Genomic DNA, 916,605 nt, shown 5'->3' with positions numbered 1-916,605 from the left:
GTCCGGCTTGGCCGCCAGAAACGTGGCACGAAGTGTGGCGAACCCTTCGAGGCCAACAGGCGGATCGGGGTTGTGCTTCGACAGCGTCTCATAGACCCCGCCGATGCAAGCATAGTCGATCGGCGAGGCAATCGCCGTCTCAGCGTCCGCTTCGTTCTTGACCGTCAGACCGATAATCGCGGTATCGCCCATGATCGAGCGCGCCGTTGCCGCATCCATATCGTCCCGGCCGAGATGAACACCATCAGCACCGGCTGCGAACGCCACATCGATGCGGTCATTGACGACGAAGGGCACACCGGTGACTGCAAGAGCAGCGGCGATCGCCCGCGCCTGTTCGATCATTTCCCGTGTCGAGCTCGTCTTGTCGCGATACTGGATCAGCGTCGCACCATTGAGCGCGGCGATGCGTGCCAGATCAGCCAAACTCGCCTTGTCGCCAAGGCGGGCATCGACGAGGGCATTGAGGCGATAATCAACTTTCGGCATGGGAAATCCTGGCATTGACAATGATATCTTCGGGGCGCAGCGCTGCGAGCGCATCACGGAAGAGAGCTTCGAAGGTACCGGGCCCACTCGAACGCTCCCCAGCGATTTCGGCGGCGATGCCGCTCGTCAGCAGTGCACCCGTGGCGGCCTTCAGGCGATCCGGCTCGACCGCCATGAAAGCTGCGATCAAGGCGCCGGAGAGGCACCCGGTACCCGTGACCTGCGCCATGAGGGGGTGGCCGTTCTCAACCCGGATCGTATGTAGATCCAGTGTGAGTTCATCGACTGCCCCGGTCTTGATCCTCAGCGCGCCATTGGCGTTACCGACGATATCCATCTCGCTTGCGTTGCCGCGAACAACGGAAGGGCCAGCTGCGATGAGTTCCCGGGCGAAGACAAGCCGCGAAGGCGAATAGTCGCAATGCACGGGATCGACGATCCACGGCTTGTCGGCATCGCGCGCAACCGCCGCTGCCAAACGGATCGCCCTCCGGCGCTCTTCATCAAGCGTACCGAGATTGACGACGAGCGCATCGGCTCGCTGGGCAAAAGCCTCGACCTCTTCCAGGGCCGATGTCATCGAGGGGATCGCACCCAGAGCTGCCAGTCCATCGGCTACGAACTTCTGCACCACCGTGTTCATCAGGCAATGCACGCGGGGGCGGCGCTGCCGCACAAGCGCCAGCGATGCGGCAACACTTTCGACGAAGTCCGATGTACCCGTCATCGGATTTCCACCGCGATATCGTCGACATCAGGTGCCTTGCCGATCAAACCGCTTTCGGCAAGAAAAGCGCCAAACCGCTCGTAGCGGCCACGGTCGAGCGCCGCCGGCCTTTTGGCGAATCGCGGCAGCGTGTCCGTGAATGCACTGCGGTTGAGTTCGTCATCGAGGTTCGGATAAGCCTTGACGAACAGCTTCCAGGCTTCAGTCGGATGATTGGTGAGGAAAATCGCACCCTGCTCCACCGCGACCAGGAAGGGCCGCAAGCGCTTGTCGGCAACCTTTGCCTTGTCGGAAACGAAGACGAGCTCGTCATAAACAGGCACGCCATGCTCTTCTGGGAAGAAGGAACGGCCCGCATGCCCCTCGAGCCGCATCTGCGTCAGTTCAAAATTCCGGAAGCCGCCGATCGTTGCATCGACCTTACCGGCGATCAGGGACGGAGACAGGGCGAAGTTGACGTTGACGAGTTCGACGTCCTCCTTCTTGAGACCGGCCGAGGCAAGCATTCGGCCGAGCATTGCATCCTCGAAACCGGAGACGGAAAAGCCGATCTTCTTGCCCTTCAAGTCGGCAAGGCTTCTGATCGGACCGTCGTCAAGGACAGTGACCGTGTTGAGCGGCGTCTCGACCAGGGTGCCAATGCGAACCAGAGGCAGGCCTGCAGCATGGTCAAGGTACAGGTTTGGCTGATAGTGCACGCCGATATCAGCCTGCCCCGCAGCGACGAGACGCGGCACGCTTGAAGGGTCTGCCGGTGGCACGAGCTCAACATCGAGCCCCGCCTTTTCGAACAGGCCGAGCTCCTTGGCGACGACGATCGGCGCATGGTCGGGATTGACAAACCACTCCAGCATCACTGTCAGTTTTTCAGCGGCAGTTGCTGAGCCAGCTGCAAAGACCACGCCGAGTGCGAGGCTGGCGGAAAGCAGAGATTTACGGATCATGATGTTATGAACTCTCCCAATTGATCTCAGAAATTCAGGTTTCCCGCGCCCAGTGCGCGAGTGGACGGGTTGCCTCATCGACGAGCAGCCTGAGGGCGACGGCAAGCACGGCAAGAATGGCCATCGCAGCGAAGACGACATCGGTCTGCATGCGGGCATTTGCCTGGACGATAACGAAGCCGAGGCCGGCCGAGGCGCCGACCCACTCGCCAACGACGGCGCCGAGCGGTGCCAACGGGGCAGCAACGCGGAGGCCAGTCACTAAGCCGGGCAACGCCAACGGCAATCGCACAAGCCGCAGCGCCTGCCAGTGGCTCGCCTTGGTGAGCGCGACGGCATCAAGGATCTGCGTATCTGTACGGCGCAGACCGTCCGAAAACGCAGAGACAACGGGAAAGAAAATGATGATCGCCGCCATCACGATCTTCGAAACCATGCCGAAGCCGAACCACAGCACCAGCAAAGGTGCGATGACGAAAACGGGAAAGGCCTGAAGGACGAGCACAAAAGGCCAGACGAGCTTTCCAAACCGCGGAAAAGCCGCCAGCCCGATTGCCGTCGCAACGCCGAACGCCGTGCCGAACGCGAGCCCGGCCAGCATTTCGGCGATCGTCACGAGACTCTGCTCGAGCAGAAATTCTGGCTGCCGCGCAAAGACGGCCAGTACATCCATCGGCGTTGGTAAAAGATAGCGCGGTAACGCGAACACACCCACCGCCGTCTGCCAGAGAGCAGCAAGCACAACAAGGCTGCGAACAAATGTGAACGCCAGGCGCATCGCCGGTCAGCCGACGCAGCAACCCGGACGAATTGCAAACCCGCCATTCGGCGGCAACTTGGCAAAAGACAGCATCGATCGATCTCCAGACAAAATATCACGGAGATCCAGGTGAAAGCGAAGACGCGATTAGTTTGCCGAAATCGGCTCTTTTCCCGTTCCTACGCCGGCATGACCCGGATCAGGTTCAAGGGTCCGGCTCACCGCCATCTCAGCACAAGATGTGCACCCCTCGGAATATCGTGAAAAGATGGAAGATCTTGGAATGGCTGTCAACACCCCCTCGAAAACTCTCTGTGCGACCGGTCGAATCGCCGTTTCTGTGAATGTTAGGTGCTCCTGATTCGCAACAGGGCAAAAGTCGAATTAGTTCACATAAAGTAACACTTGAGCATATTGCGATTTATTCTTGCCAAAAAGCGCGTTCACCGGCAATGTAAACTCCATTCACCAAGACAAATTTTAGTACCAACTGCCTAAACTGGGGCGTTATTTCAAATGAAAACTAAAGGAAGGAGCAATCCTCTTAGAGACACGCTTTTCGGGACATTCCACGTGACATCAGGCAGACACCCCGCTGCCGCTTTCGAACCCTCGGCCCCTCCCGCAGGGGCCCATTTTTGAGCTCGAAGACGTCGACATTGTCGGCCATAGGCGATCTCGGTGACGGCTTGCAGAACACGGCATTCTTGCGCTTAAGCGCGGCCGGCGGCACTTTCGCTGGCATTGATGAAGATCGCAGCGCGTCAAGAGACCTCTGCAGCGATCGTCAAAGACCTCTTTACTCTCTGGCAGGCGACCCTGCCGCGGGTAGATGATGCGAGCTTTTCCGAGCGCCGGCCAAATCGGGCTCGATCGAAGGCTTTCAGGATTTGCGTCAGCCGCTCGATCCGTTCATCGGCGTCCGCGCTGCGGGCCTCGAGATCATCGATCTTGTCTCTCCAAGGCCTCGACGCGGGCTGCTTTTTCGGCCATGGCAAGGACCATGGCTTTCAGAGCCTCTACGTCATCCGGGAGTTCGATATCGGGCAGCGTCATGGGCTTGATCAGAGCATATCTTGCCAAGATCCGCCCGTAGCTTCAGGCCGCTGATTCACTTCGCCGCGGCCGTTTTACCCAACAATCTCAGGAGGCCTGATCGGCGTAGACCGAACTCGTTTCCAGTCCATACCGTCCACAGAGCTAGAAGCTGGGCATGATTGAGCTGGACCTGACTGTGGCCGATCCGCCGCTCATTTGCTGTCGCAACAATGCCCCGGCGACCCGCGTGTTAAAGGCATAAGCGTTGGCGCATTGTGGAGGCATCCTAACGCGGAATCCGGACCGTCTGGCTACCTACCACCCCCCAAGCCCCCCGGAATCTCAGAGTTGTATCCCCCAGTGTCGGCGCATGCTCGACTTGGGGTGCTCGCGCCTCGGCCGCCCGGTCGACAACGCAAATTGCGCCGAGACGCTTCAGCCACTGCGCGACGTGCGTTTACGCCTGCGAACTATTGGAGCGCCCGCCTCAAAAATGGCTCAGTACAGACGCCTAAGCCAGAGCGCGCCGCCGGAATTTCGTATGAACGGCGGGAATGTCTTCAACATGTGGTCGCCGTGCAGTTGGGCCATGTAGTCATTGAAGAACATTATATGGAAACAGCTATTGAACGCGAGGAAGCTGCGTATGGAGTAAATTTCATTCCAAGAGCGGTTGTCTTCCATGATCCATTTGTAACCGTACTCAAATGGATAGAAGATATCGTGGAAATGGATGATCACACCAGGGTTTAGACGAGGCAGAATTTCTGCCAACTCGTAGGCAACGTCGCTACCGGTTTTAACAACGTGAGTGGAGTCGATGAACAATATGTCGCCCGCCTCCAGTTCTGTGAAAATCTCCATCGGAGCATCTTGCACGCCAGCTTCAATAATTCGCGCGCGGGCAATATCATTTTCGCGAAGAACATCGCGGAGAAGCTTGGGGAACGGCTCAACGAACGTGATTTGAGTTGTTAGCTCACCCTCTTCGATGGTGTCCATAGTGCACGCCGAGGACCACCCACACCCCACCTCCACCATGCGTTTTGGCTTGATGCTAAGGAGCATCGCCCGAAGCACAGTGCCATCCCCAACGCAGTACGAAGGGTTTTTATAGTGATAACGGTGAACTTTACCGGGTTCGTCTGAAAAGGTCGCCGTATTGGCGATAGGGGCGAGGACATCAGTCCACAACTTGGTCATAGCCGCGTCGTCGATCGCCACATCAGGCAATGATTTTGGCGGCATAGGCCTGGTTTTTGGGACAACGCGCCGAAGTTGTTCCGGGTCAACTATTGGCGAAAAAAAATGGCCAGGCGGATAGCAAATCTTCACCACGGAACTGCCCCTCCTAAGGATACTTTACATCACATAGCCACAAATCGTTGCGATACTCAACACGAATTGAACAATGGGATTCACGTTAAACAAGTGACGTAGAACATATCTCCAATGAAGCTCCTCCCCGAAGGCACGCCCGTACCTTCGTTAGACTTCAAATACAACTGCCACATGGCCGAAAATCCAAGCTCGTTTAAATACCAGCGATAAACATGACACGTAAATCCTGCAAAAGAATCGTTGCAGGTCCTTAAGCGGCCGTGGTCGACCCGCTCGATTGCTCCATGATCTTCACCCTATAGGTGATGCTTTCGAACTTACGCACTTCGGATTCGAGCGAGCGGAAACGCTCCTCGTTACGCGCCTCGATGGCCTTCACTTCGACCAGGCGCTCATTATGCAGGAGCTCGTGGCCCGCGCGCCAATTCTGCAACTCTTCGAGATCCCGGCTCTTCTCGACCCAGATAGCAACGCCACCCACACAAATGCCGAGCAGCGTCACCAGTTGGTTGATCGTGTTGAGGTTCCATTCAAGATTTTGAGGACGCCTTGGGAGTTCCATTAGTCCATTCTCCTGCCTCATCATGCCCCTCGTGTCGGTCTGCCGTGATAATCAACGCGCTTCGCCGTGAAGCACGCACTCCGCATTCGTCCAGACGCCCCCGGTGCAGTGGCCGACAACAGTCCCATCTATCTTTGGTTGATCCGCGGGCATCGCCCCTGGCGCGCCGACTAGGTCAATTCCGACGACCCGCCGCAGGCCGTCACGAAAAGTGCGTCAGAGCGAGCATCGACCCGCTCCTTGAACTTGGTCAGATCGCCGCGGAGAATCTCTTCGGCCTTTGCCTCGGTAATCACCATGTTCGGCTTTACAACGGGCGCGCCCGCGACGCTGGTGTGGCCGTAGCCGAACGTCCAGATCCCGCCAACATCCCGATTGGCTTTCTTCTTCAGGCCTTCCCACTGTTTGACAAGCGCAAGGCTCGCCGCGTTGATGCGTCGTGTCATGGTGGTTTCCTTTCGATGGGTAATTCTAAATACGCCCGTCGAGCGCTGTTCGCTGCGGTTGCTTTTCTGCAGCCAATAGGCTTGATTGTGTCCTCATCATCTAGAGGGGTGCGCTTATGACTGACCTGCTGGATACGATAAAAGCAGTTTGGAACGACAAGGACGATGAAGCCTATCGGCAAGACCAATCCCACTGGCGCGGCGTGGGACGGTGGGCGAATGACGCAGCATGGCAATCAATAGGCGCGCTGACACTTGATCGCTTCAAGTTTCTCTGGAGGATACTAGAACGCGCGCCGTCAGCAATGCGAGACCTTTCAGTGCTTGAATGGGGCCAAGGTGGCGGATCTAACGTCTTCGGGCTTCGCGAGGTTGCCAGCCAATATCAGGGCGTTGATATTTCGCCGAAGAATCTACAAGAAGCCGGCCGCATGATTTCTGCGGAAGGCTATACGGGTCTTTTCAAGCCTGTTCTCCTTGAAGGCCCCCCGGAAGAAATTGCGGACAAGCTGCTGCCGATCGACATGTTCTTGAGCACGGCTGTCTTCCAACACTTCCCGAGCAAAGATTATGGCGTACAGGTGCTGAAGACCATCAGGAAGGCATGCAAGCCTGATGCGGCAGGCGTCATCCAGATACGATTCGACAACGGCAACCCGACCTTTAGCGGCATTAAGTCTGTTGAAGAGTACGCGGAGCGGCATATTGTTGCTAACTCCTACGCGATCGATGCCTTCTGGGATATCCTTGCCAGCTGTGGATTTAAACCGCTGGCAGTTGATGGGATCCGCACTCAGAACAACTACGCTACGTTCTACATGACTGCGAAATAGCGTATTGCATATCTGATTGAGGAAAGAACGCGGTTTCCATGCAAAAAGAAATGTCGGAGACCAGTGTTTTCGTTAAAGGAGTGAAGAGTAACCCGGAAGCGGTTCGTACGCCGAAATGAATGCGTCTCCCTGAGCGTGCATGACGCGCTTCGACTTGTCGAAAAACTCCGAAAAATCGTGCTCCCTACGGCAAGTCTCGTATTTGGGTAAGATATCTGACACTTCGTACTCGACAGAAATGTCGCTGCCTTTCAATGGAAACTTAAAATCAAGATAGGAATACCTGTCATAATGACAAAACTCGTCCCAGAGCGACATGCTGGTCTCATAATACAATCCACCGGCATTGCTTGCCCTGAAGGACACGACCGGCGAGAACGGGCCGATCTTGTGAAGATGGATCAAGGTTCCAAAGGTGTCGTTTTGGTTTTGGCCGCGTTTCAGTTGTAGCTTGAATTTTTGAAAGGAATCACGAGGGGTCTCGGCCGGAATTCGGGAGACGATCTTTGACTGTACCCGCTCCGGAATCGAAATGTTTTGCAGACGCAAATCGCGATCGCCGAGAACAGAAATAAGAAATTGCGAAATAGTTTCTGCATAGTACTTCGCGCCATTAAAATTAGTGTGATTGGGGCCATTAAACATGGACTTTTCAATCGCCTTGGCACTGTCGACTGGCACTATGTTTATGGAAGGGATGTTGCACTCCGCGCTGATCTCCGCGATCATCCGAGCTTGAGGCCATTGTTCCAACGGAAGGACCCCACCTTTCGGAAGGTTAAGAAATATCGGCAAAATGTTTGCATCCATCAGGGATTTACAAGCGCTCAGATAATCTTCACTCGAGGAAGCACGCCCCCGGGAGTGGTCCTCGATCAGCAGTTCGAGAACGCAGATGCCGCCACCGCGGCGACTGACAACATCTGAAATTTTTACAGGACCGGGGCCCGCGAAACGGTTGCCAGGGTATGCGTCCTGATAGACCGCCGAGATGCCGAGTTCGCGAGCCAAAAAACGGCGAAAATATTCGACATACCCTGTCAGTTCCTGCGTTGTGTGATTGCTCCTTTGAGCTGTACACGATGCGCCGACAAAAGATATATCGAGACTAACTGTCATCTAATCGTCCTGATTTCCATTGAACTGCCACGGCAAGGACTGCGGGACACGTATTCGATCGCGTGGGTAAGACGAGATCAAACTCGTCCGCGACTCCTACTGCACACCAAGAACCCGGGCGACAGTTCTCTGGAGCCTGTTTTAACCTCAACTCGCGGCGTTTCGACTTCTAACATGGCTAACAAAGCGCTGGAGGTCGCTCTGAAGTGCCCGGCGGAAATGTACAGGTGTGTTGCCGATGTCGAGCCCTTCCGTCGCGAAGTACGATTGAAACATCGCCGCGTAGTGCATCCGGAGCTTATTCTGCGACACAAAGCTTTCCATGCGCAAGACCGAGCCTTTTGAAGCGTTGTGAAAAGCGTAATTCGACACCACTTCGCTCGAGAGGTAGGGCTTACGCATTGCCGTGAAACGCATGAACATTTCAACGTCCATCGTCACGTGATCATGAACAACAAGTGGTCCCACGGTCTCGAACATCTCGCGTCGCCAGAATGTAGACTGCTGCGGTACCCAGAAGCGCGAGCCGTACTCAAGCGCGACTCCCATATCCAGATGGTTGACCCGCCTGACAGAGAAAATCTCCTTCTGTTCCTCGTTGTAAAGGTTGCAGCACGCTATTACCCAGGTAAACGGATGAGAATTAGCCCTGAAGATAGGCTCAATCCGTTCAAGGCCGTCGTCTTCAAACCAGTCGTCGGAGTTGATCCAGCATTGAATGTCGCCTGTGGAGTTAGCGAAGCCCAGATTGATGGCGTGTGACTGCCCAAGATCGACCGAGGTGTTAACGATGATCTTGTCGATCTGGTTCCGATACCGCTCGACAATCTCCAGCGTGCCATCGGTGCTTCCGGCGTCGACCAGAATAATCTCCTTGTCAACCGCTTGCTTGATGCAGGACACAATCGTGCGTTCGATCGTTGCCACCTGATTGAACGAATTCAGGACGATAGAGAACTTCATGGACCGCTAACCTTCCAGGAATTGCCGAGCGAAAACGGCAAGGTCTGCCGTGTCGTCACAATGAACGGGCGAGTTCGCATACGGATTGTAACCGAATACCTCGTGCAGCAACATCTCGGATGCAACGACTCGCGCAGGATAACTACACGCGAAAAGTGAATCGAACGCTGTCGAAGGGCATCCTATGATCGGTCCGCAGCGCGTCGCGAAATCAAGCAAGTCCATGCCATAATTGACCTTGACCTTGTCCAGGGGAAGGCCGGAGCGCGCGATGAAGTCGTTGTAGGCTGCTTCGTAATTGCTCCTCTTGTCCGATGGATGAGGCAATATCAGCACTTGGAGATTGCTGGCTCCGCTATTGCGGATCTTCGCGGCGACCTGCAGGCATTGCTGTAACGAACTGGCGTAGTCGGTGATCGAATATGTCAGATCGCCGCTCAATGCGGCAACGATGCCGAGGGTCGAGCCGCGTTTCGCCACATCCCGTTCAAGCACGCTCTCAAACAGGAGCGTGGGATGTTTCAATTCAAACTGGTAAATATCCAAGGGTGTCGAAAATGGAACGAAGCGTGCGGATTGAATGGGAAAAACGGTTTCGGCATCCATTCTGTAGCTGTAGTAATAGACGGTATCTGCATACGAATACAATGCGAACTCAGGTATCGTTCCGTGGTAAGACAAGATAGTTCTTACCCCAGAGGTCACTGCGGCAGCAAAAGCGGATGACGTCGGGTGCCACTGATCGTTAGCCGTGTAAACAGCCTGCACATTACTTGCGCCGAAATACTGCACGAAAGCAGAATAGGCACTGCATACCGATTCGACACTTTCCTGAATAACGGTTTCCGGGATATTTTCGGTCCCCTGCAAGCTCGCTATTTTCTCGATCTGTGCGAACAGGGTATCGATATACTGTTCGTCGGGAACCCAACGCTCCATAATCGAATTAACGCTCGTCTGCGAAACCGACACGGTTTTCCCATGTCTCTCACGCACGCGCCACTCGATCGCTTTCAAGAAATCAGCAGAAACAGGCTCGCCATAATACACGATATCGATCGCCAAATTGCTTTTATCATGGAACCGGCGGTCCTGTTCCAAGGCATGAAGCATTGGATATATGTAATTTGGACGCTGCGTGTTTTGGCAAAGGAACGCGACTTTATACGTATCCCGCCGCGCAGCCAGCATGTCGCGATCGAGCGCTCGTAAGCGCGCTATCGGCTGATTGAATTTTTCGACCGAATAGGCTGGCGTCCGGTCATGGTCATTGCCGACCACGAGCGTATGTGCGAGATCGTGCACGATGGCATAGGCAATGGGTGAGCGTTTGGCGCCATTCTGGACGAGAAGATTTTTAACAATTCGCGGTAAGGTAGAATTCATCTATTTCTCTCGAAAACCTTGCGCCATTTACTCGTGCTTTTTTCTTTGTCGTACCCGTCACCTGAAAAATACTTTGAAGGCGACGGTTTCGGCGGTGATTTTCTTGCTACTTCATGCGTCGCACGCGTATTCAATATCCGCATCAAATTTCGGCGAATTCGGTGTGCATATCGATTTGGCTCCATAATTTCTTCGACTTTCGCCGACAGGGTATTTGTCTTGTTGACCCTGGAGCGATCGAGAAATTGGAGGAGCGAAGAGACACTTTCGTCGGTGATCTCTTCAAGGCCGAAGCAAGCGCTGGCGTGCTCCTTCATTGCTTCGATCTGCTCGAGCAACCCGCAGCGATCCGGACGGAAAACAATGGGCAGACCCGCGATGATTGCCTCGGCAACCGAAAATGAAAATGGCTCCACTTCTGACGGCATCAGTAAGGCATCGGCTCTCGCACACACGACTTTGCGCGCTGCACCGGACAAGTCGCCCATGAAGTGAAGGTTTTTCGGAATGTCGCGCCAATACGACGGTTCATACCTGTTTGGCAGGCCAAGCCACAGCACATGCATATCGGGATCGGCTTTTTCGATCGCCCTGGTCAGGCACTTTACAAAATCGATTCCCTTGCGGGGCTGAATTGAGCCTATGACGACCATAAATCGCTGCGCCCCGCTCAGCACGCGCGGCGGAAAGTCATAGTCATCGTGAGACAGAACGTTGCCTTGGAAATGCAGTCTATCGCTGGATATTTCTGGGAAATGCTTCTGGAGAACCAATTCCTGGTCGTTGGTCAGCGACAAGAAGTGAGCGCGCGGCAAACTCGCCCTGAACGCCGAAAGAGACCTGCTCTCCTCGGCCGCAAACCGGCCGATGATGTCATCGCCCTCATGGAAGTAGTAAACGATCGTTATGTTTTTTTCGTTGGCCCTTTTTATGAAGTTTTCAAACTCGGGCCAGAGCGTTACTGGCTGGATGGTATTTATGAGAATGTTGGGTCTTCCCGAGCATCCGTCGAAGGCGGATGCGGCAGAAAGATCCTTCACATCCAAGATCGCGAGGTTCTCGAACATCGTTTCGAGACGTTTGATATTGAGGTGGGCACCCGTGTTTTGCGAGTATTTGTAGACCAGTATCGTGAATTCGGACAGCAAAGGCGATTTCATTCGCCCCGCATCACTGGCGATTGACGTCGTGTGCAAAAACACCCTTTGCCGGCCACCATATTCCGCCAGAAAGCGATAGTTTTCGGCGGTGAAAAACTGCTGTTGAGCGGCGAGAACCAGATCGAAGAAATCCTGTACGGGCTTCTCTTCGTTGACGCGATGAGGGCCTACCCACGCAAAGGGCGCATCACTGACGGTTGGCTCATTGGCGCCGTCGCGATTTTGGACCGCTTCCTTCCAGTTCGTGACCGCAGAAGCTTCGCCGGGGAAATCGTTACTGAGACTGTTTGCAAAATGGCTGAGGAAGTGCAGGTTATTTTTCGACTTCCCAATAGAATCCTTTAAAATTTCGTAGACGTCCATAAGATCTCCGCTGAAACCAACTAAGCGGCCAAGACGCGTGGCGCGCAACTGATATGAGCTAATTATAAACTGTAATATTAATAATTACGCGCTTTTTCATAAGGCACATTATTGGATATATTGCTGGCACCAGCACCTGAGGCGTTGGCAAACTCCTCCAAACGCTCCAAGGCGATCCACGCGCCTTCGCCATTATTTTTGTGACCCTGCCAGATTTCCGGGATGAAGGTCGCGTTCGGCGAACCTTTTTTATAAATGCTGAAGAATTCCATCCAGTCAATCTCGCCTTCACCGATCTGCAGGCCCTCGCCATCGACACCCTTTGCGTCGGCAATATGGTAGTGCGCGGTGTAGGGAGCGACCTTGGTCAGGAAGCTGGCCAGCGAAACCTTTTGGTGATTGCACGAGAGCTTGGAATGCGACACATCGAGGCAGATCCGCATTCCGAACTTTTCGCAGAACTCCACAATCTCGTCACCGTGCGTGAAGATGTTGTGGAATTGTTGTCCGCCAAAGTGCCAGGGATAGGGCGGCATGGTCTGCGGAATGATCTCGACGCCGGACAGATCTATTTCCTGCAGGCTCGCATGGACCTTTTCGTAAAGCGCCATGGCCTCCATGCGGCTCAGGTGCCCGTGGTGCGTGAACCCACCCACGTTCGCGACGATACACGGGCGTTCGGTCTTCTTAAAGTAAGGAGCAAGCTTTCGCGTCAGTTCCGCTACGCGGGCGAGTTCCTTGACCGAATGACGGCGGTAGTCCTCGTCGCTGGTGCACAGGTCCAGCGTATGGTCGCCGGCAAACAGTTCGGGGGCGTGGATGACCAATCCGAGGTCCAGCGGTTCCGGTATGTACTTGTGAAAATCCTCATTCATGTCCTTGTAGGACAGATGGATTTCGACGAGGTCCATGTTCGACATGGAAAGCAGCTTGTCGAAGTCGTGATAGCGCACGGGAATACCCCATCGCGCATCGAAGGAGTAGTTGCGCGCCGTCACGCCCATGCTGGAAATATCGCTTTCGAAGAAGAAATCCCCTTTCACCTTTCCAGCGCTAAGTTTGTGGCCCACGAGATCTCGCAGCCGGTTCGGCTGAAGACCTTTGCCGGGGCTCTTCGTGTCAAGCATTGCCTCGGTGATCTCGACGCCGGCCGGGATGTCCTGGCCGGCTACGAGGCTCTTGGCCAGGACTTCGCGATTCATGAGCTCGCCTTGCGATATCGTGCGCGCCTCCTCCGTACCCATTGCTACTTCAATCTGACGGATCGCCTGAACCATGGCGGTCAGCTCATCTGGCAGGATGCTGACCTTGTGATCGTTGCCTTCCATCCCCCGGTCCGTGGTGAAGTGCTTCTCGATGACCTTAGCGCCGAGAGCAACGGCAGCAATCGGCACATGGATCCCGCGCTCATGGCCGGAGTAGCCGACCAAGCCGCGGCTAAGGCCCCGCAGATGCTGCATGTAACGCAGATTCACGTCCTTGTCCGGAGTGGGATATGTCGAGTTGCAGTGCAGGAGCACATAGGGCGCGCCCACGAATTCGAGATGCCGAACGCTTTCGCTGATCTCCGCTTCGGTGGACATGCCGGTCGAGCACAACATCGGCTTTTGCTTGGAAGCGATCTGCGACAGCAGCGCGTGGTTGGTAAAGTCCGCGGACGCGACCTTATAACCCGGCACGCCGTATGCCTCCAGCTTCTCGAGGCTAGCCTCGTCCCAAGGGGTGCACATCGGCTCCAGTCCACGTTTTGCGCAATGGTCGAAGGCCCGATAGAGATCGTCGTCGCTGAGCTGGAACTTGGCGAGCAGGTCGAGTGTGTATTGCGCGCCCAGATCCTCACCGGCATCGCCGTGCTTCTCGTGCTTGTGATACAGCGTCTTCATGTCGCGCATCTGGAACTTGGCGCAATCCACGCCGGCGTTAGCCGCGAGATCGATCAGGTTGATCGCAGCCTCCAGGCTTCCATTGTGATTGTTCCCGATTTCCGCGATGATGAAGCATGGCGCATCTTCGGCGATCGCACGCGCACCGACGTCGAGCCGCAGCGTTCTGGGCAGCGTGACTCCCACCAGACGGTGATTGTCATCCACCATGGGCAGCGCGAGGATAGAAGGCGTCAACATCGCCATGACCTTCTCCCGCGGCGCGTCATGGGCCACCGAGGCGTAATTCCGGTTCATCACCTTGGAAACGCTGACATCCAGATTGATCTCGTTGGAACTGACGAGCCAACGACGCACATCGCCGTCCGTGAGAACACCTTCAAGGTGACCGCCGCTCGTTACGACGAATATGATACGGCTCTTGTTCTCGCTGATCTTATTCAACGCAAGCGACATACTATCTTCGACGAAAACCACAAACTTGGAGTAGTTTTTGAGGGTAATCATCTCAAACCTCGCTTTTGCAGAACGCGTTCCACTAAAACCCAATCTTCGGGCTCGTCTATTTCCACCGCTGTGTGTTCGCCCATTTCATACACAGCTGTCTTTCCGCCCAGACGACATTTGCTCGTTTCCAGCATTCGGCGTGTCGTGACGTAAAACGCGCCGTTTTCCATCAATATTCCATCAAAGACCTGCCGCCGTGGGCGATGTAGTGGGTCGTAATTCACTGGCGTGAAATCATCATTCCAAAAGAATCGCTTTAGTCTTACAGCAGAAAGCATACTGTCATAACTGCCAGCCTCGAAAAGCTTCAAGGCTTTATCGAGGTCACGGCCTTCAAGAAGGGGAGACGTTGCTTGAATGGTAACCAGCGTTTCGAATGGCACGACGGATGCGAAATGCATCATCACGTCTTCGGTTGACGAATGGTCCTGCGCCAGTTGCTGCGGGCGATCAATCACCGTGACTGGGAGACCCAGCCCTTCGACGACCTGCCGTATTTTGTCGCTGTCGGTCGACACATACACGCTGCCGATGGCGTCGCAATCGCAAGCCGCCTTCAACACCCACGCGCAAAGGGGACGATCGGCAAGCGTCTTGATGTTCTTATCCGGAATGCTCTTGGATCCACCTCGAAGCGGGATAAGAGCGGTGATTTGCGTCTGAGACATTCATGCTACCGAAAAGCTGGCAAACTTACTGTGCGTCTATAGGTTCTCCGGTTTGGGATGTCCAGTACACGGTCGAAATCCCTGACATTTCGATCTCCGGTCGTCGCGTTGCGCGAGAGCTGACGACACTGGTCAGTCAGCCCAAGCCTTCAACCTCGTCCGAATTCGTCGACGATACGGATGATGTCATCCTCCCCGAGATACGATCCCGTCTGTACCTCGATCATCTCCAGCATGATCTTACCGGGATTCGCTAGACGGTGAACTTCGCCCTGCGGAATGTAGACGGATTCATTCTCGCATATCATTTTCACCTGATCGCCGACGGTCACTTCAGCCGTACCCTTCACGCAGATCCAGTGTTCCGAGCGGTGATGGTGCTTCTGCAACGAAAGCTTCTTGCCCGGCGTTACAAACAGCCTCTTCACCTGAAAACGGTCGCCGGTCAGGATCGATGTATAGCCGCCCCACGGTCGGTAGGATGTCGGATGCGTCACGGTCAGTGCCGCAGTCGATTTGGCGGCGGCAAGCTGCTTCACCAGCGTTCCGACGTTCTGGCTATCCTCAAGGCGGCCGACATAGACCGCATCCTCACTGGCAATGACTGCGACGCCTTCCAGGCCCTGCACCGCCAGATGGCTATGGCGCGAGATGACCAGCGAATTTTTTGTGTTGATTAGCGTCGCATTACCGGAAGCAACATTGCCGGCCTTGTCCTGAATTCCCCCCTTCCACACTGCATCCCAGCTGCCCATGTCAGACCAGATGAAGGAGGCTGGCACGACGGCGGCGTTAGCGGTCTTTTCCATAATCGCGTAGTCAATAGAAATGTCCGGGCTTGCGGCAAAAGCATCCGCTTCGAGGCGAATGAAGTCGAGATCACTGGCGGCCTTGGCGACGGCCTGCGTAGCAGCCAGCTCAACATCCGGCGCATGCACAGACAGTTCCTGCAGCACATCCGCTGCCTTGAACATGAAAAAGCCTGAATTCCAGACAAAGCCGCCGGTGGCCAACATCTTCTCTGCTTCTGCAAGAGCCGGCTTCTCGATGAAGCGCTTCACCTTGGCTGCGCCGTTGGAAAGTTTGTCGCCCATCTCGATATAGCCATAGCCCGTAGCGGGCTTGGTCGGGGTGATGCCGAAGGTGACGAGCTTGCCGGATGCGGCCGTCTTCTGCGCGATCCGGATGGCCTCAACATAGTTGGCGTCTGCGGTGATCTCGTGGTCGGAGGCAAGCACCAGAAGCAGGGCGTCGTCGCCGAATTTTTTAGCAATGAAGGCGGCGGCGGCGGCAGCGGCGGCGGCGGTGTTGCGCGCCATCGGCTCGAGCAGCGTAGCCGACAGCCCAACGCCGATCTCACGGGCCTGTTCGGCAGCCAGAAAGCGGAAATCGTCATTGGTGATGACGATCGGCAACTCGTAGAGTGCGGGATCGGAGACTCGCAACAACGTCGCCTGGAACAACGAGCGGTCGCCGACGAACTGGATGAATTGCTTCGGCGCCGTTGCGCGCGACAGTGGCCACAGCCGTGTACCCTTGCCGCCTGCCATGATCACGGGGATAATCTTGCTCGTCATGAAAAAAGCCTCCAGTTCATTGCCCCGATCGTCAAGGGGGCGTCAAAGGTTGTCGCTAGAATTTGTCGGATGTGCTGTCTGCACGCGGCAGCGGATCAGGTCTAGCCCCCGGGATCGAAGATTTGCGGCTGCGTCTTCCCCGCCTCGACATAGCAGCACATCTCCGGCGCATTGCCGCAGGGGCGAAGATGCACGATACACCCGGCGCTGAACGAGACGCACAGCCCTTCAACATCGCTCTTCTTCGCGATCGTGCCGGGCGGAGGAAAGCGGTGAGGTTGTCGTCGGCGAGGATTTGGGGTTCGCTGAAGCTGCTCGTCTTCATCAAAACCGCCCTCGATCATACAACCGAGAAAATTCAACTTTTCATTCCGATTTCGCGAGCCAAACGAGCGACGGCGTTTCAGCTATCCTCGCTGTTTATCTTGCTTCGGCGAGATGGAAAGTCAGGCGGCGCGTCGTCGGCAATTGCTCGCTGGTCTCTGAATTTCGCCAACAATCAGTTCGCTAGTGGCCGACTTCCACGTAAAAAACGTTGTCAATGAAGTGACGCGCGGATTCTTGGCAACGATAGCCTCCCAATCCAATTGGTTAGGGAGTTGGCACCATCAACGAAAGACAAACCGGTCCACGTGCGTGTCTCGCACCACTGGTACGCTTCACGAGGTCGGCGGGAAGATGCTAGAGATAGCCTGCGTTCGGCGCCCGCCCCTCTTTTGCCCCATGCTCGATATAGTGCCTTACCGGGTCCATCTTCACCTCTGCCACATCCTTATAGTATCTCAGATACCACACGGGATCAAAGAGGCCCGTTTCAGTGAGCATGCGCGCATGTTTCTCAGCGAAGCTGGGATTGGACGCGCGCCCTTCTTTTGCGCCGTGTTCCATATAATGTTTGAGCGGGTCGACATTCGCCTCAGCGACATCCTTGTGATGTTCCAGATACCACGCCGGATCGACCAGGCCGGACGCTTTCAGGACGCGCATCTGCCAGCGGCGACGCAGCATTGCCGGCAACTTGTTCCATGCAGAGTTGTTGAGGAGCGCATGAATGGTTTCACCGATATGGGCCGGAACATCAAGGAAACCCAAGGCAGCGCTCTGGTCCATGGAAGGCTTTGTCTTGGCGGACGCGCGCTGCATTTCTTCGTCCACCAGCCTTGCCTGTAGCAACGTTACCAGGCGACCGGCCGCCTTGGCTTCGTCACGTACCTTGGCGATGCTATCCCGCTGTTCGGAGATCGTCCGCTGCTGATCAACGAGGACAGCTTCCATTTCGGATAGCTGATCGAGCAGCAATGCACGTTCCCCTCGCGTATGCCGTTGCCGCGCGGCGGTGTCGGGCAGGATCGATGCTGCCTGGTCGATTCCCTCTACGCCATTTTTCACTAGGATATCACTGTCGGCACCGGCTGCCGGCAGTTGATCGAGAAAAGCATCCTCCATATCGGACAACTGTTGTAGCAGCAGATCACGTTCGGCACCAAGCAAGACGAGACGCTGTTTCACCGCCGCAATTTCAGTGGCCTCTGTCGGCAAGGATGCCTCGAACCGCGCCAGCTGGTTCTGGCGCTCGGACTCGGCGCCCTCTCTGCCTGTGATCATCTCGCTGATTTCGGCAAATGCGGAATCGCTGTCGAAGCTCTTGAGCTCCAACGGCAACGCAGCCGCTTCCAGTTCAAAATCTAGTGCTTGCGCCTCTGCATCGGCAGAAACCGCCTGATGCGCCAGAACCGTGTGCCATGCCTTCCGGGCTTGCGTACAAGACGGCAACGCCGCGACGGGCACTGTGTCGTCGGCAATCTTGAAATGGCTGATCACCTTGGACCAGAATTGCTCCGGCTCTGCCTGAGCTGCGGCCAGCGACACAAAAACGATGCGGCGGCGATGTTTCCGATATAGCAACAGCAGCATTGCAGCGTCGGCCTTCCAGGCAGCAAGACTGGAAGACGGCAGGCGAAAGCTATCCATATCGCGCGCCACTGCATATTGGGCAGAATCGTAAAGCGCCAAGATGGGGCCGCGGGTTGTTTCGGCGATGGTTCGCTCAAGCAAATCGGCCCCTTTCGGCCCCGACGCCACGATCACGGTGACTTCGGCAGACTCCAGCTTATCACGGGTAAGCCTCACAAGATCGGTTGCGAGGTGACCCAGATTTTCTTCTGGAAAGTCAACTGCTTCAGTCTCGAACATATCATGCTTCCGTTGGCGATTTGCCTGACCATAGGCCGCGGGGACCGTCCGGCAAGAGTTGGATCTGACTATACGCGGATGGGGTTATCGTCAAGCCGTAACTGCCCGCCTGCGCGGCTGCACACAGGCCATACACCCGCGTTTTGCCATTCAAGTTCATTCCTAATTTAGAACGGGCAATCCCTCCCGACAGGGCATGTCTTCCTGCCGAGCTTATAGTTTGCGAGGCCGGGCATCGGTTATGATGCTCCGGCAGCCGCATCGAGCTCGACTCCAACAGCGTCGAACGGGGCCATCAGGCCCCAGACCATCACACGCAAGCACTCACGATGGCTCGCAGCGAAATCGACGCGCTCATGTCCTGAATTACGCTGCCTGAGCGGCCTCAGCTTGCCAATTATGAAAAGAAAGCGTTCGTTTGATCAAGTCTCGTCCGACGCGGAAACGCAGGCATGTCGAATGCGATGTCCCGAGCAGGGACGAAAGTTGACTGAGCACGCGTCTGCCGACGTCGCTTAGAGCACGGAACGACGTGCCATCCACCTGTTTAGTTCGCATCTTGTGGCAGCGTGGCCGACCACGAACAGAAGCGGGGCCCTGGTCGTGCATAGTGAATTGATAGAACTTGTCCGATCACACAGCGGCAGATGGTCGTCGAACTTCGAGACCAAGATGTAAGCCAGAAGGCCAGCGTCCACCATGCGGTCCGGCATCGGTCAGCTTGGTGTCGGCAATTGCACCATCTTCTCGCAGCCGGAAAACTCCAATTTCCGGCGGTCCAACCTTGGCCTCAGGGCAGGGGCAATCCGTAAATCTCGAAGTTGCGTATGAACATGGCACGAAGGTCGAGCTTTTCGCAGGATTGCATCTCGGGCTGTCCCGTTCGCTGGAACACATCAGACAGTGCCCGGTAAAATTGGCTTCTCTCATCCTCGGAGAAGCCGTTCTCCACATCCCGAAAAGTCTGCGGGTTCCAATCGTCGAAGAGGAGGTGGTTTGCGAGTTTGAGATGCCCGGCCGCGCTGAGAACCCCCCAGATCATGTGGCGACATGCCAGCTCATCGAGACAACTGCTCAGCGAACGTCGGGCATTCTGCTCATCAAACTGCGCCGAACCGGCGCGTCCGGTCTCCTCGACTACCGTAACCACATTCGCCGTGCAAAACGCCCGCAACAGGAAAACACTTGTGGAGGCGGCGCCAAGTTTCTCCGGATAAAGGATCATTTCGGCAAAATCGCGCTTGCAAAAGCTCCCCCAGACGAGCTGCAAACTATCCACCGATCCAGCGAATTGCTCGACCGTAAGGTTCGAAACGACAGAGCCTGCTCCAGTGAGGAGGCGGTCATCTGTTTCGGCGCGCTCCGCTTTATGCCCATCCCCGTTGGCGAACGCGCCGAAAACGACATCGCTCTGGTTGTTCGTTGCCGCTTGGTAGAAATTTACCAGGCAGTTGTCGGCCAACTCGTACCGACCATCGAACGAAAATATGTACGCCCCTCGCGCCTCCCGGATGCCTGCGTTTAGCGCCACACCCGAACCGACGTCATCAGTAGTTGTTTTTACGATCCGTATTCTTCTGTCGCCTTGGGAAAGATCAGACGCGACAGCTAAACGGTCGCTGGATACTCCATCATCGATGCATATTACTTCAATGTCATATAACGCCTGATTCAACAGAGATCTGATCGTTTTTTCCAGCGATGATAAGGCATCTTTCAGCGGGATTATGACGCTGACTTCGGGATAGATATACGAGACATACTTCGTCGCATGATCAAGCGGTCCGTGCGACCATGGACCGCCCCACACCTTTCGATAATCCTGGAGCATCGCGCGACCCGCGAGTACAAAATCGTATTGATCGAGATTCTTTTCGATTACCCTGATGAAGTCATAGGGTCGGGCAACGACATGATTGCTGAGGCGAGACGCCTCGTCAGCGGCAAGAAAGGGAAAGATACGGCGCAGTAGATCGCTGTGTTCGCTATGCAGGTTTTTGATATCGGTATTGGATACGCCACTGGTTCTGAAGTTCAGGAGAGGGTGCGGAACTTCATAATATCGCATGCCGCTCCTGTAGAGGCGGACGCAGAATTCATAGTCCGCAATGATTTTATAGACATCACAGTAAGGCCCCACCTCGTCATAGATGCGCGACGGGATGAGGAGGGATTCATGGCGGACAGGCATCCGCAACAAGGTCGATTTGTTATAAGACATGGTCGGCAACACGAAGGACTGCCCATCCTCGTTGAAGTATCGCGCCAAAGCGCCGACGAAATCACAATCCGTATAGCGGATTGCGGACACCAGCGAACTGACAGCATTCCGCTCATACCAGTCGTCGGAATTTACAATAATTATGTATTCGCCCCGGGCCAACCTCAGCCCCTTGTTCATCGCATCGTATATTCCTGTATCCGGCTCGGAAATGTAATAATCCAGCGCGCCTTCGAAATCTTTTATTATTTCAATAGTTCCATCAGTAGAAACCCCATCCACGATTATGTATTCAATATTATTATAATCCTGATCTATAACCGAACTAATCGTCTGCGTTATTGTTTTTGAAGAATTTTTACAAACAGTTATCACAGTAACCAACGGAGTATCGGAGCTTGTGCGAAGGCTGGGCTCGTGTAACCGCTTTCCTCCTTCAGCTTGGCGAAATCCCGTTAAATCTGGATATCTATAGTATTGGCCAACAAATTTTTCTGTATGTTCCACTTCGATACCTTCGTTAAAAATTTGCCCTTAGCTTCCACTTTTTGTGCCATCTGATTTCTCCGCCGTTGCGGTAGAGGCAGGTATCAATTTTAGGGCATGCGCATTTCAACCGCTATGATCGAGCATTGAGCAGGCCGGACGGTGGCTTTGGCACGTCGCAGTAGCGCGCCGGCGCCGATCCGCGCTCGGCTGGAAGCGAGAAATCCACTTCGCACCCCGCCCCCCACGGTTGAAGTCGTCCAGTACGTTCAGAAGGTGGAAAGCCTACCATCGTCCAGACGATCCGCCATGGAACCGCTTGAATCCCGCGTCTAGCCTAGAAGAGATTTCGGCATCAACAAGCCAAACGTCTTTCTTGGCTCGGCAGCGAGCGTCTGAAGATAGCGGTCCCAGCCATGTCGGTCCTCCAGCCGCTGTGCCATCTCCTTTTTTCTGGCGAGAACCTGTTCCTGATCACCAGCTATGGTGCTCAGGGCATCGATATAGGGAGCCGTATCGGTCAGGCTCGACACCAGCCAGCTTGTCTGTTGGTCCACCAATTCCCCGATGCCGCCCACATCTGAGCTCACGATCGGGAGCCCTGCGGCTGCGGCTTCGAGAAGAACGTTCGGCAACCCGTCCCACAGCGAGGTGTATAGAAGCGCGTCGTATTCCGGCGACGGAAGCTCATCGAACCTGTCGTAGCGCCCGTGAAATTGAACGTTGTCACAACGCTCCTGGAGATCGGTTACGATCTTCTCGAACTCCTTTTCGCCGCGGCCCCATATGTGGAAGTCGAACTGCGGGGCGTCTCTGGCGATATCGGCCAGCAACTGCACGTTCTTCTGTCGGGCAAGTCGACCTGCCCATAAGACCTGCAGTCGGCGGGATTTCTCAGCTCTCGGATCGGGGGGTGTTTGCCGGGGCGCGGGCTGATACAGCGGGACGAACAATCTCTGAAGTTCACCCGGCACGCCGAGCTGCGAGCTCAAGTTGCTGATGTAGGTGCGGTTGTCGAAATAAACACCGCTCAGGTTCGGCAGGCAGTGGGGGATATACAGATCGGAGTAGGCAGTCCTGCGACCGCGTTCCGAATAATCAGGACAAGACAGCATTGCGTACAAGCGGCTGAAGTTCGACAGGCGCTGACCGAAATATTTATACGCTTCCCAGCAGGCCCGGCTGTTCACGTTCAGCACGACATCGGGCCGGAGCCCTCGCACCATAAGGTCGACGAGATCCTTGCGACTGCCCTCAGAAAGGCGTTCATCGCTTCTTACGAGGGAGATCACCGTGACCCCCTCTGGGACGAGATGCAGCGCTTCGAGACGATCATCGTCCGTGGTGACAACCACGACGGACCTGGGACCGTGCACTTTCGCGAGGGCTTCGACAGCATGTGACGCAACGAGGTTGGCGCCGCCATGAATGAGCCACGGCACGAAGACGATTGCGCGCGGTGGGGCAGGCACGGCCTTTACGATCTCTTCGAACGACCGTGAAAGAGGATGACGTGCAGGGCCGCCAGCGATGGCAATGTTGTCTGCACGCTCGAAAAAGTCAGTCGAGTAGAGCTCCGGCTCGAGGTCTTCAACGCTCCCGACTGTTTCCTTGGCCAGCTGCAGGATCCGTAATGGTCGTACCGGCGCCCTTCCTTCGTCGCGTCCATGGTCGATGTAATGCAGCAACGGATCGATGCCACCGATATCGGGATAGTGGCCCGAATACCATGCGGCGTCGAAATCAGGGCCTGGTGATTTGCCGTCCCGATATCCTTGCACGAGATAGTGCAGTAGAGGCGGCTGACCGCTTTCCAGTGCGTCCGGGTACGTGTTGAGATACCAGCGCTCATCAAACAATCCGGAGGATTTTATCCGGTCCGCGGCGCTTGGTGGCGTCTCCCAGATCGAAAGACCGTCCCGCTTTCCTTGCCTGAGGTAGTGCACCAACGGATTGATATCCGAGGCGACCGCATCAGCGTGCTGGTCCAGGTAACGAGCCGTGTCGAATTTCCGGCTCGGCGACAGCAGATGCCTACGGCCATTCTTGATGAAATGTGTTAGCGGGTCGATTCCGTCACGGGCAAGGTAAGGATGGGACAGGAGGTACCAATCGGCATCGAAAAAGCCTGACCTGGCAATTTCCTTACGGGTTGAAAAACTGCCGATATTGTCGGCCAGCCTCCATGCCTTTTCGTGAATTCGATTGATCTGTGAAAGCAGTCTCATCGTTGCATCCCGAACTGATACTTTATGGCATGCCCATCATTGGGCCTTCTTTAGCAGATCGCCGCCGCGTGTGGGAAAGATTGCAACCAGCCATCAACATTAGAATGGCCCAGGGATTGAAGCCGAACCCGCCAATGATTTGGATATCGTTTCTCAAGACTCGCGGACTTTACGCTGTGATGAGAACCAATTATACGGCTCGACCTTGCAGCGACAAGCTGTTAGCTTTCCTCACGCGGATACTGGCGCATGCCTGTAACTGCTACATCAAAGTATATTTGGAACTGAGTTCATGGTAAAACGCGCGCTTATCACGGGGATCACAGGTCAAGACGGGTCTTATCTTGCTGAATTACTGCTCGAGAAAGGCTATGAGGTCCATGGTATCAAGCGACGGGCATCACTATTTAATACACAGCGCGTTGATCACATATATCAGGACCCGCATATCAACAACGCGCATTTCAAGTTGCACTACGGCGATCTTTCGGACACGTCGAACCTGACGCGCATTCTGCGTGAAGTGGAACCGGACGAGGTCTACAATCTCGGGGCTCAGTCGCATGTTGCCGTGAGCTTCGAGGCGCCGGAGTACACGGCGGACGTGGACGCGATCGGCACGCTGCGCCTTCTTGAGGCGATACGCTTTCTCGGGTTGGAGCGGACCGCTCGATTCTATCAGGCTTCCACCTCCGAACTCTACGGACTGGTCCAAGAAACGCCTCAGCGCGAGACGACGCCCTTCTACCCGCGCAGCCCTTATGCGGTTGCAAAGCTCTACGCCTACTGGATCACGGTGAACTACCGCGAAGCCTACGGTCTTTATGCCTGCAACGGAATTCTGTTCAATCACGAGAGCCCGCGGCGCGGTGAAACTTTCGTGACGCGCAAGATAACCCGGGGACTATCCAATATCGCGCAAGGCCTCGAATCCTGCATCTACATGGGGAACATAGATTCCCTGCGCGACTGGGGCCATGCAAAGGACTATGTCCGCATGCAGTGGATGATGATGCAGCAGGAGGAACCCGAGGACTTCGTCATCGCCACCGGCTTGCAGTACACGGTCCGCGAATTCATCACATGGTCCGCCGCCGAACTCGGTATTAAACTGGTCTTCTCCGGCGAGGGTGTGGATGAGATCGGCACAGTGTGTTCCGTGACGGGCGACAATGCACCAGCGGTGAAGCCAGGCGACACGATTATTCGTATTGATCCCCGCTATTTTCGCCCTGCCGAAGTGGAGACGCTGCTCGGTGATGCAAAAAAGGCCCGGCAAAAGCTCGGTTGGGTACCTGAGATCACTGCGCAGGAGATGTGCGCGGAAATGATCGCCCAGGATCTCAAGGTCGCCCAGCGCCACGCCTTTTTGAAGGCACACGGGCACGACGTACCGGTAAGCCTGGAGGGGTGATGAATGGTCTCTCCGTGCTTCGGATGCAAGTGTCGAGCAGACGACACGGTTCACTTGCTCGGCGCAGCAGCGTGACCTGCCTTAACTAGCCCTCGATTCACCCGTACATATACAGCGATGACGTCCAACCGCGGCGGCCCAATCGAACAACGATCTGATGCGTCCGACGCCTCTCTCAGTTCAGCCACTGAAGAACCTCCCTCCGCTTGAGGATACTTGATGACTAAAATCTACATCGCAGGCCATCGCGGCATGGTGGGGGGCGCAATCGTGCGCCGTTTGCAGGCTCGCAAGGACGCGGGTGAGGTACTCGATCTCGTCACCCGCACCCACGCCGAACTCGATTTGACGAACCAGCAGGCCGTGCATGATTTCATGCAAGCCGAGCGCCCCGACGTGGTGATCCTTGCCGCAGCGAAGGTGGGCGGCATCCATGCAAACAACACCTACCCGGCCGACTTCATCTACGAAAATCTGATGATCGAATCCAATGTGATCCATCAGTCCTTCACCGCAGGGGTCGAGCGACTGCTGCAGCTAGGTTCGTCCTGCATCTATCCTCGCGCGGTCGACCAGCCCATGCGCGAGGATGCGCTTTTGACCGGCGTGCTGGAACCGACCAACGAGCCCTACGCCATTGCCAAGATCGCGGGCATAAAACTCTGTGAAAGCTACAACCGCCAGCACGGAACAGATTATCGCTCGGTGATGCCGACCAACCTCTATGGTCCCGGCGATAACTTCCACCCCGAAAACAGCCACGTCCTGCCTGCGCTCATCCGCCGCTTCCACGAGGCGGCCCAGACCGGCGCCGAGGTCGTAACAATCTGGGGTTCGGGCAAGCCGATGCGTGAATTCCTCCATGTCGATGACATGGCGGCAGCGTCTCTTTTTGTGCTTGAGTTGCCAAAGGATGTCTATGAGGCAAATACACAACCGATGTTGAGCCACATTAACGTCGGTTCAGGCACGGACGTAACAATCCTCGAACTTGCACACCTTATCGCCAAGGCAACAGGCTTTACAGGACGGATTTCGACAGATACCGGCAGGGCCGATGGTACAATGCGAAAACTTATGGACGTGAGGCGCTTGGCGCGGATGGGATGGACCGCAAAAATCAGCCTGGAGGCGGGTATCATGGAGACCTATGAGTGGTTTAAGTCGCAGAAGGACTTCCGCGCCTGAAGTAGACCATTGGCCGAGGCATCCTAGAATGACACTGGGCCGGATGCCTCGCCAGTCCCGCCATCACAAGAAGCAGTGGAGGTAGACCATGCCGGCAGCCGAGATCCGTCACCTAACCCATCTTCAGCGCCTGGAGGCCGAGAGTATCCAGATTTTGCGCGAGGTGGTCGCCGAGACCGGGAACCCCGTGATGCTTTACTCGGCGGGCAAGGATTCGGCATGTATGCTACACTTGGCGAAGAAGGCCTTCTGGCCGGCACCGCCCCCCTTCCCGCTTCTCCACATCGATACGACCTGGAAATTCAGTGCGATGTACGAGGCACGGGACAAGGCGGCGAAGGATGCCGGAGTGGAGCTTCTGGTTCATCGCAATCCCGACGCCGTTGAGAGGGGCATAAATCCTTTCGATCACGGGACGCTGCATACCGATCTTTGGAAGACCGAGGGACTTCGCCAGGCGCTTGACAAGTTTGGTTTCGACGTAGCCTTCGGCGGTGCACGGCGCGACGAGGAGAAGAGCCGCGCCAAGGAACGTATCTTCTCTTTCCGCGCGGCAAACCACCGATGGGATCCGCGCAACCAACGCCCGGAATTATGGAAGCTCTACAATGTTCGGAAGGCGAAAGACCAAAGCATCCGCGTCTTTCCGCTCTCCAATTGGACCGAGCTTGACGTCTGGGAATATATCCAGCTCGAAGGGATCGAAGTCGTACCGCTCTATTTCGCCGCGCTCCGCCCGGTGGTCGAGCGGAACGGCCTCACCATCGTCATTGACGACGATCGTTTCCCACTCGGCCCCGGCGAGTTGCCGGAAATGAAGTCGGTGCGCTTTCGCACGCTCGGTTGCTATCCGCTGACCGGCGCCGTCGATAGCGAGGCGACGACGGTGCCGCAGGTCATCCAGGAAATGCTGACTGCAACGACCTCCGAGCGCCAGGGGCGTGCGATCGACCGCGAAGGCGGCGCGAGCATGGAGACAAAGAAGCAAGTGGGATATTTCTGATGGAAGGAGCGGGCGGTCATCCAAAAGGCGCGGACGCAACGGAGATCAATGCCTCTCTGGAACGGCACCGCAGCGACACTATGCTTCGGTTCCTCACCTGCGGCTCTGTCGATGATGGAAAATCGACCTTGATCGGGCGTCTTCTCTTCGATAGCAAGGCCATCCTGGCAGACCAGCTCGCTTCGCTCGAACACGACAGCCAGTCGATGGGTACACAGGGAGGCGCGCTCGACTTCGCACTGCTGACGGACGGCCTTGCCGCCGAGCGGGAACAAGGCATAACCATCGATGTAGCATACCGTTTTTTTTCCACCGACAGGCGGAAATTCATCGTGGCCGACACCCCTGGCCACGAGCAATATACACGGAACATGGTCACCGGCGCCTCGACGGCAGACCTCGCGGCTATCCTTGTCGATGCGCGAAAAGGCATTCTGACCCAGACCCGCCGGCATTCTTTTCTGGTCAATCTTCTCGGCATTCGAAACGTCGTGCTGGCGGTCAACAAGATGGACCTGGTCGGCTATTCGGCCGAGCGTTTCAGCGAGATCGTGGCGGAATATTCGCGTTTCGCCAAAGAGATCGACATAAAGGCCGTCCAAGCGATCCCGATTTCCGCACTCAAGGGCGACAACCTCGTCTCTTCGTCACCGCATACACCCTGGTATGACGGACCGACACTTCTCTCCTATCTCGAAGGCGTACCATCGAACGAGAGTCGCCTACAGGATTCGCCCTTTCGTATGGCGGTCCAATGGGTCAACCGGCCCCATCCCGATTTCCGCGGCTTCACCGGGCAAATTGCCAGCGGTCACGTCAAGCCCGGCGATCCCGTGCAGATTCTGCCTTCCGGCCGGCATACGACTGTAAAGGAAATCCCGAGCTTCGATGGCCCGCAGAGCACCGCGATCGCAGGACAGTCCGTGACACTCACCTTCGAGGACGAAGTAGACTGTGCGCGCGGCGACTTGATCACTGCAGCTAACGCGCCCATCGAGGTCGCGAATCAATTCTCTGCCACGCTGGTATGGATGTCCGAGGATGCCATGTTGTCCGGGCGCCCTTATCTCATGAAGATCGGGACCCGTACGGTCATGGCGACCGTGACCGATCTGAGATACGAGCTGAACGTGAACACCCTTGAACATCTGGCGTCAAAGACGCTCAGCCTGAACGCTATTGGATTGGTCAACATTTCGACCGACCGGCCCATTCCGTTTGAGGCCTATGCCGACAATCCGGACCTGGGCGGATTCATCCTGATCGATGTGGCCACGGATTCGACCGTGGCTGCCGGCATGATCCGCTTTGCGCTTCGCCGGGCGCGCAACATCCATTGGCAAGCCCTAGATATCGGTCGCGAGGCCCATGCTGCGCTCAAAAACCAGAAGCCTGCGGTCGTTTGGTTTACCGGCCTTTCTGGCGCTGGCAAATCCACTATCGCGAACCTCGTCGAGAAGAAGCTCTACGCCATGGGCAAGCATACGTTCCTTCTCGACGGTGACAACGTGCGGCAAGGCTTGAACCGCGATCTTGGTTTCACCGCCGCTAGCCGGGTCGAGAACATCCGCCGTGTCGGAGAGGTCGCGAAACTGATGACCGACGCCGGCCTTATCGTTCTCACCGCGTTTATTTCGCCCTTCCGCTCAGAGCGCCAGATGGTACGCGAACTGATCGGCGCAGAAGAATTCTTCGAGGTGTTCGTGTGCACCCCTCTCGAAGTTGCCGAAGCGCGCGATGTCAAGGGCCTCTATAAAAAAGCGCGCGCAGGACAGATCGAGAATTTCACGGGGATCGATAGCCCCTACGAGGTGCCCGTATCTCCGGAACTGATCATCGATACCGTGAATCTGACAGCGGAAGAGGCGGCGGACCAGATCGTGGCGATGTTGCTCGGTTAACGCGCCGCTCCCTGACCCAGAGCATTCCTGGCGCGCTACGGCGTATATCCAAGTCTTTGGCAGGTCTCTGAATATAATTCGGAAACTCTCTGGTCCTCGATCGTGGGCGGCACGTCCCGACGAGGACGCGTCTCGATACGATGCCAGCTTCGACCGCTGTCACCGGACAAACGTACGAGACCCAGCAGATCGAGCGCCAGCGGATTGAATGGTAGCTCGAGAGCCTTGCAGATCTGCTCGAGCGTCGTCGGGGGATCGGAGGTGAAATCCTCGTAGCGGATTAGCGGCAGATCCTCGTGTCGGTCGAGAAAGGCCTTGAGACGCCGGCAATATTCTTCCAGAGTAAAGGGATCGAAGTGGCGCCAGCCATTTGCTTCGAGCGCGATGAAGCAATCCAGCGGATGTCGCACGGTGACAAGCGAGCGCACCGGCAGCGTATCGCGCAGCATTTCATACACGCTTGGACGGTCTGGATTGGTGTTGGTGAAGTAATGCGAGTGCGTGTGATCGCGCAAAACGAGCCTGCGGCCGGAAAGGCTGAGTGATTCATGCATCGCCCGTATCGCACCCTGGAATGTTGCCACCAGCGTGCGATCATTGATATGCCGTGTCGCATAACGCAGTCCAAGCAGCAGGTCGGTGGGTGCAAAACCCGGCTTGCTACGGACCTCCATGGTGCTCAGGGGATCGATCTCGCTCAGCAGAACCACGCCCGACAACGCAGCGACAGTCTTGGAAATCAACGTTCCCCCGCTGCAGGCAGGATGATGCAGACTGCGCATCGGCTCGGGCCGTGGCAGGGCGGCGCAGAGGGCGCGGCACTCATCGAGCAGGCTTGGCAAGGGCGCATCACCGGGCGCAGCAGAAGACGTGGACCGGAACTCGTCGAGAAGCGAGAGCGCCTCGTCTATTTCAGCAGCCAGCCTTGCCGAGCTTTGGCGATCAGGCATTGCGGTCGCGCCTTCCCCGCTTCGTCTTCGGCTTGCCGCCAGCGACCTCCACCATCTTCGCTTTCGACAGAGGCGATGCCTGCAACAGATGCAGCTCTTCAGCGGCCTGCTGCAACTTGGGCGTCAGGGTACGGAGCAGTTCCTCAAGACGCAGGCGTTGTCTCTCGCTCTGCTCGAAACGGCCGGCGAGCTCGTCCAGGTCATTTCGAAGCAGTGCGTTCATGCGTATCTGAAAACCGACATCGGCCTGCAGCTCTACCGTGCGCTTGTTTTCCACTTCAAGCACACCAATACGCTTCTTTCGCTCTTCCGCCGTTGCCTCCAGGACCTTGGCGGCTTCGGTGTGGGCGGCCACCTGCTGACGCAGCTTGTTGCGCTCTGCCTCCAGCTCGCCGAAGAGTATCCGGGATTTGTCCGCCGTCTCCTTCAGTTCGGTAAGCTCGTTCTCCAGACTTGAGATGCGGGCGAGCATCGCTTGCCGGGATTGTGGATTGCCGCGAAACCGCAGGACGGGCCAATCCGGATCGCTGTCGTCTCGATCCGTTTGCACGAACGCTTTTTCGGCAAGGAAATCAACTACTGCTTGATAATTGCAGCCACCTTCGAAGAACACATCTGTTCCGCACAGCACGATGCATTCCGTCACCTTTGCTAACAACCCTGTCTCGTCGAGGCAGGACAGAATGTCGAACTCGCTACCCGGCATGTCGATCTGGACGCGCAACGAATACGGCAAGCCGTCTATGGCGATGGGAATATCGAGATCCGCGACGCGAAGGATGCGGACGTCCCGCGTCGCAACAGTCTTCAGTCCGGGAAAAAGGTCCAGTAACGCTGGGGTCGGCTGGCGCAGGCTACTCAGGGCCGCCATGTTCATCATGTTGAGCGTGGCCTGTCCTGCGGCTTTGCCGAGCGATGCAGCGATGACACGAACGCCAGCCTGTCCTTCGATGGCGCGCTCGAGCTTCGCAGCCACCGTCGGATCCGGTTGCAGAAGAAGTACCTCATCCGCTCCGCCGCCGGATGCGAAACTCTCCGGCCGGGCACCCACAAAAAGGTAGAGGTCCGGTCCGGCCGCGTGATTAACAGGTTCCTGCATAACGATCCTGACGAAGTTGCAATGGAGTTCATTTTAAGCGATTATTTCGCGAGCACGCGAGCTTTTTACCGGGGCTTCGCTGGAGGTGCTGGATTCCTCCTAAACAGTTCGTTGTCTTGACAGCTTCTAGGCTCGGTTCCGCGAAGTCATTCCGGAGCTCTATCAGAGCTTTGCGGACAACGCGTCCCGTTTCTCCAGATATGTTTTCAGAAGGTTCGTCGGCGGCGGCACGGCATGCGCGAGCACGGTTTTTGAAGATACCGACCCTGGTCTGCGCCGTATCACGTGACCGGTTCCCGGTACCACTTTGTGCAGGATGCCCCTACTCACGGTTGTCATGTTCCATCCCCAATCCTCGAATCCGAACCCGGCGGCAATATCCGTTAGGGGGTAAGGATTGGAGGTGTAAAGTTCCCGCCTCCCGAAACTCAGCATCGTCCAATAGTTTTCCACCATCAGCGAAGGCAGTGAAAATTCGTCGCTTTCAACGTCGATGTGACGGAACAGGTGTTTGGCCTCGCCGAAATAGACCGATAGTTCAGGATGCCAGATAACTGGGTCTTCACGCAGGGACGCACATCTGGCCGCTTCCGAAAGCCAGTTGGCGCCCCAGAGGTCGTCTGCGTCGAGAAATGCGATGTAGTCACCATGGGCTTCGGAAACCGCGAAATTCCGGGCTTTGCCCGGGTCGCCGTAGTCGGTCGCAAACAGGCGTGAATTCTCATCCATGTTCTGCTCAATCACATCCAGCGTGTGCTGGTCGCCGCGATCGAGCACTGCGATGATCTCGACCGAGAAGCCCGTTTCTCGAGCGAGGTCCGCATTTCTTTCAAGCTTTGCAACGATGCTCGTGCAAGGAGCCCTTCGCGATGTGCATTAAGGATCGCAGTGATTGCCGTCCGCTTCATGGTCATCTTTCAGTCAACGCTCGGTGTCGTAGCACTCGATCTGCTGCCTTAACAGCCCCGAGTTCCGCAAACATCGTCGGTCACGTTTTTTGTTGATCGTCGTACGACCGGCAACACGAACCCGCTTCCGACGCGTTTGCTCCTCGGGTTGTAGGGCATGTCGATGTGATTGAACACTAAGCGCACAGCTTCGTTTCTTAAAGCGCCACCTTTCCGTGCATTCTGTGAATCAGTGTAGCCCCTTCCCACCTCGGTGTTGGCGACGCAGGTAGCGCGCCGGCTCATCGGGTGCAAAAGATTACAGACTTTCGCATTGACAGACGCCTACGTTGTGATTTTGGCCCTCGTCGCTGCGTACTCGCCCCCTCTCCTATCGCCACTGATGGCATACAAGTCGTCAGCAACGTCCCTGCCAGTTCGTTCGCACTCGGTGACCCCTTCTGCACCGACAGATCGGTGCAAGTACCCTTCGCGACCTTGGCGGGCCATGCCGCAAGCCGGAAAGATGAAGCGCCACATAAGCGGCGCCTCTGCTGTCCTCAAACCGATAGGCAACCATCGGCGGACTGGTTCCGCCATGGGGTCGATCATCCCTTGCGTATGCCCATAGCCAGGCCTTGGTCGCTTTCCCAGACCCGGGGCAAGAGTGGGCAAGGTCGTCTCGTCGGCGAAGACCCTTTGCCCTCCTTGACGCGCTCGTGGATGTAATCGGCGCATATCTGCAACCCGAACCTCAGATGCCCCATCGATTGGGCCATCAACGATCGACCGACCTCGACACCATCGCCTACAAAAATTGCCTCCTGCCGGCCGTCGGCGTATTTCGACACCGCGATATACGCGAGCAGCCGATCCGTCGGCAGGCCGCTTTCGATGATTTGTGGCGGCGCCAAGGCGCGCTAGTACCGCGCCACAGAGATTATGACGGTTTGTCTTATCGTAGAATGGGCAGGGCTTCTGGTGGGATGAGAAGCTGGATGCTTCGTGCGGCGCCTGGCACGCGGGATATGAAACCCGCCTTCTCGAGGGTCAGCACCATCTGGTGAACAGACGGAGCCGTAACGCCGAAGTGGCGACGCATGTCGGCTTCGGCCGGAGGCTGTTTGAAGATGCGGCTGTAGGCGTAGATGAAGGCCAGGTACTGGCCTTGGATTTGCGTAAGGCGATGTGTTGCCGTTGCGGCTTGCGGGTCAAGTGAGGGACTCATTTTCGGATTCATCTGCGTCTCCGCGCTGAAGGAGGTGTCGATGAATATAAAGTTTCACATAGAGCTTAGCCAATCGGAACGTGATCAACTGGCCGCTTTGTTGAGCGGGGGACGCCATGCGTCGCGCAAGATCAAGCGCGCCCAGATCCTGGTCGCGGCGGACGAAGGCTTCAGCGACGAGGCGATCGCGGCAACCTTGAACGTCAGCGGATCGACGATTTACCGGACCAAGCGCCGGTTTGTGGAAGCCAATCTGGAGGGCGCGCTCAGTGAAGAACCGCGCCCGGGCGTTGGGCGCAAGCTATCAGCCAAGGAGGAGGCGCTGTTGGTGGCGACCGCCTGCTCAAAGCCGCCGCCCGGGCGAGCCCGCTGGACGCTTGAGCTTCTGGCCGATGAGATGGTCCGGCTCACCGATCATGACGAGTTGTCCTCCGAGACCGTGCGTCGCCGGCTGGCTGAGAACCATCTCAAGCCTTGGCGCAAAAACATGTGGTGCATCCCAAAGATCGATGGGGAATACGTCGCGCGCATGGAGGATGTTCTCGACCTCTACGCAGAAACGCCTGATCCACAAAGGCCCGTGGTCTGCTTCGACGAGAGCCCGACCCAACTCATCGGCGAAGTGCGCGAGCCCATTGCGGCCAAGCCTGGCCAGCTTGAACGCTACGACTGCGAGTATCGTCGAAATGGCACGGTCAATCTGTTTGTCTTCATGGACGCCCACCGGCCCTGGCGCAGGGTGAAGGTCACCGATCGGCGAACCAACCAAGACTTCGCCGAGTGCATGCGCGAACTGGTCGACGTCGATTATCCCGACGCCCCGATCATCCGCGTGGTGATGGACAACCTCTCCACCCATTCCGCCGGGGCGCTTTACGACGCATTTCCCGCCCCGGAGGCTCGAAGGGTGCTGAAGCGACTCGAGTTCCACCACACGCCCAAGCACGCCAGTTGGCTTAACATGGTCGAGATAGAGATCGGTGTCCTGCGTAGCCAGTGCCTCGACCGTCGTATCGACAACAAAGACACCATAATCGCCGAAGTCGCAGCCTGGGAGCAGCAACGCAACACCCATGGCGCAAAGATCCAATGGATGTTCACAACCGAAAATGCCCGCCAAAAGCTCCGCAAAGCCTACCCCGTCAAAGAGTCATAATCTCTGTGGCGCGGTACTAGTTGCGACGAAAAAAGCCTAAGCTTTGCCGATCCGGCGGCAGCTAGAGCGCTTCCCTTTCATGCTGGATCGTATCCGCATGAATTGAAGTAGTTTCTGCATTCTTTTGGCGCGACGAGATCGACAAGCTTGCCAATCATGTCCCACAGGCCAGACACGGTCCGCTCAGCCGCCTTCCTCAGGTGTGCCTTGAGCTTGGAGAAGGCCTTTTCGATGGGGTTGAAGTCGGGACTGTAGGGCGGCAGGAACGCCATTGTTGCGCCCGCCGCTTCGATCAACGCTCTTGCTGCTGGCCGTTTGTGGCTAGAAAGATTGTCGAGGATCACGATGTCGCCGGGTTTCAATGTCGGGACCAGGACCTGAGCGACATAGGCCTCGAACCACTCGCCATTGATCGGACCGTCGATGACCAAAGGCGCGACCATTCCGGTATTTCGTAGACCGGCGACAAGCGTCGTGGTCTTGCGATGGCCATGCGGGAAACCCATCCGTAGCCGCTCACCTCTGGTGCATCTTCCATGAGTGCGGGCCATGTTGGTCGCGGTCCACGTTTCGTCGATGAACACGAGCCGCGACGGATCAAGATCGAGTTGCTCGTCGAACCACCGCTGACGGAGTTCCAAGACGTCTGGGCGTGCTTGCTCTATCGCGTGGCCAGTCTTTTTTTGCGCGTCTGATTGTGCCGGACAAGGAAACGGTGCAGCGCCGACTTGCTGGCGATGCCCTGAGCTGCAAGGGCATCCCGAAGTTCGAACAAGGTGCCGTCCCGGTGTTCCTCAAGCCACGACTTGATCGCGTCGGCGTTGGCTTCGGTTTTGTGCGAATGACGATCTCCACCCAGCGGGCCGGGTCGAACATGGCCCTGACGGACTTGCAGGTTTCGCCACCGGCTCACGCTGGCCGCACTGACGTCAAAGCGCTCGGCAGCTTCCCGGTGCGACGCTCCGGCAGAGACGGCGGCAAGAACACGTGCGCGAAGATCAACGGAAAGGGCTTTCGACATTATCTGCCGACCTCCATCGGCAGATAGTTTGAATCAGAACCCATCTGATTTGCAAAGCCCAAATGATTCAATCAGTCAGGGAAACGCTCTATATGGTGAAAAACGTTGGCATAGATCTGCCGGTTCGGCATAGTTCGCCATTCGGCATAAACCTGCAAACTCAGTGCTGTCGATCCGCAGGCCCATCTGACAAGCAGGTTCACCGCCATCGTCACGGGGCACAAGCGGAGCCAGATCGACGGACTGTTGTCTTGGAATTACTCCGCCAATGTGTGAGCGCGATACCGCTTGCGCTTTGCCTCGAGGTTGCCTTTCAAGATGGGCCTGCTTATATGATGCCCGGTCGATTGACGGCTAAAACGCACTGAAGGAATGGGCCCATGTTCGGGTTGAAGAAACTAATTCGCCGCGATCGTAATATTGGAAAATATACTACTGAGCAGGTATTCGACCAATATAGCCGTGAATTCCCGCGGCACCAAAATGCGGTGGACGCACTAGCCGGCTGGAACTCAGCCTTTCCACCTGAAGTGGGCTTGAAGGCGGGGACACACCCACTTTTCGCCGATGGACGAATAACATGGGCGATTAGCCAAGCCGGCTCGCTGGCGAATAAGAATGTGATCGAGGTCGGACCACTTGAGGGCATGCACACCTACATGCTCAACCAACATAAACCTAGGTCTATCGACGCGATTGAAGCAAACAGGGGATGCTTTTTGCGATGCCTTGTAACCAAGGAAGTCCTCGGCATTGATCGAGCTAATTTCTACCTCGGCGACGCTCTGAGATGGCTCCAAGAGACAGAAGTTCACTACGATTTAGCGATCGCCTCCGGCGTTCTGTACCATATGCCGGATCCGGGGCAATTCTTATGTGATATCACCAGTCGCTGCGACCAGCTGTTTATTTGGACGCACTATTTTGATGACCACGCGATGCCAACGTCTGACAGCCGAAGACAAGCATTTAGTGGGAACGTGGAGACGCGAACGTTCTCTGGAATACCGGTCCGTTATTTTGAGCGTGGCTATTTTAACGCGAACGAGAACGAGAACTTCTGCGGAGGTATGAAGGACAGACACTACTGGATGCATCGAGACGATATCATATCGCTTTTGAATGCGCTTGGTTTTGGCGACATCTCCATCGGCCAGGAGGATCTAGCTCATGGAGGAGGGCCATGCTTTTCGCTTTTCGCGAAGAGAAGCGAGCCAGCGCGGTAAACCAGAATTGCTATTCAATGTTCAACGCGACGCTGGCCACTTTGTTGAAGGCTATCTAATTCCCGATGGTTTTTCGGACGCACCAACGGTCTTTGTCTCTGATGATGACGGCAAGATTGCCGAGATTCAGTGTGATCAGTTGCACAAGTCCGTCCTTTCGGCAGGCCGCCACGAGACGGGCTTGGTTGGCTTTAAGCTCACAGAAGACAATATTCCACAGCTCGCGCTCCGTCCTACGCTTTGCATTCGCGATAGCAAGTCGGAGATTCTCATCTATCGTAGGCCGCTTCAATCCCAACAGATCAATATGAAAATCGTGCGATTTGAAACGCAACTGCTTCCGCACGTCGCTCTTGATCGCCGAATGTATAACCTCTTTCAGTACGCTCTGCCCTCACTAGAGCGCTTCGGAAACGAAACAACACTTCAAGCATTTCATTTAGACAATATGACTTCGATGTACTTGAGTGGACGACTGCAAGTTCGTAATTATCAAGAGTTCCTTGATAAAGGCTTTAAGGCGATCGCCTTGCTTACTGACCCATACTATGAAATGGCCTTACGGATAGCTATGCTCAAACGACTTGCGTCCATCAAACCTGTCTTCCTCGGCGACCGCGACCAAATGACGTTGTCGCCTGCTATTGAATATTTCGGGGACGTGGATATCAAAGACACGAGCGCGATCGGCAAAGCCCTAAAGAAGGCGCCACCGAAAGTTCGCATGGCCCTCCTTTCGCCAACGACGCGACAGTTTGCCTGCTCGGATGCTGATCAACCTTCCACTCGACGAGACATCGCTGCTGCTATGGACATGATTTCTCGATTTGAGGTGATCGGGCATATTAATGACACACTCGCATTTGCTTCTTCACTGAGCGACCTACTAAACGTCGACATGGACGTCATTCCGATCGTACAACGCAATCAGACAATTAATGGCATGGCGTCTGAACTAAGGACGCTCGCCGTGGCGGAAACATACCTCGAGGATGATCTTATTCTAGATTACTACATACGTCAGGCGATGGAGATGAGCTCGTCGCATGAACTCTGACCCCACAAATCGGAAGGAAGTCCCGACTTCCGGCCTAAGAGAGCCGTTGACCGACACTTTGGTGAGAGCAAAGTCGTCACTCGTGAGCAAGCTTCGTAATACCGGAACGCTCCGCGTTCGAGAGTCCGGGTCGAAGCTAATCGAAGTCGAACCGGAACTTCCTGTACCGGCCGGAGGTGGTCAGCCGAGCCCGCGAACTAAGACGAGCGGCAAACTACCATTCTCCGTCTTGAGTTTTATTGGCTTTGTTATTGTACCGTTCATAGCCAGCATCGTATATTTTGCGTTTATAGCGTCGGATCAATATATCGCTGAGGCGCGCTTTGCAGTTCGTTCCCTTGCAGAGGATCAGGCGAAGGACGGCGTCGACACCAATATTTTGTCGATGTCTACCATGTCTCAGGATGGTTACGTTGTCACCAGTTTCATACACTCGACAGAAATGTTAAAGAGGCTTGGCACAAGCATCGACTATCGTCAAATGTTCTCACTCGACAGTGCCGATTTCCTTTCGCGCATCGACAAAAGCGAATCAACTGAAGAATTTTTGAAATACTGGGAAAAGCAGGTCTCAACTTATGTGGACGGCCCCTCCGGGATCATTACACTGAAAACTCGTACATTTTCGCCGGAGGACTCAAGACAACTAGCGTCTATGATCATTCGTGAAAGTGAGACACTAATCAATGAGCTATCTGCAAGAGCGCAGCGCGACCTGACGACCCGCTTCGCCGACGAGGTGCAACGGTCGACCGAAAACTATCGCCAAGCGCTGACTGCGCTCAACTACTTTCAAAATACGACCGGATTTCTCACGCCAGAAGCGCGCGCCACTGAGACCGGCACGCTATTGGTCGGACTACTCGCGCGCAAACTCGAACTAGACACACGGTTATTTGTTCTTAAAGAGTCGAAAGCGGATTCGTCGCCAGCGCACCAACAATTGGTGCTGGCGAGCAAGAATCTTGAGGATCAAATCGTAAAGCTTCGGGAGGAGTTGGCCGGAGGGACGCGCAACGACGAAAATATTGCGGGCGCAATCAAAACGTTCGCACATCTTGAGACCAATCGCCGCGTTGCAGAGAGCCTTTACGAGGCGTCACAAAAGAACCTGGAGACGGCCCAAGCGGAAGCAACACGAAAAGCTCTTTATGTCGTTGTGTTTGTTCCACCAACCGTACCGGAGGAGTCTCTGTATCCTCACCGATGGTCCTCTCCGCTTCTTATATTACTTGCGCTCTTGGTCGCATGGGTGACGCTGGCCCTCATATGGGCATCGGTTGAAGATCATCGTCTGTGATTGAGGGCGCGATGATAAAACTCAGGAACGTCTCAAAGTATTTCAAAACCGAAGGCCACAAGAAAGTAATCTTGGATCGCGTCAGCATGGAATTCCTGTCCGGCTACTCGTACGGATTGCTTGGAGTAAATGGAGCGGGCAAATCAACAACCATGAAGATGATTGCCGGGTCAGCCCTACCAAATTCGGGCAGGATCATCAAAGATCTTCGGGTTTCCTGGCCACTAGGATTCGCAGGCGGCTTCCATCCACAAATGACTGGCAGGGACAACCTCGCCTTCGTTGCCCGTGTATACGGGGAAGACGTCCGGCGTGTTTCGGATTTCGTTGAGGACTTCGCAGAATTGGGCGACTACATATTTGCCCCTGTGCGCACGTATTCCTCGGGCATGATGGCTAGACTAGCATTTGGTCTGTCTATGGCTATCGAATTTGACTGTTACCTAGTGGACGAAATCACGGCAGTCGGAGACGCGCGGTTTCAGGCACGGTGCCGCACTGCCTTCGAGAACCGTCGCAAGGATTCTGACATAATTATGATTTCTCACAGTATGTCGACGATTAGCGCGTATTGCGACAAGGGGATTGTTCTCGTCGATGGGCAGATGCTCTTGTTTGACAAGGTTACTGACGCGATTGAGACTTACTACCGACTAAATCGGTGAGAAGAGCGGCCTCCAAACGACGAGACGAAAATACGCCAAAGATGACAAACCTGAAACCGGATATTCAGCGGTCAACGGCCCTGCAAAAGAGCCGTTCTGCGACCAAGGCGTTGTCCGCAACCGCTCGAAAGCTGCGCTTCTCCACCTCCAATCGAAGCAAGCTCTACGAGGCAGCGGGACTTCGACCCCGATTGGCAGATAGAGTATTTCGATGGGCGACGATATGCGTCACCTTTTGTTTTCTTATACTTCCAATTGTTTGCGCGATTATCTATTACGGCTCGGTTGCCTCCGATCAATACCAGTCTGAGGCACGTTTCGTCGTCCGAACTTCAGCGCCTGCAATAGGCAAGGATCAGTTGGGCAAGATTACGGGTTTGCCTTCAGCGAAGATCGTTCAAGACACTCAGATTGTCACAAACTTCGTACACAGCCGCGCGATCCTTGAGGCACTTGAACTGCAGATTGGCGTTCGGGAGCGTTTCATGGTGAAGGATGCGGATTTCTTCGCGCGGTTAAAATCGGACGCCACATACGAAGAGTTTTTGGATTACTGGGATGGCATGGTCAAGACGTCCGTGAGTCCTTCAAGTGGTATCATTACTGTGACCGCCCGCGCATTTTCGGCGGCTGACGCGCGGGATATTTTGACCGCGATCATCGCCGCATCGGAGCGGACCATCAACCAACTAAGCGACCGAATCTGGAAAGACGTCATCGCAACGTCAAAAGCCAATCTAGATCGAGCGTCCGAGAAACTCCGCGACGTTCGGGAGCGCGTAGCTACTCAGCAAAACAAAACGGGGGTACTTACCATCGAGGGGTCCTCCTCAATGCTATCAAATCTGCTCACGACTTTGCAGAAGGAGAAGATTGAGCTTGAGCAATCGTACAGCGTGAAACTCGAAAGTGTCTCGAAGGAAGCGCCGCAGATGCGCGTGCTTGCAAGGGAGATCCAGAGCAAACAGGCACAGATCGATGGCCTTCAGCGGCAGATTGCAGGTCCCAACCAGTCTTCGGAGCAGAATCTAGCAAACGTCTCAGCTGAGCTCTCTAGCCTCCAGTTCGAACTGCAACTCGCAGAACAGCAGTTTGCCGCAAGCGTCAGATCATTCGAGCAGGTCCAATTCATTAGTAAACAGCAATTGATGTATCTCGATAGCTTCCTCGAGCCGAGCTTACCTGACGAGGCACTTTACCCGACACGAGCGTTTTGGGTGTTAATAGTAGCGTTGACCTCTTTGGTTGCCTGGGTATCATCCATTGGCGCCCTTGTGCTTACACGAAACAAATTAGCCTGATGACTTGGCTCGAAGACCAGTTTCACAACACTGTAGGAGCACTTCTTCCGCAGCCGAGAACACGCAGGAGCACTTTTACCGAGGCTGTCGCTCGCTCAATCGTGGTCTTTCGCCAGGGAGAAAATCCTAGCTTCAGCTATTTTCTGGAAGAGCGTTTGCGCTTCTATGATGCACGCATCCCGGTAAATGTGCGTTGCCTCGACCACGATATAGCAGATATCAATCCCGAGGGTTGCTTTGTAATCATCTGCCGGTATCTGGGTTGGCGGCAAGTGAAGTGGATTGAGAGACACGCGGCCAAGCTAGCTGGCGTTGGCATGTTTATTGATGACGACGTTTCGGCTATTGTGTTGGATTCGGACACACCCTTGCCGTACCGCGTAAAACTAGCTCGCTTGCATCTTTGGCCGCTGCGGCGGCTCAATGCACATCTCGACATTGTATGGGCAGCTACACCCACACTAGTTAGAGTTCTGGAGTCAAATGGTGCTGTCGTTCGGCTGCTACCTCCGTTGCCCACCGGTACCGACGTGCTCCCCGCAATGCGTACAGGGAACGATCATTGTTTGATTATCGGATACCACGCGACAGGCATCCATCGCGCCGAACATGCCTTCTTAAAACCTATTATCGATGAAATTCTATCCCGTCACGAGAACGTAATTTTTGAAGTGACTGCCGATAGACGCAACGCCACCATATGGCAGAATAAAAAGTCTACTGAATCAAGGTTGCGGATATTACCTCCCCTTCCCTGGAAGGAGTTCGCACTGCGAAGCCGCCATTCTCCGGCCGACATTGCGTTGGTGCCGCTTTTGGACGGGCGCATTAACAGTGCCCGTGCCGACACAAAGCGGATTGACGTCAGCCGTATGGGGGCCGCGGCTATTTACTCTAACTCGGAAGTCTACAGTCGAAACCAGAGCGAAGGTGAGATGTTGGTAGAAAATAACCCCGCTGCATGGATCGCCGCAATACAAACGCTCTTGAACTCTAAATCTGCCCGCGAGGCAGCGCGGTCGGCAACATTTAAGGCTGTAGAAAGAATGCGCGCCGCGCAACCAAACATTCCGGGCCTTCTTCAGGTGGAATCAATATGAAGGGCGTCGCTTATGAAGCCGGCAAGGACCCGCGATCGATCCCCTATGCCCTTAGGCAAAAGGCAAACGTTATGCGCGCGGTCATCTTGCGCGACATGCGAACACGCTTCTTCAATCACGGATTAGGATTTCTGCTGGTATCCGTTTGGCCACTTGCGCATATGTTTGTGCTCCTCCTGATCTATTCATTTGCAGGGAGGACAACACCGTTTGGTGACAGCATGAGGCTATTTTTCGCGACGGGGCTACTTCCCTGCCTGACGTTCATGTACGTATCACGGTTCATGGCGCTATCGATTGTCATGAACCGCCCAATGCTTGCGATACCGGCCGTGAAAGTTCTCGACATTCTCTTCGCAAGGGCTTTTCTCGAAACGATCGCAGCCTGCTTCACAGTTTTTTTGACGTTTATGATTCTGCTGTCTTTGGGTGACAAGCCATTTCCATATGATTGGTCTGAAGCGGCCAAAGCGTTCTTGTCCACAATTTTGCTGGCTGTCGGTGTTGGCGTCGTCACGGGTGTAATCACCGCGTTAATCGCATTTTTCGTAACAGTTTACTCACTATGTCTAATCGTTATCTACATATCCTCTGGCACGCTGTTCGTTATATCAGCACTGCCGTCACAAATCGCTTATGCCCTGTCTTGGAATCCGGTAGTCCATGCAGTCGAATGGATGCGTTCCGCGTTCTATCCGACTTACAACAGCCAAGTTCTTGACAAGCCGTATCTTTTGTCGTTCGGCCTTGGTGCTTTATGCATCGGACTTATGCTGGAGCGGATTGTTCGCCGGATTACTCTTGAAGGGAAATAAGTGACATGCTCAATGTCATTGCGCAGAATGAACTCGTCGCAGACGCTGGCGAGCAGGGTCTCTGGCTGGCGGAGGGTGACGACCCCTATTTCTTGATACGCTTTTCTCCACTCCGTGAACGCTACGTCGTAATCAAACTGGCTTCTCGCAGCGGAGAAATTCAACCTAAGCTTTACGTCAATCGGGGTCAGGGATTCCGTGAGGAAGAAGCGTTGACGGCCGGATCAGGGAGAAACTTTCTGATCGTCGCCGATGTGGGCTCCTTCGGCACAATCTGCACTCTGAGGCTGGATCCCGCCAGCGAACCTTGCCAACTGACCCTAGAAGTCCGAGCAATTCGATCGGCTATTGCGTTGCAGCATTTCATCTCGGATCAGCAACGTCAGAACAGTGAATTGGTAGTCGCCCGATTTTCACGGCTCCCAAGGTTCTGGAAGAAGCTGCCAACGATCAGGCTTGGAAAGCGAAATACCGTGGCCGCGCGCTATGTCGAGCAGGCTCGCATACTTGCTGATAAGCTTTTGCCAGGTCAGCTAGGCTGCACGGATCCGTGGCTCAGCATCGTTGTTCCTGTTTATAACGCTCCAGTTCGCTACTTGAATGAATTGGTCTCGTCGTTTGAAAAACAAAACATCGAAGGCGTGGAGCTTGTTCTGTCGGACGATGGTTCTGATTCATCAGACACCTTGGGCTGGTTCACTTCACAACCTGCAAAACCAAACATTGTAGTTGTTGCGAACCCTATCAACAAAGGCATAGCATTGGCGACCAATTCTGGCATCGATGCTGCGCGGGGTGAATGGGTCGCGCTGCTGGACCATGATGACGTTATCGCGCCCAACGGCTTGACTGTTATCCAGACCGCCATTGCCACGCATCCGGATGCGGAGTTTTTCTACACGGATGAATTGGTTGTCAATGACGCACTAGAACCGATCGGTCTTATGCTCAAACCGGCCTATGATCCGGTGCTCTTGACCGGCGTGAACTATATAAATCACTTTTCCGTCTATCGCCGCCAGCGGCTGAATGAAATCGGAAAGCTTCGTAGCGGCTTCGAAGGCTCTCAAGATTATGACCTGCTACTTCGCTACCTCGAAGGACTAGACGACGCAATGATCATCCACGTGCCGTATCCAGCGTATTGGTGGCGGCAGACTGGAACAACCTACTCTAGCAAGTTTATTGATCGAGCGACGGACAACGCGCGCGCAGCCCTTAAGGATAAATTCGCACGCGCGGGAAAAGCAACTGAGGTCACTGAGGCTCTGACAACCACGCTTCACCGTATCCGGTTCGGAACATCAGCGACAAACCGCCCGAAGATATCCATAATCATCCCGAACAAAGACTCCTACGCCCTGATGGCGACGTTGTTGAAGGGAATCTATGAACAGACCGCGTATGACAATCACGAAGTCATAGTAATCGACAATGGTTCCACAGAACCGGCAACGCTCGCGCTCTACAATGAGTACGGACAGCGGTTTCCGTCATTTTCGTGCCATATCAAGCAGGCTACCTTCAACTTCTCAAGGGCAATCAACGAGGGCATGGAACGCGCGAGCGGGGAGCACTTCCTCCTGCTTAACAATGACGTCGAGATCATCGACGGCGGTTGGCTTGATGAGCTTGTTGATTGCCTGTCGTACGATCAGGTCGGTATCGTGGGTGCGAAGCTCCTTTATCCGGATCGGCGACTTCAACACGCTGGCGTCATTACCGGTTTCGGTGGCCTTGCCGGCCATTGGTATTTGAACAAGCCAGAAGATTTCGGTGGGCCGATGAATCGCCTACATGTGCGGAATTCGATGACGTGCGTGACTGGTGCTGTAATGCTGATTTCTGGCGAATGCGCGCGGCAAATAGGACAGTGGGACGAGGAGAACTTTGCTGTCGCTTACAATGATGTTGACTACTGTCTCAGGGCTCACAAGGCGGGCTTCCGCATTGTCTGGACGCCGTTTGCGTACCTCATACACCACGAATCCGTTTCTCGCGGTTCCGACCGCGGTGGCGAAAACAGCAAGCGGTTCGAGCGGGAGCAGGAGAACCTTAAGCGCCTACATCTAACACACACGTTCGATGATCCTGCGAGCAATCCCGGTTACAGCACGGATCGCTCGGACCCAAAGATTACACCGTTTAGTTCTCTCCCCGTTCCGCGACGTTGGTTCACTTAGGAGCTACTCGCCGGGGAAACTTGCTTCCGACGCGCGCAAACGGGCGCGCGTCCGCCATTCCCCCTACAGAAGTTTAACTTTCAAGGACGCTTGTCAGGTAGTGGCCATAGGCGCTCTTGCCATATTGACCTGCAAGTGACTCTAGTTGATTGGCATCAATGAAGCCGAGACGATAGGCAACTTCTTCAGGGCAGGCAATTTTGAAGCCCTGCCTGCGCTCCAGAGTGGCAACGAACTCAGATGCTTCCAAAAGACTGTCAGGAGTCCCGGTATCAAGCCACGCATATCCTCGCCCCATCTTCTCGACATGTAGCTTACCGCGCTCCAGATATGTGCGATTAACATCTGTTATCTCGTACTCACCGCGAGCTGAGGGCTTAAGGCTAGCGGCAATATCCACGACATCCTGGTCGTAGAAATACAACCCCGTGACGGCCCATTGGGACCGAGGTTTCTCGGGTTTCTCTTCAATCGTCAGCGCCCGCATTGCCGGGTCGAATTCGACCACTCCATAGCGTTCTGGATCGTTTACATGGTAGGCGAAGACTGTCGCACCATCCGTACGTTCCATAGCGCTTTTAAAGAGCTCAATAATTCCATGGCCGAAGAAGATATTGTCACCAAGAATCAAGCACGAGGGACTGTCTCCTACGAAGGAGGCACCGATGACGTAGGCTTGCGCAAGACCATTCGGCGAAGCCTGCTCGGCATAGGACAGAGAAAGCCCCCATCTGGAGCCATCCCCAAGCAAGGCTTGAAAATCAGGCAGGTCCCTCGGCGTCGAGATGATCAATATTTCTCGAATCCCCGCTAGCATCAATGTTGACAATGGATAATAGATCATTGGCTTATCGTAAACGGGCATTAATTGTTTCGAACCGACCAACGTCATAGGATGCAGACGGGACCCGCTGCCGCCAGCAAGTATAATTCCCTTCATTCAATCAACTCCGCTTTAAATCTATTATCGTGTTAGATGGCGGACGACTCCACTGGTGGAAATCTTCCAGTTGGGTAGGATTACGCCATGGTATTCGGCAATGCGCTCGCAGTTGAGCCGTGAGTTAGCAGGACGTCGCGCCGGCGTCGGATAATCGCTCGTGGAAATGCGATTTATCTTGGCAAACGGTCCGCCCATCATTTTGGAAACTCTAAATATTTCCTCGGCGAACTCCGCCCAAGTCGCGGCACCTCGTCCAGTTAAATGGAAGATCCCGCGCATGGCAAGATCGTTCGAACCCAGAAGGTTTCGTCCAACAGTCAAGATTGCGTCCGCAATGTCGAGCGCCGAGGTCGGATTGCCGACCTGATCGTCAACAACGCCCAATTCGGTCCGTGTCTCGGCCGCACGAAGAATGGTCCGCACAAAATTTCTGCCGAATGGGCTGTAGACCCAAGCGGTACGGAGAATTGCGTGGTTCTCGTGTGTAGACGCCACCAGTTGCTCGCCCAACAACTTGCTTGTCCCATAAACTCCCAACGGAGCCACAGGGTCGCTCTCGACATATGGCGCAGCTTTGGTGCCGTCGAACACATAATCGGTAGACAGATGAATAATCGGAACGTCAAGCGTTTTTGCGATCCGGGCAAGCGCGGCAGGCCCTGAGCATTGACGGCGAAGGCATCGCCTTCGTTGCTTTCGGCCTGGTCGACAGCCGTATAGGCAGCGGCTGACACAATCAGCTCGGGCCGCGCCGCTTCGATTGACTGCGTTATAGTATCGGCATTCGCCAAATCAAAGTTCGGACGCCCGATTGCGACAATCTCGACATCCTCACACTGAGAACTGCGCGCTACGAGCGACTGAACCACTTGCCCAGTCAGCCCAGTCACGACAAAGCGCCGGGGGCTGGTCATGGTGCGGTACCGGTCTTCAGCAGCCCAAGACGCGTACCTTCGTAGCCTTTACGAAGGGGCGCCCACCACCAATCGTTGTCGAGGTACCAGCGCACTGTCTTTTCGATACCGGTATCGAATGTCTCCTGTGCCCTCCAGCCAAGTTCTTTCTCCAGCTTGGTTGCATCAATCGCGTAGCGCACGTCGTGGCCAGGCCGGTCCGTCACAAACTGAATCAATTCCTCGTGTTGTCCGCCGGCAGGGTTAAACTCGTTCATCAGCTCGCAAATGCGCCTGACGACGTCAATGTTTCGGCGCTCATTGCGCCCTCCCACATTATAGGTTTCGCCAACTCTTCCCTTCTCGGCGATAGTATCGAGCGCGCGGGCATGATCATCAACAAACAGCCAATCGCGAATGTTGGCGCCATTGCCATAGACTGGAAGAGGCTTTCCCTCCAGCGCATTCAGAATAACCAACGGGACCAGTTTTTCGGGGAAATGGTAAGGCCCATAATTGTTCGAACAATTCGATACCACTATCGGCATGCCGTAGGTGTGCGACCAGGCCTTTGCGAGATGGTCAGATGCGGCTTTGGATGCCGAATAAGGCGAGCTTGGGTCATAGGGCGTCGTCTCGGAAAACAAGCCATCCTCGCCTAGTGAGCCATAAACCTCATCAGTCGAAACATGCAGGAAGCGAAACTGGCTTTGCAACTCCTGCGTCAAACCCGCCCAATAGCTACGCGCACATTCGAGCATATTGAAGGTTCCAAATACATTGGTTTCCACAAAAGCCCTTGCACCGGTAATGGAACGGTCCACATGGCTCTCGGCCGCCAAGTGCATTACGCGGTCTGGTTTGAACGTCGTGAATGCCTCCGAAATCGCCCTTCCATCACAAATGTCTGCCTTGAGGAAGCGGTAAGAAGGCGCCGAATCCACTTGCTTCAGCGACGAAAGCGTCGCTGCGTAAGTGAGCTTGTCTACGTTCAGTACCTCGTAGCCTTTATCAAGAACGAGATGACGAACAAGTGCCGATCCTATGAAACCCGCCCCACCTGTGACCAGTACGCGCATGTTTCGGTGTACTCCGATAGTTTGGTTGAATTGGCATCAACCGCCGATCTTTGCCAATTAGGAGGCGAAGACAAAGTTGGTTCGAAGGTCTGCCAGCACTGGTTGCCTCCGATCTTTGTCGGAAAGTATGGCAGCATCCGTCGTCACCGGCCACTCAATCGCAATATCTGGATCGTTCCACAGCAGTCCGCGGTCATACTCGGGAGAGTAGTAGTCCGTTACCTTATAGCTAATCACAGTATTCGGCTCTAATGTACAGAATCCGTGTGCGAAGCCAGGCGGGACCCATAACTGTCGAGCATTGCTTGCAGTCAGTTCGGCGGTCACGAACTGCCCATAGGTTGGCGATCCGTTTCGAATATCCACGGCCACATCAAGCAACGCGCCCACCGTGCAGGATACAAGCTTTCCCTGTGCCCGGGGGTTGAGTTGAAAATGCAGCCCCCGAACAGTTCCAGTTTCAGCAGAGAATGAACGATTATCCTGGACAAAGGAGAAGGCTCCGACCTCCGCCTCGAACTGATCTACCCGAAACGTTTCCATGAAGTAGCCACGAGAATCGCCGTACTTCTTAGGCGTAATTACTACAACATCCTGAATAGCAGTCCGTTCGAAAAGCATTTAGTCCCCATCGACAATGAATTCAGTGGGTGCGTTTCAACCACACCAAAGACCCAAGCGCAACATGGATCTGAATGAGATATCGTGGGGTGACTGCACTTCTGATGTGCACATCAAGCGTGTCTCTACTGCTCGATCCAAAGGGCAAGCCTTTCTCTGAGGTTGATCATGCGGACGTCCTCGGAGATAGGTCGCGCGGGCAGGCCTCGAGAACAAAATCCTCCGCGATCAGGGAGAGGTTCGGGTTGTGATACGGATCATTCCGCAAAATATCGCCCCACCTCTGATACACCGTCTTTTCCTCGCGCGCGAAGCGGCGCAGCTTTTCAGGTGTATTGTCCGTACCTCGAGAGACCGATTCCCTGTGCAGCAGGGCGCTATCAGGTGTCCAGACAATCGCGCATCCCGCTTGGCGCACCTTGACGCAGTAGTCGACATCGTTGAACGCAACGGTCAAATTGCTCTCATCCATGCCACCAATTTGCATCCAAAGGCTCTTGCGTGTCAGCAGGCAAGCTGCGGTGACCGCAGAGATCTCCCGTCGTTCACGCAAGAGACCATTGTCCTCACCGGATTGCGGGTGCAGAAAATGAAAGCTGTGCCTTGCAACAGTCCCCGCCCCGAGCGTAACACCGCCGTGTTGCACGTAGCCATCCGGGAAAAACAGCAGGCTGCCCGCAGCGCCAACATCTGGATCATCCAGCTCCCGAACAAGATTCGAAAGCCATCCCGGCTGCAATGGTTCGACGTCATTGTTGAGCAAAAGGATGAGTTCGTTGCGCGATGCTTCGACACCAAGATTGCAGGCCCGTGAAAAATTGAACCCACCTGGCAGCGGCAGACGACGGATACTCCCAGCCTTCTCATAGCGGTCCATAAGGGCCAAGGCTGCGGAATCGCTGCTGTCATTGTCGATGACAAGAACATCCAGATCAACGCCATCAGTGCTTTCAAAAAGGCCCCTTAGACATGCCTCTAGCAGGTCAGCTCGATCCCGCGTCGGGATGATGACGCTCACCTTGGGCGTCTCAACAGCGTCCGCTTTCAGTCGAACAGGTCGCATCATTCGTTGGTATGGAGCGTCTCTGTGCAAGAGCACCCGCGGCACATGAAGGACCGCACCGCGACGGCCTTTTGCAGCTTTGGCGATCACCTCACCCATCGGCCGATTCCCGAGGTCCAAGCCCTCCGGCAGGTCAGCCAAGCGGACAAGGGCGCCGTCCAATGGGAGCCAACCGGATTGCGCAAGGGGCGGATTCCAAGCCGGCTTGAAGAACGGATCGATCCGGCGACCACGCTTATTGACACGATCTTCGTCGCTATAAACTGCAGTCACCGAAGACGAGAACGCGAAGGGGCGCGAAAGCCTCTCTAAAGCGCGCGGCGCCAGGCGCATGCCCGCGGGAAGCCGCATCCATAGTCGCGGTCGGGCTGCGTTCCCATCTTTCATACCTGCGACTTCACTGGCAGGAATCTCGGCGTAGTCGCGCCAGGTCTGTGTGGCCAGTGAAGCGCGTGTTTCGGCGACGGCCCGCTCAGTGCCGCGCCCAATCGAAACGAAGACGAAAGGTTTTGTTGGCCAATCTCCCGGAGCGTCAGGCACCTCCGCGCGCTCCGCCGCCTGCTGGGCGTCGATCCATTCGTCATAGCTCGGCGCCGACAAAGCGTCGACTTGCCTGGCAAAGCGAAACGTGGCGCCTTTCACGTTGCGCGCCATAAGGAGACGAAGAATACGAAGAATGAACAAAGGTCGTTGCAGAACCAGGGTAATCCCGATTTCGAGCAGTGACAGCCGCCGCACGTTTATTTCCGGGGTAACGTCCGCCAATATTTCCGCTGTTGCGTCATCGGCGATAAGCGTCGCGCCTTCGAATTGCACCGGCAGCCATCCATAAAACCGTCCGCGGCCTTTGCTGTTCACCAGGAAAGAGCGGAAAACCGTAGCTGGTACTCTACCCTTACGATGCAACGCCAAGCGCGGGCGCAGACCCAAACGGTGCCCTGGATCCATAACCGTTAGAACGACAGCACGGTCGGCATAATCTCCCAGCGCAGCCTTGAGCGGCACCCTGAATTCGACCTGTGAAACATCAGCCATCATTCTCTATCTTGCAATTCAGCGAAACCGGAGTCGGTATGCCGCTTATGCCAGAGCTTTGAATGAAATTTAACTCATAATTCCAGTTATCTGCGCAAACCGAATATCCATGCATCCAATGCTGTTTCAGGCAGGTGCCAGCTTAATCGTCAGCCTTCCAACCTCGGCGCGCGGTAGACTTCTGTCGGCTTACCGTTCTGCACAATCCGGCTTTGGTCGAGGATTACTACCCGGTTGGCGAGGTCCGGCGCTTCCTCCTGATCGTGAAGTGCAAACAGGGTGGTCATGCCCAACTCGTCGTGGATCTCGCCGGAGATAGGCTCAAGCGCCCCGAAAGGTTCTTCGAGAAGCAGTCAACAGGACCGTGGAGGACCGCCACGAAGCGCAGGTGGGCGCGGTTCCTGGTTTCAGTTTCGGGCTGGCCTTCTGCGAGGCCGCCGGTAAGCGGCTGGTACGCTGGTCCGGCGATGACGAAGCCGTGCTACGCTCCGGCCTGATAAACGCACGGGAGCGTAGGACTTTTCTGCGTGCTCAGCTCGATCCAATTCGCGAAGTCATTGAGTTTGCGCTTGCATAATCTGCAAGCGTCCCTGCATTTGCTAGCATGAACAGCAAGCAGAAAGGGCCCTTGCGGCCGTGTTCAAGGACCCGGTTTCTGGAACCATCGAATGGGCCGCCATAGAAAAGCTGCTTGTGGCTGCCGGAGCAAACGTGATCTAGGGCAATGGTCCCGCGTTACGTTCGAATAAGACGGCATCATTGCTCATCAGGTGCGCGATGCTTGCGAGTTCCTGATGCAGATTGGAGTAACGCCATGAACACCATGACTTACAATGGGTATCACGCTCGAATCGAATTCGACGCTGAGGACGAAGTGTTTTTCGGCAGGATTGCAGGTATCTCCGATGTAATCGGCTTTCACAGTGACAGCGTCGCTGAACTGAAGAAGGCCTTCCATGGGGCCATCGATGATTACCTCGATACCTGCAGGAAAATAGGCAAAGAGCCGCAGCGACCCTATTCTGGCAAGATGATGTTTCGTGTCGCTCCCGAAGTCCATCGCCGAGCAGCTCTTGCTGCCGAGCTTTCGGGAAAGAGTCTCAACCAGTGGGCAGAAGAGGTGCTGGAAGAAGCTGCCGACCACTTTTCCGAGGCACGCCTATCGGCGTCGTGATTGTTGCGTGCTCGATAAATTGGCCTTCCCCCGCCAATTAAATTAGGCAAATCTTTCCAAGCACACAATGTAGACGCCCGTAAGATCTGCGCGTGCACGAAGGCTCGCGACGAACGGCTGGCCTCGGCCCCATGCGAACTTCATTCGATGACGTGCTTGAAGAAATGAAAGTGGCGCCAAGACGAAGCCTCTGAAATTGTTGGAGCATGAAATTGCGTCTTGTGCTCACCGTTGGCGGCGTCGCCCGGGGGGCATTACTGGCACCTTCGGCACAGGCCCTTCTATGATACTCCTGCCGGTACTCAGGAAGCCTGCGATCTGTTATAGAACAACGCAGCGTTGGCTAAATTGACAACAGCGGCGATTGTTGGCATATTAGCCAACATGGATGCGCAAAAAATCACCGAACACAAAAACGTTGAAGCAGACGGCAGCACCATCCAGTTTGTCATCTGGAAGCTGCCGGAACCCGTTCCCCCGACCACGCACGGTTTCAAGTATCGCATGGTCTATATTCGAAACCGCGAGCGCGTCGTCGGTTTCGATAACGAGCGCGGCAAGGGTGATCATATGCATCTGGACGGCAAGGAGTATCCTTACCAGTTCACGTCGCTTGAGCAACTCATTGAGGACTTCATGTCCGAGATCGAAAAACGGAGGCAGTCATGAGGACATTGACCATCACGACGAACACCGATTGGAAATCGGCCCTGCGCGCCGCCGGAGAGAAGGCCAAGGTGGGTCTTGCCACCGGGACCTATCAGGGCGAGACGCTGAATTTTGCTACTCCCGGAGCGTTCTTCTCCCACCTTACCGAACGTCGATGGGAGATGCTGAACGAGCTTCTTAGGAGTGGAACGATCGGAGTCCGTGAACTTGCGCGCCGGCTAGGACGAGACGTCAAGCGCGTGCATGGAGACGCTGCGGTGCTTGTTAATCTAGGACTAATCGAGCGTGATGAACGTGGCGCACTTACATGCCCCTTCGGAAACATTCACGTTGACATGGTAATGACGTCCGCAAAATCGGCGGCGTAGGTGTCCTCCCTAGAAAGGGATGCTAAGAAGACCTAAGGCCGTTGTCCTAATCTTACCGCGCAGGCGCTTGGGTAAGGACAAACGGCCGGAATTCCGCTCACCGGCGCGCAGGTTATCGTTGCGTTACGCCCGCCGGCTCCGCTGAACGCCAAAACTCCGTGATCTTCTCTTCTCGATCTCACTGCGATGTTCTGTAGGAGACATGTCTCTCCTCATTTTCATGAAGATCGGTTCAGCATGATAACTTGCGCCGGGTCTTCCGACGCCGGTTAATTCGCCCGCCCTTTAAGGTCTGGCACGCGCACTCGATTTAAACACCTCTCGGGAAAACCTGCGGGTTCCTAAGGATAATCCCAGCCCCCCGAGACAGATCGGGTTCAACTTGCTCAGGGATTTCAAACTCCACTCGAACACCATCCTTGGTCGTACCAACGACAGTCAATCCATCGGGCCGATGTAAGATGCGCTCGATATCCACGGGAATACCTCCCGCATCCTTCTGCCAAATAATATCCCTTGGCCTTACAAAGACATCGACAGGACCAGTTTCGGTAGACGCGATACCAGTGGCCCTCTCGCTAACAAAAACGAAACCGTCCCGTGCGACGCCTGGAAACGTGTTCACGTCCCCGAGAAACTGCATGACAAATGCCGAGCCCGGGTGGCGGCAGACTTCTGCAGGCGTGCCCTCCTGCACGATCCTGCCTTCATTGAGGATGACCACCCGATCTGCCAGGTCGAGCGCCTCTTCCTGGTCATGCGTCACGAACAAGGTCGTAATGCCGAGTTCGTCGTGAATCTCGCGAAGCCAGCGTCGGAGATCCCGGCGGACGTTGGCATCGAGAGCGCCGAAAGGCTCGTCGAGAAGCAGCACCTTCGGATCGACGGAAAGTGCGCGGGCAAGGGCCACACGCTGACGCTGACCGCCGGAAATCTGGCCGGGGAAACGGTCGCCAAGCCCTTCGAGCTTTACCAACCGCAGGAGTTCCGAGACACGTGTCACGATCTCGGGCTTGCTGCGCTTGGTCTTGGAAACCTTCATGCCGAAGGCGATGTTCTCAGCAACGGTCATATGCGGGAAGAGCGCGTAGTGCTGGAAGACGAAGCCGACGCCGCGGTCACGCACCGGTATGTCGGTCGCGTCCTGATCGCCGAAATAGATGTGGCCGCCGTCGGCATATTCGAGCCCGGCCACCATGCGCAGGATTGTCGTCTTGCCGGAACCGGAAGGGCCAAGCAGCGCCACCAACTGTCCGCTCTCGATGTCGAGCGAGACACCATGCACGGCGCGGAACGTGTCGAAGGTCTTTATAACCCGGTCGAGACGGATTTTCATGGTCGGGTTCCTGCATTCTGTTCTTTGGCTGCGGCAGCAAGCGCCGGCCGGCGGCCAGCACCACGGCGCTCAAGCGCGACCTTGGCAATGATGGTGACGACGGCGAGCGTCGCAAGGATTGAGGCAGCGGCAAAGGCGCCCGCCGCCTGGTAGTCGTGATAAAGCAGTTCGATATGGAGCGGCAGCGTGTTGGTCTGGCCGCGAATATTGCCGGAGACCACGGAGACCGCACCAAACTCACCCATGACCCGGGCGTTGCAGAGTACCACGCCGTAAAGCAGCGCCCATTTCACATTGGGAAGCGTGACAGAGAAGAACGTGCGCCAGCCTGACGCGCCAAGCGAGGTTGCCGCCTCTTCGAGGTCCCTGCCCTGTGCCTGCATCAATGGAATGAGCTCGCGCGCAACGAAAGGTGCCGTCACGAACATCGATGCAAGCACAATTCCCGGCAGGGCAAACAGGATCTTGATATCCGCAGCCTCCAGCATAGGGCCGAACAAGCCTTGCAGACCATAGACGAAGAGATAGGCGACGCCCGCAACAATCGGCGAGATCGAAAAGGGGATCTCGATCACGACGAGAAGGAAGCGTCGTCCCCAAAAATCGAACTTAGTGATTGCCCAGGCGGCCGCAAGACCGAAGGCGGTATTGATAGGAACGGCGATCAACGCGGTTGCGACCGTCATGAAAATGGCGTGGCGTGTATCGGGATGAGCGATCGTCGCCGCATAGGCCCTGAGCCCTTGACCGAAGGCTTCGACTGCAATCACGATGAGGGGCGCAAGCACCAGAATGGCACCGAAGAACAGTGTCGTGCCAATCAGCACACGGCGTATGATCGGCCCATCGCCGACGCGCGGCGGTTTGCGTCTGGTCGGTATCATGCTCAAGACCTCGCGGTATAGCGCAAGGCATGGGCCTGCAGGAGATTGGTGGCTGCCAGCATCAGGAAAGCGGTGATCAACAGCACCGAGGCGATCGCGGCAGCGGCCTGATAATCGTATTCCTCAAGCCGAATGAAGGCGAGCAATGCGGTGATTTCGGTTTCCATCGGCTGATTGCCGGCGATGAAGATGATCGCGCCGAACTCGCCCAGCGACCGTGCGAAGGACAGTGATAGGCCCGCCAGCAGCGCCGGCATCAACAAGGGCAGGATAACGCGCAGGAAAATGGAGCCATCCGATCCGCCGAGCGATTGCGCCGCCTCCTCCAGTGCGGGATCGAGATCCTCAAGCACCGGCTGTACAGTGCGGACGATGAAGGGCAGGCTGGTGAAGCACATGGCCACCATGATGCCAAGCGGCGTATACGCCACCTTGATACCGAGGGGTGCTAGAAGTGCTCCGAACCACCCATTGGATGAAAACAGCGTCGTCAGCGCAATGCCGGCAACGGCCGTCGGCAGGGCAAAAGGCAGATCGACGATCGCGTCGATGATCCGCCGCCCTGGAAAGCGGTAGCGAACGAGAACCCAGGCAAGCGCCAGGCCGAAGACGAGGTTGAAGGCGGTGGCGACAAGGGCCGAAAGCACGGTGACGCGGTAGCTAGCAACGGCGCGCGGCGACGAGACGATCGCCCAATATTCGGCAGGGCCAAGGCTCGCCGCCTTGAAGACCAGAGCCGCCAAAGGCAACACGACGATCAGCCCCACGTAAAAGAGGGTGATGCCCAAAGATAGGGGCAGGCCGGGCAGGACATTGCGTTTCAAGTGATCGCCTCCACGGCGGCAAAGCTTTCATTCATGGCAGAACCCGGCGAGCAGAACCCGCCGGGTAAATTGGCATCGCATTTTCAGCGATTGCCATAGATCTGGTCGAGCGTAGCGCCCGAAGCGAAATGCTCGTCCTTGATCTTGCCCCAGCCGCCGAACACGTCCTCGACCGTGACCAGGCGGATCTCCGGGAACTGATCCTTAAATTCCGCTGCCACCTTCTCGTTGTGGACGCGGTGGCCATATTCAGCGGCAATCTTCTGGCCCTCGTCGGTATAAAGGAAATCGAGATAGGACTTCGCCAATTCGCGCGAACCGCGCTTGTCTGCCACCTTGTCGACCACCGCAACAGGGAATTCCGCAAGCAGGCTGACGGAAGGCACGACGCTTTCGAACTTGTCGGTGCCATACTGCTTGGCGATCGAGCGGGTCTCCGCCTCGAAGGTGATGATCACGTCGCCGATTTCGCGCTCGACGAAGGTCGTCGTTGCAGCGCGCCCGCCGGTATCAAAGACCGGAACATTGTCGAAGATCTTCTTGACGAATTCGGTGACCTTGGCCGGGTCGTCCTTGAAGGCTTCCTTGGCATAGGCCGTTGCCGCCAGATAGGTGTAGCGCGCATTGCCTGAGGTTTTCGGGTTCGGAAAGATCACCTTGACGTCGTCACGCGCAAGATCACCCCAATCCTTGATCCCCTTCGGATTGCCGGCGCGTACCAGGAAGGACGGGAAGGAATAGAACGGCGACGCGTTGTTCGGAAACTCCTTCTGCCACCCCTCGGCGACGAAGCCGTTCTTTGCCAGGAAGTCGATATCTGTGACTTGGTTGAAGGTGACGACATCGGCTTCCAGACCTTCGACGATCGCGCGCGCCTGCTTCGATGTGCCGGCATGCGACTGGTCGACGGTGATACCCGGATGCGCCTTGACGAAGGCTTCGTTCTCGGCCGCAAAGACTTCCCGCGCAACATCGTAGGAGGCATTGAGAAGGGAGGTCGGCGCTTCGGCAAGGGCCGGTCCGCTCAGGAGCGCAACAAAGGCAGCGCCCGCGATCAGCAGTTTCTTCATGGGTATCTCCGGTAGGATAGAGGCGGCAGGTTGGATGAAACCTAACGGCCGCTATCGGAGACGACGAGGCACCATGATCTTCGCTTGTTTCCCGAACGAGAAAAATCGCCTAACGAATTCGGATATCAGAGAAAATGGCGTTGCGGCGTGGCCCGCGAACTACCGATCGGGGTTGCCGACGACGCCTCTTGCGCCGGGGTCGATTGCGACGATCGCTTGAGACTGATGGCCGGCGCCTCGCCTTCGAACATCTCCACCCGGCGGTCATAGACCGGCGAGATCGTACCGAGAACGCGGTCCCAGAAGGAGAAATAGTTCGCGTAGTTGTAATTGAATTCGGCGTGATGCTGGTCGTGATAGGTCGTGCACAACAGCGGCCACGGATAGCGCGCCGTCGGCGAGGCAAAATACTCGAACCCCGCATGCCCGAAGGTGCCGTTGATCTGGTCGAACAGCCTGTGCGCCAGCAGGATCAGCGGCGGAAACGGCACCAGGAGGACAATGACGGCGTAATAGCCCTGCGACAGGGCCGTATCCACGAGACCGATCGAATCGTTGCTCCACACGGTCGGGGCGACACTTCGATGATGCAGCAGGTGATATTTGTAGAACAGCTTGGTGTGCAGCAGCCGGTGCGCGAAGTAGAACCAGGCGTCGAACAGCACCATGCAGAGCAGGAAGAGTGGTACCGCCGTCCACCAGCTGAAGGCCCAGGGCGTGAACAGTGTCCAGCCCTGATACTGGGCAAAGAGACCGATCGCGACGGATGTGCAGGTCACGAGGATCGACGCCATGCTCTGACGGATCTCAACCGCCTTTCGCTTCTCCCCCCGGCGTCCCTTCTGGATGCGCCGCTCCGGATTGCGATCATTGAGCAAGGTGATGCCGTAGCCGAGCGCAAAATAAACGAGCACCGTCGCGGCGTAGATGACCGCAAGAATGGCGAGAAAAGTCAGGGTACCCTGGACGAACGCGTTCAAGTGGAAATCCGGTGCTGCTGCGTGGGAAATAATCAGACCCGCTGAATACACCAACCAGACCGAGCAAGGCAAGGCAAGCCCCGGCTCAAACCCGCTCAAGATCCGACAGAAACGCGTTCAATTCCGTTTGGTCTATCCCGACGAGATGGGCTTTGTCGGGATAGGCGCCGGACCGCACGTCTTCGGCAAACTCCGCAAAGGCAGCGACGCGCTCGCGTTGCAGTCGCTCATGCTCGGCGGCGAAGTTGCGATAGATTTTTGCGTGACGGGGAACGTGGCCACGATTGGCACCGAGCACGTCATCGCTGAAAAGATACTGGGCGTCGCAGCCCGTGCCGGCGCCCATCGACAACATGAGCATTGATGTCTTCGCGCTGATCGCGGCGGCGACCTCGCCCGGCACCACCTCGATCTCGGCGGCAAAGGCGCCTGCCCCTTCCAGCGCTTTTACCTGGCGCCAGATCTCGATGGCGCTTGCCGCCGTCTTGCCGACGGCGCGAAACCCGCCGGTCCAGGTGGCTTTGGAGGGGATGAGGCCGACGTGGCCGCAGACCGGGATCCCCTCTTCACGCATGCGGCGAACGGTAGAAAGGCTTGCCGCGCAGTAAACCGCGTCGCCTCCCGCTTTGAGCGCCTTGAATGCGGCACGGATATACTCGTCGGCCGTGACCAAATCGCCATATTCTAGACCCGGAAAGGCAAAACAGGTTGGGGCCACTTCGCGAAACTCCGGCCCGAGCAAGGCCGGCGGCACGGAGACCAGGTCGATGCCAGCCGCTTCAGCGGCCTCCGCCTCATCCAGCGTTTCGACCCGCAGCATCGTCAACTGTCTCTTGCCTTTCATCGAAAGAAGATCGGCAACGGTCGGGCGACGGTTTCGCATCAGGATCTCCGGATAACGGTTGTTATTATGACAAGGGGAAAAAGCATCGTGCCTCAAGCGGCGAGCAATGCCTTCAGCTTGATGTCGATTGAGCCGAGCGCCTGCGGATCCAGCCTTTTCCCGGTAGCAATCAGCATCTCGGCAAGGCGGATGTCGCGAGCGATCGCGTTTCCTGTGCCGATACCGCTCGCACTGATCAGTCGACCGCTGGGGTCAAGATGAAAGAGAATGAAGGCGCCATCGCCAAGGTCCCGCTGCACCGTCATCACAGCACCATCGGCAAGGCCGGCGATCTGCAGGGTCAGGTCATATTGATCGGACCAGAACCAGGGCACGCTCGCAATCGTCTCGGCGGCACCCAGCAGATTGGCGGCCGCAAGTGTTCCCTGTTCCTGGGCGTTTCGCCAGGCTTCAAGCCTTATGCGTCGACCACCGTAGTGCCCGAGGGGATAGGAGCAGCAATCGCCGGCCGCGAAAATGTCGGGGTCTGAGGTGCAAAGCGTCTTATCGACGGCGATGCCATTGTCGATAGCAAGGCCGGCAGCCTCGGCCAAGGCGGCGTTCGGCACGGCTCCGATGCCGACCACGACCAGGTCGGCGACAAGGATTTCTCCGTCGGCAAGCTCGATTTGAACCTTTTCCTCGCGTTCCGCGATGCCGGCGATCTTGGTATTGCAGCGGATATCGACGCCTTCCAGTCGATGCCGTGCGGCAACGACGGTGGCGATTTCTTCCGGCACACCGCGGGAAAGCACCCGTGGCAGGCCCTCGAGGAGAACGACATCTGCGCCGAGCTTGCGGGCGGTCGCTGCGAGTTCCAGGCCGATAAATCCGCCACCGATAATGGCCAGCACCTTGCCCGGTGCGAGCTTTGAGCGGATGGCAGCGGCGTCGGTGTGCGTCCGAAGCATCCGGATAAGCGGTGATGTCTCTGACAAGCCCGGCAATGACCTTGGCCTCGCACCAGTGGTCAGCAACAACCTGTCGTAGGAGAGCTGCCGCCCATCGGCGAGCCGTACTGTTTTCGCATCGCGATCGATGGTCTCCACCGGCGTATCGGTGAGCACCTGGATCCCGGCAGCCTGATAGCGTTCGGCGTCGGCAACGAATTTGGGCTCAAGCTGTCCAGCCAGACCTTCCTTCGAGAGTGGCGGCCGCTCGTATGGCAGATGCGGTTCGGCACCAATCAGCGTGATGTCACCCTCATGGCCCTTTTCCCTGAGCGCAAAAGCTGCCCTCGCACCACACTCGCCGGCGCCGACAATGACAATCCTGTTCATGTGCCTCTCCCATGTTCGTTGGACGCCTTGAGCTCGCTTAGGCGACCGCGATGAAGACGCTGCCGGCCTCGACCTTGACCGGGTAGGTCTTCAAGTTGACGCAGACGGGCGCGCCCTTGGCCTGTCCGTTCTTGTAATTGAAGCGACCATTGTGTTTCGGACACTCGATGATGTCGTCCATCACCAGTCCGTCGGCGAGATGGATGTGCTCGTGGGTGCAGAGACCGTCGGTCGCAAAATATTCGTCGTCGGGACTGCGGTAGACGGCAAAGGTGCGTCCGTCATGGTCGAAGCGGATCACATCCTCTTCGTCGATCTCGTCGGCCGCACAGACCTCGATCCAGTTTCCACTCATGCTTCTTCCTCCAAATGCTGTTGTTTGCTGGTGTACCTATTCGGCAGCACGCAGGGCATCGCTGTGAAACTCTTCGCGATAGGGTTTTGCCGTCGGCGGCAGGTCGCGCTTCAGAAAATAGTCCTCGTTCCTCAACTGGCGCAGGAAGGCCGGGAGCATCTCGCGGTAGCCGTGGAGCATGGATGGATTCGGCGCCGGCAGATCGTACTTGATCATAGCGTGAAGCCGCGGCAGCGCATGGTAGGGCACCATCGGGAACATATGGTGTTCGACGTGGTAGTTCATGTTCCAGTAAATGAAACGGCTGACCGGGTTCATATAGACCGTGCGGCTGTTCAGCCTGTGGTCGGTGACGTTGTCGGCAAGCCCACCGTGCTGCAAGAGGCCTGTCAGCACATGGTGCCAGGCGCCATAGAGGCGCGGCAGACCGATGAGCATCATCGGCAGGATCGAGCCGAGATAGAACGACAGGCCGATGGTTGCGAGATAGATCGCAAACCAGATCCGCGCGATCCGTATTGCCTTGGGCTGCTCCATTTCCGGAATGAAGGTTTTCTCGGCGGCACTGATGACGCCGAAGGCATTGCGCACCATGTCGATGACGGCATGCCAGACATCCAAGATGCCGAAGAAGTTTAAGACGAGCCGAAGCAGATCCGGCGGCCGCATGACGGCGATTTCAGGGTCCCGACCAACGATGACAGTGTCGGTGTGGTGACGCGTGTGGCTCCAGCGCCAGGTCACCGGATTGCGCATGATCATGAAACAGGCGACCTGATAGACGACGTCATTCATCCACATCGTCTTGAATGCCGTGCCATGGCCGCATTCATGCCAACGGCTGTCAGAAGCCGAGCCATAAAGAACGCCATAGACGAGAAAGAAGGGAACGGCCCACCATGTCCCCCAGAAATAGACGCCAAAGCCGCCGAAGAGGATGAGGCTGGCGAACCAGATGGCCGTATCGCGGATCGCCGGGCCATCCTCGCGCTTCATCAGTTCCTTCATCTGCTTGCGCGGGATCTCCGTGTGATACCACTCCGCCGCAGAAAGCCCGTTGGCGACCGCGGCCTCGGCGTCGCGGCCAAGCAAGCTGTAATCACGCTTCGTCGGAACCATCGCCATCCGGATTCTCCTCCCACAATCGACCACACGCCGGCGGCCGCTCCTCATCTCTTGGAACTGACGATAGGTTGACTTTTGCAAGTCCTCAATGCAGTGATGATATATTCTCTCAAATACCATCATATCTTGCATGTCATATATGATGGAATAGTTTCAGGGGCAGCCATGAGCAACAGACCGACAATTGCCGATCTTGCCCGCGCCGCGGGCGTCAGCGTTGCGACCGTCGACCGCGTGCTCAACGGCCGACATCCCGTGCGCGAAGAGACGGCGCGACGGGTCTATGATGCGGCCAAGTCCATCGGCTACCACGCGGTCGGCTTGCTTCGTCAGCGGGTCTTCGAGGACCTTCCGCAATACCGCCTCGGTTTTATCCTGCAAAAGCCGCAACAATCCTTCTACCAAACTGTGGCCAAAGAGATCGAGAACGCAGCGCTCGCGCTTTCAAACGTCCGCGCCCTGCCCCAGATCGAATTCGTCGCCAACTCCACACCGACGGGTATCACCGAGAAGCTGAAGGCAATGGCTGCCCGCAATCAGGCGATTGCCCTCGTCGCGCCCGATTATCCGGCGGTGACCGCAGTGGTCGAAGAACTGAAGGAACGCGGGATCCCGGTTTTCTCCCTGCTTTCCGACTTTGCAGCCGGCATCCGCGAAGGTTACATCGGCTTGAACAATCACAAGGTCGGCAGGACAGCGGCCTGGATGATTGCCAAGGCTGCGAAGAGACCGGGCAAGGTCGCAGCGTTCGTCGGCAGCCATCGCTTTCTCGGCCATGAACTGCGTGAAATCGGCTTCCGATCCTATTTTCGCGAGCACGCGCCTGATTTCGAGGTGCTCGACACCATGGTCAATCTCGACACCGCCGAGATTACCCACGAAGCGACGCTCAACCTCTTGCAACGCCACCCGGATCTGACCGGCTTCTATGTCTGCGGCGGCGGCATGGAAGGAGCAATCTCAGCGATCCGCGAGGAAAAACTCGAAGGCAAGCTGATCGCTGTCGTCAATGAATTGACGCCGGAGTCGCGCTTAGCACTCGCCGACGATGTCGTGACCCTGGCGATATCGACGCCGACGGGGGCCCTTGCACGGGAAACAATCAATCTGATGGTGCAGGCGACCGGCAACGGCCCGACGGGCGCGCCAGGCCAGACCTTCCTGCCTTTCGATCTTTTTACTCCGGAGAACATCTGACGACGGAGTAATTGATTTTGAGAACAAATCGCCCGCGCGCGCTAGGAGAGTGGGCTAATTTCATGCAGGCCTTGTAGCGCAGGCGGTTACGGCCTGCACACCTACCCACTTCGAGACTTATTTCGGGACTCTGTAACTCGATTTTGTTCTCGCCCGCCGGATCGCCGACCGCCGTTTGTAGCGAAATCTTACCTGTCACATTTGCATCTAGAACGTTTTTTCGCCTCCGCCTACCGTCTCACCAAGAGGAGATGGCCATGGACGATAGGAAGCAAGTCACCGAGTTCAGCGACGAGGAACTCTTGAACATCTGCATTGTGATGATCGATTCAGCACTCGACAAGGTGCCAATGCCAGACGACGTCGCGGATATCGCAAGCGCGGCACTCCATGAGTTGATCCGGCGCGGGATTATCCCGACGCCATTTCACTAGCAAGGCCTTGCGAACAGTAGTTGCCGCCCCAACATCTTCTGCAGGAGGAACCGCCATGCCGAAAATTCCCGCGCCGAAGCATCCGAAATGCCATCCCGATCGCAGCCTTCACTGCCAGGAAGTGCTTGAGGCTGAATTCCAACATTTGGCCACGAAAGCTGAGGTCGCCGGCTGGTCACGGAATGAAGTCGCCTAGGCTTTGATCGAGCTGGCGGAAAACAATTACCTGGCAGTGAATGCCGAAACGGAAATGTTTGAGCTTGGCGCCGGCGTCGTTCTGATCGCTCCCAAGCCCCACTGACCTCCTCCCCAGATCTGGGTGTTGACTCCGTTCCTCAACGATTTGCAGAACATATGCACGAGGAAGGCTTGAGCATGAGTGCCGAAGTCGGCGCTACCAAGAGAACGGAAAGCGGCCTGGCTGAGCACCTGTGCGCCCATCCCGGCTGCACGAAGTGGCGCGCGGCGGGCGACTTTCACGACATGCGGCTTACTGAAACCTCAATCGAGGAAGAAAGCGCATGTCTGGAACGAAGCGAGCCGTCGTTATCTCGACGCTCGGCCAATTGCTCGACAAGGCGTATAGCTTCAATCTCTGGTGCCTGGAGTGCCGCCGCGGCGGAATCAGCCCGATAGCCCCATTCGTGGATAAACTTGGGCGTGATCATCCGATCTATGTGAGGGGTCACGCCAAGTGCGGCCGCAAGACCGCCGAGGTGCGGATACAGGCGCCGGCTGGTGGCGTGCGCCCGGTGCAGGATGACGCCGCTCGCCGTGGCACTACCCAGCGCCAGGCATCGAGGGTGACCTCCGCCACTGCTTGGACGCGCTTGTCTACCCTCAGATTTGCGAGTTGTGAACACGGGTGGGTTGCTCCATTAAATCCCCCGGAAATCAACGGAGGATACACATGGCCAAGATGACCGACTCTGCGTCTGAGCTTTCCGTGCAGATGGGTGAGCGCCTCAAGATAATCCGCCAGACGCGCGGGCTTTCGCAGGAGAAGCTCGGCGCAGCAATTGGCGTCACGTTCCAGCAGATCCAGAAATATGAGCGCGGCACGAACCGAATATCCCTGCCGGCTTTTGTTCAAATTTGCCAGGTTTTGAATGCGCACCCGATGGAAGTCATCGGTGACTTTTCAATGGACGATAAGGCCGAGAGACCGAACGTGCTTCTCCAGCGACTTGCTGTTGCGGAAAGCAAACTCGCTCGGATGCAGAAAATTTTGGCCGAGCGGGGTTGATGCGGGACCTAAGCAAATGGCTGGTTATTTGTGAGAAAAGCTGCCCTTATCCGGCGGGACAACTGGAAAAAGCGGCCCTCTTTTCGTCGCTCTGTGGGGAGAAGGCCGCCAGCAATATCAGCAATGACTAAATATACAGCTAAATCTGAGGATTGGCGAGCGTAATCCGCGTTTGGGTTTAAATCTAGCAACGAGCCGATAAGGCGTCGTCGGCATTATGGCAGCTCTCAGCCATGGTTGGAACGATTTTCCGGCACGCGCGTTTTGTTCGCACCCCATGGACAGCGGCAGTCCCCCGCAGCCGTTGTCCCACACTCCCGGCCCCCTCAACAGCGGGCCGTTCTTTTATCGACGCAGTTGACCGCCCTCAATCCGCTCCAATATCTCCCTCATTAACTTCAGGGTCGCCGGACTGCTGACTAACAGCGATTGCAGATCCTTGATCGCCGCCGTCGTCGACCCGCTAGACTGCTCGTGATCGTCACGCGATAGGTGATATTCTCGGTCTTTCGCACCCCGGATTCGAGCCAGCGGAAAAGCTCTGAAACTGAGGCTTCCAGCGTTGCGAGCGTTGATTGACGCCCAACAGAGCGGGCATTTCGTGCGTTATGTGAAGAATACGCACTCGTCGCCATGGCTCGAGATGAATTGACCGCTGCGCTCCCTCATCCTCCTATCGATCTCGACGGTTTGGACACCATCTGCGCTGAAATCGAAAGCGATGTCGATCTACTGCTGCGAACACCTAACGTAAGCCGGATCTGGCGGTAGGTCATAGCGATGTTCTTGATGGTTGAAGATTGGCCGTATCACGAAGTGCTGCCTCTGAGAGAAACCTAGCCCACTGTTTTATGGATAAAAATCCTACCCTGAGGCAACACTGAATTAACCCGCAACCGGTCTATTCGTTGGCAGTCGCCGCTGTCCCTGCAGAGATCGAGGCGGCTCTAACCGCAGTCCTCTGGTACCCGGGGGCTGCGGTTCAGCCGTTGGCAGCCTCTGCAAACATAAGCTCGCATCCGCCTAGGTGTTAACCATAGCCGGCGTCGCCTCGGGCGCACCGGGGACAGACCTTCCTGCCTTTCGATCTTTTCACTCCGGAGAACATCTGACGAAGTATGTCGGTGGCGACATCAAACCGGAGTACACGAAGGTGGGCCGCTTCGACCGCCGCCGCAAGGAGAACCAGAGCGGCAAGCGGTGCTTTCCCTGTGCGAATACAATCCTGATGGGCCGAACCGCACGATACCCGTGTCGTCAAGGGCAGCGAAAACGCTCGTAGACCAGGCGTGCACGGCGGAAATGACGGTCGGGAAACAGCACCACTTGCCGTGACCTAAGACCTATTTACACTTTCACCACGACGCTATTGACACTTTCCCCGCAGGTCTATTGCAACTTTCCCCGCATCGCTTTTTGCCGAGAAATGAAGTGACATGGACGACAGTCTCTTACCGCGTCATCTACACTCCCAACTGAAGGCTGCTCATACATCAGCGCGAGTGGTTAACACTATCGGGCAACGGCAGGTCGGGAAGACGACGCTTGTACGCGATCTATTGAGCGTCGGAAAATTCACTACACTAGATGACGAAGGTGCGCTTGTTGCTAACGAGGTTGATCCAAAAGGACAGCTGGACGCTCTGCTGGCTGAGACGAAAGTTGGCCCGCTCATTATCGACGAAGCCCAGCGATCAACGAAATTGGCCTTGGCATTGAAGAGGCTTGTGGACGAAAATCGAGCAATGGGCCAGTTCGTCCTGGCAGGTTCTTCCAACGTCTTCATTTCCGCGCACGTGGCGGACTCGTTGAGAAAAATTGGAATGGTGCGTAATCACGGGCTCGAACCGTGAGCTGATTAAGAAATCGGGGCCATCAAAAAATCAGGCATGCCGTCCAGTTGTGGCGATTTCTTCGACCAGATAATCGATTGCCTGGAGCGGCTCCAACATCGCCCATGTCTTTGGGTGACGATAGACGGGGTAGAGGCCGAATGCTGCGAAAGTAAGCTGATCGAGGGTGGGGCGTGCAATTGCCCGTCTCGCATGGGCCAATTGGGCACGGTCTTCCACGTGGTCTTCTGTCAGTCCCCAACCCGCATAAAATGGGCTCGCATAACAACGAACAGGAAGGCCACGCAAAATTGCGTCGAAGCCCATTTGGCTGGAGACGGTCCAGACTTCATCGACGACGGCGAGAATGGCCGCAGCAGACACCTTGTCGGCCATCAGCGTTACGCCTGGCAACTTCGATGCCCGTTCGGTCATATAACCCTTGCGATGACCGGCAATGACGTCTGGATGCGTGCGAACGACAATCTGCGCACCGCTTGCAAGCGCATCATCCAACATGCGGTCAAAGGAGGAAGGCGCGCCTAACGCCTTTTCTACGGAAACATCGCCAAACACCTGATCAACCAGCAATATCCTGCGCCGTGTCGACGGAGCGAGACGAGGCTCGCTGTGAGGGAGGTTGTTGTATTTCGACAGCTTGTGCGCCACCAGGGCCTCGCGGATCGGGGCACCAACATCATGCGCTAAGCCGCCAGCCGCATCGCGGATCAGCAACTCCAATCGGGAGGCGCGACCGGCATCGACCGGCAGCGCTTTATCATCGACGACAATCGAGATCGGAATACTTCCATCCTTGCCGAGACCGACGGAGCGCAGGAAACCATCCTCGAGATGCCAATGCGGAAGCTTGCGCAATCGCGCAATTCGCATCGCTGTCTGTGCCGGCAGCCGGCCGCCCCAGGAAACGATACCATCGAGTCGGGGGGCAAGTGTCGAACGAAGCGTTGTATCGCCGAAATAATGGCCCAACCAGGGAAACGCCTTGTGCACGAAATATGTCGCCCCGAGCCTTGCCCCCCATTTCGGGTGCCAGGGTCGGACTTGCGTCACGGTTGGTGCGGGATTGTCGAGCACGTCCATATTCTCACTCTGCCAGCCATCACGGCGCGCTCCGCCAGAAATCACCTTGCAAAGGCAAATGCAAACCGAACTTGCCATACGTCGGGCGGTTGAAGACAGCTTTCTCGATCCAGGTCAACCGGGCAAGAGTTCAAGGGCAGTCGCACGCGGACGGTAGATCTGCACTGAGGTCACCTGGAATCTGATTGGATTCCATCATCTGGAAAAGACAATCTTGCAACAATGCAAGTGCTTTGACCGGACACGCGTCAACTACCTCCTAGTCATTGGTGATTTGCACGGGTAGCTATAAATGGAATGAACGTTCCATTTATAGCTACCAACGAACCACACCTGGAGGAGACATTCCCATGACCACCCTACCCTTCGCGCTTAATCACATGACAACCCCCGGCCTGCCGCTCGACGCCTTCTTTGCGCTTGCACGATCGCTCGGCATGACGGCCGTCGAGATCCGCAACGACCTGACCGGCAATGCCATTCTAGATGGCACACCCGCAAAACACGTTACGGCACTGGCAGCAGAACATGGGCTGACAATCATCTCGATCAACGCCCTGCAGCGGTTCAATGAATGGAACAACACGCGCGCCGCCGAAGCCGCGCACCTGATCTCCTATGCCAGGGACTGCGGGGCAAAAGCGCTCGTTCTTGTTCCCGTCAATGATGGCAGCGGCCAGGCCGATGGTGAGCGTCAGGCAAACCTAAAGGAAGCCCTTACGGTGCTGAAGCCGATGCTCGATGCGGCCGGTATCATCGGCCTTGTCGAGCCACTCGGCTTCGAGATCTGCTCGCTTCGCTCCAAGACGGAGGCTGTTGACGGCATAAGGGCAATCGGCGGCGAGGCTACGTTCCGCGTCGTGCACGACACCTTCCACCACCATCTTGCCGGCGAGCAAACAATCCATCCTGAGATGACCGGCCTCGTCCATATATCGGGGGTCACTGACAGCGATGTGGCGATCGCCGATCTGCGCGACTCGCATCGTGTTCTGGTCGACGAAAACGACACGCTCGACAATGTCGGGCAGATTCGCCGCCTGAAGGCTGCAGGTTATTCCGGCCCCTTCTCGTTCGAGCCCTTTGCCGATGAAGTCCATGGTGTTGCCGATCCGGCCGCCGCCCTCAGAACCAGCATGGCTTACCTCGAAGCCAATATCTGATCGGCAAAGCCGACCGAGCACTGGAAAACGAAGCGAGGCGCCGAAAGACACCCTTGACGGCGACCGCATAAAATGGAATACATATTCCGTAATAGCAAATCACTGGTTCTTTTATTCCGTTTTGATTGGAGCGCAGCGGGAGTACCGCTTCCGATCAGAGATGGGCGCGACCCGACACGGTCAGCGTTTCCGGCTGGAGAAGGTGTGGCCGGGCACCAAATGTGGAGGAGAAAGATAATGAAGAAATTCCTGCTGGGTACAGCCATGGCGGTGATGATGTCGACGGCAGCGCATGCCGAAACCATCGGCGTTTCCATGGCGCAGTTCGACGACAACTTCCTGACGGTCCTGCGCAACGGCATGTCCGACTACGCCAAGACGCTCGACGGCGTCGACCTGCAGATCGAAGACGCACAGAACGACGTTTCGAAGCAGCAGAGCCAGATCCAGAACTTCATCGCAGCCGGCGTCACCGCCATCATCGTCAACCCGGTTGATACCGACGCAACGGCCGCGATGTCGAAGATTGCCGCTGACGCGGGCATTCCGCTCGTCTACGTCAACCGCGAACCTGTCAACGTCGACACCCTCCCGGAAAAGCAGGCCTTCGTCGCTTCCAACGAACAGGAATCCGGCACGCTGCAGACCCAGGAAATCTGCAAGATGCTCGGCGGCAAGGGCAAGGCCGTCGTCATGATGGGGGAGCTTTCCAACCAGGCTGCCCGCATGCGCACCAAGGACATCCATGACGTTCTCGCGACCGAAGCGTGCAAGGGTATCGAGATCGTCGAGGAGCAGACCGCCAACTGGTCGCGCACACAAGGCTCGGATCTGCTCACCAACTGGCTTTCTGCCGGCCTCGAGTTTGACGCCGTGATTTCCAACAACGACGAAATGGCGATCGGCGCGATCCAGGCGCTGAAGGCTGCTGGCCGTCCGATGGACAGCGTCGTTATCGGCGGCATCGACGCGACACAGGATGCGCTTGCAGCCCTGGCCGCGGGTGACCTCGACGTGACAGTGTTCCAGAACGCCGCCGGCCAGGGCAAGGGCTCTGTCGACGCAGCCCTCAAACTCGCCAAGGGCGAGCCGGTCGAGAAGAAGGTCTACATCCCCTTCGAACTTGTCACGAAGGAAAACATGGCCAGCTATCAGGCGAAGAACTGATGCTTGCATTGGGGGCGCGGGATATCTCGCGCTCCCAACCAAAACAGTCCCGCGGCAGGTGCGCTGATCCTGTAGATTGGCGCCTGCGAGGAGAATGGCTGGTTGACCCACCAGCTGCGAGGACTTTTCCGCGAAAGCCGGAATTGACGGGGAGGCAATGACAATGACGCTCAGTCCGACAACGATGGCCGCCGTGCGCGCCAGCGGCGCCGTACCCAACGCTGAATACCTTCTCAACGTTGAAGGCATTCGCAAGGAATTTCCGGGCGTCGTCGCGCTCGACGACGTGTCCTTCCGTCTGAGGCGCGGCACCGTCCATGCGCTGATGGGCGAGAATGGCGCCGGCAAGTCGACGTTGATGAAGATCCTGGCCGGGATCTACACGCCCGACAAGGGTGAGGTGCGGCTGAAGGGCGCCGACATCAGGCTGAAGTCGCCGCTCGACGCGCTCGAAAACGGCATCGCCATGATCCATCAGGAACTGAACCTGATGCCGTTCATGACCGTCGCCGAAAACATCTGGATCCGGCGCGAACCGAAAAACCGCTTCGGCTTTGTCGATCATGGCGAGATGCGCCGCATTACCGCCCGGCTGTTCGATCGCCTAAAGATCAAGCTCGACCCCGAAATCGAGGTCCGCCACCTCTCGGTTGCCAACCGTCAGATGGTCGAAATTGCCAAGGCGGTCTCTTACGAATCCGACGTTCTGATCATGGATGAGCCGACATCGGCCTTGACGGAGCGCGAGGTCGCGCACCTGTTCGAGATCATCCGCGATCTGCGTTCGCAGGGCATCGGCATCGTCTACATCACCCACAAGATGAACGAGCTCTTTGAGATTGCCGACGAGTTCTCGGTCTTCCGTGACGGCAAATACATCGGCACGCATGCTTCAAGCGACGTCACCCGCGATGACATTATTCGCATGATGGTCGGTCGCGAAATCACCCAGATGTTCCCGAAGGAAGAGGTTCCGATCGGCGACGTCATGCTTTCGGTCAACAATCTGACGCTTGACGGCGTGTTCCACGACGTCTCTTTCGACGTGCGTGCCGGCGAAATCCTGGGGATCGCCGGGCTGGTCGGCTCCGGCCGCTCAAATCTCGCCGAGACGCTCTTTGGCGTCACCCCGGCAAGTTCCGGCACCATCGCCATCGACGGCAAGACCGTTTCGATCGATAGCCCCAACACCGCCATCCGAAACCGCATGGCGTTTCTGACGGAAGACCGCAAGGACACTGGCTGTCTGCTGATCCTCGACGTGCTCGAAAACATGCAGATCGCCGTATTGCAGGACCGTTTCGTCAGGGCCGGCTTTGTCTCGGAAAAGGACATCACCGCGGCTTGCGAGGAGATGAGCCGCAAGCTTCGGGTCAAGACGCCCAATCTGCAGGAGCGCATCGAGAACTTGTCCGGCGGCAATCAGCAGAAGGTGCTGATCGGCCGTTGGCTGCTCACCAATCCGCGCATCCTGATCCTCGATGAGCCGACGCGCGGCATCGATGTCGGGGCCAAGGCAGAGATCCACCGCCTCGTCACCGAACTCGCCCGCAACGGCGTTGCCGTCATCATGATTTCTTCGGAAATGCCGGAGGTGCTGGGTATGAGCGATCGCATCATGGTCATGCATGAAGGTCGCGTCACAGGCATCCTCGACCGAGCCGAAGCAACCCAGATCAAGGTCATGGAACTCGCGGCCAGCTGAGCGCGAACTGAACGGACCACAGGGAGGAACGAACAATGGAAACCAATGTCGCAGCACAAGGCACCGGCTCGGCCCTTCCGGGTGCGAAGCGTCGGATGCCGCCCGAATTCAGCATCTTCCTGGTGCTGATCGGCATCGCGCTTGTCTACGAAATCCTTGGCTGGATCTTCGTCGGACAGAGCTTCCTCATGAACCCGCAGCGCCTGACGATCATGATCCTGCAGGTTGCAGTTATCGGCATCATCGCCGTCGGCGTGACCCAGGTGATCATCACCGGCGGCATTGATCTGTCCTCAGGCTCCGTTGTCGGCATGACCGCGATGTTCTCGGCAAGCGTGGCGCAGGCCTCCACCTGGCCGCGCGCGCTCTATCCATCCTTGACAGACCTGCCGGCCATCGTGCCGATCGGGCTCGGCATCGGCGTCGGCCTGCTTGCCGGTGTCATCAACGGTCAGTTGATCGCCAGAACGAAGATCCCGCCCTTCATCGCCACGCTCGGCATGATGGTTTCGGCACGCGGCATCTCCAAGTGGTACACGAAGGGTCAGCCGGTTTCGGGCCTTACCGAACAGTTCAATTTCATCGGCACCGGCATCTGGCCCGTCATCGTCTTCCTGGTCGTTGCGATCATCTTCCACATTGCCCTTCGCTACACCCGCTACGGCAAGTTCACCTACGCGATCGGCGCCAATGTTCAGGCAGCCCGCGTCTCGGGTATCAATGTCGAGGCGCATCTGATCAAGGTCTATGCCATTGCCGGCATGCTCGCAGGCCTTGCTGGCGTCGTCACCGCAGCCCGCGCTCAGACGGCGCAGGCCGGCATGGGAGTGATGTACGAACTCGACGCGATCGCCGCGACCGTCATCGGCGGCACATCGCTGACCGGTGGCGTCGGACGCATCACCGGCACCGTGATCGGCACCATCATCCTCGGCGTCATGACCTCCGGCTTCACTTTCCTCAGGGTCGACGCTTACTATCAGGAAATCGTCAAGGGCCTGATCATCGTCGCCGCTGTCGTCATCGACGTCTATCGCCAGAAAAACCGTAAGAAAGCCTGATCCTCCAAAGAAGACCTGTTCTCCCAGTGAGCCAACTGGCCGGGATGATGAAAATCATCCCGGCTTCTTTTGCGCGCTTCCTGCCCGGCAACGCGACTGTAGCTCGCACGACGCACGAGGGCCTAAGCGAGGGTGTCGCGGCGAAGACTGGGGTGTAGCCGACTGAAACGCAACTTGCCGCGAACGTATTGCTCGCAAACGATGCCATTCAACTTGCCCAGCCATCGATGTGGATGCGTCGCTTGAGCAAGCCGCTTTTTTTGGGGGCAAGCGCCGGTACCTGTCAGAGCGAACCTATGCAAAATCGACATGTTGTGGGCAAGTACTGATCCTGATGCGCGCTCCGTGTCCTCGCGCGAAGGCGGCCGCTAGGCCGCCTCCTGCCTTTCGGGTGAGTTAAGGGTCAGCAGATAGTCACTGGCCTCGGACGCCTTGCTGGCGGCGGTGATGAATGCCTTGCGGTCGCCCTTCAGGATCTTGATCCAGTTGTGAAGGTACTTGGCGTGGTCGGCGCGAGGCTCGGCCGAAACGCCCAGGCGGGCGCACAGGAACGCCGCGCCCAGTTCGGCAACCAGTTCTTCGGCGGCATAGGCATCATCGCCGAAGCGCTTGCCAAAATCGCGCTTGAGGCGCGGTGCACTCCAGTGGGTCAGTTCGTGCAGGGCGACACCGTAGTATGCCTCGGTGGCGCTGCTGGTGGACGTACCGGTGAACAGGTGTTGCGGGGGCAGCACGATTTCGTCGGTGCTGGGCCGGTAGAAGGCAAGCGCGCCTTCATGGCGGATCTTCGCGCCACTGGCGGTGATGAGGGCATCGGCCTTGTCGATCGGGGACACATGGTTGTCCTCGGGCGTTTGTGCTTTCTCGGGCTGGTAGCCATTGACCTGAGCGACGTTGAACACCCAGCTCAGGCGGGCGCAGGGAATGCGGCGGTCATTGTCGTCATCGGCGCCGGCGTCGCTGACATCGTTGCCCCCGCGCTCGAGCATTTTGAACCAGATGACCGGCGTGCCCTTCTCGCCCTTGCGGACGCTAGCGCCCCTTTCGGACCACTGCTTGAAAGTCGCCCATTGATTTTGCGCGTAGCCGGCCTCCTGGGCGGCGACCCACAGCATGACGACGTTGGTGCCGCGATATTCGTGACCCGACATGGCGTTGACCGGCATGGTCGGCGACGGGCTGACCCAGGGACGCTCGCAGGGTCCGCAGTTTTCGAGGGCCTGGAGAATGGTGTCGGTGATGACTTGGTAGGTGTCGCGCTTGGTTTGCATGGTGTGGCTCCTTTCTGGACCGCCTTAGCGGCGGGAGCTTCCAGCAGCGGAGGGCCATGAGCGGCGCATGCACCCGCAGGGCCGAAACGCACGTGGAGGAGGGCTTGCCCTTGCTTGCGCCGCGGCCCGTAGCAGCCTGCTCCCCTACGCCCCATCGGTCCGGAAAGAGACGATTGCCCATGCCCGCGCGATCGCCGGGCTTGGTCGATCGACCTTGACAACCGACATTTCATGGTTGCCGACCTCTGGCCGCAAAGTGCTGGATGCTTGTCCTAGCGGTCCGGACCTCAGCGAAGAGGTAGCCGTCAGCCCTCCGTCGCATGCCGCGATCGGGTGAAAATCAGTGAATTTCATGGTATGGTCCCGCCTCACCAAAAAGGGACAGCTTCAATGTACGCACGAGTTGCGTCGCTTCCGGACTTGGACAAAATATTCGCCGCGCCCGCACAACGATGTATCGAGGAGCTCGAGTGCGCTGGATCGAGCCTAGGAGAGGCGGAGAGAAATTTCCGCACACGGCAGAGGGTCGGCGACATTCGGGCACTGATCATAAAGGACGATGATGCTACCGGACTGATCAGCTGGCAAAAAAGAGAAGTGCTCGGCAGCCTGCGAATCCGCGTCTACTTCATTGGCGTAGAAGAGTTTTTCGCACCTCAGGTTCCCTCCACAAGGTTCGGACGGAAATACATGAGGACGCTACAGTCCGAGTTAGGAAACCTGCCGATGCTGTCAATGTGTTGGGGCACCCACCCTGAGGTTGACCGCTGGTACCGTTTGATGGGGTATCGCTTGGCCGAAACATACGGCCAACAACGAAACTTCGTGCTGGAGCCCAGACAGTAAGCGCAAACCGCGACTTTCCTGCGGTTCGACTTACTATCAGGAAATCGTCAAGGGCCTGATCGTTGTTGCCGCCGCGTGATCGACGGTCCCTCACACCCCCCTTTCGACAGAAACCGCATGGTCTTGATCGTTTTTGCCGACCGCCCCCGCCCCTCATCCTCAATGTCATGAACGCGGCTTCACCTTCCTGCGAGGTGACGCTTACTATCAGGAAATCGACAGTGGATCGTCCGGATTTGGTGTCCGCGAGGTCGCCTGCCCGAAGGTCGCAAGTGGTAAGATCGCCCGGGTATCTATGCTCGCACTCTCAGACCCCAACGTGGCTGACAGCAACATTCTGCAAACGATCTCTGCCCTCGCTATTGAGCAGCGAATGAAGGAGTTAGGCGTTGCAAAAGGGCATAAAAGCGCCAAGAGCAAGGCCGCGAGGCAAGGTAAGAAAGCCACCAAGACCACAACCGCCCATACCAGGGTGCACCATCCCATCGTCGTGACCGAGTAAGACTGGAATTAATCGGACCGTTGACCGTCTGGTTGTCAGGGCCGGTAGTTATCGCACCGTAGATCGAGCTTGCCGCAACCGCTGCCGCCAGCTTTTCTTTCTCGTTTCCCAGAATGCAATAATAGTCTTGCGTTGAGCTTTGCTTTGCCGAATTCGAAGCAAGCCTTTAAATCATCTGATGTTTTCCGTCGCGATGAATATGTCCATTCCGTTGAGTTGCTTCACGTTGAGGCTGAAACCCGGGAATGAGAAAGCCAGCTTCCAAAAATCAATGCAGCCTAAGATCTCGCCTTTAAGGCGGCACCATAAATGCGAGAAGCAGCTCTCGTGCGTCAAAGCAAATGGGCGACCGCAGGCGACGGATGGCCAGGCGCATTAAAACGTTCGGCCTGACCGAAGCACTCGCATCTGGCAGTAGGTTACTTCACGCCGACGCAACCGGCTGGTCTGCAACGGCTACACTGACGACCACGCCGCGATCGAATTAGCCGCAACCGTCCAGTAAACGCCGCCGGCGATCGGAAGCTGCGGATTGGTTGCGAAGGACTGCTTCACCGTCGCGGCAAGATAGCTCCCATTGCTCTGTTGATCGACACGAACGGTGCATGTTCCGATCGCCGCCACCGACGACCTTGAAGGTATCCTGCGTGCCCAACATGAATACCGCCGCAAGCCCGGAGGTAGACGTCGCCGTACCTGCTGGGACGACGACGGCGATCTGAATGTCGTTGGCAATCGTGTAGATTGAAGCAGCGAGTCGCACGATCCGTTCGCCGTTTCTGTAGAGGTCAGCGCCTGTTTCCAAGTTTTTGTTGCTCATCAAACAACGCTTGAGCTCCTGGACGACGAAATGACACGGCGCCTTCAATGTTCGGCGGACAACTATAAGTCTGGAATAGATACGTCAAAGTTGATAGAGTGGCACTAATCAGCCGTCACTCAAAAGTTGTTGAGCTCGACAGTGATGTTGTCACTTGCGATCGATCCGCAGCCATAATTGAAGTTCGTCAATGCTCTGGCGGCGAGTGTTCTCTACGTTGGATAAGACCCCTCCGCCTTACGCAAGGCGTAGAGTTCGCATCAAAGAACCCAGATCCCCCAGATCCCAAAGAGCGGATCTGTAGGCGTCAGAATGGTGAACAAAAGGCGACCACTACATGAGCTACAGATCCATACTTGTAAATCTTGATATAGACGGCCCGGTCGCTCCAATCGTCGAACTTGCCACAGAGTTGGCCGCTCGCTCGAGTGCGAAGCTGATTGGGTTTTGCGCCGCAGACGTGCCATTGCCGATGGTGGGTCCAGAAGGCGGCGACCTGTCGGCGCAGGTCTGGCAACAACTCAAGGCGGACGTAGAACGCAGATTCAAGGACCTGGAGTTCGATTTCAAGGGTCTGGTCCCTACCTCCCTGGAAGTGGAATGGCGCTCCTCGCTCAGCTACCCGACGCAAGCCCTGGCGCGAATAACGCGGCTGGCTGACCTTGTAGTGACAGGCGCCAAACGGGGTGCCGCCACCGGCGACAGCTATCGCGCCGTTGATCCTGGAAGTGTCGTGCTTCAGGCTGGCAGGCCCCTGCTTGTCGTTGCCACGGACGCGGAACACGCTCTGGCCAGAACTATAGTTATCGCGTGGAAAGATACCCGTGAAGCGCGGCGGGCGGTGAGCGATGCGGTCCCGCTGTTACAGGCGGCAAGCGATGTCGTCGTCGTAACGGTAGACCCTGAACCCGACGGTTGGATCAGAGACAGCGTTGCCGATGTGGTTGCGTTTCTCGCACGCCATCAGATCAAAGCCCGAAGCGAAATCATCTCTGCTCGGGACGAACGCCGAGCACTGACCGACTTCGCGGTCTCTTGCCACGCCGATCTCGTCGTTTCGGGCGCTTATGGCCACAGCCGGTTGAGAGAATGGGTGTTTGGTGGCGTGACACGTTCATTGTTGGACGCCGGCAATCTCCATCGTTTCATGTCAAGTTGATCGGTGGGACCGTTTCCGTTGCGAAACTCACGGGAAAGTCGGGTGAACCGACCTTTTTCAGTTCCGGCCGCTTGCGTCCCGATCCCGACTTCCACCGATGAGATCGTCGTCAAATCAGCAGGCACGCACGGTTCAATCGATGACGACTGCACCGACACGCCTGGTTGAACCGCCGCGACTTGGCGAGAAGCTCGAAGAATTTGCGCCTTGCGAAGTCCGCCAAATCCTCGTTGGGCATTATGAGATCCGCTACGAGATTCAACAGTCGATTATCTATGTTCTGCGCGTGTGGCATACCCGTGAGGCCGTTGAGCCTAAGGCCAGCCCAACTCCGCACTTGCACGATAGACGGCGCGCCGATACAGAAATTCCGACCCGGCTAGTAACCACCACTCTTGTTACATGTCCGAGTTTCGAAACATCATCAGAGCGTGGTGTTGATCGGTTTTGCCGACCGCATTCCTGGCCCCTTCATCCTCGATGCCATGTACGCCGACCTCACCTTCCTGCGGGTAGACGCCTGCTATTAGCAAATCGCCAACGGCCAGGTCGTCGTTGCCGCCGTCATCGACGTCTATCGACAGAAGAACCGCAAGAAAGCCCGACCTTCCAGAGAAGACCTGTTCTCCCAGTGAGCCAACTGGCCGGGGTGATGAAAATCATCCCGGCTTCTTTTATTCAAGCAGCTGAGCGCAAACTGCGCGCCGGACCGGGGCACCGGCAATCGCTCGTTTGGCGCTTTCCCTCGTCGACGCCCTTGATTGCCGCGGCATCGATCACGATCAGCGGCATGCGGACCAACTCGCCGTCGCGGGCGCCGCCCTCGTCACAGATCTGGCCGACGGCCAGTCCTTCCAGTTGGCGGCGCGGACCGCTTCGTCAAGGTGAACCTTCGTCACCGGCTTACAGCTGCCGGGGCCATCCCGAGCGAACAGCTGATCTGCGGACCGATAGACCTTCACGACCGGCATGTCGGGTTTGCCGACCTCGTGGCCGGCGTAGTCCTCTGTGCCAGTGCGAGCAGCGCGGACCTCGGCGACAAGGTAGCCGTCGGCGGTCCGTCGCGTTCCCGCGATCGGTGCAGAGTCGGTGAATTTCATGACGAGTGCCTCAAAAGAAAATCCACCTTACGGCGATGGCGGTTCGACACACTGTCAACGAAAGCAGCGAGATCAGACCATGGTCCGATACAAAAATTTCAGCGCTGGGCTAGGTTTTGGACCCGTACAACAGTCGTGGAGTTTTGTAGTGACAAAGGTTCTGGTTGCCGCGATGGCGCTGGTAATGGTCGGTTTCTGGGGTTCTGTAGGGCTTCTGCTTTACTCGCTGCTTGCGTCTTAGTGGGTAGCGGGATCGTCGTCCCTCCCCTATAGTTCCTCCCGGCAATGGAGGTTGCCTACGGAGGATTGCATGAGCGACACCACGTTTGGGTTTCTGTTGGCGGCCGAGTTGTCGGCCTTACTCTGGGCCGCACTTTTTATGGTGATATTCTCGGCCTCTTGATGAGCCGCTCGGGTTCATCGCTCCTGACTTGACTGTGCGGCTGCTGCGGCCGCATGCGCGTGTTCGGAGGGCTCCTGCACGCTCAGCTTGCCATATTCCTCGATCGCCGCATCGAGCCCAGGCAACGTTCCATCCTCGACGAGCGCGTTGACCAGAGCGTCGGACACAGCTTCGCGAGGTATAATTTCCTGACCAGGCGAAGTACCCACCAACTGGCGCCAGCGTCGGCCTTCGTTTTGAAGAGTCGGCCTTCTCCTTCTCCAGCCCCAGGGGGGGCGCCCACTCATAATAGATGTCAGCGTCACGTGAGCCGGAACCGCTGCGGATGATGCACTCTTCAAGCCGCCACATTGCTCGACGCATCTTGGCTTTCTGCATGGCCTGCAGGCGATCGTAAAAGTTGCGCAGGTCGCTTTCGCCGGTGGCGTTCATGCCAGCCGGTGACTGGACGAGTAGCCGGGTCGCCGGGACGTCGACTGCGCCGCAACGATCTGCAGGAACACCATAAGGACTTCCGGAGACGTGCTAAAACTGGCCCGAACTCCCCTTCCTTGTCCAGGAACAGGTCGCCCTTGATGCCCTTGGCCGTGGCGGCGAGCATCTAGCGCTGAAGGATCTTCGCGCAGTACTCGGCATTGTCACGTTAGCACCGCTGCGAAAATCGCAGCAGCATCGTTCGTTAAGGTCGGTGCGGATTCGCCCGGCGCAATTTTGTCAGTCATTGATCCGTAGCACGGCACAGCGGTTATTGGGTGATCGCGTCCAATTTCGAGCTATATCTAAAACGCGAGAACGACACATCCACAGGACATACCGCGCATGTCAGTCTAAGCTGGATTAGCTCGTCGGCAGTAGGAACAAATTGAGATCAATTCCCATGAAAAAAGGCCGGGGCGAAACCGCACCGACCTTCCTCATCATCGCTTACCAAACCAGTGCCAGTACATCCGTGGTCAAAAGTCTAAAGCGACGAGGCATTTGCGAGCGGCGAATCATTCAGCGCTCATAGCAATGCCAACGACGAGGTATATAGGAGGCCAATGTGTTCGAATCAAGTCGGTAACCATTTCGAGGCGTCGCGGATCGCGGAACGGTCGAAATACGACACCTGCCGTATGTCGCCGTCTCAGCAATAGTCCTAGGCAAAAGCTTCCCGCATTCCTTGGCGGGAGGTTCGAACCTAGGAGACTACCAATGAAAATCACTATCGCCGCCCTGGCGTCTCTCGCTTTTGCGACTTCCGCCATTGCTGCTGTGCCGTCGATGCCAGCCGAAAAGCAGTCCACCGTCAAAACAGCCGGTCAGATTGAATTGGCCTTCGGGTCTTCGCGCGGCCTTGCCACATCAACCAAGCATGGCAAGAAGAGCTCGACCAAGGACGGCGCGCCGATTGGTGGAAAGACAACGTTCGCCAAATAATGAAACTAGAAAGGGCGGCTTCGGCCGCCTGATTTTTGGATGCATTTCTTCGACGAGCCGTATGTAAGCCTTCTGCGAACGTCGGCAGGCGTGACATCGAAGCCAGGCGCACGCTCACCGCTCCAGTTTATGCCAACGCTGACAGCATCCTTTTCCAACCTTACCAACCGACGATCGCGAAAACCTCCAAGGTCTGCGGGTGTAGCATGAAGTCGCGATAGGATGGAAAGTCTCAGAAGATTTCATAGTGGGCTGCGGCGATGCTCATTGGTCTTTGTATTTATGATGCTACCGGCGCGATCAGGAGGACGGCAAGCACTGTGCTCTCGGCCTTTGATGAAAGGTGAGCGACAATGCAATTGCCAATTATGTGCATCACAATGGATCGTCCGGATTTGGTTGTCCGAGGTCGGTTGGTGCATTCGACACTTACAGCCTCTCCACTTAAGCAAATCTGATCACTATGATTAAGGTCGATTACACAGGAAGCGTTCAATGAAAACCAAAGTACTGACAGCGCATGTTCCGCTGCCGCTTGCGGAGAGGGTAGATCAGTTGGCTAGCAGGCTGGAACGTTCGCGCGGCTGGATCATCAAGCAGGCACTCACTGCCTGGGTAGATCAAGAGGATGAACGGCGCCTGCTCACACTTGAAGCGCTCGCGGACGTGGACGCCGGTCAAGTTATTGATCATCAGGCCGTGCAAGCCTGGGCCGATAGTCTGGACAACGACAAGCCGCTCTCTGTTCCGCTCTGATGCAGGTTAATTGGACAAGCAAAACCCTTGGTGATCTCGCGCGCCCTTTCGAATTTCTAGCTCCCGTTAATCGGCGAGCCGCCGCACGCACGGTTCAACCGTTGACGACTGCACCGACACGCCTAGTTGAACAGCCTCGACTTGGCGAGAAGCTCGAAGAATTTGCGGCTCGCGAAGTCCGCCGAATCCTCGTTGGGCATTATGAGATCCGATACGAGATTCAACAGTCGATCATCTATGTACTGCGCGTATGGCATACCCGCGAGGCCCGTTGAGCCAAGGCCAGCCCCACTTCGCACTTGCACGATAGACGTCGCGATGGAACGACCCGGCTCGCAATCACTCTTGTTACATATCCGCGTTTCGACGCATCATAGCGCATGGGATTGATCGGTTTTGCCGACCGCATCACCGCCCCCCATCTTCGATGTTATGAACGCCGGCTTCACTTTCCTGCGAGTCGACACCTGCTATCAGGAATCGCCCACAGCTTGATCGTCGTTGCCGCCGTCGTCCTCGGTGTCTATCAACAGAAGAAGCGCAAGAAAGCCTGATACTCCGAAGAAGATCTATTCTCACAGTGAGCCAACTGACCGGGTTGATGAAAATCATTCCGGCATTTTATTGTCCACGTCGACGTATTTTGGCGGCGGCGAGCGGATTTCGACATATGCTTGCCGTGCAGGGCTGCCACGGCGCTACCGCTCTGGCAACTGCATCCGCGATCGACTATATCAAATCCATCCAAAACTATCGGAGATTTATCATGTTGTCGCAGCGCAAGCTTGCGAGCCAGTTCCAGCCGCGTTTCGTTCTTCAGCTTTGGAACGCGATGCTTCGGGTCCAGACCCGCGAAACAGCTTCCCTCTTCGGTCGGCGCAGCCGCTAAAGCGCATCTCCAATCCTTGTCCGGCTTGCTCTATTGCAAGCGGAATGCTGGGGCCGTTTAGGCGGCCTAGTTCCAGCGCATCAGCGTGTCGCGTTCATCGAAGACGACGACCAGTTCGCCATAGCAGCTTTTGCCGCCCGATCTTCCGGAAAAAGAGATCCTCGGCGTCGGGCCGTTTTTGCAACAGCCTAAGGCCGAATACCGGCGCGGGGTGTGGGCAAGTTTGCAGCTTTGTCCGCCCCGCAAAATGAAGCTGCAGTCACGGGCTGACGCTCCAGGTCGGACGCAAATCCAAACGGAAGACTGCGTCGCAGTTTTATCGCAATTGCTCAAAGGCTGCCGCGACGGTGACTGCTGCCGTCTCAGGGAGGGCTTGCTGCGCCAACGTCGGTTGGCGTCCGATTGGAGAAGAGGTTCAAGGCGGCGTACTGCAGCAGCATGATCGTTTTTCCATCCCGAATTGCCCCCGAGCCGACCATCGCAAGCGCCTCGTCGATACCAACTTCCAGGACGGCAATATCCTCCCCTTCGGCCTCGTTGCCACCACCTGCCGAAGCCTGGTCGCCTGGCTGGTACTCGCCAACGAAGAAGTGTAGCCGCTCCGTTACGGAGCCAGGGCTCATGAACGCGTCGAACGCCAGGCGCACATCGCGCACACGAAAGCCTGTCTCCTCTTCCGTTTCTGCGCGGATGCGTGCTTCCGGCTCGGCATTGTCGAGCAAGCCGGCCGGCGCTTCGATGAGAAGGTCATCATGACCATTGACGAAGGCTGGATAGCGAAACTGTCGGGTGAGTATCACCGTGCGGCGTTTCGGATCGTAGAGAAGGATCGTCGCACCGTTTCCCCGGTCGTAGGTCTCTCGCGACTGTCGCTGCCAATTGCCGTCGGCGCGCAGGAAGGAAAAAGTCGTTTTCTTTAGGACGTACCAGTCGTCCGAGAGGATGGTGACATCCTCTAGGCGAACGCGGTGTGCAATGCTCATCTTGACCTCTTTCATTGTGGCAAGGTCAGCATAAGTCGCCGTTCCTTGTTTGACGGCAAATTTCGTGCATTTTCGTGCAATGTCAAGCAATTTCGTGCACACCGAGAATTAGGCCGCCGCAGCGCGCCTCCCCAAGCACCGCCCGTTGCGCCGAAAAACTTGAGGTCGCGCGCTCCCAACCGCTTTGAATAGCGCCTCCTTTGTTCGTGGCGGGGATCATGGCGCAACGCCAGCTAGCTTCGCAGCCTCGGAGGGGCTCTCGAATGATGTGCAGATGTAGATCCTGGGATGGATACGTCCGTTTGCCGGATCGAGGACCGAACTATGGATCGGTGGCCTACAACGGTGGAACAACTCTGTTTGCGCGCGCCGGATGGGGACTGAGCGGCCCGCCCTGTTCAGCCGGCCGGAAACAGGATGGCAACCCTAAGCCCGCGCCCACCTGCTCCATCGGTCAGGCTGGTTCGCGCTCCGTAGAGGGCAGCAATTTCCTCGACGATCGGCAGACCGAGCCCCGTTCCAGGCGCTTCGCTGGCGCCGCGCTGAAACCGCCTGAGCACGCCCTCGCGCAATTCCGGCCTGATCCCGGGTCCACTGTCTTCGACCTCCAGCGATACGACGCCTTCCTTTTCGCTCACCCGCGTCGTGACCTCCGCCCCTCGCCCGGCATAGAGCAGCGCATTGCCGATCAGGTTCTTCAGCATCTCGCCGACCAGCAAGGGTTCGGCACGAACGAAGGCTTCGCCCTCGCCGTCGAAACCCAGATCGATGCCGGCGTCACCGGCGGCTGGCACATGTTCGGCGGTGATGCCGCGCGCCAGCTCGACAAGGTCGATCCGCTCCAGCTTGCGCGTCTCGTCCTTTCCGGCAGCGTCGATCTTCGCCATCAGCAGCAACTGCGCCAGAATGCGCTCGGCGTTCGCAACGGCCTCGTCGGCCTTTTTCACCGCCTTCTTGGTGTCCTCGATCGAGCCTGCGCGCAGTGCCAAGGCCAGTTGCGTTCGGATGATTGCGAGCGGCGTGCGCAGCTGATGGCTGGCGTTGCCGGTAAAATTGCGCAGCGCGTCGAGCGCCGACTGAAGACGTCCCATGAACGAATTGACCGTGTCGACAAGCCCCTGGACTTCGTTTGGTACGCGCTCGCCGATCGGATGCAGATCGTCGGGACTGCGCTCGGCGATCGCATCGCCTAAGCGATAGAGCGGCCTGAGTGAGAAGGTGACGGCAATCCAAACGATGACCGCGGCACCGGCGATCATCAGGCCGAGGCGCAAGGCGGAACGAACGAGAATCGTCTGCGCCAGCTGTCGGCGCGCGATGGTCGTTTCGGCAACCGTCACGACGAAGGGAACCGAGTTGATGCCCGTCGAAGCCGACCGGCGCAGTGCCGCGATCCGGATGGGCTCGCCGCGGAACGAGGAGTCGGCAAAGGTCGTGGAGCTACCGGGAACTTCGTCCAGAGACGGCAGGGTCTGGTAGCCGGTGATGAATTGTCCGGGCGGTCCATCGACACGGTAGAAGACACGATCCTGCGCCGCCGAGGTCAACATCTCGAGCGCCACATAGGGGATGTCCACCTCGAGCGAACCATCCTCCGCCACAACCACGCGCTCGGCGATGGCGAGCGCCGAACCGGCAAGAACGCGGTCCGACACGACATTGGCTGTCGTCACCGCCTCGCGGTAGGTGTCGGTCAGCGCCGCGACGCCGATGACGGCGGTTGAGATCAACAGCCAGCCAAGCAGCCTGCGGCGAAGGGAATAGACCGCCGCCCTCATTCCGACCCGGCCGCTTTGTCGAGATAGTAGCCGATACCGCGCGCCGTTCTGACCGTTAGGCCGTGTGGCGCAAGCCGCTTCCTGAGGCGGCTGACATATTGTTCGATCGCATTCGGGCTCAGATCGTCGTCAAAGCCGGTCAGCGATTGCATGATCGCCTCCTTGGCGACGACCTTGCCGGCGCGCATGAACAGGAGTTCGAGCAGCCCCAGCTCTCGGGCCGGGATTTCGATCGGCACGCCACCGGACGAAAAGCTACGTGCATTGAGGTCGAGCGACACATTGCCGTAGCTGACCGTTGACGCGCGCAATCCCGCCTGCCGGCGAAGCAGCACGCGTACGCGCGCTTCAAACTCGCCGATATCGAACGGCTTGATCATGTAATCGTCGGCGCCGAGATCGAGCCCCTTCACCCGCTCCTCCGGCGTGCCCCGCGCCGTCAGGATCAATACCGCCGCACTGTTCTGTCGGGCACGCATCGCCCTGAGAACATCGAGCCCGTCCATCTCCGGCAGGTTCAGGTCGAGGATCACCAGATCGAACGTCTCGGCGGCGGCAACCGCGTGGGCCGACGCGCCGTCGCTGACGACATCGACGGCATAGCCGCTACCACGCAGGATGGCCGACAGACCCTCGGCGAGGACCTGATTGTCTTCAACAAGCAATATGCGCAATTGTCTTCACTCCCCTCTCCACTCTATCCGCCGTTGCCTTGCTTGTGAACGGTGGCGCGCTGAGGCATTGTGAATTTATGCGGTACTTGATTTCTTTTCTCTTTTTGGTTCTTTGCCCCCGGCTCCTTCTGGCCGCACCGGTCATTTTCCCGGCGCTTTCGGGCGCCTCGGACGCCAGGACGCTGGTCGTCTACTCCTCGCTCGACGAGCCGCTCGCCAAACCCATGATCCTCGGCTTTCAAAAAGCCAATCCGGATGTCGCAGTGCGCTATGAGGACATGCTGACGGGGGAGATCTACGACCGGATCGTCAAGGAAACCGACGCGGGGCTGAAGACCGCGGACTTCGCCTTCTCGTCTGCGATGGACCTGCAAGTCAAACTGAGCAATGACGGCTATGCCCAGCGCAGCGACCTGCCGATGAGCGGCCGCTGGCCGACCTGGGCCAATTGGCGCAATACCGCCTATGCGCTAACGTTCGAACCGGCTGTCTTCGTCTATCATAAGCCGAGCTTTACCAAGGAAGCGCCGCCTTCGACCCGCGCCGAATTCGTCGCCTATCTCAAGCGCCAGGGCGCCGATGTCTTCGGCCGGATCGGCACCTATGACATCGAGCGCTCCGGCGTCGGCTTTCTCTTCATGTCGCGCGACCAGGAGCAGTTCGGCGACATCTGGGATGTCATCCAGGCCATGGGCGCCGCCGGCGTCAAACTCTATTCCACCAGCCAGGCCATTCTGGAGCGGGTCGCCGACGGGCGGTTCGTGCTCGGCTACAACATCCTCGGCTCCTACGCCGCCGATTGGGCAGCCCGACACCCGGATGTCGGCATCGTCCTGCCCAAGGACTATACCGTAGTGATGTCGCGGATCGGCCTCGTGCCACAAGCATCCGCCTCGCCTGACCTCGGCCGCCGCTATCTGGAATTCTTCATGTCCAAGGAAGGCCAGACGATCATGGCGCGGCAATTGCAAATCCCCGCTGTCAGCCCGGATGTCGCTGGCGAAAACACCGCCAACACCATGCAGGAAATGCTCGGCGCCCAGTTGCGTCCGGTGCCTGTCAGTCCCGGGCTGATGGTTTATCTCGACCAGGTAAAGCGGTCCCGGCTGATTGCCCGCTGGAACGAGGTGCTGCGGCTCCACTAGTTCCAGCGTTTTGACCGGGTCGACATCTGCTTTCGTTACTCGGTCAGCCCTCGGGGATCGCAGCCCACCGGGAGAAGTTGGGTGTCTAGCAGCCAGCGACAGCACCTTGGACTTTCGGCGCGGCTCACCCGAAATGACCCGTCGTGTTCAGCGTCGAAGAGAGCGCTTCTGCGTCAATTCACGGAAGCCGCAGCGCTATAAGTGATAAGCCCTACCATATAACTCCGGCATTGCCTCGAAGGGATCGAGTGCTCGAACGCCTAACGGTCCAAAAAGACGCAGATTGCTTGTCAAAACAGTCAGGCTATGCACTTGGGCTGTGGCAGCTATTACAATATCCTCGAAACCCGACTGCTGGGGCGTTATCTAGAATCTGCCCGGCTGCAGGCGCGCATTGCAGATCGAACGGAGCAGCTTCTGCGCGTACAGATACTCTATGATTTCCCACCAATCTTTTAACCGCTGCGCCTTGGTAGTCGCACCTTCTCGTTCCGCCTTCGTGATCCCTGAATTAACCTCAGCGGCCGAAATAGCAGATAGGAACAGCTGCGAACTGGCTTTATCGAGCCATTCGACAAGCTGCTCGGAACTTTGACGTTTGGACGGGGCAAGCGCAGATATCACGTTCGTGTCGACCAGAAACATCAGAGATCAATCATCCGGCTCGGCTTGTGACCGCGCGGTGGGATATCGTCGTCATCACCTGGATAGGACGCTAGGAGCCGTCCGAAACTTGGAACGTGTTTCAGCTTTTCATACTCCTCGAACGAAAGCACCACTGCTTCCTTTCTGCCATGTCGGGTGATGATCGCAGGATTGCCGTGAACCGCCTGATCGACAACGGCAGAAAGCGTTGCCTTGGCATCTTTGAGCCGGATCTCTTTCATGTCGGCCTCCAAATAATGACCCCCGTGGTCATACTGCCGCATCGACGCTCCCGAGCAAGAGCCAAGCGACTTAGACGTCCTATGTTTGAACAGCACCATGCCACCATACAATGCCGATGAGTGCTTTCTCTCCAGATTTGAGGCCAAAGCGCGCGGCTCGGTAGCAATTTTCACTTCACAAGTGGGCGGCATGCTCGTCCAATTGCAGGCGCCCCCTTTTCTCTGGATCATAGACCTGATCGGAACGGGCCTCGCGACGGTGGCGCTGCGTCTGCCGGAAGGCCGGACGATCACGGCGCGGCAATTGCAGATCCCCGCCGTCAGCCCGGATGTCGCCGGCGAAGACACCGCCAACACCGTGCAGGAAATACTCGGTGCCCAATTTCGGCCGGTTCCCGTCAGTCCCGGGCTGATGGTCTATCTCGACCAGGTCAAGCGGTCCCGGCTGATTGCCCGCTGGAACGAGGTTCTGCGGCTCCACTAGTCCCAACGATCAACCCAGTGAAATCTATTTCGTTGGCCTCGATCAATATGGGGTCGCTCAAACGTGTCTGCGACCATGGACGGTCGTGTGTCAGCACAACCCGGTTACTCCAGACCTGGAATGTCGCCGATCCGTTCCGCGAGATAGTCCACAAGCAACCGCACCCGGGCAATGCCTGCACGCTCCGGCACGATCAGCATGCTCAAGGGCACGGCTGGCAGAAAATGGTCCGGAAGGATGCGTATCAACCGGCCATCAGCGAGCAGATCGTCGACCAACCAACGGTGCGCGGGGGCGATGCCGCGGCCGGCGACGAGCGCCTCGCGCGCCGCCAATCCATGGTCGACGCGTAGACGCCCGTGAAAGGGCACCATATGCCGTTCCCCGGCGTTCCCGTGAAGTTCCAGCATGTCGCTGCCCGCCACATTCGACATGCGAATGCCCTCGTGGTCCGATAGATCCCGGGGAACGACCGGTGTCCCTCGCTTGGCGAGATAATCCGGCGCGGCGACCAGCAGACGCTGGCTTTGGCCCAGTGCCCGCAATTTCAGCGAACTGTCGTTGAGCGGCCCCAGGCGGAGCGCGATGTCGATGCCCTCCCGCACAAGATCGATGCGCTCGTCCGTCAGGCTGAGATCAACACCGATATCCGGGTATTTTTCCTGAAAGGCAAAGATCAGTCGCGTGGCGTGCAGAACGCCGAAAGCCGCGGTGCAGGAGACCCGGATCGTGCCGGCCGAGGCACCACGGGTGCCTAGTGCCTCGTCGCCGGCCTGCTCCACGAGGCGCAGGATCTGGACGCTGTTGGCATAGTACCGGCTGCCCTCGTCGGTCACCGTCACGCGCCGGGTCGTGCGACTGATGAGAGGCACGCCCAGCGCCTCCTCCAGTTCGTGCAAATGCCGCGTGACCGTCGACTGCCCGAGCCCGAGTTCACGCGCAACGGCTGACAGGCTGCCACGCTCGGCAACGCGCACGAATGTCCGCATGCGTTCGAGCGTGATGTTGGACTTATCCATTTTTCGGCACAATCATATGCATTCCCAAGTTATAGTGAAACACTTGGGTGTCGTCTACATCAAGGGTCGGTTTCTCAACACAGGAATGCTGACCATGAAAGTTTTGCTTGTTTTCGCCCATCCAGAACCGCGTTCGCTCAACGGCGCGCTCCGCGACGTCGCCATCCGCGAACTCGAGGCTCAGGGCCACGAAGTCCGTGTATCTGACCTCTATGCCGAAAAATGGAAATCCGAGGTCGATCGGAGCGACTTCCCTTCGATTTCAGCCGACACGCAGTTCAAGCCGAGCCGCGCCTCAAAAGCCGCCTTCACGACCGATACCCTCACGCAGGATGTGACGGCGGAACACGAGAAGCTCTTATGGGCGGATACACTCATCCTGCAGTTTCCGCTCTGGTGGTACACAATGCCAGCCATCCTGAAAGGCTGGGTGGATCGGGTCTATGCCTACGGATTTGCCTATGGCGTCGGCGAACACAACGACACCTATTGGGGCGACCGGTTTGGCGAGGGCACGCTCAAGGGCAAGCGAGCGATGCTGATCGTCACCACCGGCGGCTGGCAGGAACACTACTCGGCCCGCGGGGTCAACGGACCGATCGAAGACCTCTTGTTTCCCATCAACCACGGGATCCTTTACTACCCGGGATATGATGTGCTTCCTCCCTTCGTTGCCTACAGGGTCGATCGTATCGATCAAGCTGGCTTCGCAGATGTTGCGGAACGTCTGCGCGAGCGGATGCGGACGCTTGCCACAACCCCGCCTATTCCCTACCGGCAACAAAACGGTGGTGACTATCTGATCCCGAGCCTTCAGCTCCGTCCAGACCTCGTCAATCCGGGTGACCGCGGCTTCGCCCTCCACGTCAATCGGCAAGGAGCAGCCGAGTAGCGTTTCAGATGAAATTTGCAGAAGCGGCTCCACCAGCACTTGCGCATCATCGCCATCCGTTTCCGGGTCTGATCGGAAAACGGATGGCGGACGGAACTCCGACCTCAACCTTGTGGTGGCGCCGAACGACCACACGCCGCGTTGCATTCCGGCGATGGTGCCGGGGTCAGGACGTTGGCTGCTACTCAGGACAAGGTATTGGTGAGTTGTCTACGGCCTGGGATCGTCGCGGCTGGCGATCTCAGGCAACATCTGTCCTGGAAAAATTAGCGGCCGACGAAGCGACCATAGTTGCGTGCCGCCTCAATCGCTGCGCGGTGCAGGGATCCGCTGATAGGCATCTTGCCCATCGATTGCTTCAAGGAATTGCGCAACACTCTCCTGCGCCAGTTCGATGATATCCGGTGGCGTTGGAGCCTGGTTGCCGTTGTGCGAGATGGCAATGATCCGTGCCAGGCTGATCACCGCTTCGAACACAGCAAGTGACGAATAGAAGATTGGCGTCTTTGACATCTCGATTTTGGCGAGATGATACCCGACATCAGCCAACACCGCCACGATCACAGAGGCGTCCAGAAACATCAGAGTTCCCACATCTCATCGGTGAAGCGCTTCATGTCAAAGTTGCGCTTGTTCGACCCCATCCGCGCTCTGAACCTGGCTTGAATTTTCGCGACGCGCTCGCGTAACGGCACTTCTTCCCGGAGGCGCTCGAGTTCGTGCTGCAAGGCGCGCCGAACGGCCTCTGTCTTATTAGGAGCCTTGGACAGCTTCTGGAGCTCGGAAGCGAGATCGTCGACTGTATCGTCACGAATATAGAGCGCCATGGCTTTCTCCTGAATATGCAACAAGGAATATTCGAATATTCTATTCCGAATATTCATGTGACCCAATACAGAACACTAAGCTTACAGTGCGCCATAACACGAAGAGAATTGGCCTTCTCGCCCCACATCTTCCTAGTTGGCAAATGGCCCGCGAACGTTCGCGATTCGCGCGACAACCGGAAACGGTAGGGGCGCCTGCCCCATGGCGAGCCCTTTCGCGCCGCAAGCGGCAAGCAACACCTAAGATTCCGTAAACACTACGCTTCTTTTTCGCAATGAGGACTTGATGTCAGCTTAATGTCAGCTTTCTATGATGGCTTAGCAGTCGCTGGCGCCCCGTGGAGGCGGGCCCGCCGGTTGCGCACTGGGAGGAAGTCACCAATCCGGTCAGCGACAAGGGTCCTTTGGGCACCGTCGCGTCTTCCCGTTCGCACGCAGAAACAACGTGCGCGTGGAAAATCGCGCCTCATGGAGGACTGACCTTGAAACACTTTTTCCTGGCATCCATTCTCGCCGGCGCAATGGCGCTGCCGGCCTATGCGGCTGACTACACCATCATCGCTCCGGCAAATCCGGGCGGCGGCTGGGACCAGACGGCTCGCTCGCTCCAGACCGTAATGCAGCAGGAAGGCATTTCCGGCAACGTTCAGGTTCAAAACGTACCGGGCGCCGGCGGCACCATCGGCCTCGCCCAGTTCGCAAGCCAGCAGAAGGGCAACCCGAACGCCCTGATCGTCGGCGGTTACGTCATGGTCGGCGCAATCCTGACCAACAAGTCGCCGGTTACCCTCAAGGATGTCACTCCGATCGCACGCCTCACTGGCGAATATGAAGCGATCGTCGTTCCGGCCGCTTCCGAAATCAAGACGATGGCTGACCTCGTCGAAGCCCTCAAGAAGGATCCGGGCGCCGTTTCCTGGGCTGGCGGCTCTGCCGGCGGTACCGACCACATCGCCGTTGGCCTGATTGCCAAGGCAGCCGGTGTCGACCCGACCAAGATCAACTACATCGCCTATTCCGGCGGCGGCGAAGCCCTTGCAGCCATCCTCGGCAGCCAGGTTACGGCCGGCATCTCCGGCTACGGCGAGTTCGAAGCCCAGGTCAAGGCCGGCACGCTGCGCCTGATCGCAGTATCGAGCGGCGAGCGCCTCCCCGGCATCGACGCGCCGACGCTGAAGGAATCCGGCCTCGACGTCGTCGTTGAAAACTGGCGCATGGTTGCAGCAGCACCTGGTCTCACCGACGAGCAGAAGGCAGCCGTTTCGGCCGACGTCGAAAAGCTCGCCAAGTCGGCCGGCTGGCAGGAAGTCCTGAAGACCAAGGGTTGGCAGGATAGCTACCTCGCAGGCGACGCCTTCGCCGCCCAGCTCGACAAGGACGTTTCGGCCACCGAAGGCGTCCTCAAGGACATTGGACTGGTGAAATGACCAAGGGGCTCAACCCTTCGACCACAACGCGTCGCCCGGATCGGGCGGCGCTCTTCATCGCGGCCGTGCTGGCCGCCATCGCTGGCCTCATTTTCTGGGACGTGTCGCGCCTGGCAGGCGCTGCCGGTTACTCCCAGGTCGGACCGACGACGGTCCCCTATGCGATCGCCTGCTGTCTTGCGGCCCTCGCCGTCTGGACCATCTTTGCCGCATTCCGAAACGATTTCCCCGAGCGCGAGCATCAGGAAATCTCACCGGTCATCTGGATCGTCGCCGGGCTTGCAGCGCAGATGCTGCTCTTGAACGTCGCAGGCTTTTCGATCGCCACCGGCATTCTCTTTGCGCTCACCGCGCGCGGCTTTGGCAAGCGCAAGCTCTGGTTCTCCCTGCCAGTTGGTATTGCGCTCTGTTTTGCCGTCTGGGTGATTTTCGCCAAGCTCCTGCAGTTGTCGCTGCCCGCAGGGCCGCTTGAACATCTGTTCTTCTAAGAGGGCCGTAGACCATGGCTACTTTTGAATTCCTGTTGCAGGGACTGTGGGTTGCTGCCCAGCCAATGAACCTGCTTTACGCGCTGATCGGCGTGACGCTCGGAACCGCCGTCGGCGTTCTTCCCGGCATCGGCCCGGCCCTGACCGTCGCGCTTCTGCTGCCTGTCACCTACCAGCTCGATCCGGCCGGCTCGCTGATCATGTTCGCCGGTATCTATTACGGCGGCATGTATGGCGGCTCGACCACCTCGATCCTCCTCAACACACCGGGCGAAAGCGCCTCGATCGTCACCGCGCTCGAAGGCAACAAGATGGCGCGGGCCGGAAGGGGCGGACCCGCCCTTGCGACTGCCGCCATCGGCTCGTTCGTTGCCGGCCTGATCGCGACGCTCGGCCTTGCCTTCATCGCGCCCTATATCGTCAAGCTCGCCCTGGTCTTCGGTCCGCGCGAATATTTCGCGCTGATGGTTCTTGCCTTCGTGACCGTTTCATCTGCGTTCGGCGATTCCACGCTTCGTGGCTTGACGGCGCTTTTTGTCGGCTTGGCGCTTTCGGTCGTCGGCATCGACCAGTTGACGGGCCAGGCGCGCCTTTCGTTCGGTGTTCCCGAGTTGCTTGACGGTATCGAGGTCACGACGCTTGCAGTGGCGATGTTCGCCATCGGCGAGACACTGTTTATTGCCGCACAAGGCGAGAAGGGGCCGGATAAGGTCGAGGCGGTGCGCGGTTCGATCTGGATGAGCAAGGCCGACTGGGCGCGCTCGTGGAAGCCCTGGCTTCGCGGTACGTTCATTGGCTTCCCGATCGGCGCGATGCCTGCCGGCGGCGCCGAGATCGGCACCTTCCTATCCTATGCGGCGGAAAAGCGTCTGGCGAAACATCCCGAAGAGTTCGGCAACGGCGCCATCGAAGGAGTCGCGGGTCCGGAAGCCGCCAACAATGCATCGGCAGCCGGCACGCTCGTTCCGCTTCTGACCCTCGGCCTGCCGACGACGGCGACCGCCGCGATCATGCTCGCCGGTTTCCAGCAGTACGGCCTGCAGCCCGGTCCGCTGTTGTTTGCCACCAACCCACAGCTCGTCTGGGGTCTGATCGCCAGCCTCTTGATTGCCAACTTCATGCTGCTGGTCCTGAACCTGCCGCTGATCGGCCTTTGGGTTAAGCTGCTGACCATCCCGAAGCCATGGCTTTATGCCGGCATTCTCTTGTTTGCGACGCTCGGTACCATCGGCGCCAACCCGTCGGTCTACGAACTGGGTATGCTGCTCGCCTTCGGCCTGCTCGGCTATGCCATGCGTGTGTTCGGCTATCCGATCGCGCCTGTCGTCGTCGGCCTGATCCTTGGGCCGCTCGCCGAGCAGCAGCTCCGCCGGGCGCTGGCAATCAGCCAGGGAGACGTCAGCGTGCTCTTCACCTCGCCGATCGCCGCCGTTCTGCTGGTCATTGCCGCTGCCGCACTGATCATCCCGCTGATCCTCAGGGCTCGCGGACGCGGCGAAGTGCTGGCGCAGCTTGCAGCCAACGAAGACTAAAAGCACTGCAGCGCCGCGCGCCAGTTCAGGCGCGCGGCGCTGGAACATTTTTATCTGCTGCGTAACTTGTCCCTAACTCGGTTCCGATTTAGGGAATTGTGCGGTGCCTCCCAAGGCTCAATCAGCAGGCTCGGTCGATCGATAATCGACCGGGCCTGCTTTCGTTGCATGGCTGGAGTGTCCAATTGTGCATTGCAAAAAGACCGTGCAAACCCCATCTTTTGCTCATCAGAGAGAAAACGAAAGCGAGCAAAGTGATGGCTACCACAACTTACCGCACCGGTTTCATCGGCCGCGCATTCGCAGTTCTCGGCGCCGCTAGCGCTGCTGCCGCTGCTGTCGAAGGCCACCGCCGCCCGAAGGCGAGCGACCTGCGCACGCTCGGCATCGATCCGGCTAATTTTCCGGACGCACGCCGCAGCTAACAGAGATTTCCAGCGCGCGTTGCGACGGGGCGCCTTATCCTCCCAAGGATGAAACGGCTCGGGATCGAGAGACGACCGGGCCGTTCAATTTAAGTACTAGGCCGCGTTAAAGTACTACGTCGCGCCGTCCCTTACCCGTCATTTTCCCTGCCTGATGAGCGGCCTCGCGATGTGGAGCCTTTCGCCTGCCAGCCAATGCGGTGTGGCGCCCCTGGTTCGCCCGAGATATCGGTAGGCCCGAAGTGGTCGGGCACTACGACGTAGCGGAATGAGCGTACAGAGCTAGGTGGCGCGGCAAGGGGTCTTAATATCCCGGCCAATGGCCGAGGACCGGAACCGTCTAGCCATCGCGAGCTGCTCTGGCAGTAGCAAAACCAGTAAGCTTGAGATGCGCCGTCTCAAATGAGTTCAGTTTTCGTCGAGATCTCAGACTGACAAACTTCGCTCCGGCTGCTTTATTCGGCCCAGCGATCTTCAGTGTTCCAGACCTTCCTCGGTCTGATTTTGTCTGGAGGTCAGAAATGAACATCAAGAGCCTTCTTCTCGGCTCCGCTGCAGCTCTCGCAGCAGTATCCGGCGCACAGGCAGCCGACGCAATCGTCGCAGCCGAGCCGGAGCCCATGGAATACGTTCGCGTTTGCGACGCTTTCGGCACTGGCTACTTCTACATCCCGGGCACCGAAACCTGCCTGAAGCTCAGCGGCTTCATCCGCGTTCAGGGCTCGTTCGGTCGTGACGCTGCTGACAGCCGTTACAATGAGGAAGACTTCGGTGGTCAGTCCACGTCGGACTGGGATGTCTTCTCGCGCGCTTACGTCGCATGGGATGCCAAGAGCGACACCGAGTACGGCACGCTCACTGGCTTCTTCGCTGCTGAATTCAATGCCGACAACGACACCGACTCTGGCGATAGCGACTTCATCGACGTCGATGAAGCCTACATCCAGCTCGGTGGCCTGAAGGCCGGTTTCTTCTACAACTGGTGGGATAAGGGCATCAACGGCGAAACCGACACGCTCGGCAACGTCACCGAGTTCAACTCGATTGCCTACCTCTATGACGGCGGCACCTTCCAGGCCGGTATCTCGATCGACGAGCTCGAAGGCTGGTCCACCAAGGCAAACGGCGTTGGCATCTCCGGTATCGTTTCGGCTTCGCTCGGCGGCGTTTCCTTCGACTTGCTCGGCGGCTACGACACCGAGTTCGAAGAAGGCGCGGTCCGCGGCTTGCTCTCGGCCGACCTCGGTCCGGGCGTCTTCCAGCTCGCTGGTATCTGGGCTTCGAACCCGAACGCTTACTGGGCTCAGTCTGAGTGGAGCGTTGCTGCTTCGTACCGCTTCAACGCAACCGACAAGCTGGCGATCACTCCTGGCGCTCAGTACTTCGGTAGCCTGCAGGATTCGCTCACCAGCTTCGGCGGCGACGATGCATGGCGCGCTGGTGTAACGGTTGACTACAAGATCACCGAAGGCCTCGCTACCCGCGTATCGGTTCAGTACGAAGATGAAGACAACGGCGACGACCAGGTATTCGGCTTCGTCCGCCTGCAGCGCGACTTCTAATCTGACTTAGTCAGGTTTGATATCAGGCCCGCAACTCACATTCGAGTTGCGGGCTGTTGCTGTTTAGCAACGTTTGCATCTCGTCTCGGCACAGGACGATGTCCAGACACCAAGCGCCGGCTTGAAAGCCGTCGGTTTATCGGTCTCACTCCGGCGTCAGTCGGCAAGGGGATCGGCGAGTTGGGGAAGGATGCTGAAAAACAAGCGGGCGACTTCGACTTCCCGAACCTAAGTAGCGGGTACGAAGTCCACTACAGTTTTAGCCCGCGGGGTCCGAGCGGGGTGGTTAAGGACACCACGCTCGCCGAACTGCTTCAGCGTTATGCCGACATTCTGTGGGAGGAAGGCAACCACAAATATAATGTGAAAGCCTTCATCGGAGAACTCGACGAGATATTGCTCGCTGCTCGCTTCTCTACTTTCTCACAAGACATGCTCGACAACCTGATCGGCGCTTTACGCAAACGTCGCAACAGCAACGCAACCATCAACCGGAAGATGGCGGCGCTAAGCAAGTTGCTGCGGAAAGCGTACAAAATGGGCGACATCTATAGTTTGCCGGAGTTCAAGCGCCAGAAAGAAAGAGCGGGCCGCCTCCGCTTTCTCGAACCGGACGAAGAAGAAGCGCTGTTTCGCGAAATCGGAAACCGCTCAGACCTCTATTTAAAACTATCCATATTCCTCGTCGATACCGGCGCACGTCTCGGCGAGACCATCGCTCTGAAATGGAATGACGTTCACCAGGGGCGGGTGACGTTTTGGGTAACCAAATCTGGCCGCAGCCGAACTGTACCCCTAACCGCCAGAGCCAAGCAGGCTCTTAATGCCCTAGTGGATCGATCTCCCGGTCCATTCGCGTCCATTGACCAGCAAAAGTATCGCGCCGTTTGGAATGACGCAAAGACAGCAGCCGGAATGGGGGACGAGGCCGATATCGTACCGCACGTCTTGCGCCATACTTGCGCGTCACGCTTGGTGAGAGGCGGTATCGATCTCAGACGCGTTCAGATGTGGCTGGGCCACCAGACCCTCGAGATGACGATGCGTTATGCTCACCTGGCATCCCACGATCTGGACATGTGTGTACCCGTCCTTGAACGCCATATTACATGAGCGAGTTCGCCCGGCCGTCCTAGTCTGGGGTTGACGATAACAGTCAGAACAGTCCTGATTCTGACCTAAAGTCTAGATTTCTAACCACCGGGTTCGGGCTCGTGGAGACCAAATTGCTGCATTTGCCCCGCCCTCTGCAACCCCGGCCAGCGCCGGGCGGGGCAAATGCTCCCAATGTTCACGACATACCCACCCGATGGCACAACAATCCAAATCCCGCGTAACGGCTCAGCGGCGGTCTCCCTTCAATCGCTGAGCGCTCGGCACGGCGGAGACTTTCGGCGTCGACTGTAAACTAGTCAGTGCGTTTTTTGCCAGACAGTAGGAAGTCCCTGATGCGCTGCCTCAGGATGCGACCCCACGGCACCTCGGCATCGATTGCCCGGTATCCCGCCTGCGTCAGCGAAAAGCGGACGCTACCGTCGATCTCGCGTCTTGTGATGTATTGCATATTCAAGGCGCGAAAGACGGCGGCATGAAGCTCTTGCGGCCAATCGATATAATCGGCCGGCACCCGATGGGCGCCCGCCCGGTAAACCTCTTCCAAGACCCGCTTCAGATCACCTGAAATCATCACCGTTTATCCAGGGAACATGGCCTTTTAGCAATGCCGACCCGGCCCTTCCATGCAAAAAGGCCCCGGTGCGCCTGCACCGGGGCCTTTTTAAGAGCGCCTATGGTCGAGGCGTTTATGCCTCGACGCGAGCATGGCCGTGGCTGGTTTTACCACCCAACTCTGCCTCACGCTCCCGCTTGTTGTAGCGGATCGAGGACCAGAGCGAGATACCGATCAGGGCAGCGCCGCCGAGGCCGGTGATCACCTCAGGGATGTGCACCAGCGTCTGGAAGTACATGACCACCGAGAGGATCAGGATCGCGTAGAATGCGCCATGTTCCAGATAGCGGTACTCGTTGAGCGTGCCCCTCTCCACCAGCATGATCGTCATCGAGCGCACATACATCGCGCCGATGCCAAGGCCGATGGCGATGACGAAGAGGTTCTGCGTCAAGGCGAAGGCGCCGATAACGCCGTCGAACGAGAAGCTCGCATCAAGCACTTCGAGGTAAAGGAAGGCACCGAAGCCACCCTTTGCCGCTGCACTCATCGTCTGCTGCGACGCGTCGAGCAGGCCGCCGACGACCTCGACGACGAGGAAGGTCAAGAGGCCGTAGATACCCGAATAAACGAAGGTATGCGCCTCTGTCGGATCGAGCAGGGTCGAGAAGCCAAGGATCAGCGCCAGCACGAAGGCAATTTCGATGCCCTTGATCGTGGCGAAACGCGCCATCTTGCTTTCGAGCCAGGCGATCCAATGCACATCCTTCTCATGATCGAAGAAGTAGGTGAGGCCCACCATCATCAGGAAAGTGCCGCCGAAAGCTGCGATCGGCAAATGCGCATCATTCATGATGCGGGCATATTCTTCGGGCTTGCTTGCCGCCAGAACGATCGCATCGATCGGACCGATGCCCGCCGCGATGACGACGATGAGCAGCGGAAAGACGATACGCATGCCGAAAACGGCGATGATGATACCCCAGGTCAGGAAGCGGTGCTGCCATTCCGGGGTCATGTCCTTCAGCTTGTTGGCATTGACGATCGCGTTGTCGAAGGACAGCGAAATTTCGAGAACGGCCAACACGGTGCAGATGAAGAAGACCGCGGCCATGCCGCCGATCGTGCCGGTCGACTGCCAGCCGAGCCAGGCGCCCAGCACCAGGCCGATCGCGGTGACGATGAATGCCCACTTGAAATAGCCAATGGTGGTCGTGTGCGTTTGAGGCTGCGTCATTGACGGACCTCCTTCGCGCGCACGACACCCGGCTCTGAGAAGAAATGGGGTTTGGAAACGAAAACACGCACGGCCGAAATGGCACATGCGTTAGGCATGAGATCAGTTTTCATGGTAGCTAATCCGCCGGCTAATTTGCTGGCGGTACCGACATCACGAGAGCGCCGTAAAAACTCTCGCCAGAGGGGCCCGGCACCAGTGTTCATCCCGCGGTCCGATGTCTGGACGGCAGGATCACCCCTTAAGTAGCAGCGCCGCGCGTTACGTCAAGAGGCAACGCCATCTCTCACAGAGTGAACTGGTGTTCCAGGATTGAAATTCTCCCAAGCAGATTGACCGGCGGTCCCGGCCGGATTCATTCGTAAAACTTATCGTCCCATTCGAACAGCACGATGGATCGGCGTGCCGGAATGTGTCAAAGCCACGCGAACACGTTTGAAAGCCGCTCCCATGACCATACTGACTGCCTCCGCAACCGCGCCGAACGCCGCTCGGACCGGTGTCATCATCATGCTTCTCGGCATGTTGATGTTCTCGCTCAACGACGTCATGGGCAAATGGCTGGTGGCGACCTATTCCGTCAGCCAGTTGATGGTCATTCGCAGCATTGCAGCCCTGCTCGTGCTTTCGCCGTTCATCCTGAAACGCGGGCTGCGTTCGATGTTGAAGGTCGAGCGCCCGTGGCTCCAGGCGCTGCGTTCGCTGCTTTTTGCCGTAGACGCGTCTGCCTTCTATTTCGCCGTCGCCTACATGCCGCTCGCCGACACAATGACCTACTGGTTGGCGGCGCCAATCTATGTTGCCGCGGCCTCGCCGTTCCTGCTCGGCGAGAAGGTCGGCTGGAGGCGATGGACAGCGATCCTCGTCGGCTTTGCCGGCGTCGTAATCGCGCTCGAACCGTCTAAAGACACCTTCAGTCTGCCGGCGCTGATCGCCCTTGTCGGCAGCGCCGCCTTCGCCTTCGCGCTGATGCTCGGCCGAACGCTGCGCACGACCCCGGATACGACACTGGTCTTCTGGCAGGTGATCGGCGCTCTGGTCTTTTCGCTGGTCGGCGTTGCCGCCAACCCGGCCGGTTGGGCGCCCGTCGATGGCGAGGCGATCCTTCAGCTCGGCATGCTGGGCATCGTGGCGATGCTCGCGCACATTCTGGTCAACCGTGCGCTGAAACTCGCGGATGCGGCGACGGTGGTGCCACTGCAATACACGCTGCTGCTTTGGGCCGTCGTCTTCGGCTGGTGGTTCTTCGGCGACACGCCACGTCCGACCGTCATCATCGGCGCCGGGCTGATCGTCGCCTCAGGCCTCTTCATCTTCTTCCGCGAACAGCAGTTGAAGAAGCGGGGCCGAACAATCTAGCCGTTAGCATGCGATTGGAGAGGAAGGGTGTTCCATCCTTCTCCGTCCTCTGATACCTCGCACGCGTCTCAAAGCTGAAGGAGGCTCACTTGGCCAAAGCAATCCATTCGATGATCCGGGTGCTCGACGAGCAGAGGTCCCTGGATTTTTACAGAGTGGCATTCGGGCTTTCCGTAGCCGAGCGGCTCGATTTCGAAACCTTCACGCTTGTTTATCTCAGCAATGAAGAGAGCGAGTTCGAGCTCGAGCTGACAATCAACAAGGATCGAACCGAGCCCTATGCGCTCGGCGATGGCTACGGTCACCTCGCTTTATCGGTGAGCGATCTCGACAGCGAGCACAAGCGATTGACCGATGCGGGGCTTGGTCCGAACAAGATCGTCGAGTTCAATCGAGACGGCGCACTTCTGGCGCGGTTCTTCTTCATCATCGATCCGGATGGCTACAAGATCGAGGTCCTGCAGCGCCACGGTCGGTACAAGTGATCGTCCGATGGCGGTCATGATCAATCGAAACAATACCGATTATCGCGCCTATCTATTTCGCTTATAGGCGGACCGGACTTAGTGTTCTCCCGGAAGCATCAAGAATGATGCGCTAACAAGGGGAACACGGATGAAGAAACAGATTGCAGCAATGATGCTGGCTGTCATGGCGACGGCAACGGCGGCGACAGCCGCTGACAAGATCAAGATCGGCACCGAAGGCGCCTATCCGCCCTTCAACTTCGTCGATTCCGCCGGCAAGATCGGTGGCTTCGATGTCGATATCGGGCTGGCGCTTTGCGAGCGCATGAAGGCCGACTGCGAGGTTGTCGCGCAGGATTGGGACGGCATTATCCCCGGTCTACTAGCCAAGAAATACGACCTCATCATCGCGTCGATGTTCATCACCGAGGAACGCAAGAAGCAGGTCGCCTTCACCAATCCCTACTATCTTGCGGCCATGACGCATGTGGCGCCGAAGGGCGCTGGCATCACCACGTTTACCAATGAGGCCCTCAAGGGCAAGGTGATCGGCGCCCAGTCGGGCACCACGCAGGCCGATTTTATCGCCGCCACCTATCCGGACGCCGAGATAAAGCTCTATCCGACCCAGGATGAAGCCAATCTCGACATGGTCAACGGCCGCCTTGATCTGCAGGTCGGTGACATGCTGCCGCTCCTGGATTGGGTGACGAAGAACGACGACGGCAAGGCTTGCTGCGAAATCATCGGCGAACCGATCACCGACAAGAAGTTCGTCGGCGACGGCGTTGGCATAGCCGTGCGCCAGGACGACAACGACCTGCGCGAGAAGCTCAACAAGGCGCTCGACGAAATCCGCGCCGACGGCACCTACAAGAAGATCAACGACAAGTACTTCGCCATCGATGTCTATACGATGAAGTAGGCCAAACGTGATTTCACCGGCCGCCGCCAAGGCGGTCGGTGCTAGCTGCGCAAAAGCGAGCCGTGGTTTTGCGACAACGAATGCGCAAAAGCAAGAGCTTAACGCACTGTAAGCAATTCTGAAATATCGCGACGGGCTTTAGGCTTCGGGACACCAGACCAACAGGCAAAACTCGTCGTCATCCTGCTGCGCGGCCTCGACGAAGCCGCATCGTTGGAAACAGGCTAGGCTTGCCGCATTGTCGATCTCGATGTGGGCATGAAGCTCGGCGAAAGCGCGCGCTGGTCCACTCAAGAACGCAAGCAGGCTGCCTTTACCGTAGCCCTTCCCTCTTAAATCCGGCCGCACGGCCAACTCGATGTGGCCGACGCCATCCTCATCGCGGTCCACCTGGATTTCGGCTAGCATTGCCCCTCCAGGCTCGGCCGCAACCCAGCACTGCGCGTTGTCGCTCTCTTTTACATGCGCGAACCAGTCATCGGTCGGTAGGAGAGGAAACGGCTGATCTCAGCGTCCGCGAACCAGGAGCGATAGGTTCCGAGGTCCGCACGCGCGAACCGCTGAAAGATGATCTCCGGCGCCGGTTCATCTGGCATTCTGCTGCTGCTCCTTTTTCCGGTTTGATACCGGCCGAGCGCCTGCTGGAGCGCGGCCGGCCCTGTCGTCACTCGGCCGTAGCGTGCAGCTGGCGTTCGACGATGGCGAGGAAATCCGGATCCGCGCGAGCGCTTCCAAGGCCCAATAGCCCTCGAGCCACTCGGCTTCGCCATCCCAACCGCCGTCGACCAGTTGGCGTCGATGCGCCGACACCGTCAATACCCGAGAAGTTTTCGTGAGATGTCCCGTCAAATCATTTGGCAGAACGCCCTCATGCGATATCAATGCTGTCTGCCGACTCCAACACGAAATGCCGCGAAAGCCACGATGCCGAACCAAGTTCTCGACGACCTTGCCGCCTTGCTCAGCAGGCCAGTGGACGACCTTCTCCACTTAATCCCACAATTGGGAGACGACGCCTCCCGCGCTCTGCTCGAACAATTGCTGCCACTCATGGCGACGCCGTCAAAACCACCAGGTCCATCCGGTGTGGATGTCTTCAGCAGCGACGACGCGCGACTTCGCGCGCAGATTCTGAATTACCACGCGACGGAACTGATGACGGATCGCGAACGCGCGCAGTTTCTCGGATTGCCCAATGGTTGCAGGATCCGCGAACGTGCGAAAATCTTGGCCCCTGAAAAATTCGAATGCGGGCAAAATGTCTGGATCGGGGAAGGCGCCGTACTCGATGCCCAAGGCGGTCTGGAGATAGGAGACAATACCCAAATCGGGCTTGGCGTCATGGTCTGGAGCCATACCAGTCATCGACAGGCCACCAGCGGTGAAACGGGATCATCCCGCGACAAGATTGCCTATCGGCGTACGAGCATCGGCAGCAACTGCTTCATAGCGGGGCCCTCCGTCATAGCACCGGGCGTAACGATAGGAGACAGGGTGATTATTTCCCCCCTCACCTTCGTTGACCGAGATGTCGCCGATGATGAAGTTCTGAGTGGCCCGCGGTCTCTAAAAAAACTGGAAGAACGCGTCGCTGCGTTGGAGGCACAGCTGGCAAGCCAAAAGAGCTAAGCGCCCGATAGGCTATTGCCCGCTCCAAGTGTAGGCGCTGGTCCTGCCCCTCTGCGCGAATACAGCACGTCCAAAACTGCGCTCGGATGATGCGCATTGGCACGTTGCAGCCTTGCCCGCCAGCATGGCAAGCCATCACATCGGCCCTACCCACGTCAGGCCCAAGCAAGCTTTCCTCGCAATATGAACCTACGCGGTTGCTTGAGAGGAATCAGCATGATCAGGGTCGCACTTTGCGGGATGGGGTATTGGGGGCGGAATCTTTTTCGGGTGCTATCGAGCAACCCTGGCATTGAACTCGCCGCCGTCGTCGATCCGAAACCGGAACTCGCAGACAAGCTTCGCCAATCGCACCCGCAGATCGTCGTTCACGCCGATGCCAGCGCCGTCATGGCCGATCCGACGATCGATGCCGTCGTTATCGCGACGCCGGTGTCGTCGCATTACGACCTGGCGCGTGCGGCTCTTGATGCCCGCAAGCATGTCATGGTCGAAAAGCCGATGTGCGCGTCCAGCGCCGAGGCGAGCGACCTTGTCGCACGCGCCGAGGCCTACGGGCTGACCCTAATGGTCGACCACACCTTCCTCTTCCATCCTGCGGTCCTTAAACTGGCGGACCTCGTGCACTCAGGCGCGCTCGGCCACGTTTCCTATTTCGATTCCCAGCGCATCAATCTCGGGCTCTTCCAGCCCGATGTGAACGTCCTCTGGGACCTTGCCCCGCACGATCTGTCGATCCTCGATTTCCTCTTCGGCATCGAGCCGGTTGACGTGGAGGCAACAGGTTACTGCCACGTCAATCAGGGTTCACCTGACATCAGCTACCTGACGCTGCACTATCCCAATTCGATGGTTGCCCATCTCAATCTGAGCTGGATGTCGCCGGTAAAGCTTCGCCGCGTGGCGATCGGTGGCAGCGAGCAGATGGTCGTCTGGGACGATCTCAACCGCGACGAGCCGCTGAAGATCTACGATTCCGGCATCACGTTCCATTCGAAGCAGGAACGGGATCTCATCCTGCCGAACTACCGGATTGGATCGGTGTCTTCGCCGCGGCTAGCCACATCCGAGCCGCTCGTCGATGTCATCGAACACTTCCGGCAATCCATCACCAAACAGGTCACCTGCAAGACAGACGGGCGCCTTGGCCTGCGCGTCGTGCGCACCCTGGAGCGCGCGCAAGCCGCACTTGACCTTAGCCTTCGGCGCGTCCGTGGGTTCATGCCCGTCTCAATCAACGCTGTAGCCGCGGAATAAACCAATGCAGAAGACATCATCGTCCGAGACCGTCAACGCGCTCAAAGGCAAGCGCATCCTGGTAACGGGAGGAGCCGGCTTTGTCGGCTCGCACATCGTCGATCAGCTGATGCAGCAAGACGTCGCAAAGGTTGTCGTCATCGACAACATGGTGCGCGGCAGGCTCGCCAATTTGGCAGCGGTCGCCCACCCCGATCGCCTCGAAGTCATCAACGCGGATATCCGCGATCGTGACCTGCTCGACGGCTTGATCGGCAACAGCGACGTCGTCTTCCATCAGGCAGCACTTCGCATCACCCATTGTGCAGCCGAGCCACGTCATGCTTTCGAAGTGATGGGGCAATCGACATTCGATCTGATCGAGTCCTGCGTGAAGCACCGTGTCGAAAAGCTCATCGCCGCCTCTTCGGCCTCGATCTACGGGCTTGCCCCGGAGTTCCCGACAACCGAAGCGGCAGCGCCCTATGCTGACCGGACGCTCTATGGTGGACTTAAGCTTCTCAACGAAAGCCTGCTTCGTTCGTTCAACGACATGTTCGGCCTCAACTACTGCGCCCTGCGCTACTTCAACGTCTACGGCACGCGCATGGATATCCACGGCCGCTACACCGAAGTGCTTATTCGCTGGATGGAGCGCATCGCCGCCGGACAGGCACCGATCATCTTCGGCGACGGCCTGCAGACGATGGACTTCATCGATGTCCGAGACGTCGCACGGGCCAATATCGCAGCGGCGCTCTCCCCGGCATCCGACCAGGTCTATAACGTTGCCTCGGGCGAAGAAGTGTCGCTCAAGCAACTCGCCGATGCGCTGCTGAAGACGATGGGACGGCCAGACCTGTCGATCGAATATATGCCGGCTCGAAGCGTCAATCCGGTCGAGCGACGCCTTGCCGACCCGAGCAAGGCAAAGGAGCAGCTCAGCTTCGAAGCGACGATCAGCCTCGAGCAGGGACTTTCCGACCTTGTCGAGTGGTGGCAGCAGGAACGCGCACTCTCGATGGAGGCAGCGCAATGATCCCACTGATGCGTCCTCTTGTCGGCCAGGCTGAGGCTGACGCTGTTGCCGCGGTCATTGCCTCCGGATGGCTGACTCAGGGCCCGCAGGTTCTTGCTTTCGAAAACGAGTTTGCAGCCATGACAGGCGCTGCACATGCTTGTGCGGTGTCGAACTGCACGACTGCCCTGCATCTGGCGCTGCTGGCCGTTGGCGTCGGTCCGGGCGACGAAGTCATCACCGTCAGCCACAGCTTCATCGCCACGGCCAACTCCATTCACATGTGCGGTGCAACGCCGGTGTTTGCCGATATCGGTCCTGATGGTTTCAACATCGATCCGAACGCAATCGCAGCCCTCATCACGCCGCGCACGAAGGCAGTGCTGTGCGTCGACCAGATCGGCATGCCCTGCGACCTTCCCGCGATATGCGAAGTCGCCCGCGCCCACGGCCTGCGGGTGGTTGAGGACGCGGCCTGTGCGAGCGGAGCGGAAATCCAGGCCAACGGCACCTGGACCAAGCTCGGCGGCACGTTCTCCGATGTCGCCTGCTTCTCCTTCCATCCCCGCAAGATCCTCACCACGGGGGAAGGCGGAATGATAACGACGAATGATCCCGAAATCGACGCACGCTGCCGCCTGCTTCGCCAGCACGGCATGAGCGTTTCGGATCTTGCCCGTCATAAGTCCAACCGCGTCGTGACCGAAACTTACGACGAATCCGGCTTCAACTACCGCATGACCGACATGCAGGCGGCCGTCGGCCGCGAACAGTTGAAGCGACTGGACAGCATCGTTGCCGAGCGCCGTACCCTGGCGCGACGCTATGCGGAGCAATTCAGTGAAATCGGCGAAGTCGCTGTGCCGGCCGAACCCGGTTGGGCGCGCTCGAACTGGCAGAGCTACTGTGTTGGCCTGCCTGAGACGGCGAACCGCGACGGCGTCATGCAATCCATGCTGGACAAGGGCATAGCGACCCGCCGCGCGATCATGTCGAGCCATCTCGAAAAGCCTTGGCAAAACGCTCGCCACGGCGGGTTGGAGCGATCGGAGATGGTTAGCCGCACCCATCTGATCCTTCCGTTGTTCAACGGCATGACGGAAACCGAGCAAGACATCGTGGTCGACGGTCTAAAGACGTCGCTCTCCGCGCAAGGATTGAATTGATGCCGGTCGCCGACACTGTTGTCCTGGGTGAAAACGTCGTCATCTACCATCCGGATCTGGCCAATCTCTATGGCTGCAAGATCGGAGATGGCACACGAGTCGGCACTTTCGTCGAGATTCAATCCGACGTCGAGATCGGTGCAAACTGCAAGATCCAGTCGCATTGCTTCATCTGCTCAGGCGTCACCATCGAAGACGGCGTCTTCGTCGGTCATGGCGTGATGTTCACCAACGACCGATATCCGCGTGCAATCAATGACGACGGCAGCCTGCAATCGGCAGCCGACTGGACCTGCCTGCCGACACGCGTTTCCAAAGGGGCCTCGATCGGCAGCAACGCAACGATCCTGCCCGACCTCGTCATAGGTCAATACGCCTTGGTGGCCGCGGGTGCCGTCGTGACGCGCAGCGTCCCGGACCACGCAATCGTCGCCGGCAACCCCGCCCGCATCGTCGGCTCAACTTCCCCTTCGCAACGGACACCCGCATGAACGCGCACGCCACAGTACCTTTCGTCGATCTGTCAATCCAGTGGAACCAGATCCGTGCCGACGTCATGCCCGACGTCGAACGGCTGTTTGAGGCAAACGCCTTTTGCCTGGGGCCATGGGCCACCGAGTTCGAAAAAAGCATCGCCGACTATCTGGGTGCGCGACATGCCGTGGCTGTCAGCAGCGGCAGCGCCGCTCTGCATCTCGCCGTCATTGCCGCGGGAATTCGCCGTGGCGACAAGGTGCTCGTGCCTGCCCATACGTTCATCGGCACAGTCTGGGGCCTTCTTTATGAAGGTGCGATCCCGATCTTCTGCGACGTGGAAGCGGCCACCGGCACCATTGATCTTGCCGATGCCGAACGCCGGCTCGACGACAGCGTCAAAGCCATCATTCCGGTGCATCTCTACGGCCAGCCTGCCGACATGACGGCGACGATGGCGTTTGCTCGCCGGCACAACCTGACGGTCATCGAGGATGTCGCCCAGGCGATCGGTGCGCGCCATGGCGGCCGTAGCCTCGGGACGATCGGCGATCTCGGTTGCTTCAGCTTCTATCCCGGCAAGAACCTCGGCGGCGCCGGCGAAGGTGGTCTCATCGTCACCAATGACGACGAGCATGCCAAGGCGCTGCGGGCGCTCCGAGACCATGGTCAGTCACAGCGGTATCTGCACGAGCGGATTGGCTACAACTACCGTATGGACGGCCTCCAGGCGCTTGTTCTTGGCCACAAGCTCGGCCACCTCGACGCCTGGACGGATCAACGGCGCGCAATCGCGGCACGTTACAAGGACACTCTTGCGGCAACTCCGTTGTTGCTGCCAGAGATCGTGCATGGCGATCACGTCTATCACCTCTATGTGGTGCGCACCGAACGTCGCGACGCGTTGAAGGCTTATCTCGATGGGCACGGCATCCAGACGGGTCTGCACTACCCCATCCCGCTGCATCGGCAGCCGTGCCTGCTCGAAATCGCTGCGGGGCAATCGAACTTCCCTGTCGCTGAAGAATTCGCATCCCAGGGTCTGTCGCTACCGATGTTTGCCGGTATGCGCGTCGACCAGCAGCAACGCGTCATTGACGCCGTCCTTGCATTTTTCGACGGAGAGTAGCCATGGCTGAGACAGCACCGCGCCGCAAGGTTCTCTGCGTACGACCACGACCGAACCCGAACACCGCGCCTATGCTTGCAAATGTCGTCGATGAATGGGTGCATACGCTTGCGTTGCATTGTGATGTCAGCGTCATCGAACAGGATTTCGATTTTGCCGAGGTCTACGAACAGCTGAAACCCGATTTCCTGATCTTCGATTCCGTGCATTGGGGCCGACCGCACCGGTTGAATATCGCCAACGCACAAGCACACCCGCATGTGCCGCGCGCTCTGTATCTCAACTGTGATCCGCACGATCCCATGCGGCCGCTGATTCTGCAGATGCTCGACAATTACGGCATCGACACGGTTTTCTGCACCGGCAACGAACAAATCCAGCATATGCCGGAACTGCTGCGGATCGCCTCTTTCATACTGCCAAAATTCATAGATCCAACCGTCTTCCAGGACTACAAACTCGACAAGATAATCCCCGTCACGGTCTTCAGCGGGCATCTTTTCCCGAGCTTTTACCCTTGGCGGGCGCAGGTGACGGAAGAGATCCAACGCCTCTTCCCGACCTTGGTGTATACGCATCCCGGCTACGACAAGAACCATCAGGCCCCCTTCGAGGTTCGTGACGAGAAATACTCTCAGCTGATTTCGCAGAGCTATTTCTCCATCGCCGACACGACACGGATGGACTACGTCGTTCGCAAGCATCTGGAGATTCCCGCATCCGGCGCCATTCTCGTCGCGCCGGAATCGGAGCCCTTGAAGGAATATGGCTTCGTCGATCTTGAGAATTGCGTGCTCGGCTCGGGCCGCGAACTTTATATCAAGATCAATGCTGTCTCCCGCAGCCCCGACCTCTATTCCTACATCTGCAAGCAAGGGCACGACCTTGTCCATAGCCGCTACACCCGGCAACTTTGGACGCACATGCTCGACTGGTTCGAATGCCGCATCCGGCTGCAGCCGGGCGAAATCGTGCAGCAGCAGGGCAAATTCGGATCGTTCGAAAATGTCCGGGCAAATCCGGGTACGCCGTGGATTGCCGACGCTGTCATCTTCGACAGTCCGATGTCCGCCGTGCTGCGGTCGGCGCGCGACACGATCCTCTCGGGAGAAGACCTTGGATCAACCAAGGCAGCTCTCAACGATCTGACCAACTGGATCGGCCATGTTGCCGAGCCCTGGCTCCTGCTGGGTGTCATCGCGCTTCTTGAGGGGGACCTGAACCAGGCGGCCCTTTGGCTCAGCCGCAGAGGCAATGCTCAGGGCCAATCGGACGCGGAACTCGGCCGCCTCGATCCGGTCGAAATCGCCTGGCTGCTGATGCTGGCCGAACTACTCGAAGACGAGGGCCTTCGCGACCTGATGCTGGAGCGTGCGCTTGACGCTCCCCACCTCAGCATCCGTCGAATGCAATGGCTATGGCGCGACGATGCAGATGAGCAGGATGCCGAAACGACCCGTGTGGACGGGTTCGAGCCCGGCGACTGCCTGTCGATCCATTGGCTCGGCCAGGAAACTCTCGCAACCTGGATTACCCTTGCCGAGCGCGTGCTAGCGTCCAATGGCAGGGCAGATCGCATTCGCTACGGTGCTGTTCTTGACGGCCGGTCCAAGATCATGTTCGGGACAAGTTAAATTGAGGCGAAGGGCGGCCATTGATATAAACGGAATCATCGCGATCACGGCTCCGATTTGGCCTCCGCTTGTCTTTCGATCCTTGACGAACACTTTGCGTTCGACAACCTCGACGTGCTGGGCGAAGGCGCGCAGGTTCGGGCTGACGAGATAGGCTCGACAAGCATACCGCGGTTAATCCACTGCTGGTCGCTGCGTCGGAACCGACACCCAGCATCGTTGAACCGCTGTCTCTCGCCGCCACAAGGCGCGCGATCTCGAAAATGCGTCCGGACGATTAGGGCTTCGCGATCATTCGGTACAAGGGCGTTATCCCTCTCAAAATCGCTCCGACTTCCATTGAACGGGGAATTCGCGTCCGAAGTCAGTTGTTCGCTCTTGGAGAAACTCAAGGCCATTTGTCCAAGGCAACCGAGAACGGGTGCTCGTTGTCGAGAATGAATCAATTGCGTTCGGCCTGGAGGAACAGTCCGAAAAACCTTGCAACAGCCGACAACCGCAGAATTGAAGCGGTGGGATGAAAAACCGTTGCCATAGGTACGTTCGAGAAGCCTCCGGACCCAACTATCCGGCGCGGCGTCGGCGAAGACGCCCGCCAATGCACCGCGCATGTTCCCGGCTGACCAGATGTGTGAAATGGCCCAGCTTCAAGCGGAAAGGTTGGCTGCACGGCAAAGGCGCGGGGACTGTCGATCCAGGCTGGATGGCCTGCGTGAAACGCAGCTGACCAACGGGTGTCAGGCTCTCGCCGAGAACGACATGGGCGTTGGCGTCGGCTTCAGAATGACGCGCCGTCCGGATCGACGGCATCCGGATCATCCAGTGCCGTTTTACCCTTGGCCTTCTGCCTGCGCAGTGTGGTCGCAATAGACCGTCCGCGACGCGGCTGGCGTTCGGCGGTCAACGCTAGACCCAGATCATCCTTGCGGATGTCGATCAGGTCGGCCAGCCGGTCGACAAGACCAAGCACAACCAGGATATCGGCGAGCGTGCCGATTCCGACACCGGGATCCCCCTTCTCGAGGCGCGAGACGGTGCTCGGTGACGTGCCCGCACGCACCGCCAGATCAGCCACGGCGATGCCGCGCCACAAACGAGCGCCGCGCACGTCGTGTCCAAGTCTTTCTAGGGCGGACTTTGATTTCGGCGATCCCATAGCAATGATCCAGATACGATGATAAAATAGCCGTATCACGTCATATATGACTAATTGTGGAATTCAACAAGGGTGCCATAGAGCAGTGGCTCGATTTGGCGGCCGACTAGGCGACGTGCCTGAGCGCTTCCTTCCCGGTCGATGCGTCCCTGCCTGGGACCAGTCAGGGCTAAATAAGACCCGACGCCGGTCCGGCTCCAATAAGCAGCATCGCCACGGATAATCTGCACGGTGCGCAATGTGATCTTTTGCAGGACACGCTTGCCCACGAACGATCCGGTGAACGCCCAAACCGTGCCCACTGCAACCGGCGCAAGCAGTCGCTACGACTGAATAAGCTGCTCGGATAGGACGCCCGTGGCGACGAACGCCTCCTTCGTCAGGCCGGTGTTCAGCAGAAAGGCGGAACCTAGTGCCCCATGATTGCCGGAGAGACCGCTACTCCGACAGCACGCCTCCAAGTGGCAGCCAGTGCAACAGGAAAGCCAGTATCTGGAAACGCGGTCACAGCTGCTGAATGGCGAATACGACGATCAGCACTCCCATGACGGCCTTGACGACAGTGATTTTTCCATCCGCCGAGCGTGTAGCTCGCGAGAGCCGGCATCTTGTCGAACCAGGTGAGCAGGCTTGCTCCGACAAGGACAGTGACGGCCGCCGGAATACCGAACCGCGCCATATAGCGCCACGACCGGCACTCGCGTCAACGGCGCGGCCTTACAGCTGAATCCATCCCGCACGCGGCTTCCAAAGCCAATTTCCATCACGGGCCCAAGTGAGGGGCAGCAGAAAGCGTCCGAGGTCCCCACAACCGTGGCCAAGCCTGGCGGCGCGACCGCCATACGTTCGCGACCGAGAAACGCCCGCCACTGCCGATCCCATACTTCGGCATAGGCATCGCTGAGACCCATCGGCCTCTCCTTCGGAAAGTCCGTCCCCCTTCGAGCGAAAGTCTGGCGCACGGCCTTCGCGAGGGTGGACCACTCAAACTCGAACGTCTCGGCGATCAGCCAAAGATCGTAGAAATCCTTTAGGCGGCTATTCGCCATGCCTAGCGTCACCAGCGCCTCGAACTTCTCTGCGACCACGGTTGCGACCGGATAGGCTCGCAGGTGCGGCGCCGGAGCATCGAGCAATGATGGATTTCTATTTCGACCGGTCCGGGTGTGATGGCATCCCCGAAGCCGATGTCCACCTGAATCGGGATGCGGGCGCCTGCGATGGTGGCTGTGGTGCGGACTCGAATTCCGCCATATTTGACTTCTTCACGGATCGGTGCGGCTTCGAGCGCATCGACATCGAAAACGACGCCATCATCGTCGACTGGCTGCGTGCAAATGGCATGGAAGGTTTCGGCGATAGCCTTCGGGCTGTTCGCACCATAACCCAGCAGGTCGAGGTCACGCGTCGGCCGAAACGGGTCGGCGACCCATGTTACGAACAGCATGCGCCCTTTAGGATGAAGCGGTCGCGATGCGCGGATAGGCTCAGCCGGTACAGGAGCCTTTCGAGCGCGTAGCGCGTCAGCAGGATCAGAAAGTCCGTGCGCTCCGCGCGGGACCGATCCAGAAGCCGGGCGCGCACTGATGCCCCGACGTTTTTCTTCGGTTCAAGCGCCATCAGCCACCGTCGCTTCGACATAGGGTCGCATGGTCGACCAGATTCTGGCCCTCTTCGCATATGTCCAGAGTTCGTCGCTTGTGGTTTTGCGCCGCCGGAGCCCCTCGCGCAGCCCCTCCATCGCAACATCGAGGCCGACTTTCGTCCTGTAACGGAAGCAATCGACGATCGAACGCGCCGGATTTGTGATCGGCACGTCGACCCCCTCGATGCGATGCCGTTCGACACCCTCGGCGAGAGCGGTGCCGGTGAAGCGTACGAAACGGATAGGCGGATAGTCGATCTTGGGGCGCCAAGCCGTTCGATCGATGGCCATCCAGACCGCCGACGGCATTTGCAGCGTCAGCTGATGAAACTGCAGCGCCGAGATCAGGCAGACGATCCCTCTCGGCACAAGCGCCGATGCCTCGGCTAGGGCATGTCGTGCGTCGGCCGTAGCGTCGGGAAGTTGGTAGAGGCCGCGCGCCGGACGAACGACTTCTTCATCTCGTACCAGGCGCGCGAGCGTCTCTGAGCCAATGCCGTGCGCGGCGAAATCCTTCAGCCGCAGCATATGCCGGGCTTTCAGGAGTTCCAGTGCGCGAGCCCGTTGGGTGCCAGCCGTGTCCACTTCCGTGATGTTTCCTCTGCTAAAAATCATACCAGCAGAGGTTTTAACACATTCGCCTCTGAAAAACACCCATGCTCACCTGCTCCTTGACTTCTACCCCAAACTAGAACGAATATAGAACATTACGTGCCCGTCCTGGAGGTCAAGAACGAACGTGCGGTCAGAGCCCGCCACTACGTGAGCCATCAAGCCCTAGCGGCATGTCCCCTTCCCAGAACGTGGGTAAACGGCTCCAGTGGAAAACCTTCCGCTTTCGGCCGTTCGACGACTGCGTAGGTCACCCGGTTCAAGGTGGCGCGCGACATCGGAGCATCCGCGTGATGCCGCGACGGCAGCAGATATCTTGAATTCCCTTACACAGGTCTTCAGGGCGATCATAATGTCGTACCTGGCGCGACAGGCGTTATTCGCCTTGGAGCGCTTGATCCGCTCTGGGGATCGTCCAGACCGCATTCTCGAAGTCGACCTCGTCCCATACGCGTTCTGCAGCTCGCTCTTGCGAACCACCGTGAGGAGATAGAGCCGCATTCCCAAACGGATCGTGGGAAGCGTGGCGATGTGGTCAAGTTGCTTCAGCATCACTCGAATTTCGGAGGATGAGAGCGCGCGGTTTTTCGGCACGAAAGTGGTGATCGACGCTGGTCCCACTTCGGCTGCCTGGTTCGCGACCTTCTCTCCGTTCAGGATGGCAAATCCGTAGATCTACTTCACAGGATGTCTCGCACGTGGATGGCCGTCGCCGGAGCGCCGCGTTCAGCGATTTTCCCGCAATGGGCTCGTAGATCGTCGGGCGTGATCTCCGTCAGGAGACGATTGCGCCATGCCGGCAGAAGTTCTCGCTCGAAGATGGCGCGCGTGCTGTCAGCCAGAGCGCCGGTGAGCCCATATTACTGACACGCTCTTATCCGGAAATAGAAAATAGCAGACTGCCACCAATATACGCTGGGCATTAGCAAACGGGCGCGTCGATCACCTGTTATTCCCCAATGACCGTGCACTCCGTATCCGTGAAAGCCCGCACCGCTCGATCGGGCACTGACCGGCGACGCACCTTGTCGCCGTCAAACCTCCAGGTTGGCTGACACGGCAACCCGCGCTAAACGTTGGATGTCGAGACTTGGCGTTGTTTCGACCGCGATGACAAGTCACGAGGTATATATGTTCGATCTCAACGGCAAATCAGCTCTCGTCACCGGTGGTGGCCGTGGCCTTGGCTTTGAGATGGCAAAGGCACTTGCCAAGGCGGGCGCGTCGGTGGCGATCAATGGCCGCAATCGCTCGGCATTGGAGGCGGCACGCGATCGGGCCGCGAGTGAAGGCATCACGCTTGAGACCGCGCCCGGCGACGTGGCGGCAGATGTAGACGAGATACTGGCCGCGGCGACAGGCAGTACCGGAAGGCTGGATATTCTGATCCACGCCGTCGGTGAGCGCGACCGCCGTGGTACGCACGAGATGGATGCTGCCGGCTTTGCGGCCCTCATCAACACCGATCTCACTGCTGCTTACGGGATGGCGAAGGCAGCGCTGCCTTATCTTCGACAATCGGACGCCGGACGGCTGATCTTCGTTACCTCAATTGCGGCCTTTGCAGCCCGCGCCGGCGACCCCGCCTATACCGCGGCAAAGGGCGGACTTGGCGCATTGACGCGATCGCTTGCCGTCGAACTCGGCTCTGACAGCCTGACCGTTAACGCCATCGCGCCCGGCTGGTTTGCAACGGAAACCAATGCCGCGCTGGCCGCCGATCCCGTTTTGCAGCAATTCGTCGATGTCCGCATCCCATTGAAGCGCTGGGGCCGGCCGGAAGAAATCGCGCCTGCTGCCGTGTTCCTCGCGTCACCAGCCTCAAGCTTCGTCAACGGTATCACCTTGACGGTCGATGGCGGCATGACGGTTCAAATGTAAGCCGCTGCACTCGAAGGAACTGTCAGGGCGCAGAAACCGCTTTTGAAAGTCCGTCGACAAGAAGGCTCGCAAGCGTGGTCGCCGCCTTTTCGGCGCCGGCATTGAGACGCAGGCTGAACTCGGCATCGGGCAAGGCCGGCAGCGCCAACCTTTCGGGCGCAATCGCCACACCCTCGCCGACGAAGCGTTCGGTTCGCGCCGTCAGCGCGATGCCGCCGCGGACCGCGGCACGAAGCCCGGAGAGGCTCGGGCTTGTCGCAGCTATCCGGTAGGGCCGGCCACTTCCCTCAAGCGCATCGACGGCGGCTGAGCGGAAACCGCAGGGCGGATCGAGCACGGCAAGCGGCAATTCCTCGTCGACAGACAAGACGTCCGGCGACGCTGATAGCCAGACCATCGGTTCGCGCAGCACTGCGACTTCGTCAACCGCCCCGCTTTGCCGCATGACGATCATCACGTCCACAGCGCCCTGATCATACTGAGCCACAAGCTCTTTCGAACGACCGACCCGCAGATCCAACCGCACCCGCGGGTGTGCGCGTGCAAACTGTTGCAACAGCGTCGGCAACGTGCTGTCGGCAAAATCCTGGGTGCAGCCGAGCGACACGCGGCCATCAGTGCGTGCGCCCTTGAGGCTGAGCCACGCGTCACGGTGAGCGTCGAGGATCTTGCGGGCGTGGACGACGACATCTTCACCGGCTGGCGTCAGCACCCGGCCGCGCCCGGATGGCGCCAGCAACGCCTCGCCGATCAGAGCCTCCAGCCGCTGCATCTGGGCAGTGACCGCCGAAGGGGTTCGACCGACGACCGTGGCTGCATGAGCCAGCGAGCCGCTTTCGGCAAAGGCCAAGAATGTGCGCAACAGGTCAGGATCAAGCGTCTGCATAACTTCATGATAATCGAACTATCACTCAAAAACAATTCGATTTAATTACACCAATAGAACTGCCAGATTGGCTTCAACACCAACCGACACTTCAAGGAGCCAATCATGCCTATCATCAATGTCACCGTCACCGGCAAGGCCGACCCTGCCCTGTCCCAACGCATCGCCGCCGTCGTCAGCGACCTGACGGCCACGCATTTGCGCAAGGATCCGACGATTACGGCCATCGTCGTCAACTATGCCGATCCGCTTCACTGGTTCGCCGGCGGCCGCTCGCTTGCAGAACAGGGCACCAACAGCTTCTGGCTTGATATCAAGGTTGTGGACGGCACCAACACCAAGCAGGAGATGGCAAGCTACCTTCAAGCGGTCTTCGCCGGTTTTCAGCAGCTGCTCGGCAACGTGCATCCGGAAAGCTATATCCTTGTGCACGAGGTCTCGGCTGCCGCCTATGGCTTCGAAGGCAAGACGCAGGAGTTTCGCTACATCAGCAACCAGCTCAAAGCGGCGGTTTAGGCGCCACGTCTGGGATGGCCGAAAATATACGGCGTCGGCTCGCATCGACGCCGTATGCCTGTTTCGCTCAGTCAGCCGGGCTTTGCTTCCTCATTGCCGCGCAGCAGATGAATGAGCGCGGAAAAGTCTTCGCCACCATGGCCGAGTTTCTCGAACATGGAATAAAGCTGCGCTGCCTGGGCGCCCATCGGCGTCGAGGCGCCGCTTGTGCTTGCCGCCTGCTGCGACAGCTTCAGATCCTTCAGCATCAGGCTTGCTGCAAAACCGGGCTTATAGTCGTTGTTGGCAGGTGATGTCGGCACCGGCCCTGGTACCGGGCAATAGGTCGTCAGCGACCAGCATTGACCGGACGAAGTCGACGCAACATCGAACAATGCCTGATGCGACAGACCGAGGCGCTCGGCGAGCACAAAGGCCTCGCAGACGCCGGCCATGGAAATGCCGAGGATCATGTTGTTGCAGATCTTTGCCGCCTGCCCCGCACCGACGTCACCGCAATGAACGATCTTCTTGCCCATGGCGTCGAGCAGCGGCTTGCCGCGGGTAAAAGCATCATCCGCACCACCGACCATGAAGGTGAGCGTGCCGGCGGCGGCCCCGCCGGTGCCACCCGAAACGGGCGCGTCGAGCGACAGGCATCCGGCCTTGTCGGCAAGCGCATGCGCCTTGCGGGCGCTGTCGACGTCGATGGTCGAACTATCGATCAGTAAAGTGCCGGGGTCGACCAAGCCGAGCAGTTCATCCCAGACATAGAGCACATGCGCGCCAGCCGGCAGCATGGTGATGACGCATTCCGCCTCGCGCACCGCATGCGTGATCGAACCTGCAACCGAAACACCCGTCTTTGCCGCAGCGTTGCGCGATGCCTCCGACAGATCGAAGCCGGTCACCGCGTGGCCGGCCTTCACCAGATTGGCGGCCATTGGGCCGCCCATGTTGCCAAGCCCGATAAAGGCGATCTTCGTCATCTTCACTCCTCCTGAATTGCAATTCGACCGACGCCAACCGGAGCGACTGGCTCCCTCAGGCGACAAACAATGGCAGGTGATCTCGGTTCGTAAATTGCGCGCGCTTCTCTTCCGTCACATTGGAAAGGCCCACCGACCATCTCGGGTTGCGGTCCTTGTCGATGACGGCGGCACGTACGCCCTCATAGAAATCGGGATTGGAGAGCATGCCGAGCGTGGCCGAGTATTCCCGCTCGAGGCATTCATTGAGCGAGGCGCTCTTGCGTCCGGCACGCAGGAGATCGAGCGATAGTGCCATGCTCAGCGCCGAACGCGATCGAAGCAGCGCCAGCGTTTCCCTGCCGAAGTCACTGTTTTCCGCCTCGAGCGCGGCAAGGATCTCCTCGACCGTATCGAAGGCGAAACACCGGTCGATTGCCTTGAGATGCGCCGCGAGCGGCGACGGCGGAACCTCATCGGCCACCCCTCTAATTGCGGCATCGACATCCGCGGCCTTGGCTGAAGGCGGCAGCGCGGCAAGGGTCGAGAATAGCTCGTCGAGCTTGGCGGTCGGCACATAATGGTCGGCAAGGCGCGCATGGATTGCATCAGTGGCGCCGATGTCGCGGCCGGTAAGCCCGAGATAGGTGCCGAATTCGCCGGGCGCGTGCGGCAGCAGCCAGGTGGCGCCGACATCCGGGAAATAGCCGATGCCAGTTTCCGGCATGGCAAGCCGGGTGCGCTCGGTGACGACACGGTGGCTGCCATGTGCCGAGATGCCGACACCGCCGCCCATGACGATGCCGTCCATGATGGCGACGTAGGGTTTCGGGTAAGCGGAAATCCGGCTGTTGACGATGAACTCCTCGCGCCAGAACTGTGCGCCTTCGGCCGGCCGCTCGCGCCCGCTCTCATAGATCATACGGATGTCGCCGCCGGCGCAAAGTCCGCGCTCGCCTTCGCCGGTCACCATCACGGCCGCGACAGAAGGATCGCTCTCGAACTCGGTCAGCGCTTCGGCGATCAACCGGATCATCGGAACGTTGAGGCTGTTCAACGCCTTCATGCGATTGAGCCGGATGCGGCCGATTGCGCCCTGGCGTTCGACGATGACTTCCGGTGCTACCGCCTGCATTTCCATGAAAAGCCCTTCCTATTTCCGGCCGAAGATCGAGCGCGCCACGATAAGCCGCATGATCTCGTTGGTACCCTCGAGTATCTGGTGCACTCTCAGGTCCCTGACAATCTTCTCGACGCCGTAGTCGGCGAGATAACCATAGCCGCCGTGGAGCTGCAGCGCGTCGTTGGCGACGGCAAAGCAGCGATCGGTGACGAAGCGTTTGGCCATGGCGCAAAGTTTCGTCGCCTCGGGGTCACCGGCGTCGAGCGCCGAGGCCGCGCGCCAGAGGAAGGTACGGGCGATTTCGAGATCGGTTGCCATATCGGCGAGGCGAAACTGCAGTGCCTGGAACTCGCCGATCGCCTTGCCGAAGGCGCGACGTTCCTGGACATAGGCCAGTGCCCGGTCGAAGGCGGCCTGCGCACCGCCGAGCGAGGCTGCGGCAATGTTCAGCCGGCCGCCGTCGAGCCCGCCCATGGCAATCTTGAAGCCGTCACCCTCGGCACCGAGGCGGTTTTCAACGGGGATCCGCACGCCGTCGAGCATCACGGCGCGGGTGGGCTGCACATGCCAACCCATCTTCTTCTCGTTCGCGCCGAAGGTGAGGCCGGCCGCATCCTTTTCCACCACGAAGGTGGAGATGCCCTTCGGCCCGTCCTCGCCGGTTCTCGCCATGATCACATAGAGGCCGGACACACCGGCACCGGAGATGAACTGCTTCTGGCCGGTCAGCACGTAGCTGTCACCGTCCTTGACAGCCTTGGTCTTGAGTGCTGCCGCATCCGAACCGGATCCCGGCTCGGTCAGGCAGTAGCTCGCCAGCGTCTCCATGGTCAGCAGCTTCGGCAGCAGCCGATGGCGCTGCTCGTCGGTGCCATAGCGGTCGATCATGCCGGCGCACATGTTGTGAATGGAAACGAAGGAGGCAACCGCCGGGCAGCCGGTTGCCAGAGCTTCGATGATGATTGCAGCATCGAGCCGCGTCAGGCCGGTGCCGCCGACATCGTCGCTGATATAGATGCCCGCCATGCCGAGGGCGGCTGCGGCCTGCAGCTTATCGACCGGGAAATGCTTTTCCTGATCCCACTCAATGGCGTGAGGCGCCAATTCGTCGCGAGCGAAGTCGAGTGCCATCCGGCGGATGGCTTCCTGTTCCTCTGACAGGTGAAAATCCATATGCATGTTCCTCCCTGACCGCATACTGAACGATTGGGGCTAGTTACACCAAATTCCGTACAGGCACAGGTGCAACTTCTCACAGGTTCTGTTCAAAAACGAACAGATCCCTGCAAAAGTCCATTAGCTTTCACTCAGACGATACGGCAGAGCGCCGCGCAAGTCATGGTCGACGATCAGTCTTCGCTTCAATGGTGGTACGGCGCGGCTGGCGCATTTCGTGCGCTCGCAGATGCGGCAGGATATGCCAATAGGATCGAACGCCGCGCGGTTGCCGAGATCGAGGTCGTCGGCGTAGACGAAGGCGTCGGCGTAGGAGATCTCGCAACCGAGCGCCAAGGCGTAACGCGGCTGTGCGGCGCGGAAGCCGCCACCACCCTTGGTGATCTGCGTTGCAAGGCAAAGATAGCGCACACCATCAGGCGTCTCAGCGAGCTGACGAATGATGCGGCCGGGCGTTTCGAACGCCTGATGCACGTTCCAGAGCGGACATGCCGCACCGAAACGGGCAAACTGCAGCTTGGCCGCACTATGGCGCTTGGTGATGTTGCCGGCCCGATCGATACGGGCAAAGAAGATGGGCACGCCCTTCTGGCCCGGGCGCTGCAGCGTCGACAGCCGATGACAGACCTGCTCGAGCGACGCACCGAAACGCGCCGCCAGCAACTCGACGTCGTGCCGGAGTTCGCGCGCCGCCTTGTGAAAGGCCTGGTAAGGCAGGATCAGCGCACCGGCGAAATAGTTTTGCAGCCCAATGCGACAGATCTCGTAGGCTTCCTCCGTGCGGAAACCGGCGCCGCCGGCCACCCGGTCGATCTCTTCTCGGGCGTGCAACTGAGCGATCTGCAGTGCAATCTGGAAATCGCGTGTCGCGGCCGGGGCATAGGGGTTCAGCGTCAACAGACGGGCACGCGGATCGTAGCGCCGGATCGCCTCGTCGCCGGCCGCACCCCGCAAGACACGCACGCCGTGGCGCTGCTCGAGATAGGCGGCCAATGCTGCATGGTTGTCGCCCTCACCGAGCCCGAGTTCGCCTGCGAGTCGCTCGGCGAGAACGTCGATGTCGTGGATATAGTTGTCGACGAAGTGGAAGAAGTCGCGAACTTCCTCATAGGGCGTCGTCTCCACCGAAGACCCGCCGCGGCCGATGGTATCGTCGATGCTGGCCAGTTGCTCGCTGTTGCGGCGATAGGCCTGGTGACAACTGATCAGCGCATGCGCTAGCCCCGGCGCATTCTGGGTGATCAGCTTCAATTCCTGCAGGCTCGGCGAATAGGTCTCGAATAGCGGATCACTCAAGGCTTCCGACAGCGCCGAAAGCAACCTGTCGCCCTCCCCGGTCGAAAGTTCGGCGATATCGATCTGAAACTTTTCGGCAAGGGCCAGAAGAACCGAAGCCGATACGGGCCGCTGGTTGTTCTCGATCTGATTGAGATAACTGGTAGAGATGCCGATGCGCTCGGCAAACTGTCCCTGCGTCGCCCGGTTTGCATCCCGAAGTTCCCTGACCTTGCGGCCGATATAGAGTTTGCCGATCGCCATGTTCGCAACTTTGCAATTTACATTTCGCAATATTCTCTATTTCACATTTGCACATGAACGGGCGTTTTACCATCCGTCCTTCGAGGCTATTGCGAAGCGACAAACGCCTCTGCACAATCACGGAAAAACCGGGAGGGAATTATGCGCGCCATACTCGAACAGGTCGAAGCTCGCCGGGCGGAGGCAAGAGCCGGCGGCGGCCAGCGGCGCATCGACGCCCAGCACGGCAAAGGCAAGCTGACGGCACGCGAGCGCATCGAGGTTCTGCTCGATGAAGATTCCTTCGAAGAGTACGACATGTACGTCACGCATCGCTGCGTCGACTTCGGCATGGACAGCCAGAAGGTGGCCGGCGACGGTGTCGTCACCGGCTGGGGAACGATCAATGGCCGGCAGGTCTATGTGTTCTCCCAGGACTTCACGGTGCTCGGCGGCTCGCTGTCGGAAACTCACGCGCAGAAGATCTGCAAGATCATGGATATGGCAGTCAGGAACGGCGCGCCGGTCATCGGCCTCAACGATTCAGGCGGTGCGCGCATCCAGGAAGGCGTCGCCTCACTTGCAGGTTATGCCGAGGTCTTTCGCCGCAATGCCGAGGCATCGGGCGTTATCCCGCAGATCTCGGTGATCATGGGCCCGTGCGCCGGCGGCGCCGTCTATTCGCCGGCAATGACCGACTTCATCTTCATGGTGCGTGACTCATCCTACATGTTCGTCACCGGCCCCGACGTGGTGAAGACCGTCACCAACGAAATCGTCACCGCCGAAGAGCTTGGCGGCGCCGGCACGCACACGAAAAAATCCTCCGTCGCCGACGCGGCCTACGAAAACGACATCGAGACGCTTGAGCATGTGCGCCTGCTGTTCGATTTCCTGCCGCTCAACAATCGCGAGAAGCCACCGGTCCGGCCATTCCACGATGATCCGTCGCGGCTGGAACGCAGGCTCGACAGCCTCATCCCCGATAGCGCTGCCAAGCCCTACGATATGAAGGAACTCATCCTCGCGCTTGCCGACGAGGGTGATTTCTTCGAGTTGCAGCAGAGTTTCGCCCGCAACATCATTACTGGCTTCATCCGCATGGAAGGCCAGTCCGTCGGCGTCGTCGCAAACCAGCCGATGGTCCTTGCCGGCTGCCTCGATATCGATAGTTCGCGCAAGGCGGCCCGGTTCGTCCGTTTCTGCGACGCCTTCTCGATCCCGATCCTGACCCTCGTCGACGTGCCGGGCTTTCTGCCGGGCACCGCCCAGGAATATGGCGGCGTCATCAAACATGGTGCCAAGCTGCTTTTCGCCTACAGTCAGGCAACCGTACCGATGGTGACACTGATCACGCGCAAGGCCTATGGCGGCGCCTATGACGTCATGGCCTCCAAGCATATCGGCGCCGACGTCAACTATGCCTGGCCGACCGCCGAAATCGCGGTGATGGGCGCCAAGGGCGCGACCGAAATCCTCTACCGCTCCGAACTCGGCGACGCCGAGAAGATCGCGGCGCGTACGAAGGAATACGAAGAGCGCTTCGCCAATCCGTTTGTCGCCGCAGAACGTGGTTTCATCGATGAAGTCATCATGCCGCACTCTTCGCGCCGCCGCATCGCCCGCGCCTTTGCCTCGCTTCGCAACAAGCAGGTCGATGTCCGCTGGCGCAAGCACGACACGATCCCGTTGTGATGGAGGCAATCATGGAGCCGGAACGCGAACGCATCATGACACCGGAAGAGGCCCGCCGCGACCATCGCGAGATGCTGCGCTATCTGGCGGTCAATGCGCTCTATGGCCTTGCGACCGGGGCAACAGTCGCTGGCGTGCTGATCTGGCTCAACATCGGCGCGGTCGGCACCCATATCGCCCGCTCCACCAGCCCCATCCTCGCCACGGCCATGGTTGTCGTGCCGTTTGCGCTGCTCTTTGGCGGCGCCGTTGCGGCATCGTCGATCGCGCTCCTGCCCTATCGGCGCAAATTCAAACGCTGACGCGACACCAAGGATTTGAAAGAGAAACGCATGTTCAAGAAGATCCTCATCGCCAACCGTGGCGAAATCGCCTGCCGCGTCATCAGAACCGCGAAGAAACTCGGCATCGCCACCGTCGCCGTCTATTCCGACGCCGACCGCGATGCCATGCACGTGCGCATGGCGGATGAGGCCGTTCATATCGGCCCCTCGCCTTCGGCGCAGTCCTATATCGTCATCGACAAGATCATCGAGGCGATCCGCAAGACCGGCGCCGATGCGGTTCATCCCGGCTACGGCTTCCTGTCGGAAAATGCCGCCTTCGCCGAAGCGCTCGAAACGGAAGGCGTTGCCTTCATCGGTCCGCCGGTTGGCGCAATCCAGGCGATGGGTGACAAGATCACCTCGAAGAAGCTTGCGGCCGAAGCGGGCGTCTCCACCGTGCCCGGCCACATGGGCCTGATTGCGGATGCCGACGAGGCGGTAAAAATCTCCGGATCGATCGGCTATCCCGTGATGATCAAGGCGTCGGCCGGCGGCGGTGGCAAGGGCATGCGCATCGCCTGGAACGACCAGGAAGCGCGCGAAGGCTTCCAGTCCTCCAAGAACGAGGCGAAGAACTCGTTCGGCGACGACCGGATCTTCATCGAAAAATTCGTCACCGAACCGCGCCATATCGAAATCCAGGTGCTCGGCGACAAGCACGGCAACACGCTCTATCTCGGCGAGCGCGAATGCTCGATCCAGCGCCGCAACCAGAAGGTCATCGAGGAAGCCCCCTCGCCGTTCCTGGATGCCGCCACCCGCAAGGCCATGGGTGAACAGGCCGTGGCACTGTCAAAGGCCGTCGGCTATCATTCGGCCGGCACGGTCGAGTTCATCGTCGATGCCAATCGCAACTTCTATTTCCTCGAGATGAACACCCGCCTGCAGGTGGAACACCCAGTCACCGAACTCGTGACCGGCCTTGATCTTGTCGAGCAGATGATCCGCGTTGCGGCCGGCGAAAAGCTTGCCTTCGGTCAGGCGGACGTGAGGCTCAACGGTTGGGCGGTTGAGAGTCGGCTCTATGCCGAAGACCCCTACCGCAATTTCCTGCCTTCGATCGGCCGGCTGACGCGCTATCGCCCGCCTGTGGAAGGTGCAAACGACGACGGCACAGTGATCCGCAACGACACCGGCGTCTTCGAGGGCGGCGAGATCTCGATGTATTATGACCCGATGATCGCCAAGCTCTGCACCTGGGGACCGGACCGCCTGACGGCTGTCGAGGCCATGGCGGAGGCGCTCGACCAGTTCGAGGTCGAAGGCATCGGTCACAACCTGCCGTTCCTCTCCGCCGTGATGCAGCAACAGCGCTTTCGCGACGGCCGCCTGACGACCGCCTATATCGCCGAGGAGTTCGCCGACGGTTTCCATGGCGTGACGCCGGATGAAGCGTCGGCGCGCAAGCTGGCGGCGATCGCCGTCTCGATCAACCAGGTCCTGCAGGAACGTGCCAGCCAGATTTCCGGCACCATCGGCAATCATCGTCGCATCGTAGGCTACGATTGGGTGGTCAATCTTGCCGACATGGACTTTGCGTTGACTTCAGGCGCTTCGGCCGATGGCGCCTATGTCCGCTTCGAAGACGGCACGTCCGCCTCGATCGCCGGCGACTGGACGCCGGGCCGCACGCTCGCCACCTTCAACATCGACAATCAGCCGATGAGCGTAAAGGTGGAACTGACGGGCACGGCGATCAGGCTGCGCTGGCGCGGCATCGACGTGATTGCCCGGGTCAGGAGCCCGCGCGTCGCCGAGCTTGCCAAACTCATGCCGAAGAAGCTGCCGCCGGACACCTCCAGGATGCTGCTCTGCCCGATGCCCGGCGTCATCACCTCGGTCTCGGTCAAGGCCGGCGATACCGTGGAAGCGGGCCAGTCGCTGGCAATTGTCGAGGCGATGAAGATGGAGAACATCCTGCGCGCCGAGAAGCGCGCCACCGTCAAGCGCGTGGCCGTTATCGCCGGCGCAAGCCTCGCGGTCGACGAATTGATCATGGAATTCGAATGATGAGCGCCAAGCAATCAAGCCCTCATTCCTGTGCTTGTCGCAGGAATCCAGCAGCGCCGCGTGCGCGGTGCACGAGATCATTTCTTCACGCGAGAGACATCGCGTGACTGGATCCCTGCGACAGGAACAGGGATGAGGTCCGAAAGGTGCCCTTTGGGCCAAGGAGTTACCGATGAGCGATAAGACCGTGAAAGATTGGGAAAACCTCGCCGAGCGCGAACTCAAGACGGCGCCGGAAAATCTTACCTGGCAGACGCCGGAAGGCATCGCCGTCAAGCCGCTCTACACGGCTGACGATCTCGACGGCATCGGCCACCTTGGTTCCCTGCCGGGCTTCGCGCCTTTCCTGCGCGGCCCGCGCGCGACGATGTATGCCGGTCGGCCGTGGACGATCCGGCAATATGCGGGATTCTCGACGGCAGAAGCCTCGAACGCCTTTTACCGCAAGAACCTCGCTGCCGGTCAGAAGGGCCTTTCGGTTGCCTTCGACCTTGCCACCCACCGCGGTTACGACAGCGATCATCCGCGCGTCGAGGGCGATGTCGGCAAGGCCGGCGTGGCGATCGACAGCGTCGAGGACATGAAGATCCTGTTCGATGGCATTCCGCTGGAGGAAATGTCGGTGTCGATGACCATGAACGGTGCTGTGATCCCGATCCTCGCCTCCTTCATCGTCGCCGGCGAGGAACAGGGCGTTTCACGCGACAAGCTGTCGGGGACCATCCAGAACGACATCCTCAAGGAGTTCATGGTCCGCAACACCTATATCTACCCTCCGGAACCCTCGATGCGCATCGTTGCCGATATCATCGAGTATACGGCAAAGGAGATGCCGAAGTTCAACTCGATCTCGATCTCGGGCTATCACATGCAGGAGGCGGGCGCGACGCTGGTGCAGGAGCTCGCCTTCACGCTCGCCGATGGCCGCGAATACGTGCGCGCCGCCCTTGCCAAGGGCCTGAACGTCGACGAGTTCGCCGGTCGCCTCTCCTTCTTCTTCGCCATCGGCATGAACTTCTTCATGGAGGCCGCCAAGCTTCGCGCAGCACGGCTGCTGTGGACGCGGATCATGACGGAGTTCGAGCCGAAGAAGCCGTCTTCACTGATGCTGCGCACCCATTGCCAGACATCGGGCGTCTCGCTGCAGGAGCAGGATCCGTACAACAACATCATCCGCACCGCCTTCGAGGCGATGTCGGCAGCCCTTGGCGGCACCCAGTCGCTGCACACCAACTCGTTCGACGAGGCGATTGCGCTGCCGACCGAGTTTTCGGCGCGCATCGCCCGCAATACCCAGCTGATCCTGCAACATGAGACGGGCGTCACCAAGGTCGTCGATCCGCTGGCGGGCTCTTACTATGTCGAGAGCCTCACCAACGAGCTGGCGGAAAAAGCCTGGGCGCTGATCGAAGAAATCGAGGCGATGGGCGGCATGACCGAGGCGGTCAATGCCGGACTGCCGAAACGGCTGATTGAAGAGGCGGCCACCCGCCGGCAGGCGGCGGTCGACAAGGGCGAAGAAGTGATCGTCGGCGTCAACAAATACCGTCTCGACAACGAAGAGCCGATCGACATCCTGGAGATCGACAATACCGCCGTGCGTGCCGCCCAGATCCGCCGGATCGAGGAAACCAAGCGTCGGCGCAATTCGCAGGATGTCGCAAATGCACTGGCCACTATTACCGAATTCGCTCGCACCGGCGACGGCAATCTGTTGGCCGCCGCGGTCGAGGCTGCCCGTGCCCGGGCAACGGTCGGCGAGATCTCCGACGCGATGCGCGCGGCCTTCGGCGACCATGCAGCAACGCCCAAGGTGGTCAGCAAGATCTATGGCAAGGCCTATGAGGGTGAGCCCGAACTGGCGGTGCTTACCGAACGGCTGGGCGAGGTCTCGGACAAGCTTGGCCGCAAGCCGAAGATCATGGTGGCAAAGCTCGGCCAGGATGGCCACGACCGCGGCGCCAAGGTGATCGCCTCGGCCTTTGGCGATATCGGCTTTGACGTTCTGGCAGGCCCGCTGTTCCAGACCCCCGAAGAGGCGGCCGACATGGCGCTTGCCAGCAAGGTCAACGTCATCGGTGTGTCATCGCTTGCCGCCGGCCACAAGACCCTGATGCCACAGCTTGCCGATGCGCTGAAAAAGCGCGGCGGCGAGGATATCATCGTCATCTGCGGCGGCGTCATCCCGCGGCAGGATTACGAGTATCTGATGGATAACGGCGTGTCCGCCGTCTTCGGCCCCGGCACGAACGTCCTTGATGCCGCCCGCGCGGTGCTCGACCTGATCGAAGGCAAGCGGCGAAACATTTGAAGCCTGACCGCACCGGGATTCCACCGGTGCCTTCTTCAAAGGACGGGCGCGACAGCGCACAATAGCGTCCTTCCAGTCCGCTCCGGTGTTCGACAAGCAAGAGCCGAAGTCGAAACGGGTGTAACATTGCTGTCTGGAACTCGAGCGGCGCGCGCAATTGTGCAAGGACCGTTTTTCCGCCGGGGTTCAATCTGCGGGAGGACGGTAATGCGCAAACTTCAATCGCAAGGGGTCCATCACATCACGCTCGTCGGCGCGAACCGCCAGACGTCGATCGACTTCTGGGAGGGCGTGCTCGGCATGCCCTTCATCTTCGAGCAACCGAACCTCGACCGGGCGGCGGAAAGCCATCTTTATTTCGATCCGGGCGATGGCCGCTTGATCACCGTCTTCACCGACGAGGCCCGCAAGCCCGATCCCGATCGGACATCGACGGATATCGGCTGCGTGCATCACATCGCCTTCGCCGTCTCGCGAGCGACGTTCCAGCAGGCGGTCGACCGTCTCAACGAGCGGGAGATCCGCAATAGCGGCGTCAAGGATCGCGGCTTTATGGATTCGATCTATTTCGAGGACCCGCTTGGCCTGTTGATCGAGCTTGCGTCCTATCGGTTCGAACCGCCGGCCGGCCATACTCATGCCGAGGTCCTGATGGAAGCGCACCGGATTCGCGTCGCCCGCAGCGAATACGCCATCGCCGAGGAGCATCTCGCCGATGCCATCGAGGCCCTGGTCGAGCGGACCCGGCCTTCATTGTCAACCGATCGGGTGCCCAGGAATCCGTACTGAGCACCCCCGCGAAAAGGGAGGAACACTCGTGTCGGCAATCAAACTCAATGTCATCAAGCCCAGCGTCAACAACCTGACGGCCCGCGTGTTCGTTCGCGCCGCAGGTCTCGATTTCAGCGAGCATGACGTTTATGGGCTTACGCGCTCGGCCGAGTATCTGGCGAGGGCGCCTTCGCACCTGACGCCGATGATCGAAACGGCGGATTTGCCCAAGGGCGTACTGTGGGAAAGCTACGATCATGCAGTATCTCTGCAACAAGCACGGGCTCAACGACTTTTATCCGAAGGATCCCGAGGCACGCGCAATGATCGACAGCGCCATGTTCTACCTGATCGGCACCTTCTATCCCTATCTCGCGCGCGCCACTTATCCGGTGCTCAAGTTCCCACAATATCCAGGCGAAGTCGGCTATAGTGATGCAGACGACGCCACCAAGGAGCATGCGCGCAAGCAAGCTGCGAAGGCGCTGGCCGAACCGCTCGAAGTCTTCCACACGTTCTATATGGGCGAGAAACCCTTCATCGGTGGCACCAAGCCGTCGATTGCCGACATGAGGCTTGCAGCGACGCTCGAGTTCCTCGCGGTAATCGACTATTCCCTGCCGGCCTGGGCGGCAACCTATATGGCGGCGATCGAGAAATCGCTCGGCAACGCCTACTCCGAACCCGCCGCCGATGTTCGCGGCTATATCGACTACGTGAGAGCTCAGAGGCAAGAGGAACTGACAGGAAATAGACGTGATCGAATAGAATGAGTGGGAGCGGATGCGGGAGAAGAACCGCAATGGCGGCATCGGCCGTTCATTGGACAAGAAGCGCTATGCCGGTCGCGCCGAGCGCCAATGTCCAGAGACGATCGAAGTTGATCCACGCTGAGCGCAGGGCCGCGAGACCAAGCCACTCGAAGACCGCGAGCGCGACCGCCGCGATGACCGCGAGCATGACGCCGCTATGCACCGCAAGGGCGGCAAGCGCGACCGGGAGGGAGCTGGCCATTGGGATTGCGAGGTCGCCGGACCGATCGGCCAGACAGATGCTGAGCATTGCGGGCACCAGCATCAACCCCGCCCCGTGGCTCGTTGCCATCAGGAAGGACCAGAACGCAAGGCCGGCCATGCCGGTTCGCATTCCCACTCTGACGCGGTGGCGGTGTCCGTAAACGGCGCCGTAGGCGGCAAGGCCAAGTATGAGCGAGGCGGCGGCAAGCCTGAAGCTGTCCAGATCCAGGGCTGCGCCGAATGCGATGACCACCACCAACACGGTCGCGATGGAAATCGCATGGCCAATCGCAATGGGAACAAGGGACAACCAGACGGTCCGCCGGCTCTGGCGGTGAAGCCCCAGCGCCACGGCGAAGAGCCAGCCCATCGCCGGATTGAGACCGTGAAAGGCGCCGAGGCCGGCAAGTGAAAGCCATGGCCAGAAGGTCGTCATTCGCCATGGTAGGGCCGCACGCCCGCACCCTCCTCACGGATAACAATAGGAATCGGACGAGCAGTCCCCGCCTTCCAGGCGAACCTGATGCGGGCGATGGCCTTTCGGCCAATCGACGAAGAAATTCTCGTCAAACGCGATTCCGCCGCCCTCATTGACATCCAGCTTGACCATCCACCCGTCGATACCGTCGGGATAGAATTGCGGGTCGATTGCGCCATAGAGCGAATTGGTGAAATAGACCCGCTTGCCGTCCCGGCTAATCTCCACCATCTGCGGGCCACCGTTCAACGCTCCGTTTGCAGCCTTCGGATGGGTCGCACGTGAGACGATGCCACCGATGCGCACTCGGCCCGTCTCGTTCGGGGCGAATGGGTCGGAAACATCATACTGGATCATGTCACCGGTGCCCCAACAGGAAACGTAAAGGAACCGATCATCCATCGACAGGTCGATGTCCGTGACGAGCGGCGCGACCGCGCCGAAGCCCTTGAGGACGGGCGGCAGGAGATCCGGATCGGCGGGCTCCGCCGGGATTTCTATCACCTTCTTGACCGCCCATTGATCTCCGTCACGATACCAGGTCCAGATCGACGCCGAGAGATCCTTGAGGCTGATGACACAGCCGACGAAGCCATAGGCCTTGGTCGGATCGTGGGCCGGGCGCAGTTCAAAGACGAGCTGGTGCTCCTCGCCGAAGTCGATCTCTTGCAGGTGCTTGCGCTTGTGCAGATCCCAGAAGTGCAGCCTGCGGCCGTATTTCGAACCGAGCAACACTTCCGGAACCAGCCCGTTCTCGAAGGTATCCGGCGTGCCCCATTCGCTGGTAATCAGCGTGTCGTGACCGAGATGCCACCAGAAGTCATAGGCGAGCTTCTGCGGTCCACGATCCATTTCCCATTGGCCGAGCACGTCGAAACTCTCGTGATCCAGCAAGAAGATGCCGCCGGGCGCATTACCGTCGCGGTCGGCGAGCGCGTTGACGTAGATGCCCTCGGGGCCGCAATGGATGGTGTGCAACCGCGAATAGTTCGCCTTTTCGGCAATTTCGGAAGGCTCGATCACGCGGATGATCTTCGGATTGCGCGGGTCCGGCTTGGTGTCGATGATGTGGAGCCGCGAGGATCTCAAACCCGGGACTACGAGATAGCGACGCTCGACATGCGGGTGCGGCGCATTGGGGCAAAGACAGGAGGAGCAGGCGTTCCAGCCGAAATGATGGAGCTCGTCGCCAACGTTCGGCATATCGACCTGTGCAACGATTTGCGAATAGCTCGGTGACGTCGGGTCGACATCGACCACGGCGATCGCATCCGGCCTCGCCCGCTCAGGATCGAAGGCTGCGACATAGGCTAAGGTTTCCTTAGGAGCCTTGGCCGCCATGCGTGGTGAAGGATAAAAAGAAGGATCGGGTCGCCACGTCGCCATTTCCATTCTCCCTGGAGAATTCCCAATGCGTGGATCCTGATGCAGCCTTTGGTGATGCGGCAAAAACGCGTCGGAAATGCGGCGCATTGCCCCATTTCCTCAAAAGGAGCGATGCGGCTTCCTGTCGGGCATCGCATCGATCATCGCCTGGGGCTTACCGCCCCGCTTGCCGCCCTTTCTTATGCCTCGATCTTGGCTTGGTGCGCCGCGCGGTTGTGCTCTGGCCAAAGTGCACTTATGTTCTGGTCATGACGTCGATAGCAGATGCGCTCGGTCCCATTGGCCTCATGGGACGTTTGCTTGCCCGCTTTTGGCCGCAACTGCTCCTGATCGGGGCGGCAGGCTATATCGTGCGAGACCTGCTGCTGCGTGCCGCAGTGGAGGTAGGTTTGCGCCACCCGCTCGGCGGCATGGTGGTGCTGTCGCTCGTCGTCCTTGCCAAGCTCATCATCGTCGTCCTGATGTTTCTAGCCCTGCGTCCCGGATTGCCCGCGCTGGAGTCGCTCCGGCAGACGAAGAGCGTGCCGGTCTCGTCAGGCAAATCCGGCAGCAACGATCGGCGCTTGCTGGCCGCAACCGCCGCAGCGATTTTGCCGTTCTTCGCCTATTACGCGGCGTGGGGCTTCCTCGGCAACACGGTGCGTGAATATTCCCGGCTGGCACTCGACAAGGTCGCTTTCGGCGGGAAGGCCGATTTCTTTAACATTCTCAGTTCACGCGGCCTGCTTCTGTCCATCGCTATTTGCTGGGTGGTACGTTGGGCCGCCAAGCAAATGAGCAAAAAGAGCAAAGCGCCAACTTGGCGCTTGCTGATCGTTGCAGCCGACGCGAGCTGGATCTTTATCGGTCTTTACGGGCTTTCGATCTGGAAGGATGAATTCATCACCTGGCTCGGCGCCGGCAAACTGCTGAGCACTCTTGATTGGGGCAACAGCTTGCAACTGATCGGCGTTGCCTATGCCGCGGAGAACTTCATACCCGTCGAATTTCGCGAGCCCGACTGGCTGACACAGGCGCAGAGCCTGTTCTTCTACGCCCTCTTGCCGATGGTCTGGCTGGTGATGGCGGCAATCATCAACGGCTATGAACTTTCCGCGGTCGGTCCCCGCACCATGCCGGCACGGACCAGTGCACGGAGCTGGCGCAAATGGCTCATCGATTTTCTCGAACACTTCGTCAGCGACTATCGCTCGCGTTATGGGCCGGTCTGGACCTGCCTGAAGCTGACACTCGGCGCAGGGCTTGCAACCTTGCTCACCTTCATCGTCGCCTATCGCCTGATCGGTTGGCTTGGGGCCTGGCTCTGGTTTGCAACAACGCGCCTGCTCGGCGTCGAAGAGTTCGCGACCTGGGAGTTTGTATCCAGCATCCTGGTCGTCTTCATCGGCAGTCCCAGCGATCTCGACGGCGGCATCTTGCTCGATGCCATGCGCATCTCGCTGCTGGCAGCCATACTCGAACGAGCCATTTCGCAGGCAACACCTGCGGTGGCCCCTGAAGCGCCGCGCATCTTATCAGACGCGCAAAGGTTGCTGTAACACTTTGAATTGCTGCGGGCGTGCAATCCTATCGTCGCACCTGATGTCCGAACTTCGGCTAGCGACCAAAGGGGAAGTTCGACCCAATGCGGGCCTGACGCGTCGACGCGAACCTGTCGGGCGCGTTGCGTGATTAGGCAGGAACGTAGGTCCCAACCTGATCACGTCATCCCGGATACCAGGCGTCAGATTCTATCCACTAACCACGCTTCCATTTGAATACGAGCGCGCCGTCGCCTGCTCCCAGAACCTCGACCACGAGCGAAAGATCGCTTGCCTTGGCCGGCACCATAAAACTTTCCGCCATTCTGACTGTGCCGCCGTTTCCGGCATTTGCAAAAGCGAGGCTCGAACAGCGCGGGCGATCCGCCACTTCGGGATACATCTCGCGCACGATTGGTTCCGTCAGCATCAAGGGCTCGAAGCGCCGCCCCTCCGCATCCACCAGCCGAACGCGGCACGCACTCTCAGCCAGCATTGCCAGATCTTTCGGTTCGCTCTCGAATTCCGCCAGAACAACGCGCGCGTCATTAGATGGACCGGGCAGTCGTTTCAGATCCGCAAGCTTCCATTGCCCGCCCGCATAGGGCTGGACCACACCGCTTTCGACGATGATGTCGCGCTTACCGGAAAACAAAGGCATCTCACGCAAACTATCCCAGGCGTGGACCACTATCGCCAATGGCAGCACGGCGACGAGTGCCACGAAACAGGTCCAGAACAGGCGTCTTTCGCTCATGACCTGCCTCTCGTCATTTTGCAGCCAGCGTCCACGGCATGCTGCCGCTGCCGCGCGCAAGCGTGATCGATGGTTTGATTTCCAGTGGTGCCTTCTGGTCGAGCGCGATCCAAAGTTCTTCGCCGAGAGGGGTCAGACCAGAGCGCGCGATGAGCAGACGACCGCCGCTGATCGCCGTCTCGGGCAACTCGAATGCTACGAGCACCGGCTTGGGCAAGCCCGGCTCCAGTCGCTCCGTCGGCAGATAGCCATGCATGGTCGAGAAGCGTTGACTAAGGGCATAGCGGATTCCGCTTGGCGACAACCATTCCGCTGATAGCAACGTAAGGCTCTCTTTCTTGGCAACCGCTGCACCTTCAATGACCAACCAGACACCCGAGCTTGAATAGTCGCGCACCCGTCCGAAGCTCTCGGTCTTGACCGCCCGCGCCAGATGCACATTCGCGGCACCATAGGCAAAGGCATGGCTATCCACCCGCTCGCCCGCTTTGCCACGGATCGCAATCGGCGACGTGATATCGCCATAGCCCGGCGTGTTGTGCTGCATGGCGTAGAGCACGAGAGCGCCAAGTCCGAGCAACAGGATTGTACGCAACCCGGCGATCATCGCACTGCCTCGTCCGTTTGCCCGCTTACGGCCAATTCGACGATGGCGGCCTTGCCGTCATCAAACCATCCGGGCGCGCCATAGAGATTGTCGCGCGGTTTGTAGATCTGCTTGGCGACCGAAAAGCGCAGCGCCTTCGGGTTCGGCAAACCCTCCGGCCATTCCCAAACAGCGATGAGTTTCTCCGGCATGCCAGGGTTGATCGCGCTCGCGATCCATTTGTCACGGGCGAGGTAGTAGACCGGCTCTGGAAGTTGGACCGACATCTGCGTCTCGATCGAGACGAGCTGCATGAACGCATTGCTTGTCGCGGCCGAGCGATTGTCGAGTTCAAGGTCGACCGTCAGGAACCGCTTGGGGTCGACTGGCTTGGTTCCCGTAGGGGGAACTTCCGCCATCGAGGCATTGTTTATCGTGATAACCCAACGACCTGTGTCGATTGGCTCGCCCATCCTGGCAAGCTCAACGGGAGCGGGATTGGCCGCCTGATAGACTGCGGTTGCGAAGGAGGCGGCCGCAGCCGCCATGCCTCCGATGCCCGTCACGAGCATCGCCAGAAGACGCCGCTTCAATTTCGCCCGTCGCGCGATCGACATCGCACCTCCGCCCAGGTTTGATCGCTCCTGCAACCGCAAGATAGTATGGCTTGGCCGAGAAATCAAAGTTCTCAGGCTTTTCAGCAGCCCCCATCGCACTACGGCAGGCACCGCTAGATCATTCTTCACTTATCTTGATCTTGCGGACCTTTCCAAAACTCTTGTCTAAGGCGGGCAGCCGCCTCTCGTAGTTGACCTTGACATGGGGGGACGCACCGTGGTCGCTCTCCTTCATCAGGACGACGACCAGCCGACTGTCTGCGAGGGAGAGATGCACCTCAAACGGTTCATCCGCCTGTTTGGCGCCGATGTTAGGCCGCCATCGCCCAGTTCCGCTGGCGTAGGATGTCGGGACGTAACTGTTGGCAGTCACAACTGCCGACCAGCCCGCTTCGCTGACAACGGTAAGGATAGTGCCGTGCCGAACAACGCTGAGGCAGCCTTGGCAGCGTATGAGCGTCGCGCCCACTTCGCGCCAGAGCCCAGAGATTCCGCTATCGTCCGCCCGCACGGATTGCGCCGCCAGCAGCAAAGTACCGATCAAAACCAGTAAGCCTACACGTCCGCTCACCGAAGCTCGTCTCCACCAATCCGTTCAGACATTTCCTATTGGTCGACTGGGCACGAAGATCAACTTTTGCAGGCAAAAACGAATTAACGCAACCCGGCAGATTACGTTTCGATCCGCAGTTTCATTCGATCGGCGGCAAAACAGTTGCGGGAATACTCCACGGGCTTGCCGTCGAGGTCCGCATTGACCGACTGCGCCTCCAGCACGATCGCACCAGCCGAGAGTTTCAGCATCGAGAGTTCGTCGCTGTCGGCATGGCGGGCGACGATCTCGGTCGAAACGCGCACGTAGTCGTCAAGGCCGTGGGCGGCAAACGCTTTGGTTACGGAATGCCGTTGCTCGAACTCTTCCGCCATGCGGGGAAACCGGGCGGCGGGATAGTAACTTGACGAAACGGAGAGCGGACGGCCATCGCCGCTGCTGACGGTGCGCAATTCGATCACCGGTTCACCCGGCGCGATACCCAGTGCCGAGGCAATGTCGCCAAATGCCTTCAGTTCGGCATGGCCGAGCAGGCGGGTGCCGATCTCCTTCACCTGCCGGCCGAGACCCTGCGAGAAGCGGGTGCGACGCGAGATTGGATAGCTCACCCTCTCCTTGCGCTCGATCATCGTACCGCGGCCCTGGACGGCACGAACCAACCCTTCCTCGGCAAGGGCTGCCAGTGCACTCCTGACGGTGTGCCTGTTGACGCCAAACTCGCCCGCAAGCACCGTTTCGGGCGGCACCATGCCGGCAGCGTCGTAGTCGCCATTGCTGATCGCCAGCCGGATCCGGTCTGCGATCTGCCGCCAGAGTGCGACCCCTGTCTGCCGTTCAACCACTTTTCGCATTGCCATGTCACAAGCCTGTCATTTGCGGACGCTAATGAAAAGTATAAGATGTGCACTTGTCTAGATCAATAGACATTTGAGGTGAAAATGATGGATGCGAAGCTGAAACAGGAAAGTCCGCCGGAGATGGCGCGCAAGGAAGGCATGCGGCTGCTGGCCCGCGCGTCTTCGGAAGAACTCATGGCCGCCTGGGAGGCACTTACCGACAAGCCTGATGTGTCGCCCGTGCGCGGACCGGAAACGGGCTTGGTCATGGTTCGCGGCCGCATCGGCGGCGGCGGCGATGCCTTCAATCTGGGCGAGGCAACCGTATCGCGCGCGACGATCCGGCTTTCGACCGGCGAAATCGGCCATGGCCAGTTGCTGGGCACTGACAAGCAGCGCGCCCGCCTTGCTGCAATCTTCGATGCGCTCTTCCAGCGTGAAGCCGACCGCCCGGCCGTCGAGGCGTTTCATCGCGCAATTGCTTCGCGCATCGAGGCGGAGGACCGCCGCACCGCAGAGGAAACCGCCGCGACACGCGTCGACTTTTTCACCATGGTTCGCGGAGACGACTGATGGCCAGCCAATCGCAAATCTATGCCGGCGCCTTCGCCGACCCGGTCTTTTCCGCCCAATCCGTATTCAAGAGCCTGATGGACGGCTTTGCCCGCCCGGGGCAGATCATCCGCCTGGAGGCGTCGAGCATCCCGCCGGCGCCAATGGGCGCGGCTGCCGGAGCCGTGGCCTTGACGCTGTGCGATCACGACACGGCAGTCTGGCTCACGCCCGCCCTTGGCAAATCCGCAGTACCGCAGTGGATCGCGTTCCACACCGGCGCACCGGTGACGGACACCAAAACCGATGCACGCTTTGCCTTTGTCGAGAAGGGCGCGCCGGTTCCGGGCTTCGACCAGTTTTCGCTCGGCACGCAGGAATACCCGGATCGCTCGACGACGCTCGTCATCGAGATTGAGGCGCTGACCGGCGGCGAACCGCTGACCGCCCACGGACCTGGTATCAAGGACGACATCACCATTGCGGTGCGTGGCCTGCCTGAAGTCTTCCTCGACTTTTGGAGTGCCAACCGCGCGATTTTCCCGCGCGGCATCGACCTCGTGCTGACATCAGGCGACAGCGTTCTCTGCCTGCCGCGCACGTCAAGACTTTCGCGACAGGAGGTTTAACCCATGTATGTTGCAGTGAAGGGCGGCGAAGCCGCCATTGCCAACGCCCATCGCCTCCTTGCCGATCGGCGCCGCGGCGACCGCGCCCTACCGTCGATCACCATCCAGCAGGTCGTCGAACAGCTCGGCCTTGCCGTCGATCGCGTCATGGCCGAAGCCTCGCTTTACGACCGTGAGCTCGCAGCCCTTGCCGTGCGCCAGGCGCGCGGTGACATGATCGAGGCGATCTTCATCCTGCGCGCCTACCGCACGACGCTGCCGCGCTTCGGCTATTCCGAGCCGGTCGATACCGCGACCATGAAGGTCGAGCGCCGCGTCTCGGCCACCTACAAGGACCTGCCCGGCGGACAATTGCTGGGCCCAACCTTCGACTACACCCATCGTCTGCTCGACCCCTCGTTGATCGACGACGCAGCGGTCGAGGAGCCTGAAGTCAAGGAGCCTGGCGAACATGTGATGCGCGTCTCCGACATTCTCGACGGCGAAGGGCTGATCGAAGGCGACGGCCGCATGCCCGAAGGCCATGTCATGGGCGACCTCACCCGCGAGCCGATGGAATTTCCAATGGCCCGCGACCTGCGCCTGCAGGCCCTGGCACGCGGCGACGAGGGCTTTCTGCTGGCGCTCGCCTACTCGACCCAGCGCGGCTATGGCCGCACGCATCCCTTCGTCGGCGAAGTCCGCATCGGCGAAGTCGAAGTCGAACTGGACCTGCCCGAGCTCGGCTTTGCCGTCTCCCTCGGCGTCATCCGCGTCACCGAGTGCCAGATGGTCAACCAGTTCATGGGATCGGCGAAACAGCCGCCGCAGTTCACCCGCGGCTACGGGCTCGTCTTCGGCCAAAGCGAACGCAAGGCCATGTCGATGTCACTCGTCGACCGCGCGTTGCGCACCGACGAATTCAGCGAAGACATCGTTGCGCCGGCGCAGGACCAGGAATTCGTGATTTCTCATGCGGACAACGTGCAGGCGACCGGTTTCGTCGAACACCTGAAGCTGCCGCACTATGTCGATTTCCAGGCTGAACTCGACCTCGTTCGGCGCATGCGCCGCGACTATGACGCTGCCCGCGCCGGCGGCCAGGACGGCATGAAGGAGGCCGCCGAATGACCGACCTTGCCACCTACAACTTTGCCTATCTGGACGAGCAAACCAAGCGGATGATCCGCCGCGCCATTCTGAAGGCGATCGCCATCCCAGGTTACCAGGTTCCCTTCGCCTCGCGCGAAATGCCGATGCCCTACGGCTGGGGCACTGGCGGCGTCCAGGTTACCGCGTCGATCCTCGGACCGAAGGACGTGCTGAAGGTCATCGACCAGGGTGCCTACGACACCACCAACGCCGTGTCGATCCGCGCCTTCTTCCAGAAGGTCGCCGATGTCGCAGTGACGACGAAGACTAAGGAAGCAACCATCATTCAGACGCGCCACCGCATTCCCGAGGAAGGCCTCAGGGAGGGCCAGACGCTGGTCTACCAGGTGCCGATCCCGGAGCCCCTGCGCTTCCTCGAGCCGCGTGAGACCGAGACCCGCAAGATGCACGCGCTCGAAGAATACGGGTTGATGCATGTGAAGCTCTATGAGGACATTGCCCGCAACGGCCATATCGCCACCACCTATGCCTATCCGGTGAAGGTCGAGGGTCGCTACGTCATGGATCCCTCGCCGACGCCGAAGTTCGACAATCCGAAGATGCACATGTCGGAAGCGCTCCAGCTTTTCGGCGCCGGCCGTGAAAAGCGCATCTATGCGGTTCCGCCCTATACCGAGGTCGTCAGCCTCGATTTCGACGATCACCCGTTCGAAGTGCAGAAGTTCGACAAGCCCTGCGCCCTCTGCGGCGCCGAGAACGTCTATCTCGACGAAGTGGTGCTCGACGACAAGGGCGGACGCATGTTCGTCTGCTCCGACACCGACCATTGCGAAGACCGCCGCGACTGCGGCCATGCTGGACACATGCTTGCCCGCCAGGAGGCCGCAGAATGAGTGCCGTACCGCTTCTGAAAGTCAACGACGTCTCGAAATTCTACGGAAGCCGCATCGGGTGCCGGAACGTCTCCTTCGACCTCTTCCCCGGCGAAGTGCTGGCGATCGTCGGAGAATCCGGCTCGGGCAAGACGACGCTTCTGTCCTGCCTTTCGACCCGGTTGATGCCGACATCCGGCATCGTCGAATACCATATGCGCGACGGCCAGTATCGGGATCTCGCCCGCATGGGCGAGGCCGAGCGACGCTTCCTGATGCGCACCGACTGGGGCTTCGTCCACCAGAACCCGGCCGATGGCCTCAGAATGACGGTCTCGGCCGGTGCCAATGTCGGCGAGCGCCTGATGGCCGTTGGCGACCGGCACTATGGCAACATCCGTGCCGCCGCCAGCGACTGGCTCGAGCGTGTCGAGATCGGCATCGACCGCATCGACGACCAGCCCCGCGCGTTTTCGGGCGGCATGCGTCAGCGCTTGCAGATAGCCCGCAATCTCGTCACCTCCCCTCGCCTCGTCTTCATGGATGAGCCGACCGGCGGCCTTGACGTTTCGGTGCAGGCTCGCCTGCTCGACCTCGTGCGCGGGCTTGTGCACGATCTTGGCCTTGCCGCCATCATCGTCACCCACGATCTCGCTGTCGCACGGCTTTTGTCGCACCGCATGATGGTGATGAAGGACGGCGCCGTCATCGAGCAGGGGCTAACCGACCGCGTGCTCGACGATCCGCGCGAGCCCTATACCCAGCTCCTCGTCTCCTCCATCCTGCAGGTATGACGCATGATCCCGAGAATTAAAAATCTGTTTTCGATCAAGATCATGCGCAAAGGAAAGTAAGAATCATGGCTACGCCCCTTGTTGTTTCCGAAGTCGCAAAGAGCTTCACCATGCACCTGCGCGACGGCGTGTGCCTGCCTGTCGTCGCCAACGTCTCCTTCTCGGTCAAATCAGGCGAATGTGTCGTCCTTGGCGGCCCCTCCGGCGTCGGCAAGAGCTCGATCCTAAAAATGCTCTACGGCAATTACGGCGTCGATGAAGGCCAGATCCTGATGGAGCATGACGGCAAGCTGGTGAACCTCGCCACTGCCGAACCGCGCACCGTGCTTGAAGTCCGGCGCGCAACGCTCGGATATGTCAGCCAGTTCCTGCGCGTGGTGCCGCGTGTCTCGGCGCTCGATATCGTCGCCGAGCCGCTGCAGGCGCGTGGCGTCGCCATGGAAGATGCCCGCGCACGGGCCGCCGAGCTTCTGTCTAAGCTCAACCTGCCGAAAGAACTATGGTCGTTGCCGCCAGCCACGTTCTCCGGCGGCGAGCAGCAGCGCGTCAACATCGCCCGCGGCTTCATCACCGACCACAAGATCCTGCTTCTCGATGAGCCGACGGCTTCGCTGGACGCGAAAAACCGTGCGGTGGTCGTCGAGATGATCGCCGAGAAGAAGGCGAAGGGAACGGCATTGATCGGCATCTTCCACGATGAGGAAGTCCGCGACGCGGTGGCTGACCGCATTCTCGACGTATCGGCCTTCTCACCGCGAAAGGCAGCCGCATGAGCCATAAACTCGGTCTTGAGCCTTTCATCCACCCGACCGCGAGCGTCAACAACTCGACGCTCGGCCGCTACACCGAAATCCAGGAGCGCTCGCGCCTGGAAGAGGTCGAGTTCGGCGACTACTCCTACATCATGCAGGACGGCTCGATCTGGTGCGCGACGGTCGGCAAATTCGTCAATATCGCTGCCGCGGTGCGCATCAACGCCACCAACCATCCGACCTGGCGCGCAACGCTGCATCACTTCACCTATCGCGCTCCGAACTACTGGGACGATACCGAAGTCGATCACGATCTTTTCGCCTGGCGCCGGTCGAACCGGGTGACGATCGGCCATGACGTCTGGATCGGTCACGGTGCGACGGTGCTGCCAGGCGTCAATGTCGGCAACGGTGCGGTGATCGGAGCCGGCGCTGTCGTCTCCAAGGACGTGGCACCCTATACGATCGTCGGCGGCGTGCCGGCAAAGCTCATCCGCGATCGGTTCAATGCCGGTATCGGCGAACGGATGGACAGCCTTGCCTGGTGGGAATGGGACCATCAGCGCCTGCGCAAGGCGCTCGACGATTTCCGCGAGCTGACGGCCGAAGAGTTTCTCGTTCGCTACGCCTGAGCACGCCGAGATCAGCGCCGCAGTTAGGGCCGAAGCTGCCCCGCGGCAGAAACGCCTCGAAAGTCCGGATTGGTGGGGGGGGTGCGGACGCTAGGGAGCGTCATGTGAAGTTGGATGTGCGCCGTTGAGCACGCTTTCTTCAGTCCTGGATTGCAAACCAACTGATTGCAACTAGTATATATCGCCCAGAATTACAAAGCTTATCGGGGTAAGGACAATCATTTCCACCGACAAAGAAAGCCGACAGGCATCCGCAAGTTAAACCGCAGTGCGCGATAGGGATATACACTATCCAAGCGGGATAAAGCCATGCGAAGTGACGTAAACATAACATCGAATACATATTGCAGATTATGCCGTTCCTGGCGCATAAATGTCATCGGCACCGCCCTGGAAAAAAGGTGGCGGACGTTGGTCGAATAGAGGAACTGCACTGACCTTGTGACTTTGAATTTTCTTCTCTGCCACTCACCGGAAGGAACACGGAGATGGCTGTATGAAGTTGCTCAGAGAACCTCTACTGCATTTCGCCGTCGCCGGCGCGCTCGTGTTTTGCGGCTACTCATGGCTGCATGACAAGCGGGCGGAGGACGGGGCTGAACCTGTCCGCATCGGCGAGGGCGACATCCGATGGCTGAGGCAGACGTGGTCGAGCCAATGGTTACGTGATCCGACCGCCGGCGAGTTGAAGGGAATGGTCGACGGTCTCCTGAGCGAAAGGCTTCTGGCACGCGAGGCCAAGGAGATGGGCCTCGATCAGGATGACACCATCATCCGCCGCCGCCTGGCGCAAAAACTCAAATTCATGATTGAGGACACCGCCCAACTGGCTGAGCCGACTGAGGCGGAACTGCGGAAATTCTACGCGGCCAACTCGTCGCGCTTCGAGACGCCTGGCAAGTTGTCGTTCAAGCAGGCCTACTTCAGTCCCGAGCGCCGCGTTGACGCTGCGGCAGACGCCAAGGCGGCGCTCGCCAAATTGAACGGCGGCGACGTCGAGCCGGCGGCAGGCGACCGGCTGCTCCTCGGGAACAGCTTCGACGATGCAGACGCAGCGGCTATTTCGGCCATGTTCGGTGCCGATTTCGCGCACGACGTCCTGGCACTTCAACCGGGCGGGTGGAGCGGACCGGTGAAATCCGGCTATGGCTTCCATCTGGTGTTTGTCACACAGCGCGCGGCGGCAACTCCGAAACCTTTCGAAACGGCGCGGGGCGCTGTCCTCGCCGAGTGGCGCAGCGCGAAGCAAGCCGAACTTACCCGCAATTATCTCGTCGAGCTTCGCAGGAAGTATGGGGTCGAACTGGATGACGGCGTGAGCGCGACTCTGGGTTCCGAGCCCGCGTCGAAGGCGGCTGCGAAATGAGCGGGCGACCCCGCCCATCCCTGTTCGTGCGAGAGGCTTGCTCCGCAGCGAGGTTGGTTTGGCTGGTTGCACTTACAGTGGCTGCCATGCTGTTCTCGGAGGCCGCCTTCGCACATGAAGTGCGCCCCGCCTACCTCAGCATCCGGGAAGAAGCGCCGAACGAGTTGCGCGTGCTCTTCAAGACGCCCATGCAGGGCGATGCGCGGCTGGCGCTGAAAGCCTTGTTTTCCGGCAGGATCGAGATGATGACCCCGGTCGTCTCGCATCCGACCGGCGATGCGATGGTACAGACCTGGCGCATCCGAACCCTGGAGCCACTCGCCGGCCAGACGGTGCTGATCGACGGGTTGCAGAACACCATGACCGACGCCCTGGTCCACCTGGTGCTTGCCAATGGCAACACCTGGACGGCTCGGCTGACACCCGGCACGCCATCTGCGCTGATACCCGCATCGCAAAGCACCTGGGGCGTCTTTACCACCTATGTTCGTCAGGGCATCGAGCACATCGCGTTTGGCTTCGATCACCTGCTCTTCGTCGCCGCTCTGATACTGATCGTGCGCGACTGGCGCAGGCTGGTGAAGGCGGTTACCGCCTTCACCGTTGCTCACTCGATCACGTTGACCTGCGCGACGCTCGGCTGGGTGACACTACCATCGCGACCAGTCGAGGTGATGATCGCCATCAGCATCGTCATGGTGGCGGCAGAAATCGTGCGCATGGAGCGTGGCCAGACCAGCCTTGCGATCACCAGTCCATGGATGGTGGCCTTCGCCTTCGGGCTGCTGCATGGTTTCGGTTTCGCTGGCGCACTGGTCGAAATCGGTTTGCCGCAAGGCGACATTCCGCTGGCATTGGTGGCGTTTAATTTCGGGGTCGAACTTGGGCAACTGGCGTTCATCGGAGCATTGCTGACGCTGGCGCATGTTGTCCGTCGCTTTGCCGCAATGCCGCGCGGGGCAGCCGTTGCCTCGGCGTACGCGATCGGGATTGTCGCGGCATTTTGGTGCGTCCAGCGGCTTGACGCCATCTTCCTGTAGGGCAGCGCAAGCCGTGAAGTTCTTACAGCTCGTTGAGTAGGAAAGATGAGAGCGAGAAGTTAACCGTCGATCGGGAGGATGTCATGCGCGTTTTGATGCCTTTGGCCGGATTGGCCTTGGTTGCGACCACGGCATTTGGTTACCCCACACTGGCACAGGAAACCATAGATAAGGGGACGCTCGATCCCAATATGGTCGACACACTCTTCCCGAAGCCGGGGTATTCGCCTTACGCCGGCAATAGGTTCCCGTCCCGTCCGCTGTTTGGCGATACGCACCTGCACACGTCTCAGTCGTTCGACGCCATCGCCTTCGGCAACTCCCTCGGACCGGAGGAAGCCTATCGCTTCGCACGCGGCGAGGAAGTCATCTCCTCGACCGGTCAGCATGCACGATTGAGCCGCCCGCTTGATTTTCTGGTCGTGTCCGATCACGCCGAGAACATGGGCACGCTGGGCGAAATCAAGACCGGAAACCCGACCTTGATGAATGATCCTGAACTGAAACGCTGGAACCAGATGATGGCAGCCGGCGGCGACCAGGCGATGAACGTCTACTACGAAATCATGGCGAGCGTCGGTGGTGGAGGCAAGCATTTGCCGGCTGCGCTTCGTTCGGACGAACTGACGCGGTCGGTGTGGCAAAAGAACGTCCAGGCTGCGGAGAAATACAACGATCCCGGCACGTTTACTGTATTGATCGGCTATGAATGGTCATCCAACACCGGCGGCAACAACTTGCATCGGGTGGTCGTCTTCCGCGACGGCGCGGAAAAGACGGAGCCGATCCTGCCATTCTCGTCCTTGCAGAGCGACAATCCGGAAGACCTATGGAAGGCTCTCCAAAACTACGTGACGAAGACCGGCGGCAGCGTGCTCGCCATCCCTCATAACGGCAATCTGTCGAACGGCCTGATGTTCCCGTTGATCAATCCCGTCGGAGGAAAGCCTATCACCGCGGAGTATGCGCGCACCCGCGCAAGCCTCGAGCCGCTGATGGAAGTTACCCAGATGAAAGGCGACGGGGAGACGCATACCACGCTGTCGCCGACTGACGAGTTCGCCAACTTCGAGCGGTGGGATATGGGCAACCTCGACCTGAGTGCGGCGAAAACTCCTGATATGCTGCAGTTCGAGTATGCGCGCTCGGCCCTCAAGAACGGCCTGAAACTCGAGAAAGAGCTTGGCGTGAACCCGTACAAATATGGATTGATCGGATCGACGGATTCCCACACGTCGCTCGCCGCGGTCGAAGAGAACAACTTCTTTGGCAAACTCCCTGCGGCAGAACCGAGCGCCGGCCGCGCGATACACCCAATCGCCAAGTTCGGCGACAAGGAGGTCATGGGCTGGGAAGTCGTTTCGAGCGGCTATGCTGCCGTCTGGGCGATAGAGAACACGCGTGAAGCCATCTTCGACGCAATGAAGCGTAAGGAGGTCTACGCCACCACTGGGCCGCGGATGCTGGTTCGGCTGTTTGGCGGATGGGAGTTCGCCGAGGCGGACGCCAAGACGCGAAGCCCGGCAGCGGTCGGATACGCCAAGGGTGTTCCGATGGGAGGCGACCTGCCGCCCGCGCCCGCAGGGAAAAAGGCTCCTACGTTTCTGGTGGCCGCGCTGAAGGACCCGATCGGCGCGAACCTCGACCGCTATCAGATCGTCAAGGGCTGGATGGATGCGGCGGGGCAATTGCACGAGCAAGTCTATGACGCCGCATGGTCCGGAGAACGTAAGCCTGGCATTGACGGCAAGGTGCCGCCTGTGGGAAACACGGTTGACGTCGCCGACGCCACCTGGACCAATACCATCGGCGCGCCAGAATTGATCTCGGTCTGGACCGACCCCGCCTTCGACCCGGCCCAGCGCGCCTTCTACTACGCTAGAGTGCTGGAAATTCCGACGCCGCGCTGGACGGCCTACGACGCGAAGTACTTCGGCGTCACCATGCCGTCCGAAGTGCCAATGACGTCGCAGGAGCGGGCTTACACCTCACCGATCTGGTACAATCCGGCGGGCTAGGCGAGAAGGTTGAAGAAGACTGGTCTTTGCTACGGACATCAGCGCAAGTCGCGCAAAAGTTTGCAGCGGTTTTGCGATAACGACACGCGCAAGAACAAGACAACAAAAAGGGCGCGGTTGGGAGGATCCACGCCCTTTTTGCGAGGAATGGACCGGACGGCGTTATCAGGCGTCGACGGCTTCCTTCAGAAAGTCGGCGGCGACGCGGGCGGTGAGCGCCAGCGACACGGCGCCTGCATCCGGATGGCCGATGCTCTTTTCCGCAAGCGGCCGAGCACGGCCGAGTTTCGGCGTCAGGCTGGACGTGGCGTCAGCCGCATCGCTGGCAGCCTTGGCCGCCGCCTCCCAAGCCTTGTTCAACGACTTCAGGTTTTCAAATTCCCGCTCCAACGTGTCGACGAACGGCACGAGGGCGTCGACCAAGGTCTTGTCGCCGACGCGGGCGCGCCCGAGACGGGTGACGCCGTCGAGCGCGAGCCGCGCACCTTCGATGATGGCCGCATCCGCAGGCTTGTCGTCGTCGGAAAATGCATTACTCCAGGAGCGAAGAAGCAGGCCCCAGATTGCGCCCGACGTGCCGCCCGCGCGATCGGCCCAGGCATCGCCCGCCGTTGCCAGCACACTGGCAGCGCCTGCCCCAGCAGCTACCGCAGAGTTCGCGGCCTCCTGGGCCGCCGCAGAGCCCCGGCGCATGCCCTGGCCATGGTCGCCGTCGCCGGCAAAGGCGTCGATACGGCCGAGTTCGTCTTCAGCTTGCTTCAGGGCATCGGCAACCTTGCCGATCAACCGGGCAATGCACTTACCGCTTTCCCTGGAGGCCTGCGACGCAGGCGCGAAGGTCGCGGGACCATCCTCATCGGAAATCGTATCGGTCGCCGGCTCTGCGTTGATGATCGCGCCCTTGCGCAGCACCGGTGCATCGCATGGCGCACGCCAGTAGGTTTCAAGCTCTTCGTCGAGCCAGAGCAGCGACAGCGAGCAGCCCTGCATGTCCAGGCTGGTGACGAACTCGCCGCATTCCGGATCGACGATTTCGAGGCCAGCCGCCTTCAATTCCTGTTCGACGGCGACCCAAAGAACGAAAAGCTCTTCGTACTTGGTCGAGCCCAGTCCGTTCAGCACCGGCGCGACCTTTGCCGTCCCGGCCGGACGTTCGGCCAGCAGTTTGCCGACAAGCAATTTCGCAAGCTCGGTTGCCGTTACGACCTTTTCTTCGCTGATGCCCGGCTCGCCGTGAATGCCAAGACCGAGCGCCATTTCGCCCTTCGGAACCGTGAAGAGCGGACGGTTCGCGCCCGGCAGGGTGCAGCCGCCGAAAGCGACCCCGAAGGAGACGGTGCGATCATTGGCAAGGCGGCTGACGCGCTCGACCTCGTCCAGCGACAGACCGGCTTCGGCCGCAGCGCCTGCAATCTTGAAGACCACGAGATCGCCGGCGATGCCGCGGCGCTTAGGCGCCGTTACAGCGGCAGCGCTGGCAACATCGTCAGTCACCGGCACGATGCGCACGTCGATGCCTTCGGCCCGAAGGCGTTCGGCGGCAACGCCGAAATTCAGGACGTCCCCGGCATAGTTTCCGAAACCGAGGAGAACGCCGCCGCCCTGGTCAGCATGACGGCAGACACGTGCGACTGCAGCGGTCGACGGCGAGGCAAAGACGTCGCCGGCGACGGCAGCATCAGCCATGCCCGGGCCGACATAACCTGCAAAGGCCGGATAATGGCCGGAGCCACCACCGATAACGACGGCGACCTTGCCCTTGGGCACCCTGGTCGAGCGCACGACGCCGCCCTTCACCAGGCGGACATTGCGGGCATAGATGGAGCTGAAGCCGGCGAGCGCGGTTACGGCGAAATCTTCCGGTGCGTCAAAGATCGTGGTCATCGCTACTTGTTCCTTAGTCGCGAGGCAGAATGCGCCTCAGATAGTCCCGATTGGTTGCGCTGACGGAAAGGCCATCGCCACCGTAATGCTCGCAGAGGAACGGGCTCTGGAACCCGTGCGAAAGCGCCATGCGAATGGCGGAACGGTAGTTGATCACACCGAACTCCAGCGGGGCTGGATGGGTCACGATCAGCCCCGAAGTTTCGTCCTCGGTGCGGTTGTAATTCTTGACGTGCCAGTATTTGGCAAAGGGTGCAACCTTCGCCATCATTTCCTGCCAGTGCTCGACCGGACGATGCAGGCGGACCAGGTTGCCGAGGTCGGCGTTGATGCCGACATTCGCAAGACCGACGTCGGTAACGAAGCGCACGGCGCTGTCGGCCGAACCGATATAGGTGTCTTCGTACATCTCGAGCGCCAACTCGATGCCGAGCTCTTCGGCGTGGCTGCCGAGCTCGCGGATGCGCGAAACGCCCTTCTGCCAGATGGCTGCATCATCAGGGTTCTTGACGCCATCGACGGTCCAGAACCACAGCGCCTTCTTCTGTGCATCGGTCAACGGACCGAAGAACCCGAAGGAGACTGAACCTGCCCCAATGGCCGCAGCCGTATCGATCACCCGGTGACCATAGGCGAGATAGTCGTCACCATGAACAGGATCGATGACGCTGCGACGCGCAGTCGAGATCCCCGGCATGGTCAGGCCGAGATCGCGCGTCAATGCGACGAAGCTCTCGAGCCGTGCCGGTGACAAATCGGCAAGACGGATCCAGCTGTCGGTCGGGTCGAGTTCGGTGAAACCGGCATCGACGACGTCATCGAGCGTCAGTGCCCACTCCTCGACCGACTGGTCCTGAACCGAGCGGCCGTCTGCCAGCATGTTCGGATACTGAATCATGGCGGCAGCGATCGGCCAGGTGTCACGGTTCCATTTGCGCGGCGCGTTTGCCATGGCGTTTCCCCAATTTTTTGAAGTTTGGTGCGGCGGCTCCGTCAAGCCGCCGCGCTACCGTCGCCCGGCGATGTTGCATCATCGTCCTTGCGCTTGCGAACCAGGCCGATCAGTCCGAAGACGACAGGCGACAGCAGCATTGCCAGGCCAAGCGCCATCAACGACGAAACCAGCGCATTTGACCAGAAGATATTCAGCGATCCGCTCGACAGAAGCATCGACTGGCGGAAGGCATCCTCGGCCTTGTCGCCGAGCACCATGGCGAGAACCAGGGGCGCCAGCGGATAATCGAGCTTCTTGAAGACGTAGCCCAGCACGCCGAAGCCGATGACCATGAAGATATCGGAGACGGAATTGGCCACCTGATAGGCACCGGAGAAGATGACCGCGACGATGATTGGGCCAATGATCGAGAACGGTACGCGCAGGATCGAGGCGTAGAGCGGCACGGTGGCGAGCACCAGGATGACGGCGACGACGTTGCCGAGATACATCGAGGCAATCAGACCCCAAACGAAATCGGGACGGTCGGTAAACAGCATCGGACCGGGCGTCAGGCCCCAGATCATCAGGCCGCCCATCATGACGGCAGCCGTGGCCGAACCTGGAACGCCGAGCGCCAGCATCGGCAACAGTGCCGAAGTGCCGGCCGAATGGTCGGCAGTCTCGGGTGCTACGATGCCGCGCGGGTCGCCCTTGCCGAACTTCGACTTGTCGCGTGCCGAACGACGGGCGACGCCATAGCTCATGAAGGAGGCTGCGGTCGGGCCGGCAGGCGTGATGCCCATCCAGATACCGATGATGGTCGAGCGCGCGATCGTCAGCCAGTAGCGCGGGATCTCGACGAGGGTGCGGCCGATTTCGGCGAGCCTGACGCGCGCCTTGATGCCTTCGAAGCGCAGCCCCTCTTCCGTCGTCAGCAACAGTTCGCCGATGCCGAAGAGGCCCATGACGGCGATCAGGAAGCTGACGCCTTTGATCAGGGTCGGGATGTCGAAGGTCAGGCGCAGATCGCCGGAGATTGTGTCCATGCCGACGGATGCGAGCGCAAAACCAACCATCATCGACACGAGCGTCTTGAACGGCGATTGCGCGCCCATCGAGATGAAACTGGCGAAGGCAAGGAAGTAGACCGCGAAATATTCCGGCGAGGAAAAGCGCAGCGCGAAATTCGCAACCCAGCCCGACAGCAGCGTGATCATCACCACGCCGGCAAGCGCACCGATGCCGGCCGAGACGAAGGCCAGCGTCAAGGCGCGGCTCGCCTGGCCTGCCTTGGCCATCGGATAGCCGTCGAAGGTGGTTGCGACCGACGAGGGCTCGCCTGGAATATTGAACAGGATGGATGTCGTCGAACCGCCAAACAGCGCCCCCCAATACATGCAGGAGAGCAGGATGATGGCGGAGATCGGATCCATGGAGAAGGTCAGCGGCAACAGCAGCGATACGCCGTTGGGCGCGCCGAGGCCGGGCAGAACGCCGACGAGAATGCCGAGCGTGACGCCGACCATCATCAGCAGGATGTGATTCCAGCTGAGGATGTGGCCGAAGCCATCGATCAGAAGACCGATATTTTCCATGTCATTCCTCCCGGGGAAACTTTAAGCGGTCAGGATCAGTAGATCCCGAACCATGCCTCAACCGGCCCCTTCAAAAGCGGAACCTTGAAGCCGATCTCGAATACGATGAAGAAGAAGAGCGAAACGGCCACGCCCGCCGGCAGTGCGATCCACCACTTGTAACGCCCCTGGAAGAGCATCGCGCCGGCGATATAAAGTGCGGTCCCGACATAGAGCCCGAGCCAAGCGGAGACGCCGGCAAAGGCGACAAGAGGCAAGAGGAATGAGGCAACGACGCGGGCGCGGGCACCGTCGATGAAGATATCACCCGTGCCGCGATGCTTCACGAATGCACCGATCACATTCGCAATGCTTCCCAGAATGATCAGAACGCCGATGTAGAATGGAAAGTAACCGGCCTCGGGGCCGAAATCGCTCCATCCGGCGCCGACATCGGAGGCGCCATAGCAGACGGCTGCGCCAAAGATACCCGTCAACGCGGCTACGCCAAGCTCCACCGCGAAGCGGGAGAGCCCATTCGAACTGTTCTCACTCATGATCGTGACCTTTCAAACCGGTTGACGGGCGCTCCCGTTAAGCGCGTCATACTTGACGCGCGGCGCTGTTGAGGCGCCCGTCCCGATATATCGCCAGTTTTAGTTGGCGAGCCAGCCTTCGCGCTTCAGAACTTCGCCGACCGCGGCGCCGTCCATCTCGATGGCGGCCTTAAAGTCGTCGCCAGCGATGTAAGCGGGAGACTGCGAGGTATCGGCAAGATACTTCGCCCACTCCGGCGTTTCGGAAACCTTGCGCATCAGGTCCGCATAGAATTTGACGGCATCGGGTTCCACGCCAGCCGGCAGCCAGACGGTGCGCGGCATGGAGTAGTTGTCGATGGCAATGCCCGTCTCCTTGCAGGTCGGGATGTCGCTCCAGCCCTTGTCGCCAGCAACCTTGGCGTCGTTCGTCAGCTTGACGCTCTTGAAGACGCACAGCGGCTTGACCATACCGGCCTGCCACTGGCCGAGGTTTTCACTCGGGTTGTTGACGTTGGCGTCGAGGTGTTCGCCGGCGAGCTGAACAGCGGCTTCACCGCCGCTCTTGAACGGGATGTAGTTGATGGTCGCGCCGGTCGCGTCGTTGATCATCGAGGTGAGGATCTGGTCGACGTCCTTCGACTGGCTTCCGCCGATCTTCAGTCCACCTTCCTTGGCCTTGGCGGCAAAGTCGGCAGCCGTTGCGTAAGACGCCTTGCCGTTGACCCAGAGGATGAATTCGTCGGAAGCAAGTGCTGCAACCGGCGTCAGGTCCTCGGCCTTGTAAGGCACCTTGGCGCGGACCGGCAGCAGGTAGGCATTGTTGGTGCCAAATGCCAGCTTGTAGGCGTCGCCCTTGTTGGTCGCTGTGTAGACGAAACCTTCGGCGCCGCCGGCGCTGCCCTTGTTGGTGACGACAACAGGCGCCTTCATCAGTTCGTACTTGCTGATGATCGCCTGGATCGTGCGCCCGAAGATGTCCGTGCCGCCGCCCGGGCCAGCCGTGACGACGAATTCAACCGGACGGTCGGGCTCGAAAGCCAACGCCGGAGCGGCAACGCCGAATGCGGCTGCCATAACGCATGCGATAGAAACGGATTTCTTCATATCTAGTCCTCCCGTTGAGTGAGATGCGGCGCAAGACCTCCTCCTGCGCCGGTAGTGGTTGAAAACGTGCGAATTCAGGCAGCAGCCGAAAGGGCAGCCTTTTTCTTCGCCATGCGAACGGCGAGCAGAAGCGCCTCGCGGCTTGCGCCGACATCGGCAATGCCCTTGCCGGCAATGTCATAGGCCGTGCCGTGGGCTGGGGTGCAGAGCGGGAACGGCAGGCCGCCCATCATCGTCACACCCTTGTCGAAGCCCATGAGCTTCATCGCGATCTGACCCTGATCGTGATACATCGTCAGGACGGCATTGAAGCCTTCCTTGAGTGCACGCACGAAAACGGTGTCGGCCGGGAACGGGCCATCGACGTTGTAGCCGAGCGCCCTGGCCTTCTCGACCGCCGGCTCGATGATGTCGATCTCTTCCATGCCGAAGCTGCCGCCGTCGCCGGCATGCGGGTTGAGGCCTGCAATCGCGATCTTCGCCCCTTCGTAACCGGCCTCCTTGAGGCAGACCTGGGTCAGCTCGACCTCGGCGAGAATGCCTTCGACCGAAAGGTTGTCCGCCACGTCCTTGAGCGGAATGTGCGAGGTGACACGCGCATTCCAGACCTTCTCGAGGACGTTGAATTCGCGAACCTTGCCAGTGAAGCCGAGCACGTCGGCAACGAAACGGATCTCGTCGTCATAGCCGGGATAGGCAAAGCGCATGGCCTTCTTGTTGAAGGGCGTGAAGCACACGGCCTCGGCCTTGCCGGCGTGGGCAAGCTCCAGCGCCGTGCGGAAGTTGCGCGTTGCAAACGTGCCGCCGGCGAGCGTCGCCTCGCCGCGATCGACGTCTGCCGGATCAAGATGACCGAGGTCGACGAATACGTGACGGGCGGTACCGGCCTTGTCGAGATCCTCAAGCGTCGAGGGCTCGAGATCGAGCGTCAGACCGGCAGCCTTGGCGCCTTCGTCCAGAATGCGGCGATCGCCGATCGTGATGATGTGTGCGGCCTCGCGAATATCGGGAAGGGCCAGCAGCCGCGCTGTCAGCTCGGGGCTGATGCCGGCGGGATCGCCCATGGCAAGGGCGATGACAGGACGCGCGCCGTTACCGGCAGCACCATTGGTCGTCATGTGAGATGTCCTCCACTTCATGCTTTTCGCAGGCTGTCATACGTTATTCAAAATTCTGCATCAAGTCTTTTGTATTCTGTATGCAGAATTTTCTGTTGACGATGACGAGCCCTGTCTCCATGCTTCAATCAGACAGTGCTGATTCAATCGGCATGCACGGGGAACGGATGGCCAGCACGCGGCCAGCAAGCGCAGAAGCAAAATGATGAACGAAATCATTCCACTGGAGAGACGCGCCGACAGTGGCCACGGCCCGATCAAGCGAACGGCTCTGCATGACACGCTTGTCAGTCATCTGCGCGACATGATCATCGAAGGTGATTTGTCACCCGGCACGCGACTGCATGAGGGCCAGCTCGGCGAGCAGCTCGGTGTCTCGCGCACGCCCTTGCGCGAAGCCATCAAGTATCTGGCGAGCGAGGGGCTGGTCGAGCTCGTACCGAGCCGCGGCGCCGTGGTGAAGCGCTTCAGCGCCAAGGACGTGCACGACATGCTGACCGTGTTGCAGACGCTGGAGGAACTTGCGGGAAAGCTCGCCTGTGAAGCGGCAAGCGACGCCGGCATTGCCGAAGTCCGCGCGCTACATGACGAAATGGTCCGTCGCTACAAGGTCGGCGACCGGCTGCAATACTACAAGCTCAACCAGCAGATTCATTCGGCGATCGTCCAGCTCGCCGAAAATGCGGCGCTCGCCGACATGCACAGCGTCTTGCAGACACGGCTGAAGCGCATCCGCTTCATCGGCCACGAAGGCCCGGAAAAATGGGCGGCCGCGGTTGCCGAGCACGATGAGATGATCGTCGCGCTCGAAGCCCGCGACAAAGCCAAGCTATCCGAAGTGCTCGGCCGCCACCTGATGAACGCCTGGGAGCGCGTACGCGCTTCGGTTTGAAGAAGCGTCGCAGTCGCGTTCTAAGCTAGCGGGCTCTTTCTTGCCCGGGGTCCTATTCTCAGGATCGACCCCAATATATTGAGCGGCCCCACGCTATTCGTCGCCCCATGTAAGCGGCGCCGGGATGACATGTCCGCGATCCAACTTGATGCGTATCCCGGATACGCATATATTGGCGAGAAAGGGGATCGGCGATGGCGTCTCGAGACAGAATGAAAAGGTACCGTGAGCGTGGTGGTGCAGCTGACCTCGTTCGAGTAGAAGTGCTGGTGCCGCGCGATAGACGCAATGATATTGTCAGCGCCGCCGCAGGCATGCGCGAAGATCACAGAAACCGTAAGGATCGTTTAGCGGAATATCTCAGTCTGGCGGCCGAGCGTTATGGCTTGCGAATATTCGACAATATCGACATCGAGAGGCTCGATGATGTCCCAAGTCGGTCACGGGTCGTAGCGAATGCGCTCATCGAAAGAGGCGACGCCCGAGCCTTTGCGATGGGAAGGAAGATGTTGTCCATACTTGACGGTGGTCACTAATGGCTCTGACCGTGCTTCAACGCAACATCATGGCGTCCATCGCCAGAAACCGCTCCGAGAGCAGCTATATGGCGGGCGGTGTGGTTCTCAACATGAACTGGCCGCGTGTGTAGGATGACATTGATATTTTCCATGATAGCGACTCGGAGATCGGTTCCGCGGCGCAGAGAGATATCGAAACGCTCAAGAACGATGGGTTTCTCGTTACTATCGACGTCAACGTATACGGCTGCGTTGAAGCGCAGGTGTTTCGCGATGGCGACAGCACGCTAATCCAATGGATGAGCGAGACCAAGTCTCGCTTCTTTCCTCTCATCCGAGATCAAGAGTGGGGCGCGCGGCTCAACCCAGCGGATCTTGCTGTCAACAAGGTCATCGCAGCCTCCACCCGAACCAAAGCCCGCGACTATATCGACCTTCTGACGATTGATTCAAATCTCTGCCCGCTTGGAGCAATCGTAATGGCGGCGTCAGGCAAGCCGCCCAACTATTCACCGGTGCGCAGCATCGATGAAATCCGCAGAAAGGGACTTTCCATTCGCGGAGAGGATTATTCGTCGATACGTGGTCTGCCCGCTGGCTGGACCGCCGCCAGCATAAGGGAGAACCTCGTCGCGATGCTAGACCGTGCAGAAAGTTACGTGCGTAACGCACCCTTGGATCTGGTCGGTATCCTCGTTGTCGATGAAAACGGCATTCCCGCAGAAACGTATCGTCTCGATGTAAGCGGCCTCGTCTACAGAAGGGCGACCTCCGAGTCTGAAGTGGTGCCGGATCTGCCAGAAGTGTCGCTTGGATGGGACAGATAGGCGCAGTGATCGTCAGCCTGAGTGCCGCAAGGACTCGAAGCTCGCAATCGCGCTGCTGGAAGCAAGCATTGCATGTGCCACCAAAGCAGTCGGCATGATTACCTCCGCCCTCGCCTCTTATGTGCTTCTCAAACCTTATGAGAAGCCAACAGGACCACAGCGTTTTACGCTTTCTCTCCACGGCAGAGACAGCTCGGTCGCGCTCAAACCTTCAGGCTGCAAAAACAGTGCTCAATCGAAGCAGTTCTGAAGTTAGCAACCAGTTTCGAACAAGAACCCTGTCGCTTTGATACTACACCGCCATCGGAAAAAATCGCGTAACAATAGAATCGAATTGACTTTTAACATGGACGAAATTCACTGGTTTCGAGGCGATCGGGACAGGGAATTGGAATGGGGCGGCCAAATTCTCAAATAATGCTTGTGGCAGCAGCTGTGCTTGCTTCAAGCAACGTATTGGCTGAGCCCGTTCCTCGCCCGACCCCCGTCGCAGGCTCCGTCATCGCGCGCAGATCCGGCGAGGAAGTACGCTTCGTCGACGTTTCCAACTGGCGTTTTGTCGATCTCGCTCAAGATCTTCTTTCCGGCGACGTATTGCGCACCAACGCAACCGGTGCGCTTGCCGTTCTTTTTTCCGACCGAACCCAGATACGGCTCGGACGAAACACAGCGCTGCGCGTCAAGAAGATGGCAACCGCAGGCGACACGCAACTGGAGCTTCAGACCGGTACGATTTGGGCTCGCGCCGAACGCGGCGGTCAGGGGCTTGCTGTCGACACCCCGGCAGCGACCGCCGCTGTGCGGGGAACCGACTGGACGCTGACCGTTGGCGCAGACGGCAAGACGTCTCTGATCGTACTTGAGGGCATGGTCGAACTCAGTAATGCGCTTGGCAGCGTGACCGTCAGCCAAGGCGAAGGTGCGGTGGCCGCAATCGGCCAGGCCCCATCCAAGATCGTGATCGTCACGCCGAGGGATCGCGAGCAAATGCTGTTCCATCTCTCTTTGCGTGATTCGTTCGTCTGGATGCCGGCATCTCCCCTACGTGTACCGGACATGCGCAATGAGCGAGAACGGATAGAGGCGGAGCCCCCGCCGTCAAGATCTGCCGAAGACTGGCTCGCGCTGTCAGAGATCTACATGTCTCTGAACGGTCGTCACAAGGCGAAGGTCGCATTGACCGAGGCGCGTGTACGTCGGCTTGGCCGAACGCAGCAAGCACGTGCCGACCTCGTCGAGGCGTTGATCGCGGGTGCTGAGAACCGCTATGACGACGCGGCAAAGCTCTTTTCGCGTGCGGCACGCGGTCTGGACACCAAGCGGCGCGCGATAGCTGCCTATGGCGGCTACTTCGCTCGTGCGCTTGCCAACCCCGACCACGCTGAAGCACCGCCGCGCGATGCAGCGGGTGCCTATGGAGCGCTAGCCCGGGCCTGGACCAACGGGTTTCGCAACGACATCCGTTCTGCGATCGATACCCTCAAGCAAGCAGAGCGCCAGTTTCCTGACGACCCGACATTGCCCGCCGCCCGGGCGCAGTTCGCCCTGCTGCTGGATGACCGCGAGGAAGTCCGTGATGGTATCGAAAGGGCGCTGGCGATCGACCCGGAGGACCCGACCGCGCTGCAAGCCCGCTCCGATTACCGCTTTCACATCGAGAACGATCTCGATGGAGCTTTGGCAGACCTCGAGCAAGGCCTCAAGACAGCGCCCGGCTCATCGTCCATCTGGAACTCCCTCGGGCTAGTCCAGGGCGAGCGCGGCGACAATCGCGCTGCAGAGAATGCCTTCAAGCGTGCAATCGCGCTCGATCCGCAGGACCCGGTCTCACATGCCAATCTCGCTATCCTCTACCTTGTCGAAAACCGCATGGTTGAGGCGAAGAGCGAAATCGATACCGCGCTTGCCGCCGACCCGTCCTTCGATGTGACACTGGTGGCGCGCGGGCGTTATCACATGCAAACCGGCGAATTGGACAGGGCCGTCGAAGACCTGCTCGCAGGGTCTACCGCCAATCCCGCCTACTCCGGCGCCCAATTGCTGTTGGCTGGTGCTTACTACGAGAAGGGTGATCGCATCCCCGCCGCCCAGGCGCTCGATAACGCCGAGCGGCTAGACCCCAACGATCCTGTTGTCATGCAGATGCGCACCGCGATCGCCATCGACGACTATGATTCAGACGCCGCAATTCGTTATGCCCAGGAGCTGATGCGCCTCACCCGGGCGCGCGGTGGCGAGACAGCCGCGCTTGGCGCCAATCAGGATGCCGGCTCCACGCTCAACGACGCGTTTCGCCTGCAGGGACTCAATGCCTGGGGACAATACTACGGCGACGCCGTTTTTGATCCCTTTACCGGTTCGAGCTATGTCGACCAGGCTGTGCGCGGCAGCGTCAATCCGCTCTTCAACACCTATGATTTCGATGGCAGCCCTGTCGTCAACACCGCCAATCCACAAAGTTTCTCGGCCTTCTTTCAGGGCCTGCTGATAGAGCCGCACATGCTGGCGAGCCGTGAACGCACAGCCAACATCCTGCAACGGCCATTCTTCGAGGCCGCGCTCGGCGGTGGCATGATCGCTGACAAGGACGATCAAGGCTGGATCGGCGAGGCGGAACTGCGGGGTCTTACGTTTTCGCCTTTCCCGATCAGCGTCTACGGCAATGTCCAGTGGGAAGAGCCGCGAGATACAATCGATCTCGAACAGGATCTGCAACTCGATCGAGAAATGCGCCTGCTCGGCGGCAACGGTTATCTGACGGCGACGCCGACGCCAGACGACAGAATCATTGCCTATGCCAACTACGGCAAGTTCGATGACAGCCGTAGCATATTTGATATACCGGATCCTCGCGCAGCGCCGTTCAATCTGGACACAATAAACGACGACACGTCATCACGCCTGCTTTCCGGTATAGCGTGGAGCCACACCTTCGGTTACCGCAATGTCGCGAACGTTGCGTTTTTCTTCAGCGATCAGAAAACTGTCGAAAGCGAGAGGTTGGCGCTTTCCAGTACGAACCTGCCACCACCGGTCACGGCCCGCAACGAGCAACAGCAAACAACCTATGTCGCTGCAGTAAATCATCTTATTGGCGATGGCGCGATGACCTGGCGCTATGGTGTCGAGGCGGGAAAGGTCCGATCCAAGAATGCTGCCGACCTTCTGCTAACGGACCCTACAGGTCTGACACCCCCGGTATCGTTTTCGAGTTCGATTTCCGCGACCCAATCGGTGGCAAAGGCCTACATCGATGGCATCTACGAGATCACGCCGGACCTGAAAGTCGAGGGCGCACTCTTTGCGCGCTACATCGAAGACGTCAACGACGACGATATTCGCTTGGAGCCGAAGCTTGGCATCGCCTGGGCGCCGGCGGAGGGCCATTGGCTGAGGGCGGCAGCGATGCGTGACGGCTTGAACTTCGACGTGGCCACGCTCGCCCCTATCGGCGTCGTCGCCCTGCAGCCCAATCAACTGCGTTTCGGTGCCGAGGGGTATACAGACACGCTGGCGTTTCGTTGGGACGCGGAATGGCAGGACTGGCTGTTCACTGCCCTCGATTACCAACACCAGGAGGTGCGCGAGCTATCGCTCGACCTACCGCTCTCCACGTTGAGCCTCGACTACGCCAAGGTCGGGCTTGACCGCGTGGCTGCAACCGCGAACTTTGTGCTCGGTCACGGCTTTGGCCTTTCGACGACGGCCGCTCATACGAATGCCGATGTTAGAGACGACCCAGGCAATCCCACCGACGATTTGCTTTTCGTCCCGGAAAACACCGGTCAAGTGGCGCTGACCTGGGTAAGCACCGCTAATGTGAAGGCAACGATCGCCGCCAACTATGTCGGCACGCGCCCGGCCGACGGTAAGACGCTCGACGATTTCTGGACGCTCGACGCAACACTGGAATGGGAACCTTTCGACAAGCAGGTCGAGGTCAATCTGGCAGCGTTCAATCTGCTTGACGAAGAGTTCGAACTGAGCAACGGCCTACCCGGTTGGGGGCCGACGTTCAAGGGCACGGTCAAAGTGCGGTTCTGATGGCGGATCGCGACTCATCTCACCTATCGGCAGGCGTCACTGGTCAACAAGAGATGCGCCGCCCACTTGAACGCCGCATCAAGCTTCTGGCGCTTGCCGCCTTCGTCACCGCTGCGCTCGGCCTTGCCTCGGGCACCGGCGCCTGGGCGCTCAACGAGCTGCGAAGTTTCGACTATCTCTCGACCATCGGCCGTATGCCACTTCCACCAAACGGGCCGGTGATCGTGGCCATCGACGAACCGTCGATGGCCGAGATCGGTCGGCAATGGCCATGGCCACGCTCGCTGCATGCCACGCTGGTCGAGGCGCTGCGCAAGGCTGGCGCCAAGGCAATTGGTATCGACGTCATCTTTGCCGAACCTTCGTCCGACGAGGCGAACGATCACCGTCTTGCAACTGCTATGGGGCCGGATGTGGTTCTCGCCGGCGATCAGTCGCTGCTCGAAAGTCCACAAGCCGACCAGTTCATCCGTACCGAACCTCTCGCGGTCTTCACGGGAAAAGGCGCCCGAACCGGCATAGCCTCAGTCGACCTCGGCGGCGACGGCACTCTGCGCGAGATCCCGTCCTATCACGACGGTTTCGCTGCCGTCCTGGCTGAAGTTGCTGGAACGCGCTTAACGCCGCCGCCCCAGTCGGCGCTGATCCAGACCTTCGGTCCAGCACGCACCTACCCCACAGTCTCCTACTACCAGGCGCTCGCTCCTGAAAGCTTCCTGCCGGAAGGCACGTTTCGTGACCGCGTTGTCGTTGTCGGCTTGAGCTTGCAGAACGCGCCCTCGATCAACGATGGCGGAGCGGACGCCTTCGCCTCCTCCGACACCGTTCATTCGAACAGACTGGTGTCAGGGGTGGAGATGCAGGCGACGATCTACGACAACCTCGCAAACGATCTCTTCATCGACCGGGCACCTCGGTCCGCCGTCATCGCGGCAATCGCGGCGGCGGCTGTCCTCGCCGCATTATCGGTTCTGCGCATGACCGGGTGGCGCACGCTTGCATACACCGTCGCCGCGCTTACGTCGATCGTGGTATTGAGCTATGCCCTCATGCGTTTCGGCCAAGTTTTCCTGTCACCGATTGGGCCGGGCCTCGCCTTTGCCTTTGTGGCTGCTGGTCAGACGGGGCTGGACTATGCAGAAGAGCGGCGGCGGCGGCGCGAAATCACGCGCGCCTTCTCGCAATATCTGTCACCCGCACTGGTCGAACGTTTGGCGCGCGATCCGTCACATCTGAAGCTCGGTGGCGAGCGGCGTATGCTGTCTATCCTCTTTTGCGATATCCGGGGCTTTACCACTATCGCTGAGCAGATGAAGGACGACCCTGAGGGCCTGACAACGCTCGTCAACCGGCTGCTGACGCCACTGTCGGAGGCCGTGCTGAAACAGGGCGGCACCATTGATAAATATATTGGCGACTGCCTAATGGCGTTCTGGAATGCGCCACTTGACGATCCGGATCACGCTGCGCACGCCGTGCAGGCAGCGCTCGACATGCTTGCCGCGCTAGATGAAGTCAATGAGGAACTCAAGGCGGAGGCCAAGAAAGAGCAAAGTCCGCTTCAAACCCTGAGGATCGGCATCGGCATCAACACCGGCGAATGCATCGTCGGCAATATGGGCTCAGTCCGACGCTTCGACTATTCAGCACTCGGAGACGCGGTCAATCTCGCCTCACGTCTCGAAACCACGTCCAAGGACTATGGTATTTCCCTGCTTCTCGGAGAAAGCACGGCGGCACTCGTCGAAAACATCTTCCCGATCGCCGAGCTTGACCGGATCAGCGTCAAGGGACGGACGGCGGTGTCGCCTGTATTCACGGTCGCAGTCGGCGTCCATAAAGATGCACTCATACGGCATCGCGCATTCCTTGAAGCCAAGTATGACGGCAAGCTGAAGGCGCGCGACGTGATCTTCGATAAACTAAAAAGTGCCTTGCCGCCTCTCGCGCGCTACTACGAGCGCGAAAGAAGCAAACTCAATATGTCACGGTCGAAGAAAACGTGAAGCCAGCATGGGGGCTACCGGTTCAATGAAGACCGCCGACGCCAAGCAATCGCTCGACGGCGTCGTGATCGCTTGAAAGCGCCTGCGGCGTGCCCGTCCAGGCAATGCGTCCGCGCTCCAGCACGATGACCTGATCGGCGAAATCGAGCGCGCTCTGGATGCGCTGCTCGACCAGTACGATGGTCATGTCGCCGGTCTTGGCGAGTTCGGCAAAGGCCTTCATTAGTTCCTCGCAGATCACCGGGGCGAGCCCCTCAAGCGGCTCGTCCAGTAACAGGACCGACGGGCGACCGAGGATCGAACGCGCCGTCGACAACATCTGCTGCTCGCCGCCGGAAAGCTGGCTGCCGAGGTTGCGCCGCCGCTCGTGAAGCCGCGGAAACATGTCGTAGGCTTCTTGCAGTGCAGCTTTCGGCCGATCCTTGAGGCCGACGAACAGGTTTTCCTCAACGGTCAGGGTCGGAAACACGCAACGCGCCTGTGGCACGAATCCTAAGCCCTTGCGAGCGCGTGACGCGCTTGGCAGTGCTGTCACGTCAGCATCACCCATGCGAATGCGGCCGTCATAGCGTTTCGTCTGGCCGGCAAGCGTCGCCAGCAGCGTGGTCTTGCCCATGCCGTTGCGGCCGAGAACGGCCAGGCGCGCGCCCGCTGGAACCGAGAACGAAATACCTTCGAGCACCCGCGTCGGCCCATAACCGGCGGACAGGTTTTCCACCTCAAGCGGCGTGGCTGGCATTGGCATAGCTCCCCAGATAGGCTTCTCGCACCCGCGGATCCTGGGTGACATCAGACGGCGAACCGTCAAAGATAATGGCGCCAGCCGCGAGGACAACGACGCGCTTGGCAAAGCGGAAGACCAGATCCATGTCATGCTCGATCATCAGCACGGCGAGATCCGCCGGTAGATCGGCGAGCGCCTGCTCGATGCGACCGGTGTCGCTCTGCGGCACGCCGGCTGCCGGCTCGTCGAGCAGAAGAACCTTCGGCTTCAAGGCAAGCGCCACGGCGATTTCAAGCAGGCGCTGCTGGCCATAGGCGATCTCACTGACCTTGCGATGCATCAGTTCGCGAAGCCCGAGCTTGCCAAGCAGTTGCCCGACTTCATCCATCACATCAGGCATCGAGAGAAAATTGCCGAACAGACGACCGGAGCGGCCGTCGCGCTGCAGGACGGCGAGCGCCACATGCTCGGCCGGCGTCATGTCGAGAAACAGGCGCGTGACCTGGAAGGAGCGCACCAGCCCTCTCCTCACCCGGCCGATGGCATCGATACGGGTGACCGTCTCGCCGCCGAGGCGAACCTCGCCAGAATCAGGAACAAGGTTGCCCGTGACCAGATTGACGAACGTCGTCTTGCCGGCGCCGTTCGGGCCGATCAGCGCCACGCGGTCGCCCGGCGCCATACTGAGACTTACGTCATTGGTCACTGCCAGGCCGCCAAAGGCACGCTTGAGGTTTCGAACTTCAAAGATTGGCTGCATCATTTTGCCTCCCGGCGGCGGGCAACGAAGGCGGCTGCCGTTCCGTAGAGCCCCTTCGGCGCGAAGAGGACGACGGCGATCAGCAGGGCGCCGACCATCGTCAGCCAGTGGAACGGATTGGCGGCGGAAACGACGTCTTCGAAGAACATGAAGACAATAGTGCCCGTGAGCGCGCCGAAGAGCGAACCAGTTCCACCGAGAACGAGCATCACCAGGCTTTCGGCCGACAGGGTGAAGGACAGGCTGTCGAGACCGACCACCTGCGTCGAGATGGCGTTGAGCGCGCCGCCGACACCGGCGACGGCCCCGGAGATGACATACATCTTCATCAGCGCGCCCTTCGGCGATGCCCCCATGGAGCGGATGCGGATCGGGTCTTCCTTGATGGCGCGACACAGCATGCCGAACGGCGAGCGCACGATCAGCCGCAGGACGGCGAAGACAAGCACTAGCAGCACGACGCCGAAGACGTAAGCCGTGCGTCCCCACAGGTCAAACTCGTAAAGACCGAGCAAAGCGCTCGGCGCGATGCCGGACAGGCCATCACTGCCGCCGGTCCAGGACGACGCCTTGTTGGCGAACTCATGGAAGAGGTGGATGAGGGCGATCGACAGCACCAGTTGCGGAAGACCGTGTGCACGCAGGATCACCGCTCCGCAGATGAGGCCGGCAACGGCGCCGGCGGCAATGCCGAAGGCGAGCATCGCGAAGGGATCATTGATGCCGTAATGCGCTGAGACAATCCCCGCGGCATAGGCACCGGCGCCGAACAGCGCCGCGTGTCCGAGCGTCGCCACCCCGCAATAGCCGGTGACGAGGTCAAGCGAGAGCACCAACAGCGCGATGGCGATGATGCGCGTCAGCAGCGCCAGATTGTTGGGAAACAGGAAGTAGCCGACAATAGCGAGCGCCAGAATGACGCCGAGACCGATCAGGTCGCCGCCGCCGAAGCGGCGCTTGCCCGCTGTCCGTGCAATCAGGTCGTTGGTGGTGGTCATGGTCATCCCTTGGCTCTCCCGGCAAGTCCGCGCGGGAAGACGCAGATGATCGCGATGACGGCCAGATAGAAGAAGAATTCGCCGAACTCGGGCATCAGGTAACGGCCGGTCGTGTCGATGCCGCCGAGCAGCAAACAGGCGACAAGCGCGCCGGGGATCGAGCCCGCACCGCCGACCGACACGACGACCAGGAAGGTCACCATGTAGCGCAGCGCATAATAGGGTTCGACCGGCAGAAGTTCGGCACCGACAACACCGCCGAAGGCGGCAAGACCAACGGCAACCGCGAAACTCACGGCATAGACGATCTCGGTGCGCACGCCGAGTGCAGCGGCCATGGCGGCATTGTCGACCGAGGCCCGCAGCTTGACGCCGAACGCCGTCCTTTCAATCGCGTACCAGAGGGCGATGGCTACGGCGAGGCCGCAAAGGATCGCAAAGAGCCGATGCGTGGCGATCGCGCGGAAACCGAGATCGAAAGAGCCCTGCAGTTGCCCCGGCAGCGGCACGGTCTTCAGCGTCGGCCCGAAGACATAGTTGGCGATACCGATGATGCAGAAGGTGATGCCGATCGTCATCAGCACCTGGGTCAGTTCCGGCGCCCCATAGATGCGACGATAGAGCAGACGCTCGATCGGGATGGCGATCACGATCGTGCCGAAGACGGCAAGCACGATGGCAAATCCATAGGCAAGGCCGAGGTCGCGCGCCGCATAGGAGGCGATGTAACCGCCGATCATGGCAAATGCGCCATGCGCAAGGTTGACGACACGCATCAGCCCCATGGTGACGGAAAGCCCGATGGAGATGACGAAGAGCACCATGCCATAAGCAAGGGCATCGATCGCGATGCTGAAGACTGTTTGCATGGGGCTATCCGATGCCTTTCGTTATCACTGACGGCTGAGGGGCGGGACGAGACGAACCCATCCCCGGCAAACAGCCGCACGCGCGTGGTTCGTTTCCGCCTTCAACGGAGGCACCGAAACGCTCCATCTTTCCATTTCAGGTATTCCCGGATGGAAAAACGCATCGCGCCTTTCCTGGAAATGCGTCCCTATCTTATGCATTCCCTTTACGGAAAGCCGCTTCGCACTTTTCCTGGAAATGCTTTGGGACGCCCGGCTCGCTCAATTCGCCGGACGCCGGTATTTTGCGGCCAATGCGGGCGGGGCTCAATCAGCACGCACATTGCCCAAAAGCCTATTTCAGGGCCGCGAGACCGGGATCGCCCTGCTTCTCGAAGGTCTGAACTTCCTTGTTGTAGTAGGTGCCGTCGTCAGCCTTGGTTACCTCGCGCAAATAGATGTTCTGCGTGATGTGGCGCGATTCGGGATCGATGGAAACCGGCCCCCTCGGGCTCGTCCAGGAAAGACCCTTGACTGCATCGACGGCCTTCTGCGCGTCCTGCTCGCCGCCGGTCGCCTCGATCATCTTGTAGATCACATGCATGCCATCATAGGCGCCGACCGAGGGGAAGGAGAGTTCGGCCGGATTGCCGATGGCCTTTGCGGCCGCCTCGACAAAAGTCTTGTTTTCCGGACTGTCGTGCGAGACGGCGTAGTGGAACGTCGTCTGGATGCCGAGCGCCGCTTCGCCAAGCGCCGGCAGATCGGATTCCTGCGTCAGATCGCCTGGAGCAAAGAACTTGATGCCGCCGCTCTTCAGGCCGTTTTCGTTATAGGCTTTGACGAAACCAAGCGTGGTCGGGCCCGACGGCAGGAAGGCGAAGACGCCTTCGGCACCAGAGTCCTTGATGCGCTGCATGATCGGCGAGAAGTCGTTGGTGGCAAGCGGCATGCGAATGGCTTCGACGACCTGTCCACCGGCCGCCTCAAAACCGGCCTTGAAGGCATTTTCAGCATCGACACCCGGGCCGTAGTCGCTGACCACGGAGATGACCTTGGAAACGCCCGCATCCTTCGCCACCTTGGCGATCGGTGTCGAGGTCTGCCAAGTGGTAAACGAGGTACGCACCACCAGCGGGCTTTTGGTCACGATCGCCGACGTCGCCGCGTTCATGATCACCAGCGGCACGTTCGCCTGTTCCAGAAGCGGCGTGACGGCCATTGCATCGGGGGTGAAGTAGAAGCCGGCCAGATACTGCACGCCTTCCTTGACAACCAGTTCCTGGGCAAGCGCCTTCGATTGCGCCGGATCGGCCTGCGGCACGTCGCGATAGATGATCTCGATATCATCGTCGCCGACCTTGCTGCCGTTCATCGCCATATAGGCGTCGATGCCAGCCTTGAAGTTCTTGCCCTGCAGCGCGAAGGGACCGGAAAAGGGTCCAACGACGCCGATCTTGATCGTGTCCGCATAGGCAGCACCACTCAAGGCCAAGGCCGCAAGCGCGGCCAGAATTGTCCGTTTCATATTTCCTCCCTGTGGCACCGTCCACTCCCGCTGCGGCACCGTCATCACAAAGCAATCCGATTTTGATGTCCGTCAGTTTGCCATGCGAAACGGTGATGCAAAAATGAAATATGGGGTGGAAATCATAATTCAACAGTTATGTTTTGTCTTGGTTTTCGGTGAGCGTTTATTTAACTAGGCACTAGCACCGGAGACCTGGGTCCAAAGCGTGTTGAACAAAGCGCTGCCCGGCGAAGACAGCGATTTAGCGTTTAACCAAGGTGCGTACCGATTCCTCCCGGCACCGGCAGAATCTCGCCGCGTGACCAACCCTTGAATTCGCGATCTTCGGTGCGGAATACTTCTCAGGGAGCGCACTTCCACGCATGAATTCACGCAGGAAATCCGTGCTGCGGCGAAGCGAGCGCAGCTTCTACGCGATCCTGCAATAGCAGCAGTGACTTCCAGCTCCACGAGGAGAGCGATGGTCGATAGCGCACCATCTGGCGCAGCGATCAACTGGTTCGCGTTCGCAGATCGGTTCAATAAAAAAAATTGAACACTTCATTCGTTCGCACAAACTTTGGTTTGGCGGCAGTCGTTCCGACCACCTGGGAAGAAGCCTAACGCCAATGCGCGCTCGGCCCTTCATAATACCGTAATCGAACTTTCATCGTTTCATCATTCGATTTGGCAGGGAATGTCACACTCAACTGTTAGCAAGCGCTCCGGCTCATTCGTGTCGCCGATTTTGGTGACCGCCATTCTGCAAGGAGCGTTTTGCAATGAGAGACTCCGCCACCACGTTCGCACTTATCAGCCTGATGGCAACCGCCGCGTTTGGCCCTTCACCAGCAGCAGCTGAAACGACGAAATTCGAATTCTGGTACGGCCTTTCGGGTGATCTTGGAGAGCGGGTCCAGGAAGCGTGCAAGAAGTTCAACGATAGCCAGTCCGAATTCGAAATCGTCTGCACCTCGCAAAACGGATACGACACGACCCTGCAAAACACCATTGCGGCATACCGCGCCAAAAAACAGCCCGCGATCACGCAGATCTATGATGCCGGCACCCTGGACATGATGCTGTCCGGCGCGTTCGTGCCGGCCAAGAAGCTGATGGCCGACAACGGCTATACAATCGATTGGAGCAATTACTTCGGCGGCATCGCCAACTATTATGCGACCGCTGGGGGCGAACTGAATTCCTTCCCCTTCAATTCCTCGACTGCAATGTTCTATTACAACGTCGATGCGTTCCAGAAGGCCGGCGTGGACTTCAAGCCCGACACCTGGGAACAGGTCGAGGAAGCGGCCCGCAAGCTGAAGGCCGCCGGCTTCGAATGCCCGCTCGCTTTCAACTTCGACACATGGCCGCTCATGGAGCAGTTTTCGGCCATTCATAACCAGCCGATCGCCACCAAGGCGAATGGTTACCAGGGGCTGGATGCCGAACTCGTCGTCAACAAGACCAAGTTCGTCGATCACGTGAATTTCTTCAAGAAAATGGCAGACGAGAGGCTCTTCGTCGTCAAGACCAAGCAGCTTGGCATGGATACCGTCCCTGCCTTCACGTCCCAGACCTGCCAGATGATACAGACCTCGATCGCCGACCATGGCACCATCGGCAAATCCCTTCCCGAGGGCGTGAAGTGGGATGTCGCCATGTTGCCGGTATGGAAAGGCACAGAGCGTCAGAATTCGCTGGTCGGCGGCGCATCCCTTTGGGTGCTGGCTGGCCGTCCGGAAGCGGAATACAAGGGTGCAGCCGCCTTCCTCAACTACATCGCGACACCGGAAATGGCCGAGTGGTGGTCAACGGTGACGGGATACATTCCGGTAACGAAGACCGGTTTCGACGCGATGAAGTCCAACGGCTTCTACGACAAGGCGCCCTACAAGGGGCGTGAATTTGCGATCCAGAGCCTCTCGTTCACGCCGACGTCGGAAAATACCCGTGGCATTCGCCTGGGCGGCTTCACTCAGATCCGCAAGGAATTCGCAACGGCCCTCGAAGCGATCTTCATGCAGAATGCAGACGTGCAGGCCGAGCTCGACAAGACGGTCGAACGTGGCAACGCAGTGCTGCGTCGCTTCGAGAAAACCTACGCCGGTCAGACGCTGAACTAAAATCTGATCCGTCGGGAGCCTGCCTGAGCAATGGCAGGCTCCCATACCTGTTCTTACGCACGGAATTTGCACACATGGACAAGCGCGCGGCCTTTCGTAGCTGGTGGCTGCCCAGCCTATTCGCCCTGCCGCAGATCATCCTGATCCTGCTCTTTTTCTACTGGCCGGCGGTCGCGGTGTTGCGCTGGGCATTCACGCTCGAACCGCCCTTCGGTGGAACTGCGGAGTTCGTCGGACTTGCCAATTTCAAGGAAGTGTTCGCCGACCCGCTCTACTGGAATTCCGTTGGGGTCAGCCTGGCGTTCGCCCTTTGCGGCACCTTGGCTACGATCTTTATCGGCCTTGTTCTTGCCCTGGCGGTTGACCGCCAGCTACCGGGTTCCGCGCCCTTCAGGTTCCTCTACATCCTGCCTTACGCGATTGCGGGACCTGCTGCCGGCATGGCCTTCCGTTTCATCCTGTCGCCAGAGCGCGGGCTGATGGCATCGGTCAACGCCGCCTTTCCGGACTTCTGGAACCCAGCCAAGTATGGCAGCCATGCCCTTATTCTCGTCATCGTCGTGTTTGCCTGGAAATGGGCGGGCTACACTTTCATCTTCCTTCTCGCAGGTCTGCAGTCTGTCCCGCGGTCGCTCATCGAGGCTGCAGCGATGGACGGCTGCGGCCCGATACGCCGCGCGGTCGACATCCAGATACCGATGCTTGCGCCCACGCTTTTCTTCCTGCTCGTGATCATGATGACCGAAGGTTTCGTCGGTGCGGACACTTACGGCATCGTCGCGCGTACGACGGATGGCGGCCCGAACCACGGCACGGATGTGATGGTCTACCGCATCGTCGAGGAGGCGTTCCGTGGACTGAACTACTCCGGCGCGTCGGCCCAGAGCCTCGTGCTCATCGGCCTCATCATGATCTTCACCTTTATCCAGTTCCGCTTCATCGAGCGCCAGGTCCATTACAAGTGAGGCAGTCATGATTCAGCGGACCCCTTTCGCAAACGCCCTCACCTATGGCGTGATGATCTTCGGCTTCCTCCTGCTGATAGGTCCCTTCATCGTCATCGTGTCGGGCGCGAGCCAAACGTTTCAGCAGGTCAACTCCATACCCTTCAGTTTCCTGCCGCAGGATCGCCTGTTTGAGAATATGAGCGCCGCCTGGACGCGGGCGAACCTCGGGACGGCGATGTTGAACAGCTTCGTGATGGCCAGCCTCGTGACTGTCGGGAAGGTCGCACTGTCAGCGTTGACTGCCTTTGCCATCGTATTCTTCCGAACCCCGCTGAAGGGCTTCTTTTTCTGGATGGTGTTCATCACGTTGATGCTGCCGCTTGAGGTGCGTGTCGTGCCCACCTACGCAGTCGCTGCCGATTTGTTTCAGCCCGTACGGCTTCTCATCTCCGCTGCGACTGGTTTCGAGGTGTCCCTCGACTGGAACCTTCTCAACTCCTACGCCGGTCTCACGCTGCCGCTAATCGCAACGGCCACCGGAACATTCCTTTACCGCCAATTCTACCTAACTCTGCCCGATGAACTGGCCGAGGCCGCGCGAATGGACGGGTCGGGCCCGGTCCGTTTTTTTATCGATATGCTCTTGCCGCTCTCGCGCACCAACATGCTCGCTCTGACCACGATCATGTTCGTCTACGGCTGGAACCAGTATCTCTGGCCGCTCCTGATGGTGACGGACCCTGCCTATAAGACCACGATGATGTCGCTGGTCGCACTCCTGCCGGCCGACAACGGCACGCCGGATTGGAACGTGACGCTCGCCGGATCGCTGATCATCATGCTGCCCCCATTGGTCGTCGTTGCCGTCTTGCAGCGCTGGTTCGTACAGGGCCTGGTGGCCACCGAAAAGTGAAACCGCTTCCCCCATCTGCAGAATAAAAGAGGTCCTCGTTCATGGCTGACATCGCAATTCGCGCCGTGCGTAAATCTTACGGCAAGACCCCCACCTTGCATGGCATCGACCTTGTTTTTGCGTCGGGAGAATTCGTGGTGATCCTCGGCCCATCAGGCTGTGGCAAATCCACGCTTCTCAGGATGATCGCGGGACTGGAGGAAATCACCGCGGGTGAGATCGCCATCAACGGACGGGTCGTTAACAGGCTTGAACCGCGCGAACGCGGTTGCGCCATGGTGTTTCAGAATTATGCCCTCTATCCACACATGACGGTCGCGGGAAACATCGGCTATGCCCTGAAAGTCGCTGGCGTACCAAAGGCAGAGCGCCTTCGCCGCATCGAGGAGACAGCCAAGATCGTCGGGCTCGCCGACTATCTCGATCGCAAACCTGCGGCCCTCTCCGGTGGCCAGCGGCAACGGGTTGCCATGGCGCGCGCGATCATCCGGGAACCGAACGTATTCCTTTTCGACGAACCGTTGTCGAATCTCGATGCCAAGCTTCGTGTCACCATGCGCGCCGAGATCCGCAAGCTCCATCAGCGCCTGTCGGCAACGTCCGTTTTCGTCACGCATGATCAGGTAGAAGCGATGACTCTCGCAGACAAGCTGGTCGTCATGAACAAGGGCGTCGTCGAACAGGTGGGCCAGCCGCTTGACATCTACCACCGCCCAGCAAGCATTTTCGTCGCCTCCTTCATCGGTTCGCCGGCGATGAACCTGTTTGACGCTCACATCAACGTCGATGACGCCTGCCTTGCGTTCAGCGGCACGAAGATGCCGATCGACAGGGCTCTTGCCACACGCTTGGGTGAAAGACGTGTGACCGTGGGCATTCGTCCGGAACAGTGTGTTGTTGCCACTGGGGCAAGAGGCATCTCGATGAAAGTGGACTTTGTAGAAGAGCTCGGAGCTGGCCGCGTCATCCACTCGGAATTGGATGGCCAGCCCTTTGCAGCCTGTGTCGATGAAGAGACGTACGTAAGGCCTGGCGACCGGATCGCGCTGGAACTGCCGCTTGCACATTTGCATGTGTTCGACCGAGAGACTGGTCGGCGTATCGAGCTTGAAGTCGAGCCTCGCAGTGGCCGCAATGCGCGGCAGGTGCTCGAAGCAGTCTGATCATCGCAACATCGAAGGAGATGGAAATGAACGAGTTCATATCCGCTATTGGCTTTTGCAACCGGACGGGCAAGGGAGATCTGTCGAGCCTTGACGCTTCTTTGCGCGAAATCGCCGATACGGGCGCGGATGCCTGCGAGATCGGGATCTATGGCGAGGAGATCATCAGCCGAGGTCGCCTCATCGAGGATCGGCTCCAGCGCGTCGCCGACATCACGCGCAAGTACCATTTCAAGAAGCTTTCGCTGCACGGTCAGATCGTATCCAACTTCATGGATCGCCAGCATCACGATTTGCAGAAGAAGGTCGTGAGAGCGATGCTCGAGCTGTGCGATCGGCTCGGCGCGGGAATCCTTGTCCATCACTCCGGCGCGGCGCAGCTTGCCGCCGGAGAGAGCGCCGCTGATCTCGACAAGATGGAACGCGACGCACTCGCAGAGATGTCGGATATCGCAAAAGGATATGGGGTACGCATCGCGCTTGAAAACATTTTCACGACGGAAACCGGACAGTATCGGCAAACACCGAGCCAGGTCGCCGAAACAGTCCGTTCGATCGGCTCCGACAACGTCGTTGCGCTTATCGACTTCTCGCATGCCTACATCGAGGCCACGCATCGCGGGCTGGATTTTCGCGAGCAATTGCGGGCAATGGCACCGGTGGCAGGCCACCTGCATGTTCACGACAGTTTTGGGCTGCCCTACTCCATGAACCGCTTCTATCATCCAGCTGAGGCGACGGCACTAGGCATCGGAGATTTGCATCTGCCAATTGGTTGGGGCGATATTCCTTGGGATGACATCTTCGCCGAACTGATCTTCCTTCCAGACACGGCATTAATCATGGAAATAAACGCCGAGCGTTTTGCTGATCAGCAACCTGCGAGCCTGGAACGGGCAAGGCGTTTGGCTACCGTGGTGGGCCTTCGATCAGCTGCCTGACGAGTTCCGGATAGCGCGTTACCATCCATGTTGATTGGTTGTCCGGCCGCACATGTGCGGCGGGACAACTGCACCATCCCTAGAAGCGCGTTCGTCAGACGGCCCGTTTGATCGCTATTACGAACCGATACAGACCGACGCACGGCGGAACTCATTCCGGCACGCCGGCGCTTTCCGGGGCGCAGTTTCTGACTTGGCAGTGATCAGAAAGCGATACTGCTCCGCTCACTCCGAAAGCAGCACCCGCGTGAGGGCGTGTCCGACGTCGGCGAGGCCGTCGATAACGTTGAAATGATGTTTGTCCGGTTCCGCGGTCGCGGCCGTTGTTGCACCCAGTCCGGTCCAGATATTGGCGAGCAGAGCGCTCTGGCGCAAGAACTCGGCCCGTTCGCCGCCCCCGACCCAGCAGGTGATGCGGGCATTTGCCATGGGGCGCAGCAGAGCCGGGCTTTCCGAAAGCGCCTCGCTCTCGTCGATCGCAAGCCTCTCGTTCATCGTGGTTGCCATGATCGGACGCAGGTCATGAACGCCCGAGATCGAGACGACGTTTCGAATCCGCTGCTGTACATGCGGCGCCAGCGGCGCGGTCGTCGTGATCATCCGGCTGACGAGATGCCCTCCGGCCGAATGCCCGGTCAAATTCAGCGGCCCATCGACCAGCTTCGAGGCCTCGCCGATGGCCGCAGCTACCTCTTCGACGATCCCAGCGATGCGAATTTCGGGGCAAAGCGTGTACGAGGGGATGGCGACGGCGTAGCCGCTGGCAACAGCGCCGGCGGCCAAATGCGACCAAAAGCTCTTATCGAGTTGCAGCCAGTATCCACCATGCACGAAGACGACAAGGCCCTTGGCTGAGCCATCAGGGAAAAACAGGTCCATGCGGTTTCTCGTCCGCTCGCCATAGCTGAGGTCGAGTTTTGCACGCCCCGCTGCCCGAAGGGCACTGCGAAAGGCTTCGGCTGGCTTGACCCACGCTTCCGGCCATAGGTTGCCACGAGCGATATTCGAGCCATTCGCATAGGCGTCGTCCCAATCGGTAATGCGGCGTTCCAGCATCGATTTAATCCTCCTAGTTTTCTCCTCAGGCGTAGCAATCGCCTGCCAGACCGGTAAACACAATGCCATCATCCAAAAAAACTTTAGGCTTGAAATAGTTTTTGAGCGGTGCGATGCTGCCCCATGTTCAGCCGAGAAGTGGAGGTCTCGCTGTGCCTATCACGATCATTGGAGTCGTCTCAGCGACGACGCGCTTCATCGGCAACGATCCGGCGACGCCCGCAACCGGTTTGCACGGCCGGGCTCCGCACGAACGCAAGAATTATAGCCGGCTTTAAAAATGCCTGAGCAACAGGCAGGAACGGAACAGGGGATTAGCCGCCACATGCTTGGACCGACTTCACACGTCGATACGTTTACCCGTGACCATCTGCCTCCGCCGGAAGAATGGCCAGACTTCCTTCTCGAAGGCTTCAACTATCCGGACCACCTCAACGCCGCCGTCGAACTGACCGACGCCATGGTCGCCAAGGGCTTTGGCGACCACACCGCCCTGATCGGCAACGGTCGTCGGCGAACGTACAAGGAACTTTCCGACTGGACGAACAGGCTGGCCCATGCGCTTGTCGAGAATTACGGCGTCAGACCGGGCAATCGCGTGCTCATACGCTCGGCCAACAACCCCGCCATGGTCGCCTGTTGGTTGGCAGCCACCAAGGCCGGCGCCGTCGTCGTCAACACGATGCCGATGCTCAGAGCCGGAGAGCTGACCAAGATCATCGACAAGGCCGAGATCAGCCTGGCGCTCTGTGACACACGTCTGATGGACGAGATGGTCGCCTGCGCAAAGGATAGCCGCTACCTGAAACAGGTCGTCAGCTTCGACGGGACTGCAAACCACGACGCTGAACTTGACCGGATTGCACTCGACAAATCCGTCCTCTTCGAGGCGGTGCACACCGGTCGGGACGACGTGGCGCTTCTCGGTTTCACCTCGGGCACGACCGGGATCCCGAAGGCAACCATGCACTTCCATCGCGATCTGATGATGATCGCAGACGGCTACGCCAGCGAAGTCCTAGGGGTCACACCCGACGATATCTTTGTCGGCTCGCCTCCACTTGCATTCACCTTCGGCCTCGGTGGCCTTGCGATCTTTCCCTTACGCTTCGGGGCGGCAGCAACGCTTCTTGAGCACGCGACGCCCGCGAACATGGTGGAGATTATCGAGAAATACAAAGCAACGATCTCGTTCACCGCCCCTACCGCCTATCGGGCGATGATGAAGGCGATGGACAACGGCGCGGACCTTTCGTCTCTGCGGGTTGCAATTTCGGCCGGCGAGACACTGCCGGGCCCCGTCTTCGAGGAATGGACGAACAAGACTGGCAAGCCGATCCTCGACGGGATCGGCGCGACAGAGATGCTGCACATCTTCATTTCCAACCGGTTCGAGGACCGCAAGGCCGCCTCGACCGGGAAGCCCGTCGGTGGCTACGAAGCACGGATCGTCAACGACGAGATGCAGGAAGTTCCTCGCGGCACGATCGGCAAGCTTGCAGTGCGCGGCCCGACCGGCTGCCGCTACATGGCCGATCCGCGCCAGCGTGACTATGTCCGCGATGGCTGGAATCTCACGGGTGACGCCTTCTATCAGGATGAGGACGACTTCTTCCATTTCGCCGCCCGATCCGACGACATGATCATAACCGCGGGCTACAACATCGCCGGCCCAGAAGTCGAAGCGGCCTTGATCTCGCATCCGGAAGTCGTTGAGTGTGCCGTCGTCGGTGCACCCGACGCCGAGCGCGGCGAGATCGTCGAGGCCTACGTCGTGCTGTCGGCCGGCGTGTCGGCAGACGAGGCGACGATCAAGCGCTTGCAGGATCACGTGAAGGCGACGATCGCGCCCTACAAATATCCACGGTCGGTAAAATTCCTGGACAGCCTGCCGAAGACAGCCACGGGCAAGATCCAGCGGTTCCGATTGCGGTTGGAGAACTGAAATGAGCGAACCATACGATCCTTCCAAGGAAGGCGCCCAGATGTCGTTTAAGGGGCGCATGTCCTACAGCGACTACCTCATGCTGGAGAAAGTGCTGGACGCACAGGAGCCGCTCTCAAAGGCTCATGACGAGATGCTGTTCATCATTCAGCATCAGACGTCTGAACTCTGGATGAAACTCGCGCTGCACGAGATCAACGCGGCTGTCCGGTCGATCCGTGAAGACCGGCTGGAACCCGCCTTCAAGATGCTGACGCGCGTGGCGCGCATCTTCGAACAGTTGAACAGCGCCTGGGACGTGCTTCGCACGATGACGCCCAGCGAATACACGCAGTTCCGCGAGTCTCTGGGGCAGTCATCCGGCTTCCAGTCGTGGCAATACCGGGCGATCGAGTTCCTCGCCGGCAATCGCAACGTCGCCATGCTCGGACCACACACGCATCGTCCCGAGACCCTTAAAAAGCTGGAAGCGATCTTAGCCGCACCGTCGCTCTATGACGAGGCGATCCGGCTCCTGTCTCGCAAAGGGTTCGATGTCGGCGAGGAAGCAGACAGGACGGATTGGCGCGAAACGCGCACGGAAAGCGACAAGGTCTTTGCGGCCTGGCAGACGGTCTACCGCGATCCCGAGCGCTACTGGATGCTCTATGAGCTCGCCGAGAAGCTGGTCGATTTCGAGGATTACTTCCGTCGATGGCGCTTCAACCACGTCACGACGGTGGAGCGCATCATCGGCATGAAACGCGGAACCGGGGGAACATCCGGCGCGTCCTACCTCAAGAAGATGCTCGAGGTGGAACTCTTCCCAGAGCTCTGGCATGTGCGCACAGGTCTCTGATAGAACACAACTCAAAAGGGAACCTACTAGGAGGAGAACAGCATGAACCGCATTCTGGCAGCGAGCGTTTTTGGCCTCGTGCTTGCGACGTCGAGCCTTGCCTACGCCGAGCCGGTGAAAATCGGCGTCATCACCACGCTTTCGGGCGGCGGCGCCGGTCTCGGCATCGACATGCGCGACGCATTCACGCTTGCGATCAAGCAATCGGGCAACAAGGACGTCGAGCTGGTGATCGAAGACGATGCCCAGAAGCCGGAACTTGCGGTGCAGATCGCCGAGAAGATGATCCAGGGCGACAAGGTCGACCTGATGACAGGGATCATCTGGTCGAACCTCGCCATGGCCGTCGTTCCGAACGCGGTAGCACAGGACGTGATCTATCTCTCGCCCAATGCCGGCCCTTCGGCACTTGCCGGTGCGAACTGCAACCCGAACTATTTCAACGTCGCCTATCAGAACGACAACTTCCATGAGGCGATGGGACAATACGCCAACAAAGACTACAAGAACGCCTTTGTCCTGGCGCCCAACTATCCGGCCGGGAAGGACGCGCTGACCGGCTTCAAGCGCTACTACAAGGGCGACCTTGCCGGCGAGATCTATACCCAGGTCGGCCAGACGGACTATGCCGCGGAGATCGCCCAGATCCGCGCCTCCGGTGCCGATAGCGTCTATTTCTTCCTGCCCGGCGGCATGGGCATCGCTTTCATGAAGCAATATGCCCAGTCGGGCGTCGGCATCCCGGTTATGGGGCCCGGGTTCTCCTTTAGCCAGGACGTTCTGCCGGCGATCGGCGACGCGGCCCTTGGCGTCAAGAATTCGGCGACCTGGTCCAAGGATCTCGACAACGAAGCCAACAAGAAATTCGTCGAAGCCTTCAAGGCCGAGTACAAGCGCCTGCCCTCGATCTACGCGGCGCAGAGCTGGGATACGGCGAACCTGATCCTCGCAGCGCTTTCAAAGGCGAGCGTCAAGGACAAGGACGCCTTCCGTGCGGCGCTCAAGGCAGCGGATTTCAAGTCCGTGCGCGGCGAGTTCGCCTTCAACAACAACAACCACCCGATCCAGAACATCTACGTTCGCGAGGTGGTGAAGGAAGATGACGGCGTCCTGACCAACAAGATCATCGCGACTGCCTTCGAGCATCACAAGGATGCCTACGCCGAGAAGTGCGGGATGTAAGACTTGCACCCGTCGTCGCCCGGGTGCTCGGCTTTCGTGCTGACATCCGGTCGATGATCCATGCGCCCCTCACACCAAGCTTGGACCGGTCTCTTGTTCACCGCACTCCTGATCGAACAACTGCTCAACGGGCTCCAGCTCGGCGTGATGCTGTTTCTGATGGCCGCCGGCCTGACGCTGATTTTCGGCGTCATGGGTCTGATCAATCTCGCCCATGGCTCGCTCTACATGATCGGCGCCTTCGCCTGCGCCACCGTCGCAGCCGCGACCGGCTCCTTCTGGCTGGGGCTGATCGCCAGCCTCACGGCCGCCGCCGGCGTCGGTGCGATCATCGAGGTCGCCGTCATCCGCAGGCTCTACGACCGTGATCATCTCGATCAGGTGCTTGCCACCTTCGCGCTGATCCTGATCCTGTCCGAAGGTGCGCGCTGGATTTTCGGCTCGTTCCCGCTCTATCTCGATATACCGCCCCTGCTTCAGGGCGCTGTGCCGCTCCCTGGCGGCGGTCAGTATCAGCTCTATCGCCTGGCGATCATCGGCGTCGGCATCGCGGTTGCCGTCAGCCTTTATCTGCTGATCTCCAGGACCCGGCTCGGCATGCGCATCAGGGCGGGCGAGTCGGACCGCGAGATGATCGCAGCGCTCGGCGTCGATATAGGCACGCTTTACACAGTCGTCTTTGCGCTCGGCGCAGCCCTTGCGGGTCTTGCCGGCGCCTTGGTCGGGGCGCTCCAGTCGGTGCAGGTCGGAATGGGCGAACCGGTGCTTATCCTCGCCTTCGTCGTCATCGTCATCGGCGGCATCGGCTCCATCAAGGGTGCGCTCGTCGGCGCTGTGATCGTCGGGGTCGTCGATACCATGGGCCGCTTCCTGCTGCCCTCGCTGCTGGCATTGACCATGCCCGCATCGCAGGCAACCACGATCGGGGCGGCGCTGGCCTCGATGCTGATCTATGTCGTCATGGCCCTCATCCTCGCCTTCAGGCCGAGCGGCCTGTTTGCCGCGCAGTCGTGAGGTCCCGATGAACCGCGAAACGACAGTCAATCTGCTTCTGGCGCTCCTCCTACTCGGCGCACCGCTTGTCGCCGTCGGCATGGGCGAGCCCTTCTATGTGACGCTTGCAACCCGCGTCGCCGTGCTGGCACTTGCCGCCGTCGGCCTCAACCTGGCGCTCGGGCTCGGCGGGCTGCTTTCCTTCGGCCATGCAGCCTTCTTCGGCCTCGGCGGCTATGTCGCCGGTATCCTTGCGACGCACGCCTTCAATGGCGAACCGCTGTTCGCCGACATTCCGGCAACCACATCGATGCCACTCATCTGGATAACGGCGGTGGTGGTCGCAGGGCTCGTTGCGTTGCCCATCGGTGCGATCAGCCTGCGCACGACAGGCGTCTATTTCATCATGATCACCCTCGCCTTCGCGCAGATGATCTACTATTTCGCGATCTCCTGGCCGGCCTATGGTGGCGAAGACGGCTTGTCGATGTCGGTGCGCAACGCCTTTCCCGGCGTCAATACCGCCAAGCCCCTGCCCTATTTCCTGGTCTGCTACGCCGCTCTGATGGCAACGCTTCTCCTGTTCCGCATCGTCGAGGGCTCGCGGTTCGGCAGCGCACTGCAGGCAGCGCGACAGAACGGAACGCGCCTTGCCGCCGTCGGCATCGCGCCCTTCAACATCCGGCTCGTCGCCTTCGCAGCCTCCGCGATGATCACCGGATTTGCCGGTGCGCTCTATGCCGATCTCAATCGCTTCGTCGGCCCTTCGATGCTGTCGTGGCACATGTCGGGCGAACTGATCGTTCTCATCATTCTCGGCGGCAAGGGCCGGCTGTTCGGGCCCGTCGCCGGCGCCATGATCTTCGTGTTCTTCGAATATGTGCTCGGCGGCATCACCGAGCGCTGGCAGTTCTTCCTCGGCCTCATCCTGCTCGGCATCGTGCTTTTTGCACGCGGAGGGCTGCTGGGCCTGCTCTCGGGAAAGCCGCGCCATGTCTGAGCCAATTCTTGAAATCCGCGACCTCAGAAAATCCTTCGGCGCGCTCAAGGCCACCGACGGGGTGAGCCTCGAGCTTCACCCGGGACAAATCCATGCGCTGATCGGTCCGAACGGCGCCGGAAAAAGCACGCTGATCCACCAGATCGCCGGCTCGCTCAAGGCCGACAGCGGGACGATCCGCTTTCTCGGTCAGGACATCAGCGGGCACGACATGGCCGCCCGTGCGAGGCTTGGACTTGCGCGCAGCTTCCAGATCTCCTCGCTGGCGCAGGAGTTCTCGGCCCTTCGCAACGTCATGCTAGCGGTGCAGGCAAGCCGTGGCAGCAGCTTTCGTTTCTTTCGCCAGGTGGTCGATGACAAGGACCTGACCGAACCGGCAATGGCGATGCTGGAGCGCGTCGACCTCGCCGCGCGCGCCCATGTACCCGCAGCCGAACTCTCGCACGGAGAACGCCGGCAGCTTGAAATCGCCATTGCGCTGGCGCTTTCGCCGAAGGCCTTCCTCTTCGACGAGCCGATGGCCGGCATGGGGCCGGAGGGCTCCAAACGGCTGACGTCTTTCCTCGATGGGTTGCGCCAGCAGGCACCGATGCTGCTTGTGGAGCACGACATGGACGCGGTCTTTGCACTGGCGGATCGGATATCCGTGCTTGTCTATGGCCGCATCATCGCGACGGGCACGGTCGAGGAAATACGCAGCGACCCGGAAGTGCGCCGCGCCTACCTGGGAGAAGCCGCGTGAGCCTGCTGGAACTAAAAGGTCTCGAAACCTTCTATGGCGCTTCCCAGGCGCTCTTCGGCGTCAATCTCGATGTGCGGGAGGGCGAAGTGGTTGCGCTCATGGGCCGCAACGGCATGGGCAAGACGACGACGATCAACTCCATCCTCGGCCTCGTGCGCCCGCGCTCAGGTGTGATCAGCTTCGCGGGCAAGGCGATCTTCGGCATGCGGCCGCACCGGATCGCCAGACTCGGCCTTGGCCTCGTGCCCGAAGGACGGCGCTGCTTCCCGAACCTCACCGTCATGGAAAACCTCGTTGCCACCGCTCGTGGCAGCGAGTGGACCTTGGAGAAGGTGGTCGCGCTCTTTCCCCGCCTCGGCGAACGGCGCGACCAATATGCCAATACGCTTTCCGGTGGCGAGCAGCAGATGCTTGCCATCGGCCGGGCGCTGATGACCAATCCCAGCCTGCTCATTCTGGACGAGGCGACCGAGGGCCTGGCGCCAGTGATCCGGCAGGACATCTGGTCGGCGATCCGTACGCTGAAGACGGCCGGCCAATCGATCCTCGTCGTCGACAAGACGCTTTCGGAATTGCTACCCCTCGCCGACCGCTGCTTCGTGCTGGAGAAGGGCGCGACGGTGTTCACGGGATCGCCGGCAGCGCTGACGCCGGCGCTTCAGGATCGCTATCTCGGCGTCTAAGCTTTCAGTCAGGCGGCGGGAATGCCGCCACCAAGCACGACGGAATAGGCCACAGCGTCGATATTGCCGCCGGAAATCACGCAGACGATGTTTCCCTTAAGGTCCGGTCGGGCGATCGCGGCGGCAAGTGAGGCGGCGCCCGCACCTTCTGCCACGATCTTGGCCTTCCTGAACAAAAGCCGCATCGCGTCTGTCACCTCAGCGGGACTGACGGCAATGGCCCCGTCGATCAGTTCGCGTGCGACCGGCCAAAGCTGCGGGACCAGCGACGGAGCGCCGATGCTCTTGATGAAGGACGGGCGGGTTTCGATCATCACAATCCGCCCCGCCTCAAGTGCGGCGCAAACCGGGGCGGCGCTGTCGTCTTCGACCGCAAAGACGCGTGCCGGCCGGGAACCGGTCTTGATGGCACTGGCGACCCCGGTGGTCATGCTGCCGCCGCCATAGGGGGTCAGCACCACGTCGACATCGGGCAGGTCCTCGACGATTTCCATGCCGATCGAGCCGTTGCCGGAAAGCACCGCCTGATCGGTCACCGGATTGATCAGCAGTTCCGGCGCATCCGGCCTGTCCGCGCAGACAATGTAGTCCCACCAGGTCTCCGCGCTCACGAAGCGCACCTCCCCGCCAAGGTCGCGCACGCCCTCGATCTTGGTCTGTGGCGCTCCGCGGTACATATAGGCGACCATCGGAACACCGATGAGGCGCGCGGCCCAGGCCATGCCGTAGGCCATATTGCCGGAACTCGTGACCGCGACGCCGCCCCGCAGAGCAGCAGGGTCGCGCGACAGCACTGCATTCAGCGCCGGGCGGAGCTTGAAGGCGCCAATCGGAGAAAGCGTCTCCAGTTTCAGGAAGATTTGCCGGTCCGAAAGTCCGAGGTCGAGCCTGACCAGCGGCGTGCGCGCGACGTGGGGAGCGATGCGGCCACGCGCCTCGGCGATTTCGTCCAATGTCGGCCGGTGTGGTGCAGCGGTCATTGCGAAAGTCCCCCTGGGCGGCGCGATCTTTATCGGCGTCTCAGTGTGACGGTGCGGGCGGTATGCCGCCCGCAGCTTGTCGATGCTATCAGATCAGGTGACGGCCGCACGAACGGCAAAGCGCGCATCCTGCCATGTACCGGTGCGCAGGATCTCTTCCAGAATTTCGACCGCCTGCCAAACGTCGGCGTAGCTTACATAGAGCGGGGTGAAACCGAAACGCATCGTCGACGGCGCGCGGAAGTCGCCGATGACGTCGCGGGCGATAAGCGCCTGCATAATCTCGTAGCTATTGGGATGGCTGAACGAAACCTGGCTTCCGCGCCTCGCGCCGTCACGTGGGCTCTCGAGCTCGAGGCCGTAGGCGCCGCATTTCGCCTCAACCAGCGCGATGAAGAGGTCGGTGAGCCGGATGCTCTTCTCACGCAACTTGGTCATGTCGACCTCGTCCCAGACGTCGAGCGCGCCCTTGAGCGCCCGAAGCGACAGGATCGGTTGCGTTCCGCAAAGGAAGCGGCGGATCCCCTCGCCGGCCGCGTAGTGCTTCTCGAAGGCAAAGGGGCGCGCATGCCCCCACCAGCCACTGAGCGGCTGGCGGATATCGCCATGGTGACGCGTCGCGGCATAGATGAATGCTGGTGCTCCGGGACCGCCGTTCAGGTACTTGTAGGTGCAGCCGACGGCAAAATCGACATCAGCACCCTCAAGATCGATCGGCAGCGCGCCTGCCGTATGGCAGAGATCCCAGATGATCAGCGCGCCATGCTCATGCGCCTTGCGCGTCAGCGCCGCCATGTCGCGCAGTTCGCCGGACTTGTAGTTCACGTGGTTGACCAGAACCACGGCAACGTCACTGTTGATCAGGTCTTCGATCTCGGGCGCATCGACCCCTTCGAGACGCAGCGCCGCACCCGGACGCGTCGAGACCACGCCCTCGGCCATGTAGAGGTCGGTCGGGAAACTGCTGCCTTCGCTGACGATCACCGAGCGCTCCGGCCGCAAGGCCATCGCCGCATGCAGGGCCTTGTAGATGTTGATCGATGTGGTGTCGCAAACAACCGTCTGACCGGCCCCAGCGCCAATCAGTCGGCCAACCCGGTCCCCGAGCGCAAGCGGCATCTCGAACCATCCGGCCGTGTTCCAGCTTCGGATGAGATCCTGGCCCCATTCCTCCGTCGCCGCCTTGCGGAGCTCGTCGAAGGCAGCGGTCGAAGCAACGCCGAGCGAGTTGCCGTCGAGATAGATGAGGCCCGGTGGCAGGATGAAACGATCGCGCATCGGGCGTAGCACGTCGGCCGCATCCATGGCCTCTATCGCAGCAAAATCAGGAACTGCACTCATGAAGATGGTCCTTGGTTATTCACGAACGGTTTCGCGGGCGGGTGCCGGCCCGCGGCTTCGCTTGAGGCTCGGAAGAGCCAGCATGGCGAGAACGAAGAGGCCAGTCGCAAGTTTCAGATCCGGTGGTGGCATGCCGGCGGCCAGGCAGAAGGAGACGAGCTGATAGTAGACGACCGCGCCGACAAACGGGGCGGCGAGTTGGCGCAACACGCTTTGCTTTCCGACGATCGCCTCGCCGATCATCAGCGCCGCGAGCCCATTGATAAGGATGCCGAGGCCCATGTTGACGTCGGCAAAGCCCTGCGACTGCACCATCAGCGCTCCGCCTGCCGCCGAAAACGCGCCGGCAAGCCCGACGCCGCCGATCGTCGCCAGCCAGACGTTGATGCCCTGCGCTTCCGCCATGTCGGGATTGGCGCCGACGGCCCGGATCGCCGTTCCCTTCTCGGTCCTGAAGAAATGATAGAGCAGGAAGAAGACGATGAGTGCGATGAGGCCGGCGACAACGATCTTGCTTGCCGGGAAGCCCGGCTGCAGCCCTGGCACCCAGTCGAACATCGTCGGCGCCCCGAAAACCGATAGGTTCGACCGGCCCATGATGCGCAGATTGATCGAATAGAGCATCGTCATCATCAGGATGCCGGCAAGCAACGTGTGAATGCGGAATCTCAGATGGATGAACGCCGTGCAGCAGCCGGCGACAAAACCGGCGAGGAGTGCGATGGCGATCGCGGCGAGCGGCGACATGCCGGCCGCCATCAGTACACCGCAGACGCAACCGCCAAGCGGGAACGCGCCCTCGCTGGTCAGATCCGGGAAGCTCAGCATGCGAAACGGGATCATGATCCCCAGCACGACGAAGGCAAGGATCAGGCTCTGGGCCAGCGTGACGGGAACGAGCGAGACGAAACTCGCGATTGTGTTTTGAATAATATCCATGATCGTCAGCTCGCCAGGAACATGCGGTCGGTTTTGACGGAGAAATGGCCGATCAGGTCCGGCACCGTCGTCTGGGCCTTGTCCTTGCCATCGATTTCGAGGCGGACGCGCCCGGCATCGAGCATGACGACCTTGTGGCCGAAATCCACGGCATGCTGCATGTTGTGCGTCACCATCAGCGTCGTCAGCTTCAAGGCTTCGACGGCGCGGATCGTCGCTTGCATGACGATGTCGGCGGTGCGCGGGTCGAGCGCCGCGGTGTGTTCGTCGAGCAGCAGCAGCTCCGGCGAACCGCCGACCGCCATGATCAACGACAACGATTGCCGTTGGCCACCCGACAGTAGCTCCACGCGCGTGTCGAGACGCTTTTCGAGGCCGAGGCCCAGAAGCGACAGGCGCTCCTTGTAGGCGGTGAGCCTTGCCGCGTTCAGCCCGCGGCGCAGGGTGCGCTTGTTGCTTCGAAGCTCGGCGAGCAGCATGTTTTCGGCCACCGTCATGCTGGCGGCGGTACCGCGCATCGGGTCCTGGAACACGCGCGCAAGCCGCATGGCGCGTTTGTGCACGGGCGTCGCCGTCACGTCGTCGCCATTGATGACGATCTGGCCGCTATCGAGCGCGAGCGCCCCGGAGATGGCGTTGAGCATGCTGCTCTTGCCGGCGCCGTTCGAGCCGATGACGACGCCGAACTCGCCTGTTGCAAGGCTGAGGCTGAGGCCGTCGAGTGCGACCTTTTCGTCTGCCTGCCCCTTGTAGAAGACCTTGCGGGCCGATCTGATTTCCAGCATTGGCTCCCCCTCATAACCCATGAAGTGACGGCGCTCCCGACGCCGTCACCTATTCGCCCAAAATCAGTCGACCAGGCAGCCGCAATCGGCGAGCGATGCCGGTATTGCGATGCCGAAGGCCGCCGCCGCTTTTTTCGAGATCAGCGGTGCATGGTCCTCATAGCTCGGACGCGACGGCGCGATCGTCTTCGGGTCCTTGCCCCCAAGGATCTCCGCGGCAATCTTGCCGGCATTCATGCCGACCTGCTCGTAGTTGACGGCAAAGCTTGCCGGCACGACGCCGTCGCGCACAGCACCATCGTCGGAGTTGACGATCGGGATCTGCGCCTGGCGTGCAGCCGCCGAGACGGCGCCGATTGCCGGCTGGAGCAGGTTGGATGCGGGCGTATAGATCACGTCGGCCTTGCCGGCGAAGGAGGCAATGCGCTGCTGGATGTCGTTGACGTTGTCGACGCCAACGGCCACGACCTCAAAGCCGGCGGCCGGTGCAGCCGCCTTGATCTTGTCGAGCAGAGCCGTGTCGTTCGCCTCGCCAGGGTTGTACGGAACGCCGAAGCGCTTGGCCTCCGGAAGGAGCTTGCGGGTAAAGGCCATCACGGCAGCCACGTCCTGAAGGTCCGTCGCGCCAGTCATGCCGTCGTCACCCGCCCCCCAGGACGGAACGAGCTTCGCGGCCACCGGATCGGTGACGGCGGAAAAGACAACCGGAATACCGGATCCGGCGAGCGCCTTCTTGGCGATCTGCGAGACCGGCGTGGTGATCGTGTAGATCAGTTTCGGCTGCTCGGCCTGCAGCTTGGCAATCATCTGCGGAACAAGCGAGGCGTCGAAGTTGGTGTGGCTTTCAGTGTAAACGACATCGGTGCCCTCGACGAAGCCGTTTTCAGCCAGTGCCTTCTTGAAGCCGGCGATCGACGCACTCAATTGCGGATGTTCGCCGAAATTGGCGATGCCAATACGGATCGGATCGGCAGCAGCCGTTCCCGCTCCCCACGCCAGCGCGCCGGCGACAACCAATCCCGAAAGCCAAGTCCTCTTGCTCATACATCCCTCCCAGAATTTGACGAGCGTTACCGCCCTCCTCGGCGGCGTGGGTGGATGATGGAGACGGTCAGACTTCTTGTCAAACAAATATATATATTTTCATCAGAGGCGCAGAACTATATATATTTGTATCGATGCGATGCGGGCGTTAAGGGAACTTGATGCAAGACCACGAACAGTCGACCAAAACCGAATTGGCCTACCGGCTGCTGCGACGCGATATTCTGGCGACGCGTCTCAAGCCTGGCGCTCCGATGAAGCTGAGTGTGCTGCGCGAAAGCTACGGAATCGGCTGGACACCTCTGCGCGAAGCGCTGTCGCGTCTGGAGGCGGAAGGCCTGGTCACGGCGATCAGCAACCGCGGCTTTGCCGTTGCTCCGGTTTCACGCGAGGAACTGGACGATCTCACCCGCGCGCGCCTGGCCGTCGAAATGCCGCTGCTTCTCGAGTCGATCGAGAACGGCGACAGCGCATGGGAATCGGCCGTCGTCACCGCGCATTACCGGCTGTCCCGCTGCAAAGTCTCGGTCGAGCATTTCTCCGAAAGCGAGATCGACGAGTGGGACGAAAAGCACGCCGCCTTCCACGCAGCACTGATCGGTGCGGCACGATCGAACTGGTTGACCCGCTTCCAGTCAACGATTTCCGATCAGCTTCGTCGCCACCACCGTTTCCTCAGCCTGGCCCCGACATTGAGGGCTGCCGCAGGGATGAGCAAGGGATACGAGGAAGCGGTCGCCGCCTTGCAAGACGCCATGGCGATCGAGCATCACACTGAGCTGATGGAGGCGGCACTTGATCGAGATTTCGAGCGCGCCAAGACGCTGATGGCCGACCACATCGGCTTTACCGTCAATGTCTATGTCCAATCCGAGGACGGTGGCCGTTCTCAATCTTCCGGGCACCCGTCGTTGCCGGGGATTGCGTCCAAATGACGGCCCAACGCAGCCTGTCCAAGAGCCGGAAACATCTCTAATAAGGGCAAGGCGGCAGTATACGCCTGCAGCTTTGTGAAAGTGGACGTTGGTATGATGGGTGAAGACAAGTTCGACATCTCGCCGGAATGGGTGGATGGCGAGACCAAGGCCCTCGAGGCTCCCGGCGATCACCGTGTCGAGCTCAGGCTCTGGCTGCGTCTGCTGACGTGCTCGACACTGGTCGAGAGCGAAGTCCGCCGGCGGCTCCGGGAAGAATTCGACTCCACGCTGCCACGTTTCGACCTGATGGCCCAGCTCGAGCGAGCGCCTGATGGCATGGTGCTGGGGGAAGTCTCTAAGCGCATGATGGTCTCACCCGGCAACATAACGGTTCTTGTGGAACGGCTGACCGAGAGCGGTCACATCAGCCGTACGACACTGCCGACGGATCGACGTGTACAGATCATCGCGCTGACGCCCTTCGGCCGCGCCGAATTCGAGAAGATGGCGGCAAGGCATTCCGACTGGATCTCCGACCTGTTCGCTGGACTTTCAGCGAAGGAGGGCGGTGTGTTGATGGACGAGCTTGCCAAGCTCAAGCGATCCATCGTTGCTGCGTTGGCCCGGAACACTTAAGGCACTGCGCCTTTCTTTCCGCCGTCTCCCGAGATTCTCCGAAACGGTTCGCCACTCGCGCACCGCAATCCGGACGCATGTAGCGTCGTCACATTTGCCGAAACAATTTTAAGCTTGAAATTTCTCTGGAACGAGTCCACCCTGCTCCTCGCAGTCCGGGATGACGGTCGACGACATCTGGACGGTGACACACGCAGCCGGAGCTCGGGAGGAGAACGACATGCGGATCGTCTGTATCGGTGGCGGGCCAGCCGGCCTCTATTTTGCGCTGCTGATGAAGCGCCAGCACCCGGAACACCGCATAACGGTCGTCGAGCGGAACCGCGCCTTCGACACCTTCGGGTGGGGGGTGGTCTTCTCGGATGCGACGATGCAGTCGATGCGCCAATGGGATCCGGAGACTGCCGAGGCGATCGAGGTCGCTTTCAACCACTGGGACGACATCGAACTGGTTTTCAAGGGCCGTAAGATCAGGACGACGGGCCACGGCTTCGTCGGCATCGGCCGCAAGAAGATGCTCAATATCCTCCAGGATCGCTGCCTCGAACTCGGTGTCGAACTCGCGTTCGAGCACGACGTCGAAAGCGACGAGGAATTCGCCGATGCGGACCTCATCATCGCCTCCGACGGCGTCAACTCGAGGATCCGCAATAGATACGCCGACGTATTCCAACCCGACATGGTCGTTCGGCCAAACCGTTATGTCTGGCTCGGCACGGACAAGCGCTTCGACGCCTTCACCTTCGACTTCCAACGCACCGAACACGGCTGGTTCCAGGCGCATATCTACCGCTTCGATGAGAACACTTCGACCTTCATCGTCGAAACCACGGATGACGTCTTTCAGGCCCATGGTCTCGACCATATGGACCAGCAGCAGTCGATTGAGTTCTGCGAAAAACTCTTTGCCGAGACGCTCGACGGCCATAAGCTGATGACCAATGCGCGCCATATGCGCGGCTCTGCCTGGCTGAACTTCGGCCGGCTGATTTGCGAGAAGTGGAGCCACTTCAACGGCAATAGCCACGTCGTCTTGATGGGGGACAGCGCCCACACGGCGCATTTCGCCATCGGCTCGGGCACCAAGCTTGCGATCGATGACGCCATCGAGCTTACCCGACAATTCGATATCCTCGGCCACGACGAAGCCAACATCCCGGCTGTGCTCGCGGCTTACGAGGAGATACGCCGGGTTGATGTCGCCCGCATCCAAAATGCGGCGCGCAATGCGATGGAGTGGTTCGAAGTCGCCGGCACGCGCTATGCCGATACGCTGGAGCCGGAGCAATTCATGTATTCGATGCTGACCCGCTCACAGCGTATCAGCCACGAGAATCTTCGCCTTCGCGACAAGGACTGGCTCGAAGGTTTCGAACGCTGGTTCGCCGAACGTGCCGGCGCCGAGCCGGCGTCGAATGGCACGGTTCCCCCGCCGATGTTCACGCCTTTCAAGCTTCGCGGCCTGACGCTCAGGAATCGCATCGTCGTTTCGCCAATGGCGATGTATTCGGCGACCGACGGCGTGCCCAACGACTTTCACCTGGTGCATCTCGGTGCGCGCGCCATGGGCGGCGCGGCCCTCGTTTTTCCTGAAATGACCTGCGTGTCGCCTGACGCCCGCATCACGCCCGGATGCTTGGGACTCTGGAACGACGAACAGACGTTGGCCTTCAAGCGCATCGTCGATTTCGTGCACCAGCAGACGCCTGCCAAGATCGGCATCCAGCTCGGGCATGCCGGAAGAAAAGGTGCGACCAAATTGGCCTGGGAGGGGATCGACCAGCCCTTGAACGAGGGCGCCTGGCCGCTCATTTCCGCGTCGGCCCTGCCTTACCTCGCGCATTCGGATACGCCGCGCGAAATGACCCGAGCCGACATGGACCGCGTCGTCGCCGACTTCGTGCAGGCGACCGGACGCGCCCGTGACCTCGGTTTCGACATCCTCGAACTGCACGTGGCGCACGGCTACCTGCTGTCGAGCTTCCTGTCGCCGCTCACCAACCTCCGCACGGACGACTATGGCGGCGACCATGCGTCCCGCGCCCGCTTTCCGCTCGAAGTGTTCCACGCGATCCGTAAGGCGTGGCCCGAGGACCGACCGATGTCGGTGCGCCTTTCGACGCACGACTGGCACGAAGGCGGCAACACTCCTGACGATGCGGCGATTTTCGCCCGCCTGTTCAAGGAAGCCGGCGCCGATATGATCGACTGCTCCTCCGGTCAGGTGGTGAAGGAAGAAAAACCGGTTTACGGCCGGCTGTTCCAGACACCATTTTCCGACAAGATCCGCAACGAGATCCAGGTTCCGACCATCGCCGTCGGAGCGATTTCCGAAGCCGACCACGCCAATTCCATCATTGCGGCCGGCCGTGCCGACCTCTGCGCAATTGCGCGTCCGCATCTGGCCGACCCGTCCTTCGTCATGCACGAGGCGGCGAAGATCGGCTATGACGGGCAGCCCTGGCCAAAGCAATACCACTCCGCCCGCGCGCAATATGTGAACAATCTGGCGCGCGCCGCAACGACGGTAGGCAAGCCATGAACCGCAGACACGCCCTCGTCACGGGCGCCGGAAGCGGCATCGGCAAGGCGATCGCGCTTGCACTCGCAGCCGATGGCCATATCGTCAGCCTTGTGGGGCGCCGCGCCGCGCCGCTCGAAGCCGTGAAAGAGGAAATCCACTCATCAGGCGGCGAAGCCCACGTCCACCATGAGTTCGATGTGACTGACCCGGCAGCGGTCGAGCAAGGCATTTCGGCTGCGATTGCGAAGAGCGGAGAGATTGCGGTTCTCGTCAACTGCGCCGGCGAGGCTCCTTCGGCGCCGTTCGAGAAAACCGATCTTTCACTCTGGCAACGAGTGCTCACGGTCAACCTGACCGGGGTGTTTCTTGTGACGCAGGCAGCCCTTGCCTCCGTGCGCCGGGCCGGCAACGGCCGGATCGTCAATGTCGCAAGCACCGCGGGCCTCACCGGTTACGCCTATGTTTCAGCCTATTGCGCCTCGAAACACGGCGTCATCGGCCTGACGCGGGCGCTGGCGCTCGAACTTGCCCGCACCGACGTGACCGTCAATGCCGTCTGCCCGGGGTTCACCGACACGCCACTCATCGACGGTGCGCTCGACACGATCAGCGAGAAGACTGGCCGTTCGCGCGAGGAAGCGCGCGCCAGCCTTGCCCGTTCCAATCCGCAAGGGCGCCTGGTGACGCCCGACGAGGTCGCACACACGGTCTCCTGGCTCGTGTCGGAGAAGGCAACCGCGATCACCGGCCAGGCCATCCCAGTGGCGGGCGGCGAAGTTCTCGGAGGATAGACATGACAAACCCGATGCAGGCCAAGAAGCGCGCCTTCAAAGACCATAAGGCCAAGCACTTCCTGTTCGAAACGGACGCCGACGGCCGGGTCGCCACGATCACGCTCGACCGTCCGGAAAAGAAGAACCCACTGACCTTCGAAAGTTACGAGGAGCTTTGCGATCTCTTCCGGGCGCTTGGTCGCGCCAGCGATGTGCGCGCCGTGGTGCTGACCGGCGCCAGCGACAACTTCTCCTCCGGCGGCGACGTCTTCGAGATCATCGAGCCGCTGACGCGCATGTCGATGCCGGATCTGCTTGATTTCACCCGTATGACCGGCGAACTGGTGCGCCAGATCCGCGCCTGCCCGCAGCCCGTCATATCAGCCGTCGACGGCATCTGCGCCGGTGCCGGCGCCATCCTGGCGATGGCTTCCGACTTCCGCGTGGCAACGCCGGAGGCGAAGACGGCGTTTCTCTTCACCCGCGTCGGGCTGGCCGGCGCCGACATGGGCGCCTGCGGCATCCTTCCCCGCATTATCGGCCAGGGCCGTGCCGCCGAACTGCTCTTCACCGGACGGGTCATGACCGCGACCGAGGGCCACGCCTGGGGCTTCTACAACGCCCTCCACGAGCGTCCGTCGCTGCTTGCCGAGGCGCAGAAATTCGCACGCACGATCGCCGATGGCCCCTGGTTCGCTCACGCAATGACCAAGAAGATGCTCGACCAGGAATGGGCGATGGGCATCGATCAGCTGATCGAAGCGGAAGCGCAGGCCCAAGCGATCTGCATGGCGACCGGCGACTTCCGCCGCGCCTTCGAGGCCTTTGCCGCCAAGGCGAAGCCGGAATTCAAAGGGAATTGAGCATGAGTTCCCATGAGACGGCTTTGCACCCACCAACCCGCGACCATCTCGACTGGCCATTCTACGAGGATAGGCATCGCGCGCTTGCCGCCGAATTGGACGGCTTCGTTGCCGGCGGCGGTCTTGGCGAAGTCGATCACCGGGATGTGGATGCCGCCTGCAAACATCTGGTCGCTGCGCTCGGCGCTGCAGGCGTACTTCGCCATTGCGTGCCGAAGGCGTTCGGCGGTACGAGCGAAGACATCGACAGCCGATCGCTTTGCCTCATCCGCGAAACGCTCGCCTATACCGACGGGCTTGCCGACTTCGCCTTCGCCATGCAGGGGCTGGGGACTGGCGCGATCAGCCTTTCCGGCTCCGAGGCGCTGAAGCAGGCCACCCTGCCCAAGGTCGCCCGCGGCGAGTGCATCTCCGCCTTTGCGCTTTCCGAACCCGATGCGGGCTCGGATGTTGCGGCGATGGCCTGTGCGGCGCGCCGCGACGGCGACCATTTCGTGCTAGACGGCGAGAAGACCTGGATCTCGAACGGAGGCATCGCCGACGTCTACACTGTCTTTGCCCGCACCGGCGAGGCGCCCGGCACGCGTGGCATATCCGCCTTCGTGGTCTTTGCCGACACGCCGGGCTTCACGATCGCCGAGCGCATCGAGACGATTGCGCCGCATCCGCTCGCCCGGCTTCGTTTCGACAATTGCCGTATTCCGTCGTCACAGCTTCTCGGCAGCCCGGGCGAAGGCTTCAAGATCGCCATGCGCACGCTCGACATCTTCCGCCCATCCGTCGCTGCCGCCGCGATCGGCTTTGCCCGTCGCGCGCTCGACGAGGCGGTGGCACATGCGAAGAACCGCAAGATGTTTGGCGCAACGCTTGCCGACCTGCCGACCGCGCAAAGCACACTCGGTGAGATGGCAACGGCGATCGACTCCGCAGCCCTTCTGACCTGCCGCACGGCGTGGCAACGCGACGTGCAAAAGCGGCCGACGACTCGCGAGGCGGCAATGGCCAAGATGACGGCGACGGAGAATGCGCAGTGGGTCATCGACCAGGCGCTGCAGCTCTTCGGCGGTCGGGGGGTACGCGTCGGCGAGATCACGGAGCGGCTCTATCGTGAGATCCGTGCGCTGCGCATCTACGAGGGCGCGACCGAAGTTCAAAAGCTCATCATCGGCCGCGAGCTGATGAAGGGCACGGCACGATAACGGTGGCGTCACCACCTCGCTCGCCAACCACGCTTCCCTTGCATGGCCGGACGATATCCGAGCCGCACTGACGCAACATCTGGAGACAACCAATGCACACCATCCTGCAACCTGAAGGTTGGGCAAAGCCCATCGGCTATGCCAACGGCGTCGCTGCGAAGGGCCGCACTCTCTTCGTCGGCGGTCAGATCGGCTGGAACGAGCGCTCCGAGTTCGAAACCGATGATTTCGTCGAGCAGGTCCGTCAGACTCTGAAAAATGTGGTCGCGGTGCTCGCCGCCGGGGGGGCGGAGCCGCACCACATCACGACGATGACCTGGTACTTCACCGACAAGCAGGAATATATCGGTAACCTCCGCGGTATCGGCCAAGCCTACCGCGACATCATCGGCAGGAACTTCCCTGCAATGGCGGCAATGCAGGTGGTCGCGCTGGTCGAAGACCGGGCCAAGATCGAAATCCAGGTCACGGCCGTCATCCCCGATTGAGGATTGCCGACATGCCAGAGATCAGATTTTCGCAGAGCGTTTCCGCCCGTCGGGAACAAGGTGCTCTCGTCGTCACCATCGACAACCCGCCCGTCAACGCGCTGTCGGCGCATGTCAGGTCCGGCCTGATGGCTGCTTTGGATCATGCTACTGACCTTCCGACGATTACCGGTCTCGTGATCACCGGTGCGGGCAGCACGTTTATCGGCGGTGCTGATATCAAGGAGTTTGGCAAACCGCCCATGGAGCCGATGCTTCCCGAGGTGATCGATCGCATCGAGACTTTCGAAAAGCCGGTCGTCTGCTCGGTGAATGGCTCCGCCCTTGGCGGAGGCTGCGAGGTGGCGCTCGCCTGCCACGGTCGCATAGCTGGAGAAAAGGCCGCGTTCGGACTGCCCGAAGTGAAGCTCGGCATCGTTCCGGGTGCTGGCGGGACACAACGCCTGCCACGGCTGATCGGCACGATCGCGGCCATCGATCTCATCGGAACGGGGCGCACCGTCAACGTGAGCGAAGCTGTCGCACTCGGCCTTGCCGATGGCACCGCCGCGGACCCTGTAGCCGCCGCCCTTACGCTCCTGCGCGAACTGGGTGCAAAGCCGCTCCGTCGCACCGGCTTGATGGCGGTCCCGACGGTGGACGCAGCAGCCGTCAGCGCGGCGGAGGCGAAGGTCCTGGCGCGAGCCCGCGGCCAATCCGCTCCGGTCGAGGCGGTACGTCTCGTCAAGGCGGCCGGTCAAGTCGATCTGAAACAGGGATTGGCGGAAGAACGCTGCACATTCCTGCGTTTACGCGACTCCGTCGAGTCCGCTGCCCTGCTGCACGTATTCTTTGCCGAACGCGCCGCCGGCAAGATCGAAGGGTTAGAGACAGTCTCGCCACGCAGAATCGAGACAGTTGCGGTGGTCGGCGCGGGGCTGATGGGGGCAGGCATTGCGGTCTCCGCCCTGATCAGCGGCTGTCGCGTCATCGCTTTGGAACAGACAAAGGAAGCAGCAGCCGGCGCGCGCGACCGCATTGCCGAGACACTCGACAAAACCGTCCGCTCCGGACGGATGGGCCAGGATGGACGCGACGACTGCCTCGCCAGATTACAGACCACCGCTGAAGCGGCAGACCTCGCCACCGTTGATCTCGTCATCGAAGCGGTGTTCGACGACCTCCAGGTCAAGATGGACCTGTTTCGCCGGCTCGACGGCATCCTTGCGCCAGGCACCATTTTGGCAACCAACACCAGCTACCTCGATCCCGACGTGATCGCCGCGGCGACGACCGATCCGACGCGGGTGGTCGGATTGCACTTCTTCTCACCCGCCAATGTCATGCGGCTTGTCGAAGTCGTCGATTGCGCCAAGACCGCACCCGATGTGCTGGCGAGTGCACTCGCCTTCGTCAAACGCCTGGGCAAGTTACCCGTCGTCTGCGGCGTTACCGAGGGCTTCATCGGCAACCGCATCTTCTCCGCCTATCGTCGCGAGGCAGAGTTGATGCTCGAGGATGGCGCCGTGCCCGACGAGATCGACGCCGCCTTCGAAGCTTACGGTTTTCCGATGGGCATCTTCGCCGTCAATGACATGGCCGGGTTGGAGATCGCCTGGGCGCGCCGGAAGCGGCAGGCCGCGACGCGGGATCCTGCCGCACGTTATGTCGAGATCGCCGATAGGCTTTGCGAGGCGGGCCGTCTTGGCCGCAAGAGTGGCCGCGGCTGGTACGCCTACCCCAACGGCGAGCGCACCGTCGATCCGGAAGTGACGGCGATGATCAAGGCGGCGCGCGCCGCCAAGAACATCACGCCGCGAGCCATCACTGCCGAAGAGATCATGGGCCGGCTTTTGAAGGCGATGGTCGATGAAGGAACGGCGCTGCTGGCCGAAGGCATCGCCGCGCGCCCCGGCGACATCGATCTGGTGATGATCAACGGTTACGGCTTTCCGGCCCACAAGGGCGGGCCGATGTTTACCGCGCAGCAAGGCAAGGACCTGAAATCATGAGCGAGGCCTATATCATTGATGGCGTCCGCACGCCCATCGGCCGATACGGCGGCGCTTTGTCGGTCGCCCGTGCCGACGACCTCGCCGCGCACGTAATCCGCGACGCGCTGGCGCGCGTCGCGTCGGTACCGGCCGAAGCGATCGATGAGGTCGTCTTCGGTTGTGCCAACCAGGCGGGCGAAGACAACCGCAACGTGGCCCGCATGGCCGCCTTGCTTGCCGGATTGCCGGACGCGGTTCCTGGCACGACGATCAACCGGCTTTGCGGCTCGGGGCTGGATGCCGTCGGTTACGCCGCACGCGCGATCCGGCTCGGCGAGGCGGAAGTCGTGATTGCCGGTGGCGTCGAAAGCATGTCGCGCGCGCCTTTCGTCATGCCGAAGGCCCAAAACGCCTTCCAACGCAGCACCGAAGTACACGACACAACGATCGGCTGGCGGTTCGTCAATCCGGTCATGCAAGAACGGTACGGCATCGAGTCCATGCCGGAGACCGCCGAAAACGTTGCAGCCGAGTTTGATATCTCGCGCGCGGACCAGGACGGCTTTGCACTCCGCAGCCAGGCCCGCGCTGCGGCTGCGCAAAAGAATGGCCGCTTCGCGCGCGAAATCGCCCCCTATCCGATCAAAGGGCGCAAGGGCGAGACGACGCACGTCTTAGAGGATGAGCATCCGCGCGAGACAACGTTCGAGAAGCTCGCCAGCCTGCCGACGCCGTTCCGCACCAATGGCACCGTGACAGCCGGCAATGCATCCGGTGTCAACGACGGCGCGGCCGCACTTCTGCTTGCCTCAGGCCGCGCGGTCGAACACTACGGCCTCACGCCACTTGCTCGCGTCGAGGGGATGGCAACGGCGGGGGTTCCTCCACGCGTCATGGGCATGGGCCCCGTCTTTTCCACCAGAAAGCTCATGGACCGTCTCGGCGTTGGCATCGGCGATATCGATATCCTCGAGCTCAATGAAGCTTTCGCAGCCCAGGCTCTCGCCTGCATGCGGCAGCTAGGCTTTGCAGATGATGCCGCCCACGTAAATCCCAACGGCGGCGCCATTGCCTTGGGACATCCTCTCGGCATGTCCGGTGCGCGCCTTGCGCTGACCGCAGCACTGGAACTTGAACTTCGAGGAGCAAGGCGAGCTGTCGCCACCATGTGTATTGGCGTTGGACAAGGCATCTCGATGTTACTGACGCGACCGTGATGCCGACGGATGCTCCTGCATTACGGCCTGGCGTGTCTCACGGTCTGCGCAGATCGTCAGTCCATGTTGTAGAAACAAAATCGAGAACGCCCCATTCAGGCAGTTGATACCCGTGCGGCCTGGCGGCACCCTTTTTGGGTAAGCGACGTAGCCGATCTTTGTGAAAGAACGCGGTTATCGGTCGCCGCCTTTCGCGATCCGCGCGAGCACGAGTTTGAGGGGGACCTAGGGCTCGGAAACTGGTTATCGTGTGGTGTTCGGAGCCATGACGGGAGCTCTTTCATTACCGTTGCGCAAAACGCCGGCATCGGACGCCGTCTAGTGACGGCCACTCCGTTGTGAAGACTAGTTCTGTTCCTTTCCCTTCGACAGATACTGAGCTGTGGTGAGGTAATAGTTACGGGCGGTGGCATTGATCTGGCGCTCGCCCAACTCGGTAAGTGCCCGGGCTTTGATCTCGTTGGCTGCTATGTTCGCAGGGTCAATGGCCAGTACATGATCGATCATCTCGGCCGCCCATTGGAACTCCTTTGCTTCGACTGCTTCCCTGGCACGGGCAATCATCTGCTCTGCCCCTCCTGTCATTTCGAGCATTTTGCGGGCACGCTCCGCAGGTGGCAGAGGATTCAGATTGGTGGCGTTCCCATCGAACCATCCGACGGCGTACGGTCCAAGCGACACTGCCGTAGTACTCTTGCAGGTATGGGCTCGTTGCCAGCTCAGGAGAAAGTTTCACCTCTTGCACAAGCTCGTCCGGCGTCTTTCCCTGCTTGATGCCGGCAAGGGTCTGGTCGAGGACGGTCTTGATGCCGTCCCGATAGTCGGCGAGAGCCTTGCGCACCTCGTCCTTCCCGAGGATCGGACGCATGTGACCCTGGACCAGGTAGGTGGCGTTCAAGGCGAGCATCCTGTCGAGGCTGGCGATCCACTTCTCCGGGGGGCGCAGCTTAAGGCCACGAATCGGCGAAAGGTTTGGGTACGATTTGAGGAAATCGTCTCCGGGGATTAGCACGCCCTTGTCGGCGATCCAGATGGCCGTGTTCTCGGGAGATTCTCCTGGCGTATGGATGAGCTGCATCCGGACTCCCGCCACCTCGATGGTCTCGCTGTCACCACTGAAGGTGCGGGTCGGCGGCAGGTAGCCCTCCCGCGTATGCGGTGTCACACGGCCGTATTCGAGCTGCGTGCCTGCGTTGATGAACAGGTTGTCGGGTAGCTTCGTGCCGAAAGCGTCGCCGCCGTCGCGCGCTCCCCTTCCGAACTCTGGACCGGATTCCACCAGCGTCTGATGGCTGTAGATTTCGGGTTTGTCAGTCCCGGCAAACACCTTCGCGCCGCCAGAATGGTCCGGGTGATTGTGGGTGTAGATGATCGCCCGGACAGGACGGACCAAGCGATCCCCAAAGGCGCCCACGATTGCCTCAGCGTCGACAGGGTTCGCGGATGTGTCGACGATAATCGAGCCCTTGTGTCCCTGGATCAGCGTGACGTTGCTTGCCGAGTAGCCAACGGCGGCGAAGACGCCGTCCGTGATTTTAATGACCTCCTTCCGGAATTCGGAGGAACTCTCTCGTAGTTGCTCACGTCCGGCAAACTCATCTTCAAAAGCGTGCGACGACAGGCCAAGAATTGAAACGACCATCAAAGCTACTCCTACCCCAGGGCTCCATGATCCTGGCATGCCTCCAGGAATGGCGGCGGCTGGCAGTCCGTAGAGCCGCTGCAGTTGCTGCTGCAAAGGGAGGTAATAGATACCACATTGGAATGGTACCTTTCATTTTGAGAATCCTCGTGTTGGTGCGCTCGCCGAAGGCGGCATAGCCGGTTTGTTCGACGAGGTTGCCATTGGCATGGGTGACCAGACGGACCGACAGGCGGTCGCGATGCAGGAAAGCCTTTTCATATTCCAGTTTGAGTGGTGATTGGTCGGTGCCACGCGTCGAGTAGCGGAGCGGGCAGACTGAGCAGGACGAAAGCCCGCAAGGGCCCCGGCCCAAATTATGGACAGCGCTTTCCCTGTCTTAAACGCCCCGTCGATTGCCCCATAGCAAGACGTGCAACTGCGGCAGCACCCGCGCATCGAACCATCTGTCGCCGGTCACTTTGTCGACCAGCCAGAGCATGCGGTTCATGACGCCATCGATGTCCACCGTCGCACTGTCGTCGTCCGGCGGTGGTGGGGTGTGGTTTCCCGGCTGCAGATAGACCGGCAGCGCCGGGTATCTCCCGGCCATATCCTTGGCATAGGCGTAGTCGTGATCATCAAAAACGACGATCTTGAGCACCGTCATCGGCCGACCGGCCGCCATCGCAAGACACTCGTCGAGCTTTGAGAAATCGGTTTCCATGCCGCTCGACGGCGGCTTCGGGCTGACGACGAGGACGTCCAGGTCGGCGAACCAGTCCCTGGCGGCGCTGCCTTGCGTCTCAAGCGCAAAGCGATAGCCCTCGCCATGGCCGCGATCGATCAAGGGTCCGAGCGGCTGGATGGCGGGGTTTCCACCGGAAAGCGAGACTGTCAGCGGCACGCCGCCCGATAGCCGTCTCACCTCCATCCAGATCTCCTCGACCGACATCGGTTGCCACTGTTCGCGATACTCGCTGTCAACGGCGTGCAGCGTATCGCACCAGGAACAGCGGTAATCGCAGCCGCCTGTGCGCACGAACACCGTCGGCTGGCCGATCAACACGCCCTCACCCTGGATTGTCGGCCCGAAGATCTCGCTGACGCGGATCGCAGCGCCCGTCATGGCCGATATTCCGCCCAGGTCTTCGGCGTCTCGCTGACGCGAACTGCCGACGTTTCCGGCAGTCGCTCCTTGCACCAGTCGTAGAAATGCCTCGCCAGGCACTCCGACGTCACCCGGTCGTGACCGAGCACATCATTGAGATGACGGTGGTCGAAGCTGCCGTCGATGTAGCGCTTCAGCGGGGCGAGGTCGTGATAATCCCGCACGAAGCCGTCGTCGTCGAGATCCGCGGCGGCAAGCTCGACCTCGACGATGTAGTTGTGGCCGTGCAGCCGCGCGCACTGGTGATCGGCGGGCAGATGGCTCAACTGATGCGAGGCGGAGAAGTGGAATTCCTTGGTGATGCGGTACATCAGCGAACCTCCTCTGCCGAGAAGCGGCTGGTGGCAGCGCGCCAGAAATCCGGATCGGCATACGCGGTCGGGTCATCGACACCGGCGAGATGGAAGGCTTCACGCCGCTCGACGCAGGTACCGCAGCGACCGCAATGGCGTGCGCCGCCCTTGTAGCAGGACCACGTCTCACCAAAAGGCGTGCCGTGCTTGGCGCCGTCCGTAACGATGGCGGCCTTCGGGACATTGACATAGGGTGCAAGGAGCTGAACGGTGCCATAGCCCTCCAACGCCTCGTCCTGCATTTTCTGGAACGCATCGATGAAGCCCGGCCGGCAATCTGGGTAGATGAAATGGTCGCCGCCATGGACGGCAACGGCGACGGCGTCGGCCTTTTGCGCCGAGGCGAGGCCGAAGGCGATCGCCAGCATGATGGCATTGCGGTTCGGCACCACCGTGGCCTTCATCGTCTCCTCAGCATAATGGCCATCGGGCACTTCGACATCATCGGTCAGCGCCGATCCGGTCAGGTGCTGACCAATGCCGGTGATGTCGATGATCTGGTGTGGAACGCCAAGCCGGTGGGCACAGGCAGCGGCGAAGTCGAGTTCCTTGCGATGGCGCTGGCCGTAATCGAAGGAAAGAAGGCCGACGAGTTCGTGCTCCGCCGCGATCCTGTGCGCGAGCGAAACGGAGTCCAATCCGCCGGAGCAGATGACGATAGTTCTCATAATAATGGGTCCCTTGTTTTGACCGGGTGGGCTGCGACCGGATGCGGGCCACTTCTAAGCCATTGCTGCGGTTTTGGCCAGCCCTTAGCGTCGAGTGTAGAAGTTCGAGCAAAATGTCCGAAAACCAAAAACCGACCTAAGCAATGGCTTATCATCCTATAATTTAATGAAAAAAGCGGTACACGGCTCAAATCGCGATCTGCTAACGGCTGTTCCTGTACGGCCCCAATGGGCCCGGAAGCACCTGTACGAAAGCGAGACCGACCCTTCTCGCATGTTCCATTTATCCCGAAGGCTGAAACTGTTGCCACGATTGAGCTTTGTGGCTTCTAATTCTCCCACGGTCTTGAAGGTGTGCCAGCCTGCGCCAACTAGTACCCAGTCATCTCAAGATACCCCTCGCCCGAAACGCTACCATCAAATGCGATGGGGCCTTCCCAGTACGGGGTCGATGTCGCCATCCACGACTGATCGTTCAGTGCTGTCGTTCTGATATCGAGACCTCGGGAGGGGATCCTGACCCTCCACTCGACTGGCATCGATCGACCGCCGACCTCAGCTGTCCGTAGCGGCTCGAAGACTACATCGTTTGAAGCAAGCGGTGACGTTTTCCCGTCGGCCGCGATCCAGTTCGCGGAGGTGTAGCCTTCGCCTCCGTCGCGCAAGCGAAACGCCATCACCTTTTCCCCCGAGGCAAGATGAAGCGAGAACCAGTCCCAGCCGGTCTGGTCGGAAGCCAGCGGCTGCGACGACCATTCCCTGTCGAGCCAAGCCTTTCCCGAGACATCGAGCGGCTTGCCGTCGAGCTCCACGGTGCCGCGGACCTCGTAGAACGGCTGCGAATAGTAATAACTCGCCTGGCCTGCCAGGGACTTGACCGAATAACCACGGTCTCCCTGCAGCGCCAACGGTCCCTTCGCCCGGAGCACCAGCTGGTAGGCGAAATCTTTGCCGCTCGCCCTGAGATCAAGATGGTCCAACTGGTCGTGGGCGGCACCTCCGGAGGCTTTCATCTGCCAGTCGTCGATCCACGTCTCGAACGGTTCGGGGGTGGCTCCGGCCTGTCCCACTCCGCCCCTTGCAAGCCGCTCCGCTACATAGTGGCGGTTTTCCGTGGTCATCGCGGCATGCCCGATCCAGATTTGCGGGTCGGACCAGCCGGGACGATTTCCAGGAGCAAGGGCGGAACGGAAAAGCGTCCACTGCGCGCCCATGCGTTGCCCGTCGGACGTCTCGAGGTTTGCAGTTACGTACCACCACTCGATTCTGAAGTCCGGATGGGCTCCATGATCTCTGGGGAACACCAGCGTGACTCCTCGTTGTGGTACGGCAAAGCCTTGGGCGTCCGAGCCGAGGCCCGCGAACCCTTGAGTGAGGCCCGCCGCCGGGGCCAGCAAGGTGGCAAACGCAATTAGCAGGAGTATCATCGCTTTAGCGTTCATTGGCGAAGCTCCTCAAAAGGTCTGCCGGATCGGTTGTGGCCAGCCGTCGTACCGGGATCAGCACCGATATCAGAGCGGCGGCCAAGGCGATCGCCCCGAGCCTCAGCCAGTCCAGAGGGAAAAGCACCAGCGGCAGCCGCCATCCGAAAGCCTCTACGTTGACGATCGCCAGCAGAACCCAGGCGAGTGCCAGTCCGACCGGGATGGAGACGACGAAGGTCATCAGCCAGAGGGCGATTGTCTGGACAACTTCGAAGAGCGCGAGATCGCGACGGCGTAGCCCCATTCCCCATACGGGAGCCAATTGCGGCAAGCGAACGGAAGACAGCGTCAGCAAACTGGAGAACATCGCGAATCCTGCTACAGCCAGCGTGAGGACATTCAGCGCTCCGGTGACGGCGAAGGTCTGCTCGAAGATGGCGGCGGATTGTCGTTTAAGCGACGCCTGGTCGATAATACTGCTTTCCGGCAGACCCACTTCGCGGACGAGCCGCTGCCTGAAGTCCGCGACCTGCATGGGATCCATGCGAAGCCCGTAGCGCAGTTTTGGAACCTCCGGATAGTGCCGGACAAGAGCGTTAAGCCCCACGATGACCTGGCCGTTCGGATTGCCGTAGTCCGAAAACACGCCGACCACCTTTGTCCGCCAACCGCCCGGAAGCTCAATCTCCTGTCCGGGCGCGGCTTTCCCGCCCCGCCACAACTGCTCGTTCACAAGCGCGCCCCGCCCGCTTGCGAGCTCGTCCCAGACCCCGGCAGAGCCGACAATCAGGGGCCAGTGATCCCGATAGGTGGGGTCGTCGGCGACGCCGTATATCTGCATATGTTGTCCAACGACGTCGCCCTCGATGCTCCAGATCGGCAAGATGGCCTTCGTGTGTGCGGGAAACCACTCACGCAAGCGCGCGGCCTCGCCTTCATCGCGAGCCGTGACGTAAACCTCGGCGGCTAGACGCTGGTCGAGCCATCCCAAGAACGTTTGCCGGAAGCTCGCCACCATGGTGCCGACGCCGATGTTCGCGGAAAGTGCGAGCAGGAGCGCCATAGTCGCCAAGGATAGGCCGGGCAACTGCTGTCGCGTGTCGGCCCAGAACCAGTTCGCGAGCACATTCTTGGAAAGCCGCTCCCCAGTGCTCATCGCGAACCCCAACAGGGCGGGCAGGATTAACGCCGCACCGAGCAGTAGACCCGCGAGCACAGCGAAACCGGAATACAGGCCGGTGCCGAACGAGGCCAGCCCAAGCGCGAACAGCAGTAACAACAGACCAGTGGCCGCCTGCACTGCTAGCCCGGCTGCCGACGCCCGCGCCCAGGCTCTCCGCTGCGGTGCCGCAAGTATCGGCATGGTCCAAACGCGCCAGAGGCTCTGTGCCGATGACAGAATGGAGCCAAGCAACGCCATTGCCAGTCCGGCCGCCCACCACTCCGGTCTGAGGGTCAACGTTCCGGACACACTTGCTCCGTAGAGGCCTCGCAGCGTTACCGCGACCCCTGGAAGTAGCGCCGACGCCACGAAGTAGCCGATGACCACGCCTAGAACGCCGGAGATCAGCGCGAAAGCAGTGACCTCGATGAGCAACATCGTCGTGAGCCTTCGCAGCGAGATCCCCAACGACCTGAGCGTCCTGAATGTGCCGCGTCGCTGCTCGAAAGACAGTCCCGTGGCCGAATAGACGATGAAGAGGCCGACTACGAAAGCCAGGAAGCCAAACGCGGTAAGGTTCAAGTGGAAGCTGTCGGTAAGCCGTGCAACATCAGGGCGTTCACCGGCATCTCTAACAACGAGCTCGGGCGCGAGATTTCCGACGGGAGCGAGCCCGGGCTTCTGCGACGGCGTGACGACGATCCTGCTCAAAGCCGCATCGCGGTTCAGAAGACGATCGGCGACGCCGATGTCGACGAAGGCCGTGTCGTCTGGAAGATCGGCAGCGATCTTAACTGATAGGCCGTCAGTTTCCTTGAGCCGCGCGGCCGTTGCTGCCGAGACGATGATTTGTCCGGCACCGCCGACAAATTCGACGAGGTCCGACGCGTTTGAAACCTGGAATCCTTGTCCCTCCGAAGGCATCGTCAATGGATCGATACCGATCAGCCTAATGCGGCTCTGGCCGAACCTGTGATCGCCCTCGATCACGGGAGAAACGCTCCAGCCCCCCCCTGCGGAGTTTCGCGTACGTTTGCGGTGAAATCCCCCCGCCGTCCCTCGCAACCAGCTGAACAAGATTACCCTGTTCGAAAACGGTCGCCGCGCGTTGATAACTTGCGCGGGCCTCCGCGTTGATCGCCTGCACGCCAGACCAGAGCGCCGTCGCGAGCGCGATCCCGAGGATCAGTGTCGCGCACTGCAGCGGCCTGTAGCGCCAGTGCGAAAGCAGAGCCCAGAAAGCGATCCGGCTCATTCGACCACCTTCCCCCCGCGAAGCAGAATTCGACGATCGAGTTTTTCGGCCAGGCGGCTGGAATGGGTCACGAGTAAGAGCGCCGTAGCGGCCGATTTGCTGAGCCTCAGCATAATATCAAGCACGACATCGGCTGTCGCCTCGTCGAGATTTCCGGTCGGTTCATCGGCTAGGATCAATGGCGGTCGCGCCGCAAGCGTCCGCCCGATGGCGACCCGCTGCTGTTGGCCGCCCGAGAGCTGTTCGGGGTAACGGCCCAGGAGTTGGCCGAGGCCGAGCTCCTCGACGAGCTCCGCTTCCCAGACGGGATCGGAGCGTCCCGCCAGCTTGGCATGGAAGGAGATGTTCGCCGCAACGTTGATACTTGGGATCAGATTGAACTGTTGAAAGACGACGCCGACCTCAGTTCGGCGGTAGAGCGCGCGACCGCTGTCGTCGAGCTGCCCGATATCACGCCCGTTGACCAAGATCGCGCCGCTGTCCGGTTTGTCCAGGCCGCCTATCAGATGAAGCAATGTGCTTTTACCGCTTCCAGACTCACCTGTAAGAGCCAGGCTCTGTGCCCTGTCGAGGTGAAGATCAACCCCCCGGAGAACGGCAGTCGGACCCTCAGCGGTGTCGTAGGATTTCGTGATGTCGGTCAGGTTCAGAATCATAGAGAGTTAATCTAGCGGCACCGACGCCGGTTACCACGCCTCACCTTGCTATTTGACTACTGGTACGGCAACAGCGACAGGCGCGGTGCATAGTTGGCGTATGAAATCCCGACGTTCTCGCGCATTTCACGGATCGTCACTACCGCACGCTCAAGCAGCCGGCGCTGTTCGAAGGCCGTCAAGCCTGCGACTTGGTTCGCCACCAAGACGAGCTCGGAGATGAAGGCGGTGGCGAGAGACATTTCTCCTCGAGGTAGCAGAGCTTCCGTTCTTCTGCATCAGACGGTTCATACGTCAGGGACCCCGTACTTGCGTGATTGCCAAGGCGCGCCGACGACGCGGCGTGCCTCGGAAGCTCTAATACCGTGTATCAGGCCATGTGAAATCCACGAATCTGCCGATCGACCGAAGATAAGCTATAATCTCGAGCTTTAACGGATCGCGGTCGTCGTATTTCTCTCCTATTCGGCGCACCTTTTCAGTTGCCGAATAGCTCTACGTGCGGGATATCAGCGGAAGTCAAGGCGGAGTTCGCTTCCGCTTAATTTACGCGACCGCCCCAGCGCTAGGAAACCATCAAAAAAGCACCCCGACAGCACTCAAAAAATCATAGCGATTTCTACAGGTTAGAGGTGCGGTCAAATTAGGCTGACATTTGGGATATTTTGCGATGGCGCAGGTCATTCTAAGCGATTGAATTTGTTGCACCAGTTAGGTCAAACGCCGTGTCTTTCTACAAGAGCCTTGCCCACCAACGAGTGCAGCCGTTGACGGCGGCAGGAGGGACGCCATTTTATCGGCAACACAAAATCAAAAATCACTTCGGCCGATTTCCGCCGCGTTTCAAAGAGGCTAACGTCTCGCCATCACCGCCTGATGGCGGTGAACTCCGGCCCCTGTCGTTGGCGACAACTGCCAAACGGTGGCGGAGTTCGGTATTGGAGGAGTTATGGAATGCTGATCGACGGAAAAGTCTTCATTGTGACCGGTGGCGGATCTGGCCTTGGTGCCGGCGTTGCACGCCTGCTCCACGGCAAGGGCGCTCGTGTCGTCCTTGCTGATATCAACGAAGACGCCGGGCGGGAGATGGCCGAGGCGCTTGGGAGCAATGCTCTTTTCGTCAAGACGGATGTCACGAGCGAGACCGATGGCGCAGCCGCAGTTTCCGCCGCCGTTGATACCTTCGGCCATCTTAATGGGCTGGTGAATTGCGCCGGCATCGCGCCGGGCGAAAGGGTACTTGGGCGCGACGGCCCTCATCGGCTCGACAGCTTTGCGCGTGCGGTCGGCATCAATCTGATCGGCACATTCAACATGATCCGCCTGGCGGCGGCGGCGATGGAAAAGGAAGCGCCCGGCGACGACGGCGAGCGTGGCGTCATCATCAACACCGCATCTGTCGCTGCCTTCGACGGGCAGGTCGGCCAGGCTGCCTATTCCGCCTCGAAGGGCGGCGTCGTCGCCATGACGCTGCCAATTGCCCGCGAACTGGCACGGCACGGCATCCGTGTCGTGGCGATCGCGCCGGGCATCTTCGAAACACCGATGATGGCCGGCATGCCACAGGAAGTACAGGACTCGCTCGGCAAGAGCGTTCCCTTCCCGCAGCGCCTCGGCAAGCCGGAGGAATTCGCGGCCCTTGTCCAGCATATCTGCGAAAACCGGATGCTGAACGGCGAAGTCATCCGCCTCGACGGAGCGCTTCGCATGGGCGCACGCTGAGACTGATATCTGAGAGCCCGGATGCGCGTTGCGTCCGGCCAAATGTGCTACTGTCTGAACAGGCAGCGTGTTTCGAACGGTATGGCATCCCTTGGACGCCGTGTTTGTCGCGCGGCGCCACAAGCATTTCCGTACAGCATCTGAAAATCAGGCGCCGGAACGCTCACCGTGCACCGCCCGCGATTGAGCCGGGGCAATGACATAGGCGCAACGGCGTGCGCCGGCGAGAATATGTTCGGTGCGCTCGACCGCGACGTCGCGACCGAGAATGTCGCGGAAGATATTGATCTCCGCACGGCAAAAGCCCTGGCAACTGGCAGCGGCGGCGCAGATCGGACAATGGTTCTCGACGAAGAGAAAAGTGCCGTCGCCCGTCTCCTCGTAGCCGGCCATGTAGCCTTCGGCGGTTCGCAGGCGCACGAGCTTCTCCACCCGATCACGCAGGCTAATGGCGCCGTCGAGCGCTGCGCGATAGCCGGTTCGCGTCTCCTCCTCGCGCGCCGCGATGACCCGATCGACCGCCGCGTCGCCGAGCGTCTGGCGGATTGTGCGCAGCAATTGCACGGTCAACTCCGCATGGGTATCGGGAAATTCCGCATGGCCCGAGGCGGTCAGCCCCCAGAACTGCGAGGGTCGGCCGACGCCCCGCGCCTCCGACCAGGAATTTACCAGCCCCTCCTCGGCCAGGCGCACGAGTTGCTGGCGCGCCGCCTCACCTGATATCGACAGGCGCTTGCCGAGTGCCGCCGCCGTCTGCGGCCCATGCAGCTTCAGCGCCAGCAGGATGCGTTCGGCCGGCGAACGTCCCTGGCTTTGATCCGGATTTAACAAGTGATCGCTTGACATATTATTGCCCGGAGATTTACAAAGAATTGTCTTGTTAAATACACGCCGGATGGATCTCGCACAAGACATTCGCTGCGTTCTATCCAGCTGAAGAGGATTTCAACCATGGCTTTCGAACTCCCCTCCCTACCCTTTTCCACCGGCGCTTTGGCCGAAGCCGGCATGAGCGCCGAGACGTTGGAATTCCACCACGGCAAGCACCACCAGGCCTATGTCACTGCGCTCAACGGCTTCGTTGAAAAGGACCAGACCCTCGCCGGCCTTTCGCTGGAAGACATCGTTCGCCATGCCAACGGCAAGGCGGAATTGGCGCCGGTCTTCAACAATGCCGGGCAGCATTGGAACCACATTCTGTTCTGGAACAATCTCTCCCCCAAGGGCGGGCGCATTCCGGACAGTCTTGAGAAGAAGATCGTGGAGGACTTCGGCAGCGTCGCCGCCTTCAAGGACGCGTTCAAGACTGCGGCCACCAGCCAGTTCGGTTCCGGTTGGGCCTGGCTCGTGCTCGACGCCAGCGGCAAGCTCAAGGTGACGAAGACCGCCAACGGCTCAAACCCGATCGCCACCAATGAGGGCAAGGCCCTGCTCGGTCTCGATGTGTGGGAACACAGCTACTACATCGATTACCGCAATCGCCGCCCCGACTATGTCAGCAATTTCCTCGATCGGTTGGCGAACTACGAGTTCGCCGAGGCTGAGCTTAAGTCCGCCTGATCACGCCAACCGTGGTGCCGCGCCGGCGGCGCCACGCCCATGCCTCAGCCGGATTGCGCCCATGACCCAGACCGTCTCTGTCGATATCGACGCTCACGCCGAACTTGCCGTCACCAGACCTCAGTTCGCCGACACGATGGCGCGGCTGGCATCAACCATCTGCGTCGTCAGCTCCGGCAGCGGCTCCGAGTGCCAGGGCCGGACGGCGACCGCCGTCTTCTCGCTTTCCGCGAGCCCTCCGTCCATCGTCGTCTCGATCAAGGCCGACAGCGGCCTTGCGGACACCATCTCGAAGCAGGATGGGTTTGCGCTGGCGATGCTCGCACAGGGGCAGGAGCTGGTTGCCGATGCCTTCGCCGGCCGGGTCGCGGCAGCCAGTCGCTATCTCGTCGGCATCTGGGCGGATTGGCCCTCCGGCCGTCCGCGTCTTCTCGGTGCCGCCGCCGGGCTCGACTGCGTGCTCAGCGCTTCCATCCTCGTCGGCGACCACCGGCTCTTTGTCGGAACGATCATCGCCACGGAAACCGCCGCCTACGCCGACCCGCTGCTCTGGAGCGAGCGGCAATACCAGGCACTTGAGCGATCGGCGCCCTTTTCCGCCACATCTGGCGGGCGCCCATTGCCATCGGCCACCTCGTGCCCAACACTCTGAGCGGCGCCAACGGACACCCATTTGGGAGCGACCATGCGACAGGTGCTTGAAAAACTTCTGGACGACGGGCGTGATGACGCGCTCTTGCGCTTCACCCTCGGCAGCATCTGTCTGCAGGAGACGGATGCCGAGACCGCCCTTCTCCACCTCAGGCGTGCAATCGAATTCGATCCCAGCTATTCGGCCGCCTGGAAGCTCATCGGCGCGGCGATGCTGAAACTGAACCGCATCGAAGAGGCGCGGCGCATCTGGACTGAGGGGCGATCCGTGGCCGAGAAAAAGGGCGACCTGCAGGTGGCGCGCGAGATCAACGTCTTCCTCAAGCGGCTGGACAAGCAGTGTGCGGCCGCGAACAAAGGCTCGCCCTAACGGCTCAAAGCATGTCGCGCAAAAGTGGCGATACCGACATGCGCAAAACAAGAACCTGAAGCGCAGTCGCGACTTCTAGGGATTGCGATGCGCTAGGCGTCAGGCGGAGCCAAGCCGCCTGATATTGCCGGCAAGCTCGGCTGCTAGACGCAACGCCGCTGCGGTTGCCCCCGCCATCTGCGGCATGATCAGCCATTCGAGCGTCCAGGCAGCACCGGAGCGCTCCTGCTCGTGCACCAGCGCATGATGGATGCCGGAAAGCTGCGTCGCATTGAACCGCGCAAGCGCCACCAGAACCTCGGCGGCAACCGGGTTCTGCTTGTGCGGCATCGCCGAAGATCCACCGCCACCGGCAAGTTCGATTTCATCGCCCTGCTGCGCCATCAGCGCGACGTCCTGCCCGAATTTGCCGAGGCTGCCGGTGACGAGCGACAGCGCGTTGGCAAAGTCGGCAACTTCGGAACGCTGGCTGTGCCACTGCGGAAAGTCGGCAAGCGCCAGTTCCTCGGCCAGCGTGGCGCGAACATCGTCGGCCCTGTCTTTCAGCTTGTCGAGCGTGCCTGCCGCACCGCCGAACTGGACCGCAAAGAGGTCGCGATCCATCGCCTGCAGCCGATCCTTGTGATCGAGCAACGGTTCGATCCAGGTGCGCAAGCGATCGGATACCGTGATTGGTATAGCCGCCTGCATGCGCGTGCGGCCCATCAGCATCCGCTCGCCCCATTGATCGTCACATTCCTCCAGCACCGAAACGACATCGCCAAGACGAGTGCCGAAGAGTTCGGCAACAGCCTTCATGCGCAGCATCAAGCTCGTATCGATGACGTCCTGGCTGGTCGCGCCAAAATGCACATGCGTTGCAGCCTCACCACCGACGGCCGCACGCAACTGTCGAACAAGTTCAGGAACGACGACGCCGTCGACAGCCATGGCCCGCCTGAGCGCTGCGACATCGGGAGAAAACCCGCGACAGGCCTCGGTGATGCGGTCGGCAGCACTTTCCGGGATGACGCCATGGATCGCTTCCGCGCGCGCCAGCGCCGCCTCGAAGGAGAGCATCGCATGAATGTCGGCGGCAGTCGAAAACTCGGCGGCGACCGCCTCGTCGCCCAGAAGGCCGGAGAGATAGGGATGATCGAAAGCGGAATAGGTCATGGTCCCCCCGATTGATGTCGCGATGCCCGCTCGCGCTTGAACGGAATGCCACGGTCTGCCTTGCGCCGTCCATGCAGCAAGATGCAACGGATCGGCCTCTCGCGTGACATTCCGGCTTCAGATGTCGAGGAAGACCGTTTCCTTCTCACCCTGCAGGTGAATGTCGAAGACATAACTAGGGGCGCTGCCGGTCGCGACAAGCGTCGCGACGCGATGGCGATGCTCGACGCGCAAAAGCAAGGGATCGGCGGCGTTCGCCTCGGCTTCATCGGGGAAATACATCCGTGTGTGCAATCCGATATTAATGCCGCGCGCGACGATCCAGAATGTGATGTGCGGCGCCATCGGCCGGCCGTCCTTGAAGGGCACGGGCCCCGGCTTGATCGTGTCGAAACGGAAGACGCCGTCTTCTGCACCGGTCGGACACCGTCCCCAGCCGGAGAAGCTCGGATCCGCCGCGCCGCGCATTTCCGACGGCGAATTGTAGAGCCCTGCCGCATCTGCCTGCCAGATTTCCACCAGCGCATCCCGAAGCGGCGTCCCCGTACCATCGAGCACCCGGCCGCTGACGGTGATGCGTTCGCCGAGCGTGCGTTCGCTCACCATCGTTGTGCCGAGGTCGGCGTCATAGACGCCGCCAATGCCGCAGAAATTCGGCGTGAGGCCGATATGCACATAGGGACCGGCTGTCTGCGACGCCGTTTCCTTGAAATAGCCGAGCGCCTGGACCATCAATTGCCCTCCATGCGGTTTTCAAACAGCGTCGAGCGACGACCGCGCAAGACGATATCGAACTTGTAGGCCCGCGCGTCCATCGGGATGGTGTTTGCCCAATCGAGCGGCGCGATCAGTTGCTCGATCGCACGGCGATCGGCGATCGTGTTGACGATCGGACACTTCCAGATCATCGGATCGCCCTCGAAATACATCTGGGTGATCAACCGCTGGGCAAAGCCGTGGCCGAAAACCGAGAAATGGATATGGGCAGGGCGCCAGTCGTTGACACCATTCGGCCAGGGATAGGGTCCGGGCTTGATCGTACGGAAGGAGTAAAAGCCGTCTTCGTCGGTGATCGTGCGGCCGCAGCCGCCAAAATTCGGATCGAGCGCTGCGAGATAGCTTTCCTTCTTGTGGCGATAGCGCCCGCCGGCATTTGCCTGCCAGAATTCAAGAAGAGCGCCGGGAACAGGCCGGCCGCGTTCGTCGAGTACGCGCCCATGAACGATGATGCGCTCGCCGATCGCGCTTTCGCCCGGCTTGGCGAAGTTGTGGATGAGATCGTTGTCGAGTTCGCCCAGAATCGAATGACCGAAGACCGGGCCGGTGATTTCGGAAATGGTGCCGTCGAGAGACAAAAGCGCCTTCTGCGGCGAGCGCAGCACGGAGGTCTTGTAGCCTGGCGTCAGCGCCGGCGCATGCCAGTTCCTGTCGCGGGGAAAAAAGGCGCCGGTCTCCGGCTTCCGGTTGGCTCTATCGGACATCTCGTTGCTCCCGTCAGGCCGCCTTGCCGGCGTCCATTTCCGCAAAGACCTGTTTGACGATCTTGATTGCGTGGTTCGCCGCCGGAACGCCGGCATAGATCGCCACATGCAACAGCGCCTCGCAGACATCGTCACGGCTGGCGCCGGTATTGGCGGTCGCACGCACATGCATGGCAACCTCTTCGTCCTGGCCAAGTGCTGCCAGAAGCGCGATGGTCACGATCGAGCGCTCGCGTTTCGTCCAGGTCGGTCGCGACCAGACGTGTCCCCAGGCCGCCTCGGTGATCAGTTCCTGGAACGGCCGGTCGAAATCGGTCGAGGCCGATTGCGCACGGTCCACGTGGTTGTCGCCAAGGACGGCCCGCCGCGTCGCCATGCCCTGGCGATAGCGGTCGGAGGGCGCGAAGGCATCACTCATGGCTGTTGTCTCCATGCGTTACAATCTCGAAAAAGGCGCGCAATACCGCAGTCAATGCCTCCGGCTTTTCAACGCAAGGGATATGCCCGGCATCGCGGATAACCTCGTAGCGGGCGCCGGCAATAAGGCGAGCCGTGCTAAGCACCACATCCGGCGGCGTCGATCCGTCCTGGTCGCCGACGACGCAAAGGACGGGCACGGCGATGCGCCCGGCCGCTTCGGTATAATCGGCATCGCGGATCGCACCGCAGGTGGCGGCATAGCCCGTTACCGACTGGCGGATCAGCATGTTGCGGTAGCCTATCAACGCTGCATTTTCAGGGCGTCGGAACTCAGGCGTAAACCAGCGTTCAAGGATGCCGTCGGCGATCGCCTCAATGCCATGGGCTTCGATGGCCGCGATGCGCTGCGCCCACAGTTCCGGCGTGCCGATCTTGTGCGCGGTATCGCAGAGAACGAGGGCCCGCACGAGATCCGGCCGCCGCTGATAGAGCGACTGGGCGATCAATCCGCCGACCGAGAGGCCGCACACGATCGCTTGGCTGACCGAGAGCATGTCGAGCAGGCCGGCAAGGTCATTGGCGTGGTCTTCGATCGCGTAAGGGAGCGGACCGATATCGGAGAGACCGTGGCCGCGCTTGTCGTAGAGAACGATCGCATAGTCGCCGGCAAGGCGGACGATGACATCACGCCAGATGCGAAAGTCGGTGCCCAACGAATTGGCAAAGACCAGCACCGGCCGCTCGGCCGTGGCGCCGATGACCTGATAGTGGATTGTGATGTCGTTAATGCGAGCAAACTGCACGGCGCTTCTCCTCTGCAACCAAATTGTCTGTTTAATCTGGTTAGGTAAAATGATATTTCACGGCATTCCATTAACTCAAGAGTTATGAATTCCATGGTCGACGCCCGGGTCAAGTTTCGTCATCTGCAGACTTTTGTCGAGGTCGCAAGGCAGAAGAGCGTCATGAAGGCGGCCGAACTTCTGCATGTTAGCCAACCGGCCGTCACCAAGACGATCCGCGAGCTGGAAGAGGTTCTGGGGGTTGCGGTATTCGAACGCGAGGGACGCGGCATCAAGATCACCCGCTATGGCGAGGTCTTTCTTCGCCATGCCGGTGCGGCGCTAACGGCACTGCGCCAGGGGCTCGATTCGGTCTCGCAGGAGCGCTCCGGTGATGGCGTGCCGGTGCGCATCGGAGCATTGCCGACGGTCTCGACGCGGATCATGCCGCGGGCAATGTCGCTGTTCCTGAAGGAGGATACCGGCGCACGGATCAAGATCGTCACCGGCGAGAATGCCGTGCTTCTCGAACAGTTGCGGGTTGGCGATCTCGACCTCGTCGTCGGCAGGCTGGCGGCGCCGGAAAAGATGACCGGCTTTTCCTTCGAGCACCTCTATTCCGAGCAGGTGGTCTTTGTTGTTCGCGCCGCTCATCCCTTGCTTTCCGGCGCGCAATCGGCCTTCGCTCATCTCGGCGACTACCCGGTGCTGATGCCGACGCGTGCCTCCATCATCCGCCCCTTCGTCGAACACTTCCTGATTGCCAACGGCATACCGGGCCTGCCGAACCAGATCGAAACGGTCTCCGACGCCTTCGGCCGCGCCTTCGTGCGCGCCAGCGACGCGATCTGGATCATTTCGGCGGGTGTCGTTGCCAGCGACATCGAGGATGGCACACTTGCGGTCCTGCCGATCGACACCAGCGAGACAAAGGGCCCGGTTGGCCTGACGATGCGCGCGGACTCCATTCCGTCGCTGCCACTTTCCATCCTGATGCAGACCATCCGCGAGGCGGCAGCGGCTATCGCGCCGAAAGCCTGACGGTCGTCCGGTAACGGATACCGAGCCACCTTTACAAAACCTCCTCGTCAGCCGAGATTGCGGCCCTCATCCGTTCACCGAAACCACCATGCGATCGATCCAATGCAGCTCGAAATCTTCGCCGGACACCACATTGCCGACATGCTGGACTGGTTCCCGACTGCCGAAGCGCTCATTCAATGGGGCGGGCCCGGGCTCCGCTTTCCGCTTGATGAGACGCAGCTCGAGGAGATGCAGGCTTCGACATCCGGGGATGCACCGACGCGCTGGATGTTTGCCGGCATTGTCGACGACAATCTGGCCGGTCACGCCCAGGTCGCGCTCGACTGGGAAAATGGCGTCGGTCGGCTCAGCCGCGTGGCGATCAATCCGCGGCTTCGTGGCCAAGGCCTCGCCCATCCGTTTCTCCAGCGCATCATCGCGCGCTTCTTCGCAGACGCCCGCTTCGAGCGACTGGAACTCAACGTCTATACCTTCAACACGGCCGCAATCCGCACCTATCTGAAGCTCGGTTTTATCGAGGAAGGCGTTCGGCGGTCGTCGGCCAGGGTTGGCGATATCAGGTGGGACACCGCCATTTACGGCATGCTGCGCAGCGATCTCGCGGCGAACAACCTGGCTTAGAACGGCAGCCCGACATAATTTTCGGCAAGCGCTGTCGAGGCGGCGCGCGAATGGGTGAGATAGTCGAGTTCCGCCTCCTGGATCTTCTGGTCGAAATCGCCGGTATCCGGGAAACGGTGAAGCATCGTGGTCATCCACCAGGAAAAGCGCACGGCCTTCCACACTCTCGCTAGGGCATGCGTCGAATAGGCCTCGACCCCGGCATTCGAGCGGTCCTGGTAATGTTCCAGCAGCCCTTCGAAGAGGTAGTGCACGTCACTTGCCGCAAGGTTCAAACCTTTGGCACCGGTCGGCGGCACAATATGCGCGGCGTCGCCAACCAGGAACAGCCGCCCGAAACGCATCGGCTCGGCGACGAAGGAGCGGAGCGGCGCGATCGATTTTTCAAACGACGCGCCGGTGACCAACGCCTCGGCATGGTGCGCCGGCAATCGCCGCCTGAGTTCGTCCCAGAAGCGCTGATCCGTCCAATCCTCGATCTTCTCGTCGAGCGCGCATTGCACGTAATAGCGGCTGCGGGTCTGCGAGCGCATCGAGCAAAGGGCAAACCCACGCGGATGGTTGGCGTAGATCAGTTCATGGCTGACCGGCGGGACATCGGCAAGAATGCCGAGCCAGCCGAAGGGGTAGACTTTTTCGAAGGTGCGGATCGCCTTTTCAGGAACCGACTTGCGGCTGATCCCGTGAAAGCCGTCGCAACCGGCGATGAAATCGCAATCGAGACGGTGATTTATGCCGTCCAGTTCATAGGTGACGTACGGATTGTGACCATCGAAATCATGCGGCTCGACATTTGCCGCAGTGTAGATCGACGGTGCGCCGGTGAGCGCGCGCTCTTCCATCAGGTCGCGCGTCAGTTCCGTCTGGCCATAGACCATCACGCGCTTGCCGCCGGTCAGGTCGTAGAGGTCGATGCGATGATCCCGGCCATCGAAGGCGAGCGAAAAGCCGTCATGCGGCAGGCCCTCGGCATGCATGCGCTTGCCGGCCTTCGCAAGGTCCATCAGGTTGACCGTTCCCTCTTCCAGAACACCGGCCCGCACCCGGCCAAGAATGTAGTCCTTGCTCACGCGATCGAGGATGACGTTGTCGATGCCGGCACCAGTCAGCAATTGCCCGAGCAGAAGGCCCGATGGACCTGACCCGATGATGACGACCTGTGTGCGCATGCATTCCTCCCAAAACTGACTTTTGACAAGACTCTGCTCGGGAGAGCCACCAGGCTCAATGGACATTTCGGTCAGGAAATTGCACTAATCGAACATCACCAACGGATGCGGTCGATGAAAAGGACGGTTCCAACCTACCAGCTTTACGGCGAACAATCGCTGGAACGGCCGGATTTCTGGCTGCATTGTGAGACGATCCCGTCGCGCAGCAGCCAGCATCATTGGGAGATCGGGCTGCATCGCCATGAGAGTTTCTTTCAGATCCTGTACATTGCCGGCGGATCAGGAGACGCGGTGTTCGGCGACACGGCGCACCCCATTCGCCCACCGGTGATGATCACCGTGCCGCCGGCGATCAGCCATGGCTTCCGCTTTTCCCGTGACATCGACGGGTTCGTGTTCACGGTCCTCGCAACGCATCTCAGGGTATCGCCCGGCGAGCGCAGCCGCCTCGGCGCCTGGATGGCGACGCCGCGTCTCACCCGCCTCGACGGCGGCGACGACAGCCGGTATGTGGCATTGACCCTTGCCCGGCTGGGTGCGGAGTGGGAAGCCAACCGGAGCCACCGCACCGATCTGCTCGACGCCTATCTAACGTCGGCGTTGACACTGGGCGCCCGCCTCGATGAAGCGCAACCCGTCGAGGACGACGCCGCCGACACGGAAAACGAGCAACGCGTCGAACTTTTCATCAGCCTCGTCCAGCAACATCATCGCACGCACAAGCCTGCAGCGTTCTACGCACGCGAGATCGGCCTATCGCCGACGCATCTCAACCGTATCGCCCGCAGCATCACCGGCCAAAGCGCCCACGAGATCATCGCACGCAAGCTGACGGACGAAGCACGGCGCGAGCTCGTCTTCACCCGCGGCAGCGTGCAGGAGATCAGCTTCCGGCTCGGCTTCGCCGATCCCGCTTATTTCTCTCGCTTCTTCCTGCGTCAGACCGGCATGACACCCAGAGCCTGGCGTCTTTCCGAGCGCACGAAGCTCGGCGCGTAAGCGCCCAGCCAGAGTGCCTACCGGACTGCATACGATTGCCGCCGCTACAGAAATCGCCCCGGCAGCGACGGCCGGCGCATGACGAGCGACGCCACCGTCGCCAGCAGCGTGATGATGCCGAGCAGGAAGAAGGCGTCGGCGTAGCTCATTGTATAGGCCTCTCGCTGCACGACCCTGGCGACCATTGCCGTCGCCTGGCCCACCGCATCCTGTTCGCCTGGCGCCCGTGGCCGCAGCGTGCGCGCGAGCGCCTCCATGCGAGAGAGTGCTTCGGGGTTGCCGCTGTGCACGTGAAGGCCGATCAGGTTGGAATGGACCTGCTCCTGCACGCGAACGACCGTCGCAACAAGCGCCATGCCGACGGCCGACCCGACCGTCCTGACGATATGCACGAGCGAAGCGATCCAGGGTATTTCCTGAAACTGGATGTCTTCGGTGATCAGCACCATGGTCGGCACCGCCAGCAGCGGCGCCCCGAGCGCCTGCAGCATCACCGGCAACAGGAAATCGCCGGCCGCCCAGACACTGGAGAGATTGGCCGCCATCAGGATGCCGCCGCCGGTCAGGATCCCGCCTACGGCCAAGAGATTGCGCGGGTCGACCCTGTAGCAGAGCCAGGCGACGACGGGCGTCAGCAGCAATTGCGGGATAACCGCATTGAGAAACAGCCCGCCGCTTTCGAGCGCCCGGTAGCCCTGAACGCGGATCAGATATTGCGGGATCAGGAAGGCGGATGACATGATGGCGAGCCTGACGGCAAACATCATCAGCAATCCGAGCCCGACATTGCGCCGCCAAAGCAGCTTCGGACTGACGACAGGCTTCGGATGCAGCACGGCGTGGATGAAGTAGGCGCCGATCAGGAACATGCCGGCCAGAAGCAACCCGACGATCGGGCCCGAGTGCAGCCAGTCCAGCCTGTTGCCCTGGTCGAGCGCCGTTACCAACGCCGCCAGACCAAGCGAAAGTGCCAGGAGCCCAAAACCGTCCACCTTGCGGAAACGCATATATTTGATCGGCTCGTGCGCCAGGCCATAACCGGCGGCAAAGACTGTCAGCGCGCCGGGGACGGCATTGAGCCAGAAGAGGAACTGCCAGGACAGGCGATCGGTCACCCAGGCCTCGAGCGAGACCGAAAGGCTGGGTGTGACAGTCGAAATCAACGCATAGAGCGACAGACCATACAGGCGCTGCTGCTGCGGCAAGTGGCGCATTATGACGGCATAAGCCATCGGAATGAGGATGCCGGCGCTCAGTCCCCTCAGCGCCTGCAATGTCAAAAGCACCTGCAGGTTCGGGCTGAGCGGAACGGCGAGCGAAAAGATTGAAAACAACCCCGCGCCGATGATGACCCCGCGCGTCGGCGAGAGAATGCCGCGCAGCCAGACTGCGGCCGGGATCGCGGTGACCTCGGCGACGATATAGGCCGTCGTGATCCAAGACGCTTCGTCGAAGCCGAGACCGAGTGCGCCTCTGATATCCGCCAGCCCGATTTCTGTCAGGCGCGAATTGAGGATCGAGGTAAAGGTGCCGAGAAGCACGGCTCCGATCGCCACGATGGTTTTCACGCTTGGCAACGGCACGCCAGGCTTTGCGATCGCAACGGATGTCATCGTCAGCCCTCCCCGTCCTCAGAGCTTCGCGGGCGTATCGGTGTGAATGGTCGACACGACCGACATGCCGGGCCGCAACTGCTGGCGCAGCCCCTCGGGCACATCGGTCAGCGCTATCTTCACCGCGATGCGCTGGGCGACCTTGGTGAAGTTGCCGGTGGCGTTGTCGGCAGGCAACAGGGCGAATTCCGAACCGCTCGCGGGCGAGATCTGCTCTATGCGGCCGGCAAGGCGTTCGCCCGGAAACATATCGACGGCGATCGTGACGGCCTGGCCGACCCGGACTTTGCCGAGTTGCGTTTCCTTGTAGTTCGCCACCACATAGACATTCGGCAGCGGAACGACGGAGATCACGCGCGTCCCAGCCGACACATACTGGCCGGCACGCACACTGCTCACATTGACGACGCCGTCGGTCGGCGCGATGACCTTGGTATAGCCAAGTTCGATTTCGGCAAGCTGAAGCTCGGCGCGCCGACTGGCAAGCTCGGCCGATGCCTGTTCGCGCTGCGTGCCCAACACGTCCAACTGCTGCCGCTCGGCATCGACTTCGGCCTGCTTCTCGATCATCTGGGCTTCGAAGCGGCGGATGGCGGCAAGCGCCTCTTCCAGCCTCTGGCCGGTCGACCAGCCGTCGCGGGCGAGTGTCTTCTGCCGACCATGCTCGGCGGCCGCGCGATCGCGGTCTGCGGCCGTCGCCTGAATGCTCGCTTGCGCCTGCGCGATGATGCGGTGCTGCAACTGTACGCGGCTATCGACATTGCGGATCGCCGCTTCGGCCGCCGATACGGCAGCCCGCACACGGCTGACCTTTGCCAGATATTCGGCAGGATCGATTTCGGCCAGGATATCGCCGGCGTGCACGCGCTCGAAGTCCCTGACGAGAACGGCGCGAACAAGTCCGCCGATCTGCGTGCTAACCGGCGTTATGTCGGCGCGCAGATAGGCGTTGTCAGTCGATTGGTCGGTGAAACCGGCCACCCACTGCCCCCAGCCGAGCGGTATCACCGTGGCAAGACCTATGCCCATGACGATGACGGCGGCGCGCGTAAGGGCGAGATAGCTCCGCTTGCGGCGCTGCTTTTTCGTTTGCCTCGGCTCTTCGCTCTGCGACCGGCCGGTTGCTGGGGTCTGCATCGGAGCCGTTCGCTTGTCCTGAACGGGAAGTTCCGTGACGACTGCGTTCATTGCCGTAAATCCTTTGGGTCCGTTGGACCAGATCAAGATTTCGACAATATGAGCCCTGAGCGGCAATGAATGAAATGATCATTGAGCATTTGAGAAATGAACGCCATTCATGCAGATCAAAGATACCGGCGTCATTCTTCGACGCCATAGCGCCTGGCGCTTTCGATCAGTTCATTGCGCAGCCATTGCACCGACGGATGTGCGCCCATGGTGCGATGTGACAGCATGGAGATCTGAAACGCCGGCGCCTGGTAGGGCGGCTCCCGCCAGGTCAGGTCGAGTGCCTTGGCGGCGCGCTTGGCAAATTGCAGCGGCGTGAAGGCGAGCATATCGGTCGCAGCCACCAGCGAGGGCACGGCCAAAATGTGAGAAACGGTGGCTCCGACCTTGCGTACCAGGCCTTCGGCACCAAGCAGGGCCTCAATATGACGCGGATTGCTGGTGATATAGGCGCGTTCCAGCCCGCCTTGATCGATTGTCGCGCCAGCACCCGCCTGGATCTGGTCGGAGATCAGAATGTCGATCTGCGGATAGAGCGAAAGTTCGCGCAGGCCGAAGGCGCCCCTGGCGGCGGGATGATCCCGGCGCATCAGCCAGACGCTTTGGTCCGAAAACAGCGGTTCGCTGACGAAGCGCGAGGGCGTCTTGCCGAAAACGCCGATGGCGACATGGATTGTTCCGCGATCGAGTTCCTCGGTGATGTTCATTTCACTGAGCGCGCGCACGCGGCAGCGGGCGTTCGGCGCCGCCTTGCGCATGCGCGACATCAAATCCGGGACAATCGTTGCGGTGATGTAGTCCGAGGTCGAGATCGAAAACTCGATCTCGGACGTTGCCGGAGTGAAAACCGGCTCGGACACCGCAGCCTCGATCTGGACGAGAGCCGGCTTGAACGATTGCGCCAATTCGGCCGCCCGGGGCGTCGGGTGCATGCCATCTGGACCGCGGATGAACAGTTCGTCGCCGATGATCTCGCGCAGTCGCGCCAAGGCATGGCTGACAGCCGATTGCGTCAGATGCAGGCGCTCGGCTGCCCGGGTGACGCCACGCTCGTCCAGCACCGCATTGAAGATCCGCACGAGATTGAGATCGAGATTATGAACGTCACGCATATTCGACATGGCCCTGATTCATTTGATTAATGTAGCCGGGCTTCGCATATCCCGCCAGTCAGATGCGCGCCGCCGCGGCCATCGGGCTGGAGCGCGAACCCACGGGAAGGTGTGAAATGATGATCCAGGAAGACGCGCGGCAATGGCCTTGCCGGAATGAAACGCTCGGTACCACTTTGAAGCCCGGTCAGAGAATGCTTGCAGATGCCATCCTGTACCTGGCTTCGGTGAGCCTTTTATGGTGGATGGGAATCCCATTGAATTGAGCGAGATTGCGCCACGCGCGACAGTCCACGCAAGAGAAGGGACCGAGTGGGACAATGGACGATCCACCCCTCTGAGCCTTTGCCTGTGAGGCGCCGGATCGCTGGGGCCATTATTGGCCTTTTGATCTTGCGATCGTACACCCATGGCCGTTTAATGTGAGAAACCTAGCTGGCACCCACCTGGCTGAGGAGAGCCCGCGCTCATGAAGCCAATGAACGAAAAGCACCTCGCGGTTCTGCGCAGGCACATGGTCGAGGTGATTGCAATCTATGCCGACCTTGAAAGCGAAGAACTCGGCAAGGCGGCGTTCGATGAACGGGTGATGGCAGCGATGCTCCAGGTGCCCCGGCATCTCTTTGTGCCCGCACCGGCTGCGCCCTTTGCCTATCAGGACATGCCGCTGCCGATCGGCTTCGATAAAACCGTGTCGCAGCCCTTCATGGTCGCTCTCATGATCGATCTCCTTGATCCCCAACCGCATGAGGCAGTGCTCGAGATCGGCACCGGCTTGGGCTACCAAGCCGCAATCCTCGCGGAGCTCGCCGGGCAGGTTTGGAGCGTTGAAATCATCGAGGAATTTGCAAGCCATGCCGAGGCTCTCCTCCGAAGCCTCGGCATCTCAAATGTCGGCATTCGTATCGGCGATGGGTCTGGCGGTTGGCCCGAACGCGCGCCATTCGACAAGATCCTGGTTACGGCGGCGGCCGAGGAGGCGCCGCCGGCTTTGCTCGAGCAGCTCAAGCCAATGGGCCGTTTGGTTCTTCCTATGGGCTCTGAACAACAGTTTCTGACTGTCATTGACAAGGATTCGGCGGGACGACTCGAGACGCGGCAATTCATCCCGGTTCGGTTCGGCCGGCTCGAGACGGTCTGATGCCCGCGTTGCCATCTGGCAAAATAGACCCTCACATTCTATTCCGAGGATCGTTTACCACGCCCATGCAGACGCTCGGCTGATTGACAAAAATCCTGATGTGAGCGGATTTGACCCGAAAGCCAGCATCATTGCCTGCACGAAGTTTGCCAGGGGTTTCAGGTGGGTGTTGCCGTGCGTGCGGGTGGAGTTGAAACAGCAGAACCATACTGGGTATTGTTCTGCCGGTCGATGAAATCGAGTGCCGCGACCGGAATGGATCCGATCGATACATTGTGCGACCTGATGTTCAGAACGAGCGCTTTCGCAGGTTTGAGGAATAAGGCGATGTAACGCGTCGCCTGCGAGGTTGGGGTGGCCCGCCCTTTTGCGACCGTCAGTGCCTCAGGCCCACTCACCACGTGATCGTCTCAGCAATCGCCGCACAGTCACTAGTCAGCGCCGCCTTATTGCCGCCAGCTGACCGCTATCACCGATCATCGCGCGGTTTGTCAGAAGCTGACGCGCGCGCCGATTTTGGCACCGGCCGACTGCGAGCCGTCACCTTCGATGTTGAACAGCAGCGAGAAGTCGAGGTCCCAGTTGTCGTTGTTGGAAAGTGCAAGCCCGGCCTCGACCCGTCCGAACAGACCTTCGCCATCGAGCGAGGCAAAGCCGACATCCGCGCCGACCGTTGGCGACAGGGTCAACCCGTTTTCCAGCTCAAGCGTCCGCTCGACGTCGAACCCCACGCTAAAGCGCGCCTGTTCCTCGATGAAGCCCTTTAGATCGATCGTCTCGCCGATCGCGTTCTTCACGGTGTAATCGTCAGTCTTCTCGTTGAAATAGACGGCTCTGAGTTTCGGCGTCAGAACTGTGAGCTCGTCGAGCTGCCATTCGCCGGTGAGCTTCACATCCGCCATCCAGCGGCTGGTGTCGAAGCTGCCGCCGAAGATGCCGGTATCTATGTCGTTCGACGAGCCGCCATAGAGCAGGTTGGCGTCGAGGAAGACGCCCTGCCCAATTTCGAACGAGGCATAGGGGCCGGCGAGCCAGCCATTGCCGGTCAGTTCGGCGTCCTCCGCCGTCGGATCCGTCATGTAGTCGTAGTGGAAGGACAGGCCGACCAAAGCACGGTCGTTGATGAGATAGTCGGCACCAACTGAGAACAGCGCGAAATTGCCCCATTTGTCGCTTTTGTCATCTTCATCCTTGTGGAACAGGAAGCTACCGTTCACCCAGATGTCAAAGAGCTGGTCAGTCTTCACGAAGGTTTGGCCGGCTGCAGCCGCATCGGCTGCATCACGTGCTGCCTGGATCTGGGCGAGGCTGGAGGAGAAGCCGAGCCGTGCGCCCTTGTCCGTGGGCGTTACAGCCGTCGTCACCGGATCGGTACTCGCCGCAGCCCGACGTCGATCGAGAAGGCCCGGCACCTGGACCGTCGACGAAAGCAGGTTCTGCCGTGTGCGGACGAAGTCGCGCACGAGGCCGTCGATCTCTTCTCCGACTGCCACGCGATCGAGCGCAATCCGATAGGTTACGTGGCCGACATTGGAGGAGCCGAACGCGCTGTGCAGCGTGTAACCAACAACCGCAGAGCCGGAATAGGATGGGTTGGGCGTGAACTTGAGATAGTAGCCGACCGGTGTGAAGCTGCCTGCGGCCGCAAGTTCCCCCTCGACGATTTCTGCTTTGCCGGCAATCGGAGGCTCGACCGAGGCGATTGCGGCGTTGATGAACGGGCCACCGGTCGCGCCGCTGTTGAGGTAAACGTTGTTCGGCGCCGAACCCGCTGGAACGTCGATGACGAAGTCCGGCGCGGTGACAGAGCGTCCGTTCAGCTTCAGCGTATAGGTGGCCGATCCGCTGGCGCCGCGGCTGTCGGTCACCGCGATGGTGAAGCGGTAGGTGTCGGGCGTCGCGTCGCTGGCGAGTGGCCCGGTCAATTCCCCGGTGGAGACGTTGAGAACCATGCCTTTCGGCAGGTCGCCGCTCTTGACGCTGTAGACCAGAGCGCCAACGCCGCCGGTCGCCGAAATGCGCGAAGAATAGGCTTCGCCGACCATCGCGTCTGGCAGCGCACCGGCAGACGGGCTGAAGACAAAATTGCTGGGTAGGATAGAGAGCGAGTAGTTCGCCTGGCCTGTGGCGCCGCTCGCGTCCGTTGCCGTCACGGTGAAGCGGAAGTCGCCGTCAGCGGACGGCTTTCCGGAAATGCGGCCGCTTGACTCATCCAGCATGAGACCGCCAGGCAAGGCGCCTGATGTCACGGCGTAGGTAAACCCACCAACGCCGCCGCTTGCAGAAATCGACGTGTCCGAATAGTTGACGCCAAGAGTGCCGGATGAAAGCGTCGCGCCGGTAGCCGGCGTCAAAACTACCGGCACCGCTGCGACCGTGATCGAATAACTCGCATTGGCAGAGCCGCTAGTCGCCGCCGTCGCCGTCACCGTGAAGTTCGCGGTGCCGATCGCGCCGACCGTCGGCGTGCCTGATATCGCGCCGTTCGACGCATTCAGGCTCAGGCCCACCGGCAGCGAACCGGTCGTTACAGCATAGCTGATCGTACCAACACCGCCGCTCGCCGAGATCGACGTATCCGAGTAGGCAACGCCGACCGTTCCGGCTGACAGCACCGTGCCGGTTGCCGGGGTCAACACCAGCGTCGGGGCCCAGATTGCGATGGAGTAGCTTGCAGAGACGGAACCGGTTACTGCCGCCGTTGCCGTTACCGTGAAGGTCGCCGTACCGAGCGCGCCCGCCGTCGGCGTGCCTGATATCGCGCCGCTCGACGCATTGAGGCTCAGGCCTGCCGGCAGCGATCCGGCGGTCACCGTATAGCTGATCGTACCAACACCGCCGCTCGCCGAGATCGACATATCCGAATAGGACGAGCCGGCGGTGCCGGCCGAAAGCGCCGTGCCGGTAGCCGGCGTCAGCACCAGAGCCGGCGCTCCAATGGCGATCGAGTAATTGGCCGAAGCCGAACCGCTGGTCGCCGCGGTTGCCGTCACGGTGAAACTCGTCGTGCCGAAACCGGCCGCCGTCGGTGTGCCTGATATCGCGCCGGTGGCCGCATCAAGAGCAAGGCCCGCCGGAAGAGCGCCTGATGTCACCGCATAGCTGAACGTGCCGACACCGCCGCTCGCGGAGATTGAGGTGTCCGAGTAGGACGAGCCCACCGTGCCACCGGAAAGCGCTGTGCCGGTTGCCGGCGTCAGCACCACGGGCGGAGCACCAACTGTGATCGTGTAGCCGGTCGAGGCGGAGCCCGCGGTTGCAGCCGTCGCCGTGACCGTGAAATTCGCCGTGCCGAGTGCCGCTGCCGTCGGCGTGCCGGTGATGGCACCTGTTGTCGCATCGATGGTCAAGCCCGCCGGCAACGTACCCGCCGTCACCGCATAACTGATCGTACCCACGCCGCCGCTCGCGGAGATCGACGTGTCTGAATAGGTCGAACCGACGATCCCGGCCACCAATGCGCCGCTTGCCGGAGTCAACACCACCGGCGGGGCCGCGATGGTGATCGAGTAGTTGGCCGCAGCCGAGCCGCTCGTTGCCGCCGTCGCCGTAACCGAGAAATTCGCCGTGCCGAGTGCTGCAACCGTCGGTGTGCCGGCAATCGCGCCGGTCGCCGTGTCGATGCTCAGGCCCGCCGGAAGCGAGCCGGCGGTCACCGCATAAGTGAATGTGCCTACACCGCCGCTCGCCGAGATCGCGGTTTCCGAGTAGGAGATCCCCACCGTTCCACCCGACAGCGCAGCGCCGCTCGCCGGCATCAGCACCACGGCCGGCGCTCCCACCACAATCGTGTAGCTGGCCGACGCGGTACCGCTGGTTGCCGCCGTCGCTGTCAGCGTGAAACTCGCCTGGCCGAGCGCTGCATCAGTCGGCGTGCCGGTGATCGCGCCGGTCGATGCGTTGAGCGTGAGGCCGGGAGGCAGGGATCCAGCGGTCACCGCAAAGCCGATCGCACCTGCGCCGCCGCTTGCCGAGACCGAGGTGTCCGAATAGGATGAACCGACCGTGCCGGCAGAAAGCGCCGTGCCGCTTGCCGGCGTCAGCACCACCGGCGGCGCCCCCACCACGATCGTGTAGTTCGCCGAGGCAGAACCTGCCGTGGCCGCCGTCGCCGTCACCGTGAAGTTCGCCGTGCCAAAGCCGGTCGCCGTCGGCGTGCCTGATATCGCACCGGTTGCCAGATCAATGGCGAGGCCCGCCGGAAGGGCGCCGGTCGTTACAGTGTAGCTGAACGCACCCACACCGCCGCTCGCGGAGATCGACGTCTCCGAATAGGACGATCCGACCATGCCGCCCGTAAGGGTCGCACCGGCTGCTGGTGTCAGCACCACCGGTGGCGCCACCACCGTGATCGTATAGCTCGCCGAAGCGGTGCCGCTTGTCGCCGCGATAGCCGTCACGGTGAAAGTCGAAGTGCCGAGTGCGGGCGCAGTCGGCGTGCCCGTTATCGCACCGCTTGCCGGGTCTATAGTCAGGCCGTCGGGAAGCGCACCGGATGTCACCGAAAAGCTGAGGCTCCCCAGGCCGCCGGTTGCGGAAATCGACGCACCCGGATAGGACGCACCAACAGTACCGGCCGAAAGCGCCGTACCGTTGGCCGGTGTCATGACCAAGGGCGGAGCTCCGACTTCAATCGAGTAGGTCGCCGAAGCAGAACCCGAGGTGGCCGCTGTGGCCGTCACCGTGAAGTTCGCCGTGCCGAATGCACCCGCTGTCGGCGTGCCGCTGATCGTGCCGGTCGTCGCATTCAGAGAGAGGCCATCGGGTACCGCTCCGCTGCTAACCACATACGTGAACGCACCCACACCGCCGCTCGCCGAAATCGTCTGCGAGTAGGCAGAACCGACCGTGCCGGCCGTCAGAGCCGTACCTGTGGCCGGTGTCAACACCACCGGTTGTGCTCCGATCACGATCGTATAGTTGGCGGTAGCCGAGCCATTGGTCGCGGCCGTGGCCGTCACCTCGAAATTCGCCGTACCGAACCCGCCCGCCGTCGGCGTGCCGTTGATTGCACCGGTCGATGCATTCAGGGTGAGGCCGGCCGGCAGCGCGCCAGCGGTCACCGAATAGGAGATTGGGCCCGCGCCGCCGGTCGCCGAAATCGATGCGTCTGAATAGGCCGAGCCAACGGTTCCCGCCGTTAGCGTCGTACCATCTGACGGCGTCAGCACTACCGGCGTCGCGGCCACCGTGATGGAATAGCTCGCCGAAGCCGAGCCCGCGGTTGCGCCGGTTGCCGTCACCGTGAAGTTGAACGTGCCGAACCCGCCCGCCGTCGGCGTGCCACTGATCGCACCGGTTGACGGGTTCAGGGCGAGGCCTGCAGGAAGAACACCTGATGTCACGGCGTAACTGATCGTCCCCAACCCACCGCTCGCCGAAATTGACGCACCAGGATAGATCGCGCCAACCGTGCCGCCCGCCAAGGCGCCGCTCGCCGGCGTCAGCACCACAGGCGGTGCTACGATCGCGATCGAGTAGCTAGCCGAAGCGGAACCGGTGGTCGCGGCCGTCGCCATCACCGTGAAATTCGCCGTGCCGAACCCGCCCGCCGTCGGCGTCCCGCTGATCGCACCGGTCGATGTACTCATGGAAAGACCCGCCGGCAACGAGCCGGCCGTAATTGCATAGGTGATCGTCCCGACACCGCCGCTCGCCGAGATCGAGGTGTTAGAGTAGGACACCCCCACGGTACCGCCGGTCAAAGCGCCGCTCGCCGGCGTCAGCACCACCGGTGGAGCTGACACCGTTATCGAGTAGCTGGCCGAAGCCGAACCGGAAGTCGCAGCCGTCGCCGTCACAGTGAAATTCGCGGTTCCAATCGCGCCCACTGTGGGCGTGCCAGTGATCGCGCCAGTCGATCCATTGATGCCGAGGCCTGCCGGCAGTGCGCCGGCGGTGACCGCGTAGGTGATTGTACCAGACCCCCCGCTCGCCGAGATCGATGCGTTGGAATAGGAGGTTCCCACCACGCCGGCCGAAAGCGCCGTGCCGCCTGCCGGCGTCAGCGACACCGGCGGGAAGGCATTGACGGTGACGGTAACGTTCTGCGTGATGAAGTGCACCCCGCCGGTCGAGATGGTGGTGCTGTCCTGGACCTTCAGGTTGAAGGTCGAACTGCCAACCGCCGATGGCGTGCCGGACAGGAGCCCGCTGGCCGAGAGCGTAAGCCCGGCGGGCAGGCTGCCGCTGTCGCGGGTATAGGTGTAGCCCGGGGTGCCTCCGCTTGCAGAGAACTGGACGCTATAGGCCGTACCGACACCGCCGTGCGGCGGAGTATCCGGTGTTACGTCGATGGCAGGCGGGGCGATGAGGACGCTGTAGGCTTTATCGAGCGTATTGGCCGTCGGCGTCGTCGAATCGACAACACGGACGGTAAAATTGTAGGGACCCGAGCCGGTCGGCGTACCGGAGATGACACCGGAGGAGGAAAGGGAAAGGCCGGGCGGCAGATTGCTGCCTGCGACGAGCGAATAGGAATAGGGGCCGGTTCCGCCACTCGTGCTGAGCGCCTGATTATAGGACGTGCCGATCACCGGCGTGGCAACGCTCGAGGGCGTGACCGTCAGCGGGGAGGTCGACGGATTGATCGTGATGTTGAATGTAATCGGCGTCGCGAAATCATCCTTGACGATGAACGTGTCGGATGTCGCACCGTCGCCGTTGTTAGTGTAGATGAGCGCCGAAGTGTTCGACGGCATTCCGAAGGTCAGGCTGCCGTGGGACGGGGATATGTTGGCCGGCGAAATAAAGCCGAAATCCGCGCAGGTAAAGGTTGCCGTACCGCCCGAGCTTATAGTTGCCGTCTGCGGTGAAATACAGGCCGCCTGAGCCGCTGATATCGGCCACAGCGCCGCCAGGCAGGCAAACATCACCAAAGCAAGGAGGTGGGCCACGTTCGTGCGATATCCGCACACCAGGTTTGCCCAACCAAACGATTTCTGCGCCATTGTTCCGCCCTTGTGCGCACGGCACGTCACATGGACGCAAGTCCATCGTCACGATCAGTCCGTTCACCGCCTCACCCAGTGACATGTATTTTCGAGTCACACAACCCAGCATCGTGCGACTTTAGCGAGAAACTCGTTCAAAAAGTTTGTCAAACCGCCCTTCCCAAGATGCTCGTTATGAGAGAGAGTGCGCCGCAGGATAAATCCAGAGTCGTCGAATTTTATCGGGATGGGGGCAACCATGAGCGAACCTTTTGTGGGGCAGATCATGATGAGCGGGTTCGGCTTTGCGCCGCGCGGTTTTGCACTGTGCAACGGCCAGATTTTGGGGATCAATCAGAACCAGGCCCTGTTCTCCTTGCTGGGGACGTACTACGGCGGCAACGGCTCAACCACCTTTGCCCTGCCGAATCTGCAGGGGCGAACGCCTGCAGCGGCCGGTCCGTCCGCCGACCCCAGCTGGAACCCGACACCCTATGAAATCGGAGAGGCCGGTGGCATTGAAGCTGTGACCCTCATGCAGCAGCAGATTCCTGCCCACCAACATCAGGGCAACGGGACGACTGCGGAGGCCAATCAGCGCAACCCGACGAACACGCTTTACGGTACCACCTCCCTGCCGATCTATGCGCCATCAGGCGAAGCGCAGGTTGTGCTGGCGCCCCAGAGCGTCGCGTCGGCGGGCGGCGGACAGCCGCACTCCAATATGCAGCCATTCAACGTCATCAGTTTCTGCATTGCGTTACAGGGCGTATACCCGCCCCGCAATTGAACCTAGCCGCCGGAGGATAACAATGGGCACTCCCTATATCGGGGAAATTCGGATGTTTGGCTTTTCCCGCGTGCCGACCGGCTGGCAGGCCTGCGATGGTTCGCTGCTGTCAATCGCGGAATATGACACACTGTACATGCTGCTTGGCACCACCTATGGCGGCGACGGCCAGAATACGTTCGGCGTGCCCGACCTTCGCGGTCGCGTGCCCCTGCATCAGGGCACCGGCCAAGGACTGAGCACGCGCTTGCCCGGCCAACTTGGCGGCACCGAAACCGTGACCCTTCTCGCGACCCAGCTGCCGCCGCACAACCATCCGATGTTTGCGACAACGACAGCAGCCAGCGCGACCGCGATCGGAACGAACGCCGAACTCGGCGCACTCTCGGGCAACACGATGTATGCCACTGATGTCACTGGCCTTAATGGGTTCAATACGTCCCCGAACTCGACCGGGCCCACCGGACAAACCCAACCCCACGACAATATGATGCCGACCTTGACGGTGCAATTCTGCATCTCGCTATACGGTGTCTTTCCGTCGCAAAGCTGATGCAGCCCCCATTGCACGATAAGGGAATAGAAATGTCAGAGCCTTTCATTGGTGAAATCCAGCTTTTCGGCTTCAATTTCGCGCCCCGCAATTGGGCGCTTTGTAATGGCGCGACGCTTGCAATTCAGCAGAACACGGCATTGTTTTCATTACTGGGCGTAGCTTACGGCGGCAATGGCAGTTCCACTTTTCAATTGCCAAACTTTTCCGGCCGCGCCGGCTTCACTCAGGGCATGGCACCGGGGCTCTCGCAACACACGCTCGGCGAGGTTGTCGGCGAAAACAACGTCACACTGAGCACGTCGGAAATGCCGGCGCATACGCACGGGTTCACGATCTACAACCAGACCGACATGGCAAAACGGGCAAGCGCACCTTCTGCCGGCAACGCGTTGACCGTGCCCATCGAGAGCTCGGTCACGGCAAAGGACGCTCAGCCGAATGCCCAATTCGCGTCAAATATGATCGGCTTGGCGGGCAACAACCTGCCGCATGAAAACCGACAGCCTTATCTTGCCGTGAACTTCTGCATTGCCCTTAACGGCACCTTCCCGTCGTTCGGGTGATGTTGCCAGCCGACATTGCCACGATCGGATTTCCGGCACGCCTCGATCCGCCTCGCCTGCCGGTCGCGGGCATGTCCTTGCGCCACGCCACATCCGAGGATTTTCCGTTTCTGCTACAGCTCTACCGGTCGTTTCGAGCGGAGGAACTGGCGGCGGTGCCTTGGTCAATCGAACAGAAACACGCCTTTCTCCAACAGCAGTTCCTGTTCCAGCATCGCCACTACATGGCGACGTTTCCCGACACAGATTTTCTCGTTGTCGAGATCGGAGGCGAGCCAGCCGGCCGCGTCTATCTTGATGCGAAGAAGGAGCGTTGGCTCATCGTCGATATCGGTGTTTTGCCGCAATGGCGCCGTCAAGGCCACGGAACCACGCTGTTGGCGGCCATTCAGCACGAGGCGACGGTGTCCGATTGCGAGGCCGTCGTCCTGCACGTCGAGCAGCATAACTTCCGGGCGCAGGCTCTCTACCATCGTCTTGGTTTTCGAGCCGAGGAGAATGGTGGTTCTCACGTCCAGATGGAATGGTCTTGCTGCAACCTCGCCGAGACTGGGCGTCTCTGACCGCCTTTCACCTCATCAATTGAATACGGCCTGGTAGACGATGCCCTGCTTGTCCCTGGCGACCGGTACGAGGAAGATCTCCAGCGCGCCGAGCGACGCATTCCTCAGGCGGTAGATCTGCTGCGGCAGGACGATCGCCGAACTGCTGCGGAACACCAGGGAAAAAGGCGCGCGCCGCATGCCAGGCAGGATCTGTGTTGTGCCCGGAGAAGCTTCCGCCAAGGTCAGCGGCACGGTGCTCTCGCCAAGAGACAGATCAAACGCCTGGCCGACACAACCCGCAAAATTTTGAAGCGTCAGAAGTTCCATGCGCTGTTCTCCCCGATGATTCCCGCTTAGGTCGATGGCTGTACACTTACAGCATTGCGGTTGAGCGCAAAAGACTTCGGGCATCTCGAGTTCTTTCGCTCTTATGAAAGCGAACGCTAGCGTTCCCCTTGTACATTCAGCGAATTTTCAGCAGGGTGTCGCGCGCCAATATCCTTGTCGACAAATTGCCTACATAGAAAATATATAAAATCGACAGTTGGGTTTTGGCCTCGTACATTGGCAAAAGCCTCAAAGATTCTGACATAGGAGCCGACATGCCTTTGCCATCCCGCCCTGCCTCGATCTCCGCTACGGAAAGACATGCGCGACTGGGAAGATTGCGCGAAAACATGGAAGCTGCCGGTTTCTCAGCCGTTCTGATAGGAGCGACAGAAAGCCTTCGCTATTTCACTGGCCTTGTCTGGCATCAAAGCGAACGTCTCCTCGGTGCGCTGGTGACACCCACGACACTTACTTACATCGTTCCGGGTTTCGAGCGCAGTCGCGTGGAAACACTGCCGCACCTGCCTGGCGAAATCGCCACTTGGGAGGAAGAGGAAAGCCCCGCTCGGCTCATTGCTTCACTGCTTGCAGCCACTGATAAGCTCGCGCTCGACGATGCGCTGCCGCTGTTTGCCTATCATGAGCTCGTCAGGGCTCTCGGCGTTGATCGCATCGGTGATGGTGCTCGTTTGATCCGTGATCTCAGGCTCTGCAAGTCAGCAGCCGAAATCGCGCTGATCCAGTACGCGATGGATCTCACCCTCGAGGTTCACAAACGCGCGCACGTCATGATGGAGCCGGGTATACGGGCATCCGATGTCGTGCGCTATATCGATGAACAACATCGCGCGCTCGGCGCCTCCGGTGGCTCGACCTTTTGTATCGTATCATTCGGAACCGCCACATCCCTGCCTCATGGGGCAGATGGCGACCAGGTGCTTGAGAAGGGACAGGCGATCCTCGTCGATACGGGAACACGCATCGACGGCTATCACTCGGACCTCACCCGCACCTACATGCTGGACGAGGCGGACGCAGAGTTTGAGCGCGTCTGGTCGATCGAGCGCGAGGCACAACAGGCGGTCTTCGAAGCCGCGCAGATCGGCGTGGAGGCTCGCATGCTGGATGAGGCGGCCCGAGCGGTGCTCGTGCGCGAGGGCCTTGGTCCGGATTATAGATTACCGGGCCTACCCCATCGGGCCGGTCATGGTCTGGGCCTCGAGATCCACGAAGAACCTTACATCGTGCGCGGTAACGGCACGCGCCTTCGTGCCGGCATGTGCTTCTCCAACGAACCGATGATCGTCGTACCAGGTCAGTTCGGTATCCGGCTCGAAGACCACATATTCATGTCTGACACTGGACCGCGCTGGTTCACGCAACCCGCCACCGGCCCAACTCAGCCTTTTGCTTGAACGACATGACTACGCTCGGGGGCATGATGCCATCAGTCCAGGCGATGAAGCCTGCGATGAACTGACTGACTGGCCGATGATAATGAAGCAGCACGCTTAGCCGAGGCGCGGACAGCCGGGTCGGTTGGCAAATGCGACTGTCACGAACCGCCCGCGCCGTTCGCCATCGATGACGATTTGTCTGCGTGTCACGGTCTGAATTTCCGGATCACGTAGTCCAAGTCTCGATGCATGACGAAGCGCTTGCCGCTCGCTACAGCCGGGCCGCTCGTACTGGTCCTCGTAGTATCGACGGTCCAGATCTCTATCGCGCAGCTCAGGACGTCCGTCCGGGCCGATGTAGAGGTCGAGGGACTGCGCCGACGACGTGGATGAAACGGCTGAGAGGGCGCCGACCGAGAGCAGGCCTGCCGCCAAAAGATTATGAATGGACTTTTGCATGTCCGCCTCCTCAATAGAGTTCAGTTGAGCCTATTGAGAACTGAACGACAAAGGCCAGGTAAGGTTCCCCAGCATCAACGGCGGTTGCCGCGCTCGTCCTTTGTATGACAATCGTGAAGGCGGCAACCATTGGACGTTTCAATATCGCTCTATCGCGATCGCTGCGGTTGGCATCAACGCCTTTCTTCTGCCTTTCCCGCACTTAATTCTTAGATGAACAAAAACGCCGGCAGGAAATGACCACCCCGCAGACAGCCCCAATCGGACCGAGGTCAGCCGCATTCTCACTTTTAACTGGCCACGACCGGCTGTCGCATTGGAGAGGGCTATAGATGCCGCTCAAACCGGCCGACGATCGCGCCGGTGCGTAGGCGCTCAAACAGAGCGGCGAACCCACGCAGATACAAATCGCGCTGCGCCACTCCCCAAGTTCGCTGGGTGTAGCGGCCGATTTCCTTCACATCCTCACGAGCAAGCGGCGTGATCGCAAATTCAGGCATGCGCCGTTTCCTGGTCGAGTTCATCGAGAATCGCGGTCAGATCAAAGGGGACACAAGCGCCCGCGTCGGCCTGACGCCAGGCAGGATCCAGCGCCTCGCGCAGTTGCTGCAGCTTCGCCGCATCCGATTCTTCCCCCGCAATCTTGAGACGCAGCGCCTCGCGGATCACCTCCGAGGCATTGTTGTAGAGGCCCGACGCCACCTTATCGCGGACATATTCATCGAGCTTTTCGGTCAAAGAGATATGCATGTGTGCATCCTTTCGCCACCCAATCCTACAAGGATTGACAATCTTTATGAACGATCAGGGTGCATCGATCAGTTCACGTGCCCAGCAGGACCAGCACCAGGACGACGAGAGGACGGCATGCTTCGGAGAGTTGCCCCCGCCCCTGCGCCCCCATCGGCAACTCGGAGCGCAGCGAACGAGAGAGTTGATTCTCGACGTGTTCCACAACCGCCGCTTTGATGCCGATAACCTGACTCTCCGCGACCGTCGTGTCGCTGCCAGAGCGTCCCTTCTTCGCATTGATGTTTCGTGCGGATTGATTTCCCTTGCCTGGAAGAGCCATGGGTGACGGGTTTCAGGTTTAGATTTGACACATGTTGGCCAAGGAAGGCTGGTGTCTTCACCAGCAGGAGCATCTGATGATCGCAGAACTCTTCGATAGAAACAGGATTTGGTCAGAAGAGAGAAGAGCCTTGAAAGCCGACGCGAGCGTTTGTCGGAACTGCAGCGGCAGAGTATCTATGGATCGGGTGTTCCGATAGCAGCGTGCGGCCAACGTCATCGCCGGCCTCTAGTCTGGCGAGGTGTTCCTGCACCGCAACGTCGCCAACTTGATCGATCCGACTGACCCATGTTGTCCATCGTGGAATATGCTTTCAATTGCTTGGCGTTAAACCATCATCATATGCGGTTACTACGGTTGCGGCGGCATTCGCGCAGTTGTCAGCGGTGAAGCACTCGTTGCCCATTTGAAGTGCGACCCGACACCCTCTTCGCCTCGATAGGTCGTCACACTGGTAGTCAGTGCGCCTATTCACGTGTCAGAAAATGGAGGTTGCCGCCCAGATCGGAAACGACGAGCCGCCGCTCGTCCCAGACGAGGACGGACACCGGTCGTGTCAAGGCGTCGAGAATGATCTTTCGGCTGCCCGTCATTGTGTCGAGTCTGAGCAAACGACCGCTGCCTTTCCGGAAACCTTCCGGCTGATCGTAGATACCATGTTCGAGAACAAGCATCGCTCCATCATTGTCGAAGGCGATAGCAACGGGCGCATTCAGGCCATCGACGTCAAGTCGCGGATTTGACGCGCCACCGGTTTCGGGGATCGATACGATCTTTCCAGCACCGGCAAGGAAAGGAAAGCCGCCGAACAGCGCGACATAAAGGCGTCGGTCGCGCAGCCCGATCCCGGTCGGCACAGCATCGACTTCATAGCTGTTCCCGGTTGCGAACTCTGTCGGCGAAAGATCCTGCAGTGCCGTCGCCGCCTCGGCCATACGGCGGAACGTCATGATCGTGTTCTTCTGCCCATCCGTTTGCACCCGTTCGACACTGTTTCGCGCGGCATCGATCACGTAGTAGACGCCGTTCGCCAAGATGAAGTCGAACGGATTCCAGAAATCGCTGCTGATGACGCGGACCGCGCCAGCCCCATCGATCGCAACGAGGGCGTGATCATACGGGCCTGCGTCGGAGTTGGCCGGCGTCCACCCTTGGGCGACGACAAGAACGTTACCGGCACGCACGACACGGTAGGGACCGGTCGGGTCGCCGATCACATCGAGGCCATGCGAAAAGACCGGACCGAATGCGACGAGCTTACCCTCCGCGTCGCGGCGATAAAGCCGGCCGCTGGCCAGATCGGTGACGAGCAGAGCCTCGCCGTCGCGGGACATACCGGCGAACGCGGCACCCGGCAGGTTAACGGTCTCTAGCCGGTAGCCGGGTGCGACTGCCGGCTCTGCGCTAGCGCCGACTGCCAGGAACAGAAGACCAGCAATGATTGTCAAGCCGCGGAGCGAATGCATCGGAAGCCACCATTGGCTGAGAAACGAAATTCCGGATTATAGGCGAGGCGATAGGTCGTCGTAAGGTGGCGTGCATCGCTGTTCCAGGAGCCACCGCGAAGCACGCGGTATAGCCCCGTAACGTTTGCCGCAGCCCCACCGTCATAGGGCGCGTAAACATCACTGGTCCACTCCCAGACGTTGCCGACAAGATTGAGGACGCCCTCGCTGCTTGCGCCATCGGCGAAGGACTCTGCTGGCGCGGTCATCGGATAACCGTCGCGCGCGTCGCCGGAGCAGCAGATATCCGCGCCGGAATTTGCCCGCACCAAGTCCCCAGGTGCCGAGCCCCACGGAAATGCGCTGCCCGTCGTTCCGCGTGCCGCTCTCTCGTATTGTTGCTCCGACGGCAGCGCCAACCCGTAGTGACGACAAAAAGCATCGGCGTCTCCCCAACTCACCCCGACGACCGGCCGGTCGTCCAATCCCAGAGCCGGGTGATTTGCGTAGAAGGCCGGGCGGTGACCGGTCTGATCGATGAAGCGTCCGTATTGTCGGTTCGTGATCTCGGTACGGTTGATCGCGAAGGCCCGCTCCCACAGAACGCGGCGCGGGTGTTCATTTTTGGGGCCGTCGTCACGACCGAAGACGAACGCGCCGGCAGGGATCTCTATCAGCGGATTGCCGTCGATGGGACCGGCATCGGCGGCGGCCGCGGCGAATGCCACTGTGATTGCAATTGCCGCCGTCCAGATGTCAGAAGTCGACACGGTATTGTGTCCCTCCATCGAACAGAAAGACGCGATCTGTCGCAACCTTCACGCCGATCCGCTGATCAATCTGGCCAGCGAAGTTCTTGTCGGCGCGCAAAGTCATCAGTTGGCCGCCTAGCTGCAGGCTTACAAGCGTGTTCTCGCCCGTGAGCTCCACCGAATAGATCGGCGCAACCAGATTGACGTCGGCATCCTCGGCTCCGGCCGCATGGACGTCCTCTGGACGCACACCGAGAACGGCGGAAGAGATGTTTGCCCGCCCAAGACCCGCCACCCTTAGGCCGGCCCTAACGAACACGCCGTTTGTCACCTCCCCGGGGATCAGATTCATCGGCGGCGAGCCGATAAATCCGGCAACGAAGAGGGTGCGCGGATCGTTGTAGATTTCCCTCGGCGTTCCGAGCTGCTCGATCACGCCCTTGTTCATCACGGCCACGCGGTGGGCGAGTGTCATCGCCTCTATCTGATCGTGGGTGACATAGATCGTCGTGACCTGCAGTTCATGCTGGAGATGCTTCAGCTCGGCGCGCATTTGCGTGCGAAGCTTGGCGTCGAGATTGGAAAGCGGCTCGTCCATCAGAAAAACACGTGGCGTGCGGACGATGGCGCGGGCGAGTGCCACGCGCTGGCGCTGACCGCCGGAGAGTTCCTTCGGCAGACGCGACAACATCGTGTCGAGTTCAACGCGCCGCGCGACCTCGGCTATTCGTCGCTTGTATTCGGCTGGGGGCACTTTGCGGATCTTCAGTGGATAGCCGATATTGTCCTCGACACTGAGGTGCGGATACAAGGCATATGACTGGAAGACCATCGCGACGTCGCGATATTTTGGCAGGACGCCATTGATGCGTTCCGCATCGATGTAGATATCGCCCGATGTCGCCTCCTCGAGACCGGCAACCATGCGCATCGTCGTCGTCTTGCCGCAACCGGAGGGGCCGAGCAGGACGAGAAACTCCTTGTCCCGGACCTCTAGATTGAAGTCGGCGACCGCGATGAATTCGCCGAACTTCTTGGAGACATTGGTGAACGTGACGGACGCCATGGTCTCACCCCTTGACGGCCCCGAGAGACAGCCCCCGGACAAGATGCTTCTGAACGATGAAAGCGAAGATGACGATCGGCACGCAGGCCATGAACCCGGCGGCGCTGATTTCCCCCCAATAGGTCTTGTACTGCGTCACCCGCCCGGCGATGCCGATCGGAAGCGTCTGCGACTGCTCGGTGAGCGTGATGATCAGGGAAAGCAGGAACTCGTTCCACGAGATGATCAGGCAGAAGATGGCCGTCGCCGCGAGCCCTGGACGCGCGAGCGGCAAAGCGACATGCAGGAATGCGCCCCAGCGCGTGTCCCCGTCGACGATCGCGGCCTCTTCCAGTTCGACCGGCAGGTCCTGGAAATAACTCTTCATCATCCACGTTGCGAACGGCAGGTTGAAGGCGGTATAGGCGACGATGAGCGCCGACTTCGTGTTGAGCATGTCGAAGTAGTTGAAAAACAGGTACAGCGGAATGATGCTGACGATAGGAGGCATCATGCGCGTCGAGAGGATCCAGAACGAAATCTGCTTTCGCCACTGCCACGGATAGCTGAAGCGCGCCAAGGCATAGCCAGCCATCGTGCCAAAGCCTACGGAAATGATCGTGGTTCCGGCCGCAACGAGCAAGCTGTTCAATGCGTAGCGCAGGAACGGCCGCTGGATGAACGCTTCGTTGTAGTGCTTCAATGTCGGGTTGCGCGGCAGCCATTCGGGCGGTACTGCGAAGATGTCGATGTCGAACTTGAACGAATTCGCCGCGATCCAATAAACGGGAAACAGCGTCAAGATCAGCGCGATGAGGATCGCCAGATAGGCGGATAGTCTGAGAAGCATCTCCCGGACCCGGCTGCGTGTTCTTATCGTCGCCATCGTCGCCTCACTCCGCCAGCCGCATGCGCTTCATGAACCAGGTGCTCAGCACGATCGTCACGAACAGCACGAAGAGCGAGATCGCCGCAGCGTAGCCGGGATCGGCGAAGCGGTAGGCGACCTGATAGATGTATAGACTCAAGACCTTCGTTCGGTCTGCCGGACCTCCCCCCGTCAGGATGAAGACCAGGTCAAAAAGGCGCAGCGCATCCATGACGCGCAGGAGCAAGGCAATGGCGATGACCGGCTTCAGGAAGGGCAGCGTCAGATCCCAGAACTGCCGCCATGACGAGGCGCCGTCGAGCGCTGCGGCCTCGTAAGGTTCGACCGGCAGGCTTGCCAGCCCCGCCAACATCAGAAGAAAAATGAAGGGCGTCCACTGCCAAACATCGGCAACGATGATCGAAAACATCGCGAGGTTCACGTCGCCCGCCCAGGCTTGCAGTGGAAGACCGAGACGGAACATGATTTCGTTGAGGACGCCAAACTGTGGCTCGTAGATGATCTTCCAGGTGATCGCGACGGCGACCGGCGGCAGCATCATGGGGATCATCAGGACGGTTTTGAGAAAGGCTAGTCGGCGGATGAATTTATCGAGGAGCAGCGCCAGGCCGAGACCGAGGAGGAATTCGGTCGTCACTGCCACGACTGTAAAGACAGTCGTGTTCCAGAGTGCGACGTGAAATTGCGTGTCGGAAAGCAGTCGAGCAAAATTGTCGGGGCCGACGAACTCCCAGGGCAGATCGGGGTTCGGGCTGATTTTGTGAACCGCGGCATAGAACATATAGAGGCTGGGAAAGATCGTCAGCCCGAGCAATATGAGGACCGTTGGCGCAAGCATGAGGATCCGCAAATGGCGCTCTGCCCAACGCTCCAGACCGCCGCCCATGCGAAGCGGCGTGGTCAATGTGCCTTGATCGGGCGTCAACATCTCCCTCCCGTGAACAGCTTGTCCATACGCACCTCAAACCCCGCGAGCGCTACGGGTAATTGCCGTCACCACCATGGGAGCGAGGCCCAAAAACCCCGCTCCGCGTAGATCGCATCGCCGCCTATTTAAGGCCCGTAATCTCTTCGACTGCTGCCTGTGAGCTCTTCAGCGCCTCCTCTGGCGTAATCGTGCCTGCGACCGCCTTGGAAAGCTCGATCCCGAAGGCATTCTCGATCTCCGGCCACTTCGGATGGCGTGGACGAGGCGTCGAGGCCTGGATCGCCTCCATCAACACCGGATAGTGTCGGAACTGTTCCTGCGAGGTCAGTTCCGGATCGGCAAAGACCGAGGCTCGGACAGGCGGATTGCCGCGCGTGGCGGAAATCTTGATCTGCTCAGCCGAGGTCGCCCAGACCATGAAGTCGAAGGCCTCCTGTTTATTCTTGGAGGCCGACATGATCCCCATGGTCCAATGGCCAATTTCGGAGCTGCCCGGTTTCGTGCCCGCCGGAATTGGGGCGTAGGAAATCTTGCCAACCATCTTCGACTGGCTCGGATCCTCAAAGGTCGCAACCCAGTTCGGCCAGTTGATAGACGAGGCGGCGGCACCAGCAGCAAGCGCCGTACCCACTTCGTTGGCATTGTAGCTCTCGATCCCCTTTGGAGAAACGTCGCGGAGCGCCATGAACATCTTCATCGCGGCCGCGCCCTCCGGCGTATCGATCGTCACCTTCGTGCGATCCTCGTTAAACATATTGGCGCCGTAGGACCAGAAGATCGGCATGAAGTCGGCCACGACCGGGTTTCCCTGGCCGCCCCGGAAGACATAACCGAAATAGCGACCTCCGCCGTTCTTGGTTAGGGTCTGGCTCGCCTTCAATACGTCATCCCAGGTCTTGGGAGCGTCTACGCCAGCTTCCTTGTACTTAGCGGCGTCATAGAAGAACATCTGGGCGTTTCCCACATAGGGCAGGCACACATAAGGTCCCGTATTGTAAGGGTTGCGACAGATCGCCAGCGACTTCGACAGGAAGTCGTTGTCCGGACCTTCCATGCCCGCATTCTTGAAGTATGGCGTCAAATCCTCGAGATGTCCGTTCTCGGCGAAAAACGGAATCCACGGGTCATCCATCAAGATGATGTCGAACACGCCGGATTTGGTTGCCCCCGCATTGGCGCCCTGCTCGAACACATTGGCATAAGGCGCCTGCACGATCTCCACCTTCGTGCCCTTCATCTTCGAGTAGTCGTCGGCAGCAGCCCTAAGGCCGTCACCCTCGCTGCTCGATGGCACGAGGACTGTGAAATCGGCCCACGCGACCCCGTTGATCGCCAGCGCGGACGCCGCGGCAGCTAAGACGAGAAACAGTTTGCGAACCATCGTACACCTCCCATTCCGAGTTGATATCCAAAGGCCGCTTTTTCGTAGGGGGCCCTACCCTATCCGGTACGGCGGAGATGCGAGCTCGACGCCCATGCGAACCGACACGCGACAACTTGAAACGCCGTCCGGCATCTCCTCGAGCCGGCGCTGCTCCCAAAGCCGATTTTACCACATCAGGAGCATTATTTAGAGAGTCTGTATTAGCATTCGCTACTATTGCATATTGCATGATCACAATTCTCAATTCCCGAACACCGTCGTATGTTCGCCCACGTCGGAATGTGATCTCAATTGATAGGAATGTGGGGACTGTGCCGGCCGAAATCCGGATCATAATATGTCCGCAGCATTCCCGGCGGCCTCAAAAACGCGATAGATTGGCTTGTCTCCGGTGAGGCGGTGGTCGGATTCGTTATCTCTGCCCACATCAAAGGTGATTCCGCGCACTTCACGCACGCGTTCAAACGCTGGACGGGAGTTCCACCATCACGGTTTCAGATGGACCGGGAATGAAAATCGATCATTAGATCGCTAGAACAGCACAGATTGTGCGCATCCCCGAGGCCTCGTCTGAGGCCATGGCAGATCCTGCCCGAATTGGAGCCGCCGATGCTGGGGCTCAGGCTGTAGCGGACCCGGGCAGTTCAGCTCCCGATGGGGACGATACATCACTGCTGGTCGACGAAGTGACTGCAGTAGTAGTCGTCGATCCGGGTGCGAGCGCGAACCACGCTACCCAGGCTTGTGGCAAAGTCGATCGAGCACGTCGCGAAGCGCAGTCGCGGCTTCATCTCGCTCGCCAGCAGACATCAACTCGGGTTCCGCTTCTAGTCTGAGATGCGGCAGCTCGGTTCGAACGGCGCTGCGTGCGGCGACCAGATTGGTCTTCAGATCGAGGACACGATATGTGGCGACGGGATAGGCGATACCCCTGATCTGGACATGCCCCAGCTCGACACAAGCGATTGTGTCCTTCACTTGCGCAAAGGTCTCATAGGAAATGAGCACTGCCCCCGCCGGCGCCTCCTGCTCGAGGCGCGAGGCGAGATTCACGGCGCCGCCGATTATCGTGTAGTCCATCCGATCTTCACTGCCGAAGTTGCCGACCGTGCAGTAGTCGGTATGAATGCCGATGCGGCATCGTAGCGGCGTTTCAATGCCGATGTCGCGCCAGATTTCTGCAAGTTCGCTCATCCGTTTCTGCATGGCGAGAGCCATCTCAACACAGGCGAGCGCGTCCTCCTTGACGCCGCGAGTCTCCGGGTCCCCGAAAAACATCAGGATCGCGTCGCCGACATACTTGTCGATGGTGGCGCCGTGTTCCAAAGCAATTTTCGACATTTCCGTCAGGTAGTGATTGAGGAGTTGGGTGAGATCCTCGGACTCCATCTTGTCGGTGGTCTCGGTAAAGCCGGCAATGTCCGAGAAGCATATCGTCAGCTTCTTCCGCTGGCTGGCGATCCTGACGTCCTGACGGCCGGTGAATATCGAGTTGTATACTTGTGGTGCCAGATACTTCGCCAGCTTGCTCGATAGCGCCTCGAGGGCTGCGGATTTCTCCGCGAGGTTCTCCTCCCGCTTTTTCAACTCCGAGATGTCCGAGTAAACGGCCACCGTGCCGCCGCCTGTGATGCGGCGCTCGCCTATCATTATCCATCGCTCGTCACTTCGCCGCTGCACCCACGGTTCACCAGGATTGCGGTGCCGGGAGAGCCGCTCGGCGACCCATTCCTCGAGGCGCCCCTCGGCATCCTTGATGTAGCCGCGCTCGGCGGACCGGCGGATGATGTGCTCGAATGTGGTGCCGGGCGTCAATTCGATCGCAACATCGCTGTAGAGCAGTTCGCGGTAGCGGCTGTTGCTGAGAACGAGCCGGTCCTCCACGTCATAGAGAGCGAACCCCTCCGAGATGCTCTCGATGGCATCTACGAGCCGTTGGCGTGCTTCAGCAACCTCGCGCAGATTCTTTTCCTCGACCTCGACAGCCGTGTCCCGGAACAGCCTGAGCGCCTCAGCCATGCGGCCGATTTCGTCGTGGCCCGCGGCAGGCAATGGCGCACAAAGATTGCCGTCGGCGATCGCGAGCATGCCCTGGCTCACGCTTCCCAGACGGGCGAGAAGACTGCGGTCGACATAGAGCCAGACAATCAGAATCGAACTCAACAGGCTGAGAACGGCCGAGCCAAGGACAACGCCGGTGCCGTAGCGCTGGACGACCGCGGCCTCGAGACCGGACGAGGAGATCTCACGGTTTGCCGCAGCGACAAGGCGATCGACAGCAGCGGTGAGACTGCGGGACAGCCGATTGTTTTCGGCCAGAAGTTTTTCGCCCTCAGCCAGGACGGCAAACTCGTCCTGTCTAGCCTTCGGTATGCTGTTGCCACCATCGATCAGCGCCTTGAACTCGCCCACCCGCTGTTGGAAGCGGGACCGTAGCTTCTCGTCGATCTCGGCTGAAACCGTTTCGAGGACGGCGAGCGACCGGCGCAGCGGAAAGAGCATCAATGCAAGATCGCCTGGCGTCGGCGCGTTCGCCAACTTAACCAGCGCGTCGTTGACGGCGGATATCTCGTGGTGTGCCCTCTGCTGGGGGATGTAGCCCTTAATCGCCTCGACCAGGTCGGAAGTCGCCGCCGCGCGTCGGTCTGAGGCGAGCGACGCGTCGGCCGCGACAGTTCTCCATTGCGCAAGCTTGGAATTCATCACCAAGATGCCGGCCGCCAGAAGGCGTTGGCCTGCAATTGTCGTAGCCGATAGGCGACGTAACAACTCCTCCTTGCGCGCGACTATGGTGAGCTTGGCGGCGACAAGGTCGTCGAGTGCGTCGAGGTTTCGCCGCAGACCAAGCACCGCCGCCTCGATCTCGGCCACCGCCGCCGTGCCAAGCGTGCCCCCCTTGAGCGCGGCAAGCAGTTCCTCTAGGCGCGCCATCTCGACCCCGATCGCAGCCGAGACCTCGTTGTGCCGTACCTTGCTCGTTGAATTCAGTACAGACGGAGCAGTTGCCGCGACCCGCTCGGCTTGACGCGACAGTTGGAGGGACGCCAGCGCCGACGGCACCCGATCCTTGGTTATGCTGTCGACAACCTCGCCTACCTGGAGGAAGGCATAAAGAGCAGCTGCCGTCGCGAGCACCGCGAAGGTGCTGATGCCGAAGAAAGCCAGCAACAGGCGGCCGCGTATGCCTAGGCGTTCAAGCATCGCGGCGACACTTAATCTGAAGTGACGCGGCGGCGTGTGGCGGGCTGCTATTCAACCGGCACATACTCTCCACCCCGCCAGACGTACCACACCCAGCTTTGGTTCGTGAGGTCGCCCTTGTCGTCGAAATCGACCGGGCCGAGCACAGTGTCGAACTCCTGTCCGCGCAGTGTCGCGATGACCGCCGGCAGTTCGAGCGAGGCTGCCTTATCGACCGCTTGCGCCCAGAGTTGGACGGCAGCGTAGCTCAGCAGTGTGTAACCTGCGGGCTCGAAGTTTTCGGCACGGAACCGCTCCACCACCGGGGCAGCTTCGGGGTTTCGCCGCGGGTCCGCGGAGAACGTAAAGAGGGTCCCCTCGGCTCCCGGGCCGGCGATCAGCGCAAACTCTTCGGTTGCCAGGGCGTCGCCGGAGATGACCTGAAGCGCGTAGGCGCGGTCGCGTGCAGCGCGTACAATCAACGCAACCTCGGCATGATACCCGCCGACATACAAAACGGCGATACCAGCGGCCTGTAACGCAGCGATCTCCGCCGAATAGTCGTTCTTAGCAGGCGTGTATGCGTCGTAGACAGCTTCGGTTACGCCCCGCTTGTTCAACTGCTTTCTTGTCTCACCGGCGAGACCCATACCATAGGTCGTGCCGTCGTGAAGGATCGCGATTTTCTTTTCGCCCCATTCATCGGCCAGGTAGTTGCCGGCCACGATCCCCTGCTTATCGTCGCGACCTATGACTCGAAAAACGTTGTCACGGCCCTGTTCGGTCAACAGCGGATTGGTCGATCCTGGTGAAATCTGCAGAACCGCCGCCTCCTCATAGACCTTTGATGCCGGGATCGAGGCGCCGGAGCAGTAATGTCCGACGACGAACACCACTCCGTCAGCCACCAGTTTCTTGGCTGCCGCCACGGCCTGCTCGGGATCGCAGAAATCGTCGACGTTGATGACGCGCACCTGCTGGCCAAGGACGCCGCCCGCCGCATTGATGTCGGCTACGGCCATCTCTGCCCCACGCTGACCCTGCTCGCCGATCCAGGCGAGCCGTCCGGTCATCGCGGCCGAAACCCCGATCACTACCTCCGCCTGCGCGGGGCAGATGTAGATAGCCGCAAGCGCGGCAACAGCTATGGTGACCACGCGGTGCATCACTGTACCCCTAACGTTAGCTTACGCTAATCAAGTCGATGCCGACAGTCCTTTGCGTAAGTGCGGATACCTCGGCCGGTTCCGCAACAGCCTTGCCTCGCGTCAGCGTCGTCTGGCCGCCCGCGCAGAATGCTTTCTTGGCTGAAACAGTCGCAGCACTGCATGCCGAGCTCGGCAAGGAAGGACTGGCGCGGCCTCACCGGGTACTTCGACGCACCATCGCTTAAAAGTGCACTCAGATTGGCCGTGAGAGCCAGCAATCGTCCACGTTAGCGAAAGAGCAAAAAGGCCGTTACGGGTGATACTCTCGTCCTGTTGCTGGCGACCTGCGCCAGTAGCCGCCTGATTGATCTGCGCGATCAGGCAGGTGGACGTAGACAATCGGAAATCGCCGGCCTGCGTGTGGAGGATTTGACCGACGAGGAGCCAGTTTTTGCCGATCCCAAAGGCAAAAATTCCCTTCCCCTGCCGTGTTTGACGATCCATCTTGGTCGCACGCTGAATTGAGCGAGACCCGCCCCAGGCGACCGTCCGCCGAAGAGAACGATTGGAGTGAGACAATGAACGGCACGATCACCGACAATGTCGCGGCATCACGCTTCGAGCTTGCTGTTGGCGATGAGCTTGCCGTTGCCTATTACCGCAACGAAGACGGCCGGGTCGTTCTTACCCACACGGAGGTTCCACAGGCACTTTCCGGGCAAGGCATCGGCACACGGCTGGCGCGTGGGGTCTTCGAGACGCTCCGCCAAAGACAAGCTCGCATTATCGCCAAATGCCCGTTCATGGCCGCCTTCGCGGTAAAGCATCCGGAATATAGCGCGATGCTCGATGGATGAGTTCGGTGCGGCAAGTTGCCGACGGCCTCAGGCAAATGGTGTGATCCCCGCCGTCCGCGTCCGGCGTTCCGTGCTCAAGGGCGGCGGTATGTTCGACTTTGCCATTACGGCTTTCCCCTGAAGGGAAAGCCGTAATGGTACGTGAAACTGCTTCCGTCAGAGGCTTGCGCCGACTTCCCGAAGCTCCTTCAGAACCGGCGCCTTCGGCAGCCAGATCTGGTCATAGGCGGCGATGATCTCGGCGGTGTTCTGCAGGTCTATGTCGACGATCTTGATACCGGTATTCTTGAAGTTCTGCAGGAGGGTGGCTTCCTTTGCGACGGTCGCATCGATCTGTTTGTCGAGTTGCTCGCGGGTAAGGCGGGCGATAAGTTCGCGATCCGCTTCGGGAACGCCCTTCCATATGCGGCCGGAAGCCAGCGCGACACAGGGCATGAAGATGGCGTTCATGCGCAGCATGGTCTTGGCGACCTTGTCATATCGCTGGTTCCAGGAGAGATCCAGGTCGGCTTCAAGTCCATCCACCTGCCCGTTGGACATAGCGTCAAACACCTGCGGCGTCGGGATTGGCGTCGGCGCTGCGCCGAGCAGTTGATAGAAGTCACGGTAGGCCGGCGTTGTGTTGATACGCAGCTTCATACCCTTGATATCTTCAATGCCGGCGGTTTCCTGACCCGTGAAGACGACGCGCAGGGTGGTGATGCCGTAACCAAGTCCAATCGTGCCGGTTTGGGCAGGCAGTACGTCGAGCAGCTTGATTGCGGTCGGGTGACGAACGAGTGCAGCGACCTTCTCCGTGCTTTTGACGAGCCACGGCGCATTGATGGCCGCGATCTGGGGAATGCGCGAGCCGAGTTCCGCGGTCATTATCCAGCCGAGATCCAACGCACCGGACTGCATCTGCTGCAGCATGGCGCCTTCGTTGCCGAGCTGGTTCGACGGGAAGACCTGGATCGCGAGGCGCCCGTTTGTTTCTTCGGCAAGACGCTTGCCGACGGCTTCAGCCGCAAGGTTCCAGGGGTGGCCCGGTGGCGTGGTGATGCCGAGACGATAGATCTTTGCAGTCTGTGCACGCAGAACCGACGGCGCGGACATCGCCATCGCGGCTCCCAGCGAGACGCTCTTCATCAAAGTACGACGCGTAATGTTCATTGCAGGTTCCCTCTGTTGTGAGTTTATCGGTTAGGAGAAGTAGGTCGACAGTGCCGGGAAGATCGAAAGCAGCACAAGGATGACGCAGCAGATCAGGAAAAACGGCAGCGTTACGATGAACATCTTGCCGGGCTTCGCCCCCGTTACTGCGGCGGCAATGAAGAAATTCAAGCCGACCGGCGGGGACAGAAAGCCCAGGACCAGGTTGATCACGGCGACGACGCCGAAATGCACCGGATCGATGCCGTAGACTTCTGTCGCAATCGGCAGCAGGATCGGAACTGTCATGATCAGCCCGGGCGCGCCATCGATGACCGTGCCGATGACGAGCAGGATCACATTGACCAGCAGCATAAACGTCACCGGGTCTTTCGCGATCGTCTGGATCCATTCCGCCACGTGCTGGGGAACCATTCCGTAGACGAGAACCCAGGAAAATACGGCAGCCGCAGCGATCAGGAACAGAATGCCGGCCGACAGGACCCCTGCCTTGACGAACATCTCGGGAAGCTGCTTCAGGCGGAGATCGCCGGTCACGAAACGCCCGACGAGGATTGCGGCAACCACGCCCATGGCCGCGGCTTCGGTCGGATTGGCGAGCCCGGTCACGATCGATCCCACGATGATCAGCGGGATGATCAGTGTCGGCGCGGCCTTCAGCGTGATGGTCACACGCTCGCTCATCGGCAGGCTGGTGCCGCGCGGGTAGTTGTAGACGTATCCCATAAGCGCGATCACCACACAAAAGGCGATGGTAAGAATGACGCCGGGAATGATACCGGCGGCCAGCATGGTTCCGACGGGAACCTGCGCGATGACGCTGTAGACGACGAACATGATGGAAGGGGGAATGATCGGCCCCAGCATGCCGGCATAGGCGGTCAGACCGGCAGCGAAGGTCTTGTCATAGCCCTTCTTCTCCATTTCCGGGACGATCATCTGCGACATCAGCGCAACCTGGGCCGCGGCCGAGCCGAGAATGGACGCCACGAACATGTTGGCGAGCAGGTTCACATAGGCAAGGCCGCCCTTGAGCGCGCCGACGAATGCCATTGCCATGTCGATGATACGGCGCGTGATGCCGCCGCCGTTCATGATCTCGCCGATGAGAATGAACAGCGGAATGGCGATCAAGCCGTAGCTGTCAAGACCCATGAACATTTGGGTGGGAAAGGAGACGAACAGGACCGTATTGTCGCTTTGCCAGATATACGCGGCGGCCGTGAGGCAAAGCACAATGGAGATCGGCAGGCCGACTAGCATGAGGGCAACGAATGCGCCGAAGGTAAACATCAGGCGGCTCCTTCTGCAGTCGTCAGCGAGACCTGTACGCGCTTGCGCGCGATGCCGAGGTCTTCAAGCAGGTTTGCAGCATTGTGGACGATGAGCGTGAGAGCGAAGATCGGCAGAATCAGGTTGACGATCCAGGTCGGCCATTCCAGCGTCTGGGTTCGCTCGGTGTAGAGGAAGTTGAACGTTTCGGCGGCAAAAGCCTGAGCGTCGAAACCGTGGGAAGCGATGCCCAGCGGATCCAGCCAGATCCAGCACACCACCGCAAAGCCGGTCGCAAAAGTCAGCGATATTGCGGTGGAAAAGGCGCGCAGCCGCGCGACCCATTTGGGTGACAGTTGATCCGACAGAAGCGTGACGGCGAAATCGATCCGCAGCCGCGTCATGACCGAAGCCCCGATAAAGCCAAGCCAGATCATGGAGAAGATCGAGGCCTCGTCGATCCAGTAGATTGGCACCTTGGCGAATCGGGTGATGACATTCACCAAAATCAGCGCGAGCAGCACCGTTATGAAAATCCCGGCCAGGAACTTCTCAGCGCGCAGGAGCGCCTGGGACAATCCTGTTATTTTCTCCGCCCAGAGCGGGTGGTTTCGTGGCTCCCCGGTCGATGACATGGCACGCGCCTCCTCTTCCTGCATACTTCTTGTATTTATAAAGTATACATAGCTGGGCTTTGTCAACCGCTTTTCGAGCCGGCTAAGAAAGTCGGCACTGCTCGGTGACCGCCGTTACCTATTCTGCTGCAGGCCACGCCTCAGGTCGGGAAAGCGCCTCAAGGCGGTAACACTTATTGGCTGTGGGAAAGCTGCCAAGGCCAATGTTGGCCTGACGGTAGAGAACGTCGACGATCTCGTAGTGGATCTCAAAGGCGACGATGGATACCAATTTCCCCGGGGTCGTCCGGTCCAGGGAAGCCAATCTGGTAGCGCACCGCGAAGCGGACCTTTATACGGCTGCTCTCCGTCGAGTTGTTTGGTTTGGAGTAGTCGTCGTCACCACATCGATCAGCTTGGCGCGGTGCCTGAGAAAGTCGTCCCCTGATAGAAACCGACACTCTCGTTGAAGCCTCCCCATTGAACTTGCGCCTCGGGAAGTCCCCAAGGAGCATTCAAGTGATGCGGCTCGTCGATTGATGGCGGGCAAGAGCCCGCGTAGAGCAGCCGTGACAATACTTCACGTCAGGTGGCTGCGCCTTTAGCCGGAGCGGACAGCAGCTCCTGTTGTCTCGCTACCCCGATTAGCCATTTGTGAAATTTTTGCCCGAACGGCTTTTCGAGAGCCGTCCGGTCCCAGGCTAAGTAGTAGCTTTCGGACAGTTGCATGCGAATGTCGAAGGGAACCATCAAGGCGCCGGAGGCGACCTCATCCAGTACCATCGAAACCTGTGCGAGAACGAATCCCCTACCGTTCACCGCCGCGTCAATGGCGCTGCTCGACAAAGCAAACGAAAGGCCAGAGAACGTTTGGCGGCCATCGGCATGCACCAAGGCGGCCCAGTCCCTCCATTGCGGCGAAGCCTTGTAATCCGCCTCCCATTCCACGTTTAGCAGCGGGAATTTGAGAATGGCCTGCGGACTGTCGAGGACACGGTTGGCGATCAACGCGGGCGAACAGACCGGTACGACCCAGTCGGTGAACAGATTTGCGACATGCTCGTGCGCATAGGCGCGCCGGCCGTAGGTAATGCGGAAGTCCACCTGCTCGATACCGATGCGGGGCTCTTGCTCCTGGCCGAGAATGCGCACACTGGATTCCGGACAGAGGGACTGCCAGTCGAAAATCTTGCGACCGACCCACCTGTTGGCGACCGAGGTCAAGGCACTGAGGACGATCCCGGTCTCGTTCCTGGCGCGCGTGAGAATATTGGCGGCATGGGAGAGCTGCTGAAAGCCTTTCGCGACTTCCCGGTAATACAGCCGCCCCCATGACGACAATTCAACCCGCCGCCCACGTCGCTCCAAAAGCGTGAGCCCAAGACATTGCTCCAGGTTTCGTACCAGTTGGCTGACGGCGCCGGGCGTTACACCGAGATCCTCCGCAGCGGCGCTGACCGAGCCACATCGTCCGATCGCCTCAAAGGCTTGCAGGCCGCGCAAGGACGGGTTCGGCATCGTTAGGCACTCCTCGGACAGGTCGCTCAATTTAGAAAATCTAAAAAAGAACGCAGGAGCTGGCAACTTGTTGGCACAAAAAAAACGGCGGACATTCGCTTAACAAAACGCAAGGAGAGCGAAATGTTTCTCAAGAATGCCTGGTACGTCGCAGCCTGGGACCAAGAAGTCGGCCGCGAGCTAAAATCGGTCACGATCCTCGGCGAACACATCGTTCTTTACCGCAAGCAGGACGGCCATGCCGCCGCGCTCGAGGATGCCTGTCCCCATCGGAAGCTGCCGCTGTCCATGGGCCGCATCAAAGGTGACGACGTGGAATGCGGCTATCACGGCCTGACCTTCGATTGTTCGGGCTCCTGCACGCGGGTTCCGGGCGCCGAGCGCATTCCGCATGTCGCCAAGGTGCGATCTTACCCAGTCCACGAGCGCTACGGCCTGCTTTGGATCTGGATGGGCGATGCAGAGAAGGCGGATCCGAAGGAAATCTTCGAAGTCGAGTATTTCGGTAATCCCGCCTGGGGAATCAATCGCGGCGAGTCCATGACGCTCAACTGCAATTACCTCTACATGACGGACAACCTGCTCGACCCGTCCCATGTCGCCTGGGTCCATCAGTCATCCTTCGCAAGCTCGGCCTGTGAGGAAACCCCGCTCGAGACGACCGTGAAGGACGACGGCGTCACCGTCTGGCGCTGGATGATCGATTCCGAACCGGCCCCGTTCTACGCGCCCTTCCTGCAATTCGAGGGCAACACCGACCGCAAGCAACACTACGAGGTGCGCTATCCGAGCAACGCGATCATTAAGGCCATCTTCGCGCCGGCCCACAACGGCGGGGAAGGCCGCGTCCTGCCAGAAAACACCTTCCTCATGGACAGCTACAACTTCATGACGCCGGTCGATGAAAACCGGACCAAATACTATTGGTTCCAGATGCGCAACTTCGCGCCGGACGACGCCAAGGTTTCCGAGAGTTTCGCGAAATCCGTACGAGGCGCCTTCGAAGAGGATCGCGTCGTGCTGGAGGCGGTCCATCACGCAATGGCCAACATGCAGACACCGAACCTCGACCTGAAGATCGACGTCGGCCCGATGCGCTTTCGCCGCAAGCTCGCCCAACTGATTGCCGCCGAGGCGAAAGCCGGCACGACCAGCGAAGCCGCTGAATAAGGATCAATCCGGATGCTCGATGCCGCGGCCTCGCGCTTTCGCCCCTTCGAAGTTGTCTCGAAGGTGCGCGAAAGCACCACGATCACGTCTTTCCGCCTTGCCCCTCTCGAACGGCAGCACTGGCGGCCGTTCGAGGCGGGACAGTTCCTGACGATGCGCGTTCCCGACCGCAAGGGTGGCCATGTCCTGCGCAACTATACGGTCTCCTCGTCCCCGCGCGAGGAAGGCACGTACCGGATAACCGTGAAGCGTGAGGCCGCACCGTCGCAGGACGTGCCGGATGGCCTGAGCTCCTGCTGGCTCCATGACGAGATCGAGCCCGGCGCCGTCGTCGAGATTGACCCGCCGCGCGGTGCCTTCAAGCTCGACAGCGCGAGTTCGGGGCCCGTCGTGCTTCTTTCTGGCGGCGTCGGGCTGACACCGACGGTCTCGATGCTGAATGTGCTGGCAAGGGAAAGCGACCGCCCCGTCTGGTTCATCCATGCCTGCGACAGCGCGGCCGTTCATGCGTTGCGAGAGGAAGTCGAGCAACTCGCCGCCCAGCGGTCCGGCATCGCCGTACACTTCTGCTACCGTTTCGCCGAGACCGGCGATCTCGCGGTCGCCCGGTGCCACTCGACGGGTTTCCTGACGCGCACCACGCTTCAGAGCCTTCTGCCGCTCGACGACTACGACATCTACATGTGCGGGCCGCCGCCCTTTATGCGGGCCATCTACGGCATTCTGACCGGCCTCGGAGTGCGGAAGGAACGCATTGCCTACGAATTCTTCGGGCCGGCGAGCCTGTTGTCGGAGGCCGGGCAGTTGACGGCGCGGCCCGCGATGGCGCGCGCCGCCGAGCCAGCCACCGAGGGGGACGGCCCACGCATCGTTCTCCAGAAGTCGGGTCGCAGCCTTGCCTGGGACGGGACGAGCGAATCAATCCTTGCCTTCCTGGAGGCACGGGGCATCGAGCCAGAATTCTCCTGCAGGGCGGGGGTCTGCGGGACTTGCGAACAGGGTCTCGTCTCAGGCGAGGTCGACTATTTCGAGGAGCCGCTCGACGCGATGCCGGACGGCCGGGTGCTGTTGTGCTGCACCAGGCCGAAATCCTCGATCGTGCTCGATCTCTGACGCGCTCAGAACAAGAGGCTGCGGCCTGAACCAGGGTGTCCAATCCCCGAAGGAGGATCCGTGACGAAACCGCTCCATACCGAAATCCCGCTCAATCCGCATGTAGCAGGCCTGCCGCCGTACAATGCCGGCATGAGCATCGCCGCCGCACAAAAGCACAGCGGTCGGCAGGACATCGCTGCCCTTGCCAGCAATGAAAACCCGGATGGCTGTTCGCCGGATGTCGCGGCGGCGCTCGCCAACCTCAATCCGTCGCGCTACAGCGACCCGGCCTGCACGGTGCTGCGGGCGGTGCTCAGCCATAAGCTCGGCGTTCCCGCTGAACGTATCGTGGCCGGTAACGGCTCGGAGGAGATGATCGCCGCGGTCTGTCGCGCCGTGCTGCGTCCCGGTGCCCTCGCGGCGACAGTCTGTCCCGGTTTTGGGCTGCACGAGATCGAGGCGCTGGCCAATGGCGCCAAGGTCGAGAAGGTCGGCATGCGGACAGATCTGAACTTCGACATACCGGCGATCGTCGCCATGCTCGAGCGGGCGCCGGTGATTTTCTTCCTCTCCTCCCCCTCCAATCCGGTCGGCCCGGCGCTCGACCGCGAAAGCCTGGAGCGCATTCTCGCGGCGGTCACGCCGCAGACGCTTCTCGTTCTGGACGAAGCCTACTTCGAGTTCACGGACGAAGACATGCCTGACGGCCTCGCCGCGCTCTCGGCCACGGACCTGTCCTGGGTCGTATTGCGAACCTTTTCCAAGGCCTACGGCCTTGCCGGCCTGCGTGTCGGTTATGCCGTGATGTCCGATGCGCGGCTCGCGCGCGCCGTGACCGCCGCCAAGACGCCGTTCAACGTCAATGCTGCCGCGCAGGTCGCAGCCGTTGCCGCACTGGAGGACGAGGCATGGATGCGCTCTTCGGTTGCCGCATTGAAACGCGAGCGGGCACGTGTGGCCGATGCCGTTGCCGCCATGGGGCTTTCGGTGGCCCGATCGCAGACGAACTTCCTGTTCATCGACGTCGGCTGGGACAGCCGGGCGGCGCTGAATCACTTCCTGTCGAAGGCCATCATCGTCAAGCCGTGGAAAGAAGAGGGTTACGAGACCTTCATCCGTGTGACGATCGGCACGCCCTCGGAAAACGACCGCTTTCTCGACGCGCTTCGCGCTCTCGCCAAGCGTGAAGGATGAGGAGACGCCTGCGACGTCCCCTCCAATCCGACACACAACAAGGGGTCGGGCCGCGACCCCACGGGAACGAACAATGAGCGCAAACGCACGTCAGCACAAAGCAAACCGGGAGCCCCCTCGCATGTCCCCTTCAACGCCATCCGGTCTTTTCGCCGGCGATTTCTCGGCCCTGCGCGCCCGGTTTCTCTCCGCCGCGCGCACCGCTGGGGCTAGTGTCGTCGAATACCTGCATCCGCTGCACGGACCGAACGGCGAGCGTCTGGCGACCGACGTTGCCTATCTTGGACGCGATGATGCCAAGAAGCTCCTGGTGTTGATCTCCGGCACCCATGGCGTCGAGGGTCCTTTCGGCTCGGCCTGCCAGACTGCCTGGCTTTCACAAAATTCGCCCTGGCAGCTCCCCGACGACACCGCGGTCCTAGCCATCCACCTCATCAACCCCTGGGGCACGGCCTGGACGCGCCGGGTGAACGAAGACAACGTCGACGTCAACCGCAATTTCATCGACTGGCAGAAAGCGCCGCCGAAAAACGAACGGTATGCCGCACTGCACTGCGCGCTCGTCTGTCGTGCCTGGGAAGGCCCGGAGCGCGATGCGGCCGCTGAGGCATACGAAGCGGCCAAACGGAGACTCGGCGGCTATGCCGGCATCGCGCCCATTGTGGAAGCCGGCCAGTACCTCTTTCCGGACGGCCTGTTCTACGGCGGCGACGGTCCTGTCTGGTCCAACCGCACCCTCATCGAGATCCTATCGACATTCGCGCAACAGGCGACTGAGGTCGTCGTCTTCGACCTGCACACGGGCGCGGGCCCTTACGGCTATCCTGCCCTCCTCTCCGTTGCTGAGAACGAGCACGACGGTTTGGATTGGGGGCGGCGCATCTTCGGTCCGACGCTCTCGGTCGTCGTCACCGGCGAGAATGCAACCACAGATACCGGCATCTCCGCGACGGCCACCGGCTATGTCTCGGCCGCGGTGCGAGACGCGCTGCCGAAGGCGCGCGTCCTGCCATTGGTCGTCGAATGCGGAACCCTCGACGGCGCCACGGTCGCGGATGCGGTTCAGGCGGACAACTGGCTTCATTTATTCGGCAAGATCGATACCCCGCTCGGCAGCAGGATCAAGGAGACCCTGCGCGCCGCCTTCATTCCGGAGGACGCTGACTGGCAGCGCACTTGTCTTGCCGCTTCGCTGCGCCATTTCGACCGTGCCTTCGCAGACCTCAAGTCGGTCGGCGGCGCAGGTGCCGAAAAGCCGGTTCCTGCGGCGCCGGCCGTCACCGTCGTCGCCCACCCGGAAGCTAGCGGTCCAAGGCTTGACGAAAGGCCGGCGATCGAAGTGCACGACATCCACAAGCGCTTCGGTCCCCTCCCCGTGCTCAACGGCGTCAACATCTCCGCGCAACCGGGCGAGGTCGTGTCGATGATCGGCTCCTCCGGTTCGGGAAAGAGCACGTTCCTGCGCTGCATCAATTTGCTCGAACAGCCAAACGACGGGCGCATCGTTATCGATGGCGAGGAAATCCGCATGAAGAAGACGTCGGACGGCAGCGCCGCGCCGGCCGACATGCGGCAGGTCGAGCGCATCCGCTCACGCGTCGGCATGGTGTTCCAGAACTTCAATCTCTGGCCGCACATGACAGTTCTCGAAAACATCATCGAGGCGCCGCGGCATGTCCTGAAGGAAGAGCGGCAGGCGGCTGTCGACCATGCCCATGCGCTCCTGAAGAAAGTCGGCCTCTCCGACAAGCACGACCAGTATCCAGGCCAGCTGTCGGGCGGTCAGCAGCAGCGCGCCGCCATCGCCCGAACGCTCGCCATGCGCCCCAAGCTCATCCTCCTCGACGAGCCGACCTCCGCGCTCGATCCCGAGCTTGTCGGCGAGGTGCTGCGCGTGATCCGGCAACTGGCCGAAGAAGGAAATACGATGATCCTCGTGACGCACGAAATGCAGTTCGCGCGCGAGGTCTCGCACAAGATCCTCTTCCTCCATCAGGGAAAGGTGGAGGAGGAGGGTGCCCCGGCGGAGGTCTTCACCAACCCGCGCTCCGAACGCATGCGCCAGTTCCTGGCCCGTACGCTCTGACATTCCGCCGCCATCACCCGTCCGGGGATCTCTCCGGACGAGACCCAACAAGAAAGTTCAACATGGGGAACCAAAACATGAAGCTCAAAAGTCTATTGCTCGCCACGTTCTTCGCCGCCGGCCTCACTGCGGCCCAGGCCGCCGAGGGCGAATTGTCGATCGGGACGGAGGGTGAGTATCCGCCATGGAGCATGGCAGACGCCACCGGTAACGTGACGGGTTTCGACGCCGATGTCGGGACCCTGCTCTGCGCCAAGCTGAAGATGAAGTGCCATTTCGTCGTGCAGGCCTTCGACGGTCTCATTCCGGCGCTCAAAGCCAAACGTTTCGACATCATCATTTCCGGCATGTCGATCACGGCTGAACGCAAGAAGCAGATCAACTTCTCGGTCGGCTATGCGGAACTCGCAAACATGTTCGTGGTGAAGAAGGATTCCGATCTCGCCGGCATCAAGGACATCGATGCGCTGCTGAAATCGCTCGACGGCCGCACGGTCGGCGTCCAGGCCGGCACGACCCATGCCCATTTCGTGGAAAAGCGCGCCTCCTCCGCCGTCCTGAAGACCTACGACACGCTCGACCAGATGCAGATCGATCTCGCCAGCGGCCGCGTCGAGGCCGCCTTCGCCGATGCCTCCGCCCTTCAGGATTTCCTGGCGCGCCCGGATGGCAAGGACTTCCAGTTCGTCGATGTGAAGGTGCTCAGCACTTTCGATCCGACGCTTGGCGAAGGCATCGGCGTCGGCATTTCGCAGGAGAATACCGAGCTGAAGGCCCGCATCGACGAGGCGCTCTGCGAGTTGGTCGCTGACGGCTCGATCGGCAATACGAGCCAGACCTGGTTCAAGACGGACATCTCCCGTCCCTGCCAGTAACACCAACACGACGTCTCCCGGGTGAGGAAAGGCCGTCAGGTCGATCCTTCTTCGGGGGGCTTCATCCGACAGGACAATGCGAAGGTTGGGCGGGTTCGATGGAACTTGGATTATGGCAGGTATGGGACGGCGGCTGGATCTCCGCAATCCTGCGCGGCGCGGCGATCACCGTCGCCCTTGGGGTCACGAGCATGGCCTTCGGCATCGTCATCGGCGTTGCCTGCGGCCTGATGAAATGGGCGCGGCTGTTTCCGCTCACGCTTGTCGTGGACGTCTACACGTCGATCGTGCGCGGCGTCCCGGAACTCCTGATCATCTATCTCCTCTTCTTTTCCTCCGTGGAATTCGTAGCCCAGGTCGCCGCGGCGTTTGGCTATGAAGGTCTGGCTGGCCACGGCTACGCCTTCACCATCGCAGTCGTTGCAATCGCAGCCATATCGGGGGCCTATTCGACGGAGGTCGTGCGGGGGGCTCTGGCTGCCATACCGGCCGAACATATCGAAGCGGCGCGGGCGCTTGGGATTCCAGGCAGGCGCATCTTCCGCCGCATTATCGCCCCACAGATGCTGCGGATCGCGGTACCGGGTATGAACAATGTCTGGCAGACCACGATCAAAGACACCGCGCTTGTCTCCGTGGTCGGTTTGCAGGAACTGATGCGCGCGGCCTTCGTCGGGGCGGGTTCGACCCGCCATCCCTTCATCTTTTATCTCATCGCCGCTGTCGTCTACCTCGCAATCACGCTGGTCAGCCAGGGTGGTTTCGATTGGATCGAACGCCTTCTGCGTCCCCGTACGAGGAAATAGGCCATGGATTTCGAACTCGTTCGCCTCGCAGTTCCGACCCTTGCCAAGGGGCTGTGGCTCACCGCTGTCCTGACTGTCACTTCGATCGTCATCGGCTTCAATCTCGGTCTGGCGCTTGCGGTCATGCGTCTGTCGAAAAACACGGCTCTGAGCAGTTTTGCCAAAAGCTACAGCACCGTTTTCCGCGGCACGCCGCTACTGGTCCAGCTCTTTCTCTTCTACTACGGCCTCGGCCAGCTTTCCTTCGTGCGCGACAACCCCATGCTCTGGTGGATCGTCGGCGATGGCGCCCATTGCGCTGTTATGGCGCTGGCACTCAACACGGCGGCCTATACATCGGAAATCCTGCGCGGCGGCCTCATGTCCATTCCGGGAGGGCTCGTCGAAGCCGCTCAGGCCTGCGGCATGTCGCGGTTTCTGCGCTTTCGCCGGATCACGTTCCCCCTCGCCATCAGGCAAGCGCTGCCGGCCTACGGCAACGAGCTTGTGCTCGTCGTCAAGGGAACGAGCCTTGCCTCCACCATCACCGTCCTCGAAATCACCGGCCATGCAAAGCGGCTGATGAGCCAGACCTATGCAATCCTCGAAATATTCGCCATCGCCGGTGTGCTCTATCTCCTGATCAATCTGGTGCTGATCACGCTCGTACGGCTCCTGGAAGCCCATCTTACGCGCTACCTGCCCCGATAGGCCGACTGCCTGAAATGGCCGAAAACGTTAAAAGGAAAGAGAAATGTCCATGGATGTACGCGCCGCCGTCGCCGTTCAGGCCGGCAACCCGCTGGAAGTGATGACCGTTCAGCTCGAAGGCCCGCGGGCCGGCGAGGTGCTGGTCGAAGTCAAGGCGACCGGCATCTGCCACACCGACGATTTCACGCTTGCCGGCGCGGATCCGGAAGGTCTGTTCCCGGCGATCCTCGGCCATGAAGGTGCCGGCGTCGTCGTCGATGTCGGCCCGGGCGTGACCTCGGTCAAGAAGGGCGATCACGTCATCCCGCTCTACACGCCGGAATGCCGCTCCTGCCCGTCGTGCCTGTCGCGCAAGACCAACCTGTGCACGGCGATCCGCTCGACCCAGGGCCAGGGCCTGATGCCGGATGGCACCTCGCGCTTTTCGATCGGCAAGGACAAGATCCATCACTATATGGGCTGCTCGACCTTCGCCAATTACACCGTGCTGCCGGAGATCGCCGTCGCCAAGGTCAATCCCGACGCGCCGTTCGACAAGATCTGCTATATCGGCTGCGGCGTCACCACCGGCATCGGCGCGGTGATCAACACGGCCAAGGTCGAGATCGGTGCGACCGCGATCGTCTTCGGCCTCGGCGGCATCGGCCTCAATGTCATCCAGGGCCTCAGGCTTGCCGGCGCCGACATGATCATCGGCGTCGATCTCAACAACGACAAGAAGGCCTGGGGCGAACGCTTTGGCATGACCCACTTCGTCAATCCGAAGGAGGTCGGCGACGACATCGTGCCTTACCTCGTCAACATGACGAAGCGCGGGGCCGACCAGATCGGCGGTGCCGATTATACGTTCGATTGCACCGGCAACACCAAGGTGATGCGCCAGGCGCTCGAAGCCTCGCATCGCGGCTGGGGCAAGTCGGTGGTGATCGGCGTTGCCGGCGCTGGCCAGGAGATCTCCACCCGTCCGTTCCAGCTCGTCACCGGTCGCAGCTGGATGGGCACCGCCTTTGGCGGCGCGCGCGGCCGCACCGACGTGCCGAAGATTGTCGACTGGTACATGGAGGGCAAGATCGAGATCGATCCGATGATCACCCACACGATGCCGCTCGAAGACATCAACAAGGGCTTCGAACTGATGCATTCCGGCGAAAGCATCCGCAGCGTCGTGGTATACTGAGCGCGGGTTCACGACCGCATCACGAATGCAATCCGTTCATCACATCGCCAAGCGTCCGCCCGGCGATGCCAATGATCTGCCGGGCATACCGCGCCGGCCATGAAGGAGGAGAAGCCCATGCCAAGCGTTGCGATACATCCATCCCTCGATTCCGGTTTCCAGGCGACCGATGCAGCCTTCTCGGGCGGCACACTTGTGTGCAACTGCGCGAGCAACCCTGTGAAGGTCCGGATCAGGGGCGACATTGCCCATAACCATGCCTGCGGCTGTACCAAGTGCTGGAAGCCCGATGGTGCTGTCTTCTCGGTCGTCGCCGTCGCGCCGACGGACAATGTCGAGATACTCGAAAACGGCGACAAGCTCGCTGTCATGGACCCGGCCGCTCTTATTCTGCGCCACGCCTGCAAGGACTGCGGCGTGCACATGTACGGCCCCGTCGAACGCGACCATCCGTTCAAGGGGCTTTCCTTCTTGCATCCTGAGCGGTTCCAGGAAACGGGCTGGGCGAAGCCGGGGTTTGCGGCTTTCGTGTCTTCGATCATCGAAAGCGGATACGATCCGGCAAAGATGGATGGCGTGCGTGGCCGCCTGCGAGAGCTTGGTATTGAGCCCTATGACTGCCTCAACCCTGGCCTCATGGACTTCATCGCCACCTGGACGGCAAAGAAGAGTGGCGCGCTCAAAACTGACACGGCCTGAACAAGTCTGCCGCAGACATCTCACCGTTCTCGACATCCACCAACAGGTAACATCGAATGGATCGCCTACAGCCCGAATTCAAAGACGAAATTCGTAGAATTGTTGGTGACGAAAATCTCAAGGACGAGGAGGCCATTGCCACGATCGACCACGGAGTTGCACCTGAAAATCTCGGGGCAGGCGCCGTAGTCTTCCCGAGAACGACCGATGAGGTTGCCGCCGTCGTCAAATGTTGCCTCGCCAACGGGATCTCGCTCGTCACCCATGGAGGACGAACCGGGCTCGTAGGCGGGGCGATGTCTCGGCCGGGCGAACTGGTGCTTTCAACCGTCCGCCTCAATCGAATCCTGGATATTTCACCAATCGAGCGGGTTGCGGTCGTGGAGGCCGGCGTGACACTGCAAGCGCTGCAAGTGGCGGCCGCGGAGCATCGACTTGAAACAGGGATCGATTTGCCATCGCGCGGTTCGGCAACGATCGGAGGTATGGCCTCGACGAATGCCGGGGGTATTGCAGCCTTTCGGTTTGGGGTCATGCGGCATCGCATTCTCGGCCTGGAGGCCGTGCTCGCGGATGGCTCGATCTATTCCGATCTTACACGGGTCGTGAAAAACGCGGCCGGCTATGATCTGAAACATCTCTTTGTGGGAGCCGAAGGAACACTCGGCATCATAACGCGTATTGCCGTCAAGCTTGAGCCCCAGCCCTTTGCCACGGCCACTGTCCTCTTCGGTTTACCGTCAGTTGATGCAGCGCTCGAGACAGTTCGTCGAGGTCTCGACGCCGAGTACGGTCAACTACGCGCTGCGGAAGCGATCTGGAACACCTATTTCCGTCTGACATCCGGCCATCATCGTTGGTCTGTCTCGGACTACAATGCCGAGCATCCGGTCAACCTGCTGGTTTCACTAAGCGGGGCCGAGGAGGGAGCGTTGCAATCGGAACTGGGACGTATCTATGAAGACGTCATCGAGGATCACCCCGACGCCTCAGCCGTCATTGCATCCTCAGGTGCGCAGGAGATGGATCTTTGGCGACTGCGCGAAGACACGGACCTCATCTACCGAAAGCATCCGAGCGCACCATCCTACGATGTCTCGGTTCCTCTATCGCAAGTCGGGTCTTATCTTAATCGCTGTCTTGCAGATCTCAGGGGACTGGATGCCACGTTCGATCCCTACGTGTTCGGCCATCTTGCTGACGGAAATCTCCATATCGTCCTCAACGCGGCTGGCAGTGACATTGCAGGCGAAAAGGCGAAAGCCATTGAGAAGGTGCTCTACAGGGACATAGTTACGATCGGCGGGTCATTCTCTGCCGAGCATGGGATCGGCACCAAGAGAGTGGGGTCACTGTCAGCCACATCGAACCCGGTCAAGCTGGCGCTGATGCATCGGGTCAAGGACACGCTCGATGCGTCCGCGATCCTCAATCCGGGAAAGGTGTTGCCCCGGCAACCGACCCTTCGGCGACGGGTTCACGCCACCCGATAGATCTGCGCCACCCCCCACCCCCGGAAAAGCCTTCGAGCTCATCAGCTTGAGAAGCGTCGGCGCGGCGATTTCGGAGAATAGCGGCAGGCCTTTGCTCAGCGCCGCGATGGGCTCACGCCCGCAATTCACGATCGAGCGGCCTTCGTGATCCCGCGTTTTGCTTCCATTGCCTGCGGCGAACTTTCCGCGGCACCCAATTGCTGCAACCTCCAACTTCACCTACATTGACCAAGTGGTAAAAAAGACGTGTTCCAAAACGCGCAATCAACCAGAGGGGAATTTAATGCATAGCAATTCCTTCAATTCCGCCATTTCCAGAAGAACCCTGATGAAAGTTGCTGGCGCATCCGCCGTGGTGGCCGCGGCGGGTCTGCCGAGCCGTCTGTTTGCTGCGGACCCGATAAAGGTGGCGGCCATCTATACCGTCCCGGTCGAGCAGCAGTGGGTCAGCCGTATCCACAAGGCAGCTAATGCCGCCAAGGAGCGCGGCGACATCGAATATGTCTATTCTGAAAACACCGCGAACAACGATTACGAGCGCGTCATGCGCGAATATTGCGAGGCCGGCCACAAGCTGATCCTGGGCGAGGTCTTCGGCGTCGAGGATGCCGCCCGCGCCGTCGCCAAAGACTATCCTGACGTCGCCTTCCTGATGGGCTCGAGCTTCAAGCCCGATGCCGCCGTGCCGAACTTTTCGGTTTTCGACAACTATATCCAGGACGCATCCTATCTGTCCGGCCTGGTCGCCGGCGCAATGACCAAGTCCAAGAACATCGGCATGGTGGGAGGCTATCCGATCCCGGAGGTCAACCGGCTGATGAACGCGTTCATGGCTGGCGTGAATGAAGTGGCCCCGGACACCAAGTTCCAGGTCGCCTTCATCGGCTCGTGGTTCGATCCGCCCAAGGCCAAGGAGACCGCATTCGCCCAGATCGATGGCGGTGCGGACCTTCTATATGCCGAGCGTTTCGGCGTGTCCGACGCCGCCAAGGAGAAGAAAGTCCTGGCCATTGGCAATGTCATCGATACCCAGGCGGACTATCCGGACACCGTTGTCGTCTCCGCGCTGTGGCATTTCGAACCGACACTCGACAAGGCTATCGCCGAAGTGAAGGCCGGCACTTTCAAGGCCGACGACTACGGCGTCTATTCCTTCATGAAGAACGGCGGCTGTTCGCTCGCGCCTCTCGGCACCTTCGACAGCAAGGTTCCGGACGACATCAAGGCCAAGGTCGCGGAGAAGGAAAAGATGATCAAGGATGGCTCGTTCGCCGTCGAGATCAACGACGCCGAGCCAAAATCGAGCTAGCCCTCTTCTCCTTCCGTTCATGGGAGAGGTGGTTGGCAATGCCGGACGAGGGATTACCCTTCGCCGGCAGCGACCATTCCCTCCCTGGACGAGAAAGGAAGCCCCCCGCAACGCCACTTCCGGTCACCGATGTGTCAAGCAATCCCGCCCTTCGTCTTTCACGCATCAGCAAGCGTTTCGGCCCGCTCCGAGCCAACGAGGCCATTTCCTTCGACCTGAAGCGGGGCGAAGTCATCGCGCTTCTCGGGGAGAACGGCGCCGGCAAGACGACGCTGATGAACATTCTCTTCGGCCACTACATCGCAGACGAAGGAACCGTAGAGGCCTTTGGCAAGCCGCTTCCGCCGGGAGATCCGCGCGCAGCCCTCGATGCCGGCATCGGCATGGTCCACCAGCACTTCACTCTCGCCGACAACATGACGGTGCAGGAAAACATCGCGCTTGGCACGCAGGGCCTCTGGCGCATGCGGCTCGACCGGGCCGCAGCGCGGCGGCGCATCGCGCAACTGTCTACCGATTTCGGCCTCGCCGTCGATCCCGCGGCCACCGTCTCCACCCTTTCGGTCGGCGAACGCCAGCGCGTCGAGATCCTGAAGGCCCTTTATCGCGAAGCCCGCATTCTCATCCTGGACGAGCCGACGGCTGTTCTGACCCCCGCCGAGACCGACGCATTGTTCCGGACGCTGAAACTGCTCGTCGCCAAAGGCCTGTCGATCATCTTCATCTCCCACAAGTTGCACGAAGTGATGGCTGTCAGCGATCGTGTACTGGTTCTGCGCTCCGGCCAGCTCGTCGGCGAGCGCGAGACAGGCTCGACCGATCGCAAAGAACTGGCCTCCCTCATGGTTGGCCAGGAGGTCAAGCCGGCGGAGGTCAGCCCGGTGAAACTGGGCGCACCGCTGCTGGCGCTCGAGGGCGTCTCAACAGCGCCGTATAACGGAGCCGGCCTCGATAAGGTGTCGCTCACGCTGACAGCTGGTGAAATCACCGGCCTTGCCGGCGTTGCCGGCAATGGTCAGGCTGTCCTTGCCGGCCTCATCGCCGGCATCCGGCGTCCAACCGGCGGCAGCATTTCCATCGCCGGGCAGGAAGTCGCTGACTGGTCGCCGCGCGCTGCGCTCGCCCATGGCGTGGCCCGCATTCCGGAAGACCGCCACGCTATCGGCAGCATCGGCGACATGAGTGTGGCGGAGAACGTCATCGCCGAACGCTACCGGAGCCCGCGATTCAACCGCATGGGCTTCCTGAACTGGAAAGCCGCCGGCCGCTTCGCCGAGAAACTCATTGCCGACTACGACGTCAAATGCCCCTCGCCCGAGGCCCGCATACGCCTGCTCTCGGGCGGCAATATGCAGAAGCTCATCCTCGGCCGGGCCCTTGATCCCGACCCGGCGGTCATCCTTGCAAGCCAGCCGACCCGCGGCCTCGATGTCGGCGCCGTCGCCTATGTTCACCGCATGTTGCTTGAAGCGCGGGAAAGGGGCGCGGCGATATTGCTGATTTCGGAGGACCTTGAGGAAATCCTGGCATTGTCCGACCGCATCATCGTCATGTCCAAGGGGCGCTTATCGACGCCGTCTTCGCGCGGTGAACGCAGCATTCGGGAACTGGGGGAGCTGATGGCAGGCCACAGCGGGGAGCCCAGCGATCATGCGGCTTGAGCCGAAGCCCGCACCGTCATTGACGGTCACCTTGCTGTTTCCGCTGGCAGCCATCGCCACCACGCTGCTGCTGACGTCGATGCTGGTTCTTGCCGCTGGCGCTTCGCCACTGTCCGTCTTCTATCTTGTGGCCAAGGGTGCGGCCGGCTCGCAGTTCGCGCTCATGGAAACCTTGACCCGCGCGACGCCGCTGATCTTCACGGGCTTGGCGATCGCCGTCGCCTTCCGGGCCAAGCTCTGGAACATCGGCGCAGAAGCGCAACTCTACATCGGGGGCGTCGTCACCGTGGTGCTGGGAACCGGCGCGCTGCCGCTACCTTCGGTCATTCTGATCCCGGTGATCATGGCCGCCGTCATGGCCGCAGGCGCAATGCTTCTGCTTGGCCCGGCCGTGCTGAAGACCCGCTTCGGCGTCGATGAGGTGGTCACCACGCTGCTGCTCAACTTCATCGTCCTGTTGTTCGTGTCGATGCTGCTTGAAGGTGTGCTCAAGGATCCGATGGGGCTCGGCTGGCCGCAATCGCAGAAGGTGATCGCCGAAGCGCAATTGCCACGCCTCATCCAGGGCAAGCGCCTGCACTATGGTTTCGTCATTGCCCTTGCTTCGGCCGTTCTCGTCTGGGTCGTCATGAAAAAGACGGTTCTCGGCTACGAAATGCGCGCCGTCGGCCTCAATGCCGAGGGCGCACGCTTTGTCGGCATTCTGGTCAACCGCACGCTCATGAAGACGGCGCTGCTTTCGGGCGGGTTGGCCGCACTTGCCGGCTTTTCAGAAGTCTCGGGGCTCAAGGGCAACCTGACGCTCGACCTGTCGCCGGGCTACGGCTACTCCGGCATCGTCGTCGCGATGCTGGCCATGCTCAACCCGCTCGGCGTCATCGCATCGGCCATCTTCGTCGCCGGCATTTTCGTCGGCGCCGATGCCATGAGCCGTGCGGCCAAGGTGCCGAGTTACATAGCCGACGTCATGGTCGCCACCTCGCTGCTGACGATGGTTGTCGCGATCCTTCTGACGCGATTCCGGATAAGGTGGAGGTGACATGGACGCGCTTGAGATCCTCTTCACCGCCTCCTTCTGGGTCGCCGCCATCCGCATAGCATCGCCGCTGATCTTCGCAACCATGGGCGAGTTGATCTGCGAGCGCGCGGGCGTCCTCAACCTCGGCATCGAGGGGATCATGACGGCAGGCGCCTTCGCCGGCTGGTTCACCGTCTATTCTGGCGGCGATCTTTGGGCCGGCGTGCTGGTCGCTGCCCTGGTCGGTGCCATGTTCGGCTTGCTGCACGCCACGCTCACGGTACCGCTCGGCCTGTCGCAACACGTCGTCGGCATCGGCGTTACGCTGCTTGCTACAAGCCTTACCTATTTCACCTATCGTCTTGCGCTGCCCGAGGTGACGTCGCCGCCCAAGATCGAGCCGTTCCAGCCCTTGCCGATCCCGGGCCTGTCCAGCATTCCTGTCGTTGGTGAGGCGCTGTTTACCCAGACGCCGCTGACCTATCTCGCATTCGTGTCGGTCGCAGCCGTCGCCTGGATCCTCTATCGCACCCCCATTGGCCTTGCCGTTCGCGCTGCGGGTGAAAACCCGTCGGCGGTCGAGGCGCAAGGCATTTCGGTCACCGGCATACGCATGGGCGCCGTCGCCGTCGGTAGCGCGCTGATGGCGGTCGGCGGCGCCTTTCTCACCATCTCGGCCTTCAATTCCTTCTTCTTCCAGATGATCAATGGGCGCGGCTGGATTTGCATCGCGCTGGTCGTCTTCGGTTCCTGGCGGCCAGGAAAGGCGCTGATCGGCGCCATCCTGTTTGCCGCATTCGATGCCTATCAGGTTCGCCTGCAGCAGATATCGGGCGGTATCGTGCCCTATCAGGTTTTCCTGATGATGCCCTATGCGCTGTCGATCCTGGCGCTGATCCTGGTCGCACGCCGCGCCACCTATCCCAAAGCTTTGATGATCCCGTACCAGAAAGGCGAAAGATGAGTTTCGACCTGATCGTAAAGGGCGGCACGCTGCCCGATGGAACCGTCGCCGATATCGGCATCAAGGGCGACAGGATCGCCGCGATCGAGCCCCGTATCGATGCCGGGGCCGGTCGTGTCGTCGATGCCTCGGGCAACCTCGTCAGCCAGCCCTTTGTGGATCCGCATTTCCATATGGACGCAACGCTGTCCTACGGCCTGCCGCGTATCAATGCCTCAGGCACGCTGCTCGAAGGCATCGCGCTGTGGGGCGAACTCAAGCCGCTCCTGACCCACGAGGCCGTCAAGGAACGCGCGCTGGCCTATTGCGACTGGGCGGTCTCGATGGGCCTCCTCGCCATCCGCACCCATGTCGATACCTGCGACGACCGCCTTCTTGCGGTCGAAGCGCTGCTCGAGGTCAAGAAGGAGATCGCGCCCTATATCGATCTCCAGCTCGTCGCCTTCCCGCAGGACGGGCTCTACCGCTTGGCGAATGCGCGCGAGAACACCATCCGCGCCCTCGACATGGGCGTCGACATCGTCGGCGGCATCCCGCATTTCGAGCGGACCATGTCCGACGGCACGCGTTCCGTTACCGAACTTTGCGAGATCGCGGCCGAGCGCGGCCTGATGGTCGACCTGCATTGCGACGAGACCGACGATCCTCTGTCGCGCCATATCGAGCAGCTTGCCTATGAGACCCAGAGGCTCGGCCTGCAAGGCCGGGTGGCCGGCTCGCACCTTACCTCGATGCATTCGATGGACAACTACTACGTCTCGAAACTGCTGCCGCTGATTGCGGAAGCCGGGGTCTCGGCGATCCCCAATCCACTCATCAACATCATGCTGCAGGGACGGCACGACACCTATCCCAAGCGGCGTGGCCTGACGCGAGTGCCCGAAATGCTGAAGGCCGGCATCCGCACCGGCTGGGGTCAGGATTGCGTGCTCGATCCCTGGTACTCCCTCGGCACAGCCGACATGCTCGATGTCGCCTTCATGGGATTGCACGTCGCCCAGATGTCCTCGCCCGCGGACATGCGCACCTGTTTCGACATGGTCACCAAGGTCAATGCCGAGATCATGGGACTCGATCATCTCGGTCTAGCCGTCGGCAAATCGGCAAGCCTCGTTGTGCTCAATGCGGGTAACCCCATCGAGGCGGTGCGCCTGCGCGCCGAGCGGCTCTGTGTCGTGGCGAAGGGCAAGGTCGTGGCTGAACGCGAGAAGCGCGATACGGCCCTGTCCATCAAGGGCCGTCCGGCGACCATCAACCGCCGCCACATCGTGCCACCGCAGCCACGCTGAACGGACTGGACGAGAACAGAACGGGAGGGCCCGAATACCCCAGAGCGTCATCCGGTTCATCGAGAAAATTTCCGCGAGTGACGGGCTGATCATTTCGAGCCCTGAATATGTCCGCAGCATTCCCTGCAGCCTCAAAAACCCGATCGATTGGCTGCTCGGGCCGGCATCAGCGCGCTTATCTATCCCTTTACGTATCCAAAGCCTTCAACGATCTTTTCATCCCGGACGCGCAAATTTGTCTAACGCCGCTTCGCCAGCACAGATCGAGACAGCACAACCGCGAGGCCGATCAGAATTGTCGCGACGATGAAGAGGAAGGCCGCTGCCGCAATCGCCGGGCTGATGTTCTCACGGATACTCGAAAACATCTGCCGGGCCAGCGTACGCTGGTTGGGACCGGCGACAAAGAGCGTCAGCACAACCTCGTCCAGCGAGGTGGCGAAGGCCAGCACCGCGCCGGAGAGCACGCCGGGCATGGCGAGCGGCAGGGTCACGCGGCGGAAGACCGTTGCGGGCGAAGCGCCGAGGCTTTGTGCGGCGAGTTCCACGCGTTCGTCGATGCCGGCAAGCGCGCCGATGACGCTGACCACGACGAAGGGCACGGCGACGACAGTGTGGGCGATGATCACGCCGGCATAGCTGTTCGTCAGGCCGAAACTCGCGAGCAGCACCTGCATGCCGACACCGAGCACGACAGCGGGCACCACCATGGGCAGTAGAAAAAGCGTGCGTATTGACCCGCGGAAGAAGAGGAGGCGGTTGCGCAGGCCGAGCGAGGCGGCGGTGCCAAGCACGGTGGCGAGCAGCGTCGTGCCCGTCCCGATGATCAGGCTGTTAAAGATCGCCCGCCGCCAGGCATCTGCCGTGAACAATTCCTCGAACCAGCGCAGCGACCAGGACGGGATCGGGTAGGTGAGGATGACGCTCGAGGTGAAGGCGAGCGGCAGGATGGCGATGAGCGGCGCGACGAGGAAGAGGATCGTCAGCGAGGCGAAAGCGAACTTGGTGAGCTTCATCGGCATGACCTAGCGCCTCCCCGGCTCGTCAGTGGAGAGCCGCGCATAGACACTATAGAGCAGCAGCGTCGCGACAAGCAGCACGACGCCAAGCGCCCCGGCCATGCCCCAGTTCGCAGAACCTGTGGCGTAGAAGGCGATGATCGAGCTGATCATCTGGTCGCCCGGCCCGCCAATCAGAGCCGGGGTGATGTAGTAGCCGATTGCAGAAATGAAGACGAGCAGACTGCCGGAGGCGACGCCGCGCAGGCTCAGCGGCAGCAGCACGCGCAGGAACGCGCGCCAGGGCGGCGCTCCGAGCGAGGCGGCCGCCGGCATCAGGTTCTTCGGGATTGTAATAAGCACCGAATAGATCGGCAGCACCATGAAAGGCAGCAGCACATGGGTCATGGCGATGATGACGCCGGTGCGATTGAAGATCAACGGCAGCGGCGCATCGATCAGACCGAGCGTTTGCAGGAGGTCGTTGATCAACCCTTTTTCCTGCAACAGGATGAACCAGGCGGCGGTGCGGACCAGAAGCGAAGTCCAGAGCGGCAGCAGCACGGCAGCCAGCATCAGGTCGCGCTTCCAGCCAGTCAGCGAAGCCGCGATCATCGCATAGGGGAAGCCGATACCGGCGCAGGCCAAGGTGACAAGTGCGGCGATCCAGAAGGTGCGCACGAGGATAACGCGGTTGACGGACCGGTCGGCTGGCAGGTGCTCGATATCGCCGGCGGCATTGCGGCCGAGATCGACTGCGGCGAGCAGGTTGCGATCGGTGAGCGGCGAGAGCGCATCGGCGATGGCCAGCCAGAATTCCGGTTTCTCCCAACGCTTGTCGATGGACACGAGGTCGGCGGGCGGGTTCGCCGTGTCGTCGAGCGCGCTGATCGTCTTGGACATGAGCGTGCGGAAGCCGGAACGGGCGCTGTTGAGGCGGCGGACCATATCGCCGAGCGCCTGGTCGTCATCGACGGCCTTCAGGTCCTCCATCAGCGCCGTCTGCATGGGCATGGTCGGCGGCGACTTTCGATCCCAATCCGTCAGTACTTCGGCGCTTCGCGGAAGCAGGCGCAGCACGGCTGGATCCGACACCGCCTGCGACATCATGCTGAACAGCGGCCAGACGAAGAAGCCGATGAGGAAGAGAAGCAGCGGCGCAAGAAGAACGAGCGACCGCCCGGTCCGGGACGAGACTGCACTCATGGCGCGATGACCCGGCAATCGCCGGCTGAGAAGGCCGCATAGACCTTGGTGCCCGGCGGGAATTCGCGTGACCGGCGACCGAGCTTGGCGATCAGCGGTTGTGCTGCGTTCTGCAACTGCACACGCAGATGATCGCCCTGATAGACGGAATCGGTCACTTCCGTTTCCAGGCAATTGCGCGCTTCGCCGCGCGTTTCGCTGAGATCGACCCGCTCCGGCCGGATAGAGAGAAAGACGGGCTGGCCGGAGGCGACGCTGCCGGAAACGGCCGAAACGATATGCGCGCCGGACCGCAGGCGCACAGTCGCCTCCTGCCCCTGCACCGCCTCTACGACACCCTCGACCAGATTGGTCTCGCCGATAAATTCCGCGACGAAGCGCGTCGCCGGTTCGTCATAGACCTGCCGCGGCGTGCCGATCTGCTCAATCTTACCCTTGTTGAAGACGGCGACGCGGTCCGACATGGTCAGCGCCTCCGACTGGTCATGTGTGACGAAGACAATCGTCACGCCAAGGCGGCGGTGCAGGTCGCGAATGTCGAGCTGCATCTGCTCGCGCAACTGCTTGTCGAGCGCGCCTAGCGGCTCGTCCATCAGCACGACGCGCGGCTCGAAGACCAGCGCGCGGGAAAGCGCCACACGCTGTTGCTGCCCACCGGAGAGTTGCGAAGGCCGGCGGTCGGTGAAGGCCGACAGCTGCACCATGTCCAGCGCTCGCGCCACGCGCTCGGCGATCTCCGCCTTGCCCAGCCCACGCATCTGTAACGGGAAGGCCACGTTCTCGCCGACCGACATATGCGGGAACAAGGCATAACTCTGGAAGACGACCCCCATGTCCCGCTTGTGGGTCGGCACGTCGTTGATCGCGGTCCCGTCCAACAGGATATTGCCGGAGGTCGGCTGCTCGAAACCCGCCAACATCATCAGTATCGTCGTCTTGCCGGAGCCGGAGGGGCCGAGCAGGCTTACGAACTCGCCCTTGCCAATGCCGAGAGCCAGGTTTTCAACCACGCAGAGCGGGCCGTAGAATTTGGTGATGCGGTCAAATCGAATGAACTCGGCCACGGAAGGCTCCATCGCTAGAGGCGAAGGATGCGCCATCCGGAAAACCCGTGAGAACGCACCCGGCCAGGCAGGAAGGGCGCCCGTCGGAGCGCCCTTCGCGGCGGATGTTCTTACTGAGCCAGCCAGGCGTTGAAGCGCTGCGTCAGCGTTTCGGCATTGTCGATCCAGAAGTCCACATTCAGCGAGATCGACTCCGTCATGTTCGCCGGATCAGTCGGCAGGTCCTTGGCGAATTCCGCCGGAACCTTGGCTGCAGCTTCCTTGTTCGGGAGGCCGTAGGCGACGAATTCCGGCAGCTTCGCCTGATGTTCGGGCAGGCTTGCGAAGGCAATGAAGTCCTGTGCAGCGTCCTTGTTTTCCGCATCCTTCAGCACCACCCAGCTATCGACGGCGTAGATGCTGCCCGGCCAGACGACCTTGAAGTTCTTGCCTTCCGTGCGGTTGATGCCGGTGATGCGGCCGTTATAGGCCGACGTCATCGCCACTTCGCCAGAGGCGAGGAACTGCAGCGGCTGGGCGCCCGATTCCCACCAAACGATGTGCGGTTTCAACTCGTCGAGCTTCTTAAATGCGCGCTCGACCCCTTCGTCGGTCCCAAGCACGTCGTACAGCTCGTCCTTAGAGACGCCATCGGCGAGCAGCGCGAATTCGAGCGTATATTTCGGGCCTTTTCGCAGCGAGCGCTTGCCGGGGAATTTTTCGACATTCCAGAAGTCCGCCCAGGAGGCCGGGCCTTCCTTCAGCTTATCACCGTCATAGGCGATCGCCGTCGACCAGACGATGGCGCCGACACCACAGTCATCGACCGCAGAATCGAGGAACTTGTCCTTGCCGCCCATCTTGTCCCAGTCGATCTTTTCATAAAGTCCGTCGGCACAGCCGAGCGCCAACTCTTCGGCTTCCACTTGCACGGCATCCCAGTTCGGCGCGCCGGCCTTGACCTTCGACTGGATGACGCCGATGCCGCCGTCCCAGGCTTCGTCGAGCACCGGCTTGCCGGTCTTTTCGGCGAAGGGCTTGAAATAGATGTTGCGCTGCGCGTCCTGATAGTTGCCGCCCCAGGAGACGACGGTCAGGTCCCGTGCGAATGCCGGTGCGTTAAGGCTTGCGGACAGCACGACGACGGCGGACGCCAGAACACCCGCTTGAAAGATAGTCTTCATTGCACTCCCCTTTTCTTCGTTTGTGAAGGAACCGCCGTCAGCCTCCGGCCCCCGTTGACGATTTCATGCGGACTGCTGACCCGTCCCTGTCTTTGGCGTATCGCGATGATTACAGCATCTCCAGTCGTCGCGCCCTTTCTCCCCGGGCGTTTGTCCGACCGTATGATGCACTCCGGTCCTTGTCGGTCAGCGGGGATTTTCCCCAGTCGACCATCGTCAGACGTGTTGACCTCCGTTGATGTGAATTTCCGCGCCGTTGATGTAGGACGATGGCTCGGTGCAGAGGAAATAGATGGTCTCCGCGACCTCGCGCGGTTCGCCCAGTCTTCGCATCGGCACTTCCGCCGCCACCAGTTCATCCGTTCCGGGCGACAGGATCGACGTTTCGATCTCGCCCGGGGCGATGGCATTCGCCCTGACCCCGCGTTGGCCGAATTCGTGCGCCATTTCACGGGTCAGCGAGGCAAGCGCCGCCTTGGACGCCGCATAGGCAACGCCTGCGAAGGGGTGGACGCGCGAGCCGGCGATCGACGTAACATTGACGATCGAGCCCTTCGCTGCTTCCAGTTCCGGCATGAGTGCGCGGGCGATCAAAGCGGTCGAGATCAGATTGACGTTGAGCACCTGCGTCCAGACATCGGCATCCGTATCCAGCACACCGAGGCGGCTCTTGCCCGGCCCCTTCGGCGAAATGCCGGCATTATTGACGAGCGCGTGCAGCCGGCCGTTCGGCAGGCGCTCGCGCACCGTCGCTGCCAGGCGGTCGATCTGCGTGAGATCCGCGAGGTCGGCCTGGATATGGCTTTCGCGGGCGGAGGGCCAGGCGCATTCCTCGGAAAAGGATTGACGGGAAACGGTGAGAATGCGCCAGCCCTTCGACTGGAAGAGCTTGACCGTCGCATGACCGATCCCGCGGCTCGCACCCGTCAGCAACATGTAGCGGCATTCTTCGGTCATGGGAGCGTTCTCTGTTGATGCTTGATACATCGTAATGGGCCGCCCATGAATTGCAAGCCTCCTCTTCCAAGTGATGTCAGGCCCGGCGCGCCTCCCGCTCCGTTCCCGGTTCGATGCGCTCGAGGATCGGCTTGCCGCCGAGCAGGATATCGTCGACGATCGCCATCGAGGCGGCGGCGGAATCGTGCCGTTTCAGGGCTTCGACGACCGGGTAGTGATGGTCGATCATCGCACGTCCACCCTCTATATAGGCATCGGAAATGTGCGGCCCCATCTGCAGCCAGAGCCGCCGCAGGATGCCGTTCAGCACCGGCAGCCCAGCGATCTGCGGCAACAGGAAGTGGAAGGCTTGGTTGAGTTGCGTGCCCTTCAGCCGGTCGCCGGCCTCGATTGCCTGTTCATTTTCGCGCAAGATGCGTTCCAATGCCTCGATATCCGTGCTCGTCGCCACCTGGGCGGCGGTTTCCGCCGCCAATCCCTCCAGCCGGACACGGATTGCGCGGATCTCGTGGTAGCGGTTTTCGCTCAAACCCGGGATGCGGATGTCGCGCGGAGAGCGGAAGGTGATCGCCTCGTCATTGGCAAGCCGAAGGATGGCGTCGCGGATCGGTGTGACGCTCGTGCCGAATTGTTCCGCCAGATCACGGATCTTCAGCCGGTCGCCGGGCTGGAACCGTCCCTGGATCAGGGCATCGCACAACGCACCATAAACGGCGCTGTTGAGGTTCTCATGATCCAGTGATGTAAATTGAGGCATGGAACTGGTCCGCAAAATCGAGTAACAAGATACTTGATGCATCTTTTTCGGCGTGTTTCAAGTATGACATGTCGCGGACATCTTCCGCCAAACGGCTTGCGGCGGCAATTTAGTCGGCACCGTGGTCAGCAGACGGCAGGGACAATCGAAGGAAATGCGGGCAACCCCACCAACGGAGCAAGCATGACGGAGCCATCGCCCACCGCCAAGAAGGCCGATTCCATGTCGGCGACGTGGAGTGCGACATCGCTTGCCGATGCCGAGGCCGCGGTGAAGCAGGTCTATGGCATGGGCGGCACGATCAGGCGGTTCTCCAGCGAAAGGGACGAGACCTTTCTTTTCACCCGCTCTGACGAAACGGACTTCATCCTCAAGATTGCCAATCCCGCCGAGGACCCGGCCGCGCTGGAATTCCAGGACGGTGCGCTCCTGCATCTGGAGGCTGCCGCCCCCGCCGTACCGGTGCCGCGGCTCATACTCACGAAAAGCGGAGAGCCTAGCCACACGCTTTCCACCGCCGATGGCCCGCGCATCATGCGCCTGCTCACTTTCCTGCGGGGAGAATTGCAGTACCGCACACCCGCCTCCGAGGCGCAGAGCCGCAACGTCGGCCGGGCGCTTGCGGAACTCGGGCTCGGCCTTGAGAACTATGACGGACGCCCGCCGGCGGGAAAGCTGATGTGGGACATTTCCCACACGCTCGATCTCACTGCCGTCCTCGACCATGTCGCGCCCGAACGCCGGGCGCAGGCGAAGGCCGTGCTGGCGGAGTTCGAGCGGGCGCTTCCCGCCATCACCAATCTCAAGCGGCGGCAGATCATCCACAACGACTTCAACCCGCACAATGTCTTGCTCGATCCGGCCGCACCCACCGCAGTCGTCGGCATCATCGATTTCGGCGACATGGTCCATGCGCCACTCATCAACGATCTTGCCGTCGCGCTTTCCTATCATCTGGCGACGGAAAACTGGGCGGCGCGCACCAGTTCCTTCCTGGAGGGGTTCCTTTCGGCACGTGCGTTGGATCCTGCCGAAATTGAACTTCTACCAGTGTTGACCCGGTCGCGGCTGGCGATGTCTCTCATCATCGCCGAATGGCGCTCCGCACGCTTCCCGGAAAACCGCGACTACATTTTGCGCAACCACGCCACCGCCTGGCGGGGGCTTCAAAACATATCCGATCTGACGCCGGCCGGGCTGAAAAGGCTCGTGCCCAACCTTTCCGAGGCCTGATCATGTCGATGGTAAATGCCTTCTCGCGCGAAGATTTCGAACGGCTCAACGAAGCCGAACGGGCGCTGATCGCGCGCCGGGAAAAGGTGCTCGGTCCCGCCTACCGCCTCTTCTATGAAAAACCGCTGCATCTCGTGCGCGGCGAAGGCGTCTTTCTCTATGACGCGGCCGGCGAACGATATCTCGATGCCTACAACAACGTCGCCTCGCTCGGCCATTGCCACCCGCGCGTGGTGGAGGCGATCACCAGGCAAACCGCCGTGCTGAACACCCACACGCGCTACCTGCACGAAGGCATCGTCGACTATGCAGAGGCGCTGACGGCCACCTTCCCCGAGGCGCTCAGCCAGGTCATGTTCACCTGTACCGGCAGCGAGGCGAATGACCTTGCGGTGCGCATCGCCCGCTTCGTCACCGGCGGCACAGGCATCATCGCAACGGAGCTTGCCTATCACGGTCTCACGAGCGCCGTCGCGGAATTCTCGCCATCCCTCGGCGAAGCCGTGACGCTGGGGCCGCATGTGCGCACCGTGCCCGCCCCGGACGGCTACCGTCATTCCGCCGAAGAGATGGTGGAAAAGTTCGGCCGCGACGTGCGCGCGGCGATTGCCGACCTGAAGCGCCACGGCATCAAGCCGGCCATGCTGATCACCGACACGATCTTTTCCAGCGACGGTATTTTCGAGGGACCGAAAGGTTTTCTGAAGCCGGCGGTCGACGCCATCCATGAGGCCGGCGGTCTCTTCGTGGCGGATGAAGTACAGCCCGGCTTCGGCCGCACCGGCGAGGCCATGTGGGGCTTCGAACGCCACGGCGTCGCGCCCGATATGGTGACGATCGGCAAGCCGATGGGCAACGGCTACCCGATGGCCGGCATCGTTCTGCGCCCGGAGGTCATTGCCGAGTTCGGTCCTCGGGCGCGCTATTTCAACACGTTCGGCGGCAATCCAGTCGCGGCCGCCGCCGGCAAAGCCGTGCTGGACACGATCCGCATTGAAGGCCTGCAGCAGAATGCGCTGGTGGTTGGTCGCCACCTGATGGATAGGTTGAAGAGCCTCTCAGCTACCCATCCGGCGATCGGCGACGTGCGCGGGTCTGGGCTCTTCATCGGTGTCGAGATCATCGCGGACTCGGCGACAAAGCGTCCTGACGCGGCCCTGTCGACACGCATCGTCAACGGCCTGCGCGAGCGCCGCATCCTGATCAGCGCCTCAGGTCCCAATGCTAACGTTCTGAAGATCCGCCCTCCCCTCGTCTTCTCCCGCGAGAACGCCGACATGCTGGTTGACGCACTCGGCGACGTGCTGAGGACGCTCTGAAAGAAGCAAAGCCGCCGCTGATTGCGGAAGCCGCTGTCTCGGCGATCCCCAATCCGCTCATCAACATCATGCTGCAGGGGCGGCACGCCACAGCCGACATGCTCGACGTCGCTTTCATGGGATTGCACGTCGCCCAGATGTCCTCGCCCACGGACATGCGCACCTGTTTCGACATGGTCACCAAGGTCAATGCCGAGATCATGGGATCTCGATCATCTCGGCCTAGCCGTCGGCAAATCGGCAAACCTCGTTGTGCTCGATGCGGGCAACCCCATCGAGGCGGTGCGGCTGCCCGCCGAGCGGCTCTGTGTCGTGGCGAAGGGCAAGGTCGTGGCTGAACGCGAGAAGCGCGATACGGCCCTGTCCATCAAGGTCCGTCCGGCGACCATCAACCGCCGTCACGTCGTGCCACCGCAAGCGCGTTGAACGGACTGGACGAGAACAAGCTTCAATACCTCAATGCGCGTGCACTCGTGGCTAATTTCGGATGTCGCGACTTCTGCCCTCGTCTGCAGGCACAAATGGACATCGGCAAACCGGAAGCGCGGATCAACGCTTCCAGGCAATTTTCAACATCAGTGCCAGAGGAAGAGCTGCACGCGCGCGTAAGAATATGCAGCGCCAGTCACGGCTAGACGCTGACCACATGCCCTTCCTCGTCATAGCTGGCTGGATAGAGTATTCTGCTCATTCTGCTTGGTCGTACCGAGCTGGTCGACTGCAGGAAGGGTGGTTGGGGGAGTAAAGTGGAGGAATTGAGCTTCACTCTCGAACGCCAGATCGAGCAACTGAAACGGGAGCTTGGAGAGGCGATCGAACAGCAGACGGCAACGAGCGAAATACTACGCGTCATTTCGATCTCGGCGACCGACGTGCAGCCCGTTTTCGACGCCATAGCGAAAAGCGCGGCGAGGCTGTGCGAGGCCGAGTTCTGCTTTGTCTTTCGCTTTGACGGGGAACTCCTGCACCCGGTCGCCTATCACGGCATCACACGTGATGGCATTGACGCGGTACGTGCCATTTTCCCGCGGAAACCCTATAAGGGCAACGTAACCGGTCGAGCCTTTCTCAGCGGGGCCATGCAACAGATCCCCGACGTTTTTGCCGATCCCGAGTACCAACTGCTCCCGCTGGCGAAGCTCGTGTCCTATCGCAGTGCCATCGGTGTGCCGCTGATGCTGAAAGGACGTCCGATCGGAGTGATCGGCGTCAGCCGCCGCGAGATCGGACTTTTTCCGGAGCGCCAGATCCAGCTGCTTAGAACGTTCGCCGATCAGGCGGTAATCGCGATCGAGAATGGGCGGCTGTTAACCGATCTGGAGAAACGGAACCTCGAGCTGAAGGAATCGCTGCAGCAGCAGACGGCGACGGCGGACGTTCTCAAGGTCATCAACCGATCCGCCTTCGATCTTCAGGCCGTCCTCGACACGCTGGTCGCGTCCGCGGCGCAGCTTTGTGAAGCACACGACGCGGCAATATTCCTGAAGGACGGCGATACCCTCTTTCTGCGCGCGCATCACGGACCAATTCCGATCGATTTTCCTGGCTGGCCGGTATCCCGGAACTGGGTTACAGGGCGCGCTGTCGTCGATGGAAAACTCATCCATGTGCCTGATCTGACCGCGGTGCCCGACGATTTCCCCGAGGGGCAAAGCATGGCCGTCAGGATGGGCCATCGCTCAATCATGGCAGCGCCTCTGATGCGGCATCGGGAAGCTATCGGAGGCCTCGTCATTCGCCGGCTTGAATTCCGGCCGTTCACGGAAAAGCAAATCGAGCTCGTGCAGACCTTTGCCGACCAAGCGGTCATTGCGATCGAGAACGTGCGACTGTTCGACGAGGTGAAGGCACGAACGGCCGAATTGACGGAGGCGCTGGAACAACAGACGGCGACGGCAGAGGTGCTGAAGGTCATTAGCCGCTCCGCCTTCGACCTTCAAACGGTTCTTGACACGCTGGTCGCATCCGCTGCCCGGCTCTGCGAGGCAGACATGGCAACGATGACCCGACCGATCGGCGATGCACACTACCCTGTCGCAAGTTACGGCTTTTCGCAGGAGTTCGGCCAATATCTCCAGGGCCTCCCGCTGGAGCCGGGGCGCGGTACAATCGTCGGCAGGACACTGCTCGAAGTCCACCCGATCCAGGTTGTCGACGTCCTCGACGACCTCGAATACGCCTTGCATGAGGGACAACGACTTGGGGGATTTCGGACCGTGCTCGGGGTGCCGCTCTTGCGAGAAGGCAGCCCGATCGGCGTGCTTGCCCTGACCCGCTCGACAGTACGGCCGTTCACCAACAAACAGGTCGAGCTGGCCTCGACATTCGCCGACCAGGCGGTGATCGCGATCGAAAACGTGCGACTCTTCCAGGAGGTTCAGGCACGAACCGAGGAACTGTCACGGTCGCTCGATGAGCTGAGAACCGCGCAGGAAAGATTGATCCAGACCGAGAAACTTGCCTCCCTCGGACAATTGACCGCTGGCATCGCCCACGAAATCAAGAATCCGCTGAACTTCGTCAACAATTTCGCGGCGCTCTGCGTCGAATTGATCGAGGAATTGCATCAGGTCCTCGACAATGTCGTCGTTGACAGCGCAGCACGCGCAGGGGTCAATGAGCTTGCCTCGATGCTCAGGATCAATCTTGAGAAGGTCATTGCGCATGGCGCGCGCGCCGACTCAATCGTCAAGAATATGTTGTTGCATTCGCGCCAGGGGGCGGGCGAGCGCCGGCCCGCCGACATCAACGCGATCGTCGAGGAGAGCATCAATCTCGCCTATCACGGCGCGCGGGCCGAACAGCAGGGGTTCAACGTCAAGCTCGAAAAGTCCCTCGATCCGGCAGCCGGGAACATCGATCTCCACCCGCAGGAGATCACGCGCGCGCTGCTCAATCTCATCTCGAACGGCTTCTACGCCACAAGCAAGCGCGCAGCTTCCGAGAAAGACGAAAGTTATGAGCCGACACTTGTGGCGACCACCCGGGATCTCGGCGATCGTGTCGAAATCAGCGTCCGCGACAACGGTCCCGGCATTCCGCCGGAGGTGAGGGAAAAGATGTTCAATCCTTTCTTCACGACCAAACCTGCTGGCGAGGGGACGGGTCTCGGCCTTTCGCTCAGTCACGATATCGTCGTCAAACAACATGCCGGTTCGATCGAGGTAGAGACGGAGCTAGGCCACTATACCGAGTTTCGCATCCAGTTGCCGCGGACGGCCGCGACGTTCGCAAAGCCGGGGGCGTGATCATGAGCCTTCTGATCCTGGTCGTCGACGACGAGCCCGATGTCGAGCTGCTCTTCAAACAGCAATTCCGCCGCGACCTGCGTGCCGGCCGCTTTGTCATGGAGTTCGCCCGGTCAGCGCAATCCGCGCTCGAACGCATCGCCGATGCGACCGACATCACGCTCATCCTCATCCTCTCCGACGTCAATATGCCGGGCATGAGCGGTCTCGAGTTGCTACCGAAAGCGCGGAGTTTACGGCCTGACGTCCCGGTGATCATGATTACCGCCTACGGCGATCCCGACACGAAGCGGCAGGCTTTCGAGTGCGGTGCTGACGCCTTGCTGACCAAGCCGATCGACTTCGTCGTCCTTAAGGAGGAAATCGACATTCGAGTCGGGGGATCCGCATGAGTACCATCATACTCGTTGTCGATGACGAGCCGGATCTTGAGCTTCTCCTCGTCCAGAAGTTCCGCAAGCAGATCCGCGAAGGTACGCTGCGCTTTTTGTTTGCGCGTGACGGCGTCGAGGCGCTAGCAATGCTCGCCGACAATCGGGATGTTGATATGGTGCTGAGCGACATCAACATGCCACGCATGGATGGCCTGTCGCTGCTGGCGAAGCTTCAGCAGAGGGACCAGGATCTGTCCACAATCATCGTTTCCGCCTACAGCGACATGGCCAATATCCGAACCGCGATGAACCGCGGCGCCTACGATTTCGTGACGAAGCCGATCGATTTTGCCGATCTGGAGGCGACGATTGGCAAAACCATCCACCATGTGGAGACGCTGCGCGAAGCGCAGCGTCGGCAGTCCGTGGCCGAACGGGCGCGTGCGTCGCTTTCGCGCTACTTCTCGCCCAATCTGGCCGAGCGACTGGCAAACAGTGCCGATACGATTGACCTCGGTGGCGCGCGTCGGGAGGTTGCCTCGCTCTTTACCGACCTGACAGGGTTCACAACGCTGGTGGAAACAATCGAGCCGGACGTACTGAAACCACTGCTCAACGACTATATCGTCGGTATGACCGACATCGTGTTCGCCCATGACGGGACGGTGGCCAAGATTGTCGGCGACGCATTGCACGTGCTCTTCGGAGCGCCAGCCGACCAGCCGGACCACGCCAGCCGCGCCGTCGCCTGTTGTCTTGAGCTCGATGTGTTCGCGTCGTCCTTCCGTGAGCAGTGGCGCAGAAAGGGAGTAGCGCTTGGCCATACCCGCATCGGTGCACACGCGGGCACCGCGTTCGTCGGCAACTTCGGCGGAGAGCGGTTTTTCGACTACAGCGCCTATGGCGACACCATCAATGTCGCCGCGCGATTGGAGACGGCCAACAAAACGATCGGCACACAGATCTGCGTCAGCGGCAACCTGGCTGCACGGGTGCAGACGTTCTGCGGTCGTCCGGTTGGCAACCTGTTGCTTCGAGGCAGGACCGAGCCCATCCGCGCTTTCGAGCCACTTAAGTCTGAGCGATATGCCAGTCCAGACACACAGGCGTACTTGCAAGCCTTCGAAGAGTTGGAAGCGGCCGATCCCCATGCAATCGCGTCATTTGCAGCCCTGGTTGGTCGAAACTCCGACGATCGGCTTGCGAGCTTCCACCTGAGGCGACTGCTAAACGGTGAAACAAGTGCGACAATAACCATTTGATTGATTGTTGGCCTGTGAGCCTCACTGAAGAAACCTCCACGAAGGTTTCGATCTGGCGACCGACAATGCCGCCGCCATTGTTGATTGCCATGTAACTGAAGATGGCATCGCGATCGTCGAGCGCATGCTGCGCCCAGACAAACCTCATCGGTCGCCCGCTTCTGCTTTACGCGCAGCCGCAACCCGGCGCTCGCGGAATTGAGCCTCAGCGTCCTCAAGAGCCTGCAACACCTTGGCGCGGAACCAGGCATCGTGAGCGTCAGTGCTACCAACTGCGATCACCGACCGTAGCAACGCGTTTCATTGCCCGCTGGACGGTCACCTAGAATGCTGGCATCGTCGCCCGCGTATCGGTCCGGAAGGGCTGCGATCATCTTAGAGGGAGTTGCCGTGGAAGCCGGGCATGACACCAGCGAGCTTGAAATGGTCGTCTTGATGACGCCCGACATGGCCAACTTCAGCGGCAAGGTCCATGGCGGTGCCCTGCTCAATCTTCTCGACCGCGTCGCGTTTTCCTGCGCCTCGCGCTATTCGCAGGAATATGCGGTGACCTTGTCAGTGGACCAGGTCGTCTTCCGGCAGCCGATCCATGTCGGCGAACTCGTGACCTTTCGTGCCTCGATCAATCAGGCCGGGCGGACCTCGATGGAAGTCGGGATCCGCGTCGAAGCAGAAAACATCCGCACGGGCGAGCGCAGGCACACGAACTCCTGCTATTTCACCATGGTGGCCGTCGATGCCGAGGGGCGTCCGACCGCCGTTCCGACTTACAATCCCGTGACCGGCATCCGAAAGCGACGCCAGCGCGCGGCGGAGGTGCGGAAAAACCTGCGGCGGGAGTTCGAGGCCCGCTTTCAAGCCGCTGGCTCGCCCACCGACGCCTGATCGCCGCAATCCATTTGCCCGCATGGCGGTTTCGCCCTGCGTCGGAGCCAAAGTCACTTTTTGCAACAAGGCCTCGCAAGGACCATTCCTGTGTTTGGCCCGGCGGCTTGATAGTGTATCTTTCACCGGCCGGAGCTGAATGGCCAAGGGGAGCGGTCCGCCACCTGCCCGGCGCATGGAGGGCGGCGTTGTTGGCCCTTAAGCCTGTTGAAGCCCATGCATACATTCGGCGCCTCTGCGGCGTGAATCCCGCGTAAATGTGCTGTGAGCATGCCCCCGCGTTCTGAAAAGCCACAATGACGCGTTCAAAACCATCGCGCCGCGTTCTGCATCTGGCGCCATTTCGTGAACAACCGAAGCCACCAATCAACGCCTGCTGCCACGGGAACCAACACCGTCGTTGCGGGCTCGGGATAACGGAGATTCAAATGTCCACATCCGAGACGGGACTTCAGTTTACAGAAGGCGTCGCCAACGGGGAGGTCCGGTATGATCTGGAGGATTTCATCCGCGCATCCGGCATTCCGCCGCTCGAAGCCCACGAAATGTTTACGAAATACGGGCCTTACAAGTCGGACCTCGACCCTTTGATCAAGGCGCGGGCCGAACAGCATATGGACCTGATGAAATAGCATCAGCTGCGTTGCCCGCCGGCAGATCGCGGCGGGCAACGCAGAATACATTTTCCCGGCAATATCCAAAGCCACGCCCGGCCGTCAGTCAGCGGAATAACGCTGCTCAAGCCAAGGGTCGCCACGCATGTGGTAGCCATTGCGCTCCCAGAAACCGGCCTCGTCGCCGGCTCGAAAATCGATACGCGTCAGCCACTTTGCGCTCTTCCAGAAATAGAGATGCGGCACGACAAGCCGCATCGGCCCGCCATGGGTGCGGCTGATCGGCTTGCCCTCCCAATCGGTCGCAAGGATCGCGTGTTCCGAGGCAAAATCGGCGAGCGGCAGATTGGTCGTATAACCATCGTAGCTCGTCAGCATCACATGAGACGCTTCAGGCTTCGGCATGACCAGGTCGAGCAGGTCGTGCGTCAAGACCCCTTGCCAGCGATTGTCGTAGCGCGACCAGGTGGTGACGCAATGGATGTCGGAGAGGCTGTCGCTCTGGGGCAATGCCTTGAACGCTGTCCAGTCCAGCGACAGGCGCTGTTCGACGAGGCCGGTCACATCCAGCCGCCAGCGCTCCACGCCGATCGCGGGCTGCTGCCCGAGATCCAGCACCGGCCAATCCCGAACGAGGTGCTGGCCCGGTGGCAATCGTTCGTCCTCAGGCCGGACTGCGCGCGCGGTGAGGAACTTGCCGGCCGCCGCCCAACGCCGCTTCGTCGTCGTCAGCTTGGTTTCCGTTGGGGGTTCTTCGTCGGTCATCGGGTGCTCCTCCGGTCCGCGCGGATTAGAAGACCCGTCGCGGTTTCCGTCAAGCATCAGAGACGGGAGCTGTCTCTAGCGCAGCACGATCCGCAAGGCAGCCTGCGTCTCCCTCAGGAGCGGCAGATAACGTTCGACCATTTCAGCAGCCGGCACATGGGCGGCCGGCGCGCCGATGTTGAGTGCCGCGACGATCTGGTTGCGATCGTTTTGAAGCGGAACGGCGATGGAGCAAAGACCGATTTCCAGCTCCTGGTCGATGATCGCATAGCCTTGGTGACGCACGCGGCCGATTTCGGCCATCAGTTCTTCCGTGTCGGTTCTCGTATGAGGTGTGTTTGCCTTGAGATCCGAGCGGGCGAGCACGTCCCTCGCCTGCTGTTCCGGCAAGGCGGCGAGCCACACGCGCCCCATTGATGCGCAGTAGGCAGGAAGCCTGGAGCCCGGCATGAGGCTGATCGACATCACCCGCCTTTGCGAGGCGCGCGCGATATAGACAATCTCAGTGCCGTCGAGAACCGAAGCCGAAGCGCTTTGACCTGCCCGCTCCGAGAGCTGGTCGAGATAGGGCTGGACGATCGTCGGCAGAGGTGTTGCCGAGAGGTAGGCGTGGCCGAGCCGCAGGATTTTCGGCGTCAGAGAAAAGAACTTCCCGTCATAGTCGGCGTAGCCGAGCTCCGAGAGCGTCAGCAGCGAGCGGCGCACGGTCGCCCGGTCCAGACCGGTAATCTTCGCCGCCTCGGTGATCGTCAGCTTCTGCTGTGTCTCACCAAAAGCCTCGATGACGGTCAGCCCGCGGGCAAAACCGCTGACGAAATCGGTTTCTCTCATGGCTCATCCTCGTTCTACCGGCAATTAATCTGTGCGATATACGAACAAATGTCAAATATCGCACAAAATGTTTGACGCTCACTGTTTTTGAGAGCCTATTTCGGGCCAATACAGGCAAGGGGAGCTTGTCGGCCCGCACTCCATGGACCGCGAAAGACGACGCGTCAGCTCTTCCCACCGCCTGCAGACAATCATGCGCCCGCCGATTGGCGGCAACGCTCAAATCAGAAGAGAGGAAACATGGCGAAGATCGTTTCGCTCGCCGAGGCCATCGGCGACAATGTCAGGGATGGCGACACCGTTGCCATGGAGGGTTTCACCCATCTGATCCCCTATGCTGCCGGACATGAAGTGATCCGCCAGGGTCGCAAGGACCTGTTTCTCGTGCGCATGACGCCGGATATCCTCTATGATCAGCTGATCGGCGTGGGTGCCGCCCGCGGCATGAAATTCTCCTGGGGCGGCAATCCCGGCGTCGGCTCGCTTCACCGCTTCCGCGATGCAGTCGAAAACCAGTGGCCGCGGCCGCTCGAAATCGAAGAACATTCCCATGCGGCCATGGCCAACGCTTATGAGGCGGGTGCGGCGAACCTGCCGTTTGCGATGCTGCGTGGCTACATCGGCGCCGACCTTCCGAAGGTGAACGCGAGTATCAAGCAGATCACCTGCCCCTTCACGTCCGAAGTCCTGGCCGCCGTTCCGGCGATCCGGCCGGACGTGACGATCATCCACGCCCAACGCGCCGATAGGAAGGGCAACGTGCTCATCGAAGGCATCGTCGGCGTGCAGAAAGAGGCGGTGCTTGCAGCCAAGCGCTCGATCATCACGGTCGAGGAAATCGTCGACGAGCTTGCGCCACCGTCGCCCAACTCGGTCGTATTGCCCACCTGGGCAGTAACGGCGGTCAGCCAGGTGCCGGGCGGCGCCTTCCCCTCCTACGCCCACGGCTACTATCCGCGCTCGAACGCCTTCTACATCGGCTGGGACGAGATCGCCCGCGACCGCGAGAGTTTTACCGCATGGATCAAGGAGAACGTGCTCGACGCAGGGCCTGAAGATTTTGCACGACACGCCGGCAGGAAGCCGGCGAAGGCCGCTTGAGGAGGCGACGATGACGGATTTCACCCCCAACGAGATGATGACCATCGCAGCCTCACGAGAGCTTTCCAACGACGACGTCTGCTTCGTCGGCATCGGTGCGCCATCGGCCGCCTGCAACGTGGCGCGGTTGACCCACGCCCCCGACATTACGCTCATCTACGAAAGCGGAACCGTCGGCACCAAGCCGGATGTTCTCCCCTTGTCGATCGGCGACGGCGAGCTTTGCGATACCGCCCTCTTCACCGTCTCGGTGCCGGAGATGTTTCGCTACTGGCTGCAGGGCGGCCGCATTACCACCGGGTTTCTCGGCGGCGCGCAGATCGACAAGTTCGCCAACCTTAACACCACGGTCGTCGGTCCCTATGACCATCCGAAGGTCCGGCTGCCGGGCGGCGGCGGCGCTCCGGAGATCGCGTCGAATTGCGGCCGCATCTTCATCACCATGGCGCTCTCCAAGCGTGGATTCGTCGAAAAGCTGCCCTTCATCACCTCGATGGGTCATGGCGAAGGTGGCGATCATCGCGAACGGCTCGGCATGAAGACCAAGGGACCCACTCGCATCATCACCGATCTCTGCATTCTGGAGCCCGATCCGGTGACCAAGGAACTAACTGTTGTTTCGATCCATCACGGCGTCACGCGTGACCAGATCGTCGACAATTGCGGCTGGCCGATCAAATTCGCCGGAGAGGTCATCGAGACGCCGGTGCCGACTGAGATCGAACTGGCGACGCTTCGCGACATCAACGCACGCACGAAGAAGGCCCACCAGGGCAACAAGGAGGCCGCGTAAATGGCCGATGCTTATATCTGCGATTACATCCGCACGCCGATCGGCCGCTTCGGCGGCGCGCTCTCATCAGTCAGGGCAGACGACCTCGGCGCGATACCCCTGAAGGCGCTGATCGAGCGCAACCCTTCGCTCGATTGGGAAGCGGTCGATGACGTCATCTTCGGCTGCGCCAATCAGGCAGGTGAAGACAACCGCAACGTCGCGCGCATGTCGCTGCTTCTGGCCGAGTTGCCGGCGAGCGTGACCGGCACCACGATCAACCGCCTCTGCGGTTCGGGCATGGATGCCGTCATCGCTGCCGCACGTGCCATCAAAGCGGGCGAAGCCGAATTGATGATTGCCGGCGGCGTCGAGAGCATGTCGCGGGCTCCCTTCGTGATGCCGAAAGCGGAGAGCGCATTTTCGCGCAATGCCGAGATCTATGACACCACCATCGGCTGGCGGTTCGTCAACCCGCTGATGAAGAAGCAATATGGCGTCGATTCCATGCCGGAGACCGGCGAAAACGTCGCCGAAGATTTCAAGGTAAGTCGAGAAGATCAGGACGCCTTTGCGCTGCGCAGCCAGGCGAAGGCGGCAGCCGCGCAAGCCAACGGTCGCCTGGCGAAGGAAATCGTCGCCGTCACCATCCCGCAGCGCAAGGGCGACCCGACTGTCGTCGAAAGAGACGAACATCCCCGCGCCACGACGATGGAGGCGCTTGCCAAGCTCGGCACACCCTTCAGACGAGAAGGAGGCACGGTCACCGCCGGCAATGCGTCGGGCGTCAATGATGGCGCGGCGGCGTTGATCATTGCCTCCGAGGCGGCGGTCAGGAGATACGGCCTCAGACCTATCGCCCGTATCCTGGGCGGGGCCACCGCCGGCGTTGAACCGCGCATCATGGGTTTCGGCCCGGCCCCGGCCTCGAAGAAATTGATGGCGCGTCTTCGCCTGGCGCAGGAACAGTTCGATGTCATCGAGCTCAACGAAGCCTTTGCCTCTCAGGGACTAGCGACGCTGCGCGATCTCGGCATTGCCGACGACGACGGCCGCGTCAACCGCAATGGCGGCGCCATTGCCCTTGGCCATCCGCTCGGCATGTCCGGCGCCCGCATTACAGGGACGGCCGCGCTTGAGCTCGCGGAAACCGGCGGACGTTATGCACTGTCGACCATGTGCATCGGCGTCGGCCAGGGCATCGCCGTAGCGCTCGAGCGCGTCTAAAGCACTCCGCGGTTTTGCGGTAACGCATGCTCGGTAAGCGCATCTGAAAGCCAGATAGGGAGCCGTTCATTGACGGCTCCCCTTTTTCATTCACACGGTTTCTTCGTCGCGCTGCGCCACGAAGATCAGCACCAGCAGGATGGTGATGAAGAAGCGGAAGGCGTCGGGAACGCCGTTCCATTGTTTCGACATCCACATGCCGAACCATTCACCGCCGACCGACATGAAGCCGACCTGCCAGACGAGGAAGCCGAGCGTCAGGCCGGCGATCGCCACCGTCTTCGCCCGGTTGAATTCGCGGGCGCCACCGTTGAGGTTAGTGGCGAGCCTGTAGGCACCGAGCCAGCAAAGCAGCGCCGTCAACGTTTCCGCCGCGATGATCACGACATAGAACAGGTTGTGAAGCACCGGACTGGTGATGGCGCGATATTTGATCGCCGCGTCGGGAAAGATCGTATCCATCATCATCACATGCTGAACGAAGGCGAAGTTCGTTGCGTAGTCGGTGATGTTGCCGAAGGCGACGAGCGTTGAAAACAAGGCGATTGCAGCAACGGCTGCGGTTTTGGCAATCCGAATGATCTTCATGGTCTGGTACTCCTGTCCACTGCCGGCACGCCCAAGATCCGGGCCGAATCTTACCGGCATCAGTCCAGCCATAGCCCACCGGCAAAGTTGATCGAGGCCGCGAGGCGTCTCTTCCACAACTTGCAGTGTGACGAATATGCACTTCGCAAAAGGTGCCGGCAAACGCGTCGCGCGCTCCCTGCCCATGGGCAGTCTTGACTCTCGCGCCGGGTTGCAACATAACCGAATAGTTATAAAACTATTTGGTTATACAAATGCCCCCATCCGAACGCCTCGACGCTACCTTTTCCGCCCTTGCTGACCCGACACGGCGGGCGATCCTTGCCCGTCTGGCCCTGGGCGAAGCATCCGTCCTCGAACTTGCAGAGCCCTTCGCCATGAGCCAGCCGGCCGTGTCGAAGCACCTGAAGGTGCTGGAGCGCGCCGGGCTGGTTTCGCGCAGCCGCGATGCACAGCGCCGTCCCTGCCGCATCGAGATCGATCCGCTCACTGAGGCAGCCGACTGGCTGGAGGAATATCGCAAGCTTTGGCAAGCGAATTTTGCCCGCCTCGACACCCTGCTTGAGGAGCTGAAAGCCGAGGCTGCATCACAGGCGTCGGCCGCACTCCCCACCAATTTCACCACGAAGGAGGAATGACATGAATGCTGCATCCAACAAACTTGTTGTCACGGCGCATGGCGACCGGGAAATCCGCATCGTCCGCAGCTTTGACGCGCCGCGCCGGCTGGTCTTCGACGCCTTCACCAAACCGGCGCTCGTCAAGCGCTGGCTGACCGGCCCGGACGGCTGGTCGCTGCCCGTTTGCGAGATTGATTTGAGACCTGGCGGGACCTTCCGTTACGTCTGGAAAAGCGCCGAAGGTGTCGAGATGGGCATGGGCGGAACCTATCGCGAGATCCAAGCGCCGGACCGGATCGTGCACGAGGAACTCTTTGACGAGGACTGGACCGGCGGCCAAACCCAAGTGACGACCCACTTCGTCGAGGAGGGTGGGCGCACCACGGTGACGACGGCTGTTATCTACTCTTCGACGGAGACCCGCGATGCCGTCCTCAAGTCGCCGATGGAGAGCGGCATTGCCATCGGCTATGACCGCCTCGAAGGAATCCTGGCCTCCGAACCGGCCAAATAGTCATGGAATGACCGTGGGCGGAGCGATCCGCCCACGGTCCAATTCTCATTCCGTCCAGATGGCGACGTCGACGGGACCGAGCTTGCGGGCACCGACATGGAAGGTAGCGCCAGCGCCAGCCGGCACGTCCGCCGCTTCCTTGCCGTAGTTGAAGGCGAAGTTGAGCTTGCCGCGACGGGTGATGCGCAAATCGCCGAGATCGGCGAGCGCTTCGACCGAAGCCCAGCCAAGGGCGTCATTGATCACCTTTTTCAGCAGGTCGCCACGGGCGGCCGCCGCCATGTAACGCGCCTTGTCGTTGCCGACGAGTGCCGGCGCGCCATTGCGGTATTCCCCTTCGAAGGTCGCCAGCACCGCCTCGCTGGTGCGCACGGTCTCGCGCCAGATGCCGGCCGGATAGGTCTCGTTGCCGTAAAGCACGGTCTCGCTATGAAATTCCGGCAGGGATTCAACGCGAGCGACACTGACGTCGACAAGTGCTGCGAGCGGTCCCGGCGGCAATCCCTCGGGAATGTGCATGTCCTCAGTCTTGCTGCCGCTGCGCGGTCCGAACAAGACCCTGGCTTGCGACGCGACCAGCTTCTCGACAAAGGCCTGATTGGCGATGACAAGGTCTGGCGCCAGCACCAGCTGGTAGCCGTCGAGATCGGAATGCTGGCCGATGAAATCGACGTCGACGCCCAGGCGAGAGACGGTCGAATACCAGTCGAGCGCCGTCGCCGAGGCCGAATAGGTCCGACCCTGCGGCAGGGCGCGGGTCGCCCAGCGCGAATTGTAGTCGAGCAGGATCGCGACCTTGGCCTTGCCGCGTGCCTCGCCTTTCGGCAGCCGCTTCATCTCTTCTGCGACCTGAGCCACCTCGAGATAGCCTTGGTCGGGCTCGCTGTTGGGAAGCAAGAGGCCGGCATGGAACTGCTCCTGCGCAAACGGCACCTGCCGCCAGCGGAAATAGGAAACCATGTCGACGCCATGCGCATAGGCAAGCCAGGTCCAGAGCCGAACCATGCCATCGGCCGGCGACTGGTTGTGCGCCGCCCAATTGACCGGACCGGGCTGCTGTTCCATCACCCAGACGCGTCCACGGCCGACGGCCCGGTAGAGATCGTGGTTAAAGGCAGGCTGGTCCGGATCGCCGACACGCAGGTAGCGTCCCTTGTCCTCCGGTGAAAGACGACCGTTCAACAGCCCACCCATCGGGTAAACGTCCCAGGACGCGATATCGATGTCTTCGCCGACCTTGTAGTGGTCGAAGTCGGTGTTCTGCGACATGAAATTGTGCGTCACCGGACGACCCGGCGAGTGCTTGCGGATGATGTCGACTTGCGCCTTGTTGAAGCTCTTCACCTGGTCGGACGAGAAGCGGATGAAGTCGACGATATGGGTCGGGCTCGGCTCTTCGACGAGGTTGTTCGGCAGTTCGACTTCGTCGAAGCTGTCATAGTTCATCGCCCAGAACGCCGTGCCCCAGGCGCGGTTCAGTTCGTCGGTCGTGCCGTAGCGCTCGGCGAGCCAAAGCCGAAACGCCCGCTCGGCCTCGCCGGAATAGCTGTAGATCGTGTCATGGTCGCCATATTCGTTGTCCGTCTGCCAGGCATGGACGAAGGCGTTCTTGCCGTAACGTTCGGCCATGGCCTCCGAGATGCGTGCGGCCTCGATGCGGTAGCTGCGACTGGAGAAGCAATAGTGGCGCCGGGCACCGAACTTGCGCACGACACCCTTGACGTCGACTGGCAGGATGTCCGGGTGACGATCGATCAGCCACTTCGGCGGTGCGGCGGTCGGCGTGCCCAAGATGACCTTGAGACCGGCGCGGCCGAGCACGTCGATCGCGTCATCAAGCCACTCCCAATGAAATTCACCCGATCTGGGTTCGATCTTGGCCCAGGCGAATTCGCCGATGCGCACCCAGGCAAGCCCGAGTTCGACCATGCGGCGGGCGTCCTCTTCCCATTTCTCGCGCGGCCATTGCTCCGGATAGTAGCAGACGCCGAGTTCGAGCATGTCGGTCTCCTGCTGGTCGGCGTTGAAACGGTTCGGTCTCGTCAGGGGCATATGCAAGATCGGGTCCTTCGTCATGCTCTCGGCCGGCTTCACCCGGCACTTCGTCTTCGATGCGAGCGCTCTCCGGGATATAAACGTTTATATCATCAGGCGCAGTCGTGTGGTCGTCGGGTCGTTGTTCGTCTTCAGCGGTTTGGGGTCAAACGGTCGTCGCAGCGCTCGATCAGCTTCGGCATCAAAAGCGTCTGCAGCGCCTCCGGCGGCTCGCCCTCCATCCGGCGAAGGATGTAGGCGCCGAGCAGGCTGCTCGGCTCGCTGATCGGCAGGTAATAGGTGGTGATCGGTGGCGCGAAATACTGACTGACGTTCAGGTCGTCAGTGGCATTGATGACGGCGTCGCGGCCATGCACGAGGCCGCGCTCATGGAAACCGGAGAAGGCGCCGAGCGCCGAGGCTTCGTTGGCGCAGATATAGGCGGTCGGCGGATTGGAGAGATCCGCCATCGTCAGCACGTTCTCCCGCCCGAAGGCCGGCGTCAACCGCCCATGTGCGACCAGAGCCGGGTCGAACGGCAAGCCGGCAACCTCGAGCGCGCGCCTGTAGCTTTCAAACCGGGTTATGCCGTAGCTCAGATCCGACAGTGGGTTGAGCAGCGCGATGCGGCGATGGCCGCGGTCGACCAGTCTCGCCATCGAAACCCGGATCATCTGCTCGTTGTCGGCATCGACATAGGCATGCGGCGCGTTGTGCACGCTGGTGCCATAGGTGACGAAGGGAAAGTCGGCCGCCTGCATCGTGCGGATGCGCGGATCGTCGGCGCGCGTGCCCGAGATGATGATGCCGTCGGCCTTCTTCAGCGACACGATCTGCTGGATGACGGCCTGGCTTTCCTCGAAATTCCTGACCGCATAGAGCGAGACCCGGTACGGGCTGTCTTCCAGCGCCCAGGAAATGCCGCTCAAGAGCTGGGCGTATTCCACGCCTTCCCACTCGTTCTGCTTCGGGCCGGGCGCCGTCATGATCGCCGCGACCTGATAGGTCTTGCCAGTGCGCAACTGCACGCCGTGCATGTTCAGTTCGTAGCCGACGCGCTCGGCCGCCTCGATCACGATCGCGCGCGTCTCCGGGCGAACCTGAGGCGAATGCTTCAGGGCCTTCGAAACGGTGGCAATCGACAGCCCCGTTTCCTGCGCAATGGTCTTGATCGTTGGTCTTTGCATGGCGTCTCGGCTCGTCATGGATTGTCGTCGCTGAGCGATGCCGCCAGCAGGAGATAGACTGCGGATGTCCAGGCAAATGCCCGATCGCGAAGTCCCCTCCCCGACCGCGCATCGAAGTTTTCGGCCATACCGCTTTTGCTGGCAAGTGAACAGAACTTTTCCGCGATTTCGCGCGCCAGTTCAATCTCCCCTTGCCGACGCAGGCCATCCCAAAGGAGCAACGTCGTCGGTGCCCAGATCGGGCCGCGCCAGTAGCCGTCATCCTCATAGAACGAACTTTTGGGGCTTTCGGTTGCCGGCCCCCAGGCGGTGATGAAGCCGCCAGCGACGAGACGGGCAACAAGCTTTTCGCGCATTTCCGCGGGCAGACGCGTGCCGAGCAACAGCGGCATGAACTGGATCAGGTTTTCGCCCGGCAAGATGCGGTCCGGTGCGCCCGCAAGCCGGGCGCCAAACGTTGCGCCGGTCCAGAGGCGCACGAACAGCAACGCCTGCAAGGCATCCGCCTTGGCGTTCCATTCCGCAGCACGCGCAGGATCGCTCTCGAGCAAAGTCGCAAGCGTCTCGCAAGCGAGAATGAGGAATACCGGCAGATCAGGCGAGATGACCGGGCCACCTTCGGCAAAGAAGGTCGCATTGTCCCAGCCACTATCGTTGCCATGGAAATAGCTCGGCAGCGACGTTGCGTCCGTGCGCGCATAGGTCAGCCAGTAGTCGACCTGCCGGCCGATTGCGTCGCGCAGATAGCTCTTGCGCTCCGCCGTCAGGAAATCCGGGTGCCTAGCCGCGATAAGCGACACCGCCCAGCCATGGACCGGCGGCTTGGTGAAGGCGAAGAGCACGTCACGATCATTGATGTAATCGGGCAGGAGACCGGAGCCGTCCTGATGGTCGAAGATCGCTGCGAGCTGGTCAAAGGCGAGGTCCGCATCGACGGCCGCCACACCCAGTGCCGAAAAGGCGTTGTCCCAACTCCAGATGTTGATCATGTGGTTCTTGGACATGTAGATCGCCGGCCGTGTCAGCTGCCCGCCAACCGGCACGCCGTTTGCCCACAGCAGATAGCTTGCCAGCCGATGCGCCGCGTCCTGACCGTGCGCGCCCCTCGGCACCTTGCCGTACCACTTTTCGAACTCGACAGTGACGTCGGAAAGGGCGTCCGCGAAGCTCTCAAGCGGCGCTGTCGGCGGCACGGTGCGGAAGAAGTCGACATTGCCCTCGAAAATGCCGGTGCCCGTGAATGCGAAGGAAACGTCGGCCGAGTGGTCGCGCTGCCAGGCGCCCGACACGTCAAGGGTGCCAGACACAGCCCGCGGGATGAATTTCACGTTCTCGACGGCTGCCACGAGGCAATCGACGCCGGTGGGCGTGCGATAGACGTAATCGTAGCGCGATCCTTCCAGGTGAAAGCGCACGCCGGCATTCTCGCCGCGGACATGTAGCCGCTCGCCCTCGCCGATAACAAAAGTCAGCGATCCGGCATTGATGCGGGCAACCAGCCGCTCCGGCGTCAACTCAAAGGTCGCCTGCGCCGGCTTGCCCATTGCATCGAGGAACTCGACGCGGCAAAGGCGACCGAGCGAGGGCCGTTCGTCACCGCCGGCAACAAAGCGCAGATAGAGAGCACGCGCGCCGTCGCCACCCGGCACCTTCATCATCGACAGCGTCAGAAACCGTCCTTTTCGGCTGAAGGGGATATGATCGATATCGAACAGCATCGTTTACCCCTTCACCGACGAGCCGACCGCACCATCCATGATGTAGCGCTGGGCGACGAAGAACAGTGCCAGCGGCGGCAGGCAGAGGATCACCGTGATCGCGGCAATCGAGGTGACGTCGACTTCATGCAGGCCCTTGAACATCGAGAGCCCGAGCGTCAGCGTGTATTTCGACTGGTCGTTCAAGAAAATCAGCGGGCCGAGATAGTCGTTCCACGCGTTCATGAAGTGGAAGGTACCGACCAGCACCAGGGCCGGCATCATCAGTGGCAAATGGATGCGCCAATAGATGTCGAAGGCATTCGCACCATCCATGCGCGCCGCTTCGTCGATCTCCATAGGCACGGTCATGATGTACTGGCGAAGCAGGAAGACGAAGAAGGCGTCGGCGAAATAGGCCGGCACGATCAGCGGCTTCAGCGTGTTGATCCAGCCCAGCATGTTGAATTCCATGTAGAGCGGAATCATCTTCACGTCCCACGGGATCATCATGGTGGCGAGCAGCACGATGAACAGCGGGTCGCGGCCAGGGAAGCGGAAGCGGGCAAAGCCATAGGCAACCAGCGAGCTCGAGATCAGCTGCCCGATGGTCGAAAACACGACGACGATGACCGAGTTGGTCAGGTAGGTGCCGAAGGGCTGCTTGTTCCAGGCGGCGGCAAAATTCTCCCAGTGCCATTCCGACGGCCAGAAGACCGGCGGGAACTGGTAGAGATCGACGGTGCTTTTGATCGCCGTCATGAAGGTCCAGTAGAACGGCGCGATAAACAGGGCCGAGAGCAGGATCAGCGCGGAATAGAGCAGCGTCTTACGCATGGCCTTCTCCATCGTTCTGGCGGACTTCGCCTTCGTAGTAGACCCAGGCGGCCGACCAGCGCATCACGCCGAGGCTGAGCGCCAGAACGATGATGAACATCACCCAGGAGCCGGCGGCGGCATAACCCATGTCGAAATATTTGAAGGCGTTGTCGTAGATATACATAGCAAAGAAATAGGTGGAGCCGAGCGGGCCGCCCTTGGTCAGGAGGAGCGCGATGGTCAACTGTTGGAAGGCCGAGATGATCGAGGTGATGAAGGTAAAAAGCAGCATCGGCCCGAGCATCGGCAGGGTGATGAACAGCATCTGTGCCCAGCCGGGAACGCCCGAGACGGTGGCCGCCTCGTAAAGCTCCTTCGGAATGGCTTTGAGGCCGGTCAGAAGGATCAGCATGGTGCCGCCGAGACCCCAGAGGCTGGCGATGATAATCGCGACGATCGCGAGATTCGGATCGCCGAGCCAGTTCGGCCCGTGGATGCCGACGAGCGACAGCATGAAGTTCAAAAGGCCGTATTCCTTGCTGTAGATCCAGCTCCAGATCGTCACCAGCGCGACGCCGGAAATGACGCTCGGCAGATAGAAGGCGGTGCGGAAGAAGCCGCTGGCAAAGGTGATGTTGTGCAGCATCATCGCCAAGAGGAACGACATGACGATGTTGAACGGCACGTAGATCGCCGCGAACTTCACCGTGATCCAGAGGCTCTCCCAGAACTGCGGATCGTCGAACAGCATCGATTTATAGTTGTCGAGACCGACAAAGGCCCGCTCACCGACCACCGGCCAGTCATAGAAGCTCATCGTCAGGGAGAAGACGAGCGGCCCGAGCGTGAAGAACAGGAACCCGAGGATCCACGGGGAGATGAACAGATAGGGCGCTGCGTAGCGCGCGATGGCTGAGCGCTTGCGCCTTGCCACCTTGGGCTCTGCCCCGGTATAGGTCATATCCATCCCCCGTACTCCCTTTGCTTACTTGATCAACCGCTTGGAACGGCTGACGGCATCGTCCAGATGCTGCTTGGCGTTGCCCTGGTCGATCATGGTTGCTTCGATGGCGCGCGCGAGATTGTCCTGCACCTTGCCCCAGTTGGCGTTCTTCAGGAACGCGTGGGTTTCGGTGTTCGAGGTCGCGAGAATGTCGAAGAACGGCTTGTAGATCGGATCGGTGGTCATGCCCTTTTCTTCGGCAACGCTGGTGCGGACCGGCAGGTCGTTGATCCGCATGGCAACGGCTTCCGGCGAGGAGAAGAACTTGACGAACTCCCAGGCGAGGTCAGCGTGTGCTGCGTCCTTGGCGATCGAGATCGCCGAGACGCCGAGCGCCGAATGGGCGGTCTTGTCGCCGAACTTCGGCAACGGCGCCACGCCATACTTGATGCCCGAGGAGTCGATGCCTGCCTTCGACCACATTGCGCTCTGGAACATGGCGATCTTGCCGCCCTTGAACAGCGTGCTGCCCGAGGTGTCGTCGCCGAGGTTGAGCGTGATCGCTTCCTGCGTCTTGGCCATATCGCCGAACATGTCGAGCACTTGGGCCGCCGCATCGCTGTTCATGTAGCCGTCGATCTGCTTGCCATCGTCGGAGATGTACTTGGTGCCGTTCGACCAGAGGAACTGCTCGAAGTCGTAAGGGTCGGGCTTGGCGTCGACGGCAAAGCCGTAGACCTTGTTCTTCTCGTCACGGAACTTGGCGGCCTTGGCGCGCAGATCGTCCCAGGTCCAGCCATCCTTCGGCTCTTCGACGCCGGCCTTGGCGAACATGTCCTTGTTGTAGAAGACGACCTGGGTCGTGAAGCCCGACGGCATGCCGTAGGTCTTGCCTTCGACGCGCGTGGTGTTCATCAGGCCCTTAGGGAAATCGTCCGGCTTCACTTCGGCTGCGTCGCGCGCGATCAGATCGTCGAGCGGCATCAGCGAGGTGTAGTACTGCGGGAAATTCCACATATACATGACGTCGGGTGGGCTGCCGGCGCCGAAGGCGGCGATCAGCTTCTGGTCGTAACCATCGGCATAGGGCTCGACTTGCACCTTCACGCCCGGGTGCTTTTCCTCGAACTTCTTGGCGATCGCCTGCTGGATCGCCAGGCTCTCATCCGTGTCCCAGGTGGCAAAGCGCAAGGTTTCTTCCGCGCGGGCCGTGGCGGCTCCGGCCATCGCCAAGACCATGAGCGAGCCGATGAGCGATTTCGTCCTGTTCTGCATGCTTCTCCTCCTCATTCGGGTCACGCGACCCTTTTGCTTTTTTCCTGATTGATCAGCATCTGCGTCTCGGGATCGAGCGCCCGCGCGATCGCCTTGCCGTCGGCATCGAACAGATGGCAATGCTCAGCGGGGATGCGCAGATGGATGCGCTCGCGGTTGGCAACCGGATGCGTGCCGCGCACGACGGCGGTCATGTCGGAGCCATTCTCAAGGCCGATGTGAACATGGCTTTCGGTGCCGAGCCGCTCGACCAGGCGGACGTCGCCGATCAGGTGCGCTTCCTCAGGCGAAACCAGCTCAAGCTTGTCCGGGCGGATGCCGATCGTCACCGGCTTGTCCTTGGCGACGACGGTGGACGACAGCGTTCCGAGCGTCAGGTCCCGAACCAGGCCACCGCCGGAAAGCGTCAATTCGGAACGGTCCTGGCGGACCAGGTTCGCGGTGACGAAATTCATCCGCGGCGAGCCGATAAAGCCGGCGACGAAGAGGTTCGCCGGCTGATAGAAGAGTTCGAGCGGCGTGCCGAACTGGCTGACCTTGCCTTTGTCGAGCACGACGACGCGATCGGAAAGCGTCATCGCCTCGACCTGATCATGGGTGACATAGATCATCGTGACGCCAAGGCGCTCGTGGAGTGCTGCAAGCTCGACGCGCATGGTCACACGCAGGCCGGCATCAAGGTTCGACAGCGGCTCATCGAGCAGGAACAGCTTCGGCTCGCGAACAATCGCGCGGCCGATGGCAACACGCTGGCGCTGGCCGCCGGAGAGTTGGCGGGGCTTGCGGTGCAACAGTTCGGAGATGCGCAGGATGTCGGCAGCGTTGTTGACGCGGCGATCGATCTCGTCGCGCTTCATGCCGTTCAGCGCCAGGCCGAAGGACAGGTTCTTGCGCACGTTCATGTGTGGATAGAGCGCGTAATTCTGGAAGACCATGGCGATATCGCGCTTGGCCGAGCGCAGATCGGTGATATCGCGATCGCCGAGGCGGATCGAACCGGAATCGAGCTCCTCAAGACCGGCGATCGAACGCAGGAGCGTGCTCTTACCGCAACCGGACGGCCCGAGAAAGCACACGAACTCGCCATCGGCGATATCGAGATTGATGCCCTTCAAGACTTCGAGCGAACCAAAGCCTTTGCGCAGATTTTCAATACGGATAGCTGCCAACGGGCCCTCCCCTGATGGCGAACATTGTGGCAGCCGGCTTAACGCTTACCTTACCACATGTTCGTGTTAAACGTTTATATGCACGATAAAAACGTTTAACTTTGTTGTAAAGCGAAAAAATCGGTGCTTGAGAAATTGCTGTGGGCGATAAAGGGCACAAAACCGATACGGCCGGTTCATGACCGGCCGTATCGTTTCTTGATCAATGGTTTAGGCGTCCGAGCGTCTCGTCGAGCGCATTGAGGAAATGGTCGCAATCCTCGGCGCTGAACGGCGCCGGCGGCTTCACCTTCAGCACGTTGTGGTGCGGCCCCTCGCTGCTGAGCAATATCCGATGCTTGCGCTTCATTTCAGCGATGACGAAGTCGAGCTCGCTTGCGGCCGGTTCCTGGGTCTCGCGGCTGCGCACCAATTCGATGCCGTTGAAGAGACCGTAGCCGCGCACGTCACCGATGATGGCATGGCGCTTGGCCAGCGCACGGGCGCCGTCCATCAACCGGTCGCCGACAACACGGCAGTGGTGCATCAACCGTTCGTCGCGAATGACGTCCAGCACCGCAAGGCCGATCTCGGCCGAAACCGGATTGCCGCCGAAGGTGTTGAAGTACTCCATGCCGTTGGCAAAGGAGGCGGCGATCGCCTCGGTGGTGACGACGGCGGCCATCGGGTGTCCGTTGCCGATCGGCTTGCCCATCGTGGCGATATCCGGGATCACACCTTGCGTCTGGTGCGCCCACATATGGCTGCCAACGCGGCCGAAGCCGACCTGCACTTCGTCGGCCAGGCACAGGCCGCCGGCGGCACGCACATGGGCATAGGCCTCATGCAGATAGCCTTCCGGCAATGTCAGCTGCCCGCCCGTTCCGAGAATACCCTCGCTGAAGAACAGCGCCGGGCGGCGGCCGTTTGCGGCAAGCGCCAGCACCTGGTTGCGCACATCCTCGGCATATTTGCGGCCTGCATCGACGTCACCATAGCGATAGCGGCCGCGATAGAGATCGGGCATTTCCGCGACCTGGACATGGGCGGGGCGGCCCTCTCCGCCCTTGCCGGCAAACTTGTAGGGGCTGACGTCGATCATGCTCGACAGATGGCCGTGATAGGCATGATCGACGGTGATGACGTCGCGGTTTCCGGTGTAGGCACGCGCCAGCCTGAGCGCCAGGTCGTTGGCCTCGCTGCCTGAATTGACGAAGAAGCAGACGTTGAGTGGGTCGGGGAACTGCGCGGCCAGCCGCCGCGAATATTCGACCAGCGAATCGTGCAGATAGCGCGAATTGGTGTTGAGCTTCTCCATCTGCATCTGCGCCGCCTTGACGACGCGCGGATGGCAATGGCCGACGTGGCAGACATTGTTTACCATATCGAGCCAGCGCGTGCCGTCCTCGTCGATCAGATGAGCGCCCTCGCCGCCGACGATCTTCAGCGGCGCTGTGCTATAGGCGATACTGAGCGAACGCCCGATGCGCCGGTGACGTTCACGCACCAGAAAATCCTTGTCGCGGGCGACGATCACCGAAGCCGGCACAGGCAGCCCAAGCACAACGCTCGGATCGGGGCTGACCTCGCGCCAGACCTGCCATTGATCACGCACGCCGACGCCGAACATGCGGCCCTCCAGCCCCAGATGGTCGGTCACCAGCTGGAAATGCAGATGCGGCGCCCAGTTGCCGTTTTCTTGGGTGGCACCAAGGCTCGCAAAGCTTTCGCCCGTGGCGATCGGTTGGCCGACCGTCAACTTCGCCATCGTCTCGCGCGACAGATGGCCGTAAAGCGTCCAGAAGATATCCCCGGCATCGGTGACATGTTCCAGCAGGACGGTCGGGCCGAAGCCGAAGGCGACGGCATCGTCATGAAGGAAAGCGACCTTGCCAGCGAACGGTGCATGCACCGGTTCCAATGCCGGCGCGAAGATATCGACGCCAAGATGGACTGAACGGCGCTCACCGGCGGTTGCCGTTTCGTAGGCGTCGCCCTGATAGATCGCGCGATCCTCGCCGTAAAGGCCGATGCCATAGTCGGCATTCTGCTCGCGAATACGCGCGGCGATCAGCGCCTCTGCCGCCGTGGCATCCAGTGCCGCCCACTGTGCCGCTTCGGGACTGGAGGCGGAGAAATCGAAGACGGCGACCTTGGGCTTGGCGACGGACGGCTTGACGATGGCGGAAAAGTCATGGGCGTTCTGCTCCAGCCAGCGCACGACGGACGCCGCATGCGCGATCGGCGCAAAGCCGCAGGCGTCGCGGATGCGGGCGATCGCAATCGCGCGGTTCTCGCGTTCGAGCCGTTGAAGCTCACGCCAGACGTCTTCCTGGCTGACAAGCAGGTAGGTGTTTTCAGGGTTGTCGCGGATCTGCTTGGCCGCCATGCACATGCTGACGGCATAGCGTGTGCGAACGAGATCGAAGATCAAAGCCGTCTCGGCCTCGCTGATCGGGTTCGCTCGGTGATAGGCGCCCGCGAGCGCTGCGATGGTGCCGACCGCATCCGCCGTGCCGATCAGCGCATAGGCGGCAGCGACAGCGATCTCGACGACGCGCCACGTTTCGACCATATCGCCGAAATCCAGCAATCCGCTGACGCGTCCCTCGTGGTCCAAAAGCACATTGTAGTCGTTGGCGTCGTTATGGATGACCTGTCGCAGGCAGCTTTCGAGGCTTGGCCGGACGGACGACGCGAACCGTTCGAGGATGGCGCGAACCGCTTCCGGCTTGTCGTCGCCGTCGATCAGACCCACGTGGTTCAGATGCATATCGGCACGGCCGATATCCCAGGCATAGACGCGTTTCGTGCCGGCATGGGCAAAGCCCTTGAGGCTTTGGTCGAGCTGGCCGAGCAGGTGCCCGAGCGTTTCCGCGCTCGTCAGACCGCGGGACGCGGATTTCACCCAGATATCGCCGGGTAGCCAGGTCAGGAGCCGCGCGGTGCGCTCGCCGCGCACCATCGCTTTCACGGTTGACGCGCCGGCGCGACCGGGCACTGGCCGCGAGACCGGCAGATCGACTGCCGTTTTTGCGAGGTGGTCGAGCACCGCGACTTGCATGTCGAGTTCATCGGCATCGCCTGGCGCGTGCAGCTTCAGGAGATATTGCTCGCCGTCTTGCGCGCGAACGCGATAGTTGAGGTCGTGCTCGCCCGGCAGCGGCGAGATATCCCCTTCGATGCCATAGGTCTCGATGAGCAGCGCCCGGATTGCCGCCAGTTCCTGCTCAGCCTTCAAGTCTTCCTGTGCCATGCCTGCTGCTTGTCCCGTCACCATGAAATCCGTCGTCCGTCGTAGCTGCAGAAGCTGCCGCTGTCGGCCATGTCCGCTTCGTCGATAATCGCTTTCAGCCCAGCGGCACTTGTTGCCACCGGAACATTTGCCTCGCCGCCACCCATGTCGGTCCTGACCCAGCCGGGATGCAGCGACAGGACGGTGATGCCGTCCTTGCGAAAATCCTGTGCCAGCTTCACCGTCGCCATGTTCAACGCCGCCTTCGAGCAGCGATAGGCATAGTCGCCGTCATCATCGTCCAGCGTGCCTTCGGCAAGCGAGCCGGCACGACTGCTGATGTTGGCGATAACACAGCGTTCACCGGCCAGAAGGTTCGCATGCAGCGCACGTGCCAGGAGCAAAGGTGCGAGCGCGTTGACGCGCATCACCTCGAGGAAATCATCGCTGTCCAGCGTCGCAAGCCCACCCGTGTCGCCGCGGATGCCGGCATTGTTGATCAGAACGTCGATGGCCACACCTTCGAGCGCTCTGCCAAGGGCCATGATCGAAGCGGGGTCGGAGACATCAAGCGATTGCGCTTCAATGGCACCTTCGAAAGACGCTTCCCCTCGGACGCAGGCAATGACCCGCCAGCCGTCGGCCGCATAGAGTGCCGCGAGCTCGCGCCCGAGACCTCGCGAGGCACCGGTGATCAGCACGGTGCGTCGTACCTCCGTTTTATCGATGCTTGATGTCATATTTTCTCTCGACCATGTTCACGAGGCTGGCTGCAGCAAGCGTCAGGAAGATGTAGAAGATCGCGGCGGAGTTATAGGGCGCGAAAGGCAGGAAGCTTGCCGACTGGAACTCGCGCATGCGCTGGGTGATGTCGCGGATCGACAGGATCGACAGCAGCGAGGTGTCTTTGAGGATCGCGATCAGTTCGTTGCCGAGCGGCGGAATGATGATCCTGAAGGCCTGCGGCAGGATGACGAGGCGCGCTGTCTGCCAGCGATTGAGGCCGATGCTGCGCGCCGCCTCGACCTGGCCGACCGGTATGGCGTTGATGCCGGAACGGAAGATTTCCGCGAGGTAGGCCGAATAGGCAAGCGCCATGGCGACGATGCCGCGCACCAGATTGGGTGGGTCGAGCACGCCTTGCGTCGCGTCCTTCAACGCGCCGCTGAGCGGCAACCCGACATAGAGCACGATGACCAGCATCGGAATGCCGCGAATGGTATCGACGATGAATTCGGAGCCGACCGCCAGCGGGTGGCGCTGGTGCAGGTAGCCGCCGAAGGTCAGAAGCCCGAGGATAATCGCCAGCACCGCAACCGTAATGCCGGTTGCGCGATCGCGGTCGTTGAGCGCTTGGGTCTTCCAGAGCACCGGCAGATCGGCAGGCGCCGAGGCGGCCGGCAGCAGGGCGGCGCTGACCCCTTCGTTCTTGGCCATGGAAGCGAGTGCTTCGGTCGGGCCGACAAAGGTGCGAACCGGCGTTTCCGTCTGCGGCGCGCCGTCATACTGGCCGAACCGCACCGCACCGATCAGACCCGCCGGCGTGTTGGTGACGATGCCGACCTTGCCCTCGAGCGAACCGGCAAGCACGTAGGTGTCACGCGGCTGCAGCAGGAACCAGGCGGCGACGAGCGCCAGAACCAGGGTCGCGACCGCAAAATAGAGGCTGGTGCGCACCGTCGAGCGCAATTGCAGGAGGCCGACCCAGACGAGACCAAGCACTGCCGCCAGGATGTAGGCGGCAATCGCGGCGCGAATGGTGGTCGCCACCCCCGCCGCAAAGGCGATGTGCGCGAAGAAGAGAACGAAAACCAGCCCGGCGCCGTTGACGACGCCGAGGATCCAGCGCCCGACACGTCTGAACGGACTGTCCAGAGGCTCGCCGCCACGTGCGCCTGCAAAAAACAGCCCGAGACCGAGGGTGCTCGACACCAGATATCCCGGGAACAGCCAGGACTCGACACCACGAAGCCAGAGATCGGCGGCCTCTGTCAATTGGCGCGGCGTCACGCCCTTGACGATCAGGTCCGATTTGAACGCATCGACGCCGTTTGCCACGACCGAGGCGATGAAGGGGTGAATGTTATGCCCGAGCGGCAGGACGACGGCGGCGCCGAGGTTCAGTATGGCCGCGGCCACCGCCCACTTCGGACGGCTCGCCTTGGCCCGCGAGAACAGGAGCACGCAAAGGCCCGCCGAAAAAGCGATCGCCAGCGCGAGAAAGCCGGGCACGAAGGCAGACGAGCCGTTCTCGACGCCGAGAATGGCGCGAAGCGACCGCTGGTAGTCTCCGGAGGATACGAAAAGATAGATGATGAAGGGCAGCGCGGTCAGGATGATGAGATTGCTCGGACGCACGCTTCTCAGGAACGACATTCATTCCTCCGGGGTATTGCTGTTGAAAAGGCTAGCCCCCGGAGCGGCCGCCTCGGCGCTCCGGGGAAATTGCGGAAGGCTTATTTCAGGCCCCAGTATTTGTTAACCAGCTGGTCGAGCGTGCCATCGTCCTTGATCATCTTCAGGCCCTCGTTGAAGGCCGCGACATTCTCGTCGCCCTTGCGGAAGACGAGGCCGAGCGGATCGGATTCCAGATCCTTGATCGCCACCACCAGTTCGCCGGCAAATTCGCGCTCGTAAGCCGCCGCATTCGCGCCATTGATGACGACGCCGTCGACGTCCTTGTTCTTGAGCGCGATGATGGCGGCGCTGAAGGTGTCATAGGCGGCAACGTTCTCCTTACCGACCACACCTTCGGCAACCTGAGCGTCGGTGGTATTGGCCTGGGCGGAGAGCTTTCTGCCGGCCTCCTTGAAGCGATCGAGCGTGATGTCCTGGTCTTCAACGCGCATCAGCACCGCCTGGCTGTTGACGATATAGGGGTCGGAGAAGTCCATCGCCTTCTTGCGTTCATCGGTGATCGAGACGCCGGAGGCGACGAGATCGAAATTGCCCTGATCGAGTGCGGCAAAGATGCCGTCCCAACCGGTGGTGATGAACTCGGCCTGGCAGTTGATCTTGGCACAGACCGCATTGACCACATCGACGTCGAAGCCAACGATCTGGCCGCTGGCCGGATCGACGCTTTCCATCGGCGGCGAGGTGGTGTCGGATCCAACCTTGAGCAATTTTCCGCCGAGATCGGCAGCGTGGGACACACTTGCGGAAAGAGCCGCAAATGTCAGGGCAATAATCAGTTTTTTCATGGTTCTCCTCCTTGGATGATGAATGTTCATGCCAGCCTGCCGCCGAGATTGTCCGGCTGCCTTTCGATCAGGGTTGGCCTGAAGACCTGCCGGAGCGCCTTCGGGTCCTCACCCTCCATGCGCTTCAGCAGGAACTGCCCGAGCGTCCGTCCGAGGACCTCGATCGGTTGATAGAAGGTGGTGATCGGCGGCGTGAAATAGGCGCTGACGTTGATGTCGTCATAGGCGATCACGTCGACATCGACGCCAACCTGCCGCCCGAGACTGCCGAGACCGGAAAGGACGCCGAGCGTCGTCGATTCGTTGATGCAGACGAAGGCAGTCGGCGGCTCCGCCACCTGCAAAAGGTCGATCACGCTCTGCCGGCCAAAATGGGTCGAAAGATCGCCTTCGACAACGAGATCGGCAGAGGCGGTAACGCCGGCTTCGCGGAAGGCGCGGGCAAACCCGTCCAGCCTGTCCAACGCATAGGAGAGCCGACGCTCCGGGTTGACGAGCGCGATGCGGCGATGGCCGCCGGCAAGCAAGCGGGCGGTGGCAGCGTGGGCTGCCCACTCGTTGTCGATATCGACATGGGCGTAATCCAGATCCTTGCGGCAACGCCCCATCGAGACAAATGGGAAATGGTGGTCGACCAGCAGATCGATGCGCGGGTCGTCGGCAAGAATGCCGGAAAAGATCAAGCCGTCGGCCAGACCCTGATCGACGATGCGGCGCGCCGTTTCCGCGCCGTCGGCAGCATCGCGGATGACATGCACGGACATGCGGTAGTCCGTACCATCCAGCGCCTGGCTGACGCCGCTCAAAATCTGGGTATATTCGACGCCGTCCCACTCGTAATCGCGTGCCGCGGTAACCGGCATCAGCACTGCCGCCTGAAAGCTCTTTCCGGTGCGAAGCGCCATGCCGCGCGCATTGGCCTGATAGCCGACTTCGCGCGCCGCCTTGAAGATGAGATCGCGGGTAACAGGCGCAACGACGGGCGAATCCCTGAGCGCTTTCGAGATCGTCGCGATGGAATAGCCGGTGATCTCGGCCAGTGTCTTGATCGTCGGCACCGGTGTACGCCGGGTTCTGTGCATAGCCGCCATGCACCCTCCCAGGCCGTTGGCTCACTCTGAACATATGCGTAACAGTCAATAAAAACGTTTTCAAGAAAAATAAAAACGTTTTTATTATCATATGGGGAGAAGTTGACGTCAAAGAAATTACTACCAAGACTGCCTAATGGGTCAGGAAGGTGTGCTTTGCGCCGGAGCGGAACCCAAAGGACTTGCGGATCAACACCCGCCGAAGACTACAGCGCCGCGCGTCTCATTGGACGCGCAAAGGTCGCTGTAGCACTTTGAATGGCTGCATGTTTTGTCCTTAAATCGAATAGGATTTAAGGGAACCGGCAGTAGACCTTTGCAGCCAGGTAAAATCCCACGAATGAAAAATGGCCGCGAAGCATTCCCTTCGCGGCCTTCTTCATCGATATTCAGAGTAGAGACGCACGGCACATCACACTGCGCCGTGCGGGCGCCTTCTCAATCCATGTCGTCGTTATCAGGCGCAATCGCATGGTCACGATTGCCATGGATGATCTCACGCTTGCCGACATGGTTGGCAGCGCCGACAAGGCCCTCCTTCTCCATGCGCTCGACGAGCGAAGCCGCACGATTATAGCCGATACCCAGCCGGCGCTGGATGTAGGAGGTCGAGCACTTCTTGTCGCGCAGCACCACCTTGACGGCCTGGTCGTAGAGTTCGTTGCCGTCCTCCGAGGCCATCGCCGTCTTGTCGAAGACAGCGCCCTGCTCTTCCGCGGGCTCCTCTTCCTCTTCGTCCGCGGTAACGGTCTCGAGGTATTCGGGCCTGCCTTGCGTCTTCAGGTGGGCGACGACGTGCTCCACTTCCTGGTCCGAAACGAACGGTCCGTGGACACGGGCGATCCGCCCGCCGCCCTGCATGTGCAGCATGTCGCCCTGGCCGAGCAGCTGTTCGGCCCCCTGTTCGCCAAGGATGGTGCGGCTGTCGATCTTCGACGTCACCTGGAAGGAGATACGGGTCGGGAAGTTGGCCTTGATCGTGCCGGTGATGACGTCGACCGAGGGGCGCTGCGTCGCCATGATCAGGTGGATACCGGCAGCACGCGCCATCTGCGCCAGCCGCTGGATAGCACCTTCGATCTCCTTGCCGGCGACCATCATCAGGTCGGCCATCTCGTCGACGATGACGACGATATAGGGCATCGGCGCCAGATCCATTTCCTGCTGCTCGAACAGCGCCTCGCCGGTGCCCTTCTCGAAGCCGGCCTGGACCGTGCACATCACCGGCTCGCCCTTTTCGCGGGCAGCGGCAGCACGCTGGTTATAGCCGTCGATATTGCGAACGCCGAGGCGCGACATCTTGCGATAGCGGTCCTCCATCTCGCGCACCGCCCATTTCAGCGCCATGACGGCCTTCTTCGGATCGGTGACGACGGGGGTCAGCAGATGCGGGATGCCGTCATAGACGGAGAGTTCGAGCATCTTCGGATCGACCATGATCAGGCGGCACTCTTCCGGCTTCAACCGATAGAGCAGCGACAGGATCATGGTATTGATCGCCACCGACTTGCCCGAACCGGTGGTGCCGGCAACGAGCAGATGCGGCATCTTGGCCAGTTCGGCGATGACGGGCTCGCCACCGATCGTCTTGCCGAGGCAAAGCGCCAGCTTGCAGTTCGTCTTGCGGAAATCGACGGATTCGATCAGCTCGCGGAAATAGACCGTCTCGCGCGTCGCATTCGGCAGTTCGATGCCGATGACGTTGCGGCCGGGCACAACAGCGACACGGGCTGATAGTGCCGACATCGAGCGGGCGATGTCGTCGGCCAGGTTGATCACCCGCGAGGATTTGACGCCGGGCGCCGGTTCAAATTCGTAAAGCGTAACAACCGGCCCTGGCCGGACATGGATGATCTCGCCACGCACGCCGAAATCTTCGAGCACGCTTTCGAGCAGCCCGGCATTCTGTTCGAGCTGCTCCTGCGACATGAAGAAGCCGCGGCCTTCCGGCGGTTCCTGCAACAGGTCTTCGGCCGGAAATTCATAGCCGTCGGCGTGCGCGAAACGCTCGGTCGCGCCGATCGGCGGCAGAAGCGAAGGTGCGCGCGAGACCTGGGCGGGCATGGTGATAGCCGCCTTTGAGACTGTCGCAACGGTGCGAACAGGCTCTTCCTCGGCCATAAGCGATGTGATCTCGGCCGGTTCAACCGCAACAGGTGGAACGGATGCGATTTCCGACGGCACGATCATCGGCTCCGGCGCATCGCGCGCGGGGTCGATCGATACGGGTTCTGCCAGTGCGGGCACAACGGCGGCAGGCACCGATGGCACCTCAGCTGCCGGGCGGCATTCGACAACGCGGAACAGCGACGTGATCGCCGTCGGCGGCATGCGCCTGATTTCGACCGCCTTGACAGGAATTAGGGCCGCTGCCGGTGCCGGTGCCGGCATCGACACGACAGCGGCGGGCGTGAAGGAAGCGGGCACCGCTGTGTCGACGAAAGGCTTCGGCTGCACGGTGGCTGCCTCAGCCGATCCGTCATCCAGGGTGGAGGGGCCAAACTCGAAGAAGGCGAAGTCCGACAGAAACGACAGACGCGTGTCGGCCGGGGCTTCTACTGCCGCCGCTGGCTCGACTATCTGCGTCGGTTCAACGGGTGCAGCCAGCATTGCGATCGCCACAGGCGCCTCGTTCGCGGACTGGGCCGGCAGGCTCGGGCCGATTGCAGAGCCAGCAACGGTAGCGTTGGGCGCCAGGTTGGCCGCGCCTGCCTTTGGCGCCGACGACCAATGCGGCAGCTGGCTCGTGAGAACGCGCAGCAGCTCGGAGGGGCTGTAGGAAGGCAGGGCCTGCTCAGGCACGGGTGCGGGCATAGGCACGGGAACGACATCGACCATGTCCGGCGATTCGACGGGGGCGACGGCTTCGATGGCCGCAGACGCTGCTTCCACGGGCTCTGCCGCGACGACGACATTTTCGCTTGAGGCAATCTGTTCCTCAGATGCGACATCGCTGTCGCTGTCCGAAGGCGCGCGGCGCTTGGTAAACTCCCGTTCCGGCGTGCGGGTGAACCGCACGTTCGGCGCCAGGAAGAAGTGGCTCTCCCACGTTGAATCGCCGTAGTGGCCGGCGATCTCCGACAGGGTCGGCAGCGGCTCGTCGGTCGACGTCGTCACCTGGGCCGGCGCATAGGCCGTGCCCTGGCCATAGAGCCGGGCAGCGCGGCCGACATGCGCCGTCGCGTCCGATTGCTGGTTGGCTGGTTTGCGAGGCGCGGCAGGCGCCTCATACAACTGGTAGGGATCGACTGGATCCACGTCATGGGTGGGCATATCGCTCAACGCACCGTCCTGCGGATCGTCATAGTAATCCGCCTGGTTTGCATCATGCAAAGCTGCCTGAGAGAAGTTTGTCCTGGGAATACGCATGGGTCCTGGAAGAGCTAGAGACATCGCCGAGGGGCCTGCTAAGCGATAGAAAATGAAGGTTAACAAGTCCCTTCCAAAGGCCGCTTGAAAGACATCAGGCGCGCCGTTCAACCCGGCAAAACGACCGATGAAACGGCCGCAATCCCCATCCCGCTCAAGGGCATCGCGCCATTCTGTCGCTGGCAGAACCTGGCCGAAAATATTTCTTCCGGATTGTCATTTTGGCACGTCGCGGCGCAGCAGGGGCAACCGCTTCGGTCGGAGATACGGACCATAACGAATCGGGCCGGCGTGACCTTGTCACGCCGGCCCGAGAATGACCGCCATAGGCTCGGCACATTCCCGAGCGATCAGCTCCGGCGCGCAGCGACGAAAGCCGCGTGATGCCTGGCCAGAAGCTCGATCGCTTCATCGACAAACGCCGGGCTGACATTGGCCGAAAACTCGATCCGTGCACTCTTTCCGTCTCGTCTCAGCTTGGCAAAGGCCTGGCCGTTCTCGTCGGTGAGAACCTCGGGTTTGGCCGGATCCTGCCTTTCGGTACGCGACAGACGCGCAAAGACGAACTGGAAGCGCTGGTCGCTGTCGGCCTCGAGGAAACGCCTCAGACCAATCTCTTCCTGCGTCTTCTGCAGCGCCTGCTCGCCCTCAAGCAGGCCGCCGATCGCCATCCAGCGTTCGCGACCGACCTTGGGCGCCGGACCGATTGCCCGTGCGATTGCCATCGGAACGCTTTCGGCGACCTGGATCAGCCGCGACAGCTCGCTCTTCTGGACGGCGAGCGCATCGCCGATCACCTTTCGATCAAAGCCGCGCTCGGCCAGGGCCGAGGCAAACAGCGCCCGCTCGATAAAAGACAGGTTGCGGCGTTCGGCGTTTTCCTTGCCCTGCGCCAATACAAGTTCGTCGTCGGTCAAGGACCGGACGATGGCCTTGACCTTGATGCCGAGGCTGCGGACGGCGTTCAGCCGGCGGTGGCCATAGGCAGTTTGATAGCGGCCCTGCTTTTCCGGGTGCGGGCGCACGAGGATCGGCGACTGCTGGCCGTTTTCGCGGATGCTGTCGCCAAGCGCCAGGAAGTCCGGATCGTCGAGCTCACCATCGGTCAGGCGGTCGCCGACGAACGAGGCGTCGACCAGATCCGGATCAAGTTCGACAACGCGCTCGCCCTGATGCAGCGCCTCGCGCAGCGATCGCGCCTCTTCTGCCTCGCGGGTGATGCTGCCAAGCGAAAGGCCCATGGCCTTGATGGCGCCCGAGGCCGCACGCGGCGTATCGGCAGCAGGTGCGGCAGGCGTCAGCGTCGTTATTTCAGCGGAGCTCGTCGCATTGTGTTCGGCGCCAGGCGCAGGCGCTACGTTTCCGGAAAAGAGTGCGCGCAGTTCGTTCTTGCGGTTGCCAGCCATGTATTTTAGCGCCCCCAGGCCGCATGAATGAGAGCTTCGATCTCGCCGTTGACGGAATTCAAGGATTCGATCGCGCGGTCGTAGGTCGCGCGGGTGAAATTCTCGCGACCCACTTCGTAGAGCGTCTGCTTCGTCAGACCGGCATCGGAAACGGCGGTCGACTTGACCATCGCAGAGGTCAGGACACGGTCTCCGAACAGCGAGCGCATGAAACCGACGATCTGCGCCTGCGGCCCGTCGTTCGGCTCGAAGCGGGTGACGAGATAGCGCAGGAAGTCGAAGTTGAGTTCGCCGCCCGCCTCGCGCACGACGCTCAGGAGGTCCGAGGTCATGTAGAGAAACTGGTTCATCGACGCGACGTCGAGCATCTGCGGATGCACGGTGACGAGAACCGACGTCGAGGCGCAAAGCGCCGACAGCGTGAGATAACCGAGCTGCGGCGGGCAGTCGATGACGACGACATCGTAATCGTCGGCAACGCTTGCCAGTGCCGACTGCACCCGTGCGAAGAACAGCGGGCCGGCATCGGAGCCGCTGTGGCGGGCGCTGAGTGCCTGCGGCGTCGTATGCTCGAATTCCTGCAGCTCCAGATTGCCGGGCACCAGGTCGAGCCCGTCAAAATATGTCGGACGGATGATGTCTTTCAGCGGCCGCGCTTCGGCGTCGTAGCGGATGGCGCCGTAGAGCGTGTCGTTGCCGGTGAGGTCCAGCTCTGGCTGGTAGCCGAAGAGCGCCGAAAGCGACGCCTGCGGGTCAAGGTCGACGGCGAGAACCCGGTGGCCGGTCATGGCGAGATATTGCGCGATATGGACCGACGATGTGGTCTTGCCGGAACCGCCCTTGAAGTTGGTGACGGAAATGACCTGCAGGTGCTCGCCGCGCTCGCGGTCGCGCCACTTCAGGTAGCTGCGCGCCTTGGCGGCATTGCCCTTGGCAAGTGCCTGCTCGGCAAGGTGGCGGCGAAGCGCGTTGATGTCGGACAGCGAATAGGAGCGGCGACCGCCGGTGCCGGTATCGGGTTGAGGCCCCTCGCCCGCAAGCGACAGCTGGCGCAGGTAACCGTCGGAAACGCCGATCAGCTTGGCCGCCTCGCCTGAGGTGAAGCTGCGAAGCGTCTTCATCGCCGTTGGCGGAAACAGCCGCTCGCGCATCGCCTTCAGCTGTTCGGAAAGGGCGCGCGCATCGGCCGCGATCGCTTCGTCGGCTGGCTGGCGGGCGTGGGAAGGGTCCGTCCCGGATCGCGTCTGTGTTACCGTCATGTCCATTCCCGCCATGCTCCTTGCGCGCTTTCCCGCACCATTGACACCGGGATGCACTAACAGAGATTTAATTCAGATACGCCTAAACGGCACATATTCACAAAATTCCGTAACAGAGATGCCGCAGACAATGATTCGCGTCAAGGCATCGAGCCGAATTCGAACATCCCGGCCGGCAAGATCCTGCACGCTTGCGAGACGGAAGAGACAAAAAGGCCGCCGGCCCAAGGGCGGCGGCTCGTCGTGACGTCGCGTGAACGCGATTGCCGTCGAAGGATCAGAGCTTGGGACCGATATGATCGGGGATCGGGCACTGGTAGGGCTTGCCTTCGGTCTTTTCCCGCCACTCGGCCTTTGCCTGCGCCAGCAGTTCCGGATCGAGGATGAGATCGAGACCGGTCGTCGCCAACGACTTGGCCGCGTGGGCGAAAGCCTTGTGTGCCGCGGGGCTCTTGCCTTGCGCTACCACCTGCCAGGTGTGCGGCGCGGTGCCTATCGCCCAGGCGGGCGCCCAGCATTGCGCCGTCGGCGTCACCCAGCTGACATCGCCGACATCGGTCGAGCCGGCGCGGAAATGCGATTGGCCCTCGAAATCGCGAAGGCCGAGGTGGAGACCACTCGATCCGTCCATGCGGCTGTTGGAGAAGACGTCGCCCTTGATCTGGTAAAGCCGGATGCTGCTGGCGATCGCCTCCGGCGTCATCGTCTTCTGGATCTCACGGGCAAATTCGAGGTCTGCCTCGTCGAAGGGAACCGGTCCGAGCGCGACCATGTTCTGGTGGATCGCCGTCTCGAGCGTGATGTTCGGCAAAAGATTGGTGGCGGCGCGATCGAAGACGATCTCGACCTCCGTCTCGGTCATCATCGCAGCGCCCCTGGCGACCTTGTCGATGCGGGCAGCCAGCGCAAGCGCCTCAGGCATTTGCGGTGCACGCACAAGGTAGAGCGCTTCGGCGCGGGCCTGGACGACGTTGGCCGCCTTGCCGCCGGCGTCGGTGATCGCATAGTGCACGCGGCAATCCTGCGGCATGTGCTCGCGCAGGAAGTTGACACCGATATTCATCAGCTCCAGCGCATCGAGGGCGCTCCGTCCAAGATGGGCGCCGTTCGAGGCATGGGCGGCGACCCCCTTGAAACGATAGTAGATTTCGAGGACGGCGAGATTGTTGGTCGAGCGCACGCCATTGAAGGGTGCTGGGTGCCAGGTGAGTGCGGTATCGACATCGGCAAAGGCGCAGGCGCGCGCCATGAAAGTCTTGCCCGAGCCGCCCTCTTCGCCGGGGCAACCATAGTAACGAACGGTGCCTGGCAGATCGTTCTCGCGGAGATAACGGGCAAGGGCGACTGCAGCCAGCAGCGAGCCGGTGCCGAGCAGATTATGCCCGCAGCCGTGTCCGGTGCCGCCGTCTTCAAGCGCCTTTGCCTCGACGACGCCGGCGATCTGGCTCAAGCCCGCAAGCGCGTCGAATTCACCGAGAAGGGCAATGACCGGGCCACCCGCGCCGGCTTCACCGGTAAAGGCGGTTTCGATATCGGCCGTTCCCCGCGTGATGCGAAACCCGTGCTTTTCCAGCATCGCTATTTGCGTCGCCGCCGACTGGTGCTCGCGAAAGCTCAGTTCGGCATAGTCCCAGATCGCGTCGCTCATCGCTGCGAATTCAGGCTTCAACTCTTCGACTATATCTGCAAGAGCGGCGACGACGGATGGCTGGGGCATGGGTATTCCTCTTGCGGGCGACATGTGGGCCGGCCGCATTGGCATTTCTGTCTTCAGATGGAAGGTGGCGGCACGGATGCCGCCACCGGATACGATACGCGGTCGGGCCGCGACTTAGTCGTCGAGCGTGACTTCCCAGAGCCGGGTGTTCGACTGCCAGACGGGCTCGCCGTGCAGCTTCTTCGTCGCACCCCAGATGTCGACCATGTCGTACATGAAGATGCCGGGAACTTCCTCAAGCATCAGCTTGTGGAATTCGTCGAAGATCGCCTGACGCTTTGCCTGGTCGGCCTCGACATAGGCGGACTTCATCAACTCGATCGCTTTGGGATTATCCCACATCAGCGAGGCGTTCTTGTCCTTGTTGCCGACGTAGAAGCTGTACATCAGTGCCGGATCGAGGCGCGGTGCCACCGACTGCGAGATCACCTGGTAGTTGCCCGAGCGGCGGCGATCGACCTGGGTCGCATAGTCGAGCACTTCGATCTGCACATTGAGACCGACCTGTTGCATCATCGCCTGGGCGACGACGGCGGCCGGGAAGCTCGGCACATTGCCGCGCTTGTTGGCGATGATGGTGATCGGCTCGCCGTTGTAGCCGGCGTCCGCCAGGTCCTTCTTGGCCTTTTCCAGGTCCATCGGAAACTTCGTCTTCTGCGCGTCCGAATAGAAGATCGAGTCTGCCGACACCATCGAGGCATTGGTTTCGCCCGTACCGTTCGAGACCGCAGCAACCAGTTGGTCGAGATCGAGCGCTTCGGCCATGGCGCGACGCACGGCAACGTTGCTCAGAACCTTGTCGCGGGTCTGGAAGTAAAGCAGGTTCTTGCCGTTGTTGCGCTTGACGATCAGCTGCATCGTCTCGCTGTCCTTGAACTCCGAAATCAGGTCGGCGGAGACTTCGGCCGTATCCAGTGCGCCCGACAGCAGACCGGTTTTCACCGTCGATGCATCGGGGATGACCATGAACTTGATGCCGTCGACCAGCGGCCGTTTGGAGCCGACCATACCATCCGGCTTGCCGTCATTGGCAGGCGAGACGTAGGCTTCGTTCTTTTCGAGACGGACATACTCGCCCTTCTTCCACTCGGCCCACTTGAACGGCCCGGTACCGATGGGAGCAACGAAGGCGCCGTCGGCGCCGACAGACTCCTTGGCGATGATGCCGGTATAGCCGCATTCTGGACGCGCCATCAGGCCGAGAAAGACCGCCGAAGGCTTTTCGATCGTCATCGTTACCGTGGTCGGATCGACAGCCGTGACGGCCGACACCTTGATCGTTTTGCTGCCGTCGAAATCGCCGGCGCAGGTCCACTTGGTGTCCGCGGCCATGTAGCGGTTCCAGTTCCACACGACGTCGTCGGCCGTGACCGCGTTGCCATTGTGGAATTTCACGTCGTCGCGCAGCTTGAACGTATAGGTCAGGCCATCGGGAGACACTTCGAAGCTCTTGGCGACGAGCGGCTTTACCTCGCCGTTCTCGGCGTACCCGACGAGACCTTCGACGATGTGAAAGATTACGGAATCGGTGTTGCCGTCGCGGTTGACGCCCGGGACGTTGCTGCGGATATCGGAGCTCTGCGCGACCACAAGGTCACGCGCTTCGGCAAAGCCGACGGCGCTCATCAGAATGGTGCCGGCAAGGAAGATTTTTTTCATGGTTCCACTCTTCTCCAGTTGTTTCTTGTTGGTTTGTTGCGGTTGATTTCGGCTCAAAACGCGTCCCAGCAGGCCTGCGACAGCTGGCCGATGGTTTCGAGCGCAATTGTGTAGCCAGGCGTGCCATCGGCCATCACTTGCGGCACGGCGTCGGTGAAGACGGCGATGCCGTAGAGCGGCCGACTGTTGCGATAGACGAGACCTGCGTCCATGCGACCGCGCTTACCGCGCCCGGATTTGCTGGCGACGACGGTCTCGAAAGGCAGGCGCGAGCGGATGCCGTAGCGCAGCACCTGGTTCTTCAGCGTCTGCAGCGCAAAGCGGCAGAGCTCGACCGATGTGCCGAGACGCGCAGCCGCGGCCCCATCGTCCTGTGCCGCCAGGATCAGTTCGAGCAGCAATATCTGGTCACCAGCCGTCGTCGTCGTCACCTCGCCGAGCGAATGGTCCGGCTTCAGGCCAAGCGGCGGGATCAGAAAACGGTGGTGAGTGCCGGCCATGCCGATCGCCTTGCAGTAGCTGTCGACCTCTTCCAGCGTCAGCCGCTCCAGCACCATCTTGGTGCAGACATTGTCGCTCAAGACCATCATCCCGACGATGGCGTCGCGCAGCGGGATGACGATGCCAGGCGTCATGTAGCGGAACATGCCGCTCGCAACCTCATGCTTCAGCCGCTCCTCGTAGGTGATGGGCGTGTCGAGATCGAGCCGGCCCTCGTGCGCTGCCTTCAGCGCCGCCATCATGATCGACGTCTTGCGGGTGCTGGCCGAAGGCGTCTCCTCGTTTTCGCCCCGTCCGATCGTCTCGCCGGTCTGAAGGTTGCGAACGAGGAAGCGGGTGATGAATGGCTGGGCGTCGGCGATGGCATTAAGCCGTTCGGCTGTCGTGGCGGTTTTGATCGCTACGGTCATGTCAGGCCTCCAGGCGCCATTTGAGGGTGACGCCACCCGTGTGATTGAGATCGAGCGCGGGGATCGCCGAAAGCAGTTTGCGCGTATAGGCTTCCTGTGGCTGGTCGAAGATCCGGTCGCGATCGCCCTGCTCGACGATGCGGCCGTCCTGCATGACGATCACCCGGTCGGCGACCTGCTCGACGACGCCGAGGTCATGGCTGATGAACAGGCAGGAAAACCCGTAGCGCTTCTGCAGATCGGAGAAGAGTTCGAGCACCTGCGCACGCACCGTCACGTCGAGCGCCGAGACCGGTTCGTCGGCGATGAGGAACTTCGGCCGCCGGGCAATCGCCCGGGCAATGGCGACGCGCTGGCGCTGACCACCGGAAAGCTCATGCGGATAGCGGCTGGCGAAATCGCCGCTAAGACCAACTTCTTCGAGCGTTTCGAGCGCGCGCTTGCGCTTGGCCGCACCGTCGAGATCGGGCACCAGCCGGAGCGCTTCTTCGACCAGCGCCTGGATGGTCATGCGCGGGTCGAGCGAAGAGTAGGGATCCTGGAAGACCATCTGGCAGTTCAGCCGATAATCACGCCAGTCAGCGCTGCGCTCGCGCCCCTGGAAGAGGATCTCGCCTTCGGTCTGCTGGACGAGACCGGCGATCGTGCGGCCAAGCGTCGTCTTGCCCGAGCCGGAGCCGCCGACAAGGGCGACGACTTCGCCGACATGGATGTCGACGCTGACGCCGTGAAGCGCGCGCTTCGGCGCCTGCTTGCGGAAGAGCCCCTTACGACCGGGATATTCGACCACGATATTGCGCGCCGACACCATCGGTGTCCGCGACATGTCGAGTTCTCGCGGTGCCGCCCGAAACGGCAGCGAAGACAGGAGCTTGCGGGTATAGGGATGCTCCGGTGCGCTCAGAATGTCCTTGGTCGTGCCCTGCTCGACGATCACGCCTTTTTCCATGACGACGAAGCGATTGGTGTAGCGCGCCACCATCGGCAGGTCGTGGCTGATCAGGAGAACGGCCGTGCCTTCCGCCTTGGTCAGTTCGACCATCAGCTCCATGACGTCACGTTGCACCACGGCGTCGAGCGCGGTCGTCGGCTCGTCGGCAATCAGCAGGGCCGGCTTCAGCAGCATCACCGAGGCAAGCATGATGCGCTGGCGCATGCCGCCGGAAAACTCGTGCGGATAGGCGGCAAGCGCCCGCTCCGGCTCGCGCAGACCGACGCGCTTCAGCATGTCGAGTATCGCAGCCCGACGCTCGTCGGCACTCTTCTTCGTATGCAGGATCAGGCCTTCTTCAAGCTGCCTGCCGATGGTCATCGACGGGTTGAGCGAGGTCATCGGCTCCTGGAACACGACGCCGATCTCGCCGCCGCGCAACTGCCGGAGGTCGCGATCTTTCATCGACAGGACATCCCGTCCGCGGTAACTGATCGTGCCGCCGGCATGGCGCACGGCAGGCGGGATCAACCCGATGATGGCGCGGGTCGCGAGCGTCTTGCCGGAACCGGATTCGCCGACGATGCCGACGATTTCGCCAGGGCCGACGTCGAAGCTGACATCCTTGACCACCTGGTTGCCATTATGGGTAACGGCCAGCGACAGGTCGCGAACGCTGAGTAGGGAACTGCCGATCATTTCAGGCCTCGCATGCGGGGGTCGAGCTTGTCGCGGAGCGCGTCGCCGAGAAGGTTGATGCCGAGTAGCGTCAGCGCGATGCAAAGGCCGGGGAAGAAACCGAGCCAGACGGCCTGTTCGATGAACGGGCGGCCCGCAGCCAGCATGTTGCCCCAGGTCGGCGCCGGTGGCGGCACGCCAAGGCCGAGAAACGACAACGCGCTTTCCGACAGGATTGCCCAGCCGAACATCGAGGTCGCCAGCACGGTAATCGGTGCCAGGCAGTTCGGCAGGATGTGGCGCAGCATGGTGTAGATTTCGCCATTGCCCATGACACGCGAGGCTTCGATGAATTCGCGTTCGCGCAGCGACAAGACGGCGCCGCGCACCACACGCGCCATCGACGGCGTGTAGGCGATGCCAAGCGCGAAAATGATGCCGTACTGGTTAGCCCCGAAGACCGCGAGCAGCCCGAGCGCCAGCAGGATGCCCGGAAAGGCGAGCAGTGCGTTGTTGACGGCCATGATGACGCCATCGACCCAGCCGCGGGCATAGCCGCTGATGAGGCCGATCAGGGTGCCGCAGACGACCGCGAAGGCGACCGTCAGACATCCGATCCAGACGCTGGCGCGGGCACCGATCATCAACCGGCTGGCAACGTCGCGTCCGAACTCGTCGGTGCCGAGCCAATGGGCGGCACCGGGGGCGGCCAGACGCGAAGTGAAGCCCAGCGCGCTGGGATCGTAGGGCGTCCAGAACACGCCGATCAGCGCGGTGATGACCAGAGCGGCGATCAGTCCGCCGCCGATGACGCCGTTGAAAGTGAGCTTTCTCATTCTGCCACCACCCGCGGATCGAAGAGAGGATAGAGGAGGTCGACCACGAGGTTGACGACGACATAGGAGAAGGCGACGAGCAGCAGGCAGCCCTGGATCACCGGGTAGTCGCGCTGGAAGATGCTATCGACCATCAGACGGCCGAGGCCGGGGATGGTAAAGACCGTCTCGATGACCGCGATACCGCCGAGCAGATTGCCGAGGATCAGGCCGATCATCGTCCAGGTTGGGCCGAACGCATTCTTGAACGCATGCTTCCAGAGGACGGCGCTTTCCGACAGTCCCTTGGCCCGTGCATGGGTGATGTAATCAAGCCGGAGAACCTCGAGCGTCGAGGCGCGCGCCATGCGGATGATCACGCCCATTTCGTGGATGACCAGCGTCATGACGGGCAGGACGAGGTAGAGAAGGCCCGCCGTCCAGTTTTCCGAGATCGGCACGTAACCGAGCACCGGCAGCCAGCCGAGCTTCAGGCCGAAGGCAAGCAGCAATAGCAGGCCGAGCCAGAAGGTCGGGATGGACAGAAGCACGGTGGCCGTGCCGACCAGCGCCAGGTCCGTCAGGCTGTTCTGCCGCCAGGCGGCGATGACGCCGGCGGGAACGGCGATCAGGCTCGCGAGGAACACGGCGATGACGACGATCTCGGCGCTCACCATGAAGCGGCTCAGCACCAGATGAAGCACCGGCTCGTCGGTGACGATCGAGCGGCCGAAGTCGCCGGACAGGATGTTGCCGGCCCAGATGACGAACTGCTCGGGAATGCTTCGGTCAAGGCCGAGCACGCTGCGCATTTCGGCAATCTGCTGCGGCTCGGCCATATCGCCAAGCATCAGCGCGGCCGGATCGCCGGGAATGAGACGGATGAGCGTGAAGACGGCAACCGAGACAATGACGATCGTCGGTATCGCCATCACGAGACGATTGAGTATGAACTTGATCATGGGTTCCCCGTACTGAGAACAGCCTGGCGCGACATCGCGATTCGGCCCTCCTGCCGGCTTTTCTTGACACGACTATGATCGAATGGAAAAATCCGCGCAATATTATGAGGAATCGTCATAGCTCTATGACGAAGGGATGACATGGGAGCTGCCAAAGGGGCCGATAACGTGCGGCATCATGCGCTGGGCGGAAGTCGCGCATGCAGTCGGGGGAGCATTGCCCTGCGATGCCGACGCAAAAAGACAGTCAGCGATGGACTTTAAATCACCAACGGATGTTGAAACCGATCTTGAGATCGGGAAACAGGTGGCCGCCGCGCTTGCCCGTGGCGCTGATGGCTGAGGCGATGCCGACCATGAGCACGCCGAAGACGATGCCGGCAAACACAAACCGAACTGTCATGGCGGCCGGTTGGCGCTTCTTCTGCGTTGCCTGCAACATCATCCGCGACCGTATCCTTGCATCACTTTCGAGCACGACCAGACGAAATCACTGGTGTCGTTGCCCGATGATGTGAAACGCCACGCGCATCGGCCGGCATTTACGGGAGTAATTCCCGCAAGCTGGGGTCGCTTTGGCTCGACGCTTGGCTCTTTCAAAGCGCCTTCGGGAATCACGTTTAAGGTATGACACAACGTCCGGCTCAAGCGGAGTTTTGGGCTGATATCGAGGGTCGCATCCTTTGGACGCATTGCCCGAGGGTCGGTGCCGTGACGGGCCGATGGATGTGCCGGGCACAATCTCTGCGGGACACCGACGTCAACGCCGAAGAGATCGCGTCGGCCGGCGATTAGAGCAGCTGAAGGTGATCGGCGAGCTCGCGGACCGCGGCACCGCCTGCCCGGTTCGCACCGATGGTGGAAGCCGACGGGCCGTAACCGACGAGATGGATCCTCGGGTCTTTTGCCACCTGTGTCGCAAGCCGGCCGGTCATCAGGATGCCGCCATCGGCATTGCGCAGTTGCAGCGGCGCCAGGTGATCGAGCGCGCTTCGAAAGCCGGTACTCCAGAGAATGACGTCGACTTGCTGCTCGCGACCATCCGGCCAGCGCACGCCATGCTCGGTGATTTCGGCAAACATTGGCTGGCGCTCGAGTGCGCCGCGTGCGCGTGCGGCAAGGATCGCCGGCGTCACCGGAATACCGGTCACGGAGACGACCGAGCCCGGCGGCAGACCGCGGCGTACGCGTTCCTCGACCATGGCAACGGCAGCGCGTCCGACCTCGGGGGTAAACGGCTCTTCACGGAAGGCCGGCTCCTCGCGCGTGACCCATGTGGTCGATGTCACCTTGGATATTTCATCGAGCAGCTGGATCGCGGAGATGCCGCCGCCGACGACCAGCACGTGCCGCCCGGCAAACTGCCCGGCGGTCTGGTAGTCCTTGGTGTGCAGCTGACGCCCCCTGAAGAGATCCGATCCCGGATAGGGTGGAATGTAGGGAGACTCCCAGGTGCCGGTGGCGTTGATGATGCCGCGGGCGGCATAGACGCCGGCGTCGGTCTCGACCCTGAAACGCTCGCCCCGCTCGCAAACGACCTTGACGGCAACCGGTCGGTGCACGGGAAGGTCGAATGCCTTCTCATAGGCGCCGTAATACTGCGGGACGGCGACGGAAGCGTGGACTTCGCCCATGCTGGTATCGACGGCGTCGGCGAATTTCATGCCGGGAAGATCGTGAATGCCATTGACGGTGCTCAGCGTCAGCGACGGCCAGCGAAACTGCCAGGCGCCGCCCGGCTGTGGCGATCGGTCGACAACGACATATTGCATCTGAGGCGATAGCCCGAACCGGCTCAGATGATAAGCCGAAGACAGACCCGCCTGTCCGGCACCGATGACGACGATGTCGATCTTGCGGGCGACGCGCGCATGCGTCTCGGCCTCGCTGGCGGGGGCAAAGGCGTTCTGGATGTCCATCATCACGCAGCCAAGACCGAAGGCAGATCATCCACGGCGGCGACTTTCAGCCAATCGCCGCGGCAAAGATCGCGGCCAGTTTTTCGATGCCGGCCTGATCGTCCCGGTCGAAACGTGCCGGTTTAGGACTATCGAGGTCGATGACACCGATCACCCGGCCTTGGCGTCGGACGGGAACCACGAGTTCGGAGCGGGACGCCGCATCGCAGGCGATATGACCGGGAAACGCGTGCACGTCTTCGACCAGGATCGACTGCCCTTCCTTTACGGCCGTGCCGCAGACGCCACGGCCGACAGGAATGCGCACGCAGGCGGGCTTGCCCTGAAATGGCCCGAGCACCAATTCGTCATCAGAATCGAGAAAGTAGAAGCCGGCCCAATTCAGGTCGGGCATCGTCTGGTACATCAGCGCCGAGGTGTTTGCGGCGTTCGCGATCATATTGGGCTCGCCATGCAGCAGCGCTTCGAGTTGCTGCGCCAACTCCCGATAGAATTCGGTCTTGTCGCCTGTGTCGATTACCGCCGCCTGGAACATGATCTCTTTCACTCTCTCATCATACGGACTGGCAATGTAGTGCCGCGCCCGACATTTGCCAATTGCAGCGCGTCCGCGCCGGCAGCGAAACGGAGCGCTGGCGGAAAACGGTTCGACAAACGCGACCCGACGCCGATGTCCGGATTCAGACCCTCACGGCTCTTGTGAAGTGGCGACCTGTCGCTTCAGGCAATCGATCATCGCCTGAGCCGCAATCGACAGCGGCACGCCGGCGGCGGTTGCGACGCCGAAATCCTGCGTCAGGTGCGGCGTAAAGCTCCTGATTTCAATCGGGAGATGCCGATGCAGGTTGGCGAAAAAACTGCTGATGATTGCAACGCCAAGATCATGGGCGGCATAGGCGCAGGCCGAGCTGTTGCTGTGCGTCTCGATCTTGACCTTTTGCGGCACGCCCGCCTTTCGAAAGATCTCGTCGAGCATGACCCGGGTCGGCCGCCGGCGACCGATCAGGATCAGCGGTATGCCCCTGAGTTCCTTCGGGGTGACGTGGTCGAGCGCCGTCAGCGGATGGCTCTTCGCCATGACGCAGACGCTGACGCCGCCCGCCACCGGCTGCATTTCGAGGCTGGCGCTCAGTTGCCCCTCGTAGCGCAGGAAGCCGAAATCGATGATGCGCTGTTCGACAAGGCGGGCAATCGCCACGGTCGTATCGAAGAAGGTTTCGACCCGCACACCGGGGAAATCCTTGGCATAATCCGCCAGCATCGCCGGGGCGAAGCTTTCGGACATGCTGTTCGGCAGGCCGATGCGCACGACTTCCGGGCCGACGGCGCCGCTGCGAAGATCCTGGGCGAGATTGGTGAAGCGATCGATCCCGAGCAGAATATGCTCGGCATCCTCGGACAGCTTCAGCGCCTCGGGCGTCGGGATCAGCCGGCCCTTGTCGCGCGCAAACAGCGTCAGCGACAGGTCCTCTTCCAGTTGCTGCAGCAGACGGCTGACACCGGACTGGCTGAGCCCCATGGTTTTCGCCGCCGCGATCGTCGAGCCGGTGGCAAGCAGGGTGCGCAGCACTTCCAATTGTCGAAAATTCATGCCGGCTCCGCATCCATCCCATTGCCATCTTCTCCGTGTTTACGAAAAGGCGGACAATCTAGGAAGCCGTATTCGACGGCAGCGTCAGGCGTGCGATTACTCCGCCTGGGCAGAACAACTGATGCGCAAGGCCAGGATGGACCGTTAGGATATGGAGATGGTGGGTGCCGAAGAGCACGCGTGCGCTCTCCGGCTTGTTCAGGCTGTCTCGTCGTCGATCAGACGTCGACGCGTAGCGATGGTTTGAAGCGCTCGGCAAAGACCTCGATCGAGCCGCTGCCATAACGACGCAACTGACGTTTGGTCAGAACGGACATGACGCGCGCCGCCGTCGAAAACGTCATTTTATCGAGCGGACCGTCGCCAATCCAGGGTTTGCTTAATCGATCGGTGACGATGCCGATCATGTTTGCAGGCATGATATCCGTGCAAGGTTTCATCCAGTCGAAGACGACCCTGATCGGCAGCAATTTGCCTTCAAACGAAACCACGGGTTCAGGCATCCCCTCGCCCCAATCATCATAGGCCTCAAGGGCATCTCGAAAGAGATTTTGCAGGATGATGGAGGCATGCCCTTCATGAAGAGCGGGCAGCAAATTCGTCATTTGTGTCTCCTTCAGTGGTTAAGGCCGGGAAACGCGAATGGCCAATACTGTCAGCATGTATTTGTCATCGTGCCGTGTGGCCGGTACTTTGACGACCACACAATCGGTAGACTGCAGGCCATGGCGAAATGCAGAAGCGCGACAATGGTTCCAAGCGACCGGCAACTTTTTTTGAAATTTTTTGAGGACGGCGGTTTTGGAACTGCACCCGCCACGCCCGGTCGACAGCCAATTCGTGCTCCATATCGCTGTATCGGCTTGAAAGGGCCGACCATTCGTCAGAACATCAGGAACGAAAAACTAATATCCATATATTCCATAGAATATACGATCTTACCTGAAGACGCCAGATAATTCACAGATATGCGCCACTATCGAAATGGAGCGATCATATGGGAACGATCTCGCAGCTTTCCGAGAAGACGAAGCTCCCGGCACACCGGATCGGAAGCGAGGAGGAGGCGCTGGAAATCGCGCGCGAACTCGCGGGCGATTTTGCCAATCGATCAAACGAGCGGGATACCGACCGGATCCTGCCATTCGATGAGCTCGACACCCTTGCCCAATCCGGTCTCCTCGCAATCACCGTGCCCTCCGACTATGACGGCATCGACGTTTCCAACGCGGTGCTGGCGGAAATCACCGCCATCCTGTCCGAAGCCGACAGTTCGATCGGCCAGATCCCCCAGAACCATTTCTATATTCTCGAAGCGCTGCGCACCGACGGCACGGAGGAACAGAAGAAATTCTTCTTCGCACGCGCGCTCGCTGGCGACCGCTTCGGCAATGCGCTTTCCGAAAAGGACACAAAAACCGTCGGCGACTACGCAACGCGCCTGACGCCTGATGGTCTTGGCTACCGCCTCAACGGCCGCAAGTTTTATTCGACCGGCGTGCTCTTTGCCGAATGGATTGTCGTGTTCGCGCTCGATCCGGACGAAAAACTCACCATGTCTTTCCTGCCGCGCGGTGCCGATGGCCTGCAGGTCATCGACGACTGGGACGGCTTCGGGCAGCGCACCACCGGCAGCGGCACGACGGTGCTGCAGAATGTATACGTCACGGCCGACGCGGTGGTGCGCCATCATCGCGGCTTCGAACGTCCGACGACGATCGGCTCGGTCGGCCAGATCATCCACGCCGGCATCGATCTCGGCATCGCGCGCGCCGCCTTCGCCGAGACGCTCGACTTCGTGCGCAACCGGGCACGGCCCTGGATGGATAGCGGCGTCGAACGGGCAGCGGACGATCCACTGACAATCGCCCGCATCGGACAACTCGCGATCCGCCTTGAGGCGGCGACCGCCATCGTCGAGCGTGCCGGCAAGAAGGTCGACATCGCCCAGATCAACGGCACCGAGGAAAGCGTCATCGAGGCGACGCTGGCGGTCGCCGCCGCCAAGGTACTGACAACAGAAATCGCGCTCGAAGCCACCAACACGCTCTTCGAACTCGCCGGCACGTCGTCCACCCGCATCGGCCTCAACCTCGACCGCCACTGGCGCAACGCCCGCACCCACACGCTGCATGATCCGGTGCGCTGGAAGTATCACGTCGTCGGCAACTACCACCTGAACGGCGTCGCGCCACCGAAGAACGGCGCGCTCTGACCCTGCCCTGACGCCGCCTTACCCTGGAAAATCGGCACCGATCTGCCGGGGACGTATGCAGCTTTCTACGAGGAGACGGATATGAGCCGCGAAATCCGGCTGAATGCCTTCGACATGAACTGTGTCGGCCATCAATCGCCAGGGCTTTGGACGCATCCGCGCGACCAGTCGTCGCGTTACAAGGATCTCGACTACTGGGTGCATCTGGCAACGACGCTTGAACGCGGCAAGTTCGACGGGTTGTTCATTGCCGATGTGCTCGGCGTCTATGACGTGCTGAACGGCAATGTAGAGGCGGCGCTCCGGCATTCCGCCCAGGTTCCCGTCAACGACCCGCTGCAGCTGGTGCCGACCATGGCGCACGCGACGCAACATCTGGGTTTCGGGCTGACGGCCTCGCTTTCGTTCGAACACCCCTACACTTTCGCGCGGCGAATCTCGACGCTCGACCATCTGACGAAGGGCCGCGTCGGCTGGAACATCGTCACCTCCTATCTTAACAGCGGTGCGCTCAATATCGGCCAGGCGCAGCAGACACGGCACGATGATCGCTACGACATCGCGGAAGAATATCTCGAGGTCTGCTACAAGCTCTGGGAAGGCAGTTGGGAAGACGACGCGGTCGTGCGCGACCGGATAGGGGGCATCTTCACCGATCCGGACAAGGTGCATGCGATCAACCACCAAGGGCGGCATTTCACCGTGCCGGGCGTCCATCTCAGCGAACCGTCGCCGCAACGCACACCTGTCCTCTACCAGGCAGGCGCCTCCAGCCGCGGCAAGGATTTTGCCGGCACCCATGCCGAGTGCGTCTTCGTCGCAGCCCCCTCGAAAACCGTTCTGAAGCGATACGTCGCGAATGTGCGCGAGGCGGCCGAGCGTGCGGGGCGCAATCCGCGCGACCTCCTCACATTCAATCTCCAAACCGTGATCCTCGGCGAAACCGATGCGGACGCGAAGAGGAAGTTCGATGAGTATCGCAGCCATGTTTCCTATGAAGGCGCGCTGGCGCTGATCTCCGGTTGGACCGGCATCGATTTCGGCCAGTTCGCGCCGGACGAACCGCTGCGCCACCGCTATACCAATGCGGTCCAATCTGCGGTCGAGACCTTTACGACGATCGATCCCGATAAGGTCTGGACCGTACGCGAAATGGCCGACTGGGTCGGTATCGGCGGCTTCGGCCCCGTCTTCGTCGGCTCACCGCAAACGGTCGCAGATCTGCTGCAGGAGTGGGTCGAAGACACGGATGTCGATGGCTTCAACCTTGCCTATGCCGTCACGCCCGAAACCTTCGAGGATGCGGTCGATCTGCTGGTCCCGGAGTTGCAGAAGCGCGGCGTCTACAAGACCAGCTATCGCGAAGGCACGCTCCGCGAAAAGCTGTTCGGCGCCGGCCCACGGCTCGCAGCACCCCATCCCGGCGCAGGCTATCGGGAACTCGCCGGAAACGCGCAGGCGATCGCGGCTTCCGCATAGGAGCACACTCGGCATTAATTGCTCGATGGCTGGGGGCGCTCGGATCCTCGGGCCGCGCAAGAGTATGACTATGCATACGTGGCAGTCGTATGCCGCGTCGCGATCCACGGGCTTCACCCGAGAATCCAGGCGCGATGCGTCCATCGCGAGAAACGCGGGGATGCTCGGGTCAAGCCCGAGCATGGCGGAAAGAACAGAACAGACGCCGATCAAAGCCAGCGCCTCGCTCGTCAGCCGGCCGGCCCCTGTCAGCAGCCCAAGCGCCCGGAAGGATCCGAGCGCGTTCCATCGGTGCCAGTGCCCGATGGTTTGTCCACCGGGCCCTGACCTCTCGAGGTCAGCTGTATAGGCTCACAGGCGGGATTCGGCCATTCAAAGCAAAGTCGCCGACCTCGCGGGCCTTGTAGAAGACCGGGTCGTGCAGCGTGTGGGTCCGGACGTTGCGCCAGTAGCGATCGAAGCCATGATGCGCTGCCGTGGCACGCGCACCCATCAGTTCAAACACCTTCGTCGTCACATCGAGCGCCACGTGGGTGGCGTTGATCTTGGCAGCATAGGCTTCAAGTGCTGCTTCCCCGCGCTCGCGCTCCGTCACCGACCGCCCTTTCGACAACGCGGCCTCGACAACGCCCGCCGCAGCGTCGGCCAAAGCGACGGATGCTTTCAAGGCAGCCTGCAACTCGCCGACGCGTTCGAGAATGTAGGGGTCGTCGCTGGCACGAGCCACGCCTGATGTGATCCAGGGTCGCGTGGTGGTTCTGACATAGTCGATTGCGGCGGCGAGTGCGCCTTCCGCCGTTCCGAGATAGAAATTGACAAACACCAGCTGGATCAGCGGCGTGTTGAACGTCGCCTGCACCTGAGGCGGATCGAACGGTTCGGCAAGCGGCAGAATGAAATCGCGCTCGTAGACAGGAAAATCGCGAAACTCGACGCTGCCGCTATCGGACAGGCGCTGGCCGATATTGTCCCAATCGTCATGGGCGACATAACCCGGACGATCCGTCGGCACGACGAAATTGGCGATCTTGCCCTCAAGCGTCGCGTTGACGTTGATGCGATCGGAAACATGCGCGCCGGTCGAGAACGTCTTGCGGCCGTTGAGCACATAGTGGCCGCCGCGCCGTTCGAGCACGAGCCCCGGATCCCGCGGGTTGACGGCAGCACCCCAGTAGAGCTGGCGTTCGACGGTCTCGGCACCGAGCACCCAGGCCTGCCTCCCATCGGCAGTCGCCCAGTAGACATACTGGCTGTTGACATAGTGATAGCCGAGCAGCTGGCCGATAGAGCTTTCGCCACGCGAGATGATCCGGACGAGACGCAACCCATCAAGCCAGCTCAAGCCCGCTCCGCCGATTTCCTGGGCGTGCAGCGCCGTCAGCAGACCCGCCTGGCGCAGCGCTTCGATTTCGTCGCGTGGCGGCAAGCCCAAGCGATCAAGCTCGGCGCCGCGTTGCGCAAACTGGCTCGAAAGCTCGGTCGCCTGCGCAAACAGATGCTGGCGCTTTTCTTCCTGTTCGGTATTGGCCGGTTCGGGTTCCCGGAGGAAATGCACGTTGCTCATTCGCCTCACTCCATTGATTAAGGCGGAATAGTGCATTCATTCTATAGACAATAACAGCAAATGATTTTCAACTCAGGCCGGCGAACGGGAAAGTCCTACCCCTGAAAACCTTTACGACGGCAGCTGACCTCGGCAAGGATCAGCCGACTTCGGCGTCTCTGAGCGCGACGATCTCGGTGCCGTTGTCGTTGGCGGCAAACTGTTCGAGTGTCATGTTGTCGAGGATAGACGCCACCGCATCGCGGACGCCACTCATCGATTTGCGCACGTGACAGTTGACCGGATCGGAACAGTCATCGCAGGCTTCGAACGCGGTGCGGCTGGCGCAGCGGATCGGGGCCAGCGGCCCGTCCAGCGTGCGGATGACCTGGCCGATGCGGATATCGGATGCTGGCCTCGAAAGCGAATAGCCGCCGCCAGGGCCCTTTTTCGAGCGCAGGATTCCGGCGTTGCGAAGCTCAAGCAGGATCGCGTCGAGGAACTTCTTCGGAATATTGTTGCGGGTGGCGATTTCGGTGATGAAGGCGGTCTCGCCGGGCTCCAGTTGAGCCAGGTCGACAAGAGCCTTCAGCCCGTATTTACCCTTCTTGGTCAACATTGCACTTCGCTTTCCTGAACACAAAGGCCGCCACGAGTCCGTTCCGCACCGACGTTGGTATCACCGGAGCCAACAGGTTGTGACGGCCGCACTGTTTCACTTAAGATGCCATACACCCAAACCGGGTCACTCTCAAGAAATTACGTAAGTTTCTGCATAGATTTTGTGAATTTTATTGTCGAATTCAAGGCAACGCAGCAAAGATTTGCTCCAGGGCCAGCTGCTTCTTCAAAACCCGCAGATGCAAAGCCGTCAAAAAAGCTTCGCAGGGATCCAATCGGCGGTGACGGCGTCACTGGCGCTGAAAGCCGGGACTTTCACCGCCAGCTCCTCGATCGTCTTCACGCCGGCCTGACGCAACGCCTCCTGGGTTAGCAAGGCCGGCTTGACCAGGATCTGTTTCGGCACATCCTGACCCGCGATCTTGAGCGCGACGGCACGGACAGAGACCGCGCCGACAACCGCCGGGTTGGTGGCAACGGTCGCCACCCAGGGACTACCCTCCTCGACGATCTCCTGGATATCGGCGGTCGAAACATCGGCGGAGTAGATCTTCAACTTTTCGGCGATGCCGAGATCCGCGGCTGCGAGCTTCACACCGCGGGCGAACTCGTCATAGGGCGCGAAGACGACCGATATGTCCGGGTTGGCGGCAAAGGCGGCCTTCGCCTGGTCGGCCGTACTGGTTGCCGTGGTGTCGCTGACATTGCCGAAGCGGGCTCTCTCGACCACATCAGGATTGTCCGTCTTGAACTTGTCCCAGACTTCGTTGCGGCGGTCGAGCGGCGCGAAGCCGGCGACATAGACGTAACCGGCCTTGAAGCTCGTGCCGTTATCCTTGACGGCCTGCTCCAGCGCCAGCCGCGCCAGTTCATGGTCGCTCTGCTCCACCTGCGGCACGGCAGGATTGTTCAGATTGACGTCGAAGGCCACTACCTTCACACCCGCATCGACCGCCTGCTGCACGACATCGCCTAGCGATTCCGGCAGGCCGTGGTCGACGACGATGCCTTGGACGCCGAGATTGATCGCCTGCTGGACCTGCTCGCGCTGTTCCGCAGCATTTTGCTTACCGGGAAAGACGCGCAGATCGATGCCGAGCGCCTTGGCCTGCGCCTCTGCTCCGGCCTGATAGGCCTGGAAGAAATCACCTGATGAAATATAGGAAATGAGCGCCACTTTCACCCCGCCCTTGTCGAACGGCGCCGGCGCGCCCTCCAGCCCTGCGGCCGAAGCACCACCTGCAAACCCAAAAGCCACGAGCGCGGTCGTCGCGCGTTTCAAACCGTACCGCATTGTCGATCTCCTGTTGATCTCAACCCTTGCAGCTGACCATCAGCCGTCGACGCCATGGTATAATCTACAATTTCTATGTACAATAAAGACATTCCAATCCCTAAGCCGCCAGAGGAACGCCTTGCTCACAACGGCCGGTCTGGCGGCAGAAGTTGCGCGGCGGGCCACCGAAGACGAAATGGCTGAGGAACGCCCTCGGATGAATATTCCGATTATTGGGAAATCTAGGGATACTTTTGCGACATATTAGCGGATGTTTGGCACCGGCTTTCGTTTGTTGCGCTGTCTTTCTCTACCGGAAATGCATATTTTTCGACCTTGATTGCCGCGCAGTGACGAATTGGTTTAGCAATGCCCCTCCTCCGCATCGACGGACTTGCCCATGCTTTCGGGCCAACGAAGGCGCTTGCCGGAGCCTCCCTTGCGATTAGCTCCGGCGAAATCGTCGCTCTCATGGGCGCAAACGGCGCCGGAAAATCAACCCTCGTCAATGCGCTTGCGGGAACGCTGGCACCCGACCACGGAACGATGACGCTCGCGGGTCGCGCCTACGCCCCCCGTTCACCGGCCGAGGCAACGGATGCCGGCGTGGTCACCGTCCATCAGTCGACAGAGCGCGTCGGCGCGCCGGGGCTATCCGTCGCCGACGCGCTGCTGCTGCATGCCTATGCCGATGGCTCGGCCCCCTTCTTCCTCAGCCGCTCCGCTGTTCGTCGCAAGGCGGCGGCCATGCTTGAGAACGCCGGGTTCGCGCTGCCGCTCGACCGGGATTTTGCCGAACTGACGGCCGCCGATCGTCAGCTCGTCGCCATTGCCCGCGCCCTGTCGCGCCAGGCGTCTCTGCTGATCCTCGACGAGCCGACCGCGAGCATTTCCGGACGGGAATCCGAGCGGCTCTATGCAATCCTGCGCCGCCTTCGTGATGAGGGCCTGGCGATCCTGTTCATTTCCCACCGGATCGCCGACCTCAATGCGCTTGCTGACCGCGCTGTCGTCATGCGCGGCGGCGCTGTCGTGGGAGAATTCGCACGACCGATCGACTTCGATCGTGCTGTCGAAACGATGATCGGCCGCCCCTTGCGCGCCGCCCGACCGGACGCCCGCGCCTTGCGCGGCGCACCGGTGCTGGAGATGGCCGGTATCCAGCTCGTTTCCGGCGGTACCCCGTTCGACCTCAATCTTCATCCGGGCGAGGTTGTGGCGGTCACAGGCGTGCTGGGTGCGGGCAAGAGCCGCTTGCTTCAGGCGATCTTCGGTACGCGAACACTTGCCGCTGGCACGATGCGGCTCGACGGTGAGGCCTACCGACCGGCAACACCCGCCGATGCGATCAACGCCGGTATCTTCATGGCCGGCGAAGACCGCCACCGCTCTTCGCTGATGCCATCCGATTGGCCGGGCAGCAATCTTGCGGCAACGATCAGCCTGCCACATCTGGCAAAGTGGTATCCGCTCGGTTTCCTCCTCGGCACCCGCGAGAAGCAGGAGGCGCAGCGCGCCATCGTTACGCTTGGCATCAAGGCAAGCGGGCCAGATGCGCCGATGAACTCGCTTTCCGGCGGCAACCAGCAAAAGGTGATCCTCGGTCGATGGAATGCCGAGCCGAGCCGCGTGCTTTTGCTCGACGAACCGTTCCAGGGTGTCGATGTCGGCGCCCGGCACGACATCATCACCGCGATCCGCGCCAACACCGAGCGCGCCACCCTGATCGCCACGTCGGACCCGGAAGAGGCGCTAGAAGTCGCCGACCGGATTCTGATCATCGACCACCACACATTGACGCCGGCCCCGCACGCGGAGCAAACGGCGGAAGCAATCGAGGCTTGACCGGATGACGACTACCAACAGCGAGAACCAAAGCCCGGTCAGCGAACGCGTCAGCGCCGCCATCCGCGCCAGCGCCGTCTTCATCCTGCTCATCGTCATGGTCGCAGGCTTTGCGATCGCCCAGCCCGCCTATATCAACGTCAGCAACCTGATGAGCATTCTGCAGGCCGTTTCCGTCGTCGCCATCCTGGGCGCCGGCGTCACGATCACGCTCGCCGTCGGCGGCTTCGATCTGTCGATCGGGGCGGTCGCCGCCTCGAGCGTCATGGCGGCGAGCTATTCGATGATCGTCTGGGGCCTCGGCGTCTACGAGACCGTGCCGCTCGTCCTCCTGTTCGGTGCGCTCGTCGGCCTCGTCAACGCCTTTCTGATCGTGCGCCTGCGCGTGCCCGATCTCCTCGCCACACTGGCGATGATGTTTCTTCTGACTGGCCTGCAACTGATTCCGACGGCCGGGCGCTCGATCTCGGCCGGCCTGATCCTGCCCGACGGCTCGACGGCGAAGGGCGCTTACGATCCGTCGTTCCTCCTGATCGGGCGGTCGAGCTTCTTCGGCATCGTCCCCGCGCCTGTCGTCATCATGGTGCTTGTCGCCATCGTCCTGTTCGTACTGACGGAGCGTACCCGGCTGGGACGCCTGCTGTTTGCCACCGGCGGCAACGAACTGGCAACCCGGCTTGCCGGCGCTTCGGTTCCCCGCCTGAAGACGCTGGCCTATGTGCTTTCCGGCACGCTCGCCTCGCTCGGCGGCATCATCGTCGCTGCCCGCGTCGGTCGCGGTGACGTCTCGTCCGGCGCCTCGCTGCTGATGGATTCCGTCGCCGCCGCGCTCATCGGCTTTGCCGTTCTCGGCCTGCGCCGTCCCAACGTCTTCGGCACTATCGTCGGCGCAGTCTTCGTCGGCCTGCTTCTCAACGGCCTGACGATGCTGAACGCCCCCTATTACACCCAGGACTTCGTCAAGGGCGCCGTGCTCGTCGGCGCGCTTGCGCTCACCTACGGCCTTGGCCGCAGCCAGACGCGCTAGCCAACCCTTCAAACACAGTGAGGATACTGACCATGAAACATTTGACGCGCAGCCTTCTCGGCGGCCTCATCGCCGCTTCGCTGACGGCGACTCCTGCTTTTTCCGCCGGCATCGATGGCGCTCCTGCCCCGTTCGACAAGGGCGACGTCGACATCGCCGTGGTCAGCTTCCTGGGCGGCGGCGACTGGCTGCAGGCCTTCGAGGCGGGCGTCAAGCGCCAGGCGGATGCGCTTCATGTCAACCTCACCGTCTCGCAGGCGCGCAACGACAACGACACCCAGCGCAGCCTCATCGAGCAGGCGATCAATCTCGGCGTCGATGGCATCATCATCAACAATGGCCGTCCGGAAGTCCTGAAGGATGTGGCGCAGAAGGCGCTCGACGCCGGCATCAAGGTCGTCGCCTATGACGTCAACCTCGACAATCCCAAAATCCCTCAGATCGAGCAGAGCGACAAGGACATGGCCCGCCTGGTGCTGGAGCAGGCGGTCAAGGACAAGGGCGATGGCTTCGTCGGCGGCGCCGTCTATGTCGCCGGCTTCGCACCGCTCGACCGTCGTTACGCCGTCTGGAAGGATTTCGCCGCCAAGCACAACCTGACGGAGAAGGCTACCTGGGGCGTCGTCAACGACACGGTGCCGGCCTCCGTTGCCGACCAGACCAAGGCCGTCCTGACCGCCAATCCGGACATTTCCGTCATCTTCACCCCCTGGGATGAGTTCGCCAAGGGTGTGAAGCTGGCGATCGACGAACTGGGCGTTGCGAACAAGGTGAAGATCTACGGCGTCGATATCTCGACATCGGATATCCAACTGATGAACGAGCCGGATAGTGCCTGGCAGGCGACAGCCGCGACCAACGCCGCGGTCGTCGGCGAAGTCTCGGTGCGCGCGGTCTCGCTCGCAATCGCCGGTCAGTTCCCCGGCCAGTCGGTGCTGCTGCAGCCGACGCTCGTCACGCGTGACGATCTCGCCAAGGGCGAGATCAAGACGATCGAGGACTTGCAGGAGAAATTTCCGGCCTTCCGCAAGAGCGATGCGGCGACTGCCGAGTGGATCCCCACGGCCACCAATTAATTCCATTTGAAGGAAGAGCGCCGCGCTGATCGGCGCGGCGCTTTTTCAATGACAAAGACAGGAAAGACCATGAGCGGCATCGACCTTCCCACGCCCGATTTCACAAACAACATGAAACTGATCGGCCATTCGCCGATCGGCGGGCGCGGCGATGGTCTGCAACTGATGGTGCATCGCGGTTTCGCCTATGTCGCTCATCCCTGGTCCCAAGGGTTTTCCATCGTCGACGTGCGCGATCCGAAGAAGCCGGGCGCGGTCACCTATGCGCCGGCACCGGCCAACACCTGGAACATTCATCTGCAGACCCATGACGACCTGCTTCTGGTCATCAATGCGCTCGACCTGTTCGCCGACGTCGAGACCTTCGCCGACGAGAAAACCTACTACACCAAATCGGTCGGCGACACCGTCGCCGGCAGCGGCCGCAAACGCGCCTGGAGCGCCGGCATGTCGGTCTTCGACATTTCCGTTCCCGACCGTCCGCGCAAGATCGGCGAGTTGAATATAGACGGCGTCGGCTTCCACCGCCTCTGGTATGTCGGCGGCCGCTACGCCTATGCCTCGGCGCTGTTCGACGGCTTTACCGACTATATCTTCGTCACCATCGACATGGCGGATCCGACCCGGCCCGAAATCGTCGGTCGCTGGTGGCTGCCGGGCATGAACAAGGCCGCGGGAGAAGCGCCGACTGCACCTGAAGGCAAGCGCTACGCGCTGCACCATGCGCTGGTCTCTGGCGACACCGCCTATGCGTGCTGGCGTGACGGCGGCCTGACGCTCCTCGACATCAAGGATCATGCCAACCCGAAGCTGATCGCCCACCGCAACTGGTCGCCGCCGTTTGGCGGCGGAACGCACTCGCCCTTGCCGCTGCCCGGTCGCGATCTGCTCGTGGTCGCCGACGAGGCTGTGCTCGACCACGAGGAAGACGGCCGCAAGCATACCTGGATCTTCGATATCCGCGAGCCCACCAACCCGGTCAGCATCTCGACCTTCCCTATCCCCTCGGAAGCCGACTACGTCGCCAAGGGCGGGCATTTTGGGCCGCACAACCTGCACGAAAACCGGCCGGGCTCCTTCGTTTCGGAAACGCTGATCTTCGCCACCTGGCAGAATGCCGGCATCCGCGCCTTCGATATCAGCGACCCTTACCGTCCGCGCGAAACCGGCGCGCTGGTTCCAGCCGCACCGACCGAAATGACCGACCGGCGCGCGGGCCGCCCCCGCGTCATCCAGTCGGCCGACGTCTTCGTCGATGCCGCCGGGATCATCTATGCCACCGACTACAATGCCGGCCTCGCCATCATCGAATATGGCGGCTAGAGCATTTCCAGGAAAAGTGTGAAGCGGTTTTCCGTCAGGAAATGCGTAAAAAGCGTCTCCGCTTCAGACCGTGAGATGACGCCGCGCCTCGACGGTGTCGAGCGTCTCCGGCGGCCCCTCATGCACTACGGCGCCGCGGTCCATGATGTAAACATGGTCGGCGAGTTCGCGGCAGAAATCGAGATATTGCTCGACCAGCAGGATCGCCATGCCGGTGGAATCGCGCAGATAGCGGATCGCCCGGCCGATATCCTTGATGATCGACGGCTGGATCCCCTCGGTCGGCTCGTCGAGCACGAGAATGCGCGGACGGGTGACGAGCGCCCGGCCGATCGCCAGTTGCTGCTGCTGCCCGCCGGAGAGATCCCCGCCGCGCCGCCCCAGCATCGAGCGAAGCACGGGGAAGAGGTTGAAGACATCCTCCGGTACCGAACGATCGGCGCGCTTGACCGGCGCGTAGCCGGTTTCGAGGTTCTCCTTGACGGTCAGCAGCGGAAAGATCTCGCGCCCCTGCGGCACGTAGCCGATGCCCTCCTTGGCGCGGCGATAGGGCGCCATGCCTTCGAGCGTCACCCCATTGAAGGCGATCGAACCGGCGCTGACCGGATGCTGCCCGGTGATCGCCCTGAGCAGGCTCGACTTGCCAACGCCATTGCGGCCAAGCACGCAGGTGATCTTGCCCATTTGTGCTTCGATCGAAACGTTGCGCAGCGCCTGTGCGGCACCATAGTGGAGATTGACGTTTTCGACGCTCAGCATGGAGGCGTCCTTTCCCTTGGGCCGTTGGTGAGTGGCCGCTATCAGCGGCCGAGATAGTTTTCGATCACCTTCGGATCGCTGCTGACGAAATCGATCGAGCCTTCAGCCAGCACCGAGCCTTCGGCAAGGCACGTGACCTTGACCCCAAGCTCGCGGATGAAGCCCATGTCGTGCTCGACGACGACGACCGAGCGCGTCCTTGCGATCTCCTTGAGCAGGATCGCCGTTTCGGCCGTCTCCGCATCGGTCATTCCGGCAACCGGCTCGTCGACCAGCAGCAGCTCCGGCTCCTGCGCCAGCAGCATGCCGATCTCCAGCCACTGTTTCTGGCCATGCGACAGGTTGGCGGCAAGATCATCGCGGCGCGCGTTGAGCCGCACTATCGACAGGATCTCTTCGATCCGCGCCTTGTCGTCCGCCGTCAGCCTGTAGAACAGCGTCGGTAAGACCCCACGGCTTCTGTTGAGCGCCAGTTCCAGATTGTCCCAGATGGTATGGCTTTCGAACACCGTCGGCTTCTGGAACTTGCGGCCAATGCCGAGATTGGCGATCTCAGCTTCATCCCGTTGGGTGAGGTCGATGTCGCCCTTGAAGAACACCTGTCCCTCGTCCGGACGCGTCTTGCCGGTGATGATGTCCATCATCGTCGTCTTGCCAGCGCCGTTCGGGCCGATGATGGCGCGAAGCTCGCCCGGCTCGATCACGAAGGACAGCGAATTGAGCGCCTTGAACCCGTCGAAGGAGACAGAGACGCCGTCGAGGTAGAGAAGGCTTTTCGGCTTGGTCTGGCTGATCGTCTGATTCATGCCCATCACTCCGCAGCCATTGGTTCAGCGACAAGGGTGTCCCGAGCGCGTTGGGCATCTGCCGCCCGGCGGTGGGCTTTGCGGCGGGCAAGATAGGCGCTCGCGGTCCCGACCACGCCCTTCGGCAGGAACAGGGTGACGAGAACGAACAGCCCGCCGAGCGCAAACAGCCAGAACTCCGGAAAGGCCGCCGTGAAGATGCTCTTGCCGCCATTGACGAGGATCGCGCCGACGATCGGCCCGATCAGCGTCCCGCGCCCGCCGACTGCGGTCCAGATGACCACCTCGATGGAGTTGCCGGGCTCGAACTCGCCGGGATTGATGATGCCGACCTGCGGCACGTAAAGCGCGCCGGCAATGCCGGCCATCATCGCCGAGACCGTGAAGGCGAAGAGCTTGATATGCTCCACCCGATAACCGAGAAACCGCGTACGGCTTTCGGCGTCGCGCACGGCGACCAGCACCTTGCCGTATTTCGAGCGGACGATCGCCGCCGTCAGCACCAGGCATAGGGCAAGCATCAGGGCGGATGCGGCAAAAAGTGCGGCGCGTGTACCGTCAGCCTGGATGTTGAAGCCGAGGATATCCTTGAAGTCGGTGAGGCCGTTGTTGCCGCCGAAACCCATGTCGTTGCGGAAGAAGGCAAGCAGCAGCGCATAGGTCATCGCCTGGGTGATGATCGACAGATAGACGCCGTTGACCCGCGAGCGGAAGGCGAACCAGCCGAAGACGAAGGCAAGCAGTCCGGGCACCACCACCACCATCAGTGCCGCGAACCAGAACATGTCGAAGCCCTGCCAGAACCAGGGCAGCTCCTTCCAGTTGAGAAACACCATAAAATCCGGCAGCAAAGGATTGCCATAGGAGCCGCGCGCGCCGATCTGGCGCATCAGGTACATGCCCATGGCATAGCCGCCGAGCGCGAAGAACGCGGCGTGACCGAGCGAGAGGATGCCGCAGAAACCCCATACGAGATCGAGCGCCAGCGCCAGAAGCGCGTAGGTCAAATATTTGCCGAACAGCGAGACCAGATAGGTCGGCACGTGCAGCGGGTGATCCGGCGCCGTCAGCAGGTTGAGGGCGGGAATGGCGATGGCAAGAGCCAGCAGTAGCGCCACAACCGTGACGATGCTGCGATCGAGCGACTTGAGCAGAAACGAGGTGATCATGCCTCCACCGCCCTTCCCTTGAGTGCGAAGAGGCCGCGCGGCTTCTTCTGGATGAAGAGGATGATGAGCACCAGAACGAGGATCTTACCGAGAACGGCGCCCGCATAGGGCTCGAGGAACTTGTTGAGGATGCCGAGCGAGAAGGCGCCGACGAGCGTTCCCCAGAGATTGCCGACACCGCCGAAGACGACGACCATGAAGCTGTCGATGATGTAGCCCTGGCCGAGATTGGGCGAGACATTGTCGATCTGCGACAGCGCCACGCCGGCCATGCCGGCGATGCCGGACCCGAGAGCAAAGGTCAGAGCGTCGACCAGGGGCGTGCGGATGCCCATGGACGACGCCATGCGGCGGTTCTGCGTCACGGCCCGCATCCTCAGCCCCATCGACGTTCGCTTCAGCAGGAACAGAAGGGCTGCAAAGACGGCGAGCGCAAAGACGATGATCCAGAGCCGGTTCCAGGTGATCGTCAAGCCGCCGAGATCAAAGGCGCCGGCCATCCAGGAGGGATTGCCGACTTCGCGGTTGGTCGGCCCGAAGATCGAGCGAACCGCTTGCTGCAGGATCAGCGAGATGCCCCAGGTGGCCAGCAGCGTTTCGAGCGGCCGACCATAGAGAAAGCGGATGACGCTGCGCTCGATGGCAAGGCCGATGATCCCGGTGACGAGAAAGGCGAGCGGCAGGGCGATCGCCAGCGACCAGTCGAAGAGAGCGGGATAGGAGGTGCGAATGACGTCCTGGACCAGGAATGTCGTATAGGCGCCGAGCATGACCATCTCGCCATGCGCCATGTTGATGATGCCCATCACGCCGAAGGTAATGGCAAGACCGATTGCCGCGAGCAGCAGCACCGAACCGAGCGACAACCCGTACCAGACGTTCTGGCCGGCGTTCCAGAATGCTTGCGCCTGTTCGATGCGCTGCAGCGCGGCCTCGATATCCGGTTTCAGGCTGGCATCCGCCGATGAGCGCGCTGAGGTCAGCGCGCCAAGTGCCTCGCGGCCACCGCCTTCTGCCAGCGTCTTGATCGCCGCACGCTTGTCGTCGTCGGAACGGTCGGAAACCAGAAGCGTCACCGCGCGCGCCTCGTCGAGCGCCTTGCGCACCGTTGCGTCCTTTTCCGCGGCGAGTGCCGTCTCGATCGCCTCGAGCGCGTCGGCATTCGGCGTCTGCCGCATGGATTGCGCCGCCTTCAACCTTGCGCCCGTATCGGCGCTGAAAAGCGTCAGTCCACCGAGCGCGCCTCGAACGGCGCGCCGGACGGCGTTGTTGACCTTGATTTTCTGCAGCTCGCCCTTCGGCACTTCGCCGACATCAGAGCCATCAAGCGGATTGACTAGAACAAGACTCGCGCCCTTCTCCGTCGTGAGGAAGACCCCGCCGTCGGTCTTTCGCGCATAGAGATTGCCCTCCCCAAGCGCCTCGAGAACCGGGATGACACGTGGATCGCCGCTCTTGGCAAGCGCGGCAATGCGATCATCGAGCTCGGCCAGCTTGGCCGTTCCGAGCGCACTGACGAGCGCGCCGAGATCGTCCGCGGCGCGCGAGCCCGTGACATGGGCTGAAACCAGCAGGCAAAGGGTGATCAACAGGGTTTGCAGAATGCGATACATCGCCCTCTCGCTTGGGTCTCGCTCGTCTGTGGCAGCGCCAGGCAGGCGCGGCCACCGCGGCATGGAATTTCGAGATCCCTTCGCCCAACGGGAGCATTGGGCGAAGGGTATGCCTGCCTATGATTTCGTCATTCAAAGGGGAGCGAGGCGTTGGCCACGACCCGGAAACTATCGTTTGGTGATGAAATCAGGAGCCCTTGCCGCCGCATTTGCCCGTGGCGACGTTGAAGTTGCCGCAGGACATCGGCGCGCGCCAATCGGCGATCAGGTCCTTGGAGTCAGGCAGGTAATCGGACCATTCGTCACCAACCACGAGACCGGGCGTTTCCCAGACCGTCTCGAACTGGCCGTCGCTCTGGATCTCACCGATCAGCACCGGCTTGGTGATGTGGTGGTTCGGCATCATCGTCGAATAGCCGCCGGAGAGATTGGGCACGGATACGCCGATCATGGCGTCAAGCACTGCGTCGGTGTCGGTCGTTCCGGCCTTTTCGACCGCCTTCAACCACATGTTGAAGCCGATGTAGTGGGCTTCCATCGGGTCGTTGGTGACGCGCTTGTCGTTCTTGGTGTAGCCCTTCCAGGTCTTGATGAACTCGGCATTGGCAGGCGTATCGACCGACTGGAAGTAGTTCCAGGCGGCGAGATGGCCGACGAGCGGGGCCGTATCGAGACCGGCGAGTTCCTCTTCGCCAACGGAGAAGGCGACAACCGGGATATCCTCGGCCTTGACGCCCTGGTTCGCCAGTTCCTTGTAGAACGGCACGTTTGCGTCGCCGTTGATCGTCGAGACGACCGCCGTCTTCTTGCCGGCAGAACCGAATTTCTTGATATCGGACACGATCGTCTGCCAGTCGGAATGACCGAACGGCGTGTAGTTGATCATGATGTCCTCGGGCTTCACGCCCTTGGAGATGAGATAGGCCTCGAGGATCTTGTTGGTCGTGCGCGGATAGACGTAGTCGGTGCCCGCTAGAACCCAGCGCTCGACGCTTTCGTTTTCCATCAGATAGTCGACCGCCGGAACGGCCTGCTGGTTCGGCGCGGCGCCGGTGTAAAAGACGTTGCGCTGGCTTTCCTCACCCTCGTACTGCACCGGGTAGAAGAGGATCGAATTAAGCTCCTCGAAAACCGGCAGGACGGATTTGCGCGAGACTGACGTCCAGCAGCCGAAGACCGCCGAAACCTTGTCGACGGAAACGAGCTCGCGCGCCTTTTCGGCAAAGAGCGGCCAGTCGGACGCGGGATCGACGACAACCGCTTCCAACTTCTTGCCGAGCAGGCCGCCCTTCTTGTTCTGCTCGTCGATGAGCATGAGCATGGCGTCCTTCAGCGTCGTCTCGGAGATCGCCATCGTTCCCGACAGCGAATGCAGAATGCCGACCTTGATCGTGTCGTCGGCCGCAAAGGCGCCGTTGAATGCCGTCGTCGACAAGATCGTTGCCAGGAAAGCGCCGGTGACGCGTGCCTTGATATTCATCTGATTGAACCCCTCTCGTTCTGATCGCCGCAACGAGGCTTCGTACCTTTTGACCGTTGCTTGAGGGATCATCCGCCAGTCGTGCTGCACTGCACATACGTCATTCTACGTAGGTCGAGGGGGCAAAGAGGAAGCTGCCGCGATATGGGCGATCCGGAGTTCACGCCGCCGTGCAGGAATTGTGCAAAGGCCATGACGTTGAAATCAACGTGCCAGTCTGGCCGCAGGATGGCTTTTCCGGCTATTGAAACATCGAAGGCCGACTGGCCATCAACAGCAGCTCAACACAGGTGAGAGATCATGAAAGCACGTATCAAGTGGGTTGAAGAGCGGACATTCGTCGGCGAGTCCGGAAGCGGTCACAAGATCGTCCTCGGGACGGCATCCGGTCCGGAAGGGCGGACGCCTGGACCAAGCCCGATGGAGCTGATGTTGATCGGCGCCGGTGGCTGCTCGGCCTACGACGTCGTTCATATCCTCGAAAAGGGTCGCGAGCCGGTCGAAGATTGCTCCGTGGAGCTCGACGCCGACCGCGCAGAAGAAGACCCGCGCGTCTTTACCCGCATCCATATGCACTTCGTGGTGAAGGGGCGTGGCCTCTCGGAAAAGAAGGTCGAGCGCGCGGTCGCCCTCTCGCTTGAAAAATACTGCTCGGCGTCAGCCATGCTCGCCAAGTCCGCGAGGATTACCCATGATTTTGTCGTCGTCGACACATCAGCAGTGAGCGGATGATCCTTTCACACTTGCTTTCGCCATCTCCGCATTGCATAAATTTCACGCACGGAATGTGCGTGCCGTGAAAATAGGCACATATGTGTCGGCAATGCGAGAGATGACGAGGCAACATGGCGGCACGCCAGCGCATCATTCCCGTTCGACGCGAATACAATCGCTGGGTCGCCGACCAGACGCTTGAAGACTATGCGCTGCGCTTCACCGCCAAGAGTGCGCGGCGCTTTTCCTCCGAGCGCATCTCTCAGACGGCGATCGGGGCGATCTCGTTCCTGGCGCTGGAGGCGATCGGTGGCGCGATCACCATGTCCTACGGCACGACCAACGCCATCGTCGCCATCCTGATCGCCAGCCTGATGATCCTGACGGTCGGCCTGCCGATCAGCCGTTACGCGATCCGCCACGGCGTCGACATCGACCTTCTGACCCGCGGCGCCAGCTTCGGCTACATCGGCTCGACCCTCACCTCGCTGATTTATGCGAGCTTCACCTTCATCCTCTTTGCGATCGAGGCCTCGATCATGTCGGGTGCGCTCGAGCTGGCGCTCGGCATACCGCTTTGGGTCGGCTACATCGTCAGCGCGGTCGTCGTCATTCCGCTCGTCACCCATGGGGTGCGGCTCATCAGCAAGTTCCAGCTGATCACCCAGCCTTTCTGGATCGTGCTCAATATCCTGCCCTTTATCTTCATCGCCTTTGCGGACTGGGAGAAGGTCGCCACCTGGCTTGCCTATGCCGGCATGCATCATGCATCCGGTCCACCGGGCACGCTCGCGCCCTTCGACCTCATCGAGTTTGGCGCCGCCTCGGCGGTGATCTTTGCGCTGATGGCGCAGATCGGCGAGCAAGTCGACTTCCTGCGCTTCCTGCCGCCCGACGGCCAGCGCAAGCTGCATCACCGCGTCGCCATCTTCCTGGCCGGCTCCGGCTGGGTGCTCGTCGGGGCACCGAAGCTTCTGGCCGGTTCGTTCCTTGTCGTGCTGGCGCTTTCCTCCGGCGTTCCGTCGACGCGGGCGGCCGACCCGGCGCAGATGTACTACACCGCCTTCGGCTACATGATCCCGTCTGAGACCGCCGCCCTCCTCTTGATGGTCGCCTTCGTGGTCGTTTCGCAGTTGAAGATCAACGTCATGAACGCCTATGCCGGGTCACTTGCCTGGTCCAACTTCTTCTCGCGCCTCACCCACAGCCATCCCGGCCGCGTCGTCTGGCTGGTGTTCAACGTGGCGATCGCGCTGCTTCTGATGGAACTCGGCATCTACAAGCTCCTTGAGGAAACGCTCGGCGTCTTCTCGATCGTCGCCATGGCCTGGCTTTGCACCATTTCGGCCGATCTCTTCGTCAACAAGCCACTCGGCCTCTCGCCGCCTGGCATCGAGTTCAAGCGCGCGCATCTCTACGACATCAACCCGGTCGGCCTCGGCGCCATGGCGCTTTCGGCGACGATCGCACTGACGGCACATTTCGGCGCCTTTGGCGCCATCGCCGCATCGCTCGCGCCCTATATTGCCCTTGTTATCGCCTTCATCGCCTCGCCTCTGATCGCCTGGGCGACCGGCGGCAGATATTACCTCGCCCGCAAGCCGCGTAAAAGCTGGGCAAGCGAGAGCGAGATCACCTGCTCGATCTGCGAACATCCCTTCGAGCCGGAGGATATGGCTTGGTGCCCGGCCTACGCTGCGCCCATCTGTTCGCTCTGCTGTTCTCTCGACAGCCGCTGCCATGACATGTGCAAGCCGAAGGCACGCTTCAATGCGCAGGTGGCAACGGTCGCGAACGCGCTTCTACCCGAAGAGGTAACGGCGAAGCTCACGACGCGGCTCGGGCGCTACGCCATTTCGGCGGTGCTCTCGATCGCAGGCATCGGCCTGATCCTGGCGATGATTGCGCACCAGACCGGCAACGCTTCGCCCGAGACGGCAACAGTGGTCGAGCGCACCATTGCCGTCGTCTTCTTCGTCTTTGCCGTGCTCGCCGGCATCGTCTGCTGGTTCTATGTGCTCGCCCACGACAGCCGCGTCGTCGCCGAAGAAGAATCGTCACGGCAGAACACGCTGCTGCTGAAGGAAATCGCCGCACACAAGAAGACCGATGCCGCCCTGCAGCAGGCAAAGGAGACCGCCGAGGCGGCCAACCGCGCCAAGAGCCGCTACGTTGTCGGCCTCAGCCATGAGCTGCGCACACCGCTCAACGCCGTACTCGGCTACGCACAGGTGCTTGAGCGCGATGAAACGATCCCACCGGCCCGACAGGGCGCGATCAAGGTGATCAAGCGCAGCGCCGATCATCTCTCCGGCCTCATCGACGGACTTCTCGACATCTCGAAGATCGAGGCCGGCAAGCTGCAGGTCTATTCCAACGAGACCAACATCCATGATTTCCTCGATCAGGTCGTCGAGATGTTCCGCCCGCAAGCACAGGCGAAGGGGATCGCCTTCGAACATCGACGCGCGCCCGCCTTGCCGCGCTACGTCAAGACAGATGAAAAGCGGCTGCGCCAGATCCTCGTCAACCTGCTCTCCAACGCCCTGAAGTTCACCGAGCGCGGCGAGATCCGCTTCGATATCGATTATCGCAGTCAGGTTGCGACGTTTACGATTGCCGACAGCGGCCGTGGTATTGCCGAGAAGGATCTGCCGCGCATTTTCGACCCATTCCAGCGCGGCGAGGCGGAACATCTCGGCAGCATGCCGGGTCTCGGTCTCGGCTTGACCATAACCCGATTGCTGACGCAGACGCTGGGCGGCGAGATAGCCGTCACCAGCGAACCGAACAGTGGCACGACCTTCAGGGTCCGGCTGATGCTCTCCGCCGTCGATCGGCCGGCGCCGCTGATAGCGGTGCGCCGGATCACTTCCTATCTCGGCCCGCGGCGCACGATCATGATTGTCGACGACAACGCCGATCACCGCGAACTGATGCGCGAAATCCTGCAGCCGATGGACTTTACGGTGCTTGCCGCCGAAAGTGGCGGGCAATGCCTCGCGATGGTCGAGGCGCTGGCGCCGGACATCTTCCTCGTCGATATCTCCATGCCAGGTATGAACGGTTGGGAACTCGTCGACAAATTGCGCCGCAACGGCCAGACGGCGCCGATCATCATGCTGTCGGCCAATATCGGCGACGGCTCGACGACAGGCGCCCTTGTCGGCCACAACGACACACTCGCCAAGCCCTTCGGCGTCGGCCAGCTCGCAGACAAGCTCGCCGTTCAACTTGGCCTCACCTGGATCCACGAGGGCGAAGCGTCCGAGGAGCCGAGAGCGGCAAATGCCGATGCGATGACGTTGCCCGACGAGCACCATGTCGAGGAGTTGATCCGGCTTGGCGAGATCGGCTACGTCAGAGGCATCGAGGCCAAGCTGACGGAGATCGCGCTGGAGCCCGAACATCAGCTCTTCGTCGATGCTGCTCGCGCCTATGTCCAGGCCTTCGACCTCACGGGCTATGACGCCTTCCTGAAGAAAAAAGCGGCGAATGGAGCTGTCACCCGTGGTTGAGACTTACGATCGTCGCGACATCGTACTGCTGGTGGACGATTCCCCGGAGGCCCTCGGCTTTCTGACCGAGGCGCTGGAGCAGTCGGGCTTTTCTGTACTGATCGCCACCTCGGGCAGTGCCGCACTTTCGATTGCCGACCGGATTACGCCCGATGTCATTCTGCTGGACGCTGTCATGCCCGGTATGGACGGGTTTGAAACCTGCCTGAGACTGAAGGCCAACGCCTCCGTCGGCCAGACACCGGTGCTATTCATGACCGGGCTGACGGAAACCGAGCATGTGGTGCACGCCCTCGAAGCCGGTGGCGTCGACTACCTGACGAAACCGATCAACATCGATGAGCTCAGGGCCCGCATCCGTGTTCATCTCTCCAATGCCCGCTCGGCGCAAAGCGCCCGCGTTGCGCTAGACGCCGCCGGGCGCCATCTGCTTGCCGTTCGCTCTGACGGCAGTGTTCGCTGGTCGACACCGCAGGCCAACCGCCTCGTCAACGCCGCAACCGGCAGCGACGAGGGCCTTGCGACGATCGCTCGGCGCATCGCCGCCTGGATGGAAAAAACCGAGACAGGCGGCAAGCGGGAGAACAGCTTTACCCTCGAAGAGCCCGGTCAAGCGGGACTGCAGATCTCTTTCCTCGGCGCGATCGGCGCCAACGAATATCTCTTCCGCCTGACGGCCGAGAGCAGGCGCAGCGACGACGAGATGCTGCGGCAGCACTTCTCGCTGACCCAGCGCGAATCCGAAGTGCTGCTCTGGATCGCCAAGGGGAAATCGAACCGCGATATCGGCGAGATTCTCGGACTGAGTTCACGCACCGTCACCAAGCATCTCGAACAGATCTATGTGAAGCTCGGCGTCGAAAACCGTGCCTCGGCGGCGGTCAAGGCGACACAGGTCCTGCACGGGATATAAGCAACAGCGTTCCGGCCGCACCGTACCTCACTCAATCGCTGCTAGCCTTCTTCGCATTTCCCTGGGCCCGAGAAGGGCGTCCGAGAATCCGGAGAGCGAAAGAGTGATGGGGATCGCCTTGCTTCCGGCGTTGCCGCCGAGTGCTCTAGCTAGGCTGAAGAACCTGTTCAGCAAACGCACGCCGCGCGCGAACACGTAGCGCGCCTATGATCGCCAGAGCGATCTGCCGCCAGCGCGCTTTTCGGGCGTATAGATCAATCGAAGTAGGACAAATTCCGCCGCTATAAACACAATATCGGCCTAAAGCCTCCACCCACTCTTGCACAAGCAACGCTCCGGCATAGGTATTGGCACAGTGCAGCCGGCCACGCCTGACCGAGCGTCGCGTGCGGAACATCCGGCCGCCGCACACGTTGGCGCTGGTGACCTTGGCCTTTGCTGGTGTACCATGGTGGTTTCTGAACGGAGGGTTGCGACATGCTGCGATGGCTTGTACTTGCCGCCGCGACCACGTCCCTGGCCGGTGTTGCGCAAGCGGATGAAGGTGCATTCCTGAAGTCGCTGCAGGGCAGTTGGACGGGCGGAGGGACGGTCAGAATCCGCACCTATATGTCGCCCGTCAATGTTTCCTGCAACTTCGATTCCCAATCCCAAGGGTTGGCACTCTCAATGGAAGGCGTCTGTCGCGGATTGATCCTGATTTCAAAATCGATTGATGCCCAACTGAAGTTCAGTGGCACGAAATACAGCGGATCCTACCTGGGTCCGCGCGGCGGACGGGCGGGCCTGAGCGGCAGCCGTCGCGGCGACGCCATCAATCTCACCATTCGCTGGGCAAAGGAAGTCAACGGCGACCGCAGCGCCAACCTGACGCTACAGAAGGTCGGCGCCAACGGCATGCGGCTGACCACCGTCGACGTCGACCCCGCATCCGGCGACAAGGTCGTCACCAGCGAGATCAACCTGCGCCGCAAGTGACGCCTTTTCAGCGCGCGCCTATCGTTTTCCGGCCTGAAAATTGCGCTGGTATGTAGCGCTCAACAGTGATTCCGCCGCGGTGGACGCCGCCATCGGATTGCGCGCTTCAATGGCGTCGACGATCGCTTCGTGCATCTTCAACGAGTGCTGCAATCCGCCAAACGTCCTGAGTGTCCGGGGAATGCTGATCGTCAGTGCGGTGCGGATCACCGACGAGACAGGCAAGAGAAAGCGATTCCGCGCCGCCTGGATGATTTCCAGATGGAATTCGATGTCGGCTTCGATGGCGGCGGAAACCGTCGCGTGGTCTTCGGTCATCCGGGAATAGGCCGCGCGGATGCGCACGAGTTCGTCCGCCGATCCTCGGCGGGCAGCAAGGCCCGCTGCCATCGGCTCTATCGCCAGGCGGATTTCAAACAGTTCTTCAGCCAGTTGCTGCTGATCCTCCGCCCCCTCATGCCAGGAGAGCACCACCGGATCGAGCGTGTTCCAATGCTCCGGTGCGCGGACACGGGTGCCCAGGCGCGGCTTGGCCTCGATGAACCCCTTGGTCGAGAGGATCTTCAGCGCTTCGCGCAAAGTCGTCCGGCTAACGCGCAGATTGCCCAGCATCTCGGATTCCTTGGGCAGGATGTCGCCGGGTTTAAGTTCGCCAAGCGCGATGCGCCGGCCGATCTCCGCCGCGATCTGCGCGGGCAGCCCGCGGTCACCGATCGTAAATTTCGTCATCAGCCGTCCGTTTCCGAAATCTCGGCGCGCATTCTGGCGCGATTCGACCCCTTGCTACCATAGCCGTTGCCACGCCCCAACACGGCCAAGCCAGGTTGAGCCTGGGCGAAGGCGGTTACACTTCGCCGAGACGACCAAGCTCGCCCGCAAAACGCCGAACCATTGCCAATCCTGTCTCGGTCGGGCGCAGCGCAGGCGCGCGATCGAAGACGGGCAGGCCGGCACGTTCGCCGAAGAGACGCTTGCCGTAGCACATCAGGTTCTCGATCCCCTGCATGGTGAACACCACCGCCGGCAAGATATCGCGATAGGCGGCTTCCGCTTCCTCGTCCCAGCCGTCACGATAGAATTCATAGGCCCTCACCGCATGGTCGATGCAATCGGGCGCAAGGATGAAGCCGCGGCATCCGGCACGCAGGTTATCGATGAGTTCAAGACCGGCGCGACCGTTGAAAACGGGCAGGCGGCCCTCTGTGACCTCGATCAGTGTGGCGATATCGACCACCGGCCCCTCGCCCTTGATGAGGGTAATGTTTGGATGCTGGCGGACCAGCTCGGCGATGTCGGTCGCCGTCAGCCCTCTGCCCATGAAGGCTGGCGCATTCTGGATTGCGACGGGCACGTCGATCGCATCGGCGACGCGACCAAAGAAACGGATATATTCCTGGGCCGAGAACTGGCCGACGATCGGCGGCTGCAGGATCAACCAGTCAGCACCGGCGCCAACGGCATGGCGCGCCTGGCGCACCTGCTCTTCGACCGACGGGCCGAAGATGGTCAGCGCCACGGGCACGCGGCCGGCCGTGTCCTCGACCAGCCATTCCATCACGGCCATGCGTTCGGCCTCGCTCAACTTCGAGGCTTCGGTCGCAAGGCCAAGCGCTGCCATGCCGTGCACGCCGGCAACGAGACAGACTTCCGTCTGCCGACGCATCGCCTCGCGATCGAGCTTTTCGTCGTCATCAAACAGCGCGTAGAGGATGGCGTGGATGCCATGCAGGTCGGCAGGATCGAACCGAGACATCGTCGCTCCTCCTCAATGGCTCTCGCGCGGCACGGCGTGCCCGCGACAACCGACAAGGAAATCAAGATCGGCGCCGCGATCGGCCTGCATCACGCGCTCGACATAAAGGCCCTGGTAGCCACCGGGCATGGCGATTTCCGGTGGTGTCCATTCCTCCCGCCGGCGCGCTAGCTCCGCCTCGTCGACATCGAGGTGCAGCCGGCGCCCGGCCACGTCGAGTTCAATCCAGTCGCCGTCCTTGACCAGCGCCAAGGCACCACCGACCGCAGCCTCCGGCGCGACGTGCAGAACGACAGTGCCGAAGGCGGTGCCCGACATGCGAGCGTCGGAGATGCGCACCATGTCGCGCACGCCCTTCTTCAGCAGCTTTTGCGGCAGCGCCATGTTGCCCACCTCGGCCATCCCGGGATAGCCCTTGGGGCCGCAATTCTTCAGAACCATGATCGATGTCTCGTCGATAGCGAGGTCGGGATCGTCGATACGCTGCTTGTAGTGATCGATCGTTTCGAAGACGACCGCGCGGCCGCGATGCTGCATCAGGGCCGGGGTCGCGGCGGAGGGCTTTAGGATCGCCCCCTGCGGCGCCAGATTGCCCTTCAAGACGGCAATCCCGCCCTGCTGCGTCAACGCCACGTCGCGCGGCAGGATGACATCGGGATTGTAATTCTCCGCATCCGCAATGTTTGCGCCGACGCTTTGGCCGGTAACCGTCGGGTTGTCGAGATCGAGCAGATCGGCGATTTCCTTCATGACGGCGGGAAGACCGCCGGCGTAACAGAAATCCTCCATCAGGAACGTGCCTGAAGGCATGAGGTTGAGGATCGTCGGGACATCCCGGCCAAATCGGTCCCAATCTTCGAGCGTCAGTTCGGTTCCCACCCGTCCGGCAATCGCTAGCAGATGAACGACGGCATTGGTCGAGCCGCCGATAGCGCCGTTGACACGGATGGCATTGGCGAAAGCGGCACGCGTCAGGATATGCGACGGGCGCAAGTCCTCGGCCACCATCGCGACGATCCGCCTGCCGGAAAGCCGCGCCAGGCGCGCGCGGTGTGCATCGACGGCAGGATAGGCGGCGTTGCCTGGCAGAGCCAAGCCCAATGCTTCTGCCATCGACGCCATGGTCGAAGCCGTGCCCATTGTCATGCAATGGCCAGGCGAACGCGACATGGCGCTTTCCGCCGCCATGAATTCGGCCGGCGTCATGACACCGGCGCGCACATCCTCGGAGAATTTCCAGACATCGGTGCCCGAGCCGATGGTCCTGCCCTTGAGCCGCCCGTTCAGCATAGGTCCGCCTGAGACGACGATCGCCGGCAGATCGCAGGATGCCGCTCCCATGACGAGGGATGGCGTGGTCTTGTCGCAGCCGGCCATCAGCACGACACCGTCGATCGGGTTGCCGCGGATTGCCTCCTCCACATCCATGGACGCAAGGTTGCGAAAGAGCATGGCGGTCGGACGCAGGTTGGACTCGCCGCAGGAAAAGACCGGAAACTCCAGCGGCAGGCCGCCCGCCTCCAGCACGCCCGCCTTGATATGTTCGATCAGGCCGCGAAAATGAGCGTTGCACGGCGTGAGTTCGGAAAAGGTATTGCAGATGCCGATCACCGGGCGACCGTCAAAGGCGTCATCCGGCAGGCCGTTGTTCTTCATCCAGCTGCGATGAATGAAGGCATCCTTATCGAGCCCCCCGAACCAATGCTGCGATCTCAGTTTTCTCGACACGTTCAGCTCTCCCTACGTACCCTGCCATGTGTTGGCCGACGGGCATTTTTATTTCTCATATAATCGGAGTTATTCGCGGTCAAGCATCTACCACGCACAATTGCCCGTGCCCACCAGCCTATGCGGGAGTGGGCGGGCACATCGCAGAAGATGAAATGACGTCTCGAGATCGCGGGCGAACCGGTCACGGGGGGCAAAGCGTGCCGCCCCCTGGCCGCACGAACGGCAGGCGCCGCACCACCGCGGCGATGCACGGCGGACAGCTATCGGGGCATGGCGGCGTGACTTGGCTTAAGGATGATGCAAAACGCTCAGTCCACCGTCGACGGTCAGGCAGGTGGCGTTGATGAAGGTGCACTCGTCCGACACCAGGAAGAGTGCGGCGCGAGCGATTTCATCCGCCGTGGCGATGCGGCCGCCGGGGTGCAGCTTCATCGTTTCCGCCTCGGCGGCGACCGGGTCCGGGAAGCTGTTCCAGTATTCGACCGCCTTCTGGGTCAGCACGTATCCAGGCGCAAGGGCATTCACCCGGATGCCTCTGGAGGCATATTCGATGCCGAGCGACTTGGTCATGCCGAGAAGCGCATGTTTCGCCACGGGATAGGGAAACGTATGCGGTATGATCGTGAAGGCATGTGTCGAGGCGATGTTGAGAATGACCCCACCGCCCGCCTCGATCATACCGGGCAGAACGGCGCGGCTACAGTTCCAGGCGCCCTTGAGATTGACATCAAAGCAGCGCTGCCAGTCGGCATCGGTCGTTGCTAGCGGCTCAGAAAAGACATTGATGCCGGCATTGTTGACCAGCGCATTCGGCCTGCCGATCGTCTTTTCGGCCTGGCGGATGGCCTCGGCAATCGCATCGGCATCGGTGATATCTGCCGTCGTCGAGGCAAGCGTGCCGCCTTCCGCCGCAAGCCGGGCCGTCTCCTTTTCGAGCAGCGGCCCGTCGCGATCGATCAGAAAGAGGCTGGCGCCTTCCTTCAGGAACGCTTCGGCCATGGCAAGGCCAATGCCCTGGGCTGCCCCTGTAATGACAATGCGTTTTCCAGCGAGCCGCTTGCTCATATTTTCTGCCTCCCTCGACTGATGATCCCGCGCAACCGTCACCACTCGGCGACGCTGCCGTCCTCATGGCGCCAGATCGGATTGCGCCAGCGATGGCCCTCCTTGGCGCGCTCGATGACATAGGCCTCGTCGACCTCGACGCCGAGGCCCGGACCCTGCGGGATCGAGACAAAACCGTCCTCATAGTGGAAGACGTCCTTGTTCGAGACATAGTCGAGAATATCGTTGGCCTCGTTGTAATGAATGCCGAGGCTCTGCTCCTGGATGAAGGCGTTGTAGCTGACGGCATCGATCTGCAGGCAGGCGGCAAGCGCGATCGGCCCGAGCGGGCAATGCGGCGCCAGCGCCACGTCATAGGCCTCGGCCATGGCGGCGATCTTGCGGCATTCGGTGATGCCGCCGGCATGGGAGAGATCGGGCTGGATGATGTCGACATAGCCGTCCGCAAGCACCGACTTGAAGTCCCAGCGCGAATAGAGCCGCTCACCGAGCGCGATCGGCGTAGAGCAATGGTTGGCGATTTCCTTCAGCGCCTCGCGGTTTTCCGAAAGCACCGGCTCCTCGATGAACATCAGCTTGAACTGCTCGAGTTCCTTGGCGAGCACCTTGGCCATCGGCCGGTGCACCCGGCCGTGAAAGTCGACGCCGATGCCGATATTCGGGCCGATCGCATCGCGGATGATGCCGATCGTCTCCACCGCCTTGTCAATCTTCTCGTTGGTGTCGACGATCTGCAGTTCCTCGCAACCGTTAAGCTTGATCGCCTTGAAACCGCGCGCCACCACATCCTTGGCGTTGCGGGCGACATCGCTCGGGCGGTCGCCGCCGATCCAGGAATACACCTTGATCTTGTCGCGGCACTGCCCGCCGAGCAGCGAGTGCACCGGCTGGCCCAGCGCCTTACCCTTGATGTCCCAAAGCGCCTGGTCGATGCCGGCAAGCGCGCTCATGTGAATGGCGCCACCGCGGTAGAAGCCGCCGCGATACATTACGTTCCAATGATCCTCGATCAGGAACGGGTCCTTGCCGACGAGATAGTCGGCAAGCTCGTGCACCGCAGCCTCGACCGTCAGCGCCCGTCCCTCGACGACAGGCTCCCCCCAGCCGACGATACCTTCGTCGGTCTCCACCTTGAGAAACAGCCAGCGCGGGGGAACGATATAGGTGGTGAGCTTGGTGATCTTCATGAGTTGAGGTCCAGTTCGGTGGGGATGGCTTGTCACGGCCGAGCCCTGCCGGGCTCACCGCGACCGGGATTTCAGAGGGTGGGTTTCGCAGGGCTGTGTTGCTTGACTGCGGTTGCCAGATCGCGCGCGGCAAGATCGAGCATGCGGATCGAGCAGTCGCGCGCCGCTGACTTGTCGCGCATGCGCAGCGCTTCGACCAGTTCGCGATGGACGTCGATCGCTTCGTCGCGCCGCTCGGCGGCTTCGTTCGATGCATGCAGCGAAAACTTGAGCGCCGCCTGGATGATGCCCACAAGCTGCAGGAAGACCTGATTATGGCTGGCCCTGAGCAGGCAGGTGTGGAACGCCACGTCAGCGTCGGTGAAGCCGGCAATATCGCTCTCGCCGTCACGCATCGCCTGCCAGGCTCGCTCGAGATCGGCGATTTCCTGGACCGTCGCACGCTCGGCGGCGAATTCGGCGGCAACCGGCTCGATCGCCCGGCGCGCTTCCAGGATGCAATTCAACAGGTCGAATTCGAAGATGCGTTCGCCGATCCATTCGAGCACCTGGGCATCGAGAATGTTCCACTCGTCCTTGCCGCAAACGACGGTGCCGACCCGCGAACGGCCACGCACCATGCCCTTTGATTCGAGGATCTTCAGCGATTCCCGGATAACGGTCCGGCTGACGCCATAACGCTCGCACAGATCGTTTTCGCGCGGCAGATAGGAGCCGACAGGAAAGATATCGGCGCAGATGTCGGAAGCGATGGTGCGCGTCACGTTCTTCTGGACGCGCGGCCGGCGCTGCACCTGCATCTCCGCTGCGCCCTGCGGCTCCTGACCTTCCATCTGCATCTCCACCCATGCCTTCGTATCTGCCGACGCTTTTATCCCAGATCACCTTCCCTCGCGACAGGGATCCAAGGAGCGTTTCGACAATTATTATACATCACTACCTCATTCATCATACAAAGGCAATTGACGGATATGATGATTCATCATACACAAATGGCAACTGCAGGAGGCAGTTCACCAGGGAGAGAAATCATGCGCTTCTTCAAGGCCGCCATTTTGGCCGGCACCGTCGCCGTATTCGCCGCAACCTCGGCCTTCGCCGCCGACGTCAAGATCGGCTTCATCGTCAAGCAGCCCGAGGAACCGTGGTTCCAAGACGAATGGAAGTTCGCCGACGTCGCTGCCAAGGAAAAGGGCTTCACGCTGGTCAAGATCGGCGCGGAAGATGGCGAAAAGGTTCAGTCCGCGATCGACAATCTCGGCGCACAAGGCGCGCAGGGTTTCATCATCTGCACGCCTGACGTCAAACTCGGCCCGGGCATCATCGCCAAGGCGGCCGCCAACGATCTCAAAATGATCACGGTCGACGACCGCCTGGTCAACGCCGACGGCAGCCCGATCGAAGACGTGCCGCATATGGGCATCTCGGCCACCAAGATCGGCGAAGCCGTCGGCCAGTCGATCGTCGACGAGATCAAGAAGCGCGGCTGGGACATGAAGGACGTCGGCGCGATCCGCGTATCCTACGACCAGTTGCCGACGGCCGTCGACCGTGTCGAAGGCGCACTGTCAGTGCTGAAGGCAAACGGCTTCCCGGAAGCAAACATCTTCGACGCTCCGCAGGCCAAGACCGATACCGAAGCCGCACTCAACGCCTCAACCGTCGTTCTCAACAAGAATGCCGGCATCAAGAAGTGGGTCGCCGTCGGCCTCAATGACGAGGCGGTCCTCGGTGCCGTGCGCGCCACCGAAACCGTCGGCATTGCCCCCGACAGCATGATCGGCGTCGGCATCGGCGGTGCGGACTCGGCCATCAACGAGTTCAAGAAGCCCGCAGCAACCGGCTTCTACGGCACCGTGATCATCTCGCCGAAGCGCCACGGCTATGAGACCGCACTCAACATGTACGAGTGGGTCGCCAACGGCAAGGAGCCGGAAAAGCTGACGCTGACGGCCGGCCAGATCGCGCTGCGCGATAACTATGAAGCTGTTCGCAAGGACCTCGGCATCGAATAATCGTCGTCTTCGATGACTTTGAGCCCGGCGGTTCGACACCGCCGGGCGCCCCATTCCCGGAGCGTCGCAGATGCAAGACTTCCTCGAATTCCGATCCATCTCCAAGGGCTACCCTGGCGTTCAAGCGCTGTCGAACGTCTCTTTCTCTGTGAAAAAGGGCGCAGTTCACGGCCTGATGGGCGAAAACGGCGCCGGCAAGTCGACGCTCATCCGCGTTCTCTCCGGCGACCAGTCCGCCGACACCGGCGAAATCCTGATCGACGGCGAGCCTCAGCACTACCGCTCGGTGCGCGACGCCTTTCATGCAGGCGTCATCGTCATCCACCAAGAATTGCAGCTCGTCCCGGAACTGACGGTCGCCGAAAACCTCTGGCTCGGGCGCTTTCCGGGCAAGGCTGGCGTCATCGATCGCCAGCAGCTGACCGGGGTCGTTTCAAAGAAGCTTGCCGAGATCGGCATCGATGTCGATCCGGCCATCAAGGTCGCCTCGCTTTCGATCGGCGAGCGGCAGATGGTCGAAATCGCCAAGGCGGTGATGCTCGACGCGCGAGTCATCGCGCTTGATGAGCCGACCTCGTCGCTGTCCTCGCGAGAAAGCGAGATCCTCTTTACCCTCATCGATCGCCTGCGCGCCAACGGCACGGTCATTCTCTACGTTTCCCACCGCCTCGATGAGATCTTCCGCCTCTGCGACAGCCTGACGGTGCTGCGCGACGGGAAACTCGCCGCCCATCATCCCGAAATCTCGAAGGTGACGCGCGACCAGATCATCTCGGAAATGGTCGGCCGCGAGATCGCCAATATCTGGGGCTGGCGCGAGCGCAGCCTCGGTGAAGAGCGGCTGCGCGTCGAGAGCATTTCGGGAGCGAAACTTCGCCAACCCTTGAGCTTCTCCGTCAGGCGAGGCGAGATCCTCGGCTTCTTCGGCCTGATCGGCGCCGGCCGCAGCGAAATGGCCCGCCTCGTCTATGGCGCCGATGCCCGCAACGGCGGTTCGGTGTCGGTTGATGGCGTCACGATCCAGGCTGACAGCCCACCCCATTCCATCCGGTCGGGCATCGTGCTCTGCCCGGAAGACCGCAAGTTCGATGGCATCGTCCAGGGACGATCGATCGAAGAGAACATGACGATCTCCTCACGTCGCCATTTCTCGCCCTTCGGCCTTATCAACCCTGCGAAAGAAGGCGCGCTTGCCGACAAGTTCATCGCCAAGCTTCGCGTGCGTACACCGTCGCGCCGCCAGGACATCATCAATCTGTCGGGCGGCAATCAGCAAAAGGTCATCCTCGGCCGCTGGCTGTCCGAAGAGGGCGTCAAGGTGCTTGTTATCGACGAGCCGACACGCGGCATCGATGTCGGTGCAAAGTCGGAAATCTACGAAATTCTCTACGAGCTCGCCGCCGAGGGCATGGCGATCGTGGTGATCTCCAGCGAACTGCCTGAGGTCATGGGCATCGCCGACCGCATCATGATCATGTGCGAGGGCCGCGTCGCCGCCGACATTCCCAGAGCCGAGTTCGACGAGCGGCGCATTCTCGCCGCCGCCCTGCCGGACGTTCAAAACTTAAACACTCTTCCTCACGCACAGGTACGGTGACGATGACCTCCTTGAAAAAACTCCTTCTCGGCGAACAGGGCCTCGTCGTCATCTTCGCGCTTGCATTTCTCGTCGTCTCGCTGACGGTCCCGAACTTCCTGACCGAGCGAAACATGCTCGGCCTGCTGCAGTCGGTTGTCACCATCGGCATCGTCGCCTGCACCATGATGTTCTGCCTTGCCTCGCGCGACTTCGACCTTTCGGTGGGCTCGACCGTTGCCTTCTCCGGCATGGTCGCGGTCATGGCCTCAAATGCGACCGGCTCGATCCTGCTCGGCCTGGTCGCGGCCCTGGTGTGCGGCGGTCTCGTCGGAACGGTCAACGGCGTCGTCATCGCCCGTTTCCGCATCAACGCGCTGATCACGACGCTTGCCACCATGCAGATCGTGCGTGGCCTGGCGCTCATCGCATCGGACGGCCGCGCCGTCGGCATCAACGATCCAAGCTTCTACCAGCTGGCCCTTTCGCGCTTCCTCGGCGTTCCGACGCCGATCTGGGTCATGGGCCTGTTCTTCGTTGCCTTCGGCTTTTTGCTGAACCGCACCGTCTTCGGCAAGAACACTCTGGCAATCGGCGGCAATCCCGAAGCGTCGCGCCTTGCCGGCGTCGACGTCGCGCGCATGCGCATCTGGATCTTCGCGCTGCAGGGTCTCGTCTGCGCCGTCGCCGGCGTGTTGCTGGCGTCGCGCATTACCTCGGGCCAGCCGAATGCGGCGACCGGCCTCGAACTTTCGGTTATCTCCGCCTGCGTACTCGGCGGCGTCTCGCTTGCCGGCGGACGGGCGGCGATGACCGGCGTCATCGTCGGCGTGCTGATCATGGGCATTGCGGAAAACGTCATGAACCTGCTCAACATCCAGGCCTTCTACCAGTATGTCGTGCGCGGCTTCATCCTGCTGCTGGCCGTTCTGCTCGACAACCTGCGCTCGTCCGCCGTTGGCCGACGCGTTTAGCAGCCGCATGTCCTCGGACGTCCTGCCGCTTAGCAATGGAGAGCTTTTGATCGAATTGAGCCGCTTCGGCGGCTCGATCCTGTCCGGTTCCTATTGCGGCGTGCCGATCTTCCGATCCACGCCAACCGGCGGGCTTGCCTCGCAGCACCACGGTCAGGAGGCGAGCTTTCCGCTCGTTCCCTTCGGCAACCGGTTGGAGGGGAACAGCTTCACCTTCTCAGGCAATCGCTTCGTCCTAGTTCGCAACGCCAGCGACCCCTGTTATCTGCATGGCGACGGTTGGCTGGCGGCATGGCAGGTCGTCTCGCACAGCGAAACCGAAGCATGCCTGCGCTATGTGCACGAGGCTGTTGCCCCCAATCCCTATGCCTATGAAGCCGTTCAGCGTTTCACTGTTGAAGATGACCGCCTGACCGTCACGCTTTCCGTCACCAACAGGTCGGGCTTCGCTCTGCCCATCGGCCTCGGCCACCATCCCTTCTTCCCAAAAACCGCCGGCACACGGCTGATCGCGAAGGCCGAACGGTTCTGGACGGAAAGAGAAGGTCACTTGCCCGACCGACCCGGGCCGATACCGCACACTCTTGAGTTCGAGCGGGGCAATCTCTTGCCACGCCGATGGCTGAACAACGCCTATGAGGGATGGGACGGCAAGGCCGTGATCGAGTGGCCGGAACACGACCTCTACCTTGAAATCGACCCTCAGCCAGTCTTCGGTCATTTCATGCTCTATTCGCCTGCAGACGCAGACTTCTTTTGCTTCGAACCGATGACGCACCTGCCGAACGGCCATCACCTTGCCGGTCTCGGCGGTCTGACAATCGTCGAACACGGGCAAAGCTTGACCGGTAGGCTGACGCTCTCCCCGCGCCCGATCTCATCCCTAAAGGACCTTGAATAGGAACAGGTTGCGGGCACAGCTGAACCGTAGTTCCAAACGATGAAGCACCGCACGTCATGTCTGGCGCGCGGCACTTCATCGTTTCATCTCTCGAACCGATTTCGAGCCTATGCCGCCGCGAGCGACGACGCGTCGAAATCTGCGGCCCATTGCACGGCCGGCCGCGCCGCACAGCGCTCGATCCAGGCTTTGACGGCGGGCACATCCGGCGTTGCTTCCGGGAACCATGCAAACGGCGAATAGAGCAGCAAGTCGGCAGCCGAGAACTGCTCGCCCATCAGATAGGGGCTTGCAGTGAGCGCCGTCTCGAGCTGACGCGCCATCTCGACGGAACTGCGGAACGTGAACTGCAGATAGGGATGCGAGAGCCCCGCCGCCTCGACGATCAGCACCGGCTCGACCACGCCCGCGTACCAGGCAAGCCAGCTCAGATAACGGCCGCGCTTGGCATCGCCGGGAAGCGGCGCCAGTTTCTTGGCGGGGAAAAGATCGGTCAGGTACTGAATGATGGCGATGCTTTCCCAGATGACGACGCCATCATGCACCAGCAGCGGCACCTTGCCCTCCGGGTGCGGATTTTTCGGGTCCTTGGCCCCGCTGCCGTCGCCGCGGGTGATGTCGACGACGACGATGTTGACCTTGTCGAGCGCATCCAGTTCGCGAAGCAAAGTGATGATGCGCGAAGAGCGGGAGCGCGGGGCGTGATAGAGCGTCAACATGGAAAGGTCCTCGATTGCGGTTTCTGTCTGGGCTCTTTATAAAACGACCCAACTGTCAATTTCCGTCAGCAGGCTCATGGCGCGCAGCGATCGTTTGTTTCGTCTTCTCCAGGCCCTTCGCAGCCTGCCACCGCCGGTGACGGCGGCCAGGCTCGCCGAGGAAACCGGCGTGTCGCCACGCTCGCTCTACCGCGACATCGACAGCCTGCGCGCCGCCGGCGCCGTCATAGACGGCGAGCGCGGTTTTGGTTATCGCCTCACCGAAGATATCGCCCTCCCGCCCCAGACGTTCACGCGCCTTGAAATCGAAGCCCTGGTGCTGGGGCTGGGCGAAGTTCGCCACATGGGTGAACCGGAATTGGCGAAGGCGGCCGAGGCAGTGCTTTCGAAGATTACCGCCACCCTGCCCGATCGCTTACAGCAGCAGACGATCCATGCCGTCTCGCAGGTCCACCGTTTCGAAAGAAGATCCACTTCCGACATCGACGTCGGGCTGCTTCGCGAAGCCTGCTGGCAGGAACGGGCAATCGTCATCGACTATGTCGACGCCGGGGGCCAGCATAGCGAAAGACGCGTCCTGCCGCTCGGCATCGTCTATCTCGAACATGTGCTTGTTCTGCTCGGCTGGTGCTGCCTGCGTGAGGACTTCCGCAAGTTTCGTATCGATCGCATCGCCGAGATAAGGCCGACGGACGAAAGTTTCCGGCCGCGGCGCGTGCCGATGCTGCGCGAGTTCATTGCCCGCATGAATGCCGGCGCAACGGACACGGCGCCGGCCCACCGCAAAGGGTAAGTCGACGCCGCCAACGCCAGTGTAGAGACGCTCTCAGAAGTCCGGCGCTACGCCGAAGACGAACTCCACCTGCTCGCCCGACATGTTGTAATATTGGTGATCGGTACCGGCCGGAATATAGAACCCGTCGCGCGGATTGAGCTCGAACCAGGCCTGGCCTTCCGCGTCGGGCACGTGAATGTTGAGCGTTCCGGAAACGACGTAGAGGCATTCATCGCCCTTGTGGCGCTCGACGCCCGTGCGCTTGCCGGCCAGCAGCGTTGTCTTGCCGACCGTCAACTGGTCGGTGGCGCAATAGAGGCCGGTAAAGGCGCCTTGCGTCGCCTGGTCCAGGCTCCACAGCAGATCGGCATCGCGCATCGGATGGATCGTGCGTGCGTCGCGTTGGGCTTTTGCTTCCATCGGCCAGCGACCGATGAACTCGCTCTGGCTGTAACGCGACTGCGCAAGCTCGAGATAAGGCTTGGTGCGGGCATAGGGACCGGACGTGCCCTTTGCCGGCGGCGGCGCAAAGAACTCCAGCACCCGTACCTGGTCATTGCCGAGGTTGAAGCCATGGTGCCAGGTATCCTTGCGGAAGAACAGCGCCTCGCCCTTTTGCGCGATGCAGAACTCCCCTGTTTCGGGATTGGCAAGGCCGAGCGTGCCGCTCAAGACATAGAGCACTTCATCGGCACCGAAGATCGTCCTGAAAGCGTCGGTATGCTTGAAGCAGCCGCCGGGCTGCATGCCGAAGACGATCTGGTGGATGCTGTCGGTGGAGGCGTAGATCCAGTCGTCGACGAGGCCGGCATTCTCCTCTCCCCAGAGATGCCGGGTGACGCCAGCATAGGGAATGTGGCTGGCGCGGTCGAAGACTGGACGCGGTGAAGGCTTGTAGCCCATCGGTAACTCCTTGGCTGCGGCGCGTCGTTGCGCGCTATTTTCGGTTTGAGGACGCGCGCGTCCGTTCGATCAGGCGGGCGGTGACCTTGCGCTTCATTTCCGGGTCGAGATGCATGACGTTGAAAACCTCCGCCATCCACAGGCCCTCGACGGCAAGGCGGATGATCGTGGCGTCGACCGGATCCAGACCGTCTTCTTCGACCGCCGCCTGGCAACGAATGTTCTGCTGGCGCACGATTTCAAGCAGGTCGGGAAAGTTGGAGAGCGCCGCCGTGATGCTGGCGCCGAGGCGGTCGTATTGCTCGCCGGTACTTGCGGCTTCCCCAAGCGTCGCGCCGACATAGGCTCGTGTGTAGCGGCCGTGCGGATCCTCGTCCTCATGCTCGATGCCGGCAAGACCGGTCTCGAAGCGGTAGACGAACCGTTCGACCATGGCGCGCACAAGGGCGTCCTTGCTGGCGAAATGATAGAGGATGCCCCCCTTGCTCAGGCCCGTCTGCTCCGCGACCTCGTCGAAGGTGAGCGAGGAAACGCCCTTGCCCACGACGATCGCCTCGGCGGCAGTCAAAATACGGTCCCGTGCGCTTTCACGTTTTGCCATGTCGGTACAATCCAGTGTTGAAAAATCTGCGCACGCTATATCCCTGAACTCTCGCGCAGGCGATCGACGATCTCGGCCATCAGCGCCAGATCGTTGCGTGAATCGTCGAGCGTGGTTTTCGGCTGCGTGCCCTTGACCAGATGATCGTGGAAGGCGCGCAATTCGAGCGCGAAGGGGTCGGTATAATCAGGACCGAAGACCCTTGTCTCCGTCTCGGTTTCGGTCGAATCGATCACCTCCAGCGAGGTCGGCAGGTTGCGGATATAGGGCGTGTCGTAGCTGACACGCAGTTGCCGCCGGTCGGACAGCACCTCGATGCGCGCGTCGAAGCGGGCAACGTTGTCGATCATCGCCTCGTAGATCGCGGTGAAATGGCCATAGTCGAAAAGCGCGACGATGGATTCCCCATTGGCCTTGTGATGGGCCGCGATCACCCGCTTCGGCAGCCCGATCAGTTCGCGCATCGCCGAAAGGCTGTGGGACGACAGCCCGGTCAGGACCTGATAGGCGCGCATGAGGTCGGCGGGCGCATCCTCCCCGACGACCTGCTTCAGGAGCGCCGATGTCTGCGCGCGGGATTCGGCGAGGAACGCGGCGTCCAGATCGGTTGGGTAGAAGATGTTACGGGTCTGTTTGATGAAGAACGGGCCCTCGCAGATGATATCGCGCACGCGGACGTAACGGAGCTCTTCCGGCTTCGGCATCATTGCCTTGGCGCGAAGGAAGCTCGGCGAATAGCGGCGCATATAGGCGACGAACAGCAGCTTGTCGGTGGCCTTGGCGAGCGGCGCGACCGCGTCGATCTCACCGAGCGTGAGGCAGGCCGGCTTTTCCAGGAAGACATGCTTGCCGGCTTTGAGCGCCAGTTCGAGATAGAAGCTGTGCGTCTGGTCCGGCGTCAAAATGAAAACGGCATCGATGTCGGGGGAAGAGACGAGCGCCTCTGCCGTCTCGAACGGCTTTGCACCGGGGTAGCGCGCCGAACAATAGGCCGTCAGGCTCGGCGAGACGTCGTAGACGCCAGCAATTTCAAACAAGTTCCGGTGATCCGAAAGGATCGGCAGATGCATGAGCTGGCTGACTTCGCCAAGCCCGATCAAACCAACGCGAACGACACGCATGAAAGCAACCTTTCCGCCTCACGAACGAGGCAACAATTCAACCTTTGACCGCACCGGCCGTCAGGCCGGAGACGATATGTTTCTGGAAGATGAGAGCGAGGATGACCAATGGCACGGTGACGATCGTCGATGCCGCCATGATCGCGCCATAGGGGAATTCGTACCGGCTGGAGCCCGAGATCAGGGCGATCGCCACCGGCACGGTGCGGTTCTCGTCCGTCAGGATGAAGGTCAGCGCGAACATGAACTCGTTCCACGAGGCGATGAAGGCCAGCAGTCCCGTCGAGATCAGTGCCGGCCCCATCATCGGCAGGAAGATGCAGCGCACGATCCGCAAGGGCGAGCAGCCGTCCATGATCGCCGCCTCCTCGATCTGTTTCGGCAAATCGCGCATGAACGTGGTCAGCACCCAGATGTTGAACGGCAGCGTGAAGATCATGTAGGAGAAGATCAGCGAACCGACCGTGTTGTAGAGCCCGAGCCAGCGGATCATCTCGAACAGGCCGGACAGAAGCGCGATCTGCGGGAACATCGAGACCGCGAGCACCAGCAGCATGATCGGCGAACGACCGCGAAAGTCGATCCGGCCGAGCGCATAGGCGGCCGCAATCGCCAGCACCAGCGAGAGTGCGACGACCGAGAAAGCGACGACCAGCGAATTCAAGAGGCTGCGCAGGAAAACGCCGTCCGACAGGATCGCCGTATAATTGTTGAACTTCAGGTCCGGGAAGAACGTCACGTCGAAGATCGCCTGACCTGATTTCAGCGATGAGGCGATCATCCAATAAAACGGAAACAGCGTGTAGAGCGCGACGACGCCGAAGAGGCTGTATATCGCGATCCTGTGCAGGCGTTTGCGGGCGTTGCTTCTGACCATGTCAAACTCCCAGCAGACGGCGGTTGAGACGGAAGACGGTGACGTAGATCGCTGTCACGACGGCGATCATCAGGAAGACGGCGGTACTAGCAGCCGAGCCCACCCCCATGTCCTGGAAATTGACAAGGACCTCGCGGGCATAGATCGACACCGTCTTGGCGTCGTCGCTGTTGGAGGAAAGCACGAAGCTCAGGTCGAACATGCGCAGCGCATCGAGTAGGCGAAAGAGCACGGCAACTGCAATGCTCGGCGCCAGCAGCGGCAGCGTCAGCGAGGTGAACTGCTTCCATGCCGGCACGCCGTCGATCGCGGCGACCTCGTAGATGCCGCGCGGTAGCATCTGCAAACCCGCCAGGATCAAAAGCACCATGAAGGGCGTGGTGATCCAGACATCGACGGCGATGATCACCGGCATGACCAGGGAGGCATTGGCAGTCCAGGCGATGCCGCTGTCGATGAAACCGGCCATCTTCAGCACGTGGTTCACGATGCCGAACTGGTCATGCAGCATCCACTGCCACATGCGGGCGCTGACCACGACCGGGATCGACCAGGGGATCAGGATGATCGCCCGCATGGCGCCGCGCCCGGCGATGTGGGAGTTGAGAAGGAGCGCGATCGTCAGCCCGAGAACGGTCTCGATCGACACCGAAATGACGGTGAAATACAGCGTATTGCGGACGGATTGCCACCACAGCGGATCTTCGAACAGCGCCCGATAGTTGTCGAAGCCGATGTAACTGTAGAAGTCCGGCTCCGTCAGCAGCGCGTCGGTGAAGGAAAAGACAAAGGTGCGCCCGAGCGGCCAGAGGGCGACGGCGGTCAGCACCAATAGGCTCGGCGCCAGAAACCACCAGGCGGTGCGGGCGCGGGCCTGCCGCAATCCGAGAGATCTTATTACTGCCCCTGACGTCATCGTCTCAAGCCTCCGCAGCGCGAAGCGCACTTTCGTCGACCCCGAACAGATGCGCCTTCGACTGCATCCAGCCGATGGTGATGTCGGCATTCGGCCGGAGATCCGGCTTGCCCTGCACCTTCATCACCAGCATCTGGCCATCGCCGACACGCGCGTGCACCAATGCCTCGCCACCGAGCGGCTCGACGAGCAGCACCTGCGCCGGGATCTGCACCTCGCCGCCGCCAAGGATCAGATCCTCGGGCCGCAGGCCGATGCTGATCTCGCCGTCATAGTCGATACGGCCGAGCGTATGGGTGCCCCCCATGACCTCCAGCCGGCTCGCGCTTGTCTCGCGATGCAACGTGCCCGGCAGAAAATTCATCCGCGGTGCGCCGATGAAGCTGGCGACGAATTTGCTCGCCGGCCGCTCATAAAGTTCCATCGGCGTGCCGACCTGGGCAATCCGGCCGTCCTTCAGGACGACGATGCGATCGGCAAGCGTCATTGCCTCGAGCTGGTCGTGGGTGACATAGACGGTGGTGGCCTTGAGCTCGCGGTGAATACGCGCGATTTCGACGCGCATTTCCATGCGCAGATCGGCATCTAGGTTGGAGAGCGGCTCGTCGAAGAGAAAGAGCTTTTGCGAACGCACCAGCGCACGGCCGATGGCGACCCGCTGCTGCTGCCCGCCGGAGAGCTGGGCGGGTCGACGGTGCAGCAGATGTTCGATCTTGAGAAAGCGCGCGACCTTGCTGACCCGCTCCTTGATTTCGCCGGCGCCCAGTCGCGCTGTCTCCAGCGCGAAGCCGAGGTTGCGCTCGACGCTCATGTGCGGATAGAGCGCGTAGGACTGGAACACCATGGCGATGCCGCGCTCGGCCGGCGGCGTTTCGTTCATGCGCCTGCCGCCGATCTGCAGTTCGCCGTCGGAAATCTCCTCGAGCCCGGCAATCATCCGCAGCAAGGTCGACTTGCCGCAGCCCGACGGGCCGACGAACACCACGAACTCTCCTTCGCCAACCTTCAGGTTGACTTTGTCGATCACGGTCAGCGCGCCGAAGCGCTTGACGACATCGGTTAGGTCAATTCCACTCATATGCGCACCGCCTGTTTGCGAGCTTTGTTTGCAAGCGCCGCCACGCCGACCGCGCAGGCCGTGTCGCCAAGGACGCTTCTGATAATGGGAAGATCCCGGGCGCCATCGGCCCAGATGAATGGGCGCGTCAGGCTAGCAAGGCGCTCGTTGACCGAAGGGTCGCCGCCGATACCGCCGCCAAGGATCAGGATTTCAGGGTCGAGTGTGTTGACGAGCTGCCCGAGATAGGAGGCAAGCGACAAAAGCGCGTCACCGACCATCGTGGCCGCCCTCGGATCGTGTGCTTCCGCTTCGAAGAGCTGCAGCGCGGTCGTCCCCGGACGGTCGATGAGTTTGCCGTAGCGCTCGCCGAGCGCCTTGCCGCTGGCGAAAAGCTCAAGATTGTGGCGTACCTGAAGGTCCTGATCTTCGCCGCCAAACGCCACGAGGTCGCTACCGGAAAAATGGATGGCAAAGCCGCGGGCGCCGGCATAGGGGGTGCCGCCGATCACCAGCGAATGCGACAGGCCGGTCGAAATCGTCACATAAACGAAGGGATCCGCATCGACGCCAGCTCCGATCCAGCCTTCGGCGTAGGCCGCGGCCCGTACATCGCTGTCGATATGAACAACACCGAAGCGGCTGAGATGCTGGCGGTAGTCGAGATCGCGCCAATCGAAATTCCAGGCCGATGCCGGTTCGCCGGCGCCGGTCACGAGTTCCGGCAGGCAAAGGCCGAGGCCTGCGGTATCGAGCTTGCGTGCGCTGCTTTCGGCCTCCATGGCCTCGGCGAGCACCCCGACCAGTTCGAGGACTGCACGGCCGCCTTGCTGGCAGGGCGTCGCGGCCGTGCGCTCAGTGATAACGGCACCGTCGGCCAGACGCACGAGGCAAGCCTTGGTCTTCGTCCCGCCGACATCGATGCCGATCGCGTGCTGGCTCACGGGCGCGCTCCCAATCGACCGGCCGCCGCGGCATCGATGTGCAATTCGGCGGCCCGGCATTCGGCGGCAATCGTCGCCGGCCAAGTGGCGTCATAGGCCGTGGCGCCGCTCATGCGTTCGCAGGCGTGGCGTTTGCCCTCGCCCCAGGCGATCATCGCTACGGATTTCGACAGCTCCGCAATCGAGGCGATACCGATGGTCACGCCATGCGACGGTACTTCGTCGATGCCGCGAAAGTCGGGGAAGGTCGCGAGATTGTCGCGCCGCGTCTGCTCGGCTAGAGCGACCACCCGCGTCCGGCTATCGCGCGCCGAGCCTGGCGGGTTGAACGCGATGTGACCGTCGCCGGCGCCGGAAGCGAGCAGAAAAAGATCGATGCCGCCGACAGCGGCGATGCGGGCATCATAGTCGTCGGGATTGCTTGGGTCCGGCATCCAGAAGTTTGCCCGTGGAATGCGAAACTCGGCAGGTAGCGCCGCGTTGATCCGCCCGACGATCTCACGCTCGCCGAACCCGCGGCAGGAGAAATGCACCGATGAAGGCGGTGGCGTCAGACGGTCGCCGCCGCTGGCCTGCAAGTATTCGTCCATCATGACGATGACCAGCCGCGAGCAATTGATCGGCTCAACCTTCAGCCGCCGGCCGATCGCCTCGTAGACCGGCATGGGGCTGCGCCCACCCGGACAGCCGAGCACATAAGCACGGCCTTCGGAACCTCGCGCCCGGATGCCATCGACGATCCGCTCCGCCAGATGCTCTCCGATCGATAGCGGCGTATCGTGGACCTCGACCTTCATGCCTTTGCCCGCTCAGCCAAAAGCTCGGAAACGAAGCGGAAATTCCGTTCGGCGATGGTTTCCGGCGTGTCGGGATGGCCGCGCGCAAGATCCTGCTCGACCACGAGCGGGCCATCGTAGCCCGTCTGCCGCAGCGCATCGACGAAAGCGGCAATGTCGACGACGCCGCGATCGAGGTCGGTCATGATGCCCTCTTCGAAGGCGCGGTCGCTGTGGATGCCTTCGGCCAGAACCCGTTCGCGATAGGCGCCATCGACGTTCTTCAGGTGGATGGCGTTGATCCGATCCCGGTGACGGACAAGGAAATCAGTCGGATCGGCCTTCCAATAGGCGTGGTGACCGGTATCGAGGCAGAGCCCGACAAGGCCTGGCTCCGTCTCGGCAAGCAGGCGCTCGATCTGCGGCTCAAGCTCGACGCAGGTGCCCACATGCGGGTGAAAGCTGAACTCCAGCCCATGCGAGCGGGCGATGCGTGCAGCGCCCGTGGTTTGCTCGACGACGGAGCGCCAGCCTGCTTCATCGACCACGCCCATCCTGTCCTTCGGATAGAACTCCGACTCGTCCATCAGGATGAAATGCGTCGCGCCGACCTCAGACAGCAGCCGACAGATCGCTTGCGTCTTTTCCTTAAGGACCGGCCAGGAGGCGGGATCGGCGAGTGTGTGGACATGGGCCGCCGCGACGACCGAAAGGCCGCGGCTGCCAAGCTCGGATGAAAGCACCTCTGGATCCGTGGCAAAGAAGCCGTAGGGTCCAAGTTCGGTGTGCCGGTAACCGGCCGCCTTGATGCGGTCGAGATAGTCGGTCCAGTTGATTTCGTTGCCTTCGGGCCAGTAAACGCCCCAGCAGCACGGTGCTATCGCAATGTTCACGGGTGATGTCCTCGATCGGTGGGAAATAGGCGGGGGCTTACCAGCCCCGCGCCTTTAGACGTTCCAGGTCGCTCGCAACCTTCGCCAGGGCATCGTCCGCGCTTTCCTTGCCGCTCAGCACATTGTGCACGCCATTGAAGATCCGCTGGGACACCCGGTTGTAGGACGCGCCCGTGACCTGCGACGGACGCGAGGCGCTTTCGGCATATGCCTTCTCGGCAAACTGCAGCGAAGGATTGGCCGCCAGAACGTCCTTGTCTTCGTAGAGCGCCTTCAGCGTCGGGCTATAGGCCTGGAGCGCGCGGCGCTTCTGTTCCTTGGCGCCGGTGAGATAGCGCACCAGGCTGACGGCGGCGTCTACATCGTCGGCGTATTTCGACACACCGAGAAGACCCGCCCCGTAACATCCGCTCGACTTGCCGCCTTCAGCCCCAACCGGAAGCGCCATGACGCCGACCTTACCGCGCAGCGACGATCCGTCGGCCTGCGTCGTGCCCCAGACATAGCTCCAATTGCGATGGAAAACCGAGTTCCCGGCTTCGAACACGCCGCGCGAGCCTTCTTCGTCGTAGTTCAACACGCCTTCCGGGCTGATCCCGCCGATCCAGGATCGGGCAATATCGAGCGCTTCGGCCGCCTTCGGATTGTTGGCTGTGATCTCGCCCTCGGGCGAAATGAAGGTTCCGCCGCCGTAGGATGCCACCCATTCGAGCGCGTCGCAGGTCAGCCCTTCATAGGCTCGCCCCTGCCAGACATAGCCCCACATGTCGGGACTGCCTGATGCCCGCTCCTTGTCCTGGATGAGCTTCGCCGTCTCGGTGAGCTCCCGCCAGGTCTTCGGCTCGGCCTTGCCGTACTTCTCCAGAAGGTCCTTGCGATAGAACATCAGGCCGGCGTCGACGAACCACGGCATTGCCAGCAGCTGGCCATTGATGGTCGCGTCGGCAAGAGACGATTCAAAATGGCTGGAAACTTCGTCGGCAGGCACCTTCTGCCGGAGATCGACGAGGTGCGACGCGAGCGTGCCGACCCAGATATTGTCGAGGGTCAAGACATCAACGTCGCCGGACTTTCCGGCGAGCAGCTGCTGGTAGAGCGGCAGCGCCTCGCCCCAATTGGCCGGCATCTTGTTGATCTTGACAGTATTGCCGGTTTCCTTGGCCCAGGCCTCGGAGGCCGACTGGCAGAGCTCGAGCTCCGCGCCGGCCGAGCTGCAGAAAATCGATACTTCGGCCGCAGCCGCTGGAAATGCGGCAAACGCCGCGGTGGCCAAGGCGGCCGCTTTCACACACTTCGTCCAATGCATTCTCGTCTCCTCCCCAGAAAACGCTTTGCCTCGATCAGTGATGACAAATTACTATACCGTCCAGACGGTACAGTAAAGTGGGGAGAACGAGAATTTCACAGGAACGTTGGCGGCCCGGCAGCAAACCGCCAGCCTATGACCTAGGGCGGCAACGCCACGAGGCTATCCCGCAAAAGAAAAAAGGCGTGGCCCACCAGAAAGTGGACCACGCCTTGCCGCACCGAGATGCGGTCTTGCCCTAGGAGGCAGCTTTATTCGGCTGGCTGAAGACCCGGAACCGGGCTTTCCGGCAGCGCCCGGCCGCCAAGGGTTGCGGCAAGCTGGGTCTCATCCAGTTCGCCTTCCCACTTGGCGACCACGATGGTCGCAACCGCGTTGCCGACAAAGTTGGTCAGTGCCCGGCACTCCGACATGAAGCGGTCGATGCCGAGGATCAGCGCCATGCCGGCAACCGGCACCGCCGGCACGACCGAAAGCGTGGCGGCAAGCGTGATGAAGCCGGCGCCGGTAATGCCGGCTGCACCCTTGGAGCTCAGCATCGCCACGAGCAGCAGCAGCACCTGGTCGCCGAGCGACAGCGGAATGTCGGTCGCCTGGGCAATAAAGAGTGCGGCGAGCGTCATGTAGATGTTGGTGCCGTCGAGGTTGAAGGAATAGCCGGTCGGAATGACCAGCCCGACAACCGAGCGCTTGCAACCGGCCTTTTCCATCTTGCTCATCAGTCCCGGCAGCGCCGCTTCCGAAGAGGATGTACCGAGAACGAGCAGCAGTTCTTCCTTGATGTAGCGGATGAGGGCGACGATCGAGAAGCCGTTGTAGCGGGCAACCGCGCCGAGCACGACGAAGACGAAGAGCAGCGAGGTCAAATAGAATGTGCCGATCAGCATGGCGAGATTGGCGATCGAACCGACGCCATATTTGCCGATGGTGAAGGCCATGGCGCCGAACGCACCGATCGGCGCCGCCTTCATCAGGATCGCGACCAGCTTGAAGATCGGCAGCGTCAGCGCGTGCAGGAAATCGACGACAGGCTCCGCCTTCTTGCCGACCATGGCGAGCGCCAGGCCGAACAGAACGGAGATGAACAGCACCTGCAGGATATCGCCCTCGGCAAATGCGCCGACGAGCGTGGTCGGAATGATGTTCATCAGGAAGCCGGTGATCGACTGCTCATGCGCCTTCTCGGCGTAGGAGGTGACCGCCTTGACGTCGAGCGACGCGGGGTCGATGTGCATGCCGGCGCCGGGCTGCACCACATTGGCCACGATCAGGCCGATGATGAGCGCGAGCGTCGAGAAGGTCAGGAAGTAGATCATCGCCTTGCCGGCGACCCGCCCGACCTTGGCGAGATCGGTCATGCCGGCAATGCCGGTGGCGACGGTCAGGAAGATGACCGGGGCAATAATCATCTTCACCAGGCGGATGAAGGCATCGCCTAGCGGCTTAAGCTGCGTGCCGACCTCCGGGTAGAAATGGCCGAGCAGGATGCCTGCGGCGATGGCCGCCAGAACCTGGACATAGAGATGACGATAGAAAGGTGTCTTGCCGCGCGGTTCCGCGGATTGGTCGATAATCATGATATCCTCCACTTAGGCCCAGTCCGGCGTCATGCCGGGCCTCCCAGGCCCTATTTCCGAAGCGCGACAGCTCGGGCTGTCATGAGGATGTCATCTGCAATGGGCGTGCCAGATCGCAGCACAGCTGATCAGGCCATTGAAATATCGCCAATTTTTCGAGAATCTTGGATCACGCACACGAATATTTGAGCGGATATCCGCACAGATCATCTGGAAACTTGCGCGGAATAATGCACAATTCCGCCATGTCCATGCCCGCGCCCAGCCCTATCAATCCAGAGGATCTCGACCGGCACATGCGCCGCGCCTGGCTGATTTTTGCCGCGCTAGCGTTGGTGTTGCTGGCAGCGGGGCTTTTTTTCGCCGGCGAATATGGGCGAAACAAGGCGCTTGAAACCGTCGACATCCAGAGCCGCATCGATGCCAATCTCAAGGCCTCGCTGCTGAGGGCAGTGCTGGAGCGGCAGCGCGCGCTGCCTCTGGTACTGGCAGACGATGTAGAGGTGAAGACGGCGCTTGAGAAGGGTGGCGACCAGCCGTTGCAGCGGCTCAATCAAAAGCTCGAGGCGCTGGCCGCCAATACGGATGCGGCGGTGATCTACGCGATTGGCCTCGACGGCGTGGCGGTGGCTGCCAGCAACTGGCGCGAGCCAACCAGCTTCGTCGGCAATGACTACGCTTTCCGCGAATATTTCCGGCTGGCGATGCGCGATGGCAAGGCCGAGCATTTCGCCATGGGCACCGTCAGCAAGCGGCCAGGCCTCTACATATCAAGACGTGTCGACGGGCCTGACGGCCCGATTGGCGTCGTGGTCGCCAAGCTCGAATTCGGCGGGGTCGAGGCCGATTGGCTCGCCTCCGGCAAGCCGGTCTATGTCACCGACCGGCGCGGCATCGTGCTGATCACCAGCTTCCCGTCCTGGCGCTTCATGACGACCCGTACCATCCCCGGGGATCGCCTCGCCGCCATCCGCGACAGCCTGCAGTTCGGCGATGCCTCCCTGCTGCCGCTACCGTTCCGCCGGATCGAGCCAACGAGCAATGGATCGAGCGTGCTGACAGCGCTTCTGCCCGGCAGCAGCGAGCGGCAATACCTCAGGGTCGAGACCATGGTGCCCTCGACCAGCTGGCGGCTGGAGCAATTGGCACCGCTAGACGCAGCCCTTGGCGCCGCGAGCCGCGAGGCAAGGCTGCTGGCCCTTGCCGTTATCGTGCCGCTGCTGGCGCTTGCCGCATTCCTTCTTCGCCGGCGCCAGGCTTTGACGCAGGTCGCGGCCAACGAACGCGCCGCGCGCGATGAGTTGGAACGCCGAGTGGCCGAGCGCACACAGGACCTAAGCCTCGCCCGCGATCACCTCGAAACCGAGATCGCCGACCACAGGCGCACGGGCGAGAGGCTGCAGGCGGTGCAGCAGGAACTGGTCCAGGCCAACCGCCTGGCAATCCTCGGACAGGTGGCGGCGGGCGTTGCCCACGAGATCAATCAGCCGGTCGCAACCATCCGCGCCTATGCCGACAATGCGCGCACCTTCCTCGACCGCGGCCAAAAAGAAACCGCCGTCGAAAATCTCGAAAGCATCGCTGCGCTGACCGAGCGGGTCGGCACCATCACCGACGAACTGCGCAGCTTTGCGCGCAAGGGCCGTTTCGTCGCCGAACCGACGGCGATGCGGGAGGTGATCGAAGGCGCTCGAATGCTGCTGCGCAGCCGCTTTGCCGGCCGCATGGACGCGATCGTCATCGACCTGCCTGATAACGGCCTCAGCGTGCTCGGCAATCGCATCCGCTTGGAACAGGTGCTGATCAACCTGTTGCAGAATGCCCTGGAAGCCCTCGGTGATCGGGCAGACGCTGAGATCCGTGTGCGGTGCGAGTTAGGCCCCTCCGAAACAGTTTCGCTTGTTGTCGCCGACAATGGTCCGGGCATTCGGCCCGATATCCTCGAAGACCTTTTCACGCCGTTCAACACCTCCAAGGATGAAGGTCTCGGTCTCGGCCTTGCCATCTCCAAGGAGATTGTCGCCGACTATGGCGGCGACATCGAGGTCAAGACCAGCCCTGAGGGCACCGTCTTCACCGTGCGTTTGAAGAGGGCCTGAGCGATGCAGCAATCCGTATGCCTCGTCGACGACGACAGCGAACTCAGGCGGGCGATCAAGCAGACGCTGGAGCTTGCCGGCCTCGCGGTCTCCGCCTTTCCCGGCGCGGCGGAAGCGCTCGCAATCCTCAACCCGGATTTTAGCGGGATCGTCATCAGCGATATCCGCATGCCCGGGATCGACGGCCTCACGCTGTTTCGCCGGATCGCCGATTTCGACCCCGACCTGCCCGTCATTCTGGTCACCGGCCACGGCGATATCCCGATGGCCGTTCAGGCCATTAAGGACGGCGTCTATGATTTCATCCCGAAACCCTTTGCCGCCGACCGTCTGGTGCAGAGCGCACGCCGCGCCTTGGAAAAACGCCGGCTGGTGATGGAAAACCGCGCGCTGAAACGCGCAGCCGAAGTCGCCGGTGAGAGCCTGCCGCTGATTGGCCAGACACCGGTCATGGAACGGCTGCGCCAGACCTTGCGGCATATCGCCGACACCGACGTGGATGTGCTTGTTGCCGGCGAAACCGGCAGCGGCAAGGAGGTGGTGGCGACGCTGCTGCACAATTGGAGCCGGCGCCGCAACGGCAACTTCGTGGCGCTGAACTGCGGCGCACTGCCGGAAACGGTAATCGAGAGCGAGCTTTTCGGCCACGAGCCCGGCGCCTTCACCGGTGCCCTGAAGAAGCGCGTCGGCCGTATCGAGCATGCGAGCGGCGGCACGCTTTTCCTCGATGAGATCGAGGCGATGCCGCCGGCAACGCAGGTCAAGATGCTGCGAGTGCTTGAAGCCCGTGAGATCACGCCGCTTGGCACCAATATCGTGCGCCCCGTCGATATTCGGGTCATCGCCGCGGCCAAGATCGACCTCGGCGACCCGGCCCAGCGGGGCGATTTTCGCGAGGATCTCTATTTCCGGCTGAACGTCGTCACCCTGTCGATCCCGCCGCTGCGCGAACGCCGGGACGATATCCCCCTTCTCTTCTCGCATTTCCTGACGCGGGCAGCCGAGCGTTTCAAGCGCGACGTGCCGACGCTTTCGCCGGCCGTCAGCCACTATCTGAGGTCTCATTCTTGGCCGGGCAATGTGCGCGAGCTCTCGCACTTCGCCGAGCGCGTCGCCCTTGGCGTCGAAGGTTCGCTCGGCCAACCGATTGCCGCGGCGCCGACCAGTGCCGGCCTGCCCGAGCGGATCGAGCGCTACGAGGCGGAAATTCTGAAAGAAGCGCTGCGGGCGCAGCACGGCGACGTCAAGGCGACGATCGAAGCGCTCGGCATTCCGCGCAAGACCTTCTATGACAAGCTGCAGCGGCACGGCATCAACCGTGCGGATTATGCCGATCGCCGGGGATCAGAGAAGTCCGGCCGCTAGCGCATTTCCAGGAAAAGTGCGGAGCGGTTTTCCGTCAGGAAATGCGTAAAAACGAAAAGAACGAGCGTGCCCGCGGCTTCGTCTCATCCGGAAACGCTCTACCGGGCAATCAACAGGCCTGACACGCAACCTTCGGATTAACGCTTGACGGCGCATCCGGATCGATGGCTATCTCTAGGCATTCACCAGGGGGGTCCCGTCAAGGGGCTGAGATACTGCTGGGCGGATCGGCTTTGCCGACCGAGGCGCAGTGACCCGTTGAACCTGATCCAGTTCATACTGGCGTAGGGACGGTGCAGACATTGACGCCACGATTCCGTCATTCGCGCGGAATTTCAGGCAAACATGTCTTTTCCTTCCGGCTTCAGAACTGGGTCTCCAACCGCAAACTTGGAGCCTCATCATGAATATTGCCACCAAACCCGCAGAACTCTCGGTCACAAAAGGCCCGCTTCCCGCCTCGAAAAAGGTCTACAAGCCAGGCACGATCCATCCCGACATCCGCGTTCCCATGCGCGAAATCACCCTGCACCCGACGTCGGGCGAGCCGCCGGTCACCGTCTACGACGCCTCCGGTCCCTACACCGTAGAAGATGCCAACATCCGCATCGAGGATGGATTGCCAAGACCGCGCCGCGACTGGATCATCGCTCGCGGCGATGTCGAAGCCTATGACGGGCGCGACGTGCGGCCGGAAGACAACGGCTTTGCCTCCGGCGACCGGCTGACGCCGACCTTTCCCCTCCGTCACGCGCCGCTGCGCGCAACCGGCCGGCGCGCGGTGACGCAGCTTGCCTATGCGCGGGCCGGCATCATCACGCCCGAGATGGAGTTCGTCGCCATCCGCGAGAACCTTGGCCGCGACGCTGCACGCGCCGCGCTACGCGACGGCGAAAGCTTTGGCGCCCATATCCCCGATCACGTCACGCCCGAATTCGTCCGCCAGGAGATTGCCAGCGGCCGCGCCGTGCTGCCGGCCAACATCAACCACCCAGAATCCGAACCGATGATCATCGGCCGGAATTTCCTGGTGAAGATCAATGCCAATATCGGCAACTCCGCCGTCACTTCGTCGATGGCCGAGGAAGTGGAGAAGATGGTCTGGGCCACCCGCTGGGGCGCCGATACGGTGATGGACCTTTCGACCGGCCGCAACATCCACAACATCCGCGAATGGATCATCCGCAACTCGCCCGTGCCGATCGGCACCGTGCCGCTCTACCAGGCGCTGGAAAAGGTCAACGGCATCGCCGAGGATCTCACATGGGAAGTCTATCGCGATACGCTGATCGAGCAGGCGGAACAGGGGGTCGATTACTTCACCATCCATGCCGGTGTCCGGCTGCACTATATCCCGCTGACCGTCGACCGCGTCACCGGCATCGTCTCGCGCGGCGGCTCGATCATGGCGAAATGGTGCCTGCACCACCACAAGGAGAGCTTTCTCTACGAGCACTTCGAAGAGATCTGCGACATCTGCCGCGCCTATGACGTCTCGTTTTCGCTCGGCGACGGCCTGCGTCCGGGCTCGATCGCCGATGCCAATGACGCGGCGCAATTTGCCGAACTGGAAACGCTGGGCGAGCTGACGAAGATCGCCTGGGCGAAAGACTGCCAGGTGATGATCGAGGGCCCCGGCCACGTGCCGATGCACAAGATCAAGGAAAACATGGACAAGCAGCTCGCTGTCTGTGGCGAGGCGCCGTTCTATACGCTTGGGCCCCTGACGACCGACATCGCCCCGGGCTACGACCACATCACCTCGGGCATCGGTGCCGCGATGATCGGCTGGTTCGGCACGGCCATGCTCTGCTATGTGACACCGAAGGAACATCTGGGGCTTCCCGACCGCAACGACGTCAAGGTGGGCGTCATCACCTACAAGATCGCGGCCCATGCCGCCGATCTCGCCAAGGGGCACCCGGCGGCCCGCACCCGCGACGACGCCCTGTCGCGCGCCCGCTTCGAGTTCCGCTGGGAGGACCAGTTCAACCTGTCGCTCGATCCGGAAACCGCCCGCTCCTTCCACGACGAAACCTTGCCGAAGGAGGCGCACAAGGTCGCGCATTTTTGCTCCATGTGCGGGCCGAAATTCTGCTCGATGCGGATCTCGCACGACATCCGCGCCGAGGCGCAGAAGGAAGGTTTTCAAGCGATGGCGGCCAAGTATCGTGAGGGTGGCGACCTCTATATGCCGGTCGACAGCGAGGCAGACGTTCGGGGATAACCACGCCAGAAGGGGCGGCGACCCCGCCCCTTCTGGCGCCCGGCGGGCTCCGGCACTCTTTACGCAATGGCCCATCTCTTCTTCATGCTCGGGCTCGACCCGAGCATCCACATTGGAGGCAGCCGGCTTGTCGATACGAGGCTGACACAGAGGTGCCGGCTGGATGCTCGGGTCAAGCCCGAGCATGACGGTGTGAGAGGAATTGCTGCCGCATCAGCATCTTGATCGCTCCAAGGAGGTCGCACCCGGCCCCTTCCGGCGCCCTAAGGGCTACCTGCAAGCCGGACGGCGACGTCGAGCAGGACATTGGCACCGGCGACGAGATCTGCCGGATCCGTGTGTTCGCGCGGATTGTGGCTGATCCCGTCGCGGCTCGGCACGAAGATCATCGCCGCCGGCGCGATGCGCGCGATCATCTGGGCGTCGTGGCCGGCGCCGGAGGTCATCCGCCGGCTCTTCAGCCCACGGGCCTTCGCGGAAACTTCAATCGCCGCGACGATCGCACCGTCGAAACTGACGGGCTCGAACCGGGCGAGACGCTCGACAGAGACGATCACATGCTCTTCCTGCTCAAGCCGGTCGAGAAAGCCGGAAAGCGCGCTTTCAAGTGCCCTCAGGCGATCCTCGTCCGGGTCGCGCAGGTCGATGGTAAAGACCGCGCGCGAGGGGATCACGTTGATCGCGTCCGGCTCGAAGCGCATGGTTCCGATCGTCGCAACGCTCGGCGCGTTTGATCGCGCGATGTGCTCGCGCAGGAACAGGCCGACGCGCGCGGCAGCAAGGCCCGCATCGGAGCGCATTGCCATCGGCGTCGTGCCGGCATGATTGGCAACGCCGTCGATGGTCACGCGCTGCCAGGAAATCCCTTGCAGATTTTCGACGGCGCCGATCGTGGTCGCTTCGCGCTCAAGCACCGGCCCCTGCTCGATGTGCAATTCAACATAGGCATGAGGTTTCAGAAAGCCGGGCTCCGCGGTGCCGGCGTAACCTATGCACGCGAGTTCCGATCCGAGCGTCGTGCCATCGGTTCCGACCGTCGCAAGCGCGGCTTCGACCGCAAGGCCGCCCCCATGAACAAGCGACCCCAGCATATCGGGCGCGTAGCGCACCCCCTCCTCGTTGGTAAAGGCCGCGACGACGATCGGGCGGACAGGCGCGAATCCCTGCTCCTTCAGTGTCTCGATGACTTCGAGGGCGGCCAGCACGCCGTAGCTGCCATCGTAGATGCCGGCATTGATGACCGTGTCGATATGGGAGCCGAGCATTAACGGCGATTGCCCGGCGTTATCCTGGCTTTGCCAGACGCCGAAGATATTGCCGATGCGGTCGACGGCGATCTCCAGCCCCGCGGCCCGCAGCCAAGCGACTAGGCGGTCCCGCCCGAGCTTGTCGGTGGCAGACGCAGCAAGCCGTGTCAGTTGCCCCTGATCGTTGCGCCCGATCGCGCCGAGTTCGCGGATGCGGGTAAGCAGACGTTCGGCATTAATGGACTGATGAGACATGACGGCGCCGCCTTCAATCGTGTTTGTATTGAGCATCGCGACTGTCACTGCCCCACATCCGGTGCGGCCAGCCGTTGCCGGACGATTTCGGCGTGGAACCGGGCACCGAAGATCAAGGCATCGTCATTGAAGTCGTAATGCGGATTGTGCAGCGGCGCGGATTCCTGGCCGTTGCCGATAAAGACGAAGCAACCCGGCACATGCGCGAGGAACCGGGCAAAATCCTCCGATCCGGTCATCGGCTCGGCGGCGACGGCGACATTGTCCGTCCCGAACACCGCACCGGCCGCTGCGAAGGCATGATCGACGAGAGCCGGATCGTTGAGCAGCGGCACGAACTCACGCGTATAGGTCACCTCGACCTCGCAGCCATAGGCATCCGCCGTCCCCTTGGCGATCGTGCGCATCTGCTGTTCGATCCTGGCGCTCACCTCAGGTCGGAAGCTGCGCGCATCACCGAGAATGCGGGCCAGGCCTGGCAAGGCATTGCGCGTGCCGTCGGTGATCAATTCGGTCACGGAGACGACGGCGATATCGGCCGGAGAGAGCCTTCGCGAAACGATGGTCTGGAGATTGACCACTGTCGCGCAGGCAGCGACCAGCGTCTCGTTGCCCGCGTGAGGTCGCGCGGCATGGCCGCCGACGCCCTTGAGCGTGACCTCGAAATTGTCTTCGGCCGACATGATGGCGCCGGCACGGGTCTCGAACTTTCCGACCGGCAGGCCCGGCATGTTGTGCAGCCCATAGATCTCGTCGAAGGGAAAGCGTTCCAGCATGCCATCGGCGAGCATGGCAAGTGCACCCTTCCCCCATTCTTCAGCTGGCTGGAAAACGAAGCGCACGGTCCCGTCAAAGCCGCCCTCCTCGGTCAGCAGCTTCGCTGCGCCGAGCAGCATCGCCGTATGGCCGTCGTGGCCGCAGGCGTGCATCGTGCCGGGCCGGGTAGAGCAATAGGCAATTGTCCCCTGTTCCGCGATACGCAGCGCATCCATATCGGCACGCAGCGCTATGGCGCGATTTCCCGTTCCATGCCGCAGCGTGCCGATCACCCCGGTGCCACCGATACCTTCGGCGACCTCGTCCAGGCCGAACTCCCGCAGCTTGGCGGCAACGAAGGCCGCTGTCCGCTTTTCCTCGAAACCGAATTCCGGATGGGCGTGCAGGTCATGACGCCACGCCGTCATCTCCGCCACAAGCTTGTCGATATCCGTGTTTGCCATCCGCGTCATACCCTTTCCAATTTCTCAGCCCCGGCGACATCAGCCGGCGCGAGGCCAACCAGCTCTTCGTAGCGTTCAGGATCCGTGGCACCTTCGGTATTGATCACCAGGATCCGCGAATTGGCATCAAGGCCGAGGGCGGCGCGCATGTTCGGGTCTCCGGCGACCGTGATGAGGCCAGCCAGCCCGACACCGCCGCTTTCACCAGCAACGATTGCCGGATCGCCCCCTTTCGGGCGAGCGAGGCGGTTCATGATCGAAACGGCATCCTCCTCGTCGATCATCATGAAGGCGTCGGCAACACGCGAAAGAATGCGCCAGGCGACAAGAGAAGGCTCGTAACATTCGAGCATCGCCATGACAGTTGGCTCGCCATGTGGCACTTTCACCGGATGGCCGGCCCTTGCCGTTTCCAGCAGGCAGGCAGCTCGGGCCGGCTCGACTACGACTAAGCGCGGCCGGTCATGACCGTAACGCAGCGCCAGTTGCCCGGCCGTTGCAGCAGCGATTCCGCCGACGCCGGCTTGCACGAAGACATGCGTCGGTGGTGCGTCGATCGTCCGCAAGGCTTCGCACAAAAGCGCCGTATATCCCTGCATGACCAGACCGGGAATATATTCGTATCCCGGCCAGGAGGTGTCCGATACGACGGTCCAGCCACGCTCGTTGCAGACCTTCGCCGCAAACTCCACCGAGTCGTCATAGGTTCCTTCGACCCGGACGATCTCGGCGCCGTAATGCGCAATCGCCTCTATGCGTTTCTGGCTGACACCGGAATGCACGAAGATCACCGATTTCGCACCGACAAGCTCAGCGCCCATCGCCACTGAGCGACCATGGTTGCCATCCGTGGCGCAGCCGAACGTCATTTGGCGCGCGACCGCGCGAACGTCAGGGCGCGTGAGATCGTCTATGTCGACGTCCAGGCCTGTCTGCTTCCGGACCTCGTCAAGCACCAGCCGGATCACCACGTAGGATCCGCCAAGCGCCTTGAAACTGCCGAGCCCGAGCCGATGGCCCTCGTCCTTGACGAAGATTGCTCCGACCCCGAGTTCGGCCGCAAGCGCCGGCAAGGAATGAAGCGGCGTCGGCCGATGATCGTCACGGCGCGATAGCTGCCGCTCAACCTCTGCAGCCGCAGCAATCGAGAGCATTTCGGCATCGTCAGGCAGCAGCGGCGATCCGAAATCGGCATGGTGGTTGCGAATGAGCATGTGGGCAATCTCCTCGTTCGATGAAGTTATATTTCACCGAACGAGAGAAATGCGCTCTAAATGGAGAGCCCTTACGCAAGTTTGTAAATGACAATGAGGAAATGATGGCCGTTTCAAAGAGCACATCGGCGGAGCTCGACCGCTTCGACCTGGCAATCCTCTCAATCCTGCAGAAGGACAACACGACGCCACAGCGACAGATCGGCGAGGCCGTCAACCTGTCTGCGCCGGCCGTGCAACGGCGGATCAAGCGCATGGAAGAAACTGGGGTCATCCGCAGCAATGTCGCGGTGATCGAGCCGGCGCGGGTCAACCAGGCCCTGACGATCCTTGTCGAAGTGGAGGTGGAAAGCGAGCAGATCGACCTGCTCGATGCGGCCAAGGCCGCCTTCTCGGCCGCTCCGGAAGTCCAGCAATGCTATTACGTCACGGGCGACGTGGATTTCATGCTTGTCGTGATCGTGCCGACGATGGGCGATTACGAAGCCTTCACCCGCCGCATGTTCTTCGGCAATCCCAACATCCGGCGCTTCCGAACCTTCGTGACTATGGACCGCGTCAAGGTCGGTCTGTCAGTGCCGGTGGAAAAGCCGCGCTGAAGGCTACTTTCGTCCGGCGAGCGCCTTCTTCTCCGCCTCCGCCTCCAGAGGTGCGCCGGCACCGATCGAGGTCAGATAGGCATCGACGGTTTCGAGCGACAAAGCCGGCGCAAATCCTTCACCGCTTTCGGGTGTGACGATCGCCAGTTGCGTCTGCCAGCGTCCGGCGTTTCGGCAGGCAACCGACACGAAATCCGGCTGATCCGGCCGCTTCATCTCATATTCGCGGCAAATCTGCTCGCCGCCGACCTGGAACGTCGCAAGGCCGCCGTGCCGGTGCTCATCAGTGCCTCGCCGATGACGAGCGTGCCGGCGAGAAACAGGAGCAGGTTCCACTCGACTGTTTTCAGTGCCTTGCGAAAGGACAACCCCGAGACCTTTTCCGAGGCCATGACGAGGGCGCCGATCAAGGCAACGAAGGGCAAGGCAACGCCATGAAGGCCCGATGTCGCAAGCGCCAGAACGATGAGCGCCGTCACCGCCAGCAGCGTCCGCTCCTGCGCATTGAGCGGCTGCCTTTCAGCCGGCGTGCATGGCTCGAAAGCAGCGTTACGATCCTCGGCGCCGAGGAAGAACCGCAGGATGAGGCCACAGGCAATCAGGCTCGTGACCAATCCGAACGGGGCAGCCAGCAAGGCCCAATCGAGGAAATCGGGCGCTTTGCCGCCGCTGCGACGGATGAAATCGACCGCCACCAGATGGGCGCCGGCACCGGTCAGCGAGGCGGCGGCCGAAAGCAGGATCACCGACGGGAAAAGCAAGGCAAGCGCCCGTGTCACGCCGGGCCGGCCAATGGCGGCCGTCAGCCCCAGAAAGACCGGCATGAAGATTACCGCCCGTGCTGACGTGGATGGGATGATGAAGGCGGTCGCAAAGATCGTCAGAGTTACAGCCCAGAAAAGGCTGCTGACGCGCTGGAACGGTGCCAGCAGCCGGAAGGTGAGACGCTCCACCAGCCCGGATGCCTGAAGCACCGAGGCAATGACGAAGGCGGCGATCATCAACCAGACGATATCGTTGCCGAGCGCTGCAAACATCGCCTCTTCGCTGACGGTACCGGTGGCGCCCAAAGCCAGCGCTCCGGCAAGCGCCACCGGCGTTTCAGGCAGGTCGAAGATCGTCCAGCAGACAAGCGTTGTCGCAAACACCATCAGCGCCAGACGCATCGGCATGGTCAGCCCATCAGCGGCAACAAAGATCAGGATCGTCGCGAAGATCAGCAGCGACCCGGTCAACAGCCGCACTTGGCGCAGCGGCATCTGACCGGCTCGCGGTGAAAACTCCCGCGCGACAACCGACCGTCATGATGTCTCGATGAGGGCCTAACGGTGCTGCACGCGGTTTATTCCCGCCCGAAGCACGGCCCGTTTCAATTTGTTGATCGGACGAGGTAGTTGCGCGCACTTCGGCCAGCGCGCCTGTCAATGTTCACGCCGTGCGCCATATCAATGTAGTGGACCGCGAAATGCCGGCAGTCTTGGGCTACGGTTCACCGTTGGAGGAAGCGAATTATGTTCGTCAGGGAATTGTCGCGTGAGGAATGTATCGCCCTCATCTCCTCGCACCATATCGGTCGGCTGGCCTGTGCCAGGGATGACCAGCCCTACATCGTCCCCATCCAGTACGCCTCTGCCGCGAACCGGCTATACGGCTTCTCCATGCCCGGACAGAAAGTCGACTGGATGCGCTCAAATCCTCGTGTCTGTGTCCAGATCGACGAGTTCTCTGACAGGGGAAGTTGGAAAAGCGCGGTCATCTACGGCAGGTATCGGGAGTTGCCGGATACGGAGCAAGGGCATCAAGAGCGCCTGCAGGCATGGTCGCTGCTGGAGAAGCGCACCAACTGGTGGGAACCGGGCGGTTTGAAGCCGGCGGAGCAGGGTGTCGTCGGAACGTCTCCACATCTGTTCTTTGTCATCGAGATCGACGAGATGACCGGGCGCGCCATGGACGAAGATCCGGTGGACATCTCCTCGCATTAACGAGAAGACGCCCAAGCTGGGAGGCCTGGCTCATCGAGACGACGGGGGGTGCTCCCCGCCAGCCAGCCTCAGCCGATCCGTATCAAGCGCCCTTGCGCGCGACCACGGGCACGTAATGTTCGAGTTCCGGCGCGGGGAACTGCAAGGTGGCGTTGATCTCTGCGGAGCGATAAAGCCCCATCAGCATCTCGACCACGGCCAGACCGTCCTCGAAAGTTTCGAGCGGCTTCTGGCCCTTGCGGAAGCATTCGACCATGTGGCGGTTTTCGTCGGTATACCCGTAGACGCCAGCCTCGTCCTCGAGCACCGGCATCAGCCCCTGCTCGGCATTCTGCTTTTCGACCAGATCCTCGCCTTCCGACCCCGTGACTTCGCGAGACATGAAGATCTTCAAGCCCGTGCTCAGCGAATTGTATTCGAGCGCATATTCCGGTCCGAGCAATTCGAGCTGGATGCGCAGGCCGGCGCCGACATAGGCCCAGGAGGTCGTCGCTTCGATCATCAGTTCGTTGCCGTCCTGATCCTCGAGTGTCACCGTCGCGCGCGCAAAATCCTCCGAAGGGCGGTTGCGATAGTCCACATCGTTGCCGAAGCGCTTGCGCAGCTGTTCGGCATAGTTGGGACGTGTCCATTTCAGGTTGGCGACGGTGCCGTTGACCGACTTGATCTTCAGTGAATTGCGCGGCGCACCGGGCGCGGTCAAGAGATAGCGCGCCACCTCGACGCTGTGGCACATCATGTCGGAGAGAACACCGCCGCCCTGCTTGTCGCCCTGCCAGAACCAGGGCTCGTGCGGACCGGAATGTTCCTCTGCCGCCCGCGCAAGATAGGGTCTGCCGGTGGTGGAGGCGGCGCGACGCCAGATGATTTCCTTGCCGCGCAACACCGGCGTGCAGAACACCTGATTTTCGAGATAGCCATGATTGAGGCCGGCATCTTCGGCCAGCGTCAGCATCTCGCGGGCTTCCGCCACCGTGCGCGCCAAGGGCTTCTCACAGGCGACCGCAAAGACCTTGCTGCGGCCTGACTTGATCGCCCCGTGCAGGGCGCGCATCACGTCGAGGCGCGTATAGTTCGGCGACAGGATCCAGATCGCGTCGACGTCGTCGGCTGACAGCAGCGCTTCCAGGCTCTCATGCGTGCGGCAGGAGCCGAGCCCGAGCGTTTCGACTTCCTTCGCAAATTTTTCGCGGTTTTCCGCCTTGCGGCTGAAGACGCCCGTCACTTCGACATTGCGCACGCCGATCATCGATTTCAGGTGGAAATGGGCGATGAAGCCCGTTCCGACGAAACCCACGCGCAGCGTGTGCTTCGGTAGCTGTGTCATTTTCTTCTCCCAGATTTTTCGGCCGGAGCATGATGCCGAAAGTGTAAGCGGTTTCGGTCGACATCATGCTCGCCTTATGAGTGACGTGGCGCGGTGGTGCTGGCCCGAATGCTCAGGGTCGTCGGCAGCACTATGGGCGGCGCATGCGCCACCTCCTCGCCGGAAAGCATACGAAGCAGCAGCGACATCGCCGTTCTGCCGATGTCGGCGCGCGGCTGGTTGACCGTGGTCAGCGGCGGATAGAAAGCCTTGCTCAGATAGAGGTCGTCGAAGCCGACGACGGAAACATCACCAGGCACATCACGGCCGAGGCGACGCAACTCGTGAATGGCGCCATAGGCCATTTCGTCGTTGGCGGCGAATATCGCCGTCGGCGGCTCGGCCAAGGCAAACAATTGGCCGCAGCAGAGCTGGCCGGTTTCAAGCAGGTAATCGCCCCGAGCCTCGTAGCCGTCAGGGATCGCAAGGCCGGCCTCGTGCATCGCGGCGCGATAACCGTCTCGGCGGTGAATGGCCATCACTTCGGGCAGCGGCCCGGCGATGTGGGCGATCTTGCGGTGACCAAGCGAGATCAGATGCTCGACCGCAGCCCTGGCGGCGGCAAGGTTGTCGACCTGCACATGCGGCAGCCCCGAGTCGTCGATCATTTCCAGCGCGACGACGACGGGCAGATGCGCCAGGTCGAGACCAGCATCATGCCCTGCCGGCGGCAGCTTGCCGGTCATCAGGATCATGCCGTCGGCATGGCCATCGCGCAGCATGTTGAAATACTCCGTCTCGCGATCCGGATCGTTCTCGGTGTTGCCCATGAGCACGGAGTAGCCGGCCTCGCGCGCCGTCGCCTCGACGCCTTTCAGAATGTCGAGATAGAACGGGTTGCCGACGTCGCGCACGACCAAGAGCACCGACATCGACTTGCGGGTGCGCAGGTTGCGGGCGCTGACGTTCGGCCGGTAGTTGAGTTCGCGGGCAAGCGCATGGATGCGCTGGCGCGTTTCCGCCGTCACCAGGCCGGAATCGCTGAGCGCCCGCGACACGGTGGCAACGGAAACGCCGGCACGCTCGGCAATATCCTTGATCTTCGGCCTGTGATCGCTCATGTCCGCATCGCCTTTCCGCGGCCGTAAAACAGCATCAAGAGCAGCAATGTCGCGCCGAACACCATCTGACGGCCGGATTCATCGATGTTGACGGTAGTCAGGATGCCCTGGAGGATCACCAGCAACAGCGCGCCTGCCATGGTGCCGGTGTATCCGCCCTTGCCGCCGGCAAGCGACGTACCGCCAAAGACGACCGCGATGATCGAGGACAGCATGTATTGCTCGCCGACATTGGCGAAGGACGAGCCGGAATAGCCAAGCAGGCAGAGGCCTGCGATCGCCGCGAACATGCCGGAGATCATGAACAGGCCGATGCGCATGCGGCGGACCGGCACGCCGGCCATATAGGCCGCATGTTCGTTGGAACCGATCGCATAAATGCGATGCCCGAAGACGGTGCGGTTGAGCATGAAGGCCATAAACAGGCCGACGGCGATCCAGAGCCAGATGATGCCGGGAATGCCGAACACCAGCGGCTGGGTGACGAAGGCGGAAAGACCGGGTGCCGCGCGGCCGGAGGGAATGCCGTTGCGGATGACGACCAGCAGGCCCTGGAGCACGCCGAGCATGCCGAGCGTCATGACCAGCGGCGGGATACGCAGCAGCGTGACACCCAGCCCGTTCAGGAGGCCGAAGAAAGCCCCGGTCGCCACGCAGGCAAGGATCGCCGGCAGGATGCCGCCGTCGGCGCCGTTCATGACATTGCCGGCAATGATCGCCGAAAGCGAAACGACGCCGCCGACCGAGAGATCGATGCCTTCGCGGCCGCCGAGAATGACGACGTTCTGGCCGGCCGCAACAATGCCGAGCAGCGAGGCGACAATCAGCAAGCGCAGGATCTGGTCGGCCGAGGCAAAGCCCGGTGACAGGCTTTCGCCAAGATAGAGAAGTGCCACGATCAAAAGCAGCGCGATGACCAGCGGCTTCTTGAGGAAGGAAATAACGGCGTTCATGCGCGTGCCCTCCGGCCGGCAAGCACGCCTGCCATCAAGACGAGGAGGATGGCGAGACCTTGAACGAAGTTCTGCCACTCCGACGGCGTGCCCATGAAGAAGACGAGCGAGTTGACGAGACCGATCGTCAGCGCGCCGAGCAGAGAACCGACCACGGTCGTCCAGCCGCCGGCAAGCGCGCTGCCCCCGAGCACGACGGCCGCGACGCTATAGAGCGTCATCTTGCCACCGACGAGCGGATCGCCGCTGGCGGTGTCGCCGGTCAGGCAGAACGCTGCGAGCGCCGAAAACAGGCCGCAGAGCGCATAACCCTTGATGCGGACCAGGACCACGGGAAGACCGGTCTGGTAGGCCGCCTGCTGGTCGTCACCGACGGCCAGAAGCTGGGTGACGAGGCGGGTGCGCGACAAAAGGAAGAGCAGAACAGCGAGTGCTGCAAGCACATAGAAGACGAAGGGAAGACCGAGCAACCGCCCGCCATAGGTCCGCCAGAACAGCGCCGGCGCCGGCGTGCCGGCCACTGGCATGACATAGAGCGCAACGCCGGTGAAGAAGATACTGGTCGCAAAGGTAGCGACGATCGCCTGCAGCCTGAGCGCTGCAACGACGATGCCGTTGATAACCCCACAGACGAGCCCGAGCAGAATGCCACAGATCAAGGCACCGATGACGGCGCCGGCGCCACCACCCCATTTTTCCATCAAAACGACAATGGCGACATTGACGAGTGACAGCGTCGCACCGGCCGACAGGTCAATATCCCCTGCGGAAACGACATAGGTCTGGGCGATCGCCAGCATGATCAGCGCCATATAGGTGCTGAGCAGCCCCGTCAGCGAGCGGTAGCTCAAGCTGTTGGGCGAGAACACGCCGTTCAACGCCAGAAGCGCGACGACAATGACCAGCGCCGGCAGGAACGGATAGCGCTCGAGCCAGAGTTTTAGCCCACCGGCGCGGGAAGGTCGAATTTCTGTCGTGGTCGGTGTCATCACGCGGCCTCGTATGCAGCCTGGTAAAGATTGTAGCGGGTGCGATCCTCGCCGGTGAGCTCGCGAGTGACCGACCCGCCGTTGAAGACGAGGATGCGGTTGGCATTCCCGAGCAATTCGGCGTCCTCCGAGGAATAGAGCAGGATGCCGAGCCCCTCGCCTGCCAGTTGGCGAATGAGGGCAAAGAGATCGGCCTTGGCCGAGAGGTCGATGCCCTTGGTGGGGTCGTCCAGCAGCAGCACATCCGGCCGATCGATCAGCCAGCGGGCGATGATCACCTTTTGCTGGTTGCCGCCGGAAAGCGAGTTGATCGGATGCAGGAGACTCGCGAACTTCGTATGCATCGCCTCAAGCGCCGGCATCGCCTTTTCCTTGAGCGTTGACGGACGTGCAATCATCAGCCGATCACGCAGGTAATGGATGGGCGTCACATTCTCGATGATCGGTCTGCCGGCAATGACGCCGTCGCGACCGCGGTCACCCGAGACATAGGCGCAACCGCGCCGGATGGCGTCGCGCGGGCTTCTCGCATCGAGACGATCGCCGCCGATGCGGATTTCGCCCGCAGTTGTGGAGCCGGCGCCGAAAATCGCCCGCAACACCGCCGATTGCCCCTGGCCGTGAAGCCCGCCGAGACCGAGGATCTCACCCTTGGCGACCTCGAAGCTGACATTGCGGAAACCGGCACCCGACAGCTTGTCGACGGTCATGGCGTCGCCGGCCGAAAAGCTTGCCACGGCAGGCACTGAGGACTGCGAGGCCGGCATGTCGCCGGCGCCGCCGACCATCAGCCGGATGACCGCGGCAGGATCGGTCTCGTTCAGATTGAGCGTCTTGATCGTCTCACCGTCGCGAATGATCGTCACCCGATCACCGATCGCGGTGATCTCGTCCATGCGGTGCGAAATGAAAATGATGCCGCGGCCGTCGCGCTTTAGCCCGCGCAGGATATCGAAGAAGCGGTCGACCTGTGCCCTGTCGAGTGCCGAGGTTGGCTCGTCGAAGATCAGGATCGGGGCTTCACTTGCCAGTGCCTTCATGATCTCGACAAGCTGTCGCTGATCGGCGCGCAGATTGCCGACGAGCGTCTCGGCCGCAAAACCATCACCGGAAACGCCGGAGAAAAGATCGATGTAGCGCGCCGCGCGCGCCTTCAGGGCGGCACGGTCGATAAAGATTCCGGCTTTGACCGGCAGCATGGCAAGGCAGATATTCTCCTCGACCGAGCGGTTTCCGGCAAGGCTGAGCTCCTGGTAGAAGATGCCGATGCCCTGCGCCCTGGCCGATTGCGGCCCTGATATCGTGACCGGCCGACCGTCGATGAGGATCTCTCCGCCATCGGGGCGCACGCTGCCGGCAATGATCTTGCACAATGTGCTCTTGCCCGAGCCGTTCGAGCCCATGAGCACATGGACTTCGCCGGCGGCGATCTCAAGGTCGCCGCGGCGCAAAGCCAGGGTGGCGCCGTAAGCCTTGCTTACGCCGTTCATCTTAAGTTTCGACATGAGGATCGTCCGTATGATCGGGTCAGAAGCGCCGGGCGGACCACGAGATCCGCCCGGTCTTGAGCGCTTACTTGAAGAGCGCTTCAGCGTCTTCGATTGAAAGGGCGCTGGTGTAGGAGTAGTAGCCCGGCTTGCCGTCGACCTGCTTGGCGGCATCCGCCAGGTTCTTGGAGTCGATGAACGGGATCGGCAGGTACATGGCGTTCTTGTACTGGCCAGCCGTTGCCGGTTCCTTCAGTTCCTTGCCCTGCAGCATGAGGACGGCGACATTGAGCGCGCTTGCCATGACGCCGGGCGGATTGACGGTCGCGCCGGAGTTCAGCTTATCCTTGCTCCAGAGATCGATGAAGTCCTTGCGGATCTCGCCGGTTGCTGCGATCTGGCTGGCCTTGCCGGCATCCATGATCGACTTCCAGGCGCCGGCAGCCATGCCGTCCTGCACGACGACGCCGTTGACGTCAGGATAGGTCGCCAGGATGTTCTGCATGGCCTGTTGGCCCTGCGCCTGATCCCAGTTGGCGTTGACCTCGTTGACGACTTGGATATCCGGATAGTCCTTGAAGACGCTCTTATAGCCGGCGACCCGCATCTCGTTTGCCGGGTGGCCTGCGACGCCGTTGATCGCCACGACCTTGCCCTTACCACCGAGCGTTTCGGCAAGCCACTTGGCACCGGCCGCACCCCATGCCGTCTGGTCGATGCCGACATAGGTGGCATCCGGCGAAGAGACTTCGGCATCAGTGGCGATCACCAGAATGCCCGCTTCCTTCGCCTGCGCGAAGATCGGGTCGAAGGCCGTCGGGCTGTTGGGGTTGATGATGATGGCGTTGACGCCCTCGGCAATGAAATTGCGCACATGGGCGATCTGCCCGGGCACGTCGACATTGGCGCTCTGGACGCTGACTTCGACGTCGACGCCCTTTTCCTTCCATTTTTCCGCGGCCGCCTTGGCCTCGTCGATCATCTGCGTGCGCCACTCGCTGCCGACCCAACCATTGGACAGACCAATCTTGAAGGTCTCGGCATTGGCGAGCGAGGCGGAGATGGCAATGGATGCGACGGTGCCGAGTGCTACGGCGATAAGCTTCTTCATAAGATCCTCCCAAAATCTTGCGAGAACCATGAAGCCAGAAAATGTAATCGATTTCAATGGGGGTTTTCAGCGATTTTTGATGGGTTTTTCGAATTTCTGTCGTGAACCTGCGCAAGGTGTGATCTGGCCGGGCCAATCGCCCGGATTGCTGGGGAAAGTTGGCGCTTTCCGTGCCGCTCGTCCCCACTTGGCCGTATGTGTCCTTGGCCATCGAGGCGGCACATGCAAAAGCAAGGCAAGGCGAAAGCTCGATTCGCATCCGCACTCGGCCAAAGCAGGACCGCGACCATGAAATGACAGAAGCGATGAGCGGTTTTGCAGAAGCCGCCTTCAACCCAGCGACCTGTTGCTGGAACTGCAACACTTCGTTGCTCGCCGACCGGCTAGCCGGCATTTGCCCTCAGCCAATAGTGTTAAGTTTGGGCAAAGAACAACAACTGGTCCCCAACCAGAGGAGAACATCATGACCGGAAAACCCGGAGCCGCCGCAGGCGGGCTCTATCTGCACATCCTTGTGCTCGCGATCGTCATCGTCTCCGAGCTGATCGGCATTCAACGCCTGTCGATCAGCCTCGGCACCGTGATCTTCCTGCCGATCCTTTATGCCTTCGCACTCGGCATCATGCTCAATCCCGCCATTTTCAAGGCGAGCGCCAAGTTCATTTCCAAGGATGCGGTCAAGCTGTCCGGCGCCATGATCACCGTTGCGATCATGCCTTTCATTGCCAAGTTCGGCACAACAGTCGGACCACAGATCTCCAAGATCATCGAGGCCGGACCGGCACTCGTGCTCCAGGAACTCGGCAATCTCGGCACGATCCTCATCGCCTTCCCGGTCGCCGTGTTCCTATTGAAGATGGGCCGCGAAGCCGTCGGCGCCACCTATTCGATCGATCGCGAGCCCAACATCGCGCTGATCGCCGACAAATACGGCCTCAACTCGCCGGAAGGCGCCGGCGCCATGGGAGTCTATGCCACCGGCACACTCATCGGCACATTCGTCTTCGCGATCATGCCGCCGCTCGTCCACGGCCTCGGCATCTTCGACGTGCGCGCTCTTGCCATGTCCTGCGGCGTCGGCTCCGGCTCGATGCTTGCGGCCTGCACCGGCGGTCTCGTCGCCGTCGTTCCGGACCAGAAGGACATCATCCTGGCGCTGGCAGCGGCCAGCAACATCCTGACCTACGCGACCGGCCTTTATGTCGGCATGTTCGTCGCCCTGCCGCTGACGGAATGGCTTTACAACAAAGCCCGCCCGTCCGACCGCAAAACAGCCTGATCGGGGAGACAGGAACAATGGCCAATCAAACCAACACCACCACCAATCTTGCTGATGACCTGCCGCTGAATGCGGAAGATGAGCGCAAAATCGATGTCGTCAAACACTCCGGGCTGCTGCTGATCGCCTGCGCCATCGGCCTGATCGCCAACTGGGTCGGAACGGGCACGTCGCCGCTCATCGCCCTGCCGGGCATGGCGGTGCTCTATGTCGCCTGCATCATCGGCCTCGGCTTTGCCCGCTTCGTACCCTTTTACCTGCCTGGTGTCGCCTGGGTATCGCTGATCGCGATCCTGATCACCATTCCCGGCGTCCCGGGGGCTGCCTGGGTCAGCGAACAGGTCGAGCACCTGAACTTCCTGGCGCTCGCCACGCCGGCGCTTGCCTATGGCGGCCTGGCGCTGACAGCGAGCGAATTCGCCATCGCCCGTCGTTCGGGCTGGAAGATCGTCATCGTGGCGATCTGCGTGATGATCGGAACCTATATGGGCTCCGTCGTCGTTGCCGACCTGTTCCTGAGATTGGGCCAGTAGGATAGAACAGCAGGCCGGCCGCGTTTGCGGCCGGTTTCCAATGTGCAGAGACAGGATGAACGAGATGAGCCGCCACGACATCAGCCCCGACCGTATCGCGGAAACGATCGCCTGGCGCCATCACCTGCACGCCCACCCGGAACTCGCCTTCGAGGAACGGGAAACCTCCGCCTTCATTGCCGGCAAGCTTGCCGAATGGGGCATCGCGACCAAAACCGGCTATGCCGGCACCGGCCTTGTCGGCACGCTGTCACGCGGCACTTCGACCCGCGCCATCGCCATCCGCGCCGACATGGACGCGCTGCCGATCGTCGAGGCCAGCGGCGTTGCCTACGCGTCGAAAACATCCGGCAAGATGCATGCCTGCGGCCATGACGGTCACGTCTCGATGCTGCTCGCCGCGGCGCGACAAGCCTCCGAGATGGATTTCGACGGTACCGTACACTTCATTTTCCAGCCGGCGGAAGAAGCGGAAGGTGGCGCCCGCGCCATGGTCGCCGACGGCCTCTTCCGTGATTTTCCGGCTGACGCAGTCTATGCCCTGCACAATTGGCCGGCGCTTAACGTCGGCACCTGCGTTGCCCGCGACGACGCGATGATGGCCGCCTTCGGCGTGTTCGAAATCCGCATCACCGGCAGAGGCGCCCACGGGGCGATGCCGCATGAGGGCGCCGACCCGCTGGTTGCCGCAGCCCAGATCGTCTCCGCGCTGCAGACGATTGCCAGCCGCAACGTCTCGCCGCTCGACGCAGCCGTCGTCTCCGTGACCCAGATCCACGGCGGCGATGCCTGGAATGTCATCCCGCAGGAAGCTGTCATCCGCGGCACGACACGCTGGTTTGCGAAAGAAGTCGGAGAAATCCTCGAAAAGCGCATGCGGACGCTGACGGCGGCCATCGCCGAGGGCCTCGGCTGCAGCGCCGATCTCGACTATCAGTACCGCTATCCCGCCACGATCAACGATGCTGCATCGGCCGCCTTCGTGCGCTCGGTCGCAGCAAAGGACAGTGCCCTTTCGGTCGTCGATGCCGCCCCCAGCATGGCTGCGGAAGATTTCGCCTTCATGCTGGAGCAACGCCCCGGCTGTTACCTCTGGCTCGGCGCACGCCGCGAAGGCGCCAACCCCGGCCTGCATTCACCGCACTACGATTTCAACGATGCGATCGTTCCGCAGGGCGTCGACCTCTGGACAAGGCTGATCGCCACATCTCTTGGTCGTTGACCTCAAACCGTTTCCGTCGCACATGACCACCATGGACGTGCTCGACGCGAAAGCGCTCAAGATTTTTATGGCCGTTGCCCGCATCGGATCGATCCGGGGTGCGGCCGAACACATGGGGCTGGCGCCGTCGGTCGTCAGCCGCCAGATCGCCGACACCGAACGCGAGATCGGCCTTGCGCTGTTCGAACGAACAGCACGCGGCACAGTGCTGACGGATGCCGGCGAACTCGTTCTCGAACACGGCAAGCGTGTTCTTGAAGACAACGGCCTGCTCGCCGAACAGCTCGACCAGATCCGCGGCGTCCAGCAGACGCGCATCCGCATTCGCTGCGGCGAAGGTTTTATGGCGGACCTTGTCGAACACGGGCTGTCGTCATTCTCGAGGGCGCATTCATACGTCCGCTATATCGTCGAACTCGGCAGCACCGAGGACGTGGTCGATGCCATCGCCAACAGCGACGCGGATATCGGCATCGCCTACACACCGCTGACGGACCCGCGCATCCGGGCGCTGGCAATCGCCCGCCAGCCGCTTTGCGTCATTGCTCCGATCGGGCATGCCCTCGCCAGCCGCACCGGTCTGAAACTGGCGGACTGTCTGACCTCGCCCTGCGCCATGCTCGGCAAAGGCAACGGCGTCACCCAGATCGTTGCCCGCGTCGCCGCCGACGCCGGCATGGCACTGGCGCCGTTGCTCGAAACCCATTCGATCGAAGTGTTGCGCCGTTTCGTCGCCTCCGGTCTCGGCGTCACCTTCCTGCCGAGGACCGCCGTCTCCGGCGAAATCGACCGCGGCGTCATGCAGGCGGTCGACCTTGAAGATCCGCTGCTGCGCGAGGCGAGCGCTCACCTGATGGTGCGTGCGCATCGCCGCCTGCCGCTCTCGGTAGAAAAACTCGGCCAGCATCTCGCGCAGGAAATGCAGTCCTTCAAAGCCTGAGGCTTACCGAACCGGCATCCGGACGGCCCGTTCTGCACTCAGTTCCACCGACAGGAAACCTTTACGCGAGTTGACCGTTGTAGCTCCAGGACAGAGGAGAAGGTTGAATGGCATCCGTCCGATACATCGTCGCGGACGTCGACGAGGCGGTCGCGTTTTATCGAGACAATCTCGAATTCAAGATCGACAAGCACAACCCGGGCAAGTTCGCCGCGCTGCTGCGCGACGACCTGACGCTGTATCTCAGCGCCCCAGGTGCCGGGAGCGGTGGTCAGGCCGGCGGTGATCCGAAGCCGGGCGGGTGGAACCGATTTATGATCATTACAAACGAGGTCGATGTCCTCATTGAGCGGTTGCGCCGCACTGATGCAAGATTCCGCGGTGAAATCAGCGACGGCGGTGCCGGCCGCGCCATCCTACTCGAAGATCCGTCGGGCAACGTCATCGAGCTATTCGAGTTCAAGAAGGACTGAACCTGACGTAAAGCTGATGGCGGCGGGCGGTTGCCTTCGATACGTCGTCTGCTCCTGGTCATGGCGCGTTCCGCCACCGACGTCAGGTTCCCGTCTTTGACCAAACGGACGGGCGGGATCCACGCCCATCTCAGTCGTCCGGTTTATGGGTTCACGGCTTAGATCATCGCCGTGGGCAAAGCGGCCACCAGCGCATCGACCGCAAGACGGACTTTCAGCGGCAAGTGCGGCGTGCGCAACCAAAGGGCATAGTTGTCGAACACATATCCCGGCTCGCCTTGCAACACTTCGACAAGGACGCCGGACTTGATGCGGTGGCGAACGAGCCACGACGGCAACCAGGCCAGCCCCATTCCGGCAGCCGCAGCATCGGCGATGGCCTCGAGATCGTCCAGCCGCAAGCGATTGGCGGGCGTCACTTCCAAAACCTGCTGCCCGTCGCGCGGGAAAAGCCAGGGATGCACCCATCCAGGTCTATTATATGTCACCGCATGATGGCCGCCCAGATCGTCGATCTGTCTCGGGGTGCCATGGCGCTCGACATAGGACGGCGATGCGCACACAACCATGCTGTGGCTGGCAAGCCGACGGGCGATCAGCCCGGACCTGTCCTCCAGAGTGCCGGTGCGGATGGCAAGGTCGTAACCATCCTCGGCGAGATCGACGATGCGATCGCCGAAGGAGAGCTCAAGCTCGAGCCTTGGGTATTTCCGGGCAAACTCCATCAGAATGGGCGCGACGCACCGCCGGCCGAGCAGCGCCGGCATGGTGACGCGCAACCGACCGCGCGGCTCGGAAAGCTGATCGGCCGCAAGTGCGTCTGCCGCTTCGGCCTCCGCAAGGATGACACGGCAGCGGTCATAATAGGCGCGACCGAATTCGGTCAGGCTCTGTCGACGCGTCGTGCGGTTGATCAGACGCACGCCGAGCCGCTCTTCGAGAAACCGAACATGCTTGCCGACCATCGGCCCGGAAAGGTCGAGCGCTTCCGAGGCGGCCGCAAACGAGCCGAGATCCACGGCTTTGACGAACACCGCCATGCTCGTAAGGCGATCCATATTCGAAACTCCTGGTTTCTACTGCTCTGCCAAATCCGACATTTATCGAATTCCAGCCGACGCGCATAGCTTATTCAGTTCAATCATTACGGAGTTTATGGCTGATGGCACGCGTCGTTCGTTTTCATGAGCATGGTGGTCCGGAGGTTCTGCGCATTGAGGATCACGATGTTGCCGGAGCCGGTACCGGCGAGGTCCAGATTCGCGTCAAGGCCCTTGGCCTCAATCGCGCCGAGGCGCTGCTGCGCTCGGGCCGGTACATCGAGACGCCGACATTGCCGTCCGGTCTTGGCCTCGAGGCTGCGGGGGTGATCGAAACGATTGGCGGCGGGGTCGACGGTTTCGCGCCAGGCGACGCCGTCAGCATCATTCCGCCGATATCGATGGTCCGCTGGCCCGCCTATGGTGAGCTGGTCACCGTCCCTGCCGCGCAGGTGGTCAAGCATCCGCCGTCGCTCAACTGGGAAGCGGCAGCAGCCGTCTGGATGCAATATCTCACGGCCTATGGCGCCCTGATCGACATCGCCAAGCTCGGCAGGCAAGATTTGGTCGTGATCACCGCCGCCTCGAGCAGTGTCGGATTGGCGGCCATCCAGATCGCCAACCTGGTCGGCGCAACCGCAATTGCCGTCACGCGAACCTCTGCCAAGAAGCAGGCCTTGTTCGATTTCGGCGCAGCCCATGTGATCGCCTCAGCGGAGGAAGACCTGGAAGCCCGACTGAAGGAGATTGCCGGTCCGCAGGGCATCCACGTGGTATTCGACCCGATCGGCGGGCCGATATTCGAACCGCTGACGGCGGCGATGTCACATGGCGGCATCCTGATCGAATATGGCGGCCTCAGCCCTGAGCCCACGCCTTTTCCGCTGTTTGCCGTCCTCAGCAAGACGCTGACGTTGCGTGGTTACCTCGTCCACGAGATCATCGGTAATCCCCAGCGGCTGGAGGCGGCCAAGGCCTTCATCCTCGACGGGCTGACCTCAGGTTCGTTGCAACCGGTCATCGCCAGGACCTTTCCGTTCGAGCAGATCGTCGAGGCGCATCGCTATCTCGAGACGAACGAACAGTTCGGCAAGATCGTCGTGACAATCTGACGATTGGAGCATTTCCAGGAAAAGAGCCAAGCGGTTTTCCGTCGGGAATGCCTAAAGCAAAGGGATCGGGCGTTTCTGCCACTCCGCCAAAACCGGAAACGCTCGATGCCTCGGGCCGGCATCCGCTGAACCACCGACGTTGCGGCGCCAGCAACGCAGTGTACCGGCCCCGCCGTCTACCCGCCCCGGATACCCCGTGCCACCTTCTCAGCACCAAAACAAACGCTGAGGGTGACACCGGATATGACGACGAAAGAGAGAGCGATAGGCGTGGTCGGGCTTGGAGCCATGGGGCTCGGCATGGCGACCACGCTCGCCAGCAACGGCTTTGCGGTGAAGGGCTTCGACCTTTCCGACGGCAGACGCAAGCTGGCGGACGAAGGCGGTGTGGCGCCTTGCGAAACGCTTGCCGACGTCTTCGTCGATACCGATTTCATCGTTTTCTCGCTGCCGACCGCCAAGGACGTCGCAGCCGTCGTCGAGGCCAATCTTGACGCCCTGAAGGCTGCCGACGACCGTGTCGTCATCATCGACACGTCGACGTCGGAACCCGACGTTTCGCGCGATCTCGCCGCCGGTCTCAACGCACTTGGCCACGGTTTCCTCGATGCGCCCGTCTCGGGCGGGCCGGCGGGTGCTGCAAGCGGCATGCTGACGATGATGATCGGCGGCCGTGACGCCGATGTTACCCGCGCGAAAATGGTGATCGATGCGATGGCGGCCAAGGCCCTGCATGTGGGCCCAAGCGGTGCCGGCAATGTCGCCAAGCTCGTCAACAACTTGCTTGCAGCCGCCCATATGGTGACGACGGGCGAGGGCCTGAAGCTGGCGCTTTCGGCAGGGCTAGAGCCCGAACAGGCGCTCAAGGTGCTGAACGCCGCCTCGGGCAAATCGATGATCAGCGAAGTGCATTTCCCGACCTGGGTGATGAACGACCGCTTCGACAGCGGCTTCACCATGGGCCTGATGCGCAAGGACGTGCGGCTTGCAAGTGAGCTTGCCGCCCGCACCGGCGCCGCACTGCCGCTTTCGGCGGCAGTCGCTCGGCTCTGGGCCGAAAGCCCGCTCGACAATGCCGACGACTTCACCCGCATGGGCGCCTTTCGCGCCACGGCCAACGACAACTGAGACGACAAGGGGAAGACAATGAACGACATGACCATGCCGGCCGCCAAGGCCGAGCGCATCCGCGCGCTGTTTCATGGCTTCCTGCCCGGCAGCGAGATCGGAAGCTATGTCGACGGCGTGCTGGTGGCAGGCTCCGGGCCTGAGCAGAACCTGACCGACCCGGCGACCGGCGAGGTTTTCGCCACGTTCAAGGACGCCGGCAACGACGTCATCGATGCGGGCATGGAAGCGGCGACGCGGGCGCAGCGCGAGTGGATGGCCATGACGGCATCCGCCCGCGGCCGGGTGATGAACGAGATCGCCCGCAAGATCCGTGAGCGCGCACCGGAACTGGCCGAGCTCGAAAGCCGTTCCGCTGGCCGGCCGATCCGCGATATCCGCGGCGAAGCGCTGCGGGTCGCCGAGATGTTCGAATATTATGCCGGCTGGTGCGACAAGCTGCACGGCGAGGTCATTCCGGTCCCGACCTCACACCTGAACTACATCAGGCACGAACCGGTCGGCGTCGTTGCCCAGATCACGCCCTGGAACGCGCCGCTCTTTACCGGCGGCTGGCAGATCGCACCGGCGATCTGCGCCGGCAACGGCGTCGTGATCAAACCGTCGGAGCTGACGCCGCTCAGCACGCTTGTCCTCGGAGCACTTTGCGAGGCGGGCGGCGCACCGCGCGGACTCGTCAACGTCATCGCCGGCCAGGGCGTGACCGCAGGCGCCGCGATGGTTGCCCATCAGCAGACAGCGCTCGTCGTCTTCGTCGGCTCGGCCCAGGCCGGATCTGCGATTGCGGCAGCAGCTGCGAAGAACGTCGTGCCCTGCATTCTCGAACTCGGCGGCAAGTCCGGCAACATCGTCTTTGCCGATGCGGATGTCGGCCGGGCGATCGTCGGCGCGCAGTCGGCCATCTTCTCGGGCGCCGGCCAGAGCTGCGTTGCCGGTTCCCGTCTGTTGATCCACCGCTCGGTGCATCAGCAATTCGTCGAGCGTTATGCCCGCGCCGCCGAACGCATCCCGGTCGGCGATCCCTATCTCGACGCCACCCAGATTGGCCCGATCAACAATGCCCGCCAATGGGCAAAGATCGACGAGATGGTGCGCCAGGGTGTTGCCGAAGGCGCAACGCTTGCAACCGGCGGCGCCAAGCCCGCAGCGCTTTCGTCCTCCGGCGGCTTCTTCTTTGCCCCGACCATCCTCGACAACGTCAAGCCCGACATGACCATCGCGCGCGAGGAAGTCTTCGGCCCGGTCGTCGGCGTCACGGTCTTTGACGACGAGGAAGAAGCGGTGGCGCTTGCCAACAACAACCCTTACGGTCTCGCGGGCGCTGTGTGGACACGGGACGTCGGGCGAGCCCACCGCATGGCCGCGCGCGTGCGCGCCGGCACGTTCTGGATCAATGGCTACAAGACGATCAGCGTGATGTCGCCCTTCGGCGGCTTCGGCCGCTCCGGATACGGCCGCTCCAGCGGCCGCGACGCGCTGCTCGCCTACACCCAGACAAAGAGCGTCTGGGTCGAAACCGCGGAAAATCCTGCCGTCGTCTTCGGCTATGCCCCGGAGGCGTAGGGCAGTCGAGCGAATGAAATGACAGAAGGGCCGGCGACGCCGACCCTTCTCTCTTGCTCGGGGCCGTTTCGTCAGGCGGCGCGGCTCCAGCTTTCGCGCGTTGCAACACCTTCCAGCTTGAACTTCGCCAGCATCGTGCGGAGCTGGCGGCTTTCTTCGGCGAGCGTTCCGCTCGCAGCCGTCGTTTCTTCAACCATTGCCGCATTCTGCTGGGTCATCTGGTCCATGTGGTTGACCGAGGTATTGATCTCCTGCAGTGCGGTTGCCTGTTCGCGTGCGGCGGTCGCGATCGTATTGACGTGGCCGCTGACATTGTTGACCAGGGTCTCGATCTCCAACAGCGCCTCGCCGGTCGAGCGCACCAGCGACACGCCGTTTTCGACCTCGCTTGCGGAGCTGTGGATCAGCGTCTTGATCTCCTTGGCGGCGTTCGCCGAACGCTGCGCCAACTCGCGGACTTCCTGGGCGACGACGGCAAAGCCGCGTCCGGCCTCGCCGGCACGGGCGGCCTCGACGCCAGCGTTGAGCGCCAGTAGATTGGTCTGGAAGGCGATCTCGTCGATCACCGAGATGATCTGGTTGATCCGGTTCGACGAATCCTCGATGCGGCCCATGGCGTCGATTGCGCTGCGCACGATCGCACCCGATCGTCCGGCACTGTCCTTGGTGGCGCGCACCATCTCGTGCGCCTCATTGGCCCGCGCAGACGCGGTCCGGACCGTCGAGGTGATTTCGTCGAGGGCCGCCGCTGTCTCTTCGAGTGCTGCCGCCTGTTGCTCGGTACGCTTCGACAAATCGTTAGCCGCCGAGCTCAACTCCACCGAATTGTCGTTGATCGTGCCCGCCGCAGTACGGACGTTCTGCATCGTCGAGCGCAGGGTCACCATCGTGGCGTTGACGTTGGTCTGAAGCTCGGCGAACGCGCCGTGGAATTCACCGCGCATGGATTGCGTCAGGTCGGCGTCTGCGAGTGCTGCCACGACGCGGCGGACCTCGTTGACCGTCAAATCGACGCTCGATACCAGCTCGTTGACGCTGGCGGCAAAGCGGTTGAGGTCCTCGTTATCGTAGTCCTTGGTGATGCGACCGGTGAAATCGCCGGCAACGGCCGCGGCAACCACGATGCTGATGTTGGACTGGAGATCGCTGCTGCGTGCATGCAGCGCCGCCTCCTGGGCCTTCATGTCGCGCATGCTGATGGCGTTCTTGCGGAAGACTTCGACGGCGCGGCCCATCTCGCCGATCTCGTCGCGGCGTGAAGGGTCGGCTCCATCGCCATCAAGCTTGCCGTCGGCAAGTTCGCTCATGATCGACGTCAGCGTTTGCACCGGAAGCACGATGCCGCGGCGCGCGACGAGCAGGCTGACGGCCACGCCGAAGACGATACAGGCGCCGGCTGCAGCCAAGAGGATCGTCATCGCGACGGAGGAAGATTCGAGCGCCTCGGCGCGAGCAGCGGCAAGAGCATCGCCGGAATAGGTGCTGTAGGCCTTGACGGCGGACGTCACGGTCTTCTGGGCGTCGAGCGCCTTGTCGAGCGCGGCCTTGACGGCAGCGGCGTCGGCGCCATTCGATCCGGCAACGGCAATCATTGCGCGGATCTCGTCGAAGTAGCTGTTCAGCGTCGTGCGGATGTCGTTGAGAAGCTTGTCCTCGGCATCGTCGGCGACCGCCTCGATCTTGGTGACGCGAGCGAGCATTTCAGCGGCGCGCGTTTCCGTTTCCGCACCGAACTCCGAAGCCTTACCGGGCGTAGCGGCCAATTGATAGGTCATGCGGCTGATGGCGATGATATCGACCCTGAGGTCCATCGCCTCGCGCGCGGCTTCTTCGCGGGCGCCGACTTCGACGATCGTCGTGCCGAGTGAAGAGAGCCCGCGCGCACCGGCAAGGGCGATCAGGGTTGACGAAATGCCCATGACCACGACCACGAGGCCGACCTTGGTCAATATCGATAAATTCTTGAACGCCACTGCCGTGACTCCTGTGATGTCGCGATCGCGCTGGTTTGCAGGACATGGTCGGCCAAACCGGTGGGAGGAGACCCGGAATGTTGCGCGCGCTCCGAGGGAGGAGGCGGAGATCTCAAGCGCACCGACCGAGAGATACTTAGTAATTGCGAATTTAAATTAGCGTTAAAACAGCAACATCAGGATCGGCCCGGCCAAGGCGGCGCCCATCCGAACGGCCTTTCAAACGCAAAGCGGGCGGGCGATTTCTCGCCCGCCCGCAGACCGCCGCAGCAGTCTTGGGAGATCATTTCTTGCCGTAGCCGCCGCCCGTGGGCGTGACGACGGTAAAGGCCTCGCCGGCTTCCAGAACCGTATGGGCGCAGCCCGACAGCTCTTCGGTTCGCCCGTCGTTGCGACGGACGAGGTTCTGGCCGAGATTGCCGGGCTCACCGCCCTTGATGCCGAAGGGTGCAACACGGCGGTGACCGGAAAGGATCGCGAAGTCGAGCTTTTCCCGGGCACGAATGGTGCGTTTCGTGCCGTCGCCGGCCGACCACTTACCCTTGCCGCCGGAGCCGCGGCGGATGTGGAAGTCCTCCAGCACCACCGGGAAGCGGGTCTCAAGAATTTCCGGATCGGTCAGACGCGAATTGGTCATATGGGTGTGGACCGCATCGGCGCCATTGTAACCCGGCCCCGCCGACGCGCCCGAGCAGATCGTCTCGTAATACTGGTAGTGCGCGTTGCCGAAGGTCAGATTGTTCATCGTGCCTTGAGCGCCTGCCTGGCTTTCGACGGCACCGAAGAGGCAGTTGGTGACAGCCTGGCTGACTTCGACATTGCCGGCAACGACCGCTGCGGGATAACGCGGGGTCAGCATCGTGCCTTCCGGGATGACGATGTGGATCGGCCTGAGGCAACCGGCGTTCATCGGGATATCGGCCTCGACGAGAACGCGGAAGACATAAAGCACCGCCGCCCGAGTGACCGGAGCGGGCGCATTGAAATTGTCCGAACGCTGTTCCGACGTGCCGGTGAAGTCGACGGTGGCCTCGCGCTTGTCACGATCGACGGTGATCTTCACCACGATCTTGCAGCCCTGATCCATCTCGTAGGAGAATTCGCCGTTAGGCAGTTGGTCCAGCACGCGGCGCACGCTTTCGGCGGCATTGTCCTGGACGTGGCCCATATAGGCCTCAACGACATCCTCGCCGAACTGCGCGATCATCTTCTTGAGTTCCGCCACGCCCTTTTCGTTGGCGGCAACCTGCGCCTTCAGGTCGTTGACGTTCTGCACGATGTTGCGAACCGGATAGCGCGCGCCATTGAGCAACGCCTCAAGTTCGGCCTCGCAGAAGCGGCCGGCATCGATGAGCTTGAAGTTGTCGATATAGACGCCTTCTTCCTCGATGTTGGTCGCCAGCGGCGACATTGAGCCGGGCGAAATTCCGCCGATATCGGCATGATGGCCGCGGCTTGCGACCCAGAATCGGATCTCCCTGCCCTGGTCGTCGAACACGGGCGTGCAGACGGTCAGGTCGGGCAGATGTGTGCCACCGTTATAGGGCGCATTGATCAGGAAGACGTCGCCGGGGTGAATGACCGGGTTCTCGCGGATCGCAGTTGCGACCGAGGCATCCATCGAGCCCAGATGCACCGGCATGTGCGGCGCATTGGCAACGAGATTGCCCCTGTTGTCGAAGACCGCGCAGGAGAAATCGAGACGCTCCTTGATGTTCACGGAGTAGGCGGTGTTCTGCAGAGTCACGCCCATCTGCTCGGCGATCGACATGAAGAGATTGTTGAAAATCTCGAGCATGACCGGATCGGCCTTGGTGCCGATCGCGCTGCGCGCCGGCAGCGCCTTGACGCGGCGAAGCACGATATGGTCCTTGGCAGTCAGTTCCCCCTGCCAGCCGTCCTCGACGATAACGGTCTGGTTCGGCTCGATGATGATCGCCGGACCGTCAAGGCGTTGGCCCGGCTTGATCTCGGAGCGAAGCGCCACCGGCGCATCGTGGAACTGGCCCTGGGAATAGAAGCGGGTGCTGCGGCTAAGCGCGGGCGCGCCTGCCGTCGTCGCCAGGCCTTCACCTTCCATCTGGGCAGCGCCGCCGCCGACGGTTTCGACCTCGACAGCGTCGATCACCAGCGCCTTGTTGTCGGCGACGAAGCCGAAGCGGCGCTTGTGCAAGGTCTCGAATTCGGCGCGTAGGCGGGCGATATCGTCATGCCCGGGGAAGGTCGCATCGACAGCCAGGACCGTGTCGGTGCCGGCATAGCGGATATGGGCGCGAAGATGGGTGCGGATCTCGTTGCGGCCGATGCCCTGTGCTTCGAGTTCGCCGAGGCATTCGACCTGCAGGTCGGACCCAAGCTCGGCAAGCGCCGAAGGCGCCTTGTCGTCGAGCGCAACGCCGAGCGCCTTCTGACGGGTGGCGCGGATATCGGCGAGCCCCATGCCATAGGCCGACAGCAGGCCGGACATAGGATGCACCAGAATGCTCTTCATCCCCAGCTGATCGGCGACAAGGCAGGCATGCTGGCCACCGGCGCCGCCGAAGCAGCTGAGCGCGTAACGCGTCACGTCATAGCCGCGCTGGACCGAGATCTTCTTGATCGCCTCGACCATGTTGGCGACCGCAATGCGGATGAAACCGTCGGCAACATCCTCAGGCGCCCGGCCATCGCCGATTTCGGCTGCCATCGCCGCGAAACGCTGACGCACCGTCTCGACATCGAGCCGCTCGTTCTGCTCCGGCCCGAACAGCGCCGGGAAGAATTCCGGCATCAGCTTGCCGAGCATCACATTGGCATCGGTGACCGCAAGCGGGCCGCCGTTGCGATAGCAGGCAGGGCCCGGATTGGCGCCGGCGGAATCCGGTCCGACGCGGAAGCGCTCGCCGTCGAAATGCAGGATCGAACCGCCGCCGGCGGCAACCGTGTGGATCAGCATCATCGGCGCGCGCACGCGCACGCCGGCGACTTCGGTTTCGAAGGCGCGCTCGTATTCGCCGTCGAAATGGGCAACGTCGGTAGAGGTGCCGCCCATGTCGAAGCCGATGACGCGGTCGAAACCGGCCGCTTCACCGGTTTTGGCCAAGCCGACGACACCGCCAGCCGGACCAGAGAGGATCGCATCCTTGCCCTGGAACATGTCGGCGGCCGTCAGGCCACCCGACGACATCATGAACATGACCCGCGCGCCGGAGCGCTCGACGTCGAGTTCGCTCGACACCTGCGCCACATAGCGGCGCAGCACCGGCGAGAGATAGGCGTCGATGACGGTGGTATCGCCGCGACCGACATATTTGATCAGCGGCGAGACTTCGTGGCTGACCGACACCTGCTCGAAGCCCATTTCGCGGGCAAGCCGGGCGACCAGCGCCTCGTGCTCCGGATATTTATAGGCGTGCATGAAGACGATCGCGACGGTGTTGTAACCCTGGTCGCGAAGCGCCGTCAGCGCCTGGCGCGCCTCGGCCTCATCCAGTGCCTGCTCGACCGTGCCGTCGGCCAGCACCCGTTCGCCGAGCTCCACAATATCCTTGTAGAGCGCTTCCGGCTTGATGATTTCGGTGGCGAAGATGTTCTTGCGCTCCTGGTAACCGATCCTGAGCGCGTCACGGAAACCGCGCGTCGTCACCAGTGCGAGCGGTTCGCCCTTGCGCTCAAGCAGCGCATTGGTCGCGACCGTCGTGCCCATACGCACTTCGCTGATGAGCCCGGTCGGGATCGGCGTGCCGGTCGGCAGGCCAAGATGCAGGCGGATGCCGTGCACGGCGGCATCACGATAGGCTTCCGGATTCTCCGACAGCACCTTGCGCGCATGCAGAACGCCTTGCGGGTCCCTGCCGATCACGTCGGTGAAGGTGCCGCCACGGTCGATCCAGAAGTCCCAGCTGCCGGTTTCGCGTGCGCTCATCGTCCATCCCTCTCACTCGTCTGCCGCCAGCTCGGGTCGGCTCCGAAATTCATCAAAGCAGTTCGTTGACAAAATGTCGATAAAATGATGACATAAAATCGTCAAGATGAGGAAGTGCTGAATGACGAAGAAGTCTGAGGAGAGCTTTGAAGGGAGGGAATGGGCGCAAGACGCTTTGCCCGACCACATGAAGCCCGTGTCCGCGATCGGACCGATCGTCTCCTCCGCACATCTGGCCGAAGGCGGGTCCCCAGGGCTCTCGGAAGTCGAGTACGGTCTGATTCTCGCTTCTCACGCGTTTCATCGCTGGATGGTGCGCTGCATGGCTGCCGCCGGTGTGCCCGGCCTTTCCTCCACAGAAATTCTCATCCTGCATACGATCCGCCACCGCGACCGCGGCAAGAAGCTCGCCGATATCTGCCTCGTGCTCGACATCGAAGACACGCATGTGGCGACCTATGCCATCCGCAAGCTCGAGGCGGCCGGCCTAGTCACCACAGGCAAGGCGGGCAAGGAAAAGACCATCCAGATCACCGACAAGGGCGCGGAAGCCTGCACCCGTTATGCGCAAATCCGCGAGCGCCTGCTCGTGACCTCGACGGCCAATGCCCGCCCTTCCGAGGAGACACTCTCGGAAATCGCCGCTGTGCTGCGCTTCATGTCGGGGGCCTATGAACAGTCCGCGCGTGCCGCGACCACATTGTGACAAGGAAGATCGCGTGACCGCTGATACGACACCCCCGCTGCTGGCCGTAGAAAACCTGTCCGTCGCCTTCAATGGCAATGCCGTCGTCGAAGACCTGAGCTTTTCGGTCACCGCGGGACGGACGCTGGCAATCGTCGGCGAATCGGGCTCCGGCAAATCGGTGACCTCGCTTTCGATCATGCGGCTTGCCGACATGATGGGAGGTCGGTTCCCCTCCGGTCGCATCCTGTTCCAGGGCAAGAACGGCGCGGTGAACCTGACGGCCGAACCGCAGAAAGCGATGCGCAGCATTCGCGGCAAGGAGATCGCCATGATCTTCCAAGAGCCGATGACGTCGCTCAATCCGGTGTTCACGATCGGTGACCAGATCGCCGAAGTGCTGATGCTGCACGAGAAGATGACGAAAGCCGAAGCTCTCACCGAGACATGCCGGCTGCTCGACATGGTGCGGCTGCCCGATTCCGCCGAGCTCGTCGGCCGTTATCCGCACCAGCTCTCCGGCGGCATGCGCCAACGCGTCATGATCGCCATGGCGCTTGCCTGTCGCCCGAAGCTTTTGATCGCCGACGAGCCGACGACGGCGCTCGACGTGACCATCCAGGCCCAGATCCTCACCATCATCCGCGACCTCCAGAAGGAGCTCGGCATGGCGGTGATCTTCATCACCCATGACATGGGCGTCGTCGCCGAAATGGCCGACGATGTCGTCGTCATGTGGAAGGGCCGCAAGGTCGAGGAAGGTCCGGTCGCCGAGATCTTCGCCAATCCACAACATCCCTATACCCAGACGCTTCTTTCCGCCGTGCCGAAGCTCGGCAGCATGACCGGCGAAGACTTCCCCAAGCGCATGCCGCTGACGATGATGATCGACGGCGCGCCGAAGCTTGTCGGCGAAGAGCATATCCAGCGCACCGCCCGCTACGACGCAGCACCGATCCTCTCCGTGCGCGATCTCGTTACACGCTTTGACGTCAAGAAGAACCTTTTCGGCAGGGCCACGCACCGCGTTCACGCAATTGAAAATGTCAGCTTCGACATTTTCCCGGGCGAGACCCTGGCACTTGTCGGCGAATCCGGTTCCGGCAAGTCGACGATCGGCCGTACAATCCAGCAGCTCCAGAGCGCCACCTCAGGTGAAATCCTCTTCGGCGGACGCCCGGTCTCCGCCATGAGCTTTGCCGAGCGCCAGCGGCTGAAACAGGAAATCCAGTACATCTTCCAGGATCCCTTCGCCTCACTCGACCCGCGCAAGACCGTCGGTTTCTCGATTGCCGAACCGATCCGCACCCATGGGCTGATCCTTGGCAACAAGGAAATCGAAAAGCGCGTTCACGAACTGCTCGAGCGGGTGGGGCTGACCTCCGCCCATGCCGAGCGTTACCCGCATGAGTTCTCCGGCGGTCAACGCCAGCGCGTCTGTATCGCCCGGGCGCTCGCATCCCGGCCCAAGCTCATCATCGCCGACGAGGCGCTATCGGCGCTCGACGTGTCGATCCAGGCCCAGATCATCAATCTGTTCATGGAGCTGCAGGAACAGGAAGGCCTCGCCTATCTCTTCATCAGCCATGACATGGCCGTGGTCGAGCGCATGAGCCACCGCGTCGCCGTGCTCTATCTCGGCCAGGTGATGGAATTCGGTAGCCGCCGCCAGGTGTTCGAAACCCCGACCCATCCCTATACCCGCCGGCTGCTATCGGCCGTTCCGGTCGCCGATCCCGGCAAGGGGCGCGACCGGGGGATGATCGAAGGCGAGATCCCGAGCCCGATCCGGCGTGTCGGAGAAGAACCCGCGGTGCTTCCGCGCAAGGAGATCGCGCCGGGCCATTTCGTGGCCCTGGACGCGTAAAGCCGCTTTCTCTTTTCAGGGGAAGGCAGTCGAAACAGGAGTGAGTAAAAAATGATCAACAAAAAGGGGATCCACGCCGCCTTCATCGCGCTTGCGCTGACTGGCAGCTTTCTGACGGCCGCGCCGGCCTTTGCCGCCGGCACATTGACGGTTTCGTCGCCACAGGATCCGGGCAGCTGGGATCCGGTCGACACCTTCCTCGTCAACTGGGCATCTGTCTCCACCAACATTTTCGACGGCCTGACCTATCGCGGCCCTGACCGCAAGCTGGTTCCAGGCCTTGCAACCGCCTGGGAAGAGCTCGACGGCGGCAAGCGCCTGCGCTTCACGCTGCGCGAAGGCGTCAAGTTCCACAATGGCGAGCCTTTCAACGCCGAAGCCGTGAAATACACCTTCGATCGCCTGCTCGGCGAAGAAGGCTCCAAGGGGCCACAGAAATCCAACTATGCGGTCATCGAGCGTGTCGAGATCGTCGACGAGAAGACCGTCGATCTCCACCTGAAGTCACCGGATCCTGTTCTACTGACCAAGCTCGCCGGCTACGGCGCGATGATCGTGCCGCCGAAATACATCCAGGAAAAGGGTGAGGACTATTTCAACACCCATCCTGTCGGTACCGGCCCATTCAAATTCGTCTCCTATGAGCCGAAGGTGGCGATCAAGCTCGAAGCCTTCGCCGATCATTGGGGCGGCGCACCGAAGCTTTCCAACCTCGACTTCCGCTTCATCGCCGAGCCGGCAACCGCCGTTGCCGAATTGCAGGCCGGCCGCGTCGATCTCGTCATCCCGCCGACCATCCCGATCGGCATGATCCCGACGATCGAGGGTGACGACAAGCTCGAACTCGTCTCGACCCCCGGCCCGACCGTCTATGCGCTGCGTTTCAACACCCGCGACGGCATCACCAAGGATCCGAAGGTCCGCAAGGCGCTGATCCTCGGCGTCGACCGCGACACCATCATCCAGTCGATCCTCGGCGGCCAGGCCGCTCCGATCGCCAGCTTCCAGGGCGAACTGTCGTTCGGCTTCGACCCAAGCATGAAGCCGTTGCCATACGATCCGGAGCAGGCGAAGGCGCTGTTGAAGGAAGCGGGCGTCGCGCCGGGTGCTTCCGTCCAGATCGACGTGCGCGGCAACGACGCAACCTTCAACGAAGTTGTTCAGGCCGTCGCCAGCTACCTGCAGCTCGTCGGCATCAACGCGACGATCAAGCCTTACGAAACCAACGTTCTGTTGAACGACATCATCCCGGCCGGCAAGACGGGCGCGATGTTCCAGCAGGCCTGGGGCGGCTGGACGCTCGATTACGACAACACGGCCTACTCGATGTACCACTCGGGTGAAAAGTGGAACCCGTACGACAGCGACGCCGAACTCGACAAGCTGCTCGAATCCCAGCGCTCGATCACCGATCAGCCCAAGCGCGAGGAAATCCTCAAGCAGATCGCCAACTACGCCGCCGACCGTGCGCTGGAAATGCCGCTCTACAACCTCAACGCCATCTTCGGCGTGAGCAAGCGCGTCAAGAACTTCACGCCTGTTCCCGACAGCCGCCTGCGGCTGACGGACGTCACGGTCGAGTAACAATCAGATCCGCCGCTTCCCAACAGCGAGCGGCGGGTCGTCTTCATGAAGGGCGGGTAAGTTGGCCGGATTTTTGATCAAACGTGTTCTGCAGGCGGTGTTCGTTGTTTTCGTCGTAACGCTCATCGTCTCCTTTGCCATCCGCCTGACGGGCGACCCGGCACTGATGCTCGCCCAAGGTGCGGGTAGCGTCACCGAGGAAGACCTCTCGCGCATCCGCGAGGCGCTCGGCCTCAACCAACCCTTCATGACGCAGTATTTTGCCTTCATCAAAGGCCTGTTCACATTGGATTTCGGCCGCTCGTTCATGGGCGGCACACCGGTCTCGCAGCTGATTGCCGCCGCCCTGCCGGCAACGATGATGCTGGCCTTCGCGTCACTCATCGTTTCGATCATCATTTCGATCCCGCTCGGCATCAAGGCGGCTGTCGCCCGCGGCAAATGGGCTGATCAGGCGATCCGCATCCTCTCGCTCGTTGGCCTGTCCTTCCCGAACTTCTGGCTGGCGATCATGCTGGTGCTGTTGTTTTCGATCACCCTCAAATGGTTGCCGCCGAGCGGCATGGACGGGTTTGCGAGCTTCATCATGCCGGCTGTCACCATGGGCATCATCCTGACGGCAACCAATGTCCGCCTGGTGCGCACGGCGATGCTCGAAACCCTGCAGTCGCAATACATCATGGTGGCCCGCGCCAAGGGCCTCAGCGAAAGCAAGGTGCTCTACAAGCATGCGCTGCGTAACTGTGCCATCCCGCTCATCACCTATTTCGGCCTCCAGTTCGGCGGTCTTCTCGGCGGCATCGTCGTCGTGGAGCGGGTGTTCAACTGGCCGGGCATGGGCACCCTCGCCTTCGACGCCGTCGGCGCCCGCGACTATCCCGTGCTGCAGGCCGTCATCACCGTGCTCTCGCTGATGATCGTCGGCGTCAACCTCATCGTCGACATCGCCTATGGCCTCGTCGACCCGCGCATCCGGACGGAGTGAGCCGATGACCACCAAGGCCGCAAACACCCGCTTTGCCCGTTTCCGCAACCTCGAATTCATCCTCGGCGCGCTGCTTGCCGGCGGCATGTGCCTAGCTGTTCTCTTGTCAGGCGTGCTCTTTCCGGGCGGCGCCGACAAGATCGACCTGATGGCGCGACTGACACCGGCCTTCGTCAACTGGGCGCACCCGCTCGGTACCGACCCGCTCGGCCGTGACGTGCTTGCGCGCGTCGTTGCCGGCGGCAAGATTTCCCTGCTCGTCGGCTTCACCTCGGTAGCCGGTGCCGTCGTAATCGGCGTGGTGATGGGCCTCGTCTCCGGCTACTATCGCGGCTTCTGGGACATGGTCGTCATGCGATTTGCCGACGTGCAGCTGGCGCTGCCCTTCATCCTGCTCGCCATCACCTTCATCGCCATCGTCGGCGGCGGGCTGACCAACACGATCGTGCTACTGATCATCTCGCAATGGGTGCAATATGCCCGTCTCGTGCGCGGCTCGGTGCTGTCGCTGCGCGAACGGGAGTTCATCCAGTCGGCCCGCGCCATCGGCGTTCGCGATGTGAAGATCCTGTTCCAGCATCTGCTGCCGAACCTGATCGGGCCGGTCATCGTGTTGATGACGCTCAACGTTGCCAACAACATCCTGCTCGAAAGCAGCCTGACCTTCCTCGGCCTCGGCGTCGACCCGCTGATCCCGAGCTGGGGCGGCATGCTCGCCGACGGCCGCACCTACCTGCAGAACGCCTGGTGGGTCAGCGTCTTCCCGGGGCTTGCAATCCTTCTTACCGTCCTTGGCCTCAACCTTCTCGGCGACTGGCTGCGCGACAGTCTCGACCCAACAGGCAGAACTTCACGATGACCACAATTTTCGAAGGGACGTTCGAGCGCACGCTCGACATCATGCTCGCTACCTATGGCAAGGAGGCTGCACGCGGCACCCGGCTGGAGGCATGGCTCTTCGATGATCGCGAAAGCCGCAAGGCGGCCGAGCAGAAGCTTGGTGCCTTCGGCATCGAGGCAAAGCTCAGGAGCGCCTACAAGCCGCTCTTGCACTTCTTTCTCGAGGAGGTCGACCGCAAGGCACTGAAGCGCGTCGATATCCGCTATCCGCAGCCCGAAAACTGCCCGGCGAACCGCTTCCTGCTCGAAGCCTATCCGCTGGCAGCGCTCGTCGGCGACGCCGAGATCGTCTTTGTCGGCGGCAGCGATACGGCACTAACCTACGACGTCGCGCTGACCTTTGCCGACGGATGCACGGAAGCCCATACGGTGTTTGCGCCCAACCGCCAGCACACCGACTTCATCGGCGAAACACTCCTGTCTCCGACCGGCTGGGTCCGTCTCGACGACAGCAGCAGCAAGCGGCGGGAATGCCACCTCGAAACTGACTATGAGCGGCTGTTTGCAGGCGCCATGTGTGCAATCGCCGAGCACGGCTGGGGCGACAGCGAACCCTATTTCGACGAACTCAACATCCGTGCGACGTTGCCGATCAACGATCTGCAGCTGCCGGTCGGTGAAGAGGTCGTCAGCCTGCGCGAAGCGATGCATGAGGACTTCTATTTCTCGCTGCTCGAAGTCTTCCAGAAGAAGTCGGGCCGTCCGTTGGGCGACCGTGGCCTGAAACCCGGCCAGATCGTCCCCGAAATCGTCTTTGCCGATGGCAAACCCACGGTTCGCGTCGAAACCCGACCGCTCGCGACGACGGACGCCGACGGCGAAATCCAACCTCTCGACACGGCTCAGGCACCGCTCGCGGTTGCGCAGATCCATGCCGAACTGGAAAAGATCGAAGGCCAACCCTTCCAGGCGCATTCGCGGGCGGGACGCCCGGTCAAGGCGCGCTATCACAAGGGCACCGATGCTGCCGTGATGATCAGCGGCGGCCAGCACCCCAACGAGACCACCGGCATCGTCGGCGCATTGCGCGCGGCTCAGACGCTGGCCACGCTCCCCGGCACGCACTTCACGATATCTCCGCTCGAAAACCCCGACGGTTATGCCGTTCACCAGCGGTTGCGTGTCGATAACCCGCTGCACATGCATCACGCCGCCCGCTACACTGCACTTGGCGACGATCTTGAATATCGCGCCGGCACTGCCCTCAACGAGCGGGCGATCCGCAACGACGCCGAAGCCCTGTCGGGCGCCGAGCTTCATATCAACCTGCACGGCTACCCCTCGCACGAATGGACACGGCCGCTGTCCGGCTATGTGCCGCGCGGCTTTGCCATGTGGACGCTGCCGAAGGGCTTCTTCCTGATCATGCGCCACCACGCCGATTGGGAAGCGCGTGCCGAACAGCTGATCGAAGCGGTGACGGCTCGACTCGCCACTGTGCCCGGTCTTCTCGCCTACAATGATCAGCAGATCGCGCTTTACGAAACCCATGCGGGTGAGACCGGCTTCCGCATCATCAACGGCTTCCCCTGCATGATCTCCGTCGACGATCGCCACAAGGCGCCGCTGACGCTGATCACGGAATTTCCCGACGAAACCATCTATGGCGACGCCTTCGTTTCCGGCCATGACGCGCAACGGGAGACGGTTCTGGCCGCCTACGAGGCGTTCCAGTCGATGATGGCAGTCGCCTAGGCTTCGCCCGGCAAATCTTTCAAGGATGTGATGGGCTTTCGGGGCCGTCACATCTGCCCGTTTCACCGGCATGCGTATCGCCGCCGCCATGCCCGGTGAATGACCTACTGCGCGGTTCATACGTGCGGTAGCGAACTGCGCAGCGCGCGTGCTGTTCGGTGCGGCCATACGGCAGGCTCTCGCGCATTCTCTGCTTCCTCGATGCGCCGATGACGATCGCCTCCGTGATAATCCCTGCACGAACGCCCTTTCGCCAAGACGCGCATATACCTGCCTCTCATATCGCTTGGAGCCGCCGGATACCGTAAAGGCTGCCGCCGCAGCGTTGCGGCCGCATTGCGCGCCAGCCTGTAAATGATGCAGTCAGAGCGCGAACCAACCGCAACTTTGCGGCAATGGTCCTCAAGCAAATGTGCGCCTACCGCACAGACACGTTGGAGAATCGAGACATGCGCCTACTCCTTGTTGAGGACGAGCCTGAGATGGCTGCCGCGCTCGGCGTTGCCCTTGGCCGCTACGACATGATCCTCGACCATGCGCCGTCGCTCGATCACGCCATCGCCGCGATGGCCAATCAGGTCCATGACGCGATCATTCTCGACCGGCAATTGCCTGACGGAGACGGGTTGACGCTCATTCCCCGTGTTCGCGCGCTGAAGTCGGGCATCCCGGTGATCGTGCTGACGGCGCGTGGCGCCGTCGACGAGCGGATCAAGGGGCTGGACATGGGGGCCGACGATTATCTCGCCAAACCCTTCGCGGTCGAGGAACTGCTGGCACGGCTTCGCGCATTGATGCGGCGGGCACCCGATATCGCACCGATGACCGCGCGCATCGGCAATCTTGTCTTCGATTTCGGCGCTCGGGAAGCGCGGATCGACGGCCGCGTGCTCGAACTTCCCCGCCGGGAACTGCTTGTGCTCGAAGCGCTGGCGCGACGGCAGGGGCGCACCGTGCAACGCTCGACGCTGGAGGAATCCGTCTACGGGTACGACGACGAAATCCAGTCCAACTCGCTCGACGCCCATGTTTCGAGACTGCGCAGGAAATTGCTGGAGTCCGGCTCCGGCGTGGAGATCCACGGCATTCGTGGGGTCGGCTACCTGCTGAGACCGATGTCATGAGCGACAACCCCAACCACTCGCTGAAGAAGCGGCTCATCTGGCACATCCTCACATTTCAGGTGCTGCTGCTCGTTGCCGTCATTGCAGGCTTCATGGCGCTTTTGATCCGGGCCGATCTCGGCGGCATGATCCTTGATGCCAGTTCGGCGTCGATTGCCGCAGTGCCGTCGAGGTGACCCCCGACCAGAAACTGAGGCTGAAAAACACGCCGCAGCTTCAGGCCCTGCTCGCCGAAACGCCGGGCTTCTGGTTCGTCGTGCGCAACGAGCGCGGCGACACGATCCAAAGCGGGCCGGTCCCCGATGCCTATCGCGGCATCGGCGAGCATCTCGACCGCGTCGCCTTCGCCGACATCCGCGACGGACTGGAACCCTACCTGCTCTCGGCGATCGTTCGCGCGATCGAGACCGAGAACGGCACTTACACGGTTCTGACCGGCGGCGGACGCCTGTGGAGCGCCTCGTTCGCGGTGTTTTTCCTGACGAACCTGCTGCTGCTGCCGATCGTGCTCATCCTCGTGCTCATTCCCGCCTTCGCCATTCCGATCATTGTGCGCCGTGCCTTTTCCAGCCTCGCCGAGGTCGCCGACCACGCCAAAAGCATCGACGTCGACCGCCGGGGCGCCCGTCTGCCCGATGGCCGCGTGCCGGGCGAGGTGCGCCCGCTGGTCGAAGCCGTCAACGGTGCGCTGCAGCGCTTGGACGAAGGTTACGAGCGCCGCCAGCGCTTCATATTGGATGCAGCCCACGAGTTGAGGACCCCGGTCGCGATCCTGCAGACCCGGCTGGAGGGCATGGACATCGGGCCGTTGCGCGCCCGTCTTCTTGTTGATGCCGCCCGTATTGCCGGCCTTGCCGAACAGCTGCTCGACCTCGAGCGCATCGACCGCGACGGCGCGCATTTCGCACCCCTCGACCTGGTTTCGCTCTGCCGCGACGTCGCCGCCGACCTCGCCCCTCTCGCACTGTCGGCCGATTGCGACATCTCTTTTACCCATGGGCCCGCTCAGGTTAGCGCGCGGGGAGACGCTGGCGCGCTGGAGCGTGCCGTCACCAATCTGGTCCGCAACGCAATCGAGCATGCTGGCGGCCTGATCTCCATTCACGTCGAGCGTGGTGGTATCATCGAGGTCAGCGACGAGGGGCCCGGCATTCCCGAAAGCGAACGGGAGCGGATTTTCGAGCCGTTTCACCGGTTGCAACCGCGTGACCACGGTGCTGGCCTTGGGCTGCATCTCGTCAGCGAGATCGTCAACCGTCACAAGGGCCACATATCGGTGGTCTGTGCGCCGACCGGTGGCGCCTGTTTCCGCATGACCCTGCCGGTCGCGTGAGAGACTTTGGGCGATTGACTGCCGCATCTTCGCCATAGAGTCTAACAGGTTATTAATAACAAAATCAGCGATTTAGTCGATATTTGCAATGTTGATGCAATCCGTGCGGCGCACAAATGCGCACATCTTCCAGCGTCGATAATCGTGCCAGCCGGCGCGAAGCGAAGAGAGAAGATAAATGCGCCGCGACCGGCGCCTAGTCCAATCCACGGAGCAACGCCATGCGGCAACGTCACAAACTTCCCCTCTGGCTCGGCATCACCTTTTTGGCCACAGCCGGTGTGCAACAGGCACTGGCCGCCGACCCCTATTCGCCGGAACCGGCTTCGTCCTACCAGGACCCGCCTGCCTTCAATTGGAGCGGTGCCTATGTCGGCGCCCATGGCGGTCTCGGCTTTACCGGTAGTCCCAATCCGTTTTCCGACCGCAACGGCGTCGTCTTCGGCGCACAGGCCGGCTACAACATGCAGGTCGGTCCCGGCATCGTCGGTGCCGAAATCGAAGGCTCCTATCTCGGCGACACCGAACACAAGGTCAGCGGCGGCAAACTCAAGGAAAAATGGCGCGGCGCGATCAAGGCGAAGGCCGGCCTCTCGTTCGACCAGACACTCGTCTACGGCACGGCCGGTTATGCCATGACCAACTACAAGAAGGGCGGCGGCGTCCAGAACGATGTCGGCTTCAAGGGCGGTTATCTGGTGGGCGCCGGCGTCGAGCAGGCTTTCGCCGGCGGTCTCTCGGCGAAGATCGAATACAACTACATCACCACGCCCGACGTCCGCACCAACACGGCCTTCGGGTCGAGCGAGAAGGACATCAACAGCCACGTCATCAAGGCCGGCGTGAACATGCGGTTCTGATTGTTCCCACGCGATCGCAGCGCCGTCACCCGATCCTCCCTGGGTCAGCGGCGCTCGGTTCGACGTGGAACGATCAAGCCGAAGGCCGGTCCCGGCCCTCGGCTTCACTCTTTCGCTGGCCCGCGTCTAGAGCGTTTCCGGTCTAAGTGGAGTCAGAAACGCTCTATCTCCTTGTTTTTACGCATTTCCTGACGGAAAACCGCGTCGCACTTTTCCTGGAAATGCTCTAAGCCGCCGCCTCCGAAACCTCGGCTTCGGCATTCGAAAGCCGCCGCCAGATCGGCGCCATTGCGTCGGCGATGTCCCGATAAAGCTCGTACCGTCGCGTGTAGTGGCGCGCTATCGCCGCGTTCGGGCGGTAGTGGCGTTCCGTCCTCACCATGGCTGCCGCACCTTCCGAGAAATCGGCAAAGATCCCTGCCCCCGTGCCCGCGGCAATCGCAGCGCCGAGCGCGCCGGTTTCGCGCGAACGGGCGACCGACACCGGAACCCCGAGCACGTCGGCAAAGATCTGCGGCCAGATCAGGCTGCGCGATCCGCCGCCTGAAAGCACCGCCTCGTCGAAGGTCGCGCCCGCCGCCCGCATCGTGGCGATGTGCTGGCGGTGGCCGAAGGCGACACCTTCGAGAACCGCGCGAACCAGGTGACCCTTCGTGTGCCAGCCGGCGACGCCATAGAACCCGGCGCGGGCGTTACCGTCCTGCTGCGCGCCATAGAGGAAGGGATGATAGATCGGGTCATTCGCGGCCGGTTCGATATCGGATGCAAGCGAGCAGCAGACGTCAAACGGCGATCGGCCGTCGTCGATGCCGCTGTCAGCAAAGAACTCGCGCACCAGCCATTCGAGATTGGCCGCCGACGTCGCGCTCGATTCGATTGCCATGTAGCGGCCGCGATCAAAGGTGGAGGACATGAACACCGGGCCCGAAAGGTCAGGGCCATCAATAATCACCTGGTTGATGCTCCAGGTTCCGGCGATGATCGAGGCAGCGCCGGTGCGCGTGACGCCCGAGCCGATTGCCGAGGCGACGACATCGAAGAGACCGCCGACCACCGGCGTGCCCGCAGCAAGACCGGTTTGTGCTGCCGCCTCCGGCGTGACCGTGCCGACCACATCCGCACTTTCGGCGAGGTCAGGCAAGAGGCCGGTTGCCTCGCCGAGATCGAAGGCCGCCATCAGATCGCGGTCGTAGCGGCGGTTGACGACATTAAGGAGGCCGCAGCCGGTCATATCCGAGACGTCGCTGACCCGCTTGCCGGTCAGTCGGTTGACGATGAAATCCTTGCACAGAAACACCGTGCCGATCCTGGCATAGGTCTCGGGCTGGAAACGCTTGAGCCAGGCAAGCAAGGTCGGCGTCTGCGACGGCCAGGGCCGTTGCCGGCCGATGGCATAGGTGCGGTCGCCGACACCCTGCGCCTTCCATTCTTCCACTAGCCCGGCGGCACGCGTGTCGAGCGACTGGATGCCGAGAAGCGGCTCACCGCCCTGGTCGAGAGCATAAAGGCCGTTGCCGTGACCGGCGCAACCGATCGCCACGATCTCTTCGGCACGGATGCCGGCACGTTCGACGCATTGGCGGATGACTGCCCGGGCATGGGTCCACAGCTCTTCGAGCCCCCGCTCGACATGCCCGGGCCGCGGAACCCGGCTGTGCCCCTCCTGCGCAGCCGCCGCGATCTCGTTGCCCTCAAGGTCGAAAATCACCGCCTTGATGACGGTGTTTCCGGCGTCGAGTCCTAAAAGATAGTCTGCCATTGAAGAACCCCTCCCAAGGTTCGGATCGTCTTTCTCAGCCTTGCTGATACAGGGCGAAGGCGGCTGCGCCATCGGCGTCATCGTGCACGATGGCCATCAAACCGCGAACGACGGCGCTCGGGTTTGCATGCTGGTAGATATTGCGCCCATAGACCATGCCCACAGCGCCCTGCCGCATCAAGGCCGCAGACTTGTCGAACACGGCAGGCAGGTCCTCCTTGCCGCCGCCGCGCACCAGAACCGGGCAGCGGGCTGCCTCGACCACGCGGTGGAAATCCTCGGCATTTGTCGTCGGGTCGGCCTTGACGATATCGGCGCCCATCTCACGGGCGAGCCGCGTCAACGTGACGATTTTTTCCGCATCGCCATCGACCATGTAGCCGCCGCGCTCGGTGACCGGCTGCATGACCAGTGGCTCGATCATCAGCGGCATGCCGTATTTTTCGCAATCGGCACGGACGCGGGAAATGTTGGCTACGCACTGGCGAAAGAGGTCCGGTTCGTCGGGCAGCATGAACAGATTGACGACCACGCAGGCGGCATCCATCTCCAAAGCGCCGACCAGCGGTTCGGCCTCGTTCTGCAGCACAGCCCACATGTCGCGGTGGCGGATGCGATTATACGGGTTGCCCATGTCGATACGCATGACCAGAGCCGGCTTGTCCTTGCCCGGAAGATCCTGGAGCAGATCGGCCTGGCCATAGTTCATCTGGATCGCATCGGGCCTAGCGTCGACCAGGGCCCTCACCACGGATTCCATGTTCTCAAGACCGTCGAGGAACGACGGTTCGTTGCAGACGCCATGGTCGATGGCCACGTCCAGGCAGCGTCCTGCGCCAAAAAGACGGTTCATCCGGACCTTGCGGTTGTTTCGCATAATGCACTCCTTTGTTCGTTCCGTGCGGAAAGCATGTCTTCATCGACGCCGTGGCGTTCGAGGAGAAGGGTGAGAAAACGGGCGCGTTCAAGCGCCTGGCGGGCCACTGGCCAGTGCTTTTCGGCCGCGAGCAATGCGAGCACGGCGTCCGTCATTTCGAGCGAAAGCTCGCCGGTGATCGCCAGGGTCGTGCGCCGAAGCAAGAGGTCGTCGAGTTGTTCGACCTTCTCGCTGCGGATCAGGAACTGGATTTCGCGGGTCGAATAATCAGGATGCGGAAGCGGAGCGTCGGGCGCGGCAGCGACGAAGGCGGCGATGCGCTCGGCATCCGTGCCATAGCGCTCAAAGAGCGTGGCGACGCGCGTCGGCGCAAGGGCCGCCGCCGAGGCGACCCGCGCAATCCAGGCTTCCCGGTCGGCGGGAAAATCCCGGCCGCCACCAATCGCCCGATCGGCCGTGGCCACGCGGCGAGGCTGATCCAGTCGTTCGAGCACAAGATCGGCAGCCAGCTCTCCGAAGGAGCGGAAGGTCGTCCATTTGCCACCGATCATGCATAAGACCGGCGGCCCGGCATCGGCGGTCTCGACGAAGGTACAATAGTGATCGCGCGGGATGCGGCCGGTAAAACTGTCCTTGCTCGCCGGCAGCGGCCGGACCCCGGAAAACTGGAAGGCGATCTCATCGGGACGAACCTTGATCGTCGGCAGGACGAAAGCGAGCGACTGCAGGATGTAGTCCCGTTCCGCCGTCTCGCAGCGCACGGTTTCCGGATCGTCGACGCGAATGTCGGTGGAGCCGACCAGAACCTTGCCGAGATAGGGAAACAGGATGCAGATGCGCCCGTCCTCATTCTCGTAGTAGATCATGTGTCCATCGAGCGCGCGGGTCAGATCGTCGTTGTCGATGATCAGATGCGACCCTTTGGTGCCGCCCATCAACGGTGCCGGCCGGGCCGGTTCGGAAAACAGGCTCTGATTGGCGATGTCGATCCAGCCGCCGGTGGCGTTGATGATCACGGTCGGCTCGATCAAGACCTCCGTGCCGGCGATATTGTCTCTGACGGCATAGCACCCCGGAGCTACCAGCTTCAGCTCGGCATAGTTGACGGCGCGCGCATGGATGCCAGCCGACAGCCCATCCTCAAGCAGTTCGATGCCGAGGCGCTCGGGCTGACTGACCCAGGCGTCATAATAGGTCGCGGAATTCTTGATCGCGGGATTGAGCGCCGGCCATCGGCCAAGCGTCGCGCGCCGGCCGCGAAACTCGTGGCGGGGCATCATGGCGCGCTTGCGCGTCAGGAAATCGTAGATCGCAAGCCCCGCCTTGATGACGACGGCGCCACGGCGGCTCGGCCGCCGGCTCAAGCCAAGGAACCGGACCGCGCCGTTGGCGATGCCGGAGAACACGTCGAACACGGGAACCGTCGTCGGTAGTGGACCGACATAGTGCGGCGCGTTGCGAAGGAGCCGGTCGCGCTCGACAAGCGATTCCCGCACCAGGCTGAATTCGCCGTTTTCGAGATAGCGCAATCCGCCATGAACCATGCGCGACAGCGCGGCGCTGGCGCCGGAACAGAAATCGTGTTTCTCGACGAGCACGACATTGACGCCCTGCAGCGCCAGCTCGCGAAACACGCTGAGGCCGTTGATGCCGCCGCCGAGGACGCAGACGTCCACCTTCGGGCTCTGGCGGAGCCCGTCAAAAATCTCTTCTCGGTTCATGATGGCGTCCGTTACCTATCCATGTGAGCGAGCTTCGCCGCTATCGCTTCATCGATCGCCGCGAGGTCCTGGCCGTCGAGCCGGATTGTGCCTGCACGGGCGTTGTCGAGCGCCTGCGCCGGATTGCGCGCGCCGCACAACGCAAAGGTCACGCCGGGCTGGGCAAGCGTCCATGCAATGACCGTCTGGGCTATGCTGGCCGCATGCTTTTCGGCGATGGGCCGTATCGCCTCGGCAAAGGCCGTCGCCTTCTCACGGTTACCGACGGAGAAGCGCGGGTTGTCGCGGCGCTGATCGTCTCCGGCAAACACCCGGTCCGGGCCGACGGTACCGGACAAGAGGCCCAGGGCAAGCGAGGAATAGCTGAGCGTGGCGACACCGTTGGCAGTCGTCAGCGGCAACAGTTCCGCCTCGATCTCGCGATCGATCATGCTGAAACGCTCCTGGATCGCGTCGAGGCGGCCGGTGGCGATATAGGCTTCCAGCTCGGACCGGTCGACGTTGCTGGCGCCTATCGCGCGGATCTTGCCGGCATTCTTCAGGTCTTCCAGCGCCCGCACCGTCTCCTCGATCGGCGTGGTTGGGTCCTGCCAATGGGTGATGTAGAGGTCGATATAGTCCGTCCCGAGCCGTTTCAGGCTCTCTTCGACCTCGTGAACGATGGCGTCGCGACCGAGGTAGCGATGAACAGGCTTTCCGTCCTGGTCGAAGAAATGACGCCCCTTCGTCGTATGCCAGACGAGGCCGCATTTGGTTGCGATCACCGCCTTGTCGCGGCGGCCGGCCAACGCCTTGCCGACGATTTCCTCCGAACGCCCGAGACCATAGGCGGGAGCCGTATCGATTAGGGTCACGCCGGCATCGAGCGAGGCCTGGATCGCGGCGATCGATTCGCCTTCGTCCGTTCCGCCCCACATCCAGCCGCCGATCGCCCAGGTGCCGAGCCCGACGGCGGATGCCTTGACACCGGTGCGGCCGATCTCGCGCGTCAACTGTTCATTGCTCATGCCGAAAGTCCCTTTTCGCTTGCCATGGCAAGGATGCGCTCGCCGGTCGCCTCGTCGGTCACGAGTGTATCGAGATGCCTGCCGCGCAGGACGCTGAGAATGGGGCCGGCCTTGTTCGGTCCGCTCGCCACCCCGATCTTGGTCGGGATCGACGCGAACTCGTCGAGCGTCAGCGAGACGAGCGAGCGGTTGAGGCTGTAGTCGCAGACCCGTCCCTGGTCGTCGAGCAGGTGCGCAAGCAGTTCGCAGCTTGCGCCGGAGCGTTTGATCGCGTCACGATCGGTGCTCGAAGACGGGTGCAGGTCGTAGTAGCTCGAATCGTCGGAAAGGATCGAGCCGATGCCGACGATCGCGACCTTGGCTTCCCTGGCGCGCTTGAACACGTCGGCCACCGAGCGCATGTTGATCAGCATGGCGCGCTCCGCGGCACTGTCGGCAAAGAGCGGCGCATGGATCTGATAGGACCTGCCGCCGAGCCGATCCGCCAGGAGGGTCGAGACGTGGTTGACGTCGGTATAGTGCTTGCCCTGCACGCAGCCGGTCGCCGGGATCACCTCGACATCCAGGCGCCGTGACGGGTGCAGACCGGCAACGACGGCGCTGACGCCCTTGCCGCCGGTGATGCAGATGGTGTCGCCGTCGGCGATCTCTTCCATCAGCAGCCGGGCCGCAGCCTCGCCCACCGCCTGCAGCGCCGTCTGCTGGTTGTCGGAGACGGTGGGAACAACGACGGCGCGGCTGATGCCGCCAAGCGCAAGCAATTGCTCCTCCATGTCGACCAGCGGTTCGACGGGCGACTTGATCTTGATTTCAACCAGGCCGAGCTGGCGTCCGCGCTTGATCAGGCGGTTGACCGTCGGCTGCGAGATGCCGAGGCGATCGGCAATCTGCGACTGCGTCAGGCCTTCGAGGAAGTGCAGCACCAGTGCCTGATGCATCTGCCGGGCAACGACGAGTTCCTCGCGTGCACTGGAAATGAGGTTCTGATTGGGCTTGGCGATCGGCATGTTCAGATGGCCTTCCGCTTGTGCAGGAAATGATCGATGGAGACGGCGGCAAGCAGAATGCAGCCCTTGATCATATCCTGCCAATAGACCGAGACGTCGAGCAGGATCAGCGAACTGGTGACCACCGACAACAGGGCGATGCCGAGGATGGCGCCGAGGATCGTGCCCGAGCCGCCATTCAGCGACGCCCCGCCGATCACCGCAGCCGCGATGATGTTGAGCTCCATGCCGACGCCGAAGGTGGGCGTGGCAGCGCCGAAGCGCGACATGTAGATGACGCCGGCGACACCGGCGAGTGTTGAGCAGAGCACTGTCACCCAGAACTTCACCTGCTTGGTCTTGATGCCGGAATAGAGCGCCGCCTTCTCGTTGCTGCCGGTGTAGAACACCTTGCGAAATGCGGTCGCCCGGCGCAGCAGGAAGTCGAACAGGATCACGACGGCGACGAAGATCAGGATGACATAAGGCACGCCATGGAAGGTGCCTTGGCCGACGGCTTTGAACGATGCCGGCATGGTGAACAGCGACAGCGGTGTGCCCTTGGTGATGACCAGGCAAAGCCCGCGCACGATCACCATTGCCGCAAGCGACGTGATGAAATGGTTGAGCCCGACCACGGTGACGAAGAAGCCCATTATGGCGCCGATGAGGCTGCTAGCGAGGATCCCGAAGAGCGAGGCCGTCCATGGATCGACCCCGGCGAGGAACAGCGACCCCGCGAGCACCATGGCGAAGCAGACGACCGAGCCGACTGCGAGATCGATACCGCCGACGATCAAGAGGATCGTCATGCCGACAACGACGATGCCTTCGACCGAGAAGCTCATCAGCATCGCGCGCATGTTGCCGAAGGTGAGAAAGTGTGGCGAGGCAAAGCTCATGACGATGCCGAGCGCAAGAATGATGGCGATCAGCCCAGCCTCGCGCATTGTGCCGATCCGTCGCCAGGCCGGAACCTGAACCTGCGTTGCAACCACCGTATCGACTGCCATTTCCGCCTCCCCATTCCGTCTGCTTGTTTCAGGCAACATGCTCGGCCGCCTTGATTTTCTGTGGTTCGCCGTGCTGCCCGACCCCGGAGGCAAGGCGGATCACCGCCTCCTCCGTCATCTCGGCCTCGCCGAGTTCGCCGGCAATGCCGCCCTCGCGCACAACCAGCACCCGGTCGCACAGCCCCAGAAGTTCAGGCAGTTCCGACGAGATGACGACGATGCCGATGCCCGAGCACGCGAGATCGCGCAACAGGCGGTGAATTTCCGATTTGGCGCCGACGTCGATGCCGCGCGTCGGTTCGTCCATGAGAATGACCTTCGGCCGCACCGCGAGCTGCTTGGCGATGGCCACCTTCTGCTGGTTGCCGCCCGAGAGCGACGATACCGGCATGGCGATACCGCCCATGCGCACGCCGAGCCGCCGGGTGAAATCGCGGGCGAGGTCCGCTTCCGCCTTCGCGTTCATCAAGCCGAGCGGCCCGGTCAGCGTCTTCAGATCCAGCACCGAAATGTTCTGAGCGATCGACATGTCGACGAACACGCCGGAGCCCTTGCGATCCTCCGAGAGGTAGACGATGCCGGCGTCGACCGCGTTTCTGTAGTTGCCGATCGTCTGCTTCTTGCCGTGCAGCAGCACGTCGCCGCGAACCTTCCGGCGCAACCCGCAGATCGCCTCGGCGATCTCGGTGCGGCCGGAGCCGATCAGCCCGCCTATCCCCAGAATTTCTCCTTTGCGCAGGTCGAAGGCGACATCATGAATGCGTTCGCCGTCGCTGAGACCCCGAACCGACAGGATGACCTCGCCGGACTGTTCGCCTTGTGCCTGCTTCGGCGGATAGAGCTGCGTGATCTCGCGGCCGACCATGCGGCGAACGACATCATCGGGCGTCACATCGGCAATGTGCTCCGTCGAGACGTGGCGGCCGTCGCGAAAAACGGTGACCCGGTCGCACAGGCTGAAGATTTCGGCCATGCGATGGCTGATATAGATGATGGAAATGCCTGCGGCCTTCAGGTCGCGGATGATGCCGAAAAGCGCTTGCGCTTCGGCCTCCGTCAGCGCCGCCGTCGGCTCGTCGAGGATCAGCACCCGGCAATCGAGCGTCAGCGCCTTGGCGATCTCGACCAGCTGCTGGCTGGAAATGGTAAGGTCGGCGACCTTGCGGCGCACGTCGATCGGCGCCAGCCGGTTCATCACGGCTTGCGCATCGCGGGCAAGCGACGCGTAGTTCATCAGCGGCGAGCGCCGCCGGTTTGTCGCGGCCATGAACATGTTTTCCGCCACCGTCGCGTCCGGGCAGAGCGCGATCTCCTGGTGGACAAGACCGATACCGAGCGACTGAGCTGCGGCCGGCGATAAGATCTTCGTCGGCGTGCCGTCGACGAGGATTTCGCCCTCGTTCGGCTGCAGCACGCCGGCGATGATGTTCATGAGCGTGGATTTGCCGGCGCCGTTCTCGCCGCAAAGTGCATGGATCTCGCCCTTTTCGAGGTTGAAATCCACATTGGTCAGCGCCTTCACAGCCCCGAAGTGCTTGGTGACGTTGCGGACCTGAAGGACCGGCTGCGATATCATCGCCTTCTCCACTCTCAATCGTTTGACCGGCTATCCGGACATCCGGATAGCCATGTCAAAAGCCCCTTACTCGTCAATGCCCTTGGTGCCGCGGCGCTTCAGGTACTTGTCCCAGTAAAAGTCATCCGCATTGGCGGCGGTGACGATGGAGAGACCGTTGTCGACGAAGGGAATGCTCATCGGGTTGAAGCCGGAACGCTTGGCGTCGTTCATCGGGTCGATGAGGTCTGGGTGCTTGGCCAGCCACAGCAACATGAAACCCATATAGCCCTGCATGCCCTGGTTCGGGTTGATCGAGCCGAACACTTCGCCGGCCTTGATCATGTCGAGGATGTTGGCGTTGACGTCGGCGCACATGACGAGAACCTTGCCGCCGCTTTCCTTGCTGGCCTGTGCGGCACCGATCGCCGAGTTGGCTTCGGGCATGAAGACCGCGCCAAGGTTCGGGTTGGCCTGGATCAGGCTCATCAGGCCCTGATAGGCCTTGTTCGGATCCTGGTTCGAAGCGGCGCGGCCGACGAGTTTCATGTCGGGCCACTTTTCAGCCATGCGGCCGACGAAAGCGGCGATGCGCTTGTCGTGGTTGTCCTGGCCGGGGTTTTCCAGAACGGCATATTCGCCCTTGCCGCCCATCTTCTCGGCGATCGCATCGGCGGCATAAACGCCTTCGCGGGTATTGTCCGAGGTGATGAACGAAATGCGCTTGGAGAGCGGCGAGTCGGCGGCGAAGGTGACGACCGCGGTGCCCTGGTCGATCGCCCGGTTGATCGGCTCGATGAACGGATCCGAGTTCATCGGATGAACAAGGATACCGGCCGGGTTCTGCGCCAGCGCCTGATCGAAAGTGGCGATCTGCTTGTTGACGTCATATTCCGGGGTGCCGGTATATTCGGTCTCGCAGCCGAACTGCTGGCCGGCCTGCTTGAACATTTCATAGACCGGGAACCAGTATTCGACGCCCGAAACCATGACGTTCATGACGTATTTTTCGCCGGGTTCGCAGCGAAACGGGTTGGCCGTCTCCGCGCTGGCAGGGCCAGCCAGAAACGTCGTTGCAATGACCGCCAGTGCGGTCGAGCTCAAAAAAGTGCGCAAGCGTCCTCCTCGAGGCCAAAGCCCCTCCCAAAAACCAATCGTGCCGTCAGAAATGACCGCTGATGTGTGAGTTTGCCGGAACTCCTCCTCGACTTCCGACTGTGGTGATTAAAACGACGACCAAGGCTTCTGTCAATATAATTCATGGCATGAATAATAATTCATGCCAGTTCTGCAGTGGGTGGCGCAATCGGTTCAATTTCCTGTCACGGATGTTCGCTAGACACCGGCAAATGGCAACCCTTCAGCAAATCGCCTTTCAGGCCGGCTGCTCGTTGGCAACCGTGTCACGCGTCCTCAACGGCGAAGGCCCGGCAAGCGACGAGATGGTCCGCCGGGTCCGTCGCGCCGCAGCCGAGCTTGGCTACCGACCGGCGACATCGACCGCTCGAGGGACGAGCCGCAGCAGTCCCGTGGTCGGCGTGCTCGTCCCAAGCGTGACCAACCCGGTGTTTGCCGCATCGCTCGCTGGCATCCAGCACCGCATGCATGCGGCCGGCCACGGAGTATTGATCGCCCAATCAAACTACGATCCGTCGCTGGAGGCAAAGGCAGTAAGCGCCTTGCTCGAACAAAGGCCGACCGGCCTCATTCTTACACTGTGCAATGCACAGACGAGTGAGGTGCTATCAGCGGCCCTTCCGCCAACAGTGTTGCTCAACAATCTGCCGGTCCCGCGTTTTGCCGCTGCAGTCACAGTCGACAATCATCGTGCGGGCCGAGAGATCACACGGCATGTCCTGCAAAGTGGACACGCCCGAATCCTTTACGTCTCCGGCCATTTCGCCTCCTCTGATCGAGCGCGGCTGCGCTACGAGGGTTACAGGGCGGCAATGAAAGAGACAGGCCTCGCGCCGCTGGAAAGCGTGGAAATCCGGTTCGTTGACGGCTATGAGCACCTCGAACTCACCACCGCGATCGAACGGCATCGGCCAACAGCGATCATCGCCTCCAACGATCTGCTGGCGCTGGGCGTCATCAGCGCCCTCAGGCGCGAGGGCCTTTCGGTGCCGGGCGACGTTTCCGTGGCCGGCTTCGACGGCATCGCCATCGGCCGCCTGATGAGCCCATCGCTGACGACGATGACCATGCCGGACGGCGACATGGGGGTGGCCGCCGCAGCCATGTTGCTTGATATCGCCGAGAACGCCTCGCAGTCCCGCCATCTGCGCCTCGGCCATCGACTTTACGTCGGTGAGACGGTGCAGCAATTGCGCTAGGCGAAACTGAGATCACCACCCCGCAAAATCTCGCGGGATGGTCTCGGTTTCAACGACCAAGTGGGCCGATTGGCGCCGCTTAGCTGCGCGGAAGCAGCCCTTCCACTTCGGCCGCTGCATCCTCGAGCGCCTCCTGCGGCGTCGCAGTCTGCTCGACGACACGCGAGAGGTTCTCGACGATCGACTGCGTCACCTTCACTCCGTTGGTACCAGGAAAGGCATACCATGGCATCATCCGCGGCATCTGCTCGAGGCCTGCACGAAACAGCGAGTTCTCCTTGTAGAAGTTGGCGAGATATTCGGGCGACGCTGCGGCCAGTTCATTGTTCGGCACGTAACCGGTGCCGGGCACCACCACCGATGCGCCATAGGGGCCAGCGGCGAACTTCGCAAACTTCCAGGCCGCCGCCTGCTTCTCGGCGTCGCGGGTGAGGATGACCACCGCGTTGCCGCCCGTCGGCAGCGTGCCGTTTTCCGGATCGATCAGCGGGATGTGCGCGGTGCGCAGGTCGAACTTGCTACCGACATTCTTGATGGTGTTGCGAAGGGCGCCCGTGGTCTGGAAGGCAAAACCGACCTTGCCGGCAACGAACGCCTGTTCGCCGGCCTGTTTGGTCAAAACCGGAAGGCCACCTTCCTTGACCATACGATCAAGCACCGCGATCGCCTTCTCGCCCTCCGTGCCGTTGAATGCAACCTTGCTTTCGTCTTCGTTGAGCATGTGACCGCCGGCGCCGAAAAGAAGTGCGGAGAACATCCAGTCGTCGCCCTGCCAACGGAAGTCGATGCCTTCGTTGCCGTCGCCGAGCGCCTTGATCTTGCCCCCGAGCGCGATCACTTCGTCCCATGTCTTGGGCGGGCCGTCCGGGTTGCCGCCAGCTTTGCGAACGAGGTCGGCGTTGTAGTACATGATCGGATTGGAGGTCGCGAAAGCGAGACCGACCTGTTTGCCGCCGACCTGGGCGAGCTTCAGGATGTTGTCCGAAAAGCCCTGCTCGGCCATGTTGCCGTCCTTGGCGAGGAACGGGCCCAGGTCGACTGGAATGTCGCGCTCATTGACCATGCGCAGGCGATTCAGCCCGATGAACGTCAGGTCAGGCATCTCAGCCGTGCCGGCCTGGCGCATGATCGTCTGAATGCCTTCTTCATAGGTCGCCGACGGATTGGCGAAGGTAATCTTGACGTCGGGGTTTTCCTCCATGAACTTCTTCGAAATCGTGTCCATCACGTCCTTGAAGAAGCCTGGCATCGGATAGTGCACAGTCAGCACCGTTTCGGCATGAGCCGCAACGGTGAAGGTCATTGAGATCGCGGCGGCCGCGAAAAGCTGCTTGAACTGCTGCATGACGTACTCCTGGTTGGACCGGTCAGCCTTTAAGCCCGGTCATGGTGATGCCCTCGACAAAACGCTTCTGTGCAAGCAGGAAGGCGGTGATGAGAGGAAGGGTGATGATCAGAGTGGCCGCCATCAGCGCGCCGTAGTCGTCGCCTGCTTCGGCCGCTCGGAAGTAGAGAAGTCCGAGCGGCGGCGTAGCGTAATCCTGGTTGGTCACGACGATCAGCGGCCAGAACAGATCGTTCCAATGGGCAACGACCGAAAAGATCGCAAAGGCGGTAATCGCCGGCCAGGCATTGGGCACGACCACCCGAGCGACGATGCCGCCTTCCGACATGCCGTCGAGGCGTGCCGCCTGGATGAGATCGTCCGGGATGGCGCGGAAGAACTGCAGGAACAGGAAGATCGCGAACACCGATATAGAGAACGGAGCGACGAGCGCCAGATAGCTGTTGAGCACCGACAGCCGGTCGAAGGCGACATAGAGCGGCAGTGCCGTCGCGTGGATCGGCACCAACAGACCGATCATGACGAGCACCATCATCGTGCGCGCCGCCCGGAACTTCAGCTTGGCCATGGCATAGGCGCACGGAATGGCGACGACCACCTGCACGACGAAAATGAGAGCGCAGACGATGACCCCGTTCATGAGCAGCGTCCACATCGAGACCCGCGAAAGGGCCTTCGAGAAATTCTCGATGTAGGACCATTGCTGCGGAATAAGCGATAGCGACGACGAGAAGATCTCGCTCTGCGCCTTGCCGGCGGTTGAGATCATGAAAATGTAGGGAGCGAAAAAAATGAGCGCCCCGAGCGAAAGGACGGCGAGCCGCATGATGCGCCCCAGGGAAAGCGAGGTCGTGATCATGCGTAGTGCACCTTCCGGTCGAGGACGCGGTATTGCAGGAACATCAAGGCGACGAGGATGGCCAGGAACACGACCGTCATCGCCGAGGCGTAACCGACCCGGAGATAGACGAAGCCCTCCTGGTAGATGGTGAAGAGCAGCACTTCCGACGTCTTGTTCGGGCCGCCTTCGGTCAGGGTCTTCACCGTCTCGAACACCTTGACAGAATTGATGATGCTGATCGTGGTGACGAAGAGCGTCGTCGGTCCGAGCATCGGCCAGGTAACGAGGCGAACGCGATCGAACCATGACTTGGCACCATCGACCTCCGCTGCCGCATAAAGCTCGCGGGGGATCGCCGTAAGGCCGGCCAGAAACAAGACCATGTTGAAGCCGACCGATTGCCAGACGCCGATGATGGCAAGGCCATAGAGAACCGTTCCAGAGGCGCCGAGCCAGTTCGGGCCGGCGATACCGAAATAGGCGAGAAAGGCGTTCACCGGGCCGATCGTCGGATGAAACAGGAACTGCCAGACGGTGGCCATGGCGACGAGCAAGGAGGCCACTGGCAGGAAATAGACGGTGCGGAAGAATGCCCTGCCGCGGGTCTCGGCTTCGATCAGCATGGCGATCGCCAGCGCCAGCACGATCGATACCGGAGCGACAATGACCGTGTAGACGGCGGTATTCCAGAGCGACCGGCGGAAGGTACGATCACCGGCAAGCTCGGCATAGTTCTCAAAGCCGACAAACCGGAAGCCGGCATAGCCGAGCTCGAAATCGGTGAAGCCGAGGACGATAACTGCCAGCGTCGGCAGCAGGATGAACAAGAACAGGAGCACGATTGCCGGCAGTGCCAGCAGCCAGGCGATGCGCGCCTCGCGTGCGGCCGGCTCGACGGCAGTATGATCCACGGTCGCGACGCTAGACATTGGCCGTCTCCAGACTGGCGGCAACTTCGATCGGTCGTGCCGCCATGCGCTCGCCGCCTTGGCCGAAAAGCATCACGCGATCAGGCACGACATCGAGCCCCACCGGTCTTCCAGCCGACAGTGCCGCCGCCTCGGAAGGTGTCGATTTACTGGTAATCGTCTCGCCGATCGCGTCGAGACGGGCATGGACGATGACCTCCGAGCCCAAGAACTCCAGGCGTTCGACGCGAGCACGCAGCATGCCGCCTTCGTCGGTGCGGAGCCGGGCGAATTCCGGCCGGAACGCGACCATGACCGGCGTCTCTCCGGCGCGGCGTTCGCCGGCCAGGACCAGTCCGCCGAAACGGACGACACCAGAGGCATCCATGCGGGTCTCAAGCACGTTGATCTTCGGCTGGCCGAGAAAGCGCGCAACCTCGATATGAGCCGGGTTGTCGTAGATCTCCCTGGGGTCGGCCAGTTGTAAGAGGTGGCCACCGATCATCACCGCTACACGGTCGGCCATCGACAAGGCTTCCGACTGATCATGCGTGACGTAGAGCGTCGGCACGCCGGCGCGGCGATGCAGATCGACGATTTCGCCGCGCGCGTGAACGCGCAGGTTCGCGTCAAGATTGGAGAGCGGTTCGTCCATCAGGAACACACTCGGCCGCCGGACCATGGCCCGCGCCAGCGCCACGCGTTGCCGCTGACCACCCGACATCTGCCCGGGCTTGCGGGTCAGCAGGTGATCTATTTTCAGCGACGACGCCATCTCGTTGACCTGACGCGCTATGTCGGCGCGGATCTGCCGCTGACCCGGCAACAGATTTCCAATGAAAGGCAGACGCTGCATCGCGGTCAGCCACCGCATGGCGAGCGGAACGGCAATGTTCTGACCCGCGGTCAAATGCGGGTAGAGCGCGTAGGATTGAAAGACCATAGCAATGTTGCGATCGGCGGCCCGCACCCGCGACACGTCGCGACCGGCAATGGCGATATTGCCATGATCGGCGTGATCCAATCCCGCCACAATCCGCAGAAGCGTGCTCTTGCCGCATCCGGATGGCCCGACAAGCGCAATAAACTCACCCGCTTCCGCCTCGAAGGCAATGTTCTTCAGGATGGTGTTTCCACCATAGGATTTGGCGATACCTCGAAGCGAAAGCACGCTCATCGAACCGCCTCCACGAGCGCCTTTGCGGCGCGCGGATAGACCTCTTCGATCACGTGATCGAGGATATGCGTCGTCAGCCCAGGCACGGCGACGATCTCGCTCGAAACCTGGCGGCCCTCGAAACGATGCACAACCGCGCCCACCAGCCGTTCACCGGGCATCTCGCGCTCAAGGGTATCGACGATAAAGGATGTCGGCGGAGCCCATACGAGGGATGTCCCGTCATGCTCGCCGGTCCAGGCCCAGTGAAGGTGGCCGCTGGCGTGAAGCGCGACATTGCGGCCGGCCATCAGGTCGAAGAGCCGCTGGCGTTGACGCGGCCGCACGCTCCAGTAGCCGGTGTCGCCCTCGCCCGGATCATCGACGAAAAGCGGTTTATGCGCGAAGATCGCGACCGGGCAATCCCCCGCGGTCTGCAATTGCTCTTCGAGCCAGCCGAACTGCCGTTCGTCCTCCTCGTCATCGAAGCCAAAGAGCTGACTGTTCAGGCCGATGAAACGCCAATCACCACGGTCGGAGGACCAATAGTCCGGGCCCGCGTGGGCTCTCCAGCGGGCAAGACGGACGGGATCGACCGGCTGGCCTGAGCCCGGCAGATGCCCGACGTCATGGTTGCCCGGCACCATCAGCACTGGTGCGGAAAGCTGCGCCATCAGTTCCACAGCAAAAGTGATGTCTTCGAGGTGATCGGCTCCGTCGATCGTCAGGTCGCCGGTATGGATCACCAGATCTGGCGCCGTCGCCTCGATCCATCGGAAGACAGGCTCCCAGTTGTCGGTGAAATGCGATTTCGACGGGCTGAGATGCGTATCGCTGATCTGGATGATCTTCACGGAATTCGGGCCTCCGACCATGGTCATTGCGCATGTCGTCCGGAAGCCGTGTCGCTCCCGTTCGGTGCTTAGGTCGCACTGTTTAGGGAGCTGTCTTGTCAGTTTGGTAACAGACGTTCTCAGCTGTTTTTCAGTTTCTCCATGAAAGCGTCACGTTCCGATGTCCATGCGCGACCGTGATGGCGGGTGGAGGAAAAACGGACTGGCTTCTCGCCAAAAGGCGCGTGGTGCCTGCTCAAAAATTCACATGATCGTATACAATAATTGGCGAATATTGACGACAAAAGCTCATTTCGTGAGCAGAAGGTTGTTGCGCCGGATACTGCGGATTCGGCGGTGACACTAGATTCCTAAACGAAAATATAGAGTTATCATCGCCGCACGAGATTGGCACGTTTGATGCTTCTTCCCTGTCATCAGGAGAAGCCATCATGCCGAAAGCCGCCGAAATCGATATCGTATCTGTTTCCAAGATCTACGGCGCGACAACCGCCGTGCACGCCATCAGCCTCAAGATCCCCGCAGGCAGCTACTGCTGTTTTCTCGGGCCGTCGGGCTGCGGGAAGACATCCACGTTGCGCATGATTGCCGGCCACGAGAGCATTTCGTCCGGCGACCTTCGTCTCGGCCATGTCGTCGTGACCGATTTCCCGCCGGCCCGCCGCAATACGGCGATGATGTTCCAGTCCTACGCCCTGTTTCCTCATCTCGACCTCGTCGACAATGTCGCCTTCAGCTTGAAGATGAAGGGCGTCGACAAGGAAACACGCCGGGCCAAGGCGCTGGCCATGTTGAGGCTGATGCAGATGGAGGCCTATGCCGGCCGTCGGCCGGCGCAGCTTTCGGGCGGACAGCAGCAGCGGGTGGCACTCGCACGCGCCTTGATCACCGAACCGGAAGCTCTGCTGCTCGATGAGCCATTGTCGGCGCTCGATCCATTCCTCAAGATCCGCATGCGGGCAGAGCTGAAGAAGCTGCAGAAAACGCTGGGCATCACCTTCGTCCATGTCACGCACAGCCAGGAAGAGGCCATGGCTTTGGCCGACCTGATCGTGGTGATGAACGATGGCCGCATCGAGCAGGCGGCAGCGCCACGTATCGTCTTCGAGCAGCCGGCAACCGCCTTCGTCGCCCGGTTCATGGGCGACCACAATGTGCTTTCGGGCCGAGTGAGCGCCATCCGTGACGGGATCGTCGAGATGGAGGCGGCCGGTGGCCCGAGGTTTGCCGTTCGCGACATCGCACAGGAAATCGGTGCGCCAATCGACATCGGCATCCGCACCGACCGCGTTCGCCTCGAGCCTGCCTCGGAAAAGACCCTCGGTTTTCAGGCGGTGGTCTCCAACATCGAATATCGCGGCGCTTCGGTGAAGTTGACCGTCAGTGGCGCCGGCAGCGACGACTTCACAGTGATCGTCAGCGATGCCGACTATTTCAACAAAACCGTGTCGGTCGGCGACGCGGTGTCCCTGAGCTGGGCCCTGGAGGATGTCGTCCCCCTCGGTCGCCTTTCAGCATGAGTGACCAACCATCAAAAAAAGGGGAACTGCGCATGACGAATGAAACTACACCGAAGACCTCGAAGGAGGGCCTGTCCCGACGCACGCTGCTCAAGACCGGTGCGGCGGCAATCGGCGCGATTGCCGGGTCCGGGGCGATCACCGGCTTTCCGACGATCTGGGCGCAAAACCCGATCACGCTGCGCCAGTTCGGCACCGGCGTTTCCAACATCAATGCCATTGCCGAGAAGTGCAAACAGGATCTCGGCATCACACTGGAAATGACTGCGACGGATTCGGACGCCGCGGCCCAGCGGGCAGTGACGCAGCCCGATTCCTACGACATCGCCGACATCGAATACTGGATCGCCAAGAAGGTCTTCCCGGCCGGAGTGATGCAGCCGATGGATGTCTCGAAAATCAAGTACTACGACAAGATCGTCCCGCTGTTCATCGACGGCAAGCTGAAGCCCGAAAGCATTATCGCCCAAGGCACCGCCCCGCACACCGTCGGCTTTGTCGAGGCGCAGGCTTCCAGGACCTTCGCGAAGTCGCCGACCCAGTGGATGACGCTCATTCCGACGATCTACAATGCCGATACCCTCGGCATCCGCCCGGATCTCGTCGGCCGCGACATCACGAGCTGGGCCGACATCATGGATCCGGCCTTCAAGGGCAAGGCCGCGATCCTCAACATCCCGTCAATCGGCATCATGGATGCCGCCATGATCATGGAAGCCTTGGGCAACGTCAAATATGCCGACAAGGGCAACATGACGACGGATGAGATCGACCAGACGATCGACTTCCTCATTAAGGCCAAGCAGGACGGTCAGTTCCGCGCTTTCTGGAAATCCTTCGACGAGAGCGTCAACCTGATGGCCTCCGGTGAAGTGGTGATCCAGTCCATGTGGTCACCGGCCGTCGCCGCCGTCCGCTCGAAGGGGATCGCGTGCAAATACCAGCCGCTCAAGGAAGGCTATCGCGCCTGGGGTGGCGGCCTCGGCCTTGCCGCTCATCTCCAGGGCGCCCAGCTCGACGCGGCCTATGAATACATCAACTGGTACCTGTCGGGCTGGGTCGGCGCCTATCTCAACCGTCAGGGCTACTATTCGGCCGCCATGGACACGGCCAAGGGCTTCATGTCCGAGGACGAGTGGGGTTACTGGGTCGAGGGCAAGCCGGCAAAGGGCGATATCCTCTCGCCGGAGGGCAAGGTCATGGAGAAGGCCGGTGCCGTGCGCGATGGCGGCTCCTTCGAAGACCGCATGGGCAAGGTCGCCTGCTGGAACTCGGTCATGGATGAGGATCGCTACATGATCAAGCGCTGGAACGAGTTCATCGCGGCTTGAGGCAGACGAAACGCCCTCGCTGCGGCGCGCCCTCGAATGGGGCCGCCCGCAGCGAGCGGAACCTGACGAGCAACGCGAGAGGATGAACAATGGCGGTAGTGGCAATTTCGCAGCCATCGGAGGCCTTGGCCGGTAGACCCAGCAGTGTCCGTGCTTGGCTGCAAAGGCTGGGCGCCTATCTGCAGGCGCTGCCGCTCATCCTCATTCTCGGGTTCTTCTTCGTGCTGCCGATCCTGACGGTTCTTGTCGTCAGCTTCTGGGACTACGACTTTGCCGGGCTTTATCCGGACTTCCTGACCATGAACTATGTCGACACGCTCGGTTCGTGGGTGACGTGGAAGACCTATCTCAACACGTTGAAATTCACCGCCCTCGTCTGGTGCCTCACACTCTTGATCGGCTTCTGGGCCGCCTATTTCCTCGCATTCCACGTGCGCACGACGACCATGCAGATGGTGCTCTTCCTCATCTGCACCGTGCCGTTTCTAACCTCGAACATCATCCGCATGATCTCCTGGATCCCGGTGCTTGGACGCAATGGCCTCGTCAATTCGACGCTGATCGACCTCGGCATCATTCCGCAACCGATCGAGTGGCTGCTCTATTCCGATTTTGCTGTCGTGCTTGCCATGGTTCACCTCAATACGCTCTTCATGGTGACGCCGATCTTCAACACGCTGATGCGCATTGACCGTTCGCTGATCGAAGCGGCGCGCGACTGCGGCGCCAGCGGCCGGCAAGTGCTCTGGAACGTCATCCTGCCACTCGCCAAGCCCGGCATCGCCATCGGCTCGATCTTCGTCGTCACCCTCGTCATGGCCGACTTCTCGACGGTTCAAGTTATGTCGGGCGGACAGAGCGCTTCGGTCGCGCTGATGATGAAGAACCAGATGTCACTGCTGCAATATCCGGCTGCGGCCGCCAATGCGGTAGTGCTGCTGATCGTCGTGCTCCTGATGGTCGCCGCGATCCTTCGGGTCGTTGATATCCGAAAGGAACTCTGAGATGAACCATGAGCGGCGCACCCTTGAATTCTACCTGCTCGCGGGCTTCTTCGCCCTGTTCGTGCTGTTTCTCTACGGGCCGTTGTCGGCGGTGCTGATCCTGTCCTTTCAGGGGCCGAATGGCGGTCTCACATTTCCGTTGAACGGACTATCGCTGCACTGGTTCTACAATCTCTTCGAGAAACAGGCGGTCGGCGACTTCGGCGCGTCCTTCCGCCGCTCATTCACGCTGGGACTGATGGTGATGGTGGTCAACGTCGTCGTGGCGCTCCTCGCCGGCCTTGCCTTTCGCCACCGCTTCAAGGGGGCGACGGCCCTCTTCTACCTGACCGTTGCCAGCCTGGTCGTGCCCTCGATCATCATCTCGCTCGGGATCGGTGTCGTCTTCCAGCAGTTTGGCCTGAAGCCCGCCTGGTATTCCTCCGGCTTCGGCGCACATCTTACCTGGACCCTACCCTTTGGCGTCTTGATCATGTTTGCCGTCTTCAACCGCTTTTCGCCGGCCTATGAAGAGGCGGCCCGCGATCTCGGCGCCACCCCGTGGCAGACGTTTCGGCATGTGGTGCTGCCGATGATAGCGCCGAGCCTGATCGGGGTCGGCCTCTTCGGCTTCACCCTTTCCTACGACGAGTTCGCCCGTACACTGATGACCTCGGGCAGCTACAACACCCTGCCATTGGAAATCTACGGAATGACCACCAATGTGACGACGCCGGTGCTTTACGCGCTGGGCACGGTCACGACGCTCTTCTCCTTCACCACCATCCTCGTCGCGCTTGCCGTCATTCTGACGCTTCGTCGGCGGCAGGTAAAAATGAGCTAGGTTCGATGCGCATTCTGATCGTCAATCCGAACACCACCCTATCCATGACCGAGAAGGCGGCGGCCGCAGCCCGCGCCGTCGCGGGCCCGAACACGGAGATCATCGCGAGGACGTCCAAGTCCGGACCGGCTTCGATCGAAGGCCACTATGATGGCGCGATCGCGCTTCCGGGCGTGCTCACCGAAATCCGGGACGGCGAAGCGGCAGGCGCCAACGCCGCCGTCATCGCATGCTTCGACGATACTGGTCTGGAAGCAGCCCGCGCGCTTGCCCGCATCCCCGTGGTCGGGCTTTGCGAATCCGCTGTGGCGACGGCCGCCATGCTTGCTCAGCGTTTCACCGTCGTAACCACACTCGAGCGGTCGCGTGTGCTTATCGAGAACCTGGTCATACGCTATGGGATGAGTGCCCGGACGAAGGTTCGCGCTGCGGACATCCCGGTGCTGCAGCTTGAGGACAAGGCTTCGCCCGCGTTGGCGAAGCTGCGATGCGAAATCGAGCTGGCGCTCGTTGAGGACGGCGCCGAGGCGATCGTGCTTGGCTGCGCCGGGATGGCCGATCTTGCGCGCGCACTTCAAGCCGAATACGGCGTTCCGGTCATTGATGGCGTATCGGCAGCCGTCAAGCAGGCCGAGGCGTTGGTGTCGCAAGGACTGACGACCAGCAAGCGCGGCTCCTATGCTCCGCCGCTCAGCAAATCCTATTCAGGTCTTATGAGCGCGCTCGCACCGATCTCGGCTTGAGACCGTACCGAGGGAAGCTCTCCGGCCACGGCGGCCAGCTGCGCGTTCGATGTGGCGGCTTCGGCAATGATCCACTCGCGAAACACCTGGATCTTGTTCTGCCGCCGGTGGCTTTGCGGATAGACCAGCCAATAGGCACGGCCATCCCTGACCACATGGTTGAACGGCCGGACGAGTTTTCCGCTGCGAAGCTCCTCAATCACAAAGGTGGAGACGACCATGGCAATGCCATGATCGAGCAATGTGGTGGCCACATCCATTGCCTGGACGTCGAAGATCAGCTCAGTGCCATTGCTGGCCGGCGGTTCCACGCCCGCTTCGGTCATCCAGCGCCGCCACCAGCTGGCGTTGCCGAAGCGCCTCACCGTGAGAACGTCGGCCGGATCCTTCAGCTGATGTTTTTCCAGGAACGTCGGCGTACAGACGGGCATGTATTCGATCGGGAAAAGAGGAAACACTTCATTGCCCGACCAGTCGCCGTTGCCGCTGCGCACCACGAGATCAATCGCATCGCGCTTGAAGTCGATCAGCTCCGTGGACATGTGCACGCGAATGCTGATGTTTGGATGGGCTGTCTGAAACGAGGCGAGCCTGGAACCAAGCCAACTTGAGACGACGGTTGGCAGTACCGAGATGTGCAGGTGATGCTCGGTCTTGTCGGCAATCTCGGAGAACGCCGTACCCAGTAGATCGAGCGCCTCGGTCACCTTCGGCGCAAGCTGCCGTCCGGCAGCCGTCAAGCGCACTTCCCGCGGCAGACGGACAAACAGCGGCGTGCCGGTGCGGTCCTCCAGCAGTCGGATTTGATAGCTGACAGCGGCTTGCGTCATGCCGAGCTCCTGCGCCGCGCGGGTGAAACTCAAGTGCCTGGCTGCGGCCTCGAACGCGCGCACCGCACTCATGGGGGGAATCTTGCTCATGAAGTGAGATAAGCATTCTTTATGGCAGCATGCGAGAAATCGCTTTGCGCGAAACCACCAAAATCCTCAATTTTCTCGCGAACACATCACCACAGAACTGAAGGGGTTAGCAATGCTTAGCGCACTGCGATCGATCATCCTCCACGTCTGGACTTCGGCCAAGAGAGCTGCCGACGCCACGACGACCATCGATACATTCAGCGAGTTCCAACTGAGGGACATCGGCCTGACGCGAGACAATGACAGCATCCGGGCGCGCGCGGGCGATGTTGCTGATCCGTGGCAGCACGTAGCGGGCTCTGATCCGGGCGGTGCCCTTTCGCCGCAGACGCCAAATGATGAAGTCGCGTCGCCGCCCTCGCGACAAGCTTTCGACCTCGGCCGAATGGAGAAAATAAAGACATAAACATTTCTTTATACGATTGACGCCGTCGACTTTGCGGGGCATTGTCGAACAATCGTGGTTCTGCGGCTCGTCTGACGACAGGCCGGAGCTAAGAGGGAATTCGGTGCGGCGCTGCAAGGCGCTCATGCCGGAGCTGCCCCCGCAACTGTAAGCGGCGAGCGGTCGTCCAATGATGTCACTGAGGGAGACGCCTCGGGAAGACGGGACGGTTCGTGTTGACCCGCAAGCCAGGAGACCTGCCGCGATAGATAACGTCCACGGGCGGGGTGTCCGATGTGTCGCCTTGACGAGCGAGCCAGTCTCGGTCGTGGATGCGTCGCATTCAAAGCCTTGCCCACAACCTTCGGGGTAAGGAAATGACCATCAAGACAGCCAATCTCGGCTTTCCACGTATCGGCAGCCACCGTGAACTGAAGTTCGCGCTGGAGCGTTATTGGGCCGGCAAGATCGAGAGACAGGACCTGCTCGACGTCGCCGCCAGGCTGCGGGCCGAAAACTGGGCCGCGCAAAAGGCGCGTGGGATCCAGATCATTCCATCGAACGACTTCTCGCTTTACGACCAGGTTCTCGACACATCAGTGCTGGTTGGTGCGGTGCCACCGGCCTATGGCTGGAAGGGCGGCCCGGTCGACCTCGACGCCTATTTCGCCATGGCGCGCGGTTCGACGACTGCCGCCTGCGCGTCCGGTTGCACGCATGGCGGGCCCGACGGGGGCAACCAGGCGCTGGAGATGACCAAGTGGTTCGACACGAACTACCACTACATGGTTCCGGAATTCGCGGAGGATCAGCGCTTCGAGCTGACGAGCAATGCGCCGCTTGACGCCTTCCTCGAAGCCAAGGCGCTCGGGCATGTCACCCGCCCTGTCGTCCTCGGCCCCGTCACCTTCCTGAAACTGGGCAAGGCGCTTGCCGGCGGATTCGACACCATCAATCTGATCGAGCGGCTGCTGCCTGTTTATACGAAGCTTTTCACCGAGCTTGGGGAAGCCGGCGTCGAATGGGTGCAGATCGACGAGCCATGCCTGGTGCTCGATCTCACTGAGCGGGAACGCCAGGCGCTGGCGCTGACCTACCAGACGTTCGCCTCGGAACTTCCGCAGTTGAAAATCATGCTCGCGACCTATTTCGGCGCGGTCAGTGACAACATGCCGACAGCCCTTTCGCTGCCGGTTGCCGGGCTGCATGTCGACCTCGTGCGGGCGCCGCAACAGCTCGACTTGCTACTTCAGACGGTACCGGCACAGCTTGTGCTGTCGCTCGGCGTCGTCGATGGCCGCAATGTGTGGCGTACCGATCTTGCCGGCCTCTTCCGCCGGCTGCAGCCGTTGATCGAGGCGCATGGCCGCGATCGTATCGAGCTTGCACCATCGTGCTCGCTGCTGCATGTGCCAATCGACCTCGATCTCGAACGAGCGCTCGATCCGGAGCTCGTCTCCTGGCTTGCCTTCGCCCTGCAGAAGCTGGACGAACTCAGCCTGCTTGCCCGCGCATTCGAGCCGGGCCTGGCCAATCCCGAGCAGGTCTTTGCAAAATCGATTGCTGCGGTCGAGGCACGGCTGACCTCGCTCAAGGTCCACGATCCACTCGTTGCCGGACGCTTGAAGAACCTGACGGCAGCAGACAGCCGCCGTCAATCGAGTTTTGCAACGCGCCGGCGGCGGCAGGAAGACAGGCTGGCACTGCCGCTCTTCCCGACGACGACGATCGGCTCCTTCCCGCAGACGTCAGAGGTGCGCCAGGCACGATCGCTGCATGCCAAGGGCGAGCTCAGCTATGTCGACTACCTCGCCTACCTGCGCCAGGAGACGGAGAAGGCCGTGCGCTGGCAGGAGGAAATCGGCATCGAGGTGCTGGTGCACGGCGAATTCGAGCGCAACGACATGGTGCAGTATTTCGGCGAGCAGCTCTCCGGCTATGGGTTCACTCAGAGCGGTTGGGTGCAGAGCTACGGCTCGCGCTACGTACGCCCGCCGATCATCTTCGGCGATGTCTCGCGCCCGAACCCGATGACGGTCGATTGGGCAACCTATGCGCAGTCGCTGACGGACAAGCCGATGAAGGGCATGCTCACCGGCCCGGTGACGATGCTGCAATGGTCGTTCGTGCGCGACGACCTGCCCCGGTCGATCGTATGCCGGCAGATCGCACTGGCGCTGCGCGACGAAGTCACCGACCTGGAAACGGCCGGTATCGCCGTGATCCAGATCGACGAACCGGCGCTGCGCGAGGGACTGCCACTGAGACAGGCCGATCGAAAGGCCTATCTCGACTGGGCGGTCGAGTGCTTCCGCATCAGCGCCTCCGGCGTCGGTGACGAAACCCAGATCCACACCCACATGTGCTACTCGGAGTTCAACGACATCATGGCGGCGATTGCGGCAATGGATGCCGATGTCATCTCCATCGAAACCTCGCGCTCGAAGATGGAGCTGCTCGGCGCCTTTATCGATCAGGCCTATCCGAACGAGATCGGCCCCGGCGTCTACGACATCCACTCGCCGCGGGTACCCACTGTCAACGAGATGGTGCATCTGATCGAACAGGCGACCGACGGTCTGACGCCGGCGCAGATCTGGGTCAATCCGGATTGTGGGCTGAAAACAAGGCGGTGGGAGGAAGTTCGCCCGGCGCTCGTCAACATGGTCGCGGCGGCGCAAACGCTGCGCCAATCCTTCACTGCCGGCCGGCAAGAGGCCACAAACGCATGACGGACGATAGCAATATCGAGAAGGCGCCGGGGGAAACCCCGGCGCCCGCCACCTTGATCGACATCGTCTTTCCCGGCGACACCAATCACCACGGCACGCTCTTCGGCCGTGCGGGCCTCGCACTCATGGACCGGACCGCCTTCATCGTCGCCACGCGCCACGGCCGCGTTCCCTTCGTCACCGCCTCCTGCGATCGCGTCGACTTCCGCGGCCCCGCCCACATCGGCCATATCGTCAGCTGCAGCGGCCGCCCGATCCGGGTCGGGCGGCGTTCGATGGTCGTCGAAGTCGATATGATCGCGGAAGATCTGACGGCCGGCACCCGCGATCTGTGCGCCCGCGGCCAGTTCACCATGGTCGCGATGCCGGAGGGCAAGGGCGCCGGCTGGTCGTTGCCTTCTCTCGACACCGATGCGATCGGAGCGCCAAAAGACGATGCCGTGCGCATGGTCGATATCGTCTATCCGGATCAGGCCAACAGCTTCGGCGCCATGTTTGGCGGCGACGCGCTGGCGCAGATGACCAAGGCCGCCTTCGGCGCGGCGACACGGGCGAGCCGCAAGACGACAGTGCTCGCCTCCTGCCAGCGCATCGATTTCAAGCACCGGATCACCGTTGGCTCGATCATCGAGCTTGTCGCCAGGATTGTGCGCACCGGACGGAGCTCGACGACGGTCGATGTCGAATTGTGGTCAGAGGATTTGACGGGAGCGAAACAGACCCTGACTGCCCATGGCGCCTTCATCATGGTGGCAGTCGACGGGGACAATCGTCCTGTTCCCGCCTTCGCGGCTTGAGGATTTCAGCAGAGCTGTCAATGACGGCTCTCCATCCACAGGCTTCGCCGACACTTGTCGTTTACTCCCCGCTATCCACACCCGAAAAAATATTGTCCGCCTCCCAGGTGGCTTCGACATGGAACCTATTGACGCAATTTTCCCGACATATACTATATCTAGTGTTCGAGGTTCTCCCGATTCGCAAGGATTGGGAGCGAAGATGGGAATACGGTGCCGTCGTAGCGATTTCGCTTGGCTAAGCCGTGGCTGCCCCCGCAACTGTAAACGGCGAGCAACTGTCCAGCATTCGGCCACTGAAGCATGATGCTTCGGGAAGGTCCGGACAGAAGCACCGACCCGTGAGCCAGGAGACCTGCCTCGATCGATAAACGTCCACGGGCGGGGTGTCCGGAGAGGTCAGAGGTGTGCATGGGGCAGGATGAAACCTGCCTGATCGTCTCGACGTCTCCCCGGAAGCGCCGTCTTCAACTTCGGGGTGAAGTCATGTCCGCGTCATCGAATTCCTATCATTCGCCAATGAAGAGGCGCGGGAAGCCGCGAATCTGACGAACAACCGCGCCCGGGTCTTCTCGACCCGAGCAAGCGGTCATCCTGCCAGTCCTGCATTTCGCCGGATCGCTTGTGCGTATCCGCATGCCTTTTCATGCCCAGATCCAGCCGACCAAACGAGGAAGAAATGAACGTCACCGTCTACAGCAAGCCCGCCTGCGTCCAGTGCACCGCAACCTATCGCGCGCTCGACCGCCAGGGCGTCAATTACGAGGTGATCGACATTTCGGTCGACCAGGACGCGTTCGAGACGGTCAAGGGCCTTGGCTACATGCAGGTTCCCGTCGTCATCGCCGGTCCGGAGCACTGGGCAGGCTTCCGCCCCGACAAGATCAGCGCACTGTCCTGAAGCCGAGGTACGGCGCGATGGGGCTGATCGTCTATTTTTCCACCCGCTCGGAAAACACCCATCGCTTCGTCGGCAAGCTCGGCCTGCGCGCCAGACGCATTCCCGTCAGCGCGGCCGACGCGCCGCTCGACGTGCACGAACCCTATGTGCTCGTCGTCCCGACCTATTGCGGCGACGACGGCCGGGGCGCCGTGCCCAAACAGGTGATCCGCTTTCTCAACGATGCGGACAACCGCTCCCACATCCGCGGCGTGATTGCCGCGGGCAACAGCAATTTCGGCGCGACCTACGGGATCGCCGGCGACGTGATCTCGGCCAAGTGCCAGGTGCCCTATCTCTACCGGTTCGAACTGTTGGGAACCGATGAGGACGTCGCCAATGTCAAAAACGGGATGGAACGATTTTGGACGTCTCAACACTCGAACGCCCCTTGAAGGCGACGGAATCGGCGCTCGATTACCACGCGCTGAACGCCATGCTGAACCTCTATGACGAGGACGGCCGGATCCAGCTCGACAAGGACCGGTTGGCGGCAAAGCAGTACTTCCTGCAGCACGTCAACCAGAACACCGTGTTCTTCCATAACCTGCGCGAAAAACTCGATTACCTCGTCACCGAGGGCTACTACGAGCAGGAGGTTCTCGACCAGTATTCGTTCAACTTCGTGCGCGACCTGTTCGATCACGCCTATGACAAGAAGTTCCGTTTCCCGACCTTTCTCGGCGCCTTCAAATATTACACCAGCTACACGCTGAAGACCTTCGACGGGAAGCGCTACCTCGAGCGCTACGAGGACCGGGTCTGCATGGTGGCGCTGACGCTGGCGCGCGGCGACGAGGCGCTGGCGCGCGACATGGTCGACGAGATCATCTCCGGTCGCTTCCAACCGGCGACCCCGACCTTCCTCAACGCCGGCAAAAAGCAGCGCGGCGAGCTCGTCTCCTGCTTTCTGCTGAGGGTCGAGGACAACATGGAATCGATCGCGCGCGGCATTAATTCGGCGCTACAATTGTCGAAGCGCGGCGGCGGCGTGGCGCTGTCGCTTACCAACATCCGCGAGGCCGGCGCCCCGATCAAGCAGATCGAAAACCAGTCGTCCGGCATCATTCCCGTGATGAAGCTGCTGGAGGATTCGTTCTCCTACGCCAACCAGCTTGGCGCCCGCCAGGGTGCCGGCGCCGTCTATCTCAACGCCCACCACCCCGACATCATGCGTTTCCTCGACACCAAGCGGGAGAACGCCGACGAGAAGATCCGTATCAAGACGCTGTCGCTGGGCGTCGTCGTTCCCGACATCACCTTCGAACTCGCCAAGAACAACGAGGACATGTACCTGTTCTCGCCCTATGACGTGGAGCGCGTCTACGGCGTTGCCTTCACCGACATCTCGGTCACGGAAAAATATCGGGAAATGGTCGCCGACAGCCGGATCCGCAAGAAGAAGATCAAGGCGCGCGAGTTCTTCCAGGTGCTGGCCGAAATCCAGTTCGAGTCGGGCTATCCCTACATCATGTTCGAAGACACGGTGAACCGCGCCAACCCGATCGCCGGCCGCATCACCATGAGCAACCTCTGCTCAGAAATCCTCCAGGTCAGCGAAGCCAGCGAGTACAATGACGACCTGTCCTACAAGCACCTGGGCAAGGACATCTCCTGCAATCTCGGCTCGCTGAATATCGCCGCCGCGATGGATTCGTCCGATTTCGGCAAGACGATCGAGACATCGATCCGGGCGCTGACCGCGGTCTCCGACATGAGCCATATCGCCTCGGTTCCCTCCGTCGAGAAGGGCAATGACGACAGCCATGCGATCGGCCTCGGCCAGATGAACCTGCACGGCTATCTCGCCCGCGAACGGGTCTATTACGGTTCGGACGAAGGCGTCGATTTCACCAACATCTACTTCTACACGGTGACCTACCACGCCATCCGCGCCTCCAACCGCATCGCCGTCGAACGCGGGTCGAGCTTCAAGGGCTTCGAGAACTCGAAATACGCCTCGGGCGACTATTTCGACAAGTACACCGAACAGGAATGGAAGCCGGCGACCGAGCGGGTGCGCGAACTGTTCGAAACCGCAGGCATCGATATCCCGACGCAGGAAGACTGGCTGGAACTCAAGCAGGCGGTGATGACATCCGGCCTCTACAACCAGAACCTGCAGGCGGTGCCGCCGACCGGCTCAATCTCCTATATCAACCATTCGACCTCCTCGATCCACCCGATCGTCTCGAAGATCGAGATCCGCAAGGAAGGCAAGATCGGCCGCGTCTATTATCCCGCGGCCTTCATGACCAACGACAATCTCGACTACTACCAGGATGCCTATGAGATCGGTCCGGAGAAGATCATCGACACCTATGCGGCTGCGACCCAGCATGTCGACCAGGGGCTTTCGCTGACCTTGTTCTTCAAGGACACGGCAACGACCCGCGACATCAACCGCGCGCAGATCCATGCCTGGAAGAAGGGCATCAAGACGATCTACTACATCCGCCTTCGTCAGATGGCGCTGTCCGGCACGGAAGTGCAGGGCTGCGTTTCCTGCGCGCTTTGATACTCCGGGGAACAAGATGAACATCCAACTGAAGACCAAGGCGCCCAAGGGCTCGCAAGCCGTGCGCGCCATCAACTGGAACCGTATCGAGGACGACAAGGACCTTGAGGTCTGGAACCGGCTCACCGGCAATTTCTGGCTGCCGGAAAAGGTGCCGCTTTCCAACGACATTCCCTCCTGGGCGGCGTTGCGGCCGGAAGAGCAGCAGCTGACGATCCGTGTGTTCACGGGCCTGACCCTGCTCGACACGATCCAGACGAGCATCGGCGCACCGACACTGATGGCGGATTCGATCACGCCCCATGAGGAAGCGGTTTATTCCAACATCTCCTTCATGGAAGCGGTGCATGCCCGTTCCTATTCCTCGATCTTTTCGACGCTTTGCTCGACACCTGATGTCGATGACGCCTATCGCTGGTCGGAGGAGAACGAACATCTCCAGAAGAAGTCGGCGCTCATTCTCGAGCAGTATCGCACCACGGATCCGCTGAAGCGCAAGATCGCCAGCGTCTTCCTCGAGAGCTTCCTGTTCTACTCCGGCTTCTATCTGCCGATGTATTGGTCGAGCCGCGCCAAGCTGACCAACACCGCCGACATGATCCGCCTCATCATCCGCGACGAAGCGGTGCACGGCTACTACATCGGCTACAAGTTCCAGAAGGGCCTGGAGCGGCTGAGTAACGAGCGTCGGCAGGAGATGAAGGATTTCGCCTTCGACCTGCTGCTCGAACTCTACGACAACGAGGCGAAATATACCGAATCGCTTTACGACAGCGTCGGCCTGACCGAGGACGTGAAGAAGTTCCTGCACTACAACGCCAACAAGGCGCTGATGAACCTCGGATATGAGGCGCTGTTCCCGGCCGATGCCTGCAAGGTCAATCCGGCAATCCTGTCGGCGCTGTCGCCGAATGCCGACGAGAACCACGACTTCTTTTCGGGGTCAGGCTCCTCCTATGTCATCGGCAAGGCGGTTGCGACCGAAGACGAAGACTGGGATTTCTGACAAGCGCGCCGCACTCCGTTGCTGAGCCAATAGCAAAGCGGCCGGTGAAGACGAGAAGGTCTTCACCGGCCGTCCTGTTTCAACTGCGCGAAGCGAGGTGGTGTTACTCCGCCGGCACGACACGGCTGCGGCCGATGGTTGCCTGTGTCAGCAGGAACGCGCTGACCGCGCAAATCGCAATGCCCGCGGCCATCGGAAGCGCCGTTCCGTTGAAGAAGACGGCAGCAACGATCATGGCGACAGCCGCCGTGACAAAATGCAGCGTCCCCATCAGCGCCGATGCCGTACCGGCAATCTCGCCGTGATCCTCGAGCGCCAGCACCGCGGAGGTCGGGATGACCAGACCGAGCGCGCCGTAGCCGACGAACAGGAATGCCGCCATGACCGGCAACTGGTTGAAGCCGAGGCTCATGAGAATGAACATGCTGGCCATGGTCAAGGCAAAGCCGGCGACGGCAAGCTGCATGACACGCACGAGACCGAAACGAACGCCAAGCCAACCGGTCGCCTGCGAGACCGCGAAGAACGATACCGCGTTGATCGAGAAGGCGAAGCTGTATTGCGTCGGCGTCAGGCCATAATGATCGATCAGCACGAAGGGCGAATTTGCGAGGTAGACGAGGAAGCTCGAAATGCCGAGGCCACCGATGAAGGTGAGCGTCAGGAAGTTCCGGTCGCTCAGAAGCAGCCGGTAGGCGGCAATCGCGCTGCCGAAATTGCTGTCTGCCCTGTCCTTCTTCGGACGGGTCTCAGCCAATTGGGTCGACAGCAGGATCAGGCCGATGAAGGCTGCGATCATGACGGCACAGAAAACGCCGCGCCAGCCGTAGAACTCGATGACGGCGCTGCCAGTCAGAGGCGCCAGGATCGGCGAGATGCTGAACACCAGCATCAGCAGCGACATCAGGCGTGCCGCCTGAACGCCGGTGTGCATGTCACGAACGATGGCGCGCGGAATGACCATGCCGGCGGCACCGCCAATACCTTGCAGGAAGCGGAAGGCGATGAGCGTTTCGATATCGGTCGCGAGCGCGCAGCCGATGCTGGCCAGCGCGAACAGGCCGATGCCGAGATAGAGCGGCGCCTTGCGGCCCCACATATCCGAGAGTGGGCCATAGACGAGCTGGAAAATTGCAAAGGAAATGAAGAAGGCGAGCAGGCTAAGCTGCACGACACCGGTCTCTGCGGCGAGATCCTTGCCGATCGACGGCAGCGCGGGGAGATACATGTCGATTGCGAAAGGCCCGATCGCTGAAATCAGACCGAGGACTATGGCAGTGCGTAGAAAGGACGCCGTCATGGTGATGATCTTTCAGAGGTCGCGAAACGAACGAGGACGCGCGCCTGCATTCGTTGCCGCCGGGATTGAAACTGGAATGAGCCGGTCGTGCCAGGATCGAACGTCCGGGAGACGCATCCTGCGCTGACCTATGTGGTCCATAATTTTGGACACACATGTCAAATTTGACACTATTGTCCAAACCGTCAACATGTCCTATCGTCGGATCATGAAAAAACGACAAGCCGCCTTGCCGACCGCCGGTGGCCCCACCCAGAAGGGTCAATGCGCCAAACGCATCTCGATCCTCGACGCCGCCGCAGAGGTCTTCTGCCGCGAAGGCTTTTCCGGCGCCAGCATAGACGAAATCGCCGCGGAAGCCTGTGTTTCCAGGCAGACCATCTACAATCACTACCGCGAAAAAGAGACGCTGTTCATGGCGGTGGTGCAGGATATCCTCGACCGAACCAACGCCGCGCTGTTCTCGATCCTCGCGACCTTCCCGCAACGGGCAGACAATCTCGAGGACGACCTCACTGCCTTTGCAGTGCGCCTCAACAGGAACTGCATCTGCAATCAGGACGGCAAGTTCATCCAGAAGCTGGTCGAGACCGAGGGAGAGCGATATCCCGAGCTGATCAGGATCTGGCGCGAACAGGGACCGGGCAAGATCGGCGCGGCACTCTCGGCACTGTTTGCTCGACTTGCCCACGCGGCCCCGCTTGAGATCGACGACCTCGACTTGGCCGCTCGGCAATTCCTGGCCTTGATCAAGGCGGACATGCAGATAGCCGGTCCTTTTGGCGAAGCTCCAACGGAGGAGCAATTGCAGACCTCTGCCCGCAACGCCGTCAGGACCTTCCTGCGCGCCTATGGCAGGGTCGAGACCGAACGAGCCCAGAAAAAAGCCGGTCGCCTCGACCAATCGGCTTGACCGCCAGTCGCTCTGACCAATTCAGTCACCCTGACGTCTTCGCGACGCACCTAAGACCAACGCCCCTCCGCATCTCCGATCACCTAACCAGTGATCTGGAACCCCTGCACCGGATCGGGCAAGGCCACCGGTTCGGTTTCGACGCTGACGACCGAGGCAGCCGCCGGCCCCATCCAGAGCCGCTCGACCATGTTTGCGAGCGCAACATCGGAGCCGACGATCATCGCCGCCACCGATCCGTCGCGCTCGTTGCGCACCCAGCCGGTCACTCCGAGGCGTTCGGCCTCGCGGCGGGCCCAAATGCGGAAGCTGACGCCCTGCACCCTTCCGCTGACACGAACGAGCATCGCCTTGCGCTCTCTGATCATGATCGCACCTGTTTTTTTGTTATAGAAGAGAAACTGGAGCGAAGGCGGACAAAGACAAGCCACCTGACGTTGCGGGCGCCTGCGACGCCGGGCCGTTTCCACATCGGGCGAAGTTGCGGAATTCTCCGCCGCCTTGTTTTGACGCATTTCCGGACGCAAAACCGCTTCCCAGTTCTCCTGGAAATAGCCTATGGCGTCGCCGCCAAAATGCGGCCCTTCATGTTGGGATGAAAGCGGCAATAATAATCGATCTGCCCCGCCTCCCGCACGACGAGACTTGCGGTCTTCTTCGCCGGGATCAACACCTCCCAACCACCCTTCACGGTCGCTGTATGGACGAGGATGTCCCTGTTGACCCACTCGATCGTGTCGCCGACGCGTACCTCGACCTCTGCGGGAACAAACGCCATTTTTTCGATCGTCACGCGGATTGTCTCTGCTTGAGCATCCACAGCGCCATTGCCGAGCAGGAGCCCGGCAACGGCAACGAGATAAAACCCGGATGGCATGGCCGCGCTCTACTTCAGCGATGCGGCAACATGTTCTGCATGCTGCTGGTGGCCCTGAAAGATCTTCAAGCCGGTCTCAAGCAGTGCCTTAAGTTCGGCATTGCTGGCCGATGGAATGAGCAGGGTCTCCAGGGCTCCGTTCACCTGCTTGTGGTAGGCGACTTCATTGTCGACATAGGCTTTATCGAAGCTCGCGCCGTCGAGCGTGGCAAGCTTGGCGCGCTCGTCGTCAGCTGCTTTCGAGAGCGCCTTGCTGGTATCGTTGTCCTCCGGCGTCACCTTGAGTTTCTTGACGAGATCGAGCGCCTGCGTATTCACCGCCTCATGGTCGCGCATCATATCTTCGGCAAACGAAACGACGTCCTTGTTGCCGGACTTCGAGATCGCAAGCTTGGCATTTTCCACATCGATCACTCCGGCCGTATAGGCGATGTGAGCGATCTGTGGGTCGGTCGGCTTATCCGCTGCCTGTGCCGGGATCACAAGCCCGAGCAGGCAAAGCGTGACGAGCGCGGTCATTGGCCGAATGTTCATGGAAACCTCCTTGTTCCACGCAGGGCGCGGACCCTGTTTGCAGTTGACATCCATTGGATGCCGCCTGCCCGCAAAGGTTCCCGCCGGTCAGCTGGAAAGGCCAAGCCGCTTCATGACCGCCGCGGTCAGCCGCGCACAGCGCCGCCCGGCAAAGGGGAAAGCATCGAGCAAAACCGGGCCGATCTGCTCATGCAACTGTTTGCGCACCAGCTGCCGCGCCCGATGCAACCGTGTCTTGACCGTCTCGGGGCGTAACCCAAGCAGATCAGCCGTTTCCTCCACGCTCAGCCCCTCTATCACCCGCGCGACGAAAACCGTTCTGTAGATATCGGGCAGATTGTCGGTCGCCCGTTCGACGAGTTGCAGGATCTGCCGCTGCGCCATCGTGCGTTCGGGATCATCGGCACTTGCCGGCAGCGGGAACTGGATGATCGTCGCATCGCGGCCATCGCCGATCGAGCCCAGGGCGTCGGCTTTGCGGCGTCCCCGGCGCAACCGGCCGAGCGCCTCGTTGATGACGATGCGTGACAGCCAGGTTCCAAGCGACGATTCGCCACGAAAGCTTGCGAGATGCGCAAAGGCCAGCACATAGGCTTCCTGTACGATGTCTTCGGCTTCGCTGTCGTTTCGAACGACGCCTCGGGCAATGCGGTAGAGGCGCTGGTTGTGAACCTGCATGATCGCGAGGAAGGCTTGCCCGTCACCGGCGATCGCCCTTTGCGCCAGTGCCACATCCGCGGTCGGGTCCGTGATCGCCAGCGCGCCTGTTCGAATGTCTGCCATGGCCGAGCCTCCCGCAGCATTAGATGCACGGTTCCGCCAAAGGTTCCCGTCATTTTTCCAATTGCAGACACCGTGCCGTTCTTTTTGGAACCTCTTCAGAGAATGCGGTTGCGCCATTGTGGTCCTGCCTTGGCCGCCTGACGTCGAATGGCCTGCCGACCACTCAAGCGAGAGGCGTCTAAATTTCTCGCGTTACCCTGTTAATCTTTTCATCGCGTACTTTTAAAAATTGACGCGCGCAAAGTTTTATGGTTTTTACATCATCGCCAAGACGGTGATAGGAGGCCCCTCCTGCTTGGCCGCCAAGACCAAAGGCCCACATCGTTTCCAAGGGAGGAAACCCATGAACATGCCCCGTATTCTCAAGGCGCTTGTCGCCGGCACGGCACTGACCCTGATTGCTTCCGCCGCATCGGCCGAAGGCATCGGCGCCTCGCTCTTGACCCAGCAGCATCCGTTCTACATCGAGCTTGCCGACGCGATGAAAGCCGAGGCGAAAGAGAAGAACGTCGCGCTCGAAGTTGCGATTGCCAACCAGGATCTCAACAAGCAACTCGCCGACGTCGAGGATTTCATCGTCAAGGGCGTTGACGTGATCGTCATTTCGCCGGTCGACAGCCAGGGCGTGCGCGCCGCGATCGAAAAGGCCGAGAAGGCCGGCATCAAGGTGATCACCGTCGACGTGCCTGCCAACGGCGCGACCGTCACCTCGCATATCGGCACCGATAATTTCACCGGCGGCGTCAAGGCTGGCGAACTGATGGCAAAGGTTCTCGAGAACAAGGGCAAGGTCGCCGTTATCGACTACCCAACCGTCCAGTCGGTCGTGAACCGCGTCAACGGCTTCAAGGAAGCGATCGCCAAGCATCCGGAGATGGAAATCGTCGCCATCCAGACCGGCATCACCCGCGCCGAAGCACTCGCAGCGGCACAGAACATGCTGCAGGCCAACCCTGACATCACCGGCATTTTCGGCTTCGGTGATGACGCAGCGCTTGCTGCAGCGGTTGCCGTCAAGGCGGCGGGCCTCGAATCCCAGGTCAAGGTCATCGGCTTCGATGGCATGAAGGAAGCCCGCGACGCTGTCGACACCAACCCGGTGATGGTCGGCGTGATCCAGCAGTTCCCCGACCAGATGGGCAAGCAGGCCGTCGACACTGCCGTCAAGGTTGCCGCCGGCGAACAGGTTCCGGCCGAACAGCCGATCGTGCCCGGCGTCTACACCGCAAAGTAAGTCCTCCCAGGACAGCCGCCGCCCGAGGGCGGCGGCACCAACACGACGAACGCCTCCGCCTGCTGCCGACAAAAACGGGCAGCAATTCGAAGTGCTACAGCGACCTTTGCGCGTCTGATGAGACACGTTGCGCTGCAGCCCGGAGGCGCTTCTCGGCGCGATCCAAGGAGGCCGCCATGCATGGTTCGACCACGGACACCGTTCTCAAGATCAGCAATGTCACGAAGTCATTCGGGCAGATTGCCGCGTTGAAGAGCATGCGGCTCGATGTCCGCCGCGGCCGCGTGCATACACTGCTCGGCGAAAACGGTGCCGGCAAATCGACATTGATGAAAATTCTTGCCGGCGTTCACAGCGCGACGTCAGGCGACATTACCCTCGACAATCAACCCTATCGCCCCACCAACCCGCAGCAGGCAGCAGCGCTCGGGCTTGCGATCGTGTTCCAGGAATTGAGCCTCTGCAACAACCTGACGGTGGCGGAGAATATTCTGGCGACGCGCGAGCCGCGCAAGTTCGGCTTCATCAACGATAAGGCGCTCGTTGCCAGGGCAAGGTCGATCGTCGCTGAACTCGGGCTGCCGATCGACGTCACCGAGAAGGTCGGCAATCTCTCGATCGCCCAGCGGCAGCTGGTCGAGATCGCCAAGGGCCTCAGCCATGAGGCAAAGGTCGTCATTCTCGACGAGCCGACCTCGTCGCTCAGCGACAGCGAGGCCGAGATCCTGTTCGACATCATCGGCCGGCTGAAAAGCCGCGGCGTCGCGGTCATCTATATTTCCCACCGCATGGAAGAGATCATGCGGCTCAGCGACGACATCACCGTCATCCGCGATGGTGAGTATGTCTCCACTCACGATCGCAACGACGTCACGATCGAGGCGCTGATTGCGCTGATGGTCGGCCGTCGGATGGAGGAGATCTATCCGCCCCCAATCCACGTTCGCTCGACGGAGATTACTTCGGATCAGCCTCCGGTCCTGGCGGTCGAGCGTCTGACGCGCGACGAGGAATTCGCCGATATTTCCTTCACGGTCGGCGCCGGCGAGATCCTCGGCTTCTTCGGCCTCGTCGGCTCAGGTCGCTCCGAAGTGATGAACGCACTGTTCGGCATGAAGAACGCGAGCGGCACGGTTCGCCTCGACGGCAAGGAGGTTCGCTTCCGCTCGCCGGCCGAAGCGATTGCCCGCGGCATCGGCTTCGTCACCGAAAACCGCAAGGAAGAAGGCCTCGTGCTCGGGCACAGCGTCGAGTGGAACATTTCCATGGCGGCATTGCCTGACTTCACCGGCCCGTTTGGCTTTACCCGCGGCAGCGCCGAGCGCAAGGCAGCGGCAGCCGAGGTCGGCAGGCTTGCCATCAAGACGCGCTCGCTCGACACGCCGGCAGGCTCTCTCAGCGGCGGCAACCAGCAGAAGATCGTGCTCGCCAAATGGCTCCTGACCCGGCCGAAGGTGCTGATCCTCGACGAGCCGACCCGCGGCGTCGACGTCGGCGCGAAATTCGAAATCTACAAGATCATCCGCCAGCTGGCGGCCGAAGGAACGGCGATCCTGCTGATCTCCTCCGAGCTGCCGGAGGTGCTTGGAATGAGCGACCGCGTGGTCGTCATGCATGAAGGCGTGCTCGGCGCGACCCTCGCCGGCACCGACCTTACCCCCGAAACGATCATGGCGCACGCGACAGGTTTCCAATCATGACCCAGCAAACTGCAGCCCAGGCCGCCCTCGTCAGGGCATTGAAGCAATATGGCGGCATCTTCCTCTCGCTGGTGATGCTCTGCGTCATCTTCTCGTTCCTCAATCCCCGGTTCATGTCGGTCGTCAACTTCATGAACATCCTGCAGCAGGTGGCCGTGATCGCTATTGCCGCCTTCGGCATGACCTGGGTGATCCTGCTCGGTGAGATCGACCTGTCGGTCGGCTCGATCATCGCAGTCGCCGGCATGGTCGGGGCGCAATGTTTCGCCTTCGGGCTCGGCTTCGGCCCGGCACTCGCGGTAACTATCGTGGCGGGCGCGCTGATGGGGATGCTCAACGGCGTGTTGACGGCAAAACTGCTACTGCCGTCGTTCATCGTCACCGTCGCCACGATGGGCATCTATCGCGGCCTCGTCAGCCTGCCGACCAACGGCGCGCCGGCGATGATCGACAACGCGACATGGACCGCCATCGGCACCGAGAGCTTCCTCCGCCTGCCCACCATCATCTGGGTCGTTGCCGTGCTCTTCGTCATCAACCAGATCGTGCTCAGCAAGACGAGCTTCGGTCGTCGCGCCTATCTTACCGGCGGCAACCGCGAAGCGGCTGTTTATTCCGGCATCAAGGTCGATCGCCTCAAGATCATCATCTTCATGATCTCGGGCGTGATGGCGGCGATCAGCGGCGTGCTGCTCTCCTCGCGCCTCTTTTCCGCCCAGACCAATGCCGGCATGAGCTACGAGCTCGATGCCATCGCCGCGGCCGTTCTCGGCGGCACCTCGCTTGCTGGCGGTGTCGGCACCATGGTCGGCACGCTCATCGGCGCGCTCATCATCGGCGTGATGAACAACGGCATGAACATGCTTTCCATCCCCTATTTCTACCAGCTCATCGTCAAGGGCCTCGTGATCCTTGTCGCCGTTTGGCTCGACGTTCGCGCCAAACAGGCAAAGCGCTGACCCGGCACGAGTGAAACCCATGCACAAGATACTGACGATCGGCGAGATCCTCGTCGAGATCATCGCCACCGAAAAGGGCGACGGCTTCCGGCAGGCGACACCACTGGTCGGGCCTTTCCCTTCCGGCGCGCCCGCCATCTTCATCGACCAGGTCGGCAAGCTCGGCCAGGCGAGCGCGATCATTTCCCGCGTTGGCGGCGACGACTTCGGTCACGTCAACCTCGCCCGCCTTGAGGCGGACGGCGTCGATACCTCCGGCATCGCGGTCGATCCGCTCGCCACAACCGGCAGCGCCTTTGTTCGCTACCGTCATGACGGCAGCCGTGCCTTCGTCTTCAACATCCGCGACAGCGCCTGCGGCACCATTTCCCTCGATGACAACGCAATCGCGCTGGTTCAAAGCTGCAGCCACCTGCATGTGATGGGGTCGTCGCTCTACGCTCCGAGCGTGGTCGAGAGCATTCTCGCCGCAATCGACATCATCAAGGCAGCCGGTGGCACGGTCTCCTTCGATCCGAACCTTCGCGCAGAAATCCTCGAAAGCCCGGGGATGCGGGAAGCGCTGAGGACAGTCCTTGCCAAGACCGACGTGTTCCTGCCGAGCGGCGCCGAACTCTTCCTGTTCACTGAAGCGAAAACCGAGGCGGACGCCATCGCCGAACTTCTCGCCTCCGGCATCAGGGTCATCGTGGTCAAGCGCGGCGCCGAAGGCGCCAGCTACTTCGATGCGGAAACGACGCTCTCCCTGCCCGGCTTTGCCGTCGAAGAGATCGATCCGACCGGCGCGGGCGACTGCTTCGGCGCCACCTTCGTCACCTGTTGGCTGAATGACGCCAGCCCCCGCGAAGCGCTTGAACTCGCCAACGCGTCGGGCGCTCGCGCCGTGATGATCTCCGGCCCGATGGAGGGCGCATCGACGAGAGCAGAACTCGAAGCCTTCATCAGCGCGCGAAAGGATTGAAGACCATGAAACCCAATTATCTGATCGACATTGCCCAGTGGCGCGACCGTCCGGGCCTGCGCGGTATTCCTTCGATCTGCTCGGCGCATCCGCTGGTCATCGAGGCCGCAATGCTGCGTGCCCTTAGGGAAGACACCCATCTCTTGATCGAGGCGACCTGCAACCAGGTCAATCAAGACGGCGGATATACCGGCATGACGCCCGCCGATTTCACCCGTTTCGTCGGGGAGATCGCCGCAAAGACCGGCTTCCCGATCGAAAACATCATCCTCGGCGGAGACCATCTCGGCCCCAACCCGTGGAAACATCTGCCGGCCGATGAGGCGATGGACAAGGCGGAAGCGATGATCCGCGCCTATGCCGCGGCCGGCTTCACCAAGCTGCATCTCGATACCAGCATGGGCTGCGCCGGCGAACCCGTCGCCCTTCCCGATGCGACGACGGCGTTGCGTGCCGCGCGGCTTGCCGCCGCCGCCGAAGATGCCATCCGCGGACGTAACGGCATCGCCCCGGTCTACATCATCGGCACCGAGGTGCCTGTTCCCGGCGGCGCGCTCGAGGAACTGGATACGCTCGAAGTTACCGCACCCGAAGCAGCCGTCGAGACCGTCGATATTCATCGGCAGGCGTTCAGCGATGCAGGTGCCGGCGAGGCCTTCTCCCGGGTTGTCGGCGCCGTCGTCCAGCCGGGCGTCGAATTCGGCAACGAGAACGTGATCGCCTATGACCGGCCGAGGGCCGCTCAGTTGAGCGCAAGCCTGGCCGAGCTAAACGGCCTCGTCTTCGAGGCGCATTCCACCGACTACCAGACGCAAGAAGCACTTCGTGATCTGGTGACGGATGGTTTTGCCATCCTCAAGGTCGGCCCCGGCCTCACGTTTGCATTGCGTGAAGCGCTTTACGGGCTCGACCAGATCGCCGCGTTCCTGTTTCCCGATGCGCGATCCAAAACGCTGGCCGAGGTCACCGAAGAGGTCATGCGCGAGGAGCCGGGCAACTGGGGCAAGTATTATCACGGCTCGCCCGACGCGCTGCGTCTTCAGCGCCATTTCTCCTACAGCGACCGCATCCGCTATTACTGGCCGCACCCGAAGGTCGCGACTGCAGTGGAAGAGCTTCTTCGCCTGCTCGATGGCGTCACCATCCCCGAGACGCTGATCAGCCAGTATCTTTCGGGCAGTTACGAGCGCGTGCGAGACGGTCAGGTGCCGCCGCAAGCAAAGGCCCTGGCGATTGCCGCCGTCGATGCGGTTCTGGAGGATTACTTCACCGCCTGCAAAGGATAGATCCGACCGTTCATTCCGTGAATATTTCGTAGTCGACACTGCCTATCCCTCGGAAATAAATCTATAAACGAAACCCAAAAGAAGAATGGGGGCGCTTCGACCGTGGACAGACAAATCAAGACGATGGAGGATTTTTCGGAGTTCGTCGGTTTGTCGCGCCCCACTGTCTCCAAATACTTCAACGATCCGACTTCGGTTCGCAAGAAGACCCGCGACGCCATCGAGGCCGCGATCAAGCAATCCGGCTTCCGGCCCAACATCTTCGCCGTCAATCTCAACCGGCGGCGAACCAATATTCTTGGCGTCATCGTTCCCAATTCGACCGACCCGTTCTACATGGCGCTGACGCGGCGGATCGAACATATCGCCAACCAGGCGGGCTTTCTCGCCTTCGTTCTCTCCTCCGACGGCAAGCCGGAGATGGAAGAGCGCGCCATCGAAACCTTCAAGTCGATGAATGTCGCCGGCGCGATCATCGCCCCGCTCGGCGTCCAGTCCCATCACCAAAAACTCACCTCGCTCGGCGAGAGCATCCCGCTTGTTTATGTCGACTCGCCGCTCGACGGCAGTTCCTCCTTCGTCGGCACGGACAACCGCCAGAGCTTCAAGCTGATGGTCGATTATCTCTGCCGGTCCGGCGCACCGCCCTGCTACTTCGGCATGCCGCCGGTCAACAACAACGCGCTCGCCCGCCAACACGCCTATGAGGAGGCGATGCAGCAGCTGAAGATGGATCCCGTCATCGTGCCGACGGCGCCGAACGCCTCGTGGGATTTCGAAAAGTTCGGCTACGACGAAACGCTGCGCATTCTGGGAGAAGGCGGTTTTCCGACGAAGACGGTGCTGTGCGCCAACGACCGCGTTGCCTTCGGCGTGATTGCGGCGGCCTTCCAGTCCGGCGTCAAGGTCGGCCGCGAACCGGACAGTGACCTGCGGGTGGCAGGCCACGACGACCATCCGCTGTCGCGCTACACCTGTCCACCGCTGACGACTGTGGCGCAGAACTACAACGAGATCGGCCGGCTGGCGATCGAGCTGCTACTGTTCAAGCTCGGCGAAACTGAGAACGACGACCAGGCCTTCCCCGCGGACGAGCGCATTCTGCTCAGCGCCGAGATCATGCTGCGTGGCTCGGCCTAGCGGTGCCCTTTCAAGACGTGTTCGTCTGGATAGAACAACGCCGGAAGCCATCTTTGAACTCTCCGAGAACAATCGAGACAAACGTCAATACTTGACGCTCGGCTCCGGTCTAACACTCAGTCCCCATGACTAACGAAGTCGATCGCAATCGACATCGCCACGCCGGAAGGCGTCGACCTCGTGCGTCGCCTGGCGCGGATTTCCGATATCGTCGTCGAAAATTACAAGCCGGGCGATCTGGCGCGCCGCGGCCTTGCCTATGAGGATCTGGCAGCCATCAAGCCCGATCTGATCTGGTGCTCGATCTCGGGATTTGGCCAGACCGGCCCCTACAGCCACCGCAGGATGGGCGTTGCCGATGCGGCCCGGCACACGCCCGGATACCAGATGATTGGTTGCCGCATTGATCAGCCAGGCGATCTGGCTGTCGTAGAGGGCGAGATCGATCTGCTGGCCTTGCCCTGTGCGGTCGCGATGGCGCAACGCCGCCAGAATGCCTACGGTCGCGTACATGCCGCACATCACGTCTGCTATCCCGACGCCGGTCTTGACCGGAGAACCACCGGCCGTGTCCGGCTCGCCTGTAATGCTCATGATGCCGCCCATGGCCTGGATCAGGAAAACGTACCCGGTAACAAAAAGCCGCCATACTGCGGCGCATATTTTCCCGGGTTTGCTTCGAAGGCTTTGCGGTTTTCCTCCGAGGCGAACAGGAAGCGGGCATCACGGTAGGTCACGGCAAGGTCCGCTTTGCCCTCAATCGGCTTGCTCTGGACGAAATATGCGACCGGATCATAGCCCGAAATCGCCACACCGCTCTTCTCGTTGATCTCTCCGGCCACGGCGACAGTTGCCAGCTGAGCAACGATAAGGGCTCCAAGGAGGGGTCTGGGAATTGTCATGGTGCTTCTCCACGTTGACAGATTGCTGCGTCTTCCTGGTTGCAGACATACGGCGCTTCCAATGAATCGGCTGCGCGAAACCGGTGTTTCTCCTGCGATCTCTATTTCTCTTGATCGTTAGACTACGATCAGGGGGAAGCGTTACAGCGTCCGACAAAATGACGGCCCGTCCGCGCTCGGCGCGCACGATATCTCCGGTGCCGGCGCCGGTTGAATTGCCGTGCAAGCCTGCGTTTGCCGGCCGGCGGCCCACGAGCCCATCAGGAAAAGGAGACGCCGTTCATCCACAGCAGGTTCGCTCCGCACGAAGCCACGCACGCGACACGGCGGCTGCACCCGGCACCGCAGGTTTCGCCGGTGATGGGGTGGAAAACGCAGCTATTCGCCGAGACGCGGCGACGCCCTGACCGTGTCGATGATATCGCCGAGCAGCAGATGCAGCGCATCGCGGTAACCGGTGCGTGCCGACGGGCCGCTCTCCTCAGACGTCATCACCACGGTCAGATCCAACGCCGGAACGATATAGAGCATCTGGCCGCCATAGCCCCAGGCGAAATGCACGGTCTCGCCAGCGATCTGACGCTGAAACCAGCCGTAGCCGTAGATGTCGCCGGAGAACCGAGAATTGGTGCGCGGTTGCCAGGAAAGTGCGACCCATTGCGCCGGCACCACCTGTCTTCCATCTGCCGTTTTGCCGCCGTTGCGGTAAATCTCGCCGAAAGCAAGCAGAGATCGCGCACTCATGGCCATCTGGTTGCCGCCGAGATAGATGCCCTGGGGATCGCGGTCCCAGGCATCGATGCGAAAACCCTTGATCGGACCAAGCCATTCGCGGGCGAGAGCAAGCGTCGACTTGCCGCTGACCTTGGTCAGGATTGCCGAGAGCAAATGGGTGGACGCGGTCGAATAAAGCATCTGCCCGCCCGGTTCGTCGTCGAACGGCTGCGCGAGTGCGGAGCGGACCCAGTTCCGGCTGGACACCCAGCGGCCGTAATTCGGACCGGACATCCTTCCGAGACCGGCCTGCATCGAAAGCAGATTGCCGATGGTGATGTCCTCAAGCCGCGGATCGGGCGAAGCCGGCAGGTCCGGCTTGAGGATCGGAGCGATCTTCTGGTCCGGGCCCTCAAGCAAGCCCTTGTCGATCGCAATGCCGACCAGAGCCGATACGATCGATTTGGAAGCCGATTTGATGTTGTTGGTGTCCGTAGGGCGGGTGCCCCGGTAGCCGCGCTCGGCAAGGACAGAGCCAGCTTGTGAGACGATCGCGGTTTTCAATGGCTTGAGGTCGTCGCGCGCCGCAAGGCCGTCCAACAGCGCCGCAAGCGGTGGCCGATCCTGTGCGACCGCCAGGGAGCACATCAGCAGTAGAGAAAAAAATGCGGCAGCAAACCTGATCATGCATTCGATCTAGGATGAATGCGCGGCCGCGTCATGGGGCCGCGCGCAATGTCACGCGGATTTGAAGCCGGGTGACCGGCCGGTCCTGTCGTGACTCAGTCGCGCAGCACTTCAAGCAGCGGTGGAGCGGATGCGCCTGTGGCGAGGACCGACACGAAACGGCGCAGGCTCTGCCGGACGAAATCCGCAACCGGGATCTGCGGATCGAAACTCCACCAAAGCAGGGCCCCCTGCCAGTGGGACGCCATCAGGAGGCCAATGCCGGGCACCGGCCCCGATGGACCAGAGAGGCGTTCATCCAGCGCCTGTGAGAGCGCATCGCGCCATCGCGCGCCGCGGGCGCGAAGCGCCGGATCGCGCAAATCCTCGCGCAGGATCCGAAGCCCGTCGGCATAGGTTTCGATGCCGCCATAGCCGCCGGACAGTCCGACGAGCAGGTCGACGGCGCCTTCCGGTGTCTTCGGCAAGTTCGCGGAAAGCTCTGAAGTCAATCGGTCGAGCCCGTCCCAGGCTTGTAAAAGCGTGCGCCGAACGAGGTTCTGCTTGTTCTCAAACCGCTGGACCAGGGTAGAGGCGGAGAGCCCGGTGCCCGTGGCAAGAGCGGCGAAGGTCAGGCCCTCCGGGCCGCTCGCATGCATGATCGCCAACGCGGCTGCCAACACATCTTCATCAGGCATTGTTTTGGGCCGTGGCATCTTGACTCCAATTAATAACCGAATAATCGTTTATATATCCTATTCTCATAGCCACGACCAGATGGCCTCGATCACCGATGGAGGAAAATATGACGCTCAAGGGAAAAATTGCATTGGTCGCAGGCGCCACTCGCGGCGGCGGACGCGGCATTGCCGCCGAACTCGGTGCGGCGGGCGCAACCGTCTATGTCACCGGCCGCACCACCAGAAGCCAGCAGTCGGAATACAAGCGCCCCGAAACGATCGAGGAGACGGCGGAACTCGTCAGCGAACTCGGCGGCGAAGGCGTCGCGGTGCAGGTCGACCACCTGCAATCCACGCAGGTGAAGGCTCTCATCGAACGCATCCGGCGCGAGCACGGTCGGCTCGACATTCTCGTCAACGACGTCTGGGGTGGAGAAAACCTGTTCGAATGGAACAAGGCGGTATGGGAACATGATCTCGACAACGGCTTGAAGCTGTTGCGCCTGGCGATCGACACGCATCTGATCACCGCCCACCATGCCCTGCCGCTGATGATCGAAAATCGCGGCGGGCTGCTTGTCGAGGTGACGGACGGCACGGCCGAATATAATGCCGAGCATTATCGGCTCTCGCCGTTCTACGACCTCGCCAAGGTCGCGGCCAACCGCATGGCCTGGGCGCATGCCAAAGATCTGGAACCGCACGGCGCCACGGCCATCTCGATTACCCCTGGCTGGATGCGCTCTGAAATGATGCTGGAGCATTTCCAAGTGACGGAAGAGACCTGGCGAGAGGCAACGAAGATCCAGCCGCATTTCGTCATTTCCGAAAGTCCACGCTTCGTCGGCCGCGCCATCGCGGCGCTGGCCGCGGATCCGCAGAAGGCCCGGTGGAACGGGCAATCGCTGTCGAGCGGCAGCCTTGCCCAGGAATACGGCTTCACCGACCTCGACGGCTCGCGCCCCGATTGCTGGCGTTACATGCGCGAGGTGATGGAGCAGAACAAGCCCGCCGACGCGACGGGCTATCGCTGAAACATCTCACGCGAAGGCGTCCAGCGATCAGATCGTCAGTGTCTGGATCGCACCGTCACCGAACTCGCAATCGAGTTCCCAACCGGCTGCAGCGGCACGCACACGCAGAAATGTCGCCCCGTCTCCAGCCGCCGGGCGCGTTGCATTGACGACGCAGCGGTAGGTCTTCGCACCATTTCGGATCTCGATCGCCTCGCTGTCGACGATCTCCTCGTCGATGCCGTTGGCGAAGGGATAGGGCGCAAACATCGCCGCCGTGTGGATCGAGTGTAGACGAGTGATGAGAGAGCCATCCTCATCGCATAGATCGACGGTGGCGATGCAGCCTCGATGTTCATCGCCCGAGAGAAACACCACATGCTCGACCCGGTTCTCGGCGATATAGGCAAGCACCTCGCGAAGCGTGTTGGGATAACCGTCCCAGCCGTCGGAATGCAGCGCACTCAGGTTCGTCCACGACAGGCTGCGGTCGCGTTGGATGGCGCGCCGATGCCGCGGCAGGAACATCACCGGCGACACCACGAACTTCGGTGCGGGCGCCAGCAACAGCCATTGCTTCAAACTGTCCATCGTCGCCGGCGCAATCATCGCCGCCGTCCTAAGACCGTCGCCGACCTTGCGGTGTGTGCGCTGCGTCCGTGTGTCGAGCATGAAGAAATGAAAGCCGTCGAAATCGAACATCTCGAGCTTGGCATGCATGCCGCGCTGATACTTCCTGTAGGCTTCGATGCCCCGCGTCACCTTTTCGGCGTTGTCATCGTCGTCGGGATCGGAAATCGGCTCCCAATTGTCGTCGATCTCATGATCATCAAGCAGCATGAAGGACGGGATCTTCCGCAGCACGTTGCGCACGCTTTGCTGGTTGAGCCAGGCTTCATAGGGCAGACGATATCGATCGTCCCGCCGGGTCGGGTCATAAAGGCCCGCTGTCGGGTCGACATAGACCTGGTCGCCGACGAAAAGCGCGAAGCGCGGCTTGATGCCGACATTGGCCTCGAGCCGCTCGCCGATGCGGCGATAGGAATGGTAGGCGACGGCCTCGTCGAGAAATCCGGCCGGATACTGGCACGACGACAGCGTAAAACTGGTGCCGTTCGGCGTCGGTTCCAGGGGCGGCTGCACCGGCGGATCGTAGGGAATGACGCCGTCCCTCAAGTCGAAATCCTGTTCGACAACGGGAAGAGGCGCTGCCTGCATGAAACCCTGCCGCTTTGTATTCGGAGTGGGAAAGGCGAGCGCACGCTCCACAGCGACGGCCATTTCTTCAAATCGACTGAAGGCAAAGGCGATCGCCTGCTTGCTCGCGGCATTGCCCGCACCTGTCGGATCCAGCCGGCGCATCTGCTTCTTCGCGATATCGGCAACGAAATAGCCGTAGGCTGGCCCCTGCCCGGCACGGCCGGGCTGTGCCAGATGCCTGTCGAAATCGAAGGTCGGCAACGACAGCCCGCCGCCAGGACCAGCAATCGGATCACGCGGAGCGGCGGTCTCGCGCAGCACGATTATCGGCGGTGGTGCCGCAATGGGTTCAAGCGGCGGCGGTGGCTCCTCATGATCGAGGTCCGGTGCCGCCAACGCCGCATCCTCGTCGTAGACCAACAGGACCAGAAGCGCATTGCCGCGACCCGCACCAGCGTTGCCCGGCATGCGGGCCGGCAGCGGGGCTTCGAATGCGTCCCAGCCATCGTCTTCAAGCGCCTTGGAGGTATAGGCCACAAGGTGTTCGATGAGATATTGGATATCCCAGGGCTTCGCCGCATCATCCGGTCGACAGATACGTTCGTTGACCAGCCGGATGCGCAGCAACAATGCGGCTTCCGTCGCCCGGTGCGAGGGCGCCGAACCAAGGCGGATCACCAGCGCCGGCGTCTTCGGGCGCTCTTCAGTGAGGATCGGACCGATCCAGGGCGGATAGACCACTTTTTCGCTGTCGGCCTTGATTACACCCGTCGGTATGTCGGCGTCGAGAAACTGCTGGATCTGCTGCAAGGTCGCATGACGCGTCGTTCCCACCAGAGCATCCTGATGGCCCGCACCCGGGTTGACGAAGGGAGGCCTATAGACCCGACCAGCATCGCCAAAAATCTGGCGCATGCGATCAACGGTCGAGACGTGCGACAGGCCGTTTTCCGCCCCATGCACGCTGAAGGTCGGGAACGACCAGTGCTTTTCCAGATTCTGGCGCGAGACCAGGCGATTGCGCCCATGAAAGTCCGTCATCGTCGAATAGCGCACGAAATGCAGTGTCGACGACACCGTCGACAGGCTCAGCGGACCGAAATGCTCGTCGATATAGCGCAGCATCTCGGGCTCCATGTTGCGCACGTTGAAATCGCGACCGTAAAGCGCGTCCATGCGGTGCCGCGTCCGCGTCCAGGGCGTTCGTTTCGTCGGCCATAGCGGATTTTCGACGTCGAATTCCTCGACGGGATAGGGCAGTGTCGACAGCAGCCGATCGAGAAGATCGTCGGCCAGTGTCGGCTCCTTCGGGTTGAAGCTGTAGCAGTCCGGCAGGAAATCGATGAGATAGCGCACGACATAGGCGCGAAAGATGTTGGCCGGTGCGAAGACCACGAGCGGGCCGACCTGCGTGAACGCCGCGCGATTGACGAGCCCGGTCGCATGGCCGTTCAAAACCGCAATGCTGAAAACGACGGTTCCCATGCAATGGGCGATCACGTCGACCGTTCCGTCCGGCGACGTCGCCGCCACCGTCTTCAGGGCTGCCGGCACGTCGACATTGCCGATCTGGTCAAAACTCCAGGCCTGCGTCGCGGTCGGCTGACCAGCGCTGGTTCTCAGATCGGCGATCCAGATGTCACGGCCGGTGCACCAGAAATGGCTGGCGAAGTTGGGGTTGACCGCATGATGCGCAAACGTCGTGCCGCTGGCGCTATAGCCGTGGAACATCACCAGCGGCCGCTTCTTGGTGTTGGGATGACGATAGCGCGTCAGCCGCACTTCGCCGGGGATGTCGTTGCCTCCGCCATCCGGCCGTTCGGGCGCAAGCGCGATGCGGTGCAGTTCGGCGGTGATCGATGCGCCGCCAGGCAGCTTCAGGGTGGTCGGCGGCAGGCGGTTGACGATCGCCTCGCTTGACCGCTTGTCCTGGTCGGGAGAACGAAAGCTCCAGATGTGCAGACCAAGCAGAAGCCGCGTGACGAAGCCGAAGAATGTCAGCAATTCGCCGATGGTGTTGGCGCCATCGCGTTGATTGACGATCCGGAATAACGGCAGGCCGATCCGCGCGAGATAGCCGACATCGAGTTTCAGCACGCGCTCGCCGCTGTCAGCGCTGAGGCCTGGAAACCTGTCGAGCCTCACCTCCATGAGTTGGCGCCAGGGGTTGCAGCGCCTCTCATAGGTGAAGGTCTTGGTGCCGACGATACGGTTGCCAGCAAGCGTGATCTTGCCGCCGACGTCCCGTGGCCCAATGGTCAGATCATAGCTGAGCGCCCTGATCTCGCCGGAGCGGCTGGCGATCGCAAAAGCAGATTTAAGCCGCGACCAGATACCGGGGCCGTCATCCCCATCGACAAGAGCCTGGTAGCCGTCGCGAAGGCCCCGGTTCAGCGTCCACGCCTTGCCGGCACGCCACACCCGCCCAAGCAACGTGCTTTTCTGCCGCTCGAATATCCTGAGGCTGCCGGAAATCGGCGCGCTGAACTCGACGGCGGCGTCGAGTCGCTGCTCCTTCACATGCAAAGGCAACCAGGTTGTCTCGAGCGTTTCCCAGACCTCCCGAGGGAAGATCCGGATCTGGCTTCTGATGGCGCGATCCGGCACTTCGGTCGCGACACGAAGGATCGGATGTCCGCCATTGTTCGGCGTCAATTGTCCAAGTCTCGTCGGTGTAAACCGCATGGTCAGCTCGACGATCCGGGTTTCCTCGACCCCATCAGTGGGCGTCAGGCGAATGCGGCCGACAAGCCGTTCGGTGATTTCCACTTCGCTCGACTGCGCCCGTGCGGCGACGTCGGTGCTGCGAAAGACCGGACGAACCAGTGGTGGACCCATGGGCCGGGCTTCGGCCGCCGCATAGCCCCACTCGTCCGCCAACGTTTCGGCCGCGCGTAGCGCGATCGCGGTAATCGTCAAGGCAGGGTTCGTTGCAAGGGCCGTTGGAATGATCGATCCGTCGAGCACGACGAGATCGTCATACACAGCATCGGAATCCGCCGATGTGAAGACGCGCCCCAGATGGTCGACCACACCGTCCGCGCCGGTATCGGCCATCACGCATCCGCCAAGCGGTTGGACGGTTGCCAACGGTCCGCGCTGGTCTTTGAGCAGCCAGGTCAGATCGGCCGGCAACAGTTTCCAGACCGGATTGGGGATGAGGCGGCCACCTGAGTTCTTGGTCAGCGCCGCGAGCGCCTCGATCTCCTTGTCGAAGATCGGCAGGCCTTGCAGCTTGTCCCAGCGGATCCGCGCGATGCCGTCGCGATCGGTCGCGATGAGATCGCCGTCGAGCTCGATCCGGCCCGCCGCGCCATCATCGGCCATGACGGCGTAGAGGGCCGAGTGGCCGATGCGTGCCGGCGGCACTGCGTAGATATCGTCATCCGGAAACCCCGGCCGGTGACGGCTGCCGTCATGCCTGGCGAGGCCGTGCAGCGTATTGAGCGTGGCAAAAACCTCGGCAAAGGCGATGCGCAGGGCGGCCGGCACCGACATTTCCTCGATCATGACACCGGCGGAGGCACGCAGGTCGATCACGCCGGTAATCATCGGCCCGATCGCCCGGGCCGAGGGTTTGACCGTTTCATCCGCGACAGTGTTGACAGTGGCTGTAGTGGCATAGTCGGCAACCAGCATGTCACCATTGGTCGAGCACCGTGTTCCGAGGTTCTTGTCGGGCAGTTGCAGGCCCAATCCGCGTGACCGCATCAGGATTTCGCTGGAGCCGAGAGTACCGGCGGCCAAGCACGACCTTGCGCGCCCTGATCGGCACCGTCCCGCCGTCGCGCTTTCGCAATTTTGCGTCGGTGTAGACGCTGTTGACGATCCAGCCCGCCTCGCCATCCCTGGCGATGGTCAGCACGGTCGCACCGCTGAAAATTTCCGCACCGTACTCGTGTGCCCGCGCCAACAAATTGACGTCGAGCGAGTTCTTCGCACCCCCATTGCAGCCGGTGGCGCAATCGCCGCAGCGCACGCATTTGTTAAGGCGTACATTGCCCGAACTGACGGTGTCGCTCATCGCGACCGTGATCGAGGCGGGGCGGAAATTGCCGTCCGGGGCGATGGAGCGAACGGAGCGAAACTTTTGCGGCACGCCATCAACATGGTTTGCAATGGTGTTTGGGGTGCCCATGATGGTGCTGCCGAGCAGATCACGGGCGCGATCGAAATAGGATTTCCAGACCGAGAGGTCCTTGAGGGCCGCTGGCCATCCCCTATGGAATATGCTTGGCAGCGGCGTTTCCATGACCCCGGCATTGATCAGCGAGCCGCCGCCCACGCCATTGGCGACGACGGTAACGACCTCCGCACCGATCCTTATGTCGATCAGGCCCTCCTTGTTGTTGTCGCTGCGAATATGGCGCGGCAATTCACCAAGCCCTGTCGGAAACGAGCCTGGCAGATATTCACGCCCGCGCTCGAGCACGCCAACGGAGATCGGCCTGCCCTCATGCATGCGACCGGCGAAGCTCGATGCGGCAACGGCACCGCCATACCCGCTGCCGATGATCAGGACATCGAAGTGCACATTGGCGGGCGCCTTGCGAACACGATCGACCAACCGTTCGAATCCCTGCGATATCCAGGCCGTTTTCGATTCCGTGTCGAGGTCGCTCATGCCGACCTCTCCGGCAAGCTGCCGCAACGCCTCGTCGATGACGGCCTCCGATCCTTTGTCGGTCTGCGATCTGCCTTTGCCAATGTCGCTTCTCTGCACAGAATTCTCCACCAGATGTGCCGCCACCCTCGGTCGCAGCCGCCTTTCTTCCGGTCTTTCCACGCCCGCAAAATATGCTCGCATCCATTTCATGCGTCGAAGCCAGAAGATATCGACTTAACCTTGGGTTGTACATGAGCACAAAGCGCCGCATTGGCCCTTCCGACCCATGTCCTGATTTCGACTGAGGTTGACGCCCCCCTCTTAGCGCCGGGTGAATTATATGCGAAAGTCTGCAGATACGTGAGAGGGGAACCACTAATCCAGAAGTAGTAGGCTCCGCACCCCATCGTGTGAGCGAATTGGGCGCCCCGGCGCTTCCTCCGTCTTTCTGCAGCCGTGAGAAAGAAGTCATGGGAAAAAACGATCCGCTCCTGGAGGGCTTCCTGCCGCTGGAACTGCTCGGCAGGATCACGGCGCCAATGGCGACCGCCCGGCAGCCGTCGCATTTCCGGCCGCGGTGCTGTTCGTGGATGTGTCGCGCTACACGGCCCTCGTCGAACAATTGGCCCGGCGCGGACAGGACGGCCTGGACCAGATCCCGAAACTGCTCACGCTCTCCTACGCCCGCTGCGCCGAACAGATCTGCAGCCGGGGCGGCGAGGTTCTCGGACGCTCGTTCTCAGCGCCGGAGACCAGCTGCGCTGGTGCAATGCGCAGGGCATCCGTTTCTGGTCGCTCTATTATCGCGGAGATTGGAGCGCGTTAGAGCCTGCGGCGCTGACGCTTTTATCGCGGGCCCAGAACGCCGGAACATCCAGCAGGAAATATGGGCCCTGCGCTGCAAGGCGCTCTGCGTGCTGCACATGGATCGACCGCGCGAGGCGGTGGAGGTGCTCAGGCTGATCACCTCGGCCATGCTCGGCTCCGTCGATCTTGCCGCACAGATATCGGCGCGCGGTGCGCTGGCGCTCGCCCGCATCGGCAGGCACGCAGAAAGCGTCGAGGCCGCCGTCGACACGCTTCGTCTGCTGCGCGCCATGCGCCGGCCCTCCTCCCACAGCGCGCTGATCGGCATCTCCGGCGTCGAAGTCCTGTTTCGCGGCCGGGAGGCGGGGCTATCGCGCGAGTACGAGCAATGGGGTCATTGGGAGCGCCAGGTTCTGCATGAGCTTTCGCGCTATTGCCGGGTCTTCCCGGTCGGTACGGCGCAATACGGGCTGTGGTGCGGGCTGGCGCATTGGCTGGACGACAGCAAGGAGCGCGCGCTGTCGACGTGGACTCAGGGTCTTGGCGCAGCCAGGCGCCTGTCGCTCCGGCAGGACGAGGCGACCATCGCAGCGGAGATGCGACGCCGACAGGATACTGTCTGATCGGCAACAGGCCGCCGTCAACCCGGCCTCAGCCTGGCGCGGTTTTCCCTCGACGGCCTTGAACACGCATCTCGCCTCCTATAGTCCGGGTGCCGAGTTGATTTTGGATTGGGACAATCGTGTCGAGAGATCGTTATTCGAGAAAACTGGAATGCTCAAAATGTGGGGCGTCCGGCTTTGCAGAAGCCTCGGAGAACGACGATCCGAAAAGCAGGACCCGTGGTTTTCTCATCGACCAGATGCCAACGGGCTTTTCGACGGAGCGCCCGTCGAGCGATCCTGCTAAACACATGATGCGGTGCCGCTGCGGCCATATCTTCGCCTTCAAGCAGAAGACGGTCTATGCGCCGAGCGGCGAGCCACGGACTTGAGGCATAAAGGGTTCGAACCACGCTTCCTCAAGGTCCGATGCGCCGCCTCCCATGCCTAACCAGGGATCATGAAGCCCGAACCACCAGCCCCATGGCCTCGCAGATCATGACCGCCTGATCGATGGTGATGACGGCGCGCTTCAAGGCCACCGTGTCGGGCTCGATCGTGCTGATGTCGCTGCCGCGCAGATCGCAGCCGATGAAATTGCCGCGATCGAGTGCCGCACCGGACAGATCAACGCCAGTCATCGATCCACCGTCGCAACGCACACCGGTCAGATCCGCCTCGCGCATCACGACGTCGGCGATATCAGCACTGCGAAGATCGGCCCCCTGCAGTCCGACAAAAGACCAGTTTCCGCCCTTGATGCTCGTCGCGTCGAACTTGCAGGCCTCGAACACGCTGCCGACAAACTTGCACGCGTTGAAAGCGACATCATAGAAATTGCACCCGACGAAGGTGCAGTTGATGAAGGCGCTTGCCTCGTGACGCGAGCAATTGAACTTGGCGCGGCGGAACGTGCATTCCTTGAAGACGGCGCCGGCGCTCGTGGCCTCGGTCATATCGAGATCGGCAAAAAGCGTCCGGCTGTGGTTGCGGTCAGAGATCGTCTGTCCATACCAGTCGGCGCTGGTCACCGTTGCATCGAACTTGGAGGCTGCGGTTTCGGCTTTACGGTCGGTCATGTCGGGCGATCCTCCTCTTGCTTCGTCGGGTCAGAACCGCCTGTCTGGCGTGGAAATGCACGGCGCGCAAGCCAACGGGCCGCGTCCGCCGCGTCGCTGGCACAGTCATGCACCGTTCGCTGGCCAAAAACCTGCCGATGCCAGGGTCATTTTTCACTGGTAAAGCCGGCGGCGGCGATAGAGTTGGGAGCGGCTCGCCGAGCCACTTCCAGCCTTCAACTGCAGTCGCAAACGGCACTGGCAAGAGATCAGCTCGGCCAGCGCCAGCCCTGGATTTCCGGCATGCACTCGCCGTATGCGCGGACATAGCGGTGGCGCTCGTCGGGCTTGCCTTGAAGCTCGACAGTGATGAGCAGTCCCGGTGCCGTCACGGTCGATCTCCGTCCAATCACAGATCGCACCATGCGCCACAGGCGGTCGCCGCCGCGGCGCACGGGTTATTTCAGGAACGCCCGAAAGCGTCGCATGGCGAAGGCAAAGAGAATGGCGCCGATCACCAGCAAGGCAAGGAGCTGCGGCCAGACCACGTCCAGCCCCGCATCGCGGAAAAGAACTGCCTGGGCCAGAATGACGAAATGGGTGTTCGGCGCCGCAAGCATGATGGTCTGGATGATTTCGGGCATGCTCTCGCGAGGCGTCATGCCGCCGGAGAGAGCCTGCAGCGGCAGAAGCACCAGCATCAGCAGCAAGCCGAACTGCGGCATGGAGCCGGCGATGGTCGCAAGCAGGATGCCCATCGACGTGGTCGCGAAGAGTTGTAGGGCGGTTGCCAGCAGGAACAGGATGAATGAGCCCTGCACAGGAACGGCGAGCACCCCTTTGACGATGAAGACCAGCGAAACCGCCGAGGCCAACAGCACCACAAGTCCCATCGACCACACCTTGCTGACCATGATTTCGAAAGGGGTCACGGGCATGACCAGCAGGTGCTCCACCGTCCCATGCTCGCGCTCGCGGATGAGGGCAGCACCTGTCAAGACGATCGACAGGATGGTGATGTTGGTGATGACGTTCATCACCGCGCCGAACCAGCCCTTGTTCAGCTCGGCATTGAACCTCGCACGAAGAACAAGATCGACCGGTAGTGACTGTTCGCTGCGATGGCGATCGAGGAAGCCTGAGACCTCGCCGGTGACGATCTGCTGGATGTAACCATTGCCGGAAAAGGCCTGGCTCATGCGCGTCGCATCAACATTGAGCTGGATCGTCGGCGAACGCCCGGCCAAGAGATCCGTCTGGAAATTCGGCGGAATGTCGAGGGCGAAGGTGTCGAGGCCCTGGTCCATACGCCGGTCCATTTCCGCCGGCGTGATCATCTGTGGGGGCACGAAATAGGGCGGATAGAAAGCTGTGGCGATCCGCGTCGAAACCGGCGAGCGATCTTCGTCGACGATGGCGACGGCCGCCCGATTGAGCGTTTCCGGCATCGCTGTCGAGCCGGTATAGACCGACAGCGTGAAGGAATAGACGATCAGGATCAACAGGATCGGATCGCGCCAGAGGCCCCAGAGTTCCTTGATGCCGAGTTGATAGATGTGGGACAGGCGCATCGTCACCTCGCCTGCTTCTTGAGGGACAGGGTGCCGATGGCGAGCAGCACCGGCACCGCGATCAGCATCGGCACGAAGGCGCCGGCAAGATCGCTGAAGCCGAGCGCCTTGGAGAAGGTGCCGCGGGCGATCGTCATGAAATGCGTGGTCGGGTAGATCTGGCCGATGAATGCGCCTGCCCCTTCAAGCGACGAGACCGGATCGATCATGCCGGAATACTGGATCGCCGGAATGAGCGTCAGGATCGCCGTGCCGAAGATCGCCGCGATCTGGCTCGCCATGAAGGTGGAGATGACAAGCCCCATCGCCGTCGCCGCCGAGACATAGATCAGTCCCGCGACCGTCCAGGTCACGAGGCTGCCGGTAAACGGCACCCGGAAGACGAAGATCGCGAACGCCGTCAACAGAACGAAGTTGAGCATTGCGAGCGCGATATAGGGGATCTGTTTGCCGACCAGGAATTCCAGCCGCGTCACCGGCGAGACATAGAGATTGACGATCGACCCCAGTTCCTTCTCGCGCACGACACTGAGCGCCGACAGCATGGCCGGTATCAACATCAGCAAAAGCGGAATGACTGCGGGAACCATGGCGACGATGCTCTTGACGTCAGGATTGTAACGGAAGCGCGTCTCGATCTTGAAGGTGCCGGTGGTTGCCGCATTGCCGTAGCGTTCGCGGATCTTGCCGGTCAGCCAATGGGCATGCAGCCCCTGGACATAGCCCTTGACCGTTTCGGCCCGGCTGGCCATGGCGCCATCGATCCAGGCGGCGATTTCGACCTTATCGCCACGGGCCGCATCGCGGGCAAAACCCGGCGGGATCTCGATCGCCAGGCTGAGTTCGCCGTTGCGCATGCGCCGGTCGAGGTCGGCGTAGTCGGTGATCGGGTCCTTCTCGATGAAGTAACGCGAACCGGCGATCTCGAGAATGTATTCGCGGCTGGTGGTCGTCTGGTCATGATCAAGCACCGCGAAGGTCAGGTCCTCGACATCCATGTTGATGCCGTAGCCGATGACGAACATCAGGATCACGGTGCCGATGGTGGCAAGCGTCGCCCGGATCGGATCGCGAACCAGCTCCAGCGCCTCACGGCGGGTATAGCTGAACATGCGCCCGACATCGAAAAACCCCGATTTCGAGGCGGGCCGCTTTGGGGCCTCAGGCTTGACGACCGGCTCCGAGGGGGCCTTTGCCCGAACTACCGCGGGAGCCGCCTGCTTCGCCCCGGCGATCGCCTCTTCCAGATAGGTGATGAAGGCCTCCTCCAATGTCGCTGCCAAGCGGCTCTTCATGATGTCGGCGGGCGTATCGCTCACCAGCACTTTGCCCGCATGCATCAGCGACATGCGATCGCAGCGCATCGCCTCGTTCATGAAATGGGTGGAGATAAAGATCGTCACCTGCTCGTTGCGGGAGAGGTCGACGAGGATCTGCCAGAAACTGTCACGCGCCACGGGATCGACGCCCGATGTCGGTTCATCGAGGATGAGGATGTCGGGCGAATGGATCAGGGCGACCGCGAGCGAGAGCCGCTGGCGCACGCCGAGCGGCAACGCGTCCGGCAAAGCCTCCATCACGCCTGAGAGGTCGAAGCGTGCCGCAAGTTCCTCGATTCGGTCAGGAATGGTATCGGCCGCCATGCCGAAAAGCTTGGCGTGCAGTTCGAGGTTCTGCAGAACCGTAAGCTCGGTATAGAGCGAGAAGGCCTGCGACATGTAGCCGACACGGTGGCGGACCTCCATGTCGCGCGGGTCAACCTCGCGGCCGAACAGCTTTGCCGTGCCTTCGCTGGCGGCAAGCAAGCCCGTCAGCATCTTCATCGTCGTCGTCTTGCCGCAGCCGTTGGAGCCGAGAAAGCCGAAGATCTCACCGCGGCCGATGCGGAAGCTGACATTGTCGACCGCGACGAAATCGCCAAAGCGCATGGTGAGGTTGTTCGCCTCGATGGCGATATCCTCGCCAACACCTTCCGGGCGCGGCGGAATGACGACGTCATGATGCTCGCGCCGCAACTCCTCGGGAAGCAGGGCGATGAAGGCGGCGTCGAGCGTGTCGACGCCAGTCTTTTCAAGCAGTTCACCGGGCGTGCCCGTTGCCAGCACCCGGCCGGCATCCATTGCCACCAGCCAGTCGAAGCGCGCCGCCTCTTCCATATAGGCGGTTGCGACGATGACGCTCATACCCGGCCGCTCAGTGCGGATGTCGTCGATCAGTTCCCAGAACTGGCGGCGCGACAAGGGGTCGACGCCGGTGGTCGGCTCGTCGAGGATCAGGAGATCGGGATCGTGGATCAGCGCGCAGCAGAGCCCAAGCTTCTGCTTCATGCCGCCGGAAAGCTTGCCCGCAGGACGCTCCGCAAAGGGAGCCAGACCCGTGCTTTCGAGCAGGCTTGCGATCCGCTTTTTACGCTCCTCGCGATCGTGGCCGAACAGACGGCCGAAGAAATCGACGTTCTCGAAAACAGAAAGCGTCGGATAAAGGTTTTTTCCGAGGCCCTGCGGCATATAGGCGATGCGCGGGCAGGTGCGGCGCCGGTGGCCGGCATCGGCGATGTCGCCGCCGAGCACGTCGACGCGTCCGCCCTGCACGGCGCGTGCACCGGCGACGAGAGAGAGCAGGCTCGATTTTCCCACCCCGTCCGGCCCGATCAGGCCGGCCATGCAGCCCGAGGGTATATCGAGCGTCACGTCGTCCAGCGCCTTCGTCTTCCCATAGGAAAGCGTGACGGCGCTCAGGCGAACCACGGGCTCCGCCGGCGGCAGGCCGGCCCGGTCGGGATCCGCCATCACTGCACCAGCGTGCCGGTCTGGCTCGCCGGCCACTCAGCATTGGGGTCGACCTTCACATAGGCAACGCCCGGAAGACCGGTTTTCACCATGCGGATATACTTCTTCAGGAGTTCCTTGGGGATCTGCGCCTTGATGCGGAACGTCAGCTTCTGCCGCTCCTCGGCCGTCTCGACCGTCTTCGGCGTGAACTGCGCGACATCGGCGACATAGGAAACCTTGGCGGGAATGATGTACTGCGGCGCTGCATCCAGCACGAGACGGACCTCGCTGCCGATCGACAGAAGCCCTGCCTGATCCGTCGGCAGGAAGAATGTCATGTAGACATCGCCGAGATCGACGAGATTGAGCACACGGCCGCCCGCCGCCAACACTTCGCCGGGCTGGACGACACGATATTGGATGCGGCCATCACGCGGCGAGACCAGAGTGCTGTCGTTGATGTCTGCGACGATGCTTTCGACCGATGCCTTGGCTGCCTCGACCGAGGCTTCGGCATCGACGACCTGGGATTTCGCCGAATTGATCGCCGCATTCGACGCGGCGAGCGAGGCTTCCGCGGCACTGGCGGCAGCTCTTGCCCCCTCTGCCGTCGCCCGGTCGTCGTCGAGCACCTGCTGTGAAACCGTGCTCGTCTTGACGAGCTGCTCGGAACGGGCGAGCCGCCGCTCGGCAGCGTCCAGTTGTGCCCGGCGTTGTGCCAGAACGGCGTCGGCTGCCGCCTTTTCCGCCTCGCGCTGGGTCACAAGGTTCTTTGCCGCTTCGACGCCGATGACGGCGCGCCTCTCCTGTGCTTCCGCCTGCCGTTTATGGGCCTCCAGTTGGACCGTATCCATCTGGGCAAGCACCTGACCGGCAGTGACGAAGTCCCCCTCGTCCACCATGATCTCTTTGATTCTGCCCGGCGTTTTCGTCGAGATATCGATCTCGACCGCTTCGATGCGTCCGTTGCCGCTGGCGATCCCGGCGGGTAGCGCATTGCGATCCAGATTCTGCCAGGCGTAGTAGCCGCCCGCCAGCGCAAGAACGACCAGACCGATCACGAGCCAATTCTTCCGGGCTTTTTCCATATCAGCGTCCCACCTTCAAATGCATCCCACGACAATAGACCGCGGTCACCCAAACACAACCGGGAATAGGCCTGGCGCGGGGAACCGTCACCGCGGCGTAAACGGATCGCTAAAGCAGACGCGAAGGAGCAGGTCATCGCATTGACTCATGTCAATTGGGCTCAAGACAGGCATTGCCATTTGACAAAAGACGATTGAAAAAATCAAAAGTAAAAAGCTGATATTGACAGATGTCGATCATCGTGTGATTTTTGTCGAAATCGATGGCGGCAAAATCGCCATCGCAGCGTGGGAGGACACCATGCAACCGCTTTTGAAGGTTGAAGGACTGAAGAAATCATTCGGGGGCGTTGCTGCATTGCGCGACGGCCGCCTGGAGCTTCAAGCCGGCTCCGTTCATGCGCTTTGCGGCGGCAATGGCGCCGGAAAGTCGACGTTTCTGTCGATCCTGATGGGCATCCAGCAGCGCGACGGTGGCACAATCTGGCGCCGCGGCAAGGAAGTGCACTACGGCAACCCCGCCGAAGCGCTCGCCTCCGGCATCGCCATCATCGAGCAGGAACTGAGCCCCGTCCCGCATATGACGGTCGCCGAAAACATCTATCTCGGCCGCGAGCCCTCGGGGCGCTTCGGCGGCATCGACTTCAAGAAGATGAACCGGGATGCCCAGCAACTGCTGGATCGGCTCGAATTCGGCATCCGTGCAACCCAGACGATGATGACCCTTTCGGTTGCGCAGATGCAGCTGGTCGAGATCGCCAAGGCTTTCAGCCATGAAGCCGAAGTCATCTTCATGGACGAGCCGACATCGGCGATCGGCGAGAAGGAAGCTCAGCACCTCTTCGCTGCGGTTGCCCGCCTCAAGGCCGAAGGCAAGGGCGTCGTCTACGTCTCGCACCGGCTGTCGGAGATCTTCCAGATTGCCGACAGCTACACTGTCTTTCGCGATGGCGGCTATGTCGGCAGCGGCCTGCTCGCCGATATCGACCGCCCGGGCCTGATCAAGATGATTGTCGGGCGCGAACTTGGCGAAGAATATATCAAGACCAACGACCCGACCGACGAGATCGGCCTGGAGGTTTCGGGCCTGACGCTGCCGGGCAAAATCGAGGACATCTCGTTTTCGGTGCGCAGGGGCGAAATCTTCGGCATCTACGGGCTGATGGGCTCCGGCCGCACGGAAATCTTCAACTGCCTGTTCGGCCTCGATCGCCCGTCGCAAGGCGACGTCAGGCTCGAAGGTGAACCGGTCAACGTCACCAAGCCAGCCGACGCGATGGCCAGCGGCATCGCCTTCGTCACCGAAGACAGGAAAGTGAGCGGCCTCAACCTTGCAGACAGCGTTCGCGGCAACATCTGCCTTGCAAGCCTCCCGGAGATGAGCCCGAGCTTCGTCATGAAGCGCCGGGACGAGGCCGCGGCAAGCGCCCAGATGATCGCCCGGTTCGGCATCAAGGCCGCCCGCGACACGATGCCGGTCTCGGGCCTTTCGGGCGGAAACCAGCAGAAGGTGGTGCTCGGCAAATGGTTCCTGCGCCAGCCGAGATTGCTCTTGCTCGATGAGCCGACCCGCGGCGTCGACGTCGGTGCCAAGCGCGAAATCTACCGCATCATCTGCGACTTCACCGCGGCCGGTGGCACCGTTGTCATGATTTCCTCGGAGATCGACGAGGTGCTCGGCATGTCCGATCGCATCCTGGTCATGCGCCAGGGAAAATCCGCCGGCATCTATGACCGCCGGGCGACCGACGCCCGTTCGCTCGTCCACCTGTCGACCTGAACCACCCGCGAGATCGACGCCAGAAGCGCTTGTCCGACATCAAAGGGGCCTGAGAACCGTGTCCAATATCGAAAACAAATCGTCCAGCAGCTGGTTCAATGCCGAAAACCGCGGCACGATGATCCAGGAATACGGCATCTTTCTCGCCTTCCTGCTGTTGGCGTTCATCCTTTCGCTCTCCAACGAATATTTCCTGACGCCGGGCAACATTTCGAACGTGCTGCTGCAGACGTCGATCAACGGCGTGCTCGCCATCGGCATGACCTTCGTCATCCTGACGCGCGGCATCGATCTTTCCGTCGGCTCGGTCGTGGCCCTTGCCGGCATGGTGAGCGCCAGCTTCGCGACGACCTCGGCGACGGCAGGCATCGCCGGCGCGCCCTACCCTTTCTTCATCGCATTGGCGATCGGCATTCTCGTCGGCGTCGCCTGCGGTATCATCGTCGGCTTCATCGTCTCGCGCTTCTCTGTTCCGGCCTTCGTCGCCACGCTCGGCATGCTGTCTGCGGCGCGCGGCATGACGCTGATCTATGGCGGCGGCAAGCCGGTGCCGGCGCTGACGCCGGAATTCCGTTGGATCGGAACGGGCAACATCCTCGGCATCCCGATGCCGGTCATCCTGCTGGCGATCGTCTTCCTGGCCTCCTGGTGGATCCTGACCCGCACGCGCTTCGGCCGCTACATCTACGCCGTCGGCGGCAACCCGCATGCGGCCAAAACCTCGGGCATCAATGTCACTCGCATTCGCTTCCTCGTCTACGTCATTTCCGGCGGTCTTTCGGGCCTTGCAGGCATGATGCTCTCTGCCAGGACGGGCTCGGCCCTGCCGCAGGCCGGCATCGCCTATGAACTCGACGCAATCGCCGCGGTCGTGATCGGCGGCACCAGCCTTTCGGGCGGCGTCGGCCGGGTGACGGGAACGCTGATCGGCGCGCTGATCATCGGCGTAATGAACAACGGCCTCGATCTGATGGGCATCCAATCCTACTACCAGCAGGTCCTCAAGGGCGCGCTGATCGTCGGCGCCGTGATGCTCGACCAGAAACGCAATCAGGGTCTTTGACCCCTAAGAGATTGGCCGCCGAGCGGCTGCCATGAACCAATCCGTGCGCCATGAAGGTCGCGGAAACCACAATATGGAGGAGTAGCATGAAGAAACTCGTGATCGCCCTGGCTTCCGCCACGGCCCTCTTCGCGTCATCAGCCGTCGCGCAGGAAAAGCTCAAGATCGGTGCAGCGCCCTACGGACTCAATGCCGAATTCATGCAGATCTGGTCGGCGGCGCTTGAAGAGCACCCCGCCGTCAAGAGTGGCGAAGTCGAACTGACCGTGTTTGACGGTCGCTACGACGCGCTGGTCCAGCAGGAACAGTTCAACACGATGATCACGCAGAAGTTCAACGCGATCATCTTCGTGCCGATCGACATCGAGGCCGGCGCAACCGCCGTTCAGGCGGCGCATGATGCCGGGATCCCGGTCGTCGGATCCAACACCCGCGTCAACTCCGACCTCTTGACCGCCTATGTCGGCTCCGACGACACCGTCTCCGGCTACATGGAAGCCAAGACCGTGCTCGACAAGATCGGCTGCAAGGGCAACGTCGTCATTATCGAAGGCCCGATCGGCCAGTCGGCGCAGATCTCCCGCCTCGAGGGCAACAAGAAGGCGCTTGCCGAGTGCCCTGACGTCAAAGTTCTCGAGCAGCAGACGGCCAACTGGTCGCGCGCCGAAGCCCAGACCCTGATGGAAAACTGGCTGACGGCCCATTCAGGCCAGATCAACGGCGTCATCGGCCAGAACGACGAGATGGCGCTCGGCGCGATCGAAGCGATCAAGTCGGCCGGCCTCAAGGTCGACGACTTCGCCATTGCCGGCATCGACGGCGTGACCGATGCCCTGACGGCCGTCAAGGAAGGCACGATGACCTCGATCCTGCAGGATGCCCGCGCGCAGGCACAGGGCGCGCTCGACCTCGCGATCTTCCAGGCGAAAAAGGGTGACTACAAGCCACAGTCGGACATCTGGGCGCAGTATCCGGACATGCCGTTCAACGACGGCAAGGACAAGGAATACAACGTTCCGTGGACGCCGGTCACGACCGAAAACGTCGACAAGCTGCTCGAAGCCCGCAAGTAACGCCAACTCAAGCGGGGCGGCCTGCCCGCCCCGCTTTCCAACCGCCGAGGGAAAACGACATGACCGAGACCACACCGCAGATCGACCTCAATTTCCCGCTGACGGGCAAGGTTGCCCTCGTCACCGGCGGTGCCTCCGGCATCGGCGCGGCGATTGCCAGCGCCTTTGCCGCCAAGGGCGCGAAAGTGGCGGTGCTCGACATCAACGAGGATGTCGCGCGCACAAAAGCCGAGGCTCTCGGGGCTGATGCAAGACCCTTCGTCTGCGACGTCTCGGACCCAGCCTCGGTCAATGCGGCCGTGTCGGGCGTGGTCGCCGCTTTCGGCGGCATCGACATCGCCGTCAACAGCGCCGGCGTAGCGCTTCTGGCGCCTGCCGAAGAGCTGTCGCTCGACTACTGGGACAAGACCATCGCCATCAACCTCAAGGGCAGCTTCCTCGTCACCCAGGCCGTCGGCCGGGCGATGATCGCCGCCGGCAAGGGCGGCAAGATCATCAACCTCGCCTCGCAGGCCGGTACCGTCGCGATCGAAGACCATGTCGCCTATTGCGCCTCGAAGTTCGGCGTCATCGGCATGTCGAAGACCTTTGCGGCCGAATGGGGCAAACACGGCATCTCCGTCAACACCATCTCGCCGACCATCGTCCTGACCGAACTCGGCAAGAAGGCCTGGAGCGGCGAAAAGGGCGAAGCCGCCAAGAAGCGCATTCCGGCCGGCCGTTTCGCCTATCCCGAGGAAATCGCGGCCGCTGCCGTGTTCCTGTCGTCGGCGGGAGCCGACATGATCAACGGCGCCGATCTCTTGATCGACGGCGGCTACACCATTCTCTGACGACGCACGACCCCATCTACAGGAGACACCATGCAAAGGTTCATCAACAATCCCGACGAGGTGGTCGAGGACACCGTCAAGGGCTTCGTCAAGGCGCACTCCGACATCGTGCGCCTGGCTGACAACCCGCGCGTGGTCGTCGCCAAGGGCGCACCGGTTGCCGGCAAGGTCGGCGTCGTCACCGGCGGCGGTTCCGGCCACGAACCTGCCTTCATCGGCTACACCGGCCGCAACATGCTGGACGCGGTCGCCGTCGGCGAACTCTTTTCGTCGCCGACCGCCAAGAGCTTCCATGATGCCATCCGTGAAGCGAATGGCGGCAAGGGCGTCGTCTGCCTCTATGGCAACTACGCCGGCGACAACATGAACGTGAAGATGGCGATGAAGCTCGCCGCCAAGGACGGCATCGACGTCCTGACCGTCGTTGCCAATGACGACGTCTGCTCGGCACCGCCGGAGGAGCGCGAGAAGCGCCGCGGCGTGGCCGGCGAAATCTTCATGTGGAAGATCGGCGGTGCCAAGGCGGCTGAAGGCGCAAGCCTCGAGGAGGTGCGTGCAACCGCGCAGAAGGCCATCGACAATTGCCGTTCGATCGGCGTCGGTCTCGGGCCATGCACGCTTCCGGCGGTCGGCCATCCGAACTTTCAGATCGAGCCCGGCACGATGGAAGTCGGTATCGGTCATCACGGCGAACCGGGCGTACGCGTCGAAGCGCTGAAGACCGCCGACGACGTCGCCAAGGACATGTGCCAGATCGTGCTCGACGATCACAACCTGGCGTCAGGTACCGAGGTCGCGGTGCTGGTCTCTGGTCTCGGCGCAACGCCGCTCAACGAACTCTATATCCTGAATGACACGATCGAGAAGGAAATCACCGGTCGCGGTCTTCGCATCTACCGGACCTATATCGGCAACTACTTCACCTCGCTGGAAATGGTCGGCGCCACGCTGACCGTGCTGGCGCTCGACGACGAACTCAAGGCGCTCCTCGACGTCGAGGTTCGCTGCACCACCATCCTGTGACGAAAGAGGCGCATCATGCAGACGTTTAGCAACGCCAACTCAGGCGCGATCGTGCTGTCGCTCGCAGAGCGCATCATCGAGAACCGCGCCTATCTGAGCGAGATCGACGGCAAGATTGGCGACGGCGACCACGGCGTCAACATGGCCAAGGGCTTCGGCATGGCCGCCGATCGGCTGAAGGGCAAGGAGGCAACCTTGTCCGAGGCGCTGGATACGCTCGGAACCGTGCTGATGACCGAGATCGGCGGATCCATGGGCCCGCTCTACGGGGTGATGTTCACCGAGTTCGCCGAAAAGCTCGACGGTGTGCCTGCCATCGATGCGGCAACCTATAGCCTCATGCTGCATGCCGGCCTCGAGGGCATCCAGTCGATCGGCTCGGCCAAGGTCGGAGACAAGACGCTGATCGACACGCTCGTTCCGGCCGTGGAAGCCTTTGACGGTGCGACCGCGAGCGGCAAACCGTTCGACGAGGCGCTCGATGCGCTTGTTTCCGCAGCCGAAGCTGGCCGCGATTCGACCCGCGACCTCGTCGCCAAGATCGGCCGCGCCAGCCGGCTCGGCGAGCGCTCGCTCGGCGTGCTCGACGCCGGTGCGACCTCCTGCGCGATCATCCTGAAGGAACTTTCGCTGGGCGCACGCGCACGCCTGACGTAACCCCTGCCGAAGGCGACGGCACGGTTCCGTGCCTTCGCCAGACACCTTCGCCTCCCAAGGCCGGTGCGATCCCGCTCAAAAACAGCGGGATCGCACACCGCGACGACAGTCATACCAGCTGCTGGTGCCGGCCGGCACAGATGGCTGAATGCGCGACATTCCAAATCTGCTGTATAAACCTGCACTTCGATCAGACCCGACCTAAGGAACGGTGCAGTAAGGTTGCAAAAGCACGACGTTGCTTCCATGTTCACCAACCAAAACAGGGAACGAACGCAACCAGATGACATCGAAGACATCCTCACCACGCAAGGGCGGTGCGAGCAGGAGCGGCGCGACCGATACGTCGGACGCCATCCCCCTGCGCTATGGTGACGATCCCTATGTCTGGGCCTGCTGGCTCTACTACGAAGACGGAATGACCCAGGGCGAGATCGCCGATGCGATGGGCGTCTCGCGTGCGACCGTCAACAGCTACCTCGCCGAAGCCCGGGAAAAGGGCATCGTCAACATCTCGCTCGAGCCGGCGCGTCTTGCGTCGCTCACGATCGCCCAGGAACTCAAGCGCCATTTCGGCCTCGCCGACTGTCTCGTCGTTCCAAGCGACGACAACGCCCGGCCGCTGATCGACCGGCTCGGCGTGGCCGGCGCAATGGCGTTGCAGAAGCTGGTGAAATCCGGCGACACGCTGGCGGTCTCCTGGGGACGCACGGTGATGTCGGTGGGTGAGCATGCCGATGTGCATGCGCTCCAGGACGCGACCGTGGTGCAGGCGACCGGCGGCACGACGGCGGCGTTCTCCTATACGCCGGAGCTCTGCGCCGCTTCGATCGCCCGTGCGATCTCTGCGCGCTGCGTCGGCATAACCGCGCCGGCGATCGTCAAGTCGCCGGAATTGCGGCAGATGCTGCTCGACGAGCCGCTGCTGCAGGAACAATTCGCCACGCTGGCACAGGCGAACCGCATCCTCTTCGGCATCTCGTCGCTGCGCCCTAACTCGACCATCCATACCAGCGGTTTCTTCGAATCGGTCTCGCTGCAACACTATCTCGCAGCCGGCGCCGTCGGCGTCGTCGCCGGACGGTTCATCGACGAGCGCGGACGGCCCGTCGCGGGACCACTCGACGACAGGACAGTTGGGATTTCGCTCGACATGCTACGCCGGATCGGCACGCGCATTGCCGTTGCCGGCGGCTTCGACAAGGTTCCGGCGCTGCTTGCGGCGCTGCGCGGTGGTTACGCCAACGTGCTGATTACCGACGCGGCGACCGGTCACGGCATCCTCAGGGCAGACGGCGTCACCGGCCTCGACACGAGGATCTCGCAGCGGCCGAAGCTTGCCCAGACGCCCAGCTCCTACCGCACCCACGTCAAGAAGTTCCTCAACAACCCCAATGAGGTTGTCGAGGAGATGCTCGACGGCGTCGTCAGGGCACACCGGGACTATATCGAGCCGATCAACGGTTCGCATCGCGCGCTCGTTGCCAAGACCGGACCGCGGCCGGGCAAGGTCGGCCTCGTCATCGGCGGCGGCACCGGCCATGAACCCTGTTTCCTCGGTTATGTCGGCAAGGGCCTCGCCGACGCCGTGGCGGTCGGCAACATCTTCTCCTCGCCGCCGCCTGATCCGATCGTCCAATGTGCGGTTGCCGCATCGGGCGGCGAGGGCGTGCTTTTCGTCTATGGCAACTACGCCGGTGACGTGATGAACTTCGAGATGGCAGCCGAGATCGCCGAGGAAAAGGGCATCAAGGTCCGTACCGTCCTGACCACGGACGATATCGCCTCCTCGCCGATCGAGGATCGCGAGGGTCGGCGCGGCGTTGCCGGCAATTTCTTCATCTTCAAGATCGCCGGTGCGGCCTGCGATCGGGGACTTTCGCTCGACGCCTGCGAGGCCGTGACCAGGAAGGCGAACCTTCGCACGTATACGGTCGGCGTTGCGCTCGAGCCCTGCTCGATGCCGCAGACCCGACGCCACAATTTCGAGATCGGCCCCGACGACATGGAAATCGGCATGGGCATCCACGGCGAGCCCGGCGTGACCCGCGAGCACATCAAGCCGGCCGACGACATCACCGATGCGATCATGGACAACATCTTCAAGGAGATGAAAGCTTCGGCCGGAGATCGTGTCGCCGTGCTCATCAATTCGTTCGGCGCGACGCCGCTGATGGAACTCTACATCCTTTACCGGCGGGTTGCGCAGCGCCTTGCCGCCAAGAACATAGAGATTGAAGCCAACTGGATCGGCCATTATTGCACGTCTCTCGATATGGTCGGTGCATCGATCTCGATCCTCCATCTCGACCAGGAACTGACCGATCTGCTGCATCACCCTTGCGAAACGGCTTTTCTGCGTATCAATTAGCATTCCGTCAGGGACCCATGGTCAAGCATGGGTACCGGGCGTTCTGGGAGGACAGTGATGTCGGAAAATGCGGCGCGCCGCTTGGTCAGCATGTTTCAGGCGATCTCCGAGGCCGTGGAAGCCGAAAAGGATCATCTGTCGGAGCTTGACGGCGCCATTGGCGATGCCGATCACGGCACGACGATGTCGCTCGGCTTCCTGGCGGTGAAGGCCGGACTGGCCAAGCTCGACCTCGACCATGCCCAGATCTCCGACGTCATGGCGACGGCGGCGGGCGCTTTCCTCAATGCCGTCGGCGCCTCGACCGGACCGCTCTATGCCACGGCCTTTCGCCGCGCCGCACAAGCCGTCGCCGGCAAGACGGATCTCGATCTCGCCACCTGCGCCGCCATCATCGATGCCATGGGTTCGGGGATGCGCGAGCGCGGCAAGGGACAACGCGGCGACAAGACGATGCTCGACGCCTGGCTGCCGGCAGCCGATGCCGCCGCAGCAGCCCTTGCAGACAACAAGGGAGCTGACGGTTTCTGGCGCGACGTTGTCGCTTCGGCCGAGGCCGGCGCCAACGCGACGCGCTCGATGATCGCTACAAAGGGACGCGCCGCAAGGGTGCGCGAGCGCTCGCTTGGTCATGTCGATCCCGGAGCCGCCTCGTCCGTCGTGATCCTGCGCGCCATGGAATCTTCGCTCAACAGGGCGGCCTAGCGCGCGGCGCCGACCAACAGCCGCAACCGAGGTTCGGGAGTAACGCGAACCTGTGTTCGCGAGTAACGCGCACGTGATGCCGCTGTTTGGACAAAATTTACCATCACATGCCAAGGCTGGTGAGCAGTGGGGATGTCCGGCGTTCAAGTTTTATTGAACTGCCGACAGACGAAAGCCAGCGGCAAGCGCTTGCAGCTAAAGCCGCTAGAGGTTTTATGGTCCGGTCGCCATTTCAAGGAGCCCGCATGCGGCGCATAACGAGACACCTTCTTTCCCTTTCGCCCGCAAACGCCGGCGAATTCCTGGGCAAGACGAAGCCCGCCCGGCGCGCCGCGATGGCCGCGACGATCGCCATCGCCCTTTCCGGCTGCATGTCAGCCTTTGACGAAGTTCGTGCGCCGCCGCCGATCCCGGCGAAACTGATCGGCGCCATGGCCAAGAACGGCTCCAAGCCGGAAAGCCCGGTGCTCGTTCGCATCTTCAAGCAGGAAAGCGAACTCGAGATCTGGAAACAGAACAAATCCGGGCAGTATGCGCTCCTCAAAACCTATCCGATGTGCCGTTGGTCTGGAAAGCTTGGGCCGAAGACCAAGGCGGGCGACCGCCAGGCGCCGGAAGGGTTTTACCACGTGTCCGCCCGCATGCTGAATCCGAAGTCGCAATTCTATCTGTCGTTCAATCTCGGCTACCCCAACCGGCTCGAGCAGGCTCTCGGCTACACCGGTGAGGCGCTGATGGTGCATGGTGCCTGTTCGTCATCCGGTTGCTACGCGCTGACGGACCAGGGGGTCGGAGAAATCTATCCCGTCGTCCAGCGCGCGCTCGCGGGCGGTCAGGGGCAATTCCAGGTGCAGGCCTATCCGTTCCGCATGACGGCAACGAATATGGCGCGGAACAGCGGTGACCCGAACTTCAATTTCTGGAAGAACATCAAACAAGGCTACGACATCTTTGAAGCGACGAAGCGCCAGCCGAAGGTTTCGGTCTGTGGCGGTCGTTACGTCTTCAACACCGACTTTGCCAACGGCGAGCCGACCGACCCGCTTGGCGCCTGCCCTGCGACCACGGCAACATCGGACGCCGGGCTGATGGCAAGGCTGCAAACGGAAGACGCCAAGGTCGCGGGCATAGTCGCCAATCAGACGCCCGCTCCGGTGAATTCCTATGTCGATGGCGGCATGCATCCAAGCTTCCGGACGCTGCTTGAGAAAAACGGCGCTGAAAAGCTGGCCGCCAAGATCTCGGGAACTAAATACCCCATTAGCCGACCGGACGCGGCGCTGGCAGATCCCTATGCCGGCCTGTGATCGGTGGCGGCGGGAGATGAGCAGCGCTAGATGCGCCATTCCCCCGGTAGTCACCGAACACAGGTAATTGAGGTTCCCCATGCCGCAACGTGACGTCTGCCGCCGATCCTTCCTCAAGCTTTCCGCCGGCATGGCGGTGCTCGGTTTGGCGGGGTGCGGCTCGACGCGCGAGCGGGTTGCACAGCAATACGCCCCGGCGCCGGAACCGGTGCCCGCCGCCAACACCGTGCTCTCCGAGATGTATGGCGAACGGCCGGGAGAAACCTATCCTCTGCCGGCGATCCCTTACGAAAAGATCGACCCGCGATATTACAGGCAGATGGTGCCCGATCCGACGGGCGAGCGGCCCGGCACTTTGGTTGTCGATGTCGGCAACCATTTCCTCTATCGCGTCTATGAGAACGGCCAGGCGATGCGCTACGGCGTCGGCCTCGGCCGGGCCGGCTTCGCCTGGGCCGGTCGCGGCGTCATCCAGTACAAGCGGCCTTGGCCGCGCTGGAAACCGCCGAACGAAATGGTCGCACGCCAGCCGGAACTGCAGCAGTACAGCATCGAGGCCGGCGGCATGGAGCCGGGGTTGAAGAACCCGCTTGGCGCCCGCGCGATGTATATCTTCCAGAACGGGGAAGATACGCTTTACCGCATCCATGGCTCCCCGGAATGGTGGACCATCGGCCAGTCGGTGTCGTCGGGGTGCGTGCGCATGATCAACCAGGACGTCGTCGATCTCTATGACCGCGTGCCGAACGGCACGCCGGTCGTGGTGACGGACCTTTCGGGCGGCGGAATGGCGGCGCAAACACCGGCCCAGCCGCAGGACAATCTCCTGCCTGGCGAAGGCGGCATCCCCGGCGCACCCCCGCCGATTTATTAGGACCGGCGATGTCGACCGTGGGAGCATTCAACGCTCCCACGGTCGACAGCTGGCCTCAGATGACGAGCAGCGGCGTCTTTCCCCGGACGCGATTATAGAGGTCGATTGCGTCCTGCTGCAGCATCCGCACGCAACCGGCCGAAGCGTTCTTGCCGATCGAGCGCCACTGCGGCGACCCATGGATGCGGTAGAGCGTATCCTGGCCATCCTGGAAGATATACATCGCCCGCGCGCCGAGCGGATTGCTGAGGCCCGGATCCATGCCGCCCGCCTCGATGCCATATTTCTTCAGGTGCGGCTGGCGCGCGACCATGTCGTCCGGCACCGTCCAACGCGGCCACTTGCGCTTCCAGTGCACGACCGCCCTGCCCTTCCAGGCGCGTCCCTGTGCGCCAAGACCGACGCCATAGCGGATCGCCTTGCCGCCGGGCAGCACCCAGTAGAGGAACATCTTCTGCGTATCGACGACGATCGAATAGGCCGGCTCGTTGGTCGCATAGGCGACCTCCTGCCGCAGGAATTCCGGCTTTATCGCATCGAACTGCACCCCCGGAACATCATAGCCCTCGTCCTTGACCGGACCGTAGATCTGGGCGTAATCGAGCTTTGGCGGCGGCTCATCCTTGCGCTCAAGCTCGATCGGGGCCTTCTCTGGCGGGGTGATGACGTCCTTGCTGGTCTTATCGGCGGCATTTGGCTCGAGACCGGGCTTGGGGACCTGTGTGCAGGCGCTCAAAATAGAGCTTGCGACCACTGCAAGCAGTGATCGGCGGGACAATTGAAAAGACACTTTTTTATTCCGGGTTGGATGTATGCGAGGAGAGAGTTGTGGCTGTTGGTCCCATTCGTGACCGAAATGTGGTCAAAGCCGATCTCTTTGGTGGATGATCCTCGCCAGTCGCTCGCCGCCAACTGAGTGTTGCAAAATTCACCCGGTCGGGCGCGAGCGGGGAGTCAACTTGACGGCAGACGGAAGCGGCAAGTCGCGTTCAGCCTAGCAGTTGGTCTAAAGCATATCGCGCAAAAGTGCGCAGCGGTTTTGCGATGACGACATGCACAAAAACAAGAGCTTAAAGCGCGCAAGCGAATCCTGGAAATCGCGACGCGCTTTAGGTGAAAGCGTCCTTCCGCAGCACACTCTCGGCCTGCTCCGAGCTCATCTCGAACACTTTTCTGCCTATCTCGAACCCGAAACCGTTGCGAGCGAATGCGGACAGCTCCTTGGCCTTGCGCTTGTCGTTGAGCTCGCCGCGGCGGAAGGGGCCGAAAGCGCGCTTGCGAGCAAAGACCACGGCAGCAAACAGATCGTCGGTCTCCTCCAGCGCCACGGCGGCGGTTTCCCTGTCGATGCCCTTCGCCGAAAGCCTCTGCGCAATCGCCCGTTTCGACTTCCCGCTGCGCACCGCCGACTGCGTGCTGAGCTGCGCATAATCCGCGTCGTTCAGGGCATTCAGATCATAGGCGAACTTGACCGCGAACTCGGCAACGGCCTTGAGCTGCTGCTGGCTGATATCCTCGAACTTCTGTCGCGCCTTCCGGGTGATGGCGTCGAACAACTGTTTCTCCGTCATCATCTGTCGTTCGAGGCGATAGACCGCCGAATTGCGCGCCCAGGACAGCATGCGCGCGGTCGGCGCGTCGGAGGGCGGCGTGTCAGAAGGCGGATCGTCGGCTTGTAGATCGTTTGATGTCACAGGGTGGGCGGGCTCTTTTGGGATGCGCTTGATGGGCGATATTTCGCCCACAGAGATAGCCGCAAACGTGGCGCTTCGGTAGTCGCCACGGGCGGGATTGATTGCGGTAACGCTAGCCCGGCATTTTGCGACCGGAAACCGATGGGCATTTCAGCCATTGCCAACCGGGCCTTTGCAATGTGATCTGCGGCTGATATGTTCCTAATTCGTTCCCCGTCGTGAATCTCTCATATCGAGCGCGGGGATGCCTCGGCGTCGCCCGCAGGGCCGAGCAATCGGTGCCAGCGTTCAGCGCGAGAGGTAGAATCGGCAGAGACTTACCGGGGACTTCGGCGTGGCGGCGGCCTATCTGGAAAAATTGAATGATCGACAGCGCGATGCCGTCGAATTTGGCGTAACCGCACCCGGCGAAACGATTGCAGGGCCACTCCTGATCATCGCCGGCGCCGGGTCGGGCAAAACGAATACGCTCGCCCATCGTGTTGCCCACCTCATCGTCAATGGCGCCGACCCCCGCCGCATCCTGCTGATGACGTTTTCGCGCCGTGCGGCCTCCGAAATGGCGCGACGGGTCGAGCGCATCTGCGCCCAGGTGCTTGGGGCAAACGCCACTGTTGCCACCGATGCGCTCACCTGGGCCGGAACATTCCACGGCATCGGCGCGCGCCTGCTGCGCATCTATGCCGAGCAAATCGGCTTGAATGTCGATTTCACGATCCATGACCGGGAAGACAGTGCCGACCTGATGAACCTTGTCCGGCATGAGCTCGGCCTCTCGAAGACCGAGAGCCGCTTCCCGACCAAGGGCACCTGCCTGTCGATCTACTCGCGGGCGGTCAACTCCGAGACGCCGCTGAGCGAGGTCTTGCGCGCGCACTATCCCTGGGTTTCCGGTTGGGAGGAGCAGTTGAAGCAGCTGTTTTCCTGTTATGTCGAGGCAAAGCAGACGCAGAACGTGCTCGATTACGACGACCTGCTGCTCTACTGGGCGCAGACCGTCAGCGTGCCGGAACTGGCCGAGGACATCGGCAACCGTTTCGACCATGTGCTGGTCGACGAATATCAGGATACCAACCGGCTTCAATCATCCGTGCTGATGGCGTTGAAGCCAGGCGGCAGGGGCCTGACGGTCGTGGGCGACGATGCCCAGTCGATCTATTCGTTCCGGGCAGCGACAGTGCGCAACATCCTGGATTTTCCGGGCGAGTTCACCCCTCCGGCCGACGTCATCACGCTTGATCGAAACTATCGTTCCACCCAGACGATCCTTGCCGCTGCCAACGGCGTCATCGATCTCGCCCGGGAACGCTTCACCAAGAACCTCTGGACCGAGCGGCAGTCGGCGGAAAGGCCCAAGCTGCTGGCGGTCGCGGATGAAGCCGACCAGGCGCGCTATATCGTCGAGAAGGTTCTGGAGAACCGAGAGATCGGCATGACGCTGAAGCAGCAGGCGGTGCTGTTTCGCTCGTCGAACCACAGCGGGCCGCTCGAGGTGGAGCTGACCCGGCGCAATATCCCCTTCGTGAAATTTGGCGGGCTGAAGTTTCTCGACAGCGCCCATGTCAAGGACATGCTGGCGGTGCTCAGGTTTGCGCAGAACCCGCGGGATCGGGTCGCCGGCTTTCGCCTGCTGCACATGATCCCCGGTGTCGGCCCGCAGACGGCCGGCAAGATCCTTGACGCGATCGCCGCCGACCCGGAACCGCTGGCAGCCCTCGGGGAGATCCCCGCCCCGCCGCGGTCCGGCGACAACTGGCGGGATTTCGTCACCCTGATCGAGGGGCTACGCAAACAGGCAGGCGGCTGGCCGGGTGAAATTGCCCAGGCACGCGAATGGTACGAGCCGCATCTCGACCGCATCCACGAGGACGCGGACACCAGAAAGGCCGACCTCCTGCAACTGGAGCAGATCGCCGGCGGCTATCCGAGCCGGGAACGCTTCCTGACCGAACTGACGCTCGATCCGCCTGATGCGACCAGCGACCAGGCCGGCGTGCCGCTGCTTGACGAGGACTATCTGATCCTTTCGACGATCCATTCGGCCAAGGGGCAGGAATGGCGCTCGGTCTTCATGCTCAATGTCGTCGACGGCTGCATCCCCTCCGATCTTGGCGTCGGCACCACGCATGAGATCGAAGAGGAGCGCCGGCTGCTCTACGTCGGCATGACACGGGCAAAGGACAGCCTGACGCTGATCACCCCACAGCGGTTCTTCACGAGCGGCCAGCATGCGCAGGGCGATCGCCACGTCTACGCCTCGCGCACGCGGTTCATTCCGGCAACGCTCCTGCAGTTCTTCGAGACGGCATCCTGGCCGGTGGTCAGCGCCTCAGCGTCCGAGCGCAGCGCCAGGCAGATCCGCATCGATGTGGGCGCGCGCATGCGGACCATGTGGAAGTAAGGAGCGGCACGTGGCCGAGCCTAGCGACACCGTGATCGGAAGACAGACTACAGCCGATGCGTCGGGAACGGAGCGGCAGCGCAAGATCATCCATATCGATATGGACGCCTTCTATGCTTCGGTCGAACAGCGCGACAATCCGGAGCTGCGCGGCAAGCCGGTGGCTGTCGGCGGCGCGGCTGCGCGAGGTGTCGTTGCCGCCGCAAGTTACGAGGCACGCAAGTTCGGCGTCCATTCCGCCATGCCATCCGTCACTGCGAAGCGAAAATGCCCCGATCTCATCTTCGTCAAGCCGCGCTTCGACGTCTATCGCGCCGTGTCGCAGCAGATCCGCGAGATTTTTGCCGAATATACGCCTGTCATCGAACCCCTGTCGCTCGATGAGGCCTATCTCGACGTGACCGACAATCTGAAGGGCATGGAGATCGCGACCGAGATCGCCGAGGAGATCCGCGCGAAGATCAAGGCAACGACGAACCTGACGGCCTCGGCCGGCGTCAGCTACAACAAGTTCCTCGCCAAGATGGCGAGCGACCAGCGAAAGCCGGACGGGCTGTTCGTCATCACGCCCAAGAACGGGCCGGCTTTCGTCGAAGCGCTTCCAGTGAAAAAGTTCCATGGCGTCGGGCCGGCAACGGCCGAGCGGATGAAGCGGCTGGGCATCGAAACCGGCTTCGACCTGCGACAACAGACCCTGGCGTTCCTGCAGGAGCATTTCGGCAAATCCGGCCCGTACTTCTACGGCATCGCCCGCGGCATTGACGAGCGACGGGTGCAGCCCGACCGGGTGCGCAAATCGGTTGGTGCGGAAGACACATTCGTCGAGGATATTTTCGAGTTCGAACCGGCATGTGCCGAGTTGCTGCCATTGGCCGACAAAGTCTGGCGATACTGCGAGGCGCAGGGGATCAGCGGAAAGACGGTGACCGTCAAGGTGAAGTACTCAGACTTTACCCAGGCGACACGCAGCAGGACGCTCGGCACACCGGTCGCAGGAGCGTCCGAGATCCTTGAGGTTGCGGTTTCGCTGCTGGTATCGGTCCATCCGTTCAAGCGCGGCGTACGCCTGCTGGGGGTCACGCTATCGTCGCTCAATGGCAACGAGGAAGAAGCCCGCTCGCAGCTGGAACTTTCTTTCTGAAGATTATCCCATGCCAAAAGAAAAAGCCTGCCGCGGGAGGAGGTGCGGCAGGCTTTCAAAAGAATTGAATGGCAACCGGGAGGAGGAGTGTCGCCATTCCGGCAAGCGCTCGTTGGGAGGAGGAGAAAGCACTTGCACACTCGAAGTCCTGCGGGAGGAGATGCATCGCTTCGATGAGTTGACTATACAAGAAACCTACCGATTTCGTAGATCTGACTTCGCAGACCAGCCATGCGTGGAGCGCCGGTCAGGCGGCTCAGCGCACCTTGAAGCGGTCGAAGGCTGTCAGCCGCACCATCGGCGGATCGGCCTCGTTCCAGCGATAGATTTCGGTTCTGAGGTAGCGCAGCTCCTCGTCCAGCCCCTCTTCGCCGATCTCGATCCACCAGGATTTTGGGCGCCCATCGCTGCCGTCGGACCAGCGATAGCCGCGGCCCTTCAGGTGGTCCTTCATTTCGAAGGGGCTGTTTTCCGCATAGAGGCGAACGCGTGATCGCTGGCTTGCCGCGTAGAGCTCGGCAAAAGGTGTCTCTTGCGTATCATCGGCTGGGCCCGCAATCACCTCGAGCAGGGCAAAACAATCGTCGACGGCGCGGTGGCCGTCGTGGAAATATCCCGCCTGGCCGATGAGGTAGCCGAGCTTCGTGCCCTCGAAGCCGCGGTCGCTCCAGCCGATCTCGGAGACCGAGCAGGCCCAGGCCTTCTTCTCGAAGATCGGCGAAAAAGCTTCGCAAAACGGCCGGTCGAACCCGGCATTGTGGGCGATGATCAGATCGGCGCGCTCAATGATCGCCTGAAGCCGGGCAACATCGATGGTTTCGCCGGCGACCATTTCGTCGGTAATGCCGGTGATGCGCGTGATCTCGGCTGGAATGGAGCCGCTCGGCTGCCGCAGACCGCCATAGACGTCGATCACGTCGCCGATGGCCCCGTGAGCGTCAAAGGTGAACGCAATGACGCCGATCTCGATGATCTCGTCCTTGCGATGGTTGAGGCCGGTGGTCTCGGTGTCGAGGATGACGCCGACGAGCGGAAACTCGGCGCGCGGCGCGGCCACGACGGGGCGCGGCTCCAGCTTTTGCAGAACGCGGTAGCGACCCGTCGCCTCCAGATGATCGACCATGGCGCCGGCGCTCATGCCGGCAGCCGCGCGTGAGGACGCGCGCTTGGAGCGTGCGCCCTTCTCGTCCGGATCGGACGAAACAAACATGTCGTATTGCAATGCCATCAGCCCTTCTCCCGGAACTTTTGGCGAAAGGGAAGACCGAGCGCCTATCGCGCCATCACTTTCTCCCACTGTCAACAACCTGTGGCGAGCGGGCCGGATTTAACCCGGGAAAACCTGTGAGCGGACCGCCAAGCGGCAAGATCTCGGCCCGGAAGGGTCGAACGGGCGCCACTCACGGCGCCCGCGATGGTTCCGGTTAGCCGAGCGCGGCAACAGCCTCGATCTCGAACAGCATCCCGTCAAGCGCCAACCGCGGCACCGGGATCAGTGTGCATGTGGGTTTTGCGCCCTCACCCAGCGCCGCTTCCATTTCAGCGCCGAAGATATGCAACCGTTCTTCGGAGTGGTCGACGATCAGCACCGTCAGCTTGACGATGTCGCTTGTATCAGCGCCCGCGGCACCAAGCGCGGTGCGCAGATTGGCGAGCGCCTGGCGGACCTGCAGTCGGAAATCCGGATCGAGAGCCCCTTGCACGTCCTCGCCTCCCTGGCCGGCGACAAAGACCAGCCGCACGCCCGCCGGGACCAGGCCGACATGGGAGTAACCATTGACCGATGCATCATAAAGCCCAGGAGGATTGAAAAGGCGAATAGGCGATTTTGTAGTTGTAGACGACATTTTTTGCTTTCCGTTGTTGCACGACGAAGCCGTGGAAACGCCGTATGGAGGATCGCCGACGTTGTGGGTCGGCGTGCCGGACAGCGCGTTCAGGCTCCATATCGTTTTGACGATCCAGCAATGCTTCCCGTGACGCGGGCGAGTGGATTTCTTTTTGGCTGCGAGCGTTCGCATTTAGACACAGGCGGTCACGGGTGCCGGATCCCGCGCGACGCGATGATTGAACTGCTTGCGTTCGAACAGGGCAGATCGGGTAGCTTCTTGCCCAACCCGACGACGGCCTTGATTGCTTTAACAGCAATGGCGTAGCTAGGCAGTCGGTTCGACAAATCGGTCCAACCGTCTCCGCATCACAGCGAAAGGTGCCCCATGAACGAAGAACCGAAAATCGTCCTGTCCCCGCTCTCGCAGGAGTTCTCCCGCGACGGCATCACTGTGACCGTCGAAATCTCCCGGATCGAGGACGGCAACGAGTGGGTGCTGGAAGTCATCGATACCCAGGGCATGTCGACACGCTGGGAGGATCTCTTCGCAACGGATGCCGCAGCGCTCGCCGAATTTCTCAGCGCCGTCGAGCAGGATGGCATGTCCGTGTTCGTGATGCCTTCGGCGCTGCACTGACGAGCTACCATATTTTCCGGCTCCGGGCCGAACGGCGCCACGACCGATAAAGTGACCGGCGCCGCTCCCGGGTCGAACCTCCCGCCATTGAAAGCGCCCGGGGCGACTTTCACGCCAGCCGCTCGCTGAGGGCAGACGTGCGAAGACGGGTGGTGTTCAACAGGCCGGCCGCCTGGATCAGCGGGTAAGCCGCGGCCGCTATGTGCGAATTGATCCGGTGCAGGTCACCAATAAGATCGATGAACAGAGCATTGCTTCTAAGACTGACGCCCTTTTCCATGCCTTCCCGGCCGAGATGCTCATTGATCGCGCGCTCCTCGAGCGCGCGGAAGCGATCTTTCTGGGATGCCAGGCGGGCGGCAGCGCCGACGTCGCGCGACGAAAGAGCCACCGGCACAAGGCGTAATGACACCGCGACCTCGTCGCAGAGCATATCGAGGGCCTCGCGCTGGCTCGGCGCCAACTGGATGTCCTGCTTGATCTTTGCCCGGATGCGGTCGGCGAGGTTGAGCTTGATCACATCACCCGCATGTTCGAGATTGCTGGCAAAAAGCATGATCTCAAAAGCGCGGCGCGTATCGCCACCCGACAGTTCGCCCTGGGCCAGCCGGCCGAGATAGGCATGGACCGACCCCATGTAGGTGCCGAGCTTGAAATCGATGGCGTTGACCTCCTTCAATGTCTCCAACCGACTGGACGACAACGCCGTGAGCGACATCTTGAACATGCGCTCCAGCAGTTCGCTCATCCGGATCGTCTCGATCGTGGCATTGGAAAGCGCGACGGCCGGCGTCGTCAACGAAGCGCTGTCGAGATAGCGCGGTGTGGCCAAGGGATCATCGGCGGCCGAAGCATTGGGGATCAACCGGTCGACGAAGCGCACGACGACAGGGGAGATCGGCAGGAACACGGCGGCGACCGTCAAGTTGAACGCCGCATGGAGTCCGACCGCGACATGCAAGGGGTCCAGCGGCACACCGGCGGCAGCATCGACGATCTGTCGCGCCAACGGCAGCAGCGCGATTGCCAGAAGGCCGCGGCAAAGCAGATTGGCGACTGGGAGCCTTCGGGCGACAGATGGCTGGTCGAGGGTCGCGCTGACGGCCGGCAGGCCGCCGCCGAAATTGACGCCGAGGATCAGGGGCACGGCGCCGGCCACTTCCAGACTGCCATTGGTCAGCAGCGAAGCGATTAACAAGATGACCGCGAGCGTCGAATGGCAGAACCAGGCGAGACCGGCGCCGACGAGGAAACCGAGCACCGGCTCATTGGCGATCGCGGCGAGAACGTCGTGAAACAGCGTCGCCTCGCGCAGCGGAGCGGTCGCCGAAACGATGACCTTCAGTGCCAGCAACATGAGGCCGAGCCCCATCATGATGCGGCCGGCGTTTCGCGGGCGAAACTCGCTCGACGCTCCGAAGGTGAGATAGCCGGCAAACAGAAAAAGCGGCGCCATCGTCGTTGCCAGCGACGAGCCCGATGCGAAAAGGCCGGAGACGAGCGCCGAGCCGATATCGGCACCGAGCAGAACCGCAAGGCCTGTCGTCGCCCCGATCGCACCGGCGCCTGCCAGACCCGCTATTATCAACGCCATGGCCGTGGCGCTGCCGAGAACGGCGGTGGCGGCGATGCCGCCACCGAATGCTGTCAGCCGGTTGGACAGGCGCTGCTCGACGAACCGCTGCAGCCGATCGCCCCATCCCCGCATGACGCCGGTTCGAACCATCCGCACACCCCAGAGCAGGAGCGCGACGCCGCCGAGCAGCTCCACAATGACAAACGTTCCGGAATTCATGTCCAGCGAGGCCCTTCCGCTCGAAGCGATCAATCGGCGACGGAAATGTCGGGAGCGACAGATCCGATGTTGTAGCCTTCGAGCTGGGCTGCAGATCGGTCCGGCACGGGAAAATTCAGGATGGTTGCCGTGCCCGGCGTCACGGGAACGACGCGCGAGGGCGGCAGGTCCAGAAACTCGTGGCAGGCTGCGCGAATGACCCCGCCATGGGCGACCACCAGCAGGTCGCCATCCGTGCGCGACATCCAGTCACGAACCCCGTCAGCAACGCGATTGCGAAAGGCGATCCAGGTTTCGGCATTGGCGGGCGTGAAGGTGCCGGCGCGCCAGGCGGTGTAGTCCTCCGGACGTTCGGCGATCAGCTCCGGCTTGCGACGCCCCGTCCATTCGCCCATGTCGAGCTCGCGAAACCGCTCGTCGGACGGCGCGTCCGGATGTCCGATCAGCGCAACGGTCTGCCGCGTCCGGCCGAGATCCGATGCGATGATACGGGCGGGCTGCAGCGCCTTGGCATAGGGGCGGAAACGCCGGACCTGGGCAACGCCGCGTTCAGACAGCAGCGAGTTGTCCTGGCCCTGCAGCCGTTGTTCGGCGTTCCACTCGGTTTCGCCATGGCGCATGAGGATCAGCCTCATTGATTTATCCTTTCTCCGCTGACGGCAAAGACAGCGTCAGGGGTCCTGATGAATGACAGTGTGACGGCGTCCCCGGGCATTGCGCTGAAGTAACCCTCCGCCATGCCGGTGATGCGCAGATCGCCGAGCATGGCGGTGACCATCGTGCGTCCGGCGATCGGTGCTGCCTCGGCAAACCGCGCGGTGACCGACGGTTTGTCCGGCACCGCGCCGACGCAGACGTCCTCGGCCCGATAGAGAAGCTGCACCTCTGGATGGCCAGCGGCGATCGAGCCGGACACCAATGGCGTATCATTGAACACGAAAGTCTCTCCAACCCGGCGCGCCGGTAGGAGGTTGGCCGGCGGCGTGCCAAGAAAGGTGGCGACGAAGGTCGTTGCCGGGTTGCGCAGCAGCTCGATCGGCTTGCCGAACTGCTCGACACGACCATTGTTGAGCACTGCGACGTGCGTCGCCATGGTCATCGCTTCCACCTGGTCGTGGGTGACATAAACCGACGTGGCGCCCGTTGCCCGGTGTATCCGCATCAATTCGCTGCGCATCTCGATGCGCAGCTTGGCATCGAGGTTCGACAGCGGCTCGTCGAACAGCAGGATGCTGGGTTCGGGCGCGATCGTGCGGGCGATTGCCACGCGCTGCTGCTGGCCGCCGGAGATTTCCGCTGGATAACGTTCGGCAAGGGCACCAATGCCAAGTAGGGCAAGCACCTCCTTGACGCGGCGGTCGCGTCTTTCGCGCGGCCATCGCGCGACCTTCAACGGCCAGGCAATGTTGCCGGCGACGGTCATGTGCGGCCAAAGGGCGTAGCTCTGGAAGACGAGGCCGGCGTTGCGCCGCCCCGCGTCGGCGATGACGCCTCCCGCACCACTGGAGACCGTCTGGCCGACAAAGGCGATCTCGCCTTCGCTCGGGCTTTCCAGGCCTGCCAACATGCGCAGCAATGTCGACTTGCCGCAGCCGGACGGGCCGACGAGTACCAGGAACGAGCCGGCCGGGACCGAAATGTTGACATCCTTGACCGCCGTGAAGGCGCCAAATCGTTTGACGAGGTTGCGGATCTCTATGGCGTCCGCAGCGCCGGTTGCTAGGGCGTTCATGACTCTTTCCATTTCTGGACGCGGTTCTGGAGGCCGTGGGCCAGAAACGAGGCCGCAAGGCAGACGATAAGGATGACGAGGGTTATGGCGTTGGCAAACTGCATGAAGCCCTCGGCGGCATAACGATAGGCGACCATGCTGAGTACGGGCGACGTCGCGGTGAACAGCAGCACGACCAGCGAGAGATCGCGCACCATCTTGACGAAGACGAGGATCGCACCGGCAAAAAGGCCGCGGATCGCCAGCGGGAAGATGATCGCAAACAGCCGCCGGAGCAGGCCGGCCCCGGTCAGCCGCGCGCTTTCCTCGATGTCGGCGGAGATCTGACCGAGAACCGAGCGGCCGGACTGCACGGCAAAGGGGAGATTGTGGGCAGAGGCTGCAATCACCAGCAACGCGAAGGTGCCGTAAAGCGAAGGCAGCGGACCAATCGGCGCACCGAAGAGCGCGATATAGGCGGCTGCAAAGGCAATGCTCGGCACCAGAAGCGGAACGAAGGCAAGCTGGCTGAGGATCGTGGCGAGCAGACTGCCGCGGCGCTGGACGATGGTATAGGCGAGCGCGAGGCCAAGCAGCATCGTCGTCAGCGCGACGACAAGGCCGAGGCGGATGGTATTCCAGATCGCGTCGATCAGCACGGGATTGCGGAAGATGCCCGCCTGCCCCTGGGCAATTTCGCCGCCGCCTTCGCCGATCCAGAAATGCAGCGTCCAGTTCGAAAACAGGGCCCCGCTTTGAGGCGCAAGGCTTGAGGCCGCAAGCACCAGGACCGGCGTCACCGTGGTCAGAAGACCGACGAGCACGGCGACGGCAAAGAGCGGCCAGCGCCAGGCGCCAAGGGGAAACCGTTTCGTGCGTCCGCCCTTGCCGGTGACCGTGATGAAAGCCTTGCGGCCGGAGACGATGCGGTCCGATATCCACAGGAACAGTGCGGAAACGGCGATCAGCAACAGCGCAAGCACGAAGCCGCGCTCGTTCTGGCCGGTTTCGATCATGCCGAAGAGGCGGGTCGAAAGCGTCTGCATGCGCACCGGCAATCCCAGGAGCGCAGGTGCGGCGAAATTGGCAACGGCGCCGGCGAAGGTAAGCGAAGCGGCAGCGATCAGCGCCGGCGTGACGACGGGCAGGATGATGCCGAAGAAGATACGCGGACGCTTCGCACCAGCCATCTGACCGGCTTCAACGAGATCGGCGCCGACCGAACTCAGGGCCGCTGCGATAATCGCATAGGCCAGCGAATAATAGTGGGCGATCAGCACGATCGCGGTCGGCACCAGCCCCCAGGCGAGCCAGTCGGGAATGGCAAGGCCATTGGTTTCGAAGAAGCCGGCGGAGCCGCCGAGCCGTGAGTTTCGAAACAGCGTCCCCCAGGCAAGCGCCGCGGCGAAGCTCGGGATCATGTAGGGCAAGGTCCCCATCAGTCCGAGCAGGCGACGTCCCGGCACGTCGGTCAGGACCACCAGCCAGGCCAGAAACCCGCCGAGGATAAGACAGCCGCTGGCGACCCCGAAGCCGAGGACCATGGTGTTGAACAGGGGGCGCCACCAAAGATTGAAGGACAGCGGGCTGAAGAGCACCGCCTGCCAGGCCCCGATGCCTGCAGGGGTGAGCGTCGACAGAAGGATGCGCACAAGCGGCGCCACCACCAGGATGGCGACGATGGCAACGAGGATTGCCGGCATGACGAAGCCTGATCGGAGCAGCCGGCGACCGCCCGATGGCGCAAAGGTCGATATGAATGTCATTTGCGAACCTCGGCATTTGCCGGCGCAGCCTAAGTTGCGCCGGCAATAAGCCCGTTATTGAAGCGTGATGATGAGATCGGAGACGCGCCCGCGGGCAGCGGCGGTCTTTGCCGGGTCGATGGTCCAGGCCTTCAGCTCGCCGAGTTTGACGGAGTCCGGATGGTGGGCGATGGTCGTGCGCGTGGCATAGTCGCCGGGAACGTTGAACGGCTCGAAGCCGGCACCTCCCGTCGGCGTGTCGTCGCCGAACATGAAGTCGATCAGCAACCGGGCGGCGGCCGGATGCGGCGCCTTTTCAGCAATCGTCAGAACGGCCGGAAACAGGATGCCGTTGGCGGGCTCGACATTGTTGGCGACTTGCAGTGCCCAGCCTTCCTTCTCATTGTCACGCCGGTCCGAATAGGTGCCGAAGCCGACGGGAGGGTTCTTGGCAGTGGCATCGCCGACGGACTTGTTGAGCACGTCGCTATTGGGGACGAGGATCAGGTCGTTGGCAAAGAGGTCCTTGATGAACTGCTCGCCGGCGCCCTGAAGATCGGCATCAACGGCAATGTCCTTGCCGAACTGCGCCTTGTAGGCCGCGGCCATCTCATCCGGATGGAGCGCAATCTCCGTCAGGAGGTCGAGCAGTTCGCCGCGCTGGCTCGGATCGACCATCAGCACCTTGCCCTGCCACTCCGGCTGGGTCAGCTGCCACAGGTTGGTAACCGGTGAACCCCCGGGAAAGGCTTTCTCGTTGTACATCAGCACCTTGGTCGAAAGACGCTGGGTGAGCAGCGGCCCCTTGTAGCGATCGTCGATCTGGGCGGCGACGCGCGGCGGCACATAGTTGACGATGCGCTTGGCTTCGAGAAGCTTGCTGAAGACGACGGGCGTGTCGGCGATATAGAGCACGTCGACGGCATGAACGCCTGCCTGCTGCTCTGCCTCCAGACGCGCGATCTGCTTTGTCGAGCTCATGTCGAGGCCGATCAGGTCGACGCCCGGATAGGCCTCCTCGAAGGCTTTCTCGATCTTGGCGATCCGGCTCGACAACGAAAAGACGGTGACGCTGCCCTCCTTCTGCGCAAGCGGCAGCAGTTGTTCGGGCGTCATGCTATCCAGATCTGCCGCCATTGCTGCCGTGGGCAGCACGACACAGGCCGCAAGTGCGGACTTCATCAGTCGCTTCAACATGGTTTCCTCCTCCATTTTCCCCACTCAATCAAAGTCGTTGAACAGCTCCGACAGTTTCTCCAGCCTGCCGATCACCTCGCGTTCATGCCTGCCGGCAATCGTCAGGACGATGCCGTTGACGATGGCAAAGGGGATGGTCGGTGTCTGAAACTCGCTTCCCGAACGCCCCCGCGGCGCGGCCAGCATCAAGTCCGCAATCGGCTCCATCAGCGGTCCGGCAAGGTCCGAAATCAAAATCGTTCGCGCGCCGACGCGCCGGGCATGCTGCACCAGCGGCGCATAGCTTTGCGGCTGCTTGCGAAAGGCGAGCGCAATGACGACGTCGCTCTTGTCCATGCTGACCATGCGCTCGGCGATGTCCCGGCCGCGGCCGGTGAGCGCGATCGTCGTCATGCCGAACCGGTCGAGGCGACGCTGCAGGAAGCCGGCGACGGACTGTGCGTGCCCCTGGCCAAACACGAACACCCGGCGCCCTTCGAAGATGATGTCGGCAGCGAGATCCACATCACTTTGCGGCACCGAGCGCGCGAGCGTTTCCAGGGCCGAAATCTCCGCGGCAATCAGATCGGTCAGATAATCGCCGTGCTCGACCTTGGCGACCGAGCGGCGCATGCGGGTCGCGGCATCCTGATCATCAAGCACCTCGCGCTGCAGCTGTGCGCGCAGATCCGGAAAGCCGCGGTAACCCAGCTTCTGCGCCAAACGGGTGACCGTCGCCTCATGAACGCTGGCCCGCTGCGACAGCTGCGGGCCGGACAGAAACGCAGCCTCCGCCCGGTTCTCGAGCATTGTCGCGATCAGCTTTTGGTCGGCCTCGGTCAGCCTTTTCGATTGTGCCTTTATGCGATCGATGAGTGTCATGGCGCTCTACAAGTTTCTTTGCATGACACATCGTTCAAGCAAACGACCTTGCAGTCAAGGCGACACCCGCAAGAATCCTTGCAAGGCTCTGCAAGGCTTGGCCCAGCACTCGAAAATCAGTCTAATCTCTAGGGTTTCCCGCGGCTATCGGACGAAATCCACGCCAAAGTGGGCAGAAAACTGGCGCTTGCGACAGTGTGGAACGTCGCCGACAAAAATCTTTGCAAAGACCCGCAAAGGAATGGACGCCGTGCTGCCGCTCATTGCAGAACGGCGGTCGAAGGCGCGGGCGGCTGCAAGGTTGTCGGCAGCGACGCATCGGCCCGGGCAGCATGACATTCACTGGCGGCCTCGACGTTCAACGGCGACCGGTGGGGAAGCTTTCCGGGAAGCGAGGCAACAGAGCTCCCGCGACGACGAGGGAAGGAGCGCAAGCGAAGCGCCCTTCGCACCGTTCAGGCCTCGAAATCGCCGAACACATCCTGCAGCCGCGTCAGCATGCCGACCCGTTCGCTGACCTCGTCACCCAGGACGACGATGATGTTGCTGAGCATCAGGTCCATGACGGCAATAGTCGTGGCAGCACCATCCCACAGGGGGCCATGCGAGCCCGGGACCACAAGGCAGATATCCGACACCTCTGCTGCCCAGGGGCAATATTCGTCCGTGTAGAGGATGACCTTGACGCCGGCCCGGCGCGCCTCCATCGCGAGCGGCTTCGCCTTGGCGGCAAAGCGGCGCACGTCGTGCAGAAAGAGCACGCGGCCCTCCACCGAACCATCGAGCAGTTCCGAATAGGTTCCGTTCAGGCCATCGACGAATTGCACCCGCGAGCGGGTATAGGAGAGCTGGCTGGCAAAATACTGAGCGATACCGCGCACGTTCTGATAGGCGGCGACATAGACTTCGCTGGCACCGATCAGCGCGTCGATCGCCTGCTGCCATTCCGGCGAGGTCGTCAACTCGTAGACCATGCCGAGATTGTTGATCTGCTCCTGAATCAAGCCTGCAAGCAGCTTGCCCTCGCGAATGTCTTCGCGCAGCCTGTCGACCGGACCCTTCACCTGCCAGGCCGGGTTGGAGCTGCCGCGCCGCAGCTCGTGCTTCAGCTGGTCGAGGCCGTCGAAGCCCATGCGCCGGAGGTAGCGCCCGACGGTCATCGGCGACAGCTCGAGACGGCTTGCGATCGACTTTGCCGTTTCGAACGGGATCTCCGCCAGATTGCGCTCGATGTAATGGGCAATCAGCTTGTCGGATTTCGACCGCCTGAGTTCCTCGCTCTGCACGAGCTTCAGGATTCGTTGTGCCACGTCCCCTCCCCGGAGATACTTCCGCCCGCTGACAGCGCCGCGCGTCGGATATGACGCGCAAACGACGCTGCAACGCCTTTTAACTTGCGGCAGGCGGGCGGAATTGCCGATCTTTGTCGCCGCTACTGCGCCGTCTTCACCTTCGTCCAGACACGATCGAGCTGGCGCACGCCGGAGCCCAGGTCCTCGAAGATCTGCAGCCGTTGCATCGTTTCGGGCGTCGGATTGATTTCCTTGCTATTCTTGATCTGGTCGGGGGTCAATTGCCGTGCCGGTACGTTGGCGGTGCCGTTGGTCTGCTGGGAGACGTTGAGCGCGGCGACTTCCGGACGGGTGTAGAACTGCAGGAACTTAATGGCGCTATCCTTGTTCGGCGCGGTCTTCAGGACGCAGATATCCTCCTGGTACATGGTCGCGCCTTCCTCGGGGATCACGTAGCCAAGGTCTTTCTGGTTGGCAAAGACGTCGACCATCGCGCCGACGAAGAAATGACCGGCGGCGACGTCGCCGGACTGCACCATCGGCCGGGTATCGTAGGTGAAGGCAGCGACGTCAGGTTTCATCGCGATGATCGTATCGGCCGCCTGCTGCAGCTCGGCGGGGTCGGTCGAGTTGACCTTGTGGCCGTTGAGGATCAAGCCCACGGCCAGAACCTCGCGCATGTCGTCGAGCAGAGTGAACTTCAGCCCCTTTTCCTTGACGGTCGCAATCAGGTCCTTCCAGCCGACGACGTCCTTGCCCAGGACCTTGCGGTTGTAGACGATGCCGACGGTTCCGAAGGCGTAGGGCAGGCAAAACTCGCCCTTGGGGTCGCTCTTAGCCCTCAGGAACGCCGGGTCGATGTTCTTGAAACCTTCATAGGCATTGATGTCGGTTTTCTCCAGAAGGTCGAGCTTGGACATGATGTCCTGCATGTGCACCGACGGAAAGACGACGTCATAGCCGGTCGCGCCGCCCTGGATCTTCGCCAGCATCTCCTCGTTGGAGGAATAGGTGGAGAGGTTGACCTTGATCTGGGTCTCCTCCTCGAACTTCTTCAGGACCGCCGGATTGATGTATTCGCCCCAGTTGTAGATGTTGAGCTCGGCGGCATGGCCGAGGCCGGTCATGGCGATCAAGGCGGACAGCGAGAATGCGGCGGCCCGTGCGGGGCCGAAGAGTTTGGCCCTGGTCGCCCGGACGACGCGGCTTGCTTTCGTCATAGATAGTCTCCTCTGATGGTTCGTGGGGACTTGCGCCCCCAGGATCGGACCGTTCCCTGGTCCTTGCCGGCTCCGGCTTCTGCGGCCGTTGACACCGATGAGTAAATGGTATCCATATATCCAAAACGCACAAGCGTTATTTAAATAACATTTTGGGGAATGACAGATGCAGGATTCCATTGTCCGGCTGGAGGGGGCGAGCAAAGCCTTCGCCACTCCGGAAGGCGGGAGCGTGACAGCGCTTGATGCCATCGATCTTCAGGTGCGGCGCAACGAGTTCCTCACGCTTCTCGGACCATCCGGCTGCGGCAAGACCACGTTGCTGCAGGCGATCAGCGGCTTCGTCGAGCTCGACGGCGGACGCATCCTGATCGACGCGGAGGACATGACCGACAGGCCACCCTATCGCCGCCCCGTCAACACGGTCTTCCAGAACTACGCGCTCTTCCCGCACATGACGGTCGGTGAAAACACCGCCTATGCGCTTGAGGTCGCCGGCGTCGCCAAGGCCAGGCGGCGCGAGCAGGTGGCAGCCGCCCTGAAGATGGTGGGCCTTGAGGGCATGGAGGGCCGGCGCCCGCGCCAGCTTTCCGGCGGCCAGCAGCAACGGGTCGCGCTTGCGCGTGCCATCATCGCGCGTCCGAAACTGCTTTTGCTCGACGAGCCGCTTTCGGCCCTCGACAAGAACCTGCGCCAGGCCATGCAGATAGAGCTGAAGACACTGCAGCACGAGCTCGGCATCTCCTTCATCTTCGTGACGCACGACCAGCAGGAAGCGCTCACCATGTCGGATCGCGTCGCCGTTCTTTCGGGTGGGCGCATCCAGCAGCTCGATACGCCCCGCGCGATCTATGACCGCCCGGTCAACAGTTTCGTCGCGACGTTCATCGGTGCAAGCAATCTCTTCGAAGGCAGGATCGATGGCGACCGGTTGATGACCAGCGACGGTACGGAAATCCGCCATCGGCGAACGCCGTCAGCGGCATCGGGTGCAGCGACGGCGCTGATCCGGCCTGAGCAGTTCTTCCTCGCCGATGAAGCCGAGCCCTTTCCCTGTCTCCACATCGACCTGGAAGCCATCGTCTTCGTCGGCTCGACGTTCGAGCTGTTCGGCCGCACACAGGCGGGCAGAAAGATCGTCGCCGAGATCCCCGCCGGCCGTCGCAGCCTGATCGGCGACATCGAGCGGACGCGCCGCGCCCGGCTCGCCTATGACCCGGCAGCCGTACACCTCATTCACCCTTGCGCGGAGGCGTGACATGTCGATCGCCATTCGCCGCCGCGTCCAGCTCGCCGTCCTGCTCGGTCCCGTTTCCCTGTTCCTCGCCGTCTTCTTCCTCGGTCCGCTCGCCATCATGATGGTCACGAGCTTTCTGGCGCCAGGCCTCTACGGTGGCGTGGAATGGACCTTCTACCCGCACAATTTCGGCCGCATCCTCGGCTTTGCCGATCCGATGTTCGAGGATTTCGATCCCGTCTATATCGCCATCTTCATCCGCTCGGTGAAGATCGCCGCACTCACCGTTATTGCCGCTTTGCTGGTCTGCTATCCCGCGGCCTTCTGCATCGCCCGCCTGTCGGAGCGATGGAAGAATTTCTGCCTGTTCCTCATCACCCTGCCCTTCTTCACCAGCCTGATCGTGCGGCTGTTCGTCTGGGTGCTGATCCTGCGCCAGACCGGCCTCGTCAACGAGATGCTGCTGTCGACGGGACTGATCGCCCGGCCGCTGGACCTGATCTATACGGACGGCGCGATCATCCTCGGCATGGTCTATGTCTTCATCCCGTTCATGTTCATGCCTGTTTATGCCAGCGTCGAGAAGCTGGACTGGACGCTGGTGCGTGCCTCGCTCGATCTCGGCGCCGGGCCTATCCGCACATTCTGGCGCATTATCCTACCGCTGACGGCTCCCGGCATTGCCGGCGGCGCGATCATCGTCTTCATTCCGGCGCTCGGCAATTTCGTCGTCCCGGCCATTCTCGGCGGCGCCAAGGTGATGATGCTCGGCAATCTCATCGAGCAGCAGTTCCTGGCCGCCCGCAACTGGCCGTTCGGCTCGGCGCTGGCGATGATGGTCATGAGCGTGATGCTGGTGCTGCTGCTCGTCTATGTGCTCGCGTCTAGCCGCCGCGGCACCGACGCAGCACTTGCTCGCTGAGGTCCCCCATGAAGATCGCTCAATCCCTTTTCCGCGGAAGCCTGCTCGCCTACACCGCTCTCTTCTTCGCCTTCATCTACATCCCGCTGGTGGTGATCGCCGTTTATTCGTTCAACGCCAACCCGGTCAACATGATGACCTGGACCGGCTTCACCACCGAATGGTACGCCCAGGTGCTCGGCTTCAAGACGACGATCTCCGAGAATGCGCTCTATATCGAATCGACCGGCCAGCTTATTCAGGCGGTGTGGAACAGCCTCGTCATCGCCACCTCCACGACACTGATCGCCACCGTCTTCGGCACGGCCATCGCGATCGGCCTCTACCGTTTCGACTTTCTCGGTCAGCGTTTCTACCGGGTGATCATGTTCATGCCGATGCTGATGCCCGACATCGTGCTCGGCATCGCGCTTTTGATCTTCTTCGTCAATTCGGGGATCAGCCTCGGCCTGACGACGATCGTCATCGGCCAGTGCACCTTCCTGATTTCCTATGTCTTCATCGTTGTCTCAGCGCGGCTGGCCGGCATGGACAGAACACTCGAAAACGCCTCGGCCGACCTCGGCGCCGACGAATGGACGACCTTTCGACGGGTGGTGCTGCCACAGCTCCTGCCCGGCATCGTCGGCGGCGCGCTGCTCGCCTTCATCATCTCGATGGACGATCTGGTGATCACCTATTTCATCGCCGGCGTCGATGTGACGACGCTGCCGATGTTCATCTTCGCCATGCTTCGCCGCGGCATCAAGCCGGAGATCAATGCGATCGCGGTGATGATGCTGACCTTCTCCTTCGTCGTCGCCTCTCTCGGCCTCTACCTCCGCTCCCGGCAGAAATGATCATGGACAACAAACGCAAAACCGTCTCTCAAACACGCGCTCGGGACCTCGGCTTGCCATTCAAGGGCCGGACCGGCCCCCTGAACGCCATCACCGATGTCGCAGGGATCGCCGTCGGCTTCCACACAATCTCAGAAGACGTGCCGCGCCCGGGGCGCAAGCGCCCGGTCAGAACCGGGGTCACCGCCATCCTGCCACATGCTGGCTCGGCCGTGCCCATCCCGGTTTATGCGGGCGTGCATCGCTTCAACGGCAACGGCGAAATGACCGGCACTCACTGGATCGAGGATGGCGGCTTCTTCCTCGGCCCGGTGATGATCACCAACACCCATGCGGTCGGCATGACCCATCACGCCACGATCAAGTGGATGCTGGAGCGCTATGCCTCCACCTATGACAGCGACAATTTTCTCTGGATCATGCCGGTGGTCGCAGAGACCTATGACGGCGTGTTGAACGACATCAACGGCCAGCCCATCGGCGAAGCCGAGGTCCGGGCAGCACTCGACGCTGCCAGCGGCGGACCTGTTAAGGAGGGGAATTGCGGCGGCGGAACCGGCATGATCGCCTATGGGTTCAAGGGCGGCACCGGCACCGCCTCTCGGGTCGTCGAGTTTGGCGGGCGTGATTACACGATCGGCACGCTGGTGCAGGCAAACCATGGCCAGCGGGACTGGCTGACAATCTGCGGCGTACCGGTCGGCGAGCACATGCGCGATGGCACGCCGCAGAGCCAGATGCAGGAGCGCGGGTCGATCATTGTCGTGATCGCCACCGATCTGCCGATGGCCCCGCACCAGCTGCAACGCCTCGCCCGTCGCGCCTCGATCGGCATCGGCCGCAACGGCACGCCCGGCGGCAACAATTCCGGCGACATCTTCCTGGCGTTTTCGACCGCCAACCCGCAGCCGATGGCGCACCGCGCTCCGCCGCGCCTCGCGCTTGAGATCGTCAATGACGAAATGCTCGATCCCGTCTATCTGGCAACGGTCGACACCGTCGAAGAGGCGGTGGTCAACGCCATGATCGCAGCGGAAGATTCAGGCGGCACCGCGCATGACCGGTTCAAGATCGAAGCCATCAGACATGAACCACTTCTCGAGGTCATGCGGAAGTACGGGCGCTGATGCGGTTTCCCTGTGTTTCCCGCCCAGATTGCCGACCAAGGCAGCTTCGATGCCGTGCCTTTTTCGGCGCGCTTCTACCGGCTTAGGATTTGTCGGCGACGCCGCACTGACAGGCGAGGGTAACGGCTGGCTCTTGGTTCCGTTACAAGCCCTGAGCGAACCGTATGATGGCAGTGCTGACATCATCGGGCCGCTCCTGCGGCACCCAGTGCCCACAGTCGGGTAGGAAGATGGTATCCACCAGCTTTGGCACCAGTCGCGGCATCTCGGCGATGATCGCGCGCATGCCGGGAATGGCCAATCCGGTATCGCGCTCCCCCATCAGATATACTGCCGGAACGTCGACGAGCTTTCCCTTCAGGCAGGATTGCAGTGCCCAATTCCGATCAAGATTGCGGTAGTAGTTCAGCCCTCCGGAAAAGCCGCTTTGCCGGAAAGCGTGCACGAAATTCTCGAACTCTGCATCGCCGATCCAGTCCGGAAGCTTTGCGGGGACAGGAAGGCTGGCCAGCAGACCGTCGCGTTTCGACACCATGCCGAAGGGATTTGGCGTCCTGTCGTCGTCGCGCGGTCCGGCCTCGCCGGACGCGGCAAACATCAGTTTGCGCAGCGTCAACGCCACATCCCGCTCGAACTCGGCTTCGGCGACACCTGGCTCTTGAAAATAGAGCGCATAGAACAGTGCATCCGCGGTTTTCGGGAAAATCTGCGTCGGTGGAGCTGGCGGTTGCGACATCATCGGCACGCCGATGGCCACGACGCCGGTGAAGCGGTCAGGTCGCAGCAGCACCGCCTGCCAGGCGACGCTCGCGCCCCAGTCATTGCCGACAATGATCGCGTTCTCGACGCCGAGCGTATCGAGCAGCCCGACCATGTCGCCGGCGAGATGGAAGAGCGTGTATTGATCGACCTCGTCAGGGCGGCTGCTCTTGCCATAGCCGCGCATATCCGGCGCGATCGCACGAAACCCGGCGGCCGCCAGGGCCGCAACCTGATGTCGCCATGCATAAGCGGTTTCTGGAAAGCCATGGCACAACAAGACCGCCGGCCCTTCGCCCGCCTCCAGGAAGTTCAAACGAATTCCATTCGCGTCTACGAGGCGCTCCTGCATTCTCTTCTCCAAACAGTTCCGCTTTCGGGCTTCGAACGAAACGATATCGCTACAGAAATCAAAAACCGTGCCCTTGTCCGCTTCATTCCTATGCGCAACACAATATGTTACGAACATCGACAGGTCAATAATTCATAACAAATTAAGTTACACATAGGAGTGGTCGATGCCACAGGACAACCGCCTTTCAAGAATGCTGCATGTGCTCGTTCACATGCATCTGCTCGGCGGCACCGAAACGTCGCAGACGATCGGCTTGATGCTCTCCACCAACCCGGTGGTGGTCCGTCGCACGATGGCGGCACTCAAACGGCATGGTATCGTCGGCTCGGAAGGCGGGCCTGGTGGCGGCTGGCTGCTGACCCGCGGCGCGGAAGAAATATCCGTTCTCGATGTCCACAAGGCGCTCAACGACAAATCCGTCTTTTCGCTGGGGCTGGCCGCCGATCATGCAGGATGCCCCGTTGAGCGGGCCGTCAACGCGCATCTGTCAAAGGCGTTCTTGGCGGCGGAAACGGTGCTCAACGACGAGTTTGGCAAGCTGACTTTGGCGCAGATTGCCCGGGAATTTACAGCAGCGCGCTAAGCGCGCCCGAGGAACCTTGGGGCCCAGAGCGTTTCGGATTTAGACGGGACCGCACAAACGCTCTATCGCTTTGTCTTTACGCATTTCCTGACGGAAAACCGCTTCGCACTTTTCCTGGAAATGCTTTAGTCGAGCTCGGCGATGAAGCCCGGTGTCGGCAGCGCCCGATCGCGAGCGCCCCATGTTTCGATCGTGGCCGTCAGCGGCAGTTGGTTGGCGCGATAAGCCACATAGAGGATACCGGCCCCGCCAACCTTCGGAACCTGGCGAAACCATCTGGTGTAGTCGAGCGGAGCACCGCTTGCCCATCGCCATGGGCGAGAAGCATCGTCTTTGACAAGGCTCAGCCAGGGGCCGACGCGCCGGTGCTCGCCACCCTCGAAAGCACCGTCGAAGAAATGTCCGTCTCCATTGACGAGAGACGCGACGAAAGCGTTCTCCTCGGCAGAGCCGATTGTCGCGAGATAGCCGCCGCAGCGGACGGCCGTGTTGCTTGCATCCTCCCAGGCGACATGTTCGGCCGCTGTAGGCGGCAGCATAGAGATGGCCGTCGAAACGGCCATAGGTCAGGGCGAGCGGGGAGAGACAGCGCACCATTTCCACCACCCGCGCATCCTCCAGGCCATCGAGGTCGGCCGCGTCATATCGGCGGGCTGTCGCAAGCGAGAGGATCTCCTGCTTTGGCGCCGTCGTCGCCAAACCAAGTGCTGCGGCCGTTTCCTGATTGACGAAACCGGTCTGCACGAGGCCGCGGGCGCGCTGGAACGATGTGATGGCGAGGCGGGTCTGGCTGCCGAAATTGCCAGCGACCGTTCCCGTGTCGAAACCGGCGCCGATCAACGACGTCTAGACCGCCGCCCTGGCCGGCCGGTCGGCGAATTCACGCTGCTCCTGCGCCATGGCTGCCAAGGGCGACCGCAGTTCTTCGCTTGCGGCATCATCGACGCCGACCTTGCGCGAGAAGCGCGCAAGCGCTTCGGCGAGGCCGCGGCCGTGGCAAAAAGGGGCATGTCGCACGTCCACTTAGCGCGTCACGAGCCTATCCCGCCTGCCTGAACTTGCGGCGATTGCGACCGAGAGCGATCGACTCCGCCGCCTCGATGATCGAGTCCGTATCGATGCCGAAATGCGCATAGAGGTCGGCGATCGTGCCCGTCTGCCCGAAATGCTCGACGCCGAGTGAGACGGTTCGGTGGCCATGCACCGATCCAAACCAGCCGAGCGTGGCGGGATGACCATCCGTCACGGTAATGATCTCGCAGCTATCGGATAGCGGCGCCAGCAGCGCCTCGATGTGACTTTCGGCGCTGTGGTGGCCATGACGACGGGCACGCTGTGCCGCAGTCCAGCCGGCGTTGAGCCGGTCGGCGGACGTCACCGCCAGCACAGCGACATCGCGGTGACGTTCCGCAAGTCGCCCCGCCGCCATCAGCACCTCGGGGGCGACGCAACCTTGATAGGCCAGCACCAGCTGGGTGTTCGGTCGCGGCTCGCGCAGCCAGTAGGCACCGTCGATCACGCCCTGGCGGAAGGCCGCATCCTCGCGGCGCTGCATCTGTTCGAGCGGACGGGTCGTCAGCCGGAGATAGACGGAACCGCCAGTCGTATCGCGAAGCCACGTCCGTTCGTCGTGCACGGCATCGCCATCGCGCTGCATATAGTCGAAGGACCAATCCATGATCACCGAGAGTTCGTCGAGATAGGCAGGCTCAAAACTGGCAAGCCCATCCTGGCTCATGCCGATCAGCTGCGAGCCGATCGATTGGTGAGCGCCGCCTTCCGGCGCCAGTGTGACGCCTGACGGCGTGCCGACGATCATGAACCGTGCATCCTGGTAGCAGGCGTAGTTCAACGCATCGAGCCCGCGCGCCACGAACGGATCGTAGACGGTGCCGATCGGAAGCAGGCGTTCACCGAACACCGAATGGGAAAGGCCGGCAGCCCCCAGAAGCAGGAAGAGGTTCATCTCGGCAATCCCGAGCTCGATATGCTGACCGCCAGGGCCGAAGGCCCATTTCTGCGCCGAGGGAACCTTCTCGTCGCGGAACGTGTCGGCCTGCATGTCGCGGGCGAAAAGGCCACGCCGGTTGACCCAGGGGCCGAGATTTGTCGAGACTGTCACGTCAGGCGCCATCGTCACGATGCGGGCGGCAAGCGCATCGTCGCGCTGCGCCAGGGCATCGAGGATCTTGCCGAACCCCGCCTGGGTGGAAAGTTCGCGGTCATCGAGCAAAACCGGCCCGGCCGATTGCACCGGTTCAGACTTGAACCGCCGGGTACCCTGGGCAAAGAACGACACGCTCTTCAAAAAGGTCTTCGCAGCTCCGGCATCGGCGACTGCCGCAAACTCCTCCCATTCCGCGCCGACCCTGACGCCGATCTTCTGCTGGAAGTCCTGCATCTGTGCCTTGGTCATCAGGCCGGCATGGTTGTCCTTGTGCCCCGCCAGCGGCGTTCCCCAGCCCTTGATCGTATAGGCAAGGAAGACCGTCGGACGGTCATGGTCGATACTGGCAAAGGTCTCAGCAAGCGTCTGGATGCAATGGCCGCCGAGATTGCTCATCAGCTCGGAAAGCTCGTCATCGCTGCGCGAAGCCAAAAGCTTGCTGACATTCCCCTGATCGCCGATCTCGTCCTGCAGCCGCTTGCGCCAGGCGCCGCCGCCCTGGAAGGTCAAGGCCGAATAGAGCTGGTTGGGGCAACGGTCGATCCAGGCGCGCAGCGTCTCGCCACCGGGTTCCTTGAACGCCGATTGCTGCAAGGCGCCATATTTGACGACCTTCACGTCCCAGCCGAAAGCGGTGAAGATGGCCTCGATCCGCTGCCACAGACCTTCGCGAACGACACCATCGAGGCTCTGACGGTTGTAATCGATCACCCACCAGGTGTTGCGCAGATCGTGCTTCCAGCCCTCCTGCAGGCACTCATAGATATTGCCTTCGTCAAGCTCGGCATCGCCGACGAGCGCGATCATGCGACCGTCGCTGCGCTTTTGCGCCCAGGGCTTCGAGGCGATGTAATCCTGGATGATCGAGGCGAAGGCGGTGATACCGACACCCAGACCGACAGAGCCGGTCGAAAAATCGACGTCGTCGATATCCTTGGTGCGGCTGGGGTAGGATTGCGCGCCGCCGAAGCCGCGGAAATTCTGCAGCTTCTCGCGCGTCTGGTTGCCCATCAGGTACTGAATGGCGTGGAAGACAGGCGCGGCATGCGGCTTGACGGCAACGCGATCCTCCGGCCGAAGGATGTGGAAGTACAGCGCCGTCATGATCGAGGTGATCGAGGCGGACGACGCCTGGTGCCCGCCGACTTTCACCTCGCCTTTTTCCCGGATGTGATTGGCGTTGTGGATCATCCAGCATGCGTGCCAGAGGACCTGTCGCTCAAGATCCTTCAGGCATTTCAGCGTGGCGGTCGAAAGAATCTGCTCTTCCATGTCGGCTCCTCCCAGAACCCGGAAACGCTACACCCAGCGACGCGAAATATCCGATCTATCTTTGTTGGAATTTTTGCCGATACCGGCAATACTGACCGCCGAAACGCCATTTTAGGAAATTTCATGCCGAAGAAGACGCCAAGCTTTGACGCCGCGACCATCCGTATTCTCGATCTCTTGCAGCAGAACGCCGAGATCAGCACGGCCGAGCTCGCCGATGCAACCGGACTGTCCGCCTCTCCCTGTTGGCGGCGGGTCAACGAACTCAAGGAGAGTGGGGTCATCAAGGGCTCGGTCGCGCTCGTCGACGCCTTCGCCCTTGGCCTTGCGGTCAACGTGTTCGTGCACGTCTCGCTCAAGCAGCAGGACCGCGCCTCACTCGATGTCTTCAGCACTGCCATCAAGACCAAGCCGGAGATCGTCGAATGTTACCTGATGACGGGCGAGTCGGATTACATGCTGCGCGTCGTCGTCGAGGATCTGATGAAATATCAGGCGCTCGTCGTCGACTTTCTGACGACAATCCCTGGCGTCTCTAGCATCCGATCGAGCTTCGCGCTCAGCCAGATCAAATATACGACCGCGTTGCCGACAGAGCACCTGCGCAACGCCTGAACATGTTTTGTCGGGCTATTCCTGAGTTTTGAGGTAGCTTAACACGGCATCGGCGATCAGCCCCTTGTGCCGTTGCATCGTCTCCGGCTCGCAAAGGTCACGGCGGAAGATCGTGCCGAACGTGTAGCGGTTCGAGACACGGAAGAAGCAGAACGCGCTGATCAACATATGCACGTCGATCGGATCTGCCTTGCGCTGGAACACACCTTCGGCAACACCGCGTTCCAGAATGCCGGCAATGGTTTCAATAACCGAGACGTTGAGATCGCGGATCGCTTCCGAGCGCATCATATGGGCGGCGTGATGGATGTTTTCGATGCTGACCAGCCGCACGAATTCCGGGTTGGCCTGATCGTGGTCGAAGGTGGTTGAAATCAGGGTGCGCAACGCAGCCTCGGGCGCGAGGCTCGACAGTTGCAGATCGGCCTCCAGCGTCCGGATCTTGCGGTAGGACCGCTCGAGTACGGAGAGATAGAGCCCCTCCTTGCTTTCGAAATAGTAGTAGATCATCCGCTTGGAGGTTCGGGTCTTTTCGGCGATCGCGTCGACTCGGGCGCCTGCGAGACCATGGGTCGCGAACTCGTCCGTCGCGACGATGAGGATGTCCTCCTTCGTGCGCTGTGGATCGTTCTTGCGTCCGTTCTCTGCTCGCGCCGCCATGCCCAATTACTTCCTCACCCTTGATTTTCAACGAGAAACGGCCGTGGCCGTCACGCATTGACCGCGGCTCCACTCCGCGTCCTGCCCAAAGTCTTATTGGGCTTGCCGGTTTCTTTCAAGACATGCCGCTTGACATTCGAACTAGTTAGTACATTTTGAAACGGCATCCTGGTCGCTTGGAGGAGAGATCGGCATGCCAGCCTTGCGCGCCTGGATGTCCTGATCGATGACGGATGTCACAGACCGCAAGTCGCGGTTGATCGCCTGGGAGGAGCGAAATGGTGAGGATAATCGAATTCTGCTTCCTGATGCTGAAGGTCGCCATCGCGCTTCTACTTGCGGGCATGGTGGTGCTGGTCTTCGGAAATGTCGTGCTGCGTTACGCCTTCAACACGGGCATCACCTATTCCGAAGAACTGTCGCGCATCTTCTTCATCTGGCTGACCTTTCTCGGCGCCGTCATTGCCATGCGGGAACATGCCCATCTCGGCGTCGACTCGCTGCTGCGCCGCTTGCCGCCGCTCGGCGCGAAGGTCGCCATTCTCTGCGGTCACGCACTGATGCTGGGCGCAACATGGCTGATGATCAGCGGCAGCTGGACGCAGACACTGATCAATCTGCATGTCGCAGCACCGGCCACCGGCATTTCCATGGGCTTCTTCTACGGCGCCGGCCTCGCCTTCGGCATTCCCGCCTTTCTGATCATCCTCTGGGACGCGTTCTGCGTGCTCACGGGTCGCATCGATGTGGCCACGGCCGAGTTCGTGCGTGACAGCGAGGATCAGGCCGTCCTCGACGACCACCCGACGCCTTCGCTCGCCCAACCCATCGCAAAGCCCTGAGGAGACGACGATGACCGTTACCATTTTCCTCGGCGCTCTGCTTGGTCCGATGGCCCTTGGTGTGCCGATTGCCTTCGCCCTGATCATCAGCGGTGTCGCGCTGATGATGTATCTCGGCCTCTACGACGCCCAGATCGTCGCCCAGAACGTGCTGAACGGCGCCGACAGTTTCCCGCTCATGGCCGTGCCCTTCTTCATGCTCGCCGGCGAGGTGATGAACACCGGCGGCCTGTCGCGGCGCATCGTCGATCTTGCCATGGCCTTGGTCGGCCATATCCGCGGCGGGCTCGGCTTCGTCGCCATCTTTGCCGCCTGCATCATGGCGAGCCTTTCCGGCTCGGCCGTTGCCGATGCGGCAGCGCTCGGCGCACTTCTGTTGCCGATGATGCTGAAATCCGGCCACGATCCGGCCCGCGCCGGAGGCCTGCTCGCCTCCGCGTCGATCATCGGCCCGATCATTCCGCCGTCGATCGGCTTCATCCTCTACGGCGTCGTCGGCGGTGTCTCGATCACCAAGCTTTTCCTGGCCGGCATTTTCCCCGGCCTGATGATTGCAGCCGCCCTCTGCGTGACCTGGTTGATCGTGTCGCGCAAGGAGCAGCATCAACTGCCGCCGCGCCAGAGCGGCGCCGTCAGGATGAAGACCTTCATCGACAGCCTCTGGGCGCTGTTCCTGCCTGTTATCATCATCGTCGGCTTGAAGTTCGGCGTGTTCACCCCGACGGAGGCCGGCGTCGTCGCCGCCGTCTATTCGCTGTTCGTGTCGATGGTGATCTATCGCGAGCTGCCGCCGGCCAAGCTGTTCCAGGTCTTCGTGGCTGCGGCGAAGATCACCTCCATCGTCATGTTCCTCGTTGCCTGCTCGGCCGTTTCGGCTTGGCTGATCACGGTTGCCGACGTGCCCGGCGACCTCGCCGCCCTGGTCGAGCCGCTGATGGACAACCAGACGCTCCTGCTCCTAGCGATCATGGTGCTCGTCGTCGTGGTCGGCACCGCCATGGACATGACCCCGACCATCCTGATCATGACGCCGGTGCTGATGCCGATCATCAAGCAGGCGGGCATCGATCCGGTCTATTTCGGCGTGCTGTTCATCATCAACAACTCGATCGGCCTGATCACACCGCCGGTGGGCACGGTGCTCAACGTCATCTGCGGCGTTTCCAAGCTGAAGATGGAAGACCTCATGAGGGGGGTCATGCCGTTCCTGATCGCCGAGCTGATCGTCCTGTTCCTGCTCGTCTTGTTCCCGCAACTGGTGACCGCGCCGGTTTCCTGGTTTGCGCGATAGGCACAAAAAACACATGCAAAGTTCAACCGGCCGGAGGGAGAACCCGGCCAAGTATGGGAGGAAAACATGTTCAACAGACTGATGAAAATCGCGCTCGGGCTCGCCGTGCCGGTAGCGCTGATCGCAGCGAGCCCGGCGCTGGCCGAGATCCGTGAGCACCAGCTCAAGTTCGCCGCCGCCAACAACAAGGGCCATCCTCAGGTGATGGGCATGGAGAAGTTCGCCGAACTGGTGAAGGACAAGAGCGGCGGCAAGATCGAGGTCAAGCTGTTTCCGGGCGGCGTGCTCGGCGGCGACGTGCAGACCGTATCGGCGCTGCAGGGCGGCGTGATCGAAATGACGGTTCTGAACGCCGGCATCCTGGCAAGCAACGTCAAGCAGTTCGGCGCCGTCGATCTGCCCTTCCTGTTCAACAATGGCGAAGAGGCCGACAAGGTGATGGACGGCCCCTTCGGCACCGGCCTTGCCGATCTTTTGCCGGACACCGGGCTCGTTGGGCTGGGCTATTGGGAGCTCGGTTTCCGCAATCTCACCAACAATCGTCACCCGGTCACCAAGATCGAGGACATCAAGGGCCTGAAGATCCGCACGATCCAGTCGCCGATCCCGATCGAGCTGTTCAACAATCTCGGCGCCAATGCCGTGCCGCTGCCCTATACCGAGCTCTATACCGCGCTCGAGACCGGGACGGTCGACGGCCAGGAAAATCCGGCCGCAAACATTCTCAACGCCAAGTTCTATGAGGTGCAGAAGTACATGACGGTGACCCGTCACCAGTACAATCCGCAGATCGTGCTGATCAGCAAGAAATTCTGGGACGGTCTCAACGACGAGGAGAAGGTAGTGTTGCAGACCTCGGCCACCGAGGCCCGCGACTATCAGCGCCAGGTCTCGCGCGAGTTCGACGCCAAAGCGATCGCCGACATCAAGGCGACCGGCATGGAAGTCAGTGAGCTTTCGCCGGAGGAAACCCAGAAGCTGCGCGACGCAGTCAAGCCGATGATCGAGAAGTTCAGCGCCGAAATCGGTCCCGACACTGTCGCAGCCCTGTTCAAGGAGCTTCAGACGCTTCGCGGCCAGTAAGCCTGCCGCCGGCCCGCTTTTATGCGGGTCGGCAACCAACCGATTGATGAAAGCCGTCGAGATGACTGAGACCCTTCTGAAACCGTTGAAAGCCGGATTGATCGGCGCCGGCATTCAAGCCTCGCTCACACCGGCCATGCATATGCGCGAAGGTGCGGCACAGGGCCTTACCTATGAGTACGAGCTGATCGACCTGACGCAGCGCGGCGCGAGCCCGGACGACCTGCCGCAGTTGCTGCGGGAGGCCGAACAGCGGGGCCTTTGCGGATTGAACATCACGCACCCGTGCAAGCAACTGGTCATTCCCTTTCTCGACGAGCTGTCCGACGAGGCCCGAGATCTCGGTGCTGTGAACACCGTCGTGCTCAAGGCGGGTCGCCGCATCGGCCACAACACCGACTGGTGGGGATTTGCCGAAGGCTTTCGCCGCGGTCTGCCCGGAGTAGCGCTGTCGCACGCGGTGCAACTCGGCGCCGGCGGCGCCGGCGTTGCGACAGCCTACGCGATCCTATCGATGGGGCTAACTTCACTGACGGTGTTCGACCGGGAGATCGAGCGCGCAGAAGCACTGGTATCCAGCATGTCGCCGCTGTTTCCACAAGCACACATTGTTGCCGGCACCGACCTTCCATCCGCTATGAGAGCAGCGGACGGTTTGCTCCATGCTACGCCAACCGGGATGGCGAAATATCCCGGCCTGCCACTTCCAGCCGAACTGCTCGAACCACATCATTGGGTGGCGGAAGTCGTCTATTTCCCGCTGGAAACCGAACTGCTGACTGAGGCCAGGCGGCGCGGCTGCAAGACGCTCGACGGCGGCGGCATGGCGGTGTTTCAGGCGGTCGGCGCCTTTCGTCTGTTTACCGGGCGCGAGCCGGATGCGGCCCGCATGCTTGCCCATTTCTGGGCCCTGACCGCCTGACGACAGGGCATCGAAGGAGACACGCATGAAAACCTCGATCGCGACCGTCTCTCTGAGCGGCGACCTGCGCAGCAAGCTGGAGGCGATAGCAAAGGCCGGCTTCGATGGCGTCGAGATCTTCGAGAACGATTTTCTGGTTTTCGATGAAAGTCCGCGCCAGGTCGGCCAGATGGTGCGCGACCATGGCCTGGAGATTTCTCTGTTCCAGCCGTTCCGCGATTTCGAGGGCATGCCGGAGCCGCTCAGAAGCAGGACGTTCGACCGTGCGGAACGCAAATTCGACCTGATGCAGGAGATGGGAACCGACCTGGTGCTCGTCTGCTCCAATGTCTCTCCCGCCGCACTCGGCGGTCTTGACCGGGCTGCCGCCGATTTTCGCGAACTGGGGGAAAGGGCGGCCAGGCGGGACTTGCGGGTCGGATACGAAGCGCTCGCCTGGGGACGCCACATCAACGACCACCGCGATGCCTGGGAGGTGGTGCGCCGGGCCGACCATGCCAATGTCGGCCTCATTCTCGATAGTTTTCACACGCTGGCGCGCAAGATCGACGTCAACTCCATCCGCTCCATACCCAAGGAGAAGATCTTCATCATCCAGCTGGCGGACGCGCCGCTGATCGATATGGACCTGCTCTATTGGAGCCGGCATTTCCGCAACATGCCGGGTGAAGGCGACCTGCCCGTTCTCGAGTTCATGCGGGCGGTGGCCGCCACCGGCTATGACGGCTATCTGTCGCTCGAGATCTTCAACGATCAGTTTCGCGGCGGCTCGGCGACGGCGATCTCGGTCGACGGCCAGCGTTCGCTGCTCTATCTCGGCGACCAAGTGCGGCGGACTGAGCCCGACATTGCCCTCCCCGTTCCCGAAATGCCGCCTCGATCAGGCGTCGAGGGCATTGCCTTCATCGAATTCACCATCGACGAAAGCGAAGCACCGCAATTCGAGGCGCTGATCCGCACACTCGGCTTCCGCAGGGCCGCTCGTCACAAGACGAAAAGCGTCACCGTCTTTCAGCAGGGCGATATCAGGCTGGTGATCAACACGGAAAGCCGCGGCTTTGCCAACTCTTCTTACCTGGTTCACGGCACTTCGGCCTATGCGATGGGCCTGCTCGTCGACGATGCCCGGGCCACGCACCGGCGGGCGCTGGCGCTCGGCGCCGAGACCTTCGCCCAGCCGGTGGACGAGGGCGAGATCGAGATGCCAGCCGTTCACGGGGTCGGCGGCGGCATCGTCTACTTCCTCGATCGCCACAGTGACCTCGGCAGCATATGGGACGTCGAGTTCGATCCGGTCGACGACCTCAGCGCGACCTCGGCCGGGTTGTCATCGATCGACCACATCGCCCAGACGATGCACTACGACGAACTGCTGACGTGGCTGCTCTTCTATACCTCGCTGCTGGAAGCCCATAAGACCCCGCTTGTCGACATCATCGACCCCTCGGGCATCGTGCGCAGCCAGGTGGTAGAGAACGCCGCCGGATCCCTGCGCATCACAATGAATGGCGCCGAGAACCGCAACACGCTTGCCGGTCGTTTCATCGCCGATACGTTCGGCTCCGGCATCCAGCATCTGGCCTTCAAGACAGACGATATCTTCAGGACTGCAGACGTGCTTGCGGCGGGCGGCTTTGTCTCGCTGGCGATCTCGCCCAATTATTACGACGACCTCGAAGCCCGCTTCGGGCTCGATCCGCATTTCACCGAGCGGCTGAAGGCGCACAACATCCTCTACGACAAGGACGAGCGCGGCGAGTATTTCCAACTCTACAGCCCGACCTTCTCTGGCGGGTTCTTCTTCGAGATCGTCGAGCGGCGCGGATACCGCGGCTATGGCGCGGCAAACGCGATCTTCCGGATCGCAGCACTTCGCAAGTTTCTGGAGCCGGCCGACATGCCGCGCGCATAAGCGTCAGGCATGCGCCGGGCGTGCGCGCCGCGGGATGCGTCGCACCCTAGGGATGCGTTCGCAGCGTTCGCACCCTGGGGATTGACAATCCCGGCAGATCGCGGCGCCGCCTCGTCGATCTTCGGCATCAAACGCCACATGCTGCCAGGCGGCGCTCACGGTTTGCGCATCGCGCTACCTTGCGTCGAAAGCCGACGTAACAGTTACAGAAAGGCGATTTACTCTTCAAAGGCAGAGCTTTCCTGACTAGTGTGCGGTTGAGCAGACCACGTGGGACTGAACCTGGCCTTGTTGCTGAAAGGACGTGACATGACCGTGCCGAAAGTCGCCTTCTCTGTCTTTTCCTTCCTTCTGGCAATCACATTCAGTTTGTCGCCCGCTCACGCGCAGCAGGCGCCGGCCGTGGTCGTGGCGCCCGCCAGGATCGTCGACCTGCGTGAAAGCGTCGATCTGACGGGCCGCGTCGTCGCGACCCAGAAGGTCGACATCCGCGCACGCGTCGCCGGTTTCCTGGAGGCGGTCGATTTCAAGGAAGGGCAGACGGTAACGGCCGGGACCATGCTCTATCAGGTCGAGGACGGCGCCTATCGGGCGGCGGTACAGGAAATAGAGGGTTCGATCCAGGCGGCCGAGGCCCAGCGCGATCTTGCCGTGCTCGAACGAGACCGTGCCAAGCAGCTGATCACAAGCAATACGATCTCCCAGGCCAAGGTCGATACCGCTAACGCCGAAGTCAAGAAGGCGGAGGCGGAACTCGTACGGCTCAAGGGCAGCAAGCAGAGCGCCGACCTCAACCTCTCCTATACCAGGATTACCGCCCCCTTCGACGGCGTGCTGGGCCTGACGACCGCCGATGTCGGCGCACTGGTCGGCCCGGATACCGGGCCGCTTGTCACGTTGACGCGGCTCGATCCGATCTATGTCGTCTTTCCGGTGTCCACCTCGCTGCTCCTGACCTACCGGGAGCGGGTGCAGAAGGGCGAGATGCCCGGCGGCGCCAATGTCGCGCTGACCTTGCCCAACGGTACCGAATATCCGCTGAAAGGCACCATCGACTTCATCGCCAGCAACGTCGCGCAAGGAACCGACACCGTGACAGTGCGCGCGCAGTTCGACAACCCGAACTCCCTGCTGCTCGACGGCACCCTCGTGCGCGTTATCCTTGAGCAGTCCGACAAGCAGGACGTTCTGGCGGTACCTGAGCAGGCGGTCCAGCGCGACCAGCAGGGCGCCTTCGTCATGGTGGTCGATGCTGCCTCCAAGGTCGAGCTGCGCCGCATCGACGTTTCGCGCTCCGCTCGCGGCCTTTCCGTGGTGAGCAAGGGGCTCAAGGAAGGCGAAAACGTCATCACCGAAGGTGTCGGCAAGGTCAGACCGGGCATCGTCGTTGACGCAGCGGCGGCGACGGGTGGCTGAGCATGATCTCCGAAATCTTCATCGATCGCCCGCGTTTTGCTGCCGTCATCTCGATCGTCCTCACGCTGGCGGGCCTGATCGCGCTCACCCGGCTGCCGATCGCGCAGTTTCCCGACATCGTGCCGCCACAGGTGAGCGTCACCGCAAGCTACCCCGGCGCCGGCGCCGAGGTGGTCGAAACAACAGTCGCCCAGCCGATCGAGAGCAAGATCGTCGGCGTCGACGACATGCTCTACATGAAGTCGACGAGCGGCGCTGACGGTTCCTACACGCTCACCGTCACATTTGCCGTCGGCACGGACCCCGATATCGCCACCGTCAACGTGCAGAACCGCGTGTCGCTTGCCGAGGCCGGGCTACCGGCGGAGGTCAAGCAGACCGGCGTCAGCGTGCGCAAGAAATCATCTGCCCTGATGCAGGTGATCACCATCTACGGCAAGGACGACAGTTTCGATTCGCTGTTTCTGTCCAACTACGCCACGATCAACCTGATGGACACGGTCAAGCGGGTTCCGGGCGTCGGGGATGCCTCGCTGTTCGGCGCCAAAGACTATGCCATGCGCATCGTGCTGGACATCGACCGCCTGACCAATCTCAGTCTGACGCCGACCGATGTGATCAACGCGCTGAAGGCGCAGAACGTCCAGGCGGCAATCGGCCGGATCGGCGCGCAGCCGATGACCGACGATCCGCTGTTTCAGCTCAACCTGCAGACCCAGGGACGTCTGACCGACCCCGCCCAGTTCGAGAACGTGGTCCTGAGGGCCGAGCCGGACGGGTCCTTCGTGCGCATCCGCGATATTGCCAAAGTCGAACTGGGTGCCGCGAGCTCCGATTCGAGCGCCCGCTTCAACGGCAAGCCGGTTGCGATGATCGGCACCTACCAGGCACCGGGAGCCAATGCGCTTGCGGCCGCCGAAGGCGTCAAGCAGGCGATGGAGCGCCTTTCCCAGTCGTTTCCTGACGGACTGACCTATTCCGTCTCCTACGATACGACCCAGTTCGTCGAGGCGAGCGTCGAGAATGTTGTACATACGCTGCTGGAAGCGTTCGTACTCGTCATCATTGTCGTCTTCCTGTTCCTCGGCAATGTCAGGGCGACATTGATCCCGCTCGTCGCCGTGCCCGTCGCGCTGATCGGCACCTTCGCGATCATCCTTGCCATGGGCTTTTCGCTCAACACGGTCTCGCTGTTGGCGATGGTTCTGGCGATCGGCATCGTCGTCGACGACGCGATCGTGGTGGTCGAGAACATCGAGCGCGTGATGGAGGAGAACCCAGGCATGCAGGCGCCCGAGGCGGCGCGTCTCGCCATGGGCGAGATCACCGGGGCGATCGTCGCCATCACGCTCGTCTTGCTGTCGGTATTCGTTCCCGTCGCATTCATTCCGGGATTGAGCGGGCAACTGTTCCAGCAGTTTGCCGTGGCCGTATCCGTGTCGATGGTGATCTCCGCCATCAATGCGCTGACCTTGAGCCCTGCACTTTGCTCCATCCTGCTGAAGCCGCATCACGGGCCGAAGCGCGGCGTCCTCGGCTGGCTCTCGCGGCGGATCGATAACGGTCGCGATGGCTATGTCCATGTCGCCGGGCATATCGCCCGTCGGGCGATCCTCGGCATCCTGCTCCTGGCCGTCGCAATCGGCGCCAGCGGCTGGCTTTTCCGTGTCGTGCCGACCGGCTTCCTGCCAAGCGAAGACCAGGGCGCCTACTTCACCGAAATAAGGCTGCCGGAGGGCGCGTCCTACAACCGCACGGATGCGGTTGTGCGCGACGTCGAAAAGATGCTCGGCGGCATCGATGGTGTCGCCGATGTCATTACGGTTACCGGCTACAGCTTCCTCGATGGCCTGGCCAAATCGAACAGCGCCTTTGCCATCGTCACGATGAAGCCGTTCGCCGAGCGGACCAGCGCGGCCAGCTCAGTCGATGCGGCGATCGCAACAACCATGGCCAAAGGCACGGCCGTCCGCGGCGCGCAGATCTTCGCGTTCAACCTGCCGCCGATCATGGGCCTCGGCACGGGGTCGGGCTTCGAATACCAGCTGCTCGACCTGCAGGGCCGCCCGCCCGCAGAGCTCGCTGCAACCGCCGGCGGCCTGATCGTCGCCGCCAATCAAAATCCGCTGCTTGGCCCCACCTTCACCACCTATTCCGCAAGCTCGCCGCAGCTCTATCTCGATCTCGATCGGGATCGCCTGCAGGCGCTCGGCGTATCCGTGAGCGACCTTTTCAACACCCTGCAGGGAACGCTCGGGTCCTATTACGTCAACGACTTCAACCTCTTCGGACGAAGCTGGAAGGTCAATCTGCAGGCGGCCGAAGCCGACCGCAGTTCGGTCGACGACATCTCGCGTCTGCACGTCCGCAACGCGTCCGGTGGCATGGTCCCGGTCGCCTCGGTCGCGCGCGTCGAATACGTCATCGGCCCGCAGTCGATCGTGCGGTACAACAACTATCGCTCGATCACGCTCAATGGGCAGCCCGCCCCTGGCGTATCGTCTGGCGAGGCGCTCGCCGCGATGGAAGCCCTGTCGGCAACGACCCTGCCAGCGGGCTACAGCTACGAGTGGACCGGCACAGCCTTGCAGGAGCTTGAAGCGGCGGGACAGACGACGGCTATCCTCGCGCTTGCGGTGCTGTTTGCCTATCTGTTCCTCGTCGCGCTCTACGAAAGCTGGACGATCCCGGTCCCTGTGTTGCTGTCGGTGGCCGTTGGCGTCGCGGGCGCCCTGGTCTCGGTTCTCGTGGCGGGCCTGTCGTTCGACATCTACGCCCAGATCGGCCTCGTCGTGCTGATCGCACTCGCCTCCAAGAACGCGATCCTGATCGTCGAATTCGCCAAATTCCATCGCGAGAAGGGTGCTGGCATCGTCGAGGCCGCGGTCGAAGGCGCACGCGCCCGCTTCCGCGCGGTGATGATGACGAGCTTCGCCTTCATCGTCGGCCTCGTCCCTCTGGTCACGGCGCAAGGGGCAGGCATGCTGAGCCGGCGGGCCGTCGGCACGGGGGTCGCGGGTGGCATGCTTGCGGCCTCGCTGATCGGGATCTTCATCATCCCTGCCCTCTATGTCGTGTTTCAATCGTTGCGCGAGCGCGGCCATCGGCTTGCCGGTCTTTCGACCACAGGCGGGGTGCACGCACCGGCAACGACGAGCGATACCGAGGCCAAGCATGTTTCCGCGGAGGACGGCGAACAAGCGCGCCCGGCCACAATCGAGCAAGGCAGTCCCTAGAGCGTTTCCGGTTTAAGCGGAGTCGTAGAAACGCTATATCTCTTTGTTTTTACGCATTTCCTGACGGAAAACCGCTTCGCACTTTTCCTGGAAATGCTCTAGAGGGAGGGCCGGTTCAGCAACAGGCTGAGATAAAGGCGCCTGCACGCGGCCGCGGATGACACGGCGGTCGTCAATCCCCCCCCCGGTGCACCGTACAACTGCTTGACAGCCTGCGCGAAACAGCGGAAAAATATCACCATGGGGTCGCGATCACCCCACGAGGCGACAGCCGAAGTATCGCGTCCATTCAACCGCTCAGACGGAGGACGCGTTATGCCGTCACCTCTTGAAATTTCCCCGGACAAACTTGCCCGCCTCATTGGTACTCCCAAATGTCCCGCGCTGATCGATGTCAGGATCGGCGAGGATTTCGATGCCGATCCGCGCTTGATCCCTGGATCGCTCCGGCGCGACTACCGGCTCGTTGAGAACTGGGGCAACGACTTCGCGGGACGATCCGCCGTCATCATCTGCCAGCGCGGCAAGAAGCTGAGCCACGGGGTCGCCGCCTGGCTGCGGCACGCGGGAATTCCGGCCGATGTCCTGGAAGGCGGCTTTGAGGCCTGGGTCGAAGCCGGCTATCCGGCCGTGCCCGTCTCGGCCCTGCCGAAACGTCAGACGGACCGACACACGCTCTGGGTCACGCGCGCGCGCCCGAAGATCGACCGCATCGCCTGCCCCTGGCTTATTCGGCGCTTCGTCGATCCAAACGCCGTCTTCCTGTTCGTGGCACCCGCCGAAGTCGAAGCTGTCGCGGACCGCTTCGACGCCACGCCCTTTGACATCGACGCCCCGATCCGTTGGAGTCATCGGGGCGACCTCTGCACCTTCGACGTGATGGTCGAGGAATTCGGATTGGCAACGGAGCCGATGCTGCAGCTGGCAACCATCGTGCGGGGCGCAGACACCTCGCGCCTCGATCTCGCTCCAGAGGCCGCCGGCCTGCTTGCGGTTTCGCTCGGGCTCTCCCGCATGTATGCAGACGATCATGAGCAGTTGCAGGCAGGCATGCTGCTCTACGATGCCTTCTACCGCTGGTGCCGCGATGCGACCGGTGAAACGCACAACTGGCCCACGCCGAAAAAGGGTGCATGAAATGACCGATGTCGTTCACACCGCCGACGCCAGCAAGGCGTCGGCGCCCCATGGCCACGGCATCTCGCTTGCGGAAGCGTTCTGGGTCTGGGTTCGGATCGCGGGCTTAAGCTTCGGCGGCCCGGCGGGCCAGATCGCGGTGATGCATCGCATCCTCGTCGACGAGAAACGCTGGATCGGCGAGCACCGTTTCCTGCATGCGCTCAATTACTGCATGCTGTTGCCCGGTCCGGAGGCGCAGCAGCTGGCAATCTACATCGGCTGGCTGATGCATCGCACCGTCGGGGGCCTCATCGCCGGCATATTGTTCGTGCTTCCGGGCTTCCTTGCCATCCTGGCCTTGAGCTACGTCTATGCCGCCTTTGGCAATGTCAGCGTGATCGAAGGACTGTTCTTCGGGTTGAAGGCGGCCGTGCTTGCCGTCGTCGTCCAGGCGGTTTTCCGCATCGGCAGCCGGGCGCTGAGAAACAGGCTGATGATCGGTATCGCGGCGATAGCCTTTGTCGCGATCTTCTTCTTCCGCGTCCCATTCCCGCTGATCATCCTGACGGCCGGCATTGCCGGCTACATCGGCGGACGCCTGGGCTCGCCGCTCTTTCGCATCGGCGGCGGCCACGGCAAAACAACCGGGCCGATCCTCAAGGACGAGGATTCGGCCCTGGGTGAACAAACACCGATCCACGCCCGCCCCAACCTCGCCTGGTCGATGAAGGTGTCCGCGGTGTTTCTCGCCCTATGGCTCGCGCCACTGGCGCTGCTGTTTGCGCTCGTCGGGCCGGACAGTGTCTTCACCGAAATCGGATGGTTCTTCAGCAAGATGGCGGTCGTCACCTTCGGGGGTGCCTATGCTGTGCTCGCCTATGTCGCGCAGGAGGCCGTGCAATATTACGGCTGGCTCAAACCAGGCGAGATGCTCGATGGTCTCGGCATGGCGGAAACAACGCCTGGCCCCCTGATCATGGTCGTCCAGTTCGTCGGCTTCATGGGCGCCTATCGCGACCCCGGCACGCTTTCTCCGATGACGGCAGCGACGCTGGGCGCAATGCTGACGACGTGGGTGACCTTCGTGCCCTGCTTCCTCTGGATTTTCCTCGGGGCGCCCTTCATCGAGAAGCTGAGGGGCAATGTCGCGCTGACCGGCGCCATGTCGGCCATCACTGCTGCGGTCGTCGGCGTCATCCTCAACCTTGCGGTCTGGTTCGGCCTTCACACGTTGTTTTCGCAGGTCGTCCCGTGGAGCGTCGGCAGCCTTGCGCTCGATGTGCCTGTCCTGAGCTCGCTGGTGTTGCCGTCACTCTTGCTGACGCTTGCGGCGGCGCTGGCGATCTTCCGCTTCAACACCTCGGTGATCGCGACATTGTTGGCTTCGGCACTCGCCGGCATGATGTGGGTGCTTGTCACTGCATAGGGTCGTGGCGTGGGACACCGTGGAAACCTGTGAGTATGGCCCTCCCGTTGCGGCAATCAGGCCGCAACACTCCCGGTCGACGGCATGTTGGCGTCCCCCCAGGTCTTGAGCGCAAGGATGACCGGCTCCAGCGTGCGGCCACGTTCCGAGAGATCATAGTCGACCCTGGGCGGAACCTGGGCGAACACCTTGCGCGTGATCAGGCCGTCGGCCTCCAACTCGCGCAACTGTTTCGTCAGCATGCGCTGGGTAACGTTCGGCAGCTTCCGGCGGATTTCGTTGAAGCGCATGGTGCCCGACATCAGGTGGTAGAGAACGACACCCTTCCACTTGCCGTCGATCAGGCTGAGCGTCGCTTCGACGGCACATCCCGGACTGCAGTCGAAACGATCGTGGCGTGTGCGTCCCATCCAATGGTATCCTTTTCGACACTATGGGCTTTTTATGTGCGTTCTTGCGATCGTGCAGCATAGTGCGCATCTTGGCCACGTTCAACCGATGGAGCATTCAATGCGAGCCGTAGCCTACCAAATCCCCCAACCGATCGAAGCCGAAACGTCGCTGGTCGATATCGACCTGCAGCGCCCGGAACCCGAGGGCCGGGACATCCTCGTCGAAGTCAAGGCGATCTCGGTCAATCCGGTCGACACGAAGATCCGCCGCGGAGTGAAGCCCGAACCCGGACAGTGGAAGGTGCTCGGCTGGGATGCCGCGGGTGTGGTCAGCGCCGTCGGGCCGAATGCGTCCTTCTTCAAGCCGGGCGACGAAGTCTTCTATGCAGGCGCCATCAACCGCTCCGGCACCAACGCCGAATTTCATCTGGTCGACGAGCGTATCGTCGGCAGAAAGCCGAGGTCGGTGGATTTTTCTGCCGCCGCCGCCCTGCCGCTGACTTCGATCACCGCATGGGAAATGCTGTTCGATCGTCTTGACGTCACCCGCCCGGTCGCAGGCGCTGCAAATGCGATCGTCATCATCGGCGGCGCCGGTGGCGTCGGCTCGATCGCGATACAGATCGCACGAGCGATGACGGACCTCACTGTCATCGCCACTGCGTCTCGCCCCGAAACGGTAGAATGGGTAAAATCGCTCGGCGCCCATCACGTTGTCGATCACCGGCAGCCGCTTGCTGCACAAATCGAAGCCCTCGGGCTTGGCCAGCCGGGCTTCGTGTTCTCGACGACCAATACCGGCGATCACCTTGATCAGATCGTCGAACTGATCGCGCCCCAGGGACGTTTCGGCCTGATCGACGACCCCAAGCAACTCGACGCGCTTCCACTCAAGCGCAAAAGCATCTCGCTGCATTGGGAGCTGATGTTCACACGCTCGCTGTTTGCGACCGCCGATATCGAGAAACAGAATGTCCTCTTGAACAGAGTGTCGGATCTGGTCGACGCAGGCAAGATCAAGTCCACGCTCAACGAGCATTTCGGGACGATCAATGCCGCCAACCTGAAGCGCGCGCACGCGGTAATCGAGTCCGGTAGGGCCAAGGGCAAGATCGTGCTCTCCGGTTTTTAGACGAGCGGGCGAAGCGCCGCCTTCCTCTTTCGCAAAAGCATGATGCCTGCTGCGAAGCCGCCCCATCGGGGCGGCCACGGCCGGCGTGTGTGCGCAAAAGATCAAAAGAGGTCATGGGGAGGAGGCTCCCTCGACGACCGTACTTGCCGCCTGCTCCAGACCCGACGCCATCCCGCCAACCGAGCCTCTCGCGCCGCCAGGCGTCCCTATCCACAAGGATTGCAATGATGACACATTCCGCCGAGAAGGTGATTTCCTTGGCAATACTGCCGCAGAACCCGGCAAACGCGACGCATTGCGTGAGGGGCTGCTCGCCCTGATCGAGCCGACCCGCAACGAGCCCGGCTGCCTCGACTACGTCCTGTTCGAAATGCAGGAAGAGCCGGGCACGTTCTACAGAAGCGTTCACCGACAGGGCCGCCCTCGACGCCCATTTTCAGACGCCACACTTCCAGGCTTTCGCAGCGACGGCGGACGACCTGCTCACCCGCCCTCTGCAACTGGTGTTTCTCAACCAGATTTCCGGCTGACGAAATCGAAGTCTCGCCCTGACGGATGCGCTTTTCCACGCCGGTGCAAGCGTTTCCGCATTCGGCAACAGCCCGCTTTTCCCCCAAGCGCAGTCGGCTATCACCGCTGGCGATTACCCACCGGCCGGAGATCGAATTGCACGCAAAGGCGTGTCACGCGTCGGTCACGCGCAAACAGATAAGAGGCGTGTTACTACAACCATACCCGAAGCGGCGCGAGTGTTTGTCGTCAATCGCCGTATGGTTTGAGCAAGATCATGCAACGCTATCTTTTTCACATCCACCTGGCAGGCGTTACCAGCCGCGACAAAGTCGGCACCCTGCTTGCCAACGATAGCCAGGCCGTCGAACACGGCCGCCTGGTGGCGGACGAAATCGCTGAGGAGGATGACTATCATGGCGTCATCGTCGCGGTAGAGAATGCCGAGGGTCGGCTTTTGGCGCGGCTGACGGCTTCCAGAGCGATGCCTCCCTGGCTGATCGCGAGATCGAAGTTCGAGCATGCCTGGGCGGAAATGAGCATCGATTTCAGTAAATTGTAATGTAACAGCAAGATTTCAGCACGAAAACTATAGGCATCTGGCTACAGCGCCGCGCGTCTTATTAGACGCGCAAAGGTCGCTGTAGCACTTTGAATTGCTGCATGTTTTTATCCCTAAATCAAAGACGATTTAAGGAAACATGCGGTGGGCAACTCGCCGGCAAGGTGGAAGAGGCATCGATGATGCCTCTTCCTTCGATGTCATCTCAGAATGTCGCCTTGGCACTCAGGATGAAGGAGCGGCCGGGTTCATAGAGTGGCGTGACGGTGCCGAATTCCTGACCGTAGGTGGCGCGCTCTGAGTAGGTCTCGTCGAAGATGTTGTTGATCTCGGCGCGCAGGGTCAGATTGCTGTGGCTCGGCGGCTGATACTCGACGAAGGTGTTGAAAACCTTGTAGCCCTCAAGAGGCGGGGTGCCGGCGGCAACATCGTCATTGTCGAGTGCGATCTCGACATCGCCGCCGATGGTGACACCCCAATCGATGAAGCTGTGCGCGGCCAGGAGCGTGATGAACTGACCGGCCGGGGCCGCCAGATAGATACCGGTGTCGGAGTCGGCCGGCTTGCCGTCGATCGAGACATCGATATTGGCGTATTTGACCTTGAAGTAACCGTCGCCCCAGTCGTATCCGGCACCGAGCTCGAAGCCCTTCGAGCGCACATCATGGTTCTCGATGGCCCTGGCGACCGCGTATTTGGCTGTGCGAGCGTCGTCGATATCTGTGTGGAAGAGGCTGCCTTCCACGGTGAAACCGTCATGCTTGGCGACAAGGCCGAAGGCATAATTGTCGGCCGTTATTGGCTCCGGGCCGGTTCCATAGTTCCAGTTCGGGTTCATGATGAAGTTTTCGGCAAGCGGGACGCCGGCCCAGACGTGGGAGTAGCCGGCTTTGGCCGTCAGCAGGTCCTCGATCAGATCATATTCGCCGGAGACGTTGCCGCTGAAACCGGCATTGTCCCACTTCTCATTTGTGGTGCCGGTGAACCATTGCTGGTCGCCACGCATGCCGAAGGAAAGCCGGGTGCGTTCCCAGGGTTCGAGCCGCGCCTGCGCATAGATGCCGACATTGCGCGCGCGCTCGGTCGAGGCATCGAAGCGATCTTCGAGTTCGGCCTTGTCGTTGTAGAAATCGACGCCTGCGGTGATGCTGCCGATATCGAAGCTGAACTTGTTTTCGAACTTGCCGTTGAAGCTGCCGGTTTCGCCGGCGCCGGGATAGGGGACCGATATCGTGCTTGGCGGCACCGGGCGAGGAAAGATCGGGATCTCTAGCCGCGTCGAGCTGTAGGCCAACACCACGGTTGGATCCCACCAATCCTCAGGCGTGCTGTCGGTATAGGAGAAGACCGTGTTCTGCCGGTCGAGCGTATAGTCGCGCACGCGCGGTTCCCACGGCGGGCGGCCCGAGATGAAGCCGGTATTGGCGCGGAACGGGCGCGGGGCGTCGTCGTAGACGCGTTCATGGCTGATCTCGAAACGATCACCACTCTCGAACTCGTATGCCACCTTGCCGAGCCCGCTCAGGAGATCGGTGCGCGTTCCCTCGACGATGCTGCCGTTGCCGGATTTGAACTCGTCCCCCTTGGCAAAATTGAAGTAGCCGAGAAATTCGAGCCCCTCCTGCATGCCGTAGGCGGAGATTCCGGTCTGGAAGGTTTTGCTGTTGAAGTTGTAGTTGGAGCTGACGAAGCCGCCATAGCCGTCGCCGTCGAGCAGGTCGCGGGCATCCTTCGTTTCATAGGCAATGGCGCCGCCGAGCGCGCCTGGTCCTACATCCGCAGGCGCGATGCCGGCATCGACGCGCACGGCCTTCAGCAGGCTCGGATCGATGAGGTTGGTTGCGTTGTGATGGAAGACCTTGTTGTTCTGGCGGCCGCCATCCATGGTAACGGCGAGATTGTTTTCCTCGATGCCGTGAACATAGACCTTCTGCGACATCGGCAGCGAGCTACCAACCTCGATCCCTGGCTCGCCGCGGAAGACGTCGGCGATATTCGCAGGGTTGAGAAGTTCGAGCTCCTTCTGGCTGATGACGATTTCACCGACGCCAGTGGCGTCCCCGAATACCGAAATCGGATCAAGCGCCGTAGAGCCGTCGGCCGGCGCCACTGCCGCGCCGCCACCGACCGCCCCTGTCCCGATCACGGCCGTTCGCCCGCCGGAGATGCGATACTCGATGCCCGTGCCGGAAAGCAGCCGTGCAAGCGCCTCCTCCGGCGCGTAGGAACCGACGACCGCCTTGGACATGACGCCACGGGACACCGAAGCGGCAAGCGTCACCTGCAGGCCCGATTGCCGGCCAAAGACGTTGAGCGCGTCGGCAAGCGGTTGTGCCGGCACGTTGAAGCTGCGAGCGGCACTCTCTTGTGCCGGTGCATCCTGCGCAAATGCCGAGCTCGGCCAGTTCAGCGACGAGGCCAGGCAAATCGCCATTGCCGTCGTTGCCATCAGCCGTCCCATCGGACGCCCGCCGTCGCCGCCCCAATTCAAACGACGGGATCCCTTGCGGCCTTGCGATATGCACATCGTAGTCTCATCTCCTTGAATTGCGCTCCGTTGCCGAGCGCTTTCCAACAATGACGAGGACCCCAGTTTTTTTTCTCAGAAAAATTGAATTTTATTGTCAGGATTTTCAGTATTGCGTCAGGACGCGACCATAGGTCGAAAAGGTGCGGACGCGGCCGCCATAGGGTTCGACCAGCGCCTTCAGCGCACCGTCCGGATCATGAAGATCATACAGACCGGTGACCTTGAGACCCGCGAGCTTTCGGTCCGGCACCGCTATCCACGCCGAGTGGTAACGTTGAAGCTGCTCGGCGACCGCACTGATGGACGCATCCTTGACGAAGATCCGGCCGCTGCGCCAGGCGGCGACCTGATCGGGCTGGATGATGTTGCGGGTAACCGCGCCGTCGCTCGCAGTCACGACAGCCATCTCGCCCGGAAGCAGCCTGAAGTCCGACGTTTCCCTGGCGTCCTCGACCGAGACCTGAACGACGCCTCTTTCCAGCTCGACGGTCGTTTCCCCTCCCGCAAGCCGAACGTCGAAGGCGGTACCGACGACCAGAACCGTGACGCCTCCGGCCTCCACCGTAAAGGGCCGCGCCGGATTATGCGCGACATCGAAAAACGCCTCACCGGAAAGCAACGTGACGTGGCGCCCGGCGGCGGTCATCTCCGTCTTGATGGCACTGTCGCCGCCAAGCTCGATGAGCGTTCCATCCTCCAGCGTCACTCTGGCATTCTGGCCGGTGGCGGTGATGTGATCCGCCTGAAGTCGGATCAGCAGCGACGGGCCGGCAAGGACGAGGAATAGGGTCGCGGCAATGGCAGCGACTGCGCTCATGACCGGGCGGCGCCAACGACGCCTGGTGCTCGAAATGACGTTGGCGCGCGCCGCGCCTGCCCACAGATGTTCATGGGCCGGAGCCGCTTCCCCCATCAACTGCCAGGTCCTCAACGCATATTGCCAGCCCCGCTGATGATCATCAGAGCGATGCAACCACCGCTGGAAGTCGGCGGTGAGCTCGGGACAATTCGGCTCACCCTTCAGCCGCAGAAACCAGTCCATGGCTTCTTCCAGTGTAGCGGCTGCGATTTCCTGATCCTGGGTCAATATATCCTACGCCGGTCTGGGCCTCTTCCGAGGCACTTCTACCCGAACATTCCCTCTTTTGACAAAGACGAATGACGCGCTTTTTTTTCTCAGGGAGCGACCACTTTAAGTCGCGTTGACCAGAAGTGCCGTGGCAATCTTCATCATCGCTGCCGTGACGTAACGATGGGCGCTGGCTGTCGATATGCCCAGATGCGATGCCACTTCTTCAAGCGTGTAGCCGCCGAAGCGGTGCATCTCGACGGCGACCCGCGCCTCGACAGGCAATTCCGAGAGGATCTGCGAAATCCGGCGAACGTCGTCGCACAGCAAGGTCGATTGTTCCGGCGTCGGCACGTCGGCAGGAACCGACCAGAACGGCACATCGTCCTGGTGGCCGATTGCGGCCACCTTCCGGCGCCTCAGCACATCGAGCGAGAGGTTCCTGACCGTGCGGTAGAGATAGGCGAGGAGCTGGCCTTTTGAAACCGTCCGGGTGCTGGAAGGCAGAAACCGGACAAACGCATCCTGGACGATATCTTCGGCAGCATCGCGCGAGCCGAGCAGGCGGACCGCATAGGCGATGAGCGCCGGACGATGGGCAATAAAGATATCGACGCGCGTTTCGGATTGGGTCTCGGTCGTCATAGGATCCTGGCCGGGAGCGGGTTCGTCCGCGGCGACTGCTTTGCGCGAACGGGCGTAAAATTGAAAACATGTCTATAATAGTCAAGTTTAAAATTCGGCCAGCGGCGAACTTTTCCCACGGAAGAAGGAGGGTGTGTCTCAATCGCCGCGATCGCGGAAGCCACCACGGTGGGGCACGGCAAGTGCCACGGACGGCATGCAGACGGCCGGTTTTCGAGACGCGAGATGGCTATCGCAAGAGCCAAGGAACATCGTCAAAACCTTGCGTCTTTGGCGTTTGCGGCAATCCCGAAGCGTGAAAATCTGGCCGCCCCAGCAGCTTGGTCATGGATGGCCGCAGCGCCGCCACGTGAAGCGAAACACGCTTCCAGCCAGACGCGCGCCCGTCACGATCAGAGCACGACATGTGACGATTGATCTCGGCGGGCAATACACTGCGTTGGTCGGTATTGGCGGCAGCGTGTGAAATCCGATGGTTGTTCGCTGGCGCGGCGCCAGATCGAACAGGACCCCGCGGTTTCGCACGACGTATCAGGCAACGATCAGTGCCGAAGACCTCAACGATCATCGCCGCCAAGCGTGGGCTCATGCCGGGGTCTTTGGCAACGGACTTGTAGCCCCCATAACGTTCCGCATCGTATCGTCGCGGACTGTGGCATCGGAAGCGGCGCTGACGACGAGCCCCTTCTTCGCCGCGTCTTCCGCGAGCGTCTCCCAGCTGTTTCTGATCGTTGTCGCCATCTCGACCCAGGAACGGTCGACGCCGTTCGCCGCAAGCGTCTCGATCAGTACATCCATCCGCTCGACGCACTCGTCAATATTCAGGTGCAACCGGGATAGCTGGTCGAGCGTAATGCCGGGATGATCCAACAGCCTTGGTATGGTTGTCGCCGCCTTTTTGACGAGCTCGTCTTCTTCGATCAACGAACGCTGCCACGCCTCACACATCGCTGCCCCCAACTCTTACTCAGAACAACAGGATCGACGCAGGCACGACACGGGTCAACGCACCAAGACGGGCATCAAGGCGGCCATACATCCGTCATACGGTGGAACCTTAGTCCCTCTAGACAGGTTGCGCGCGTAAAAAGAGCGGGAACGGACACGCGCGATACCGATCGCAACGGCGTTAAACGACCGTGATCTGATTTCGACCGTTGCGCTTGGACTGATAAAGGCCCTCGTCGGCCCGTCGCAAAATATCGCCGATTGTCGCATCCGTTCGGGAAATTTCGGTGAGACCGCCGCTGATCGTGGAGAAAAGCTCCAGCCTGTTCTCTAGTTCCAGCGAGATTTGCTGACGCAGCTTATCTGCGATCGGCTTGCCCTCGTCGAGCGTCGTCGCCGGGATCAGCACAACGAACTCGTCGCCGCCAAGACGTGCCAGCACGTCGTCAGACCGCAGCGCCCGCCGGCAGCCGGTGGCAATCGTCGCCAGCAGCTCGTCGCCGACGGAATGCCCCAGTTCGTCATTGACTGCCTTGAAATTGTCGACGTCGAACATCAGCAGGCATGTCGGACGGCGGGTGCGCGTGGCCAGATCGAACTCGATCGCAAGCACGTCAAGCAGTTTTCGGCGATTGTAGAGGCCGGTCAGCGGATCGGTTTCGCTTTGTTGGCGCAACTGATGCTCAATGGCATTCTTCTCGGTGATATTGCTGGCAACCCAGACCACGGCGTCCTCGCCGTCGACAGGAAAATCGAGCGCCTGGACCCGGCCTTCAAACCAGATCGGATGATCGGGCCCAGCATCTTCGAGGCCCTTAACGTCGCTTCCCGCGAGGCTGTATTCGACGATGTGCAATGCCCGGGAGCCGAGCGCCTTTTCGATTTCCAGCGCGAACCACAGCGCCTTGTCATGGGCAAGGACATCAAAAACACTCTGACCGACAAGACTGCTGCCATCGTGATAGTAGCGGTGATCCGCCCCACCGTACAGGGCAGCATAACGGCCGCTGCGCGTCAGAATGAACGCCGGGTCGGGCAAGGCGGCAAGAATGAGAGTGAGCTGATCGCGGGAAAACCGCACCTCGTTCTTCACAGGTTCATCCGCGGCGGCACGACTACGGCGCCGCGCGTCTTATAAACGCGCAAAGGTCGCTGTAGCACTTTGAATTGCTGCATGTTTTTATCCTCAAATCGAATAGGATTTAAGGAAACATGCAGTCGGCGATACGCTCATGACGATGACATCCAGGCATTGTCTTCTTCCCTTGTCTCCTCGTCCCATAGACGAAAGAGCAGGCGGTACAGACTTGGCTCAAAGGGATGCTGTCGCAAAAAACCTTCGAAATATTCAATTTTTCTAAGCTACATCCACCAGCGCCCCTAAGCGAGCATGGAGCGCATCCCTATGCGAGCTGGAACGCAAGCCATGCCCGGAAAATAGGCATATCAGTGTGACAACAACATAGGACAAGCACGCACGCCTTCTCGCTGCCGAGCGGATAGGCGCTCTTGTCCGCGCACCCGCTGAGCAGGACGGCTCGTTCATCCCAAACGCAATGTTCGACAGCCGGTCTCCGGATAGGCTATGCACGAGGTCGAGAAGGGCCGTTGGCCGAGGCGCATGATGCAGACAGACGACCTGAACCTGAAATCCCAGCGTCCGTTGCCGCCGCTGAACGCCCTGCGCGCCTTCGATGCGCTGGCCCGGTGCGGCAGCCTGCGCGCAGCCGCAATCGAGCTCGGCGTCGTGCCCGGCGCCGTGCGCCAGCAGCTTGCAAGCCTCGAGGAGCATTTCGGCTTTGCCCTGCTCGATCGCGAAGCTGGCCGCGTGACCCTCAATCCGGCAGGACGGCGGCTCGCCGATGCCGTCGGTGTCGCCTTTGCCATCGTCTCGCGTGCGGCGGAAGAGATCTCGTCGAGCGGCAGCACCGTCCGGCTGCGGCTCGGCGTGCCGATGCCGATGGCCTCGGCATGGCTTATGCCGCACCTGGCAACGCTGCAAAGCGCCGTCTCGGGCCTTGAGGTCGATATCATCCCGGTTGCCGTCAACCAGTCGCTGACTGACATGCCTGAAATCGATGCCCTGATCGTTGGCGGTGAATACCGACCGCTGCCCGATATAGCCGCGACCGCCTTCATGGACGACCGGTTTGGCCCGGTGCTCACCGTCGGGCAACCGTCCCCCGGCCTTACGCCGCCCGATCTCGCGGACATGACCGCGCTGGTCGCCCGCACGGTGCCCTATCTCTGGGACGACTGGTTTCGCGAAAGCGGCAATGCTCCGGTCCGCTTCCGCAAGCGGATCGAGGTGGACGATCTGACGCTGGCCCTCAGTGCCGCCCGCAGCGGGCTTGGCGTCACCATCGCGCCGGCGGCCTCGATCGAAACGGACCTTGCCTCCGGCGCGCTCGAAGCGCCGTTTGGTTTTGTCAGCCGGCCGACCGGCTATCGGTTCTGCTGCCGCATTGCCGACAGGGACCGCAAGCCGATTGCTGACCTGCGGAATTGGCTGCTCGCAGAGGGGCGGCGCCAGGAAGGAAAACTGCCCTCCGCCGCAGCTTAATGTCTCTGACATAGGACAGGCTGCCCGGACTATCTTTGCCGGCACCATCGACAGACAGCCAGGACCCTCACCATGACCACCTCCAGCCATCCGTCCCGTATCGAGTGGGTCGGGCAAAGCTGCGCGCTTCTGCGCGCCATTGCTGCCGAGTTTGAAACAACCCTCCCGTTCAAGGGCCTGACGATCGGAACGGCAATCCATCTGGAGCCAAAGACCATAGCGCTGCTGATGACGCTCAGGGCCGGCGGCGCGCAGCTCGTGGCAACCGGCAACCTGAACAGCACCCAGCCGGCGACGGTCGATTATCTGAAACGTCAGGGCATCACCGTCATCGGTGGGCAGACGACCGATGCGACGACCCATTCCGGCTTCATCGATGCCCTGCTCGATCACCAGCCCGACCTACTGCTCGACAATGGCGGCGACCTTTTCGCTCGTGTTGCCGAACGGCCCTACGGGACATTGCTCGGTGGTACCGAGGAGACCACTTCCGGCCGGACCCGTCTGGAGCCGATGCGCGACGCCATCGGCCTGCCGGTGCTTGTCATCAACGACAGCCCCATCAAGCAGTTTGCCGAGAACCGCCATGCGGTCGGCCAGAGCCTGTTCGAAAGCTACATGCGCTTCACCAATCGCTCGACCAATGGCAAGCGTGTGAACGTTTTCGGCTATGGCGCCTGCGGCAAGGGCACCGCCGCCTGCTTTCGCAATGCCTACAGCGCTGTCAGCGTCGTCGACGTCGACCCGGTTGCAACGCTCGAGGCCCATCTCGACGGTTTCTCGACGCCGAGACCCGATGACGCCATACGCTCGGCCGACGTCATCGTCACGGTCACAGGCTCTGCGAGTATCCTGACGGCTTCGGATCTCGCGGCCCTCAAGGACGGCGTGATCCTCCTCAACGGCGGGCACTTCCCGCACGAGATCGACGTTGCCGGCATGCGCGCCGATAACGCGGTGGTGGCGGCGGAAACCTACGCCGACGAGGGCATCGAGACGCTCGTCCTTGCCGATGGGCGGCGCATCCATATTCTCGGCGCAGGTCACATGGCCAATCTTGCCGGGTCAAGGGCGCTTGGCAATTCGGTCGAATCCATGGATCTCGGCTTTGCTCTCCAGGCCCGCTGCCTGGAGCGGGTGGCGAGCCGCACGCTCGACGCTTCGATGTGTGTCGTGCCGGTGCCCGGAGACATCGACGCCATGGTGGCATCCGCCTATCTCGAACTGCACCGCTGAGGGAACTGACAGATGCTGCGCTGGGGAATTCTTGGAACGAGCTTCATCTCCGACACGATGGCCGGGGCCATCTCTGCCAGCGACGGGTCCCGCATCGAAGCGGTGGCCGGGCGCGATCCGCAGCGGCTTTCGGATTTTGCCGGGCGACACGGTATCGCGAAGCACTATTCCGGCTACGACGCGCTGCTCGACGACCCTGATATCGATGTCGTCTATATCGGCCTGCCCAACAACATGCATCATGAGGCGGTGATCCGCGCCGCGGAAAAGGGCAAGGCCGTCCTGTCGGAGAAATCGCTCACCACGACGATGGCCGAAGCCGACGCCCTGGCGCAGGCCGTGCGTGACCGCGGTATCTTCTTTCTCGAAGGCTTGATGTATCTCTGCCATCCGTTGATGGCCAAGGCCGGCGAAATCCTGCAGTCCGGCCGGCTCGGTGTGATCCGCTCGGTTTCCGGTCTCTACGCCGCCGATATCTGGAAGTTCGTGAACCCGATGGGCAAGGGGACGATTTTCAATCTCGGCTGCTACCCGGCCTCGCTGCTGCACTACGTGATCCAGACGGCCTGCGGGCAGCATGCCTTTTCCAGCCGGTCGACCAGCGCCTTCGGAAACGCCTCGTCGCACGACGGCAATATCTGCGACGCAAGCCTGTCGGTTCGTTTCGACAATGGCGTTCTCGCCACGCTTCAGTCCACCGACAGCTTCGGCATGTCCTTCGCCTTTTCCATCCATGGAGAGCGCGGCGCCCTGCGGTTCCTCACCAATCCCTGGCTGCCTGTGGCTGGCGAAAATCGCCTCGAGCTTTGCGAATATGGCCGCGCTCCGGAAGAAATCGTCGTGCTTTCCGACCATGACGCCTTCGGCCATCAGGTGCGACTGGTGGAGAACTGCCTGAAGGCAGGACTGAAGGATGCCCCGCGTCCGGCACCACAACTCACCGATTCGCTCGAGATCATGTCTTTGCTCTCCGCCTGGGACGACCAAGCAAGGCTGTCATCGACAAGCGGCGCGTAGCATCCCCGCCCGCCACAGCCTGTTTTCAGGCACACGCCATAAGGACGCACGACCCCACCAAAAATGAATGCGAGCGGACCTGGCGCGCCGTTTCAAACGTCATGGTTTGTGCGTAACAATTGCGAACCGCGCGAGGGGCGCGCGGCTTCCTTGGGGGACTTATGAAAAGATTGTTGCTCACCGCAGCGCTGTTTCTCGCCGCGGCCGCGGCCGGAAACGCCCAGACCGTCAACGCCGGAAAATACATCGTCGAAGGCACGAACCTGGATGGTTCCAGCTATTCCGGCACGGCCGAAATCACGCTTGCAAGCGAAACCACCTGCGTCATCGAATGGGACACGGCCGGCGTAAAATCGACCGGCGTCTGCATGCTCAACGGCAATGCCTTCGCCGCAGCCTATGTGCTCGGCGATGCCCTTGGCCTTGTCGTCTACAAGGTCAACGGAGACGGTTCGCTTGATGGCACCTGGACGATCACCGGCAAGGATGGCAGCGGCACCGAAACGCTGACCGAAGCCAAGTAACCTTCTCGGCGGAATGCGCTCGGCTATCATGAAAACACCTGCAGTGGGCATCTGCCCGTTGCAGGTGTTTTGTTTTGGACAGGCAGTCTAGGAGAGCTCCACTTTCGCGGTTTTCTCCCTGTACTCTTCCTTCGGATCGCTGCCCAGGAGCAGCTTGATACCGGCAAACAGGCTGGTCTCGTTGAGCCAGATTTCCGCTTCGCTCGGCTCGAAACGCAGCAGGGCCAGTTCGGGGTCGTCCTTTCCACCCTCGTACCAGGCGGCGATATACTGGTTCCACAGCCGATCGATAACAGTGCGGTCATTGTCGAGGCGAAGGCGCCCGTGAACGGTCGCGAACAGTTCATGATCCTTGGATGCAAAAGCAAACATGGCCGGTGTGTTCGCGGCGACATTCTGGGCCACGACGGCACTCCTGACGGTGAAGAACCAGATCGGACCCTGCTCGCCCTCGATCTGCGCCGTCATCGGGCGCGTGTGCCCATGCTCTTTTTCGGACAAGCCAAGCATGACCGTCATGTCCGATTTCAAGGTCTTCCAGAGTTTCTTCTTGAGTTCTTCGGGAGTTGCCACTGCCGTATCTCCTTGACGGTTCGACGCGCCGACGTTGCCCACCTTTTTGGGATGGCCTTCGTGAGACGGCGCGAAACCAGACGCCGGCCGATCGGCCGGCGTCTGCTATGCTATCCGCGGGTTTAGCGGTTGGCGTATCGGGCGCGCTGCTCTTCGATCTGCGTCGGGCTATAGGGATCGAGGTTCTCATCGAACCTGCTCCAGCCCTCCGCGCGGTAGGCTGAGCGGCGTGCGTTGACATCGACCCAATTCGAGCGCGTGAGGATCGCCTCGGCCTCGGCGACATCGCTGTCGGCGACGCGTGCAGTAACCAGTGTGCCGCCGCGGCGAACGCCCTCGGCGTAGACATGGGCATCTTCTTCCGGCACGCCGGAATCCGTCAGCGCGCCGATAATGCCGCCCACGGCACCACCGGCAACGGCACCGGCGGCCGCGCCCGCGGCTGTTGCCGCCAGCCAACCGGCCGCCACCACCGGGCCGACGCCCGGGATCGCCATCAGCCCGAGGCCGGTCAGAAGGCCGCTTGCGCCGCCGACCGCAGCACCGAGGCCGGCGCCAGTGCCAGCCCCTTCGGCCGCACCTTCTGTGTCGCTAACCTTGTAACGGCCTTCGGCATTGCTCGCGACCATGCTGACGTCGTCATCGGGAATGCCGGCCGCTTTCAGCGCACGCACGGCCTCGGAAGCCTGCTCATAGGTATCGAAGAGTCCGGAAACAGTTTTCATGTCGATTTTCCTTGAATGGGTCTGCTGAAGTTTCTCGACCAACGTCAGTTGGCGACGATGTTGCCCTGGTAATCGAGCGCGACGGTCACGGGCTTTCCGTCCTTGGTGGCAGAGGCCTGCCAGATGCCCTTGTCGTCCAGCTTCAATCCGGTCACGGATGTGTAGCCGTTCTCCTGAAGTCGTGCGCGCGCCTGCTCTTCGGTGAAGCTGTTGGCGCCCTCGACAGGTGCGGTCGGGTTGGTGGTGTCAGGCGTGGCCACTGCTGGCGTTTCAGCCTCCGGCGAAGGGGTCGGCGTCTGGGCGTAAGCACTAAGCGCGCTTGCGGCCAGAAAAGCTGTCGCGACAATTACTCGTTTCATTGTTGTCTCCTCGATCCAGTCATTGAACGATGCTGGGACAACGCGAGTGCTTGGCGATGGTTCCTGCCTCACATCAGAACAAATTGAAAATTATTCAATCCACTTAACAGGTTACCGGCGCTGCGCACGCTCTCGATCGGGCACGACAAGGCCCGCCGGGATTGATGACAGCGCCAAGCCAAACGCCTCTCGCACAGGAAGGTTCAGTCCGTTGTTTGCAATTGGTGCCGGCAATGCGCAATGGTAGCAAGCGCCTATCAGCAGGAGGCACTCGCTGACGCGAGCCGCGTGACGCCTCCTGCCCGTCCCAACAGGAAGCGGCCGTTGTTGAAATTCGCCAGCGCCCTAGTTCCCGTTCGAGTTTCGATCGGAACAGCATCGGCGACCTGAATGGCAAGCAATCATAAAGGGGATTGGATCAGGAAGGCGGATGCCGACCAGACACGGGCGAGTTTTCCCGAACTGTTCTTCGACCTCGTTTTCGTCTTCGCGCTCATTCAGCTCGCCCACAAGCTCGCATCCGATTTCAGTGCCACTGCCGTGATCGAGGCCGTCCTGCTGATCCTGGCGATCTGGTGGGTCTGGATCCACACGACATGGGTGACTAACCTGCTCGATACCGAAAAGGAGCCGGTCCGCCTGCTGCTGTTCGGCCTAATGTTTGCCGGCGTACTTCTGGCGATCGCCCTGCCCGAAGCCTTTGGCAACCAAGGACTGGTTTTTGCGGCGATCTACAGCGGTATGCAGATCTGTCGGTCGGCTTTCACGCTTTATGCCTTTCGCCACGCCAACGGGCGATCGTTCCTGACCTTCCTGCGGATCACGATCTGGATGCTGTTCTCCAGCGCCTTCTGGCTGGCCGGCGGGCTAATGGAGCTCGAAGGGCGCCTTCTCCTGTGGACACTCGCCCTCCTTGTCGAATACGCCTCGCCGGCGCTCAGGTACTACGTGCCCTTTCTCGGCAAATCGCCCGACGAGACCTTGGATGTATCCGGCGCGCACATGGCGGAACGTTGCGCGCTCTTCGTCATAATCTGCCTCGGTGAGACCATCTTGACCACCGGCCGCAATGCGACGGAGCACATGACGGATGATATGACCTTTGCCGTGTTCTGCAGCGCATTCCTCAGCACCGGCTTCATGTGGTGGATCTATTTCCACCACGGCCAGGAAAAGGCGGCATCGAAAGCCGAGGCGACATCACGGCCGGAGACCCTGGCGCTCAATCTATTCACCTACGGCCACCTGCCTGTCGTCGCCGGCATCATCCTGACGGCAGTCGGGGAGGACTTCAGCTTGTCTCACGCCGAAGAATCGAGCTCGCTGAAGCATGCGCTCGCCATGCTCGGCGGCCCGGCGCTTTTCCTCGGCGGCAACATCTGGATCAAGGCCGTCGCGACCCGCCAGTTCCCGGTCTCGCACATCGCCGGGCTCGTGCTTCTCGCGGTCGCTATTCTCATCGTGCCAATTGCCCCCAACTATATCGTTCAGGCCGCAGCGACCGCAGTGCTGTTGATCGTGGCGCTTTGGGAATACCTTGCCCTGCGTCGCCTCACGGCATCGACCGCCTGAGCAGGCGGCTGCGGGTGCCACCCGCCAACCGCAAAGGTCGCAATCACCCAGAGGAACTTAATTGGCTCCTGCGCATTCACGAATGCGCAGACCTGGAGGGGCACTTGCATTCACTGACCCGAAAACGGGCACTTCGGAAGTTCGAGCCGCTCTGGGCCGATACCCCGCGCCACGCGGTGAGGACACAAAGGCGGCTCACCACCTTTGATGTCGATGTGCTGATCGTCGGCGCCGGAATCAGCGGTGCGCTGATTGCGAATGCTCTGATCGGCCACAATCTGTCAGTGCTGATGGTCGATCGCCGAAAGCCGATAGGCGGCAGCAGCATGGCTAGCACCGCCATGATCCAGCACGAAATCGACGTGCCGCTGCACCAGTTAAACCGCTTGCGCGGAACCGCTGACGCCGCCCGCATCTGGCAGCGCTCGGCGAAGGCGGTCGAGCATCTCGCATCGCTCGTCGACGCCCTGCAGATCGATTGCCATTTCGAGCGGAAGAACACGCTTTATCTCTCGGGCGCAAGCTATGGTTCGCGCGCACTTCAAGCGGAAGTGAGTGCCCGCGAGGCTGCAAGCCTCGCCGCGACGCTTCTGCCGCAAGCCATACTGCGCGCCAGGTTCGGTATCGACCGTACCGCGGCGATCGAGACGCATGTCTCCGCAGCGGCCAATCCGGCCCAGTTGACCGCCGGCTTCCTCCGCCACGCACAGGCAAACGGCATCCCCATCGTCGAGACCGTCGAGATCACCGATATCAGGGAAGTCGAGGGCCGGAATGCCGTTGCGACGTCCGACGGCCGGATCATCCTAGCGACCCATGTGGTCTTCTGCACGGGCTATGAGTTTCTGAAAGCCGTCGCGAACAAGAAACATGCCATCGTCTCGACCTGGGCGATGGCGACCAGGCCTCGTCATCCAAGGCCGGAATGGCTCGACGACTATCTCGTCTGGGAGGGCGCCGATCCGTATCTCTATTTTCGCTCGACGCCCGACGGCCGCATCATCGTCGGCGGCGAGGACGAGAAAAGCGACGATGCCTTCGAGGATCCGGCAAAGCTGCAGGCCAAGTCCGACATCCTTCGCGAAAAACTCTCCGATCTGATCGGGATCAGGATCGGCGTGCCCGACTACCGCTGGGCAGCGGCATTCGGCGTCACCGCTCAGGGCCTGCCGATGATCGGCCGCGTCCCCTGCATGCGCAACGCCTTCGCCACCATGGGCTATGGCGGCAACGGCATCACCTTCAGCCAGATCGCCGCCGAGATCATTTCGTCCAGCATCCTGGGACATGCCGACCCGGACGCTTCGCTGTTTCCGTTCGTCTAGCGGTCGGCGTGGAAACTGCGCCGCATTTGCCGGCCGATCATTCGTGATAGCTTCTGATAAATCGTTGGGGAAATAGGCATGGGCAAGGCAATCGATCAAATCCGGGAACTCGGTGCGCCGCCCTCGATGCAGGGCGTGCGCCCGGCCATGCCCACGTCGCTGACGCTTGTGGGCGCCGCGGCCGTGCTTTACCTCGCGCGCGACGTCTTCCTCCCGATCGCCGTCGCGCTGCTCCTGACCTTCGCACTTGCGCCTGTCGTCGCGGCCCTCCGCCGGATCGGCCTGCCACGGGCGTTTGCGGTGATCTCTACCGCGTTGATCACCTTTACCTTGATCGGCATTTTCAGTCTCATCGTCACACTGCAGGTTGCGGAACTTGCGAAGAACCTGCCTGCCTATCAATCCAACATCGTCATGAAGGTGAAGGACCTGAAGGAAGCCGGCTCCGAAAACGGCATCATCGATCGCATTGGCAACGTAGTCGAACGCATCAACCGCGAAATAGACCGCCCGACCACGGAGACGCCGACTAGCGTCGAAAGCCCGAAAAAAGATCCGCTGCTGGTCGAGATCTATTCTCGCGACAATCCGATCCAGGTCCTCACCAATATCATCGCGCCGCTGGTCGGCCCGGTAGCGATGGCCGGCCTTGTGGTGGTGGTCGTTATCTTCATGCTCTTGGAGCGGGAGGATCTGAGGGACCGGTTCATCCGGCTCGCCGGTTTCGGCGATCTGCATCGAACCACCGAGGGCCTGCAGGATGCCGGTAAGCGCGTCGGCCATTACCTGCTGATGCAGTTGATCGTCAACACCACCTATGGCCTGCCTGTCGCCATTGGCCTTTGGTTTATCGGCATACCCAACGCGATGCTGTGGGGCTTGCTGGCGATCGTCCTGCGCTTCGTGCCCTATGTCGGGCCGGTCATCGCCATGGTGCTGCCGCTGTTCCTGTCGGTGGCGGTCGACAGCGGCTGGTCCATGCTGCTGTGGACGGCCGGCCTGTTCGTTGCGATGGAATTGGTGATCAACAATGTGGTCGAGCCGATGCTCTACGGTTCCAAGACCGGTCTGTCGCCGCTGGCGATCATCGTTTCCGCGATTTTCTGGGCGTGGATCTGGGGGCCTGTCGGACTGATCCTGTCGACGCCGCTGACGGCCTGTCTCGTCGTTCTCGGCAAACATGTACCGCAATTCGAATTTCTGCAGGTGCTTTTCGGCAGCGATCCGGTGCTCGCGCCGCACGCGCGTCTCTATCAGCGGCTTCTGGCCGGCGATCCGGACGAAGCGACCGATCAGGCCGAGGAGATCCTCGAAGAAGAATACCTCGTTGACTACTACGGCGCGGTCGCCATGCCCGCCCTGGCTTTGGCGGAACAGGATCGCGCCCGCGGTGTCATGAGCGATGAGCAGCGGCTGCGCGTGGCTGCAAGCGGCATGTCGCTGGTCTCTAACCTCGAAGACATTGCGATCGAGGAAAGTAAGGATGATGAGAATGAGACCGCAGACACGGAAGGCGAACCGGCAAGCCAGCCCATTCCGGATGGCGAAGGCATGACCATCCTGTGCGTCGGCGGCCGGGGCGAGATCGACGATGTCTCCGCCGCGATGCTCGCTCAGGTGCTGCGCGCCGAAGGGGCCGCCGCAACGGCGTTGAGTTTTCACCAGATCGAACCGGCCAATATCCGCAAGCTCCAGACCGAAGCCGTCGACGCGATCGTCGTCTGCTTTCTCAACCGGGATTCGATCAAGCACGCCCGATTTGTCGTCCGCCGCCTCAAGCGGGTCAACACCAGGGCGAGGGTCGGCATCGTCATTTGGGACACTTCTGCCGATCGTGCAGCGGGCCAGCGCAAGGCAGATACAAGTGCGGAGCAAGTGGTGGGCGCCGACTTCGTTGCATCAGACATGACGACGGCGGCGATTGAGGCGCTGACGAAGCGGCCCTCGGTTCCGCTTGCAGCCCCCAGCAAGACCAAGGTTCGGCGACGACTGGTGCCGCAACAGACACAATGACGTCTTCAGCGCTGCTGGAGCGGGCCGGGCCTATCTGCTCGGAGAGGGGGGCAACCCGGTTCAGAAGACACAGAAGTCCTACATCAGGACGTGGACATTCCCTGCCAAATGGTCTTCGGTCTGGTGACGCCTGCTTTTTCTCAGGCCGACGTCGTCTGCGACGAGGCGTCGTTGATGAAACACGATCTCGGATGGCGCCAAGAAGATCGAATCGGCGAAGGAACTCAGCATGGCCAAGGATGCCATGGCAGCCAATGACATGGAGAAATGCAAGTCGCATATGGACAATGCGGTCAAGGGCAAGGACGCGATGGAACGCGATCAACTCCGTCCAACGATCGGTCAAAACACAAAAAACGCCCGCTCGGATCCGAGCGGGCGCTTCATGAAATCTTTGATGGTCTCAGGCGCGATTAGCGGCCGAAGGTATTGCGGGCAATGCTCGGGATGTCGGCGCGGTCGATGCCGAGGTCACGCAGTTCGCGCGTGGACATGCGGCCCAGTTCGGAGACCGTCTGCCGGTACTTGAGCCAGTTGTTGAAAGAGCGTGCTACGTTCATGATGATCCCCTTTCCGTGGGCTTTCGAAGCCTAGCTGCCAGTCCTTGGCGCTTCGTTCACTTCGATGAGGGATATATAGTCGATCACCCCCGCAGATAGCAGCGCTAAGACTTCACTCCACCCCTGCAAGCCGCGCATGGATCGTTGTGCCCCAGGGAACTGCAGAAGCCGAGCAGTTGAGCCCCCACGAATGGTCAAAGCGAGCGGCTGGCAGCGCTGAGCCAAAAGGGAACTCGGCCGGATCGCAAACCAGGGCGCCATGCCCGCCCCTCAATGATCCGTCCGCCATATCCTGTCGATGACCTCGAAAGCGAGCGCGACGTTGGGATCGGTGCGTCGGGGCCGAAGACAGACGAAGCCGAGTGTGGTTTCGAGTTTGACCCTGTCGGCGATGACGAGGCCGCTTGCCTGCTGTTCGCTGAGCGCGATCGACTCCCGGCAGAGGCTGAGACCAAGCCCCGTGCGAACCATGGCCAGCATCGACGCTTCCTGGTCGACGAGGGCGACGACGTTCTGCTTGAGGTTAAGTTCGCCGAGTTTTCTCGCAAGCAGCCGATGATGAACGGAGGCCGGCGGCGTTCCGATCCAGGGCAGCGCCGCAAGCTCGCTCCACTCCCTTCCTGCGACGATACCGGCAAAGGCCGGCGGTGCGACGACACGATAGGTCAGCCTCGACAGCGGCTTGACGAAGAACTGCGCCTCGGCCTCCGCACTACGGACATCCGTGCTCGTGCCGAAATCATCGAGGTCGCCGAGAAAGAACCCGACATCGAGTTCGTTGCGCTTCAAACCGATCGCGACTTCACCGCTCATACCCTGGCGAAGGGTGGTTTCAATACCCGGCCCGCTTTCGACCAGGGCTTGGAGAAAGGCACCCAGCCTCGTGAATTCGGGGTCGATGATCGTTCCGATCCGCAGCTTGCCGCGAAGCTGCGCCGTCAGGTGCATCGCCGTCTGCCGGAACTCGGTCACCGACGCCAGCACCTGCTCGCCCTTGGCCGCCAGCAGCGCGCCGTCGCGCGTCAATTCGAGCCCGTTGGCGGTGCGATGGAACAGGGTGAGGCCCAATTCCTGCGACAGGCGCTTCACCTGCAGGCTGACGGCAGGCTGGGTCAGATGCAGCAGTTCGGACGCCCGCGTGACGTTGCCTTCCCGCGCCACCGTGACAAAAGCCCGCAACAATCGCAGATCCAGATGATCAGCCATATAAATATTCCTTATAATACTCAGGCGTATTTATCATTGGATTTCGTCATGCGGTAGCTTTTTACTGTCTTCTGGCGGATCGCAATGCCGCGATCGCTGACAAAAATTATAAAGGGTGGGATGATCTTCGGCCGATACGCGACCCTGCTCGCCGCGACCAGCCCATCGCCCTTTCGGCTGTGTTTGGAAAGTGCCTGCAATGAAGACCGACACCTCAACTGCTGATACCACCGTTTTCGACTATGTGGTCGTCGGCGCCGGCTCGGCCGGCTGCCTGCTTGCCAACCGCCTCAGCCGCGATCCCGGCAAACGGGTCCTGCTGATAGAGGCGGGCCGGCGCGACAACTATCCCTGGATCCATATCCCCGTCGGCTATCTCTATTGCATCGGCAACCCGCGCACCGACTGGCTCTACAAGACCGAGCCGGAAGCAGGATTGAACGGACGGTCGCTGCGCTATCCGCGCGGCAAGACGCTTGGCGGCTGCTCGTCGATCAACGGCATGATCTACATGCGCGGACAATCGCGTGACTATGAGAGCTGGGCGGCCCAGACCAATGATCGCGAGTGGTCCTGGGAGAATTCGCTCCAGGATTTCAAGGCCCATGAGGATCACTACCGGCTCGACGACGGTGCCGATCCCGTCACCGGCGACAACAGCCGGTTTTCCGACATGCATGGCCGCGGCGGCGAATGGCGGATCGAAAAACAGCGGCTGAAATGGGATATCCTGGAATCCTTTGCCGAGGCCGCGGTCCAGGCGGGCATTCCGCGCTCGGCCGATTTCAACAGCGGCGACAACGAGGGCGTCGGCTATTTCGAGGTCAATCAGAAGTCGGGCTGGCGATTGAACACCTCCAAGGCCTTCCTGCGGCCGGTGCGCCATCGCCGCAACCTGGTCGTCTGGACGGAGGCCGAAGTCGAAAAGCTGCTGATCGAAACGACAGCGGATGGCACCAAGCGCTGTACCGGTGTCTCGCTTTATCGCGGCCGCGACAAGGTGACCGTGCGGGCGACGAGCGAAGTCATTCTGTCGGCGGGGGCGATAGGCTCGCCGCAAATCCTGCAACTCTCAGGCATCGGACCGGCCGCGCTGTCGCATGCCATGGGTCTCTCCGTCGAACATGACCTGCCCGGCGTCGGCGAGAACCTGCAGGACCATCTGCAGATCCGCGCCGTCTTCAAGGTCAGGAATGCCAAGACGCTGAACACGCTGGCGAGCAATCTCGCCGGCAAGGCCCGGATCGGGCTCGAATATGTGTTGAAGCGCAGTGGACCGATGAGCATGTCGCCATCGCAACTTGGCGCCTTTTCCCGCTCCGACCCCGACCGCGCCCATGCCAATCTGGAATATCACGTGCAGCCGCTCAGCCTCGACGCCTTCGGCGAGCCGCTGCACAGCTTCCCGGCCTTCACCGCCAGCGTCTGCAATCTCAACCCGACGAGCCGCGGCCATGTGCGGATCCAGTCGCGCGACCGGGGCCAAGCGCCGGCCATTGCTCCGAACTATCTGAGCACGGACGAAGACCGCAAGATCGCCGCCGACAGTATCCGGCAGATCCGATCGATCGTCAGCCAGCCGGCGCTGGCACGATACGAACCGATCGAGTGGAAGCCTGGTATCGAGTTCCAAAGCGATGGCGAACTGGCGAAACTCGCCGGCGATATCGCCAACACCATCTTTCACCCCGTCGGCACCGCCAGGATGGGCGCCAAGGACGACGGTCTAGCCGTCGTCGACAGCCGGCTTCGGGTTCGGGGGATTGGGGGACTGCGGGTGGTCGATGCCAGCGTGATGCCGACCATTACCAGCGGCAACACCAGCGCGCCGACAATGATGATCGCGGAGAAAGCCGCGCGCTGGATCATCGGCGACGCACAAAGGCGAGCCTAACCGGGAGCGTTCGGACGGCCCCCCCATGACGACAGCTGCACGCAACACATTACCAACCGGCCTCGCCTGAGAAGACGAGGCGGGTTGGTGATTTCTACTGGAACATGCCCTTCGGCGTCTCGCCCTTGAAGAACGGCACGATCAAGGCCTCCAGCAGCTCCGGCTGGCCGATGACGGCGGTGTGCGAGGTCGCCGGCAGGATGGCAAGGCGCGAAGCCGGCAGCGGTTTGCCCATGTCGCCCATGCCGCCACCACCGAGCAGCCGGAACATCGCCACCGTATGTTCCAGTGTCGCGACGTCGGCATCGCCGGCGATGATCAGCACCGGGGTCTTCAATGCCTTCACGTCCTTTTCCCACGCCATCGGCTCTTTCTCGAGCGCGATCAGCTTGGCGACGAGCGCCGGGAAGCCGTCCGGATTGGCGGCGAGCTTGCGGTAGTCGTCCGCAAACGGCATGCCGACGAACATCTCCACCGTCATCTGCGGGATGAATGCCTTGAATTCCGGTTGCCAGCCCTCGGCATCATAGCCGACGGAAGCCGCCGCCAGCTTGTTGACCTTGTCCGGATGGCGGATGGCGAGCTGCAGCCCGGCGGCCGCGCCCATGGAGTAGCCGAACACATCCGCCTTCTTGACGCCGACGGCATCCATGAACGCCGCCACGTCGTCGGCCAGGTTCGGATAGGTGATCGGCCGGTCGAAGTCGGTGGTGCGCCCATGCCCCTGGAACTCGATCGCGTAGACCTTGTTGGTCTCGGCGAGCTTGGGAATGATCGCCCCCATGGACGGAATATTCATATAGGCGCCGTGCAGGACGATGAGCGGCTCGCCCTCGCCGGACACTTCGTAATACATCTTCATGCCGTTGACTTCGACCCGCTCGCCAACCGGCTGGCCATCGGCAAGTGCCGGCCCGGCAATGAGCAAGGCTGCTGCGATAAGGGCAGTACGAAACATCATCTCTTTCCTCGCGGTTTCACGCGTTTTCGCAACGCTGACAATAAGACGAGCGAAATCTTCGCGAGCCGACATCGCCTTGCATTTTTTTGTCGCAATCGCACGCGAGCGTCAAACGGTCCTTAATGGGGAGCGGCTTGGGTTGAGGACGCATGGTTCGACGGCACCGAAAAACCTCGCCGTCCCAGGGGATGGCGAGGTCGACTTTCCGTTCATGACGATGCCGGCGTTATTTCAGCCGTTCGACAAGCATTTCACCAACCTGCAAGGCAGAGCCCGGATTTTGCCCGGTGATCAGTTCGCGGTCGACCACCACATTTGCCTGCCAGGGCGCCGCGTTGCTCTCATATTTTCCACCCGCCGCTTCGAGCGCCGCCTGCGGATAGAACTTCATCGCACCGCCATCGAGCAGGCCCTTCGCAAGTTCCTCCTCCTGGTTGCTGATGACGGTCATGCGGTAGCCCGAATAGATCCATGTGGGTCGATCGGGCTGTTGCGAGGCTTCGAGCTGGTCCGTAAATGCCTTTGCCTCCGCCAGTGTCGAAAGCAGCGCGATCGGGCCGTGGCAAACCAAAGCCGTGATCTTGCCGTTCTCGTGGAAATAGGCGAGCAGCTGCCCAAGCTGCCTGTCGTGCAGTAGATCCTGCATCGGCGCGTGGCCGCCGGGGATGTAGACGGCATCGAAGGTCGCATAGCCGATCTGAGCGACGCGAGCGAGACCGATCACCGGCGATTTTTCCGGCGAGGTGATGGCCAGTTCGTCGAGCAGGCCCTGATAGACTTTCATCTGATCGGCACTGCCGCCGAAATAGGCCGGGTCCACGGATGTCCTGTCGACCGTCGGCACTTGCCCCCCAGGCGTGGCGAAGGTGATCTCGTGGCCGGCCTCCAGCAGTAGCTTCACCGGCTGCATCAATTCATTGAGATAAAAGCCAGTCGGGAATAACTTGCCGTCCTTGAGATCGAGATGGTCGGAGCCGGAAAGCACCACAAGAACCTTTGCGGCATTTGCGTCGGCAGTTGCAAAGGTGAGCGCGAGCGCGGCAGCAAGGCCACGCAGCCATTTCATCGGGTTGGTCATGATTGTCACTTTCTAAGTCGGAAGCTGCGTCAGTTTGTCTGGCCGGCAAGCAGCAGATCGCGCATGGCTTCGCCGACGCCATGGGCCGATTGCGGGTTTTGGCCGGTCACCAGCCGTCCATCCACCACGACATTGGACGTCCAGTCGGGAGCGGGTTGGTGGCGGGCGCCGCGCGCCGAAAGCGTGCTTGCCAACAGGAACGGCACGACGTCTTCGAGACCGACGGCGCGCTCCTCATCATCGGTAAAGGCACTGACATTCCGGCCCGCGACCAAATAACGGCCGTCACTGAGCTTTGCGTTCACGAGCGCCGAGGGACCGTGGCAGACGGCTCCGACCACGCCTCCCGCCTCATAGATCTCGCGGATCGCGGCTTGCGCCTCGAGGCTTTCGGGAAAGTCCCACATGGTTCCGTGGCCGCCGGCAAAGAAGATCGCCTGATAGCGGGACGGGACGATATCGGCGATGCGCGTTGTCGCCGCGACAGCAGCGCGAAAGCGCGGATCGGCCCAATAGCGTGCATTGATCTCGTCCTTGAGGTCGAGACCGTCGACCGGCGGCTCACCGCCTGCCACCGAGGCGAACTCTACCGAGATGCCCGCCGCCTCGAGCACGGCAAGCGGGTGCGTGACCTCGCCGAGAAAATACCCGGTCGGCTCACCCGTCTTTCCCTTGGTGGCGTGGCTCGTCAATACGAACAGTACGGGCTTTGTCAGCCCTTGGTCAGAAGCCGGCATCAGATCACCTTTTGGTTTCGCTGGTCTGGCAGGACTTTATTATCCCCACCGGAGGCGATAAATGATCTCAACTTCAATTCATTTGTTCTCCGGAGACAAAGATGCCCCGTCGTTTCGATTACCTCGCCGATGTCGAAGTGTTCGTGGCGGTGGCCGAGCACGGCTCGTTGACGGCCGGCGCCATCGCCCTTGGTACGACACCCTCCGTCGTCAGCCGCGCCATCTCGAGGCTTGAAGCGCGGCTCGGCAGCCAGCTCCTGCGCCGCACCACGAGGCGCATCGGTCTCACCCACGACGGACAGCATTTTCTCGACCAGGCGCGCTCCGCCTTCTCGACCATCGACGACGCCGAGCGCGCGATTCAGGGCGGCAGCGGCCAGATCGCCGGCCGCATCCGCCTCAGCGTGCCGACCACATACGGGCACTTCCGCCTGCCGCCGCAACTCTGCCGGTTCCGCGCGCTCCATCCCAAGGTCGAGGTCGAGCTCAACATTACCAACCGCAACGTCGACCTGGTTGCCGAAGGCTTCGATCTCGCCATCCGCATGGGTCAGTTGCCGGACAGTGGCCTTGTTGCCCGCAAGATCGAGGACGGGGCGATGTGCCTTGTCGCCGCGCCCGACTATGTCGCCCGTCGCGGTACCCCTCAGAGCATCGCCGATCTCGATCGTCACGACTGCGTGCCCTTCGTCATGCCGAGCACCGGTAGGTTCGCGCCCTGGATGTTCCATGACAACGGCCAGGATCTCGACTGGGCGCCCTCATCCGGCGGGCTTCAGGTGAGCGATGACGTGCTCGGCGTGGTGTCGATGGCCGAGCAAGGCGCCGGCATTTGCCAGACCTATGATTTTGTCGTCGAGCGCTCCATCCGGCAGGGGAGACTAATCGAGCTGCTGCCGCAGCTGAACGGGCGAACGCGATCGATCTCGATCGTCTACGCTCCCAATCGCCGGCTTTCCGCCGCGTCCCGCGCACTGATCGACGTCTTGGGCGAACGGCAAAGCTGACGGCGAAAGTGTTCGGGGCGTTGCGCGGTCCAATACAATTTATCCGACCACATCTTCCCAGACACACCCAAAGTCACAAAACTGTCACAAACAAAGGGCCGGATCGCCCGCGTTCAGTTCCGATTTGCCACAACAATGCGAGGACGAGACGCCATGAATGCCAAGGCACAGACGCATTCGCCGCCGGCCGAGGCCGGCAGATGGCATCGATCGGAAGCCGGCACGATCATCGCCGTCATCCTCGTTTCGGTCGCCATTCTCGCGTCCCTTGTGGTCGCCGACCGGGTCTTCGGCATCGACTATTACGACCTCGTGCGCGACCCGAACGCCATCGCCCGCAACCCCGGCTATTTCGGCATCGTCTCGAATATCGGGGTTATCTTCTGGATCGTCGGCGCGGCCGCAGCTCTTCAGGCTTTTGCGGCGACAAGGGCGGCCGAAGGGACCACGCCTCTCAGGCGAACGCTGCTTGCCGGTGGGCTCTTTGCAGCCCTGATGGGTATCGACGATTTCCTCATGCTGCATGAGGCGGTCGCGACCACGGGCATCCCGGAAGAAGTCGTCCTCGTGCCGCACATGCTCGTGCTTTGCGCCCTGTGCTACTGCGCCTACACGGTTCGGGCAGCAACGCCGCGACTGCTGCTCGTCGGCTCGGTCCTGTCGATGGGCCTGTCCTTCGCCGCCGATATGGCCCCGATCCATGTCGGCGGGGCCACCTTCTTCGAGGAGGCTTTCAAGCTGGTCGGCATCCTGTTCCTGAGCGCCTATCTCGTCACCATCAGCCACCAGGCGCTGCAGCATGGCGGGGCGTCGCGGCACCCAGCCATCGGATAGCAGCCTGTATGGGCTGAGCCACGGTCACGTCGTTCCACCGCTCAATGCCTGCTCAAGGAAGATGTACTTCATTGCCGTCTGGGCCGCCTGGATCCGGCGGTCGCCGCGCCCGCCGTGGCCGCCTTCCGTTTCCTCGAAGAACAGCGCGTTGGCATGGCCGGCGGCCTGCAGCCGTGCTGCCATCTTGCGTGCGTGGCCGGGATGCACCCGGTCGTCGGCGGTCGACGTCGTAAGCAGCACCGGTGGATAATCGGCGTCATCAGCGACGTGTTGGTAGGGAGAATAGGTCGCCAGCCAGGCCGCTTCCTCGGGCTTGGACGGATCGCCATATTCGGCCATCCAGGATGCTCCGGGCGGCAATTCCGTATAGCGCAGCATGTCGAGCAACGGCACTTCAATGAGCACCGCACCGAAAAGCTCGGGCCGCTGGGTCAGGGAAACGCCCGTCAGCAAGCCGCCGTTCGACCCACCTTGAATGCCGAGCATGGCAGGGGTCGAAATCCCGCGCCGCACCAGATCTTCGGCAACGGCGGCAAAATCGTCGAACGCGTTCTGCCGCTTGTCCTTAAGTGCTGCCTGATGCCATCGCGGACCGAACTCGCCGCCACCACGGATGTTGGCCTGGACATAGGCGTAGCCCTTTTCAAGCCAGAGCTTGCCGCGTACGCCGGCGTAGCCGGGCAGAAGCGGGACTTCGAAGCCGCCATAGCCGTAGAGCAATGCCGGCACCGGCTTTTGCTGGTCGCGACGCCGAACGACAAAATAGGGAACGAGGGTGCCATCCCTCGAGCGTGCCTCGAACTGCTCCGATATCAGCTCTGACGCATCGAAACGCGCCGGCTGCGCCTTGACTGTCGCCAGCGTCTCGCCGTCATCGTCAGACCAGATGATCGAGCTCGGCGTCAGAAAATCGGTGAAGGAGAACGAGACGCTTGAGCCGAACTGATTGATATGGCTGATGCCGACATTGCCGTTTTCGGGCAGAGCGAGCGGTGTGAGCGACCACCCCCCTTCGCCGCGTTCGGCAAACACCACGCGGCCGCGCACATTGTCCATCAGGCTGATGAACAGGCGGTCGCGCGTGCTGGCGACATGCGCAATCGAAACACGCTCTGCGGGCGGCAGCACCGTTTCGATGGCGCCGAGTTCACCCGTTTCCAGCCAGCGCTTGAAATCGAAGGCGTAGAGCCCGTCCGGCAGACATGCCACGCCACCGGGCGCGGACCAGACGCTGCGCACCGCGAAGACGATCTGGCCTTTCAGAATTGCGATGTCGGCGACGTCGTCCGGCAGCGGTAGCCGCCGTTTTTCTCCCGAAGCCAGCCTGACGAAATGATGGCCGGAATAGAAATCGATCGTCCTTGTCAGCAGCAGGTACTGCGCGTCGCCATCGAATTCGAGCGAGCCGCCGACAGCAAGATCCTCGACCTGCCCTTCGAAGATCGGCACCGCCTCGCTGAGATCCGTGCCCCGCTTCCACAGCTTCACGACGCGCGGATAGCCGGATTGCGTGCGTTCTTCCTCCTCGAAGGCGGCCGCAACGATGACCGTGTTGATGTCGAGCCAGCTGAAATTTGATTTCGAAACGGGTGCACGGAACCCGCCCTCGACAAAGCTGTCGGTTTCGATGTCGAACTCGCGCATCTCGCTGGCGTCGCCGCCATCGGGCGACAGGCTCAGGAGGCAACGGTCGAAATCCGGATAGAGGCGGCGCGCGCCGCTGAACACCCATTTGACGCCTTCCTTTTGCGAAAGCGCGTCGAAGTCGATGATCGTTTGCCAATCCGGCTTTTCGGTCTTGTAGGAAGCCACAGTGGTGCGGCGCCAGAGGCCAAGCACGTTGGCCTTGTCCTGCCAGAAATTGTAGACATGGCCGCGCAGTTCATAGCCGACGGCGATGTTGTCCTCTGCGGTCATCAGCTCCAGCGCCGTTTCGAACCGCGCCTGATAGGAAGGATCGCCTTGCAGCCTCTCTTTCGTCAGCCCGTTCTGGCGATGCACCCAGTCGAGCGCGGGCTTGGATGTCCTATCCTCCAGCCAAAGCAGCGGGTCTTCGGCAGGTGTCGAAAGCTGAGGGGCAACGGACTTGGTCATGAAATCTCCAGCGACAATATCAGCGAGGCAATCGGGACGTGTAGCAGCGGTATATGTTGTCTCATCACCTGGCTTTGCAATGCCAAAGGTCGATTAGCGGCGTGGCCATGTTGGGGAGGCGCGGCTTGCCGATAGGCCACTTTGAAAGTCCTGTGATCCCAACGCAGTTGTTTACCGATCGGCAAGCTGGGCCAGGCAGACCTCGCGAACGCAGGCACGGAGCCAACGGTGCGCCGGATCGGCATCAAGCCGCGGGTGCCAGAGCATTGAGACGGTAACCTCAGGCACCGGAACTGGCAGAGGGAAACTGTGCATGCCGGCGCGCAGGTTTCCCGTATGCCGTTCAGGGACGCTGGCGATAAGGTCCGATCCGCGCGCAAGTGCGAGCGCCGCCGAGAAGCCCCCGACCGTGGTGACGATCTGTCGCTTGAGCCCAAGCTTTTCCAGGGCGTCGTCGATCGGCCCCCTGTCGAGACCACGCCGGGAGACGAGCACATGCCGGCCGCCGGCATAGCCGGCTGCGGTCAGCGGGCCGAGGCTCAAGGGGTGCTCCCGGCGCACGACACCGATGAAGCGATCCCGGAACAGCGCCTGCGTTTGCACTTCGGGGCCGGTCGCAGGCCCGATCACACCGGTTTCCAGATCGACGCTGCCGTCGCGCAACGCGCCGCTTTCCTTGTTCGGCTTTGGCAGAAAGCGCAGGCGGACGCCGGGCGCTTCATCGCCGATGCGCCTGAGAAGGTCCGGACCGAAATTCTCCACGAACCCCTCACTCGTCCTAATCGTGAAGGTGCGCGTGAGCTGGCCGACCTCGAGCATTTCGGCCGGGCGCAGGACCGCTTCGGCTTCATCGACGAGTTGACCGACACGCTCGCGCAGTTCCAGTGCCCGCGGTGTCGGAACGAGGCCGCGCCCGGCGCGCACCAGAATCGGATCGCCCGTCACCGCCCTGAGCCGAGCAAGCGCCCGGCTCATCGCCGAAGGGCTGAGCCGCAGACGCTCGGCGGCGCGCGCGACGCTGCCTTCCGCAAGCAGAACATCGAGGGTGACCAGCAGATTGAGATCGGGTTTCGACATTCGCTTGGTATAGCGCAGTTTGATCGGGATGTGGCGCCTGATGCATGAATAAAGTGCAAATCATGCGCCTTCCGCCATGTCACGCAGACGCCTAGGCTTCTGGCAGCTCCATTTCGGAGATTGCCAACAGATGGAGCTTGTCTTGAAGCGCGATATTGCAGTACCCGCCGAGCCAAATGTCGGAGCCATTGGACGGACGCGTTCGGTCCGATGGGCGCTGGCCAGCCTGTCGCTCTCCATGTTGTTGTCGGCGCTTGGCACCAGCATCGCCAATGTCGGCCTGCCGACGCTGGCCAGCACCTTTGATGCGCCGTTCCAGGACGTGCAATGGGTGGTGCTTGCCTATCTGCTCGCCATCACCGCGTTGATCGTCGGCGTCGGCCGGCTCGGCGACATCGTCGGCCGACGCCGACTGCTGCTCGGTGGCGTCGCATTCTTTACGCTTGCCTCGGGCCTAAGCGGCTTCGCCCCGACGCTCTGGCTGCTGATAACCGCCCGCGCGGCGCAGGGGCTCGGCGCGGCAATCATGATGGCACTGACCATGGCTTTCGTCGCCGAGACGGTGCCGAAGGCACGCACCGGCAGCGCCATGGGGCTGCTCGGAATGATGTCCGCGATCGGCACTGCGCTCGGGCCATCGCTCGGCGGCGCGCTGATCACCGGCTTCGGCTGGCGCGCACTTTTCCTCGTCAATGTGCCGCTCGGTTTCCTCACATATGTGCTTGCGCATAGCCATCTGCCTGCCGACCGCCAAGGGACGACGCCCACCCCTGCCCGCTTCGATGTGCCAGGCACCGTCGTGCTGGCATTGACGCTGGCGGCCTACGCGCTTGCCATGACCATCGGCCGCGGCCAATTCGGCCCGCTCAATATCGTTCTGCTGCTGGCCGTGGCCCTGGGCGTCGCGGCTTTTGCAATGGTCGAAACGAAGGTCGCATCCCCGTTGATACACTTGGCGATGTTTGGCGATCCGGCCTTGAGCACGAGCCTGATCAGCAATGCGCTGGTCTCGACGGTGATGATGACGACTTTGGTTGTCGGTCCCTTCTATCTCACGCGCGCCCTTGGCCTCGATCCGGCAGCGATTGGGCTGGTGATGTCGGTCGGTCCGGTGGTGGCGGCATTGAGCGGCATACCGGCGGGCCGCTTCGTCGACCGGTTCGGCGCGCGACCGGTGATGATGGCCGGACTTGCGGCAATCGCGGCCGGCGCCGCAGCACTCTCCATCCTGCCGGCAACATTCGCCATCCCGGGCTACCTCGCGCCCATCGTCGTCGTCACCGCCGGCTATGCTCTCTTCCAGGCGGCCAACAACACCGCCGTCATGGCGGACGTGCCGCCGGATCGCCGCGGCGTCATCTCGGGCATGCTCAACCTGTCGCGCAACCTGGGGCTCGTCACCGGCGCATCCGTCATGGGCGCCGTCTTCGCCTTGGCATCGGCGGCATCCGACATCGCCACGGCACCAACCGAGGCCGTCGCGTCAGGCATGCGGGTCACCTTCGCTGTCGCGGCGGGCCTCATTCTCCTGGCGGTCGTCATCGCTCTTGCGGGTCGCGTGCTCGTGGCTCGCTTGGCGTTGCCGAACGACGCACGGGAGCGCTGACGGTGGTGAAAGTCCAGCGCCTTGCCGGCTTCTATTCCAGATCCATCGTGGTGAATACCCGGCAATTGTTGGGCGCAGGCGTGCCCCGGCAAATCTGCGCATCGACCAGTTGATCGACCGCGAGCGTGCTCGTCACCAGAAGCGCCTTGAACAGTTGCCAGCGACCGAGATTACCGTCCTCGTTGCGCGGGCCATCGACCAGGACCTGGTATCGCACGCCCATTTCGCCGTAATACGCCGCCAGCTTTTTGGTGCCGGCCTCGCTTGCAGCGACGATCGGAATAGCCTCGATCGCCGTTCCATCTCCGGCGAGCCGTCGCACGCCGGCCGCCAGAACCAGAGTGCATGCCTGCGCGCAGCGTCCACGCGAAACCGCCGCGCCGACATAGTCTGCCCCTCTGTTATCGTTTTCCGTACACCCCTCCTGATCCGGCTGGCATCCGGCAAAAACGGTCCTGCCGACAGCCACACTCAGCCCATTCCTGCGGACGAGGCGGCCGATCGCCATGGCAGCGGCCATGTCACCACCAGCAAAGTCGGTGTTTTCGGGCCGATCATGCCCTCGGCGGATATCCATTCCGTGCATGTCGGCTCGCAATCGGCCTGGTTCGAGCGCACGACGACGAACCGCATCTGCTGCTCTGCCGTTTTTGCCGACTGTGGGATCAACATGCTTGAGGTGGCCGCGAGACAAATCAGCAGCGCCGCCCGCCTCAGGCGGGACAACCTCTTGTCGGCACGCGGACTCCATACAGACATCCTGATCTCCAGCCACGATCCGCGGGTCTAACGCTCAAGGTCCGACATCACGAATACCCGGCAATTGGCGGCCGCCGGCACCGTCCTGCAAGCCTCGACCGACGTCAGCAGTTCGACCCCGCCCAACTTCGTCGTCAGCTTCATCTCCAGCATCGCAACGGGCTCGATCTTGCGAATGTCGGCGGCGGGCGTGATCTTCATCAGATCGATGACGGCACGACCGACACCCATTTCCGCGAGATAGGCCGCCAGCTTGCGCTCGGTCGCCTTGTTCATTTCATAGGTCTTGTAGCCGCCGACATTCCTGCGACTGACGACCGTCTTGCTGGTTATCTTCTTCTTGCCGTTCACGACGCGATACTTCGCCCGATACTGCGTCTCGATCTGGACGTAGGTTGTGGTGATCTGGTGCACGCCCAGGAACGCCCACTCGCCGACAACGCGTCCGGTGCCGCCAGCAAGCATCAGCGGGCAGGCCGAGTTGCAATAGGCTTCGCCAGAATAGGCGATGCCGATATGGCGCGCGCCCTTGCCGTCATTGTCACGGCAACCCTGTTGCTCCGGCTGACAACCGATGAAGCGGGTCTTACCGACCGCCGCTTCAAGTTTTCGCGTTCTGATCATCCGCCCGATCGCAAGCGCAGCATCGACATCTCCGCCGGGCGACGTTACGACGATCGGCAGGCGACGGGTGCCGATGGACTTGAGCAGTTTCTTGAAGAGCGCCGGGGTTTCGTCAACGATCGTGCCCTCGGCCGATATCCACTCCGGGCAGGTCGGCTCGCACCCGGTCTGGCCGCTGCGAACCACGAAAAATTGCATCTCCGCGCCTTCCGGCTGTGATGCGCGAGCCGCTACGGCCGGGGCCATCAGCCCAATCAACAGCCAGACGAAGACCATTGAACGCCAAAACACTTCGCGTGGAAATGCCGTGCCGAGCAAAGAAAAGCACCTCCTTCCGACCGTTTGTGCGCCGGAGGTTAAGAGCGGAGGGATCTCACCCGATCCTGCCTTGCATCTCCGTGCTGCGCCGGACTGAACAAATTTCTATGCTGCAAATAGGAGTATCGAAACGAATGGCTCTGCGGGCACGATCGTTGAGATCGTGCGTCATAGAGCGAAATGAGAATGTTGGTTGCGCCAGTCAAGAATGAAATCGAGAATAGCACGCCCCATTAATATAAGGCAATACTCATATAAATGAAATCGCTCGACGTGCGCGATGCGATCAGCCGACACCGTTGCGGCTTGGTGATCACCCAACTCCCGGAATTCTCGACTTCTTCAAAGGATAGGCTGTCAGGAGGCGCGGCATCAATCGTGCTCAAGTCACTGCGGCGAAATGATAATCGTTGGCGCAGCACCGATCAGACGCGCGGGGGGACTAGATACGCCGCCGACGCTTTGACAACATAGGCGCTCAAGGCAGGGTTGGCGATTCGATGACGATATACTTCAAGGCAGCGGTTTCCGATGACGTGGCATTCGGGATGATCGAGCAATGTTTTTCCGATCCGGACGACTATGACGGCTATCTCGACATCTTTGGCGATCACACCGAGCAGACCGTTTCATGGAGCAAGGGCAGGTCGGCAGATGAGTTCAGGGATCAGATAACCGAAGCACTGCGTTCGGCCTGGGAGGCGGCACGTTTCTGGCAGGTTTACGAACGGCGTGAAGGCCGGGACGACGTCGGCACCAATGAAATTCGAAGAGCCGCCATCGACCTGACGCGGGCCTATGGTGGCGTGATTGTGATCACGCTCAGCCTGCTTGGACGACGCAGCAGCGCGAACGATCTCGAACTCGTGTTCCTTTGCTTCCAGGAAGATGCCCAACGCCGCAATTTCCGCGTGCGCTACGACGGAAAATTCGTGTCTGCCTGAAGCCATGGATGCTTAAAGACGACGGGTGTTAGTGACGTTTTCTCGAGAGCAGCTGCGAGGATGCCATCTCTTCGAGAATGTGGAGGTCCTCGTTAAGCGTCGTGCGATGCTTGTGCGACAGGTTGACGAGACAGTCCGCAATTTCGTCGGAAGTCCAACCCGCGGCCTCCGCACGGTCGACCAGTTCCAGGAAGGCACCTTCAACCGCGCTCTCGCAATCCGGCTCCCGATCCGGGTGTCCATGACTGACGAGCGGCACAGCGATTTTGGTCATGACCGATCCTCCGGGGCGAAGAATAGCGCCGCGGCAAGGGCCTGCAAAGCGACCAAGGTCCTATCCTTGCAGCGACCTTGGTATTTCGAGACGCCGGTCGCCAAATGCCAAGGCGAGCCCCCATCGATTGCTAAATAATCTGACAGCGGCGGCGGCCACGACGCGTCATCCTGCCATCATCGGAAACGAATGAAAGGAGATGATCCGATGGCGGACACAGCTTCATCCCATGACAACCTGATCTATGTCTCCACTCGCCTGATCGGCCCACGAGACCGATTTTCGACGGCACTCGAAACACATGGCTTTTCCCGGCGGCTGCTTGCGCGGGTATCCCGCTGGATGGAGACGCGGCGCGGGCGCCTGGATCTGCTTGCGCTTTCCGATCATCAGCTGAAGGATATTGGCCTGTCGCGCGGGGCCGCCTATAACGATTTCTACAAACGCGACGAATAGGACCGCAATGTCCCAGTTTTCGTGCCAGACGCTTCTCGACACCTCGACCGCCTCGCTGCGGGACGTGGTCTGCGATGGCGCGTGTCGCGGGAAAAGCGGCGAGGAATGCTCCCACCGCACAAGCCTCGTCTATCCCTATCGCGGCGTGTTCATGCGGCATGTGGGCAAGGCCGATACGGTGGCTGAATCCAATCAGGTGATCTTCTTCAACCGCAGCGAAGACTATCGCGTCAGTCATCCGATCGAAGGCGGCGATGCATGCCTCGACGTGCAAGTGGACGAAGCCATCCTCTGCGAACTCGCGCCGAAGGAGCAATTGCGGTCGGGGGCGCTTGCCGCGTTCAAAAGACCGCGCCGGCGGATCGATCCACGAGCGCAGGCGCTTGTCGCGCTGTTGCGTTACAGCCTTCGCCGCGGGATTGCCGAAACGCTCGAAGCCGAGACCCTGACGCTGACATTGATCCGGCGTTCGCTCGGCGAGAGGACGTCGCATAGCGCTGCTACGACCTATGGGCGCGAAAAGCTGGTCGATCGGGCGAAGCTGGTTCTTTCGACCGATCTCGCCCGCCGCTGGACATTGGCCGAGGTGGCAACGGAGGTCGGCGTGTCACCTGTTTATCTCACCCAGGTTTTCCAGCAGGTCGAAGCCATGCCGCTCTATCGCTATCAGTTGCGGCTGCGGCTTGCGCGAGCGCTGGACCTGCTCGGCTCCTGCCATGACCTGACGGCACTCGGCCTCGACCTCGGCTTTTCCAGCCACAGCCATTTCAGTGCGTCCTTCAAACAGGCCTATGGGCGCACGCCCGCCGAATTCCAGCGCGCCCTGCATCTGCGCTAATACCCAAAATTGCCTGCCTGAGGGCCGCGTCGCCACGCCCTGCCGGGCGATTGCGACGTGCGACCCGGCACCGATCCGCCTTGGGGACCGGGCTCGGATTTAACTGGACAAAAATAATCATAAAAAATTCCGGATCGGTGAAAAAAAATCGGGAGCCGGTCGTCTTTGTATGAAAGCGCATGCTGAAGCACCGCGCCGAAGCCGAGACGGGTGGAAGATGAGCTCACCGGAATGCCGCAACGGACGTCCGCCGTTCGAGGAAAAACGTGACCGCACAGGTTCGTTTCTTCCTGGAGCGATGGCGACCGATGCATTGACGTTCACGACCTGGCACGCGGCGTCGCCGACACATATCGCTTCCGTCCGCACCAACCGTTCAAACGGACGTCGTCAATCGCGCCCGCCTGGGCCAACCTCATGTGGCGCCCGGCTGTCAGCCCGCCATATCCTGCGCCAATCCCATCCGCCTCCTCGGGCGGCTGGCAGACCGTGCGTGATGCATATCACGCCGACCTGAGCCCGTTCACTACGAAAATTCAATGCGTTGCGCCTCCCACGCGACGCGATTGCGCGACTTTGCATGTCGCGTGCCGAGGATCGACAGACATGAAATCGTCTAGGCAAATCGCAGAAACTGCGACATTTCAAAGCTTCGCCAACTGCTACCTCAGGGAGGTCAATCCCGGCGTGCCGGTCAGGCACCGGACCGCCAGCGGATCCTGCGACAGCATCGAATGGTCGCTTCCCCGCCAGCAAATGATCCTGCGCGTCGAGGTCACCTCATCGTCGCTGTGCGGCCCGCTTCACTTCGGCAGGGCCTGGGGGCGCAACGTCTCCGATCGGTCGTGGCGTCCGATCGAGCTGATGTCTGCGCTCCATATGCTGGTCCAGGCCGCCTACCGTCAGGACGACGCCGGTCAGACAGATGCGTTGCGCGGCTTCGAGCTCGAGCTTCTGATCCGGGTGCTCGAAAGCTATCAGCAGACCGCCCTCTACGTCGACAGGGCGCAACCGCGTCAGGAAGACGCCAACGATTTTCTCGAGGCCGAGCAGTCACTTGTCTTCGGGCACTGGCTGCACCCCACGCCGAAGAGCCGGCAGGGCATGACCTATTGGCAGCAGGAAAGCTATGCGCCGGAACTGCGCGGCCAGTTCAAGCTGCATTATTTCGCTGCGAAGGCGGACCACGTCAGTCACGCATCCTCCCGCTCGATACAGGCACCCGATATCATCCGCTCGCTGTCAGGACTTGACGCGGAAGGGCTGGGCCTTACCGGTGACGAATGCCTGCTGCCGATGCACCCGTTGCAGGCGGAAGCCCTGCTTCTCGATCCCGGTATTCAGGCGATGCAGCGGGCCGGCATCCTGCGTCACCTCGGCCCAACCGGTTCTCTCTTCAGCGCAACGTCGTCCGTCCGCACGGTCTATGGTGCTGCTGAAGACTGGATGCTCAAGTTTTCCCTGCCGGTGCGCATCACCAATTCCGTACGCCTGAACCGAAGGCAGGAGCTGGAGGCCGGTGTCGCCATGGCCAAGCTCGTCGACCGGATCGGCCTGGCTAAACGCGCGGCGAACTTCAGGATCATCCAGGACCCGGCCTACATCACGCTCGATTTGCCGGGTCACAGCGAGAGCGGCTTCGAGGTCATCCTGCGCGAAAACCCCTTCGCGCACGGCAACGGACAGGGCGTCATAACCGTGGCCGCGCTGACGGCCGACCCGCTTGCGCAAACACCGTCGAGGCTCGAAAAACTCCTGCGCACGCTCGCCAGCAGCGATGGAGAGCGTCTCGCCGACGTCTGCATCGCCTGGTTCCAACGCTATCTCGATTGCGCCGTCGAGCCGCTGATCCGACTCTACGACGACTACGGCGTCGCCCTTGAAGCGCACCAGCAAAACAGCCTGCTCGACATCGGCGCCAGTTACCCCACGGTCAGCTACTACCGCGATAACCAGGGCTTCTATCTCTCCGAACGCTATCGCAGCCTGCTCGCAAGCCACGTCCCTGAAACCGAGACGATCCCGTCGCTCTATTTTCCCGAAAGCGAAATCCGCGACCGCTTCGCCTATTACCTCATCGTCAATCAGGTCTTCTCGGTGATCAGCCGCATGGGCCACGACGGATTGTGCGACGAAGGCACGCTTCTCAGGATGCTCCGGAACCACCTGGAGCAATGCGCGTTCGGCATGACCGGCGCCGGACGGGATTTCGCCCGGCATGTGCTGGACCTGCCGACGATCGCGTCGAAGGCCAACCTGACCACCCGGCTGTTCAATGTCGACGAACTGCAATCCGACCACGCGCCGGTCCTTTATCGCCCCGTTCCAAACCCTTTGCGGGCACCCGCGGCGCTGACGACCCTGAGGACCAGCCATGCCATTGCCTCTTGATCTCCAGGGACGCCCCGACGACCGGGTGCTTCGCCAGCTTGCCGCCGCCCTTCTGTTCGAAGGCGTCATCGAAGCGCGCCAAAGCGAGGGCGGCGGCGATGGTGCAACGCATTTTCGTTGGACGCTCGGCGGCCGCGACTTTCGGTGCGATGCCATCCTCGGCGCATTCGGGCGAATCCGGCCATTGCCGGGATCGGTGCAGATGCGGGAAAGCGACGGCAGCTGGGGCGAGGCGTCGCTCTCGGTTGTGGTTTCCGCCCTGCCCGGCAGCGGCATCACCCGCGGCAAGCTGCTGAACGAGATGATGCAGACGATTGCCTTTTCCGAGTGGAATGACCGTCATCTTATCGCCCGTCCGCGGCGGGAGATGTCCTTCGCCGAGCTCGAAGGTGCAATCGACGAGGGGCATCCCTACCACCCCTGCTACAAGGCCCGCACCGGCTTCTCCCAGGCGGACCATGCCCTCTTCGGCCCGGAGGCCGGCCAGTCGTTTCAGCTCGTCTGGCTGCTCGTCGCGCGCAAGCATCTGCGCCAGACGCTGCCCGACACAGAAGAGGCATTCTGGCGGACCGAACTTGGCGGGGAAACCTGGGCGCATCTTCAGGGCATGCAACAGCAGCTCGGTGTCTGCACTGAGGATTTCGGGCTCGTGCCGCTGCATCCGTGGCAATGGCGCAACCTGAGCGAAACACTGCTTGCCGGCTGGCTCGAAGACGGCGATGCCCATTGCCTCGGCCCGGCGGGCGACCCCTACACGGCGACCCAGTCGGTACGCTCCTTGCTCAACGAGAACCGACCGCAAGCGGCAAGCGTCAAGCTACCGCTCAACATCGTCAACACGTCCTCGCGCCGCATCCTGGAACCGCATTCGGTCTGCACCGCGCCGGTTATCTCAAGCTGGATCGGCGAGATCGTCGCTTCAGATCCGCTGTTCAGCGAACAATACCCGCTCACCATCCTGCAGGAATATGCCGGGATCATCGCCGATGCGGACGAGCCGTTGGCCGGACAAGTGGGCGCGATCTGGCGCCAGAGCGCGCAAGCAACGCTGGAAACCGGAGAAGCCGTCGTTCCCTTCACCGCGTTGATGATGATGGAGACAGACGGGCGGCCCTTTGCCGACGACTGGATCCGGCGCTTCGGCCTGATGCCATGGATCAACCGGTTGCTCGAAGTCGCCGTCTTGCCGGTCTGGCATCTGCTCGTCCATCACGGCATTGCCGTCGAGGCGCATGGCCAGAACATGCTGCTCGTGCATCGCGACGGATGGCCGGTCCGGTTGATCCTGCGGGACTTCCACGAGAGCATCGAATTCTCGCCGGGCTTTCTGCGCGAACCGGAAAAGGCGCCCGATTTTCCATCCCTGCATCCGCTCTACCGGGACGCCGAGCCGGACCAGTTCTACTGGACGGACAATCTGGATTCGCTGCGCGAACTGGTGATGGACACTCTCTTCGTCTACAATCTGAGCGAGATCAGCCATCTTCTCGACCATTGCTACGATCTTCGCGAACCGCTGTTCTGGCAGCGGGTCGAAAGCCTGCTGTCAGCCTATCCGCATAGGCATGGCACGGCGGGCCGGCAGGCGCAGCTCGGCCACGACGGCCCCGAAATTCTCACCGAATCCCTGATGACGAGGAAGCTCTTCGCGCGCAAGCCCGAGTACCACCACGTGGTGCCCAATGCCTTGGCCGCGGACAGGCTTCAACGAAGGAGGTGGCATGAAAGCAGCCGCCTCCCAGGAGAGAACGGACCATTGAGATGCAGGTGATGATCGAGGGACAGTCACGCTTCCGGCCTTTCGGCTTACCTTATTGGGGTTTCGAAGATCTCAACAAGGGAGTTGGAAGCATGACTGCCTCTTATGATTACCATATCGGCGTCGACTACCACAAATCCTATAGTCATCTGGTGGTGCAGGACAGCAGCGGCAAGACGCTCAGATCGGGTCGGGTGAAGAACGATCGCCAGTCGCTCGGTGGGTTTCTGGAACGCTACCGCGAGAACTCGCATGCCGTGGTCGAGGCGACGCGCAACTGGATGGTGATGTACGACTGGCTCGACGACATTTGCGATGATGTCGTTCTCGCCCATCCTTTGAAGGTCAAGGCGATTGCCGACGCCAAGATCAAGACCGACAAGATCGATGCGACGGTGCTCGCGCATCTGCTCAGGGCCGACCTGGTGCCGGAGGCCTGGGCGCCCAGCGAACGAGCAAGAGACCTGCGCGTCGCCCTGCGCGAGCGGATGTTTTACGTGCGGCTGCGCACGATGACGAAGAACCGCATTGTCACGGTGTTTGATCGCTATCCGGAGCAGACGGCACAGCTGAAGAAGCTCGGGGATCTGTTTGGCAAGGCCGGCCGCGTCCAGCTGGCGCAAGTCAACGTCTCGGAGATCGACCGCATCCAGATCGACCGTGGCCTCGCCTTCATCGGCGACATTGACGTGCGGATCAAGCAGTCGGAAGCAACGATCCGGGCGATGACCAAGGCCAATGCCAACGTCAAGCTGTTGAAGACGATCCCCGGCATCGGCGAGTTCTTCGCCCGGCTGATCGACGCGGAGATTGACGATGTATCCCGCTTTCGCAATCCGAAGAAGCTCGCCGCCTATGCCGGACTGGTGCCCTCGACCTATTCCTCCGGCGGCAAGACCTTTCACGGCAAGATCATCAAGCAGGGCAACAAGTGGCTGCGCTGGGCTTTCGTCGAAGCCGTCACCCCCGCCATCGCCAGCGATGCGCAACTTCATGACCAGTACGAGCATCTGAAGATCAGAGGAACCAACAAGGCGCGTGTGGCGATCGCGCGCAAGCTTTTGACGATCGCCTTCCAGATCCTGCGTGACCAGCGCGCTTACGAGCCGCGCGGCACCAGCACCACGGAAGGCGCGTCGACGATATCCCGGCTGTCCTGATTGTCGTCTAGCGAGCCCGGCAGGACTGGGCTGCGCTCCTCAAGGAGAATGGGAAGCCGGGAGCCGAACGCCACTCTGTGACCGAAGCCAGCACGGCATCAGGGTCACGCATTGGAGACTGGTTCAAGAACCGAACGGCAGATGCCTGTCGCGCGGAAGGAAGAGATTTAGCCGATCGGCGAAAATGCCGATCAATAACCAACCGAACCCAAGGAAAAGCCGCCAATCGAAGGCGTTTCGCCCCTTGTGTTCTTTCATTGGAGAAAGCTATGATCCGTATCGACGACAGGCTCTATGATCGCGCCTATCTCGACGAAACATCCGCACGCCTGGCCGGGCAGATCGGCCTGAAGGACCGCGACGACGGACGCTACGCGGTCTGCTTTGCCGAAACCATCGACTGGCTGGCGCTATTCTTCGCCATCCGCAAGGCCGGCGCCAGCGTGTTGCCGATCCATCCGGGCACGCCCTATGCCGCCGCGCGCAAGCTTGCGATCGGGGCCGGCTGCGACCGGTTGTTCTACAACAGCCTCACGGCCGAAGTGCTGGAACGACCCGCAAACGCCTTGCCGGTTGGCACGCTGCTGCAGATGAGTTCGGGCACGACAGAGGCGCCGAAATGCGTGGCGCGCAGCTGGGAGGATATCGACGCCGAGATCGAAAGCTATATTGGCATCTTCCGCGCGCCGGAGGACATGACCCCGGTCATCGCCTGCCCGACGACCCATTCCTATGGCCTGATCTGCGGCATCCTGGTGGCGCTCAAGCGCGGCCAGACGCCGGTTATCGTCAACACCGCCAATCCGAAATATCTCATGAAGGTTCTTCGCGAGATCGAGCGGCCGCTGCTCTATTCGTCGCCGGCCATCCTGCACACGCTTGCCCGGCTGCTGCCCGAGGGCGAGCAGATCCATGCGACGATGACTTCGGGCACGCTGCTGCCGGATCCCTGGTTTGCCCAGATCAGGGCCAGGAGCCGGCATATGTTCCAGCAATATGGCTGCTCCGAAGCCGGATGCATCGCGATCAATCCGGATGTCACCGCCGCCGGCGACATGGGGTTCGTGCTGCCGCATCTTCTGCCGCAGACCGGCAGCAATGCGGAAAATGCAGGTGAAATCGTCGTGACGAAGGGCGACGGTATCGCCATCCACACCCGCGATCTCGGCTATCGCCGCGATGACGGCATGCTGGTCTTTGTGTCGCGCATGGACGACATGATCAATGTCTCCGGTCTCAACGTTTATCCGAGGGATGTCGAGGATGCGGTGATGGCGATGGCCGAAGTCGGCGACGCCGTTGCCTTCCGCATGGGCGACCGCTTTGCCGGGGAGCGCGTGGCGCTCCTGTTCAGTGCCAGTCAAACCATCGCGCCGCAGGCGATCCGCGAATGGTGCAGTCTGCATCTCGCCAGCCATCAATTGCCGATGGACATCCGCCAGGTCGACACCATCCCGCGCCAGGCCAATGGCAAGATCAGCCGCCGCGAGGTTGCCGCCCGGCACGCCGCCGGTGAGTTCACCAAACCGATCGCCGGAGCCGCGTCATGACCAGCAACGAAATCCTCGAGGCGATCCACGAGGTCCTCAGCGACCATATGATGCATCCGCATCTCGACGGCTTCGGCCCCGACGCTCGCCTCAACGAGGACCTCTATCTCGATTCCGTCCTGATCCTGCAGATCTTTCTCAATTTGGAGCTGGAATACGGGCTGAGTGTTCCGGAAGAGGCGATCGCCCGCCAGGATGTCCAGACGGTCGCCGATCTCGCCGCGCTCTATGAGCCGAAGTCGATCGAGACGCTCGTCCCATCGTTTCCATTAACCGGCGGTACGACAGACGAAGGCGTGCATGGCGAGGCCTATTACGACATCAAGGTGCACTGCTTCGTCAGTTGCGTCTGCGACGGGCTGAAGCGAAAGGGCCTGGACCACCGACCGTTCTATTTCGGTGTCTGGGACGCGAAATTTGGGCTCAGCGACCGCTTCCAGCTTCTCTATCATGCACCCGAGATCAGCCATGAATTCTTCCGCAGCTGGTTTCAGCGGCTCTACGGCGTCACCGTTTACGAATGGTACGACCCTGACATCAGCAAGAGCGAAAATCTCACCGTGATGCTCGACCTCGTCAAACGGCGCGCAGATACCGGCTCCGTCATGGTCATGCTCGACATGTTCCACCTGCCGGAGCGCGAGAACAAGTTCAACCAGAACCCCTTCCCGCACTACCTCATGCTGCAGGAAACCGCCGACCCCGATACGTGGTTCGTGCATGATCCCGACTACCGTTGGGAAGGCGAGATCGCGCGGGACAAGGTGATCCATGCGGTGATGCAGCCGACCGTCGGCGGCGGCTATGTCTTCGACAATGCAGAGGCTCGGCCACCGGCAGCCGAAGACCTCAAGGCCTATTTCGAGGGCTGCTTTATCAGAGCCAGCAATCCGCTGGCCGACACCGTTCGCATGATCGTCACGGCTCATATCGACGGACGCGGCGGCATCGACCTTTCCGACCTCACGGAGGCCGTGCGCGAACTGCCCGTCATCACCATCCGCAAATACGCCTACGAGCATGGCTTTGCGTTCTTCTGGCGAGCCCTAAAGCTGCCGGCCGCCGAGTTCGAAGGCTGGTGCGAAGAGATCGAGGCGCTCGTCCAGGCGTTGAAATCGCTGCACTACGATTGCATGAAGCTGAGCCAGACCGGCGACCGCGCCTTGGCCACCCCGGTGTTCGAGCGGCTGGCAGAAGCCGACCGGATCGAGACGAAACTGAAAGGAAAGCTCGCCGAGATCTTCGATCTCTGGTGTGAACAGAACATTGCCGCCGACATTCCCATGCTGGAGAGGCCCACGCTGAAAAGGGTTGCGCGATGAACATATCGCTGTGCACGATCACGTTTCGCCATCATCTGATTTCCCTCGGCGAAATCGCCGCCTGGGCGCAATCCAACGATTTTCAGGGGATCGAGCTCTGGGGTGCGCATGCACGCAACCTGGCGCAGCAGCCCGACCGCAATGCCGATTGGCTCGATACTTTCGGGCTGAATGTGCCGATGATCAGCGACTATCTGCCGCTCGACGGCGATAAGGAGACGCTGCGGCACAAGACTGTCGAGCTCTGCAGGCTCGCCCGCCGCTGGAGATCCCGCAAAATCCGTACCTTCGCCGGCAATTGCGGCAGTCTCTCCGTCTCCCACGAAGAGCGGCAGCGCATCGTGGAGCGGCTGAGAGAGATATGCGCGATCACTGCCAGCTACGGCATTCAACTGCTGGCGGAGACACATCCGAAGACGCTGGCCGATACTGCGGCCTCGACATTGCGTCTCATCGAGGAGGTCGACCAACCCGCCTTCGCGATCAATTTCGATACGCTCCATGTCTGGGAGGGCGGCGACGATCCAATCGCCGTGCATCGCCAGATGATGCCGCACATCCGCCATTACCATCTGAAGAACATCCGCGACCGGTCTGACCTCTCGGTCTTCGAACCGGCAAACGTCTATGCCGCGGCCGGCCGTCGCGACGGCATGACGCCGTTGCTCGAAGGCACGGTCGATTATACCGGCTTTCTCCTGGAGATCGCGGGCGACGGACAGCACGACGCATCGCTGGAATGGTTCGGCAATGATTGCCTCGATGTGCTGCGTCGCGATCGCAGGCAGGTTCGCCGCGTGATCGAGGGGCGTGAACCCATACGGCGGACAGTCAACTTTTCGTGATTGCGTTTTAGCGGTGTCATCGGTCTTTGTCGGTGCAACGCATAAAAAATTGGCCCTGGCTGTACATGCCGGGGCCCATTTTTTGTTTTTGTTTTCGTCTTGCAAATGTCAATCAATATAGTTTCGGAACACCGAAATACTGCCTCGTTCGCGGCTTTGCTCATTTTTGACTTGAAGCGGACGAGCTGTGCTCTACCTCGCTACTCTGGCGATCTTGCAGCCGAAAATCAATCAACTTTTATGGGGCTATTTTTCGCCGCGCGACACGGGCGCTTGGGAAACTGCCGCACTGTTTCAGCACCCCCAGGGCGGGCAGAAAACATGCCCTTCCCCAAACATAGCTGCGCCGGCAAGGATACGGAAGACGCGCGCGGCCGCAGCTTGTGTGCCCAATCGAAGCTGACGTGCCGCCTTGCCACCTGCCAACGGTCGCATCGATCGCTAAAGAATCTGACAGCGGCGCTGCCATGCAGATGGTCTTCTCCAATGGTCGAAATCACGACCAAGAGGAGACGAAGACGATGAGCCAGAAAACCTGCGCGGCCTGCGACTGCGAACTCGATCAGAACAGCATCAAGGTCAAGCTCGGCGGCAAGACGGTAGAAGTCTGCTGCGAGGAATGCGCTGCCGCCATTGGCGAAGCGGAGACCGCAAGGACGGCTGCGGCGTCGGCGGGAAAGTAAACATGAGGCCGGTCGCCACAGCGGCCGGCCTCCAATTCGCAAGCGTCAAGGTTGTCTTTTCCCCGCGGCCGTTCAATGACCCTTGAGCGCGGCAATTTCAGCCTGGAGCACCGCCACAGTCTCTTCCAGCGTCTGTACGCGCTGTTCCAGCTCGGACAGGCCCGACGTGGCGAAGGACGGCATGCTCGGCGCCGCGGTGATCGTCTGATCGACCTCGCCACACAAAAGATGCGCAAACCGGTCTTCGCGCTGGCCGGCGCCGCGGTTGAGCTGCACGATCAGCGGAGGCCGACGTCCGATCATCAGATCGAGGTTATCCTTGAGATCCTCCACTGACTGGAACCGCGCCATGCGCTCGCTGCGGGACCAGAGCTCGTAGGCTGTCTGCGGGCCGCGCAGCAAAAGCAGCCCGAGCACGACGATTTGCGGCGAGGTCAGCGAAAAGCGGTTGGCGGCCTGATGTTCATAACGCTCGACGCGCGATGCAAAGGCCTGCCGGACCAATCCCTTCTGGGCGAGCGAATTGAGCGCACGATGCACATCGGCCTGTTCCAACGCCATCACCGGATCGCGCGCCGTCTTCTGGTTGGCGGCGGAGTGGAGGGAGTTGAGCGTCAACGGATAGACGTCAGGCGTCGTTTCCTTCTTCTCGATCAGACAGCCAAGAACACGGGCTTCGATCGCATTGAGTTCGGGAAAATCGGTGTCTGGATTAGTGTTCATAGGTTCACTCTTCTCGGCAACGCGTTCAACGGCAACCCGGGGTTCTCCGACCACGGATGATCTTATCCAGGTTCGTCGCCGTTTAGGGGCCAACGCTCCTGAAACTCATTGATCGAACCGCGCTCCTCGATAGCCCGTTGAGCGGCCAAGGCCAAGTTGCTTTGCGGTTTCGATGGCAGATATGTCGCCCCTAGAGACGAGTGGCGTGGCATTCCATCCGATCGCACTTGCCGGTACCATTTTATTTCACCGAGCCCGACGCAGGCCGCTCGACCGATCACGATTGCGCCGCAGTTCGCATCGATACGGAGCCGGTCAATTTCAAGCTGATTCCGCCTCCTGCCCTTCCTCGCCTTACGTCGCCAGATGCCCAGCGGTCACCCAATCGGGATCGCCGCCGCGTCGCTTGGCGGCAACTCTCGAAACCATCATCACAGAAGCCTCCCATGTCCCGTGTGAAAAAGAGGGTCGTACTGCATTTTCCGGGCTTTGAGCCCTTCGACGCGGAGGCGCACCGCCGGCGTTACGCCCGTTCAGCGCGGCAGAGCGCCGAGGTATGGGACTTCAAGTCCGATGTCGGGCCCTTGGTGAGCACGGGCGCGGCGACGCATTTCGACGTCGACTGTGCCGGACCGGACTGGCGGACTTCAAGCCGTATCCATGTTTTCGATCACGATGTGCTCGTCGATACCTTGAGCCGCCAGTCATTCACACGCCGGCTGGGCGGCGGATTTGCCAGTGCGCTGAACGTAACGTTCAACGGTGGGCTTTGGGGTTATTTTCGCCATGCCTGGCGCTTTGGCCTATTTTTCCTGTTCCCCTTCCTGCTGGCCGGATTGATGACGGCAGCGGCCCTAGTCGTTGCATTCATTCCCCACTGGCTGAGCCTTTCGAGCTGGAACCTGCTGTGGAGCGTACCGCTGGCCGGTCTCCTGCTGCGACAGGTCATGATGCCGTTGGCCAGTTCCATACGCTGCACCTGTTTGCCGACTGGGAAATGGCCGTGGCCATGGCACGACTGGATCGGCCCGATTTCAACCGTTGGCTCGAAAGCTGTGTGGATGCCGCTTGCGAGGCGTTCAGCGAGGACGCCGACGAGTATCTTATCAGCTCGCACAGCATGGGTTCGAGTGTCGCCGCGCATGTCATCGGCATGCTGATCGAGCGGCGGCCGGATGTTATCGAAGGCAAACGGGTGGTGTTCGTAACACTTGGCGGCGCGATCCTGCAATGCGCGCTGATGGCGCCGGCCCATGCCCTGCGGGCCCGCGTCGGGGCAATTGCCCGCGCCAAGGAAATCTTCTGGTTCGAGGTCCATTGCCTGACGGATGCGATCCATTTCTACAAGACGCGTGTCGTCGCCCTGTCGGGGCATCCTGAGGCAAGGCAGCCGTCCATCGCCTATATCAAGGTCAAGCACATGCTGTCGCCTGACCGCTATAGGCGGATCAGGCGCAACTTCCTGCGCGTTCATCGCCAGTATGTGCTCGGTCCGGACGTGCGCGCACCGTTCGATTTTACCTTGATGACCGCAGGTCCGCTGCCGGCAGCGGCGTTCGCGGGTTTTTCGCAGGCTAACATACCGGCACTTTGACCCGCGACATCCTCGATGTCCTCTAGCGCGGCCCAGGCAGCCGCGCTTCTTTCCGGTCTTATGGAGCAACGCCCCCAACCGCGACTTCCGGTGCAAAGCGGTCGTTTCCAGCGGATGTCCGCTGGAATATCACACCGCTGATTTCGGCCGACCGGGAGAATGAGGGCAGTCAATCGAACAACCCTCGTCTCGACATGTTCGACTAGTTCCCCGGCTTGTTCTTGATCGCCGCATCGATCTGTTTCTTCACTGCATCCAGGTTGAAGGAGGCCGGATCCTGCATTGGCGGATAGTCAATCGCGGTGAGCGCAAGTTTGCCGACTTCCTGCTGAACACTGACGAAACGCCAGAACTCGCGAGCATAGAAGTCGTTCATGTAGCCCCCACCGAGGTCATTGAGGCTTTGACTGCCAATCGACGGCGTCCGCTCGAATGGGTCCTGACGGATATTGACCATGGTGGGCATGTCCGTTGTTACCTTCGCACCGGGCCAACCCTGAGGCTGCTGGAAGAACTGATACTTGAAGTCATCGATGCGAACTGCCCCCAGAGAAGGGCCGCCGAAGTAGAAGAATTCATGCCGTGCGGATGGTCCTTTGCCCGTCAACAGGTCGAGTTGGTTGTAGCCATCAAGGTGGTTCTTGTAGGTCTTGTCGCCCAGCTTCGCGCCCTTGAGCAACTGGTCAGTAATCTCGCTGTTGCCCGCCGCCGCGACCAGCGTTGGGAACCAATCCAAGGCAGAAAATATGCCGTTCTCGACCGTTCCCGCCTTAACCTTGCCCGGCCAACGGATAATGGCCGGCGCGCGGAACCCGCCCTCCATTACCGTACCCTTGGTGCCCTTGAACGGGGTCATGCCACCGTCGGGCCAGGTAAACACCTCCGCGCCGTTGTCGGTCGTGAAAATGACGATGGTGTTGTCGGTCTCACCCGCATCTTGCACGCATTTCAGGAGAGCGCCGACGCTGTCATCGAGCTGCGCCATGCCAGCTTCTTCGAGGCCATAGTTGGTGTCGCTGTTCATCAGCGCTTGGTATTTTGGCGACAGGAAAGTCCAGACGTGCATTCGCGTCGTATTGTGCCAGACAAAGAACGGTTTGCCGTCTGTCTTTGCCTTGTCCATGAAATCGCACGACGACTTGACCAGGACTTCATCGAAGGAGCCCATGTCGTATTTGGCCTTGGGCATGATGTCATGCATGTTCGGAACGTTGGACATGTCAGGGTACGGCGCTAGGGGACCCTCGTCCACGATCCTCTGCTTGCCGATCTTGCCCCAACGCGGCTGTTCGGATGTGTCGTCCGTATCGGTAGCAAAGGTGTGGACCAGATTGCGCGGCCCGACCTTGTCTCGGTACGACTGTTCGTTCGGAAACGAATACCAATAGGGGTCTGACATCGCGTCGAGGTGATAGAGGTAACCGAAGAACTCGTCGAACCCATGCAGTGTCGGCAGAAACTTGTTCAGATCGCCGAGATGGTTCTTGCCGAACTGGCCGGTGGCGTATCCCTCCGTCTTCAGCGCGGCGGCTATGGTTGCCGCCTTGTCAGGCATTCCTACGTCTGCGCCCGCCTGGCCAACCGTCGTCAGGCCCGTTCGGAGCGGGATTTCACCGGTAATGAAACTCGCCCGTCCAGCAGTGCAACTTGCCTCGGCATAATAGTCCGTAAACATCATGCCCTCTGCCGCCAGCTTGTCGAGGCTGGGCGTCTTCCCGGACATTATTCCCCGGTGATAGGCACCGATATTGAACCAGCCGACATCATCTCCCATGATGACAAGAATGTTGGGTTTTGGCTGCGGCTGCTGCGCAACTGATGGCGCAGCCAGCGCGGTCGCGAATACGGAAGCCAGCAAACCAAAATAAAGGTTTCTCATGCCACTCATAATTCATTCCCTCCGTTTAACTTGGCCTACTGCGTGTTTTCTTAAATCCTATTCGATCTATGGATAAAAACATGCAGCAATTCAAAGCGTTACAGCGACCTTTGCGCGTCTAATACGACGCGCGGCGCTGTAGTGGGGGATGCCCTTCTCACAGCATAGGGGTGCTCCTCCTCATTTATTCGGGACGATGAGCTTGTGAAATTGCGCGGCATAGCGCCGTCTCAGCGGAAAATGTTGGGTAGGGTGAATGCTGCTCTGAAAATTCGCCATAGGGCGGCGACAGACATACCGGCCATCGAAGCGTCAACAGCTAGTCACGCTTTACTAACTGCCGCAGGGTGGCAGTCGTCTTGGGCACGAATATCGCACATCTTCATTTCCTCCGCCAGTTTTGAAACCGCAACGCGAAGCGAGCGTTTACTGCCGGCGCAAAGTTGCCAATCTCACCCATCCGTCGCGCGAAAATAGAGGACCGGTACCGAACGACGCCAACGCTCGGGAAACCTCGCGATCTCGAACCAATGCCTATGCAGAGTTGATCCCACGGACATGGGGAAGTATTTATCGTGTCGACAAAAGGATTCTAAAGATGACCGATACCGATTCCAACCCCACACTCGAACGCAAGCGCGGCTCCGGCGTAAAGATGGTCTACGACCTTCTGCGTGACGAAATCCTCGATCTGGTCCTGCCGCCGGGCAGCCCGATCGACGAGGTCCAACTCGCCGAACGCTTCAAGATGTCGCGCACGCCGATCCGCGAAGCGCTGGTGCGGCTGGCCGGCGAGGGCCTGATCGATACGCTGCCGAACCGGTCGACGATGGTTTCAAGCATCGATTTCCTCAACATGCACACGTTCTTCGATGCGCTCGTGCTGATGTACCGCGTCACCACCCGGCTCGCGGCGCAGCATCATCGCCCGGAGGATCTGCAGATCATCCGCGCTCGGCAGGCTGAATTCGCAGCCGCGGTGCAGGCGCAGGATGCGCTGGCGATGATCGCCACCAACGCCGCCTTTCATTCGGCCATCGCCGAGGCCGGCCGCAACGCCTATTTCAGCGGCCTCTTCAACCGGCTCCTCGACGAAGGCCGGCGGATGCTGCGGCTCTATTACCAGTCCTATGGTGACCAGCTGCCGCAACGCTTCGTCGACGAGCACGAGGACATGATCACCGTGATCGCCGCCCGCAACGTCGAAGCGGCCGACCAGCTGGCCAAGGTGCATGCCGAGCAGATCGTCACTCAGATCAAGCGGCTTTTCACCCGCGACGAGCGGTTGGATATCGCGCTGTAATCTTCTGTCGATTTCTTGTCGACAAATAAAATACAACAGGATATTGTCACCGTCGAAGGCTGAGATCGGCGTCGGTGATGACGTTGGCCTCAGCCCATTCGACAGACCAATTGAGGAGTTTGAGATGAAGGCCAAGATTTTCTCCGGCGTCATTCCTGCGCTGATGACCCCGTGCAACGACGACCGCAGCCCCAACTTCGATGCGCTGGTGCGCAAAGGCAAGGAACTGATCGCCCAGGGCATGTCCGCAGTCGTCTACTGCGGTTCGATGGGTGACTGGCCGCTTTTGACCGACGCGCAGCGCATGGAAGGCGTGGAGCGCCTGGTCAAGGCCGGCATTCCGGTTATCGTCGGCACCGGCGCCGTCAATACCGCTTCTGCCGTCGCCCATGCGGCCCACGCCCAGAAGGTCGGCGCCCAGGGCCTGATGGTTATCCCCCGCGTGCTTTCGCGCGGCTCGGTCGTTGCCGCCCAGAAGAACCACTTCAAGGCCATCCTCTCGGCTGCCCCGGACCTGCCGGCGGTGATTTACAACAGCCCCTACTACGGCTTTGCCACCCGCGCCGACCTGTTCTTCGCGCTGCGCGCCGAACATCCGAACCTCGTCGGCTTCAAGGAATTCGGCGGCGCCGCCGACATGCGCTATGCGGCCGAGAACATCACCAGCCGTGACGATGGCGTCTCGCTGATGATCGGCGTCGACACGGCTGTGTTCCACGGCTTCGTCAACTGCGGCGCAACCGGCGCCATCACTGGCATCGGCTGCGTGCTGCCGAAGGAAGTCATCCACATGTGCAACCTGTCGCGGGCAGCCGCCGAAGGCGACGTCGATGCACGCCTGCGCGCGCTGGAACTGGAACAGGCGCTCGCCGTGCTTTCCTCCTTCGACGAAGGCCCGGATCTGGTTCTCTACTTCAAGCACATGATGGTGCTGAAGGGTGACAAGGAATACACGCTGCACTTCAACGAGACCGACGCCCTGTCGGAAAGCCAGCGCGGCTATGTCGAAGCGCAGTTCAAGCTGTTCAACAGCTGGTATGCCGCGTGGAGCAAGCTCCCGGGCGCAGTGCAGACATACAAGGGCTGATCATCGGTTGACCGCGCGTTAGCAAGAAGGCCCTCCCGTCGGGAGGGTCCTTAGCTGACGTGTGGAATTTTAGGTGACGTTTCTGCTGAACCCCCTACACCGCAAGGACTTAGGGGGTTCTTTTTGTTTAAAAATCTGAAGGAAGCGAGAACCATCGTCTGTTCGTCCTTAAGGTTCGCGCCCCAGCAACGTCTGATTTCGAATGATCGACGTTAGCTGCGCGGCGCAGATCTTCAGGGGAGCCACGGACTGGGATGCTTTCGCCATCGCCATCGCACCGGAATAGGTTGCTACGACCAGGGTTGCCATGGCCTCAGAATCGAAATCGTGAACGGGGGCCGCCCGGAGGTCGCCCCTTAGCTTGTCGGCGATGGCTGACCTCCAACGCATGAAGATCGCCTCGATCGCGGCCTGGAAATCTTCGTCCTCGCGCGACAGTTCAAGAGCGAGATTGTTCAACGGACAGCCCGACACTGCCCCTTTCCGCTCCAGTTCGGAAATGATGGCTGCGAACACCGCTTGGATACCGTCGGCCGTCGTCGTCGCAAGATTGACTGGCGTGATCCAGGTCAACTCGACGGCTTCCGCCACCCGATCCTGAATAACGGCGAGGCCAAGGGCCTTCTTGGTGGGGAAATGATGGGCGAGCGCTCCACTCGTGACGCCCGCCTCGCGCTTCAAGTCGTGGAGGGCACTGGAATGGTAGCCGCGGGTCGAGAATGCAGCGTAGGCAGCATCCACAAGCCGCTGCCTTAGTCCTTCGGGATCGTTCATGCGTCTATGCGACGAGGTAGGTCGTTCCGACATGGGTCCTTCCTTTCCTCCTGGTTATAACAGGTTGACAAAACAGGACAACTGTCCTGTATTACAAAACAGGACGATTGTCCTGTTCCGAGGAAAGGTGGCCATGACTGTATTCACAATGAGCGAACCACTGACGGCTACGGACGATCCGACCAACGCGATCGTTGAACTGCGGCGGTATCGGCTTCGGCCGAACACCAGGGAGACGCTGATCGACCTGTTCGATCGCGAGTTCATCGAACCCCAGGAAGCGCAGGGAATGAGCGTGATGGGACAATTCCGCGACCTTGATGATCCCGACAGCTTTGTATGGCTGCGAGGCTTTCGCGACATGCCGTCCCGCGCAGCGGCATTGAACTCGTTCTATACGGGCCCGGTGTGGGCAGCTCACCGCGAGCAGGCGAACGGAACGATGATCAATTCGGACAACGTTCTGCTCCTGCGGCCCGCATCGCCCGATACCGGCTTTGCGCGGTCGGGCGTCACGCGCGCCGCCTCTGGCGCGGCGGATGTACGGCGCGGTCTTGTGGTTGCGACGATCTGTTATCTCGCACCACGCACGGACGACGCGTTTGCCGTGTTCTTTGAAGCCGTTGTCAGGCCATATCTGGAGCAAACCTCGGCTACGGTGTTGGCAGCATTGGTCACCGAGCAGAGCCCGAACACTTTCCCCAGGCTGCCTGTGCGCGAAGGGGAGACCGTCTTCGTCTGGTTCTCCGCTTTCCCCAGTCTGGCTGCCTACGAGACGCATCTTGCCGAACTTGCGCACTCCGAGACCTGGATCACGGAGGTCGTTTCGGAGATGGAGCGGCGAACGTGGCGGCAGAACGAGGTGTTGCGGCTGACGCCGACGGCACGATCCCTGCTGCCGTGACGCATTGCGTTGGGGGCGCATCTTCTCGGTGATCTCGCGGCCTTTGTTACCGGATGCCCGTTCAATGAACCCGTTACCGGCAGATTCTGAAAATGTGGAACCAGGGCAACCTGGTTCCACATTTTGGGAAAGGCTAGGCTCTCCGGGATGACCTTTCGTTTTACTGAGTGCCAGAAGCGGGCTGAGTGCCCCCGGCTGGATTTTACGCCACGGCATCGAGCCCAAGTGTGTGCAGGCGCTCGAGTTGCTCCATCTCGGCGGCCGTCAGGGTGATGCCATCGACCTCAGACTTTGCGCGGGCGGCGAAGCGGCGCTGAGACGGCAGGCGCGCGCCCTGGCCGAGAATGGCGTCAAACAGGACCTCGGCGCGGTCGAACGGATTGCCGGGACGCCCGGCGGCAAATGCCTCCGGCGAGAAGGCGATGATCAGTTCGCCATGGAACGGCGCCAATGTGGTGGTGCCGAGATAGTCGAGCACTTCCGGGCTAGTCAGGTCGCCGATCATGATGCCGGCCAGGAGTTCGATCATCGTGCCGATGGCCGAACCCTTATGGCCACCGAACGGCAGCATGGCGCCAGCAAGTGCGGCATCCGGATCGGTCGTCGGATTGCCCGACGCGTCGATCGCCCAGCCCTCCGGCAGCGGCTTGCCGGCACGGCGGTGCAGCTCGATCTCGCCGCGTGCGGCAACGGAGGTCGCAAAGTCGAAGACATAGGGCGGACGGCCTTCGCGCGGCCAGGCGAAGGCAAACGGGTTGGTGCCGAGCAACGGCTTGTTGCCGCCGGTCGGCGCGACCGTCGCATAGCTCGGGCACATGACGAGCCCGGCAAGGCCCATATCCGTCAGTCCTTCCGCCTCGGGCCAGAGCGCCGAGAAATGGGTGCAGTCATTGATGACGAGGGCCGCAAGCCCCAGGGTTCGGGCACGCTCGGCGAGAACAGGCAGGCCAAGCTCGAAGGCCGGATTGGCAAAACCACCCATGGCATTGACCTTGACGATCGCCGAGCCTTCTTGCGGCAGAAGCTCGGGAGTGGCGTCCGGCTTTACCTTACCGGCCTTGACGGTGCGCAGCGCGCCTTCGATACGGTAGATGCCATGCGACTTGCAGGCGTCGCGTTCGCCTGCCACGATCACCCGCGCAAGGGCGCCGGCCTGGACGGCATTGAGCCCGGCCCTGCGGAAGATCGCCTCGACCCGCTCCTGAACTGCGGCGATTGTCAGGGTGGTGGTCTCACTCATCTTGTACCTTTCTGGCTGCGTATGACCCTGTTGCGGGCGGTTGAAGTTATGCATACATAGAGTATACAAAGATCCGACAAGTGCAATTCGGCTGTCAGCTATTCATGCCGAAAGACACCGGTGTTCTCAAGAAAGGATCCGCAGATGGTCTTCACCCCCAAAGGAAAACATCTCGTCGCCGGCGAGTGGCTCGACGGTGCAGGCACCTTCGCCTCGACACCGGCACACGGCCCGGCGCATGACTTCGCCGTCGGCACGGTCGAACTGGTGAACCGCGCCTGCGAGGCGGCCGAAGAAGCGTTCTGGACCTACGGCTATTCGTCGCGGGCCGAACGCGCAGCGTTCCTGCGCGCCATCGCCGACGAGATCGAGGCACGGGCCGAAGCCATTACCGCGATTGGCAGCCAGGAAACCGGCCTGCCGGAAGCGCGGCTGCAGGGCGAACGCGGCCGCACCACCGGTCAGCTGAGACTGTTTGCCGACCATATCGAGGCGGGCGACTACCTCGACCGACGTGTCGATGCGCCCCTCCCCGAGCGCCAGCCGGCGCCCCGTCCGGAAATCCGGCTGATCCAGCGGCCGATCGGCCCGGTCGCCGTTTTTGGCGCCTCCAACTTCCCGCTCGCCTTTTCCACCGCAGGCGGCGATACCGCAGCGGCGCTGGCTGCCGGTTGCCCGGTGGTGGTCAAGGGTCATTCGGCCCATCCCGGCACCGGCGAGATCGTCGCTGAGGCCGTCGAAGCCGCCATCCGCAAGTGCGGCGTTCACCCGGGAGTCTTTTCGCTGATCCAAGGCGGCAGCCGCGACGTCGGCCACGCGCTCGTCAAGCATCCGCTGATCAAGGCCGTCGGCTTCACCGGCTCGCTCGCCGGCGGACGCGCGCTCTTCGATCTGTGCGCCGCCCGCCCCGAACCGATCCCGTTCTTCGGCGAGCTCGGCTCGGTCAACCCGATGTTCCTGCTGCCGGAAGCCTTGAAGGCACGTGCCGAGGCGCTTGGACAGGGCTGGGCCGGTTCGCTGACCATGGGTGCCGGCCAGTTCTGCACCAATCCCGGCATCGCGGTGGTGATCGAAGGATCCGATGCTGACCGCTTCACGGCCGCTGCCGTCGATGCGCTCGCAAAGGTGGCGCCGCAGACCATGCTGACCGATGGCATCGCCAAGGCCTACCGCGACGGCCAGGAGCGTTTCACCACCCGCAACAGCGTCAAGCCGCTGCTCGAGACCAGCTCGTCGGACCGCGCCGCGTTGCCCAACCTGTTCGAGACGACCGGCAGCCAGTTTCTGGCCGACCATGCGCTCGGCGAGGAAGTCTTCGGCCCGCTCGGCCTCGTCGTCCGGGTAAATTCGGAAGCCGAGATGGAACAGCTCGCGCGCGGTCTCCAGGGACAGCTGACGGTCACCGTGCACATGGATGCCGGCGACATCGAGCCGGCCCGTCGCCTGCGCCCCATCCTTGAGCGCAAGGCGGGCCGCCTGCTCGTCAACGGTTTCCCGACCGGTGTCGAGGTCGTCGATTCCATGGTGCATGGCGGGCCGTATCCGGCCTCGACGAACTTTGGCGCGACCAGCGTCGGCACCATGTCGATCCGCCGCTTCCTGCGTCCGGTCTCCTACCAGAACCTGCCGGAAGCCCTGCTGCCGGAAGATTTCCTGAACTGATCCGCGACCGATCGCTGCGCAGGGACCCCATTTTGCGAAACAAATGGGATCCCTGCGGGCCAATGACGTCACGATCATATACTTTTTGTATACTGTTTGTATTTTTAAGTTGATTTACGCTCTCCAACGCGGAATATTGCGCTCGCCGTCAAACGGCGCACCAATTCAGGGAGAGAGAAAAATGAAGACCTCGGTCCTAGCCTTCGGCCTCGTTGCCGCCACTGCTCTGACCAGCCCGGCCCACGCCGACAAGCTGGATGACATCATCGGCTCGGGTACGCTGCGTTGCGCAGTGGTTCTCGACTTCCCGCCGATGGGTTCTCGCGACGAGAACAACAATCCGGTCGGCTTCGACGTCGACTACTGCAACGACCTTGCCAAGGCGCTGGGCGTCACGGCCGAGATCGTCGAAACTCCCTTCCCCGAGCGCATTCCCGCGCTGATGTCCGGCCGCGTTGACGTCGGCGTCGCCTCGACCTCCGATACGCTCGAGCGTGCCAAGACCGTCGGCATGACCGTTCCCTACTTCGCCTTCGAAATGGCCGTTACCGCCAACGACAAGACCGGCATCAAGTCCTTCGAGGACATGAAGGGCAAGGTCGTCGGCGCCACCGCCGGCACCTTCGAAGCGATCGCGCTGGAAAAGCAGGTCAAGGAATGGGGTGCGGGCGAATTCCGTCCTTACCAGACGCAGGCCGACGTCTTCCTCGCGCTTAGCCAGGGCCAGATCGACGCAACGGTGTCGACCTCGACCGTGGCGCAGGCCAACGTGAAGACCGGCAAGTTCGCCGGTATCTCGGTTGTCGGCAAGGCGCCGTTCGACATCGACTACGTGGCTCTCTTCACCAACCGCGAAGAATACGGCCTCATCAACTACCTCAACCTCTTCATCAATCAGCAGGTCCGCACCGGCCGCTATGCCGAACTCTACGAGAAGTGGGTCGGCGGCGAACTGCCTTCGCTGGCGGTGAACGGCGTCTACCGCTAATCTGTCCGTTTCTCTGGCGGCGCGAGGCAAACGTCTCGCGCCGTTGTACCAACCTGCGCTGATATTGACCGATTGCGTGGGACCGTGTGCGGTCATCCGGCAAGGAGCGGACCTTAGAGCGATGCCTTGGCATCGGTCGAGGATTGCGACACTGCCGGTGGCCAACAGACGGCCCACCCGAAGGGCCGGGCGCTTTTGGCCCCCGGACGGCGTCGACAGTCCTCACCGGACCGTCTGGTCCGGTTGCGGTTGTCTCCTTGCCGGAAGCTAAAATCGCTCCGGCGAAATCGGCCAATATCAGCGCAGGTTGGTACCACTCATTTTCGAAAAGGTGAGACGGCGATGTTCAATTACTCCTTCCACTGGAACCAGGCGCTGAAAGCATTGCCGCAAATGCTTGACGGCGCGCTGGTCACGCTGCAGATCGCGCTGCTGTCGATGCTCATCGGCGTCATTTGCGCGCTCGCCCTGACCGGGTTCCGCCTGTCCGGCAATCGCATCCTCAGTGGCTTTGCCACCGCCTGGATCGAGATCGCGCGCAACACGCCCGCGCTGTTCCAGATCTACATGGCCCATTTCGGCCTCGGCAATTTCGGCATCCATCTGAGCCCCTACACGGCGCTGCTCGTCGGCATTGCCTTCAACAATGCGGGCTATCTGGCTGAAAACTTCCGCGGCGCCCTGAAAGCGATCCCGGATACGCAGACCCGTGCCGGCCGTTCGCTCGGCATGACGGCGCTGCAGGCCTTCCGCTACATCATCCTGCCGCAGATGCTGCGCGTCGCCTTCCTGCCGACCACCAACCAGATGGTCTGGGCAATCCTGATGACCTCACTCGGCGTCACCGTCGGCATGAACACCGACCTGGCCGGCATCACCCAGGAACTGAACGCCCGGTCCTTCCGCACCTTCGAATTCTTCGCCCTGGCAGCCGTGATCTACTACGTCATCGCCAAGGCCGTGACCCTCGCTGCCCGAGCAATCGCCTCGCGCATGTTCCGTTACTGAGAGAGGTGAGAGATGTTCAATACCGCCCTCACCTGGAGTGATCTCGCCTTCCTTGCACAGGGTGCGGCGATGACGCTCGCCGTCACCGCTGTTTCGGTTACCGCCGGTACGCTGCTCGGCATCCTCTTCGGGGTGATCCGCGTTCAAGCCGGCCCCTACTGGTCGGCGCCGCTGACCTTCGTGCTCGACGTGTTTCGCTCCGTTCCGCTCCTGATCCAGCTCGTGTTGGCCAATGCCTTCCAGTCCATCGCCAAAATGGGCTGGGGGCCGTTCACGACCTCTTGCGTGGTGCTGTCGCTCTACACGGCCGCCTATTGCACCGAGATCGTGCGCGGCGGCATCTCGTCGGTGCCGCCGACCACACGCCGCGCGGCACGCTCGCTGGGCATGACCTGGTGGCAGGACATGCGCTACATCGTGGCGCCGCTTGCCACCCGCGTTTCGCTTCCGTCCTGGATCGGCCTCACGCTCGGCGTCATGAAGGACTCGGCACTCGTGCTCTGGCTCGGTCTGATCGAGCTTCTGCGCGCCTCGCAGATTCTCGTCACCCGCCTGCAGGAACCGCTGTTCATTCTCCTGATCTGTGGTGCAATCTATTTCCTCATCAGCTTCCCCATCGCCCGGCTTGGTGGGTATCTCGAAAAACGGTGGTCCCCCAATGATTGAGATTGAAAACGTTCGCAAATCCTTCGGTCCGCTGGAAGTTCTGAAGGGTATCGACCTCACCGTGAAGAAGGGCGAAGTCCTGACCATCATCGGCGGCTCCGGTTCAGGTAAGTCAACGCTGCTAACCTGCATCAACGGGCTTGAGACCATAGACGGCGGACGAATCGTGGTCGACGGCACAGATGTGCACGCAAAAGCGACGAACCTCAACAAGCTGCGCCGTAAGCTCGGCATCGTCTTCCAGCAGTTCAACGCCTTCCCGCATCTGACCGTGCTCGAAAACGTCATGCTCGCCCCGCGCAAGGTGCTGGGCCAGTCGAAAGCCCAGGCTGAGGCCATGGCCGTAAAACAGCTCACTCATGTCGGCCTTGGCGACAAGCTTTCGGTCTATCCCAACCGCATGTCGGGCGGCCAGCAGCAGCGCATGGCGATTGCCCGCGCCCTTGCCATGTCGCCGGCCTACATGCTGTTCGACGAAGTGACCTCGGCGCTCGACCCGCAGCTCGTCGGCGAAGTGCTCGACACGCTGCGCATGCTCGCCTCCGAAGGCATGACGATGATCTGCGTCACCCACGAGATGAAGTTCGCCCGCGAAGTGTCCGATCGGGTGGCCTTCTTCCACAAGGGCGTGATGGCCGAGATCGCCCCGCCGGAAGCGCTGTTCGGCGCGCCGAAAGATCCGGAACTGCAGAAGTTCCTGGCAGCGACGCATTGAGCCGATCATGAAGGATGCAGCTCAACCTGACGTCATCGTCATCGGCGCCGGCGTTGTCGGCCTTTCCGCCGCGATAGCGGCCCAGGCAGGGGGGCTTTCGGTCACCGTGCTCGACCGGGAAGGCCCGGCAGCTGGAGCCTCGGCTGGAAACGCCGGGGCCTTCGCCTTCACCGACATCCTGCCGCTCGCCTCGCCCGGCATCCTCAAGAAGGCGCCGAAATGGCTGCTCGACCCGCTCGGGCCGCTGAGCATCCCGCCGGCCTACGCCGCGCAGATCGCGCCGTGGATGTTCCGTTTCTGGCGCGCCTGCTCGCCAAAGCGGGTGGCGCATTCGACGGCCGCCCAGACGGCGATGATGGACCTCTCCAAGGTCGAGCTGGAGCCGTTCCTTGCCGCAACCGGCACCCTGCCGATGCTGCGCAAGGATGGCAATCTTCAGGTCTATGAAAGCGAAGCCGAACTCAAGGCTTCGCTGCCCGGATGGCGGGCGCGTGCGGACCATGGCATCGAATTCCGCCATATGGGCGCAGCCGAGATGGCTGAGATCCAGCCGGGTCTGGCGCCCCGCTTCACCCATGGCACCTTTACGCCGGGCTGGTTTTCCATTGCCGACCCGAAGCTCTACACTCTGGCGCTGGCAGAACACTTCCGCGCCAAGGGCGGAGCGATCGAGCGCGCCGACGTTACGGCCCTGGCGCCAATCGATGGCGGCGTCGAAATTCGGACCACAAGTGGCGCGACGCGGCGGGCGGCACAGGTCGTGCTTGCGGCCGGTGCCTTCTCCCACCGGATTGCCAAATCTCTCGGCGAGAGCATCCCGCTCGAAACCGAGCGCGGCTACAACACCACGCTGCCGGCAGACGCCTTCGACTTGCGCACGCAGGTCACCTTCGGCGGTCATGGCTTCGTCGTCACCCGGCTGTCGACCGGTGTCCGTGTCGGCGGCGCAGTCGAGCTCGGCGGGTTGCAACTGCCGCCGAACTACCGCCGGTCCGAAGCCATGCTGCAGAAGGCACGAACCTTCCTGCCGGGACTCAAGCCCGAAGGTGGCGTGCAGTGGATGGGCTTCCGCCCGTCGCTGCCCGACAGCCTTCCGGCCATCGGCCGCGCCCGCGCGACATCGCGGGTCGTCTACGCTTTCGGTCACGGCCATCTCGGCCTGACCCAATCGGCGGGCACCGCCCGGCTTGTCGCGGATCTTTTGACCGGCCAGGCTCCGACGATTGACATCGCCCCCTTCTCGCCTCAACGGTTCTGACAGAGGTTTCGACCATGGCCACCTACACCTTCTCCTGTATCGACGGGCACACCTGCGGCAATCCCGTCCGCCTCGTTTCCGGCGGCGGTCCTCGTCTTGAGGGCGCCAACATGCTGGAAAAACGCGCCCATTTCCTCAGAGAATTCGACTGGATCCGCACCGGCCTGATGTTCGAGCCGCGCGGACATGACATGATGTCCGGCTCGATCCTCTATCCGCCGACACGGCCCGATTGCGATGTCGCCGTGCTGTTCATCGAGACCTCCGGCTGCCTGCCGATGTGCGGCCACGGTACCATCGGCACGATCACCATGGCGATCGAGAACGGGCTGATCACGCCGCGCGAACCCGGCAAGCTGTCGATCGACGCGCCTGCCGGTAAGGTCGACATCCGCTATCGCCAGGAGGGCCGCTTCGTCGAGGAAGTGCGCCTGACCAACGTCCCCGGCTTCCTCTATGCCGAGGGGCTGACGGCCGAAGTCGAGGGCCTCGGAGAGATCGTCGTCGACGTCGCCTATGGCGGCAACTTCTACGCCATCGTCGAGCCGCAGAAGAATTTTCGCGATATGGCCGACCACACGGCCGGCGAACTGATCGGCTGGAGCCCGAAACTGCGCGCCGCCTTGAACGCGAAGTACGAGTTCGTGCATCCCGAGCATCCGGAGATCAAGGGGCTCAGCCACATCCAGTGGACGGGCAAACCGACGCAAGCCGAGGCGCATGCCCGCAACGCCGTGTTCTACGGCGAGAAGGCCATCGACCGCTCGCCATGCGGCACCGGTACGTCGGCGCGCATGGCGCAGCTTGCCGCCAAGGGCAAGCTGAAGGTCGGCGACGAATTTGTGCATGAATCGATCATCGGCTCGCTGTTCAAGGGTCGGGTCGAGGCCGCGACCAAAGTCGCCGACCGCGACGCCATCATCCCCTCCATCGCCGGATGGGCGCGCATGACCGGGATCAACACGATCTTCATCGATGATCGCGATCCCTTCGCCCACGGCTTCGTCGTAAAATGAACAATCCTTTCTCCGCTCGCAGTATCCTTGGCGGCACGGCCGAGGGGCCGATCGTTGCCGCACCGGAAGCGCTGAGCTTCTGGGGTGGTGTCGATCCGGCGACCGGAGCGGTGATCGATGTTCACCACCCGCTGCACGGGACCTGTCTCACGGGCAGTATCCTGATGATGCCGTCGAGCCGGGGCTCCTGCACCGGCTCGGGCGTGCTGCTCGATCTCGCGCTGACCGGCCGTGCACCGGCAGCCCTGATCTTTTCCGAAGCCGAGGACGTCCTGACCCTCGGCGCGCTGATTGCAGCCGAGATGTTCGGCAAGCCGCTGCCCGTCCTGCGCCTTTCGTCCGATGCCTTCGCAGCGCTCGTTGAGGCGAAGACTGCACGCATTACCGATACGGCGATCGTGGCCGACGGCCTGACGATCGAAATCGCACCGCTTGCGACCGCAGCGCTCGATCTTGATGAAGCGGACCTGGCCATGCTGGATGGCCGCAACGGCGTAGCGGTTGAGGTCGCCATGCGCATCATCTGCGCCATGGCGGCGCAGCAGGGCGCAACACGCCTCGTCAGCGTGACGCAAGGGCATATCGACGGCTGCATCTATGCCAGCCCCGCCAATCTCACCTTCGCCGAAAAAATGGCGGATATGGGCGCGCGGGTCCGGCTGCCGACGACAATGAACGCCATCTCTGTCGACCGCGCCAACTGGCAGGCGCAGGGTGTGCCGGCCTCGTTCGGCGATCCGGCCGCGCGGCTGGCCGACGCCTATGTCCGCATGGGCTGCCGTCCAACCTTCACCTGCTCCCCCTATCTGCTCGACAGCGCGCCTGAGGCCGGAGAGGCAATTGCCTGGGCGGAATCCAACGCCGTCATCTACGCCAATACGGTGCTCGGCGCCCGCACCGCGAAGCATCCGGATTTCCTCGACCTCTGCATCGCGCTGACCGGCCGCGCACCGCTCTCCGGCGTCTATCTCGACGAACACCGCAAGGCCCAACGGGTGATCGACGTGGAGCTGCCTGAAGGGGTGGACGACGCTTTCTGGCCGCTCATCGGCTATCTCGCTGGGCGGGCTGCACCCGATTGCATCCCGCTTCTGCGTGGCCTCCCGGCTGCAAAGCCTTCGTCCGACGACCTGAAGGCGCTGTGCGCTGCCTTCGGCACCACATCGGCAGCGCCGATGTTGCACATTGAAGGTGTCACGCCGGAGGCGGAAGGTGCTGCGTCAAGCGAAGCTGGCACTGTTGCAATCACCCGCGCCGAGATGGCGGCCGCCTGGACCCTGTTGAACGACGGACCGGAGGATGTGGACCTGGTCGCCATCGGCAGCCCCCACGCCTCGCTGAGCGAATGTCGGGCTCTGGCGGCAGCGCTTGCCGGTCGCAAACGTCACGGGGATGTAGCGGTGATCGTTACGGCCGGCCATCAGGTGATTGCCGCTGCGCGGGCGGAAGGGACACTTGCCGCCCTGGAGGCAAGCGGTGTGCAGGTCCTGCCCGACCTCTGTTGGTGCTCGATCTCTGAACCGGTGTTCCCGACGCGAACCCGCGCGCTGATGACCAATTCCGGCAAATATGCCCATTACGGCCCCGGCCTCTCCGGCCGTGCGGTGCGCCTCGGAAACCTTGCCGATTGCGTGACGGCTGCGCTGACCGGGCGCGTTCAAGCGCGGCTGCCGATTTGGCTCTCCCCGGCAGGCCGGTAACGGAACCGCCGACAAGAAGCCGGCAGGTATCGTGATCGGAGTGACTTTCCTTGAGGCAACCGCGATGCCTGCGGAGGGCTCTCCTACGCCTACAGATCAGGTGCGCGGTCGACCAGGGTTTGGAACAACACGTTTGCAGCCTCCTGAGGCGTCGAAGCCGCAAACCAGACCGGATCGGTCGTCAGAACGGCATGATCCGTCCAAGAGGCAGTGTCGGATGCCTCGCATTCGTAGACGCCGCAGGCGCGGCGCTGCTTTCGATTGAGCGCGATTTCGAGAATGCCCGAAGGTCGCGCGCCCGGCGCATCGAAGATCTGCAGGACGTAACCGCGGAACCCGGTTCTGCCGCCGTTGGAATCGATCTCATCGAGAACGGACGGGCAGAGTTCCGCCTGCCCCACCGGAATGGGCCGTGTCCAGAACGGCCCCTGATCGCCTTGATCTGCGCGCAGCATCGCACTCGCCTCCGTTCCCTCGGGGCAGCGAGCTTAACACTTGATCACCTCGAGTTCAGCCGACCCAGAATAGAATGCGGCCGAACGCTGTGACATGCTGGGTTGCAAAGCGTACCACTTCCGAGTGAGTATTCGGATTGGCGGGTCGTGCTGATCCTGCACCGGCTACTGCGGGCGGTAGAGTACGCGGCAAGCGTCACACGACAAACGCGGGACCATGCGATCGTTTACCGTGGCGGAGAGCATTTCCAGCAAAAGTGCGAAGCGGTTTTCCGTCATGAAATGCTTGGAAATAAGGAGATAGAGCGCTTCTGCGGCTCCGTTTGAACCGGAGAGGCTCTGGCAGCATGAGGTTGGAAAAATGCACAGATTGCTCAGCGGACTGTCAGTCATTGCATTCGTGGGATTTACGATCGGCATTGGCGCCACAGACCCCGCCGCAGCCGCAAATACACCCAAAGAACGCTCAACGCGCAATGCCGATGTACCGGCGAAAACCGCGACTACTCCAGCAAGAGGCAAGCGTCCCACCGTTGTCGTGAACCACCCTCCTCCCAGGAACGGAGCCTACTACAAGGGCATATTCCGCGAATGATGATGGGGGTACCAAGCACTGCCTGGCGGCAACGATCACGGCGAATATTTGCAGCTTTACAACCCAGGTTACGGCGAAAGCTTCTCTTAGAGATCGTCCAGCGCGACGACTATCGCGGTTAATGTAACTGCGACCAAGGGGGCTCCTCTCCCTTGGGATTCGATCCAATATCGAACGGCCAACACGATGTTTACACCATACGAGCAAATGCTCGCCGGCACCCCTTCAAACTGAGGGTACTGCTCTCGGTGGCCATGGCTATATTCTACCACTGCGTGCAGCCGACATGGTGGCAGGCGGCCGTGCCGAACCGGAGCAAGGGCAATTTATCCGGAGCCGGCCTCAGCTTTCGTTTTTCAAAGTCCGATTTGATGATCTACCGAAAGTTTCGGCCGAGAGGTCCTTGCTCTCAAGCCGGGTCACCACGCCGCAATGCCGAGCATCGCAGTCAAGACATCATCGTGCAAAGCATGGCCAGACGGCCGACAGAAATCCCTTCGTCAACACACGCGCCTGGCCCGGCAGAAGGGTCCGGCCAAAAGGAGGTCTCATGTCTCTCCACCAGGCATTCCTGGATTTCGGTTATGATCCGACGATCGTCGAGGTCGGGCGCACCATTCGGCCCAAGACGACAGGCGCGCCACCGGCTTCAGCAACCGTTAACGCCCAATATCTGCCACCACCGCAGGCGCAGGGCACGGCTCAGCATGTCGGCAGTCCCGGCAGTTGCGCAGCCTGGGCGTCTACCTATGGTCTTGCGACCTACACGGCGGCCGCCGCATCCGGCCAGTCGCCGTCGGGCGCCTCGCAACAGGCAAGCCCCGCCAACATCTATATCGAGGTCATGATCAACGATGGACAGAAGACGTGCAGCGGCTCGAATCTGGCATCCTACCTCAACATCCTGCAGCAGGGCGGCACGCCCAACTGGGCGACGGCCCCCTACTACCCCAACTGCCCCGAACTTTGGTCCAGCTATGACCCCGACGCCACCGTCGATACCAGCTTCCAGATCCCCGGTTGGGCCATCGTCGAAACATCGGACCTCGACGCGATCAAGGCCATCATCGCTGGTGGTGGTGCGCTGTGCTACGGCACGGCCCTCAATTCCGGCTTCATGAGCTATAGCGGCCCTGGGCCATTGACGGGGCCACTCGACAAGGTGCGGGGCGCCAACGGCAAGCTTGTCGGCCACTGCATGCTGATCATCGGCTACGACGATGCGCAGCAGGCGATCCTCATCCAGAACAGCTTCGGACCGGATTGGGGTTGCCAATGGAACGGCAGCGGCGGTTACATCTGGATGAGCTACGAGCTGTTTCAGTACCTGGCACAGGGCCAGGCCATGTATGTGACGGGCTAAGCCAGAGGAGCGAAGCTCCCCTCATGCACGCTGTCCGGACGCCGCCGCGATCATGCGCGGCGGCGTCCGCTGAAAGGCGAAATCGTCGTGTGTTTTATCGCGGCATGACGTCGAAGCCGAACCACTTTTCCGAAAGCGTCTTGATCGTGCCGTCCGCCTTGGCGGCAGCGATTGCCTCGTTGAACAGTGTCTTCAGCTCCGGATCGGTCTTGCGCAGGCCGACGGAACTGCCGCGACCGAGAAAGCCGCCCTGGAACCGGGGACCGGTGGTGGTCATGTCCTCATTGCCCGGCTTTTCGGAAGCCGTCGTCAGGTAAGCCATCGAGGCCATCACCAGGTCGACGCGGCCAGCCGCGAGATCGAGATCGTGCTCTTCGGTCGTCTTGTATTCGCGCACCTCGACGACGCCCTTCAGATATTTGTCGACGAAGGCGGCACCGGTCGAGGCGATCTGGACGCCGATCGTCTTGCCTTCGAGCAGCGGCTTCAACTTCTCGATCTCGGCGGTAGCACCTGCCTCGTTCGAAGCGAGCGAAAACACCACGCCCTTTTCAGGCAGTGATGCGAGCGGACCGGATTTCAGCGTCGCGAACGCCTGGCCCGTCGAACCATAGGAGTCGCTGAAATCGATAACCTGCTCGCGCTTGGCTGTTGCCGACATCCCGGAAATGATCGCATCGAACTTGCTGGCGTTCAGCGCCGGGATCATACCGTCAAAGTTCTGGACGCTGATCTCGCACTCGACCTTCATATGGGTGCAGAGGTATTTGCTGAGCTCGATCTCGTAGCCGTCAAGCGTGCCGTCGGGCTTGGTGAAATTGTAAGGCTTGAAGCCGCCTTCGGTGGCGATCGTCACATGTGTCCAGGTCTTGTTTTCCGCATGCGCGCCATTGGCGGCGAACATCATCGTCGCGATGCACAGGGCCTTCATTGTCGATTTGGTGTGGTTCATTGGTAGTTCCCCTTTTTTGAGTGGTTAGAGCCGCCGGTTCACGCCTTGATGAACCGACGGAAGCGTTCGGATTTGGCGTTGCCAAATACCTCGTCCGGTCGACCGTCTTCCTCGATCTGACCCTGGTGAAGAAAAATGACCCGGCTGGAGACATCGCGGGCGAACCCCATTTCATGGGTCACGACCAGCATCGTTCGTCCCTCTTCGGCGAGCGCACGCATGACGCGCAGCACCTCGCCGACGAGTTCCGGGTCGAGCGCCGATGTCGGCTCGTCGAACAGCATCACGGCCGGACGCATCGCCAGCGCGCGGGCGATTGCCGCGCGCTGCTGCTGGCCGCCGGACAGGTGCGCCGGATAATGATTGCGCTTGGCCGCGATCCCGACCTTGGCGAGAAGGGCTTCAGCCTCTTCGAGGCACTCGGCGCGAGGGCGCTTCTGCACATGGATCGGCGCCTCGATGACGTTCTCCAGCACCGTCTTGTGCGACCAGAGATCGAAGCTCTGGAACACCATGCCGAGCCGTGAGCGGATGCGATCCACCTGGGCACGATCCCTCGGACGGCTCTTGCCGTTGCCGGCAGCAAGCATCTCGATCGTTTCGCCCGCGACCGTGACCTCGCCACGATCCGGCGTTTCGAGCATATTGATGCAGCGAAGCAGTGTCGACTTTCCCGAACCGGACGAGCCGAGGATGGAGACGACCTCGCCTTCGCGCGCGTCGAGCGAGATGCCTTTCAAGACCTCGATCGGACCGAAGCTCTTGTGGATGTCCCGAACGCTGATGGCGACGGGCGCAATGGACGACGCGGGCGAACTCAATGCGCTTCTCCTTCGATGATGGCGGGCAGCACCGCAACCGGCTGCCTGAGATGCGGGCTCAGCCGGAACTCGACGAGCTGCACCAGGCGGGTGAGCAGGAAGTTGATGGTGAGATAGATGGCGCCGGCGACGACGAACACTTCGATCGCGCGGTAGCTCTCCGAGATGATGCGCGCCGCAACGCCGGTCACTTCCATCAGGGTGATGATCGATGCGAGTGAGGTCGCCTTGACCATCGAAATCATCTCGTTGCCGTAGCCGGGCAGCGCCTGCCTGACGCCGAGCGGCAACGTGATGCGCCGGAAGATCATGAAGCGCGACATGCCGCATGCCCTTGCCGCTTCCACCTGTCCAAAGGGCACGGAAAGCAGGCCGCCGCGGACAATCTCGCTGGCATAGGCAGCGGTGTTGAGCGCCAGCGCCAGGACCGCACACCAGTATGGCTCCCTGAGCACGGGCCAAAGCAGGCTGTGTCGGATGGCCGGAAACTGGCTGAGACCGTAGTAGATGATGAAGATCTGCACGAGCAGCGGCGTGCCGCGAAAGACGAAGACATAGGCCTGCGCCAGCCAGCGCAAGGGGGCGGTAGCCGAAAATCGGGCGACAGCGATGCCGACTGCCAGGATCGCGCCGAGGGCAATCGAGTTTGCCGCCAGCAACAGCGTCATGGGAACAGCCGAAACGAGGCTGACAAAGGTTTCTTGAAGGAAGGTCCAGTCCATCAGCTTCTCCTCACGCCGCGGCTGAAATGACGCTCGGCCCGATGCAGGACGGTGCTCGATACCGTCGAGATCATGAGATAGATGCCGCCGGCAATCAGGTAGAAATCAAAGGGCAGCCCGGTGGAGCCGGCAGCAATCTGCGCCTGGCGCAAGAGTTCGGCGACGCCGGTGATCGAGACCAGCGCACTCTCCTTGAGCACCACCTGCCAGACGTTGCCGAGGCCCGGCAGCGCATGCCTGAGGGTCAGCGGAGCGACGATGCGGCGGAACCGGAGCCACCGTGGCATGCCGCAGGCAATCGCCGCCTCTATCTCTCCGGGGTGAACCGCCCTGAAGGCACCCCGAAAGACCTCCGTATGCTGCGCGCCCGAGGTGATCCCGACCGCAAGCATGCCGGCAAGGAAGCCGGGAAAGCCGATGAAGCCTTCAGCGCCGAAGAGATGTCCGACGGCGGAGATTGCAGCGGAGCCGCCGAAATAAAGCAGATAGATCACCAAGAGATCGGGAATACCGCGCAGCACCGTCGTGTAGACGTCGGCAGCGAGGCGCGTCCCTGGTCCGCCCCTCACCTTGGCCCAGGCTCCGAGTACGCCGATGACGGCACCGGTCGCATAGCCCGACAGCGCGATCAGGATCGTCATCATGGCACCGGCAAGGAGGATGTTCCCCCAGCCACCGGGGCCGAAACTGATGAGTTCGAGGATACCGGGCTGAGTCACAAGGTTTGAACTCCCAGTTCCGCGGACCCGGCCGCGCGCGAGGGAAGAGGCGGGTTGACGTCATCGGGGATCGGATTGACGAAAGGCGTGTCGTCGAGACGGCTGCGATGGTCCGCCTTGGCGGCCGCCACCAGTTCTGGGTCCGCCATCAGATCGATGGCAAGGCTCGCCATGGCTTTCGCCGCATGCGCCATGCCCTTGTGCGCGGCCGGCAATTTTCCTTGCGCGACCAACTGCCAGGAATGGCCGGGCGTGCCGATCGCATAGGTCGCACCGCGCATCTGAACCGTCGGGACGACCCAGCTTACGGTTCCGACATCGGTCGAGCCGACGATGCTGCCGTCGCCGCCATAGAGCGGGTAGATCATGTCGCAGAGCGGCTGCCCCTTGCGCGGCGCCAGGCCGAAGCGTGCATAGGACGCGGCGATATCGTCGGGGGAATAGGTCGCCTGAAACTTTCGCGCCGTTTCGAGGTCGGCAGCATCGAAGGCGGCGGGACCCAAATGTTCGAGGCAGGTGTGGAGCCGTGCTTCCAGCGGGGCATTGCCGACGAGATTGGCATCGCCGCTGATCACCTCGTGGCGCACGGTCGTCTCGGTCATCAGTGCTGCCCCTTGCGCGATCTTCTTGACGCGCTCGATCAGGCCGAGCAGATCCGGCAAGGTGCGGGCGCGGATGAGATAGCGCACCGTTGCACGGGCCTGCACGACATTGGGCGCGTCGCCACCGGCATCGGTGATGGCGTAGTGGACGCGGGCGCTCGACGGCATGTGCTCGCGCATGTAGTTGACGCCGACATTCATCAGCTCGACGGCATCGAGCGCGCTGCGGCCGAGATGCGGCGTCGCCGAGGCGTGGGAAGCGCGACCGGAGAAGTGGAAGTTGATCTCGTTGCAGGCAAGCGAGATCGGGTTGTTGACGCCGGAAAAGGCGGCCGGATGCCAGGAGATGGCGATATCGACATCGTCGAAAGCGCCGGCCCGCACCATGAAGCCCTTCGATGAACCGCCCTCTTCGGCGGGGCAGCCGTAATAGCGCACGCGCCCTTTGAGGCCGTTGGCCTTGAGGTAATCCTTGACCGCGGCAGCGGCGAGCATGGAGCCGGAGCCGAGCAGATTGTGGCCGCAGCCGTGGCCGTTGCCGCCCGGCACGACTGGTCGCTCTTCGGCAAGGCCGGCAACCTGGCTCAAGCCAGGGAGCGCATCGAACTCGCCGAGAATGGCGATCACCGGACCACCTTCGCCCGCTTCGCCGATCAGCGCCGTCGGCAGGCCGGCGACATTGCGCTCGATGCGAAACCCCTCCGCCTCAAGCAGGCGGGCATGCTCGCTCGCGGACTGAAGCTCCTCGTAGTTGGTTTCGGGACTGTCCCATACGCGGTCACTAAGCTCGAAGAATTCCGGGCTCTTTTCCTCGACGATCGACCATACGAGTTCGGTATTCTGCATTGGCATTCAGCGTCCCATATGCGATAGTTACCAATATTGGCGCCAATTTAGGATACAAAAATAAATTGCGCAATGGGCGGCGATGGATATTTTCGGTATCGATCGCAGACTCAAGAAGACGATCCCCGAACGAGGCGGGCCCGCAAGGCTCGCCGGCAATCGAGCAAACAGGAATGTCCATGACCGAAATGCAAAGTTTGATCGAGACTGCGGCCAAGGAGCGGGACGTCACCGATCTCGTTCTCGAGGACATTCTGACCGGGGTGCTGCCGGCCGGCACCTGGCTCAAGCAAATCGATCTCGAAAAGCGATACGATTGCACCCGGCCGGAGGTTCGCCGGGCTCTCGACCGCCTGTCGCAGAAGCGGCTGGTCGAGCACGTGCCCAATCGCGGCTATCACGTTTATCAGCCGGACGGCCGGCGTGCGCAGGAAGTCAGCGATATCCGCGTCATCCTCGAAACAGCGGTGGCCGATCTGATGGTGGAACGGGCCACGCCCGAAAGCATCGCCAGGCTGCGCCAACTCGCCAGCCATTTCGACCAGATGACAATGGTCGGCACGGTGCTGGAGCATTACGAGTCCAACCTCGCTTTCCACCGCGAACTGCTGCTTCTGTCAGGCAATCACGAGCTTGTGGACCTCGTTTCCGAAATCCGCCAACGCACCTCTTCGGCACCGGTCTCGCAGTGGCGCACAAGAGCCCGCGTCGAGCGGTCCGCACGCGAGCATCATATGATGGTCGATGCGCTCGAAGCCCGCGATGTCGCCGGCCTCAAACGCCTGATCGAGGCGCATATCCGCCAGACGGGGGATGTTGCCCCAGCTGAAAGCGTTGCGCGCCAAGCATGACGCCCAGCGCTTTCTGGGGGCAAAACCGCCGAATCCCCCTGATTTCTCAGAGTTGTGGCGCTACCGCACAGAACCTAAGCTTGGGCCGAAATTGAGGTTCAGCCATGACAGACACACGCAATCCGCCTGTAACCGATGTCGTAGAGATGCGTGAGGCGCTGGCGGAGTGGTGCACGCAGAACAACTGCACGCAATCGGACCCGCCCGCCAACAAGATCGCGCTCCGGATTTTCGACGTCGCCACCGGGAAAAAACTCAATCGCACAGAAATCCTGGCCCTGCTGTCGAACGGATAGCAACCGTTCGCCGGGTCGCCGCAACGGCGAGAAGTGAGGACCGGTTTCAAGACTGCGCCATTCTGTTTGCCGTCAGCTTCACGCCTTCGGCTATGCGGTCTCTGCCGATCGACGAGTATCCCATGCGGAAAAAGCGGCAGCTTTCCTCGTCGTTCGGAAAGAACGGCGATCCGGATTCGATCAGAACCCCGTCTTCCCGCAGATCGGCCATCAGCCTGTCCGCATCGAGACCGTCAGGGCCTTCGATCCAGAAGGAGGTTCCGCCGAACGCTGCCGAACCGGCGATCTTAAGCCCGTTGGCGTTGAGCGCGTCTGCCATTACCCGATGGCGCAGGTGGTACTCTTCCCGCATCCTGTGAAGCACGGCGTCATAGTGACCGAGCGCCAGAAAATAGGCAGCGGTGCGCTGGAGGTGGCCGGGCGGATGGCGCAGCATCAGGGCACGGAGCGCCCGCGCCTCCCGGATGACGGGCGCCGGTGCGACGAGATAGCCAAGCCGCAGGCCGGGGAAAAGCGACTTCGAAAAGCTGCCGATGTAAAAGACCCGCCCGTTTCTGTCGAAGGCCTTCAGCGCCGGCGACGGTGGCGCGAGAAAGCTCATCTCGAACTCGTAATCGTCCTCGATGATGACGAAGTCCCTGCTTGAGGCGGCTTCGAGCAGTGCTACACGGCGATCCATCGGCATGGTCGCACCCGTCGGCGAATGATGGCTCGGCGTCACAAACACGGCATCGATCTCATGCGGCAGGGCCGCCGGCGGTAGCCCGCCTTCATCGACGTCAAGCACCGTCACCTTTGCGCCGCTCAGTTGCAGCGAGGCGCTCATATCCGGGTGGCAGGGGTTTTCGCACACAGCATGGGACCCGCGCCGCAGCAACAGCTGAATGACGATCCAGAGCGCATTCTGCGCTCCCACCGTCACCAGGATCTCGTCGGGATTGGCCCGGATGCCGCGCCCCGGCAGCGTGCGCGAACAGATGTAGTTGACCAGTTGCACATCGTCAGACGCGGCGAAATCGCCTGCCATGAGTTCGAAATCTTCGCGCGCCAGCGCGCGCCGGGCGCAGTCGCGCCAGGCGGTGAGATCGAACAGCGACGGGTCCATCTGGCCATAGAGGAAAGGATAGGGATACCGCCGCCAGTCGAGCGGCTTGCGCATCTGCTTGGCAACGCGAAAGGTCGAGCGCAGCTTGGACGACCAATCCACCGCATCCGCCCCCGGCTTCGCCACGTCCGCATCAAGCACGTTGAACGGCGGCTTGTCGGCAACGCGGTAGCTGCTGCGGTCGGCCGCATCGAGATAGCCCTGGGTCGCCAACTCCTGATAGGCAAGCGTGACGGTGAGGCGCGAAATGTTGAGATAGCTCGCAAGCTTGCGCGTCGACGGCAGCAGGGCACCGGGTGGCAGCCGCCCTGACAGCACGGCGGAGACGACCGTCTCGCGGATCTGCGCCTGCAGGCTCGTACGGCTCGCCCGGTCGATGAAGAAAATGGTTTCCGAAACCGAGATGCGTGCCACGTCCGATCCCCTATCGGCCAATCTGGACTTATCTAACTTTCAATCTGGCTATAAAGCAAACCGGAAAGCTGCTTTATCCCTTATGGTCGAAAATGAGATCGGCATAACAGTCGACAGATCCCGAAAAACGGGGTCGGAACCAGAGGGAAACAAATGTTCTATTCCAACGCCTTGAAAACCATGGCGGGGGCGGCCACGATTGCGGCCGGCCTCCTGACCTCAAGTCTTGCCCGCGCCGAGACCAATGTGATCATCGGCTACCAGCAGATCGTCGGCCCGTTCATTGCCGCCATCGCCGACGGCCGTTTCGACGCCGCCGCGAAAGAGGCTGGCTATCTCGTCGACTGGCGGCAGTTCAGCTCTGGCGGCGATATCTCGACGGCGCTTGCATCGGGCAACGTGCCGATCGGCGTCATCGGCTCCACCGGCACCACGGCCGCGGCAACGCGCGGCGTCGATCTCGAGCTGTTCTGGATCCTCGACAATATCGGCAAGTCGGAAGCGCTTGTCGCCCGCGAAGGTTCGGGCATCGAGAAGCCGGAAGATCTGGTCGGCCGCTCCGTCGGCGTCCCCTTCGTCTCGACGTCCCACTTCCATCTCCTTGTCGGCCTTGAGCAGGTGTGGAAGGTCGATCCCCGCGAAGTCAACATCCTCAACATGAAGCCACCGCAGATCGTGGCCGCCTGGCAGCGCGGCGATATCGATGCCGCCTATGTCTGGCCTCCGGCCCTGTCGGAACTGCTGAAATCCGGCAAGGTGATTTCAGATTCCGAGGCGATCGGCGCAGCCAGCGTCCCGACCTTCGACGGTCTGGTGGTCGACAAGAAATGGGCAGCTGAAAATCCGAAGTTCATGGCCGCCTTCACCAAGGTGCTGGCCGAAGCCTATGCCGACTACAAGGCAAACGGCGCAAGCTGGACGGCAGACTCCGCACCGGTCCAGAACATCGTCAAGCTCATCGGCGGCGATGGCGCCGGCACCGTCGAAGCGCTGAACTTGCTCTCGTTCCCGACAGCGCAGGAGCAGGCGTCCGAAACCTGGCTCGGCGGCGGTGCTGTGCGCGCGCTCACGGAAAGCGCGAAATTCCTTGCCGACCAGAAGCAAATCGACAAGGCGCTCGACGACTACGCCCCCTACGTCAACAGCGCCTACGCGAAAGAGGCTTCGAAGTAGCCGACGCCCGCTCCTGACCGCCTGTTGGTCAGGAGCGCCGCCAACGCCACTCAACAGCCATTTCTCGAAAGGCCTGCACAATGGAAACTCTGAATGTTAGCAATGTGAGCCTGACCTATCCTGGTCTCTATTCGGACGAGGCGGTCATTGCGCTCAAGGGCGTCAACCTCGAAATCAAGAGCGGCGATTTCGTCGTCGCGCTCGGTGCCTCGGGCTGCGGCAAGACCACGCTGCTCAATCTGATGGCGGGCTTCATGGCCCCGAGCGGTGGTGAAATCACACTTGGAAGCCGCCGCGTCTCCGGTCCCGGTGCCGACCGTGGGGTCGTGTTCCAGAAGCATGCGTTGCTGCCCTGGCTCAATGTCATCGACAACACCGAATTCGGGCTGAAACTGCGCGGTGTCGACAAGGCGAAACGCCACGAGGTCGCCTCCAAGAACCTCGCTCTTGTCGGCCTGCAGGATTTTCACCGGCACATGATCTACCACCTGTCCGGCGGCATGCAGCAGCGTGTGGGCATCGCCAGGGCGCTGAGCTGCGACCCGTCGATGCTCTTGATGGACGAGCCGATGGCGGCGCTCGATGCGCTGACCCGCGAGACCATCCAGGAACTGCTGCTCAAAGTCTGGCAGCTGACCAACAAGATGTTCTTTTTCATCACGCACAGCGTCGAGGAGGCGTTGTTCCTGGGGTCGCGCCTGATCGTCATGTCGCCGCGACCAGGACGGATCACCCACACCTACGAGCTCGATTTCAACAAACGGTTTCTGGAAGAAGGCAATGCCCGTGCAATCAAATCCAGTCGCGACTTCATCGACATGCGTGAACAGATCCTCAGCATCATCTACGGCGACGAACGCCAGTCCGGAAACCCGGAGCTCCTCCATGCTTGAGCGCGTGACGAAAGCCAAGCCGGTCAAGCCGGGCCGGATCTACGGCGCCCCCGGCGAGGGCATGAGCGGACATATCAGCCTGCTGACGGCGCTGACCCTGGTGGCGCTCTGGCTGCTGGTCACCGAGATGCAATGGGTACGGCCGCTGTTTTTGCCATCGCCGCTTGCGGTCTGGGACAAGTTCGTGATCGCGCTGACGGAGGGCGTCTCCAATTCGACCCTCGCCCAGCATACGCTGGCAAGTCTCGGTCGCGTGCTCGGGGCCTTCGCGCTAGCCCTTGTCACCGCGGTTCCGATCGGCATCCTCATGGGCGTGAACCGGGTGATGCGCGGGCTGTTTGATCCGATCATCGAGTTCTACCGCCCCTTGCCGCCACTCGCCTATCTGCCGCTGATCATCATCTGGCTCGGCATCGGCGAGTTCCCGAAGGTGTTCCTGATCTTCCTCGCGATCTTCGCGCCGATGGCAATTGCCGCCCGCGCCGGTGTCCGCTCCGTCTCGATCGAGCAGATCCATGCGGCCTATGCGATGGGCGCTAGCCGCCGTCAGGTCATCAGCCACGTCATTCTCAAGGCAGCGCTGCCGGAGATCTTCACCGGGATGCGCATCGGCATCGGCGTCGGCTGGACGACGCTGGTCGCGGCCGAAATGGTCGCTGCCCATCGGGGCCTCGGTTTCATGGTGCTCAACGCCGCCGAGTTCCTGGCTAGCGACACTGTGATCATGGGCATCATCGTCATCGGCGTCTTCGCCTTTGCCTTCGATCTCCTGATCCGGCGTCTCGAGAAGGCGCTCATTCCCTGGAAGGGCAAGGTGTGACGATGCACCCCGCGACAGAGCGACAACCGCCGAGCGGATAACCGCTCGGCCCTAAAAGGCCCCTCACTCGACACGCAAAGCCGATCCGGCCGGTTCACCCGGCCGCGGCGAAGCCATGCCCGAAAACATCGCCTGCAACGCTTAGGAAACACAAGCCATGATCGCGACCGACCTCTCCGACCTCTTCGACGCCTTCAACCGGCACGACATCGACGGCGTCATGTCCTTCTTCGCCGAAGACTGCGTCTTCAACACGGTGGCCGGCAGCGAAGCGCACGGCACCCGGGTCGAGGGCACTGAGCAGATCGCGACCGCCTTCAGCAGCGTGTGGCAGACGATGCCGGACGCTCACTGGGCCCACCACAGCCATTTCGTCCATGGAGACCGGGCCGTATCGGAATGGACGTTCTCCGGCACGAACGCCGACGGCAGCCGCATCGAGGCCGAAGGCTGCGACCTCTTCACGCTCCGTGACGGCAAGATCGTCCGCAAGCAGGCCTTTCGCAAGAACCGGCCGCTGATTGCGGCCCCCTTCCGCTACTGAGCTCCAGCCAGGCCAGGAAACCGACATGGAACAGCTTGTCAAAACATTGCGGCCGAGCAAGCCCTTCGATCCGGCATACGATCCCAATCGCGCCGCCAATCCCGGCGACGGCAAGGATTATGCGCCGACCTACTGGATCGCAACCGCCGGACCGCCGCCCGCCGATGATGGTCCCGTGCTTGGGGATATCGACGTCGACGTCGCAATCGTCGGCTCGGGATACACCGGCCTCTCCTGCGCCATCCATCTTGCCAAGGAGCATGGCATCAAGGCGACGGTGCTCGAGGCAAACGGCGTCGCCTGGGGCTGCAGCACCCGCAACGGCGGTCAGGCGCAGATTTCGGCGGGCCGACTCAAGCGCTCGCAATGGATCGAGCGCTGGGGCGTGGATGTCGCCAGGAAGCTTCACGTCGAGATCAGCGAAGCCTTCGATCTTTTCCGCGACCTCATCCGCTCGCCGGAAATCGCCTGCGACCCGCAGGATGGCGGGCATCTCTATATCGCCCACCGCAACAAGGTGATGCCGTCGCTGGAAGCCGAATCCCGCGTCCTCAACGACGTCTTCGGCTACCGCACCCGCATCCTCGGCCGCGACGAAATCCATCGCGACTTCGTCCGCGACAACGAGGCGGTGGGCGCGCTTTACGAGCCCGACGGCATGGGCATCCATGCGGCCAAGCTCGCCTTCGGCTATCTCACCCTGGCGCGCAAGCTCGGTGCCCGCGTTCATACCTCGAGCCCGGTTCTCAGCTGCGACCGGAAAGGCGGAGTCTTCCACCTTCGCACCCCCGGCGGGATCGTGCGGGCGAGGGCTGTGTGTTTCGCGACGGCCGGCTATACCTCGCCCGGCCTGCATTCGCTGACGAAGCACCGGCTGATGCCGATCCTCTCCAACTCGATCGTCACGCGCGTACTCACCGACGAAGAGCGGTCGGCGTTGAATTTCCAGACGCATATTCCGCTTACCGACACGCGCACGCTTCGCCACTACTACCGGCTGTTGCCCGACGGGCGCGTGCAGATCGGCAGCCGCAGCGCGATCACCGGCAAAGACGCGGTCAACCCAAAACATCTCGACCGTCTGCTCGAGGGCCTCTACCGCAAGTTCCCGGTGCTGACAGGCATCAAGGTCGACTACTCCTGGTGGGGCTGGGTCGATGTCAGTCACGACATGATGCCGCGCATCTTCCGCCCGGATCCGCAACAGGCGCTGTTCTACGCCATGGGCTACGGCGGCAACGGCGTCATGTACTCGGCCCAGGCCGGACGGCGCATGGCGCAGATGGTCGCCGGCAAGGGCGGTGCCCTCGACCTGCCGATCTTCACCTCCCCTCTCCCCAGCCATGGGCTGCTGACGCCGTTCCGGCGCATCGGCCAGTGGGGGATGTACCGCTGGTACTACCTCAAGGACGAAATCCTCTAGCCGCTCGGTCGGCCCCCAACCCAACATGAAAGGAAACAGACAATGAAAATGACGACCGAAGAGGCTTTCGTAAAAGTCCTCCAGATGCACGGCATCGAACACGCCTTCGGGATCATCGGCTCGGCGATGATGCCGGTGTCCGACCTCTTCCCGAAAGCTGGCATCACCTTCTGGGACTGCGCCCATGAAACCAACGCGGCATTGATCGCCGACGGATACACCCGGGTCACCGGCAACATGTCGATGGCAATCGCCCAGAACGGCCCCGGCGTCACCGGCTTCGTGACCGCAGTCAAGACGGCCTACTGGAACCATACGCCGATGCTTCTCGTCACGCCGCAGGCGGCAAACAAGACGATCGGCCAGGGCGGCTTCCAGGAAGTCGACCAGATGGCGCTGTTTGAGGAAATGGTCTGCTACCAGGAAGAGGTGCGCGACGCGAGCCGCGTTCCCGAAGTCCTCAACCGGGTCATCGAGAAAGCCTGGCGCGGCTGCGCCCCGGCGCAGATCAACATCCCGCGCGATTACTGGACACAGGTGATCGACGTCGAGCTGCCGAGCATCGTTCGGCTGGAGCGCCCCTCCGGCGGCAAGCAGGCAATTTCAGAGGCAGCAAGATTGCTGTCCGAAGCGAAATTCCCGGTGATCCTCAACGGCGCCGGCGTGGTCATCGGCGGCGCGATCGGCGAATCCATCGCGCTGGCTGAGCGTCTCGACGCCCCGGTCTGCTGCGGATACCAGCATAACGACGCCTTTCCCGGCGGCCATCGGCTAGCGGCGGGCCCGCTCGGCTACAACGGCTCCAAGGCGGCCATGGAACTGATCGCCAAGGCCGACGTCGTACTGGCGCTCGGCACCCGCCTCAATCCGTTCTCGACGCTTCCGGGCTACGGCATCGACTATTGGCCGAAGAATGCCGCGATCATCCAGGTCGACATCAACTCCGATCGCATCGGCCTGACGAAGAAGGTGACGGTCGGCATCTGCGGCGATGCCAAGCAGGTGGCAAGCCAAATCCTCGATCAACTGTCGCCGTCGGCCGGCGATATCGGCCGCGAGGAACGCAAGGCACTGATCCACACCACCCGCTCGGCCTGGCTGCAGCAGCTGTCGTCGATGGACCACGAGGACGACGATCCGGGCACCGAATGGAATGCCTCGGCCCGTCGGCGGGAATCCGACCGCATGTCGCCACGCCAGGCATGGCGTGCGATCCAGGCGGCCTTGCCCAAGGACGCCATCATCTCCACCGACATCGGCAACAACTGCGCCATCGGCAACGCCTATCCGAGCTTCGAACAAGGCCGGAAATACCTGGCGCCCGGCATGTTCGGACCCTGTGGCTACGGCTTCCCGTCGATCGTCGGCGCCAAGATCGGTTGCCCTGATGTGCCGGTGATCGGCTTTGCCGGCGATGGCGCATTCGGCATCTCGATGAACGAGATGACCTCCATCGGTCGCGCCGGCTGGCCGCCGATCACCATGGTGATCTTCCGTAACTTCCAGTGGGGAGCCGAGAAGCGCAACACGACGCTCTGGTACGACAACAACTTTGTCGGAACCGAACTCAATCCCAACCTCAGCTACGCGAAAGTGGCCGACGGCTGCGGTCTCAAGGGTGTGACGGTCGACACGCAGGCGGGCCTGACGGCCGCCCTGCAGCAGGCGCTCGACGACCAGTCACAGGGCGTGACCACCTTCGTCGAAGTCATCCTCAACCAGGAGCTGGGTGAGCCCTTCCGCCGCGACGCGATGAAGAAGCCGGTGCAGGTGGCTGGCATCCAGCGCTCGGACATGCGGCCGCAGCAGCACGTCTGACATCCACCCCATGCCCGGCTGATGTCGCCGGGCATGGGCTTCCGACTTGGCGCTTTCAGACGGGAAATTTAACATGAATGCGGTATCCGAAACGACGCGGCGGCTCCAATGGCTGCCCTCGGCCCTGTCGACATACGGCCCTGGTCTGCTGGTGACGGCCGCCGTCGCCATGGCCGCTCAGTTCCTGTCGGATCATTATGGCGCGCCCGCCATGCTGATGGCGCTTCTGCTCGGCATCGCATTCCACTTTCTCTCCGAGGAAGGCAGGTGCGTCGCCGGCATCGAGCTTTCAGCAAAAAAGATCCTCCGGATCGGCGTTGCCCTGCTCGGCATGCGCATCAGCGTCGACCTCTTGATCGGCCTCGGGAGCGGCACCATTCTCCTGCTGGTGGCAGCGATTGCAGCAACGATCCTCTTCGGCCTTGCAGCCGCCAAGATCCTTGGAAGGGGCTGGAGGCTCGCGCTTCTGACCAGCGGTGCGGTCGCGATCTGCGGTGCTTCCGCCGCTATGGCGATCGCCGCCGTGCTGCCGAAGAACGAATTTTCCGAGCGCAATCTGATCTTCACCGTGCTGTCGGTGACCGTCCTCAGCACCCTGGCGATGATCGGCTACCCCATCCTCGCCCAGTCGCTGGGGCTCGATGCGCGCGGCACCGGCATCTTCTTCGGCGGCACGATCCATGATGTCGCCCAAGTGGTCGGCGCCGGCTTCTCGGTCTCGCCGGAGGCCGGCGAGACCGCAACACTCGTCAAGCTCATCCGCGTGACGATGCTGGCACCCGTTGTCCTCATCTTCTCCATCGCCCTTCGAAACGTGCCGCAGGAAGGGGTGGAGGCCGGCAAACGTCCACCATTGCTCCCCGGCTTCGTCGTCGCTTTCCTGATCCTTGCCGCCATGAACTCCGGCGGGATGGTGCCGGCCGCCGTCGCCGAACTCGGCATGGAGGCATCGCGCTGGGCGCTTTTGGCGGGCATCGTCGCCGTCGGCATGAAGACGTCGCTCCGGCGCGTGCTCGACGTCGGCGGCGACGCGGTCGCGCTCATCGTCGCCGAAACGATCTTCCTCGGCGTCTTCATCCTCGGCGGCATGCATTATCTGGGGCATCTCTAATGAAACCACTCGATCGCATCATCGAAACCGCTAAGCAGGCACCGCGCCACATCGTGCTTGCCGAGGGCGAAGACACGCGGGTGGTCGCTGCGGCCATGCGCGCCCGCGCAGAAGGTCTCGCCGAAGTCACGCTCATTGGTCGGCACGAGATCATCGCCGAGCGCCTGCGCGATCACGGCGGCGATGCGCATGCCTTCCGGATCGAAGACCCGGCGACGTCGCCACTGACACAGCAGTTCGCGTTGCGATATCACGACCTGCGCCGGAGCAAGGGCGTCGACCGAGAGATGGCCGAGAAGGCAGTGCGAGAGGACCTGGTCTTCGCAGCCATGATGGTTCGCGAAGACGAGGCGGACGGCACCATCGGAGGAGCGGTGGCAACAACGGCCGATACGGTGCGCACCGCCCTGCAAATCATCGGCCGTGCGCCTGACGCCGGCCTGGTCTCCAGTTTTTTCCTGATGATGTTGTGCCAGCCGCATCACGCCAAGAAGGGCGCCTTCGTCTTTTCCGACTGCGGCCTCGTGGTCGACCCGGATGCTGCCGGTCTCGCCGATATCGCCCGCATGTCGGCTCGGTCCTATCAGGCGCTGCTTGGCGAACGTCCCAAGGTCGCGATGCTCTCCTTCTCCACCAATGGTAGCGCCGCGCACGACCGCGTCTCCAAGGTGGTCGAGGCGACGCACATTGCCCGCGCCGCCAATCCCGACCTGCTGATCGACGGCGAACTGCAGTTCGACAGCGCCTTCGTCGAGGCCGTATCGTCGTCCAAGGCACCCAATTCGGCGCTGCACGGTCAGGCAAATGTCTTCGTCTTCCCCAATCTCGATGCCGCCAATATCGGCTACAAGATCGCCCAGCGCATCGGCGGCGCGACCGCCATCGGCCCGGTGCTTCAGGGGCTGGCCAAGCCCGCCAACGACCTTTCGCGTGGCTGCACGGCCGATGACGTCTTCCACATGATCGCCGTCACGGTGGTCCAGGCAGCGTCGCGATAGCGGCGGCGCTTGACCTATCGCGATGTCCGTTTCCGGACGCACGGATTACCGCTGCCAAACCGAAAACAACTTCAAATCACCCGCATGCAATGGTGCCCAAGATCTCGGCCTACAGTTCGGGCTGCGCGTTTGAGGAGATGCGCAGATTGAACAGAACACGCATCTGGGAGGAGACGCATGGATGTTTCGCATCGAAACGATCACATCGAACAAACGATTGAGCGGCCGGAAGACAAGCGCCTGGGCGCAGGCGCAAACCTCGTCTATGGCCTTCAGCACGTGCTCACCATGTATGGCGGCATCGTCGCCGTCCCGCTGATCATCGGCCAGGCGGCCGGCTTGTCTCCAGCCGACATCGGCCTGCTGATCACCGCGTCGCTGTTTGCCGGCGGCCTGGCGACTATCCTGCAGACGATCGGCATTCCGTTCTTCGGCTGTCAGCTGCCGCTGGTTCAGGGCGTTTCGTTTGCCGGCGTCGCTACCATGGTGGCGATCGTCACCAGCCGCGAAGGTGGCGGATTGCCGGCGGTGATGGGCGCCGTGATGGTGGCGTCACTCGTCGGCCTGGCGATCACGCCGATCTTCTCGCGCATCACGCGGTTCTTCCCGCCGCTGGTTACCGGCATCGTCATTACCACGATCGGCCTGACACTGATGCCGGTCGCGGCCCGCTGGGCCATGGGTGGTAATCCCAACGCGCCCGACTTCGGCAGCGTCAGCAACATCGGCCTGGCGGCGGTGACTTTGCTCACCGTCCTGCTCCTCAGCAAGGTTGGCAGCTCCAGTATATCGCGCCTGTCGATCCTGCTTGCCATGGTCATCGGCACGCTGATCGCCTTGGCTTTCGGGATGACCGATTTTTCCAAGGTCGCCGAAGGTCCGATCCTGGCCTTCCCCTCGCCCTTCCATTTCGGGGCGCCGGTCTTCACGGCCGCGGCGATCGTCTCGATGTTCATCGTTCTCCTGGTCATCCTGGTCGAGACGTCGGCAGACATCCTGGCCGTCGGCGAAATCATCGGCACCAAGGTCGATTCCAAGCGACTGGGCGATGGCCTGCGCGCCGACATGATCTCGAGCCTGTTCGCCCCGATCTTCGGCTCGTTCACGCAGAGCGCCTTTGCCCAGAACGTCGGTCTTGTGGCCGTGACCGGCATCAAGAGCCGCTATGCCGTCGCAACCGGCGGCCTCATTCTGGTGACGCTCGGCATTCTTCCTGTCATGGGGCGGGTGATCGCAGCTGTTCCGCCGGCCGTGCTCGGTGGCGCCGGTATCGTGCTGTTCGGCACGGTGGCGGCGAGCGGCATCCGCTCGCTCTCCAAGGTCGATTATCACAACAACATGAACCTGGTCATCGTCGCCACCTCGATCGGCTTCGGCATGATCCCGATCGCCGCGCCGCATTTCTACGACCACTTCCCGGCCTGGTTCGAAACCATCTTCCACTCGGGCATCAGTTCTTCCGCGATCATGGCGATCTCGCTGAACCTGCTGTTCAATCATTTCAAAACCGGCAACTCCGATCAGCAGTCCGTCTTCGTGGCCGGCACGGAACGCATCATCCGGTATCAGGATATTTCCGCTCTGCGCGACGGTGATCACTATCGCGATGGGAAGCTCTATGACCGCGATGGCAACGAGGTCCCGATGGCGGTGCCCCACCACTAACGCATGTCGCGCAAAAGTGGCCGCGGTTTTGCGCCCCCGACATGCGAAAGAACAAGGGCTTAGAGCAGCAACGCGCTTTGAGCCATCGCGCAAAATATGCAGTAGGCGTGGCCGAAGGATTTCGGCTACGAAGCATCCATGGATGCGGCTGTGTTGCGGAATACGCCGTGGGGACATCACCACTGATCATGCGGGAGACGGCGATGGAAGGACTGTTTGTCATACTGCTCTGTCAACTGGTCGGCGAGATCGTTGTCAGGACGCTCGACCTGAGCATGCCAGCACCCGCACTCGGTATCGTGCTCCTGCTTGTCTATCTCTGGTTTGCCGACAGGAGAGCCGGGTTGGAAGATGGCACCGCCCACACCCGGGTCAGCGGCGTGGCCGACGCTCTGCTCAAGAACCTCGGTGTGCTGTTCGTGCCCCTTGGCGTTGGGGTGATGCAGAACTACCGGCTGATCTACGAATATGCCGGCACGATCGTCGTCGCCGTCGTGGTGTCGACCCTTGTGACTTTGATGGTGACGGTGGGAGCTTTCCTGTTCGCGAGCAGGATGTCGGGCGCAGGAGGGGCTGGCGATGGACACTAGCGGTCGCGTGTTCGAGCTTTGGGTCTATCTCTCGACCAGCCCGCTCACGTGGCTGACCGTGACGATCGGCGCCTATATCGCCGCTCAGCGGCTTGCGGCGCTCAGCGGTTTCAACCCCATCGTCAATCCTGTGCTGATCGCCGTCGTCCTGGTGATCTCGATACTGGCTGCCACCGGGACATCCTATTCAACCTATTTCGACGGGGCGCAGTTCGTGCATTTTGCACTGGGACCTGCGACGGTGGCGCTTGCTGTTCCCCTTTACCGGAACCGGACACTGATCCGGCAGAACCTCGTGCCCGTCGTCGTTGCGCTTGTCGCGGGCAGCCTGACGGCGATCGTTTGCGCCACGGGTGTCGCCATCCTGCTCGGCGCACCTGACAGTGTGGCGATATCTCTGGCGCCGAAGTCGGCAACGGCCGGCATCGCCGTCGGCATCTCGCAGCAACTCGGCGGCGACCCGGCCCTGACAGCGCTTCTCGTCATCTTCACCGGAGTGTTCGGGGCAATCATCGTCACGCCGCTGATGAACCTTCTGCGGATCCGGAATTATGCCGCGCGCGGGTTTGCGGCCGGCCTGACGTCGCACGGCATCGGCACGGCACGGGCTTTCCAGGTCAACGAAATTGCCGGGACGTTCTCGGGCCTTGCGATGGCGCTCAACGGCATATTGACCTCAGCCATCGCCGCCATTGTCCTCGGGCTGCTGCTCTGAGCGCCGCCCTCGGGGACAGTCCGTTACCAGAAGGCACCGTAGAAGGTGACACAGCCGACGACACCGAGCACGATCGCCAGGGATGATCGGATCGTGAAATCGAGCAGCCTGAACTGATATCCAAAGCTTCCAACAGATGGCTTCATGGTTTTCTCCCGTGGTTGTCTTCTGAGCGACTGCGTCCCGGGTACCCGGGTTAGCGGATGGAACGTCGAGACGACGCCTATAGGCTTGCGGCCTCAGGCCGACTTTGCGAATCCACCGTCGTGGTGACGGTAGAAAGTCTTGGCTGCGACAAGCAGCGCTTCTTCGTCCAGCGGACGGCGAAACTCGCGCATGAGAAATCGGGCGAGATGCTGGATCTGCTCGCCATCTCTCGGAATGTCGTACTCGATACAGACAGTCTCAAAAACGCGCCAAAGCATGCCGATTTCCTCCTTGCTCAATGCAGCAAGCATCTCGTCGGGAATTCCGCGCATAAGAACCTCGCTCCGTATTCGCGCCGTCCTGCCCGCGAGCAGGGACCGAATTGCTATTGAGGGATCGATAAACGGGCGCGTCGGCGAATCTGCGGTCACCGCCGCAGTGAGAAGCCAGATGAGCCTGAGAATGACGATTGATGGGTAGCCGGTGATTGGGGCTTTACTGAGGTGATCAGCAGGATCGCCGGAATGCGACCATAGATCCACCTGACGAGCGCGACGAACGGCCCCGATGCCCTGGTCAGGCCCTGCCAAAAGATCGAAAGCCCGTCGTCGATACCGGACAAGGTTCGCCCGAAAGTCAGCGCGCGCTATTGCATTGTAACTGCTCCGTGCACTAGCATCCCCGGCATAAGACAGGAAGCCGGCTGGGGACTGCTTGCACTGCGCTTTGACAGGGGGATGGATGAGCAGGAATACTGGCGGCGTGAGGTTCAATTCGCCTCTCGAGCGAATTCGCAGCGGCGCAATGGTTGCCATGCTTGTGTTTGTGCTGGCCGCATGCGGCGGGCATCCGAAGGGCGTGCTGACGCCGGTCGCAGATACAGCCCCGGATTCAAGCCGGGTCAACATGCTGATCACGACGACGCGCAGCCGGTCGGAAAATCCCGGAGAAATGTATAGCGGCGAGCGCGCCCTGGCGCCCACCTTCGTCGACATGACCGTTTCCATTCCGTCAGACACCGTGCGCAAGGCTGGCGAGGTCGCCTGGCCGAAAAAGCTGCCGCCCAATCCGGCAACGGATTTTGCGACGCTGAAGGCGGACGATCTGGACATGGCCGGCGCCAAATCATGGCTGAGCGCGAGTGTGCGCAAAAGTCCTGACAAGAGCGTTTTCGTCTTCGTTCACGGCTTCAACAACCGCTTCGAAGACTCTGTCTATCGTTTTGCCCAGATCGTCCATGATTCCGGCGTCCACAGCGCCCCCATTCTGATCACGTGGCCGTCTCGCGGCAGCCTGCTTGCCTACGGCTACGATCGCGAAAGCACCAACTACACGCGCAATGCGCTCGAAAACCTGTTCCAGTACCTCTACCGCGACCCGGAAGTGAAGGAGGTCTCGATCCTCGCGCACTCGATGGGCAACTGGCTGGCGCTTGAGGCGTTGCGCCAGATGGCAATCCGCAATGGCGAACTGCCCGCAAAGTTCAAGAACGTCATGCTGGCGGCACCCGATGTCGACGTCGATGTCTTCCGCCAGCAGATCGCCGACATGGGCGAGAAGCACCCGAACTTCACGCTGTTCGTATCCCGCGACGATCGAGCTCTGGCAGTCTCGCGCCGGGTCTGGGGCGACGTTTCCCGGCTCGGGGCGATCGATCCGGAGCAGGCGCCGTTCAAGAAGGAGCTCGCGGACAACAAGATCACGGTGATCGACCTGACGAAGATCAAGGCCGGCGACAGCCTCAATCACGGCAAGTTCGCGGAATCGCCCGAAATCGTTCGCCTCATCGGTTCGCGCATCTCCGACGGCCAGACGCTGACAGACAGCCGGGTCGGTCTCGGCGACCAGATCCTGGTGGCAACGACCGGAACGGCCGCGGCCGTCGGCAACGCGGCCGGTCTGGTTCTTGCAGCACCCGTCGCCGTCGTCGATCAGAACACCCGCGACAACTACGCCGATCACCTCGGCAGTTCGGCTGCGAGAACCAACCGTGCTGCGACGGCGAGCGGATGCGACCCGACGCGACCGACCACGCCGGGATGCAACAGATAAAAGTAGGCTTGGAACCGGCCCCGCAGCTTGAGGCAAACCTGCTGCGGGGTGCTTCGGCATCAACCCGGAAAGGGTATGCGCGCAAAGGTCGAGCGCGGCCGATTGCCTTCCGCCATCCGGAAGTACTTAGAGCATTTCCAGGAAAAGTGCGAAGCAGTTTTCCGTCAGGAAATGCGTAAAAACAAGGAGATAGAGCGTTTCTGTGACTCCGCCCAAACCGGAAACGCTCTAGCCCCCCGGCATGCTTTCCGGCTACACCTTTACCCAGGCGCCGTTTCGTTTTGACGACTGCACGCAGGCATCGACGAAGGCCATGCCCTTCATACCGTCGTCGATTGTCGGATAGGTGACGGCGGCATCGATCGCCTCGCCCTTTCGTTTGGCGAAGATCGCCCGGGCCGCTTCGGTGTAGATATTGGCAAACCCTTCGAGATAGCCTTCGGGGTGGCCAGAAGGAATGCGGCTGACGCGAGCGGCGGCCGGGCCGGAGCCGGCACCAGCCCGGGTGAGCAGCCGCTTCGGCTCGCCGAACGGCGTGTACCAGAGATAGTTCGGGTCCTTCTGCGTCCATTCGAGCCCACCCTTGGTGCCGTAGACCCGCACCATCAGGCCGTTCTCGTGGCCGGGCGCCACCTGGCTGCACCATAAGAGCCCCTTGGCGCGCTCACCGTCCTTGGCCTTGAAGCGCATCATCACATGGGCATTGTCGTCGAGCTGACGGCCTTCGACGAAGCTGTCGAGATCGGCGGCAAGTTCTTCCAGTTCCAGCCCGGAGACGAAGGCGCCGAGATTATAGGCATGGGTGCCGATGTCGCCGGTCGAGCCGCCGGCGCCGGAGCGGGCCGGATCGGTGCGCCAGGCCGCCTGTTTCTGGCCCGACTGCTCGATGTTCTCCGTCAGCCAGTCCTGCGGATATTCCATCTGCACCAGCCTGATAGCGCCGATGTCGCCATTTTGAACCATCGCGCGCGCCTGGCGCACCATCGGATAGCCGGTGTAGTTGTGGGTGAGCACGAACAGCGCATCGCTGTCGTCGGCCGCCTTCTTCAGTTTCTTCGCATCCGAAAGCGTCGAGGTCAGCGGCTTGTCGCAGATCACATGGATACCGCGCTTCAGGAATTCCTTGGCGGCGGCATAGTGCACATGGTTGGGGGTGACGATCGCCACCGCCTCGATGCCGTCCTTCAGCTTGGCCTCGCGGATCGCCATTTGCTTGAAGTCGGAATAGACCCGCGACGGATCAAGCCCGAGCTCGCGGCCGGAGCTTTCGGCCTTGTCCGGCGTCGACGACAGGGCGCCGGCCACCAGTTCGTAGTGATCGTCGAGCCGGGCGGCGATGCGGTGCACCGCGCCGATGAAGGCGCCCGAACCGCCGCCGACCATGCCGAGCCTGATCCGCCGCTCGCGCTTCTCGCTCGTTCCCTCGATTGCCATCGTTTTGTCTCCCTGTTCTGAACCTGCTCTATCGTCTCGTTGTCATCGTCGTGCGGCTGCCCCTCATCCGCCTGCCGGCACCTTCTCCCCGCCAGGCGGGGAGAAGGAATATGCGGCACCCGCTCGCACCGCCAGCCAAGGCAGCAGCGCCAGCGTCAGCTCACATCCCCTCCTCCAGCAGCTGGCAGAAGGGCGATCGCGACGGCGTTTCCTCTCGCTCTGCAGCACCGGGTGGCACGTCCCCTCTCCCCGCTTGCGGGGAGAGGGTTAGGGTGAGGGGCTGCGGCCGGGGCGCGCACTGCGGCTGCGGCGGGCTGCCGCCGAAGCTGTGCTTCGCCTCAGATCCCCAGCAGGCGCCGGTTGGCGGCCTCGTCGGTGCCGCCGTCGGCAAAGTCATCGAAGGCCTTTTCGGTAACCCGGATGATGTGGTGCCTGACGAACTCGGCGCCTTCGCGCGCGCCGTCTTCGGGATGCTTCAGACAGCACTCCCATTCCACCACCGCCCAGCCGGAAAAATCATTGGCCGCCATCTTGGAAAACACCGCGCCGAAATCGACCTGGCCGTCGCCGAGCGAGCGGAAACGCCCGGCCCGGTTGACCCAGCCCTGGTAGCCGCCATAGACGCCCTGCCGCCCGGTCGGGTTGAACTCGGCATCCTTGACGTGGAACATCCGGATGCGATCCTTGTAGATGTCGATGTTGTCGAGATAGTCGAGGCACTGCAGCACATAGTGCGAGGGGTCGTAGAGCATGTTGGCGCGGCCATGGTTGCCGGTGCGCTCTAAAAACATCTCGAAGGTGATGCCGTCGTGCAGGTCCTCGCCCGGATGGATCTCGTAGCAGATGTCGACGCCGCAATCCTCGGCATGGTCGAGGATCGGTTTCCAGCGCCGCGCCAGTTCGTCGAAGGCGGTCTCGACCAGGCCGGCCGGCCGCTGCGGCCAGGGATAGACGAACGGCCAGGCAAGCGCGCCGGAGAAGCTCGCCATCGCATTAAGCCCGAGGTTCTTCGACGCCGTCAGCGCCATCTTCACCTGCTCGACCGCCCATTGCTGCCGTGCCCCAGGATTGCCGCGCACTTCCGGCACGGCAAAACCGTCGAACACCTCGTCATAGGCCGGATGGGTGGCGACCAGCTGGCCCTGCAGATGGGTCGACAGCTCGGTGATCTCGACGCCGTTGTCGCGGGCAATGCCGGACAGCTCGTCGCAATAGGCCTTCGACGTCGCCGCCTTCCGCAAGTCGATCAGCCTGGTATCCCAGGTCGGCACCTGCACGCCCTTGTAGCCGCAATCGGCAGCCCACTTGGTGATCGCCGCAAACGAGTTGAACGGCGCCGCATCCCCGGCAAACTGCGCAAGAAACAGCCCAGGGCCCTTGATCGTTTTCATGATTTTTCCTCGTCTAAGCTGCCGTGACCGGATCGATGTCACGCTGAAGAGGCGCCGGACACAGGGTTGGCCAAGCGCGATTGTGACCTGAAAAATGGGTGCGAAAGGAAAAGGCGCGCCCGACCGACGGGCGCGCCTGGCTTATCAGAACGGAGAATCCGGGAAGTAGAACTGCTCGGCATTGTCCTTGGTCACCAGCGTGGCGTCGAGGATGTATTCGCCGCTGACCGGGACCTGGTCGTAGAACTTGGCAGCCGTGAGCTGCATTGCGGTTGCGACCATCGCCGGCGGATAGAGCACGTCGACCGGGACCATCTTGTCGCCGTCCATGACCTTCTTGATCATGTCCTTCGAGCCGGCACCGGCAACGATGTACTGGATATCCGTGCGCTTTGCCTGGCCGATGGCTTCGAGAACGCCGACCGCCATGTCGTCGTCCTGGCACCAGACCACGTCGATCTTCGGGTATTTGGTCAGGTAGTCCTGCATGACGCGGAAGGCGTCGTCGCGGTTCCAGTTGCCGTACTGGCGGTCGAGAACCTTGACGTTGGAACCGGCAATGCCCTTGTCGAAACCATCCTGGCGCTGCTGGTCGATCGGGATCGGCAGACCGCGGATAACGACGACTTCGGCATCCGGCGTCGTCTTCTTGATATATTCGCCCGCGACCTGGCCGAGCGCCGGGTTGTTGCCGGCGACATAGAGATCGCGGATCGAGCTGTCGTTGACCGACGGCGCGCGGTCGACGAGCGCAACGAAGGCCCCGGAATCCTTGACCTGCTGGATGGCGTTGACCAGCGGATCCGGGTCCGACGGCAGGATGACCAGCGCGTCGAGCCCCTGCACCGCAAGGTCCTGCACCGCATTTGCCTGAGTGGCCGCGTCCGGCGACGTCTTGACGATGACGTTGAGGCCCGGATGCTCCTGCATCAGAAGTTTGGCGACGCGTTCCGCATGGAACACGACGCCGGCCGTCCAGCCATGGTCGGCTGCCGGGATCGATACGCCGATAGTGACTTTCTTGTCCTGCGCCCACGCGCCCGGTGCAGCACCCGCAAAAGCCGCCACGGCGGCAACGGCCAGGCCGATAATTTGTTTACGCATAGTCTCCCTCCCAAGAGTTCCACGGGGCCTCGATTGCAATGAAGCCGGGCTCGCCCCAACGGCCCGGCCAATCTCAGGTGCGGCGCATGAGCGACCGCTGCACCAGCATGGCGATGATGATGATCGCGCCCTGGATGGCGCCGATCAGATATTCGCTGACGAAGTTCGAAAGCAGCATGATGTTGCCGACGATCTCCAGGATGAAGGCGCCGCAGACCGTGCCCCAGACACGTCCGACGCCGCCCCTCAGAGCCGTTCCGCCGACGACGACGGCCGTGATTGCCTGCAACTCCCAGAGGATGCCGGTGGTCGCCGATGTGGAGCCGAGACGCGGCACGTAGAGCAGGACGGCGACGGCGACGCAGAGGCCCTGGATCACATAGGCGATCGTCCTCACGCGGTTGACCGAGATGCCGGAATAGCGCGCGACGTCCTCGTTGGAGCCGACCGCAATGACGTGACGGCCGTAACGCGTGCGATAGAGCACGAAGGCGGCGATCGCTGCGGTCACAAAGATCACGATGATCGGCACGGGCACGCCGGCGACCGAGCCGAAATAGACCGGCCGATAGATCTGCTGGAGTTCGCGGTCCTGCAACGTGATCGCGCCGCCTTGCGACAGCCAGGTCGTCAACCCGCGGTAGATGCCCATGGTGCCGAGCGTGGCGATGAAGGGCTCGATCCGGCCGACGGTGGTGATCAGCCCGTTGACGAGCCCGCACGCCGCACCCAGCACCAGCGCCAGGATCGCGGCGCAGATCAGCATCAACACGGGATCAGCAATAACGCCGCTGTTGATAAACAGGATCATCAGGCTGGCGACGAAGGCGACCATCGAGCCAACGGAAAGATCGAGCCCACCGGACGAAATCACATAGGTTGCACCCAGCGCGATGATGGCGATGAAGGCGCTGCGCGTGATGACGTTCAAAAGATTGGCGACAGAAATGAAGTTCGGATTGGCGAAATAGCCAAGGATGAGCAGCAGTGCCAGCGCGACAAAGGGCGCGATGGCCGCCATATCCCAATCTCGCGACGTTCGCGGAGCGCTCTGCGTTTCGGTTGCAACATTCGTCATCATCGTGTCCCGCGCTTACGCGGCCTCCCCGGTATTGGCGCCTGTCGCAAGAACGACGATCTCGTTTTCGTTCATCTTGTCTCCCGTAACTTCGCCGACGATATGGCCCGCCCGCATGACCAGGATGCGGTCGGAAATACCGATCAACTCCGGCATTTCAGAAGAAACGACGATGATCGACCGCCCCTCCTCTGCGAGCTTGGCGATGAATTTGTAGATCTGCTCCTTGTTGCCGATGTCGATGCCGCGCGTCGGCTCGTCGATGATGACGATCTCCGGATCGAGCATCATCATTTTGGCAAGCAGCAGCTTCTGCTGGTTGCCGCCGGACAGCTGCCCGGCAAGAATATCCTTGCGGCCGGTTCGGATGTCGAACTCGCGGATCGCCCCGTCGAGCGCGTCGGCTTCCTTCTTGCGGTCGATCTGCAGGGTTTTGACGAAGCGGGACAGCGACGCAAGCGTCAGGTTGACCCTCAGATCCTTGGTCAGCAACAGGCCCTTGCCCTTTCGGTCCTCGCTTAGATAGACCAATCCGGCCTTGAGGCTCGCCTCAACGCTCGAGAAATTCACCGTCTGGCCGTGATGCCTGATCCGGCCATGACCCGGACGAAGCCCGGCAATGCCCTCCATCAACTCGGTTCGGCCGGCGCCGACAAGCCCGGCAAAGCCGAGGATCTCGCCCTTGCGCAATTGAAAGGTGGCGTTGCGCGCGAAGCCCGGCACCGAAAAGTCTTCGATCTCGAGCACGACGTCGCGTGCAGGCCCACCGTGGCGTTCGGGGTAAAGTTTTGCGACATCGCGCCCGACCATCAGCCGCGCCATGTCGGCCGGCTGCAGCTCGGCGGCAGCGTGCCCAGCAACGACCCGGCCGTCGCGCAGCACCGTCACCCGGTCGGCGATCTCCTTCACCTCCGGCAGTCGGTGCGAAATATAGAGAACGCCGACGCCCTTGGCGCGGATATCCTTGATCACTTTGAGCAGCGCTTCAGTTTCATGCGGCGTCAGGGACGCCGTCGGCTCGTCGAAGATCACCACCCGGTGCGGCACCAGCAGCACCCGCGCGATCTGGACCAGCTGGCGCTGGGCGATCGACAGACGGCGCACAATGGTCCTTGGGTCGAGATCGGCACCGAGATCACGGATCGCTCTGGCCGCGCCATCGTTCATGGCCCGGTCGTCGACGGAAAGACCTTTGCGCAGTTCGCGGCCGAGATAGATGTTCTGCGCCACCGTCAGATCCGGCGCGAGCAGGATTTCCTGGTGGACAAGGACGATGCCGGCTTGCTCGGCATCGACGGGGCCGGAAAAGCTCACCGGCCTTCCACCGATCGCCAGCTCGCCGCGTGTCGGCAAATGATTGCCGGCCAGGATCTTCATCAGCGTGGATTTGCCGGCACCGTTTTCGCCGATGATGGCGTGGACTTCGCCGGGCCGCACGGACACATCGATGTCGCGCAGCACCTCGACGATGCCAAACGTCTTGGAAATGCCCCTCGCCTCGAGGACGGGTGGCGCACTCTGGGATGCCGCAGCCGTCATGTGGCGACCGCAATCGTCAAGCCACGCCCCACAGGGTCGGCCGCCACGCCCCGTGCTCGGGCACGAACGCAACGAAACAATGTCATAAGAACTCCTCCGGAAGTACTGCTAACCCATTTTCTGAGGTACGTAAATCAGAATTTGTTTTTTAGCCTGTTGATTTCGAACGGCGAGGCCAAAAGCCAAAGAGAGAGCCCCGAGGCAGCGCAGCGTCAGCACGGACGATCGGTTTTAGGAAGAGAGAAGCTCAGCCGCAGCCGACCCGATACGGGGCTCCAGACAGACGGACAGGCGACATTCGCGAGTGGAGTCAAAGGGCGGCATCTGGCGCAATTTCTCAGACCGAGCGGATCGGCAGCTACAGGACGCATCAGCCAGTCCGATGATGGCATGGCCGAGTGCGCGCGCGCTGTCAGAGGGGGCGATTGGCACACACGCCGCATGGCCGGATACGCGTGCGCCTAGAAGCGCGAGAAGCCTTTCAGCGGTGGCATGATCATGCCACGTCCGTCACCCATGAACTGGGACACGCCTCTCGCCACCTCCTCGCTCGGATCGCCGTAGACTTCGAATTTTTCGACGGTGCAATGCGCAGACACGCTCTGAATATGCGCATCCGACATCTGCCAGTGGCGCAGGACATCGGCGGAATTTCGGTAGAGCTGGTAGCTGACCGCCCGCATTTCTGTCTCGTCGATGAGCGTGCGGACCATCAATTGTGGAGCGTTCTCTTCCACGAAGTCGACCGCTGCCCGCACCGCTTCACGGAAGGGCTGCAGATGCCCGGCTTTGATCTTCATGACATTTCGAAAGAGCAATTGGTCGGTCATCATGTTTCTCCATAGCGCTGTACGGAGTGCCTTATAGAAACTCAAGCATAGTTGAGGTCAATGGGCGCGATCTGTCGACGGCAAGATCTTGCATCAGACTTTGGTCTTGCAGGGCGGGCCGGCGGCACGCCGCATGATTGCGCTGAGCACCAGCGAAACAGCTTCACGTATTTCTTGTGAATGAGAACCGTCGAATTCAGCTAGCTTTCGCCGCGCACCCAACGTTGGAGGACGGCGGGCGCCCCACCGAATGTTTCGAGACATTCGGCGATCGACAAGGGAGGAACAATGTCGAAACTTTCAGCCGACCGACGGACTTCGAAATCGCGCACGCCGAACCTGCTCGGGACCCTGACCATGGGTCGACGCGCATGAACATACACAATCCCACCGCCGCGCCAACGCGGCCGACCGAACTCGTGCTCGGCCTCGACGATCGCCCCTCGCCGCCGATCGCCTTTCTTGCAGCGCTGCAGCATTTGCTGGCAATCATCGTGCCGATCGTCACGCCAGGCCTGCTGATCTGCCAGGCACTCGGTGTCTCTCTTCGCGACACGAACATGATCGTGTCGATGTCCTTGGTCATCTCGGGGATCGCAACCTTCGTTCAATGTCGCCGTTTCGGCCCGCTCGGCGCGGGCCTGCTGATCGTTCAGGGAACAAGCTTCAACTTCGTCGGCCCGTTGATTGCCGGCGGCGTGTTGATGGTGAAGCAGGGGACGCCGGTCGAAACCGTGATGGCGTGCATATTCGGCGTCGTCATCGCCGGATCCTTCATCGAAATGGGCCTTTCGCGCGTGCTGCCCTTCGTCAAGCGCCTGATCACCCCTCTCGTCACCGGCATCGTCGTCCTGATGATCGGCCTTACCTTGATCAAGGTCGGCCTGATCAGCATGGGCGGAGGCTTTGCCGCGATGTCGCAGGGCACCTTTGCCAACGGCGAAAACTTGCTGCTGTCAGGCGTCGTGCTTGGGCTTATCATTGCGCTCAACCGCATTCCGGTCGTCTGGGTCCGCAGTAGCGCCATCATGCTGGCGCTCGCCGCCGGTTGTCTGCTGGCGGCATGGATGGGTCGCCTCGACTTTGCCGGCGTGCATCAGGCAGCCTGGTTCCAGGCGCCGGTGCCGTTTCATTTCGGCGTCGACTTCTCGTGGTCGCTGTTTGCGCCGATGGTGGTCATCTATCTCGTCACGTCGCTTGAGGCGATCGGCGACATCACCGCCACCAGCAAGATCTCGCGCCAGCCGATCGAAGGTCCGCTTTGGATGGAGAGGATCAAGGGCGGCGTTCTCGTCAACGGCGTGAACTCGCTGCTGGCGGGCATCTTCAACACCTTCCCAAGCTCTGTGTTTGCGCAGAACAACGGCATCATCCAATTGACCGGAGTCGCCAGCCGTCACGTCGGCATCTACATCGCTGCCGTGCTGGTCCTGCTAGGGCTGTTCCCGACGGTTGCCGGCGTCATCCAGGCCGTGCCGGAACCGGTCCTCGGCGGTGCCGTCATCGTCATGTTCGGCGCGGTTGCCGCCTCCGGCATCAACATCCTCGCCGGCGTTCATCTGGACCGCCGCGCGCTTCTGATCATCGCCATCTCGCTTGCCCTCGGGCTCGGCGTCTCTCAGGTTCCCGAGTTCGTCACGCATATGCCCCGGGCGCTCGCGGACGTACTGGAATCGGGCGTGGCAACCGGCGGCATCTGCGCGGTCTTCCTCAACTGGCTTCTGCCCGAGCGCCAGGAAGAAATCATCGACTGACAACAAGGGGATCGCCACCCCAACCGGCCCCGCTCGCACGAGCGGGGCCGGTTGGGGTCACCTTCGAGAGGTCAGTGCCTGCTCGGCGCGAAATTGACGGTGGCACCCTCAATCGTGGAAGCCGCAGCAAACAGGCCTATCAAGGGCGAAGGTTCTTGCGAGCTCACATCATAGATACACGGTGCTGCAAAAACCGCCGCTCCAAGTGCGATGATGATCATCAGCTTCATTGGATCCTCCGATGGCGATGCGCAAGCATCGCCCATTCCTTTCCATTCATCGTTTTAGGCGACCGTCAGCTCGACGTTGATGTTGCCGCGCGTCGCCTTCGAATAGGGGCAGGTCTGATGCGCCTCTTCGACAAGAGCTGTCGCCAGCTCCCGCTCGATACCCGGAATGTTCACCTTCAGCCGGGCCTGCAGCAGATAGGCGCCGTCGGTCGATCCGAGATCAATCTCGGCAGCCACGGAGAGATCTCCAGGAAGCTTGACGTCGCGCTTTCCCGCCGCTTTACCGATGGCGCCGATGAAACAGGCCGACCATGCGGCCGCAAAGAGTTGCTCGGGATTGGTCCCGGCATGGGCGCTTCCCGGTGGCGAGAGCTTGACATCCAGCCGCCCATCATCACTGCGTGCGGCGCCGTCGCGACCGCCGCTGGTATGCGTCCTGCCGGTGTAGAGAACCTTGTCGACCTGTGTCATGGAACACTCCGTTGTTGTGTCGCTTGTGGCGACTGCGTTGACGGAGGGAGATTTGACCGGCTGGGGTATCCGGCATGTTTCCGAAAACGCCGGAAATGTACCAAAGCGTAGCGGTGGTCGCTCCGGACACCTGCTGCATGGCTCCTTAAATCCTATTCGATTTGAGGATAAAAACATGCAGCAATTCACAGTGCTACAGCGACCTCTGCGCGTCTGATAAGACGCGCGGCGCTGTAGAGCTAAAAACCGCTTCGACGAACTTTGACCGTAATATCAGCGGATGACGACCTCCGCCGCCAAACCGCCGCCGGCGCGATTGTAGAGCCGCACCGAGCCGCCGATGGCCCCTGCCAGTTGCTGGGCGATCGCAAGTCCGAGCCCGGTGCCGCCCGTCTCCCGATTGCGGGATTGCTCGAGCCTGAAGAACGGCTGCATGGCAGCCTCAAGCATGTCGTCCGGAATGCCCGGCCCCCGATCCAACACCGTGATGGCGACCTCGCCATTTTCCCGTCGCTCGACACTGATCTCGGCAGCGCCGGCAAATTTCAGCGCGTTGTCGATGAAGTTGGAGAGGATCCGGCGCAACGCATGCGGCTTGACGGGTATGGTCCCGTCAACGGCACTGACGACGGCCACGGACTTTCCGGTGTCCTGATAATCATAGGCCAGGCTGTCGATAAAGGATGCGAGGTCGATGCGGGAAGTCTTCTCGACATTGCCGTGCGCACTTCGGGCGTAAGCAATACCGTCCTGAACCAGTCGTTCGATCTCGCGGAGATCCTGCACCAACTTGTCCCTTTCAGGCGTTTCATCCGCCATGTCGGCGCGAAGCCGCATGCGCGTGATCGGCGTCTGGAGATCGTGGGAAATGGCGGCAAGGATCTGCACGCGCTCTTCGAGATAGTGGGCGATCCTGTCGCGCATGGCATTGAAGGCCCGGGCGGCATGCGCGACTTCGCGTGGGCCGGTCTCGCTCAACGGCGCGGCCTTCCTGTTCGGGTCCAGCGCATCGGCGGCAGCGGCAAGATCGCTCAAAGGGCGGATGACTTGATGCACGGCAAACCAGACGCAAAGGAGCAGAAGCGCCATCTGGGTCGCCAGCACGTAAGGCAGCCATTCGGCGATCGGCATCACGCCCCGTGGCGTCACGTCTATCGTCAGGGGCGCGCCGTCGCTGAGCGTCAGGTGGGCCTGCAATCTTTTGTCGTCACCCGGAATCGCCTCCACGTGCAGGGGAAAGCGATGCCCGGCCGCCTCCTCGATCTTGGTAGCGATCTCCGCACCACGGGTGGTGAGATCCGGCACGCCGGGAAGGCCGGGCCCCAGCACGAAACGATAGCTGCCGCGGCTGAGACGATCGAGCCAACCCGCTCTCTCGCTCGCCGGCAGTCGATCGAGAATGGCGATCGATGTGGCAACATCGGTTTCCAGCGTGCCGAGCATGACCGCCTTCGCCGACATATAGCGTTCGAGAAACAGGACGCTGAAAGAAAGGCCATAGGCGATTGCGAGACCGAGGAGAAGAACGAGAAAAAGCCGAGCGCGTAAGGTGCTCGGCCAATACCAGCTGACAGTCGATGTGACGCCCAAGCTCATTGCCTGGGCTCCGAGATCTCGACCGGAACGGAAAAGACGTAACCTTCGCTGCGCAGCGTCTTGATGTAGGTCGGCTCACGCGCATCGTCACCGAGCCGCTGGCGCAGACGGCTGACGAGAAGATCGATCGAGCGATCGAACAGCTCGGCGTCGCGCCCCTGGGTCAGATTGAGAAGCTGATCACGGTTGAGCACGCGCTGCGGATGATCGATGAAGACACGCAGCAGCCGGTATTCGGCACCACTCAAGGCGATCTCCGTGCCCTGCCTGTCGAGAAGGCGGCGGCCGACCGTGTCGAGCTGCCAGTCGCCGAAGGTCAGCAATTGACCCGCCTCAGTGATCTGCAGGTTCGGAGGCAGCATTCGGGTTCGGCGCAGCACCGCCTTGATGCGTGCCAAGAGCTCGCGCGCAGCAAATGGCTTGGGCAGATAGTCGTCCGCTCCCATTTCCAGGCCGATGATCCTGTCCATCTCATCGCTGCGAGCCGTCAGCATCAGGATCGGCGTCGCCTTGTGCTTGCCGGCGCGCAGCTCCCGGCAGAGGACGAGTCCGTCGTCGCCGGGCATCATCACATCGAGCACGATCAGATCGACGGTGTTGGCTTCCAGAAAGGCGCGCATCTGGCGGCCATCCGCGGCAACGGCCGTGCGCAGCCCGTTCTTCCTTAGATAGCTCGACACCAGCTCGCGAATTTCGCGATCGTCGTCGACGATCAGAATGTGATCGACGTGCTCCATATCCGACTTCCCACTCCCCTATGCACTCGGCCACAGCGCCTGATGCCTTTAGACCCAAGGCGGCTTGCGCGAGGCAGGCATCCACAAGGTCGCGCGCCCTGTTGCCGACTATCGTCGGTCTAAAAACGATCCACGTCCATAACCGCCTGTGCGAACGCCTGCGGCGCTTCCTGCGGCAGGTTATGCCCGATGCCGCCGCTGACGGTGCGATGTTCGTACTTTCCCGAAAATTTGCCGGCATAGGCGGCAGGCTGCGGATGCGGCGCGCCGTTGGCATCACCTTCCAGCGTGATGGTGGGAACCGAGATCTTCGGTCCCGCGGCAAGCCGCTTTTCGTAAGCGTCGTATTTGCGTTCGCCTTCCGCCAGGCTCAATCGCCAGCGATAATTGTCGACGACGACGGCGACATGGTCGGGATTGTCGAAGGCTTCAGCCGAACGCTCGAAGGTCGCATCATCGAATTTCCAGGTGGGCGAGGCGGTCTGCCAGATCAGCTTGGCAAAGGCGCGCCGATTCTCCTCATAGCCCAGCCGCCCGCGCTCGGTGGCGAAATAGAACTGGTACCACCAGGCAAGCTCGGCGCTGGGCGACAATGGCTTCCTGTTGATTTCCTGGCTTCCGATGAGATAGCCGCTCACAGAGACCATCGCCTTGCAGCGCTCCGGCCAAAGTGCTGCCATGATATTGACCGTGCGTGCGCCCCAGTCGCAACCGCCAAGCACCGCCTTTTCGATGCCCAGCGCATCCATCAAGGCGATCATATCCGCAGCGATCGCCGATTGCTGGCCGTTGCGCGGCGTATCCGGCGAAAGGAAGTGCGTCGTTCCGTAACCGCGCAGGTAAGGCACGATCACGCGGTAGCCGGCTTGAGCAAGCAAGGGCGCGACGTCGACATAGGTATGAATGTCATAGGGCCAGCCGTGCAGCAGCAGAACAGCCGGCCCATCGGCGGGACCTGCCTCCGCGTAGCCGACTTCGAGCACGCCGGCCCGGATCTGCTTGAGTGCGGCAAAGGAGGTGTGTGTGCCGGGCTTGATGTCAGGCAGCCGTGCGGCGGACGCTTGCCCCGACTGCGCCATCGCGGCACCCGCCATGCCAAGCTCGACCGCAGCAATGGTCATGGCAGCCACCCCGAAAAACTTGCGGCGTTCATGGTTGATTTCGTCAGACATCGGCCTCTCCTTTTTGAACCCAAGCACAATGGGAGAAAGACGGGCCGCTTGTATCCTGCGTGTGTCGCGCCCGCCCGATCTTGAATACCAATGTAGCGCCGACCCGCCCGGATACAGTCTGATACAAAGACGCCTTGCGACCAGCCAACTCGATCCGCCGGCGCGTGTCTGATGGCTGATCATCGGCAGCCGATTTGTATCGCTCTGTAGCAGGCCGGGCTACGCCTACATCCCGGTACATTTTCATACCTGAGCGGACACATGCGGGATACGTCGCAAAGACCAGATGCGTATCCGTTGCTGGTCAAGGCACATCGCCGTCCAGAGCCCGATCAATCGGTTCAAAGGAAACGATGATGACGCTTCTCATCATAGCCTATCTCGGAGGCGCGCTGACGATCTTCAGTCCGTGCATCCTGCCTATCCTGCCTTTCGTTTTCGCACGCGCCGAACAGTCCTTCCTCCGAAGCACGCTGCCGATGCTTGCCGGCATGGCCATCACCTTTGCGCTTGTCGCCACCCTGGCAGCCATCGGCGGCAGCTGGGCCATCCATGCCAACGAATATGGCCGCATTGCCGCGATTGCCTTGCTTGCGGCGTTTGGCGCAAGCCTGCTGTCACCGCGGATCGCCAGCGCGCTTTCACAGCCCGTCGTCGATTTCGGCAACCGCCTGATGAGGGCCACCGGCAATGGGCGCGCGACGCCCGATGTGGCCGGGTCGTTTGTTCTCGGCATCGCGACCGGCCTGCTCTGGGCCCCTTGCGCCGGGCCCATCCTTGGTCTGGTCCTGACCGGCGCGGCACTGCAGGGTGCCAATCTTGCGACGACATTCCTGCTGCTTGCCTATGCTGCCGGTGCGGCCACCTCGCTTGCCACAGCCATGTTTGTCGGCGGAAAGGTTTTCGCCGCCATGAAGCGGTCGCTGGGGATCAGCGAGCGCGTTCGCCAGGTCCTGGGTGCCGCGGTGCTCGCCGGCGTTGCGGCAATCGCGCTCGGCCTCGATACCGGCCTGCTGGCCCAACTTTCCTACGCCAGCACGGCATCCCTGGAACAGACCGTGCTCGAAAAGCTCGATACCAAAGCCGCTGGCGGACCGTTCTCCGCGGCTGCCGACAAGGGCGTGGACGTCGCATCGGCCGATACGACCCGCCCCTTTCAAAGCGACCTGCCCGTCGAAGGCGCTGCACCATCGCTTGATGGAGCGGTGGAGTGGCTGAACTCGCCGCCGCTCACCGCGGAAGCCTTGCGGGGGAAGGTGGTGCTCGTCGATTTCTGGACCTATTCCTGTATCAACTGCATTCGCACCGTCCCCTATGTCCGCGAGTGGGCGGAAAAATACCGGGATCAAGGCCTCGTCGTCATCGGCGTGCATGCGCCTGAATTCGCCTTCGAGAAGAAGATCGACAATGTCCGCAAGGCGGTCAGCGATTTCAACATCGGCTATCCCGTCGCCATCGACAACGACTACCGCATCTGGCGCGCATTCGAGAACAGTTATTGGCCAGCCCATTACCTGATCGATGCCAAGGGGCAGATCCGCCATCATCATTTCGGCGAGGGCAATTACCCGCAGACGGAGAAGGCCATCCAGGACCTGCTCAGGGAAGCCGGCAGCGACATGGCGGCGAGCGGGCCGGTAGCGCCCGAAACCAAGGGTGCTGAACTCGGTGCCGACCTCAACAACATCGGCTCCAGCGAAACCTATCTCGGTTACCAGCGCGCTTCGAACTTCGCCTCCAACGAGAGCCTGAGCGCCGATGCGGCACGCAAATACACGGTCGCCGAACCGGGTCTCAACGAATGGGGCCTCACCGGCACCTGGACCGTCGGCCCGGAACAGGCAACGCTCGACGAGCCGGGAGGCGGCATCGCCTCGCGCTTCAGTGCGCGCGACCTGCATCTGGTTCTTGGGCCGGGAGCGGCCGGAAAGCCGGTCCGCTTTCAGGTGAGCATCGACGGCAAGACGCCGGGCAAGGACCACGGCGCCGATATCGACGCCAATGGAAACGGCACGGTCACGGCAACCAGACTCTACCAACTGGTGCGCCAGTCCGGTGACGTCTCGGCGCGCAGCTTCAGCATCCGGTTCCTTGACCCAGGCGTTCAGGCCTACGCCTTCACCTTCGGCTGAGACCTCGAGACATGTTCAAACCTGCCAATCGCCATCAACCCGACAAGGAGTGAAATCCATGAACCGTCATCTTTCCACCCTCGCGCTCGCCCTCTTCACCAGCGCGATTGCCTTGGCGGCCCAGGCAGCCGAGGTCAAGAATATCGTCATCGTTCACGGCGCATTGGCCGATGGCTCCGGCTGGCGCCAGGCAACCGAAATTCTCGAGAGGCGGGGCTATGCCGTGACGATCGTTCAACAACCCATCACGTCGCTGGCGGATGACGTTGCCGCCACCAACCGCGTGCTCGATCTGCAGCATGGTCCGACCTTACTCGTCGGGCACAGTTATGGCGGCATCGTCATCACCGAAGCCGGCAACCGTGCCGACGTCGCAGGCCTCGTCTATGTCGCCGCCTTCCAGCCCGACAAGGGCGAAAGTCTGCTCGCCCTCGCCAGCTCCAAACCGGCCGGCGGCATGAACATCAGGGAGACCAAGGACGGAAAATACCTCTATCTCGACCCAAGCGCCTTCGCCGCCGATTTCGCTGCGGACCTTCCGAAGGACGAAGCGGCATTCCTTGCAAAATCTCAGGTCTTTGCCGCCAAGGCGGCGTTTTCGGCCAAGGTCGACGATCCGGCCTGGCGAACCAAGAAGAGCTGGTCGATCGTGGCGACGCAGGATCGCGCGATCAATCCCGATCTCGAACGCGACATGGCCAAGCGGGCGAACAGCGAGGTGACGGAGATCACGGCGAGCCATGCCGTCTTTGCCTCTCAGCCGGAGATGGTTGCTGATGTCATCGAAAAGGCAGCCAAACAGCTCGGCCAGTAAGTCGATGCACGGCAACTGACGTGCAAACATCTGGCTGCAGCGTTTATCGCAATTGGTCCGGGCGTTGCAGCGCCCGGCCGAGCATTCCTTCACTCGTTCGGGAACCTGGACGGCTCGAAGCCGTTAGTTGGGATCGATAAAACGAGGGCAAGGACATGAGCTTCGATCAACTCGTTCCGGCGCCGGATCTCGCAGCCAAGGGCAAATCGCCCTTTCCCGGCGAAACGGCTGAGTACAGAAAGGCGCGGCAGGCTTTGCTGCGCGAAGAAATCGAGTTCCGGCGGCAGATGACGCGGCTGGTCGAGCTGCGGCGGTTGCTGCCGGATGGGCCGGTGATTGAAAAGAATTATCGCTTCAAGGATGCCAACGGCAACGACATCGGCCTGCTCGACCTCTTCGGCGACAAGCAGACGCTTGTCACCTATTTCTGGATGTACGGGCCGCAGCGCGCGCGCCCCTGCCCGATGTGCACGAACTGGCTCGGCGCAGTGAACGGCAACGCCGCCGATATCAAACAGCGGGTGGCGTTGAAGATCCTCGGCCGCAGCCCCGTCGAGCGCCAACTGGCGTTCGCCCAGGAGCGCGGCTGGCGAGACCTCGATTTCGTCCAGACCGTCGGCGACGACTATGCTCGGGATCTCGGCCTCATCAATGCGGACGGAAGCGAAAACCCGGCGCTTGGCGTCTTCAAGCGTGAAGGCAATGCCGTCAGGCTCTTCTGGGCAAGCGAGATGACGATGGAGATGGCCGACCCCGGTCAGGACCCAAGGGATGCACCCGACATCGCCTCGCTCTGGTCGATCCTGGACCTGACGCCGGAGGGTCGCGGCACAGACTGGTATCCGAAGCTCAGCTACTGACGATCGACACCAGACCGAGTTAGAACGACTGGAACCGGTCGCTGTTCGCTGTGGCAGACCCCGTGACGATCAGGAGAGCTGATTGCATCGAAATGTTTTCAACTCCGCAAGATTTGTCTGCCCGTTCGTGCAAATCTTTTCGCTGTGAGAGCGGAAAGGACACGAACATGCGTAAAGATCTGCCGCAGCGGGAATTACGGACCTATCCCGGCGCCGACGGACGCACCGTAACGAGCCCGCCCGTTCCGCGCGACGTTGCCGAGGTTCTCGCGCGCCACGCCGAGCCAATACAGGCGCGCCTCCTGCAGGTTCGCGATCTCATCTATGCCCTGGCAGGCGAGACCGATGGGGTCGGTCCGTTGACCGAGACACTCAAATGGGGAGAGCCGGCCTATTTGACGGAGGCAAGCGGAAGCGGAACGACCATCCGGCTCGGCGTCGCCAAATCAGCGCCCGAACGTTGCGCTGTGTTCTTCAATTGCAGGACGACGCTCGTCGAAACCTTCGGCATTCACTTTGCCGATGATTTCACCTTCGAGGGCAATCGCGCCCTCCTCATCCCCGCCATCGGCGATTTGCCGCGAGAACCGCTGGCGCTCTGCCTGCGGGCGGCACTAACCTATCATCACGATCAGCGGGTCTGCACGTGGACTGGTTCAACAAGCAGCTGAGCTGACGCGGTCCGCGGCTGTCTCAGTTCGACACCACCAGTCGATGATCGTTCTAGCGGGGGCCCGCGGCCCGTCGATGAAGGGTTGGGCAGGCCAGGAGGCGATTTCGGACCTGCCGCAAATCGCCTCGCTCACACGATGAAGCGGATGGCGCGCTGGATTTCGAAGAAGTCCTTGGCCTCGAAGCGCAGCGTGCGGGCGGCGACATGTTCAACGCCGGGATACCAGCTGCCGCGATAGGCCTCGATCGGGGTCGTGTATTCGACAACAAGCTCGAAGCGGTCGGCGAGCTTCGGTAGGCAGGCCCTCAGATCGCCCGACAGCGCCCTCTCCACGCCCTCGCTAATGGCTGCAACCGAAGCCTTCGGCGTCAGCGATCGGGTCGCGGGGCCGAAACCTTCGCTGGTGGCAACGGTGCCGATGCCGGAAACAATCGCCCTGGCCTCAGCGCACATGCCGGCGTCGCCGGAGAGAAACGCCGACGGAACGCCGTAGCGTGCGGCGCAAAATGCGTTCAGCGTGAATTCCGACGCCACGTCGCCATTGATCAAAAGCCGCGACACCGTGCCGGTCAGCGTATGGGCGAGCGGATTGGTGTCGGTGCCGGCCTTGTTGTGATAGCCAGTGTAGAGGGCTGCCGAAAAACTCTTGTCGATGCCGAACATCATCAGATCGGGATGACCGCTCCAGCCCCTGACGATGCTGACATAGGCCGGCAGCTTCGACAGGATCAGATTGCGCGCGGTCGAATGCGCATCCTTGACTACCACCTCCTTGGCACCGGCCGCCTTCGCCCCTTCGCAGGCCGCCACCAGCTCGTCGGTCATGTATTCGCGGAATTCCTCGTATTCCGGATGCCCCTTCTTGGCCTCGTCCCAGGCGGTGATCCCCGCCGTGCCCTCGATATCTGCGCTGATGAAAACCTTCATGATCGTTGCCTCGTATTTCAAAGAAGCTCGGCCATCGACTGCAGCAGCCGATCGATCTGAGCTGGGGAATGTTCGGAAAACACCGCGAGCCGCAGGGTCGGCACGTCGGGTGCGTCGGAATAGCCGCCCGCCGGCTGCACACGGACGATGATGTCGCGTTCGGCGAGACGGTCGCGAAGCTGCTCGAGATCGGTCACGCCCTTGACGGTGACGATCGGCACTGGCGTGTCGGCGACCTCGAAGCCCAGCGTTCGCAGGCCGCTGCGCACATGCTTGATGTTGCGGGTGAGGTTCGCGCGCTTTTCCGGCGTCGTTTGCAGGACCCGGAGCGATGCGGCCGCCGCCGCCGCAAGACCGGGCGGCGCCGGCGAGGCGCCGCGCATGATCATTGCGTTGCGGGCAATCTTTTCGGCAAGCGCTGCGTCGCCCGGAACGACGCCGCCGAGTGCGCCGAATGCCTTGCTCATGGTGCCGGCCAGAAAATTGCCCTCGCCCTCGAGCCCGGCATGCTGCAGCGAGCCACGCCCGGTTTCGCCGAGAACGCCGACGCCGTGGGAATCGTCGATGCAGAGCAGCGCGCCCTCGTAGGCCGCCATCGCCTGGCGGTAGTCGGCAAGCGGTGCAAGCTTGCCTGACGACGGGAAAACGCCGTCCGTCAGAACAGCCGGCCGCTCGCCTGCCTTCACATGCAGCGACAGTTGCGCTGCGAGATCTTCCGGGTCGGCATGGCGAAACTCGTGGATCGGCTTGCCGAGCGTCGGGATCGCGTCACGGGTGCTGTAATGGGTGGCCGAGTCGATGAGGATGACGTCGAAATCGTCGCGTAGCCCCTGCAGCAGCACCATCGGGCTGGTGTAGCCGGAGATCATGTAGACGACCTCCTCGGTGCCGAACCAGTCGCGCAGCCGCTCCTGCAGGTCGGCATAGACCTGCATGTGGGCGAGCGTTCCCGGCCCCATGCCGTACTGCCGGGTGGCGTCGCAGGCCGCCTCGATCACTTCGGGGTGGCCGTGCAGGCAGAAGTAGGACGTGCCGCAGTAATAGTCGACCTCGCGCCCGCCGATGAACATACGGGCGCCGAGCGGCGATTCCATCTTGATCGGAGCAACCATGGTCCGGATCACGCCGCTTCCGCCTGGGACGGGCTGCGCCGTTCCAGGAACATCGGGCCGACGCGGATGCCGCGCTTGCCGTTGTCATCGACGGCGTCGAGTTCGAGGATCTCGTCCTCGTAGAGCCGGCCGTGCATGCGGAAGCGCCCTTCCTCGACCGGCTCGCACGTGTGCGTGCAGAAATACTCGATCAGGCACTTCAGCCCACCATGGCTGTAGGTCAGGTATGTGATGTTGAAATCCGGCCCGTATTCGCCGAGATGCGGCTTGATCGCGTCGGGCACGGTCTCGTCGAGAGGTGCCTCGATGCGCGTCCAGTTCGCATCCTTCCAGAGGAGCTTGCCGGCTTCCGGGAAGGAGAGGTTCATATGGGCATAATCAGCGCCGCGCCCGTAGATGCGGCCGTCTATGACGAAGTCGTTGCCGGCGACCGGACGAATCTGGTGTGGCACGCCCTCGCCCATCAGGTAGATCTTGCCGTCCTTGGACTTGACCTCGACGATCTCCTGCGTGGCGTCGTCGCGGTAATAGCCCGGCAGCGTCTTGAACTGCGCCTCGGAGATTGCAGGCGGGCGCTGCACGCGCTCCGGCATCTTGCCCATCCTGCGTTCGGCAAGGACGATGCGCACGCCGTCGACGCCCAGCCGCGAGGCGATCTGGTTGGAGAAGTCAAGCGTCGCGAAGATCAGCACACCGACGCCGGCGGCCGGCAGCAGCATCATTTGCGAAGCATAGCCATAGACGGCGCCGCCATGGCCGACAGAGGTCCAGCCGTCGACATCACCGGACCCGAAGCACAGGCCGTAGCCGGCAAGCGTCTTGTCGTGACCGGCCGGGCGCTTGCCGAACGGCGTCCACATTTCGCGCAGCGCCGCCGGCGAGATGATGGAATTGCCTTGCACGTCGAACCCGCCGCGCAGCAGGCACTGGGCGTAACGCGCCATGTCGCCGGTGGTGGAGAAGATATTGCCGGCCGGCGATCCGCCGAGGCTGAACACCGGCGCCGGCGTGTCGCCGTCGAGCGTCCACATGTCAGCTGGTGCAAGCCTTTCACGAATGCCGGGTGCCATGCCGCACGAGGAGCTGTCCATGCCGAGCGGCTTTAGGATGTTGGCGGCGACATAATCGGAGTAGCTCTGGCCGCTGACCGTCTCGATCACCCGGCCGACGACGGCGATGCCGGCGTTGGAGTAATGCATCACCCCGAGGCTCGGGTCCTGCTTCAAGGTCGAGCTTGCCAGCTCGTTGACCGTGTCTTCGAGCGGCGGACGGGTGGCATCGAGATAGTGCCCGCTCTTCGGCTCGCGTACAAGGCCGGCCGTATGGGTCATCAGCTTGCGCAGGCTGATGACCGAGCCGTAGGGCCCGCCTTCGGCGCCGGCGAACGGGTTTATCGGCTTGAAGCCGGGGAGATAGGTCGACACGTCGACATCGATATCGACAAGCCCCTTCTCGACCAATTGCATGATCGCCAGTGAGGTGAAGGTCTTGGTGATGGAGCCGATGCGGAAGCAGGTGTCCCTGCCCATGTCGAAATGCCGGTCATGACGCTGGACATGGCCTTCGGCGAGCACGCCGTCACGGTCGACAAGGGCATAGGAGATCGACGGGATCGCCTTGTCCTCGACCTCGTAACGGATCAGATCCTCGAAAAGCTCGATCGAGGCGGCAGACAGAGAGGGCATCGGTACGCTCCTTGGGTCTCGATAGGAATGGGTCTCAATGGGAATGGCGAGGGTCCAGCATGTCGCGCAACGCATCGCCGACAAGGTTCCACGACAGCACGAAAAGGAAGACGGCAGCGCCCGGAAAGGCCAGCGTGTACCAGAACTGGAAAGGGTTGCCGGGCTGGCCGACGATCCAGTTGCGCGAGTAGGCGATGAACTGGCCCCAGTCGGCATAGCCTTCTTCGGTGCCGACCCCGAGGAAGCTGAGCGCCGAGGCGGACAGCACCATCGAACCAGTCGCCATCGTCGCCAGCACCAGCACCGGGAACATGGCGTTGGGCAGGATATGCAGCACGATCAGCCTGAGATCGCTGGCGCCGTAGCTGCGTGCCGCATGGATATAGTCCATCTCGCGGATCCTCAGGATCTCGCTGCGCACGATACGGGCATAGCTCATCCACCCGAACGTCGTCAGGGCAATGGTGATCGGCACGATGCCCTTGCCAAGCAGCGCCGTCAGCACCATGGCCGCGATCAGGAACGGCACCGCCATGAAGACGTCGACGATGCGCATCAGGATTTCTTCGGCAAGCCCGCCATAATAGGCGGCGACCGCGCCGACCACCGTGCCGATCAGCACGGAGATCGCCACGACCCCGAGACCGATCTTGAACGCCGTGCGCGTCCCCCAGACGACACCGTAGAAGATGTCGTACTGGCCTTGCGTGGTGCCGAAAACGGCTTCCGGCGAAGGCGGTTGCGGCGTCGCCAGGAAGCCGGCACGCGGCGTGTCGTAGGGTGAAAGCTGGAAGCTCTGCGGCGGCGCCAGAACCGGCGCGAAGACGGCGATCAGCACGAAGGCCAGAAGCACCACGACGCCAAAGAGGGACACCGGATTTCTTGCGAGGTAACGAAGAACCTTCATTGCGTCTTCACCCTCGGATCGAGCAGCGGATAGATAAGGTCGACGATCAGGTTCATCAGCACCAGAACGACCGCGAAATAGAGGCCGAAACCGAGAACCGCCGGGAAATCCAGATTGGCGGCGGTCTTGGCTGCGAACTGGCCGAGGCCGGCATAGTCGAAGATCGTCTCGGTGATGACGACACCGCCCATCATCACGGCGAGCTCCATGCCGGCGATGGTCGCAACCGGCAGAAGCGCGTTGCGCCGGGCATGACGCAGTTCGACGACACGGCGCGGCAGACCCTTGGCGCGGGCGGTGCGCACATAGTCCTGGCGCAGCGTCTCCAGCATCGAGGTGCGCATCACCCGGGTCATGCTGGCAACGTTAACATAGGTCAGCGTGATCACCGGCGCTGCCAGATGGCGAAGCGCATCGCCGAAGATCGCCAGATTGCCGTTCAGCAGCGCATCGACGGTGTTTGCGCCGGTGTAGCGCACGAAGTCGCTGGAGCTGACCACGGTCTGGGCCCACTGGCTGAGTCGGCCCGGTGGAAACCAGTCGAGCGCCGAATAGAAGATCAACAGCATCAAGAGGCCGAAGACGTAGACCGGGAAAGACCAGCCGAGAATGGTGAAGATGCGGATGAGGTGATCCGGCCAACGATTGAGATAGATGCCCGCGCGCGAGCCAAGGAAGACCGCGAGCAGCAGGCATGGAACGAAGGCCAGCACCACCAGTTCCAGGGTCGCCGGAAACAGCGACATCAGCGCGGTCGAAACCGGCTGGCGGGCCGTCTCCGACCAGCCGAGATTGCCGGTCAGGATGCCGCCGATCCAGCGGCCGTACTGAATGTAGAAGGGATCGTTAAGCCCGTACTGTTCGATCATCCTGCGGATGCTTTCCTGACCACCCTTGAGATAATCAGGCGACGGCGCATAGGCCGCCAGTCTCTGCGTCGGCGAAAGCGACATCTGCAGCGCAAAGATCATCAACGACAGAGCGAAGAGGACGATCGGCAACATCATCAGTCGTCTGAGTGCATAGTTCAGCACGGTTCACACGTTCCGATTTCAGGGAAAATGAAACAAAGGCATGTCGGGCGGGGATGCCGCCCGACATGCAGCAATTCAAAGTGCTACAGCGACCTTTGCGCGTCTAATAAGACGCGCGGCGCAGTAGCCAATCAGTCGTTGGCCTTGGTGACCGGATAGAAGTCCCAGGCACCGTAGAGGATCATGTTGTCGACATAACCATCGATGTTGCTGCGGGTGACGACGTAGCCGAAGTCCTCCCACAGGAACTGGGTGGTGGCGTATTCGTACGACATTTCCTGCAGCTTGGCGTAGATCGGCTCGCGCACGGCGGGATCGACCGAGGCCCAGGCCTCATCGAGCAACGGCTTGAACTTCTCCGCCATCAGGTCGCGATAACCCTGGCCAACCATGCCGCCGACGAGACCCGTGGGCGAGAGATAGTAGCTGGCGGCACCGAGCGGACCGCCCGGGTCGGAATAGTCGGGCCCCCAGCCCATCACCGTCAAGGGTGCGGCCGGCTTTTCGCGGTTGTTGAGCTTGTCCGAAACGGATGCCCATGGCAGCGCCTGGATCTGCATCTTGAACTTCGGGTTGATGCGCGACAGGCCCTGCTGCAGCGCCGAAAGTGCGGCGGTCAGCTGCGGGTTGCCTTCGGTGACATAGGCCGTAAACGCAAAGCCGGTCTCCCAGAGCTTGCCGCCGAACGCCTTCTTGAAGTGTTCCTCGGCCTTGGCGGGATCGTAGCTGTAAACAGGCGAATCCGGGCGATAGCCCATGATGCCGCGCACGGTCGGCCCGCGCGACTGCACGGTCTTTCCGAGCAGCACCTGGTTCAGGAGCGCATCGTAGTTCTGGGCGTAGTTGAAGCCCTTGCGCACATCGATGTCGGCGAAGAAGTCCGGCGGAATGCCGGCACCGTCGAGCTTGCCGCTGCCGATGGCCGGGTTGTCGTTGTCGTCGAGCGGCCAGGCGAAGAAGACGCCGCGCGAAAACACCTTCTGCAGGCCGTCGATGACCTTGACGCCCTCGGTCTTGCTGAGTTCGTCGATGAACTCGACCGGCGCGGTGACAAAATCGGCGTCGCCGGACAGAAGCTGCAGGCGTCGCGTCGTCCATTCCGGAACGGTGCGCATGACCACCCGCTCGAGCTTGGCCGGCCCCATGAAATAATTGTCGAAGCGCTTCAGAGTGATGCGCCGGTCGGTGCGGTCCCATTCCTCGAGCATGAATGGCCCTGTGCCGTTCTCCTCGGCAAACAGCGGATTGGCGCCGAGTTCCGGACGATAGTGGGCCTTCCAGGTATCGCCCGAGCCATCCCAGCCGCCGACCGAGGCAACCCATTCCTTGTCGAGAACCGAGGTACCGAACGGCAGCGCGATCACGCCAAGGGTGGCCGGAAACGACTTCGGCAGCTTCAGCGTGAGATTGTCGCCATCGACGATAATCTGCGAGGCGAGCTGGTCATAGACCTTGCGCAGGATCTCGGGGCTGGCGTCGTTGATGGACTTGACCTCGCCTTCGGTCTCTACCCACTTGGCGATGTCGGTATATTTGCCGGCGGTGATCACCTCGGTGATCGCGTTCGACATCCACGACTGACCCTGAAGAATGGCGCGCAGCAGCGAATAGCGCACGTCCTCGGGCGTGATCTGGCCGTAGCCCGGCTCGATCGTCGCCTTCTGGGCGTCGGTCAGCTTGTCGTAATATTCCCAGGTGACCTTGCCGTCGGCGCCCTTGACGCCGACCTTGTGGGCGAAAACGCCCTTGCGGATCGGGAAGGTATAGCTCACCGAGCCGTCGTCGCCCTGCTTGATGAGGCCGTTTTCAAGCGACGGCACCTCGGTCGAAAGCGACGGCACGAACTCGGAGATCTTCGAGCCGTTGAAGTTCAACAGCCGGCTGTAGATGTTGAGCGCGCCGTAGGAGCTTGGCGTGTTGGCGATATAGGCCGGATCGAACGACTGGATGTCGTCGGTCCACATGAAGACGAAAGTGCCGGGGTTCTTGGTCTCGGCCATAGCGGGCGCAGCCGCGATGCCGAGCCCCAGGCTGAGGGCTAGGGCTAAGGTGCGTTTCATCGTTGTTCCCATTTGGTGGAGGCGGAAGTTTTCTTCTCGTTATAAGGGAGGCTAGAAGAGCGCTTGCAGGTCTGTCCAATGTGTAGTTAGGATAGACTATGCAAAACACGCATGAGGGCCGGCATGGAACTGCAATGGCTTGAAGATTTTCTGGAAATCGCCGCGACGCGGAATTTCTCGACGGCGGCGACCGCGCGCAATATTTCCCAACCGGCCTTCAGCCGACGCATCAAATCGCTGGAGAACTGGATTGGCGCCGACCTGATCGACCGCAGCACTTACCCCGTGCAGCTGACCCGGGCCGGCACGATGTTCCTGCCCGGCTGCCAACGGCTCGTCCGCGAAGCGTACCGCCTGCGCACCGACTGCCGCAATGTCGCCGGCGAAAGCTCGGCCATGCTCACCTTCACCTCGCTGCATACGCTGGCGATGTATTTCTTTCCAAAGTGGATCGGCTCGCCGCTGATCTCGCGCATGCCGCTTCGCACCAGCATGCATGCGGCCGACTTCCTCGAAAGCATCGATCACCTGTGCTCCGGCCAGTGCGATTTCGCCATCACCTATGTCCATCCCGACGGCCCTCCGGTGCTGGAGGGCGGCCCGTTCGAATCCCTGCAGATCGGCAAGGACCGGCTCATTCTCGTATCGGGAACCGACGACAACGGCCGGCCGCTGTTCGACATCGACGTGCCCGAAACCACCGAGATCCCCTATCTCGCCTATTCCTGGAGCGACGGTTATATCGGCAAGCTGGCAACGCTGATCCAATCGCGCTGGCGCCGCCCGCTCAACCTCAGCACCGTCTACCAGTCCGGCCTTGCCGATGGCTTGAAGCACATGGCCGTTGCCGGGCGGGGCGTCGCCTGGCTGCCGCAGATTTGCGTCGCCGAGGCCATGCGGCAGGGACGCCTGGCCCAGATCGGCGGCCAGCAGATGTCGCTGGAAATGGAGATCCGGATCTTCAGGCGCGCCGGCCCCGGTAGCCATGACAGCGATGCGCTATGGCAGCATCTCAAGCAATGTGCCGCACTGCCCCAGTACAAGAGCGGCTTCGAGGCAACGACCGACGCGGCCTGAGGCGTCAATCCGCCCGAAATCGCACGACCGGCGCGATATGCGAAGACAGGCGATACAATGCGCAAAGCACATAGTTTTGCCTGCCACAATCGTGACACATTGATTTCACTGGATTTTGCGGCGGCAGCGGATTGGGAGCGAGGCCGATGTCTGCTCCAGCGCCCCGGCGGACAGGGCTGATCGCACCTCCCTTCCGTATTGACAGGATGCGACCTCGTTGCGAGACCTGAAAGCGCAACGTCCCTTCGAAATCGGGTGCATGTGCTGATGATCCTGTCCAAATCCGCAAAGCCTGAGCTGCCCGAGGATGTCATCCTTTCCGTGGAAGACCTCGAAGTTTCCTTCGCTGCCGGCACCCGGGCGCAGCTGCGCGCGGTGCGTGGCGTCTCCTTCAGCATCGCGCGCGGCGAGACCGTCGCGCTGGTCGGAGAATCCGGATCGGGCAAATCGGTCACGGCGATGACAATCATGCGGCTGACCGAATATGACGGCGCAGCCATCACCGGCGGACGGGTGTTGATGCGTTTGAAGGACGGCAAGGTCGCCGACCTCGCCAAGCTCTCGGAAAAGCGGGTCGAGGCGCTGCGCGGCGCGGAAATCTCGATCGTCTTCCAGGATCCGATGTCGAGCCTGAACCCGGTCTTCACTGTTGGCGATCAGATCGCCGAGGCGGTGATCCATCATCAGGATAAGACGCCGGAACAGGCGCGCCAGATCGCGCTCAATACCCTGAAGCTGGTCCGTGTGCCCGATGCCGAGCGCCGGCTCGACCAGTATCCCCACCAGCTTTCCGGCGGTATGCGCCAGCGCGTCATGATCGCCATAGCCCTTGCCTGCCGCCCCTCGCTGATGATCCTCGACGAGCCGACAACCGCGCTCGACGTGACCATCCAGGCGCAGATCCTCGATCTGGTTCGCGCCTTGCAGCGCGAGATCGGCATGTCGGTGCTGTTCATCACCCACGACATGGGCGTGGTTGCCGAAGTCGCCGACCGGGTCTGCGTCATGCTCAAGGGCGAGATCGTCGAGGAAGGCTCGGTCTACGACATCTTCGCCAAGCCGAAACATGCCTACACGCGCGCGCTGATTTCCGCCGTGCCCCGCCTCGGCAGCATGGCGGACAAGGACGCGCCGGAGAAATTTCCATTGCTTGTGTTCGAACCCGAGCGTCTGCTTGCCGAGGTGACAGAATGAACGCGTCCGCGCCGATGAAGGAAACCCGAAAGCCGCTCGTCGAGGTGCGCAACCTGGTGACGCGCTTCGATTTGAAGGCCGGATTGTTCGGCCATGTCTCGGGTCGGGTGCACGCGGTGGAGAACGTCTCCTTCGACATCTTTCCGGGAGAGACCCTGGCGCTGGTCGGTGAATCCGGCTGTGGCAAGTCGACGGTTGCCCGTTCGATCATGCAGCTCGACCGACCGCGTTCGGGCTCGATCCGGTTCGACGGAACCGAGTTGATCGGCGCGCCGCGCACTATGCTCGCGCGGTTTCGACGCGACGCCCAGATGGTCTTCCAGGATCCGTTCTCGTCGCTCAACCCGCGCATGACGATCGAGCAGTCGCTGATGGACCCTATGCGCGTTCACAAGCTGGGCTCGACCGCGGTCATGCGCGCCCGCGCCGCCGAGCTTCTCTCCAAAGTAGAGCTGTCGCCTGAGCATCTCGAGCGCTATCCGCACGCGTTTTCCGGCGGCCAGCGCCAGCGCATCTGCATCGCCCGCGCGCTTGCGCTCAACCCGCGCCTGATCGTCGCCGACGAAGCCGTCGCCTCGCTCGACGTGACGATCCAGGCGCAGGTCATCAACCTCCTGATGGACTTGCAGCGCGAGATGCAGATCGCCCTCCTGTTCATCAGCCACGACATGGCCGTGGTCGAGCGCATCGCCCACCGTGTCGCGGTGATGTATCTCGGCGAAATCGTCGAGATCGGCGACCGCCGTTCGGTCTTCGGCAATCCGCAGCATCCCTATACCCGCAAGCTCCTGTCGACCGTTCCGATCGCCGACCCGACACGCCGCCCGGAAGGCCGCCAGCCGATGTCCGACGAGATCCCAAGCGCCGTGCGCCCGCCGGACTTCGTGCCGCGCGAACTGCCGATGCAACAGGTCTCATCCAGCCATTTCGTGCGACAGGTCGCAACGGGCTGACGACGACAACCAATCCCCTCTTCAGATCAGAGCATTCCGAGATGAACACTTCCGAAGTGATGCTGGCGGCTGCGAACGCTACCGGCAACGTGACCGCAGACATCGACAGCGCCCCGGCGCAACCGAAAGCCAACGGCTTCCTGCGCCCTGCGGCCGCAGAGCGACCGACGCCCTATATCGAAGTCGACGAATTGCGCCTTGCCCGCAACATTGAGGCCATGCAGCAGCGTGCCGATCAAGCCGGCGTCTCGATGTTTCCGCACGTGAAAACGCACAAGAGCCTTTATGTCGCGCGACGGCAGCTGGCACTTGGCGCCCGCGGCATCACCGCGTCCAAGCCAAGCGAGGCGCTGGTCTTTGCGGAAGCCGGGATACCGTCGATCATCCTTGCCTATCCCATCGTCAAGCCGCAGTCGCTCGACCGTTTGCTGCCCGTGGTCAAGGCGCGCGGCACGCAGCTGCGCACGATTGCGGCAAGCGCGACGGGCGTCGAAGCGTTGTCGGCGGCCGCCACAAGTCACGGTGTCGAAATCGGCGTCTTCCTCAAGGTCGATGTCGGCCTCGGCCGCGTCGGCCTCAAGCCGAACGATCCGGCTGCGCTCAAATTGTGCGCCCAGATCGCCGCTTCCGACGGCCTGCACTTTGCCGGCCTGCTTTCGCACGCCGGCCATTCCTACGCGGCCACTGGCCCGCAGGGCCTGGCCAAGGTCGCCCGCGATGAGGCCGCAGACCTTGCCGGTCTCGCCGGCCGGCTTCGGGACCGCGGCATCGCCGTCGACTGCATTTCCGTCGGCGCAACGCCGACCTGTGCCGGCGCGCCTCTGTCCCAGGAGGTCGACTGCGTCCGGCCCGGCAATTACGTGTTCCTCGACGGAACCGCGCTCAGGCTCGGCATCTGCACGGCCGACGACCTGGCGCTCTCGGTGGTTGCGCGCGTCGTTGCCTCCAATGACACGCACTTCATCATCGACGCCGGCTCCAAGTCGATGAGCTCCGATCGCGGCGCACACGGCATGGGCGGCGCCGGCTTCGGCACCGTCGTCAGCGCCGAAGGCGATGGCGAAACAGGTGTTTGGACGCTCGAGCGGCTGTCTGAAGAACATGGCTTCGTTCCCTTCTCGGGACGCCCCTTGACCCTCGGAAGCCGTGTGCGGGTCTTTCCCAACCACTCCTGCGCATCGATCGCCAACTTCGATCATTTCACGCTGCATCACGCCGATGGCGGGGCGACGACACTGCCGGTCGATGCCCGCTGCTGCCAGACCTGATCGGGCGTGTGACGCACGGATGCGTCACAACGACATCGCCGCCCGTGCTACGCGATGGCCGTGTGGCCCAACCGGAGCCCACTGCATGTTTCCTTAAGTCCTATCCGATCTAAGGATAAAAACATGCAGCAATTCAAAGTGCTACGGCGACCTTTGCGCGTCCATTAAGACGCGTGGCGCTGTAGAACTGAAGGCGGGCCTTCGCCTTCAGCCGGCAAAACCTGCCCGCCGGCACGCCACCTTTACCCCTAAGGATCAGCCCCGCTCTCAAGCGACCCCGGCCGGTGAAACGTTCGTTACCAACGGCAGACGGTCTTCCGTTCCGTCTGGACCGAACTGCTGTCATTGGTCAGGGCGTTGCACTTGTCCGCGGTATCTATGCGCGGGAAGAAATCGCCGACGGCCGCCTAGCCGTCGCTCTCGATCGACCATGGCCGAGCGAATTCGCCTATTATATCGTGACGTTGCCTGCGGCGACCGAACGGCCGGCAATTGCGCATTTCGTCGACTGGCTGATGGAAGAGGCGCAAGCGCGACACTTTCGCGGCTCCAACGCCTGAGGCAACGCCCGCCCTCCAACTTTGCCTGAATGGCAATTTGACTTATGTCACGACCGATGAATAATGTCAGCAATCGACAACTGAAGGATCCCCATGCCTATCCGCAACACCGATCAGATCATGCACAAAGCCGCGTGGCTCTACTATAGCCATGGGTTACGGCAGGACGAAGTTGCGCAGAAACTGGGGATCTCCCGCGCCTCTGTCGCGACCTATCTCAGGCGAGCACGCGAGACCGGGATCGTCAACATCACCACTTCGACCGAGCTTTTCACCGACGACGTGCTGGCGCGCGAGCTCGAGGATGCAACCGGGGTCACGGCGGCCTGGATCGTGCCGGAGGACCGGCAGGCCATGGACCCGACGGCTGAGATGCCGGTGCTGGCTGCATCCGTCTTTCTCGAACTGATCAACAAGGGCGATCGCGTCGGCGTCGCCTGGGGGCGAACGGTCTATCATATCGCCGACGTGATGCCCTTCGCCGACCTGCGTGGCGTCACTGTGGTCCAGCTCTGCGGCAATCTCGGCGCGCCCTATTCCTATCGGCCGGACCAGTGCACGACGGAGATCGCCCGCCGGCTCAATGCCGAAGGCATCAATTTCTACGCGCCGCTCGTGCTGTCGTCCGAGCGGCTGGCCGAGGAGCTTCGCGGCGAGCCGGTGATCCGCGAGCAGCTGTCGACGATCGCCGACTGTCATCTGGCGCTCTATTCCGTCGGCGGCATCGAGGACGACAGCCACCTCGTCAAGTGCGGCGCGCTCAGCGCCAGCGAGATGCACCGCATGGGCGAGGAAGGCGCTGTCGGTGTCATCGCCGGACAGCTGATCGATGGTGACGGCCAATGGGTGAACTGCGCCCACAATCGGCGCTGCATCTCCGCCGATCTCTCGTCGATCCGCGCCATCGAGAAGCGCATGCTGGTCGTCCAGGAAGAGAGCAAATTCGAACCGCTGATGGCGGCGCTGAAGGGCGGCTTCGCCTCGCATCTGGTGGTCACGACATCAATGGCGCGCCGCGTCATGGAGCGCTGGAGCCGGGACGGTCTCGGCAAGGCAGGCGCAACGACGACTTAAAGCGCGTTGTGATGCGTAGGGCTGGCAGTACGCAAACGGGGCGGTCTTTCGACCGCCCCACTTTCATCAACAAACCGCGTGATCAGGGCTTCGGCATCCACGCCGGCATGGCGACATCCGCGTGGGCGAACTGCGGCAGCTTGGTGCCGAGTTCTTCCATGTTCTTGATGTCCTGATCGTTCAGGTCCTTCTGGGTGATCAACGTCGGGGGCACGATGACGCTGCGGCCCGGATCCTCGCCGGCAAGCAGCATGGCGAGTGTGCGAACCGAGACTTGTCCGACCACGGCCGGGTTGGTGGCGGCAGTCGCAGCCCAGGCGGAATCCGGCTCGCGCATTGCCGCGATATCGGAGGTCGAGATATCGGCGGAATAGATCTTCACGTTGGACGAAAGACCGGCTTCGTCGACCGCAATCTTGACGCCCTTGGCGAACTCGTCATAGGGCGCGAACATCACGGTGATATCGGGATTGGCGGAGATGACCGAGCGCGCCTGGTTGGCAACCGAGTTGGCAATCGGGTTGTCCATGGTGCCGAATTGCGAGACCTCGTTGATCCCGGAATACTTGCCCTTGAATTCCTTCCAGGTCTCGTCGCGACGGTCGAGCGGAGCGATGCCGGCGACATAGACGTAGCCCGCCTTGAAGCTCTCGCCATTGTCCTTGATCGCCTGTTCCAGAGCAAGGCGGGCAAGATCCCGGTCGGACTGTTCGACCTGCGGGATTTTCTCGTTTTCGACGTTCACGTCGAAGGCCACGACCTTGATACCGGCCTCGACGGCGCGCTGTGCCGCTTCCTTCATCGATTCGGTCAGGCCGTGCTGGATGATGATCCCCTGCACGCCGAGCGCGATCGCCTGGTCGACCATGTCGGCCTGCAGCGCTGCATCCTGGCGGCTGTCGAGAACCTGCAACTGAACGCCGAGGGCCTTTGCCTGCGCCTCCACGCCGGCAAGGTAGGACTGGAAGAAATCGCCGGTCGAGAGATAGCGCACCAGCGCGATCTTGACGTCAGCCGGCTTGTCGAAGGGCTTCGGCATATCGGCGGCAAAGGAAGCGGTGGCGAAAGCCACGGTTCCGGCAAGGCCAAGCGCCAGCTTGCCCAATGCTCTGCGTGTCATGTTCATTTCAGTCTCCTCCACTGGTGAACGTTTGTTGTCCGCGGGCGGGGCTTTCCCGTCAGCGTTTGCCTCTTTTCGAGAGCGCAAAGGTGAAGATCAGGGCGATGACGAGAACCGCGCCCTTGATGAAATCCTGCGTGTAATAGGGTGCATTCATCATCGTCAGGCCCTGGAGCAGGATGCCGACGAAGAGCGCGCCGATCGCTGTGCCGAACGCATTCGGCTTGGCCGCCCCCAAGACGGCAAAGCCGATCAGCGCGGCAGCGACGGCATCGAGCAAGAGATTGTTGCCCGAGGCGATGTCGCCGCGGCCGAGGCGCGCGGCGAGCAGGATGCCGCCGATCGACGCGAAGACGCCTGAAATGACATAGGCCGAGATCTTATAGGCGTTGACCGGAGCGCCAGCCAGGCCGGCGGCGCGCTCGTTGGAGCCGACCGCATACATCATGCGTCCGAAGCGGGTGTATTCGAGGAAGAACCAGATCAGCACCGCCAGCACGATCAGCACCACGACGGCGACGGGTACGAGGTTCGGCAGGATGAGGTCGAAGCGATGGCGGCCAAGCGCCAGGAAAGCGGGGCTGAAAGTGCCTGTTGCGACCGAGCCGTCAGGAAGCGTCATGCCGGCGGCGATAGAGCGTCCCTCGGTCGGTATGCGCTGCAGGCCGAGCAGCAGGAACATCATGCCGAGCGTCGCGAGCAGGTCCGGCACACGCATGTAGACGATGATGATACCGTTGATCAGCCCGACGAGAACGCCGATCGCCAGACAGACGAGCGTCGCCGTCAGCGCATCTCCGCCCATCACCACCATCACATAGGACGACGCCATCATCGCCGTGGTCGCGACCGAGCCGATCGACAGGTCGAAGCCGCCGACAACCAGCGTCGCCGTGACGCCGAGCGCCAGGATGCCGGTGATCGACACGGATTGCAGGATGAAGACGGCGCTCTGCGGCGAGGAAAACCCGTTCGTCACCAGCGAGAAGTAGACGACCAGTCCGCCCAGAAGGACAAGGAAACCGTATTTGATGGCGATATCGCGCAGGCCAACCGTGGCCGTGGGCGGCAGCACCGGCAACGCGGAAGCGGCGGGCACCGCGGGTTTCATCTGTTCACTGCTCATGGGGCTGTCCCTGCTGATGATGTTGACCGGCGATCTCCTGCAGGAGGCGCTCGACGTCGACCGAAGCGTTGCGATGCTCGCCGACCACAGTGTGTTCCGACATCACCAGAATGCGGTCGGCGACCTCGAAAGCTTCGTCGAGTTCGGTCAGGAAGACGATAGTGGCGCGACCCGCCGCCGAGGCGCGCAGTTTGGCGCCGATATCGCGGCGTGCGGCGATGTCGACGCCCTGGAAAGGCTCGTCGAGGATCAGGAGACGCGACGGCTCGGAAAGCCACCGCCCGACCATCACCTTCTGCTGATTGCCGCCGGAAAGCGTCTGCATTTCGTCGCGCTCGCTGCGGCAGACGACGCCGAGGGCGGCGATCTGCGCCCGCGATTTCGCCCGTTCGGACCGGCGGTTCGCTATGCCGAAGCGCGACAGCCGCTTGAGGAACGGCAGGCTGATATTCTCGTAGATGTTGAAATCGGGAACGATGCCGCTGTCGGATCGATCCTTCGCCACCAGAAACACGCCCTTGGCAATCGCCTGGCCGGTCGATTGCGGGCGATAGGAAGCGCCGTCGAGCGTCATCTGGCCGGCGGCGGGCGGGCGGGCTCCGAAGAGCGTCTCGGCCAGCGCCGTCTTGCCGACGCCTACGAGGCCCGTGACCGCGACGATTTCTCCATCGCCCAGTTTGAGATCGAACGGACGCGACGTGTCGGTAAGTTTCAGTCCCTGGGCAGAAAAGACGCAACCGAGCCCTTCGCGCACGGTCACGTCGCCTGCCGAGACTTTCTGTCCGAGCATCGCATTGACGGCACCCTCATAGTCCAGATCCGCGCCTTCGAAGCGGCCGGTTATGCGCCCGTCGCGCAGGGTGACGATGCTGTCGGCGAGCCTGCGGATGTCGGACATCCGGTGCGAGATATAAAGGATCGCGACCCCACGGGCTTTCAGCCGGTCGAGAAGCTCGAACAGCCGATCGGCCTCGGCACTCGAGAGCGACGACGTCGGCTCGTCGAGGATCAGCACCTGCGGCTCGTGCGCCATGGCGCGGGCGATCGCCACCATCTGCCGGTCGGCGAGCGTCAGATCGTTGATATCAGCGGAAAGATCTATGGCGAGGCCCATGCGGGCGGCAACGACGGCTGCCTCGCGCCTTACCCGGCGCGGGTTGAAGAACAGGCGCGCACCGCGGCCGTTCAGCCGGTCGAGCGTGAGGTTGGTCGCGACGTCGAGGTCGGCAACGACGCCATCATTGATGTTCTGGTGAACCGTCACCACACCAGCACGGATCGCCTCCGCCGGTGTTGTCGGCGAAAAAGGGAGATCATCCAGCTGCATGGCTCCGGCGTCTCCGACGTAGACGCCGCAGAGGATGCGCACCAGTGTCGACTTTCCAGCGCCGTTGGCGCCCATCAGCACCGTCACGGCACCCTTGCGCAATTCGAGATCGACGCCCTTCAGAACCGGTATCGGCCCGAAGGATTTGCGCACGCCCTCGACGCGAAACACTGCTTGTTCGCTCATGCTCTCCTCCCAATGAAGTCAGGTTAGGATGGCTATCCATCAAATGTCAAGGCGATTGACATTTGACAGAATGCCGACTTACCTATGGCACGACAGCATGACGAGGAGCGGCGAAGGCCGGTCATGCGGACAAGGAGGAGCCTATGGACAAGTACGTTTTCGAGGCACTGAGCGCCGAAACGCTGCCATTGAGACTGAGCGGCAACGCAGCACTTTGCGACAGGATCGGCGGCGAGCATGGCCGCTGGCAGGTCAAGGAGGTCGGCGACGGCAACCTCAATCTCGTCTTCATCGTCACGGGCGAGAAGGGCGCGGCGATCGTCAAGCAGGCGCTGCCCTATGTCCGGCTCGTCGGTGAGCGCTGGCCCCTGCCGCTGAAGCGCTCGTACTTCGAATACCACGCCCTCACCCGCCAGGCGGCGCGCGACCCGGGCATGGTGCCGGAAATCCTGTTCTTCGACGCCGAACAGGCGATGATCATCATGGAATATCTGACGCCGCACGTGATCCTTCGGCGCGCTCTGATTGCAGGGCGCAAGCTGCCGAAGATCGGCCGCGATCTCGGGCTCTTCGCGGCACGCACGCTTTTCCGCGGCTCGGATCTTTCGATGCCGACGCGCGACAAGAAGGCCGATCTCGCGCTTTTCGCCGACAATGTCGAACTCTGCGATATCACCGAGAACCTGGTTTTCTCAGATCCTTACTTCGAGGCGGAGATGAACCGGCACACGACCCCGCATCTCGACAGCCTGGTCGAAGAGCTGCGCCGCGACCGTGACTTGAAGGTCGAAGCGCAGCGCCTAAAACATATCTTTTCCGCCAAGGCCGAGACCCTTTGCCACGGCGACCTGCATACCGGCTCGGTCATGGTCACCGACGACGAGACGCGCGTCATTGATCCGGAATTCGCCTTCTACGGACCGATCGGCTTCGATGTCGGTATGCTGCTCGCCAATTTCTGGATGAGCTACTTTTCGCAGGAAGGCCACGAGAGCGCTGCCGGCGAACGCGATCAGATGCGCGCCTACCTGCTGGATACGGCAGAGACGATCTGGCAAACCTTCTGCGACGAGTTTTCGGCACTGTGGCGCAGCGAGCGCAAGGGTATCCTCTATCAGGCGAGCCTTTTCGAAGACCGCGACGACCCGTTCGGCGCCGAACAGGCGCTGACCATCGTTCTTGATGAGATCTACCGCGAGATGCTCGGCTTTGCCGGGGTGGAGATCCTGCGCCGCATCCTCGGCCTTGCCCACAATGCCGATTTCGAAACCATCGCCGACCTCAGCCGCCGCGCCAAATGCGAAAGCAAGGCGCTGAAGCTCGGGCGCCATCTTGCCGTCAACCGGGATCGCATTGCGAGCCTCAGGGATATTCGCGCCACTGCGGAACGGCTTCAGCAGGAGACACTTTCGTGAAAGTCGGAGAAAAGCACTACCATACGATTTGGCTCAACGCCGACGGCCGGTCGGTCGACATCATCGACCAACGCTGGCTGCCGCATGAGTTCCGGATCGTCACGCTGAAAACCGTCGCCGACGTCGCCGTTGCCATCCGCGACATGTGGGTGCGCGGCGCACCGCTGATCGGCGTCACCGCCGCCTACGGCATCGCCATCGCAATGGCCGACGACCCGTCTGACCGCCATCTCGACGCGGTCTGGGAGGAACTCAACGAAACCCGGCCGACGGCGATCAACCTGCGCTGGGCGCTCGACGCCATGCGCCAGTTCCTCCGTCCGCTGCCGGTGGAAGAGCGTGCCGTGGCCGCCTACCAGCGCGCCGCCGAAATCGCCGAGGAGGATGTTGAACTCAATCGTGCGATCGGCGCCAACGGCCTCAAGATCATCCGCGAGATCGCCGCAACCAAGAAGTCGGGCGAGCCGGTCAACATCCTCACCCACTGCAATGCCGGCTGGCTCGCAACGGTCGACTACGGAACGGCGACCGCGCCGATCTATATGGCGACGGAGGCGGGCATCCCCGTCCACGTCTATGTCGACGAGACCCGGCCGCGAAACCAGGGTGCGCAGCTGACAGCCTGGGAATTGAACGGCCATGGTGTCCCGCACACGCTGATCGTCGACAATGCCGGCGGCCACCTGATGCAGCACGGCGAAGTCGACATGGTGATCGTCGGCACCGACCGCACCACCGCCAATGGCGATGTCTGCAACAAGATCGGCACCTATCTGAAGGCGCTTGCCGCCAGCGACAACGACGTCCCCTTCTATGTCGCGCTGCCTTCGCCGACCATCGACTGGACGGTCAAGGACGGCGTGAAGGAGATTCCGATCGAGGAGCGCACCGGCGACGAGGTGAGCTTCGTCCAGGGCCGCGGCCCCGACGGTTCGATCATCTCGGTTCGCGTTTCGCCAGAAGGCAGCCCTTCGGCAAACCCGGCCTTCGACGTGACGCCGGCCCGGCTCATCACTGGCCTCATCACCGAGCGCGGCGTCGCCGTGCCCTCGCCCGAAGGCCTCAAAGCGCTGTTTCCGGAAAGGAGCTGACCGATGAGCCTTACAAACCAGAAGACCACCGAAGAAATCGCGCTCGGCATTCGCCGCCGCGTCTTCTTCCACACGATGAAGAACAACGGCGGCTATCTGAGCCAGGCCTGCTCGGCCGCCGAAAGCCTTGCCTTGCTCTACAACGAGATCCTGACGCTCGGCGAGCCGACCTTGCCCAAAGTACCGCTGCCGTTTCGCGGCGTGCCCTCTGCCGATAACCCGGAGGCCTTCACCGGCGCGGGCTATCACGGCCCGGCAGCACCCGAGTACGACCGCTTCTTCATCTCGCCGGCGCACTATGCGCTGGTGATTTATAGCGCGCTCATCGAAGTCGGCCGTATGGACGATAGCGCGCTCGACCATTTCAACAAGGACGGAAGCTCGGTCGAAATGATCGGCGCCGAACACAGCCCGGGCATGGAGGTTACAACCGGCTCGCTGGCACAGGGGCTTTCCATGGCCTCCGGCGTCGCCTTTGCCCGCAAGAAACGGAACGAGCCAGGCAAGGTCTGGGTCTATATGTCCGACGGGGAATTCCAGGAGGGGCAAACCTGGGAGTGCCTTGCCGCCATGGCCCACCACCGGATCGACAACATCCGCGTCGTCGTCGACGTCAACCGCCAGCAATGCGACGGCGCCATGTCTTCGGTTCTCGATCTCGGCGATCTCGCCGGCCGGGTCGAGCCCTTCGGGGCCACCTGCCGCTCGATCGACGGCCACGATCTCCAAGCCCTGCGCGACGCGGCCAACAGCGCCGAGCCCGGCAAGCCGCTGATCATCCTCGCCAATACGTCGCCGTTCCAGGGAATGAACTTCCTGCAGAAGCGCTTTCCCCGCCTTCATTACGTGCGCTTCAAGAGCGCCGAGGAGCGGCTTGAGATGCAGGCGGCATTGGCTGTCGAACTGGGCGTGAGCCCGAATGAAATGGAAGGGGCCTGACCATGGTCGAAATCGTCAACCGCCCTTATGCGAGAGCATTCGAGGCTTTCGCGACAGCGCGCCCGGAAGTGCTTTGCCTTTCGGCTGACCTCACCTCTTCCTGCGAGGTCGACGGTTTCCGTGATCGGCATCCGGAGCAGTTCCTGTCGCTGGGGATGGCTGAGCAGAACATGCTCTCCTTCGCCGGCGGGCTTGCCATGCAGGGTTATCGGCCGTTCATCCACACCTTCTCGGTCTTTCTCTACCGCCGCCCGTACGATCAGTTGATCAATTCGATCGCCTATTCCAATCGCAAGGTCCGGCTGATGGGCTTCCTGCCGGGCATCACCACGCCGGGCGGTATCACCCACCAGGCCATCGAAGACATCGCCGTCCTGCGCGCCGTGCCGAACATGACGATCTTCGAGACCGGCGACGCGACCGAGGTCGAGACCGTGCTCGAGGTTGCCGATGCGATCGACGGTCCTGTTTATGTCCGCGTCCTTCGCGGCGAAGTTCCACGGCTTTTTTCTACGCCGTTCGCCTTCAACAAACTGCGCACGCTCTCGGAAGGCGACGACATCCTCGTCGTCAGCTCGGGCGTCTGCACCGAAGAGGCCCTGCGGGCGACACGGCCGATCGAAGCCCGCGGGATCGGGCTGCATCACCTGCACGCCTCGACGCTCAAGCCGTTCGACCGCGACGGGTTGATCAAGGCTGCGCGCGGCAAGAAGGGCATCGTCACGCTCGAGAACCACACCATCGTCGGCGGGCTCGGATCGTTGGTGGCCGAGATCCTCGCCGAAGAGGGGCTTGGCGTCCGTCTGAAGCGCCTCGGTCTGAAGGACACTTTTGCCCATGGCGCCTCGAAGCCTTACCTGATGAAGAAGTACGGCCTTGATGCCGGCGCGCTGGTGTCGGCAATCGAGGAGCTTACCGGCAGATCGCTCGAAATCGGCGAGGACGAACTGACCGAGGTTCGTCTCGACCACGTGCATTCGGCACAGAAGGCGGAGGCGCTCTGATGGCGCCCCGGTTTACCGTCAGCTATTACGTCAGGGCCGCAGATGAAGCCGAGGCGCGCGCACGGGCGCTGGATATCGCCCTGGAACAGACGGTCGAAATCCCGCGCGATGTCGTGCCCAAAGGTTATGTCGAGGATGAAATCCTCGGCAAGCTCGAAGCCCTCGCGCAGGACCCGGTCGGGCGCCCCGGCTACCTCGCCACCATTTCCTATAGCGAGGACGATGTCGGCGGCGACTTCCTACAATTCCTCAACATCGTCTTCGGCAACAGTTCGATCAAACCGGGATTGAAGGTCGAGGGCATCGGCCTGTCCAAGGGCATCCTTGCTCTCTGCCATGGTCCGCGACATGGCATTGCCGGGCTGCGGCAAAAAGCCGGCATCGGCGCGCAACCGCTGTTGATGTCGGCCATCAAGCCGGTCGGATTGTCTACGTCCGAACTGGCGCGCCGCGCGCACGACTTCGCGCTCGGCGGCATGCATTTCGTCAAGGACGACCACGGATTGGTCGATCAAAGGACGTCACCATTCGCCGAGCGACTGGCGGCCTGCGTCGACGCTGTCGGCGAAGCCAATGCCAAGAGTGGCGGGCAGGCGAGTTTCGTGCCGAACATCACCGCGCCGTCAAAAGAGCTGTTCGAACGGGCGAAGATGGCGGAAGAAGCCGGCGCCGGCGCCGTCATGATATCTCCGGCACTGGCCGGCTACGACGTCATCCACACGCTGGCGTCCGATCCTAACTTCACCCTGCCGATCGTTTCGCACCCGGCATTTTCGGGCGCCAACGTCGTCTCGCCGGATCTCGGCTTTTCCCATCGTTGCTTCTACGGCGCCTTGCAGCGCCTGATGGGCGCCGACGCGGCAATCTACCCCAATTTCGGCGGCCGTTTCGGTTTCACTCGCGAGGAATGCCAGTCGATCGCCAAGGCTTGCGCCGACGACATGGGTGGCCCGAAGGCGATCGTGCCGGCGCCAGGTGGCGGCATGAATCTTAGCCGTGTGCCGGAGATGCGCGAAGCCTACGGCCAAGACGTGATGTATCTGATCGGCGGCGCGTTGCTTCAGGACACGGACATCGTTTCGGCCAGCCGCCGGATCGTCGAAGCGGTTGCACGCTGAGCGTACGACGGTTCGGCTACGAGATAGCCTCCCAAGGCTCTGCCGGGCGCGATGGTGCGCCCGGCAGGTTTGATCGCCGTCGCAGCAAAGACGCGGCAAGACGGCCCGCCCTACGCGGCGCAAAGCGCTTTCCGGGTGTCCATTCCCCCGCAGATGCCAGCTCGACAATGAGCCTCCGTGGCTCTTGCCAAGGCCGCTGGCTTGACGCTGTTTGGAAACTGGCAGGTGGTCTCGCCCGTATCCGCGAACTGAGCGACTGCCGTCGCTCGACGGCCGTCGGCCCCACGCTCAGATATCGCCGGATAAGTTACCACTCCTGCGACGATGCGCATCCAGCCTTCGGGAAACGTCCGTGCGAAGCGGGCGCCTGTTCGTCAGTCGGTGTCACGATCGAACTGATTGACGATGCGCATGGCGGTCTTGCGCTGTGCGTGGCGCACGTCGGCATCGCGCTTGCTCTTCAGCATCAGGTGAGCGGCACGCACCGCCGGCAGCGCCACCGGCTTGTAGCCGGGCTCGATTACGGGATGGGCCGTGGAATTAAGCTTTGGCTTACGCATAGTTCACTCCTCAGTCGAACACTGCCCAGGTCGTTCATGCACCTTGACGAGGCGCGATCTGAGACCGGACACGACGGGAGCGTGCCCGCCAATGGAGGCGAGCGTTTGATCAGACGATTCAAGATTTGTTGCGGTCTGAAATGACGTTTCGAGAGCCGGAACTTATCCTTTGCCTGCTGGCACTCGTTGGCGAACGACAAGGCGCACAGGAAACGACAGCACTGGTCGCACCTTGACAAGGGCGGCCACGCTCGGTAAGTTCATTATATAGCACGCGTTCAATATATTGAACAAGGAAAAAATCACGATGAGCGGCCGGGGCGCGGAAAGAATTTTGGACCTGATCGAGTGGCTGGCGTCGCGCAGCGAAGCCGTCTCGCTCGCCGAGGTCGTCCAGGCCCTTGCCCTGCCGAAGAGCAGCACGCTGCTTCTGCTGCGCACCCTTGTTGAAGCCCGGTACGTCACCCGCCAGACCGACGGACGCTACCTGTTGATCCGGCTGCCGGGTGAGCCATCGGAGGCAAACAGCGGCTGGGGCACGATCCTGCGGGTGGCTGAGCCGATCCTTCGCGAAACGGTGGCGGCGATCGAGGAGACCGGTTTCATCGCCGTGTTGACGGACGACCGGCAGGTCCGCTATCTCAACAAGATCCTGCCCATGCGCGAGATCCGCTATGACCGCGATATCGCCACACAGCGTGTCGCCCACTACGTCGCAAGCGGACTGATGCTACTGTCCGGCCTGACGGACCAGGAGCTCGAAACCTATCTCGGCCGATCCATCCCGACCGAAGACGATCCGGATGCCATCGCCGAGCGCGTGAGCGCCGGCCGCCTCGAAGGCTATGTCGCCAACCTCTACGGCCGGGTCGAGGGTGCCGCCGGCGTCGCGGCGCCCATTCGCGATCCTGATGGCCGCATCGTCGCTGTCGTCAATATTTCCGGTCCACGCGAGCGGATCGCCAACAATCTCGATCGCGTCACCGAGGCGACGGTCGAAGCCGCGCGTCGCGCAAGTGAGGAGCTCTCGCGACGCATTTTCAAAAATGGGAAAACCCACGGGAGGAATTGATGTCCTATTTGAAGAGAGAGCTCGCCGGTTGGCTGCTGGCCGCATCGGCGATGGTCTCGACCAGCGCCTTTGCCCAGGAGCCGAAGCTGCCTGAGTACTATCCGGCCGATTACGGCCAGATCGTCGAAGCATCGCGCAAGGAAGCTGGCCTCGTCGTCTATTCCAACATGGCCGACAACAACTGGCAGCCTGTCATCAAGGGCTTCAACGAACTCTATCCCTGGATCAAGATCGAGACGCTCGACCTCGGCTCCGGCACCGTGCACACCCGCTGGGAAGCCGAAGCTGGCAGCGGTGCGCGCACCGCCGACATCCTGGTCTCGGGCGCAAACGACCGCTGGGCACGCTATGGCAGCGAGGGCCGCATGCTCGATTATGCCAGCCCGGAAACCGAACGCCTGCCGGGCTTCGCCAATCCTTACCCGGGCATCTACGTGATGTCAGCGGACCCGCTCGTCATCACCTACAATGCCGCCCTGCTGCCGGAGGGCCAGCGCCCGACCGGTTTCGCCTCGCTCGTCAAGGCGGCAGCCGCCGACAAGGCGACGTTCGACGGCAAGATCACCACCTATGACGCCGCCCGCAACTCCTTTGGGCTTGCTGCCTGGTGGAAGACGCTGCAGGTCAAGGGCGACGACGGCTGGAAGGGCTTGCGCGAAATCGGCCCGATGATCCGCGGTGAAGTCTCAGGCGGCCCGATGAACGAGAAGATCGCCACCGGCGAATATCTCGTCGGCATCGCCGTCTCCGGCATCACCATCTTCCCCCGCCTGGAGCAGCCCGGCGGCGAGATCCTCGGCTTTGCCTTCCCCGATGACGGAACGCCGGTCATGCTTCGCGGCCTCGGCATCCCGAGCGAGGCGGCCAACCCGAACTCGGCAAAACTGTTCGTCGACTATCTGCTCAGCCAGAAGGGCCAGACGCAGGTCGGCAAGGGCGGACTGACGCCTTATCGCGAGGACGTCGAAGAAGCCGAGGTTCGCTACACCTATCAGGCGATCGCTGCCAAGGTAGGCATGGAAAACCTGATCGCCGTCGGCTTCGACAAGGCGATCATCGATGACGCTGCGGGCTTTGCCACCAAGTGGACCGCCGCGATGGCCGGCAACTAACGGGCCTCGACTCAGCAACCGTCGGCCGCGATACGGTCGGCCGGCGGTTCCTCTGCCCTCATTTTCAACTCTACGAAGCCTGACGACCGTCTTTCGCGTTCGCGGACGGCTTTCGAGGACTATTGCCATGACCGAGCTCACAGCAGGGTCGGCACCGAGCGCCACGCGTGACCGGTCGACCATCACCTTCTGGGCCGTAAGCATCTTGACCACGATCCTGGTGATCGGGCCGATTGCGCCCATTATTCTCCAGGCCTTTCTCGACCGGCCGCTCTACAAGCCCGACGCCGTCGTCACCGCCGGCAACTTCGTTCGCCTGTTCACCGAGGCGGGCATGGGCAAGATCGTGCTCAACACGCTGTTCTTCGCCGTCGTCACGATGGTCGTTGCCCAGCTGTTCGGCTCGGTTATGGCCGTCATCGTCGGCCGCACCAATCTGCCCGGACGCAAATGGATCGGCGAGATCCTGATCTGGCCGCTTTTCGTGAGCAACCTCGTCATGGCCTTCGGCTGGTTCACCATGTACGGACCGTCGGGCTATATCACCCTCGCCTTCAAGGCGAGCACCGGACTCAGCCCGTGGAACCTCTACAGCCTGACCGGCATGAGCATCGTTGCGGGCTTGAGCCAGGCGCCGCTCGCCTATCTCATGTGCATCGGCGCCGTCACCAAGGCCGATGCCCAGCTGGAAGATGCTGCCCGCTCGGCCGGCGCCAGCCCGATGCGAGCGCTAATCAGCATCACCGTACCGATGATGCGGCCGGCCATGGTCTATTCCGCTGTTCTGAACTTCGTCATCGGCATCGAGATGCTGGCAATCCCGTTGGTTTTCGGCGGCCCGAGCGGCATTCATACCGTCACGACCTTCCTCTATGACCAGGGCATCAACGCCGCGGTGCAATCCGACTACGGCATCGTCGGCGCCGGCGCGGTCATGCTGCTTGTGATCGTCGGTCTGCTCGTCTGGCTGCAGGGCCGGTTGATGAAGGACAGCGGTCGCTTCGTCACCGTGCGCGGCAAGGCCTCCCGCCCCTCGCTCGTCGACCTCGGACACTGGCGCTGGGTCGCATTCGCCGCCGTCGCGGCCTATGTGCTCTTCACCATCGTCGCCGTCTTTGCGGGCATCTTCATGCGCGCCAGCGTCAGCTTCCTGACGCCGCTGGTCCCGTTCTGGAAGCTACTGACCCTTGCCAACTTCGAGCTGATCTTCAATCAGCCGGGATATGTCAGGGCGATCCTCAATTCCGTCGTCATCTCCTTCCTCGGCGGCATCATCGGCACCGCCTGCGTCGTGCTCATCGCGCTTGTCGCCAAGCGTTCCGAATTCCGCTTCCGCCGCGCGCTGGAATATGTCGCGCTGTTCCCGCGCTCGCTGCCCGGCATCATCGCCGGCCTCGGCTTCTTCTATGCCGTGGTCTGGGTCCCGGGCCTCGACATGATCCGCGGCACGATCTGGATCCTGATCGCCGCCTTTGTCGTGCGCTACATTCCGATCGGCTTCGGTGCGATCGCACCGGCGCTGTCGCAGATCGGTGAGGAGCTTGACCGCGCCTCGCGCATTTCCGGCGCCGACTGGTGGACGACGGTGACGCGCATCGTCCTGCCGCTGTTGAAGCCGGCGCTGTTTTCCAGCTTCGCGCTGCTCTTCATCCACTTCTTCAAGGAGTATGTGACGGCGGTCTTCCTCTATCAGCCGGGCTCCGAAATCATCGGCTCGACCATGCTGCAGCTCTATGCCCAGGGCGACAACGGACCCGTCTCCGCCCTTGCCACCATCCAAGTCATCATCACGGCCTTGTTCGTCTTCATGGCGCGCCGTCTGCTGGGAGCCAAGATCTATGGCTGATCTCATCCTCGACAACCTCTCCATCAACTACGGCTCCTACAATGCCGTCAGCGAAGTCTCGCTGACCATTCCGAAGGGCGAGTTCCTGACGCTGCTCGGCCCCTCCGGCTGCGGCAAGTCGACGACGCTTTTTGCAATTTCCGGACTGAACCACGCGACATCGGGCGCAATCCGCATGGGCAATCGCGTGCTCTTCGACGGCAAGACCAAAACGGTGGTGCCGCCGGAACAGCGCAACATCGGGCTCGTCTTTCAAAGCTACGCGCTTTGGCCGCATATGTCGGTGGCGGAAAACCTCGCCTTCCCGCTGAAACTGCGCAAGATCGGCCGCGCCGAGCAGGACAAGCGCATAAAGGAAGCGCTTGAACTGGTCGAGATGGCCAAATTCGCCGAGCGTTACCCCTTCGAGCTTTCCGGCGGCCAGCAGCAGCGCGTGGCGCTCGCGCGCGCACTCGTCTATCGACCGGGCCTGCTTTTGCTTGACGAACCGTTGTCCAACCTCGATGCGAAGCTGCGCGAGCGCGCCCGTGTCTGGTTGCGCGAGCTTCAGGAACGTCTCGGCGTCACGACCGTCTACGTGACCCACGATCAGGCGGAAGCGCTTGCGGTTTCCGACCGCATCGCGGTGATGGACACGGGGCGTATCCGCCAACTCGGCACCCCGAAGGAAATCTACGAGACGCCGGCCGATGCCTTCGTCGCCGACTTCATCGGCTCCTCGAACTTCCTGACAGGTACCGTGGTCGATCGCGCCGCCGGCATCGCCAATGTTCGCCTCGAAGACGGAACGATGATCAAGGCGAACACCGGCCGGAACGGTGCTGACGAAAAAGTCGTGATTGCCGTGCGTCCGGAGCGGCTGCAGATCGTCGGCAGCGCCGGTGAAAACGTCGTACAGGCAACCGTTCAGGGCGGCTCCTATCTCGGCTCCGTCTATCAGTACGAGCTGACAGGCGCCGGCAGCACCTTCCGCGTCCAGACCGCGCGCGAGGTCGCCGACAAGCATGTCTTCGTCTATGTGCCGCCGGAAGCCTCGACGCTGTTTGCCGCGCAATCCCGGCCGCAGGCCTGAGCCCTTAAACGCGGAGCACCTCATGACCAAGGAACCCAAAAGCTTCGACGCCGCCGCCAAAGGCCCGCTTGACGGCATTCGCGTCGTCGATCTGTCGCGGCTGGTCGCGGGCAACATGCTGTCGCTGCAGCTCGGCGATTTCGGTGCCGACGTCATCAAGGTGGAGCCGCCGGTCGGCGACCCCTTGCGCGACTGGCGCGACGGCGGAAGCTCGCTCTATTGGAAGACCTATGGCCGCAACAAGCGCTCGGTCATGCTCAACCTTCGCGAACCGGCTGCGATGGGTGCCATGCTCAAGCTGCTCGACACGGCGGATGTGTTCATCGAGAACTTCCGCCCGGGCACGCTCGAGGAGATGGGCATGGCGCCGGAGACGCTGCTTGCCAGCAATCCCGACCTGATCGTCGTGCGCATTTCCGGCTTCGGTCAGACCGGTCCTTACGCCACCCTGCCGGGGTTCGGCACGCTGGTGGAAGCGATGAGCGGATTTGCCGCCCGCACCGGCTTTCCCGATCGGGAACCGGTACTGCCGCCGTTGGCACTCGCCGACATGATCGCCGGCATCTACGGATCTTCGGCTGTCAGCATGGCGCTGCTGGCGCGCCAGCGCGGCACGGCGCGCGGGCAGGTCATCGACCTGTCGCTGCTGGAGCCGATGTTCTCGGTGCTCGGACCGGAGGCCGCGATCTACAAGACGACCGGCAAGATCAAGGAACGGGTCGGCAGTGGCTCCAACACGACATCGCCACGCAACGTCTATCGATGCGCCGACGGCAAATACGTCGCGCTGTCCGGCTCCACCCAGGCGGTTGCCAAACGTATCTTCGAGATCATCGGCCGTCCCGAAATGATCACCGATCCGCGCTTTGCCACCAATACCGACCGGGTCCGCAACCGGCCGCTGGTCGACGAGGCCGTCAGTGCCTGGTTTGCGACGAGGGAGCGCGACGATGCACTCGACGTCATGCGCCGGGCCGGTGCAACGGTCGGGCCGGTCTACAACATCGCCGATGCCTTCAGCGACGCGCATTTCATCGAGCGCGAGGTTTTTACCGAAGTGGAGGATCGTGAGCACGGGTCCCTGCCCATGCACAACATCCTGCCGCGGATGTCGGCGACCCCCGGCGTCTGGCGCAACCCGGCACCGGCGCTTGGCGAAAACACCCGCGACGTCCTCAACGAAGTCGGCCTGTCGACCGACGAAATCGACCTGATCATGGGGGGAAGAACCGAATGATGCTGCGCTCGCTACTTTATGTTCCCGGCAGTTCGCCCCGCTTTCTGGAAAAGGCCCACGAACGCGGCGCCGATGCCATTATCATCGACCTCGAGGACGCGGTCGCCGCCAACGAGAAGGACGCGGCAAGGGCGGCCCTTGCCCGAACCGTGCCGATGGTTGGCCAGAGGGGCGCTGCGGTGATCGTGCGGATCAACACCCATGACGAAACGACGATGCTGGCCGACGCCAGTGCGGCCTGCGAGGCCGGCGCACTGGCGCTCTACATTCCCAAGGTGTCTTCGCCTGAAGTCCTGCATCAACTCGATCGGCACCTGGAGCCGCTGGAATCGGCCGCGAACCGGCCGCCGATGCGGTTTGCGCCGCTGATCGAAGATCCCGCGGGATTGCTCAACGCCACGTCGATCGCCACAGGCCCGCGGGTCTTCGCCTTGTCGGCTGGTGGCGAGGACCTTGCGACATCCATGGGCGCCCAGCCGACGCCTGAGGTTTTGCGCATACCGAAGCTGATGATCCACTACGCCGCGAAGGCCGCCGGCGTCCTCTCCTTCGGCCTGCTGCGCAGCACGGCCGACTATGCCGACAAGACGGCATTGGCCGCAGCCATCAGTGAAGCCAAGGACTTCGGTTTCGACGGCGCCACCTGCATTCACCCGAGCGTGGTCTCGCTGCTGAACGACGGCTTCGCGCCTTCCGCGGAAGAACTCGACCGCGCCCGCCGCCTGATCGCCGCTGCTGATGCCGCCGCGCAGGCCGGGATCGGCGCCTTCACCTTCGAAGGCAAATTCGTCGACCTGCCGATCGTCACGCGCGCTCGCGCATTGATCGCCCGCTCCTCCGGCTGATCCGATTGTCCGGCACCCCCATCTATCCTGGAGAACAGAGTGTCCGATTTCCCGACTGCCGAGAGCCATACAAACCGCAAATGGCGCGTCCTTGTAACCCACAACAGGATTGCCGAGAGCGCCGTCGCGCTGCTCAACGCCCATGACTGCGACGTCTTCTTTTCTCCACCCTACGACGCCCCCGATGTCGTTGCCGCACGCGCCGCCGATCTCGGCGTCGACGCAATCATGGTCCGCCAGGGCCAGATCAACGAGGCCGTCATAGCCGCGTCCCCGAAGCTGAAAGTCATCGTCAAACATGGCGTCGGCGTCGACAATGTCGATATCCAGGCCGCCGCCGATCGCGGCATACCCGTGTTGCGCTCGATGGGCTCGAACGCGCGCGCAGTCGCCGAACACACGATCGCGCTTTCGCTGGCGCTGATCAAGGAGATCGCACCGCTGACCGCGGCGGTCAAAGGCGGCCAATGGCCGAAACCGACCTTCATGGGGCGCGACATCGCCGGCACCCTCATGGGCCTCATCGGCTATGGCTCGATCGGCCGCGAGACAGCGGCCATGGCGCACGCACTCGGCATGGACGTCATCGTCTACGATCCGCATGCCGCAGCGACACTCGCTCAGGGGAACATAACCGCCATCGACGACGTCGACGAGCTTGTCGCCCGCGCCGACATCGTCAGCCTGCATTGCCCTTTGACGGCGGAGACTCGCCACCTGATCGATGCCCGTCGCCTGGCGCTGATGAAGCCGACGTCCTTCATCGTCAACACCGCCCGCGGCGGCATCATCGACGAGGCGGCGCTCGCCGTCGCCCTGCGCGACAGGCGTATAGCGGGTGCCGCGCTCGACAGCTTCGCAGCCGAACCGCCGGCTGCCGACAACCCGCTCTGGGCCTCGCCGCTGGTGCTGGCGACGCCCCACATCGGTGGCGTCACCCACGGCTCATCGAAAGCGATGGCCGAAATTGCCGCGCGCCACATCATCAGCGTCCTCAACGGCCAAGCGCCTGATGCCTTCAGCCTTGCGACTCCGCAGAGCCTCGGCCTGCGCAAGGCGACCGCCTGAAGCTTTCCCGGGAAACGCGAGGCGGATTTCCGCCGGGAAATGCATGAAAACAACGAGATAGAGCGTTTCTACGACCCGCCTAAACCGGAAACGCTCGAGAGTTCCAGAAGGAAGACCACATGCCCATCGGTTTCAGAGTAAAGAACAGCATGAAGCGTATCGACGCTTCCTATGTCGAGGCCTTCCGCGTCCTGCCCGTCGCCAACGTGTCCGACAGCATGTCGCGGCTTGTCGCCGGCGGTGATCGGCTACGCCCGATGCATAGCGGCGGCGTGCTCGCCGGCCCGGCGCTGACGGTCAAGACCTGCCCGGGCGACAACCTGATGCTGCACAAGGCGATCGACATGGCGGCACCGGGCGACGTGATCGTCGTCGATGCCGGCGGCGACACGACCAATGCGCTGATGGGTGAACTGATGCTGGCGCATGCGGTCAAGCGGGGCGTCGCCGGCTTCGTCCTCAACGGCGCGATCCGCGACGCCGAAGCCATCCGCGCCCAGCCCTTGCCGCTCTATGCGCTTGGCGTCACCCATCGCGGCCCTTATCGTACGGGACCGGGCGAGATCGGCTTCCAGATTTCCATCGCCGGAATGGTCATCAATCCGGGCGACCTGATGCTCGGCGACATCGATGGTATCGTCTGCGTGCCGAAGGCGGATGCCGAAGCGGTCCTCAAGGCAACCCGGGCCAAACAGGATGCCGAGGCCAAGCAGATGGCGGCGACGCTTTCTGGAACGATGGACAGGTCCTGGGTGGACCGGGAACTCGAGCGGCTGGGCTGCGCCCTGGTCGACTAGCCTGCTCGATCAAAAGGCGCGGACCAAACACGACCGGGTTCCCCACCCGGTCGTTTTACGGCGATAACTGCCCGACCGTTTCAACAACGCAGTGATCGACGTGGCCGCCAGCCGGTTGTCGGCCAAGCGCCCCGTTACGCGGCGTCTGCGACGCCCGTGCCTTCCGCCATCAGAGCCTCGTGGACCCGCCGGTCTAGACGCGACCTAACAAAAGCTGCGCGACTTACAGCGCTCTGGCACGAATGCCCCTATTTTGGCCAGTTCCTCTCTCGAGCGAGAAGGTCGGGAGCCGTAGTGTCTGCCCATGCCGACGTTAGATGTCGCGAGGGAGCCGACGATGAAAAGCACGCTGTTTCCTTAAATCCCATTCGATTTAAGGATGAAAGCATGCAGCCATTCAAAGTGCTACAGCGACCTTTGCGCGTCTAATATGCCGCGCGGCGCTGTAGATACCTACATCGCCGACGCCAGTTCCTGCTCGCGGCAGCAGCCCTGGCCGCCACTGGTGGAACAGCGAGGAGCAGGGCCATGGCCGATGAAACGTCCAAGAATGTCGTAGGCGGCAACGGCGTCACCATCGCCACGGGGACCTTTGGCGATCCCTTAGCGCCGCCGGTGCTTTTGATCATGGGTGCGATGGCCTCGATGATGTGGTGGCCCGACGAATTCTGCCGCAAGCTGGCGGCAAGCGGGCGCTATGTCATCCGCTACGACAACCGCGATACGGGGCTTTCCACCAAATATGCCCCCGGCAATCCTCCCTATTCGATGGAGGACATGGCCGGTGATGCAGTTGCCGTGCTCGACGCCTATGGCATTGCATCGGCTCACCTCGTCGGCATGTCGCTCGGCGGCATGATCGCTCAGATCCTGGCGTTGTCCGCTCCGGACTCGAGCTTGAGCTTCCACCGATAAGCGCTGACTATATGGAACACGTCGCTGCCGACGAAAGCGTTGACTGGTCGGATCGGACACAAGTGATCGATTTCATGACGAAGGACGCCCGCATGGTCGCGAGCACAGCCCACCCCCATGACGCGAACCGGATCCGTGCCTTCATCGAGCGGGATCATGATCGCTCGGGCGGGCTACTCTCCGCCACGAACCACTTCATGCTTCAGGGCGGCGAAACTGTCAAAGGCAAGCTCAAATCGCTCGAAGCGCCGCTGCTGGTAATCCATGGCACCACCGACCCAATCTTCTCGGTCGAGCATGGGATGGCCATTGCCGAAGTTGTGGCCGGCTCCGAATATCTTCCGATCGCCGGCGGCGGGCATGAACTTCACAGGGCCGATTGGGGTATCATCATCCCGGCCATTGTCAAACACACGGACTAAAGCCAGGAAAAGTGCGAGGCGGTTTTCCTGGAAATGTGCAAAAACAAAGAGATAGAGCGTTTCTGCTACCTCGTCGAAACCAGATGCGCTCTCGGTGAAGGCAGTATCCCGCCTGCACAATATGGGTCGAAAGTACGCAGCGCCGACAACGTGCTGCGTGCTCTCGCCGTTTGGCGATGACACAGCGAGGCGCCTGCGCCAGCATCAAGGTCCGCGCTGATGAACGTCAGCGACAACGGGTTCTGTTGCGGGCAATATCTCGCCTGATTTCCTTGAGCGTGTGTCGCAACTCGGCAAGAGTGCCATCATCGCTAAGAGCGGTGCTGGTGCACGCGAGAAAATCGAGCTTGAGCTCCAGCTCGTCGTGTCGTTCGATCAATCCGGCCAGTATGCGAGACGTGCGCATGTCATACCCATCAAACGTCGGCGCCGTCATGGGCGGGCGCGGACGTCAAGATTGCTTCGCGGTCTCCGATACCCCTCCTGTGCGACAGTTTGTTGAAGTGTGAGCGCTTTCGCCTCGAACCGTTCCTTCAATTGAAACGTGCATGCCCATAGTCTGCGCGCCGATCCGGCCATATATTCGCGGCGGCACTCACCCAAATACGTCCCGATGGTTGCTTGGCTGAGCGAAAACCGAAAACGCGCAAGGGAGATGATTTGATGTATTACGCCATCCTCGCCTATCACGAAAAGGGAGTGGTCGAATCCTGGACCGAGGAGGAAGACACGGCGCTGATGACCGACCTGCTCCAGGTCAATGATCGCCTCGTGCGGGAAAAATCCTTGGGCCCCGCCGCCCGGCTCGGCCCCACCCAACATGCAGTGACGCTGCGAGGCAAAGGCGAGGGCATTGTCATCGACGGCCCCTTTGCCGAAACCAAGGAACAATTGCTCGGTCTCTACGTCGTGGATTTTCCAACGCTTGAGGCAGCCGTTGCGGCAGCCCGTGATCTGCGTCGCGCCAACCCGACGGCCACCTATGAGATCCGGCCGATTTCGCTTTATCTCCCCGGCACGTCATTGGGTTTCAAGGAAGTGTAATTGTAAGCCTTAGCTTACAGTGAAAACAGGACTCTCCGATCTGGAGAGTCCTGCTCTTTTTTGCGTCCGTCAGTACGCCCTATTTGGCGGCCGGTTCCAGCCTTTTCGCTGACGGCACGGCTTTCCTGGCCTCCAACTTCTTGAACAGGAAGAAGTACAGCTTGATGTATTGACCCACCAGAATCGCGTTCAGGATCGTACCCTCGCGAATGAACTTGATCTCGCTGAGGAAGAGCAGACCGATACAGGCAGACAGGACCAAGAGAGTGCAATCAAAGCCGGTCTTGATGTTCCCCCACTTCCAGCCCGTGCGCTTGAAGATCGTGTTGACGAACATGTCGATCGGCATCAGCACAAGATTGGCACGGATCATCAGGAACAGACCGAACGCCAGCGCCGCATCGGCAAAGACCAGAAGCGCCACGCGCGCCGGGTAGAGATCGAGCTTGATGAATTCGGTCATGCCAAGGTTGAGATCCAGGAACACGGCGAGCACGAAGGCCGGGATCAGGGATGCGAAGTTCTTCAACGTGAAGTCCTTAGGCAGGACCAGATAGGTCAGGAACAGCATGATCAGTTCAAGGGCGAAGTTGTAGGTCCCTTGGCTCAACGGCGGGTAGACCAGGGTCATCGTCCGCGTCAGGCTGCTTTGCGGCGAGATGCCGATCCCTGCCCGGATCGCCAGGCTGACGCCGAAGGTCAGCACGTAGATGCCGACCACATACATGATCCAGCGCCTGGTCAGGCTGCCGGTATCGACGATTTCGGCTTCCGCCGCATTATGGTCCATTGGTCGTCCCTCCCATGGTTTCTACGTGGGCCTCTCACCACCCACGGCCGCGCCGGTCTCCGGCGTCCGGGCTTCGGTTCAGTGCATTTGGACGTGCCGCGATCACGATCTTCGGTTCATCCATCGTCTCCCCCTGCCGGCGGGCGTCCTGCCCACCGACATTTTCCATCGCGTACGCCTCGCAAGTGCATCCCTAGTTCATGAACCGGAACCGGTGCAACGAGATGAACAGGCTCAGGAGCTTGTTGACCACCGGCTCGCCTTCGTTGCGGTTGCCCAAGGCCTCAAGCGCGGTGTCGATGGCGCTGGCGCTGGTTGTCAGTTCATCCACAGTCAGGTTCGCCATCACGCCATAAATCTCCAGCGGCATCACGGCCTTCTCCACCTGGTCCTCGGTGACGATGCAGGCACCGGCATGGGTGTCGACCTGCTTGAGGCAATGGCACATTTCTGCGCTGTCCTGCCCGACGACGACGAAGTAGGGTTTTGGCGCCGGCCAGAAGGTGGCGACAGCACCGCGATCCACATGAACCCCCTTGAACAGGCCGCTGACGACGTGGCGCTGGCCATCGGCATAGCGCTGGACCACCGACAGCCGGCTCAGTTTCACCCCCTCATGCTCGGCGACAACCTTGCCGTCCTTCATCGGCACCCAGACTTCCTGGTAGAATTTCGCATGTCCGCGGCCGTAGACATCAAACAGGTAGACCTTGGCCCGGCTGCCATCCTCGGAGAGTTCAAGCGGCACGATGTCGAGCTGATCGGGCGTCAGGTCATCGAGACCCGGAACGCCTTTTTTGCACATGCCGGAATAGTCGATGTCGGCGTTCGTGAGCAGCTTGCGATCCTTTGCCACCAGTTCGCCGTCCTTGAAGACGTAGAGCGGGTTGATCTTCGACAGGCTGTCGGTCAGGACGATGTCGGCAAACCGGCCGGGGGTGAGCGAGCCGATCCGGTCTTCCATGTGGAACGACCTCGCCGTGTTGTAGGTTGCCATCTTGATCGCATGGATCGGGTTGAACCCCATCTCGGCGCAGAGAGAGATGATCCAGTCCATGTGCCCCATCGTCAGCAGGCGCTCGACGGAAATGTTGTCGGTGCACAGCATGAAATTGTCGGTCGGCCACTTGCGGTCGACGATAGCGCGCAGCAGCACCTTGATCACCTCGCTGCTGCCGACTCCGAACTTGATGTGCGTCGGAAAACCGTAGCGAATGCTCTTTTCGATGTCCTTCTCGTTCCAGACGTCGTGATTGTTCGACACGCCGATCGCCGGCAGATAGTTCAGGACCATGTCGGACAGCGCGGTCACGCCCCAGTGGCCGTTCATGAAGCCGCCCTTGGCGCGCACCCAGGCGGCCTTGCGGAAATCGTCGTCATCGCCCGAGCTATAGGTGAAGTGTTCGAATTCACCGAGACCGATGACCGGTTCCATCTTCAAGACCGCCTCGGTGATGGAGGCGGCCGTCTTCTTACCCGGCGCAAACGCATAGAGCCGGTAAGGCAGCTTGTCGTAGTCCTTAAACAGGTTTTCGGCCGCCTCAACCCCTTCGTCGCCCGCTGCACTCAGCAGATCCAGGCATTCGGCATAGATCGTCGTGGTGCCGCAGGGAACCAAGGCCTCGGCCAGTGCCGTCGGATGCGCCAGCTGGGATTCGAAATGCAGATGCGCATCAATCAGGCCGGGGATAGCATAGAGCCCCTTGCCATCGAAAACGTCCTTCACCTTCAGGATTGTCTCATCGGGATTGAGCGCGACGATGCGTTTGTCATAGACGAGGATGGATCCCTGATAGACGGTCTCGCCGTGCACATCGAGAATGCTCAGGTTCTTCAGAAGGAGATCCGCCACCTTCTTTCCGTTCAGGATATCAAAGATGGCGCGCACTTTGGCATAGTGAACGGCTTCGGTTTTGTTCACGCGTATTTCCTCCACTTTCAAGTCTCGTCGGCATCGGCAGGGCCGAGCTTCCGGTCCGTCGCGGGCGGCATCCCGCACCAACGCTTCACGTGTCGGAGGCCATAAGAAATCATTGCACCGCTTCCGAAAAGCAGTATTTTCTGCACATATCGTTCTCTTTTCGAGAGCACTCGGAGCAAAGGAAACGGAAGATGTTGCACTCGCGCGTGCTGCGCTACATCGACGAAGTGGCAAGATCCGGCTCGATCCGCGCCGCCGGCGAACGGCTGAACGTGGCCGCGTCGGCGATCAACAAGCACGTGCTGCAACTGGAAGAGATGATCGACGAGCCGCTGTTCGAACGCTTGCCGAGAGGGCTGCGGCTGACGCCCGCCGGCGAGATTCTCGTCGCGCATGTGCGCCGGACGATCAAGGAATACAGCCAGGTCGAGGCCCAGATCCGCGACCTCAAGGCGCTTCAGAGCGGCGAGGTGATCATCGCCACCATGAACGGCCTCGCCGGCGGCATCGTGCCCAAGGCGGCAGCCAACTTCTGCGCCCGCCATCCGCGCCTCAAGATCTCGATCCGGGTGATGTTCATCCACGACATCGTCCAGGCGGTCGTCGACGGCGAGGCCGATCTCGGCCTCGCCTTCAACCTGCCGCCGTCGCCGCAACTCGAAACGCTCTGGAAGATGGATACGCGGCTGGGCGCGGTCGTCTCACCTGAACATCCGCTCGTCGGCCTGGAGTCCCTGCCGCTCGCCCATTGCGAGCCCTATCCGCTCATCTTCGCTGACCGGTCGATGCTCATCCACGGCATCGTCGCCGACGCCTTCGCCAATGCCGGGCTCACGGTCGAGCCGGCGTTCCTGACCAACTCGATCGAGGCGATGAAGTGCCTGGCCGCCGCCGGCGACGGCATCGCCTTCCTCAGCAAGTTCGATATTGCCGAGGAGCAACGCAACGGCGTGCTCACCTATCTGCAGATCCGCGACCGTACATTCGGAAAGAACGTGCTTTCCCTCGTCCAGCGCGAAAAACGCAGCCACGGCCTCGCCACCTCGATGTTCGCGGAGGAAATCATCCGCGCCTTGCGGGCAACGATGGATTAACGAGCCGGCGAAACCAGGTCAGTCGAAACAACCTTCTTCGCGCGACCATCCTCGGGGTTTGCGCTTGTTTGCACTGACTTTCGACGCCGGGAAAAGCCTGACCGCGGCAACGAAGCGGATCAAGCGACCTCGGCCCTGCCGGCGACGACACGGTTCCAATCGTCCTGCCGCAGCCGGAAGCACATCCACGGCGACGGCGTGCCCGAAAGGTCCAATATCGCGTCATAGACATGCGCCGCACCGAGCTTGGCAGTCGCCTTTTGCGAACGAATGTTTGTCGGCGCGATATGGAACCAGACTTCCGGATAAGTACCGAAGGCATGGCCGAGCATCAGCCGCTTCAGGTCGAAGTTGGTGCCGCCGCCCCAATAGGCGTTGTTGAGGAAAGTAAAACCGATCGAAATGCTGTCCGGCATGTCAGGAGCGACGTAATAGCGGGAGCATCCGATGATCCTGTCGTTTTGCCGATCGATCGCCACGAGCGTCGTTTCGCTTGCAAGCAACAACGCGAAGTAGGGCTCGAACTTCTCCCGCTTGTAGCGATCCGTTGCTGGATGCCCTGCCCAGACGTCGGGATGGCTTGCTGCGAAGTAAAGGCCCTCGAGGTCTTCCGGCCGCAGCGGCCTGAGGAGGATGGCGTCGCCGCTCAATGCGGGTTGTGGATCGAAATCAGACTTGAACATGCTCTTGTCTCATGATGATGATGATGGAACGGGGATCATGTCCGCAATTACGCGGTCGAAATCGCGATGACTTTCCGAAAGGCCGTTCCTGACGCCCATCCTGTCCGGCTCTGGACGGTTCTGGCTCAGCTTGCGTTTGCCTGTCAGATGCGTGATCGACATTCGAATACCGACGATGCCGCGCAATTGCGCTGTGATATAAGCCGCAGGCGCATCGCTGACGGCCCACGGTTTTGCGGCCGCCGCCTCGTGGAGATCAGTGAGCCGCTTGACGACATCGAGCAGCCGGGCCGGATCATCGAAGAACTCGACCGGGCCCTTTGCTTGAACAGCAGTGTAGTTCCATGTCGGAACCACCTTTCCATGCTCGGCCTTCGCTGCATACCAGGCCGGGGTGATGTAGGCGTCGGGACCCATGAAGACAGCGAGGCCATCGCCAATCATGGGCGTTTGCCACTGCGGATTGGGGCGGGCGAGGTGGGCATAAAGCATACCCATCTCTCCCTCCTCAGCGTCGAGCAACATCGGCAGCGGTGTCGCCAAGGGACCTTGCGCCGTCGCGGTGATAAAATTGGCGATGCGGCATGCCCGCATCATCGCGTGTATTTCGCTGGTGTCGTCGACCACAAAAGCTGGCGGCGTGTACATGGAACTCTCCTTGAACTTCGCGCAGCATCGGCGTTAACTGGCACAAAATAAACGTCCAGTTTCGGAGATTTTCATTGGGCCAGTTGAGCGGTGGGAGATCACAACGCACGGGCGCAGCCCGCCGCATTTACCTTGAGCTGCAAGAGCAGATCGGTGCTGGCGTCTATGCGCCCGGTGACAGGCTGCCATCGAGCCGTGCGCTCGCCGAGGAACTGGGCGTGTCGCGCACGACGGTCACGGCCGCTTTCGACCAGCTCGTCTCCGAGGGCTACGTGATCAGCCACCAGGGCTCGGCGTCGATCGTCTCGGATATGGCCGGGCCAGGAACGCGACACAGCCGACAGGCTGAGCCTCGCCTGGAATGGCCGATGTCGGACTATGCTGCCCGGCTGATGGAGCTTCCGATCCACTATGCTGAGAGGCGGCCGGCACTGGAGTTCGATTTTCGCTATGGCGATATTGCCGCCGCCGACTTTCCGACGCTGCTGTGGCGGCGGGCGATGAATGCGGCGCTGCTGCGCCGCCGTGATAGCCTTTCCTACGAGCATCCGGCCGGCTCCGCCGCCCTGAAACAACAACTTCAGGGCTATCTCTGGCGTGTGCGTGGCATCCGCTGCGACGCCGATCAGATCGTCGTCGTTTCCGGCTCGCAACAGGCGCTGGATCTCTGCGCCCGCGTTCTCGTCGATCGCGGCGACCGCGTCATTGTTGAGGAACCGTGTTATGCCATGGCGCGCAACATCATGGTCGCCGCCGGCGCTGAAATCGTTGCCGCTCCCTGCGACCATGCCGGCCTTGTCGTGGGGCACCTGCCGTCCCGTGGAAAATCAGCGCTCGCCTACGTGACGCCGAGCCACCAGTTTCCGCTCGGTGGCGTCCTGCCGCAGAGCCGGCGGGACGCGTTGCTCCAATGGGCCTATGCGGTCGGAGCCTATATCATCGAGGACGACTACGACGGCGAGTACCGCTATGACGTGAAGCCGATACCGCCGCTGTTTCAAGCGGATCGTGACCGGGTCATTTATGTCGGCACAGTCTCGAAGACGCTCTCGCCGGCCCTCAGGCTGGGCTATCTCGTGGTTCCCCGGCCGTTGATCGAGGTCTTCACGCGATGCAAGCAGATCGCCGACCGGCATAGCCCGAGCCTTGAGCAGGAGGCGCTCGCAATCCTACTGGAAGCAGGCTCATACGAACGGCATGTCCGTAGGATGCGCCGGTCCAATGCCGAGCGTCGCGCCGCCCTGGTCTCGGCACTGACATCATCCTTTGGCGAACAGATAGAGATCGTCGGCACATCGGCCGGGCTGCATGTCGTCGTCTGGTTCCATGAGATCAGCGCACAGCATGAGACGCGGCTGATCGAAACCGCGGGGGCTGCCGGGATTGGCATCTACCCCGTGTCGCCGCTCTATCTCGAGCGCAAACCGGACCGGGCTGGTATGGTGCTCGGCTATGCCTCGCTGACACCGGACGAATTGCGCCGGGGAACGGAAAAGCTGGCATCCGTCGTTTACGGATTAGGCGAGCTGTCCTGCGGCCCAAACGACGGTTGAGTTGCCCACAGGCCTAGATTTCTGCCACAAGCTTCGCCAGCGCTAGGGATGCGGTGAGGCCGGGCGACTCGATGCCGAACAGATTGATCAGTCCGGGCACGCGGTGCACGCTTGGTCCTTGCACGACGAAGTCCTGGCTTGCCACCTCCGGCGGCACGATCTTTGGCCGGATACCGGAATAGGCCGGCACGAGCGCGCCGTCCTTCAGGTCAGGAAAATAGCGGCGGACACCGGCGTAGAACGATGCGGCCTTCGCCGGATCTACGTCATAGTGCAATGTGTCGACCCACTCGATATCGGGGCCGAAACGGGCCTGGCCGGCCATATCGATGGTTAGATGGATGCCGAGACCACCCTTGACCGGTACGGGATAGATTAGCCGCGAGAACGGCGCCCTGCCGACATGGGAGAAATAGTCGCCCTTGGCATAGTACTCTTTCGGCACGAGCCCGAGAGGCATGCCCTCAAGCTGGCGCGCCAGCATCGGTGCGCCGAGGCCCGCGGCGTTGACGAACAGCCGGCAGGCAAGGCTCATCGGCTCGGCGCCGCCGATGTCGACGACGATACCGCTATCGGTCACCTTGCCTCGCTCGACGGGGCTGTTGAGCGCCAAGACCGCGCCGGCATTCTCGGCATCGCCAAGCAGCGACATCATGTACGCGTGGCTGTCGATGATGCCGGTTACCGGCGACAGCAGCGCGCCGGTGGTGGCAAGCGCCGGTTCGAGGTCGCGCGCATCCGCGGCCGAGATTTGCCGGAGATCGGGCACACCATTTCGCGCCGCGCGCACCGCGATATCGGGCAGCTGCTCGAGCTCCAAGGCCGAGGTCGCCACGATCAGCTTTCCGCATTGCCGATGGGGGATGCCGCGCTCGCGGCAATAGGCATAGAGCAGGGCCCGGCCTTCGACGCACAAGCGCGCCATCAGGCTGCCCGCCGGATAGTAGATTCCGGCGTGGATCACTTCACTGTTGCGCGACGACGTTACGCTGCCGATGCGATCGGCCGCTTCGACGAGGATCACCTCACGGCCGGCTTGAGCAAGCACGCGAGCGACGGCCAGCCCGATGACGCCGGCTCCCGCGACAATGCATTCCACTTGCTCATGGGACATAGCGGACCTCAACAGAGTCGCTCGTCAAAAGGGACGCCAAGGGCGCTGCAAGACGATGCAGTAGCACAGCATGACGGGATACGTCAGGCAGCACGGGAACGGATGATCTGAACCATCGACATCCCCTGCTGCCTGACGTCATGTGCTGCGGACCCGCTTTCAGGCCGCCCGTGCACCGGCGGCGAGCGGGATCTCGATGTCGACTTCCAGCGTCGTCACGTGTTCGCCGCGGTCCATCTTGACGGTGACCTTGTCGTCGTCGATCTGAACGTGCTTGGAGATGACCGCAAGAATCTCTTCCCGCAGCAGCGCAACGAGATCCGATTGGCCGACGGAGGCGCGCTCATGCGCCAGCAAGACCTGCAGGCGCTCGCGCGCTGTCGGGGCCGAGCTCTGCTTTTTGAAGAAACTGAAAATGCTCATGCTGCCCTCCGTCCGAAGATCTTGCCAAACAGACCGCGTTTTTCACCCGGGATGGTCATCGGCACGGTTTCGCCTGCAAGCCGGCGAGCGGCGTCGAGATAGGCAAGCGCCGGCGCAGACTTGCTGTCGGCGAGCGTCACCGGGGCACCGATGTTGGATGCCCTGAGCACATCCATGCTCTCGGGAACGATGCCGAGCAGCGGAATCGACAGGATCTCCAGGACATCGTCGACCTTCAGCATGTCGCCACGTTCGGCGCGCAGCGCATCGTAGCGGGTCAGGAGCAGGTGCTTCTCGACCCGTTCTCCCCGCTCGGCCTTCTCTGTCTTGGCGTCGAGCAGGCCGATGATCCGGTCGGAGTCGCGAACCGAGGAAACTTCCGGATTGGTCACGATCACGGCCATGTCGGCATGGCGCATGGCAAGCGTTGCACCGCGCTCGATCCCGGCAGGGCTGTCGCAGATAATCCAGTCAAAATGCTTCTTCAGGTCGTTAATGACACGCTCCACGCCTTCCGGCGTCAGGCTGTCCTTGTCACGGGTCTGCGATGCCGGCAGCAGGAAGAGCGTCTCCAGGCGCTTGTCGCGGATCAGCGCCTGCGGCAGCTTGGCGTCACCCTGAATGACGTTGACCATGTCATAGACGACACGGCGCTCGGCACCCATGACGAGGTCGAGATTGCGCAGGCCGACATCGAAATCCACGACGACGGTCTTCTCGTTGCGCTGCGCGAGCGCTGCGCCGAGAGCAGCGGTCGACGTCGTCTTGCCGACGCCGCCTTTGCCCGATGTAACAACAACTACTTTCGCCATCTTCCGCTCCTGTTTCCTGGCCGGCACCGGCTCAGTTAAGTCTCTCTGCCATGATCGAGTCGTCTTCGAGCCAAAGCTGCACCGATTGTCCACGAAGCTCGGACGCCATGTCGTCGGCGGTCTTGTAGACACCGTCGATGGCCAGCAGTTCTGCCTCCAGCCGGCGGCAGAAGATCCGCGCCGAGGTGTTGCCTACGGAACCCGCCAGCGCCCGCCCCCGGAGCGCTCCGTAAATATGGATCGAACCGCCGGCGATGATTTCGGCGCCGGATGCGACCGACCCGATCACGGTGACATCGCCTTCCGGAAAGATGACCGATTGTCCGGAACGAACCGGCTCCCTGACGATGATCGACGCGCTCGCTCTGGCCGCCGGCGTTTCCTGGCCGATGACGGAGACAGCCTCAGGTGCCTTCGGCTCACCGGCGATCAACTCGCCCGCTGCCGCCTCGAATTCCGGCGCCGGCCGGCCGCCTCTCATTGAGGGTGGCATGCCCGGCTCGAACAGCGAGGGACGTCCGCCCTCGATGCCCAGGACGCGGACGTTCCTGCTGGCGAGTTCTTCGAGCAGGCCCTTCAGCTGCGGCCGGTCGATTTCGAGGTCGACGATATCGAGCACCACCGGTCGGCCGAGAAAAAAACCCGCCGAGCGAGCGGCCAGATCGTCGAGCCGTGTCAGCCACGAATCGAGCGGAAGCTCGGGCGACAGCGCGAGGCTCAGGAACGAGCGGCCCTTGATACGGATCGAACGAGCGTCTGTTAGCACTTTGATCATCTTCGTTAATTTTTCGTTGCCGTGATCTAGGCGACGGATGGTTAACAATTGGTTAACAGGTGGCTGCCGCTTCTCGCAGGCGGGCTTTACTAACAGCTTCTCTCGACACAACTTCGGCAAGCAACATCCCTTGTACGCTCCATCGCGAATGATCTGCCATCGGATGCACCACGGCCGATTGAAGCGGGCACGCCGGTGCCCTATTGGTGCCGACGACGGTTTCTCGAAAGCAGCATGAATGAAGCACTTAGTCATCGATTGTCAGGGGATTGCGACCGATGCGGATCTTTGGCGCCGCTACCTTGCCGTGACGAATCCTGTGGCTGGTCGAGACTTTGGCTGCAACCTCGACGCGTTCTGGGACGCGGTCGAGGGCGGCGGTCCGGGCTATCCCGGGCGATGCAAACTGACGTTCAAAAATGCAGCAGCGCTCAACCACATCAAGACCGGCAGTGGCGTATCCCTGTTGGATGCCTTGCAGAATATCGCGCGGGCCGCGACCGTCGTCGTGATTGAGTTCAAGTAGTCGAAATCATCAAAGGCGAGCACTGGAACAGGCTGCATCTCACCTCTCACGCGAGACCCTTGTTGCGGGGTTCGGCATCGATCAGCGACACGCTCAGCGCCGCAAGCAGTAGCAGGCCCGAAATGACGCCGAGCGCGGTCGTGAAACTTGTCGTCATGATCGGGGCAACCATTGACGGCGCGAGCAACCCGCCGACACGGGCGATTGCGCCGGCCGTGCCCATGCCGCTTGCGCGCAGGCTCGTCGGATAGATTTCCGGCGTCAACGCATAGATCGCACCCCACGTGCCCAAGAGGGCAAAATTCATCAACAGCGTGGCCGCAACGACAAGCTCCATGCTCTGTCCAAGAGCATAGGCCAAGGAGCCGGCCGCGCTGAGGAGGAGAAAGCCGATCAATGTTGCCTTCCGCCCCCAGCGTTCCACGCCATAGGCAGCCAACGCGTAACCGGGCAACTGGGCCAGTGCCAGAAGGACGAGAAAGACTTCGCCGCGTATGAAACCGAAGCCCTCGCCGGCAAGCTTGACCGGCAAGTAAACGAAGATGCCGTAGTAGGAGATGGAAATGAGCAGCCAGGCCGACATCAGAAAGATCGTCCGGCGGCGAAGCGCAGGCGATAGAAGTGCTGTAATCGATTTGCGCTCGGCAGCCTGAGGGACGATCGGCGGGATGGCGACATCCCGTCCGTTCACATCAGCGATGCGCTGCAAGACGCTGCGGGCCTCGGTCGAATGTCCCTGCCGGTTCAGGTAAAATGGCGATTCCGGGACGTAGAAGCGCAGGACGACACCGATCAACGCCGGAATGCCGGTGATGAAAAAGATGATCCGCCAAGCCTCGCTGCCATGACTGCCAGCCACAAGCGCCAGGATCGCCAGTGCAACGGTCCCAATGGCCCAGAACCCCTCCAACAGCACCAGCCAGCGCCCCCGTCGGTTGGCCGGCAGAAATTCAGCCATCATGGCGTAATCGACCGGCAGCGTGCCGCCAACCCCAAGCCCGGTGAGGAAACGGGCCGCGAATAGCCAGGTAAGGTCGGTTGCGAAGGCCGACGCGATGCCGAAAATTGCGTCGATGATGATCGCGATGAACAGCACGGGTCGCCTGCCGATGCGATCGGCGAGCCGCCCGAAAACAAAGGCGCCGACGAGCATGCCGAGAAAGAAGAACGTGCCCGACTGCAGAGCCTGCGGGATGGTGACGCCGAACGTCGCAGCAATAGACGGCGCGCTGAAACCGATTGCCAGCACCTGCATAGCATCTGCCGCCCAGACAAGGCCGAAGATGACGAAGAGGCGACGCTGGAACAGCCCGACGCCGGCGGCCTCGATGCCCTGTTCGATGCTGACTGACTGCATGGGAGGCCTTTGTGCTTATCGTTAATCGGTGGCGCGGCTGTTCGGGCGAGGATGCATCTGCGGCTATCGCACCCGAGAGATGTCCGTCTTTCGTGAAACCTATCCGCGCCGACGCACAATCGCCAAGCCTTCAGCCCGCCCGCGAGCGATAAACGACAACGATGCCCGCCGCACTCAGCAGTGCCAGCACATACCAGGTTACCGCATAAACGAGATGACTGTTGCGGAAGCTGACCACCGTCAGCCCGCCGACAGGGAGACCACCCGCATTGGGCGTGGCGTCGGCATCGATGAAATAAGGTGCGATATTCGCCAGGTCCTGGGCCCTGGCGATCGCAACGACGTCACGCGAATACCAGCGATCGGCTGTCGGGTCGTTGGAACGCAGGAAGCCGCCACCCGGTTCCGGCATTCGCAAGAGGCCGATAACCTCGACAACACCGGAAGTCCGGCTCTGGGAGCGGGCAGCAGCATCGCGCCGATCGAGCGGAACAAAGCCACGGTTGATCAGGATGGTCGACCGGTCGTCCTGGACGATCGGCGTCATCACCCAGAAGCCGGCGCCACGCTCGGTGACCGCCTGGACCAGCACTTCCTTCTCGTGCTCGAAGACGCCGGTCGTGGTCACGCGACGGTATTCGTCCTTTTCCGCGCTGATACCGGGCCATTCGGCCGGGGGCGGAACCGGAACAGGTTCGGCGTGAACCCGGGCATCGACGCGGGCAATCAGCTCGAGCTTCCAGAAGAGCCTCTGCACCTGCCAGGAGCCGAGGGCGAAGAAAGCCACCATCAGCACCGACAGGGCGACGGTGAAAATGGTGCGAGCGCGGACAGGCTCTGCCCCCACTTCGATCTTCGCCGCTCCCCCATTCATCGCCATGCCGTCAACGGGCCGTCATGGCATGTTCTTCATCATTTCGTGCGTCATCGGCATCATGTTGACGTTCAGATGGTGCATGACCCACAGCGAGCCGGCGAGCGCGATGCCGACGATAATGAGCGTGAAGATCAGCGCCATCATCGTCCAGCCGCCTTCCGAACGCGGGTTCATGTGCAGGAAAAAGATCATGTGCACGACGATCTGGATGGCCCCGAGGCCCATGACGAAGACGGCCGTCGTCAGCTTGCTATCGAACACGCCGCCTATGACCAACCAGAAGGGAATGGCGGTCAGGACGACGGAAAGCGCGAAGCCGATCATGTAGCTTCTGAACGAGCCGTGGCCGGCTTGGTGGCCGTGGCTGTGGCCGTGATGGGCCTGGCCGGCATCTTCATGGGTGAGGCTGTTTGGCTGTGAGCTCATCCGATGGCTCCGATCAGATAGACGAAGGAGAAGACGCCAATCCAGATGACGTCGAGGAAGTGCCAGAACATCGACAGGCACATCAGGCGGCGACGGTTCTCGGGGATCAGGCCATGCATCTTGACCTGCACCATCATCGTCACGATCCAGATGATGCCGAAGGTGACGTGCAGGCCGTGGGTGCCGACGAGCGTGAAGAACGACGACAGGAACGCGCTGCGTGTCGGGCCTGCCCCCTCAAGGATCAGGTGATAGAACTCGTAGAGTTCCAGCCCGAGGAACGCCAGGCCGAACACGGCGGTCACGCCAAGCCAGAAGATCGTCTCCATCTTGGCGTTGCGCTCCATCTGGAGCATGGCAAAACCATAGGTGATCGAGGAGAACAGCAGCATTGCCGTGTTGATGGCAACAAGCGGCAGATCGAACAGATCGGCCGGCGACGGACCGGCCGCATAGTTGCGCCCGAGCACGCCATGGGTGGCGAAGAGGACGGCGAAGATGAGGCAGTCGCTCATCAGGTAGATCCAGAAGCCCAGCATGGTGCTGCCTTCGGGATGGTGCTCTTCCTCCAGGTAGAACTGCGGCGCTTCGGTTGCTTCGACTTGGGTCTTGTTCGCCATCTCAGGTGCGCTCCGCCAGAAGTTCGGACCGGGCGTCCTCGGTTGCGGTGACGGTCTCGGCAGGGATGTAGAAATCCCGCTTGTAGTTGAACGTGTGGCCGATCGACACGACGAGCATGGTAACGAACGCAACGATCGCCAGCCACCAGATGTACCAGATCAGCGCGAAGGCGAGCACGACGCTGAGACCCGCGAGGATGACGCCGGTTCCGGTATTCCGTGGCATATGGATCGGCTTGAAGCCGCCGAGCGGACGCTCGTAGCCACGGTTCTTCATATCGTACCAGCTGTCGTGATCGTGCACGACGGGCGTGAAGGCGAAGTTGTAATCCGGCGGCGGCGAGGAGGTCGACCACTCGATCGTCCGGGCGTTCCACGGATCGCCCGTCGTGTCGCGCAGCTGATCGCGCCTGAGGTAGCTGACGACGAGCTGGACGACGAAGGAGGCGATGCCGAGCGCGATCAGCACGGCGCCGAAGGCGGCGATGACGAACCAGATCTGCAGCGACGGGTCCTCGAACTGCGACACGCGGCGGGTAACGCCCATCAGGCCGAGCACGTAGAGCGGCATGAAGGCGAAGAAGAAGCCGATCTGCCAGAACCAGAAGCTCATCTTGCCCCAGAACGGATCGAGCTTGTAGCCGAAGGCCTTCGGCCACCAGTAGACGAGACCCGCCATCAGGCCGAACACGACGCCGCCGATGATGACGTTGTGGAAGTGGGCGATCAGGAACAGCGAGTTGTGCAGCACGAAGTCTGCAGGCGGGATGGCCAGCATGACGCCGGTCATGCCGCCGATGACGAAGGTGACCATGAAGCCGACCGTCCACAGCATCGGGACTTCGTAGCGGATGCGGCCGCGATACATGGTGAAGAGCCAGTTGAACATCTTCGCCCCCGTCGGGATCGAGATGATCATCGTGGTGATGCCGAAGAAGGCGTTGACCGATGCCCCGGACCCCATGGTGAAGAAGTGGTGCAGCCAGACGAGATAGGACAGGATCATGATCACGCAGGTCGCATAGACCATGGAGGCGTAACCGAAGAGCCGCTTGCCACAGAAGGTGGCAACGACTTCCGAGAAGATGCCGAAGGCCGGCAGAATGAGAATGTAGACCTCCGGATGGCCCCAGATCCAGATGAGGTTCACATACATCATCGGGTTGCCACCAAGGTCATTGGTGAAGAAGTTGGTGCCGGCGTAGCGGTCGAGCGACAACAGCGCCAGCGTCGCCGTCAGGATCGGGAAGGTGGCGACGATCAGGATATTGGTGCAGAGCGACGTCCAGGTGAAGACCGGCATCTTCATCAGCGTCATGCCCGGTGCACGCAATTTGACGATGGTCGCAATCAGGTTGATGCCGGACAAGGTCGTTCCGACACCCGCGACCTGCAGGCCCCAGATGTAATAGTCGACGCCGACGCCGGGACTATAATCGGCGCCCGACAGCGGCGGATAGGCAAGCCATCCGGTGCGCGCGAATTCGCCGACGAACAGCGACATCATGATGATCACGGCACCGGCCGTCGTCATCCAGAACGAGAAATTGTTGAGGAACGGAAAGGAGACGTCGCGCGCGCCGATCTGCAGCGGCACGACATAGTTCATCAGGCCGGTGACGAAGGGCATGGCCATGAAGAAGATCATGATCACGCCATGTGCGGTGAAGATCTGGTCGTAGTGGTGCGGATTGAGATAGCCCTCGTTGCCGTTGAAGGCGATCGCCTGCTGCAGGCGCATCATGATCGCGTCGGCAAAGCCGCGCAGCAGCATGACGAGCGCCAGGATCACGTACATGACGCCGATCTTCTTGTGATCGACACTGGTAAACCACTCGGTCCAGAGGTAGCCCCAGAGCCTGTATTTCGTGATCAGCGCCAGGACGGCGATGCCGCCGATCGCCACGGCGATGAACGTCGCGACCAGGATCGGCTCGTGATAGGGGATCGCTTCCCAGGTGAGCCGCCCGAAGATGAATTGTGTGAGGTTGGTGTTACCGAACATAGGGCTATCCAAATTCTCTTGAAATGCGGCCGTCAGGGCTTCGTGGTGCCGGCGTTGTTCAACTGGGCAGGCGCCGGACCGGCTTGGTTCCCGACAGGCGCTGCGTTGTCGCCGTGCATGTTGTGCATGTCGTGGTTCATCGACTGCGGCTCTTTGTCGACACCTTCGGCCGGCTCTTCGCTCTTCGAAGGATTGCCCGTCGCCGGGAAGGTGGCGCCGGGTGCGGCTTCGCCCGCATGGCCCGTTTCCCCGGCATGACGGTTGTCGTGCTCGAGCTTGGCGCGGTTCTCATGACTTTCGACGCCGGCACCGCCCATCATGTCGATGTGCATCATGTCGTTCATGCACATCTGGCCGCTGCGCACGCACATGTTCAGCACCGCCTCGTAAAGCCCGTCCTCGACGCCGGCAAAGTAGCGGACCGGTTCCTTCGTGCTCGGCTTTTCGAGTTTCAGGTAGGCGTCGCGATTGAGCATGGTGCCGTTCTGCTTGACCCTTGCGACCCACTGATCGAAGCCCGCCTGGTCCAACCCATGGAACTTGAAGCGCATGTGCGAGAAGCCGTCGCCGCTATAGTTGGACGACAGGCCTTCATACTCGCCCGGCTTGTTGATAACGGCGTGCAGCTTGGTCTGCATGCCCGGCATTGCATAGATCATGCCGGCAAGGGCGGGGACGTAGAAGGAGTTCATCACCGAGGATGCGGTGATCTTGAAATTGATTGGCACGTCCACCGGTGCTGCCATCTCGTTGACGGTGGCGATGCCGTAGTCAGGATAGAAGAACAGCCATTTCCAATCGAGCGCCACGACCTCGACGGTCAGAGGCTTCGTCTCGGCGGGGACAGGCCGATTGGCGTCAAGCCGGTCGAGCGGCCTGTAGGGGTCGAGCTTGTGGGTGCTGATCCAGGTGACGGCCCCGAGCGCAATGATGATCGCCAGCGGCGCAGACCAGATGACGACTTCCAGCCCGGTGGAGTGATGCCATTCCGGATCGTATTTGGCAGCCGTGTTGGACTGGCGGTAGCGCCAGGCGAAGAACAGCGTCAGGAAAAGCACCGGCACGATGATGATCAGCATGAGGATCGTCGAAACGACGATCAGATCTCTCTGCTGTGCCGCGATATCGCCGGAGGGCGACATCACGACCAGGTCGCACCCGGCAAGGGCCAGGGTCGATAGAAGAACGGCCGATCGTCCGGCGAGCTTCAATGGAGTGGGCATTTCGGGCTCCATTTGCGTTTTGTCTAGTCGGCACTAATCGCGTATCGGGCTCGGCGGAATGAGGTCGTTCGTCGCACTGCAACATTCTGTCGCATCGCAGCAGAATGGACAGCGACGTCCGCAAATGCCCAATCTAGTGCATCCTCGCCGGCTGACCATTGGGAAGATGCCGACGAGTTCACGTTTTTTTTCGCCGCTTCCTTGATCTCGGGCGTTGATTGATCAACATTTCGACGAGGCGGCACAAATCGCCGGGAGGAATTCATGAGCTCGGTCGTCAATCCTACGTCTTCAGGCCTTGAGCGGGACGCCCGTCGCATCCATGACGACAAGCCACTGTCACCAGGCAGCATCGCCATTGGCGTGGTCATCGGCCGGATGTCGGAGTTCTTCGACTTCTTCGTCTACGGCCTCGGCTCGATCCTGGTCTTCCCGAAGCTCATCTTCCCGTTCGCTCCCAGTCCGGTCGCTGCCACGCTGATGTCGTTTGCGATCTTTCCGCTGGCCTTTATCGCGCGTCCGGTCGGCTCACTCGTCTTCATGTGGATCGACCGCAACTACGGACGCGGCACCAAGCTGACCATCGCCCTTGTCATCCTCGGGGGCTCAACGGCCTCGATTGCCTTTCTGCCCGGCTACGAGACCATCGGCTACTGGGCGGTGGCGCTGCTGGCGCTTTTCCGACTTGGACAGGGTTTTGCGCTCGGCGGCGCATGGGACGGGCTTGCATCCCTGCTCAACCTCAACGCACCGCCGGACCACCGCGGCTGGTATGCGATGATCCCCCAGCTCGGCGCGCCCATCGGCTTTGCCCTCGCCAGCATCATCTTCTGCTATTTCGTCGCCAATCTTTCCGAGGAGGATTTCCTTTCCTGGGGCTGGCGCTACCCGTTCTTCGTCGCTTTTGCGATCAACGTCGTGGCGCTGTTTGCCCGGCTGCGCATCGTCGCCAGCAAGGAATTCGGCGCGGCGATGGAGGCACAGGAGCTGCAAGCCCGGCCAGTGTTCGAAATGCTGAGCAAACACGCGCTGGACGTGGTGCTCGGCGCCTTCGTGCCTTTGGCAAGCTTTGCGATGTTCCATCTGGTGACGATCTTCCCGCTGAGCTGGGTCATCCTGAACGGCGGACAGTCGGCTGCCCGGTTCCTGCTGGTCCAGGTCGCAGGCGCAGCCGTCGGCGTGATCGGCATTATCGTGTCGGGCCTGATCGCCGACCGCGTCGGCCGCCGCAACGAGCTGATGATCGGCGCGACACTGATCGCTATCTTCAGTTTCTCCGCACCCTTCCTTCTTGACGCCGGCGGGGCCGGGCAGGACGCCTATATCCTAATCGGCTTTGGCGTCCTCGGCCTCACCTTTGGCCAGGCCTCCGGCGCTGTTTCCTCGCGCTTCACCCAGTACTACCGCTACACCGGAGCGGCACTCACCTCCGACCTGGCTTGGCTCGTCGGCGCGGCGTTCGCACCGCTGGTGGCGCTTGGACTTGCGACCAGCTTCGGCATCGTCTTCATCGGCGGCTATCTGATCTCCGGTGCAATCTGCACGCTGGTAGCGCTCAGCCTCACCCGGGCGCTCGACCAGAACTGATCCGCCCTTGCGGCGGTTCGGCTCCGCATCTGACGCTACCGTCCAGCCTGCCTTTGCGTTCTTTTGAATGAACGGGGAATAATCCCTGACGCCGACCGTTCTTCCGCCCATCCGAACGGAGAACGGGCATGTTGCACTTTTGGAAGAAAGAACCGCCACGCATCCAATTCCTCTGCCAGCCGGAAGACCTGGGGGTCATCGCCCCGCCCGTGGCCGCCAAAACCAGTCTGCCGGAATGGTATCGCAGGCTGCCCGCAGCTGACCCGCAGCACCTTTCCGCCAGAGACAACGGCCTGACCATCAAGCGCTGCATGCCATTCCTGGACGCGATGACATCAGGCTGGATCCTGCCATTGGCCGCCACGGTGCGTCTCGAAATCCGCGACGACGGGCGAAACGTCGAGGCTGGCTGGTATCGAAAGATGGCACGGGCCACGCGCTGACCTGCTGCCAACGTCAAAAAGCGGGGACCGGTCCACCGGCCCCGCTCAATTTTTTTGATCATCTGTCAGCGCGTATGCCACAGCTTGCCGGAGCGATACGTGCGGTCTGAGCCGTTCGAACTGGAATTGGACGAGCTGTTCGATGATGAATTCGAGCTGGAGTTGCTCGACGAGTTGGAGGAGCTGTTGCCAATGATCGTGCCGTCGTTGTGGCCGCCCGCCTGCCTGCCGACGGATTGCACCGGCGCGGTGCTCTGCTTTGCCTGCGCCTCAGTGCCGACAAGGGCGGTTACGCCGGCGATGAGGGCGGCGCCCAATTTCCAGTGGTTCTTCATGCCCGTAACTCCTTCTTGAAAAGCGAACCGGTATCTCCGGTCCGAAGGAATAACGGGCGTCACGAAGCTCTATTCCATCGTGAAACACTTTCCTCGCTCGAACTAAGATTCCATGGGGAGTGAATAGCGGCCGGCGCTCTGGCAGAGTGAGGCTGCAATAACGCACTCACCTCATAGGAGACGCCGTCATGGAAGCTGGAACTTCCCAACCGCATTCGCCGACCGCTATCCGCACTGATCTTGCCGCAATTTTCGTGTCGTTGGAACTCTCTCGCTCAACCTGGCTGATCACATCGTTGTCGCCGGGAAACGGCGAGAAGATGTCGAAGCACTCTGTGGTTGGCGGCGATGTGACGGCATTGCTGGGTCGTTTTACTCAGCTCCAGGAGAAGGTGCGATCTCGTACGGGCAATCAGGTTCCGATCGTGAGCATTCAGGAAGCCGGGCTTGACGGCTTCTGGATCGATCGTGTGCTGAAGGCGAACGGGATAGAAAGTTACGTCGTCGATCCAGCCTCGATAGCAACCTCGCGCAGGCGCCGGCGAGCGAAGACGGACAAATTGGATGGTGAGGCGCTGGTCCGAGCGCTGTTGGCTTTCAAACGCGGAGAGCCGCGGGTGTGCGCCATGGTCAATGCGCCAAGCCCCGAGGAAGAAGATCGCCGTCGCCTTTGCCGGGAGCGCAAGGTTCTGATCGCCGAGCGCGTCAAACATGTCAATCGCATTAAAGGCCTGCTCTTCGGTCAGGGCATAAGTGGTTACGAGCCGCTGCGCAAGAACCGGCGCAAGCAACTGGACGAGCTTCACACGGGTGATGGCCGTCCTTTGCCGACCCACCTCAAAACTCAAATAGGCCGTGAACTTGATCGCCTTGAATTGTTGCTAGAGCAAATTACAGCGGTGGAGAACGAGCGCGATACGCTCCTGGCGGCGCAAAAGAACAGCGTGGCGGCAACGCTGATCCCAACTGGGGCGATGTTGTGCGAAGTCAAAGGCATTGGTCTGGAATTCGCGGCTGTTCTCTGGACCGAAGGGCTGTTTCGCCATTTTGACAACCGGCGACAGGTTGCTGCGTACGCGGGGCTGGCACCGACACCCTGGCAGAGTGGAACCATCGATCACGAGCAAGGCGTCTCGAAGGCGGGCAACCCGCGCCTGCGTACCACGATGATCCAACTGTCGTGGTTGTGGTTGCGCCATCAGCCGCAATCAGCGTTGAGCCAGTGGTTTACGGCCCGCGTGCAATCCAGCGGTGGGCGCGCGAAGAAGCGCGCGATCGTGGCGCTGGCACGCAAATTGTTGGTTGCTCTATGGAAATATGTGATCGCCGGCGTTGTCATCGAGGGCGCGGTGTTAAAGACGGCCTGACAATGCACACAAGCCACATTCTCTAATCTTCCAGGAGCGATCAATCCTGGCGGATCCAGGGGGACGAACCGATCCGCGACATGGCTTCAAACGCCGCTACTAAGAATGGTCTCGTCCTCCTGAGCCTTTGCCGCAACGCAAGCGGAATGATGGTGCAGCCGCTCGGCGCGGCGACCGAATGTGAGTTTGAACCGGCAATGGAAACAGGCCCGTTCACGCGAACAGGCTCAGCCTTGGATGCCGAAAGAGCGACCGAAGGAAACATGCGATGGACCTTTAAAAGTTCTTGACCCGAAGTTCCCCATGTGAGGCGTCGACGATCAATCACGAAACCGCCGACACCCCTGCCCGGCGCTCGCGGCTTGCCATCAGCCCTCCAACCGCGGTGACGATGATGACGGCGGCGTAGATGTCGGTGGTCGTTTGATAGCCCAGTGTCTTTGCAAGAAACCCTGCAGCCATCGCCGGCAGACTGAAGGCGAGATAGCTCTGGATGTAGAAGGCAGAAAGCAGCCCGGCGCGCTCATCCGCCTTGGCGAGCGGCATGATCGAGCCCATGATGCCGAGGAAGCTGGTGCCGAAACCGACTCCGGTTAGCAAGGTGCCAAGGGTCATGACCGGCACATTTGCGAGGTGCGTGCCGGCAACCACGATCAGCATACCGGCGGTCGTGGCCGAGACGCCGAAGGCCACGTTTGCCCGGGGACTGCGCGAGCGGCGCAGGAAGACGCTGACGGCACCGGCTGCCATCAACGTGGCGACAACGGCTCCACCGGTCAGCGGTGCCCGGCTGCCGGTGACGGACGCGACGAGCGAGGGCATCAGCGAGAGATAGAAGCCCCCAAGCGCCCAGTTGGCGATGTTGATCGGCGTCACCAGTGCCAGCGGTCGCTTGATCTGAGGCGGAATGGCGATCGTCGGCTTCAGCGAAGACAGCGCGCCGCTGCGTCTGCCGCCGGTCTCCGGCGTCAGCCATATCGCGAGCGCCAGCACTGCAAAGCCGATCAGGAGCAGGCCATAAACGAGGTGAAGCGGAAACGGCCCGTATTGAATGAGCGCGCTGGTGCCCAATGCGCCAACGGCCATGCCGATCAGCGGCGCGAGCGAATTGACGAGCTGGCCCCTGCCGCGATCGACGTCGACCAGCGACGCACCGATAGAGGCGCCCGCAATGCCGGTCGCAAACCCCTGGACGATACGCGCCGCGATCAGCCAGGGCGGTCCGTCGGCAACGACGAAGAGCGCCATCCCCACGATTTCGAGAAGCAGCGCAACGAAAATCACCGGCTTCCTGCCGAGATGGTCGGATATCGAACCGGCGATCAGCAGGGCGGACAGAAGCGCGAAGGCGTAGACCGCGAAGATGCCGGTCATCATCACGGGCGAGGCGGCAAAGCTCTCCTGGTAGATGCGGTAAAGCGGCGTTGGTGCCGCCGACGCGCCGAAGAACGTGGCAAGCGTGACCGCGTGGAAGGCGATGGGGTTGGCGGCCGGACCGCCACTCTCACTGGATTTGGCAGAGGAGAACATCTATATAGCCCTTAACGCTAAATCGTTGCGTTTAGGCGATGTAGGGACGAACGCCGATAAAAGCAAATAATTTGCGTTTATGGTGCAGTGAAAGTTTCTGATCCATGCGCAGCACGCGGAAGGAAGGGTTGGAATGGCAGGCAGGGAAGGTCCCCGTCCAGGCGGGCGAAGCGCCAGGGTACAGGCGTCGGTGCACGGGGCCGTTCAGGCTCTGATGACACGAATGGAGCGCGCAGAGATCACCATTCCGATGATCGCCGTCGAAGCGGGCGTCACGCCCTCGACCATCTATCGCCGTTGGGGCGACATCCAGGAACTCCTGGCAGATGTCGCTGTCGAACGGCTGAAACCCGACATGCAGCCGGTCGATACCGGAAATGGTGGCAAGGATCTTCTGGCCTGGGCCGAACAATACGCCGAGGAAATGTCCTCGAAACCCGGGCGTGAGATGATACGTGACGTGCTGGCAGCGCAGGACGGCAGCGGCGCCTATCAGTGCTGCAACTTCACCAAGCAGCAGATTGAGGTGATCGCAGCACGCGCTGCGGACCGTGGCGAAGCATTTCCTGAGGTCGACGCCGTCATGGACCGCGTCGTCTCACCGATCATGTACCGCATCCTTTTCGGCGAGGCGCCGGATACGGCACATGTCGCGCGTCTGGTCTCGGGCGCAATGGGACTGGTTTCGAAAGCGCCCGCTTCCGTCTGATCAAAGCGCGTATGCACCGACGTGACGGCGGTGCCGGAAGCGGCCGAGCATTGCGATGGCCAACACGAGGACCGCACCCAGCGCATAGGCGAGCACATCCCACCAGTCCGGCGTGGCTCCAAGCACGATCCTCAAGACGGGATTGGAAATGCGGATATCGAAACTGGCCGCCAGATACTGCGCAAGCTCGATCGCCACGCCTAGCAGGAAGGCGATACCGGCGAGCAGCTGGGGTCGAGCTTTCACCGCCGATGCCAGCGTGCAGTACACCCACATCACGGCAAGGACATCGCCGGAAAAACTGCGGACCCAACCCCATCCGGCCCCACACGTTGCCAGCACGACGAGGACGACGAACAGAAGGATGGAAAATAAGAAGGCGGTACGGTTGAAGCGGAGTTCCATGGCAAGCGATGTAACCACACGCGACCCGTCTGTCGAGCGATGCGGATCGGCAAATGGCGCGTAGTCGTCGGCCGCCGTCAGAAGAGCAGAGGCCGGCAGCACAACGCTACTGAGTTCGGAAATCTCGCAGCCGTTTACGCCAGCTGCGTTGTCCTTCACAAAATCCATCAGCCATCCCGCAGGCCTCATCTGACGCTTCCGTTCGATTTGGGGCTATAGGCCGCATTCGACCCTGCTGCACGCGTCGAGAGCAGGCGGACGAACGATCAGCAATCCGCAATTGAGCGACGCAAGGAAACGTCGAGGAGGCTGCCCGCCGAAGACGGCTCGTCATCGAAATAAGGCGGTGCTCATTTTCGATCGAACAGCCGCTATCTCGGCGACAGCGGCTGCGGAAAGTCGTGCAATCTGATCTTTTTGCCAGGGATTCGCATCGTGCGTTTCCGCTTCAGGCGGAGCCGCGGAAACGCACGATGCGACACTCTAGAATCGTCCGCCGACCCCCAAGCGCGCACCAGCATAGGTCTCACCATCGCCTTCCACGGTTACGCGCAGGTTTGCGTCGACAACCCAGCTCTCGTTCGCCTGCAGAGACAAACCAGCCAACACCGAACCGAACATGCCATTGCCATCGAGACCGGAGTACCCGGCCGCGGCACCGAGCCGTGGTTTGAGCGTCATGTCGTTCTCCAGTGTAAACTGCCGCTCGATCTCGGCCCCGAGGCTCACCCGGAACTGCTCGAGGGTGAATCCTTCCAGAGCGACATCGCCGCCAGCCACATTCTGAACGCCGTAGTCTTCGACATTCTCATTGAGGTAAACGGCGCGCAGCTTCGGCATCACGACCGTCTCCTCATTGAGGTCCCATTGGCCGGTGATGGAGCTGTCCCACATCCATCGGCTGCTATCGAAGGAGCCGTCGAAGAAGGCGGTATCGATATCGTTGCTGGAACCGCCATAGAGAAGACTGGTATTGAAGAAGATGCCCGTCACCAGTTCGAGCGACGTATACGGTCCGGCAAGCCAGCCTGTGCCACGGATCTCGGCGTCGTCATCCGTCGGATCGGTCATATGATCGAGATGGAACGAGAACCCGACCAGCGCCTTTTCGTTGAGCAGATAATCAACGCCGACCGAAAGAAGGCCAAAGCCGCCCCACCGATCATCGTTCTGCTCCCGATTGTGGAGCATCATCGTGGCGTCAAGCCATGCGTTGAACGGCGAAACTTCGCCGCCTTCGATACCGTCTGCAGCGTTTCTCGCCGCTTCGAGCTGAGCCAAGCTGGTGGCAAAGCTCATGCCGACCCCATCCGTCGAGGGCGACAGACGCATCGTCACCGGGTCGGTTCCGGCCTGCAGTCGGCGCCGCTCCAGCAGGCCCGGCACCTGGATGCTTGACGCCAGGAGATTTTGCCGGGTCTGGACAAAGCCTCGCACCAGTGAATCGATCTCGCCGATGACGGCATCTGCGTCGAAGCTCAAGTTGTAGGTGATCACACCGACATTCGACGCTCCGGCGGCGGCCGTCAGCTGGTATCCGATCTTTGCCTGGCCGGAGAAAGCAGGATCCGGTGTAAACTTCAGGTAATAGCCAACCGGAGCGAATGCACCGACCTGGGCCAGCTCCCCCTCGATAATCTCCGCTTTGCCGGCGTTGGCGGGGCTCACGGTAAGGACCTGCGCGTCGCTGAACGGTCCACCGGTCGCCCCGCCATTCAAATACACATTTGGCGGCGATGAGCCCGCGGGAACGTTGACGATCTGGTCGGCGACGCTGACCTCGCGAGCCGTGACCTTCAGCGTATAGGCGGCGCTCGCCGTGCTGCCGGCGGCATCGGTGACGGAAACCGTAAAGCTGTAATCCGTGACCTCGGCATCGTTGCTCAGCGGTCCGGTCAACTCGCCCGTGGAAACGTTGAGGACCATGCCCTTGGGAAGGGTGCCGCCGCTCACCGCGTAGAGCAGAGCGCCGGTACCTCCCGCGGCCGATATCGGCTGCGCGTATTTCTCGCCGGCCATCGCCGGTGGAAGAGCGCCCGCCGCCGGCGTGAACGTGAAGTTGGCCGCTGGCGCGGCGCGGGTGACGGTCACCGTATAGGTCTTCACGGTGCCATCCTCCGCCGTCACGACCGTGGCCAGCGTATTCGAGCCGACTGAGAGCGGGATCGAGGCAGAAGCTGCGCCGGATGCGACCGGCGCTCCGTTGACGGTGACTGTCGCCGCCGCATCGCTTGCCACCGGCGTCAGCGTCAACGACGCCGTCGCATTTGGAACCGACGCCGTATAGGACGTCGCGCCGGACGAAAAGGCCGGAGACAGCGTGCCGATGCTCAACGACAGGCCCGACAGATTGGCGTCGGTCGAAGCGGCAAGCGCACGGGTCACGATAACAGTGTAGCTCGTCTGCGTCGCACCATCCCCGGCCGTGACCACGGTCGTCACCGTGTTGGAGCCGACCGCAAGCGCTATCGCTCCGGACGCGGTGCCCGACGCGACGGCCACGCCGTTGACCGTCACCGTCGCCGTTGCGTCACTGACCAGCGGTGTCACCGTCAGCGACGCCGTCGCGTTGGAAACCGAAGCCGTGTACGACATCGTGCCCGATGCGAATGTCGGTGACAGCGTGCCGCTGCTTAGGCCGAGCCCGGACAACTCGGCGTTCGTCGAGGCCGCACGAGTGACCGTCAGCGTGTAAGACGTCTGCGTCGTGCCATCCTGGGCCGTCACCACCGTCGTGACGACGTTGGTGCCGACCGCAAGCGTGACGGAGCCCGAGGCAGCACCCGACACGACTGTTACCCCGTTGACAGTGATGGACGCCGTCGCATCGCTTGCGGTCGGCGTCAGCGTCAATGAGGCCGTGGCATTGGGGACCGAGGCCGTGTAGGCCGTCGTGCCCGTCGCAAACGCCGGAGACAGCGTGCCGCTGCTGAGCGACAGGCCGGACAGGTCTGCATTCGTCGACGGCGCGCGCGTCACTGTGACCGTGTAGGTGTTCGTCGTACCGTCCTCGGCTGTCACGACCGTGGTCAGCACATTCGGACCGACCGCAAGCGCGATCGAGCCGGAGGCAGCGCCCGAAGCCACCGCCACGCCATTGACGGTGACCGTTGCGGTCGTATCGCTGACATCAGGCGTCACAGTCAGCGACGTCGTCGTATTCGGAATGAAAGCCGTGTAGCTGGTTGTGCCGGATGCGAACGCCGGAGACAGTGCGCCTGCACTCAAGCCCAGGCCGGACAGGTCGGAATTCGACGACGCAGCACGCGTTACCGTCACCGTGTAGGTGTTCACCGTCGTGCCATCCTGAGCGGTGACGACCGTCGTCACGACATTGGCTCCGACCGCAAGCGCGATCGTGCCCGAGGCTGCACCCGAAGAGACGGCCACCCCATTGACCGTAATCGTCGCTGTCGTATCGCTTACCCCTGGCGTCACCGTCAGCGACGTCGTCGCATTGGGGACCGAGGCCGTGTAGGTGGTCGTACCGAACGCAAAGGCGGGAGATAGCGTGCCGGCGCTCAGGCTCAGGCTCGACAGGTCGGCATTTGCAGAGGCGGCCCGCGTCGCCGTTACCGTATATGTTTTCGTCGTACCGTCCTGGGCCGTCACCACCGTCGTCAGGACGTTGGTGCCGACCGCAAGCGCGATCGTGCCCGAAGCTGTACCCGTCGCGACGGCGACCCCATTGACTGTGACCGACGCCGTCGTGTCACTGACCGTGGGCGTCACGGTCAGTGATGCCGCCGCATTGGGAACTGTAGCCGTGTAGGAAACCGTGCCGGAGGCAAAGGCCGGCGACAGCGTGCCGGCGCTCAAGTCCAGGCCGGACAAGTCGGCATTTGCCGAAGGCGCGCGTGTCACCGTAACGGTATAGGTTTTCACGGTCGTGCCATCTTCGGCCGTGACCACCGCCGTCACCGTGTTCGAGCCGACATTGAGCGCAATCGCACCGGAAGCCGCATTCGAGGCGACCGGATCGCCATTGATCGTCAATGTCGCCGCCGAATGGCCGATCATTGACGTCACCGTCAGCGACGTCGTCGCGTTCGGCACCGACGCCGTATAGGATGTCGTTGCTGCGGCAAACGATGGCGATAGCGTGCCATCACTCAAGATCATGCTGTCGAGGTCGGCATTCGACGAAGCCGCACGGGTCACGTTCACCGTGTAGGTCTTCGATGCCGTGCCGTCTTCGGCCGTCACCACCGTGGTCAGCGTGTTCGAACCGACGGAAAGGGGGATCAGGCCAGAGGCCGTCCCCGAAACAACGGCCACTCCGTTGACCGTGATGGTCGCCCCCGCGTCATTGACCGTGGGTGTCACCGTCAGCGACGCCGTCGTATTGGGAACAGAGGCCGTATAGGATGTCGTGCCCGGCGCAAACGTCGGAGACAGGGAGGTTCCGGTCAGCGACAAGCTGGCCAAGGTGGCATCCGTCGACGGCGGTGCTACGCAGCTCACCGTCGCCTGTATCGTCGCGCCGCTGACGTTGCTCCAGGCATAGACGACATACTCGCCGCTGGCGGGCACTGTGTGCGTGCCGGTCAGGTTGAGTTCACTAACCGATGTTGCGTACTCTTCAACGATGATACCGTAGTTTGTCGGGGGACCTTCCGTGTAGAGCGCAAAACCCGCTCCGCTATAACGATCATTGCCCGCATTCAAACTGCCGGAAGTCGTCGCGTGATACGTAATCGTTTCGCCAGCATTCAGAAGGAGGGACTGATCCCATAGCTCAGCTCCGGCCGCGAGCATTTTACCCGTACCCCAGGTCGAATTGATCGCCGTACAACCATCTGACGGAGCGGCCATCGCCACTTGCGGCACACACAACGCAACGACAAACAGGGCGAACAACGCCCACAGAACAGAAACGAAACGCGACAAGATCTTACCCCTCCCGCATGAATCACCAGCGGGCTTCCCCAGCACACAACTAGCAATTGGGCAAGAGCGGGCCAAGCCCCATTTCAAATATACGTAAAGTCGCATTCTCCTATCGTTAGCCGCCCTTTAACGAATAGGGCCGGCAGCGCCTGCGGGGCTTTGGCTGGGCAGGCGCTAGAAAGTCGCAGTAAGGCAGCATGGGTCTTTTCATGAGAGCATCGGCCCGAAAGACCGACGCCGTTTCAGACTTTGGAAACAACAGCATGGCGTTTTCGCAGACCCGGCACATCTGAGCGACGGACCGAAGCCAGGATGACATTCAGCCGGTGACCGCCCCTTCGTTGGCCGGGCGCGCCAGCGCTGCAAACTTTGCCAGCACACCGCGTTTGTAGCGCGGTTCCGGCTGCCGCCACTGGGTGCGCCTTCTTGCCAGCTCTTCCGGATCCACTTCGAGTTGCAGCAGCTGCTGATGGGCGTCGATGACGATGCGGTCGCCCTCTTCTACCAGCGCGATCGTGCCGCCTTCAAAAGCTTCCGGCGTGACGTGGCCGACGACCATGCCCCAGGTGCCGCCCGAGAAGCGGCCGTCGGTGATAAGGCCGACGCTGTCGCCGAGGCCCCTGCCGATGATCGCCGAAGTTGGCGCGAGCATCTCGGGCATTCCCGGGCCGCCCTTTGGGCCGAGGTAACGTAAAACGAGGATATCGCCTGGCCTGATCCGGTCCGACAGGATGGCATCCATCGCCGATTGTTCGTCCTCGAACACGCGCGCGGGCCCGCTCATGACTCGGCTTTTCAAACCACTGATCTTGGCGACGGCACCGCCTTCGGCCAGATTCCCCTTCAACACCGCGAGGTGGCCCTCGCGGTAGATCGGTCTTTCATAGGGCCGGATGACATCCTGATCCGACCGCGGCTCGTCCGGAACGGCTGCAAGCTCTTCCCCGATCGTCCTGCCTGTGATCGTCAAACAGTCGCCATGCAGAAGACCTGCATTCAGAAGGATCTTCAGCACCTGCGGCACGCCGCCCGCCTTGTGCAGATCGACGGCCATGTATCTGCCCGACGGCTTGAGGTCACAGAGGACGGGGACCTTGCGGCGAACGCGCTCGAAGTCGTCCAGTGTCCACTCGACTTCCGCCGCATGCCCGATGGCGAGGTAATGCAGCACCGCATTGGTCGATCCGCCCGTCGCCATGATCAGGGCCACGGCATTTTCGATCGACTTGCGCGTGACGATGTCCCGCGGCTTGATGCCCTTCTTGACCGCCTCGACCAGGACCTTGGCGGATTGAGCTGAGCTCTCCATCTTCTCCTGGTCTGGATTGGCCATGTTGGACGAGTAAAGAAGCGACATACCAAGCGCCTCGAAGGACGAGCTCATGGTGTTGGCGGTGTACATGCCACCGCAGGAGCCGGTCGACGGGCAGGCATTGCGCTCGATGCCGTCGAAATCCTCCTCGCTCATCTTGCCCGCCATGAAGGCGCCGACGGCTTCGAAGGCGGAGACGATCGAAAGGCTTTGCCCCTTCCAGTGGCCAGGCTTGATCGTGCCGCCATAGACATAGATCGCCGGCACATTGGCGCGGAGGATACCGATCATGCCGCCCGGCATGTTCTTGTCGCAGCCGCCGAGCACGAGCACGCCGTCCATCCACTGTCCCTGTACCGAGGTTTCGACGCAGTCGGCGATGACCTCGCGGGACACAAGCGAATATTTCATGCCTTCGGTGCCCATCGACATGCCGTCGGAAATCGTCGGCGTGCCGAAGATCTGCGGATTTGCACCGGCAGCCTTGATGGCAGCGACAGCGGCGTCGGCCAACGGCTGCAGCCCGGCATTGCAGGGCGTGATCGTCGAATGACCGTTGGCAATACCGATCATCGGTTTGTCGAAATCGGCTTTCTCGTAGCCGAGCGCATAATACATCGCCCGGTTGGGGGATCGCGCGACACCTTGCGTTATGTGTTTCGAGCGCTCGTTGCAGGCCATGATTTGCTCCCTCGGTTCATTCAAGGTCGAGTTTACTGGCGTTCAGCAGGCCTGTGAAATATACTTTTTTCGCACAAATAAGTCGTTGAACATATCAATCGGAATGCATCATGGATTTGAGGCAACTTCGCCAATTCGTCGCCGTCGCCGAAGAGCTGCATTTCGGCCATGCGGCCGCTCGCCTCAACATGACCCAGCCGCCGCTCAGCCAATCGATACAGGCACTGGAGGGGGAGCTGAAGGTACAGCTGTTCAAGCGCACCAAGCGGAACGTGGAACTGACATCTGTCGGCAGGCAATGGCTCGCCCATGTCCGCCAGGTGCTTGACGGGGCGAACGGCCTTGCCGACACCGCAAGAAGGCTGTCACGCGGCGAGATCGGCCACCTGCGTTTGTCCTTCGTCAGCACAGCCGACTATAGCGTTCTGCCCGACATGGTCAGCCGCTATCGCGCGGCCTATCCGCATGTGGAACTGACGATGCGCGAAGCCACCAGCGATATCCAAATCGAGGCGTTGCTCGACGAAGAAATCGATGTCGGGCTGATCATTGCCCCCAGCCAAGCGTCGCTTCATCCTGCCCTTTCCTACCAGGCTTTGCTGCGGGAACCGCTGGTTGCCGCGGTGCCGACGGCCTGGATCAACGAAGGACGAAAGGGGTTTGCTGGAAAAATCCTGGAACCAGCCGACTTCTTCAAGGCGCCATTCATCGTTTTTCCACGGCGGGCGGCACCGGCTTTTCACGATATCGTCTCGGGATATTTCGCCGAACATGGGCTGGCGTTCACCGCCTATCAGGAAGCCATCCAGATGCAGACGATCGTCGGTCTGGTCGCATCCGGGCTGGGGGTGGCGCTGGTGCCGCAATCGATGACCAATCTTCAGCGGCGCGGGGCAACCTATCTGCCGCTGGCCGGCAGCGTACCGGAGGTGGAAACCGGCCTTGCGTGGCGCAGTTCGGACCAGAATCCGGCACTCGACACCTTCCTTGCCGCGGCGGTACCGGCCGATAACAGGTGACCGCGCGTTGTCGGCTGGTAGGGCGCGCAGCGCAACGGCATCCCTGGAACATCAACTGCACGCTACCGCATCAGGCCGCGCAGGTCGGGCATGCGGTTGCTGATGATGGTTTCCATCGAAAAGAAGCCGGTGACCGTCATCAGGTCGAAATCGGTGATGAGCTTCTGGTAGAAGGCGTCATAGCCAGCCATGCCACGCGTCACCACCTTGATCAGATAGTCCCAGTCGCCGCCGATCCGGTAGAGGTCCGTCACCTCCGGCAGACGCTCGACATGCTTGCGGAAGTTGTCGGCCCATTCCTTGGAATGATGGCGGGTGCGGATCATCACGAACACGGTAAGGTCGAAGCCGAGCGCTGCGACGTCGATTGCGGCATGGGTACCAAGCACAAGCCCGCTGGCGTTCAACCGTTGCAGGCGCCGCCAGCAGGCGTTCTGCGACAGTCCGACTCGGTCGGCCAGATCACGCTGCGAAATCGTGCCGTCCTTTTGGAGGCAGGACAGGATCCGCATATCAATTTCGTCAATCTTTTCCATTTCAGCGATCACATGACCCGATTTTGACTGGCAGAAGCATAAGAATGATGAGGTTTGCATGCAACCGATCGATTAGACTTATCGTCTGTCCGACTCCGGGAGGAAACGATGACGACGCCGTGCCCACGCCAGCCCTATCTTACCGGCCCGCTCGAAGCATTTCGAGAAAGCCTTGCCGGCGACAACGCAATCGCTGACCTGCGGGCTGGGCTTGTCGGCAAGACTGCAAAGATCGACGGTCCCTTCGGCGTCAAGAACCTCGTCTATGCCGACTATGTCGCATCGGGCCGGGCATTGATGCAGATCGAGCATTTCATCCTCGAACAGGTCCTGCCCTATTATGCCAACAGCCACACCGAGGCGTCCTACTGCGGCGGCTCGATGACCAGGTTGCGCCGCGACGCGCGTGCTGTGATCGCCGCCTGCTGCGGCGCCGGACCTGAACACGCCGTCATTTTCGCCGGCTCCGGCGCCACCGCCGGCATCAATCGGCTGGTGAGCCTGCTGGGTGTTACCGAGGCGGTCGCCACCGGTCGGCGCGTGCGCATCCTAATCGGGCCCTATGAACACCACTCCAATATCCTGCCCTGGCGCGAAAGCGGTGCCGAGGTGGTCGAGATCGCCGAGTGTCCGGCTGGTGGGCCGGATCTCGCTGCACTCGACGAAGCGCTGAAGCAACCGGCCGATCTCGTCGTTTGCGCCTTTTCCGCCGCTTCCAATGTCACGGGCATCGTCACCGATGTTGCGGCCGTCACCCGGATCGCGAAGGCGGCAGGCGCAAAGATGGTGTGGGACTATGCCGGTGCTGGACCCTACCTGCCGATCGACATGTCGCCCGAGGGCGCTGCTGCGATTGACGCGGTGGTCATCTCGCCGCACAAGTTCATCGGTGGCCCCGGTACGTCAGGCATTCTGGTCCTGCGGCGTGACGCGGCTGTCACCGCCAAGCCATCCTGGCCCGGCGGCGGCACCGTCAAATTCGTTTCGCCCACCGGTCACGACTACAGCAATAGCCTCGAGGCGCGCGAGGAGGCCGGCACGCCGAACGTCGTCGGCGATATCCGCGCCGCGCTCGCTTTCCTCGTCAAGGAAGCGATCGGTGCCGAGGCAATGCAGACCAGAAACGCCGAGCTGACCCGTCGCGCTATCGCCGCATGGCAAGGCATCGAGCGGCTGGAATTGCTCGGTCCTCTCGGGCCACAGCGGCTGCCGATCTTTTCCTTCCGCGTCAAGGACGGCAAGGGCGGCCATGTCCACCAGCAGCTCGTCACCCGCATGCTCAGCGATCGCTTCGGCATTCAGGCGCGCGGTGGCTGCGCATGTGCCGGTCCCTATGTGCACCGGCTGCTCGGCATCGATGACGAGGAATCGCAACGCCTGCGCGACGCCATCCTTGCCGGACAGGAAATGCTGAAGCCGGGTTTTGTCCGGTTGAACTTCAGCGTCCTGCTCGCCGACGAAGAGGTGGCGTTCATCCTCGACGCCGTCGCCAAGCTTGCCGCCGACGCAGCCAGCTACGAGCAACACTACGATTTCGACCCGGCGCGCGCCATCTTCTTCCCGCGTGCAGCGCTTGCAGCGGAGGCCTGAGGCATGGCGAGGCCTGACATTGCGGCTTTCTTCGACCCGCGAACCTGGTCCGTGCAGTATGTGGTCAGCGACCCGAAAACGCGGGCCTGTGCGATCATCGATCCGGTGCTCGACTTCGACGAGAAATCGGGCGCGATAGCGACAGGCAATGCCGACCGGCTGCTCGACTTCGTGCGAGCCCAGGACCTGGACCTCCAGTGGATCCTCGATACCCATCCGCATGCCGACCATTTTTCCGCCGCCGCCTATCTGAAGGCAAAAACCGGCGCGCCCACGGCCATCGGTACGCACATCGTCAAGGTCCAGAAATTGTGGGCCGACATCTACAATTGGCCAGGCCTGAAAACGGACGGATCGCAATGGGACCGGCTGTTTGATCGTGGCGATACGTTTCGGATCGGCAGTCTCGAGGCCGGGGTGATGTTTTCGCCGGGACACACGCTGGCATCGATCACTTACCTCATCGGGGACGCTGCCTTCGTGCACGACACGGTGTTCATGCCGGACAGCGGAACCGCGCGCACCGATTTCCCCGGCGGCAGCGCCAACGCGCTGTGGGCGAGCATCCGCGACATCATGGCCCTGCCGGACGATACCCGTATCTTCGTCGGCCATGACTATCAGCCTGGTGGACGCGAACCGCGCTGGGAAAGCACTGTTGCACTGCAGAAGGCGGACAACATCCATCTGACACGCTATGCCTGCGAAACCGAGTTCGTCGCGTTCCGCGAGGGACGGGACCGAACGCTGCCGATGCCCAAGCTCATCCTCCATGCCCTACAGGTCAACATCAACGGCGGCCGGCTTCCCGACCCGGAGGAAAATGGCCGGCGCTATTTGAGATTCCCCATCGACGCCCTGCAAGGTGCCGCATGGTCCTGATGCCGCTCCGTTCGCGGGCACGTTCCGTGTCCCGGCCATCTTCCGGTTTCGGTGCATCTCGGGCGACGCGGTTCGCCCCGCAGCCCGGCGCCGAATGATGACACTGGACCTCGTCCAATACATTCTGGCAGCCTTGAGTGGCGGTCTCGTCGGCTTCAGCCTCGGACTGTTCGGCGGCGGCGGCTCCATTCTCGCCGTGCCCCTGCTCGTCCAAGTCGTCGGGGTGAGCAACGTGCATGTGGCGATCGGGACGAGCGCCGTCGCCGTCGCAGCCAATGCGCTTTCGGGACTGGCGATGCATGCGCGGCACGGGACGGTGAAATGGCGCTGCGCGGCAATGTACTGCGTCACCGGCATCGTCGGCGCCTGGATCGGCGCAGCACTCGGCAAGGCGCTGGATGGCCGACGGCTCTTGCTGTTGTTCGCTGCACTGATGGCCGTCGTCAGCGTGACCATGTTGCGGCGGCGCCACATGGTTGGCGATCCGGCGTCGAGCTGCACACCAAGAAACGCACCGAAGGTGCTCTCCTTTGGCGCCGGAACCGGCATCATCTCAGGCTTCTTCGGGATCGGCGGCGGGTTCCTGATCGTTCCGGGCCTGATGGTTTCAACCGGCATGCCGACGATCAACGCAATCGCCACGTCGCTGGTTGCCATTACCGCTTTCGGCCTTACAACCGGGGCAAGCTACACCTTCTCCGGTCTGGTCGACTGGCCACTGGCTCTCTCCTTCATCGGCGGCGGAGCCCTCGGCGCGCTTACGGGCTGCCGCGCCGCCCACAGTTTCAGCAAGTACCAATCCACGTTGAACATGCTGTTTGCGGTCCTCACCTTCGCCGTCGCCATTGGTCTGGCGTTCTACGCCTCGCGATAGGGTCGTCTCGTTTGCGTCCTCGCGCCTGCAACGCGCACGGTTGCTGCGTTTGCCGACGAGTAGGAGCGTGCTTGGCGCCGGGCAAGGTCCAGAATGCCGCCACACTTGTTACTCCCGTTATTTTCACTCCGGTGCGAAACTATCTTCAGAGCAATCTCGGGCGAAGTCGCCCGTGCCAACGAGGAGGTTACAAACGCCATGACGACATCAGCAGAAAAAGGCGGACACCCGGCCATGCAGACACCACCGGTCGTATCTCCGCAAGCCTGGGAAGAAGCGCGCCAGCAACTGCTGGTGAAGGAGAAAGCCCAGACCCGCGCTCGCGACGCACTGGCCGCCGAGCGTCGGCGAATGCCATGGATGGCCGTTGAAAAGGCTTATACCTTCGACGGTCCTGAGGGCAGAGCCAGCCTGACCGACCTGTTTGCCGGTCGGCGCCAGTTAATCGTCTACCGCGCCTTCTTCGAACCAGGTGTGTTCGGCTGGCCCGATCATGGCTGCAGAGGCTGCTCCATGGTCGCCGACCAGGTGGCCCACGTCGCCCACCTCAACGCCCGCGACACCACGCTCGTCTTCGTTTCGCGCGCGCCGCAGGCTGACATAGCGCGGCTCAAGGCCCGCATGGGCTGGGACATACCGTGGTTCACCATCACCGACGATTTTGATGCCGACTTCGGCGTGGCCGAATGGCACGGTACGAACGTGTTCTACCGCGACGGCGAGCGTGTCTTCCGCACCTACTTCATCAACAATCGCGGTGACGAACAGATGGGAAGCACCTGGAACTACCTCGACATCACACCGTTGGGCCGGCAGGAGGTCTGGGAGGATTCACCTCCAGGCTACCCGCAGACGCCAACCTACAAGTGGTGGAACTGGAACGACAGTTACGTCGCAGATGCCGCGCCCGACAAGAAATGGGTCGAAGTGTCGGAGGCGGGCGAAGCGGCATTCCGCGACCGGCAAGCGGGCAACTAGCCTTGAGCTTTAGCATTGTAAACAAGGCGAAACTGGCGGCAAGGGGCGTCGCCTTCGTTTCGCTAATTGCTGGGAACGATTGTCGGGCTCGGGGGCGGAGCGACGTCGGCGTCCGGCCTGATGGCGAGAATGCTCAGCGCGATTGCGACGAGCACGCAGATAAGGATGAGGAAGGCGATACCGGTTTTGTCCATCGCCTTACATCAAGCCTTCAATGTGGGGAAATCGAGACGAGCAAAATGTTCCTCTCCCAATTGGCTTAGGCAGCGACCGTCGGACATGCTCCTCACCCGAGCCGTTCTGCACCTGTTCGGGGATGTTTAGAATTTGCTATTTCCCGGCGCGGAACGGCCGGCCCCAACGGCATGCCCTGCAGCGGAGCGCTCTCTTCAGGCCTGGACAAGCATTGCGGCATCGATACTCGCCCGCCCCCTCCACGAGAAACGGGCGAAGGGAAGCGGACAAGGTAGGGTGTTACAGCACTTCCAGGAAAAAGTGCGAAGCGGTTCTTAGACAGGAACGTCTAAGAACAAGGAGGTAGAGCGTTTCTGCCACTCAGTCTAAACTGGAGACATTCTGCAGCGCCGCGCGTCTTGTTAGACGCGCAAAGGTCGCTGTAGCGCTTTGAATTGCTGACTGTTTTTATCCTTAAAGCGAATACGATCTAACGAAACATGCGGTAGTAGCCGGCTAGTCGGCGTCCATGGTTTCATCGCCGGTGCCGGTAGGATCGATATCGGGGTCGACCCCTTGTGATTGCGCGTAGGTCGTGTTGCCGGAGCCACTTGTCGCGCATCCTGAGATCGCCAGAAGCGCCGTCACTGCAATTGCCGTAAGAAATCTGGTGGGCATGGTTTTCTCCACTTGGGGGGCTGCCGTTGCAGCCTGGGGTATCCGGCAGCGACCTAAGCCTGTTTTGTCCTGATCCGGAGATTCTCCTACGCTGACGGGAAACGCAAGTGGTATTCGCGCAGGATCACAGCTGTCGCGAGCGCCAGATCGACTGGCCGGAACCCTTTGCACTCTTTGCCGAATCGCCCGCACACCGCTACAGCATTCTTCCTGCGTGCAAAGGGCGCGCGAAGGATGCTGTAGGGCTTTAACCTTGCCGCGCAAGACCAGTCGGGACACCACGTTGAAGACCATCGCCATTGATTTCGAAACCGCCAACGAGCAGCGCGGCAGTGCCTGTTCGGTCGGTCTGGCCTGGATCGAGGATGGCCGGGTCGTGCGGATCGAGGAACGGCTCATCCGTCCGAAGACCATGCGCTTCTCCTCCTTCAACATCGCAATCCACGGCATCCGCCCGGAGCATGTGGAGGACGCAGGCGAGTTTCCCGAAGTCATGGACGAATTCGCCGACGACTTTCGCGGCGCCACCATGATCGCCCACAACGCGGCCTTCGACTTCAGCGTCTGGCGCTCCTGTCTCGATCTCTACCGGCAGGATTATCCGGAACTGTCCTATCTCTGCTCGGTGAAGATGGCGAAAAAGGTCTGGCCGCATCTCGGATCGCACAAGTTAAACATCCTGGCCGGTCATCTCGGCTTGACCTTCGCACATCACAACGCTGCCGAGGACGCGGCGATCTGTGCCGAGGCAGCGATTGCGATTGCCGGGTCTCTGGGCGTTTCGCAGGTCCGCGACATTCCGACCATGATCGGCATGCGGGCCGGCCGGTTGTTTGCCAGGGGCTACGACCCTTGCACCTGTCGGAAGAAATGAGCCGCGCGCGGCCGGAGCGGTTCAGCCCGATACACCAGATCGCCCGCGAGATATGGCTTCACCCTATGATGGCTTCACCCCATGGGTGCGGCCTCGACCGAGATCCGGTAGCGCGTGACGAACGGCTGATCGGGATAGAAGGGTAGTGAAGTGGGCGCGGCTGGCGATGCCAAGGGGTTGTCGGCTGACGAGACCGCCGGGCCGAAATCGAAGGCCGAGCAAACCGGCTCAACGCCAAGGGCGAGATGTTTCCCATCCCATGGATAGGCCTTGCGGCCGCGATTGCTGTACCAGAGCAACAGGCTTGGGAAATGCTCTTTCTGCCATTCAAGGCGGGCACGAAACCCCTCGTCACGGTAGTGCAAGGCGATCGCGCCATCGATGCCGACCAGCTGCAGCAGTTCCTCGGCATTCTGGTCAAGCGGAACGGACGCCGCATCGATGGTGGCGCCATCGCGGGCGTCGACGCTCTCAAGCTTCGACCATCGTCCGCCCGGCGCAAACAGCGTCGCCACCGGCTCCACGTCGCCGGGAAAACTGCGAACCTCGCCATAGGCTCCGGGCTCGAGCCAGACCGATCCGGGCCGGGGTGACAGGCGGAAGGTGGGGTGCAGGCCGATCGGCAGCCTGCAGGGTCGCCGCACCTCGATCTCGAGCGTGATGTCGACGGCGGCGGCCCGCGGGTCCGGCACGATGCGCCGGCGCAATTGGCGCACGGGATGGCCGTCCGGATAGCTGCACGTCAGGACGATCTGCCGCTCGTCGCAGTCGCCCCAACTCCAATGTGCGTTCGAGCCGTGGCCGTGCGGCACATCCGCTCCAGCGAAGGTCTCGCCAGCGTCCGACCAGCCTTTCGGCAGCGGGCGCGAGCCGTCGCTGCCGAAGGGCACGCAGGGCCATTCGCCGCGCAATTCCTGCAGGATCGGCGGCAGCGTCGTTCTGTCGGGATCCGAACCCCAGGGTGCGACATGCAGCGGGCTTACCTGTCGTCCATCAGGCAAAAGGAAAGTGACCGGCCCCAGCATGCCGCCCAGGGATTGCACCGCCAGGCATCCATGCGCCCAGGCCAGGCCGCGCCTTGTCGTCTCAGTCATCTCGATGCCGCCCCGCCAAAACGGTTCTCCGCCAGTCCGGGGGTGTCGACCGTCAGGGCATAAAGGCTGCCGGCGAGCCGTTCCCCGGGCTTTGAGAGGATACTGGCCGTCGTGACATAGAGCGTCTTCAGGTCGGCACCGCCGAAGGTGCAGGTCGTGATATTGGTGACCGGCATTTCGATGATCTCCGCCACGGAACCCTCAGGCGATATGCGCGCGATGCAGCCGCCGCCGAAACGGCAGTTCCAGAGATAGCCATCGCTATCGATCGCCGAGCCGTCAGGTGAACCGCGGGAGAAGTCAGCAAGGAATGTCCGTTCGTTCGAGATCGAACAGTCCGCTATTGCGTAATCGAAGGCGTAGATCTCGTTGGCGAGCGTATCACCGAAATAGAAGGTGCTGCCATCGGGACTCCAGCAAAGCGTGTTGGAGATGCCGAGCCCATGCCGCCACTCGCTCACCGTTCCATCAGGCGCGATGCGGTAGAGGATGCCCTCGCCTTCTGCCGTCTCGCCAAGCTCGCCGTCGGGCAGAACATTGTTCTTCATCGACCCGACCCAGAAGTTTCCCGCCGGGTCGGGACGACCGTCGTTCAGGCGCACGCGCGGATATCCGGGCAAGCGGAAGCCGTGATCCTCGCGCCGGTCGGTTTCCGGCCACCACCAGACGAGTTTTGAGGCTAGCGCCAGAAGCAACCGCCCTGGCTCGTCGGTGAGGGAGACCGCCACCACCGGCTCGTCGAATATCCAAAAGCGGACCGAACCGCTCGCCTCATCATACCGATGGACGAGAAATCGATTGACGTCGCTCCAGTAGAGCGCCTGCTCGGATGCCGACCAGACGGCGCCCTCGCCGCATTTGTCGCCGACCGGGGCAACACAGGTAACCGACCTCACCATCCGCGCCTCCTATTCAGCCGCGAGATCGTGGACAAGCGACCGCGAAGGTCCGAGGGCATGGGCATTCTGCACCAACGCGCGCATGTACCCAAGCGCAAAGGCCTTGCCTGCATGCCAAGAGGCAGCACAGGTCATTGCCGGCGTATGGTCGGGGATCATCACGCCCTGATAGTTTTCATCGCGCAGGATGCGCACGATTTCGGCCATGTCGATATCGCCTTCGTCGACGAAGGTTTCGACGTAGCGCGGCATCTTGCCCTTCACATTGCGGAAGTGGATGTAGCCGATGCGGCCCGAGCGCGCGAACCGGCGGACATGTTCGTAGATATCGCCGCCGGGCATTTCCTGAAGCGAGCCCAGGCACAACTCCAGCCCGTTCGACGGGGAATCGACGATCGACATCAACCGATCGTACTTTTCCGGCCGGTTGACGAGGCGCGCCGTGCCACGCAGCGCCTCGGCCGGCGGATCGTCGGGATGAGCACCGAGCATGACACCGGCTTCCTCGGCGACCGGAACCACATCCTTCAGAAAACGCGAGAGGCGATCCCAGATCTCGGCGTTGCTGACCGATACCGGTTTGGCGCCAGGCACACCGCGGCGATACCGCATGTTCCAGACCATGCCGTCGGGGATGGGCGCGTCCGGGTCGGGCACGGCGCCCGGCAGATCTTCAACGCCGAAGCCGACGGATTCAGCACCGCCGCGGGCATAGGGGCCACGGGTCCAGCCGTAAACGCCGGCGAGCGAGAAATTGTAGCCGATGCAGGGAACGCCCGCGCGCCCGGCATCGCGGATCAGTTGCTTCAGCGCGTCGATCTGCGCATCGCGCTCCGGTCCGTCGAGCAGGACGTCGTGCCAGAAGCGTGGCGAAAAATTCTCGATGGCGGCAAGTTCGAGCCCGCCTGCCCGCACGTCCTGAACCAGAGCCGACAGCTCCTCATAGGTCCAAAGGCGGTCGGTGGAGCAATCGCCCCATCCGCCGTTGTCGCCGCTGTCGATCTTCGGATCCTTGCCGGCGAAATAGTTGGTCAGATGCGCGACGATGTGGGTCGCGCCGGACTGGAGCGCGAAGCGGTAGTTGTCGGGCGTGAGCTGTTCACGATAGAGGCCAAGGCCGATTTTCATCTTGTTCTTTCCCTGTGCGATTATTTCACGCCGATGCCGGCGGTGAGCCCGCCGTCGATGCGGAAGTCCGATCCGGTGATAAAACCGGCACGATCGGATGCGAGATAGGCGACGAGGTCCGCGACTTCCTCTGGCTCGCCGATGCGGCCGATCGGATGAGCGGCGCCGAAGCGGGCGAAGGCTTCCTCCTCGCTGACGCCCTCGCCGCCATAGGTGCGCGCGGCCAGCGACAGGAGCGGAGTGCGGACGGAACCGGGGCTGACTGAATTCACCCGCACCTTGAGGTCGGCATGATCGAGCGCCATCGCGCGGGTCAGCGCATGGATGGCGCCCTTGGTGGCGACATAGGCGGCGACATTCTGCTGACAGCTATGGCCCTGGACCGAGGAAATGTTGACGATCGCCCCACCGCCGCGCTTGGTCATCTCGGGGATGGCGAAGCGCCCCGTCAGGTAGATCGAACCGACATTGACGGACAAGCACCGGTTCCAAGTCTCGAAGCTGGTGTCGAGCACGGTGCCGAAGGGATGAACGGCGGCGGCGTTGACGACGATATCAAGACCACCATGGCGCGACACAACCGCCGCGACGGCAGCCGCCACATCTGCCTCGACCGACACATCGACCAATCGTGAGGCCATTGCCAGGCCACGCTCCTGTGCGATCCGGTCGAACGTCTGGTTGGCCGCGGCATCGTTGCCGCAAGCCAAGACCTTGGCGCCGGCCGTGGCAAGCCTTATGGCCGATGCCAGCCCGATACCGGAGGTTCCGGTAACCAGCGCTACTTTTCCTGCAAATTCAGTCATGATCGGCTCCGAATTCCCTAACGCACACGTTCCAGGACTTGATTGAGAAGCACGGCGCCAAGGATGATCCCGCCACGCACGACGTACTGCCAGTACTCGCTGACGTTCATCAGGGTCATGCCGTTGGAGATGCAGCCAAGGAACAACACACCGATCAACGTTCCCCAGATGCGGCCCTTGCCGCCGAACAGCGAGGTGCCGCCGATGATGACGGCCGCAATTACGTCAAGCTCCATGCCGGTGGCGGTCGTGCCGGTACCGGCTCCGATCTGCGAGGCGATCAGCGTGCCCGAAATCGCCGTCAGTGCGCCGGTGAGGCCGAGCGTTAGCGCCTTGACCTTCCAGATGTCGATACCCGAGAGCCGGGCCGCCTCCATGTTGCCACCGACGGCATAAACCTCGCGGCCGAAGCTGGTGTATTTCATCAGGAAGTGCATGGCCGCGAAGGTGAGCACGAAAATATAGACCGGGAAGGGAATGCCGAAGAGGTAGCCGCCACCGAGGAAATCGAAGCCGGTCGGAAACGTCGACAGCGGAAATCCACCGGTGATGAGGTTCGCAACACCGCGAAGGGCGGCAAACAAAGCGAGCGTGGTAATGAAAGTCGGGACGTTGAACCACTGCCGGAAGCGGCCGGTGAGGTAACCAAGCGAAAAGCCGACGGTAAGCGCTACGGCAAAGCCGAGGATAACGGCGTTCCAGCCGCCGATTGCGTCCGTGTAGGCGTCGGCGAACCAGGCAACGATGCATCCCGCCAGTGCGACCCCGGCGCCAACAGAAAGATCGATCTCGCCCGAAATGATCACGGCCGTCATGCCGAAGGCGATGATCCCCAGCATCGCCACGGTTCGCAGCACGTTGAGGATATTGGCGGTCGAGGCAAAGCCCGGCGCCATCAGGATGAGGAACAGGACCAGACCCGCCAGGATGATCTCCATCGGATAGGTCTTGAGGAGACGCAGCGAGACGTTCTGTCCGCCGCCTTCAGCTGTTTGTTGGCTGACAAGTGTCATTGGGAGGCCCCTTCCATGCATAGGCCGTAGAGTTGGGTAAGATCGGTCCTAGTGGGATCCACCTCCGCCACCACATTACCGTGGTGCATCACGAGAATGCGGTCTGCCACTTCGAGGACCTCCTCGAGTTCGGTCGAAACGAAGATGCTTGCCAGGCCGTCCGAGGCTTTTTGCCAGATGATGTCGAAGATCTGTCGCTTGGCCTGGACGTCGACGCCGCGGCTCGGCTCATCGAAGAACATCACCGAGGGAGCCCTGTTCAGCCACTTGCCGATCACCACCTTCTGCTGGTTGCCGCCCGACAGGGAAGACACCGGCAATTCCGGATCGCCGCACTTGATATGCAAATCGGCGATCTGCCGATCGACATGTGGCTGTTCGCGGCGACGGGAGATCAGTCCGTTTCGCGCAATGGGGCCGAGACTTGCCATGCAGAGATTGTCGGCCGTCGGCAGCGATTGCACGAGACCGACCTCCTTGCGGTTCTCCGGCGTATAGCCAAGACCGGCGGCGCGCATCTGGCGCGGCGTGGCGCCCGTCATCGATTGCCCGGCAAGGTGCACCGTGCCGGCGTCTGTCCGGTCGGCGCCGAAGATCGCGCGCATCAACTCGGTCCTGCCCGAGCCTAGCAGGCCAGCGATCCCGAGAATCTCGCCGCGATAAAGGTCGAAGGAGACGTCATTGAAGTGTCCTGCACGGGTCAGGCCGCGCACTTCGAGCAGCGGCTTGAGCCTGTCGATCACCTGGCGCGGCGGCCGTTTCGTGCGGGCGGCGTCGCCAAACATCATGCCGACGATCTCGGCGGGCGAGGTCGCGCGCATCTCGACCGCGCCGATATAGTGGCCGTCGCGAATGACGGTGCAGGTGTCGGCGATCTCGAAAAGCTCGCTCATACGGTGGGTGATGTAGATCATCGTCACGCCGCGTGCCCGCAATCGCTCGATCAGCGCGAAAAGCTGCTTGACCTCTTTCGAGGCGAGCGCCGATGTCGGTTCGTCAAGCAGCAGGATCGATGGGTTGAAAGACATCGCTTTGACGATCTCGACGACCTGCTGTTGTCCGACGCTGAGGGCTGAGACCGGCTGGCGGGAATCGATCGATAGCCCCATGTCGGACAGGAGCTCGGTCGCGCGCTTGTGCAAACCCTTCCAATCGACGACACGCAAGCCGGCGCGCCTGGTGTGTGGCAGGCGACCAAGAAAGATATTCTCGCCGACGGACAGTTCGGGAACGAGCGACAGTTCCTGATGCACCGTGACGATGCCGGCATCAAACGCGTCGTGCGGCGAAGTAAAGCTCTGGTCTCTTCCGTTGACGCTGATCGTGCCCGACGTGGGTTCGGTCACGCCGGCAAGAAGCTTGATCAGCGTCGATTTACCCGAGCCATTCTTCCCCATCAGGGCATGAACCCGCCCTGGGGTAAAATCATGGGTAAACTCCGACAGGGCAACCGTCGGGCCGTAACGCTTTGTGACGGATCGGAACTCGAGCCGCCCTTGGGCGGTATCTGTCCGGGGCTGAGAGTAGGTCATCGGTGGTTCCCGGTTGGCGCAGAAAATGGTGGCAGGGCCGAGTGGCCCTGCCACGCAACCTTACTTCAGAGCCTTCAGGCCTTCCTTGTAGGCGGCGACCCCGTCGGCATTTGCGCGCGTCAAGGGAAGGACGGGAACATTGACCTTGGTCTCGAACGTCTTGCCTTCGAGCAGTTTTTGCGCTGCCTCGATCGCCTGCTTGCCGACCTCTAGAGGCTGCTGCGCCGTCGTTGCCTGGAGCACGTTGTCCTTGTCGAGAAGCATGTTGGCGAGCTGCTCGGAACCATCGGTGCCGAAAACGAACACTTTGCCCTCAAGCCCGGCCTTCTTCACCGCCTGGACCGCGCCGATCGTGCCGCCTTCGTTGGCGGCATAGATCACCTTGATATCCGGGTTGGCGGTCAGCATGTCGCTGGCAACGGCCAGCGCCTTCTCGGCCAGCCAGGCATCCTGTTGCGCGACGATCTCGACCTGGGAGGACACCACGTGAAGGAAGCCGTCGACGCGAGCGTTCGACTGCTCAGGCAACAGCGCCTTGAAAGCGAGTGTCCCGATCTTGACCTTCTCGCCATTCCCGAGCGTTTTCAGAAACGGAGCAGCCGCCTCGCCTGTGCCGATGCCGATATCGCGGTCTGAACTGGTCACCGTCGCCTGGGCAACGTCACCATTGGCAGACGTGCCGTAGGTGACCACGGTGATGCCGGCATCGCGTGCCTTCTTGAGCGCGGGAACCGAAGCGTCGGCCGACAGCGGCGCGACCACGATCGAGTTGACGCCGCGGGCGATATAGGTGTCGATCAGCTGCGCTTCCTTTTCGAGCTTGCTGTCGCTGTTTCCGGCGAGCAGTTCGTCGCCGGCGGCTTCCGCCGCCTTCTCCATCCCGATCTGGATGCCGCGGAAGTACTGGTCCTGCTGGAAGACGATGCCGGCGATGGCCTTGCCGTCGGCAAGAACCGCGCTCGGCGCGAAGCTGACACTCACCAGAAGTGTTGCGAGCGTCAGGACGTGGCGTTTTGTTTTGATCATACTGGGTCTCCTCCCCTAGGCCCTTGATCGTGTTGCCGGCCCCGCGGGCAAAGGGGCCGGTTCTGACTGAATGCGGAAGACGATGCCGCCGCAGCCTCAAGTCTTGGTCGCGGCGGACTGTCCACTGGTCGGCGCGCCGACGAATTTGAGGCCGAATTCGAGATGGCGGCTCATGAGATAGGCATAGGCAATTCGGTCGCGCGCCCTCAGCGCGCCGATGATTTCGGCATGGGCCTCGTAGGTCGCCGACTGGACCGGCCGCTCCGCCTTGCCGAGGCGCATGACTTCCTCGATGACGGTGCGCATCATCCGGTAGGCAGCAAGGGTCGTCCTGTTGCCTGAGAGTTCGACGATAGCCTCGTGGAATTCGTAATCGTAGCGGGCCGCCTCCTCGACGCTCTCAGCCGTCCGGATGCGAGCATTGGCCGCCTCCAGCCTGTCGAGGTCGGCTTCGCTTGCATGAAGAATGATGTGGTCGCCGACGCCGGTCTCGATGATGCGGCGGAAACCCTGCAGATCGCGGAAGGAATCGGGCGATATGCCGTTGTGAAAGGCAAAAAGCCTGCGGATCGCCTCGCCATGACCACCGCTGATGACGGCACCGACCTTCGGCCGCGTCTCGACCAGACCATAGGCTCGCAGGACCTGAAGCGCCTCGCGAACCGTATTCCGTCCGGCCTGAAACTGCTCACCAAGATCGCGCTCGGTCGGCAGCGCATCGCCAATCCCGAGGCCGCGTTCGGCGATCAGATCCCTGATCTGCTCGACGAGCCTATCGACCGCAGACGTCTTGCCGACCTCAGCTGGCTCGACACCTGTCGATTGCGCCGGTTTTGCCGAATTGTGCGCCACGTTCTCCTCCTGTGTGCGGTTCTATTTGTTGGTCCAGATTGAGTGACAAGTCAAGAGCTGCATCGGAATTTTTGCCGCCTTGCCGGAAAAACAACAATCTAAGCGTATTTTCGCTTGAATTTGCGCCCACGCCGATCCTTAATGCGTCATCTGGTCCAACAATAGAGATCATCCCGAGATCGCAGGAGTTTAAGAGATGAGGCCGATGGAAGAGTGCTTTCGCTGGTATGGCCCGGATGACCCGGTGCCGCTCAGCCACATCCGGCAGGCAGGGGCGACGGGCATCGTCTCAGCGCTTCATGACGTCTATGACGGCTCGCCCTGGTCCGACGATCAGATCCTGAAGCACAAGGCGTTGATCGAGGCGGCAGGCCTGCGCTGGAGCGTGGTCGAGAGCATTCCGGTGCACAATTCGATCAAGCTGGCATCGTCAGACAGCGCACGCTACATCGGCTGGTACAAGGACACGATGCGCGCGCTGGCGCGCTGCGGCATTGGCACGGTCTGCTACAATTTCATGCCGGTGGTCGACTGGACCCGCACCGAACTCATGCATCCGCTGCCGACCGGCGGATATGCGCTGCGCTTCGATGCTATCGATTTCGCCGCCTACGATCTCTTTGTGCTGAAACGGCCACGTGTCGAGCAGAGCTATTCGCCCGCCCAGATCGAAACGGCGGAGGCGCGGCTTACCGCGATGGATCCAGCAAAGATCGACCGTATCGAACGCAATCTGATTGCCGGCCTGCCGGCATCGGAGCGTAAGTTTGATCGCGCCGGCTTTCTTGGAGCGCTCGCGGAGTACGATGGCATCAGCGCCGAGGACCTGCATGAAAACCTCGCACGCTTCCTGCGTGAGATCGTGCCGGTCGCCGAGGAGGTCGGGGTGAAGCTCTGCATTCATCCTGATGATCCGGCCTTCCCGCTCTACGGCTTGCCGAGGATCGTATCCACTGCGGATGACGTGCGCCGCATCCTGGCAGCCGCCGACAGTCCCGCCAATGGCCTGACCTTCTGCACCGGATCCTACGGCACCCGCGCCGAAAACGACCTGCCGGCCATGGTGCGTGAGTTCGGCTCCCGCATCCATTTCGCCCATCTGCGCAACGTTCAGCGCGAAGCTGACGGGTCGTTTCATGAAGCCGACCATCTTGGTGGCTCGAGCGATATTCCGGCCGTCATTCTCGCCCTTCTCGAGGAGCAAGAGCGCCGGCGTGCCGAGGGGCGCGACGACTGGCAGATCCCCGTTCGTCCAGACCATGGGCATCTCCTTGCCGACGACATTGGCAAGGAACGGATCAATCCCGGCTACTCGCTCATCGGCCGACTGAAGGGGCTCGCCGAGATCCGCGGCGTGATGCACGGCATTTCAGCGGTCAAGGCCGCAAGGAACAAACAGGTGACACTATGAAGATTTTTGAAGACGATGCCGACTTGTTCACGGCGATGCGAAGCCGGCTCTTCACCGCCGTTGTCGGCGATATTCTGGACACGATGGGGCTACAGCATCAGTTCCTGCCGCCGAAGATCCGGGCCCTGCGCGACGACATGGTGACAGTCGGGCGCGCCATGCCGGTGCTTGAGGCGGATTTCTTTGCGACCGCGGGAACCGGCGGCCACGCCGAGATCAGCTCCAAGCCCTTCGGCCTGATGTTCCATGCGCTCGACAGCCTGAAACCCAACGAAATCTACGTATGTTCAGGCGCCTCGCCGCGCTACGCCGTCTGGGGCGAGTTGATGTCGACACGCGCGATCCAGCTGAAAGCCGCAGGTGCGATCTGCGACGGATACTGCCGAGACAGCAGCGGCATCCTGGCCCTCGATTTCCCGACCTTCTGCTACGGATCCTATGCTCAGGATCAGGGACCGCGCGGCAAGGTCGTCGACTATGCGGTTCCGATCGAGATCGGCGGCATCCGCATTCGGCCCGGCGACATGCTGTTCGGCGACCGCGACGGCGTTCTGGTCATTCCGCGCGAGGCGGAACGGGAAGCGATCGCGCTGGCGTTCGAAAAGGCAGAAACTGAAAACAAGGTTCGCCTTGCCATCGAGGCCGGCATGTCCACGGTCGAGGCATTCGAACGCTTCGGCGTCATGTAGTCGCTCAGTGGCGGGACGGCGTCTTCATCGTCCTTGCGAGCGATAAATCTATGGCACGAACGCGTCTATCTCTCTGCGAGGTGACGCCCGTTGGGTTGGGCGCGCCTTGGATTGCGGCGCGGCTGGATGTCGGTTGCAAACACCCGATCCCAGGGGCCGGAGGTCGCGCCGAAGTTGCCTTCCGGCGTCACGTGGTGGTGGAGCGCATGGCGTCGCTTGAGCGCGAACACAGCGATCCTTGGCGTCCCGGTCGATAATGCACGAGATGATGAACCGTGGCATAGCAGAGATAACCGAACAGGAATCCCGCGCTGAGGCTGCAAGCAATGCCGGGTCGCCGATCCACCACAACGGAGACATCAACAGAACGAGATATGCGGGCACACTGACAAATGTCGCCGACATCGTCACCACCGGTGCACGAGCGGCATGTCGAACGCGCCGAACGGTGGGGCACGGCCGGCAATGGTTTCACGCTTTCTTAACCACGAATTGTGAAAATGCGGCCCATCCGGTGGGCATGATGCCGACCGTTCGTTTGGGGTAATGAGTGCATGCGTAAGCCGCAAGATCAGGCGCTGTCCTCCGGCGCCACCAAACCGGAGTCCGGCTACTTCGTCTCCCGCCGCGCCGTGCTTTCGGGCCTCGGTGTCCTGACACTGCTTGGCGCCTCCGGCTGCTCGCAGACGCTCGAATTCCCGGAGCTGGGATCAATCGAGCCGTCGGGTGGTATGCCGCCTGGGGGCGTTGACCGCATGCCGACCGGTTCGATCCCACCGCTCAGCGTCGACAGCAACATCACCGATAACGGCACGATGTATGCCTCGCTGATCGACAATGGCCTCGTGATCCCGGCAGTTCCATTCCAGAAGATCAGGCCGGAATTCCGCCGTCAGATCGTTATCGATCCGACCGGCGAGGCGCCGGGCACGATTGTGGTGCGGCTCAACGAGCGGCATCTCTATTGGGTGCAGGAAGGCGGCGAAGCGATCCGTTACGGCGTCGGCATCGGCAAGGCCGGCTTCGAATGGAGCGGCCGCGCCGAGATCCAGTACACCAAGGAATGGCCGACCTGGACGCCGCCCAAAGAGATGATCGCGCGCAAGCCGGAGCTGGTGAAATGGACGGGCGGTCAGCCGGGTGGCCTCGACAACCCGCTCGGCGCCCGCGCACACTATATCTACAAGGACGGCCACGACACTGGCTATCGCGTGCACGGCTCACCCGAATGGTGGACCATCGGCACTCAGGCATCTTCCGGTTGCGTGCGCATGATCAACCAGGACGTCATCGACCTCTACAACCGGGTCAAGGCGTCGCCGACCAAAGTTCCGATTGTGGTGGCGTGAAAGGCGCTTCGCGCCGAGCGAGTAGGGAATCGAGAAGAGCCACGACAGTCCCTACCAAAAAAAAATTCAGTCGTTCAATCCTGCCGCACCCGTCTGCCCTTCGCGACAAGCTCTCTAACCGCGATCTTTAGAGGGAGGCGTGCCGGATCTCTCCTAGTGTCTGAGGACGCAACGCCTCTTGAGCCGCAAGAGCGAGGGGTCAAGCGTCGGTCCGTTGCAGGCGCGATGTCAGCCAACAACATGTTAGCCCAACGCGGTAATCCGATGCGCCCCGCCGAAAGCAGTGCTGCCGGGAAAACGAGATACATAGGCATGGGTTTAGATCCATACGCAACAAGATGCAACGCCGACGTCAAACGACTGCCGGCGCTGCGTTGACGAGGATCTATTCGGCCTTTGCCTCGATATCGAGCCGCTCCAGGAAACCTGCCGGATCGTCGGAGGCTGTCATCAGTTCAATCGCACCAATGCCTGCGGCGTCCTTCGATTTGACAGACAGGGTGAATGTCCCCGCTCTTCCCAGGAAAGTTGAGGCTGCCCCGGCGACACTTTGAAGCTTCGGCTGATCGGCCACGAACTGCTGCAGCATGGTGGATCCGACCAGCACCAGCATGCCGCGCGCCTGCTCCGCCGTCATGTCGTTTTGCCGGGCATACAAAGTCAGCGCCTTGTCGAAGAGCCCTTTGTCCTCGATCCGGAGCTTCAATTCCCGTGCAGTAACGCCGAGTGCTGCGGTTTGCATGCGTATCGTGTCAGCAGAAAACAAATCGTTTGAGACGCCGGCCAAGACACCAGACAGCGAAACACTGCCCATCCCCTCTCCCCCAAGGGAGATATCCTTGATGACGAAGCTTTTGCCCGCTTCGTCCCAATGTCCCTCAACCCCAGCCGACAAGGTGAGTTTGTCGTAGCCGAGCTTTCGCAAATGCTCAAACGCCTCGTCCTTGGCGTCTGCTGGCATCGGGACACTCAAGTCCTCGTATACAATACGAATATCGGTAGGGATGCCATTGTACGGTTTACTGAGCGCCGCTTCATAGGATTTCAGCGAAAATTTCACGCGCTGCGGCACGAGCGATGCGATGTCGGTCGACATTGTTTCAGAGGCTTGGACTTCGCCTGCATCATCGTTGAGCGCAGTCTGAGGAAGGGCATCGTCACCGGCACCATCCACAGCGTCAGGATCACTCGCTTGATCGGAAGCAGCATCTGCAATTTCAGCGGCAGCCACATCTGCCGCAGCGTCCGCGCCATCGTCGATGGCCGAACTGTCCTTGTCCGCGTCAACCGGCGCCGCTGAGACTTCGGGCCCGGCGTCCGCGCCCTCAACGGCGACATCGCTGTTTCGGCTGCTATCGCTGGGATCGGGCGCGTCGATTGCCGGTGCAGCGGTTGCTTCATCCTCAGACGTCGTCTCGCTCGGCGCCGCAGCCTCGTCATCGACCGCTGCGATCTCGTCAACGTCGGCCGATCCGCTCGGCAGATCGACATCCAGACCGGCAAGCCGGAATGTCCCGAACTCGGGCAGCAATGCGGAATAGGCAAATTCTTGAGCCTGATCTTCGTTCAAAACAAGGAGTTGTTTCAATCCCTCCATTGTCGGGTGCCAGGAAAAACCGCTGACGCTGGCTTCAGCGAGCCGGAAATGATCATCGCCTTCTTCCATCGAGATCCCGTTGAGGCTCGCGTTCACTTCGCGACCGTTCAGGTGAAGTGACGTGCGTTCGACATCGAGGTCGATCTGTTTGCCACTGTCTTTGCCCGGGACTTTGACCTTGAGCCCCAGCAATTGGATATCGCCCGGGCCAATCATATCGGGCAGGGAGAGAACTTTCATGTAAAAGGCGTTTCGTTCGGCAGCAGGCAATTCGTCGGGGTTTTTGACCGAACGCAGCATGTCCAGCGTGTCCAAAAGCGGCTCAGCCGGCATACGAATGCTAAGACCATTGCTGCGCAACTCATCATATTGGAAGCTGCCCTCGCCTATTGTCTGAGTGACATCCTTGATCGACAAGGGGCCGTAAAGCGCCTTGGCCTGCTTGTCCTGTGGCCCGGCCGCTTGCGTGTACAAACGTGCGGCATAGCCCACGTCAAGGTCCTTACCGGTCATCGCCCCAAATGAGCCGTTGATGCGCGCGTTTTTCGTCTTCCCGTCTTCCGTCGCCTCAGCCACATGCATGTCCAGGCTGGCATTGGACGAGCTGTAGCGTGCTACGCGGCCATCCCTGATATCCTCGAGCGCGATGTTTCTGTAGACGATCCTGTCTTCATTCCCCTCGACGATTTTGGTCATCGCGACCTCCGGCACGAAGATGCGATTGGCCTGGAAGCGCTGGATACGCTCCGGCAATGACAGGCTGCTCTTGTTTGCGAAGATCTCGGCGACCGTCTGGCGGTCGAAATTTGGCTGCTCGACACTCGCGCGCGGCACAGCGATTTTGTAGCCCGCAAGCTCGGCGCTCAGGTTGGCGATCTCGAGCTCCGCATTCAGGAAGAGAAATTTTGGGCGACCGTCGATGCCGGCGATCTTTGCGCTAAGGCCGTCCTTTAGCGGCAGCATCACGTCACGCAGATGAAATCGGCCGAGATAATCCACATGGACGGAGCCGACTGTTCCCCCGCGCGCTGTGATATGCTTCTCGACGCCGCGCTCCAGTGTGATCTTGTAACCCGTCGCCCCGGCAGCCAGCACCGCCACAAACGCGGCGCTCAACCACAGCGCCTTGCGCCGACCTTTTCCTGTGACCGATTTTACCTGTTCCAAATCATCCATCCTTTCACCGTCTCCCTGTGTGACGGCGACTTTGCGACCGAAATCACGACGGTCCATTGCAATCACTGCGAAACGATTGCCTTTCGAGACCGTCCCGAAATGTTTCGTTGAAACCGCTGCAACCGCGACGTCGCCTAGATGCGCGCTAGGCCACTAACCGGAATGAAGGCAGAAGAACTGGCAATCATGCTACGGCGCCCGTCGACCAGTCCAACAGGCGTAGCGACCAGCGAGAGTGAAGTTCCTCTAAGTCGGTCTTGGCGCTCTGCCTATCTTCAAGGGGCACATCGACGATTGATGTTTTGAGTGCCCGGCTGAAGACAGTTTCGACTAGCGCAATAATGCAGCCGGAGATTGCCATCAAGACCATTAACTTCCCCAGATCGCCGTGAGGGGCAGGTTTCTTTGAGCATTGACCCGGATGTGCCGTTCATGAGCCCACGCACAAGCTGCCGCATCGTCGGGCCTGGAGTAACATCTGCCATGCGGGTCAGGCCGAGATTGATGCCATCGGCAAGATGGCGGTGAGCAGCGCAAGCCTGTTGTCGGGCGGATCGGCCCGTGCGCAGGTGGGTGAACGCGTTCGCGATCGTGCTAACCTATGTTGGCCCCGCAGCTGATCCAGAGATCGCAGTGCGTGTCAGGCGACACTCTTTGAAGGCGAGTGGAAGATCTTTGGCTTGATATGCTGCGATCCCTGCACTGAAATCGGCAACTGCTTTTGGATCGTCCTCGGCTTGGGACAGACTCTCTGAATGATTTCATGGTGACCCGACCTGATGGGTGAGGGCGTGGCGCTGCTCGCTCTTGTTAAGGCTGGCCTAAAAGCGTCGCCGGCGTGATGAGTTCACTATTCAGTACCTGGACTGTTCAAAACGTTGTGACCTGCGCTTGCTAGTGATTTCCGTCTCGCGAAGCGCAGGACCACACCCAGCGAAGCTGCAATAGGTATCGCCAGCAAGACACCGATGAAGCCGAATAACCACCCGAAGGCGAATAGCGCAAACATCATCCAGACTGGATTGAGGTTGACGCGCCGGCCGATGAGGCGCGGGGACAGAACATAGTCGGCAAGCATTTCACCGACAATGAAGATGCCCCCCACAACAGCGACAGGTGCCCAATTGGGCCAGAACTGGTCCACCGCAACGCATACCGATATCAAGATACCGGTGGCTGCCCCAAGGTAGGGAACGAAACTGATGAGGCCTGCAGCTATACCAATCAAAATGGCATGGTTGAGTCCGGTCAGCTTCAACGCTGCCGTATAAAGAACGGCAAGAATGAGACAGATGGCAACCTGACCGCGCACGAACCCGGCAACAGTATCGTGGATTTCGCGCCCGAGCGCCCGACCATCATCGCGGTACTCCGGAGCAAGCCAGCCATCAATTGTCGCAATCATTCGGTGCCAGTCAATGGCGAGATAGATGGCGATGATTGGAGTGACAACGAGGAGCGAAAGAAGGGAAATCAATGCTCGTCCGCTCGACCACAGCGAACTGAGGAAACCGTCGAGCCATTTGCTGCCCATCGCCCTCACGACGTCGACGGAAGATTGCTCGATGTGAAGATTCTCACCCATGATGTCATGCATCCAGCGGCCGCTTGCTTCGGTCATAAGGGATTGCAGACGCGTGATGTAGCGGGGAAATTCATCAATAAAAAATCTCAGCTCACCAATGATAACCGGGAACATAACCAGCATGACCGCGATAATACCCACGATCAGCGGCAAGATGACGGCTAGTGCTGCAAAACTTCGATTGATCCCGAACCGCTCTAACCTGTCGACTGCGGGAACGAGAAGATAGGCGAGCAATGCGCCAACAACAAATGGCAGCAGGATTTCGCGCAAAAGCACTAGCGCAACCAAGGCGACTGCGGAAACCGCAATCCAGAATGTAGCTGGTTGCACAATTCTCATGGGACCCCTGCGCAGTCTTGTTTCGAGTTCTGCCGGACTTTGCTGATCTCAGCGCATCGATCCTCGGATCCAAGGAGGGTAGAGCAGGTAAGGATCCTCCTTGTCAATTATTCATCAAGCTGGCGAAGGCGATCTCACCATCGGTAATGTAATGGTTGACCTTTCCGGTCTGTAGACGTGAGCCGGATTGATGCAAGACGACATCCCCGATCACCCGCTTTGACTTCAACTGGGTGACTATGTGATCTCGTTCAACATTCGTATCTGAATCGGTAGCGTGTGTCACTTGGAGCGTCAGTTTGGTCAGCGATAATCCAGTATCTCTGGTGCCCGCCCCAACCCACAAGACGCGCTGATCAGTCGATGGCCTATCCGTATTCAGCCAGAAGCTTGCTGCTGTGATATCGTCGCCCGTATGGGCGGTGCTCAGCGCCCAGAAGCGGATATGGTGGCGCTTGCGCGGACTGTTGTCGATGGGCTGCTGGAAACCTATGTCCTGCTTTCGTCCGAAGAGATAGAGCGTGCTGAAAGGAGCCGTCGGATACGGAGTGTTGAGCAGAAACGCTCGTACCATTCGCCACGAGCTTGCAACCCCCAAACTGTCGGCTGTTGACCAGCCCGCTGTTGCAAACGCATCGCAAAGTTGTTGAAGAGTGCCTATCAGCACGAGATTCACTGGATCGCCGGGCAAGCCGTCGCCAGTGATGGTGTATCTAGGGATGAGTCTCCGGTGGAGAATCTTTAAGCCCATTCGGACCACGTTTGGCAAAATGACGTAGGCAGCAAGCCCATAGGTAAGACCTACCGCCAGGATCCAGGGAAGTCTGTGGTCCGCAGTGTCAAAAACGACAAAGACGATCAGCCAAACGCTAACTGCCCCCAGACAGAAGATGAGAAACCTTTGGAAAAGGCGCGTAAGCATTCTCAAAATTTCTTATCCCGTGCAGGACCTTGGTTCGCTATCGACTTCGCTGCTCGTACCTTGTCCCGCCGGCCGAACAGAGACGCTGTAGGCTAAGTTCTACGCCACATGTCGTCGAAACGATATTGTTCTTTGGGGAAGCGCGAATCTCGTTGAGCGAGGATGCACCGCCCGGCAGCGTCGAGCCGCCGCCGGTCTGGGCCTGAGCAACCTCGAACCGTTGCGGGGCCGGATCGCTGATCCGGCCCGTCGTCGATCCGGCCTGCGTTGGATTGGAGACCGCAACGCCCGGCTCGGCATAGAGCGCCACGCCCGCGCCGAGCAGGAGTGTTGCGACCGTGGAGAGGCCGAAGATTCGTTTCTGGCTCATCATGCGAGCACCTATCGTTCGTTAGCGCGCTGCGCGTTGAGGTCGAGCAGAGCCTGGAAGCTCTGCAAGGAAGCGAGATGTTTAGTCCCGGCATTTGATGGAGCAAAGCGCTCGCTGACGTCTGCTCGAGGTTCATGGAATGAGCCGTCACAGCAGATCTTGTCGCAGCGCGAGAGCTGATGTCGAGACTGGAGCAGCGATAACCGGAGCGCAGTTCGTATGTGTGCCCCTTACTGAGACATCCGCCATACAACTTCGGACGGCTCGCCGATGCAAGCGCTGCAACGCCGCCAGCGTGCGGGTGGATGCCCCGTTTGACGTCGGAACACTGTGATAAAATGGGTCTGTGAACGAAAGCCGACATCAATCGCAATTTCGTCGATGCTCAGGTCGTCGCTCAACAATTTCGTTTTCGCGCGCTCTATTCGACGGTCGCGCAGATAGGCATGCGGGCTCCGGCCTGTCGCGAACCGGAAGCCGGCAGCGAAATGCATGGGGCTGAGGCCCGCGGCGCGCGCGATGTCTACGAGTTGAAGCGGGGTCGCTAGGTTCATTTCGATGAACTCTACGGCGCGCTTGAGCCGCCATGGTGCGAGCACGACGGAGTTTGTTTTGCGATCCCTCATCTTTGCTCGTCTCCACCGGTCGCCGCAATAAGCCGGGACTGGATTCGCTCTAGGGTTCGTTCGAAGACTTCCGGTTCGTCGAGCGCCCTGGCGAGCACCAAGGCCCCCTGGACGGCAACTACTGTCTCCTCGGCAAGCGCAAGGGCGTCACGTTCAGGGCATCCGGCCCTCTCAAGAGCAGAGGCGAGCGCACCACGCCACTCGGCAAAGTAATCCCTGACCCGATCGCTGAAGCGGTTCCGGACGTTGTCCAGTGCAAACGCGCCAATGAGGCATACACGGCGGCCGGAGCGAAAGTAGCCGGCAACCGAGCTACACATGCTGGTGATTGCGGAACGCGGATCGTCCGCGCTCCTTAGCGGCTCGAAGACCTGCGTCGCGAACCATTCGTCGATCTCGCCGAGCACGGCTGCGGCCATCTCTTCCTTCCCGCCGGGAAAGAAGTGATAAAGGCTTCCCTTTCCGAGGCCGGTCTTTTCGGTGATGGTCGATAGGCTTGCACCGTCGAAGCCATACTCCCGAAAGATCTCGGCGAGGGATGGGATTACGTCCGAGCGCTCGGCGACGATCTTTGGCATGTGCTACAGTCCCAATTCGGAAAGTCCCGGGTGGTCCGCTGGCCTGGGCCCAGACCGATCCCAGAAGAATTTGCGTTCAGATTCTTCGATCGGCAGATCATTGATGCAGGCATAACGGTGGTGCATCAGCCCGTTTTCGTCGAACTCCCAGTTTTCGTTGCCGTATGCCCGGTACCAGTTCCCGGAGTCGTCGCGGTACTCGTAGGCGAAGCGCACCCCGATGCGGTCGCCGTCATGAGCCCACAGCTCCTTGATCAGCCGGTATTCGAGTTCTTTTGTCCACTTCCTCGCCAGGAACTCGACGATACGTTCGCGTCCTTGGACAAATTCCGCGCGGTTACGCCAATAGCTGTCGACGCTGTAGGCGAGGGACACGCGGTGCGGATCGCAACTGTTCCATCCGTCCTCTGCAGCTCGGACTTTGGCCGCTGCCGATTCGCGGGTGAAAGGGGGCAGTGGTGGGCGTTGTTCAGTCATGGTCATGATCTCCAGATCCTTTTCACTGTACCGATCGGTAAACAGTGTGTCAATCGGTACATGTGGCTGAGTGCAGCGTCAACGGTCAACGCTGGGCGCTGGCCGTTTTTGCCGTGCGAATTGAAAGGTTGCGCCGTAGACTGCCGGGTCCGCGTCACGCCGAGAGCTGCGATCTTAGCTGTTGTGGCCAGGCCGGTTGCTAGATGTTTGTCCGCTCAGTGCATGAGTTCACGAAAGACTGTCTCAAGCTCGACGTCTGAGGCCGCCACCACCGCGTAATAAAGCATCTTCGTCTCGCTCTCGGTGGTCTCGGCTGGCCAAAGAACTCGCTCGGCGATCGACCGCTTTCGCTTCATGAGACGCTGCAGCAGACAATCGAAGGATCCAGCGCCAAGCCGTGTGTGCGACAGATCGGGGATAGCGACGTCAGTTCAAAAACAGGTAGGCACAGATTTCGGACGAGCCCGGAGACATACCTCCTGTCCCGCGCGTCGTCGCCTCTCATCACCGCCCTGCGCTATATCACTGCTGGTCAGTGGGCGGTCGCTTACGCGCAGCTCAGAAGGATCGTGCGTATCAGCTCTCCGCATCCGAAGATGACATCCAGGGGGCGACTGATGGCGATAAGGGTGCATGGCTTCGATAATCCGCTCCCTGTCCGGGCGGAACATGCGACTATGGCTAGGGCGTGCCAGTCACCATCGCGAGCGAGCACGTGAACGTTGTCGCCAAGTACAAAACACCAAAGCGCGGCAATGTACTGTGGCGGGGAGGAACGTGCGTCTACATTGGGGAAAATGCACCTCGTTTCTGGCAGCGGAGGTTCCGCTGCCAAAAACGTTTCAACCAGCGGCCTGCTTATTTTGCTGGGGGCCCATAGGAAGATGCGATTTTGCCCGCCTTCTCTTGCGCAGCCTGGAATTCCGCGCCCGTGTAGGCTCGCACGGTTTTTACATTCGATACAGCTCCCGATGCGCTGACAACGAGAAGTGCGGGGACCACGTCAGCGCCATCGTCGAATTCCGTGATTGCCATCCAGTCGGTTTCGCCCGTCGTAACGTAGAAAGAATGCAGTTTCCCGCCCGCTGCTTCCATGATGCCACGGGCCGCCTTTTCTCGGTCCGATGGACTGTCAATCATTCCCTTCGCTGACGTGGTTGTATAGCACCCTGTGGTTATGAACAGTGGCATGACATCCTCCCTCAACTGGGCAGATCGGGTGACCTGCCATACTCAATATCTCAAAAAACTTGGCGTTAGACGAGCGTTGAGCTGCAGAGCGCTAGATTGGTCACGCACAATTCGGCGACGCACAGTGAGCATGATCGCCACCGCGGCGGGCCTTGAAATGACGGCACTACCAGCCGTCGCATCCGAAGCGGTTGCACGTTAAGGCGTTGGACCGTTTAGCAGGGATTCCCCTGGCATATAGCGGTCCTGCCACCGAAGTTCCAGATCGAGCGAAGCGTGTTGTTCGAGGGCGCATCGACAGCGATTTCGAGGGCCTCATCGATCATCTCATCCGACAGCTCTGCCAGGCAGTGAAACTTCTTTCCTTGCTGAGGGCGTAGCCTCGGGTCTGCTCCCAGGAACGAGCATGGGATAACGGCGCGCTTTCCCGCATTCAGTCGTTGAGACTTGGGGATGCTGCTGGCCTGCGGGCACACAAACGAACAACGCCTTTCTCCTTAGAGTTGATCGAATCCATGTTACCGTCATCCAGGACCAGGCAGATGGCGGCACCGCCAGCAGGTCCGCCTGAACGTTGATCCGGGGCCGTCGCGCTTCGATTCCTACGATGCCGTCTTGTTGGGAGGATGTGCCATGGCGGGGATACTTGACGTGGTTGTCGTCGGAGCGGGCTCGGCCGGGCTTGGGATCAGTTATTTACTCAAGCAGCAAGGTCGCGATCATCAGGTGCTTGAGCGAGGCTGCATCGGAGAAACCTGGCGGACCCAGCGCTGGGATTCCTTCCGTCTGAACTCGCCTAACATTCGCTCGCTGCTGCCCGGTGATTCCCATGACGTGCCTGATCCCTGGGGTGCCAGCACACAGCATCAATTTGTCGCTTATCTCGAGAAGTATGTTGAGCGGCACCAATTGCCGGTGATAACCGGGACTCCAGCAGAGGAACTGTCCCGAGATGACGAACTCTTTCTTGTGACGACACCGCGTGGTGTCTTTCAGGCCCGCAACGTCGTCGTCGCGAGCGGTAGCCTGAACTGTCCGAAACGGTCGCCTGAGTCGGCGGAACTGCCGGCAACGGTCCGCCAACTCGATTCCTCGGCCTATCGCAATGCAGCCGAGTTGGAACAAGGTGCTGTTCTTGTAGTCGGCAGCGGTCAATCGGGCGACCAGATTGCCGAGGACTTGGCACTCGCGGGACGCTCGGTCTTTCTGGCGACGAGCCGAGTCGGCCGTCTGGTCCGCTATTATCGCGGCGGCGACATCTTCAATTGGATGACCCTGTCCGGCTATTTCGACGTACCGCGCAGGGAAATCATCCTGCCATCGGGGAAGCTGCCGCCGCGAGGCTTGCTTGGTGCCACCCACACCATCAGCCTGCAATCGCTGAGCGCCCAGGGGGTCGTGTTGCTCGGTCGCTTCTTGGGTATGACGAATGGCAGCCTGGTATTCGGCGACAACCTGGATGAGCACATGCGTTTTGCCGACGAGAGCTCAGCCAACGTCAAGCGCCTTATTGACGCTTACATCGGGCGCGCCGGGCTGAACGCGCCGCCTGCCGAGGATGATCCTGCCGAGGTGATCGCCCCACGCCTCGCCGATCCACCGATCCGCTCAATCGAATTGGCGACGAGCGGCATAGCGTCGGTAATCTGGTGCACGGGCTTCAGAGGCGATTTCCGGTGGATCAAAGTCCCGGACACCATCGACGACGACGGCCAGCCTATTCACGAGGAGGGGATCGGATTCGTTCCCGGACTGTATTTTTCCGGCCTCGATTTTGCCTCGACTCGGAAGTCGGGAGTTATACCTGGGGTTGCTGAGGAAGCAGCACGGTTGGTGAACCATCTCGCCAAGAGATCGGCGAGTTAATTCGATTGGTTAGCATCTGCATGGCAAGCGTCGTTACAGGGGCCCTTGTGAAGGGGTGGGCCCCTCCTCGGAACGCCGTGTTGGAGTTTCAGAACTCCGGCGAGACCGACCGAACCTCTCTCAAGTAGCGCTCGATGGGCGCGAGCCACCTGGCGATCGATGTATTGTTTGCCGGGACGTACATCATTGCGCTGCTGTCTATCAGCCCGTTTCTCACCGCAATTGTCCTGGTCATGTTGACCGCTCCAAAATGATCGCGGTCGGGGCAATGGGTCCCTTTGGCTGAGGGTCAGGATGTGCGCCTGACGGACGCCTGACCTCGGGATCAACATCGCAGTCATGGTTCAACACGCTGAATGAGGCGTATGTGAAAGCCCGCTACTCGGGACACTACGAGATCAGCGAGGAGGCAATGGCATGGCTGACCGCTCGAACTTCCGTTCTCTACGATCCGGTCAAAACAATCTGCGCGGAACACCTCGCTAAGCTCGAACGGGCGGACAATTCAACCTTGCTGCGCGAAAAGGGTAGTTCCTGAAACTCCGTCTCCGTCACCGCGATTTGCCCTCTCCTCCGTCACCGCGCGATAAAAGGTGATCCCTCGCGGCGGCTTCTAATTGAACTGGTGGAAAGCTTTTCATGGAGAGGCCAAAGTCGGAATGCCTGTGGTTGCGAACGACATACCCGCAATTCAATTCACCTGAGATCAGCGACCCGAGGGGCCGTAGCCGTCCAGATGCCAGCGACGTCGCGATAGGCCCTCGTCTTCAGGTTCCCCTCTGCCTGACAGGCTCGCTGCGTTGCGGAGCCGGCAGCAAACTACAGTGGGGCCGCGCTCGACATCGAGGACGGCAAAGTCGTAGCGACCTATCTCGGCCATCGCGCCGTTTGGTGAGCGGTCCCTGGATATTGGGCAATGGCTAGGTGTCGCCGCGAACCGCAATGCTACTCTCCTCTTGGCGGTCAGCTATCAGACTTGACCTGAACCTGACGAGCCGCAGCGAGATCATTTTGGTTCCCACCCTTCGGCATATGACCGAACATGTGCGGCTTGATCTGGTTGATCCAGGAAACGGCGGCGGGCTCCTTGCTCCACAGCGTTCTGGCAAAAGGCACAAGCTGCTCGCCAACGAGGATGCCAAGAAGGCCAACCAGGGCGACAACCGGCGGGGCCGGCGAACGCACATTGAGGAGGCTATAGACAATGCCGACCAGCAAGCCGGCACCGATGGACATGAGATAGAATTTCATGGAATTCGTCCTCGCTGAGATGAGATTGCCGCTCCGACGGGCTTGTCCTGGCGGAGCGGCTGTTCTTGCTGGGTTACTTTGCCGGGTTCGGGCCAATCCGCTTGCCGTGCGTGACGCGTTCAGCGGCCTTGTGGACCATGGTGTAGGCATAATCGATGCCCATGCCGTAGGCGCCGGAATGCTCCTTCAACAGCGTGGTGACGGCGTCATAGGTTTCCTTCCGCGCCCAGTCGCGCTGCCACTCAAGGAGGACCTGCTGCCAGGTCACCGGAATGACGCCGGCTTGAACCATGCGGTCCATTGCGTATTTGTGTGCGTCGGCCGAAGTGCCGCCGGAAGCATCGGCAACCATGTAGATCTCGTAGTCCGGAACATCGCGGAGAGCCGAGAGTGCGAAGGTCGTGTTGCAGACTTCGGTCCACAGACCTGACACGACAATCTTCTTGCGGCCGTTCGCAGCATTCTTCGCCAGCGCATCGCGGACGTTCTGATCGTCCCAGGAGTTCATCGAAGTGCGCTCGAGGATGTCGTTTTCCGGGAAGACGGCGAGCAGTTCGGGATAGGTGTGGCCGGAGAAGGATTCGGTCTCGACGGTGGTGATCGTCGTCGGAATATCGAAGACCTTGGCGGCCTTGGCGAGGCCCACGACGTTGTTCTTCAGCACTTGCCGATCGATCGACTGGACGCCGAATGCCATCTGCGGCTGCTGGTCGATGAAGATGAGCTGGCTGTTGACGGGGGTCAGGACTTCGAGCTTGGACATTTTAGTTCTCCCTTTGATGTCTGGTGCGGTGTGGCGTTTGAAATTGATAAGCCTTCGGCGGTCGACTGCCTGGCTCAGGCAGCCGTCTCGAAAGTGAAGATGTGTGTTGATCAGGGGACCGGTTCAGATCGGATCCTATGCGGCAAGCGGAACCAGGTTTTCTTCGATCTGGTCACGGAAGGCTTCATATCGGTTCGGAAGCTTGAGCGCTTCGCCGAGATGTGCGGTGTCTTCATCACGATCGAAGCCGGGCTCGTTGGTCGCAATTTCGAACAGGATCCCACCCGGGGTCCGGAAATAGATCGCCCAGAAGTAATCTCGGTCGATGACCGGAGTCACCTGGTAGCCGGTATCCATCAGCGCCTTGCGCACTTCGAGCTGCTTCTCGCGGTTGTCGACGGCAAAGGCAATATGGTGGACCGAGCCGGCACCTTGGCGGGCAAACGGCGTTTTCGGAAGCGCTGCTAGATCGATCGTATCGGCACCGTTGCCGCCGGGGATGATAAAGCGGGTCACGTCGCCTTCGGTCTCGGCACGCTGGTAGCCCATGAAACCAAGCAGTTCCTCCGTGGCCGCCGTATCATGCAGGTTGAAGCGGGCGCCGGCAAAGCCGCGAATGGCCGTCTGGTCTGAGATGCCCTCCGCGATCCAGGGGGCACGGGTGTCATCGGCCGTTTCGACCAGGGCGAGCCCGTCGCCATCAGGTCCGATTAAACGGAGGCGGTTGGCGCCGAACGCTGCGTCTGTTTCCAATCCACCGACGCCCTTGGCAACTAGGCGATCCTTCCAGAAGCCGAGCGAGCCCTTGGGGATGGAGAACTGGGTCTCGCCCACCTCGCCCACACCTGGGCGGCCAATCATCATATTCTGGAACGGAAAGTAGGTCATGACCGTGCCGGGCGTCCCGTTCTCGTCACCATAATAGAGGTGATAGACACTGGGATCGTCGAAGTTGACGGTCTTCTTCACGCGGCGCAGTCCGAGGGCGTCGGTGAAAAACTTGTTGTTTTCGCGCGCATCCGACGCCATCGAGGTAACGTGATGCAGTCCCTTGATATCCTTGATCATGGCCGGTGCCTTTCTTCGTTGGCTTTGTCCGTTTCGATGGAGAAAGATGTAACCGGGTTGATGGATTCGCGGAATTGCAATATTTCTTCCGATTGAATTGCTATTTTTGAAATAATCGAGATGAACGACTACAAAGCCCTCCGAACCTTCCTACTCGCCGCCGAAAAACGTAACTTCGCTCAGGTCGCCCGCGAACTCGACATGACGCCGGCAGCCGTGACCCGTGCCATCGCTGCGCTGGAGGCCGAACTTGGCGTGCAGCTCTTCGTGCGCACGACAAGGCAGGTTTCGCTGACAACTGACGGAGCGATTTTCGCCGCGCAGATCCAGCCGGCCGTGAAGACACTTGAAGATGCACGGCGGGATGTCATGAATGCGCACAAGGCTGATCAGGGACGGTTGCGCATCAGCGCACCGACCTGGTTCGGCAAGGCCGTGCTCCCGCCGATCCTATCGGGCTTCAGGGAGCTCTATCCAAAAATGAGCTTTGAAATCTCGCTATCTGACGGTCTGGTGAACATCGTCGACGACGACTACGACCTTGCGATCCGCATTTCCTCGCAGCCATCGGATAAGTTCACCATCTGGCGCAAGATCCGCGTTGTGCCGCGCATTCTCGTTGCCGCACCCGGAAGCCGGTTTGTCGATATACAGCATCCCAGCGAACTGACGCCCGACGATTGCCTCGCCTATAGCGGCGAAAGCCGGCGGGAAAACTGGGTTTTGTCGGACGGCGGATCGAGCATAACGATCTCGGCGGGCCGGGCGTTCAGTGCCAACAACGGTGAGGTTCTGGCTGACATGGCAGCTGATGGTGCCGGAGTGGCGATGCTGCCTGGATTTCATGTCTCGGAACATTTGAAAACAGGCCGCTTGGTTCACGTCCTGCGTGGATGGGCGCCGCCCGATCTGTGGCTGACGCTTTATTACCCGCCCTATCAGGCATTGCCGCCCCGCATTGCGTCTTTCTCGAAATTCTTCGAGGAGCAGGCGGCAGCTCAGATGGTGATGCTAGACTGAGGTAACGGTTTCATGACCCCGCGTGCGAGGCCCCTCGCAGTATGGAATCTGACGCGTTTTATAGGATTAAGTGGGTGCGGCCGTGGCAAGTTTTGCCGCGGCCGCAACTTCTACATCAAGACCGAACGAAGGCGAGAAGGTCAGCGTTCAAGGCGTCGGCATTCACGGTCAGCATGCCGTGCGAGAAGCCCGGATAGGTCTTGAGCGTGCCGTTCTTCAGAAGCTTGACCGACTTCAGCGCCGAGTCAGCGATCGGTACGATCTGGTCGTCCTCGCCATGCAGGACGAGAGTCGGAACAGTGATCGCCTTCAAGTCCTCGGTCTGATCGGTCTCGGAGAAGGCCTTGATGCCGTCGTAATGAGCCTTCGCGCCACCCATCATCCCCTGACGCCACCAATTCTGGATCACTCCTTCCTGGACTTTCGCACCGTCACGGTTGAAGCCATAGAACGGACCGGCCGGGACGTCGCGAAAGAACTGCGCGCGGTTAGCGGCGAGCGCCGAACGGAAGCCGTCGAACACTTCCATCGGCAGGCCTTCAGGATTGCTTTCAGTCTTCAGCATCAGCGGCGGAACGGCGGAGACGAGGATGGCCTTGGCGACGCGGCCGGATGGTTCGCCATGCTTTGCGACATAGCGGGCGACTTCGCCGCCACCGGTGGAGTGGCCGATATGAACGGCGTTCTTCAGGTCGAGGGCTTCGACGACCGCAAAGGCGTCTGCGGCGTAATGATCCATATCGTGACCGTCGGAAACCTGCGCCGAACGGCCGTGGCCCCGGCGGTCATGGGCAACGACGCGGTAGCCGTTGGCGAGGAAGAACAGCATCTGGGCATCCCAATCGTCCGACGACAGCGGCCAGCCGTGGTGGAATACGATCGGCTGCGCATCCTTCGGGCCCCAGTCCTTGTAGAAGATTTCGACGCCGTCCTTGGTGGTGATGGTGCTCATTGCATTGTCCCCTTCGATTGAGTTGGCGGTGGAAGCAGCAGCGTTGCCTGCAAAGCTGAATGATGTGGAGAGTGCCATGGTGGCCTCCGGAAAGCAGCGCGCCGCGGCGCGTCATGTGAAGAAATTTGTCAGTCATACTCGCGCCCTGCGATCTTTGTCTTTTGCCCTCAGCCGACGCTGTGTTCGTCTGACGAAGGGAAATTGCCACCAATCCGGAGTGACAACAATTGCAGCAATCGTTTCGATTCCATTGCATCCTTTGAAATAATATGGAGGGCGATGAGCACCATCCTCCCGCGTTGATGCTCGCACAACGTTGATTTTGATCTTACAATTGAGGTGAGCGACCAAGCGCTTTTACGGCCAAAGCGAGTAGCGGCAAGACACCGCCCACGAGGCTCACACCGAGCCAAGAGCCATTTTGCCAGGCAACTGAAGCAAGTGCCGATCCCGTCGCGCCGCCAAGAAACATTCCAGTCATGAAGATCGTGTTCAGGCGGCTTCGTGCATCCGGATTGAGTGCATATATAATGTGTTGATTGGAGACCAATGCGCCCTGAATGCCGAAGTCGAGGACGATGACGCCGATGATGAGAGCCACGATCGAAGCCCATGCTCCAAAGATAATCCAGGACACGACAGTCAAGGCCGCGCCAAGCCAAACAACGAAATGCGGTCCACGCTTGTCGGCAATGTGACCCGCTACCGGAGCAGCGAAAACGCCGACCGCTCCCACGATACCGAAAAGCCCGGCAATATCGGCACCAAGGCCGAAGCTCGGGCCCTGAAGATATAGCGCAAGTATGGTCCAGAACGCGGTGAACGAAGCGAAGAGGGCGGCTTGTACGAGGGTCGCTGTCCGAAGAGATGGCTCATGTGTCCAGAGGTGCCCCAGCGATTTGATCGCGTTGCGGTAATGCAAACGAGACGTGGGAGCATGATCTGGAAGCGTCGCGAACATCATCGCGGCGGCCACCAAGGCCATCGGCACGCCAATCCAGAACATCTCGCGCCAGCCGGCATGTTCGCCGACAAAACCAGATAGGGTTCGGCTGAACAAAATGCCCGACAGGACGCCCGCCATCACGGTTCCGATGGTCGCCCCGCGCTTGTCAGCAGGTGCCAATGAAGCCGCGAAGGGAACGATCTGTTGCGCTACCGTCGAGCTTGCTCCAACCAGAAGGGAACTAGCGACCAATATCCACGCGGACGAGGAAACAGCGGCTAGGGACAGGGCGATGGCAAGGATCAGAAACTGTCCAATGATGAGCTTGCGTCGGTGGACCAGATCGCCAAGAGGCAGAAGAAGGAAGAGACCGAGAGCGTATCCCAACTGGGTGGCGGTCGGTACTAGAGCGGTTGCGGACTGGCCGGGAAAATCGGCCTCGATGATGCCTAGCATCGGCTGATTGTAATAGATGTTGGCGACAGCGATGCCGCTGGCGGTGGCCATGGCGAGCAAGCCAACTCTACTCAATCCCGTAGGCGTTTTTGCATTCACGGTCGTGATTGTCATTTCCGGAGCCTTTCAAGCTATGAGATCGCGACAGATGTAGCTTTGCATCGCCTTCCGTTGTAGTATTGGCTAATGTTGAGCCTGTTTATCGAAACCCGTTATAATGAACACTGACGACATCGAGGTCTTCGTGGGCGCTGTTTCTTCCGGAAGCATATCCGAGGCAGGGCGCCGTCTTGGTTTAATGCCGATGGCGGCGACACGGCGCCTCTCCGCGCTGGAAGCAACGCTTGGCGTGCGTTTGCTTCACCGGACGACTCGGTCACTGTCGCTGACGCCCGAAGGTGAAACTTTCCTTCCGTACGCTCAGGCCATCATTGAAAATGAACATCAAGGCCGCGCACAGGTTCGCGCGGACACGCTTGGCGCAGCGGGGCTTCTTCGCGTCTCGGTGCCAATCGTATTTGGCGTGAAGATTGTGACTCCGCTGGTCCCAGCTATCCTTGCGGCTAATCCAGAACTGCAGATTGCCCTGGATATGAATGACCGCCTGCCTGACCTGACTGCTACCGGAACCGATTTGGCAATCCGCATCGCGCGTCTAAAGGACAGCAGCCTGATCGCACAAAAACTTGCGGATAACCCACGAACGCTTGTTGCCTCGCCAGGCTATCTTGAGCGGCGTGGGATGCCGCGTTCCATCGATGACCTCGCTCACCATGATTGCCTTCCTATGACAGGAGTCACGCATTGGACTTTCGTCGCCAGTGGCTCCGAAACCCATGTTCGCATAGGCTCTCGGTTTTCTTCGAGCAGCATCGCTGGATGCCAATCTGCTTGTGTCGCCGGGGCTGGGATCACCCTGCTTTCCGAATGGGCGATCGCCGATGACGTACTCGAAGGGCGGCTGCAGCGCGTGGTCCTCGATGACGCCACTCCTGAAGAAATTGGGATCTGGGCAGTCTACCCGACCACCAGGAACGTCCTGCCCAAAGTGCGCGTGTTCGTCTCCGCTCTGCGCCTTGCATTGCAGTCGGAGACCAATGCTCGTTAGAGCGTGTGACGGAACGAAGCGGCCTTTTCTTTGTGCGCCACAGAGCTCTCTGCCAACGGCGGTCGACGCACGCAAATCTCAACTGGTTCTGCAGGCGAGTTGCCCCAACACGTCGAATTCAGGACAGCAAGCCTTCGGGATTCAACACTAACCGCTGTCGTTTTCGTCGATGCCTTCCGCAGCGCCGGGACTAATCCAGATGCTATGCGTTTTGAGAAAATACCGCTGGAACACGCCACAATCTCCAAGGTCTCAGTGACAACAAAAGCCGCTGAGACCTTCTTTCGAGGCAGTTAGCTCTCGTGAAGAGCCTTCGATGTCATGGCGCGTCAGATTTCCGTTACCGCTGGGCGACCGGGCGCACCAGCGGCGTCACGCGGCGGATGGTCACGCGGCGGTTCTCCTCCTCGGGCTCCTGCGTGCCGATCTTCAGGAAGCGCTCACCATAGCCTTGGGTGACCAGGTTTTCCGCCGGGATGCCATAGACCTCGGTCAGGAGGACTGCGACGGACTCGGCACGCTCATCGGAGAGTACCAGGTTCGAGCGGTCGGAACCGACGGCGTCCGTGTGCCCCTCGATGAAGAAGGTCTCACCGGGATCCTTGTCGAGAACTTTCTGCATGGCGTCCGCAACCTTGCGCAGTGTCTTGGCCTGCGACATCGACACTTCGGCACTCCCCGTCACGAAGTGGATCGTATCGAGATCGATGCGTCGGACCTTGTCACGGAGACGGGCCGAATTGCGGACCTCATCGATCGTATAGACCCGCTCGACCCGTTCGACCGGTGGCTCGGACAGGAATTCATAGTAGTCCCGATCCGGTTCCTCCGCGTAGTCGACGATGTAGTCGTCGACCGGAATCGCCAGGCGCATCGGCGGCAATTCGTAGCCGACGTCGAAGATCGCCGGACGTCGTTCCTCCTGATATTCCGGCGCGTACATCAGCACATACTCGTTGCCGTCGCGGTCGACGCGCGACCGCTGCAGGATGTTGCCGTACCGGTCGTAGACCGTGACGATGCGATAGCCGCCCGGGCGGACGATCGTTTCACGAACGCGGCCGCGCGCCAACTGATCGTAGTAGGTCTCCTCCGAATCGCGGCGGAGCCTTGGCCGATCGTCGCCACGCACGAAGAACTGGTCGCCGACGCCGAGGACGACGCGATCGTCGATCCTCTCGACCACCTGCACCTCGGTGACATCATTATTCGTGGTGTTGTTGATTACCGTGTTGTTGATGACCGTGTTATTGACGATGTTCGTCGTCTCCGGAACCGTGAACTCTGGCGCCGCTTCGACGCGTTGGCCTTCTTCCTTGATCGCGGCCTCGATCCTCTGCGGGGCCGCCTGCCGCACTTCGGCTGGAATCTCCGCCTGGGCCGCGGCGTCGTCGGTCGGCGGCGCTATGTTCTGCTCCTGGACGCGCAGCTCTTCGCGCTGCTTGCGCCGAGCCTCGCGCCCCCGGTTGCCACCGGCATTGTCGGCGTCCTTGTCGCTGTCGAGCACAGCCGCGCCGTTATCGACCGGAAGCACTACGGTCTCATCGGTCGCCGCCGGATCCTGTGCTATCTTGCGCTTCTCTTCCTTCGTGCGCCTGTCGACGACGATCGGAGCGGACCTGGCCCGAGGCGCTTCACCCTGGAGCTGCTCCGCCGTTGCGGGTTGTTCGGACCCCGGAACGGGCTGCTGTCCTTCCGCCTGTTGTTTGCGCTTCTTGGGCGCAGGTATCTGCTGCTCCCCGGCCTGCTGTGGGGTGCCTTCCTCTACGGCAGGCTGCTGTTCTTCGACCTGCTCCTTGCGCTTCTTGCGCACAGGAATTTGTTGCTCCTCAGCCTGCTGCGGAGCCCCTTCTTCTACGGCGGGCTGTTGTTCTTCGACCTGCTGCTTGCGCTTCTTGCGCGCAGGAGTTTGTTGCTCCTCAGCCTGCTGCGGAGCGCCTTCCTTTACGGCGGGCTGCTGTTCTTCGGCTTGCTGCTTGCGCTTCTTGCGCACAGGAGTTTGTGGCTCCTCTGCCTGCTGCGGAGCGCCTTCCTCTACGGCGGGTTGCTGTTGTTGGGCCTGCTGCTTGCGCTTCTTGCGCACGGGCGCTTGCTCTTCAACCTGCTGCGGCGCGTTTTCCTCGGTGCTGGGCTGCTGTCCGTCCGCCTGCTGCTTGCGCTTTTTGCGCACAGGCTCTTCTACCTGGCGCTGCGGCTCTTCGACACGCGGTTGTTGCTGTTCTGTCTGCCCTTCCTCGGCGGCATGCTGCTTCTTGCGCTTCTTGAGCAACAGCTGGTCCTCGGGCGACTGCTGGTCGGCGCCTTGCTGCGCCACCTGGAAGGGCGCCATCAGGCTCTCGGCCAGCGCCGGCTGAATTGCGAATGACACGGAGAGAACGGGCAAGGCCACTGTTGCGAAAAGTTTGGATCGAATCGACATGATCTTCCTTCGTCTTGTTGCGAGGTCCCCGCGACAGTTGCGCGTATCGCCCCGCATCAAAGTCGGTCGAGCGGCGCGCCCGCTCGCGAACTCCCAACGGGCCATCGCCCGCGGTTCCGACTTTTTTGTGTCAGCCAAACACTAGTCCCAACGCCGCAGCTGCCGATCGGTTCCGCTTGCTGGCCCATTCCTGACCGACTTACGCCGAAAAGAGACTCGGAAGCATGGGGGTCAAGAAGGTGAGCTGGCAGTCTTGCTAGTGCTGTGGATCGGCGTCCGCGGTGGGTCTGTCAGCGACCCGCAGAGGGTGTGGCATATATTCACGTACAATAATGGAACCTTTGGCTTCGGGTCCGATTCTACAATTATCTCACGGAAGGAGCGATAATGGCCCTCACCTCAGACTGCTGCAAGGTAACGACAAGTGCCTCAGCTCAATTCCGTCTGTCCCTCGACTCGATGCACAGCGGACTGCGAGCGCGTGGCCGATATGAGCGTTCGTGTCGAGACTTGCGGCAGATGCACGGGTGGCTGTCGCCGGCGCTGGACGGATGGTTATTGATGTAAGGGCGGCTGTCAAAGGCTTGCGATGGCTGGCGATTACGATGGTCTGCGCCAGCTGTGCTACCTGTACATCCACACAAGCGCCGCACAAGAACCGCAGCAATGGATATACTTCCGAAATTGTACACGGCGTGAAGGCGAGCACGCGGGGCGCCTACGGCAAGAATATTCGCAAGGGTGGTGGCCGCTATATGGTCGGTAAGCCCTATGTGGTCAAAGGCAAGCGTTATTATCCGAAGGAAGACCCGAACTACGACAAGAAGGGTGTCGCTTCTTGGTACAGCCCGGCCTTTCGCGGGCGGCGGACCGCAAACGGCGAAATTTACGATCCGGATCACCTTTCCGCCGCGCATCCGACCCTTCCCTTGCCCAGCTATGTGCGGGTGACCAATCTTGAAAACGGTTCTTCGCTCATCGTGCGCGTCAACGATCGCGGTCCGTTTCATCGGGGTCGCATCATCGACGTTTCCAGCAAGGCAGCCGAACTGCTGGACCTGAAGCCCCGTGGCACGGGCGCCGTTCAGGTGCAGTATGTAGGCCGCGCCCGCCTGGGCGGACAGGATATGCCCTATCTCATGGCCTCCTTTGTGAAGAAAGGTGATCGCTTCCCGGCCGTCAATCCGGACCCTCAGATCGCAACCGGCCTACTGGTGGCGTCGAAGCAGGCGAAGGGCGACCATTCACGGAGCGACGGTCAGCCCCTCTGGCCGATGTTGCCTGAGATCGGCCACGTTACATTTGAACGGCCGTCCGAATACGCCTGGGCCGGCGGCCTGGGCGGCGATGCAGATGTCAAATATTGCTTGGACAAGGACATTGATTTCGGTGCGCGCGACATGTGCGAGATTCAAGTTATCCCTCTGCCGAGTTGGGATCGCGATCGGCGTCTGATCGGTGTGATCTCTATAAGGCGACGCCGCTCTCGTTGTCTTGCGCACCAACAGCGCGTCAACGTGGTAGGATCGGGTCAAGCGGACAACATCAGGGCCAGCAGGTCATAACGTGCCGCACAAACAGGCCGGAGACATGACTGCACCCGACCCGCAAAGCTCAAACATGCCCAAAACCACATTGCCAAACGGGCTTCATCCAGACATGGCGTGACCGCCCGCAGGCGACATCCGGGCGGAAGCGGGCGACCGTCGAGTTAACCGAACGCATGATTGTTGGAGCGCTGGGCATGCACGGCGCCGAGTTCGCGCCTTTCCGCCTCGGTCTCCATCGCCAGATCGAGCACCTTCTGCAGGTTTGCCGCATGGCGGAAGCCGGGCTCGACCGTCTTGGCATCCCGAACCGCGGCGACGAAGCGCTGGTAGTTGGTCGGCACCGTGCCGGCATCGACATCACGCCAGGTTGCCGTTTCAACATCCGTGCCTAGGCAGGCGCGAAGCGTCGAGCCATCGGGCGTATGAACCACTTCGAGCGCCCCCTTGTCGCCATGCAGCCGCAGCCGCAACTCGTTGAGATGGCCGGTCGCCCAGCGGCTCGCATGGATCACGCCCATGGCGCCGTTGCCGAACTCGGCCGTCATGACGAAGCTGTCATTGGCGTCGAGATCATATTCGCCGATGCGGTTGCCTGGCGCCTTGTCGAAGGTCTTCAGCCGCGCGAAGATCCGCTCAGCGTCGGTGCCGGCGCCATAACCGGCGAAGTCGAGGATATGGATGCCGACATCGCCGAGCACGCCGTTCGAGCCGTGGTTGGTCGACAGCCGCCAGAGCCATTGCGATTCCGTCGCCCAGTCGCCCCACGCCTTGGAGACGAGCCAGCTCTGCAGATAGGACGCCTCCAGATGACGCAGGCTGCCGACGTCGCCGGCCAGCACCATCGCCCGCGCCTTCTGCAGCGGCGCGACGTTGCGATAGGTCAGATTGACCATGGTCACCAGCCCCGATCGCTCCGCGGCATCGGCCATTTCCGCCGCCTTGGCGTAGTTTTCCGCCAGCGGCTTTTCGCACAGCACATGCTTGCCGGCAGCAAGCAATGCCAGTGTCGTCGGGTGATGCGCCTTATCCGGCGTCACGTTCGTCGCCGCATCGAACTTGCCCCAGGCAATCGCCTCGTCGAGCGAGGTGAACGTCTTGGCTATGCCGTGTTTCTCGGCAAAGCCTTCGGCGCGCTTGGGGTCGACATCGACCGCTCCCACCATTTCCACGCCTTCGATCTGAGCGAAGGCTTGGGCATGGCTGTTGGCCATGCCGCCGGTTCCAACAACGAGAAGACGCATGATGCTCACCTGTAACCCGCTTCGCCGGCCTGATGTAGCCTGGGCCCACGCTCGACGATCGGCTCCAGCGCCTTTTCGACCGGCACGTTCGGCGCGTCATGGATCGCCGTGTAGCGATTGTCGACGTTGTAGGCCCACTTGACCGAATTGCGCAGCACCTTCTGCACGTTGGCGTCGTGATAGGTCGGATAGGTCTCGTGACCCGGGCGGAAATAGAAGATGTTGCCGGCGCCCCGACGCCAGGTCAGACCCGAACGGAACACCTCGCCGCCGGCAAACCAGGAGATGAACACGGTTTCGAGCGGTTCCGGCACGGAGAACTGCTCGCCGTACATCTCCTCGTTCTCGAGCACGAAGTTCTCGCCGATGCCCTCGGCGATCGGATGACGCGGGTTGATCGCCCAGAGCCGTTCACGCTCGCCGGCCTCGCGCCACTTCAATGCGCAGGGCGTGCCCATCAGCCGCTTGAAGATCTTGGAGAAATGGCCGGAATGCAGGACGATCAGGCCCATGCCTTCCCAGACGCGCTTGGCAACGCGCTCGACGACCTCGTCGCTGACGGCGCCGTGGTCCTTGTGCCCCCACCACAGAAGCACATCGGTCTTCGCCAGTCGCTCCTCGCTCAGGCCATGCTCCGGTTCCTGCAGCGTCGCCGTCGTTGCCTCGATCGAAACGTCCGTGTTCAGCGCCGCCGCGATGGTGTTGTGCATCCCGTTCGGATAGATGCTCCTGACCACCTCATTGGTCTGCTCATGGATATTCTCGCCCCATACGATTGTTCTGATAGGCACGTTCATTCTCCTTGCATGTTTGCCCGTCGCGGGCACGTCGTCTTACGATCGATGGGGTCGCCATCGATCGGCGACCCCGAAACTTAAGGCCGTCTCGGTGCACCAGGGCTTGTCAGGCGGCCCCTCTCATGGGCGCACGGCCCAGGGCCTGCCCCGACGCATCAAAGCGGTGAATGTTGTCGCCGACCGGCGAGATCTGTACGATCTCTCCCGGTTGGTGAAGCGAGGTGCCGCCTTCCCGGATGATGACCGGTTCGGCGGAGCCGATATCGAGATAGATGTAGCTGTCGGACCCCAGCATCTCGGAATGCACCACCGTCCCTGACCATTTGCCGTCGCCCGCCCTGATTTCCAGATGCTCGGCACGGATGCCGATCGTGTGGGCGTCGTAGGGAGCAGCAAGAGCGCCCGAGAGGAAGTTCATCTTCGGCGAGCCGATAAAGCCGGCGACGAACACCGAATTCGGGCTCTCATAGAGTTCGAGCGGCGTGCCGATCTGTTCGACCACGCCATCCCGTAGCACGCAAATGCGATCTGCCAATGTCATCGCCTCGACCTGATCATGCGTGACATAGACCATCGTCGTCTTGTGCATACTGCGATGCAGCTTGGCGATCTCGATCCGGGTCGCGACCCGAAGTGCCGCATCGAGATTGGAGAGCGGCTCGTCGAACAGGAAGACCTTGGGGTCGCGTACGATCGCGCGGCCGATCGCGACGCGCTGCCGCTGGCCACCGGAGAGCTGCCGGGGCAGTCGCTTGAGATAGGGTGTGAGCTGCAGCATCTCTGCCGCCGCTTCCACCCTCTTTTTGCAACTCTCCTTGTCCTTGCCCGCAAGCTGCATGCCGAAAGACATGTTCTCGAAGACCGTCATATGCGGGTAAAGCGCGTAGGACTGGAACACCATCGCAATGCCGCGCTTCGACGGCGTCAACTGGTTGACCACCTGCCCGTCGAAGGAAAGCGTGCCGCCCGTGATTTCCTCGAGCCCGGCAATCAAGCGCAGCAGCGTGGACTTGCCGCAGCCGGACGGTCCGACGAAGACCATGAACTCGCCGGCCCGGATATCCATGCTGACGCCCTTGATCACCTCGAAGGCGCCGAAGGACTTGCGCACGTTGCGCAATTGAAGCTCTGCCATGTTTTTCTCCCCTATCCTTTGACGCCGCCGGCCGTGAGCCCGGAAATGATCCGCCGCTGAAAGATCAAAACGAGGATCACCAGCGGCACGGTGACGATGATCGATGCGGCCATGATGTTGCCCCACGGAATTTCGTACTGGCTGTTGCCCGAAAGAAGCGCGATCGCGACCGGCACGGTGCGCTGGCTGTCTGAGGACGTGAAGGTCAGCGCAAACAGGAACTCGTTCCAGGCGGCGATGAAGGCGAGCAGGCCCGTCGTCACCAGCGCCGGCCACATCAGCGGCATGAACACCCGGGTGATGATCACCCAGGGTGTGGCGCCATCGACGATCGCCGCTTCCTCGATCTCGACCGGCAGATCCCGCATGAAGGTGGTGAGCACCCAGACCGTGAAGGGCAGCGTGAAGATCATGTAGGAAAAGATCAGCGCCAGCGGCGTGTTGAAAAGCCCGACCGAGCGGATGAGTTCGAACAGACCGGCAAGCACGGCGATCTGCGGAAACATCGACACCGACAGGATCGTCAGAAGCAAAAGCCCGCGTCCGCGAAACCGCACCCGTGCCAGCGCATAGGCAGCGGTGACCGCGAGCAGCAGCGACACCGCGACGACGACGGTTGCGACCAGCAGGGAGTTGGCGAGGTTGCGCAGGAAGCCACTGCTCGAGACGATCCCTGCGTAGTTCTCGAAGGAGATCTCAGTCGGCCAGTAATCGACCCGAAAGAGCGCGGTTCCGGATTTAAAGCTCGTCAGGACCGCGTAATAGAACGGGAAGACGGCCATGATGATAATGGCGGCGACGAGGGCATAGAACGCCGTGCGTCTGGTAAGAGTGGCGATCATCAGCGCTCTCCTTCGAGATTGACCCGGCCGAACCACATGTAGGCGACGGTGATCGCCGCAATGATCAGGAACAGCATCGTCGAGGCGGTGGCGCCATAGGCGAACTTGTCGAAGTCGAACAGGTTTTCGCGCGCCAGTACCGACATGGTCTTGGTCTGCGCATTGTTGGGCGTCAGCACATAGATGAGATCGAAGATGCGCAGCGCATCGAGCATGCGGAAGATCACAGCGACCATCAGAGCGGGCCGGATCAGGGGCAGCGTCAGCCGCCAGAAGACCTTGACGGGATGAACCCCGTCGATTTTGGCCGCCTCGTAGATATCCGACGGCACCATCTGCAGCCCGGCGAGGATCAGCAGCGCCATGAACGGTGTCGTCTTCCAGACGTCGACGATCAAAACCGCGACCATTGCGGTCTCCGGATTGGCCGTCCAGGCGATCTTCTGGCTGATCAGACCAAGGCCGAGCAGCAGGTCGTTGAGAATACCGAACTGGTCGTTGAGCATCCACGCCCACATCTTGGCGGAAACGATCGTCGGTATGGCCCAGGGGATCAGGATCGCCGCCCGGACCAGCCCGCGCCCCGGGAAATGGGCGTTCAGCACCAGCGCCACAACCAGTCCCAACACCGTCTCGATGGTGACGGACATCGCCGAGAATTTCAGCGTGTTCCAGACGGCGTTCCACCAGGCGGGATCGGCAAGCAGGCCGTTATAGACCGTGCGCCCGCTCTTCAGCGTGATCCAGCTCAGATAGTTCTTGAAACCGACGAACTCGGCACCCTCAAGGTTGGTCAGCGACGCATTGGTGAAGCTGAAATAGATGGTGCGCAGCAGCGGCCAGCCCGCCACCAACGCCAGCACCAGCAAGGTCGGCGCGAGAAAGACCCAGGCGGAACGAATGCGCTGGGCGTTGAGGTCGGAGCCGATTCTGGCACCACTCTCGAGTGTTCCAGGAGGCTCTGCTAGGGAAAGGTCGGTCATGTCTATACTCACCCTTGCCATTCGGCGCACGGCCGAGCGGTTGGCCTGAGAGGAACGGCGCCGCCAAGGCAATTCCAGGAAAAGTGTGAAACTGTTCTCTGTCCGGAATTTCCTGTAATCCAGCGCGCCGGAGTGGCTCGGTGTAGCGAGGGAAGGCCCTGAAGCACTTCCCTCGCCCCCGGGAGGATTACCAGCTGTCGCCCTTCATCTCCGTGAGTTCGACTTCGAGCAGTTCCAGGTTTTCTGCCGCCGTGCCGTTGCCGGACAGCGTGTTGTGAACGGCATTCCAGAACTTGGCGGAAACCTCGTTGTATTTGACCTTGGTGACCGCCGACGGCCGCGGCACGGCACTTTCGAAGATCGGCTTCCAGGCCGGCATGAACGGCTGTGCCTTGGCAATCTCCGCATCGTCGTAAAGAGCAGCAACGGTCGGAAGGTTGGAGAGCTGGATGGCCCGCTGCTTCTGCACCTCAGGCGATGCGAGGAACTTGACGAGCGTAATCGCCGCTTCCTGATAATCAGAATATTTAGAGACGGCAAGGTTCCAGCCACCGAGCGTGGAGGACGGTTGATCGCCATCAGTCGCCGTCGGCAGCGGCGTGACGGCGAACTTGCCCTTCACCGCGCTGTCGTCACCATTGCCGAGCGCGTAGGCATAGGGCCAGTTGCGCATGAAAACGGCGTTGCCGGTCTGCCAGACACCGCGCGATTCCTCTTCCTGATAGGCAAGCGCGCCTTGCGGCGAAATCGTGCCGATCCATCCCTTGATGCGGTCGATGGCTGCCGCCGCCTTCTCGTTGTTGATCGAGATTGTGCCGTCCGGCTCGACGATCTGGCCGCCACCTGAAGATTTGACCCATTCGAGCGCATTGCAGGTCAATCCTTCATAGGCGTTGCCCTGGAAGACGTAGCCCCAGAGGTCTGGCTGGCCGGCGGTGCGTTCCTTCTCCTGGATTTCTTTGGCGGTCGCCGCCAGTTCGTCCCAGGTCTTCGGCGGCGCCTTGCCGTATTTTTCCAAGAGGTCCTTGCGATAGTAGAGCGCCGGCGCATCGGTAAAGGCCGGCAGGGCCACCAGGCGGCCGTTGACGGTCTGCGAGGCAATGATCGACGGGAAGTGCTGACCGACGACATCCTTGGTCGCTTCCGTCAAGTCGACGAACTGGTCGGCGAGCTGCGGCGCCCAGACGACGTCGGTCTGGTAGACGTCGACGTCCTTGTTTCCGGCGGCAAGCCACAGACGGTACTGGCTGAACTGCTCGCTGCTCGACGGCGGCATGGTGACCAGGCTCACCTTGTGGCCGGTTTGCTTCTCGAAGACGTCGAGTTGCTCGCGGATGAAATTGACGTTCTTCCCGGTCGTGTTGGCCGCCAGCGAAAGCTCGGCGGCTAAGGCGGCATCGGCTGCGGCGATGGCCGTGCAAAAACTCAAGGCGCTGAGAATGGCTCTCATGTCGGTTGACTCCTCCTGGTTCCCCTATGCCGCTCGAAAACTCCTCAGTAATTCGAAAGCGGTTTGGTTGGAAAAAGCTGCCAGAAGCAGAAAAATCTGTCAACCCTTTCGAGAAACCCCCTGCAAATACATGGGTACTCAGAATTTTATTATTATGATTCAATATATTGCCGAGTGCATGATCGTTTATGATGGAGACAAGCGGCAAATATGGATTTACGCATGTTCGGTCAAAATTTAAAACGCTTTGGTTATTTGCTCGCGAGGAGATGCATGTGGGAACGCGCCGACAATTGGATTGTTACCGGCGGTGAAGGCGTATATTCCTGCAGGATAATGAGGGCTGAGGATACGAGTATCGCATGAAGCTAAGGGAGTTCGCGCAACAACTGGGCCTCTCGCCGACGACAGTCAGCCGTGCTCTGAGCGGCTATCCCGAGGTCAGCGAGAAAACGCGAACAAGGGTGGCCGAGGAAGCCGCCCGCCTCGGCTATCGTCCGAACATCAATGCTGTGCGGCTCGTCACCGGGCGCGCCGGCGCCATCGGCGTCGTCATGGGGCGGTCCGGCGAATTCCACTTCTCCGAGTTCATGAGTGGCATGGCGGAGAGATTGGGAACCCAGGACATCGACATCCTCGTCAGCCCAATGGACGAGAAAGCCACCAAGGGCGAGATCCAACTCTACAGCCGGCTGGCCGTAAGCGGCCGGGTGGACGCCGTGATTGTGCATTCGCCGGAACCGAATGATGAACGCATCACCTTGCTGCACAGGCTCGGCATGCCCTTCCTGGTCCATGGCCGTTCCGAAACCGACGTGCCCCATGCCTGGCTCGATATCGACAATGAGGGCGCCATTCACCGTGCAACATCACATCTGCTCGATCTCGGGCACAGACGCATCGCGATGATCAATGGGCGCGAGGGCCGAACGTTCTCGCTTCATCGCGACAAGGGATACAGAGATGCATTGCAACAGCGAGGCATCCCGTTTGACCCGCGTCTCGTCGCCCACGGCAACTTTACCGACGAGCTTGGCTTCCGCTTCGCACGTTCCTTCCTCGAGCAGACCCCCCGCCCGACGGCGTTCGTCGCCGGCTCAATGATGACGGCACTTGGAGTATACCGGGCAGCGCGCTCCATCGGGCTCGAAATCGGACGCGATATCTCCGTGATCGCCCATGACGACGTCTTTCCCTATCTGACACCCGAGACCATGGTCCCCTCGCTCTCCGCCACTCGTTCGTCCATGCGCGCCGCCGGCGCGCGCACCGCCGATCTCGTGCTGCAACTGCTCGCCGGCAGATCCGCATCCGAGATCCACGAACTCTGGCCGGTCGAGCTTATTCTTCGTGAATCGACCACGCCCCTCCGCCAAAGCTAACACGGAACGCTGGCCATCGGCTGCTACAGGCCGGGCTTCGGCAGCGTCTTCGAAGGCTACATCTTGCAATCTTCGGCTATCCCTCCGCGGTTCGACCAGGCAAGAAGGCCGCCGCCGAAACAACCATTCGCAAACCTGGGACCAGGACGTCCAAGGCTCAGTCTCGTCCCTGCGCCAGACGGCAGTTATGCCTCCTTTCTTGCCGAGCTCCGAGCGCTCCGCAACAAACGATCACCGTAATACAGACTGTCCCACCGCCCCTTAAGCCACCTCAACATAACAATGCCGGCGCTGCCCTCATAGCCAAAAGCGGGTGGTCTTAGGGGTCGCTCGCATGCCGCCGTGCGCATAGAGACGACCGGGGGCTTCCGGGTGACGAAGGAGGTGGAGTTCCTTGCCGGCCGCGGCGTAGGAATGGGGCGAGAATTGTTCGAGGCACTCGGGGACCCGGTTGGCGGCGTTTGCGGCCTTGACGCCGAACCAGTTCAGAGCGTCCTACGGGGAATAAGCCTCCGCGACGAGGAGGGCACCGCTCGGCTGAAGGGCCACGGTCAGCGTGATACCCCTCACCTTCCTGAGCTCGAAATTGCGGTTGGGAAGATCCAGCGTCCATTCCGACGCAAAGCCGATGCCAAGACCGGCCGCCCTGATTGTCAACAAATACGTTATAAATAGTACTCAGCATTGTCGACAATTACGTTGACAAACGCTGTCTGTGTGCGATGGTCCCGGTTAGCAGGCACGAGCTAGGGAGGAGCAGTGTTGATGCAAGGTCCTTGAAAGACCGTCGCGACAGCGTACGCTGGGCTTTTTGCGAGTGGCGCACACCCAACACGCTCCGCTGAGCCGATCGGCGTGCATCTTCTCACTCTATCCCCATTCCGCATCGAACGTTCCTCAACCACGTCGATGAAGGGTTGGCACGGGACAGCCTTAGATGGTGTTTGCGCTGACTATCGACTGGCGGCTTATCGACAACAAGATTTGGCGTTTCAAACTACGCAAGGTGGCGAGTTTGGCAACGATACGGATTTCAACGCTGACAACTTGATTACCTCGCTGGCTAAGGAGCTCGACCGCCAAAGCGTCTGGCGATCGAAACGGTGGCGCTCAGTTCAAGCACGCGCTGATCATGTTCCCGCTGTAGCGACAGCCGGTGGCCTCGGGCGATGACCGTCAGGATTGAGCAGATCGTGTCTGCGCCGATAACAAGCCGCGCCACTGGCTGACCCAGCGATCCGACATATCGGCTGCGAGCCGCCCGTGCCTTTTACGAAAAAGATTCCCGTCAAGGGGATAGGTGACCTCAACCAGGGAGAACTGCAGAATGCTCAAGAAACTGACCCTCGCGGCCGTCATGTCGGCTGCGCTTTCCGCGGCTGGTCACGCGGAAACGCTCAAATGGGGCGCCTCGCGCGACATCTATTCGCTCGACCCCTATTCTTATGGCGACAGCTACACGCTGTCTTTTCTCAATCACGTCTATGAGGGGCTTGTCCGCTTTGACGCCGAACTGAAGATCGAGCCGGCGCTGGCGATATCCTGGGAGACCGTATCGGATACGGTCTGGCGGTTCCATCTGCGCGAGGGCGTGAAGTTCCATGATGGCGCCGACTTCACCGCGGACGACGTGATCGCCTCTCTTACTCGGGTCAGCGATCCGGTGTCCCCGCTCCGCGGCAACCTTCCGGCCTACAAGTCGGCGAAGAAGGTCGACGACCACACTGTCGATATCGAACTGGTCGGACCCTCCCCGCTGCTGCTGAACGACCTGACGAATATCCATATTTTCGACGCTACCTGGCTCACCGACAACAACTCGCTGAAGCCGACGGATGTCGGCAAAAGGATCGAAGGCTACGCCACCTACCACACCAACGGCACTGGTCCGTTTGAGCTCGAGAGCCGCGCGCCCGACAGCAAAACCGTTCTCGTCAAGAACGCCGAGTGGTGGGACGAGTCGCAGTCCAACATCGATCGCATCGAGTTCACACCGATAATCTCCGCAGCGACGCGAGTAGCCGCGCTGTTGTCGGGCGAGATCAACTTCACCGAGAATGCGCCTGCACAGGATATTCCGCGCCTTGTCGCGCAGCCGGACCTGAAGGTCATGGAGCGCACCGACCTGCGCACCATCATGGTCGGTTTCAACCGCAAACCGAATCTGGCCAACGGCGTCGACAACAAGTTCAACGACCTGCGTGTCCGCCAGGCTGTCGCCCATGCGCTGGACAAGGACCTCATTCAGAAGCGGGTCATGCGCGGCAAGTCGAGGATCGCGGGGACGATCATTGCGCCTGAGATTCCCGGGTATGCCGAAGCACTGGACATGGTGGTGCCGTTCGATCCCGAATTGTCAAAAAAGCTGCTCGCCGAAGCCGGCGCCAGCGATCTCCCCTTCACCCTCGTCTGCACGAACGAGGCCTATGTCAACGAGGAGGAGCTTTGCCAGAGTATCGTCAACATGCTGAGCCGCGCCGGTTTCAAGCCACAGCTCGACATAGGCCCGACGGCTGCACAGGCGCCCAAGCGCACGGGGGGTCTATCTGATGTCTACCTCATCGGCTGGGCGAACGAGCCGATGCTCGACAGCTACTCGATCCTGCTCCAGATGATCGAGACGAGGAGCGATAAAGCGGGCGTCTTCAACTGGGGTGGCTGGAGCTATCCAGAGATTGATAGGCTGATCATCCAGGCATCGACCGAAATGGATCGAACGAAGCGGCTCGAATTGCAGACCAAGGCACTCCAGATGGTCAAGGACGAAATGATCATGTTGCCGTTGCACCAGCAGCCAATGGCCTGGGCGATGAGCAATGAGATCGACCGGGTCGCTCAGCTGGCGGACAACAAGCCGCGCCACTGGCTGACTCATTTCGCCGAGTAACCGCCGTGAGGAGCTGGAACGACAGGCGTTCCAGCTCCTGCCCAACTTGCGTTTTCAGCGCGTCCCAATCGCGGTCGTGGCGTCGCCAGCCTATTTCGAGCGGCATCCGCTTCCACAAACCCCGTATGGATCGTACGGCGGCTTCTGCCTTGAGCCCACTTCAGAATGTTAAACGTTAGGCAGATGTACGCGACAGGATTAAATGGCAAGATGAACGGCATTTTCACCAAGCTCTGTGCTCCCGATCACACCGCCGAGATACTGCCCATTTCCGAGGGCCTTCACGTCTTTACGGACGGCTCGTATGAACCGACCTCTGCCAAAGGCGGATGGGCATTCGTCGTCTATCGCAATGGCGCGGAAATAGCATCCGAGTTTGGCGGCGCCCGACCTTCCGCCGACAACACAATGGAGTTGACCGCGCTCTTCAAGGCAGCGCTGTGGGTCAACGGCAATGCCTCAGGCGAACGCGCAATCGTCTGGTCCGATTCCGTTTACGCGGTAAATGGCTGCAACAGCTGGCGCCAGATCTGGAAGAACAACGGCTGGAAAAAGATTGTCCCGAATGCGAAGGCCAGAAGCCGGACAATAGCCAATGCCGAGCTTTGGATGGCGATCGATCTTCAGCTGTCTCGCAATCCCCAACTGGCTGTCGCGTGGTGCAAGGGCCATTCCGGGCTCGTTGGCAACGAGCGTGCGGATACCCTTGCGGGACTTGCGCGCCAATCTGCCCGGTGCAGCGACCGTTGAAACCGTCAGTGTCTTTCGCCAATTCGGCGATGCCAATGACGGCATTGCCAGGACGGCCAGAGCGTTTCCGCGAAACGCTCTAACGCCATGTTTTACCCATTTCCGGACGGAAAACCGCTTCGCGCTTTTCCTGGAAATCCTCTAATGGCAGGCTTCCGGTGTGTGGGTCATCACAGCAGCCACGGCAGCAGTTGATCTCGTCGAGGACAGATGCACGAGCGTAATCCCCAGCTCGAGAAGAAGCTCGGCAGATTTGAGATCCTGCGTTCCGAGGTTGTCGGCATATCCGCGGATCGTACCTGCAACACACTTCGAGTTGGCGGCAAAACGGGCGTCGCCCAGGTCTTCGGCCTCTTCGGCGACAGCATCGAGCGCACCGGCGACCGTTTCGAGCATGCAGCACCGTTCGCGCATGCTCATGTCTTCAAGCGTTTTTGGGATCCCGACCATGTTATCTCCTTCGCGCCCGGCAGGATGAGCCGCGGCGCTGGTATCACGTTCGAATTCTGGTGTTGCACCTCATATGGAAATCGCAGCGGCTATAAGCAAATCATGCCGGCCATGCGGCTGCTGCATGGCACGCGCAGCAATTCAAAGTGCTACAGCGACCTTTGCGCGTCTAATAAGACGCGCGGCGCTGTGGGGCTGCAGCGGTGTGTGCCACCGCGCGTCAGGTTCCGCCAGGTTTCATCATCACGTGCGTGTGGTATGACGTCTCACGGCCCCAACGTTTTGGGGTCAATCATCAGATTGGGATGCGGTATCCGGCGAAGCAGAGACATGTTTGAATTGAGTGCTCATTTTACGCTGCGCGTGTTGGATCAGGCCGAAGACATCGGCAGCAGACCAGCCACGTCATCTTTGACGCTGGTTGAGTTTGAGTGAGCAACACCCTCTTGAAGTCCTGGTTGTTCGGCGTGGCGTTGTGGCTCGCTGCGGTCTCGGCATTTGCGCTCTATTCCGTCGAAGCGTCGCGGCAGCGGCTGACCGATGAACTGGCGGTGACGGGCCGGACCCTGCACCGCTTGATATCCCAGCGTGCCGCGCAGCACGACGCCCACATGACCAGCTTGATCGCATTAACCGGCGACACGGACCCCACACGATTGGACGCCACCCGGCAGGTGATGGAAAGTGTTGCGCGCTTCTATCCGCGCATCGCCTGGCTCGCGCTTGTTTCGCTCGATGACAAGGTCGGACAGCAAGGCGCCGCAACGGCACAAAGTGGCGGCGCACCTAAACTGTTGCTCGAAGTCCCCTCCGGCGGGGGCGAAGATCTTTCCCCGTTGCGCGACGCAATCACGCGACAACAGCGCGGCAAGGTCGGGGCCTATGTCGGCAGTAGTGGCCGGTATCTGCTGGCCAAGCGGGCACAGGCGCCTTCGAACACCGCGCTGGTGATTTCCATCGACGCGCGCCATCTGCTGGAGCAGGAGGAACAACCGCGATGGGCGCACGTCAGGCTTACGCTCAACGAGCAGCTGTTGCTCGACCTGCCGGCCGAGGATGCCGTCAGTGGCAACACATCTTTCGTCGTGCCCGCCCATTTCGAATCGACGATCGACAGTGAGAGCCAACGGATCTCGCTGTCACTCGACCGGCCAATGCCGACTGAGGCGCTCCTGCCTTTGAGACCGTTGATCGGCTTTGCGGCAATGGCCGGACTGGCGTCTTTCGCGCTGATGTTCGCATTGCGCCAGCGCGCCGCCGTCCAGAAATCCCAGAAGTCGACGCGAGAGGCCGAAGCCCGAGCGCTCTTGCAGGAGCGGCAGGCGCTGCTTGCTCATGCTTCGCGTGTCAACGCCATGGGCGAACTGGCGTCAGGCATAGCGCATGAACTGACGCAGCCCCTGACGGCGATGCTCAGCCGCAGCCAGGCAGCGCTCAGATTGGCCGGCACGGACAAGCCCGATATCGGGCTGATCTCGGAGGCACTTGAAGTCAATGTCCGCGAGGCGAAGCGTGCGGGCGAGATGTTGCGGCGGATGCGCGACTATGCCTCCAACCGTACACCGGAGCCTATCACCAGCGCGATCAACGGTATCGTTGCCGAAATCGCGGCCCTCACCGGCTCCGATCTTCAGCGACGCGGCATCCAGCTTAGCCTCGACCTGACGAAGGAGCCGCTTGCGGCCGACGTCGACCCGATTGAGCTGGAGCAGGTGCTGCACAATCTGATCCGCAACGCGGCCGACGCGCTGGAGGGCGCAGGGACCAAAGACGCGCAGGTCGAAATCGAGACACGAGCCATTTGCGACGAGGTAAAGATCATCGTGCGTGATAATGGACCGGGGATCGCCGCAAATGCTTTTCCCAAGCTGTTTCAACCGTTTTTTACGACCAAGCCCGATGGCATGGGCCTGGGGCTCTCGCTGTGTTCGACCCTGATCGAGCGCGTCGACGGCCGAATAGAAGCGGAAAATGCTGCAGATGGCGGGGCGTGGTTTACGATTACGCTGCCACGTGCGCAGGAACAGGAGCCGCAGTGAGCAAATACCGGGTCTATCTGATCGACGACGATGAGGCGGTACGGACAGCGATCGCCTTTCTGCTCAGCACCTATGGCATCAATGTCGAAACATTTGGCGATCCCCAGACTTTCCTGACGCATATCGATGAGGAGAAGCCGGGATGCCTTATCGTCGATCTGCGCATGCCCTTGGTTTCGGGGCTGCAACTGCACGCGAAACTGGCCGCGCGCGGCATTGATTGGCCGACGATCATGATCACCGGCCATGGCGACGTCGCAGCCTGTCGACGGGCGTTCAAGGCGGGTATCCAGGATTTCCTGACCAAACCGGTGGACGGCGAGGTGTTGGTGGAGGCGCTGCAGCAGGCATTCGCCAGCTTCGATGCACGGCTCGAAAAGCGCGAGGCACGACTGCAGCTCGCACGGCTGACCGAACGCGAGCGCGAGGTTCTCGATATGGTCGCCTTGGGTTGGGCAAGCAAGGAGATTGCGGCAGCGCTCAACATATCGGCACGAACCATCGATGCGCACCGGGCGAAGATAGCCGAGAAGCTTGGCACCAGTTCGGTGGCCGAGTTCGTGCGGCTAACGCTCGCGGATAAGGGACCGGCATAGGTTGTCCTACCTATGCCAGGTGGTGCCATCGCGGATTCTGCAGGCGGGGCCGATTGGATAGTTCTGGTTTCGGAAAAGCGAAACGCTTCCTCCGGAAAAAGGACAGGAACCACGCCATGATCAAGACCCTTCTCGCAACGGCTTCCGCGCTCGTCATCGTCAGCGGCACCGCCCAGGCCGAACTGCTGACCGAAAAGAATATCCCGTCGAACCTCGCCGTCGAGATCGCCACGAATGCGGTCCAGGCCTGCGCCGCCGACAAGCACAACGTGACGGCAGCAGTGGTCGATCGCGCGGGCGTGCTGCGCGCGCTCGTGCGCGCCGACAACGCCGGACCGCATACGGTTGAGGCGGCTCGCGCCAAGGCGTTCACGTCCGCATCCTCGCGCACACCGACCTCGAAAATGGCAGAGAACGTCGCCAAGAACCCGGCCGCAGCCGAGCTGGTCAACATCGAAGGCTTTCTCGTGCTCGCCGGTGGTGTACCGATCAAGGCCGGTGACGTCACGATCGGCGCAATCGGCGTGGGTGGCGCTCCTGGTGGCAATCTCGATGAGGCCTGCGCAGCGGCCGCGATCGAAAAGGCTGCCGGCCAGCTGAAGTAATTCAGAAGCATGTCGCGCAAAAAAGCCCAGCAGTTTTGCGCGACATGGAAAGACAAGGCGCAGAGCGCAGCGACTGAATTTTTGACATCGCGACGCGCTTAGGCGACCGCCGGTAGGACCCGCCCTTCCGGTGCGATCGGCGGCCTTTGCTCACACTCCTATGCATGGTCTCGGACAGGCTGGCATCGCTCGAACAGCGAAGCCGGCCTGGCCTGCCACTGTCTAGGCGCGGGTAACGGTCGCCATCCAATGCAGGGATCATCCCCCTGGGGTCCCGGCCGATAAATGCGGTCGCCATCAATCGGCCAACAGGTGCCACGCTCCGGAAAAGCACACCCGCCCAGACAAGCCTCGTCCTTCCGGTTTCACTAAGAAATTCGGCAAGCAAAGGCAGCGAGAAGAACGGCGGAACGCTTCCGCGATCACCGCTCCAGGCGACGGGCGCCAGCGGCCGTTAGCACAGAGACAGTCTTTGCGGCAGCAGCCTTGTCTCATAGAAACGGCAGAGCAAGCGTGCGCTGGTTTATCGATGCCCGGGCAACAGAACGGTGTTGCAACTCAGCAACATATCTCACATCAATATTTGCAATTCGAAATTGCGACTTGCGGAGAGAATACTCTCATGCGACGTTGCATTGTCGGCAACCCACACTATAGGAGGCGTGAGATGACATATACTCTCTTTAATATGCGCACTTCTGGTGGATTCGTTGCTGTGCTCGGGATGCATCTCGCATCCTGCGTCGACCCATCGGGTTCACGAAGCGCCTAAACGCTGACCTTCGACGGCTCGGCATTTCCCAACTGACCTAACGCTACCGGCCCACCGCGAGACCATTCGCGTCCAAGCCCAAATCAACTTTTAGAGGACCCGATCGCGTCGCAGCATCGGGATGAACACATGCGTGAAACATCATTTCCGGTTGTCGGCACCCTGCCGGCAGCCCTCGACGAACTATGCCGTACATTTGGCATCTGGAGAACAACAGCCGGCCTCGTCAGGGCAGCCTGGCGGCATCACCGACTGGTCAACCAGACAACCGGCCTCTCCAACCGGATGCGCCGCGATATCGGGCTTCCCGAAGTCGACGAACCGCCCGACGACCCCTGGATCGCTGCGTGGGGATCACCTCGGTGGGCCCCCACGGTTCTGATCAACTGAGGTGGAAGGCAACCGCCAAGCCCGACGGGCAAGACGGTTGTCGCCATAGCGCAACACGGGCACGATGCAAGTCGTGCCCGTGACCTTCCGCGTGGACGGCGACGAAGACATCATAGCCGCAAACAAGCCATCAGGCTCACGCTGGAACCGGCCCATCAACGGGTGGCGCCATCAGCCCCACGTCAGTGGATCGAGACGCAGGTAGAAATCGAGACGCGCACGATCGGGTGCTACAATTCCCAATGTATCAAACAGGATGGCAAAAGCCCGCTGCTCCTGATCCGGACTCGTCCAGCTTTCACGGGCGTTGGCTGTCATCAGCGCCAGATCGGCGTAGCGGTCCGCCGTTCCGAGACGACCGAGATCGATCATGCCGCTGCAGCGAAGGGTTCGAGGGTCGATCATGAAGTTCGGCATGCACGGATCACCGTGACAGACGACCCTGTCACCCGTTTCCTGCTCGAGGCGAACCGCAAGTTCGCGCTCCACGCGCGCCAAAAGGTCGTGGGCGGGTGTCTCCTGATCATCGACCGCAAGAAAATCGGCGTTCACGGCATCCCGGGCCACCACGTCCGCGGCGCGCGCGAACATGGGCGCCAGACCGCGGTCGAATGGGCATTGGCCGGCATCGAGCGCGTGGAGAGAGCCGAGTTGCCAGGCCATGGACGGCCAGGCCTCGAGTAGGTCGGCAGCCGAAAGATCCACTGCCGGGATGCCTTCGATTGCAGAAATGATCAGGCAGGCACCTTCGTCGGCAATGTGCCAATCAGTCACTTCAGGCGTCAGGATGCCTTTGCCCTGCAGCCACAGGAGCCGATCGCGCTCTCCGGAAAGCTCGGCCGACCGGGCCGCCGTCGCGACCTTGGCATAGGCTCGTCCGTCGCTGCGCTGATAGACGAAATCTCCGGACTCTCCCGTGACGACCGGCACCCATTCGAAGGGCGAACGCCCGAAAAATTCATGTGACAAACTCAATGCGAAGACTCCCGCGACCTCAAAAGTCGCTTGTGTTAGCTGGGTACCGCCAGCAAAGATTGCAACATCGTAGATCCGACAGATTAGACGCCGTCTGCTGCCTCATGCCCGGCCGCGCCGATCACCGATGGTGGCGTTCCACAGAACGCTGGCCGATGCTCGATCAAACTGACGCCGGCAACGCCGCGCACTTCCAGCACAGGACAGAGGGTAAAATGAACCAGGCGCTCGCACTCATCGCTATTGTTGTTCGAGACTATGACGAAGCGATCGATTTCTATGTGAACAAGCTGAAGTTCGCCTTGGTCGAGGACAGCTATCAACCGGAACAGGACAAGCGCTGGGTCGTCGTCAAACCGGTCGGCGACGGCAGCACCTCCTTGCTACTCGCCCGCGCTTCCAGTCCCCACCAGGAAAACTATATCGGCGACCAGGCGGGTGGCCGCGTCTTTCTCTTCCTGCGGACCGATGACTTTGTGCGCGACTACGCCGATCTGGTGGCACGCGGCGTCGAATTCGTCAGGGAACCCAAGGATGCACCCTACGGGACCGTCGCGGTCTTCAAGGATCTCTACGGCAACCTTTGGGATCTTGTGCAGTTTACGGATGGCAGGCCCTGAGGCCCTCGAGCACGAAGGGTTCCAACGCCACGGACTTCCGCAAGGTTTGCCGCTGTACCTAACGTCGACGACGTCAGAACCGGGCTTGACTACCCATAGCTCGGCGGTTATTGATCCAATCCATAGCCAACGAGTTATTGAATTGTGACGCCACAGCCGCACGAGATCCTGTTCAAAACCCTTGCCGATCCGACGCGACGGGCGCTCTTTGAGCGGCTGTGCCGCGACGGCGACCAGACGGTCGGGGCACTTACGGCGCACGCCGGGATATCGCAGCCTGCCGTTTCCAAACATCTCGGGATCCTGAAGCGCGCCGGCCTGGTGCAAGATCGGCACGAAGGCCGCCTGACCCACTATAGCGCGCAGCACGGCGCGCTTGACCCGTTGATCGGCTGGGCAAACCAGATGGCCGGGTTCTGGCACAACCGCTTCGACGACCTCGAAGACTTGCTCAAAAGGATGGACCAATGACCGAAACATCAACCGAAACGCTCACCGTCATCGTCGAACGGGAGGTACCCTATCCGGCGGAGAAGATCTGGCGCGCGCTCACCCAGCCTCACCTGATCGAGGAGTGGCTGATGAAGAACAATTTCAAGCCAGACCGTGGGCACCGCTTCAATCTGACTGCCGACTGGGGCGCCGTCGACTGTCAGGTGCAGGCGGTCGAACCCAACAAATCGCTATCCTATAGCTGGGACACCAAGGATCTGAAGAGCCTCGTGACCTGGACGCTCACCCCGACGGGCGCCGGTACCCGGCTGCGCATGGAGCAGTCCGGTTTCCGGCCAGATCAGCAGCCGTACTATCAGGGTGCAACGGCCGGATGGCCGAGATTCCTTTCGGCGCTCGAGGCGGTCCTGGGCCGGATGGACTGAAGACCAACCCTTTCTTTGAGTTCGCGCCACGCGGATCGCCCGATCCGTTGCGGCTGGTATTGTGAGGAGGTGCCAATGAACTGGAACAACTGGATTCGTCAAATTCACCGCTGGACGTCGCTTGTCTTCGCAGTGGTGGTCGCCGCCATCTTCATCGCCTTGGGCGTAGGCAAGCAGCCCGCCGAATGGGTCTATTTCCTACCCCTGTTCCCACTCGCCATTCTCGTGCCCACCGGTCTCCACATGTTCGTGCTGCCTTACCTTAGCGGGCGACGCACCGCCGGATAGGAGAAAGCGCGATGGCCAGCAAGACATCCAAGAAGCCGGCGGCGGCAAAGGCAGACAAACCACGCGCCGCGGCACCGGCTCAGGCCGGCGACGTGCCCCTGCTGTCCGGTGGCAACCCGCAGATCGCCAAGGGCTATGGCGACGCCCCCGTCCAGGCCTATATCACCGCGATGCCGGGCTGGAAGAGCGATGTCGGCCGGCGCCTCGACGCGCTGATCGAACGCACAGTCCCCGGCGTCTACAAGGCCGTCAAATGGAACTCTCCGCTCTATGGCATTGAGGGTGAGGGCTGGTTCCTCGGCATCCATGTCTTCACGAAGTACGTCAAGGTGGCGTTCTTCCGCGGCTCGTCTCTCAATCCGATGCCGCCCGGCCAGTCGAAGCACAAGGAGGTTCGCTACCTCGACATTCGCGAAGACGACCAACTCGATGAAGAGCAGTTCACCGACTGGGTAGGGCAAGCCAGCCAACTGCCCGGCGAACGCATGTGACGGCCATGAGGCTGCGTGGCCCGACTCCGCCGATCTTCGGCAGTTCACCGCGCGCGTTAAAGGTTCATTAAGCATAGCTTGAATCGGGCCGCCCGATGCACTTGGGGACGCGCACAGCTTCACCTAAGTACACGCTCCTCACCCGATGCTGGGTGATTGAATGGAGTGACATGATGTCAATGGAAAATGAGGCAGCCGCCCAGGCGCTGGCGCTCGACCGTTCGGTCAGCGATGCCGAAATCAGTATCGCCATCTCCCACGCACAGAACGCGATCGAGGCCGCGGGCGAGACCCAGTCTCCGGGGCTTCGCCGCGCGATGCAGGTCAAGGATGCACTCGAAGGCGCTCTGCGTATCCGCGGTCGGACCACCGGCCGGCCGGTGAACGGATGAATTCCGTAGGTCCCATCCACGGCGGTCCGTTCAAGATCACCGCGCGCGCCCGATAGGTTCCGCACCGCCAAACAGGATTCACGATGCAGCTGATGTCCATGCCGGTTGTCGCCGGCATATCCCTGGGCGTTGCGATCATCACGATCTTCTCCCAAAAGCACCGTGGCAAAGCCGCCGGCGAAAGGGCGCTCGTCTCCCTCGGAAGCTTTCTCGCGAGCCTTCTTGTGCTGTTCATTCTCAACTTCGCGATCTTCTGCGTCCAGCAATCCTAATGCACGTCCGATCGAATCTGTTGAGCGATGCCGGCCGTATCATGTCGCGCAAAGACATGTGCGGCGACACCAGCGCCGCAAACAGCCCTGATGGCGTCCCGTCAACGTCGCGCGCCAAGGCCACGAGGCCACTTGGCCCGTTGACACGGATGTTATGCAGCACCGCGCTTTACGGTTTCCTTATTCCCAAACTCCCTCTTCCCAAGCGATTTTCTATGCACGCTTGGGCTAAGTGTTGCCGCGCCCCGACGCGTGATCAGTCGGTGCGCCAATGAAATATCGGCCGAGGCAGCGCTCGAACGCCACTGCCATGCTTGCGCCGCTTTCGGGTGGCTTGAGACGCCGGCCCCCTTTCCTTTGCGGCGTCACGGCCAGCAGCGATGCCTCAAGGAGCAAACGACAGATCCTATGACGAGTATCAGACGATGAAGATGAGAAACGCATTCAGGCTTGCGCCAAAACAGAGCCGGAGATTGCCCACCGAGTATTTCATTCTGGCGAATGTGCGTTTCGAAGGGCAGGTCGTCGGATACCTCGCCGGACGGCCAATCCGCGAAATAGCGACCGACGGCGGCGGGCTTCGATACCAGTTCGTCGGCGTCGCCGCGCGCAACGTTGCCGGAGGTCCGGACGTACAGTCGCTGCGCAAGGGCGAATGGATCGTTCAACCGGGGCTGGTCTATGCCAGTATCGGCGACGACGTCGTCGCTTCTGCAGACCGCGCCGCCTGACACCGGTCGAAGTGTCGGGGAAGCTATCGAATAGGACCGCAATGTCTATGTAATCTTGGCAGATTAGCTCCGGGGTAGACAATTCGAACCCGGGATCGAACATGCCCTTTTGCAAAGCGCGCGGCACCTTCGCCGCCATCGCTATCACCGCAGCCCTCATTCTGACCGGCTGCGCCTCCACCGTGATGAAGAACTATATCGGCCAGCCGGTGGAATCGGTCGTCATCGACTACGGACCGCCGACCGCCGTTCTTGACCTCGGATGGGATCAGCGCGCCTACCAATGGCGCAAGATCTCCACCAACGTCGTTTCCGGCTCGACGAGCGGTGAGATTCGCGACACGCGGCGCGGCCAGCGCTATGAAGAGACCGTAACGCCGGGCTATGTCGAGGAGCAGGAGTGCTTCTATACATTCTACGCCCGACAGCAGGGCGGCCGCTGGTATGTGACGAACTTCCGTCAACCGAAGCTCGAATGCGAGTGAGCGCTTCAACTCGCCCCGATTTGAGAAATGATGCATTCGATACCGCGGCTCCGGCGCTTTCGGAACCGCATTCAGGAGAGATCGGCATGCGCATCCTGCTGCTAGAGGACGAGCCCGAAATGGCGTCGGCCCTGAAGGCCGCGCTCGAGCGTCGGCAGGTGATCGTCGATCATGTTTCGACGCTCGCCGACGCAGAGGCCGTGGTCGAGCTCTGGTCGTATGACGTGATCGTGCTCGACCGTCGCCTTCCCGACGGCGAAGGCCTCAGCCTTATTCCGAAGCTGCGCGCGCTGCGCGTCGAAGCACCCATCATGATGTTGACGGCGCTCGGCGCCATCAACGACCGCGTCGCAGGTCTCGATGGCGGTGCCGACGACTATCTCGCCAAACCGTTTGCGGTCGAGGAACTGATGGCGCGCCTTCGTGCACTTGGTCGCCGTCCCGTCACGCTCAAGTCCGACCAGATCATGGTTGGCCGCTTGACCTACGATTTCCGCCATCGCGAAGCGGTCGTCGACGACAAGCCGCTCGACCTTCTGCGGCGGGAAAGGCTGGCGTTGGAGGCGCTTATGCGCCGCCCGGGCCGCACGGTCCTGCGCGCAACGCTGGAAGATTCCGTCTATGCCATGGAAGACGAGATCGATTCCAACGCGCTCGATTCCCACCTTTCGCGGCTGAGACGAAAGCTCGAAGAGGTCGCTGCCGGCGTCGAGATCAGGGCAATCCGCAACCTCGGCTATCTCCTGCGCGCAACGGCATGAGAAAACCTCGCTCGCTTCAATGGGTCCTGGTGCGCCGCCTGATCCTGCTGCAGGCGGCAACGTTCGTCGCCTTCATCGCCCTGCTGGCTGCGATCCTGACGATCGCCCAGCCTCGGCTGATCATCGACAACGAGGCGGCCATCAAGCACCTGTCCGAGGCGGTGGCGCACGACAAGAGCGGCGGCCTCATTGTGCGCGACACCGAGGAGCTTCGTGCGTTCCGGGAAGACTTCCCCAATCTCTGGTTCATCATCCGCGATGCCGACGGGCATGTGGTCGAGCAAGGCAGCATTCCGGCCGCCTATGAAGCGGCTGGTGGAGAGTTGTTGAAGAATATCGGCCGCGCGACGCTGCGGTTCGATCAGGGCGACCTTCGACCGGAAGCCGCCCTTGCCAATGTCGACACCGATGTCGGCCGAGTGCAGATCCTTGCCTCCTCGATCTCGTCGCGCGACGAGAACGATGGGCTCGAAGTCGAGATCAACGTGAACGCCGAGATGGCAAAGGATGCCAATGGCAATCCGGACTGGCTTCGCGTGCTGCCGGTCCTGGCGCTGCTTATCCTTTGCCTGCTGCTGCCGATCATCCTGGTGATGGGCGTCGCCACGTTGGTCACCACGCCGGCCGTTGTGCGCCGCTCGCTTGCCGGTCTCGTTGCGACAGCGGATCAGGCCGGGCGGATCGATATCGACAATCGCGCGGTGCAGCTCGAAACCGCCCAGGTGCCGACGGAAATCGCGCCGATGGTGCATGCCTTCAACAACGCGCTTTCTCGTCTGGACGAGGGTTACGACCAACGCAATCGGTTCCTGACAGACGCGGCCCATGAATTGCGCACGCCGATCGCCATCCTTCGCACCCGCGCCGAATTGCTGCAGGAAGATCCGCAGAGTGCGCGGCTGAGGAAAGATATCGAGCGGCTGTCGCATCTGGCCCAACAGCTTCTGGAACGCCAGGTACTTGAGCACGGCAGCGGCACCCGCGAGGTCGTCGACCTTGTGGCGCTCGCCAAAACGTTGGCCGCCGACTTCGCGCCGCTCGCCTTCGAGGCCGGCTACGAACTGGCCTTCGAGACGAATGCGACGCGGCCGGTGCCGGTCAGCATTCATGTTCAGCAAATCGAGCAGGCGGTCGCCAATCTCCTGCGCAACGCCGTCGAGCATGGCGCCAATTGCGGAACGATCACTGTACTGGTCGACGCCCGCGGCGGGATCGAGATCCATGACGAGGGTCCCGGTATTCCCGAGGACGAGCGAGACCGCGTCTTCGAACCCTTCTACCGCCTGCGCCCGCGTTCGAGCGGCGCTGGCCTCGGGCTCAATCTGGCCCGCGAAATCGCCCGGCTGCATGGCGGTCGTATCGATATCCTCTACGGTTCGTGGTCCGGCGCGCGGATCAGGCTGCAATTGCCGGTGGTCGACGGGCATCACCTCGCGGCGCTTTCGACCACCTCCGCCTGAACAGCACCGGGCGGAAGTCGGTCGGTCGAACAAGGCGTCAACGGCTTTGCAACTTTTCAGATCACTTTTCGCCTTAGCCCTTATCAACGGTCGGCCGATGGTCCACATATGTCTCGGCGTTTCGAGGTCAGCGTTCTCCGGAGCTTCCGCTTCGAGAGCAGCAAGGCCGTCAGAACAGAGTGGAGAATTGCGATGCAGACTTCATCCGAGGCAATGGCCGGACCGCTGCACGACAGCGGCGCCCGTCCCATCGACAGCAAGGGAATTCTCGACTGGCTGATCATGGAGACCCGTGACCAACGCTTCATCGACAATATTTTCGTGGATCTGTGCGAACGACTGGTCCAGGCCGGCGTTCCGCTCGCGCGGGCCACCCTGCATTTCCGGATCCATCACCCGCAGTGGCTCGGCGCCCGCATCCTTTGGCGCAAGGGCCTGACGGAGGCGGATATCCGCATGTTCGATTATGGTGTCGAAGACACGACGCAGTATCTCAACAGCCCGCTCTATGCCGTCAACAACGGCGCCAGCCAGGTTCGCAAGAATCTCGAGGCGGCAACCGACGATGAGGTGCCGAACTCGCTCTATGAAGAACTCCGTGCCGACGGCTTCACCGACTACGTCGCCTTGCCGCTGGAACACACGCTCGGCAAGCGCCACGTGGTGACCTTCGCCAGTGATCGCGAGGGCGGCTTCGAGACTGTTCATCTCGAGGTTCTCACCAGTCTGTTGCCGGTTCTGGCCCTTGTCAGCGAAATCCGGCTGAAGAACCGGATGGCGCGAACGTTGCTGGAAACCTATGTCGGGCCGCATGCAAGCGAGCAGATCCTTGCCGGTGCGACGACACGGGGGAGCGGCGTGACCGTCAACGCCGCGATCCTGATCTGCGACCTTCGCGACTTCACCAAACTATCCGACCTCTGGCCGCGCGATGATGTGATCGAGTTACTCAACGGTTATTTCGATGCCATGTCCGAGCCGATCGAGCGGCATGGTGGCGAGATCCTGAAATTCATGGGCGATGGCCTGCTGGCGATCTTCCCGCTTAGCAATCCGCGGGCCTGCGAAAACCTGCTGCAGGCAATCGGCGAGGCGGAGGTCGCGATCGCTACCCTGAACCAGGAAAATCTGGCAAGGGGGCGCGAGGCCCTCGGCTACGGCATCGGGGTTAACGTCGGCGATGTGATGTACGGCAACATCGGCTCACGCCGTCGGCTCGATTTCACGGTGATCGGACCGGCCGTCAATATCGCTTCACGCCTCGAGAACCTGACAAAGCAGGCGAAGCGCCCGGTGCTACTGTCACGCGCCTTCGTCGAATTGGCGGGACGCACGCGCGACATGGAGCATTTGGGCGCCTTTCCCGTGAAGGGCCTCGACGATCCAATCGACGTCTTCGCATTTTCGTCCAGCACCGCTCAAGCGGCGGAATGATCGGTGCAGCGTCTCGATTTTTGGTAATCGGACGGGCGCGGCCGTTTACGGCAACCGCTCGCCGACCCAACGCGCGACGGTCTGCGCCATCGTTTTCAGATGATCTGCAGCAGAATAGCCGGAGATCGTCTTGCGCGGCTTGAGATCGTGGTCGCCATCTTCGAGCCACAGGATTTCTATGGCACCGGACAGGGGATATCCGGGGACCTCGTCGCGCGTGCCGAATTCATCGCGCGTGCCCTGGCAGATCAGCGTCGGCGTCTTCAACTCTTCGAGGTGTTTGGTGCGCAACTGATCGGGCTTTGCTGGCGGGTGGAAGGGATAGCCGAGGCAAAGCAGGCCGATGATTTTGCCTTCGGCATAGAGCTCGTCGGCAATCATGCTGGCGACGCGCCCACCCATCGATTTGCCGCCGATCAGCAACGGGCCGGCTGCACCAAGGGCCACTACCGCGGCCCTGAACTCCGGATTGAGCGTCTCGGCACGCGGCGGCGGTTTGCGGCCGCCTGACCGACGCACCGCCATGTAGTCGAATTCGAACCGCGCCACACGAAAGCCTTCGGCAGCCAGCGCTTTGGCGGAAGCAGTCATAGAAGCCGAATCCATCGGCGCACCGGCGCCATGCGCCAGCAAGATGGTCACGGGTGCATTCTCTGGCCCATCAAACAACATGGTCTTTTCCATCTCGACACCATCCGGCGTACCCGCCAATGAAATACTGACTTTTATGCTGCGCCAGCGTCTTTTGGTCGACGCGGCTCGTGGGTCAACGTGTTTCTACTGCATGTTTCCATAAATCCTATCCGCTTTAAGGATAAAAACATGCACCAATTGAAAGCGCTACAGCGCCGTGAGCCAGGGGTGCAGCGTACCATAACGATTGCCGCAACCAGTCGCGCTGCAACGCGCTCAATAGCGGTAGGCAGGCCTCGAAATCGAACTCGTCTTTTTGTCGGGGCGTTTTTGCCTTGTAGAACAACTGGACCTCAACAGCGAGGAACGGTGGATTCCCGCCCGCCGCCATCGCGCTGATCGGCCGGGTCACCAGAGGATTTCGGCGCGAACGCCAGCTTTCCCCATTAACCAGACATCGTTTACCGTTTTCGGCAGGCTTTCCGTTTCGCTCCACCGGCGCAAATGCCCCGGCGGATCCGCAGCCCAGCAATCCCATTGCCGAAGAAAGGAACGAACGTGCGCGCTGTCTCTCTGCAGCACGAGGATATCGATGTCGCCGTGACTGCGAAAAGGGCGACCGACGAAATGCTCGATCGCATACCCACCAGCGATCCACCAGGGAAAGGGTGCGGGCGCGAAGAGTACCGCGATGTCTTCGGGCAACAGCGGCTCCCACGGTTTTTCATGTTCCTTCATCCGCAGATCATTCCCGTCTTGCTATTCTGGCCGCTGTGACACTGAACGAAACTTTCTTCGTGACTTGCCTGTTAAAGAACAGTTGAAAGCCGTTCAGGTGCTCAGATGTCCGGCAAGATCGATGCCTTTTCCCGATTTGCCAATGCCGTTTCGAAACAGTCCGGCAAGCCAGGCACATTCGCATTCGCAGTCGGTGCCGTTCTCCTGTGGGCGGCCACAGGTCCGATCTTCGATTTTTCCGAGACCTGGCAATTGGTGGTGAACACGGCGACGACGATCCTTACATTCCTGATGGTCTTCGTCCTTCAGAACTCTCAGAACCGCGACAGCGCCGCCCTTCAGGCCAAACTCGACGAACTGATCCTGACCAGCTCGGCCGAAAACGAATTGAGGAACATGAGCTGGAACGACTGACGGAACTCCTGAAGCAGCATGCGCGAGATGCGCGCGATCACGCGCTTCACCAGAAAATTTCAAATGCCGTCGGCAAGAAACGCAAACGGCGAGCCGACCCAGCGGCGTGAGACAGCGCGTCGTGTCGCGGCAACCGTGCGGCGCTCGATCTAACCGAGCGGGCTCGGCGCAAATTGCGCCACCAATTCATGTCGATCACCCGGATAAGTCAATCGCACATGGGTGACCGGGGCGCGACCGCTCCAGGTGCGCCGCTCGATGACGAGACAAGCGGCGCCTGTCGAAATGTCGAGCGCCTGCGCCGCGTTGCGTCCTGCCGCCACGGCCCGGATGCGATGTTCGGCCGTACTCCACGGCACCTTTCCGAGCAGCCAGGAACCGGGCGCTGACGTCTCGAAAAGCTCTGTCTCGGCTTCGGGAACAGCCGCCAGGCTGATAAGCCGCTCCTCGAAACAGAAGGGGCGACCGCCGGCGAAATGCCGGCAACTCACTTCGAGCAGTCTTGCAGACGGCGGCAGGTCGAGCCGACCGGCATCGCTGCCCTCGGCCTTGCGGATGCTGCGTTCATCCAGCTGAAAACTGTAATCCAGTCCAAGGGACTGAACCTCCAGTTTCACATCGTGGATTTCCATCACCGCCGACTGCACATGCGGGAAAGTGACGTAGCTCCCCGACTTGCGCCGCCGCTCGATCAGTCCGCGTTTGACCAGTTCGGTCAGCGCCTTGTTCACGGTCATGCGCGAACAGCCATATTGCTCGGTCAATTCATGCTCGAACGGGATGCGATGTCCAGGTGGCCACGCGCCGGAAAGAATGTAACCTTCCACATCCCCGAGGATTCTCTGGTGCAACGAAAGCGACTGGGGCTGGTTGCCCACTTCGTCGGCTGGCTGATCGCTCGGAATGTCGGCACCCTCAATGGTTTGCTATTGCCGGCAAGCTTAAACATTTCCCGGCGCCGCGACAGCCCTCCCCTCGCCCTTTCCCGCTTTTTCGCCAAAGCTTCCTCGGCCCTCGGGTTACGCGACGGGTGGCTGCAGCTTATGTAAGCGGCGCACGCACTTCCAACCGCGGACGCAAATCCTCGCGACACAGCTAACGGCAGCACCAATGACGCTTGCCGAGATCAGCCTCACTTCGGCGGCGTCCACCCCAAGCTGGGCGATAACTGCCCCGCGGCTCGCCCATTCCGGCGCCGGCCCCCACCATACTAACTTATTGTAATTTATGGATTTATTTCCGAGCTCAACATTATTCTGAAGTCGAGCGTTCATCCGTTGCCGCCGAGTTGGCTCAATATCGCTCTTCGACAAGAAGAGCGCGGGCGGTTGACAGCTGTCAACGTTGACGGCCAATCATTTTGGGCGCGTCATAAGCTCCCTGTTTCGCAACGAGGAGACGCAATCAAAAGAAGGTCCAGCGGCAAAGCGGCGTTCGGGCCGGACCCTGTGCGACGGCTGCATTGGCCACCGCACATTTTGGGCAACCAGGGTCGTATCAATAAAACAGATGCCAGGGCGTCAGGAAGGCGCGGGCCCATTCCTGATCGCGCTCGCGCTCACGATCGTCAGCCGGTTCGTGTGGCGTCAATTCAATGCGCGGCTTTACCGACTGCACGACGGCCTTCGGCGCTGGCGGCTCGAGGTAACCAAGTGTCATCCCGCCGAGATAGAACATGCTGCATCCCTTCCAGTCCACCTGACATCATCGTCATCGCACCACGATCTTGCCACAATTCAACTCGCTGTCAATAGTCGACTAAATCCATATTTAATAGCCACAGTTTGCGATGGAGCATCAAGGCAGCGTTCTTCTCCCCCTCGGCTGCAAAACAGGTGCGCGCGCCGTTCGCGGGGAGCTGTAGTTGCTGGTTGGAATCGGGCCGACATGTTAACAACCTGGTCGGCCGTCGCACGAGTTGTCCGCGGACAACTGGCCCATTGCGCGCCCTCCGTTGCTTGAACCGGCAACACGGCCATTCGGCTATCCATTTGTACATTCAGGCCGAATCGGATCATAGTGCATCTGCGCATATTGCCTCGATATGACAATATTTGCGCAGTTTTTGGAGAACTCGATGTTGCAGCAGAAAATCCACGGCCTCGATGTACAGGAGCATTTGCCAACGCTCCTGGCTGCCGATGCCATGGAACTTGCGCACCAACTCCAGCAGCATCAGAAGAAAATCTTCCCGCCGCAAGCGCAAAAGACGTTGCGACTTTTCAGTCCGGCCGAGGCGGCCGCCTTTATCGGGATCGCCGAAGGCTACCTGCGCCAGATCGCCTCGGAGGGCCATGGGCCCGAGCCGTTGCCGAATGGACGCCGCATGTATGCGATCTCGGATATCGAGCGCATTCGACGTGTTCTCGACGAAGGTGGCAAGTCGGGAAAATACATTCCGCATCGCCGCGGCGACGAGCGGCTGCAGGTCATCTCGGTCATGAACTTCAAGGGCGGATCGGCGAAGACGACGACCTCGGCGCATCTTGCGCAATACCTCGCACTTCGCGGTTATCGCACGCTGGCGATCGATCTTGATCCGCAGGCTTCACTTTCGGCCCTGTTCGGTCACCAGCCGGAACTGGACGTTGGCGAGGCGGAAACGATCTATGGCGCCATTCGCTATGAGAACCCTCGCCCGATCGCAGAGATTGTCCGTTCCACCCATTTGCCCAATCTGCATTTGATCCCCGGCAACCTCGAACTGATGGAATTCGAGCACGAAACGCCGAAGGCCATGACCAGCGGTTCGGCGGAAACCATGTTCTTTGCGCGTATCGGCGACGTGCTGGCCGATATCGAGAGCTTTTACGACATCGTCATCATCGATTGCCCGCCGCAGCTTGGCTTTCTCACCATGTCGGCGCTGTGCGCGGCGACATCGGTGCTGATCACCGTGCACCCGCAGATGCTCGATGTCATGTCCATGTCCCAGTTTCTCTCGATGACCAGCGAATTGATGCGCGTCGTCGAGAACGCCGGCGGCCGGACCAGCTATGACTGGATGCGCTACCTCGTCACCCGGTTTGAGCCCAATGACGGTCCGCAAAGCCAGATGACCGGTTTCATGCGCTCCATTTTCGGCAACCGCATGCTGCACAACGCCATGGTCAAATCGACGGCCGTATCCGACGCCGGCGTGACCAAGCAAACACTCTACGAGGTGGAACGCTCGCAGTTTGTCCGCGGCACCTATGACCGCGCGATGGATTCCCTGACGCTCGTCAATGGCGAGATCGAGGACCTCCTGCGCAAGGTGTGGGGAAGGAAGTAACCCATGGCCCGCAAGAACCTGATCGGTGTTTCAGACAGTCATGCTGCAGATGGCGAGGATAATCGTCCGCTGGCCGGACGGCCGATCATCGGCCTCGATCCCGGCCAGCGACCACGCGGCCCGATCGGCGGCATCACCCGGTCTCTGTCGAACATCACGCAGAAGGTGGAGCGAGCTCAAGAACTTGAACGCCAGCTTGCAGAAGGCCTGGCGGTGATAGAGCTCGACCCGGATCTGGTTGACGTTTCCTTCGTCGTCGATCGCCTCGGCGTCGCGGCCGATGTCGAACGCTCGCTGCTCGAACAGATCCGGGATCACGGACAACAGGTGCCGATCCTCGTGCGCCCGCATCCCAACGAGGACGGGCGTTATCAGGTCGCTTACGGCCATCGTCGTCTTGCCGCCACGCGTGAGCTTGGCAGCAAGGTCAGAGCTGTCGTCCGCGACCTCAGCGACGAACAGCTGGTGATTTCGCAAGGGCAGGAAAACAACGCTCGGACGGACTTGTCCTTCATCGAGCGGTCGCTGTTCGCCACCCGTCTCGAAGACCGCGAATTCTCGCGTGACGTCATCATGTCATCGCTTGGCGTCGACAAGGCGGCCCTGTCGAAGATGATTGCGATCGTGCGCCGGCTACCCATCGATGTGATCGAGGCAATCGGTGCCGCGCCGGCCATCGGACGGCGGCGCTGGGCGGAGCTTGCAGAGCTTGTTGAGAACGACGATGCGCTCATCAAGACCAACGCGTTCTTAGGGCGCACTGAATTCCTGGCAAGGGAGAGCGATCAACGGTTTGAGACGCTGTTTTCCTTCCTGAGCACTGTGAAGGCCCGGAGCCAGGCAGTTCCTTGGGTGGCGCCAGATGATACGCGCCCGGTGCGCATTCGAGAAACAAACAGCGAAACGACGCTTTCCTTCAACAAGAAGGTCGCGCCCGGTTTTGCAGATTTCGTGAGGCAGAGGCTCAAATCTCTGTACCTCGAATATCAAGAGGAAACAGGAGACTAACAGAGCAAAAGAAAAAGGCTTCCGAACGACTAGCGCAGCGGAAACCCTTCTCTCGTGTAGCAACTAGAGAATCCCATTTCCGCGAATCACTGTCAAGCGTTTTTAACGTCGTTTCGGCGAACGGACTTCTTTTGCCTTTGAAAAGGTGAAGAGAGATGGAGCGTGGAAATGTGACGACGCCCTTTGGGCGGCGCGCGATGACGCTTGGCATGTTCGCAAGCCAAGTCATCGCGAGCGAAATCGATTCGCAGCAGCCGATCGATAAATGGAAACTGTTTCGGACCGTCTGTGAAGCCAAGGCTGTCGTCGGCGTGTCCGACCGTGCTTTGGCCGTACTCAATGCGCTGCTCAGCTTCTACCCTAAGGTCGAGCTGACGTCAGGCAAGGGGTTGGTGGTGTTTCCATCAAACAACCAATTGGCCCTGCGCACCCATGGCATGCCAGGCACCACACTGCGTCGCCACCTGGCAACATTGGTGGAGGCCGGCCTTATCCTTCGCAAGGATAGCCCAAATGGCAAGCGTTACGCCCGTAGAGATACAAAGGGCGCCATCGGCGACGCCTTCGGGTTCGATCTGTCACCGCTGCTTGCACGCGCCCATGAATTGCAAACGGCCGCAGCCGCAGTCGCTCTGGCCCGACAGGAGGCGCAGCTTGCCCGTGAGCGTCTCAGCCTTTGCCGTCGCGATCTGACCAAGCTCATAGACGTGTTGCGCGAAACCGACCAAACTTCCAACTGGGACGACCTTCAAAGCCGTTATCTTCTCGCCGTCGACACCCTTCCGCGGAAACCTGGCCTCGCTGAAATCGAGCCTGTTCTCAAGCAACTGGACGCGTTGCGCGCGGAAGTGCTCAACCAATTGGAAAAACTGGTAAATCTTGAAAATTCGGACACCAATGATAGCCAAAATGGCTGCCACATACAGAGTTCACATCCAGACTCTTCTACTGAATCTGAACCGGGCTTTGGAAGTGAAGCTGTGACGTTTTCGAACTCACGCCAAACGTCCGACAGCATGGCCGTTGTGCAGGCAAGCAATCGGACGGCAATTGCAACAGACGCGGCCTCCCAGACCGAAACACCGGAGGTAACCCGGGGTAAAACGCATCGACCTCCGCAAACCTTCCCGCTATCAACCGTGCTGAAAGCCTGCCCTGATATCGTCGACTATGGTCCTGGCGGGAAGGTGCAGTCCTGGCGTGATCTGATGGTGGCTGCCGCTGTGGTCCGTTCCATGCTCAATGTCAGTCAGGGAGCGCATGATGAAGCGTGCCGGGTGCTCGGCCCAGAAGCGGCCGCGACGGTGCTCGCATGTATCCTCCAGCGCTCGCCGCACATCGCGTCTGCCGGTGGTTACCTGCGGGACCTGACGCGGCGATCTATGCGACAGGAGTTCGTGGTTGGGCCGATGGTCATGGCGTTGTTGCGTGCCAATCCCGGCAGTATGGCGCTAGCCAGCTGAGCTAGAACAACGCGGCTGTTTCGACGGACGTTGACAGCTGTCAACTGCGGCTAGTTGTGCGCCTCATTCGGCAATCAATGTCCAATGAGGCGGACTGGTGGCCGACCTGTGCAGGATGTTGAGATCGAGTTTGCCGGGTCCAACACCTCGCAGCAGCTGATCCCGATCCCTGCCAAATTGCAGCGTGCGCGGCGCTGAGTACCGGCTTGCGACGGGCAACGTTAGATCGGCCCCTTGGTGAGTTGACAGCTGTCAACGGTTTCACGTCAGGCCATTCGAATGGAAAATACCACAACCACCAGCCCGCTGCAGATCCGTACACTTAACCTCTATCGACGAGAGGGTCGTCCAGTTCGCGGACTTCTGATCAAGGTCTGCCCCACCGGCTCCTGTCCTCCCCGGCAGAAAGATGGCACAAACGCTGAGGCTGCAAGGTGTCTACACCCGCAAGCGGTCACAACCTCAACCGCGTCCTGAGGCCGTGCAGGCATGAAGCTGCCCAACCGCACCTTCAGACGAGCATTATTCTGTCAGGCATTGCATTGGGTGATTTTCCCCACGCGCTCGGGGTGTGACGGGGCGAAACGCGATCCGGCAAAGTTCTAATGCATTGAGGCTCCGGACATGCCGGAGGGTTGCCTTATAAACCGTCGATAGATGTGATTGGTCGTTGGCCTGAGTTTGTTGTTACCCTCTGGCGGGGCCGATGTTGACAGCTGTCAACGCGTGACGGGCCGTTTTGTCGGAAAGTATCGCTCCTACACATTCGGCAGCATGAACGAACGCAAGCTGCTGCGTGGGCGCCATGCCCATCGCGATGCTAAGGCGAGTTAGTTTCGCCAGAGCGAGAAAGCGCCTGCGTGATAGGTTGCGCAATGCCTTTTCGGCCCAGAGAAGGGCAGGGGCCACCTGTCGCATAGACGCGTGTTGACAGCTGTCAACACGCAGGCGTTCGTCTGGCATCCCCAGCTCGAACCGCTATCCGTCCGCAATCCTGTCCGGCCTGACCTGTCGACTTCGATGACCAAAATCCCTTCACGACCGTCTTTCGAGACGTTAGCCGAATGGAAAGGAAATGCTGCTATGTTGGCAATGCTGGCTTCCTGCGTTGCGAATGGCCCTCAAGAGCGTACAATGTGATGGTCGAATTCGTCGATTCGAATCCGGTTTGCGCTCATTTGAAGCGCTAAGAAGGCCATTCTAGCCTTCCGTACTGGTCAACGCAGAAACCCGACGACAAACATCCCGGTATCCGCTAAAACGGCATGTCATGTGTGTCGGAAGAAAACTGTCCGTTTTCCTTCCGTTTGCCAGAAATAGCGTGTGATTGTAATGCGATACCAAATCCCGGAATTAGTGCTGCAGACGCTGTTTTCCGCAACGATCGAAGCTGAAGATCGGTTGGCGCGGCTGGATGAGCGTGCCGGCCGCCATCCCGTCGCCGAAGGCTTTCGCGAGCGTGGTCAGTTCTTCGATGCGGCCGGTGCCCTCTGGGTTGCCGGCGAATTGGTCCATGTCGAGGATCTGGTGCTGCATGATGCGCATATGGATGCCCGTGCGCCGACACACGAGTTGACGATCGCGCATGCAGTCTTGCGTGCGCGCCGGAGGATCTGGTTGTCCGACCCTGATTGGGCGCTATCGTCCGCCGGTCTGGCGGTCCTTCGCGGCGAACAAGTCGGCGGCGAGACACCGTCGATCGAGATGGACCGAGGCGTTCCGCCGGGGACGGCGGATGACGATAATGTCATCGCTGACGGCGATGACGACGACAATCCGCTTTCCCTCGAGTTCGCGGAGATCGATGCTGCGATCGCGCGATCGCAACGTCTGCTCGATGAACAGGCGGATGAAGTCGGTGACAGCGGATTTGGGGGGACAGAGCGCCCGTCCGCCTCAGAGCCCAAGGGACAGTTGGGGCTGCTTTTCGATGACGAATGGGACGAGGGCGCGCGGCTCGAGGCGTGGCGATCCCTGATTGCGGCTGCGGACCGAATGCCGGCCTGCCTTGGCGCGGCGATGCTCTTCGATGCCTGGGAGCAGATCGAGCCGCTTCGCAGGCAGCATTGGCTGGGAGGGTTGCTCGTTGGCGCCTACCTGCGCGCGCGTGGTAAAGTGACGTCGCATCTCATCAGCTTCCATACGGGCCTGAAGACAATTCGCCACGAACGGCGTCGTGCAAGAGATCAGGAGGTTCGGCTGAGGGCGTTTCTGGAGGCTCTAGTCCTCACCGGCGAACTTGGCCTCAAGGAGTTGGATCGACTGTTTCTCGCCAAGACCCAGATGGAAATGCGCGTGCGCGACCGTCGCTCAAATAGCAGCCTGCCAGGCCTGATCGAGCTTCTGCTGTCTCGGCCGATCGTTTCCGCCGGGCTGGTGGCGCGTCATGTCGGCGTCACCCAGCGGGGCGCGCTCAATCTTGTCCGCGAACTTGGGGCCAAGGAAATGACCGGCAGGGGGCGTTACCGCGGTTGGGGGATATTGTAACCGGTTGCGCAGTTGCACAGGCGGCAAACGGTCTTGACCGGATGTTCGGCTCACCGCGGCTTACATGGGGAACTTCGGGTCAAGAACTTTTAAAGGTCCATCGCATGTTTCCTTCGGTCGCTCTTTCGGCATCCAAGGCTGAGCCTGTTCGCGTGAACGGGCCTGTTTCCATTGCCGGTTCAAACTCACATTCGGTCGCCGCGCCGAGCGGCTGCACCATCATTCCGCTTGCGTTGCGGCAAAGGCTCAGGAGGACGAGACCATTCTTAGTAGCGGCGTTTGAAGCCATGTCGCGGATCGGTTCGTCCCCCTGGATCCGCCAGGATTGATCGCTCCTGGAAGATTAGAGAATGTGGCTTGTGTGCATTGTCAGGCCGTCTTTAACACCGCGCCCTCGATGACAACGCCGGCGATCACATATTTCCATAGAGCAACCAACAATTTGCGTGCCAGCGCCACGATCGCGCGCTTCTTCGCGCGCCCACCGCTGGATTGCACGCGGGCCGTAAACCACTGGCTCAACGCTGATTGCGGCTGATGGCGCAACCACAACCACGACAGTTGGATCATCGTGGTACGCAGGCGCGGGTTGCCCGCCTTCGAGACGCCTTGCTCGTGATCGATGGTTCCACTCTGCCAGGGTGTCGGTGCCAGCCCCGCGTACGCAGCAACCTGTCGCCGGTTGTCAAAATGGCGAAACAGCCCTTCGGTCCAGAGAACAGCCGCGAATTCCAGACCAATGCCTTTGACTTCGCACAACATCGCCCCAGTTGGGATCAGCGTTGCCGCCACGCTGTTCTTTTGCGCCGCCAGGAGCGTATCGCGCTCGTTCTCCACCGCTGTAATTTGCTCTAGCAACAATTCAAGGCGATCAAGTTCACGGCTTATTTGAGTTTTGAGGTGGGTCGGCAAAGGACGGCCATCACCCGTGTGAAGCTCGTCCAGTTGCTTGCGCCGGTTCTTGCGCAGCGGCTCGTAACCACTTATGCCCTGACCGAAGAGCAGGCCTTTAATGCGATTGACATGTTTGACGCGCTCGGCGATCAGAACCTTGCGCTCCCGGCAAAGGCGACGGCGATCTTCTTCCTCGGGGCTTGGCGCATTGACCATGGCGCACACCCGCGGCTCTCCGCGTTTGAAGGCCAACAGCGCTCGGACCAGCGCCTCACCATCCAATTTGTCCGTCTTCGCTCGCCGGCGCCTGCGCGAGGTTGCTATCGAGGCTGGATCGACGACGTAACTTTCTATCTCGTTCGCCTTCAGCACACGATCGATCCAGAAGCCGTCAAGCCCGGCTTCCTGAATGCTCACGATCGGAACCTGATTGCCCGTACGAGATCGCACCTTCTCCTGGAGCTGAGTAAAACGACCCAGCAATGCCGTCACATCGCCGCCAACCACAGAGTGCTTCGACATCTTCTCGCCGTTTCCCGGCGACAACGATGTGATCAGCCAGGTTGAGCGAGAGAGTTCCAACGACACGAAAATTGCGGCAAGATCAGTGCGGATAGCGGTCGGCGAATGCGGTTGGGAAGTTCCAGCTTCCATGACGGCGTCTCCTATGAGGTGAGTGCGTTATTGCAGCCTCACTCTGCCAGAGCGCCGGCCGCTATTCACTCCCCATGGAATCTTTGTAGGTCAACTCAGGCGTCAGCTCTTGATCCTTGAACGACGGTGCCACGGTCGACGGCGGGCAGCAAAGATCGCAGCGCAGCCCGATTATTCGGCATAGTCCTACAGGTGATCCAGACCACAGTCTTGATCCGGGGGGCAACGAATGCCTGCCGCTCGCTGCTCCCTGTCGGCAATCAGCCTAGCAGGTTGCGGATCGTCCGCATGAAGGCGCGAGCGCCCACCTCGATCAGTGCATCGGGAAAGTCGTAGTCCGGATTGTGCAGGCGAGGGTGGTCCTCACCTGCACCGAGGAAGAACATTGCTGAGGGGGCGACGCGGCCGAAAAGGCCGAAATCTTCCGATGCCTTCATCGGCAGGGCGGTCGGGCCCGCGTCGTGGCTGATCCGCTCCTCGCCAAGAGCGCGGCGCAAATGGTCGACGGCCGCCGGCGCGTTGCTGCACTGATGGAAGATATCTTCGTAGCTGATCGACGATGTGAGCCCGCCGGCCGTCGAATGTTTATGGACGAGAGCTTCGGCACGCCTCACCAGCTCACCCATCCGCTCGTCCGTCAGCGTGCGCAATGTTGCCCAGATCTCGGCATGGCCGGGGCTGATGCCGAAGGCGGGTTCGCCGAGGCGCGCGTGGGTCACGGTTACCAGCGTGAAATCGGCATCGAGCGAACCGCCGGCGCCAAGTGCAGTCAACTCACTCAGGAGATGAGCCATGGCGGAGGTCGGGGCGACGCCATCTTCCGGGCAGGACGCGTGCGCGGTCTTGCCCGAAAGCACGAACCTCATGCCGCGCGAGGCGCAATTGACCGGCCCTTCGGCCAACGCAACGTGCCCCAGCGGCAGGCCGGGAAAGTTATGCAGCGAAAACACAAAGTCCGGTTTCAGCGGCTCGAATTTAGGATCCGCCAACACGGCGGCGGCACCGGCACCATTCTCTTCGGCCGGTTGGAAAAGCAGGATCGCCCGCCCGCGTGCCGGTCTTTTCCGGGAGAGCCCTTTGGCGAGCGCCATTAGGATTGCCGTGTGGCCGTCGTGTCCGCAGAGATGCCCCTTGCCGGTGATCTCGGATCGGTGCGGCGAAGTTGAAAGTTCTTCGATCGGCAAGGCATCGAGTTCGGAGCGGATCATCACGGTCGGACCATGGGTCGCTCCGTGATAAACGGCCGCCACCCCATGCCCACCGAGGTCAGTGACGATCTCGTCCGGTTGGCTCGACCCCAGCGCCCGTGCGACCATTCTGGCCGTCTCGACCTCTTCGCCTGATAGCTCCGGCTTGCGATGGAGTTCACGCCGAAACGCGGTGATCTCGTCCAGTTCGCCACCATTCAAAAACATGCGCAATATCCCAACCAGTGTCCGCCTCGGTGGGGCGTGTCGATCGAGCCCCGGTATCGGTGGGGAATGTGAAGCGGCGCTCCAGCTCTGTCTAGTCGGGAAAGTGCAAGTCGGCGAAGTGTCCGCATCGAGACCGCGAGTGCCGGGTAGTGTTGGAAGACGATATCGGTCGGGACCGCTGTAACCCAATCGACTTTCTCCACCGCCCGGAAAGCAGGCGGTGGAGAGATCGAGGAGGGCCGCTAAGGTCCCCATTCTCCCGAGGCGGCGTCCGCCACCAGACGCACCAGCATCTTGCCGTGGTTGGCACCCCTGAAGAGGTCGATGAAGGCGGAGGGAGCATTTTCGAGACCGTCGACCACGGTTTCGCGGATTTTGACCTGCCCCGCCTTCAGCCAACCGACCATATCGAGGAGCGCCTGGGCGTCTCGGTTTTTGAGATCGAGGGCCGCAAGGCCCTGCTGACGCGCCAGGGCCATGTGCTCTATCGGCGCGGCAAATCGCTCGTCGACGAAGCCACAAGACTGGAGCGTGCGGCGAGAAACCTCGCCAAGGGCCAGGAGCAGGAACTTCGCCTTGCGGTGGAGGGGCTGTTTCCCACATGGCTCTTGCTGCGCTGTTTGGACCAGTTCGCAGCCGAATACCCGGAGACGCGGATCGAGCTTTTCGAAACCGTCATGGGCGGCACGGACGAAATGCTGCTCTCGGGCGCCGTCGATCTTGCGATCTGCGCCGATACCCTGCCGGCCGGCCACAGGGGCGAGGTGCTGATGCGCTATCGGGCGATCGCGGCTGCCGCCCCGTTCCATCCGCTGCATCAGATCGGCCGCGAACTGGCAATGGAGGATCTGAAAGGGCACCGCCACCTCGTCATCCGTGACAGCGGGCTGCAACGCGTGCGCCATAGCGTCTGGAATGTGACTGAACAGCGGCTCACCGTCAGCCACAAATCAACATCCATACGGGCGGCCTGCATTGGCATGGGTTTTGCCTGGTATCCGGAAGACTGGATCCGCGAAGAACTGGCCGCAGGCCAGCTCAAGCCCTTGCCGCTCAGGGAAGGGGCGGAGCGCTGGGGCGCGATGTATCTGGTTTATCCCGATCCTGATGGTGCCGGACCGGGCGCCCGCCGGTTGGGCGATATCATCATCCACGCGGCACAGGGCGTCGCATGAGCGATTGACCTGGGTCGAACAGCTATCTTCGGGCGCCACCAACGAGCGAGATCGAGCGCGCCGCGGCGGTCACCAGCGGAGCAAAGCGTTCTTCCGTTTCCTCCGGCGTGTAGCGGCTGCGCGATACCGCGATGTTGATCGCGCCGTAAGGCGTGCCATTGGCATCCAGCACCGGTGCGGCGATCGACAGGTCGCCGTGGAAATATTCCTCGAATGCGGTGGCATAGCCCTTGGTCGCCGATTGTTTCAGCTTTGTCTTCAGCGCATCGATGTCCCATGTCGTGTGCGGCGTAAACGGGTAGAGATCCGATTTTTCGAGGATTGCATGGGCGGTCTCCTCCGGCAGGCCCGAGAGGATGGCGATCCCCGGAGCCGTGCAATAGGCCGGCAGCCGCGTGCCAGTGATGACGTCGTTGTTCAGCACGTGACGGCTCATGAAGCGCGACACGAAAACAATGTCGGTATCGTCGAGCACGGTCAGGTTGACGGTTTCTTCGGTGGCTTTGCTCAAGTGCAGAAGATAGGGCATGCCCCTTTCGACGAAGCCGCTGGCGCGGGTGTAGTGATAGCCGAAATCAAGCGCCTTCACCGTCAGCTCAAAGCGCTTCGTATCGGCGTTTTTGCCGAGATAGCCGAGCTTGGCGAGCGTGTGCGTGAAGCGCTGGGCGGCGCTCATGTCGAGCCCGGTTTCCTCGGCGATCTGTGACAGGCTGAGGTTCGGGCGGCGACCGTCAAAGGCTCTGAGAACCCTGAAGGCTTTCTCGACCGACTGCACCAGCAAGGGATCGCGGTCTTCTCCCGGCGTTTCGTTTTCGTCTGTCGCAGCCTTGTTCGCCTTGCGCGCCATGTATCCCCGTTCCCTGCGGTTTCCCACATATCGATAACAGAATCGCCAAGCATCGGAAAAGGTGCTTGACAGCTAAAATAAACCTAATCACACTATGACATAACAATTATCGCATTGCAATAGTTGTTTAATTGCAACGGAGAAAATCATGGACCGCTTCATCCTGACAGAACGGCGTGGCGAGGTCGGCGTCATCACGCTGAACCGCCCCGAAATCCTCAATGCCTGGCACAGCCCGATGCGCCAGCAGCTGGTTGCTGCCTTCACGTCGTTCGAAGAAGACGAGACGGTCCGCGCCATTATCCTGACCGGTGCCGGTGATCGTGCGTTCAGCGCAGGCCAGGATCTGAACGAGACGCGCACATTCGACGGTGCCCGTGGCCAGGAATGGGTGGGCGAATGGGAACGGCTCTATGATGCGATGCGCTCGCTGTCGAAGCCGCTGATCGCGGCACTCAACGGCGTTGCTGCCGGTTCTGCGTTTCAGGTGGCACTTCTCTGCGACTTCCGCGTCGCTCATCCGGGCGTGCGTATGGGGCAGCCGGAAATCAATTCCGGCATCGCCAGCACCACAGGCCCGTGGATGATGCGCGAGATGATCGGTCTTTCCCGCACCATCGACCTGACGCTCAGCGGTCGCCTGATGCAGTCGGATGAATGCCAGGCCATCGGCATCATCAACCGCATCGTTCCGCAGGAACACGTCATGGATGAAGCCCTCTCGCTTGCCCGCGAACTCGCCGCCAAGCCGCCGGTCGCCATGCGGCTTGACAAACAGCGCTTCAGGGAGATGACAGAGGCTGGTTTCCGCGACTGCCTCGAAGCCGGCGCTCGCATCCAGCGCGAAGCCTACGCCTCCGGCGAACCGGCGCGGATGATGGAACAGTTTCTCGCACGGCGTGCGGCAAGCAAGGCCTGACAAGGGCCAGGTCGCTTATGGGAGGCGGCGCGCAATCCAAAACAAGAGGGTAGAACAATGACCAGCAACAAACGCATACTGATTGACCGCCGCAGCCTGTTGAAAATCGGCGGAGGCCTGGGCGTCGCCCTGGCCGCGCCTGCCGTCTTCACGCGGTCCGCATTTGCCGCCGAAACCCTGACCGTCGCCGATCCCGGCGGCCCCTACAGCCCCGGTTACCGCAAGGCATTCTACGATCCCTTCGAACAGGCGACCGGTATCAAAGTTATCAATGTTGCCCGCGACGCCGAACCGACCGCCCAGTTCCGGGCGATGGTCGAGACCCAGTCCTATAGCTGGGACGTCTGCACGCTGACGCTTTCCGCCCGCGACATTCTCGAAAAGCGCGACCTGCTCGAGCCGATCAACCTGCCGGCAGCCGACGTTCCCGGGCTGATGCCCGACGCCCTGACCGAGCTATGGCTTGGCGTCGACGTCTATTCCACCATCATGGCCTATCGCACCGACCACTTCGACGCGGCCAACGGTCCGAGTTCCTGGGCCGATTTCTGGAATGTCGAGAAATTCCCGGGGCGGCGTGCCCTGCGCAAGAACCCGATCGATACGCTGGAGCAGGCGTTGCTGGCCGATGGCGTGCCGATCGCCGAACTCTACCCGCTCGACATCGAGCGCGCCTATGCCAGCCTCGAAAAGATCAAGCCGCATGTCGATGTCTGGTGGACAGGCGGCGCCCAGTCGAGCCAGTTGATCCAGAGCGGCGAAGTTGACCTGATCGCCCTGTGGAACGCCCGGGCCCAGGCGGTGATCGACGGTGGTGCGCCGGTCAAGATCGGCTGGAACCAGGGGCTCTACTCGATCGAGGGCTGGGGCATTCCGAAGGGCTCGCCGCGTGCCGATATCGCCCGGCAGTTCGTCAAGTTCTGCGCCGATCCGAAGCAGCAGGCGCTCTTTACCGAGTTCCTCGCCTACGGCCCGACGAACCTGAAGGCCTATGAGCATATTCCGGCAGAACGCGCTGCCGCCCTGCCCACCTCCGAGGCAAATCTGAAGGTCATGACCATTGCGCGGGAAGACTGGTGGAGCGCCAACCGTTCCGAAATGACCGAGCGCTTCAACGCCTGGATCCTGGGTTAAGGGGAAATCTGATGCTCGCGAAGCCCGAACAAGCCACTCGCCCAAAACTTCTCGTCGACGGATTGGCCAAGAGCTACGGCGCCACCGTTGCTCTCAAGCCCACGCACGTCGCGGTCCAGACCGGCGAGTTCCTGACGCTTCTCGGGCCTTCGGGCTCCGGCAAGACCACCTTGCTGCAGATGATCAGCGGGCTGGTCCTGCCAACGGAGGGCCGCCTGTTCATCGACGGCAGCAATGAGACGGAAACGCCGGTACACAAGCGCGACATCGGCCTCGTTTTCCAGCACTACGCCCTGTTTCCGCATCTGACGGTCGCCGAGAATATAGGCTTTCCCTTGAAGATGCGCGGCAAGATCACTGCCGAGATCGACAGGCAGGTCAAAGGCGCACTCGACATGGTTCAGCTCGGCCATCTGGCCGGGCGGTTCCCGCGCGAACTTTCCGGCGGGCAGCAGCAGCGCGTGGCGCTTGCCCGCTGCTTCGTCTACCAGCCGTCGATCATCCTGATGGACGAGCCGCTGGGCGCGCTCGACAAGAAGCTTCGCGAGCATATGCAGTTCGAGATCAAGCGGCTGCACCGGCAGACCGGCGCCACGATCATCTATGTGACGCATGACCAGGAGGAGGCACTGGCGCTCTCCGACCGCATCTGCCTGATGAATCATGCCATGGTCGAGCAGATCGGTCCGCCGCAGGAAATCTACGCCCGGCCACGCACCGCCTTTGCCGCCGATTTCATTGGCATCTCCAACATCTTCCGCGGCCGCGTCGAGCTTAGCTCGGGCGGTGTCGCGCACCTTTCGACCCCGAGTGGACGCTTCCGGATCGATGGCACCGGCCTTTCCAACAATGCCGAGATGGCGCTGGTGGTGCGGCCGGAGCATCTCGAACTCGGCTCGACTGGCGCAAACGAGATCAGCGGTCGCGTCGCAGAGGTCGTCTATGCCGGCTCTGAAACCCGACTGCTCGTCGACATCTCTGTCGGTGAGCTGGTCACGGTTCGTGTCCTTCCCGGTAAGCCGTTGCCTGGTATAGGCGACAACATCACGCTGAACTGGGCGCCGGAAGCCGCCGTGTTGGTGACGCCATGACCGCGGCGGCTGTCTCCACTCCGCGCTCTGTGCGCTCCAACCGCTTCCGCTTTGGGCCGCTTTGGCTGGCAGCGCCCGGCCTTGCCTTCCTTCTGATTTTCTTCCTCGTTCCCGTCGCAAGGCTGATGGGCCTCAGCCTCGAGGACGCCGACACCGGCGCGATGACCGCCAGCCACTATGCGAGGATCTTCGAGACCGACGTCTATTTCCGCGTTCTGTTGATCACCTTCCGCATCGCCGGACTGACGACGCTCTTCTCTCTGCTTCTCGGCTATCCCCTGGCCTACTGGTTGTCGCGCTTGCCGGATCGGACGCGCGGCACGATGATCCTGCTCGTGATGGTGCCCTTCTGGACGAGCTACCTCGTCAAGAGCTTTGCCTGGGTCATCGTGCTGGGACGCACCGGGATCATCAACCAGATCGGCCTGGGATCAGGTGTGCTCAGCCAGCCGCTGGAGCTGTTGCACAATGAACTCGGCGTTATGATCGGCATGGTTCATGCCATGGTGCCGCTCGCCATCCTCACCATGCTGCCTGTCATGACCGGCATCGACCGCCGGCTGACGCAAGCATCGGCAACGTTGGGCGCGACGCCTGCGAAGGGCTTCTGGCTCGTCTATTTCCCGCTTTCGCTTCCGGGTGCGGCGGCTGCCGGCCTGCTGACCTTCATCTCCTCGCTCGGGTTCTTCATTGTTCCGGCCCTGCTTGGTGGGCGTCAGCAGACGATGCTCGCTCAATTGATCATCGTCCAGGTTCAGGAAATCCTGAACTGGGCCTTCGCCGGGGCTCTTGCCGCGATGATGCTGCTGGCGGCACTGGTGACGTGCTGGGTTTACGATCGGGTGTTCGGGCTCTCCAGCCTTTCGGGCGAGCCGTCCGACGGCAAGGCCGGCAAAACCGGTTTCCTGCGCGCCCTTGGCCTGGCGATCCTCGATCGGGTGGCGAGCATCAGCAGCGCCATTGCGTCCGGCAGCCACCGGCTGTTGGGAGCGGCGGTTTCAAGCCGCATGCTCGGCATCTACAGCGTCTTGCTGTTCGCCTTCCTGATGCTGCCGACGCTCGTCGTCCTGCCGATCGCCTTTACCAGTTCGCAGTTCCTCGAGTTCCCGCCGCCGGGATATGGCCTGGAATGGTTCCGGACCTATTTCACCTCCGACCTCTGGGTCGCGGCCACCATCCGCTCGTTCGGCGTCGCCTTCGCGACCGCCATCGTTGCAACGGTGATCGGTGGCTTTGCGGCGCTGGCGCTTGCCCGTTCGCGTTCGCGCTGGCGCGGCATCATCTTCGCCTTCTTCCTGGCGCCGATGATCGTGCCGCGTATCGTCATTGCCGTCGGCCTGTTCTACCTCTTTGCCCAGATGGGACTTGTTGCCACCGACCTTGGCCTGGTGATCGGTCACACGGTGCTGGCGCTGCCCTTTGCCTTCGTCGCCATTGCCGCTGTGCTGAAGAGCTACGACTGGCGGCTCGACCAGGCTGCGGCAACCCTTGGGGCAAATCGGGTTCAGGCCCTGCGGTTCGTGACCGTGCCGCTGATCAAGAGCGGCCTGACGGCAGCGTTCCTCTTTGCCTTCATCACCTCGTTCGACGAGCTGACCGTGGCGATCTTCGTCAGCGGCGGCGTCAAGACGACCCTGCCGAAGCAGATGTGGGATGACATGATCCTGCAGCTCAACCCGACGCTCGCGGCGGTTTCGGTCGTCGTCTTCATCGTCGTGACAACACTTCTCCTGGCGGCGGAAAAACTCCGCCGCTCCACCTGACACCATATCCGAGATCCTCCCATGACCGTATCTCTCGAAGGCTTCCTCGGAAGCTTCACGACCAAGGCTGCCCGCAAACCGGAACAGGTGTTCGCCCGTTTCAATGGCGAGCCGATCACCTTTGCCGCCCTCGATACGATGTCGGCAGCACTTGCCGCCGACCTCCGCCAACGCGGCCTGAAATCCGGTGACCGCGCCGCCGTGATGATGCGCAATTCGCGCCTGTCGCTGGCCGTGCTCTTCGGACTTGCCAGGGCCGGTGTCGTCTGGGTCCCGGTCAACGCCCAGCTTCGCGGCGAAGGCCTGCGCTATATCCTGGAGCATTGCGAGCCGGGCGTCGTCATCTGCGACGCTGAGCTTGCCGAAACCATCAATGAAAGCGGTGCTGCTGTGCCCGCTGCCGGGATAATCCTTGCAGGCGAACAGGCTGGCCCGGCGTCGCTGGAAGCAATTCTGTCGTCGGGTGGTGTCGCTTTCAATGAGGAGCCGCCTGCGGCCGACGATCTGTTTGCGATCATGTATACTTCCGGCACCACCGGCCGACCGAAGGGCGTGCTGGTGACCCACGGCATGATCCGGCTTGCGGGCGAGGCGGTGCGCACGCTTTCGGTGGGAGGGCCGGGCGACGTCTTCTTCGTCTGGGAGCCGCTCTATCATATCGGTGGCGCCCAATTGATCGTACTGCCGATCATCGAGGACCTGTCGCTCGCCATGGTCGACAAGTTCAGCGCCAGCCGCTTCTGGGATCAGGTGCGCACCTATGGTGCCACCCATATCCACTATCTCGGCGGCATTCTGCAGATCCTGCTGAAGCAGCCGGAAAGCGAAGATGACCGCAAGCATCCGGTGCGCATCGCCTGGGGCGGCGGCTGCCCGAAGGAGGTCTGGCCGCAGTTCAAGGAACGCTTCGGTGTCGAAATGCGCGAATGCTACGGCATGACGGAGGCCTCCAGCATCACCACCTGCAACGCCACCGGCGTCGTCGGCGCCGTCGGGCAGCCGATGCCCTGGTTCTCGGTCGATATTCTCAACGAAAAGGGCGAGCCGGTGCCGGCAGGCGACAAGGGCGAGATCGTCGTGCGCACCTCGCTTGAGGGCGCACTGTTCAAGGGATATCTGCGCAATCCGGAAGCGACGGAAAAGACCCTTCGCAACGGTGCGCTTCATACTGGCGATTCCGGCTCCTTCGATGTCGACGGCAATCTCTGGTTCCACGGTCGGCTCACCGACAGTGTGCGATGCAAGGGCGAAAACGTCTCCGCCTGGGAGGTCGAGCATGTTGCCGCCGCCTACCCAGCGGTCGAGGATTGCGCCATGATCGGCGTTGCCGCCGATGTCGGCGAGCAGGACATCAAGCTCTTCGTCAAGCCGAAACCCGGCAGCGCCATCGATCCGATCGATCTGTCAGGATGGCTGGCCCATCGGCTCGCGCCCTACCAGAACCCGCGCTACATTGCCGTCGTCGACGAATTCGAGCGCACGCCGAGCCAGCGCATCATGAAACACCGGCTGCCCGCCGGTCTCGACAATTGCTGGGATCGGCTGGCCCGACAGTAGGACCGAGGTGTCTAGGGCGAACACGGCGAATGAAGAGAGGCGACGAGATGGAACAGTCAGAGGAAATCGTGTTGGTCGGCTGCGGCAACATGGGTTTTGCCTTGCTCGAAGGCTGGCTTGATCGGGCCGGTATTCCTGCAGCCCAAATTCATGTGGTCGAGCCTGCGGAATCTCTTCGCCACCGCGCCGCCGCGCGTGGCGCAACGGTTTATGATGATGCGGCCGGCTTGCCGGCTGCCTTGCGGCCGCGCGCCGTCATAATCGCCGTCAAGCCGCAGGTCGTCGGCTCGATGCTTGGCGCCTACCGCCGGTTCAGGGACACGTCGGTGTTTGTAAGCATCGCCGCCGGCGTGCCGATCTCGACCTTCGAGAATACCCTGGGCAACGCCGCGATCGTGCGCGCCATGCCCAATATGCCGGCCTCGATCGGCATGGGGGTGATTGCAGCCTTTGGCAGCACTCACATCGACGACAATCAGACGGGTTTTGTCACCGATCTTCTGGCGGCCGTCGGCAGTGTTCACTGGCTGGCGGAGGAACGGCTTGTCGATGCGGCAACGGCGATATCCGGTTCAGGGCCGGCCTATCTCTTCCATTTCATCGAGTGTCTGACCGACGCGGGAATTGCCGTCGGCCTGCCGCCGGAAACCGCTCTTGCCTTGGCAAAGCAGACGGTCAATGGCGCCGCTGCTCTTGCCAGCACCAGCGCATTTTCGCCGGCAGAGCTGCGCCAGCAGGTGACCAGCCCGAACGGCACGACCGCCGCCGCGCTCGAGGTCCTGACGGCTGAGCCAAGTCTGGCCGATCTGGTGAAGCGGGCGGCCGCGGCTGCGCATCGCCGGGCGTTGGAACTGGCCCTCGGCAACTGATCGCCAGCCGAGGATGTTTCCGCATCAGGGCGTGGTAAACGACGCGTCGCGCACGCCCGGAATGTGAAACGTCTGCTGGAAATAGGACCGCAGCGCCTGCATCGGCGGCGTGAATTCCGCTCCCCGCCGCCAGGCAAGGCCGACATCCATCGCTGGGACGGGATCGCGCACGTTGATCGTCTCGATGCGCCGGCCCTCGAGCGACCAGGGGCGATGGACCATGTCGGAGAGTATGGCAACGCCCTGGCCATTGGCGACCAGCGAGCGCACCGCCTCCACCGACGAGGTCCTGAGGATGACGCGCGGCTGGTAGGTCGACGTGCTCCAGTATTTCAGCGACGAATGCGCGGCCTCGTCGACCGTCAGCATGATGTAGGGCTCCTCGGCGATCTCGCGAAAACCGACGCTGTCGCGTTGAAGTAGCGGATGCTGGGCCGGCACCCAGAGCCGTCGCGTCGAGCTCATCAGCTTTTCGGTCGTCAGTGCCGGGTTGAGAATGTTCGAGCTCAAAAGCACCGCCATGTCGTAGCGGTTGGTGAGCAGGCCCTCCTCGATCGATTCCCGCTTGAGTTCGAACAACTGCAGCTCGAGTTTCGGAAACAGGCGTCGCAGCCGCTCGATATGCTGCGGCAGGAAGTAGCCGATGACGGTATAGGTGGCGGCGATCGCAAGTGTACCCTCGACGGCGCTGCTGACGATGTTCAGATGGGTCGCTTCGTCCACCTTCTTCAGGATCTCGTAGGCATGGGAGAGAAACTGCCGCCCCGCCATCGTCAAGTCCATGCCGCTTGGCGTGCGCAGGAACAGGTTGGTGCCGACGATGCGCTCCAGCTCCTTGATCGCCGTGGTCACCGCGGACTGGGAGATCGAGAGATCGACCGCCGCCTGGGATATCTGACCAAGTTCTGCCGTCGCGACGAAATAGCGAAGCTGGCGAAGACTGATCGACAAAGCCCATCTCCCATCTGATTATTTTATACAGCGGCTCGGAAAATCAGAAAGTCTGCCACGTCTTTGGGCAGTCGTCTGGTCATCCCTCAGGCATTTCACCGTAAGCCGCTCTAAACACGCTAATTTTCGCAGGCGTTTTTTGCAACTGCGAATTCTGAAATTCAGATACTCGGCATGTGAAAATAGAATTTTTCAAATGCTCTGTTTCACCCTAGCGTTCCCTGGAGGTCAGGGTTGCCGGGAGAGCAATCTCCAGGAGAGCGACCTGCAACAGAGGGATGAGGCATTGCTCGACGTCGTCGATATCAATTGCGATATGGGAGAAGCATTCGGCCGCTGGCGCATCGGCGATACCGACGATGCGGCACTGATGCCGCTGATCAGCTCCGCCAATATCGCTGCCGGCTTCCATGGAGGCGATCCCAATCTGATGGATGAAACGGTCCGGCTCGCCGCCGAACATGGCGTCGGCATCGGCGCCCATCCCGGCTATCGCGACCTGCAGGGTTTCGGCCGCCGCAAGATAGCAGGCACTGCCCGCGAGCTCGTCAACGACATGGTCTACCAGGTCGGCGCGATCCGCGAATTCGCCCGCCGGCACGGTGCCCCTCTGCAGCATGTAAAGCCGCACGGAGCGCTCTACATGGAGATGGCCGTCGACCGCGAACTCTCCCAGATCTTCATGCAATACATGCGCACGGTCGCGCCCAATGCTTTTGTCTTCTGCATGGCCGGATCGGCGACGGAGCTTGCAGCTCAGGAAGTCGGCCAGCCAGTCATTCGCGAGTTCTATGCCGACCGCGACTATGACGACAGCGGCTCGATCGTCTTTACCCGCGATGCCGGCCGGCCCGATGCCGCGGCGATCGCCCGCAAGGTCGTTCGCGCCTGTCGGGAAGGGCGGGTGCGCACGGTCACGGGCGCCGATATCGCGGTTCCGTTCGAATCCATTTGTTTTCATTCCGATACGCTCGGCGCGCTCGATATCGTGCGCCTCATGCGGGAGGGGCTGAGTGCCGAGGGCATTCGCATCGCTCCCGTCTCTCAGGTCAAAACCAGATAACATAGCGGAGGCAACCATGAGCAAGCACGAAATCCGATCGCCCCTTCCAGGAACCTTCTATCGCTCGTCTGCTCCGGATGTCCCGCCCTTCAAATCTGATGGCGACGATGTTTGTTCCAGCGATGCCATTGGCCTGATCGAAGTCATGAAGACCTTTCAGGAGATCCAGGCCGGTGTCGCGGGCGGCAGCATCCGCTTTCTCGTCGACAACGAAGAACCTGTGATGGCAGGCCAGGTGATCGCCGAGGTCGAACAATGAAACTTCGCTCGGTCCTTATCGCCAATCGCGGAGAAATCGCCGTCCGCATCATCCGCGCCGCCAAGGCGCTCGGTATCCGCACGGTTCAGATTTATAGCGCCGCCGATGCCGACATGCTGGCCGTCAAGCTTGCCGACGAGGCGATCGAGATCGGACCGCCGGCGCCGAAGAAATCCTATCTCGACATCGCGGCCGTGATTGCGGCGGCCAAACGCGCCAATGTCGATGCGGTTCATCCCGGCTATGGCTTCCTGTCGGAGAACGGCGACTTCGCCGACGCCGTGGTTGCCGCCGGCCTGATCTTCATCGGGCCATCAGGCGATGCGATCCGCCTTCTGGGTGACAAGGTCGCCGCCCGTGCCGTTGCCGAGAAGGCCGGCGTGCCGACCGTTCCCGGCAGCGACGGCCGTATCTCCAGCCTTGCCGATGCACATCAAGTGACCGAGCGCACCGGCTTTCCCGTGATGATCAAGGCGGCAGCCGGCGGCGGTGGTCGTGGCATCCGCATCGTCAACAATGCGGTCGAGCTGGAGACACAGTTTCCCCAGGCATCGGCCGAGGCGCTGGCCTCCTTCGGCGACGGCGGGCTCTATCTGGAAAAGGTGATCACCCGCGCCCGCCATGTCGAGGTCCAGATCCTTGGCGACGGCAACAACGTCGTGCATTGCTTCGAGCGCGAATGCTCGCTGCAGCGCCGCCGGCAAAAGGTCTGGGAGGAGGCTCCGTCCTTCCTGCTTCCGCCCGAGGTCAGGCAGAAACTCTGCGACAGCGCCGTCGCGTTGGCGCGCTCCGTCGGCTACCGCGGGGCCGGAACGGTGGAATATCTCTACGACGACGAGACCCGCGAGTTCTACTTCATCGAGGTCAACACCCGCATCCAGGTGGAGCACCCGGTGACCGAGATGATCACCGGCATCGATCTGGTCGAGGAGATGTTCCGCATCGCCGCCGGCGCGCCGCTCTCTGTCCGCCAGGCCGACATCGCCGTCAACGGCCACGCCATCGAATGCCGGATCAATGCCGAGGATCCGAGGCGCGGTTTCATGCCGGCGCCAGGCAGGATCGAAAGGCTCGACGTACCTGAGGGGGAAGGCATCCGTTTCGACACCATGCTCTACGAAGGCTACGTCATCCCGCCGTTCTACGATTCATTGCTCGGCAAGCTGATAGTCTGGGGCGAGAACCGAGCGGCGTGCCTCGCCCGCCTTTCGCAGGCGCTGGCGCAGCTCACGATCGAGGGCGTGCCGACCACGATCCCGTTGCATCGGGCATTGGCTGCCGACGCGCAGATCGCCAAGGGCGCCTTCCATACGCGCTTTCTCGAGACATGGCTTGAAACTGAATTTGCCGCCGATGGCGGCTGTGCCGCGGAGGTCGCGTGATGCCGACACGATACACGTTCGGAGGCGACGAGCACCTGTTCGTCGAATGCAGCGACGAGATGTCGTTGGAAGCCTTCTTCAAGAGCCTCTCCATGGCCAACGGTGTCAAGTAGAGCTGCGTCAAGGGGATCACCGAGATCTGCCCGGCCAATGCGTCCTTCCAGATTAAATTCGACCCGGATCAGATCAAGCCCGATGACGTGCTGAGGGAAGTGCGGGCGATCGAGGGCGCGGCCGAGCGGGCCGAACCCGTCATCCGCACCCGTATCGTCGAAATCCCGGTCTTCTACAACGACCCCTGGACGCACGAGACGCTGATGCGCTTTCGCGAGCGCCACCAGGAACCGTCAGGAACTGACCTCGACTATGCCACGCGGATCAACGGCTACGGTGACGTCGACGATTTCGTCGCCGCCCATTCCGGCTCGCCCTGGTTCGTGTCGATGGTCGGCTTCGTTGCCGGCCTGCCGTTCATGTACCAGATGGTCGAGCGGCAGCGGCAGATCCAGGTGCCGAAATATCTGCGCCCGCGCACCGACACGCCGCGGCTGACCGTCGGCCATGGTGGCTGCTTCGGCTGCATCTATTCGGTGCGCGGTGCGGGCGGCTACCAGATGTTCGGCATCACGCCGATGCCGATCTTCGACCCGACGCAGACCACCAGCTATCTCCGCGATTTCATGGTGTTCTTCCGTCCGGGCGACATCGTCAAGTTCAAGCCGATCGACCGGGACGCCTATGATCAGGCAGTCGAGGATGTCGACAAGGGGCGCTTCAGCCCGCCGGTCCGCGAGGTCAGCTTCGACCTGCGCGAGTTCCAGAAAGATATCACTGGCTACAACACCCGGCTGGAGGGCATGCTCAATGGCCATTAAGGTTCTGCATCACGGTCTGGCAACCACCGTCCAGGACCTTGGCCGTCCCGGTTACTTCCATCTCGGCATTCCACTCGGTGGAGCGATGGATCGCTATGCGATGCGGGCCGCCAACCTGCTGGTCGGAAACGACGAGGGTGCTGCCGGGCTGGAAGCGGTGTTCCTCGGCCCGAAGCTCGAATTTACCGAAGACACGCTGGTTGCGGTCACCGGAGCGGACATGCCGGCAAAGGTCGACGGGGTCGAGCAACCCGGGTGGACGGCTTTCCCCGTTCGCGCCGGCCAGACGCTGACGTTCGATTTTCTCAAGTCCGGCGCCCGTATCTATATCGCGGTTGCGGGCGGCATCGACGTGCCGCTGGCGCTTGGCAGTCGCTCGACCTACCCGATCGGCGCGCTCGGCGGCTACAACGGCCGGCCGCTGGCACCGGGTGACGAACTGCCGGTTGGTGCCGGCAATACCTCCGGTAAGGGTCGCTCGGTCGGCGCGCAGTTGCGGCGCCTGCCGGCCGCACCCGTGGCGCTGCGTGTCCTGCCCGGTCTCTACTGGGATCGTCTTTCCGACGAGGCGAAACAGAGCTTCTTTGCCGACGAATGGAAGGTGGCGCCGGAAGCCGACCGCATGGGGTACCGCTTCCGCGGCGGCCGCAAACTCTCCTTCGTCGAGCGCGAGCAGCCGTTTGGTGCCGGTTCCGACCCGTCCAACATCGTCGACAGTTGTTATCCCTATGGCTCGATCCAGGTTCCCGGCGGAACCGAGCCGATCATCCTGCATCGCGACGCGGTTTCCGGCGGCGGTTACTTCATGCTCGGAACCGTGATCTCCGCCGACATGGACCTGATCGGCCAGATGCAGCCGCATACACCGACCCGGTTCGTGGAGGTGACGATGGATGAGGCCCTCGCCGCACGGGCTGAGGAGAACGACCGGCTGGAAGCGCTGCGCGCGTCGCTGAGCTGACGGTTCAGGGAAAACGGAGGGAAAGATGGAGCGCGGGCATCGAAGCAAGAGATCGGCAGCCGCGCTCAATGTCTCGGGTCGCAATTGCGGGCGGCTATTCGACCACGCGTGTCAGATAGGCGGCGGTGACGCTCGGGCCCGGAATGATTGCGACGATCTTCATCTGCGCGATCGTGCGGTTCATCGAGGCGTCGATATGGTTCTCCAGCATCGCCGCCGCTGCGGCGGTCGCGCCACGCGTCATCAGTTCCACGATCAGCCGGATTTCCGCAATCACCGCGGGATCGCCGGGAAGGCCCAATTGCCGCAGCAGCCGTTCGGTCGCGGTGACCGGCAGCAGGTTGTTGCGGATCAGTTCGCGCAGCCGCTCGTTCGGCATCGCCAGCACGCAGCATTCGGTAAACTGGGTGCGGATTTCCTCAAGGCTCTGCCAGGCGTCCGCCGCCTGCGGGCCGTCGAGTTCCGTCAACCGGACGAAGAGGGCCGCAAGTCGCTCACGGTCGATATGGCCGGCGCCGAGCGCAAGCGCCTGCGGCTCGAGCAGGCGGCGCAGCATGAAATGGTCCTTGACGGTCTGGGCCGTCAGCGGGCCGGCAATCCAGTGCGAACTTTGGTTCTTGCGCACCAGCCCGCGCTCGCGCAGCCGTGTCAGCACATCGCGCACCACGGTGCGGCTGACGCTGAAGTGGTTGGCGAGTTCGTTTTCGATGATGCGATACTGGCCGAAGATGACGCAGCCGGCGACGTCGTTCTCGATCTCGGTGTAGATGCGCTCCCAGGACGAGCGGCTTTGCAGCGCCTCGTCGGCGTGTTGCGGAATGGTGAGCCCGAGCGATTTGATGTCGGTGCGGTTGGGTTCGATCGCGCGGCCTGGTGGGCCGACGAGATAGCCGCGCCCCTTGAAGCGGTGGACGAGCCCGTCGCTTTCCAGTTGCAAGAGCGCACGCTGAACCGGCGCACGCGAAATCTGCAGGATCTCGGCAATCGGCCCTTCGAGAAGAACGAGGCCGGGCGGCAGGATGCCTTCGGCGATGTTGCTGCGCAGAACGTCCTCGGCAATTTCGTAGCGGCGCTGGGTATTCTGGCCGAGGCGTGGCTCGCTCATGCGGTCGGGCGTCTTCCGTTTGGCTGGCAATTTCGTCCTCTTTCTTTACGCCACTTGCCGGGGAATGTGACAGCTGAAAATAAATGCATTTTGCATACACGTTGGCAAATTAAATGTGCATCTGTTTGCGGCATTTGGTGTTGATGGGGTGGATGCCTGCTGCCGGTGAATGGATTTTCGGTGAGTCAGGCGCAATCCGGTAGCGCCCACACGGAAGGGTGGAATCGTTCTACCTTCGGGATTGCAGGGTGTTTAGGGCGGCTTGATGCGTATTCTAGCCTGGATGGCTGCCAGCGGAGCGAAGCCGTATTTCATTCCGGTCTAAATGACGAATAAAAGTCTATTGCATACAAAAATCATTCATGTCATTGTTCGTGACATGCAAGCGCTCAGAAGAAGCGTGCAGGTGGAACTTATTTTTTGAACCGCAAAGGACCTTCATCCCCGACGCGCATGTGACCATGCGCGAACGCGATCGCATGTCCGTTCGGATGCCTCGTCGGCTCCGGCGACGGCGAAGCTTTGGGTGGAGAACGTCCGGACGGCAAACTGGCAGGAAACCAATGTCGACGGTCCTTCAGCTCAAGAACATCACCAAAACCTACGGCGACATGCGCGCGCTCAACGGCATCGATCTTGCCTTGCCCGGCGACGCCTATATCTCGCTTCTGGGGCCGAGCGGCTCCGGCAAGACGACGCTCCTGAGGGTCATTGCTGGTTTTGAACATCCGGATGGCGGCGCCATCCTGTTTGACGGCAAGCGCATCGACACCGTGGCGCCGCACAAGCGCGGCATCGGCTTCGTCTTCCAGAACTTCGCGCTCTTCCCGCATCTCTCCGTCGCGCAGAACATCGCCTTCGGCCTGGAAAACAGGGAGGACGAGCCGGTCACCGACCGGCGCGTCGTCGAAGCCAGGGTGCGCGACATTATCAGCCTCGTCGGCCTTTCCGGTCTGGAAGGCAGGGCCGTCACCCAGATCTCCGGCGGCCAGCGCCAGCGCGTCGCCTTGGCGCGCACGCTGGTCACCGAGCCGCGCATGGTGCTTCTCGACGAGCCGCTCGGCGCGCTCGACGCCAATCTGCGCGCCAGGATGCGGGCGGAGTTGAGGGCTATCCGCGAGCGCTGCGGCGTCACCTTCCTGCATGTGACCGGCAGCGAGGCCGAGGCCTTGGCCATGGGCGACACGGTGCTGGTGCTGGAAAGCGGCCGCATCGCCCAGTCGGCGGATTCAGACACCGTCTACAACAGGCCCGCCTCTCCGGCGGTTGCCCGCTTTCTCAACTGCTACAATCTCTTTCCCGGGCGGATCGAAGGCGGCGCCTTCGTCGGCGGCGTCGGCCGGTTTGCGCTTGGGGCAGCGGCGCCGACGCGGGCGACGTCGCCGGCCTATGCGATCCGCTACGATCGTGTTTCGGTCCGGCCGCCCGAGGCAGCCATCACTGAGGACGAGATCCGCATTGAGGCCAATTTCGTCGCCAGCGAATATTCCGGCGCGGCGGTCAATTCCTTCTTCGCGCTCGATGACGGCCGGGTTTTCGAGGTCGAAAGCCATCTCAGCCATGCAGCGCCCGAGACCTATGCCGAAAAGGGCCGCTACGCGCTCGTGTGGAAGCGGGAGGACGCCCTTGTCTACGTCTGAAATCCTTTTGGAAAAACCCGGCGCCTGCGCGCCGCACCGTTCCTGCCCGGAGAATGAGAGATGAGCATGATGGCCGTTGCGGAGCAGACGGAAACAGAGACCGTCGCCGAGAAGAAACCACCGGGAAAAGCGCTTTGGCTGCTGGCACCCGGTGTCATCTGGATGACCCTGTTCCTCGTCCTGCCCATGCTGATGATGGTCTACGTCTCCTTCTGGACGCAGACGACCTTCACGATCGAACCGACGCTGACGCTGAAAAGCTGGATTACCTTCTTCACCAGCGACACCTATCTTGGGGCGCTGTGGACGACGGTGCGCATCTGGCTGATCGTGCTCGTTGCCACCGTGCTGGTCGGTTATCCCGCAGCCCTTTTCGTCGGGCTGTTCGTCAAGAACAAGGCGCTGCAGACGGTGCTTCTGGTGCTGTGCGTCATCCCCTTCTGGACCTCGTTCCTGATCCGCGTTCTCGCCTGGCGGCCGATGCTCGGCAAGGAGGGCGCGATCAACATGATCCTGATGAACCTCGGCATCACCGACGCGCCGATCGAGGTGCTGCTGTTTTCCGAACTGTCGGTGATCATCGGCATGACCCAGATCTACTGCGTCTTCATGGTCGGTCCGATCGCCTTCATGCTCGGCCGTATCGACACCTCGATCATCGAGGCCGCGCAGGATCTCGGTGCCGGCTTCTGGCGGATCTTCCGCACGATCATCCTGCCGCTGTCGATGCCGGGCGTGGTCGTCGGGGCGATCTTCGTCTCCGTCATGGTTCTCGGTGAATTCGCAACCTCGGCCGCCCTCTCCGGCCGCAAGGTCAACCTGCTCGGAAACATCATCGTCACCCAGGTCGGTTCGCTGAAATGGGCCTTCGCGGCGGTCGCCGGGGTCGTGCTTACCATCCTGATGGGCGCGGTCCTGGCCGCGCTGCTCAGGGTCGTCGATCTCAGGAAGGAGCTCTGATCATGAATGCCAGCGGCATGAAACTCAGCCTTGGCGCCTACACAGCGCTCTTCCTCGTCTTCCTCTATGGCCCACTCGTCGTGCTTGCCATCCTGTCCTTCCAGACGGGGCCGGAAGGCGGGCCGCAGTTTCCGATCATCGAATGGTCGACCTATTGGTACAAGCACCTCTTCGGCCTGACGCCGCCGTCGCGCATCGCACCGTTGCCGATCGAGCAGGCGCTGGTCCGCTCATTGGGGCTTGCGGTGATGACCATGATCGTCTCGACGGTGCTGGGTGTCTCGGCGGCCCAGGCCTTCCGCCGCAAGTTCCGCGGCTCGGGCGTGGTCTTCTACCTCATCGTTCTCGGCATGATGGTGCCGGGCGTGCTTGTCGGCCTCGGCATGGCGCTCGTCGCCAATACGCTCGGCGTCGACCGTCACTGGTGGAGCACGGCCTTCGTGCTGCACGTGGTCTACACCTTCCCCTTCGCATTCCTGGTGATGTTGGCAATCTTCAACCGGTTCGATCCGAGCATGGAGGAGGCGTCCTGGTCGCTCGGCGTCACGCCGGCGCGCACCTTCCGCAAGGTGACGTTCCCGCTGATCTTCCCCGGCGTGCTCTCCGCTATGCTCTTTGCCTTCACGCTCTCCTATGACGAGTTCTCGCGCACGCTCTTCGCTTCCGGCCGCGACTTGACGCTGCCGCTGGCAATTTACGGCACCTTCTCCGTCGAAGTGCATCCGAACGTCTTTGCCTTCGGCGTGTTGACGACGCTGTTCTCCTTCGCGCTGCTCGGCACCTATGCGGCGCTGATGATGCTTTCGGTGCGCCGCGCCAAGCGTATGGCGATCCAGGAGGAGGCGTGATGGCCAGCTCTGCTCTTGGTTCGGCAATCGTCACCGGTGCCGGTTCCGGCATCGGTCGCGCCATCGCGCTGCGGTTGGCGGCCGACGGCTATGCCGTCGTCGTCAATGATCTCTCGCCGGAGCGCTGCGAAGCGGTTGCGGACGAGATCGCTGCTGCCGGCGGAGTGGCGCTCGCGATATCAGGCGACGTATCAAGCGAAGCCGACGCCGCCGCGACGGCCGAGAAGGCAGCGCAATTCCACGGCCCCGTGGCGCTGCTCGTCAACAATGCCGGCATCGCCCATCAGGCGCTGTTCGAGAATCTCGAGGTCGCCGATTTCGACCGGATGTTTGCGGTGCATGTGCGCGGCACCTTCCTGATGACCAAGGCGGTGCTGCCGGCCATGCTTGCCCGCGGCGAGGGTGTGATCGTCAACATGGCCTCGCAGCTCGGCCAGATCGGTGGCGTCGAACTCGTGCATTACTCGTCGGCCAAGGCCGCGATCATCGGCATGACCAAGGCGCTGGCGCGCGAGGTTTCGAGCCGCGGCGTGCGGGTGAATGCGGTCGCGCCCGGCCCCATCAATACGCCGCTGGTCATGGGGCTGTCCGAGGATTGGCGCGCGGCCAAGAAGGCGCAGCTGCCGCTCGGGCGTTTCGGCGAGCCGGACGAAATCGCCGCGACGGTCGCGTTTCTGGCCTCGCCGTCGGCGAGCCTGTTCGTCGGCCAGACGCTCGGACCGAACTCCGGCGACGTGATGCTCTGACAGGAAAGATGAAAATGCCAAATCCTCCCAAGACGTCCCGCATTGTCATCGTCACCGGTGCCGGCATCGGCATTGGCCAGGCGACCGCCAGAGCTTTTGCCGCCAAAGGCGACCATGTCGTCGTGACCGATATTCTCGAGCGTGAGGCATCGGCCACGGTCGACGCCATCCGGCATGCCGGCGGCTCCGCCGAGTTCGCCTACTACGACGTCCGCTCGACGTCGGCGACCGACGCGCTGGTCACTGATCTGGAAAAACGCCACGGTCGCATCGATGTCGTCGTCGCCAATGCCGGCATTGCCCATCGCACCCCGCTTGCCAGGCTGACCGACGACAAGTGGGATCTGACCTTCGACATCGACCTCAAGGGCATCTTCCGACTGGCGCGTGCCGTCGCACCCGGCATGCGCCAGCGCGGCGAGGGCAGCATCGTCGCGCTCTCCTCGATCATGGGCGTTGCCTATGGCTGGGACGAGCACGTGCATTACTCCGCCGCCAAGTCCGGCGTCGTCGGTCTAGTGCGTGGGCTTGCCGTTGAGCTTGCCGGCGACGGGGTTCGCGTCAACGGCGTTGCGCCTGGCTACATCCGCACAGCCCAGCTGCTTTCGGAGGAAAACTCGCTCGGTCCTGACGGCGCGGAAGCCGCTGCCGCCTTCATCCCGATGAAAAGGCTCGGAACGCCTGAGGATATCGCCGACGTGATCGCGTTCCTGGCATCCAACAGCGCGAGATACATGACCGGTCAGGTGCTGGTTGTGGATGGGGGCCTCCTGGTGGGGCGTTACTGAAACGCTGCGCGATGCGGCGAATGAACATGGGGCGCGTGGCAAACGGGCTCCGGGGAACAACAACAACTGGAGAAGAGACAATGCCAAATATGGAAATCAATCGCCGCTCCCTCCTCAAACGATCCGCCGGGATGATGGCGCTGGCGATGGGCGGCGGCACGCCGTTCCTGTCGTCGCGCGCTGCCTTTGCGCAGGCCGCCGACCTCGCAGGCCAGCAGCTGCGCACCATCGGCCTTTCGGTCACCGTTCAGGAGCGCATCCTCGAGCAGTTCAAGGCTGCTGCCGGCGTCGGCGGCACGTCCGGAACGGCAGCAACTTTCCCGGACGCTCAGACGAAGATCCTCTCCGGCTCCAAGGACTATGATTGCTGGGAGATCATCGCCGAGCGCCTGCCGTCGATCGTCATGACCAACAATGTCGAGCCCATCCCGGCCTCGGCGCTGAAGAATTGGGCCAACATCCGGGATACCTTCACGACCGCCAGTGACAAGTGGGACCGTAGCGCGCAGATCATCGGCCAGATCTGGACAGACGAAAGCCAGACGGCGCTGAACATGGTGCCCGCCGTCTATAACTACGATTCCATCGGCTACAATCCCGATGTGCTCTCGGCCGAGGAAGCCAACAGCTGGACCGCGATCTTCGATCCGAAGTGGAAGGGCAAGTCCGGCATCAACACCGACCCGCTGATCGCGATCGGCCAGGCGATGATGGCGATGAACTCGCTCGGCCTTTCCGACGTCAAGAACCCGGGCAATGCGACCGCAGCCGAAATCGACGAGGCTGCCGCCTTCCTGATTTCCAAGAAGAAGGAAGGCCAGTTCCGCGCGCTCTGGGGCGATTTCGGTGAACTCGTCAACCTCATGGCGTCGGGCGAAATGGTCGTCTGCGACGCCTGGCAGCCGGCGGTCATGGCGGTCAAGGCGCAGGGCAAGCCCTGCCGCTACGCCGTGCCGAAGGAAGGCTATCGCGGTTGGGCGATTGGTCCGGCGATGATTGCTGGCACTGCCAACAAGGAGGCGGTCATTGCCTATGCCGACTATTGGCTTTCGGGCGAGCCGGGCATCACCGTCTCCGAGCAGGGCTACTACTCGCCGTCGACCAACATCAAGAACGTCATGGCGCCGGAGAAATATGCCTTCTGGTACGAGGGCAAACCCTGGGTCGGCGCCGAGGAGCGCGGCATCAAGGAAGGCGACCTGCGCGACGGCGGCTCGCTCGAAGAACGCGCCAAGAACGTCGCCTACTGGCACCAGTGGCCGGACGAATACGACCACCTGATCCAGAAGTGGGACGAATTCCTCAACGCCTGATGAAGGACGGCCGGGGCGCAAACCCGCCCCGGCCCTTCCCCCAACGCATCCGCTATTAGAACCGGAGAACGACCGTGATCTTCGACCTCGAACTCAACAATGTCGGCAAGGTCTACGACAACGGCACCCCCGCCGTGATCGATTTCAACCTGTCGGTTTCCAAGGGCGAGTTCATCGCGTTCCTCGGCCCGTCCGGCTGCGGCAAGACGACGACGCTGCGCATGATCGCCGGCTTCGAGCAGATCTCTTCCGGCGAGATGCTGATCAAGGGCAAGCGTATGAACGACATCCGGCCGGAACACCGGCCGACGTCGATGATCTTTCAGAGCTACGCGCTCTTTCCGCACATGACCGTGCGCCGCAATGTCGGCTACGGGCTCGACGTCAAGGGCATGGCCAAAGCCGAACGCGACGCCAAGGTCGATCGTATCCTGGCAACGCTTGGGCTCGAGGACATCGCCGAGAAGAAGCCGGACCGGCTCTCCGGCGGCCAGCGCCAGCGCATCGCGCTTGCCCGCGGTCTTGTCGTTGAACCGGATATTCTGCTTCTCGACGAGCCGCTGGGCGCGCTCGACGCCAATCTGCGCAAGGCGATCCAGAACGAACTGAAGCTGCTGCAGAAAACGCTCGGCGTCACCTTCGTCTTCGTCACCCATGCGCAGTCCGAGGCGCTCGCGCTTTCCGACCGTATCGTGGTGATGAACCAGGGCAGGGTCGAGCAGATCAGCCCGCCACACCAGCTCTACACCCGGCCAAACACCGCCTTCGTTGCCCAGTTCATCGGCAATAACACGATCTTCCAGGGCGAAGTCGAAGGCGCATCGGACGACCGGACGCTGGTTTCGACGCCGCTCGGGCAGCTTTCCGGCCGGCCGAACGGGGCCCTTTCCAAGCGGTCACGGGTCAACGTCGTCATCCCGGCCGAAGCGATCGAGGTGCATACGGCGGCCCTGGTTTCGCGTGACCAGATTGCCCATGCGGTCGGCGGCAACGTCGTCAGCGCCAGTGTGCGCCGCTTCGACGTGGTCGGCCATGTATCCCACCTGACGGCGGGACTTGCGGACGGACGCACCGTTTCGCTCGAAGCCCATGTCGACAAGTACCAGCCCGATGCCTTTCCCGTCGGTGCGGACATTCTTTTGAGCTGGCAGCCGGGCGAAGCCACCGTCATCCCAGCCTGATCACGCGAGCGGGATGAGGAAAAGTGTGTGCGGTTTTCCGCCCGCATCCCGCTCTGACTTATGAGAAGAGAAAACACGAAGGAGACATACCATGGCCAAGGAAATCCTCTGCAGCTTCGGCATCGACGTTGACGCGGTCGCCGGCTGGCTCGGATCCTACGGGGGCGAGGATTCGCCCGACGATATCTCGCGCGGCCTTTTTGCCGGCGAGGTCGGCAGCCCGCGACTGTTGAAACTGTTCGAACGCTTCGGCATCAAGACCACCTGGTTCATTCCCGGCCACTCGATCGAGACGTTCCCGGAACAGATGCAGGCTGTGGCGGACGCCGGCCACGAAATCGGCATTCACGGCTACACCCATGAAAACCCGATCGCCATGACGCGCGAGCAGGAGACCGAAGTCCTCGACAAGAGCATCGATCTCGTCACCAAGCTCTCGGGCAAGCGCCCGACCGGCTATGTTGCGCCATGGTGGGAGTTCTCCAACGTCACCAACGAGCTGCTGCTGGAACGCGGGATCAAGTACGATCACTCGCTGATGCATGACGACTTCACGCCCTATTATGTCCGCGTCGGCGACAAGTGGACGAAGATCGACTACTCCAAGAAGCCGTCCGAATGGATGGTGCCGCTGCAGCGCGGCAAGGAGACCGACCTCATCGAGATCCCGGCGTCCTGGTATCTCGATGACCTGCCACCGATGATGTTCATGAAGAAGGCCCCGAACAGCCACGGCTTCGTCAATCCGCGCGATATCGAGCAGATGTGGCGTGATCAGTTCGACTGGGTCTATCGCGAGATGGACTATGCGGTGTTTCCGATTACCATCCATCCTGACGTTGCCGGGCGGCCGCAGGTGCTGATAATGCTGGAGCGGCTCTATGCCCACATGGTCAAGCATCCGGGCGTGAAGTTCGTGACGATGAACGAGATCGCCGACGATTTCGCCAAGCGTTTCCCGCGCAAGAAGTGAGCGACTGACGGGGGGCGGTCAAAGTGCCGTCTCCGCCCTTTATTACCGATTGGATCAAACGATGTGCTCTCTCTGCGGCGTCCTTGGAGGCAACGAACACTGGGCCGATGCGGTGGCGCGGCCAGGCGTCTATACCCGCAATGTCGAGCGCATCGATCGAAGGCGCGAGCGCGCCAACCGGGTGCGCATCGCCAATGCAATGCTGGCGCGCTTCGGTCTGACCATCTCCGATTGGCAGGGCGCGTCCTTCGTGTTGTCCACACGGACGGGCAAGACTGAGATCATCGAGGATCTCGGTCATCTCTGGCCGGCCGCCGAACGGCTTTGCGGCCGTCCCTGCGATCCGCTCGATGTGGCCCTGGTTACTGCTGCTGAGGCCGCGATCGATGACTGAGCCGCAGATCCCGCTGCTGACCCCGATCAACCTGCTCACGGGCTTCCTCGGCTCCGGCAAGACGACTCTGCTTGCGCGACTGCTCGCCGATCCGGCTCTTTCGGATGCAGCGGTCCTCATCAACGAATTCGGAGAGGTCGGGCTCGACCATCATCTTGTCGAGCGCATCGACGATACCATGGTGCTCTTACAATCGGGCTGTCTCTGCTGCACGGTGCGCGGCGAGCTTGCCGATGCCATCAAGGATCTGCATTCGAAGCGGGAGCGCGGGCTGGTTCCGCCTTTCCGCCGCATCGTCGTCGAAAGCACCGGGCTTGCCGATCCGTTCCCGGTGCTGTCGACGATCAAATCCGACCCGGTGCTGCGCCACCATTTCCGCCCGGGCAACGTCATCACCACCGTCGATGCCGTCAACGGGCTCGGCCAACTCGGCACCTATGTCGAATCCAACCGGCAGGCTGCTGTTGCAGACCGGCTGGTCGTCACCAAGGCCGATCTGGCGCTGCCGGCCGATGTCGCCCGTCTTGTCGAGAAATTGCGCAACATCAATCCGGACGCGCCGCTGCTGATGGCGACCGATCTGTCCTTCGCCGTTGCCGAGCTTGTCGACGAGAACCTCGGCCTGCGCGCCGCCGCGCTGCAATCGACCAGCGGTTTCTATTGCGAGGCGCCGGTTCAATTGGCAACGGCGGAAGGCTCCGTGCACCAGTCCGCGGTGACCTCCTTCGTCATGACCGTGGAGCGCGCCATCGACTGGACGGCTTTCGGCCTCTGGCTGACAATGCTGCTCAACCGTCACGGCGAGAAGGTGCTGCGGGTGAAGGGCATTCTTAACATCGCAGGCGAGGAGCGCCCTGTCGCCATTCATGGCGTTCAGCATTTGGTCCACACGCCTGTTCATATGGAGCGCTGGCCGGACGAAGATCGCCGCTCGCGCATCGTGTTTATTGTTGACGGTCTGGATGTCGAACTGCTGAAACGGTCGTTCGAGGCTTTTGCCCTCGACCGGTCCTCCGTCGAGGATGCGGCCGTCCCGAAACGCAGTCTTCAGGAACGTCAGTCGTCTTCATGAACAAGCACCTGCCTGACCAAGCGACGATGGCGACGCCATCCCTCCATCTCTCCGGTCGCCCACGCCTGCGCGTGCTTGGCACGGCGATTTCTCTGCTCGAGGAGTTGCGGGTTCGCGCCGAGGCCGATCTCGGCATCGAGGTCGTATTCGACAACAACGACTTCCTGACCACTCAGCACAAGGCGGCGCAGGAGCCGGATAGTTACGACATCTACGACCAGTGTTTCCATAATCTGGATATCGTCTGGTACTGGCGGGCGATCCAGCCGATCGAGATTGGCCGCATCGCGCTCTGGGACGAGATCAACGATCTGACGAAGACCGGCCATATCGGCCCGAATGCCAGGCTGGGGCAGGGGGATGCGCCGGTAAAGAAGCTGTTCGTGCAGCCCAATCTCGAACTGGGCGACACGCCGTCGAGCACGATCTCGATGCTGCCGACGACGCATAATTTCGACAGCTTCGCCTACAGGACCGACGTTGCCCCCAATACGGTTTCGATGAACAGCTGGGCGGCGCTGCTCGACGAGCGCTGGGCCGGACGCGCAGCCCTCGTCGACGAGCCGGCGATCGGTATCTTCGATGCAGCCCTTGCCGCGCAGGCATCCGGCCTGATGTCGTTCGACAATATCGGCGCCATGACTGTTGACGAGATCGACCGGCTGATCGGTCTGCTTGAGGAGCGCAAGAAGAACGGCTATTTCCGCGCCTTCTGGCGGACGGCCGAGGATGCAGCGCGGCTGATGGTGCGCGGCGAGACCGATATCCAGAGCATGTGGTCGACGGGCATCAGCATCCTCAACGGCCAGGGCGTTCCGGTGGAACAGGCGGTGCCGGCTGAGGGATATCGTGCCTGGCATGGCGGCCTGTGTCTCGCACGCCATCTGTCGGGCCGCATGCGCGACGTCGCCTATGAGTATCTCAACTGGTGGATATCCGGCTGGCCGGGCTCGGTCGTGGCGCGGCAAGGCTACTACATCTCGACGCCGGAGCGTTCGAGGCAATTCATGTCGGTGGCCGAATGGGACTACTGGTACGGCGGCCTGCCGGCGGCATGCGACCTGCCGGGCCCGGACGGCACCATACGCATTCGGGCAGGATCGGTCAGGAGCGGCGGCTCCTACTGGCAGCGCGCCAACTGCATCGCGGTCTGGAATACCACCATGGACGAGCACAATTATCTGGTTCGCCGCTGGATGCAGCTGGTCGAACGATAGAGGGAAACGGGATGACGCAGGACTTCAGTGGACGGTCGATCGCGCAGCTGTCAGTGCTGCTGCAGTCCGGTGCGCTCGATCCGCGTGAGCTGACACGCTGGACGCTTGAGCGGATCCGCAGTCACGACGACCAAGCGATCTTCACCACGATTCTGCCGGAGCGGGCGATGCGGGAGGCGGAGGCCTCCGCCCGGCGCATCGCCGCCGGCCGTTCATTTGGGTTGCTCGACGGAATTCCCGTTGCGTGGAAAGACCTGTTTGCCATCAAAGGCGTGGCGACGACGGCGGGATCGGTGGTGCTGAAGGACGCGCCGGCGGCACAAGAGGACGCGGCGATGGTGACCGCGCTCGGCCATGCCGGCATGGTCAGCGTTGGTCGCGTCAACATGAGCGAATTTGCCTTCTCCGGGCTCGGCATCAACCCGCATTACGGCACGCCGCGCAATCCGCGGGCGCGCGATGTCGACCGCCTGCCGGGCGGTTCGTCCTCCGGCTCCGGTGCCGCCGTAGCCGCCGACCTGGTGCCGGTTTCGATCGGCACGGATACGGGCGGATCCATCCGCATTCCGGCCGCCTTCAACGGTATCGTCGGCTACAAGGCGACGCGCGGCCGCTATTCCATGCGTGGCGTCTTTCCGCTCGCCAAGAGCCTCGATTCGCTCGGTCCCCTCTGCCGGACGGTGCAGGACGCCGTCTGGGTCGATGCGGCGATGCGAGGTCTGCCCGCGCCGGAAATCCGGCGGGGCAGTCTCGATGGCCTGTCGCTCGTGGTGCCGACAACGGTGGTTTTCGACGGTGCCGAAGACGGTGTCGTTTCCGCTTTCGAAGCCGGACTCGGGCGGCTGGAGCGCGCCGGCGCCCGTGTGCGCCGCCAGCCGTTTCCGGCATTCGAGCGCATTTTCGAGACCATGGCGCGGCACGGACCGCTGGTCACGGCCGAGGCCTTCGCGCTCCATCGCGACCGGCTCGAAGGGTCGCAGGCGGCATCGATGGACCAGCGCGTCGTGGCACGGGCCCGGCTCGGGCAAAACATAAGCCTCTCCGATTATGTCGAGACGCTAAACACGCGGGAGGCGCTGATCGCCGAGATCGCCGCCCATATTGGGTCGAACGAGCTTGTCGCTTATCCCACCGTTGCCCATGTGGCGCCACCCACGGCGCCGCTTCTCAATGACGACGCCCTGTTCGTCGAAACCAACGCCCGGACCCTGCGCAACACCTCGATCGGCAATTTCCTTGACTGGTGCGGCGTCTCTCTACCGTGCGGCATTGGCGCCGCCGGTATGCCGGTCGGCCTGCTGCTTTCCGCCCAGCCGCATCACGATGCGCATCTGTTGTCGATGGCGCTTGCGGCCGAGGCAATCGTTCGTGCCGATTGAGGGGCAGGTCGCTCGGAAACTACGCCTACCGACAAGAGCGAGCGCACTTTGCGACTAGCCGGGGCGGGAAAGAGATAGTCTACTGCTTGACGACCTTCCGGAAACGCCGGTCGCAAAGGCCCTGAAGAGGCCGCGACATTCAAGGCAGCCGGTCAGGAAGAATAGGCCGCGATCGGCCGTCGCCTTGGCAACACGGGAACAGCTGAAGCAGACGGACGGCGGACTGGATGGGAGCTTCGCATGGACGTGAGTTATTCCACGGCAGGCACGGTTGCGTTCGAGCGCAAGCGCTATTGGGACGAGGCGGTATCGAGCACCTACTTCCCGCTCGATCTGCGCTTCCAGAACTCGGCGGAGTTTTCCGGCGAGTTGAACGTCTGGGATCTCGGCGCGGTATCGCTGTCGCGGCTTGAATCCGACGGGCTGCTCTATCGCCGACAGAAACGGCACCTGCTGCATGAGCGCGAAGAAAGCTATCTGATCACCGTGCCGGAGACGGCGGAGATCAGCTTCGAGCAGGCCGGTAAGGCAGTGCGCTGCAAGCCGGGGGCCTTCCTCGTCGAGCGCAGCCATCTGCCGTACGAATTCAGCTATACGGCCAAGAACACGCTCTGGGTGCTGAAGGTGCCGATTGCCACGCTGCGTCCGCGTGTCGGCCTTCCCGAACGTATCGCGTCGCTCAGCTTCGATTCCACCCGTGGCACCGGCGCATTGTTCGTCGACATGATCCGGCTTGTTGCGCCGCGGCTTGTCGAGATGGATGCGCCCGCCCGCGACATGACCGGCAAGCACCTGGTCGATATCCTCGCGATGTCGCTGATCTCCGACGAACGCATGCTGACGTCGGACGCAGGCTCGGTTCAGGTCGGCCACCTGCATCGCGTCGAGAGCTACATTCGCGCCAATCTCGCCCGGGCCGATCTCGGTCCGCAGGTGATCGCCGATGCCTGCGGCATCTCGGTGCGCTACCTGCACCAACTGATGAAGAGGCAGGGCACGTCCGTGTGCCATTGGATCCGGGTCCAGCGGCTTCTGCGCTGCGACGAGATGCTGCGCGATCCCACCTGCCGCAAGCTGGTTTCGGAAATCGCCTATGCACTCGGCTTCAGCGACCACGCGCAGTTGAGCCGCCACTTCAAGGCGCATTTCGGCTACAGCCCGAGCGAAGCGCGCGAGCGCTCCCATCTGACGAGCCCGAGCAGCCCCGGCTGAGCCGGACGGCGACAAATCCCAGACAGACGTGAGGCGGTCGCACGCCCGACCGGGCGAAGGGCGAAGCCTTGCCCGATTTTCAACGGATGCCCGCTTTTAAACGGATGAAAGACAGGAGACGGATTTTGCAGAACCTTCGAGTTGCGGTCGATGTCGGTGGCACCTTTACCGACATCTGCATCATGGACGAGACCACGGGCCGGATCCGGGTCGAAAAGACGTCGTCCTCCGCCGATCCGATCGACGGGATCATGTCTGGCGTCGAAAAAGCCGGCATCGACCTGTCGAAGGTGGCGCTGTTTTCGCATGGCACCACCGTTGCCACCAACGCCCTGATCACGCGGCGCCTGCCGCGCACGGCGATGGTTTGCACGAGAGGTTTCCGCGACGTCATCGAGATCCGCCGCGCCAACAAGGAAGACCTCTGGGATACCTACAAGGACGTAGTGCCGCCCTATGTGCCGCGGCGCGACCGGTTGGTGGTGACGGAGCGTGTCGACGCGCAGGGCGGGATCGTCGCCACGCTCGACGAAGACGAGGCCCGGGAGGTCGCACGCATTCTCAAGCGCCGCAATGTCGCGGCCGTCGCCGTCTGCTTCATGAACGCCTTCATGAACGGCGCCAACGAGCGCCGCATGAAGGAAATCTTGATGGAGGTGATGCCCGGCGTGCCGGTGTCGACCTCGTCGGAAGTCCTGCCCGAGATCTTCGAGCATGAGCGGTTCTCCACGACCGTCGCCAATGCGGCCTTAAGCCCCGTTGTCGTCGACTATACATCGCGGCTCGGCAAGCGGCTGCAGCAGGAAGGCTATGAACGCGATCTTCTGCTTTTGCACACAGGCGGTGGGGTAATGACCCCGAAGAGCGTCGAGGACTTTGCCGCACGGCTTGCCGGTTCCGGCATTGCTGCCGGTGCTATCGCCAGCAAATACATCGCCGAGCTCTGCGGCTTCCGCAATTCGATCGGGCTCGACATGGGCGGCACATCGACCGACGTGTCGCTCGCCTATGACGGCCAGTCGCGCATCACCAAGGACTGGTTCATCGAATTCGGCTATCCGATCCGCTTCTCCTCGATCGAGGTTCTGACGATCGGTGCCGGCGGCGGGTCGCTCGCCTGGACCGACGAGGCGGGATCGCTGCGCAACGGTCCGCAATCGGCCGGCGCCAGTCCGGGCCCTGCCTGCTACGCCAAGGGCAACCGCCAGCCGACCAACACCGACGCCAATGTCGTGCTCGGTCGCCTCGGTACCAGCCTTGCCGGCGGCAAGATCACGCTTGACGCGAACCTTGCCCTCGAGGCCGTCCGCGAAGGGGTCGCCGAGCCGTTCGGGCTAGAGCCGCATGCGGCCGCCGATGCGATCATCCGTGTTGCCAATGCCAATATGTCGGACGCGGTGCGGCTGATCTCGATCAGCCGTGGGTACGATCCACGCGATTTTGCGCTCGTCGCCTTCGGCGGTGCCGGAGCCCTGCATGGCGCGGCGATCGCTCGCGAACTGTCGATCCCCGCGGTCATCGTTCCGCCGAACCCCGGCGTCACTTCGGCGCTCGGCTGCCTGCTCGTCGACATGCAGCACGATTTTTCCGAAAGCTACCTGAAGGCGGCCGCCGACGCCGACGCAACGGCGATCGAAGAGGCCTTCCTCCGCCTCGAACAGGAAGCATCGGAGCGGCTTGCCCATGAAGGTGTCGCGGCTAAGGACGTGGTGCTCCAGCGCAGCATCGACATGATGTATCTCGGGCAGTGGCGTTCGCTCTCCGTCACCGCACCAGCGCCGGTCACCGACATCGCGCCGCTGGTCGAAGCCTTCCACCGTGAGCATCAGCGCGAATACAATTTCCGTCGCGACGAAACGCCGGTCAGCCTGTTCCGCATCAACTTGAAGGCCGTCGGCATGGTGCCGAAGGCGTCGCTGGCACGCCACGAGCCGACGGGAGTGATCCCCGAGCCGAAGACGCGGCGGAGCGTATGGTTTGAAGCCGAGGCCGCGCTCAATACGCCCGTCTACGATCGCGAAACCTTGCCCGCAGGGTTCGTCTTCAAGGGCCCTGCCATCGTCGAGCAACTCGATTCGACCGTCGTCGTCCCGCCGGGAACGACCGCGGAAGTGGACACCTATCTCAACATCATCATCCGCATCGAAGGTGAAGCGAATGTCTGAACAGCAAAACCTTGACCCGGTGACCTTCGAGGTCCTGAAGAACTCCTTCATCACCAGCGTCGATCAGATGGCCGAGCAGATCCTGAGAACCTGCTATTCCTTTGTCATCTACAACCGCGACTTCTCCAGTGCCCTTCACGATGCCGAAGGCAATTCGGCCGCTCAGGGCAACCAAGACATCGCGGTGCATGTCGGCACCCTGCATTTCACCTGCAAGGACGTCATCCGCGCCTTCGATGGCGACATGCATCCCGGCGACGTCTACGCCATCAACGATCCCTATGCCGGCGGCACGCATTTCAACGACGTCCGGCTGATCCGGCCGATCTTCGTCGACGGCAGGATCATCGCCTTCAGCCAGTCGAACGGACACTGGTCGGATCTCGGCGGCAGCGTCCCAGGCTCCTTTGATGTCGCCGCCAAGGAGATGTTCAGGGAGGGGATGCGCATCACCCCGATCCGCCTGTTCGACAAGGGGCGGTTCTGCAAGGATGTCGCCCACCTCATCGCTTCCAACACCCGCGACCCCGCCTCGATCATCGGCGACATCCATGCCCAGGCGCAGGCGACCCAGGTCTGCGAGCGCGAGATCCTGCGGCTGGTCGGCAAATACGGCGAGGGCACGGTGAAACAGGGGCTCGGCGCCGTGCAGGACTATGTCGAGCGCGCCATGCGCCAGCGGATCGCCGCACTGCCGGACGGCGAATGGGAAACGCAGGACTTCATCGACCGTGATCCGGCGGGCAACGAGGGCATGATCCCGATCAAGGTCAAGCTGACGATTAGGGGTGACCGGGCGATCTACGACTTCACCGGCAGCCACCCGACCATCGGCTCGATCTACAATTCCGCCTTCGGCGCGACCTTCTCGGCGGTCGCCGCGGGGATGAAGACCTTCTTCCCCGACCTGCCGCTCAACAGCGGCTTCTACCGGGTGTTCGAAATCATCGCGCCCGAAGGCTCGATCGTCGATGCGAAGTGGCCGGTGGCCGTCACCGGCTTCCTCATGCCCTTCGAGAAGATCATGAACGCGATCTACGAGATCTGGTCGAAGATCATCCCGGAGCGCGCCATCGCCTGTGCCTTCAACCTCGAATACCTGCTGACCGGCGGGCGTGATGCACGCGCCGCGGAAAAGCCGATCTTCATGTTCTACGACTGGCTTCCCGGCGGTTGGGGCGGGCGCAACGGCATGGACGGCTGCAATGTGACGACGGCCTGCTTCGGAACCGGCCTGATGGCCCAGCCGGTCGAGGGACAGGAACGGGCAAATCCGATCCTGACCACCGAGTTCGAGGTGCTGACGGATTCTGCCGGCCCCGGAAAGTGGCGCGGCGGTGCCGGTGTGCTCAAGACTTCCCGCATGCTCGAAGCCGAAAATACCGTCATTTCCTATATCTGCGACCGCGAGCGCGCCATCGTTTGGGGCATCGAGGGCGGGCTGCCGTCGATGCCGCACGGGCTAACGCTGACCCGTGAAAAGACCGGCAAGACGGAATGGCTCGGCGCTACTTTCTCCGATGTGGCAATCGAGGCGGGGGACGTCTTCTCGCGCCCGACCGCGGGCGGCGGCGGCTTCGGCGATCCGCTCGAGCGCGATCCGCAACGGGTGCTGGCCGATGTCATCGACGACTACGTCTCGGTCGAGCGGGCGGCGAAGGATTATGGCGTCGTCATCGATCCCGTCGATCCGGAAATCTGCGCCTACGAGATCGATGCCACCGCGACGGCCGAACTGCGGCGACAGATCCGGGCAGACCGGTTGGGTTGGCTGGGCGCAGATCCGGCCGAGGTCTCGGCAAAGTTCAAGGCGGGGGAAATCAATGCGCTCGACGCGGTGCGCCGCTATGCCGTGATCCTCGACTGGGATACGGGCGATCTGCTACCCGTCTCCACCGAACAGTTTCGCAACATGTATCGCAAACGCTCAGTGGCTGCCTGGCAGTAGCAACGCAAATGCTTGGTGGGTGGGCGGTTCGCCTACCCGAATACGGGGGGATGTCATGGCGGGTGTTACGATCGTTGCGGCCGCTGAGGCCGATAGGTCCGCATGGAACGAGCTTCATGCGGGATTTGCCGCCTTCTACGGGGTTGATCAGACCGACGAGATGCGGGATCGGGTGTGGAGCTGGATCCGCGACGGCCAGCTCGAATGCCGGCTGGCGCTCGATGGCTCGGGTCGCCCGATCGGGTTGACCCATTTTCGCGAATATATCCGGCCGCTGATGGCGGCGCGCGGGGGTTTTCTCGACGATCTCTTCGTTGCGCCCGAGGCGCGCGGCAGCGGCGCAGCACCGGCGCTGATCCGCGCCGTTGCCGATATCGGGCGAGAGCGCGGCTGGTCCGTCATCCGCTGGATCACGCGCGACAACAACTACCGGGCTCGCGGCCTTTATGATCAGCTGGCCACCAGAACGGATTGGCTGACCTATGATATCGCCTTGTAACCACGCACCAGAGTGATCATGCATCAAAACGGGAGACGCCGATGACCGCACAGCCTAATTCCACCGAAGCGCGGGACATGGCCTACCATCTCCATTCCTACACCAATCCGCGCAAGCTGGAGCGGGAAGGGCCGCTGATCATCGACCGCGGCGAGGGCATCCACGTCTTCGACAACAGCGGCAAGCGCTATATCGAGGGCATGGCCGGGCTTTGGAGCGTGGCCGTCGGCTTCGGCGAGAAACGGCTGGTCGAAGCCGCGCGCAGCCAGATGGCGAGGCTACCCTACTATCATACCTTCTCGCAGAAATCGCACGGGCCGGTGGCGGATCTGGCGGAGAAGCTGGTCGGCATGGCGCCGGTGCCGATGTCCAAGGTTTACTTCGCCAACTCCGGATCCGAGGCGAACGATACAGCGATCAAGCTGGTCTGGTATCGCTCCAACGCGCTAGGCAAACCGGAAAAGAAAAAGATCATCTCGCGCATCAAGGGTTACCACGGCGTGACGGCGCTGAGCGCCAGCCTGACGGGCCTCCCCAACAACCATCGATCGTTCGATCTGCCGTTTCCCAACATCCTGCACACGACCTGCCCGCATTATCGCACCGGTGCGGAGCCGGGGCAGGATGAGCTTGCCTTTTCGCGCTGCTGTGCAGAAGAGCTGGAGGCGCTCATCCTCGAGGAGGGGCCGGAGACGATCGCCGCCTTCATCGGCGAGCCGGTTATGGGGGCCGGCGGCGTCATCGTTCCGCCGGAGGGCTATTGGGCGGCCATCCAGGACGTGCTGCGGAAATACGATATCCTGCTGATTGCCGACGAGGTGATCTGCGGTTTCGGGCGCACCGGCAACATGTTCGGATCCGAGACCTTCGGCATGCGGCCGGATATCATGACGCTCTCCAAGCAGCTGTCATCGTCCTATCAGCCGATCGCGGCTCTCATGATCAACGACAACGTCTACGAGCCGATCGCCAATGAGGCAGATCGGATCGGTGCGCTCGGGCATGGATTTACCGCCAGCGGCCATCCGGTCGCCGCTGCAGTCTCGCTCGAAAACCTGGCGATCATCGAGGAGAAGGACCTGGTCGGCAATGTCCGCCGTCTTGCGCCGCATTTCCTCGGTCGGCTCAATGCGCTCGAACGGCATCCGCTGGCTGTCGAAGCGCGCGGCGTCGGCCTCATCGGTGCGCTCGAACTCGAGGCGGCGGATGGGGCGGCCGCAGGCGCAACGGGCGCGCGGGTTGGTGCGATCCTGCAGAGGAACGGCCTGATCTGCCGCAACATCGGCGATTCCATCGCCTTCTGCCCGCCGATGATCATCACCGCCGCCGAGATCGACGAGATGTTCGATATCGTCGAGGCGAGCCTTGAGCAACTCGGTAGGCAGGCGGCGGCATAAGCATCCCGGCATCGGGCCCGCATCATAGTGCGGGCTCACGGTACGCCGGGCTGCGGGCGTCTTCACGACGACGAAATCAGGAACGCCAGAGGCCGCCATGACGTGGCGACCATACCTGTGAGCCATCGCCCTTCGATCAGAACCGATATCCGACGAACAGCGACCCGGTCGGCTGCAGCTCGCGCTCGACAGTCCCGTTTGCCGTACCCCCAAGTCGCTGCAATCGCAGAGATCTTGATGGCTGCGATGCCTTCATTGAGCCGGCTTCCAGCCATTGGCATCCGCGCCGCCGGCGATCGAAGCCTCAGCAATGATGCCTGTCCTCGACCGCTTCTTCATCCTTAGTCGTAGCGAAAAGACGCAGATTGACACGCGTTCAATCCTGGACATATCATTAAGTCAAATTACTTGACTTATTAAATGCGTCATCGAAACCTGGAGGGGAGTTCGTCATGCCGGCAGTCGAGGAAATGCGGTCCAGACCAATTGTAACGGGGACCGGAAACATCATCAGCAGAGTTTCGGCAAGGGTGTTCGGCGGGGTCATGGCCGCGTCATTCGCCATGCTTGCAGCGGGCCAGGCGCAGGCCGAGTCCGTTCTGACCATGCATATCGAAGAGCAGACGAGCTGGGTGCAGAACTTCAACCCGTTCGACCTGGGCGGGCGGCGCCAAAGCACCATGGACTTCGTCTATGAGCCGCTCGTGATCTTCAACGACTATGACAGCGGCAAGCCGGTCTGGCGGCTGGCAACCGGCTACAAGTTTGCCGACGATCTGAAGTCGATCACCTATACGCTGCGCGATGGCGTCAAGTGGTCGGATGGCAAGCCGCTGACATCGGCCGACATGAAATTCACCCTCGAACTGATGCTCAAGAACCCGGCGGTCGACATCGTTGGCGTCGGCGAGAGTGTCGCTTCGGTCGAGGCGGTGTCGCCCACGGAGGTCAAGATCAACCTCAAGGGCGTCGATACACATTTCCCGGAATCGCTCGCCGAATTTCCTGTCGTGCCCGAGCATATCTGGAAGGATGTTGCCGATCCGCTCGCCTTCAAGAACGAGAAGCCTGTTGGTTCCGGCCCGATGACCGAGATCCGCCGCTTCACGCCGCAGGTCTACGAGCAATGCCGCAATCCCAACTACTGGGACGCAGCGACCCTGAAGGTCGATTGCCTGAAACTGCCGCAGATTGCCGGCAATGACCAGATGCTGGCGCTTCTGCCCGAGGGGGGCCTTGACTGGTTCGGCTCGTTCCTGCCGCAGATCGACAAGACCTATGTCGGCCTCGACCCGGAGCACAATGCCTATTGGCAGCCACCGGCCGAAACGGTTTCCTTCCAGATGAACCTCAAGTCGGCCAATGCCGGCAACGCCGAAGCCTTCAACGACATGACCTTCCGCCGCGCCTTCAGCCTGGCGATGGATCGCGTTTCCATGGTCGACATTGCCGGCTTCGGCTATCCCGTCGTCAATGCGCATGCGAGCGGCCTGCCGCCTCGCTTTGATAGCTGGCGCAACAAGGCGGCCGAGGGCGCCCAGGACGAATGGCTCGCCTACGACATCGACAGGGCCAACAAGCTGCTCGACGATGCCGGCTACAAGAAGGACGGCGAAGGGTTCCGCACGACGCCGAGCGGCAAACCCATCACCTTCCCGATCATCGTCCCCAACGGCTGGACCGACTGGATCGATGCGGTCCAGATCGCCACCGAAGGCCTGCGCAAGATCGGGATCAATGCTTCGGTGGCCACGCCCGAATACGAGCAATGGCAGAAGCAGATCCTCGACGGCTCATTCGAGGCCGTGATGAATTCGCGCGCCGACGGGCCGACCCCCTTCCGCGGCTATTTCCAATCGCTGTCGACCGCCTTCGGCGGACGGATCACCAGCGCGCCTTCGCGCTACTCCAATCCGGAACTCGACGAGGTGTTTGACGCATATCGCCGGGCGACGACGGACGAGGACCGCAAGAAGCTGTTCGACCAGGTGCAGCTGATCGTTGCCGACAATCTGCCCGTCGTTCCCGTCTTCAACGGTCCGACCTGGTACCAGTTCTCGACCAAGCGCTTCACCGGATGGGTCTCGAAGGAAGAGCCCGCGATGAACCCCGAGGATCACGACAACAACCGCATGCGGTTGATGCATCTGTTGCGGCTGAAGCCGGCCGAATAGGCTCAGGGAAGGGCTGACTGATGCGACTTCCTCGCCGACGGCTTGCCGTCTACTGCGTCGCGTTCCTGTTTGCGATCGTGATGAACTTTGCGGTTCCCCGGTTGATGCCGGGTAGCCCCGTCGACAGCATGATCGCCCAGCTCGGACCGCGGGCAACGCCCGCGGCGATCGAGGCGATCAAGGCGCGGTTCGGCGCCATCGAACAGCCGATGTGGCAACAGTTCGTCGACTACATAGTCGGGCTGGCGCATTTCGATCTCGGCGTATCGGTGAAGTACTACCCGCAAACGGTGCTCGAGGTTCTCGGGCGGTCGGCCGGCTGGACGGCGTTCCTGGTGGTAACCGCAATCGTCTTTTCGCTGTCGATCGGGGTCTCGCTTGGAGCCTTGGCAGCCTGGCGTCGCGGCGGCCGGTTCGACAGCTTCGTCTCGCCGTTCTCGGTGGTGATGATCGCTGTGCCGCCCGTGATCATCGCGCTGGCGACGCTGTTCATCTTCGGCGTCACCCTTCGCCTGCTGCCGGTCGGCTATGCCTACGATCCGAGCCTCGATCCGGGGTTCAATTTCACTTACTTCGGCAGTGTCTTTCTGCATGCGATCATGCCGGTGCTGACGCTCTCTCCCTACCTGATCGGCGAGTTCCAGACGACCATGCGCTCCAGCATGATCTCCGTGCTCGGCGAGGATTATGTCACCATGGGTCGCGCCAAGGGGCTGTCCGAATCCGCTGTCATGTTCGGCTATGCCGCCCGCAATGCCATGCTGCCGGTGCTGACCAACCTCGCGCTGATGCTCGGCGCCGTGTTCGGCGGATCGATCGTGACCGAAATCGTCTTCAATTATCCCGGCCTCGGCCTCACGCTCTATACCGCCAGCGTCGCGCGCGACTATCCCGTCATCCAGGGGCAGCTGCTGTTAATGACGATGGCCACGCTCGGGGCAAACCTGCTTGTCGACATTCTCTACGGCGTCGTCGACCCGCGTATCCGGGAGGGGCGCGCATGACCTCGGGTCTTACATTGTTATGGCGGCAGAAGAAGGCCGTTGCCGGTCTCGCCATCATCGTCGCGCTTTGCCTGATGGCGCTTCTGGCGCCGCTGATCGCCCCCGGCGATCCCGGCGAACGGGTCGGGCGCTCGCATCAGCCGCCAACGGTCGAGCATGTCTTCGGCACCACCAAGATGGGGCGCGACGTCTATTCCCAATTCGTCTGGGGTGCACGTCCGTCGCTCGCCGTCGGTTTTGCGACCGGCCTTGCGATCACAGCACTCGGCACGATCGTCGGGCTGGTGGCCGGCTATTTCGGCGGGCGCACCGATGCCACGCTCGATCTCGCGACCAACGCCGTGCTGGTCATTCCCAACATACCGCTGCTGATCCTGCTCGCGTCCTTCGCCGGCACGGTCGGGCCGCTGGCGATCATGGCGATCATCGCGCTCACCTCCTGGCCTTGGGGCGCCCGCATGACCCGCTCGCAGACTTTGGCGCTGCGCAACCGCGAATTCGTCGTTGCCGCCCGCATGGTCGGCGAGCCGCACTGGCGGGTGATCTTTGTCGAGATCCTGCCCAACCTCGTGCCGTTGATCGGCATCAACGTCGTCGGCAGCATCATCTACGCCATCGTCGCCCAGACGACGCTCGAATATCTCGGCTTCGGCGATCCGCTGCGCGTCACCTGGGGCACGATGCTCTACAACGCCCAGAACTCGTCGGCGATCATCATCGGCGCCTGGTGGGATATCGGTGCGCCGGCGGCCGGCATCGCGCTGGTCGGGCTCGGCCTCGCGCTTCTCAATTTCACTTTCGACGAGATTGCCAATCCGCAGCTTCGTTCCGGCCCTGCGCTCAGCCGTTGGCTGCGGCTCAACAGGCGGCGTAACCGCGCGCTGGAGGTGGGACGATGAGCGAGCCGCTGCTGCAGGTCCGCAATCTCGATGTCGATTACCTGCTCGACGACGGCGCCTTTCGTGCGGTCAGGAACGTTTCCTTCGACATCAACCGCGGTGAGCTGTTCGGACTTGCCGGCGAGTCCGGTTGCGGCAAGAGCACGATTGCCTACGCGATCACCCGCCTGTCGAAACCGCCGGCCTGGGTGGCCGGCGGCGAAATCCTGCTCGAGGGCCGCAACCTGCTGCAGATGCCGGAGACGGCCTTGCAGGACGTACGCTGGCGGCGCATCGGCATGGTGTTCCAAAGCGCGATGAACTCGCTCAACCCGCTGATGCGGGTCGAGGCGCAGTTCCATGACGTGCTGCACCGGCACACCGGCGCGACCCGGGCACAATCACGGGCGCGGGCCGAGGAGATGTTTCGCCTGGTCGGCATCCCGGCCAGCCGGCTCGATGACTATCCGCACCAGTTCAGCGGCGGCATGCGACAGCGCATCGTCATTGCCATCTGCCTTGCGCTCCGGCCCCAGTTGATCATCATGGACGAGCCGACGACGGCGCTCGATGTGGTGGTGCAGCGCGAAATCCTGGAGCAGGTCGTTGATCTTCAGAGCACCCATGGCTTCTCTGTCCTGTTCATCACCCACGACCTGCATCTGATGGCGCAGCTCTGCCATCGCATCGGTGTGATGCTGAAAGGCGAACTGGTCGAGGTCGGCGACGTCCGTCAGATCAGCCGTGCGCCGGCTCACGACTATACCCGCAAGCTCTGGGGCGCCATTCCGCAGCTGCCTGCTTCCGTCAAGAGAGTGGGGGCCGTAGAATGAACGTCATGCCCGTTGCTTCCCCTCTTGCGCCCGTGCCGACGGACGCCATCGTCCAGCTCGATGCGATCACCCGCAGCTTTGGTCACGTCGAGGCGCTGCGCGGTATCTCGCTGGCGTTGAGACCGGGGCGGGCGCTGGCGCTGGTTGGCGAATCCGGCTGCGGCAAGACGACATGCGCCCGCATCATTGCGCGCATGGACGCCCCGACGGCGGGGTCGATGCAATTTCGTGGCCGCGATATCACCGCCACCGGTAGTGCGGCTGCAGAGAAGGCCTATCGCCGCGCGGTGCAGATGGTGTTTCAGGACCCATTCGCCTCACTCAACCCGGTGTTCACGGTCTATCATCATCTGGCAAGACCGCTCGCCCTTCACGGGCATGCCAGGGGCAGGGCGCAATTGCGCGAAGCGGTCGACACGCTCTTGAGCGATGTCGGCCTCGATCCCGGCTTGACCGCACACAAGTTTCCGCACGCGCTTTCCGGCGGACAGCGCCAGCGCGTCAACATCGCCCGGGCGCTTGCGGTTCGGCCCGACGTTCTGGTTGCCGACGAGCCGACATCGATGCTCGACGTCTCGATCCGCCTCGACATCCTCGAACTCTTGGCCGGCATCAAGCGCGATCGCGATCTCGCCATGCTCTACATCACCCACGATATCGCCACCGCCGCGCATATTGCCGAAGACGTCGTCGTCATGTTTGCGGGCCAGATGGTCGAGTGGGGCGCGACGGAAGCCGTGATCGGTGATGCGCGCCACCCCTATACGCAGCTGCTGCTCTCCGCCGTGCCCGACCCGGATCGCCCGTTCGTGCCCGGCGCCAGCGCCCGCTTTCTCGGTCACGCCGAAGAGGTTCGCCGCATCAGCCGGCCGGTCTCGAGCGTGGTCGAACAGGTCGGTCCCAACCACTTCGTGCGCGCACTCGGCGTCGCCTAATTCCAACATCACAGGTTTGCTCATGGATTATCTCGTCAATCTGTCTCTGCTTCGCCCAAAGCCCGACCTCGACCAGCGGATGGATGCGGCAGGGGTGACGATCAGGCGTGCCCTGGCACCCGAGTTCGAGCTGGTGATCGCGTGGGTCCGGGAAAAATTCGGATCGGGCTGGGCCGGCGAGACCGCCGTCGCGCTCACCCGCCAGCCGCCAACCTGCCTTCTCGCCACGCGTGATGGAAAGCTCATCGGCTTTGCCTGTCACGAGGCGATCGCGCGCGGGTTCTTCGGCCCGACCGGCGTCGATGAAGCAGCACGCGGCGAAGGAATAGGCCACGCGTTGCTGCTTGCTTCTTTGCTCGATTTGAAGACGATGGGCTACGCCTATGCCATCATCGGCGATGTTGGTCCGTCGGCGTTTTACGAGCGGACCGTCGGCGCCATGCCAATCCCGAATTCCGCGCCCGGCATTTATGCCGGCATGCTCAAGATCGACGACTAACCCTTCTGGAGATGATGATGACGATCGCTACGAAACCGGTATTCCGTCTGGAAACGCTCTGGACGCCGGCAAAGACGGACACCCCAGCGGTTTATTCGCTGACACTGACGAACGCCTCCGATCGCCCGCTTCGGGATTTTCGACTTTGCGTTTCGGGACCTGCACGCATCGACCCTGCCGCCGCCGTCGAAGGCGGAGAGTTGTTGAGCCGGCTTTCCAACTATTCCGAGTTCGCGCCGCCGGCTGACCTGGTGCTTCAGCCGGGAAGCGTGTGGATCGTGAAGGCGCACGGTATGAGCTTCGAGCCGCAGCACTGGACCGACGGAGCCAACTCCGCCTATCTCGTCCTTGCCGACGGCAGCACCGCGCCGATCTCGGTCGTGCCGTCGCGCGCCCACGGCGACAACGCCGAGCTGAAACGTGGCGCGGTCATCTATCCCGTGCCAAAGGTAGCACCGGTTGCCGTTTCGGTCGTGCCCTGGCCGCAGGACGTATCCGTCTCCGGCCGCCTGACGCCGCCATCAGGGCTCGACCTTGCGCCGGAAGGGGCAGAAGCCGAAGCCGCAGCACGCGCATTTGCCGAGCTGACGGGGAGCCTGTTTCCGGTCGAAGGACTTGTTCGGCCGGTAGCGGAAGGCGGCCTTCCGGCCGCGCTATCGCTTTCGGGCGACCTTGCGGAGGAAGCCTATGTCATCCGCTTCTCGCTAGCTGGCGTCGCTGTGACCGGCGGCACGCGCACCGGTCTCCTCTATGGCCTGATCACGCTCGGGCAGATCCTGCGGGGTGCTAAGCTTCATCCCGGCACATTCCTGTTTCCGGCAGGCGGCGAGATTCGGGACGAGCCGGCGCTCGGCTGGCGCGGCACGCATCTCGACGTTGCCCGCCAGTTCTACAGCACCGCCGAGGTCTCGCGGTTCCTGCGGCTGATGGCCTGGAACAAGCTCAACCGCTTCCACTGGCACCTCTCGGACGACGAGGCCTGGCGGATCGAGATCGACGCCTATCCGGCGCTGACCGAGGTCGGTGCCTGGCGCGGCCATGGCCGCAAGATCCCGCCGTTGCTCGGCTCCGGCCCGCAGGTGACGGGCGGTTACTACACCAAGGCAGCCGTTCGCGAGATCGTTGCATTGGCGGAAACCTTGGGGATCGAGGTGATGCCGGAGATCGACGTGCCCGGACACTCCTTCGCGATGCTGCAGGCCATTCCGGAGCTGCGCGATCCCAACGAAGCCGGCAGCTATTATTCCGTGCAGGACTTCCCGGACAATTGCCTCAACCCGGCGCGCGAAGAAACCTATCGTGTGCTCGAAGTCGTCTTCGACGAACTGATCGAACTCTTCCCGTCGAAGATCATCCATGTCGGTGCCGATGAGGTGCCGCTCGGCGCCTGGTCGGGCTCGCCAGAGGCACTTGAGCGGTTGCGGGCGGTGGCTGGCGAAGAGGTGGCGACGACCCACGCCAAGCGGCTCAATGTCGTCACCAACACCCACGGGGCCGACGAGATCGACGGATCGGGTGCCGCCGTGCTGCAGGCGGAGTTCCTGGCGCGCGTCCAGGGGTTCCTTGCAAGCCGTGGCTGCGTTACCGGCGGCTGGCAGGAGGCGGCCCATGGCAACGTCATCGACAAGCAGAAGTCGCTGCTCTTCGGCTGGCGAACGGTCGAAGCCAATGCCGAGCTTGCCGGCGAAGGCTACGACATCGTCGTTTGCCCGGGACAGGTCTACTATCTCGACATGGCCAACAGCCCGGCCTGGTCAGAGCCCGGCGGCAGCTGGGCCGGCTGGTCGGACCCGGAAAAACTCTACCTGTTCGACCCGATCGAAGGCTGGACCGACGCCCAGAAGAAACATCTGCGCGGGCTGCAATGCTGCATCTGGTCAGAGCCGATGACCGACCGCGGTGTGTTCGACCGCCTGGTGTTCCCGCGGCTGTCGGCGCTGGCCGAAACCGGCTGGACCCGCCCGGAGCGCAAGAATTTCAAACGCTTCGAGGCGCTGGTCGGGCTGATGCCGGTTCTCTACGGCTTTTACTCCGACCAGTAATCCTGTGGCTGAACGGGGTGTCAAAGCCGTTTGATGCCCCGTTTCCCGTGCGTTTTTGGGTGGGCAGACGTCACGAATCAACGTTTGCGGCGCGACTGTCACCCGTGACATAAGGGCGCCGCAACGTTTCGGGCCCCTAAAATATGATTCGTATCGAGAATATCAGCAAGCAGCTCAGCCACCGGATCCTCTTCATCGAGGCATCCGCAGCCCTCAACAAGGGCGAGAAGGTCGGCCTCGTCGGCCCCAATGGTGCGGGCAAGACGTCGCTCTTCCGGATGATCACCGGAGAAGAGATGCCGGACGAAGGCCAGGTCGCCGTCGATAAGGGCGTGACGATCGGCTACTTCAACCAGGATGTCGGTGAGATGTCGGGGGGCAGCGCTGTTGCCGAGGTGATGAACGGTGCCGGGCCGGTGAGCACGGTTGCCGCCGAGCTGCACGCGCTTGAAGCCGCCATGGTCGACCCCGACCGTCTCGACGAGATGGATGCGATCATCGAGCGCTACGGCGAGGTGCAGGCACGCTATGAAGAACTCGACGGCTACGCGCTGGAAGGCCGTGCACGCGAAGTGCTGGCGGGCCTCAGCTTCTCCCAGGAGATGATGGACGGCGACGTCGGCGCGCTTTCTGGCGGTTGGAAGATGCGCGTCGCGCTCGCCCGCATTCTGCTCATGCGCCCTGACGTGATGCTGCTCGACGAACCGAGCAACCACCTGGATCTGGAAAGCCTGATCTGGCTTGAGGCCTTCCTCAAGGGCTACGAAGGGGCGCTGCTGATGACCTCGCACGATCGCGAGTTCATGAACCGGATCATCACCAAGGTGATCGAGATCGATGGCGGCTCGCTCAACAGCTATTCCGGCGACTATGCCTTCTACGAGCAGCAGCGGGCGCAGAACGAAAAGCACCAGCTGGCGCAGTTCGAGCGTCAGCAGGCGATGCTCGCCAAGGAGATCAAGTTTATCGAGCGCTTCAAGGCGCGCGCCTCGCATGCAGCCCAGGTGCAGAGCCGGGTCAAGAAGCTCGAAAAGATCGACCGGGTCGAACCGCCCAAGCGCCGTCAGACCGTGACGTTCGAGTTCCGGCCGGCGCCGCGCTCAGGCGAAGACGTGGTCAACCTCAAGAACGTGCACAAGAAATATGGCGAGCGCTGCATCTATGAGGGTCTGGACTTCATGGTGCGTCGTCGCGAGCGCTGGTGCATCATGGGCATCAACGGGGCCGGCAAGTCCACGCTTTTGAAGCTGGTGACAGGCTCGACCGATCCGGACGAGGGCAGTGTGGCGCTCGGCGCCAGCGTCAAGTTGGGCTATTTCGCCCAGCACGCGATGGATCTGCTCGATGGCGAGCGCACGGTCTTCCAGTCGCTGGAAGATGCATTCCCGCAGGCAGGGCAAGGTCCGCTCAGGGCGCTGGCCGGTTGCTTCGGCTTTTCAGGCGACGACGTCGAGAAGAGATGCCGGGTGCTTTCGGGCGGCGAGAAGGCGCGGCTGGTGATGGCGATGATGCTGTTCGATCCGCCGAACCTGCTGGTGCTCGACGAGCCCACCAACCACCTCGATCTCGACACCAAGGAAATGCTGATCAAGGCGTTGGCGCAGTACGAGGGCACGATGCTGTTCGTCTCGCACGACCGCCATTTCCTGGCGGCGCTGTCAAACCGCGTTTTGGAGCTGACGCCGGACGGCGTGCATCAATATGGCGGCGGTTACACCGAATATGTCGCCCGCACCGGCCAGGAAGCGCCGGGTCTGCGCAGCTGACTTCGCTGTGTCGCGGCGTCGCCGTGACGACTCTCCGAAACGACAAGAGCCGAAGCACGTTGCGCGTGCTTCGGCTCTTTTTGCTTCCGACGATCCTATCTCGAAAAAAGCTGCGCTCGTTCGGATGACCAGCCTCAGGCGCGCTCTTCCCAGACCTTTGCCAGCTCGACCAATGTCTTGACCGCCCGTTCCATGTCCTGGCGGCTCACCCATTCCAGCGGCGAGTGGAAGGCATGGCCGCCGGCGAAGATGTTGGGGCAGGGCAGGCCCATGAACGACAGGCGCGAGCCGTCGGTACCGCCGCGAATGCTGCCGCGCACCGGCGTCATGCCCGCACGTCGCACCGCTTCGAGCGCATTGTCGGCGATCTCGGGGTTGCGGGCGAGAATGGCCTTCATGTTGCGGTACTGCTGCTTGACCTCGAAGGTGTAGGATGACCCCGGATAGGCGGCGATCACGTCCTTGACGATGCCTTCGAGCATGGCTTCCTTGGTCGCCAGGCCCTCGTCCTCGAAATCGCGGACGATCAGGCTGAGGCTGGCCTTTTCCATCGTGCCGGTGACGCCGGTCGGGTGAATGAAGCCTTCGCGGCCTTCCGCGCTTTCAGGGGCGATGTCCTTTGGCAGGCGATCGATGATGGCGCCGGCGATCTTGATGGCATTCTCCATCTTGCCCTTGGCAAAGCCCGGATGGATGGCAACGCCTGAAATGGCGATCTCGACACCGTCGGCGGAGAAGGTCTCGTCTTCGATATGGCCGGCGGTTTCGCCGTCGATGGTATAGCCGAACTGGGCGCCGAGCTTCTTCAGGTCGACCTTGTCGGCACCGCGGCCGACTTCTTCGTCGGGGGTGAACAGGATGCGGATGGTGCCGTGCCTGACGTCGGGATTGTCCATCAGGAACTGTGCTGCCGACATGATTTCGGCAACGCCGGCCTTGTCGTCGGCACCCAGGAGCGTCGTGCCATCGGTGGTGATGATGTCATTGCCGATCTGGTCGAGCAGCACAGGATGCTCGCTGACGCGAATGACCTGCTGCGGGTCGCCCGTTAGCCGGATGTCGCCGCCCTGGTAATTCCTAACGATCTGCGGCTTGACGTTGGTACCGGTGAAATCCGGTGCCGTGTCCATATGAGAACAGAAGCAGATGACCGGAACCGGCTTGTCGACGTTTGAGGGAATTGTTGCGTAGACATAGCCGTGTTCGTCGAGATGCGCGTCCGATACGCCCATTGCCAGCAGCTCTTCGACCAGCAGTCGGCCGAGCGTCTTCTGTTTCTCGGTGGTGGGCGTGGTCTTCGACTTGGCATCCGATTGAGTGTCGATAACGACGTAACGAAGGAAGCGATCGATAACAGTGTCGGTCATAAGCAACGTGTCCAATATATCTGCGTCAACGATGGTCACGATATAACCGTCGCCGGCGTGCCCGTGAATGGACTTTTCGCCGCGCCGACGCGTTTTGTCGGCGAGGCAGAGGTCGGATTACGGCGCGGACCGCCATCCATGGTCCATCAGGCCAGTCTATCTGGCCCGATGCGCTGCCTTGCCCTCGGTGACTAGTCGGCTACGTGTGTTACGACGATTTCGCCGTCGAACACGCAAGCACCGCTTCCGTCTTGGCGCGGAGACCGAAGACGAGCAGGCTTGCGGCGGCCGACAGCCAGACACCGATGGCGCCATAGAGCATGACCCAGCCGAAACCCTCGCCGAGCGCCGTATGGATGACCGTCTCCGACAGGCCATAGTCCGAAGTCAGCATGCCGCCGGCCGAGATCTTCTCGGCGAGCGTACGCAGCTCGGTGTCGGTCACTCGCCCGAAAAGCGAGCTTTGCAGCGAAGACAGCACGCCTTCGACCAGGATCAGCCCCATCAGCGCGATGTTGATCGCCAGCGAGATCATCCGCGCGCTGGTGTCGATGCCCGAGGCCATGCCGGCGCGCTCCGCGGCGACCGCGCCGGTCGCGGCGTTGGTCACCGTGGTATTGGTGAAGCCGAGGCCAATGCCGGCCAGCACGCACCCCGGCAGCATCGTTAGCCAGCTGGCATTCTCAACGCTGCTGCCGATCTTCATCATGAGGAAGCCGAGACCGATCGTGAACAGGCCGGCCGGGATGACGATCCCTGGACGAAAGCGAAGCATCAGCCGTTCGGCAAACGGCGGGACGATAAGCGGGGGCAGCGTGTAGGCGAGCAAGGCGATGCTGGCGGTCACACCGTCATAGCCGAGGCCCGCCTGGAACCAGATCGGCAGATAGATCATGAACGGCCAGAAGCTGATGTTCATGCCCACCGAACCGAACAGCGCACCTGAGAAGCTGCGGATGCGGAACACCGAAAAGTCGAACATCGGCCGGGCGCTGACTTTTTCGGCAATCACGAAGCCGATCAGGCTGACGATGGCAATGCCGAGGATTGACAGTGCGGTCGGGCTGGCAAAACCGAGTTCGGGGCCTTGGGTAATGAAATAGGCGATGCAGAAGACCGCGGCCGACAACGTCACGATGCCGGCGACGTCGAGGCTCTCGGCGCCAGGATCGCGCGATTCCTTGACGCCTGCGAGCGCAAGCGCCACCGTCACGCCTGAAAGCAGGACGTGGACGAGAAACACCCATTCCCAGCTCAAGAGCGCGACCGTCGCGCCGCCGACGATCGGACCAAAACCGAGGCCGATCCCGAAGATGATGCCCCACCAGCTAAACGCGATCCCGCGCTGGCGGCCGGACTGGAACTGCTGCGATAGGACGGCGATCTGGCAGATGAGCATCACGCCGCCGGCCATACCCTGGAGGAAGCGGGCGACGATCAATACTGATATGTTGTCGGTCAGCCCGCAGATCAGCGAGGCGATGCCGAAGGCGATGATGCCGGCGACGAAGATGCGCTTGCGGCCGTAGCGATCGGCCAATGTGCCTGCTCCCATCAGAACCGCCGTGACGGCGATGGTGTAGGCGTTCATGATCCATTGCAGCTGCTTGAAATCTGCGCCGAGCACCTGCTCCAGCGTCGGCAGGATTGCTGGAATACTGGAAATCTCCAGGCCGAACATCAGCGAGGAGAGGCAGACGGCTGCCAGTGCCAGCGCACTGCGGCGGGTTATGGGTTGGTTCATGCTCACGGTCTTTCGATGCTTTGGCGGGCATCGCGGAAAACCGGTTCCGGCCTTTCCACACGCTCCGCCCGAATTGAAATCGCTTGGGGACCGGGGCACCATAGTCTGGCCTTGATCACAACTGAATTGGATGGTTAGGTATTTCAGAGATAACAAAATCGGATGGTTGCAATGACGACGCTGGATGTGGATGCGGTGCAGGCCTTCGTCGCGATCGCCGATTTTCAAAGCTTTACCCGCGCTGCGGAGTTCCTCGGCAGCACGCAAGGGGCAATCAGCGTCAAGCTGAAACGGCTCGAAGATCGGCTCGGCGTCAGGCTGCTGGAGCGTACACCAAGGCAGGTTCGCCTTTCGGCGCAGGGCGCTGTCTTCATCGAGGGCGCGCGCGAATTCCTCGCCGCCCATGAGCGCGCGCTGGCAGGGCTGTCGTCGACACGTCGCCGCTTCGGCCTCGGCATTGCTGCCCACGTCGCCGGCCCGGAAGTGCCGACATTGCTGGCGCGGCTCTATGCCCATGACCCCGGCCTGTGCATCGAGGTCAGGCTCGAGACATCGCGAAACCTGCTTGGCGCGTTCGACCGCGGAGAGCTCGATGCCGTCATCATCCGGCGTGACGAAGACCGGCGCGATGGCGAGACGCTTGGGCCGGAACATTTCGGCTGGTTCGCCTCACCCGGCTTCAAGCGCGGGCCGGGTGAGCCGCTGCGACTGGCAGCGCTGGCGCCGCTCTGCGGCGTGCGCGACATCGCCACGCGCGCGCTCGACGCGGCCGGCGTTCCCTGGGTGGAGGTGTTCGTCGGCGTGTCGACCGCTGTCAACGCTGCAGTCTCGGCGGGGCTCGCCGTCGGCCCATTCTCCTGTCGCCTTGCGCCCTCCGACACGATCGAAGTCAGCAAACAGTTTGGCCTGCCGCCGCTTCCGTCCTCGGAGATCGTTCTGCATTCGACCCTGACCGACGCGCGATCCCGCAAGGCCCTGCAAACCCTTGCTGCCGCCTTCCGCGAGCGGCATTCGGTAGCGATCGAGACCGACCCATCGGTCCAAAAGACCTGGCGGAAGATCGAGCTTTCGGCATGCTGAGTGCGGCGGGCGAGACTGATCGTGGAGGCCCTGCCCGCTGCCGTTATGTAACGGTTCAAAAAGCCACAGCGCTGAAGTCTGCAGCGTCCCGGCCTGAATCAAAAGCGATTTCGGGGACGCCATGGGCGGAAATTACCGCGTGGTGGCGAAACGCCGTTGCTCCAAGCCGATCCTGCGCGCCGGTGCCGCAGGCGCCTTGACCCAGCCCTGGGCGGCCGGCGCCTTTCTGTCGGGCTTGCTGGCGCTCGGCCCCTTCAGCCAGCGAATGATGGCCTCGAAGCCGTGCTTGGCCAGGCGCTTGGTGATCCGCAGGCTGTCGTCGTCGAGATCGCAGGCGAGGCCGATTTCCTTCCAGTCGAGCTTGTTGCCGGTCTGAGGCGGCATTGCCCGCCGGTTAACGAAATCAAGCATGTAGTGACGGAGGTTGTCGTAGTCGTGCTTGGGAAGGGCGCGGGCAAGCCGGAGCTCGCAAAACGATGCAATCTTTTGATGAAAACTGTGAACCGGGGCAGTCAATGGGGGCATGTCAGTTGGAACTCATACGTGGTTGGCCGGCGAGACGCCGGGGTACGGGCAGCTAAGTGAATCGCGTTAACGAAGCGTTTCGCTCGCCGGGTCGATTCATCGACGTGCCGCGCCGAGAAATCTGTAGAAACGTTGGAAGCCCAATCACCTGGCGATGACTGGGCTTCGTCCATATGCCAGCCTGCCGCCCTAAATGACGACCGACCGGAGATGGTTCGACTTATTGTTTCAGGAGAACGTCAATGCGCGGTCGCCGTCCGCATCCTTGATGCGGGTCGGAAGTCCAATCCGGTTGAGGATGTCGAGGAACGGGCGCGGCGGCAGTTCTTCAACGTTGACCATCTGCTTCACGTCCCACTCGCCCGAGGCGATCAGCATGGCGGCGGCGACCGGCGGTACGCCGGCGGTGTAGGAGATGCCCTGCGATCCGACTTCTTCGAAAGCGTCCTTGTGGTCGGCGACGTTGTAGATGAAGACTTCGCGTTCCTGCCCGTCCTTGAGGCCCTTGACGAAATCGCCAATGCAGGTCTTGCCCTGATAGTTCGGAGCCAGCGACGACGGATCCGGCAGCACCGCCTTGACCACCTTCAACGGCACGACCTCGAGGCCTTCGGCCGTCTTTACCGGCTGTTCCGACAGCAGGCCGAGGTTCTTCAGGACGGTAAAGACGTTGATGTAGTGATCGCCAAAGCCCATCCAGAAGCGGACGTCGGCGCCGTCCATATGCTTTGCCAGCGAATGAACCTCGTCATGGCCGGTCATGTAGGCCTTGCATTTGCCGACCACCGGCAGATCGTATTCCTTGCCGACCTCGAACATCGAATTGGTCTGCCACTGGCCGTTCTGCCAGGAATAGACGACGCCGGTGAATTCGCGGAAGTTGATTTCCGGATCGAAGTTGGTGGCGAAATATTTGCCGTGGCTGCCGGCATTGATGTCGACGATATCGACGGCGGTAACCTTGTCGAAATACTCATCCTTGGCGAGGCGCGCATAGGCGTTGACCACGCCCGGGTCGAAGCCGACGCCGAGGATGGCGGTGACGCCCCTTTCCTTGCATTCCTGCGCGCGCTTCCATTCGTAGTTTCCGTACCACGGCGGCGTCTCGCAGATCTTCTTCGGGTCTTCATGGATCGCGGTGTCCATGTAGGCAGCACCGGTATCCATGCAGGCACGCAGCACCGACATGTTGACGAAGGCGGAGCCGACATTGATGACGATGCCGGCCCTGGTCTTTTCGATCAGCGCCTTTGTCGCCTCGACATCCATGGCGTCGAGCGCATGCGCCTCGAGCGTCACTTCGGTTTTCAGGCTCTTTTTCTCGCGCACGGAATCGACGATCGCGCGGCACTTTTCGACCGTTCTGGATGCGATATGGATGTCTCCCAGTACATCGCAGTTCTGTGCGCATTTGTGCGCCACGACCTGAGCCACGCCACCGGCGCCGATGATGAGAACGTTCTTTTTCATTTCGGGGGATGTCTCCTTTTCCCTTGGGGATATGACGAGCCTAGAGCGCCGTGCGTTCAGACAAACGCGCTAAGGGCGCTATAGCCCTTTGATTCTAAAGCATCTTATCCGCCTTAAGTGATTCCACTTAAAGGCGGGATGCTTTAGGAAAGGCTCTGTTCGTAGTCGGCGAAGGTGAATTCGCGGACAAGCCTGACGCTGCCGTCAAGGTCTCGGATGGCGATCGATGGCATGCCGACGCCGTTGAACCAGTTCTTCTTGACCATGGTGTAGCCGGCCGCATCCTGGAACGAGACGCGGTCGCCGACCTTCAATGGCTCGGGAAAGCGGAACTCGCCGAAGATATCGCCGGCAAGGCAGGATTTGCCGCAGATCATGACGCTGTGTGGGCCAGCACTGGGCTCGACCTTTGCGCTTTCGCGGTAGATCAAGAGGTCCAGCATATGCGCCTCGATCGAGCTGTCGACGATGGCCAGATCCTTGCCGTTGTTGAGCGTGTCGAGAACGGTGGTCTCGAGCGTCGTGCTCCGGGTGATCGACGCTTCGCCCGGCTCGAGATAGACCTGGACGCCATGGCAGCCGGAAAAGGCCTTCAGGCGCTCGCAGAAGGCATCGACCGGATAGTCGTCGCCGGTGAAGTGAATACCGCCGCCTAGGCTGATCCACTCGGCGCGGGAAAGTAGCGCGCCGAACTTTTCCTCGATCTCCGACAGCATCCGGTCGAACAGGCCGAAGTCCTTGTTCTCGCAGTTGTTGTGGATCATGAAGCCGCTGATGCGGTCCATGACGGCCTCGACCTTGGCCGCATCCCATTCGCCGAGCCGGCTGAAGGGGCGGGCGGGATCGGCAAGGTCGAAACTGGATGAGCTCATTCCCGGATTGAGGCGCAGGCCGCGGGCGATGCCGGATGCCTTGTCCGCGAAACGGTCCAGCTGGCCGATCGAGTTGAAGATGATCTTGTCGGCATGGCCGATCACCTCTTCGATTTCGTTGTCGCCATAGGCGACGCTGTAGGCATGGGTTTCGCCGCCGAATTTCTCGCGCCCGAGCCGCACCTCATAGAGCGACGAAGAGGTCGTGCCATCCATGTATTCGCGCATCAGATCGAAGACCGACCAGGTGGCGAAACACTTGAGCGCGAGGAGCGCCTTGGCCCCCGATTTGTCGCGCACGTAAGCGATCTTCTCCATGTTTCGAAGCAGCTTCGCCTTGTCGATCAAGTAATAGGGGGTCTGGATCATGATGTGCCTTGTGTCTTCAAAAGCTCGCGGTGTCGGTGAAAGGACTAGGGCTATCTGATGTGCAACCCGAGTGCCCGTCGTTTCATGGCGCGGGCGGCAAGCGAGATATTGACCGAGCGCTTCGAGCGGTAATTCGTGGCCAATGTCGCCGCCCTGCCTGCGTCGCCCAACAGGATGGAGGTGGGCAAGCGCTCGGGAGCGTGAGAACCGCTTGGCGCCGACGTCGGTTGGAACACTTCGTCTCCCGTCGAGCCCAACCAGATCAGCTCGTGCTCGGCGGGTCGCCGGAGAAAGGCCGCGGCCTCAAGAAAGTCGGCTTGAGCGGCCGCATCCTGCGGGTCGAGAAGAAGGCGTTCCTGGCTGGCGTGGATCGCCGTCCCGATCCTGTGCGGATCGTCCTTCGGTTTGCGCCACAGCAGATATCGTCCGTCGATCACGTCGATATATTCGTCGATCCTGCCGACGGGCAGAGGCTCTTCGGCAAACGGCCCGAAGAACTGGAAGGGATCTGCGGCGGATGCCGGTTCGCGGCTTGCGCATCTGTCCTCCCAAGCTTCGCGCTCGAAGTCGACAATACGTGCGACCGAGACCGCGATTTGCGGCCAGTTCGAAAGCGCTTGCTCGGCTACGCAAAGCGGCAGACCAGCGGCGCGCCAGAGGGCGTGGAGGATGGCAAGGCTGACACGCGCCGTTGCCGACAGGTCGAAGCACTCCGGATCGCCTGCGTCGGCCGGGCGTCGCGCGCCCCTCAGCATGTCGCAATCGAAAAGTTCGCCGAGCGCTGCCCGACTTTCGCCGAATGCGGTGACGATTTCGAGCTCGGTGAACAGGCCCGAGTGCCAGCTGTCAATTTGCGGGATGTTTTTCATATACGCTGTCGAGAACTAAGGGCCTGCTCGCTATCAGGAAGTCCGCACAAGGCGGCACGAGCCGGCGATCGATTTCATCGTCTCAGCCAAAAGAGAGATAGCTGGGATGGAGTGACATACCCCGGTCGCGTACGACAAAAGCCGCGGCCGGGTTACGATCCCGTTTTCAGGCGCGCGGGTTCTCGAAGGGCATATGAAGTCACGATCAGCATGCCACTATCGTAATTGCGACGGCGCGTATGTCAAGGCGATGCGCCGGATGTGCGGAACCGCCGCACTTTCCCCATGCCCTTCCGCCCAATGGTGCCAGCCGCCCCCGTCCGGTCTCAGCCCAGCAAGGTTGCTGACTGCGGCGCAGCGGCCGAATTGAACGGAAATACGGTGGACGCTGGTTTGGCCGTGCTCGGATCTGAAGGTGAGACGGGAGCCTCACGAGATGGAACAAAATCGCGGCCGCCGTGCGATTATTGGAAGAGCGATCCCGCTCTGGCTTCCGTTCTGGTTTTGCATTGATTGAGAACCGGCGCCCGAGCTGTCACATTATCAGGGTCGCTTGACGTGCAGCCATCCTCCCGGCTGCGATAGCGATGTTCCCTCTGGAGGTTATACACCTCTCATTTTGAGGCCGCCGTCCTGAACGGTGGCCTTTTTCTTTTTCTGTGTTCGACCGCTGGCAAAGCCGCATCCGAAGGGGTGGACTTGCGGACCCGAAATCTCCGTGGTAACGTTCCCACGAGTTCATGCCATGGGAGGGCGTGTTTGATGCAGCGGAGGCGGCCGACGATCATTGACGTCGCGCGCAAGGCAGGGGTGTCCAAGAGCACCGCCGGCCGGGCACTCTCCGGCGCGTCCAATGTCACGGACGAGGCGCGCGAGCGGGTTCTCGATGCGGCCCGTGCCGTCGGCTATGAGCGCAACGATCTCGCCGTCGGCATGCGGTCCGGCCGCACCGGTTTGCTTGGTCTCGTCATCCCTGACATTACCAACCCGTTCTGGGCCGAGGTGGCGCGCGGTGCGCAGGATCGCGCGGTCGAAAACGGGGCCTCGCTGCTGGTGTTTTCTTCCGATTGGGATCACAGCCGCGAAGCCAGCCACCTCCGGGCCCTGCGGCAGGCACGGGTCGATGGCGCGATTATCAATCCGGTGGCCGACAATTTCGACGATCTCGACAGGTTCGGACTGCCCTTCGTGCTGATCGGCTCGAGTGCCGAGCGTTTTCCGGCGACCTCCAGTGTCGGTTCCGATATCGCCCAGGCGGTACGGCTCGGCATGGACCATCTGGTTTCCAAGGGGCATCATGCGCCGGCGCTGATCCTGGGGCCGAAGTCGCGTATCGCGCGGGCCCGGTTTCTGCGGACTTTCCACGAACATTGCGTCGACCGCGACATCGACCCGACAGCACTTCCAATGGAAGACGGTGAATATACCGTCGAAGGCGGGCGCACGGCGATGATGCGGCTGCTGCAACGCGACCGGGTCGGCCACCTCGCGGTCTTCGCCGCCAACGATCTGATGGCGCTTGGCGCCATGGTCGCAGTCCGCGAAGCCGGGCTTCGCTGCCCGGAGGATGTCTCGATCCTCGGTTTCGACGGCATTCCCGCAGGCGCATTTTCCTGGCCGGGACTGACGACGGTTGCCAAGCCCGGGCGTGAGATCGGCGTGCGCGCCGTCGACTGCCTGTTCGATGAAATCGCCGGCCGTCCCGAGCATGGCCGGGTGTTCATGCCATGCCGGCTGATCGAGCGCGGCTCGTTGGCCGATCTGTCGCTTGACCAGCCCAGACGCGCAGCAAGCTCCGGGAGGGGGTAGGAATGACCAATCGTGAAGAGGCGGTGAGCTCGCCCAAGTTTGGGAACGTTCCCAAATCAAGCGCACGCCGCAGGACGGGACGCGTTGCGCTCGCCGCCGACGGCTGGCGGCGCTGGTGGCCCTATTACGTCATGATGGCGCCGGGCATCCTGTTCTTCCTCGTCTTCCATTACCTGCCGATCTGGGAGGCGCGCATCGCCTTCGAACAGGTCCGGATCGTGCCGCCCAACATCTGGGTGGGCATCAAGCATTTCCAAGTGCTGTTCTCCTCGCCGGTGTTCTGGCAGGTGCTGGCCAACACGCTGATCATCTCGGCGATGAAGATGGTGTTCTTCCTGCCGGTGCCGATCATCGTCGCGCTGCTACTGAACGAGGTTCGCGGCGGGTCGCTGCGCAAGTTCATCCAGTCGGCGATCTACCTGCCGCATTTCCTGTCCTGGGTGGTGATCGCCGGCATCTTCATTGCGGCGCTGTCGCCGACCGACGGTGCCGTCAACAATCTCATGGGCATGGCCGGCATGGCGCCCCGATCGTTCATGACCGATACCGGCGCTATCCGCTGGGTACTCGTCTTCACGGAAATCTGGCGTTCGGCCGGTTGGGACAGCCTGCTCTATCTCGCCGCCATCATCGCCATCGACCAGCAGCTCTATGACGCAGCCGAGATCGACGGCGCCAACCGCTGGCAGAAGATCAGGCATGTCACCCTGCCGGGCATCGTGCCGACGATCGCGACGCTGTTCATCCTCAACGCCGGCATGTTCCTCAACGCCGACCTCAACCAGGTGATCAACCTCTCCAACGACGTAGTGCGCAGCAAGATCGATATCGTCGACACCTATGTCTACCGCATCGGTTTGCAGACCGGCGAATACTCGCTGGCAACGGCCGCCGGCCTGTTCAAGGCCGTGCTCGGCACGATGATGATCGTGATTGCCCACTTCGTTTCCAAACGCCTGACCGGGAAGGGAGTCTGGTAATGGCCCTGTCACGCAAGACCCCGATCGAACGCATCGAATATGCGATCATCGTTTCGACGCTGCTGTTGCTCGTCGTCGTCACGGTCCAGCCGATCCTCAACCTGCTCGCCGTCTCGCTGTCCGAGCCGGCAAAGGTGCCGGGCATGAGCGGGCTGACCATCATACCCAGGGGCTTCTCCTTCGAGGTCTGGAGCGTTCTCCTGCAGCACCCCAATGTGCAGCGCGGCATCTTCAACTCGATCTTCATCACCGCCGTCAGTACCGTGATCGGCGTCGTCGGTACCGCGCTGATGGCCTGGGGCCTTTCGCGGCCCGGCCTGCCTGGCCGCAAGGCGCTGTTCATCCTCGTTCTCGTCACCATCGTGTTCGAGCCCGGCATCATTCCGGACTACTTCGTCAACAAGCGCCTCGGCCTTCTCGACAGCTACTGGTCGGTGATCCTCTTCAAGGCGGTCAACGCCTGGTACCTGATCATCCTCATCCGCTTCTTCGAGGAAATCCCAAAGGAGCTGCTGGAAGCCGCCGAACTCGATGGCGCCAACCCTTTCCAGGTGTTCTGGCATCTGGTCCTTCCGCTCGCCAAGCCGGCGCTCGCGACCATCTCGCTGTTTTATCTCGTCTTTCACTGGAACGAGTTCTTCCGCGCGATGATCTATCTGAACGATCAGGGCAAGTGGCCGTTGCAGGTGGTGCTGCGCCAGTTTGTCATCGACGGTGACAAGGTCGCGATCGTCGGCGCCAACAACGCCAGCAACAATACCGGCGCGAGCCAGATCGATCTGAGGTCGCTCAAGGCCGGCATGATCCTTCTGACCATCGTGCCGATCCTGGCGATCTACCCGCTGATCCTGAAATTCTTCACCAAGGGAACCATGAGCGGCGCGCTCAAGGGGTGACGACGACACGAGACACGACAAAGAAGCCTATCTAAACGGAGGAGACGAAATGCTTAGAAAAATGGTCCTGCTGGCATCGACAGCCCTGGCGCTCAGCCTTGGTGCTGCCGCCCCGACAATGGCCGAACCGGTCAAGATCCGGGTTGTGTCCAAGGACTTCACCCCATCCAACCCAGACGACGTCAAGCACCTGCAGCGTATTGAGGAAGCGCTCCGGGCGCAGGGCACCGATCTCGACATCGAACTCGTCGACCTGCCGTCTTCCGGCTATGCCGACAAGCTGTCGGTCATGCTGCTTTCGGGCGATATCCCCGACCTGATCTATTTTCAGGGTGGCGACGCCAAGATGGTCGAGCAGGGCGTGCTTGAAGACCTCGGCCCGATGTTGGCCGACACCAAGTACCTGAAGGACGCGCTGTGGCCGCACAATGTCGAGCGCCTCAAGAACTATCCCTACCTGCTCTACGTCTATCCGGTACGCGGACCCCAGCCGGTGATCCGCAAGGACTGGCTGGAAAAGACCGGCCTCAAGGCGCCCGAAACCGTCGAAGACTATGTGACTTTGTTCAAGGCCATCAAGGACGGTGATCTCGACGGCAATGGCGTCGCCGACAGCTACGGCGTGACCACGGCCGACAACACCAACGAGCTCGATTCGATCTTCAACCAGGCCTTCGGCATCACCGGAACCTGGATGAAGAACGCAGGCGGTGAGTGGGTGCAGTCGCGCATCACCTCCCAAGAGAAGGATAAGATCGCCTTCTACGCCTCGCTGCGCGAGCAGGGCCTCTACGATCCCGAATACATCACCACCAAGTTCGACGTGAAGGAAGACAAGTTCTACACCGGCCGGGCGGGCGTGATCTTCGGCTCCTCCGGCGAAGTCATCGACATCTATGGCGGCAAGATGCGCCAGGTCCATCCGGGTACCGAACTGGTGCTTCTGGCGCCACCGAAGGGACCGGGCGGGCAGGGCCTTGCAGCGGTCGACGTCTCCAAGGAATCGCGCGGGCTGGCGATTTCCGCCATCTCCGAGCACAAGGCCGAAGTGATGAAGCTGCTCGACTTCATGGCGAGCCCCGAAGGCCAGATGTTCGATCGCCTCGGCTTCGAGGGTCAGGAATACACCAAGGACGGCGACAGCTACAAAGTCACCGACAAGATCGCGACATGGTACGCCCGTTTCATGGTTGCGGCCAACTGGACCCCACCCGTCGTTTGGCAGTCCGAAGCGGCGCAGCAGTCGCTGGCGACGATCCAGAAGGACTTCAAGCCGGACAACACCTTCGTGTGGCCGGCGGACTACGCGGCCGATCTCGACGCGACCGAAAACGTCTATCGGTCCTGGGTCTACAAGTTCATCTCCGGCGCCGCCAAGATGGATCAGTGGGACCAGTATGTCGCGGAGTGGGAAGCGGCAGGGGGAAAACGTCTCAACGAGTATGCAAGGACAGTTCTAGATGCAGAAAAGTAGCGTTCAAGGGCTCTCCCTGAAGGGGAGGGTCCGCGCGCTCATCCATGGCGTCGCGCTCGGCGACGCCATGGGGGCGCCGGTCGAAAAGCTGCCGGCCGCGGAGATCGCGGCCAGGTATGGGCGGGTGACGTCGCTTAACACCGAGTGGCACAAGATGTCGCTGGATGCCACGGCCCGCAACGGCCGGGTGCGCGGCAACGGCATCGTCACCGACGACACGCTGATGACGCTCTGCCTGATGGATATCTATGGCGAGGTCCGCAGGCATCTCGATGCCTGGGACATGGCCGACGGCATGGTCAAGCAGATCGCCTGGGTGCCGCGCTACGTGCCGGAACTGCAGCGCGAAGCGATGCTGATCGAGCGGCTGTTCTATCCCGAGAAGTGGATATTCCAGCGCCACCAGCTTACCTCGTGCGATCCGCGCCAAGGTGGCATCGGCAACATGGTCAATTGCGGCGCGGCGATGTATGTGGCGCCGATCGGCGTCGTCAATGCCTGCGATCCGAAGGCCGCCTATGACGAGGCGATCGCATTCGCCTCCGGCCACCAGGAAAGCTTCGGGCTTGAAGCTGCCGGCGCGTTTGCCGCCGCAGTCGCCGCGGCCTTCATCCCGGGAACGGATATCGAAGGCGTGATCGAAGCGGTTCTGGCACTGGCCAAGGACGGCACGCGCAACGCCATTGCTGACATCGCCGAAGTTGCCCGCAAGCTCAAGGCGCAGGGTGCGGACTATCAGACCGTCGTTGCCGCGTTTCATGCGGCCATCGCGCCCTATTCTCCCATGGGCGACGACGTCAACCACACGCCCGCCAAGGCAGGGCGGCTGACTGCCGCCTATCAGCCAAGCCGCCTCGGCTCGATCGAGGAACTGCCTTTGGCACTTGGATTCTGCCTGTTCAACGACGGCGATTTCCGCCGGTCGATCGAGGATGGCATCAATTCCGGCCGCGATACCGACTCGATCGGCGTCATGGCCGGCGCGATTCTTGGCGCGATGCATGGCGAAGGCGTCATCGATGCCGCCGACCACGCCCTGCTCGACGATGTCAACAAGCTGGACCTCACCGCCTCCGCCGATCGGTTCTCCGAAACGGCGACCATCATCCAGGCCGCCGACCAGGCGGTAGCCGACCGGCGGACCAGCTTCCGCGCTGCCCTCACATTCTGATTGATAACGAAAGACGCATGATGCCCAAGCTCAGCAAAGAGACGATTTACGAGAAGATCTATGCCGGTTTCATCGGCAAGGCCATTGGCGTTCGCCTTGGTGCGCCGGTCGAACCGACGATCTGGAGCTATGAGCGCGTCCAGAAGACCTATGGCGAAGTTACCCAGTACCTGCGCGATTTCAAGAATTTTGCCGCCGATGACGACACCAACGGCCCGGTCTACTTCATCCGTGCTCTGCGCGACTATGGCCTCAAGGCCAGTGCGGCCGATGTCGGCAAGACCTGGGTGAACTATGCCGCCGAAGAGCATGGCATGTACTGGTGGGGCGGTTTCGGCGTCTCGACCGAACACACCGCCTACCGCAACCTGCGCGCCGGCATCCCCGCGCCGCAGTCCGGATCGATCGCCCAGAACGGCGCAACCGTTGCCGAACAGATCGGCGGCCAGATCTTCATCGACAGCTGGGGCTGGGTGCATCCGGGCGAGCCGCAGAAGGCGGCTGACGCTTCGGCCCGTGCGGCAAGCGTCGCCCATGACGGCGACGGCCTGAATGGCGCCCGCTTCTGCGCTGCCGCAATCGCCAAGGCATTCGAGGCGACGTCGATCGCCGAGGTGATCGACGCTGCCATGGCGACCATTGACGCAAAATCGACCTATGCCCGCGTTGCGCAGGCCGTGATCGACTTCCACAAGGCCAGCCCCGGCAACTGGCGCGCCTGCCGTGACATGCTGACGGCCGAATGGGGCTATGACCGCTATCCCGGCGTCTGCCACATCATCCCGAACGCCGGTGTCACCGTCATGGCGATCCTTTATGGCGAAGGCGATCTGCCGCGCACCGCCGAGATCGCGACCATGGCCGGCTGGGATACCGACTGCAACGCCGGCAATGCTGGTGCCATCGTAGGCACGTTCCAGGGGCTTCAGCCGAACTGGCACAAGTACCGCAAGCCAATCAACGACTTCATCGTCGCCTCGGGCGTCGTCGGCTCGATCAACATCGTCGATATTCCGTCTTTTGCCCGGGAACTGACCGTGCTGGCGCTGCAACTGCGCGAAGACGATGTGCCGGCCCTTTGGTTCGAGGACTTTACCCGCCGTGGCGTCCGCTTCGACTTCGATCTGCCGGGCTCGACCCATGGTTTCCGCACCGAGGGCTCCAACCAGATCAGCCTCAAGGGCTCGGCCGAAAGGCAGGCCGAAGGCTCGCGCGGCTCGCTCGAGATCCAGCTTGACCGGCTCGAGCGCGGCCAGGGTGGACGTATCTTCTGGAAGCCGTTCTATCGCCGGTCCGATTTCGACGACGAGCGTTATCGTCCGATGTTCTCGCCGCTGGTCGATGCCGGCCAGAAGGTGTCGTTCAAGCTATGGCTCGATCCGTGGAACGGTGACGGCAACCTGCGCGTCGCGCCCTATATCCGCCGCGCGATGTCAGGCGCGATCGAAGAGACCGGTGCGTGGCACGTTCCCAACCACGAAGGCTGGCAGGACTACGCATTCACCGTGCCGGAAGGCGCCGAAGCGATCGACGAGATCGGCATTCAGGTCGAGTACTTCGGTCGTCTGAAATTCCTCGGCCGCCTGTTCCTCGCCGATTTCAAGATCGAGGGTGCTGGCAAGACTGTCATCGACCCCAAGACCGAAGTGCAGGAGTGGGGTGCGATCTCGCGCTTTACCTGGAACCGTGGTCACTGGACGCTGCAGGACGGCCGCATTCACGCCCATACGGCCAGCGATGCCGATATGTGGACGGGCCATTACTACGCCCGCGACGTCGAGGTCCTGGCGGATATCAAGCCGCTTACCGGGCCGTCGCAACTGGTGACGGCCCGCGTGCAGGGCACCAGCCGGTTCTATGCCGCAGGCTTCGACGGCGACGACGTCGTCATCCTCAAGGAGGATTTCGGCACCACCGTTCTCGCGCGCGCCCCGTTCAAGCGTGAGCTCGGCAAGAGCTACGGTTTCGCGTTTTCGGTAAAGGGCGATGCGCTGTCCTTTGCCATCGACGGCAAGCCGTTGATCGAGGCGAGCGATGACCAGTTTGCCTATGGCATGGCCGGCCTTCGCCTCGGCGCGCTCGGTCGCATGAGCGTCGGAACGTTCGAGATTATCGAGTCCGCCTGAGCGGGTTTGATCCTGCCTGCCGGTCCAACGGGCCGGCGGGCCAGAACCGCATCGGCCTATCAATTGGGAGGAGAAACCATGTCCGAGATCGAACTGCGGAATGTGGGAAAGAGCTACGGCAGCCTGCCGGTGCTCGATAATATTTCGCTGGACATGGGCAGCGGCGAATTCGTGGTGCTGGTCGGCCCGTCCGGTTGCGGAAAGTCGACGCTGCTGCGGATGATCGCGGGGCTGGAAGACATCAGCGCCGGCGAAATCACCATCGGCGGCCGGATCGTCAACGACATGCCGGCCAAGGAGCGCGACCTTGCCATGGTGTTCCAGAGCTATGCGCTCTATCCGCACATGAAGGTAGCAGACAACATGAGCTTCGCGCTGAAGCTTGCCGGTGTTTCGAAGAGCGAGATCAGTCGCCGCGTCAACGAAGCCGCCGACATCCTCGGGCTCGAACACCTGCTCGAACGGCTTCCGCGCGAACTGTCGGGCGGTCAGCGTCAGCGCGTGGCCATGGGGCGCGCCATCGTGCGCGATCCGCGTGCATTTCTCTTCGACGAGCCGCTTTCCAACCTCGACGCCAAGCTCCGGGTTAAGATGCGCGGCGAGATCAAGAAACTGCATCAGCGCCTGGGCAAGACCACGATCTACGTCACCCACGACCAGACGGAAGCCATGACCATGGCCGACAAGATCGTCGTTCTGAACGGCGGCAAGATCGAGCAGATGGGGCCGCCGCTGGAGCTTTACAAAAACCCGCAGAACCTGTTCGTTGCCAGCTTCATCGGCTCGCCTGAGATCAACCTCTTGCGTGGCGAGGTCGACGGCCAGATGCTACGGCTTGCCGACGACGCCCGCCTGCCGCTGCCTTCGGGCCATGGGCTCGCACAGGGGCGCAAGGTCGTCTACGGCATCCGCCCGCAACACATCCAGCTTGCCGACAACGGCATCGCCGCCGAGGTTGTGCTGGTCGAGCCGACCGGGGAGGCACAGGAGGTCATGCTGCGACTCGAGACCACGGATATCACCGTGGTTCTCGGCGAAAGCGCATTACTGCAATCGGGCGCGAACGTGACGATCGGCTTCGACACCGCCAATATCCTATTGTTCGACGACAAGACCGGCGGGCGCATCCAATGAGCGAATTTGCCAGGAAACACTGGGATCCGAACGCCGAGGGGCCTCTCGAAGGGGTCAAGGTTCTCGACCTTTCGCGTCTCGTCGCCGGCAACATGTTGTCGCTGCAGCTTGCCGATTTCGGCGCCGACGTGATCAAGATCGAACCGCCGGCCGGTGATCCGCTGCGCGAATGGAAAGACGAAGGCCTGTCGCTGTTCTGGAAGACCTATGGGCGCAACAAGCGCTCTGTCGTCCTGAATTTGCGCGAAACGGCCGACCGCGAGGCACTCTGGGCGCTGGTTGCGAGCGCCGACGTCTTCATCGAGAATTTTCGCCCGGGAACGCTCGAACAGATGGGCTTTGGCCCGGAGGCGCTGCTCGCGCGCAATCCCGATCTCGTCGTCGTGCGCATATCCGGTTTCGGGCAGACAGGCCCCTATGCGGAATTTCCCGGCTTCGGCACCATCGTCGAAGGCATGAGCGGCTATGCCTACCGCACCGGTTTTCCCGACCGCGAACCTGTGCTGCCGCCGCTCGCGCTCGCCGACATGATCGCCGGTGTCTACGGCATGTCGGCGACGATGACGGCGCTCTTTGCGCGCGAAAAGGGCAGAGCGCGCGGGCAGGTCATCGACCTGTCGCTGCTGGAGCCGATCTTTTCCGTGCTTGGCCCCGAGGCCGGCATCTACGCGCTCAACGGCACGGTCAAGGAACGCATCGGCAGCGCCTCGAACACCGCATGCCCGCGCAACGTCTACCGCTGCGCCGATGGCAAATACGTCGCGCTCTCCGGTTCGACGCCGGCGGTCGCCCGGCGGATATTCGAGATCATCGGCCGGGCCGACATGAACGATGATCCGCGCTTCCGCTCCAACAGCGAACGCCTCAAGCATCGCGATCTGGTCGATGACGCCATCGGAGCCTGGTTTGCCGTGCGCTCGCATGACGAAGCCCTTGCCACCATGCGCGACAGTGGCGCAACGGTCGGGCCGATCTACAACATTGCCGACGCCACCGAGGACGCACATTTTGCCGAGCGCGAGGTGATCGTATCGCTGGATGATGCGGAGCACGGTGCGCTGCCCATGCACAACATCGTGCCGCGCATGTCCGAAACACCGGGACGCTTCCGGCGTCCGGCACCGGCGCTTGGTGAACATACGGCCGAGGTGCTGGCAGAAGTGGGGTTTAATGCCACGATAGCGGCGGCGATCGTTGCCGGAGCAGGCCGATAAGGCTGCGTCCCGCTTTACGCGCCGGCCATTCGGACCGTTACGGTAAAAGGGGCAGAAGGTCATCTCTACAGACGACATGCACCTTGTTGCCGTCGGGGTCGCGCAGATATGCACCGTAGTAGCCATCTCCATAGTGCGGCCTCGGACCGGGAACGCCCTCGTCCGTACCGCCGGCCGCAAGGCCGGCAGCATGGGCCTGGTCGACCGCCGCAGGTGTCGGCGCGAGAAATGCGACCATGCTACCGTTTCCCACACTGGCAGGCTTCCTGTCGAACGGCTCATAGACGTAGAAGCGCGGCAATGCCTGGCCTGATGCGATCCAGCACGCTGCAGCCGGTCCGCCATCCGGAGCAACTGTTCGCCTGACAAGACCAAGAGGCGCGAGAACGGCGTCGTAGAAGACGGAGGCACGATCAAGGTCGCTGCAACCAACCGTGACGTGGCTGAACATGTTCATGCCCTGCCGACCGTTGGCTCTCCACTCGCCAGGATGGCGCCGGCAAGATCCAAATCGACGTTCCGGCCGGATAGCGTGACGGCAAACGTACGTCCCTCGAGCGGTATCTTGCGGGCGAGCACAGCCGCCAACGCGACAGCGCTTCCAGGCTCGAGAGCCAAGCCGAATTCGCTGAAGGCCACGCGCATGGCCTCCTTTGCTTCGTCATCCGTGACAGCAAGCGTACCGGCCAGATCAGGTCTGATGATCTCGAAGGGAATCTCTGCCATGTAGAGCCCGCTGATGGCGTCGCAGATCGAATGGCCGCCTGGTGCCAGGTTGATGCGTTTGCCGGCTGCGAGCGATTTCGCCATCTTCTCGAACCCAACGGCCTCGACGCCATAAACCTTGGTGGACGGAGACGCCTTGCTCAACCCCAGCAGGCAACCGGCGGTCAGTCCGCCGCCGGAGCAGCAGGTCAGCAATACATCGATCTGGGCATTCAGCCTCGCGGCCTGTTCCGCCATTTCAAGCGCGACGGTGCCGGCACCGGCAACCACCCAGAAATCGTCGGCCGGCGGTATAAGCACCCGATCCTCGCGACGCGTGATTTCAGCTGCCACGTCGGCGAGGTCTTTCATCGGAACCTTCACGACGCGTGCTCCATAGGCCGCGATCCGTTCGGCCTTTGCCGCCGGTGCGGTCTCCGGCACGACGACCACGGCTGATGTGCCCATCAGGCCGGCGCAATAGGCAATCGCAAGGCCGTGATTGCCGGAAGACCGGGCGACGACGCCACGCCGCCGTTCGTCGTCGGTCAGCGACCCTACCCTGTTGACCGCGCCACGCAGCTTGAACGAACCCGTGACCTGCAGGCTTTCAGCCTTGAGCAGCAACCGGCCACCATATTTCTGATTGAGATATGGCGATTCCAGCAGGGGCGTCTCGATGCAGTATTTGCCGATACGGCGGGCGGCCGCTTCGACATCGTGTAGAGTTGGCAGGGAAGTTGTCGGGACGGTGGAGAAGGGCATGACATTGATCCGGCGCTGCAATTTGTTTTACAAATGCACCGATGCCATAAGAGTTCAATTGGTTTATTGCCCTCGGAGCATTTGAGATGCTGGATTACCACGCCGTCGCCGACGTTGTCGCCGGCGAGATCGCCTCTGGAAAGCTGCCGCCCGGTTCGCGACTGCAGCCGCAAAGAACCTTTGCCTATGAGAGAGGAATAGCGGTCTCGACCGCCAGCCGTGTTTATGCCGAACTCGTTCGCCGCGGTCTGGTTATCGGCGAAGTCGGGCGTGGGACCTTCGTCAGGACGCCGGACCGGCTGCAATCTGCGCGGATCAGCGAGATCGCCGACGCGCCGATCGATTTGCAACTGGCGACATCGGGTTCCCTGGAGCAGGCGGCCCTGATGGCGCCGGCGTTCAAGAACATGGCCAACCCGGCAACACTCTTTGACGCGATGGACGCTCTCGGTCCCTTCGGGCCAAAGGGCGTCGGCGAGATCGTCGCGCGCTATCTCGCGCACGATCATTGGTCCCCGAGGCCTGACGGCATCCTTCTTGCCGGTGGAGGACGCCAAGCGATTGCATGCGCCATGGCAGCTGTCTGCAAACCTGGCGATCGCATCGGTGTCGAGCCGTTGACCTATCCGTCGGTCATCCGCATGGCGGCTCGGCTCGGCTTGCAGCTCGTGCCGCTTGAGATCGACGGTGACGGCGTCGACGTTGCGGCGCTTATCAGGGTGCATCGCGCGAAGCCGCTCGATGCGATCTACATCCAGCCGACCATCCATAACCCGCTCGGCTTTTCGATGTCGCACGCACGACGAACTGCCCTCGCCGAGGCGCTCGAGGAGACCGGGCTGCTCTGCATCGAGGACGCTGCCTTTGCATTCCTTTCCGACGCGGCACCGCTTGCGGCCTATGCGCCGGAGCGTGTCGTCTACGTCAACAGCATGCAGAAGCGGCTTGGTCCGGGCGTTGGCGTTGGCATTGTCGTCGCGCCGCCGCAGGTCAAGGATCGCATTGCCGCGGTCATGCGTGCCGGAGGCTGGATGGCGTCGTCCCTATCAATGCGCTTGGTGCTATCCTGGATCTCTGACGGCACAGCCGCCCATGTTTCGGAGCTGAAGCGGAAGGATGGGCGCGATCGGCAGTTGCTGACGGCGCGCATTCTCGGCCACGTGTCGCCGTCGGCGGAAAGCAACGCCTTTCATATCTGGCTCGAACTGCCGGAGATCTGGAGTGCCGGGGCGTTCGTTTCGGCGGCAGCTGTACAAGGCGTCGCCATCACGCCTGCGGGCGTGTTTAGTGCCATCCCAGGGCGTGCACCAAACGCGGTGCGCGTCGCGATCTCCGCTCCGCCGCTCAAGGACCTGGAGCGCGGGCTTCACGTGATCCGATCCCTGCTGGCCTCGGTGCCTGGCGACGCCGAGATCGAGTGACGAAGACTTGAAGCAAGCGGGGGCATGGCCCGGCGCTTTTAATCTCGCCAACATCTCTACATCAGCGAACTACCATCCTGCCGCGCAGCATCTCACAACAGTGAAATGCGGCTCGCGTCAGCCGACGAACAGCGCGCGCAGCCGGGCGAATAGGCCGCTGCGTTCGCCAGTCGAGATCGACCTGACGAGTTCTGCGGCCGTCTGCGCGTTCACCGTTGCACCGAAGTGGCAGTAGCAGATCACGCCGTGCAGCTGCCAGTCGCGCAACTCGAAGAACCTGAGGGCCTCGCCGTAGGTGTCGTTTTCCATGCCTGCGGCACGCAGTACGGTATCTTCGAACGCGACGGAGATCGGCGAGCCGTCGCTGCGCAATGTATCGCGCACGGCAGCGGACTGGTGTTCGGTTTCATACAATGTCGCCAGGTGTCGGGACGGGCTCTGCTCGAGAACCTCCGCCCAACGTTCGAGGCGTTCCCTGCGAGACATGCTCAGCGGCCGGTATTCCGGTTCGATTTGTGCAAAGACTTGCAATTGCTCGCGTGTATGGTGCTTCATTGTGGCCTCCATTTAGACGATAGATGCTCTGCGCCAGCCCATTTCACCCTACCGAAAGCGTGACTCTTGTTGGGCGCGAAGTCCAATCACGATGATGCTTCGTGACCCGCTGCCAATCCGGCGCCGCGACAATCCGTCCACAGGCAACACGCCCGCATGGGCGAAGTACCCAGATTTTGACATCTTGTGGGATCACTCAGGCTGCGTTTTGAGGGAGGCTTCCATGAAGACAAAGGCACGCGACCGCGAACTCATCGACGTGATGAGACGATATTTCGCGGCAAAAGCCGAGCTATCCGAGCTACGAGCGCAGCTGGAGCAGGCCAGACGCGCCGCCGGTGCGGACATCGGTAGCTTTTACGATCCGCGCACCAATACCAGCCATGCAGACGACGTCATGCGTTCGCATGCTCTCAACAGCGAGATGCGCTCGCTGATGGATCGAGCCGAAGCCTGGGGCAGACAAGAGATTGCGACATTGAGACGAGATTTGCCGGCGGAGGAGTTGCAATCCGAACCGGATCCAACGGATGAGCCGGCTGCATCCGGTATCGAATAAGCGCCGTCCAACCCTGAGGTCGTGCCGAGAGCCTTGACGCGTGCCCGGATACAGGGACATGCCGCCGGCATGACAACCGTAACTGCGCAAGCGCGATAGGCTCGGAGCGCCAAGTCACCCTGAGCGTGCATTGGCGGTCTTCGGTCAAGCCGTGGCGCCAAGCAGCCAAGCCCCGCTGCAGCATTGGTGCTTTCGATGAACGCAGAGAGCGATCAGGGCCTTCGCCGCGGGACATCGGCCGCGATTCCCTGTCGTTGCGTCAAAAAGTGGAATAAAACCTGGAGTGGAACGTAGAATAGACCGCCTGTCGATTACCCATTGGTGCTGGTAAGCTATGGAAACTCCCTTCTCCCACAGTAAATTCCCGGTTGAATTGCGTGAGGTATTAAGACAAACTCTGTCGCGCAATCGTTTGTCCAATCGCTTCCTAGATTAGTGGCCGAAGGGCTTAGATACTGCTGTTGAATTTTTTTCGGCACGCGGATGCCAATCAATATTGGCGGAACGGCTTAAAGGTACAAATGGCTTTCTTGCTGCAAACCTTTGGGGGCTTGAGGCTCGTCGATTCAGAGGGAAGGCAAATTGCCTATCCCGAGAAAGGTTTGTTACTTCTCGCTTATTTGCTCACGACCAAAGATGGAGCCGAACACCGAACGGTGATGGCCGCATTCTTGTGGGGCAACGAAGACAGTGCCGTTCCGCTCGTGAACATGCGCAAGTTGATTTCCAGGATAAAGGTCCGCCAGGACGAAATTGGAGCGCAATTCCTCTCCTTTACCAGTAGCATGATCCATATGGATCGCGCGTCGTTGTCATCGGACATGGATCCGGCGACCGATAGCGAAATAGCCGATCCCTTGCCCCAGCTCCGCAGCCTTGCAACGCTGATGCACAGGTCATTCCTGGGGGCGGTCGGCTGTCAGAGCCGCGCTTTTTATGGCTGGCTCGCGGAACAGAAAGACCGCCAAAATACCCTTCTCAAAGCTTTGTTGCGAAAAGCGGCGCGCGCGCCGCGTTCGGAGGAAGAGGCTGACGTTCTCAAGGATGCGGGGATATTGCTCATCGAGGCGGAATACGCGGATCCGAATCCCGATACGTTGCAGTTGCTTGTCGAAATCTTTCAAGCCGAAGAGCAAGTCGACCACCTCAGGAAAATTCTCGAGAGGCGACGCGATGCGCTTGCACGAGGTGCCGATCTCGTGAACACCTTGGCGAGCCGGGATGCCGGACCTGGACCGGTCGCACGGCCGTACGCTCGTGCCGCCAGCATGTCCGAACCTGATTTTCAGACTGGATCTGGACAAACGCACCGTCATGCAATCCCTCGTCTGGTGCTGTTGCCTCCAAGCGACTATGTCGGGCGCCCGGACTTTGGCTTCATCGCGAGCGCCCTGATCGAGGACATCACCATCGGGTTTTGCGCCTTCAACAGCCTTCAGGTGATCGCCCACCATTCTGCCGTCCGGATCGGGCGCCAGCTTGAGGACCAGGCTGATTTCTTTGAGCGATTTTCTCTGAACTACATCCTCGACAGCCGGATCAGCAGTCAGACAAGCGAAGGGACGTTGTTCGTCCAGCTCATCTTCTTTCCCGATAATGAAGTCGTGTGGGCGGAAAGGTTCAGCCTGAGCCATCCGGAACTCGTCGCCACCCGGCGTGTGATCGCACGAAACATCGCGCTTTCGGTTTCAAGCGAGATCGAGCGGCATGAGGCGGCGCGTCTTTATCGCGAGCTGAATCCGGCAGCGTACCACAGCTATCTCGTGGGACGACGGCACCTGAACCGGCTGACGCTGCCGGACCTGCGGCGCGCCCGCAAGGAGATGAAGACCGCACTCCATGCGAGCGCCGATTTTGCGCCGGCGCTGAGTTCGATCGCCAGGACCTACTCAAAGGAATGGCTGCTGACGGCACGTGGCGACCTCGAACTGCTGAAGGCGGCCGAGGTGTTTGCTACGCGTGCCATCGGGGCCCGCCGGAATCTGGCAGACGGCTATCGCGAGTTCGGCGTGGCCAAGCTGTTGCAGGGGGCTTTCGATGAAAGCGCGGAAGCAATGGAACTCGCGGAGACGCTTGGTCCCCATTATGCCGATATCATTGCCGACCATGCCGATACACTCGTCCATTGCTCGCTTCCCGGCAAGGCGTTGGAAAAGATCGAACATGCGATTGAGCTCAATCCGTTGAGCCCGGACTCCTATCTCTGGACCGCCGCAGGTGCGAACTACGCGTTGAGTGAATTCGAGACATCGCTGGATTACATCGGACGTATGGCCGATCCGAGCCTGGCCGACAGGCTCTCGGCCGCGAACTGGGCGATGTTGGGCCATAGGGACAGAGCGCGTGTCTTTGTTCGCCGGGTGCGCGAAGCCAACCCCAATTTCGACCTGGACACGTGGCTTGCCGCCGTTCCCAGCAAGGAACAATGGCACAAGGACCTCTACAGAGAAGGCTTGAAGAGGGCAGGATTTTAGACCGAGCAGATCCATAGTGAGAGGGGAATACGGATGGCCAAAGTTGTTGTGATAGGTATCGAAGGTGAGGACGGCCTTTGGATTGTCGATCTGAAGGCTCGCAGCGTCGAGCCGCTGGATTCACCGAAGGCCGGGGGACTGAAGACGGTTGCCGATCTACGTGCCGCCGGGGTGAGCGTGATCAAGGGGGCCGACGTGGCGTTGGTCGTCAAGTCGGCTGCCGCCGCGTCGTCGGGGCACTACGAAGGGTAGGGCGCCGGCTTAAAAAACGGCAGCACAAGCCTGGCTGAAGGCGTGGATTGTCTCGGCCATGGGGTCAAGGTGCAGCGCAATGCTGGTGTGAAGCCTCGGCGTGACTTGGTACGCCCCGAGTTTGGACTGCTGGCGCCAGAGCGTATGCAGCGCGGGGGATGCCTAGCAATCATCCAAGCGAACTCAGGCACGGGCCGGTTACATCACAAATCATCAGCGCGCTGACTCAGGACTCCACTTTAGCGGCTTTGAATAAATCCTGAGCTTCGTAGCCTGATTGTAGCCGCTCGCCTTATAGTATTCGGCAGTGGCGCCCTCACTTTGCGACAAAAGCCACGCGCTCGAAAAGCCGGAACTCAAGGCTTCAGCCTCAAGAAATCTTAGCAGTTGCTTGCCGATGCCACGTCCCTGGTGAGAAGGCAGAACCGCGATTTCAGGAATGTACAGGCCCCTGCCGGCCGCCGACGTATGGGGGAGGCCGATCGCAAAGCCAAGCAACGCGCCATTTTCCAATGCCCCGACGCCGAGCCAACCAGGAGTGGTCGACAACTCGCCCATCCGTGCCGTCGCTCTCTCCAAGGTCCACGCCTCGTTCCAAGGCGGCCCGATATATGCCTTCACGATGATGGCCGCCGCCCGCAACGCGTGGTCTTCATTTATCCGTTGGAAGATGACCGGCATTCAAGCTCCGCTTGTCACGTGCTGTTAAGGCAGAAATCACGGCCATTCAGTATTCCAATCGCTGGCAGATAACAACTCTACGGTATTGCTGATAGTAATTCAAACGCGCTGATTGAAGCGCGAGTATTACCGGCAATCCGCCAGTCTTGAGTTCGGAATGATCTGCCACGATTTGGGGTAGCCGACCTTCGGTCCTGCTTCACTGACGCTATCGATGCGAGGCGTTGCAGCCACCTTAGAAGCCGGTGCGTGCGCAGGTTCCTCGAACTGCAACATCGCGGTCGTGCGACAAGCGCTGCTCAACCTCAGGATAATGCAGGCGGTTTGGCTGGCGCGCGCCAAACCGTGCCGGTGGAAGCTTGAACCAGCACTCATGTGAGAACGAGACTGCCGCAAATGATCCGAGGCACCGAGCGGTTTAGCCAGGCAATAGAATCAAGAAGCCGGCGAGATGCCGGCTTCCTCTGGGTGTGAATCCAATCAGGCCGTCTGGAGGCCTACAGCCGGTTCCGGATCCTCTATGGACTTGCCGGCATTGTAGACGGTCTCGTCGAGAATGCCTTCGCGCTTGGAGACGATCGTTGGCACCAACGCCTGTCCGGCGACGTTGACGGCAGTGCGGCCCATGTCGAGGATCGGGTCGATGGCAAGCAACAGGCCGACACCTTCGAGCGGGAGGCCAAGCGTCGACAGGGTGAGCGTCAGCATGACGGTCGCCCCCGTCAGGCCGGCAGTCGCGGCCGAGCCGAGCACGGAAACGAAGATGATCAGCACATATTCCTGCAGCCCGAGCGGTACGCCAAAGAATTGCGCGATGAAAATCGCCGAGATTGCCGGGTAGATCGCCGCGCAACCATCCATCTTGGTCGTAGCGCCAAGCGGGACGGCAAAGGCGGCAAACTCGCGCGGCACGCCGAGGCTCTTCTCCGTCACGGTTTCGGTGACAGGCAGGGTGCCGACAGAGGAGCGCGAGACGAACGCGAGCTGGATTGCCGGCCATGCACCGGCAAAGAAGCGCGATGGCTTCAGGCCATGCGCGATCAGCAGCGCGGGATAGACGACGAAGAGCACGATGGCGAGGCCGATATAGACAGCAGCTGCATACCAGCCGAGTTGCGCCAGCGTTCCCCAGCCATATTGCGCCACGGCGCGGCCGAGCAGGCCGATGGTGCCGATCGGCGTCAGGCGAATGACCCACCAGAGGATCTTGCGGACGATCGCGAGAAGCGACTGGTTGAAGGCAAGGAAGGGCTTGGCCGCTTCGCCTGCTTTCAGCGCGGCGGCACCAAAGGCGATGGAAACAACGAGGATCTGCAGCACGTTGAAATTCAACGACGTACTGGCACTTCCTTCCGTCAGCTTGGTGCTTGCCTCCAGGCCCAGCATGTTGCCGGGAACCAGGCCCTTGAGGAAATCAAGCCATGAGCCGGCATAGGACGGCGCCTTGGCAGCCTCCTGCGACACCGCCGAGCCGACGCCTGGCTGGATGATGAGGCCGAGCGCGATGCCGATGATGACAGCGATGAACGAGGTGATCGCGAACCAGAGGAGGGTTTGCCAGACGAGCTTCGCTGCATTCTGAAGCGTCGCCAGATTGGCAATGGAGGCAACGATCGCCGTGAACACGAGCGGCGGGACCAACGCGCGCAGAAGCTGCACGAAGATGGAGCCGATCGTCTGGAGCGTCACGGTCAACCAGTTGGGGTTGCCGGCCGCATCGACGCCCATGTTTCGGGCGATGAGGCCGAGCAGCAGTCCAATGACCATGGCTGCCAGAACTTGGAAACCGAAGGACATGAAAAACGGCTTCGGCAGGGATTTGATAGTGGCTTGGGACACGATTCACACTCGATTGATTGATGGAGCAGAGCGTTCGGGAGGAAACTTCCGCAACGGCGACAAATTAGTCAAGGTTGTGACAGAGGATAAGCAACCGTTTGGCTCGGGACCAATCATAGGTGGAATAATTTTCCCGGTTGAACGCTTGGCCACGGTGCATGGCGGAGGGGCGAAACCGGCAATCCGTTACGTTGCGCCCGTTTGCTGGGCCGCAAGCCGTGTATTCGGGCGCTGGCGGGTAGCAGCGTAAGCTATCCACACATACCAATCCGACGCCACTGCTCTATCTGGTGCCTGTGGATTTCACCCTGAGGAGAAGAGCATGCAGATCAATCGCACAGGATCGGCGAAATGGGCCGGCGGTCTCAAGGACGGTAAGGGTCAGATTTCGACGCAGAGCGGCGCGCTCAAGGAGTATCCGTATGGTTTTGCAGCGCGCTTCGAAGGCGTCGCGGGTACCAACCCGGAGGAACTCATCGGTGCGGCTCACGCCGGTTGCTTTACCATGGCGTTGTCACTGATCCTTGGGGAGGCTGGCCTGACGGCCGACAGCATGGAGACGACCGCCAAGGTCACGCTTGAGTCCGTCGCCGATGGCTTTGCCATCACGGCTATCCACCTGGCGTTGAAGGGCCGTGTGCCGGGCGCGGATCTGGCAAAATTCACTGAGCTGGCAAACAAGGCGAAAGCGGGATGCCCGGTGTCAAAGGCACTTGGTGCGGTTCCGATAACACTCGACGTCAGTTTGGCATGAGAAGCCCGTGTGCGCCGACGACAGCGCCGCGCGTCTTATTGGACGCGCAAAGGTCACTGCAGCACTTTAAATGGCCGCAACTTTATCCTGAAATCGAATTGGATTTAAGGAAACATGCGGTAGGTCGGCGCACGCGGATATCTTCATGCCAGTCGAATTCGATCGCCGGTGCGAACGAACGCGTCTTGTCGCTCAACGCCAGCCGAGTGCGGGCGCCACGTGCTTCAGGATCGCCTCGATGACGTGCGCATTGTAGTCGACGCCGAGCTGGTTCGGCACCGTCAGCAGCAGCGTATCGGCTTCGGCGACGGCCTCATCCCCGGCGAGCTGCTTGATGAGCACATCAGGCTCGGCCGCATAAGACCGGCCGAAGATCGCCCTTGTGTTCTCGTCGATGAAGCCGATCGTATCCTGTTCCTTGCCGCTTCGGCCGAAATATGCGCGGTCGCGATCATCGACGATGGCGAAGATGCTGCGGCTGACGGAAACTCTCGGCGTGCGGGTGTGGCCCGCTTCCTTCCACGCCTCCCGGTAGGCGCGGATCTGTGCTGCCTGCTGGACGTGGAACGGCTCGCCGGTCTCATCGTCCTTCAGGGTCGAACTCTGCAGGTTCATGCCGAGCTTTGCCGCCCAGACGGCGGTGGCGTTCGAACTGGAACCCCACCAGATGCGGTCGCGCAACCCTTCGGAATGGGGTTCGAGGCGCAACAGTCCTGGCGGGTTCGGGAACATCGGCCGTGGGTTGGGTTGGGCGAAACCGTTGCCTTTCAGTGCTTCGAGAAACACTTCGGCGTGGCTGCGGCCCATATCCGCATCCGACGCGCCGTCCTGCGGCTGATAACCGAAATATCGCCAGCCATCGATCACCTGTTCCGGCGATCCTCGGCTGAGACCGAGCTGCAGGCGTGAGCCGGAGATCAGGTCGGCGGCACCGGCGTCTTCGGCCATATAAAGCGGGTTCTCGTAGCGCATATCGATGACGGCCGTGCCGATCTCGATGCGCTTCGTCCTTGCGCCGACGGCAGCCAGAAGCGGGAAGGGGGAGGCAAGCTGCCGGGCAAAGTGATGAACACGGAAATAGGCGCCGTCAGCGCCGAGCTCCTCGGCGGCAACTGCAAGGTCGATAGACTGCAGAAGCGCATCGCCTGCCGAGCGGGTTTGCGACTGGGAGGAGGGGGTCCAATGGCCGAAGGAAAGGAATCCGATTTTCTTCACGATAGTGCCGCCTGCGAATATGTCGTTGATACTCTTCTAGATGGCATAGGACAGGCTCGAGGGACAGCAGTGGAGGGTCGAACGCTGTGTTTCCGATCTGCTCATGAACCACCATGTTGCACCAAGCTCCAAACACTCAACGCTCGTCATCCATATCCAACGCCGCAAGGCCATGGCAGAGTGGAAAGCCGTGACCGTAATGCCCACCTAAATCACGACCCGATGCTCCATTCCGTCCCTTTTCGAACAACGTGACAGAACCTCGGCAGGCTATGAAAAAGGCTCAAGCTGCGGAGGCGGCTCGGGGGAGAAGCCGTGACCTGAAGTTGTGATTTTCGCGGCCCGACGAGACAGCATAGTATATATTAGGCCCCAGGTCGCTTGCGCCGATCGTCTCGTATCGGGAGTTGGTCGCGTACGGTGCCCTTGTGGCAGATTTGACCGTTTCCGGCTCGAAGGGCCACACGAGAGGGATGGGGCTAAATGCGCTGGAACAAGTTGTATGCGCTCAAGAGCTACATGCGGTCCTCGCTGTGGGTCGTGCCTTTCTTCGCGCTCGTTCTGCAGCAAGCCTTCTTACGCGCAGTGCTTGTATTAGAACAGTGGACAGAATGGGTGCCGTTGTGGCCCTTGGAGACAGAGGGTACGGTTGCAGCGATGCAGGCGATTATCAGCCTGGCGCTTTCGTTCATCGTCTTCACGTTCGGTTCCCTGCTCGTCGCCATACAGATCGCGAGCGGGCAGCTTACGCCCCGGATCATCGCGACCACGCTGCTGCGCGATAACGTGATCCGTTTCACTGTGGGCCTGTTCATCTTCACCCTGCTCTTCGCCATTGGGGCGATCAGTCGCATCAGTACGTCGGCTCCGTCTCCCATCATGTGGATCTCGGGGATCTTTGGCGTCCTGTCGCTGGCTGCCTTCCTCTATTTCATCGATTATTCCGCCCGGCTATTACGTCCCGTCAGCATCATTCATCGCGTCGCCGAGCAGGGCTTTGCCGTTATCGAGGCGGTATATCCTGGCCCGCTGTCGGATACCGACGAGCGACCACAACCGGACGAGCCGTGCGAGAAGCCGGGAAACATCGTTTTGCATGTCGGGTCGTCGGACATCATTCTTGCAGTCGACGTGAAGGCCTTGACCATTCAAGCACATCGAGCGGACGGCGTGATTGAACTTGCTGCGCGCGTCGGCGATTTTGTCTCATCCGGGCAGCCACTGTTCCGCCTCTATGGCGGCGCCAAGGCAATACCAGCCAAAGACCTTCGCAACAGTGTCGTCTTCGGGCGTGAGCGGACCATCGAGCAGGATCCGACCTTCGCCTTCAGGGTTATTGTCGACATCGCCAGCAAGGCGCTTTCGAAGGCTATAAACGACCCGACGACAGCGGTGCTTGCCATTGATCAGTTGCAGCGACTGCTACGCAGCGTTGGTGGGCGCGAACTGAGCAACGAGTACGTCCGCGATGCCCAGGGACGCCTTCGTGTGGTGTTCCCGACGCCGAACTGGGAAGATTTCGTGCAACTTACGTTTCGAGAGATCCGGATCTATGGAGCGGAAAATCTGCAGATCGCAAGGCGGCTGCACGCGATGATCGACGATCTCGAAGCGGTGCTGCCGGAAAGCCGGAAGGATGCGTTGGCCATTGAGCGCAACCTGCTCGACCAGACGATCGACAAGGTCTACCTGCTCCCCGAAGACGCAGCACTCGCGCATATTGCCGATACGCAAGGGCTGGGCGGCTCTCCTAAAGCATGACTGAAATTCGCGCATCCGCATAGCCAGTGTCCGAGACGTCCTGATTGGCAGGCGCACGGATTCACCACGCTCCAATCACTCAGCGCTGGTCATCCATATTCACCGCCTCAAGGCCATGGCGGAGTGGAAAGCCGTGACCGTAATGCTTCCCTAAATCCGGTCTCTTCCTGAACTGCCGGCGGTAGCTTGCCGGCGAGATCGAGAAGGCGCGGGTAAAGTGCTGGCGCAGCGATACCGTTGAGCCGAAGCCGGCCATCTCTGCGACCCGGTCGATCGAGCAGGATCCGGTTTCGAGCAACCGTTGCGCGGTCGCCAGCCGCTGGTTCAAGAGCCATTGCGTAAAGGTGGTTCCGGTCGTCTTTCTGAAATGTCGGGTGAAGCTGCGCAGGCTCATTCCGGCCCGCGCCGCCAGCTTTTCGAGCGACAATGGCTCGTCCAGATGCTCGATTGCCCAATTGATCGTCGCGCCGAGCTGCGCCTCGCCGGCGGCGGCAGGCATTGGCTTCTCGATATATTGGGTCTGGCCGCCATGCCGGTGCGGCGCCACCACCAGCCGCCGGGCGACGCGGTTGGCGATATCTGCCCCATGATCGCGACGTACGATATGCAGACAGCAGTCGATGGCCGCGGCCGTGCCGGCCGATGTCAGGATGTCACCATCATCGATATAGAGCGCATCCTGATCCAGGGCGACCCGCGGATAGCTTCGTTGGAACTCCTCCGCCCAGGCCCAATGGGTGGATGCCGGTCGCCCGTCCAGCACGCCCGCTTCCGCCAGTACGAATGTACCAAGGCAAAGCCCGACCAGCCGCGCGCCGCGTGCATGGGCGGCCCTGACGCTCCGCAGCAAGGCTTCGGGAGGACGCTCGTCCGGATCCCGCCAGGCCGGCACGATGACGGTGTCGGCCTCCCCCAGGTGGCTCAGATCATGCGTCACTTCAATGCGAAAGCCGGAGCCAGTGGCAACCGACCCGGTATTCTCGCCGCAGATCAACAGGCGATAGCGGGGCGCTCCGAGTTTCAAAAGCTCATCGCCGAACACGATGCAGGGCACCGACAGGTGGAAGGCGCTGATGCGTTCGAAGGCGATGACGGCAACGGTGTGCATCGGCGTGGCGATCCCAATCTAATGAATTGGCCAGAACCTAGCACATATTGTCATTCTGGCCACTTTCGCGAAGCCGCCGCATGCAGGATTTTTCCGCCATCAACAACGATGCGAAAGGACGCTTTCATGATGCAGCACCCCACCATCCGGACCATGGCTGGAGCCACAGCGCCGCAAAGTCTCGATCCTGCCAAGACCGCCCTGCTGGTGATCGACTTTCAGAACGAATATTTCAGCGGCAGGATGCCGATCCCGGATGGCGCAAAGGCGCTCTCCAACGCCAAGCGCCTCATCGAGCGTGCTGATCAGGACGGCATGAGAGTCTATCATGTCCAGCACGTGACACCGGCGGGAAGCCCGGTCTTTGCCGAGGACAGTGCGACCTCCCGGTTCCACGACCAGATCCAGCCATCAGCCAACCATTCGGTGGTGCGCAAATCGTCGGTGAGCGTGTTTCCAACCACCGACATCGACCAGAGGCTGAAACAGGCTGGCGTCGATACGCTCATCATTGCCGGCCTGATGACCCATGCCTGCGTGGCCGGCGCTGCCCGCGATGCCGTCCCCCTCGGCTACAATGTGATCGTGGCCGACGACGCCTGCGCCACGCGGGACGTCGATACGGCAGATGGGGAGACCGTGTCGCATGTTGCGCTGCACCGCGCAGCTCTGGCTTCGATCGACGACACCTTCGGCGATATCGTCACGACCGATCAGCTCCTGGCCCTGCCACTGACGCGCAAGTGAGACTTGAGCGCGGCTGAGTACGGGGCCTAATGATGGCTCTCCCGATCCCGCAGGAATTCAGGATCGGGAGGGCCATAGAGTCCTTCATCTCTCAGCCCGGCTGGAGCGCCACCTTGCGGGAGACGGCGACGAGCGAGGCGCCCAGCAGTGCGGCCAATGCCGCAAACATGAAGACGCCGGCAGGCCCCTGGCGTTCGACGATCAGGCCGCCGAGGATTGCTCCGGTGGAGATGGCGATCTGGAATGTCGTCAGCGTCGCCGCACCAGCGCCTTCCGCCTCGTCGCCGGCGGCCCGACTGATGAAGGACTGGACGCTGACAGGGAGCGCACCGAAGGCGAAGCCCCAGGCGGCCGTCGCTGCGGCTGCAATGCCCGGCAGCACGCCGGCGACCGCAAGCAGGAGCGCGGTGGCAGCGATGCCCGCGGCTGCCAGCGTCATCGACAGGCGGGTGTTGCGCTCCGCCAGGAAGCCGCCTGCGATATTGCCGAAGAAACCGCCGATACCGAATGCGAGCAGGATCGCGGTGATCATTTCGACGTCGAAACGCGGCACCTGCTCAAGATAGGGGCGGATATAGGTGAAGCCGGCAAAGTGACCGGTCACGACCAGTAGGATCGTGGCAAGGCCGAGCCGGATCGCCGGGCGCCTGAGAACCCTCACGATCGTGCCAAGGCCGGTGGTCCCGATCGGCGGCAGCGACGGGACGGTCAGCGCCTGGACGATAAAGGTAACCACCCCGACTACGGCTGCCAGCAGGAAAGCATAGCGCCATCCGAGCGTGGCGCCGATCCAGGCGCCGACGGGGGCGGCACAAACCGTTGCGATCGAGACGCCCGACATCACGATCGCCATGGCGCGGGGCATCAGCCTGGCGGGAACGAGCCGCATGGCCAGCGCCAGCGACATCGCCCAGAAGCCGCCGAGCGCGATACCGAGCAACACGCGGGCCGCAAGCAGGAAAGGAAGGTTGGGTGCAAAGCCCGCCATAAGGCTCGAGACGACCAGCAGGCCCGTCAAAGCCAGAAGCACCGTGCGCCGGTCGAACCGGCCTGTGTAGACGACGATCGCCGGGCCGGCGACCGCCGCAACGACAGCAGTGGTGGTCACCGACTGCCCGGCAGCTCCAACGCTGACCCCGAGATCCGCCGACATCGGCGTCAGCAGGCTTGCCGGTAGAAACTCTGCCGTTACCAGGCCGAAGACCCCAAGCGAAAGGGAAACGACAGCGCCCCATCGGGCTTTGTTCCGCTCGTCCGTCGGGGCACCTGATTTCGTCACGACGCCATCCATGATTTTCATCTCCGCGATTGTTAATGGCGAAGGTAGGCATGACCATCAGGAGTTTCTATGCTAGAAAATCCAAAAGACTGTGCCGTTTGTCCAAAATTGCGGAGCACCTTATGAGCGATGCGTTGACCGAGATTTTGCGCGGGCTGAGGCTCGACGGCGTCGAATACGGGCGTTGCCAACCCTGTGCGCCCTGGGCGACGGCCTATCCGGCACAGGAGCCCGCGCGATTCCATTTTCTGGCTGCAGGCTCAGCCCATCTTCAGACACCGGATGGTGAATGGATGGAGCTTGCCCAGGGCGACGCGGTGCTGTTGCCGAGGGGTGACGCGCATGTGCTTGCCAGCAAGCCGGGCATTCCTGCCGTTTCGATAGCCGACCTGCCGAGGCGACAGCTTTGTGACGGCATCATCGATGTGCAATGCCCGTCGACGGACAGCGAGAACCTCATCTTCTTTGCGGTGATGCAGTTCAATGTCGATCGTCTGCATCCTCTCCTGCAGTTGATGCCCGCCGTCATGCGCACGAGCGACCTTGCTGCGAGCGAACCTTCGATACCGGCACTGCTTGAGGCCATGATGCGCGAAGCAGAAATGCAGCGCGTCGGCTCGGGCGGCATTCTCTCGCGGCTTGCCGATGTGCTGACTGCAACGCTCATTCGAACCTGGGTGGAGCATGGCTGCGGCACGGCGACCGGCTGGCTGGCGGCCGTCCGCAATCCGGAGCTCGGGCGCGTCCTTGCCGCGATCCACCTTGAACCTGCGCGGGACTGGAGCGTGCCCGAACTGGCAAAGCTCATGGGTGCGTCACGGTCGGGCTTTGCCCAGCGGTTTGTCGACACCATGGGCGAGACGCCGGCCCGTTATGTTGCGCGCATGCGGATGCACCAGGCGCATCAATGGCTACAGGAAGGACAGCGGGTGGCCCTTGTCGCAGGCCGTCTCGGCTACGATTCGGAGGCCTCGTTCAGCCGCGCCTTCCGCAAGATCATCGGGGCACCACCGAGCCATTACCGAAACAAGAGCGTGGCCAGGGGACAACTGGTTTCCTGAGCCGGCTGCTGTTCAGATGATCGCGCAGGGAGGCTGGTTGAGAGCGGCTTGGAGCGTGACGACGCTTGCTGTCACCCGTTCGCTAAAAGCCGTGAAAAACCATATCGAGAGCGGCGACGATCTCGTCGTGCCGCTCCGATAGATTGGAAACAGGTTCTGCAAGTGCCGATACGGGTATCGCAGCCAGAAACTGAGTGACCAAGGTGTAGCGAACGCCGGATATTTCAAACACGGGATTGAGGCGCTTGGCCGGTTTAGGAGCCGCTTCCATTGGCAAAAGCGGGACGACGACACGCGTCTTCAACTCGTCCAGCACGTCGGCCTGCACATCAAGCACGAGGCCGCCGCCAGGATTGGCATAGACGTCATAACGCGCCATTAGAATTGACGGAACTGCGCCAGCGGCAGGCCATTTGCATCGACGAAGGCATTCGAACTCTGCAAAGCCTCGCTATTTTCTTTCTTCCAACGGGCAGCCTTGGCATCGGACACCGCCCTGGCGATCCCTGCCTCGGCAGCGCGAGAAATATTGATGTCGAAATGCCGTGCTTCTGCAAGAAGATCGGCGTCAATCGTCAAATTGGCTGCGCGCTTTGCAGAGGCAGATCGAGCATGCTCGGCCATGATTGTTCTCCTTTTGAGCAATCAATATATGCGCATCTTTCTGCGCATGCAAATACCCGGCCAGACAAGAGGCGATGGCATTGCCGATCGTCAGGAGAGTGGGTGGCGGGCAACCAACGCACCTTGACTTGCAAGCACTTAGCAATAGACTTCAAGGTACGAAGTATCGGGAAAGGGAGGCCATCTATGAACATAGACCTCTCGCGGCGCAGCTTCCTGAAGCTGGCCGGAGCGGGTGTCGTGGCAACTTCCGTCGGAGCACTTGGCTTCGGCGAATCCGAGGCGGCGGAAATCGCGCATGTGCGTGCTTTCAAGCTGAAGACCACGACCGAAACCCGCAACACCTGTCCGTACTGTTCCGTTGCCTGCGGCGTCATCATCTATTCGAAGGGTGACCCTCGAAAAGGCGAGACGGCGGACATTGTGCATATCGAGGGCGATGCCGATCACCCCACCAACCGCGGGACGCTCTGTCCCAAGGGGGCGGCACTCAAGGACTTCGTCAAGTCGCCGACCCGCCTTCAATATCCGATGCTGCGCAAGCCCGGTTCCGATACTTTCGAACGGATCTCCTGGGACGATGCTCTCGATCGCATTGCCCGCCTGATGAAGGACGATCGCGATGCGAACCTGATTGCGGCCAACGCCAAGGGCCTTCCGGTCAATCGCTGGACGACCGTCGGCATGCTGGCGGCGTCTGCAACAACCAATGAAACGGCCTGGGCGACCTTCAAATTCGCCAAGAGCCTGGGAATAGTCGGTTTCGATAATCAGGCACGCGTCTGACACGGCCCTACGGTGGCGAGTCTCGCCCCAACATTTGGCCGTGGAGCAATGACCAACTCCTGGACCGACATCAAGAACACCGACCTCGTCGTCGTCATGGGCGGCAATGCGGCGGAAGCCCACCCCTGCGGCTTCAAATGGGTGACGGAAGCCAAGGCCCATCGCGGTGCAAAGCTGATCGTCGTCGATCCGCGCTATACCCGCACCGCCTCGGTCTCGGACTATTACGCGCCGATCCGCCAGGGAACCGACATCGCGTTCCTAAACGGCGTCATGAAGTATTGCATCGACAACGACAAGGTGCAGTGGGAATACACCAAGGCCTTCACCAACGCAGCCTATCTGGTCAAGGACGGCTTCGCCTATAAGGACGGTCTCTTCACCGGCTATGATGCCGAGAAGCGCGACTACGACCGTTCGACCTGGGACTATGTGCTCGGCGAGGATGGTTTCGTCGTCACCGATCCGACGCTGCAGAACCCCCGCTGTGTCTGGAACCTGCTTAAGGAGCATCTGGCGCCCTATACGCCCGAGATGGTTGCGCGCATCTGCGGAACGCCGAAGGAGAAATTCCTCAAAGTCGCCGAGATGATCTCGGAATGTTCGACGCCGACAAAGACGATGACGTCGATGTACGCCCTGGGCTGGACCCAGCACTCGCACGGCTCGCAGAACATCCGCGCCATGGCGATGCTGCAGCTGATCCTCGGCAATATCGGCGTGCGCGGCGGTGGCATGAACGCCCTTCGCGGCCACTCCAACATCCAGGGCCTGACCGATCTCGGCCTGATGTCGCACCTGCTCACCGGCTACCTGACGGCGCCGACCGAGAAGGACGAGGATTTCGAGACCTACATGTCGACCCGGCAGTTCAAGCCGCTTCGGCCGGGCCAGACAAGCTACTGGCAGAACTACCGCAAGTTCATGGTCTCGTTCCAGAAGGCCATGTGGGGCGATGCCGCGCGGGCCGACAACGACTGGGCCTTCAACTACCTCGCCAAGCTCGACGTGCCATCCTACGACGTGCTGCGCGTGTTTGAGCTGATGCATGCCGGCAAGGTCAACGGCTATCTCTGTCAGGGCTTCAACCCGCTGCTGGCCTTCCCCAATCGTGCCAAGAACACCAAGGCTCTTTCGAACCTGAAGTGGCTTGTCACCATGGATCCGCTGGAAACCGAGACGGCGCGGTTCTGGGAAAACCACGGCGATTTCAACCCGGTCGACACGGCCTCCATCCAGACCGAAGTCATCCAGCTGCCGACGACCTGCTTTGCCGAGGAGGAGGGTTCGCTGACGAACTCCGGCCGCTGGCTGCAGTGGCATTGGGCCGGCGGTACGCCGCCGGGCGAAGCCAAGCACGATACCTACATCATCGCGCAGATCTTCCTCAGAATGCGCGAACTCTACCGGACGGAGGGCGGCGCCTTCCCCGATCCGATCCTCAACCTGTCGTGGGAGTATGCCGACGAGAACGAACCGACGGCAGAAGAACTCGCCCGGGAAATCAACGGTCGAGCATTGAGCGATGTCATGGACACGACCGACCCGACCAAGGTTCTCGTGCCGGCCGGAAAGCAGGTGGTGAACTTTTCGCAGTTGCGCGACGACGGCTCGACCATGTCCGGCTGCTGGATCTATTCCGGCTGCTTCAACGAGCAGGGCAACAACATGGCTCGGCGGGACAATCAGGATCCCGACGACACCGGCACCTATCTCGGCTGGACCTTCGCCTGGCCGCTCAACCGCCGCACCCTCTACAACCGCGCCTCGGCGGACCTAGAGGGCAAGCCCTGGGATCCGAGCCGCAAGCTGTTGGAATGGGACGGCGCCAAGTGGACCGGCTATGACATTCCCGACATTGCGCCGACGGCCAAGCCTGGAGATGTCGGTCCCTTCATCATGAACCAGGAAGGCACCGCGCGTCTGTTCACCCGCGGACTGATGCGCGACGGCCCGTTCCCCGCGCATATGGAGCCGTTCGAATCGCCCGTTGCCAACGTCTTCAATCCGCAGATGCGCGGCAATCCGGTCAGCCGCATCTTCAAGGACGATGCCGAGCAGCTGGGGCTTTCAGACGAGTTCCCCTACGCGGCCACCTCCTACCGGCTCACCGAGCATTTCCACTTCTGGACCAAGCACAACCGCGTCAACTCGGCGCTGCAGCCGGAGTTCTTCGTGGAAATTTCCGAGGAGCTGGCGCAGGAAAAGGGCATAACCAATGGTGGCTGGGTCAGGGTCTGGTCGAAGCGCGGCGAGGTCAAGGCCAAGGCGGTGGTGACCAAGCGCATCCGGCCGCTCATCTGCGACGGCAAGCCGGTCCATGTGGTCGGCATCCCCTTGCATTGGGGCTTCACCGGCTCTGCGAAAAAGGGTTTCGGCCCCAATTCGCTGGTGCCCTTCGTCGGCGACGCCAACATCGAGACGCCTGAGTCCAAGGCTTTCCTCGTCAATATCGAGCCTTCGACGCCGCCAAAGGACAAGGAGGCCACAGTGTGATGGATAGCCCGCGCACAGCCGTCAGCAATCCGCCGGTCCAGCCGATGGAGAGCAACCTCACGCAGCGCGATCTCGTTCGCCGCTCCGCCACGAGCGAGCTGCCGCCGCCGGAGCGGCAGCTGACGCCGGTCGCCAAGCTGATCGACGTTTCCAAATGCATCGGCTGCAAGGCCTGCCAGTCGGCCTGTATCGAGTGGAACGACACGTATCCGGATATTGAGGAGAATGTCGGGGTCTATACGAACCCGCACGATCTGACCGAGAACATGTTCACCCTGATGCGGTTTACCGAATGGGTGAACCCCGAAACGGACAATCTGGAGTGGCTGATCCGCAAGGACGGCTGCATGCACTGCGCCGATCCGGGCTGTCTCAAGGCATGTCCTTCACCCGGCGCGATCGTGCAATATTCCAACGGCATCGTCGACTTCATCCATGAAAACTGCATCGGCTGCGGCTACTGCGTGAAGGGCTGCCCGTTCAACATTCCGCGCATTTCGAAGGCCGATCATCGCGCCTACAAATGCACGCTCTGTTCCGATCGCGTCGCAATGGGGCAGGGCCCCGCCTGCGCCAAGGCTTGCCCGACACAGGCGATCGTGTTCGGTACCAAGGACGACATGATGAAGCATGCCGACGAACGTATCGCCGATCTCAAATCGCGCGGATACGCCAATGCCGGCCTCTACGATCCTCCCGGCGTCGGTGGGACCCATGTCATGTATGTCCTGCATCACAACGACAAGCCGCATATTTACGCCGACCTGCCTGATGACCCGAAGATTTCCGCCGTCATCGAGGCCTGGAAGGGCGTGACCAAATATACCGGCCTTGCGGCGATGGGGCTGGCGGCTGCGGGCGCGATCCTGCACGGCCTTTTCGGCAAGGCGAACCGGGTCGCACCTGAAGACGAGGTCAGTGCCGAAAAGCTCGTCGAGGAAGCCGAGGATCTCAGGGAGGGTGCCTGATGGCCAAGCCGAACGACATCCAGTCCGAAGACGCGATCCATCGCGGCCCGCCGGTGACTGTCGGTCGTTATGGACCCGGCAAGCGCCTCAACCATTGGATCACCGCTTCCTGCCTGATCCTGCTTCTGCTGTCCGGCCTCTCGATGTTCCATCCGTCGCTGTTCTTCCTGACGGATCTGTTCGGTGGCGGTCAGAACACGCGCATGCTGCATCCCTGGATCGGGGTCGTTCTGTTCCTGAGCTTCTTCATTTTCTTCGCCCAACTCTGGCGGGCCAACCTGCCGAACCGCACCGACGCGCAGTGGGTGTCGCAGATCGGCGACGTGGTCAAAGGCCATGAGGAGCGGCTGCCCGAGATCGGCAAGTACAATGCCGGACAGAAGTTCATCTTCTGGGGCATGGCGTTCTTCATCATCGTGCTGATCGTCAGCGGTATCATCATCTGGGACCAGTATTTTGGCGAGGCCACACCCATCGACGTGAGGCGCATTGCCATGCTGACCCATTCCGTTTCCGCGGTGCTGATCATTCTCATCTTCATCCTGCATGTCTATGCCGCGATCTGGACCCGCGGTACGCTGCGGGCGATGACGCGGGGTTCGGTCACCGGCGGCTGGGCCTGGCGGCACCATCGCAAATGGCTGAAGGAACTTGCTGGACGGGGCCGGATTGATCCTGCAGAATAACGACATAACAGCGGTGGCCGGTCGGCCCGCGAGGTGCAATGTCGATATCGTCCGTGCAGCCCGATCCCGCGATGATCGGTGGAATTCCCAAGGCTCCCTTCGTCTTGATGTCCAATCTGACGCGCCTTTTCGGGGATCGCGCCCAGCGTTTCCAAGTGCTGTCGGAAAGCAGCCGGCTTGCTCCCTACTTACGCTTCCTTGCAGGCACAGCAGTAATCCAGAGTGACCTCCTGTCCAGCCTGCCGCCGCTGGAGCCGATTTCCGCAGAACAGCGCGAGCGGGCGCGCGACAATGCGATGCCGCCGATCGATCGCTCGGCCATGGGCGCTTCTGCCGAGTGCCGGGACACGGTCCGACAGTTCCTTGCGCGGGTGGAGCAACTGGAAATGCCAAAGGCCGCGGCCGAAGCGCTTGCCCAGATCATTGCCGCTGACGACGAGGCGCTGGCGTGGATGATCGACAATATCGCCGCCGACAATCTGCCGCTCGATAGCCTTGCGCACCATCTTTTCGTTGCCGCGGCCGTGCAGGTCCATGCGACACGCCTGGCCGCGGGGCTCGATCCTGGTCGCCTCGTGCCGGTCAGCATCGGCGTCTGTCCCGCCTGCGGCGGCAGGCCCGTCGCTTCGCTCGTCGTCGGTTTCCACGGCGCGGAAGGAACCCGCTACGCGGTATGCGCCTGCTGCTCGACCAAATGGAACGAGGTCCGGGTAAAATGCCTCTCCTGCGGCTCGACCAAGGGCATAGGATACCGCGCGGTCGAAACCGGTGATGAAGAGGCCACGGTTAAGGCAGAGGTTTGCGACAGCTGCCACGGCTGGACGAAGATCATGTATCAGAACAGGAACCCGGCACTCGATGCCGTGGCCGACGATGTCGGCAGTCTCGGCCTCGACGCGCTGATGAAGGATACCGGATACAAACGCGCGGGCTTCAATCCATTCCTGGTGGGGTATTGACGGGATGGCCGGGCTTGCCGAACTCCGCACCCTGCCGTCCGTCGACCAGATGTTGAAGGCGCCGGCCGTCGCGCCGCTTGTCGAGCGGCATGGTCGTGTCGTCGTGACCGAAGAGCTGCGCCTCGTGCTCGGCGAAATCCGCGAGATGGTTCGCAGTGGCGGCTTGCCCCCCGATGCGGACGGCGTCATGGCCTCACTTATGAGCCGGCTCGACTATCGGGATCGCTCCAATCTGCGCCCGCTCTTCAATCTCACCGGCACCGTGCTGCACACCAATCTTGGCCGTGCCCTCCTGGCCGAGGAGGCGATTGCCGCTGCCGTCGATGCGATGCGAGAGGCGGCGGCACTGGAGTTCGATCTCGACACCGGCCGGCGCGGCGAGCGCGACAGCCACCTGCGTGACCTGCTTTGCGAGCTGACGGGCGCCGAGGACGCGACAGTCGTCAACAACAATGCCGCCGCCGTGCTGATCGCACTGGGCACGGTTGGCGGCGGACGGCAGGCGATCGTCTCGCGCGGCGAACTGATCGAGATCGGCGGTGCGTTCCGCATGCCCGATATCATGGAACGTGCAGGTGTGGCGCTCATCGAGGTCGGCACCACGAACCGCACCCATGCCAGGGACTATCGTCGGGCGATCGGCCCCGAAACGGCGCTCATCCTCAAGGTGCACACGTCGAATTACCGGATCGAGGGGTTCACGGCCGAGGTCTCCGGCGCCGAACTTGCTGCGATCGCGCACGAAGCCGGTCTGGTTCTTCTGAACGATCTCGGCTCCGGGACGCTCGTCGATCTCCGGCGCTATGGCCTTAGCAAGGAGCCGACCGTTCGCGAAGCCGTGGCCGAAGGTGCAGATCTCGTTACATTTTCGGGCGACAAACTGCTGGGTGGCCCGCAGGCCGGCTTTATCGTCGGTCGCCGCGATCTGATCGCCGCGATCAACCGCAATCCGTTGAAGCGGGCCTTGCGGGTCGACAAGATCCGCATCGCGGCGACGGCCGCGACGTTGAAGCTATACCGCGACCCGGATCGGCTCGCAGCGCGGCTGCCCACCCTTCGCATGCTGGCGCGTCCGCAACACGAGATCCGCGCGCAGGCGGAACGGCTCGCGCCCGAGGTGGCGAGACTTCTTGCCTCGAGCGGACATCGGGTGGAAATCTGCCACTGTTCGAGCCAGATCGGTTCGGGCGCGCTGCCGGTCGACACGATCCAAAGCGCCGGCCTCCGGATCGAGGCTGCAAGCGGCAGCGCGCTCGAAGCGCTCGCGGCGCTTTTCCGTTCGCTTTCGCGCCCGATATTGGGGCGTCTGCAGGACGGGGCGCTCATCCTGGATCTTCGCTGTCTTTCCGACGAGAGCGAGTTCCTGAAAAGCCTCTCCGAGGGCGTCGGACATGCACTGGCTTGACCGTTTGACAGGGCGTATGCCCGAGGCGGCGTCGGACGCCGATGAGATGACACAAGCCCTGACTGCCGCCCGGAACGGCGACTATGAGACCGCCCTGCGCCTATGGGAGCCCCTGGCGCAATCCGGCGTCGCGCGGGCACAGAACAATATCGGCGCCTGTTTTGCCGAGGGGCTCGGCGTGCCGCAGGATCGGGCCCTGGCGGGCAAATGGCTGCGGCTGGCGGCCGAAGCGGGCGATCCCGTCGGCGAGCGCAACTATGCAGCCTTCCACATGCAGGACGCGGATGGCGATTATAGTATTGCCGCCGACTACTATCGCCGCGCCGCCGAGAAGGGCGACGCGCCGGCACAGGACATGCTGAGCTGGATGCTGCTCGAAGGCGAAATCATGCCGTCCGATCCGGTCGAGGCGCGCCACTGGGCGGAACGTGCCGCTGAAGCGGGCATTGCTTCGTCGATGACCCGGCTCGGCATGCTCTATCACAACGCTTCGGGTGTCGATCGCGATCCGGAGAGGGCCGTCGATTGGTGGCGCCGCGGCGCCATGGCGGGCGATGCCGACGCGCAGGCGATGCTTGGCGCCGCCTGTCACATGGGCGCCGGCACGGCCCGCGACGGCGTCGCGGCACTCGTCTGGCTGATCCGCGCGACCAATGGGGGCAGTGCCCTGGCGCAACCCTTCATCGGGCCGGTGCGCCAGAGCTTGTCGCCCGGCGAGATCGGCATCGCCGAGAGGCGCGCGCTTGAGCCCCCGGCGGAGGCGCGACCATGATCGTCGGAACCGCCGGTCATATCGACCACGGCAAGACCAGTCTGGTGAAAGCCTTGACCGGCGTCGATACCGATCGCCTCAAGGAGGAGAAGGCACGCGGCATCACCATCGATCTCGGCTTTGCCTATGCGAAATTTGCCGAAGCGGTCACCGGCTTTGTCGATGTGCCGGGCCATGAGCGTTTCATCCATACGATGCTCGCCGGTGCCGGCGGCATCGACTTCGCCCTCCTCGTCGTTGCGGCGGATGACGGCATCAAGCCGCAGACGCTCGAACACCTGGCCATTCTCGATCTGCTCGGCATCGAAAGGGGATTGGTCGCGATCACCAAGGCCGATCTTGCCGATGCGGAGCGATTGCTGGGGCTCAGTGTCGAGATCGGCAATATGCTTTCGGCAACGGGCCTTCGCACCGCCGAAATCCTTCCCGTGTCCGCCGCCACGGGCCTCGGTATCGCCGATCTCAGAGACCGCCTGGCCGAGGCCGAAAGGGCAACCGTGAAAGCAAATGCGGCGGGCCGGTTTCGGTTTTCGGTCGATCGCAGCTTCATTCTCTCGGGCGCCGGAACGGTGGTGACGGGAACGGTCCTTTCCGGTTCGGTTGCGGTCGGCGACAACGTAATGATTTCGCCATCCGGACAAGGGGCGCGCGTGCGCTCGATCCATGCCCAGGACCAGCGGTCGGAACGCGGGGTCGCGGGTCAACGCTGCGCGCTCAATCTGGTGGGAGACGGCATCTCCAAGGACAAGGTCGGCCGCGGCGACATGGTGCTCGATCCCTATCTGCATGCGCCGACCACACGCATCGATGCGGGCCTGTTTGTGCTCAAGGGTGAGCCGAAGCCGATCAGCGAGTGGTTTTCCGCGCGCCTGCATCATGGCAGTGCTGAAGTCGGGGTCCGTATTGTGCCGCTTGAAAACCCTGTAGGTCCCGGCGAGCGGGCGAAGGTCCAGCTTGTTCTCGATCGGCCGATCGCCGCCGCGGTCGGTGATCGCTACATCCTGCGCGACGTTTCCGCCCGGCGCACCATCGGAGGCGGGCGGCTTCTCGATCTGCGTGCGCCATTGCGCAAGCGCCGGACACCCGAGCGGATAGCCTATCTCGATGCGGCAGGCGTTGCGGAAACGGGCCCGGCCCTTGCAGCGCATCTGGAAGCGCCGCCCTATATCGTCGATCTCGATGCCTTCGCGCGCAATAGGGCCGTATCGGAGGAGGAGCTACGCGAGGCCGTCGAGTTATCCCACGCCATCGTGATCGAGGCCGGGCATGTGCGCCATGCCTTGTCTGTGTCGCTGTTGGACGACCTGTCGAAGGACGTCGGACGAATTCTCGCCGATTTCCATGTCGAAAATCCGGATCTGCAAGGCATCGGCCGAGAGCGCCTGCGCCTGCAGGTGACGCCGCGATTGCCGATGCCTGCCTTTCTCTTCCTGCTCAGGCAGGAACAGGCCGCCGGACGCCTCGCACTCGAGGGCGCCTTCGTTCGCCTGCCGGGCCATGAGGTTCGTTTAAGCGAGAGCGAGGAGGCGTTACTTGGCAAAATCTTGCCGCATCTCGAAGGAGAGGAGCGCTTTCGCCCGCCGCGCGTGCGCGACCTTGCAGACGTGCTCGGCGTCGACGAGCGGGAGATCCGGCGCGTGCTCAAACTATGGGCGAGGCTCGGACGTGTCGATGAGATCCGGCACGATCATTTCTTCATCCGTTCCACCACCGCAGAAATGGTTGAAATCATAAGGGATATCGCGGGCAAGGCCGAACGGGGCGAATTTGCCGCCGGTCTCTTTCGGGATCGCGTGAACAGCGGTAGAAAGGTGGCGATCGAGATCCTGGAGTTCTTCGATCGCCAGGGAGTGACGCTTCGGCGCGGCGACATCCGGCGCGTCAATCCCCACAGGCTCGACCTTTATGACGGAGCCACGCCCGAGGCGAAGCAAGGAAGAGATTCGTCCCCGGTGGGGCGTCCGGACTTCAAATCCGGGTGGGGCAGCGAGGCTGTCTTGGGTGGGTTCGACTCCCATTCTCTTCCGCCATCGGGAGATCGCTGATGGTTTATGCGCCCTGCAGCACCGACTTCGATGACTGGATCGTTTCCACCTATGGCGAGGCTGGCGCTTTCACCATGCTCTTCGTCCTGCTGGCGATCGGCGAGACCCGTTTAGACCTCCTGCGCTCGGCCTATCTTCACGTCGTCGGCGACGACACCCGATGGCAGGATATGGCCGCTCTTTTCGCCGGCGCCGGCGTCAAGTGGTCCGGCGTCGTGTTTTACCGCGCCGGCCCGGAGGGTCTTGTCGAAGACCATGTCGCCAGGGGACGGCTTGCCTCTCTGGTTCGCAATCTCAACGAGGACCGCTCACTGATCCGCGAGGGCGAGTTCTTCAATGTCGACGGATTGCGGCTGTCGATTGAGGAGATCAAGCCCCATTGATCTCCAGTCTCGGTCTTGTCCCGTTCGGCAATAGCGGTTCACGGCCTTTGTGCTGAAGGCTGAGTGCAATCATGCGCAGGCTAGCAACCGTTTTTCTTGATATCCTCGGGCGTCATTGCGAGATCGAGGCCACGCGCGGTCGGTGGTTGCCATGTCGGGGAGTCCTCGGACGCGCCTTGCGGATTTGTACCGATAAGGGCGCCGCCTGTTCCGCCGGTCCAGCCGGTCGAGCCGGCGTTGCCGGGTGCTGTACCATCCGCGCTCAAACGGTCGGGCTCCGTCGCCGGGTCCGCCTTCCCGGCGGTCGCATCGCATCCGGTGTTGGCATCGTTCTCCTGCGAATGTGCAGGGACAGTCATGCCCAGACAGGCGAGGAAGAGAGCGGTGGCAAGGGCAAATCGGGGATCGCGCATGGCATTCTCCTTCAGCGTTGCTCTACCAACGGGATGCTGCGGCCGGTTGTTCCATCTCCCCTTTTCACTCAGGCGCGAACCTCCACCTGCACGGGGCCAGGTTGCGTGTAGCCGACGATGCTGGCGAGCGGGTAGCCAGCGTCCCGGATCGTCTTGACCAGACTGTCAGCGCTGGCGGCATCGCAGGCCACCAGAAGTCCGCCTGATGTTTGCGGGTCGGCGAGCAAAAGACGCTGCCAGTCCGCCATACCATCGGGCAATTTGATCTCGCTGCTATAACTCGCCCAGTTGCGCTCCGACGCGCCGGTGATGAAGCCTTCTCGGGAAAGCGTTTCGGCCTGCGACAGGAACGGAATGTTCGCGAGGGAGAGCGACACGGTCAAGCCGGACGCGCGGGCCATTTCGAGCCCATGACCGAGAATACCGAAGCCGGTGACATCCGTCAGCGCATGCACATGCGGATCGGCGGCAAGCTCGGACCCGATCCGGTTGAGAAGGGTCGTCGAGGCGATCATCTCCTCATAACAAGCCCGCGGCAGCGCCTTCTTCTTGAAGGCGGAGGAATAGATGCCGACGCCAAGGCCCTTGGTGAGGATCAAGGCATCCCCCGGCTTCGCGCCGCTATTGCGCCGCACCTGTTCCGGGCGACAGATGCCGATGACGGCAAGGCCGTAGATGGGTTCGACCGAATCGATCGAATGCCCGCCTGCCACAGGGATGCCGGCCTGCGCGCAGATCGAGGCGCCGCCTTCGAGGATCTTGCCGATCGTCTCGGGGGAAAGCTTGTTGATCGGCATCCCAAGGATCGCAAGCGCCAGGATCGGCTTGCCGCCCATGGCGTAGATGTCGGAGATCGCGTTCGTTGCGGCGATGCGCCCGAAATCATGCGGGTCATCGACCACAGGCATGAAAAAATCGGTGGTGGCGATGATGCAGGTGTGGTCGTCGACCTGCCAGACCGCCGCGTCGTCCGCCATCTCGTTGCCGACGAGAAGCTGGGAGAAGGGCTGCATGGCCGGCTGATTGGCGAGAAGCCGCTGCAGAACCGAGGGCGCAAGCTTGCAGCCGCATCCTCCGCCATGGGCAAGCTCAGTCAGACGGGGTTCAAGAGATGTCATGTGTGCTCCCGCGTAAAAGATTTTGCCCGTTCGACCGCGTGGTCTCGCCGGCAACCGATAGTTGGCAAGTTAGGACGATGTCGTGCGGGAGCAAGGCCGCTTCGATGCTTCTGCGAGATATGGCCGTCCGGAGCGGCAGGGTGACCGCGTCCCCGGTCGCTGCGACGGTTTGACCCGCCGAATCGACGCCTGCTGCGTGCGGGATTGTCGTGATCTGCCATGACAAGTTGTTGTATCCCTTTCGGTGTTGCGCCATGTGTACAACTGTCGATCAGCCGTCAGCCGAGCGGGGAAGTAACCTCGCGGGCAATTGGAGTCATGATTTTGTTTTCAAGAGTTTTTCTGCCTGCCCTTGCCGTCCTCGCCGTTTCAGGCGTGCCCGCAGCCTTTGCATCCGAAGATGTCGCGGCCTTTTATGACGGCGCCCTCTGCAACCCGCCCTACACGATGCAATCGGCAACCGAGTTCTATGACGCCGCCGAGAAGCTGGTGAAACCCGATACGTCGCTGCTGACGGCCTATGTCTACAAGCTGCCGTCCGACATCGGGCGTGATGGCTTTAAGACGAATGAGGTTATCTTCGCCGGCAGCTCCGTCGGCGTGCTGATCGAAGGCGCGCGGGCGGACGAATTGGCGGCCCGCTACCAGCTGGAGCGCGAAAAAAGCAGCATTCTCGGCACGTCCACCAAGGGCTATGCACGGGTTCTGCCCGATGCCGAACAGCCGACAGCGGAGATGGGCATCGTGTCGATCGTTGCCCGCGAAAGCGAAGCCATTCCCGGCAAGACCTTGCTCGCCTGCGAGTTCGTTTCGCATGCGGATCTGGAGGCGCTCAAGAATCTTGAAGGCGGCAACTAGGACGAAGCGATACGCCCGGCCGACAGGGCCGTCCGGGCGCATTCCGGGATGCGGGCGAAGTCACAAAGATCGCCTGCGTCCCGTCTGACGTGTACGGCAAGAGCATGTTAGGCTGATCGCATTTTCAACAATGCGAGGCGCGACGCGCCCGAAGGGAGACCATGTCCGGCTCGGATGGCAGTATGTTCGACTATCTCGGGATACTGGCCGTATTTCTGCTCGTTGCCGCCAACGGCTTTTTTGTTGCGGCCGAATTCTCGCTGGTTTCCGTCCGCCGCAGCCGCGTGACCGAATTGGTGGCACAGGGGCGAATGAACGCCAGTGCGCTCCAGCATGCCGTCGACAATCTCGACGCCAACCTGGCCGCCACTCAGCTCGGCATTACCATATCGTCGCTGGCGCTCGGCTGGGTGGGCGAGCCCGCTCTGGCGCATCTGATCCAGCCGCTGTTGAGCGGCCTGCCGATGGCATGGGCCTCGTTCGGTTCGCATGCGATCGCGGTCGCGATTTCGTTCATCATCATCACCGCGCTTCATATCGTGCTCGGAGAACTGGCGCCGAAGAGCCTGGCGCTGCAGCGCAGCGAGGGAACGGCCCTTGCGGTCGTGCGTCCGCTCGGATTTTTCCTGTTTCTGTTGCGTCCGGCGATTCTGGCTCTCAACGGCCTCGGCAATCTCGTGCTTCGACTGGTCGGTCTGCGGCCCGGCACCGGCGAGGCGTCGATGCATTCGCCCACCGAACTGAAGCTGCTTGTCGCCCAAAGCCAGGAGGCCGGTCTCCTCGATGTTGCCCAGCAGGAACTGGTCGAACGGATCTTCAACATCGGCGACCGCCGGATTTCCGATTTCATGACCCCGCGCATGGAAATCGACTGGATCGATGCAGACGACACGCGGGAGGAAATCCTGCGCACCGTCAGGGATTGTCACCATGAGCAGTTGCTCATCGGCCGAGGCGGCATCGACTATCCCTTGGGCATGGTGCTGAAGAAGGATCTGCTCGATCAATTGCTCGACGGCCAGACGCTCGATCCGATGAAGGCGATGCGAGAGCCGCTGGTGCTGCACGAATCGGCGCGCGTCTTCCGTGTCCTCGAAACCTTCAAGACCGCGCCCGTCCGTCTGGCGATCATCGTCGACGAATATGGCAGCCTCGAAGGCATCATCACCCAGACCGACCTGTTGGAGGCGATTGCAGGCGACCTGCCGGATACGGAGGCGAGCGATCCTGACATCGTCACCCGCGCGGATGGTTCGCTGCTGATTGAAGGACTGATGTCGGCGCACGACGCTTTCGAGCGGCTCGGCATTCACGACCGGCCGGAGGGCGATTTTCACACCATTGCCGGCTTCGCGCTGCAGATCCTCGGCCATCTTCCGCATGTCGGCGAAACCTTTGACTTCCAGGACTGGCGCTTCGAAATCATCGACATGGACGGCATGCGCATCGACAAGCTCTTGGCGTCGCGCCAGGAGTGATACCACTGCATGTTCCCCTTAATCCTTCGATTTAGGGATAAAAACATGCAGCAATTCAAAGTGCTACAGCGACCTTTGCGCGTCTAATAAGACGCGCGGCGCTGTAGGTCCCGCTGCTGCGGAACTCGTCTCCTGGTCGGCCAGGCGATGTGAAGGCCATGTCAGAGCGTCGCCAACGCGCGGTTGGACAGGGCGCCGCCATAGGCCTCGCGAATGGCTACCTTGTTTTCCAGGGCAATCACGATCTCTTCGGCGAAATCGATCGCATGCAGGGCCCGAATGGATTGCAGACCACCGGGTGTGAAGACATTGATCTCCAGGATCTTGTCGCCGACGATATCCAGGCCCACCAGGAACATGCCGTCGTCGATCAGTTTGGGCCTCAGCTTTTCAGCAATCGCCAGTATGGCCGGGGTGATGGTTGCCGCCTGGGCGGTGCCGCTCGCGTGGATGTTGGACCGCACCTCGCCCTTGGCCGGAACCCGTCGAAAAGCGGCATAGACGTCGTCGCGAACGAGCGGGCGGCCGTTCATCAGGAAAAGCCGGATATCGCCTGCCGTGGCTTCTGGCAGGTAGCTCTGGGCAATGAGATAGCCGATCTCGCTGACAGCCTCGAAGATCTGGTTGAGGTTGGCTTCCTCGCTCGACTTTATCTTGAAGACATTCCTGCCGCCTGAGCCCTGCAAGGGCTTGAGGATGACGCCGTCGCGATGATCGTCGATGAACGCGCGGATCTCTTCGATGTTCTTCGAAATCAGCGTCGTCGGGCGCACGGCCCGGGGGAAATCCTGAAAGTAAAGCTTGTTCTGCGCAAGCGACAGACCGGAGGGATCGTTGACGACGATCGCGCCGCGCTCCGAGGCGAGGCGCCCGAAGTTGGCGCCGACATTGGCGGCCCACGGCCGGCCTTCCGCATCTTCGGACGGGTCGTTGCGCAGAAACAGCACATCGATCTCGCTGATGTCGACGACGCTCATCTTCGCATCGTCGGCTTTCAAAGCCGAAATGAACGTTTCCGGCTTTTTCGGCTTCGTACCGTTGAGGCTGCGCGCCCGGATCATCAGCTTGTCGTCGGGCCGCAGGATGAAATCCGCCGGGGTGACGTAGCAGATTTCATGCCCGCGGGAGAGGGCGGCAAGCGCCAGCGCCGTCGTCGTGTAGGACGCTGTCTCGGAGTCTATCGAGTTGACGAAGAAGGCTATGCGCATCGGATCTCCTACTCTGCGACCATGTCGAGCGGGGTTATTCCCCCACGCGCCCGGTCCAGCCGGGCACGTGCATGGGCGTCATCCAGAAATATAGGGCGCACCGCCGGCGCACCCAGCAAGCCGCGCAAGCTCAACTCTTGCATGGCTGCGAAATGTGAGGCGGCGATCTTGCCCATCCAGAAGGGTTCAAGACTGCCGCCTGCGGCCAGATGGGCAAGCAGCTGAAGAAGCCCGCGCAGATAGATCGCGTCCTTCGCCAACCCGCCTCCGCGATAGATCCGCAGGACGATGTTGAAGGCGTCATCAGGCTGAAACCAATGCTGATCGACGAGCAGCCGATAGGTCTCCGGGAAAAGCGCACCGTTCAACATCGCCGCGCAGGCAATCACGCGCGCCGCAATCAGCCGCAGGCGCCCCAGCGTCATGCCGCCGCTCAAATATTCGGCAAACACGGCAAGCCCTTCCTGCATGCCCTCGTAGCCTGCGAGGCCCGAGCGGAAGAGCCGCAGCCCCTGCGCCGAGCCGTTGAAATAGGTCAGCAGGTGCACGCCGATTTCGTGATTGAGCAGGGCCTCGACGCGGTGCCGGCTCATGGCCGTGCTGCGCGAAATCAACAGCTGGCTCCTCGACACCAGCAATCCGGCGGGAATGTCGTCGCGCAGCTCCACCGAGGCGGTGAAATCGGCATATTGCCGCTTATAGGCCGAAACCATCGTTTGCGCCCGGTTGCGAACGTAGTCGCAATCCACATTGTCAGCCGCCGGTTTTTGTCCGGGCTTGCCGGTCCGCTTTTGTGTCTGCACCAGGATATCGGTGGCGACGTCGAGGAGTTTAGCCTCCACCGGACCATAGAGCGCCCGGCCGAATTCGACGAATGTGCGGCTCTCGCGGGCCGAGATCATCGAAAGCTGCAGGTCGAGCTCCTGTTGTTTCTGGCGATAGAGCGCGTAGAGCAACGGGTCCTCGAGATGCTCGAAGCTGATCGAAAAAAGCTTCTTTTTTGCGGCCTCGACTTCAAGTGTCAGCGGCCGATAGAGCAGCCGCGGGCCGACTTCGTATCGGCTCGAAACAAACTCCGCCCAGGCCGCATCGGCGTTGATTGGCGTTACCGCCAGGAGGAAATCGAAACTTGAGGCAATCTCGTCTATGGCGCGGTCGGTGCGGGCCACCGTCTCGACGAAGGTTTTACGGCCGAAGGCCCGGTGCGTCGAAACGCGCGTGTCCGTCGCGCATTGGGTCGCTGCCGCCAGCGCCTTGAGACCGGCATCGAAGATGTTGGCAATCAGGCGTTCTCTTAGTTCCGGGTAGATCCGTCGCGTGCCCGGCTCGCGATAGATCGGCGCAAATCGCACACTGATGTGGGGGAACGCCGTCAGCGCTTTGCCGTTGGCGTCTTGCGGCGGTGGCGACAGCAGGTCCATGTGGGCGGTGCGAAATTTGCCTTCGATCGTGCTGACGGAGCCGAGGAAGGCATTCGCGGCTGCCTCAGCAGCCGGGTCCTCGCCAGCGGTGACTTCGATCGTGAAAAGCGGCAGATAGGGCGCGTCCTTGGCGGGCGCCTCGTCCCGTTCGAGTTCGCCATATTCGAGCACGAAGAAAGCGCCGAGACGCTGTCGAAGCGCGCTTCCGACTGCCTCGATGACAGCGGCAGCCGCCGCGGCGTCGGGTGCCATCAGGTAGGAGGCGTTGGACTGGGTGATCTCGCGTGCCACGACGGCTTGCTTTGCCTCGGCGATAAAGACGCAGAGAAAGGGCAGCGGTCGGTCGATGTGCAGGCGCCCGCCCTCGGCAAATTCGCGCCGCACCGCCTTGCCGGCCTCAAGGCAGGCGATCACCTCGCCGAGCCACACATCATCTGGTGCCCGGTGCCCGGCTTCCTGATGATCCCGGGCGCTGTGATCCCTTGGCGTCGCTGCGCTCTTCATCGGCGCGCATCCAGCGTCTTGACGAGATCAGGCACGGTTGATGCCACTAGCGCGCGCAATGCCTCCAGCACCTCGAAATCCGGCTCGCCGGTCCATTCGTCCATGAAGAATTTCTTGAACTCGATGGCGATCGCGCAGCCCGTCTGCGGAAAGTACTCATGGATGAAACGCGTTTGTTCGCCGCGCCCCTGAAACGCGACATTCTCGCGAACGTCGAAACGCCTGCCCTGAAATTCGAAGCGGCGAAAGGTTTCGAGCAGTGTCGCGAGCACATCGGCCCAACGGTCGCGGTTCATCGAATGGGTGCCGATGTTGATCTCGGGCGCACCTTCGGGATCAGAGGGTGTGGCGGTCGACCCACCGCGCCGATGATTGTAGCTGTGCACATCCAGAACGACGAAGCTGCCATGCCGCCGCTCGATCGACAGCAGCATCGATCGCAGCATGCGATAATATTCGTCATGCAAGACGAGTGAGCCCTCGTGAAGTTCATGAGGAAGCGCGTCTCGCCAGACCGTAAGCCCCCAGGCCTGTAAGGGGTCGACATATACCGCGCCGTCGCGGGCACGGTTGAGATCGACCTCGAAGCGCGAGCGATGCACGATCACCCGGTTCACCAAGTCCTGAATGATAAAGGCGGTGTAGGGATCCTCTTCCCGCAGGCGCTCTTCATCGGCAAGGGCTATCAGCGACCGCAGATCGGCGCGCAGGCCGTGCCCGTCGTGTATCGCCGTAGCGACGACGGGACTGTCACCGCGATGCACGGTCCACCAGCTGTCTTCATCGAAGTCCTGTCGTTTATCACCTGTTCGATCAAGCATATTCGGGTCCCGTTCCTGCCTCGTCGATGGACCTGTGGTCTGGCTACAATTCGCGAGAGAACGGTTCGGTTCCAAACGCTGCGCAATTCGCATCGGGACGAGAGGTGCAGGGAGCATGCCGATGGCGGTCACACTGGGACGGTCGCGGCTCGTTGCGTCTTGGCTGCTGCACGGGCGACGGAACCAATGCGCCTCCGCCGCATTTTCCCAACACGTTACAACGCATTAGGGAAGGTGGAGCCATGCTTGGAACCATTCTGCTTATCGTATTGATTCTGCTGCTGATCGGTGCGTTTCCGAGCTGGCCGCATTCGACCAACTGGGGCTATGGCCCATCGGGCATACTCGGCGTTCTGGTCGTCGTTCTCTTGATCCTCCTGCTCCTGGGACGGATCTGACGGTGGCGTAAATCTTGTCACCCGCGTCGATGGAACCCGACCTCATCTACGTGACCGACGCCGATCCGGGCATAAGGCGCTACCGGAAGGGAAAGCGCTTCAGCTATCGCCTTCCGGACGGCTCGACCCTCAAGGATCCGGACACCCGAGCGCGTATTGCAGCGCTCGGCCTGCCACCCGCCTATGAGCGTGTCTGGATCTGTTCCAAGCAGAACGGCCACCTGCAGGCGACCGGCTTCGATGCGCGCGGGCGAAAGCAGTACCGCTACCATGATGCCTGGCAGGAAATGCGCAATCACGCCAAGTTCGATCAGTTGATCGACTTCGCCACTGCCCTGCCGAAAATTCGCCGGACCCTTCGCCGCCATATGGATGGGCCGCTTGACGATGCTCGCACCGTGCTCGCCGCCCTTTCGACACTGCTCGATCAGGCGAGCCTGCGCGTCGGCAACGCCACCTATGTCGAGGAAAACGGCACCTATGGCGCAACGACGCTTTTGAAACGGCATCTCAAGCTGCGCGATGAGGGCATCGAGCTTCGCTTCATGGGCAAGGGCGGCAAGCGTGTCGTTCGCCGGCTGCGTAGTCCGCGGCTGCAACGGTTGCTCGAAGATATTGCCGACCTGCCCGGACGCCAGCTTTTCGTCAGCAGGGACGCGAACGGTGATCTGCATCCGATCGATTCCGGTCGGCTCAATCGCTATCTCGCCGACATCTCCGGTGCACCGATCTCGGCCAAGACATTTCGCACCTGGGCGGGAAGCGTCGCCGCTTTTGCCGAGGCGCGGCTGACGCTGGCGGAGGGGCGGCGCCCCTCGGTCAAGCGGATGTGCGAGGCAGCAGCCGACGTGTTGCACAACACCCCGGCTGTCTGCCGCAAGAGCTATGTTCACCCAGATATCATCGCCCTTGCCGACAGCGAGAGCAAAATTAACCTGCGGCGGCTTGAGGCGCTGCCAAGGCAAAGCAGCCTGTTGCGTGCCGAGGAGGATCGCCTGCTGCGGTTCCTCCAATACGCCGCGCGCGCGAAGAGGCGTGCGACCTGAGTTGGGTCGGCATCATTTGCCGGCCAGCAGGCCCTCAACTGTGCGGATGAGGTCCCGGCTGTTGAACGGCTTGGAAAGGCGGGGAAGGTTGCGATACTGCTCGGGAAGGTCGGAGGCGGCGTAGCCGGTCAGCAACAGCACCGGAACGCCGCGGGCCAGCAACTCGTCTGCCACGGGATAGACGAACTCACCGTTGAGATTGACATCGAGCGTCGCTGCCTGCGGTGTCTCCCGCTTTGCCGCGGCGATCGAACTGCGCAGGCTGGTGAAGGGGCCGATAACATCGAAACCCGCGGCCTGCAGGTCGTCCTGGATCTGTATCGCCAGCAGATACTCGTCCTCGACAACAAAGACGCTCCGTTGTCCGCCATTCATCGTTCAGCACCTGCGGCGTAGGGCATGTGGATCGTGTACCTCAAACCGCTCTTTGCAAAATCCAGTTCGACGTCGGCGCCGAGGTCGGAGCCGACGACGCGTTCCAGCAGCAGCCGGCCAAAACCGTTTCTGGAAGGCGGGGCGACTACGGGACCACCGGTTTCACACCAGTCGATGTGAAGCGCCTTGTTGGCCCGATCCAGGCTCCAGCTGACGTCGACATGCCCGCTTTCCACCGAAAGCGCGCCATGCTTGGCGGCGTTGGTTGCAAGCTCGTGGGCCGCCATGCCAAGGGCCAGAGCGTGCCGTGGCGAGAGCATGATTGACGGTCCGCCGAAGGAGACGTTGCCGGCGTTTTCGTTCTTGTAGGGCGCAAGCTCATCGCAAAGGATCGTTTCCAGCGAAACGCCGGCCCAGGTTGCTTCCGCGAGCCGGGTATGCGTCTGGGCGAGAGCCCGGATGCGCGCATGAAACGACTGCTCGGCCTCCTTGCGGTCGGGGGTCATGGCGAAGGACTGGCGGGCGATCGAGGTGACGGTCGCGAGCGTGTTCTTGACACGGTGGCTGAGTTCGGCAACCAGCAGATTGCGCTGCGCCTCGGCGTCCTTGCGTTCGGTAATGTCCATGCAGACGCCGGCGAGGCGCAGCGAGGAGGGTCCTGCGCCTTGCAGAAAACGGCCGAACGCCTCCAGCCAGCGAATGGATCCATCGGGGCGGCGGATGCGATAGGATGTGTGGTAGTCCTCGCGCCTTTCGATGGCGGATTGGATCTCAAGCTCGACCATGGCGAGATCATCAGGGTGGATGTCCGCCTTGAAGTCGTCGAGCGTGCCGCCGAAACTGCCCGGCTCTAGCCCGTGAAGTGCTTCGAGGCCCGGCGACCAGATCACCTTACCGGTGTCGAAGTTCCATTCCCAAGCCCCCATCCGGCCGGCTTCGAGCGCCATCTGCAGCCGCCGCTCGCCATCGCGCATCGCCTGTTCGGTCTCCTTGCGCTCGGTGATATCGACGAAAGCGGCAACTGCGCCTTGCGGTATGCCCCAGGCGTCGATCAGCGGCGTGGCATTGCCTAGCAGATGCCGGGACGTGCCGTCGTCAAAGCGGATCTCCTGTTCGAAGCTGCGCACCTCCTCGCCGCGCGCCGCCCGCTGGACCGGCAATTCGTCCGGCGAAAGCAACCTGTCTTGCGAATAGACCTTGAAGTGCGCGGGCCGTTCGCCGGGCGGTGCCGAGAGGGAGGGATTGCTCTCAGGCGGCAGCCGCAGCAGCTCGAACGAGCTTCTGTTGCCGCTGATGACCCGACAATCCGGGGTCCTGGCAATCCAGATCGGCGCCGGGACCGCTTCCATGAGCGCGAGCACCTCCGTCGCCCTGGCGCGTTCCTTTGCCTCGTTGTGCCGCAGCAGATCTTCGGCCCGCCGTCTCGCCTCTTCGGTCCGGATGCGCTGCACGCTGAAGCTCAGCTGGCGCGCGATGGTCTGAGCGAGGTCGACCTCGGAAGCGGCGAAGTGATGCGTCGTGTCGTAGTAGGTCATGAACTTGCCGATCAGTCGGCCCGCCGAGACCAGCGGAATGAAGCCGAGAGCGCCGATGCCTTCGGTTCGAACGGCTGCGCGCAACTCATCCGAGATGTCGGCCAGGCCAATATCTTCGATGAAGATCGGGTTGGGATCCTGCGCCTCCGCGCTCCATGGCGTGTGGCCGTCGACGGCGAGGCGATAGCGTTCCGAAAGTCCGCGGGAGGCGACAAAACGCATGGTGCCGGTCTCGTCGATGAGCAGGATCGATGCCCGGCTGCAGCGCAGCGCCGATTGAATGGCGTCGAGCGCAGCCTCATAGACGGCAGCGATCGACCGCGCACGGTGCACTCGCTCGGTAAACTGATAGAGCGAGGCCTGCTCGCGCAGGCGCTCGGAAAGCACCAGCTCGGCTGCCTTGCGTTCGCTGATATCGCGGGCAATCTTCGAAGCGCCGACGACACGCCCCTCGTTATCGAGGATCGGCGATATCGTCAGCGATATGTCGATGAGGGTGCCATCCTTGCGTTGCCGTCTCGTTTCATAGTGATCGACGCGTTCGCCTTTGCGGATCCGGTCTAGGATTTGCATTTCCTCGTCTTCATGGCCCTTCGGAATGAGGCGCATGATCGGGGTTCCCACCATCTCCTGCACGCTGTATCCGAACAGTGCCTCGGCGCCCCTGTTCCAGCTGGTGACGACGCCGTTCAGGTCCTTGCTGACAATGGCATCATCAGAGGATTCGACGATCGATGCGAGATGGCGGGCGGAAAGCTCGGCAATCCGGCGGCTTTCGCTTTGTTTTTTGCTGTCGGCAAGCAGTCGGGCGTTGTCGATGGCGATGGCCGCTTGGGCGGCGATGGCAACGACGATGTCCTCGGAGCCGCGGGTGAAGACACCCGGTGCGTCATGGCCGAAGAACAATCCCCCGAGCACGGCCCCGGAGCGGGCGATCACCGGAACGGCGAGGTAGCTGACAACGGGCAGATGCCCCGACGGCATGCCGAGATGCGGCTCGCTCAACCCGTAGCGCGGGTCTTTGCGGATATCGTCGCTGCGCACGACCCTTTCGCCGTTGAAGGTCGGCGCGAACACTGCCGTCTTGCGCGGCGGGCCGAATTTTTCGAACGCTTCCCGCGGTGCGCCGGACAGGGTGAAAAGTTGAAAATGCTCACCGGTCTCGTCGACGACATTGTAGAAGAACGCACCGAATTTCGCGCCGCTGAGTTCCGTGGCGCTGTCGGTCACGGTCTGGACAATATGCTCGATATCGAGGTCGCTGGCTAAAAGCCTGGAGATGCGATCGAGCGCCTGAATGCGGTCGGTCTTGGCGCGCAGTTCCTCTTCCGCCGCCTTGTGCTTGCCGATGTCGATGAGGACATTGACGGCGCCGATCATCTCGCCTTCGGCATCGAAGATCGGTGTCGGGTAAGGAAGCACCGCCACCATTGTCCCATCGGGACGCGCGACGGTCAATTCCTTGCCACGAACGGCGCGTTTGCTGAGGAGCGCCTCGGCCATCGGGCATTGATCGGTCGGCAGCACCGTGCCGTCAGGTCGATGCAGGCGCCAACAGACGCACCAGCGGTCCGCATTGAGGCGTGGTTCGCGTCCCGCCAACTCCGCCGCAGCGCGATTGAAATAGGTGACGACCCCGGCCGCATCCGTGGTGTAGATCGCGATCGGAAGGCTGTCGAGGACAGCTCTCGATTCGATCGTCTGCGATCCCGCTGCTCCCGCCAGCGCTGCCGCCAATGCTTCTGCGCCGCTCATAATTCCCTCCGCAAGCGCTTGCTAACGCAGGGCAACGCGGCGCGATGGGATTTTGTTCCGTTTGCATTCTGTCCAACCCGGCTCGGTGATCACGCCCCAGCCTCAAATCCGGAGGCCTTTACCGGCTCGAAGTGGCGGCGCCGAGGATCAGCCGATTGATGAAATCCAGCTTCTGGATAACCGGCTGCGACAGGACGAAGGGATAGCTGTCGGGCTGGCCCATCGACCGCTGGATGGCGTTGAGCGCAACGCTGAGCGGCACCCACGCCTCGACAAGCACGCCTGCGCTCGGCTCCCGATAGGGATCGAAGGGGATTTCGGCCTCGAGCGTATCATGCCCGATCGGATCGAGGACCATGCCGAAGGCGCGCCCGGTCTCCAAGGCGTCGACGATGTGGAAGAGATGGGCCCAGCACTCGGCGAAATCCTCTGACGGATGGGCGCTCGCATAGGGGCTGATGAACCGTTCCTGCCAGTCGTCGGGAGGGCCTTGATAGTAGTGGCGTTGCAGTGCTGCCGCATAGTCCTGTGTCTCATCGCCGAACAGTGCGCGCGCCTCGATCCTTGTCGCCTCGTCAGCGACGAGTTTCTGCCAGTAGAAGTGACCGATCTCGTGGCGAAAGTGCCCGAGCAGCGAGCGGTAAGGCTCGTTCATCGATACTCGCACGCTTTCGCGAACGACGTCCTCCGCCTCGGAGGCGCGCAGACTGATCATTCCATTCTTGTGGCCCGTTCGGGCAGGTACGGTGTTGCCGTAGGTATCGACGGTGTCGGCGAGGAATTCGAACGCCAGCCCGTTCTGCGGATCCTGCTCGCGGGTGGGATGCGGCAGCCGCCAGCGCAACAACGAATAGAACAGATGACGCTGTGCCAGGCCTATTCTGCGCCAGCGCTCAAGGCCGACGCCGTCGATTGTCGGCACGATGGTGTTGTGACGACAGGCGACGCAGTAGCGATCGGGCTGATCGGCCGGCACCAGCCAATGGCAGACATCGATGACGGCATTGTCGCAGAAGCGAGAGGTCCGCGATCCGCCGCCGTGGACCTGCCACAGTCCGTCGTCGAGTGGCACCAGCGCGTGCATCGCCACATCGCCTGGATCGAACCCGAGGGTCGATCCACAGCGCATGCAGCTGCGGTTTTCAAAATGGATCGTCTGACCGCAGGCGCTACACTGGAAGAGCCGCATTCTTTCTCCTTGCAGGGGTTCTCCGGTCTTCGAAAGATGCTCTCATGTACAACGTTTGCGTGCTTTCATGGCGGCATCCAGGGCCTGCCGCGACGGGCCATATTTCTCAAACAAGGGCCGGGCTTCGAGCGGCGGCAGATCATAGGCGCGGATGAATTCGGTCAGATCATAGATCTTGCTCCAGCCGTATACCACGTCTCTCTGAGCCACGGGCCGGTTCTCTTGCACGGGTCTTCCCATCGTTGTCGGATTTCTCCCTGGGGTCATGATGCGGCCACTGTTGCGGCCACGCCAACAACCCGGCTGGCCTGACAAAGTTCCATTTCCGTCGTGCTCTCAGAAAAAAACCCCGCCGGAGCGGGGTTTCTGAAATCGTTGAACGGTCAGAGCTGACGTCCATACCATTCGTCGATATCGCGGCGAGCGCGGTCCTTTTCGATGCCGTAGCGTTCCTGGATCTTGCCTTCGAGCTGATCCCGCTTGCCGGCGATCTGATCGAGGTCGTCGTCGGTGAGCTCGCCCCACTGTTCCTTGACCTTCCCCTTGAACTGCTTCCAGTTGCCTTCAACACGATTCCAATCCATCTGCGGGTCTCCTGACGTTGTGGTTGCACTGATAGGCAAACGCCTCGTGTCGGCTTTGGTTCAATCGTTGGGGCAAAAAGTTCGGAACGGCGATGACGCCGCACGCGCCCGGACCGCACTTTGCTCTCGCCTTTCTCATCCATCGCTACAGATAGAAACGAGCAACAGTTAGCGCCTCCCGGCGCCTTGTGGAGGAGTGTTTCCATGAATGAGCCGTTCGTGGCTTTCGATCTCGGCAGGATGATGATCGGCGACGAGCCGCCGCTTTTCCTGCTTGAGATCGCGCTGAGGACGCTGATCATCTACGCCTACACGCTATTCCTGATCCGATGGATCGGCAGCCGGTCGATCGGCCAGCTCTCGCTGGTGGAGTTCCTGCTGGTGATCGCGCTTGGCTCTGCGGTTGGCGATGCGATGTTCTATCCCGACGTCCCGCTCGTCCATTGCATGGTCGTCATCACCGTGGTCGTGCTGCTGGACAAGTCGTTGAGCTACATCGTTGCTCGCAACCGAAAGCTCGAGGACGTGATCGAGGGCGTCAGTGTCGAGGTGGTGCGCGATGGCGCCATCCTCTGGGAGGCGCTGAAGCGGTTGAACGTCGGCCACGACGAGCTGTTCGAGCAGCTCCGCCTGAAGCAGGTGCGGCATCTCGGGCAGGTGCGGGCCGCTTATTTTGAAACCAACGGGCTGCTGTCGGTCTTCACCTTCGATGAGCCGTCGACCAGGCAGGGGCTGTTGATCGAGCCGCCCTGGGACGTCAGCAAGCCGACGCAGTTCCGGTCCGGATCCGCCGTTCGGGAGAAACGCCGTCTTGCCTGCGTGCAGTGCGCAGAAGTCCTCAAGCTTTCTCCGGGCGAAATGGTGCCGCCTTGTCCACGCTGCGGGGCGGAGCTCTGGCACGAGATCCATTAGCGTGTGTTGCTTGTGCGGCGGCGGATGTGGCAGAAATTAGGATCGCCGAGCTTGAGGTTTGCTCGCAATCGGGAAGGACAAGTGCATTGAAGGTCATGGGACTTATCGGCGGCATGAGTTGGGAAAGCTCTGCCCAATACTATCGTATCGTCAATCAGGAAGTCCGGGCGCGCCTGGGCGGCGTGCACTCGGCCAAGAGCCTGATGTGGTCGATGGATTTCGGGGAGATCGAGCGGTTGCAGCATATTGGCGACTGGTCGGCCCTGACGGGCGAAATGACCGATGCGGCCCGCCGCCTTGAAGCCGGCGGCGCGGATTTCCTGGTGATCTGCACCAACACCATGCACCGGATGGCCGATGCCATATCCGCAGCCGTCTCCATTCCGCTCTTGCATATTGCCGACCCGACGGCGGAGAAGATCAAGGCGCTCGGCCTCAGCCGCGTCGGATTGCTCGGCACGGCCTTCACCATGGAGCAGGATTTCTACAAGGGGCGGCTGATCGAACGGCATGGGCAGGACGTTCTGGTGCCCGGCGAAGAGGACCGGAAAACCGTCCACGACATTATCTACAAGGAGCTCGTTGTCGGCCGTGTCGAGGACGCGTCGCGCGACGCCTACCGTCAGGTCATTCAGCGACTGGTGGAACGCGGCGCCCAGGCGATCATCATGGGCTGCACCGAGATCATGCTGTTGATCTCCCAAGCCGACAGCCCCGTTCCGGTTTTCGACACCACCGAACTCCATGCGCTTGCGGCGGTCGATCGCGCTCTCGCCTGAATTGATGTCCTCTTGTCCACGGCCGGACAGTCCTGCCCGGCCGTAGCGCTCGAAGCGGTGGGTCGAGATACCCGGCGGCCGGCGGAGATATCAGCCGTTGCGGAAGGTGTAGCCGTAGCCGTTGAGCGCTGGGGCGCCGCCGAGGTGGGCATAAAGAACCTTTGATCCCTCGGGAAAATAGCCCTTGCGAACGAGATCGATCATGCCCTGCATCGATTTGCCTTCATAGACGGGGTCGGTGATCATGCCCTCGAGGCGGGCGCAAAGCCGGATCGCCGCCTTAGTCTCGTCGGAGGGCACGCCGTAGACCGGATAGGCATAATCCTCGAGCAGCACCACGTCCTCTTCGGTGAGATCGGTGCCGAGCTCGACCAACTCGGCGGTCCTGCGGGCAATGTCGAGAACCTGTGCTTTTGTCTGCGCCGGGGTGAACGAGGCGTCGATGCCGATGACCTGCCGCTGGCGGCCGTCCTTGGCAAAGCCCACCAGCATGCCGGCATGGGTCGAGCCGGTGACGGTGCAGACGACGATGTAGTCGAACTTGAAGCCAAGCTCTTCCTCCTGCGCACGCACCTCCTCGGCAAAGCCGACATAGCCCAGCCCACCGAACTTGTGCACGGAGGCGCCGGCGGGGATGGCGTAGGGTTTGCCGCCACGCGCTTTCACGTCCTCGATCGCAGCCTCCCAGCTTTGGCGGATGCCGATGTCGAAACCTTCATCGACCATCTGGACCTCGGCGCCCATGATACGGCTGAGCATGATGTTGCCGACGCGGTCGTAGACGGCGTCCTCGTGCGGCACCCAGCTCTCCTGCACCAACCGGCATTTGAACCCGATCTTGGCGGCAACGGCGGCGATCATGCGCGTGTGGTTCGATTGAACGCCTCCGATCGACACCAGCGTATCGGCTCCGGAGCTGAGCGCATCCGGAATGATATATTCCAGCTTGCGCAGCTTGTTGCCGCCGAAGGCGAGGCCGGAATTGCAGTCGTCTCTCTTGGCGTAGATCTCGACCTGACCGCCCAGATGGCCCGAGAGCCGGTCGAGTTTCTCGATTTGCGTCGGCCCGAAGGTGAGCGGGTAACGTTCGAATTTTTCCAGCATGTTGTTCCCTTCCTTCTGTTTTGAAAGTCAGGAAACGCTACCACCCATCACGTGGAAGGTGCTCTCTAATATCATGCAAAGATTTTGCATTTGCCCCGGCAAATTGCATAAGATCACAGATTGCATCCGCATATCACGACAAACAAGGAAGATTCTTCCATGCAAGGTGAACTCGATCGTATCGACCTCAAGATGCTGCGCCTGCTGCAGAAGAACGGCCGGCTGACCAATGCGGAGCTGGCGCAAATGGTCGATGTCAGTGCTGCGACATGCCACCGCCGGACGCAGAGGCTGTTCGAGGAAGGTTACATCAGCAATGTGCGTGCGCTTGTGGCGCCGCAGAAGGTCGATCGCGGCGCGCTGGTCATGGTCGGCGTGGTGCTCGATCGCTCGACGCCGGAGAGTTTTCGCGAATTTGAAAAGGCGGTCGAGAAGCTGAAGTTCATCCTCGACTGTCATCTCGTTGCCGGCGACTTCGACTACTTCTTGAAAATTCGCGTGGGTGACATGGCCGATTTCAATCGGATCCACGGGACGCAGCTGATCGCGCTGCCGGGCGTCCGCCAGACAAGGACGTTCTTCGTGATGAAGGAAGTGGTCGACAACGCCGCCCTCGATTTTTGAACGGTCGGCGCGATCGACCCCGGGCTAGGGGCTCCGCTCACCGTTTGTGTGCGACGACCCCGCTCGTCGTTTGTCATGCTGCCTCTATGTCTGTGCGCGAGAAATCGTCACCATTGAAGAGCAATGGCTCGTTGCGCGACTTGGCCAGCGCATAGGAAAAACAGTCCCCAAAATTCAGGCTCGCCGGGTGCCGGCCCTTGCCAAAGTTGCGCCAGGCACGTCTTGCAATAGCAATCTGTTCCGCGTCGACAGCGACGACTTCGACACTCGCTTTGTAGGGCCATAGATCGAGCTCGGCAGCGCCCGCCTCGCCGAGGCGAGCCTCGATCACGATGGACAGTTCAAGAATTGTCGCAGCTGAAATGAAACGCCGCGGAGCGTCGACTACTTTTTGCTCGTAGGTTTCTGCGTCCGGTTCGTTGAACGCGATCGCAACAATTGCTGATGTGTCGACCATCAGTTGGGAAGGCCGTTTTCGTCATACCCCAAAATCTCATCGGCAGAGCGCTTATCCAGCACCGGGAGCTTCGCCCAGCGTTTACGGCTCGCCGCCAGTTCCTCGAGAAGCACTTCGCGATTTCCGGCATTTGCGAGGCGCCGCAGCCGCTCTTGCGGCCGCGACGATGGCCTGCATTCTCGAGAGGGCAGGGCACATCAACTCGGCCGGCGGTTATCTTCGCAATCTGACGGACAAGGCGCGGCGAGGGGAGTTTTCGCTCGGACCGGTGCTGATGGCTCTATTGCGGGCGAACCCGGTGATTGCTCGAAGCGCCTAGCGAACGGCTCTTTGGAGGGCAGCAACCTGAAGCTTCTCGCTACCCCGGCGAATCTGTCGTAGTCGCTTGCGTTGTCGCCAATAGAGTCATATATTTTGCACAATAAATGAGTTACTCGATATGGCGGAATGATCATGCCTCAGGTTCTGAAATCTCTAGAGCAAAGCGGTCCCCTGGTCCTGTCCTATATGGATCGCTCGGGAAAGATCGCTGTGGAACGGGTCGCAACCGGCTTCGGCATGTCTAAGAGCCAGTTGGCCGAGACGGCGGGCCTAGCCCGCGAAACGCTGTATAGAAGCGAGCGTAGCCTGGGCGCGAAAACGCAGAGTCGCCTTCGGGAAATGCTGGAGATTATCAGTCGCGTCTCAGATTGGGCCGGTGGTAAGGAGCAAGCAATGGCTTGGTACCGGGCTCAACCTCTACCAGCTTTTGGCGGGCGTACGCCCGAGGCTCTCGTAAAAGACGGCAAGGCCGCGGCGGTGCGAGATTACCTCGATCATATGGCCCTAGGGGGCTTCGCTTGAGGTTTGTGGGCAATTGTTACCGTGCGCACGATCCACGCTGGGCTTTCAAACCGGTTTCAGGAGATGGCGCGGCTATAAGGGGCGCGCGGTTCAACCCAAAAGGCGTGCGGGCTCTCTATCTCGGCCTCAGTGTCATGACGGCGATTAAGGAAGCCAATCAAGGATTTGCTCATCGTATCGACCCCTGCGTACTTTGTTCCTACGATGTCGACTGTGATGACATCGCGGACCTTACTTCTGACGTTGGTCGGGCCGCGAATAGTGTTTCGGTGGAGGAAATGGCCTGCAGTTGGGCCACCGCGCTTTCCGAAGGAAGGAGGCCCCCATCCTGGTCGATATACGATCGACTGAAGGCGAGGGGTACGGCAGGCATCATAGTACCCAGTTTTGCGCCTGGCTCCGAAGAGGGAGATCGAAACCTGGTGCTTTGGAACTGGGGCCCCAGCCTGCCTCATAAAGTGCAAGTACATGACCCAAGTGGTCGGCTTCCGAAGGATCAGCTGTCCTGGGATTAGGCGCATCGGCGCAATAAGCACGAGCCCTTTACGACTGCGGCTTGTTCTTGCAGCCATGATACGTCGGCTCTACTGTGCTTACAGCAAAGGTAAGCAACCAAGACCCGGAATTAGCCGGACGTTGCGCGGCGGCAATCAAGGTGAGATTCGTCTCATCCTGATCGTCGCGCTATACCGGACGTCCAGGACCACACGCCTCCGCCGGTATGACCGGCGCTTTCAGGTGATCAGCCGGGCGGCGCGCCCCTGTTTGCGTTCCACGTCATTGTAATAGCGAGCGGCCTGCGTCACCGACTTGTGCAGCGACTGCTGCATGGCTTCAGGGAGCGGGATGCCCCGATTTGCTGCCTCGGTCAGATAGCCTGACCGCAACCCATGCGCCGAAAACAATGTCGGGTCGAGCCCGGCATGTTTGCAGCGGCCCTTCAGGATCAGGTTGACCGACTGCGGCGTCAGCGCCCGCTGGTCGATATTCCCCCATTGGTCAATGCGTCGGAACACCGGCCCCTCTTCGATATTGGCTTCCTCCAGCCAACGTTTCAGCGCAACCACTGGCCGGCCGATCAGCAGCACATGTTCGTCGTCGTCACTCGTCGTCGTCTTCGTGCGGCCGAGCCGGATCGACAGGCAGGGGAGGGGAGGGGATTTCTCGTCGTTTGGATCTGTCCGGACCGGGTCCTCATCGTTGAGATCCTCAACGCGCATCGCCGCCACTTCTGATCGGCGCCGTCCGCCGGAGGCGAACGCGGCCAGAAGCAGTGCACGATCGCGTAGATCGACCAGACGCTCGCCGGCACACGCGAGCAGAAGCTTCGCCAGGATATCGCCCGTGACCGCCTTTTTGCTCTTGCGTTGCCGCGGCCGTGCACTGGCGCGAACGGCCAGTCGCAGGGCGGATTTTAGCGAAGGGCGGTCAAAGGAACCGACGAGGCCTCGCCAACGGGTGAGAAATGCGGTTTCGTGGTCGAAGGACGAGAGCGGGAAACTGCTTTCGTGAATGGGATGTGGCATGACGACCTCATGATGGGTCAGCGGAACAACGATGCCCGGCAGTTTCGCGCCAATAGCCGTCATGACCGTTGCAGCCAAGTACGGAATCTAAAACGGTCTTGACCCAACGGGCACGGGACGTAGGAAGGGACAGCCATGAAGCCAATCGTTCTTGTCGCAGCAATGGATGCCGCCCGTGCAATTGGGCGCGGCAACGAGATTCCGTGGCATATTCCCGGAGAACAAAAGCGCTTCAAGGAACTGACAATGGGCAAGGCTTTGATCATGGGGCGTATGACCTATGCGTCGCTTCCCCGGCCGCTTCCAGGAAGGCATTGCATCGTGCTCTCCCGCACGGCTGCAGATGATACACCCAACGTACATTCTGCTGTGTCCGTCGAGGAGGCTCTTTCGCTTGCCTCAGCCTTGCCGGGTTCGGAGATCACCATCGGGGGAGGCCAACAGGTTTACGAGCTTTTTCTTCCGCTTGCGGATCGTATTCATCTGACTGTGCTCAAAGCGCCATTCGGCGGCGACCGCCATTTTCCCCTCATACCTGACGATAAATTTGCGATTTCCGAATCAGAGCAAGTTGATGGCCCTGTTCCCTATAAATGCCTTACGTTCGTACGCCGCGCAGCTTGAGAGTTTGCGGAAGACAGTTCAACCGAAGACGACGGCGGTCGCTTGAGTGAACGTCGACTACCCGCTAGCGAGTTCGATGCCGCTCTGGGCCGAACAGCGACGACCGCCTCGGCCGAATCGCGTCAGGAGCGGACTTTAGAGGAGACTTGCCGCGACCAGATAAGGTCACGGCAAGCAATCAGGCGACGTCTTGTAGCTGCGCTTCGCCGTTGTGAAGGAAGCATGCCTTGTTGAAAAGGCCGAGATCGACAAAGTTTGGAAGACGAATATCGCGAATGTCGGGAAGGCGTTTGCTTTCGGTGTCAAACGACCTGTCGATCTGCGAAATGAACGCCAGAACAACACCGGATCGTCGCGCGAAATCTCCGAGGGTCTGTACCTGTTCGGAAAGAACAGGCTTGCTCCGCTGCTGATCGAGTAACTGAAGATAGTCGATTACAGCAACTGTTCCCGGCTCCGATCCCGACATGTACTGGATGATGTAGTCCGCACTGATTTCATCAGCGGTAACAACCTGCACTCCATCGGCAACACTGCCACCATCCCCTTCTAGTGTTCTGAGGTGCTTCCTGGCCTGTTGCTCTGTGAATTCTAATGTGAACAACGACGCCCTGCGATCATCTCGGGCTGCGTCAATCAGAAGCTGAAGACCGAGCGTGGTCTTGCCATGCCCAGGACGACCCGCGAGTAGCAGCAGGTCGCCGTTATCCAGGCGCGACAGTATCGTTCCGGAAAGCGTCCCGGAAGACATCCGAGACGACAGCAGGCTCCACCTTGCAAACCCCTCTTCTCGCGCAATCTGGTCTAATGCTTCGTTCAGGGGAACGTTGTTACTGCGTGCCATCAACTTGGCCCGACGTTTAAGTTGAAATATCGGTGCAGAAAGCTTCATCAAAGACCTCCATTGCGAGCCGAAACGCAACCCCTCCTAATGCGATGCTCGAACAGATGGCCCGATGATTTAGCCTCAACCCTACATGTGCGATGCTTTCCCGAAAGGAGGGGGGAGGCTTGGGTCGAGCCTGCAGTTATTACCTAACGAGCTGCGTGATTCGCGGCAAGCGATCACGACCGCTAAGGGCCGAAAGCAGAAATATGAGTTAGCTCTTACAGACGCCGTCATTCGGGGTGTTGGATATTTGCGGCGTGAAGAGTCTTGACTGAGGCGCATACGTCGGCACGGTGGCGGCGATACCCTTTCTCAGCGTCCCGCATCAGCTGGTAAGGGGCGGCCGGTTTGTGCCTATATGGTCTCTTTTCCCAGTGCCTGGAGTAAACGCGAGAACAATGCGAGCCCTAGCTAATCACCTCCATACAACCGGGTGGCGTTGATATCGTCGTCGCAGCGAACTCCAAGATCAAAGGATCGCGTTGAAATGCGAGGGTTTTCGAGGTGGGGTCGCCGGAGAAGGAAATGATCGACAATAGTCGCGTGCACGGCGGCAACACCCTCCATCTATTCAAGGTTCTTTTGGACCAATGTCTGATGCGCTTCCGCACATATCCGGGATAAATGCGACAACAACGCATCTGAACTGGCAATGACAGGGCGATTGATCGGACGCAACACGGACAGGACAAAATCCTGCGCAGGCAAAAAGCGCTTCAAAACCAGGCCGTGTTTCTCATAACTTAAAGCGGTGAGTGGATTTATAATTGAAACACCCAGTCCCTTTAGCACCAGTTCACACACGCTATTGGCGGATTGAGATGACAAAAACATTCGCCTTTTTGTCTCGGCCATATCGAAAACGCGTTCCACACTCAGGCGATAAGGGTCTTGCGAACCCAAGCTGATAAAGTTGATATCCTCGAAATCGTGAGGCTCAAGATGGTCACGTTGTGCCAGAGGATGATCCGACGGCATGATGGCAACAAGCTTGAATACCCATAGGACGCGCGATTCGGCATCTCTTTGTGTATAGATGTCCTCGATCAGACCAATATCAAAATTATAGCCGGAAACGCTTGACTGGTTACGGGGATCAACAGTGCTGATCTGCAATGTCAGTCCTGGTTGGGCGGCATTCAGGCGCGCAATCGCCTCGGGTAGGATGGTTTGTGCAAAAGCGGGCAGAGAAGCGACTGTCAGCACTTCTTCCGATGCATCACGCAAGCGAACGATAAATCCGTTGATACGGTCCAGGCCGATGAATGACGCCTGCACTTCCTCGAAAAGCTTGAGTGCTTTGGCTGTGGGCACCAATCTCTGCAGACGTCGCTCGAACAGGGGGAAGCCTATGTGCTTCTCCAGTCTCGACAACTCGCGCGTAATGGTTGGTTGCGAAGAACCAAGGGCGGCGGCCGCCGCTGTGACGGTGCCGAATTTCATAGTGGCGCGAAAAATCTCCACCTGACGCAAATTGATATGATTGTTGCTCAATCCCGCCTTCAACTTCCAAGGTTGAGGAGTTTCTACGGCACTTCATATCGCATTTGCATGAAGTTCAAACGACATTTCTATATCAAAGAGCAAATTTCCTTGGCTAACTTGCGCAAAACAAGGGAACAAAAATGAACGTCAAGATCCTAGTGTCACAGGCACATCCGGCAGCGCACGCGCTTGCACAAGCCTTATCCATGACAAATGGCGCGCTTGACGAGAGCCGCGTTGGGATTGCTGCCTGTCTTTATGATGCGCCCCTGCGTATGGCCGATCCCGGCGAATTCCTGAATCTACCATGGTTCGGACATCAGGCAACGAAGCCGGTTTATCCGGCAAGTGTCGTGAAGCTGTTCTTTCTGGATGCCTTGGCTTCTTTCCGAGAACAGGGGCACTTGGCCGAACATGAGGAAGACGACCGCGCCGCCGAGCAAATGATGGCCATTTCCTCCAATGAGGCGACGGTCTATCTCGTGGGGAGATTGACTGGCGCCGATGATGGCGCGCCCTTGCAAGGCGAAGCGCTGGAGGAATGGTGTGCGGCCCGCCACCGTGTTCAGCAATGGTTTCAGTCACAGAACCGTTCGGAATTTGCGGGCATAAATGTGTTGCATGGCACTTATGAGGACAGCCCCTACGGCCGCGCCAAGCAAATTCGCAATGGCAAAAACGGAAATCTTCTCACGCCCTTATCCGCAGCCGCTTTGATGCACGATATCGCCCGTGGTGCGCGTGCACGTTCCGACTGGATGATGGGTCTGATGAACCGTGAGTTCCAACGTCATTCGAATGATGCTGATCCAGCCGGCGACCAGGTCCTGGGTTTTCTGGTCGAAGGCTTGCCACGGGACGTAATGACCTGGTCGAAAGCCGGGCACACATCGTGGACCAGGCATGATCTGGTTTATGGGGAAACGCCGGACGGCAAAAGCTTTGTTCTCTGTGTGATGTGCGACGGGGAATGGTCAGCGACCGATAAGAGCTTCCTGCCCAATTTCGCTCAGCTCTTCTATCGACATGCCTTCCAAGCATAAGCCGGCGATCAGAAGCCGATCAACGAAAAGGGGAAAACATGAACTATCGCTCGATTGTGAAAGCTGCATTCCTTGCCGCCGCCCTGTCAGGGGCTGTTCCTACAAGCATGGCCTGGGCAGCTGAACCCACGCCTGGCGGTACGCTGCACCTGGCAGCACCCTATGGCGCGGCCCTCAAAAGTCTCGACCCGCATGCGACGTACACCTCGCAGGACATGGTCGTCTCCAAGGCGTTTCATCGTTCCCTTTATACGTGGGATTCTGCCAAGAATGCGCCAGCTCTTGACCTGGCCGAACTGGTTCAAACCAGTGAAGACGGCAAAACGTTCACGTACAAGCTTTTTGACAACATCTATTTCCACAATGGACGCAAGCTGACGACAGATGATGTGGTCTGGTCCTACACGCGCGTCATGGACCCGGATAAGGGTTATCCAGGTGCGGTACAGGTCGGCACGCTCGTCGGGGCGCAGGAGTATTCCAAGGGCGAAGCTAAAGAAATCAGCGGTGTGAAAAAGCTTGATGACCGCACTTTCTCGCTGACATTCAAGGACCTTGTTGATCCCGGTACGCAATTCTTCGAAGCGATCACAGCTATTCTGCCGAAAGAAGAAGTCGAGAGCGGAAATTTCCTGACCCATCCGGTTGGGCTCGGACCATTTGCCTTTGAAGATCATGTCGAAGGTTCAAAAATTTCCGGCAAGAAATTCGACAAGTATTATAAGCAGGGCAAGCCCTATGCTGATGCTGTGGATTTTACCATATCCGGCGACAATAGCGCCCTGGATATGGCATTTCGCGCTGGCGAACTGGATGCTACGGTTCTGTCTGAGAACGCCTATGTGCTCTACAAGGCTGATCCGGATCTTTCCAAGGGTCTGCTTGAAATTTCCGAAGTATTTACGCGCCATATGGGCTTCAACACGGAAAAGAAGCCATTTGACGATGCGCGCGTACGTCAGGCGATCAACTACGCTGTAGACCGCGACATCATCATCCGCAAACTTCTCAAAGACAAAGCCTATAAAGCAACGGGCTGGCTACCGGCAACATCCCCGGCCTTTGACAAGGATCGCGCGCCATATCCGTATGATCCTGCGAAAGCAAAGGAACTGCTGGCAGCAGCCGGTTATCCTGATGGCTTTGAAGTTACAATATCAGTAACGGAGGGGACGGCGAGCCTTGGTGTTTTGGAAGCCATGATGCCGTTTCTCAAGGAGGTCGGCATCACTGCCAAGGCCAAGGTAGTGGATTCCAACACGCTGGTTGATGAAATGAATCAGGGATCGGCCATGGCGTGGTTTCGTTCCGCGGGCACTGGACCTGATCCACTCACCGCCTTGCGCTGCTTTGACAGCCGCGTAAGCCGTTCAGGTTGCAACCGCAGTGCCTTCAAGGATCCCGCTTATGACGCAGTTCTGGATGCAGCCTCGGCTGAATCCGATCCGGCCAAGCGAATCGAACTTTTGAAGAAGGCGGATGCCTATATTTTTGAGAAGGCGCCTGTCTGGTTCAACAACTACAATAAAGCAGTCGTCGCGACCCAGCCGTGGATTCACGGAGTTGATGCCAATGTGACCGAAGCTGCGATTATTGAAGTGGATTCGCTTTGGCTCGACGATAACGCGCCTGGCCGTTAACTGGGTCGGTCCGGCAGTTAGGCCCTGTGTCGAACTGCCGGAATATCGTTCAAACAAGCTGGAAAATCCCGCGCTCAACATTCCCGACGGGGCAGATTTCCCGAGCAGCCGCAACACGGGCCGCTTTTGTCAGCTTTCGAGCCAACGCGATTTATGGATACTCTTATGTTGATGGTGATTGGCAGGCGACTGCTGCAATCTCTGGTCACGGTTTTTGCTGCAATAACGCTGATCTTCTTCCTATTCAGCGTTATGCCCGGCACATTTGTGTCTTCGCTTTCCAGTGACAAACGCGACATTGACCCTAGCGTTGCCGAACGGATCGAAAAAGAACTAGGCCTGAAAGATCCGTTGTTGGAGCGGTTCGGAAAATACATTGGCGGGCTCGCAACGGGTGATCTCGGCACCTCCTTTTCCACACAGCGTTCTGTCACCGCTATGCTTTCCAGTCGTATCGTCGCTTCGTTCAAACTTGCTGTTGCAGCAATTGCCTTTGCCATGATCGTCGGTCTGCCGCTGGGCTTCCTGGCAGCTGTGCGGCAGGGCACTTGGCTCGATACAACCGCGATGATCACAGCTGTGTCCGGCCTCTCGCTGCCCAGTTTCTGGTTCGGTTTGCTGGCCATGTATTTCATATCGCTGAAGCTTGGCTGGCTGCCTACTTTTGGCTATGGCAGCGGCAATTTCAGAAACCTGGTGCTGCCTGCTTTGACCCTGGGAATCGCCCCTATGGCCCTTTTGGCGCGCACGACCCGGGCGGCTGTGCTGGAGACCATGAATGCTGATTTCGTCCGTACCGCCAGGTCAAAAGGAAATTCGGAATTCCGCATCGTTACCAAGCATATGGCACGCAATGCCTTTGTACTGGTGCTGACAACAATCGGCCTGCAATTCGGCTCGATGCTGGGTGGGTCGGTCGTCATTGAGAACCTGTTTGCCTGGCCGGGTATCGGTTCGCTTTTGACGCAATCTGTTTCGATGCGCGACATACCGACGGTTCAAGGCTGCATTCTCATGATCGTGCTCTTCTTCCTGATCATCAACACGCTTGTCGATATCGCCTATCTCGTGATCGACCCGCGCATTCGATATCGCTGAACGCCTATGGAAAAGCGTTTCTTGCAAGCAAACGAACATTTTGAACAGGACAGGCAGCACTGATGTTTCGCTCCAATCTTGTCATCGGGCTCACAATCTTCGTGACCATTATTCTGGTTGCACTGTTTGCGCCATGGATTGCCCACTACGATCCGGTTTCCGACTCCAAACTTCTCTATGCCGACGAGGCACCAAGCGCACAGTTCTGGTTTGGCACCGATGAGCAGGGCAGGGATATTTTCTCGCGCATTGCCTATGGTGCGCGTATTTCGATCATGATCGGTCTTGCGGTCCAGACGATGAATACCTGCATAGGCGTTCTGCTGGGTCTTTCCGCGGGCTATGTCGGCGGCTGGTGGGACGAGTTTGTCCAGGGCCTGACAAATTTGATGCTATCCATTCCAACCATTGTGTTTGCCTTGGCTCTCATGGCGGTTCTTGGCCCCGGTCTGCCCAGCCTGCTGATTGCCCTTGGTTTGACGGATTGGGCCTATAGCTGTCGCATTTCGCGGGCGCAGGTTCTGACCCAAAAATCACAGAACTACGTACAGGCAGCCCGCACCCTCGGCTTCGGCAAATTCTACATCATGCTGCGCGAAATCCTGCCGAACATCGGCGGCCCACTCATTGTGGTGGCGACCATGGGCATCGGATCGGCCATCATGGCCGAAGCATCCCTGTCGTTTCTGGGTTTGGGTGTTGTTCCGCCCGCACCGAGTTGGGGAGGCATGCTCGCGCGTGCCCGTGAGCAGCTCATGGTCGCGCCGTGGGTCGCGATCTTCCCGGGTCTCGCCCTCTTCATCACCGTTCTCGGCTTCAACATGCTGGGTGACGGCTTGCGCGACCTGCTCGATCCGCACGGGAGGGCCAAACGGTGATGACTGACAGTTCCATTCTACAAGTCGAAAATCTTTCGATAGCACTGCGTGCCAAGGGACAGGACTTTCCCGCTGTGAACCAAATCGATTTTTCTATTCGAGCCGGTGAAGTGTTCGGGCTTGTCGGAGAATCGGGTTGCGGCAAGAGCCTGTGTGCCTTGACGATTGCGGGTTTGCTGCGCGAGCCATTGCACGTCACGCAGGGACGGGTACTCCTGGAGGGGCAGGATATCAATCGCTTGTCCAACAGGGACCTGCGACGTCTGCGCGGCGACCGCGTGGCCATGATTTTTCAAGAGCCGATGACGTCGCTTAATCCTCTGATGACTATCGGCGACCAGATCGGCGAAATGTTCGTGCTGCATAAAGGCATGAGCGTTCGCCAGGCCCGGCTAAAAGCCATTGAGGCGCTGGAACAGGTGCAGGTTCCAAGCCCGGAACGGCGTATCAAGGACTATCCGCACCAGCTTTCCGGTGGCATGCGCCAGCGTGTGATGATTGCGATTGCGCTGGCCTGCGATCCGGCCTTGCTGATTGCTGATGAGCCGACAACTGCACTGGACGTGACTATTCAGGCCGAGATTGTCGAACTCATACTCGATCTGTGCACAGCCCGGGGAACGGCGGTCCTGATGATTTCGCATGATCTGGGGCTGGTCGCACGCATGTGCCATCGGGTGGCGGTCATGTATGCCGGCCACATCGTGGAACAGCGTCGCGCCAGTGAGATTTTCACCGATCCGCGCCACCCTTATACGCATGGGCTCGTCGGTTCGTTGCCGCGCCTTGGCCGTCGGCTGCAGGAGGGGCGGTCCCGATTGGTCGAGATCAAGGGGGTCGTTCCTGGCCTGACGGAACGGGATATCGGGTGCGGCTTTGCTTCGCGCTGTCCGCGTGTCACCGATGAATGTCGGGCGATGATGCCGCCTGCGGCCCCCCTTGAAGAGCTGGGTTCGATTAGGTGTTTCCATCATGACTGAACAGATCATCGTCTTGACACCGACAGCTCGCGACAACAACGGCAACACTGCCGAAGTGCTCACCATTCGCGATCTGCGAATCCATTATTCTGTTCGCGAAGGCTTCCGGAAAAAGACACTGAAGGCTGTGAATGGAATTGATCTCTCTATCAAGGCAGGCGAATGCCTCGGCCTGGTTGGTGAGAGCGGCTGTGGCAAATCCACGCTTGCCGGCGCCATCATGGGGCTTGTCCCCATCACGTCCGGTTCCGTGCATGTGGCGGGGCAGGATGTGCCGACAGCAGTTAAAAGCGACCCGCTCGCCCAGGCGCGTAATGTGCAGATGGTATTCCAGGATCCCTTTGCCTCACTCAATCCGCGGCGTTCTGTGCGAGAGGCCCTTGCCGCACCTTTGCGCCTCCATGGCGTGAAAGACAGCGCCGAGGTGGAAGCGCGTGTGATCGACATGTTGGCCAAGGTCGGCATGAAACCTGAAGCGGCAGATCGCAGACCGCACGAATTTTCCGGTGGCCAGAGACAGCGTATTTGTATCGCGCGGGCGTTGATTGTTAAACCGAAGCTGCTTGTCTGCGACGAGCCTGTTTCGGCCCTGGATGTGTCGATCCGCGCGCAGATCATCAACTTGCTGCTGGAATTGAAGGACGAACTCGGTATCGCGCTTTTGATGATTTCGCACGATCTTGGTGTCGTCGAACATATGAGCGATCGTATTGCCGTAATGTACCTGGGACGCATCGTCGAAGAGGGGGCATGGAGTGATATTTTCACCCATCCGCTGCATCCCTATACGCAGGCTTTGATCGCTTCCATTCCTGATCCGTTGGCGCCCACAGCGCGCCAGTGCCGGATGCAGGGTGAAGCACCGTCGCCGCTCAATCCCCCGCCGGGCTGTGCTTTCAATCCGCGTTGTCCCTCCGCATTTGATAAGTGCCGCGTGGGCGATATCCCCCCATTTACCATTTCGCCCGGTGATCGGTTCCACCGCGCCCGTTGTCATTTGTTAGAGCAGGCTAAATAAATCCATGCATCAAAACCCGTTTATGGTCGGAACCCTCGAGCAGCCCACAATTGTCGTGCGCACAGGACAGGATCCGCAAAACCCGCATATCGGTTTTCTAGCCATTGATGACTGGACCGTAAAATGCGCCATCGGCCGCAACGGACTGGTGGATCCGCAAATGAAACGCGAAGGCGATGGTAAAACCCCGCGGGGGCGCCACCCCCTGCGTTATGGTTTTTATGATCCAACCGTTTTCGGTGACGAACCACGCAGTTTCGATTTCCCGTTCTTGCCCAAGCCTGAAAATTATCGCTGGGTAGAAGATGCCGACAGTCCCTTCTATAATCAGCTGGTGTTTGAAACGGACGAAACACAGGCTTCACGACGCGGCGAGAGATTGTTTGATCTGATCATTCCTGTCGGCTGGAATGACGCGTTGCGCGAAGCCCGCGGGGGGTCTGCAATTTTTATCCACACGGCACGGCCGGATTATAGCGGCACGGCCGGTTGTGTGGTGGTCGCACATGATCATCTGATGGAACTCGCACGGCGCGTTCGTCCCGGCATGGTCGTTGATATTACTTCGATTGATGATCCGGCCACATCGCTTGCTCCTCTTGTTATTGCCCCCCCCAAATCCATTGAGAGTGTCACTTTCCACGGCATGGAGCCCGGTCCTCGTCTGATCGTCACGGGTTCTGTTCATGGCAATGAGCCTGCCGGTCCCTATGCGATCAACCGTTTGATCAATGAATTCCGCATCGGCCAAAGAGAGCTCGAGCGCGGTCAGGTTACATTCGTGCCGGTGGTAAACGGGCTCGCTTTTCGTAAAAATGAACGCATGGGAGACCGCAATTTCAATCGCGATCTTTCGGAGAGCGCCATCCCGCAGGACAACGAAGATCGGGTGGCCAATATCCTGTGCCCGTTGCTGCGTGCCCATGATGTGCTGATCGATCTGCATTCATTCAGCTCGCAAGGGGAAGCTTTCGCCTTGATCGGGCCGAAGGATAATCAAGGCTCGCTTGAACCCTTCGCCCATGAAGTAGCAGAAGCAAAACTGGCCCGGGCACTTGCCCTTCCACTGGTCGTGCATGGCTGGCTGCCTGCACACGAAAAAGCACTGAAACAGAAACGCGATGCAGGTGTAGCCGAAGGCCTTTCATCGCTGCATGGTATCGGCACCACGGAATACATGCGCTTTGCCGGTGGCTACGGCGTTACCGTTGAATGCGGCCAGCATCTGGATCCGAAGGGGCCGCAGGTCGGTTATGATTGCATCGTCAATGGCATGGCATCTCTCGGGCTGATTGCTGATCAGGGGCCGGAAACCGCAACACCGTATGTGCTGGAAATTTGCGATGCCGTTCTCGCCGATCATGAAGAGGATCATCTGGTAAAGCAGTTTACGGCTGGCGAACCGGTCACTGAAGGCGCGATCATCGGAAAGCGTGCCGACGGCAGCGCCATTGTGATGCCCTACGACGGGGCAATCATTTTCGCGGGGCTGACCGCGCCCGTGCATAGCGAGCTCTGCTTCCTTTGCAAACAGAGTAATCGTTTGGAAGTCAAAGTATCCGTCTGATCAAGCGATTTTTCCTTAAGTTTAAGTTATCGAAGGACGTAGCAAGGGATTGACGGTCGAAACGGCGGTCGGGGCGGTCGGTTCTTCAGCGGCACGATCTCGTCGTGCAAAAGCTGGTTGTCGACCTTAGCAGGGTGTTTTCCAGCCGCAGCGTCGCATTGTCTTCCCGAAGGGCGACGTTCGGCGCGAAGGGTCGTGACCTTCGCTGAAAGCTTGCTGACCTCATCGACTGCTTCCGTCGAAGGGTGGGAGGGGGAGGGCGCATCCGAGCGAAATTTCAGTCCTTCCGACGCCGACTTGGTCGCCGCCGATTTACGTTACGGTTCCGATGATGACGTAATAACATTACCTATGCAGTCGCTGTCAATCCCCGGAGGCGCGATGAACAACACCTGGCTGGCACGTGCCCGGCTGCCCTGCGGTCGTTAGGACCTTTCGGCGATCTAGACCAAAACAGCAAGATCGGTCGAGCACGTTATGGCCATGAGCGACTAGCTAGTGCCCGTCCATAAACGCCCGTTTTCTGCGGTTTTGAAAGGTTGTTTGCCGGCTGCCATCGTTTCTTAGGACGCGTGATGGCAGAACGCCGCGCAGGTTATGGCCCGAAGAGCGATCTGGCGGCAATGGGGTCATGGGGCATCGGCCGACGCTCGCCGGGCTTGCTCTGAACGCTGCCGGATCAGGAGCGTAAAGTCGGCCTGAGGCGGGCAAGGAGGGCGAGATTGTAAGCGACCACCGAGGACCAGACATAAGCCTTAAAGTGGTCGAGCCCGCGCCAGGTGCAGCGCCCCAAGCCATAAGCGCGCTTCAGACATGAGATGCCGGCCTCGATGCCGGCGCGGAAGTTTCTGAGCTTGCGATAGACCCAACGGCTCTTGACCATGTCTTCGATCTTGAGGCCGCACTTCTTGTGAAAGGCCATGTCGCGGATGCCACGGGCTTTGGCTCCGCTCAAATTATCGCGGCTGGCATAGCCGCCGTCGGCCGCCGCCTGACGCGGCGCCTGGCCATAAAAGGCGATGTGGCGTTCCAGCATCGGCAGCAAGCGCTCGCTGTCGGCCGGGTTGCCGGTTTCGACGATGAGGTCGAGGACCAGTCCGCTTCTGCCGGTGGTCAGATTGAGTTTGTGGCCGTAGTCGACGTCGCGGCTGCCTTTGACGATGATGTCGGCATGCGGCTCGAACAGGCTCACCAGCTTCTCGCCAGCCGGTACCGGCTCGCCGGCCAGGACCCGCCGTTCGGTCTGGGCGATGATCCGCTCGATCAGTGGCTTATCGTGGCGGATTTGGGTCTGCCACAGTTCGCCGGCCGGGCCCGCCGTCAGGGGCAACTGTTCACTCGCCTGCTGCAGATAACTCAAGGTCGTGCGCGTGATCTTGAGCAGTTCGCGGTAGTGGTTCACCCGTTTCGGGCGGCCGCGGGTATATTCGATCGCTCGAGCCCGCTTCTTCGCCGCGCGGCAATGATCGTGCCATGGGATGGTGCTACCCAGTCCATCGGCCTGCTGCAACAGCCGTACCATCACCCGGACAGCGTCCCATACGCCGCAAGGCGGAGGCCGGCAACGCTACGCAGCTCGGCGCGCCGATGCCGGGCGTGATCTCGACGGTCGCGGTGCACGCGGGCCAGGCGGTCAAGGCGGGCGACGTGCTGCTGTCGATCGAAGCGATGAAGATGGAAACGGCCTTGCATGCGGAGAAGGACGGCACGATTGCCGAAGTTCTGGTGCGCGCCGGCGACCAGATCGATGCCAAGGACTTGCTGATCGTCTTTGGAGGCTGAGGGAGCAGTTCGAACAAACAGAAGTGGCGAGCCTTTGCCCGACCGTTTTTTTTGAGGGCGCGAGGAAGATTCCTTCGGCCTCGGACTTGGTTCGCGACGTTCTTTTCTAGCCGACCCATCTCGCTAAGGGCATGGATCGATCTTCATACGATCAAATCCGACCCATGAAGTGTCGCTTGTTCATGCGGGCATTGACAAGGCTGTTGGCAGCACTTTCGGCTGGACAACTCGATATCGGCTGACCTGACCAATATCGTCGATAACGATCGACAATCTGGACTGCGCCCCTGAGGGTGGAGATATCGGCTTGGTGAATTGACCTGTGGCCCTCGGCATCGTAGATGGACGCCGACGGTTGTGGCATTTGTGACGAGTGCCTGGCGCCATGACGCAGTCGGCGTCCGAGCTGTCGTCTGCGTTTCTGGTTAAGTTCGAGAAGGCGCTTGCGGAGCTTCCCGAGGGCTACGTGCACGGAATTTTCCAGGGCCGCCGATGGAGTGCAACCGTCAGGCGCTCGGCCGATTGGAGGCGAGTGTGGCGGTATGGCGAAGAGCTGGGCGGAGCGGATGTCGTCAGTTTCAACCTCTATGTGCTCTCTGACGCGCGCACCATCCTGAGGCCCTGCGAAATGTCATCGTCGAAGGTTGTCGATTTCGTGCTTGGCTTTGAACGCACCTGAACTGGTGACCTGCTCATCGGCTCCGCGACCTCTCATGACCCGGATGTAGTGATTTCCGACAGGCGTGTCGTTGTAATCGCACCAGTCCTAGAATTGTACCATGCTGCCTCTCCTCAATTCGCGACATGCCGGTTTCAGCGGCTCGGCGCAAGGGTCTCATCGTTCGCCTCTCTGGCGGCGGTGCTTCTCCAACGACAGCTCGGCCGATTGTCCATCGCTGGAAACTCGCGGCTATCAGGACCTAGCTGCTGAGCTATTGCGCATATATTTGTGATCGCTCTAATTCAAGCTGAATACTTTTAAATGCTCAATACGGATATCTTTGCTCATTTTTATATGCTATTTTGTTCGAAAATGGACATAAATAGATGAACAAAAAACAAGCGGCCCTCGCTCGAAAACAGTTGGAACGACGTCTGGCGCCGGTGCGAGACCTAGAGCTCATTTCGCCGCCACGTGGTTGGATGAAGGCCATCCGCGAGGCCCTCGGCATGACTACGCGCCAGCTCGCCATGCGCATGGGTGCCGCTCCGTCCCGCATACCGGCGATCGAGAAGGCTGAAGTTTCGGGAGCGACAACGATCAGGACGCTACGGGAAGCGGCCGCGGCAATGAATTGCACCTTTGTCTACGCTTTCGTGCCGATCAAGCCGCTTGACGATATCCTTCGCGAGCGCGCGGCCGAAAAGGTCGGTGAGGAGATGACGCGACTCGATCATACGATGCGTCTGGAAAACCAGGCGTTGATCAAGTCGGACCTGGAGGACGAACGTCGCCGGCTTATCGACGCTTTGCTTGCAGACGCTGGGCGACGCCTGTGGGAAGAGGATTGACTCTGTGGAGGAGGACCCTCTTTTCCAGGACGACGATGAAGCAAATACGCCGCTAACCGTTGAGGAACGGGAGCAGCTCATTCCCTCCTACATCACCTTGCGGCACGAATTGAACGAGGCCGAGCAAGTTAACATCGGCGAAGGCTTGCGATGGGCGACGTCGCGAAAAAGGGACCTGCTCGACCAGGAATTCCTCAGTGAGTTGCACCGCCGCATGTTTGGGGACGTTTGGCATTGGGCTGGCCAGTACCGGACAACACCTAGAAACATCGGCGTCGATGCCTATCGCATTGCAATGGATGTCAGGCAGGTGGCTGACGACGTGCGCTATTGGGTCGAACACGAGACCTTTCCACCCGACGAGATCGCTGTCCGGTTCAGCCACAGGCTGGTGGCAATCCATCCCTTCCCAAACGGAAACGGCCGATTTTCTCGCCTGGCGGGCGATCTGCTCGGGCGCCAGCTTGGACGACCGCCATTTAGCTGGGGCCGGGCAAATCTGGTCGATGCGGGCAAGACCCGAGCCCGTTATGTTGCTGCACTTCGGGCGGCCGATAACCACGATATCGGACCCTTGCTGGAGTTCGCGCGCTCATGAGTGTTTCGAAAATGGTAGGTGAGCTTCTCAAACTGGAAGCGAGAAAGGACTGACATGAAGACATTCACGCAGTCGCAGTTGCAGTTGCAGGCCATTGCGGATGCGGAGCGCTCCATCCCCCGAGTGAGGGATGGCGACGAAATCATGCATATCAAAAGCGGCCCGCAGCTGGGCTGCGGACCGATCTTCGGACAAGTCCTCAGAGCACGCGAACGTTGCGCGCGCTCCATTGCAATGAGGGCCGGACAAGCCCTTGTTCAAATCGTTGGCCACGCCCCAACGATCAAGCGGAGTGACTTGCCGGGCCTAGGCTTGCCGGATCCCGGCCGTTGGCCGCCGCGATGCTGATCCTCCGAAACGAGGCTCTTAACCGGTCAAGCCACGCGCGAACTGGCTCTGGCCGCGAGGCTGCCGGCGCCTGGTGCGTTCTTTTTTGCTGGCCTCTCGAGGACAGCATTCCGGCGATGTCACGGCCGATGATATCTCGGACCTACAAGGAACAAAAGTTGGCGACGCCGGTCTGTCCCGTCATTCATGACGGATCATACGGGCCTGTGATTTCCGGGTCGTCGTAATATCGAAGCTTCTTGGCCCAGGCCGGCCGCTGCCCCTGTCTCAGCAGGATCATCCTGCCTTCCGGTACGCGCATGATCTCATCCGCGTTGATGAGGTCACTAGGCGAGATGTGTTCGGACGACGAGTTCTTGCCTTCGCTCCATGGCCGGGTGATGTAATTGACATCCGTCTTGCCGACCCTGCGCGCGATCAGCTCGGCCGTCTCGATATCGTTGACGCCGAAAACCTGTAGCACGCCAGGTGGCTGACCGTATTCATCTGGTCCAAAATCTCAGGGCGGCGATCAAGGAGAACTTCGGAAGCTCGCGTCAGGAGCTTTGCGACTGCGCATTTTTTCGATCACTTCGCTTCTCGAGAAAATCGAATTTCTAGGCTTCGAAGTAACTGCTAAAAAGCAGCCTCATAGATCGCTAGCGCGTTAGCTTCGGTAACATCTCGAGGGTTGTTCACGAGCAAACGGGTCTGCTTCATCGCCTCGCGCGCAAGCATAGGTAAGGCATGTCTTGGAATGCCCACCTCCCGCAGTGTCCGTGGAATGTTCAGCTCTCTGCCAAGCTGATCGAGCGCATCGATGAAGGCAGTCGCCCGCGTTTCGAAGGGCAGTTGCGCCAAATCAGGGAAAGCGTAAGCCGCAATTTCAGCGTACGCATTTGCCGCCCGCGGAAGATTGAAACGAAGCACATGCGTTAGTACCAATGCGTTGGAGAGCCCGTGAGGTACGTGAAAATGCCCGCCGATTGGATAGGCTAGCGCATGCACGGCAGCGACCGGCGAGTTAGCAAAGGCTTGTCCTGCAAGCAGCGAACCGAGAAGCATCGCGCCGCGTGCCACAGTATTATGACCATTGAATACAGCTTCGCGAATGTGGGCACCAAGCAATTGCAGTGCCTGTTTGGACAGGCCGCTGGAGATCGGATTGTTCGTGGGGGAAGCAGACGCATAGGATTCGATGGCATGTACCATAGCGTCGATGCCAGTCGCCGCGGTCACCGTCGGCGGCAGGCCAAGTGTCAGTTCGGCGTCGAGAATCGCAATGTCCGGAAGCAGGAGTGGGGAGACAACTCCCTTCTTTTCAGCTCCGTTGGTCGTTATGATCGCGATCGGCGTAACTTCGGAACCGGTGCCGGCTGTGGTCGGCACAAGAACCAGCGGCATGCGCGGTCCCTTCGCAACGTTTACCCCGAATACCTCGTTGAGCGACTGGCCGGTCTTGGCGACCAGTGACGCCACCTTGGCCACGTCCATCGGCGAGCCCCCTCCGATAGCAATCACGCCGGTTGCGCCCCACGCCGTGATGAAGGCCGCGAGATCCTGGACGTTGCATTCTGGTGGGTCGACAGCGATGTCATCGAAAATAGCGACCTCAATTCCGGCTTTCGCGAACGATGCCAGCGCGGGATCGATGAGGCCAAGGCGGCGCAGCCCCCTGTCAGTCACGAGCAGACGACTTCGCCGCCGGTATAGGGCAAGCCATTCACAACCGGCTTGGCCAGTTCCGGGCGCGCCGCGATCAGATCGCTCACAAAGCGCGCTTCCGTGCCGTAACGCTCGCCCAGATGCGCCTCCATACCGCCAGACGCCACGATTGCTTGCGCGTCATAGCCGGCAGCGCCCAACAGAAATGCCTTCTTCGTGGTACAGCGGCGGCGGTCGCCGAGAACTCTCGCGGCGGCGTCCACCGTCTGTTCGGCCATATGGCGAGAGGTCGTCAGCTTGCCGCCCACGATCGTGACGAGGCCGTCAGGCGCAACATGCACGGAATGGTCGCGTTTGACGTCCATGGTGCTGCCACCTGATGAAGCGGCCACCAGCGGGCGGCACCCGGCAATGCTGCCGACGACATCTTCCGGCGTCAGGTCAATATTGAGCGCGCTGCAGGCGCCTTCGATCAGGAAATCGAGTTCGCGACGCGTGCAATGCACGTCGTCAAGATCTCCCTGGTAATCCTCGTCGGTCGTTCCGAGATAGGAGACATTGCCCCAGCGCGTGATTGTCGCACGGCGGCTGCGACCCGGCACCGGCACCGTTACAGTGCAGTCATTGCGAATCTTCAACCAAGGGATCGCCACGTGAACGCCTTTGGCTGGGCGCACATGCAACGGCTTTTCGCCGTCCTTGCCAAGCCCCATCCAGTCTCGTAGCCACACCCCCGTCGCCATGATGACGGTCTTGGCGTGCACCCTAATTTCCTTGCCCTCAACGGTGTGAACGATTGCACCGTCGACCCGCCCCGAACTGCGGGTAATCTCGGCGACCTTCGAGTGGTTGAGAACCGTAGCTCCATGGAAGCCGGCAGAGCGGGCAAGCGCCAGCGTCAAGCGTGCATCATCAACGCGGGCATCGAAGTACATGAGCCCACCGCGCAGATATTCGTCCTTGAAAGTCGGGCAATGCGCCAGCACTTCGGCGGCGGTCAGCTTCTGGTGCAGAATGCCTTCGCGCCAGCCTCCAGCCAGGTCATATGTCCAGAGTAACCCTTCAAACGCCTTGGCGAAGCGCGCATCGAACACGCCATCCCGTTCAAGAATAGGGAACAGAAAAGGCAAGCGCTGAACCAGATGGCCTGCATTACGCCTGAGGCGCTGGCGTTCAAGCAGAGAATGGCGCACGAGCCCAAGATTACCCTGTTCGATATAGCGCAAGCCGCCATGCACCATCTTGGATGATTTTGACGATGTACCTGATGCAAAATCATCTTTCTCGATCAGCGCGACACGAAAGCCGCGCAGACTTGCATCGAAGGCACAGTAGGCACCGGTCACGCCGCCGCCTACGATCAGAATATCGTAGGTTTCAGCGGCAAGACGGTCTTCCTGTTCCGACCGGTTCAACCTTAGTGGTTCGGTGCGGATCATCCGGGCGCGTTCCTTGTCCGCGCGCCGGGAGCGCAGATTCAGCATTTCAACTCCTGTTGGAGCGCATTCCGAAAAGTGTGATCGTTCCTCGGAAAAATGCGCGTTAAAAAAACTAGCGGTAGTGACCGGATTGAACGCGTGCGACTTCCTCATCCGTAAGGGAATGCCATCGGGCTCGACGGTCCTGTCTTTCCGCTTCGCTGGCCTTGGGGATGAAAAGATTGCCTTCGGGTAGCGTGGCGCGAGCCTCCGCAAGGTCGCTCCAGAGCAATCCCTCGCTGCCAGCCAGAAACGCGGTGCCACGTAGGCTGGCACGATCCTGATCCGCCATGCGCCGCACCGGAACCCCGCTCAGATCAGCCTGTAGCTGCAGCAGCGCATCACTCGAGGAAAGCCCTCCGCCAGCCACTACTTCCCGAACCGGAACGCCTGCTACCTCCGAGCTCGCCTCAGCACAGGAAACAACCGAATGTGCAATGCCCTCCAGAATGGCATGCGCGAGATGCGCCCGGCTGTGGGCCAAAGAAAGCCCGGTCAGCGATGCTCTGCCATCCGGCACGATGTTCGGCTGGCGCAATCCCGTCAGCGTCGGCATAAAGAAGAGACCATCGGAAGACGAAACCGTCGAAGCCAGTTCGCTAACCTCTTTGGCATTCTCGAACCAGCGCATTTCATTGCAAAGCCAGTTGAGCGCCGATCCGGTCGTGGCGGCATAGGTCTCGACCGCGAAATGCGAGAGATTGTCGCTCCGCCAGGCCGTCATGGTGAACGTCGCCTCATAGAGACCGGGATTTTTGGGCGTCTGCTTTCCGATCACAAGATCGACGAAACTGCCCGTACCGTGCACGCACATGGCCAGACCGGCATCGTGGCAGCCAAGACCGACAAGTCCGCCCAACTGGTCGCCGCACGACGCCTTGATCGGCACGCGAATACCCAGGACTTCCTTTCTCGTGTAGCCGAAATCATCGGCGTCCTGCTTCAGTTCAGGCAACAGTTCCACCGGAAAGCCCTGCGCCTCTATCCAGTCGGTGAAATAGCGATGCTCACCGAGGACATAGGCGCCGGCGGATGTGGCGTTGGTCGGTGTTGTGACGGCTTTCCGTTCTTCAGACAGGTTCCAAAGCAGCCAGCTGTCGACAGTGCCGAAGGCAAGCCTTCTTGCCTTCCATGCCTCACGCACGGCGGGCGTCTTTTGCATATGGCGCGCAGCCCATAGATAGATCGCTCGTCCACCAACCGGGCGCCCTGCGAGCGCCACGAGTTTCGCATCCCAGACAGCTCCAAGCGGCTTCAGCTCGTCGGCATAGCGGGAATCCTGCCAGACCATGGCTGGAACCAGCGCCCGGCCGGACTCGGTATCCCACAAAACACCGGTTGCGCGTTGCGTGGCGATTGCTATTGCTGCAATTTCTAGGCCCGTATCTCGAGCCGCGGCAATCGTTTTGCCGCAGACGTCGATGGTCTTTTGCAAAAGAACATCAGCGTCCTGCTCCACTACGTTGTGACGCGGCGAAGATACGGCAAGCGTAGTGTAGTTGACGGCGGAGACCGAACCGTCGGCCGCGACAAGCGCGGCCCGGGTTCCGGACGTTCCTTCGTCAATGGCCAGAATGACCTGTCTGCGTCCGTTCAC

The 916,605-nt window shown here is 61.3% G+C and carries 811 protein-coding genes, 1 tRNA gene, 40 pseudogenes and 4 riboswitches (1 of these 856 only partly in view); of the genes and pseudogenes, 446 read left to right on the top strand and 406 right to left on the bottom strand.

What is annotated here, in order from left to right:
• From thiE to J3R84_RS23830, 8 genes and pseudogenes are all read right to left on the bottom strand, one after another.
• On the bottom strand, window positions 1–489 hold the 5' portion of the coding sequence (gene thiE, locus J3R84_RS23865) for a thiamine phosphate synthase (protein WP_203529820.1). The gene continues 174 nt to the left of window position 1, outside the view; the window shows 489 of its 663 coding nt (coding positions 1–489); it begins with the start codon at window positions 487–489; its stop codon lies off the left edge, out of view.
• A complete protein-coding gene (locus J3R84_RS23860) occupies window positions 476–1,216 on the bottom strand; it encodes a hydroxyethylthiazole kinase (protein ID WP_203529819.1) in 741 nt (246 codons plus the stop codon). The genes thiE and J3R84_RS23860 overlap by 14 nt, the downstream gene beginning before the upstream one ends.
• Window positions 1,213–2,157, bottom strand: a complete 945-nt coding sequence (locus J3R84_RS23855) for an ABC transporter substrate-binding protein (RefSeq protein ID WP_203529830.1) — start codon at window positions 2,155–2,157, stop codon at window positions 1,213–1,215. The genes J3R84_RS23860 and J3R84_RS23855 overlap by 4 nt, the downstream gene beginning before the upstream one ends.
• Window positions 2,158–2,194: 37 nt before the next feature.
• On the bottom strand, window positions 2,195–2,938 hold the full coding sequence (locus J3R84_RS23850; RefSeq protein ID WP_203529818.1) for an ABC transporter permease: 744 nt from the start codon (window positions 2,936–2,938) through the stop codon (window positions 2,195–2,197).
• A 141-nt stretch (window positions 2,939–3,079) separates the two neighbouring features.
• Window positions 3,080–3,181: riboswitch (TPP riboswitch) on the bottom strand.
• 566 nt (window positions 3,182–3,747) lie between these two features.
• Window positions 3,748–3,976, bottom strand: a pseudogene (locus J3R84_RS23845) (IS66 family transposase); the annotation flags it as partial.
• A 480-nt stretch (window positions 3,977–4,456) separates the two neighbouring features.
• Window positions 4,457–5,296, bottom strand: a complete 840-nt coding sequence (locus tag J3R84_RS23840; protein ID WP_203529817.1) for a class I SAM-dependent methyltransferase — start codon at window positions 5,294–5,296, stop codon at window positions 4,457–4,459.
• 253 nt (window positions 5,297–5,549) lie between these two features.
• Window positions 5,550–5,861, bottom strand: a complete 312-nt coding sequence (locus J3R84_RS23835) for a hypothetical protein (protein WP_203529816.1) — start codon at window positions 5,859–5,861, stop codon at window positions 5,550–5,552.
• 170 nt (window positions 5,862–6,031) lie between these two features.
• Complete coding sequence (locus tag J3R84_RS23830; protein ID WP_203529815.1) at window positions 6,032–6,307, bottom strand: glycoside hydrolase family protein; 276 nt, start codon at window positions 6,305–6,307, stop codon at window positions 6,032–6,034.
• Between the two features lie 116 nt (window positions 6,308–6,423).
• Here J3R84_RS23830 and J3R84_RS23825 point away from each other — a divergent pair, with 116 nt between their 5' ends.
• On the top strand, window positions 6,424–7,140 hold the full coding sequence (locus J3R84_RS23825) for a class I SAM-dependent methyltransferase (protein ID WP_203529814.1): 717 nt from the start codon (window positions 6,424–6,426) through the stop codon (window positions 7,138–7,140).
• A 72-nt stretch (window positions 7,141–7,212) separates the two neighbouring features.
• Here J3R84_RS23825 and J3R84_RS23820 read toward each other — a convergent pair whose 3' ends face one another.
• The 7 genes from J3R84_RS23820 to J3R84_RS23790 form a co-directional block, all read right to left on the bottom strand.
• Window positions 7,213–8,259 (bottom strand): hypothetical protein, encoded by a 1,047-nt coding sequence (locus J3R84_RS23820; RefSeq protein ID WP_203529813.1) that lies wholly within the window; start codon window positions 8,257–8,259, stop codon window positions 7,213–7,215.
• Window positions 8,260–8,406: 147 nt separating this feature from the next.
• A complete protein-coding gene (locus tag J3R84_RS23815; RefSeq protein WP_203529812.1) occupies window positions 8,407–9,222 on the bottom strand; it encodes a glycosyltransferase in 816 nt (271 codons plus the stop codon).
• A gap of 6 nt (window positions 9,223–9,228) precedes the next feature.
• Window positions 9,229–10,608: a protein-tyrosine phosphatase family protein gene (locus tag J3R84_RS23810; protein WP_203529811.1), complete on the bottom strand. Its 1,380-nt coding sequence runs from the start codon at window positions 10,606–10,608 to the stop codon at window positions 9,229–9,231.
• Window positions 10,605–12,131, bottom strand: a complete 1,527-nt coding sequence (locus tag J3R84_RS23805; RefSeq protein ID WP_203529810.1) for a glycosyltransferase — start codon at window positions 12,129–12,131, stop codon at window positions 10,605–10,607. Before J3R84_RS23805 ends, J3R84_RS23810 begins: the two co-directional genes overlap by 4 nt.
• Before the next feature lie 77 nt (window positions 12,132–12,208).
• A complete protein-coding gene (locus J3R84_RS23800) occupies window positions 12,209–14,521 on the bottom strand; it encodes an N-acetylneuraminate synthase family protein (RefSeq protein WP_225968540.1) in 2,313 nt (770 codons plus the stop codon).
• Entirely contained in the window at window positions 14,518–15,189 is a 672-nt protein-coding gene (locus J3R84_RS23795; protein WP_203529808.1) for an acylneuraminate cytidylyltransferase family protein, read from the bottom strand. The genes J3R84_RS23800 and J3R84_RS23795 overlap by 4 nt, the downstream gene beginning before the upstream one ends.
• 149 nt (window positions 15,190–15,338) lie before the next feature.
• Window positions 15,339–16,766 carry a mannose-1-phosphate guanylyltransferase/mannose-6-phosphate isomerase gene (locus tag J3R84_RS23790; RefSeq protein ID WP_203529807.1) on the bottom strand — a complete coding sequence of 476 codons (1,428 nt, stop codon included), beginning with the start codon at window positions 16,764–16,766 and terminating at the stop codon, window positions 15,339–15,341.
• Between the two features lie 188 nt (window positions 16,767–16,954).
• On the opposite strand from J3R84_RS23790, the gene J3R84_RS23785 reads away from it, so the two are divergent.
• Window positions 16,955–17,311, top strand: coding sequence for a hypothetical protein (locus tag J3R84_RS23785; protein WP_203529806.1), 357 nt, complete (start codon window positions 16,955–16,957; stop codon window positions 17,309–17,311).
• A 136-nt stretch (window positions 17,312–17,447) separates the two neighbouring features.
• Here the strand turns inward: J3R84_RS23785 and J3R84_RS23780 are convergent, their stop codons facing one another.
• The 4 genes and pseudogenes from J3R84_RS23780 to J3R84_RS23770 form a co-directional block, all read right to left on the bottom strand.
• Window positions 17,448–18,959, bottom strand: coding sequence for a hypothetical protein (locus J3R84_RS23780; RefSeq protein ID WP_203529805.1), 1,512 nt, complete (start codon window positions 18,957–18,959; stop codon window positions 17,448–17,450).
• 790 nt (window positions 18,960–19,749) lie between these two features.
• A complete protein-coding gene (locus tag J3R84_RS23775) occupies window positions 19,750–21,687 on the bottom strand; it encodes a glycosyltransferase (protein WP_203529804.1) in 1,938 nt (645 codons plus the stop codon).
• Window positions 21,688–21,868: 181 nt separating this feature from the next.
• Window positions 21,869–21,977, bottom strand: a pseudogene (locus J3R84_RS39050) (IS3 family transposase); the annotation flags it as partial.
• 21 nt (window positions 21,978–21,998) lie between these two features.
• Window positions 21,999–23,894, bottom strand: coding sequence for a glycosyltransferase family 4 protein (locus J3R84_RS23770; protein WP_203529803.1), 1,896 nt, complete (start codon window positions 23,892–23,894; stop codon window positions 21,999–22,001).
• 292 nt (window positions 23,895–24,186) lie between these two features.
• On the opposite strand from J3R84_RS23770, the gene gmd reads away from it, so the two are divergent.
• The 4 genes from gmd (at window position 24,187) to cysN (ending at window position 29,400) form a co-directional block, all read left to right on the top strand.
• Window positions 24,187–25,308, top strand: a complete 1,122-nt coding sequence (gmd, locus tag J3R84_RS23765) for a GDP-mannose 4,6-dehydratase (RefSeq protein WP_203529802.1) — start codon at window positions 24,187–24,189, stop codon at window positions 25,306–25,308.
• Between the two features lie 219 nt (window positions 25,309–25,527).
• Window positions 25,528–26,496, top strand: coding sequence for a GDP-L-fucose synthase (fcl, locus tag J3R84_RS23760; protein WP_203529829.1), 969 nt, complete (start codon window positions 25,528–25,530; stop codon window positions 26,494–26,496).
• Between the two features lie 88 nt (window positions 26,497–26,584).
• Window positions 26,585–27,499: a sulfate adenylyltransferase subunit CysD gene (cysD, locus tag J3R84_RS23755; RefSeq protein WP_203529801.1), complete on the top strand. Its 915-nt coding sequence runs from the start codon at window positions 26,585–26,587 to the stop codon at window positions 27,497–27,499.
• Window positions 27,499–29,400 carry a sulfate adenylyltransferase subunit CysN gene (gene cysN, locus J3R84_RS23750; protein WP_203529800.1) on the top strand — a complete coding sequence of 634 codons (1,902 nt, stop codon included), beginning with the start codon at window positions 27,499–27,501 and terminating at the stop codon, window positions 29,398–29,400. The genes cysD and cysN overlap by 1 nt, the downstream gene beginning before the upstream one ends.
• Window positions 29,401–29,435: 35 nt before the next feature.
• Here cysN and J3R84_RS23745 read toward each other — a convergent pair whose 3' ends face one another.
• The 5 genes and pseudogenes from J3R84_RS23745 to J3R84_RS23725 form a co-directional block, all read right to left on the bottom strand.
• Window positions 29,436–30,350 carry a sulfotransferase gene (locus tag J3R84_RS23745; RefSeq protein ID WP_203529799.1) on the bottom strand — a complete coding sequence of 305 codons (915 nt, stop codon included), beginning with the start codon at window positions 30,348–30,350 and terminating at the stop codon, window positions 29,436–29,438.
• Complete coding sequence (locus tag J3R84_RS23740) at window positions 30,343–31,449, bottom strand: class I SAM-dependent methyltransferase (protein WP_203529798.1); 1,107 nt, start codon at window positions 31,447–31,449, stop codon at window positions 30,343–30,345. The genes J3R84_RS23745 and J3R84_RS23740 overlap by 8 nt, the downstream gene beginning before the upstream one ends.
• Window positions 31,450–31,611: 162 nt before the next feature.
• Window positions 31,612–32,295: a glycosyltransferase family 2 protein gene (locus J3R84_RS23735; RefSeq protein ID WP_225968545.1), complete on the bottom strand. Its 684-nt coding sequence runs from the start codon at window positions 32,293–32,295 to the stop codon at window positions 31,612–31,614.
• Between the two features lie 552 nt (window positions 32,296–32,847).
• A pseudogene (locus J3R84_RS23730) lies at window positions 32,848–33,256 on the bottom strand (IS66 family transposase); the annotation flags it as partial.
• A gap of 35 nt (window positions 33,257–33,291) precedes the next feature.
• Window positions 33,292–33,576: a LexA family protein gene (locus tag J3R84_RS23725; RefSeq protein WP_225968538.1), complete on the bottom strand. Its 285-nt coding sequence runs from the start codon at window positions 33,574–33,576 to the stop codon at window positions 33,292–33,294.
• A gap of 28 nt (window positions 33,577–33,604) precedes the next feature.
• Between J3R84_RS23725 and J3R84_RS23720 the strand changes: the two genes are divergently transcribed.
• On the top strand, window positions 33,605–34,720 hold the full coding sequence (locus J3R84_RS23720) for an IS630 family transposase (RefSeq protein WP_057221884.1): 1,116 nt from the start codon (window positions 33,605–33,607) through the stop codon (window positions 34,718–34,720).
• A 77-nt stretch (window positions 34,721–34,797) separates the two neighbouring features.
• On the opposite strand, the gene J3R84_RS23715 is transcribed toward J3R84_RS23720, so the two are convergent.
• Window positions 34,798–35,741 (bottom strand): IS630 family transposase gene (locus tag J3R84_RS23715; protein WP_203529309.1). Its coding sequence is split into 2 segments (ribosomal slippage): window positions 34,798–35,396 and window positions 35,396–35,741, totalling 945 coding nucleotides; the frame shifts between segments, so codons are not numbered across the junction.
• Window positions 35,742–35,903: 162 nt separating this feature from the next.
• Here J3R84_RS23715 and J3R84_RS23710 point away from each other — a divergent pair.
• From J3R84_RS23710 to J3R84_RS23670, 9 genes and pseudogenes are all read left to right on the top strand, one after another.
• A pseudogene (locus J3R84_RS23710) lies at window positions 35,904–36,017 on the top strand (transposase domain-containing protein); the annotation flags it as partial.
• A 104-nt stretch (window positions 36,018–36,121) separates the two neighbouring features.
• Entirely contained in the window at window positions 36,122–36,967 is an 846-nt protein-coding gene (locus tag J3R84_RS23705; RefSeq protein ID WP_203529311.1) for a class I SAM-dependent methyltransferase, read from the top strand.
• Window positions 36,912–38,024: a hypothetical protein gene (locus J3R84_RS23700; protein WP_225906477.1), complete on the top strand. Its 1,113-nt coding sequence runs from the start codon at window positions 36,912–36,914 to the stop codon at window positions 38,022–38,024. The genes J3R84_RS23705 and J3R84_RS23700 overlap by 56 nt, the downstream gene beginning before the upstream one ends.
• A gap of 46 nt (window positions 38,025–38,070) precedes the next feature.
• Entirely contained in the window at window positions 38,071–39,324 is a 1,254-nt protein-coding gene (locus J3R84_RS23695; protein ID WP_203529313.1) for a KpsE/RkpR family capsule polysaccharide export protein, read from the top strand.
• Window positions 39,325–39,335: 11 nt separating this feature from the next.
• Window positions 39,336–39,989, top strand: a complete 654-nt coding sequence (locus J3R84_RS23690; RefSeq protein WP_203529316.1) for an ABC transporter ATP-binding protein — start codon at window positions 39,336–39,338, stop codon at window positions 39,987–39,989.
• A 41-nt stretch (window positions 39,990–40,030) separates the two neighbouring features.
• Complete coding sequence (locus J3R84_RS23685) at window positions 40,031–41,290, top strand: KpsE/RkpR family capsule polysaccharide export protein (protein ID WP_203529318.1); 1,260 nt, start codon at window positions 40,031–40,033, stop codon at window positions 41,288–41,290.
• Window positions 41,290–42,390 (top strand): glycosyltransferase family protein, encoded by a 1,101-nt coding sequence (locus tag J3R84_RS23680; protein WP_203529320.1) that lies wholly within the window; start codon window positions 41,290–41,292, stop codon window positions 42,388–42,390. Before J3R84_RS23685 ends, J3R84_RS23680 begins: the two co-directional genes overlap by 1 nt.
• Entirely contained in the window at window positions 42,387–43,205 is an 819-nt protein-coding gene (locus J3R84_RS23675; protein ID WP_225906478.1) for an ABC transporter permease, read from the top strand. The genes J3R84_RS23680 and J3R84_RS23675 overlap by 4 nt, the downstream gene beginning before the upstream one ends.
• Window positions 43,206–43,210: 5 nt before the next feature.
• A complete protein-coding gene (locus J3R84_RS23670; protein WP_203529321.1) occupies window positions 43,211–45,388 on the top strand; it encodes a glycosyltransferase family 2 protein in 2,178 nt (725 codons plus the stop codon).
• A 73-nt stretch (window positions 45,389–45,461) separates the two neighbouring features.
• Here the strand turns inward: J3R84_RS23670 and rfbA are convergent, their stop codons facing one another.
• The 6 genes and pseudogenes from rfbA to J3R84_RS23640 all read right to left on the bottom strand — a co-directional run.
• Window positions 45,462–46,328, bottom strand: a complete 867-nt coding sequence (rfbA, locus tag J3R84_RS23665; protein ID WP_203529323.1) for a glucose-1-phosphate thymidylyltransferase RfbA — start codon at window positions 46,326–46,328, stop codon at window positions 45,462–45,464.
• Between the two features lie 24 nt (window positions 46,329–46,352).
• Window positions 46,353–47,245 (bottom strand): annotated as a pseudogene (gene rfbD, locus J3R84_RS23660) (dTDP-4-dehydrorhamnose reductase).
• Window positions 47,242–48,303: a dTDP-glucose 4,6-dehydratase gene (gene rfbB / locus J3R84_RS23655; protein WP_203529326.1), complete on the bottom strand. Its 1,062-nt coding sequence runs from the start codon at window positions 48,301–48,303 to the stop codon at window positions 47,242–47,244. Before rfbB ends, rfbD begins: the two are co-directional and overlap by 4 nt.
• Window positions 48,304–48,360: 57 nt before the next feature.
• Complete coding sequence (rfbC, locus tag J3R84_RS23650) at window positions 48,361–48,924, bottom strand: dTDP-4-dehydrorhamnose 3,5-epimerase (protein WP_203529328.1); 564 nt, start codon at window positions 48,922–48,924, stop codon at window positions 48,361–48,363.
• A 166-nt stretch (window positions 48,925–49,090) separates the two neighbouring features.
• Window positions 49,091–51,025, bottom strand: coding sequence for a glycosyltransferase family 2 protein (locus J3R84_RS23645; RefSeq protein WP_225968537.1), 1,935 nt, complete (start codon window positions 51,023–51,025; stop codon window positions 49,091–49,093).
• Window positions 51,026–51,186: 161 nt separating this feature from the next.
• Window positions 51,187–51,375 (bottom strand): annotated as a pseudogene (locus J3R84_RS23640) (sulfate ABC transporter ATP-binding protein); the annotation flags it as partial.
• A gap of 5 nt (window positions 51,376–51,380) precedes the next feature.
• Here J3R84_RS23640 and J3R84_RS38520 point away from each other — a divergent pair.
• From J3R84_RS38520 to J3R84_RS23615, 5 genes and pseudogenes are all read left to right on the top strand, one after another.
• Window positions 51,381–51,527, top strand: a pseudogene (locus J3R84_RS38520) (adenosine-specific kinase); the annotation flags it as partial.
• A gap of 99 nt (window positions 51,528–51,626) precedes the next feature.
• Window positions 51,627–51,840, top strand: a pseudogene (locus J3R84_RS23630) (type II toxin-antitoxin system HicA family toxin).
• Window positions 51,837–52,196 carry a type II toxin-antitoxin system HicB family antitoxin gene (locus J3R84_RS23625; RefSeq protein ID WP_203529338.1) on the top strand — a complete coding sequence of 120 codons (360 nt, stop codon included), beginning with the start codon at window positions 51,837–51,839 and terminating at the stop codon, window positions 52,194–52,196. The pseudogene J3R84_RS23630 and the gene J3R84_RS23625 overlap by 4 nt, the downstream one beginning before the upstream one ends.
• 339 nt (window positions 52,197–52,535) lie before the next feature.
• Complete coding sequence (locus tag J3R84_RS23620; RefSeq protein ID WP_225906479.1) at window positions 52,536–52,865, top strand: toxin-antitoxin system TumE family protein; 330 nt, start codon at window positions 52,536–52,538, stop codon at window positions 52,863–52,865.
• Window positions 52,862–53,233: an HVO_A0114 family putative DNA-binding protein gene (locus tag J3R84_RS23615; protein WP_057223210.1), complete on the top strand. Its 372-nt coding sequence runs from the start codon at window positions 52,862–52,864 to the stop codon at window positions 53,231–53,233. Before J3R84_RS23620 ends, J3R84_RS23615 begins: the two co-directional genes overlap by 4 nt.
• 310 nt (window positions 53,234–53,543) lie before the next feature.
• Here J3R84_RS23615 and J3R84_RS23610 read toward each other — a convergent pair whose 3' ends face one another.
• The 9 genes from J3R84_RS23610 to J3R84_RS23570 form a co-directional block, all read right to left on the bottom strand.
• The gene (locus J3R84_RS23610) at window positions 53,544–54,569 is read right to left on the bottom strand and encodes a sulfate/molybdate ABC transporter ATP-binding protein (RefSeq protein WP_203529353.1); all 1,026 of its coding nucleotides are present in this window, start codon (window positions 54,567–54,569) and stop codon (window positions 53,544–53,546) included.
• On the bottom strand, window positions 54,566–55,453 hold the full coding sequence (gene cysW / locus J3R84_RS23605; RefSeq protein WP_373688551.1) for a sulfate ABC transporter permease subunit CysW: 888 nt from the start codon (window positions 55,451–55,453) through the stop codon (window positions 54,566–54,568). Before cysW ends, J3R84_RS23610 begins: the two co-directional genes overlap by 4 nt.
• A 2-nt stretch (window positions 55,454–55,455) precedes the next feature.
• Window positions 55,456–56,277, bottom strand: a complete 822-nt coding sequence (gene cysT, locus J3R84_RS23600; protein WP_203529359.1) for a sulfate ABC transporter permease subunit CysT — start codon at window positions 56,275–56,277, stop codon at window positions 55,456–55,458.
• A gap of 83 nt (window positions 56,278–56,360) precedes the next feature.
• Window positions 56,361–57,347, bottom strand: coding sequence for a sulfate ABC transporter substrate-binding protein (locus J3R84_RS23595; RefSeq protein ID WP_113569848.1), 987 nt, complete (start codon window positions 57,345–57,347; stop codon window positions 56,361–56,363).
• A gap of 125 nt (window positions 57,348–57,472) precedes the next feature.
• Window positions 57,473–58,327, bottom strand: a complete 855-nt coding sequence (locus tag J3R84_RS23590) for a sterol desaturase family protein (protein ID WP_225968536.1) — start codon at window positions 58,325–58,327, stop codon at window positions 57,473–57,475.
• An 85-nt stretch (window positions 58,328–58,412) separates the two neighbouring features.
• A complete protein-coding gene (locus tag J3R84_RS23585) occupies window positions 58,413–59,210 on the bottom strand; it encodes a 3-methyl-2-oxobutanoate hydroxymethyltransferase (protein ID WP_203529365.1) in 798 nt (265 codons plus the stop codon).
• Window positions 59,211–59,263: 53 nt separating this feature from the next.
• A complete protein-coding gene (locus tag J3R84_RS23580; protein WP_203529368.1) occupies window positions 59,264–60,490 on the bottom strand; it encodes an NAD(P)/FAD-dependent oxidoreductase in 1,227 nt (408 codons plus the stop codon).
• Window positions 60,491–60,527: 37 nt separating this feature from the next.
• Complete coding sequence (locus tag J3R84_RS23575) at window positions 60,528–60,845, bottom strand: MocE family 2Fe-2S type ferredoxin (RefSeq protein ID WP_203529377.1); 318 nt, start codon at window positions 60,843–60,845, stop codon at window positions 60,528–60,530.
• 36 nt (window positions 60,846–60,881) lie between these two features.
• The gene (locus J3R84_RS23570) at window positions 60,882–61,970 is read right to left on the bottom strand and encodes a fatty acid desaturase family protein (RefSeq protein ID WP_203529379.1); all 1,089 of its coding nucleotides are present in this window, start codon (window positions 61,968–61,970) and stop codon (window positions 60,882–60,884) included.
• 165 nt (window positions 61,971–62,135) lie between these two features.
• Between J3R84_RS23570 and J3R84_RS23565 the strand changes: the two genes are divergently transcribed.
• From J3R84_RS23565 to J3R84_RS23545, 5 genes and pseudogenes are all read left to right on the top strand, one after another.
• Window positions 62,136–63,167 carry a LacI family DNA-binding transcriptional regulator gene (locus J3R84_RS23565; protein WP_203529380.1) on the top strand — a complete coding sequence of 344 codons (1,032 nt, stop codon included), beginning with the start codon at window positions 62,136–62,138 and terminating at the stop codon, window positions 63,165–63,167.
• Window positions 63,168–63,424: 257 nt separating this feature from the next.
• Window positions 63,425–63,601 (top strand): hypothetical protein, encoded by a 177-nt coding sequence (locus J3R84_RS23560; RefSeq protein WP_203529382.1) that lies wholly within the window; start codon window positions 63,425–63,427, stop codon window positions 63,599–63,601.
• Window positions 63,602–63,656: 55 nt separating this feature from the next.
• Entirely contained in the window at window positions 63,657–63,797 is a 141-nt protein-coding gene (locus J3R84_RS23555) for a hypothetical protein (protein WP_203529384.1), read from the top strand.
• Window positions 63,798–64,511: 714 nt separating this feature from the next.
• The gene (locus tag J3R84_RS23550) at window positions 64,512–64,847 is read left to right on the top strand and encodes a helix-turn-helix domain-containing protein (protein ID WP_057220242.1); all 336 of its coding nucleotides are present in this window, start codon (window positions 64,512–64,514) and stop codon (window positions 64,845–64,847) included.
• Between the two features lie 1,436 nt (window positions 64,848–66,283).
• Window positions 66,284–66,658 (top strand): annotated as a pseudogene (locus J3R84_RS23545) (AAA family ATPase); the annotation flags it as partial.
• Between the two features lie 72 nt (window positions 66,659–66,730).
• Here the strand turns inward: J3R84_RS23545 and J3R84_RS23540 are convergent.
• A complete protein-coding gene (locus J3R84_RS23540; protein ID WP_203529386.1) occupies window positions 66,731–67,780 on the bottom strand; it encodes a capsular polysaccharide export protein, LipB/KpsS family in 1,050 nt (349 codons plus the stop codon).
• 350 nt (window positions 67,781–68,130) lie between these two features.
• Between J3R84_RS23540 and J3R84_RS23535 the strand changes: the two genes are divergently transcribed.
• From J3R84_RS23535 to J3R84_RS23520, 4 genes are all read left to right on the top strand, one after another.
• Window positions 68,131–68,943: a TIM barrel protein gene (locus J3R84_RS23535; protein WP_203529388.1), complete on the top strand. Its 813-nt coding sequence runs from the start codon at window positions 68,131–68,133 to the stop codon at window positions 68,941–68,943.
• A gap of 237 nt (window positions 68,944–69,180) precedes the next feature.
• Window positions 69,181–70,110, top strand: coding sequence for a sugar ABC transporter substrate-binding protein (locus J3R84_RS23530; protein WP_053250057.1), 930 nt, complete (start codon window positions 69,181–69,183; stop codon window positions 70,108–70,110).
• A gap of 163 nt (window positions 70,111–70,273) precedes the next feature.
• On the top strand, window positions 70,274–71,815 hold the full coding sequence (locus J3R84_RS23525; RefSeq protein ID WP_203529390.1) for a sugar ABC transporter ATP-binding protein: 1,542 nt from the start codon (window positions 70,274–70,276) through the stop codon (window positions 71,813–71,815).
• 35 nt (window positions 71,816–71,850) lie between these two features.
• The gene (locus J3R84_RS23520; RefSeq protein ID WP_057204556.1) at window positions 71,851–72,876 is read left to right on the top strand and encodes an ABC transporter permease; all 1,026 of its coding nucleotides are present in this window, start codon (window positions 71,851–71,853) and stop codon (window positions 72,874–72,876) included.
• A 368-nt stretch (window positions 72,877–73,244) separates the two neighbouring features.
• On the opposite strand, the gene J3R84_RS23515 is transcribed toward J3R84_RS23520, so the two are convergent.
• Entirely contained in the window at window positions 73,245–74,147 is a 903-nt protein-coding gene (locus tag J3R84_RS23515) for an ArdC family protein (RefSeq protein ID WP_203529392.1), read from the bottom strand.
• 979 nt (window positions 74,148–75,126) lie between these two features.
• Between J3R84_RS23515 and J3R84_RS23510 the strand changes: the two genes are divergently transcribed.
• Window positions 75,127–75,495 carry a hypothetical protein gene (locus tag J3R84_RS23510; protein WP_203529394.1) on the top strand — a complete coding sequence of 123 codons (369 nt, stop codon included), beginning with the start codon at window positions 75,127–75,129 and terminating at the stop codon, window positions 75,493–75,495.
• Window positions 75,496–75,979: 484 nt separating this feature from the next.
• Here J3R84_RS23510 and J3R84_RS23505 read toward each other — a convergent pair whose 3' ends face one another.
• Window positions 75,980–76,315 carry a hypothetical protein gene (locus J3R84_RS23505; RefSeq protein WP_203529396.1) on the bottom strand — a complete coding sequence of 112 codons (336 nt, stop codon included), beginning with the start codon at window positions 76,313–76,315 and terminating at the stop codon, window positions 75,980–75,982.
• Window positions 76,316–76,652: 337 nt separating this feature from the next.
• Between J3R84_RS23505 and J3R84_RS23500 the strand changes: the two genes are divergently transcribed.
• Window positions 76,653–77,474, top strand: coding sequence for a universal stress protein (locus J3R84_RS23500; RefSeq protein WP_203529398.1), 822 nt, complete (start codon window positions 76,653–76,655; stop codon window positions 77,472–77,474).
• Between the two features lie 118 nt (window positions 77,475–77,592).
• Window positions 77,593–77,778: pseudogene (locus J3R84_RS23495) on the top strand (type II toxin-antitoxin system RelE/ParE family toxin); the annotation flags it as partial.
• Between the two features lie 422 nt (window positions 77,779–78,200).
• Here J3R84_RS23495 and J3R84_RS23490 read toward each other — a convergent pair.
• Together J3R84_RS23490 and J3R84_RS23485 are read right to left on the bottom strand one after the other, a co-directional pair.
• Window positions 78,201–78,574, bottom strand: a pseudogene (locus J3R84_RS23490) (DUF2213 domain-containing protein); the annotation flags it as partial.
• A 417-nt stretch (window positions 78,575–78,991) separates the two neighbouring features.
• Window positions 78,992–79,614 (bottom strand): annotated as a pseudogene (locus tag J3R84_RS23485) (anti-CBASS protein Acb1 family protein); the annotation flags it as partial.
• A 557-nt stretch (window positions 79,615–80,171) separates the two neighbouring features.
• Between J3R84_RS23485 and J3R84_RS23480 the strand changes: the two are divergent.
• The 4 genes from J3R84_RS23480 (at window position 80,172) to J3R84_RS23465 (ending at window position 82,041) form a co-directional block, all read left to right on the top strand.
• Window positions 80,172–80,396 (top strand): hypothetical protein, encoded by a 225-nt coding sequence (locus J3R84_RS23480; protein ID WP_057204567.1) that lies wholly within the window; start codon window positions 80,172–80,174, stop codon window positions 80,394–80,396.
• 495 nt (window positions 80,397–80,891) lie between these two features.
• Window positions 80,892–81,152 carry a CopG family ribbon-helix-helix protein gene (locus tag J3R84_RS23475; protein WP_203529406.1) on the top strand — a complete coding sequence of 87 codons (261 nt, stop codon included), beginning with the start codon at window positions 80,892–80,894 and terminating at the stop codon, window positions 81,150–81,152.
• On the top strand, window positions 81,152–81,427 hold the full coding sequence (locus J3R84_RS23470) for a type II toxin-antitoxin system RelE/ParE family toxin (protein ID WP_203529408.1): 276 nt from the start codon (window positions 81,152–81,154) through the stop codon (window positions 81,425–81,427). Before J3R84_RS23475 ends, J3R84_RS23470 begins: the two co-directional genes overlap by 1 nt.
• 305 nt (window positions 81,428–81,732) lie before the next feature.
• Window positions 81,733–82,041, top strand: coding sequence for a hypothetical protein (locus J3R84_RS23465; protein ID WP_203529430.1), 309 nt, complete (start codon window positions 81,733–81,735; stop codon window positions 82,039–82,041).
• A gap of 362 nt (window positions 82,042–82,403) precedes the next feature.
• On the opposite strand, the gene J3R84_RS23460 is transcribed toward J3R84_RS23465, so the two are convergent.
• From J3R84_RS23460 to J3R84_RS23450, 3 genes are all read right to left on the bottom strand, one after another.
• A complete protein-coding gene (locus J3R84_RS23460) occupies window positions 82,404–83,024 on the bottom strand; it encodes an NUDIX domain-containing protein (RefSeq protein WP_203529409.1) in 621 nt (206 codons plus the stop codon).
• Window positions 83,025–83,422: 398 nt separating this feature from the next.
• Window positions 83,423–84,802 carry a sensor histidine kinase gene (locus tag J3R84_RS23455; protein WP_203529411.1) on the bottom strand — a complete coding sequence of 460 codons (1,380 nt, stop codon included), beginning with the start codon at window positions 84,800–84,802 and terminating at the stop codon, window positions 83,423–83,425.
• Window positions 84,799–85,476 (bottom strand): response regulator, encoded by a 678-nt coding sequence (locus J3R84_RS23450; protein ID WP_057204573.1) that lies wholly within the window; start codon window positions 85,474–85,476, stop codon window positions 84,799–84,801. Before J3R84_RS23450 ends, J3R84_RS23455 begins: the two co-directional genes overlap by 4 nt.
• A 77-nt stretch (window positions 85,477–85,553) precedes the next feature.
• Here J3R84_RS23450 and J3R84_RS23445 point away from each other — a divergent pair, with 77 nt between their 5' ends.
• Window positions 85,554–86,621 (top strand): ABC transporter substrate-binding protein, encoded by a 1,068-nt coding sequence (locus tag J3R84_RS23445; protein WP_057218798.1) that lies wholly within the window; start codon window positions 85,554–85,556, stop codon window positions 86,619–86,621.
• Between the two features lie 366 nt (window positions 86,622–86,987).
• On the opposite strand, the gene J3R84_RS38810 is transcribed toward J3R84_RS23445, so the two are convergent.
• Both J3R84_RS38810 and J3R84_RS23435 read right to left on the bottom strand, forming a co-directional pair.
• Window positions 86,988–87,266 carry a PIN domain-containing protein gene (locus J3R84_RS38810; RefSeq protein ID WP_309239239.1) on the bottom strand — a complete coding sequence of 93 codons (279 nt, stop codon included), beginning with the start codon at window positions 87,264–87,266 and terminating at the stop codon, window positions 86,988–86,990.
• The gene (locus J3R84_RS23435) at window positions 87,266–87,508 is read right to left on the bottom strand and encodes a type II toxin-antitoxin system Phd/YefM family antitoxin (protein WP_057204578.1); all 243 of its coding nucleotides are present in this window, start codon (window positions 87,506–87,508) and stop codon (window positions 87,266–87,268) included. The genes J3R84_RS38810 and J3R84_RS23435 overlap by 1 nt, the downstream gene beginning before the upstream one ends.
• A 277-nt stretch (window positions 87,509–87,785) precedes the next feature.
• Here J3R84_RS23435 and J3R84_RS23430 point away from each other — a divergent pair.
• A pseudogene (locus tag J3R84_RS23430) lies at window positions 87,786–87,992 on the top strand (ABC transporter substrate-binding protein); the annotation flags it as partial.
• Between the two features lie 104 nt (window positions 87,993–88,096).
• On the opposite strand, the gene J3R84_RS23425 reads toward J3R84_RS23430, so the two are convergent.
• Window positions 88,097–89,011, bottom strand: a complete 915-nt coding sequence (locus J3R84_RS23425) for a LysR family transcriptional regulator (protein WP_057204582.1) — start codon at window positions 89,009–89,011, stop codon at window positions 88,097–88,099.
• 94 nt (window positions 89,012–89,105) lie between these two features.
• Between J3R84_RS23425 and J3R84_RS23420 the strand changes: the two genes are divergently transcribed.
• Window positions 89,106–89,903 carry an NAD(P)H-dependent oxidoreductase gene (locus tag J3R84_RS23420; protein WP_203529413.1) on the top strand — a complete coding sequence of 266 codons (798 nt, stop codon included), beginning with the start codon at window positions 89,106–89,108 and terminating at the stop codon, window positions 89,901–89,903.
• Window positions 89,904–90,206: 303 nt separating this feature from the next.
• On the opposite strand, the gene J3R84_RS23415 is transcribed toward J3R84_RS23420, so the two are convergent.
• Both J3R84_RS23415 and J3R84_RS23410 read right to left on the bottom strand, forming a co-directional pair.
• Window positions 90,207–90,485: a PIN domain-containing protein gene (locus tag J3R84_RS23415; RefSeq protein WP_203529415.1), complete on the bottom strand. Its 279-nt coding sequence runs from the start codon at window positions 90,483–90,485 to the stop codon at window positions 90,207–90,209.
• A complete protein-coding gene (locus J3R84_RS23410) occupies window positions 90,485–90,730 on the bottom strand; it encodes a type II toxin-antitoxin system VapB family antitoxin (protein ID WP_203529416.1) in 246 nt (81 codons plus the stop codon). Before J3R84_RS23410 ends, J3R84_RS23415 begins: the two co-directional genes overlap by 1 nt.
• 482 nt (window positions 90,731–91,212) lie before the next feature.
• Between J3R84_RS23410 and J3R84_RS23405 the strand changes: the two genes are divergently transcribed.
• The 6 genes from J3R84_RS23405 (at window position 91,213) to J3R84_RS23380 (ending at window position 97,277) form a co-directional block, all read left to right on the top strand.
• On the top strand, window positions 91,213–92,157 hold the full coding sequence (locus J3R84_RS23405) for a Bug family tripartite tricarboxylate transporter substrate binding protein (RefSeq protein WP_203529418.1): 945 nt from the start codon (window positions 91,213–91,215) through the stop codon (window positions 92,155–92,157).
• Window positions 92,154–92,645, top strand: coding sequence for a tripartite tricarboxylate transporter TctB family protein (locus J3R84_RS23400; protein WP_203529420.1), 492 nt, complete (start codon window positions 92,154–92,156; stop codon window positions 92,643–92,645). The genes J3R84_RS23405 and J3R84_RS23400 overlap by 4 nt, the downstream gene beginning before the upstream one ends.
• Before the next feature lie 14 nt (window positions 92,646–92,659).
• Window positions 92,660–94,177, top strand: coding sequence for a tripartite tricarboxylate transporter permease (locus J3R84_RS23395; protein WP_057223159.1), 1,518 nt, complete (start codon window positions 92,660–92,662; stop codon window positions 94,175–94,177).
• Window positions 94,178–94,434: 257 nt separating this feature from the next.
• Window positions 94,435–94,602, top strand: a complete 168-nt coding sequence (locus tag J3R84_RS23390; protein ID WP_203529422.1) for a hypothetical protein — start codon at window positions 94,435–94,437, stop codon at window positions 94,600–94,602.
• A gap of 521 nt (window positions 94,603–95,123) precedes the next feature.
• A complete protein-coding gene (locus J3R84_RS23385) occupies window positions 95,124–96,164 on the top strand; it encodes a porin (protein ID WP_207932851.1) in 1,041 nt (346 codons plus the stop codon).
• A gap of 180 nt (window positions 96,165–96,344) precedes the next feature.
• Entirely contained in the window at window positions 96,345–97,277 is a 933-nt protein-coding gene (locus tag J3R84_RS23380; protein ID WP_207932850.1) for a tyrosine-type recombinase/integrase, read from the top strand.
• A 295-nt stretch (window positions 97,278–97,572) separates the two neighbouring features.
• Here the strand turns inward: J3R84_RS23380 and J3R84_RS23375 are convergent, their stop codons facing one another.
• Window positions 97,573–97,851, bottom strand: coding sequence for a hypothetical protein (locus J3R84_RS23375; protein ID WP_203528831.1), 279 nt, complete (start codon window positions 97,849–97,851; stop codon window positions 97,573–97,575).
• 115 nt (window positions 97,852–97,966) lie between these two features.
• A complete protein-coding gene (locus tag J3R84_RS23370; RefSeq protein WP_203528832.1) occupies window positions 97,967–99,070 on the bottom strand; it encodes a DUF475 domain-containing protein in 1,104 nt (367 codons plus the stop codon).
• 450 nt (window positions 99,071–99,520) lie between these two features.
• Here J3R84_RS23370 and J3R84_RS23365 point away from each other — a divergent pair, with 450 nt between their 5' ends.
• The 3 genes from J3R84_RS23365 to J3R84_RS23355 all read left to right on the top strand — a co-directional run bounded on the left by J3R84_RS23365 (window position 99,521) and on the right by J3R84_RS23355 (window position 101,821).
• Window positions 99,521–100,429 (top strand): DMT family transporter, encoded by a 909-nt coding sequence (locus J3R84_RS23365; RefSeq protein WP_203528833.1) that lies wholly within the window; start codon window positions 99,521–99,523, stop codon window positions 100,427–100,429.
• 89 nt (window positions 100,430–100,518) lie between these two features.
• A complete protein-coding gene (locus J3R84_RS23360; RefSeq protein WP_203528834.1) occupies window positions 100,519–100,914 on the top strand; it encodes a VOC family protein in 396 nt (131 codons plus the stop codon).
• A gap of 130 nt (window positions 100,915–101,044) precedes the next feature.
• Window positions 101,045–101,821 (top strand): ABC transporter substrate-binding protein, encoded by a 777-nt coding sequence (locus J3R84_RS23355; RefSeq protein WP_203528835.1) that lies wholly within the window; start codon window positions 101,045–101,047, stop codon window positions 101,819–101,821.
• Window positions 101,822–101,959: 138 nt separating this feature from the next.
• On the opposite strand, the pseudogene J3R84_RS23350 reads toward J3R84_RS23355, so the two are convergent.
• Window positions 101,960–102,256: pseudogene (locus J3R84_RS23350) on the bottom strand (GNAT family N-acetyltransferase); the annotation flags it as partial.
• Window positions 102,257–102,279: 23 nt separating this feature from the next.
• On the bottom strand, window positions 102,280–102,417 hold the full coding sequence (locus J3R84_RS23345; RefSeq protein WP_203528836.1) for a hypothetical protein: 138 nt from the start codon (window positions 102,415–102,417) through the stop codon (window positions 102,280–102,282).
• Window positions 102,418–102,745: 328 nt separating this feature from the next.
• Between J3R84_RS23345 and J3R84_RS23340 the strand changes: the two genes are divergently transcribed.
• The 7 genes from J3R84_RS23340 to J3R84_RS23310 all read left to right on the top strand — a co-directional run bounded on the left by J3R84_RS23340 (window position 102,746) and on the right by J3R84_RS23310 (window position 110,107).
• Window positions 102,746–103,450 carry an acyltransferase gene (locus J3R84_RS23340; protein WP_203528838.1) on the top strand — a complete coding sequence of 235 codons (705 nt, stop codon included), beginning with the start codon at window positions 102,746–102,748 and terminating at the stop codon, window positions 103,448–103,450.
• A 216-nt stretch (window positions 103,451–103,666) separates the two neighbouring features.
• The gene (locus J3R84_RS23335; protein ID WP_203528840.1) at window positions 103,667–104,707 is read left to right on the top strand and encodes a Gfo/Idh/MocA family protein; all 1,041 of its coding nucleotides are present in this window, start codon (window positions 103,667–103,669) and stop codon (window positions 104,705–104,707) included.
• Window positions 104,708–104,711: 4 nt separating this feature from the next.
• Window positions 104,712–105,725 (top strand): NAD-dependent epimerase/dehydratase family protein, encoded by a 1,014-nt coding sequence (locus J3R84_RS23330; protein ID WP_203528841.1) that lies wholly within the window; start codon window positions 104,712–104,714, stop codon window positions 105,723–105,725.
• A complete protein-coding gene (locus J3R84_RS23325; protein ID WP_203528842.1) occupies window positions 105,722–106,870 on the top strand; it encodes a DegT/DnrJ/EryC1/StrS family aminotransferase in 1,149 nt (382 codons plus the stop codon). The genes J3R84_RS23330 and J3R84_RS23325 overlap by 4 nt, the downstream gene beginning before the upstream one ends.
• Window positions 106,870–107,361, top strand: a complete 492-nt coding sequence (locus tag J3R84_RS23320; RefSeq protein ID WP_203528843.1) for an acyltransferase — start codon at window positions 106,870–106,872, stop codon at window positions 107,359–107,361. The genes J3R84_RS23325 and J3R84_RS23320 overlap by 1 nt, the downstream gene beginning before the upstream one ends.
• A complete protein-coding gene (locus J3R84_RS23315) occupies window positions 107,358–108,473 on the top strand; it encodes a DegT/DnrJ/EryC1/StrS family aminotransferase (protein WP_203528844.1) in 1,116 nt (371 codons plus the stop codon). The genes J3R84_RS23320 and J3R84_RS23315 overlap by 4 nt, the downstream gene beginning before the upstream one ends.
• A 2-nt stretch (window positions 108,474–108,475) precedes the next feature.
• Window positions 108,476–110,107: a glycosyltransferase gene (locus J3R84_RS23310; protein ID WP_203528846.1), complete on the top strand. Its 1,632-nt coding sequence runs from the start codon at window positions 108,476–108,478 to the stop codon at window positions 110,105–110,107.
• Between the two features lie 479 nt (window positions 110,108–110,586).
• On the opposite strand, the pseudogene J3R84_RS23305 reads toward J3R84_RS23310, so the two are convergent.
• The 5 genes and pseudogenes from J3R84_RS23305 to J3R84_RS23285 form a co-directional block, all read right to left on the bottom strand.
• Window positions 110,587–110,917: pseudogene (locus tag J3R84_RS23305) on the bottom strand (type II toxin-antitoxin system HipA family toxin); the annotation flags it as partial.
• Window positions 110,886–111,263, bottom strand: a complete 378-nt coding sequence (locus J3R84_RS23300) for a helix-turn-helix domain-containing protein (RefSeq protein ID WP_057204609.1) — start codon at window positions 111,261–111,263, stop codon at window positions 110,886–110,888. The gene J3R84_RS23300 and the pseudogene J3R84_RS23305, both read right to left, overlap by 32 nt.
• A 717-nt stretch (window positions 111,264–111,980) precedes the next feature.
• A pseudogene (locus tag J3R84_RS23295) lies at window positions 111,981–112,883 on the bottom strand (nucleotidyl transferase AbiEii/AbiGii toxin family protein).
• On the bottom strand, window positions 112,873–113,493 hold the full coding sequence (locus J3R84_RS23290; RefSeq protein WP_156585442.1) for a type IV toxin-antitoxin system AbiEi family antitoxin domain-containing protein: 621 nt from the start codon (window positions 113,491–113,493) through the stop codon (window positions 112,873–112,875). The pseudogene J3R84_RS23295 and the gene J3R84_RS23290 overlap by 11 nt, the downstream one beginning before the upstream one ends.
• Before the next feature lie 221 nt (window positions 113,494–113,714).
• Window positions 113,715–114,362, bottom strand: a pseudogene (locus J3R84_RS23285) (tyrosine-type recombinase/integrase); the annotation flags it as partial.
• Window positions 114,363–114,651: 289 nt separating this feature from the next.
• Here J3R84_RS23285 and J3R84_RS23280 point away from each other — a divergent pair.
• A complete protein-coding gene (locus J3R84_RS23280; protein ID WP_084814905.1) occupies window positions 114,652–115,401 on the top strand; it encodes an SDR family oxidoreductase in 750 nt (249 codons plus the stop codon).
• A 22-nt stretch (window positions 115,402–115,423) separates the two neighbouring features.
• Here J3R84_RS23280 and J3R84_RS23275 read toward each other — a convergent pair whose 3' ends face one another.
• Window positions 115,424–116,287 carry a LysR substrate-binding domain-containing protein gene (locus tag J3R84_RS23275; protein ID WP_203528848.1) on the bottom strand — a complete coding sequence of 288 codons (864 nt, stop codon included), beginning with the start codon at window positions 116,285–116,287 and terminating at the stop codon, window positions 115,424–115,426.
• Between the two features lie 105 nt (window positions 116,288–116,392).
• Here J3R84_RS23275 and J3R84_RS23270 point away from each other — a divergent pair, with 105 nt between their 5' ends.
• Window positions 116,393–116,803, top strand: coding sequence for a tautomerase family protein (locus J3R84_RS23270; RefSeq protein WP_203528850.1), 411 nt, complete (start codon window positions 116,393–116,395; stop codon window positions 116,801–116,803).
• Between the two features lie 71 nt (window positions 116,804–116,874).
• Here the strand turns inward: J3R84_RS23270 and mmsB are convergent, their stop codons facing one another.
• The 4 genes from mmsB to J3R84_RS23250 form a co-directional block, all read right to left on the bottom strand.
• Window positions 116,875–117,771: a 3-hydroxyisobutyrate dehydrogenase gene (gene mmsB / locus J3R84_RS23265; RefSeq protein ID WP_203528852.1), complete on the bottom strand. Its 897-nt coding sequence runs from the start codon at window positions 117,769–117,771 to the stop codon at window positions 116,875–116,877.
• Window positions 117,772–117,826: 55 nt separating this feature from the next.
• Window positions 117,827–118,891, bottom strand: coding sequence for an enoyl-CoA hydratase/isomerase family protein (locus J3R84_RS23260; RefSeq protein WP_203528854.1), 1,065 nt, complete (start codon window positions 118,889–118,891; stop codon window positions 117,827–117,829).
• A gap of 12 nt (window positions 118,892–118,903) precedes the next feature.
• Window positions 118,904–120,046 (bottom strand): isobutyryl-CoA dehydrogenase, encoded by a 1,143-nt coding sequence (locus J3R84_RS23255; protein WP_203528856.1) that lies wholly within the window; start codon window positions 120,044–120,046, stop codon window positions 118,904–118,906.
• Window positions 120,047–120,169: 123 nt separating this feature from the next.
• A complete protein-coding gene (locus J3R84_RS23250) occupies window positions 120,170–121,588 on the bottom strand; it encodes a helix-turn-helix domain-containing protein (protein ID WP_057218849.1) in 1,419 nt (472 codons plus the stop codon).
• A 141-nt stretch (window positions 121,589–121,729) separates the two neighbouring features.
• Here J3R84_RS23250 and J3R84_RS23245 point away from each other — a divergent pair, with 141 nt between their 5' ends.
• From J3R84_RS23245 to J3R84_RS23220, 6 genes and pseudogenes are all read left to right on the top strand, one after another.
• Window positions 121,730–123,262, top strand: coding sequence for an acyl-CoA carboxylase subunit beta (locus J3R84_RS23245; protein ID WP_203528858.1), 1,533 nt, complete (start codon window positions 121,730–121,732; stop codon window positions 123,260–123,262).
• Window positions 123,263–123,273: 11 nt separating this feature from the next.
• On the top strand, window positions 123,274–123,564 hold the full coding sequence (locus J3R84_RS23240) for a hypothetical protein (RefSeq protein ID WP_025429057.1): 291 nt from the start codon (window positions 123,274–123,276) through the stop codon (window positions 123,562–123,564).
• A 30-nt stretch (window positions 123,565–123,594) separates the two neighbouring features.
• Window positions 123,595–125,598 carry an acetyl-CoA carboxylase biotin carboxylase subunit gene (locus tag J3R84_RS23235; RefSeq protein ID WP_203528860.1) on the top strand — a complete coding sequence of 668 codons (2,004 nt, stop codon included), beginning with the start codon at window positions 123,595–123,597 and terminating at the stop codon, window positions 125,596–125,598.
• Window positions 125,599–125,770: 172 nt separating this feature from the next.
• A complete protein-coding gene (gene scpA / locus J3R84_RS23230; protein WP_203528862.1) occupies window positions 125,771–127,909 on the top strand; it encodes a methylmalonyl-CoA mutase in 2,139 nt (712 codons plus the stop codon).
• A 207-nt stretch (window positions 127,910–128,116) separates the two neighbouring features.
• Window positions 128,117–128,698: a VOC family protein gene (locus tag J3R84_RS23225; protein WP_113569817.1), complete on the top strand. Its 582-nt coding sequence runs from the start codon at window positions 128,117–128,119 to the stop codon at window positions 128,696–128,698.
• A gap of 28 nt (window positions 128,699–128,726) precedes the next feature.
• A pseudogene (locus J3R84_RS23220) lies at window positions 128,727–129,453 on the top strand (glutathione S-transferase family protein).
• Between the two features lie 46 nt (window positions 129,454–129,499).
• Here the strand turns inward: J3R84_RS23220 and J3R84_RS23215 are convergent.
• Both J3R84_RS23215 and J3R84_RS23210 read right to left on the bottom strand, forming a co-directional pair.
• The gene (locus J3R84_RS23215) at window positions 129,500–130,132 is read right to left on the bottom strand and encodes a hypothetical protein (RefSeq protein WP_203528864.1); all 633 of its coding nucleotides are present in this window, start codon (window positions 130,130–130,132) and stop codon (window positions 129,500–129,502) included.
• Window positions 130,133–130,165: 33 nt separating this feature from the next.
• Entirely contained in the window at window positions 130,166–131,560 is a 1,395-nt protein-coding gene (locus J3R84_RS23210; protein WP_203528866.1) for a selenium-binding family protein, read from the bottom strand.
• A gap of 248 nt (window positions 131,561–131,808) precedes the next feature.
• Between J3R84_RS23210 and J3R84_RS23205 the strand changes: the two genes are divergently transcribed.
• Window positions 131,809–133,098 (top strand): hypothetical protein, encoded by a 1,290-nt coding sequence (locus J3R84_RS23205; protein WP_203528868.1) that lies wholly within the window; start codon window positions 131,809–131,811, stop codon window positions 133,096–133,098.
• A gap of 199 nt (window positions 133,099–133,297) precedes the next feature.
• Here the strand turns inward: J3R84_RS23205 and J3R84_RS23200 are convergent, their stop codons facing one another.
• The 5 genes from J3R84_RS23200 to phnF form a co-directional block, all read right to left on the bottom strand.
• Window positions 133,298–133,837 (bottom strand): hypothetical protein, encoded by a 540-nt coding sequence (locus tag J3R84_RS23200; RefSeq protein WP_203528869.1) that lies wholly within the window; start codon window positions 133,835–133,837, stop codon window positions 133,298–133,300.
• A 13-nt stretch (window positions 133,838–133,850) separates the two neighbouring features.
• The gene (locus tag J3R84_RS23195; RefSeq protein ID WP_203528870.1) at window positions 133,851–134,444 is read right to left on the bottom strand and encodes a hypothetical protein; all 594 of its coding nucleotides are present in this window, start codon (window positions 134,442–134,444) and stop codon (window positions 133,851–133,853) included.
• Window positions 134,441–135,040 carry a hypothetical protein gene (locus tag J3R84_RS23190; RefSeq protein ID WP_203528871.1) on the bottom strand — a complete coding sequence of 200 codons (600 nt, stop codon included), beginning with the start codon at window positions 135,038–135,040 and terminating at the stop codon, window positions 134,441–134,443. Before J3R84_RS23190 ends, J3R84_RS23195 begins: the two co-directional genes overlap by 4 nt.
• A gap of 118 nt (window positions 135,041–135,158) precedes the next feature.
• Window positions 135,159–135,611 carry a hypothetical protein gene (locus tag J3R84_RS23185; protein WP_203528873.1) on the bottom strand — a complete coding sequence of 151 codons (453 nt, stop codon included), beginning with the start codon at window positions 135,609–135,611 and terminating at the stop codon, window positions 135,159–135,161.
• Between the two features lie 101 nt (window positions 135,612–135,712).
• Entirely contained in the window at window positions 135,713–136,450 is a 738-nt protein-coding gene (gene phnF / locus J3R84_RS23180; protein WP_373688550.1) for a phosphonate metabolism transcriptional regulator PhnF, read from the bottom strand.
• Between the two features lie 84 nt (window positions 136,451–136,534).
• Between phnF and phnG the strand changes: the two genes are divergently transcribed.
• From phnG to J3R84_RS23130, 10 genes are all read left to right on the top strand, one after another.
• Complete coding sequence (gene phnG, locus J3R84_RS23175) at window positions 136,535–137,002, top strand: phosphonate C-P lyase system protein PhnG (RefSeq protein WP_203528931.1); 468 nt, start codon at window positions 136,535–136,537, stop codon at window positions 137,000–137,002.
• The gene (phnH, locus tag J3R84_RS23170) at window positions 137,002–137,610 is read left to right on the top strand and encodes a phosphonate C-P lyase system protein PhnH (RefSeq protein ID WP_203528875.1); all 609 of its coding nucleotides are present in this window, start codon (window positions 137,002–137,004) and stop codon (window positions 137,608–137,610) included. The genes phnG and phnH overlap by 1 nt, the downstream gene beginning before the upstream one ends.
• A 3-nt stretch (window positions 137,611–137,613) precedes the next feature.
• Window positions 137,614–138,720, top strand: a complete 1,107-nt coding sequence (locus tag J3R84_RS23165; RefSeq protein ID WP_057204656.1) for a carbon-phosphorus lyase complex subunit — start codon at window positions 137,614–137,616, stop codon at window positions 138,718–138,720.
• The gene (locus tag J3R84_RS23160; RefSeq protein WP_203528876.1) at window positions 138,717–139,595 is read left to right on the top strand and encodes an alpha-D-ribose 1-methylphosphonate 5-phosphate C-P-lyase PhnJ; all 879 of its coding nucleotides are present in this window, start codon (window positions 138,717–138,719) and stop codon (window positions 139,593–139,595) included. Before J3R84_RS23165 ends, J3R84_RS23160 begins: the two co-directional genes overlap by 4 nt.
• A complete protein-coding gene (phnK, locus tag J3R84_RS23155) occupies window positions 139,592–140,368 on the top strand; it encodes a phosphonate C-P lyase system protein PhnK (RefSeq protein WP_025429075.1) in 777 nt (258 codons plus the stop codon). Before J3R84_RS23160 ends, phnK begins: the two co-directional genes overlap by 4 nt.
• Before the next feature lie 65 nt (window positions 140,369–140,433).
• Window positions 140,434–141,141, top strand: a complete 708-nt coding sequence (phnL, locus tag J3R84_RS23150; protein WP_203528877.1) for a phosphonate C-P lyase system protein PhnL — start codon at window positions 140,434–140,436, stop codon at window positions 141,139–141,141.
• Window positions 141,138–141,752 (top strand): DapH/DapD/GlmU-related protein, encoded by a 615-nt coding sequence (locus J3R84_RS23145; RefSeq protein WP_203528878.1) that lies wholly within the window; start codon window positions 141,138–141,140, stop codon window positions 141,750–141,752. Before phnL ends, J3R84_RS23145 begins: the two co-directional genes overlap by 4 nt.
• Before the next feature lie 496 nt (window positions 141,753–142,248).
• A complete protein-coding gene (locus J3R84_RS23140; protein ID WP_203528879.1) occupies window positions 142,249–143,118 on the top strand; it encodes a peptidyl-prolyl cis-trans isomerase in 870 nt (289 codons plus the stop codon).
• 86 nt (window positions 143,119–143,204) lie between these two features.
• Window positions 143,205–144,158, top strand: coding sequence for a HupE/UreJ family protein (locus J3R84_RS23135; RefSeq protein ID WP_225906416.1), 954 nt, complete (start codon window positions 143,205–143,207; stop codon window positions 144,156–144,158).
• 83 nt (window positions 144,159–144,241) lie between these two features.
• A complete protein-coding gene (locus J3R84_RS23130) occupies window positions 144,242–146,176 on the top strand; it encodes a DUF3604 domain-containing protein (RefSeq protein WP_203528881.1) in 1,935 nt (644 codons plus the stop codon).
• Between the two features lie 165 nt (window positions 146,177–146,341).
• On the opposite strand, the gene J3R84_RS23125 is transcribed toward J3R84_RS23130, so the two are convergent.
• The 6 genes from J3R84_RS23125 to J3R84_RS23100 form a co-directional block, all read right to left on the bottom strand.
• Window positions 146,342–148,060 (bottom strand): dihydroxyacetone kinase family protein, encoded by a 1,719-nt coding sequence (locus tag J3R84_RS23125; protein ID WP_203528882.1) that lies wholly within the window; start codon window positions 148,058–148,060, stop codon window positions 146,342–146,344.
• A 13-nt stretch (window positions 148,061–148,073) separates the two neighbouring features.
• Window positions 148,074–149,012 (bottom strand): sugar phosphate isomerase/epimerase family protein, encoded by a 939-nt coding sequence (locus J3R84_RS23120; RefSeq protein ID WP_025429082.1) that lies wholly within the window; start codon window positions 149,010–149,012, stop codon window positions 148,074–148,076.
• Between the two features lie 41 nt (window positions 149,013–149,053).
• Window positions 149,054–150,592 carry a tripartite tricarboxylate transporter permease gene (locus J3R84_RS23115; protein WP_084815283.1) on the bottom strand — a complete coding sequence of 513 codons (1,539 nt, stop codon included), beginning with the start codon at window positions 150,590–150,592 and terminating at the stop codon, window positions 149,054–149,056.
• Window positions 150,593–150,627: 35 nt separating this feature from the next.
• A complete protein-coding gene (locus J3R84_RS23110) occupies window positions 150,628–151,128 on the bottom strand; it encodes a tripartite tricarboxylate transporter TctB family protein (protein WP_203528883.1) in 501 nt (166 codons plus the stop codon).
• A gap of 99 nt (window positions 151,129–151,227) precedes the next feature.
• Window positions 151,228–152,214 carry a tripartite tricarboxylate transporter substrate binding protein gene (locus J3R84_RS23105; RefSeq protein ID WP_203528885.1) on the bottom strand — a complete coding sequence of 329 codons (987 nt, stop codon included), beginning with the start codon at window positions 152,212–152,214 and terminating at the stop codon, window positions 151,228–151,230.
• Window positions 152,215–152,288: 74 nt separating this feature from the next.
• Window positions 152,289–153,332 (bottom strand): 4-hydroxythreonine-4-phosphate dehydrogenase PdxA, encoded by a 1,044-nt coding sequence (locus J3R84_RS23100; RefSeq protein WP_203528887.1) that lies wholly within the window; start codon window positions 153,330–153,332, stop codon window positions 152,289–152,291.
• Window positions 153,333–153,537: 205 nt separating this feature from the next.
• Between J3R84_RS23100 and J3R84_RS23095 the strand changes: the two genes are divergently transcribed.
• From J3R84_RS23095 to J3R84_RS23070, 6 genes are all read left to right on the top strand, one after another.
• The gene (locus J3R84_RS23095) at window positions 153,538–154,224 is read left to right on the top strand and encodes a GntR family transcriptional regulator (RefSeq protein ID WP_203528888.1); all 687 of its coding nucleotides are present in this window, start codon (window positions 153,538–153,540) and stop codon (window positions 154,222–154,224) included.
• A gap of 212 nt (window positions 154,225–154,436) precedes the next feature.
• Window positions 154,437–154,760, top strand: a complete 324-nt coding sequence (locus J3R84_RS23090) for a hypothetical protein (protein ID WP_225906417.1) — start codon at window positions 154,437–154,439, stop codon at window positions 154,758–154,760.
• Window positions 154,761–155,041: 281 nt separating this feature from the next.
• Window positions 155,042–155,569, top strand: coding sequence for a hypothetical protein (locus tag J3R84_RS23085; protein ID WP_225906418.1), 528 nt, complete (start codon window positions 155,042–155,044; stop codon window positions 155,567–155,569).
• Entirely contained in the window at window positions 155,553–155,819 is a 267-nt protein-coding gene (locus J3R84_RS23080) for a hypothetical protein (RefSeq protein ID WP_203528889.1), read from the top strand. Before J3R84_RS23085 ends, J3R84_RS23080 begins: the two co-directional genes overlap by 17 nt.
• A gap of 167 nt (window positions 155,820–155,986) precedes the next feature.
• Window positions 155,987–159,613 (top strand): FecR domain-containing protein, encoded by a 3,627-nt coding sequence (locus tag J3R84_RS23075; RefSeq protein WP_225906419.1) that lies wholly within the window; start codon window positions 155,987–155,989, stop codon window positions 159,611–159,613.
• A gap of 53 nt (window positions 159,614–159,666) precedes the next feature.
• Window positions 159,667–161,619, top strand: a complete 1,953-nt coding sequence (locus tag J3R84_RS23070; RefSeq protein ID WP_057218916.1) for a CHASE2 domain-containing protein — start codon at window positions 159,667–159,669, stop codon at window positions 161,617–161,619.
• Window positions 161,620–161,641: 22 nt separating this feature from the next.
• Here the strand turns inward: J3R84_RS23070 and J3R84_RS23065 are convergent, their stop codons facing one another.
• The 5 genes from J3R84_RS23065 to J3R84_RS23045 all read right to left on the bottom strand — a co-directional run bounded on the left by J3R84_RS23065 (window position 161,642) and on the right by J3R84_RS23045 (window position 166,477).
• Entirely contained in the window at window positions 161,642–162,358 is a 717-nt protein-coding gene (locus tag J3R84_RS23065) for an ABC transporter ATP-binding protein (RefSeq protein ID WP_057218918.1), read from the bottom strand.
• Complete coding sequence (locus tag J3R84_RS23060; RefSeq protein WP_057219263.1) at window positions 162,339–163,103, bottom strand: ABC transporter ATP-binding protein; 765 nt, start codon at window positions 163,101–163,103, stop codon at window positions 162,339–162,341. The genes J3R84_RS23065 and J3R84_RS23060 overlap by 20 nt, the downstream gene beginning before the upstream one ends.
• Window positions 163,103–164,107, bottom strand: a complete 1,005-nt coding sequence (locus J3R84_RS23055) for a branched-chain amino acid ABC transporter permease (RefSeq protein WP_203528891.1) — start codon at window positions 164,105–164,107, stop codon at window positions 163,103–163,105. The genes J3R84_RS23060 and J3R84_RS23055 overlap by 1 nt, the downstream gene beginning before the upstream one ends.
• Window positions 164,104–164,970 (bottom strand): branched-chain amino acid ABC transporter permease, encoded by an 867-nt coding sequence (locus J3R84_RS23050; RefSeq protein ID WP_057218920.1) that lies wholly within the window; start codon window positions 164,968–164,970, stop codon window positions 164,104–164,106. Before J3R84_RS23050 ends, J3R84_RS23055 begins: the two co-directional genes overlap by 4 nt.
• Before the next feature lie 334 nt (window positions 164,971–165,304).
• Entirely contained in the window at window positions 165,305–166,477 is a 1,173-nt protein-coding gene (locus J3R84_RS23045; RefSeq protein ID WP_057220322.1) for an ABC transporter substrate-binding protein, read from the bottom strand.
• A gap of 764 nt (window positions 166,478–167,241) precedes the next feature.
• Here J3R84_RS23045 and J3R84_RS23040 point away from each other — a divergent pair.
• The 5 genes from J3R84_RS23040 to J3R84_RS23020 all read left to right on the top strand — a co-directional run bounded on the left by J3R84_RS23040 (window position 167,242) and on the right by J3R84_RS23020 (window position 172,549).
• Window positions 167,242–168,585 carry an extracellular solute-binding protein gene (locus J3R84_RS23040; RefSeq protein ID WP_203528892.1) on the top strand — a complete coding sequence of 448 codons (1,344 nt, stop codon included), beginning with the start codon at window positions 167,242–167,244 and terminating at the stop codon, window positions 168,583–168,585.
• A gap of 74 nt (window positions 168,586–168,659) precedes the next feature.
• Complete coding sequence (locus J3R84_RS23035; protein WP_057218926.1) at window positions 168,660–169,550, top strand: carbohydrate ABC transporter permease; 891 nt, start codon at window positions 168,660–168,662, stop codon at window positions 169,548–169,550.
• A gap of 7 nt (window positions 169,551–169,557) precedes the next feature.
• The gene (locus J3R84_RS23030) at window positions 169,558–170,445 is read left to right on the top strand and encodes an ABC transporter permease subunit (RefSeq protein ID WP_203528894.1); all 888 of its coding nucleotides are present in this window, start codon (window positions 169,558–169,560) and stop codon (window positions 170,443–170,445) included.
• 41 nt (window positions 170,446–170,486) lie between these two features.
• Complete coding sequence (locus J3R84_RS23025; RefSeq protein WP_057218930.1) at window positions 170,487–171,608, top strand: sn-glycerol-3-phosphate import ATP-binding protein UgpC; 1,122 nt, start codon at window positions 170,487–170,489, stop codon at window positions 171,606–171,608.
• Between the two features lie 26 nt (window positions 171,609–171,634).
• Window positions 171,635–172,549 carry a sugar phosphate isomerase/epimerase family protein gene (locus J3R84_RS23020; RefSeq protein ID WP_203528896.1) on the top strand — a complete coding sequence of 305 codons (915 nt, stop codon included), beginning with the start codon at window positions 171,635–171,637 and terminating at the stop codon, window positions 172,547–172,549.
• A gap of 225 nt (window positions 172,550–172,774) precedes the next feature.
• On the opposite strand, the gene J3R84_RS23015 is transcribed toward J3R84_RS23020, so the two are convergent.
• Window positions 172,775–173,605, bottom strand: coding sequence for a hormone-sensitive lipase (locus J3R84_RS23015; RefSeq protein ID WP_057218932.1), 831 nt, complete (start codon window positions 173,603–173,605; stop codon window positions 172,775–172,777).
• A 325-nt stretch (window positions 173,606–173,930) separates the two neighbouring features.
• Here J3R84_RS23015 and J3R84_RS23010 point away from each other — a divergent pair, with 325 nt between their 5' ends.
• The 7 genes from J3R84_RS23010 to J3R84_RS22980 all read left to right on the top strand — a co-directional run bounded on the left by J3R84_RS23010 (window position 173,931) and on the right by J3R84_RS22980 (window position 180,988).
• Window positions 173,931–175,550 (top strand): benzoate-CoA ligase family protein, encoded by a 1,620-nt coding sequence (locus tag J3R84_RS23010; protein WP_057218934.1) that lies wholly within the window; start codon window positions 173,931–173,933, stop codon window positions 175,548–175,550.
• A 1-nt stretch (window position 175,551) separates the two neighbouring features.
• A complete protein-coding gene (gene kynA / locus J3R84_RS23005; RefSeq protein ID WP_203528898.1) occupies window positions 175,552–176,388 on the top strand; it encodes a tryptophan 2,3-dioxygenase in 837 nt (278 codons plus the stop codon).
• A gap of 42 nt (window positions 176,389–176,430) precedes the next feature.
• Window positions 176,431–177,570 (top strand): ABC transporter substrate-binding protein, encoded by a 1,140-nt coding sequence (locus J3R84_RS23000; protein ID WP_025429103.1) that lies wholly within the window; start codon window positions 176,431–176,433, stop codon window positions 177,568–177,570.
• Window positions 177,571–177,663: 93 nt separating this feature from the next.
• Complete coding sequence (locus tag J3R84_RS22995) at window positions 177,664–178,584, top strand: branched-chain amino acid ABC transporter permease (protein WP_156408144.1); 921 nt, start codon at window positions 177,664–177,666, stop codon at window positions 178,582–178,584.
• A 7-nt stretch (window positions 178,585–178,591) separates the two neighbouring features.
• On the top strand, window positions 178,592–179,563 hold the full coding sequence (locus J3R84_RS22990; RefSeq protein ID WP_057218938.1) for a branched-chain amino acid ABC transporter permease: 972 nt from the start codon (window positions 178,592–178,594) through the stop codon (window positions 179,561–179,563).
• On the top strand, window positions 179,556–180,305 hold the full coding sequence (locus J3R84_RS22985; protein ID WP_057204696.1) for an ABC transporter ATP-binding protein: 750 nt from the start codon (window positions 179,556–179,558) through the stop codon (window positions 180,303–180,305). Before J3R84_RS22990 ends, J3R84_RS22985 begins: the two co-directional genes overlap by 8 nt.
• On the top strand, window positions 180,302–180,988 hold the full coding sequence (locus tag J3R84_RS22980) for an ABC transporter ATP-binding protein (RefSeq protein WP_057204698.1): 687 nt from the start codon (window positions 180,302–180,304) through the stop codon (window positions 180,986–180,988). The genes J3R84_RS22985 and J3R84_RS22980 overlap by 4 nt, the downstream gene beginning before the upstream one ends.
• 8 nt (window positions 180,989–180,996) lie before the next feature.
• On the opposite strand, the gene J3R84_RS22975 is transcribed toward J3R84_RS22980, so the two are convergent.
• From J3R84_RS22975 to J3R84_RS22955, 5 genes are all read right to left on the bottom strand, one after another.
• Window positions 180,997–181,968 carry a threonine ammonia-lyase gene (locus J3R84_RS22975; protein WP_203528900.1) on the bottom strand — a complete coding sequence of 324 codons (972 nt, stop codon included), beginning with the start codon at window positions 181,966–181,968 and terminating at the stop codon, window positions 180,997–180,999.
• Window positions 181,969–182,061: 93 nt separating this feature from the next.
• Window positions 182,062–183,309: a kynureninase gene (gene kynU / locus J3R84_RS22970; RefSeq protein WP_203528902.1), complete on the bottom strand. Its 1,248-nt coding sequence runs from the start codon at window positions 183,307–183,309 to the stop codon at window positions 182,062–182,064.
• Between the two features lie 15 nt (window positions 183,310–183,324).
• A complete protein-coding gene (locus J3R84_RS22965) occupies window positions 183,325–184,248 on the bottom strand; it encodes an ABC transporter permease (protein WP_025429110.1) in 924 nt (307 codons plus the stop codon).
• 5 nt (window positions 184,249–184,253) lie between these two features.
• On the bottom strand, window positions 184,254–185,033 hold the full coding sequence (locus J3R84_RS22960) for an ABC transporter ATP-binding protein (protein ID WP_025429111.1): 780 nt from the start codon (window positions 185,031–185,033) through the stop codon (window positions 184,254–184,256).
• Between the two features lie 63 nt (window positions 185,034–185,096).
• A complete protein-coding gene (locus J3R84_RS22955) occupies window positions 185,097–186,077 on the bottom strand; it encodes an ABC transporter substrate-binding protein (RefSeq protein ID WP_025429112.1) in 981 nt (326 codons plus the stop codon).
• A 161-nt stretch (window positions 186,078–186,238) separates the two neighbouring features.
• On the opposite strand from J3R84_RS22955, the gene J3R84_RS22950 reads away from it, so the two are divergent.
• The 9 genes from J3R84_RS22950 (at window position 186,239) to pcaF (J3R84_RS22910) (ending at window position 196,667) form a co-directional block, all read left to right on the top strand.
• On the top strand, window positions 186,239–187,012 hold the full coding sequence (locus tag J3R84_RS22950; RefSeq protein ID WP_203528904.1) for a GntR family transcriptional regulator: 774 nt from the start codon (window positions 186,239–186,241) through the stop codon (window positions 187,010–187,012).
• Between the two features lie 93 nt (window positions 187,013–187,105).
• Window positions 187,106–187,630, top strand: a complete 525-nt coding sequence (locus J3R84_RS22945; protein ID WP_225906420.1) for a MarR family winged helix-turn-helix transcriptional regulator — start codon at window positions 187,106–187,108, stop codon at window positions 187,628–187,630.
• Between the two features lie 220 nt (window positions 187,631–187,850).
• Window positions 187,851–190,172 (top strand): bifunctional salicylyl-CoA 5-hydroxylase/oxidoreductase, encoded by a 2,322-nt coding sequence (locus J3R84_RS22940; RefSeq protein ID WP_203528905.1) that lies wholly within the window; start codon window positions 187,851–187,853, stop codon window positions 190,170–190,172.
• Window positions 190,169–190,945 carry an SDR family NAD(P)-dependent oxidoreductase gene (locus J3R84_RS22935; protein WP_025429116.1) on the top strand — a complete coding sequence of 259 codons (777 nt, stop codon included), beginning with the start codon at window positions 190,169–190,171 and terminating at the stop codon, window positions 190,943–190,945. Before J3R84_RS22940 ends, J3R84_RS22935 begins: the two co-directional genes overlap by 4 nt.
• A gap of 2 nt (window positions 190,946–190,947) precedes the next feature.
• Window positions 190,948–191,790, top strand: a complete 843-nt coding sequence (locus tag J3R84_RS22930; RefSeq protein ID WP_113568315.1) for an enoyl-CoA hydratase family protein — start codon at window positions 190,948–190,950, stop codon at window positions 191,788–191,790.
• A gap of 2 nt (window positions 191,791–191,792) precedes the next feature.
• Entirely contained in the window at window positions 191,793–192,989 is a 1,197-nt protein-coding gene (locus J3R84_RS22925) for an acyl-CoA dehydrogenase family protein (RefSeq protein WP_203528907.1), read from the top strand.
• A 92-nt stretch (window positions 192,990–193,081) separates the two neighbouring features.
• The gene (locus J3R84_RS22920) at window positions 193,082–193,477 is read left to right on the top strand and encodes a RidA family protein (protein ID WP_203528909.1); all 396 of its coding nucleotides are present in this window, start codon (window positions 193,082–193,084) and stop codon (window positions 193,475–193,477) included.
• An 11-nt stretch (window positions 193,478–193,488) separates the two neighbouring features.
• Window positions 193,489–195,468, top strand: a complete 1,980-nt coding sequence (locus tag J3R84_RS22915; RefSeq protein WP_203528911.1) for a 3-hydroxyacyl-CoA dehydrogenase NAD-binding domain-containing protein — start codon at window positions 193,489–193,491, stop codon at window positions 195,466–195,468.
• The gene (gene pcaF, locus J3R84_RS22910; RefSeq protein ID WP_203528913.1) at window positions 195,465–196,667 is read left to right on the top strand and encodes a 3-oxoadipyl-CoA thiolase; all 1,203 of its coding nucleotides are present in this window, start codon (window positions 195,465–195,467) and stop codon (window positions 196,665–196,667) included. The genes J3R84_RS22915 and pcaF (J3R84_RS22910) overlap by 4 nt, the downstream gene beginning before the upstream one ends.
• A gap of 345 nt (window positions 196,668–197,012) precedes the next feature.
• On the opposite strand, the gene J3R84_RS22905 is transcribed toward pcaF (J3R84_RS22910), so the two are convergent.
• The 10 genes and pseudogenes from J3R84_RS22905 to J3R84_RS39245 form a co-directional block, all read right to left on the bottom strand.
• The gene (locus J3R84_RS22905; protein ID WP_225968534.1) at window positions 197,013–197,348 is read right to left on the bottom strand and encodes an alkyl sulfatase dimerization domain-containing protein; all 336 of its coding nucleotides are present in this window, start codon (window positions 197,346–197,348) and stop codon (window positions 197,013–197,015) included.
• Between the two features lie 247 nt (window positions 197,349–197,595).
• Window positions 197,596–198,309 (bottom strand): annotated as a pseudogene (locus tag J3R84_RS22900) (MBL fold metallo-hydrolase); the annotation flags it as partial.
• 379 nt (window positions 198,310–198,688) lie between these two features.
• On the bottom strand, window positions 198,689–199,417 hold the full coding sequence (queE, locus tag J3R84_RS22895) for a 7-carboxy-7-deazaguanine synthase QueE (RefSeq protein ID WP_203528915.1): 729 nt from the start codon (window positions 199,415–199,417) through the stop codon (window positions 198,689–198,691).
• Window positions 199,414–199,770: a 6-carboxytetrahydropterin synthase QueD gene (queD, locus tag J3R84_RS22890; protein ID WP_057218952.1), complete on the bottom strand. Its 357-nt coding sequence runs from the start codon at window positions 199,768–199,770 to the stop codon at window positions 199,414–199,416. Before queD ends, queE begins: the two co-directional genes overlap by 4 nt.
• Entirely contained in the window at window positions 199,770–200,480 is a 711-nt protein-coding gene (gene queC, locus J3R84_RS22885) for a 7-cyano-7-deazaguanine synthase QueC (protein ID WP_057218953.1), read from the bottom strand. Before queC ends, queD begins: the two co-directional genes overlap by 1 nt.
• 371 nt (window positions 200,481–200,851) lie before the next feature.
• The gene (locus J3R84_RS22880; protein WP_203528917.1) at window positions 200,852–201,922 is read right to left on the bottom strand and encodes a lipocalin-like domain-containing protein; all 1,071 of its coding nucleotides are present in this window, start codon (window positions 201,920–201,922) and stop codon (window positions 200,852–200,854) included.
• A pseudogene (locus tag J3R84_RS22875) lies at window positions 201,912–204,321 on the bottom strand (ABC transporter permease). Before J3R84_RS22875 ends, J3R84_RS22880 begins: the two are co-directional and overlap by 11 nt.
• Window positions 204,318–204,977 carry an ABC transporter ATP-binding protein gene (locus J3R84_RS22870; protein WP_203528919.1) on the bottom strand — a complete coding sequence of 220 codons (660 nt, stop codon included), beginning with the start codon at window positions 204,975–204,977 and terminating at the stop codon, window positions 204,318–204,320. Before J3R84_RS22870 ends, J3R84_RS22875 begins: the two are co-directional and overlap by 4 nt.
• Before the next feature lie 48 nt (window positions 204,978–205,025).
• Window positions 205,026–205,079, bottom strand: a complete 54-nt coding sequence (locus J3R84_RS38805; protein WP_156408149.1) for a hypothetical protein — start codon at window positions 205,077–205,079, stop codon at window positions 205,026–205,028.
• A gap of 255 nt (window positions 205,080–205,334) precedes the next feature.
• Window positions 205,335–205,451 (bottom strand): Y4lK-related protein, encoded by a 117-nt coding sequence (locus J3R84_RS39245; RefSeq protein WP_488902883.1) that lies wholly within the window; start codon window positions 205,449–205,451, stop codon window positions 205,335–205,337.
• Window positions 205,452–205,931: 480 nt separating this feature from the next.
• On the opposite strand from J3R84_RS39245, the gene J3R84_RS22860 reads away from it, so the two are divergent.
• Window positions 205,932–206,699, top strand: a complete 768-nt coding sequence (locus tag J3R84_RS22860; RefSeq protein WP_057218967.1) for a 3-hydroxyacyl-CoA dehydrogenase — start codon at window positions 205,932–205,934, stop codon at window positions 206,697–206,699.
• Between the two features lie 147 nt (window positions 206,700–206,846).
• Here J3R84_RS22860 and J3R84_RS22855 read toward each other — a convergent pair whose 3' ends face one another.
• On the bottom strand, window positions 206,847–207,545 hold the full coding sequence (locus tag J3R84_RS22855; RefSeq protein WP_025429126.1) for a helix-turn-helix transcriptional regulator: 699 nt from the start codon (window positions 207,543–207,545) through the stop codon (window positions 206,847–206,849).
• A gap of 105 nt (window positions 207,546–207,650) precedes the next feature.
• Here J3R84_RS22855 and J3R84_RS22850 point away from each other — a divergent pair, with 105 nt between their 5' ends.
• The 3 genes from J3R84_RS22850 (at window position 207,651) to J3R84_RS22840 (ending at window position 209,280) form a co-directional block, all read left to right on the top strand.
• Window positions 207,651–208,259 carry a superoxide dismutase gene (locus J3R84_RS22850; RefSeq protein ID WP_203528922.1) on the top strand — a complete coding sequence of 203 codons (609 nt, stop codon included), beginning with the start codon at window positions 207,651–207,653 and terminating at the stop codon, window positions 208,257–208,259.
• A 61-nt stretch (window positions 208,260–208,320) separates the two neighbouring features.
• Window positions 208,321–208,911, top strand: coding sequence for a flavin reductase family protein (locus J3R84_RS22845; RefSeq protein WP_063997136.1), 591 nt, complete (start codon window positions 208,321–208,323; stop codon window positions 208,909–208,911).
• Window positions 208,912–208,944: 33 nt separating this feature from the next.
• Window positions 208,945–209,280, top strand: a complete 336-nt coding sequence (locus J3R84_RS22840) for a tetratricopeptide repeat protein (protein WP_084815273.1) — start codon at window positions 208,945–208,947, stop codon at window positions 209,278–209,280.
• A 99-nt stretch (window positions 209,281–209,379) separates the two neighbouring features.
• On the opposite strand, the gene J3R84_RS22835 is transcribed toward J3R84_RS22840, so the two are convergent.
• From J3R84_RS22835 to pcaD, 5 genes are all read right to left on the bottom strand, one after another.
• Window positions 209,380–210,435, bottom strand: a complete 1,056-nt coding sequence (locus J3R84_RS22835) for a 3-carboxy-cis,cis-muconate cycloisomerase (protein WP_057204734.1) — start codon at window positions 210,433–210,435, stop codon at window positions 209,380–209,382.
• A 117-nt stretch (window positions 210,436–210,552) separates the two neighbouring features.
• Window positions 210,553–211,167: a protocatechuate 3,4-dioxygenase subunit alpha gene (gene pcaG, locus J3R84_RS22830; RefSeq protein WP_057218973.1), complete on the bottom strand. Its 615-nt coding sequence runs from the start codon at window positions 211,165–211,167 to the stop codon at window positions 210,553–210,555.
• Window positions 211,167–211,916, bottom strand: coding sequence for a protocatechuate 3,4-dioxygenase subunit beta (gene pcaH, locus J3R84_RS22825; protein ID WP_025429132.1), 750 nt, complete (start codon window positions 211,914–211,916; stop codon window positions 211,167–211,169). The genes pcaG and pcaH overlap by 1 nt, the downstream gene beginning before the upstream one ends.
• Before the next feature lie 13 nt (window positions 211,917–211,929).
• Window positions 211,930–212,334, bottom strand: a complete 405-nt coding sequence (gene pcaC / locus J3R84_RS22820; protein ID WP_025429133.1) for a 4-carboxymuconolactone decarboxylase — start codon at window positions 212,332–212,334, stop codon at window positions 211,930–211,932.
• Window positions 212,327–213,139 carry a 3-oxoadipate enol-lactonase gene (pcaD, locus tag J3R84_RS22815; protein WP_203528924.1) on the bottom strand — a complete coding sequence of 271 codons (813 nt, stop codon included), beginning with the start codon at window positions 213,137–213,139 and terminating at the stop codon, window positions 212,327–212,329. Before pcaD ends, pcaC begins: the two co-directional genes overlap by 8 nt.
• Before the next feature lie 93 nt (window positions 213,140–213,232).
• On the opposite strand from pcaD, the gene pcaQ reads away from it, so the two are divergent.
• On the top strand, window positions 213,233–214,159 hold the full coding sequence (gene pcaQ / locus J3R84_RS22810) for a pca operon transcription factor PcaQ (RefSeq protein ID WP_203528925.1): 927 nt from the start codon (window positions 213,233–213,235) through the stop codon (window positions 214,157–214,159).
• Window positions 214,160–214,261: 102 nt separating this feature from the next.
• Window positions 214,262–214,783, top strand: coding sequence for a GNAT family N-acetyltransferase (locus tag J3R84_RS22805; RefSeq protein WP_057218979.1), 522 nt, complete (start codon window positions 214,262–214,264; stop codon window positions 214,781–214,783).
• On the opposite strand, the gene pobA is transcribed toward J3R84_RS22805, so the two are convergent.
• The gene (gene pobA / locus J3R84_RS22800) at window positions 214,780–215,952 is read right to left on the bottom strand and encodes a 4-hydroxybenzoate 3-monooxygenase (RefSeq protein ID WP_207932849.1); all 1,173 of its coding nucleotides are present in this window, start codon (window positions 215,950–215,952) and stop codon (window positions 214,780–214,782) included. The two genes, J3R84_RS22805 and pobA, sit on opposite strands and share 4 nt — an antisense overlap.
• A 114-nt stretch (window positions 215,953–216,066) precedes the next feature.
• On the opposite strand from pobA, the gene J3R84_RS22795 reads away from it, so the two are divergent.
• Window positions 216,067–216,954 carry a helix-turn-helix domain-containing protein gene (locus tag J3R84_RS22795; protein WP_057204817.1) on the top strand — a complete coding sequence of 296 codons (888 nt, stop codon included), beginning with the start codon at window positions 216,067–216,069 and terminating at the stop codon, window positions 216,952–216,954.
• Window positions 216,955–216,998: 44 nt separating this feature from the next.
• Here the strand turns inward: J3R84_RS22795 and J3R84_RS22790 are convergent, their stop codons facing one another.
• The 3 genes from J3R84_RS22790 to J3R84_RS22780 form a co-directional block, all read right to left on the bottom strand.
• Window positions 216,999–218,567, bottom strand: a complete 1,569-nt coding sequence (locus J3R84_RS22790) for a DHA2 family efflux MFS transporter permease subunit (RefSeq protein WP_203527901.1) — start codon at window positions 218,565–218,567, stop codon at window positions 216,999–217,001.
• Window positions 218,568–218,585: 18 nt separating this feature from the next.
• Window positions 218,586–219,755, bottom strand: coding sequence for an HlyD family secretion protein (locus J3R84_RS22785; protein ID WP_225906263.1), 1,170 nt, complete (start codon window positions 219,753–219,755; stop codon window positions 218,586–218,588).
• A 131-nt stretch (window positions 219,756–219,886) separates the two neighbouring features.
• A complete protein-coding gene (locus J3R84_RS22780; RefSeq protein ID WP_203527899.1) occupies window positions 219,887–220,876 on the bottom strand; it encodes a LysR family transcriptional regulator in 990 nt (329 codons plus the stop codon).
• A 460-nt stretch (window positions 220,877–221,336) separates the two neighbouring features.
• Here J3R84_RS22780 and J3R84_RS22775 point away from each other — a divergent pair, with 460 nt between their 5' ends.
• Window positions 221,337–222,008 (top strand): protein-L-isoaspartate(D-aspartate) O-methyltransferase, encoded by a 672-nt coding sequence (locus J3R84_RS22775; protein WP_057204750.1) that lies wholly within the window; start codon window positions 221,337–221,339, stop codon window positions 222,006–222,008.
• Window positions 222,009–222,499: 491 nt separating this feature from the next.
• On the opposite strand, the gene J3R84_RS22770 is transcribed toward J3R84_RS22775, so the two are convergent.
• Window positions 222,500–228,904: a putative Ig domain-containing protein gene (locus J3R84_RS22770; protein WP_203527896.1), complete on the bottom strand. Its 6,405-nt coding sequence runs from the start codon at window positions 228,902–228,904 to the stop codon at window positions 222,500–222,502.
• Between the two features lie 295 nt (window positions 228,905–229,199).
• Between J3R84_RS22770 and J3R84_RS22765 the strand changes: the two genes are divergently transcribed.
• The 4 genes from J3R84_RS22765 to J3R84_RS38800 are packed head-to-tail and all read left to right on the top strand — an operon-like array spanning window position 229,200 to window position 231,412.
• On the top strand, window positions 229,200–229,730 hold the full coding sequence (locus J3R84_RS22765) for a phage tail protein (protein ID WP_057204819.1): 531 nt from the start codon (window positions 229,200–229,202) through the stop codon (window positions 229,728–229,730).
• A 22-nt stretch (window positions 229,731–229,752) separates the two neighbouring features.
• Window positions 229,753–230,283 carry a phage tail protein gene (locus tag J3R84_RS22760; protein WP_057204759.1) on the top strand — a complete coding sequence of 177 codons (531 nt, stop codon included), beginning with the start codon at window positions 229,753–229,755 and terminating at the stop codon, window positions 230,281–230,283.
• 32 nt (window positions 230,284–230,315) lie between these two features.
• Window positions 230,316–230,849, top strand: a complete 534-nt coding sequence (locus J3R84_RS22755; protein ID WP_057218993.1) for a phage tail protein — start codon at window positions 230,316–230,318, stop codon at window positions 230,847–230,849.
• Window positions 230,849–231,412 carry a GNAT family N-acetyltransferase gene (locus J3R84_RS38800; protein WP_057204763.1) on the top strand — a complete coding sequence of 188 codons (564 nt, stop codon included), beginning with the start codon at window positions 230,849–230,851 and terminating at the stop codon, window positions 231,410–231,412. The genes J3R84_RS22755 and J3R84_RS38800 overlap by 1 nt, the downstream gene beginning before the upstream one ends.
• 15 nt (window positions 231,413–231,427) lie before the next feature.
• Here J3R84_RS38800 and J3R84_RS22745 read toward each other — a convergent pair whose 3' ends face one another.
• Entirely contained in the window at window positions 231,428–231,721 is a 294-nt protein-coding gene (locus J3R84_RS22745) for a DUF6916 family protein (protein WP_057218995.1), read from the bottom strand.
• A gap of 275 nt (window positions 231,722–231,996) precedes the next feature.
• On the opposite strand from J3R84_RS22745, the gene J3R84_RS22740 reads away from it, so the two are divergent.
• Window positions 231,997–233,139 (top strand): M24 family metallopeptidase, encoded by a 1,143-nt coding sequence (locus tag J3R84_RS22740; RefSeq protein WP_203527893.1) that lies wholly within the window; start codon window positions 231,997–231,999, stop codon window positions 233,137–233,139.
• Window positions 233,140–233,235: 96 nt separating this feature from the next.
• On the opposite strand, the gene J3R84_RS22735 is transcribed toward J3R84_RS22740, so the two are convergent.
• From J3R84_RS22735 to J3R84_RS22690, 10 genes are all read right to left on the bottom strand, one after another.
• The gene (locus J3R84_RS22735; RefSeq protein ID WP_203527890.1) at window positions 233,236–233,580 is read right to left on the bottom strand and encodes a hypothetical protein; all 345 of its coding nucleotides are present in this window, start codon (window positions 233,578–233,580) and stop codon (window positions 233,236–233,238) included.
• A gap of 326 nt (window positions 233,581–233,906) precedes the next feature.
• Window positions 233,907–234,080 carry a type II toxin-antitoxin system RelE/ParE family toxin gene (locus J3R84_RS22730; RefSeq protein WP_156408145.1) on the bottom strand — a complete coding sequence of 58 codons (174 nt, stop codon included), beginning with the start codon at window positions 234,078–234,080 and terminating at the stop codon, window positions 233,907–233,909.
• Window positions 234,073–234,318, bottom strand: a complete 246-nt coding sequence (locus J3R84_RS22725; protein ID WP_234907813.1) for a type II toxin-antitoxin system ParD family antitoxin — start codon at window positions 234,316–234,318, stop codon at window positions 234,073–234,075. Before J3R84_RS22725 ends, J3R84_RS22730 begins: the two co-directional genes overlap by 8 nt.
• Before the next feature lie 85 nt (window positions 234,319–234,403).
• Window positions 234,404–234,652 (bottom strand): hypothetical protein, encoded by a 249-nt coding sequence (locus tag J3R84_RS22720; protein ID WP_057204771.1) that lies wholly within the window; start codon window positions 234,650–234,652, stop codon window positions 234,404–234,406.
• 467 nt (window positions 234,653–235,119) lie between these two features.
• Entirely contained in the window at window positions 235,120–236,118 is a 999-nt protein-coding gene (locus J3R84_RS22715) for a ScyD/ScyE family protein (RefSeq protein ID WP_057220357.1), read from the bottom strand.
• Window positions 236,097–236,867, bottom strand: coding sequence for a formylglycine-generating enzyme family protein (locus tag J3R84_RS22710; protein WP_373688515.1), 771 nt, complete (start codon window positions 236,865–236,867; stop codon window positions 236,097–236,099). The genes J3R84_RS22715 and J3R84_RS22710 overlap by 22 nt, the downstream gene beginning before the upstream one ends.
• Window positions 236,854–237,915: an ABC transporter ATP-binding protein gene (locus J3R84_RS22705; RefSeq protein ID WP_057219003.1), complete on the bottom strand. Its 1,062-nt coding sequence runs from the start codon at window positions 237,913–237,915 to the stop codon at window positions 236,854–236,856. Before J3R84_RS22705 ends, J3R84_RS22710 begins: the two co-directional genes overlap by 14 nt.
• A 4-nt stretch (window positions 237,916–237,919) precedes the next feature.
• Window positions 237,920–238,780: a carbohydrate ABC transporter permease gene (locus J3R84_RS22700; protein WP_203527884.1), complete on the bottom strand. Its 861-nt coding sequence runs from the start codon at window positions 238,778–238,780 to the stop codon at window positions 237,920–237,922.
• 7 nt (window positions 238,781–238,787) lie between these two features.
• On the bottom strand, window positions 238,788–239,711 hold the full coding sequence (locus J3R84_RS22695; protein ID WP_107027499.1) for a carbohydrate ABC transporter permease: 924 nt from the start codon (window positions 239,709–239,711) through the stop codon (window positions 238,788–238,790).
• A gap of 121 nt (window positions 239,712–239,832) precedes the next feature.
• A complete protein-coding gene (locus J3R84_RS22690) occupies window positions 239,833–241,092 on the bottom strand; it encodes an ABC transporter substrate-binding protein (RefSeq protein WP_203527881.1) in 1,260 nt (419 codons plus the stop codon).
• Window positions 241,093–241,431: 339 nt separating this feature from the next.
• On the opposite strand from J3R84_RS22690, the pseudogene J3R84_RS22685 reads away from it, so the two are divergent.
• Window positions 241,432–241,500, top strand: a pseudogene (locus J3R84_RS22685) (NAD(P)H-dependent oxidoreductase); the annotation flags it as partial.
• Between the two features lie 327 nt (window positions 241,501–241,827).
• Here the strand turns inward: J3R84_RS22685 and J3R84_RS22680 are convergent.
• Together J3R84_RS22680 and J3R84_RS22675 are read right to left on the bottom strand one after the other, a co-directional pair.
• Window positions 241,828–244,296 carry an adenylate/guanylate cyclase domain-containing protein gene (locus J3R84_RS22680; RefSeq protein WP_203527878.1) on the bottom strand — a complete coding sequence of 823 codons (2,469 nt, stop codon included), beginning with the start codon at window positions 244,294–244,296 and terminating at the stop codon, window positions 241,828–241,830.
• 47 nt (window positions 244,297–244,343) lie between these two features.
• Window positions 244,344–245,441, bottom strand: coding sequence for a branched-chain amino acid ABC transporter substrate-binding protein (locus J3R84_RS22675; protein ID WP_025429159.1), 1,098 nt, complete (start codon window positions 245,439–245,441; stop codon window positions 244,344–244,346).
• A gap of 123 nt (window positions 245,442–245,564) precedes the next feature.
• Between J3R84_RS22675 and J3R84_RS22670 the strand changes: the two are divergent.
• Window positions 245,565–245,939, top strand: a pseudogene (locus tag J3R84_RS22670) (integrase); the annotation flags it as partial.
• A 62-nt stretch (window positions 245,940–246,001) separates the two neighbouring features.
• Window positions 246,002–246,280, top strand: coding sequence for a GNAT family N-acetyltransferase (locus J3R84_RS22665; protein ID WP_057204785.1), 279 nt, complete (start codon window positions 246,002–246,004; stop codon window positions 246,278–246,280).
• Between the two features lie 156 nt (window positions 246,281–246,436).
• On the opposite strand, the gene J3R84_RS22660 is transcribed toward J3R84_RS22665, so the two are convergent.
• From J3R84_RS22660 to J3R84_RS22645, 4 genes are all read right to left on the bottom strand, one after another.
• Window positions 246,437–247,432 carry a TRAP transporter substrate-binding protein gene (locus tag J3R84_RS22660; RefSeq protein ID WP_203527876.1) on the bottom strand — a complete coding sequence of 332 codons (996 nt, stop codon included), beginning with the start codon at window positions 247,430–247,432 and terminating at the stop codon, window positions 246,437–246,439.
• A 30-nt stretch (window positions 247,433–247,462) separates the two neighbouring features.
• A complete protein-coding gene (locus J3R84_RS22655) occupies window positions 247,463–248,725 on the bottom strand; it encodes a TRAP transporter large permease (RefSeq protein WP_025429163.1) in 1,263 nt (420 codons plus the stop codon).
• A complete protein-coding gene (locus J3R84_RS22650; protein ID WP_203527873.1) occupies window positions 248,725–249,339 on the bottom strand; it encodes a TRAP transporter small permease in 615 nt (204 codons plus the stop codon). Before J3R84_RS22650 ends, J3R84_RS22655 begins: the two co-directional genes overlap by 1 nt.
• A gap of 564 nt (window positions 249,340–249,903) precedes the next feature.
• The gene (locus J3R84_RS22645; protein ID WP_192434546.1) at window positions 249,904–250,836 is read right to left on the bottom strand and encodes a LysR family transcriptional regulator; all 933 of its coding nucleotides are present in this window, start codon (window positions 250,834–250,836) and stop codon (window positions 249,904–249,906) included.
• 123 nt (window positions 250,837–250,959) lie between these two features.
• Between J3R84_RS22645 and J3R84_RS22640 the strand changes: the two genes are divergently transcribed.
• The 16 genes from J3R84_RS22640 (at window position 250,960) to J3R84_RS39045 (ending at window position 268,672) form a co-directional block, all read left to right on the top strand.
• On the top strand, window positions 250,960–252,006 hold the full coding sequence (locus J3R84_RS22640) for an aromatic ring-hydroxylating dioxygenase subunit alpha (RefSeq protein ID WP_203527870.1): 1,047 nt from the start codon (window positions 250,960–250,962) through the stop codon (window positions 252,004–252,006).
• Window positions 252,007–252,018: 12 nt separating this feature from the next.
• Window positions 252,019–253,119: an FAD-binding oxidoreductase gene (locus J3R84_RS22635; RefSeq protein WP_192434549.1), complete on the top strand. Its 1,101-nt coding sequence runs from the start codon at window positions 252,019–252,021 to the stop codon at window positions 253,117–253,119.
• A gap of 60 nt (window positions 253,120–253,179) precedes the next feature.
• Window positions 253,180–254,295: a histidinol-phosphate transaminase gene (hisC, locus tag J3R84_RS22630; RefSeq protein ID WP_225968533.1), complete on the top strand. Its 1,116-nt coding sequence runs from the start codon at window positions 253,180–253,182 to the stop codon at window positions 254,293–254,295.
• Window positions 254,296–254,416: 121 nt separating this feature from the next.
• On the top strand, window positions 254,417–256,381 hold the full coding sequence (locus J3R84_RS38615) for a DUF2817 domain-containing protein (RefSeq protein ID WP_203527867.1): 1,965 nt from the start codon (window positions 254,417–254,419) through the stop codon (window positions 256,379–256,381).
• Between the two features lie 77 nt (window positions 256,382–256,458).
• On the top strand, window positions 256,459–257,256 hold the full coding sequence (locus J3R84_RS22615) for a transporter substrate-binding domain-containing protein (protein WP_057204796.1): 798 nt from the start codon (window positions 256,459–256,461) through the stop codon (window positions 257,254–257,256).
• Between the two features lie 98 nt (window positions 257,257–257,354).
• Window positions 257,355–258,062 carry an ABC transporter permease gene (locus J3R84_RS22610; RefSeq protein WP_203527864.1) on the top strand — a complete coding sequence of 236 codons (708 nt, stop codon included), beginning with the start codon at window positions 257,355–257,357 and terminating at the stop codon, window positions 258,060–258,062.
• 3 nt (window positions 258,063–258,065) lie between these two features.
• Window positions 258,066–258,752 (top strand): ABC transporter permease, encoded by a 687-nt coding sequence (locus J3R84_RS22605; protein ID WP_113569760.1) that lies wholly within the window; start codon window positions 258,066–258,068, stop codon window positions 258,750–258,752.
• Window positions 258,753–258,801: 49 nt separating this feature from the next.
• Window positions 258,802–259,929, top strand: a complete 1,128-nt coding sequence (locus tag J3R84_RS22600; RefSeq protein ID WP_203527911.1) for an S-(hydroxymethyl)glutathione dehydrogenase/class III alcohol dehydrogenase — start codon at window positions 258,802–258,804, stop codon at window positions 259,927–259,929.
• A 117-nt stretch (window positions 259,930–260,046) separates the two neighbouring features.
• Window positions 260,047–260,628 (top strand): S-(hydroxymethyl)glutathione synthase, encoded by a 582-nt coding sequence (gfa, locus tag J3R84_RS22595; protein WP_113568412.1) that lies wholly within the window; start codon window positions 260,047–260,049, stop codon window positions 260,626–260,628.
• A 56-nt stretch (window positions 260,629–260,684) separates the two neighbouring features.
• Window positions 260,685–262,121, top strand: coding sequence for an FAD-binding oxidoreductase (locus J3R84_RS22590; RefSeq protein WP_203527861.1), 1,437 nt, complete (start codon window positions 260,685–260,687; stop codon window positions 262,119–262,121).
• 283 nt (window positions 262,122–262,404) lie between these two features.
• Window positions 262,405–263,430, top strand: coding sequence for a BMP family protein (locus tag J3R84_RS22585; protein WP_084815383.1), 1,026 nt, complete (start codon window positions 262,405–262,407; stop codon window positions 263,428–263,430).
• Between the two features lie 131 nt (window positions 263,431–263,561).
• Entirely contained in the window at window positions 263,562–265,091 is a 1,530-nt protein-coding gene (locus tag J3R84_RS22580) for an ABC transporter ATP-binding protein (RefSeq protein WP_025429170.1), read from the top strand.
• Window positions 265,081–266,130 carry an ABC transporter permease gene (locus J3R84_RS22575; RefSeq protein ID WP_025429171.1) on the top strand — a complete coding sequence of 350 codons (1,050 nt, stop codon included), beginning with the start codon at window positions 265,081–265,083 and terminating at the stop codon, window positions 266,128–266,130. The genes J3R84_RS22580 and J3R84_RS22575 overlap by 11 nt, the downstream gene beginning before the upstream one ends.
• A gap of 1 nt (window position 266,131) precedes the next feature.
• Entirely contained in the window at window positions 266,132–267,073 is a 942-nt protein-coding gene (locus J3R84_RS22570) for an ABC transporter permease (protein WP_057219028.1), read from the top strand.
• Window positions 267,070–268,362, top strand: coding sequence for an amidohydrolase family protein (locus J3R84_RS22565; RefSeq protein WP_203527859.1), 1,293 nt, complete (start codon window positions 267,070–267,072; stop codon window positions 268,360–268,362). Before J3R84_RS22570 ends, J3R84_RS22565 begins: the two co-directional genes overlap by 4 nt.
• On the top strand, window positions 268,244–268,672 hold the full coding sequence (locus J3R84_RS39045) for an NADPH-dependent FMN reductase (protein ID WP_082523721.1): 429 nt from the start codon (window positions 268,244–268,246) through the stop codon (window positions 268,670–268,672). The genes J3R84_RS22565 and J3R84_RS39045 overlap by 119 nt, the downstream gene beginning before the upstream one ends.
• Here J3R84_RS39045 and J3R84_RS22555 read toward each other — a convergent pair.
• From J3R84_RS22555 to J3R84_RS22530, 6 genes are all read right to left on the bottom strand, one after another.
• Window positions 268,602–269,384: an ABC transporter permease gene (locus J3R84_RS22555; RefSeq protein ID WP_203527856.1), complete on the bottom strand. Its 783-nt coding sequence runs from the start codon at window positions 269,382–269,384 to the stop codon at window positions 268,602–268,604. The genes J3R84_RS39045 and J3R84_RS22555 overlap by 71 nt on opposite strands.
• Window positions 269,385–269,387: 3 nt before the next feature.
• Entirely contained in the window at window positions 269,388–270,566 is a 1,179-nt protein-coding gene (locus J3R84_RS22550; RefSeq protein ID WP_113568417.1) for an ABC transporter permease, read from the bottom strand.
• Complete coding sequence (locus tag J3R84_RS22545; protein WP_051509248.1) at window positions 270,563–271,642, bottom strand: ABC transporter ATP-binding protein; 1,080 nt, start codon at window positions 271,640–271,642, stop codon at window positions 270,563–270,565. Before J3R84_RS22545 ends, J3R84_RS22550 begins: the two co-directional genes overlap by 4 nt.
• A gap of 98 nt (window positions 271,643–271,740) precedes the next feature.
• Window positions 271,741–272,766: an ABC transporter substrate-binding protein gene (locus tag J3R84_RS22540; protein ID WP_373688517.1), complete on the bottom strand. Its 1,026-nt coding sequence runs from the start codon at window positions 272,764–272,766 to the stop codon at window positions 271,741–271,743.
• Between the two features lie 243 nt (window positions 272,767–273,009).
• The gene (locus J3R84_RS22535; RefSeq protein ID WP_025429178.1) at window positions 273,010–273,750 is read right to left on the bottom strand and encodes an SDR family NAD(P)-dependent oxidoreductase; all 741 of its coding nucleotides are present in this window, start codon (window positions 273,748–273,750) and stop codon (window positions 273,010–273,012) included.
• A gap of 76 nt (window positions 273,751–273,826) precedes the next feature.
• Entirely contained in the window at window positions 273,827–274,507 is a 681-nt protein-coding gene (locus J3R84_RS22530) for a GntR family transcriptional regulator (RefSeq protein WP_203527852.1), read from the bottom strand.
• A gap of 183 nt (window positions 274,508–274,690) precedes the next feature.
• On the opposite strand from J3R84_RS22530, the gene J3R84_RS22525 reads away from it, so the two are divergent.
• The 6 genes and pseudogenes from J3R84_RS22525 (at window position 274,691) to J3R84_RS22500 (ending at window position 281,943) form a co-directional block, all read left to right on the top strand.
• Window positions 274,691–275,740, top strand: coding sequence for a phosphotransferase (locus tag J3R84_RS22525; protein WP_113568419.1), 1,050 nt, complete (start codon window positions 274,691–274,693; stop codon window positions 275,738–275,740).
• Between the two features lie 2 nt (window positions 275,741–275,742).
• Window positions 275,743–277,059: an aspartate aminotransferase family protein gene (locus tag J3R84_RS22520; RefSeq protein WP_057209748.1), complete on the top strand. Its 1,317-nt coding sequence runs from the start codon at window positions 275,743–275,745 to the stop codon at window positions 277,057–277,059.
• A 14-nt stretch (window positions 277,060–277,073) separates the two neighbouring features.
• A pseudogene (locus J3R84_RS22515) lies at window positions 277,074–277,485 on the top strand (amidohydrolase family protein); the annotation flags it as partial.
• Between the two features lie 320 nt (window positions 277,486–277,805).
• A complete protein-coding gene (locus J3R84_RS22510; RefSeq protein ID WP_203527850.1) occupies window positions 277,806–280,307 on the top strand; it encodes a GAF domain-containing protein in 2,502 nt (833 codons plus the stop codon).
• A gap of 2 nt (window positions 280,308–280,309) precedes the next feature.
• On the top strand, window positions 280,310–280,699 hold the full coding sequence (locus J3R84_RS22505; RefSeq protein ID WP_113568421.1) for a response regulator: 390 nt from the start codon (window positions 280,310–280,312) through the stop codon (window positions 280,697–280,699).
• Entirely contained in the window at window positions 280,696–281,943 is a 1,248-nt protein-coding gene (locus tag J3R84_RS22500; RefSeq protein ID WP_113568423.1) for an adenylate/guanylate cyclase domain-containing protein, read from the top strand. The genes J3R84_RS22505 and J3R84_RS22500 overlap by 4 nt, the downstream gene beginning before the upstream one ends.
• A 144-nt stretch (window positions 281,944–282,087) precedes the next feature.
• Here J3R84_RS22500 and J3R84_RS38795 read toward each other — a convergent pair.
• Window positions 282,088–282,207 (bottom strand): annotated as a pseudogene (locus J3R84_RS38795) (type II toxin-antitoxin system RelB/DinJ family antitoxin); the annotation flags it as partial.
• A gap of 159 nt (window positions 282,208–282,366) precedes the next feature.
• Between J3R84_RS38795 and J3R84_RS22495 the strand changes: the two are divergent.
• Together J3R84_RS22495 and J3R84_RS22490 are read left to right on the top strand one after the other, a co-directional pair.
• Window positions 282,367–282,828 (top strand): acyl-CoA thioesterase, encoded by a 462-nt coding sequence (locus J3R84_RS22495; RefSeq protein WP_162771169.1) that lies wholly within the window; start codon window positions 282,367–282,369, stop codon window positions 282,826–282,828.
• Between the two features lie 428 nt (window positions 282,829–283,256).
• Window positions 283,257–283,460 carry a hypothetical protein gene (locus J3R84_RS22490; RefSeq protein ID WP_025429185.1) on the top strand — a complete coding sequence of 68 codons (204 nt, stop codon included), beginning with the start codon at window positions 283,257–283,259 and terminating at the stop codon, window positions 283,458–283,460.
• A gap of 84 nt (window positions 283,461–283,544) precedes the next feature.
• Here J3R84_RS22490 and J3R84_RS22485 read toward each other — a convergent pair whose 3' ends face one another.
• Together J3R84_RS22485 and J3R84_RS22480 are read right to left on the bottom strand one after the other, a co-directional pair.
• Window positions 283,545–284,207: a sulfite oxidase-like oxidoreductase gene (locus tag J3R84_RS22485; RefSeq protein ID WP_203527847.1), complete on the bottom strand. Its 663-nt coding sequence runs from the start codon at window positions 284,205–284,207 to the stop codon at window positions 283,545–283,547.
• 75 nt (window positions 284,208–284,282) lie between these two features.
• Window positions 284,283–285,038, bottom strand: coding sequence for an IclR family transcriptional regulator (locus tag J3R84_RS22480; RefSeq protein WP_025429187.1), 756 nt, complete (start codon window positions 285,036–285,038; stop codon window positions 284,283–284,285).
• 240 nt (window positions 285,039–285,278) lie between these two features.
• Between J3R84_RS22480 and J3R84_RS22475 the strand changes: the two genes are divergently transcribed.
• From J3R84_RS22475 to pcaF (J3R84_RS22465), 3 genes are read left to right on the top strand one after another with little or no spacing between them, the layout of a single operon-like run.
• The gene (locus tag J3R84_RS22475) at window positions 285,279–286,139 is read left to right on the top strand and encodes a CoA transferase subunit A (RefSeq protein WP_113568427.1); all 861 of its coding nucleotides are present in this window, start codon (window positions 285,279–285,281) and stop codon (window positions 286,137–286,139) included.
• A 10-nt stretch (window positions 286,140–286,149) separates the two neighbouring features.
• Window positions 286,150–286,932: a CoA-transferase subunit beta gene (locus tag J3R84_RS22470; RefSeq protein ID WP_057222876.1), complete on the top strand. Its 783-nt coding sequence runs from the start codon at window positions 286,150–286,152 to the stop codon at window positions 286,930–286,932.
• Window positions 286,933–288,138 carry a 3-oxoadipyl-CoA thiolase gene (pcaF, locus tag J3R84_RS22465; RefSeq protein ID WP_113568429.1) on the top strand — a complete coding sequence of 402 codons (1,206 nt, stop codon included), beginning with the start codon at window positions 286,933–286,935 and terminating at the stop codon, window positions 288,136–288,138.
• Window positions 288,139–288,228: 90 nt separating this feature from the next.
• Here the strand turns inward: pcaF (J3R84_RS22465) and J3R84_RS22460 are convergent, their stop codons facing one another.
• Window positions 288,229–288,726, bottom strand: a complete 498-nt coding sequence (locus tag J3R84_RS22460; RefSeq protein ID WP_025429191.1) for a DUF2165 family protein — start codon at window positions 288,724–288,726, stop codon at window positions 288,229–288,231.
• Window positions 288,727–288,980: 254 nt separating this feature from the next.
• On the opposite strand from J3R84_RS22460, the gene J3R84_RS22455 reads away from it, so the two are divergent.
• Both J3R84_RS22455 and J3R84_RS22450 read left to right on the top strand, forming a co-directional pair.
• A complete protein-coding gene (locus tag J3R84_RS22455; protein WP_113568431.1) occupies window positions 288,981–289,364 on the top strand; it encodes an ArsR/SmtB family transcription factor in 384 nt (127 codons plus the stop codon).
• 1 nt (window position 289,365) lies between these two features.
• Entirely contained in the window at window positions 289,366–289,860 is a 495-nt protein-coding gene (locus J3R84_RS22450; RefSeq protein WP_025429193.1) for an SRPBCC family protein, read from the top strand.
• 45 nt (window positions 289,861–289,905) lie between these two features.
• Here the strand turns inward: J3R84_RS22450 and J3R84_RS22445 are convergent, their stop codons facing one another.
• The 26 genes from J3R84_RS22445 to J3R84_RS22320 form a co-directional block, all read right to left on the bottom strand.
• On the bottom strand, window positions 289,906–291,918 hold the full coding sequence (locus tag J3R84_RS22445) for a beta-galactosidase (protein ID WP_203527844.1): 2,013 nt from the start codon (window positions 291,916–291,918) through the stop codon (window positions 289,906–289,908).
• 128 nt (window positions 291,919–292,046) lie between these two features.
• Window positions 292,047–293,081, bottom strand: coding sequence for a LacI family DNA-binding transcriptional regulator (locus tag J3R84_RS22440; protein ID WP_057222873.1), 1,035 nt, complete (start codon window positions 293,079–293,081; stop codon window positions 292,047–292,049).
• Between the two features lie 14 nt (window positions 293,082–293,095).
• Window positions 293,096–294,799 carry an amylo-alpha-1,6-glucosidase gene (locus tag J3R84_RS22435; RefSeq protein ID WP_113568433.1) on the bottom strand — a complete coding sequence of 568 codons (1,704 nt, stop codon included), beginning with the start codon at window positions 294,797–294,799 and terminating at the stop codon, window positions 293,096–293,098.
• A gap of 3 nt (window positions 294,800–294,802) precedes the next feature.
• Window positions 294,803–295,615: a carbohydrate ABC transporter permease gene (locus J3R84_RS22430; RefSeq protein ID WP_113568435.1), complete on the bottom strand. Its 813-nt coding sequence runs from the start codon at window positions 295,613–295,615 to the stop codon at window positions 294,803–294,805.
• Window positions 295,608–296,564 (bottom strand): carbohydrate ABC transporter permease, encoded by a 957-nt coding sequence (locus J3R84_RS22425; RefSeq protein ID WP_113568437.1) that lies wholly within the window; start codon window positions 296,562–296,564, stop codon window positions 295,608–295,610. The genes J3R84_RS22430 and J3R84_RS22425 overlap by 8 nt, the downstream gene beginning before the upstream one ends.
• A gap of 18 nt (window positions 296,565–296,582) precedes the next feature.
• Complete coding sequence (locus tag J3R84_RS22420) at window positions 296,583–297,815, bottom strand: ABC transporter substrate-binding protein (RefSeq protein ID WP_113568439.1); 1,233 nt, start codon at window positions 297,813–297,815, stop codon at window positions 296,583–296,585.
• Window positions 297,816–297,835: 20 nt separating this feature from the next.
• A complete protein-coding gene (locus tag J3R84_RS22415) occupies window positions 297,836–298,984 on the bottom strand; it encodes an ABC transporter ATP-binding protein (protein ID WP_025429200.1) in 1,149 nt (382 codons plus the stop codon).
• Window positions 298,985–299,186: 202 nt separating this feature from the next.
• Window positions 299,187–302,219 (bottom strand): aminotransferase class III-fold pyridoxal phosphate-dependent enzyme, encoded by a 3,033-nt coding sequence (locus J3R84_RS22410; protein ID WP_113568441.1) that lies wholly within the window; start codon window positions 302,217–302,219, stop codon window positions 299,187–299,189.
• A 17-nt stretch (window positions 302,220–302,236) separates the two neighbouring features.
• Window positions 302,237–302,899: an SDR family oxidoreductase gene (locus J3R84_RS22405; RefSeq protein WP_025429202.1), complete on the bottom strand. Its 663-nt coding sequence runs from the start codon at window positions 302,897–302,899 to the stop codon at window positions 302,237–302,239.
• A 19-nt stretch (window positions 302,900–302,918) separates the two neighbouring features.
• Window positions 302,919–304,574 carry an amino acid ABC transporter permease gene (locus J3R84_RS22400; RefSeq protein WP_113568443.1) on the bottom strand — a complete coding sequence of 552 codons (1,656 nt, stop codon included), beginning with the start codon at window positions 304,572–304,574 and terminating at the stop codon, window positions 302,919–302,921.
• A gap of 80 nt (window positions 304,575–304,654) precedes the next feature.
• Complete coding sequence (locus J3R84_RS22395; protein WP_025429204.1) at window positions 304,655–305,401, bottom strand: transporter substrate-binding domain-containing protein; 747 nt, start codon at window positions 305,399–305,401, stop codon at window positions 304,655–304,657.
• 26 nt (window positions 305,402–305,427) lie between these two features.
• Window positions 305,428–306,492, bottom strand: a complete 1,065-nt coding sequence (locus J3R84_RS22390) for a LacI family transcriptional regulator (RefSeq protein WP_225906261.1) — start codon at window positions 306,490–306,492, stop codon at window positions 305,428–305,430.
• 438 nt (window positions 306,493–306,930) lie between these two features.
• Window positions 306,931–309,861, bottom strand: a complete 2,931-nt coding sequence (locus tag J3R84_RS22385) for a DNA translocase FtsK (protein ID WP_113568445.1) — start codon at window positions 309,859–309,861, stop codon at window positions 306,931–306,933.
• 350 nt (window positions 309,862–310,211) lie between these two features.
• Complete coding sequence (gene repB / locus J3R84_RS22380) at window positions 310,212–311,267, bottom strand: plasmid partitioning protein RepB (RefSeq protein ID WP_203527840.1); 1,056 nt, start codon at window positions 311,265–311,267, stop codon at window positions 310,212–310,214.
• Window positions 311,268–311,272: 5 nt separating this feature from the next.
• Window positions 311,273–312,532 carry a plasmid partitioning protein RepA gene (gene repA / locus J3R84_RS22375; protein ID WP_025429208.1) on the bottom strand — a complete coding sequence of 420 codons (1,260 nt, stop codon included), beginning with the start codon at window positions 312,530–312,532 and terminating at the stop codon, window positions 311,273–311,275.
• 271 nt (window positions 312,533–312,803) lie between these two features.
• Complete coding sequence (locus tag J3R84_RS22370; protein WP_025429209.1) at window positions 312,804–314,243, bottom strand: M20 family metallopeptidase; 1,440 nt, start codon at window positions 314,241–314,243, stop codon at window positions 312,804–312,806.
• Window positions 314,244–314,357: 114 nt separating this feature from the next.
• Window positions 314,358–315,902: an ABC transporter substrate-binding protein gene (locus tag J3R84_RS22365; RefSeq protein ID WP_057209773.1), complete on the bottom strand. Its 1,545-nt coding sequence runs from the start codon at window positions 315,900–315,902 to the stop codon at window positions 314,358–314,360.
• Between the two features lie 53 nt (window positions 315,903–315,955).
• Complete coding sequence (locus tag J3R84_RS22360) at window positions 315,956–316,813, bottom strand: serine hydrolase (RefSeq protein WP_025429211.1); 858 nt, start codon at window positions 316,811–316,813, stop codon at window positions 315,956–315,958.
• Window position 316,814: 1 nt separating this feature from the next.
• A complete protein-coding gene (locus tag J3R84_RS22355; protein ID WP_057222861.1) occupies window positions 316,815–318,443 on the bottom strand; it encodes an ABC transporter ATP-binding protein in 1,629 nt (542 codons plus the stop codon).
• The gene (locus J3R84_RS22350) at window positions 318,440–319,258 is read right to left on the bottom strand and encodes an ABC transporter permease (protein WP_025429213.1); all 819 of its coding nucleotides are present in this window, start codon (window positions 319,256–319,258) and stop codon (window positions 318,440–318,442) included. Before J3R84_RS22350 ends, J3R84_RS22355 begins: the two co-directional genes overlap by 4 nt.
• Window positions 319,255–320,199 (bottom strand): ABC transporter permease, encoded by a 945-nt coding sequence (locus J3R84_RS22345; RefSeq protein ID WP_057209777.1) that lies wholly within the window; start codon window positions 320,197–320,199, stop codon window positions 319,255–319,257. The genes J3R84_RS22350 and J3R84_RS22345 overlap by 4 nt, the downstream gene beginning before the upstream one ends.
• Before the next feature lie 265 nt (window positions 320,200–320,464).
• Window positions 320,465–320,644, bottom strand: a complete 180-nt coding sequence (locus J3R84_RS22340; protein WP_057221051.1) for a hypothetical protein — start codon at window positions 320,642–320,644, stop codon at window positions 320,465–320,467.
• 346 nt (window positions 320,645–320,990) lie between these two features.
• Window positions 320,991–322,121, bottom strand: a complete 1,131-nt coding sequence (locus tag J3R84_RS22335) for an NAD(P)-binding domain-containing protein (RefSeq protein WP_435526092.1) — start codon at window positions 322,119–322,121, stop codon at window positions 320,991–320,993.
• Between the two features lie 43 nt (window positions 322,122–322,164).
• Window positions 322,165–322,653: a GAF domain-containing protein gene (locus tag J3R84_RS22330; RefSeq protein WP_025429217.1), complete on the bottom strand. Its 489-nt coding sequence runs from the start codon at window positions 322,651–322,653 to the stop codon at window positions 322,165–322,167.
• Window positions 322,654–322,806: 153 nt separating this feature from the next.
• Complete coding sequence (locus tag J3R84_RS22325) at window positions 322,807–323,709, bottom strand: LysR family transcriptional regulator (protein ID WP_025429218.1); 903 nt, start codon at window positions 323,707–323,709, stop codon at window positions 322,807–322,809.
• A gap of 218 nt (window positions 323,710–323,927) precedes the next feature.
• Window positions 323,928–324,314, bottom strand: coding sequence for a BRA0787 family protein (locus tag J3R84_RS22320; RefSeq protein ID WP_025429219.1), 387 nt, complete (start codon window positions 324,312–324,314; stop codon window positions 323,928–323,930).
• 392 nt (window positions 324,315–324,706) lie between these two features.
• Between J3R84_RS22320 and J3R84_RS22315 the strand changes: the two genes are divergently transcribed.
• Window positions 324,707–325,924, top strand: coding sequence for an SfnB family sulfur acquisition oxidoreductase (locus J3R84_RS22315; RefSeq protein ID WP_057222858.1), 1,218 nt, complete (start codon window positions 324,707–324,709; stop codon window positions 325,922–325,924).
• A gap of 81 nt (window positions 325,925–326,005) precedes the next feature.
• A complete protein-coding gene (locus J3R84_RS22310; protein ID WP_113568449.1) occupies window positions 326,006–327,403 on the top strand; it encodes an LLM class flavin-dependent oxidoreductase in 1,398 nt (465 codons plus the stop codon).
• A gap of 337 nt (window positions 327,404–327,740) precedes the next feature.
• Here the strand turns inward: J3R84_RS22310 and J3R84_RS22305 are convergent, their stop codons facing one another.
• The 3 genes from J3R84_RS22305 to J3R84_RS22295 all read right to left on the bottom strand — a co-directional run bounded on the left by J3R84_RS22305 (window position 327,741) and on the right by J3R84_RS22295 (window position 330,861).
• The gene (locus J3R84_RS22305) at window positions 327,741–328,967 is read right to left on the bottom strand and encodes an acyl-CoA dehydrogenase family protein (RefSeq protein WP_113568451.1); all 1,227 of its coding nucleotides are present in this window, start codon (window positions 328,965–328,967) and stop codon (window positions 327,741–327,743) included.
• A gap of 139 nt (window positions 328,968–329,106) precedes the next feature.
• Window positions 329,107–329,565: an RrF2 family transcriptional regulator gene (locus J3R84_RS22300; protein ID WP_203527834.1), complete on the bottom strand. Its 459-nt coding sequence runs from the start codon at window positions 329,563–329,565 to the stop codon at window positions 329,107–329,109.
• A 252-nt stretch (window positions 329,566–329,817) separates the two neighbouring features.
• On the bottom strand, window positions 329,818–330,861 hold the full coding sequence (locus J3R84_RS22295; RefSeq protein WP_203527831.1) for a substrate-binding domain-containing protein: 1,044 nt from the start codon (window positions 330,859–330,861) through the stop codon (window positions 329,818–329,820).
• A gap of 351 nt (window positions 330,862–331,212) precedes the next feature.
• Here J3R84_RS22295 and J3R84_RS22290 point away from each other — a divergent pair, with 351 nt between their 5' ends.
• The 4 genes from J3R84_RS22290 to J3R84_RS22275 all read left to right on the top strand — a co-directional run bounded on the left by J3R84_RS22290 (window position 331,213) and on the right by J3R84_RS22275 (window position 336,114).
• Window positions 331,213–332,688, top strand: coding sequence for a sugar ABC transporter ATP-binding protein (locus tag J3R84_RS22290; protein ID WP_113568455.1), 1,476 nt, complete (start codon window positions 331,213–331,215; stop codon window positions 332,686–332,688).
• 4 nt (window positions 332,689–332,692) lie between these two features.
• Window positions 332,693–333,715 carry an ABC transporter permease gene (locus J3R84_RS22285; RefSeq protein WP_107027471.1) on the top strand — a complete coding sequence of 341 codons (1,023 nt, stop codon included), beginning with the start codon at window positions 332,693–332,695 and terminating at the stop codon, window positions 333,713–333,715.
• 32 nt (window positions 333,716–333,747) lie between these two features.
• Entirely contained in the window at window positions 333,748–334,791 is a 1,044-nt protein-coding gene (locus J3R84_RS22280) for a substrate-binding domain-containing protein (RefSeq protein ID WP_113568457.1), read from the top strand.
• Window positions 334,792–334,860: 69 nt separating this feature from the next.
• A complete protein-coding gene (locus J3R84_RS22275; protein ID WP_113568459.1) occupies window positions 334,861–336,114 on the top strand; it encodes an LVIVD repeat-containing protein in 1,254 nt (417 codons plus the stop codon).
• A gap of 63 nt (window positions 336,115–336,177) precedes the next feature.
• Here J3R84_RS22275 and urtE read toward each other — a convergent pair whose 3' ends face one another.
• The 5 genes from urtE to urtA form a co-directional block, all read right to left on the bottom strand.
• Window positions 336,178–336,873 carry an urea ABC transporter ATP-binding subunit UrtE gene (gene urtE / locus J3R84_RS22270; RefSeq protein WP_113568461.1) on the bottom strand — a complete coding sequence of 232 codons (696 nt, stop codon included), beginning with the start codon at window positions 336,871–336,873 and terminating at the stop codon, window positions 336,178–336,180.
• Between the two features lie 41 nt (window positions 336,874–336,914).
• Window positions 336,915–337,679, bottom strand: a complete 765-nt coding sequence (gene urtD / locus J3R84_RS22265; RefSeq protein ID WP_162771166.1) for an urea ABC transporter ATP-binding protein UrtD — start codon at window positions 337,677–337,679, stop codon at window positions 336,915–336,917.
• 5 nt (window positions 337,680–337,684) lie between these two features.
• Window positions 337,685–338,848, bottom strand: a complete 1,164-nt coding sequence (urtC, locus tag J3R84_RS22260) for an urea ABC transporter permease subunit UrtC (RefSeq protein WP_107027467.1) — start codon at window positions 338,846–338,848, stop codon at window positions 337,685–337,687.
• Window positions 338,845–340,461 (bottom strand): urea ABC transporter permease subunit UrtB, encoded by a 1,617-nt coding sequence (gene urtB, locus J3R84_RS22255; RefSeq protein WP_025429227.1) that lies wholly within the window; start codon window positions 340,459–340,461, stop codon window positions 338,845–338,847. Before urtB ends, urtC begins: the two co-directional genes overlap by 4 nt.
• A gap of 187 nt (window positions 340,462–340,648) precedes the next feature.
• A complete protein-coding gene (gene urtA / locus J3R84_RS22250; protein ID WP_025429228.1) occupies window positions 340,649–341,941 on the bottom strand; it encodes an urea ABC transporter substrate-binding protein in 1,293 nt (430 codons plus the stop codon).
• A 300-nt stretch (window positions 341,942–342,241) separates the two neighbouring features.
• Here urtA and J3R84_RS22245 point away from each other — a divergent pair, with 300 nt between their 5' ends.
• The 4 genes from J3R84_RS22245 to J3R84_RS22230 all read left to right on the top strand — a co-directional run bounded on the left by J3R84_RS22245 (window position 342,242) and on the right by J3R84_RS22230 (window position 348,064).
• A complete protein-coding gene (locus tag J3R84_RS22245; protein WP_025429229.1) occupies window positions 342,242–342,673 on the top strand; it encodes an OsmC family protein in 432 nt (143 codons plus the stop codon).
• 113 nt (window positions 342,674–342,786) lie between these two features.
• Entirely contained in the window at window positions 342,787–346,173 is a 3,387-nt protein-coding gene (locus J3R84_RS22240) for a hybrid sensor histidine kinase/response regulator (RefSeq protein ID WP_107027466.1), read from the top strand.
• Complete coding sequence (locus tag J3R84_RS22235) at window positions 346,166–347,086, top strand: response regulator (RefSeq protein ID WP_025429231.1); 921 nt, start codon at window positions 346,166–346,168, stop codon at window positions 347,084–347,086. The genes J3R84_RS22240 and J3R84_RS22235 overlap by 8 nt, the downstream gene beginning before the upstream one ends.
• Window positions 347,087–347,563: 477 nt before the next feature.
• Window positions 347,564–348,064 (top strand): hypothetical protein, encoded by a 501-nt coding sequence (locus J3R84_RS22230; RefSeq protein WP_025429232.1) that lies wholly within the window; start codon window positions 347,564–347,566, stop codon window positions 348,062–348,064.
• Between the two features lie 18 nt (window positions 348,065–348,082).
• Here the strand turns inward: J3R84_RS22230 and J3R84_RS22225 are convergent, their stop codons facing one another.
• The 6 genes from J3R84_RS22225 to J3R84_RS22200 form a co-directional block, all read right to left on the bottom strand.
• A complete protein-coding gene (locus J3R84_RS22225; protein WP_113568463.1) occupies window positions 348,083–348,793 on the bottom strand; it encodes a FadR/GntR family transcriptional regulator in 711 nt (236 codons plus the stop codon).
• A gap of 115 nt (window positions 348,794–348,908) precedes the next feature.
• Window positions 348,909–349,817 (bottom strand): dihydrodipicolinate synthase family protein, encoded by a 909-nt coding sequence (locus J3R84_RS22220; protein WP_025429234.1) that lies wholly within the window; start codon window positions 349,815–349,817, stop codon window positions 348,909–348,911.
• A 12-nt stretch (window positions 349,818–349,829) separates the two neighbouring features.
• Entirely contained in the window at window positions 349,830–351,545 is a 1,716-nt protein-coding gene (locus J3R84_RS22215) for an IlvD/Edd family dehydratase (RefSeq protein WP_025429235.1), read from the bottom strand.
• A 291-nt stretch (window positions 351,546–351,836) separates the two neighbouring features.
• The gene (locus J3R84_RS22210; protein ID WP_025429236.1) at window positions 351,837–352,613 is read right to left on the bottom strand and encodes an SDR family oxidoreductase; all 777 of its coding nucleotides are present in this window, start codon (window positions 352,611–352,613) and stop codon (window positions 351,837–351,839) included.
• 38 nt (window positions 352,614–352,651) lie between these two features.
• A complete protein-coding gene (gene dgoD, locus J3R84_RS22205) occupies window positions 352,652–353,800 on the bottom strand; it encodes a galactonate dehydratase (RefSeq protein WP_025429237.1) in 1,149 nt (382 codons plus the stop codon).
• Window positions 353,801–353,871: 71 nt separating this feature from the next.
• Window positions 353,872–354,633: a FadR/GntR family transcriptional regulator gene (locus tag J3R84_RS22200; RefSeq protein ID WP_025429238.1), complete on the bottom strand. Its 762-nt coding sequence runs from the start codon at window positions 354,631–354,633 to the stop codon at window positions 353,872–353,874.
• Between the two features lie 198 nt (window positions 354,634–354,831).
• Between J3R84_RS22200 and J3R84_RS22195 the strand changes: the two genes are divergently transcribed.
• The 4 genes from J3R84_RS22195 to J3R84_RS22180 all read left to right on the top strand — a co-directional run bounded on the left by J3R84_RS22195 (window position 354,832) and on the right by J3R84_RS22180 (window position 359,266).
• Window positions 354,832–355,815, top strand: coding sequence for an arabinose ABC transporter substrate-binding protein (locus J3R84_RS22195; protein ID WP_025429239.1), 984 nt, complete (start codon window positions 354,832–354,834; stop codon window positions 355,813–355,815).
• Window positions 355,816–355,885: 70 nt separating this feature from the next.
• The gene (gene araG / locus J3R84_RS22190) at window positions 355,886–357,412 is read left to right on the top strand and encodes an L-arabinose ABC transporter ATP-binding protein AraG (protein ID WP_203527828.1); all 1,527 of its coding nucleotides are present in this window, start codon (window positions 355,886–355,888) and stop codon (window positions 357,410–357,412) included.
• Window positions 357,413–357,414: 2 nt separating this feature from the next.
• Window positions 357,415–358,365: an L-arabinose ABC transporter permease AraH gene (gene araH / locus J3R84_RS22185; RefSeq protein WP_057223389.1), complete on the top strand. Its 951-nt coding sequence runs from the start codon at window positions 357,415–357,417 to the stop codon at window positions 358,363–358,365.
• A 7-nt stretch (window positions 358,366–358,372) separates the two neighbouring features.
• A complete protein-coding gene (locus J3R84_RS22180; protein WP_203527826.1) occupies window positions 358,373–359,266 on the top strand; it encodes an aldose 1-epimerase in 894 nt (297 codons plus the stop codon).
• A gap of 107 nt (window positions 359,267–359,373) precedes the next feature.
• Here the strand turns inward: J3R84_RS22180 and J3R84_RS22175 are convergent, their stop codons facing one another.
• Window positions 359,374–359,985 carry a glutathione S-transferase family protein gene (locus J3R84_RS22175; protein ID WP_113568468.1) on the bottom strand — a complete coding sequence of 204 codons (612 nt, stop codon included), beginning with the start codon at window positions 359,983–359,985 and terminating at the stop codon, window positions 359,374–359,376.
• 76 nt (window positions 359,986–360,061) lie between these two features.
• Between J3R84_RS22175 and J3R84_RS22170 the strand changes: the two genes are divergently transcribed.
• Window positions 360,062–360,778, top strand: a complete 717-nt coding sequence (locus J3R84_RS22170) for a helix-turn-helix transcriptional regulator (protein ID WP_113568532.1) — start codon at window positions 360,062–360,064, stop codon at window positions 360,776–360,778.
• Between the two features lie 33 nt (window positions 360,779–360,811).
• Here J3R84_RS22170 and J3R84_RS22165 read toward each other — a convergent pair whose 3' ends face one another.
• From J3R84_RS22165 to J3R84_RS22115, 11 genes are all read right to left on the bottom strand, one after another.
• Complete coding sequence (locus tag J3R84_RS22165; protein WP_025429245.1) at window positions 360,812–361,663, bottom strand: cupin domain-containing protein; 852 nt, start codon at window positions 361,661–361,663, stop codon at window positions 360,812–360,814.
• 34 nt (window positions 361,664–361,697) lie between these two features.
• Entirely contained in the window at window positions 361,698–362,264 is a 567-nt protein-coding gene (locus J3R84_RS22160) for a TetR/AcrR family transcriptional regulator (protein ID WP_038577941.1), read from the bottom strand.
• Window positions 362,265–362,299: 35 nt separating this feature from the next.
• Complete coding sequence (locus J3R84_RS22155; RefSeq protein WP_057222847.1) at window positions 362,300–363,385, bottom strand: Gfo/Idh/MocA family protein; 1,086 nt, start codon at window positions 363,383–363,385, stop codon at window positions 362,300–362,302.
• A gap of 37 nt (window positions 363,386–363,422) precedes the next feature.
• Window positions 363,423–364,262 (bottom strand): carbohydrate ABC transporter permease, encoded by an 840-nt coding sequence (locus J3R84_RS22150; RefSeq protein WP_057209818.1) that lies wholly within the window; start codon window positions 364,260–364,262, stop codon window positions 363,423–363,425.
• A 1-nt stretch (window position 364,263) separates the two neighbouring features.
• A complete protein-coding gene (locus J3R84_RS22145) occupies window positions 364,264–365,178 on the bottom strand; it encodes a carbohydrate ABC transporter permease (protein WP_203527823.1) in 915 nt (304 codons plus the stop codon).
• A 4-nt stretch (window positions 365,179–365,182) separates the two neighbouring features.
• On the bottom strand, window positions 365,183–366,256 hold the full coding sequence (locus J3R84_RS22140; RefSeq protein WP_025429250.1) for an ABC transporter ATP-binding protein: 1,074 nt from the start codon (window positions 366,254–366,256) through the stop codon (window positions 365,183–365,185).
• Entirely contained in the window at window positions 366,253–367,179 is a 927-nt protein-coding gene (locus tag J3R84_RS22135; protein WP_025429251.1) for an ROK family protein, read from the bottom strand. The genes J3R84_RS22140 and J3R84_RS22135 overlap by 4 nt, the downstream gene beginning before the upstream one ends.
• Window positions 367,176–367,976: a sugar phosphate isomerase family gene (locus tag J3R84_RS22130; protein WP_107027458.1), complete on the bottom strand. Its 801-nt coding sequence runs from the start codon at window positions 367,974–367,976 to the stop codon at window positions 367,176–367,178. Before J3R84_RS22130 ends, J3R84_RS22135 begins: the two co-directional genes overlap by 4 nt.
• Window positions 367,973–368,848 (bottom strand): sugar phosphate isomerase/epimerase family protein, encoded by an 876-nt coding sequence (locus tag J3R84_RS22125; RefSeq protein ID WP_057222846.1) that lies wholly within the window; start codon window positions 368,846–368,848, stop codon window positions 367,973–367,975. Before J3R84_RS22125 ends, J3R84_RS22130 begins: the two co-directional genes overlap by 4 nt.
• A 37-nt stretch (window positions 368,849–368,885) precedes the next feature.
• Window positions 368,886–370,154, bottom strand: a complete 1,269-nt coding sequence (locus J3R84_RS22120; protein ID WP_057209825.1) for an ABC transporter substrate-binding protein — start codon at window positions 370,152–370,154, stop codon at window positions 368,886–368,888.
• Window positions 370,155–370,405: 251 nt separating this feature from the next.
• Window positions 370,406–371,731 (bottom strand): dicarboxylate/amino acid:cation symporter, encoded by a 1,326-nt coding sequence (locus tag J3R84_RS22115; protein WP_057209827.1) that lies wholly within the window; start codon window positions 371,729–371,731, stop codon window positions 370,406–370,408.
• Window positions 371,732–371,961: 230 nt separating this feature from the next.
• On the opposite strand from J3R84_RS22115, the gene J3R84_RS22110 reads away from it, so the two are divergent.
• The 3 genes from J3R84_RS22110 (at window position 371,962) to thiC (ending at window position 377,422) form a co-directional block, all read left to right on the top strand.
• On the top strand, window positions 371,962–373,830 hold the full coding sequence (locus J3R84_RS22110; protein WP_057209829.1) for a sensor histidine kinase: 1,869 nt from the start codon (window positions 371,962–371,964) through the stop codon (window positions 373,828–373,830).
• A 3-nt stretch (window positions 373,831–373,833) separates the two neighbouring features.
• On the top strand, window positions 373,834–375,195 hold the full coding sequence (locus tag J3R84_RS22105) for a sigma-54-dependent transcriptional regulator (RefSeq protein WP_203527820.1): 1,362 nt from the start codon (window positions 373,834–373,836) through the stop codon (window positions 375,193–375,195).
• Between the two features lie 177 nt (window positions 375,196–375,372).
• A riboswitch (TPP riboswitch) is annotated at window positions 375,373–375,504 on the top strand.
• Window positions 375,505–375,598: 94 nt separating this feature from the next.
• The gene (thiC, locus tag J3R84_RS22100) at window positions 375,599–377,422 is read left to right on the top strand and encodes a phosphomethylpyrimidine synthase ThiC (RefSeq protein ID WP_025429258.1); all 1,824 of its coding nucleotides are present in this window, start codon (window positions 375,599–375,601) and stop codon (window positions 377,420–377,422) included.
• A gap of 263 nt (window positions 377,423–377,685) precedes the next feature.
• On the opposite strand, the gene J3R84_RS22095 is transcribed toward thiC, so the two are convergent.
• Genes J3R84_RS22095 through J3R84_RS22085 form a run of 3 tightly spaced genes read right to left on the bottom strand, consistent with a single transcriptional unit; the run spans window position 377,686 to window position 381,358 of the window.
• Window positions 377,686–378,924 (bottom strand): Zn-dependent hydrolase, encoded by a 1,239-nt coding sequence (locus J3R84_RS22095; RefSeq protein ID WP_203527818.1) that lies wholly within the window; start codon window positions 378,922–378,924, stop codon window positions 377,686–377,688.
• A 44-nt stretch (window positions 378,925–378,968) separates the two neighbouring features.
• Window positions 378,969–380,144, bottom strand: coding sequence for a M20 aminoacylase family protein (locus J3R84_RS22090; protein ID WP_107027548.1), 1,176 nt, complete (start codon window positions 380,142–380,144; stop codon window positions 378,969–378,971).
• Window positions 380,145–380,149: 5 nt separating this feature from the next.
• Complete coding sequence (locus J3R84_RS22085) at window positions 380,150–381,358, bottom strand: diaminopropionate ammonia-lyase (protein WP_203527815.1); 1,209 nt, start codon at window positions 381,356–381,358, stop codon at window positions 380,150–380,152.
• Window positions 381,359–381,462: 104 nt separating this feature from the next.
• Here J3R84_RS22085 and J3R84_RS22080 point away from each other — a divergent pair, with 104 nt between their 5' ends.
• Window positions 381,463–381,957, top strand: coding sequence for an Lrp/AsnC family transcriptional regulator (locus J3R84_RS22080; protein WP_057210102.1), 495 nt, complete (start codon window positions 381,463–381,465; stop codon window positions 381,955–381,957).
• 3 nt (window positions 381,958–381,960) lie between these two features.
• Here J3R84_RS22080 and J3R84_RS22075 read toward each other — a convergent pair whose 3' ends face one another.
• Together J3R84_RS22075 and J3R84_RS22070 are read right to left on the bottom strand one after the other, a co-directional pair.
• Window positions 381,961–382,173: a hypothetical protein gene (locus J3R84_RS22075; protein ID WP_203527812.1), complete on the bottom strand. Its 213-nt coding sequence runs from the start codon at window positions 382,171–382,173 to the stop codon at window positions 381,961–381,963.
• A complete protein-coding gene (locus J3R84_RS22070; protein ID WP_057222841.1) occupies window positions 382,170–383,216 on the bottom strand; it encodes an SLC13 family permease in 1,047 nt (348 codons plus the stop codon). Before J3R84_RS22070 ends, J3R84_RS22075 begins: the two co-directional genes overlap by 4 nt.
• A gap of 252 nt (window positions 383,217–383,468) precedes the next feature.
• On the opposite strand from J3R84_RS22070, the gene J3R84_RS22065 reads away from it, so the two are divergent.
• Window positions 383,469–383,939: a pyridoxamine 5'-phosphate oxidase family protein gene (locus tag J3R84_RS22065; protein WP_057209844.1), complete on the top strand. Its 471-nt coding sequence runs from the start codon at window positions 383,469–383,471 to the stop codon at window positions 383,937–383,939.
• Window positions 383,940–384,021: 82 nt separating this feature from the next.
• Here J3R84_RS22065 and J3R84_RS22060 read toward each other — a convergent pair whose 3' ends face one another.
• From J3R84_RS22060 to J3R84_RS22035, 6 genes are all read right to left on the bottom strand, one after another.
• On the bottom strand, window positions 384,022–385,266 hold the full coding sequence (locus tag J3R84_RS22060; protein WP_057209846.1) for a Gfo/Idh/MocA family protein: 1,245 nt from the start codon (window positions 385,264–385,266) through the stop codon (window positions 384,022–384,024).
• A 74-nt stretch (window positions 385,267–385,340) separates the two neighbouring features.
• Entirely contained in the window at window positions 385,341–386,366 is a 1,026-nt protein-coding gene (locus J3R84_RS22055; RefSeq protein ID WP_025429270.1) for a LacI family DNA-binding transcriptional regulator, read from the bottom strand.
• Window positions 386,363–387,319 (bottom strand): ABC transporter permease, encoded by a 957-nt coding sequence (locus J3R84_RS22050; protein WP_025429271.1) that lies wholly within the window; start codon window positions 387,317–387,319, stop codon window positions 386,363–386,365. The genes J3R84_RS22055 and J3R84_RS22050 overlap by 4 nt, the downstream gene beginning before the upstream one ends.
• On the bottom strand, window positions 387,316–388,308 hold the full coding sequence (locus J3R84_RS22045) for an ABC transporter permease (RefSeq protein WP_025429272.1): 993 nt from the start codon (window positions 388,306–388,308) through the stop codon (window positions 387,316–387,318). The genes J3R84_RS22050 and J3R84_RS22045 overlap by 4 nt, the downstream gene beginning before the upstream one ends.
• A complete protein-coding gene (locus J3R84_RS22040) occupies window positions 388,308–389,813 on the bottom strand; it encodes a sugar ABC transporter ATP-binding protein (RefSeq protein WP_025429273.1) in 1,506 nt (501 codons plus the stop codon). The genes J3R84_RS22045 and J3R84_RS22040 overlap by 1 nt, the downstream gene beginning before the upstream one ends.
• 67 nt (window positions 389,814–389,880) lie before the next feature.
• Window positions 389,881–390,906, bottom strand: coding sequence for an ABC transporter substrate-binding protein (locus tag J3R84_RS22035; protein WP_025429274.1), 1,026 nt, complete (start codon window positions 390,904–390,906; stop codon window positions 389,881–389,883).
• 463 nt (window positions 390,907–391,369) lie between these two features.
• Here J3R84_RS22035 and J3R84_RS22030 point away from each other — a divergent pair, with 463 nt between their 5' ends.
• From J3R84_RS22030 to J3R84_RS22010, 5 genes are all read left to right on the top strand, one after another.
• Complete coding sequence (locus tag J3R84_RS22030; RefSeq protein WP_107027454.1) at window positions 391,370–392,185, top strand: DUF3100 domain-containing protein; 816 nt, start codon at window positions 391,370–391,372, stop codon at window positions 392,183–392,185.
• A gap of 17 nt (window positions 392,186–392,202) precedes the next feature.
• Window positions 392,203–392,718, top strand: coding sequence for a hypothetical protein (locus tag J3R84_RS22025; protein WP_057222838.1), 516 nt, complete (start codon window positions 392,203–392,205; stop codon window positions 392,716–392,718).
• A 64-nt stretch (window positions 392,719–392,782) separates the two neighbouring features.
• Window positions 392,783–393,940 carry a M20 aminoacylase family protein gene (locus J3R84_RS22020; RefSeq protein WP_057210104.1) on the top strand — a complete coding sequence of 386 codons (1,158 nt, stop codon included), beginning with the start codon at window positions 392,783–392,785 and terminating at the stop codon, window positions 393,938–393,940.
• 22 nt (window positions 393,941–393,962) lie between these two features.
• Window positions 393,963–394,880: a LysR family transcriptional regulator gene (locus J3R84_RS22015; protein WP_225906260.1), complete on the top strand. Its 918-nt coding sequence runs from the start codon at window positions 393,963–393,965 to the stop codon at window positions 394,878–394,880.
• Window positions 394,881–394,987: 107 nt separating this feature from the next.
• Window positions 394,988–395,353, top strand: a complete 366-nt coding sequence (locus J3R84_RS22010) for a VOC family protein (protein WP_057209850.1) — start codon at window positions 394,988–394,990, stop codon at window positions 395,351–395,353.
• Between the two features lie 158 nt (window positions 395,354–395,511).
• Here J3R84_RS22010 and J3R84_RS22005 read toward each other — a convergent pair whose 3' ends face one another.
• The gene (locus J3R84_RS22005) at window positions 395,512–396,411 is read right to left on the bottom strand and encodes a LysR family transcriptional regulator (protein ID WP_025429280.1); all 900 of its coding nucleotides are present in this window, start codon (window positions 396,409–396,411) and stop codon (window positions 395,512–395,514) included.
• Between the two features lie 104 nt (window positions 396,412–396,515).
• Between J3R84_RS22005 and J3R84_RS22000 the strand changes: the two genes are divergently transcribed.
• The 3 genes from J3R84_RS22000 (at window position 396,516) to J3R84_RS21990 (ending at window position 400,196) form a co-directional block, all read left to right on the top strand.
• On the top strand, window positions 396,516–397,505 hold the full coding sequence (locus tag J3R84_RS22000) for a zinc-dependent alcohol dehydrogenase family protein (protein ID WP_203527809.1): 990 nt from the start codon (window positions 396,516–396,518) through the stop codon (window positions 397,503–397,505).
• 243 nt (window positions 397,506–397,748) lie between these two features.
• Window positions 397,749–398,633 carry an NAD(P)-dependent oxidoreductase gene (locus J3R84_RS21995; protein WP_113568486.1) on the top strand — a complete coding sequence of 295 codons (885 nt, stop codon included), beginning with the start codon at window positions 397,749–397,751 and terminating at the stop codon, window positions 398,631–398,633.
• Window positions 398,634–398,651: 18 nt separating this feature from the next.
• Window positions 398,652–400,196, top strand: a complete 1,545-nt coding sequence (locus tag J3R84_RS21990; protein WP_057209853.1) for an aldehyde dehydrogenase family protein — start codon at window positions 398,652–398,654, stop codon at window positions 400,194–400,196.
• A 71-nt stretch (window positions 400,197–400,267) separates the two neighbouring features.
• Here J3R84_RS21990 and J3R84_RS21985 read toward each other — a convergent pair whose 3' ends face one another.
• Together J3R84_RS21985 and J3R84_RS21980 are read right to left on the bottom strand one after the other, a co-directional pair.
• Window positions 400,268–402,169, bottom strand: coding sequence for a methyl-accepting chemotaxis protein (locus tag J3R84_RS21985; RefSeq protein WP_057222835.1), 1,902 nt, complete (start codon window positions 402,167–402,169; stop codon window positions 400,268–400,270).
• A gap of 283 nt (window positions 402,170–402,452) precedes the next feature.
• Window positions 402,453–406,073 carry a hydantoinase B/oxoprolinase family protein gene (locus J3R84_RS21980; RefSeq protein ID WP_113568490.1) on the bottom strand — a complete coding sequence of 1,207 codons (3,621 nt, stop codon included), beginning with the start codon at window positions 406,071–406,073 and terminating at the stop codon, window positions 402,453–402,455.
• Window positions 406,074–406,194: 121 nt separating this feature from the next.
• Here J3R84_RS21980 and J3R84_RS21975 point away from each other — a divergent pair, with 121 nt between their 5' ends.
• The 10 genes from J3R84_RS21975 (at window position 406,195) to J3R84_RS21930 (ending at window position 417,106) form a co-directional block, all read left to right on the top strand.
• Complete coding sequence (locus tag J3R84_RS21975; RefSeq protein ID WP_025429285.1) at window positions 406,195–406,779, top strand: winged helix DNA-binding protein; 585 nt, start codon at window positions 406,195–406,197, stop codon at window positions 406,777–406,779.
• Window positions 406,745–408,625 carry an ABC transporter ATP-binding protein gene (locus J3R84_RS21970; protein WP_081788960.1) on the top strand — a complete coding sequence of 627 codons (1,881 nt, stop codon included), beginning with the start codon at window positions 406,745–406,747 and terminating at the stop codon, window positions 408,623–408,625. Before J3R84_RS21975 ends, J3R84_RS21970 begins: the two co-directional genes overlap by 35 nt.
• 51 nt (window positions 408,626–408,676) lie before the next feature.
• Window positions 408,677–410,209 carry an ABC transporter substrate-binding protein gene (locus tag J3R84_RS21965; protein WP_057209860.1) on the top strand — a complete coding sequence of 511 codons (1,533 nt, stop codon included), beginning with the start codon at window positions 408,677–408,679 and terminating at the stop codon, window positions 410,207–410,209.
• Between the two features lie 61 nt (window positions 410,210–410,270).
• Window positions 410,271–411,194, top strand: a complete 924-nt coding sequence (locus tag J3R84_RS21960; RefSeq protein WP_025429288.1) for an ABC transporter permease — start codon at window positions 410,271–410,273, stop codon at window positions 411,192–411,194.
• A 4-nt stretch (window positions 411,195–411,198) separates the two neighbouring features.
• The gene (locus J3R84_RS21955; RefSeq protein WP_025429289.1) at window positions 411,199–412,053 is read left to right on the top strand and encodes an ABC transporter permease; all 855 of its coding nucleotides are present in this window, start codon (window positions 411,199–411,201) and stop codon (window positions 412,051–412,053) included.
• A complete protein-coding gene (locus J3R84_RS21950) occupies window positions 412,050–413,789 on the top strand; it encodes a M14 family metallopeptidase (protein WP_203527806.1) in 1,740 nt (579 codons plus the stop codon). Before J3R84_RS21955 ends, J3R84_RS21950 begins: the two co-directional genes overlap by 4 nt.
• 449 nt (window positions 413,790–414,238) lie before the next feature.
• Entirely contained in the window at window positions 414,239–414,913 is a 675-nt protein-coding gene (locus tag J3R84_RS21945; protein ID WP_057222833.1) for a response regulator transcription factor, read from the top strand.
• Complete coding sequence (locus J3R84_RS21940) at window positions 414,910–415,089, top strand: hypothetical protein (protein WP_225906259.1); 180 nt, start codon at window positions 414,910–414,912, stop codon at window positions 415,087–415,089. The genes J3R84_RS21945 and J3R84_RS21940 overlap by 4 nt, the downstream gene beginning before the upstream one ends.
• The gene (locus J3R84_RS21935) at window positions 415,086–416,246 is read left to right on the top strand and encodes a sensor histidine kinase (protein ID WP_225968532.1); all 1,161 of its coding nucleotides are present in this window, start codon (window positions 415,086–415,088) and stop codon (window positions 416,244–416,246) included. The genes J3R84_RS21940 and J3R84_RS21935 overlap by 4 nt, the downstream gene beginning before the upstream one ends.
• 221 nt (window positions 416,247–416,467) lie before the next feature.
• Window positions 416,468–417,106: an outer membrane protein gene (locus J3R84_RS21930; RefSeq protein ID WP_025429293.1), complete on the top strand. Its 639-nt coding sequence runs from the start codon at window positions 416,468–416,470 to the stop codon at window positions 417,104–417,106.
• Between the two features lie 226 nt (window positions 417,107–417,332).
• Here the strand turns inward: J3R84_RS21930 and J3R84_RS21925 are convergent, their stop codons facing one another.
• The 8 genes from J3R84_RS21925 to J3R84_RS21890 all read right to left on the bottom strand — a co-directional run bounded on the left by J3R84_RS21925 (window position 417,333) and on the right by J3R84_RS21890 (window position 427,140).
• Complete coding sequence (locus J3R84_RS21925; protein WP_203527803.1) at window positions 417,333–418,865, bottom strand: FGGY-family carbohydrate kinase; 1,533 nt, start codon at window positions 418,863–418,865, stop codon at window positions 417,333–417,335.
• A gap of 34 nt (window positions 418,866–418,899) precedes the next feature.
• The gene (locus tag J3R84_RS21920; protein WP_203527800.1) at window positions 418,900–419,742 is read right to left on the bottom strand and encodes a class I fructose-bisphosphate aldolase; all 843 of its coding nucleotides are present in this window, start codon (window positions 419,740–419,742) and stop codon (window positions 418,900–418,902) included.
• Complete coding sequence (locus J3R84_RS21915) at window positions 419,715–421,463, bottom strand: glycerol-3-phosphate dehydrogenase/oxidase (protein WP_203527797.1); 1,749 nt, start codon at window positions 421,461–421,463, stop codon at window positions 419,715–419,717. Before J3R84_RS21915 ends, J3R84_RS21920 begins: the two co-directional genes overlap by 28 nt.
• An 11-nt stretch (window positions 421,464–421,474) precedes the next feature.
• Entirely contained in the window at window positions 421,475–422,470 is a 996-nt protein-coding gene (locus tag J3R84_RS21910) for an aldo/keto reductase (protein ID WP_057209871.1), read from the bottom strand.
• Window positions 422,467–423,477 (bottom strand): sugar-binding transcriptional regulator, encoded by a 1,011-nt coding sequence (locus J3R84_RS21905; RefSeq protein WP_057209872.1) that lies wholly within the window; start codon window positions 423,475–423,477, stop codon window positions 422,467–422,469. The genes J3R84_RS21910 and J3R84_RS21905 overlap by 4 nt, the downstream gene beginning before the upstream one ends.
• A 2-nt stretch (window positions 423,478–423,479) precedes the next feature.
• Window positions 423,480–424,469 (bottom strand): ABC transporter permease, encoded by a 990-nt coding sequence (locus J3R84_RS21900; protein WP_025429299.1) that lies wholly within the window; start codon window positions 424,467–424,469, stop codon window positions 423,480–423,482.
• A gap of 28 nt (window positions 424,470–424,497) precedes the next feature.
• Window positions 424,498–426,045, bottom strand: a complete 1,548-nt coding sequence (locus J3R84_RS21895; RefSeq protein ID WP_107027446.1) for a sugar ABC transporter ATP-binding protein — start codon at window positions 426,043–426,045, stop codon at window positions 424,498–424,500.
• Between the two features lie 66 nt (window positions 426,046–426,111).
• The gene (locus tag J3R84_RS21890; protein ID WP_025429301.1) at window positions 426,112–427,140 is read right to left on the bottom strand and encodes a substrate-binding domain-containing protein; all 1,029 of its coding nucleotides are present in this window, start codon (window positions 427,138–427,140) and stop codon (window positions 426,112–426,114) included.
• A 233-nt stretch (window positions 427,141–427,373) separates the two neighbouring features.
• On the opposite strand from J3R84_RS21890, the gene J3R84_RS21885 reads away from it, so the two are divergent.
• Window positions 427,374–428,360: a LacI family DNA-binding transcriptional regulator gene (locus J3R84_RS21885; RefSeq protein WP_107027445.1), complete on the top strand. Its 987-nt coding sequence runs from the start codon at window positions 427,374–427,376 to the stop codon at window positions 428,358–428,360.
• A gap of 79 nt (window positions 428,361–428,439) precedes the next feature.
• On the opposite strand, the gene J3R84_RS21880 is transcribed toward J3R84_RS21885, so the two are convergent.
• From J3R84_RS21880 to J3R84_RS21860, 5 genes are read right to left on the bottom strand one after another with little or no spacing between them, the layout of a single operon-like run.
• Window positions 428,440–429,705, bottom strand: coding sequence for an ABC transporter substrate-binding protein (locus J3R84_RS21880; RefSeq protein WP_203527794.1), 1,266 nt, complete (start codon window positions 429,703–429,705; stop codon window positions 428,440–428,442).
• Between the two features lie 22 nt (window positions 429,706–429,727).
• The gene (locus J3R84_RS21875; protein ID WP_057219202.1) at window positions 429,728–430,564 is read right to left on the bottom strand and encodes a carbohydrate ABC transporter permease; all 837 of its coding nucleotides are present in this window, start codon (window positions 430,562–430,564) and stop codon (window positions 429,728–429,730) included.
• Window positions 430,561–431,475: a carbohydrate ABC transporter permease gene (locus J3R84_RS21870; RefSeq protein WP_203527791.1), complete on the bottom strand. Its 915-nt coding sequence runs from the start codon at window positions 431,473–431,475 to the stop codon at window positions 430,561–430,563. Before J3R84_RS21870 ends, J3R84_RS21875 begins: the two co-directional genes overlap by 4 nt.
• Window positions 431,468–432,631 (bottom strand): ABC transporter ATP-binding protein, encoded by a 1,164-nt coding sequence (locus J3R84_RS21865; protein WP_057219205.1) that lies wholly within the window; start codon window positions 432,629–432,631, stop codon window positions 431,468–431,470. Before J3R84_RS21865 ends, J3R84_RS21870 begins: the two co-directional genes overlap by 8 nt.
• Complete coding sequence (locus tag J3R84_RS21860) at window positions 432,628–433,464, bottom strand: metallophosphoesterase family protein (RefSeq protein ID WP_057219289.1); 837 nt, start codon at window positions 433,462–433,464, stop codon at window positions 432,628–432,630. Before J3R84_RS21860 ends, J3R84_RS21865 begins: the two co-directional genes overlap by 4 nt.
• Window positions 433,465–433,895: 431 nt before the next feature.
• Between J3R84_RS21860 and J3R84_RS21855 the strand changes: the two genes are divergently transcribed.
• The 5 genes from J3R84_RS21855 (at window position 433,896) to J3R84_RS21835 (ending at window position 438,885) form a co-directional block, all read left to right on the top strand.
• Window positions 433,896–434,984: an ABC transporter ATP-binding protein gene (locus J3R84_RS21855; protein WP_057221900.1), complete on the top strand. Its 1,089-nt coding sequence runs from the start codon at window positions 433,896–433,898 to the stop codon at window positions 434,982–434,984.
• A 32-nt stretch (window positions 434,985–435,016) separates the two neighbouring features.
• Window positions 435,017–436,315 (top strand): ABC transporter substrate-binding protein, encoded by a 1,299-nt coding sequence (locus J3R84_RS21850; RefSeq protein WP_057209879.1) that lies wholly within the window; start codon window positions 435,017–435,019, stop codon window positions 436,313–436,315.
• An 89-nt stretch (window positions 436,316–436,404) separates the two neighbouring features.
• Window positions 436,405–437,319, top strand: coding sequence for an ABC transporter permease (locus tag J3R84_RS21845; RefSeq protein ID WP_107027442.1), 915 nt, complete (start codon window positions 436,405–436,407; stop codon window positions 437,317–437,319).
• Window position 437,320: 1 nt separating this feature from the next.
• The gene (locus tag J3R84_RS21840) at window positions 437,321–438,142 is read left to right on the top strand and encodes an ABC transporter permease (RefSeq protein WP_025429311.1); all 822 of its coding nucleotides are present in this window, start codon (window positions 437,321–437,323) and stop codon (window positions 438,140–438,142) included.
• A gap of 5 nt (window positions 438,143–438,147) precedes the next feature.
• Window positions 438,148–438,885, top strand: coding sequence for an aspartate/glutamate racemase family protein (locus J3R84_RS21835; protein ID WP_057221902.1), 738 nt, complete (start codon window positions 438,148–438,150; stop codon window positions 438,883–438,885).
• On the opposite strand, the gene J3R84_RS21830 is transcribed toward J3R84_RS21835, so the two are convergent.
• The gene (locus J3R84_RS21830; RefSeq protein ID WP_057209885.1) at window positions 438,843–439,787 is read right to left on the bottom strand and encodes a LysR substrate-binding domain-containing protein; all 945 of its coding nucleotides are present in this window, start codon (window positions 439,785–439,787) and stop codon (window positions 438,843–438,845) included. The genes J3R84_RS21835 and J3R84_RS21830 overlap by 43 nt on opposite strands.
• A 130-nt stretch (window positions 439,788–439,917) precedes the next feature.
• Here J3R84_RS21830 and J3R84_RS21825 point away from each other — a divergent pair, with 130 nt between their 5' ends.
• The 7 genes from J3R84_RS21825 (at window position 439,918) to nrdF (ending at window position 448,183) form a co-directional block, all read left to right on the top strand.
• Window positions 439,918–440,211 carry a hypothetical protein gene (locus J3R84_RS21825; RefSeq protein WP_057209887.1) on the top strand — a complete coding sequence of 98 codons (294 nt, stop codon included), beginning with the start codon at window positions 439,918–439,920 and terminating at the stop codon, window positions 440,209–440,211.
• Window positions 440,212–440,249: 38 nt separating this feature from the next.
• Window positions 440,250–440,469: riboswitch (cobalamin riboswitch) on the top strand.
• A 98-nt stretch (window positions 440,470–440,567) separates the two neighbouring features.
• Window positions 440,568–442,922, top strand: coding sequence for a 5-methyltetrahydropteroyltriglutamate--homocysteine S-methyltransferase (gene metE, locus J3R84_RS21820; protein WP_203527788.1), 2,355 nt, complete (start codon window positions 440,568–440,570; stop codon window positions 442,920–442,922).
• Complete coding sequence (locus J3R84_RS21815) at window positions 442,919–443,719, top strand: acyl-CoA thioesterase (RefSeq protein ID WP_203527785.1); 801 nt, start codon at window positions 442,919–442,921, stop codon at window positions 443,717–443,719. Before metE ends, J3R84_RS21815 begins: the two co-directional genes overlap by 4 nt.
• Before the next feature lie 151 nt (window positions 443,720–443,870).
• A riboswitch (cobalamin riboswitch) is annotated at window positions 443,871–444,096 on the top strand.
• Between the two features lie 302 nt (window positions 444,097–444,398).
• The gene (nrdH, locus tag J3R84_RS21810; RefSeq protein ID WP_025429316.1) at window positions 444,399–444,620 is read left to right on the top strand and encodes a glutaredoxin-like protein NrdH; all 222 of its coding nucleotides are present in this window, start codon (window positions 444,399–444,401) and stop codon (window positions 444,618–444,620) included.
• A 17-nt stretch (window positions 444,621–444,637) separates the two neighbouring features.
• Window positions 444,638–445,054, top strand: a complete 417-nt coding sequence (nrdI, locus tag J3R84_RS21805) for a class Ib ribonucleoside-diphosphate reductase assembly flavoprotein NrdI (protein WP_057209889.1) — start codon at window positions 444,638–444,640, stop codon at window positions 445,052–445,054.
• Complete coding sequence (gene nrdE, locus J3R84_RS21800; protein ID WP_113568508.1) at window positions 445,024–447,177, top strand: class 1b ribonucleoside-diphosphate reductase subunit alpha; 2,154 nt, start codon at window positions 445,024–445,026, stop codon at window positions 447,175–447,177. The genes nrdI and nrdE overlap by 31 nt, the downstream gene beginning before the upstream one ends.
• Before the next feature lie 16 nt (window positions 447,178–447,193).
• Entirely contained in the window at window positions 447,194–448,183 is a 990-nt protein-coding gene (gene nrdF, locus J3R84_RS21795) for a class 1b ribonucleoside-diphosphate reductase subunit beta (protein ID WP_057221906.1), read from the top strand.
• A 103-nt stretch (window positions 448,184–448,286) separates the two neighbouring features.
• Here the strand turns inward: nrdF and J3R84_RS21790 are convergent, their stop codons facing one another.
• Entirely contained in the window at window positions 448,287–449,483 is a 1,197-nt protein-coding gene (locus tag J3R84_RS21790; RefSeq protein WP_107027439.1) for a multidrug effflux MFS transporter, read from the bottom strand.
• 208 nt (window positions 449,484–449,691) lie between these two features.
• On the opposite strand from J3R84_RS21790, the gene J3R84_RS21785 reads away from it, so the two are divergent.
• A complete protein-coding gene (locus J3R84_RS21785; RefSeq protein WP_057210106.1) occupies window positions 449,692–450,396 on the top strand; it encodes a TetR/AcrR family transcriptional regulator in 705 nt (234 codons plus the stop codon).
• An 83-nt stretch (window positions 450,397–450,479) separates the two neighbouring features.
• Here J3R84_RS21785 and J3R84_RS21780 read toward each other — a convergent pair whose 3' ends face one another.
• The 4 genes from J3R84_RS21780 to J3R84_RS21765 all read right to left on the bottom strand — a co-directional run bounded on the left by J3R84_RS21780 (window position 450,480) and on the right by J3R84_RS21765 (window position 452,590).
• Complete coding sequence (locus tag J3R84_RS21780; RefSeq protein WP_057221945.1) at window positions 450,480–450,764, bottom strand: acylphosphatase; 285 nt, start codon at window positions 450,762–450,764, stop codon at window positions 450,480–450,482.
• Window positions 450,765–450,952: 188 nt separating this feature from the next.
• Complete coding sequence (locus J3R84_RS21775) at window positions 450,953–451,273, bottom strand: cupredoxin domain-containing protein (RefSeq protein WP_057221908.1); 321 nt, start codon at window positions 451,271–451,273, stop codon at window positions 450,953–450,955.
• 9 nt (window positions 451,274–451,282) lie between these two features.
• Window positions 451,283–451,807 carry a DUF4142 domain-containing protein gene (locus tag J3R84_RS21770; protein ID WP_025429324.1) on the bottom strand — a complete coding sequence of 175 codons (525 nt, stop codon included), beginning with the start codon at window positions 451,805–451,807 and terminating at the stop codon, window positions 451,283–451,285.
• An 87-nt stretch (window positions 451,808–451,894) separates the two neighbouring features.
• Window positions 451,895–452,590, bottom strand: a complete 696-nt coding sequence (locus J3R84_RS21765; protein ID WP_025429325.1) for an RNA polymerase sigma factor — start codon at window positions 452,588–452,590, stop codon at window positions 451,895–451,897.
• Between the two features lie 343 nt (window positions 452,591–452,933).
• Between J3R84_RS21765 and J3R84_RS21760 the strand changes: the two genes are divergently transcribed.
• From J3R84_RS21760 to J3R84_RS39040, 7 genes and pseudogenes are all read left to right on the top strand, one after another.
• Window positions 452,934–453,824 carry a substrate-binding domain-containing protein gene (locus J3R84_RS21760; RefSeq protein WP_025429326.1) on the top strand — a complete coding sequence of 297 codons (891 nt, stop codon included), beginning with the start codon at window positions 452,934–452,936 and terminating at the stop codon, window positions 453,822–453,824.
• A gap of 176 nt (window positions 453,825–454,000) precedes the next feature.
• Window positions 454,001–455,524 (top strand): sugar ABC transporter ATP-binding protein, encoded by a 1,524-nt coding sequence (locus J3R84_RS21755; RefSeq protein ID WP_203527783.1) that lies wholly within the window; start codon window positions 454,001–454,003, stop codon window positions 455,522–455,524.
• Window positions 455,521–456,483, top strand: a complete 963-nt coding sequence (locus J3R84_RS21750; RefSeq protein WP_057209896.1) for an ABC transporter permease — start codon at window positions 455,521–455,523, stop codon at window positions 456,481–456,483. Before J3R84_RS21755 ends, J3R84_RS21750 begins: the two co-directional genes overlap by 4 nt.
• A 19-nt stretch (window positions 456,484–456,502) precedes the next feature.
• Window positions 456,503–457,444 (top strand): tagatose kinase, encoded by a 942-nt coding sequence (locus J3R84_RS21745; RefSeq protein ID WP_057209899.1) that lies wholly within the window; start codon window positions 456,503–456,505, stop codon window positions 457,442–457,444.
• Window positions 457,445–457,449: 5 nt separating this feature from the next.
• Window positions 457,450–458,730, top strand: coding sequence for a D-tagatose-bisphosphate aldolase, class II, non-catalytic subunit (locus tag J3R84_RS21740; RefSeq protein WP_057209901.1), 1,281 nt, complete (start codon window positions 457,450–457,452; stop codon window positions 458,728–458,730).
• 123 nt (window positions 458,731–458,853) lie between these two features.
• Entirely contained in the window at window positions 458,854–459,870 is a 1,017-nt protein-coding gene (locus J3R84_RS21735; protein ID WP_057221912.1) for a LacI family DNA-binding transcriptional regulator, read from the top strand.
• A 180-nt stretch (window positions 459,871–460,050) separates the two neighbouring features.
• Window positions 460,051–460,164: pseudogene (locus J3R84_RS39040) on the top strand (CoA transferase); the annotation flags it as partial.
• A 42-nt stretch (window positions 460,165–460,206) separates the two neighbouring features.
• Here J3R84_RS39040 and J3R84_RS21725 read toward each other — a convergent pair.
• From J3R84_RS21725 to J3R84_RS21710, 4 genes and pseudogenes are all read right to left on the bottom strand, one after another.
• Window positions 460,207–460,500: pseudogene (locus J3R84_RS21725) on the bottom strand (CoA transferase); the annotation flags it as partial.
• A complete protein-coding gene (locus tag J3R84_RS21720; protein ID WP_203527780.1) occupies window positions 460,485–460,772 on the bottom strand; it encodes a YHS domain-containing (seleno)protein in 288 nt (95 codons plus the stop codon). The gene J3R84_RS21720 and the pseudogene J3R84_RS21725, both read right to left, overlap by 16 nt.
• Window positions 460,773–461,150: 378 nt before the next feature.
• The gene (locus tag J3R84_RS21715) at window positions 461,151–462,173 is read right to left on the bottom strand and encodes a serine hydrolase domain-containing protein (RefSeq protein ID WP_203527777.1); all 1,023 of its coding nucleotides are present in this window, start codon (window positions 462,171–462,173) and stop codon (window positions 461,151–461,153) included.
• A 95-nt stretch (window positions 462,174–462,268) separates the two neighbouring features.
• Complete coding sequence (locus tag J3R84_RS21710; RefSeq protein ID WP_203527774.1) at window positions 462,269–462,868, bottom strand: TetR family transcriptional regulator; 600 nt, start codon at window positions 462,866–462,868, stop codon at window positions 462,269–462,271.
• An 89-nt stretch (window positions 462,869–462,957) separates the two neighbouring features.
• Here J3R84_RS21710 and J3R84_RS21705 point away from each other — a divergent pair, with 89 nt between their 5' ends.
• Entirely contained in the window at window positions 462,958–463,866 is a 909-nt protein-coding gene (locus J3R84_RS21705; RefSeq protein WP_203527771.1) for an SDR family oxidoreductase, read from the top strand.
• Between the two features lie 27 nt (window positions 463,867–463,893).
• On the opposite strand, the gene J3R84_RS21700 is transcribed toward J3R84_RS21705, so the two are convergent.
• The gene (locus J3R84_RS21700; protein ID WP_203527768.1) at window positions 463,894–468,756 is read right to left on the bottom strand and encodes an alkaline phosphatase D family protein; all 4,863 of its coding nucleotides are present in this window, start codon (window positions 468,754–468,756) and stop codon (window positions 463,894–463,896) included.
• Entirely contained in the window at window positions 468,686–469,768 is a 1,083-nt protein-coding gene (locus J3R84_RS21695; protein ID WP_203527765.1) for a GMC family oxidoreductase N-terminal domain-containing protein, read from the bottom strand. The genes J3R84_RS21700 and J3R84_RS21695 overlap by 71 nt, the downstream gene beginning before the upstream one ends.
• Window positions 469,769–470,574: 806 nt before the next feature.
• Between J3R84_RS21695 and J3R84_RS21690 the strand changes: the two genes are divergently transcribed.
• Together J3R84_RS21690 and J3R84_RS21685 are read left to right on the top strand one after the other, a co-directional pair.
• The gene (locus J3R84_RS21690; RefSeq protein WP_203527762.1) at window positions 470,575–471,081 is read left to right on the top strand and encodes a hypothetical protein; all 507 of its coding nucleotides are present in this window, start codon (window positions 470,575–470,577) and stop codon (window positions 471,079–471,081) included.
• 116 nt (window positions 471,082–471,197) lie between these two features.
• Window positions 471,198–471,452, top strand: a complete 255-nt coding sequence (locus J3R84_RS21685) for a hypothetical protein (RefSeq protein ID WP_025429345.1) — start codon at window positions 471,198–471,200, stop codon at window positions 471,450–471,452.
• Between the two features lie 66 nt (window positions 471,453–471,518).
• Here J3R84_RS21685 and J3R84_RS21680 read toward each other — a convergent pair whose 3' ends face one another.
• The 5 genes from J3R84_RS21680 to J3R84_RS21665 form a co-directional block, all read right to left on the bottom strand.
• Entirely contained in the window at window positions 471,519–472,139 is a 621-nt protein-coding gene (locus J3R84_RS21680; RefSeq protein WP_057209919.1) for a pentapeptide repeat-containing protein, read from the bottom strand.
• A 248-nt stretch (window positions 472,140–472,387) separates the two neighbouring features.
• The gene (locus tag J3R84_RS38515) at window positions 472,388–472,510 is read right to left on the bottom strand and encodes a hypothetical protein (protein ID WP_255569825.1); all 123 of its coding nucleotides are present in this window, start codon (window positions 472,508–472,510) and stop codon (window positions 472,388–472,390) included.
• Between the two features lie 66 nt (window positions 472,511–472,576).
• Window positions 472,577–473,689 carry an ABC transporter permease gene (locus J3R84_RS21675; protein ID WP_057209922.1) on the bottom strand — a complete coding sequence of 371 codons (1,113 nt, stop codon included), beginning with the start codon at window positions 473,687–473,689 and terminating at the stop codon, window positions 472,577–472,579.
• 2 nt (window positions 473,690–473,691) lie between these two features.
• Window positions 473,692–476,478, bottom strand: a complete 2,787-nt coding sequence (gene rbbA, locus J3R84_RS21670; RefSeq protein WP_203527759.1) for a ribosome-associated ATPase/putative transporter RbbA — start codon at window positions 476,476–476,478, stop codon at window positions 473,692–473,694.
• The gene (locus J3R84_RS21665) at window positions 476,478–477,548 is read right to left on the bottom strand and encodes an HlyD family secretion protein (protein WP_025429349.1); all 1,071 of its coding nucleotides are present in this window, start codon (window positions 477,546–477,548) and stop codon (window positions 476,478–476,480) included. The genes rbbA and J3R84_RS21665 overlap by 1 nt, the downstream gene beginning before the upstream one ends.
• A 301-nt stretch (window positions 477,549–477,849) precedes the next feature.
• Here J3R84_RS21665 and J3R84_RS21660 point away from each other — a divergent pair, with 301 nt between their 5' ends.
• The 10 genes from J3R84_RS21660 to J3R84_RS21615 all read left to right on the top strand — a co-directional run bounded on the left by J3R84_RS21660 (window position 477,850) and on the right by J3R84_RS21615 (window position 489,234).
• Window positions 477,850–479,328 (top strand): sugar ABC transporter ATP-binding protein, encoded by a 1,479-nt coding sequence (locus tag J3R84_RS21660; RefSeq protein ID WP_057210108.1) that lies wholly within the window; start codon window positions 477,850–477,852, stop codon window positions 479,326–479,328.
• A 58-nt stretch (window positions 479,329–479,386) separates the two neighbouring features.
• The gene (locus J3R84_RS21655; RefSeq protein ID WP_025429351.1) at window positions 479,387–480,391 is read left to right on the top strand and encodes an ABC transporter permease; all 1,005 of its coding nucleotides are present in this window, start codon (window positions 479,387–479,389) and stop codon (window positions 480,389–480,391) included.
• Window positions 480,392–480,477: 86 nt separating this feature from the next.
• Window positions 480,478–481,464 carry a substrate-binding domain-containing protein gene (locus tag J3R84_RS21650; protein ID WP_025429352.1) on the top strand — a complete coding sequence of 329 codons (987 nt, stop codon included), beginning with the start codon at window positions 480,478–480,480 and terminating at the stop codon, window positions 481,462–481,464.
• Window positions 481,465–481,523: 59 nt separating this feature from the next.
• A complete protein-coding gene (locus J3R84_RS21645; protein ID WP_025429353.1) occupies window positions 481,524–482,297 on the top strand; it encodes an SDR family oxidoreductase in 774 nt (257 codons plus the stop codon).
• A 30-nt stretch (window positions 482,298–482,327) separates the two neighbouring features.
• Window positions 482,328–483,320: a dihydroxyacetone kinase subunit DhaK gene (locus J3R84_RS21640; RefSeq protein ID WP_025429354.1), complete on the top strand. Its 993-nt coding sequence runs from the start codon at window positions 482,328–482,330 to the stop codon at window positions 483,318–483,320.
• A gap of 15 nt (window positions 483,321–483,335) precedes the next feature.
• A complete protein-coding gene (gene dhaL / locus J3R84_RS21635) occupies window positions 483,336–483,977 on the top strand; it encodes a dihydroxyacetone kinase subunit DhaL (RefSeq protein WP_025429355.1) in 642 nt (213 codons plus the stop codon).
• Between the two features lie 283 nt (window positions 483,978–484,260).
• Window positions 484,261–486,348: a bifunctional sugar-binding transcriptional regulator/dihydroxyacetone kinase subunit DhaK gene (locus J3R84_RS21630; RefSeq protein WP_081788964.1), complete on the top strand. Its 2,088-nt coding sequence runs from the start codon at window positions 484,261–484,263 to the stop codon at window positions 486,346–486,348.
• Between the two features lie 57 nt (window positions 486,349–486,405).
• Window positions 486,406–487,053, top strand: a complete 648-nt coding sequence (gene dhaL / locus J3R84_RS21625; RefSeq protein WP_203527756.1) for a dihydroxyacetone kinase subunit DhaL — start codon at window positions 486,406–486,408, stop codon at window positions 487,051–487,053.
• A 335-nt stretch (window positions 487,054–487,388) separates the two neighbouring features.
• Window positions 487,389–488,360: a L,D-transpeptidase family protein gene (locus J3R84_RS21620; RefSeq protein ID WP_057210110.1), complete on the top strand. Its 972-nt coding sequence runs from the start codon at window positions 487,389–487,391 to the stop codon at window positions 488,358–488,360.
• 79 nt (window positions 488,361–488,439) lie between these two features.
• Window positions 488,440–489,234, top strand: a complete 795-nt coding sequence (locus tag J3R84_RS21615; RefSeq protein ID WP_025429358.1) for a L,D-transpeptidase — start codon at window positions 488,440–488,442, stop codon at window positions 489,232–489,234.
• Between the two features lie 55 nt (window positions 489,235–489,289).
• Here the strand turns inward: J3R84_RS21615 and J3R84_RS21610 are convergent, their stop codons facing one another.
• On the bottom strand, window positions 489,290–490,024 hold the full coding sequence (locus J3R84_RS21610) for a L,D-transpeptidase (RefSeq protein WP_057209928.1): 735 nt from the start codon (window positions 490,022–490,024) through the stop codon (window positions 489,290–489,292).
• A gap of 319 nt (window positions 490,025–490,343) precedes the next feature.
• Window positions 490,344–490,856, bottom strand: coding sequence for a recombination regulator RecX (gene recX, locus J3R84_RS21605; protein ID WP_203527909.1), 513 nt, complete (start codon window positions 490,854–490,856; stop codon window positions 490,344–490,346).
• Window positions 490,857–491,262: 406 nt separating this feature from the next.
• On the opposite strand from recX, the gene J3R84_RS21600 reads away from it, so the two are divergent.
• Together J3R84_RS21600 and dinB are read left to right on the top strand one after the other, a co-directional pair.
• The gene (locus J3R84_RS21600; protein ID WP_025429361.1) at window positions 491,263–493,329 is read left to right on the top strand and encodes an ATP-dependent helicase; all 2,067 of its coding nucleotides are present in this window, start codon (window positions 491,263–491,265) and stop codon (window positions 493,327–493,329) included.
• Window positions 493,330–493,363: 34 nt separating this feature from the next.
• Complete coding sequence (gene dinB / locus J3R84_RS21595; RefSeq protein ID WP_057210114.1) at window positions 493,364–494,470, top strand: DNA polymerase IV; 1,107 nt, start codon at window positions 493,364–493,366, stop codon at window positions 494,468–494,470.
• 256 nt (window positions 494,471–494,726) lie between these two features.
• Here dinB and J3R84_RS21590 read toward each other — a convergent pair whose 3' ends face one another.
• Both J3R84_RS21590 and J3R84_RS21585 read right to left on the bottom strand, forming a co-directional pair.
• Entirely contained in the window at window positions 494,727–495,608 is an 882-nt protein-coding gene (locus J3R84_RS21590) for a 3'-5' exonuclease (RefSeq protein WP_239637595.1), read from the bottom strand.
• A gap of 286 nt (window positions 495,609–495,894) precedes the next feature.
• A complete protein-coding gene (locus tag J3R84_RS21585; RefSeq protein ID WP_025429364.1) occupies window positions 495,895–496,317 on the bottom strand; it encodes a RidA family protein in 423 nt (140 codons plus the stop codon).
• 369 nt (window positions 496,318–496,686) lie between these two features.
• Between J3R84_RS21585 and J3R84_RS21580 the strand changes: the two genes are divergently transcribed.
• Window positions 496,687–496,938, top strand: a complete 252-nt coding sequence (locus J3R84_RS21580) for a hypothetical protein (protein WP_203527753.1) — start codon at window positions 496,687–496,689, stop codon at window positions 496,936–496,938.
• A 109-nt stretch (window positions 496,939–497,047) separates the two neighbouring features.
• On the opposite strand, the gene J3R84_RS21575 is transcribed toward J3R84_RS21580, so the two are convergent.
• The 8 genes from J3R84_RS21575 to J3R84_RS21540 form a co-directional block, all read right to left on the bottom strand.
• The gene (locus tag J3R84_RS21575) at window positions 497,048–498,733 is read right to left on the bottom strand and encodes a Na/Pi cotransporter family protein (RefSeq protein WP_057209933.1); all 1,686 of its coding nucleotides are present in this window, start codon (window positions 498,731–498,733) and stop codon (window positions 497,048–497,050) included.
• 29 nt (window positions 498,734–498,762) lie between these two features.
• Window positions 498,763–499,368 (bottom strand): histidine phosphatase family protein, encoded by a 606-nt coding sequence (locus J3R84_RS21570; protein WP_025429367.1) that lies wholly within the window; start codon window positions 499,366–499,368, stop codon window positions 498,763–498,765.
• Window positions 499,365–500,465, bottom strand: a complete 1,101-nt coding sequence (locus J3R84_RS21565) for an ABC transporter ATP-binding protein (protein WP_057209935.1) — start codon at window positions 500,463–500,465, stop codon at window positions 499,365–499,367. The genes J3R84_RS21570 and J3R84_RS21565 overlap by 4 nt, the downstream gene beginning before the upstream one ends.
• Window positions 500,462–502,210 (bottom strand): ABC transporter permease, encoded by a 1,749-nt coding sequence (locus J3R84_RS21560; RefSeq protein ID WP_057209937.1) that lies wholly within the window; start codon window positions 502,208–502,210, stop codon window positions 500,462–500,464. Before J3R84_RS21560 ends, J3R84_RS21565 begins: the two co-directional genes overlap by 4 nt.
• A 54-nt stretch (window positions 502,211–502,264) precedes the next feature.
• A complete protein-coding gene (locus J3R84_RS21555) occupies window positions 502,265–503,383 on the bottom strand; it encodes an ABC transporter substrate-binding protein (protein WP_057210115.1) in 1,119 nt (372 codons plus the stop codon).
• A gap of 27 nt (window positions 503,384–503,410) precedes the next feature.
• Window positions 503,411–504,247, bottom strand: a complete 837-nt coding sequence (locus J3R84_RS21550) for a MurR/RpiR family transcriptional regulator (protein ID WP_082523731.1) — start codon at window positions 504,245–504,247, stop codon at window positions 503,411–503,413.
• Window positions 504,248–504,702: 455 nt separating this feature from the next.
• Window positions 504,703–505,557 (bottom strand): MurR/RpiR family transcriptional regulator, encoded by an 855-nt coding sequence (locus tag J3R84_RS21545; RefSeq protein WP_057209938.1) that lies wholly within the window; start codon window positions 505,555–505,557, stop codon window positions 504,703–504,705.
• Between the two features lie 122 nt (window positions 505,558–505,679).
• Window positions 505,680–506,666, bottom strand: coding sequence for a polyamine ABC transporter substrate-binding protein (locus J3R84_RS21540; RefSeq protein WP_057210119.1), 987 nt, complete (start codon window positions 506,664–506,666; stop codon window positions 505,680–505,682).
• Between the two features lie 259 nt (window positions 506,667–506,925).
• On the opposite strand from J3R84_RS21540, the gene J3R84_RS21535 reads away from it, so the two are divergent.
• Genes J3R84_RS21535 through J3R84_RS21520 form a run of 4 tightly spaced genes read left to right on the top strand, consistent with a single transcriptional unit; the run spans window position 506,926 to window position 510,884 of the window.
• Window positions 506,926–508,017 carry an ABC transporter ATP-binding protein gene (locus J3R84_RS21535; protein WP_057209940.1) on the top strand — a complete coding sequence of 364 codons (1,092 nt, stop codon included), beginning with the start codon at window positions 506,926–506,928 and terminating at the stop codon, window positions 508,015–508,017.
• Between the two features lies 1 nt (window position 508,018).
• On the top strand, window positions 508,019–508,918 hold the full coding sequence (locus tag J3R84_RS21530) for an ABC transporter permease (RefSeq protein WP_057209942.1): 900 nt from the start codon (window positions 508,019–508,021) through the stop codon (window positions 508,916–508,918).
• Window positions 508,919–508,926: 8 nt separating this feature from the next.
• On the top strand, window positions 508,927–509,757 hold the full coding sequence (locus J3R84_RS21525) for an ABC transporter permease (RefSeq protein ID WP_057209943.1): 831 nt from the start codon (window positions 508,927–508,929) through the stop codon (window positions 509,755–509,757).
• A gap of 2 nt (window positions 509,758–509,759) precedes the next feature.
• Window positions 509,760–510,884 carry a DmpA family aminopeptidase gene (locus J3R84_RS21520; protein ID WP_057212824.1) on the top strand — a complete coding sequence of 375 codons (1,125 nt, stop codon included), beginning with the start codon at window positions 509,760–509,762 and terminating at the stop codon, window positions 510,882–510,884.
• 142 nt (window positions 510,885–511,026) lie between these two features.
• On the opposite strand, the gene J3R84_RS21515 is transcribed toward J3R84_RS21520, so the two are convergent.
• A complete protein-coding gene (locus J3R84_RS21515; RefSeq protein WP_057212826.1) occupies window positions 511,027–511,995 on the bottom strand; it encodes an alpha/beta fold hydrolase in 969 nt (322 codons plus the stop codon).
• Between the two features lie 166 nt (window positions 511,996–512,161).
• On the opposite strand from J3R84_RS21515, the gene J3R84_RS21510 reads away from it, so the two are divergent.
• Complete coding sequence (locus J3R84_RS21510; RefSeq protein WP_057209948.1) at window positions 512,162–512,581, top strand: Rrf2 family transcriptional regulator; 420 nt, start codon at window positions 512,162–512,164, stop codon at window positions 512,579–512,581.
• Between the two features lie 125 nt (window positions 512,582–512,706).
• Here the strand turns inward: J3R84_RS21510 and J3R84_RS21505 are convergent, their stop codons facing one another.
• The 3 genes and pseudogenes from J3R84_RS21505 to J3R84_RS21495 all read right to left on the bottom strand — a co-directional run bounded on the left by J3R84_RS21505 (window position 512,707) and on the right by J3R84_RS21495 (window position 516,020).
• Window positions 512,707–513,120, bottom strand: a complete 414-nt coding sequence (locus J3R84_RS21505; protein WP_203527751.1) for a lectin-like protein — start codon at window positions 513,118–513,120, stop codon at window positions 512,707–512,709.
• A 223-nt stretch (window positions 513,121–513,343) separates the two neighbouring features.
• Window positions 513,344–513,421 (bottom strand): annotated as a pseudogene (locus J3R84_RS21500) (hypothetical protein); the annotation flags it as partial.
• A 199-nt stretch (window positions 513,422–513,620) separates the two neighbouring features.
• Entirely contained in the window at window positions 513,621–516,020 is a 2,400-nt protein-coding gene (locus J3R84_RS21495) for a thiamine pyrophosphate-binding protein (RefSeq protein ID WP_225906257.1), read from the bottom strand.
• A 123-nt stretch (window positions 516,021–516,143) separates the two neighbouring features.
• Here J3R84_RS21495 and J3R84_RS21490 point away from each other — a divergent pair, with 123 nt between their 5' ends.
• Window positions 516,144–516,635, top strand: coding sequence for an Lrp/AsnC family transcriptional regulator (locus tag J3R84_RS21490; protein ID WP_025429380.1), 492 nt, complete (start codon window positions 516,144–516,146; stop codon window positions 516,633–516,635).
• A 15-nt stretch (window positions 516,636–516,650) separates the two neighbouring features.
• Here J3R84_RS21490 and J3R84_RS21485 read toward each other — a convergent pair whose 3' ends face one another.
• A complete protein-coding gene (locus J3R84_RS21485) occupies window positions 516,651–517,295 on the bottom strand; it encodes a TetR/AcrR family transcriptional regulator (protein WP_025429381.1) in 645 nt (214 codons plus the stop codon).
• 278 nt (window positions 517,296–517,573) lie between these two features.
• Between J3R84_RS21485 and J3R84_RS21480 the strand changes: the two genes are divergently transcribed.
• From J3R84_RS21480 to chrA, 9 genes are all read left to right on the top strand, one after another.
• Window positions 517,574–518,137, top strand: coding sequence for a TRAP transporter small permease (locus tag J3R84_RS21480; RefSeq protein WP_057209953.1), 564 nt, complete (start codon window positions 517,574–517,576; stop codon window positions 518,135–518,137).
• A gap of 10 nt (window positions 518,138–518,147) precedes the next feature.
• Window positions 518,148–519,428, top strand: coding sequence for a TRAP transporter large permease subunit (locus J3R84_RS21475; protein WP_057209955.1), 1,281 nt, complete (start codon window positions 518,148–518,150; stop codon window positions 519,426–519,428).
• A 66-nt stretch (window positions 519,429–519,494) separates the two neighbouring features.
• The gene (locus tag J3R84_RS21470) at window positions 519,495–520,511 is read left to right on the top strand and encodes a TRAP transporter substrate-binding protein (RefSeq protein ID WP_084814487.1); all 1,017 of its coding nucleotides are present in this window, start codon (window positions 519,495–519,497) and stop codon (window positions 520,509–520,511) included.
• Window positions 520,512–520,572: 61 nt separating this feature from the next.
• Complete coding sequence (locus J3R84_RS21465; RefSeq protein ID WP_203527748.1) at window positions 520,573–521,433, top strand: shikimate dehydrogenase; 861 nt, start codon at window positions 520,573–520,575, stop codon at window positions 521,431–521,433.
• Between the two features lie 25 nt (window positions 521,434–521,458).
• Window positions 521,459–523,345 (top strand): bifunctional sugar phosphate isomerase/epimerase/4-hydroxyphenylpyruvate dioxygenase family protein, encoded by a 1,887-nt coding sequence (locus J3R84_RS21460; RefSeq protein ID WP_203527746.1) that lies wholly within the window; start codon window positions 521,459–521,461, stop codon window positions 523,343–523,345.
• Window positions 523,346–523,654: 309 nt separating this feature from the next.
• Entirely contained in the window at window positions 523,655–524,761 is a 1,107-nt protein-coding gene (locus J3R84_RS21455; RefSeq protein ID WP_025429388.1) for an efflux RND transporter periplasmic adaptor subunit, read from the top strand.
• A gap of 2 nt (window positions 524,762–524,763) precedes the next feature.
• Window positions 524,764–527,997 (top strand): efflux RND transporter permease subunit, encoded by a 3,234-nt coding sequence (locus tag J3R84_RS21450; protein WP_203527744.1) that lies wholly within the window; start codon window positions 524,764–524,766, stop codon window positions 527,995–527,997.
• Between the two features lie 315 nt (window positions 527,998–528,312).
• The gene (locus tag J3R84_RS21445; protein WP_057209961.1) at window positions 528,313–529,134 is read left to right on the top strand and encodes a chromate resistance protein ChrB domain-containing protein; all 822 of its coding nucleotides are present in this window, start codon (window positions 528,313–528,315) and stop codon (window positions 529,132–529,134) included.
• A gap of 1 nt (window position 529,135) precedes the next feature.
• Window positions 529,136–530,542, top strand: a complete 1,407-nt coding sequence (gene chrA, locus J3R84_RS21440; RefSeq protein ID WP_203527741.1) for a chromate efflux transporter — start codon at window positions 529,136–529,138, stop codon at window positions 530,540–530,542.
• A 56-nt stretch (window positions 530,543–530,598) separates the two neighbouring features.
• Here the strand turns inward: chrA and J3R84_RS21435 are convergent, their stop codons facing one another.
• On the bottom strand, window positions 530,599–530,952 hold the full coding sequence (locus J3R84_RS21435) for a winged helix-turn-helix transcriptional regulator (protein WP_113569254.1): 354 nt from the start codon (window positions 530,950–530,952) through the stop codon (window positions 530,599–530,601).
• Between the two features lie 100 nt (window positions 530,953–531,052).
• On the opposite strand from J3R84_RS21435, the gene J3R84_RS21430 reads away from it, so the two are divergent.
• The 3 genes and pseudogenes from J3R84_RS21430 (at window position 531,053) to J3R84_RS21420 (ending at window position 533,138) form a co-directional block, all read left to right on the top strand.
• Window positions 531,053–532,066, top strand: a complete 1,014-nt coding sequence (locus J3R84_RS21430; protein WP_057212848.1) for a zinc-binding alcohol dehydrogenase family protein — start codon at window positions 531,053–531,055, stop codon at window positions 532,064–532,066.
• Between the two features lie 227 nt (window positions 532,067–532,293).
• Window positions 532,294–532,596 (top strand): annotated as a pseudogene (locus J3R84_RS21425) (putative quinol monooxygenase).
• A gap of 257 nt (window positions 532,597–532,853) precedes the next feature.
• Complete coding sequence (locus J3R84_RS21420; RefSeq protein WP_025429395.1) at window positions 532,854–533,138, top strand: DUF6894 family protein; 285 nt, start codon at window positions 532,854–532,856, stop codon at window positions 533,136–533,138.
• 205 nt (window positions 533,139–533,343) lie between these two features.
• Here the strand turns inward: J3R84_RS21420 and J3R84_RS21415 are convergent, their stop codons facing one another.
• From J3R84_RS21415 to J3R84_RS21395, 5 genes are all read right to left on the bottom strand, one after another.
• Window positions 533,344–535,665 (bottom strand): TonB-dependent receptor, encoded by a 2,322-nt coding sequence (locus J3R84_RS21415; RefSeq protein ID WP_057212852.1) that lies wholly within the window; start codon window positions 535,663–535,665, stop codon window positions 533,344–533,346.
• A gap of 106 nt (window positions 535,666–535,771) precedes the next feature.
• Window positions 535,772–536,710, bottom strand: a complete 939-nt coding sequence (locus tag J3R84_RS21410) for a FecR family protein (RefSeq protein ID WP_057212854.1) — start codon at window positions 536,708–536,710, stop codon at window positions 535,772–535,774.
• A 150-nt stretch (window positions 536,711–536,860) separates the two neighbouring features.
• The gene (locus J3R84_RS21405) at window positions 536,861–537,382 is read right to left on the bottom strand and encodes an RNA polymerase sigma factor (protein WP_057209973.1); all 522 of its coding nucleotides are present in this window, start codon (window positions 537,380–537,382) and stop codon (window positions 536,861–536,863) included.
• A 585-nt stretch (window positions 537,383–537,967) separates the two neighbouring features.
• On the bottom strand, window positions 537,968–538,330 hold the full coding sequence (locus J3R84_RS21400; RefSeq protein ID WP_057212856.1) for a hypothetical protein: 363 nt from the start codon (window positions 538,328–538,330) through the stop codon (window positions 537,968–537,970).
• A gap of 181 nt (window positions 538,331–538,511) precedes the next feature.
• Window positions 538,512–539,423 (bottom strand): GGDEF domain-containing protein, encoded by a 912-nt coding sequence (locus J3R84_RS21395; protein WP_203527738.1) that lies wholly within the window; start codon window positions 539,421–539,423, stop codon window positions 538,512–538,514.
• Window positions 539,424–539,915: 492 nt separating this feature from the next.
• On the opposite strand from J3R84_RS21395, the gene J3R84_RS21390 reads away from it, so the two are divergent.
• The 4 genes from J3R84_RS21390 (at window position 539,916) to J3R84_RS21375 (ending at window position 543,670) form a co-directional block, all read left to right on the top strand.
• Window positions 539,916–540,893, top strand: a complete 978-nt coding sequence (locus J3R84_RS21390; protein WP_203527735.1) for a LysR substrate-binding domain-containing protein — start codon at window positions 539,916–539,918, stop codon at window positions 540,891–540,893.
• A 72-nt stretch (window positions 540,894–540,965) separates the two neighbouring features.
• On the top strand, window positions 540,966–542,129 hold the full coding sequence (locus tag J3R84_RS21385) for an adenosylhomocysteinase (protein ID WP_203527733.1): 1,164 nt from the start codon (window positions 540,966–540,968) through the stop codon (window positions 542,127–542,129).
• 12 nt (window positions 542,130–542,141) lie between these two features.
• Window positions 542,142–543,146 (top strand): Gfo/Idh/MocA family protein, encoded by a 1,005-nt coding sequence (locus J3R84_RS21380; RefSeq protein ID WP_203527730.1) that lies wholly within the window; start codon window positions 542,142–542,144, stop codon window positions 543,144–543,146.
• Window positions 543,147–543,307: 161 nt separating this feature from the next.
• Window positions 543,308–543,670 carry a hypothetical protein gene (locus tag J3R84_RS21375; RefSeq protein WP_057209982.1) on the top strand — a complete coding sequence of 121 codons (363 nt, stop codon included), beginning with the start codon at window positions 543,308–543,310 and terminating at the stop codon, window positions 543,668–543,670.
• 87 nt (window positions 543,671–543,757) lie between these two features.
• On the opposite strand, the gene J3R84_RS21370 is transcribed toward J3R84_RS21375, so the two are convergent.
• The 3 genes from J3R84_RS21370 to J3R84_RS21360 form a co-directional block, all read right to left on the bottom strand.
• On the bottom strand, window positions 543,758–544,243 hold the full coding sequence (locus J3R84_RS21370; RefSeq protein ID WP_025429405.1) for a pyridoxamine 5'-phosphate oxidase family protein: 486 nt from the start codon (window positions 544,241–544,243) through the stop codon (window positions 543,758–543,760).
• A 122-nt stretch (window positions 544,244–544,365) separates the two neighbouring features.
• A complete protein-coding gene (locus J3R84_RS21365) occupies window positions 544,366–544,968 on the bottom strand; it encodes a general stress protein (RefSeq protein WP_203527728.1) in 603 nt (200 codons plus the stop codon).
• Window positions 544,969–545,012: 44 nt separating this feature from the next.
• A complete protein-coding gene (locus tag J3R84_RS21360) occupies window positions 545,013–545,327 on the bottom strand; it encodes a PepSY domain-containing protein (RefSeq protein WP_025429407.1) in 315 nt (104 codons plus the stop codon).
• A 390-nt stretch (window positions 545,328–545,717) separates the two neighbouring features.
• Between J3R84_RS21360 and J3R84_RS21355 the strand changes: the two genes are divergently transcribed.
• The 3 genes from J3R84_RS21355 (at window position 545,718) to J3R84_RS21345 (ending at window position 550,237) form a co-directional block, all read left to right on the top strand.
• Window positions 545,718–546,899: a low temperature requirement protein A gene (locus J3R84_RS21355; protein WP_203527725.1), complete on the top strand. Its 1,182-nt coding sequence runs from the start codon at window positions 545,718–545,720 to the stop codon at window positions 546,897–546,899.
• Window positions 546,900–547,003: 104 nt separating this feature from the next.
• Window positions 547,004–548,224: an NAD(P)/FAD-dependent oxidoreductase gene (locus J3R84_RS21350; RefSeq protein ID WP_203527723.1), complete on the top strand. Its 1,221-nt coding sequence runs from the start codon at window positions 547,004–547,006 to the stop codon at window positions 548,222–548,224.
• Window positions 548,225–548,302: 78 nt separating this feature from the next.
• Entirely contained in the window at window positions 548,303–550,237 is a 1,935-nt protein-coding gene (locus J3R84_RS21345; protein ID WP_113568562.1) for an AI-2E family transporter, read from the top strand.
• Between the two features lie 413 nt (window positions 550,238–550,650).
• On the opposite strand, the gene J3R84_RS21335 is transcribed toward J3R84_RS21345, so the two are convergent.
• Both J3R84_RS21335 and J3R84_RS21330 read right to left on the bottom strand, forming a co-directional pair.
• On the bottom strand, window positions 550,651–550,797 hold the full coding sequence (locus tag J3R84_RS21335) for a DUF1127 domain-containing protein (protein ID WP_082571694.1): 147 nt from the start codon (window positions 550,795–550,797) through the stop codon (window positions 550,651–550,653).
• A gap of 270 nt (window positions 550,798–551,067) precedes the next feature.
• A complete protein-coding gene (locus tag J3R84_RS21330) occupies window positions 551,068–552,003 on the bottom strand; it encodes a LysR family transcriptional regulator (protein ID WP_203527720.1) in 936 nt (311 codons plus the stop codon).
• Window positions 552,004–552,202: 199 nt separating this feature from the next.
• Here J3R84_RS21330 and J3R84_RS21325 point away from each other — a divergent pair, with 199 nt between their 5' ends.
• On the top strand, window positions 552,203–553,897 hold the full coding sequence (locus J3R84_RS21325; RefSeq protein ID WP_025429413.1) for a GMC family oxidoreductase: 1,695 nt from the start codon (window positions 552,203–552,205) through the stop codon (window positions 553,895–553,897).
• Between the two features lie 94 nt (window positions 553,898–553,991).
• Here the strand turns inward: J3R84_RS21325 and J3R84_RS21320 are convergent, their stop codons facing one another.
• The 3 genes from J3R84_RS21320 to J3R84_RS21310 form a co-directional block, all read right to left on the bottom strand.
• Window positions 553,992–554,855, bottom strand: a complete 864-nt coding sequence (locus tag J3R84_RS21320) for an alpha/beta fold hydrolase (protein ID WP_057223353.1) — start codon at window positions 554,853–554,855, stop codon at window positions 553,992–553,994.
• Between the two features lie 229 nt (window positions 554,856–555,084).
• On the bottom strand, window positions 555,085–555,924 hold the full coding sequence (locus tag J3R84_RS21315; RefSeq protein ID WP_057223350.1) for a type 1 glutamine amidotransferase domain-containing protein: 840 nt from the start codon (window positions 555,922–555,924) through the stop codon (window positions 555,085–555,087).
• Window positions 555,925–555,965: 41 nt separating this feature from the next.
• Entirely contained in the window at window positions 555,966–556,673 is a 708-nt protein-coding gene (locus J3R84_RS21310) for a type 1 glutamine amidotransferase domain-containing protein (RefSeq protein WP_025429416.1), read from the bottom strand.
• Window positions 556,674–556,774: 101 nt separating this feature from the next.
• Between J3R84_RS21310 and J3R84_RS21305 the strand changes: the two genes are divergently transcribed.
• Both J3R84_RS21305 and J3R84_RS21300 read left to right on the top strand, forming a co-directional pair.
• Window positions 556,775–557,680 (top strand): LysR family transcriptional regulator, encoded by a 906-nt coding sequence (locus tag J3R84_RS21305; RefSeq protein ID WP_025429417.1) that lies wholly within the window; start codon window positions 556,775–556,777, stop codon window positions 557,678–557,680.
• A gap of 153 nt (window positions 557,681–557,833) precedes the next feature.
• Window positions 557,834–558,514, top strand: a complete 681-nt coding sequence (locus J3R84_RS21300; protein ID WP_025429418.1) for a DUF8692 domain-containing protein — start codon at window positions 557,834–557,836, stop codon at window positions 558,512–558,514.
• Between the two features lie 24 nt (window positions 558,515–558,538).
• On the opposite strand, the gene J3R84_RS21295 is transcribed toward J3R84_RS21300, so the two are convergent.
• Complete coding sequence (locus tag J3R84_RS21295) at window positions 558,539–560,608, bottom strand: prolyl oligopeptidase family serine peptidase (RefSeq protein ID WP_057222786.1); 2,070 nt, start codon at window positions 560,606–560,608, stop codon at window positions 558,539–558,541.
• Window positions 560,609–560,779: 171 nt separating this feature from the next.
• Complete coding sequence (locus tag J3R84_RS21290; protein WP_025429420.1) at window positions 560,780–561,685, bottom strand: LysR family transcriptional regulator; 906 nt, start codon at window positions 561,683–561,685, stop codon at window positions 560,780–560,782.
• 130 nt (window positions 561,686–561,815) lie between these two features.
• Between J3R84_RS21290 and J3R84_RS21285 the strand changes: the two genes are divergently transcribed.
• On the top strand, window positions 561,816–563,291 hold the full coding sequence (locus J3R84_RS21285; RefSeq protein WP_203527718.1) for an MFS transporter: 1,476 nt from the start codon (window positions 561,816–561,818) through the stop codon (window positions 563,289–563,291).
• 31 nt (window positions 563,292–563,322) lie between these two features.
• Here J3R84_RS21285 and J3R84_RS21280 read toward each other — a convergent pair whose 3' ends face one another.
• Together J3R84_RS21280 and J3R84_RS21275 are read right to left on the bottom strand one after the other, a co-directional pair.
• Window positions 563,323–564,066 (bottom strand): hypothetical protein, encoded by a 744-nt coding sequence (locus J3R84_RS21280; RefSeq protein ID WP_203527715.1) that lies wholly within the window; start codon window positions 564,064–564,066, stop codon window positions 563,323–563,325.
• A gap of 11 nt (window positions 564,067–564,077) precedes the next feature.
• Window positions 564,078–564,872, bottom strand: coding sequence for a COG3904 family protein (locus J3R84_RS21275; RefSeq protein WP_156585789.1), 795 nt, complete (start codon window positions 564,870–564,872; stop codon window positions 564,078–564,080).
• A gap of 620 nt (window positions 564,873–565,492) precedes the next feature.
• Between J3R84_RS21275 and J3R84_RS21270 the strand changes: the two genes are divergently transcribed.
• A complete protein-coding gene (locus J3R84_RS21270; RefSeq protein ID WP_203527712.1) occupies window positions 565,493–565,936 on the top strand; it encodes a hypothetical protein in 444 nt (147 codons plus the stop codon).
• Window positions 565,937–565,964: 28 nt separating this feature from the next.
• On the opposite strand, the gene J3R84_RS21265 is transcribed toward J3R84_RS21270, so the two are convergent.
• Complete coding sequence (locus J3R84_RS21265) at window positions 565,965–566,210, bottom strand: hypothetical protein (protein WP_025429423.1); 246 nt, start codon at window positions 566,208–566,210, stop codon at window positions 565,965–565,967.
• A 207-nt stretch (window positions 566,211–566,417) separates the two neighbouring features.
• On the opposite strand from J3R84_RS21265, the gene J3R84_RS21260 reads away from it, so the two are divergent.
• The 9 genes from J3R84_RS21260 to J3R84_RS21220 all read left to right on the top strand — a co-directional run bounded on the left by J3R84_RS21260 (window position 566,418) and on the right by J3R84_RS21220 (window position 577,214).
• On the top strand, window positions 566,418–566,666 hold the full coding sequence (locus J3R84_RS21260; protein ID WP_057210012.1) for a DUF1127 domain-containing protein: 249 nt from the start codon (window positions 566,418–566,420) through the stop codon (window positions 566,664–566,666).
• 7 nt (window positions 566,667–566,673) lie between these two features.
• Complete coding sequence (locus tag J3R84_RS21255) at window positions 566,674–567,504, top strand: helix-turn-helix transcriptional regulator (protein WP_025429425.1); 831 nt, start codon at window positions 566,674–566,676, stop codon at window positions 567,502–567,504.
• 606 nt (window positions 567,505–568,110) lie between these two features.
• On the top strand, window positions 568,111–569,895 hold the full coding sequence (locus J3R84_RS21250; RefSeq protein WP_203527710.1) for an IucA/IucC family protein: 1,785 nt from the start codon (window positions 568,111–568,113) through the stop codon (window positions 569,893–569,895).
• Complete coding sequence (locus J3R84_RS21245; RefSeq protein WP_203527707.1) at window positions 569,879–571,666, top strand: IucA/IucC family protein; 1,788 nt, start codon at window positions 569,879–569,881, stop codon at window positions 571,664–571,666. Before J3R84_RS21250 ends, J3R84_RS21245 begins: the two co-directional genes overlap by 17 nt.
• Before the next feature lie 80 nt (window positions 571,667–571,746).
• Window positions 571,747–572,814 carry an IS110 family RNA-guided transposase gene (locus J3R84_RS21240; protein ID WP_025428410.1) on the top strand — a complete coding sequence of 356 codons (1,068 nt, stop codon included), beginning with the start codon at window positions 571,747–571,749 and terminating at the stop codon, window positions 572,812–572,814.
• A 269-nt stretch (window positions 572,815–573,083) separates the two neighbouring features.
• Window positions 573,084–574,364, top strand: coding sequence for an AMP-binding protein (locus J3R84_RS21235; RefSeq protein ID WP_057210018.1), 1,281 nt, complete (start codon window positions 573,084–573,086; stop codon window positions 574,362–574,364).
• Window positions 574,361–575,686: a DUF6005 family protein gene (locus J3R84_RS21230; protein WP_203529714.1), complete on the top strand. Its 1,326-nt coding sequence runs from the start codon at window positions 574,361–574,363 to the stop codon at window positions 575,684–575,686. The genes J3R84_RS21235 and J3R84_RS21230 overlap by 4 nt, the downstream gene beginning before the upstream one ends.
• Window positions 575,683–576,531, top strand: a complete 849-nt coding sequence (locus tag J3R84_RS21225; RefSeq protein WP_203529716.1) for a sugar phosphate isomerase/epimerase family protein — start codon at window positions 575,683–575,685, stop codon at window positions 576,529–576,531. Before J3R84_RS21230 ends, J3R84_RS21225 begins: the two co-directional genes overlap by 4 nt.
• A gap of 521 nt (window positions 576,532–577,052) precedes the next feature.
• A complete protein-coding gene (locus tag J3R84_RS21220) occupies window positions 577,053–577,214 on the top strand; it encodes a hypothetical protein (RefSeq protein ID WP_164474997.1) in 162 nt (53 codons plus the stop codon).
• A 72-nt stretch (window positions 577,215–577,286) separates the two neighbouring features.
• On the opposite strand, the gene J3R84_RS21215 is transcribed toward J3R84_RS21220, so the two are convergent.
• Window positions 577,287–577,937: a YceH family protein gene (locus tag J3R84_RS21215; RefSeq protein ID WP_057212906.1), complete on the bottom strand. Its 651-nt coding sequence runs from the start codon at window positions 577,935–577,937 to the stop codon at window positions 577,287–577,289.
• 907 nt (window positions 577,938–578,844) lie between these two features.
• Between J3R84_RS21215 and J3R84_RS38790 the strand changes: the two genes are divergently transcribed.
• A complete protein-coding gene (locus tag J3R84_RS38790; RefSeq protein ID WP_309239253.1) occupies window positions 578,845–579,531 on the top strand; it encodes a hypothetical protein in 687 nt (228 codons plus the stop codon).
• 202 nt (window positions 579,532–579,733) lie between these two features.
• Here the strand turns inward: J3R84_RS38790 and J3R84_RS21205 are convergent, their stop codons facing one another.
• The gene (locus J3R84_RS21205) at window positions 579,734–581,419 is read right to left on the bottom strand and encodes an arylsulfatase (RefSeq protein ID WP_057210027.1); all 1,686 of its coding nucleotides are present in this window, start codon (window positions 581,417–581,419) and stop codon (window positions 579,734–579,736) included.
• 589 nt (window positions 581,420–582,008) lie between these two features.
• Here J3R84_RS21205 and J3R84_RS21200 point away from each other — a divergent pair.
• Entirely contained in the window at window positions 582,009–582,713 is a 705-nt protein-coding gene (locus tag J3R84_RS21200; protein WP_057210029.1) for a GntR family transcriptional regulator, read from the top strand.
• Window positions 582,714–582,837: 124 nt separating this feature from the next.
• On the top strand, window positions 582,838–583,800 hold the full coding sequence (locus J3R84_RS21195) for a dihydrodipicolinate synthase family protein (RefSeq protein ID WP_057210031.1): 963 nt from the start codon (window positions 582,838–582,840) through the stop codon (window positions 583,798–583,800).
• A gap of 168 nt (window positions 583,801–583,968) precedes the next feature.
• Here the strand turns inward: J3R84_RS21195 and J3R84_RS21190 are convergent, their stop codons facing one another.
• Window positions 583,969–584,607 (bottom strand): TetR/AcrR family transcriptional regulator, encoded by a 639-nt coding sequence (locus J3R84_RS21190; protein WP_203529718.1) that lies wholly within the window; start codon window positions 584,605–584,607, stop codon window positions 583,969–583,971.
• A gap of 100 nt (window positions 584,608–584,707) precedes the next feature.
• Between J3R84_RS21190 and J3R84_RS21185 the strand changes: the two genes are divergently transcribed.
• Window positions 584,708–585,478, top strand: a complete 771-nt coding sequence (locus J3R84_RS21185; RefSeq protein ID WP_225906519.1) for an NIPSNAP family protein — start codon at window positions 584,708–584,710, stop codon at window positions 585,476–585,478.
• A gap of 202 nt (window positions 585,479–585,680) precedes the next feature.
• Here J3R84_RS21185 and J3R84_RS21180 read toward each other — a convergent pair whose 3' ends face one another.
• Complete coding sequence (locus J3R84_RS21180) at window positions 585,681–586,718, bottom strand: Ldh family oxidoreductase (RefSeq protein ID WP_113568572.1); 1,038 nt, start codon at window positions 586,716–586,718, stop codon at window positions 585,681–585,683.
• A 144-nt stretch (window positions 586,719–586,862) separates the two neighbouring features.
• Here J3R84_RS21180 and J3R84_RS21175 point away from each other — a divergent pair, with 144 nt between their 5' ends.
• The 8 genes from J3R84_RS21175 to lhpI all read left to right on the top strand — a co-directional run bounded on the left by J3R84_RS21175 (window position 586,863) and on the right by lhpI (window position 595,731).
• A complete protein-coding gene (locus J3R84_RS21175; protein WP_113568574.1) occupies window positions 586,863–588,380 on the top strand; it encodes an aldehyde dehydrogenase (NADP(+)) in 1,518 nt (505 codons plus the stop codon).
• A 181-nt stretch (window positions 588,381–588,561) separates the two neighbouring features.
• Complete coding sequence (locus J3R84_RS21170) at window positions 588,562–589,368, top strand: ABC transporter substrate-binding protein (protein WP_025429440.1); 807 nt, start codon at window positions 588,562–588,564, stop codon at window positions 589,366–589,368.
• 342 nt (window positions 589,369–589,710) lie between these two features.
• Complete coding sequence (locus tag J3R84_RS21165) at window positions 589,711–590,376, top strand: amino acid ABC transporter permease (RefSeq protein ID WP_025429441.1); 666 nt, start codon at window positions 589,711–589,713, stop codon at window positions 590,374–590,376.
• A 12-nt stretch (window positions 590,377–590,388) separates the two neighbouring features.
• On the top strand, window positions 590,389–591,042 hold the full coding sequence (locus J3R84_RS21160; protein ID WP_025429442.1) for an amino acid ABC transporter permease: 654 nt from the start codon (window positions 590,389–590,391) through the stop codon (window positions 591,040–591,042).
• Entirely contained in the window at window positions 591,035–591,757 is a 723-nt protein-coding gene (locus tag J3R84_RS21155; protein ID WP_113568576.1) for an amino acid ABC transporter ATP-binding protein, read from the top strand. The genes J3R84_RS21160 and J3R84_RS21155 overlap by 8 nt, the downstream gene beginning before the upstream one ends.
• A gap of 7 nt (window positions 591,758–591,764) precedes the next feature.
• Window positions 591,765–593,015, top strand: coding sequence for an NAD(P)/FAD-dependent oxidoreductase (locus J3R84_RS21150; protein ID WP_203529720.1), 1,251 nt, complete (start codon window positions 591,765–591,767; stop codon window positions 593,013–593,015).
• Between the two features lie 14 nt (window positions 593,016–593,029).
• Window positions 593,030–594,031 (top strand): 4-hydroxyproline epimerase, encoded by a 1,002-nt coding sequence (locus J3R84_RS21145; RefSeq protein ID WP_113568580.1) that lies wholly within the window; start codon window positions 593,030–593,032, stop codon window positions 594,029–594,031.
• Window positions 594,028–595,731 (top strand): cis-3-hydroxy-L-proline dehydratase, encoded by a 1,704-nt coding sequence (gene lhpI, locus J3R84_RS21140; RefSeq protein WP_203529721.1) that lies wholly within the window; start codon window positions 594,028–594,030, stop codon window positions 595,729–595,731. Before J3R84_RS21145 ends, lhpI begins: the two co-directional genes overlap by 4 nt.
• A gap of 89 nt (window positions 595,732–595,820) precedes the next feature.
• Here lhpI and J3R84_RS21135 read toward each other — a convergent pair whose 3' ends face one another.
• A complete protein-coding gene (locus J3R84_RS21135; RefSeq protein WP_025429447.1) occupies window positions 595,821–596,186 on the bottom strand; it encodes a hypothetical protein in 366 nt (121 codons plus the stop codon).
• A 1,145-nt stretch (window positions 596,187–597,331) separates the two neighbouring features.
• Between J3R84_RS21135 and J3R84_RS21130 the strand changes: the two genes are divergently transcribed.
• Complete coding sequence (locus tag J3R84_RS21130; RefSeq protein ID WP_162771173.1) at window positions 597,332–598,144, top strand: C1 family peptidase; 813 nt, start codon at window positions 597,332–597,334, stop codon at window positions 598,142–598,144.
• A gap of 94 nt (window positions 598,145–598,238) precedes the next feature.
• Here J3R84_RS21130 and J3R84_RS21125 read toward each other — a convergent pair whose 3' ends face one another.
• The 5 genes from J3R84_RS21125 to J3R84_RS21105 are packed head-to-tail and all read right to left on the bottom strand — an operon-like array spanning window position 598,239 to window position 602,806.
• Window positions 598,239–599,096 (bottom strand): transporter substrate-binding domain-containing protein, encoded by an 858-nt coding sequence (locus J3R84_RS21125; protein WP_203529723.1) that lies wholly within the window; start codon window positions 599,094–599,096, stop codon window positions 598,239–598,241.
• 38 nt (window positions 599,097–599,134) lie between these two features.
• Window positions 599,135–599,917: an ABC transporter ATP-binding protein gene (locus J3R84_RS21120; RefSeq protein WP_203529731.1), complete on the bottom strand. Its 783-nt coding sequence runs from the start codon at window positions 599,915–599,917 to the stop codon at window positions 599,135–599,137.
• Complete coding sequence (locus J3R84_RS21115; protein ID WP_057210052.1) at window positions 599,914–600,639, bottom strand: ABC transporter permease; 726 nt, start codon at window positions 600,637–600,639, stop codon at window positions 599,914–599,916. The genes J3R84_RS21120 and J3R84_RS21115 overlap by 4 nt, the downstream gene beginning before the upstream one ends.
• Window positions 600,639–601,358, bottom strand: coding sequence for an ABC transporter permease (locus tag J3R84_RS21110; protein ID WP_057210054.1), 720 nt, complete (start codon window positions 601,356–601,358; stop codon window positions 600,639–600,641). Before J3R84_RS21110 ends, J3R84_RS21115 begins: the two co-directional genes overlap by 1 nt.
• Window positions 601,355–602,806 (bottom strand): M20 family metallopeptidase, encoded by a 1,452-nt coding sequence (locus J3R84_RS21105; protein ID WP_113568590.1) that lies wholly within the window; start codon window positions 602,804–602,806, stop codon window positions 601,355–601,357. Before J3R84_RS21105 ends, J3R84_RS21110 begins: the two co-directional genes overlap by 4 nt.
• Window positions 602,807–602,979: 173 nt before the next feature.
• On the opposite strand from J3R84_RS21105, the gene J3R84_RS21100 reads away from it, so the two are divergent.
• Window positions 602,980–603,657, top strand: coding sequence for a GntR family transcriptional regulator (locus tag J3R84_RS21100; protein WP_051509255.1), 678 nt, complete (start codon window positions 602,980–602,982; stop codon window positions 603,655–603,657).
• A 104-nt stretch (window positions 603,658–603,761) separates the two neighbouring features.
• Window positions 603,762–603,953, top strand: coding sequence for a hypothetical protein (locus J3R84_RS21095; protein ID WP_025429455.1), 192 nt, complete (start codon window positions 603,762–603,764; stop codon window positions 603,951–603,953).
• A gap of 46 nt (window positions 603,954–603,999) precedes the next feature.
• On the opposite strand, the gene pdxR (J3R84_RS21090) is transcribed toward J3R84_RS21095, so the two are convergent.
• Window positions 604,000–605,472, bottom strand: a complete 1,473-nt coding sequence (gene pdxR / locus J3R84_RS21090) for a MocR-like pyridoxine biosynthesis transcription factor PdxR (RefSeq protein ID WP_113568600.1) — start codon at window positions 605,470–605,472, stop codon at window positions 604,000–604,002.
• Window positions 605,473–605,625: 153 nt separating this feature from the next.
• Between pdxR (J3R84_RS21090) and tauA the strand changes: the two genes are divergently transcribed.
• From tauA to J3R84_RS21035, 11 genes are all read left to right on the top strand, one after another.
• A complete protein-coding gene (gene tauA / locus J3R84_RS21085) occupies window positions 605,626–606,645 on the top strand; it encodes a taurine ABC transporter substrate-binding protein (protein WP_113568592.1) in 1,020 nt (339 codons plus the stop codon).
• Between the two features lie 80 nt (window positions 606,646–606,725).
• Entirely contained in the window at window positions 606,726–607,538 is an 813-nt protein-coding gene (locus tag J3R84_RS21080) for a taurine ABC transporter ATP-binding protein (RefSeq protein WP_057212938.1), read from the top strand.
• Entirely contained in the window at window positions 607,531–608,358 is an 828-nt protein-coding gene (locus J3R84_RS21075) for an ABC transporter permease subunit (RefSeq protein WP_025429459.1), read from the top strand. The genes J3R84_RS21080 and J3R84_RS21075 overlap by 8 nt, the downstream gene beginning before the upstream one ends.
• A gap of 157 nt (window positions 608,359–608,515) precedes the next feature.
• The gene (locus J3R84_RS21070; protein ID WP_113568594.1) at window positions 608,516–608,902 is read left to right on the top strand and encodes a nuclear transport factor 2 family protein; all 387 of its coding nucleotides are present in this window, start codon (window positions 608,516–608,518) and stop codon (window positions 608,900–608,902) included.
• A 25-nt stretch (window positions 608,903–608,927) separates the two neighbouring features.
• Entirely contained in the window at window positions 608,928–610,325 is a 1,398-nt protein-coding gene (locus tag J3R84_RS21065) for an NAD(P)/FAD-dependent oxidoreductase (RefSeq protein WP_025429461.1), read from the top strand.
• Window positions 610,326–610,367: 42 nt separating this feature from the next.
• Window positions 610,368–612,143, top strand: a complete 1,776-nt coding sequence (xsc, locus tag J3R84_RS21060; RefSeq protein WP_057212942.1) for a sulfoacetaldehyde acetyltransferase — start codon at window positions 610,368–610,370, stop codon at window positions 612,141–612,143.
• A 73-nt stretch (window positions 612,144–612,216) separates the two neighbouring features.
• Window positions 612,217–613,254, top strand: coding sequence for a YeiH family protein (locus J3R84_RS21055; RefSeq protein WP_057212944.1), 1,038 nt, complete (start codon window positions 612,217–612,219; stop codon window positions 613,252–613,254).
• Window positions 613,254–614,252 (top strand): phosphate acetyltransferase, encoded by a 999-nt coding sequence (gene pta / locus J3R84_RS21050; protein ID WP_057212946.1) that lies wholly within the window; start codon window positions 613,254–613,256, stop codon window positions 614,250–614,252. Before J3R84_RS21055 ends, pta begins: the two co-directional genes overlap by 1 nt.
• A gap of 177 nt (window positions 614,253–614,429) precedes the next feature.
• On the top strand, window positions 614,430–615,917 hold the full coding sequence (locus tag J3R84_RS21045; protein WP_113568596.1) for a nucleobase:cation symporter-2 family protein: 1,488 nt from the start codon (window positions 614,430–614,432) through the stop codon (window positions 615,915–615,917).
• Window positions 615,918–616,120: 203 nt separating this feature from the next.
• Window positions 616,121–616,507, top strand: a complete 387-nt coding sequence (locus J3R84_RS21040) for a CidA/LrgA family protein (RefSeq protein WP_057212950.1) — start codon at window positions 616,121–616,123, stop codon at window positions 616,505–616,507.
• Window positions 616,497–617,222, top strand: a complete 726-nt coding sequence (locus J3R84_RS21035; protein ID WP_057212953.1) for an LrgB family protein — start codon at window positions 616,497–616,499, stop codon at window positions 617,220–617,222. Before J3R84_RS21040 ends, J3R84_RS21035 begins: the two co-directional genes overlap by 11 nt.
• Before the next feature lie 23 nt (window positions 617,223–617,245).
• On the opposite strand, the gene J3R84_RS38510 is transcribed toward J3R84_RS21035, so the two are convergent.
• Together J3R84_RS38510 and J3R84_RS21030 are read right to left on the bottom strand one after the other, a co-directional pair.
• A complete protein-coding gene (locus J3R84_RS38510) occupies window positions 617,246–617,368 on the bottom strand; it encodes a hypothetical protein (protein WP_025429467.1) in 123 nt (40 codons plus the stop codon).
• A 93-nt stretch (window positions 617,369–617,461) separates the two neighbouring features.
• Window positions 617,462–618,184 (bottom strand): hypothetical protein, encoded by a 723-nt coding sequence (locus J3R84_RS21030; RefSeq protein ID WP_225906520.1) that lies wholly within the window; start codon window positions 618,182–618,184, stop codon window positions 617,462–617,464.
• Here J3R84_RS21030 and J3R84_RS21025 point away from each other — a divergent pair.
• Complete coding sequence (locus J3R84_RS21025) at window positions 618,174–619,421, top strand: alpha/beta hydrolase (protein WP_113568602.1); 1,248 nt, start codon at window positions 618,174–618,176, stop codon at window positions 619,419–619,421. The two genes, J3R84_RS21030 and J3R84_RS21025, sit on opposite strands and share 11 nt — an antisense overlap.
• A 252-nt stretch (window positions 619,422–619,673) precedes the next feature.
• Here the strand turns inward: J3R84_RS21025 and J3R84_RS21020 are convergent, their stop codons facing one another.
• The 6 genes from J3R84_RS21020 to J3R84_RS20995 form a co-directional block, all read right to left on the bottom strand.
• Window positions 619,674–620,855 (bottom strand): Gfo/Idh/MocA family protein, encoded by a 1,182-nt coding sequence (locus tag J3R84_RS21020; protein WP_207932867.1) that lies wholly within the window; start codon window positions 620,853–620,855, stop codon window positions 619,674–619,676.
• 338 nt (window positions 620,856–621,193) lie between these two features.
• Window positions 621,194–622,246 carry a sugar phosphate isomerase/epimerase family protein gene (locus tag J3R84_RS21015; RefSeq protein WP_207932866.1) on the bottom strand — a complete coding sequence of 351 codons (1,053 nt, stop codon included), beginning with the start codon at window positions 622,244–622,246 and terminating at the stop codon, window positions 621,194–621,196.
• A 144-nt stretch (window positions 622,247–622,390) separates the two neighbouring features.
• Complete coding sequence (locus tag J3R84_RS21010) at window positions 622,391–623,350, bottom strand: substrate-binding domain-containing protein (protein WP_057207583.1); 960 nt, start codon at window positions 623,348–623,350, stop codon at window positions 622,391–622,393.
• A gap of 73 nt (window positions 623,351–623,423) precedes the next feature.
• Window positions 623,424–624,428, bottom strand: a complete 1,005-nt coding sequence (locus tag J3R84_RS21005; protein WP_113569670.1) for an ABC transporter permease — start codon at window positions 624,426–624,428, stop codon at window positions 623,424–623,426.
• Between the two features lie 15 nt (window positions 624,429–624,443).
• Window positions 624,444–625,967 (bottom strand): sugar ABC transporter ATP-binding protein, encoded by a 1,524-nt coding sequence (locus J3R84_RS21000; RefSeq protein ID WP_203529184.1) that lies wholly within the window; start codon window positions 625,965–625,967, stop codon window positions 624,444–624,446.
• A gap of 461 nt (window positions 625,968–626,428) precedes the next feature.
• Window positions 626,429–626,797, bottom strand: coding sequence for a hypothetical protein (locus tag J3R84_RS20995; RefSeq protein ID WP_203529183.1), 369 nt, complete (start codon window positions 626,795–626,797; stop codon window positions 626,429–626,431).
• A 371-nt stretch (window positions 626,798–627,168) separates the two neighbouring features.
• Here J3R84_RS20995 and J3R84_RS20990 point away from each other — a divergent pair, with 371 nt between their 5' ends.
• Entirely contained in the window at window positions 627,169–628,551 is a 1,383-nt protein-coding gene (locus J3R84_RS20990) for a nucleobase:cation symporter-2 family protein (protein WP_203529182.1), read from the top strand.
• A gap of 71 nt (window positions 628,552–628,622) precedes the next feature.
• On the opposite strand, the gene J3R84_RS20985 is transcribed toward J3R84_RS20990, so the two are convergent.
• From J3R84_RS20985 to J3R84_RS20965, 5 genes are all read right to left on the bottom strand, one after another.
• Window positions 628,623–628,781, bottom strand: a complete 159-nt coding sequence (locus J3R84_RS20985; protein ID WP_164474920.1) for a hypothetical protein — start codon at window positions 628,779–628,781, stop codon at window positions 628,623–628,625.
• 54 nt (window positions 628,782–628,835) lie between these two features.
• Window positions 628,836–629,252 carry an organic hydroperoxide resistance protein gene (locus tag J3R84_RS20980; protein WP_203529180.1) on the bottom strand — a complete coding sequence of 139 codons (417 nt, stop codon included), beginning with the start codon at window positions 629,250–629,252 and terminating at the stop codon, window positions 628,836–628,838.
• Window positions 629,253–629,525: 273 nt separating this feature from the next.
• Entirely contained in the window at window positions 629,526–630,848 is a 1,323-nt protein-coding gene (locus tag J3R84_RS20975; protein ID WP_203529178.1) for a sensor histidine kinase, read from the bottom strand.
• Entirely contained in the window at window positions 630,845–631,585 is a 741-nt protein-coding gene (locus J3R84_RS20970; protein WP_057207589.1) for a response regulator, read from the bottom strand. The genes J3R84_RS20975 and J3R84_RS20970 overlap by 4 nt, the downstream gene beginning before the upstream one ends.
• A gap of 119 nt (window positions 631,586–631,704) precedes the next feature.
• Entirely contained in the window at window positions 631,705–632,757 is a 1,053-nt protein-coding gene (locus J3R84_RS20965; protein ID WP_057207590.1) for an alpha/beta fold hydrolase, read from the bottom strand.
• A 356-nt stretch (window positions 632,758–633,113) separates the two neighbouring features.
• Here J3R84_RS20965 and J3R84_RS20960 point away from each other — a divergent pair, with 356 nt between their 5' ends.
• From J3R84_RS20960 to J3R84_RS20945, 4 genes are all read left to right on the top strand, one after another.
• On the top strand, window positions 633,114–634,889 hold the full coding sequence (locus J3R84_RS20960; protein WP_203529177.1) for a cytochrome c biogenesis protein DipZ: 1,776 nt from the start codon (window positions 633,114–633,116) through the stop codon (window positions 634,887–634,889).
• 58 nt (window positions 634,890–634,947) lie between these two features.
• Window positions 634,948–635,703 carry an alpha/beta hydrolase gene (locus tag J3R84_RS20955; protein WP_203529175.1) on the top strand — a complete coding sequence of 252 codons (756 nt, stop codon included), beginning with the start codon at window positions 634,948–634,950 and terminating at the stop codon, window positions 635,701–635,703.
• Window positions 635,704–635,858: 155 nt separating this feature from the next.
• Complete coding sequence (locus J3R84_RS20950) at window positions 635,859–636,563, top strand: DUF899 family protein (RefSeq protein ID WP_203529173.1); 705 nt, start codon at window positions 635,859–635,861, stop codon at window positions 636,561–636,563.
• A 167-nt stretch (window positions 636,564–636,730) separates the two neighbouring features.
• Window positions 636,731–637,234, top strand: a complete 504-nt coding sequence (locus tag J3R84_RS20945; protein ID WP_113569615.1) for a DUF1801 domain-containing protein — start codon at window positions 636,731–636,733, stop codon at window positions 637,232–637,234.
• A gap of 131 nt (window positions 637,235–637,365) precedes the next feature.
• Here the strand turns inward: J3R84_RS20945 and J3R84_RS20940 are convergent, their stop codons facing one another.
• From J3R84_RS20940 to J3R84_RS20915, 6 genes are all read right to left on the bottom strand, one after another.
• A complete protein-coding gene (locus J3R84_RS20940; protein ID WP_113569617.1) occupies window positions 637,366–638,163 on the bottom strand; it encodes a M55 family metallopeptidase in 798 nt (265 codons plus the stop codon).
• 17 nt (window positions 638,164–638,180) lie between these two features.
• Window positions 638,181–639,287 carry an aminotransferase class I/II-fold pyridoxal phosphate-dependent enzyme gene (locus J3R84_RS20935; RefSeq protein WP_225968526.1) on the bottom strand — a complete coding sequence of 369 codons (1,107 nt, stop codon included), beginning with the start codon at window positions 639,285–639,287 and terminating at the stop codon, window positions 638,181–638,183.
• Window positions 639,284–640,960, bottom strand: coding sequence for a serine hydrolase domain-containing protein (locus J3R84_RS20930; RefSeq protein WP_113569621.1), 1,677 nt, complete (start codon window positions 640,958–640,960; stop codon window positions 639,284–639,286). Before J3R84_RS20930 ends, J3R84_RS20935 begins: the two co-directional genes overlap by 4 nt.
• A 34-nt stretch (window positions 640,961–640,994) precedes the next feature.
• Window positions 640,995–641,867, bottom strand: a complete 873-nt coding sequence (locus J3R84_RS20925; protein WP_025429487.1) for an ABC transporter permease — start codon at window positions 641,865–641,867, stop codon at window positions 640,995–640,997.
• Window positions 641,864–642,736 carry an ABC transporter permease gene (locus tag J3R84_RS20920; RefSeq protein ID WP_057213215.1) on the bottom strand — a complete coding sequence of 291 codons (873 nt, stop codon included), beginning with the start codon at window positions 642,734–642,736 and terminating at the stop codon, window positions 641,864–641,866. The genes J3R84_RS20925 and J3R84_RS20920 overlap by 4 nt, the downstream gene beginning before the upstream one ends.
• A gap of 296 nt (window positions 642,737–643,032) precedes the next feature.
• Window positions 643,033–644,961, bottom strand: coding sequence for an ABC transporter substrate-binding protein (locus tag J3R84_RS20915; RefSeq protein ID WP_057207598.1), 1,929 nt, complete (start codon window positions 644,959–644,961; stop codon window positions 643,033–643,035).
• A gap of 123 nt (window positions 644,962–645,084) precedes the next feature.
• On the opposite strand from J3R84_RS20915, the gene J3R84_RS20910 reads away from it, so the two are divergent.
• From J3R84_RS20910 to J3R84_RS20890, 5 genes and pseudogenes are all read left to right on the top strand, one after another.
• Window positions 645,085–646,038 carry a LysR family transcriptional regulator gene (locus J3R84_RS20910; RefSeq protein WP_025429490.1) on the top strand — a complete coding sequence of 318 codons (954 nt, stop codon included), beginning with the start codon at window positions 645,085–645,087 and terminating at the stop codon, window positions 646,036–646,038.
• A gap of 267 nt (window positions 646,039–646,305) precedes the next feature.
• Window positions 646,306–648,185 (top strand): annotated as a pseudogene (locus J3R84_RS39035) (ABC transporter ATP-binding protein).
• A gap of 41 nt (window positions 648,186–648,226) precedes the next feature.
• Window positions 648,227–649,453 (top strand): alanine racemase, encoded by a 1,227-nt coding sequence (locus J3R84_RS20900; protein ID WP_225906462.1) that lies wholly within the window; start codon window positions 648,227–648,229, stop codon window positions 649,451–649,453.
• Window positions 649,454–649,737: 284 nt separating this feature from the next.
• Complete coding sequence (locus J3R84_RS20895) at window positions 649,738–650,013, top strand: LysR substrate-binding domain-containing protein (RefSeq protein WP_057207600.1); 276 nt, start codon at window positions 649,738–649,740, stop codon at window positions 650,011–650,013.
• Window positions 650,014–650,106: 93 nt separating this feature from the next.
• Window positions 650,107–651,087 (top strand): sugar-binding transcriptional regulator, encoded by a 981-nt coding sequence (locus J3R84_RS20890; RefSeq protein WP_057207601.1) that lies wholly within the window; start codon window positions 650,107–650,109, stop codon window positions 651,085–651,087.
• 82 nt (window positions 651,088–651,169) lie between these two features.
• On the opposite strand, the gene J3R84_RS20885 is transcribed toward J3R84_RS20890, so the two are convergent.
• The 3 genes from J3R84_RS20885 to J3R84_RS20875 are packed head-to-tail and all read right to left on the bottom strand — an operon-like array spanning window position 651,170 to window position 654,846.
• A complete protein-coding gene (locus tag J3R84_RS20885) occupies window positions 651,170–652,213 on the bottom strand; it encodes a substrate-binding domain-containing protein (protein WP_057207602.1) in 1,044 nt (347 codons plus the stop codon).
• Window positions 652,214–652,265: 52 nt separating this feature from the next.
• Window positions 652,266–653,333, bottom strand: coding sequence for an ABC transporter permease (locus J3R84_RS20880; protein ID WP_113569627.1), 1,068 nt, complete (start codon window positions 653,331–653,333; stop codon window positions 652,266–652,268).
• Window positions 653,323–654,846, bottom strand: coding sequence for a sugar ABC transporter ATP-binding protein (locus J3R84_RS20875; protein WP_107028123.1), 1,524 nt, complete (start codon window positions 654,844–654,846; stop codon window positions 653,323–653,325). Before J3R84_RS20875 ends, J3R84_RS20880 begins: the two co-directional genes overlap by 11 nt.
• A 143-nt stretch (window positions 654,847–654,989) precedes the next feature.
• Here J3R84_RS20875 and mtnK point away from each other — a divergent pair, with 143 nt between their 5' ends.
• From mtnK to J3R84_RS20850, 5 genes are read left to right on the top strand one after another with little or no spacing between them, the layout of a single operon-like run.
• Window positions 654,990–656,261: an S-methyl-5-thioribose kinase gene (gene mtnK, locus J3R84_RS20870; RefSeq protein ID WP_203529171.1), complete on the top strand. Its 1,272-nt coding sequence runs from the start codon at window positions 654,990–654,992 to the stop codon at window positions 656,259–656,261.
• Window positions 656,258–657,352 carry an S-methyl-5-thioribose-1-phosphate isomerase gene (mtnA, locus tag J3R84_RS20865; protein ID WP_203529169.1) on the top strand — a complete coding sequence of 365 codons (1,095 nt, stop codon included), beginning with the start codon at window positions 656,258–656,260 and terminating at the stop codon, window positions 657,350–657,352. The genes mtnK and mtnA overlap by 4 nt, the downstream gene beginning before the upstream one ends.
• Window positions 657,353–657,355: 3 nt before the next feature.
• The gene (locus tag J3R84_RS20860) at window positions 657,356–658,291 is read left to right on the top strand and encodes a transketolase (protein WP_113569631.1); all 936 of its coding nucleotides are present in this window, start codon (window positions 657,356–657,358) and stop codon (window positions 658,289–658,291) included.
• A 2-nt stretch (window positions 658,292–658,293) separates the two neighbouring features.
• On the top strand, window positions 658,294–659,295 hold the full coding sequence (locus J3R84_RS20855; RefSeq protein ID WP_113569633.1) for a transketolase family protein: 1,002 nt from the start codon (window positions 658,294–658,296) through the stop codon (window positions 659,293–659,295).
• Window positions 659,295–660,413, top strand: coding sequence for a RuBisCO large subunit C-terminal-like domain-containing protein (locus tag J3R84_RS20850; protein WP_113569635.1), 1,119 nt, complete (start codon window positions 659,295–659,297; stop codon window positions 660,411–660,413). The genes J3R84_RS20855 and J3R84_RS20850 overlap by 1 nt, the downstream gene beginning before the upstream one ends.
• Before the next feature lie 374 nt (window positions 660,414–660,787).
• On the opposite strand, the gene J3R84_RS20845 is transcribed toward J3R84_RS20850, so the two are convergent.
• Window positions 660,788–660,973, bottom strand: coding sequence for a hypothetical protein (locus J3R84_RS20845; RefSeq protein ID WP_057207609.1), 186 nt, complete (start codon window positions 660,971–660,973; stop codon window positions 660,788–660,790).
• A gap of 307 nt (window positions 660,974–661,280) precedes the next feature.
• On the opposite strand from J3R84_RS20845, the gene J3R84_RS20840 reads away from it, so the two are divergent.
• The 9 genes and pseudogenes from J3R84_RS20840 to J3R84_RS20800 all read left to right on the top strand — a co-directional run bounded on the left by J3R84_RS20840 (window position 661,281) and on the right by J3R84_RS20800 (window position 671,359).
• Complete coding sequence (locus tag J3R84_RS20840) at window positions 661,281–662,045, top strand: IclR family transcriptional regulator (protein WP_113569637.1); 765 nt, start codon at window positions 661,281–661,283, stop codon at window positions 662,043–662,045.
• Window positions 662,045–663,157 carry an ABC transporter substrate-binding protein gene (locus J3R84_RS20835; protein ID WP_203529167.1) on the top strand — a complete coding sequence of 371 codons (1,113 nt, stop codon included), beginning with the start codon at window positions 662,045–662,047 and terminating at the stop codon, window positions 663,155–663,157. Before J3R84_RS20840 ends, J3R84_RS20835 begins: the two co-directional genes overlap by 1 nt.
• 127 nt (window positions 663,158–663,284) lie before the next feature.
• Window positions 663,285–665,003 (top strand): ABC transporter permease, encoded by a 1,719-nt coding sequence (locus tag J3R84_RS20830; protein ID WP_057207612.1) that lies wholly within the window; start codon window positions 663,285–663,287, stop codon window positions 665,001–665,003.
• Window positions 664,996–666,075 carry an ABC transporter ATP-binding protein gene (locus J3R84_RS20825; protein ID WP_203529165.1) on the top strand — a complete coding sequence of 360 codons (1,080 nt, stop codon included), beginning with the start codon at window positions 664,996–664,998 and terminating at the stop codon, window positions 666,073–666,075. Before J3R84_RS20830 ends, J3R84_RS20825 begins: the two co-directional genes overlap by 8 nt.
• A gap of 22 nt (window positions 666,076–666,097) precedes the next feature.
• Window positions 666,098–667,312 carry a CaiB/BaiF CoA transferase family protein gene (locus J3R84_RS20820; RefSeq protein ID WP_113569644.1) on the top strand — a complete coding sequence of 405 codons (1,215 nt, stop codon included), beginning with the start codon at window positions 666,098–666,100 and terminating at the stop codon, window positions 667,310–667,312.
• Window positions 667,309–668,157 (top strand): HpcH/HpaI aldolase/citrate lyase family protein, encoded by an 849-nt coding sequence (locus J3R84_RS20815; protein ID WP_203529163.1) that lies wholly within the window; start codon window positions 667,309–667,311, stop codon window positions 668,155–668,157. The genes J3R84_RS20820 and J3R84_RS20815 overlap by 4 nt, the downstream gene beginning before the upstream one ends.
• A gap of 39 nt (window positions 668,158–668,196) precedes the next feature.
• A complete protein-coding gene (locus J3R84_RS20810; RefSeq protein ID WP_203529162.1) occupies window positions 668,197–669,225 on the top strand; it encodes a hydroxyacid dehydrogenase in 1,029 nt (342 codons plus the stop codon).
• Window positions 669,226–669,344: 119 nt separating this feature from the next.
• On the top strand, window positions 669,345–670,022 hold the full coding sequence (locus J3R84_RS20805; protein WP_113569648.1) for an RraA family protein: 678 nt from the start codon (window positions 669,345–669,347) through the stop codon (window positions 670,020–670,022).
• 528 nt (window positions 670,023–670,550) lie between these two features.
• A pseudogene (locus tag J3R84_RS20800) lies at window positions 670,551–671,359 on the top strand (alpha/beta fold hydrolase).
• A 226-nt stretch (window positions 671,360–671,585) separates the two neighbouring features.
• Here J3R84_RS20800 and J3R84_RS20795 read toward each other — a convergent pair.
• The gene (locus J3R84_RS20795) at window positions 671,586–671,795 is read right to left on the bottom strand and encodes a hypothetical protein (RefSeq protein ID WP_113569650.1); all 210 of its coding nucleotides are present in this window, start codon (window positions 671,793–671,795) and stop codon (window positions 671,586–671,588) included.
• Window positions 671,796–672,022: 227 nt separating this feature from the next.
• On the opposite strand from J3R84_RS20795, the gene J3R84_RS20790 reads away from it, so the two are divergent.
• Entirely contained in the window at window positions 672,023–672,403 is a 381-nt protein-coding gene (locus J3R84_RS20790; protein WP_113569652.1) for a YciI family protein, read from the top strand.
• Between the two features lie 79 nt (window positions 672,404–672,482).
• Here the strand turns inward: J3R84_RS20790 and J3R84_RS20785 are convergent, their stop codons facing one another.
• A complete protein-coding gene (locus J3R84_RS20785) occupies window positions 672,483–673,193 on the bottom strand; it encodes a YczE/YyaS/YitT family protein (protein WP_057207619.1) in 711 nt (236 codons plus the stop codon).
• A gap of 193 nt (window positions 673,194–673,386) precedes the next feature.
• Entirely contained in the window at window positions 673,387–675,114 is a 1,728-nt protein-coding gene (locus tag J3R84_RS20780) for an amidohydrolase family protein (RefSeq protein WP_113569654.1), read from the bottom strand.
• A 191-nt stretch (window positions 675,115–675,305) separates the two neighbouring features.
• Here J3R84_RS20780 and J3R84_RS20775 point away from each other — a divergent pair, with 191 nt between their 5' ends.
• Window positions 675,306–676,208 carry a LysR family transcriptional regulator gene (locus J3R84_RS20775; RefSeq protein WP_057207621.1) on the top strand — a complete coding sequence of 301 codons (903 nt, stop codon included), beginning with the start codon at window positions 675,306–675,308 and terminating at the stop codon, window positions 676,206–676,208.
• Window positions 676,209–676,327: 119 nt separating this feature from the next.
• Here the strand turns inward: J3R84_RS20775 and J3R84_RS20770 are convergent, their stop codons facing one another.
• Complete coding sequence (locus tag J3R84_RS20770; RefSeq protein WP_063963281.1) at window positions 676,328–676,891, bottom strand: GNAT family N-acetyltransferase; 564 nt, start codon at window positions 676,889–676,891, stop codon at window positions 676,328–676,330.
• Between the two features lie 9 nt (window positions 676,892–676,900).
• Window positions 676,901–677,539 carry an FMN-binding negative transcriptional regulator gene (locus J3R84_RS20765; protein WP_057207622.1) on the bottom strand — a complete coding sequence of 213 codons (639 nt, stop codon included), beginning with the start codon at window positions 677,537–677,539 and terminating at the stop codon, window positions 676,901–676,903.
• A 74-nt stretch (window positions 677,540–677,613) separates the two neighbouring features.
• Between J3R84_RS20765 and pdxR (J3R84_RS20760) the strand changes: the two genes are divergently transcribed.
• Window positions 677,614–679,092 (top strand): MocR-like pyridoxine biosynthesis transcription factor PdxR, encoded by a 1,479-nt coding sequence (pdxR, locus tag J3R84_RS20760; protein ID WP_113569656.1) that lies wholly within the window; start codon window positions 677,614–677,616, stop codon window positions 679,090–679,092.
• Window positions 679,093–679,105: 13 nt separating this feature from the next.
• Here the strand turns inward: pdxR (J3R84_RS20760) and J3R84_RS20755 are convergent, their stop codons facing one another.
• The 4 genes from J3R84_RS20755 to minC all read right to left on the bottom strand — a co-directional run bounded on the left by J3R84_RS20755 (window position 679,106) and on the right by minC (window position 682,216).
• On the bottom strand, window positions 679,106–680,206 hold the full coding sequence (locus J3R84_RS20755; protein WP_203529161.1) for an NAD(P)/FAD-dependent oxidoreductase: 1,101 nt from the start codon (window positions 680,204–680,206) through the stop codon (window positions 679,106–679,108).
• A 159-nt stretch (window positions 680,207–680,365) separates the two neighbouring features.
• Complete coding sequence (minE, locus tag J3R84_RS20750; RefSeq protein WP_025429518.1) at window positions 680,366–680,629, bottom strand: cell division topological specificity factor MinE; 264 nt, start codon at window positions 680,627–680,629, stop codon at window positions 680,366–680,368.
• Complete coding sequence (gene minD / locus J3R84_RS20745) at window positions 680,626–681,441, bottom strand: septum site-determining protein MinD (protein WP_025429519.1); 816 nt, start codon at window positions 681,439–681,441, stop codon at window positions 680,626–680,628. Before minD ends, minE begins: the two co-directional genes overlap by 4 nt.
• Before the next feature lie 31 nt (window positions 681,442–681,472).
• Window positions 681,473–682,216, bottom strand: coding sequence for a septum site-determining protein MinC (minC, locus tag J3R84_RS20740; RefSeq protein WP_057207625.1), 744 nt, complete (start codon window positions 682,214–682,216; stop codon window positions 681,473–681,475).
• Window positions 682,217–682,454: 238 nt separating this feature from the next.
• Between minC and J3R84_RS20735 the strand changes: the two genes are divergently transcribed.
• Entirely contained in the window at window positions 682,455–682,742 is a 288-nt protein-coding gene (locus tag J3R84_RS20735) for a barstar family protein (protein WP_113569658.1), read from the top strand.
• 46 nt (window positions 682,743–682,788) lie between these two features.
• On the opposite strand, the gene J3R84_RS20730 is transcribed toward J3R84_RS20735, so the two are convergent.
• The 6 genes from J3R84_RS20730 to cyoA all read right to left on the bottom strand — a co-directional run bounded on the left by J3R84_RS20730 (window position 682,789) and on the right by cyoA (window position 689,250).
• Complete coding sequence (locus tag J3R84_RS20730; protein WP_113569660.1) at window positions 682,789–684,099, bottom strand: MFS transporter; 1,311 nt, start codon at window positions 684,097–684,099, stop codon at window positions 682,789–682,791.
• A 130-nt stretch (window positions 684,100–684,229) separates the two neighbouring features.
• Window positions 684,230–684,979 carry an SURF1 family protein gene (locus J3R84_RS20725; RefSeq protein ID WP_113569662.1) on the bottom strand — a complete coding sequence of 250 codons (750 nt, stop codon included), beginning with the start codon at window positions 684,977–684,979 and terminating at the stop codon, window positions 684,230–684,232.
• Between the two features lie 15 nt (window positions 684,980–684,994).
• Entirely contained in the window at window positions 684,995–685,402 is a 408-nt protein-coding gene (gene cyoD / locus J3R84_RS20720) for a cytochrome o ubiquinol oxidase subunit IV (protein WP_025429524.1), read from the bottom strand.
• A complete protein-coding gene (cyoC, locus tag J3R84_RS20715) occupies window positions 685,399–686,022 on the bottom strand; it encodes a cytochrome o ubiquinol oxidase subunit III (protein ID WP_025429525.1) in 624 nt (207 codons plus the stop codon). The genes cyoD and cyoC overlap by 4 nt, the downstream gene beginning before the upstream one ends.
• Before the next feature lies 1 nt (window position 686,023).
• The gene (cyoB, locus tag J3R84_RS20710; protein ID WP_113569664.1) at window positions 686,024–688,027 is read right to left on the bottom strand and encodes a cytochrome o ubiquinol oxidase subunit I; all 2,004 of its coding nucleotides are present in this window, start codon (window positions 688,025–688,027) and stop codon (window positions 686,024–686,026) included.
• Between the two features lie 32 nt (window positions 688,028–688,059).
• Window positions 688,060–689,250: a ubiquinol oxidase subunit II gene (gene cyoA / locus J3R84_RS20705; protein WP_113569666.1), complete on the bottom strand. Its 1,191-nt coding sequence runs from the start codon at window positions 689,248–689,250 to the stop codon at window positions 688,060–688,062.
• 264 nt (window positions 689,251–689,514) lie between these two features.
• Between cyoA and J3R84_RS20700 the strand changes: the two genes are divergently transcribed.
• Together J3R84_RS20700 and J3R84_RS20695 are read left to right on the top strand one after the other, a co-directional pair.
• Entirely contained in the window at window positions 689,515–690,837 is a 1,323-nt protein-coding gene (locus J3R84_RS20700; protein ID WP_057207630.1) for an MFS transporter, read from the top strand.
• A 128-nt stretch (window positions 690,838–690,965) separates the two neighbouring features.
• Window positions 690,966–691,250, top strand: a pseudogene (locus J3R84_RS20695) (DUF6065 family protein); the annotation flags it as partial.
• A gap of 95 nt (window positions 691,251–691,345) precedes the next feature.
• Here the strand turns inward: J3R84_RS20695 and J3R84_RS20690 are convergent.
• Complete coding sequence (locus J3R84_RS20690) at window positions 691,346–691,615, bottom strand: hypothetical protein (protein ID WP_113569668.1); 270 nt, start codon at window positions 691,613–691,615, stop codon at window positions 691,346–691,348.
• A 188-nt stretch (window positions 691,616–691,803) separates the two neighbouring features.
• On the opposite strand from J3R84_RS20690, the gene J3R84_RS20685 reads away from it, so the two are divergent.
• Window positions 691,804–692,982: an IS110 family RNA-guided transposase gene (locus J3R84_RS20685; RefSeq protein WP_207932865.1), complete on the top strand. Its 1,179-nt coding sequence runs from the start codon at window positions 691,804–691,806 to the stop codon at window positions 692,980–692,982.
• 324 nt (window positions 692,983–693,306) lie between these two features.
• Here J3R84_RS20685 and J3R84_RS20680 read toward each other — a convergent pair whose 3' ends face one another.
• Complete coding sequence (locus J3R84_RS20680) at window positions 693,307–694,512, bottom strand: MFS transporter (protein ID WP_025429530.1); 1,206 nt, start codon at window positions 694,510–694,512, stop codon at window positions 693,307–693,309.
• 133 nt (window positions 694,513–694,645) lie between these two features.
• Here J3R84_RS20680 and J3R84_RS20675 point away from each other — a divergent pair, with 133 nt between their 5' ends.
• Window positions 694,646–695,221: a TetR/AcrR family transcriptional regulator gene (locus tag J3R84_RS20675; RefSeq protein ID WP_025429531.1), complete on the top strand. Its 576-nt coding sequence runs from the start codon at window positions 694,646–694,648 to the stop codon at window positions 695,219–695,221.
• Here J3R84_RS20675 and J3R84_RS20670 read toward each other — a convergent pair whose 3' ends face one another.
• The 3 genes from J3R84_RS20670 to ilvD all read right to left on the bottom strand — a co-directional run bounded on the left by J3R84_RS20670 (window position 695,222) and on the right by ilvD (window position 702,509).
• The gene (locus J3R84_RS20670; protein ID WP_225906541.1) at window positions 695,222–695,794 is read right to left on the bottom strand and encodes a ribosomal maturation YjgA family protein; all 573 of its coding nucleotides are present in this window, start codon (window positions 695,792–695,794) and stop codon (window positions 695,222–695,224) included.
• Between the two features lie 315 nt (window positions 695,795–696,109).
• Entirely contained in the window at window positions 696,110–700,516 is a 4,407-nt protein-coding gene (locus J3R84_RS20665) for a cadherin-like beta sandwich domain-containing protein (protein ID WP_203529881.1), read from the bottom strand.
• Between the two features lie 319 nt (window positions 700,517–700,835).
• Window positions 700,836–702,509, bottom strand: a complete 1,674-nt coding sequence (ilvD, locus tag J3R84_RS20660; RefSeq protein WP_057224363.1) for a dihydroxy-acid dehydratase — start codon at window positions 702,507–702,509, stop codon at window positions 700,836–700,838.
• Window positions 702,510–702,619: 110 nt separating this feature from the next.
• Between ilvD and J3R84_RS20655 the strand changes: the two genes are divergently transcribed.
• Entirely contained in the window at window positions 702,620–703,528 is a 909-nt protein-coding gene (locus tag J3R84_RS20655; RefSeq protein WP_057224361.1) for a LysR family transcriptional regulator, read from the top strand.
• Between the two features lie 62 nt (window positions 703,529–703,590).
• On the opposite strand, the gene J3R84_RS20650 is transcribed toward J3R84_RS20655, so the two are convergent.
• The gene (locus J3R84_RS20650) at window positions 703,591–704,064 is read right to left on the bottom strand and encodes an Lrp/AsnC family transcriptional regulator (RefSeq protein WP_038577978.1); all 474 of its coding nucleotides are present in this window, start codon (window positions 704,062–704,064) and stop codon (window positions 703,591–703,593) included.
• 108 nt (window positions 704,065–704,172) lie between these two features.
• On the opposite strand from J3R84_RS20650, the gene J3R84_RS20645 reads away from it, so the two are divergent.
• From J3R84_RS20645 to J3R84_RS20630, 4 genes are all read left to right on the top strand, one after another.
• Complete coding sequence (locus J3R84_RS20645; protein ID WP_084814975.1) at window positions 704,173–705,654, top strand: aminotransferase class V-fold PLP-dependent enzyme; 1,482 nt, start codon at window positions 704,173–704,175, stop codon at window positions 705,652–705,654.
• Between the two features lie 105 nt (window positions 705,655–705,759).
• Window positions 705,760–706,536, top strand: a complete 777-nt coding sequence (locus J3R84_RS20640) for an MBL fold metallo-hydrolase (protein ID WP_239637588.1) — start codon at window positions 705,760–705,762, stop codon at window positions 706,534–706,536.
• Window positions 706,537–706,633: 97 nt separating this feature from the next.
• Window positions 706,634–707,410 (top strand): sulfite exporter TauE/SafE family protein, encoded by a 777-nt coding sequence (locus J3R84_RS20635; RefSeq protein ID WP_057224437.1) that lies wholly within the window; start codon window positions 706,634–706,636, stop codon window positions 707,408–707,410.
• A 198-nt stretch (window positions 707,411–707,608) separates the two neighbouring features.
• Window positions 707,609–708,388 carry a DUF899 domain-containing protein gene (locus J3R84_RS20630; RefSeq protein WP_203529882.1) on the top strand — a complete coding sequence of 260 codons (780 nt, stop codon included), beginning with the start codon at window positions 707,609–707,611 and terminating at the stop codon, window positions 708,386–708,388.
• 62 nt (window positions 708,389–708,450) lie between these two features.
• Here J3R84_RS20630 and J3R84_RS38505 read toward each other — a convergent pair whose 3' ends face one another.
• Complete coding sequence (locus tag J3R84_RS38505; protein WP_255569924.1) at window positions 708,451–708,582, bottom strand: hypothetical protein; 132 nt, start codon at window positions 708,580–708,582, stop codon at window positions 708,451–708,453.
• Window positions 708,583–709,078: 496 nt separating this feature from the next.
• On the bottom strand, window positions 709,079–709,240 hold the full coding sequence (locus tag J3R84_RS20625) for a hypothetical protein (RefSeq protein ID WP_164474919.1): 162 nt from the start codon (window positions 709,238–709,240) through the stop codon (window positions 709,079–709,081).
• Between the two features lie 283 nt (window positions 709,241–709,523).
• On the opposite strand from J3R84_RS20625, the gene J3R84_RS20620 reads away from it, so the two are divergent.
• Window positions 709,524–710,114, top strand: coding sequence for a 3'-5' exonuclease (locus tag J3R84_RS20620; protein WP_203529883.1), 591 nt, complete (start codon window positions 709,524–709,526; stop codon window positions 710,112–710,114).
• A gap of 74 nt (window positions 710,115–710,188) precedes the next feature.
• Here the strand turns inward: J3R84_RS20620 and J3R84_RS20615 are convergent, their stop codons facing one another.
• From J3R84_RS20615 to J3R84_RS20580, 8 genes are all read right to left on the bottom strand, one after another.
• Window positions 710,189–711,208, bottom strand: a complete 1,020-nt coding sequence (locus J3R84_RS20615) for a hypothetical protein (RefSeq protein ID WP_203529884.1) — start codon at window positions 711,206–711,208, stop codon at window positions 710,189–710,191.
• Window positions 711,205–712,107, bottom strand: a complete 903-nt coding sequence (locus J3R84_RS20610) for an SMP-30/gluconolactonase/LRE family protein (RefSeq protein ID WP_057207643.1) — start codon at window positions 712,105–712,107, stop codon at window positions 711,205–711,207. The genes J3R84_RS20615 and J3R84_RS20610 overlap by 4 nt, the downstream gene beginning before the upstream one ends.
• Window positions 712,108–712,116: 9 nt before the next feature.
• The gene (locus J3R84_RS20605) at window positions 712,117–713,235 is read right to left on the bottom strand and encodes a mannonate dehydratase (protein WP_203529885.1); all 1,119 of its coding nucleotides are present in this window, start codon (window positions 713,233–713,235) and stop codon (window positions 712,117–712,119) included.
• Window positions 713,236–713,255: 20 nt separating this feature from the next.
• Window positions 713,256–714,041 (bottom strand): SDR family NAD(P)-dependent oxidoreductase, encoded by a 786-nt coding sequence (locus J3R84_RS20600; protein WP_025429550.1) that lies wholly within the window; start codon window positions 714,039–714,041, stop codon window positions 713,256–713,258.
• Window positions 714,042–714,058: 17 nt separating this feature from the next.
• Entirely contained in the window at window positions 714,059–715,054 is a 996-nt protein-coding gene (locus J3R84_RS20595) for an ABC transporter permease (protein WP_057213094.1), read from the bottom strand.
• The gene (locus J3R84_RS20590; protein ID WP_203529886.1) at window positions 715,051–716,586 is read right to left on the bottom strand and encodes a sugar ABC transporter ATP-binding protein; all 1,536 of its coding nucleotides are present in this window, start codon (window positions 716,584–716,586) and stop codon (window positions 715,051–715,053) included. Before J3R84_RS20590 ends, J3R84_RS20595 begins: the two co-directional genes overlap by 4 nt.
• Before the next feature lie 60 nt (window positions 716,587–716,646).
• A complete protein-coding gene (locus tag J3R84_RS20585) occupies window positions 716,647–717,612 on the bottom strand; it encodes a substrate-binding domain-containing protein (RefSeq protein WP_025429553.1) in 966 nt (321 codons plus the stop codon).
• 96 nt (window positions 717,613–717,708) lie between these two features.
• Window positions 717,709–718,464 carry a FadR/GntR family transcriptional regulator gene (locus tag J3R84_RS20580; RefSeq protein WP_057207648.1) on the bottom strand — a complete coding sequence of 252 codons (756 nt, stop codon included), beginning with the start codon at window positions 718,462–718,464 and terminating at the stop codon, window positions 717,709–717,711.
• A 205-nt stretch (window positions 718,465–718,669) separates the two neighbouring features.
• Between J3R84_RS20580 and uxuA the strand changes: the two genes are divergently transcribed.
• From uxuA to J3R84_RS20565, 3 genes are all read left to right on the top strand, one after another.
• Window positions 718,670–719,875, top strand: coding sequence for a mannonate dehydratase (gene uxuA / locus J3R84_RS20575; RefSeq protein ID WP_203529893.1), 1,206 nt, complete (start codon window positions 718,670–718,672; stop codon window positions 719,873–719,875).
• Window positions 719,872–720,564 (top strand): RraA family protein, encoded by a 693-nt coding sequence (locus J3R84_RS20570; RefSeq protein WP_203529887.1) that lies wholly within the window; start codon window positions 719,872–719,874, stop codon window positions 720,562–720,564. The genes uxuA and J3R84_RS20570 overlap by 4 nt, the downstream gene beginning before the upstream one ends.
• A gap of 554 nt (window positions 720,565–721,118) precedes the next feature.
• Window positions 721,119–721,913, top strand: coding sequence for a L,D-transpeptidase (locus J3R84_RS20565; RefSeq protein WP_203529888.1), 795 nt, complete (start codon window positions 721,119–721,121; stop codon window positions 721,911–721,913).
• Between the two features lie 385 nt (window positions 721,914–722,298).
• Here J3R84_RS20565 and J3R84_RS20560 read toward each other — a convergent pair whose 3' ends face one another.
• The 9 genes from J3R84_RS20560 to J3R84_RS20520 all read right to left on the bottom strand — a co-directional run bounded on the left by J3R84_RS20560 (window position 722,299) and on the right by J3R84_RS20520 (window position 730,777).
• Window positions 722,299–724,686, bottom strand: a complete 2,388-nt coding sequence (locus tag J3R84_RS20560) for an aq_1923 C-terminal domain (protein WP_203529889.1) — start codon at window positions 724,684–724,686, stop codon at window positions 722,299–722,301.
• Between the two features lie 850 nt (window positions 724,687–725,536).
• The gene (locus tag J3R84_RS20555) at window positions 725,537–726,613 is read right to left on the bottom strand and encodes an AI-2E family transporter (RefSeq protein ID WP_057224345.1); all 1,077 of its coding nucleotides are present in this window, start codon (window positions 726,611–726,613) and stop codon (window positions 725,537–725,539) included.
• A 103-nt stretch (window positions 726,614–726,716) separates the two neighbouring features.
• Window positions 726,717–727,535, bottom strand: coding sequence for an LssY C-terminal domain-containing protein (locus J3R84_RS20550; protein WP_203529890.1), 819 nt, complete (start codon window positions 727,533–727,535; stop codon window positions 726,717–726,719).
• 37 nt (window positions 727,536–727,572) lie between these two features.
• Entirely contained in the window at window positions 727,573–727,905 is a 333-nt protein-coding gene (locus J3R84_RS20545) for a hypothetical protein (protein WP_156585642.1), read from the bottom strand.
• A 230-nt stretch (window positions 727,906–728,135) separates the two neighbouring features.
• Window positions 728,136–728,531, bottom strand: coding sequence for a helix-turn-helix domain-containing protein (locus tag J3R84_RS20540; RefSeq protein WP_107028135.1), 396 nt, complete (start codon window positions 728,529–728,531; stop codon window positions 728,136–728,138).
• Entirely contained in the window at window positions 728,528–729,109 is a 582-nt protein-coding gene (locus tag J3R84_RS20535; protein WP_025429587.1) for a TetR/AcrR family transcriptional regulator, read from the bottom strand. Before J3R84_RS20535 ends, J3R84_RS20540 begins: the two co-directional genes overlap by 4 nt.
• Before the next feature lie 3 nt (window positions 729,110–729,112).
• Window positions 729,113–729,586 (bottom strand): nuclear transport factor 2 family protein, encoded by a 474-nt coding sequence (locus J3R84_RS20530; protein WP_082523610.1) that lies wholly within the window; start codon window positions 729,584–729,586, stop codon window positions 729,113–729,115.
• A gap of 215 nt (window positions 729,587–729,801) precedes the next feature.
• Entirely contained in the window at window positions 729,802–729,942 is a 141-nt protein-coding gene (locus tag J3R84_RS20525; protein WP_203529769.1) for a hypothetical protein, read from the bottom strand.
• A gap of 502 nt (window positions 729,943–730,444) precedes the next feature.
• Window positions 730,445–730,777 (bottom strand): GYD domain-containing protein, encoded by a 333-nt coding sequence (locus tag J3R84_RS20520; protein ID WP_057211180.1) that lies wholly within the window; start codon window positions 730,775–730,777, stop codon window positions 730,445–730,447.
• A gap of 633 nt (window positions 730,778–731,410) precedes the next feature.
• On the opposite strand from J3R84_RS20520, the gene J3R84_RS20515 reads away from it, so the two are divergent.
• Window positions 731,411–732,643 (top strand): flavin-containing monooxygenase, encoded by a 1,233-nt coding sequence (locus tag J3R84_RS20515; RefSeq protein WP_203529770.1) that lies wholly within the window; start codon window positions 731,411–731,413, stop codon window positions 732,641–732,643.
• Window positions 732,644–732,731: 88 nt separating this feature from the next.
• On the opposite strand, the gene J3R84_RS20510 is transcribed toward J3R84_RS20515, so the two are convergent.
• On the bottom strand, window positions 732,732–732,878 hold the full coding sequence (locus J3R84_RS20510) for a hypothetical protein (protein WP_156407922.1): 147 nt from the start codon (window positions 732,876–732,878) through the stop codon (window positions 732,732–732,734).
• A 43-nt stretch (window positions 732,879–732,921) separates the two neighbouring features.
• Between J3R84_RS20510 and J3R84_RS20505 the strand changes: the two are divergent.
• A pseudogene (locus J3R84_RS20505) lies at window positions 732,922–733,181 on the top strand (nucleotidyltransferase); the annotation flags it as partial.
• Between the two features lie 425 nt (window positions 733,182–733,606).
• Here the strand turns inward: J3R84_RS20505 and J3R84_RS20500 are convergent.
• From J3R84_RS20500 to J3R84_RS20490, 3 genes are all read right to left on the bottom strand, one after another.
• A complete protein-coding gene (locus tag J3R84_RS20500) occupies window positions 733,607–733,894 on the bottom strand; it encodes a XapX domain-containing protein (protein ID WP_203529771.1) in 288 nt (95 codons plus the stop codon).
• A 73-nt stretch (window positions 733,895–733,967) separates the two neighbouring features.
• A complete protein-coding gene (locus J3R84_RS20495; protein WP_192433235.1) occupies window positions 733,968–734,657 on the bottom strand; it encodes a hydrolase in 690 nt (229 codons plus the stop codon).
• Between the two features lie 135 nt (window positions 734,658–734,792).
• A complete protein-coding gene (locus J3R84_RS20490) occupies window positions 734,793–735,725 on the bottom strand; it encodes a VOC family protein (RefSeq protein ID WP_203529772.1) in 933 nt (310 codons plus the stop codon).
• Between the two features lie 120 nt (window positions 735,726–735,845).
• Here J3R84_RS20490 and J3R84_RS20485 point away from each other — a divergent pair, with 120 nt between their 5' ends.
• The gene (locus J3R84_RS20485; protein WP_203529773.1) at window positions 735,846–736,745 is read left to right on the top strand and encodes a LysR family transcriptional regulator; all 900 of its coding nucleotides are present in this window, start codon (window positions 735,846–735,848) and stop codon (window positions 736,743–736,745) included.
• Between the two features lie 115 nt (window positions 736,746–736,860).
• Here J3R84_RS20485 and J3R84_RS20480 read toward each other — a convergent pair whose 3' ends face one another.
• Window positions 736,861–737,697, bottom strand: a complete 837-nt coding sequence (locus tag J3R84_RS20480) for an alpha/beta fold hydrolase (protein WP_309239258.1) — start codon at window positions 737,695–737,697, stop codon at window positions 736,861–736,863.
• Between J3R84_RS20480 and J3R84_RS38770 the strand changes: the two genes are divergently transcribed.
• A complete protein-coding gene (locus tag J3R84_RS38770) occupies window positions 737,690–737,965 on the top strand; it encodes a hypothetical protein (protein ID WP_203529790.1) in 276 nt (91 codons plus the stop codon). The two genes, J3R84_RS20480 and J3R84_RS38770, sit on opposite strands and share 8 nt — an antisense overlap.
• Before the next feature lie 60 nt (window positions 737,966–738,025).
• Here J3R84_RS38770 and J3R84_RS20475 read toward each other — a convergent pair whose 3' ends face one another.
• A complete protein-coding gene (locus J3R84_RS20475) occupies window positions 738,026–739,213 on the bottom strand; it encodes an MFS transporter (protein WP_203529775.1) in 1,188 nt (395 codons plus the stop codon).
• 103 nt (window positions 739,214–739,316) lie between these two features.
• Between J3R84_RS20475 and J3R84_RS20470 the strand changes: the two genes are divergently transcribed.
• A complete protein-coding gene (locus J3R84_RS20470; RefSeq protein WP_113569404.1) occupies window positions 739,317–740,207 on the top strand; it encodes a LysR family transcriptional regulator in 891 nt (296 codons plus the stop codon).
• Window positions 740,208–740,547: 340 nt separating this feature from the next.
• Here J3R84_RS20470 and J3R84_RS20465 read toward each other — a convergent pair whose 3' ends face one another.
• Entirely contained in the window at window positions 740,548–742,626 is a 2,079-nt protein-coding gene (locus J3R84_RS20465) for an OmpA family protein (RefSeq protein ID WP_107028139.1), read from the bottom strand.
• 551 nt (window positions 742,627–743,177) lie between these two features.
• Between J3R84_RS20465 and J3R84_RS20460 the strand changes: the two genes are divergently transcribed.
• Entirely contained in the window at window positions 743,178–744,191 is a 1,014-nt protein-coding gene (locus tag J3R84_RS20460) for a septal ring lytic transglycosylase RlpA family protein (RefSeq protein ID WP_203529776.1), read from the top strand.
• Window positions 744,192–744,337: 146 nt separating this feature from the next.
• On the opposite strand, the gene J3R84_RS20455 is transcribed toward J3R84_RS20460, so the two are convergent.
• The 6 genes from J3R84_RS20455 to J3R84_RS20430 all read right to left on the bottom strand — a co-directional run bounded on the left by J3R84_RS20455 (window position 744,338) and on the right by J3R84_RS20430 (window position 750,624).
• Complete coding sequence (locus J3R84_RS20455) at window positions 744,338–745,417, bottom strand: Gfo/Idh/MocA family protein (protein WP_203529777.1); 1,080 nt, start codon at window positions 745,415–745,417, stop codon at window positions 744,338–744,340.
• A 5-nt stretch (window positions 745,418–745,422) separates the two neighbouring features.
• Window positions 745,423–746,208 (bottom strand): ThuA domain-containing protein, encoded by a 786-nt coding sequence (locus tag J3R84_RS20450; RefSeq protein WP_203529778.1) that lies wholly within the window; start codon window positions 746,206–746,208, stop codon window positions 745,423–745,425.
• 112 nt (window positions 746,209–746,320) lie between these two features.
• Complete coding sequence (locus tag J3R84_RS20445; protein WP_203529779.1) at window positions 746,321–747,349, bottom strand: ABC transporter ATP-binding protein; 1,029 nt, start codon at window positions 747,347–747,349, stop codon at window positions 746,321–746,323.
• Window positions 747,350–747,360: 11 nt separating this feature from the next.
• Complete coding sequence (locus J3R84_RS20440; protein ID WP_025429604.1) at window positions 747,361–748,191, bottom strand: carbohydrate ABC transporter permease; 831 nt, start codon at window positions 748,189–748,191, stop codon at window positions 747,361–747,363.
• Window positions 748,191–749,174, bottom strand: a complete 984-nt coding sequence (locus J3R84_RS20435) for a carbohydrate ABC transporter permease (protein WP_203529780.1) — start codon at window positions 749,172–749,174, stop codon at window positions 748,191–748,193. Before J3R84_RS20435 ends, J3R84_RS20440 begins: the two co-directional genes overlap by 1 nt.
• Window positions 749,175–749,361: 187 nt before the next feature.
• Window positions 749,362–750,624 (bottom strand): ABC transporter substrate-binding protein, encoded by a 1,263-nt coding sequence (locus J3R84_RS20430; protein WP_203529781.1) that lies wholly within the window; start codon window positions 750,622–750,624, stop codon window positions 749,362–749,364.
• A gap of 362 nt (window positions 750,625–750,986) precedes the next feature.
• Between J3R84_RS20430 and J3R84_RS20425 the strand changes: the two genes are divergently transcribed.
• The 3 genes from J3R84_RS20425 to J3R84_RS20410 all read left to right on the top strand — a co-directional run bounded on the left by J3R84_RS20425 (window position 750,987) and on the right by J3R84_RS20410 (window position 755,643).
• Window positions 750,987–752,006 carry a substrate-binding domain-containing protein gene (locus J3R84_RS20425; protein ID WP_203529782.1) on the top strand — a complete coding sequence of 340 codons (1,020 nt, stop codon included), beginning with the start codon at window positions 750,987–750,989 and terminating at the stop codon, window positions 752,004–752,006.
• Window positions 752,007–753,333: 1,327 nt separating this feature from the next.
• Window positions 753,334–754,893: an ABC transporter substrate-binding protein gene (locus tag J3R84_RS20415; RefSeq protein WP_203529783.1), complete on the top strand. Its 1,560-nt coding sequence runs from the start codon at window positions 753,334–753,336 to the stop codon at window positions 754,891–754,893.
• Window positions 754,894–755,103: 210 nt separating this feature from the next.
• The gene (locus J3R84_RS20410; RefSeq protein WP_203529784.1) at window positions 755,104–755,643 is read left to right on the top strand and encodes a ribonuclease H family protein; all 540 of its coding nucleotides are present in this window, start codon (window positions 755,104–755,106) and stop codon (window positions 755,641–755,643) included.
• Between the two features lie 141 nt (window positions 755,644–755,784).
• Here J3R84_RS20410 and J3R84_RS20405 read toward each other — a convergent pair whose 3' ends face one another.
• Window positions 755,785–756,093, bottom strand: a complete 309-nt coding sequence (locus J3R84_RS20405) for a hypothetical protein (RefSeq protein WP_025429610.1) — start codon at window positions 756,091–756,093, stop codon at window positions 755,785–755,787.
• Between the two features lie 431 nt (window positions 756,094–756,524).
• On the opposite strand from J3R84_RS20405, the gene J3R84_RS20400 reads away from it, so the two are divergent.
• The 4 genes from J3R84_RS20400 to J3R84_RS20385 all read left to right on the top strand — a co-directional run bounded on the left by J3R84_RS20400 (window position 756,525) and on the right by J3R84_RS20385 (window position 760,495).
• Complete coding sequence (locus J3R84_RS20400; RefSeq protein ID WP_203529785.1) at window positions 756,525–758,132, top strand: sensor histidine kinase; 1,608 nt, start codon at window positions 756,525–756,527, stop codon at window positions 758,130–758,132.
• Entirely contained in the window at window positions 758,129–758,728 is a 600-nt protein-coding gene (locus J3R84_RS20395; RefSeq protein WP_025429612.1) for a response regulator transcription factor, read from the top strand. The genes J3R84_RS20400 and J3R84_RS20395 overlap by 4 nt, the downstream gene beginning before the upstream one ends.
• A gap of 116 nt (window positions 758,729–758,844) precedes the next feature.
• Window positions 758,845–759,333: a GlcG/HbpS family heme-binding protein gene (locus tag J3R84_RS20390; RefSeq protein WP_025429613.1), complete on the top strand. Its 489-nt coding sequence runs from the start codon at window positions 758,845–758,847 to the stop codon at window positions 759,331–759,333.
• A 901-nt stretch (window positions 759,334–760,234) separates the two neighbouring features.
• Window positions 760,235–760,495 carry a DUF1127 domain-containing protein gene (locus J3R84_RS20385; RefSeq protein ID WP_225906525.1) on the top strand — a complete coding sequence of 87 codons (261 nt, stop codon included), beginning with the start codon at window positions 760,235–760,237 and terminating at the stop codon, window positions 760,493–760,495.
• A 171-nt stretch (window positions 760,496–760,666) separates the two neighbouring features.
• On the opposite strand, the gene J3R84_RS20380 is transcribed toward J3R84_RS20385, so the two are convergent.
• Window positions 760,667–761,470, bottom strand: a complete 804-nt coding sequence (locus J3R84_RS20380) for an APH(3'') family aminoglycoside O-phosphotransferase (RefSeq protein ID WP_113569710.1) — start codon at window positions 761,468–761,470, stop codon at window positions 760,667–760,669.
• Between the two features lie 215 nt (window positions 761,471–761,685).
• Here J3R84_RS20380 and J3R84_RS20375 point away from each other — a divergent pair, with 215 nt between their 5' ends.
• The 12 genes from J3R84_RS20375 (at window position 761,686) to J3R84_RS20320 (ending at window position 769,282) form a co-directional block, all read left to right on the top strand.
• Window positions 761,686–762,090, top strand: coding sequence for a VOC family protein (locus tag J3R84_RS20375; protein ID WP_203529786.1), 405 nt, complete (start codon window positions 761,686–761,688; stop codon window positions 762,088–762,090).
• A gap of 144 nt (window positions 762,091–762,234) precedes the next feature.
• Window positions 762,235–762,561, top strand: coding sequence for an ArsR/SmtB family transcription factor (locus tag J3R84_RS20370; RefSeq protein WP_025429617.1), 327 nt, complete (start codon window positions 762,235–762,237; stop codon window positions 762,559–762,561).
• Window positions 762,558–762,968 carry an SRPBCC family protein gene (locus tag J3R84_RS20365; RefSeq protein ID WP_025429618.1) on the top strand — a complete coding sequence of 137 codons (411 nt, stop codon included), beginning with the start codon at window positions 762,558–762,560 and terminating at the stop codon, window positions 762,966–762,968. The genes J3R84_RS20370 and J3R84_RS20365 overlap by 4 nt, the downstream gene beginning before the upstream one ends.
• Window positions 762,969–763,043: 75 nt before the next feature.
• Window positions 763,044–763,256 (top strand): hypothetical protein, encoded by a 213-nt coding sequence (locus J3R84_RS20360; RefSeq protein WP_203529787.1) that lies wholly within the window; start codon window positions 763,044–763,046, stop codon window positions 763,254–763,256.
• Between the two features lie 11 nt (window positions 763,257–763,267).
• Entirely contained in the window at window positions 763,268–763,747 is a 480-nt protein-coding gene (locus J3R84_RS20355) for a DUF1801 domain-containing protein (RefSeq protein ID WP_025429620.1), read from the top strand.
• Between the two features lie 173 nt (window positions 763,748–763,920).
• Window positions 763,921–764,139: a hypothetical protein gene (locus tag J3R84_RS20350; protein WP_128090555.1), complete on the top strand. Its 219-nt coding sequence runs from the start codon at window positions 763,921–763,923 to the stop codon at window positions 764,137–764,139.
• 83 nt (window positions 764,140–764,222) lie between these two features.
• Complete coding sequence (locus J3R84_RS20345; protein WP_057212641.1) at window positions 764,223–764,411, top strand: hypothetical protein; 189 nt, start codon at window positions 764,223–764,225, stop codon at window positions 764,409–764,411.
• A 425-nt stretch (window positions 764,412–764,836) separates the two neighbouring features.
• Entirely contained in the window at window positions 764,837–765,142 is a 306-nt protein-coding gene (locus J3R84_RS20340) for a hypothetical protein (RefSeq protein WP_225906526.1), read from the top strand.
• A 101-nt stretch (window positions 765,143–765,243) separates the two neighbouring features.
• On the top strand, window positions 765,244–765,627 hold the full coding sequence (locus tag J3R84_RS20335) for a hypothetical protein (RefSeq protein WP_025429624.1): 384 nt from the start codon (window positions 765,244–765,246) through the stop codon (window positions 765,625–765,627).
• An 86-nt stretch (window positions 765,628–765,713) separates the two neighbouring features.
• Complete coding sequence (locus J3R84_RS20330) at window positions 765,714–766,388, top strand: response regulator (protein WP_057212644.1); 675 nt, start codon at window positions 765,714–765,716, stop codon at window positions 766,386–766,388.
• Window positions 766,385–767,848 (top strand): sensor histidine kinase, encoded by a 1,464-nt coding sequence (locus J3R84_RS20325; RefSeq protein WP_113569718.1) that lies wholly within the window; start codon window positions 766,385–766,387, stop codon window positions 767,846–767,848. Before J3R84_RS20330 ends, J3R84_RS20325 begins: the two co-directional genes overlap by 4 nt.
• A 192-nt stretch (window positions 767,849–768,040) precedes the next feature.
• A complete protein-coding gene (locus tag J3R84_RS20320) occupies window positions 768,041–769,282 on the top strand; it encodes an adenylate/guanylate cyclase domain-containing protein (RefSeq protein ID WP_113569720.1) in 1,242 nt (413 codons plus the stop codon).
• Between the two features lie 45 nt (window positions 769,283–769,327).
• On the opposite strand, the gene J3R84_RS20315 is transcribed toward J3R84_RS20320, so the two are convergent.
• Window positions 769,328–769,966, bottom strand: coding sequence for an alpha/beta hydrolase family protein (locus J3R84_RS20315; RefSeq protein WP_113569722.1), 639 nt, complete (start codon window positions 769,964–769,966; stop codon window positions 769,328–769,330).
• A gap of 357 nt (window positions 769,967–770,323) precedes the next feature.
• A complete protein-coding gene (locus J3R84_RS20310) occupies window positions 770,324–770,653 on the bottom strand; it encodes a nucleotidyltransferase domain-containing protein (RefSeq protein WP_203529788.1) in 330 nt (109 codons plus the stop codon).
• 105 nt (window positions 770,654–770,758) lie between these two features.
• On the opposite strand from J3R84_RS20310, the pseudogene J3R84_RS20305 reads away from it, so the two are divergent.
• Window positions 770,759–771,177, top strand: a pseudogene (locus J3R84_RS20305) (low affinity iron permease family protein).
• A gap of 39 nt (window positions 771,178–771,216) precedes the next feature.
• On the opposite strand, the gene hutC reads toward J3R84_RS20305, so the two are convergent.
• Window positions 771,217–771,945: a histidine utilization transcriptional repressor HutC gene (hutC, locus tag J3R84_RS20300; protein ID WP_113569726.1), complete on the bottom strand. Its 729-nt coding sequence runs from the start codon at window positions 771,943–771,945 to the stop codon at window positions 771,217–771,219.
• Here hutC and J3R84_RS20295 point away from each other — a divergent pair.
• Window positions 771,835–772,116: a hypothetical protein gene (locus J3R84_RS20295; protein WP_025429632.1), complete on the top strand. Its 282-nt coding sequence runs from the start codon at window positions 771,835–771,837 to the stop codon at window positions 772,114–772,116. The two genes, hutC and J3R84_RS20295, sit on opposite strands and share 111 nt — an antisense overlap.
• A 448-nt stretch (window positions 772,117–772,564) precedes the next feature.
• On the opposite strand, the gene J3R84_RS20290 is transcribed toward J3R84_RS20295, so the two are convergent.
• Window positions 772,565–772,744, bottom strand: coding sequence for a hypothetical protein (locus J3R84_RS20290; protein ID WP_025429633.1), 180 nt, complete (start codon window positions 772,742–772,744; stop codon window positions 772,565–772,567).
• Between the two features lie 400 nt (window positions 772,745–773,144).
• Here J3R84_RS20290 and repA (J3R84_RS20285) point away from each other — a divergent pair, with 400 nt between their 5' ends.
• The 4 genes from repA (J3R84_RS20285) to J3R84_RS20270 all read left to right on the top strand — a co-directional run bounded on the left by repA (J3R84_RS20285) (window position 773,145) and on the right by J3R84_RS20270 (window position 779,299).
• Window positions 773,145–774,341 (top strand): plasmid partitioning protein RepA, encoded by a 1,197-nt coding sequence (repA, locus tag J3R84_RS20285; protein WP_025429634.1) that lies wholly within the window; start codon window positions 773,145–773,147, stop codon window positions 774,339–774,341.
• Window positions 774,342–774,344: 3 nt separating this feature from the next.
• Entirely contained in the window at window positions 774,345–775,349 is a 1,005-nt protein-coding gene (gene repB / locus J3R84_RS20280; RefSeq protein ID WP_203529789.1) for a plasmid partitioning protein RepB, read from the top strand.
• A 155-nt stretch (window positions 775,350–775,504) separates the two neighbouring features.
• Window positions 775,505–776,812 (top strand): plasmid replication protein RepC, encoded by a 1,308-nt coding sequence (gene repC, locus J3R84_RS20275; RefSeq protein ID WP_113569730.1) that lies wholly within the window; start codon window positions 775,505–775,507, stop codon window positions 776,810–776,812.
• 1,332 nt (window positions 776,813–778,144) lie between these two features.
• Entirely contained in the window at window positions 778,145–779,299 is a 1,155-nt protein-coding gene (locus J3R84_RS20270) for an RHE_PE00001 family protein (RefSeq protein WP_025429638.1), read from the top strand.
• Window positions 779,300–779,668: 369 nt separating this feature from the next.
• On the opposite strand, the gene J3R84_RS20265 is transcribed toward J3R84_RS20270, so the two are convergent.
• Both J3R84_RS20265 and J3R84_RS20260 read right to left on the bottom strand, forming a co-directional pair.
• The gene (locus tag J3R84_RS20265; protein WP_207932864.1) at window positions 779,669–780,847 is read right to left on the bottom strand and encodes an IS110 family RNA-guided transposase; all 1,179 of its coding nucleotides are present in this window, start codon (window positions 780,845–780,847) and stop codon (window positions 779,669–779,671) included.
• Window positions 780,848–781,107: 260 nt separating this feature from the next.
• The gene (locus J3R84_RS20260) at window positions 781,108–782,262 is read right to left on the bottom strand and encodes an amidohydrolase (RefSeq protein WP_025429640.1); all 1,155 of its coding nucleotides are present in this window, start codon (window positions 782,260–782,262) and stop codon (window positions 781,108–781,110) included.
• Between the two features lie 299 nt (window positions 782,263–782,561).
• Here J3R84_RS20260 and J3R84_RS20255 point away from each other — a divergent pair, with 299 nt between their 5' ends.
• Window positions 782,562–783,437: a LysR family transcriptional regulator gene (locus J3R84_RS20255; RefSeq protein ID WP_084815180.1), complete on the top strand. Its 876-nt coding sequence runs from the start codon at window positions 782,562–782,564 to the stop codon at window positions 783,435–783,437.
• A 22-nt stretch (window positions 783,438–783,459) separates the two neighbouring features.
• Here the strand turns inward: J3R84_RS20255 and J3R84_RS20250 are convergent, their stop codons facing one another.
• Window positions 783,460–784,284, bottom strand: coding sequence for an IclR family transcriptional regulator (locus J3R84_RS20250; RefSeq protein WP_025429642.1), 825 nt, complete (start codon window positions 784,282–784,284; stop codon window positions 783,460–783,462).
• Window positions 784,285–784,432: 148 nt separating this feature from the next.
• Here J3R84_RS20250 and J3R84_RS20245 point away from each other — a divergent pair, with 148 nt between their 5' ends.
• Genes J3R84_RS20245 through proC form a run of 6 tightly spaced genes read left to right on the top strand, consistent with a single transcriptional unit; the run spans window position 784,433 to window position 791,617 of the window.
• On the top strand, window positions 784,433–785,203 hold the full coding sequence (locus tag J3R84_RS20245; protein ID WP_025429643.1) for an enoyl-CoA hydratase/isomerase family protein: 771 nt from the start codon (window positions 784,433–784,435) through the stop codon (window positions 785,201–785,203).
• 57 nt (window positions 785,204–785,260) lie between these two features.
• On the top strand, window positions 785,261–786,337 hold the full coding sequence (locus J3R84_RS20240; RefSeq protein WP_025429644.1) for a polyamine ABC transporter substrate-binding protein: 1,077 nt from the start codon (window positions 785,261–785,263) through the stop codon (window positions 786,335–786,337).
• 11 nt (window positions 786,338–786,348) lie between these two features.
• Window positions 786,349–787,428 carry an ABC transporter ATP-binding protein gene (locus J3R84_RS20235; protein ID WP_203528662.1) on the top strand — a complete coding sequence of 360 codons (1,080 nt, stop codon included), beginning with the start codon at window positions 786,349–786,351 and terminating at the stop codon, window positions 787,426–787,428.
• Entirely contained in the window at window positions 787,425–789,191 is a 1,767-nt protein-coding gene (locus J3R84_RS20230) for an ABC transporter permease subunit (RefSeq protein WP_057205839.1), read from the top strand. The genes J3R84_RS20235 and J3R84_RS20230 overlap by 4 nt, the downstream gene beginning before the upstream one ends.
• Window positions 789,192–789,212: 21 nt before the next feature.
• Window positions 789,213–790,748 carry an AMP-binding protein gene (locus J3R84_RS20225; RefSeq protein ID WP_025429647.1) on the top strand — a complete coding sequence of 512 codons (1,536 nt, stop codon included), beginning with the start codon at window positions 789,213–789,215 and terminating at the stop codon, window positions 790,746–790,748.
• Between the two features lie 47 nt (window positions 790,749–790,795).
• Complete coding sequence (gene proC, locus J3R84_RS20220) at window positions 790,796–791,617, top strand: pyrroline-5-carboxylate reductase (protein WP_203528664.1); 822 nt, start codon at window positions 790,796–790,798, stop codon at window positions 791,615–791,617.
• A gap of 24 nt (window positions 791,618–791,641) precedes the next feature.
• Here the strand turns inward: proC and J3R84_RS20215 are convergent, their stop codons facing one another.
• Window positions 791,642–792,568, bottom strand: a complete 927-nt coding sequence (locus J3R84_RS20215) for a LysR family transcriptional regulator (protein WP_025429649.1) — start codon at window positions 792,566–792,568, stop codon at window positions 791,642–791,644.
• Between the two features lie 286 nt (window positions 792,569–792,854).
• On the opposite strand from J3R84_RS20215, the gene J3R84_RS20210 reads away from it, so the two are divergent.
• The 5 genes and pseudogenes from J3R84_RS20210 to J3R84_RS20190 all read left to right on the top strand — a co-directional run bounded on the left by J3R84_RS20210 (window position 792,855) and on the right by J3R84_RS20190 (window position 797,108).
• The gene (locus J3R84_RS20210) at window positions 792,855–793,631 is read left to right on the top strand and encodes a 5-oxoprolinase subunit PxpA (RefSeq protein ID WP_057205841.1); all 777 of its coding nucleotides are present in this window, start codon (window positions 792,855–792,857) and stop codon (window positions 793,629–793,631) included.
• A 16-nt stretch (window positions 793,632–793,647) separates the two neighbouring features.
• Window positions 793,648–793,890: an acetyl-CoA carboxylase gene (locus tag J3R84_RS20205; RefSeq protein WP_025429651.1), complete on the top strand. Its 243-nt coding sequence runs from the start codon at window positions 793,648–793,650 to the stop codon at window positions 793,888–793,890.
• Window positions 793,887–795,272 carry an acetyl-CoA carboxylase biotin carboxylase subunit gene (locus J3R84_RS20200; protein ID WP_057205845.1) on the top strand — a complete coding sequence of 462 codons (1,386 nt, stop codon included), beginning with the start codon at window positions 793,887–793,889 and terminating at the stop codon, window positions 795,270–795,272. The genes J3R84_RS20205 and J3R84_RS20200 overlap by 4 nt, the downstream gene beginning before the upstream one ends.
• A pseudogene (locus J3R84_RS20195) lies at window positions 795,272–796,147 on the top strand (5-oxoprolinase subunit B family protein). The gene J3R84_RS20200 and the pseudogene J3R84_RS20195 overlap by 1 nt, the downstream one beginning before the upstream one ends.
• On the top strand, window positions 796,137–797,108 hold the full coding sequence (locus J3R84_RS20190) for a 5-oxoprolinase subunit C family protein (RefSeq protein ID WP_025429654.1): 972 nt from the start codon (window positions 796,137–796,139) through the stop codon (window positions 797,106–797,108). Before J3R84_RS20195 ends, J3R84_RS20190 begins: the two are co-directional and overlap by 11 nt.
• Window positions 797,109–797,202: 94 nt before the next feature.
• On the opposite strand, the gene J3R84_RS20185 is transcribed toward J3R84_RS20190, so the two are convergent.
• Entirely contained in the window at window positions 797,203–798,213 is a 1,011-nt protein-coding gene (locus J3R84_RS20185) for a GntR family transcriptional regulator (protein ID WP_025429655.1), read from the bottom strand.
• 563 nt (window positions 798,214–798,776) lie between these two features.
• Between J3R84_RS20185 and J3R84_RS20180 the strand changes: the two genes are divergently transcribed.
• From J3R84_RS20180 to J3R84_RS20060, 25 genes are all read left to right on the top strand, one after another.
• Window positions 798,777–799,853 (top strand): ABC transporter ATP-binding protein, encoded by a 1,077-nt coding sequence (locus J3R84_RS20180; RefSeq protein ID WP_025429656.1) that lies wholly within the window; start codon window positions 798,777–798,779, stop codon window positions 799,851–799,853.
• A gap of 69 nt (window positions 799,854–799,922) precedes the next feature.
• Window positions 799,923–800,813 (top strand): ABC transporter permease, encoded by an 891-nt coding sequence (locus tag J3R84_RS20175; RefSeq protein WP_373688544.1) that lies wholly within the window; start codon window positions 799,923–799,925, stop codon window positions 800,811–800,813.
• 2 nt (window positions 800,814–800,815) lie between these two features.
• Window positions 800,816–801,661 (top strand): ABC transporter permease, encoded by an 846-nt coding sequence (locus J3R84_RS20170; RefSeq protein ID WP_025429658.1) that lies wholly within the window; start codon window positions 800,816–800,818, stop codon window positions 801,659–801,661.
• On the top strand, window positions 801,661–802,407 hold the full coding sequence (locus J3R84_RS20165) for an SDR family NAD(P)-dependent oxidoreductase (RefSeq protein WP_057220391.1): 747 nt from the start codon (window positions 801,661–801,663) through the stop codon (window positions 802,405–802,407). Before J3R84_RS20170 ends, J3R84_RS20165 begins: the two co-directional genes overlap by 1 nt.
• 14 nt (window positions 802,408–802,421) lie before the next feature.
• Complete coding sequence (locus J3R84_RS20160) at window positions 802,422–803,195, top strand: SDR family NAD(P)-dependent oxidoreductase (RefSeq protein WP_057205855.1); 774 nt, start codon at window positions 802,422–802,424, stop codon at window positions 803,193–803,195.
• Between the two features lie 80 nt (window positions 803,196–803,275).
• Entirely contained in the window at window positions 803,276–804,508 is a 1,233-nt protein-coding gene (locus J3R84_RS20155) for an ABC transporter substrate-binding protein (protein ID WP_057205857.1), read from the top strand.
• Between the two features lie 74 nt (window positions 804,509–804,582).
• Window positions 804,583–805,689 carry an ABC transporter ATP-binding protein gene (locus tag J3R84_RS20150; protein WP_025429662.1) on the top strand — a complete coding sequence of 369 codons (1,107 nt, stop codon included), beginning with the start codon at window positions 804,583–804,585 and terminating at the stop codon, window positions 805,687–805,689.
• A 91-nt stretch (window positions 805,690–805,780) separates the two neighbouring features.
• Window positions 805,781–806,662 (top strand): polysaccharide deacetylase family protein, encoded by an 882-nt coding sequence (locus tag J3R84_RS20145; RefSeq protein WP_025429663.1) that lies wholly within the window; start codon window positions 805,781–805,783, stop codon window positions 806,660–806,662.
• A gap of 61 nt (window positions 806,663–806,723) precedes the next feature.
• Entirely contained in the window at window positions 806,724–807,056 is a 333-nt protein-coding gene (locus J3R84_RS20140; protein ID WP_025429664.1) for a hypothetical protein, read from the top strand.
• Window positions 807,049–808,128, top strand: coding sequence for a CobW family GTP-binding protein (locus tag J3R84_RS20135; RefSeq protein ID WP_057205863.1), 1,080 nt, complete (start codon window positions 807,049–807,051; stop codon window positions 808,126–808,128). The genes J3R84_RS20140 and J3R84_RS20135 overlap by 8 nt, the downstream gene beginning before the upstream one ends.
• On the top strand, window positions 808,125–809,345 hold the full coding sequence (locus J3R84_RS20130) for an ABC transporter substrate-binding protein (RefSeq protein ID WP_025429666.1): 1,221 nt from the start codon (window positions 808,125–808,127) through the stop codon (window positions 809,343–809,345). Before J3R84_RS20135 ends, J3R84_RS20130 begins: the two co-directional genes overlap by 4 nt.
• Before the next feature lie 11 nt (window positions 809,346–809,356).
• Window positions 809,357–810,724: an amidase gene (locus J3R84_RS20125; protein ID WP_057212684.1), complete on the top strand. Its 1,368-nt coding sequence runs from the start codon at window positions 809,357–809,359 to the stop codon at window positions 810,722–810,724.
• A gap of 240 nt (window positions 810,725–810,964) precedes the next feature.
• The gene (locus J3R84_RS20120) at window positions 810,965–811,936 is read left to right on the top strand and encodes an AraC-like ligand-binding domain-containing protein (RefSeq protein WP_057205869.1); all 972 of its coding nucleotides are present in this window, start codon (window positions 810,965–810,967) and stop codon (window positions 811,934–811,936) included.
• Window positions 811,937–812,061: 125 nt separating this feature from the next.
• A complete protein-coding gene (locus J3R84_RS20115) occupies window positions 812,062–814,101 on the top strand; it encodes a hydantoinase/oxoprolinase family protein (RefSeq protein WP_057205871.1) in 2,040 nt (679 codons plus the stop codon).
• Entirely contained in the window at window positions 814,094–816,049 is a 1,956-nt protein-coding gene (locus J3R84_RS20110; RefSeq protein WP_057205873.1) for a hydantoinase B/oxoprolinase family protein, read from the top strand. Before J3R84_RS20115 ends, J3R84_RS20110 begins: the two co-directional genes overlap by 8 nt.
• A 55-nt stretch (window positions 816,050–816,104) precedes the next feature.
• Entirely contained in the window at window positions 816,105–816,548 is a 444-nt protein-coding gene (locus J3R84_RS20105) for a GNAT family N-acetyltransferase (RefSeq protein ID WP_057223775.1), read from the top strand.
• Window positions 816,549–816,589: 41 nt separating this feature from the next.
• Window positions 816,590–817,945, top strand: coding sequence for an aspartate aminotransferase family protein (locus J3R84_RS20100; protein ID WP_025429672.1), 1,356 nt, complete (start codon window positions 816,590–816,592; stop codon window positions 817,943–817,945).
• Window positions 817,946–818,490: 545 nt separating this feature from the next.
• Complete coding sequence (locus tag J3R84_RS20095) at window positions 818,491–820,119, top strand: ABC transporter substrate-binding protein (protein WP_225906386.1); 1,629 nt, start codon at window positions 818,491–818,493, stop codon at window positions 820,117–820,119.
• A 20-nt stretch (window positions 820,120–820,139) separates the two neighbouring features.
• On the top strand, window positions 820,140–821,123 hold the full coding sequence (locus J3R84_RS20090) for an ABC transporter permease (protein ID WP_025429674.1): 984 nt from the start codon (window positions 820,140–820,142) through the stop codon (window positions 821,121–821,123).
• Window positions 821,120–822,022, top strand: coding sequence for an ABC transporter permease (locus J3R84_RS20085; protein ID WP_025429675.1), 903 nt, complete (start codon window positions 821,120–821,122; stop codon window positions 822,020–822,022). Before J3R84_RS20090 ends, J3R84_RS20085 begins: the two co-directional genes overlap by 4 nt.
• The gene (locus tag J3R84_RS20080; protein ID WP_025429676.1) at window positions 822,019–822,834 is read left to right on the top strand and encodes an ABC transporter ATP-binding protein; all 816 of its coding nucleotides are present in this window, start codon (window positions 822,019–822,021) and stop codon (window positions 822,832–822,834) included. The genes J3R84_RS20085 and J3R84_RS20080 overlap by 4 nt, the downstream gene beginning before the upstream one ends.
• A 5-nt stretch (window positions 822,835–822,839) precedes the next feature.
• Window positions 822,840–823,769, top strand: coding sequence for an ABC transporter ATP-binding protein (locus tag J3R84_RS20075; RefSeq protein ID WP_025429677.1), 930 nt, complete (start codon window positions 822,840–822,842; stop codon window positions 823,767–823,769).
• Window positions 823,770–823,791: 22 nt separating this feature from the next.
• Window positions 823,792–824,268, top strand: a complete 477-nt coding sequence (locus J3R84_RS20070) for a GNAT family N-acetyltransferase (RefSeq protein WP_025429678.1) — start codon at window positions 823,792–823,794, stop codon at window positions 824,266–824,268.
• A gap of 11 nt (window positions 824,269–824,279) precedes the next feature.
• Window positions 824,280–826,310: a beta-N-acetylhexosaminidase gene (locus tag J3R84_RS20065; RefSeq protein ID WP_373688543.1), complete on the top strand. Its 2,031-nt coding sequence runs from the start codon at window positions 824,280–824,282 to the stop codon at window positions 826,308–826,310.
• Window positions 826,311–826,453: 143 nt separating this feature from the next.
• Entirely contained in the window at window positions 826,454–828,076 is a 1,623-nt protein-coding gene (locus tag J3R84_RS20060) for an ABC-F family ATP-binding cassette domain-containing protein (RefSeq protein ID WP_025429680.1), read from the top strand.
• Window positions 828,077–828,210: 134 nt separating this feature from the next.
• On the opposite strand, the gene pepT is transcribed toward J3R84_RS20060, so the two are convergent.
• Both pepT and J3R84_RS20050 read right to left on the bottom strand, forming a co-directional pair.
• Window positions 828,211–829,443 carry a peptidase T gene (pepT, locus tag J3R84_RS20055; RefSeq protein WP_203528670.1) on the bottom strand — a complete coding sequence of 411 codons (1,233 nt, stop codon included), beginning with the start codon at window positions 829,441–829,443 and terminating at the stop codon, window positions 828,211–828,213.
• 208 nt (window positions 829,444–829,651) lie between these two features.
• A complete protein-coding gene (locus J3R84_RS20050) occupies window positions 829,652–831,187 on the bottom strand; it encodes an MFS transporter (protein WP_051509261.1) in 1,536 nt (511 codons plus the stop codon).
• Between the two features lie 171 nt (window positions 831,188–831,358).
• Here J3R84_RS20050 and J3R84_RS20045 point away from each other — a divergent pair, with 171 nt between their 5' ends.
• A complete protein-coding gene (locus tag J3R84_RS20045) occupies window positions 831,359–832,267 on the top strand; it encodes a LysR family transcriptional regulator (protein ID WP_203528672.1) in 909 nt (302 codons plus the stop codon).
• Window positions 832,268–832,399: 132 nt separating this feature from the next.
• Here J3R84_RS20045 and J3R84_RS20040 read toward each other — a convergent pair whose 3' ends face one another.
• The 4 genes from J3R84_RS20040 to J3R84_RS20025 form a co-directional block, all read right to left on the bottom strand.
• Window positions 832,400–832,792, bottom strand: coding sequence for a hypothetical protein (locus tag J3R84_RS20040; protein WP_203528674.1), 393 nt, complete (start codon window positions 832,790–832,792; stop codon window positions 832,400–832,402).
• 228 nt (window positions 832,793–833,020) lie between these two features.
• Window positions 833,021–834,262, bottom strand: a complete 1,242-nt coding sequence (locus J3R84_RS20035) for a saccharopine dehydrogenase family protein (protein ID WP_025429685.1) — start codon at window positions 834,260–834,262, stop codon at window positions 833,021–833,023.
• Window positions 834,263–834,405: 143 nt separating this feature from the next.
• Window positions 834,406–835,503: a carboxynorspermidine decarboxylase gene (locus tag J3R84_RS20030; protein WP_203528676.1), complete on the bottom strand. Its 1,098-nt coding sequence runs from the start codon at window positions 835,501–835,503 to the stop codon at window positions 834,406–834,408.
• A gap of 50 nt (window positions 835,504–835,553) precedes the next feature.
• A complete protein-coding gene (locus J3R84_RS20025; protein WP_057212703.1) occupies window positions 835,554–836,372 on the bottom strand; it encodes a hypothetical protein in 819 nt (272 codons plus the stop codon).
• A gap of 762 nt (window positions 836,373–837,134) precedes the next feature.
• Here J3R84_RS20025 and J3R84_RS20020 point away from each other — a divergent pair.
• The 8 genes from J3R84_RS20020 (at window position 837,135) to J3R84_RS19985 (ending at window position 847,176) form a co-directional block, all read left to right on the top strand.
• The gene (locus J3R84_RS20020) at window positions 837,135–838,181 is read left to right on the top strand and encodes a LacI family DNA-binding transcriptional regulator (protein WP_025429688.1); all 1,047 of its coding nucleotides are present in this window, start codon (window positions 837,135–837,137) and stop codon (window positions 838,179–838,181) included.
• 131 nt (window positions 838,182–838,312) lie between these two features.
• A complete protein-coding gene (locus J3R84_RS20015; protein ID WP_167590848.1) occupies window positions 838,313–839,161 on the top strand; it encodes an ABC transporter permease in 849 nt (282 codons plus the stop codon).
• Entirely contained in the window at window positions 839,161–840,057 is an 897-nt protein-coding gene (locus J3R84_RS20010) for a carbohydrate ABC transporter permease (protein WP_053247821.1), read from the top strand. Before J3R84_RS20015 ends, J3R84_RS20010 begins: the two co-directional genes overlap by 1 nt.
• A 49-nt stretch (window positions 840,058–840,106) precedes the next feature.
• A complete protein-coding gene (locus tag J3R84_RS20005) occupies window positions 840,107–841,531 on the top strand; it encodes an extracellular solute-binding protein (RefSeq protein ID WP_225906381.1) in 1,425 nt (474 codons plus the stop codon).
• Complete coding sequence (locus J3R84_RS20000) at window positions 841,518–842,702, top strand: ADP-ribosylglycohydrolase family protein (protein WP_057205892.1); 1,185 nt, start codon at window positions 841,518–841,520, stop codon at window positions 842,700–842,702. The genes J3R84_RS20005 and J3R84_RS20000 overlap by 14 nt, the downstream gene beginning before the upstream one ends.
• A gap of 17 nt (window positions 842,703–842,719) precedes the next feature.
• Window positions 842,720–844,828, top strand: coding sequence for an ADP-ribosylglycohydrolase family protein (locus J3R84_RS19995; RefSeq protein ID WP_225906382.1), 2,109 nt, complete (start codon window positions 842,720–842,722; stop codon window positions 844,826–844,828).
• Window positions 844,829–844,906: 78 nt separating this feature from the next.
• The gene (locus J3R84_RS19990) at window positions 844,907–845,962 is read left to right on the top strand and encodes an ABC transporter ATP-binding protein (RefSeq protein ID WP_203528678.1); all 1,056 of its coding nucleotides are present in this window, start codon (window positions 844,907–844,909) and stop codon (window positions 845,960–845,962) included.
• Entirely contained in the window at window positions 845,959–847,176 is a 1,218-nt protein-coding gene (locus tag J3R84_RS19985; RefSeq protein ID WP_057212711.1) for a CaiB/BaiF CoA transferase family protein, read from the top strand. The genes J3R84_RS19990 and J3R84_RS19985 overlap by 4 nt, the downstream gene beginning before the upstream one ends.
• A gap of 37 nt (window positions 847,177–847,213) precedes the next feature.
• On the opposite strand, the gene J3R84_RS19980 is transcribed toward J3R84_RS19985, so the two are convergent.
• Window positions 847,214–847,627 carry a VOC family protein gene (locus tag J3R84_RS19980; RefSeq protein WP_057206150.1) on the bottom strand — a complete coding sequence of 138 codons (414 nt, stop codon included), beginning with the start codon at window positions 847,625–847,627 and terminating at the stop codon, window positions 847,214–847,216.
• 2 nt (window positions 847,628–847,629) lie between these two features.
• Entirely contained in the window at window positions 847,630–848,646 is a 1,017-nt protein-coding gene (locus tag J3R84_RS19975; RefSeq protein WP_057205899.1) for a threonine ammonia-lyase, read from the bottom strand.
• Between the two features lie 86 nt (window positions 848,647–848,732).
• Between J3R84_RS19975 and J3R84_RS19970 the strand changes: the two genes are divergently transcribed.
• Entirely contained in the window at window positions 848,733–850,067 is a 1,335-nt protein-coding gene (locus J3R84_RS19970) for an aminotransferase-like domain-containing protein (RefSeq protein WP_203528680.1), read from the top strand.
• 117 nt (window positions 850,068–850,184) lie between these two features.
• On the opposite strand, the gene J3R84_RS19965 is transcribed toward J3R84_RS19970, so the two are convergent.
• On the bottom strand, window positions 850,185–850,622 hold the full coding sequence (locus tag J3R84_RS19965; RefSeq protein ID WP_057212715.1) for a hypothetical protein: 438 nt from the start codon (window positions 850,620–850,622) through the stop codon (window positions 850,185–850,187).
• Between the two features lie 91 nt (window positions 850,623–850,713).
• Here J3R84_RS19965 and J3R84_RS19960 point away from each other — a divergent pair, with 91 nt between their 5' ends.
• From J3R84_RS19960 to J3R84_RS19950, 3 genes are all read left to right on the top strand, one after another.
• Window positions 850,714–851,181, top strand: a complete 468-nt coding sequence (locus tag J3R84_RS19960) for a hypothetical protein (protein WP_371412293.1) — start codon at window positions 850,714–850,716, stop codon at window positions 851,179–851,181.
• 521 nt (window positions 851,182–851,702) lie between these two features.
• On the top strand, window positions 851,703–853,655 hold the full coding sequence (locus J3R84_RS19955; RefSeq protein WP_057205902.1) for a hypothetical protein: 1,953 nt from the start codon (window positions 851,703–851,705) through the stop codon (window positions 853,653–853,655).
• Window positions 853,656–853,688: 33 nt separating this feature from the next.
• Window positions 853,689–853,907 carry a hypothetical protein gene (locus J3R84_RS19950; RefSeq protein ID WP_057205904.1) on the top strand — a complete coding sequence of 73 codons (219 nt, stop codon included), beginning with the start codon at window positions 853,689–853,691 and terminating at the stop codon, window positions 853,905–853,907.
• A 213-nt stretch (window positions 853,908–854,120) separates the two neighbouring features.
• On the opposite strand, the gene J3R84_RS19945 is transcribed toward J3R84_RS19950, so the two are convergent.
• Window positions 854,121–854,588 (bottom strand): GNAT family N-acetyltransferase, encoded by a 468-nt coding sequence (locus J3R84_RS19945; protein WP_025429703.1) that lies wholly within the window; start codon window positions 854,586–854,588, stop codon window positions 854,121–854,123.
• A gap of 480 nt (window positions 854,589–855,068) precedes the next feature.
• Window positions 855,069–856,385 (bottom strand): dicarboxylate/amino acid:cation symporter, encoded by a 1,317-nt coding sequence (locus J3R84_RS19940; protein WP_107027871.1) that lies wholly within the window; start codon window positions 856,383–856,385, stop codon window positions 855,069–855,071.
• Between J3R84_RS19940 and J3R84_RS19935 the strand changes: the two genes are divergently transcribed.
• Both J3R84_RS19935 and J3R84_RS19930 read left to right on the top strand, forming a co-directional pair.
• Window positions 856,384–856,677 (top strand): hypothetical protein, encoded by a 294-nt coding sequence (locus J3R84_RS19935; RefSeq protein ID WP_203528711.1) that lies wholly within the window; start codon window positions 856,384–856,386, stop codon window positions 856,675–856,677. The two genes, J3R84_RS19940 and J3R84_RS19935, sit on opposite strands and share 2 nt — an antisense overlap.
• 72 nt (window positions 856,678–856,749) lie before the next feature.
• The gene (locus J3R84_RS19930; RefSeq protein ID WP_025429705.1) at window positions 856,750–857,181 is read left to right on the top strand and encodes an OsmC family protein; all 432 of its coding nucleotides are present in this window, start codon (window positions 856,750–856,752) and stop codon (window positions 857,179–857,181) included.
• A 192-nt stretch (window positions 857,182–857,373) separates the two neighbouring features.
• Here the strand turns inward: J3R84_RS19930 and J3R84_RS19925 are convergent, their stop codons facing one another.
• Window positions 857,374–858,396 (bottom strand): LLM class flavin-dependent oxidoreductase, encoded by a 1,023-nt coding sequence (locus J3R84_RS19925; RefSeq protein ID WP_057205908.1) that lies wholly within the window; start codon window positions 858,394–858,396, stop codon window positions 857,374–857,376.
• A gap of 483 nt (window positions 858,397–858,879) precedes the next feature.
• On the opposite strand from J3R84_RS19925, the gene J3R84_RS19920 reads away from it, so the two are divergent.
• Window positions 858,880–860,157 carry a DUF2254 domain-containing protein gene (locus tag J3R84_RS19920; RefSeq protein ID WP_057205910.1) on the top strand — a complete coding sequence of 426 codons (1,278 nt, stop codon included), beginning with the start codon at window positions 858,880–858,882 and terminating at the stop codon, window positions 860,155–860,157.
• Window positions 860,158–860,236: 79 nt separating this feature from the next.
• Here the strand turns inward: J3R84_RS19920 and J3R84_RS19915 are convergent, their stop codons facing one another.
• Window positions 860,237–861,265, bottom strand: coding sequence for a GlxA family transcriptional regulator (locus tag J3R84_RS19915; RefSeq protein WP_082571753.1), 1,029 nt, complete (start codon window positions 861,263–861,265; stop codon window positions 860,237–860,239).
• Window positions 861,266–861,394: 129 nt separating this feature from the next.
• Between J3R84_RS19915 and J3R84_RS19910 the strand changes: the two genes are divergently transcribed.
• Window positions 861,395–862,012, top strand: coding sequence for a cysteine hydrolase family protein (locus J3R84_RS19910; protein WP_025429708.1), 618 nt, complete (start codon window positions 861,395–861,397; stop codon window positions 862,010–862,012).
• A 91-nt stretch (window positions 862,013–862,103) separates the two neighbouring features.
• Here the strand turns inward: J3R84_RS19910 and J3R84_RS19905 are convergent, their stop codons facing one another.
• Window positions 862,104–863,303 (bottom strand): MFS transporter, encoded by a 1,200-nt coding sequence (locus tag J3R84_RS19905; RefSeq protein WP_203528683.1) that lies wholly within the window; start codon window positions 863,301–863,303, stop codon window positions 862,104–862,106.
• Between the two features lie 110 nt (window positions 863,304–863,413).
• On the opposite strand from J3R84_RS19905, the gene J3R84_RS19900 reads away from it, so the two are divergent.
• The gene (locus J3R84_RS19900) at window positions 863,414–864,352 is read left to right on the top strand and encodes an AraC family transcriptional regulator (protein ID WP_203528685.1); all 939 of its coding nucleotides are present in this window, start codon (window positions 863,414–863,416) and stop codon (window positions 864,350–864,352) included.
• A gap of 82 nt (window positions 864,353–864,434) precedes the next feature.
• Here J3R84_RS19900 and J3R84_RS19895 read toward each other — a convergent pair whose 3' ends face one another.
• Window positions 864,435–864,731, bottom strand: a complete 297-nt coding sequence (locus J3R84_RS19895) for a CcdB family protein (RefSeq protein ID WP_025429711.1) — start codon at window positions 864,729–864,731, stop codon at window positions 864,435–864,437.
• Window positions 864,731–864,976 (bottom strand): type II toxin-antitoxin system CcdA family antitoxin, encoded by a 246-nt coding sequence (locus J3R84_RS19890; RefSeq protein ID WP_025429712.1) that lies wholly within the window; start codon window positions 864,974–864,976, stop codon window positions 864,731–864,733. Before J3R84_RS19890 ends, J3R84_RS19895 begins: the two co-directional genes overlap by 1 nt.
• Window positions 864,977–865,162: 186 nt before the next feature.
• Between J3R84_RS19890 and fdnG the strand changes: the two genes are divergently transcribed.
• The 9 genes and pseudogenes from fdnG (at window position 865,163) to J3R84_RS19845 (ending at window position 875,476) form a co-directional block, all read left to right on the top strand.
• Complete coding sequence (gene fdnG, locus J3R84_RS19885) at window positions 865,163–868,258, top strand: formate dehydrogenase-N subunit alpha (protein ID WP_203528687.1); 3,096 nt, start codon at window positions 865,163–865,165, stop codon at window positions 868,256–868,258.
• Window positions 868,258–869,226: a formate dehydrogenase subunit beta gene (gene fdxH / locus J3R84_RS19880; protein WP_038577995.1), complete on the top strand. Its 969-nt coding sequence runs from the start codon at window positions 868,258–868,260 to the stop codon at window positions 869,224–869,226. The genes fdnG and fdxH overlap by 1 nt, the downstream gene beginning before the upstream one ends.
• The gene (locus tag J3R84_RS19875; protein WP_025429716.1) at window positions 869,226–869,912 is read left to right on the top strand and encodes a formate dehydrogenase subunit gamma; all 687 of its coding nucleotides are present in this window, start codon (window positions 869,226–869,228) and stop codon (window positions 869,910–869,912) included. The genes fdxH and J3R84_RS19875 overlap by 1 nt, the downstream gene beginning before the upstream one ends.
• A 38-nt stretch (window positions 869,913–869,950) precedes the next feature.
• On the top strand, window positions 869,951–870,871 hold the full coding sequence (fdhE, locus tag J3R84_RS19870) for a formate dehydrogenase accessory protein FdhE (protein ID WP_057205916.1): 921 nt from the start codon (window positions 869,951–869,953) through the stop codon (window positions 870,869–870,871).
• Between the two features lie 4 nt (window positions 870,872–870,875).
• Complete coding sequence (selA, locus tag J3R84_RS19865) at window positions 870,876–872,276, top strand: L-seryl-tRNA(Sec) selenium transferase (protein WP_057205918.1); 1,401 nt, start codon at window positions 870,876–870,878, stop codon at window positions 872,274–872,276.
• A complete protein-coding gene (locus J3R84_RS19860) occupies window positions 872,263–873,048 on the top strand; it encodes a tetratricopeptide repeat protein (RefSeq protein ID WP_057205920.1) in 786 nt (261 codons plus the stop codon). The genes selA and J3R84_RS19860 overlap by 14 nt, the downstream gene beginning before the upstream one ends.
• Window positions 873,045–875,021: pseudogene (gene selB / locus J3R84_RS19855) on the top strand (selenocysteine-specific translation elongation factor); the annotation flags it as partial. The gene J3R84_RS19860 and the pseudogene selB, both read left to right, overlap by 4 nt.
• Window positions 874,983–875,078: transfer RNA gene (locus tag J3R84_RS19850), tRNA-Sec, on the top strand. The pseudogene selB and the gene J3R84_RS19850, both read left to right, overlap by 39 nt.
• A gap of 14 nt (window positions 875,079–875,092) precedes the next feature.
• On the top strand, window positions 875,093–875,476 hold the full coding sequence (locus J3R84_RS19845) for a hypothetical protein (protein ID WP_057205924.1): 384 nt from the start codon (window positions 875,093–875,095) through the stop codon (window positions 875,474–875,476).
• A gap of 80 nt (window positions 875,477–875,556) precedes the next feature.
• Here J3R84_RS19845 and J3R84_RS19840 read toward each other — a convergent pair whose 3' ends face one another.
• Both J3R84_RS19840 and selD read right to left on the bottom strand, forming a co-directional pair.
• Window positions 875,557–875,835 (bottom strand): hypothetical protein, encoded by a 279-nt coding sequence (locus tag J3R84_RS19840; RefSeq protein WP_354006117.1) that lies wholly within the window; start codon window positions 875,833–875,835, stop codon window positions 875,557–875,559.
• A 122-nt stretch (window positions 875,836–875,957) separates the two neighbouring features.
• Entirely contained in the window at window positions 875,958–877,007 is a 1,050-nt protein-coding gene (gene selD, locus J3R84_RS19835) for a selenide, water dikinase SelD (RefSeq protein ID WP_057205926.1), read from the bottom strand.
• Between the two features lie 324 nt (window positions 877,008–877,331).
• On the opposite strand from selD, the gene J3R84_RS19830 reads away from it, so the two are divergent.
• Complete coding sequence (locus tag J3R84_RS19830; protein WP_225906383.1) at window positions 877,332–877,865, top strand: hypothetical protein; 534 nt, start codon at window positions 877,332–877,334, stop codon at window positions 877,863–877,865.
• Between the two features lie 161 nt (window positions 877,866–878,026).
• Window positions 878,027–879,343: a hemolysin family protein gene (locus tag J3R84_RS19825; RefSeq protein WP_057223827.1), complete on the top strand. Its 1,317-nt coding sequence runs from the start codon at window positions 878,027–878,029 to the stop codon at window positions 879,341–879,343.
• 161 nt (window positions 879,344–879,504) lie between these two features.
• Here J3R84_RS19825 and J3R84_RS19820 read toward each other — a convergent pair whose 3' ends face one another.
• Genes J3R84_RS19820 through J3R84_RS19810 form a run of 3 tightly spaced genes read right to left on the bottom strand, consistent with a single transcriptional unit; the run spans window position 879,505 to window position 883,297 of the window.
• Entirely contained in the window at window positions 879,505–880,551 is a 1,047-nt protein-coding gene (locus J3R84_RS19820; RefSeq protein ID WP_025429726.1) for a glutathione synthase, read from the bottom strand.
• 8 nt (window positions 880,552–880,559) lie between these two features.
• Window positions 880,560–882,476 carry a flavohemoglobin expression-modulating QEGLA motif protein gene (locus J3R84_RS19815; protein WP_203528689.1) on the bottom strand — a complete coding sequence of 639 codons (1,917 nt, stop codon included), beginning with the start codon at window positions 882,474–882,476 and terminating at the stop codon, window positions 880,560–880,562.
• Window positions 882,473–883,297 (bottom strand): N-formylglutamate amidohydrolase, encoded by an 825-nt coding sequence (locus J3R84_RS19810; protein WP_203528691.1) that lies wholly within the window; start codon window positions 883,295–883,297, stop codon window positions 882,473–882,475. Before J3R84_RS19810 ends, J3R84_RS19815 begins: the two co-directional genes overlap by 4 nt.
• Before the next feature lie 242 nt (window positions 883,298–883,539).
• Between J3R84_RS19810 and J3R84_RS19805 the strand changes: the two genes are divergently transcribed.
• The gene (locus J3R84_RS19805) at window positions 883,540–883,695 is read left to right on the top strand and encodes a DUF3309 family protein (RefSeq protein ID WP_082523479.1); all 156 of its coding nucleotides are present in this window, start codon (window positions 883,540–883,542) and stop codon (window positions 883,693–883,695) included.
• Window positions 883,696–883,724: 29 nt separating this feature from the next.
• Window positions 883,725–884,741: a DNA topoisomerase IB gene (locus tag J3R84_RS19800; protein WP_203528705.1), complete on the top strand. Its 1,017-nt coding sequence runs from the start codon at window positions 883,725–883,727 to the stop codon at window positions 884,739–884,741.
• A gap of 12 nt (window positions 884,742–884,753) precedes the next feature.
• On the opposite strand, the gene J3R84_RS19795 is transcribed toward J3R84_RS19800, so the two are convergent.
• The 5 genes from J3R84_RS19795 to J3R84_RS19775 form a co-directional block, all read right to left on the bottom strand.
• Entirely contained in the window at window positions 884,754–885,116 is a 363-nt protein-coding gene (locus tag J3R84_RS19795; protein ID WP_057205942.1) for a response regulator, read from the bottom strand.
• Window positions 885,113–888,406: a PAS domain S-box protein gene (locus J3R84_RS19790; protein WP_225906384.1), complete on the bottom strand. Its 3,294-nt coding sequence runs from the start codon at window positions 888,404–888,406 to the stop codon at window positions 885,113–885,115. Before J3R84_RS19790 ends, J3R84_RS19795 begins: the two co-directional genes overlap by 4 nt.
• A gap of 118 nt (window positions 888,407–888,524) precedes the next feature.
• Window positions 888,525–889,595, bottom strand: coding sequence for a zinc-binding metallopeptidase family protein (locus tag J3R84_RS19785; RefSeq protein ID WP_203528693.1), 1,071 nt, complete (start codon window positions 889,593–889,595; stop codon window positions 888,525–888,527).
• A 42-nt stretch (window positions 889,596–889,637) separates the two neighbouring features.
• Entirely contained in the window at window positions 889,638–889,805 is a 168-nt protein-coding gene (locus J3R84_RS19780; RefSeq protein ID WP_225906387.1) for a hypothetical protein, read from the bottom strand.
• A gap of 173 nt (window positions 889,806–889,978) precedes the next feature.
• Window positions 889,979–890,179 carry a CsbD family protein gene (locus tag J3R84_RS19775; protein WP_107027860.1) on the bottom strand — a complete coding sequence of 67 codons (201 nt, stop codon included), beginning with the start codon at window positions 890,177–890,179 and terminating at the stop codon, window positions 889,979–889,981.
• 204 nt (window positions 890,180–890,383) lie between these two features.
• Between J3R84_RS19775 and J3R84_RS19770 the strand changes: the two genes are divergently transcribed.
• Both J3R84_RS19770 and J3R84_RS19765 read left to right on the top strand, forming a co-directional pair.
• Window positions 890,384–891,091 carry a DUF421 domain-containing protein gene (locus J3R84_RS19770; protein ID WP_203528696.1) on the top strand — a complete coding sequence of 236 codons (708 nt, stop codon included), beginning with the start codon at window positions 890,384–890,386 and terminating at the stop codon, window positions 891,089–891,091.
• Window positions 891,092–891,186: 95 nt separating this feature from the next.
• Entirely contained in the window at window positions 891,187–891,870 is a 684-nt protein-coding gene (locus J3R84_RS19765) for an aspartate/glutamate racemase family protein (protein WP_225968552.1), read from the top strand.
• Window positions 891,871–891,960: 90 nt separating this feature from the next.
• Here the strand turns inward: J3R84_RS19765 and J3R84_RS19760 are convergent, their stop codons facing one another.
• Window positions 891,961–892,974: a 1-aminocyclopropane-1-carboxylate deaminase gene (locus tag J3R84_RS19760; RefSeq protein WP_113567066.1), complete on the bottom strand. Its 1,014-nt coding sequence runs from the start codon at window positions 892,972–892,974 to the stop codon at window positions 891,961–891,963.
• A gap of 159 nt (window positions 892,975–893,133) precedes the next feature.
• On the opposite strand from J3R84_RS19760, the gene J3R84_RS19755 reads away from it, so the two are divergent.
• Window positions 893,134–893,598, top strand: a complete 465-nt coding sequence (locus tag J3R84_RS19755) for an Lrp/AsnC family transcriptional regulator (protein WP_025429738.1) — start codon at window positions 893,134–893,136, stop codon at window positions 893,596–893,598.
• Between the two features lie 73 nt (window positions 893,599–893,671).
• On the opposite strand, the gene J3R84_RS19750 is transcribed toward J3R84_RS19755, so the two are convergent.
• Window positions 893,672–894,058: a type II toxin-antitoxin system VapC family toxin gene (locus J3R84_RS19750; protein ID WP_203528708.1), complete on the bottom strand. Its 387-nt coding sequence runs from the start codon at window positions 894,056–894,058 to the stop codon at window positions 893,672–893,674.
• A complete protein-coding gene (locus J3R84_RS19745) occupies window positions 894,055–894,168 on the bottom strand; it encodes a type II toxin-antitoxin system VapB family antitoxin (RefSeq protein ID WP_272502211.1) in 114 nt (37 codons plus the stop codon). Before J3R84_RS19745 ends, J3R84_RS19750 begins: the two co-directional genes overlap by 4 nt.
• A 41-nt stretch (window positions 894,169–894,209) precedes the next feature.
• On the opposite strand from J3R84_RS19745, the pseudogene repC (J3R84_RS19740) reads away from it, so the two are divergent.
• The 3 genes and pseudogenes from repC (J3R84_RS19740) to J3R84_RS19730 form a co-directional block, all read left to right on the top strand.
• Window positions 894,210–894,374: pseudogene (repC, locus tag J3R84_RS19740) on the top strand (replication initiation protein RepC); the annotation flags it as partial.
• 134 nt (window positions 894,375–894,508) lie between these two features.
• A complete protein-coding gene (locus tag J3R84_RS19735; protein ID WP_025429740.1) occupies window positions 894,509–894,898 on the top strand; it encodes an antitoxin Xre/MbcA/ParS toxin-binding domain-containing protein in 390 nt (129 codons plus the stop codon).
• Entirely contained in the window at window positions 894,895–895,413 is a 519-nt protein-coding gene (locus J3R84_RS19730; RefSeq protein WP_082555684.1) for an RES family NAD+ phosphorylase, read from the top strand. The genes J3R84_RS19735 and J3R84_RS19730 overlap by 4 nt, the downstream gene beginning before the upstream one ends.
• Before the next feature lie 219 nt (window positions 895,414–895,632).
• Here the strand turns inward: J3R84_RS19730 and J3R84_RS19725 are convergent.
• Window positions 895,633–896,367 (bottom strand): annotated as a pseudogene (locus J3R84_RS19725) (site-specific integrase); the annotation flags it as partial.
• A 192-nt stretch (window positions 896,368–896,559) separates the two neighbouring features.
• Between J3R84_RS19725 and J3R84_RS19715 the strand changes: the two are divergent.
• Window positions 896,560–897,048, top strand: a complete 489-nt coding sequence (locus J3R84_RS19715) for a dihydrofolate reductase (protein WP_057217847.1) — start codon at window positions 896,560–896,562, stop codon at window positions 897,046–897,048.
• Window positions 897,049–897,226: 178 nt separating this feature from the next.
• Here the strand turns inward: J3R84_RS19715 and J3R84_RS19710 are convergent, their stop codons facing one another.
• The gene (locus tag J3R84_RS19710) at window positions 897,227–897,940 is read right to left on the bottom strand and encodes a DNA helicase (RefSeq protein ID WP_203528698.1); all 714 of its coding nucleotides are present in this window, start codon (window positions 897,938–897,940) and stop codon (window positions 897,227–897,229) included.
• Window positions 897,941–898,504: 564 nt separating this feature from the next.
• Window positions 898,505–899,431, bottom strand: a complete 927-nt coding sequence (locus tag J3R84_RS19705) for a LysR family transcriptional regulator (RefSeq protein WP_025429744.1) — start codon at window positions 899,429–899,431, stop codon at window positions 898,505–898,507.
• A 131-nt stretch (window positions 899,432–899,562) separates the two neighbouring features.
• Between J3R84_RS19705 and J3R84_RS19700 the strand changes: the two genes are divergently transcribed.
• From J3R84_RS19700 to J3R84_RS19670, 7 genes are all read left to right on the top strand, one after another.
• Window positions 899,563–900,465 carry a serine hydrolase gene (locus J3R84_RS19700; protein ID WP_113568268.1) on the top strand — a complete coding sequence of 301 codons (903 nt, stop codon included), beginning with the start codon at window positions 899,563–899,565 and terminating at the stop codon, window positions 900,463–900,465.
• A 38-nt stretch (window positions 900,466–900,503) separates the two neighbouring features.
• Window positions 900,504–902,105: an ABC transporter substrate-binding protein gene (locus J3R84_RS19695; RefSeq protein WP_203528700.1), complete on the top strand. Its 1,602-nt coding sequence runs from the start codon at window positions 900,504–900,506 to the stop codon at window positions 902,103–902,105.
• A gap of 165 nt (window positions 902,106–902,270) precedes the next feature.
• Window positions 902,271–903,203, top strand: a complete 933-nt coding sequence (locus J3R84_RS19690; protein ID WP_113568264.1) for an ABC transporter permease — start codon at window positions 902,271–902,273, stop codon at window positions 903,201–903,203.
• Between the two features lie 59 nt (window positions 903,204–903,262).
• Window positions 903,263–904,081, top strand: coding sequence for an ABC transporter permease (locus J3R84_RS19685; RefSeq protein ID WP_203528710.1), 819 nt, complete (start codon window positions 903,263–903,265; stop codon window positions 904,079–904,081).
• Window positions 904,081–905,061 (top strand): ABC transporter ATP-binding protein, encoded by a 981-nt coding sequence (locus J3R84_RS19680; RefSeq protein ID WP_025429749.1) that lies wholly within the window; start codon window positions 904,081–904,083, stop codon window positions 905,059–905,061. The genes J3R84_RS19685 and J3R84_RS19680 overlap by 1 nt, the downstream gene beginning before the upstream one ends.
• Entirely contained in the window at window positions 905,054–906,079 is a 1,026-nt protein-coding gene (locus J3R84_RS19675; protein ID WP_113568262.1) for an ABC transporter ATP-binding protein, read from the top strand. The genes J3R84_RS19680 and J3R84_RS19675 overlap by 8 nt, the downstream gene beginning before the upstream one ends.
• A 4-nt stretch (window positions 906,080–906,083) precedes the next feature.
• Window positions 906,084–907,646 (top strand): L,D-transpeptidase family protein, encoded by a 1,563-nt coding sequence (locus tag J3R84_RS19670; protein WP_057217839.1) that lies wholly within the window; start codon window positions 906,084–906,086, stop codon window positions 907,644–907,646.
• Window positions 907,647–908,325: 679 nt separating this feature from the next.
• Here the strand turns inward: J3R84_RS19670 and J3R84_RS19665 are convergent.
• Window positions 908,326–909,189 (bottom strand): annotated as a pseudogene (locus J3R84_RS19665) (ISNCY family transposase); the annotation flags it as partial.
• On the opposite strand from J3R84_RS19665, the pseudogene J3R84_RS19660 reads away from it, so the two are divergent.
• From J3R84_RS19660 to J3R84_RS19645, 4 genes and pseudogenes are all read left to right on the top strand, one after another.
• Window positions 909,186–909,428, top strand: a pseudogene (locus tag J3R84_RS19660) (biotin/lipoyl-containing protein); the annotation flags it as partial. The pseudogenes J3R84_RS19665 and J3R84_RS19660 sit on opposite strands and share 4 nt — an antisense overlap.
• Before the next feature lie 385 nt (window positions 909,429–909,813).
• Window positions 909,814–910,107, top strand: coding sequence for a hypothetical protein (locus J3R84_RS19655; protein ID WP_200951689.1), 294 nt, complete (start codon window positions 909,814–909,816; stop codon window positions 910,105–910,107).
• A gap of 368 nt (window positions 910,108–910,475) precedes the next feature.
• Window positions 910,476–910,940, top strand: coding sequence for a mobile mystery protein A (locus tag J3R84_RS19650; protein ID WP_025429754.1), 465 nt, complete (start codon window positions 910,476–910,478; stop codon window positions 910,938–910,940).
• Entirely contained in the window at window positions 910,903–911,538 is a 636-nt protein-coding gene (locus J3R84_RS19645; RefSeq protein WP_239637587.1) for a mobile mystery protein B, read from the top strand. Before J3R84_RS19650 ends, J3R84_RS19645 begins: the two co-directional genes overlap by 38 nt.
• Before the next feature lie 532 nt (window positions 911,539–912,070).
• Here the strand turns inward: J3R84_RS19645 and J3R84_RS19640 are convergent.
• The 4 genes and pseudogenes from J3R84_RS19640 to J3R84_RS19625 form a co-directional block, all read right to left on the bottom strand.
• Window positions 912,071–912,349 (bottom strand): type IV secretory system conjugative DNA transfer family protein, encoded by a 279-nt coding sequence (locus J3R84_RS19640; RefSeq protein WP_025429757.1) that lies wholly within the window; start codon window positions 912,347–912,349, stop codon window positions 912,071–912,073.
• A 152-nt stretch (window positions 912,350–912,501) separates the two neighbouring features.
• Window positions 912,502–913,557 (bottom strand): annotated as a pseudogene (locus tag J3R84_RS19635) (iron-containing alcohol dehydrogenase); the annotation flags it as partial.
• On the bottom strand, window positions 913,548–915,014 hold the full coding sequence (locus J3R84_RS19630) for a glycerol-3-phosphate dehydrogenase/oxidase (RefSeq protein WP_225906439.1): 1,467 nt from the start codon (window positions 915,012–915,014) through the stop codon (window positions 913,548–913,550). The gene J3R84_RS19630 and the pseudogene J3R84_RS19635, both read right to left, overlap by 10 nt.
• Before the next feature lie 67 nt (window positions 915,015–915,081).
• Window positions 915,082–916,605: an FGGY family carbohydrate kinase gene (locus tag J3R84_RS19625; protein WP_025429763.1), complete on the bottom strand. Its 1,524-nt coding sequence runs from the start codon at window positions 916,603–916,605 to the stop codon at window positions 915,082–915,084.

This window comes from Ensifer canadensis, assembly GCF_017488845.2.
Lineage (GTDB): Bacteria > Pseudomonadota > Alphaproteobacteria > Rhizobiales > Rhizobiaceae > Ensifer > Ensifer canadensis.
Note: the sequence above shows the minus strand (reverse complement) of the source record. Positions and strands in the feature narration are given on the sequence as shown.

Excerpts from the sequence above, each read along its gene's own strand:
- J3R84_RS21760 (WP_025429326.1), top strand. The coding sequence starts at position 452,934 with ATGAACATGCCCCGTATTCTCAAGGCGCTTGTCGCCGGCACGGCACTG.
- thiC (WP_025429258.1), top strand. The coding sequence starts at position 375,599 with ATGAATATTGCCACCAAACCCGCAGAACTCTCGGTCACAAAAGGCCCG.
- J3R84_RS22120 (WP_057209825.1), bottom strand. The coding sequence starts at position 370,154 with ATGCATTGGACGAAGTGTGTGAAAGCGGCCGCCTTGGCCACCGCGGCG.
- J3R84_RS21055 (WP_057212944.1), top strand. The coding sequence starts at position 612,217 with ATGAATGCGGTATCCGAAACGACGCGGCGGCTCCAATGGCTGCCCTCG.
- J3R84_RS21715 (WP_203527777.1), bottom strand. The coding sequence starts at position 462,173 with ATGATCAGGTTTGCTGCCGCATTTTTTTCTCTACTGCTGATGTGCTCC.
- J3R84_RS20120 (WP_057205869.1), top strand. The coding sequence starts at position 810,965 with ATGGACGTGAGTTATTCCACGGCAGGCACGGTTGCGTTCGAGCGCAAG.
- J3R84_RS21070 (WP_113568594.1), top strand. The coding sequence starts at position 608,516 with ATGATCGCGACCGACCTCTCCGACCTCTTCGACGCCTTCAACCGGCAC.
- J3R84_RS20950 (WP_203529173.1), top strand. The coding sequence starts at position 635,859 with ATGAGCTTCGATCAACTCGTTCCGGCGCCGGATCTCGCAGCCAAGGGC.
- J3R84_RS22055 (WP_025429270.1), bottom strand. The coding sequence starts at position 386,366 with ATGAGCGATCACAGGCCGAAGATCAAGGATATTGCCGAGCGTGCCGGC.
- J3R84_RS20310 (WP_203529788.1), bottom strand. The coding sequence starts at position 770,653 with ATGAAGGAACATGAAAAACCGTGGGAGCCGCTGTTGCCCGAAGACATC.
- J3R84_RS21000 (WP_203529184.1), bottom strand. The coding sequence starts at position 625,967 with ATGACGGCTGCGGCATCCCAGAGTGCGCCACCCGTCCTCGAGGCGAGG.
- J3R84_RS23830 (WP_203529815.1), bottom strand. The coding sequence starts at position 6,307 with ATGACACGACGCATCAACGCGGCGAGCCTTGCGCTTGTCAAACAGTGG.
- cysN (WP_203529800.1), top strand. The coding sequence starts at position 27,499 with ATGGAAGGAGCGGGCGGTCATCCAAAAGGCGCGGACGCAACGGAGATC.
- J3R84_RS22165 (WP_025429245.1), bottom strand. The coding sequence starts at position 361,663 with ATGGGCTACAAGCCTTCACCGCGTCCAGTCTTCGACCGCGCCAGCCAC.
- J3R84_RS23790 (WP_203529807.1), bottom strand. The coding sequence starts at position 16,766 with ATGACGAGCAAGATTATCCCCGTGATCATGGCAGGCGGCAAGGGTACA.
- J3R84_RS20445 (WP_203529779.1), bottom strand. The coding sequence starts at position 747,349 with ATGGCAGAGCTTCAATTGCGCAACGTGCGCAAGTCCTTCGGCGCCTTC.
- J3R84_RS20940 (WP_113569617.1), bottom strand. The coding sequence starts at position 638,163 with ATGAAGGTTTTCATCAGCGCAGATATCGAGGGCACGGCGGGGATCACC.
- J3R84_RS23565 (WP_203529380.1), top strand. The coding sequence starts at position 62,136 with ATGAGCAACAGACCGACAATTGCCGATCTTGCCCGCGCCGCGGGCGTC.
- dhaL (WP_025429355.1), top strand. The coding sequence starts at position 483,336 with ATGCAGACGTTTAGCAACGCCAACTCAGGCGCGATCGTGCTGTCGCTC.
- J3R84_RS20515 (WP_203529770.1), top strand. The coding sequence starts at position 731,411 with ATGGCGGGGATACTTGACGTGGTTGTCGTCGGAGCGGGCTCGGCCGGG.
- J3R84_RS22565 (WP_203527859.1), top strand. The coding sequence starts at position 267,070 with ATGAGTTTCGACCTGATCGTAAAGGGCGGCACGCTGCCCGATGGAACC.
- J3R84_RS21640 (WP_025429354.1), top strand. The coding sequence starts at position 482,328 with ATGCAAAGGTTCATCAACAATCCCGACGAGGTGGTCGAGGACACCGTC.
- J3R84_RS21170 (WP_025429440.1), top strand. The coding sequence starts at position 588,562 with ATGAAGACCTCGGTCCTAGCCTTCGGCCTCGTTGCCGCCACTGCTCTG.
- J3R84_RS23860 (WP_203529819.1), bottom strand. The coding sequence starts at position 1,216 with ATGACGGGTACATCGGACTTCGTCGAAAGTGTTGCCGCATCGCTGGCG.
- J3R84_RS20930 (WP_113569621.1), bottom strand. The coding sequence starts at position 640,960 with ATGCCCTCTCTGTCTGCCGCCTCGATCGAGCTTTTCGAGGATCTGATC.
- J3R84_RS19940 (WP_107027871.1), bottom strand. The coding sequence starts at position 856,385 with ATGTCCTTCGGTTTCCAAGTTCTGGCAGCCATGGTCATTGGACTGCTG.
- J3R84_RS21865 (WP_057219205.1), bottom strand. The coding sequence starts at position 432,631 with ATGAGCGTGCTTTCGCTTCGAGGTATCGCCAAATCCTATGGTGGAAAC.
- J3R84_RS22400 (WP_113568443.1), bottom strand. The coding sequence starts at position 304,574 with ATGTCGTTCCTGAGAAGCGTGCGTCCGAGCAATCTCATCATCCTGACC.
- J3R84_RS22940 (WP_203528905.1), top strand. The coding sequence starts at position 187,851 with ATGCGGATCGTCTGTATCGGTGGCGGGCCAGCCGGCCTCTATTTTGCG.
- J3R84_RS22545 (WP_051509248.1), bottom strand. The coding sequence starts at position 271,642 with ATGGAGCCTTCCGTGGCCGAGTTCATTCGATTTGACCGCATCACCAAA.
- J3R84_RS20015 (WP_167590848.1), top strand. The coding sequence starts at position 838,313 with ATGATGGCGCCGGGCATCCTGTTCTTCCTCGTCTTCCATTACCTGCCG.
- J3R84_RS21835 (WP_057221902.1), top strand. The coding sequence starts at position 438,148 with ATGCGCATTCTGATCGTCAATCCGAACACCACCCTATCCATGACCGAG.
- J3R84_RS21470 (WP_084814487.1), top strand. The coding sequence starts at position 519,495 with ATGTTCAACAGACTGATGAAAATCGCGCTCGGGCTCGCCGTGCCGGTA.
- J3R84_RS20825 (WP_203529165.1), top strand. The coding sequence starts at position 664,996 with ATGGCTGATCTCATCCTCGACAACCTCTCCATCAACTACGGCTCCTAC.
- J3R84_RS21270 (WP_203527712.1), top strand. The coding sequence starts at position 565,493 with ATGACGATATACTTCAAGGCAGCGGTTTCCGATGACGTGGCATTCGGG.
- J3R84_RS22290 (WP_113568455.1), top strand. The coding sequence starts at position 331,213 with ATGCCCCTCCTCCGCATCGACGGACTTGCCCATGCTTTCGGGCCAACG.
- phnK (WP_025429075.1), top strand. The coding sequence starts at position 139,592 with ATGAGTGCCGTACCGCTTCTGAAAGTCAACGACGTCTCGAAATTCTAC.
- J3R84_RS23530 (WP_053250057.1), top strand. The coding sequence starts at position 69,181 with ATGAAGAAATTCCTGCTGGGTACAGCCATGGCGGTGATGATGTCGACG.
- J3R84_RS21240 (WP_025428410.1), top strand. The coding sequence starts at position 571,747 with ATGACTGCCTCTTATGATTACCATATCGGCGTCGACTACCACAAATCC.
- J3R84_RS20675 (WP_025429531.1), top strand. The coding sequence starts at position 694,646 with ATGGCAGGCAGGGAAGGTCCCCGTCCAGGCGGGCGAAGCGCCAGGGTA.
- J3R84_RS22730 (WP_156408145.1), bottom strand. The coding sequence starts at position 234,080 with ATGCCTGAATTTGCGATCACGCCGCTTGCTCGTGAGGATGTGAAGGAA.
- J3R84_RS19950 (WP_057205904.1), top strand. The coding sequence starts at position 853,689 with ATGGCCAAAGTTGTTGTGATAGGTATCGAAGGTGAGGACGGCCTTTGG.
- mtnK (WP_203529171.1), top strand. The coding sequence starts at position 654,990 with ATGGACAAGTACGTTTTCGAGGCACTGAGCGCCGAAACGCTGCCATTG.
- J3R84_RS22675 (WP_025429159.1), bottom strand. The coding sequence starts at position 245,441 with ATGCACCGCGTGGTCACCATAGCTGTTGCCGCGCTTGCGGCTATCTAC.
- J3R84_RS19820 (WP_025429726.1), bottom strand. The coding sequence starts at position 880,551 with ATGCGCATAGCCTTCTTCGTCAACTCGATAGACTCCGAGACAGCGTCC.
- J3R84_RS23000 (WP_025429103.1), top strand. The coding sequence starts at position 176,431 with ATGAACCGCATTCTGGCAGCGAGCGTTTTTGGCCTCGTGCTTGCGACG.
- J3R84_RS23690 (WP_203529316.1), top strand. The coding sequence starts at position 39,336 with ATGATAAAACTCAGGAACGTCTCAAAGTATTTCAAAACCGAAGGCCAC.
- J3R84_RS19915 (WP_082571753.1), bottom strand. The coding sequence starts at position 861,265 with ATGCACACCGTTGCCGTCATCGCCTTCGAACGCATCAGCGCCTTCCAC.
- J3R84_RS23020 (WP_203528896.1), top strand. The coding sequence starts at position 171,635 with ATGAACGAGTTCATATCCGCTATTGGCTTTTGCAACCGGACGGGCAAG.
- J3R84_RS20375 (WP_203529786.1), top strand. The coding sequence starts at position 761,686 with ATGAACCAGGCGCTCGCACTCATCGCTATTGTTGTTCGAGACTATGAC.
- J3R84_RS21330 (WP_203527720.1), bottom strand. The coding sequence starts at position 552,003 with ATGGCTGATCATCTGGATCTGCGATTGTTGCGGGCTTTTGTCACGGTG.
- J3R84_RS22850 (WP_203528922.1), top strand. The coding sequence starts at position 207,651 with ATGGCTTTCGAACTCCCCTCCCTACCCTTTTCCACCGGCGCTTTGGCC.
- scpA (WP_203528862.1), top strand. The coding sequence starts at position 125,771 with ATGAGCGATAAGACCGTGAAAGATTGGGAAAACCTCGCCGAGCGCGAA.
- J3R84_RS23535 (WP_203529388.1), top strand. The coding sequence starts at position 68,131 with ATGACCACCCTACCCTTCGCGCTTAATCACATGACAACCCCCGGCCTG.
- J3R84_RS23555 (WP_203529384.1), top strand. The coding sequence starts at position 63,657 with ATGCCGAAAATTCCCGCGCCGAAGCATCCGAAATGCCATCCCGATCGC.
- J3R84_RS19760 (WP_113567066.1), bottom strand. The coding sequence starts at position 892,974 with ATGCTGGAAAAATTCGAACGTTACCCGCTCACCTTCGGGCCGACGCAA.
- J3R84_RS22015 (WP_225906260.1), top strand. The coding sequence starts at position 393,963 with ATGACCACCATGGACGTGCTCGACGCGAAAGCGCTCAAGATTTTTATG.
- J3R84_RS22370 (WP_025429209.1), bottom strand. The coding sequence starts at position 314,243 with ATGCCCCAGCCATCCGTCGTCGCCGCTCTTGCAGATATAGTCGAAGAG.
- J3R84_RS19715 (WP_057217847.1), top strand. The coding sequence starts at position 896,560 with ATGAAGCCAATCGTTCTTGTCGCAGCAATGGATGCCGCCCGTGCAATT.
- J3R84_RS23410 (WP_203529416.1), bottom strand. The coding sequence starts at position 90,730 with ATGGCGCTCTATATTCGTGACGATACAGTCGACGATCTCGCTTCCGAG.
- J3R84_RS21850 (WP_057209879.1), top strand. The coding sequence starts at position 435,017 with ATGACGAATGAAACTACACCGAAGACCTCGAAGGAGGGCCTGTCCCGA.
- J3R84_RS20700 (WP_057207630.1), top strand. The coding sequence starts at position 689,515 with ATGAGCTCGGTCGTCAATCCTACGTCTTCAGGCCTTGAGCGGGACGCC.
- J3R84_RS19900 (WP_203528685.1), top strand. The coding sequence starts at position 863,414 with ATGAGCGATGCGTTGACCGAGATTTTGCGCGGGCTGAGGCTCGACGGC.
- J3R84_RS23030 (WP_203528894.1), top strand. The coding sequence starts at position 169,558 with ATGATTCAGCGGACCCCTTTCGCAAACGCCCTCACCTATGGCGTGATG.
- J3R84_RS21255 (WP_025429425.1), top strand. The coding sequence starts at position 566,674 with ATGTCCCAGTTTTCGTGCCAGACGCTTCTCGACACCTCGACCGCCTCG.
- J3R84_RS22085 (WP_203527815.1), bottom strand. The coding sequence starts at position 381,358 with ATGCTCATTCGCAACCACCATGCCGATTTCGGATCGCCGCTGCTGCCT.
- J3R84_RS20065 (WP_373688543.1), top strand. The coding sequence starts at position 824,280 with ATGATGATGACGATCGCTACGAAACCGGTATTCCGTCTGGAAACGCTC.
- J3R84_RS23645 (WP_225968537.1), bottom strand. The coding sequence starts at position 51,025 with ATGATGGCTGATGTTTCACAGGTCGAATTCAGGGTGCCGCTCAAGGCT.
- J3R84_RS22365 (WP_057209773.1), bottom strand. The coding sequence starts at position 315,902 with ATGAAAAAAATCTTCCTTGCCGGCACCATTCTGATGAGCGCCGTCGGC.
- J3R84_RS20385 (WP_225906525.1), top strand. The coding sequence starts at position 760,235 with ATGCGTGAAACATCATTTCCGGTTGTCGGCACCCTGCCGGCAGCCCTC.
- J3R84_RS21390 (WP_203527735.1), top strand. The coding sequence starts at position 539,916 with ATGCACGAGGTCGAGAAGGGCCGTTGGCCGAGGCGCATGATGCAGACA.
- J3R84_RS22780 (WP_203527899.1), bottom strand. The coding sequence starts at position 220,876 with ATGTCGAATATGCGTGACGTTCATAATCTCGATCTCAATCTCGTGCGG.
- J3R84_RS22700 (WP_203527884.1), bottom strand. The coding sequence starts at position 238,780 with ATGGCGACGATAAGAACACGCAGCCGGGTCCGGGAGATGCTTCTCAGA.
- J3R84_RS23520 (WP_057204556.1), top strand. The coding sequence starts at position 71,851 with ATGGAAACCAATGTCGCAGCACAAGGCACCGGCTCGGCCCTTCCGGGT.
- J3R84_RS22335 (WP_435526092.1), bottom strand. The coding sequence starts at position 322,121 with ATGATGGACATCCAGAACGCCTTTGCCCCCGCCAGCGAGGCCGAGACG.
- J3R84_RS21205 (WP_057210027.1), bottom strand. The coding sequence starts at position 581,419 with ATGAGTGGCATGAGAAACCTTTATTTTGGTTTGCTGGCTTCCGTATTC.
- J3R84_RS22645 (WP_192434546.1), bottom strand. The coding sequence starts at position 250,836 with ATGCCGAACCCGTCCTTGCGCGGCCTGCAAGCCTTTGAGGCGATCGGA.
- J3R84_RS22605 (WP_113569760.1), top strand. The coding sequence starts at position 258,066 with ATGGATTTCGAACTCGTTCGCCTCGCAGTTCCGACCCTTGCCAAGGGG.
- J3R84_RS22550 (WP_113568417.1), bottom strand. The coding sequence starts at position 270,566 with ATGAGTGCAGTCTCGTCCCGGACCGGGCGGTCGCTCGTTCTTCTTGCG.
- J3R84_RS23745 (WP_203529799.1), bottom strand. The coding sequence starts at position 30,350 with ATGCCTGATCGCCAAAGCTCGGCAAGGCTGGCTGCTGAAATAGACGAG.
- J3R84_RS20960 (WP_203529177.1), top strand. The coding sequence starts at position 633,114 with ATGACGCTTCTCATCATAGCCTATCTCGGAGGCGCGCTGACGATCTTC.
- J3R84_RS22990 (WP_057218938.1), top strand. The coding sequence starts at position 178,592 with ATGAACCGCGAAACGACAGTCAATCTGCTTCTGGCGCTCCTCCTACTC.
- J3R84_RS21410 (WP_057212854.1), bottom strand. The coding sequence starts at position 536,710 with ATGGACTGGTTTCTGCGGCTGAAGGGTGAGCCGAATTGTCCCGAGCTC.
- J3R84_RS22395 (WP_025429204.1), bottom strand. The coding sequence starts at position 305,401 with ATGAAAAAACTGATTATTGCCCTGACATTTGCGGCTCTTTCCGCAAGT.
- J3R84_RS22110 (WP_057209829.1), top strand. The coding sequence starts at position 371,962 with ATGCACAATTCCGCCATGTCCATGCCCGCGCCCAGCCCTATCAATCCA.
- J3R84_RS23135 (WP_225906416.1), top strand. The coding sequence starts at position 143,205 with ATGCTGTTCTCGGAGGCCGCCTTCGCACATGAAGTGCGCCCCGCCTAC.
- J3R84_RS23805 (WP_203529810.1), bottom strand. The coding sequence starts at position 12,131 with ATGGACGTCTACGAAATTTTAAAGGATTCTATTGGGAAGTCGAAAAAT.
- J3R84_RS22140 (WP_025429250.1), bottom strand. The coding sequence starts at position 366,256 with ATGAGTGGAATTGACCTAACCGATGTCGTCAAGCGCTTCGGCGCGCTG.
- J3R84_RS22030 (WP_107027454.1), top strand. The coding sequence starts at position 391,370 with ATGACCGGAAAACCCGGAGCCGCCGCAGGCGGGCTCTATCTGCACATC.
- J3R84_RS21815 (WP_203527785.1), top strand. The coding sequence starts at position 442,919 with ATGACGGACGATAGCAATATCGAGAAGGCGCCGGGGGAAACCCCGGCG.
- J3R84_RS21845 (WP_107027442.1), top strand. The coding sequence starts at position 436,405 with ATGGCGGTAGTGGCAATTTCGCAGCCATCGGAGGCCTTGGCCGGTAGA.
- phnG (WP_203528931.1), top strand. The coding sequence starts at position 136,535 with ATGGATGCGAAGCTGAAACAGGAAAGTCCGCCGGAGATGGCGCGCAAG.
- gfa (WP_113568412.1), top strand. The coding sequence starts at position 260,047 with ATGCCAAGCGTTGCGATACATCCATCCCTCGATTCCGGTTTCCAGGCG.
- J3R84_RS19700 (WP_113568268.1), top strand. The coding sequence starts at position 899,563 with ATGAACGTCAAGATCCTAGTGTCACAGGCACATCCGGCAGCGCACGCG.
- J3R84_RS20920 (WP_057213215.1), bottom strand. The coding sequence starts at position 642,736 with ATGATCGAACAGTACGGGCTTAACGATCCCTTCTACATTCAGTACGGC.
- J3R84_RS19990 (WP_203528678.1), top strand. The coding sequence starts at position 844,907 with ATGTCCGAGATCGAACTGCGGAATGTGGGAAAGAGCTACGGCAGCCTG.
- J3R84_RS20130 (WP_025429666.1), top strand. The coding sequence starts at position 808,125 with ATGAACAAGCACCTGCCTGACCAAGCGACGATGGCGACGCCATCCCTC.
- J3R84_RS22880 (WP_203528917.1), bottom strand. The coding sequence starts at position 201,922 with ATGAACGCTAAAGCGATGATACTCCTGCTAATTGCGTTTGCCACCTTG.
- J3R84_RS21790 (WP_107027439.1), bottom strand. The coding sequence starts at position 449,483 with ATGACGGCGTCCTTTCTACGCACTGCCATAGTCCTCGGTCTGATTTCA.
- J3R84_RS21940 (WP_225906259.1), top strand. The coding sequence starts at position 414,910 with ATGAGCGACAACCCCAACCACTCGCTGAAGAAGCGGCTCATCTGGCAC.
- J3R84_RS22460 (WP_025429191.1), bottom strand. The coding sequence starts at position 288,726 with ATGAAGATCATTCGGATTGCCAAAACCGCAGCCGTTGCTGCAATCGCC.
- J3R84_RS21775 (WP_057221908.1), bottom strand. The coding sequence starts at position 451,273 with ATGCCATCCGGGTTTTATCTCGTTGCCGTTGCCGGGCTCCTGCTCGGC.
- J3R84_RS20545 (WP_156585642.1), bottom strand. The coding sequence starts at position 727,905 with ATGAGCCAGAAACGAATCTTCGGCCTCTCCACGGTCGCAACACTCCTG.
- J3R84_RS22740 (WP_203527893.1), top strand. The coding sequence starts at position 231,997 with ATGCCTTTGCCATCCCGCCCTGCCTCGATCTCCGCTACGGAAAGACAT.
- J3R84_RS20565 (WP_203529888.1), top strand. The coding sequence starts at position 721,119 with ATGCGTAAGCCGCAAGATCAGGCGCTGTCCTCCGGCGCCACCAAACCG.
- J3R84_RS23280 (WP_084814905.1), top strand. The coding sequence starts at position 114,652 with ATGTTCGATCTCAACGGCAAATCAGCTCTCGTCACCGGTGGTGGCCGT.
- J3R84_RS20225 (WP_025429647.1), top strand. The coding sequence starts at position 789,213 with ATGACCGTATCTCTCGAAGGCTTCCTCGGAAGCTTCACGACCAAGGCT.
- J3R84_RS21900 (WP_025429299.1), bottom strand. The coding sequence starts at position 424,469 with ATGGCAGTCGATACGGTGGTTGCAACGCAGGTTCAGGTTCCGGCCTGG.
- pcaF (WP_203528913.1), top strand. The coding sequence starts at position 195,465 with ATGAGCGAGGCCTATATCATTGATGGCGTCCGCACGCCCATCGGCCGA.
- J3R84_RS20925 (WP_025429487.1), bottom strand. The coding sequence starts at position 641,867 with ATGAAGGTTCTTCGTTACCTCGCAAGAAATCCGGTGTCCCTCTTTGGC.
- J3R84_RS22450 (WP_025429193.1), top strand. The coding sequence starts at position 289,366 with ATGAATGCTGCATCCAACAAACTTGTTGTCACGGCGCATGGCGACCGG.
- J3R84_RS22180 (WP_203527826.1), top strand. The coding sequence starts at position 358,373 with ATGTCCTCGGACGTCCTGCCGCTTAGCAATGGAGAGCTTTTGATCGAA.
- nrdF (WP_057221906.1), top strand. The coding sequence starts at position 447,194 with ATGAACATCCAACTGAAGACCAAGGCGCCCAAGGGCTCGCAAGCCGTG.
- queD (WP_057218952.1), bottom strand. The coding sequence starts at position 199,770 with ATGTACCGCATCACCAAGGAATTCCACTTCTCCGCCTCGCATCAGTTG.
- J3R84_RS21225 (WP_203529716.1), top strand. The coding sequence starts at position 575,683 with ATGAACATATCGCTGTGCACGATCACGTTTCGCCATCATCTGATTTCC.
- J3R84_RS21495 (WP_225906257.1), bottom strand. The coding sequence starts at position 516,020 with ATGGAAGAGCAGATTCTTTCGACCGCCACGCTGAAATGCCTGAAGGAT.
- J3R84_RS20025 (WP_057212703.1), bottom strand. The coding sequence starts at position 836,372 with ATGAAAAACATCCCGCAAATTGACAGCTGGCACTCGGGCCTGTTCACC.
- J3R84_RS21710 (WP_203527774.1), bottom strand. The coding sequence starts at position 462,868 with ATGCCACGGCCCAAAACAATGCCTGATGAAGATGTGTTGGCAGCCGCG.
- J3R84_RS23455 (WP_203529411.1), bottom strand. The coding sequence starts at position 84,802 with ATGAGGGCGGCGGTCTATTCCCTTCGCCGCAGGCTGCTTGGCTGGCTG.
- urtD (WP_162771166.1), bottom strand. The coding sequence starts at position 337,679 with ATGAATCAGACGATCAGCCAGACCAAGCCGAAAAGCCTTCTCTACCTC.
- J3R84_RS23575 (WP_203529377.1), bottom strand. The coding sequence starts at position 60,845 with ATGAGTGGAAACTGGATCGAGGTCTGTGCGGCCGACGAGATCGACGAA.
- J3R84_RS20805 (WP_113569648.1), top strand. The coding sequence starts at position 669,345 with ATGCCCATCGGTTTCAGAGTAAAGAACAGCATGAAGCGTATCGACGCT.
- J3R84_RS20530 (WP_082523610.1), bottom strand. The coding sequence starts at position 729,586 with ATGACTGAACAACGCCCACCACTGCCCCCTTTCACCCGCGAATCGGCA.
- J3R84_RS22355 (WP_057222861.1), bottom strand. The coding sequence starts at position 318,443 with ATGATCGGCAGTTCCCTACTCAGCGTTCGCGACCTGTCGCTGGCCGTT.
- J3R84_RS20185 (WP_025429655.1), bottom strand. The coding sequence starts at position 798,213 with ATGAGCGAGCCACGCCTCGGCCAGAATACCCAGCGCCGCTACGAAATT.
- J3R84_RS23685 (WP_203529318.1), top strand. The coding sequence starts at position 40,031 with ATGACAAACCTGAAACCGGATATTCAGCGGTCAACGGCCCTGCAAAAG.
- J3R84_RS19735 (WP_025429740.1), top strand. The coding sequence starts at position 894,509 with ATGCCTCAGGTTCTGAAATCTCTAGAGCAAAGCGGTCCCCTGGTCCTG.
- J3R84_RS22775 (WP_057204750.1), top strand. The coding sequence starts at position 221,337 with ATGAAGCCAATGAACGAAAAGCACCTCGCGGTTCTGCGCAGGCACATG.
- J3R84_RS21980 (WP_113568490.1), bottom strand. The coding sequence starts at position 406,073 with ATGAGCGCACGCGAAACCGGCAGCTGGGACTTCTGGATCGACCGTGGC.
- J3R84_RS22060 (WP_057209846.1), bottom strand. The coding sequence starts at position 385,266 with ATGACACAGCTACCGAAGCACACGCTGCGCGTGGGTTTCGTCGGAACG.
- J3R84_RS21165 (WP_025429441.1), top strand. The coding sequence starts at position 589,711 with ATGTTCAATTACTCCTTCCACTGGAACCAGGCGCTGAAAGCATTGCCG.
- J3R84_RS22280 (WP_113568457.1), top strand. The coding sequence starts at position 333,748 with ATGAAACATTTGACGCGCAGCCTTCTCGGCGGCCTCATCGCCGCTTCG.
- J3R84_RS20755 (WP_203529161.1), bottom strand. The coding sequence starts at position 680,206 with ATGTCCCATGAGCAAGTGGAATGCATTGTCGCGGGAGCCGGCGTCATC.
- proC (WP_203528664.1), top strand. The coding sequence starts at position 790,796 with ATGGAACAGTCAGAGGAAATCGTGTTGGTCGGCTGCGGCAACATGGGT.
- J3R84_RS21745 (WP_057209899.1), top strand. The coding sequence starts at position 456,503 with ATGCACAAGATACTGACGATCGGCGAGATCCTCGTCGAGATCATCGCC.
- J3R84_RS22695 (WP_107027499.1), bottom strand. The coding sequence starts at position 239,711 with ATGTTGACGCCCGATCAAGGCACATTGACCACGCCGCTTCGCATGGGC.
- J3R84_RS22310 (WP_113568449.1), top strand. The coding sequence starts at position 326,006 with ATGAGCCGCGAAATCCGGCTGAATGCCTTCGACATGAACTGTGTCGGC.
- J3R84_RS21430 (WP_057212848.1), top strand. The coding sequence starts at position 531,053 with ATGCGAGCCGTAGCCTACCAAATCCCCCAACCGATCGAAGCCGAAACG.
- J3R84_RS20615 (WP_203529884.1), bottom strand. The coding sequence starts at position 711,208 with ATGACTGAGACGACAAGGCGCGGCCTGGCCTGGGCGCATGGATGCCTG.
- J3R84_RS23320 (WP_203528843.1), top strand. The coding sequence starts at position 106,870 with ATGCCGGTCGCCGACACTGTTGTCCTGGGTGAAAACGTCGTCATCTAC.
- araG (WP_203527828.1), top strand. The coding sequence starts at position 355,886 with ATGCAAGACTTCCTCGAATTCCGATCCATCTCCAAGGGCTACCCTGGC.
- chrA (WP_203527741.1), top strand. The coding sequence starts at position 529,136 with ATGACCGATGTCGTTCACACCGCCGACGCCAGCAAGGCGTCGGCGCCC.
- J3R84_RS21100 (WP_051509255.1), top strand. The coding sequence starts at position 602,980 with ATGTCCATGACCGAAATGCAAAGTTTGATCGAGACTGCGGCCAAGGAG.
- J3R84_RS19945 (WP_025429703.1), bottom strand. The coding sequence starts at position 854,588 with ATGCCGGTCATCTTCCAACGGATAAATGAAGACCACGCGTTGCGGGCG.
- J3R84_RS20085 (WP_025429675.1), top strand. The coding sequence starts at position 821,120 with ATGACCTCGGGTCTTACATTGTTATGGCGGCAGAAGAAGGCCGTTGCC.
- J3R84_RS23095 (WP_203528888.1), top strand. The coding sequence starts at position 153,538 with ATGAACGAAATCATTCCACTGGAGAGACGCGCCGACAGTGGCCACGGC.
- J3R84_RS21045 (WP_113568596.1), top strand. The coding sequence starts at position 614,430 with ATGGATGTTTCGCATCGAAACGATCACATCGAACAAACGATTGAGCGG.
- J3R84_RS20005 (WP_225906381.1), top strand. The coding sequence starts at position 840,107 with ATGCTTAGAAAAATGGTCCTGCTGGCATCGACAGCCCTGGCGCTCAGC.
- J3R84_RS23055 (WP_203528891.1), bottom strand. The coding sequence starts at position 164,107 with ATGACCATGACCACCACCAACGACCTGATTGCACGGACAGCGGGCAAG.
- J3R84_RS21740 (WP_057209901.1), top strand. The coding sequence starts at position 457,450 with ATGAAACCCAATTATCTGATCGACATTGCCCAGTGGCGCGACCGTCCG.
- J3R84_RS20410 (WP_203529784.1), top strand. The coding sequence starts at position 755,104 with ATGAACGGCATTTTCACCAAGCTCTGTGCTCCCGATCACACCGCCGAG.
- J3R84_RS23370 (WP_203528832.1), bottom strand. The coding sequence starts at position 99,070 with ATGACGCAGCCTCAAACGCACACGACCACCATTGGCTATTTCAAGTGG.
- J3R84_RS20295 (WP_025429632.1), top strand. The coding sequence starts at position 771,835 with ATGCTCGAACGGGATGCGATGTCCAGGTGGCCACGCGCCGGAAAGAAT.
- J3R84_RS21305 (WP_025429417.1), top strand. The coding sequence starts at position 556,775 with ATGCCCCGTCGTTTCGATTACCTCGCCGATGTCGAAGTGTTCGTGGCG.
- J3R84_RS20330 (WP_057212644.1), top strand. The coding sequence starts at position 765,714 with ATGCGCATCCTGCTGCTAGAGGACGAGCCCGAAATGGCGTCGGCCCTG.
- J3R84_RS20090 (WP_025429674.1), top strand. The coding sequence starts at position 820,140 with ATGCGACTTCCTCGCCGACGGCTTGCCGTCTACTGCGTCGCGTTCCTG.
- J3R84_RS20725 (WP_113569662.1), bottom strand. The coding sequence starts at position 684,979 with ATGGCGATGAATGGGGGAGCGGCGAAGATCGAAGTGGGGGCAGAGCCT.
- J3R84_RS19980 (WP_057206150.1), bottom strand. The coding sequence starts at position 847,627 with ATGTTCAGCCACGTCACGGTTGGTTGCAGCGACCTTGATCGTGCCTCC.
- J3R84_RS19845 (WP_057205924.1), top strand. The coding sequence starts at position 875,093 with ATGGTTTATGCGCCCTGCAGCACCGACTTCGATGACTGGATCGTTTCC.
- J3R84_RS20100 (WP_025429672.1), top strand. The coding sequence starts at position 816,590 with ATGACCGCACAGCCTAATTCCACCGAAGCGCGGGACATGGCCTACCAT.
- cyoC (WP_025429525.1), bottom strand. The coding sequence starts at position 686,022 with ATGGCGAACAAGACCCAAGTCGAAGCAACCGAAGCGCCGCAGTTCTAC.
- J3R84_RS21870 (WP_203527791.1), bottom strand. The coding sequence starts at position 431,475 with ATGTCTAGCGTCGCGACCGTGGATCATACTGCCGTCGAGCCGGCCGCA.
- J3R84_RS21415 (WP_057212852.1), bottom strand. The coding sequence starts at position 535,665 with ATGTGCATATCGCAAGGCCGCAAGGGATCCCGTCGTTTGAATTGGGGC.
- J3R84_RS20645 (WP_084814975.1), top strand. The coding sequence starts at position 704,173 with ATGACGACGCCGTGCCCACGCCAGCCCTATCTTACCGGCCCGCTCGAA.
- J3R84_RS20170 (WP_025429658.1), top strand. The coding sequence starts at position 800,816 with ATGAATGCCAGCGGCATGAAACTCAGCCTTGGCGCCTACACAGCGCTC.
- J3R84_RS20730 (WP_113569660.1), bottom strand. The coding sequence starts at position 684,099 with ATGCAGTCAGTCAGCATCGAACAGGGCATCGAGGCCGCCGGCGTCGGG.
- J3R84_RS23500 (WP_203529398.1), top strand. The coding sequence starts at position 76,653 with ATGAGCTACAGATCCATACTTGTAAATCTTGATATAGACGGCCCGGTC.
- J3R84_RS22570 (WP_057219028.1), top strand. The coding sequence starts at position 266,132 with ATGGACGCGCTTGAGATCCTCTTCACCGCCTCCTTCTGGGTCGCCGCC.
- J3R84_RS22495 (WP_162771169.1), top strand. The coding sequence starts at position 282,367 with ATGGTCGTCTTGATGACGCCCGACATGGCCAACTTCAGCGGCAAGGTC.
- J3R84_RS21620 (WP_057210110.1), top strand. The coding sequence starts at position 487,389 with ATGGCCGCGACGATCGCCATCGCCCTTTCCGGCTGCATGTCAGCCTTT.
- J3R84_RS19995 (WP_225906382.1), top strand. The coding sequence starts at position 842,720 with ATGATGCCCAAGCTCAGCAAAGAGACGATTTACGAGAAGATCTATGCC.
- J3R84_RS19975 (WP_057205899.1), bottom strand. The coding sequence starts at position 848,646 with ATGCCCTTCTCCACCGTCCCGACAACTTCCCTGCCAACTCTACACGAT.
- selD (WP_057205926.1), bottom strand. The coding sequence starts at position 877,007 with ATGACATCTCTTGAACCCCGTCTGACTGAGCTTGCCCATGGCGGAGGA.
- J3R84_RS20060 (WP_025429680.1), top strand. The coding sequence starts at position 826,454 with ATGATTCGTATCGAGAATATCAGCAAGCAGCTCAGCCACCGGATCCTC.
- J3R84_RS23335 (WP_203528840.1), top strand. The coding sequence starts at position 103,667 with ATGATCAGGGTCGCACTTTGCGGGATGGGGTATTGGGGGCGGAATCTT.
- fdhE (WP_057205916.1), top strand. The coding sequence starts at position 869,951 with ATGTCGATATCGTCCGTGCAGCCCGATCCCGCGATGATCGGTGGAATT.
- J3R84_RS20815 (WP_203529163.1), top strand. The coding sequence starts at position 667,309 with ATGATGCTGCGCTCGCTACTTTATGTTCCCGGCAGTTCGCCCCGCTTT.
- J3R84_RS22975 (WP_203528900.1), bottom strand. The coding sequence starts at position 181,968 with ATGACCGCTGCACCACACCGGCCGACATTGGACGAAATCGCCGAGGCG.
- J3R84_RS21230 (WP_203529714.1), top strand. The coding sequence starts at position 574,361 with ATGACCAGCAACGAAATCCTCGAGGCGATCCACGAGGTCCTCAGCGAC.
- J3R84_RS23400 (WP_203529420.1), top strand. The coding sequence starts at position 92,154 with ATGACCAAGGGGCTCAACCCTTCGACCACAACGCGTCGCCCGGATCGG.
- J3R84_RS23325 (WP_203528842.1), top strand. The coding sequence starts at position 105,722 with ATGATCCCACTGATGCGTCCTCTTGTCGGCCAGGCTGAGGCTGACGCT.
- J3R84_RS21520 (WP_057212824.1), top strand. The coding sequence starts at position 509,760 with ATGGACAACAAACGCAAAACCGTCTCTCAAACACGCGCTCGGGACCTC.
- J3R84_RS23070 (WP_057218916.1), top strand. The coding sequence starts at position 159,667 with ATGCGCCGCCCACTTGAACGCCGCATCAAGCTTCTGGCGCTTGCCGCC.
- J3R84_RS22360 (WP_025429211.1), bottom strand. The coding sequence starts at position 316,813 with ATGACCGTAGCGATCAAAACCGCCACGACAGCCGAACGGCTTAATGCC.
- J3R84_RS22690 (WP_203527881.1), bottom strand. The coding sequence starts at position 241,092 with ATGGTTCGCAAACTGTTTCTCGTCTTAGCTGCCGCGGCGTCCGCGCTG.
- J3R84_RS20360 (WP_203529787.1), top strand. The coding sequence starts at position 763,044 with ATGAACTGGAACAACTGGATTCGTCAAATTCACCGCTGGACGTCGCTT.
- J3R84_RS21135 (WP_025429447.1), bottom strand. The coding sequence starts at position 596,186 with ATGCTGCGCGCAGATCAAGGCGATCAGGGGCCGTTCTGGACACGGCCC.
- J3R84_RS21130 (WP_162771173.1), top strand. The coding sequence starts at position 597,332 with ATGTCTCTCCACCAGGCATTCCTGGATTTCGGTTATGATCCGACGATC.
- J3R84_RS21030 (WP_225906520.1), bottom strand. The coding sequence starts at position 618,184 with ATGGCAACCATTGCGCCGCTGCGAATTCGCTCGAGAGGCGAATTGAAC.
- J3R84_RS22785 (WP_225906263.1), bottom strand. The coding sequence starts at position 219,755 with ATGAACGCAGTCGTCACGGAACTTCCCGTTCAGGACAAGCGAACGGCT.
- J3R84_RS21115 (WP_057210052.1), bottom strand. The coding sequence starts at position 600,639 with ATGGACTGGACCTTCCTTCAAGAAACCTTTGTCAGCCTCGTTTCGGCT.
- J3R84_RS21660 (WP_057210108.1), top strand. The coding sequence starts at position 477,850 with ATGCAACCGCTTTTGAAGGTTGAAGGACTGAAGAAATCATTCGGGGGC.
- J3R84_RS22075 (WP_203527812.1), bottom strand. The coding sequence starts at position 382,173 with ATGAAGCGGCCGGATCAGCCGGATTTCGTGTCGGTTGCCTGCCGAAAC.
- J3R84_RS23505 (WP_203529396.1), bottom strand. The coding sequence starts at position 76,315 with ATGAGCAACAAAAACTTGGAAACAGGCGCTGACCTCTACAGAAACGGC.
- J3R84_RS19755 (WP_025429738.1), top strand. The coding sequence starts at position 893,134 with ATGCAAGGTGAACTCGATCGTATCGACCTCAAGATGCTGCGCCTGCTG.
- J3R84_RS21375 (WP_057209982.1), top strand. The coding sequence starts at position 543,308 with ATGAAAAGATTGTTGCTCACCGCAGCGCTGTTTCTCGCCGCGGCCGCG.
- rfbA (WP_203529323.1), bottom strand. The coding sequence starts at position 46,328 with ATGAAGGGAATTATACTTGCTGGCGGCAGCGGGTCCCGTCTGCATCCT.
- J3R84_RS23140 (WP_203528879.1), top strand. The coding sequence starts at position 142,249 with ATGAAGTTGCTCAGAGAACCTCTACTGCATTTCGCCGTCGCCGGCGCG.
- J3R84_RS21780 (WP_057221945.1), bottom strand. The coding sequence starts at position 450,764 with ATGATCAGAGAGCGCAAGGCGATGCTCGTTCGTGTCAGCGGAAGGGTG.
- J3R84_RS20630 (WP_203529882.1), top strand. The coding sequence starts at position 707,609 with ATGACGACATCAGCAGAAAAAGGCGGACACCCGGCCATGCAGACACCA.
- J3R84_RS23270 (WP_203528850.1), top strand. The coding sequence starts at position 116,393 with ATGCCTATCATCAATGTCACCGTCACCGGCAAGGCCGACCCTGCCCTG.
- J3R84_RS22385 (WP_113568445.1), bottom strand. The coding sequence starts at position 309,861 with ATGCGTATTCCCAGGACAAACTTCTCTCAGGCAGCTTTGCATGATGCA.
- J3R84_RS21320 (WP_057223353.1), bottom strand. The coding sequence starts at position 554,855 with ATGTTTCGTACTGCCCTTATCGCAGCAGCCTTGCTCATTGCCGGGCCG.
- J3R84_RS20455 (WP_203529777.1), bottom strand. The coding sequence starts at position 745,417 with ATGCGTCTTCTCGTTGTTGGAACCGGCGGCATGGCCAACAGCCATGCC.
- pobA (WP_207932849.1), bottom strand. The coding sequence starts at position 215,952 with ATGCGCACACAGGTCGTCATCATCGGGTCAGGTCCATCGGGCCTTCTG.
- recX (WP_203527909.1), bottom strand. The coding sequence starts at position 490,856 with ATGCTGTCCTGGGCGCGCAATTCGGCGGTCTATCGCCTCGAACGACAG.
- J3R84_RS21290 (WP_025429420.1), bottom strand. The coding sequence starts at position 561,685 with ATGTCGAAACCCGATCTCAATCTGCTGGTCACCCTCGATGTTCTGCTT.
- J3R84_RS22790 (WP_203527901.1), bottom strand. The coding sequence starts at position 218,567 with ATGACATCCGTTGCGATCGCAAAGCCTGGCGTGCCGTTGCCAAGCGTG.
- J3R84_RS23355 (WP_203528835.1), top strand. The coding sequence starts at position 101,045 with ATGAAGAAACAGATTGCAGCAATGATGCTGGCTGTCATGGCGACGGCA.
- J3R84_RS20560 (WP_203529889.1), bottom strand. The coding sequence starts at position 724,686 with ATGGATGATTTGGAACAGGTAAAATCGGTCACAGGAAAAGGTCGGCGC.
- J3R84_RS23850 (WP_203529818.1), bottom strand. The coding sequence starts at position 2,938 with ATGCGCCTGGCGTTCACATTTGTTCGCAGCCTTGTTGTGCTTGCTGCT.
- J3R84_RS20690 (WP_113569668.1), bottom strand. The coding sequence starts at position 691,615 with ATGAAGAACCACTGGAAATTGGGCGCCGCCCTCATCGCCGGCGTAACC.
- J3R84_RS20765 (WP_057207622.1), bottom strand. The coding sequence starts at position 677,539 with ATGTACACGCCGCCAGCTTTTGTGGTCGACGACACCAGCGAAATACAC.
- J3R84_RS23720 (WP_057221884.1), top strand. The coding sequence starts at position 33,605 with ATGAATATAAAGTTTCACATAGAGCTTAGCCAATCGGAACGTGATCAA.
- J3R84_RS21700 (WP_203527768.1), bottom strand. The coding sequence starts at position 468,756 with ATGCGGTCACGCGGATTGGGCCTGCAACTGCCCGACAAGAACCTCGGA.
- J3R84_RS38505 (WP_255569924.1), bottom strand. The coding sequence starts at position 708,582 with ATGGACAAAACCGGTATCGCCTTCCTCATCCTTATCTGCGTGCTCGTC.
- mmsB (WP_203528852.1), bottom strand. The coding sequence starts at position 117,771 with ATGACGAAGATCGCCTTTATCGGGCTTGGCAACATGGGCGGCCCAATG.
- J3R84_RS23585 (WP_203529365.1), bottom strand. The coding sequence starts at position 59,210 with ATGCGAAACCGTCGCCCGACCGTTGCCGATCTTCTTTCGATGAAAGGC.
- J3R84_RS20325 (WP_113569718.1), top strand. The coding sequence starts at position 766,385 with ATGAGAAAACCTCGCTCGCTTCAATGGGTCCTGGTGCGCCGCCTGATC.
- J3R84_RS22350 (WP_025429213.1), bottom strand. The coding sequence starts at position 319,258 with ATGAGAAAGCTCACTTTCAACGGCGTCATCGGCGGCGGACTGATCGCC.
- J3R84_RS23365 (WP_203528833.1), top strand. The coding sequence starts at position 99,521 with ATGACCATACTGACTGCCTCCGCAACCGCGCCGAACGCCGCTCGGACC.
- J3R84_RS21300 (WP_025429418.1), top strand. The coding sequence starts at position 557,834 with ATGAATGCCAAGGCACAGACGCATTCGCCGCCGGCCGAGGCCGGCAGA.
- J3R84_RS23015 (WP_057218932.1), bottom strand. The coding sequence starts at position 173,605 with ATGCTGGAACGCCGCATTACCGATTGGGACGACGCCTATGCGAATGGC.
- J3R84_RS23050 (WP_057218920.1), bottom strand. The coding sequence starts at position 164,970 with ATGCAAACAGTCTTCAGCATCGCGATCGATGCCCTTGCTTATGGCATG.
- J3R84_RS22155 (WP_057222847.1), bottom strand. The coding sequence starts at position 363,385 with ATGCGTGTCGTTCGCGTTGGTTTGATCGGGCTTGGCGAAGTCAGCCAG.
- J3R84_RS21405 (WP_057209973.1), bottom strand. The coding sequence starts at position 537,382 with ATGACGACCGAGACCCAATCCGAAACGCGCGTCGATATCTTTATTGCC.
- J3R84_RS21095 (WP_025429455.1), top strand. The coding sequence starts at position 603,762 with ATGACAGACACACGCAATCCGCCTGTAACCGATGTCGTAGAGATGCGT.
- J3R84_RS19920 (WP_057205910.1), top strand. The coding sequence starts at position 858,880 with ATGCGCTGGAACAAGTTGTATGCGCTCAAGAGCTACATGCGGTCCTCG.
- J3R84_RS22410 (WP_113568441.1), bottom strand. The coding sequence starts at position 302,219 with ATGGCACAGGAAGACTTGAAGGCTGAGCAGGAACTGGCGGCAATCCGG.
- J3R84_RS20465 (WP_107028139.1), bottom strand. The coding sequence starts at position 742,626 with ATGTCGATTCGATCCAAACTTTTCGCAACAGTGGCCTTGCCCGTTCTC.
- J3R84_RS21915 (WP_203527797.1), bottom strand. The coding sequence starts at position 421,463 with ATGAACCGAGAAGAGATTTTTGACGGGCTCCGCCAGAGCCCGAAGGTG.
- J3R84_RS20790 (WP_113569652.1), top strand. The coding sequence starts at position 672,023 with ATGTATTACGCCATCCTCGCCTATCACGAAAAGGGAGTGGTCGAATCC.
- J3R84_RS20875 (WP_107028123.1), bottom strand. The coding sequence starts at position 654,846 with ATGAGCGAACAAGCAGTGTTTCGCGTCGAGGGCGTGCGCAAATCCTTC.
- J3R84_RS23560 (WP_203529382.1), top strand. The coding sequence starts at position 63,425 with ATGGACGATAGGAAGCAAGTCACCGAGTTCAGCGACGAGGAACTCTTG.
- J3R84_RS19785 (WP_203528693.1), bottom strand. The coding sequence starts at position 889,595 with ATGCGGCTCTTCCAGTGTAGCGCCTGCGGTCAGACGATCCATTTTGAA.
- J3R84_RS20000 (WP_057205892.1), top strand. The coding sequence starts at position 841,518 with ATGCAGAAAAGTAGCGTTCAAGGGCTCTCCCTGAAGGGGAGGGTCCGC.
- J3R84_RS20345 (WP_057212641.1), top strand. The coding sequence starts at position 764,223 with ATGCAGCTGATGTCCATGCCGGTTGTCGCCGGCATATCCCTGGGCGTT.
- J3R84_RS23200 (WP_203528869.1), bottom strand. The coding sequence starts at position 133,837 with ATGAGCGAAAGACGCCTGTTCTGGACCTGTTTCGTGGCACTCGTCGCC.
- J3R84_RS20885 (WP_057207602.1), bottom strand. The coding sequence starts at position 652,213 with ATGAACATGACACGCAGAGCATTGGGCAAGCTGGCGCTTGGCCTTGCC.
- J3R84_RS23795 (WP_203529808.1), bottom strand. The coding sequence starts at position 15,189 with ATGTCTCAGACGCAAATCACCGCTCTTATCCCGCTTCGAGGTGGATCC.
- J3R84_RS19630 (WP_225906439.1), bottom strand. The coding sequence starts at position 915,014 with ATGCTGAATCTGCGCTCCCGGCGCGCGGACAAGGAACGCGCCCGGATG.
- J3R84_RS20160 (WP_057205855.1), top strand. The coding sequence starts at position 802,422 with ATGCCAAATCCTCCCAAGACGTCCCGCATTGTCATCGTCACCGGTGCC.
- J3R84_RS20110 (WP_057205873.1), top strand. The coding sequence starts at position 814,094 with ATGTCTGAACAGCAAAACCTTGACCCGGTGACCTTCGAGGTCCTGAAG.
- J3R84_RS20840 (WP_113569637.1), top strand. The coding sequence starts at position 661,281 with ATGAGCGGCCGGGGCGCGGAAAGAATTTTGGACCTGATCGAGTGGCTG.
- J3R84_RS21145 (WP_113568580.1), top strand. The coding sequence starts at position 593,030 with ATGGCCACCTACACCTTCTCCTGTATCGACGGGCACACCTGCGGCAAT.
- urtA (WP_025429228.1), bottom strand. The coding sequence starts at position 341,941 with ATGAATATCAAGGCACGCGTCACCGGCGCTTTCCTGGCAACGATCTTG.
- J3R84_RS22325 (WP_025429218.1), bottom strand. The coding sequence starts at position 323,709 with ATGAATTTTCGACAATTGGAAGTGCTGCGCACCCTGCTTGCCACCGGC.
- J3R84_RS23025 (WP_057218930.1), top strand. The coding sequence starts at position 170,487 with ATGGCTGACATCGCAATTCGCGCCGTGCGTAAATCTTACGGCAAGACC.
- J3R84_RS23160 (WP_203528876.1), top strand. The coding sequence starts at position 138,717 with ATGACCGACCTTGCCACCTACAACTTTGCCTATCTGGACGAGCAAACC.
- J3R84_RS20990 (WP_203529182.1), top strand. The coding sequence starts at position 627,169 with ATGAACATACACAATCCCACCGCCGCGCCAACGCGGCCGACCGAACTC.
- J3R84_RS19765 (WP_225968552.1), top strand. The coding sequence starts at position 891,187 with ATGGGACTTATCGGCGGCATGAGTTGGGAAAGCTCTGCCCAATACTAT.
- J3R84_RS19655 (WP_200951689.1), top strand. The coding sequence starts at position 909,814 with ATGACGCAGTCGGCGTCCGAGCTGTCGTCTGCGTTTCTGGTTAAGTTC.
- J3R84_RS21355 (WP_203527725.1), top strand. The coding sequence starts at position 545,718 with ATGGCAAGCAATCATAAAGGGGATTGGATCAGGAAGGCGGATGCCGAC.
- J3R84_RS23375 (WP_203528831.1), bottom strand. The coding sequence starts at position 97,851 with ATGATTTCAGGTGATCTGAAGCGGGTCTTGGAAGAGGTTTACCGGGCG.
- J3R84_RS21540 (WP_057210119.1), bottom strand. The coding sequence starts at position 506,666 with ATGACCGGCCTCGGCCATGCCGCCGAGCTCAACATCTACAACTGGGGC.
- repB (WP_203527840.1), bottom strand. The coding sequence starts at position 311,267 with ATGGCTGGCAACCGCAAGAACGAACTGCGCGCACTCTTTTCCGGAAAC.
- J3R84_RS20855 (WP_113569633.1), top strand. The coding sequence starts at position 658,294 with ATGGTCGAAATCGTCAACCGCCCTTATGCGAGAGCATTCGAGGCTTTC.
- J3R84_RS20470 (WP_113569404.1), top strand. The coding sequence starts at position 739,317 with ATGAACACTGACGACATCGAGGTCTTCGTGGGCGCTGTTTCTTCCGGA.
- J3R84_RS23675 (WP_225906478.1), top strand. The coding sequence starts at position 42,387 with ATGAAGGGCGTCGCTTATGAAGCCGGCAAGGACCCGCGATCGATCCCC.
- J3R84_RS23435 (WP_057204578.1), bottom strand. The coding sequence starts at position 87,508 with ATGAAAGAGATCCGGCTCAAAGATGCCAAGGCAACGCTTTCTGCCGTT.
- J3R84_RS20500 (WP_203529771.1), bottom strand. The coding sequence starts at position 733,894 with ATGAAATTCTATCTCATGTCCATCGGTGCCGGCTTGCTGGTCGGCATT.
- J3R84_RS21905 (WP_057209872.1), bottom strand. The coding sequence starts at position 423,477 with ATGCCGATCGCCAAGCCCAATCAGAACCTCATTTCCAGTGCACGCGAG.
- J3R84_RS23785 (WP_203529806.1), top strand. The coding sequence starts at position 16,955 with ATGCACGATACACCCGGCGCTGAACGAGACGCACAGCCCTTCAACATC.
- J3R84_RS21785 (WP_057210106.1), top strand. The coding sequence starts at position 449,692 with ATGAAAAAACGACAAGCCGCCTTGCCGACCGCCGGTGGCCCCACCCAG.
- dhaL (WP_203527756.1), top strand. The coding sequence starts at position 486,406 with ATGTCGGAAAATGCGGCGCGCCGCTTGGTCAGCATGTTTCAGGCGATC.
- metE (WP_203527788.1), top strand. The coding sequence starts at position 440,568 with ATGACCATCAAGACAGCCAATCTCGGCTTTCCACGTATCGGCAGCCAC.
- J3R84_RS22330 (WP_025429217.1), bottom strand. The coding sequence starts at position 322,653 with ATGTTCCAGGCGGCGGTAATCGACACAGGCGACAAGACCGAATTCTAT.
- J3R84_RS22575 (WP_025429171.1), top strand. The coding sequence starts at position 265,081 with ATGCGGCTTGAGCCGAAGCCCGCACCGTCATTGACGGTCACCTTGCTG.
- J3R84_RS22300 (WP_203527834.1), bottom strand. The coding sequence starts at position 329,565 with ATGTTGACCAAGAAGGGTAAATACGGGCTGAAGGCTCTTGTCGACCTG.
- J3R84_RS23115 (WP_084815283.1), bottom strand. The coding sequence starts at position 150,592 with ATGGAAAATATCGGTCTTCTGATCGATGGCTTCGGCCACATCCTCAGC.
- J3R84_RS21930 (WP_025429293.1), top strand. The coding sequence starts at position 416,468 with ATGCGGCAACGTCACAAACTTCCCCTCTGGCTCGGCATCACCTTTTTG.
- J3R84_RS22610 (WP_203527864.1), top strand. The coding sequence starts at position 257,355 with ATGGAACTTGGATTATGGCAGGTATGGGACGGCGGCTGGATCTCCGCA.
- J3R84_RS21245 (WP_203527707.1), top strand. The coding sequence starts at position 569,879 with ATGCCATTGCCTCTTGATCTCCAGGGACGCCCCGACGACCGGGTGCTT.
- J3R84_RS19675 (WP_113568262.1), top strand. The coding sequence starts at position 905,054 with ATGACTGAACAGATCATCGTCTTGACACCGACAGCTCGCGACAACAAC.
- J3R84_RS21105 (WP_113568590.1), bottom strand. The coding sequence starts at position 602,806 with ATGCAGAATACCGAACTCGTATGGTCGATCGTCGAGGAAAAGAGCCCG.
- pcaG (WP_057218973.1), bottom strand. The coding sequence starts at position 211,167 with ATGGTCCAGGCGCTCGGCTATTTCAAGGAAACGGCGTCGCAGACAGCC.
- J3R84_RS21400 (WP_057212856.1), bottom strand. The coding sequence starts at position 538,330 with ATGTGTGAGGCGTGGCAGCGTTCGTTGATCGAAGAAGACGAGCTCGTC.
- J3R84_RS21765 (WP_025429325.1), bottom strand. The coding sequence starts at position 452,590 with ATGGCAGACATTCGAACAGGCGCGCTGGCGATCACGGACCCGACCGCG.
- J3R84_RS22955 (WP_025429112.1), bottom strand. The coding sequence starts at position 186,077 with ATGAGCAAGAGGACTTGGCTTTCGGGATTGGTTGTCGCCGGCGCGCTG.
- J3R84_RS22845 (WP_063997136.1), top strand. The coding sequence starts at position 208,321 with ATGACCCAGACCGTCTCTGTCGATATCGACGCTCACGCCGAACTTGCC.
- J3R84_RS22635 (WP_192434549.1), top strand. The coding sequence starts at position 252,019 with ATGCTCGATGCCGCGGCCTCGCGCTTTCGCCCCTTCGAAGTTGTCTCG.
- J3R84_RS21770 (WP_025429324.1), bottom strand. The coding sequence starts at position 451,807 with ATGAACATTCGGCCAATGACCGCGCTCGTCACGCTTTGCCTGCTCGGG.
- J3R84_RS20235 (WP_203528662.1), top strand. The coding sequence starts at position 786,349 with ATGCTCGCGAAGCCCGAACAAGCCACTCGCCCAAAACTTCTCGTCGAC.
- J3R84_RS23110 (WP_203528883.1), bottom strand. The coding sequence starts at position 151,128 with ATGAGTGAGAACAGTTCGAATGGGCTCTCCCGCTTCGCGGTGGAGCTT.
- pcaQ (WP_203528925.1), top strand. The coding sequence starts at position 213,233 with ATGGTCGACGCCCGGGTCAAGTTTCGTCATCTGCAGACTTTTGTCGAG.
- J3R84_RS19840 (WP_354006117.1), bottom strand. The coding sequence starts at position 875,835 with ATGACTGTCCCTGCACATTCGCAGGAGAACGATGCCAACACCGGATGC.
- J3R84_RS22530 (WP_203527852.1), bottom strand. The coding sequence starts at position 274,507 with ATGCCTCAATTTACATCACTGGATCATGAGAACCTCAACAGCGCCGTT.
- J3R84_RS22275 (WP_113568459.1), top strand. The coding sequence starts at position 334,861 with ATGAGCGGCATCGACCTTCCCACGCCCGATTTCACAAACAACATGAAA.
- J3R84_RS22945 (WP_225906420.1), top strand. The coding sequence starts at position 187,106 with ATGATGGGTGAAGACAAGTTCGACATCTCGCCGGAATGGGTGGATGGC.
- J3R84_RS19935 (WP_203528711.1), top strand. The coding sequence starts at position 856,384 with ATGAAAAACGGCTTCGGCAGGGATTTGATAGTGGCTTGGGACACGATT.
- J3R84_RS22665 (WP_057204785.1), top strand. The coding sequence starts at position 246,002 with ATGAACGGCACGATCACCGACAATGTCGCGGCATCACGCTTCGAGCTT.
- gmd (WP_203529802.1), top strand. The coding sequence starts at position 24,187 with ATGGTAAAACGCGCGCTTATCACGGGGATCACAGGTCAAGACGGGTCT.
- J3R84_RS20650 (WP_038577978.1), bottom strand. The coding sequence starts at position 704,064 with ATGGAAAAGATTGACGAAATTGATATGCGGATCCTGTCCTGCCTCCAA.
- J3R84_RS23395 (WP_057223159.1), top strand. The coding sequence starts at position 92,660 with ATGGCTACTTTTGAATTCCTGTTGCAGGGACTGTGGGTTGCTGCCCAG.
- J3R84_RS22225 (WP_113568463.1), bottom strand. The coding sequence starts at position 348,793 with ATGACGAAATTTACGATCGGTGACCGCGGGCTGCCCGCGCAGATCGCG.
- J3R84_RS22680 (WP_203527878.1), bottom strand. The coding sequence starts at position 244,296 with ATGCTTGAACGCCTAGGCATACGCGGCCGCCTGTTGCTGGCTTTCTTC.
- nrdH (WP_025429316.1), top strand. The coding sequence starts at position 444,399 with ATGAACGTCACCGTCTACAGCAAGCCCGCCTGCGTCCAGTGCACCGCA.
- J3R84_RS22105 (WP_203527820.1), top strand. The coding sequence starts at position 373,834 with ATGCAGCAATCCGTATGCCTCGTCGACGACGACAGCGAACTCAGGCGG.
- J3R84_RS22455 (WP_113568431.1), top strand. The coding sequence starts at position 288,981 with ATGCCCCCATCCGAACGCCTCGACGCTACCTTTTCCGCCCTTGCTGAC.
- J3R84_RS21080 (WP_057212938.1), top strand. The coding sequence starts at position 606,726 with ATGGAAACTCTGAATGTTAGCAATGTGAGCCTGACCTATCCTGGTCTC.
- J3R84_RS20485 (WP_203529773.1), top strand. The coding sequence starts at position 735,846 with ATGAACGACTACAAAGCCCTCCGAACCTTCCTACTCGCCGCCGAAAAA.
- J3R84_RS20835 (WP_203529167.1), top strand. The coding sequence starts at position 662,045 with ATGTCCTATTTGAAGAGAGAGCTCGCCGGTTGGCTGCTGGCCGCATCG.
- J3R84_RS21160 (WP_025429442.1), top strand. The coding sequence starts at position 590,389 with ATGTTCAATACCGCCCTCACCTGGAGTGATCTCGCCTTCCTTGCACAG.
- J3R84_RS19890 (WP_025429712.1), bottom strand. The coding sequence starts at position 864,976 with ATGGCCGAGCATGCTCGATCTGCCTCTGCAAAGCGCGCAGCCAATTTG.
- J3R84_RS22130 (WP_107027458.1), bottom strand. The coding sequence starts at position 367,976 with ATGAAGGTCGAGGTCCACGATACGCCGCTATCGATCGGAGAGCATCTG.
- J3R84_RS23235 (WP_203528860.1), top strand. The coding sequence starts at position 123,595 with ATGTTCAAGAAGATCCTCATCGCCAACCGTGGCGAAATCGCCTGCCGC.
- J3R84_RS22930 (WP_113568315.1), top strand. The coding sequence starts at position 190,948 with ATGACAAACCCGATGCAGGCCAAGAAGCGCGCCTTCAAAGACCATAAG.
- J3R84_RS22230 (WP_025429232.1), top strand. The coding sequence starts at position 347,564 with ATGCTGCGATGGCTTGTACTTGCCGCCGCGACCACGTCCCTGGCCGGT.
- J3R84_RS23700 (WP_225906477.1), top strand. The coding sequence starts at position 36,912 with ATGGAGGAGGGCCATGCTTTTCGCTTTTCGCGAAGAGAAGCGAGCCAG.
- J3R84_RS23550 (WP_057220242.1), top strand. The coding sequence starts at position 64,512 with ATGGCCAAGATGACCGACTCTGCGTCTGAGCTTTCCGTGCAGATGGGT.
- J3R84_RS22345 (WP_057209777.1), bottom strand. The coding sequence starts at position 320,199 with ATGATCAAGTTCATACTCAATCGTCTCGTGATGGCGATACCGACGATC.
- J3R84_RS21285 (WP_203527718.1), top strand. The coding sequence starts at position 561,816 with ATGGAGCTTGTCTTGAAGCGCGATATTGCAGTACCCGCCGAGCCAAAT.
- J3R84_RS22660 (WP_203527876.1), bottom strand. The coding sequence starts at position 247,432 with ATGAACATTACGCGTCGTACTTTGATGAAGAGCGTCTCGCTGGGAGCC.
- J3R84_RS21235 (WP_057210018.1), top strand. The coding sequence starts at position 573,084 with ATGATCCGTATCGACGACAGGCTCTATGATCGCGCCTATCTCGACGAA.
- J3R84_RS21650 (WP_025429352.1), top strand. The coding sequence starts at position 480,478 with ATGAAGAAACTCGTGATCGCCCTGGCTTCCGCCACGGCCCTCTTCGCG.
- J3R84_RS23125 (WP_203528882.1), bottom strand. The coding sequence starts at position 148,060 with ATGACCACGATCTTTGACGCACCGGAAGATTTCGCCGTAACCGCGCTC.
- J3R84_RS22935 (WP_025429116.1), top strand. The coding sequence starts at position 190,169 with ATGAACCGCAGACACGCCCTCGTCACGGGCGCCGGAAGCGGCATCGGC.
- selA (WP_057205918.1), top strand. The coding sequence starts at position 870,876 with ATGGCCGGGCTTGCCGAACTCCGCACCCTGCCGTCCGTCGACCAGATG.
- J3R84_RS20965 (WP_057207590.1), bottom strand. The coding sequence starts at position 632,757 with ATGTCTGACGAAATCAACCATGAACGCCGCAAGTTTTTCGGGGTGGCT.
- J3R84_RS20430 (WP_203529781.1), bottom strand. The coding sequence starts at position 750,624 with ATGAGAGCCATTCTCAGCGCCTTGAGTTTTTGCACGGCCATCGCCGCA.
- J3R84_RS22005 (WP_025429280.1), bottom strand. The coding sequence starts at position 396,411 with ATGGATCGCCTTACGAGCATGGCGGTGTTCGTCAAAGCCGTGGATCTC.
- J3R84_RS22600 (WP_203527911.1), top strand. The coding sequence starts at position 258,802 with ATGGATGTACGCGCCGCCGTCGCCGTTCAGGCCGGCAACCCGCTGGAA.
- J3R84_RS21385 (WP_203527733.1), top strand. The coding sequence starts at position 540,966 with ATGACCACCTCCAGCCATCCGTCCCGTATCGAGTGGGTCGGGCAAAGC.
- J3R84_RS22535 (WP_025429178.1), bottom strand. The coding sequence starts at position 273,750 with ATGACCGAAGAATGCCGCTACATGTTGCTGACGGGTGCGAGCCGCGGG.
- J3R84_RS21250 (WP_203527710.1), top strand. The coding sequence starts at position 568,111 with ATGAAATCGTCTAGGCAAATCGCAGAAACTGCGACATTTCAAAGCTTC.
- J3R84_RS20795 (WP_113569650.1), bottom strand. The coding sequence starts at position 671,795 with ATGACGGCGCCGACGTTTGATGGGTATGACATGCGCACGTCTCGCATA.
- J3R84_RS21880 (WP_203527794.1), bottom strand. The coding sequence starts at position 429,705 with ATGCAGCAGTTCAAGCAGCTTTTCGCGGCCGCCGCGATCTCAATGACC.
- J3R84_RS22655 (WP_025429163.1), bottom strand. The coding sequence starts at position 248,725 with ATGTTTACCTTCGGCGCATTCGTTGCCCTCATGCTAGTCGGCCTGCCG.
- cyoA (WP_113569666.1), bottom strand. The coding sequence starts at position 689,250 with ATGCCCACTCCATTGAAGCTCGCCGGACGATCGGCCGTTCTTCTATCG.
- nrdI (WP_057209889.1), top strand. The coding sequence starts at position 444,638 with ATGGGGCTGATCGTCTATTTTTCCACCCGCTCGGAAAACACCCATCGC.
- J3R84_RS22150 (WP_057209818.1), bottom strand. The coding sequence starts at position 364,262 with ATGGTCAGAAGCAACGCCCGCAAACGCCTGCACAGGATCGCGATATAC.
- J3R84_RS23810 (WP_203529811.1), bottom strand. The coding sequence starts at position 10,608 with ATGAATTCTACCTTACCGCGAATTGTTAAAAATCTTCTCGTCCAGAAT.
- J3R84_RS20915 (WP_057207598.1), bottom strand. The coding sequence starts at position 644,961 with ATGAAACGCACCTTAGCCCTAGCCCTCAGCCTGGGGCTCGGCATCGCG.
- J3R84_RS19860 (WP_057205920.1), top strand. The coding sequence starts at position 872,263 with ATGCACTGGCTTGACCGTTTGACAGGGCGTATGCCCGAGGCGGCGTCG.
- J3R84_RS23195 (WP_203528870.1), bottom strand. The coding sequence starts at position 134,444 with ATGATCGCCGGGTTGCGTACAATCCTGTTGCTCGGACTTGGCGCTCTC.
- J3R84_RS21475 (WP_057209955.1), top strand. The coding sequence starts at position 518,148 with ATGACCGTTACCATTTTCCTCGGCGCTCTGCTTGGTCCGATGGCCCTT.
- J3R84_RS22705 (WP_057219003.1), bottom strand. The coding sequence starts at position 237,915 with ATGGCGTCCGTCACGTTCACCAATGTCTCCAAGAAGTTCGGCGAATTC.
- J3R84_RS22315 (WP_057222858.1), top strand. The coding sequence starts at position 324,707 with ATGGGAACGATCTCGCAGCTTTCCGAGAAGACGAAGCTCCCGGCACAC.
- J3R84_RS20335 (WP_025429624.1), top strand. The coding sequence starts at position 765,244 with ATGCCCTTTTGCAAAGCGCGCGGCACCTTCGCCGCCATCGCTATCACC.
- J3R84_RS22615 (WP_057204796.1), top strand. The coding sequence starts at position 256,459 with ATGAAGCTCAAAAGTCTATTGCTCGCCACGTTCTTCGCCGCCGGCCTC.
- J3R84_RS20320 (WP_113569720.1), top strand. The coding sequence starts at position 768,041 with ATGCAGACTTCATCCGAGGCAATGGCCGGACCGCTGCACGACAGCGGC.
- J3R84_RS22090 (WP_107027548.1), bottom strand. The coding sequence starts at position 380,144 with ATGGCAAACACGGATATCGACAAGCTTGTGGCGGAGATGACGGCGTGG.
- J3R84_RS20680 (WP_025429530.1), bottom strand. The coding sequence starts at position 694,512 with ATGTTCTCCTCTGCCAAATCCAGTGAGAGTGGCGGTCCGGCCGCCAAC.
- J3R84_RS19825 (WP_057223827.1), top strand. The coding sequence starts at position 878,027 with ATGTCCGGCTCGGATGGCAGTATGTTCGACTATCTCGGGATACTGGCC.
- J3R84_RS21195 (WP_057210031.1), top strand. The coding sequence starts at position 582,838 with ATGAAGGCCAAGATTTTCTCCGGCGTCATTCCTGCGCTGATGACCCCG.
- J3R84_RS21295 (WP_057222786.1), bottom strand. The coding sequence starts at position 560,608 with ATGACCAAGTCCGTTGCCCCTCAGCTTTCGACACCTGCCGAAGACCCG.
- J3R84_RS23165 (WP_057204656.1), top strand. The coding sequence starts at position 137,614 with ATGTATGTTGCAGTGAAGGGCGGCGAAGCCGCCATTGCCAACGCCCAT.
- J3R84_RS19985 (WP_057212711.1), top strand. The coding sequence starts at position 845,959 with ATGAGCGAATTTGCCAGGAAACACTGGGATCCGAACGCCGAGGGGCCT.
- J3R84_RS38615 (WP_203527867.1), top strand. The coding sequence starts at position 254,417 with ATGTCCCCTTCAACGCCATCCGGTCTTTTCGCCGGCGATTTCTCGGCC.
- J3R84_RS21445 (WP_057209961.1), top strand. The coding sequence starts at position 528,313 with ATGCCGTCACCTCTTGAAATTTCCCCGGACAAACTTGCCCGCCTCATT.
- J3R84_RS21875 (WP_057219202.1), bottom strand. The coding sequence starts at position 430,564 with ATGATCACGACCTCGCTTTCCCTGGGGCGCATCATGCGGCTCGCCGTC.
- J3R84_RS20900 (WP_225906462.1), top strand. The coding sequence starts at position 648,227 with ATGAACACTTCCGAAGTGATGCTGGCGGCTGCGAACGCTACCGGCAAC.
- J3R84_RS22985 (WP_057204696.1), top strand. The coding sequence starts at position 179,556 with ATGTCTGAGCCAATTCTTGAAATCCGCGACCTCAGAAAATCCTTCGGC.
- J3R84_RS20845 (WP_057207609.1), bottom strand. The coding sequence starts at position 660,973 with ATGCGTAAGCCAAAGCTTAATTCCACGGCCCATCCCGTAATCGAGCCC.
- J3R84_RS23260 (WP_203528854.1), bottom strand. The coding sequence starts at position 118,891 with ATGGAAATGCAGGCGGTAGCACCGGAAGTCATCGTCGAACGCCAGGGC.
- rbbA (WP_203527759.1), bottom strand. The coding sequence starts at position 476,478 with ATGGCGGATCCCGACCGGGCCGGCCTGCCGCCGGCGGAGCCCGTGGTT.
- J3R84_RS22095 (WP_203527818.1), bottom strand. The coding sequence starts at position 378,924 with ATGTCTCATCAGTCCATTAATGCCGAACGTCTGCTTACCCGCATCCGC.
- J3R84_RS21510 (WP_057209948.1), top strand. The coding sequence starts at position 512,162 with ATGCCACAGGACAACCGCCTTTCAAGAATGCTGCATGTGCTCGTTCAC.
- J3R84_RS21490 (WP_025429380.1), top strand. The coding sequence starts at position 516,144 with ATGCCGAAGAAGACGCCAAGCTTTGACGCCGCGACCATCCGTATTCTC.
- J3R84_RS21575 (WP_057209933.1), bottom strand. The coding sequence starts at position 498,733 with ATGAATTCCGGAACGTTTGTCATTGTGGAGCTGCTCGGCGGCGTCGCG.
- J3R84_RS20080 (WP_025429676.1), top strand. The coding sequence starts at position 822,019 with ATGAGCGAGCCGCTGCTGCAGGTCCGCAATCTCGATGTCGATTACCTG.
- J3R84_RS21010 (WP_057207583.1), bottom strand. The coding sequence starts at position 623,350 with ATGCGTAAACAAATTATCGGCCTGGCCGTTGCCGCCGTGGCGGCTTTT.
- J3R84_RS21185 (WP_225906519.1), top strand. The coding sequence starts at position 584,708 with ATGACTGTATTCACAATGAGCGAACCACTGACGGCTACGGACGATCCG.
- J3R84_RS20475 (WP_203529775.1), bottom strand. The coding sequence starts at position 739,213 with ATGACAATCACGACCGTGAATGCAAAAACGCCTACGGGATTGAGTAGA.
- J3R84_RS21965 (WP_057209860.1), top strand. The coding sequence starts at position 408,677 with ATGATCAACAAAAAGGGGATCCACGCCGCCTTCATCGCGCTTGCGCTG.
- J3R84_RS22860 (WP_057218967.1), top strand. The coding sequence starts at position 205,932 with ATGCTGATCGACGGAAAAGTCTTCATTGTGACCGGTGGCGGATCTGGC.
- J3R84_RS22430 (WP_113568435.1), bottom strand. The coding sequence starts at position 295,615 with ATGCGTAAGACGCTGCTCTATTCCGCGCTGATCCTGCTCTCGGCCCTG.
- J3R84_RS21260 (WP_057210012.1), top strand. The coding sequence starts at position 566,418 with ATGGCGGACACAGCTTCATCCCATGACAACCTGATCTATGTCTCCACT.
- J3R84_RS23425 (WP_057204582.1), bottom strand. The coding sequence starts at position 89,011 with ATGGATAAGTCCAACATCACGCTCGAACGCATGCGGACATTCGTGCGC.
- J3R84_RS21335 (WP_082571694.1), bottom strand. The coding sequence starts at position 550,797 with ATGAACGTAGCACGCTCTTTCAACAACTGGCTCAAGTACCGGCAGACG.
- J3R84_RS22160 (WP_038577941.1), bottom strand. The coding sequence starts at position 362,264 with ATGGCAAAACGTGAAAGCGCACGGGACCGTATTTTGACTGCCGCCGAG.
- J3R84_RS23595 (WP_113569848.1), bottom strand. The coding sequence starts at position 57,347 with ATGAAGAAACTGCTGATCGCGGGCGCTGCCTTTGTTGCGCTCCTGAGC.
- pcaH (WP_025429132.1), bottom strand. The coding sequence starts at position 211,916 with ATGTCCGATAGAGCCAACCGGAAGCCGGAGACCGGCGCCTTTTTTCCC.
- J3R84_RS23130 (WP_203528881.1), top strand. The coding sequence starts at position 144,242 with ATGCGCGTTTTGATGCCTTTGGCCGGATTGGCCTTGGTTGCGACCACG.
- J3R84_RS21360 (WP_025429407.1), bottom strand. The coding sequence starts at position 545,327 with ATGAAACGAGTAATTGTCGCGACAGCTTTTCTGGCCGCAAGCGCGCTT.
- J3R84_RS19970 (WP_203528680.1), top strand. The coding sequence starts at position 848,733 with ATGCTGGATTACCACGCCGTCGCCGACGTTGTCGCCGGCGAGATCGCC.
- J3R84_RS23345 (WP_203528836.1), bottom strand. The coding sequence starts at position 102,417 with ATGCCAGATGAACCGGCGCCGGAGATCATCTTTCAGCGGTTCGCGCGT.
- repA (WP_025429208.1), bottom strand. The coding sequence starts at position 312,532 with ATGGACATGACGGTAACACAGACGCGATCCGGGACGGACCCTTCCCAC.
- J3R84_RS20490 (WP_203529772.1), bottom strand. The coding sequence starts at position 735,725 with ATGATCAAGGATATCAAGGGACTGCATCACGTTACCTCGATGGCGTCG.
- J3R84_RS23340 (WP_203528838.1), top strand. The coding sequence starts at position 102,746 with ATGCCGAACCAAGTTCTCGACGACCTTGCCGCCTTGCTCAGCAGGCCA.
- J3R84_RS21975 (WP_025429285.1), top strand. The coding sequence starts at position 406,195 with ATGACGAAGAAGTCTGAGGAGAGCTTTGAAGGGAGGGAATGGGCGCAA.
- J3R84_RS23540 (WP_203529386.1), bottom strand. The coding sequence starts at position 67,780 with ATGGACGTGCTCGACAATCCCGCACCAACCGTGACGCAAGTCCGACCC.
- minC (WP_057207625.1), bottom strand. The coding sequence starts at position 682,216 with ATGATCAAAGTGCTAACAGACGCTCGTTCGATCCGTATCAAGGGCCGC.
- J3R84_RS22080 (WP_057210102.1), top strand. The coding sequence starts at position 381,463 with ATGGCCGTTTCAAAGAGCACATCGGCGGAGCTCGACCGCTTCGACCTG.
- J3R84_RS20975 (WP_203529178.1), bottom strand. The coding sequence starts at position 630,848 with ATGAGCTTGGGCGTCACATCGACTGTCAGCTGGTATTGGCCGAGCACC.
- J3R84_RS20145 (WP_025429663.1), top strand. The coding sequence starts at position 805,781 with ATGGCCAAGGAAATCCTCTGCAGCTTCGGCATCGACGTTGACGCGGTC.
- queC (WP_057218953.1), bottom strand. The coding sequence starts at position 200,480 with ATGAGAACTATCGTCATCTGCTCCGGCGGATTGGACTCCGTTTCGCTC.
- J3R84_RS20550 (WP_203529890.1), bottom strand. The coding sequence starts at position 727,535 with ATGCTTACGCGCCTTTTCCAAAGGTTTCTCATCTTCTGTCTGGGGGCA.
- phnH (WP_203528875.1), top strand. The coding sequence starts at position 137,002 with ATGGCCAGCCAATCGCAAATCTATGCCGGCGCCTTCGCCGACCCGGTC.
- J3R84_RS21925 (WP_203527803.1), bottom strand. The coding sequence starts at position 418,865 with ATGGCAGACTATCTTTTAGGACTCGACGCCGGAAACACCGTCATCAAG.
- J3R84_RS21690 (WP_203527762.1), top strand. The coding sequence starts at position 470,575 with ATGGATCGACCGCGCGAGGCGGTGGAGGTGCTCAGGCTGATCACCTCG.
- J3R84_RS23725 (WP_225968538.1), bottom strand. The coding sequence starts at position 33,576 with ATGAATCCGAAAATGAGTCCCTCACTTGACCCGCAAGCCGCAACGGCA.
- J3R84_RS20610 (WP_057207643.1), bottom strand. The coding sequence starts at position 712,107 with ATGGTGAGGTCGGTTACCTGTGTTGCCCCGGTCGGCGACAAATGCGGC.
- J3R84_RS23205 (WP_203528868.1), top strand. The coding sequence starts at position 131,809 with ATGACGTCGATAGCAGATGCGCTCGGTCCCATTGGCCTCATGGGACGT.
- J3R84_RS22640 (WP_203527870.1), top strand. The coding sequence starts at position 250,960 with ATGTTTCTCAAGAATGCCTGGTACGTCGCAGCCTGGGACCAAGAAGTC.
- J3R84_RS23415 (WP_203529415.1), bottom strand. The coding sequence starts at position 90,485 with ATGTTTCTGGACGCCTCTGTGATCGTGGCGGTGTTGGCTGATGTCGGG.
- J3R84_RS20495 (WP_192433235.1), bottom strand. The coding sequence starts at position 734,657 with ATGTCCAAGCTCGAAGTCCTGACCCCCGTCAACAGCCAGCTCATCTTC.
- J3R84_RS21215 (WP_057212906.1), bottom strand. The coding sequence starts at position 577,937 with ATGAACACTAATCCAGACACCGATTTTCCCGAACTCAATGCGATCGAA.
- J3R84_RS22435 (WP_113568433.1), bottom strand. The coding sequence starts at position 294,799 with ATGCTGTTCGATATCGATCATATCCCCTTCAGCCGAAAAGGACGGTTT.
- J3R84_RS21580 (WP_203527753.1), top strand. The coding sequence starts at position 496,687 with ATGAACGAAGAACCGAAAATCGTCCTGTCCCCGCTCTCGCAGGAGTTC.
- J3R84_RS20625 (WP_164474919.1), bottom strand. The coding sequence starts at position 709,240 with ATGCCCACCAGATTTCTTACGGCAATTGCAGTGACGGCGCTTCTGGCG.
- J3R84_RS20075 (WP_025429677.1), top strand. The coding sequence starts at position 822,840 with ATGCCCGTTGCTTCCCCTCTTGCGCCCGTGCCGACGGACGCCATCGTC.
- J3R84_RS21885 (WP_107027445.1), top strand. The coding sequence starts at position 427,374 with ATGGCAACCCTTCAGCAAATCGCCTTTCAGGCCGGCTGCTCGTTGGCA.
- J3R84_RS21220 (WP_164474997.1), top strand. The coding sequence starts at position 577,053 with ATGAGCCAGAAAACCTGCGCGGCCTGCGACTGCGAACTCGATCAGAAC.
- J3R84_RS22340 (WP_057221051.1), bottom strand. The coding sequence starts at position 320,644 with ATGATGTTGCAGGCAACGCAGAAGAAGCGCCAACCGGCCGCCATGACA.
- J3R84_RS21750 (WP_057209896.1), top strand. The coding sequence starts at position 455,521 with ATGACCCAGCAAACTGCAGCCCAGGCCGCCCTCGTCAGGGCATTGAAG.
- urtB (WP_025429227.1), bottom strand. The coding sequence starts at position 340,461 with ATGTATCGCATTCTGCAAACCCTGTTGATCACCCTTTGCCTGCTGGTT.
- J3R84_RS22320 (WP_025429219.1), bottom strand. The coding sequence starts at position 324,314 with ATGACGAATTTGCTGCCCGCTCTTCATGAAGGGCATGCCTCCATCATC.
- J3R84_RS20985 (WP_164474920.1), bottom strand. The coding sequence starts at position 628,781 with ATGAAGCTGATGATCATCATCGCACTTGGAGCGGCGGTTTTTGCAGCA.
- minD (WP_025429519.1), bottom strand. The coding sequence starts at position 681,441 with ATGGCGAAAGTAGTTGTTGTTACATCGGGCAAAGGCGGCGTCGGCAAG.
- J3R84_RS20995 (WP_203529183.1), bottom strand. The coding sequence starts at position 626,797 with ATGACCGACCAATTGCTCTTTCGAAATGTCATGAAGATCAAAGCCGGG.
- cyoB (WP_113569664.1), bottom strand. The coding sequence starts at position 688,027 with ATGTTCGGTAACACCAACCTCACACAATTCATCTTCGGGCGGCTCACC.
- J3R84_RS21025 (WP_113568602.1), top strand. The coding sequence starts at position 618,174 with ATGGTTGCCATGCTTGTGTTTGTGCTGGCCGCATGCGGCGGGCATCCG.
- J3R84_RS22210 (WP_025429236.1), bottom strand. The coding sequence starts at position 352,613 with ATGAGCAAGCGGCTCGCTGGAAAACGCATTGTCATTACAGGGGCAGCC.
- J3R84_RS22855 (WP_025429126.1), bottom strand. The coding sequence starts at position 207,545 with ATGTCAAGCGATCACTTGTTAAATCCGGATCAAAGCCAGGGACGTTCG.
- J3R84_RS20140 (WP_025429664.1), top strand. The coding sequence starts at position 806,724 with ATGTGCTCTCTCTGCGGCGTCCTTGGAGGCAACGAACACTGGGCCGAT.
- J3R84_RS21200 (WP_057210029.1), top strand. The coding sequence starts at position 582,009 with ATGACCGATACCGATTCCAACCCCACACTCGAACGCAAGCGCGGCTCC.
- J3R84_RS20880 (WP_113569627.1), bottom strand. The coding sequence starts at position 653,333 with ATGAGCAGTGAACAGATGAAACCCGCGGTGCCCGCCGCTTCCGCGTTG.
- J3R84_RS20240 (WP_025429644.1), top strand. The coding sequence starts at position 785,261 with ATGACCAGCAACAAACGCATACTGATTGACCGCCGCAGCCTGTTGAAA.
- J3R84_RS22425 (WP_113568437.1), bottom strand. The coding sequence starts at position 296,564 with ATGGATATGACCTATACCGGGGCAGAGCCCAAGGTGGCAAGGCGCAAG.
- J3R84_RS23120 (WP_025429082.1), bottom strand. The coding sequence starts at position 149,012 with ATGGCAAACGCGCCGCGCAAATGGAACCGTGACACCTGGCCGATCGCT.
- J3R84_RS21665 (WP_025429349.1), bottom strand. The coding sequence starts at position 477,548 with ATGGAAAAAGCCCGGAAGAATTGGCTCGTGATCGGTCTGGTCGTTCTT.
- J3R84_RS20510 (WP_156407922.1), bottom strand. The coding sequence starts at position 732,878 with ATGACCAGGACAATTGCGGTGAGAAACGGGCTGATAGACAGCAGCGCA.
- J3R84_RS20890 (WP_057207601.1), top strand. The coding sequence starts at position 650,107 with ATGCCTATCCGCAACACCGATCAGATCATGCACAAAGCCGCGTGGCTC.
- J3R84_RS19910 (WP_025429708.1), top strand. The coding sequence starts at position 861,395 with ATGCAGCACCCCACCATCCGGACCATGGCTGGAGCCACAGCGCCGCAA.
- phnL (WP_203528877.1), top strand. The coding sequence starts at position 140,434 with ATGGCTACGCCCCTTGTTGTTTCCGAAGTCGCAAAGAGCTTCACCATG.
- J3R84_RS21525 (WP_057209943.1), top strand. The coding sequence starts at position 508,927 with ATGAAGATCGCTCAATCCCTTTTCCGCGGAAGCCTGCTCGCCTACACC.
- repB (WP_203529789.1), top strand. The coding sequence starts at position 774,345 with ATGGCCCGCAAGAACCTGATCGGTGTTTCAGACAGTCATGCTGCAGAT.
- J3R84_RS23460 (WP_203529409.1), bottom strand. The coding sequence starts at position 83,024 with ATGAGCATTGCACACCGCGTTCGCCTAGAGGATGTCACCATCCTCTCG.
- J3R84_RS22720 (WP_057204771.1), bottom strand. The coding sequence starts at position 234,652 with ATGGCTCTTCCAGGCAAGGGAAATCAATCCGCACGAAACATCAATGCG.
- J3R84_RS23145 (WP_203528878.1), top strand. The coding sequence starts at position 141,138 with ATGAGCCATAAACTCGGTCTTGAGCCTTTCATCCACCCGACCGCGAGC.
- J3R84_RS22035 (WP_025429274.1), bottom strand. The coding sequence starts at position 390,906 with ATGAAGAAGCTTATCGCCGTAGCACTCGGCACCGTCGCATCCATTGCC.
- J3R84_RS22760 (WP_057204759.1), top strand. The coding sequence starts at position 229,753 with ATGGGCACTCCCTATATCGGGGAAATTCGGATGTTTGGCTTTTCCCGC.
- J3R84_RS23770 (WP_203529803.1), bottom strand. The coding sequence starts at position 23,894 with ATGAGACTGCTTTCACAGATCAATCGAATTCACGAAAAGGCATGGAGG.
- J3R84_RS22585 (WP_084815383.1), top strand. The coding sequence starts at position 262,405 with ATGCATAGCAATTCCTTCAATTCCGCCATTTCCAGAAGAACCCTGATG.
- J3R84_RS20585 (WP_025429553.1), bottom strand. The coding sequence starts at position 717,612 with ATGATCAAAACAAAACGCCACGTCCTGACGCTCGCAACACTTCTGGTG.
- J3R84_RS20180 (WP_025429656.1), top strand. The coding sequence starts at position 798,777 with ATGTCGACGGTCCTTCAGCTCAAGAACATCACCAAAACCTACGGCGAC.
- J3R84_RS22525 (WP_113568419.1), top strand. The coding sequence starts at position 274,691 with ATGACGGAGCCATCGCCCACCGCCAAGAAGGCCGATTCCATGTCGGCG.
- J3R84_RS20365 (WP_025429618.1), top strand. The coding sequence starts at position 762,558 with ATGACCGAAACATCAACCGAAACGCTCACCGTCATCGTCGAACGGGAG.
- J3R84_RS22590 (WP_203527861.1), top strand. The coding sequence starts at position 260,685 with ATGGATCGCCTACAGCCCGAATTCAAAGACGAAATTCGTAGAATTGTT.
- J3R84_RS23060 (WP_057219263.1), bottom strand. The coding sequence starts at position 163,103 with ATGCAGCCAATCTTTGAAGTTCGAAACCTCAAGCGTGCCTTTGGCGGC.
- J3R84_RS23835 (WP_203529816.1), bottom strand. The coding sequence starts at position 5,861 with ATGGAACTCCCAAGGCGTCCTCAAAATCTTGAATGGAACCTCAACACG.
- J3R84_RS20670 (WP_225906541.1), bottom strand. The coding sequence starts at position 695,794 with ATGGATTTTGTGAAGGACAACGCAGCTGGCGTAAACGGCTGCGAGATT.
- J3R84_RS22480 (WP_025429187.1), bottom strand. The coding sequence starts at position 285,038 with ATGAGAGAAACCGATTTCGTCAGCGGTTTTGCCCGCGGGCTGACCGTC.
- J3R84_RS21015 (WP_207932866.1), bottom strand. The coding sequence starts at position 622,246 with ATGAAAACGATCAAGGGCCCTGGGCTGTTTCTTGCGCAGTTTGCCGGG.
- lhpI (WP_203529721.1), top strand. The coding sequence starts at position 594,028 with ATGAACAATCCTTTCTCCGCTCGCAGTATCCTTGGCGGCACGGCCGAG.
- J3R84_RS22065 (WP_057209844.1), top strand. The coding sequence starts at position 383,469 with ATGTTCGTCAGGGAATTGTCGCGTGAGGAATGTATCGCCCTCATCTCC.
- J3R84_RS23475 (WP_203529406.1), top strand. The coding sequence starts at position 80,892 with ATGAAAACCAAAGTACTGACAGCGCATGTTCCGCTGCCGCTTGCGGAG.
- J3R84_RS21460 (WP_203527746.1), top strand. The coding sequence starts at position 521,459 with ATGAAAACCTCGATCGCGACCGTCTCTCTGAGCGGCGACCTGCGCAGC.
- J3R84_RS22870 (WP_203528919.1), bottom strand. The coding sequence starts at position 204,977 with ATGATTCTGAACCTGACCGACATCACGAAATCCTACGACACCGCTGAG.
- fdxH (WP_038577995.1), top strand. The coding sequence starts at position 868,258 with ATGGATAGCCCGCGCACAGCCGTCAGCAATCCGCCGGTCCAGCCGATG.
- J3R84_RS22390 (WP_225906261.1), bottom strand. The coding sequence starts at position 306,492 with ATGGCGGCTATGCACAGAACCCGGCGTACACCGGTGCCGACGATCAAG.
- J3R84_RS21955 (WP_025429289.1), top strand. The coding sequence starts at position 411,199 with ATGACCACCAAGGCCGCAAACACCCGCTTTGCCCGTTTCCGCAACCTC.
- J3R84_RS21535 (WP_057209940.1), top strand. The coding sequence starts at position 506,926 with ATGCAGGATTCCATTGTCCGGCTGGAGGGGGCGAGCAAAGCCTTCGCC.
- J3R84_RS20350 (WP_128090555.1), top strand. The coding sequence starts at position 763,921 with ATGTCAATGGAAAATGAGGCAGCCGCCCAGGCGCTGGCGCTCGACCGT.
- J3R84_RS21450 (WP_203527744.1), top strand. The coding sequence starts at position 524,764 with ATGATCTCCGAAATCTTCATCGATCGCCCGCGTTTTGCTGCCGTCATC.
- J3R84_RS22420 (WP_113568439.1), bottom strand. The coding sequence starts at position 297,815 with ATGCAGAACAGGACGAAATCGCTCATCGGCTCGCTCATGGTCTTGGCG.
- J3R84_RS22715 (WP_057220357.1), bottom strand. The coding sequence starts at position 236,118 with ATGCATTCGCTCCGCGGCTTGACAATCATTGCTGGTCTTCTGTTCCTG.
- J3R84_RS38510 (WP_025429467.1), bottom strand. The coding sequence starts at position 617,368 with ATGAAGCCATCTGTTGGAAGCTTTGGATATCAGTTCAGGCTGCTCGAT.
- J3R84_RS23740 (WP_203529798.1), bottom strand. The coding sequence starts at position 31,449 with ATGCAGGAACCTGTTAATCACGCGGCCGGACCGGACCTCTACCTTTTT.
- J3R84_RS23680 (WP_203529320.1), top strand. The coding sequence starts at position 41,290 with ATGACTTGGCTCGAAGACCAGTTTCACAACACTGTAGGAGCACTTCTT.
- J3R84_RS20250 (WP_025429642.1), bottom strand. The coding sequence starts at position 784,284 with ATGGCGCGCAAGGCGAACAAGGCTGCGACAGACGAAAACGAAACGCCG.
- J3R84_RS23385 (WP_207932851.1), top strand. The coding sequence starts at position 95,124 with ATGAACATCAAGAGCCTTCTTCTCGGCTCCGCTGCAGCTCTCGCAGCA.
- J3R84_RS19815 (WP_203528689.1), bottom strand. The coding sequence starts at position 882,476 with ATGAAGAGCGCAGCGACGCCAAGGGATCACAGCGCCCGGGATCATCAG.
- J3R84_RS20260 (WP_025429640.1), bottom strand. The coding sequence starts at position 782,262 with ATGTTTTTGAATGGTGGCGAACTGGACGAGATCACCGCGTTTCGGCGT.
- J3R84_RS23570 (WP_203529379.1), bottom strand. The coding sequence starts at position 61,970 with ATGGCGATGGTTCCGACGAAGCGTGATTACAGCTTGCTTGGCCGCGAC.
- J3R84_RS23515 (WP_203529392.1), bottom strand. The coding sequence starts at position 74,147 with ATGCAAACCAAGCGCGACACCTACCAAGTCATCACCGACACCATTCTC.
- J3R84_RS21435 (WP_113569254.1), bottom strand. The coding sequence starts at position 530,952 with ATGGGACGCACACGCCACGATCGTTTCGACTGCAGTCCGGGATGTGCC.
- J3R84_RS20315 (WP_113569722.1), bottom strand. The coding sequence starts at position 769,966 with ATGGAAAAGACCATGTTGTTTGATGGGCCAGAGAATGCACCCGTGACC.
- J3R84_RS21825 (WP_057209887.1), top strand. The coding sequence starts at position 439,918 with ATGCTTAGCGCACTGCGATCGATCATCCTCCACGTCTGGACTTCGGCC.
- J3R84_RS22245 (WP_025429229.1), top strand. The coding sequence starts at position 342,242 with ATGAAAGCACGTATCAAGTGGGTTGAAGAGCGGACATTCGTCGGCGAG.
- ilvD (WP_057224363.1), bottom strand. The coding sequence starts at position 702,509 with ATGGCCTGCAACGAGCGCTCGAAACACATAACGCAAGGTGTCGCGCGA.
- J3R84_RS20340 (WP_225906526.1), top strand. The coding sequence starts at position 764,837 with ATGAAGATGAGAAACGCATTCAGGCTTGCGCCAAAACAGAGCCGGAGA.
- J3R84_RS23615 (WP_057223210.1), top strand. The coding sequence starts at position 52,862 with ATGAGGACATTGACCATCACGACGAACACCGATTGGAAATCGGCCCTG.
- J3R84_RS23445 (WP_057218798.1), top strand. The coding sequence starts at position 85,554 with ATGCGGTACTTGATTTCTTTTCTCTTTTTGGTTCTTTGCCCCCGGCTC.
- repC (WP_113569730.1), top strand. The coding sequence starts at position 775,505 with ATGGAGCGTGGAAATGTGACGACGCCCTTTGGGCGGCGCGCGATGACG.
- J3R84_RS20955 (WP_203529175.1), top strand. The coding sequence starts at position 634,948 with ATGAACCGTCATCTTTCCACCCTCGCGCTCGCCCTCTTCACCAGCGCG.
- J3R84_RS20290 (WP_025429633.1), bottom strand. The coding sequence starts at position 772,744 with ATGTTCTATCTCGGCGGGATGACACTTGGTTACCTCGAGCCGCCAGCG.
- J3R84_RS22520 (WP_057209748.1), top strand. The coding sequence starts at position 275,743 with ATGTCGATGGTAAATGCCTTCTCGCGCGAAGATTTCGAACGGCTCAAC.
- J3R84_RS23105 (WP_203528885.1), bottom strand. The coding sequence starts at position 152,214 with ATGAAGAAATCCGTTTCTATCGCATGCGTTATGGCAGCCGCATTCGGC.
- cysD (WP_203529801.1), top strand. The coding sequence starts at position 26,585 with ATGCCGGCAGCCGAGATCCGTCACCTAACCCATCTTCAGCGCCTGGAG.
- J3R84_RS19965 (WP_057212715.1), bottom strand. The coding sequence starts at position 850,622 with ATGAAGCACCATACACGCGAGCAATTGCAAGTCTTTGCACAAATCGAA.
- J3R84_RS21645 (WP_025429353.1), top strand. The coding sequence starts at position 481,524 with ATGACCGAGACCACACCGCAGATCGACCTCAATTTCCCGCTGACGGGC.
- J3R84_RS23010 (WP_057218934.1), top strand. The coding sequence starts at position 173,931 with ATGCTTGGACCGACTTCACACGTCGATACGTTTACCCGTGACCATCTG.
- J3R84_RS21590 (WP_239637595.1), bottom strand. The coding sequence starts at position 495,608 with ATGAGCGCCGGCGCCATGGTCGATCATCTGGAGGCGACGGGTCGCTAC.
- kynA (WP_203528898.1), top strand. The coding sequence starts at position 175,552 with ATGAGCGAACCATACGATCCTTCCAAGGAAGGCGCCCAGATGTCGTTT.
- J3R84_RS20945 (WP_113569615.1), top strand. The coding sequence starts at position 636,731 with ATGCGTAAAGATCTGCCGCAGCGGGAATTACGGACCTATCCCGGCGCC.
- J3R84_RS21910 (WP_057209871.1), bottom strand. The coding sequence starts at position 422,470 with ATGAGCAATGAACAGTTGACGCGCGAGATCGGCCGCACCGGTGTCAAG.
- J3R84_RS21560 (WP_057209937.1), bottom strand. The coding sequence starts at position 502,210 with ATGACATTCATATCGACCTTTGCGCCATCGGGCGGTCGCCGGCTGCTC.
- J3R84_RS23255 (WP_203528856.1), bottom strand. The coding sequence starts at position 120,046 with ATGGATTTTCACCTGTCAGAGGAACAGGAAGCCATCCGCCGGATGGCA.
- J3R84_RS21150 (WP_203529720.1), top strand. The coding sequence starts at position 591,765 with ATGAAGGATGCAGCTCAACCTGACGTCATCGTCATCGGCGCCGGCGTT.
- J3R84_RS21705 (WP_203527771.1), top strand. The coding sequence starts at position 462,958 with ATGACGCTCAAGGGAAAAATTGCATTGGTCGCAGGCGCCACTCGCGGC.
- J3R84_RS22050 (WP_025429271.1), bottom strand. The coding sequence starts at position 387,319 with ATGAACGCCGTTATTTCCTTCCTCAAGAAGCCGCTGGTCATCGCGCTG.
- J3R84_RS20860 (WP_113569631.1), top strand. The coding sequence starts at position 657,356 with ATGAGCCTTACAAACCAGAAGACCACCGAAGAAATCGCGCTCGGCATT.
- J3R84_RS20980 (WP_203529180.1), bottom strand. The coding sequence starts at position 629,252 with ATGACACAGGTCGACAAGGTTCTCTACACCGGCAGGACGCATACCAGC.
- J3R84_RS21125 (WP_203529723.1), bottom strand. The coding sequence starts at position 599,096 with ATGAACCACACCAAATCGACAATGAAGGCCCTGTGCATCGCGACGATG.
- J3R84_RS20415 (WP_203529783.1), top strand. The coding sequence starts at position 753,334 with ATGCTCAAGAAACTGACCCTCGCGGCCGTCATGTCGGCTGCGCTTTCC.
- J3R84_RS23085 (WP_225906418.1), top strand. The coding sequence starts at position 155,042 with ATGAGCGAGACCAAGTCTCGCTTCTTTCCTCTCATCCGAGATCAAGAG.
- J3R84_RS22960 (WP_025429111.1), bottom strand. The coding sequence starts at position 185,033 with ATGCTGGAAATCAGATCGGCCCGCAAGGTCTTCTACAAGGGGCAGGCA.
- J3R84_RS23470 (WP_203529408.1), top strand. The coding sequence starts at position 81,152 with ATGCAGGTTAATTGGACAAGCAAAACCCTTGGTGATCTCGCGCGCCCT.
- J3R84_RS20190 (WP_025429654.1), top strand. The coding sequence starts at position 796,137 with ATGGCCATTAAGGTTCTGCATCACGGTCTGGCAACCACCGTCCAGGAC.
- J3R84_RS21040 (WP_057212950.1), top strand. The coding sequence starts at position 616,121 with ATGGAAGGACTGTTTGTCATACTGCTCTGTCAACTGGTCGGCGAGATC.
- J3R84_RS21465 (WP_203527748.1), top strand. The coding sequence starts at position 520,573 with ATGACTGAGACCCTTCTGAAACCGTTGAAAGCCGGATTGATCGGCGCC.
- J3R84_RS21530 (WP_057209942.1), top strand. The coding sequence starts at position 508,019 with ATGTCGATCGCCATTCGCCGCCGCGTCCAGCTCGCCGTCCTGCTCGGT.
- tauA (WP_113568592.1), top strand. The coding sequence starts at position 605,626 with ATGTTCTATTCCAACGCCTTGAAAACCATGGCGGGGGCGGCCACGATT.
- J3R84_RS22490 (WP_025429185.1), top strand. The coding sequence starts at position 283,257 with ATGTCCACATCCGAGACGGGACTTCAGTTTACAGAAGGCGTCGCCAAC.
- J3R84_RS21515 (WP_057212826.1), bottom strand. The coding sequence starts at position 511,995 with ATGCAGGAGCGCCTCGTAGACGCGAATGGAATTCGTTTGAACTTCCTG.
- J3R84_RS22200 (WP_025429238.1), bottom strand. The coding sequence starts at position 354,633 with ATGGAAGGTCAGGAGCCGCAGGGCGCAGCGGAGATGCAGGTGCAGCGC.
- J3R84_RS21175 (WP_113568574.1), top strand. The coding sequence starts at position 586,863 with ATGGTCTTCACCCCCAAAGGAAAACATCTCGTCGCCGGCGAGTGGCTC.
- J3R84_RS23250 (WP_057218849.1), bottom strand. The coding sequence starts at position 121,588 with ATGGCGATCGGCAAACTCTATATCGGCCGCAAGGTCAGGGAACTTCGG.
- J3R84_RS20435 (WP_203529780.1), bottom strand. The coding sequence starts at position 749,174 with ATGACCGACCTTTCCCTAGCAGAGCCTCCTGGAACACTCGAGAGTGGT.
- J3R84_RS23100 (WP_203528887.1), bottom strand. The coding sequence starts at position 153,332 with ATGACGACCAATGGTGCTGCCGGTAACGGCGCGCGTCCTGTCATCGCC.
- J3R84_RS21155 (WP_113568576.1), top strand. The coding sequence starts at position 591,035 with ATGATTGAGATTGAAAACGTTCGCAAATCCTTCGGTCCGCTGGAAGTT.
- J3R84_RS22745 (WP_057218995.1), bottom strand. The coding sequence starts at position 231,721 with ATGGAACTTCTGACGCTTCAAAATTTTGCGGGTTGTGTCGGCCAGGCG.
- J3R84_RS23315 (WP_203528844.1), top strand. The coding sequence starts at position 107,358 with ATGAACGCGCACGCCACAGTACCTTTCGTCGATCTGTCAATCCAGTGG.
- J3R84_RS21380 (WP_203527730.1), top strand. The coding sequence starts at position 542,142 with ATGCTGCGCTGGGGAATTCTTGGAACGAGCTTCATCTCCGACACGATG.
- repA (WP_025429634.1), top strand. The coding sequence starts at position 773,145 with ATGTTGCAGCAGAAAATCCACGGCCTCGATGTACAGGAGCATTTGCCA.
- J3R84_RS21920 (WP_203527800.1), bottom strand. The coding sequence starts at position 419,742 with ATGCGAAACAACCGCAAGGTCCGGATGAACCGTCTTTTTGGCGCAGGA.
- J3R84_RS23065 (WP_057218918.1), bottom strand. The coding sequence starts at position 162,358 with ATGCCAGCCACGCCGCTTGAGGTGGAAAACCTGTCCGCCGGTTATGGG.
- uxuA (WP_203529893.1), top strand. The coding sequence starts at position 718,670 with ATGGAAGAGTGCTTTCGCTGGTATGGCCCGGATGACCCGGTGCCGCTC.
- pcaF (WP_113568429.1), top strand. The coding sequence starts at position 286,933 with ATGGCCGATGCTTATATCTGCGATTACATCCGCACGCCGATCGGCCGC.
- J3R84_RS21565 (WP_057209935.1), bottom strand. The coding sequence starts at position 500,465 with ATGAACGCCCTAGCAACCGGCGCTGCGGACGCCATAGAGATCCGCAAC.
- J3R84_RS19670 (WP_057217839.1), top strand. The coding sequence starts at position 906,084 with ATGCATCAAAACCCGTTTATGGTCGGAACCCTCGAGCAGCCCACAATT.
- queE (WP_203528915.1), bottom strand. The coding sequence starts at position 199,417 with ATGACGGGCGCTGCGATCCGCGTCAGCGAGATCTTCGGGCCGACAATC.
- J3R84_RS22295 (WP_203527831.1), bottom strand. The coding sequence starts at position 330,861 with ATGCGGTACGGTTTGAAACGCGCGACGACCGCGCTCGTGGCTTTTGGG.
- J3R84_RS21325 (WP_025429413.1), top strand. The coding sequence starts at position 552,203 with ATGAAGACCGACACCTCAACTGCTGATACCACCGTTTTCGACTATGTG.
- J3R84_RS19905 (WP_203528683.1), bottom strand. The coding sequence starts at position 863,303 with ATGGATGGCGTCGTGACGAAATCAGGTGCCCCGACGGACGAGCGGAAC.
- J3R84_RS20020 (WP_025429688.1), top strand. The coding sequence starts at position 837,135 with ATGCAGCGGAGGCGGCCGACGATCATTGACGTCGCGCGCAAGGCAGGG.
- J3R84_RS21505 (WP_203527751.1), bottom strand. The coding sequence starts at position 513,120 with ATGCTGCCGCCTACAGCGGCCGAACATGTCGCCTGGGAGGATGCAAGC.
- J3R84_RS23075 (WP_225906419.1), top strand. The coding sequence starts at position 155,987 with ATGCTTGTGGCAGCAGCTGTGCTTGCTTCAAGCAACGTATTGGCTGAG.
- J3R84_RS20635 (WP_057224437.1), top strand. The coding sequence starts at position 706,634 with ATGACACTGGACCTCGTCCAATACATTCTGGCAGCCTTGAGTGGCGGT.
- J3R84_RS21675 (WP_057209922.1), bottom strand. The coding sequence starts at position 473,689 with ATGCGCCTGTCCCACATCTATCAACTCGGCATCAAGGAACTCTGGGGC.
- J3R84_RS22805 (WP_057218979.1), top strand. The coding sequence starts at position 214,262 with ATGCAGCTCGAAATCTTCGCCGGACACCACATTGCCGACATGCTGGAC.
- J3R84_RS22470 (WP_057222876.1), top strand. The coding sequence starts at position 286,150 with ATGACGGATTTCACCCCCAACGAGATGATGACCATCGCAGCCTCACGA.
- J3R84_RS20125 (WP_057212684.1), top strand. The coding sequence starts at position 809,357 with ATGACGCAGGACTTCAGTGGACGGTCGATCGCGCAGCTGTCAGTGCTG.
- J3R84_RS19895 (WP_025429711.1), bottom strand. The coding sequence starts at position 864,731 with ATGGCGCGTTATGACGTCTATGCCAATCCTGGCGGCGGCCTCGTGCTT.
- J3R84_RS21895 (WP_107027446.1), bottom strand. The coding sequence starts at position 426,045 with ATGATATCGCAGCCGGTCCTTCAGGTCCGCAACGTCACCAAGCACTTC.
- J3R84_RS21630 (WP_081788964.1), top strand. The coding sequence starts at position 484,261 with ATGACATCGAAGACATCCTCACCACGCAAGGGCGGTGCGAGCAGGAGC.
- J3R84_RS19800 (WP_203528705.1), top strand. The coding sequence starts at position 883,725 with ATGGAACCCGACCTCATCTACGTGACCGACGCCGATCCGGGCATAAGG.
- J3R84_RS20480 (WP_309239258.1), bottom strand. The coding sequence starts at position 737,697 with ATGAGCACCATCACCACCAAGGACGGCGTCGAAATCTTCTACAAGGAC.
- J3R84_RS20735 (WP_113569658.1), top strand. The coding sequence starts at position 682,455 with ATGAAGCACTTAGTCATCGATTGTCAGGGGATTGCGACCGATGCGGAT.
- J3R84_RS21310 (WP_025429416.1), bottom strand. The coding sequence starts at position 556,673 with ATGCCGGCTTCTGACCAAGGGCTGACAAAGCCCGTACTGTTCGTATTG.
- J3R84_RS20600 (WP_025429550.1), bottom strand. The coding sequence starts at position 714,041 with ATGACTGAATTTGCAGGAAAAGTAGCGCTGGTTACCGGAACCTCCGGT.
- urtE (WP_113568461.1), bottom strand. The coding sequence starts at position 336,873 with ATGCTGAGCGTCGAAAACGTCAATCTCCACTATGGTGCCGCACAGGCG.
- J3R84_RS22175 (WP_113568468.1), bottom strand. The coding sequence starts at position 359,985 with ATGTTGACGCTCTATCACGCCCCGCGCTCCCGCTCTTCGCGCATCATC.
- J3R84_RS21190 (WP_203529718.1), bottom strand. The coding sequence starts at position 584,607 with ATGTCGGAACGACCTACCTCGTCGCATAGACGCATGAACGATCCCGAA.
- J3R84_RS21075 (WP_025429459.1), top strand. The coding sequence starts at position 607,531 with ATGCTTGAGCGCGTGACGAAAGCCAAGCCGGTCAAGCCGGGCCGGATC.
- J3R84_RS20820 (WP_113569644.1), top strand. The coding sequence starts at position 666,098 with ATGACCAAGGAACCCAAAAGCTTCGACGCCGCCGCCAAAGGCCCGCTT.
- urtC (WP_107027467.1), bottom strand. The coding sequence starts at position 338,848 with ATGATCACCTCGTTTCTGCTCAAGTCGCTCGATCGCAGCATCGTCACG.
- J3R84_RS20595 (WP_057213094.1), bottom strand. The coding sequence starts at position 715,054 with ATGACACTTGTCAGCCAACAAACAGCTGAAGGCGGCGGACAGAACGTC.
- J3R84_RS20775 (WP_057207621.1), top strand. The coding sequence starts at position 675,306 with ATGTTGCACTCGCGCGTGCTGCGCTACATCGACGAAGTGGCAAGATCC.
- J3R84_RS23580 (WP_203529368.1), bottom strand. The coding sequence starts at position 60,490 with ATGAACAGGATTGTCATTGTCGGCGCCGGCGAGTGTGGTGCGAGGGCA.
- J3R84_RS20770 (WP_063963281.1), bottom strand. The coding sequence starts at position 676,891 with ATGTTCAAGTCTGATTTCGATCCACAACCCGCATTGAGCGGCGACGCC.
- J3R84_RS20655 (WP_057224361.1), top strand. The coding sequence starts at position 702,620 with ATGGATTTGAGGCAACTTCGCCAATTCGTCGCCGTCGCCGAAGAGCTG.
- J3R84_RS19930 (WP_025429705.1), top strand. The coding sequence starts at position 856,750 with ATGCAGATCAATCGCACAGGATCGGCGAAATGGGCCGGCGGTCTCAAG.
- J3R84_RS22070 (WP_057222841.1), bottom strand. The coding sequence starts at position 383,216 with ATGCCGCTGCGCCAAGTGCGGCTGTTGACCGGGTCGCTGCTGATCTTC.
- J3R84_RS22835 (WP_057204734.1), bottom strand. The coding sequence starts at position 210,435 with ATGACCTATTCCGCTTTCGATCATCCCTATCTCTCCGGCCTTCTGGGC.
- J3R84_RS20035 (WP_025429685.1), bottom strand. The coding sequence starts at position 834,262 with ATGAAAAAGAACGTTCTCATCATCGGCGCCGGTGGCGTGGCTCAGGTC.
- J3R84_RS19795 (WP_057205942.1), bottom strand. The coding sequence starts at position 885,116 with ATGAATGGCGGACAACGGAGCGTCTTTGTTGTCGAGGACGAGTATCTG.
- J3R84_RS23040 (WP_203528892.1), top strand. The coding sequence starts at position 167,242 with ATGAGAGACTCCGCCACCACGTTCGCACTTATCAGCCTGATGGCAACC.
- J3R84_RS19790 (WP_225906384.1), bottom strand. The coding sequence starts at position 888,406 with ATGAGCGGCGCAGAAGCATTGGCGGCAGCGCTGGCGGGAGCAGCGGGA.
- J3R84_RS19690 (WP_113568264.1), top strand. The coding sequence starts at position 902,271 with ATGTTGATGGTGATTGGCAGGCGACTGCTGCAATCTCTGGTCACGGTT.
- J3R84_RS22010 (WP_057209850.1), top strand. The coding sequence starts at position 394,988 with ATGGCATCCGTCCGATACATCGTCGCGGACGTCGACGAGGCGGTCGCG.
- J3R84_RS20200 (WP_057205845.1), top strand. The coding sequence starts at position 793,887 with ATGAAACTTCGCTCGGTCCTTATCGCCAATCGCGGAGAAATCGCCGTC.
- rfbB (WP_203529326.1), bottom strand. The coding sequence starts at position 48,303 with ATGCGCGTACTGGTCACAGGTGGGGCGGGTTTCATAGGATCGGCACTT.
- J3R84_RS19810 (WP_203528691.1), bottom strand. The coding sequence starts at position 883,297 with ATGCTTGATCGAACAGGTGATAAACGACAGGACTTCGATGAAGACAGC.
- J3R84_RS20605 (WP_203529885.1), bottom strand. The coding sequence starts at position 713,235 with ATGAAAATCGGCCTTGGCCTCTATCGTGAACAGCTCACGCCCGACAAC.
- J3R84_RS21735 (WP_057221912.1), top strand. The coding sequence starts at position 458,854 with ATGGAGGATTTTTCGGAGTTCGTCGGTTTGTCGCGCCCCACTGTCTCC.
- J3R84_RS22475 (WP_113568427.1), top strand. The coding sequence starts at position 285,279 with ATGGCGAAGATCGTTTCGCTCGCCGAGGCCATCGGCGACAATGTCAGG.
- J3R84_RS20460 (WP_203529776.1), top strand. The coding sequence starts at position 743,178 with ATGGTTATTGATGTAAGGGCGGCTGTCAAAGGCTTGCGATGGCTGGCG.
- J3R84_RS20355 (WP_025429620.1), top strand. The coding sequence starts at position 763,268 with ATGGCCAGCAAGACATCCAAGAAGCCGGCGGCGGCAAAGGCAGACAAA.
- J3R84_RS20570 (WP_203529887.1), top strand. The coding sequence starts at position 719,872 with ATGAAGATTTTTGAAGACGATGCCGACTTGTTCACGGCGATGCGAAGC.
- J3R84_RS22500 (WP_113568423.1), top strand. The coding sequence starts at position 280,696 with ATGAGTACCATCATACTCGTTGTCGATGACGAGCCGGATCTTGAGCTT.
- dgoD (WP_025429237.1), bottom strand. The coding sequence starts at position 353,800 with ATGAAGATCACCAAGCTCACCACCTATATCGTTCCCCCGCGCTGGCTG.
- J3R84_RS23090 (WP_225906417.1), top strand. The coding sequence starts at position 154,437 with ATGAAAAGGTACCGTGAGCGTGGTGGTGCAGCTGACCTCGTTCGAGTA.
- J3R84_RS20830 (WP_057207612.1), top strand. The coding sequence starts at position 663,285 with ATGACCGAGCTCACAGCAGGGTCGGCACCGAGCGCCACGCGTGACCGG.
- J3R84_RS22025 (WP_057222838.1), top strand. The coding sequence starts at position 392,203 with ATGGCCAATCAAACCAACACCACCACCAATCTTGCTGATGACCTGCCG.
- J3R84_RS20910 (WP_025429490.1), top strand. The coding sequence starts at position 645,085 with ATGGAACTGCAATGGCTTGAAGATTTTCTGGAAATCGCCGCGACGCGG.
- J3R84_RS23815 (WP_203529812.1), bottom strand. The coding sequence starts at position 9,222 with ATGAAGTTCTCTATCGTCCTGAATTCGTTCAATCAGGTGGCAACGATC.
- J3R84_RS22045 (WP_025429272.1), bottom strand. The coding sequence starts at position 388,308 with ATGACACCGACCACGACAGAAATTCGACCTTCCCGCGCCGGTGGGCTA.
- J3R84_RS23035 (WP_057218926.1), top strand. The coding sequence starts at position 168,660 with ATGGACAAGCGCGCGGCCTTTCGTAGCTGGTGGCTGCCCAGCCTATTC.
- fcl (WP_203529829.1), top strand. The coding sequence starts at position 25,528 with ATGACTAAAATCTACATCGCAGGCCATCGCGGCATGGTGGGGGGCGCA.
- kynU (WP_203528902.1), bottom strand. The coding sequence starts at position 183,309 with ATGAGTGCAGTTCCTGATTTTGCTGCGATAGAGGCCATGGATGCGGCC.
- J3R84_RS23670 (WP_203529321.1), top strand. The coding sequence starts at position 43,211 with ATGCTCAATGTCATTGCGCAGAATGAACTCGTCGCAGACGCTGGCGAG.
- J3R84_RS20265 (WP_207932864.1), bottom strand. The coding sequence starts at position 780,847 with ATGGAAGCTGGAACTTCCCAACCGCATTCGCCGACCGCTATCCGCACT.
- pcaC (WP_025429133.1), bottom strand. The coding sequence starts at position 212,334 with ATGAGTGATGCCTTCGCGCCCTCCGACCGCTATCGCCAGGGCATGGCG.
- J3R84_RS22285 (WP_107027471.1), top strand. The coding sequence starts at position 332,693 with ATGACGACTACCAACAGCGAGAACCAAAGCCCGGTCAGCGAACGCGTC.
- J3R84_RS21970 (WP_081788960.1), top strand. The coding sequence starts at position 406,745 with ATGAACAGTCCGCGCGTGCCGCGACCACATTGTGACAAGGAAGATCGC.
- J3R84_RS22000 (WP_203527809.1), top strand. The coding sequence starts at position 396,516 with ATGGCACGCGTCGTTCGTTTTCATGAGCATGGTGGTCCGGAGGTTCTG.
- J3R84_RS20520 (WP_057211180.1), bottom strand. The coding sequence starts at position 730,777 with ATGCCACTGTTCATAACCACAGGGTGCTATACAACCACGTCAGCGAAG.
- J3R84_RS22965 (WP_025429110.1), bottom strand. The coding sequence starts at position 184,248 with ATGGATATTATTCAAAACACAATCGCGAGTTTCGTCTCGCTCGTTCCC.
- J3R84_RS21365 (WP_203527728.1), bottom strand. The coding sequence starts at position 544,968 with ATGAAAACTGTTTCCGGACTCTTCGATACCTATGAGCAGGCTTCCGAG.
- J3R84_RS38800 (WP_057204763.1), top strand. The coding sequence starts at position 230,849 with ATGTTGCCAGCCGACATTGCCACGATCGGATTTCCGGCACGCCTCGAT.
- J3R84_RS20205 (WP_025429651.1), top strand. The coding sequence starts at position 793,648 with ATGAGCAAGCACGAAATCCGATCGCCCCTTCCAGGAACCTTCTATCGC.
- J3R84_RS20685 (WP_207932865.1), top strand. The coding sequence starts at position 691,804 with ATGGAAGCTGGAACTTCCCAACCGCATTCGCCGACCGCTATCCGCACT.
- phnF (WP_373688550.1), bottom strand. The coding sequence starts at position 136,450 with ATGGCAATGCGAAAAGTGGTTGAACGGCAGACAGGGGTCGCACTCTGG.
- J3R84_RS19710 (WP_203528698.1), bottom strand. The coding sequence starts at position 897,940 with ATGAAGCTTTCTGCACCGATATTTCAACTTAAACGTCGGGCCAAGTTG.
- J3R84_RS21585 (WP_025429364.1), bottom strand. The coding sequence starts at position 496,317 with ATGTCGTCTACAACTACAAAATCGCCTATTCGCCTTTTCAATCCTCCT.
- pepT (WP_203528670.1), bottom strand. The coding sequence starts at position 829,443 with ATGACCGACACTGTTATCGATCGCTTCCTTCGTTACGTCGTTATCGAC.
- J3R84_RS22485 (WP_203527847.1), bottom strand. The coding sequence starts at position 284,207 with ATGACCGACGAAGAACCCCCAACGGAAACCAAGCTGACGACGACGAAG.
- J3R84_RS23045 (WP_057220322.1), bottom strand. The coding sequence starts at position 166,477 with ATGAAACGGACAATTCTGGCCGCGCTTGCGGCCTTGGCCTTGAGTGGT.
- J3R84_RS22950 (WP_203528904.1), top strand. The coding sequence starts at position 186,239 with ATGCAAGACCACGAACAGTCGACCAAAACCGAATTGGCCTACCGGCTG.
- J3R84_RS20045 (WP_203528672.1), top strand. The coding sequence starts at position 831,359 with ATGACGACGCTGGATGTGGATGCGGTGCAGGCCTTCGTCGCGATCGCC.
- J3R84_RS23525 (WP_203529390.1), top strand. The coding sequence starts at position 70,274 with ATGACGCTCAGTCCGACAACGATGGCCGCCGTGCGCGCCAGCGGCGCC.
- J3R84_RS20070 (WP_025429678.1), top strand. The coding sequence starts at position 823,792 with ATGGATTATCTCGTCAATCTGTCTCTGCTTCGCCCAAAGCCCGACCTC.
- J3R84_RS22555 (WP_203527856.1), bottom strand. The coding sequence starts at position 269,384 with ATGCCGATGAAGCTCACCAAGTTCGCTTTCGCCTCGCTGACGATCCTC.
- J3R84_RS20165 (WP_057220391.1), top strand. The coding sequence starts at position 801,661 with ATGGCCAGCTCTGCTCTTGGTTCGGCAATCGTCACCGGTGCCGGTTCC.
- J3R84_RS23625 (WP_203529338.1), top strand. The coding sequence starts at position 51,837 with ATGAACACCATGACTTACAATGGGTATCACGCTCGAATCGAATTCGAC.
- J3R84_RS20105 (WP_057223775.1), top strand. The coding sequence starts at position 816,105 with ATGGCGGGTGTTACGATCGTTGCGGCCGCTGAGGCCGATAGGTCCGCA.
- J3R84_RS19875 (WP_025429716.1), top strand. The coding sequence starts at position 869,226 with ATGGCCAAGCCGAACGACATCCAGTCCGAAGACGCGATCCATCGCGGC.
- cysW (WP_373688551.1), bottom strand. The coding sequence starts at position 55,453 with ATGATACCGACCAGACGCAAACCGCCGCGCGTCGGCGATGGGCCGATC.
- J3R84_RS21550 (WP_082523731.1), bottom strand. The coding sequence starts at position 504,247 with ATGACACTCATCGATCGCATAAAGGCACAATCGAAAAGGCTGACCGAG.
- J3R84_RS21180 (WP_113568572.1), bottom strand. The coding sequence starts at position 586,718 with ATGAGTGAGACCACCACCCTGACAATCGCCGCAGTTCAGGAGCGGGTC.
- J3R84_RS20135 (WP_057205863.1), top strand. The coding sequence starts at position 807,049 with ATGACTGAGCCGCAGATCCCGCTGCTGACCCCGATCAACCTGCTCACG.
- J3R84_RS20030 (WP_203528676.1), bottom strand. The coding sequence starts at position 835,503 with ATGATCCAGACCCCCTATTACTTGATCGACAAGGCGAAGCTGCTTCGA.
- J3R84_RS20270 (WP_025429638.1), top strand. The coding sequence starts at position 778,145 with ATGCGATACCAAATCCCGGAATTAGTGCTGCAGACGCTGTTTTCCGCA.
- J3R84_RS21830 (WP_057209885.1), bottom strand. The coding sequence starts at position 439,787 with ATGAGTGCGGTGCGCGCGTTCGAGGCCGCAGCCAGGCACTTGAGTTTC.
- J3R84_RS22915 (WP_203528911.1), top strand. The coding sequence starts at position 193,489 with ATGCCAGAGATCAGATTTTCGCAGAGCGTTTCCGCCCGTCGGGAACAA.
- J3R84_RS21455 (WP_025429388.1), top strand. The coding sequence starts at position 523,655 with ATGACCGTGCCGAAAGTCGCCTTCTCTGTCTTTTCCTTCCTTCTGGCA.
- J3R84_RS21020 (WP_207932867.1), bottom strand. The coding sequence starts at position 620,855 with ATGGCAATCGAGGGAACGAGCGAGAAGCGCGAGCGGCGGATCAGGCTC.
- J3R84_RS20440 (WP_025429604.1), bottom strand. The coding sequence starts at position 748,191 with ATGATCGCCACTCTTACCAGACGCACGGCGTTCTATGCCCTCGTCGCC.
- J3R84_RS22840 (WP_084815273.1), top strand. The coding sequence starts at position 208,945 with ATGCGACAGGTGCTTGAAAAACTTCTGGACGACGGGCGTGATGACGCG.
- J3R84_RS23800 (WP_225968540.1), bottom strand. The coding sequence starts at position 14,521 with ATGATTACCCTCAAAAACTACTCCAAGTTTGTGGTTTTCGTCGAAGAT.
- J3R84_RS21840 (WP_025429311.1), top strand. The coding sequence starts at position 437,321 with ATGAACCATGAGCGGCGCACCCTTGAATTCTACCTGCTCGCGGGCTTC.
- J3R84_RS23300 (WP_057204609.1), bottom strand. The coding sequence starts at position 111,263 with ATGGGATCGCCGAAATCAAAGTCCGCCCTAGAAAGACTTGGACACGAC.
- J3R84_RS23310 (WP_203528846.1), top strand. The coding sequence starts at position 108,476 with ATGGCTGAGACAGCACCGCGCCGCAAGGTTCTCTGCGTACGACCACGA.
- J3R84_RS23420 (WP_203529413.1), top strand. The coding sequence starts at position 89,106 with ATGAAAGTTTTGCTTGTTTTCGCCCATCCAGAACCGCGTTCGCTCAAC.
- J3R84_RS23215 (WP_203528864.1), bottom strand. The coding sequence starts at position 130,132 with ATGACGACCTTCTGGCCATGGCTTTCACTTGCCGGCCTCGGCGCCTTT.
- J3R84_RS23480 (WP_057204567.1), top strand. The coding sequence starts at position 80,172 with ATGAAAATCACTATCGCCGCCCTGGCGTCTCTCGCTTTTGCGACTTCC.
- J3R84_RS19805 (WP_082523479.1), top strand. The coding sequence starts at position 883,540 with ATGCTTGGAACCATTCTGCTTATCGTATTGATTCTGCTGCTGATCGGT.
- J3R84_RS21265 (WP_025429423.1), bottom strand. The coding sequence starts at position 566,210 with ATGACCAAAATCGCTGTGCCGCTCGTCAGTCATGGACACCCGGATCGG.
- J3R84_RS23245 (WP_203528858.1), top strand. The coding sequence starts at position 121,730 with ATGCGCGCCATACTCGAACAGGTCGAAGCTCGCCGGGCGGAGGCAAGA.
- J3R84_RS19955 (WP_057205902.1), top strand. The coding sequence starts at position 851,703 with ATGGCTTTCTTGCTGCAAACCTTTGGGGGCTTGAGGCTCGTCGATTCA.
- J3R84_RS23780 (WP_203529805.1), bottom strand. The coding sequence starts at position 18,959 with ATGTTCGAGACTGAAGCAGTTGACTTTCCAGAAGAAAATCTGGGTCAC.
- J3R84_RS22170 (WP_113568532.1), top strand. The coding sequence starts at position 360,062 with ATGGCGCGCAGCGATCGTTTGTTTCGTCTTCTCCAGGCCCTTCGCAGC.
- J3R84_RS23820 (WP_203529813.1), bottom strand. The coding sequence starts at position 8,259 with ATGACAGTTAGTCTCGATATATCTTTTGTCGGCGCATCGTGTACAGCT.
- J3R84_RS23825 (WP_203529814.1), top strand. The coding sequence starts at position 6,424 with ATGACTGACCTGCTGGATACGATAAAAGCAGTTTGGAACGACAAGGAC.
- J3R84_RS21755 (WP_203527783.1), top strand. The coding sequence starts at position 454,001 with ATGCATGGTTCGACCACGGACACCGTTCTCAAGATCAGCAATGTCACG.
- J3R84_RS20050 (WP_051509261.1), bottom strand. The coding sequence starts at position 831,187 with ATGAACCAACCCATAACCCGCCGCAGTGCGCTGGCACTGGCAGCCGTC.
- J3R84_RS23390 (WP_203529422.1), top strand. The coding sequence starts at position 94,435 with ATGGCTACCACAACTTACCGCACCGGTTTCATCGGCCGCGCATTCGCA.
- J3R84_RS21680 (WP_057209919.1), bottom strand. The coding sequence starts at position 472,139 with ATGACCGACCGTAAAGCCGAAACCGCAGCCTCCAAGTTCGATGCAACG.
- J3R84_RS21065 (WP_025429461.1), top strand. The coding sequence starts at position 608,928 with ATGGAACAGCTTGTCAAAACATTGCGGCCGAGCAAGCCCTTCGATCCG.
- J3R84_RS21855 (WP_057221900.1), top strand. The coding sequence starts at position 433,896 with ATGCCGAAAGCCGCCGAAATCGATATCGTATCTGTTTCCAAGATCTAC.
- rfbC (WP_203529328.1), bottom strand. The coding sequence starts at position 48,924 with ATGCTTTTCGAACGGACTGCTATTCAGGATGTTGTAGTAATTACGCCT.
- J3R84_RS22145 (WP_203527823.1), bottom strand. The coding sequence starts at position 365,178 with ATGACGTCAGGGGCAGTAATAAGATCTCTCGGATTGCGGCAGGCCCGC.
- J3R84_RS20785 (WP_057207619.1), bottom strand. The coding sequence starts at position 673,193 with ATGGACCATAATGCGGCGGAAGCCGAAATCGTCGATACCGGCAGCCTG.
- J3R84_RS19650 (WP_025429754.1), top strand. The coding sequence starts at position 910,476 with ATGAACAAAAAACAAGCGGCCCTCGCTCGAAAACAGTTGGAACGACGT.
- J3R84_RS21315 (WP_057223350.1), bottom strand. The coding sequence starts at position 555,924 with ATGAAATGGCTGCGTGGCCTTGCTGCCGCGCTCGCGCTCACCTTTGCA.
- J3R84_RS23190 (WP_203528871.1), bottom strand. The coding sequence starts at position 135,040 with ATGTCGATCGCGCGACGGGCGAAATTGAAGCGGCGTCTTCTGGCGATG.
- J3R84_RS21945 (WP_057222833.1), top strand. The coding sequence starts at position 414,239 with ATGCGCCTACTCCTTGTTGAGGACGAGCCTGAGATGGCTGCCGCGCTC.
- J3R84_RS20155 (WP_057205857.1), top strand. The coding sequence starts at position 803,276 with ATGCCAAATATGGAAATCAATCGCCGCTCCCTCCTCAAACGATCCGCC.
- J3R84_RS38810 (WP_309239239.1), bottom strand. The coding sequence starts at position 87,266 with ATGTTTCTGGTCGACACGAACGTGATATCTGCGCTTGCCCCGTCCAAA.
- J3R84_RS20175 (WP_373688544.1), top strand. The coding sequence starts at position 799,923 with ATGGCCGTTGCGGAGCAGACGGAAACAGAGACCGTCGCCGAGAAGAAA.
- J3R84_RS22220 (WP_025429234.1), bottom strand. The coding sequence starts at position 349,817 with ATGTCTCGGTTCGATCCTGCCGACCTGCATGGCATCCACGCCATCCTC.
- J3R84_RS21345 (WP_113568562.1), top strand. The coding sequence starts at position 548,303 with ATGGGCAAGGCAATCGATCAAATCCGGGAACTCGGTGCGCCGCCCTCG.
- J3R84_RS22755 (WP_057218993.1), top strand. The coding sequence starts at position 230,316 with ATGTCAGAGCCTTTCATTGGTGAAATCCAGCTTTTCGGCTTCAATTTC.
- J3R84_RS19680 (WP_025429749.1), top strand. The coding sequence starts at position 904,081 with ATGACTGACAGTTCCATTCTACAAGTCGAAAATCTTTCGATAGCACTG.
- J3R84_RS22040 (WP_025429273.1), bottom strand. The coding sequence starts at position 389,813 with ATGTCGAAACTTAAGATGAACGGCGTAAGCAAGGCTTACGGCGCCACC.
- pta (WP_057212946.1), top strand. The coding sequence starts at position 613,254 with ATGAAACCACTCGATCGCATCATCGAAACCGCTAAGCAGGCACCGCGC.
- J3R84_RS22650 (WP_203527873.1), bottom strand. The coding sequence starts at position 249,339 with ATGTCATCGACCGGGGAGCCACGAAACCACCCGCTCTGGGCGGAGAAA.
- J3R84_RS21570 (WP_025429367.1), bottom strand. The coding sequence starts at position 499,368 with ATGAGGCTGATCCTCATGCGCCATGGCGAAACCGAGTGGAACGCCGAA.
- J3R84_RS20525 (WP_203529769.1), bottom strand. The coding sequence starts at position 729,942 with ATGAAGCGAAAGCGGTCGATCGCCGAGCGAGTTCTTTGGCCAGCCGAG.
- J3R84_RS21275 (WP_156585789.1), bottom strand. The coding sequence starts at position 564,872 with ATGCAATTTTTCGTGGTTCGCAGCGGCCAGACCGGGTGCGAGCCGACC.
- J3R84_RS20230 (WP_057205839.1), top strand. The coding sequence starts at position 787,425 with ATGACCGCGGCGGCTGTCTCCACTCCGCGCTCTGTGCGCTCCAACCGC.
- J3R84_RS22795 (WP_057204817.1), top strand. The coding sequence starts at position 216,067 with ATGAAAAGGACGGTTCCAACCTACCAGCTTTACGGCGAACAATCGCTG.
- J3R84_RS23610 (WP_203529353.1), bottom strand. The coding sequence starts at position 54,569 with ATGAAAATCCGTCTCGACCGGGTTATAAAGACCTTCGACACGTTCCGC.
- J3R84_RS21005 (WP_113569670.1), bottom strand. The coding sequence starts at position 624,428 with ATGACGAATGTTGCAACCGAAACGCAGAGCGCTCCGCGAACGTCGCGA.
- araH (WP_057223389.1), top strand. The coding sequence starts at position 357,415 with ATGACCTCCTTGAAAAAACTCCTTCTCGGCGAACAGGGCCTCGTCGTC.
- minE (WP_025429518.1), bottom strand. The coding sequence starts at position 680,629 with ATGAGCATTTTCAGTTTCTTCAAAAAGCAGAGCTCGGCCCCGACAGCG.
- J3R84_RS22195 (WP_025429239.1), top strand. The coding sequence starts at position 354,832 with ATGCGCTTCTTCAAGGCCGCCATTTTGGCCGGCACCGTCGCCGTATTC.
- J3R84_RS22735 (WP_203527890.1), bottom strand. The coding sequence starts at position 233,580 with ATGCAAAAGTCCATTCATAATCTTTTGGCGGCAGGCCTGCTCTCGGTC.
- cyoD (WP_025429524.1), bottom strand. The coding sequence starts at position 685,402 with ATGAGCTCACAGCCAAACAGCCTCACCCATGAAGATGCCGGCCAGGCC.
- J3R84_RS20970 (WP_057207589.1), bottom strand. The coding sequence starts at position 631,585 with ATGGAGCACGTCGATCACATTCTGATCGTCGACGACGATCGCGAAATT.
- J3R84_RS21990 (WP_057209853.1), top strand. The coding sequence starts at position 398,652 with ATGAACGACATGACCATGCCGGCCGCCAAGGCCGAGCGCATCCGCGCG.
- J3R84_RS22020 (WP_057210104.1), top strand. The coding sequence starts at position 392,783 with ATGAGCCGCCACGACATCAGCCCCGACCGTATCGCGGAAACGATCGCC.
- J3R84_RS20405 (WP_025429610.1), bottom strand. The coding sequence starts at position 756,093 with ATGGTCGGGATCCCAAAAACGCTTGAAGACATGAGCATGCGCGAACGG.
- xsc (WP_057212942.1), top strand. The coding sequence starts at position 610,368 with ATGAAAATGACGACCGAAGAGGCTTTCGTAAAAGTCCTCCAGATGCAC.
- J3R84_RS20555 (WP_057224345.1), bottom strand. The coding sequence starts at position 726,613 with ATGAGAATTGTGCAACCAGCTACATTCTGGATTGCGGTTTCCGCAGTC.
- J3R84_RS23275 (WP_203528848.1), bottom strand. The coding sequence starts at position 116,287 with ATGCAGACGCTTGATCCTGACCTGTTGCGCACATTCTTGGCCTTTGCC.
- J3R84_RS21485 (WP_025429381.1), bottom strand. The coding sequence starts at position 517,295 with ATGGCGGCGCGAGCAGAGAACGGACGCAAGAACGATCCACAGCGCACG.
- J3R84_RS23210 (WP_203528866.1), bottom strand. The coding sequence starts at position 131,560 with ATGGCGACGTGGCGACCCGATCCTTCTTTTTATCCTTCACCACGCATG.
- J3R84_RS20095 (WP_225906386.1), top strand. The coding sequence starts at position 818,491 with ATGGCCGCGTCATTCGCCATGCTTGCAGCGGGCCAGGCGCAGGCCGAG.
- J3R84_RS20245 (WP_025429643.1), top strand. The coding sequence starts at position 784,433 with ATGGACCGCTTCATCCTGACAGAACGGCGTGGCGAGGTCGGCGTCATC.
- J3R84_RS19775 (WP_107027860.1), bottom strand. The coding sequence starts at position 890,179 with ATGGATTGGAATCGTGTTGAAGGCAACTGGAAGCAGTTCAAGGGGAAG.
- J3R84_RS23225 (WP_113569817.1), top strand. The coding sequence starts at position 128,117 with ATGCGCAAACTTCAATCGCAAGGGGTCCATCACATCACGCTCGTCGGC.
- J3R84_RS22925 (WP_203528907.1), top strand. The coding sequence starts at position 191,793 with ATGAGTTCCCATGAGACGGCTTTGCACCCACCAACCCGCGACCATCTC.
- J3R84_RS20425 (WP_203529782.1), top strand. The coding sequence starts at position 750,987 with ATGAAGCTAAGGGAGTTCGCGCAACAACTGGGCCTCTCGCCGACGACA.
- J3R84_RS22440 (WP_057222873.1), bottom strand. The coding sequence starts at position 293,081 with ATGCAAAGACCAACGATCAAGACCATTGCGCAGGAAACGGGGCTGTCG.
- J3R84_RS21035 (WP_057212953.1), top strand. The coding sequence starts at position 616,497 with ATGGACACTAGCGGTCGCGTGTTCGAGCTTTGGGTCTATCTCTCGACC.
- J3R84_RS20040 (WP_203528674.1), bottom strand. The coding sequence starts at position 832,792 with ATGCCCCCATTGACTGCCCCGGTTCACAGTTTTCATCAAAAGATTGCA.
- J3R84_RS21420 (WP_025429395.1), top strand. The coding sequence starts at position 532,854 with ATGCAACGCTATCTTTTTCACATCCACCTGGCAGGCGTTACCAGCCGC.
- J3R84_RS21720 (WP_203527780.1), bottom strand. The coding sequence starts at position 460,772 with ATGACAATTCCCAGACCCCTCCTTGGAGCCCTTATCGTTGCTCAGCTG.
- J3R84_RS20535 (WP_025429587.1), bottom strand. The coding sequence starts at position 729,109 with ATGCCAAAGATCGTCGCCGAGCGCTCGGACGTAATCCCATCCCTCGCC.
- J3R84_RS20390 (WP_025429613.1), top strand. The coding sequence starts at position 758,845 with ATGATCAAGACCCTTCTCGCAACGGCTTCCGCGCTCGTCATCGTCAGC.
- J3R84_RS21615 (WP_025429358.1), top strand. The coding sequence starts at position 488,440 with ATGCCGCAACGTGACGTCTGCCGCCGATCCTTCCTCAAGCTTTCCGCC.
- J3R84_RS22505 (WP_113568421.1), top strand. The coding sequence starts at position 280,310 with ATGAGCCTTCTGATCCTGGTCGTCGACGACGAGCCCGATGTCGAGCTG.
- J3R84_RS19960 (WP_371412293.1), top strand. The coding sequence starts at position 850,714 with ATGATGCTTCGTGACCCGCTGCCAATCCGGCGCCGCGACAATCCGTCC.
- J3R84_RS21950 (WP_203527806.1), top strand. The coding sequence starts at position 412,050 with ATGACCACAATTTTCGAAGGGACGTTCGAGCGCACGCTCGACATCATG.
- J3R84_RS21995 (WP_113568486.1), top strand. The coding sequence starts at position 397,749 with ATGACGACGAAAGAGAGAGCGATAGGCGTGGTCGGGCTTGGAGCCATG.
- J3R84_RS20850 (WP_113569635.1), top strand. The coding sequence starts at position 659,295 with ATGGCGCCCCGGTTTACCGTCAGCTATTACGTCAGGGCCGCAGATGAA.
- J3R84_RS22115 (WP_057209827.1), bottom strand. The coding sequence starts at position 371,731 with ATGATTATCGACCAATCCGCGGAACCGCGCGGCAAGACACCTTTCTAT.
- J3R84_RS20590 (WP_203529886.1), bottom strand. The coding sequence starts at position 716,586 with ATGACCTACTCTCAGCCCCGGACAGATACCGCCCAAGGGCGGCTCGAG.
- J3R84_RS20540 (WP_107028135.1), bottom strand. The coding sequence starts at position 728,531 with ATGAGGGATCGCAAAACAAACTCCGTCGTGCTCGCACCATGGCGGCTC.
- J3R84_RS23330 (WP_203528841.1), top strand. The coding sequence starts at position 104,712 with ATGCAGAAGACATCATCGTCCGAGACCGTCAACGCGCTCAAAGGCAAG.
- J3R84_RS19770 (WP_203528696.1), top strand. The coding sequence starts at position 890,384 with ATGAATGAGCCGTTCGTGGCTTTCGATCTCGGCAGGATGATGATCGGC.
- J3R84_RS22765 (WP_057204819.1), top strand. The coding sequence starts at position 229,200 with ATGAGCGAACCTTTTGTGGGGCAGATCATGATGAGCGGGTTCGGCTTT.
- J3R84_RS22305 (WP_113568451.1), bottom strand. The coding sequence starts at position 328,967 with ATGAGCAACGTGCATTTCCTCCGGGAACCCGAACCGGCCAATACCGAA.
- J3R84_RS21480 (WP_057209953.1), top strand. The coding sequence starts at position 517,574 with ATGGTGAGGATAATCGAATTCTGCTTCCTGATGCTGAAGGTCGCCATC.
- J3R84_RS23240 (WP_025429057.1), top strand. The coding sequence starts at position 123,274 with ATGGAGCCGGAACGCGAACGCATCATGACACCGGAAGAGGCCCGCCGC.
- J3R84_RS20010 (WP_053247821.1), top strand. The coding sequence starts at position 839,161 with ATGGCCCTGTCACGCAAGACCCCGATCGAACGCATCGAATATGCGATC.
- J3R84_RS23705 (WP_203529311.1), top strand. The coding sequence starts at position 36,122 with ATGTTCGGGTTGAAGAAACTAATTCGCCGCGATCGTAATATTGGAAAA.
- J3R84_RS19695 (WP_203528700.1), top strand. The coding sequence starts at position 900,504 with ATGAACTATCGCTCGATTGTGAAAGCTGCATTCCTTGCCGCCGCCCTG.
- J3R84_RS22240 (WP_107027466.1), top strand. The coding sequence starts at position 342,787 with ATGGCGGCACGCCAGCGCATCATTCCCGTTCGACGCGAATACAATCGC.
- J3R84_RS22920 (WP_203528909.1), top strand. The coding sequence starts at position 193,082 with ATGCACACCATCCTGCAACCTGAAGGTTGGGCAAAGCCCATCGGCTAT.